This window comes from Parasphingorhabdus sp. (assembly GCF_059726685.1).
In genome coordinates this window covers 620835-1528472 of the sequence record NZ_AP041068.1, presented here as the reverse complement: position 1 = coordinate 1528472, position 907638 = coordinate 620835, and the positions used below count along the sequence as shown (strand labels likewise).

884 protein-coding genes, 9 tRNA genes, 6 pseudogenes and 2 riboswitches (2 of these 901 running past the window's edge) are annotated in these 907638 nt (G+C 54.2%); of the genes and pseudogenes, 412 read left to right on the top strand and 487 right to left on the bottom strand.

Annotated elements, in window-relative coordinates; all coding sequences use genetic code 11:
- The 6 genes from AC6I9Z_RS07595 to ahpC form a co-directional block, all read right to left on the bottom strand.
- On the bottom strand, positions 1–901 hold the 5' portion of the coding sequence (locus AC6I9Z_RS07595) for an ABC transporter permease (protein WP_461454878.1). The gene continues 581 nt to the left of window position 1, outside the view; only the first 901 of its 1482 coding nucleotides appear in the window; its start codon is at positions 899–901; its stop codon lies off the left edge, out of view.
- A 147-nt stretch (positions 902–1048) separates the two neighbouring features.
- On the bottom strand, positions 1049–2086 hold the full coding sequence (locus AC6I9Z_RS07590; RefSeq protein WP_461454876.1) for an extracellular solute-binding protein: 1038 nt from the start codon (positions 2084–2086) through the stop codon (positions 1049–1051).
- A 185-nt stretch (positions 2087–2271) separates the two neighbouring features.
- Positions 2272–3270: a DUF6607 family protein gene (locus AC6I9Z_RS07585; RefSeq protein WP_461454874.1), complete on the bottom strand. Its 999-nt coding sequence runs from the start codon at positions 3268–3270 to the stop codon at positions 2272–2274.
- A gap of 71 nt (positions 3271–3341) precedes the next feature.
- Positions 3342–5630, bottom strand: a complete 2289-nt coding sequence (locus tag AC6I9Z_RS07580; RefSeq protein ID WP_461454872.1) for a TonB-dependent hemoglobin/transferrin/lactoferrin family receptor — start codon at positions 5628–5630, stop codon at positions 3342–3344.
- A 377-nt stretch (positions 5631–6007) separates the two neighbouring features.
- Positions 6008–7570 (bottom strand): alkyl hydroperoxide reductase subunit F, encoded by a 1563-nt coding sequence (gene ahpF, locus AC6I9Z_RS07575; protein WP_461454870.1) that lies wholly within the window; start codon positions 7568–7570, stop codon positions 6008–6010.
- Positions 7571–7684: 114 nt separating this feature from the next.
- Positions 7685–8248: an alkyl hydroperoxide reductase subunit C gene (gene ahpC / locus AC6I9Z_RS07570; RefSeq protein WP_461454868.1), complete on the bottom strand. Its 564-nt coding sequence runs from the start codon at positions 8246–8248 to the stop codon at positions 7685–7687.
- A gap of 454 nt (positions 8249–8702) precedes the next feature.
- On the opposite strand from ahpC, the gene AC6I9Z_RS07565 reads away from it, so the two are divergent.
- The 3 genes from AC6I9Z_RS07565 to AC6I9Z_RS07555 are packed head-to-tail and all read left to right on the top strand — an operon-like array spanning position 8703 to position 14379.
- Positions 8703–11834 carry an efflux RND transporter permease subunit gene (locus tag AC6I9Z_RS07565; protein ID WP_461454866.1) on the top strand — a complete coding sequence of 1044 codons (3132 nt, stop codon included), beginning with the start codon at positions 8703–8705 and terminating at the stop codon, positions 11832–11834.
- Positions 11831–12985: an efflux RND transporter periplasmic adaptor subunit gene (locus AC6I9Z_RS07560; RefSeq protein ID WP_461454864.1), complete on the top strand. Its 1155-nt coding sequence runs from the start codon at positions 11831–11833 to the stop codon at positions 12983–12985. Before AC6I9Z_RS07565 ends, AC6I9Z_RS07560 begins: the two co-directional genes overlap by 4 nt.
- A 5-nt stretch (positions 12986–12990) precedes the next feature.
- A complete protein-coding gene (locus tag AC6I9Z_RS07555; RefSeq protein WP_461454863.1) occupies positions 12991–14379 on the top strand; it encodes an efflux transporter outer membrane subunit in 1389 nt (462 codons plus the stop codon).
- A gap of 89 nt (positions 14380–14468) precedes the next feature.
- Here AC6I9Z_RS07555 and cobU read toward each other — a convergent pair whose 3' ends face one another.
- Positions 14469–15017: a bifunctional adenosylcobinamide kinase/adenosylcobinamide-phosphate guanylyltransferase gene (gene cobU, locus AC6I9Z_RS07550; protein WP_461454861.1), complete on the bottom strand. Its 549-nt coding sequence runs from the start codon at positions 15015–15017 to the stop codon at positions 14469–14471.
- A gap of 29 nt (positions 15018–15046) precedes the next feature.
- Positions 15047–15243, top strand: a riboswitch (cobalamin riboswitch).
- Between the two features lie 134 nt (positions 15244–15377).
- Here cobU and AC6I9Z_RS07545 point away from each other — a divergent pair.
- From AC6I9Z_RS07545 to AC6I9Z_RS07475, 15 genes are all read left to right on the top strand, one after another.
- The gene (locus tag AC6I9Z_RS07545; protein WP_461454859.1) at positions 15378–17276 is read left to right on the top strand and encodes a TonB-dependent receptor plug domain-containing protein; all 1899 of its coding nucleotides are present in this window, start codon (positions 15378–15380) and stop codon (positions 17274–17276) included.
- A 1-nt stretch (position 17277) separates the two neighbouring features.
- Positions 17278–18258 carry an aminotransferase class I/II-fold pyridoxal phosphate-dependent enzyme gene (locus AC6I9Z_RS07540; protein ID WP_461454857.1) on the top strand — a complete coding sequence of 327 codons (981 nt, stop codon included), beginning with the start codon at positions 17278–17280 and terminating at the stop codon, positions 18256–18258.
- On the top strand, positions 18258–18869 hold the full coding sequence (gene cobO, locus AC6I9Z_RS07535) for a cob(I)yrinic acid a,c-diamide adenosyltransferase (RefSeq protein WP_461454856.1): 612 nt from the start codon (positions 18258–18260) through the stop codon (positions 18867–18869). Before AC6I9Z_RS07540 ends, cobO begins: the two co-directional genes overlap by 1 nt.
- Entirely contained in the window at positions 18866–19747 is an 882-nt protein-coding gene (locus AC6I9Z_RS07530) for an ABC transporter substrate-binding protein (protein ID WP_461454854.1), read from the top strand. Before cobO ends, AC6I9Z_RS07530 begins: the two co-directional genes overlap by 4 nt.
- Entirely contained in the window at positions 19744–20727 is a 984-nt protein-coding gene (locus tag AC6I9Z_RS07525; RefSeq protein WP_461454852.1) for a FecCD family ABC transporter permease, read from the top strand. The genes AC6I9Z_RS07530 and AC6I9Z_RS07525 overlap by 4 nt, the downstream gene beginning before the upstream one ends.
- Positions 20727–21500, top strand: coding sequence for an ABC transporter ATP-binding protein (locus tag AC6I9Z_RS07520; RefSeq protein ID WP_461454850.1), 774 nt, complete (start codon positions 20727–20729; stop codon positions 21498–21500). Before AC6I9Z_RS07525 ends, AC6I9Z_RS07520 begins: the two co-directional genes overlap by 1 nt.
- Positions 21497–22438 carry an adenosylcobinamide-phosphate synthase CbiB gene (gene cbiB / locus AC6I9Z_RS07515; RefSeq protein ID WP_461454848.1) on the top strand — a complete coding sequence of 314 codons (942 nt, stop codon included), beginning with the start codon at positions 21497–21499 and terminating at the stop codon, positions 22436–22438. The genes AC6I9Z_RS07520 and cbiB overlap by 4 nt, the downstream gene beginning before the upstream one ends.
- Positions 22426–23886: a cobyric acid synthase gene (locus tag AC6I9Z_RS07510; RefSeq protein ID WP_461454846.1), complete on the top strand. Its 1461-nt coding sequence runs from the start codon at positions 22426–22428 to the stop codon at positions 23884–23886. The genes cbiB and AC6I9Z_RS07510 overlap by 13 nt, the downstream gene beginning before the upstream one ends.
- Entirely contained in the window at positions 23883–24533 is a 651-nt protein-coding gene (bluB, locus tag AC6I9Z_RS07505) for a 5,6-dimethylbenzimidazole synthase (RefSeq protein ID WP_461454844.1), read from the top strand. The genes AC6I9Z_RS07510 and bluB overlap by 4 nt, the downstream gene beginning before the upstream one ends.
- Positions 24530–25543 carry a nicotinate-nucleotide--dimethylbenzimidazole phosphoribosyltransferase gene (gene cobT, locus AC6I9Z_RS07500; protein ID WP_461454842.1) on the top strand — a complete coding sequence of 338 codons (1014 nt, stop codon included), beginning with the start codon at positions 24530–24532 and terminating at the stop codon, positions 25541–25543. The genes bluB and cobT overlap by 4 nt, the downstream gene beginning before the upstream one ends.
- On the top strand, positions 25540–26337 hold the full coding sequence (locus tag AC6I9Z_RS07495; RefSeq protein WP_461454840.1) for an adenosylcobinamide-GDP ribazoletransferase: 798 nt from the start codon (positions 25540–25542) through the stop codon (positions 26335–26337). The genes cobT and AC6I9Z_RS07495 overlap by 4 nt, the downstream gene beginning before the upstream one ends.
- A complete protein-coding gene (locus AC6I9Z_RS07490; protein WP_461454838.1) occupies positions 26334–26867 on the top strand; it encodes a histidine phosphatase family protein in 534 nt (177 codons plus the stop codon). The genes AC6I9Z_RS07495 and AC6I9Z_RS07490 overlap by 4 nt, the downstream gene beginning before the upstream one ends.
- A 331-nt stretch (positions 26868–27198) precedes the next feature.
- Positions 27199–28263, top strand: coding sequence for an efflux RND transporter periplasmic adaptor subunit (locus AC6I9Z_RS07485; protein ID WP_461454836.1), 1065 nt, complete (start codon positions 27199–27201; stop codon positions 28261–28263).
- A gap of 11 nt (positions 28264–28274) precedes the next feature.
- Positions 28275–31379, top strand: a complete 3105-nt coding sequence (locus AC6I9Z_RS07480; RefSeq protein WP_461454834.1) for an efflux RND transporter permease subunit — start codon at positions 28275–28277, stop codon at positions 31377–31379.
- Positions 31376–32788 (top strand): efflux transporter outer membrane subunit, encoded by a 1413-nt coding sequence (locus AC6I9Z_RS07475; RefSeq protein ID WP_461454832.1) that lies wholly within the window; start codon positions 31376–31378, stop codon positions 32786–32788. Before AC6I9Z_RS07480 ends, AC6I9Z_RS07475 begins: the two co-directional genes overlap by 4 nt.
- A 493-nt stretch (positions 32789–33281) precedes the next feature.
- On the opposite strand, the gene AC6I9Z_RS07470 is transcribed toward AC6I9Z_RS07475, so the two are convergent.
- Positions 33282–33584, bottom strand: a complete 303-nt coding sequence (locus AC6I9Z_RS07470; protein ID WP_461454830.1) for an aldehyde dehydrogenase family protein — start codon at positions 33582–33584, stop codon at positions 33282–33284.
- A gap of 340 nt (positions 33585–33924) precedes the next feature.
- On the opposite strand from AC6I9Z_RS07470, the gene AC6I9Z_RS07465 reads away from it, so the two are divergent.
- A complete protein-coding gene (locus AC6I9Z_RS07465; RefSeq protein WP_461454828.1) occupies positions 33925–34518 on the top strand; it encodes a CC0125/CC1285 family lipoprotein in 594 nt (197 codons plus the stop codon).
- A gap of 109 nt (positions 34519–34627) precedes the next feature.
- Positions 34628–34990, top strand: coding sequence for an ElaB/YgaM/YqjD family protein (locus AC6I9Z_RS07460; RefSeq protein WP_461454826.1), 363 nt, complete (start codon positions 34628–34630; stop codon positions 34988–34990).
- A 46-nt stretch (positions 34991–35036) separates the two neighbouring features.
- Here the strand turns inward: AC6I9Z_RS07460 and AC6I9Z_RS07455 are convergent, their stop codons facing one another.
- Together AC6I9Z_RS07455 and AC6I9Z_RS07450 are read right to left on the bottom strand one after the other, a co-directional pair.
- The gene (locus AC6I9Z_RS07455) at positions 35037–35225 is read right to left on the bottom strand and encodes a hypothetical protein (protein ID WP_461454824.1); all 189 of its coding nucleotides are present in this window, start codon (positions 35223–35225) and stop codon (positions 35037–35039) included.
- Between the two features lie 66 nt (positions 35226–35291).
- Entirely contained in the window at positions 35292–35918 is a 627-nt protein-coding gene (locus AC6I9Z_RS07450; protein WP_461454822.1) for a murein L,D-transpeptidase catalytic domain family protein, read from the bottom strand.
- A 53-nt stretch (positions 35919–35971) separates the two neighbouring features.
- On the opposite strand from AC6I9Z_RS07450, the gene AC6I9Z_RS07445 reads away from it, so the two are divergent.
- Positions 35972–37096 carry a L,D-transpeptidase family protein gene (locus AC6I9Z_RS07445; protein WP_497811336.1) on the top strand — a complete coding sequence of 375 codons (1125 nt, stop codon included), beginning with the start codon at positions 35972–35974 and terminating at the stop codon, positions 37094–37096.
- Between the two features lie 43 nt (positions 37097–37139).
- Here AC6I9Z_RS07445 and AC6I9Z_RS07440 read toward each other — a convergent pair whose 3' ends face one another.
- From AC6I9Z_RS07440 to AC6I9Z_RS07430, 3 genes are read right to left on the bottom strand one after another with little or no spacing between them, the layout of a single operon-like run.
- A complete protein-coding gene (locus tag AC6I9Z_RS07440; protein WP_461454818.1) occupies positions 37140–38366 on the bottom strand; it encodes an efflux RND transporter periplasmic adaptor subunit in 1227 nt (408 codons plus the stop codon).
- A gap of 4 nt (positions 38367–38370) precedes the next feature.
- On the bottom strand, positions 38371–40755 hold the full coding sequence (locus tag AC6I9Z_RS07435; protein WP_461454816.1) for an ABC transporter permease: 2385 nt from the start codon (positions 40753–40755) through the stop codon (positions 38371–38373).
- Positions 40749–41486, bottom strand: coding sequence for an ABC transporter ATP-binding protein (locus tag AC6I9Z_RS07430; protein ID WP_461454814.1), 738 nt, complete (start codon positions 41484–41486; stop codon positions 40749–40751). The genes AC6I9Z_RS07435 and AC6I9Z_RS07430 overlap by 7 nt, the downstream gene beginning before the upstream one ends.
- A gap of 264 nt (positions 41487–41750) precedes the next feature.
- Here AC6I9Z_RS07430 and AC6I9Z_RS07425 point away from each other — a divergent pair, with 264 nt between their 5' ends.
- Both AC6I9Z_RS07425 and AC6I9Z_RS07420 read left to right on the top strand, forming a co-directional pair.
- The gene (locus tag AC6I9Z_RS07425; RefSeq protein ID WP_461454812.1) at positions 41751–42827 is read left to right on the top strand and encodes an NAD(P)-dependent alcohol dehydrogenase; all 1077 of its coding nucleotides are present in this window, start codon (positions 41751–41753) and stop codon (positions 42825–42827) included.
- Positions 42828–42837: 10 nt separating this feature from the next.
- The gene (locus tag AC6I9Z_RS07420; RefSeq protein ID WP_461454810.1) at positions 42838–44139 is read left to right on the top strand and encodes an acetyl-CoA hydrolase/transferase family protein; all 1302 of its coding nucleotides are present in this window, start codon (positions 42838–42840) and stop codon (positions 44137–44139) included.
- 280 nt (positions 44140–44419) lie between these two features.
- On the opposite strand, the gene AC6I9Z_RS07415 is transcribed toward AC6I9Z_RS07420, so the two are convergent.
- From AC6I9Z_RS07415 to AC6I9Z_RS07405, 3 genes are all read right to left on the bottom strand, one after another.
- Complete coding sequence (locus AC6I9Z_RS07415; RefSeq protein ID WP_461454808.1) at positions 44420–44680, bottom strand: cupin domain-containing protein; 261 nt, start codon at positions 44678–44680, stop codon at positions 44420–44422.
- Positions 44681–44985: 305 nt separating this feature from the next.
- Positions 44986–45882, bottom strand: a complete 897-nt coding sequence (locus AC6I9Z_RS07410; protein ID WP_461454806.1) for an SDR family oxidoreductase — start codon at positions 45880–45882, stop codon at positions 44986–44988.
- A 24-nt stretch (positions 45883–45906) separates the two neighbouring features.
- Positions 45907–46551 (bottom strand): DsbA family protein, encoded by a 645-nt coding sequence (locus tag AC6I9Z_RS07405; RefSeq protein ID WP_461454804.1) that lies wholly within the window; start codon positions 46549–46551, stop codon positions 45907–45909.
- A 128-nt stretch (positions 46552–46679) separates the two neighbouring features.
- Here AC6I9Z_RS07405 and AC6I9Z_RS07400 point away from each other — a divergent pair, with 128 nt between their 5' ends.
- Complete coding sequence (locus tag AC6I9Z_RS07400) at positions 46680–47570, top strand: LysR family transcriptional regulator (RefSeq protein WP_461454802.1); 891 nt, start codon at positions 46680–46682, stop codon at positions 47568–47570.
- A gap of 19 nt (positions 47571–47589) precedes the next feature.
- Here the strand turns inward: AC6I9Z_RS07400 and AC6I9Z_RS07395 are convergent, their stop codons facing one another.
- Genes AC6I9Z_RS07395 through AC6I9Z_RS07385 form a run of 3 tightly spaced genes read right to left on the bottom strand, consistent with a single transcriptional unit; the run spans position 47590 to position 49343 of the window.
- Positions 47590–48519, bottom strand: a complete 930-nt coding sequence (locus AC6I9Z_RS07395) for a pyridoxamine 5'-phosphate oxidase family protein (protein WP_461454800.1) — start codon at positions 48517–48519, stop codon at positions 47590–47592.
- Positions 48516–48923: a YybH family protein gene (locus AC6I9Z_RS07390; RefSeq protein WP_461454798.1), complete on the bottom strand. Its 408-nt coding sequence runs from the start codon at positions 48921–48923 to the stop codon at positions 48516–48518. Before AC6I9Z_RS07390 ends, AC6I9Z_RS07395 begins: the two co-directional genes overlap by 4 nt.
- A 30-nt stretch (positions 48924–48953) precedes the next feature.
- On the bottom strand, positions 48954–49343 hold the full coding sequence (locus tag AC6I9Z_RS07385) for a YybH family protein (RefSeq protein ID WP_461454796.1): 390 nt from the start codon (positions 49341–49343) through the stop codon (positions 48954–48956).
- A 105-nt stretch (positions 49344–49448) separates the two neighbouring features.
- On the opposite strand from AC6I9Z_RS07385, the gene AC6I9Z_RS07380 reads away from it, so the two are divergent.
- Positions 49449–50360, top strand: a complete 912-nt coding sequence (locus AC6I9Z_RS07380; protein ID WP_461454794.1) for a LysR family transcriptional regulator — start codon at positions 49449–49451, stop codon at positions 50358–50360.
- Between the two features lie 61 nt (positions 50361–50421).
- On the opposite strand, the gene AC6I9Z_RS07375 is transcribed toward AC6I9Z_RS07380, so the two are convergent.
- Positions 50422–51318, bottom strand: coding sequence for a LysR family transcriptional regulator (locus tag AC6I9Z_RS07375; protein WP_461454792.1), 897 nt, complete (start codon positions 51316–51318; stop codon positions 50422–50424).
- A 130-nt stretch (positions 51319–51448) separates the two neighbouring features.
- On the opposite strand from AC6I9Z_RS07375, the gene AC6I9Z_RS07370 reads away from it, so the two are divergent.
- From AC6I9Z_RS07370 to AC6I9Z_RS07355, 4 genes are all read left to right on the top strand, one after another.
- Complete coding sequence (locus tag AC6I9Z_RS07370; RefSeq protein WP_461454790.1) at positions 51449–52000, top strand: carboxymuconolactone decarboxylase family protein; 552 nt, start codon at positions 51449–51451, stop codon at positions 51998–52000.
- Positions 52001–52079: 79 nt separating this feature from the next.
- A complete protein-coding gene (locus AC6I9Z_RS07365; protein ID WP_461454788.1) occupies positions 52080–52559 on the top strand; it encodes a nuclear transport factor 2 family protein in 480 nt (159 codons plus the stop codon).
- Between the two features lie 44 nt (positions 52560–52603).
- Positions 52604–53251 carry a glutathione S-transferase family protein gene (locus tag AC6I9Z_RS07360; protein WP_461454786.1) on the top strand — a complete coding sequence of 216 codons (648 nt, stop codon included), beginning with the start codon at positions 52604–52606 and terminating at the stop codon, positions 53249–53251.
- A 22-nt stretch (positions 53252–53273) separates the two neighbouring features.
- Positions 53274–54908, top strand: a complete 1635-nt coding sequence (locus tag AC6I9Z_RS07355; RefSeq protein WP_461454784.1) for an FAD-binding oxidoreductase — start codon at positions 53274–53276, stop codon at positions 54906–54908.
- Between the two features lie 283 nt (positions 54909–55191).
- On the opposite strand, the gene AC6I9Z_RS07350 is transcribed toward AC6I9Z_RS07355, so the two are convergent.
- The 3 genes from AC6I9Z_RS07350 to AC6I9Z_RS07340 all read right to left on the bottom strand — a co-directional run bounded on the left by AC6I9Z_RS07350 (position 55192) and on the right by AC6I9Z_RS07340 (position 57246).
- Positions 55192–55647 (bottom strand): hypothetical protein, encoded by a 456-nt coding sequence (locus AC6I9Z_RS07350; RefSeq protein WP_461454782.1) that lies wholly within the window; start codon positions 55645–55647, stop codon positions 55192–55194.
- A gap of 218 nt (positions 55648–55865) precedes the next feature.
- Positions 55866–56438: a nuclear transport factor 2 family protein gene (locus tag AC6I9Z_RS07345; RefSeq protein ID WP_461454780.1), complete on the bottom strand. Its 573-nt coding sequence runs from the start codon at positions 56436–56438 to the stop codon at positions 55866–55868.
- Between the two features lie 28 nt (positions 56439–56466).
- Entirely contained in the window at positions 56467–57246 is a 780-nt protein-coding gene (locus AC6I9Z_RS07340; protein ID WP_461454778.1) for an SDR family oxidoreductase, read from the bottom strand.
- Between the two features lie 122 nt (positions 57247–57368).
- Here AC6I9Z_RS07340 and AC6I9Z_RS07335 point away from each other — a divergent pair, with 122 nt between their 5' ends.
- Positions 57369–58265 carry a LysR family transcriptional regulator gene (locus AC6I9Z_RS07335; protein WP_461454776.1) on the top strand — a complete coding sequence of 299 codons (897 nt, stop codon included), beginning with the start codon at positions 57369–57371 and terminating at the stop codon, positions 58263–58265.
- Between the two features lie 178 nt (positions 58266–58443).
- Here the strand turns inward: AC6I9Z_RS07335 and AC6I9Z_RS07330 are convergent, their stop codons facing one another.
- Complete coding sequence (locus tag AC6I9Z_RS07330) at positions 58444–59487, bottom strand: ester cyclase (protein ID WP_461454774.1); 1044 nt, start codon at positions 59485–59487, stop codon at positions 58444–58446.
- 182 nt (positions 59488–59669) lie between these two features.
- Here AC6I9Z_RS07330 and AC6I9Z_RS07325 point away from each other — a divergent pair, with 182 nt between their 5' ends.
- The 6 genes from AC6I9Z_RS07325 (at position 59670) to AC6I9Z_RS07300 (ending at position 66646) form a co-directional block, all read left to right on the top strand.
- Positions 59670–60089, top strand: coding sequence for a hypothetical protein (locus AC6I9Z_RS07325; protein ID WP_461454772.1), 420 nt, complete (start codon positions 59670–59672; stop codon positions 60087–60089).
- 28 nt (positions 60090–60117) lie between these two features.
- Positions 60118–61638 (top strand): acetaldehyde dehydrogenase ExaC, encoded by a 1521-nt coding sequence (gene exaC / locus AC6I9Z_RS07320; protein ID WP_461454770.1) that lies wholly within the window; start codon positions 60118–60120, stop codon positions 61636–61638.
- Between the two features lie 12 nt (positions 61639–61650).
- The gene (locus AC6I9Z_RS07315; RefSeq protein WP_461454768.1) at positions 61651–62406 is read left to right on the top strand and encodes an alpha/beta fold hydrolase; all 756 of its coding nucleotides are present in this window, start codon (positions 61651–61653) and stop codon (positions 62404–62406) included.
- Positions 62407–62419: 13 nt separating this feature from the next.
- Entirely contained in the window at positions 62420–64054 is a 1635-nt protein-coding gene (locus tag AC6I9Z_RS07310) for a sodium:solute symporter family transporter (protein WP_461454766.1), read from the top strand.
- 87 nt (positions 64055–64141) lie between these two features.
- Entirely contained in the window at positions 64142–65425 is a 1284-nt protein-coding gene (gene hisD / locus AC6I9Z_RS07305; RefSeq protein ID WP_461454764.1) for a histidinol dehydrogenase, read from the top strand.
- A 75-nt stretch (positions 65426–65500) separates the two neighbouring features.
- The gene (locus AC6I9Z_RS07300) at positions 65501–66646 is read left to right on the top strand and encodes a cobalamin-independent methionine synthase II family protein (protein ID WP_461454762.1); all 1146 of its coding nucleotides are present in this window, start codon (positions 65501–65503) and stop codon (positions 66644–66646) included.
- On the opposite strand, the gene AC6I9Z_RS07295 is transcribed toward AC6I9Z_RS07300, so the two are convergent.
- From AC6I9Z_RS07295 to AC6I9Z_RS07275, 5 genes are read right to left on the bottom strand one after another with little or no spacing between them, the layout of a single operon-like run.
- Entirely contained in the window at positions 66643–67344 is a 702-nt protein-coding gene (locus tag AC6I9Z_RS07295; RefSeq protein ID WP_461454760.1) for an RraA family protein, read from the bottom strand. The genes AC6I9Z_RS07300 and AC6I9Z_RS07295 overlap by 4 nt on opposite strands.
- Before the next feature lie 2 nt (positions 67345–67346).
- Positions 67347–68243, bottom strand: coding sequence for an amidohydrolase family protein (locus AC6I9Z_RS07290; RefSeq protein WP_461454758.1), 897 nt, complete (start codon positions 68241–68243; stop codon positions 67347–67349).
- Positions 68240–69316: an ester cyclase gene (locus AC6I9Z_RS07285; RefSeq protein WP_461454756.1), complete on the bottom strand. Its 1077-nt coding sequence runs from the start codon at positions 69314–69316 to the stop codon at positions 68240–68242. Before AC6I9Z_RS07285 ends, AC6I9Z_RS07290 begins: the two co-directional genes overlap by 4 nt.
- The gene (locus AC6I9Z_RS07280) at positions 69313–70035 is read right to left on the bottom strand and encodes an SDR family NAD(P)-dependent oxidoreductase (RefSeq protein WP_461454754.1); all 723 of its coding nucleotides are present in this window, start codon (positions 70033–70035) and stop codon (positions 69313–69315) included. Before AC6I9Z_RS07280 ends, AC6I9Z_RS07285 begins: the two co-directional genes overlap by 4 nt.
- Positions 70036–70049: 14 nt before the next feature.
- Entirely contained in the window at positions 70050–71000 is a 951-nt protein-coding gene (locus AC6I9Z_RS07275) for a cupin domain-containing protein (protein ID WP_461454752.1), read from the bottom strand.
- A gap of 200 nt (positions 71001–71200) precedes the next feature.
- On the opposite strand from AC6I9Z_RS07275, the gene AC6I9Z_RS07270 reads away from it, so the two are divergent.
- Positions 71201–72211, top strand: coding sequence for a hypothetical protein (locus tag AC6I9Z_RS07270; protein ID WP_461454750.1), 1011 nt, complete (start codon positions 71201–71203; stop codon positions 72209–72211).
- Positions 72212–72380: 169 nt separating this feature from the next.
- Here the strand turns inward: AC6I9Z_RS07270 and AC6I9Z_RS07265 are convergent, their stop codons facing one another.
- Complete coding sequence (locus tag AC6I9Z_RS07265) at positions 72381–74846, bottom strand: TonB-dependent receptor (RefSeq protein WP_461454748.1); 2466 nt, start codon at positions 74844–74846, stop codon at positions 72381–72383.
- Positions 74847–75205: 359 nt separating this feature from the next.
- On the opposite strand from AC6I9Z_RS07265, the gene AC6I9Z_RS07260 reads away from it, so the two are divergent.
- Positions 75206–76231, top strand: a complete 1026-nt coding sequence (locus AC6I9Z_RS07260) for a LacI family DNA-binding transcriptional regulator (RefSeq protein ID WP_461454746.1) — start codon at positions 75206–75208, stop codon at positions 76229–76231.
- A 206-nt stretch (positions 76232–76437) separates the two neighbouring features.
- Here the strand turns inward: AC6I9Z_RS07260 and AC6I9Z_RS07255 are convergent, their stop codons facing one another.
- Entirely contained in the window at positions 76438–78282 is a 1845-nt protein-coding gene (locus AC6I9Z_RS07255; RefSeq protein WP_461454744.1) for a winged helix-turn-helix domain-containing protein, read from the bottom strand.
- Between the two features lie 197 nt (positions 78283–78479).
- Between AC6I9Z_RS07255 and AC6I9Z_RS07250 the strand changes: the two genes are divergently transcribed.
- The 13 genes from AC6I9Z_RS07250 (at position 78480) to AC6I9Z_RS07190 (ending at position 91012) form a co-directional block, all read left to right on the top strand.
- Positions 78480–79607, top strand: a complete 1128-nt coding sequence (locus AC6I9Z_RS07250; protein ID WP_461454742.1) for an oxidoreductase family protein — start codon at positions 78480–78482, stop codon at positions 79605–79607.
- A gap of 91 nt (positions 79608–79698) precedes the next feature.
- A complete protein-coding gene (locus tag AC6I9Z_RS07245; RefSeq protein WP_461454740.1) occupies positions 79699–81261 on the top strand; it encodes a long-chain-fatty-acid--CoA ligase in 1563 nt (520 codons plus the stop codon).
- A gap of 7 nt (positions 81262–81268) precedes the next feature.
- Positions 81269–81805, top strand: coding sequence for a hypothetical protein (locus tag AC6I9Z_RS07240; RefSeq protein ID WP_461454738.1), 537 nt, complete (start codon positions 81269–81271; stop codon positions 81803–81805).
- On the top strand, positions 81802–82347 hold the full coding sequence (locus AC6I9Z_RS07235; RefSeq protein ID WP_461454736.1) for a hypothetical protein: 546 nt from the start codon (positions 81802–81804) through the stop codon (positions 82345–82347). Before AC6I9Z_RS07240 ends, AC6I9Z_RS07235 begins: the two co-directional genes overlap by 4 nt.
- The gene (locus tag AC6I9Z_RS07230; RefSeq protein ID WP_461454734.1) at positions 82344–82880 is read left to right on the top strand and encodes a hypothetical protein; all 537 of its coding nucleotides are present in this window, start codon (positions 82344–82346) and stop codon (positions 82878–82880) included. Before AC6I9Z_RS07235 ends, AC6I9Z_RS07230 begins: the two co-directional genes overlap by 4 nt.
- Entirely contained in the window at positions 82877–83437 is a 561-nt protein-coding gene (locus AC6I9Z_RS07225) for a hypothetical protein (RefSeq protein ID WP_461454732.1), read from the top strand. The genes AC6I9Z_RS07230 and AC6I9Z_RS07225 overlap by 4 nt, the downstream gene beginning before the upstream one ends.
- Positions 83434–84006: a hypothetical protein gene (locus AC6I9Z_RS07220; protein WP_461454730.1), complete on the top strand. Its 573-nt coding sequence runs from the start codon at positions 83434–83436 to the stop codon at positions 84004–84006. The genes AC6I9Z_RS07225 and AC6I9Z_RS07220 overlap by 4 nt, the downstream gene beginning before the upstream one ends.
- Positions 84007–84027: 21 nt before the next feature.
- Complete coding sequence (locus tag AC6I9Z_RS07215; RefSeq protein WP_461454728.1) at positions 84028–84582, top strand: hypothetical protein; 555 nt, start codon at positions 84028–84030, stop codon at positions 84580–84582.
- On the top strand, positions 84579–85688 hold the full coding sequence (locus tag AC6I9Z_RS07210) for an SMP-30/gluconolactonase/LRE family protein (RefSeq protein ID WP_461454726.1): 1110 nt from the start codon (positions 84579–84581) through the stop codon (positions 85686–85688). Before AC6I9Z_RS07215 ends, AC6I9Z_RS07210 begins: the two co-directional genes overlap by 4 nt.
- Positions 85689–85894: 206 nt before the next feature.
- Positions 85895–87046 (top strand): MFS transporter, encoded by a 1152-nt coding sequence (locus AC6I9Z_RS07205; RefSeq protein ID WP_461454724.1) that lies wholly within the window; start codon positions 85895–85897, stop codon positions 87044–87046.
- Between the two features lie 30 nt (positions 87047–87076).
- Positions 87077–88267, top strand: a complete 1191-nt coding sequence (locus AC6I9Z_RS07200) for a fumarylacetoacetate hydrolase family protein (RefSeq protein WP_461454722.1) — start codon at positions 87077–87079, stop codon at positions 88265–88267.
- 32 nt (positions 88268–88299) lie between these two features.
- Positions 88300–89547: an NRAMP family divalent metal transporter gene (locus AC6I9Z_RS07195; RefSeq protein ID WP_461454720.1), complete on the top strand. Its 1248-nt coding sequence runs from the start codon at positions 88300–88302 to the stop codon at positions 89545–89547.
- A 4-nt stretch (positions 89548–89551) separates the two neighbouring features.
- Positions 89552–91012: an MFS transporter gene (locus AC6I9Z_RS07190; protein WP_461454718.1), complete on the top strand. Its 1461-nt coding sequence runs from the start codon at positions 89552–89554 to the stop codon at positions 91010–91012.
- A 165-nt stretch (positions 91013–91177) separates the two neighbouring features.
- On the opposite strand, the gene AC6I9Z_RS07185 is transcribed toward AC6I9Z_RS07190, so the two are convergent.
- Together AC6I9Z_RS07185 and AC6I9Z_RS07180 are read right to left on the bottom strand one after the other, a co-directional pair.
- The gene (locus AC6I9Z_RS07185; RefSeq protein WP_461454716.1) at positions 91178–91480 is read right to left on the bottom strand and encodes a hypothetical protein; all 303 of its coding nucleotides are present in this window, start codon (positions 91478–91480) and stop codon (positions 91178–91180) included.
- Positions 91481–92012: 532 nt separating this feature from the next.
- The gene (locus AC6I9Z_RS07180; RefSeq protein WP_461454714.1) at positions 92013–93026 is read right to left on the bottom strand and encodes an AraC family transcriptional regulator; all 1014 of its coding nucleotides are present in this window, start codon (positions 93024–93026) and stop codon (positions 92013–92015) included.
- A 99-nt stretch (positions 93027–93125) separates the two neighbouring features.
- Between AC6I9Z_RS07180 and AC6I9Z_RS07175 the strand changes: the two genes are divergently transcribed.
- The 4 genes from AC6I9Z_RS07175 to AC6I9Z_RS07160 are packed head-to-tail and all read left to right on the top strand — an operon-like array spanning position 93126 to position 97333.
- Positions 93126–93635 carry a 2,4'-dihydroxyacetophenone dioxygenase family protein gene (locus AC6I9Z_RS07175; protein ID WP_461454712.1) on the top strand — a complete coding sequence of 170 codons (510 nt, stop codon included), beginning with the start codon at positions 93126–93128 and terminating at the stop codon, positions 93633–93635.
- A gap of 22 nt (positions 93636–93657) precedes the next feature.
- Entirely contained in the window at positions 93658–94986 is a 1329-nt protein-coding gene (locus AC6I9Z_RS07170; protein WP_461454710.1) for an FAD-dependent oxidoreductase, read from the top strand.
- 35 nt (positions 94987–95021) lie between these two features.
- Positions 95022–95759: a hypothetical protein gene (locus AC6I9Z_RS07165; RefSeq protein WP_461454708.1), complete on the top strand. Its 738-nt coding sequence runs from the start codon at positions 95022–95024 to the stop codon at positions 95757–95759.
- Positions 95756–97333: a N,N-dimethylformamidase beta subunit family domain-containing protein gene (locus AC6I9Z_RS07160; RefSeq protein ID WP_461454706.1), complete on the top strand. Its 1578-nt coding sequence runs from the start codon at positions 95756–95758 to the stop codon at positions 97331–97333. Before AC6I9Z_RS07165 ends, AC6I9Z_RS07160 begins: the two co-directional genes overlap by 4 nt.
- Before the next feature lie 296 nt (positions 97334–97629).
- Here the strand turns inward: AC6I9Z_RS07160 and AC6I9Z_RS07155 are convergent, their stop codons facing one another.
- Together AC6I9Z_RS07155 and AC6I9Z_RS07150 are read right to left on the bottom strand one after the other, a co-directional pair.
- Positions 97630–99177, bottom strand: a complete 1548-nt coding sequence (locus AC6I9Z_RS07155; RefSeq protein WP_461454704.1) for a PepSY-associated TM helix domain-containing protein — start codon at positions 99175–99177, stop codon at positions 97630–97632.
- Entirely contained in the window at positions 99174–99719 is a 546-nt protein-coding gene (locus tag AC6I9Z_RS07150) for a hypothetical protein (protein ID WP_461454702.1), read from the bottom strand. Before AC6I9Z_RS07150 ends, AC6I9Z_RS07155 begins: the two co-directional genes overlap by 4 nt.
- A 144-nt stretch (positions 99720–99863) precedes the next feature.
- Here AC6I9Z_RS07150 and AC6I9Z_RS07145 point away from each other — a divergent pair, with 144 nt between their 5' ends.
- Positions 99864–102131, top strand: a complete 2268-nt coding sequence (locus AC6I9Z_RS07145) for a TonB-dependent receptor (RefSeq protein WP_461454700.1) — start codon at positions 99864–99866, stop codon at positions 102129–102131.
- Between the two features lie 127 nt (positions 102132–102258).
- Here the strand turns inward: AC6I9Z_RS07145 and AC6I9Z_RS07140 are convergent, their stop codons facing one another.
- The gene (locus AC6I9Z_RS07140; protein ID WP_461454698.1) at positions 102259–102477 is read right to left on the bottom strand and encodes a hypothetical protein; all 219 of its coding nucleotides are present in this window, start codon (positions 102475–102477) and stop codon (positions 102259–102261) included.
- 203 nt (positions 102478–102680) lie between these two features.
- Between AC6I9Z_RS07140 and AC6I9Z_RS07135 the strand changes: the two genes are divergently transcribed.
- Positions 102681–102926: a DUF3489 domain-containing protein gene (locus AC6I9Z_RS07135; protein ID WP_461454696.1), complete on the top strand. Its 246-nt coding sequence runs from the start codon at positions 102681–102683 to the stop codon at positions 102924–102926.
- Between the two features lie 13 nt (positions 102927–102939).
- Here the strand turns inward: AC6I9Z_RS07135 and AC6I9Z_RS07130 are convergent, their stop codons facing one another.
- A complete protein-coding gene (locus AC6I9Z_RS07130; protein WP_461454694.1) occupies positions 102940–103281 on the bottom strand; it encodes a hypothetical protein in 342 nt (113 codons plus the stop codon).
- Between AC6I9Z_RS07130 and AC6I9Z_RS07125 the strand changes: the two are divergent.
- The 3 genes and pseudogenes from AC6I9Z_RS07125 to AC6I9Z_RS07115 form a co-directional block, all read left to right on the top strand.
- A pseudogene (locus AC6I9Z_RS07125) lies at positions 103261–103380 on the top strand (DUF2924 domain-containing protein); the annotation flags it as partial. The gene AC6I9Z_RS07130 and the pseudogene AC6I9Z_RS07125 overlap by 21 nt on opposite strands.
- Positions 103373–104083, top strand: coding sequence for a recombinase family protein (locus AC6I9Z_RS07120; RefSeq protein ID WP_461454692.1), 711 nt, complete (start codon positions 103373–103375; stop codon positions 104081–104083). The pseudogene AC6I9Z_RS07125 and the gene AC6I9Z_RS07120, both read left to right, overlap by 8 nt.
- Positions 104059–104961: a recombinase family protein gene (locus tag AC6I9Z_RS07115; RefSeq protein ID WP_461456873.1), complete on the top strand. Its 903-nt coding sequence runs from the start codon at positions 104059–104061 to the stop codon at positions 104959–104961. The genes AC6I9Z_RS07120 and AC6I9Z_RS07115 overlap by 25 nt, the downstream gene beginning before the upstream one ends.
- A 208-nt stretch (positions 104962–105169) precedes the next feature.
- Here the strand turns inward: AC6I9Z_RS07115 and AC6I9Z_RS07110 are convergent.
- From AC6I9Z_RS07110 to AC6I9Z_RS07090, 5 genes are all read right to left on the bottom strand, one after another.
- Positions 105170–105245 (bottom strand) — tRNA-Phe (locus AC6I9Z_RS07110).
- Positions 105246–105343: 98 nt separating this feature from the next.
- Entirely contained in the window at positions 105344–105547 is a 204-nt protein-coding gene (locus AC6I9Z_RS07105; protein ID WP_461454690.1) for a DNA gyrase inhibitor YacG, read from the bottom strand.
- Between the two features lie 3 nt (positions 105548–105550).
- On the bottom strand, positions 105551–106984 hold the full coding sequence (locus AC6I9Z_RS07100) for a sodium-dependent transporter (RefSeq protein WP_461454688.1): 1434 nt from the start codon (positions 106982–106984) through the stop codon (positions 105551–105553).
- Positions 106985–107042: 58 nt separating this feature from the next.
- Entirely contained in the window at positions 107043–107423 is a 381-nt protein-coding gene (locus AC6I9Z_RS07095) for a histidine triad nucleotide-binding protein (protein WP_461454686.1), read from the bottom strand.
- Between the two features lie 3 nt (positions 107424–107426).
- Complete coding sequence (locus tag AC6I9Z_RS07090; protein WP_461454684.1) at positions 107427–107744, bottom strand: phosphoribosyl-ATP diphosphatase; 318 nt, start codon at positions 107742–107744, stop codon at positions 107427–107429.
- A 94-nt stretch (positions 107745–107838) separates the two neighbouring features.
- On the opposite strand from AC6I9Z_RS07090, the gene AC6I9Z_RS07085 reads away from it, so the two are divergent.
- Together AC6I9Z_RS07085 and AC6I9Z_RS07080 are read left to right on the top strand one after the other, a co-directional pair.
- Positions 107839–108009, top strand: coding sequence for a hypothetical protein (locus AC6I9Z_RS07085; RefSeq protein WP_461454682.1), 171 nt, complete (start codon positions 107839–107841; stop codon positions 108007–108009).
- Positions 107999–108220 (top strand): hypothetical protein, encoded by a 222-nt coding sequence (locus tag AC6I9Z_RS07080; RefSeq protein ID WP_461454680.1) that lies wholly within the window; start codon positions 107999–108001, stop codon positions 108218–108220. Before AC6I9Z_RS07085 ends, AC6I9Z_RS07080 begins: the two co-directional genes overlap by 11 nt.
- Before the next feature lie 217 nt (positions 108221–108437).
- Here the strand turns inward: AC6I9Z_RS07080 and AC6I9Z_RS07075 are convergent, their stop codons facing one another.
- Positions 108438–108518, bottom strand: a complete 81-nt coding sequence (locus AC6I9Z_RS07075) for a hypothetical protein (RefSeq protein ID WP_254054273.1) — start codon at positions 108516–108518, stop codon at positions 108438–108440.
- On the opposite strand from AC6I9Z_RS07075, the gene AC6I9Z_RS07070 reads away from it, so the two are divergent.
- Positions 108517–109065, top strand: a complete 549-nt coding sequence (locus AC6I9Z_RS07070; RefSeq protein ID WP_461456958.1) for a hypothetical protein — start codon at positions 108517–108519, stop codon at positions 109063–109065. The two genes, AC6I9Z_RS07075 and AC6I9Z_RS07070, sit on opposite strands and share 2 nt — an antisense overlap.
- Positions 109066–109331: 266 nt before the next feature.
- Here AC6I9Z_RS07070 and hisF read toward each other — a convergent pair whose 3' ends face one another.
- The 4 genes from hisF to hisB are packed head-to-tail and all read right to left on the bottom strand — an operon-like array spanning position 109332 to position 112030.
- Positions 109332–110099, bottom strand: coding sequence for an imidazole glycerol phosphate synthase subunit HisF (gene hisF / locus AC6I9Z_RS07065; RefSeq protein WP_461454678.1), 768 nt, complete (start codon positions 110097–110099; stop codon positions 109332–109334).
- A gap of 2 nt (positions 110100–110101) precedes the next feature.
- Positions 110102–110827 carry a 1-(5-phosphoribosyl)-5-[(5-phosphoribosylamino)methylideneamino]imidazole-4-carboxamide isomerase gene (hisA, locus tag AC6I9Z_RS07060; protein ID WP_461454676.1) on the bottom strand — a complete coding sequence of 242 codons (726 nt, stop codon included), beginning with the start codon at positions 110825–110827 and terminating at the stop codon, positions 110102–110104.
- A complete protein-coding gene (gene hisH, locus AC6I9Z_RS07055; protein ID WP_461454674.1) occupies positions 110824–111444 on the bottom strand; it encodes an imidazole glycerol phosphate synthase subunit HisH in 621 nt (206 codons plus the stop codon). Before hisH ends, hisA begins: the two co-directional genes overlap by 4 nt.
- Entirely contained in the window at positions 111437–112030 is a 594-nt protein-coding gene (gene hisB, locus AC6I9Z_RS07050) for an imidazoleglycerol-phosphate dehydratase HisB (protein WP_461454672.1), read from the bottom strand. Before hisB ends, hisH begins: the two co-directional genes overlap by 8 nt.
- Before the next feature lie 126 nt (positions 112031–112156).
- Here hisB and AC6I9Z_RS07045 point away from each other — a divergent pair, with 126 nt between their 5' ends.
- From AC6I9Z_RS07045 to AC6I9Z_RS07035, 3 genes are read left to right on the top strand one after another with little or no spacing between them, the layout of a single operon-like run.
- Entirely contained in the window at positions 112157–112642 is a 486-nt protein-coding gene (locus AC6I9Z_RS07045; protein ID WP_461454670.1) for an SspB family protein, read from the top strand.
- 7 nt (positions 112643–112649) lie between these two features.
- Entirely contained in the window at positions 112650–114080 is a 1431-nt protein-coding gene (fumC, locus tag AC6I9Z_RS07040) for a class II fumarate hydratase (RefSeq protein WP_461454668.1), read from the top strand.
- The gene (locus tag AC6I9Z_RS07035; RefSeq protein WP_461454666.1) at positions 114067–114339 is read left to right on the top strand and encodes a hypothetical protein; all 273 of its coding nucleotides are present in this window, start codon (positions 114067–114069) and stop codon (positions 114337–114339) included. The genes fumC and AC6I9Z_RS07035 overlap by 14 nt, the downstream gene beginning before the upstream one ends.
- Here the strand turns inward: AC6I9Z_RS07035 and AC6I9Z_RS07030 are convergent.
- Positions 114336–114911, bottom strand: coding sequence for a DUF2585 domain-containing protein (locus AC6I9Z_RS07030; protein ID WP_461454664.1), 576 nt, complete (start codon positions 114909–114911; stop codon positions 114336–114338). The genes AC6I9Z_RS07035 and AC6I9Z_RS07030 overlap by 4 nt on opposite strands.
- Positions 114912–115111: 200 nt before the next feature.
- Positions 115112–116524 carry a DcaP family trimeric outer membrane transporter gene (locus AC6I9Z_RS07025; RefSeq protein WP_461454662.1) on the bottom strand — a complete coding sequence of 471 codons (1413 nt, stop codon included), beginning with the start codon at positions 116522–116524 and terminating at the stop codon, positions 115112–115114.
- Between the two features lie 150 nt (positions 116525–116674).
- Between AC6I9Z_RS07025 and acs the strand changes: the two genes are divergently transcribed.
- Together acs and AC6I9Z_RS07015 are read left to right on the top strand one after the other, a co-directional pair.
- A complete protein-coding gene (gene acs / locus AC6I9Z_RS07020; RefSeq protein WP_461456871.1) occupies positions 116675–118639 on the top strand; it encodes an acetate--CoA ligase in 1965 nt (654 codons plus the stop codon).
- A gap of 3 nt (positions 118640–118642) precedes the next feature.
- A complete protein-coding gene (locus AC6I9Z_RS07015; protein WP_461454660.1) occupies positions 118643–119281 on the top strand; it encodes a response regulator transcription factor in 639 nt (212 codons plus the stop codon).
- Position 119282: 1 nt separating this feature from the next.
- Here the strand turns inward: AC6I9Z_RS07015 and AC6I9Z_RS07010 are convergent, their stop codons facing one another.
- The 7 genes from AC6I9Z_RS07010 to AC6I9Z_RS06980 all read right to left on the bottom strand — a co-directional run bounded on the left by AC6I9Z_RS07010 (position 119283) and on the right by AC6I9Z_RS06980 (position 130064).
- Positions 119283–122639, bottom strand: coding sequence for a hybrid sensor histidine kinase/response regulator (locus AC6I9Z_RS07010; RefSeq protein WP_461454658.1), 3357 nt, complete (start codon positions 122637–122639; stop codon positions 119283–119285).
- Positions 122640–122731: 92 nt separating this feature from the next.
- Complete coding sequence (locus AC6I9Z_RS07005; protein ID WP_461454656.1) at positions 122732–124507, bottom strand: sodium:solute symporter family protein; 1776 nt, start codon at positions 124505–124507, stop codon at positions 122732–122734.
- 11 nt (positions 124508–124518) lie between these two features.
- Entirely contained in the window at positions 124519–124845 is a 327-nt protein-coding gene (locus tag AC6I9Z_RS07000; RefSeq protein WP_461454654.1) for a DUF4212 domain-containing protein, read from the bottom strand.
- 131 nt (positions 124846–124976) lie between these two features.
- Entirely contained in the window at positions 124977–125669 is a 693-nt protein-coding gene (locus AC6I9Z_RS06995; RefSeq protein WP_461454652.1) for an exonuclease domain-containing protein, read from the bottom strand.
- Complete coding sequence (locus AC6I9Z_RS06990; protein WP_461454650.1) at positions 125666–127537, bottom strand: DUF294 nucleotidyltransferase-like domain-containing protein; 1872 nt, start codon at positions 127535–127537, stop codon at positions 125666–125668. Before AC6I9Z_RS06990 ends, AC6I9Z_RS06995 begins: the two co-directional genes overlap by 4 nt.
- A 236-nt stretch (positions 127538–127773) precedes the next feature.
- The gene (locus tag AC6I9Z_RS06985) at positions 127774–128628 is read right to left on the bottom strand and encodes a hypothetical protein (protein ID WP_461454648.1); all 855 of its coding nucleotides are present in this window, start codon (positions 128626–128628) and stop codon (positions 127774–127776) included.
- Positions 128629–128867: 239 nt separating this feature from the next.
- The gene (locus AC6I9Z_RS06980; protein WP_461454646.1) at positions 128868–130064 is read right to left on the bottom strand and encodes a PQQ-dependent sugar dehydrogenase; all 1197 of its coding nucleotides are present in this window, start codon (positions 130062–130064) and stop codon (positions 128868–128870) included.
- A gap of 124 nt (positions 130065–130188) precedes the next feature.
- On the opposite strand from AC6I9Z_RS06980, the gene AC6I9Z_RS06975 reads away from it, so the two are divergent.
- The 6 genes from AC6I9Z_RS06975 to AC6I9Z_RS06950 all read left to right on the top strand — a co-directional run bounded on the left by AC6I9Z_RS06975 (position 130189) and on the right by AC6I9Z_RS06950 (position 136100).
- Entirely contained in the window at positions 130189–130635 is a 447-nt protein-coding gene (locus AC6I9Z_RS06975) for a hypothetical protein (protein ID WP_461454644.1), read from the top strand.
- 295 nt (positions 130636–130930) lie between these two features.
- Positions 130931–131332, top strand: a complete 402-nt coding sequence (locus AC6I9Z_RS06970; protein ID WP_461454642.1) for a GFA family protein — start codon at positions 130931–130933, stop codon at positions 131330–131332.
- 39 nt (positions 131333–131371) lie between these two features.
- Positions 131372–132190: a class I SAM-dependent methyltransferase gene (locus AC6I9Z_RS06965; protein ID WP_461454640.1), complete on the top strand. Its 819-nt coding sequence runs from the start codon at positions 131372–131374 to the stop codon at positions 132188–132190.
- Between the two features lie 219 nt (positions 132191–132409).
- On the top strand, positions 132410–133345 hold the full coding sequence (locus AC6I9Z_RS06960) for an alpha/beta hydrolase (RefSeq protein ID WP_461454638.1): 936 nt from the start codon (positions 132410–132412) through the stop codon (positions 133343–133345).
- Positions 133346–133484: 139 nt separating this feature from the next.
- The gene (locus tag AC6I9Z_RS06955; RefSeq protein ID WP_461454636.1) at positions 133485–134477 is read left to right on the top strand and encodes an AraC family transcriptional regulator; all 993 of its coding nucleotides are present in this window, start codon (positions 133485–133487) and stop codon (positions 134475–134477) included.
- Between the two features lie 285 nt (positions 134478–134762).
- A complete protein-coding gene (locus tag AC6I9Z_RS06950; RefSeq protein WP_461454634.1) occupies positions 134763–136100 on the top strand; it encodes an MFS transporter in 1338 nt (445 codons plus the stop codon).
- On the opposite strand, the gene AC6I9Z_RS06945 is transcribed toward AC6I9Z_RS06950, so the two are convergent.
- The gene (locus AC6I9Z_RS06945) at positions 136097–137215 is read right to left on the bottom strand and encodes an AI-2E family transporter (protein ID WP_461454632.1); all 1119 of its coding nucleotides are present in this window, start codon (positions 137213–137215) and stop codon (positions 136097–136099) included. The two genes, AC6I9Z_RS06950 and AC6I9Z_RS06945, sit on opposite strands and share 4 nt — an antisense overlap.
- A 166-nt stretch (positions 137216–137381) precedes the next feature.
- Between AC6I9Z_RS06945 and gmk the strand changes: the two genes are divergently transcribed.
- A complete protein-coding gene (gmk, locus tag AC6I9Z_RS06940; protein WP_109355408.1) occupies positions 137382–138047 on the top strand; it encodes a guanylate kinase in 666 nt (221 codons plus the stop codon).
- Between the two features lie 7 nt (positions 138048–138054).
- Here the strand turns inward: gmk and AC6I9Z_RS06935 are convergent, their stop codons facing one another.
- Positions 138055–138597: a hypothetical protein gene (locus tag AC6I9Z_RS06935; protein ID WP_461454629.1), complete on the bottom strand. Its 543-nt coding sequence runs from the start codon at positions 138595–138597 to the stop codon at positions 138055–138057.
- 404 nt (positions 138598–139001) lie between these two features.
- Between AC6I9Z_RS06935 and AC6I9Z_RS06930 the strand changes: the two genes are divergently transcribed.
- Positions 139002–140612 (top strand): sulfatase-like hydrolase/transferase, encoded by a 1611-nt coding sequence (locus tag AC6I9Z_RS06930; RefSeq protein WP_461454627.1) that lies wholly within the window; start codon positions 139002–139004, stop codon positions 140610–140612.
- Positions 140613–140686: 74 nt separating this feature from the next.
- Positions 140687–141064 carry a hypothetical protein gene (locus tag AC6I9Z_RS06925; protein ID WP_461454625.1) on the top strand — a complete coding sequence of 126 codons (378 nt, stop codon included), beginning with the start codon at positions 140687–140689 and terminating at the stop codon, positions 141062–141064.
- Between the two features lie 8 nt (positions 141065–141072).
- On the opposite strand, the gene AC6I9Z_RS06920 is transcribed toward AC6I9Z_RS06925, so the two are convergent.
- Positions 141073–142227 carry a serine hydrolase domain-containing protein gene (locus tag AC6I9Z_RS06920; RefSeq protein WP_461454623.1) on the bottom strand — a complete coding sequence of 385 codons (1155 nt, stop codon included), beginning with the start codon at positions 142225–142227 and terminating at the stop codon, positions 141073–141075.
- 99 nt (positions 142228–142326) lie between these two features.
- On the bottom strand, positions 142327–142719 hold the full coding sequence (locus tag AC6I9Z_RS06915; RefSeq protein ID WP_461454621.1) for a c-type cytochrome: 393 nt from the start codon (positions 142717–142719) through the stop codon (positions 142327–142329).
- Positions 142720–142970: 251 nt separating this feature from the next.
- On the opposite strand from AC6I9Z_RS06915, the gene uvrA reads away from it, so the two are divergent.
- Both uvrA and AC6I9Z_RS06905 read left to right on the top strand, forming a co-directional pair.
- The gene (uvrA, locus tag AC6I9Z_RS06910; protein WP_461454619.1) at positions 142971–145865 is read left to right on the top strand and encodes an excinuclease ABC subunit UvrA; all 2895 of its coding nucleotides are present in this window, start codon (positions 142971–142973) and stop codon (positions 145863–145865) included.
- A 104-nt stretch (positions 145866–145969) separates the two neighbouring features.
- A complete protein-coding gene (locus AC6I9Z_RS06905; protein WP_461454617.1) occupies positions 145970–146443 on the top strand; it encodes a D-Ala-D-Ala carboxypeptidase family metallohydrolase in 474 nt (157 codons plus the stop codon).
- Between the two features lie 22 nt (positions 146444–146465).
- On the opposite strand, the gene AC6I9Z_RS06900 is transcribed toward AC6I9Z_RS06905, so the two are convergent.
- Both AC6I9Z_RS06900 and AC6I9Z_RS06895 read right to left on the bottom strand, forming a co-directional pair.
- Positions 146466–146669, bottom strand: coding sequence for a dodecin family protein (locus AC6I9Z_RS06900; RefSeq protein WP_461454615.1), 204 nt, complete (start codon positions 146667–146669; stop codon positions 146466–146468).
- 176 nt (positions 146670–146845) lie between these two features.
- A complete protein-coding gene (locus tag AC6I9Z_RS06895; RefSeq protein WP_461454613.1) occupies positions 146846–147235 on the bottom strand; it encodes a DUF4345 domain-containing protein in 390 nt (129 codons plus the stop codon).
- Positions 147236–147390: 155 nt separating this feature from the next.
- On the opposite strand from AC6I9Z_RS06895, the gene AC6I9Z_RS06890 reads away from it, so the two are divergent.
- Positions 147391–147717, top strand: coding sequence for a DUF3592 domain-containing protein (locus tag AC6I9Z_RS06890; protein ID WP_461454611.1), 327 nt, complete (start codon positions 147391–147393; stop codon positions 147715–147717).
- A gap of 44 nt (positions 147718–147761) precedes the next feature.
- On the opposite strand, the gene AC6I9Z_RS06885 is transcribed toward AC6I9Z_RS06890, so the two are convergent.
- Positions 147762–148643, bottom strand: coding sequence for an alpha/beta fold hydrolase (locus tag AC6I9Z_RS06885; protein WP_461454609.1), 882 nt, complete (start codon positions 148641–148643; stop codon positions 147762–147764).
- A 189-nt stretch (positions 148644–148832) separates the two neighbouring features.
- Between AC6I9Z_RS06885 and AC6I9Z_RS06880 the strand changes: the two genes are divergently transcribed.
- A complete protein-coding gene (locus tag AC6I9Z_RS06880) occupies positions 148833–149270 on the top strand; it encodes a GFA family protein (protein ID WP_461454607.1) in 438 nt (145 codons plus the stop codon).
- Positions 149271–149359: 89 nt separating this feature from the next.
- On the opposite strand, the gene AC6I9Z_RS06875 is transcribed toward AC6I9Z_RS06880, so the two are convergent.
- The 4 genes from AC6I9Z_RS06875 to AC6I9Z_RS06860 form a co-directional block, all read right to left on the bottom strand.
- Positions 149360–149770, bottom strand: a complete 411-nt coding sequence (locus AC6I9Z_RS06875; protein ID WP_461454605.1) for an MAPEG family protein — start codon at positions 149768–149770, stop codon at positions 149360–149362.
- Between the two features lie 59 nt (positions 149771–149829).
- On the bottom strand, positions 149830–150309 hold the full coding sequence (locus tag AC6I9Z_RS06870) for a YHS domain-containing (seleno)protein (RefSeq protein ID WP_461454603.1): 480 nt from the start codon (positions 150307–150309) through the stop codon (positions 149830–149832).
- A 33-nt stretch (positions 150310–150342) separates the two neighbouring features.
- Entirely contained in the window at positions 150343–150894 is a 552-nt protein-coding gene (locus AC6I9Z_RS06865) for a carboxymuconolactone decarboxylase family protein (RefSeq protein WP_461454601.1), read from the bottom strand.
- A gap of 117 nt (positions 150895–151011) precedes the next feature.
- Positions 151012–151938 (bottom strand): AraC family transcriptional regulator, encoded by a 927-nt coding sequence (locus tag AC6I9Z_RS06860; RefSeq protein ID WP_461454599.1) that lies wholly within the window; start codon positions 151936–151938, stop codon positions 151012–151014.
- On the opposite strand from AC6I9Z_RS06860, the gene AC6I9Z_RS06855 reads away from it, so the two are divergent.
- A complete protein-coding gene (locus tag AC6I9Z_RS06855) occupies positions 151937–152128 on the top strand; it encodes a hypothetical protein (protein WP_461454597.1) in 192 nt (63 codons plus the stop codon). The genes AC6I9Z_RS06860 and AC6I9Z_RS06855 overlap by 2 nt on opposite strands.
- Before the next feature lie 63 nt (positions 152129–152191).
- Here AC6I9Z_RS06855 and AC6I9Z_RS06850 read toward each other — a convergent pair whose 3' ends face one another.
- Complete coding sequence (locus AC6I9Z_RS06850) at positions 152192–152752, bottom strand: fasciclin domain-containing protein (protein WP_461454595.1); 561 nt, start codon at positions 152750–152752, stop codon at positions 152192–152194.
- Between the two features lie 265 nt (positions 152753–153017).
- Between AC6I9Z_RS06850 and AC6I9Z_RS06845 the strand changes: the two genes are divergently transcribed.
- Together AC6I9Z_RS06845 and AC6I9Z_RS06840 are read left to right on the top strand one after the other, a co-directional pair.
- Entirely contained in the window at positions 153018–153740 is a 723-nt protein-coding gene (locus AC6I9Z_RS06845) for a response regulator transcription factor (protein WP_497811334.1), read from the top strand.
- Positions 153741–154339: 599 nt separating this feature from the next.
- Positions 154340–154987 carry a DUF1353 domain-containing protein gene (locus AC6I9Z_RS06840; RefSeq protein WP_461454592.1) on the top strand — a complete coding sequence of 216 codons (648 nt, stop codon included), beginning with the start codon at positions 154340–154342 and terminating at the stop codon, positions 154985–154987.
- Positions 154988–155178: 191 nt separating this feature from the next.
- On the opposite strand, the gene AC6I9Z_RS06835 is transcribed toward AC6I9Z_RS06840, so the two are convergent.
- From AC6I9Z_RS06835 to AC6I9Z_RS06810, 6 genes are all read right to left on the bottom strand, one after another.
- On the bottom strand, positions 155179–155370 hold the full coding sequence (locus tag AC6I9Z_RS06835; protein WP_461454590.1) for a hypothetical protein: 192 nt from the start codon (positions 155368–155370) through the stop codon (positions 155179–155181).
- A 572-nt stretch (positions 155371–155942) separates the two neighbouring features.
- A complete protein-coding gene (locus tag AC6I9Z_RS06830; RefSeq protein ID WP_461454588.1) occupies positions 155943–156629 on the bottom strand; it encodes a DUF4197 domain-containing protein in 687 nt (228 codons plus the stop codon).
- A 116-nt stretch (positions 156630–156745) separates the two neighbouring features.
- Positions 156746–157279 (bottom strand): hypothetical protein, encoded by a 534-nt coding sequence (locus tag AC6I9Z_RS06825; RefSeq protein WP_461454586.1) that lies wholly within the window; start codon positions 157277–157279, stop codon positions 156746–156748.
- Between the two features lie 64 nt (positions 157280–157343).
- The gene (locus tag AC6I9Z_RS06820) at positions 157344–158135 is read right to left on the bottom strand and encodes an SDR family oxidoreductase (RefSeq protein ID WP_461456869.1); all 792 of its coding nucleotides are present in this window, start codon (positions 158133–158135) and stop codon (positions 157344–157346) included.
- 12 nt (positions 158136–158147) lie between these two features.
- A complete protein-coding gene (locus tag AC6I9Z_RS06815) occupies positions 158148–159284 on the bottom strand; it encodes an acyl-CoA dehydrogenase family protein (RefSeq protein WP_461454584.1) in 1137 nt (378 codons plus the stop codon).
- A gap of 42 nt (positions 159285–159326) precedes the next feature.
- The gene (locus AC6I9Z_RS06810; protein WP_461454582.1) at positions 159327–160520 is read right to left on the bottom strand and encodes an acyl-CoA dehydrogenase family protein; all 1194 of its coding nucleotides are present in this window, start codon (positions 160518–160520) and stop codon (positions 159327–159329) included.
- A 298-nt stretch (positions 160521–160818) separates the two neighbouring features.
- Here AC6I9Z_RS06810 and AC6I9Z_RS06805 point away from each other — a divergent pair, with 298 nt between their 5' ends.
- The 5 genes from AC6I9Z_RS06805 to AC6I9Z_RS06785 all read left to right on the top strand — a co-directional run bounded on the left by AC6I9Z_RS06805 (position 160819) and on the right by AC6I9Z_RS06785 (position 166640).
- The gene (locus tag AC6I9Z_RS06805; RefSeq protein WP_461454580.1) at positions 160819–162234 is read left to right on the top strand and encodes an MFS transporter; all 1416 of its coding nucleotides are present in this window, start codon (positions 160819–160821) and stop codon (positions 162232–162234) included.
- 103 nt (positions 162235–162337) lie between these two features.
- Positions 162338–163639, top strand: coding sequence for an acyl-CoA dehydrogenase family protein (locus tag AC6I9Z_RS06800; RefSeq protein ID WP_461454578.1), 1302 nt, complete (start codon positions 162338–162340; stop codon positions 163637–163639).
- 15 nt (positions 163640–163654) lie between these two features.
- Entirely contained in the window at positions 163655–164740 is a 1086-nt protein-coding gene (locus tag AC6I9Z_RS06795) for a Zn-dependent alcohol dehydrogenase (protein ID WP_461454576.1), read from the top strand.
- Positions 164741–164759: 19 nt separating this feature from the next.
- On the top strand, positions 164760–165821 hold the full coding sequence (locus tag AC6I9Z_RS06790) for a phosphotransferase family protein (protein WP_461454574.1): 1062 nt from the start codon (positions 164760–164762) through the stop codon (positions 165819–165821).
- Positions 165822–165845: 24 nt separating this feature from the next.
- The gene (locus AC6I9Z_RS06785; protein WP_461454572.1) at positions 165846–166640 is read left to right on the top strand and encodes an SDR family NAD(P)-dependent oxidoreductase; all 795 of its coding nucleotides are present in this window, start codon (positions 165846–165848) and stop codon (positions 166638–166640) included.
- A gap of 3 nt (positions 166641–166643) precedes the next feature.
- Here the strand turns inward: AC6I9Z_RS06785 and AC6I9Z_RS06780 are convergent, their stop codons facing one another.
- From AC6I9Z_RS06780 to AC6I9Z_RS06715, 14 genes are all read right to left on the bottom strand, one after another.
- A complete protein-coding gene (locus AC6I9Z_RS06780) occupies positions 166644–167315 on the bottom strand; it encodes a hypothetical protein (protein ID WP_461454570.1) in 672 nt (223 codons plus the stop codon).
- A gap of 113 nt (positions 167316–167428) precedes the next feature.
- Positions 167429–167944: a hypothetical protein gene (locus tag AC6I9Z_RS06775; RefSeq protein WP_461454568.1), complete on the bottom strand. Its 516-nt coding sequence runs from the start codon at positions 167942–167944 to the stop codon at positions 167429–167431.
- A 405-nt stretch (positions 167945–168349) separates the two neighbouring features.
- Positions 168350–170728, bottom strand: coding sequence for a TonB-dependent receptor (locus AC6I9Z_RS06770; protein ID WP_461454566.1), 2379 nt, complete (start codon positions 170726–170728; stop codon positions 168350–168352).
- Positions 170729–171041: 313 nt separating this feature from the next.
- A complete protein-coding gene (locus tag AC6I9Z_RS06765) occupies positions 171042–172376 on the bottom strand; it encodes an ammonium transporter (RefSeq protein WP_461454564.1) in 1335 nt (444 codons plus the stop codon).
- 32 nt (positions 172377–172408) lie between these two features.
- Entirely contained in the window at positions 172409–172747 is a 339-nt protein-coding gene (locus AC6I9Z_RS06760) for a P-II family nitrogen regulator (RefSeq protein WP_109355376.1), read from the bottom strand.
- Between the two features lie 140 nt (positions 172748–172887).
- Positions 172888–173706 carry a patatin-like phospholipase family protein gene (locus AC6I9Z_RS06755; RefSeq protein ID WP_461454562.1) on the bottom strand — a complete coding sequence of 273 codons (819 nt, stop codon included), beginning with the start codon at positions 173704–173706 and terminating at the stop codon, positions 172888–172890.
- Entirely contained in the window at positions 173703–173915 is a 213-nt protein-coding gene (locus tag AC6I9Z_RS06750; protein ID WP_108810891.1) for a putative signal transducing protein, read from the bottom strand. The genes AC6I9Z_RS06755 and AC6I9Z_RS06750 overlap by 4 nt, the downstream gene beginning before the upstream one ends.
- A gap of 3 nt (positions 173916–173918) precedes the next feature.
- A complete protein-coding gene (locus AC6I9Z_RS06745) occupies positions 173919–174479 on the bottom strand; it encodes a pyridoxamine 5'-phosphate oxidase family protein (RefSeq protein ID WP_461454560.1) in 561 nt (186 codons plus the stop codon).
- A 13-nt stretch (positions 174480–174492) separates the two neighbouring features.
- The gene (locus AC6I9Z_RS06740) at positions 174493–174996 is read right to left on the bottom strand and encodes a CPBP family glutamic-type intramembrane protease (protein WP_461454558.1); all 504 of its coding nucleotides are present in this window, start codon (positions 174994–174996) and stop codon (positions 174493–174495) included.
- 10 nt (positions 174997–175006) lie between these two features.
- On the bottom strand, positions 175007–175552 hold the full coding sequence (locus AC6I9Z_RS06735; protein ID WP_461454556.1) for a DUF924 family protein: 546 nt from the start codon (positions 175550–175552) through the stop codon (positions 175007–175009).
- Positions 175552–176982 carry a metalloprotease TldD gene (tldD, locus tag AC6I9Z_RS06730; protein ID WP_461454554.1) on the bottom strand — a complete coding sequence of 477 codons (1431 nt, stop codon included), beginning with the start codon at positions 176980–176982 and terminating at the stop codon, positions 175552–175554. The genes AC6I9Z_RS06735 and tldD overlap by 1 nt, the downstream gene beginning before the upstream one ends.
- A 49-nt stretch (positions 176983–177031) precedes the next feature.
- A complete protein-coding gene (locus AC6I9Z_RS06725; protein WP_461454552.1) occupies positions 177032–177244 on the bottom strand; it encodes a zinc-finger domain-containing protein in 213 nt (70 codons plus the stop codon).
- Between the two features lie 65 nt (positions 177245–177309).
- Complete coding sequence (locus AC6I9Z_RS06720; RefSeq protein WP_461454550.1) at positions 177310–177852, bottom strand: DUF4402 domain-containing protein; 543 nt, start codon at positions 177850–177852, stop codon at positions 177310–177312.
- 83 nt (positions 177853–177935) lie between these two features.
- Entirely contained in the window at positions 177936–178472 is a 537-nt protein-coding gene (locus AC6I9Z_RS06715) for a DUF4402 domain-containing protein (RefSeq protein ID WP_461454548.1), read from the bottom strand.
- A 145-nt stretch (positions 178473–178617) separates the two neighbouring features.
- Here AC6I9Z_RS06715 and AC6I9Z_RS06710 point away from each other — a divergent pair, with 145 nt between their 5' ends.
- From AC6I9Z_RS06710 to AC6I9Z_RS06665, 10 genes are all read left to right on the top strand, one after another.
- Positions 178618–179553 (top strand): ABC transporter ATP-binding protein, encoded by a 936-nt coding sequence (locus AC6I9Z_RS06710; protein ID WP_461454546.1) that lies wholly within the window; start codon positions 178618–178620, stop codon positions 179551–179553.
- Complete coding sequence (gene nadB, locus AC6I9Z_RS06705) at positions 179550–181130, top strand: L-aspartate oxidase (RefSeq protein WP_461454544.1); 1581 nt, start codon at positions 179550–179552, stop codon at positions 181128–181130. The genes AC6I9Z_RS06710 and nadB overlap by 4 nt, the downstream gene beginning before the upstream one ends.
- An 82-nt stretch (positions 181131–181212) precedes the next feature.
- Positions 181213–181680: an ABA4-like family protein gene (locus tag AC6I9Z_RS06700; RefSeq protein WP_461454542.1), complete on the top strand. Its 468-nt coding sequence runs from the start codon at positions 181213–181215 to the stop codon at positions 181678–181680.
- A gap of 70 nt (positions 181681–181750) precedes the next feature.
- Positions 181751–182671 carry a DnaJ C-terminal domain-containing protein gene (locus tag AC6I9Z_RS06695; protein ID WP_461454540.1) on the top strand — a complete coding sequence of 307 codons (921 nt, stop codon included), beginning with the start codon at positions 181751–181753 and terminating at the stop codon, positions 182669–182671.
- Between the two features lie 18 nt (positions 182672–182689).
- Positions 182690–183634, top strand: a complete 945-nt coding sequence (locus AC6I9Z_RS06690) for a YihY/virulence factor BrkB family protein (RefSeq protein WP_461454538.1) — start codon at positions 182690–182692, stop codon at positions 183632–183634.
- Positions 183635–183714: 80 nt separating this feature from the next.
- Positions 183715–184518 carry an enoyl-ACP reductase FabI gene (fabI, locus tag AC6I9Z_RS06685; RefSeq protein ID WP_461454536.1) on the top strand — a complete coding sequence of 268 codons (804 nt, stop codon included), beginning with the start codon at positions 183715–183717 and terminating at the stop codon, positions 184516–184518.
- Positions 184518–185018 carry a GNAT family N-acetyltransferase gene (locus AC6I9Z_RS06680; RefSeq protein ID WP_461454534.1) on the top strand — a complete coding sequence of 167 codons (501 nt, stop codon included), beginning with the start codon at positions 184518–184520 and terminating at the stop codon, positions 185016–185018. Before fabI ends, AC6I9Z_RS06680 begins: the two co-directional genes overlap by 1 nt.
- A 32-nt stretch (positions 185019–185050) precedes the next feature.
- Positions 185051–186118 (top strand): chorismate synthase, encoded by a 1068-nt coding sequence (aroC, locus tag AC6I9Z_RS06675; RefSeq protein ID WP_461454532.1) that lies wholly within the window; start codon positions 185051–185053, stop codon positions 186116–186118.
- An 11-nt stretch (positions 186119–186129) separates the two neighbouring features.
- Complete coding sequence (locus tag AC6I9Z_RS06670; RefSeq protein ID WP_461454530.1) at positions 186130–187929, top strand: SLC13 family permease; 1800 nt, start codon at positions 186130–186132, stop codon at positions 187927–187929.
- Between the two features lie 75 nt (positions 187930–188004).
- Positions 188005–189243, top strand: coding sequence for a dicarboxylate/amino acid:cation symporter (locus tag AC6I9Z_RS06665; RefSeq protein ID WP_461456867.1), 1239 nt, complete (start codon positions 188005–188007; stop codon positions 189241–189243).
- A 44-nt stretch (positions 189244–189287) separates the two neighbouring features.
- Here AC6I9Z_RS06665 and AC6I9Z_RS06660 read toward each other — a convergent pair whose 3' ends face one another.
- Positions 189288–190472, bottom strand: a complete 1185-nt coding sequence (locus tag AC6I9Z_RS06660) for an acyl-CoA dehydrogenase family protein (RefSeq protein WP_461454528.1) — start codon at positions 190470–190472, stop codon at positions 189288–189290.
- Between the two features lie 150 nt (positions 190473–190622).
- Between AC6I9Z_RS06660 and AC6I9Z_RS06655 the strand changes: the two genes are divergently transcribed.
- Genes AC6I9Z_RS06655 through AC6I9Z_RS06645 form a run of 3 tightly spaced genes read left to right on the top strand, consistent with a single transcriptional unit; the run spans position 190623 to position 194064 of the window.
- A complete protein-coding gene (locus AC6I9Z_RS06655; protein ID WP_461454526.1) occupies positions 190623–192095 on the top strand; it encodes a peptide ABC transporter substrate-binding protein in 1473 nt (490 codons plus the stop codon).
- Entirely contained in the window at positions 192092–193609 is a 1518-nt protein-coding gene (locus tag AC6I9Z_RS06650) for an ABC transporter substrate-binding protein (protein WP_461454524.1), read from the top strand. The genes AC6I9Z_RS06655 and AC6I9Z_RS06650 overlap by 4 nt, the downstream gene beginning before the upstream one ends.
- A gap of 32 nt (positions 193610–193641) precedes the next feature.
- Positions 193642–194064, top strand: a complete 423-nt coding sequence (locus AC6I9Z_RS06645) for a DUF4112 domain-containing protein (protein ID WP_461454522.1) — start codon at positions 193642–193644, stop codon at positions 194062–194064.
- 207 nt (positions 194065–194271) lie between these two features.
- Here AC6I9Z_RS06645 and AC6I9Z_RS06640 read toward each other — a convergent pair whose 3' ends face one another.
- The 18 genes from AC6I9Z_RS06640 to leuC form a co-directional block, all read right to left on the bottom strand.
- On the bottom strand, positions 194272–194976 hold the full coding sequence (locus tag AC6I9Z_RS06640) for a ribonuclease T2 family protein (RefSeq protein WP_461454520.1): 705 nt from the start codon (positions 194974–194976) through the stop codon (positions 194272–194274).
- Positions 194973–195425 carry a hypothetical protein gene (locus tag AC6I9Z_RS06635; protein WP_461454518.1) on the bottom strand — a complete coding sequence of 151 codons (453 nt, stop codon included), beginning with the start codon at positions 195423–195425 and terminating at the stop codon, positions 194973–194975. The genes AC6I9Z_RS06640 and AC6I9Z_RS06635 overlap by 4 nt, the downstream gene beginning before the upstream one ends.
- Positions 195426–195460: 35 nt before the next feature.
- Positions 195461–195886, bottom strand: coding sequence for a hypothetical protein (locus AC6I9Z_RS06630; RefSeq protein ID WP_461454516.1), 426 nt, complete (start codon positions 195884–195886; stop codon positions 195461–195463).
- 36 nt (positions 195887–195922) lie between these two features.
- Positions 195923–196771: a carboxylating nicotinate-nucleotide diphosphorylase gene (gene nadC, locus AC6I9Z_RS06625; RefSeq protein ID WP_461454514.1), complete on the bottom strand. Its 849-nt coding sequence runs from the start codon at positions 196769–196771 to the stop codon at positions 195923–195925.
- A gap of 3 nt (positions 196772–196774) precedes the next feature.
- Entirely contained in the window at positions 196775–197509 is a 735-nt protein-coding gene (locus AC6I9Z_RS06620; RefSeq protein WP_461454512.1) for a hypothetical protein, read from the bottom strand.
- Between the two features lie 37 nt (positions 197510–197546).
- Entirely contained in the window at positions 197547–198560 is a 1014-nt protein-coding gene (gene nadA / locus AC6I9Z_RS06615; protein ID WP_109355345.1) for a quinolinate synthase NadA, read from the bottom strand.
- A gap of 54 nt (positions 198561–198614) precedes the next feature.
- Positions 198615–199703: a Kelch repeat-containing protein gene (locus AC6I9Z_RS06610; RefSeq protein ID WP_461454510.1), complete on the bottom strand. Its 1089-nt coding sequence runs from the start codon at positions 199701–199703 to the stop codon at positions 198615–198617.
- Positions 199703–200404, bottom strand: a complete 702-nt coding sequence (locus AC6I9Z_RS06605; protein ID WP_461454508.1) for a DUF4230 domain-containing protein — start codon at positions 200402–200404, stop codon at positions 199703–199705. Before AC6I9Z_RS06605 ends, AC6I9Z_RS06610 begins: the two co-directional genes overlap by 1 nt.
- Positions 200401–201279: an MBL fold metallo-hydrolase gene (locus AC6I9Z_RS06600; protein WP_461454506.1), complete on the bottom strand. Its 879-nt coding sequence runs from the start codon at positions 201277–201279 to the stop codon at positions 200401–200403. The genes AC6I9Z_RS06605 and AC6I9Z_RS06600 overlap by 4 nt, the downstream gene beginning before the upstream one ends.
- A 114-nt stretch (positions 201280–201393) precedes the next feature.
- Complete coding sequence (locus tag AC6I9Z_RS06595; RefSeq protein ID WP_461454504.1) at positions 201394–203520, bottom strand: M56 family metallopeptidase; 2127 nt, start codon at positions 203518–203520, stop codon at positions 201394–201396.
- Positions 203517–203885, bottom strand: a complete 369-nt coding sequence (locus AC6I9Z_RS06590; protein ID WP_109355340.1) for a BlaI/MecI/CopY family transcriptional regulator — start codon at positions 203883–203885, stop codon at positions 203517–203519. Before AC6I9Z_RS06590 ends, AC6I9Z_RS06595 begins: the two co-directional genes overlap by 4 nt.
- A gap of 459 nt (positions 203886–204344) precedes the next feature.
- Positions 204345–204680 carry a Grx4 family monothiol glutaredoxin gene (gene grxD / locus AC6I9Z_RS06585; RefSeq protein ID WP_461454502.1) on the bottom strand — a complete coding sequence of 112 codons (336 nt, stop codon included), beginning with the start codon at positions 204678–204680 and terminating at the stop codon, positions 204345–204347.
- 39 nt (positions 204681–204719) lie between these two features.
- Entirely contained in the window at positions 204720–204953 is a 234-nt protein-coding gene (locus tag AC6I9Z_RS06580) for a BolA/IbaG family iron-sulfur metabolism protein (RefSeq protein WP_109355338.1), read from the bottom strand.
- Between the two features lie 11 nt (positions 204954–204964).
- Positions 204965–205291 carry a DUF1476 domain-containing protein gene (locus AC6I9Z_RS06575; RefSeq protein WP_109355337.1) on the bottom strand — a complete coding sequence of 109 codons (327 nt, stop codon included), beginning with the start codon at positions 205289–205291 and terminating at the stop codon, positions 204965–204967.
- 87 nt (positions 205292–205378) lie between these two features.
- Positions 205379–206380, bottom strand: coding sequence for an NADPH:quinone oxidoreductase family protein (locus AC6I9Z_RS06570; protein ID WP_461454499.1), 1002 nt, complete (start codon positions 206378–206380; stop codon positions 205379–205381).
- A 36-nt stretch (positions 206381–206416) separates the two neighbouring features.
- The gene (gene leuD / locus AC6I9Z_RS06565) at positions 206417–207010 is read right to left on the bottom strand and encodes a 3-isopropylmalate dehydratase small subunit (protein ID WP_461454497.1); all 594 of its coding nucleotides are present in this window, start codon (positions 207008–207010) and stop codon (positions 206417–206419) included.
- A complete protein-coding gene (locus tag AC6I9Z_RS06560; RefSeq protein WP_461454495.1) occupies positions 207007–207243 on the bottom strand; it encodes a hypothetical protein in 237 nt (78 codons plus the stop codon). The genes leuD (AC6I9Z_RS06565) and AC6I9Z_RS06560 overlap by 4 nt, the downstream gene beginning before the upstream one ends.
- An 18-nt stretch (positions 207244–207261) precedes the next feature.
- Entirely contained in the window at positions 207262–208704 is a 1443-nt protein-coding gene (leuC, locus tag AC6I9Z_RS06555) for a 3-isopropylmalate dehydratase large subunit (RefSeq protein WP_461454493.1), read from the bottom strand.
- Positions 208705–208759: 55 nt separating this feature from the next.
- On the opposite strand from leuC, the gene AC6I9Z_RS06550 reads away from it, so the two are divergent.
- Both AC6I9Z_RS06550 and AC6I9Z_RS06545 read left to right on the top strand, forming a co-directional pair.
- On the top strand, positions 208760–209635 hold the full coding sequence (locus tag AC6I9Z_RS06550; protein ID WP_461454491.1) for a fatty acid desaturase: 876 nt from the start codon (positions 208760–208762) through the stop codon (positions 209633–209635).
- Complete coding sequence (locus tag AC6I9Z_RS06545) at positions 209632–210129, top strand: sterol desaturase family protein (protein ID WP_461454489.1); 498 nt, start codon at positions 209632–209634, stop codon at positions 210127–210129. The genes AC6I9Z_RS06550 and AC6I9Z_RS06545 overlap by 4 nt, the downstream gene beginning before the upstream one ends.
- Positions 210130–210491: 362 nt before the next feature.
- Here the strand turns inward: AC6I9Z_RS06545 and AC6I9Z_RS06540 are convergent, their stop codons facing one another.
- The 6 genes from AC6I9Z_RS06540 to AC6I9Z_RS06515 all read right to left on the bottom strand — a co-directional run bounded on the left by AC6I9Z_RS06540 (position 210492) and on the right by AC6I9Z_RS06515 (position 216558).
- Complete coding sequence (locus AC6I9Z_RS06540; protein ID WP_461454487.1) at positions 210492–211379, bottom strand: DMT family transporter; 888 nt, start codon at positions 211377–211379, stop codon at positions 210492–210494.
- Positions 211379–212011, bottom strand: a complete 633-nt coding sequence (locus AC6I9Z_RS06535; RefSeq protein ID WP_461454485.1) for a glutathione S-transferase family protein — start codon at positions 212009–212011, stop codon at positions 211379–211381. The genes AC6I9Z_RS06540 and AC6I9Z_RS06535 overlap by 1 nt, the downstream gene beginning before the upstream one ends.
- Positions 212012–212138: 127 nt before the next feature.
- Complete coding sequence (locus tag AC6I9Z_RS06530; RefSeq protein WP_461454483.1) at positions 212139–213626, bottom strand: SulP family inorganic anion transporter; 1488 nt, start codon at positions 213624–213626, stop codon at positions 212139–212141.
- A gap of 123 nt (positions 213627–213749) precedes the next feature.
- Entirely contained in the window at positions 213750–214436 is a 687-nt protein-coding gene (locus AC6I9Z_RS06525) for a glutathione S-transferase family protein (protein ID WP_461454481.1), read from the bottom strand.
- Entirely contained in the window at positions 214433–215395 is a 963-nt protein-coding gene (locus AC6I9Z_RS06520) for an NAD-dependent epimerase/dehydratase family protein (RefSeq protein WP_461454479.1), read from the bottom strand. Before AC6I9Z_RS06520 ends, AC6I9Z_RS06525 begins: the two co-directional genes overlap by 4 nt.
- Entirely contained in the window at positions 215395–216558 is a 1164-nt protein-coding gene (locus AC6I9Z_RS06515; protein ID WP_461454477.1) for an isovaleryl-CoA dehydrogenase, read from the bottom strand. Before AC6I9Z_RS06515 ends, AC6I9Z_RS06520 begins: the two co-directional genes overlap by 1 nt.
- Before the next feature lie 134 nt (positions 216559–216692).
- Here AC6I9Z_RS06515 and AC6I9Z_RS06510 point away from each other — a divergent pair, with 134 nt between their 5' ends.
- From AC6I9Z_RS06510 to AC6I9Z_RS06500, 3 genes are all read left to right on the top strand, one after another.
- Complete coding sequence (locus AC6I9Z_RS06510) at positions 216693–217736, top strand: quinone-dependent dihydroorotate dehydrogenase (protein WP_461456865.1); 1044 nt, start codon at positions 216693–216695, stop codon at positions 217734–217736.
- The gene (ggt, locus tag AC6I9Z_RS06505; RefSeq protein ID WP_461454475.1) at positions 217733–219481 is read left to right on the top strand and encodes a gamma-glutamyltransferase; all 1749 of its coding nucleotides are present in this window, start codon (positions 217733–217735) and stop codon (positions 219479–219481) included. Before AC6I9Z_RS06510 ends, ggt begins: the two co-directional genes overlap by 4 nt.
- A 183-nt stretch (positions 219482–219664) precedes the next feature.
- Entirely contained in the window at positions 219665–221422 is a 1758-nt protein-coding gene (locus tag AC6I9Z_RS06500) for an AMP-dependent synthetase/ligase (RefSeq protein WP_461456864.1), read from the top strand.
- Between the two features lie 22 nt (positions 221423–221444).
- Here AC6I9Z_RS06500 and AC6I9Z_RS06495 read toward each other — a convergent pair whose 3' ends face one another.
- Both AC6I9Z_RS06495 and gloB read right to left on the bottom strand, forming a co-directional pair.
- Positions 221445–221861, bottom strand: a complete 417-nt coding sequence (locus tag AC6I9Z_RS06495; protein WP_109355327.1) for a hypothetical protein — start codon at positions 221859–221861, stop codon at positions 221445–221447.
- A gap of 82 nt (positions 221862–221943) precedes the next feature.
- Positions 221944–222666 (bottom strand): hydroxyacylglutathione hydrolase, encoded by a 723-nt coding sequence (gloB, locus tag AC6I9Z_RS06490; protein WP_461454473.1) that lies wholly within the window; start codon positions 222664–222666, stop codon positions 221944–221946.
- 110 nt (positions 222667–222776) lie between these two features.
- Between gloB and AC6I9Z_RS06485 the strand changes: the two genes are divergently transcribed.
- Positions 222777–224501, top strand: a complete 1725-nt coding sequence (locus AC6I9Z_RS06485) for a sensor domain-containing diguanylate cyclase (protein ID WP_461454471.1) — start codon at positions 222777–222779, stop codon at positions 224499–224501.
- 14 nt (positions 224502–224515) lie between these two features.
- On the opposite strand, the gene AC6I9Z_RS06480 is transcribed toward AC6I9Z_RS06485, so the two are convergent.
- Positions 224516–224956, bottom strand: a complete 441-nt coding sequence (locus AC6I9Z_RS06480) for a VOC family protein (protein WP_461454469.1) — start codon at positions 224954–224956, stop codon at positions 224516–224518.
- A 112-nt stretch (positions 224957–225068) separates the two neighbouring features.
- On the opposite strand from AC6I9Z_RS06480, the gene AC6I9Z_RS06475 reads away from it, so the two are divergent.
- Complete coding sequence (locus AC6I9Z_RS06475) at positions 225069–225803, top strand: SIMPL domain-containing protein (RefSeq protein ID WP_461454467.1); 735 nt, start codon at positions 225069–225071, stop codon at positions 225801–225803.
- 24 nt (positions 225804–225827) lie between these two features.
- Here the strand turns inward: AC6I9Z_RS06475 and AC6I9Z_RS06470 are convergent, their stop codons facing one another.
- Entirely contained in the window at positions 225828–226745 is a 918-nt protein-coding gene (locus tag AC6I9Z_RS06470) for a LysR family transcriptional regulator (RefSeq protein ID WP_497811308.1), read from the bottom strand.
- Between the two features lie 93 nt (positions 226746–226838).
- On the opposite strand from AC6I9Z_RS06470, the gene AC6I9Z_RS06465 reads away from it, so the two are divergent.
- The 3 genes from AC6I9Z_RS06465 to AC6I9Z_RS06455 are packed head-to-tail and all read left to right on the top strand — an operon-like array spanning position 226839 to position 229716.
- A complete protein-coding gene (locus AC6I9Z_RS06465; RefSeq protein WP_461454463.1) occupies positions 226839–227612 on the top strand; it encodes a hypothetical protein in 774 nt (257 codons plus the stop codon).
- Positions 227613–227659: 47 nt separating this feature from the next.
- Complete coding sequence (locus AC6I9Z_RS06460) at positions 227660–228085, top strand: thiol-disulfide oxidoreductase DCC family protein (RefSeq protein WP_461454461.1); 426 nt, start codon at positions 227660–227662, stop codon at positions 228083–228085.
- Positions 228043–229716, top strand: coding sequence for a saccharopine dehydrogenase family protein (locus tag AC6I9Z_RS06455; RefSeq protein ID WP_461454459.1), 1674 nt, complete (start codon positions 228043–228045; stop codon positions 229714–229716). The genes AC6I9Z_RS06460 and AC6I9Z_RS06455 overlap by 43 nt, the downstream gene beginning before the upstream one ends.
- 4 nt (positions 229717–229720) lie before the next feature.
- Here the strand turns inward: AC6I9Z_RS06455 and AC6I9Z_RS06450 are convergent, their stop codons facing one another.
- The 5 genes from AC6I9Z_RS06450 to AC6I9Z_RS06430 form a co-directional block, all read right to left on the bottom strand.
- Positions 229721–230227, bottom strand: a complete 507-nt coding sequence (locus AC6I9Z_RS06450; protein WP_461454457.1) for a DUF3617 domain-containing protein — start codon at positions 230225–230227, stop codon at positions 229721–229723.
- A 79-nt stretch (positions 230228–230306) separates the two neighbouring features.
- Positions 230307–231095, bottom strand: a complete 789-nt coding sequence (locus AC6I9Z_RS06445; RefSeq protein ID WP_461454455.1) for a tetratricopeptide repeat protein — start codon at positions 231093–231095, stop codon at positions 230307–230309.
- Positions 231096–231197: 102 nt separating this feature from the next.
- Positions 231198–231944: an alpha/beta hydrolase gene (locus AC6I9Z_RS06440; protein WP_461454453.1), complete on the bottom strand. Its 747-nt coding sequence runs from the start codon at positions 231942–231944 to the stop codon at positions 231198–231200.
- Positions 231945–232002: 58 nt separating this feature from the next.
- Positions 232003–232356, bottom strand: coding sequence for a hypothetical protein (locus AC6I9Z_RS06435; protein WP_109355316.1), 354 nt, complete (start codon positions 232354–232356; stop codon positions 232003–232005).
- Positions 232357–232384: 28 nt separating this feature from the next.
- A complete protein-coding gene (locus AC6I9Z_RS06430; RefSeq protein ID WP_461454451.1) occupies positions 232385–233344 on the bottom strand; it encodes an alpha/beta fold hydrolase in 960 nt (319 codons plus the stop codon).
- Positions 233345–233546: 202 nt separating this feature from the next.
- On the opposite strand from AC6I9Z_RS06430, the gene thrS reads away from it, so the two are divergent.
- The 3 genes from thrS (at position 233547) to infC (ending at position 236608) form a co-directional block, all read left to right on the top strand.
- Positions 233547–235547 (top strand): threonine--tRNA ligase, encoded by a 2001-nt coding sequence (gene thrS, locus AC6I9Z_RS06425; RefSeq protein ID WP_461454449.1) that lies wholly within the window; start codon positions 233547–233549, stop codon positions 235545–235547.
- Between the two features lies 1 nt (position 235548).
- Positions 235549–235971, top strand: coding sequence for a CopM family metallochaperone (copM, locus tag AC6I9Z_RS06420; RefSeq protein WP_461454447.1), 423 nt, complete (start codon positions 235549–235551; stop codon positions 235969–235971).
- 97 nt (positions 235972–236068) lie between these two features.
- The gene (gene infC / locus AC6I9Z_RS06415; RefSeq protein ID WP_109355313.1) at positions 236069–236608 is read left to right on the top strand and encodes a translation initiation factor IF-3; all 540 of its coding nucleotides are present in this window, start codon (positions 236069–236071) and stop codon (positions 236606–236608) included.
- Between the two features lie 210 nt (positions 236609–236818).
- Here infC and msrA read toward each other — a convergent pair whose 3' ends face one another.
- The 6 genes from msrA to pabB form a co-directional block, all read right to left on the bottom strand.
- The gene (gene msrA, locus AC6I9Z_RS06410; protein ID WP_461454445.1) at positions 236819–237556 is read right to left on the bottom strand and encodes a peptide-methionine (S)-S-oxide reductase MsrA; all 738 of its coding nucleotides are present in this window, start codon (positions 237554–237556) and stop codon (positions 236819–236821) included.
- Between the two features lie 27 nt (positions 237557–237583).
- Positions 237584–237742 (bottom strand): GAF domain-containing protein, encoded by a 159-nt coding sequence (locus tag AC6I9Z_RS06405; RefSeq protein WP_461454443.1) that lies wholly within the window; start codon positions 237740–237742, stop codon positions 237584–237586.
- A 347-nt stretch (positions 237743–238089) separates the two neighbouring features.
- A complete protein-coding gene (locus tag AC6I9Z_RS06400) occupies positions 238090–239304 on the bottom strand; it encodes a pyridoxal phosphate-dependent aminotransferase (protein ID WP_461454441.1) in 1215 nt (404 codons plus the stop codon).
- Positions 239305–239503: 199 nt separating this feature from the next.
- Complete coding sequence (locus tag AC6I9Z_RS06395) at positions 239504–239806, bottom strand: alkylphosphonate utilization protein (RefSeq protein ID WP_461454439.1); 303 nt, start codon at positions 239804–239806, stop codon at positions 239504–239506.
- The gene (locus AC6I9Z_RS06390; RefSeq protein ID WP_461454437.1) at positions 239806–241080 is read right to left on the bottom strand and encodes an O-acetylhomoserine aminocarboxypropyltransferase; all 1275 of its coding nucleotides are present in this window, start codon (positions 241078–241080) and stop codon (positions 239806–239808) included. Before AC6I9Z_RS06390 ends, AC6I9Z_RS06395 begins: the two co-directional genes overlap by 1 nt.
- A 31-nt stretch (positions 241081–241111) precedes the next feature.
- Complete coding sequence (gene pabB / locus AC6I9Z_RS06385; RefSeq protein WP_461454435.1) at positions 241112–242902, bottom strand: aminodeoxychorismate synthase component I; 1791 nt, start codon at positions 242900–242902, stop codon at positions 241112–241114.
- 72 nt (positions 242903–242974) lie between these two features.
- On the opposite strand from pabB, the gene AC6I9Z_RS06380 reads away from it, so the two are divergent.
- Together AC6I9Z_RS06380 and AC6I9Z_RS06375 are read left to right on the top strand one after the other, a co-directional pair.
- On the top strand, positions 242975–244930 hold the full coding sequence (locus AC6I9Z_RS06380) for a S9 family peptidase (RefSeq protein WP_461454433.1): 1956 nt from the start codon (positions 242975–242977) through the stop codon (positions 244928–244930).
- Positions 244931–247585 carry a DUF2339 domain-containing protein gene (locus tag AC6I9Z_RS06375; RefSeq protein ID WP_461454431.1) on the top strand — a complete coding sequence of 885 codons (2655 nt, stop codon included), beginning with the start codon at positions 244931–244933 and terminating at the stop codon, positions 247583–247585.
- A gap of 26 nt (positions 247586–247611) precedes the next feature.
- Here AC6I9Z_RS06375 and AC6I9Z_RS06370 read toward each other — a convergent pair whose 3' ends face one another.
- Positions 247612–249636 carry an oxidoreductase gene (locus AC6I9Z_RS06370; protein ID WP_461454429.1) on the bottom strand — a complete coding sequence of 675 codons (2025 nt, stop codon included), beginning with the start codon at positions 249634–249636 and terminating at the stop codon, positions 247612–247614.
- Between the two features lie 197 nt (positions 249637–249833).
- Between AC6I9Z_RS06370 and AC6I9Z_RS06365 the strand changes: the two genes are divergently transcribed.
- Complete coding sequence (locus AC6I9Z_RS06365) at positions 249834–250595, top strand: NRDE family protein (protein WP_461454427.1); 762 nt, start codon at positions 249834–249836, stop codon at positions 250593–250595.
- Here AC6I9Z_RS06365 and AC6I9Z_RS06360 read toward each other — a convergent pair.
- On the bottom strand, positions 250592–251761 hold the full coding sequence (locus AC6I9Z_RS06360) for a PrnB family protein (protein ID WP_461454425.1): 1170 nt from the start codon (positions 251759–251761) through the stop codon (positions 250592–250594). The genes AC6I9Z_RS06365 and AC6I9Z_RS06360 overlap by 4 nt on opposite strands.
- A 99-nt stretch (positions 251762–251860) precedes the next feature.
- Here AC6I9Z_RS06360 and AC6I9Z_RS06355 point away from each other — a divergent pair, with 99 nt between their 5' ends.
- Positions 251861–252313: an Lrp/AsnC family transcriptional regulator gene (locus AC6I9Z_RS06355; RefSeq protein ID WP_461454423.1), complete on the top strand. Its 453-nt coding sequence runs from the start codon at positions 251861–251863 to the stop codon at positions 252311–252313.
- A 2-nt stretch (positions 252314–252315) separates the two neighbouring features.
- Here the strand turns inward: AC6I9Z_RS06355 and AC6I9Z_RS06350 are convergent, their stop codons facing one another.
- From AC6I9Z_RS06350 to AC6I9Z_RS06340, 3 genes are all read right to left on the bottom strand, one after another.
- The gene (locus tag AC6I9Z_RS06350) at positions 252316–253500 is read right to left on the bottom strand and encodes a serine hydrolase domain-containing protein (RefSeq protein WP_461454421.1); all 1185 of its coding nucleotides are present in this window, start codon (positions 253498–253500) and stop codon (positions 252316–252318) included.
- 30 nt (positions 253501–253530) lie between these two features.
- Complete coding sequence (locus tag AC6I9Z_RS06345; RefSeq protein ID WP_461454419.1) at positions 253531–256659, bottom strand: glycoside hydrolase family 2 TIM barrel-domain containing protein; 3129 nt, start codon at positions 256657–256659, stop codon at positions 253531–253533.
- A 101-nt stretch (positions 256660–256760) separates the two neighbouring features.
- The gene (locus AC6I9Z_RS06340) at positions 256761–257036 is read right to left on the bottom strand and encodes a LuxR C-terminal-related transcriptional regulator (RefSeq protein ID WP_461454417.1); all 276 of its coding nucleotides are present in this window, start codon (positions 257034–257036) and stop codon (positions 256761–256763) included.
- A 555-nt stretch (positions 257037–257591) separates the two neighbouring features.
- On the opposite strand from AC6I9Z_RS06340, the gene AC6I9Z_RS06335 reads away from it, so the two are divergent.
- Positions 257592–258308 (top strand): helix-turn-helix domain-containing protein, encoded by a 717-nt coding sequence (locus AC6I9Z_RS06335; RefSeq protein ID WP_461454415.1) that lies wholly within the window; start codon positions 257592–257594, stop codon positions 258306–258308.
- Positions 258309–258343: 35 nt separating this feature from the next.
- Positions 258344–259906, top strand: coding sequence for a transporter (locus AC6I9Z_RS06330; protein ID WP_461454413.1), 1563 nt, complete (start codon positions 258344–258346; stop codon positions 259904–259906).
- 397 nt (positions 259907–260303) lie between these two features.
- Here AC6I9Z_RS06330 and AC6I9Z_RS06325 read toward each other — a convergent pair whose 3' ends face one another.
- The 4 genes from AC6I9Z_RS06325 to AC6I9Z_RS06310 form a co-directional block, all read right to left on the bottom strand.
- A complete protein-coding gene (locus AC6I9Z_RS06325; RefSeq protein WP_461454411.1) occupies positions 260304–260897 on the bottom strand; it encodes a hypothetical protein in 594 nt (197 codons plus the stop codon).
- A 10-nt stretch (positions 260898–260907) separates the two neighbouring features.
- Positions 260908–261714: a C39 family peptidase gene (locus tag AC6I9Z_RS06320; RefSeq protein ID WP_461454409.1), complete on the bottom strand. Its 807-nt coding sequence runs from the start codon at positions 261712–261714 to the stop codon at positions 260908–260910.
- Between the two features lie 14 nt (positions 261715–261728).
- Positions 261729–262100: a hypothetical protein gene (locus AC6I9Z_RS06315; protein ID WP_109355295.1), complete on the bottom strand. Its 372-nt coding sequence runs from the start codon at positions 262098–262100 to the stop codon at positions 261729–261731.
- Positions 262101–262190: 90 nt separating this feature from the next.
- Positions 262191–262697: a hypothetical protein gene (locus tag AC6I9Z_RS06310; RefSeq protein WP_461454406.1), complete on the bottom strand. Its 507-nt coding sequence runs from the start codon at positions 262695–262697 to the stop codon at positions 262191–262193.
- 291 nt (positions 262698–262988) lie between these two features.
- On the opposite strand from AC6I9Z_RS06310, the gene AC6I9Z_RS06305 reads away from it, so the two are divergent.
- A complete protein-coding gene (locus AC6I9Z_RS06305) occupies positions 262989–265142 on the top strand; it encodes a dihydrolipoyl dehydrogenase family protein (RefSeq protein ID WP_461454404.1) in 2154 nt (717 codons plus the stop codon).
- 2 nt (positions 265143–265144) lie between these two features.
- Here the strand turns inward: AC6I9Z_RS06305 and AC6I9Z_RS06300 are convergent, their stop codons facing one another.
- The 4 genes from AC6I9Z_RS06300 to AC6I9Z_RS06285 form a co-directional block, all read right to left on the bottom strand.
- Positions 265145–265750 carry a CDP-alcohol phosphatidyltransferase family protein gene (locus AC6I9Z_RS06300; RefSeq protein WP_461454402.1) on the bottom strand — a complete coding sequence of 202 codons (606 nt, stop codon included), beginning with the start codon at positions 265748–265750 and terminating at the stop codon, positions 265145–265147.
- Positions 265751–265762: 12 nt separating this feature from the next.
- Entirely contained in the window at positions 265763–267031 is a 1269-nt protein-coding gene (locus AC6I9Z_RS06295; protein WP_461454400.1) for a NupC/NupG family nucleoside CNT transporter, read from the bottom strand.
- 79 nt (positions 267032–267110) lie between these two features.
- On the bottom strand, positions 267111–267905 hold the full coding sequence (locus tag AC6I9Z_RS06290; protein ID WP_461454398.1) for an SDR family oxidoreductase: 795 nt from the start codon (positions 267903–267905) through the stop codon (positions 267111–267113).
- Between the two features lie 158 nt (positions 267906–268063).
- The gene (locus AC6I9Z_RS06285; protein ID WP_461454396.1) at positions 268064–270598 is read right to left on the bottom strand and encodes a TonB-dependent receptor; all 2535 of its coding nucleotides are present in this window, start codon (positions 270596–270598) and stop codon (positions 268064–268066) included.
- Positions 270599–270801: 203 nt separating this feature from the next.
- Here AC6I9Z_RS06285 and AC6I9Z_RS06280 point away from each other — a divergent pair, with 203 nt between their 5' ends.
- Entirely contained in the window at positions 270802–271632 is an 831-nt protein-coding gene (locus tag AC6I9Z_RS06280) for an SDR family oxidoreductase (RefSeq protein ID WP_461454394.1), read from the top strand.
- Between the two features lie 4 nt (positions 271633–271636).
- Here the strand turns inward: AC6I9Z_RS06280 and AC6I9Z_RS06275 are convergent, their stop codons facing one another.
- From AC6I9Z_RS06275 to AC6I9Z_RS06250, 6 genes are all read right to left on the bottom strand, one after another.
- Positions 271637–272032 carry a limonene-1,2-epoxide hydrolase family protein gene (locus AC6I9Z_RS06275; RefSeq protein WP_461454392.1) on the bottom strand — a complete coding sequence of 132 codons (396 nt, stop codon included), beginning with the start codon at positions 272030–272032 and terminating at the stop codon, positions 271637–271639.
- A gap of 11 nt (positions 272033–272043) precedes the next feature.
- Positions 272044–273066, bottom strand: a complete 1023-nt coding sequence (locus AC6I9Z_RS06270; RefSeq protein WP_461454390.1) for an NADP-dependent oxidoreductase — start codon at positions 273064–273066, stop codon at positions 272044–272046.
- 14 nt (positions 273067–273080) lie between these two features.
- Complete coding sequence (locus tag AC6I9Z_RS06265) at positions 273081–274244, bottom strand: acyl-CoA dehydrogenase family protein (RefSeq protein WP_461454388.1); 1164 nt, start codon at positions 274242–274244, stop codon at positions 273081–273083.
- A 130-nt stretch (positions 274245–274374) separates the two neighbouring features.
- A complete protein-coding gene (locus tag AC6I9Z_RS06260) occupies positions 274375–275520 on the bottom strand; it encodes a thiolase family protein (RefSeq protein WP_109355286.1) in 1146 nt (381 codons plus the stop codon).
- A 12-nt stretch (positions 275521–275532) separates the two neighbouring features.
- Positions 275533–275940, bottom strand: a complete 408-nt coding sequence (locus tag AC6I9Z_RS06255; RefSeq protein WP_461454386.1) for a Zn-ribbon domain-containing OB-fold protein — start codon at positions 275938–275940, stop codon at positions 275533–275535.
- 78 nt (positions 275941–276018) lie between these two features.
- On the bottom strand, positions 276019–276789 hold the full coding sequence (locus AC6I9Z_RS06250; RefSeq protein WP_461454384.1) for an SDR family NAD(P)-dependent oxidoreductase: 771 nt from the start codon (positions 276787–276789) through the stop codon (positions 276019–276021).
- A 93-nt stretch (positions 276790–276882) separates the two neighbouring features.
- Between AC6I9Z_RS06250 and AC6I9Z_RS06245 the strand changes: the two genes are divergently transcribed.
- Positions 276883–277263 carry a nuclear transport factor 2 family protein gene (locus AC6I9Z_RS06245; protein WP_461454382.1) on the top strand — a complete coding sequence of 127 codons (381 nt, stop codon included), beginning with the start codon at positions 276883–276885 and terminating at the stop codon, positions 277261–277263.
- Positions 277264–277279: 16 nt separating this feature from the next.
- Here AC6I9Z_RS06245 and AC6I9Z_RS06240 read toward each other — a convergent pair whose 3' ends face one another.
- From AC6I9Z_RS06240 to AC6I9Z_RS06230, 3 genes are all read right to left on the bottom strand, one after another.
- Entirely contained in the window at positions 277280–278419 is a 1140-nt protein-coding gene (locus AC6I9Z_RS06240; protein WP_461454380.1) for an acyl-CoA dehydrogenase family protein, read from the bottom strand.
- A gap of 15 nt (positions 278420–278434) precedes the next feature.
- On the bottom strand, positions 278435–279646 hold the full coding sequence (locus AC6I9Z_RS06235; RefSeq protein ID WP_461454378.1) for an acyl-CoA dehydrogenase family protein: 1212 nt from the start codon (positions 279644–279646) through the stop codon (positions 278435–278437).
- A gap of 97 nt (positions 279647–279743) precedes the next feature.
- Complete coding sequence (locus AC6I9Z_RS06230) at positions 279744–280745, bottom strand: NADP-dependent oxidoreductase (RefSeq protein ID WP_461454376.1); 1002 nt, start codon at positions 280743–280745, stop codon at positions 279744–279746.
- Positions 280746–280789: 44 nt separating this feature from the next.
- Between AC6I9Z_RS06230 and AC6I9Z_RS06225 the strand changes: the two genes are divergently transcribed.
- The 6 genes from AC6I9Z_RS06225 (at position 280790) to AC6I9Z_RS06200 (ending at position 285907) form a co-directional block, all read left to right on the top strand.
- Positions 280790–281839 carry a Kelch repeat-containing protein gene (locus AC6I9Z_RS06225; RefSeq protein ID WP_497811295.1) on the top strand — a complete coding sequence of 350 codons (1050 nt, stop codon included), beginning with the start codon at positions 280790–280792 and terminating at the stop codon, positions 281837–281839.
- Between the two features lie 35 nt (positions 281840–281874).
- On the top strand, positions 281875–282645 hold the full coding sequence (locus AC6I9Z_RS06220) for an N-acyl homoserine lactonase family protein (protein ID WP_461454372.1): 771 nt from the start codon (positions 281875–281877) through the stop codon (positions 282643–282645).
- Between the two features lie 106 nt (positions 282646–282751).
- Positions 282752–283735, top strand: coding sequence for a thiamine pyrophosphate-dependent dehydrogenase E1 component subunit alpha (locus AC6I9Z_RS06215; RefSeq protein ID WP_461454370.1), 984 nt, complete (start codon positions 282752–282754; stop codon positions 283733–283735).
- Positions 283732–284724 (top strand): alpha-ketoacid dehydrogenase subunit beta, encoded by a 993-nt coding sequence (locus AC6I9Z_RS06210; RefSeq protein WP_461454368.1) that lies wholly within the window; start codon positions 283732–283734, stop codon positions 284722–284724. Before AC6I9Z_RS06215 ends, AC6I9Z_RS06210 begins: the two co-directional genes overlap by 4 nt.
- Before the next feature lie 2 nt (positions 284725–284726).
- A complete protein-coding gene (locus AC6I9Z_RS06205) occupies positions 284727–284960 on the top strand; it encodes a biotin/lipoyl-containing protein (protein ID WP_109355276.1) in 234 nt (77 codons plus the stop codon).
- A 134-nt stretch (positions 284961–285094) separates the two neighbouring features.
- Complete coding sequence (locus AC6I9Z_RS06200; RefSeq protein ID WP_109355275.1) at positions 285095–285907, top strand: helix-turn-helix domain-containing protein; 813 nt, start codon at positions 285095–285097, stop codon at positions 285905–285907.
- A 4-nt stretch (positions 285908–285911) separates the two neighbouring features.
- Here AC6I9Z_RS06200 and AC6I9Z_RS06195 read toward each other — a convergent pair whose 3' ends face one another.
- On the bottom strand, positions 285912–286319 hold the full coding sequence (locus AC6I9Z_RS06195; protein ID WP_461454365.1) for a PaaI family thioesterase: 408 nt from the start codon (positions 286317–286319) through the stop codon (positions 285912–285914).
- Between the two features lie 4 nt (positions 286320–286323).
- Positions 286324–287904, bottom strand: coding sequence for an aromatic ring-hydroxylating oxygenase subunit alpha (locus AC6I9Z_RS06190; RefSeq protein ID WP_461454363.1), 1581 nt, complete (start codon positions 287902–287904; stop codon positions 286324–286326).
- Between the two features lie 226 nt (positions 287905–288130).
- On the opposite strand from AC6I9Z_RS06190, the gene AC6I9Z_RS06185 reads away from it, so the two are divergent.
- The 4 genes from AC6I9Z_RS06185 to AC6I9Z_RS06170 are packed head-to-tail and all read left to right on the top strand — an operon-like array spanning position 288131 to position 290918.
- Complete coding sequence (locus AC6I9Z_RS06185) at positions 288131–288760, top strand: glutathione S-transferase family protein (protein ID WP_461454361.1); 630 nt, start codon at positions 288131–288133, stop codon at positions 288758–288760.
- Positions 288757–289317, top strand: a complete 561-nt coding sequence (locus AC6I9Z_RS06180; RefSeq protein WP_461454359.1) for a VOC family protein — start codon at positions 288757–288759, stop codon at positions 289315–289317. The genes AC6I9Z_RS06185 and AC6I9Z_RS06180 overlap by 4 nt, the downstream gene beginning before the upstream one ends.
- A gap of 3 nt (positions 289318–289320) precedes the next feature.
- On the top strand, positions 289321–290109 hold the full coding sequence (locus AC6I9Z_RS06175; RefSeq protein WP_461454357.1) for a ThuA domain-containing protein: 789 nt from the start codon (positions 289321–289323) through the stop codon (positions 290107–290109).
- Positions 290110–290159: 50 nt separating this feature from the next.
- Positions 290160–290918 (top strand): SDR family NAD(P)-dependent oxidoreductase, encoded by a 759-nt coding sequence (locus tag AC6I9Z_RS06170; RefSeq protein WP_461454355.1) that lies wholly within the window; start codon positions 290160–290162, stop codon positions 290916–290918.
- Positions 290919–291031: 113 nt separating this feature from the next.
- Here the strand turns inward: AC6I9Z_RS06170 and AC6I9Z_RS06165 are convergent, their stop codons facing one another.
- The gene (locus AC6I9Z_RS06165; RefSeq protein ID WP_461454353.1) at positions 291032–291769 is read right to left on the bottom strand and encodes an enoyl-CoA hydratase/isomerase family protein; all 738 of its coding nucleotides are present in this window, start codon (positions 291767–291769) and stop codon (positions 291032–291034) included.
- Positions 291770–291795: 26 nt separating this feature from the next.
- Positions 291796–293376 (bottom strand): fatty acid--CoA ligase, encoded by a 1581-nt coding sequence (locus tag AC6I9Z_RS06160; protein ID WP_461454351.1) that lies wholly within the window; start codon positions 293374–293376, stop codon positions 291796–291798.
- A 189-nt stretch (positions 293377–293565) separates the two neighbouring features.
- Between AC6I9Z_RS06160 and AC6I9Z_RS06155 the strand changes: the two genes are divergently transcribed.
- The 3 genes from AC6I9Z_RS06155 to AC6I9Z_RS06145 all read left to right on the top strand — a co-directional run bounded on the left by AC6I9Z_RS06155 (position 293566) and on the right by AC6I9Z_RS06145 (position 295693).
- Positions 293566–294333, top strand: a complete 768-nt coding sequence (locus tag AC6I9Z_RS06155; RefSeq protein ID WP_461454349.1) for a sugar phosphate isomerase/epimerase family protein — start codon at positions 293566–293568, stop codon at positions 294331–294333.
- Positions 294334–294345: 12 nt separating this feature from the next.
- On the top strand, positions 294346–294822 hold the full coding sequence (locus tag AC6I9Z_RS06150) for a nuclear transport factor 2 family protein (protein WP_461454347.1): 477 nt from the start codon (positions 294346–294348) through the stop codon (positions 294820–294822).
- 64 nt (positions 294823–294886) lie between these two features.
- A complete protein-coding gene (locus AC6I9Z_RS06145) occupies positions 294887–295693 on the top strand; it encodes a hypothetical protein (protein WP_461454345.1) in 807 nt (268 codons plus the stop codon).
- On the opposite strand, the gene AC6I9Z_RS06140 is transcribed toward AC6I9Z_RS06145, so the two are convergent.
- Positions 295694–296410, bottom strand: coding sequence for a LolA-like protein (locus tag AC6I9Z_RS06140; protein WP_461454343.1), 717 nt, complete (start codon positions 296408–296410; stop codon positions 295694–295696).
- A 118-nt stretch (positions 296411–296528) separates the two neighbouring features.
- Between AC6I9Z_RS06140 and AC6I9Z_RS06135 the strand changes: the two genes are divergently transcribed.
- Both AC6I9Z_RS06135 and AC6I9Z_RS06130 read left to right on the top strand, forming a co-directional pair.
- Positions 296529–297968: a flavin monoamine oxidase family protein gene (locus AC6I9Z_RS06135; protein WP_461454341.1), complete on the top strand. Its 1440-nt coding sequence runs from the start codon at positions 296529–296531 to the stop codon at positions 297966–297968.
- A gap of 17 nt (positions 297969–297985) precedes the next feature.
- Positions 297986–298846: an alpha/beta hydrolase gene (locus AC6I9Z_RS06130; RefSeq protein ID WP_461454339.1), complete on the top strand. Its 861-nt coding sequence runs from the start codon at positions 297986–297988 to the stop codon at positions 298844–298846.
- Between the two features lie 88 nt (positions 298847–298934).
- Here AC6I9Z_RS06130 and AC6I9Z_RS06125 read toward each other — a convergent pair whose 3' ends face one another.
- Positions 298935–301424: a TonB-dependent receptor gene (locus AC6I9Z_RS06125; RefSeq protein WP_461454337.1), complete on the bottom strand. Its 2490-nt coding sequence runs from the start codon at positions 301422–301424 to the stop codon at positions 298935–298937.
- Positions 301425–301626: 202 nt separating this feature from the next.
- Positions 301627–304128, bottom strand: a complete 2502-nt coding sequence (locus AC6I9Z_RS06120) for a TonB-dependent receptor (protein ID WP_461454335.1) — start codon at positions 304126–304128, stop codon at positions 301627–301629.
- A gap of 252 nt (positions 304129–304380) precedes the next feature.
- Here AC6I9Z_RS06120 and AC6I9Z_RS06115 point away from each other — a divergent pair, with 252 nt between their 5' ends.
- The 10 genes from AC6I9Z_RS06115 (at position 304381) to AC6I9Z_RS06070 (ending at position 311971) form a co-directional block, all read left to right on the top strand.
- Positions 304381–305334 (top strand): alpha/beta fold hydrolase, encoded by a 954-nt coding sequence (locus tag AC6I9Z_RS06115; RefSeq protein WP_461454333.1) that lies wholly within the window; start codon positions 304381–304383, stop codon positions 305332–305334.
- Between the two features lie 13 nt (positions 305335–305347).
- Positions 305348–306499, top strand: coding sequence for a nitrilase-related carbon-nitrogen hydrolase (locus AC6I9Z_RS06110; RefSeq protein ID WP_461454331.1), 1152 nt, complete (start codon positions 305348–305350; stop codon positions 306497–306499).
- Between the two features lie 71 nt (positions 306500–306570).
- Positions 306571–306873 (top strand): DUF1330 domain-containing protein, encoded by a 303-nt coding sequence (locus AC6I9Z_RS06105; protein WP_461454329.1) that lies wholly within the window; start codon positions 306571–306573, stop codon positions 306871–306873.
- Positions 306870–307343 (top strand): VOC family protein, encoded by a 474-nt coding sequence (locus tag AC6I9Z_RS06100; protein ID WP_461454327.1) that lies wholly within the window; start codon positions 306870–306872, stop codon positions 307341–307343. The genes AC6I9Z_RS06105 and AC6I9Z_RS06100 overlap by 4 nt, the downstream gene beginning before the upstream one ends.
- Positions 307344–308438: an NADP-dependent oxidoreductase gene (locus AC6I9Z_RS06095; protein WP_461454325.1), complete on the top strand. Its 1095-nt coding sequence runs from the start codon at positions 307344–307346 to the stop codon at positions 308436–308438.
- Between the two features lie 12 nt (positions 308439–308450).
- The gene (locus tag AC6I9Z_RS06090) at positions 308451–308903 is read left to right on the top strand and encodes a VOC family protein (protein ID WP_162558899.1); all 453 of its coding nucleotides are present in this window, start codon (positions 308451–308453) and stop codon (positions 308901–308903) included.
- Complete coding sequence (locus AC6I9Z_RS06085) at positions 308903–310246, top strand: MFS transporter (RefSeq protein WP_461454323.1); 1344 nt, start codon at positions 308903–308905, stop codon at positions 310244–310246. Before AC6I9Z_RS06090 ends, AC6I9Z_RS06085 begins: the two co-directional genes overlap by 1 nt.
- On the top strand, positions 310243–311049 hold the full coding sequence (locus AC6I9Z_RS06080) for an alpha/beta fold hydrolase (RefSeq protein WP_461454321.1): 807 nt from the start codon (positions 310243–310245) through the stop codon (positions 311047–311049). The genes AC6I9Z_RS06085 and AC6I9Z_RS06080 overlap by 4 nt, the downstream gene beginning before the upstream one ends.
- Positions 311046–311348, top strand: coding sequence for a YciI family protein (locus tag AC6I9Z_RS06075; protein WP_461454319.1), 303 nt, complete (start codon positions 311046–311048; stop codon positions 311346–311348). The genes AC6I9Z_RS06080 and AC6I9Z_RS06075 overlap by 4 nt, the downstream gene beginning before the upstream one ends.
- Positions 311349–311377: 29 nt before the next feature.
- A complete protein-coding gene (locus tag AC6I9Z_RS06070) occupies positions 311378–311971 on the top strand; it encodes a carboxymuconolactone decarboxylase family protein (RefSeq protein WP_461454317.1) in 594 nt (197 codons plus the stop codon).
- Between the two features lie 15 nt (positions 311972–311986).
- Here AC6I9Z_RS06070 and AC6I9Z_RS06065 read toward each other — a convergent pair whose 3' ends face one another.
- Genes AC6I9Z_RS06065 through AC6I9Z_RS06020 form a run of 10 tightly spaced genes read right to left on the bottom strand, consistent with a single transcriptional unit; the run spans position 311987 to position 321154 of the window.
- The gene (locus AC6I9Z_RS06065; RefSeq protein ID WP_461454315.1) at positions 311987–312889 is read right to left on the bottom strand and encodes a VOC family protein; all 903 of its coding nucleotides are present in this window, start codon (positions 312887–312889) and stop codon (positions 311987–311989) included.
- Between the two features lies 1 nt (position 312890).
- Positions 312891–313655 carry an enoyl-CoA hydratase/isomerase family protein gene (locus tag AC6I9Z_RS06060; RefSeq protein WP_461454313.1) on the bottom strand — a complete coding sequence of 255 codons (765 nt, stop codon included), beginning with the start codon at positions 313653–313655 and terminating at the stop codon, positions 312891–312893.
- Complete coding sequence (locus tag AC6I9Z_RS06055) at positions 313652–314503, bottom strand: polysaccharide deacetylase family protein (RefSeq protein WP_461454311.1); 852 nt, start codon at positions 314501–314503, stop codon at positions 313652–313654. Before AC6I9Z_RS06055 ends, AC6I9Z_RS06060 begins: the two co-directional genes overlap by 4 nt.
- A gap of 16 nt (positions 314504–314519) precedes the next feature.
- Positions 314520–314939 (bottom strand): GFA family protein, encoded by a 420-nt coding sequence (locus AC6I9Z_RS06050; RefSeq protein WP_461454309.1) that lies wholly within the window; start codon positions 314937–314939, stop codon positions 314520–314522.
- On the bottom strand, positions 314939–315742 hold the full coding sequence (locus AC6I9Z_RS06045; protein WP_461454307.1) for an SDR family NAD(P)-dependent oxidoreductase: 804 nt from the start codon (positions 315740–315742) through the stop codon (positions 314939–314941). Before AC6I9Z_RS06045 ends, AC6I9Z_RS06050 begins: the two co-directional genes overlap by 1 nt.
- Complete coding sequence (locus AC6I9Z_RS06040; RefSeq protein WP_229955636.1) at positions 315742–316047, bottom strand: RedY/HapK family protein; 306 nt, start codon at positions 316045–316047, stop codon at positions 315742–315744. Before AC6I9Z_RS06040 ends, AC6I9Z_RS06045 begins: the two co-directional genes overlap by 1 nt.
- Positions 316048–316060: 13 nt before the next feature.
- The gene (locus AC6I9Z_RS06035; protein WP_461454305.1) at positions 316061–317254 is read right to left on the bottom strand and encodes an amidase; all 1194 of its coding nucleotides are present in this window, start codon (positions 317252–317254) and stop codon (positions 316061–316063) included.
- Entirely contained in the window at positions 317251–318612 is a 1362-nt protein-coding gene (locus AC6I9Z_RS06030; protein ID WP_461454303.1) for a phenylacetate--CoA ligase family protein, read from the bottom strand. Before AC6I9Z_RS06030 ends, AC6I9Z_RS06035 begins: the two co-directional genes overlap by 4 nt.
- Positions 318609–319916, bottom strand: a complete 1308-nt coding sequence (locus AC6I9Z_RS06025) for an MmgE/PrpD family protein (RefSeq protein ID WP_461454301.1) — start codon at positions 319914–319916, stop codon at positions 318609–318611. Before AC6I9Z_RS06025 ends, AC6I9Z_RS06030 begins: the two co-directional genes overlap by 4 nt.
- Positions 319913–321154 carry an MmgE/PrpD family protein gene (locus AC6I9Z_RS06020; RefSeq protein ID WP_461454299.1) on the bottom strand — a complete coding sequence of 414 codons (1242 nt, stop codon included), beginning with the start codon at positions 321152–321154 and terminating at the stop codon, positions 319913–319915. Before AC6I9Z_RS06020 ends, AC6I9Z_RS06025 begins: the two co-directional genes overlap by 4 nt.
- A gap of 44 nt (positions 321155–321198) precedes the next feature.
- Here AC6I9Z_RS06020 and AC6I9Z_RS06015 point away from each other — a divergent pair, with 44 nt between their 5' ends.
- Complete coding sequence (locus tag AC6I9Z_RS06015) at positions 321199–321960, top strand: GntR family transcriptional regulator (RefSeq protein WP_461454297.1); 762 nt, start codon at positions 321199–321201, stop codon at positions 321958–321960.
- Positions 321961–321968: 8 nt separating this feature from the next.
- On the opposite strand, the gene AC6I9Z_RS06010 is transcribed toward AC6I9Z_RS06015, so the two are convergent.
- The 5 genes from AC6I9Z_RS06010 to AC6I9Z_RS05990 are packed head-to-tail and all read right to left on the bottom strand — an operon-like array spanning position 321969 to position 326844.
- Entirely contained in the window at positions 321969–323057 is a 1089-nt protein-coding gene (locus AC6I9Z_RS06010; RefSeq protein WP_461454295.1) for a CaiB/BaiF CoA transferase family protein, read from the bottom strand.
- Between the two features lie 7 nt (positions 323058–323064).
- On the bottom strand, positions 323065–324258 hold the full coding sequence (locus AC6I9Z_RS06005; protein ID WP_461454293.1) for a CaiB/BaiF CoA transferase family protein: 1194 nt from the start codon (positions 324256–324258) through the stop codon (positions 323065–323067).
- On the bottom strand, positions 324255–325433 hold the full coding sequence (locus AC6I9Z_RS06000; RefSeq protein WP_461454291.1) for an acyl-CoA dehydrogenase family protein: 1179 nt from the start codon (positions 325431–325433) through the stop codon (positions 324255–324257). Before AC6I9Z_RS06000 ends, AC6I9Z_RS06005 begins: the two co-directional genes overlap by 4 nt.
- Positions 325434–325482: 49 nt before the next feature.
- Entirely contained in the window at positions 325483–325992 is a 510-nt protein-coding gene (locus AC6I9Z_RS05995; protein WP_109355237.1) for a MaoC family dehydratase, read from the bottom strand.
- A gap of 39 nt (positions 325993–326031) precedes the next feature.
- Entirely contained in the window at positions 326032–326844 is an 813-nt protein-coding gene (locus AC6I9Z_RS05990) for an HpcH/HpaI aldolase/citrate lyase family protein (RefSeq protein WP_461454289.1), read from the bottom strand.
- Positions 326845–326968: 124 nt separating this feature from the next.
- Between AC6I9Z_RS05990 and AC6I9Z_RS05985 the strand changes: the two genes are divergently transcribed.
- Positions 326969–327877: a DUF1838 family protein gene (locus AC6I9Z_RS05985; RefSeq protein ID WP_461454287.1), complete on the top strand. Its 909-nt coding sequence runs from the start codon at positions 326969–326971 to the stop codon at positions 327875–327877.
- 60 nt (positions 327878–327937) lie between these two features.
- Here AC6I9Z_RS05985 and AC6I9Z_RS05980 read toward each other — a convergent pair whose 3' ends face one another.
- Together AC6I9Z_RS05980 and AC6I9Z_RS05975 are read right to left on the bottom strand one after the other, a co-directional pair.
- Complete coding sequence (locus AC6I9Z_RS05980; protein ID WP_109355235.1) at positions 327938–328624, bottom strand: hypothetical protein; 687 nt, start codon at positions 328622–328624, stop codon at positions 327938–327940.
- A gap of 90 nt (positions 328625–328714) precedes the next feature.
- On the bottom strand, positions 328715–329185 hold the full coding sequence (locus tag AC6I9Z_RS05975; RefSeq protein ID WP_461454285.1) for a hypothetical protein: 471 nt from the start codon (positions 329183–329185) through the stop codon (positions 328715–328717).
- Between the two features lie 115 nt (positions 329186–329300).
- Here AC6I9Z_RS05975 and AC6I9Z_RS05970 point away from each other — a divergent pair, with 115 nt between their 5' ends.
- The 7 genes from AC6I9Z_RS05970 to AC6I9Z_RS05940 all read left to right on the top strand — a co-directional run bounded on the left by AC6I9Z_RS05970 (position 329301) and on the right by AC6I9Z_RS05940 (position 338489).
- Positions 329301–330290 carry a LysR family transcriptional regulator gene (locus AC6I9Z_RS05970; RefSeq protein ID WP_461454283.1) on the top strand — a complete coding sequence of 330 codons (990 nt, stop codon included), beginning with the start codon at positions 329301–329303 and terminating at the stop codon, positions 330288–330290.
- 151 nt (positions 330291–330441) lie between these two features.
- Positions 330442–332742, top strand: coding sequence for a TonB-dependent receptor (locus tag AC6I9Z_RS05965; protein WP_461454281.1), 2301 nt, complete (start codon positions 330442–330444; stop codon positions 332740–332742).
- Between the two features lie 130 nt (positions 332743–332872).
- A complete protein-coding gene (locus AC6I9Z_RS05960) occupies positions 332873–334165 on the top strand; it encodes an MFS transporter (RefSeq protein WP_461454279.1) in 1293 nt (430 codons plus the stop codon).
- The gene (locus AC6I9Z_RS05955; protein ID WP_497811275.1) at positions 334165–335676 is read left to right on the top strand and encodes an FAD-binding oxidoreductase; all 1512 of its coding nucleotides are present in this window, start codon (positions 334165–334167) and stop codon (positions 335674–335676) included. Before AC6I9Z_RS05960 ends, AC6I9Z_RS05955 begins: the two co-directional genes overlap by 1 nt.
- Positions 335677–335821: 145 nt before the next feature.
- Entirely contained in the window at positions 335822–336877 is a 1056-nt protein-coding gene (locus AC6I9Z_RS05950; protein WP_461454275.1) for a nitrilase-related carbon-nitrogen hydrolase, read from the top strand.
- Positions 336874–338130, top strand: coding sequence for a class I SAM-dependent methyltransferase (locus AC6I9Z_RS05945; RefSeq protein WP_461454273.1), 1257 nt, complete (start codon positions 336874–336876; stop codon positions 338128–338130). Before AC6I9Z_RS05950 ends, AC6I9Z_RS05945 begins: the two co-directional genes overlap by 4 nt.
- Positions 338127–338489, top strand: coding sequence for a hypothetical protein (locus AC6I9Z_RS05940; protein ID WP_461454271.1), 363 nt, complete (start codon positions 338127–338129; stop codon positions 338487–338489). Before AC6I9Z_RS05945 ends, AC6I9Z_RS05940 begins: the two co-directional genes overlap by 4 nt.
- 78 nt (positions 338490–338567) lie before the next feature.
- On the opposite strand, the gene AC6I9Z_RS05935 is transcribed toward AC6I9Z_RS05940, so the two are convergent.
- Positions 338568–339260, bottom strand: coding sequence for a hypothetical protein (locus AC6I9Z_RS05935; protein WP_461454269.1), 693 nt, complete (start codon positions 339258–339260; stop codon positions 338568–338570).
- Positions 339261–339368: 108 nt separating this feature from the next.
- Here AC6I9Z_RS05935 and AC6I9Z_RS05930 point away from each other — a divergent pair, with 108 nt between their 5' ends.
- Positions 339369–340097 carry a hypothetical protein gene (locus AC6I9Z_RS05930; protein ID WP_461454267.1) on the top strand — a complete coding sequence of 243 codons (729 nt, stop codon included), beginning with the start codon at positions 339369–339371 and terminating at the stop codon, positions 340095–340097.
- Here the strand turns inward: AC6I9Z_RS05930 and AC6I9Z_RS05925 are convergent.
- Genes AC6I9Z_RS05925 through AC6I9Z_RS05895 form a run of 7 tightly spaced genes read right to left on the bottom strand, consistent with a single transcriptional unit; the run spans position 340087 to position 346494 of the window.
- Positions 340087–341106 carry a zinc-dependent alcohol dehydrogenase family protein gene (locus AC6I9Z_RS05925; RefSeq protein ID WP_461454265.1) on the bottom strand — a complete coding sequence of 340 codons (1020 nt, stop codon included), beginning with the start codon at positions 341104–341106 and terminating at the stop codon, positions 340087–340089. The genes AC6I9Z_RS05930 and AC6I9Z_RS05925 overlap by 11 nt on opposite strands.
- A complete protein-coding gene (locus AC6I9Z_RS05920; RefSeq protein ID WP_461454263.1) occupies positions 341103–341408 on the bottom strand; it encodes a hypothetical protein in 306 nt (101 codons plus the stop codon). The genes AC6I9Z_RS05925 and AC6I9Z_RS05920 overlap by 4 nt, the downstream gene beginning before the upstream one ends.
- The gene (locus tag AC6I9Z_RS05915; RefSeq protein WP_461454261.1) at positions 341396–342583 is read right to left on the bottom strand and encodes a class I SAM-dependent methyltransferase; all 1188 of its coding nucleotides are present in this window, start codon (positions 342581–342583) and stop codon (positions 341396–341398) included. The genes AC6I9Z_RS05920 and AC6I9Z_RS05915 overlap by 13 nt, the downstream gene beginning before the upstream one ends.
- Entirely contained in the window at positions 342583–344004 is a 1422-nt protein-coding gene (locus tag AC6I9Z_RS05910) for an aldehyde dehydrogenase family protein (protein WP_461454259.1), read from the bottom strand. Before AC6I9Z_RS05910 ends, AC6I9Z_RS05915 begins: the two co-directional genes overlap by 1 nt.
- Positions 344001–344924 (bottom strand): polysaccharide deacetylase family protein, encoded by a 924-nt coding sequence (locus tag AC6I9Z_RS05905; protein WP_461454257.1) that lies wholly within the window; start codon positions 344922–344924, stop codon positions 344001–344003. Before AC6I9Z_RS05905 ends, AC6I9Z_RS05910 begins: the two co-directional genes overlap by 4 nt.
- Positions 344921–345814 (bottom strand): polysaccharide deacetylase family protein, encoded by an 894-nt coding sequence (locus AC6I9Z_RS05900; protein WP_461454255.1) that lies wholly within the window; start codon positions 345812–345814, stop codon positions 344921–344923. Before AC6I9Z_RS05900 ends, AC6I9Z_RS05905 begins: the two co-directional genes overlap by 4 nt.
- On the bottom strand, positions 345814–346494 hold the full coding sequence (locus AC6I9Z_RS05895; RefSeq protein ID WP_461454253.1) for an isochorismatase family protein: 681 nt from the start codon (positions 346492–346494) through the stop codon (positions 345814–345816). Before AC6I9Z_RS05895 ends, AC6I9Z_RS05900 begins: the two co-directional genes overlap by 1 nt.
- An 89-nt stretch (positions 346495–346583) precedes the next feature.
- Between AC6I9Z_RS05895 and AC6I9Z_RS05890 the strand changes: the two genes are divergently transcribed.
- From AC6I9Z_RS05890 to AC6I9Z_RS05855, 8 genes are all read left to right on the top strand, one after another.
- Entirely contained in the window at positions 346584–347963 is a 1380-nt protein-coding gene (locus AC6I9Z_RS05890) for an alpha/beta hydrolase (protein ID WP_461454251.1), read from the top strand.
- The gene (locus AC6I9Z_RS05885) at positions 347963–348463 is read left to right on the top strand and encodes a DUF3598 domain-containing protein (RefSeq protein ID WP_461454249.1); all 501 of its coding nucleotides are present in this window, start codon (positions 347963–347965) and stop codon (positions 348461–348463) included. The genes AC6I9Z_RS05890 and AC6I9Z_RS05885 overlap by 1 nt, the downstream gene beginning before the upstream one ends.
- The gene (locus tag AC6I9Z_RS05880; protein ID WP_461456862.1) at positions 348456–349835 is read left to right on the top strand and encodes a 3-isopropylmalate dehydratase large subunit; all 1380 of its coding nucleotides are present in this window, start codon (positions 348456–348458) and stop codon (positions 349833–349835) included. Before AC6I9Z_RS05885 ends, AC6I9Z_RS05880 begins: the two co-directional genes overlap by 8 nt.
- Complete coding sequence (leuD, locus tag AC6I9Z_RS05875; RefSeq protein ID WP_461454247.1) at positions 349835–350452, top strand: 3-isopropylmalate dehydratase small subunit; 618 nt, start codon at positions 349835–349837, stop codon at positions 350450–350452. The genes AC6I9Z_RS05880 and leuD (AC6I9Z_RS05875) overlap by 1 nt, the downstream gene beginning before the upstream one ends.
- On the top strand, positions 350449–351381 hold the full coding sequence (locus AC6I9Z_RS05870) for a hydroxymethylglutaryl-CoA lyase (RefSeq protein WP_461454245.1): 933 nt from the start codon (positions 350449–350451) through the stop codon (positions 351379–351381). The genes leuD (AC6I9Z_RS05875) and AC6I9Z_RS05870 overlap by 4 nt, the downstream gene beginning before the upstream one ends.
- Positions 351378–352553, top strand: a complete 1176-nt coding sequence (locus AC6I9Z_RS05865; RefSeq protein WP_461454243.1) for a CaiB/BaiF CoA transferase family protein — start codon at positions 351378–351380, stop codon at positions 352551–352553. Before AC6I9Z_RS05870 ends, AC6I9Z_RS05865 begins: the two co-directional genes overlap by 4 nt.
- A gap of 97 nt (positions 352554–352650) precedes the next feature.
- On the top strand, positions 352651–354270 hold the full coding sequence (locus tag AC6I9Z_RS05860; protein ID WP_461454241.1) for an FAD-dependent oxidoreductase: 1620 nt from the start codon (positions 352651–352653) through the stop codon (positions 354268–354270).
- Between the two features lie 44 nt (positions 354271–354314).
- Positions 354315–355250 carry an SDR family oxidoreductase gene (locus AC6I9Z_RS05855; RefSeq protein WP_461454239.1) on the top strand — a complete coding sequence of 312 codons (936 nt, stop codon included), beginning with the start codon at positions 354315–354317 and terminating at the stop codon, positions 355248–355250.
- 17 nt (positions 355251–355267) lie between these two features.
- Here AC6I9Z_RS05855 and AC6I9Z_RS05850 read toward each other — a convergent pair whose 3' ends face one another.
- The 4 genes from AC6I9Z_RS05850 to AC6I9Z_RS05835 are packed head-to-tail and all read right to left on the bottom strand — an operon-like array spanning position 355268 to position 359454.
- The gene (locus AC6I9Z_RS05850; RefSeq protein WP_461454237.1) at positions 355268–357814 is read right to left on the bottom strand and encodes a TonB-dependent receptor; all 2547 of its coding nucleotides are present in this window, start codon (positions 357812–357814) and stop codon (positions 355268–355270) included.
- Positions 357815–357872: 58 nt separating this feature from the next.
- A complete protein-coding gene (locus tag AC6I9Z_RS05845) occupies positions 357873–358271 on the bottom strand; it encodes a nuclear transport factor 2 family protein (protein WP_109355209.1) in 399 nt (132 codons plus the stop codon).
- Positions 358271–358702: a nuclear transport factor 2 family protein gene (locus AC6I9Z_RS05840; RefSeq protein WP_461454234.1), complete on the bottom strand. Its 432-nt coding sequence runs from the start codon at positions 358700–358702 to the stop codon at positions 358271–358273. The genes AC6I9Z_RS05845 and AC6I9Z_RS05840 overlap by 1 nt, the downstream gene beginning before the upstream one ends.
- Positions 358702–359454, bottom strand: a complete 753-nt coding sequence (locus tag AC6I9Z_RS05835) for an aspartate/glutamate racemase family protein (RefSeq protein WP_461454232.1) — start codon at positions 359452–359454, stop codon at positions 358702–358704. Before AC6I9Z_RS05835 ends, AC6I9Z_RS05840 begins: the two co-directional genes overlap by 1 nt.
- A gap of 130 nt (positions 359455–359584) precedes the next feature.
- Here AC6I9Z_RS05835 and AC6I9Z_RS05830 point away from each other — a divergent pair, with 130 nt between their 5' ends.
- Entirely contained in the window at positions 359585–360232 is a 648-nt protein-coding gene (locus tag AC6I9Z_RS05830; RefSeq protein WP_461454230.1) for a GntR family transcriptional regulator, read from the top strand.
- A gap of 4 nt (positions 360233–360236) precedes the next feature.
- On the opposite strand, the gene AC6I9Z_RS05825 is transcribed toward AC6I9Z_RS05830, so the two are convergent.
- Positions 360237–361418, bottom strand: coding sequence for a CaiB/BaiF CoA transferase family protein (locus tag AC6I9Z_RS05825; protein WP_461454228.1), 1182 nt, complete (start codon positions 361416–361418; stop codon positions 360237–360239).
- Positions 361419–361481: 63 nt separating this feature from the next.
- Between AC6I9Z_RS05825 and AC6I9Z_RS05820 the strand changes: the two genes are divergently transcribed.
- The 5 genes from AC6I9Z_RS05820 (at position 361482) to AC6I9Z_RS05800 (ending at position 368232) form a co-directional block, all read left to right on the top strand.
- Positions 361482–362402 carry a hydroxymethylglutaryl-CoA lyase gene (locus AC6I9Z_RS05820; protein WP_461454226.1) on the top strand — a complete coding sequence of 307 codons (921 nt, stop codon included), beginning with the start codon at positions 361482–361484 and terminating at the stop codon, positions 362400–362402.
- Positions 362403–362432: 30 nt separating this feature from the next.
- Positions 362433–364490 carry a hydantoinase/oxoprolinase family protein gene (locus tag AC6I9Z_RS05815; RefSeq protein WP_461454224.1) on the top strand — a complete coding sequence of 686 codons (2058 nt, stop codon included), beginning with the start codon at positions 362433–362435 and terminating at the stop codon, positions 364488–364490.
- Position 364491: 1 nt separating this feature from the next.
- Positions 364492–366357 (top strand): hydantoinase B/oxoprolinase family protein, encoded by a 1866-nt coding sequence (locus tag AC6I9Z_RS05810; RefSeq protein WP_461454222.1) that lies wholly within the window; start codon positions 364492–364494, stop codon positions 366355–366357.
- Positions 366358–366428: 71 nt separating this feature from the next.
- On the top strand, positions 366429–367202 hold the full coding sequence (locus AC6I9Z_RS05805; RefSeq protein ID WP_461454220.1) for an SDR family NAD(P)-dependent oxidoreductase: 774 nt from the start codon (positions 366429–366431) through the stop codon (positions 367200–367202).
- Between the two features lie 67 nt (positions 367203–367269).
- Entirely contained in the window at positions 367270–368232 is a 963-nt protein-coding gene (locus tag AC6I9Z_RS05800) for an XdhC family protein (RefSeq protein WP_461454218.1), read from the top strand.
- A gap of 8 nt (positions 368233–368240) precedes the next feature.
- Here AC6I9Z_RS05800 and AC6I9Z_RS05795 read toward each other — a convergent pair whose 3' ends face one another.
- The gene (locus tag AC6I9Z_RS05795; protein ID WP_461454216.1) at positions 368241–369011 is read right to left on the bottom strand and encodes an SDR family NAD(P)-dependent oxidoreductase; all 771 of its coding nucleotides are present in this window, start codon (positions 369009–369011) and stop codon (positions 368241–368243) included.
- Positions 369012–369111: 100 nt separating this feature from the next.
- On the opposite strand from AC6I9Z_RS05795, the gene AC6I9Z_RS05790 reads away from it, so the two are divergent.
- Entirely contained in the window at positions 369112–369852 is a 741-nt protein-coding gene (locus AC6I9Z_RS05790; protein WP_461454214.1) for an SDR family NAD(P)-dependent oxidoreductase, read from the top strand.
- Complete coding sequence (locus AC6I9Z_RS05785) at positions 369852–370400, top strand: hypothetical protein (protein ID WP_461454212.1); 549 nt, start codon at positions 369852–369854, stop codon at positions 370398–370400. Before AC6I9Z_RS05790 ends, AC6I9Z_RS05785 begins: the two co-directional genes overlap by 1 nt.
- Here the strand turns inward: AC6I9Z_RS05785 and AC6I9Z_RS05780 are convergent, their stop codons facing one another.
- The 9 genes from AC6I9Z_RS05780 to AC6I9Z_RS05740 form a co-directional block, all read right to left on the bottom strand.
- A complete protein-coding gene (locus AC6I9Z_RS05780) occupies positions 370401–371705 on the bottom strand; it encodes a spinster family MFS transporter (RefSeq protein ID WP_461454210.1) in 1305 nt (434 codons plus the stop codon).
- A 98-nt stretch (positions 371706–371803) separates the two neighbouring features.
- Entirely contained in the window at positions 371804–372943 is a 1140-nt protein-coding gene (locus tag AC6I9Z_RS05775) for an acyl-CoA dehydrogenase family protein (RefSeq protein WP_461454208.1), read from the bottom strand.
- Positions 372944–372977: 34 nt separating this feature from the next.
- Positions 372978–374174, bottom strand: coding sequence for an acyl-CoA dehydrogenase family protein (locus AC6I9Z_RS05770; protein ID WP_461454206.1), 1197 nt, complete (start codon positions 374172–374174; stop codon positions 372978–372980).
- A 152-nt stretch (positions 374175–374326) separates the two neighbouring features.
- Positions 374327–375274, bottom strand: coding sequence for an RDD family protein (locus AC6I9Z_RS05765; RefSeq protein WP_461454204.1), 948 nt, complete (start codon positions 375272–375274; stop codon positions 374327–374329).
- Positions 375271–376314 carry a stage II sporulation protein M gene (locus tag AC6I9Z_RS05760; RefSeq protein ID WP_461454202.1) on the bottom strand — a complete coding sequence of 348 codons (1044 nt, stop codon included), beginning with the start codon at positions 376312–376314 and terminating at the stop codon, positions 375271–375273. The genes AC6I9Z_RS05765 and AC6I9Z_RS05760 overlap by 4 nt, the downstream gene beginning before the upstream one ends.
- Positions 376314–377633 carry a DUF58 domain-containing protein gene (locus AC6I9Z_RS05755; protein ID WP_461454200.1) on the bottom strand — a complete coding sequence of 440 codons (1320 nt, stop codon included), beginning with the start codon at positions 377631–377633 and terminating at the stop codon, positions 376314–376316. The genes AC6I9Z_RS05760 and AC6I9Z_RS05755 overlap by 1 nt, the downstream gene beginning before the upstream one ends.
- A complete protein-coding gene (locus tag AC6I9Z_RS05750; protein ID WP_461454198.1) occupies positions 377630–378586 on the bottom strand; it encodes an AAA family ATPase in 957 nt (318 codons plus the stop codon). The genes AC6I9Z_RS05755 and AC6I9Z_RS05750 overlap by 4 nt, the downstream gene beginning before the upstream one ends.
- Complete coding sequence (locus tag AC6I9Z_RS05745; RefSeq protein WP_461454196.1) at positions 378583–379950, bottom strand: hypothetical protein; 1368 nt, start codon at positions 379948–379950, stop codon at positions 378583–378585. Before AC6I9Z_RS05745 ends, AC6I9Z_RS05750 begins: the two co-directional genes overlap by 4 nt.
- A 24-nt stretch (positions 379951–379974) precedes the next feature.
- Complete coding sequence (locus AC6I9Z_RS05740; RefSeq protein ID WP_461454194.1) at positions 379975–380649, bottom strand: hypothetical protein; 675 nt, start codon at positions 380647–380649, stop codon at positions 379975–379977.
- Between the two features lie 136 nt (positions 380650–380785).
- On the opposite strand from AC6I9Z_RS05740, the gene AC6I9Z_RS05735 reads away from it, so the two are divergent.
- From AC6I9Z_RS05735 to AC6I9Z_RS05715, 5 genes are all read left to right on the top strand, one after another.
- Positions 380786–381544 carry a hypothetical protein gene (locus AC6I9Z_RS05735; protein ID WP_461454192.1) on the top strand — a complete coding sequence of 253 codons (759 nt, stop codon included), beginning with the start codon at positions 380786–380788 and terminating at the stop codon, positions 381542–381544.
- 86 nt (positions 381545–381630) lie between these two features.
- Positions 381631–382110 carry a (2Fe-2S)-binding protein gene (locus tag AC6I9Z_RS05730; RefSeq protein ID WP_301950663.1) on the top strand — a complete coding sequence of 160 codons (480 nt, stop codon included), beginning with the start codon at positions 381631–381633 and terminating at the stop codon, positions 382108–382110.
- Positions 382111–382112: 2 nt separating this feature from the next.
- On the top strand, positions 382113–384356 hold the full coding sequence (locus AC6I9Z_RS05725) for a xanthine dehydrogenase family protein molybdopterin-binding subunit (protein WP_461454189.1): 2244 nt from the start codon (positions 382113–382115) through the stop codon (positions 384354–384356).
- A 33-nt stretch (positions 384357–384389) separates the two neighbouring features.
- The gene (locus AC6I9Z_RS05720; protein ID WP_461454187.1) at positions 384390–384863 is read left to right on the top strand and encodes a c-type cytochrome; all 474 of its coding nucleotides are present in this window, start codon (positions 384390–384392) and stop codon (positions 384861–384863) included.
- Positions 384860–385468: a nucleotidyltransferase family protein gene (locus AC6I9Z_RS05715; protein ID WP_461454185.1), complete on the top strand. Its 609-nt coding sequence runs from the start codon at positions 384860–384862 to the stop codon at positions 385466–385468. Before AC6I9Z_RS05720 ends, AC6I9Z_RS05715 begins: the two co-directional genes overlap by 4 nt.
- Here AC6I9Z_RS05715 and AC6I9Z_RS05710 read toward each other — a convergent pair.
- Both AC6I9Z_RS05710 and AC6I9Z_RS05705 read right to left on the bottom strand, forming a co-directional pair.
- A complete protein-coding gene (locus AC6I9Z_RS05710; RefSeq protein WP_461454184.1) occupies positions 385465–386205 on the bottom strand; it encodes a hypothetical protein in 741 nt (246 codons plus the stop codon). The genes AC6I9Z_RS05715 and AC6I9Z_RS05710 overlap by 4 nt on opposite strands.
- A 44-nt stretch (positions 386206–386249) precedes the next feature.
- The gene (locus tag AC6I9Z_RS05705; RefSeq protein ID WP_461454182.1) at positions 386250–386891 is read right to left on the bottom strand and encodes a queuosine precursor transporter; all 642 of its coding nucleotides are present in this window, start codon (positions 386889–386891) and stop codon (positions 386250–386252) included.
- Positions 386892–387058: 167 nt separating this feature from the next.
- Between AC6I9Z_RS05705 and AC6I9Z_RS05700 the strand changes: the two genes are divergently transcribed.
- From AC6I9Z_RS05700 to AC6I9Z_RS05680, 5 genes are all read left to right on the top strand, one after another.
- Positions 387059–387628 carry an LOG family protein gene (locus tag AC6I9Z_RS05700; RefSeq protein ID WP_109355525.1) on the top strand — a complete coding sequence of 190 codons (570 nt, stop codon included), beginning with the start codon at positions 387059–387061 and terminating at the stop codon, positions 387626–387628.
- 23 nt (positions 387629–387651) lie between these two features.
- Positions 387652–388887, top strand: a complete 1236-nt coding sequence (locus AC6I9Z_RS05695) for a NupC/NupG family nucleoside CNT transporter (protein ID WP_109355160.1) — start codon at positions 387652–387654, stop codon at positions 388885–388887.
- Positions 388888–388930: 43 nt separating this feature from the next.
- Complete coding sequence (locus AC6I9Z_RS05690; RefSeq protein ID WP_461454179.1) at positions 388931–389875, top strand: isopenicillin N synthase family dioxygenase; 945 nt, start codon at positions 388931–388933, stop codon at positions 389873–389875.
- Positions 389872–390492 carry a uridine kinase gene (gene udk, locus AC6I9Z_RS05685; RefSeq protein ID WP_461454177.1) on the top strand — a complete coding sequence of 207 codons (621 nt, stop codon included), beginning with the start codon at positions 389872–389874 and terminating at the stop codon, positions 390490–390492. The genes AC6I9Z_RS05690 and udk overlap by 4 nt, the downstream gene beginning before the upstream one ends.
- 228 nt (positions 390493–390720) lie before the next feature.
- Complete coding sequence (locus tag AC6I9Z_RS05680) at positions 390721–394179, top strand: TonB-dependent receptor (protein WP_461454175.1); 3459 nt, start codon at positions 390721–390723, stop codon at positions 394177–394179.
- A 93-nt stretch (positions 394180–394272) separates the two neighbouring features.
- Here AC6I9Z_RS05680 and AC6I9Z_RS05675 read toward each other — a convergent pair whose 3' ends face one another.
- Entirely contained in the window at positions 394273–395265 is a 993-nt protein-coding gene (locus AC6I9Z_RS05675; RefSeq protein ID WP_461454173.1) for a polysaccharide deacetylase family protein, read from the bottom strand.
- Between the two features lie 333 nt (positions 395266–395598).
- Positions 395599–395673 (bottom strand) — tRNA-Gly (locus AC6I9Z_RS05670).
- A gap of 278 nt (positions 395674–395951) precedes the next feature.
- On the opposite strand from AC6I9Z_RS05670, the gene AC6I9Z_RS05665 reads away from it, so the two are divergent.
- The 3 genes from AC6I9Z_RS05665 to AC6I9Z_RS05655 are packed head-to-tail and all read left to right on the top strand — an operon-like array spanning position 395952 to position 397653.
- Entirely contained in the window at positions 395952–396845 is an 894-nt protein-coding gene (locus AC6I9Z_RS05665) for a tetratricopeptide repeat protein (protein WP_461454171.1), read from the top strand.
- A 2-nt stretch (positions 396846–396847) separates the two neighbouring features.
- Entirely contained in the window at positions 396848–397468 is a 621-nt protein-coding gene (locus AC6I9Z_RS05660) for an LON peptidase substrate-binding domain-containing protein (protein ID WP_109355151.1), read from the top strand.
- On the top strand, positions 397468–397653 hold the full coding sequence (locus AC6I9Z_RS05655; RefSeq protein WP_461454169.1) for a Trm112 family protein: 186 nt from the start codon (positions 397468–397470) through the stop codon (positions 397651–397653). Before AC6I9Z_RS05660 ends, AC6I9Z_RS05655 begins: the two co-directional genes overlap by 1 nt.
- On the opposite strand, the gene AC6I9Z_RS05650 is transcribed toward AC6I9Z_RS05655, so the two are convergent.
- The 7 genes from AC6I9Z_RS05650 to mutS all read right to left on the bottom strand — a co-directional run bounded on the left by AC6I9Z_RS05650 (position 397648) and on the right by mutS (position 404496).
- Positions 397648–398268, bottom strand: a complete 621-nt coding sequence (locus AC6I9Z_RS05650) for a MarC family protein (RefSeq protein WP_461454167.1) — start codon at positions 398266–398268, stop codon at positions 397648–397650. The two genes, AC6I9Z_RS05655 and AC6I9Z_RS05650, sit on opposite strands and share 6 nt — an antisense overlap.
- The gene (locus AC6I9Z_RS05645; protein ID WP_461454165.1) at positions 398265–398984 is read right to left on the bottom strand and encodes a hypothetical protein; all 720 of its coding nucleotides are present in this window, start codon (positions 398982–398984) and stop codon (positions 398265–398267) included. The genes AC6I9Z_RS05650 and AC6I9Z_RS05645 overlap by 4 nt, the downstream gene beginning before the upstream one ends.
- A gap of 3 nt (positions 398985–398987) precedes the next feature.
- Positions 398988–399890 (bottom strand): bifunctional methylenetetrahydrofolate dehydrogenase/methenyltetrahydrofolate cyclohydrolase FolD, encoded by a 903-nt coding sequence (folD, locus tag AC6I9Z_RS05640; RefSeq protein ID WP_461454163.1) that lies wholly within the window; start codon positions 399888–399890, stop codon positions 398988–398990.
- The gene (locus AC6I9Z_RS05635) at positions 399887–400189 is read right to left on the bottom strand and encodes a YggT family protein (RefSeq protein WP_461454161.1); all 303 of its coding nucleotides are present in this window, start codon (positions 400187–400189) and stop codon (positions 399887–399889) included. Before AC6I9Z_RS05635 ends, folD begins: the two co-directional genes overlap by 4 nt.
- A 108-nt stretch (positions 400190–400297) precedes the next feature.
- A complete protein-coding gene (gene argB, locus AC6I9Z_RS05630) occupies positions 400298–401227 on the bottom strand; it encodes an acetylglutamate kinase (protein ID WP_461454159.1) in 930 nt (309 codons plus the stop codon).
- 42 nt (positions 401228–401269) lie between these two features.
- A complete protein-coding gene (locus AC6I9Z_RS05625) occupies positions 401270–401848 on the bottom strand; it encodes a peroxiredoxin (RefSeq protein WP_461454157.1) in 579 nt (192 codons plus the stop codon).
- On the bottom strand, positions 401848–404496 hold the full coding sequence (mutS, locus tag AC6I9Z_RS05620) for a DNA mismatch repair protein MutS (protein WP_461454155.1): 2649 nt from the start codon (positions 404494–404496) through the stop codon (positions 401848–401850). The genes AC6I9Z_RS05625 and mutS overlap by 1 nt, the downstream gene beginning before the upstream one ends.
- Before the next feature lie 182 nt (positions 404497–404678).
- Between mutS and AC6I9Z_RS05615 the strand changes: the two genes are divergently transcribed.
- Positions 404679–406949 (top strand): NADP-dependent malic enzyme, encoded by a 2271-nt coding sequence (locus AC6I9Z_RS05615; protein ID WP_461454153.1) that lies wholly within the window; start codon positions 404679–404681, stop codon positions 406947–406949.
- Positions 406950–406984: 35 nt separating this feature from the next.
- Here the strand turns inward: AC6I9Z_RS05615 and AC6I9Z_RS05610 are convergent, their stop codons facing one another.
- Positions 406985–407467, bottom strand: a complete 483-nt coding sequence (locus AC6I9Z_RS05610; protein ID WP_461454151.1) for an outer membrane protein assembly factor BamE — start codon at positions 407465–407467, stop codon at positions 406985–406987.
- Between the two features lie 199 nt (positions 407468–407666).
- Here AC6I9Z_RS05610 and AC6I9Z_RS05605 point away from each other — a divergent pair, with 199 nt between their 5' ends.
- Both AC6I9Z_RS05605 and AC6I9Z_RS05600 read left to right on the top strand, forming a co-directional pair.
- Entirely contained in the window at positions 407667–408194 is a 528-nt protein-coding gene (locus tag AC6I9Z_RS05605; RefSeq protein WP_461454149.1) for a ubiquinol-cytochrome C chaperone family protein, read from the top strand.
- Positions 408191–408748: a YceD family protein gene (locus AC6I9Z_RS05600; RefSeq protein WP_461454147.1), complete on the top strand. Its 558-nt coding sequence runs from the start codon at positions 408191–408193 to the stop codon at positions 408746–408748. Before AC6I9Z_RS05605 ends, AC6I9Z_RS05600 begins: the two co-directional genes overlap by 4 nt.
- Here the strand turns inward: AC6I9Z_RS05600 and AC6I9Z_RS05595 are convergent.
- Both AC6I9Z_RS05595 and AC6I9Z_RS05590 read right to left on the bottom strand, forming a co-directional pair.
- The gene (locus AC6I9Z_RS05595; RefSeq protein WP_461454145.1) at positions 408745–411528 is read right to left on the bottom strand and encodes a [protein-PII] uridylyltransferase; all 2784 of its coding nucleotides are present in this window, start codon (positions 411526–411528) and stop codon (positions 408745–408747) included. The two genes, AC6I9Z_RS05600 and AC6I9Z_RS05595, sit on opposite strands and share 4 nt — an antisense overlap.
- Complete coding sequence (locus tag AC6I9Z_RS05590) at positions 411525–413231, bottom strand: class I adenylate-forming enzyme family protein (RefSeq protein ID WP_461454143.1); 1707 nt, start codon at positions 413229–413231, stop codon at positions 411525–411527. Before AC6I9Z_RS05590 ends, AC6I9Z_RS05595 begins: the two co-directional genes overlap by 4 nt.
- Before the next feature lie 105 nt (positions 413232–413336).
- On the opposite strand from AC6I9Z_RS05590, the gene lgt reads away from it, so the two are divergent.
- Both lgt and AC6I9Z_RS05580 read left to right on the top strand, forming a co-directional pair.
- Complete coding sequence (gene lgt / locus AC6I9Z_RS05585) at positions 413337–414197, top strand: prolipoprotein diacylglyceryl transferase (protein ID WP_461456860.1); 861 nt, start codon at positions 413337–413339, stop codon at positions 414195–414197.
- The gene (locus tag AC6I9Z_RS05580; RefSeq protein WP_461454141.1) at positions 414190–415254 is read left to right on the top strand and encodes a class I SAM-dependent methyltransferase; all 1065 of its coding nucleotides are present in this window, start codon (positions 414190–414192) and stop codon (positions 415252–415254) included. The genes lgt and AC6I9Z_RS05580 overlap by 8 nt, the downstream gene beginning before the upstream one ends.
- 22 nt (positions 415255–415276) lie before the next feature.
- On the opposite strand, the gene AC6I9Z_RS05575 is transcribed toward AC6I9Z_RS05580, so the two are convergent.
- The 4 genes from AC6I9Z_RS05575 to AC6I9Z_RS05560 form a co-directional block, all read right to left on the bottom strand.
- The gene (locus tag AC6I9Z_RS05575) at positions 415277–415873 is read right to left on the bottom strand and encodes an ABC-type transport auxiliary lipoprotein family protein (RefSeq protein ID WP_461454139.1); all 597 of its coding nucleotides are present in this window, start codon (positions 415871–415873) and stop codon (positions 415277–415279) included.
- Positions 415874–415901: 28 nt separating this feature from the next.
- Complete coding sequence (locus AC6I9Z_RS05570; RefSeq protein WP_461454137.1) at positions 415902–416849, bottom strand: MlaD family protein; 948 nt, start codon at positions 416847–416849, stop codon at positions 415902–415904.
- A 64-nt stretch (positions 416850–416913) separates the two neighbouring features.
- Positions 416914–417729 (bottom strand): ABC transporter ATP-binding protein, encoded by an 816-nt coding sequence (locus AC6I9Z_RS05565; protein WP_109355127.1) that lies wholly within the window; start codon positions 417727–417729, stop codon positions 416914–416916.
- The gene (locus tag AC6I9Z_RS05560; protein ID WP_461454134.1) at positions 417729–418841 is read right to left on the bottom strand and encodes an MlaE family ABC transporter permease; all 1113 of its coding nucleotides are present in this window, start codon (positions 418839–418841) and stop codon (positions 417729–417731) included. The genes AC6I9Z_RS05565 and AC6I9Z_RS05560 overlap by 1 nt, the downstream gene beginning before the upstream one ends.
- A gap of 115 nt (positions 418842–418956) precedes the next feature.
- Here AC6I9Z_RS05560 and AC6I9Z_RS05555 point away from each other — a divergent pair, with 115 nt between their 5' ends.
- A complete protein-coding gene (locus AC6I9Z_RS05555) occupies positions 418957–419628 on the top strand; it encodes an HAD family hydrolase (RefSeq protein WP_461454132.1) in 672 nt (223 codons plus the stop codon).
- Here AC6I9Z_RS05555 and AC6I9Z_RS05550 read toward each other — a convergent pair.
- The 4 genes from AC6I9Z_RS05550 to pepN are packed head-to-tail and all read right to left on the bottom strand — an operon-like array spanning position 419625 to position 425831.
- A complete protein-coding gene (locus AC6I9Z_RS05550) occupies positions 419625–420947 on the bottom strand; it encodes a cystathionine gamma-synthase family protein (RefSeq protein ID WP_461454131.1) in 1323 nt (440 codons plus the stop codon). The genes AC6I9Z_RS05555 and AC6I9Z_RS05550 overlap by 4 nt on opposite strands.
- 49 nt (positions 420948–420996) lie before the next feature.
- On the bottom strand, positions 420997–422403 hold the full coding sequence (locus AC6I9Z_RS05545; protein WP_461454129.1) for an SLC13 family permease: 1407 nt from the start codon (positions 422401–422403) through the stop codon (positions 420997–420999).
- A gap of 40 nt (positions 422404–422443) precedes the next feature.
- A complete protein-coding gene (pgeF, locus tag AC6I9Z_RS05540; protein WP_461454127.1) occupies positions 422444–423190 on the bottom strand; it encodes a peptidoglycan editing factor PgeF in 747 nt (248 codons plus the stop codon).
- A 28-nt stretch (positions 423191–423218) separates the two neighbouring features.
- Positions 423219–425831 carry an aminopeptidase N gene (pepN, locus tag AC6I9Z_RS05535; RefSeq protein ID WP_461454125.1) on the bottom strand — a complete coding sequence of 871 codons (2613 nt, stop codon included), beginning with the start codon at positions 425829–425831 and terminating at the stop codon, positions 423219–423221.
- Positions 425832–425926: 95 nt separating this feature from the next.
- Between pepN and AC6I9Z_RS05530 the strand changes: the two genes are divergently transcribed.
- Positions 425927–426724, top strand: coding sequence for an SDR family oxidoreductase (locus AC6I9Z_RS05530; RefSeq protein ID WP_461454123.1), 798 nt, complete (start codon positions 425927–425929; stop codon positions 426722–426724).
- Between the two features lie 6 nt (positions 426725–426730).
- On the opposite strand, the gene AC6I9Z_RS05525 is transcribed toward AC6I9Z_RS05530, so the two are convergent.
- Positions 426731–428134 carry a bifunctional AfsR/SARP family transcriptional regulator/alpha/beta hydrolase gene (locus tag AC6I9Z_RS05525; protein WP_461454121.1) on the bottom strand — a complete coding sequence of 468 codons (1404 nt, stop codon included), beginning with the start codon at positions 428132–428134 and terminating at the stop codon, positions 426731–426733.
- Between the two features lie 520 nt (positions 428135–428654).
- Between AC6I9Z_RS05525 and AC6I9Z_RS05520 the strand changes: the two genes are divergently transcribed.
- A complete protein-coding gene (locus AC6I9Z_RS05520) occupies positions 428655–428945 on the top strand; it encodes a response regulator transcription factor (protein ID WP_109355115.1) in 291 nt (96 codons plus the stop codon).
- A gap of 56 nt (positions 428946–429001) precedes the next feature.
- Here the strand turns inward: AC6I9Z_RS05520 and AC6I9Z_RS05515 are convergent, their stop codons facing one another.
- Positions 429002–429688, bottom strand: coding sequence for a Crp/Fnr family transcriptional regulator (locus AC6I9Z_RS05515; protein WP_461454118.1), 687 nt, complete (start codon positions 429686–429688; stop codon positions 429002–429004).
- Between the two features lie 201 nt (positions 429689–429889).
- Here AC6I9Z_RS05515 and AC6I9Z_RS05510 point away from each other — a divergent pair, with 201 nt between their 5' ends.
- Together AC6I9Z_RS05510 and betA are read left to right on the top strand one after the other, a co-directional pair.
- Complete coding sequence (locus tag AC6I9Z_RS05510; protein ID WP_461454116.1) at positions 429890–431056, top strand: hypothetical protein; 1167 nt, start codon at positions 429890–429892, stop codon at positions 431054–431056.
- Entirely contained in the window at positions 431043–432740 is a 1698-nt protein-coding gene (gene betA / locus AC6I9Z_RS05505; RefSeq protein WP_461454114.1) for a choline dehydrogenase, read from the top strand. Before AC6I9Z_RS05510 ends, betA begins: the two co-directional genes overlap by 14 nt.
- Before the next feature lie 155 nt (positions 432741–432895).
- Here the strand turns inward: betA and AC6I9Z_RS05500 are convergent, their stop codons facing one another.
- From AC6I9Z_RS05500 to AC6I9Z_RS05475, 6 genes are all read right to left on the bottom strand, one after another.
- Positions 432896–433321 carry a nuclear transport factor 2 family protein gene (locus tag AC6I9Z_RS05500; protein ID WP_109355111.1) on the bottom strand — a complete coding sequence of 142 codons (426 nt, stop codon included), beginning with the start codon at positions 433319–433321 and terminating at the stop codon, positions 432896–432898.
- A gap of 41 nt (positions 433322–433362) precedes the next feature.
- Positions 433363–434196: an SDR family NAD(P)-dependent oxidoreductase gene (locus AC6I9Z_RS05495; RefSeq protein WP_461454112.1), complete on the bottom strand. Its 834-nt coding sequence runs from the start codon at positions 434194–434196 to the stop codon at positions 433363–433365.
- Between the two features lie 30 nt (positions 434197–434226).
- On the bottom strand, positions 434227–435426 hold the full coding sequence (locus tag AC6I9Z_RS05490) for a CCA tRNA nucleotidyltransferase (RefSeq protein ID WP_461454110.1): 1200 nt from the start codon (positions 435424–435426) through the stop codon (positions 434227–434229).
- Complete coding sequence (locus tag AC6I9Z_RS05485) at positions 435423–436034, bottom strand: CoA pyrophosphatase (RefSeq protein ID WP_461454108.1); 612 nt, start codon at positions 436032–436034, stop codon at positions 435423–435425. Before AC6I9Z_RS05485 ends, AC6I9Z_RS05490 begins: the two co-directional genes overlap by 4 nt.
- Complete coding sequence (locus AC6I9Z_RS05480; protein WP_461454106.1) at positions 436031–436624, bottom strand: DUF1285 domain-containing protein; 594 nt, start codon at positions 436622–436624, stop codon at positions 436031–436033. The genes AC6I9Z_RS05485 and AC6I9Z_RS05480 overlap by 4 nt, the downstream gene beginning before the upstream one ends.
- An 83-nt stretch (positions 436625–436707) precedes the next feature.
- A complete protein-coding gene (locus AC6I9Z_RS05475; RefSeq protein ID WP_461454104.1) occupies positions 436708–437220 on the bottom strand; it encodes a GNAT family N-acetyltransferase in 513 nt (170 codons plus the stop codon).
- Between the two features lie 163 nt (positions 437221–437383).
- Here AC6I9Z_RS05475 and AC6I9Z_RS05470 point away from each other — a divergent pair, with 163 nt between their 5' ends.
- Positions 437384–438244 (top strand): DUF1499 domain-containing protein, encoded by an 861-nt coding sequence (locus AC6I9Z_RS05470; protein ID WP_461454102.1) that lies wholly within the window; start codon positions 437384–437386, stop codon positions 438242–438244.
- 7 nt (positions 438245–438251) lie between these two features.
- Here AC6I9Z_RS05470 and AC6I9Z_RS05465 read toward each other — a convergent pair whose 3' ends face one another.
- Entirely contained in the window at positions 438252–439418 is a 1167-nt protein-coding gene (locus tag AC6I9Z_RS05465) for a PQQ-dependent sugar dehydrogenase (protein WP_461454100.1), read from the bottom strand.
- A gap of 157 nt (positions 439419–439575) precedes the next feature.
- Here AC6I9Z_RS05465 and AC6I9Z_RS05460 point away from each other — a divergent pair, with 157 nt between their 5' ends.
- From AC6I9Z_RS05460 to AC6I9Z_RS05440, 5 genes are all read left to right on the top strand, one after another.
- Positions 439576–440895 (top strand): methyltransferase family protein, encoded by a 1320-nt coding sequence (locus tag AC6I9Z_RS05460; RefSeq protein WP_461454098.1) that lies wholly within the window; start codon positions 439576–439578, stop codon positions 440893–440895.
- Positions 440896–440945: 50 nt separating this feature from the next.
- The gene (locus tag AC6I9Z_RS05455; RefSeq protein ID WP_461454096.1) at positions 440946–441521 is read left to right on the top strand and encodes a DNA-3-methyladenine glycosylase I; all 576 of its coding nucleotides are present in this window, start codon (positions 440946–440948) and stop codon (positions 441519–441521) included.
- An 89-nt stretch (positions 441522–441610) separates the two neighbouring features.
- Positions 441611–442825, top strand: a complete 1215-nt coding sequence (locus tag AC6I9Z_RS05450; RefSeq protein WP_461454094.1) for an FAD-binding domain-containing protein — start codon at positions 441611–441613, stop codon at positions 442823–442825.
- A complete protein-coding gene (locus AC6I9Z_RS05445) occupies positions 442822–443004 on the top strand; it encodes a hypothetical protein (protein WP_461454092.1) in 183 nt (60 codons plus the stop codon). The genes AC6I9Z_RS05450 and AC6I9Z_RS05445 overlap by 4 nt, the downstream gene beginning before the upstream one ends.
- Positions 443005–443096: 92 nt before the next feature.
- Positions 443097–445448: a putative bifunctional diguanylate cyclase/phosphodiesterase gene (locus AC6I9Z_RS05440; protein ID WP_461454090.1), complete on the top strand. Its 2352-nt coding sequence runs from the start codon at positions 443097–443099 to the stop codon at positions 445446–445448.
- 11 nt (positions 445449–445459) lie between these two features.
- Here the strand turns inward: AC6I9Z_RS05440 and AC6I9Z_RS05435 are convergent, their stop codons facing one another.
- Entirely contained in the window at positions 445460–446200 is a 741-nt protein-coding gene (locus AC6I9Z_RS05435; RefSeq protein ID WP_461454088.1) for a helix-turn-helix transcriptional regulator, read from the bottom strand.
- Between the two features lie 174 nt (positions 446201–446374).
- Here AC6I9Z_RS05435 and AC6I9Z_RS05430 point away from each other — a divergent pair, with 174 nt between their 5' ends.
- The 7 genes from AC6I9Z_RS05430 (at position 446375) to eda (ending at position 452543) form a co-directional block, all read left to right on the top strand.
- Positions 446375–446866 (top strand): hypothetical protein, encoded by a 492-nt coding sequence (locus AC6I9Z_RS05430; RefSeq protein ID WP_461454086.1) that lies wholly within the window; start codon positions 446375–446377, stop codon positions 446864–446866.
- A gap of 100 nt (positions 446867–446966) precedes the next feature.
- The gene (locus tag AC6I9Z_RS05425; protein ID WP_461454084.1) at positions 446967–447968 is read left to right on the top strand and encodes a threonine aldolase family protein; all 1002 of its coding nucleotides are present in this window, start codon (positions 446967–446969) and stop codon (positions 447966–447968) included.
- A complete protein-coding gene (locus AC6I9Z_RS05420) occupies positions 447965–448891 on the top strand; it encodes a DMT family transporter (RefSeq protein WP_461454082.1) in 927 nt (308 codons plus the stop codon). The genes AC6I9Z_RS05425 and AC6I9Z_RS05420 overlap by 4 nt, the downstream gene beginning before the upstream one ends.
- A gap of 355 nt (positions 448892–449246) precedes the next feature.
- On the top strand, positions 449247–450443 hold the full coding sequence (locus tag AC6I9Z_RS05415) for a hypothetical protein (protein WP_461454080.1): 1197 nt from the start codon (positions 449247–449249) through the stop codon (positions 450441–450443).
- A 24-nt stretch (positions 450444–450467) separates the two neighbouring features.
- Entirely contained in the window at positions 450468–451217 is a 750-nt protein-coding gene (locus AC6I9Z_RS05410) for a cytidylyltransferase domain-containing protein (protein WP_461454078.1), read from the top strand.
- Positions 451189–451887, top strand: a complete 699-nt coding sequence (locus tag AC6I9Z_RS05405; RefSeq protein WP_461454076.1) for an HAD family hydrolase — start codon at positions 451189–451191, stop codon at positions 451885–451887. Before AC6I9Z_RS05410 ends, AC6I9Z_RS05405 begins: the two co-directional genes overlap by 29 nt.
- Before the next feature lie 32 nt (positions 451888–451919).
- On the top strand, positions 451920–452543 hold the full coding sequence (gene eda / locus AC6I9Z_RS05400; RefSeq protein ID WP_461456858.1) for a bifunctional 4-hydroxy-2-oxoglutarate aldolase/2-dehydro-3-deoxy-phosphogluconate aldolase: 624 nt from the start codon (positions 451920–451922) through the stop codon (positions 452541–452543).
- Positions 452544–452622: 79 nt separating this feature from the next.
- Here eda and parC read toward each other — a convergent pair whose 3' ends face one another.
- Complete coding sequence (gene parC, locus AC6I9Z_RS05395) at positions 452623–454896, bottom strand: DNA topoisomerase IV subunit A (protein ID WP_461454074.1); 2274 nt, start codon at positions 454894–454896, stop codon at positions 452623–452625.
- A 42-nt stretch (positions 454897–454938) separates the two neighbouring features.
- The gene (locus tag AC6I9Z_RS05390; RefSeq protein ID WP_109355079.1) at positions 454939–455379 is read right to left on the bottom strand and encodes a hypothetical protein; all 441 of its coding nucleotides are present in this window, start codon (positions 455377–455379) and stop codon (positions 454939–454941) included.
- Positions 455380–455482: 103 nt separating this feature from the next.
- On the opposite strand from AC6I9Z_RS05390, the gene AC6I9Z_RS05385 reads away from it, so the two are divergent.
- The 6 genes from AC6I9Z_RS05385 to purQ all read left to right on the top strand — a co-directional run bounded on the left by AC6I9Z_RS05385 (position 455483) and on the right by purQ (position 461187).
- Positions 455483–456409, top strand: a complete 927-nt coding sequence (locus AC6I9Z_RS05385) for a DUF4349 domain-containing protein (protein WP_461454071.1) — start codon at positions 455483–455485, stop codon at positions 456407–456409.
- 121 nt (positions 456410–456530) lie between these two features.
- Positions 456531–457310 (top strand): phosphoribosylaminoimidazolesuccinocarboxamide synthase, encoded by a 780-nt coding sequence (gene purC / locus AC6I9Z_RS05380; protein ID WP_109355076.1) that lies wholly within the window; start codon positions 456531–456533, stop codon positions 457308–457310.
- A gap of 155 nt (positions 457311–457465) precedes the next feature.
- On the top strand, positions 457466–458707 hold the full coding sequence (locus AC6I9Z_RS05375; protein WP_109355075.1) for a transferrin-binding protein-like solute binding protein: 1242 nt from the start codon (positions 457466–457468) through the stop codon (positions 458705–458707).
- A gap of 9 nt (positions 458708–458716) precedes the next feature.
- Positions 458717–460156 carry a surface lipoprotein assembly modifier gene (locus tag AC6I9Z_RS05370; RefSeq protein WP_461454068.1) on the top strand — a complete coding sequence of 480 codons (1440 nt, stop codon included), beginning with the start codon at positions 458717–458719 and terminating at the stop codon, positions 460154–460156.
- Between the two features lie 117 nt (positions 460157–460273).
- Positions 460274–460528 carry a phosphoribosylformylglycinamidine synthase subunit PurS gene (gene purS, locus AC6I9Z_RS05365; protein WP_109355514.1) on the top strand — a complete coding sequence of 85 codons (255 nt, stop codon included), beginning with the start codon at positions 460274–460276 and terminating at the stop codon, positions 460526–460528.
- Between the two features lie 2 nt (positions 460529–460530).
- On the top strand, positions 460531–461187 hold the full coding sequence (gene purQ, locus AC6I9Z_RS05360; protein ID WP_461454066.1) for a phosphoribosylformylglycinamidine synthase subunit PurQ: 657 nt from the start codon (positions 460531–460533) through the stop codon (positions 461185–461187).
- A gap of 18 nt (positions 461188–461205) precedes the next feature.
- Here the strand turns inward: purQ and AC6I9Z_RS05355 are convergent, their stop codons facing one another.
- The 16 genes from AC6I9Z_RS05355 to AC6I9Z_RS05280 all read right to left on the bottom strand — a co-directional run bounded on the left by AC6I9Z_RS05355 (position 461206) and on the right by AC6I9Z_RS05280 (position 474087).
- Positions 461206–461709 carry an AHH domain-containing protein gene (locus AC6I9Z_RS05355; protein WP_461454064.1) on the bottom strand — a complete coding sequence of 168 codons (504 nt, stop codon included), beginning with the start codon at positions 461707–461709 and terminating at the stop codon, positions 461206–461208.
- A gap of 175 nt (positions 461710–461884) precedes the next feature.
- Positions 461885–462994: an OmpA family protein gene (locus AC6I9Z_RS05350; protein WP_461454062.1), complete on the bottom strand. Its 1110-nt coding sequence runs from the start codon at positions 462992–462994 to the stop codon at positions 461885–461887.
- Between the two features lie 182 nt (positions 462995–463176).
- A complete protein-coding gene (locus AC6I9Z_RS05345; protein WP_461454060.1) occupies positions 463177–463629 on the bottom strand; it encodes a DUF2793 domain-containing protein in 453 nt (150 codons plus the stop codon).
- Positions 463630–463674: 45 nt separating this feature from the next.
- Complete coding sequence (locus AC6I9Z_RS05340) at positions 463675–465873, bottom strand: phage tail protein (protein ID WP_461454058.1); 2199 nt, start codon at positions 465871–465873, stop codon at positions 463675–463677.
- Positions 465874–466305, bottom strand: coding sequence for a peptidoglycan endopeptidase (locus AC6I9Z_RS05335; RefSeq protein ID WP_461454056.1), 432 nt, complete (start codon positions 466303–466305; stop codon positions 465874–465876). It abuts the gene before it with no gap.
- A 2-nt stretch (positions 466306–466307) separates the two neighbouring features.
- A complete protein-coding gene (locus AC6I9Z_RS05330; protein WP_461454055.1) occupies positions 466308–467126 on the bottom strand; it encodes a phage/gene transfer agent baseplate hub protein in 819 nt (272 codons plus the stop codon).
- A complete protein-coding gene (locus tag AC6I9Z_RS05325; RefSeq protein WP_461454053.1) occupies positions 467123–469474 on the bottom strand; it encodes a DUF2460 domain-containing protein in 2352 nt (783 codons plus the stop codon). Before AC6I9Z_RS05325 ends, AC6I9Z_RS05330 begins: the two co-directional genes overlap by 4 nt.
- Before the next feature lie 3 nt (positions 469475–469477).
- The gene (locus tag AC6I9Z_RS05320) at positions 469478–470068 is read right to left on the bottom strand and encodes a tail tape measure protein (protein ID WP_461454051.1); all 591 of its coding nucleotides are present in this window, start codon (positions 470066–470068) and stop codon (positions 469478–469480) included.
- Positions 470061–470273 (bottom strand): phage tail assembly chaperone, encoded by a 213-nt coding sequence (locus AC6I9Z_RS05315; RefSeq protein ID WP_461454049.1) that lies wholly within the window; start codon positions 470271–470273, stop codon positions 470061–470063. The genes AC6I9Z_RS05320 and AC6I9Z_RS05315 overlap by 8 nt, the downstream gene beginning before the upstream one ends.
- 7 nt (positions 470274–470280) lie before the next feature.
- A complete protein-coding gene (locus AC6I9Z_RS05310) occupies positions 470281–470595 on the bottom strand; it encodes a gene transfer agent family protein (protein ID WP_461454047.1) in 315 nt (104 codons plus the stop codon).
- Complete coding sequence (locus AC6I9Z_RS05305) at positions 470588–470995, bottom strand: phage tail tube protein (protein WP_461454045.1); 408 nt, start codon at positions 470993–470995, stop codon at positions 470588–470590. Before AC6I9Z_RS05305 ends, AC6I9Z_RS05310 begins: the two co-directional genes overlap by 8 nt.
- Before the next feature lie 298 nt (positions 470996–471293).
- Positions 471294–471692, bottom strand: a complete 399-nt coding sequence (locus AC6I9Z_RS05300) for a DUF3168 domain-containing protein (protein WP_461458249.1) — start codon at positions 471690–471692, stop codon at positions 471294–471296.
- A complete protein-coding gene (locus AC6I9Z_RS05295) occupies positions 471689–471907 on the bottom strand; it encodes a hypothetical protein (RefSeq protein ID WP_461458251.1) in 219 nt (72 codons plus the stop codon). The genes AC6I9Z_RS05300 and AC6I9Z_RS05295 overlap by 4 nt, the downstream gene beginning before the upstream one ends.
- Positions 471904–472251, bottom strand: coding sequence for a phage head completion protein (locus AC6I9Z_RS05290; protein WP_461458253.1), 348 nt, complete (start codon positions 472249–472251; stop codon positions 471904–471906). The genes AC6I9Z_RS05295 and AC6I9Z_RS05290 overlap by 4 nt, the downstream gene beginning before the upstream one ends.
- Positions 472248–472793: a head-tail connector protein gene (locus tag AC6I9Z_RS05285; RefSeq protein ID WP_461458255.1), complete on the bottom strand. Its 546-nt coding sequence runs from the start codon at positions 472791–472793 to the stop codon at positions 472248–472250. The genes AC6I9Z_RS05290 and AC6I9Z_RS05285 overlap by 4 nt, the downstream gene beginning before the upstream one ends.
- 103 nt (positions 472794–472896) lie before the next feature.
- Entirely contained in the window at positions 472897–474087 is a 1191-nt protein-coding gene (locus tag AC6I9Z_RS05280; protein WP_461458256.1) for a phage major capsid protein, read from the bottom strand.
- Positions 474088–474202: 115 nt separating this feature from the next.
- Here AC6I9Z_RS05280 and AC6I9Z_RS05275 point away from each other — a divergent pair, with 115 nt between their 5' ends.
- Positions 474203–475300, top strand: a complete 1098-nt coding sequence (locus tag AC6I9Z_RS05275) for a hypothetical protein (protein ID WP_461458258.1) — start codon at positions 474203–474205, stop codon at positions 475298–475300.
- On the opposite strand, the gene AC6I9Z_RS05270 is transcribed toward AC6I9Z_RS05275, so the two are convergent.
- From AC6I9Z_RS05270 to AC6I9Z_RS05230, 9 genes are all read right to left on the bottom strand, one after another.
- On the bottom strand, positions 475278–475703 hold the full coding sequence (locus AC6I9Z_RS05270; RefSeq protein ID WP_461458259.1) for an HK97 family phage prohead protease: 426 nt from the start codon (positions 475701–475703) through the stop codon (positions 475278–475280). The genes AC6I9Z_RS05275 and AC6I9Z_RS05270 overlap by 23 nt on opposite strands.
- Positions 475700–476008 carry a DUF6127 family protein gene (locus AC6I9Z_RS05265; protein WP_461458261.1) on the bottom strand — a complete coding sequence of 103 codons (309 nt, stop codon included), beginning with the start codon at positions 476006–476008 and terminating at the stop codon, positions 475700–475702. Before AC6I9Z_RS05265 ends, AC6I9Z_RS05270 begins: the two co-directional genes overlap by 4 nt.
- A gap of 273 nt (positions 476009–476281) precedes the next feature.
- Positions 476282–477433 carry a phage portal protein gene (locus AC6I9Z_RS05260; protein ID WP_461458263.1) on the bottom strand — a complete coding sequence of 384 codons (1152 nt, stop codon included), beginning with the start codon at positions 477431–477433 and terminating at the stop codon, positions 476282–476284.
- A 284-nt stretch (positions 477434–477717) separates the two neighbouring features.
- The gene (locus tag AC6I9Z_RS05255; RefSeq protein ID WP_461458265.1) at positions 477718–479058 is read right to left on the bottom strand and encodes a DNA-packaging protein; all 1341 of its coding nucleotides are present in this window, start codon (positions 479056–479058) and stop codon (positions 477718–477720) included.
- On the bottom strand, positions 479048–479611 hold the full coding sequence (locus AC6I9Z_RS05250; RefSeq protein WP_461458267.1) for a hypothetical protein: 564 nt from the start codon (positions 479609–479611) through the stop codon (positions 479048–479050). The genes AC6I9Z_RS05255 and AC6I9Z_RS05250 overlap by 11 nt, the downstream gene beginning before the upstream one ends.
- A 267-nt stretch (positions 479612–479878) precedes the next feature.
- On the bottom strand, positions 479879–480379 hold the full coding sequence (locus AC6I9Z_RS05245) for a hypothetical protein (RefSeq protein ID WP_461458269.1): 501 nt from the start codon (positions 480377–480379) through the stop codon (positions 479879–479881).
- Between the two features lie 171 nt (positions 480380–480550).
- A complete protein-coding gene (locus AC6I9Z_RS05240; protein ID WP_461458271.1) occupies positions 480551–481207 on the bottom strand; it encodes a DUF6151 family protein in 657 nt (218 codons plus the stop codon).
- A 126-nt stretch (positions 481208–481333) separates the two neighbouring features.
- The gene (locus tag AC6I9Z_RS05235) at positions 481334–483121 is read right to left on the bottom strand and encodes a patatin-like phospholipase family protein (protein WP_461458273.1); all 1788 of its coding nucleotides are present in this window, start codon (positions 483119–483121) and stop codon (positions 481334–481336) included.
- A gap of 73 nt (positions 483122–483194) precedes the next feature.
- On the bottom strand, positions 483195–484274 hold the full coding sequence (locus AC6I9Z_RS05230; protein WP_461458274.1) for a DUF2855 family protein: 1080 nt from the start codon (positions 484272–484274) through the stop codon (positions 483195–483197).
- 195 nt (positions 484275–484469) lie between these two features.
- Between AC6I9Z_RS05230 and AC6I9Z_RS05225 the strand changes: the two genes are divergently transcribed.
- The 4 genes from AC6I9Z_RS05225 to AC6I9Z_RS05210 all read left to right on the top strand — a co-directional run bounded on the left by AC6I9Z_RS05225 (position 484470) and on the right by AC6I9Z_RS05210 (position 490984).
- A complete protein-coding gene (locus tag AC6I9Z_RS05225; protein WP_461458276.1) occupies positions 484470–486041 on the top strand; it encodes an alanine/glycine:cation symporter family protein in 1572 nt (523 codons plus the stop codon).
- 261 nt (positions 486042–486302) lie between these two features.
- Complete coding sequence (locus AC6I9Z_RS05220; protein ID WP_461458278.1) at positions 486303–486884, top strand: YqaA family protein; 582 nt, start codon at positions 486303–486305, stop codon at positions 486882–486884.
- Between the two features lie 185 nt (positions 486885–487069).
- Positions 487070–488443, top strand: coding sequence for a glutamate--cysteine ligase (locus tag AC6I9Z_RS05215; RefSeq protein WP_461458280.1), 1374 nt, complete (start codon positions 487070–487072; stop codon positions 488441–488443).
- Between the two features lie 192 nt (positions 488444–488635).
- A complete protein-coding gene (locus AC6I9Z_RS05210; protein WP_461458282.1) occupies positions 488636–490984 on the top strand; it encodes a TonB-dependent receptor in 2349 nt (782 codons plus the stop codon).
- On the opposite strand, the gene dinB is transcribed toward AC6I9Z_RS05210, so the two are convergent.
- Both dinB and AC6I9Z_RS05200 read right to left on the bottom strand, forming a co-directional pair.
- Positions 490985–492094, bottom strand: a complete 1110-nt coding sequence (gene dinB, locus AC6I9Z_RS05205) for a DNA polymerase IV (RefSeq protein WP_461458284.1) — start codon at positions 492092–492094, stop codon at positions 490985–490987. It abuts the gene before it with no gap.
- Entirely contained in the window at positions 492091–493665 is a 1575-nt protein-coding gene (locus AC6I9Z_RS05200; RefSeq protein WP_461458286.1) for a hypothetical protein, read from the bottom strand. Before AC6I9Z_RS05200 ends, dinB begins: the two co-directional genes overlap by 4 nt.
- A gap of 100 nt (positions 493666–493765) precedes the next feature.
- Between AC6I9Z_RS05200 and AC6I9Z_RS05195 the strand changes: the two genes are divergently transcribed.
- Both AC6I9Z_RS05195 and AC6I9Z_RS05190 read left to right on the top strand, forming a co-directional pair.
- The gene (locus AC6I9Z_RS05195) at positions 493766–495019 is read left to right on the top strand and encodes a multidrug effflux MFS transporter (RefSeq protein WP_461458287.1); all 1254 of its coding nucleotides are present in this window, start codon (positions 493766–493768) and stop codon (positions 495017–495019) included.
- 30 nt (positions 495020–495049) lie between these two features.
- Positions 495050–495478, top strand: coding sequence for a DUF2147 domain-containing protein (locus AC6I9Z_RS05190; RefSeq protein ID WP_461458289.1), 429 nt, complete (start codon positions 495050–495052; stop codon positions 495476–495478).
- Between the two features lie 237 nt (positions 495479–495715).
- Here AC6I9Z_RS05190 and AC6I9Z_RS05185 read toward each other — a convergent pair whose 3' ends face one another.
- The 9 genes from AC6I9Z_RS05185 to AC6I9Z_RS05145 all read right to left on the bottom strand — a co-directional run bounded on the left by AC6I9Z_RS05185 (position 495716) and on the right by AC6I9Z_RS05145 (position 502888).
- Positions 495716–496735 carry an SO2930 family diheme c-type cytochrome gene (locus AC6I9Z_RS05185; protein WP_461458290.1) on the bottom strand — a complete coding sequence of 340 codons (1020 nt, stop codon included), beginning with the start codon at positions 496733–496735 and terminating at the stop codon, positions 495716–495718.
- Positions 496735–497928, bottom strand: coding sequence for a parallel beta-helix domain-containing protein (locus AC6I9Z_RS05180; protein WP_461458292.1), 1194 nt, complete (start codon positions 497926–497928; stop codon positions 496735–496737). The genes AC6I9Z_RS05185 and AC6I9Z_RS05180 overlap by 1 nt, the downstream gene beginning before the upstream one ends.
- Positions 497929–498051: 123 nt before the next feature.
- A complete protein-coding gene (locus AC6I9Z_RS05175) occupies positions 498052–498618 on the bottom strand; it encodes a DUF1993 domain-containing protein (protein WP_461458294.1) in 567 nt (188 codons plus the stop codon).
- Between the two features lie 25 nt (positions 498619–498643).
- Positions 498644–499339, bottom strand: coding sequence for an aspartate/glutamate racemase family protein (locus AC6I9Z_RS05170; protein ID WP_109355041.1), 696 nt, complete (start codon positions 499337–499339; stop codon positions 498644–498646).
- A gap of 48 nt (positions 499340–499387) precedes the next feature.
- On the bottom strand, positions 499388–500845 hold the full coding sequence (locus AC6I9Z_RS05165) for an NAD(P)(+) transhydrogenase (Re/Si-specific) subunit beta (protein ID WP_461458296.1): 1458 nt from the start codon (positions 500843–500845) through the stop codon (positions 499388–499390).
- 110 nt (positions 500846–500955) lie between these two features.
- Entirely contained in the window at positions 500956–501252 is a 297-nt protein-coding gene (locus AC6I9Z_RS05160; RefSeq protein ID WP_109355040.1) for an NAD(P) transhydrogenase subunit alpha part 2, read from the bottom strand.
- Positions 501252–501626 carry a hypothetical protein gene (locus AC6I9Z_RS05155; RefSeq protein ID WP_461458298.1) on the bottom strand — a complete coding sequence of 125 codons (375 nt, stop codon included), beginning with the start codon at positions 501624–501626 and terminating at the stop codon, positions 501252–501254. Before AC6I9Z_RS05155 ends, AC6I9Z_RS05160 begins: the two co-directional genes overlap by 1 nt.
- Positions 501623–502750, bottom strand: a complete 1128-nt coding sequence (locus AC6I9Z_RS05150) for a Re/Si-specific NAD(P)(+) transhydrogenase subunit alpha (RefSeq protein WP_461458299.1) — start codon at positions 502748–502750, stop codon at positions 501623–501625. The genes AC6I9Z_RS05155 and AC6I9Z_RS05150 overlap by 4 nt, the downstream gene beginning before the upstream one ends.
- Positions 502751–502762: 12 nt before the next feature.
- Positions 502763–502888 carry an aa3-type cytochrome c oxidase subunit IV gene (locus AC6I9Z_RS05145; protein WP_461458301.1) on the bottom strand — a complete coding sequence of 42 codons (126 nt, stop codon included), beginning with the start codon at positions 502886–502888 and terminating at the stop codon, positions 502763–502765.
- Positions 502889–503067: 179 nt separating this feature from the next.
- Between AC6I9Z_RS05145 and AC6I9Z_RS05140 the strand changes: the two genes are divergently transcribed.
- Positions 503068–504495 (top strand): sigma-54-dependent transcriptional regulator, encoded by a 1428-nt coding sequence (locus AC6I9Z_RS05140; protein ID WP_461458303.1) that lies wholly within the window; start codon positions 503068–503070, stop codon positions 504493–504495.
- Positions 504496–504567: 72 nt separating this feature from the next.
- Positions 504568–505173, top strand: coding sequence for a hypothetical protein (locus AC6I9Z_RS05135; RefSeq protein ID WP_109355036.1), 606 nt, complete (start codon positions 504568–504570; stop codon positions 505171–505173).
- A 45-nt stretch (positions 505174–505218) separates the two neighbouring features.
- On the opposite strand, the gene AC6I9Z_RS05130 is transcribed toward AC6I9Z_RS05135, so the two are convergent.
- Complete coding sequence (locus AC6I9Z_RS05130) at positions 505219–506574, bottom strand: DEAD/DEAH box helicase (RefSeq protein ID WP_461458306.1); 1356 nt, start codon at positions 506572–506574, stop codon at positions 505219–505221.
- Between the two features lie 138 nt (positions 506575–506712).
- A complete protein-coding gene (locus AC6I9Z_RS05125) occupies positions 506713–507207 on the bottom strand; it encodes a hypothetical protein (protein ID WP_109355034.1) in 495 nt (164 codons plus the stop codon).
- Positions 507208–507349: 142 nt separating this feature from the next.
- On the opposite strand from AC6I9Z_RS05125, the gene AC6I9Z_RS05120 reads away from it, so the two are divergent.
- A complete protein-coding gene (locus AC6I9Z_RS05120; RefSeq protein ID WP_461458308.1) occupies positions 507350–508810 on the top strand; it encodes an FAD-binding oxidoreductase in 1461 nt (486 codons plus the stop codon).
- A gap of 50 nt (positions 508811–508860) precedes the next feature.
- Entirely contained in the window at positions 508861–509640 is a 780-nt protein-coding gene (locus AC6I9Z_RS05115; RefSeq protein WP_461458310.1) for a SapC family protein, read from the top strand.
- Between the two features lie 412 nt (positions 509641–510052).
- Here the strand turns inward: AC6I9Z_RS05115 and AC6I9Z_RS05110 are convergent, their stop codons facing one another.
- A complete protein-coding gene (locus AC6I9Z_RS05110; protein ID WP_461458312.1) occupies positions 510053–510952 on the bottom strand; it encodes an N-formylglutamate amidohydrolase in 900 nt (299 codons plus the stop codon).
- A gap of 141 nt (positions 510953–511093) precedes the next feature.
- Between AC6I9Z_RS05110 and AC6I9Z_RS05105 the strand changes: the two genes are divergently transcribed.
- Both AC6I9Z_RS05105 and AC6I9Z_RS05100 read left to right on the top strand, forming a co-directional pair.
- Complete coding sequence (locus tag AC6I9Z_RS05105) at positions 511094–511471, top strand: response regulator (protein ID WP_109355029.1); 378 nt, start codon at positions 511094–511096, stop codon at positions 511469–511471.
- Positions 511472–511514: 43 nt separating this feature from the next.
- Positions 511515–511589: transfer RNA gene (locus AC6I9Z_RS05100), tRNA-Val, on the top strand.
- 70 nt (positions 511590–511659) lie between these two features.
- On the opposite strand, the pseudogene AC6I9Z_RS05095 reads toward AC6I9Z_RS05100, so the two are convergent.
- The 4 genes and pseudogenes from AC6I9Z_RS05095 to rpmF form a co-directional block, all read right to left on the bottom strand.
- Positions 511660–512658 (bottom strand): annotated as a pseudogene (locus tag AC6I9Z_RS05095) (AraC family transcriptional regulator ligand-binding domain-containing protein); the annotation flags it as partial.
- A gap of 148 nt (positions 512659–512806) precedes the next feature.
- Entirely contained in the window at positions 512807–513778 is a 972-nt protein-coding gene (locus AC6I9Z_RS05090; protein ID WP_461458314.1) for a beta-ketoacyl-ACP synthase III, read from the bottom strand.
- Entirely contained in the window at positions 513775–514818 is a 1044-nt protein-coding gene (gene plsX, locus AC6I9Z_RS05085; RefSeq protein WP_109355026.1) for a phosphate acyltransferase PlsX, read from the bottom strand. The genes AC6I9Z_RS05090 and plsX overlap by 4 nt, the downstream gene beginning before the upstream one ends.
- A 67-nt stretch (positions 514819–514885) precedes the next feature.
- Positions 514886–515065 (bottom strand): 50S ribosomal protein L32, encoded by a 180-nt coding sequence (gene rpmF, locus AC6I9Z_RS05080; protein WP_109355024.1) that lies wholly within the window; start codon positions 515063–515065, stop codon positions 514886–514888.
- A 217-nt stretch (positions 515066–515282) separates the two neighbouring features.
- Between rpmF and AC6I9Z_RS05075 the strand changes: the two genes are divergently transcribed.
- Positions 515283–515714: an MAPEG family protein gene (locus tag AC6I9Z_RS05075; RefSeq protein WP_461458317.1), complete on the top strand. Its 432-nt coding sequence runs from the start codon at positions 515283–515285 to the stop codon at positions 515712–515714.
- Positions 515715–515748: 34 nt separating this feature from the next.
- Here the strand turns inward: AC6I9Z_RS05075 and AC6I9Z_RS05070 are convergent, their stop codons facing one another.
- Complete coding sequence (locus AC6I9Z_RS05070) at positions 515749–517323, bottom strand: DUF389 domain-containing protein (protein WP_461458318.1); 1575 nt, start codon at positions 517321–517323, stop codon at positions 515749–515751.
- Positions 517324–517479: 156 nt separating this feature from the next.
- Here AC6I9Z_RS05070 and AC6I9Z_RS05065 point away from each other — a divergent pair, with 156 nt between their 5' ends.
- Positions 517480–518118 (top strand): TetR family transcriptional regulator, encoded by a 639-nt coding sequence (locus AC6I9Z_RS05065; protein ID WP_461458320.1) that lies wholly within the window; start codon positions 517480–517482, stop codon positions 518116–518118.
- 70 nt (positions 518119–518188) lie between these two features.
- Positions 518189–518971, top strand: coding sequence for a sulfite exporter TauE/SafE family protein (locus AC6I9Z_RS05060; RefSeq protein WP_461458322.1), 783 nt, complete (start codon positions 518189–518191; stop codon positions 518969–518971).
- Positions 518972–518979: 8 nt separating this feature from the next.
- Here AC6I9Z_RS05060 and AC6I9Z_RS05055 read toward each other — a convergent pair whose 3' ends face one another.
- From AC6I9Z_RS05055 to AC6I9Z_RS05030, 6 genes are all read right to left on the bottom strand, one after another.
- Complete coding sequence (locus tag AC6I9Z_RS05055; RefSeq protein WP_461458324.1) at positions 518980–519510, bottom strand: VOC family protein; 531 nt, start codon at positions 519508–519510, stop codon at positions 518980–518982.
- The gene (locus AC6I9Z_RS05050; protein ID WP_461458326.1) at positions 519507–520160 is read right to left on the bottom strand and encodes a carboxymuconolactone decarboxylase family protein; all 654 of its coding nucleotides are present in this window, start codon (positions 520158–520160) and stop codon (positions 519507–519509) included. The genes AC6I9Z_RS05055 and AC6I9Z_RS05050 overlap by 4 nt, the downstream gene beginning before the upstream one ends.
- Positions 520161–520228: 68 nt before the next feature.
- Positions 520229–521071, bottom strand: coding sequence for a hypothetical protein (locus tag AC6I9Z_RS05045; protein ID WP_461458327.1), 843 nt, complete (start codon positions 521069–521071; stop codon positions 520229–520231).
- 4 nt (positions 521072–521075) lie between these two features.
- Positions 521076–523754: an aconitate hydratase AcnA gene (gene acnA / locus AC6I9Z_RS05040; RefSeq protein ID WP_461458329.1), complete on the bottom strand. Its 2679-nt coding sequence runs from the start codon at positions 523752–523754 to the stop codon at positions 521076–521078.
- 487 nt (positions 523755–524241) lie between these two features.
- A complete protein-coding gene (locus AC6I9Z_RS05035) occupies positions 524242–526644 on the bottom strand; it encodes a hypothetical protein (RefSeq protein ID WP_461458330.1) in 2403 nt (800 codons plus the stop codon).
- Complete coding sequence (locus AC6I9Z_RS05030; protein ID WP_461458332.1) at positions 526641–526901, bottom strand: hypothetical protein; 261 nt, start codon at positions 526899–526901, stop codon at positions 526641–526643. The genes AC6I9Z_RS05035 and AC6I9Z_RS05030 overlap by 4 nt, the downstream gene beginning before the upstream one ends.
- Before the next feature lie 148 nt (positions 526902–527049).
- On the opposite strand from AC6I9Z_RS05030, the gene AC6I9Z_RS05025 reads away from it, so the two are divergent.
- Complete coding sequence (locus AC6I9Z_RS05025) at positions 527050–527715, top strand: SOS response-associated peptidase (protein ID WP_461458334.1); 666 nt, start codon at positions 527050–527052, stop codon at positions 527713–527715.
- A gap of 46 nt (positions 527716–527761) precedes the next feature.
- Here the strand turns inward: AC6I9Z_RS05025 and AC6I9Z_RS05020 are convergent, their stop codons facing one another.
- Positions 527762–527932 (bottom strand): hypothetical protein, encoded by a 171-nt coding sequence (locus AC6I9Z_RS05020; protein ID WP_461458336.1) that lies wholly within the window; start codon positions 527930–527932, stop codon positions 527762–527764.
- Positions 527933–528296: 364 nt separating this feature from the next.
- On the opposite strand from AC6I9Z_RS05020, the gene AC6I9Z_RS05015 reads away from it, so the two are divergent.
- Positions 528297–529169 (top strand): hypothetical protein, encoded by an 873-nt coding sequence (locus tag AC6I9Z_RS05015; RefSeq protein ID WP_461458338.1) that lies wholly within the window; start codon positions 528297–528299, stop codon positions 529167–529169.
- 19 nt (positions 529170–529188) lie between these two features.
- Here AC6I9Z_RS05015 and AC6I9Z_RS05010 read toward each other — a convergent pair whose 3' ends face one another.
- The 7 genes from AC6I9Z_RS05010 to AC6I9Z_RS04980 all read right to left on the bottom strand — a co-directional run bounded on the left by AC6I9Z_RS05010 (position 529189) and on the right by AC6I9Z_RS04980 (position 534579).
- A complete protein-coding gene (locus AC6I9Z_RS05010; protein WP_461458340.1) occupies positions 529189–529929 on the bottom strand; it encodes a sigma-70 family RNA polymerase sigma factor in 741 nt (246 codons plus the stop codon).
- Positions 529926–532073, bottom strand: coding sequence for a flagellar biosynthesis protein FlhA (gene flhA, locus AC6I9Z_RS05005; RefSeq protein ID WP_461458342.1), 2148 nt, complete (start codon positions 532071–532073; stop codon positions 529926–529928). Before flhA ends, AC6I9Z_RS05010 begins: the two co-directional genes overlap by 4 nt.
- 143 nt (positions 532074–532216) lie before the next feature.
- Complete coding sequence (locus AC6I9Z_RS05000) at positions 532217–532525, bottom strand: hypothetical protein (protein WP_461458344.1); 309 nt, start codon at positions 532523–532525, stop codon at positions 532217–532219.
- Entirely contained in the window at positions 532522–532824 is a 303-nt protein-coding gene (gene flgM / locus AC6I9Z_RS04995) for a flagellar biosynthesis anti-sigma factor FlgM (protein ID WP_461458346.1), read from the bottom strand. The genes AC6I9Z_RS05000 and flgM overlap by 4 nt, the downstream gene beginning before the upstream one ends.
- A gap of 62 nt (positions 532825–532886) precedes the next feature.
- Positions 532887–533396, bottom strand: a complete 510-nt coding sequence (locus AC6I9Z_RS04990) for a flagella basal body P-ring formation protein FlgA (RefSeq protein ID WP_461458348.1) — start codon at positions 533394–533396, stop codon at positions 532887–532889.
- A 2-nt stretch (positions 533397–533398) separates the two neighbouring features.
- Complete coding sequence (locus AC6I9Z_RS04985) at positions 533399–533917, bottom strand: hypothetical protein (RefSeq protein ID WP_461458349.1); 519 nt, start codon at positions 533915–533917, stop codon at positions 533399–533401.
- A complete protein-coding gene (locus AC6I9Z_RS04980; protein WP_461458350.1) occupies positions 533908–534579 on the bottom strand; it encodes a MotA/TolQ/ExbB proton channel family protein in 672 nt (223 codons plus the stop codon). The genes AC6I9Z_RS04985 and AC6I9Z_RS04980 overlap by 10 nt, the downstream gene beginning before the upstream one ends.
- Positions 534580–534826: 247 nt before the next feature.
- Between AC6I9Z_RS04980 and flgB the strand changes: the two genes are divergently transcribed.
- The 13 genes from flgB (at position 534827) to AC6I9Z_RS04915 (ending at position 544701) form a co-directional block, all read left to right on the top strand.
- Positions 534827–535171 carry a flagellar basal body rod protein FlgB gene (gene flgB, locus AC6I9Z_RS04975; protein ID WP_461458351.1) on the top strand — a complete coding sequence of 115 codons (345 nt, stop codon included), beginning with the start codon at positions 534827–534829 and terminating at the stop codon, positions 535169–535171.
- Between the two features lie 11 nt (positions 535172–535182).
- Positions 535183–535575 (top strand): flagellar basal body rod protein FlgC, encoded by a 393-nt coding sequence (gene flgC / locus AC6I9Z_RS04970; RefSeq protein WP_461458562.1) that lies wholly within the window; start codon positions 535183–535185, stop codon positions 535573–535575.
- On the top strand, positions 535575–536210 hold the full coding sequence (locus tag AC6I9Z_RS04965) for a flagellar hook assembly protein FlgD (RefSeq protein ID WP_461458353.1): 636 nt from the start codon (positions 535575–535577) through the stop codon (positions 536208–536210). Before flgC ends, AC6I9Z_RS04965 begins: the two co-directional genes overlap by 1 nt.
- Before the next feature lie 29 nt (positions 536211–536239).
- Complete coding sequence (locus AC6I9Z_RS04960) at positions 536240–537070, top strand: flagellar hook-basal body complex protein (protein WP_461458355.1); 831 nt, start codon at positions 536240–536242, stop codon at positions 537068–537070.
- A 24-nt stretch (positions 537071–537094) separates the two neighbouring features.
- Positions 537095–537841 carry a flagellar basal body rod protein FlgF gene (locus AC6I9Z_RS04955; RefSeq protein ID WP_461458357.1) on the top strand — a complete coding sequence of 249 codons (747 nt, stop codon included), beginning with the start codon at positions 537095–537097 and terminating at the stop codon, positions 537839–537841.
- Positions 537842–537854: 13 nt separating this feature from the next.
- A complete protein-coding gene (gene flgG, locus AC6I9Z_RS04950) occupies positions 537855–538643 on the top strand; it encodes a flagellar basal-body rod protein FlgG (protein WP_461458359.1) in 789 nt (262 codons plus the stop codon).
- A gap of 11 nt (positions 538644–538654) precedes the next feature.
- The gene (locus tag AC6I9Z_RS04945; RefSeq protein WP_461458564.1) at positions 538655–539314 is read left to right on the top strand and encodes a flagellar basal body L-ring protein FlgH; all 660 of its coding nucleotides are present in this window, start codon (positions 538655–538657) and stop codon (positions 539312–539314) included.
- Positions 539315–539321: 7 nt separating this feature from the next.
- Positions 539322–540452, top strand: a complete 1131-nt coding sequence (locus AC6I9Z_RS04940) for a flagellar basal body P-ring protein FlgI (RefSeq protein WP_461458361.1) — start codon at positions 539322–539324, stop codon at positions 540450–540452.
- The gene (locus AC6I9Z_RS04935; RefSeq protein ID WP_461458363.1) at positions 540449–540724 is read left to right on the top strand and encodes a rod-binding protein; all 276 of its coding nucleotides are present in this window, start codon (positions 540449–540451) and stop codon (positions 540722–540724) included. Before AC6I9Z_RS04940 ends, AC6I9Z_RS04935 begins: the two co-directional genes overlap by 4 nt.
- Positions 540721–542052: a flagellar hook-associated protein FlgK gene (flgK, locus tag AC6I9Z_RS04930; RefSeq protein ID WP_461458365.1), complete on the top strand. Its 1332-nt coding sequence runs from the start codon at positions 540721–540723 to the stop codon at positions 542050–542052. Before AC6I9Z_RS04935 ends, flgK begins: the two co-directional genes overlap by 4 nt.
- A gap of 19 nt (positions 542053–542071) precedes the next feature.
- Positions 542072–542887: a flagellin gene (locus AC6I9Z_RS04925; RefSeq protein WP_461458367.1), complete on the top strand. Its 816-nt coding sequence runs from the start codon at positions 542072–542074 to the stop codon at positions 542885–542887.
- Positions 542888–542976: 89 nt separating this feature from the next.
- On the top strand, positions 542977–543840 hold the full coding sequence (gene motA, locus AC6I9Z_RS04920) for a flagellar motor stator protein MotA (protein WP_461458368.1): 864 nt from the start codon (positions 542977–542979) through the stop codon (positions 543838–543840).
- 3 nt (positions 543841–543843) lie between these two features.
- Complete coding sequence (locus AC6I9Z_RS04915) at positions 543844–544701, top strand: flagellar motor protein MotB (RefSeq protein ID WP_461458370.1); 858 nt, start codon at positions 543844–543846, stop codon at positions 544699–544701.
- On the opposite strand, the gene AC6I9Z_RS04910 is transcribed toward AC6I9Z_RS04915, so the two are convergent.
- The 3 genes from AC6I9Z_RS04910 to AC6I9Z_RS04900 form a co-directional block, all read right to left on the bottom strand.
- Positions 544688–546088: an ATP-binding protein gene (locus tag AC6I9Z_RS04910; protein ID WP_461458372.1), complete on the bottom strand. Its 1401-nt coding sequence runs from the start codon at positions 546086–546088 to the stop codon at positions 544688–544690. The two genes, AC6I9Z_RS04915 and AC6I9Z_RS04910, sit on opposite strands and share 14 nt — an antisense overlap.
- Positions 546085–546801 (bottom strand): response regulator, encoded by a 717-nt coding sequence (locus AC6I9Z_RS04905; RefSeq protein WP_461458374.1) that lies wholly within the window; start codon positions 546799–546801, stop codon positions 546085–546087. Before AC6I9Z_RS04905 ends, AC6I9Z_RS04910 begins: the two co-directional genes overlap by 4 nt.
- Positions 546802–546902: 101 nt before the next feature.
- On the bottom strand, positions 546903–547520 hold the full coding sequence (locus tag AC6I9Z_RS04900; protein ID WP_461458376.1) for an EF-hand domain-containing protein: 618 nt from the start codon (positions 547518–547520) through the stop codon (positions 546903–546905).
- Between the two features lie 284 nt (positions 547521–547804).
- Between AC6I9Z_RS04900 and AC6I9Z_RS04895 the strand changes: the two genes are divergently transcribed.
- The gene (locus tag AC6I9Z_RS04895) at positions 547805–549052 is read left to right on the top strand and encodes an alpha/beta fold hydrolase (RefSeq protein ID WP_461458378.1); all 1248 of its coding nucleotides are present in this window, start codon (positions 547805–547807) and stop codon (positions 549050–549052) included.
- Between the two features lie 234 nt (positions 549053–549286).
- The gene (locus tag AC6I9Z_RS04890) at positions 549287–549892 is read left to right on the top strand and encodes a hypothetical protein (RefSeq protein ID WP_461458380.1); all 606 of its coding nucleotides are present in this window, start codon (positions 549287–549289) and stop codon (positions 549890–549892) included.
- A gap of 41 nt (positions 549893–549933) precedes the next feature.
- On the opposite strand, the gene AC6I9Z_RS04885 is transcribed toward AC6I9Z_RS04890, so the two are convergent.
- The 3 genes from AC6I9Z_RS04885 to AC6I9Z_RS04875 form a co-directional block, all read right to left on the bottom strand.
- Positions 549934–550359, bottom strand: a complete 426-nt coding sequence (locus AC6I9Z_RS04885; protein WP_461458382.1) for an organic hydroperoxide resistance protein — start codon at positions 550357–550359, stop codon at positions 549934–549936.
- A 124-nt stretch (positions 550360–550483) separates the two neighbouring features.
- A complete protein-coding gene (locus AC6I9Z_RS04880; RefSeq protein WP_461458383.1) occupies positions 550484–552097 on the bottom strand; it encodes a class I adenylate-forming enzyme family protein in 1614 nt (537 codons plus the stop codon).
- A gap of 393 nt (positions 552098–552490) precedes the next feature.
- Entirely contained in the window at positions 552491–553381 is an 891-nt protein-coding gene (locus AC6I9Z_RS04875; RefSeq protein WP_461458385.1) for a LysR family transcriptional regulator, read from the bottom strand.
- Positions 553382–553577: 196 nt separating this feature from the next.
- Here AC6I9Z_RS04875 and AC6I9Z_RS04870 point away from each other — a divergent pair, with 196 nt between their 5' ends.
- The 3 genes from AC6I9Z_RS04870 (at position 553578) to AC6I9Z_RS04860 (ending at position 555686) form a co-directional block, all read left to right on the top strand.
- Positions 553578–554384, top strand: a complete 807-nt coding sequence (locus tag AC6I9Z_RS04870; protein ID WP_461458387.1) for an isochorismatase family protein — start codon at positions 553578–553580, stop codon at positions 554382–554384.
- Between the two features lie 224 nt (positions 554385–554608).
- Entirely contained in the window at positions 554609–555076 is a 468-nt protein-coding gene (locus AC6I9Z_RS04865; RefSeq protein WP_461458389.1) for a Dps family protein, read from the top strand.
- Between the two features lie 181 nt (positions 555077–555257).
- On the top strand, positions 555258–555686 hold the full coding sequence (locus AC6I9Z_RS04860; RefSeq protein ID WP_461458391.1) for a hypothetical protein: 429 nt from the start codon (positions 555258–555260) through the stop codon (positions 555684–555686).
- Between the two features lie 238 nt (positions 555687–555924).
- Here the strand turns inward: AC6I9Z_RS04860 and AC6I9Z_RS04855 are convergent.
- From AC6I9Z_RS04855 to AC6I9Z_RS04845, 3 genes are all read right to left on the bottom strand, one after another.
- Positions 555925–555998: transfer RNA gene (locus tag AC6I9Z_RS04855), tRNA-Gly, on the bottom strand.
- Between the two features lie 45 nt (positions 555999–556043).
- On the bottom strand, positions 556044–557564 hold the full coding sequence (gene glpD / locus AC6I9Z_RS04850; RefSeq protein WP_461458393.1) for a glycerol-3-phosphate dehydrogenase: 1521 nt from the start codon (positions 557562–557564) through the stop codon (positions 556044–556046).
- 95 nt (positions 557565–557659) lie between these two features.
- On the bottom strand, positions 557660–558052 hold the full coding sequence (locus AC6I9Z_RS04845; RefSeq protein ID WP_461458395.1) for a GFA family protein: 393 nt from the start codon (positions 558050–558052) through the stop codon (positions 557660–557662).
- Positions 558053–558164: 112 nt separating this feature from the next.
- Here AC6I9Z_RS04845 and AC6I9Z_RS04840 point away from each other — a divergent pair, with 112 nt between their 5' ends.
- On the top strand, positions 558165–558938 hold the full coding sequence (locus AC6I9Z_RS04840) for a hypothetical protein (protein ID WP_461458397.1): 774 nt from the start codon (positions 558165–558167) through the stop codon (positions 558936–558938).
- Between the two features lie 86 nt (positions 558939–559024).
- Here the strand turns inward: AC6I9Z_RS04840 and rplA are convergent, their stop codons facing one another.
- The 8 genes from rplA to AC6I9Z_RS04800 form a co-directional block, all read right to left on the bottom strand.
- Entirely contained in the window at positions 559025–559726 is a 702-nt protein-coding gene (rplA, locus tag AC6I9Z_RS04835; RefSeq protein WP_109354998.1) for a 50S ribosomal protein L1, read from the bottom strand.
- A 3-nt stretch (positions 559727–559729) separates the two neighbouring features.
- Positions 559730–560161 (bottom strand): 50S ribosomal protein L11, encoded by a 432-nt coding sequence (rplK, locus tag AC6I9Z_RS04830; RefSeq protein ID WP_108811608.1) that lies wholly within the window; start codon positions 560159–560161, stop codon positions 559730–559732.
- Positions 560162–560322: 161 nt separating this feature from the next.
- Complete coding sequence (gene nusG, locus AC6I9Z_RS04825) at positions 560323–560856, bottom strand: transcription termination/antitermination protein NusG (protein ID WP_109354997.1); 534 nt, start codon at positions 560854–560856, stop codon at positions 560323–560325.
- A 37-nt stretch (positions 560857–560893) separates the two neighbouring features.
- Positions 560894–561097, bottom strand: coding sequence for a preprotein translocase subunit SecE (gene secE, locus AC6I9Z_RS04820; RefSeq protein ID WP_109354996.1), 204 nt, complete (start codon positions 561095–561097; stop codon positions 560894–560896).
- Positions 561098–561243: 146 nt separating this feature from the next.
- Positions 561244–561819 (bottom strand): DsbA family protein, encoded by a 576-nt coding sequence (locus AC6I9Z_RS04815; RefSeq protein ID WP_461458400.1) that lies wholly within the window; start codon positions 561817–561819, stop codon positions 561244–561246.
- Positions 561813–562505 carry a DsbA family protein gene (locus AC6I9Z_RS04810; RefSeq protein WP_461458402.1) on the bottom strand — a complete coding sequence of 231 codons (693 nt, stop codon included), beginning with the start codon at positions 562503–562505 and terminating at the stop codon, positions 561813–561815. The genes AC6I9Z_RS04815 and AC6I9Z_RS04810 overlap by 7 nt, the downstream gene beginning before the upstream one ends.
- Positions 562502–562957, bottom strand: a complete 456-nt coding sequence (locus tag AC6I9Z_RS04805; protein WP_461458403.1) for a nuclear transport factor 2 family protein — start codon at positions 562955–562957, stop codon at positions 562502–562504. The genes AC6I9Z_RS04810 and AC6I9Z_RS04805 overlap by 4 nt, the downstream gene beginning before the upstream one ends.
- A complete protein-coding gene (locus tag AC6I9Z_RS04800) occupies positions 562947–563843 on the bottom strand; it encodes a phytanoyl-CoA dioxygenase family protein (RefSeq protein WP_497811239.1) in 897 nt (298 codons plus the stop codon). The genes AC6I9Z_RS04805 and AC6I9Z_RS04800 overlap by 11 nt, the downstream gene beginning before the upstream one ends.
- A gap of 145 nt (positions 563844–563988) precedes the next feature.
- On the opposite strand from AC6I9Z_RS04800, the gene AC6I9Z_RS04795 reads away from it, so the two are divergent.
- A complete protein-coding gene (locus AC6I9Z_RS04795; RefSeq protein ID WP_461458407.1) occupies positions 563989–564576 on the top strand; it encodes a TetR/AcrR family transcriptional regulator in 588 nt (195 codons plus the stop codon).
- 3 nt (positions 564577–564579) lie between these two features.
- Here AC6I9Z_RS04795 and AC6I9Z_RS04790 read toward each other — a convergent pair whose 3' ends face one another.
- On the bottom strand, positions 564580–564969 hold the full coding sequence (locus AC6I9Z_RS04790; RefSeq protein ID WP_461458409.1) for a VOC family protein: 390 nt from the start codon (positions 564967–564969) through the stop codon (positions 564580–564582).
- 30 nt (positions 564970–564999) lie between these two features.
- Positions 565000–565075: transfer RNA gene (locus tag AC6I9Z_RS04785), tRNA-Trp, on the bottom strand.
- A gap of 254 nt (positions 565076–565329) precedes the next feature.
- Between AC6I9Z_RS04785 and AC6I9Z_RS04780 the strand changes: the two genes are divergently transcribed.
- Both AC6I9Z_RS04780 and AC6I9Z_RS04775 read left to right on the top strand, forming a co-directional pair.
- Positions 565330–565701 carry a PilZ domain-containing protein gene (locus AC6I9Z_RS04780; protein ID WP_254054251.1) on the top strand — a complete coding sequence of 124 codons (372 nt, stop codon included), beginning with the start codon at positions 565330–565332 and terminating at the stop codon, positions 565699–565701.
- A gap of 61 nt (positions 565702–565762) precedes the next feature.
- Positions 565763–566326 carry a cupin domain-containing protein gene (locus AC6I9Z_RS04775; RefSeq protein ID WP_461458411.1) on the top strand — a complete coding sequence of 188 codons (564 nt, stop codon included), beginning with the start codon at positions 565763–565765 and terminating at the stop codon, positions 566324–566326.
- Here AC6I9Z_RS04775 and AC6I9Z_RS04770 read toward each other — a convergent pair whose 3' ends face one another.
- The 3 genes and pseudogenes from AC6I9Z_RS04770 to nhaA all read right to left on the bottom strand — a co-directional run bounded on the left by AC6I9Z_RS04770 (position 566327) and on the right by nhaA (position 569284).
- Positions 566327–567547: an aromatic ring-hydroxylating oxygenase subunit alpha gene (locus AC6I9Z_RS04770; protein WP_461458413.1), complete on the bottom strand. Its 1221-nt coding sequence runs from the start codon at positions 567545–567547 to the stop codon at positions 566327–566329.
- A gap of 151 nt (positions 567548–567698) precedes the next feature.
- Positions 567699–568046, bottom strand: a pseudogene (locus AC6I9Z_RS04765) (YbaN family protein); the annotation flags it as partial.
- Between the two features lie 68 nt (positions 568047–568114).
- Positions 568115–569284 (bottom strand): Na+/H+ antiporter NhaA, encoded by a 1170-nt coding sequence (gene nhaA / locus AC6I9Z_RS04760; protein ID WP_461458415.1) that lies wholly within the window; start codon positions 569282–569284, stop codon positions 568115–568117.
- A 416-nt stretch (positions 569285–569700) separates the two neighbouring features.
- On the opposite strand from nhaA, the gene AC6I9Z_RS04755 reads away from it, so the two are divergent.
- A complete protein-coding gene (locus tag AC6I9Z_RS04755) occupies positions 569701–570624 on the top strand; it encodes a hydrogen peroxide-inducible genes activator (RefSeq protein WP_461458417.1) in 924 nt (307 codons plus the stop codon).
- Positions 570624–571505, top strand: coding sequence for a leucyl/phenylalanyl-tRNA--protein transferase (gene aat / locus AC6I9Z_RS04750; protein ID WP_461458419.1), 882 nt, complete (start codon positions 570624–570626; stop codon positions 571503–571505). Before AC6I9Z_RS04755 ends, aat begins: the two co-directional genes overlap by 1 nt.
- Before the next feature lie 35 nt (positions 571506–571540).
- On the opposite strand, the pseudogene AC6I9Z_RS04745 reads toward aat, so the two are convergent.
- From AC6I9Z_RS04745 to AC6I9Z_RS04725, 5 genes and pseudogenes are all read right to left on the bottom strand, one after another.
- A pseudogene (locus AC6I9Z_RS04745) lies at positions 571541–571792 on the bottom strand (DUF2155 domain-containing protein); the annotation flags it as partial.
- A gap of 200 nt (positions 571793–571992) precedes the next feature.
- Positions 571993–572394, bottom strand: coding sequence for an NADH:ubiquinone oxidoreductase subunit NDUFA12 (locus AC6I9Z_RS04740; RefSeq protein ID WP_109354978.1), 402 nt, complete (start codon positions 572392–572394; stop codon positions 571993–571995).
- An 81-nt stretch (positions 572395–572475) separates the two neighbouring features.
- On the bottom strand, positions 572476–572997 hold the full coding sequence (locus AC6I9Z_RS04735; RefSeq protein ID WP_461458422.1) for a DUF192 domain-containing protein: 522 nt from the start codon (positions 572995–572997) through the stop codon (positions 572476–572478).
- 13 nt (positions 572998–573010) lie between these two features.
- On the bottom strand, positions 573011–573691 hold the full coding sequence (locus AC6I9Z_RS04730) for a cold-shock protein (protein ID WP_461458424.1): 681 nt from the start codon (positions 573689–573691) through the stop codon (positions 573011–573013).
- 134 nt (positions 573692–573825) lie between these two features.
- Positions 573826–574371 carry a regulatory protein RecX gene (locus tag AC6I9Z_RS04725; protein WP_461458426.1) on the bottom strand — a complete coding sequence of 182 codons (546 nt, stop codon included), beginning with the start codon at positions 574369–574371 and terminating at the stop codon, positions 573826–573828.
- 172 nt (positions 574372–574543) lie between these two features.
- Here AC6I9Z_RS04725 and AC6I9Z_RS04720 point away from each other — a divergent pair, with 172 nt between their 5' ends.
- Positions 574544–576274 (top strand): fatty acyl-AMP ligase, encoded by a 1731-nt coding sequence (locus AC6I9Z_RS04720; protein WP_461458428.1) that lies wholly within the window; start codon positions 574544–574546, stop codon positions 576272–576274.
- Positions 576275–576370: 96 nt separating this feature from the next.
- Entirely contained in the window at positions 576371–578743 is a 2373-nt protein-coding gene (locus AC6I9Z_RS04715) for a putative bifunctional diguanylate cyclase/phosphodiesterase (RefSeq protein ID WP_461458430.1), read from the top strand.
- 27 nt (positions 578744–578770) lie between these two features.
- On the opposite strand, the gene AC6I9Z_RS04710 is transcribed toward AC6I9Z_RS04715, so the two are convergent.
- Positions 578771–579502 carry a ParA family protein gene (locus tag AC6I9Z_RS04710; protein ID WP_461458432.1) on the bottom strand — a complete coding sequence of 244 codons (732 nt, stop codon included), beginning with the start codon at positions 579500–579502 and terminating at the stop codon, positions 578771–578773.
- Between the two features lie 52 nt (positions 579503–579554).
- Positions 579555–579905: an arsenate reductase (glutaredoxin) gene (arsC, locus tag AC6I9Z_RS04705; protein ID WP_109354962.1), complete on the bottom strand. Its 351-nt coding sequence runs from the start codon at positions 579903–579905 to the stop codon at positions 579555–579557.
- A gap of 168 nt (positions 579906–580073) precedes the next feature.
- Between arsC and AC6I9Z_RS04700 the strand changes: the two genes are divergently transcribed.
- Positions 580074–582194 (top strand): TonB-dependent receptor, encoded by a 2121-nt coding sequence (locus AC6I9Z_RS04700; protein ID WP_461458434.1) that lies wholly within the window; start codon positions 580074–580076, stop codon positions 582192–582194.
- Between the two features lie 255 nt (positions 582195–582449).
- Here AC6I9Z_RS04700 and AC6I9Z_RS04695 read toward each other — a convergent pair whose 3' ends face one another.
- From AC6I9Z_RS04695 to AC6I9Z_RS04685, 3 genes are read right to left on the bottom strand one after another with little or no spacing between them, the layout of a single operon-like run.
- Complete coding sequence (locus tag AC6I9Z_RS04695) at positions 582450–582773, bottom strand: DMT family transporter (RefSeq protein ID WP_461458436.1); 324 nt, start codon at positions 582771–582773, stop codon at positions 582450–582452.
- Between the two features lie 11 nt (positions 582774–582784).
- Positions 582785–583324: a (2Fe-2S)-binding protein gene (locus AC6I9Z_RS04690; protein ID WP_109354958.1), complete on the bottom strand. Its 540-nt coding sequence runs from the start codon at positions 583322–583324 to the stop codon at positions 582785–582787.
- A gap of 56 nt (positions 583325–583380) precedes the next feature.
- Complete coding sequence (locus tag AC6I9Z_RS04685) at positions 583381–584145, bottom strand: class II aldolase/adducin family protein (RefSeq protein WP_461458437.1); 765 nt, start codon at positions 584143–584145, stop codon at positions 583381–583383.
- Positions 584146–584440: 295 nt separating this feature from the next.
- On the opposite strand from AC6I9Z_RS04685, the gene rpsU reads away from it, so the two are divergent.
- Positions 584441–584647: a 30S ribosomal protein S21 gene (gene rpsU, locus AC6I9Z_RS04680; protein WP_074204042.1), complete on the top strand. Its 207-nt coding sequence runs from the start codon at positions 584441–584443 to the stop codon at positions 584645–584647.
- A gap of 46 nt (positions 584648–584693) precedes the next feature.
- Positions 584694–585278 (top strand): FKBP-type peptidyl-prolyl cis-trans isomerase, encoded by a 585-nt coding sequence (locus AC6I9Z_RS04675; protein WP_461458439.1) that lies wholly within the window; start codon positions 584694–584696, stop codon positions 585276–585278.
- A gap of 7 nt (positions 585279–585285) precedes the next feature.
- Here AC6I9Z_RS04675 and AC6I9Z_RS04670 read toward each other — a convergent pair whose 3' ends face one another.
- The 3 genes from AC6I9Z_RS04670 to AC6I9Z_RS04660 form a co-directional block, all read right to left on the bottom strand.
- A complete protein-coding gene (locus AC6I9Z_RS04670) occupies positions 585286–585708 on the bottom strand; it encodes an SRPBCC family protein (RefSeq protein ID WP_461458441.1) in 423 nt (140 codons plus the stop codon).
- 47 nt (positions 585709–585755) lie between these two features.
- The gene (locus tag AC6I9Z_RS04665; protein ID WP_461458566.1) at positions 585756–587846 is read right to left on the bottom strand and encodes a RelA/SpoT family protein; all 2091 of its coding nucleotides are present in this window, start codon (positions 587844–587846) and stop codon (positions 585756–585758) included.
- A 170-nt stretch (positions 587847–588016) separates the two neighbouring features.
- Positions 588017–588385: a CC_3452 family protein gene (locus AC6I9Z_RS04660; protein WP_461458443.1), complete on the bottom strand. Its 369-nt coding sequence runs from the start codon at positions 588383–588385 to the stop codon at positions 588017–588019.
- A gap of 184 nt (positions 588386–588569) precedes the next feature.
- Here AC6I9Z_RS04660 and AC6I9Z_RS04655 point away from each other — a divergent pair, with 184 nt between their 5' ends.
- Positions 588570–589121: a winged helix-turn-helix transcriptional regulator gene (locus tag AC6I9Z_RS04655; RefSeq protein WP_461458445.1), complete on the top strand. Its 552-nt coding sequence runs from the start codon at positions 588570–588572 to the stop codon at positions 589119–589121.
- Between the two features lie 81 nt (positions 589122–589202).
- On the opposite strand, the gene AC6I9Z_RS04650 is transcribed toward AC6I9Z_RS04655, so the two are convergent.
- A complete protein-coding gene (locus AC6I9Z_RS04650) occupies positions 589203–589919 on the bottom strand; it encodes a GNAT family N-acetyltransferase (RefSeq protein WP_461458447.1) in 717 nt (238 codons plus the stop codon).
- An 8-nt stretch (positions 589920–589927) separates the two neighbouring features.
- A complete protein-coding gene (locus tag AC6I9Z_RS04645; RefSeq protein WP_461458449.1) occupies positions 589928–590287 on the bottom strand; it encodes a VOC family protein in 360 nt (119 codons plus the stop codon).
- Positions 590288–590425: 138 nt separating this feature from the next.
- Between AC6I9Z_RS04645 and AC6I9Z_RS04640 the strand changes: the two genes are divergently transcribed.
- Positions 590426–590890: an Lrp/AsnC family transcriptional regulator gene (locus AC6I9Z_RS04640; RefSeq protein ID WP_461458451.1), complete on the top strand. Its 465-nt coding sequence runs from the start codon at positions 590426–590428 to the stop codon at positions 590888–590890.
- Positions 590891–591051: 161 nt separating this feature from the next.
- Here AC6I9Z_RS04640 and AC6I9Z_RS04635 read toward each other — a convergent pair whose 3' ends face one another.
- Positions 591052–591633, bottom strand: coding sequence for an HD domain-containing protein (locus AC6I9Z_RS04635; RefSeq protein WP_461458453.1), 582 nt, complete (start codon positions 591631–591633; stop codon positions 591052–591054).
- A gap of 108 nt (positions 591634–591741) precedes the next feature.
- Here AC6I9Z_RS04635 and AC6I9Z_RS04630 point away from each other — a divergent pair, with 108 nt between their 5' ends.
- Together AC6I9Z_RS04630 and AC6I9Z_RS04625 are read left to right on the top strand one after the other, a co-directional pair.
- Positions 591742–592971, top strand: coding sequence for a sensor histidine kinase (locus AC6I9Z_RS04630; RefSeq protein ID WP_461458455.1), 1230 nt, complete (start codon positions 591742–591744; stop codon positions 592969–592971).
- Positions 592968–593768 (top strand): LytR/AlgR family response regulator transcription factor, encoded by an 801-nt coding sequence (locus AC6I9Z_RS04625; RefSeq protein ID WP_109354943.1) that lies wholly within the window; start codon positions 592968–592970, stop codon positions 593766–593768. The genes AC6I9Z_RS04630 and AC6I9Z_RS04625 overlap by 4 nt, the downstream gene beginning before the upstream one ends.
- 12 nt (positions 593769–593780) lie before the next feature.
- Here AC6I9Z_RS04625 and tadA read toward each other — a convergent pair whose 3' ends face one another.
- The gene (gene tadA, locus AC6I9Z_RS04620; RefSeq protein WP_461458457.1) at positions 593781–594239 is read right to left on the bottom strand and encodes a tRNA adenosine(34) deaminase TadA; all 459 of its coding nucleotides are present in this window, start codon (positions 594237–594239) and stop codon (positions 593781–593783) included.
- Between the two features lie 237 nt (positions 594240–594476).
- Between tadA and rpmB the strand changes: the two genes are divergently transcribed.
- Positions 594477–594764: a 50S ribosomal protein L28 gene (rpmB, locus tag AC6I9Z_RS04615; protein ID WP_109354941.1), complete on the top strand. Its 288-nt coding sequence runs from the start codon at positions 594477–594479 to the stop codon at positions 594762–594764.
- An 18-nt stretch (positions 594765–594782) separates the two neighbouring features.
- Here the strand turns inward: rpmB and AC6I9Z_RS04610 are convergent, their stop codons facing one another.
- Positions 594783–595895 carry an esterase-like activity of phytase family protein gene (locus AC6I9Z_RS04610; protein ID WP_461458459.1) on the bottom strand — a complete coding sequence of 371 codons (1113 nt, stop codon included), beginning with the start codon at positions 595893–595895 and terminating at the stop codon, positions 594783–594785.
- A 90-nt stretch (positions 595896–595985) separates the two neighbouring features.
- Between AC6I9Z_RS04610 and AC6I9Z_RS04605 the strand changes: the two genes are divergently transcribed.
- The 4 genes from AC6I9Z_RS04605 to AC6I9Z_RS04590 all read left to right on the top strand — a co-directional run bounded on the left by AC6I9Z_RS04605 (position 595986) and on the right by AC6I9Z_RS04590 (position 601544).
- The gene (locus AC6I9Z_RS04605) at positions 595986–596696 is read left to right on the top strand and encodes a CoA transferase subunit A (RefSeq protein WP_461458461.1); all 711 of its coding nucleotides are present in this window, start codon (positions 595986–595988) and stop codon (positions 596694–596696) included.
- Positions 596693–597328, top strand: a complete 636-nt coding sequence (locus tag AC6I9Z_RS04600; protein WP_461458463.1) for a CoA transferase subunit B — start codon at positions 596693–596695, stop codon at positions 597326–597328. The genes AC6I9Z_RS04605 and AC6I9Z_RS04600 overlap by 4 nt, the downstream gene beginning before the upstream one ends.
- Positions 597329–597516: 188 nt before the next feature.
- Positions 597517–597921, top strand: coding sequence for a Ros/MucR family transcriptional regulator (locus AC6I9Z_RS04595; RefSeq protein ID WP_461458465.1), 405 nt, complete (start codon positions 597517–597519; stop codon positions 597919–597921).
- A 485-nt stretch (positions 597922–598406) separates the two neighbouring features.
- Positions 598407–601544: a TonB-dependent receptor domain-containing protein gene (locus tag AC6I9Z_RS04590; RefSeq protein WP_461458467.1), complete on the top strand. Its 3138-nt coding sequence runs from the start codon at positions 598407–598409 to the stop codon at positions 601542–601544.
- Positions 601545–601623: 79 nt separating this feature from the next.
- Here AC6I9Z_RS04590 and AC6I9Z_RS04585 read toward each other — a convergent pair whose 3' ends face one another.
- Positions 601624–603774, bottom strand: coding sequence for an alpha-galactosidase (locus tag AC6I9Z_RS04585; protein ID WP_461458469.1), 2151 nt, complete (start codon positions 603772–603774; stop codon positions 601624–601626).
- A 114-nt stretch (positions 603775–603888) separates the two neighbouring features.
- Between AC6I9Z_RS04585 and AC6I9Z_RS04580 the strand changes: the two genes are divergently transcribed.
- The gene (locus tag AC6I9Z_RS04580) at positions 603889–605412 is read left to right on the top strand and encodes an SLC5 family protein (protein ID WP_461458473.1); all 1524 of its coding nucleotides are present in this window, start codon (positions 603889–603891) and stop codon (positions 605410–605412) included.
- 29 nt (positions 605413–605441) lie between these two features.
- Positions 605442–606071 carry a 2-dehydro-3-deoxy-6-phosphogalactonate aldolase gene (locus AC6I9Z_RS04575; protein WP_461458475.1) on the top strand — a complete coding sequence of 210 codons (630 nt, stop codon included), beginning with the start codon at positions 605442–605444 and terminating at the stop codon, positions 606069–606071.
- Here the strand turns inward: AC6I9Z_RS04575 and AC6I9Z_RS04570 are convergent, their stop codons facing one another.
- The 4 genes from AC6I9Z_RS04570 to AC6I9Z_RS04555 all read right to left on the bottom strand — a co-directional run bounded on the left by AC6I9Z_RS04570 (position 606072) and on the right by AC6I9Z_RS04555 (position 610399).
- On the bottom strand, positions 606072–606788 hold the full coding sequence (locus AC6I9Z_RS04570; protein ID WP_461458477.1) for a FadR/GntR family transcriptional regulator: 717 nt from the start codon (positions 606786–606788) through the stop codon (positions 606072–606074).
- Between the two features lie 92 nt (positions 606789–606880).
- Positions 606881–607768, bottom strand: a complete 888-nt coding sequence (locus tag AC6I9Z_RS04565) for an SMP-30/gluconolactonase/LRE family protein (RefSeq protein WP_461458479.1) — start codon at positions 607766–607768, stop codon at positions 606881–606883.
- The gene (locus AC6I9Z_RS04560) at positions 607765–608667 is read right to left on the bottom strand and encodes a 2-dehydro-3-deoxygalactonokinase (RefSeq protein WP_461458481.1); all 903 of its coding nucleotides are present in this window, start codon (positions 608665–608667) and stop codon (positions 607765–607767) included. Before AC6I9Z_RS04560 ends, AC6I9Z_RS04565 begins: the two co-directional genes overlap by 4 nt.
- A 4-nt stretch (positions 608668–608671) precedes the next feature.
- Positions 608672–610399 carry an IlvD/Edd family dehydratase gene (locus AC6I9Z_RS04555; protein ID WP_461458483.1) on the bottom strand — a complete coding sequence of 576 codons (1728 nt, stop codon included), beginning with the start codon at positions 610397–610399 and terminating at the stop codon, positions 608672–608674.
- A 133-nt stretch (positions 610400–610532) separates the two neighbouring features.
- Here AC6I9Z_RS04555 and AC6I9Z_RS04550 point away from each other — a divergent pair, with 133 nt between their 5' ends.
- The 5 genes from AC6I9Z_RS04550 to AC6I9Z_RS04530 all read left to right on the top strand — a co-directional run bounded on the left by AC6I9Z_RS04550 (position 610533) and on the right by AC6I9Z_RS04530 (position 615617).
- The gene (locus AC6I9Z_RS04550) at positions 610533–611465 is read left to right on the top strand and encodes a Gfo/Idh/MocA family protein (protein WP_461458485.1); all 933 of its coding nucleotides are present in this window, start codon (positions 610533–610535) and stop codon (positions 611463–611465) included.
- A 102-nt stretch (positions 611466–611567) separates the two neighbouring features.
- On the top strand, positions 611568–612821 hold the full coding sequence (locus AC6I9Z_RS04545; protein ID WP_461458487.1) for an efflux RND transporter periplasmic adaptor subunit: 1254 nt from the start codon (positions 611568–611570) through the stop codon (positions 612819–612821).
- Positions 612822–612824: 3 nt separating this feature from the next.
- Positions 612825–613529: an ABC transporter ATP-binding protein gene (locus tag AC6I9Z_RS04540; RefSeq protein WP_461458489.1), complete on the top strand. Its 705-nt coding sequence runs from the start codon at positions 612825–612827 to the stop codon at positions 613527–613529.
- Positions 613526–614779 (top strand): ABC transporter permease, encoded by a 1254-nt coding sequence (locus AC6I9Z_RS04535; protein ID WP_461458491.1) that lies wholly within the window; start codon positions 613526–613528, stop codon positions 614777–614779. Before AC6I9Z_RS04540 ends, AC6I9Z_RS04535 begins: the two co-directional genes overlap by 4 nt.
- A 37-nt stretch (positions 614780–614816) precedes the next feature.
- A riboswitch (ZMP/ZTP riboswitch) is annotated at positions 614817–614913 on the top strand.
- 20 nt (positions 614914–614933) lie between these two features.
- Positions 614934–615617, top strand: a complete 684-nt coding sequence (locus tag AC6I9Z_RS04530; protein WP_461458493.1) for a DJ-1/PfpI family protein — start codon at positions 614934–614936, stop codon at positions 615615–615617.
- On the opposite strand, the gene AC6I9Z_RS04525 is transcribed toward AC6I9Z_RS04530, so the two are convergent.
- Entirely contained in the window at positions 615614–615772 is a 159-nt protein-coding gene (locus AC6I9Z_RS04525; protein WP_461458495.1) for a hypothetical protein, read from the bottom strand. The two genes, AC6I9Z_RS04530 and AC6I9Z_RS04525, sit on opposite strands and share 4 nt — an antisense overlap.
- 10 nt (positions 615773–615782) lie before the next feature.
- On the opposite strand from AC6I9Z_RS04525, the gene AC6I9Z_RS04520 reads away from it, so the two are divergent.
- Positions 615783–616913, top strand: coding sequence for an MFS transporter (locus AC6I9Z_RS04520; protein WP_461458497.1), 1131 nt, complete (start codon positions 615783–615785; stop codon positions 616911–616913).
- 52 nt (positions 616914–616965) lie between these two features.
- Entirely contained in the window at positions 616966–617403 is a 438-nt protein-coding gene (locus tag AC6I9Z_RS04515) for a nuclear transport factor 2 family protein (protein ID WP_461458499.1), read from the top strand.
- Positions 617404–617406: 3 nt separating this feature from the next.
- On the opposite strand, the gene AC6I9Z_RS04510 is transcribed toward AC6I9Z_RS04515, so the two are convergent.
- The 6 genes from AC6I9Z_RS04510 to groES all read right to left on the bottom strand — a co-directional run bounded on the left by AC6I9Z_RS04510 (position 617407) and on the right by groES (position 625081).
- The gene (locus AC6I9Z_RS04510; protein WP_461458501.1) at positions 617407–618411 is read right to left on the bottom strand and encodes an NADP-dependent oxidoreductase; all 1005 of its coding nucleotides are present in this window, start codon (positions 618409–618411) and stop codon (positions 617407–617409) included.
- A 28-nt stretch (positions 618412–618439) separates the two neighbouring features.
- A complete protein-coding gene (locus AC6I9Z_RS04505) occupies positions 618440–619534 on the bottom strand; it encodes an MBL fold metallo-hydrolase (RefSeq protein ID WP_461458503.1) in 1095 nt (364 codons plus the stop codon).
- A gap of 26 nt (positions 619535–619560) precedes the next feature.
- Positions 619561–620937, bottom strand: a complete 1377-nt coding sequence (locus AC6I9Z_RS04500) for an L-serine ammonia-lyase (RefSeq protein ID WP_461458505.1) — start codon at positions 620935–620937, stop codon at positions 619561–619563.
- Positions 620938–621065: 128 nt separating this feature from the next.
- Positions 621066–622922: a DUF885 domain-containing protein gene (locus tag AC6I9Z_RS04495; RefSeq protein ID WP_461458507.1), complete on the bottom strand. Its 1857-nt coding sequence runs from the start codon at positions 622920–622922 to the stop codon at positions 621066–621068.
- 162 nt (positions 622923–623084) lie between these two features.
- On the bottom strand, positions 623085–624743 hold the full coding sequence (gene groL, locus AC6I9Z_RS04490) for a chaperonin GroEL (RefSeq protein ID WP_461458509.1): 1659 nt from the start codon (positions 624741–624743) through the stop codon (positions 623085–623087).
- 50 nt (positions 624744–624793) lie between these two features.
- Positions 624794–625081 (bottom strand): co-chaperone GroES, encoded by a 288-nt coding sequence (gene groES / locus AC6I9Z_RS04485; RefSeq protein WP_109355504.1) that lies wholly within the window; start codon positions 625079–625081, stop codon positions 624794–624796.
- A gap of 343 nt (positions 625082–625424) precedes the next feature.
- Between groES and AC6I9Z_RS04480 the strand changes: the two genes are divergently transcribed.
- The 7 genes from AC6I9Z_RS04480 (at position 625425) to sppA (ending at position 631034) form a co-directional block, all read left to right on the top strand.
- Positions 625425–625721, top strand: coding sequence for a BufA1 family periplasmic bufferin-type metallophore (locus AC6I9Z_RS04480; protein WP_109354906.1), 297 nt, complete (start codon positions 625425–625427; stop codon positions 625719–625721).
- Positions 625722–625871: 150 nt separating this feature from the next.
- On the top strand, positions 625872–626708 hold the full coding sequence (gene bufB, locus AC6I9Z_RS04475; protein WP_461458511.1) for an MNIO family bufferin maturase: 837 nt from the start codon (positions 625872–625874) through the stop codon (positions 626706–626708).
- The gene (locus tag AC6I9Z_RS04470; protein WP_461458513.1) at positions 626692–627414 is read left to right on the top strand and encodes an HvfC/BufC family peptide modification chaperone; all 723 of its coding nucleotides are present in this window, start codon (positions 626692–626694) and stop codon (positions 627412–627414) included. The genes bufB and AC6I9Z_RS04470 overlap by 17 nt, the downstream gene beginning before the upstream one ends.
- A gap of 25 nt (positions 627415–627439) precedes the next feature.
- Positions 627440–627880 (top strand): DoxX family protein, encoded by a 441-nt coding sequence (locus tag AC6I9Z_RS04465; protein WP_109354904.1) that lies wholly within the window; start codon positions 627440–627442, stop codon positions 627878–627880.
- Positions 627881–627904: 24 nt separating this feature from the next.
- Positions 627905–628429, top strand: coding sequence for a sigma-70 family RNA polymerase sigma factor (locus AC6I9Z_RS04460; protein WP_108811366.1), 525 nt, complete (start codon positions 627905–627907; stop codon positions 628427–628429).
- A 1-nt stretch (position 628430) separates the two neighbouring features.
- Complete coding sequence (locus AC6I9Z_RS04455) at positions 628431–629072, top strand: NrsF family protein (RefSeq protein WP_461458516.1); 642 nt, start codon at positions 628431–628433, stop codon at positions 629070–629072.
- 66 nt (positions 629073–629138) lie between these two features.
- On the top strand, positions 629139–631034 hold the full coding sequence (gene sppA / locus AC6I9Z_RS04450) for a signal peptide peptidase SppA (protein ID WP_461458518.1): 1896 nt from the start codon (positions 629139–629141) through the stop codon (positions 631032–631034).
- Here sppA and AC6I9Z_RS04445 read toward each other — a convergent pair.
- From AC6I9Z_RS04445 to AC6I9Z_RS04405, 9 genes are all read right to left on the bottom strand, one after another.
- On the bottom strand, positions 631007–631639 hold the full coding sequence (locus tag AC6I9Z_RS04445) for a trimeric intracellular cation channel family protein (RefSeq protein WP_461458520.1): 633 nt from the start codon (positions 631637–631639) through the stop codon (positions 631007–631009). The genes sppA and AC6I9Z_RS04445 overlap by 28 nt on opposite strands.
- Positions 631636–632313 (bottom strand): PepSY domain-containing protein, encoded by a 678-nt coding sequence (locus AC6I9Z_RS04440; RefSeq protein ID WP_461458522.1) that lies wholly within the window; start codon positions 632311–632313, stop codon positions 631636–631638. The genes AC6I9Z_RS04445 and AC6I9Z_RS04440 overlap by 4 nt, the downstream gene beginning before the upstream one ends.
- Positions 632314–632316: 3 nt before the next feature.
- Positions 632317–633651: an amidase family protein gene (locus AC6I9Z_RS04435; protein ID WP_461458524.1), complete on the bottom strand. Its 1335-nt coding sequence runs from the start codon at positions 633649–633651 to the stop codon at positions 632317–632319.
- A gap of 52 nt (positions 633652–633703) precedes the next feature.
- Positions 633704–635113 carry a dihydrolipoyl dehydrogenase gene (gene lpdA / locus AC6I9Z_RS04430; protein ID WP_461458526.1) on the bottom strand — a complete coding sequence of 470 codons (1410 nt, stop codon included), beginning with the start codon at positions 635111–635113 and terminating at the stop codon, positions 633704–633706.
- Positions 635114–635207: 94 nt separating this feature from the next.
- Positions 635208–636431, bottom strand: coding sequence for a 2-oxoglutarate dehydrogenase complex dihydrolipoyllysine-residue succinyltransferase (odhB, locus tag AC6I9Z_RS04425; RefSeq protein ID WP_461458528.1), 1224 nt, complete (start codon positions 636429–636431; stop codon positions 635208–635210).
- A gap of 42 nt (positions 636432–636473) precedes the next feature.
- On the bottom strand, positions 636474–639263 hold the full coding sequence (locus tag AC6I9Z_RS04420) for a 2-oxoglutarate dehydrogenase E1 component (RefSeq protein WP_461458530.1): 2790 nt from the start codon (positions 639261–639263) through the stop codon (positions 636474–636476).
- Between the two features lie 54 nt (positions 639264–639317).
- Positions 639318–640208 (bottom strand): succinate--CoA ligase subunit alpha, encoded by an 891-nt coding sequence (gene sucD / locus AC6I9Z_RS04415; RefSeq protein WP_207986729.1) that lies wholly within the window; start codon positions 640206–640208, stop codon positions 639318–639320.
- Positions 640209–640563: 355 nt separating this feature from the next.
- Positions 640564–641526 carry a malate dehydrogenase gene (gene mdh, locus AC6I9Z_RS04410; RefSeq protein ID WP_461458535.1) on the bottom strand — a complete coding sequence of 321 codons (963 nt, stop codon included), beginning with the start codon at positions 641524–641526 and terminating at the stop codon, positions 640564–640566.
- Between the two features lie 176 nt (positions 641527–641702).
- Entirely contained in the window at positions 641703–641885 is a 183-nt protein-coding gene (locus tag AC6I9Z_RS04405; RefSeq protein WP_461458537.1) for a hypothetical protein, read from the bottom strand.
- A 163-nt stretch (positions 641886–642048) separates the two neighbouring features.
- On the opposite strand from AC6I9Z_RS04405, the gene AC6I9Z_RS04400 reads away from it, so the two are divergent.
- Together AC6I9Z_RS04400 and AC6I9Z_RS04395 are read left to right on the top strand one after the other, a co-directional pair.
- Positions 642049–643149, top strand: a complete 1101-nt coding sequence (locus AC6I9Z_RS04400) for an Rv3169 family protein (RefSeq protein WP_461458539.1) — start codon at positions 642049–642051, stop codon at positions 643147–643149.
- A complete protein-coding gene (locus AC6I9Z_RS04395; RefSeq protein WP_461458541.1) occupies positions 643146–644210 on the top strand; it encodes a phosphotransferase in 1065 nt (354 codons plus the stop codon). The genes AC6I9Z_RS04400 and AC6I9Z_RS04395 overlap by 4 nt, the downstream gene beginning before the upstream one ends.
- Before the next feature lies 1 nt (position 644211).
- Here AC6I9Z_RS04395 and zapE read toward each other — a convergent pair whose 3' ends face one another.
- The 4 genes from zapE to AC6I9Z_RS04375 form a co-directional block, all read right to left on the bottom strand.
- Positions 644212–645333: a cell division protein ZapE gene (gene zapE / locus AC6I9Z_RS04390; RefSeq protein ID WP_461458543.1), complete on the bottom strand. Its 1122-nt coding sequence runs from the start codon at positions 645331–645333 to the stop codon at positions 644212–644214.
- Positions 645330–645803, bottom strand: coding sequence for a PaaI family thioesterase (locus AC6I9Z_RS04385; protein WP_461458545.1), 474 nt, complete (start codon positions 645801–645803; stop codon positions 645330–645332). The genes zapE and AC6I9Z_RS04385 overlap by 4 nt, the downstream gene beginning before the upstream one ends.
- A 74-nt stretch (positions 645804–645877) precedes the next feature.
- The gene (locus AC6I9Z_RS04380) at positions 645878–646909 is read right to left on the bottom strand and encodes a phospholipase D-like domain-containing protein (RefSeq protein ID WP_461458547.1); all 1032 of its coding nucleotides are present in this window, start codon (positions 646907–646909) and stop codon (positions 645878–645880) included.
- An 81-nt stretch (positions 646910–646990) separates the two neighbouring features.
- Entirely contained in the window at positions 646991–647773 is a 783-nt protein-coding gene (locus AC6I9Z_RS04375) for a succinate dehydrogenase iron-sulfur subunit (protein WP_461458549.1), read from the bottom strand.
- A 305-nt stretch (positions 647774–648078) separates the two neighbouring features.
- Here AC6I9Z_RS04375 and AC6I9Z_RS04370 point away from each other — a divergent pair, with 305 nt between their 5' ends.
- Together AC6I9Z_RS04370 and AC6I9Z_RS04365 are read left to right on the top strand one after the other, a co-directional pair.
- On the top strand, positions 648079–649176 hold the full coding sequence (locus AC6I9Z_RS04370; protein WP_461458551.1) for a CDP-alcohol phosphatidyltransferase family protein: 1098 nt from the start codon (positions 648079–648081) through the stop codon (positions 649174–649176).
- A gap of 7 nt (positions 649177–649183) precedes the next feature.
- The gene (locus AC6I9Z_RS04365) at positions 649184–649615 is read left to right on the top strand and encodes an HIT family protein (RefSeq protein ID WP_461458568.1); all 432 of its coding nucleotides are present in this window, start codon (positions 649184–649186) and stop codon (positions 649613–649615) included.
- Here AC6I9Z_RS04365 and AC6I9Z_RS04360 read toward each other — a convergent pair.
- On the bottom strand, positions 649612–650358 hold the full coding sequence (locus AC6I9Z_RS04360) for a phosphocholine cytidylyltransferase family protein (protein ID WP_461458553.1): 747 nt from the start codon (positions 650356–650358) through the stop codon (positions 649612–649614). The two genes, AC6I9Z_RS04365 and AC6I9Z_RS04360, sit on opposite strands and share 4 nt — an antisense overlap.
- Positions 650359–650453: 95 nt before the next feature.
- On the opposite strand from AC6I9Z_RS04360, the gene AC6I9Z_RS04355 reads away from it, so the two are divergent.
- Positions 650454–651809, top strand: a complete 1356-nt coding sequence (locus AC6I9Z_RS04355; RefSeq protein WP_461458554.1) for a lipopolysaccharide biosynthesis protein — start codon at positions 650454–650456, stop codon at positions 651807–651809.
- Here AC6I9Z_RS04355 and AC6I9Z_RS04350 read toward each other — a convergent pair.
- The 3 genes from AC6I9Z_RS04350 to AC6I9Z_RS04340 form a co-directional block, all read right to left on the bottom strand.
- On the bottom strand, positions 651806–652648 hold the full coding sequence (locus AC6I9Z_RS04350; protein ID WP_461458556.1) for a nucleotidyltransferase family protein: 843 nt from the start codon (positions 652646–652648) through the stop codon (positions 651806–651808). The genes AC6I9Z_RS04355 and AC6I9Z_RS04350 overlap by 4 nt on opposite strands.
- Positions 652645–653529, bottom strand: coding sequence for an alpha/beta hydrolase (locus AC6I9Z_RS04345; RefSeq protein ID WP_461458558.1), 885 nt, complete (start codon positions 653527–653529; stop codon positions 652645–652647). The genes AC6I9Z_RS04350 and AC6I9Z_RS04345 overlap by 4 nt, the downstream gene beginning before the upstream one ends.
- Positions 653530–653870: 341 nt before the next feature.
- Entirely contained in the window at positions 653871–654659 is a 789-nt protein-coding gene (locus AC6I9Z_RS04340; protein ID WP_497811230.1) for a hypothetical protein, read from the bottom strand.
- 255 nt (positions 654660–654914) lie between these two features.
- Here AC6I9Z_RS04340 and AC6I9Z_RS04335 point away from each other — a divergent pair, with 255 nt between their 5' ends.
- Positions 654915–655334 (top strand): MAPEG family protein, encoded by a 420-nt coding sequence (locus AC6I9Z_RS04335; protein WP_461458571.1) that lies wholly within the window; start codon positions 654915–654917, stop codon positions 655332–655334.
- Between the two features lie 202 nt (positions 655335–655536).
- On the opposite strand, the gene nudC is transcribed toward AC6I9Z_RS04335, so the two are convergent.
- The 3 genes from nudC to AC6I9Z_RS04320 are packed head-to-tail and all read right to left on the bottom strand — an operon-like array spanning position 655537 to position 658957.
- Positions 655537–656445, bottom strand: a complete 909-nt coding sequence (nudC, locus tag AC6I9Z_RS04330; RefSeq protein WP_109356206.1) for an NAD(+) diphosphatase — start codon at positions 656443–656445, stop codon at positions 655537–655539.
- 20 nt (positions 656446–656465) lie between these two features.
- Entirely contained in the window at positions 656466–657818 is a 1353-nt protein-coding gene (locus AC6I9Z_RS04325) for a serine hydrolase domain-containing protein (protein WP_461458573.1), read from the bottom strand.
- A 2-nt stretch (positions 657819–657820) separates the two neighbouring features.
- A complete protein-coding gene (locus tag AC6I9Z_RS04320) occupies positions 657821–658957 on the bottom strand; it encodes an A/G-specific adenine glycosylase (RefSeq protein ID WP_461458575.1) in 1137 nt (378 codons plus the stop codon).
- Between the two features lie 27 nt (positions 658958–658984).
- Between AC6I9Z_RS04320 and AC6I9Z_RS04315 the strand changes: the two genes are divergently transcribed.
- From AC6I9Z_RS04315 to smc, 4 genes are all read left to right on the top strand, one after another.
- Entirely contained in the window at positions 658985–659683 is a 699-nt protein-coding gene (locus AC6I9Z_RS04315; protein ID WP_461458577.1) for a DUF721 domain-containing protein, read from the top strand.
- The gene (locus AC6I9Z_RS04310) at positions 659683–660390 is read left to right on the top strand and encodes a DsbA family protein (RefSeq protein ID WP_461458578.1); all 708 of its coding nucleotides are present in this window, start codon (positions 659683–659685) and stop codon (positions 660388–660390) included. Before AC6I9Z_RS04315 ends, AC6I9Z_RS04310 begins: the two co-directional genes overlap by 1 nt.
- A gap of 36 nt (positions 660391–660426) precedes the next feature.
- Complete coding sequence (locus AC6I9Z_RS04305; protein WP_461458580.1) at positions 660427–661173, top strand: thioredoxin domain-containing protein; 747 nt, start codon at positions 660427–660429, stop codon at positions 661171–661173.
- A 70-nt stretch (positions 661174–661243) separates the two neighbouring features.
- Positions 661244–664681 carry a chromosome segregation protein SMC gene (smc, locus tag AC6I9Z_RS04300; protein WP_461458581.1) on the top strand — a complete coding sequence of 1146 codons (3438 nt, stop codon included), beginning with the start codon at positions 661244–661246 and terminating at the stop codon, positions 664679–664681.
- A gap of 44 nt (positions 664682–664725) precedes the next feature.
- Here the strand turns inward: smc and AC6I9Z_RS04295 are convergent, their stop codons facing one another.
- The 5 genes and pseudogenes from AC6I9Z_RS04295 to AC6I9Z_RS04275 form a co-directional block, all read right to left on the bottom strand.
- On the bottom strand, positions 664726–666030 hold the full coding sequence (locus tag AC6I9Z_RS04295) for a serine hydrolase domain-containing protein (RefSeq protein WP_461458583.1): 1305 nt from the start codon (positions 666028–666030) through the stop codon (positions 664726–664728).
- Positions 666031–666074: 44 nt separating this feature from the next.
- Positions 666075–666578 (bottom strand): anthrone oxygenase family protein, encoded by a 504-nt coding sequence (locus AC6I9Z_RS04290; protein WP_461458585.1) that lies wholly within the window; start codon positions 666576–666578, stop codon positions 666075–666077.
- 91 nt (positions 666579–666669) lie between these two features.
- The gene (locus AC6I9Z_RS04285; protein WP_461458587.1) at positions 666670–667515 is read right to left on the bottom strand and encodes an NAD(P)H-binding protein; all 846 of its coding nucleotides are present in this window, start codon (positions 667513–667515) and stop codon (positions 666670–666672) included.
- Between the two features lie 102 nt (positions 667516–667617).
- Positions 667618–668625: an AraC family transcriptional regulator gene (locus AC6I9Z_RS04280; RefSeq protein ID WP_461458589.1), complete on the bottom strand. Its 1008-nt coding sequence runs from the start codon at positions 668623–668625 to the stop codon at positions 667618–667620.
- Positions 668626–668789: 164 nt separating this feature from the next.
- Positions 668790–668897: pseudogene (locus AC6I9Z_RS04275) on the bottom strand (redox-sensitive transcriptional activator SoxR); the annotation flags it as partial.
- 163 nt (positions 668898–669060) lie between these two features.
- Here AC6I9Z_RS04275 and AC6I9Z_RS04270 point away from each other — a divergent pair.
- Positions 669061–669795 (top strand): hypothetical protein, encoded by a 735-nt coding sequence (locus tag AC6I9Z_RS04270; protein WP_461458591.1) that lies wholly within the window; start codon positions 669061–669063, stop codon positions 669793–669795.
- A 136-nt stretch (positions 669796–669931) separates the two neighbouring features.
- Here the strand turns inward: AC6I9Z_RS04270 and soxR are convergent, their stop codons facing one another.
- Positions 669932–670375, bottom strand: a complete 444-nt coding sequence (gene soxR, locus AC6I9Z_RS04265; protein ID WP_461458833.1) for a redox-sensitive transcriptional activator SoxR — start codon at positions 670373–670375, stop codon at positions 669932–669934.
- 124 nt (positions 670376–670499) lie between these two features.
- Here soxR and AC6I9Z_RS04260 point away from each other — a divergent pair, with 124 nt between their 5' ends.
- The 3 genes from AC6I9Z_RS04260 (at position 670500) to AC6I9Z_RS04250 (ending at position 671975) form a co-directional block, all read left to right on the top strand.
- Positions 670500–670901: a VOC family protein gene (locus AC6I9Z_RS04260; RefSeq protein WP_461458592.1), complete on the top strand. Its 402-nt coding sequence runs from the start codon at positions 670500–670502 to the stop codon at positions 670899–670901.
- Complete coding sequence (locus tag AC6I9Z_RS04255; RefSeq protein WP_461458594.1) at positions 670898–671278, top strand: VOC family protein; 381 nt, start codon at positions 670898–670900, stop codon at positions 671276–671278. Before AC6I9Z_RS04260 ends, AC6I9Z_RS04255 begins: the two co-directional genes overlap by 4 nt.
- A 79-nt stretch (positions 671279–671357) precedes the next feature.
- The gene (locus AC6I9Z_RS04250; protein ID WP_461458596.1) at positions 671358–671975 is read left to right on the top strand and encodes a pyridoxamine 5'-phosphate oxidase family protein; all 618 of its coding nucleotides are present in this window, start codon (positions 671358–671360) and stop codon (positions 671973–671975) included.
- Between the two features lie 122 nt (positions 671976–672097).
- Here AC6I9Z_RS04250 and AC6I9Z_RS04245 read toward each other — a convergent pair whose 3' ends face one another.
- The 4 genes from AC6I9Z_RS04245 to ubiA all read right to left on the bottom strand — a co-directional run bounded on the left by AC6I9Z_RS04245 (position 672098) and on the right by ubiA (position 676272).
- Positions 672098–673234 (bottom strand): MDR/zinc-dependent alcohol dehydrogenase-like family protein, encoded by a 1137-nt coding sequence (locus tag AC6I9Z_RS04245; protein WP_461458598.1) that lies wholly within the window; start codon positions 673232–673234, stop codon positions 672098–672100.
- Positions 673235–673264: 30 nt separating this feature from the next.
- Entirely contained in the window at positions 673265–674200 is a 936-nt protein-coding gene (locus AC6I9Z_RS04240; protein WP_461458600.1) for an NAD(P)H-dependent flavin oxidoreductase, read from the bottom strand.
- A gap of 33 nt (positions 674201–674233) precedes the next feature.
- Positions 674234–675253: an aldo/keto reductase gene (locus AC6I9Z_RS04235; protein ID WP_461458601.1), complete on the bottom strand. Its 1020-nt coding sequence runs from the start codon at positions 675251–675253 to the stop codon at positions 674234–674236.
- Between the two features lie 104 nt (positions 675254–675357).
- Positions 675358–676272, bottom strand: coding sequence for a 4-hydroxybenzoate octaprenyltransferase (gene ubiA / locus AC6I9Z_RS04230; protein WP_461458603.1), 915 nt, complete (start codon positions 676270–676272; stop codon positions 675358–675360).
- A 135-nt stretch (positions 676273–676407) separates the two neighbouring features.
- Here ubiA and AC6I9Z_RS04225 point away from each other — a divergent pair, with 135 nt between their 5' ends.
- Together AC6I9Z_RS04225 and AC6I9Z_RS04220 are read left to right on the top strand one after the other, a co-directional pair.
- Positions 676408–677166, top strand: a complete 759-nt coding sequence (locus AC6I9Z_RS04225) for a 16S rRNA (uracil(1498)-N(3))-methyltransferase (RefSeq protein WP_461458605.1) — start codon at positions 676408–676410, stop codon at positions 677164–677166.
- Positions 677167–677297: 131 nt separating this feature from the next.
- Positions 677298–679295 carry a proprotein convertase P-domain-containing protein gene (locus AC6I9Z_RS04220; RefSeq protein ID WP_461458607.1) on the top strand — a complete coding sequence of 666 codons (1998 nt, stop codon included), beginning with the start codon at positions 677298–677300 and terminating at the stop codon, positions 679293–679295.
- A gap of 10 nt (positions 679296–679305) precedes the next feature.
- Here AC6I9Z_RS04220 and AC6I9Z_RS04215 read toward each other — a convergent pair whose 3' ends face one another.
- The 6 genes from AC6I9Z_RS04215 to AC6I9Z_RS04190 form a co-directional block, all read right to left on the bottom strand.
- Complete coding sequence (locus tag AC6I9Z_RS04215) at positions 679306–679773, bottom strand: YaiI/YqxD family protein (RefSeq protein WP_461458609.1); 468 nt, start codon at positions 679771–679773, stop codon at positions 679306–679308.
- Positions 679774–679781: 8 nt separating this feature from the next.
- Positions 679782–681785, bottom strand: a complete 2004-nt coding sequence (locus tag AC6I9Z_RS04210) for a DEAD/DEAH box helicase (RefSeq protein ID WP_461458611.1) — start codon at positions 681783–681785, stop codon at positions 679782–679784.
- Positions 681786–681885: 100 nt separating this feature from the next.
- On the bottom strand, positions 681886–683064 hold the full coding sequence (locus tag AC6I9Z_RS04205) for a BaiN/RdsA family NAD(P)/FAD-dependent oxidoreductase (RefSeq protein WP_461458835.1): 1179 nt from the start codon (positions 683062–683064) through the stop codon (positions 681886–681888).
- Positions 683061–683309 carry a GIY-YIG nuclease family protein gene (locus tag AC6I9Z_RS04200; RefSeq protein WP_461458613.1) on the bottom strand — a complete coding sequence of 83 codons (249 nt, stop codon included), beginning with the start codon at positions 683307–683309 and terminating at the stop codon, positions 683061–683063. Before AC6I9Z_RS04200 ends, AC6I9Z_RS04205 begins: the two co-directional genes overlap by 4 nt.
- A gap of 122 nt (positions 683310–683431) precedes the next feature.
- Positions 683432–683507 (bottom strand) — tRNA-Ala (locus AC6I9Z_RS04195).
- A gap of 82 nt (positions 683508–683589) precedes the next feature.
- On the bottom strand, positions 683590–683916 hold the full coding sequence (locus tag AC6I9Z_RS04190; RefSeq protein WP_109356210.1) for a TIGR02300 family protein: 327 nt from the start codon (positions 683914–683916) through the stop codon (positions 683590–683592).
- 180 nt (positions 683917–684096) lie between these two features.
- Here AC6I9Z_RS04190 and aroA point away from each other — a divergent pair, with 180 nt between their 5' ends.
- The 6 genes from aroA (at position 684097) to AC6I9Z_RS04160 (ending at position 689057) form a co-directional block, all read left to right on the top strand.
- Positions 684097–685464, top strand: a complete 1368-nt coding sequence (aroA, locus tag AC6I9Z_RS04185; protein ID WP_461458616.1) for a 3-phosphoshikimate 1-carboxyvinyltransferase — start codon at positions 684097–684099, stop codon at positions 685462–685464.
- Positions 685464–685724: a CBU_0592 family membrane protein gene (locus AC6I9Z_RS04180; protein WP_109355743.1), complete on the top strand. Its 261-nt coding sequence runs from the start codon at positions 685464–685466 to the stop codon at positions 685722–685724. Before aroA ends, AC6I9Z_RS04180 begins: the two co-directional genes overlap by 1 nt.
- On the top strand, positions 685721–686365 hold the full coding sequence (locus AC6I9Z_RS04175; RefSeq protein ID WP_109355744.1) for a (d)CMP kinase: 645 nt from the start codon (positions 685721–685723) through the stop codon (positions 686363–686365). Before AC6I9Z_RS04180 ends, AC6I9Z_RS04175 begins: the two co-directional genes overlap by 4 nt.
- 207 nt (positions 686366–686572) lie before the next feature.
- Positions 686573–688276, top strand: coding sequence for a 30S ribosomal protein S1 (rpsA, locus tag AC6I9Z_RS04170; protein ID WP_461458619.1), 1704 nt, complete (start codon positions 686573–686575; stop codon positions 688274–688276).
- Positions 688277–688549: 273 nt separating this feature from the next.
- Positions 688550–688831 carry an integration host factor subunit beta gene (locus tag AC6I9Z_RS04165; RefSeq protein WP_109356211.1) on the top strand — a complete coding sequence of 94 codons (282 nt, stop codon included), beginning with the start codon at positions 688550–688552 and terminating at the stop codon, positions 688829–688831.
- 139 nt (positions 688832–688970) lie between these two features.
- Positions 688971–689057: transfer RNA gene (locus tag AC6I9Z_RS04160), tRNA-Leu, on the top strand.
- A 44-nt stretch (positions 689058–689101) separates the two neighbouring features.
- Here AC6I9Z_RS04160 and AC6I9Z_RS04155 read toward each other — a convergent pair.
- Positions 689102–689515 (bottom strand): hypothetical protein, encoded by a 414-nt coding sequence (locus AC6I9Z_RS04155; RefSeq protein ID WP_461458621.1) that lies wholly within the window; start codon positions 689513–689515, stop codon positions 689102–689104.
- Between the two features lie 346 nt (positions 689516–689861).
- Between AC6I9Z_RS04155 and AC6I9Z_RS04150 the strand changes: the two genes are divergently transcribed.
- The 5 genes from AC6I9Z_RS04150 to AC6I9Z_RS04130 all read left to right on the top strand — a co-directional run bounded on the left by AC6I9Z_RS04150 (position 689862) and on the right by AC6I9Z_RS04130 (position 695931).
- Positions 689862–690374, top strand: a complete 513-nt coding sequence (locus AC6I9Z_RS04150; protein ID WP_497811227.1) for a hypothetical protein — start codon at positions 689862–689864, stop codon at positions 690372–690374.
- Between the two features lie 98 nt (positions 690375–690472).
- Entirely contained in the window at positions 690473–691171 is a 699-nt protein-coding gene (locus AC6I9Z_RS04145; RefSeq protein ID WP_461458625.1) for a hypothetical protein, read from the top strand.
- A gap of 158 nt (positions 691172–691329) precedes the next feature.
- Positions 691330–692076, top strand: coding sequence for a fimbrial biogenesis chaperone (locus AC6I9Z_RS04140; protein ID WP_497811226.1), 747 nt, complete (start codon positions 691330–691332; stop codon positions 692074–692076).
- Positions 692073–695027, top strand: coding sequence for a fimbria/pilus outer membrane usher protein (locus AC6I9Z_RS04135; RefSeq protein WP_497811225.1), 2955 nt, complete (start codon positions 692073–692075; stop codon positions 695025–695027). The genes AC6I9Z_RS04140 and AC6I9Z_RS04135 overlap by 4 nt, the downstream gene beginning before the upstream one ends.
- Positions 695017–695931 carry a Csu type fimbrial protein gene (locus AC6I9Z_RS04130; protein ID WP_461458631.1) on the top strand — a complete coding sequence of 305 codons (915 nt, stop codon included), beginning with the start codon at positions 695017–695019 and terminating at the stop codon, positions 695929–695931. The genes AC6I9Z_RS04135 and AC6I9Z_RS04130 overlap by 11 nt, the downstream gene beginning before the upstream one ends.
- Before the next feature lie 276 nt (positions 695932–696207).
- Here the strand turns inward: AC6I9Z_RS04130 and AC6I9Z_RS04125 are convergent, their stop codons facing one another.
- From AC6I9Z_RS04125 to AC6I9Z_RS04110, 4 genes are all read right to left on the bottom strand, one after another.
- Positions 696208–696738, bottom strand: coding sequence for a CarD family transcriptional regulator (locus tag AC6I9Z_RS04125; protein ID WP_109355750.1), 531 nt, complete (start codon positions 696736–696738; stop codon positions 696208–696210).
- A 470-nt stretch (positions 696739–697208) separates the two neighbouring features.
- Positions 697209–697547, bottom strand: coding sequence for a ferredoxin FdxA (fdxA, locus tag AC6I9Z_RS04120; RefSeq protein WP_109355751.1), 339 nt, complete (start codon positions 697545–697547; stop codon positions 697209–697211).
- A gap of 100 nt (positions 697548–697647) precedes the next feature.
- Positions 697648–697950 (bottom strand): RNA-binding S4 domain-containing protein, encoded by a 303-nt coding sequence (locus AC6I9Z_RS04115; RefSeq protein ID WP_461458633.1) that lies wholly within the window; start codon positions 697948–697950, stop codon positions 697648–697650.
- Between the two features lie 9 nt (positions 697951–697959).
- The gene (locus AC6I9Z_RS04110) at positions 697960–700707 is read right to left on the bottom strand and encodes a helicase-related protein (protein ID WP_461458635.1); all 2748 of its coding nucleotides are present in this window, start codon (positions 700705–700707) and stop codon (positions 697960–697962) included.
- A 229-nt stretch (positions 700708–700936) separates the two neighbouring features.
- Between AC6I9Z_RS04110 and AC6I9Z_RS04105 the strand changes: the two genes are divergently transcribed.
- Positions 700937–702523, top strand: a complete 1587-nt coding sequence (locus AC6I9Z_RS04105) for a peptidoglycan DD-metalloendopeptidase family protein (RefSeq protein ID WP_461458637.1) — start codon at positions 700937–700939, stop codon at positions 702521–702523.
- A gap of 4 nt (positions 702524–702527) precedes the next feature.
- Here AC6I9Z_RS04105 and AC6I9Z_RS04100 read toward each other — a convergent pair whose 3' ends face one another.
- Positions 702528–702845, bottom strand: coding sequence for a hypothetical protein (locus AC6I9Z_RS04100; RefSeq protein WP_162558955.1), 318 nt, complete (start codon positions 702843–702845; stop codon positions 702528–702530).
- 168 nt (positions 702846–703013) lie between these two features.
- Here AC6I9Z_RS04100 and hemB point away from each other — a divergent pair, with 168 nt between their 5' ends.
- The 3 genes from hemB to AC6I9Z_RS04085 are packed head-to-tail and all read left to right on the top strand — an operon-like array spanning position 703014 to position 705119.
- A complete protein-coding gene (gene hemB, locus AC6I9Z_RS04095) occupies positions 703014–704015 on the top strand; it encodes a porphobilinogen synthase (protein WP_461458640.1) in 1002 nt (333 codons plus the stop codon).
- Positions 704008–704565 (top strand): GNAT family N-acetyltransferase, encoded by a 558-nt coding sequence (locus AC6I9Z_RS04090; protein WP_461458642.1) that lies wholly within the window; start codon positions 704008–704010, stop codon positions 704563–704565. The genes hemB and AC6I9Z_RS04090 overlap by 8 nt, the downstream gene beginning before the upstream one ends.
- Complete coding sequence (locus AC6I9Z_RS04085; RefSeq protein ID WP_109355757.1) at positions 704562–705119, top strand: gamma carbonic anhydrase family protein; 558 nt, start codon at positions 704562–704564, stop codon at positions 705117–705119. Before AC6I9Z_RS04090 ends, AC6I9Z_RS04085 begins: the two co-directional genes overlap by 4 nt.
- A gap of 5 nt (positions 705120–705124) precedes the next feature.
- Here AC6I9Z_RS04085 and AC6I9Z_RS04080 read toward each other — a convergent pair whose 3' ends face one another.
- Complete coding sequence (locus tag AC6I9Z_RS04080; protein ID WP_461458645.1) at positions 705125–705643, bottom strand: hypothetical protein; 519 nt, start codon at positions 705641–705643, stop codon at positions 705125–705127.
- A gap of 242 nt (positions 705644–705885) precedes the next feature.
- Between AC6I9Z_RS04080 and rplU the strand changes: the two genes are divergently transcribed.
- From rplU to AC6I9Z_RS04065, 3 genes are all read left to right on the top strand, one after another.
- Positions 705886–706428 (top strand): 50S ribosomal protein L21, encoded by a 543-nt coding sequence (gene rplU / locus AC6I9Z_RS04075; RefSeq protein ID WP_109355759.1) that lies wholly within the window; start codon positions 705886–705888, stop codon positions 706426–706428.
- A gap of 3 nt (positions 706429–706431) precedes the next feature.
- Positions 706432–706701, top strand: a complete 270-nt coding sequence (gene rpmA / locus AC6I9Z_RS04070) for a 50S ribosomal protein L27 (protein ID WP_108811240.1) — start codon at positions 706432–706434, stop codon at positions 706699–706701.
- Between the two features lie 224 nt (positions 706702–706925).
- Positions 706926–707477: a GNAT family N-acetyltransferase gene (locus AC6I9Z_RS04065; RefSeq protein ID WP_461458648.1), complete on the top strand. Its 552-nt coding sequence runs from the start codon at positions 706926–706928 to the stop codon at positions 707475–707477.
- 5 nt (positions 707478–707482) lie between these two features.
- On the opposite strand, the gene AC6I9Z_RS04060 is transcribed toward AC6I9Z_RS04065, so the two are convergent.
- The 5 genes from AC6I9Z_RS04060 to lnt all read right to left on the bottom strand — a co-directional run bounded on the left by AC6I9Z_RS04060 (position 707483) and on the right by lnt (position 713530).
- Positions 707483–708445 carry a metal-dependent hydrolase gene (locus tag AC6I9Z_RS04060; protein WP_461458650.1) on the bottom strand — a complete coding sequence of 321 codons (963 nt, stop codon included), beginning with the start codon at positions 708443–708445 and terminating at the stop codon, positions 707483–707485.
- Between the two features lie 189 nt (positions 708446–708634).
- Positions 708635–709333, bottom strand: coding sequence for a tRNA (guanine(46)-N(7))-methyltransferase TrmB (trmB, locus tag AC6I9Z_RS04055; RefSeq protein ID WP_461458652.1), 699 nt, complete (start codon positions 709331–709333; stop codon positions 708635–708637).
- A 121-nt stretch (positions 709334–709454) separates the two neighbouring features.
- Positions 709455–710522 (bottom strand): hypothetical protein, encoded by a 1068-nt coding sequence (locus tag AC6I9Z_RS04050; RefSeq protein ID WP_461458654.1) that lies wholly within the window; start codon positions 710520–710522, stop codon positions 709455–709457.
- 76 nt (positions 710523–710598) lie between these two features.
- Positions 710599–711813, bottom strand: coding sequence for a methionine adenosyltransferase (gene metK, locus AC6I9Z_RS04045; protein ID WP_461458656.1), 1215 nt, complete (start codon positions 711811–711813; stop codon positions 710599–710601).
- A gap of 67 nt (positions 711814–711880) precedes the next feature.
- Complete coding sequence (gene lnt / locus AC6I9Z_RS04040) at positions 711881–713530, bottom strand: apolipoprotein N-acyltransferase (RefSeq protein WP_461458658.1); 1650 nt, start codon at positions 713528–713530, stop codon at positions 711881–711883.
- A 167-nt stretch (positions 713531–713697) separates the two neighbouring features.
- Here lnt and AC6I9Z_RS04035 point away from each other — a divergent pair, with 167 nt between their 5' ends.
- Both AC6I9Z_RS04035 and AC6I9Z_RS04030 read left to right on the top strand, forming a co-directional pair.
- Positions 713698–714381 (top strand): hypothetical protein, encoded by a 684-nt coding sequence (locus AC6I9Z_RS04035; RefSeq protein WP_461458660.1) that lies wholly within the window; start codon positions 713698–713700, stop codon positions 714379–714381.
- A complete protein-coding gene (locus tag AC6I9Z_RS04030; protein WP_109356215.1) occupies positions 714377–714799 on the top strand; it encodes a VOC family protein in 423 nt (140 codons plus the stop codon). Before AC6I9Z_RS04035 ends, AC6I9Z_RS04030 begins: the two co-directional genes overlap by 5 nt.
- Here AC6I9Z_RS04030 and AC6I9Z_RS04025 read toward each other — a convergent pair.
- Positions 714782–715909: a sigma-54 interaction domain-containing protein gene (locus AC6I9Z_RS04025; protein ID WP_461458662.1), complete on the bottom strand. Its 1128-nt coding sequence runs from the start codon at positions 715907–715909 to the stop codon at positions 714782–714784. The two genes, AC6I9Z_RS04030 and AC6I9Z_RS04025, sit on opposite strands and share 18 nt — an antisense overlap.
- Before the next feature lie 129 nt (positions 715910–716038).
- Positions 716039–716635, bottom strand: coding sequence for a TetR/AcrR family transcriptional regulator (locus AC6I9Z_RS04020; protein ID WP_109355767.1), 597 nt, complete (start codon positions 716633–716635; stop codon positions 716039–716041).
- 65 nt (positions 716636–716700) lie between these two features.
- On the opposite strand from AC6I9Z_RS04020, the gene AC6I9Z_RS04015 reads away from it, so the two are divergent.
- A complete protein-coding gene (locus tag AC6I9Z_RS04015) occupies positions 716701–717600 on the top strand; it encodes a metal-dependent hydrolase (RefSeq protein WP_461458665.1) in 900 nt (299 codons plus the stop codon).
- Positions 717601–717658: 58 nt separating this feature from the next.
- On the opposite strand, the gene AC6I9Z_RS04010 is transcribed toward AC6I9Z_RS04015, so the two are convergent.
- Together AC6I9Z_RS04010 and AC6I9Z_RS04005 are read right to left on the bottom strand one after the other, a co-directional pair.
- Positions 717659–718627 carry a hypothetical protein gene (locus AC6I9Z_RS04010; RefSeq protein ID WP_461458667.1) on the bottom strand — a complete coding sequence of 323 codons (969 nt, stop codon included), beginning with the start codon at positions 718625–718627 and terminating at the stop codon, positions 717659–717661.
- 166 nt (positions 718628–718793) lie between these two features.
- The gene (locus AC6I9Z_RS04005; protein ID WP_461458669.1) at positions 718794–719345 is read right to left on the bottom strand and encodes a hypothetical protein; all 552 of its coding nucleotides are present in this window, start codon (positions 719343–719345) and stop codon (positions 718794–718796) included.
- A 267-nt stretch (positions 719346–719612) separates the two neighbouring features.
- Between AC6I9Z_RS04005 and AC6I9Z_RS04000 the strand changes: the two genes are divergently transcribed.
- Positions 719613–720746, top strand: a complete 1134-nt coding sequence (locus tag AC6I9Z_RS04000; RefSeq protein ID WP_461458671.1) for a sensor histidine kinase — start codon at positions 719613–719615, stop codon at positions 720744–720746.
- Positions 720747–720748: 2 nt separating this feature from the next.
- Positions 720749–721540, top strand: coding sequence for a LytR/AlgR family response regulator transcription factor (locus AC6I9Z_RS03995; RefSeq protein ID WP_461458673.1), 792 nt, complete (start codon positions 720749–720751; stop codon positions 721538–721540).
- Positions 721541–721696: 156 nt separating this feature from the next.
- On the opposite strand, the gene AC6I9Z_RS03990 is transcribed toward AC6I9Z_RS03995, so the two are convergent.
- The 4 genes and pseudogenes from AC6I9Z_RS03990 to thiS form a co-directional block, all read right to left on the bottom strand.
- Positions 721697–722053 carry a UrcA family protein gene (locus AC6I9Z_RS03990; RefSeq protein ID WP_461458675.1) on the bottom strand — a complete coding sequence of 119 codons (357 nt, stop codon included), beginning with the start codon at positions 722051–722053 and terminating at the stop codon, positions 721697–721699.
- 361 nt (positions 722054–722414) lie between these two features.
- Positions 722415–723200, bottom strand: a complete 786-nt coding sequence (locus AC6I9Z_RS03985) for a thiazole synthase (protein WP_461458677.1) — start codon at positions 723198–723200, stop codon at positions 722415–722417.
- Positions 723184–723627, bottom strand: coding sequence for a hypothetical protein (locus AC6I9Z_RS03980; RefSeq protein WP_461458679.1), 444 nt, complete (start codon positions 723625–723627; stop codon positions 723184–723186). Before AC6I9Z_RS03980 ends, AC6I9Z_RS03985 begins: the two co-directional genes overlap by 17 nt.
- A gap of 12 nt (positions 723628–723639) precedes the next feature.
- Positions 723640–723846: pseudogene (gene thiS, locus AC6I9Z_RS03975) on the bottom strand (sulfur carrier protein ThiS); the annotation flags it as partial.
- Positions 723847–723958: 112 nt separating this feature from the next.
- Between thiS and aroQ the strand changes: the two are divergent.
- The 7 genes from aroQ to AC6I9Z_RS03940 all read left to right on the top strand — a co-directional run bounded on the left by aroQ (position 723959) and on the right by AC6I9Z_RS03940 (position 731817).
- The gene (gene aroQ, locus AC6I9Z_RS03970; RefSeq protein ID WP_461458681.1) at positions 723959–724411 is read left to right on the top strand and encodes a type II 3-dehydroquinate dehydratase; all 453 of its coding nucleotides are present in this window, start codon (positions 723959–723961) and stop codon (positions 724409–724411) included.
- A gap of 32 nt (positions 724412–724443) precedes the next feature.
- Entirely contained in the window at positions 724444–724932 is a 489-nt protein-coding gene (gene accB / locus AC6I9Z_RS03965) for an acetyl-CoA carboxylase biotin carboxyl carrier protein (protein WP_461458683.1), read from the top strand.
- 14 nt (positions 724933–724946) lie between these two features.
- Positions 724947–726299: an acetyl-CoA carboxylase biotin carboxylase subunit gene (gene accC, locus AC6I9Z_RS03960; RefSeq protein WP_461458685.1), complete on the top strand. Its 1353-nt coding sequence runs from the start codon at positions 724947–724949 to the stop codon at positions 726297–726299.
- Positions 726300–726446: 147 nt separating this feature from the next.
- Positions 726447–727664, top strand: coding sequence for an RcnB family protein (locus tag AC6I9Z_RS03955; RefSeq protein WP_461458687.1), 1218 nt, complete (start codon positions 726447–726449; stop codon positions 727662–727664).
- A 131-nt stretch (positions 727665–727795) separates the two neighbouring features.
- On the top strand, positions 727796–729109 hold the full coding sequence (locus tag AC6I9Z_RS03950; protein ID WP_461458689.1) for a metal-dependent hydrolase family protein: 1314 nt from the start codon (positions 727796–727798) through the stop codon (positions 729107–729109).
- 5 nt (positions 729110–729114) lie between these two features.
- The gene (locus AC6I9Z_RS03945) at positions 729115–729834 is read left to right on the top strand and encodes a prolyl hydroxylase family protein (protein ID WP_461458691.1); all 720 of its coding nucleotides are present in this window, start codon (positions 729115–729117) and stop codon (positions 729832–729834) included.
- 147 nt (positions 729835–729981) lie between these two features.
- On the top strand, positions 729982–731817 hold the full coding sequence (locus AC6I9Z_RS03940; protein WP_461458693.1) for a DUF885 domain-containing protein: 1836 nt from the start codon (positions 729982–729984) through the stop codon (positions 731815–731817).
- Between the two features lie 88 nt (positions 731818–731905).
- Here the strand turns inward: AC6I9Z_RS03940 and AC6I9Z_RS03935 are convergent, their stop codons facing one another.
- Positions 731906–732577: a hydrolase gene (locus AC6I9Z_RS03935; RefSeq protein WP_461458695.1), complete on the bottom strand. Its 672-nt coding sequence runs from the start codon at positions 732575–732577 to the stop codon at positions 731906–731908.
- Positions 732578–732713: 136 nt separating this feature from the next.
- Here AC6I9Z_RS03935 and AC6I9Z_RS03930 point away from each other — a divergent pair, with 136 nt between their 5' ends.
- Positions 732714–733619: a LysR family transcriptional regulator gene (locus tag AC6I9Z_RS03930; RefSeq protein ID WP_461458696.1), complete on the top strand. Its 906-nt coding sequence runs from the start codon at positions 732714–732716 to the stop codon at positions 733617–733619.
- Positions 733620–733662: 43 nt separating this feature from the next.
- On the opposite strand, the gene AC6I9Z_RS03925 is transcribed toward AC6I9Z_RS03930, so the two are convergent.
- Entirely contained in the window at positions 733663–734136 is a 474-nt protein-coding gene (locus tag AC6I9Z_RS03925; RefSeq protein ID WP_461458698.1) for a MarR family winged helix-turn-helix transcriptional regulator, read from the bottom strand.
- 8 nt (positions 734137–734144) lie between these two features.
- Entirely contained in the window at positions 734145–735308 is a 1164-nt protein-coding gene (locus tag AC6I9Z_RS03920) for an Acg family FMN-binding oxidoreductase (protein ID WP_461458700.1), read from the bottom strand.
- A 383-nt stretch (positions 735309–735691) separates the two neighbouring features.
- On the opposite strand from AC6I9Z_RS03920, the gene AC6I9Z_RS03915 reads away from it, so the two are divergent.
- A complete protein-coding gene (locus AC6I9Z_RS03915) occupies positions 735692–735985 on the top strand; it encodes a hypothetical protein (protein WP_109355783.1) in 294 nt (97 codons plus the stop codon).
- Positions 735986–736040: 55 nt separating this feature from the next.
- On the opposite strand, the gene AC6I9Z_RS03910 is transcribed toward AC6I9Z_RS03915, so the two are convergent.
- Positions 736041–736433, bottom strand: a complete 393-nt coding sequence (locus tag AC6I9Z_RS03910; protein ID WP_461458703.1) for a GAF domain-containing protein — start codon at positions 736431–736433, stop codon at positions 736041–736043.
- 196 nt (positions 736434–736629) lie between these two features.
- Here AC6I9Z_RS03910 and argE point away from each other — a divergent pair, with 196 nt between their 5' ends.
- From argE to AC6I9Z_RS03895, 3 genes are all read left to right on the top strand, one after another.
- Positions 736630–737793: an acetylornithine deacetylase gene (argE, locus tag AC6I9Z_RS03905; protein WP_461458705.1), complete on the top strand. Its 1164-nt coding sequence runs from the start codon at positions 736630–736632 to the stop codon at positions 737791–737793.
- A 4-nt stretch (positions 737794–737797) separates the two neighbouring features.
- Entirely contained in the window at positions 737798–738604 is an 807-nt protein-coding gene (locus tag AC6I9Z_RS03900; protein ID WP_461458707.1) for an SDR family oxidoreductase, read from the top strand.
- 93 nt (positions 738605–738697) lie between these two features.
- The gene (locus AC6I9Z_RS03895) at positions 738698–739759 is read left to right on the top strand and encodes a fatty acid desaturase family protein (RefSeq protein WP_461458709.1); all 1062 of its coding nucleotides are present in this window, start codon (positions 738698–738700) and stop codon (positions 739757–739759) included.
- Here the strand turns inward: AC6I9Z_RS03895 and AC6I9Z_RS03890 are convergent.
- On the bottom strand, positions 739756–740436 hold the full coding sequence (locus tag AC6I9Z_RS03890; RefSeq protein ID WP_461458711.1) for a cupin domain-containing protein: 681 nt from the start codon (positions 740434–740436) through the stop codon (positions 739756–739758). The genes AC6I9Z_RS03895 and AC6I9Z_RS03890 overlap by 4 nt on opposite strands.
- A gap of 14 nt (positions 740437–740450) precedes the next feature.
- Positions 740451–741071: a glutathione S-transferase family protein gene (locus AC6I9Z_RS03885; protein ID WP_461458713.1), complete on the bottom strand. Its 621-nt coding sequence runs from the start codon at positions 741069–741071 to the stop codon at positions 740451–740453.
- Between the two features lie 107 nt (positions 741072–741178).
- On the opposite strand from AC6I9Z_RS03885, the gene AC6I9Z_RS03880 reads away from it, so the two are divergent.
- The gene (locus tag AC6I9Z_RS03880) at positions 741179–741721 is read left to right on the top strand and encodes a TetR/AcrR family transcriptional regulator (RefSeq protein ID WP_461458715.1); all 543 of its coding nucleotides are present in this window, start codon (positions 741179–741181) and stop codon (positions 741719–741721) included.
- Positions 741722–742678, top strand: coding sequence for a YeeE/YedE thiosulfate transporter family protein (locus AC6I9Z_RS03875; protein ID WP_461458717.1), 957 nt, complete (start codon positions 741722–741724; stop codon positions 742676–742678). It abuts the gene before it with no gap.
- Here AC6I9Z_RS03875 and AC6I9Z_RS03870 read toward each other — a convergent pair.
- The 3 genes from AC6I9Z_RS03870 to AC6I9Z_RS03860 are packed head-to-tail and all read right to left on the bottom strand — an operon-like array spanning position 742665 to position 745251.
- Positions 742665–743144 (bottom strand): asparaginase domain-containing protein, encoded by a 480-nt coding sequence (locus AC6I9Z_RS03870; RefSeq protein WP_461458719.1) that lies wholly within the window; start codon positions 743142–743144, stop codon positions 742665–742667. The two genes, AC6I9Z_RS03875 and AC6I9Z_RS03870, sit on opposite strands and share 14 nt — an antisense overlap.
- Positions 743144–743659: a DUF3291 domain-containing protein gene (locus AC6I9Z_RS03865; RefSeq protein ID WP_461458721.1), complete on the bottom strand. Its 516-nt coding sequence runs from the start codon at positions 743657–743659 to the stop codon at positions 743144–743146. The genes AC6I9Z_RS03870 and AC6I9Z_RS03865 overlap by 1 nt, the downstream gene beginning before the upstream one ends.
- The gene (locus tag AC6I9Z_RS03860) at positions 743656–745251 is read right to left on the bottom strand and encodes a lysine--tRNA ligase (protein ID WP_461458723.1); all 1596 of its coding nucleotides are present in this window, start codon (positions 745249–745251) and stop codon (positions 743656–743658) included. Before AC6I9Z_RS03860 ends, AC6I9Z_RS03865 begins: the two co-directional genes overlap by 4 nt.
- Positions 745252–745363: 112 nt before the next feature.
- Here AC6I9Z_RS03860 and AC6I9Z_RS03855 point away from each other — a divergent pair, with 112 nt between their 5' ends.
- From AC6I9Z_RS03855 to AC6I9Z_RS03845, 3 genes are read left to right on the top strand one after another with little or no spacing between them, the layout of a single operon-like run.
- Complete coding sequence (locus tag AC6I9Z_RS03855) at positions 745364–745951, top strand: NnrU family protein (protein ID WP_461458725.1); 588 nt, start codon at positions 745364–745366, stop codon at positions 745949–745951.
- 2 nt (positions 745952–745953) lie between these two features.
- The gene (locus tag AC6I9Z_RS03850) at positions 745954–748740 is read left to right on the top strand and encodes an ATP-dependent DNA helicase (RefSeq protein WP_461458727.1); all 2787 of its coding nucleotides are present in this window, start codon (positions 745954–745956) and stop codon (positions 748738–748740) included.
- Positions 748737–749279: a SixA phosphatase family protein gene (locus AC6I9Z_RS03845; protein ID WP_461458729.1), complete on the top strand. Its 543-nt coding sequence runs from the start codon at positions 748737–748739 to the stop codon at positions 749277–749279. The genes AC6I9Z_RS03850 and AC6I9Z_RS03845 overlap by 4 nt, the downstream gene beginning before the upstream one ends.
- 17 nt (positions 749280–749296) lie before the next feature.
- Here AC6I9Z_RS03845 and AC6I9Z_RS03840 read toward each other — a convergent pair.
- Positions 749297–749385 (bottom strand) — tRNA-Leu (locus AC6I9Z_RS03840).
- Between the two features lie 275 nt (positions 749386–749660).
- Here AC6I9Z_RS03840 and AC6I9Z_RS03835 point away from each other — a divergent pair.
- Positions 749661–749906, top strand: coding sequence for a hypothetical protein (locus tag AC6I9Z_RS03835; protein WP_461458731.1), 246 nt, complete (start codon positions 749661–749663; stop codon positions 749904–749906).
- Between the two features lie 20 nt (positions 749907–749926).
- Here the strand turns inward: AC6I9Z_RS03835 and AC6I9Z_RS03830 are convergent, their stop codons facing one another.
- Positions 749927–750679, bottom strand: a complete 753-nt coding sequence (locus AC6I9Z_RS03830; protein WP_461458733.1) for a zinc-ribbon domain-containing protein — start codon at positions 750677–750679, stop codon at positions 749927–749929.
- A 200-nt stretch (positions 750680–750879) separates the two neighbouring features.
- Between AC6I9Z_RS03830 and ftsE the strand changes: the two genes are divergently transcribed.
- The 4 genes from ftsE to AC6I9Z_RS03810 are packed head-to-tail and all read left to right on the top strand — an operon-like array spanning position 750880 to position 753757.
- On the top strand, positions 750880–751590 hold the full coding sequence (gene ftsE, locus AC6I9Z_RS03825) for a cell division ATP-binding protein FtsE (protein WP_461458735.1): 711 nt from the start codon (positions 750880–750882) through the stop codon (positions 751588–751590).
- A gap of 11 nt (positions 751591–751601) precedes the next feature.
- Positions 751602–752522, top strand: a complete 921-nt coding sequence (locus tag AC6I9Z_RS03820; RefSeq protein WP_461458737.1) for a cell division protein FtsX — start codon at positions 751602–751604, stop codon at positions 752520–752522.
- 9 nt (positions 752523–752531) lie between these two features.
- Entirely contained in the window at positions 752532–753065 is a 534-nt protein-coding gene (locus AC6I9Z_RS03815) for a YdcF family protein (protein WP_461458739.1), read from the top strand.
- 2 nt (positions 753066–753067) lie between these two features.
- Complete coding sequence (locus tag AC6I9Z_RS03810; protein WP_461458741.1) at positions 753068–753757, top strand: lysophospholipid acyltransferase family protein; 690 nt, start codon at positions 753068–753070, stop codon at positions 753755–753757.
- A gap of 41 nt (positions 753758–753798) precedes the next feature.
- Here AC6I9Z_RS03810 and AC6I9Z_RS03805 read toward each other — a convergent pair whose 3' ends face one another.
- The 12 genes from AC6I9Z_RS03805 to AC6I9Z_RS03750 all read right to left on the bottom strand — a co-directional run bounded on the left by AC6I9Z_RS03805 (position 753799) and on the right by AC6I9Z_RS03750 (position 767003).
- The gene (locus tag AC6I9Z_RS03805; RefSeq protein ID WP_109355802.1) at positions 753799–754977 is read right to left on the bottom strand and encodes an LL-diaminopimelate aminotransferase; all 1179 of its coding nucleotides are present in this window, start codon (positions 754975–754977) and stop codon (positions 753799–753801) included.
- 100 nt (positions 754978–755077) lie between these two features.
- Positions 755078–756715 carry an alkaline phosphatase D family protein gene (locus AC6I9Z_RS03800; protein WP_461458743.1) on the bottom strand — a complete coding sequence of 546 codons (1638 nt, stop codon included), beginning with the start codon at positions 756713–756715 and terminating at the stop codon, positions 755078–755080.
- 3 nt (positions 756716–756718) lie between these two features.
- Positions 756719–757285: a hypothetical protein gene (locus AC6I9Z_RS03795; protein WP_497811217.1), complete on the bottom strand. Its 567-nt coding sequence runs from the start codon at positions 757283–757285 to the stop codon at positions 756719–756721.
- 7 nt (positions 757286–757292) lie between these two features.
- Positions 757293–757895 (bottom strand): DUF3667 domain-containing protein, encoded by a 603-nt coding sequence (locus AC6I9Z_RS03790; protein WP_497811216.1) that lies wholly within the window; start codon positions 757893–757895, stop codon positions 757293–757295.
- A 111-nt stretch (positions 757896–758006) separates the two neighbouring features.
- Positions 758007–758648 carry a TetR family transcriptional regulator gene (locus AC6I9Z_RS03785; RefSeq protein ID WP_461458747.1) on the bottom strand — a complete coding sequence of 214 codons (642 nt, stop codon included), beginning with the start codon at positions 758646–758648 and terminating at the stop codon, positions 758007–758009.
- A 52-nt stretch (positions 758649–758700) separates the two neighbouring features.
- Complete coding sequence (locus tag AC6I9Z_RS03780) at positions 758701–759570, bottom strand: crotonase/enoyl-CoA hydratase family protein (RefSeq protein ID WP_461458749.1); 870 nt, start codon at positions 759568–759570, stop codon at positions 758701–758703.
- A 55-nt stretch (positions 759571–759625) separates the two neighbouring features.
- A complete protein-coding gene (locus tag AC6I9Z_RS03775) occupies positions 759626–760411 on the bottom strand; it encodes an SDR family NAD(P)-dependent oxidoreductase (RefSeq protein WP_207986412.1) in 786 nt (261 codons plus the stop codon).
- A gap of 22 nt (positions 760412–760433) precedes the next feature.
- Entirely contained in the window at positions 760434–761606 is a 1173-nt protein-coding gene (locus AC6I9Z_RS03770) for an acetyl-CoA C-acetyltransferase (protein ID WP_461458751.1), read from the bottom strand.
- Between the two features lie 134 nt (positions 761607–761740).
- On the bottom strand, positions 761741–763168 hold the full coding sequence (locus AC6I9Z_RS03765) for an aldehyde dehydrogenase family protein (protein WP_109355809.1): 1428 nt from the start codon (positions 763166–763168) through the stop codon (positions 761741–761743).
- Positions 763169–763283: 115 nt separating this feature from the next.
- Positions 763284–764576 (bottom strand): cytochrome P450, encoded by a 1293-nt coding sequence (locus AC6I9Z_RS03760; protein ID WP_461458753.1) that lies wholly within the window; start codon positions 764574–764576, stop codon positions 763284–763286.
- A 12-nt stretch (positions 764577–764588) separates the two neighbouring features.
- Positions 764589–766124, bottom strand: a complete 1536-nt coding sequence (locus AC6I9Z_RS03755) for an acyl-CoA synthetase (protein ID WP_461458755.1) — start codon at positions 766122–766124, stop codon at positions 764589–764591.
- A 141-nt stretch (positions 766125–766265) separates the two neighbouring features.
- Entirely contained in the window at positions 766266–767003 is a 738-nt protein-coding gene (locus tag AC6I9Z_RS03750) for a 6-phosphogluconolactonase (RefSeq protein WP_254054298.1), read from the bottom strand.
- A gap of 120 nt (positions 767004–767123) precedes the next feature.
- Between AC6I9Z_RS03750 and purU the strand changes: the two genes are divergently transcribed.
- Positions 767124–767990: a formyltetrahydrofolate deformylase gene (purU, locus tag AC6I9Z_RS03745; protein WP_497811213.1), complete on the top strand. Its 867-nt coding sequence runs from the start codon at positions 767124–767126 to the stop codon at positions 767988–767990.
- A gap of 2 nt (positions 767991–767992) precedes the next feature.
- Here purU and gspI read toward each other — a convergent pair whose 3' ends face one another.
- Together gspI and gspH are read right to left on the bottom strand one after the other, a co-directional pair.
- Positions 767993–768412, bottom strand: a complete 420-nt coding sequence (gene gspI / locus AC6I9Z_RS03740; RefSeq protein ID WP_461458758.1) for a type II secretion system minor pseudopilin GspI — start codon at positions 768410–768412, stop codon at positions 767993–767995.
- Positions 768409–768897 carry a type II secretion system minor pseudopilin GspH gene (gene gspH / locus AC6I9Z_RS03735; protein ID WP_461458760.1) on the bottom strand — a complete coding sequence of 163 codons (489 nt, stop codon included), beginning with the start codon at positions 768895–768897 and terminating at the stop codon, positions 768409–768411. Before gspH ends, gspI begins: the two co-directional genes overlap by 4 nt.
- Positions 768898–769005: 108 nt before the next feature.
- On the opposite strand from gspH, the gene AC6I9Z_RS03730 reads away from it, so the two are divergent.
- The 7 genes from AC6I9Z_RS03730 (at position 769006) to AC6I9Z_RS03700 (ending at position 776092) form a co-directional block, all read left to right on the top strand.
- Positions 769006–769803: an enoyl-CoA hydratase-related protein gene (locus tag AC6I9Z_RS03730; RefSeq protein WP_461458762.1), complete on the top strand. Its 798-nt coding sequence runs from the start codon at positions 769006–769008 to the stop codon at positions 769801–769803.
- A 15-nt stretch (positions 769804–769818) separates the two neighbouring features.
- Positions 769819–771765 carry an alkyl/aryl-sulfatase gene (locus tag AC6I9Z_RS03725; RefSeq protein WP_461458764.1) on the top strand — a complete coding sequence of 649 codons (1947 nt, stop codon included), beginning with the start codon at positions 769819–769821 and terminating at the stop codon, positions 771763–771765.
- A 25-nt stretch (positions 771766–771790) separates the two neighbouring features.
- The gene (locus AC6I9Z_RS03720; protein WP_461458765.1) at positions 771791–772945 is read left to right on the top strand and encodes an acyl-CoA dehydrogenase family protein; all 1155 of its coding nucleotides are present in this window, start codon (positions 771791–771793) and stop codon (positions 772943–772945) included.
- Between the two features lie 11 nt (positions 772946–772956).
- Positions 772957–773982, top strand: a complete 1026-nt coding sequence (locus tag AC6I9Z_RS03715; RefSeq protein WP_461458767.1) for an acyl-CoA dehydrogenase family protein — start codon at positions 772957–772959, stop codon at positions 773980–773982.
- A gap of 73 nt (positions 773983–774055) precedes the next feature.
- Positions 774056–775033 (top strand): NAD(P)H-dependent flavin oxidoreductase, encoded by a 978-nt coding sequence (locus AC6I9Z_RS03710; RefSeq protein WP_461458769.1) that lies wholly within the window; start codon positions 774056–774058, stop codon positions 775031–775033.
- On the top strand, positions 774990–775292 hold the full coding sequence (locus AC6I9Z_RS03705) for a hypothetical protein (protein WP_497811343.1): 303 nt from the start codon (positions 774990–774992) through the stop codon (positions 775290–775292). The genes AC6I9Z_RS03710 and AC6I9Z_RS03705 overlap by 44 nt, the downstream gene beginning before the upstream one ends.
- A gap of 14 nt (positions 775293–775306) precedes the next feature.
- The gene (locus tag AC6I9Z_RS03700; RefSeq protein WP_461458771.1) at positions 775307–776092 is read left to right on the top strand and encodes an SDR family NAD(P)-dependent oxidoreductase; all 786 of its coding nucleotides are present in this window, start codon (positions 775307–775309) and stop codon (positions 776090–776092) included.
- Between the two features lie 53 nt (positions 776093–776145).
- Here AC6I9Z_RS03700 and AC6I9Z_RS03695 read toward each other — a convergent pair whose 3' ends face one another.
- The 8 genes from AC6I9Z_RS03695 to AC6I9Z_RS03660 form a co-directional block, all read right to left on the bottom strand.
- A complete protein-coding gene (locus tag AC6I9Z_RS03695) occupies positions 776146–776541 on the bottom strand; it encodes an RcnB family protein (RefSeq protein ID WP_461458773.1) in 396 nt (131 codons plus the stop codon).
- A 175-nt stretch (positions 776542–776716) separates the two neighbouring features.
- Complete coding sequence (locus AC6I9Z_RS03690; protein ID WP_461458774.1) at positions 776717–777391, bottom strand: DUF899 domain-containing protein; 675 nt, start codon at positions 777389–777391, stop codon at positions 776717–776719.
- Positions 777392–777468: 77 nt separating this feature from the next.
- On the bottom strand, positions 777469–778416 hold the full coding sequence (locus AC6I9Z_RS03685; RefSeq protein WP_461458776.1) for a carbon-nitrogen hydrolase family protein: 948 nt from the start codon (positions 778414–778416) through the stop codon (positions 777469–777471).
- 19 nt (positions 778417–778435) lie between these two features.
- A complete protein-coding gene (locus tag AC6I9Z_RS03680) occupies positions 778436–779404 on the bottom strand; it encodes an alpha/beta fold hydrolase (RefSeq protein ID WP_461458778.1) in 969 nt (322 codons plus the stop codon).
- A complete protein-coding gene (locus AC6I9Z_RS03675; protein ID WP_461458780.1) occupies positions 779397–779795 on the bottom strand; it encodes a RidA family protein in 399 nt (132 codons plus the stop codon). Before AC6I9Z_RS03675 ends, AC6I9Z_RS03680 begins: the two co-directional genes overlap by 8 nt.
- 2 nt (positions 779796–779797) lie before the next feature.
- Positions 779798–780556 carry a crotonase/enoyl-CoA hydratase family protein gene (locus tag AC6I9Z_RS03670; protein ID WP_109355825.1) on the bottom strand — a complete coding sequence of 253 codons (759 nt, stop codon included), beginning with the start codon at positions 780554–780556 and terminating at the stop codon, positions 779798–779800.
- Between the two features lie 20 nt (positions 780557–780576).
- On the bottom strand, positions 780577–781701 hold the full coding sequence (locus tag AC6I9Z_RS03665; protein WP_461458782.1) for an acyl-CoA dehydrogenase family protein: 1125 nt from the start codon (positions 781699–781701) through the stop codon (positions 780577–780579).
- A gap of 29 nt (positions 781702–781730) precedes the next feature.
- A complete protein-coding gene (locus AC6I9Z_RS03660; RefSeq protein ID WP_461458784.1) occupies positions 781731–782945 on the bottom strand; it encodes an acyl-CoA dehydrogenase family protein in 1215 nt (404 codons plus the stop codon).
- Between the two features lie 143 nt (positions 782946–783088).
- Here AC6I9Z_RS03660 and AC6I9Z_RS03655 point away from each other — a divergent pair, with 143 nt between their 5' ends.
- The gene (locus AC6I9Z_RS03655; RefSeq protein WP_461458786.1) at positions 783089–785305 is read left to right on the top strand and encodes a molybdopterin-containing oxidoreductase family protein; all 2217 of its coding nucleotides are present in this window, start codon (positions 783089–783091) and stop codon (positions 785303–785305) included.
- A gap of 18 nt (positions 785306–785323) precedes the next feature.
- Positions 785324–786088 (top strand): SDR family NAD(P)-dependent oxidoreductase, encoded by a 765-nt coding sequence (locus AC6I9Z_RS03650; RefSeq protein WP_461458788.1) that lies wholly within the window; start codon positions 785324–785326, stop codon positions 786086–786088.
- A gap of 286 nt (positions 786089–786374) precedes the next feature.
- On the opposite strand, the gene AC6I9Z_RS03645 is transcribed toward AC6I9Z_RS03650, so the two are convergent.
- The 16 genes from AC6I9Z_RS03645 to AC6I9Z_RS03570 all read right to left on the bottom strand — a co-directional run bounded on the left by AC6I9Z_RS03645 (position 786375) and on the right by AC6I9Z_RS03570 (position 818633).
- Entirely contained in the window at positions 786375–787742 is a 1368-nt protein-coding gene (locus AC6I9Z_RS03645) for an alkaline phosphatase PhoX (protein WP_461458790.1), read from the bottom strand.
- A 210-nt stretch (positions 787743–787952) separates the two neighbouring features.
- Positions 787953–788678, bottom strand: coding sequence for a hypothetical protein (locus AC6I9Z_RS03640; protein ID WP_461458792.1), 726 nt, complete (start codon positions 788676–788678; stop codon positions 787953–787955).
- A gap of 258 nt (positions 788679–788936) precedes the next feature.
- On the bottom strand, positions 788937–789395 hold the full coding sequence (locus AC6I9Z_RS03635) for a MaoC family dehydratase (protein ID WP_109355830.1): 459 nt from the start codon (positions 789393–789395) through the stop codon (positions 788937–788939).
- Between the two features lie 26 nt (positions 789396–789421).
- A complete protein-coding gene (locus AC6I9Z_RS03630) occupies positions 789422–790336 on the bottom strand; it encodes an SDR family NAD(P)-dependent oxidoreductase (RefSeq protein ID WP_461458794.1) in 915 nt (304 codons plus the stop codon).
- A gap of 114 nt (positions 790337–790450) precedes the next feature.
- Positions 790451–791986: a WS/DGAT/MGAT family O-acyltransferase gene (locus AC6I9Z_RS03625; RefSeq protein WP_461458796.1), complete on the bottom strand. Its 1536-nt coding sequence runs from the start codon at positions 791984–791986 to the stop codon at positions 790451–790453.
- Positions 791987–792083: 97 nt separating this feature from the next.
- Positions 792084–794234 carry a site-2 protease family protein gene (locus AC6I9Z_RS03620; RefSeq protein ID WP_461458798.1) on the bottom strand — a complete coding sequence of 717 codons (2151 nt, stop codon included), beginning with the start codon at positions 794232–794234 and terminating at the stop codon, positions 792084–792086.
- Positions 794231–795625: an efflux RND transporter periplasmic adaptor subunit gene (locus AC6I9Z_RS03615; protein WP_461458800.1), complete on the bottom strand. Its 1395-nt coding sequence runs from the start codon at positions 795623–795625 to the stop codon at positions 794231–794233. Before AC6I9Z_RS03615 ends, AC6I9Z_RS03620 begins: the two co-directional genes overlap by 4 nt.
- Entirely contained in the window at positions 795606–796580 is a 975-nt protein-coding gene (locus tag AC6I9Z_RS03610; RefSeq protein WP_461458802.1) for an efflux RND transporter periplasmic adaptor subunit, read from the bottom strand. The genes AC6I9Z_RS03615 and AC6I9Z_RS03610 overlap by 20 nt, the downstream gene beginning before the upstream one ends.
- Before the next feature lie 9 nt (positions 796581–796589).
- A complete protein-coding gene (locus AC6I9Z_RS03605) occupies positions 796590–798077 on the bottom strand; it encodes a TolC family protein (RefSeq protein ID WP_461458804.1) in 1488 nt (495 codons plus the stop codon).
- A 21-nt stretch (positions 798078–798098) separates the two neighbouring features.
- Positions 798099–812540, bottom strand: coding sequence for an Ig-like domain-containing protein (locus tag AC6I9Z_RS03600; RefSeq protein ID WP_461458806.1), 14442 nt, complete (start codon positions 812538–812540; stop codon positions 798099–798101).
- A gap of 848 nt (positions 812541–813388) precedes the next feature.
- A complete protein-coding gene (locus AC6I9Z_RS03595; protein ID WP_461458808.1) occupies positions 813389–814168 on the bottom strand; it encodes a class I SAM-dependent methyltransferase in 780 nt (259 codons plus the stop codon).
- Positions 814169–814265: 97 nt separating this feature from the next.
- A complete protein-coding gene (locus AC6I9Z_RS03590; protein WP_461458810.1) occupies positions 814266–815315 on the bottom strand; it encodes a haloalkane dehalogenase in 1050 nt (349 codons plus the stop codon).
- A 61-nt stretch (positions 815316–815376) separates the two neighbouring features.
- Positions 815377–816522, bottom strand: coding sequence for a zinc-binding dehydrogenase (locus AC6I9Z_RS03585; protein ID WP_461458812.1), 1146 nt, complete (start codon positions 816520–816522; stop codon positions 815377–815379).
- Between the two features lie 46 nt (positions 816523–816568).
- Positions 816569–817084, bottom strand: a complete 516-nt coding sequence (locus AC6I9Z_RS03580) for a DUF1330 domain-containing protein (protein ID WP_461458814.1) — start codon at positions 817082–817084, stop codon at positions 816569–816571.
- Between the two features lie 67 nt (positions 817085–817151).
- Positions 817152–817577, bottom strand: coding sequence for an MAPEG family protein (locus tag AC6I9Z_RS03575; RefSeq protein WP_461458816.1), 426 nt, complete (start codon positions 817575–817577; stop codon positions 817152–817154).
- 156 nt (positions 817578–817733) lie between these two features.
- On the bottom strand, positions 817734–818633 hold the full coding sequence (locus AC6I9Z_RS03570) for a LysR family transcriptional regulator (protein ID WP_461458818.1): 900 nt from the start codon (positions 818631–818633) through the stop codon (positions 817734–817736).
- A 130-nt stretch (positions 818634–818763) separates the two neighbouring features.
- On the opposite strand from AC6I9Z_RS03570, the gene AC6I9Z_RS03565 reads away from it, so the two are divergent.
- The 4 genes from AC6I9Z_RS03565 to AC6I9Z_RS03550 all read left to right on the top strand — a co-directional run bounded on the left by AC6I9Z_RS03565 (position 818764) and on the right by AC6I9Z_RS03550 (position 821796).
- Positions 818764–819450 carry a peroxiredoxin-like family protein gene (locus AC6I9Z_RS03565; protein WP_461458820.1) on the top strand — a complete coding sequence of 229 codons (687 nt, stop codon included), beginning with the start codon at positions 818764–818766 and terminating at the stop codon, positions 819448–819450.
- Positions 819451–819504: 54 nt separating this feature from the next.
- Positions 819505–820119, top strand: a complete 615-nt coding sequence (locus AC6I9Z_RS03560) for a glutathione S-transferase N-terminal domain-containing protein (protein WP_461458821.1) — start codon at positions 819505–819507, stop codon at positions 820117–820119.
- A 106-nt stretch (positions 820120–820225) separates the two neighbouring features.
- On the top strand, positions 820226–820825 hold the full coding sequence (locus AC6I9Z_RS03555) for a thiamine biosynthesis protein ThiC (protein WP_461458823.1): 600 nt from the start codon (positions 820226–820228) through the stop codon (positions 820823–820825).
- 203 nt (positions 820826–821028) lie between these two features.
- Positions 821029–821796 carry a glutathione S-transferase family protein gene (locus AC6I9Z_RS03550; protein ID WP_461458825.1) on the top strand — a complete coding sequence of 256 codons (768 nt, stop codon included), beginning with the start codon at positions 821029–821031 and terminating at the stop codon, positions 821794–821796.
- 199 nt (positions 821797–821995) lie between these two features.
- Here the strand turns inward: AC6I9Z_RS03550 and AC6I9Z_RS03545 are convergent, their stop codons facing one another.
- A complete protein-coding gene (locus AC6I9Z_RS03545; protein ID WP_461458827.1) occupies positions 821996–822604 on the bottom strand; it encodes a hypothetical protein in 609 nt (202 codons plus the stop codon).
- Between the two features lie 156 nt (positions 822605–822760).
- Between AC6I9Z_RS03545 and AC6I9Z_RS03540 the strand changes: the two genes are divergently transcribed.
- Complete coding sequence (locus tag AC6I9Z_RS03540; RefSeq protein ID WP_461458829.1) at positions 822761–823243, top strand: TetR/AcrR family transcriptional regulator; 483 nt, start codon at positions 822761–822763, stop codon at positions 823241–823243.
- Positions 823244–823354: 111 nt separating this feature from the next.
- Here AC6I9Z_RS03540 and AC6I9Z_RS03535 read toward each other — a convergent pair whose 3' ends face one another.
- Both AC6I9Z_RS03535 and AC6I9Z_RS03530 read right to left on the bottom strand, forming a co-directional pair.
- Positions 823355–823726 carry an integrase arm-type DNA-binding domain-containing protein gene (locus AC6I9Z_RS03535; protein ID WP_497811203.1) on the bottom strand — a complete coding sequence of 124 codons (372 nt, stop codon included), beginning with the start codon at positions 823724–823726 and terminating at the stop codon, positions 823355–823357.
- Positions 823727–823945: 219 nt separating this feature from the next.
- A tRNA-Leu gene (locus AC6I9Z_RS03530) sits at positions 823946–824032 on the bottom strand.
- A gap of 233 nt (positions 824033–824265) precedes the next feature.
- On the opposite strand from AC6I9Z_RS03530, the gene AC6I9Z_RS03525 reads away from it, so the two are divergent.
- A complete protein-coding gene (locus AC6I9Z_RS03525; protein WP_461456980.1) occupies positions 824266–825213 on the top strand; it encodes a complex I NDUFA9 subunit family protein in 948 nt (315 codons plus the stop codon).
- 11 nt (positions 825214–825224) lie between these two features.
- On the opposite strand, the gene AC6I9Z_RS03520 is transcribed toward AC6I9Z_RS03525, so the two are convergent.
- Complete coding sequence (locus AC6I9Z_RS03520) at positions 825225–826019, bottom strand: undecaprenyl-diphosphate phosphatase (protein WP_461456982.1); 795 nt, start codon at positions 826017–826019, stop codon at positions 825225–825227.
- 300 nt (positions 826020–826319) lie between these two features.
- Here AC6I9Z_RS03520 and AC6I9Z_RS03515 point away from each other — a divergent pair, with 300 nt between their 5' ends.
- The 6 genes from AC6I9Z_RS03515 (at position 826320) to AC6I9Z_RS03490 (ending at position 835461) form a co-directional block, all read left to right on the top strand.
- Positions 826320–827747, top strand: a complete 1428-nt coding sequence (locus AC6I9Z_RS03515) for an NAD(P)-dependent oxidoreductase (RefSeq protein WP_461456984.1) — start codon at positions 826320–826322, stop codon at positions 827745–827747.
- A gap of 35 nt (positions 827748–827782) precedes the next feature.
- Positions 827783–828667, top strand: coding sequence for a DUF2059 domain-containing protein (locus AC6I9Z_RS03510; protein WP_461456985.1), 885 nt, complete (start codon positions 827783–827785; stop codon positions 828665–828667).
- 48 nt (positions 828668–828715) lie between these two features.
- A complete protein-coding gene (gene gltB / locus AC6I9Z_RS03505) occupies positions 828716–833242 on the top strand; it encodes a glutamate synthase large subunit (RefSeq protein ID WP_461456987.1) in 4527 nt (1508 codons plus the stop codon).
- Positions 833243–833669: 427 nt separating this feature from the next.
- A complete protein-coding gene (locus AC6I9Z_RS03500; protein WP_461456989.1) occupies positions 833670–834110 on the top strand; it encodes a VOC family protein in 441 nt (146 codons plus the stop codon).
- Positions 834111–834251: 141 nt separating this feature from the next.
- Complete coding sequence (locus AC6I9Z_RS03495) at positions 834252–834689, top strand: hypothetical protein (protein WP_461456991.1); 438 nt, start codon at positions 834252–834254, stop codon at positions 834687–834689.
- A gap of 100 nt (positions 834690–834789) precedes the next feature.
- Complete coding sequence (locus tag AC6I9Z_RS03490) at positions 834790–835461, top strand: glutathione S-transferase family protein (protein WP_461456993.1); 672 nt, start codon at positions 834790–834792, stop codon at positions 835459–835461.
- Here AC6I9Z_RS03490 and AC6I9Z_RS03485 read toward each other — a convergent pair.
- A complete protein-coding gene (locus AC6I9Z_RS03485) occupies positions 835458–835925 on the bottom strand; it encodes a GNAT family N-acetyltransferase (RefSeq protein ID WP_461456995.1) in 468 nt (155 codons plus the stop codon). The two genes, AC6I9Z_RS03490 and AC6I9Z_RS03485, sit on opposite strands and share 4 nt — an antisense overlap.
- On the bottom strand, positions 835922–836683 hold the full coding sequence (gene ubiG / locus AC6I9Z_RS03480) for a bifunctional 2-polyprenyl-6-hydroxyphenol methylase/3-demethylubiquinol 3-O-methyltransferase UbiG (RefSeq protein WP_461456997.1): 762 nt from the start codon (positions 836681–836683) through the stop codon (positions 835922–835924). The genes AC6I9Z_RS03485 and ubiG overlap by 4 nt, the downstream gene beginning before the upstream one ends.
- A 72-nt stretch (positions 836684–836755) precedes the next feature.
- On the opposite strand from ubiG, the gene AC6I9Z_RS03475 reads away from it, so the two are divergent.
- From AC6I9Z_RS03475 to AC6I9Z_RS03450, 6 genes are all read left to right on the top strand, one after another.
- Positions 836756–838024, top strand: a complete 1269-nt coding sequence (locus AC6I9Z_RS03475) for an aspartate kinase (protein ID WP_461456999.1) — start codon at positions 836756–836758, stop codon at positions 838022–838024.
- A 3-nt stretch (positions 838025–838027) separates the two neighbouring features.
- Entirely contained in the window at positions 838028–839032 is a 1005-nt protein-coding gene (locus tag AC6I9Z_RS03470) for an NAD(P)H-dependent flavin oxidoreductase (protein ID WP_461457001.1), read from the top strand.
- Positions 839033–839085: 53 nt separating this feature from the next.
- Positions 839086–839622, top strand: coding sequence for a PH domain-containing protein (locus AC6I9Z_RS03465; protein ID WP_461457003.1), 537 nt, complete (start codon positions 839086–839088; stop codon positions 839620–839622).
- Complete coding sequence (locus tag AC6I9Z_RS03460) at positions 839619–841136, top strand: PH domain-containing protein (protein WP_461457005.1); 1518 nt, start codon at positions 839619–839621, stop codon at positions 841134–841136. The genes AC6I9Z_RS03465 and AC6I9Z_RS03460 overlap by 4 nt, the downstream gene beginning before the upstream one ends.
- Before the next feature lie 83 nt (positions 841137–841219).
- Positions 841220–842989 (top strand): DUF885 domain-containing protein, encoded by a 1770-nt coding sequence (locus tag AC6I9Z_RS03455; RefSeq protein ID WP_461457007.1) that lies wholly within the window; start codon positions 841220–841222, stop codon positions 842987–842989.
- A 1-nt stretch (position 842990) separates the two neighbouring features.
- Positions 842991–843458, top strand: a complete 468-nt coding sequence (locus AC6I9Z_RS03450; RefSeq protein ID WP_461457009.1) for a hypothetical protein — start codon at positions 842991–842993, stop codon at positions 843456–843458.
- 8 nt (positions 843459–843466) lie between these two features.
- Here the strand turns inward: AC6I9Z_RS03450 and AC6I9Z_RS03445 are convergent, their stop codons facing one another.
- The 9 genes from AC6I9Z_RS03445 to AC6I9Z_RS03405 form a co-directional block, all read right to left on the bottom strand.
- Positions 843467–844123 carry a hypothetical protein gene (locus AC6I9Z_RS03445; RefSeq protein ID WP_461457011.1) on the bottom strand — a complete coding sequence of 219 codons (657 nt, stop codon included), beginning with the start codon at positions 844121–844123 and terminating at the stop codon, positions 843467–843469.
- Between the two features lie 53 nt (positions 844124–844176).
- A complete protein-coding gene (locus AC6I9Z_RS03440) occupies positions 844177–844713 on the bottom strand; it encodes a demethoxyubiquinone hydroxylase family protein (RefSeq protein WP_254054304.1) in 537 nt (178 codons plus the stop codon).
- 11 nt (positions 844714–844724) lie between these two features.
- A complete protein-coding gene (locus AC6I9Z_RS03435) occupies positions 844725–845204 on the bottom strand; it encodes a disulfide bond formation protein B (protein WP_461457013.1) in 480 nt (159 codons plus the stop codon).
- 10 nt (positions 845205–845214) lie between these two features.
- Positions 845215–846579, bottom strand: coding sequence for a S41 family peptidase (locus AC6I9Z_RS03430; protein ID WP_109355869.1), 1365 nt, complete (start codon positions 846577–846579; stop codon positions 845215–845217).
- A 117-nt stretch (positions 846580–846696) separates the two neighbouring features.
- The gene (locus AC6I9Z_RS03425) at positions 846697–847893 is read right to left on the bottom strand and encodes a murein hydrolase activator EnvC family protein (RefSeq protein ID WP_461457016.1); all 1197 of its coding nucleotides are present in this window, start codon (positions 847891–847893) and stop codon (positions 846697–846699) included.
- Between the two features lie 3 nt (positions 847894–847896).
- A complete protein-coding gene (locus AC6I9Z_RS03420) occupies positions 847897–848319 on the bottom strand; it encodes a 23S rRNA (pseudouridine(1915)-N(3))-methyltransferase RlmH (protein WP_461457017.1) in 423 nt (140 codons plus the stop codon).
- Between the two features lie 18 nt (positions 848320–848337).
- Positions 848338–848724, bottom strand: a complete 387-nt coding sequence (rsfS, locus tag AC6I9Z_RS03415; protein WP_497811342.1) for a ribosome silencing factor — start codon at positions 848722–848724, stop codon at positions 848338–848340.
- 35 nt (positions 848725–848759) lie between these two features.
- A complete protein-coding gene (locus AC6I9Z_RS03410; protein ID WP_461457019.1) occupies positions 848760–849401 on the bottom strand; it encodes a nicotinate-nucleotide adenylyltransferase in 642 nt (213 codons plus the stop codon).
- Positions 849402–849411: 10 nt separating this feature from the next.
- On the bottom strand, positions 849412–850665 hold the full coding sequence (locus AC6I9Z_RS03405; protein ID WP_461457021.1) for a glutamate-5-semialdehyde dehydrogenase: 1254 nt from the start codon (positions 850663–850665) through the stop codon (positions 849412–849414).
- Between the two features lie 256 nt (positions 850666–850921).
- Here AC6I9Z_RS03405 and AC6I9Z_RS03400 point away from each other — a divergent pair, with 256 nt between their 5' ends.
- Both AC6I9Z_RS03400 and AC6I9Z_RS03395 read left to right on the top strand, forming a co-directional pair.
- Positions 850922–852118: a M23 family metallopeptidase gene (locus AC6I9Z_RS03400; protein WP_461457023.1), complete on the top strand. Its 1197-nt coding sequence runs from the start codon at positions 850922–850924 to the stop codon at positions 852116–852118.
- Positions 852111–852533, top strand: coding sequence for a bactofilin family protein (locus AC6I9Z_RS03395; protein WP_254054305.1), 423 nt, complete (start codon positions 852111–852113; stop codon positions 852531–852533). Before AC6I9Z_RS03400 ends, AC6I9Z_RS03395 begins: the two co-directional genes overlap by 8 nt.
- 130 nt (positions 852534–852663) lie before the next feature.
- Here AC6I9Z_RS03395 and AC6I9Z_RS03390 read toward each other — a convergent pair whose 3' ends face one another.
- Positions 852664–854172: a YifB family Mg chelatase-like AAA ATPase gene (locus AC6I9Z_RS03390; RefSeq protein WP_461457025.1), complete on the bottom strand. Its 1509-nt coding sequence runs from the start codon at positions 854170–854172 to the stop codon at positions 852664–852666.
- Between the two features lie 202 nt (positions 854173–854374).
- Here AC6I9Z_RS03390 and AC6I9Z_RS03385 point away from each other — a divergent pair, with 202 nt between their 5' ends.
- The 9 genes from AC6I9Z_RS03385 to dapE all read left to right on the top strand — a co-directional run bounded on the left by AC6I9Z_RS03385 (position 854375) and on the right by dapE (position 861019).
- Entirely contained in the window at positions 854375–855127 is a 753-nt protein-coding gene (locus AC6I9Z_RS03385) for an alpha/beta hydrolase (protein WP_461457027.1), read from the top strand.
- Between the two features lie 109 nt (positions 855128–855236).
- Complete coding sequence (locus tag AC6I9Z_RS03380) at positions 855237–855632, top strand: hypothetical protein (protein ID WP_461457029.1); 396 nt, start codon at positions 855237–855239, stop codon at positions 855630–855632.
- Between the two features lie 141 nt (positions 855633–855773).
- Positions 855774–855908, top strand: coding sequence for a 50S ribosomal protein L34 (gene rpmH / locus AC6I9Z_RS03375; protein WP_082788408.1), 135 nt, complete (start codon positions 855774–855776; stop codon positions 855906–855908).
- A gap of 33 nt (positions 855909–855941) precedes the next feature.
- Entirely contained in the window at positions 855942–856337 is a 396-nt protein-coding gene (rnpA, locus tag AC6I9Z_RS03370) for a ribonuclease P protein component (protein ID WP_461457032.1), read from the top strand.
- A 5-nt stretch (positions 856338–856342) separates the two neighbouring features.
- Positions 856343–856555 (top strand): membrane protein insertion efficiency factor YidD, encoded by a 213-nt coding sequence (gene yidD / locus AC6I9Z_RS03365; protein WP_109355927.1) that lies wholly within the window; start codon positions 856343–856345, stop codon positions 856553–856555.
- Between the two features lie 91 nt (positions 856556–856646).
- Positions 856647–858476 (top strand): membrane protein insertase YidC, encoded by a 1830-nt coding sequence (gene yidC, locus AC6I9Z_RS03360; RefSeq protein ID WP_461457033.1) that lies wholly within the window; start codon positions 856647–856649, stop codon positions 858474–858476.
- Positions 858473–859093 carry a ribosome biogenesis GTP-binding protein YihA/YsxC gene (gene yihA, locus AC6I9Z_RS03355; protein WP_461457035.1) on the top strand — a complete coding sequence of 207 codons (621 nt, stop codon included), beginning with the start codon at positions 858473–858475 and terminating at the stop codon, positions 859091–859093. Before yidC ends, yihA begins: the two co-directional genes overlap by 4 nt.
- Before the next feature lie 102 nt (positions 859094–859195).
- Complete coding sequence (locus tag AC6I9Z_RS03350) at positions 859196–859867, top strand: glutathione S-transferase family protein (RefSeq protein ID WP_109355930.1); 672 nt, start codon at positions 859196–859198, stop codon at positions 859865–859867.
- Positions 859868–859876: 9 nt separating this feature from the next.
- Positions 859877–861019, top strand: a complete 1143-nt coding sequence (gene dapE / locus AC6I9Z_RS03345; protein ID WP_461457037.1) for a succinyl-diaminopimelate desuccinylase — start codon at positions 859877–859879, stop codon at positions 861017–861019.
- A gap of 3 nt (positions 861020–861022) precedes the next feature.
- On the opposite strand, the gene AC6I9Z_RS03340 is transcribed toward dapE, so the two are convergent.
- From AC6I9Z_RS03340 to AC6I9Z_RS03330, 3 genes are read right to left on the bottom strand one after another with little or no spacing between them, the layout of a single operon-like run.
- Positions 861023–861583 (bottom strand): Smr/MutS family protein, encoded by a 561-nt coding sequence (locus AC6I9Z_RS03340; protein ID WP_461457040.1) that lies wholly within the window; start codon positions 861581–861583, stop codon positions 861023–861025.
- A 5-nt stretch (positions 861584–861588) separates the two neighbouring features.
- Positions 861589–862893, bottom strand: coding sequence for a murein transglycosylase A (mltA, locus tag AC6I9Z_RS03335; protein WP_461457042.1), 1305 nt, complete (start codon positions 862891–862893; stop codon positions 861589–861591).
- A gap of 28 nt (positions 862894–862921) precedes the next feature.
- A complete protein-coding gene (locus AC6I9Z_RS03330; protein WP_461458207.1) occupies positions 862922–863584 on the bottom strand; it encodes a Tim44/TimA family putative adaptor protein in 663 nt (220 codons plus the stop codon).
- Positions 863585–863918: 334 nt separating this feature from the next.
- On the opposite strand from AC6I9Z_RS03330, the gene secB reads away from it, so the two are divergent.
- The 3 genes from secB (at position 863919) to trpS (ending at position 867194) form a co-directional block, all read left to right on the top strand.
- Positions 863919–864431, top strand: a complete 513-nt coding sequence (gene secB, locus AC6I9Z_RS03325; protein WP_109355935.1) for a protein-export chaperone SecB — start codon at positions 863919–863921, stop codon at positions 864429–864431.
- A gap of 120 nt (positions 864432–864551) precedes the next feature.
- Positions 864552–866195, top strand: coding sequence for a murein biosynthesis integral membrane protein MurJ (murJ, locus tag AC6I9Z_RS03320; RefSeq protein ID WP_461457044.1), 1644 nt, complete (start codon positions 864552–864554; stop codon positions 866193–866195).
- A 3-nt stretch (positions 866196–866198) separates the two neighbouring features.
- Positions 866199–867194, top strand: a complete 996-nt coding sequence (gene trpS / locus AC6I9Z_RS03315) for a tryptophan--tRNA ligase (RefSeq protein ID WP_461457046.1) — start codon at positions 866199–866201, stop codon at positions 867192–867194.
- A gap of 35 nt (positions 867195–867229) precedes the next feature.
- Here the strand turns inward: trpS and AC6I9Z_RS03310 are convergent, their stop codons facing one another.
- Complete coding sequence (locus AC6I9Z_RS03310) at positions 867230–867709, bottom strand: Lrp/AsnC family transcriptional regulator (RefSeq protein ID WP_461457048.1); 480 nt, start codon at positions 867707–867709, stop codon at positions 867230–867232.
- Between the two features lie 148 nt (positions 867710–867857).
- On the opposite strand from AC6I9Z_RS03310, the gene AC6I9Z_RS03305 reads away from it, so the two are divergent.
- Complete coding sequence (locus tag AC6I9Z_RS03305) at positions 867858–869972, top strand: S9 family peptidase (protein WP_461457050.1); 2115 nt, start codon at positions 867858–867860, stop codon at positions 869970–869972.
- A 36-nt stretch (positions 869973–870008) separates the two neighbouring features.
- Here the strand turns inward: AC6I9Z_RS03305 and AC6I9Z_RS03300 are convergent, their stop codons facing one another.
- Positions 870009–870623: a GNAT family N-acetyltransferase gene (locus AC6I9Z_RS03300; RefSeq protein WP_461457052.1), complete on the bottom strand. Its 615-nt coding sequence runs from the start codon at positions 870621–870623 to the stop codon at positions 870009–870011.
- A gap of 199 nt (positions 870624–870822) precedes the next feature.
- Between AC6I9Z_RS03300 and AC6I9Z_RS03295 the strand changes: the two genes are divergently transcribed.
- The 6 genes from AC6I9Z_RS03295 to AC6I9Z_RS03270 all read left to right on the top strand — a co-directional run bounded on the left by AC6I9Z_RS03295 (position 870823) and on the right by AC6I9Z_RS03270 (position 875958).
- On the top strand, positions 870823–871680 hold the full coding sequence (locus AC6I9Z_RS03295; protein WP_461457054.1) for a class II aldolase/adducin family protein: 858 nt from the start codon (positions 870823–870825) through the stop codon (positions 871678–871680).
- An 80-nt stretch (positions 871681–871760) separates the two neighbouring features.
- Positions 871761–873044 carry a UDP-N-acetylglucosamine 1-carboxyvinyltransferase gene (murA, locus tag AC6I9Z_RS03290; protein WP_461457056.1) on the top strand — a complete coding sequence of 428 codons (1284 nt, stop codon included), beginning with the start codon at positions 871761–871763 and terminating at the stop codon, positions 873042–873044.
- 86 nt (positions 873045–873130) lie between these two features.
- Positions 873131–873541 (top strand): nuclear transport factor 2 family protein, encoded by a 411-nt coding sequence (locus AC6I9Z_RS03285; RefSeq protein ID WP_461457058.1) that lies wholly within the window; start codon positions 873131–873133, stop codon positions 873539–873541.
- Positions 873542–873555: 14 nt separating this feature from the next.
- Entirely contained in the window at positions 873556–873897 is a 342-nt protein-coding gene (locus tag AC6I9Z_RS03280) for a putative quinol monooxygenase (protein WP_461457060.1), read from the top strand.
- 20 nt (positions 873898–873917) lie between these two features.
- Positions 873918–875165: a cytochrome P450 gene (locus AC6I9Z_RS03275; RefSeq protein ID WP_461457062.1), complete on the top strand. Its 1248-nt coding sequence runs from the start codon at positions 873918–873920 to the stop codon at positions 875163–875165.
- Positions 875166–875193: 28 nt separating this feature from the next.
- On the top strand, positions 875194–875958 hold the full coding sequence (locus AC6I9Z_RS03270; protein ID WP_461457064.1) for an SDR family NAD(P)-dependent oxidoreductase: 765 nt from the start codon (positions 875194–875196) through the stop codon (positions 875956–875958).
- 95 nt (positions 875959–876053) lie between these two features.
- Here the strand turns inward: AC6I9Z_RS03270 and AC6I9Z_RS03265 are convergent, their stop codons facing one another.
- The 3 genes from AC6I9Z_RS03265 to AC6I9Z_RS03255 form a co-directional block, all read right to left on the bottom strand.
- Entirely contained in the window at positions 876054–876812 is a 759-nt protein-coding gene (locus tag AC6I9Z_RS03265; protein WP_461457066.1) for a hypothetical protein, read from the bottom strand.
- A 114-nt stretch (positions 876813–876926) separates the two neighbouring features.
- A complete protein-coding gene (locus tag AC6I9Z_RS03260; protein WP_461457068.1) occupies positions 876927–877364 on the bottom strand; it encodes a DUF1330 domain-containing protein in 438 nt (145 codons plus the stop codon).
- A 37-nt stretch (positions 877365–877401) separates the two neighbouring features.
- Positions 877402–877953, bottom strand: a complete 552-nt coding sequence (locus tag AC6I9Z_RS03255; protein WP_461457070.1) for a GNAT family N-acetyltransferase — start codon at positions 877951–877953, stop codon at positions 877402–877404.
- Between the two features lie 88 nt (positions 877954–878041).
- On the opposite strand from AC6I9Z_RS03255, the gene AC6I9Z_RS03250 reads away from it, so the two are divergent.
- Together AC6I9Z_RS03250 and rarD are read left to right on the top strand one after the other, a co-directional pair.
- Positions 878042–878263, top strand: a complete 222-nt coding sequence (locus AC6I9Z_RS03250) for a hypothetical protein (RefSeq protein WP_461457072.1) — start codon at positions 878042–878044, stop codon at positions 878261–878263.
- A 262-nt stretch (positions 878264–878525) separates the two neighbouring features.
- Entirely contained in the window at positions 878526–879443 is a 918-nt protein-coding gene (gene rarD, locus AC6I9Z_RS03245) for an EamA family transporter RarD (RefSeq protein ID WP_461457074.1), read from the top strand.
- 6 nt (positions 879444–879449) lie between these two features.
- Here rarD and pyrC read toward each other — a convergent pair whose 3' ends face one another.
- A complete protein-coding gene (gene pyrC / locus AC6I9Z_RS03240) occupies positions 879450–880496 on the bottom strand; it encodes a dihydroorotase (protein ID WP_461457075.1) in 1047 nt (348 codons plus the stop codon).
- 44 nt (positions 880497–880540) lie between these two features.
- On the opposite strand from pyrC, the gene ygfZ reads away from it, so the two are divergent.
- Positions 880541–881290 (top strand): CAF17-like 4Fe-4S cluster assembly/insertion protein YgfZ, encoded by a 750-nt coding sequence (gene ygfZ, locus AC6I9Z_RS03235; RefSeq protein WP_461457077.1) that lies wholly within the window; start codon positions 880541–880543, stop codon positions 881288–881290.
- 1 nt (position 881291) lies between these two features.
- Here ygfZ and AC6I9Z_RS03230 read toward each other — a convergent pair whose 3' ends face one another.
- The 4 genes from AC6I9Z_RS03230 to hisS all read right to left on the bottom strand — a co-directional run bounded on the left by AC6I9Z_RS03230 (position 881292) and on the right by hisS (position 885446).
- The gene (locus AC6I9Z_RS03230) at positions 881292–881960 is read right to left on the bottom strand and encodes a DUF4167 domain-containing protein (RefSeq protein WP_461457079.1); all 669 of its coding nucleotides are present in this window, start codon (positions 881958–881960) and stop codon (positions 881292–881294) included.
- A 243-nt stretch (positions 881961–882203) separates the two neighbouring features.
- A complete protein-coding gene (gene prmC / locus AC6I9Z_RS03225; protein WP_461457081.1) occupies positions 882204–883049 on the bottom strand; it encodes a peptide chain release factor N(5)-glutamine methyltransferase in 846 nt (281 codons plus the stop codon).
- On the bottom strand, positions 883042–884118 hold the full coding sequence (prfA, locus tag AC6I9Z_RS03220) for a peptide chain release factor 1 (RefSeq protein WP_461457083.1): 1077 nt from the start codon (positions 884116–884118) through the stop codon (positions 883042–883044). Before prfA ends, prmC begins: the two co-directional genes overlap by 8 nt.
- Entirely contained in the window at positions 884115–885446 is a 1332-nt protein-coding gene (gene hisS / locus AC6I9Z_RS03215) for a histidine--tRNA ligase (protein WP_461457085.1), read from the bottom strand. Before hisS ends, prfA begins: the two co-directional genes overlap by 4 nt.
- A 161-nt stretch (positions 885447–885607) precedes the next feature.
- On the opposite strand from hisS, the gene AC6I9Z_RS03210 reads away from it, so the two are divergent.
- The 8 genes from AC6I9Z_RS03210 (at position 885608) to AC6I9Z_RS03175 (ending at position 894690) form a co-directional block, all read left to right on the top strand.
- Complete coding sequence (locus AC6I9Z_RS03210; protein WP_461457087.1) at positions 885608–887578, top strand: M61 family metallopeptidase; 1971 nt, start codon at positions 885608–885610, stop codon at positions 887576–887578.
- 14 nt (positions 887579–887592) lie between these two features.
- Positions 887593–888126, top strand: a complete 534-nt coding sequence (gene ppa / locus AC6I9Z_RS03205; protein ID WP_109355959.1) for an inorganic diphosphatase — start codon at positions 887593–887595, stop codon at positions 888124–888126.
- The gene (locus AC6I9Z_RS03200; protein ID WP_461457090.1) at positions 888123–888437 is read left to right on the top strand and encodes a hypothetical protein; all 315 of its coding nucleotides are present in this window, start codon (positions 888123–888125) and stop codon (positions 888435–888437) included. The genes ppa and AC6I9Z_RS03200 overlap by 4 nt, the downstream gene beginning before the upstream one ends.
- Before the next feature lie 2 nt (positions 888438–888439).
- The gene (locus AC6I9Z_RS03195; protein WP_461457092.1) at positions 888440–888967 is read left to right on the top strand and encodes a GNAT family N-acetyltransferase; all 528 of its coding nucleotides are present in this window, start codon (positions 888440–888442) and stop codon (positions 888965–888967) included.
- A gap of 116 nt (positions 888968–889083) precedes the next feature.
- The gene (gene sucC / locus AC6I9Z_RS03190) at positions 889084–890283 is read left to right on the top strand and encodes an ADP-forming succinate--CoA ligase subunit beta (RefSeq protein WP_461457094.1); all 1200 of its coding nucleotides are present in this window, start codon (positions 889084–889086) and stop codon (positions 890281–890283) included.
- A 133-nt stretch (positions 890284–890416) separates the two neighbouring features.
- Positions 890417–891163 (top strand): electron transfer flavoprotein subunit beta/FixA family protein, encoded by a 747-nt coding sequence (locus tag AC6I9Z_RS03185; RefSeq protein ID WP_109355963.1) that lies wholly within the window; start codon positions 890417–890419, stop codon positions 891161–891163.
- Positions 891163–892092 (top strand): electron transfer flavoprotein subunit alpha/FixB family protein, encoded by a 930-nt coding sequence (locus AC6I9Z_RS03180; RefSeq protein WP_461457096.1) that lies wholly within the window; start codon positions 891163–891165, stop codon positions 892090–892092. Before AC6I9Z_RS03185 ends, AC6I9Z_RS03180 begins: the two co-directional genes overlap by 1 nt.
- 1443 nt (positions 892093–893535) lie before the next feature.
- Complete coding sequence (locus tag AC6I9Z_RS03175; protein WP_461458209.1) at positions 893536–894690, top strand: slipin family protein; 1155 nt, start codon at positions 893536–893538, stop codon at positions 894688–894690.
- 46 nt (positions 894691–894736) lie between these two features.
- Here the strand turns inward: AC6I9Z_RS03175 and AC6I9Z_RS03170 are convergent, their stop codons facing one another.
- The 12 genes from AC6I9Z_RS03170 to AC6I9Z_RS03115 all read right to left on the bottom strand — a co-directional run bounded on the left by AC6I9Z_RS03170 (position 894737) and on the right by AC6I9Z_RS03115 (position 904575).
- Entirely contained in the window at positions 894737–895099 is a 363-nt protein-coding gene (locus AC6I9Z_RS03170) for a HesB/IscA family protein (RefSeq protein ID WP_461457098.1), read from the bottom strand.
- Positions 895100–895101: 2 nt separating this feature from the next.
- On the bottom strand, positions 895102–895614 hold the full coding sequence (locus AC6I9Z_RS03165) for a GNAT family N-acetyltransferase (protein WP_461457100.1): 513 nt from the start codon (positions 895612–895614) through the stop codon (positions 895102–895104).
- Positions 895611–896132: an SUF system Fe-S cluster assembly protein gene (locus AC6I9Z_RS03160; protein WP_461457102.1), complete on the bottom strand. Its 522-nt coding sequence runs from the start codon at positions 896130–896132 to the stop codon at positions 895611–895613. The genes AC6I9Z_RS03165 and AC6I9Z_RS03160 overlap by 4 nt, the downstream gene beginning before the upstream one ends.
- A 9-nt stretch (positions 896133–896141) precedes the next feature.
- Positions 896142–897368: a SufS family cysteine desulfurase gene (locus AC6I9Z_RS03155; RefSeq protein ID WP_461458211.1), complete on the bottom strand. Its 1227-nt coding sequence runs from the start codon at positions 897366–897368 to the stop codon at positions 896142–896144.
- Positions 897369–897394: 26 nt separating this feature from the next.
- A complete protein-coding gene (locus AC6I9Z_RS03150) occupies positions 897395–898165 on the bottom strand; it encodes a SufD family Fe-S cluster assembly protein (RefSeq protein WP_461457104.1) in 771 nt (256 codons plus the stop codon).
- A complete protein-coding gene (locus tag AC6I9Z_RS03145; protein WP_461457106.1) occupies positions 898162–898488 on the bottom strand; it encodes a hypothetical protein in 327 nt (108 codons plus the stop codon). The genes AC6I9Z_RS03150 and AC6I9Z_RS03145 overlap by 4 nt, the downstream gene beginning before the upstream one ends.
- Complete coding sequence (sufC, locus tag AC6I9Z_RS03140) at positions 898485–899228, bottom strand: Fe-S cluster assembly ATPase SufC (RefSeq protein WP_461457108.1); 744 nt, start codon at positions 899226–899228, stop codon at positions 898485–898487. The genes AC6I9Z_RS03145 and sufC overlap by 4 nt, the downstream gene beginning before the upstream one ends.
- On the bottom strand, positions 899215–899580 hold the full coding sequence (locus AC6I9Z_RS03135) for a hypothetical protein (protein ID WP_461457109.1): 366 nt from the start codon (positions 899578–899580) through the stop codon (positions 899215–899217). The genes sufC and AC6I9Z_RS03135 overlap by 14 nt, the downstream gene beginning before the upstream one ends.
- Positions 899577–901037 (bottom strand): Fe-S cluster assembly protein SufB, encoded by a 1461-nt coding sequence (gene sufB / locus AC6I9Z_RS03130; RefSeq protein WP_461458213.1) that lies wholly within the window; start codon positions 901035–901037, stop codon positions 899577–899579. Before sufB ends, AC6I9Z_RS03135 begins: the two co-directional genes overlap by 4 nt.
- A gap of 50 nt (positions 901038–901087) precedes the next feature.
- Positions 901088–901543, bottom strand: a complete 456-nt coding sequence (locus tag AC6I9Z_RS03125) for an SUF system Fe-S cluster assembly regulator (protein WP_461457111.1) — start codon at positions 901541–901543, stop codon at positions 901088–901090.
- Between the two features lie 81 nt (positions 901544–901624).
- Complete coding sequence (locus tag AC6I9Z_RS03120) at positions 901625–902467, bottom strand: DUF6597 domain-containing transcriptional factor (protein WP_461457113.1); 843 nt, start codon at positions 902465–902467, stop codon at positions 901625–901627.
- A gap of 272 nt (positions 902468–902739) precedes the next feature.
- Positions 902740–904575, bottom strand: coding sequence for a DUF885 domain-containing protein (locus AC6I9Z_RS03115; protein ID WP_461457115.1), 1836 nt, complete (start codon positions 904573–904575; stop codon positions 902740–902742).
- Between the two features lie 209 nt (positions 904576–904784).
- Here AC6I9Z_RS03115 and AC6I9Z_RS03110 point away from each other — a divergent pair, with 209 nt between their 5' ends.
- Together AC6I9Z_RS03110 and AC6I9Z_RS03105 are read left to right on the top strand one after the other, a co-directional pair.
- Entirely contained in the window at positions 904785–905645 is an 861-nt protein-coding gene (locus tag AC6I9Z_RS03110; protein ID WP_461457117.1) for a TauD/TfdA dioxygenase family protein, read from the top strand.
- 131 nt (positions 905646–905776) lie between these two features.
- Positions 905777–907638, top strand: the 5' portion of a protein-coding gene (locus AC6I9Z_RS03105) for a DUF3604 domain-containing protein (RefSeq protein ID WP_461457119.1). Its footprint extends 40 nt past the window's final position; only the first 1862 of its 1902 coding nucleotides appear in the window; it begins with the start codon at positions 905777–905779; its stop codon lies beyond the right edge, outside the window.

Sequence of the window (907638 nt, the reverse complement as noted above, 5' to 3'; positions counted from 1 at the left end):
AGGCCGCTCCTAGACCAAGAATAGCAGCAATGCCTGCGGATAGAGACGCGACCATTATAGTGCCCCAAAAGGCATCAGCAGGAGAACGGACGGGTTGAGTCTCCAGCGCTAGCGACAAGAGATGCAGGCCGGGCGCTATCAGGCCGAAAAATACCGGCACTGTACAAAACAAGACTGCAATCACAGCAGCGCGTGGCGACAGTTGGACGCGGTGCTGAGGTTTGTTGCGGCCGCCAGCCTCCGCCACGCGGGTACCGCGCCGGGCCAATCTTTCACCGCCGAAAATCACTAGTGTCACCAGCAACAGGATCAGAGCCAGACGGGCCGCAGCCTGCGGATCGCCAAAAGAAATCCACGAGCGCAAAATACCGACGGTAAAGGTTGGAGTACCCAGGAAATCGACCGTGCCATAATCAGCAAGGGTTTCCATCGCGACCAATGCGGTTCCAGCCATGATCGCGGGGCGGGCGAGAGGCAGGGAGACCTTGAAAAAGGCTTTCAACGGGCTCGCCCCCAATGTCCGCGCAGCCTCAAAACTGTGGGTACCGCTATTCTCAAAAGCCTGCCGCGCGAGCAAATAAACATAGGGATAGAAAGATATTGAGAACACAAAACCGGCCCCGAAAAGCCCGCTGATAGTGGGTATAAAGCCACCCGTCACACCATGAACCGGCCCGCCAACAGCGGTCATCGACATCCAGGCATAGCCGGAAACATAACTTGGCATTGCCAATGAAAGGGGCAGCGCAACGACGAATAATCGCCTGCCCCGAAAACTGTACCGCGACGTGAGCCAGGCTGTCGGCACTCCCAACAGCAGGGTGCCTGAAACAGTAATGATGAGAAGAGCGGCCGAGTTGCGGATATATGTAGAAAGCTGTGTATCAAACAGATGTGCCATATGCGTGCCACCGCCAGACAATCCCAAAGGGATAAGGGCGATGACGGGAAGCGTACATATCAGGGCAGCGAATACCCCTATTGGCGTAGGACTGATCCCACGCCAAATTCTGTCTATATATTGCCCCATATCATCCGTGAGCTAAAATCAAGGCCAGCCAGCCCGATCGAAGAGCTTCTGAGCCTCGGCCTGATTTTCACCCAGTTTGGATAATGCTATCGGATCCTCTTTAAAGTCACCGAGCTTTTCCAGCGCAGCATTCTTATATTCAACAGATGGAACCACCGGATATTCGTTGGTCAATTCTGCGAAAAAACGTTGTGGCTGTTCGGTCATCGCAAATTCGATGAACTGACGGGCCAGCTCTGGATTGGGCGCATTTTTTGCAACACCAGCACCAGACAGGTTGACGTGCACGCCTGCGTCAGCATTCGGCCAGTAAACCGCCAAATCTTCAACAATATTCTTATCTTTTTCTTCGTTCATCAGCCGGGCAAAATAATAGTGATTGACCAATGCAATATCGCATTCGCCTGCCGCGACAGCCTTGATCTGATCGGTATCGCCGCCCAGAGGATCGCGCGCAAAGTTACCAGCCACGTTGCTCGCCCAATCCTGCGCTTTTTCTTCACCCCAGCGGTCAATTAGCGCTGCCAGCAGCGAGATATTGTAGATATTGCCCGACGAACGCGCACAAACTTTGCCTTTGAAAGCAGGGTCCGCGAGCGATTCATAACCGGTCAGTTTTGTTTCATCGACCCGGTCCGGAGCATAGACCAGAACGCGTGCGCGTTTTGCCAGACCATACCAAAGTCCATCAGGATGTCGCATCCCAGCTGGCACGGCAGCGTCCAGCTTTTCAGACGAAAGCGGAGCAAATAGCTGCTCCTGTTCCGCCCGCCAGAGCCTGCCCGCATCAACAGTTACAATGACATCGGCCGGGCTGCGCTCACCATCGGCTTTCAAGCGTTCCACGAGCAAGTCGCCATCCGCCTCAATCGTGCGCACTTCCACACCGGTTGCCTCTTCAAAGGCATCATACAACGCATAATCCGAATCATAATGGCGGGACGAAAAGACCACCAGCATCTTTCCGTCAGAAGCGCCAGCACCGCCGGGCGTGCCGTCGCTACATGCCGACAATCCCAGAATTGCTAAGACGAGACCGAAGATACCAAAACGCATGAGTTGTTCCTTGTAAGATAAGATTTGAAACCAAGTTTGGTCCAGTAGTGGACTAAGCTCAGTCGCCATCCGAGATGTCATTAACAGAGTATAAGCCAGTTACTACGCAAAAAAAATGTAAGACTGCATATTATTATCTTTCTCACCAAAGGTCGGCAGTTCCAACAATTGGTGATCGGATCCTTCTACTTCTGTGCAGTTTGGACGGCGCCCGGCTTTGTTGCATCGGCAATCAGAGTACGGGCTTTCAGAGTAGCCGCTTTCGCATCCATTTCGCCATCAGCGATTTTCGTTCCCATAGACAGCAATTCACCGCTGATCACTGTACCGGTCTGCGCTTCTTCTTCCACTGTTACACCACGATGAGAGGCAAAGGCCTTGTCCCATGAGGCACGAACCTCAGCCCAATAGTCCTTGGTCTTTGACCAATAGTCATCTGCTGCCTTGACATTATAGTCGTCAAACTTGGTGTACGTATTCAGTACATATTCCTGCACGATGGGCTCGAGTTTGCCTTCAACCATGCCCATTTTGGTATTGTCCTGAAAATGGATCCAGCCACCGGGCATCGGAGAATGTCGGTTGATGGCATAATAACGGTCGTAAACAGGGTCGCGGACCGCATCACGCCGCGCCAGCGGACGCCAGGTCCAGTTGGAACTCCAGCGCCGCACGCCTGCCTCGGTTTCCCACGTTCCGATCCCGGCATAGCGCGGACTATCATCAACCTGATAGACGGTTTGCGACCACTGTCCTTTTCGTTGCTCTGCCGGAACAGGCCGTAGTGCCCAGCTATGGCGATCAGAATATACAAGAATATCCTCTGGCTCATATTCCCAGTCCTGACGCCAATGCTTCACGATGAAATCCTTGCCATCACCCATATCGACGACCAGAAGATGCTGCAGAATGATTTTGGTACCGGTATCTTCTATCACCCGCACGACCTCATTGCCGCCGGAAATTTTGCGTTCCCGAGGTTCATAGTCCGCCCGCCAAGCAGTTGATTCCTGCATATCAAAACGCACTTTGTAGTTTCCGGCCATTGCAAGAATATCAGCCCGATCTTGCTCAAATGCTGCTTTCTGTGCGCTAGCGGCTTGATTAGTCTCTGGTGGGTTCGCCCATAACGGTGCCGGTGCGATAGCGAGGACAAGAATGCCTGCATAATATCTAAATTTCATGGTTGCTTCTCCTTTGCCCACGATATGTTCGGGCGTTCATCATAAGTAATCTGTGTTTGCGCCTGACCACCTTAAAAACTGGCGCTGATCGAGACGCTGACATTACGACCAGGCTGTGTAAAAGCATCGGCATTAGCCGGTGTCAGAGTAGGATTTCCAAGAGGATCGGTTACGAGCCCCAAACCTCGAACGTCACTCCAAAGCGAATATTTTTTATCCAACAGGTTGAATATACCAGCCCGAACCGTGAAGTTTTCGCTAATCCGGTAAAATGCCGTGGCATCGACAATCGCAGATTCGTCTGGACGAACACAGGCATTGTTACAGCCAGGAACCCCTATAGTTGCGTTAGCTTCCTTGCGCGCATTATATGATATGATCATTTCGCCGCCAAAACGATTTGCCGGATCGCGATATCCTACTCCGAGGATCGCATTGAGCGGATCAATGGTCGATAAAGACACATCGGTTGCGCCGGGCGCCTCCACAGTGCCATCTGCAAAAGCAATGGCAAATCGCGCACGAAAACCATTTTCGGCTTCATAAGAAGCGCGGGCCTCAATGCCATAAACATCCACGCTGTTCAGGTTGACGAACTGAAACACGGCCGGATCGCCTGGTCTAAATGATCCCGAAACTACTTCTTGGCTGATAAAATCATCATAGTTGGCAGAAAAGGCTGTCAGCCCGAGGTTAATGCCATCTGCATTGTAGCGCACCCCAGCTTCAAAACTCTCGCTCGTTTCTGGATCAAGGTCAGGATTGGGTAGCGATGTGTAACCAAAGGCCAGATTTTCAAAGAAATTATTGACCTGGCTGGGGGTGGGTGCACGAAAACCGCGGGCATAGTTGCCGAACAGACGTACGTCATTACCCAATTTCCAGACAGCGCCAATTTTCGGCGAAACTTTCGACCCGTCTTGTCCAGTCGGTACAAAGCCGGGCAATAGAGGGTCATCTTTGGGATCGAGGTCGTAGAAATCAAATCGCAGAGCGGGATAGAGCGTGAAAGCACCATCGCCAAATTCCATAGCGTTACCGAGGAAAAAACCGCCCAATGAAAAGTCAGTTACAGGAAATGCGCGTGATGGAAAAACTTCACCGAAAGGCGGAACAACGCCATCGCGCAAACCATCTTGACGGGTAATGCTGTAATCACCGCCGTAGGTAAGCGTGTGCTTTATGGGACCAGTCGTAAAGCTGGATCGGAAGTCTGCAGCAACCCCATAAACGCGATTGTTGAACGTATTCAATCGTTCCCGATCCGGGCGCGGCGTTGCTCCTGTCGCTGTCCGGTCTTCGTCGGCAAACTGCTCGTCCTCACCGTCCTGCCAATAAGCCGCAACATGGGCATAGTCGATAAATCCGGCACCTTCATCCTCGGCATTATAGGTCCAGTCGAGCGATGCACGCACTCGCTCAGTACTATCTTCAGCAGTCAGGCTATCCACAATCCAGCTCGGCGGTCCTGGAAACAGGAAAACTGGCCCCAAGCCGGAGAGGACATTGGATGAAATCTCCCGCTCCAGATACTCACCGGTCAATCGGAGACGGTGGTTGCCGTCATTCCATACAAGCTTGCCCAGAAACGCGTTGGATTCACCATCTTGTGGATTTGGCGTTGTCCTCGCAGAGCCCTCGACATCGTTCGTACCCTGATTATCAAGCTCCTTAAAGTCACGGCGCGAATAGGCCAGCATCGCAGAAAAATCTCCCATCTGTCCGGCAATAGCGACTGTTTCGGAAAACTCTTTGTCCACCGAACTATATTGCGCGCGTGCGAAGCCCCCGATGGCTTTGCCATCAGCAATAAAGTCAATCGGGTCAGATGTTGTGAAGCTCACAACACCGGACAATCCATCGCTGCCATAGAGCGCTGAGGCCGGACCGCGCAGGATTTCCACTGACTTGATAAGGCCAACATCCGTCGCATTGCCGCGACCGACGCTTTGTGCACCGAAGCTGAAACCCTGAGGCGAACGGATACCATCCACTTGAATGAGTACCCGGTTACCGCCAATGCCGCGAATATTGAAATCCTCATTCCCCGCTCGGCCGGTTGAACCCAGGGCCGCCCCAAAACGAGCAGGAGCACGGCGCACCGAAATGCCGGGCTCAAAACGGACGATATCGCGGACATCGTTTGCCAGTTCATCGGCGAGGCGCTCTGCATCAATAACCGTTACCGTGGCTGGTGCATCCACCACGGCAACAGGCGCACGGGTTGCTGTAACAGTGATACCCTTTTCATCATCGAACGCATCTCCGGCATCCTCTGCGGCGTGAGCAGCATGTGAAAAGCATAGCGCAAGCATGCTGCATGTCAGGCCTGGCCGATGCCAGTGCGAACGTATTCTCATAGAGAGCTCCCTCGACTCTTATTGCTAATGCAAATGATTCTCATTCGTGTTTAGGGCCGATCGTTGAAAACTGTCAAACTAAAAATGATGGAGATGTGGCGACGCCCGGAAATCATTCGTGCGATCCGAAAGCCGGGTAGCTATGCAGGCTTGGAATCCATTCATCCGTCAGCAGTAGAAGCCGATTCCAAAAGGGTGGTTACAAAAATTTGCGGAATTGCAAGCATTCAAGAGTAAGCGAAGCCGTCGCGGCATAATGGCATGATGACGGCCGGAGAGTTGAGATTGGCTCAGATATGAATCATAACCATCTCACCGTTTTATAGCCGGTGAACTGGAAAGATTTTTTTGGCCCCAGAGCCAAAACAATCGCGGTGTCAGTTATCTGATCGGATGAGATAATCGAACGCCGACAATCCTGCCTTGGACCCCTCACCCATCGCGATAACGATCTGCTTATAGGGCGCGATGGTTGCGTCACCCGCTGCAAAAACACCCGGTAGATTCGTCGCACCGTTTTCATTCACATCAATCTCGCCGTGCTGCGTTAGCGCAATCGTATCAGTCAGCCATTCACTATTGGGAACCAGTCCAATTTGCACGAAGATGCCATCCAGATTAATGTCATGGCTCTGTCCGGTGTCACGATCAGCATAACGCAGACCAGTTACTTTATCGCCATCGCCCAGAATCTCGGTCGTCTGGGTTGATCTCAAAACATCGACATTTGGCAGACTGACCAGCTTTGATTGCAGCACGGCGTCAGCACGCAGGTCACTATCAAACTCTATCAGAGTCACATGCTTTACAATTCCAGCCAGATCAATTGCCGCCTCGACACCGCTATTGCCGCCACCGATAACCGCGACGTCTTTGCCCTTGTACAACGGGCCGTCACAATGCGGGCAGTAGGCGACACCGCGATTGCGATATTCGTCTTCGCCAGGCACGCCAATCTGGCGCCAGCGCGCGCCGGTCGACAGGATGATGGTCTTTGCCTTGAGCTCAGCACCACTCTCCAGATGCAGTTTATGTAATCCGTCGCCATTCGGCGCCGCTAGCTTTACCGCCCTTTGGGTATCCATAATATCAACGTCATATTCCCGTACATGCTGTTCTAGTTCCGCTGCAAGTTTTGGACCTTCCGTACGTTGCACTGAAATGAAATTTTCAATGCCAAGCGTATCGAGAAGCTGGCCACCAAATCGCTCGGAAACGATGCCGGTGCGAATGCCCTTACGTGCGGTATAAATTGCCGCGGCAGAGCCAGCAGGACCGCCACCGATGACAAGAACATCAAACGGATCTTTGCTCGAGAGCTTTTCTGCGGCCTTGGCCGACACATCGCTGTCGAGCTTTGCGACGATTTGCGCAAGATCCATACGCCCAGCTCCAAATGGCTCTCCGTTCAACAAAGTCGTTGGAACTGCCATAACCTTACGTTTTTCGACTTCATCCTGAAAAAGCGCGCCGTCAATCGCAGTGTGGCTGATATTCGGGTTAAGCGCCGCCATGATGTTAAGCGCCTGAACCACATCGGGGCAATTCTGGCAGGATAGCGAGAAGAAAGTCTCGAAGTGGAAACTGCCCTCCAAATCACGGACGCTGTCCAACAGTTCCGCGTCTTGCTTTGGCGGGTGACCGCCAACATGTAACAACGCCAATATCAGTGAGGAAAATTCGTGACCAACTGGCAGTCCGGCAAACTCGACCTCTGATTTACCATCATCGGCAGTTATCATGAACGAAGGACACCTGCTGCTTGTACCATCAAATCCGGCTTCAACTTTGTCGGAGAGCGAAGCGATGGTTTCCAGCAATTCGCGCATTTCAGATGATTTGTCGCCGTCGTCCAGCGTTGCAACAAGGCTGATCGGGCGCCGCAAGTTCGTCAGATAGGATTTCAATTGCTCGGTGGTGGATTGATCAAGGACGGCCATGGTTACTCTTGTACTCGAGGGAATGGGCTTGCCGACGATCAACATAATCGCCGGATAATTGTGGCGGCCAGCATTCAGCAGGCCGCCACTCAATGGTCATGTTATCTAAGGTCTTTAGATTTTGCCGACCAGTTCGATAGAAGGCGCGAGAGTATTTTCGCCTTCTTCCCACTTGGCTGGGCATACCTCACCGGGATTGGCACGAACATATTGTGCAGCTTTGATCTTGCGTACCAGTTCTGCGGCGTTGCGTCCGACACCTTCGCAAGTGATTTCCATTACCTGGACGATGCCATCAGGGTCGACAACAAAAGTCGCACGATCGGAAAGCCCCTGACCTTCACGAAGGACACCGAAATTGTTGCTGATCTCGTGGTTCTGATCACCGAGCATATAGAAATTGATCTTGCCAATAGCATCGGAACTGGCATGCCATGCCTTGTGGCTGAAATGAGTATCGGTTGAAACCGCATAGACTTCTACACCCATGCGCTGCAGCTCTTCATATTGGTCTGCAAGGTCTTCAAGCTCGGTCGGGCACACGAACGTGAAGTCGGCAGGGTAAAAGAAAAATACGGCCCATTTCCCTTGCGCATGTTCTTCCGTAACGTTGACGAATTCACCGCGGAAAAATGCTTCGGTGGAGAATGGCAGAATCTTCTTGTTGATAGTTGTCATTTATTTACCTTTTACGCTAAAAAACTGTCGATATTTCTTGCATTCCAGTCTCGGAATTCAATTGATTAAGTTATTTAATCGCAGGGCAGATATGTTGCTGGGCCAGATGTTTCAACAGCATAAATTGGTCAGTCCCGATGATTATGATGATCACTGTAATTGGAGCACTCGATTATTCTCATAATCGGCTACATACCAGCGATTTTGCTTGTTCCCAGCATCAAGGTCTACCGTAAGCAGACGGGCATTTTGGCTTTGGTTGGCCAAGCGATGATATCAATCAACAGCAATGCTGTTAATCGAAATCAAGATAATCTTCGTCGAAATTACCTGAGTAAGTTTCGTTTGTTACGATAATCCGTCTCTCCAAGTTATCTGAAGCCTATTGGAGACGGGAGGGAGTCTGCATGCGGAAGTCAAAAAGTGAATCAGGTGTTTCACGAGGTGGTCAGCAATGAGCCTCACCAACATCGCCCTGAGATATCCTGCAGCCATAGCTGCGGCATTGGCTTTGATAGCGTTGATCGGAATTGTATCGGCCTTCAGCACGCCGATACAGCTCTTCCCCAATATTGAACGCCCTACCCTGACCGTACAGGCAGGTTGGCGCGCGGCCAGCCCTAAGGAAATAGAGTCTGAAATCACCATTCCGATTGAGGATGAGCTGAGGGGCCTTCCTGGCCTGACCAGTGTGCAGTCCTGGTCTAACAATGGCAATGTCTGGCTCAATCTTGAATTTGCGCTCGGTACCAATATGGACAAGGCATTTGCCCAGGTTTCGAGCCGCGTCCAGCGGGTTCGTAACTGGCCACTCGATGCCGATCGCCCCTCGGTAGGCGGTGCTAATGGCGATCAGGGCGAGTCGCTCATATATCTGTTTCTTCAAGCGTTACCGGACAGCAATCTGGACTCCGAAGCGCTTGCGACATTTGCCCGCGATACGATCACCCCCGAACTTGAATCCGTTGAGGGGGTTCAAGGTGTCTCTGTGGAAGCGCCAACCGGTGAAAGGATATTGCGCATCCGCTTCGATCCATGGCGCCTTGCCCAGCTCAATCTCACCATAGAACAGCTTTCCAGCGCCGTTGGAAGGTTTCAGGATGTTGGCGGCGGCACTGTAGATGTTGGGCGCCGCGGCTATGCACTCCGCTTTGAAGGTAATTTCTCAGCAGAGCAGATTGGCGATCTGACCGTTGCGCAGCGCGGTTCGACCGTGATCCGCATGCGCGATGTCGCAGATATCAATGTCGGTCCTGACAAGGCTTTCGGCGTGACCTATCAAAATGGTAACCCGGCCATCGGGATGCGGGTCGTTCGGCAGCCCGGCAGCAATACGCTCGACGCCATCAATGGCGTTCTTTCCACGGTAGAAACTTTCAACGAAAATGAACTGGCCAGCATGGGTGCGAGGATCGAGAAAAGTTTTGATCCATCGGTCTTCATAAAACGGGCGCTGTCCTTTCTCAGTGGGAATTTGCTGCTTGGCACATTCCTCGCCATCGGGCTCCTCTGGCTCTTCGTTCGTCGCTGGCGCGCTACCCTTATCATCGCCGCAACTGTACCGGTCTGTCTCTTAGCAACGCTCGCCGTCATTGGAATGACTGGACGCACAATCAATGTGATCTCGCTCGCCGGCTTGGCTTTTGCAACCGGTATGGTGCTTGATGCCGCCATCGTCGTGATGGAAAATTTCGTCCGCTTGCGCAATCACGGTCGGTCTCCCGGGCAGGCAGCTTTGGAAGCGGTATCACAAGTCTGGCCGGCTCTATTTGCATCGACCGCAACCACTGTTGCAATCTTCATTCCGATTATGTTTATCGAAGATGTCGAAGGCCAGCTATTTGCAGACCTCGCGCTTACGATAGCCATTTCCGTTGTAGCCAGCTTGATCGTTGCTGTCACATTGTTACCTGCCGCCGCCCGCCATTACGGACAGGTCGATATGGAGGATAATGAACGCCGCTGGGACGGATATGCCGACCGGATATTTGCTTTGATCGACAGCAACAAGAAACGGAAAATTTGGATTCCTTCGCTGATTATTGCGCCATTGGTCATCTCTTATTTCCTATGGCCGCAGACGGACTACCTGCCCGACGTGAAACGTGACGCTGTCGATGCCTGGGTTGGTTTACCCTCGGGCGCTACACTCGAGTCAGCACGAACCGAAATTGCTGAAGAAGTTGTCGAGCGTCTTGATCCCTATTTGAAGGGCGAGAAGCAACCGGAACTGCTCAACTACTATCTTTTCGTCAATCCCTGGGGTCTCAATACAGGCATCCGGATTAAGGACCAATCCCGCATTGATGAAATGACCGGCATTGTAAACGGTGAGATATTGGCAGGCTTTCCGGACGTTCAGGCCTTTGCTCAGCAAGGAAGCTTGTTCGGCAATTTCGGCGGCAATGGCTCCATTGAGCTGTACCTTCAGTCCGAAAATGATGAAAATTTGCGTGAAGCTGCCTTGGTTGCAACAGATTCCATTCAGGCAGCCATGCCCGGCGGCATGGTCAGGCCTAATCCCGATCCAAATGTGGTTGTGCCGGAACTCCGCCTCACGCCCAATGACCGCCGCATTGCGGAACTCGGTATGACCCGTGATCAGGTCGGCCGCGCTGTCCGGGCTTTGGGTGATGGTCTTTACTTGGGCGAATATGTCTCAGATGGAGAACGGATGCGAGTAATCATGCGCGGTTCCGCAGCCTCCGACCCCGAGGCGATTGAAAGCGCCCCGTTGGTTACACCAAATGCCGGTACAGTGCCGATGGGCGAAGTGGCAACACTACTCCGCGGCGTTGGACCGACACAGATCAGTCATGTGGACGGACGCAAGACAATAACGCTCAACATCAGTCCACCCCCGGGTATGGCACTTGGCGAAGCTCTGGAAATCATTCAGAAAAATGCCGAGCCCGCCATCCGCGATGCGCTACAAAATGATGGTACATTGCGTTACGGCGGCGATGCCGATGCTCTGATTAAAGCGGTAAAATCACTCAGTACCAACTTCATTTTGGCTGCAGCGCTATTGTTTGTCATCATGGCTTCAGTATTCCGATCTGCGCGCGACGCGGCATTGGTTATTATCGCTTTACCCCTGGCTACGGTTGGCGGGGTGATCGCGATCCAGATACTCAATCTGTTCAAACCAACGCCGCTCGATCTTCTCGGTATGATCGGATTCGTAATATTGCTGGGTATCGTGGTGAACAACGCGATCCTGCTTATGGCACAAGCGCGCGAAAGCGAAGCCGAAGGTATGGATCGATCAGAAGCTGCCCGAGCAGCACTTCGCCTACGGCTAAGGCCAATCTTGATGACCACAGGCACGTCCGTCATGGGCATGCTGCCACTCGCCTTGGTACCCGGACCAGGCAGCGCGATTTATCGCGGCCTGGCGGTTATCATCGTCGGCGGCGTGCTGGTCTCAACCATATTTACGCTCGTGTTGCTTCCTGCGCTTATCCAGTTGGGATCGGCGAAGAAAGATACGCCAAGTAAACCGGATACCCCCAACAAACCCATAAAAACCACTGAGCCAAAGCCAGATTTCGGCGGTGGACTAATGCCGGAGCCTGCTGAATGAGTTTTGCATTACCTGATATGATCCGTGACAATCTTCGCTGGATATCGATTGGTGGTGCGTTGTTGCTGGCCACACTCATCTATTTCCTGTTTTTTGCGTCCAATGCCGCTGAAGGACAAGGTGGTCCCGGTCAAGGCGGGCCGCCGCCCGCTATTGTAACGCTCGCAAAAATCGAAAAACTGGCGCTTACTCCCAATTTTACGGCTCCCGGTGATATCGTTGCCAACCGCGATTCTGTTGTTGCTGCAGAAGTAGCCGGGCGCATACAGACCACACTTAACATCGGTGCGCGGGTCAGTCGCGGTACAGTAATTGCCGTGATTGATGACCGCTCGGCTCGACTAGCCAGAGATCAGGCTCGTGCAGAGGTTGCTCGTTTGCAATCGGACTTGACCTATCAAAACCGGTTAGTCGGAAGGTTGCAGCAACTGCTGAAAGAAGAAGCAGAATCGGAGGCATCTTTGGATGAAGCCATTTCTGCGCGCGATCAGACCCGCGCCAGTCTCGCTGCGGCAAAGGTTGCTTTGGAAACGGCGCAGCTCGACCTGGCCCGCACCCGTATCCGCGCGCCCTTTGCCGGTCAGATGGTGGAGCGCCGCATTGAGGTGGGGGAATATGCAACGCCTGGCCGGGAAATTGGTCGAATTGTTGGTAGGGAAGGCTCGGAAGCTCGCGTCCGCGTCCCAATTGCGGTCGCAGGATCGCTATCGCCCGGACAAGAGGTTACGATCCTTGCAGATGGTGAACAACGCGCCTCTCGCGTCCGGACCGTTATCGAGACGGGTGACGAAGTTAGTCGGACCCTCGAAGTCCGCGCGCCGATGGGAAACCACAATCTGAAAATGGGTAGTGCCATTTCGATCACCGTGCCAACTGGCGTTGAGCGCGATGTCTTGACTGCACCGCGTGACGCGCTGGTCCTGCGCGACAGTGGTATTTTCGTCTATGTGGTGAACCCCAAAGACAAAACCGCCAAGCGTGTCGACATTCAAGTAGGTGAACCAGCGGGTGACCGGGTCGCGATTTCAGGACAAATTACTGCCGGCGACATGATCGTGGTCCGCGGCGGAGAAAGGCTGCGCGATGGTCAGACCGTGACTTGGGATGATGGCAAGAAATCTGATGCCGAACCAAAGCAGTCCGCAGGATGACCAGCATGACCACGCGCCTATTGCCGATTGCTTTGCTGATAGCATTGTCAGCTTGCTCCATTCGCGGTGGACCAGCTCTTGACCTTGATGCTGTGCCGGCAGCGCCTGATGGTTGGGCGTCGCGCCCTGAACTGCCGCTGACGGATATCAATAACCCACAACCCACAGATTCAGGCAATGGATGGGTAAAACGATTTGGTGACGAGGGTCTGGAAAATGCCATCCAGGAGGCATTTGCCAATAACCGTAATTTGCAGTCGGTGTTGGCCCAACTTCGTGCTTCCCGAGCCGCCATGCGAGTGGCCCGTGCGGATCTTTTCCCGAGGATAGATTTATCAGGCACTGCTACTGATGCGGAAAATTCCGCCACTGTCTACGATGGTGCCTTAGAGGCAAGCTGGGAAGCCGATATCTGGGGCCGCAACCTGTCCCTCGCCCGCGCTGGTAATGCCGAAGCCAGAGCCGCTGAAGCCGATTTTGCTGCCGCCCGTCAGGCGCTCGCCGCCGCCGTTGCCCAAAGCTGGTATGATCGCAGCGCAGCCCGTATCTCTTTGGATCTCGCAACAAGCGATCTCGAACGCCGTAAGGACACATTGCGAATTACTGATGCCCGCTTTCGCGCCGGCCTTGCCTCGCGTCTTGATTTGCGATTGGCACAGGTCTCAGTTTCGAACAGTGAGGACCGTTTGGAAACCGCTTTGCGCACAGCCAGAAATGCGGCCCGTGCGCTGGAAGTATTGATTGGGCGCTATCCATCTGGTGATGCCACCGGCGCTGCCAGTCTCGTGATGCCTCAACCGCTACCAGATGTCACCGCACCAGTAGCGGTCCTGGCCGGCCGCCCAGATTTGATTGCTGCCGAAGCCCGGGTCGACGCAGCAGGCCTTCGCGCAACAGAAGCCAGACATGCGATGTTCCCGCAACTAACCCTTCGTTTTGATTCCACCACCCGCAGCGGCAATTTTGGCGACCTGTTTGATCCGGGCACCTATATTAACGCCATTTCTGCGGGCTTGTTGCAACCACTGTTCAGAGGCGGCGCTTTGCTGGCCGAGGCAGATCGGCAGGGCGAACTCGCAAAATCCGCATTATTCAACTATGCGCAATCAACCCTGACAGCCTTTCAGGAAGTGGAGGACCGGCTCGACGCAGAAGCAACGCTTGAGCGGCAAGTCGCCTCGACTGCCAAAGCGGCTGAGGAAGCTCGCGCTGCGGTCGGATTGACCCGCAGTCGCTATATTAATGGCCGGTCCACGATATTCGAACTGATCGATGCCCAGACAACTGCCATTGCATCAGAAACACGGGCAGTCGAAACACGCCGTGCTCAAATCGAAAACCGCATCAACCTGCACCTTGCGCTGGGAGACGAGCCGCTGCCGATCGGTAGTTGAATCTGACGCTATACTAGGTCCGACCTCATACTTGCCGGTGCCAGATTTTCGTTTCATGAAAGTCGTGGCATAGTCGGATTGCTAATCCATCAATCACGAAAGTCTTTGCCCTTTAGCCATATGGGTAGTCCAGCGGTGATCAATGCAACTTCTTCTACGTTTGCAGCGACGCGCTGATTCATCCAACCGGCCTCATCGCGAAATCGCCTTCCCAACGGGCTTTGGGGAACCACACCCGATCCAACTTCATTGGACACGAAAATGACCGGTCCTTGAACATCTTTCAATATGCCCATCAATTTATTCAATTCGCTCTCAATATCGACCTCGGCCAGCATCAGGTTACTTAGCCATATTGTCAGGCAATCGACCAAGATGGTTGTTCCCGGCGATGATTTTTCGAGGATGACATTGGTGATGTCGATATTTTCCTCAACCGTTTGCCAATTGGGGCCGCGATCCTCTCGATGACGGGTTATGCGATCTGTCATTTCAGCGTCAAACGCCTCTGCGGTCGCGAGATAGATCAGATCCCCCCCGTTTTCCTCCGCCAACCGCTGCGCAAAACTGCTTTTTCCAGAGCGAGTCCCACCCAATATCAGGGTGCTTCTGTGGCTCCCGTTGCTGTCAGAAGACATTTTTTCTTGCTCCGTAAATTGAGGATGACTAGAGCGTTCCTGCTACAGGTTCCCGGAGACGGGATCAAAAGGGAATTCGGAAAGGATAGATATCCCCATCCGAAGCTGCCCCCGCAACTGTGATTGGTGAGCGGGCCTGTCAAATCCCACTGGACTTTGTCTGGGAAGGGGACAGGCCAAGCAATGACCCGAGAGCCAGGAGACCTGCCCGTAGCTGTCGTTCTATCATGCGGACGGGGTGTGCCATATGATCGAGGATTTCCTCGCGTAGCGACGATTACCATCGGGCTGCGCATGTGGGAACTCCATAGGCGTAAAATATGCGTGGCCTTTTTGAATGATTGTCAAAAAGGAATATTCATGCGTTTTCATAGTTTTATGTTATCAACCACTGCATTGGCGGTGTCTTCGCCGGTACTCGCCGAGACGGCAGTAATTACCGAAGATGGTGAGGATATCATCGTCGTAACAGCCTCTCGGTCCGAGCAGCCTTTGTCCCAAACCGGCCAGTCCATCTCCGTGATTGACCAAGAGCAGATAGAACGGCTCCAAAGCGTGACGGTAGCAGATATTCTTCGCACTGTGCCGGGCGTTACTTTCAACCGCAATGGTGGCGTCGGTACATCGACGTCGGTCAATATTCGCGGCGCGGATTCCAGCCAGACGGTTGCCTTGATTGATGGGGTCAAACTGAACGATCCATCATCCCCGGGCAGCGGCTTTAATTTTGGCAATTTGCTAACTGGCAATATTGCCCGCATCGAAGTCCTGCGCGGATCACAATCAGTTATCTGGGGCAGTCAAGCAATTGGCGGGGTAATTAACACCATTACGCGCGCGCCGACCGATGACATTCGTATCAATGCTCGCGCAGAATATGGTTACCGCGATACCGGCCAGGCTGTGGGGAATATTTCCGGGCGCTTTGGTCCCGTGGCGGCGAGCATCGGTGCCGGCTATTTTCGAACCGATGGCTTTTCAACCTTTAACGAAGATCGCGGCGGGGTCGAGCGCGATGGCTATCGCAACTTCGGTGCAAATGGCAAATTTGAAATCACGCTAAGCGATACCATATCCATTGATCTGCGCGGCTATTATTCAGATGGCCGGACGGATATTGACGGCTTTGCACCGCCGACATTTACCTTTGGCGACACGCCGGAAACATCAGAAACCGAAGAATTTGTGGGCTACGCCGGGCTGAACGTTGCTTTGCTGGACGGCCGCTTTCGCAATCGTTTTGCTTTTGCCTATACCAACACAAAGCGCGACAATTTCAATCTCGCCGTCCAGACATTTGATGCACTGGGCCGGAATGAACGCTTTGAATATCAAGGCGTGCTTGACATATCCGACATGTTTCAAGCCACGATCGGAGCGGAAAGGGAAGACTCGCGCTTTCGCAGTTCCAGCTTTGGAGCCCCGTTCAGCCGCGCCAATGCAAGCATTGACAGTTTTTACGGACAGTTGCGGATAATGCCTCTGGACGGGCTAACTGCGACGGCGGGCGTTCGCCATGATGATCATAGCAGTTTTGGCGGTGAAACAACTTTTGCAGGAGATATTGTGTATAGCCCCAATGAAGGTTTGACGACTTTCAGAGCCAGCTATGGTGAGGGCTTCAAAGTGCCATCGCTGTTTCAGCTATTCAGTGATTTTGGTAATGACACGCTGCGTCCCGAACGAGCAGTAAGCTGGGATGCAGGCATCACGCAGCAGCTAATTGACAACAGGTTAGAGCTTTGGGCCACTTTGTTTCGGCGCAACAGCAAAGATCTGATCAATTTCATCGGCTGTCCCGTACAGACGGGTATTTGCACGAACCGGCCTTCTGGCACCTATGACAATGTAGGACGAGCCCGGGCACAAGGTGTTGAACTGGGTATTACCATGCGTCCGGCCGATAGTCTGACATTTGCCGCAAACTATACACTGGTCGATGCGAAAAACCGGGATAATGATCTGGTATTGGCGCGGCGCCCAAGAAATAGCGTCAACGCCTCAATCGACTATGACTGGGCTTTTGGCCTCAAAACCGGTGCGACGATCAGTCATGTCGGTGGAAGTTTTGATAACACATCCAATAGCCGGGAGTTAGCGGGCTATGTGCTTGTCGATCTGCGAGCCGCTATGCCGATAACCGACAATATCGAATTTTATGGCCGGATCGAAAATCTGTTTGATGAAGAATATGAAACGATTTTCCGGTTCGGCACACCGGGCCGGTCTGCCTTTGCCGGTGTCCGGTTGAGCTACTGATATGAATGCCCGGTCAACCGCCGATCCGTTCCGCTTTCATGGCGGACGGTTGGCGGCTGCGGCTGCGCATTTTGATCGCGCACGCCAGCCTTGGGTTGACTTGTCGACCGGGATTTGTCCGTGGGCATATCCGGTTCCTGATCATGATCCGGCAATCTGGCACCACCTGCCGGAACCGGAAGAACTGGAGCAACTGGAGGCAGCAGCGGCGGAGAGTTTCGGCGTGCCTGATCCGGATGAGGTTGTAGCGGTTCCAGGGAGTGATATCGCGATCCGGCTGCTGGGAACGATTTTTTCGGACCGAGCTGCAGCGATGCTAACTCCCATTTACTCAGGACACCGAGCCACGTGGCCGGATGCCGCGGAAATAACGATGGACGATGCAGCGCACCATGATTTACTTATTCTTGCCAATCCCAATAACCCCGATGGCCGGAAAATTGCACCGGAGCGGCTCAGGGAATTGCCGGGGCAGCTAATTGTTGATGAAGCCTTTGCCGATACCGATCCGGAGATCAGCCTTCTGCGTGACCGCGCTGGCGCTATTGTCTTGCGATCCTTCGGCAAGTTTTTTGGGCTACCGGGAATAAGGCTGGGCTTTGTCATTGCCGACCTGCCGGTGGCACATCAACTGAGGCAATTGCTTGGTGACTGGCCGGTTTCCAGTTCAGCGATTGCCATTGGCACTAGTGCTTACCGAGATCAGACATGGCAACATCATCACCGCCAACGAATAAGTTGTGCAGCCAATGCACTGGACCATCTGCTGGAGCAAGCGGGACTGGAGATCGTAGGAGGTGCGTCTTTGTTTCGGTTGGCAACACATAACCAAGCATCGGAAATATTTGAACATTTGGGACAGTCGGGCATATTGGTACGACCGTTCGCAACAGATGAGCGGCAATTGCGTTTTGGATTGCCCGCCAGTGACGCTGACCGGGACCGGCTGACAAAGGCCTTGCAGGATTGGAGGCAGAAATAATGACGGAATCAGAAGACAAGTTTGCGAAACATAACGCGCGGATGAAGCGGGTACAGGCGGCGCGTGAAAAAATGCAGGCCCGCCGGACGATCGAACGCGGTTTGTTGATCGTTCACACCGGCAACGGAAAGGGAAAGTCGTCTTCAGCTTTTGGAATGGCGATCCGCTCGCTCGGTTGGGGCATGAAGGTGGGGATTGTGCAATATGTGAAGGGAAGCTGGGAAACGGGGGAGAAAAACTTCTTTCAGGCCAATCCTGATCTGCTGACCTTTGAAGTCATGGGGGACGGTTTTACCTGGGACACGCAGGACCGGGAACAGGATATCGCCGCAGCCAAAGCAGCCTGGGAGCGGTCAAAGGAACTGATCATGGATCCTGAATATGATTTTATCATTCTCGACGAACTGAATATTGTGCTGCGTGATGACACGCTCGACATCAAGGAAATCACTGAATTTCTGAAGCAACGCCCGTTGGAGAAACATATTTGCATAACCGGCCGGAATGCGAAACCCGAGCTTGTCGAAATGGCGGATCTGGTCACCGAATTCGAAGAGGTGAAGCATCCTTTCAAAGCCGGCTTCAAAGCTCAAAAGGGCGTTGAATATTGAGATATGCAGCGGCATTGATCGCTGCGATTGCGGCTCTGCTTTGGCCGACAGCTCTGGTCGAAGCCGAAGTTGTCATGCGCAGGGCGAAAAACAAGATTCCTGCCCACCCGAAACGCATTGTGTCGATTAATCCCTGCGCTGATGCGCTATTGCTGCAGCTTGCCGACAAGGGGCAGATCGCCTCTGTCAGTCACTATTCGCATGACCCCCAGGCAACATCGGCGCCCTTGCGTCAGACCTTGCGATATCCTGCCACATCGGGAACGGCCGAAGAAATACTGGCTATGCGGCCAGATCTGGTTGTCGCCGGGTCTCATGTCGCCATCCCCACAGCTATGGCACTGGAACGGTTGAATATTCCCCTCGTCAAATTAGCAATCCCGCAGAGTGTCGCGGAAAGCCGACAGCAGATTTCCGAACTGTCTGAAATCGTAGGCGCACCGGACAGGGGCAGGCATTTGAACAAAGCCATCTCTGCCGCCTTTGCAAAGGCGAAACCCGCGGATGACAAACTGGTACCCGCATTAATCTGGCGCAGCGGCGGCCTCGTTCCAGGCGATGGCACGCTGCCGGACGAATTGCTGCGTCACACCGGATTTGAGAATGTCAGTAAGAGCTACGGATTGAAGCAATGGGACATTCTGCCACTGGAACATCTGGTGGCGCGTCCGCCGCAGCTGCTATTTTCCAATGGCGGACAGATGGAGAGCAGTGGGCACCGCGACCGCATGCTTTCCCATCCGGTTTTCAAACGTCTCTCCAACCGGATCACTATTGCGGATTATCCTGCCCGGTTGCTGCACTGCGCAGGCCCGACATTGATTGAAGCGGTGACGACGCTGTCCGAAGCGCGCCGGAAATTGAGGAAGCCTTCATGAGCTGGCTTGATCGCAAAACCTTGTGGCTCAACGGCCTGCTGCTGATAGCTTTGATCGTCACGATGCTGTTGTCGCTTGCCGTAGGCAAGGTCTGGGTCGCGCCATCGGCATGGTTGGGCGATGATCTCAGCGCGTTGATCATTATGGAATTGCGTGTGCCGCGGACAATATTGGGCGCAGCCATCGGCGCGGCACTGGGCATGGCAGGCGCCACGATGCAGGGCTATCTGCGCAATCCCTTGGCGGACCCGGGCGTTTTTGGCGTGTCCGCGAGTTCCGCCCTGGGCGCTGTGACCTCACTCTACTTTGGTTTTGCCCTGACGGCCTGGCTGCTTCCTGTTTTTGCCCTGATTGGCGCAGGCATCGGCATGGCTTTGCTGACCCTGCTTGCAGGAAGATCAGGCAGCTTGATCCTGTTCACGCTTGCTGGTGTTATTCTGTCCAGCCTCGCAGGCTCTTTGACCTCATTGATGATCAGCCTGGCACCCACACCCTTTGCAACGACGGAAATTGTCACCTGGCTCATGGGGGCGTTAACCGATCGCAGCTGGGATGATGTGAAACTCGCGGTTCCGATCATAGCAATCGGCATGCTGTTTCTGATCGCGACCGGTCGTTCACTGGACGCCCTCACTCTGGGCGAAGACGCCGCCCGATCAATGGGTGTCAACATATTGCATTTACAGTGGTTTGCCGTGATTGGCGTAGGCCTGACCGTCGGCGCATCCGTCGCCGCCGCCGGGATTATCGGGTTTGTCGGCCTCATTGTGCCGCATCTTGTAAGGCCTTTTGCCGGGCATCGGCCATCAGCCGTGTTGCTCCCCTCTGCCCTTGCCGGTGCACTTCTGCTCGTCGGTGCGGACAGTGCGGTCAGGATCCTGCCCAGCGTAAGCGAATTGCGCCTTGGCATCGCAATGTCTCTGCTCGGCGCACCGTTCTTCATGGCGTTGCTGTTCAAAATGCGCAGGGAACTGAACTGATGTCGCTGGCTTTCGAAAACATCTCTCTAACATTGCGTAATCGCAAGATACTGGATGACGTCAGTGGTCTGTTCAAGCGTGGACGCGTGACCGTCATACTGGGCGCCAATGGCGCTGGCAAAAGCAGCCTATTATCCTGTCTGGCAGGTCTCCGGCAACCGCAAACGGGCCGCATAACAGTGGATGATCGATCGATTCACGAGATGGAGGGTAAAGAGCGTGGGCGCTTGATCGGCCTTTTACCGCAGCGTCCCGATATCCACTGGAACATTGATGTCAAAACGGTTGTCGGGCTTGGTCGACTGCCACATTCCGGACGCTGGGGAATGAACGCGGCCGATCATGAGGCGGTCGCAAGGGCCATGGAGGCAACAGATTGTACCGGACTGGCAGAACGCAAGGTGCTGCGTCTGTCTGGCGGCGAGCTGGGCCGAGTGTTGTTGGGCCGGGTTCTCGCCGGGGAACCACAATGGTTGCTGGCCGACGAACCGCTGGCCAGCCTTGATCCCGCCCACCAGTTCGATATTCTGGATAAACTGAAAAATTATGCGGCAGCGGGAAATGGCGTCGTGATTGTTCTACACGACCTGACTCAGGCGGCCCGCTGTGCTGACGATATCATGATCATGAAAGACGGTGCAATATTGGCGGCAGGTTCCCGTGATGACGTGATTGTTCCTGATATCATGGCTCAGGCCTACGGTGTCGAAGTCCAGATCAGCACCAGCGACAACGGCGAGCCCCTAGTCGTTCCTGTACGGCGTTTGAGATGACGGTGGCGGGGATAGCGGATCGGCCGGAACTTTTACTCGTCGTCCTCGTGACGGAGGCTCTGCTCGGTTATCCGGATGCTCTCCACCGCCGCATCCCCCACCCGGTGACGTGGGCCGGAAGTTTGATCTCCCGTCTAGAGCATATATGGAACACAGGTAGCGTACCAAAAAGACGTCTGGCCGGAATCTGCACGTTGCTGGCCGTGACAGGGTCAGCCGCGGGGCTTGGGATCATGCTGGAAACGATACTGACCGGCTGGTTCGGATGGGCCCTGCTGGTACTTATTGCCACCACTGGTCTGGCGCAGCGCAGCCTTTATTTTCATGTAAGAAATGTTTTGATGCCACTCGAACAGGGCGAGATAGCGCCCGCGCGGCAAGCACTATCGATGATTGTCGGCCGCGACACCGAAAATCTGGACGAGCGTGCCATCGCTTCGGCGGCTACCGAAAGTCTGGCGGAAAGCTTTTGCGATGGCATTGTGGCCCCGGCATTCTGGTTTCTGGTCGCCGGTCTACCCGGCTTGTTCGTGTTTAAGACCGTAAGCACGGCGGACAGTCAAATTGGTCATCTGGACGAGCGTTATCGGTATTTTGGCTGGGCAGCGGCGCGCTGCGACGATGTAATGAATTTCGTTCCCGCGCGGATCGCGGGCCTGTTGATCTGTATCGCCGGAATGGGCGGATGGCGGATCATGGTTCGCGATGCGGCCAGGCACTTGTCTCCCAATGCGGGTTGGTCGGAGGCGGCAATGGCTGGCGCCCTAAACGTGCAAATGGGCGGCGGTGCTACCTATGATGGGGAATGGATAGCCAGAGAGACACTGGGTGATGGCGAGCGACCCGGGCCGGGTGATCTGAAGGCCGCTCTGGCCATCTATGTGCGTGCTTGTCTTGCTTTGTGGTTGCTCGTCGGGGGGCTCATATGGGCGCTGTAATGCTACAGGGAACCGGCAGTGACGTCGGCAAGTCAGTGCTAGTTGCCGGGCTTTGCCGCTTATTGACGAACAAAGGAATGACGGTCCGGCCGTTCAAACCGCAGAATATGTCGAACAATGCCGCCGTAACGCCCGAAGGCGGCGAAATCGGAAGGGCTCAGGCACTGCAGGCCATCGCCTGCCGGGTGTCATCGCATGTCGACATGAATCCGGTACTGCTCAAACCGCAATCCGATAAAACGGCGCAGGTGGTTGTCCATGGCAAGGTTCATGATACCGGGGATGCCGGTTATTTCCGGGATCAGAAACAGGAATTGCTGGATGCCGTTCTGGCCTCTTATCAGCGATTGTCATCAAAGGCCGATATCGTGCTGGTCGAAGGCGCAGGAAGCCCGGCAGAGATCAACCTGCGTCAGGGAGATATCGCCAATATGGGCTTCGCCCGGGCGGCGGGTGTTCCGGTCGTTCTGATCGGAGACATTGATCGCGGCGGCGTGATTGCTGCGTTGGTCGGTACTAAGGCCGTGATTGATCCCGCAGATGCCGACATGATCCACGGGTTTCTGATCAACAAGTTCCGCGGTGATGTAAAGCTGTTTGATGATGGCTATACGGCCATCACCGAGCGCACTGGCTGGACCGGGCTGGGCGTAATTCCGTGGCTGCCTATGATCCACAAACTGCCGGCGGAAGACGCCGTGGTGTTGCAGCAATCGAAACCCGTGGAAGATGGCATTGTCGAGATCGCGGTGCCGATGCTTTCGCGCATCGCCAATTTTGACGATTTCGACCCGCTGCGCCTCGAGCCGCAGGTTCGCCTGCGCATGATACCGCCCGGTGAACCGATCCCTGCCAGCGCATCGTTGATCATTATCCCAGGCACAAAGGCAACTATCGCTGATCTGAAATTTCTGCGTGCGCAAGGATGGGATATCGATATTGCTGCCCATGTTCGGCGCGGCGGCTCCGTACTGGGTATTTGCGGCGGATATCAAATCCTGGGTAAAAGCATTTCTGACCCGGAGGGAATTGAGGGGACGGCTGAAACCATTGCGGGCCTCGGATTACTTGCCGTTCAAACCACATTAACCGCTGCCAAAACGCTGGGTCGCGTTACCGGTAAGTCGCTCGCCGATGATCAGGATTTTACCGGCTATGAGATTCATGCGGGAGAAACCCGAACCGGCGGCATGGACCGGATGTTACGGTTGACTGACGGACGGCAGGACGGCGCGGTGAGCAAAGACGGTCGCATATCGGGCTGCTATGTCCATGGGCTGTTTGACACAGCGGCCCAGCGACAGGCATGGCTGGCCCGGCTGGGAGCCATTTCCAATGGTCTGGATCAGACAAATATTGTTGATCAGGCGCTGGATGAACTTTCAGAAGCCTTGGAAAAACATATCAACATTGACGAGTTGCTCGTCATTGCGGAACGTGCCGCATGACCAATTCCCAACATCCGGTGTTTGACAAACAGTTTCGTGCACAATTCGACAAGCTGCTGGCTTGGCGCCGCGACGTACGCCGGTTCGATGACCGCCCCATAGATGCGGGTATTGTGGACGACTTGCTGGATCGGGCCTGTCTTGCCCCTTCCGTCGGCAATGCTCAGCCCTGGCGGTTTGTATCTGTGCGGACAGCCGCCATTCGATCATCTGTTGCCGATCATGTTGATGTCGAGAACCGCAAAGCAAAGGATGGATATGACAACGATGAAACACAATCGGAATATCAAAGACTGAAGCTGCACGGATTGCGTGAAGCCCCTGTGCATCTCGCTGTCTTTTGCGACGAAGGGACAAAGGACGGCCGCGGTCTTGGGCGTCAGACCATGTCCGAAACTTTGACTTGGTCGGTTGTCATGGCAATCCATAATTTGTGGCTGTCTGCCCGCACGCAGAATATCGGACTGGGCTGGGTTTCGATTCTGCAACCCGAAGAAATCAACCGCATTCTTGATGTGCCGGATGATTGGCGGCTGATTGCCTATCTGTGTCTGGGCTATCCGCAGCAGGAGAGCGACGAGCCGGAGCTGTCTACACTGGGCTGGCAGGATAGAATTGATCGGTCGAAGACGAGATTTATGCGATGACTGTAACGGCAAAACAGGTGGCCGATCATCTTGATGCACTGGCCAAACCGCAAGGTAGTATGGGACGACTGGAGGAACTGGCAGTCGCGCTGGCGGTCGCGCAACAAAACCTCCGACCGCAAACCAAACCCCGTCGCCTCGTCCTGTTTGCCGGCGATCACGGAGTGGTCGAAAGCGGGGTATCAGCATGGCCTTCGGTGGTCACGACCGCGATGATTGAAACCATTCTGGCAAAAAAGGCAACCAGCAGTGCGCTGGCGACCACACAATCGGTGGACTTGCGACTGGTTGATACGGGCAGCATAAACCCAGCGACCAATGGCAAAGATTCACCAACGTTTAGCGATGCACGTATCGCTGCCGGAACAGCTGATCTGTCAAAGGGTCCGGCAATGACGAAAGATCAGTTTCACGCAGCCTGGGATATCGGAAAGGCAGAGGCGCGGCTTGCATTGGACGAAGGTTCTGTTCTGCTAATGGCTGGCGAGATGGGCATCGGAAACACGACGCCAGCGGCCTGCCTGACCATGTTGCTGGCGAGCGCTGATGCCGGTAACGCTGTGGGGCGCGGTGCCGGTGCAGGTGACGCAGTGTTGGTAAAAAAGCGGGATATTGTCGCGGGTGCCACGGAAAGATCGGTGGGGTTGCTGGCCGTTGATCCGGTAGCCGCGATAGCCGGTATTGCCGGCTTCGAGATAGCCGCAATCGCGGGATATTATGCACAAGCAGCCGATCAAGGTTCAACAATATTGCTCGACGGTTATGTCACTACTGCAGCGGCCCTCATCGCCGAACGTCTCCAACCGGGGACTTCCAGGCGTATGATCGCGGCGCATCTTTCAGCAGAACCGGGGCATAGAGTAGCTCTTGATCATCTTGATCTGCAGCCTTTGCTCGAATGGGATATGCGTCTTGGCGAAGGGACAGGGGCGCTGACTGCCCTGCCCTTGCTCGACAGTGCTGCGGCCTTGCTAAATGACGTCGCTAAGCTTTCGGATATCATGCCATGACTGACAAACCGTCCATCAGCTGGTGGATGCCGCCAATGCTGGCCGTGCAGTTTCTGACGCGGATTCCCGTACCGGGATTGAACCGGCTGACTGCGGAACAGGCACGATACGGCCTGACCCGGTCGGTGGTCTGGTTTCCACTGGTGGGCGCTCTGGTCGGTGCACTGACTGCCGCCGTGCTGGTGGGCACCGCTCATATCTGGCCGCGCGCGATTGCTGTGATCATCGCGCTGCTGTTTGAAGCACGCTTGACAGGTGCTTTTCACGAAGATGCCGTGGCGGATTTCTGCGACGCTTTCGGTGGCGGCCATGATCGGGAATCGACGCTGCGGATCATGAAAGACAGCCGCATTGGCAGCTATGGCGCTCTTGGGCTTCTGCTTACGGTTGGCCTACGTGCTGCGCTTTTGATTGCACTGCCGCAGAACATGGTCATTGTTGCACTCATAGCCTCCGCCTGCTTTGGCCGGTTGCTCGCGGTTATGGTCATGGCGCTTGTTGCTCCGGCTAATACCGCCAGCGAAGAAGGACTGGCCAAGGATGTCGGTGCACGCACCGGATTGCGCGACCTGTTTTTGGCTATGATCGTGGCATCACCTTTCATCGGTTTTTTTGCCTGGTTTCATGTTTTCGCGGCCATGCTGACCATATTGGGAGCAGCCCTGTTCCTGATTTGGTTTCGCTCTCTGTTACTGCGACGAATAGAGGGAACTACGGGAGACTGTCTTGGTTTTGCGGCCTATGCCGGACAATTGATCTTGCTACTCGCCGCACTGGGGTTTGCTGATCTGTGATCTGGCTGGTTCGGCATCCGCAGGTGGCCCTGCACTGGCAAAACCGTTGCTACGGCGTCAGCGACATGGGTTTGAGCCGCGAAGGCGCTCGCTTCGCCAAGCAGCTTGTTTCCGATCTGGTTGGATTGTCACCGGACGTTATCGTGCATTCCGACATGCGCCGAACCCGACATATTGCGGAACAAGTGGCGAGCAGCCTGTCGATCAAGGCGAGTGCCGACAGCCGTTGGCGGGAACGGGATTTTGGTAGCTGGGAAGGCCGCAGCTGGGATGCCATCTATCGCGAAACCGGCAATGCGATGGACGGGATGTTGGACAACCCGGACGGATTTCGACCAGGTGGTGGAGAAACGACGACGGAACTGGTGGCGCGGGTGCTCTCCGCATGGCGAGAATTGCCGACCGAAAAGACTGTCGCCGTTATCACTCATGGTGGCCCGATTGCAGCCATATTGGCAAACCAGAACAATGCCCCATTACGATCTTTGCCTGACTATATCCCTGCACTGAATTCAGTCAGCAGGCTTTAGGAACCGGGGACAGGTTGGCAATTTCGAGTATCTGTTTCGAGACCCGCTTCAGACACGTGCTGGGAAATCGGTACAAAATATCAGATTTCAAGAAACGCGGTAAACGTAATCCAATAGTTGTAACCATCGATGAACTGGCGATGGCACTGAAAGTTGGGCATTCAAAATTGATCTCACCCCGATTTGTGAGTGTCAGCTCCATCCCAAAAGCGGATAATTCAGTAAATCTAAACGTGGATAGAAGAAACCTGTTGTCGAGAGCTATCGCGCGCACTAGCATCTGCCTTCCCCGCCTCGGCTGCAACATCGAGATTTTGGAAGGAGTTCTCGTGTGAAACGATTCTCATGGCCCGCCGGGTTTGTTCTCGGCTTCACCTTTTTGCTGCAAGCTTGTGATGTACCGGCACAAACAGACACGGTTACTGAACCGCGCCCCGCCAAACTGCTGAAGTTGAATGAACAGGCAGAGCAGGCCAGCAACAGCTTCCCGGCGGTGATCCGGTCAGTAAGGTCCACAGATCTGGCGTTCCAGGTTGGGGGGCAGATCACCACCTGGAAGGCATTGGGAGGGGAATTCTATCGAAAAGGTTCCGTCATTGCCGGGCTTGACCCCCGCAGTTTTCGCAATGCCGTTACGCAGGCAGAAGCCCAGTACCGCAATGCAGACAGCGAATATCAGCGCGCGCTGCGGCTGATCAAGGAAGATGCCATATCGCGAAGTGTGGTCGAAAGCAGACTGGCGCAGCGACAGGTGGCACAGGCGACACTGGATGATGCCCGGAAAAGTCTGGCCGATACCGTCCTGCGGGCGCCATTTTCCGGGTTTATTGGCAGAACCTATGTTGAACAGTTCCAGAATGTGCAGCCACAAGCTCCGGTGGTAACGATGCAGAGCAGTGCGGTGGAGGCGATCGTGAATGTCCCCGGCAGTTTCGTGCTCAATTCCAACAGGATCAATTATTACAATACCTTCGTCGAGCTGGATGCCGCGCCGGGACGTCGTTTCCCGGCTGTTTTCAGGGAGGCGACCGGCCAAGCGGATCAATCCACACAAACTTTTGAAGGGCGCTTTACCTTTCAGCCGCCTGCGGATTTGGTGGTGCTGACCGGCATGACTGCAACATTGTCTTTCGATTATGATCTGGATGGACGCGGCGCCGATGGCATTGCCGGGATATCCATTCCGCTGGCGTCGGTTGTGACCGAAGGCGGAAAGAAATATGTCTGGGTGGTGAAACCGGTGGAGCGCACGGTCGCTCAGCGGGAAGTTCAACTTGCTGATCAGGTCGGGCAGAACGTCATTGCGACCAGGGGACTGAAGGTCGGGGAAACAATTGTCGCATCGGGCGGCGCTTATCTGCGAAAGGGTGATCGTGTTCGCCCCTGGAAGCGATAGGCCCGCGGGATATGCAGATCGCCGAATATAGCATCAAGAACCGGTTGATGATGGGAATTGTGATCCTGTTGTCATTATTTGCCGGATGGTACGCCTATCAGAACATGCCGCGCTTCGAAGACCCGGAGTTCACGATCCGCACAGCTCAGGTTTTGACACCTTATCCTGGCGGCAGTCCCGAGGAAGTGGCGAGAGAGGTAACCGCGCCGCTCGAAACAGCGCTGCAGGACATGGCGGAAGTCAAAGAGATTAACTCGGTGTCTTCGGACGGCTTTTCCGAAATCTCGGTCGAAATGAAATTCGAGGCTTCGCCCACAAAGGGTGATTTGCAGATCATCTGGACAAAGCTCCGTAACAAGGTCGCGGATGCGGCCGGTGATCTGCCGCCCGGCGCAGGACCATCAACCGTTTTCGATGAATTTGGCGATGTATTCGGGATCTATTATATTTTGACCGGTGACGGCTTCGAAATGGCCGAACTGCGCGAATATGCGAAAGTACTGCAACAGGACCTGCTTTCTGTAAAAGGTGTCGGCAAGGTCAATATAAGCGGGGAACAAGAGGAAGTTATCTATGTCGAGATAGCACGGCAAAATGCCGCGGCCCTGGGTGCCACGGTCAATACGATCTTTGATCAGCTCTCGACACAGAATGCCGTTGTTTCCGGTGGGTCGGTGAAAATAGATGACCAACGCCTGATCATAACGCCAACAGGTGATATTGACTCGGTGGATGCAATCAAGAACCTGCTGGTGTCGTCGTCAGAGGGCCGGATCACACAATTGGGAGATATTGCCCGGGTAACCCGCGGCTATAAGGATCCCGCATCGTTTCAGATGTATTATAATGGCAAGCCCGCACTCGCACTTGGCGTGGCAGCGGTGTCAGGTTCCAATGTGGTCGCTATTGGCGAAGATATATCGGCCAAATTGACAGAAGTAGAAGGCCAGCGTCCGCTAGGCATAGAACTGCACAAATTTTATCATCAGGGCGAAGTGGTCGAAAGATCGGTGGTAGACTTTGTGATCAATGTGATCATTGCCCTGGTGATCGTGATCGGTACCCTGTTCATCTTCATGGGGCCGCGTTCAGGTCTTGTCATTGGCTTGGGGCTTTTGCTCACCATCGCGGCGACGCTGGGTACCATGTACATGATCAACGTCCCCATGCACCGCATTTCCCTGGGCGCCCTGATCATTGCGCTGGGTATGCTGGTGGACAATGCCATTGTGGTTACTGACGGCATATTGGTTGGCACTCAGAAAGGCCGCAAGATTATTGAAATTGCGGGTGAGACGGTACGCAAGTCGATCTGGCCCTTATTAGGCGGAACCCTTGTCGGCATCCTTGCTTTTGCGCCAATTGGTCTGGCTCCCGGGGATACGGCCGAGTTCACCGGCGACTTGTTCTGGGTTATCCTGATATCCCTGCTCTACAGCTGGGTCTTTGCGATCACGCTGACGCCATTTTTCTGCAGCTTGCTGTTCACGGAAGCAGGGACTGCCGAAGACCCGCCCGAAGAGCAGACAGATAGCCGATACATGCAGATGTTCAAGGAACTGATCGCCCGACTGATCAGGTTCAGGGCACTAACAATCGCGGGAGCCGTGGGACTGTTTCTGATTTCCGTCATCGGGTTCAATTTTGTTACGCCCGGATTCTTTCCGGCATCGACCACACCCCAAATGGTTGTCGATTACTGGCTGCCGGAAGGCACTGATATATCAAAAACCGATGCTGACATGCGCGAGCTAGAGAAGTTTATCGCGAAGCAGGAAGGTGTCGAAGATGTACATACGCTGGTAGGGGGCGGAACGCTGCGATACATGTTGGTTTACCAGTTTGAATCGCAAAACAGCGCTTATGGCCAGATACTGGTGAAGCTGGACGACTATGAGCGGCTCGACCAACTGATCCCCGAAGTTCAGAACCATATCGATGCAAACTTCACGCAGGCGCAGGGCAAGGTATGGCGCTTTGTTCTTGGTCCCGGAGGTGGTTCAAAAATCGAGGCAACCTTCTCGGGTCCCGAACCCGAAAGGCTGCGGGAACTTGCCGAGGAAGCCAAAACGATTTTTGCGGAAGATGGCGGAGCCCTGTCGATCAAGGATAACTGGCGGCAACAGGTCCCGGCGGTGGATGCCGTCTACTCCGAAGTGAAGGGGCGCCGGGCCGGCGTCAGCAGGACCGATCTTGGCAATGCACTGGCCCGAAACTATTCCGGCCAACGGGTCGGCGTGTACCGGGAAAATGATGACCTGATTCCGATATTGTCGCGAGCCCCTGAAAACGAGCGGGCTGACGTTTCGGGTATCGGAGGGATTCAACTCGTAGGAGCGTCGGGTCGTTCCGTGCCTCTCGAACAGGTGACAGACGGGGTCCGCACCGTATGGCGGGATGGCCGCCTGCGCCGGACGGACAAGGTCTGGAGTATCAAGGCACAGGCCGACCCCGTCCCAGGACTTCTGGCCGGTGAACTCCAGGCACGCGTGCAACCGCAAGTGGAGGATATCGAATTGCCGCCCGGCTATACACTGAAATGGGATGGGGAATCGGGGAATAGCGCGGAAGCCAACAGTCAGTTGATGGGGGCCATACCGTTCGGCTTTGGCGCAATGATATTGGTCGTCATTATCCTGTTCAATGCTTTGCGTCAGCCGCTGGTGATATGGTCGGTGGTACCGCTGGCGCTCGTAGGAGTAGTATTCGGACTGATCGTCATGGGCGTTCCCTTTGAGTTTATGGCAATACTGGGCGTCCTTTCGCTCGCTGGTCTGCTCATCAAGAACGCAATCGTCCTTGTGGACCAGATCGATCTGGAGATAGCTGAAAACAAACCGCGCTTTGATGCGATTATCGACAGCGCGGCCAGCCGCGTCCGGCCAGTCCTCTTGGGATCGGGAACCACCGTGCTGGGCGTAATCCCGCTGTTTTTTGATGCGTTTTTCCAGTCGATGGCGGTGGTGCTTGTTTTCGGCCTGAGTTTTGCGACTGTGCTGACCCTGATCTTGGTACCCGTTATATATGCAACCTTGTTCAAGGTTACCGAGGATGAATCGGCTGGGTTCGTGAAGTCTGAAAATCCGGATCCCTCGTCAGAAGGAGTCACGGCATGAACTGGCATCTGGCCATTCCGCTATCGCTTGTTCCGTTGCTCACAGCCTGTGTGTCGCTGAGCACGGATACGGATGTGCGCCAAGCAACGGAGCAAAGCCTTCCCGAGCTTCCGGATCAGTGGCAGGTTGACGGCGCGGAACCCGGAGAGGTTCAGATCGGCTGGATTGACCGTATTGGTGATCCGGTGCTTTCCGATCTGGTTCGGGAGGCGCAACTCAACAACCGCAATATTCAGGCAGCGGCGGCCAGTGTTGAGTCGTCTTGGGCATTGGTTAGGCAGGCGCGCGCGGCTTTGTTTCCAGCCATAAATGGGAATTTCAACGCAACCCGGACCGGACGGTTTGAAGGCCCCATTCCCGATGTCAGCCAGTTTGATCTGAATGCACAGGCGCAATGGGAAGTTGATATCTGGGGGCGTGTAAGAGCGGGACGGAATGCGGCTTATGCGAGTGCGCAGGCCGTGGAAGCGGATTTTCGCTTCGCTCAATATTCCTTGGCCAGCGCAGTTGCCAGTGCCTATTTCACCGCCATTGAAGCACAATTGCAGATAGGTGTTGCAGAACGGACGGTAACCGCGCTGGCGGAAATAGATCGTATCGTTCAGGTCCGCTATCGCGAGGGGTTTGCGTCCGCACAGGACACGGCGATCACGGCATCGGATCTCGCGACCGCGATTGACAGTCTGGAAAATGCCCGCGGCGCGGCACGGAGTACCAATCGGGCGCTGGAACTGCTTCTGGGCCGCTATCCGGCGGATCAGCTCACACATGCCAACGACTTGCCAGTGACGCCTGCGAGCCCTCCGGCAGGAATTCCGTCCGGACTGCTTGAGCGCCGTCCGGATGTTGTCGCGGCGGAACGGCGGGTAGCAGCAGCTTTTGCAAATCTTGATCAGGCAAAGGCAGCGCGACTGCCGCTGGTTTCACTGACGGGCAGTATTGGCGGCTCTTCCTCTGACCTTGGAGATATTCTCGACGGCCCCAATCTCATCTGGTCGATCGTCGGAGGAGTCCTGCAACCCATTTTCGATGGCGGTTTGCGGGGAGCTCAGGTTGATCAGGCCGATGCGGATCAGCGCGCCGCTATAGCGGCCTATGCGGATACTGCGCTCAGCGCACTCAACGAAGCGGAAACGAATCTCGATCAGGCAATTGTTCTGAAAAGGCGCGAAAAAGCGCTGGACAATGCGGCCGGGGCCTCGGCACGAGCCTATCGGCTGTCTCAGTTGCAGTATAAGGAAGGCGAAACAGACCTGATCGATGTACTGAATATCCAGCAACGTCTGTTCAACGCCGAACGCGGCCTGGTCACCATCAGACGCGCGCGTGTTGAACAATGGGTCGCTCTCAACCTCGCCTTGGGCGGGGGCTGGAAAATCACGGATACTGACGTGCAGGAATCAGAATGAGAAGCGACCCAGCACGATCATGCAGCGCAAGACAGCGCGGCCCGTTCAATTTGTTGCATCGGCTGCACGTAGAAGCCTGTTCGCTTGATTGGAACGCGAAGGCAGGTCGTTAGAAGACTATGTTTTTCCAACCCGTGCCGATCACTCATGACATTTAAGCACACGCCAATATGCGAGGCTCGTTGATCAGTGGGTTGAGGAATACGGGGCGCATTGGCTTTGTCAGACGAAAGCCTTGATCATCTGCGAGGCTACGGGAAACCTTGGAGCGATTCGTGCCCTGCTTTGCCACTCCAAGCTAGAGAATGCTGTTCGCTACCTGGGCCTCGATATGGCGGACGCGCTTACCCTAGCTGAGAAGACCGAGATTTGACCGATGCTGGATGCCGGCCCGTTTTCGGCTGGTATCCGCTATTGGGATGGGAAACAGACCTCTTACCCAAGCTTAGAATTTTCGATCACAAACCGTCTCACATCCCGTTGAAAGCAATTTTTATGTTTGGGTGTATGCTGTTTTTACGGTCGTGTAGAGATCGCGTGCGTAACCACCTTGCTCGCGCGGCCCGAAGCTGGACCCTTTTGTTCCGCCGAACGGTACGTGGTAATCAACACCGGCCGTCGGCGCATTGACCATGACCATGCCCGCCTGGCTTTCTTGTTTGAAACGCACGGCCGAGCGCAATGACGATGTGCAAATGCCGGCCGACAGTCCGATCTGGGTATCATTAGCGTCATGCATCGCATCATCAAGGTCCGAGACCTTGATCACCGAGGCGACTGGCCCAAAACACCGCATACAAGAAACTTATCGAAGCGAGCAATCATCAGGACGCTGCTGATAATGGTGAAGACATATGGCGGGAAAGGGGGCTCATATAGTCGAAAAGGAATCTCATTCGATCCAGGTAAAATACCCCTGACTGCAAGGATAGATGTCCAACCAAGAAATCATGATCGCCGGAGCTGTGTTTTGATGGATGTTGTTATAGATTTGGTCCAGCAACCCGTTCCGAAATAAGGGCCTTATCCGCGAAAGCCACGGCTCCGAATAAGTACGTAAAGACAGGAATGACCTGCCGGTGGAAACTGTGGTGCTCTGGTTCCGACCAGAAGTGCAAACTTATGGGAGATTTGCCATGCCCTTACTCCGCTTCCTTGGCGCGCGCGCCTGGACGATCCTGACCGTGATGCTAACGCTAGTGCTGATCGCCTGCGCTAATGCAACGCCCTATCAGCCCAATCTCTTTGGCCAGAAAATTTCTGGCGGCTATTCAGACAAACGGTTGGCTGAAGACCGATATCGCGTCGGATTCGCTGGAAATATATTCACCTCGCGCGATCGCGTCGAGGGCTATCTGCTCTACCGTGCCGCAGAGATTACCGACCAAAATGGTTATGAATGGTTCATGCTGATCGACCATCGGACCGAGCGGGACCGGCGGACCTATGTTGATCGGTCGCCGCGCTATGACCCCTGGTATGGTTCGGGCTATCTCTATTGGCAGCCGCATTGGCGCTATTATCGCGGAGGAGGTTGGACCACCTGGCATCCTCATGTCGGAAGCCGGTTTTGGACCTATGATGTTGATGTCCGGACAGTCGAGAAATTCGAAGCGCATGCGGAGATAAAGATGGGTAAGGGGCCAATGCCGCAAGATGGGCCGAAGGTTTTCAATGCCCGGCAGGTCCTAGTCGATCTGGGGCCGACGATTGAATGGCCGAAACGCTGACAACCGGATCAGCCAACCTAGTGGCTATTACGTAATGACCAGGCCATCCCGGGGGCATAATTTGCACCGCAGGTGTTACAAATCAAACAAGCAAGAAGGAACGATAGCCATGAATGAAGAAGCAGTGGTAAGCCATCCCCGACATGATCACGACTATGGCAGTCAGATTGCTGTCATCCGCAGCGATCTGGAACGCCTGCAAGAAGATATTCGCGGTTTGAAGGACGATCTCGCCGACGATGCATCCGAACGAATGCAGCAATGGACCGAAAAGGCAGCAGAAACGCTCAAGGAAAAAGGCGAGTTGTTGCGGGAACGCAGTGAACAGCTCCGCGAAGCTGGAGAACAGAGAAAAGAAACAATTACCAGTGAAGTGCAGCAGCATCCCTTTGCCAGTATAGTGGCAGCAACGGGGGCAGGTCTCGCCATAGGTGCGTTGGCCATGTGGGCGCAAAATGGGGTCAAACCCTAGCCGATCGGTTAGGCTGATCGTTTCGTTCCCGTCATTGGGCATTAGATCAAAAGGACAGATCGTCCGGCACGGGATATTCCGGCGGCCGCTGGGGTGGTTGTTCGGGTTTGAGGGGCGGTGTTTCGGGTGATCCCGGATCGTCGATCCGGTCCGGTTCCAGTGGCGGGGTTTCGGATGGCGGCGAGGTCGGCAATTCGTTCGGGCGCCCCGGGTTTTGTTGCACTATTTGGGCCATGACAATTCCTTTGAGACTAAGACCAAATTCATCTGCCGTGCTCAAGGATGCTATCCGCAGATATACCTAAATCAGTGCAGTACCGATTTCGTTTGAGCCCTTGTCAGCGAAAAGCATTCGCCCGGTGCCAAGCCGCTGCAAAATATGGTCCAAATCGGTTTCTGAAAAAGCGAAACAACCTTGGCTGCGCCCTACTTTTCCGTATTGTTTCACCATCTTGCTATCGACATACCACGCGCCGTGGATCACGATGGCGCGCTGATAAGCCAAGTCATTGCTTGGGTCCAGTCCGGCCAAACGGCGGGACCGGCCGTGTTTGCCAATATAAGCCTGCCCGGTTACATAGCTCCCACCCGAAGAAGCCTCTGAACCAGGTATGTTGGAAAATCTTTGTAGCCAGCCAGTATGTCTTTTGTCCGATCCCCTACCATGCGCGACCAGAAATGATGTCGTACGACCGTTCATCAGGTCGACCAGATGAAAGCGGGGTTTGGCCGAATGCAATGCATAATCCGCAATCCCGATCACATCAGTGTGTTTGATCGGCAGATGATGTGTGTCCAGGGCCGCCTTGGCCTTTTTCAGCAAATTGGGATCAAGCAGTGATGGCGTTTTGGCGATAGCTGGCAGTGTAGGCGCTACCAAAGTACCAAATCCCAACAGGCCTGTTTTCAGTAATGTTCTGCGTTTCATCGTAAAATTCTAACAAAATCCGGTATGCTTGGGATTAGGTAGATATACTGATTGTGGGGAGGAAGCGCGCCCGAAACAAGGGGAGAATGAGAAAACTGCTTATTTTCATCGCTGTTCTATTCTCGGTTGAAACAGCTTCGGCTGAGCCACAAAATCGGATGCAATGGACTCCTGCTCAAGTCGTTCATTTGAAGGCGCTGATCAACGATATGCCGACGGAAGGCCTTGGCGATTGCCAGATATCAAGTAATTTTCCTCTTGAAGATGGAAGTGCCGCAACTGCTGCCGCCAAACAGCTCGCACGAACATATCTGGATGGATGCCTTAAGGACTTGAGCCGCGCACAGTGGCATATCAAAAGCCGCGACCATCTGATTGACAACGAGAAGTTGATAGCTCTGGCATTACGCAGGAACGAACTTGGGCCATTATACGATGCGTACAAACCGCAAAACCCGCATTATCAGGCGCTTAAAAAAGCATTGAGAACGGAAACCGATTCACAGAAGCATGCGCGAATAGCTCTGAATATGGAACGATGGCGCTGGATGCCGCACTATCTCGGTGAAACCTATCTGATCGTCAATGCCGCCAGCTTTGAAGTCACATTATGGGAAAATCATAGAAAAATACGCTCGTGGCCTGTTATTGTGGGCAAGACAAAGACACCGACACCGGTATTTGATGCCAGAGTCAGCGGTGTCATTTTCAATCCCTGGTGGGAAATCCCTTCTTCGATCGTGGCTGAGGGGATCGGCGCGATGGTGCGCAATAGTCCAGCAACTGCCCGCCGGAAGGGCTACGTCTTTCAAAATGGTCGGTACCGCCAGCGGCCGGGATCGGCAAATGCGCTAGGACTGATGAAACTGATCATGCCGAACGCTTATTCGGTCTATCTACACGACACACCAAACAAGATGCTATTCGCTAAGGAAGTCAGAACCTATAGTCACGGATGTGTCAGAGTGGGTAATGCTTTGGATTTTGCAAAATCACTTTTGGCAAATGATCATTCTAGCGAAGACATAGACGAAATACTGGAGGCAGGTCACACCGAAGCGCTTAACATGACTCAATCCATACCGATTTATATCGCTTATTTTACGGTGGAAGGGACCGACGATGCAGGTTTGATTTTTCACCCTGACATCTACCGCCGCGATACTTTTGTTTACTAAAAACGATGAATCCGTTGCTCCACTTGGAAAAGCCGTTCCTATTTTATCCGCCGTCAGCGCCCTTTCTCAGTCTGATCCTTGTTCCGTCGTCAATCTTTTCACTCGGATGCAGTAATACGGTTTCTCCTTCTTTCAAGCCTTCTGTGATCTGTGCGCGCTCATCATTCATTCGGCCAACCTTCACCCGAACCAGTCTTGCTTTGCCATTGTCCATGACAAAAGCAGACCAGTCTCCAGCATCACGAAACAATGCGCTAATCGGTACTTGAATGACATCATCTCCAGACCATTCGACCGCCCGGACAATCACCCGATAGCCATGGCCCAGGCGCTCCCTTGCTGTCTGAGGATCGACAAAGTCTATGATGACATTCACCCGCTGTTCCTCAACGCCGAGGGCCGAAATTTTGGTGAAGCCGAACGGTTCTATCCGCTGAACCTTGCCCCTTAGAGGACGCTCGCCACCCCAATTGTCGATCAGCACATCGTTACCCGGCTTAATTTTCACCGCATCGCTGGACAGAAGATCGGTGACAATCTCGATATCAGCTGGGTTACCCAGTTCCATGATCGTTGCCCCCGCTGTCAGCAGTGTTTCACTCTCCTGCGTTACCCGCAACACCGATCCGCTTTCGGGCGACGTAATGTTGAGTGCGTTGTCCCGGCCATTACCAAAGGATGGACCCATCAGACTGGCCTGAGCGGCTTTAAGCTCGAATTGGGCGGTTTCGTGGGCTTGCAGAATTTCTGTCACGTGCGCGACGCTGCTGTCGCGCGCTGCCTTGGCTACATCATGCTCCGTCTTCGTCGCAAAGCCGCGTTTGAATATGGCATCGGTGCGCTCAAAATTCGCGGCTGCCAATTCCCGATCTGCTTTCGCTTGGTTGATCCTGGCGGCTGTTGATCGCACAGTGGCCTGCAGCGCGCTTATCTGCGCTCGGATTTCAGCTTCGGTGCGCGGATTTTGAAAGTCGGGCTGCGCTGGGATCATGCGCGCAACCACGGTTTGGCTAGCGACCACCTTGTCCCCTCCCTCCAGCTCGACCCGCAGCAAGCGGCCGTTAATTGGTGCGGCAACGACAAACATGTCGCGGACTCGTGTTTCGCCTTCATCATCAATCGTCACCAGCAGTGGACCCTCAACCACCTCTGCAGTATCGACATCTATTGGCGGCGTGCGGACGGCAAAGAAAATCGCGACCAATGTCAGCAATATGATCGCTCCAATCAGGATTTTTGGCCCGGGACGGCTGAATTGTTTGCTAGCCATTATTTCATTCCCTCGTTTTCAATACGCTGACAAGATTAAGCCGGTCCAGCCGTCCCTTGACGAATATGGCTGATAATACGGCGGTTGCCAGGACAACCAATATGGCAAAAGCGACCGTGGCAGCCGAAAGGGCAAAGGGGATAATAAAGAGATCCCCACTGACAGCTTCGCTGATTTGCTTCGACAGATAATATCCGAACATCATGCCGAGTGGCAGTCCGGCCAATACGATGAGCGCTAGCTCGCCCAACAATATATAAGAAACTTCGGACCGACGATAGCCGAGCACGCGGAGCGAAACGAGATCACGGGCGCGCTCGGCGAGGCTGATCCGGGCGTTATTATAGACCACGCCAAAGACGATAAGGCCGGAGAAAGCGACGTTGAACAGTTGGACGATACCCCTAGTTTCGGCAATCGTTTCCTCACTACCGCGCAGAGCCGCGGCTCGCTGTGAGAAGCCGGCAATCATTGGCATGTCTTTCAGCCGCCGGTACAGCTTGTCGGTCTCGGTCGCGTCCACGCTCAGATAGGCGCCGGAAGACAATGCTCCTTCCCGCATGGTCGGGCCCAGATTCTTGAAATCGACATAGGCTGGACTGCTCACCGGACTGCTGAGTATACTGGTCACCGGCATGGTGACATAGGGTCGGCGTCCGTCAGTGATTTGTATATCCACCAGATCCCCTGGTCCGACATTTAGCTCGTTCGACAAACTATAGGATATCATCAGACCCTGCATCGGCGGTTCGACAACGCCATTGTCCAAATCGACCAAGCGGTTAAGATCGCTAGCCCGTTTCATCCCCGTGATCGTTTCGGATTTGGAACGATGACCTGCGCTCAGTTTGGCACCGACATAGCGCACCGGTTCGACCCGCATCACACCGGGCAATCGTGCAAGTTCAAACAGAGCGCGATCATCGCGATCTTCAGAAAAGACCACATTAACATCCGCTCGATTGGCCTGATTAAACATCAGGTCAAACATCATGCGGACATTGTCCGTAGATCCGGCAGACGTGATATACAGACCCAGCGCAGCCGCGATGCCGACCGATCCCAGCATTGATCGCAAGGGCCGGCGCGCCACCCCTCGCAGGATGATTCGCGTCGGTTCATCCAGCCCTTTAATCCGTCCAACCAATCGGGCAAACCCGCCGGAATAATTGGGCGGCACCGGCGGACGCATGGCCTCGGCAGCGGTCAGCTTGCCAATCCGTCGGACGGTTTGCGCAGCACCCAGCAACACAACGAAAATTGCAACCATGCAGGAGATGAAAAACACGTCAAAGCCCGCACGGTAGGTGAGGAACGGGAAGACGAAAAAATCCTGGTACAGGCCGGCCAGTCCCCGACCCATCCATGAACCTAACAAGAGGCCGAGCACAAGCCCGGGGAGAGACAGCACCAGCGCCAGTTTGGCATAGTGAAACATGATCGTCCGGCTGCGATAACCGAAGGCAGTCAGCAGGCCGATAATCTCCCGTTCGGATTCCACCAGTCGTGACAGGACCATATTTATCAGGAAGGCCGCGACGCCAAGAAATATCGGCGGAAGAATGGCGGTCATGCTGCTGAGCTGAGTCAGTTCATTCTCCAGAAAACGGTCAGAAAGCTGGTCTTTCCGCGGCGTGGCGCCGCGTCCGCCATAGCGTTCGAGGATGACGTCCACCCGGTCGATCACGTCCTGCACATTGCCGCCGCGTTCCAGCCGGATCAGGGCTTCATTGAAGCTGTTGGTCGAATCCAGCGCGGCGGAGAGATGCTCCTGTCCCATCCACAATATGCCAAAGCGGCGATTGTCCGGGAATATCTGGCCCGGGCCGATGGCATAGACATATTCGGGGGAGAGCACGGTGCCGACGATACGAAATTTTTGCCTGGTCCCGTAGAGCAGCCCGTCAATATCATCACCAATCCCTATGCGGGCGGCCTCGGCAAACTTTTCACTGGCAAGCACTTCGTCCGGGCGGTCAGGGTTCGGCAACCGGCCGCTACGCAGGACCAAGGCATTAACAGCCGGCATGCCGGACTCAGGCAAAGAATGTATGCGCGCGGTTATCGGTTCGGATATCCCCGGAATGTCAAGCGTTGCGCCGCTGGTCAGGCGGCCCTCGACGACGCTGACGCCATCAATCGCGCGAATGTCATCCAGCAGGCTATCGGGCACACGGACGGCAGATGCGAAAATGTCGGCGAAGCGGTAGCGGTCATAATAGGTATCGCGGCTGGCCTCGAGAGAACGGAGCATGCCGAACGACATCACCACCATTCCGATCCCGGCGGCAATGACCAGTGCGATGGCCAGTGCCTGCGATCGCAGGCGCCAAATATCGCGCAAGAGTTTCCGGTCCAGCGACCCCAGCCAGGCTGGCAGGCTTACCATTGCATCGCCGAAGGTGCGACGCGCTTTGGGTTGTCGCGATCTTCGACCAGCGCGCCGTCGGCAAAGCGCAGCAGCCTGTCGGCCATATCGGCAATGACGACATTATGGGTGATGAGCAGCGTCGTGGTGCCAAGCTCCCGGTTGACTTGATCCAGCGCCTCCAGAACCCTAACCCCGGTTTCGCTATCAAGCGCTCCTGTTGGTTCATCGCAGAGCATGACTTTGGGCCGCTTGGCAATGGCGCGGGCGATGGCAACGCGTTGCTGCTCACCACCGGAAAGCTGGGACGGAAAATGATCGATACGGCTTTCCAGCCCCACCATGGCCAGTGCTTCTTCTGGCCTCATCGGGTCTTCGGCAATCTCCGTGATCAGCGCAACATTCTCCCTCGCGGTCAGGGAAGCTACCAGATTGTAGAATTGAAACACGAAGCTGACCGAATTGCGCCGGTATTCGGTCAGTGCAGACGGGTCGAGCGCGGTGAGTTCCTCGCCCTCAAACATCACCGTTCCAGATGTTGCTTCGTCCAATCCGCCGATGATGTTGAGAAAAGTCGATTTTCCGGATCCACTTGCCCCAAGCAGTACGACCATGGCGGATTTGGGCAGGCCCAGATCAACCCCACGCAGGGCCGACACCGCTGTCGGTCCTGCGCCATAGATTTTTGTCAGGCTACGGATGGAATAAAGGCTGTCGCGCACGGCCGTCGCAGATTTCAAAGGCTGGGACATTAGGCGCAGAAACGGGTCAGCTTTTTTGTGCCGACACTGACAACCTTTAAATTGTCCTCATGTTTTAGCACGCCGATTTTCCCGTAATTGCCGACAATTGACTGTGAGAATAGGGAATTTAGGCCGCGGGTGCCGGGCGGGCGATAGGTATTGTTACGGAATGGCGGCGACTCTCAACACCAAAACTACGCGCAATTGCGTAGAGACGCTTTCAGTCATTTTCCTTAATTTTCGGCCTACATCTTACAGTGCTATGGAGCCCCCATGGAAAACCATATGAAAGCGGCGATTTTTATTGAGCCCGGCAGGATCATATTGGGTGAAAAGCCGATTCCCGACATTGGTCCACTTGACGCGTTGATCCGGATCACAACAACCACCATTTGCGGAACGGATATCCATATATTGAAGGGTGAATATCCAGTGGAAAGCGGCCTCACCATTGGCCACGAGCCGGTTGGAATCATTGAAAAACTGGGTTCAGCAGTTGAAGGATTTACCGAAGGTCAGCGGGTGATAGCCGGGGCTATAACGCCAACCGGAACTTCCTATGCCTCTATGTGCGGTTTTCATTCTCAATGCGGTGGTCAGGATCATCATGGCTGGAAAGCCATAGGTGGCTGGCGGTTTGGCAATACAATTGACGGCGCACAGGCCGAATATCTCAAAGTACCAGACGCGATGGCCAATCTTGCGCCAGTGCCGGATGGGTTGACTGACGAACAGGTGCTGATGTGTCCAGATATCCTGTCGACCGGGTTTAGCGGGGCGGAATCGGGCAAGATCCAGATTGGCGATACGGTTGCGGTGTTCGCGCAAGGCCCAATCGGCCTTTGTGCAACGGCTGGCGCAAAAATAATGGGCGCCACCACCATCATCGCGATCGAATCGATTCCCGAACGGATGGAAATGTCGCGCAGCATGGGTGCGGATCATGTTGTCGATTTCAGCAAGGTCGATCCGGTCGATGAAATCATGCGGATCACGGATGGGCGCGGGGTCGACGTGTCGATAGAGGCCTTGGGTAAGACACAGACATTTGAAGGAGCGCTCCGGGTATTGCGGCCGGGCGGAACACTGTCTTCGCTGGGCGTTTATTCCGAAGATCTGACGATACCGCTGGATGCCTTTTCGGCCGGTCTGGGAGACAACACCATTGTCAGTACGCTTTGCCCCGGCGGCAAGGAACGTATGCGCCGGTTGATGGATGTGATCGGGTCTGGTCGTGTCGATGCGAGCCCGCTGGTCACCCATCATTTTGCACTTGATGATATCGAAACAGCCTATGACCTGTTTGCCAATCAGCGCGACGGCGTGCTGAAAATTGCCGTGCAGCCGTGATCACCCGTCAATGACTTTCAAAGAGCAATATGCGGCCAAGCTGACTAGTGCCGCCAAGGCCGTATCCGATATTCCATCAGGGTCTCATATCGCCATGGGCATGGCGGTTGCCGAACCGCCTGCTTTGCTGTCCGCTTTGGCGGCACGCGCGGAGGCAGGCGATCTGAGCGATCTCAAACTGTGGTATTTTCACTCCATGGCCCATGCCGGAAAAACCGTGCTGCGGCCCGATCTAGTGGCCCATGTCCGCCCGCATTGCATGTTCCTCAGTTCCATAGAACGGGCGCTGCTTAAAGATGCTTCCGGCAAAGGCATCCCGCCGGATGAATTCGTCCCCGTCGCGTTCAGCGATTCACCGCAATTGCTGAGAGACAAAGTCCTGCTCGACAGTTTTATCACAACCGTATCACCCATGGACCGGCATGGCTGGTTCACCTTTGGTACCAGCAATGATTATTCGTCAACCGCGGCTCGCAGCGCGAAAAGCCTGATTGTTGAGGTCAATGAGAACATGCCCCGGGTTTTTGGAGAGTCACTGCTCCATATTTCCGAGGTTGATGCGATAGTAGAAAATAATGCCCCGCTCGCGGAGGAGACCTGTCCGCCGATCAGCGCCGAGGAACAAATGATCGCATCCATCATTGCGGACATGATTGACGACCGCGCCTGCCTGCAAATGGGGATCGGCACCTTGCCCAGTGCGGTTTGTGCCCTGCTGGAGGATCGCAAGGACCTTGGTATACATACCGAATTGATGACTCCGGCCCTGGCGCGTTTGGCAGAATGCGGAGCGGTAACCAATCAAGCAAAGACCACTTATCATGGCCGTAGTGTCTTTACCTTCGCGATGGGAGATCGCGCCTTTTATGATTTTCTGGACGATAATCCCGCCATGCACAGCGCGCCGGTCGATATTGTCAATGACCCGCGCCATATTTCCAAGAATGACAATGTCGTGTCGGTGAATGCGACGCTGCAAGTCAACCTTGGTGGTGCCTGCAATTCAGAACATCTTATGGGACGGCAATATAGCGGCGCGGGCGGGCAACTGGATTTCGTCCGCGGTGCCACGGCTTCCAAACGCGGAAAATCCATCATCGCCTGCCGATCCACGGCAAAGAACGGGACCGTATCGCGTATTGTGCCAACGCTGGATGGCCCGGTCACCACACCGCGCAACGACACGCATATTGTCGTCACCGAATTTGGCTTTGCCGATCTCAAAGGCAAATCATTGACCCAGCGAGCGGAGGCATTGATCGAATTGGCGCATCCGAAATTCCGCGCGCAATTGGCGGACACGATACGCTAATGACTAAAGTCGCGATATTCAGCACCAGTAACTTATTAACCGGAAAGCCGGTATCTGGATCAAGAATTGCACCCGGATTTAGTCGAATCAGAGCACAATGCTCTTGCTCAGAGCTGTGGAGAGGTAGTTGCCAAACCCCAGCTATTTCGGTTTCGCGGAATTCTGCTGTATTTGTGTCGATGGAAAACTGTCAGATGTCATTCTCACTGAACTGATGAAGTTTAACGAATATGATACAACTATTGTCACTGTGAGGTTTGTGATCTGTACCGATGAGATTTCAGACATATGTTCCGGCTGGATAGTCGCCATGCTCATCAGAAAATACGCTTTCAAGGACCAAAAACTCTTCACCGCCGCCGTGAGCATGTCTGGGGAAATGTGATCCTGGCTCATATTTTACGAGCGATGTTGCACGGGCAACCTCATCGCCAATGCGATCCAACTTTCTTCTCTGAACACCGGTCATGGGAGAGTCCTCCCAAGGCATCCGAGTTGTGTTGATAACAATATGTTCAGCAAAATTGTCGTTCAAACGCATGACTAAAATGCTCCTTTGTAATTTAGATCAAATTAGAAGACCGTCGATCTCTTTTGATAAGATGGAGGTGTGGCCTCAGTCTTGGTTGGAAACTGCCGTGCGCTTGCGGTTCCGCAAAGACTTGCCTGATTTTTTTCTCCAGTTCTCGAGGAACTTGGCGATCCATTTTTCCCCAGGGTTCCAGCAACTTATATTATTGTAGAACTGGTATTCGTCCATGAAATACATTGTCCCAGCCTTTCGTTTTGGATGTCTTGTTAATCAGGCCGCGCGGAACGAGTTTCCGCGCGGCCTTCACATTACGGTCAACCTTTTGGCCAAGCCTTGATATGGTCAGCAACCGAAGTCAGCTTCACGTTGAAGGTGGCTTCTAACTCATCGGTCTTGATGGCCATTGCATCACCGTTGAGTTTCGCGATGGAGCCATAAAGATCACCAAGGGCGAAAGCGGCTCCGGGGCTATTGAATGCATCGCCGATACGCTTGCCGAAATCCTCAGGGCTCATCGGATCGAATGTGACGTCCCGTTCGACCCAACCGCTCATCAGCTCGGCAAGTTCATCACCGGTCAGCGCATCGGGCGTGCCGATTTCAAAAGCTTGTCCAGCAAGATCGGGGCGTGAGAGCGCCGCGACTGCGAGTGTTGCCTGATCGATATGTGACGTCCACTGCACTTTCAAATCGCGCAGGGTCGGCGGATAATCTAGCCTGCCTTCAGAGCGGAGACCAGGCAGGAACAGTTCCGGTTGCAGGTTTTCCAAATATATTGCTGATTGCAGGACAATCGACCGAATACCTGAATTGAGCACGGCGTTCATGCCATGCGTTGTTGCATCGACGATTACCGATGAAGGGAATCGATCGCCAGAAGGTCCACCTGTCACGAAGACCAGCAGAGGCAATTGCGCCTTGTGTGCTGCGCCGAAGAAGGCCGCCGCCCAGTTTTGGCTATCGTCCGGGCCCTCGGGCCGGGGAAAATGCAAGAAGGCAGCGTCCGCGCCTTCGAGTGCAGCGGTAAGTGCGGCTTCATCCGACAGATCTGCGGCGATTGCTTCCGCTTCGGGGTGCAACGCGCGGATTTTCTGCGTGTCGCGGGCAACGGCGCGAACCTTGTAGCCTTGGGCGAGCGCTTCGCGGACAACGGGGGCACCCTGAGCGCCGGTTGCACCGAAGATGGTTACGGTTTTGGTATTGTTGTTCATGATATTCTCCTTTTTGATGTGAGTTTAGGCAGTGGTGGTAAGTTTGAAGATTTCTTCGATGGCTTCGGGGCGGCCGTAAAAGGCTTGATGGTCGAGCTGTATCTTCCTATCCCCATTGATCTTGAGGACGGTGGGAACACCTCTTGACTGGACTTCTTCCATCAGCGCCTTCGCCCGATCAGCAAGAGCGGCGGCCTTGGCTTCAAGTTCGGGTGTGCCGATGCGTTCGGCTTCCTCTGGTGCGACACCTTCGGCGATCAGGGCTTCGATGATGGCCTGGCGGTCAGTTGACGACACACCTTCACCGAAATGCAGTGTCTCCAGTCGGTGACGCAGGGCGAACTCCCTTTCGGGGCCCTGATCATGCACCAGCGCTGCCGCCTGGGCCGAAAGACCGGACTCGAGAATCTCGGTTTGCGAACGTGCAATTCTGGCCTTGAACGCTTCGGAAAAGGACTGACCGGTAAGAGCTTCGACCTGAGGAATGGTTCTCAGGATCTGGGCGCCCTTGCCTTCGTTCATGCGAGGGGCTGTAGCGCCTTCGAACAGGTGCCGATGGAGCACCTCTACATTTTCACCGGCATCCACGATCGCATCGAAAACGGGTGCGGCACCATAGCACCAGCCACAAAATGTATCGTAGACTATGACAGTTTTTTCGTCGGGCATTGCATTTCTCCTGCTGTGTTCGAAACCGAATTAGCCAATTGATTTCGTCAGCAAAAGATATATGATTATGATATACTGTCAGTTTAAAGCTAACAATAGTCACACTCATTCAGATGGAGGTGTTTGCCATGACCCGGCGCAATAACCTGAACAGGCTAGCTCACTTCGTTGCGACGGTTGATGCCGGGACGATTACAGGTGCCGCTGCGGCTCTTGGCATCAGTAAGGCTGTTGTAAGCAAGCAGTTGCAGTTGCTGGAAGCTGATATCGGGACGCCGCTCCTGCTGCGTAACACCCGGCATTTACAACCGACTGAAGCAGGTCGCGTTTTTTATGAGGATGCCAAATCAGCCCTGACTCAGGCGAACAACGCATATGAGCGTGTTCAAGAGCGCGACAGAAAACCGCGCGGCGTTCTACGAATCACGGCGCCGGTTGATTTTGGCGTTTCCTACGTCGCCCCTTTTGCGGCCCGGTTTCAAGAAGCCTATCCGGACGTGACCGTGAACATGCGCCTTGCCGATAGCCTGATCGATATCATTGAGGATCGATATGACCTGGCTTTCAGGATTGGCCAGCTTAGCGATTCCAGCAACCGGGCGCGCAAGCTTATGAGCTTCGAGGAAATTGCCGTTTGCTCGCCGACCAGCGCCGCCCGGTTCCAGTCTGAATGTCCGAGCAACTTGGATGGTGCCCCGTTCGTCCGCAGCCACGCATTTGCCAACAAAACCGAATGGATGTTCGAGAAGGGAAGCGATCAACGAGTGATAGCCCCGAAAATCGTGTCGGAGGCAAATATCACCCTCGCGATCCGCGCTTATGTGATGGCGGGCTTTTGCTTTACTGTTCTGCCAGATTTTCTGGTCAGGAATGAATTGAAGGATCGCAGCCTAGTCCAGCTTTTCCCCGACTGGTCGCTGCGTAGCGGCGGGATTTACGCGATGACGCCCCCAAACCGCGTTCGTTCCAACGCCTTGCAGCGATTTCTGGAAATGGCCGATCGGGAACTGCTGGTGTAAACTTTGGGGAGCTGTGACTCTACAATTCGGGATTGACTGGCGAGGGCTTGAGCAATTGCCATCTGAGGCCAATGCCGGCCTCGGTTCGGCGAACATGCAATACATTGAAGCTGATTAGGCGTTTTGCACCAGGATAAGCGGCAATCGCAACATCATCTTCGATGATTGCCGCGGCCGCATTGATGTGAAGCAGGTCGCCAGTTTCAAAATCGACAAAGAGTAAAGCAGCAGCCGAGTTTGAGACCAGATTGCCGATCGTGTTGAACAGGTTATTGCCCTTGTAATCAGGAACAATGAACCGGCCTGGTCCTTCAACATGAATGAAGCCGGGGTTGCCGCCACGATGTGAGATATCACTGCCCTCGTACGGCTGGCCGCTTCCATCAAGATGATGGCTGGCGATAAAGAACGTGTCGGATTTGGTGATCAGATCGATGTCCTCTGTGGATAGCTCGTCCCGTTCCGTAGCCTCAGCACCTTCTGGGCTTTGGATACGATCAGCAATCGCCCGCGTGCTGATATATTTGGGGCAATTGCCGTAGCTTTGGCTGACGGTGATATCAAAACCATCTTTGTCGATACGGCTGATTTTGCCATGCATTCTGTTGCGGCGGCGATTGCTGAGATCAATGCCCAACACGCTAACCGGCGAACCAACCGCCAATGACGCAAAGGCAGGATTTCGATCATCCGCCGGCTTGGTGATGGTTAGCGTTTTTGCATCAGCTGATGAGACAAATCCAGCCGATCCGGTCAGTACTGAGGCGTATGGCTTTTCGTCTTCGCCCACCGTGCCCAAAAATATATATTCAAGGCCGGCAAAGAAAGCGCGATGCTGATCGGGCATCTCATCATGCATCAATCTTTCCGTGAGTGTGTCGATTTGTTCTCTCATGCCCATTTTGTTCTGCAGGCTTAACTCATGTTCATGGAAATTTTGATCGGTCATGATGTCTCTCGCTCAAGATTCGGCGGACCATTGGGACAATCAATTAAATAGCCCCAGCCGCCATTGTCCAGCTTCTTAGCCACTTCAGTCGACTGGCCTTCCGCCATAACCGATCCGTCGGGCGCGATGACCCGCCAATTTGCGCGAAGCATGGCAATGTCGCCAGTGATGATTTCACTAAAAACGCTGCTCTCTATTTTCGGACGCACGTCTAGAAAGCCTTCAAAAGCTTTTCGCGCGCCTTCCAGGCCCTCGCTTGGAGGAGCATCGGGCGGGAAGAAGACCAGGCAATCGGGATGAAACATGGAGACAATTCCATCAAGGTTGCCTTCCTGAAGATAAGCGCTGACGCAGTCGGCAATCTCGCGTGGCTGGTTAGCTATGTGTTGCGTCTTGTTGCTCATTTGCAATCCCTCAGAATTCAACGAGCCGGTTTAGGCCGGACCGTTATTGTCGATGTCCAGGATCATCTTCCAGGCGCCTGTCTCATCGCGTTGGTAGACCAAAACCAAGCGACCTTCAGGGCTACGCGTCTCTCCGGTGTCGCGCATCTTCATTGTGCCGTAAAAACGACCCGATATGACGGCGACGTCGCCGAAAAATTGCAAGTGTTCGATATCATATCCCGATGTGATTTCGGCCGCCGCCGCGATACGGGGGTTATATTTATCGCGAATGCCCTGCGTCCCGATCGTTACGGGCTGGCGTTCGTTCACGGTCATGGTGTCAGGGTGGCAGGTTGCGACCATTGCTTCGATGTCGCCAGCATCCAGGCCATTGTTCCAGGCGTCGACGACGGCTTCGATTTCTTCACGTTCTGTCATGTTGCTTCTCCTTTATTGCAGTTTCAACTTGCAAAGACAGATAGGTTCCTTAGATTGATCCGATAATCCGCATTTTAATGAACACAGTGTAAGGTATATCGAACAATGGAGCGGCAGCAGTTAAGCGACCTGACAATCTTCGCCGAGGTCGCTCGTGCAAAGGGCTTTCGTGCCGCGGCCTCACGCCTGAATCTTCAGGCAGGCTCAATCAGTGAAGCCGTCCAGCGCTTCGAAGATCGGCTTGGCGTTCGGTTATTTGAACGATCGACACGATCGGTCGCACTCACGGCCGCGGGCGAAAGGCTCTATTCGCGAAGCCTACCGGCTTTGTCCGACCTCGAGGTCGCCATACAGGAACTGGATGAAGCCAAAGATGTAATTGCCGGTACTCTGAAATTGAGCGCGCCTTATAGCGCCGGACCTTTTTTTCTGGATCGACTTATTATGAAGTTTGCCGAAGTCCATCCCGACGTTCAGGTCGAGCTGATCTATGATGATGCGAAGGTTGATTTGGTGACGAGCGGTATCGATGCAGCAATCCGATCACATACGCTTCTTGAACAAGACACGCATGCCGTCCCCATCGGTCCTGACCTCAAAATGGCATTGGTAGCATCGCCCGATTATCTTTCGGAAAAGGGCATGCCCAAAAAGCCCGACGATCTTCTCGATCACGACGGAATATTCTTTGCATTCGGCAATTCAGGGAATGTCGCGCCCTGGACATTCCGCGACGAGGGTGGCCCGCGTGTGATCAATGCCAAGCAGCGAGTCATCATCAATAACCTCCGATCCATGGTCGCACTCGCCGCGAACGGTCTTGGGCTGGCCTATCTGTATGAAGCGGCTGCCAAGGAAGCGATCAAACAGGGAAAGTTGGTAAGCCTTTTTGAGGACGAAGTCCCTGAACTCCCTCGCTACTCGCTAAACTATCGAACGAAGCGCCACATGCCTCTCCGATTGCGGGCTTTCATTGATTTCGCCAAACAATTGTCTGCCGATCAAAAAGCCGATTAATCTGCGTGCTGCCTTAACCGGTCGGGCGTCTGCGAAGCTGACGTCGAATGCGGGAACTCGTTTAGTTCAAGACGGCAACATCGCGAAGCCGTTTAGATGCCAGATCGATGAACGCTCGCACCTTTGCTGCTGCTCGGCGCCCCTCGACATGCACCAGATGAATAGGCAGGGGTTCAGGCTCGAAATCCTCGAGAACGGTTTGCATAGTTCCACGTTCGAGATCAGGTCCGATCTGATAGGATAGGACGCGCGTGAGGCCCCAGCCCTTCCGCGCGACTTCGATGCCTGCTGCCACGCTGCTTACTGCGAGACGAGAATCGACTCGCACTACCTGATCCATAGCATAGCCAAACCTCCATTCCGGAGATGGGCTGACTGGACTGATGGCAACAGTTCTGTGCCTCTTAAGATCTTCCGGAGAAAGGGGCATTCCATTCCCGGCAAAGTAATCGGGTGAGCCGCACACTACGCGTCGCACGCGACCAACCTTCACTGCGGACAAGTCTGACGAGGGCAGGTGTCCGATCCGTACTGCGATATCGAACCCTTCTTCCACCAGATTAACAATGCGGTCTACCATAACCACATCGACAGAGACGTCGGGATAAAGATCGAGAAATTCTGTCAGAACAGGCATCACATAAATGCGACCGAATTCGTGGGAGCATGTTAGCCGCAGCTGACCGACCGGATTTGTCGCGGCGCCCGCAGCAGCATCGTTCGCAGCCTGCAACTGCTCCAGTATCTGCCGCGCATCTTCCAGATAGGCCTGCCCAACATCGGTTAACCGCACACGCCGCGTAGTGCGCGTGAACAGCCGCGCACCAAGCTGTCCTTCAAGCGAGTTTATTCCTCGCGTCACCGAGGGAGCACTGAGCCCTGTTTTGCGGGCACCGCCAGCAAAGCTCTGTGCTTCGGCCACAGCGACAAAAACTTCCAAGGCTTGAATTCGATCCATTGGTCAAACACCCTATTATCATCATTTTCCAAAATAATCTATTTCGAAATTAGAATATTCTTCTGAATTTCAGAATATCTTATCTCCCTTGTCATCAGCAGGTCATCTGCTCAATCAACTGGAGAAGACAATGTCCCGAATTCCTACCCCCGATACCATTGCTGGTACGCCACAGAGCGCTCATCCATTGCTCGAAGCCGTTGAAAAATCGCTTGGTTCTGTACCGAATCTTTTTCGTCTGGTTGCCAACAGTCCAGCCACACTGGAAGGCATGCTTAGCATGAACGGTGCGCTCTCCAAAGGTTCGCTCAACGCCGCGACCCGTGAACGTATCGCACTAGCCATCGCGAACTATAATGGCTGCAGCTATTGCAACAGCGCCCATACCTATCTTGCAAAAAATGTCGCCAAACTGGATGAGGCTGAGATTAAGGCCAATCGCAATGGTCGTTCCACCGATGCCAAGGCCGATGCAGCGGTGCAGTTTGCTCTGAAAATTGCCAAGGAACGTGGCCGGATCAACAATGGAGACCTGGCCGCAGTTAGGCTGGTTGGGTTCTCGGATGCCGAGCTGGTCGAGATTGTTGGCCATGTCGCTTACAATATCCTGACCAATTACCTCAACGAGGTATTTGAAACTCAGATTGATTTCCCCGTCGTCGAAGCGGCCCGCGCCGCCTAATCCCCCCTGGAGGTCTGCGGTTTCCCCCTCTCCCCTACCGCAGACCTCCCTCCCTTTCACCTGACGCAGGAGTTAAACCATGGAACAGAAAGAAGCCCCTCGCGCGCCGCTGCCGCCATTTAGTCGTGAAACTGCGATCGAAAAGATCCGGCTGGCAGAAGATGGCTGGAACTCACGCGATCCTGCCATAGTTGCACTCGCCTATACGCCCGACAGCAAATGGCGTAACCGCGCCGAATTTCCGCAGGGCCGTGCACAGATCGAAGAATTCCTGATCCGCAAATGGGCGAAAGAACTCGACTATCGCCTTATCAAGGAATTGTGGGCGTTCGACGGCAACCGTATCGCGGTTCGCTACGCCTATGAATATCACGACGACAGCGGCAATTGGTTCCGTGCCTATGGCAACGAGAACTGGGAGTTCGATGCCGATGGTTACATGGCCGCGCGCCACGCCAGCATCAACGAACACCCGATTGCCGAAGAAGATCGCAAGCTTCACTGGCCGCTTGGCCGACGCCCGGACGATCATCCGGGCTTGTCCGATCTCGGCCTTTGAATACCCCCCCCACTTAACCTCGAAAGCAAGCAAAGGAATTATTCATGAATACCAACTTCCCCACCAATGCAGAGCCTATCAAGCTCTTTCGCGTTGCCAAATCGGGCCACAGCCACCGAGCTGAACTGATGCTCGCGCTGCTGGATCTGCCTTATGAGACAGTCGAAGTCGACATGGCCAATGGCGCTCACAAGGCGCCCGATTATCTGAAGATCAGCCCTTTTGGACAGGTTCCGGCGATTGACGACAACGGTGTGACCCTGTCCGATTCCAATGGCATCATAGCTTATCTGGCTGACCGTTACGGCGACACCGCCGAGTGGGCAGGCCGCGATCCGGTCGAAAAGGCTCAGATTCAGCGCTGGCTTTCGGTCGCTGCAGGCGAAATCTTTGCGGGGCCATGTTCAGCCCGTCTCGTTACAGTTTTTGGCGCGCCCTTTGATCACGCCGCTTGCGTCGCAAAATCCCACGCTCTGTTTGAAGTCATGGAGAAGCATCTTGAAGGTAAGAACTTCCTCGTCGCCGAGCGGCTGACCTTGGCTGACGTGGCCGGATACAGCTATATTGCCCATGCTCCGGAAGGGGGCGTAAGTCTGGATGCATATCCCAATATCCGCGCCTGGCTTGGCAGGATCGAAGCCCAGGATCGCTTTGTCGGTATGGCAAAGTCGCCCATTCCAACCGCAGTCTAAATCATCCAAGAGGAGCCATATCATGATCAAACAGCAAGATATCTTTCATGCCGGAGAACTCGCCGCACAGAAACGTGCCGGTGCAGGTGATATGGCTTCCCTGGTGGCAGGTTTCATCCGCGACTATATGCCGCAGCAACACCGCGACTTTCATAGCTCGCTGCCGTTCCTGGTGATTTCGGCAGCGGATGAGGAAGGCCGCCCTTGGGTTACCTTTCTTGAAGGAGCCGAAGGCTTTGTTACCTCACCCGATGAACGCACGCTCGCTCTGGCTACCGAGATATCACCGGCAGATCCGCTGGCCTCGGCGATAAACGGGGGAACTGATATCGGCATGCTCGGGATTGAGCTGGCAACCCGGCGGCGTAACCGCCTGAGCGGGTTCATTCACCCCGATGGCAAGGGGCTGGCGATTGATATCCGCCAGACCTTTGGCAATTGCCCGCAATATATTCGAGAGCGTGAATGGCACCGGGTAACTGACAACACGCATGGTGATCCGATCATCGGTGATCGCCTCTCACAAGGCCAGATCGCTCAGATTCAATCGGCCGACACAATGTTCATTGGTACCGGGCAACAGGCCAATGCCGGCGAAGCGTCAAGCGGCTATGACGCTTCTCACCGCGGCGGTGAGCGTGGCTTTGTCCAGATCGTGGATGAGCTGCATTTGCGCATCCCCGATTATGCCGGAAACAATTTTTTTAACACGATCGGAAATCTGATTGAAAACCCGCGTCTCGGCTTATTGTTCATCGATTTCGAGTCTGGCAGCATGTTGCACATTACCGGCACAGCAGTGATTGACTGGGAACCTGAAAACGCGCTCGATCCAGCAGCCCGGCGGATGATCGATGTCACCATCGATGCAGTCGTCGAACGGCCCAGCGCGCTTGCACTGCGCTGGCAATCGCAGACCGTAGGGACGCGCTCGCTTGTCGTGGCTGAAAAGACCGTCGAATCCGCCGACATTACCTCCTTGCATCTCTATCCGGCAGATCGCCTGCCCAGAGACAATTTCGAGGCCGGGCAGCATCTGCCGGTCGAGATGAATATCCCTGGCACGCCTCACAGGGTAAGGCGCAGTTACTCGCTTTCGGGTTCTCCAACCGATGATTTTTACCGGCTCAGTATAAAACGGGAAAGCCACGGACTGGCCTCGCGTCATGTTCACGACACGCTCGAAGTGGGTGATATTGTCGAGGCAGGTCGCCCATCTGGGGATTTCGTCATACCATGCGCAGCCTGTCCCCTCGTCTTGATCAGTGCCGGAGTCGGTATAACGCCCATGCTCTCCATGTTGCATGCTGTTGCGGCGGACCAATCCGATCGGCCGGTCTGGTTCGTGCACGGCGCGCGCGATAGCGATCATCATGCGCTGCGCAACGAGGTGGATAAGCTTATCGATGCGCATCAGAATCTGCGAAAGGTGATCCACTACAGTCAGCCGTTGAAAAGCGACAACAAGGGTATCGATTTCGATCTTCCCGGACGGATCATGCCAGAAGGGTTGATTGGGTTAGGCGCAGGCCCCGACGCACACTACATGCTATGCGGCCCCGCGGCATTTCTCGCTAAGATTCAATCAGGGCTAGAAGAAGGCGGGGTACCTGGCGATCAAATCCATTTCGAGACCTTCGGGCCAAGCAGCCAGTGAATCCCCTTCAAACGGTTTTTTTGCGGGAGATGATGGTAGTACTCCAGAATTGTTTTTTGGGAACGGCTGCCATGCCTTGAGCTTCCGCTAGTTGCATATTTCTGACTGCCAAACTGGATAACAAAAATGTCCGCTTTCGGGATACAACGGAGTCAATCTTGACGTCCGAGATTGGGGTGCAAAGCGGACACTATGATTGCGGAAGTTGTTGGTCGGATTAGCGCCCCAATTTCGGACCTTCTGATGGTATCCGCTTTATCCCGAAAGCGGACACTAGAATAGCCTATTTGAATGTCAGCAACGTTCTGTTTGGATTTTTCGCGATTTTCTTTCGCGCACTTTCCCAAGCCATCAGCGCCTCGCCGTAAACCGCTTTACTTTGCTCCCAATCACACCCCGGCACAAAAGGCGAAAGGGCTCTACCCTTTGGGCTCCCGTGAAATGTATATTCAATGACGACTTCTAAATCCGGATTGAGCTTGGCTTCTTCATCTGTTGCTGCTCTGGTACTCCAAACTGCTGTTATAGAACTTAAAGCTATTTCAGGTTGATCGGGTATCTCGATAAGGCGCTTCTTATCATCACGTATTCCGATCCTGTCCAAGTCGTCAAGACTATAGAGAACGATGGGCATTCTAGCTTCTCGGTCTGGCAAGCCAATCATCACCGCCCAACCACGATCACGATCAACCACCGGTTCAAAGTTGCTTTTTGCAAAATTTTCAGCAGCAAATCCCACTATAACGCCCTGTTTTTATGTTTGCGTCAACTAAGTGCAAGCATGGAATATCAATGTCAATGTCGTCTATATCCCGAAAGCAGACGCTATCTTAGGTTGTTATTGAAGACAGCAATTGGGCCGACAGCGGACTGTCTGATTTTGACTGCTATTGGCGCAAAGCGAACATTGAAAATTTCGGCGACTAAGAGTTCAGTCGATGAATTATTTTCGTACCGTTATTTAGAAATTCCAGCAGCTCTTTCAAAAATATACCAATTGCCTTCGTTCCAACTGATAGTCTGGATCATTTTCTCAATTTTCCATCCGGTTTTGGTGCGAACTAACCAGTTGTCGTAATATCCGATCATGGTTTGAACCGCCGCGCCCTTATCGTTAGGCAAGTGATGCTGCGCGTGAAGCATGGAACGGACATAGGCCTTATCACCATCAACCTTTGTTACAAGCGGCATCGCGATGTGCTGTGTGCCATTGAGATTCGCAAAGAACGGCTTAACGCCCTCAACCCAATCATCTGCAGTCATCGTTTGCAGGCCGTCACCAATTGATGCCGAAAAATCCATCTGGATCTCATCTGTGAACACCGTGCGATGAAGAGCCCAGTCTTGCATATCAAAAGCAAGACCGTAATTGATAATGACCTGAGCAATCTCTTCGCGATCAAGCAATAGCTGCACTTTTTGCTCAATCGATTCATCTTGTGCAACCAGCGGAGTGCTCCGAGCATGCGCCACCCCAAAAAAAATTGGGGTGGCAGTAATAGCGATTAGAATGAGTTTAAATGGTGTCATGTCTTTTCTCCATCTGATATTTTGGTGATTAGCGCGCCAGAAATCCGCCGTTGATGAACAGAGTTTGAGCGGTGACCCAGCGGCTTTCTTCGGAAGCTAGAAAGTCAATCACGGGAACAATGTCATCAATCTGGCCCAAACGACCCTTTGGGCTCATATTGGACAGATACGCTGTCGATTGTTCATTTTCTTCACCATGGAAGAAAGGCGTATCAATCGGACCGGGCGCTACCGTATTGACAGTGATACCGCGTGCACCAATTTCTTTCGCCAGTGCCCGGGAAAAATCCTCTAGAGCAGCCTTTGATCCTGCATATAGGCCATACATACCAGTTGTAGCACCGAGCAGGGTCGTGCCCATATTGATGATCCGACCATCATCTTCGATTACCTTGGCGGCTTCCTGCATGACAAAGAATGCTGCCTTGGTATTTATACCAAAAGCGCGATCAAAATCATCTTCGGTAACGTCTGCAACAGGTTTCTTGATCACGACGCCGGCATTGTTGATCACAATGTCAATACGGCCGAACGCTTCTTTAGCGCTTGCGAACATCGCTTTGATGGACGCGGTGTTTGACAGATCACCCGATGTGATAAGAGCGCGGGCGCCATTCTCCTGAACAAGACGCGCTGTTTCATCGGCGTCGGTTGCGGAAGATTCGCCGTTATGGTGTACGACAATATCTGCCCCTCTAGCCGCCAAAGTAACGGCAAACGCGCGTCCCATATTACGGGCGGATCCTGTGATGAGGGCTACTTTACCAGCAAGATCACGGTTGTTTGCTTTTTGTGTTGAATTTTCCATCGTCTGTTTCCTTTTCTTTGAGTGGCTCGGAACCATTCCAGCCTTGAAAAGGGTTTTGACAGATGCATATCACAGCATGTAGATATAGTTTTTACATCATCTACATGCGATACTTGCAATTAATGACTGATACAAACGAACAACTCTTTCTTCGCGTAGTGGAAGCTGGCAGCTTGAAATCGGCCGCGGAGCAAATTGGTGCCGATCCGTCTGCAGTAAGCCGAAAGATCGCCGCGCTGGAAGGCAGGCTAGGTGTAAAATTACTGCAACGTTCGACAAAACGGTCGTCACCGACTGAAGCAGGGGAGCGATATTATCAAGGCATGCGTCGCTTGGTCGACGCACAAGCGGAGCTGGAAGCAGATGTTTCGGGTCTGGTTGACACGCCTTCCGGTTTGCTTCGTGTTGCTGCACCGGTTGACTTCGGGGCACGGTTTGTCGCTCCCGTACTTAGTGATCTGCAGGAAGAATATCCCAACCTTACCGTTGAACTACTGTTAGGGAGTACGTTCTCGGATCTGATCGAGCAGGGGATCGATGTCGCTATTCGCATTGGTAGACTGCCAGATTCAAGTTTGATCGCACGGCGTCTTGGATCCGTACCCCGTGTACTGGTTGCTTCGTGTGACCATCTACGCGAACACGGAGTGCCAAAGGAACCGCATGATCTATCTGCTCGTCCATTCATCTTTTATCGGCCCGGCCAAAGTGCAGAAACGATTGCGCTCTCAAAAGATGGCAAGACCATTTCTGTCAAAGTCAGCGGAAATATAACCGCCAACAGCGTCACTGCTATCAGAGAACTTGTCTGTTCGGGTCGAGGATTTCACCTTGGCCCGCGCTGGGCGTTTGAAGAGGAAATCGAAAACGGCAAGGTGGCGTCCGTTCTCGATGACTTTGAACTGCCAGCACATCCGCTCCATGCGCTCTATGTCGCAGGTGAATTTGTACCAGCAAAAGTCAGGGCCATTATCGAAAAGATGGCTGCTAGAGTAAGGGAAAGCCGGTCCCTAAGTTAAAACCAAAACGTCCGCTTTTGGGATATTGCGAAAGCCGCGAGATCGTCGGACGTTGGGGCGCTTGTCCGACCGTTGGCATTTGCATTTCTAATGCCCGCTTTTGCACCCAAAGCGGACTCTAAGGCTTATCCTGAAAGCGGACGTTGGTCTGATGGAACCTCCAGAAGCCAAATCACAGCTAGTTTTTCGAAAGGCCGTCTGGAAGGGTAATCGCACCCAAGTTCCTAGCCTTGTTAAATTCACCCATACGCGCCAGCACATCGATGCCAACCTGTGCATATAGATCGAGCAGGTCGACCAGCACCCAATTCTCGCGGATAAGGCCGTCTTCCATTCTCCAGAAATCGAGACTGCGTAGAAGAACCTCCTTACCAGCCGGAGCGATTCCCATCCAGCCGTCATTGGATAAAGTCAGGCGCATATTGGGCCATCCGGTCTCGCAGACATAATTCCCTTCGGCCACCCAGTGCGACAATAAATCACCCATGGCGTCGAGCTTTCGGTCAGGCATGGCGCGCAGAAAAGGTATCTGGTGCCAATTGCGAAATCCGGAAATGCCCCGCGCAGTCCCGATACCGGCGGGGCCATACCAATTAAATCGTGGATGCCAGTATTTTTCCAAGTTCATGACCTTGGGATCCGGATCTGCAGGATAGCGGCACAAATCCTCCAGCATCGCGATGACATGTTCCATCGTATCTTGCCCTTCGCCTGATTGATGAAGGCCATCTCCGCTCATTGGGGCGGGGGTGCACAAATAGGTACCAAGTTGCGGAGCCATTGGCCAGGCACCCGCATGCATCATCAATTCTGGGATATCCCAGATAGCCTGCATCTCCGTAACCTTGCCGTCTTCGATCCGGAAAAATTCATGATAGCGCATATGGGCAAGGCCGCCACTGGGCGGAATGTCGAGGAAGGGTGCTAGAAACGTCCCCATATATTGCCCCATGGCGCCTACCCACTTTTGTCCCTCCGGCGTTGTCCCTGCTAGCAGGATCATATCGCGTCGTTCTAGATCGGGCATCGCCTGATGTAGCGGAATCAGGCAGTCATCAAGCAACGCATCAGGTCCGCGAACTGTACCAAACGGATGACATAAATGTAGGGTCGCATCGTGCACAAACAGATCGTCCATGATCGGACGCATCACCGCAGGATCGAAATTTTCCGCGGCTTTGCGAAAACTTGCCAGAAACGATTTCAATTCTTTTGATGTCATAATGATAGATTTCCGATGATTTTGAATGCCGGCATGCCCTCAGGTCTAATTGCCATGAGACGTCGTTGTCCTGATATTCATTTGCCGTCATTCCTTGTTCAAAAAGCGCCACTAACTCAAATTGACTTCGAATGCAAAAATCTTCACAAGGGGAAAAGAAAAAGTAGTTTTGGGAGCATATCATGTCAAAAATGGGCATCGCCACTAATTTTTTCCATGCATGCGAAGGATTGGAAGGCCGATCCGGTTGTCAGCAATATGTTGCCGATGGAGCGCGTTTCGAAGCACAAAGCGAACCGATTGCTGATATAGTGACGGTGCTCGATTACTGCGACTGGATGCAGGGCCTCGGTCAAGGTCCGCTAAAAGGATGCAATTATAGAATTGTAACGAGCAGTTTTGACGAGGACAGCAGCACAGCTCTGTTCTTCGGTACTTTTACCGGTAAACATATTGGAGAAGGTGGTCCAGTGGATGCCACGGGCAAAGAGACATCATCTCACTATGTCTATGCGATCACCATCAATGATGAAAACAAGGTCAGCGGCATGATAAAAATCTGGAATGCACCTTGGGCACTCACGGAACTGGGCTGGATGTAGACCAAAACCGGCTGGAGAGGATGAGGATATGATTTACGCGAAACCCGGAAGTGAAAACGCGATTTTCACATTCAAGAAACGGTATGAGAATTTCATTGGTGGGGATTGGGTCGCACCTGCCAATGGAAGCTATTTTGAAAATAAATCACCGGTGGACGGCAATGTCTATTGCGAAGTGGCTCGATCTTCCGAAGCCGATCTTACAAAGGCACTTGATGTAGCGCATGCAGCAGCGCCAGGATGGGGCAAGACCTCGGTTGCAGAGCGCTCCAATATGCTGCTCAGGATCGCGCAAAGGATGGAAGATAATCTAGAGCAGCTCGCCTACGTCGACAGTTGGGACAATGGCAAAGCCATCCGCGAAACGCTGAATGCAGATATACCTTTGGCGATTGATCATTTTCGGTATTTCGCCGGTTGCATTCGTGCACAGGAAGGTTCGGCTGCCGATATTGATGCTGATACCGTTGCCTATCATTATCACGAACCGCTTGGTGTCGTGGGTCAGATTATTCCCTGGAATTTCCCGCTGCTGATGGCCGCTTGGAAATTGGGACCGGCCCTAGCTGCCGGCAATTGTGTCATCCTAAAACCCGCCGAGCAAACACCGATTTCCATCCTTGTTCTGATGGAGATGATTTCGGATATCCTGCCTTCCGGTGTGGTGAACATATTAAACGGCTTCGGCTCCGAGATCGGCGCGGCACTGGCTTCGAGTGACCGGATTGCAAAAATTGCCTTCACCGGGTCAACCGCCGTCGGTCACAAGATTCTGGAAAATGCGGCAAAATCGTTGATTCCTTCGACCGTTGAACTCGGTGGCAAATCCCCCAATGTCTATTTCGAAGACATTATGGATCACGAGGCCGACTATATCGATAAATGCGCTGAAGGTTTGTTGCTGGGCTTCTTCAATCAGGGCGAGGTATGCACCTGCCCCTCCCGCGCACTCGTGCAGGAAAGCATCTACGAGCCTTTCATGGAAAAGGTGATGGAGCGTGCCAAGGGCATCAAGCAAGGAAATCCGCTCGATACTGATACGATGGTGGGCGCGCAGGCATCTCAGGAACAATATGACAAAATCATGAGTTACATGACTATTGCTGCTCGGGATGGCGCGGAGATACTGATGGGCGGTGAACAAGCCGATGTCGGCGGCGATCTGGCGGGCGGCTATTATGTTCAGCCGACGCTTCTGAAAGGGCGCAATGACATGCGTGTTTTTCAGGAAGAAATTTTCGGACCAACACTGGCAATCACGACCTTCAAGGACGAAGAGGAAGCTATTGGTATCGCCAATCATACAATCTACGGACTGGGTGCCGGCGTCTGGACGCGAGACAGCAACCGTGCTTTTCGGATGTCGCGTGCCATTCAGGCCGGGCGCGTCTGGATCAATTGTTATCACGCCTATCCAGCTCATGCAGCCTTTGGCGGATACAAGAAATCAGGCATCGGCCGCGAAACCCATAAAATGGCACTGAACCACTATCAGCAGACCAAAAATGTGCTGGTGAGCCACGGCATCGATCCGCTCGGCTTCTTTTAGGTGCCAGCCAGCGTGCCGCAACATCCGATAGTCTTTCTGCCAGGTTTCATGTGCGATGGGCGCCTGTTTCAGGCACAAAAAGCAAGCTTATTCCGAAACGGCTATCTTTGCCTTGATGGCGATATCACTCGCTCGGCGAGTATTGAGAGCATTGCCCAAGATGTACTGATGGATGCACCAGAAAAATTTGCATTGGCGGGACTCTCAATGGGCGGGATTGTTGCATTGGAGATTGTTAGACAGGCTCCAGATCGCGTCACGCACCTTGCCCTGCTCAACACCACCGCCCATGCAGATAAGGTTCAGGAGCAACGGAAATCACAGATATGTAAGGTCGCAGAAGGCAAGCTTAGCCTAGTCATGCAAGAAGAGCTCAAGCCAAATTATTTGGCGAAATGCAACCGGACGTCAGAACGGCTGAATCTATTGGCAGACATGGGCTTGAAGCTTGGCGATAAAGTTTTCGCACAGCAGTCCATCGCGCTCATGAACCGTTGCTCGGCACATGGCACATTGCCTAACATTTCTTGTCCGACGATAGTTATGACCGGGCGCGATGATATAGTCTGCACTCCGAAGATTCACGTCGAGCTCGCGAATGCCATTCCTGATGCGGCCCTGTCGATCATTGCAAATTGCGGCCATCTTTCGACGATGGAGCAGCCACAAATCGTAACAAATGCTCTGTTAGATCTGTTGAAACAGACAGCTCCAACGGCGCAATCGACAAGCACTGGACCGGCCAGATTGCGCTTGGTTAAAGGCTAATAGAGGGGGCATTATGCAGGGATTTGGATTGCTGAACTGGGTCATAGTAGGGGTTTATCTGATCGCTAACCTGTTACTCGGCTGGTATATGAGCCGGAGGGTAAAGACCGCACAGGACTATAATTTTGGCGACCGCTCTGCGCCATGGTGGGCCATCGGTATCTCGGTCATCGCGACTTATGTCAGCGCGCTCTCTTTCCTTGGCGGTCCGGCATGGGCTTATGGCGATGGCATGGCTGCGCTTGCAATCCATGTGAATTATCCGCTGGTCATCTTTGCCGTAATCGTCCTGTTCTTGCCCTTTTTCTTCAACAGCGGCGTCACTTCAATCTATGAATATCTTGAGAAGCGGTTTGGGCCGACCTCTCGTACGGTTATGAGCATCATCTTCCTGATGACCCAGAGCATCACCACGGCTTCGATACTAACCGCAACCGCGGTTGTGGTCACTTTCATCACCGGCATTGATCCCAAAATATCGATCATCATCATGACGGCGATTGTACTGGTTTATACATTGCTTGGCGGCATGAATGCGGTGATCTGGACCGATGTGCTGCAAGGCGCCATCCTATTTCTCGGTGCCGGTATTATCCTCTATTGTCTCCTCGGTGCAGTTTCTCCCCTATCCGATGCGACAACATTTCTGGCGGCGAATGGAAAACTGGATCCCCTCAATACCGATCTTGATTTCACCGTCGCGCCCACTGTCTGGGCAGGTGTGTTTGCGATGACGCTTTTCCATATCACCGTCTATGGAGCGAACCAGATGATGGTGCAGAGGGCACTAGCAGCGAAGAATATTGGGGACGCGAAAAAATCCTATCTGTTGATGGGCTATGTTGCCTTCATTCTCTACTTCGTCTTTTTCTTCGTCGGCGCGTTGCTCTTCGTACATTTCAAGGGAGAGCCATTTGAGCAACCCAATGAGATCATCCTCACCTTCGCCAATACCCTGGCCATTCCCGGCCTAATGGGAATATTGGCAGCGGCTATCCTGTCTGCTTCCATGTCCAGCCTATCCTCGGCTTTCAATTCACTTTCCACGGTGAGCGTTGCTGATATCTACAAGCCGTTTATCAAAGCGGATGGCAGTGAGGTTCATTATCTTCTCATGTCTCGGATATTTACATTGATCTGGGCGCTGCTAGTCATCCCGATGGCTTATGCTTTCATCTCCAGCGGCGGGTCGATTCTGGAAACATTGTCGAAAGTCGGTTCTTATTTTGTCGGCGCCAAGCTCGCCATGTTCGGCATGGGGTTCTTCTCCAAACATACGACCGAACGCGGTTTGCTGGTTGGCGTTGCTGCAGGGGCCATCGGGCTGATCGTAATTGTCGGTCTGGGCGGATTGATGGGTATCAACGGCCTATATCCCGAGATCGCCTGGCCGTGGTATGTCGTGATCGGCGGAGGAATCAATATCATTATATCGTGGATCGCGAGTGTGGTTCTCGACGGTTTTCAGAAAGACTGGCATGAACAAACAGTGCCAGGACAGATCCGCCATTTCCGGGAAAGTGGCAAAGCCGAAAAGCAGGATGGATGGTATCTTGTGCCGGGACGAATTGACCGTCCGTTATGGGGACTTCTTGTCGTTTTTATCGCGATCATGCTGTTCCTCTACCTATTCGGAAAGTTCGCTTAAGACATAAATTAGCACCTGTTCGGCGGCAATTATTGCATTCGAATGCAAAACCGATTATGTGCGCTCAAAATCGACAAGGAGAATGTTATGCCCCGCTGGCTCAAAGAAGGCATTGATGCCGATACCAAGATGCAAACCGATGCCAAGGTTCGTGAAATTGTCGAAGGCATTATTGCAGACATCGAAGAACGCGGCGATGCTGCGGTTCGCGAATATTCGGAAAAGTTCGACGGCTGGACGCCCGATTCCTATCGGCTGAGCCGGGAGGAAATTGACGCCTGCTATGAACAGGTACCGCAATCAGCACAGGATGACATCCGCTTTGCGCAGGAACAGGTCCGCAATTTCGCGCAGATCCAACGGGACTCAATGAAAGATGTTGAGGTCGAGACGCTTCCAGGTGTGACTTTGGGGCACAAACATATCCCGGTAAATGCAGTGGGCTGCTATGTCCCGGGCGGGAAATATCCTTTAATTGCATCTGCGCATATGAGCGTGGTGACTGCAAAAGTAGCTGGTGTTCCCCGCGTTATCGCCACGGCGCCACCGTTTGAAGGCAAGCCGCATCCATCAATTGTTGTTGCAATGGATATGGGCGGTGCCGATGAAATCTATACTGTTGGCGGTGTTCAGGCCGTGGCCATGATGGCCGTAGGAACGGAAACTGTTGATCCGGTCGACATACTTGTCGGCCCCGGAAATGCGTTTGTAGCGGAGGCCAAGCGCCAGCTTTTCGGACGCGTCGGCATTGACCTGTTCGCTGGTCCAACCGAGACACTGGTCATCGCCGATGACAGTGTAGATGGTGAGCTCTGTGCAGCCGACTTGCTAGGTCAAGCGGAACACGGTCCGAATAGTCCGGCGGTATTGCTGACCAATTCCGAGCAACTTGCCAAAGACACAATGGCGGAAGTGAAGAGGCAGCTTACGATATTGCCAACGGCTGAAATAGCAGGGAAAGCATGGGAAGAATATGGGCAGGTAATTGTCTGTGACAGCTATGATGAAATGGTTGCCGTTGCCGATGATATCGCTTCGGAGCATGTGCAAGTGATGACCAGAGATCCAGATTATTTCCTCAACAATATGACCAATTACGGTGCATTATTCCTCGGCAAGGAAACGAATGTTTCCTATGGCGACAAGGTGATCGGGACCAATCACACGCTGCCGACCAACAAGGCGGCGCGCTACACAGGCGGGCTATGGGTCGGTAAATATCTCAAGACTTGTACGTTCCAGCGGGTCACCGAAGAGGCCTCGGTTGTGGTTGGAGAATATTGTTCGCGGCTCTGTGCGCTGGAAGGATTTGCAGGCCACAAGGAGCAAGCTGATATCCGGCTGCGCCGCTATGGTGGGACACCGGGATAGCAGTTTTTTACGCAATTATTTGCATTCGCAGTCATTGCACTTTAGGCCGTTCCCGAAAGCCAACGAGGAGCAGGCATGAAAACCAGTACCGATCGCATTTTGACAACCCATGTCGGCAGCTTGCCACGCTCCAAACCGGTGACCGATTGTGTCTTCGCCCACGAACATGGCGAAGAACAGGATCAGGCAGTTTTTGCCAAAACGATCCGTAATGCCGTCGCTGATGTTGTGAAGAAACAGGACCAAGCTAGGGTCGATATCGTCAGCGATGGCGAGATGAGCAAAATCTCCTATGCGACCTACATAAAGGACCGAATTACCGGTTTTGAAGGCGACAGCCCGCGTACCCCGCCTTCAGACCTGGAAGAATTTCCCGGATTTCTGGAGCGACAGGCATCAAGCGGTGGCACACCAACCTATACCCGCCCATGTTGTGTCGGACCTGTGGCAGTCAAATCCATGCAACCGCTGCAGGATGACCTTGATAATTTCACCGCCGCTCTGGAGAATGCAGATGTGGCTGAGGGTTTTATGAACGCGGCATCACCGGGCGTGATCGCTCTGTTCCAGCCCAACAGCCACTATGCCACGCAGGAGGAGTATCTTGAGGCTCTCGCCGAAGCTATGCGGCCAGAATATGAGGCCATCGTGGAAGCCGGATATATCCTGCAACTCGACACGCCCGATCTCGGTCTCGGCAAGCATATGATGTTCAAGGATCAGCCAGAAGAAGACTATGAACGCCTCGCCATGCGCCATGTCGAGGCACTAAACCATGCGTTGCGCAACGTCCCTGCCGACCGGGTGCGGATGCATATCTGTTGGGGTAATTATGAAGGGCCGCATCATCACGATGCGCCGATGAGCATGGTCATGCCGGTTGCGCTGAAGGCCAAACCGCAAGGGCTGTTGTTTGAAAATTCCAATCCGCGTCACGGGCATGAATGGGCCGAGATTGCCGAAATGGATATCCCGGATGACAAGATCCTGATCCCCGGCGTGATCGATAGCACCACCAACTTTATCGAGCATCCCGAATTGGTTGCGCAAAGGATTGAACGGTTCGCCAATATCGTGGGCCGGGAACGTGTAATCGCTGGCACCGACTGTGGTTTTTCAACCTTCGCCGGATTTGGTGCGGTGGATGAGGATATAGTTTATGCGAAGCTAGCAAGCATGGCGGATGGCGCGGAGATCGCTACCGGGCGGCTTTGGAACTAGGTTCGGGATTGCTCAAATTCGTGCCAGGCCGTTTCCAGCGTTTCGATATCAAACCCGTCCTGTTTTGCCGGCGCAATGATGATCTGTTCCGTCGCTAGCAGCTTGTCGATGGCGGCCTGCAATTCCGGCATAATTTCTGGCGGGATGACAAGCGCGCCATGCTGATCGGCATGAACCAAGTCGCCCGGCCTAACTTTCATTCCGAAAATCTCCACAGGACATTCCAATTCCTCAACGCGGACAAAGGCATGACTGGGGCCGACAGAACCAGCGATAACAGGAAAACCCTCCTGATGATCGTCGAGATCACGCATCACACCGTTAGTAACGGCACCCGACAATTTGAGACCCTTGTGCACGACCGTATGAACCTCTCCCCACCAGGCTGACACGCAATTGGGGCCATCAACATCTTCTATAATGCAGAGAGCGGGCCTGGGACCGTCCGCCATGTATCGGAAATAATCCAGTCGGCGTGCCTTGATAATTTCCGGCGATTCTGTCGATGGATTTTTCCCGGCAATCTTGGCCGTTCTCGCATAGCCAACCATCGCTTTCGCACCGTTCATCGCTGTCTGAAAAGTTCCCCGCGTATAGTCGTCAAAACCGCGTTTGCCCTGCGCTACCTCAATCGCATTGCATATCGTTGGCGTGTCATAGCGAGTGAGTGATTGGATGAAATTTTCGTCTGGCGTCATCATCATATCCTATAAAAATGTGCGGCGTTGTCGTGGAACATGGACTGACGTTCGCTATCTGAAAAGTCTTCGGTAACTTTCAAGTATGCCCCCATAACGTCGCTGTAGCTCGCATATAATTTATCAACCGGAAAATTGCTGCCAAAGGCTATACGATTTGGCCCGAAAACATCTATAACGCGCAGCACATGACCCCGGATCGTGTCGACAGTCCAATCATGGTCGAACATGCCAAATCCCGATATTTTGCATATCATATTCTCGTGATTGGCAAAGGCTTCAAGACCGTTTTGCCATTGCTCGATACCTTCCACCGAAAAATCACTTGGGCTGCCGCAGTGACAAAGAGCCAGCGGTGTTTCGGGGATCGAACAAAATAGCTTGGCGGCCACATTCATGAGCGGCGGAGTAAGCTGTAGGTCAAACGATAATTTGCGTTTGGCCAGCAGCCTTAAGCCAGTGGCAAAGGCCCGATCCGATAGCAAAGCCGAAGTGCCGGTCTTTGCGTCTTCTTCAGCGCTGCGCCCGACAATCTGGCGAACCCCGCGCAGACTTGCGGCTCTGCCATGCGCATCCAGTTGTGCATCGAGATCAGGGTGAGTCAAATCGACAAATGCGACAATTGCGTGCGGAAAGCCTCGCTTATCTGCGACGCTTTGTAGCCAGAGCGTTTCCTTGATCGCGTCTTTTTCTTGCACACCAACCTGGATGTGTACCGATTTAACTATGGGTAGATCGCCGTGATCAGCGGTAAAATCAGAGGTCAGATAATTTTTCTGAATTGGTTCGGGATCACCGAAAAAGCGTTTCACGCCGCGTTCCATCAACCAGGGATAGTGGCAATGGGAAAGGTCCCAGAGGTGGTGGTGCGCATCAATGATCCGCGCCGGTGCCGTCATGTGGATAGCCGGACGGTCTCGATTTGCCGATGGACCGCAACGTCATCCCAGATGGTAGTTTCTTCTCGGACACGCCCATTTATCACGCGAAAATGACTGACTGCCAAGATCAGGACGGGGGCATTTGTCGGCGCTCCATAAATCCCGTCGCCACTATGCGTTCCGGCCAATGTCCAGCGTACTGCTATATCACGCGCCTCTTCCAGATAGGGAATGTCTGCAATATGGTCGACGCGGATTTTGGCATCAGGAAAGGCATTCAGAATTTTCTGATGATAGAGCGACACTTCGTTCGGGCCATAAAAGTCCCTTAGTCCCGGATATCGGGCACCAACGCGATAATCATACAGCTCCGGATAGGCTTGTTGATTGCGACTATTCCAAATATCTCTGAAGTATCGCGCTACGAAATCTTGCGCTTCCTGCGAAGCTGAATTATCCGGCAATTGATCGGTATCGGCGCGCTGAATAGCTTCATGCTCTGCTTTGTGAAAGTCGATCAGCGAATTGTTGGCGGCGATGTCTTGCTGCGCCAATTTACGTGCAGTCTCACCAACATCAAACCCCAGTTGCATGACCGCTGCTGAATAATCGCGCACCAGCCATTCTTCATAAATCTGATTGTCGCGGCAAGCGCAGTCGGCAATGGTCATCACACGGACCTTTTTACCAGTCGCGGGACCAAATTCAGAAGGCCCCAAGTTAGTCATCTTGCTGGTAATGAGATGCGAGGAATAAAGCCCTGCTTCTCCGTCTTCCGACCAGATCACATTGTCTGCATCCAGCCTCCGGTCCGGAAATGCCTCCAGTGTTGCATGGGTATTATCGACCACAGTTTGTGCGCCCACAATATCCCCCGACAATGTATGGATCAGACAGTTTTCAGTATAATATTTCAGGCACAAATCAACCTTGCGTTCATGCCATATCCGTTCGGTTATGCGGATAATATAATCGGGAAAGTCGACAAATTCGTCGTCAAAACCGGGAAGATCCATCCGCCGCCCGGGAACGGGGTCAAGCATCTCGGAAATGTCCGTAGTGGCGACATGGGTGATTGGAAATTTGCTCATTGTGCGGTCCATCCTCCGTCGACGAGCAAGCTATGCCCGGTCACCATCGAAGCACCATCGCTGCAAAGATAAAGCACGGCTGCAGCAACATCTTCCGGTTGACCAATTTTCCCAAGCGGGATCATGCTTTTAACGAAATCTGCAAATTTTGGATCATCGAGCATTGGCTTAGTCATTGGCGTTTCGATGAATGTTGGTGCAACGGAATTCACGCGAATACCCTTTGGTGCCAGTTCGACCGCCATTGCCTTGGTTAACCCCTCTATCGCATGTTTGGTCATGCAATAGACTGTCCGGCCCGGTGATCCGACATGCCCCATTTGCGATGTCATATTTACGATAGAGCCACCCTGCCCCATTTTCTTTGCCGCCTCCCTTGCAATCCGGAAGGTTGCGCGGACATTCATATCAAGCATTACATCCAGATTTTCATCGCTTACCTCAACAAAAGGCTGCGGCCGGTTGGTGCCAATGTTATTGATCAGGATATCAAGCGATTTCAGCGTAGCAATTTTTTCAAGAAATACATCGCTGGTTGCATCTCCCGCCCAAATTGCCCCTCGCTCTCCTAGTCGTACGCCAAGACTGTTCAGATCTTCTGACGAACGAGCCACCGCAATCACATGGGCTCCGGCCTGACAAAGTGCCAGTGCAATAGCCCGGCCGATTCCTTTGCTCGCGCCGGTGACGAGTGCGGTTTTCCCTTCCAGAGCAGTCATAGCCTTCTTTCAGCTTATAGTTTGCCGCGAACAATCAAAAAAACGACGTCGGATGATGATTTGTTGTTAAAAGACCGTATCGATCCTGGTGCGATTGTAGCAGTGTCCCCTGCCCGAACAATTATCTCGTCACCAGCCGTTTCTATCGTCAGTTCACCGTCATGAACAAACAAAACCTCGGAACCCGCAAACTCATAGCGATCAACCGATTCTTGTCCACCAAGGCGGGTTTGAGTGACCTCAAAACCATGTGGCCAATCCAATTCACCGTCTTCGGCGATCAACTTGCGATTTCGGCTGGCTGATTGTTTTGAGAATGTACAACAGGCCCGCAATTGCGCTTTGTCGAATGTTTTCAGCTCAGCAACTTGCTCACCAGTGGTAACCGGCATCGGCTTCTTGTCGGCGGGAACGACATCACCTTCATTGGTATCAATCAGACTGCCATCTTCGAGAAGAACAAGCCCATATTTTTCGGCCATCTTGAACACTTCTGGAGCCCAGAGCACATGACCGGGATCATCTCTGCCAAGCACGGCCCACAGAAACCCCATGTCATCGCCGATATTTTCAAAGCCGCGAAAGACATGGGTCGGAATGGATATCAAATCACCGGGCTTCAGAGTGATCCGGGCATCGTCACCATGCTCGCCAAGGTCGAAGGACCAGGTCCCTTTGTGCACGAAAAACACTTCTTCGGTTTCATGGCTGTGCTGTGAGTTGACGCAGCCAGGCGGTTGGCGCGCTGCGCCGATGTTAAAGCCATGTGGTTCGGCGATATGGACATGCTGGTCAGGGTTCTCCGAGACGCCAGGGCCAATTATGGTGAAATTCTCTTTCTGATCCGATCCAGGTGTGCGGGTGTCAATGAAAGCATTGTAGCATGGAATCAGCTCATCATATCGAACCAGCTGAACCGGTGAGCGCTTCTCTGAGCCTGATTCATTTTGAGAACGGATTGTCATGCTTTACCCTTATTGAGACTAGGATTTATTGGCTTTTTTGCATCCGAAGTCAATTTAAATTGAAAAGATTTTTGCAAAGAAATAGGTTGTTTGTGATAGTCGGAGATTGGCCTTAGGTTAAAAGTTGAAAAATGATTGCATTCGAAGTCATTTTTCAATGAGATAAGCTATATCGTTGCTAATGGGAGAGTGCGTTGAGCATGAAATTACAAAAGGCAAAACAGATTGTAAGAGAATATCAGGACGCATTTGACCGGGCAGGATCGGCTGGCCTCCACGATGTTTTGTCTGACCATATCGTGCCAGAATATCAGTGGCGCGGAATGCATCCGTTTTCCGACAAAGATGATGCAAAACATGCGGTAGATGCGTTCTGGACCCCGCTGCACAGCGCTTTTCATTCCTTGCAACGCCGGGAGACTATATTTTTTGCCGGACAGAATGACGTTGACGACGGAAGCTCCACCTGGGTCTGTAGCAGCGGACATTTTATGGGATTGTTTGATGAACCATGGCTAGGCATTCGGCCGAAACACAAACTGACCATGCTGCCATATGCCGAATTTCACTGCGTAGTGGATGGCAAGATCAAAGAGACAGCATTTTTCTGCGATATATTGAGCGTTATGCAGCAGGCGGATCAGTATCCGCTGCCGCCGCAAATGGGTTCAGACATTATCAAGCCTGGTCCAAAAACAAATGATGGCATCCAGAATGAACCGGTGGTCCCTGCAGAGGCCAGTCGCACCATGCAGATACTCAACCAGATGATTGAGGACCTTGATCAGCTCAACAAGTCAGGTGATGATAGATGTCCGCCGGAATATCTTGCCCAAAGCTGGCATGAAGATATGGCGTGGTATGGGCCAACCGGTATTGGCTCAACCTACACGATTGAGCGATATCAGCAGCAGCATCAATATCCTTTTCGGGAAGGCCTGACTGACAAGGTCTATAACGGCCATGTGGCAAGATTTGCCGAAGGGAATTATGCTGGATTCTTCGGCTGGCCCAATCTGAACAACCGCCTGTCAGGCGGCTTTCTCGGCATGCCGGCCGGTCTTGGCGGAAGCGAAATGCGCGTCGTTGATATCTATCGCCGCGACGGCGACAGACTCTCCGAGAACTGGGTATATATTGATCTATTACACTATTTCTTCGTGCAAGGTCTCGACCTGTTGGAGCGCAATCGCCTGATGCAGGGACTATAAATCCGATAGTTGGTGCACGGAGTTATACCGGGCCAAACCCCAGAATGTGTTCAATTGGCAAAAAAAGGGAGAGGTGAACCACCTCTCCCAAATTGGAAGGATCGCTTGCCTTTGATCCTTCCACCCCCTGTTTAACTGAGTCCCCCGGTCGAGAACCGGGGTGCGATTATCAGAACCGCGCCTTCAGACGCAGTCCATAATTTTGCGGATAGAGGTAGGAAGACTGTAGCAAGTCGTCCCCGCCATTATTGTTACTCCGCGACAGAACTGCTTCATCTTCAATATTCTCGATAAAGGCTTCGATAGAATAGTTCCGATCAGGCGAGTCCCAAACCAAACGTATGTCGGTTTTGGTATAACTGCTCTGGAACGCGGCTGGATCAATGGCGAACAAATTCGATGTTCCAAATCCGTCACTATAATAGAACTGGACATATGGTGTAAGGAAACCAAAATCTTCGCCCAGATCAAATTCATAAGAGCCGGTTAGGGACACTGTCAGATCGGGTGAGAATGTTGGTGTTTCTCCTGACAGATCCACAAAGGTAGTCGTGGTGCCATTGTTCAATTGATAAGGACTTGTTTGACCAAATGTTCCAAACTGCACATCCTGCCAAGCGGCATTCATCGCCAGGGTCAACTCTTGCGTTGGTCGATAAACCGCTTCCAATTCCACACCATAGGCTTCGATCGAACCGCCGTTTTCACTAAATGTAACACCGATTCCGGTATTGGGATCAATGACCTGGAACTGCGACAGAAGATTGGAATATTCGGTATAATGTCCTGCGAGGTTGAACGTCAGATCGCCGTCAAACAAAATGCTCTTCAGGCCGATTTCATATACTTGCGAATCTTGCTGATCAGTCGTTGAACCATTGTTGTTTACAACACCAGACAGAAAACCTGTTGCCGTGTTGGCATAAAGCAGAACGTCATCAGCTACATCAAATTCAATGCCGACTTTATAATCGACATTGTTGAAGGTCCGGCTGGCCGTATTGGCACCAGCGGCGTTTTCGTTGATGAGAAATACATCGCGGCTATCAGGAATGATGACGGGAGACGAACCAGCAGCTCCTGGAACGACGGTTACAGGGCCGTTAGCGGTAAAATTACTACCGCCGCCGGTCAGTTCTTTCTTCTCTGAACTGTACCGAATACCACCGATGATACGCAATTGATCGGTGAGTTCAAACTCTGCTTGTCCATAGATACCGAATGTTTCGATATCCAAAAAAGCACTGTCTGCAAAAAATCCATTGAGGCTGCGGTCTAAGCCAACAGTTGGCGTTGCCGCCAAAACAGGCAGTGACAACGGATTGCCCATTCCGTCCAGAACCGGATTGCCCGCATTATCCAAAACAGGAGCCACTACGCGCGGGAAAGCGGGATCGCGAACCGTCTGGTTGTAGATCGAGAAGCTATAAAAAGTGTCCTCTTTGGAATAATAAGCGCCTGCCGTCAGGTTAAACGGCCCATCGAAATTGGTGTTGAACTGGAATTCTTGGCTATAGGATTCCAGTGTTTCATCAAAGCCGCCAATGGCATGTGGGTTTGGCCCGAAATCAAAATCAAACCCAAACAGGTTCTGGAAATCCGTGTAGGAGCTGATCGACTTGATCGAGACAGCACCGAGGTCAAGATTGGCCTCTAGCGACACAACCGTTTCTTCCAAATTCACATCAGGCACATAGTCTTGCGCGATGGTATGAGGGCCAGAACCAGGAGCACCACTATTTGCTGCTGGCCCCAAGCCTGCAGAACCGCGGTTGGGATTGATACAATCGCGCTCTGATCCAAAGGCATCAGTATGGCCTGATGGAGTCACATTCCGGCACAGGAAGGTATAGCCAAAAAGGCCAGCTTCGCGCCCATCTTCAGCCGTATGTTGCAGCCTAGCGATCAGATTGAAATTGTCGGTGGGCTCCCAAAGCGCGCTGATCCGGAAACCTTTATCATCCTGTTGACCAATATCTGGACCGGCAAGATTGTTAATGAAGCCATCGCTTTTCTGGATATAACCGGCATAACGAACAGCAAATGTATCGCCGAGCGGAACATTGATAAATCCTTCGGCTTTGACGCTATCGAACCGCTCATAGCCGACCTCTATCCCTGCTGAGAAGTCTGTGAGGTCCGGCTTTGTGGTGTGAAGGTTTAGCGCACCGGCAAATGTATTACGGCCATATAAAGTTCCTTGCGGACCTTTCAGGAACTCAACCCGCTCTACGTCAAAAAATGCCCGTGTTTGCTGCGACGCCCGTGCTTTGTAAACGCCGTCCACATAAGCGCCGACGATTGAGCCGTTGTCTGCAAAAGTATTGTTCGAGTTCGCGCCACGAACATTGAATTTCGCGTCATTGCCCGAAAACGCGTAGTTAACGCCTGATACCAAAAGTTCCAACCGAGACGCATCGGTAATACCTGCTTTGTCGAGCGCTGCGGCATCAAAAGCCTGAATAGAAAGGCTGACATCCTGGATGCTCTCTTCTTTCTTGTTCGCTGTAACAATGATTACATTGCTATCTTCGGCACCCGCCTCGTCTTGTGCATATGCCGGAGCAAAGCCTCCGATAGCCAACGCACTTCCTGACGCACCGAGCATTAATTTCTTTGTAATTGATATAGCCATACGACTCCCTCCCTAAATTTATGCAAACGCTGTTTGAAATTTTGATATCCACAACCGTGCAATATGGCAATAAAATAATGACTTCGAATGCAAAATGCTGAGATACTGTTGCTGATTTGCCAGATTTGAAATATTATTGTTTATTATCAATAACATATATTAGGCATAAATTTCTGCCTATCTGATACACTGGAGACGTTCCGGTTGAATATCGAATGTACTGGTGCATGCGCATGCATTTTTTTTGGAACCACTTAATCGGTATATCACTGGTGCCTTGCAATCGGCAGTAGCTTTGTTGATAGAAAGGCTGTCACAGCTACGATGTGCCGGTACAGCGGCGAGGGGTAACCAAAGACATGGCAGATATTGAGAAACGTAGAGGTAAGCCCGTCACATCCTATGATGTTGCAAAGAAGGCTGGAGTGTCTCAATCTGCTGTCTCTCGTTGCTACAAGCCTGGAGCGTCAGTTTCTGCAAAAACGAGAGAAAAGGTCAGGATAGCCGCAGAGGAGTTGGGATACGAACCCAACGCGATTGCAAGAAGTCTGATCACCAAACGTTCAAATTCTGTCGCCGTGATTATTCCCAATCTGACCAATCTATATTATCCTGAAGTCCTTGCCCAACTTGGTCAGCGGTTTTCAAAACGCGGTATTCGCGTATTGTTGTTCGCGCTGGAAACAGAGAGCGATGCAGAAGATGCGCTGCAACAGATCTGGCAATATCAAGTCGACGGGGTGATAGCCGCCGCCAAACTTTCCGAAAAGCAAATCGCCGAATTTTCACGTCGGAAAAAGCCTCTGGTTTTCTACAACCGGCATTCCAACGATCACAGCGCAAGCGCGGTATGCTGCGATCAAGCAGAGGGTGCCGAAACGCTTGCAACTGGTCTGGTTGAATCCGGGCATAACAGCGCAGCTATTATTTGCGGTCCGCCAGATTCTGTCGTCGGACAAGAGCGAGAGCAAGCAAGTGAAGCGCGTCTTAGAGAGCTGGGAATGACCGATATCGTCAAAATCGATGGCGATTTTTCTTATGAATGCGGGGCTGCCGCAATTGACAAAATACTCGATAAACATGGAAATATTCCCGATGCCATCATGTGCGTGAATGATATGAGTGCGATCGGCGTGATTGATTCCCTGCGTTTCGAGCATGACCTGAAAGTGCCGGATGATGTTTCTGTCGTTGGATTTGACGGTGTTGGCCCTGCAAATTGGCTAAGTTTTGACCTCAGCACTGTGCGCCAACCAGTTGGGCGCATGACTGAAGCCGCTGTCAACATGCTGATAGAACGTATTGAAAACCCGGAAATCGCAAATGAGAAAAGAGTGTTTTCCGGTATTTTGATGGAAGGGACTTCAGCTCGGCTTTCGGGGTAAAGCGGACTTCAACGCACTGCCCTTCAACATAAGAGTAATTATCAACCACCTCCAATGACCGCTTTGCGCCCCAATCTCAGTCATTCGAGTTAGCTGAAACAGTGTCCGAAAGCAGACGTCGGTTTTTCGGAGCCTAACGTCTGAAATTGGAGATGGAAGCGGACGTCCTTAATTGTTCGTTCCCCAGCAGCACGCTGTGGTCGCAATCAACCGATCACACGGAACTGCAAGTTTGACCCATCTGTTCCCGGATTTGGTTGTACCAGTGGAGGCCAGCCGTACGTTTGCCAGGCTTTCACCAACCCGATCTGCGCCGCGAATTCTGGGAAGTCTTGATGCTGCCGGACATTGGCACATTCTTCTATAGGATCCCAAATTCGCGACAATGTGTAGGCAACGTAGGGGTTGGGTTTCTCGAGGACATTTTTCATCCAAAGCTTTGGATCATCGACAAGCAGAAAACCTGCAACAGAAGTTGCGGTCGCCTGCCGTACGGGATCTTTCAATCTGCTCTCCAGCATTTTTTTCACGATCCAACGATATCCGCGCTTCTTCCTAAAATAGGCGCCAAACACAAGATGGCGGGTGATCGGTGAGGCAAAGGTAGCCTGATCCATAGCATCAAGCCCGCCAAAATACTTCTTTATGAAATCTACGCTCTGCTCGGACTTGTCTGTCTGCATCTTCAATGTGGCCACGGCTATTCCGGACGCACCGTGGCCAAGGTTGAACGCTTTCTGGTAGTAGCCAATTGCCCTTTCAATGTCGCCCAGGGCACGCATAATTCCACCCAGCAGTACGGGGTAAATCGGTGAAAGTGGGTTTTGAGGCATCGTGTTGCGAATGAGTTTCTCGGCCTGCTTATGAAGTCCGATCGCCATTAGAGTGAAAGCAAAGTGCACTTCGGTTTCGGAATCACCAGGATGCTCTTCAAGCGCTTGCTCACTTATCATCGCAGCTTCATCAAACCGCAGATCGTGCTCAAAGATATAGGCTTTTGTTAGCTTCGCTAGAGAGTTCGAACTGTCCAGTTGCTCGACCTTATCAAGCGCCCTCCGGCTGGCAGCCATGTGCTGCTCCCATTGTGATGTCTTTGAGTATTCGGGAAGAACAAAATGCGCCATGGCCAACGCGGCCCAAGCATCGGCAAATTCTGGATCAAGCTCGACCGCGTTCTCAAGATGGCTGATCGCCGTCGGCAAGGTTTGTTGACCATTGCGCTTGTGATACAATTCGCGCCCTTGGACAAAGGCTGCATAGGCTTTGGGATTGTGCGTCAAATTCTGGACAACCGATGATGGAACATCGATCTCAATAAAGCGCGATAACTCGGTCAGGATGGAATGCGCAATACGTTCCTGTAGATCAAAAATATCTTCCAAATTTTCGTCATATGACTCCGACCAAAGCTGGAACCCGTCTTCCGCCTTTACCAGTTGAGCGGTGATTCGAAGTTTGTCTTGGTCACAGCGCAATGATCCTTCTATGACGTGCGCCACGTTGAGCGCCTTGGCGACCTCGCGGATATCTCTGTTCTCACCTTTGAAAGCAAACGAGGATGTTCTCCCGGTGACTTGCAATCCGGGCAATTTTGCAAGCGCGTTCAAAAGCTCTTCGGTCATTCCATCTGCGAGATGCTCTTGGTCAGGGTCAGCGTTCAAATTGACGAAAGGCAATACCGCAATTGAGAGCGGGGGCGCCTCATGTGTAGGCAGATGGCCAGGACCAAGGTTATTATTTACGTCATCAATTGACGCAATCAGGCGATAACCACGCTTGGATATCGTTTCGATATGCCGATGGTCGCCGCGCCGGTCACCCAGCGCCTTGCGCAAAAGTGAGATTGCGCGCGACAATCGCTCATCGCCGCCAAAACCTATACCCCAGACATTGTCGATCAAGTGCTCGCGGGAAACAACTTCTCCCTGATTGTTGATAAGAGCTTCGAGCACTTCGAGGACTTTGGGCTCAACCGAATAGCGGCCGGCGTCGCCTTCGATAACGAGGCTGTCAAAATTGACCTGTGCATTACCAATACGGACCTGTTTCATAAGCCCCAATCTAAAGAGTGAACTGAAAGGATCCGAACCGCCCCATTTATATCTCTATACACTTATTTCCCTAGCGCAAAACAGCCCTAAGAAAAACCTAAGAAGTTCCCCAGAATTGCCACAGGACTTTGAAACCCGGCTCGGTCCAAAAGCTTTGCCATTGATATGCAATCAGCTTTTTCTGGAGGTGGAGATTCATGCAGATCAACCGCACAGCAAGTTATCAAGAAGTAACAATTCCGGCATGCGCGCAAGACGTCACGGCACAATGGCTCAATCAGGTGCTCGCACCGCATCTCGCCGGACATCAGATTCTTGGAGCCCAAACAAAGCCGTTCGCTGAGCCGGGACAGACGGCTGATGTGGTGGAAATCTGGCTCGATTATGACAGCTCTCACTGCACCTTGCCGGATCGCATGATTGCAAAACTTGCAGCCAGAGATGAGACGACCCGGGAAATGTGTCAGACCTTCGCGCTCTATGAGAAAGAGGTGAGCTTTTATCAGAGATTTGCCGACGGTGCTCTGCCTATGCCGCGCTGCTTCCATGCCCAGTTCGATCCAGATGCGCAGGAGATGATCATTCTCCTGGAACACCTCTCTCCGTCTTACTCTCCAGCCTATGGCATTTCAGTTGAGCAAGTGAGCATGGCACTGCGGGAAGTCACGAAGATCCATGCACGTTGGTGGAACGATGAAGTGGTGAAGCAAGAAACTGCCATTGTGCAGCTTGATGATATGGAACGCTGGCAAAATTTAGCCGCATCTGGTGTTGCCGCCATTGAGGCGGTTCAGGGATGTGTCGGCTCTCAATGCGAAATCAGTATCGAAGTTGCACAACTCTATCAGGACCGGCTAGAAGAGATTGTCCGCTTTTGGCAAACGCGCCCCTTCACGCTCGCCCATTCAGACTTTCATGGGAAACAGATGTTCTTTCCCAATGATCAGGGAGAAGGAAAATTTGCGCTGATTGATTTCCAGTATCCCATAGCCGGTCCCGGAACTTTTGACGTCTCGCGGCTCTTGAACCTTGGGCTCGCTACGGATGAACGCCATGCCTCGCAAGAACAGCTGATCGAGGGCTATCTTTCCGCTTTGGCCGCCAATGGCGTTGAAAATTACAGCCATGATGATTTTCTTATCGATCACAGGCTCGGCACCATGTTCTCACAGCTCATCAACTTGGCTGCGCTGTTTCAAACCGATTATGAGCTGTTAGAAGAAGAATGTGCGCAGTTCGGCCTTGATTGGAAAGAGGTCTGGCTGCTTCGTGGAGAAGCGATGCTGCGCGAGCTTCAAGTGGCAGACTTCTTGCGTGCAATTTGAACGATCAACGAGTTACCAGAATTTGCAACTATGCCCCCCTGCTCGACGGACCACCTGGAACCAAACCACCAACGGTTAAGGAGATCACAAAATGTATGGCCTGACTGAATTTCTGAAATCCAATGCGCGGTCCATCCCCAAAGCCTTCGCTACAAAGACCGCAAGCGGGACCACAAGCTGGTCGGACTTTGAAGATCGCGTTGCGCGATTGGCCTCGGGCCTGCGCGATATGGGTATCACAGATGGTGAACGAGTGGCCATTCTCGCGCTCAATTCGCATCGTTACCTTGAATATTATTATGCAGTCTGGTGGGCCGGCGGCGCGGTCGTTCCCTTGAATGTCCGCTGGTCGATTGCAGAAAACGCCTATTCGCTTAGCGACTCGGGCTCAAAAATTCTATTTATCGACAAAACCTTTATGCCAATGATCGACGGCTTGAAGAGCGAAGTCGAGAGCCTTGAGACGATCATCTATCTCGATGATGATGGCGCGCCAGAAGGGACGATTGTCTATGAAGATCTGATTGCGGCGAACACGCCCGGTGCTGATGCGCAGCGGTCGAACAAAGACCTCGCCGGGCTGTTTTACACCGGAGGTACGACCGGCTTTCCCAAAGGAGTGATGCTCTCGCACGAGGCGCTGTGGTTCAACAATGTAACGTGCGGGATGCATTTCCACTATCGACCCGGTGACGTGCTGTTGCACGCGGCCCCAATGTTTCACTTGGCCGATGGTTCGATGTTAGGGGGTGCGACAGCAGCTGGAGCAGCCCATGTCTTTGTCCCCGCGTTTGAACCGCTGGCAGTGATGAAAGCTCTGGCCGAGGATCAGGTCACGCACGCCGTTCTGGTCCCGACCATGTGGGACATGATCCTCAATCATCCCGAATTCGATCCCGGCTGCTTTAAAACGGTTCGGGCCGCTCTTTATGGTGCATCGCCCATGCCCGAAGGGCTCTTGCGGCAGATCATTGAGAAACTGCCTCATGTGTCGTTGACGCAAGGTTATGGCCAAACCGAAATGGGGCCCGCTATCACCCTGCTGCTGCCCGATCACCATAGCGAAGAAGGCGCAGCAGCAGGCCTGTTATCATCAGCGGGCAAAGCGTTCGCCGGATTGGAAGTCCGCATTTGTGATGAAGACGGGAACGATGTGCCAAATGGTGAGGTCGGAGAAATTGTTGCACGATCGCCGGGTTCGATGACTGGCTATTGGGGTATGCCCGAGGCGACTGATGCCACCTTGAGTGATGGCTGGGTCAAGACTGGCGACGGCGCTCATCGCAATGATGAGGGCTTCATCTTCATTGTGGACCGAATCAAGGACATGATTGTGTCGGGCGGGGAAAATGTATTCTCTGCCGAAGTGGAAAGCTGCATCTCCACACATCCCGATGTGGCAGGGGTCGCGGTAATCGGCATCCCATCGGAAAAATGGGGAGAGGAAGTCCATGCGATCATTATCCCGGCCGAAGGCAAAGAGCCGACATTGGCGGATATTCTAATCCATCTCGACGGGAGTATCGCCAACTACAAACGACCGCGCAGCATGACGCTGCGCGATGATCCATTCCCGCTTTCGGGAGCAGGAAAAGTCCTGAAACGCGAATTGAGAGCACCCTTCTGGGAAGGCCAAGATCGGCAAGTGAGCTAGGCTTGGGATGGCTCAGACCATGATCCTCGAAGACTTCTACTTCATCAGCCAGATTGTTGCCGCTGTGGGCATTATGGCCTCTCTTGTTTTCGTCGGCCTGCAAATGCGCGCGCAGAACCGGGAAACGCGTCTCGCCAGTATGTCCGAAGTCATGGCCGAATACCGCCAGAGCATGGCAAATTTGGCGAGCGACCGCGAGCTGGTTGAAACCCTCATGAAATGCGACGAGGTAGGCCTCACACGGCTTAATCAGGTCGACTTTCTCCGCCTCGCCTTGGTCTGCATATCCTTCCTGCGCGTGTTCGAGCAGGCTTACATCTACCGATATGAAGGCAGGATCGATGACCGGACATGGGCCTCCATGAATGGAATGATGTCGACAACATTTCACTATCGCGGGTGCTTGGACTACTTCGAGTTGCGAAAGAGCACTTTCACGCAGGTCTTCGTAGAATACGTCGAGCTTGAATTTGCTGACCTTTTAGAAGAACGGCGTGCCAGCGGTGTTTTGCTGGCTTCGGCTTCGGTGGAAGGCGCGGCATGACCCTCGAGGAAATCTATTACATTGGTCAAACCGTCGCAGTGATTGCGATCCTTGGGTCTCTGGGTGCGATATGGGTGCAACTGCGCAAGGACCATAGGCTTGCCAAGGCCAGCTCGCAAAAGGAGCTACTGCTCTATAACGCGGACAAATTTAGCGTGTTGGTCGATAACCCCAGCGCGCTGGAAAGCCTACAAACCTGTCTTTTGGATTACAATAACGCGTCGTCTCGTCAAAAGACCGAGTTTCTCCGATATCTGCACAAGAACATCATGATCGCAGAAACAGCTGTGTATCTTGCGCAGGATAAATTGGTCGCTTCGGTCTCGCACCAGAAATTTCTCGCTTGGCCCGCAGTGTTGTTGAGCACGGTGGGTGGACGGCAATTCTGGGAGCAAGAGGGCCAGATCATCTATGGCCAGGATGTGGTCACGGCGCTCGACACTTACATGCGCGAGCAGTCCAGCGATTTGAAGGCCTTGTACTCGGCGATTGCGTTCCTGAAGCCGGATGAAGCTAGCGCTGTCGAGGAGGCAAGCGCATGACCCTCGAAGACTTTTACTTCATCAGCCAAATCGCGGCGGCCGTTGGCATTATGGCTTCGCTCATATTTGTTGGCCTGCAGGTTCGCCAGAGCACTCGGCAAGCCAAAGCCGACGCGGTTCAGGCTGTGCATGACAATCTTTCGGCGTGGTATATGTCCGCAGCCGATACGCCGTTCAAGGCGGAGGCGGGTTTTAAGGGACTTCATGGACTCGGCGATCTGTCAGGCCCTCAATCCATTCATGTCGTGACGGATCTGATGGCGCTGACGTCATATCTGCAGAGCGCATTTTTCAAATGGCGCGACGGCGATCTGCCCGATGATTTATGGCATGGCTGGGAAAAGTCCCTGTTGTCTTACCTTGATTCAAAGGGCGGCAAGGAGTTCTGGGAGCTCAGAAAATACAATTTCACCCCTGACTTCACCCAATATGTTGAAGACCATTTGCTGAATCGGAAATTGCCCGAAGATTCGCGCTATTGGGATCGCGATGTCAGGGATGCGAACAAGGAAAATCCGGAGAGTACAGCATGAGCCTCGAAGATTTCTATTTTGCCAGCCAGATCGCGGCGGCGCTTGGCATCATGCTTTCACTGATCTTCGTCGGAATACAGGTTCGGCAAAGCAACGGGCAGGCGCGCCAACATGAAGCGGCCCGGCGCGCGGATGCGACGCAGGCGGTGCATGATAACTTTGCCAATATGTATCTGACTTTCGGTTCCAATCTGGAAGTAGCCGAGGTCGCGACGAAAGGCTTGAAAGACCCAAACTCGCTTTCCGATGGCGAGAATATGGTGCTCCTTTCAGGATTGATGGCGGGCATGTCCTATATGCAAAGCGCCTATTTCAAATGGCGACAGGGCGATTTGTCGGACGACCTTTGGCGCGCATGGCAAAACTCAAACGTTTCCTACTTCGCATCTCCGGGTGGCAAGCGGTTCTGGGAGGGGCGCAAGAGCAACTTCGCTCCCGAATTTGTGGCCTATGTGGAAGAGCATTTGCTCGAACAAACCTTGCCGGAAAACTTTGCGCCATGGCTGGAAAACGCGCCGCCTCATGAAGCCGGCGCTGACAAGGACGCCCGCGCATGAATGATATCGAATTCATGATGAGCTTCGTTGCCGTTCTATACGGCCTCGCCCTGGCCAATGTTGCAAACAACATGGCCGATGCGGTGCGGGCGCGGCATGATCTGCCCATCGGGTTTATTCCTTGGGCGATCAGCTTCTATATCGCATCATCGGCCATTGTTTCTTATGGGCTTTTTTATCTCGGACGCCAAGAAAACCAATTTGATATCGCATCTATTTCAGCGCTGCTGGCTGCGATATTACCTTATATCTTTGTGAGCCGCCTGCTCTATCCCGAACATAAGGATCGGTGGAACTCGGTCGAAGACTATTACCTAGCCAACCAAAAATTGATCCTTGGCGTTATGGCCATCGCGCCCTTTGTCAGCATATTCAATCTCCTTTATACCATCGACGACGCCCACATCCTGGAACTCACGATCAACGTGTTCATTTTTGCAGGCATGCCGCTTTTGGTGATGCTCGCGCTTACGCAGACCGACAAGCTGCGCTGGCATCAAGCCGGCTTCGGGTTTCTGATCCTCCATCGCATCGCCATGTTGATCTGGCTTTCCATAGAAATTGGATAAAGGGAGCTAAGGGAAACAAGAATGACCCTTGAAGCGATTTACTTCATCGGGCAGACCGTGGCTGCTTTTGCCATTGTCGGTTCGCTCATATTCGTAGGTATCCAATCGCGGCAAGCCAGCAAAGCAAGCGAGCTGGCAACTCTGCAAATGATGCAGGAGCGGTTTGACGGAGTTCGCCGATTGGTTGTGGCCGATAAGGAACTGGTTGATCTCTATGATCGCGGCCTTCGTGATCCTGTACAATTGACCGAAACCGAATTGGTGCGTTTCCGCCTCCTGCTTTTCATCGCCGTTGAGGGTGCGCAGGCGAGCTTTCTGATCAAAGACAACTTCGATGCAGCACGCGCCCAATTTGAGGCTCTCGACCCATTGTTTTTACGAACCGTAGGAACACCGGGTGGCCGGGCTTGGTGGAGCATGTTTGGCAGCGTAACGCATCCAAAATTTGCAGCCCACATGGACGACATGCTCACCAAAGCACCAATCAGCCGCAGTGTTACCAAAGAGCATTGGATCGAAGCGCTTAACGCACTCGCATCAGACAATGCAAAAGACAGTACAGGGGCGACGCCATGAAGAACGCAATCAAGGCTGTGTTGGTATTCAGTGGCATTCTTATTGCCTATGCCCTGCTTTGGCCGACGCCAATTGATCCGGTAGCGTGGAAAGCGCCGACTGACGCTGGATACATCGGCGATTTTGCGCCGAACACTCGTTTGGCTGATCTTGAGCGAATCTCGCTTGATGGGGCTATCGGGCCAGAGGACATCATTGCGCGCGAAGAGGATGGAGAGCTGGCGCTCTACGCATCCTCTCAGCAGGGCACGATCTGGCGGATTGATCCCAAGACCAAGCAAGCCAGCGCATTTGCAGAAACCGTTGGGTTCCCACTTGGTCTTGCATTCAGCGCGGACGGCGCGTTGCTCGTCGCCGACGCCCATCGCGGATTGCTGGCGGTGTCGCGCCAAGGGCAGGTCCGCCTACTCACGGACAGCGTGGATGGCGAACCAATATTGTTTGCTGATGATGTGATCGAGGCTTCGGGCGGAATGATTTACTTCACCGATGCGTCCACACGTTGGGGCGCTGAGGCAGTTGGTTCGCCCTTAACTGCGAGCGAAGTTGACATTTTTGAGCAGAGCCGGACAGGACGAGTGCTGAGCTTTGATCCAACCACAAAACAGACCGCCGTTCTTGCGAAGGGGCTGAGCTTTGCCAATGGCATTGCAATGACGAGCGATGGACAGGCTCTTTTGGTGGCCGAGACAGGTACATACAGTGTCCATCGGATAGCTTTGTCGGGCAAGGACAAGGGTAGGCTTGTGCCCGTGTTGACCAACCTGCCCGGTTTCCCGGACAATATCAGAAAAGGGCCCGTCGAGGCCGATGGCACGCAGACCTATTTCCTTGGGCTCGCTGGACCACGTGTATCGATTTTGGATGATCTGTCGGGCAGCCCCATGCTCCGTAAGGTGGTGTCCCGCATACCTGAATGGGCAAGGCCAGAAGCAGCATCGTATAGCCTGGTCCTGCAATTCACGGAAGACGGGAATGTCACCCGCACGTGGCAGGACGCCAAGGGCAGCTATCCCGCCACCACCGGCGCCATCGCGCCGGGTGATGGGTTTCTCTACATTTCGAGCGTCAATGCACCGGGTATCGGGCGCGTTCCGTTTCAATGATGTAGCGACAGGGGAAAATTGGAGATGAAGATGCGAGTTGCGAAATATGGGTTGGGCGTTCTTAGTGCTGCTAAAGCTCGTACTAACCGACAACCACCAATGGCATTGGGCTGGTTTCACAGTTCTCATCGCCCATCGCATCATCATGAAGACATGGTTGGGTGCAACCATTGAATAGCGCTATACACCAGAATCACCCAGCCTTGATGAACAGAACGCTTGGGGCTTGCGTAGGTCTTGGTTCCATTGGTCTGTTAATTCTTGGCGTTCAGCCACTCCTTTACAGCATCTATGTACGCAACGGCTTGATATCGGAAGAGCAATTGGGGTTGTTGGCAGCATTTGAAATCGCCGCCATTGCCTTGGGTAGCGCAGCTGGTGTCAGGATCGCCTCAGCGCTTTCGGTCAAATGGGTTGGTGTTATCGGACTCGTAATTTTCGCGATCGGCAACCTCCTGCCCGAAACAATTCCGATCATGATGGCCCGGCCTTTGGCCGGACTGGGTGGTGGGCTACTCGCCAGCCTGGCTGCTTTGGCAGTTGCCGCGGCAGTCAACGTCAACCGGTTCACCGCGATTTACCTGTTTGTCCAGGCGGCTAGCCAATATGCAGTCTTGCAATGGTTTTCTGGCGTCGGAGCCTATGAGAGCGCGTTCGACATCCAAGTCGTGTTCGTCATCGTGGCATTGGTCGCGGTCTCAATTCTTCTGCCTTTTGTTTCAAACACGTTGGGACAGACGTATAGCTCTGACGGAACAGCAACACAGGCTGTTGCGCCAAGCCGAACGGGCTATCTCGCGCTGGTTGCCGCCGGGCTTTTTCTGGGAGGGTCAATATGCATCTGGGCCTATCTCGGAGTATGGCTCGAGTTCAGCGGCATTGCACCCGGCAAGGCCGCCCAAATGCTGGCAGTTTGTTTGGCGGGACAGATGGTTGGAACCGTGCTGGCTGGCGTTTTCAGCAAGAGTTCAAAATTTGGATCACGCATCATCCTATCCTCTTTGGTCCTGATCTTCGCGGTCTCCGGTATGTTGTGGATCGGTGTTGAAGATTTGTCTGGCTGGCTGCTGGTGATCCTGTTTGGATTAAGCTGGCAATTTATCGTACCGGCAACGACGGCGTTCATAGAAGAAGCCGATCCCGCTCGGGGCGCCTTGCCATATTCGACGGCTGCCAATTTAACCGGCGCTGCGATTTTCCCGGCCGTTCTCGGTTACTCATTTGCGGCTCAGAATATGGACCATGTTTTAGTCGCTGGAATGGTGGTGGTCTTTGCAAGCCTTGTCGTAATAATTGCGATCATGGTGATCAGGGGACGAGAAGGAGATCAAGCTATCGAGCGCGTTCGGTTTCAATAACGTGACGATAGTGGGAAGTAGGAGATGAAGATGCGAGTTGCGAAATATGGGTGGGTTGTTCTTGGTCTTGCTATGGTCATTTTGGCGATCGCGTGGGCGACATCCCCTGATCCGAAATTCAACCCGGCGAGCTTTGAGGATGAGCCACTTGTCGAGGGCTTAGCCCCGCTTGAAGAGGCGAAAACACTCGCGCAGTTTGTGGACGAAGATGGTGCAGTGCGCACGCTTTTGGTTACCGGTTTTCAAGGTGACGCTGTAACAGGCGTCGATCTGACGGAGTTTGGCGGCGATGGAGGGGCCAACCCCTTTGCAGCCTTGGCATCCGTGAGCGACCTCCCCTCAACCCTTGAAGAAGTGGCGGAGTTTCCTTCAAGCAAAGTCACGTTCGATCGTCTTCTTCCATCGGGCAGCTCTGGAAACCGTCACATTGGCAGCGGAACGAACTTTCCCGAACATGCAGAAGAATCCAACAGTGAATCGGTTTTTGGCTTTCCAAAGTTCGGTTTGGCGACACCTGCGCGAACCACAGTCCGGCGGCCTGAAGGAATCCTGCTCGATTATGAAGTTGAATTGTGCGTGCGGTTTGACCGTGACATCGCTTCGCTTGAGGATTTCGACGCAGCAGGCAAAGGCGTGTTCCTTTGCGGAGACTTCACCAATCGCAATGCTATTGTCGAGTTGGCCGATCCAGATAATCTGGATTCAGGCTCAGGATTTAGCGATGCCAAAAGTGGTCCAGGCTTCTTCCCCACTGGTCCATTTCTGGTGATCCCCAACAACTTGAATGCATTTGTCTCAGACCTGCGGATGACGACCACTCTAAACGGCGAACCACGACAGGATGCGCGCGGAGGCGAGATGACGCTCAATTTTCGGCAACTGGTCGAGAAGTCGTTGAACGACATGAGCGAACGGCGGTTTGTGTACCGTGATGGCAGAGAGTTTCTCGCGGAAGGCAAAACGATCAGTGCCGATATGTCGCTGATGTCAGGGACGGCTGAAGGGGTTATTTTCACTGGCCCAACACGCGCCGACTACATCGAAATGATCGTCACTTACCTTGCGGCAGGTGGGCCCCTTTCCGGTTCCAGCGTCGATGATATTGGCAAAGCGACATTTATCCAAAACGAACTGGCATCAGGCCATTTCCTGCAGCCGGATGACCGAGTGCGCCATGGCTCCTCTTATCTAGGCAATATCGAAGTGCTGGTAACAAAATAACATTCTGATTTAACAAACAAACTGGGGGCAAAATGGATATTCGGGAATTACAACGGGCGGCGGGGCCGGGACTCATCTTTGCAGGCTCTGCAATTGGCGTCTCTCACCTCGTGCAATCCACTCGCGCCGGCGCAATGTACGGACTAGCGCTTGTGGGTGTGATCATCCTGATCAATTTGCTTAAATATCCTGCGTTCCGATTTGGAGTGGACTACGCCCACTCAACAGGAAAGACTTTGATCGGGGGATATCGCGAACTCGCGCCTTGGCTACTCATAGTATATGCTGCGGTCGCCCTGCTGATCGCACCGATTGGTGGGGCTGCTGTCAGCGCGACAACCGCGGCAATCCTTGGAGCGATCACAGGCACAGACATATCGCTCGTTGCACTCGTGGTTGGAGTTTTGGCGGGAACCATCGTGCTCTTGCTGGTCGGCGGGTACCGCTGGCTCGAACGGCTGAGCACGCTTTTAGTTGCATTCCTCACTCTGGCGACCTTATCCGCTGCTGCCATTGCGCTTCCACAGGTGGATTGGAGGAGTGCCGTAAATGTCGAATGGTCATTCGACATAACCGCCTTGCTGTTCGTTATTGCCTTGGCAGGCTTTATGCCAACCGCGATAGGTCAATCGGTGGATATCTCTTTGTGGACGCTTAAGTCACAGGAAGATGCCGCGCCGGGTGAGCGACTCTCGATTGGAGCGACACGAGGGGGCTTCCTCGCTGCTTATGGGCTAACCAGCCTGTTGGCTGTCTGCTTCTGCATCATGGGCGCGGGCGTCATGCACTCGGCTCAGATCACGCCGGAGAGCGGCGCGGCCGAACTTGCTTCGCAGATTGTCGGTCTTTACTCAGAAACTTTAGGTCCGGTGCCTGCATTCTTTGCTGGGATCGCGGCATTCCTCGTTATGGCAACGACGATGGCCGGAGCATTTGACGGGATAGCGCGCGGGTACGGAGCCCTTTACCAAGAGTATCGTGGCAATGTCGGCGGTACGCCAAGCCGCGCCAGCTATGCCTTCTTTCTGATCATGACAGCGATCATGAGCTTTGCGGTTCTCGCTTTCCTGTTGGAGAGCTTTACCACTTTTATCGACCTCGTCACGTCCATCTACTTCCTTTTGACGCCGACGACCGCCTTGCTCAACCATCTCGTGGTGACGCGCTGCGAGATGGATGATGAACATCGCCCTTCGGCAAGGGTGAGACTACTCAGTCTATGTGGGATCGTTGTAATGACGGCGATGTCAGTGATGTTCTTCGCCCTGAAAGCGGCGTAATTTCATGGCATTTGCAAACCCAAAGAATGACGGCAGCGGCGCCCTTGGTCGCACTGGTTTTGCTTGGGCCGTTTTTGAGTGGGCCCGCAATCCCTACTATCTGATGGTCGTCATTTATATCTTTGCGCCATATTTCGCGCGCCATGTTATCGGTGCTGACTTGATTGCGAGCGGTGATCTCGATCATCTTGATGCGGACACAGCCCAATCCACCGCCAATGCTCAAGGCCAGGCAAGCATTGCTGCCGTCATCAAGTGGGCGGGCATCATCGCTGCGCTAACCGCGCCGATACTTGGAGCGGCACTTGATCGCGGTGGGCGATTGAAGCCTCTTCTTGGCGTCTTTTTCGCGCTGATTGCAACTTGCTCAGCACTTTTGTGGTTTGCATTGCCGGGTGGAGGGGGACTGCCGGCCTGGGTGATAATGACCCTGCTGGTTATCGCCTATGTCAGCTACACTTATTCGGAAGTCACGCATAATGCGATGCTTCCCTCTGCCGGTCCGCCCGAGAGCCTCTCCTCAATATCAGGTCTTGGTCTTGGGCTTGGCAATCTCGCCGGAGCGATCATCTTCGGTTTCATTACAATGCTCTTTATCTTGCCTGCAATGATCGGCTGGCCGTTTGCCGAACCGCAGTTTGGGTTGAATATGGATCGGTACGAGCATGCGCGCCTTGTCGGACCCTTATGCGCGGCTTGGATAACATTGTTCTCAGCGTACTTTTTCTGGAATGCTCGAGATCCCGGCACACCCGGCGCGAGCTGGATTGCCGCGATGCGTGAAGGAACAGGCGGGCTGATCCAAACTTTCAAGGAGGCCAAGCGTTACCGGGAGTTACTGAAATTTCTGATTGCGCACATGCTCTATGCTGATGGCATGGCCGCGCTGCTTGCGTTGATCGCAGTCTATTATTCCCTGTTTCTCGGTTGGGACGTTTTGGAACTTATCATCTACGCGATTTACGCCAGCATCTTCGCATTCGCTGGCGGGCTGATCGGGGGATGGCTCGACAATACATTCGGCGTGAAACGCGCATTGTTGATGGAGATATTCCTGATGGTTCTGACCTTCGGGATTCAGCTCTCGATCACTCAGGAAAGTCTGCTTTTTGGGGCAATAGAGAACTCCAAAGTTTGGGACAGTATTGTCTTTGAAACCCTTTCGGACCTTATAATGCTCGCACTGGTCAGCCTGGTCGCAATATCTGTGACCGCGAGCATTTCCTCAAGCCGCACGATGCTCGTCACTCTCGCACCGCCCGGTCGAAGCGGTGAATTCTTTGGCCTGTATGCGATCGCCGGAACCATCACCGTGTGGATGGGACCTCTGCTGGTCGAGACCTTCACCCTTTGGTTTAACGATCAGCGCGCAGGCATAGCATCGATCAACTTGCTTTTCGCAGTCGGTGTCGCAGTGCTGCTCGGCGTCAAGGTCGACGGCAAAGCCAAAGCCTCGCATCAGTAGCTATGGGACATTGAGTTCCAATGAGCCCGTCAGTGCAACGCGTAGGGTTTAAAATTATATTCGCCCGCGCCCTCTTAACCAGGCAGGAAATCGCTAAAAAATCCTCCAGCCTACCTGTATGAATTTCCCTTGGAATGGTGTCGAGGCCTTGAATCACGCCCATGGTCAGACCTCTTTCATGCGGTAAAATTTCTTCGGCATCCTTAGGCCTGCTTCAGCGATTGCAGCCTGAAGCTCGTCCGAAAAACAAGTTAATAGGCTGGTAAAGCGCCGTTCGCGCCACAGATGCGCCGTTCCAAAAACGGTTTTCCGAAAAGCAAGTTCGGAAATTCCTGCCTTGTTATCTTCGTAACGAATATACCCTAATTCTGAACGCTCCCAAGACTTCTCGTGACCATCCCCGGAAAAAAAGCTGTCAAAATACTCCCAAAATCCACAAGTGCATCTGGACTCCAGTATTTGGGCCATCGAGACACTTGGCCAATTTGCCCTCGTACCTGAGACGCCAAAGGGTCTCTGGAGACAGTATCTGTGATCCACTACCGGCTAACCAACCGGAAAATAGGGATAAAACCGGCATACCGTTCGCCGAGTGCGAGACTTTGAAAGCTTAGGAAAAAAGTGGTGCGCGAAGCAGTCTATCGAGAACGGGTCTCGATCGAAATTGCGTATCATGAACTGTCAATAACGGGGAATTTCGAAATTTTTTAAGCATAACCGCACAAGGTTTTCGGTGAAGCTCGCTGACTATGAGGCTTTCCGGTCAATTCTTCTGATTGATATCAGGGAATTGTGTATACTGTATCTGGGAAATTTGTGGGCTCAATCAGGGTAATTATCGACTCGAACAGGGAAAATTGTTTCCCTGTTCGAGGAACCTCTCCTTCACAGTCTGCTTTGGCCGCAAAAGCGGACATTAGGAAAGCAAAAGTTGTTGGTCGGATAAGCGCCCCAATCCAAGACGTAGGTATACAAATTCTTAGTCCCGGAAAGCGGACATTCAGACGCGGAACAAACTCGGTGCTTTTCCGGTCCATTGCTTGAATGCGCGGCGGAAGTTTGTCGTTTCGCTATATCCCAGCCGAACGGCAATCTGGTCGATATTCATACCTGTGTTTTGTAGATAATCGAGAGCCAGGTTTTGCCTCACGTCATCCTGAACACGCCTGAACGATGTACCCAGCTCGTCAAGCTTGCGGCGGAGGGTTCTGGAACTCATCGCGAGCATAGATGCAATTTCTTCCATGTCCGGCATCTCGCCGGGATTGCGCAGCAACTCTCTTCTGATCATCAGGATGAAATCATCTTCGCCACGATACCTCTGGACCATTTGTTCGGCTAGCTGGAGGCAGATTTTGGCGCTGGCAGGATCAGACGTGCGGAGCGGTTGGTCGGTTGGCGCTCTGGTCCAAAGAATGTTGCTTGGTTGTTCATAGTGAACAGGGCAATCGAAATATTCGTCATATTTACGCGCATAAACCGGCTTGGGATAGGAAAGATGAATTTCCAGAGGGCGCAGAGGTTCAGACAGATATTCGGAAGACACCCTCCAGATACCGACAATATTCTCCTCGACACAAAAAGGTATCAGTCGATCAGCCGGGTAGATGGGGTCCATCTGAATTCTCTGCCTGCCGTCTTCAATTCTGGATTCGGAATGCATCAGGCTAGGTGCAGCCTGATAATATTTTGGGCCTATTTGGGCCGCCTCTTTTTCCGTCGCGCTGCTCATAATCGCATAGCCTAGCGCACCCCATGTGCCGACAGTTTCCGCATCCCCTACCTTTAAACCTAGCCACGGTGTTGGCGACAATCGCAGTGCGACATCGATCAGGGCGAACATTTCATGAAAGGCTAGCAGTGCTTCGCCATCGGTAACTTTTTCATCACCGAAATCGAGATGTTCAAAAACATCAGACTTTTCGACTCCCTGACCCTGAAGAATATCGAGTATCAGTTTGGCAATCTGATTGGACAGGACCGGTCGATCAAAAATGTCTGGCCGATTGTCCAATGCGCCTGTCCGAAAATGATCTCTAATTGTCCCCTGCTAACCTGTGACCTTCAAAAAGGCCAGCGTAAATAAGCTTCAGACCAATCACAGGAGTACGAAATGGCTATACCCGAGACCATCAATCACCAGGACAGATTACTCTCCGTCAACATCAATCAGCAGGATCCTGTCCAGCACCCCACCGACGGCTATTTCATCCAGCCGCTGTTTCTCGACCCGGAAAACGGCACCTGGGTGCTCTATGCAAAATTTCCACCCGGTACGCTGCTGCCGCGTCATTTCCACACCGGCACCGTCCATTTCTTCACTACAAAGGGAACGTGGAACTATGTCGAATATCCGGACGATAAGCAAGTTGCGGGCAGCTATCTCTATGAACCGGGCGGATCAATCCACCAGTTTTCCGTGCCGGAAGATGCCGAGGAAGATGCCGAAGGCTTCATGGTGGTTACTGGTGCCAATGTGAATTTTGATGATGATGACAATCTGATCGACATCACAGACGCCGGAGCCATCGAGCAAGCCATCATGGGTGTCTGCCAGATGATGCAGCGCGATGCGCCGCGCTACATCAAACCGGGAGCCTCAGCAGGCTTTTCTTTCGGATAAATCTTAAATCGGAGTGGAAACCATGAAAATTGCTATCATTGGTGCTGGCATAGCCGGTCTTGCCGCAGGACATGAATTCACCAAACGTGGCCATGATGTCGAGATCTACGAGGCATCTGACAAGGCTGGTGGCCGAGGGCAATTGCTCAATCGTCCCGGAACGGATGACTGGGCCGATGTGGGGTCGCAATATTTCCACTCCAACTACAGCAACGCGCTCAGGATCGTTGATGAAGTAGGTCTGACGCCTAAGCTTAAGAAAATCAAAGGCGCCAGCCGCATGTTCACGGGCGATGGGCCGGAGCAATCCTATCTGCTCAGCCCGCGCCTACCGTGGATGAGCCCGGGCGGAATTTCGGGCAACTTAAAAGTGGCGCTTTACCTCGCAAAGCTGCTTTTGAAAAATCGGTCGCACACCTTTGCTGCCGAAGCCGAACAAGCACCCTATGACAATGAACTGGCGATCGATTCGGCCTCAGCGACATTTGTTCAAGATCATATTGTCCGTATGTTGACGCTCATTGGTGGCCTCAGTGAACCAGCCGATCATGATGTGAATTTGCTGCAAATCTACCGGCTGGTGAAAATTATCCTGCTCACGGATTATGTTTCGTTGGAAGGAGGCACCGCTACGCTCCATGCGGAATTGGCGAAGCGAGCAAACATTCACTATAACAGCCCGGCCAAGACACTAGTTACTGACAATGGCCAGGTGACCGGTTTTGAACTCGAAACCGGTGAGATCGTTGCAGCCGATCATGTCGTTGTGGCCGCTCATGCTCCCCGAGCCGCTGCGCTGGTTCCTCCCGAATGGGAACAGGAAAAGGATTATCTGTCCAGCATTGAAATGCCCCCCGCCATTCTTGTTTCGCTGTTTCTCGACTGTGAACTGGAAAAGGACGTCTGGACTTATTTCCTGCCATTTGAAGACCGGGACAGTCGCAACAATGTGGCCTTCTGCGTCGATACGCACCAGAAAAGTCCAGGCAACACACCGTCGGGAAAGGCAACCCTGCAGGCCTGGATCATCAGTCCGCAATCGCAGCCGCTGATGGACAAAAGCGACGATGAGCTGGCACAGATTGCGCGCCGCGATGTCGCCAAATATCTACCGCACGTCGATAATCATATCGAAGGATATGCCGTGACGCGTCATCAGAATGCTATCCCGCAATCATCGACAGGACATAACCAACGAACTCTCGCTTTCCTCGATTCCGTTGATCAGAGGCCGTGCGTGTCCTTCTGCGGCGACTATATGTCCGGCGGCTATATGGAAAGTGCGCTCTGGAGCGTCGAGCGTGCCGTCAAGAAATTTACGGATCGGCGAAGCCTGAAACTGGCCGCCTGAAATATCAAATCAATCAAACCAATGGATGATCGACAATGGCCTACCTAAATCCATCAATTTCCGGACGAAAACTCGCTGCAGTTTCGGCAATCATTTCGCTTCCTTTTGCCTATTTGACGCAGGCGCTGTTCATGATGGCTTCCGATGGTGATGTTGCAATGTTTCATGACGGACAGCAGATGCTTAACCTGGCACAAGACAAAGCCAGCATGTTCTATGCCGCCATGTGGACGGATATATTGGGTTACTATCTGATTTTCTTGCCGGTCATAATTTACGCATGGAAGATATTACGCGAGATTAATGAAAGCTTGACTGACATCAGTTTCTTCTGTGGGCTGATCTACTGTTTGCTCGGTTCATTTGGCGCGGTAAATATGGCCGGAGCATTTGATGGGCTTTACGCGAGTTACGCAGCTTCGCCGATATCAGAACAAGCGCAGGCGATCGCCGCATGGGAAGCCATCATAGGGGGCAATTGGCGCGGTTACTGGCTACTGGAAGCGGTGCTGGCCGCAATCTGGCTTGGTGGACTGGGACGTTTGCTGATCATTGCAGGACTCAAAGGCCTGGGTATTGGCGCCATATCTCTTGCCATTACTTGGGTGGCGCAATTCAGTCTGTGGCAGGTTGGGGCAGTCGACGCATCTGATGCAGCCCTTGCGCTGGTTGTCATCCTGTCACCGCTCTGGGCGGTTTGGCTGGGGCTGACATTGCTGCGTCTCCAACCGAACACGATAATCACATCCCCGAACCAGGAGAAAATGGCATGACTGACAATCCCTGGTTCTATCCGGACAAGGTCAGCGCTGGTGCGGGAGACACCGTGACTTTGTTCGCGAGCGCACCTGCTTCACCCTGCACGTTAACCGTAAGCCGGATCGGCGCCGTGGTGGAGCAGGTCGCCAAATTCGAAAATATCGAAATAGAGCTTCATGAAACGCCGGACGATGCAGACACCAACGGCTGCGGGTGGCCTGCTGCCTTTTCCTTTGAAGTCGAATCCGACTGGCGGACCGGATATTATGACCTCACCCTAACTGGACCAGATGGTGCCAAAAGCCAACATTTCATCTGTATCCGCAACGATGATGTAGACACCAAGTCAAAAGCCGTTCTGATCCTCTCAACCAACACCTATGCTGCCTATAATTATTGGGGCGGGCGGAATTCCTATGCCGATGTTGCAGGGCTGATGGCGGGGAAGGTGACGCCAGATGAGTCGCGTGCCGGAGCAATTGGACGGCTTTCCCGCATGCGCCCCTATCCGCAGACCATGTTGGCACCTCCAGGCGATCCGCCGCGACTGATCAACTATGAACCGCGCGATGTCGGACAGATGCCAATTCCGGGCAGCTTGGATTGGATGGAAGAACATCAGCCGACACCCTATGACGGCTCCGCCTGTTTCCTGAAAAAATGGGAGCATGTCTTCACGCGTTGGGCGGAAGAGCAGGGTTATGAAATCGACTTTCTGAGTGATCATGATTTTGAAGACCATCCAGACACGCTCGACGGTTATGAAACCGCAATGGTGGTCGGTCACAGCGAATATTGGTCGGTGAACCAGCGCTTTGCCGTTGAGCATTTCATTCAGCAAGGTGGCAACTTCATCAGCTTTTCCGGCAACACTTGTTACTGGAAAGTCCGCTGGGAAGATGATGGCCAGACGATGATCGCTCATAAATCGGCGGGCGAAGACAATGATCCGCTCTGGGCCAACCCAGCCACGCGCAAGGATGCCACGCATCTCTGGTCGCATCCAGAATTCGACGCACCGGAAGCACGATTTCTTGGCTTGTCCTTTCTCTATGGTGGCTATCATCGTATTGCCATGTGTGCTGCTCGCGGTAGTGCGGCCTACACCATATACAATGACGAACACTGGGCGCTTGCAGATACCGATCTCTACTATGGCGATTGTATCGGCGGGGATGTGCCTTTGATCGGTTATGAAAATGACGGCTGCCCGATCCAGTTTGGCGAAGATGGCCTGCCCAAACCGAGTGGCGGTTTAGGCGTACCCGAAAATCTGGAAATCATTGCGATGACCCCGGCTACGCTGGCAGAATCGGATCGCAGCCCTTTCCCCAAGGTTATTCCACTCGAAGACCGGGAAATCCTGACCCGCGTTACTTTCGGCGAGGACACACCGGATAATCGTGGCAAACTGATGCGCGGCCACGCCGTTATGGCGAGTTTCAAATGCGGAAAAGGCGAGGTGTTCAATGCTGGCACCACCGAATGGGTGCACGGGCTTGCCGCTAGTAATCCCTTCATCGAGAAAATCTCACACAATGTTCTGAACCGCTTTGGTGTAACACTGGCCAATGACGGAGACGATTAAATGGCCAACGCAAAATCCGATGCATATTGAACGCCGCTTCCAGTAAATTTTTTGCAAACGGTTTTCCCGCTCCACAATCGCTAGATTGTTATTTGAGTTAGATTAGCTATCTGATGTCCGCTGACGGGATGAATCAGAAGTAACCAGACCATCCGCTTTCAGGATATTACGGACACTAGCCCCTGCCCCCTCAACATAAGACAAATTATCAATCGTTCTCTAGCGTCCGCTTAGCGCTCCAAATTCAGACGTTTGGATGGATTCCGCTAAATCCCGAAAGCGGACATTAGCAGATGCTATTCTGCCGGGACTACTTCCATGGTTTGATCGACTTCCTTTTTGCTTCCCCGCAGAGCGGCAAATGCAAAGGCAAGCGCGCCCAGCAGCAGGGACACATCTATCGCTATCAGAATGCCTTGAGCAGCTGCCTCAGAAGCCAGTGCTGCGGGAAAATGGAATAGCGCGGTCAGGCCCAGCAGCGACGCGATGAGCAGATACTGATTGCGCATCATTTTTAGCGGCTGCTTCGCAAGATAGATCGCCGCCAGTGCCGCCGCCCATATCGTGAAGAAGGCAAGCTCCAACGGGACCGCGATATTGGCTGCTACCAACAATGCAGTACCTGCCAAGCCCAGCGACAATCCAGTCGTCATACCGCGCCAGGCCGCCTCATGTTTGGGTTTTGCTTGGCCCTGCTGCATCTTGCGCTTGAACCAGATCATCATGCCGGTACTGGTGATATAGGTCAGTGCCAGCGACAGCATGAAATAGAAAATCTTGATCGGATATCCGCCAAAGGTTCCATAATGAAGCGGTTGCACCATGCCGAAGGCCCGCGCACCAGCGGAGCTTCCGCTGCCGCCCAGCTTTTCAAGAAACGCGCCATCATTGCGATATATTTCAGACGTTCGTGCGGACAATATTCCGTCCTCGTAAAAGGCTATTGTTGTCGTTTCGCCGCTACTTTTAGGATTACCGGCCACCAGAAGCGAAAATGTTCGCCCTTCACCTTCAGAGTTGGCTAGCATTTTTTCATAGTCGGGAGAGGCGGCCATAGGTGGTGCATCTTGTATCGCCTGCGGACCTTGAATGACCTGAATGGCCGCTTCCTGATCGCCTTCAAATGCCACCATGGCCAATGCCGCAATGGTGATGCCCGCGACGCCCAGAAACGCGCCAGTGAAGGTGATGATCAGATGGAATGGCAATCCCCATACGCTCAGGCGGTTATGGACGTCGGTCCATGCAATTCTCGCATTACGTTTCAAGCGCATTTTAAATGCATCCTTGAAGATTGTGGGATGAGCGAAAATTCCGGAAAGGATTAGCGTAAACATAACGACACCCAACAAGCCAACCAGATAGCGGCCCCATGGTCGCGGCAGATGCAGCATGGTATGTAGGTCTTCAATGACATGGGCAAAGGGCGCTTCTACCTCACTCTTCAGTTCACCGGATTCAGGGTTGGCGACCCAGTCCGTGCTGATCAGATCAGACTTTTGGTCTTGGCGTTCGTTCAAGCGCACCGTGAGATACGGCTTAAACTCGTTGGGCGCATAGGCGATTATGTTCAGAATTTCGTTGCCAGGCTTTAGTTGTGCTTCGGCATTCTTCACCGCGGTCGATACGGCAACAGGGGTTGTTTGAAAGGAAGCGGGAACATCGGGCGATTCCCAAAGTGAAATCTCATCGACAAATAATGTTAGCGCACCAGACAGGCTCACTATGTAAATCAATGCGGCAAAGGCCAATCCCAGAACCGAATGGGAATCAATCATCCGGCGAACAAAAGGGCTGTTGCTGCCTTCTGTTTCATCTGGTGCGGAGTTTGTAGCATCGGTCATAGTAGAAAATATCCAAGAGCAGAAACAGCGGTTATCAGCACAGGCATATAGGCAACCCGCCACAAGTTAGGATCGACGGTCGCATGAAGCGCGCCAACGGACCAGAATAGTGGGGTAAGCAGGCCACCGGTGAACAAGCGCGTAATTTCAATAGCCCAAGGCTTTGTCGCGATGATCAGGCTCACGGCCAGCGCGGTGATAAGATAAAGCGGTCCTGCCGAAAAGAGCCGCAGGGCCAACCGCGCTTTTGACCCAGACGGTGGTTTGGGCATTTTCTTGAGGCGCGATGGTATCCGCTCATGCCCCACCTGCTGTGTGATGAGAAACGGATAAAGGATTAAGGCATAGGCCGCGACCGAAATTGTGGTGAGCGCCCAGGTCAGGCCCAGTTCAAAACCCAGGCCATTTGAAATCAACCAGATTGAAATCGCGAACAGCACCAGCCCAGTGACCAGCCAAATTAACTGACCGCTCGCTCCATTGGCCTGCCTCAAACTCAATATGCTGAGTGACTGCACGGCAATGCCGCCGACTATCCACACGACTCGTCCCCTTCGTTTGATGGTCACCCGAATAACATTCAAATTCAAACTTGTAAATGAGAATCATTATTATTAGAGCCTCTCTCTTATAATTAATATTGCGAGTCATTCGCATCAATAAATATTGAAATTGAGGGAATTTCTGTGAAAAAATCTACTGTCCGTCAAACTTCTTTGATCACTCTGGCTTTTGCGATGAGCTTGCCCTCTGTTGCTCACGCTGCGGAAAATTCGGTTGAAACGGCTGATGCTGCTCAATCTGAAATAGCCGACGAGCGGGATGACAATATCATTATCGTTACCGGTGAAAAATTTGGGCGGACGCTGCTCGAAACCAATACCAGCGTGGAAGTTTTGACCGGAGAAGAACTTGAAGACCGGAGTATTGATGATCTTTACGATGCGGTACTGCGGACGCCCAATGTCACACAGAGCTTCGGCGACAAAGGGTTTACCATTCGCGGTATTGATCAACGGCTTGGTGCGGGCGGCGGCTTGCTTGTGAACACCATTGTCGATGGCGCATCATTGCCGAATAACCAATCGACTTTCTTTGGCCCCTATTCTGCATGGGATATTGGCCAGATTGAAATATTACGCGGACCGCAAGGCACGACGCAGGGACGAAATGCTATTGGTGGTGCTATCATAATCAACTCCGCTGATCCCGTATTGGGCGAATTTGGCGCAAAAGCACGCGGTCAATATGGGGAGTTAAACAGCTACCAATTAGCGGGAGCTGTCAATATTCCGCTTGGCGATAGTTTTGCTATCCGGTTGTCCGCCGATCAACGGGAAAGCGATGGATGGGTTTTCAACCCCACGCGCAACGAAGATTATGATGCTCGCAAGGCATTTACCGGTCGCGCCAAGTTGTTGTTCCAACCATCTGACTCTTTCTCGGCAAAATATACGCTCAGCTATACCGACAGCAAAGGCGGTGAAGACCTTGTCGATCTGGCGACCTTTCCCGATCAACGCATCAACAATTCCAATTTGGCAGCGGAAGAGGGATCGGAACATCTGATCAATACATTGCAACTGGATTGGTCTCCGTCAGATGCTGTCACGATCACTTCCATCAGCACTTATTATGATCATGACTATGTGAGAATAGAGGATCTCGACAATTCTCCGCTGGACGCTGGCAACTTGAATCGTATCCAGAATGATGACAGCTTTGTTCAGGAAGTGCGGGTAAGCTATGATAACGGCGGCTCGTTCCGCGGCTTGATTGGCGGATATTATGGTACATTTGATAACACCAGTAGTGATAGTTTTGTTGTACCGACGTCGTTTGTCAGCCCATTTCTTCCGGCGGGCCTCATTTCACAGGACCGGGTATTTTCTACTGGCGAAGAAAATATAGCCGTGTTCGGGGAGATAGAATTTGATCTTTCCGAAAAATTGACGGTAATCGGCGGTGCGCGTTATGACGATGAATCGCGCGATTTCTCTGCTCTTAGCTCGACCACCGCCAATATAGCTTTGCCACCTGGCCTTCTGCCAGTCGATGAACTGATTGAGAGCAATACGAACTTTAGCGCCTTTCTACCAAAATTTGGCTTGCGATATGACTTGAGTGATAACGTCATTCTGGGCGCGACCGTCACACGCGCTTATCGGGCCGGTGGAACCAGTGTCTCAACTGTCAGTGGGCAAATTACTGAATTTGATCCGGAATTCACCTGGAATTACGCACTAAGCTTAAGGGCACAAACGCCAGATCGTATGTTCAGTATCGAGGCCAATGCCTTCTATACTGACTGGAAAGACCAGATCGTCACACAGATCACAGCCTTTGGTCGCGCCAACGGCATTTCGCTGGACACAGAATCTGTCAACGCCGGTCAATCAGAAGTATATGGTGCTGAGCTATCAATTGAAGCACGGCCGGATGATCGCCTCACTGCCTTTGCTGCATTGGGCTTTGTTGAAACAAAGTTTAAAGATTTTGTGACGGCCACCGAGGATTTGAGCGGCAACCGGTTCAACAATGCCAGTCCGGTGACAGCCAGCGCAGGTTTCAGTTGGAAGCATCCAACAGGCTTTAGTGTATCTGGTGACATAAATTTGCGCAGTGAATTCTACTCCGTCAGCACAAACGATCCTTTACTGTCTACGTTGGAACCCGTTCTTGACGATATGGGAGCAGTCATTGGTCAGCGTGATGTGTGTACAGCAGATCCCTGTAACGACCGTGCCACAGAGGTAAAAGCGTCAACAGTCGTCAATATGAAAGCCGGATATGAAGCGGAAAACTGGTCGATTTTTGCCTTTGCCCGCAATCTGCTGAATGAAGACTATCTCACCCAACGCAATGCACCGGAAAACAGTGGCCGTAGATTAGGTCGCACAGGTGAACCGCGTGTTGTAGGGGTGGAATTGAACCTGAAATTCGGCGGGATTTGATTTTTTATCTAACGTCCGCTTTTGCGCCCATAGCAGTCGGAACCCGACTGTTACCTTCCGGCCCAATTCCAGACCTGAGGCAAAGTGGCTGCAACTGTGTGGAAAGCCGAAGGTCGGCAAACTGCCGTTAGGGATCACGCAACAAATCGATCGCATCAATGTGAACAATAATTTCATCGAGCATCGAACGCAGATCAACGATCAAAGTGCCAATTCCTTGATTACTGATTTTGGTGGCCTGGCCTTTTACGGCGATTTCATGGGCATCTTTTAACCGTGCAGTGATCAGCGCAAACAATGCAGTTCGCACCTTGATCGGATCAATTTCATCGTCTGTATCTGCCATGTCCCAACCCATGCTCGACTTGGCATGGAAGTCCATATGCAGCTTTTGCAAATATGAAGATAAACGACTGGACTTCAGCGCTGTTTCGAGCATTGCTGATTGTGTCGCGGGAACAACCGCAAACGCCGCCCGCTCCAACAAGCGATCCGCGGTTCAGGTCAGTGGAAGCGCTGGATAGTCCAGCGTCAAGCTGGAGACAAAACATGTCCACCGAATCAAAGCCTCAAACCAAGTCAGCAAAAGTCATCACGCTGCTATCGCGAGCGAAAGGTGCAACCATTGCGGAGATATGTAAGGCAACAAATTGGCAGCAACATAGTGTTCGCGCATTTCTAACCAGCCTGCGCAAGAAAGACTTTGTGCTCGCACGTGAACAGCGGGGTGATGACGCCACCGCCTATCGCATCACACAAAACCCGAGCAATCTAGACGCCAAAGGCGCGGTATGACCGTGCTAGAGGATCAATTGGCTGAACTCATGGCCATGCCCCCTGCCCAGCTGCGGTCGGCCTGCGCGATATGTTCAGAACGCCTGCACCTGATATCGGACCGGACCTGCTCCGACGAGGGATCGCTAACCGCTTGCAGGAACGTGTACATGGTAGCCTGACTGGTGCTACCAAACGTGAGATCGAGCACCTCCGCAAGCGCGTCGAGCGAACCGGCAAGGCCGGGCACATGCATGCGATATCGCTCAAGACCGGAACAAGACTGGTCAGATAATGGAACGGTAAAAGCTATCATGTACTCGTTTGCGATGATGGCTTTGAGTTTGAGGGACGCCTCTACGCCAGCCTTAGCCATATCGCCCGGGAGATAACCGGAGCCCATTGGTCGGGACCCCGCTTCTTTGGCTTGAAAAAGCGCAGCGAATACAAACCACGGGTGCCGATCAATGGCTAAGACCAAATCCAAAAAGCGCTGTGCTATCTACACTCGAAAATCAACCGAGGACGGTCTGGAGCAGGATTTTAACAGTCTGGATGCTCAGCGAGAGGCATGTGCAGCCTATATCTTGAGTCAGGCCAGTGAAGGTTGGGAAGCTGTTCCTGAATTCTATGACGATGGCGGATGGTCGGGCGGCAATATGGAACGCCCTGCCCTCAAGCAACTTCTGGATGATGTAACGGCAGGCAAAGTAGACATCATTGTTGTTTACAAGGTTGATCGTTTGACCAGAAGCCTCGCTGATTTTGCCAAGATCGTTGAGATTTTGGATGAGAATGAAGCCAGCTTTGTGAGCGTCACCCAGTCATTCAATACAACGACCAGCATGGGACGACTGACTCTCAATGTGCTTCTGTCCTTTGCCCAGTTCGAACGTGAAGTAACTGGAGAGCGGATCAGGGACAAAGTTGCTGCCTCTAAGAAAAAGGGTCTGTGGATGGGAGGCGGCGTGCCGTTTGGATATAATGTTGTGGATCGCCAGCTGGTGATCAACAAATCCGAGGCCGATACGGTACGTCATATGTTTGAGCGATATGCTCAGATCAAGTCCGTGCCCCAGCTGGTCGATGAACTGGCCGCTCAAGGTATCAAGACCAGAAAACGAAATGGAAAACCGGAAAAACAGTCGGTGGCATATTCTTCAAGACGGGTACGCTGACACATCTCCTTCAGAATCCTGTCTACGTTGGCAAGATGAGACACAAAGAAGAAATCTATGAGGGAGTCCACCAGTCCATAATCACGCAAGAGCTGTTTGATCAGGTCCAATCGATCTTTCGCGCTAACCGCAAAGATCATGCACTGGGCAAGAAAAGCCGCAATCCCAGTTTGTTGACCGGTATGATTATTGATCCTGATGGAAAGCCGATGACACCAGCCCATGCCACCAAAGGATCAAAACGGTACCGTTACTATGTCACTCGATCCTCGCCGGGAGACCGATCAACCAAATGGCGGATGCCAGCAGGAGAGATTGAGCGGCTGGTTGTTGATGCGGTCGCCCAGAACTTGGAATGCGCAGGCGCAATAGGAAATGAAACTGCCCAAAAGCTGTCCGACCATCTTGATAACCGACGTGAAATCGTGAGTGCCCTGCCCAATCTATCAATCAAAAAACAGCGTGAAATACTGATGGAGCTACAAGCCCGGGTGCAAATAAAAGCCGAAACAGTAGAGTTGGTCTTTTTGCCAGCAGATCAGGATAATCCAACATCGATATCCATCGATGCAAAGCTGGTGTCCAAGGGATCCGATTTGAAACTGGCGATCCCACCAGGCATCGGTAAATCAAAACGGGAACCCGATCCGGTTCTGCTGCGCTTGGTTGCGCATGCATTCGCAGCTCAAGATCTTCTGGTTCGTGAAGAACCATCCGCCATGATTTCGAAATACAGCCAAAGACACATTCAACAGCTAGCTCGCATAAGCTATCTGGCACCCGATATTGTCTCGGCAATAGTCAATGGCACTCAGCCCGTCGATTTGACAGGTCGCAAGATCTTGCGCATTGGCAATGTTCCGCTGGGCTTCAACTAGGGCCCAAATCTACCTAAATCCAAAAGTGCATCTGGTGCCAGCGTTTTGGCCCATCGAGATAAATGGGTATTTGCGGTGGTGTTCGGTGCTGACAAATGGTCTCTCGCCGACGGTATAAAGCGGAGCCTATCGCTAACCTGCGGAAATATCGGCACTATTTATGCGCACAAACGCAAAATCCGGAGATACTGAAAACTTAGGAAAAAAGTGGTGCCCGAAGGCGGATTCGAACCACCGACACAGCGATTTTCAGTCGCTTGCTCTACCAACTGAGCTATTCGGGCAACGGGCGGGATGTTGTTCCCGCCGAATTGGAAGCGTCGCTATAGTCGGGGCTTGCATGGCTTGTCCACCCCAAAAATGGCGGTTTTAGTGCACCGGTTCAGGACTCCCCGTCACGGCCTGATTCTCCCGCAAAAGGATCGGCCAGTTGATCGGGTGAAACCGGCGGTCCGGGGACTTTATACCCCTCGCCCAGCCATTGGAGCAAATCGCGATCTTTGCAGCCTGCACTGCAGAACGGCGCGAAATCCGCCGACTTCGGCTTGCGGCATACCGGGCATTTTGATTGTTTTACTCCAGCCACTGCCTATCCTTGACCGACTAGGTTCGGAAACACCGCGAAGACAAAAATCAGCAGCACGCCGATCGGAGCCAACCACGCCACCAGGAAACGATAGATTCCGAACAGGGAACCTTCCAGTCCTGTTTCCGCCTCAACCAGCTTCTTGTCCGCACGCCAGCCGATGAATACGGCCGTCAGAAAGGCCGTCGTCGGCAGCAGTATTTTGGAAACAAAGTCGTCAATCGTGTCGAAAATATTCTTCTCTTCGAACATCGGCCAGAAACCAAGCAACCGGACATCGCTCCAGACATTGAGAGACAGTGCGCAGGCCACACCGATAAGGAATACAAATCCGCCAAATAGCCAAGCTGTGGTGGCGCGGCTCCACTCAAATCTGCGCATCGCCCAGGCGACCACGCCCTCCAGCAGGGAAATCGAGCTGGTCAGGGCAGCAAAAAAGATCAGGACAAAGAATAACAACCCGACCAAAGAACCGGCTGGCATAGTGTGGAAAGCAATTGGTAGTGATTGGAAAACCAGCGTCGGCCCAGCGGCAGCATCCAAGCCCACTGCAAAGACAATCGGGAAGATCATCAAACCCGCGAGCAGGGCAACGCCGGTATCTGCAAAGGCAATCATACCAGCGGTGGGGGCCAGCCTGGTTTCCTTGGATACATAGCCGCCATAAGTAATCAGCGCAGCAGACGCGACACTCATCGAGAACAGGGCTTGTCCGAGCGCATCGTTAATAACGGAGGGTGTCAGTTTGCTGAAATCCGGAGTGAACAGAAAGGCCAAGGCTTTGGCAAATTCACCGGTAAAGGCACCATAAAGCGTAATCAGCACCAACAGAATGAAAAATGTCGGCATCAGATAAGTCGCCGCTTTTTCAATTCCATCCGTGACGCCGCGTGCAACGATCCAGATCGTCAATATCATGAACAGAGTGTGCATACCCAGCAGCAGCGGGATATTGCCGAAAAGGTCGGTCATTCTGCCCGGTATGGACTCCGGATTTTCAGATGCGAGCGCGCCGGCAAACGGGTCGCCGGAAAAGAGCGCGCCGAGAAAATCGCCGCCCATCACCCCGACATAGTAGAGCACCCAGCCCGCTACGACGCTGTAAAAAGTCAGGATTAGAAAAGCGCTGAGTATTCCAATACCACCGAACACGCCCCAGTTTTTGCTGACATTCGAATCTTCCGCGACTTTGACCACACTATGAAATGCATCGCTACGGCCATGGCGACCGATTAATATCTCGGAGAGCACCATCGGCAGGCCGATCAAAACAATGCATCCGATGTAGACGAGCACAAAGGCACCGCCGCCATTTTCCCCCGCAAGCGTAGGAAACCGCCAGATGTTGCCGAGGCCGACTGCTGCACCGACCGCCGCGAGCACAAAGGCCCATCTCGACGACCAGCCTTCTCCACCCGGTGCTGCTGATCCTGCCATATCCGAAACTCCCCTAAATACTCTGTGCGCTGTTCAAGCGGCTTGGTTTCTCTTGTGTCTAGCGTCTCATCAACATCGGGCCAAGTGGTTTTCCGGCGAATATATGCACATGGAGATGTGGCACTTCCTGATGCCCGTCATGTCCAATATTGGCGAGCAACCGATAGCCTGGCTCGACCATCCCGGCTTCCCGGGCGACATGACCGACGCCGCGGACAAAGCCTGCGATTTCCGCCTCACTGGCCTTTGCTGAAAAATCATCCCAACTGACATATTTGCCCTTTGGAATTACCAAAATGTGATGCGGCGCCTGTGGATTGATATCGTGAAAGGCGAGAACATGGTCATCCTCGTAAACCGTCTTGTTGGGTATCTCCCCGCGCAGGATTTTGGCGAAAATATTGTCATCATCATAAGGCTCGGTTGCATCAATCGCCATGGATCAATCCTTTCTTGAGGCTTTTTCAGCTATGCCAGACAGACCTTCGCGGCGCGCCAGTTCGGCCAGCACATCATCAATGGACAAGTCCATATCGGCGAGCAACACCATCAGATGAAACAGCACATCCGCCGCTTCTCCTGTCATCTCCGCCTTGTCGTCCTGCACCGCGGCGATAACCGCTTCGACCGCTTCCTCGCCCAGCTTTTCAGCCATTTTGGCACGGCCTTTTGCGTGCAGGCTGGCAACATAGCTACTTGCCGGATCAGCATCGCGGCGCTGGCGAATGGTGGTTTCCAGCTTTTGCAAAATATCAGTCATGAGCGCTCGTTTGCGCGAGCAAGGGGACAGGCGTCAAGCCTTTGCAGCATGCCGACGCCGATTATCCAAAAGGAAAGGGCCGTCTAATCCCCCGATGACGGCCCTTTCATGGCGCAGCGAGATCCAGGATCTGCGCGCCAATGGTGACGAACTGTTAAAACCTGTCGCGCCTTTTCCGCGCCGCGTAACGCCCCGCAACAAGACCCGCAATGCCCAATGCCAGCATGAGTATATTGGATGGTTCCGGAATCTTTATGCCAGCTGATGAAGAACCGTTGGAAGAAGAACTGGTTGATAAAGTATCAGCAGAGCTGGTCAAACTCGTCGATGCCCCATGCTCGCCTTCGCCATCGATATACCCTAACGCTGCAGCGGGGCTGGCGGCCAAGATCATTGCCGCCGCGCCAGCCGATATGGTTAGTTTCATCAATTTCATACTTGCCCCCGGGGTATGGCGGAAAATCAAAAACAGTTGATAGACAAGTTAAGCAAATCTCCTGCCAAAAGCCCGGGATCTGCGGTAGCCAACTGTCTTAGTGGTTAACAGATTTTCGCCTATGCCAAAATTGTAAGTTAAACCGACATTAACCATCGCCACAATTGTCTCATAATGGGACATATGCTGGCGCTACATCAGAATCAAAAAGGAGGCCGCACGGCCTCCTTCCTGAAAGTCTATAGAGCTCGAAACGGTCAGTCCGGTTGCTTGTTCTTGCGCCGCCGCATCAAACGCCCGGCAGCGAGACCGCCCGCACCCAGCCCGAAAAGGATCATGACGCCCGGTTCCGGAACAGGTGTTCCACCGGTTGAACCGCCAGGATGCCCGCCCGTTGATCCGCCAAAGCTCGAAGAACTGCTGCTGGACGAGCTGCTGGACGAAGAACTGCTGGAACTTGAAGAACTGCTCGATCCGCCAAAGCTGGATGAGCCACCGGTTGAAGTAGACACGCCGCCGGTGGAGGTTGAAACACCACCGGTTGAAGTTGATACTCCCCCCGTAGATGTCGAAACGCCGCCTGACGAAGTCGATATCGCACCCGAAGAGGTGGAGGTCGATCCGCCTGTCGATGTGCTGGAGAAATTGCCGCTCGAAGTCGATGTCGAACCTCCGGTCGAACCAGAAGTGGTTCCGCCGGTTGAGGTCGACGTTGAACCGCCGCTGGTTGAAGAACCACCAGACGATGTCGAAGTCGATCCGCCCGTGCTGGTCGAGCTGAAACTGCCAGAGCTGCCACCAAAACCTGATGATCCGCCTTTGCCTCCGCTAGAGCCACCGCGTTTTCCACCCTGCGATTGCGCGTCGCCAGACTGGATCGGATAAATGGCGTGCGCCGGAACGGCTGTTATAGCCAACGCTGATATTGTGCCAATCAATGCTGTACGAATAATTGTCATCTCATCCCTCACCTGCCCAATCCTCGTTATCCGAGCGGGCTTCTCCGTTTCAAACAGACCATCGACCGCGATCAGCAGGCAAATGGTTTAAAAACCGTTAATGCGAAAACGAGATTAATATTTTGTAAAAATAGATGGTTAACAAAGCCTTTTTTTAGATTGTCTCAGTTTGAACCAACTTCAGACTATCTCTTAACTATTATAGCGAGCCGACAGCCCTGCAGCACGCAGCGCATCATGCGCTTCGGATATACTGTGCTGTCCAAAATGGAAAATCGAGGCAGCGAGCACTGCATTGGCCCCGCCCTTGATCACGCCTTCGACCATATGATCCAGATTTCCGACCCCGCCGCTAGCCACCACCGGAATCGACACGGCATCGGCAATGGCCCTGGTTAGAGACAGATCATAGCCATCACGTGTACCATCACGATCCATGGAGGTGACGAGCAACTCCCCTGCCCCCAGCTCCGCCATGCGCACGGCGTGTTCCAGGGCGTCTATGCCGGTCGGCGTGCGTCCGCCATGGGTGAAGATTTCCCAGCGTCCTTCGTCAACCTGCCGGGCGTCTATTGAGGCCACCATGCACTGGCTTCCGAAACGGCCCGCGATGTCACTGACCACTTCGGGCCGCGAAACGGCCGCGCTGTTTACCGCAACCTTGTCGGCCCCGGCCATGAGCAACGCCCGGGCATCATCCGCCGTTCTTACACCGCCCCCCACTGTGACAGGCATGAAACAGACTTCGGCGGTCCGCCGCACCACATCGATAATTGTATCGCGCTTTTCATGGCTTGCGCCGATATCAAGAAAGCAAAGCTCATCCGCACCCGCGGCGTCATAGGCCCGCGCCTGCTCCACCGGATCGCCAGCGTCTTTGAGGTCAACGAAATTGACGCCTTTGACCACGCGGCCATCGGCTACATCGAGGCAAGGTATGACGCGGATACGGACGGTCATGTTTATCGGTTCGCCATAGCAATGGCCGTCGCAAGATCCAGCCGCCCGTCGTAGAGCGCCCGGCCGGTAATCACGCCCTCAATGCCATCCTGTGTAAACTGGCTGAGCATGTGAACATCATCGAGACCCTTTACCCCGCCACTTGCGATCACGGGAATATCGACTGAGCGAGCCAAATCGACAGTCGCTTCGATATTACATCCGGTCAGCATACCATCGCGGCCCACATCCGTGAACAAAAGAGACGCGACACCGGCGTCTTCAAAGCGCCGCGCCATATCTCTTACGCTGACTTCCGATACATCGGCCCAGCCTTCCGTGGCCACCATGCCGTCCCGTGCATCCACAGCAACCACGATGCCGCCTTCATATTCCTTCGCCATATCACGCACAAATTCCGGGTCTTTCAGCGCCGCCGTGCCAATGACCAACCGCGCCACACCCAGTTCGAACCAACGCTCAACGGTTTCTCTGTTCCTGATCCCACCGCCCAGTTGTACATAGCCGGGGAAGCTGCCGACAATCGCTTCAACCGCTTCTGCATTGCGTGGGGATCCGGCAAAGGCCCCGTCGAGGTCGACAACATGAATATGCTCGGCGCCTGCCTCCGCGAACAGACCGGCTTGTTCTGCAGGATTGTCACCATAGACGGTAGCGCGATCCATATCGCCTTCGGCCAGGCGCACAACTTCGCCGGATTTCAAATCAATGGCAGGAAAAACAATCATGGTTTCCACTCCAAAAAGCGTTTCAGGAAGGCCAGCCCATAGGCCTGGCTTTTCTCCGGATGAAATTGCACGCCGACAATATTGTCGCGGCCTATGGCTGAAACCAGCGTTCTGCCATGAAACGTCGTTGCGAAAATGTCGGCCGCGTCGGCCGCGTCAAAATGGTAGCCGTGAAGATAGTAAGCCTCTCCGGCTTCCAATAAATCATGACCCGCTGTCGGGGTCACATCATTCCAGCCCATATGCGGAATTTTGATGTCCGCAGAAGGCGCTTCAATCGCGTGCACAGTACCGCCGATCCAGCCGAGCCCCTGATGTTCGCCAAATTCTATACCCTTGTCGGCGAGCAATTGCATGCCGACACAGATACCGAGAAATGGCGCGCCCTCTTGCCGGACCTGCTGCTCCATCGCCGCAATCATACCGTCAATACTTGCCAAGGCGTCGCGGCAAGCGCCAAACGCGCCCACTCCGGGTAGGACAATGCGATCCGCCGCAGCGACAACATCCGGATCAGCGGTCACGACAACTCCGGACGCGCCGGTCGCCATCAACGCGTTGTGCACACTGTGTAAGTTACCGGCGCCGAAATCGATAAGCGCTATGGTTTCAGCCACCAAGCTGGCCTTTTGTCGAAGGAATAGCGTCCCCTTTGCGCGGGTCGCGCTCAACCGCCTGGCGCATCGCGCGGGCAAAGCCCTTGAAAATACTCTCGGCAATATGATGATTATTCTCACCGTAAAGCAGCTCGATATGGAGTGTTATGCCGGCAGCATCGGCCACGCTGTGGAACCAGTGCTTGAACAGCTCCGTATCCATTTCGCCCAGCCGCTCCTGCGTAAATCTGGCTTTCCAGACCAGCCATGGACGACCGGAAATATCCAGTGCGACACGGCTCAACGTCTCGTCCATCGGAGAATAGGTGCTGCCGTAGCGCACGATTCCGGCCTTGTCGCCCAGCGCCTGACCAATGGCTTGTCCCACCGCAATGGCACTGTCTTCGGTCGTGTGGTGCTGATCGACATGCAGATCACCTTTGACCCTCAGCGTCAGATCGATCAGCGAATGACGCGAAAATTGCTCGATCATATGGTCGAGAAAACCGATGCCGGTCGACACGTCATATTCCCCGGTTCCATCCAGATTCAACTCGACGAAAATCTCGGTTTCCTTGGTGTTTCGCTCTATAGTCGCTGTTCTCATGGTTGATGCCTATAAAGGCTGGATTTGATCAGGCAAGAATTTCGCTGCAAAATCAGAAATATCACAGTTGATGAAAATTGTGCAAATCCCCTTGACCCTGCCCCGTGTTCGCGCCACCAAGTAGCTATGAACGACAGCGCCCCCGATAGTCTGATTCCATATGACGAAATTGTGCAGGAAGCCCTGCGGGCTGTGGTTGGCCGGGTGCTCGGTGAAGTAGAGACCAATGGCCTCCCCGGAGAACATCATTTTTACATCACGTTCAAGACCCGCGCACCAGGCGTTGATATCCCTGATCATCTGATCGCAAAATTCCCGGATGAAATGACCATAGTGCTGCAAAATCGCTATTGGGACCTGTCAGTCAGCGAAGACCGGTTCGAGGTGGGACTGAGCTTTAACCAGATTAGCTCCATGCTGCATATACCGTTCGCCGCGATTACCTCCTTTGTTGATCCAGCTGTAGATTTTGCCCTGCAATTTCAGGTAGATGAGGTCGAAGGTGATCTCGACAGCCATGAACCGGCACAAAATGACGGGGATCAGGAAACGGTCGAGACAGTCGAAGATGGTTCCAACGTTGTAACGGTGGATTTCGGCAAAAAGAAGTGATCGCCTGATGTCAGGTGCCCCTTCGAAAGCCACACGCACAGAAACCGATAGCATTGGCCCGATAGAAGTCCCTGAGGACGCCTATTGGGGCGCGCAGACGCAGCGCAGTATCGAGAATTTCCCATTCCCTCGCCATGAGCGTATGCCAATCCGCCTGATTCATGCTTTGGCAACCGTCAAAGAGGCCGCAGCGCGGGTAAATGGCATTCACGGACTCGACCCGGAAATTGCCGGTGCCATTGCAAAAGCCGCCGAAGAAGTGCGTTCCGGCGCTTTTGATACGCAATTTCCGCTCACCATCTGGCAAACCGGATCGGGTACCCAGACGAATATGAACGTCAACGAGGTCATCGCGGGCATCGCCAACGAAAGCCTGACCGGCACCCGCGGCGGTAAGGACCCTGTCCATCCCAACGACCATGTAAATCGCGGCCAGTCGTCGAACGACAGCTTCCCGACCGCCATGCATGTCGCGGCGGCGCGCGCACTGGAGGTCGAACTGTTTCCGGCGCTGGAACAATTGCATGACGCGCTAGCCCAAAAAGCGCAGGATTGGAAAACCATTGTCAAAATCGGGCGGACCCATTTGCAGGACGCGACACCGCTGACGCTGGGGCAGGAATTTTCCGGCTATGCCGCGCAGTTACTGGCTGCCCGCGACCGAATAGAAGCGGTCCTGCCGCGCCTCTATCAACTCGCACAGGGCGGTACCGCGGTAGGTACTGGTCTGAATGCACCAGAAAATTTTGGCGACCATATGGCGCGAGAAATTGCCAAGATTACCGGCCTGAAATTCACCTCAGCTCATAACAAATTTGCCGAACTGGCAGCGCATGATACGATGGTCGAGTTATCGGGTGCGCTGAATGTTCTCGCCGTTTCACTCACCAAAATCGCCAATGATATTCGCCTGCTCGGTTCCGGCCCGCGGTCCGGCCTTGGCGAACTCAGTCTGCCCGCCAATGAACCGGGCAGCTCCATCATGCCCGGCAAAGTCAATCCGACACAGTGCGAAATGCTGACCATGGTGGCCGCGCAGATTATCGGTAATCATCAGGCAGTGACGGTCGGCGCTATGCAGGGACATCTGGAACTAAACGTTTTCAAACCTATGATAGGCGCAAACGTCCTGCGATCGATTGAAATCGTATCCATCGGCATGTCGAGCTTTGCCACACGCTGCGTCGATGGACTGGACGCCAATGAGAAACGCATCGCCGAGCTTGTTGAAAACTCGCTGATGCTAGTCACAGCGCTGGCCCCGGTCATCGGCTATGACGACGCCTCCAAAATAGCGAAACATGCCCATGATACCGGAATGACCCTCCGCGCGGCGGCTCTGGACCTTGGGCTTGTTGACGGGAAAACCTATGATGCCCATGTTAAGGTTGAAAACATGATTGGTAACAGCTCAGGAGCATCCCATGGCGGTGCGTGAAATCGTCTCTGTTCTTATTGGCAATGAAGCTCGAAAGCGTGGCCAGGGGAGCGGCTTGCTCGGCTTTGGTGTAGGCGTACTGGCAGCGCGTATCGCGACCCGCTCCCTGCCCGGTGCGTTGCTCGTCGGCGGTGCTATGGTCGCCAAAGCGCTTTATGACCGGTCCAGGGAAACAGAAGAAGAGCTTCCGGCATCAGAACAGGTTATCGATATCGAAGGCACACCTGCTCCCACGGAGACTGCAAAACCAGAAGCCTAAGCCGCGCCCTGCCAGACCTTGATTGCTTCAACCGGAAAGGTCAGCATCAGCACGTTCAGTGTCAGATTGTCCCGAATCGCATAGAGCGCAAGCAGTTCAAAAATCACGGCGACGGTAACGGTGGCCACTACCGGCATCCGGCGGGCCGCGATGAAACCCAATGTCATCCAGCCGATATCCGCCATCGAGTTGACAATACTGTCTCCCGCATAGCCAAAAGCAAAAGTCGCCTCACGATAGCGATTGATGATAATCGGTGAGTTTTCAAGGATTTCCCAGAAACCTTCAATGAATATCGCGAGGCACAAGGCCAGACCGAGCCTTGCCGCCTCGGGTCGCTTGCGGAACAGCCAATAACCAAGACCATAGAACAGAAAACCATGAATGATATGGCTGAACGTGTACCAGTCCGAAAGATGTTGACTGTTTTCCGCCGACTGCACTGCCCCATGCCACAATTTCACATTGCCACACTCGCAAATCGGTGGGCGGTCCATAGCGAATAATATCACCAGAGTAAGAAGAACGAGGCCGCCAGCGGCCAACGCATGGTTGCGTGATATGATCGTCATATGCCCCCTCAAGCTTGCAAGCCTATGCAGCAGCATCGCCAGTAAAATGCAAGTCTGATTCAATCCATATTCGTGTAAACAGCTGGCCTCTTAGTTGAATTGCCTACTCTGCCGGTGCGACCTCAAAAGAGTCCACAGAAGCCATATGTGCATTTTTTGGCTGAGCCACGCTAACTTGATTTGTAGCGAAGCAGTAAATCTCAGAACTTGTATTTTGCCGACATCTGAACTTTCTGCAAATTGCCCGAAGCGCCATCTTCGATCCGCCGTTTGGCGTACATATATTCGATGCCGATATCGAGCGGTGCTACGGGAGAGTAGACCAGATTGCCAAAAACGTTCCAGCTTTCATCGGTGACAAGACCTGTCGTCAGCAAGACCGGGTTGTCTGCTTTGAAGTAGGAACCGGAGAGAGTGGAGCGCCACTTGTCGTTCCAGAAATGGCGATAGGCAGCAAAACCGGAATGGGTTGCGATAGGCGTTAGCGAACCGTCTGCGCGCACGGCCGCGTCATTGACTATGTTAAGCCCGATATAGCGGCCCAACCCCTCTCCGGCTGTTGCCATGAATTTGAAATCATCACGCTCGCCGACGTTTAACTTACCGGACAGGCTGATGCCATATCCAAAGCTGCTGTCATTGATCAGACCAAAATCATCCTCGTTAACACGCAGCACACGGCCGATCGCAGCAGCCGTCAGATGGCCAAACTCGCCTTTGTGATTATAGCGCACCACGATATCCGGCAGGCTGTCATCACCCGCGACAATCCGGGCGCCAGTCGGTGTTGTAATCGTGGTTTCGGGCTGTTCGAGAGCGATCTGGAGACCGCCATTTGTATAGCGTATCATAGGCTGCCGGTCGAAAACGGTGCCCGGCGTGGGGCCAATAAAGTCCATCGCTTCCGGCAAGGCGCTGACATCCTGAAAAGTCGACCAGGTTTGGCCGAAGAGCCAGTTATCAAAGGTTATATAGGCCTGTCGAACACGCGGAGCGAAGCTGTTGGATACGCGTTCGTTTCCGCCAGCCGTGACCATGAAATCCAGCTCGATATGGGAACCGATCTTGTGATCATCCCCGACGTCGGTCTCCGTTATCAGGAAAAAACGGGTCTGACGTGCGCTGAAATCGGTGTCAAAGCCAGAAGCTTCGCCGCCAACCGGGATTGCTCCGGGAATCAGAAAATCTCTTGCGATGCTGCCCGATGGCACTTGGCCGCCGCTGGTCCGCTCCGTAATCACATCCAGCTTCACATAGCCACCATAAGTTACCCTTGTTTTGCCAACGTTAAAGCCATTGGCATCGTCGGATTGCTCGGCGACTTTCTGCGTAACCGCGGCCTGCTCAGCAATCTTGCTTTCCACCGCCGTCGTCCGTTCGGCCAGCGCTCTCGTCTCGTCAATGGCTTGCCTTGCCTGCTCGGCCGCAGCGACATCGCTGGCAGAGCCGGCCTGTTCCTTTGCGTCCATTCGTTCAATCAGCCCCGTAACCAAAGCCTCCAGTCGGTCCAGCCTGGCATCCACATCGCTATTTTGCGCCCATGCAGGAGAAGCGCTCAATATCGTCGCAGATAATAACATCCCCCTGATGACATTCTTTCCAGCTTGCGCCATGATCCATCCTCTCTGTTATTTTGATTGAGGATGTCAGGCGATCAGGGAGAAGAAAATTAGCCAATGGTCTATACGACCAATGTCGCATTCAATACGGATAGCTATTTCGAATATAATCGCGTGGAAAACCATATAAGCGGGAGGACGATGATGTCAGACAGTTTGGAAGCAACAAAGGATGAGCCTGAAATCATTGCTTCTCCGCGGCAGGATGCCGAGACCCATTGTACAGCCGCAGAATATGATCACCTGTACGCCCAGAGTCTCTCTGATCCAGACACTTTTTGGTCCAAGCAGTCCGAACGTCTGGACTGGATGCAGTCCCCCGCGAAGATAGCAAACTGGTCTTATGATCCTGTCGATATCAAGTGGTTTGAAGACGGGGTTCTCAACATCTGCCACAATGCGGTGGACCGGCATGTAGCAGCCGGCCGGGGAGATGTAACAGCCTTGATCTTTGAACCGGATGATCCTGCCGGGGCTGGCCGGACGCTGAGCTATGCCGAACTGCTGGCTGAAGTCATTCGCATGGCAGGCGCGCTCAAAAAACTAGGCGTGAAAAAAGGCGACCGGGTAACCATCTACATGCCGATGATCGTCGAAGGCGCGGTAGCCATACTGGCCTGCGCGCGCATTGGTGCAATCCATTCGGTGGTATTTGGCGGCTTCTCTCCCGATGCGCTGGCCGGGCGAATTGAAGATTGTCAGAGCAAGTTTGTCGTTTGCGCTGATGCCGGGCTACGCGGCGGCAAGCCGGTGCCTCTGAAAAGCAATGTTGATGCTGCGCTGGAGAAGGACGGTGCGGATGTAGATGCGGTGCTGGTCATAAATCATACCGGCAGCGATATCGCGATGGCCGAGGGCCGCGACCACTGGTATCATGAATTGGTTGCTGATATACCATCAGACTGCCCGTGCGAACCGATGAATGCGGAAGATCCTCTGTTCATTCTTTATACGTCCGGCTCGACCGGAAAACCCAAAGGCGTGCTCCATACTACCGGCGGCTATGCCGTATGGGTGGCCACTACCTTCCACTATGTCTTTGACTATAAACCGGGCGAGGTCTTCTGGTGTTCTGCGGATATCGGCTGGGTCACGGGACATAGCTATATCGTTTACGGACCGCTGATCAATGGCGCGACCGAGGTCATGTTTGAAGGCGTGCCCAACTATCCCGACCACGGCCGTTTCTGGGAAGTGGTCGCCAAGCACAAGGTCAATATCTTCTACACCGCACCGACAGCCATCCGCGCGCTGATGCGCGAAGGCGATGGACCGGTTGAAGCCCATGACCGTTCTTCCATTCGCCTGCTGGGCACAGTTGGAGAGCCGATTAATCCGGAAGCGTGGCGCTGGTATTATGATGTGGTGGGTGAAGCCAAATCACCGATTATCGATACCTGGTGGCAAACCGAAACCGGCGGTGTGATGATCACCACCCTGCCCGGTGCCCATGGGATGAAGCCCGGTAGTGCCGGCAAGCCCTTCTTCGGCATCAAGCCACAGCTGGTCGACAATGAAGGCGCTGTACTGGATGGCGCCACAGATGGAAACTTGTGCATTACCGCCAGCTGGCCGGGTCAGGCGCGCAGCGTCTATGGTGATCACGAACGCTTCATTCAAACCTATTTCGCAACCTATAAGGGTAAATATTTCACAGGTGACGGCTGCCGCCGCGACGCAGACGAATATTACTGGATTACCGGCCGGGTCGATGATGTGATCAATGTCTCCGGCCACCGTATGGGCACAGCCGAAGTCGAAAGCGCGCTGGTTTCTCACCCCAAGGTCGCCGAGGCAGCCGTGGTCGGCTATCCCCACGATATCAAGGGTCAGGGCATTTACTGCTATGTTACGCTGAATGCCGGTGAGGAAGCGGATGATGCCTTCACCGCCGAACTCAGGAACCATGTGCGTACCGAGATCGGCCCCATTGCGACCCCCGATCATCTCCACTTCACTCCGGGTCTTCCCAAGACACGCTCTGGCAAAATCATGCGCCGCATCTTGCGCAAGATAGCAGAAAACGACTTCGGCACACTTGGCGACACCTCGACACTTGCCGATCCTTCGGTCGTCGACACACTTATCGAAGGCAGGATGAACAGATAGGCTATGGCCCGCATCATTATCGCTGATGATCACCCCCTCTTCAGGGGCGCGCTCTGTCAGGCGGTGCTGAAATTGTGGCCGCAAGCTGAACTGGTGGAAGCGGAAACCGTGGCCGCGGCCCGCGATGCGGTGAATGCAGAACCCGCCGACCTGCTTCTGCTCGATCTGCATATGGAAGATAGCGACGGACTGACCGCCCTGCTGGATTTCCGCCACGATTTTCCTGCGCTTCCTGTCGTCGTGGTGTCGGCCAGCGAAGAAAGCCGTGTTGTCCGTGCCTGCCAAAGCCTGGGGGCATCGGGTTTCATCCCCAAATCTGTTGATCTGGATGTCATGCGCGAAGCCCTCGCCCAAATCAGGGATGGCGATGTCTGGTTTGATGCGGACGTTATCGACAATGACGACGACGCCATATTGTTCGAGAAGTTGGCCAGCCTGACCCCGGCACAAAGGCGAATTTTGAATCTGGTCAGTGAAGGGATGCTGAACAAGCAAATTGCCTATCAGATGGACATTAGCGAGGCGACGGTGAAGGCCCATATCACGGCGATTTTCAGAAAGCTGGACGTGGTCAACCGGACACAGGCCGTGCTCGTCGCTAAACAGCTCGATGTGGAGCTGCCCGAAGTAAAATCGGTCTGACCTAGGCTTTTCTTAACAACTGGCTGACCAGCGCGCGGAGCGCCGCTGGCGGAGCGGGCTTGATCAGGCGTTCCACATTCAACGTGTCTGCTGCCTGACTGGTGCGATCAGTATCTTCCGCCGTTACCAAAATGCCCGGCGGACGCTGTTGCCATTTGTCGATCAGCTTTTCGAACAATCGGTCGCCGGTCCAGCCGCCATCCAGCTGATAGTCGAAAATCACCAAGTCAGGCGGCTGGTCGAAAGCCTGAAGGGCTTCGTCCGGTCCCAGAGCCGTTTTGATGTCACAACCCCAGCGCTCCAGTAATGCAGATAGCGCATCCAGCGCATCCTGATCATTATCGATATAGAGCACGGTCCTGCCAGCAAGTTCCGAAGTATTCGACTTTCCACTTTTAACCGGCTTGCTGACACCGGATTGCGGCTCAATCTGACGGACGCGCAGAGAAAATCTGCTGCCTTGGCCCGGTGTGGATTCAACCGCGATGGCGGTATCAAGCAAAACGGCAATACGTTGAGAGATGGACAGCCCCAGGCCCGCCCCTTCCCGCTTGATATGCGATCCTACTTGCTGAAACTCTTCGAAAATCTTTTCGTGCTGTGCTTCCTCGATCCCCACTCCCGTATCTGTCACACGAATACTGACAGCATCGGGCTCTGCTTTTGCCTCAAGGGATACAGAGCCATTTGCAGTATAGCGCACGGCGTTGGAGACAAGATTCTGGAGGATGCTGAGCAGTAGATTGCGATCCGTTTCAACCCAAAGATCGGTGTCATCCACATGCAGCGTCAGACCCTTTTCTTTTGCCGCACGGTTAAATTCCGAACGCAGGTCATCAAATAACGGGCCCAGAGAAAATCTGGATATTTTCGGTTGCAGGCCGCCACCATCCAGCCGGGAGATGTCGAGCAAAGCGCGAAGCAAACGGTCCGCCATCTCGATCGACCGATCAATATCATGCGCCAGTTTTTTGGCCCTGGGCTGCTGCGTGCCGATTTCCTCGTCGAGCGCGGAGGTAAACAGTCTGGCTGCGTTCAGCGGCTGCACAAGATCATGGCTGGCGGCTGCCAGAAAACGGGTTTTGGACCGGGTTGCCTTTTCCAGCGCGCTATTGGCATCGGTCAGCTGTTTGGTGCGTTCCTCAACCTTGGCCTCCAGCGCCTGTTCTGACCGTCTGTCGGCAGTGATATCGGTGTAGCTCGTGACATAGCCGCCGGTCGGTGTGGGATTGCCCGATATCCGCAATATCCGGCCATCCGCCTGCTCGCGCTCTTGGGCATGTTTTCGGCCTGCGCGCATATGGTCGAGCCTTTTGGCTACCGCCAGAGAAACCTGATCAGGCTCCACGCCATTGCGGCGTAAATTATACCCGATCAGGTCAGATATAGGCCGACCAATAGTAACCAGATCATTTGGCAGCGAAAACATGTCGACATAGCGGCTGTTCCAGGCAACCAGCTGCATGTCATTGTCCACGACTGCGACACCCTGATCAATATTCTCAATCGCTGTTTGTAGCAGTTCTCCGCTAAATTGCAGGCGCTGAGAGGTTTCGTCAAACATCGCCACCACCTGTTCCAGCGGTATCGGATCGCCCTCCATAGTCGAACCGATAATCGCCCGGGCCGACGAGGCACCGAGTACGCCGGAAAGCTGCCGCTCGACCATTTCAATCAGGCTGTTATCGGCTGGGTCCAAATCAGAGTAAGTCCGGTCCATCTGATGCCCCAGATGCTGCATGGCCGTACGGCTGCGCTCATCGCCGACAAACTGACGGAGTAGCAAGCGGTAATCCGCAACGCGCATTTTCTCCGGCGGTCGGCTGCCATCTGCGGACCGATATTCCATCGTTACGAAAGCGGCCGACTGCGCTTTGTCGATGATATTCGTCTGGCTGTTGAGCGAGAACAGGATGTAAGCGGCAATGTTGAGGGCCAGACTGATAATGACCGCCGACACCAGCCTGTCCTCGGCAATCTGAATGATTGGACTGGCATCCAGATAGGTCGGAACAATCAGCAAAGCCAGCCACGCGGCAAAACCCAGTATCAGCCCGGCTATCATCCCGGTCCGGTTACCCTGTTTCCAGAACAATCCGCCAATCAATCCGGGGGCAAATTGCGAAACCGCAGCAAAGGAAACAGTGCCCAGTCCGGCGAGAGTCGAGGCGCTGCTGATCGTGCGGTAATAGAGATAGGCAAAAAACAGCAGCCCGATGATGGTCAGCCGGCGGATCCACAATAATGACTGGCCAAGCGCCGCATGATTGGTCTTGCGGCGATAGAAAAGCGGGACAATCAGGTCATTGGTAATCATGCCTGATAGCGCGACAGTTGTCACAATCACCATGCCGGTCGCGGCCGAAAAACCACCGATAAACACAAATATGGCGAGCCAGTCAGCACCGGTGCTGAGCGGCAGCGCCAGCATCAGCATATCCGGGCTTGTCTGACCGCCGGACAGGAGCGATGTGCCGGCTACGGTGATCGGGAAAACCACCAGAGCGATCAGGACAAGATAGGCCGGAAATACGCAGCGCATCAAACGATCCGGCCTGTCCTTCTGTGCTTCGACAATGGTCATGTGAAACTGTCGCGGCAAGCACAGCGCAGCGCAGGCGGAGATCAGGGTCAGGACAACAAAACGGTTGTCGAATTGATCGGCGTGGAAAATCTGATTAAAACCGCTCGATGCGCCGGTTTGAACGGTATCTTTCCCGGCGAACAGAAACAATGCAAACAGCGCGACTGCTAACAGCGCCAGCATCTTCACGATCGCTTCGACAGCGATGGTCAAAACCATCCCGCGATTATGCTGCGTCAGATCAATCTGGCGCGCGCCGAATAATATGGAGAATAGCGCCATTATGGCTGCGACACCGAGCACAACATCGTCCGGATTTACCGCTGCGCCAATATCGGGTGACAACGCAAACAGGGTCTGGCCGACAGATTTCAGCTGCAACGCCACATAGGGCAAAAGACCCACGGTTGCGATGATCGTAACCAGCGCAGCCACGGCCCCGCTTTTCCCGTAACGCGTGGAGAGAAAGTCGGCGATCGATGTGCTGTGATGCGATTTGCCGAGCTGCAATGTCCGGGCGACAATGCCGTAGCCCAGCGTGAATAACAGTATCGGACCGAGATAGATGGGAAAAAAATGCCATCCACTGGACAAGGCCGTTCCGACCGCGCCGTAAAATGTCCAGCTGGTGCAATAGACCGCCAGCGACAATCCATAGATCCAGGATTTTGCGCGCGGCCCAAGAGAGAGACGTCCGCCATCGCCCTTTAACGCCAGCCAGAAAAGGCCGACGGAATAGAGCACCGAAACGGCCAGCGCGATCCACAAGATCATAATTCTCTCCTGCGCCGCTTAAAGCAAATAAAAAGGGCGACGCCAAGCGCCGCCCTTTTCCTCTCGGGAGGGGAGAATATCACCAGAGAGTATCAATGCGCTGCCGCATCTCCGGCTCCGCGCGGAACGCGGATCGAGTCGATCAGCTTGCGCACTTCAACAGGCGGTGAATCCGTCATTTTCGACACGGCTATCGCAATGATGAAGTTGAGGATCATCCCGACCACACCAATACCTTCCGGCGAGATGCCGAACAGCCAGTTGGCCGCGATATTGGCATCGGGCGCGACCAGCTTGAAGTAAGCGATGTAGCTGAAGGTGAACACCAGTCCCGTCACCATGCCGGCTATAGCCCCTTCCTTGTTCATCGACTTGGAGAAGATGCCCATGAAGATAGCAGGGAACAAGGACGCGGCTGCCAGACCGAAGGCAAAGGCAACCACCTGCGCCACCCATCCCGGAGGATAGATGCCGAGATAGCCCGCCACGACAATCGCCGCTGTCGCCGCTATCCTTGCTGCCAGTAACTCACCTTTTTCCGTGATTTGCGGACGGAAGGTACTCTTCAGCAAGTCATGGCTGATTGATGACGAGATCACCAGCAGCAGACCCGCCGCCGTGGACAGCGCAGCCGCCAGACCACCAGCCGCCACCAGAGCAATCACCCAGCCGGGCAGATTGGCAATTTCCGGATTGGCGAGCACCATGATGTCGCGATCAACATAGACTTCATTTTCGCTGTCTGGATTGATCGTATTGGCAATCAACCGCTCACCACTTGCACCGGTTTCACCGGTGAACTCGGGGCTTCCGGCAAAGGCATTGCCAGAGCGATATTCCATCTTGCCGTCGCTATTTTTATCGGTCCAGGCAATCAGGTCGTTGCTTTCCCAGTTTTTGAACCAGGCGGGCGCCTTGGCATATTCTGTCTGGTCAACCGTTTCGATAAAGTTGATCCGGGCAAAAGCGCCAACTGCAGGAGCCGTGGTGTAGAGCAAGGCGATGAAGATCAGCGCCCAGCCTGCCGACTTGCGGGCATCCGAAGCCTTGGGCACGGTGAAGAAGCGCACGATCACATGCGGTAATCCTGCCGTGCCGACCATCAGCGCCGCCGTAATACAGAACACGTCGATCATCGATTTCGACCCGTCCGTATAGGCGCCAAAGCCCATGTCCTGCAGCACCAGATCCAGTTTCTGCAAGACATATAAGCCCGACCCGTCATTGACGGTGGACCCCAGCCCCAGCTGCGGGATTGGATTGCCGGTAACCAGGAAGCTGATGAAGAAAGCTGGCACCATATAAGCGAAGATCAGCACGCAATATTGCGCGACCTGCGTATAGGTAATGCCCTTCATCCCGCCCAGCACGGCGTAGAAGAAAACAATTGCCATACCGATGATCACGCCCATGGTGATCGGCACATCAAGGAAGCGGGAAAAGACGATGCCGACCCCGCGCATCTGCCCGGCAATATAGGTGAAGCTGATGAAAATCAGACAGATCACCGCCACCACGCGTGCGGCTTTGGAATAGTAGCGCGTGCCGATAAAGTCCGGCACCGTAAACTGCCCAAATTTGCGCAAATAGGGTGCGAGCAGAAGCGCCAGCAACACATAGCCGCCGGTCCAGCCCATCAGATAGACCGAGCCGTCATAGCCGGAAAAGGCAATGATACCCGCCATCGAGATGAAACTTGCCGCCGACATCCAGTCGGCTGCGGTTGCCATGCCGTTGACGACCGGATTGACCCCGCCGCCAGCCACGTAAAATTCCTTCGTCGATCCGGCCCGCGACCATATCGCGATGCCGATATAGAGCGAGAAGGAAAGACCGACGAAAATATAGATGAGTGTTTGCGTATCCATGTCAGCCTCCCTCAGTCATCAAGATCATATTTGCGTTCGATCCTTTTCATCTTCCACGTGTAGTAGAAGATCAGCAGAACGAAGACGTAGATGGAGCCCTGTTGGGCAAACCAGAAACCGAGCGGATAACCGCCCAGCGAAAACTGATCGAGGAAATCACGGAACAGGATGCCCGCGCCAAAAGACACAACGAACCAGATCGCCATCAATGTCCAGAGCAGCCGGATATTTTCTGACCAATAGGCCTTTTCATTGGAGTTTGTTTCAGTCTCTGTTTCCGGCCCGCCGACATTAGTGCCGTCATTCGGTTCCAGGACCGATGGATCATTGTCAGTCATTATATCCTCCCCTTGCATATTTCATATCATGACCGGTTTCTGGCCATTATCAATAAGGCTAGAGGAGATGGAGAGTTTTGATAGAGAGACTTTGGTCTAATATGGGGGTCCAATAAACCCGGATATGCCTTTCAGCCGCGCATAAGTACATCTTCTAACAACAGATTTTCCGTCCGTCGCCGCGCGCACTGGGCCAGAAACAGCTCGGCGCAGGCCAACGCGTCTGTCAGGCCATCATGCGCCCGGTAATAAGGCAGGCCATATTGCGCTCGCAATTTACCCAATCTCAGGCCATCTGCCGTCCGTTCTCTCGGAAACCACCGCTCCTCCAGCTGCATGGTGCAGATGAAGCGACCGACAAAAGGCACGCCGAAACAGCGCAGGCAGGCGGCATTCAGAAAAGAATGCTCGATAAATGCCGCATGGGCAAGGATCGCTGCTCCTTTAAGATCAGCCAGCAGCGCCAGCAACACATCCTGCTCCGACTGCCCTTCGGCCGCTGCATCGTCCGTAATCCGATGAATGATCACGGCTGATCCCTGAAGCCTGCTTTCCGCACGGATACGCAGCCGCCGGGCACTGTTCAATTTCACAGCGCCGCCCTCAACGGCAACCCATCCCGCTTCGAGTAGCTGGGCATCTTCCTCCAGCCCGTCGCTTTCAAAATCGAGCGCGATCAACGGCGCGTCGTTCAGCAACTGATCGGCCTGTACAGGGGCGCTGTAATAGTCCGCCATCGGGGTCGACTGCGCCGCTTCCTTGGCGCGGTCCCAATGCGCCGCAAAGCGTTTCTCCTGAAACCAGTTTTGCCAGCCGAGTTTCACTGGATGTTGCCAGCATATTTGCGGCTGACAATATCCAAATGATCGCGGATCACGCGAAACGCGTCCTTGAGATGCTCTCGCTCAAATCGGGACAACAGTGCGGGAGAAAGATTGTTGGTGGGCGCCTCGCCCCGTTTTATCTGTCCGGACTGATGGCGAAACCGGACGCTGCGGATAAACTCGAAAGAGTCGACAATATCCGAAACCGCTTCGTCGCTGATTTCACCAAGCTCGGCTGTCTTCTTAAGGCGCTCTTCGCTATTCACTTCGCTCAATCCTAGTGCCAGCGCATAGACCCGGGCAATGTCAACCACCGGCGCAATCGCCTGATGCTTCAAATCCAGCACATCGCCCTCTTTTTCGTCATGCTGCAGCAGGAAATTGCGGAAAAAACCAAGTGGAACCTTGGTATGCGCTGCTGCCCTTGCAATGAACGACAGGAATATCCTGTTGGCGCTGCTCCACGCAAAAATGTGCTCGCGCAAGCTATCCACTAGTATTTCCTCACCCGCCACAGGTCGCATGTCGAAGAAGATGGTGGTGTTAAGCACATTTTCCGGATCAGGATTGTCAATCCAGCCACGGTAACGCTCTTTCCAGACCGCTAAGGGCTGTCTCCACTTGTCATTGGTCGCCATGATATCGCCGGGGCAATAGATATAGCCAGCACTGTTCAGACCATCACACAGGAAGGTCGCAAGCCTCTCAAAATAAGCGCCATGGGTCTGCGCATCATAACTGTCATCCAGGATAAATCCGTTATCCTGATCCGACCCGCCGGCCTGTTCCTGTCTCGCCAGCGAACCGAATACCACCAGCGCATAGGGAACCGGCGGTGGTCCTAACTGCTCCTCGCCCAGTTTCAGCAATTGGCGATGGGTTGCCTCACCGATATTGGAAACGAAACGCGCGACATGATCGGCATCGACGCCTGATTCAATCAGATGCGCCAATACCCCTTCCACACGCCGTGCCGCTCTCGCCACCGCCGCGGCATCACCGGCAGCCTTGATCTCAGCCACCACCTGCAGCGCGTTCATGCCGAACCGGTTGAGCAAATCGCTGGAGCTGACAACGCCGACAATCTCGTCGCTCTCGTTTACGATCGGAAGGTGATGGATGTTATGCTGTGACATGACCAGCATCGCGGACAACAAATCGTCATCAAGCGACATCGTGATCGGATCCGGCGTCATCACCCGAGACACAGGCTTGTCGAGCGGCACATCCTGTCCCAGCACCCGGCGGCGCAAATCCTTGTCGGTGATGATCCCCACCAACCTGCCCTTTTCGGTCAGCGGCAGGGTGGACACATCGGCGCGGGCCATCAGCTTCGCCGCATCGCTGATGCTATCGTCCGGACCAGCCGTAACCACCTCATTCCGGCGCATAAGGCTGCCCAGCTTGACGGCGATCATCGCGGCTTCGCCATGCCCTGTTTCAGATCGCCGCAAGCCTTCAACGGCCAGGCGCAAGCGTTCGGCCTCATCTTTGGCGAAAAAACCCCTCAGCGTTTCATGGCTATCAAGCAATGCCAGAAAATCCGGCTTGGGAAGCTGGTAGATCAGGCTGTCTTCATGCGCGATCACCTGATTGCGCGTGCGTTCGTGGTGGAGCAACGAGGGATAGCCGAAGACGCCGCCCTCCCCCAGCCGGTGGTTCAGCTCCGTGCCGCCCAACCGCAATTCCACTGCCCCTGACCGGACAATGCCGAGCGCGTGATTTTCCTTGCCCGCATCTATAATCATTGCCTCTCGCGGGAAATAGCGGACCTCGATCCTCCGCGCGAGTGCGCTGATTACATCTGCCGAAAGTGCATCAAACGGTGCATGCTGACCCAGAAATGCAATGACCTCGTCAATTTCCACGGAGACCTCCTCTCCTCATTTTGCACTACATCAGCGCAATAAGCCATTGGCCAAAGGTATGACGAGGATCGATAGTATAAAGAACTTCCGCTGACGCGCCTATTGTGGACATCGGCGTCATAACCGCAATGTCCCGAAGGCGGACATTAGCTTAAACCACATCGCAAGTCTGACATCAGGTAAATAGAGAATTCTGGGTTCCTGCTTCAGATTACCGGAAGGCGTATCTCTTGGGGCTAACGCTTAGCGCCGCATCCGGCCTGCGCAGCTCTGGCCTTGATTGATGCCATATTCTGGTCAGCCTCTCCAATTAATGCCTTAAGTGACGCTGCACCTGCTGCCTTGATTGAACCTCGATTTTTTGGTTCCTTGCTTTCCAGAGAGAGTATGCCGAGCCATGACTTGAGATATCCAACCTCCAACTCAAGTAGATCCATGCTACTGCAGAATAGCTTGCCTCTTCCAGTACGGCGATTTGCTTTTTCGATGCTGGTCCTAATGGATGGAAATTTCTTCACCACCTGTTGCTTCGTATCAGCGCAACAGCTGATTCCGCCAGCCATCCGGTTATAGGATGCTTCAAGTCGACCGATCTCCATTGCCAATCCATTGAACCAGCTGGAGAGGCCTGATCGCTGAGTAGCCGGGCGGCGCTGATTGGCCTGAGCGATCTGTTTGCGCCCTTCCGTCGGGAACAGCTTTGCTATGTATGTTCCCGCAATCTCGGAACCACCTCGTCGGGCAATTTTGAACATTTGGAGCGGTTGGCCTGTCAAATAAGGGTTGCGGGCATGATTTACCCTGCCGTTTTGGAAGGCCAAGCGTGGATTTTTCGGATTGAGCGCGAAGGCACGGCTACAATAAACATGGGCGGTATCATGGGCGACATCGGCATCCGAAGCGACACCCGGAACATTGTCTGGCTTCATGGGATCGGAAGGATGGGCCGCATATTTATCACAGCCAGCAATTGCTTCCTCTGACGTCAGCGATTGCCAGTCTGGCAGATCACGGCTTTGCGCCAATGCAGGGCCAGAAAGGCAATAGGCCATTGAAGCGGTGAATATGGCTCTTGATCGAAAATTTCGCATCCTTGTAACCTCGCTGCTTGTAATGTCCCAAGTATCTAAAATTACTCAAAAAAAAATCATAACTCAACCGCTCTCCTTGCCGCTCAGTGTATGATACGAAACTAAATCAAATATGACGGACTATTAAGGTTCTGATTCTCGGAGTCGCCATTCGGATCAGGTGTATGCCAGACTATACCGCTTACCATAGTCTGGCTCACCATTGTCTCCTCCTTGAGCGACCAGACAACAATGGTGATCTATTTCGGCACGACCCGCAAAATTTTGCTGTTGAGACCGCTTTGATCTTCGGTGAGCAAATAAAGATGACCGTCCGGCCCGGTGCGAACATCGCGGAAGCGTGCATTTAGCTCTCCGAACAGCTCCTGCTGCTTCCCGAGAGTTCCATCCGCATTCATCTCGACATGACGAACATGTTTGAGCGCCAATGCAGAGAGGAACAGGTCGCCCTGCCAATCGGGAAAAGCCTCGCCTGCATATTGCGCAAAACCGGAAGGCGCGATGGAGGGCGTGAAATGTACCAGCGGCTGCTCTGTCCCCTCCAGCGCTTCAAACGGCGATACCCGGCCGCCGGAATAGTCAAGCGCATAGGTGACCGTGGGCCAGCCGTAATTGGCGCCGCGTTTAATCTCGTTAATTTCATCACCGCCAGCCGGGCCATGCTCATTCTCAAGGACACGGCCATCGCTGCCGACAATAATGCCTTGCGGATTGCGGTGACCATAGGACCATATTTCGGCCCTTGCGCCCGGCTTGCCGACAAAGGGATTATCTTCCGGCACCGACCCATCGTCATTAAGGCGGACGATTTTGCCGAAATGATTATCCAGATTTTGCGCCTCTTCACGGAAATGAAAGGCGTCCCCGATCGGCATCAGCAGCGTGCCATCGGGTTGAAAAGCGATGCGAGCACCATAATGATTGCCCTGTATCCGGGCAGGCGCAGCGGCGAAAAGCTGTTTGCCATTGGCAAGCTTTGGCACAGCACCATCATCTGCAAGTTCAAACCGCATCAATAGCAAGGTGTTTTCATCATCACCCTGTTTTGCCGCGTAGGAAATATAGACAAACCGGTTGGTTTCAAATTGCGGATGCAAAACAACGTCAAACAGACCGGCCTGCATGCCATCGCCGAAATGGACCTTGGGGAATTTCTCACCAAGATTAAAGTCATAGGCTGTCTGCTTCTTTCCGTCTTTGCCAATGTGCAGGAGCTTTCCGGTCCGCTCGGTCACCAGCATGTCGCCGTCCGGCAGGAATGCCAGCGACCATGGATGATCCAGACCATCGGCAACGGTTTCGAACCGGTAATTGACCGGCGCGGCATCCACCCGCCCTGCAAGCTGGCTGGTTTTCTCACCCGATGTCGAAGCCCCCTGATTGGAACAGGATGCGACCACCAGACCCATGGCCAGAAGGTAAAGAGCATTGCGCATAGAAAAGTCCCCCAAGAGATATTCGCAATCTATCAAATATCATATCGCGTTTGTCCACTGTCTTCATTGGACTTGATCGGGTTACAAAAGCGGCTAGACTTTACCCGAAACAGGAGGACTGGAAATGGCGGCAACAATCAGGTTTTTGCTCGGACTGCTCGGCGGCGGCATCGCGGCCTATCTGCTGGCATCCATCCTGAACTCGCAGTTTGTCATGAATGCCCATGATGTCCCGATCAGCTTTGGTGACCGTTTCAACATGACGATGTTCGATATCTCGAACATGGGACTATATCTGGTGATCATTCTCGCTGCTTTTCTGATCGCGTTCCTGATCGCCGCGATTCTGAAACGCTTTTTGCCGAAACTGTCAAACATCGCCTATCCAATAGCCGGAGCCGCAGCGATAGGAACGGCGCTTGGACTCATGTATATCATGTTCCAGACTGTACCCATTAGCGGCGCCCGCTCCACGCTCGGCTTTATCTCGCAAGTTGTCGCCGGGGCATTTGGCGGCTGGGTTTTCGGAAAAATCATTTTGCGCGGCAAGGCAAAACGCTCTTACGGATGATGATTGCCATTGCCACAATGGCACCATAGCACACGTAAAAGAAAAGCCCCGCCGACTTGAGGAGCCGAGCGGGGCGTTGGAACAGTGGGTCGCATTTGCCGTTCCAAGCATGTCTTTAGCGCAACGCACATCATCTGCATTGTACGAAATAGACTCTTCGACCAGATTTGTTCAAAATCGCAGTTTGGAAACACTATCCGAAACATTGCCAAGGCGGGCTTTGAAAACATGATACCAATTGTGTAGGTCCGATTTGACCGACATATATCAGGTTCTTCAGAGGAGAATATCAGCCATGTTGAAAGGACATTGCAATTGCGGTGCGGTATCTTTTGAGATCGCTATAGACCTCAAAGACATTTATGTCTGCCACTGCTCAATTTGCCGCAGATGGTCGGGAAATAACGGCGTTGCGGTTTCCATTGTTCCGAAAGACCGGTTCAGATGGTCGTCCGGACAGGAAAAGGTCGCAAGCTGGAAAAAACCGGATGCCGACTGGGAAAGCTGGTTCTGCCGGAATTGCGGATCAGCATTGCCCGGAAGCAATGACGAAATGAATATGTTTGTTCCCGTGGGTTTGCTGTCGGAAGATGCAAAAAACCTGGAAGTTTCCCATCATATATGGGTGGACTCGAAAGCCGCTTGGGACACGATTTGCGACAATGGCAAACAACATAAAAGGGAATTTCAGGGCTAGCATGTTAACTTATATGAAATCCCTGCCTAAACTGCTCCAATGACAGCGCTCTATGATCAAATCGGCAAAGGCTATGCCCGGCGTCGTCAGCCGGACCCGCGGATTGCCAAGACCATCCATGATGCGTTGGGCAGTGCGCAATCGGTTTTGAATGTCGGAGCCGGAACCGGGTCCTATGAACCAACCGACAGGCAAATCACCGCGCTGGAGCCTTCCGCCGAAATGATCCGCCAACGCCCACCAGAGGCGGCAAAGGCGTATCAGGGCGTTGCTGAAAATCTCCCTTTTGCGGACCGACAGTTTGACGCAGCAATGGCTGTCCTGACCGTCCACCACTGGACGGATTTTGACGCCGGGTTGCGCGAGATGCGCCGCGTTGCCAAAGACCGGGTGGTGATACTGACCTTCGATCCAGAATCCGACTATTTCTGGCTAGCGGACTATATACCGGAGATCATTGCTCTCGATCAGCCGATCATGCCGAAGCTTGGCGCCTTTGAAAAGACTCTGGGCGAGACGAAGGTAGAGGCTGTCGCGATCCCCCACGACTGCACAGATGGTTTTCTGGGCGCCTATTGGCGGCGACCGCAAGCCTATCTCGATAAAGCTGTTCGGTCCGCCATATCGACCTTTGCGAAACTGGATGACGTGACGGAGCCCATGAAACGGCTGGAGGATGATCTGGCCTCCGGTGCCTGGGAAGCACAATATGGTCATTTGTTGCAGGAAGAGTATCTGGATATCGGATATCGCCTGGTTGTTGGGGATTGTACGAAACGAGCCAATCCTTGCCGCAATGACGACCTCAACTTCCGGCAACGGCTCTCATGTCTGCTTTATCCCGAAAGCGGACATTAGCTTTCATCCCGTCGAGTGTCCGACTTTGGGGGTGTAAGGAGACTGTCCGGTTTGTGCGCTCCGGTTCGAGAAGCTGATATTTGCTCGTACCTCGATTTGACCCAGCACAACTCCCCAATCCGATTGGCGTCTTTTGCGATCAATTTGGCGGGAACGGCAGAATTTGTGGTGCTACTTAACAATCCAACGAAGTTACAAAAATCAAATTGGAGAACAATTATGACGCTCACCTCTGGCAAAAACTCAGTTACCTTCAAATCCTTTGGCGTGAATTTGGCTGGCGATCTCTACCTTCCTGAAGGTTTCGATGAGAGCAAAAAATACAAAGCGATCGTAGGTGCGAGCCCTTTCCCCCAAGTCAAAGATCAAATTCCGGCAACCTACGGACCCGAAATGGCTGCGCGAGGATTCATATACCTAGGCTTTGATTACCTTGGCATGGGTGATTCACCAGCGCTGCCGGGCGAGTTCAAACAGTCTCGCTACATGTTCCGCTTAATCGAAAACACCTGGGATGCAGTTTCATACTTGGGCACGCTCCCGTTTGTAGATGAGATTTACGGTCTTGGCGTTTGCCAGGGTGGCTCAATCATAGCATCTGCATCAGTGACCGACCACAGGATCAAGAAAATTGCGATGGTGTCGGGCATGATGGCCGCAGATGATATGCAGTGGGCCGACCGTGATATGGCCAATCAGCAGATTGAGGCCTCGAATGCCTCAATGCAAAAGATGTATGAAACCGGCCAGCCAGACTATGTAGCACCCTTCCTTCTCAATGACGAAATGAGCCGGGACGAGTATATCGAGGTGGGTGGCAACCCAATGGTCGGAGAGTCCTATGACTATTACGGTCGCGATGGGGTGAAAGGACCAGTTGCGGTTCCGAATTATACTAACATGCACATTGGTGATCAGGGCATGCAGTCTTTGATTTCCATCGGGGAAGCCTATGCAGACAAGATCGTGCAACCGTCTTTGACCATTTATAGCAGTTCAGCCTTCACAGCTTCTTGCTCAACACACTTTGTCGAGAAGCTGACCAATGAGCATGAGGAGTTGGCATTTGACGAGTTCAGTCATGTCGATTTCTACTACAAACCCGAAGCCGTCAAAGCATCAACGGATGCGGTCGCAGAGTTTTTTAACCGATAAGCCGATTGGGTGGCGATCACGCAATGGCCGCTACTCGGCGTCGGTGCTCTTTGGCGGATTTCGCTATGCAATTGGCGTGATTTGTGGATATCTGTGCGTATAATGCGAAACGCGAAAACAAGAAATGTAGAGAAGTCCGATGATGCAAGATCGTGTGAAATGCGGAGGCGAGTTCTGGAATGCTGCCGAAGCAATAGGGTTGAAGCGCTCTGAAATTTTGCGTGAAGCTAAATTGCCATTTGGTATCGCTTCACATGATGCAACGATGACCACAGATCAGATGTTCGCCTTATGGCGGGCGGTTGAAACTCTTGGCGGACCCGACGCTGCCTTTGATTTGGGTTCAGCAATGGTCGCAGGAGCGCTTCCTCCTAACTTTGTAATGCTTTTTCATGCAAAAAACCTGGGCGATGCAATAAACAGAATGGCTCGGTATAAGGCGCTATCAGCACCAGAGGTGTTTGAACTCAACACGGGCATCAATGAGTTTTCTATTTCGATATCATTCCCCTGCGCCAAGACACCAATTCCCGATGGCGTAATAGATTCTTCGTTTTTGTTCTTCGTCAATACAGCGCGGACATGCACAGAGACGCATGTAACACCTAAGAGAATTGAGTTACCGCGCAAGCACAGTCAGAAAATTGAGAAATGGTTTGATTGTCCCATTCGCTGGAATGCTCAGAGCGGTCGCCTCGTTTTCTCGCTAAGTGATCTGGATTTGCCGTTCACGCAGTATAACCGTGAACTACTTGATATGCTTGACACCGTCCTTGACGGGCAGTTGTCGGAACAGTCGAAGACCAACGGTTCTTACACAGAGCAAGTGCGGTGGTATCTTCATCGCCGACTATCGAGCGGCAGACCTAATCTTGCGAGCATCGCAGAAGATATGGCCGTTAGCGAAAGGTCGTTGCAACGTCATCTTCGTCAAGAAGGTCATAGCTTTCAGACAATCCTTTCGGAAACCCGCCATCAAGTCGCAAAAGAGTATTTAGCCCAACCGTCTCTAGAATTATCCGAAATCGCCTATCTCCTAGGTTACGAAGACCAAGGATCGTTTTTCCGGGCATTCCAGAAATGGGAAGGTCAAACGCCCTCCGACTGGCGCGAAGCAAACCTGCAATCCTAGAAAAGCGCAGCAGCGACCAGCACCAAATTCCCCCCTCCAACATCAGGCCGTGTCATCTTGTCCGCAATTGGGTCGGTAGCTGACAGACTGATTTGATATTTTGAATGTCCGCTTTTGCGCCCATAGCGGACACTCAAGCCAAGGTAACCGCATTCGAAATTCGGCATCGGCCAATGCAGCCAGGCGCATCTAATATCTATTCTGGAACCGATCTATCGGCGCCCGCTGCACAAAGCTCTTTCCTATAAGCTGTCTGTCCTGCTAACATCCGTGTCAGGAGAAGAGATGGCGCAAGACAAGGCTTTGGCAGCGACACCAGCCAGCGAAACAGAGCGCGCGTCATCTGACGCAAAATCCGCTCGCAAATTTTATGGCTGGAACAATGCCGCGCTATTGTTTTTCATCCAGTTTGCCGCCTCCGGCTTTGTCTATTTTGCCTATGCCGCGATTTTCCCGGCGATGGTTGAGGATATGGACTGGAACCGCGGTGATGCCTCGATTGCCCATAGCCTCAGCTTTCTGGTCTTGGGACTCAGCTATCCGTTAACCGCCTGGATGATCGGGAAACGGGGTGTCCGGTTCACTTTGACAGTCGGTTTGATATTGATGCTCATCAGCCTTTTGATGACCGTCTTCTTCGTGACTGAAATCTGGCACTGGACCCTGATCTGGGGGTTCGTAATGGGCGCCGCGAATGCGCTGGCCGGCCCCTTGTGCGGACAGACCGTTGTCATCAACTGGTTCAACGCCAAACGCGCGACGGTTCTTGGCATCATCCTCACCGGCAATGCGCTGGGCGGCTTTTTTGCCCAGCCGATTCTCATTCGGGTCATGGAAACCTTCGGGACCTGGCAGTCCGGCTGGCTGGTGAGCGCGGCAGCTGTGGTCGGCGCGCTGCTGCTGACCCAGTTTATCGTCAACCGGCCCACAGATATTGGGCAGCATCCGGACAATTTTGATCCACTCGCGGCCCGTGCGGACACACAAAAGCCTGCGCCCGAACCGCGCACCTATCGCAGCGAGAAAAACTGGACTGTCAGAGAGGTTTTTCACACCCGTGCGGTATATTTCATCATGATCATCAACGTGACCTATCTGTCCATTGGCACGTTCCTGCTCACCCATGGTTCGCTATACCTGTCCGATATCGGTATCTCGAAAATCCAGACGGCTTCCATCGTCAGCATCTTCATCATCGGCAGCGGGCTCGGCCGAATGCCGGCGGGGTGGCTCGGCGACCGTTTCGAATTGCGCTGGTTGATGGCGGCCATGATGGCGGCCATGCTATTAGCCTTCATCATGCTTTGGGCCATGGCGAGCCTTATGGGTCTTGGCTTTGCAGCCTTCCTTCTGGGGCTATGCTATGGCGGGTTTTTTGCTCTGTCCCCTGCCCTCACCAGTAATTTTTTCGGTCAGGAGAGCTTTGCGAAAATCAACTCAGTATTTGCGCCGCTGCTGTTGCCGTTCGTGGCAACGGCACCGGCGGGCGCGGGTTACATTTTCGATATATATGGCAGCTATGATCTGGCATTCCTGATCGGTTCGATACTGCTGGGTCTGTCGCTTGTCTCAGCCATTTGTTTGACGCCGCCCAAGCATAAGGCAGCGACCCAAGCAGCCTAGACCTTACCGTCACTCGACAAAAGAGCAGCAATAGGTTTGGTGCCTTTGCGGCCAGCCAATATGATCATCAAAATAGTCGTGAAGGGCACCGCCAATATCGCGCCGGGAATGCCCCACAGGGTGCTCCAGACCGAAAGCGCTACGAGTACGACCATTGGGCTCAGATTGACCGATTTGCTGAGCATGCGCGGCTCCACCACATTGCCGATGATGACCTGTGCGGCCGTCATCAAGCCGGTAGCGACCAGAGGTATGGTCAGCGTACCGAACTGGGCAACCGCGAACAGCGCGGGAAAAGCGACGCCGACAATCGAGCCGATATAGGGGATATAGTTGAGCAAGCCGATAATGATCGCCCACAGTGCCGCATATTCGATACCAAGCGCCACCATGATGACCCAGCAAATCACGCCCAGCATGATGTTGATCAGCGTCTTGGTCGCAAGATAGCTGCCAATATCATGGTTGATCCGCGCAATCATGTTCATAGTGTCTTTTGAGTCACTTGCATTGCCAAAGGCGCGCTGCACTTTTGCCGGAAAGCCGGTAATTTCGCTGAGCATGAAAGAGGCATAGAGAATTGTAATAAAAACAAATCCGCCAAAACTGGTCAGCGAAGACAATACCGATTGCGCTATGGCCGCAATATCAACCTCAGTCAGCAACCTGGTGGCAAACTCGCTGACCGCTTTCACCACGGCTTCGCTGCCGCGATCAATCATCAGGCCAGGCGATGCCATCATCTCACCCATGTCGGTTTTGACCGCTGCGGTCTCTTGCGGCGCGGGGAACCAGGCCGCGAACAAGTTTTCCAGATTGCTCTGATAAGTCGGCAGTGATGGCACCAAAGTCTGCAGTGACGCCACCAACATCCGGGTCATCGCGAATAGAAGCAAGACGACCCCGAACAAAGCGAGCGTAGCTCGCAGCCACATGGGTGACCGGCCCAATCCGGGAATGCGGGCGACCGCTGCGCTGGCGGAATAGAGTATCTGAAGCAAGATGATCGCGGTCACGATCGGCAGGATGATATCCTTGCCGACATAGAACAGCCAGCCGATCATGATCGTTATGCCGACCGAGAAGAATATCGTGCTGACGCGGCCCTGAAACATAATTCTAGATCACCATTTTTTTAGCGGACGAAAGCTCTTGCAACCGCTTGATAAACATAAAATTCCGACCTGTCATCCGATCAGTGCGACAGCCAGTCCTGTAACATCCGCCAGCAATCGCGACTAGCATCTTGACGGCATGCCCCCTTCTCGGCCAATAGCCGCTATGGCCGACGATATTTCTTCCCTTCCGCATGACGAACTGAGCCGCCGCGGCCTTCTGTTTGTTCTCTCTTCGCCCTCTGGTGCTGGCAAATCGACACTCGCGCGCATGCTGCTCGAAGCAGATGACCAGATTGCCATGTCGGTGTCTGTCACCACCCGGCCGCAACGCCCCGGCGAAGAACATGGCAAGGACTATTATTTCGTCAGTGGTGACGAGTTTGAAGAAATGGTCGCCGATCATGCCTTCCTGGAATATGCCACCGTTTTTGGCAACCGCTATGCAACCCCTGCGGCTCCGGTTCAGAAAAATCTCGAAGACGGGCAAGATGTGCTGTTTGATATCGACTGGCAGGGTACACAGCAACTGTATCAACGCGGTGGAGAAGATGTCGTCCGTATATTCATCCTGCCTCCTTCACTCGCCGAATTGCGTGAGCGGTTGGAAGCCAGAGCCACCGACAGCAATGAAATTATCGACAGCCGAATGCAGCGTGCAGCCAGTGAGATCAGCCATTGGGACGGCTATGACTATGTCCTGATCAACGACGATCTCGACGCCTGTTTCGCAAAGGTCAAACAAATACTCGCCACGGAACGGATGCGACGATCGCGGCAAACGGGATTGATCGGCTTTGTCCGGGATCTGGTTGCGCAAGAGCGCGGTTAGTCTTTGGTCAGTTTTCGGTCCGCTTGACGTAAAGTCCGTCAAAAACCGTCGTCCAGCTCTGACCGCCATCGGCCGAACTTTGCCAATGCTGGCGCACGCTTTCGACAGTCCCGTCCTTGCGGTTCGGAGTCCAAGTGACCCGGTTGACCGGTGAGCCTTTGACATAACCCGGCCAGTTGGCGTTGCTGAGCACCATTTCGCCCTTGTCATTAAGACCGCCTGCGATGAACAGGGCCGTGCCGTCCGCCCCCATCCAAGTCTGGTGCCAGTTTTTGCGAGCCGCATCATAAAAGCTCATGCTCATTCCGGTGTAGCCGCCCTGTGTTTGATATTCTTCGCGAATGACACAACCGCCATGTTGGGCACTGATGCTGTTGATCGCAGTCGGTGCCTCCTTGCCGGCAGGCGTGACATCCCAGGTCCCGATCCAGAAATCGAAGGCGCGGTGATCGGCACTGGCACAGGGTGGCGGCGGTGCTTTAGCCGTCGGTGCTGCGGAAGGGGTGGATTGCGCAATAGCAAGCGATGGAAAAATAGGGGATGATGCCAATAAAGTCGCAAACAAAGCGCAGAATAGGGGTTGGGCGCTTCGGGTATCGGATCCGGGGATACCAGGACGGGAAAAGGAGCTTGCCCATGCGGAGGGCATAAATTCCCGAAATACCAAATTACGAACCACTTTTATCATGTGGCACCATCCCCCTGTGTTCAAGCCGTGGCGATCCCGATGCGTAACCAAACAGGATCACATTGTGGCTCTTGTCCGTAATATGTCAACGCAGTTCGACAGGGCAGCCGCTTTCGACGAAAAGAGAACAGGCTTCGACAACCGTTTGCCGGGCCCTGACAGAAACCGCCAAAATATCACAAAATGACTCAAGGTCACCTATTCTTAAGGGCTTTGCGCCATAGTAAATCTCCTGATTACCAGCTTTTTGATGTGAGAAGCAGCGCGTGAACAATGGCCTTTCCGATAGTCTTTCTGGCGTCGATTCCAGTGCCAAATGGCCTGTTGTCCGGATTCTGACCGGTTTTCTGCTATTCTGCGGAGCTTACGCGCTGATCAACCAGGTCTTGCTGACACATTCGGTCCTGTATCGGGCGGCGGCCTATGATTATGTCAATGCCAGCTGGGCATTGCTATCCTTCGCAGCGCAGGCCTTGCTGCTGTTCGCCGCCACCATCCTGTTGCCGCGCAAATGGTTTTTAGTCTGCATTACCTTTGTCGGCATATCCGCCGGTATCAATGGCATTTACAGCCAGATTGTCGGCGATACGCTTGATCTGCAAAAAAGCGGCTGGCTGCTGACAGAAGCGCGGCAGGCCGGCGCGGCGGCCGGTGAGTTTGCCGCTCCATTGGGACTGGCGCTGGGCAAATTGCTCATCTCCATCATCCTGATGATCGGTGCCAGAAGAGCGCTGCGCGATCCGGTGCGTCAGCTGACCGCGAACCAGTTTGCTGGAGGAAAAACTGCCCCAGCGTTGATCGCCCTGCTCATCGCTCCTTCGTTTTTATGGCCGCCGCTTGGCCTCTACCCGCTTGCCGCAGAGCGCAATATCTATAATTTTGCTGCAGCCATCGTCACCGCCGATCCGCCTCCGGCCCGCGCCGAAGTGTCGGCCATCCCCGGACAAGATACAGAGATTGACAAGATCATCTGGCTGATCGACGAGAGCGTTTCCCATGACGGTTTCAACCGGATTATCGCTCCGAAAATTACCGAGATCCGGCACATTGATTTTGGCGAAGCGGCATCCATGGGTCATTGCAGCACGCCTTCCAATGTCGCATTGCGCTCCGGTGTCAATGTCCGCCGTGTCAATACCACCACAGATCTGCGCCGCACAGCATCCATCTGGGCCTATGCTGCCAAAGCTGGCTATTTCACGACAATGATAGACGGGCAGGTCACCGGTCCACCGCAAAACCTGTTACTGGCACCGGAGCGGGCACTGATCGGCAGCTATCGCAATGTTGACAACGGTCAGAGAACCGATCTCGCCATCGCCCGCATGCTCAACGCCGATCTGAAAAGCGAGGGGAAACAATTCACCTATGCCCTGCTGCGCGGTGTGCATTTCCAATATCGCGACCATTATCCCAAAGGCGCCCTGCCCGATGGCAGCAGCACACAGGCGCAATATGACAAGGCGATATCCTATTCCAAAGCCGGGTTTTTCGACGCGCTGCTCGATGGCGTCGACCGATCGAGAGTCGCGATTTTTTATACATCCGATCATGGCCAGAATATCAGGGACGGCGTCACGCCCCATTGCAGCGGAGACCCGGTACAAGAGGAATTCTCTGTTCCGCTCATCGCCTTTCTGCCTGCCGGGATGCATGATGTTTATGGTGTTGCTGAACTCGGTGGCCGCAGTCTAAGCCAGCTATTCCCGACCAGCCTGGGCCTGATGGGCTATGAGGCAGCCTATGCGACCGAAAATTATGACAATGCCCTGACAGTGCCAACCGCCCGTTTTGTCTGGTTCGGCCGCGGTGTGGTGCCTGTCAAAGATGGCGGGACAATTGATGTGTGGAGCGGCGAACACTTCCCAGGCCGCTAAAAGCCGGTTAAATCATTGCAGCTCCAAAGAAACCGGGCATCAGCATTGATGCAAAAACTGACAGGAGAATAGACGTGACCAGCTATCTTTATGCTCTGGCAGCGATAATCTCTGCAATCTGGTTTGGCGTGCATTTATTTATGGGCGGACGCGAAATAGCGCGTCCGTTGCGGCAATCGGTTGAACTTGATCCGCTTGTACGCGATGTCCAATATCTCTGCTGGCATTTCACGACCGTTTCCATCGCCGCGATGTCGCTGTTCTTTTTCCTCGCCTATTTTTTGGGTCAGCAACCCTATGCCGTTGCTGGAACCATTTTGGCAGCAGGCTTCACACTCACAGGTATCGGCCTGGTTTCTGCTATCGGCCAGAGCCATCGCAAAGCGCCGCAAGGCTGGTTATTTGCGCCCATCACCCTGCTGGGTTTGTGGGGATTGCTGGCGAACGGATAAGCCTACGCCTATCGTCCCGCCTGCAATTCCATAAACGCCACAAAACTGGGGTCAGGATATAAAATTTTCACAGTGTCGCGGATGACTTTCTGACCCTTGGCTCCATTGGTGAAGATCACTGCACCGGTTTTATTCACCGGATCAAAAAAGCCCAAAGTCCTCTCGCCGACATCCCCGCCGCCATGCATGACGATCACATTATCCGCGGTATGATAAACGTTCCAGCCACCAACAAAGCCAAGGATTTTCGGACAAACCTCTGCCGCCAGCCGCCCCTTGCCGCAAATCTGTCCGCCGAGATTTTCCTCGGCGGTCCAATAGTTCTCTGCTGGCTTATCGCTCACCGGATTGGCCATCATCCAGGTCAGAAAACGCGCATAGTCGCCAATGGTGGACCAGACATCGTCCGCTGCATTCCAGTCCTTGCGCACCGTGGCATGAGCATGCTCACCCTTGCCATTGCGTGACATTGCGATCCGGCCGGCAAACCAGGGTTTTTCGGTAAAGCTGGTCCGGGTCATGCCCGCCGGTTCAAATATCTGTTGGGCCACCAAGTTTTCCAGAGCCATATTCATCTTCTTTTCGGCGAAGCGGGCCATATATTGAAAGCCTTCGCCCGAATATCCGAATTTGGTATCCGGATCATCTTTAAAGGTCAGAACATCCTTGGTCTGGTAACGCCAGTTGTGAAAGCCGGTGCGGTGAACCAGCGCCATGCGCGGCGTCAGAAGCTTGTGACGCGGGTCGGATTTGATATCCGGATCAACCCAGCTGCCGGCCATACTCCCATCCAGCGTAAAGGCCTTACCCTTCGCTAGTCGCACAACGGTTTCCGCCACCAAGGGCTTGGTCATGGAGGCGATATTGTAAAGCGTATCCGCCGTCGCGGCCTTGCCGGGTTCCGCCTCACCCGCGACATGGGTCCATGCCACTTGGCCATCGGAGATATAGGCAATGGCCGCGCTTGGAACGTCATATTCTGCGAGCCAGGTCGGGAGTTTGGCAATGATTTTGTTTTTTAGAACAGTTGCGCCGTCATCCTGTTTCGTAATTGCGGGCTGGGCTTGGGAAGCAGGGTCTTCCTGACCCGCTCCTGCTATCGCCGGCCCCGATATTACCGCCATTGCGCATAGTGCAGGACCAAATGATAGAATATGTTTCACGACCAACTCCCGATATTGTATTACCATATTAATACAGCAATACTGAAGAAGTGCAACGGTGATATCGCGCTGGCAAGACCGGTGACCAAAAATATCCGTTTATTGAATGGGCGGTTTATAGTCAGCGCTTTGCAGCGTCAGAATATAGGCGGCAAGATCGTCGATATCCGCGCTTGCAATCTCGAAATCCATCAACTCTGGATAATTATGGGAGTCGCTGAGCCAATTGGTCAGCGTTCCATCCGTCAGTCCGCGGGTGTTGGCTATTGCAATAAACGGCGGCGCTTGCGGATTTGAAGATGTCTGTCCATCCGCGACATTATGACAGGCGGCACAATGCGCCTCGGCAAATGCCAATCCCTGCCTCACCCTCCCATCTTCAGCTGCGACAATATTGCGGCTTTCATTGTCCGATGCAGTCTGCCCGGCGGGCATTGTCGTGCATCCGATTGTCACAAGCGAAAGAAAAATTCCCGGGGACAATTGACGCATGAATCAGATTCCTTTGAGTTAAACCATGGATCCCCACCCGCGTTGATCCACTTCATAGATTGCCTTCGCATCGGATAAAAGCTGGCAGTGCTCCATACAATTACGGTAAACTACGGTGATAGTGGGTTTTTCTCCCGTTCCTCTCTGATAAATGTACATCGAAAACCCACTTGCCAAAAGAACATATATAGAACATAGTACGGTCTTATGACCCGCTGGACTCTCTTCAACATCTTCGGCAAAGCACGCGCATGAGTCTTACCCACATTAAAGTCAAAGGCGCCCGGGAGCATAATCTCAAAGGCGTTGATATCGATCTTCCCCGCGACAAGCTGATCGTCATTACCGGTCTTTCCGGCAGTGGTAAGTCGAGCCTTGCGTTCGATACCATCTATGCCGAGGGGCAGCGGCGCTATGTCGAGTCCCTTTCCGCCTATGCGCGCCAGTTTCTGGAGATGATGCAAAAGCCGGATGTCGAGCATATCGAGGGCCTGTCGCCTGCCATCTCGATCGAGCAGAAGACAACCTCACGCAATCCGCGTTCGACCGTCGCGACGGTCACCGAGATTTACGACTATATGCGCCTGTTATGGGCCCGTGCCGGTGTGCCTTACTCGCCTGCGACGGGAGAGCCGATTACCGCGCAGACCGTCAGCCAGATGGTTGACCGGGTCATGGCGCTACCAGAGAAAACCCGTTTCTATCTGCTCGCGCCGGTTGTGCGTGGACGCAAGGGTGAGTATCGCAAGGAGCTTGCCGAATGGCAGAAAGCCGGCTTTACCCGGGTGCGGGTTGACGGCGAATTTTACGACATTGAAGAAACGCCAAAGCTCGACAAGAAGCTGAAACATGACATTGAAGTGGTCATCGACCGGCTGGTAGTTCGCGATGGTATGGAAACCCGGCTGGCGGACAGTTTCGAGACGGCGCTGAGGCTGGCCGACGGGCTGGCCTTTGTTGATCTGGCCGACGGCGTTGTCCCGGGCCGCGAGGAAGCGGAGACCGGAACCAAGATGAAGGGAACCGGCCTGCCCGATAACCGCATTGTCTTTTCCGAACGCTTTGCCTGTCCGGTGAGCGGCTTCACGATCGAGGAGATCGCGCCGCGGCTCTTTTCGTTCAACGCACCGCAAGGGGCCTGCCCCGCCTGTGACGGCTTGGGAGAGAAGCTGCATTTCGATACGCAATTGGTCGTACCCAATCCTGAGCTCTCGATCAAAAAAGGCGCGGTCGTGCCCTGGGCCAAGTCCAATCCGCCGAGCCCCTATTATATGCAGGTGCTGGGCAGTCTGGCGAAGCATTTTGAATTTTCGCTCGATACGCCGTGGCAGGATCTGTCCGAGCATCACCGCGATATCATCCTGAACGGTACGCAGGGCCTGCCGGTGACGCTGCGGTTTCAGGACGGGCGCAAGAGCTATGAGGTGAAGAAGCCGTTTGAAGGTGTGGTAGGCAATCTGACTCGCCGGATGCTGCAAACCGAAAGCAACTGGATGCGCGAGGAGCTCGCTAAGTTCCAGGCGGCGGCTCCTTGCGAAGTCTGTCACGGCGCGCGGCTGAAGCCAGAAGCGCTGGCCGTCAAGATTGCGGGCGAGGATATCAGCATCCCGACCCGCCGCAGCGTGGGCGACGCGCTGGACTTTTTCAACGGCCTCGCCGATCAGCTCGACAAGACCCAGCGGCAGATTGCCGAACCGATCCTGAAGGAAATTATCGAACGACTTGGTTTTTTGAACAATGTTGGACTCGATTATCTCAATCTCGACCGGACCAGCGGTACCTTGTCCGGCGGCGAGAGCCAGCGCATCCGTTTGGCGAGCCAAATAGGTTCAGGATTAAGCGGTGTTCTCTATGTCCTGGACGAACCGAGCATCGGCCTGCATCAGCGAGACAATGACCGTTTGCTGACCACGCTCAAACGGCTGCGTGATCTTGGCAATACCGTGATTGTCGTTGAACATGACGAAGATGCTATACGTACAGCGGACCATGTTGTCGACATGGGACCCGGCGCGGGCGTCCATGGCGGTGATGTCGTCGCCGCAGGTACGCTCAAGCAAATTCTGAAATCGAAGAAATCGCTGACTGCAGCGTACCTAAATGGTTCGCGGGAAATCGAGGTTGCTGCCAAGCGCCGCAAGGGTAATGGCAAGAAACTCACCGTCCATGGTGCGACGGCAAATAACCTGCAAAATGTCACCGCATCCATTCCGCTGGGCACATTTACCTGCATTACCGGTCTGTCGGGCTCCGGCAAATCATCGCTGACCATCGATACGCTTTATGCCTCGGCCGCCCGTACGCTTAACGGCGCGCGGGTGATTGCGGGCAAGCATGATAAAATTACCGGCCTGCAATATTGCGACAAGGTCATCGATATCGACCAGTCCCCCATTGGCCGGACACCGCGATCCAACCCGGCAACTTATACCGGCGCTTTCACCAACATCCGCGACTGGTTTGCCGGCCTGCCCGAGGCCGAGGCGCGCGGCTATAAACCGGGGCGCTTTAGCTTCAACGTCAAAGGCGGGCGCTGCGAAGTGTGTCGCGGTGACGGGCTGATCAAGATCGAGATGCACTTCCTGCCCGATGTCTATGTCACCTGCGAGGAATGCGGAGGCAAACGCTATAATCGCGAGACGCTGGAGGTGAAGTTCAAGGGCAAGTCCATTGCCGATATACTCGACATGACGGTCGAGGATGCGGTCAGCTTCTTCAAGGCCGTACCCCCAATCCGCGACAAGATGGCGATGCTTTACGAAGTCGGCCTCGGCTATATCAAGGTCGGCCAACAGGCGACGACACTGTCGGGCGGCGAGGCGCAACGCGTGAAACTCGCCAAGGAGCTGTCCAAACGCTCGACCGGACAAACGCTTTACATCTTGGACGAACCAACCACCGGCCTGCATTTCGAGGATGTCCGCAAATTGCTGCAAGTGCTCCACCAGCTGGTCGAGCAAGGCAATAGCGTCGTGGTGATCGAGCACAATCTCGACGTCATCAAGACCGCCGATCACATTCTCGACCTTGGCCCCGAAGGCGGTGTACGCGGCGGCAAGATTGTCGCCGAGGGCACACCGGAAGAAGTCGCGAAGGTCAAGGGCAGCTTCACCGGACAATATCTGAAGGACATGCTGGCGAAATAGATACGGAATCAAGACCCCGCATCGTCCTGAATGCCTTTCAGCATGGCGGGTCTTGGTAGCCGTCCTCTTGACACCGCCCTCACTCCGCTCGCAAACTCGCGGCCATGAAACTCAGCCCGAATTTCCATCTCAGCGAGTTTACGCAATCGCAGACGGCGACGCGACTAATGCTCGACAACACGCCCGGACCTTCGGAGATCGCGGCGCTGAAACTATTGTGTGAAAAAGTACTCGAGCCGGTGCGCGAAAACTACGGTCGCCCGGTGCTGATCTCCTCGGGTTATCGCTCGCCGGCCGTCAATCGTGCCATTCGCGGATCGCGCACGTCACAGCATGCCAAAGGCGAGGCGGCGGATTTCGAGATTGCCGGTATCGACAACCTGCGCATCTGCCAGTGGATGGAACGGCGGCTCAACTATGACCAGCTGATCCTGGAATTTTACGAGCGCGGCGTGCCGGCAAGCGGCTGGGTTCACGTGTCCTACCGCGAACCCTATCGCAATCAGGAACTGACCGCCAAGCGCGTCATCCGCAATGGCCGGCGCACGACCGTTTATCAGAACGGGATTGTCGGTTAGCGCCGTCCGCCGTCAGGTCCCGTTATTCTTCCAGCAGGAAAGTCACTGCCAGCGTCGTGCGCCATTCGGTCACCTTGCCATCAGTCACTACAGTCTTGATATCCTTGACCCAGGCGGACTGGACATTGGTCAGTGTCTGCGACGCGCGGGACACGCCTTCTTTCACCGCATCCTCAATTGAACTGGTTGATGCCGAAATAATTTCGGTCACTCTTGCTACAGCCATTACACTCTCCTTTGGGTTAGCCCCCTTGGAAAATGCCGCCCTGCTTCCATTCCCTGTTGCAGCGGCAGGTATGAGGATGCGCCTTTCGGCCGCCCCCGTCAAATCGGGCGTCAAATCGGGCGTCAAATCCCACCTTCAAACTAAAGCGTTTCCGTAAGGACGGAACAGCCGGGCACTCAAGCGCTCTTGATCACCTTGGCCTGCCACAGAATGAAAACCGGCGCGATCAGTTCCAGCGCCATGCCCCCCAGCTGCCAGATCGGAGGCTCGCCCACGCTGAGATAGGATACCACGCGCCCCAACCCGCCGATAAAAACGGCCAGCACCGCCATACGAAACACCAAGGCCCGTCCCGCGACATCACCAGCGGAGTAAAACAGCATCGCCGCAATGCCGATATAGACGCCGGAGAGATAGCGATATTGATTGTCGAGCGCAGTAATCTCGGGCAGCTCGTAAAGCTCCGGCTCCGGCACTGCCCCGGCCGCGCCGGCGAAAATGCCGACGACCCCGAAAAATAGCGGAATGAAGGCGAATAATATCGTCGCGATACGAAATGCGGTCATGTTGTTTTCCTCCTGTTGGCCCCTTCTCCCGAACCGGCGGAGGCCTTGATGATGATCACCTTAACAAGCCCGAAAAACAATGCTAGCCCCGCGCGATCGAAACCTTCATTCTCTCGATTTGCCTGACCCTGGCGGCAACAGGACTGGCGCTCACGTTGCGCAGCGATCTGCCGTTTCTGCGCAACCCCGTCCGCCGCACATCGGCCAAGATTGTCCGCCACGACCGCCGCTATGAAGACGGCGCACCTGTCTATCAGCCGGTCTTTCGTTTCGCCGACGAGCGCGGCACATTTGTCGAAGTGCGCGACTCTGTTTACTTGCCCTTTCCCAAGCCGGTCATTGGCGAAATGATCGAAATTATCTACCCCGAAGGTCATCCCGAAAAGGCGCGCATCCCCTATCCGGTGTTCCGCGCACTGATATACGGGGCGCTGGGCTATGCCTTTGTGGTGCTGGGGATGGAGCTTACCGGGTGGTGGTAACTGCACGGATCGCTGCGGGCGCGAGCCGTGGTTCAGCCCTGTTCTCACTCATCCAGCTCTTTCCAGAACCTTCGCAATTCATGGGTCAGACGGATCGGGTTATCCTCCTGCACCGAATGTCCAGCGCGTTCGATTGTAACCACTGATGCCCTTGTACATAGATCCGCAAATTCGGTTGCGGCCTTATCGCTGAGAATCCGGCTGCGACCGCCGCGCGCAATCAGACATGGGCAATCGAAACTTGATGCCTTCTCGCGCAGCAGCTCAATATGATTGAGGATATGGGCGTAGTCGACGGGCTTCCGCTCGTCCCTTTTCCAGCGCCACGCTCCACTTTTGGTCCTAAGCGTCAGCGACGCATAGCGATAATGCAGCTCTGCATCAGACTGATGGGCGCCAAGCCGCCGTGCCTCGGCTACCAGCGCATCCACACCTTGGGTCACCGTATCCGCGCCCATAAATTCGCGCAGCTTGCTAATGTCCGAGAAGGACACGCCAGGTGCAACATCAACCAGCGCAAGAGACCTGGTTGCCGGTTTTCCATTTGACAGAGCGTAATGCGCCGCGACCACACCGCCAAGCGACATGCCCACCAGATGCGCCCCCGACCAACCGAGCTGCGTCATGGCGCGACCAATATCCTCGACATGAGCCTGAATGGAATAATCATCCGCCCAGTCGCTGTCGCCATGTCCGCGCAAATCAAGGGCCACGCATTGATAATCGTCTTTCAGAAGCATGGCGCAAAGCGTCCAGGTCTGACTCGATTGTCCGCCACCATGCAAAAGGAGTACCGGTGGCCCGGCCTTGCTCCATCGCTGCGCATGGAGATGACCACCATCTGCTCTTTTGAGCGAAAGACTTTCCGGTGGCGAAACAGGCTCTGACAATCCGACAAGCGAGCCCAGTTCGCTGAGACTATTCATCGCTTGATATACCCGAAATCATGGCTGATATTAGACACTTGCAACTCCCCTATTGCTCCGGTGATGCCAGACCGGATAAGCTCAGGGTGCAACGCGTAACACAGGCTAGTTCTCTGCAACAATTGCAGACATGATATAGGGATATGCAAAAATCTGGGCACAACGGGTTTCAGCAAATCGGGAGATGACATGAGCCAACCACATCACGGCGGATACCAATGCGGAGATGTCCGATATGTTATAACCGGCGAACCGATTGTAACATTTGCCTGCCATTGCACCATCTGCCAGTCACAATCGGGAAGCGCTTTTGGTCTGGCCATGCGCTTCCATGCCAGGGACTTTCAGATATCGTCGGGTGAATTGCATAGCTTTACCAGACAGGCGGAGAGCGGGCAGGTTTTCACCAATTCATTCTGTGCGAATTGCGGGACGCGCATTCATCACCATGCCAGCGCCAATCCCGATCATCTTAGCCTTAAACCGGGCACGCTGGATGACACCAGCTGGCTGAAACCGACCCATCACATCTTTGCCCGCAGCGCTCAGAAATGGTTTGTATTTCCCAAAGATGCAAAGGTGTTCGACACCGCTCCGCCGGATAACAATTGGCTTAACGGCGAGTGAAAATACCGAAAGAGGTTCGCAAGGCTGATCCCAATGAAGGCTTTCGGGCAGCTTTACGAACCTCAACTGGTGGTTTCACATACGGATTGTTACAAGACGACTTGCGCGCCGATAACGAGTATTGCTGCCCATGAAACAAGATATACCGGTGTCCGCGAAGCCGGGATGGCGAGGATGTAGACAATGGCGTGCACGATCCGGGCAAAGAAGAATATCTGAGCCCATTGCGCGACGGTAGCCGCATTGCTGCCATCACCCAGCAGGCCAGCGGCAACGACCACTGCGACAAAAGCCGGCATGGTTTCTACCATGTTGAGATGCGCGCGTTTTGCGCGATCCATCCAAAGCGGGGTTTCCGGTTCCTGCTTGGGAAAGCCTTCCGGATAGTTGGTCAGAAATGTCGGTAGACCCCAGACAAATAACCGCCCAACAATATAGGGTGTCCACAACAGGACGGTGAGAATGCCGCTCAGGGCAAGATAATAATATGCGGTTTCCATGATTTCCTCTTTTTGTCAGGATAATGGGGAACGGAGCGCAAACTCCGCTCCCGCAAGTATTAAAGTTCCGTCGCAGCGGTGTGCCGGATGCTCTTCCACTGGGCATCGGCTTTCGCGATCGCGCCTTCAGGGTCTTTCTGATAGGCATTGAAAATAGCCTCACTCAGGAAGACATAGAGCTTGCCATTGCGAACATCAGCCCAGCGTGGGTCGCCATCAAATTTTTTGCCAACCGAAACACCAAAGGTACAAAAGCCACCATTTTGAGGCATGTACCGCGCAGGAGCGGCCTTGAAAGCATCCAGATTCTCCTGGGTAGAGAAATAATAAGCAACGCCGTCGTGGACCGCCGTGAATTTTGCAGTGCCCTGGATACGGTTGCCGGTATTGATGAAGGCAACAGTGTCAACGCCATGCAAAGCAAGCGGAGCGCTGGCTGCGGTCAGGCCCGATGAGACGTTATATTCATCGGCAGCCATTGCAGGAGTGGCCAGAGCAGCCAGAGCAACAGCAGATACAAGAGTGATTTGTTTAAACATAAATATTTCCTTTGAGTTTAGTATTTTAGGGAATCAGGCCGCCAAAGCGTCCCGGGAATTCACGACTGGGAAGTCGATTTCTGTTCCAACCAGATGGTTGAAATAGTTGGTGAAGATATTCAGCATCACATGACCGAATATCTCGAGTATCTCCTCGTCGGAGAATCCGTTACTGTGCATGAGCACCAGGCTGGTATCGCTGACCCGGCCTTTGGTGCGCACCACTTCATTGGCGAAATCCAGAACCAGTTTAGTTTTGGGATCGCTGGAGCCACCACGAAGATTGTCAGCCAGTTCTTCTGCATCGATACCGGCCATTGAACCCAGCGCTGTATGCGCCGAGGCGCAATAGTCACATTGATTTGCACCCGCGACAGCAAGTGCAATTTGTTCCGTCAGGCCATTGGATAATGTTCCGCCGGCCAGTGTGCCGGAGAGATCAAGATAGCCTTTCAGCAAAGTCTTTGAATTGGCCATCGTCGCGATGATGTTGGGGATCATCCCCATGCCGGATTTTACGCCCGCCAATACCTCTGCTGTTTCAGCAGAAGTGGCGGAAGGGTCGATGATATTGATACGTTGCATGTTTGCTCCTTTGACAAATTTACCGTGGGAGCAATGAATATGCGTTTCGGATGATATAGCAATATAACTAGGTTATATAGCGACTTTCTGCAAAGCTGTCTGGACGATATGCAATATTTATATCAATTCCTGTCGATATTTCGTGGGCGCAACACCGAATTTTCCAGCAAAGGCGCGTGTGAAGGCCGCGGGAGATTGATATCCGGTTTGAGCGGCAACCTGTTGGACGGTGATATTGCTTTCATCCAGCAGGGAGAGCGCTTTCTGGAGCCTCCAGTCGGAGAGATAGGACATAGGCCCCTGCCCAATAAGCTCGCCAAAGCGGTCGGCAAAACTGCTCCGCGACATTCCCACTTCACGGGCCAGGCTCTGGACCGTCCAGGGGGACGAAGGCTGCTTGTGCAAAAGCTCCAGCGCCTGACCGACATGAGGATCCTGAAAACCCAGGAGCAAAGGTTCCATCTGTTCTTGTTCCTCGATGCCCATCCTTAGCAATTCGATAAACATGACCTCGGACAGCCGCCGCACTGAAGCATCCGAGCCGACATGTTCGGAAAACATCTGCCGCGATATCAGACGCAAAATTTCATCAAGCCAAGGGTTTTGCGCCCGCATGGAAGAGGTCGTCAGCAGATAGTCTGGCAATGCCCGAAGCATTGGATGGTCGGCATTCTTGCGAAATGTGAAATGGCCACAGATTAACTGGGTATTGGCAACCTGATCACCATCGCCGACAACAAGTACGCCTTCGCCATCATATTCGACCTGCTCAAGCACCGTTTCGAGCGGAGGCGCGTTTTCTACCGGTCCGTCCGACAACATATGTGTCTGTCCGCGCGGGATCAGGATCAAGTCACCAGGATTAAGTGTCATCACCCGATTACCGGGTAAAGTGACCGTGCACTGCCCCTGAACAACAAGGTGAAAACGAGCTGCACCCTCAAGCACCGGCACCGTTACCGACCAGGGCCCGGAAAAATCAGTACGGAAATACAGGGCGCCGTTCAGATCGAGCGTATCGAGAATGTCGTTGAGGATATCCATGAAGAAAGCCTACAGTTTTGCAATCCCGCCATCAATTCCCAAAGACTGCGCAAGCTATCCGGAATATGATGCAGATCGTCCAGCTATCTATGGTGGAGAACTGGTTGGCAAGCCCCGCTTCCGACAAATTGCCTATGGCACGCAGCAGCGTAGCTGTTCAGCTTTGGCTGGCCGACAAGCGTTTCTTTGAACGGGCGTCCGGAAAAGGGGCGCCCGTTCAAAAAGTGCGAATTTCAAATCTGGTGAATATCGACTATTTTGGTCTCAACACAGTATCGATGATGTGAACGGTGCCGTTGCTTGAATCAATATCAGCTTCAACCACATTGACCTTGTTGCCGGCGCCATCTTCGAGAACTAGTTTTTCACCATCCAGGCTCGCCTTGATGGCTCCACCTTGCAAAGTGGTCAGGCTGGCTGTCCCGCCGCCATCGGCGATCGCCTTCGCAATATCGGCACTCTTCATATCGCCTTCGACCAGACCAAATCGTGCCATGCTGGCGAGTTCGGTCTTGTCTTCGGCCGTCATCAGACCGTTAAGTTCATCCGGATCCATCTTGTTGAACGCGTCATTATTGGCGATAAATACCGTGAATGGCCCGTCATCTTTAAGATCGACGGCAATGCCCGATATTGCGACCATGGTGCTGGCCGTGGAAAGGTCGGGATTGCCCTGAACAATAGCAGTAAGGTTGGTGGGTTTTTTGGCTTCTTCTTCCAACCGTGCATCATAAATGGCTTGTTCGTCTTCACTCATTTCAGAGGAACAGGCAGTGACAGTAGCCAATGCAGCGGTGGCTAGAAGCAATTTCATGGGGGTATTCATAACTTACCTTTCGTTGGGATTCTCTTCTTTGTATCACCAATGATTGGACTATGGCAAAGGGTTCGTGGAACGGAGCCGTAACAATATCGTTTCTGTTAGGGGCAACGATGATCCAAAAGCGAATTTTACGCCGGTTGGACATATATACCTTTGTAAAAATTAACCCTGTCGCGCATTCGCGTGACAGCGGCAAAAATCATAATCAGTATATTGAATGTGCAATGTTGAACAATTACAGAGGGCGGGGCCCGCGATGAAATTCGAACCCAAAATCGCGACGACAAAATCTGCCCGTTCTCCATTCAGTATGGTAAAACGCATCCTGAGAGTTTCGCAATCCCTGGGATCTGTGTCCTTTACCTATCATATTGCACCGTCCGTGCACTCACCGACAACCAAAATACCACGGCTGTTATTCAGCAATGCCTGGCCCAATAAAACCGCTTCGCAAAATATAGGGCTACAAAAGCAGATCGAGAATATCCACGATCTGATAATATCACTAGGGACGCCCTCCAACTATCTTTCGCTCATGGCGGGAGAAAGCATCATAAACAAAAAATTCGCAGAAAAAATTCAGACGAGGGTGGCAAGCAACGGGATTGTCGATGAATATATCATCCCGGTTTATGGACCGTATAAAATCGAAGGTTGCATGTGTTTCGGGTTTGAACAGGACGTTCATTCCCTAGAACCGGGCATTACTTGCCAGCTGGAGGCTCTCGCCAGCGTCTCGCACATCAAAATTGTGGCTTGCTTTGCGGACAAGATGGAAAGAATTGAACTTTCAAAACGGGAAACAGAGGTACTGCAATGGCTTGCCTTCGGCAAAAGCATCACCGATATTTCGACCATATTGGGCGTTCAGCCCACGACCATCGACAGCTATACGCGGCGTATCTACGCGAAATTTGGCGTCCATAACAAGATCGGGGCAGTGTTGGCCGGCGTATCGACCGGTAAGGTCAGCCTGTAGAGCGGGCACTGCTCGAAAATTCCACCATTCTCTACCCGATGAAGAGCGCCATAAGGCGCGGCGGACGCCATTTGATTTTAGCGCCCTTGCCTCGCTACGCTCGGACAATGCTCTCGGGCGTTGCGCAGAAGGTCACGCCGATCCGACGCATTGCGTCGGCAAGCGCGACCGCGTGCCCGAGCTTATGCGAGGAAAGCCAAGCGGGTGGATGCCCGCGCCCGGCGCTTGAGGGAAATAGAAAGAAGCCCGGCGGCCGGGTCGCCAACCACCGGACTTCCATTAAATCTACGGCATTATGGCTCAAAGCTTAAGGTGCCGAGTATCATAATAAAAAAAAATTTCAGGATGTTACGGCACTTCCCCTAGGAAGCCCGATGGCCGGGTCGCAATACCATCGGACTTCCAGAGGAATGCCCATTTACTGGGGCGCTCCCAAGAGGGAAGAACCACCACGAGGCCGAAGCTCCCGTGGAGGTGCGACACCGCCGCCCCCCACAATTTTCTGTGAATTAGCGGCATCGCTTCATTGTAGTAGCGGCTGATTCCATGCCCCTTTGTGACGACGGTCACTGGTCGGCAAAGAAAAGGACAAATATGTTATGATAGACCCCGATACAGGCCGCGAGGGCATTGAAAACGCGGCGGAAAGGACAATCATGGCGCATTATACCGGACGACCGCGGTTTGAATGGGATGAGGATGGCCGGATCATGACCCTGCTCAACCGGTTCGCCTTTGTCGATGATGCACAGCTGGTATGGAGCGTACCGGCAATGGTGCGGGTGGACGGCGCGTCGATCCCGAAATTTGCCTGGTCGATCCTCGGCAGTCCCTTTGTCGGTCGGTATCGCAAGGCATCGGTCGTGCATGATTGGTATTGCGACATAAGGACCCGCGAATGGAAAGCCACGCACCGGATGTTTTACGAAGCCATGCGCGCATCAAAAGTCAGCGGCGCAAAGGCACGGATCATGTACGCAGCGGTCTATTATGCCGGCCCGCGCTGGGACGTTGCCGCGGATTATGATGCTGAGCTGGCAGAAATAGTGCCAGCCGAAATCTATAGTCTGGATCAAAGTGCGATGGCAGTCGGCGAGCAGATCGAGCGACCAGAAGTTGCCATCTGGCAGCGGCGACAGATTGATGAAGATGCGTTTGTCGCCATGTGTGACGATTTCGCCAAACGCTGCACCTCGGTTGAGGATGTTGAGACGATGATTGAAGATCATATGGGGGCGACGGAATGATCCGCCTCACCGCACCATGATAACAGGCAAAAAAATGGGAGTCGATCTCCGAACAAGTTCGGATTTCGGCTCCCACTGCGCCTGATCTGGGCCATTGTCTTCTTGCGATTTCAATGTCCGCTTTTCCGGCGTCCGGTTTCCGGGCCAATATCGTTAACGGTTATCGGTTTTCCGCATTTCCGCTTGCGCGATCATGCTTCGGTTTCAAACCCGATATTGGTCCAGTCACCCGATGATTGTTGTCCATCTGCTCCGCTTTGGCTTGCGCCTCCGCTTCGCGGGTTTTTTCCAATCATCAATCGAAAGATCATTTTATCTTTCTTGCGAAAAACAACATGCTCGTTTCGACTATCTTCAGGCTTTAGATCGTTCCAGCGGGTCATTGCTGACTGGTCGCCGGTTCCATTCAAACTCCGTCCGATAAGTTTTATATGACACGGGTTTGCGAGTCGCTCCAAACGGATCCGGTCCAGTTATCCACAGATGTCGATCTTTCTTGTGGAAAAACAGTTGCCGGATTGTGGACAAGGGAAGAAAGAAGCCGCTTTCCTACAAAGGGCGCGCTGTGATATTTCTGTACTGGCTATTTCTCTGTTTTGAATAACGATCCAGAAGCAAAAAATCCGTTGGTCCGGCCTTTCGGGAGGGGGATATTCTGAAAGGGCCGGACCGTCGGTACAATCCCGGTGCCTATCGGGAGGAGAGGCGGCAACCGGGACTGAAAAAACTGTAGCGATTAAACCTGAACGGTAGTCATCATTATGATGCTGCTAACGGTCAGGGCGGCTACTATATTGAAAAGCGTTTTCATGGGACAAACTCCTGTTTTGTTAAAAACGCCGATCAAACATCACTTTTCCTGTCTAACTGATAGTCAGGAAATGGTCGTCTAACCGTTAAGTTTCAATTGAAAACGGAGATTGATTAGTTGCACATTTTGCAACTGAGAGAGGTATTAGAGAATCCCCTCAAGCAACTTTTTCCCCTTCTTCAAGGGGTTTTTGCGGAATTTGGTTTCCTCTGCCCCGATATAGGAGAAGATACCATCCATCGCCTGTTCGGTTACACTATCGGTCAAACCGTCACGCGACAGATCCATGCCGCCAATAGATGATAGCGCCGAAAGTGAGCCCAGGCTTTCGACCTGCTTGTAGGCACCAACCTCACCCAGGGCCTTTTCCACCAGCGGGCGGATTTTCACGGCCAGTTCTTCGCCCGAAGTCTTGCGCAAATAATCGGTTCCCCCGGTCCCGCCGCCGGTGACAATGCCCACACCATCGGTCAATGTCAGATTATCGATGGCAGAGCGGAATATCGGCTTGGCTTCGAGTGCCGCCTTGCCTGCCGCATCATTGAGGTTTTTGGTAATATCCTTGGTCAGGCCTGCCTTGCTGGTGAAGCGCAATATCTTGGTCGCGTTTTTCAACGGACCAGGCAATAATACACGCACTGCTTTGTCGGCATAAAAGGCGCCGGGCTGAGACAATTTATCAAGCGCCCCATCCGAAGCATCGCCGAGCAGGCTTTTGACGCCGGTCGATTGTGCATGAGCCGGGGCCGAAAATAGCGGGGTGATGGATAGTGGGGCCGCCAGCATGGCTGCTGCTGCCGTCAGTTTCAATTTCTTGGCTGTGTTTCGCATTATCCCGCTCCTGCTATGTTATGTGCGATGACGATAGCATAGCATTTTGGCGGGAAGCTGAACAGGTTCACCAAATTGTGTAAATAATTGTACCGCGATGAACCAGCAGCTGCGAGCTATTTATTTTCAGAGAATTCAAGTTTGCCACTGGTTTCCTCTGTACCCTTCTCGGTCAGTTCGAGCAGAAACGGATCGCCTTCATCGGTTTGACCAGAAAGCTTGTTGCCATCCTTTTGCACAACGAAATTCTCGTCTGTCATTTTTTGTTCGAACCAGGATACCAGATCATCGGTATTGGTCGGCGCATCGAAACTCAAAGTGACTTTGCCGCCCTGCCCGTCCTTGTCTTCGACATTCAGGCCGGTCACTTTCGAACCCGGATAAAGCGCAACATTGTTCAGATCGAAATCATCGCTGTCGAGAGATATCTGGGGCAAGTCGACATCCATGGAAAAACCGTCGGTCTTGATCGAGAATTTGCTGTCGCCGTCCTTGCCACCGATTGTCACTTTGTCCGAACCACCGGTTCCCTCACCATCGGCTTCGATCGACATTTCAAAGCCGTCGCCCTGCTCGCTCTCGCTGCCGCCAGAACAGGCAGTCAAGATCAACGGAGCGGCTGCAAGCGCGACAAGATATCTGTTGGTCATCAGGATTCTCCATACTGTATTGTCCTAATAATACAGTATGGAGCCATCAGGTCAAGGCAGAGGTTTAAGGCTCTATGGTTGCGCCGGGATTGGCCGCATTAACAACGCCCCCGTCAACGATGAGGGTTGTACCCACGACATAGTCGCCTGCACTGCTCGACAGATATATCGCCGCAGCAGCCATATCCTCAGGCCGGCCGATGCGTTTCGCCGGAATACCTTTTTCGACCGCATCTTCATGATCACGCGCTGCCTTGTTCATGTTGGATGCAAAAGCGCCGGGCGCGATGCCGGACATGATGATGTCGTCGGAAACCAGTTTGGATGCCATCTTGCGGGTCAAATGAACCACGGCCGCTTTCGATGCCTGATAGCTGTAGGTTTCCCATGGATTGACCTTGAAGCCGTCGATCGAAGCGATATTCACGACCTTGGCCGGGCGATCAAAACTGGCTGCCGCCTTCAATTGTGGATGCAGCGCCTGGGTAAGAAAGAACAGTCCTTTGACATTGGTATCCATGACCTTATCCCAGCCTGCTTCAGGAAAGCTGAGATATTCCTCACCCCAGGCCACACCGGCATTGTTGATGAGAATGTCGAGCTTCTCTTCGTGCTTTGCAAGCTCTGCAGCAAGGGCCTTACAACCCTCGACGGTGCTGACATCACCGGGCACGGAGATGCATTGATCTCCCATCTCAGCCGCAGCCGCATCACAGGCATCAGCCTTGCGACCGGAGATGTAAACCTTGGCACCCTGCGCCAGAAATCCTTCCGAGATCATCCGGCCAATGCCCCGATGTCCGCCCGTTACCAGTGCAACCCGACCCTCAAGCGAGAATAGCTTGTTAAAATCCATCATGAAGTCCTTTTAGTAACCGTGCATTTCCGCAACGAGATTGGTGTGATAATTGGCGTCGCCCATAAATTCCGCCAGCGCGCGATCACGCTTCATGTAGAGACCGATATCATATTCATCGGTCATCCCGACACCACCGTGCATTTGCACGCCTTCTTTGACCGACAGCGATGTCGCCTTGCTGGCCTTGGCCTTGGCGACAGAAACCATCATCTCGGCTTTCGATGAATCTTCATCGAGCATTTGCTGGGCTTTCAGCACGGTGGCGCGGGCAATTTCCATCTCGCTATATAAATGCGCTGCGCGGTGCTGTAGCGCCTGAAATGAACCGATAATCGTGTCGAACTGCTTGCGGCCTTTGATATATTCAACGGTGATATCCATCGCGCCAGCACCAACACCAAGTGTCTCTGCCGCCGAGCCAGCCCGACCGGCATTGAGCATCCGTTGAAGCACTGCGCCGCCTTCATCAACTTCGCCGATAACGGCATCGGCATCGACGACCACGCCGTCAAATTCGACATGCGCTGCCACTGCGCTGTCCACCAGTCGAACGCTGTCTCTCGACAAACCGCTAGCATTGGTATCGACGGCGAACAGGGTCAGGCCTTTATCTTCCCCGGCACTGCCGCTAGTCCGCGCGACCACGACAAGCGTATCGGCCGAGCCACCCTGGACAACAAATTGCTTCTTGCCATCAAGCTTGAAGCCATTGCCTTCCCGGGTTGCGGCCATGGCTATCTGATCCGGTCGGTGTTTCGGGCCTTCATCGATTGCCAGCGCCAGCACGCTGTCACCCGACAATATACCGGGGAAATATTTGTCGCGCAGTGCCTTACCGCCTGCATTCAGCGCCTCAACACCAGCGACCGCAGTCGTGAGAAAAGGCGACGGCGTAAGATTGCGGCCGATCTCTTCGAGAACAACACCGGCTTCAGTGTGACCAAGGCCCAATCCGCCTTCGTCTTCAGAAACCAGGATACCCGTAAAGCCCATTTCAGCGAACTGTTTCCACAAAGCATGGGAGAAACCATCCTTGCAGTTTTTATCACGAAATTCCCGGAAATGAGCGACATTGCCTTCGCCCTTCATAAAATCGGCTGCGCTGTCCTGCAGCATTTTCTGGTCGTCATTCAAGTAAAGCGGCATCGCTTTTATCCTTCTAATATAGTTGTTTAACTGCCGACGCGGTTAAGCGTTGGGCAATTGCAATATCTGTTTAGAAACGACGTTCAGCATGACTTCGCTGGTTCCGCCCTCAATGCTGTTGGCTTTGGTCCTGAGCCAGCCACGCGCGGTGAGCCCACCATTGGAGGCATCACTTTCCCATTCCAGCACTTCACTGCCGCCAGCAGACATAATCAATTCGTGGCGGCGTTTGTTAATCTCCGTACCGGCATATTTCATCATATTCGGCTGCGCTGGGTGGCAAAGATTGGCTTTGAACGTATCTCCAAAACGTTCTGCCATCGCTCGGAAGGCAAGCACATCAATGTCCATCTCCGCCATCTGCGCGCGAAGAATGGGATCATCCAGTCGGCCCATTTCGTCGCGACCATATTGATCGGCAAATTTTGAACCCAGCGACGTCGCTCCCGATGAGCCGTCACCGGAAATCATGCTGCGCTCATGACCCAAAAGATATTTGGCAACATCCCAGCCGCGGTTTACTTCGCCGACGACTGAAGAAACGCCATCACCGTATGTTTTCGGCACTTCTACATCGGTGAAAAATGTCTCGCAAAATGCGGATTGTCCGGAAATCAGGACGATAGGCTTCGTCTCTACGCCCTTGCTGGTCATGTCGAACAGCATGAAGCTGATGCCCTTGTGCTTGGTCGATTTGTCAGTCCGGGTCAGACAGAAAATCCAGTCGGCTTTGTCAGCGTAACTGGTCCAGATCTTCTGCCCGTTGATAAGATAGTGATCGCCTTTGTCTTCGGCAGAAGTTTGCAGCGAAGCAAGGTCCGAACCAGACCCGGGCTCCGAATACCCCTGGCACCAGCGTACTTCACCACGCGCAATCGGTGGTAGGAAATGCAGTTTCTGTTCTTCGGTTCCAAAGTGCAGCAGAGCGGGGCCAAGCATCCAGATACCAAAGCTCGACAAAGGCGAGCGAATTTTCAGTCGCCCCATTTCCTGAAGCAAGATTTTGGTCTCGGCACGGGACAGCGCCCCGCCGCCATATTCTTTCGGCCAATCAGGAACGGTCCAACCTTTGGCCGCCATTTTGTCCATCCATTCCTTCTGACCGGGTTTGAAGGTCGGATTTTTCCCACCCCAGCAAATGTCGCTTTCATCGACAACGGGCTGGCGCATTTCTGGCGGACAATTGGCTTCGAGCCAAGCAGCTGTCTCTACGCGGAAGCTTTCAAGATCGGACATGATTGTGTTCCTTTAATTGATTGATTAAGAGCAAACTAACATAGGACAGCCCCAAGGTTCAACGATCGCCTCGCATTTCCCGACAGAAATTTTTCTAGCCAAACCCGCCATCGGATTCCGTAACGTAAACAAGACGACGCCACGGAATCGATTGACGAACTTTTCGTGCGCAGCCTATGCAAGAGACAAAATGGGAGCAGGACTGGATGTGTGAAAATGACCGGAATTGGGAGGCGAAACCCGAATCAGTTTTCCCGCTGATACAGCGTATAGCCCACCATCTTAAGGGGAAACGTCCATGAACGCCGCTTCGGAAACATTGCCATTGAAATCGAAACTGGCCTACGGATTCGGATCCGTTGCCTATGGCATCAAGGATAATGGCTTCGCTACCTTCCTGCTGTTCTACTATAATCAGGTTGTCGGACTGCGCGCCGATCTCGTCAGCCTGGCCATCGCGCTCGCTCTTATTGCCGACGCCTTTATCGATCCGGCGGTTGGACAGATGAGTGATCGCACCCGGACCAAGATTGGCCGGCGCCACCCGTGGCTATACGGCGCGGTCATTCCCATTGCCCTCATCTGGATCGCCCTCTGGCACCCCCCGGAACTCAGTGAATGGGGCACATTTGCCTATCTGTTTTTCATCGCCATGGCCGTCCGCATGGCGTTTTCGGCCTATGAGGTGCCGGCGCTGGCCCTGCTACCCGAACTGAGCCGAGATTATCATGACCGGACGGCCATCATGCGATACCGATTTCTTTTTGGCTGGGGCGGCGGCATTTTTGTGATGTTCCTGGCTTATGCCTTTTTCCTCACTCCCACCGCGGCATATGCAGATGGACAACTCAATCCGGAAGGATACAGCATTTATGCGCTTTTCGGGGCGTGCATCATGATCATTGCCGCACTGTCATCTGCCATTGGCACCCACAAGAGGATTGTCGGCCAGTATCGGGCAGCCACCGAATATCCACAATCCGCCGAGAGCTTCGGAGAGATCCTGCAGGCTTTCCGCTACCGACCTTTTCTACTCTTGATGTTCGCAGGCGTTTTTGCCTTTACCAACCAGTGGCTGATTTTCGCGCTCTCTATCTATCTGTTCACCCATGTTTGGGAGTTTAACCAGGCCAATTTCACCGCCTATTCGGTCTTGCTGCTTGTCGCTGCTATCGTGGCCTTCATCATGGTCACCCCGATTTCGAAAAAGCTCGGTAAGGCACATGCCGCCTCCTGGCTCGCCCTCGTAACTCTCCTTCTCGGTACGCTCCCCTATTGGTTGCGTTTTGTCGACCTGTTTCCTGCACCCGGGGATCCCGTGATGGTGCCTGTGCTCTTCGCTTTCCTCATCAGTTCGACTGCTGCCGGAATCTCGGCGATGATTTTGACCATGTCGATGATCGCCGATGTGTCGGACCAATATGAGCATGACACCGGAAAACGGACCGAGGGACTGTTCTCTTCCGGCATGTTTTTCATGCAAAAAGTCGTCAATGGACTAGGCATTCTGCTATCTGGATTGATCATCGCTCTGGTCGGCCTGCCACAGGGTGCCGCGAGTGGCACGGTCGATCCAGAAATAGTCGACAATCTGGCACTTTTCTATGTGGTTCTTGCCACAGTGATCGCGTTGATCGGGGCTTGGGCCTACACATTGTTTCCGCTGGGCGAAAAGGATCATGAAGAACGGATGTCTGCCCGCGCGGCGGAGTAGAATTTTTCCGAATTCGGACACGTTTCCCTGTGGCAAAGCCGTCACGGCTCTGATAAGTTAATTGCATAGTTAAATCGAAAATCTTTCAAAAAAGGACATGAGCATGGATTTTGATCTCACGGAGAAACAGGAATATTGGCGCAATCAGGTGCGTGAGCATATCGAGAATCATGTGCGCCCCCGCGTTGCTGATTATCAGGCTGAAGACGAATCCGGAGATCGCTGGAAAGTCCTTCAAGTCGTGGAAGAAGAAAAAGCCAAAGCGAAAGAAAAGGGCATCTGGAATCTTTTCATGCCGCCCTCCAATCCGAACCTTCCTCATATTGATGATAGTTTTGAATTCGAAGGCCCCGGCCTGACGAACCTCGAATATGCTCTTTGCGCTGAAGAAATGGGCCGCGTCGGTTTTTCGTCTGAAGTTTTCAACTGCTCCGCACCGGATACCGGCAATATGGAAGTCTTCCATCGCTATGGCACGCTGGAACAGAAAGAGCAGTATCTTCGTCCGTTGATGAATGGTGAGATTCGTTCAGCCTTTTTGATGACAGAACCGGCTGTGGCTTCATCCGATGCAACCAACATCGAAACCGCTATCGTTCGCGATGGCGATGAATATGTAATAAATGGCCGCAAATGGTGGTCTTCCGGCCTCGGCGATCCGCGCTGCAAAATAGCGATCGTAATGGGTAAAACCTCCTTCGAGGGCAGTCGTTACACTCAGCAATCCCAGATTCTGATGCCCACAGACGCGCCCGGCGTGAACGTCATCCGTCATCTGCCTGTCTTTGGTTATGACGATGCCCCGCATGGGCATATGGAAGTCGAGATGAAAGATGTGCGTGTTCCTGCGTCCAATATCATCTTGGGTGAAGGACGTGGTTTTGAGATCGCTCAGGGCCGCCTTGGACCTGGCCGTATTCATCACTGCATGCGTACCATCGGTGTTGCGGAAGAAGCGCTTGAGAAAATGGTTAAGCGTCTGCAATCGCGTATCGCCTTCGGCAAACGTATTTCCGAGCACAGCGTTTGGGATGAACGCGTTGCTCGGGCACGTATCGATATTGATATGAGCCGTCTTCTTTGCCTGAAAGCTGCAGATATGATGGACAAGGTCGGTAACAAATACGCAAAAGCGGAGATCGCAATGATCAAGGTTCAAGCCCCAACGATGGCGTTGAAAATCATTGATGATGCCATTCAGGCGCATGGCGGAGGCGGTGTCAGCAATGACTTCGGATTGGCCAGTGCTTATGCGCATCAACGCACCCTGCGTCTTGCGGACGGCCCTGATGAGGTTCACAACCGAACGATCGCGAAAATGGAATATGGCAAATATGCCGAAACCGCTGATGGCAGCAAAATGAAGGAAGAAATATCATCCGGCGACCTTGCCGTCACGCGATAAGAGAGGACCAATTAGATGAAAGCAGCAGTCCTGGTTGAAGCGGGAAAACCGCTCGAAATCGAAGATGTAACCATCTCCAAGCCGGGACCGCACGAAGTGCTGATCCGAACGGCCGCCTGCGGGTTGTGCCATTCGGATCTTCATTTCATTGATGGCAGCTACCCGCATCCTCTGCCCGCCATACCGGGTCATGAAGCGGCTGGTATTGTCGAAGCAATTGGCAGTGAAGTGAGAACCGTCGCGGTCGGCGATGCCGTGGTTTCCTGCTTGTCTGCTTTTTGCGGCCATTGCGAATTCTGTGTTTCTGGCCGCATGTCACTCTGCCTTGGGGCCGATACACGGCGAGCGGAAGGCGAAGCGCCGCGTATTACACGCCCTGATGGTTCAACAGTTGCACAAATGCTCAATCTATCAGCTTTTGCCGAGCAGATGCTGATACATGAGCATGCCTGTACGCGGATTGATCCCGACATGCCGCTTGATCGTGCCGCAGTTATTGGTTGCGCGGTTACGACCGGAGCAGGAACCATATTTAATGCTTGCGCTGTCACACCCGGAGAAACTGTTGCAGTAGTCGGCTGCGGTGGTGTCGGATTGGCAACAATTAATGCGGCCAAAATTGCCGGTGCAGGGCGTATCATTGCTGCCGACCCTGTTCCGGAAAAACGGGACCTCGCAATGAAGCTCGGAGCGACTGATACTGTCGACGCCATGGCTGATGACGCTGCAGAACAAATTTTGGACCTTACCAAGGGAGGCGTCGATCATGCAATCGAGGCAGTCGGGCGTCCGGCATCCGGCGAACTCGCAGTTGGCTCGCTAAAACGAGGCGGCACCGCAACAATCCTCGGCATGATGCCCCTGGATCATCAAGTAGGCCTCAGCGCCATGGACTTGCTATCTGGCAAGAAATTGCAGGGCGTGCTCATGGGCGAAAACCGGTTTCCGGTCGATATTCCGCGCTTGGTCGATTTCTACCTGCGCGGCTTGCTGGATTTGGATAGTATTGTTGCTGAGACGATTCCACTTGAGCAGATTAATGACGGCTTTGAAAAAATGAAAAAGGGTGATGCGGCACGTTCCGTTATCACATTCAACTGAATAGGAAGAAGGAACTTCCATGAATCCACAAGAAGACATGACTGGTACGATGGCTGTGCCAGAGAAAGACAAGCTGGACGAGGCAAGCCTCACCAAATGGATGGAGGCTAATGTTGAAGCCTTTGCTGGCCCCATGACGATTACCAAGTTCAAGGGCGGCCAGTCAAATCCAACCTACAAAATTGAAACTCCCGGCACCGACTATGTCTTGCGCAAGAAGCCATTTGGCAAGTTATTGCCATCGGCTCACGCCGTCGACCGCGAGTTCAGAGTTATTGCCGGACTTCACCCGGCAGGCTTTCCCGTCGCAAAACCCTATGGCCTTTGCGAAGATGACGATGTCATTGGCACGATGTTCTATATCATGGGCATGGCTGACGGCCGGACGCTTTGGGATGGCACACTGCCAGGCATGGAGCCAGATGAACGACGGGCGATTTATCATGAGATGATCGATACGCTCGCCTTACTCCACAGCTATGATCCTGCCAATCTGGGCTTGGAAAAACATGGCAAGCCCGGAAATTACTGTGAACGTCAGATTTCACGCTGGACGCAGCAGTATAGATTGTCCGAACTCGAAACCATTCCGGAGATGGATCAGCTTATCGAATGGCTGACAAAGACGATACCGGAGCAAAAGAGCTTTGGCATTGTCCATGGCGATTACCGTCTCGACAATATGATCTTTGCTCATGACGAACCGAAAGTTATAGCTGTGCTTGACTGGGAGTTATCCACGCTAGGCGATCCGATTGCCGATTTTGCTTACTGGCTGATGGCCTATGAGATGGAGCCTGAGGGTCGCAGCGGTTTGAAGGGCGTTGATCTGGAAGCCCTTGGTATCCCGTCGCGGGAAGAAGCCATCGCCCGTTACTGTGAAAAATCGGGTATCGAGGATCTGCCGCCAATGGATTGGTATCTCGCTTATAACCTGTTCCGGATTGCTGCAATTTTGCAAGGCATCCAGAAGCGTGTAGTAGATGGTACGGCGAACAGCGCTGCCGCGGCCGAGATGTCTGACCGCGTAACACCCCTGGCCCAAGCCGGATGGGAAGCGGCAAAGCGCGCTGGCGCCTGAAAACAAGCTAACAGGAGCACGAACATGGCGGATCTCCAGGATAAAGTAGCCATCGTAACCGGCGCAGGCAGCGGTATTGGCAGGGCCTCGGCGCTGTTATTTGCCGAGCATGGCGCAAAAGTGATTGCCAGCGATGTGACAGATGCGGTGGAAGAAACCGCCAAGGGCTCGAATGGCGATATCATCGCGATCAAGGCCGACGCTGGATCGGAAGGCGATATTGAAATGCTCGTCGATGCGGCCGAGCAGAAATTTGGCGACCTGCACGTTTTTTTCGCCAATGCTGGCATAGGCGGCGGTTTTGAAGGCATTTTCGACAGCAGTGTCGCCGAATGGCAAGAGGTGCTGCGCGTCAATCTGATTGGACCGTTTCTGGCGGCGAAATATGCCGGCAAGGTCATTGCCGACAGTGGGCATGGCGGTTCGATCATCTGTACCGCCAGTGTGGCCGGTATCCGGTCTGGTGCAGGCGGCCCGGCTTATTCGGCGTCCAAGGCGGGCGTTATCAATCTGGTCAAAGTTGCCGCGCAACAATTTGCTACAGCCAATGTCCGCTGTAACGCCATTTGCCCCGGTATCACGGAAACCGGTATGACCCAGTTCATCTATGACAAAGCGCGGGAAAAAGGCAAAGAGGACCGACTTGGTTACCTCAATCCCTTGCGCCGCGGGGCCAATCCGATCGAGATGGCGGAAGTTGCCTTATTTTTGGCATCCGACAGGTCATCCTATGTCAATGGCCAGGCGATTGCCGTAGACGGAGGGCTAAGTGCTTCGCATCCTGTTACCCGTCAGGAATTTGGCCGTACTGCCGTTTAGCGACTAGTTCGCGAAAGCGAGCTCACCGTCACCAAGTTGCACAAAATCAACCCGGCCATTTGTTGTCCCACACAAGAAACTTGTTTGCGCTTTGCCGGACAGATTGCCTTCAACGCGCCAGCCTTCCCCATCACGGGCAACTGATTGAATTTGAGAAACACGGGCGTCGTCTCCCGCCTGACGCTCGGTAGCGTTGGAGCAGACGTTGATGGCCGTATCCATCGAACTTGTAACACGATCCCTGCTACCATCTCTGCGACTGTCTGAGCGACGATCATCCCGACGATCATCATAGCGCCGGTCGTCATTGCGGCGATCATAGCGATAATCGCGATCCTCATAACGGCGATCCCGCTTGTTTTTTGAGGCTGCACTGGCAATTGCCGCAATACCACCGATGATCAAAACACCAGCCAATACATCGCCAGCATCCACCCGGTTCCGATGCCGCCGATAACCACGGCCATAGCCATAGCCGCGATACCCACGGTAACCGCGATATCCGCGCCAGCCTTCAGCCTTGTCGCTATCAGCTGTCCACCCAAGGCTATCCAGATCCAGAACATTTACCGGTGCCGGTGCAGGATTGACCGGTGCTGCCATCGCAGGCGCAAATCCGGTGAAGACCAAGGCCGTCGATGCGACGGCGGCGGAAACTTTCTTATGAAAACGCATAACTCATACCCCCAAAGATTTACCAGATTCTGTGCCCCAGACTCCAGTCATATACCATAAATAGTTGGTCCAGCCTGTCGCCAGGCTGAACCATATTCTTATATCCTGTGACCTTAGTAACGATGTCTAAGGTCTTTCAGGCGCACTCCGGACACCCGGCGACCTTCAACATAGCAGGTAAACTTGCCGCGATCGTAGCTGCGGCGATAGCCGCGATAACCGTCTTTCACCACGAGCCGGCCCTTGATTTTATAGCCGTAGCGGGTCCGCTTCACATCACGAATTTGGGTCACATCAGCCCGGCCGTAATAGCTCGCCTTACGCTCAGCAGCTCGGACACATTTGTTCACGGCCCGGCGTGGACGAATACGCTTGCGATCGCCATAGCCATAGCGCTTGTCACGATAGCGCCGATCCCGATAGTCATCGTCATAATAGCTGTTGCTATACTTATCCTTCTTTCCCGAAGACAATATCGCGGCCAGTCCGCCCAGCACGACCGCTCCGGCTATCACTTCGCCGGCGCTGATACCGCCCCGGTCATAATCTTTCGCCATCGCAGGCGTTGCAGAAACGGCCATCGCAGTTGCGGCAGCGGTTCCGACCAATGCTGTTTTAAGACTGTTCATCTCCACGTTCCTTTTACTCCCACTCGAGAACTATTTTCGAGCTTGCGAAACCTTTTTAGGGGATCGCTGTTGAGTGGAGACTGAACCCTCTTGTCAGCAGTCGTTCAGGTTAGTATCGACTTTTATGAACACAATAATTACTAGTTTTCCAACAAATAGATGCGAAGTTTACAAAGTGAACACCCTCCTTATGGGCATTCATGACAAACCGGAATCAGGTGAAATTGCAAAATCTCTTTTGGAGATTCATCAATCGCGCAGAATCGTATCACGATCCAAAAACCGCTTCACACAATATCACAAACCGAAACATGTAGGACAGCCGTCAATGGACATGACTATCATGGAATCAAAAAAGGCCGAAGGTGCTTCCACCCCCGGCCTTTTCGTTCAGTATATGGAGGTTCAGAAGCCCTTGCGAACGGTCAAACCAAATGTTCTGGGCTGACCAACCCGAAATGCTGTTCGGGCACGCCCGCCACGTTCCCGGTCAAAGGACAACAGCGCGTTTTCATCAAAGACATTCTTCACATAGATTGTAACGTCCAGCTGATTGTCGAGCTTGACCCCGGCGCTGAGATTGACCAGTTCATAGGCTGGCAATTTCAGATCGATGACCGTTGCTTCATTACCGGTGGCGCCGCCAAAAGGCAGTCCGGAGACAAAGGAGCGCGGATTATCAACCTGGTCACTGGGCTGTGTAAACCGGCTACCGACATGCTGGGCTGACGCGCTGATAAAGGCTTCACCTGCACCAATGGGCCAGCTGTAAGTTGCATCACCGGATATCTGGAATTTCGGCACCGATGGCAGACGGTTTCCGTCTTCCACACCGCCCAACACGTTACCCGCACCATCGACGACGGTAGAATCAAACTCGGCTTCCAGTATCGAACCGGACAATCCGATATCGAGACCGGTCAGCACTTCTGCTGACAGCTCCCATTCCAGACCCAGAGTATGGGCTTCCGGTACGTTGAAGGTGATCCGCGACGAACAGGAACCCGCATCCAGTGTAACCTGCAGATCACTAATGTCGGTATAGAAGGCCGCAGCGTTGAAGGTGATACCGCCGCTTTGCGCTTTCACGCCGAGCTCATAGTTCCAGAGCGATTCATCATCATAATCCTGGAACGAACCAAAAATGGCCGCATCTTGTGGTGAACATAGCGGAATATTCAGTGGATCATTCACCCCGCCCAATCGAAAACCCTGAGACGCCTGAGCATTGACCGAAATATCATCGGTAATGTCATAGTTGACCAGCAAACGCGGCGTGAAACCGTTGGATGATGTCACATCAACCACTCCGCTATCGCCATTTGCGAACAGACCGCCGGTGCTGATCATCCGCGTTTCTTCAAAATCATAATAGCGACCGCCAGCCGTGATCGTCAGACTGTCAGTGAGATCGAAACTGGCTTCCGCAAAGGCGGCAAATTGCTCGATATCATAGTCCAGATCGGAGTTGAACGGCGAGTCAGTGCCGAATCCATTGGCGGCACCCGCAGCCGTTCCTGCGCCCAATGCGGCATCAGTTGCGGCATCATAACCAGGCGTTGGAAGGCGCTGGCGATATTCACGCGTAACCGAAGAATAGAAACCGCCGACGACCCACTGGAACCGGCTTTCATTGTCGGACGCAAACCGGACTTCCTGAGAATATTGTGACAGGTTAGTCGTATCCCGCAGATTGGAGGGCAGCAATGCATCAGCCTCAAGAAAACCAAGATCGATAGACACCGATCCGGTCAAAGCACTTGCGTCGCGACTAACCAGAATTTCCCGATCCGTGTAGCTGGTGACCGCAGTAAAGTTTACAGTGCCAAGATCAGCATTAAACGTCAGGTCCGCGATCAACGTCTGGTCTTCAAAAGCCTCATCCAGCAGCAAATATTGCTGGCGCTCACCGAGCTCAATCGCGGGGCGGGTCGTTGTGAACGGATTGGCGAACACGTTGAAGACTTCCTGGCGGTTAAAGCCATCGGATTTGATTTCCTGATAGACAACGCGCGGCGTTATGGTCAGCCCTTCGACAGGTTGCAGCGTTAGCGCGAGACGGCCGCCATAGCGTTCACCGCTATTGACGTCTTCCTCCGACGCACCGCCCTCACCCAAAGCCTCAATGAAGCCGCCAAATTGGGTGTAGTAGCCGACCGCGCGAAGGGCCAGTTTATCCTCGATCAGCGGGACGTTGACCGCCCCTTTCAAACTGTAACCCAGATCATCACCATCGACGAGATTGACATCGCCCTCGGCAACACCTTCCAACTCATTCAGATTGGGCTGGTTGGTGATGTACCGGATGGTACCGCCAATTGAGCCAGAACCGAACAGTGTACCCTGGGGACCGCGCAAGGTCTCCACACGGTTTAAGTCGAACAGATCGAGGTCCGGCGTAAACAGGGACAGTGAGATGACCGATTCATCCAGATATACACCGACCTGCTCTTTCACGCCGGGCTGGTCACGGACAATCTGCCCCGCCGATACACCGCGAATGGCGACCTGGCTCTGGCCGGGGCCAAGATTTTGGATAGAAAGCCCCGCAACGTTACGAGAAATATCTTCCAGCGTGGTAGCCCCGCTCTTTTGAATATCCGCCGCTGTCTGTGCGTTTATGGAAAATGGAATATCTTGAAGATTGGCGTCGCGTTTTGTCGCCGTGACAATGATAATATTGTCATCCGCCTCTGCCGCTTCCTCAGCATCTTGAGCCAATGCAGGCTGTGATGCCATGGCAAAAGCCAACGCGGACAGACTTGCAAATTTTACTGATTTCATAGCTAAACCCTCTCAATATGTTCTGCTGCGATGACCATTATGGTCAAATTCACAACCGAGGCTCTGTGGCCTACAACCGCTTTAAAATGCGATTTTACATTAAGTGAAGGCCAAACTCGCGTTTTCACTAGTATTTTTGACAGGGGGTGTTTTTCTGTGTCGAATAGGTCACATATCGGACCTATTCATCCGATCTGGACAAAAAAAGGGCCGGGATGTTTTCACATCACCGGCCATAAAGTTGTTGTTCTCAGGAGGAACAAGTGGAGGTGCCGACCTCAGTTTTGGGAGGAGATGGTCGGCACCAAACTTTTTAACCTTTGGCGAATTCCGGGTAAGCTTCGACACCGACTTCTGCGATATCCATACCCAGTCGCTCGTCTTCTTCTGAAGGACGAACACCAATGGTGAATTTCAAAATAGTCCAGACGATGGCGCTAAGCACGAAGGTGAAGGCACCGATCGACACCACGCCCAGAGCCTGTACGCCCAGTTGCTCGCCTACGCTCAGCGTAACACCGTCAACTTCTGACTGGGTGTTCCAGGCAACGATCAACGTGCCCCAGATACCGGCCAGGAGGTGGACAGGAATAGCGCCCACGACATCGTCAATTTTCAGCTTGTCGAGCAGTGGCACTGCGAACACTACAATCAGGCCGCCAACACTACCGATAAGGATCGAAGCCGGAACGGACGGCGTAAGTGGCTCCGCCGTGATCGACACCAGGCCAGCCAGCGCGCCGTTCAGCGCCATGGTGACATCAATCTTCTTATAGAGGATCTGCGTCAGGATAATCGCGGTCACCACGCCGCCAGCAGCAGCCATGTTGGTGTTCACGAAAATCTTGGACACATCGCTGACATCACCAATAGTGCCCATGGCAAGCTGTGACGCACCGTTGAAACCAAACCAGCCGAGCCACAGGATGAAAGTACCCAGTGTAGCAAGCGGAATATTGGAACCCGGCATCACCGTGAGCTTACCATTCACATAGCGTCCGAGACGGGGACCGATGATAAGCGCACCAGCCAATGCCGCCCAGCCGCCGACAGAGTGGACCAGCGTAGATCCGGCAAAGTCACTGAAGCCGCGCTGATCAAGCCAGCCTGTACCCCATTCCCAGCTACCGGTAATCGGATAGATAAAGCCGGTAAGTATCAGGACAAAGATCATGAAGGGCCAGAATTTTACGCGTTCTGCAATGGTGCCCGAAACGATCGAGGCTGTTGTCGCGCAGAATACCATCTGGAAGAACCAGTCCGATGCGACGGAGTAACCCGTTTCGACATCCGCTTCACCCACGGCCTGCATCCCATAGGGGCCGAAAGTTCCGATCCAGCTCGTCACATCCGTGTACATCAGGTTATAACCTGTGACCCAGAACATGATCCCGGCAAGCGAATACAAACTGATATTTTTCAAGCACTGCATGGAGACATTTTTCGAGCGTACCAGCCCGGCCTCAAGCATCGCAAAGCCTGCGGCCATCCACATGACCAGAAAACCGCCGATCAAAAAGAGCAGCGTGTTGAAAATATAGGCGACATTGGCGCTCGGATCAGCCACTTCGGCTGCTTCCTGTGCCAACGCGGGCGATGCCATCCCCATGGCTACCAATCCCGCAGATAGTGTTAGAATTTTTCTCATTATATACGCTTCCCTGTCTAAATCTGGCCTGTTTAAATCGCAGTATCGCCGGTTTCGCCGGTGCGAATACGAACGGCATTTTCCAGCCCCATGACGAATATCTTTCCATCACCGATGGATTCAGTGCCCGCTGCGCTCTGGATGGCTTCGATCGCCTGCGCGGCTACGTCGCTGCCGCAAGCAATTTCCAGCTTCACTTTCGGAACCATATTGGTGGTATATTCAGCCCCGCGATAAACCTCGGTCTGTCCTTTTTGACGGCCAAAGCCCTTTACTTCAGACACAGTCATGCCCGCGACGCCGACTTCCGTCAGCGCATCCCGCACATCATCGAGTTTGAATGGCTTTATTATGGCAACGATAAATTTCATTATGCCCCCTTTTTTGTTACGGAAGTCATAATCGCAAAGCGCGTGCCAGAATCACAAACCACTGGATTCAAACAAAAAACTGATTCTCGAACTCTGAAGAAAGTGTAAATATTGTGCAGCGCAGCAGTGCTGCCTAAATTTTAGGCAGCACCTTTTTCTGTTCTCGCCAATATGTCGGGAATGATCGCTGCGGTCTCCCGGTGGCCGATTTCGATCAACTCTTCAGCCTTGGTGAAATTCTGCATGTCGATATGGCCGACAGGCGGGGATAGTGAAAAATCCGGCGGGTCGAGCGCCAGCGAATAGCGCCCCAGATTGCGCAGAGACAGACCGATAGAGGCCTTCACAATCGCAATGCTATTGGGATATTTGCCATCATCCCGGCTGATCCCCGCCATTTCCGCGCGGTTGATAAAGTCATCCTGCAGGTTGACGGACAGGCACAGGGCATCAGGCGCCATATCGCGCGCTGGAGACACGGGCACGGGCAGCGCCGCACCGCCATCGACAAGCAGACGGCCGTCATATTCCACCGGCTTGAAAATTCCCGGCAAAGACATGGAGGCACGGATGGCCGGGACCAGCTTACCGCTGTTCATGATGATGGTATCGCCAGTTCTAAGGTCCGCCGCGACGGCAGCCACGGGAATAGACAAGTCGGAAAAAGTAAGGCTGCCAAGCTGTTCTTCCAGCTCTTTCTCGATCATCCGCGCGCCCATGACCGCGCCGCGTTTGAAATGCGGGTCCATGAAACGGATCAATGTTCGCAAATTGGCCGTGCGCGCGGTCTCTTCGAGATAATCCAGTTTTCCGGCCGCAAAGCTGGCACCAGTGATCGCACCGATGGACGTGCCGGATATGGCCGCTATCTCCAAAGGTGAATCCTCAATCGCGCGCAGCACACCGATATGGGTCCAGCCCAAACCTGCGCCGCCGCCCAAGGCAAGGGACAGCTTCACAGCGAAACATCCTCTGCCAGCACCGCCTTGGCTTCATCCAGATCCTCTTTCAGCACCATCACGCGTGCAGGCAGTGCAATCCCCGCGCCTTCGACAATATTTACGCCGCTGTCAAAACAGACCGCCCCAATACCGGCCGCTTCCAACCGGCCGCGAATGATCTCCGCTTCGTAGCCATGCATATGGCGGGACAGTTCAACCAGGCTCATGAGCTAGCCATTCCCGCTCAGATAGCGGTCGGTCGCACGGGTTGGCAGGCCGTCAATGCTCTGCACGCGCCCTGCTGTCTTCTCCATCCATTTTTCCGGATCAGACTGGCGATGATATTTGACCAGAGTTTCACGCTCCGCCTTCAATTCCATCTGCGGCACGCCCCAGCCGCAGCTGGTTTGCACATTGTCCACGGTGATATCGAATATCTGCCGCGTCCCTGGCAATATCTCGAAATGAGCAGCAAGCTCTTCCCAACCATCATCCTGTGGCAGCACGGGTTTACCGGTGCCATAAAGCCGCATGATCAGCGCAGGATTGGCAAAATTGTTGAACATGATGGTAACCCGGCCATCAGCAATCAGATGCGCATGGGTTTCATTGCCGGATCCGGCAAGGTCGAGATAAGCAACGCGCTTTGGTCTGAGAACACGAAAGGCATCATAACCTTTGGGCGAGAGGTTGATCCGCGCATCAGGCGCTGCCGTAGCTACAAAGAATACCGGCTGCTTCGCGATAAAAGCGGTGTGATCATCATTCAGTGCATCAAAAAATTCAGCCATAATCTCTTCCTGTTCAGTTGAACTGTCGTCCTAGCGCCAACATCCATACCAAAGCTGCGACGCCGTGTATCACTATCACTGGCCATAACGACCGCGAAACAATGCGGATGTGAGACAGGGTAATACCAAAAATCACCATGGCAAAGCAAAACGAAGGCATCGCGAGCATATCATTCCATTTGGTCTGGTTGATTGTCGCGTAAACCGGGTAGAAGAAAGCAAACATCAAAGTGGACAGCCAAGCCCCCCAGCGCGGACTGAATTTTGCAAGTGCCGACAACAGAACTCCGCGGAACACCAATTCGGTGGGAATGGCGGAAATCAAAAACGCAATAAATACGGCACTGACAGCCTCTTGCCAGCGATCTACCGGATACCAATAGGCCCAACCGCCCAAAAATCCGATGAAGGCAATAATCGCCAGCGTGGGAACCGCCAGGCGCAGAGCGACCATCCACTGTTTCGCCTCAGGCCAGGTCTTGAGTGCGGTCCATGTTTCTTGAAATATTATCCGCACAAAGCCTGTCCTACCAACTGGAACCTTCATCAATCGCGACCTGTTCATCGGGACGCGTTTCCCGGCCCAGCACTTTGTTACGATGGGGGAAGCGACCAAATTTGACGATTACATCACGATGCGCTTTCGCAAATTTGATATTATTCTCAATCCCCAAAGCCGTAAACAGGCCCAGTGAGCGGGTCTGATCCTCAAGCTCCTCACTATGCATGAAAGGCATGTAGACAAACATCCTTTGGTCTTCGGTCAACTGATGATCCAATTCCCCATCAGCCGCCTTTTTGGCGATTTGCAGCGCCAGATGATCGGTAGCAAAGGCCTCTGCACTGTCCCGAAACATGTTTCGCGGAAACTGGTCGAACAATATTATCGCAGCAAGGGCTGCTTCTGGGGTTGCCAGAAAATCTGCCGCAACCCTGGTCTTTTGCTCTTCCCACAGCTCCGCAAAGCGTTCGGTTATTTGCTCATCAACCTGAGCGCCGGAGCCGAACCAGTCATCGGGGCCAAGCTCTTCAAACCAGAAATGAAGGATTTCTGATGACCAACTATTGGCCATCAGGCCGCCGTTCCCCCAACCGTCAAGCCATCAACCAGCAACGTTGGCTGTCCAACGCCAGCAGGCACAGATTGCCCCCCCTTGCCGCACACGCCGATGCCTTCGTCCAGCGCCATATCATTGCCGATACCGGTCACCTTGGTCAGCGCAGTCGGACCATCACCGATCAGCGTCGCCCCTTTTATCGGCGCGCCCAGTTTGCCATTTTCGATCTTGTAGGCTTCGGTGCAGGAGAAGACGAATTTGCCGGAGACGATATCCACCTGCCCGCCGCCGAAGCTCTTGGCGTAGATGCCGTTTTTCACGCGGCCCATAAGCTCGTCGGGATCATCCTTGCCGCCCCGCATAAACGTGTTGGTCATCCGCGGCATCGGCGCATGGGCATAGCTTTCACGGCGACCATTGCCGGTTGCGGGAACGCCCATGAGGCGCGCGTTTAGCCGGTCCTGCATGTAACATTTCAATATGCCATCCTCGATCAGGACATTTTCCTGCGTTGGCGTGCCTTCGTCATCAATGCTCAGCGATCCGCGCCGCTCATTGATCGAGCCATCGTCCACAACAGTGACGCCCGGTGCAGCCACCCGCTCACCGATCCGACCGGAAAAGGCGCTCGTACCCTTGCGGTTGAAATCGCCTTCCAGGCCATGCCCAATAGCTTCATGCAAGATGATGCCGGGCCAGCCCGGGCCAAGCAGAACCGTCTGTTCACCTGCAGGAGCATCAACGCTTTCAAGATTGATCAGCGCTTGGTTCAATGCCTCATCAACGGCGCGGTTCCAGCGCGCTTCCTCAAACAGCTGGTCATAGAGATAACGCCCACCCATGCCAAAGCTGCCGGTTTCGCGGCGGCCATTTTGTTCGGCGACAATAGAGACATTTAGCCGCACCAGCGGCCGCACATCGGTTGCCACAAAGCCATCGGGACGAACAATTTCGACCACGCTCCAGCTGCCGGACAGACCAACAGATACCTGCGCAACGCGCGGATCACGGGCGCGCGCCGCAGCGTCAATTTCTTGACACAAGGCTACTTTCTTCGCGAACGGAATGGCTTCCAGCGGATTCGCTTCGCCATAAAGATGCTGGTTGGAACCACGCGGCGGCGGGGCCGGAGCACCCTTGGCCGGGTCCAGCAATTGCAGGGTTTGAGCTGCGCGCTTGATCGCCGCTTCGCTAATCTCGTTACTATGGGAGAACCCGGTCATTTCGCCAGATACACCGCGCAGGCCAAAGCCGCTGTCGGTGCTATAGTCAGCGGTCTTCAGGCGGCCATCGTCAAAACCGAAACTCTCCACCGCGCTATATTGCAGGTAAAGTTCTCCGTCATCGCAGGCGGAAAGGCTGCCCGCGACAAGGGCCTTGGCCCTTTCAGGGTCCAATCCGTCCGGGCGATAGAGAAACGAGCGAGGGTCCAAATTTTTCATCATTTCCACTATATAGAAACGAAATCGGAGCTGCGCACCCCCTTAGGTCAGATTATTCGCCTGAAGCCGCTTCTGCAGAAACATCGGCCGGTCCGCCGATCAAGATGAACCGCCGATCGCAATAGCCGCAATCGACATAGCCTTTTTCATCTATTTCCAGCCAGACGCGGGGATGGCCCAGCGCCGCGCCACCGGGGATATCCGATGCGCCGTCACAGGCATTGCGTTTTTTGGACGTGCGGACAATTTCAGGTGCGTCGTTCATGTCGCGCGATTAGCAACAGTCACTCGCTGGCGCAATATATTACCGCAGTCTTTCGACCCGACTGTCTAGAGATAATCGACCGTCATCGTGAATGTACCGGTGTAGACGCCCGCTTCCTGATCAGCATCGACATTGAGACGCCCGCCAACAGTCAGCTGATATATACCAAGCGTACCTAAAAAACCGCGGACAAAGGTACCGAAATTCCGGTTTCCATTGCCAATTGCCATCTGGTCAATGTTCATATTGTCAGAGCCGTTGGTATGCGTCACCGTCATGGTGCCGGGAATGGACACCTCAACGATCTGGTTCGGCCCGCCATAAATAATGAAATTACCGCGTCCCGAAGGGCCTCCGGCAAGTGTAACACCGCCGTTGCTTGTGCGGTTGCCATTGCGCGTATCCATAAACACGGTACCGGCGGCAGGTGATGGAATGATCCTGCCAAATTCCAGGTCGGCAATATTGACAACGGAAAGCGGGCCAATTGTTACCGCTCTGGCATCGGCGTCAGCCGTTTGTGCAAGAGCCGCAGGCGCCATTGTTATCCCTGCAAGCAGGGTCAACATGCAGCCAATCAGCCGCGAAATAATCTGGTCTCTGGTCATCTTTTTACTCACTACCCACAAATTCTAAATATTTTCTATGCATCCCGACTGATCCCCATCAATCCGGCTGCCAACTGCTTCAATTACTGATAATCCACCGTCACGTTAAACGTCCCGCGATAGGTTCCCGCGACCTGATTGGGTCCCACCCTGATCTGGCCGCCGACAAGATAAGTCGCTTCTCCGCTCGCATCCAGAAACCGCCGCCGTCCATTGAACCGGAACCGGTTGATCCGCATGGTTTCCGTCCCGCCATCACGCACCAGAAAAATTCGATTCTGGCCGCGGGTAATACGAACCCGCAGCGATGGCGTGCCGGTTACAGTGAACGATGCGGCCTGATGTCCTCCACCAATAGCGATTGCATCACCGCTTCGTTGATTGAGATTGCCGTTTCTTGGATTAAGCCGGAAAAGACTATTACTTGTGCCCGGAATAAAATCACCAAAATCGAGGTCCGCGTTTTTGGTGATCGTTATCGCTGTATTGAGGGTGGCCATGGCTTCACCGCTGGCCGATTGCGCCTGCACGGGTCCAGCCAGCCCAATAAAAGGCAGGACGCACAGCATGATTGCCGCACGCGCAAGTCCGGACTTAAACGTCCGTTTCTGGTCCCTCATTTGTTCCACATTGCCCCAACTAGCGGCAACAGCACAAAAATCTGTTTAATATCATGCCTAATTTTTCGTTAAACGCTGTCACATTCTGTATCCTGTTTGATGCAAAGCCTTTGATTGTGGGGGGCAAGATGGTTATGCGGTTGCCATGACCGAAGCTGCTATATCCATCCAACATCTCTCCAAAACCTATGCTGGCGGTAAAAAAGCGCTGGATGACGTCACTTTTGACGTGAAACGGGGAGAAATTTTCGGGCTTTTGGGCCCGAACGGCGCGGGAAAATCCACGCTAATCAACATCTTGTCCGGTATGGTCAGCAAAAGCGGGGGCACCGCCAATATCTGGGGCTTTGATATTGATGCAGACCATCGCAATGCCAAGGCATCCATAGGTATTGTGCCTCAGGAGATCATGTTTGATCCCTTTTTCACACCGGCGGAATCGCTGGAGGTTGTAGCGGGGCTTTACGGAATCAAGAAATCCGAACGCCGAACGATGGAATTGCTGCGCGCCGTTCATCTGGAAGACAAGGCCAATGCCTATTCGCGCACATTATCCGGCGGCATGAAGCGCCGCCTGCTGGTGGCCAAGGCAATGGTCCATTCTCCGCCGATACTGGTTCTGGACGAGCCCACGGCCGGCGTGGATATCGAATTGCGTCAGCAGCTTTGGGAATATGTCGAGCAGCTCAATGCATCCGGCGTGACCATCGTTCTGACCACGCATTATCTGGAAGAGGCGGAAAATCTCTGTGACCGGATTGCGATTATCAATCATGGCAAGCTGATTGCGCTCAAGACAACTCCGGAGCTGGTAGACATGGCCCGGGAAAAGCTGGTTGAACTGACCCTGGACCGGGATATTTCCGAAGAATCCGATGCAGTTACCTTTGCCGATGATCAGTTTTTGAAAGCCGACATTATCGGTCCGCGCACGGTTGCCGTGACCTATAACAAGGACCGTACCAATGCCGGCGGCGTGATGCAGGCTGTGCAGAAACGTGGCTATCAGATCGTCGATGTCACGACGCGGGAAGCGGATCTGGAAGACGTGTTCCTGAACTTGACGCGCAAAGCCGCATGAGCAATTTTGATGTTATCATCGTCGGCTCTGGCGCGGCCGGACTGAGTGCTGCCATTACCCTGGCGCGGACGCACAAGGTTCTTGTGCTTGCCAAGGGCGATCTTGCAGGTGGCTCAACCGCCTGGGCACAGGGCGGCATTGCCGCTGTACTTGATGCCGGCGACACATTTGCAAATCATATCGATGACACGATGGTGGCAGGTGCCGGGCTGAACCGCCGCGAAACAGTTGAGTTTGTTGTTGAAAATGCCCCCGCCGCCATCGAACGGTTGGAAGAAATGGGGGTGCCGTTCAACAAGGAAGCGGAAGTTTTGCACCTCACCCGCGAAGGCGGCCATAGCCACCGCCGGATTGTCCATGTCGATGACGCTACCGGCTGGGCGGTGCAGGAAGCGCTACAGAAAACGGCCGCCGCCCATCCCAATATCACCATGCAGCCGCATATGGTGGCGATTGACCTGATTGCCGACCGGCATGCCGAGACATCGACCGGTGCGAAAAATGTCTGGGGCGTTTACGCGCTGAACAATGCAACCGGCCGCGTCGAAACGCTGACATCGCGTGCCACAATCATGGCGAGCGGCGGCGCTGGCCGAACTTATCTGTTCTCCACTGCTCCGCGCGGCGCAACCGGCGATGGTATTGCTATGGCCTGGCGCGCTGGTGCCCGGGTTTCCAATATGGAAATGATGCAATTCCACCCGACCTGCCTCTACAATCTCGAAGTCAAAAATTTCCTGATTACCGAGGCCGTGCGCGGCGAAGGCGGCCATTTGCTCAACCCGCGAACCGGCAAGCGTTTCATGGAGTTTTACGACAGCAAGCGAATGGAACTGGCACCCCGGGACATTGTTGCGCGCGCCAATGACGCGGAAATCAAGCAATTTGGCCTCGACTATGTCCATCTGGATATCAGCCACGAAACCCCGGAATTTGTGAAAGGCCATTTTCCGAACATCTATGATAAGCTGATCGGGTTAGGCATTGATATGACCACCGGACCGATCCCGGTCGTCCCTGCGCAGCACTATACCTGCGGCGGGATATTGATTGACCTCAACGGCCGCACTGATCTGCCCGGCCTTTATGCCGCCGGTGAAGCCAGTGAAAGCGGGCTCCATGGCGCCAATCGCCTCGCTTCCAACAGCTTGCTTGAATGTTTCGTCTTCGGCGACGCCGCCGCCCGCGATATCGCGGCGCATTGGAATGACATGCCCGAACCGCCAGCAATCCGTCCGTGGGATGAAAGCCGCGTTACGGACAGTGATGAAGAAGTTGTCATCAAGCAGACATGGACGGAAATCCGCCGCTTCATGTGGAATTATGTCGGCATCGTGCGCACCACCAAGCGTCTGGAGCGCGCCCAGCACCGCATCGACCTGCTGCGCGGCGAGGTTGAGGAATATTACGGCCATTTCCGGGTGACCCAGGATTTGATCGAGCTACGCAACCTGATTGAGGTGGCTGATCTGATCGTCAAATCGGCGCTCGCTCGCAAGGAAAGCCGAGGATTACATTATATTACCGACTATCCAGACCTGTTGCCAAAGGCTGAGGATACGGTTCTGGCTCCTTAAAACCCGCGACAGCACATGAAATAGCCCTGTGCTGTTTTTCATGCTAATCCCCTCCCCCATCGCACAAAGGGGGATGCATATCATGAACTGGGAACTAGTCTTTACCGTAAGCAATAATTGGGCCTTGCTCATGTGGCTGATCCTCGCCTTTGCGCCGCGTCAATATTTTGGCGGAGATATAGTGATGAAGGGCGTCTTCTATGGCGGGGTAAGCTTACTTGCACTGACTTACGCTCTTATCGTCATCCCGCTGATGACTGGCATGATAGAAGGTGGCAGCAGTGAAGGAAATTTCAGCAGTTTGGCCGGTGTGCAAGCCCTTTTGTCCAGTGATGGCGGCGCGACCATTGGCTGGATCCATTTTCTTGCTTTCGATCTGTTCGTCGGCACGTGGGTTGCCCGCAACGCGGATAAATACGGATTTGCCCGCTGGATTCAGGTTCCCATATTGTTTTTCGTATTGATGTTGGGGCCTTTGGGGCTAATCCTCTATCTTTTGCTGCGTTTCTCGCGTCATAATAGAGTTGCGGATGCCGTAGTACCTCAATAAGACACTGAAGTTGAAATAGCAGCATATGGTTCCAATCTTGATAGAGATAAGGAATTGAAAAGGGTAAGTAATGGCAGATCCGTATCAGGCATTGGGCGTGGCCAAGGGCGCAAGCGAGAAGGAGATTAAGAGCGCCTATCGCAAGCTTGCCAAAGAGCTGCATCCTGACCGCAACAAGGACAATCCCAAGGCAACGGAAAGGTTTTCCGACGTCACCAAGGCCTATGATCTGCTGCTGGACAAGGACAAGCGCGCGCAATTTGATCGCGGAGAGATTGATGCTGATGGCAATCCTGCGGGTTTTGGCTTCGGCGGCGGGCCCGGCGGCACCTATTCACGCGGCGCCGGGGGGCAGCAATTTGATTTCGGCAATGGCGGCGCGGATTTTGGTGACATATTTGAAGGGTTGTTTGGCGGCGGCGGACGCAGTTCCAGCCCGTTCGGCTCTCGCCAACGCAGTGCGCCACCACCCAAAGGGGCCAATGTTTCCTATCGATTGAAAGTCGAGTTCATTGCAGCCGCAACGCTTGAAAAACAGCGGATAACTCTGGAAGACGGCAAGACCATTGACCTCAGCCTGCCGAAAGGCGTTGAGGAAGGTACGCAAATGCGGCTTGGCGGCAAGGGGCGGCAAGGCCCCGGTGGCAATGGTGATGCCATTGTGACCATCCATATCAACAGCCACCCCTTTTACGAGCGTGATGGCGACAATGTGAAACTGGAGCTGCCGATCAGTCTGAAGGAAGCGGTTGAAGGGGCCAAAATCAAGGTGCCAACCGTAGATGGTCCGGTCATCCTTTCCATTCCCGCTGGCTCTGACTCTGGTAAGACGCTGCGTCTAAAGAATAAGGGCTTTCACAAGAAATCCGGTGGTCGCGGTGACCATCTGGTGACATTGATGATCACATTGCCGAAAGATGATTCAAAGCTGGCAGAGTTTGTGAAAGACTGGGAAAATGACGAAAACCCGCGCGCAGATATGGGTGTGTGATTTTGGCTGAACGGCGTCATGTCTGACCCTTCGCCTCTTTCCCCCGAAGCACGGCGAGAGGAGCCATCGCGGCCGGGGCGTAAAAGTGAGCGAGCGGCAAAAGCACTAGCAGAAGGCCATTTACTGCGCCGGGTTGTTTCCGTCATCGAGCGGACGGCGGTGGGGGTCTATACCGACGGCTTCACTTTCGCCGGGAATTTTGCCTATCTTGCGCTATTGGCCGTATTTTCCTTCTTCATCGTCGCAGCCGCCATTGCTGGCAGCATCGGCCAGACCGCCATCGGCATTGATTTTGTCGAAGCGTTTCTAAGGACCGTTCCGCCTTCGGTTGCCGACGCGTTGCACGATCCTATACAGGATGCGATGGGCGCGCGAACCGGGCCTTTATTGTGGTTCAGCGCCGCAGTTGGCCTGTGGACCACGGCAAGCCTGATCGAAACCATCCGCGAAATCCTGCACCGCGCTTATGGTGTAACGGCTCAGCGGGCTTTTTGGGAATATCGCTTGACTTCCATCGGTCTCATCATCCTGTCGGTGTTTTTCGCGATGCTTGCGCTCAGTGCGCAGTTTGTTGTGGCAGCGATCAGCGAGTTTCTTGGTGGATATTTCCCTGATCTCGCCGAAAGTACGACGTGGTTTTCGCTGTCCAGCGCCCTGCCCTTTTTGATCCTGTTTATCACGCTCTATCTGTTGTTCCGACTTCTCACGCCCCGCCAATATCGGCCGCGTGCCTATCCCAAATGGCCGGGCGCAGTGTTCATCAGCGGCTGGTGGCTGCTTATTACCGGCTTTTTGCCGCTCTTCCTGAAATATGCAGCCAACTACCAGCTCACCTATGGCAGCCTTGCCGGTGTTATGATCACGCTGATTTTCTTTTATCTCATTGGTCTGGGAATGGTGATCGGTTCCGAACTCAATGCCGCGCTGGCCGACCGACCGCAGCATGAAGAACCGGATTTATAATCGCCGGATGATGATTTTCTGGAATATCAGCGGCATGAGCGCTATTGAGAAGCAAATTTTACATTTGAAAAGGACTCGCAATGAATGAACTGATGAAGGGCAAACGCGGCCTGATCATGGGGCTGGCGAACAACAAGTCGCTGGCCTGGGGCATTGCAAAAAAGCTTTCTGAAGCAGGGGCCGAACTAGCGATAAGCTATCAGGGTGAAGTCATGGCCAAGCGTGTCAAACCGCTGGCCGAAGAACTGGGCTGCGATTTTCTGCTCGATTGCGATGTGTCGGATATGGACCAGCTCGACAAAACTTTCGCCGAACTGGCCGAAAAATGGCCTACGATTGACTTTGTGGTCCACGCTATCGGCTTCACCAATAAAGAAGCTCTGCGCGGCAAATATTTTGACGTGACCCTCGATGATTTTCTGATGACGATGAATATCAGCGTCTACAGCTTTACCGCCGTTGCCAAGCGTGCTGCCGCGATGATGAATCCCGGCGGCTCTATGCTCACATTATCCTACTACGGCGCGGAAAAGGTTATCCCGCACTATAACGTCATGGGCGTGGCCAAAGCGGCGCTGGAAACATCGGTGCAATATCTTGCCAATGATGTTGGCCCAGATGGTATCCGGGTGAATGCGATTTCTGCCGGACCGATCAAGACCCTTGCCGCATCCGGCATCGGGGATTTCCGTTATATCCTGAAATGGAATGAACTAAACTCCCCTATGCGCCGCAATGTGACGATTGATGATGTCGGATCTTCCGCGCTCTATTTCCTGTCCGATCTGTCCTCAGGAGTGACTGGCGAGACGCATCATGTCGATGCGGGCTATCACACCATCGGAATGAAACAGGAAGATGCGCCGGATATCGCGCTGGATTGATGCCTTTAAGAGCGGAGCAGCCTGGCGACGAGAAATCCATCTTTGCTGTAAACGCAGCCGCTTTTGCAACTGATGCTGAAGCACGGCTTGTCGAAATGCTGCGGGAAGATGGTGATCTATACTTCTCTCTGGTAGCCGAGGAGGATGGTGCGATAATCGGCCACATAGCCCTTAGTCCCATGGATACCGCAGCCGACGACCAGCCGATCAAGGCATTGGGCCTAGGGCCAGTTGCTGTCGCGCCCAATCGTCAGCATGAAGGTATAGGATCACAGCTTGTCCAAGCTGCCATCCGTTGGGCGCAATCGCAGGGCTGGCAGTTGATCATATTGCTTGGAAACCCCCGCTACTATTCACGCTTCGGCTTTTCTGTCGATGATGCAAAGCCATTTACCTCGCCTTTTGCCGGTCCGTATTTTCAAGCACTCTGGCTTGACGAGACGGCCCAAAAGCCGCAGTCAGGGCGAGCAGAATATGCGCCCGCCTTTGGTCGCCTGTAAAAACAAAAAAGTGGGCCAATAAATGAGGGTATATGAGTTTTAACAGTTTCGGCCGCGTATTTCGCTTTTCCACCTGGGGGGAAAGTCATGGGCCTGCGCTGGGCGCGGTCGTTGATGGCTGTCCTCCGGGACTGGAACTGAGCGAAGCGGACATCCAGCCGTTTCTGGATGCCCGGCGGCCCGGCCAATCCAAATATACCACGCAGCGGCAGGAACCCGATCAGGTGAGAATACTGTCCGGCGTATTCGAAGGCAAAACCACAGGCACGCCGATTTCGCTGATGATCGAGAATGTCGACCAGCGGTCCAAGGATTATAGCGAAGTCGCCAAAGCCTATCGCCCCGGCCATGCCGATTATGCATATGATGCCAAATATGGCTTTCGTGATTATCGCGGCGGAGGCCGGTCAAGCGCGCGCGAAACAGCGGCGCGTGTGGCCGCTGGCGCAGTCGCCCGTCTTGCCATTCCGGAAGTATCGGTTCGCGCATGGGTTGCCGAAATTGGCGGCGATGCAATTGATATGGCGAATTTTGACGCCAATGAAATTAGCAATAATCCGTTTTTCTGTCCCGATGCAAAGGCTGCCAAACGGTGGGAAGCCTTGGTCGATGGCGCACGCAAGGATGGCAGCAGCCTTGGCGCAATCATCGCTTGTGAGGCAACCGGCGTTCCTGCCGGATGGGGGGCACCGGTCTATGCAAAACTGGACAGCGAAATCGCCGCAGCGATGATGACCATAAACGCCACCAAAGGTGTGGAGATTGGCGACGGCTTTGCCGCTGCACGCCTACGCGGCGAAGATAATGCTGATGCGATGCGCCCTGGAAATAAAGGCCCACGGTTTGCATCCAACCATGCAGGCGGAACCGCTGGCGGGATCTCCACCGGACAGCCTGTTTTCTGTCGCGTCGCGTTCAAGCCAACCAGCTCTATCCTGACACCGGTCGAGACCATCACCCGCGATGGCGAAGCGACTGAAATCACAACAAAAGGCCGGCACGACCCCTGTGTCGGTATACGCGGCGTACCTGTTGTAGAAGCCATGATGGCCTTGGTGCTCGCAGATCAAAAAATGCTGCACAGAGCACAATGCGGATGAGCATAGAGTAGATGATCGACCTCGTCCTTCATGTCATAGATGACTATATTCAGGCGCATAAAGCGATAATCGGTCTTGTCATATTGGGGTTTCTGTTCGCCGGCTTTATCATGGAACGTTTTCCCGCGGCGGTGGTGGCCGTACTGGGAGCCTGCACCTTTCTCTTTCTGGGCATCATCGATTCAGACGGTCTATTCTCGGTCTTTTCGAACACCGCGCCGATCACTATTGCCGCCATGTTCATTCTCTCCGGCGCGCTGCTGAGAACGGGCACGATTGACGCGATCGCCGGTTTCATTATCGAACGCGCCAAAAAGCATCCCAAACTGGCGGTTGTCGAGATGTTCCTCGGTGCATTTGTCGCTTCTGCCTTCATGAATAATACGCCGGTTGTGCTGGTACTGATCCCCATTATCATTCGCCTGTCCCGCGCCACCGGCATATCCTCCAAAAAGCTGCTTATCCCTTTGAGCTTCATTTGCATATTGGGTGGCACCACTACTCTGATCGGCACATCTACCAATCTGATTGTTGATGCTGTTGCCCGTGACACCGGAATGGATGGCTTCGGCATTTTTGAAATTACGCCTTATGGCCTGGTTGCCGCCGTTGCCGGTACCATCATGATGGTTTTGTTCAGCAGCTGGCTGCTTCCAAAAGGTGAAGCAAGCGGGGAATTTTCGAGCAGCGATGAGAGTGATTTTCTCACCGAATTGACTGTCCGCAATCGATCAACAGCGATCGGCAAAATGCTCTCGGAAGTTCCGATTATTCGCCGGACCAGTGTGAATGTTTCCGCAGTGAAACGGCTAAGCAGCTATATCCGCCATGATCTCGACCATCATGAATTGCGCGCTGGTGATCGCATCGTCGTCCGGCTTGATCTCGCTGAACTGATATCGCTGCGATCCTCAGAAGACTTTAAAATCGGCATTGTACGGTCTGGCGATGTTGGGCCACTGGGTGAGGAACTGGTGGAAGCAACAGTTGCCCCAGGTCACCCCAGTATCGGCAACCGCCTGTTCGACATTCCGTTTCTTGGGCAGCTGAACGTCCGCATATTGGGCATGACCCGCTACCGTAATTTGCCGCGATCGGACCTTACCAATGCCCGCATCCATGCCGCTGATCGTTTGCTCGTCACCGGATCGAGCAAGGATATTCAACGGATGTATGAAAACCCCAACCTCTTTGGTGTGGGTCAGACCAAAATCCGTGCTTTTCGCCGGGATCGGGCTCCGATTGCGATTGGCGCTTTGGTCGCTGTGGTTGCCCTCGCCGCGCTTAACATCATTCCTCTCGCGGTAGCTGCCATATTGGCCGTGGGCGCGATCCTGCTGGCGCGCTGTATTGATGCAGAGGAAGCCTGGGGGTCGATTGATGGCAATGTCCTGGTACTGATTTTCGGGATGCTGGCGGTCGGCCTTGGCCTGCAACAGGCTGGCAGCGTCGATTTAATCGTCAATCAGCTTACGCCTTGGCTGCGCGATCTACCGCCATGGGCGTTGGTCTTTGCGATCTATGTATTGTCAGTATTCATGACAGAAATTGTCACGAACAATGCCGTTGCGATTATCATCACACCGATAGTGATAGCGCTCGGTCAGGATCTGGGCGTGGACCCAAGACCGCTGGTAATCGCAGTGATGTTCGCTGCCTCCGCCAGCTTCGCAACGCCAATTGGTTATCAAACCAACACTTTGGTCTATGCAGCAGGCAACTACCGGTTCACAGACTTCTTCAAGGCCGGCATCCCGCTCACCTTTGGGGTCGGGCTGGCCACTTGTCTGGCGATCAGTTTCACGATGTGACAACTTGCCGCTAATCGCTTGCCGTAGCCGGGTTGCGACGATAGGTTGATGCAAAATATCAATAGGGGTGGTGACATGCTGTCATTCTGGTTCAAAATACCGCTTTGGCAGCGGGTTATCGCAGCTCTGGTTCTTGGTGTTATCACCGGTTTGATCTGGGGGCCGGAATCAGAAACCATTAAATGGATCGGCGATTTTTTCATCAAGGCGATCAAGATGCTGGTCGTTCCCTTGATCTTCTTCTCGCTTGTTGCAGGTGTCGCCGCGCTTGGCGACCTCAGAAAACTGGGCAGTGTTGGCGGCCGCGCCATGTTATTATTCATCATAACCGGCCAGATTGCGGCATGGCTTGGTCTGGCATTGGGCACGTTTTTTGCGCCCGGCAAAGGTGTCGACACCACAGCCATCCAGAAAGGTGAAACGCCTGCTCCCAATGAAACCACCGCTGTTGATATGATCCTCTCGATCGTTCCCGACAGTCCAGTACAGGTCATGGCCGATGTGCGGGTTTTGCCGTTGATCGTATTCGCGCTGCTAATCGGTATCGGCATTTTAATGGCCAAGGAAGACGGGAAACCGCTTGCCAAGATTTTCGACAGTGGCGCCATCGTCATGCAAAAGGTCACAATGATCGTCATGGAACTGACGCCCTTTGGCGTCTTTGCCCTGATGGCATGGGTCGCCGGTACATTGGGTCCCGATGCTCTTATCTCGCTGGCGCAGCTTGTCGGCCTCAACTATCTCGGCTGCTTGCTGATCATTGGTGTCATGTATTCTGCAATGATCAAATTTGTTGCCAAGCTGCCGGTGATCGATTTCTTCCGCGGTATTATTGACGCAATTGCGGTCAGCTATTCGACGGCCTCGTCCAACGCGACCCTGCCGGTGACCTTGCGCTGCGTGGAACGCAATCTGGGTGTCAGCAACTCAGTGGCCAGTTTTGTCGTTTCGCTGGGCGCGACGATCAACATGAACGGCACCGCCATGTATCTGGGGTTGGCGACCTTGTTCGGCGCACAGATTTTCGGCGTGGACCTCAGCTTCGGCGACTATGTGCTCATCGCCATCACCTCTACACTCGGCGCAATCGGTGCAGCAGGCATTCCTGGTGCCGGCCTGATCATGATGGCGCTCGTGTTCGGTAGTGTCGGCGTTCCGCTTGAAACCATCGCTTTTGTTGCTGGTGTTGACCGGATCATGGACATGATGCGCACGACAACCAATGTATCAGGCGATGCAGCCATCGCGACAACGGTGGCCGTGATGACCGGCGAGATCGATGTCGAGGAAATGATTTCTGCGGACGATGTCTAAGGTCGCAAAGGCGATCCAAATGGAAAACTGATCTCAGACCGGCATCATAACATCGCCATATCAACAGGCTGATCCAGCAAAACACGCCCGGCGAGCTCGAACACGGCGGGCGCCGTGGCAATATGCTGGGTGGCCACATGAGCATCGCGGAAGCGGCGTTGAAGACTGCTAGTGGAATAGACTGCACCGCCGCCGCCCAATGTGTAGGCGACTTTGCAGACCTCGGCTGATGTCTCCGTCGCATGAGCACAGGCCAACCGCAAATTGGCCCGGGCTTCCGCCGAAATATCCCCATTTCCCTGCGCTTCTTTCCAGGATTTTCCGACGGCATCTTCCAGAAAACTGAACGCGCCGCCCAACTGTGCCGCAGCGCGGGCAATATCAGCCTGAACGGTAGCCCGCTGTGCCATGCTGCGACCACCGCCTGGTGTTTTCTTGTTAGTCGCCAGCAACCGTATTTCTTCCAACGCCGCCCGGGCATTGCCCAGAGCAACAGAGGAAACACCCAATGCCAATAAACCAAACAGGGGAAATTTGTAGAGTGCACCGCTATCGCGAGGACGATCCGCTATAAAGGACACGGAGCGGTCCTTTGGTACCTTGATATTCTCCACGCTGAAATCACCGGAGCCAGTCCCTTTCATGCCGGCGACATGCCAGCTGTCGATAAAGGTCACTTCGCTCACCGGAAAGAACAGCATGCGATGATAAGGCGCGCCATTATCGAATTTCTGCAGATCGCCATCTTTGGTGATCATTGCGCCGCCGCCAAGCCAGCTGCAATTGGCCGAACCCGATCCCCATTGCCACTGACCGGAAAGCAGATAATGATCACCCATATCTTCTGCTTTACCCATCGGAGCAAAAACACCGCCGGTAATCACATCATCCGGCCCAAAAATATCCCTGGCCGGTGTTTGGTCCAGATAAGCTGCGCCGAGAGTCGAGGTAACCGCAATCATCGCGCACCAGCCCGCGCTGGCGTCGGCTTCCGCAATCGTTTCGATCAACTGCATGAATTCCAGCGGCGGCAATTGCAATCCGCCCAGTGATGACGGCTTGGAGAGGTTAAACGCACCAGCAGCAGCCATTTTCTGTGCCAGATCAGCCGGAAGGCGGCGGGCTTCTTCGGTTTCCGCCGCCCGATCCGCGATTTCCGGCAGAAGCGATAACAATGCCGCGCCGGTGTCGCCGCCAATTCCGCTGATATCATATTGTAAACCGGCCATCTGAGAATCTCCAAAAAACTAGCGTGACCATAAGAGTTACTATTTGTCCATCCAGTAAAAACATTTACTGGTAGTGGAATGCGCTTACTCGCTTTTTTGGGGTTTATCCTTTTTCTGGCCGGATGCGGCAGCCGGGACAATGCGGATATCATGCCTGGACAAGATCAAATTGTCCGGTTGTCCGATTCAGAGATAAAAGGCCTCGATCCACAGAAAATCTCTGACCTGTCATCGCTGCGCGTAGCATCCGATCAGTTTGAAGGGCTGACACGGCTAAACGCCGCTGGTGATGCAGAACCGGGACTGGCGGAAAGCTGGACTGTTTCAGAGGACGGATTGCGGTGGAGCTTCCAGCTCCGCGGTGGCCTGCGATTTTCTGATGGCACTGTCTTTAATGCGGCCCTTTTCCCCCGGATATGGGGTCGCCTGCAGGCTTCCGAGACTGCCTCGCCCACGAAAGCCCTGTTTGAAAATATCACAGCCGTTGCAGCGGATGGCGATTCCACGGTTATAGTGACACTGCGCGCACCCGCCCCTTCTCTGCCGGTTCTGTTGGCTCATCCGGCGATAGCGGCCTTGCCACTGCACCTGGTCGAACAGAAAGGTGACAAGTGGACCAGCGAGCGCCCCATGGTCACCAGCGGTCCCTATCAACTCGCGACCTGGAAATTGAACGATCATGCGCGCATGATACGCAATCCTGAATGGCATGACGAGCCGGCACCCACGCCAAGCATCATATGGAAACCGATGGATGACAGCCTGTCCGCTATGCGGCTCATCCTGGCAGGCGGTGCCGATATCGCTGCCGATTATCCGGCGAGCCGACATCAATGGCTGAACGAAAACCATCCCGGTCTGGCGCGCAGCATACCCTATCTCGGCAACTACTATTTTGCATTTAACAACCGCAAGGCACCCTTTAATGACAGCCGTGTTCGAACTGCCCTGTCGATGGCAGTGGAAAGAGCATGGATCGCCGACAAAGTGATAGGCATTGGCAATGTACCGGCGTGGAATCTGTTGCCAGCTGATCTGACCGGAAGCGTCAGTGCAAAGCCCGTGTGGGCCGAGTGGCCTCGCGAAAGGCGCCTCGCCACTGCGCGAACACTACTAGAGGCAGCGGGTTACAATTCTACCAATCCGTTGAAATTTGAAGTCCGGTTCAACAGTTCCGCCGAACATCGCCGTGTATCCGTGGCGCTGGCCGCGATGTGGAAACCCCTGAATGTGCAAGCCAGCCTCTTCAACAGCGAAGCGGCACTTCATTTCGCTGCGCTCAGAAGCCACGATTTTACGCTGGCACGGTCTGGCTGGATTGCTGATTTGCCAATTGCCGAAAATTTCCTGACAGTACATCAAGCCGCCAACGGTTCCGGCAATTATTCGGGATATGATAACCCGGCTTATGATGCGATTGTAGCGCGCGCGATCAGAACGGCCAATCCGGACGAGAGAAATGCACTTATGCGCAGAGCGGACGAAATATTGATCAATGATATGCCGATATTACCGCTCTATTTTTACGTGACCCGCTCTCTTGTCAGCGAACGGATTGAGGGATGGCAGGATAACATTTCCAATGTGCATCCCAGCCGGACTCTGCGTATAAGAAAAAAATGAGTCATAATCGGTACTCTTGGTTCAAAGTCTTTGCCGCTCTCCTCGCGGGATCGCTCGCTCTTGCATCCTGCAGCGTCGCGGGAGATGAAGACCGCGCGCGGGTTACGGTTATCGAGGACGGTGAACCCGTCATCAAACCCGTCGGGATCAGACTGAATTATGCATCTGCAACCGCGCGTGCGGCTATCGCAAGAGGCTTGGTCACTTTTGATGAACAGGGCCGGGTTGTGCCGGCTCTCGCTGCCCGCTGGATAGTGACGGATGACGGCCTCAGTTACATTTTTCGCCTCAACGAAGCGAAATGGGATGATGGCCGTCAGGTTACCTCCGAACGGATAGCGACGCTGCTCCGCGAACGTGTCACCGAACTCCAGCCGAGTAGATTGGGCAAAGATCTCCAGGTCATAGACGAGATTATCTCTATGACCGGCCGCGTAATAGAGATTAGGCTCAACGCTCCCAGCCCGAACTTTCTTCAGCTTATGGCGCAACCGGAAATGGGTTTGTTTCGCTCGGGCCATGGCGCCGGGCCGATGAGTGAGCTGGACAGTAATCGTGCGTACACATTGGGGATATTCAACCAGGTCGCGTCAGATGAAAACGGGGAGGAAGGAAATGAGGAAACGCAGGAAAACGAGCCCTCTGACGACCCACGGCGAGTTACGCTGCGCAGCGAAAGTGCCGCAAAGGCCCTAGCCCGCTATACTGCAGGCTACACGGATCTGGTCCTGAACGGGCAATTTCATCATCTACCACTGGTGGATGAAGCAGGTGTCAGCAGCAATGACATGCGGCTTAATCCCGTTGCCGGCCTGTTCGGCCTCAAATTTCTGAGGATGAACGGATTTTGGTCGTTGCCCGACAACCGGGAAGTACTCTCCATGGCCATTGATCGCCCCGCTCTGTTGACATCTTTCCCTAAGGTGACCGCTTGGCAAAGCCGTCAAAAGATCATTCCGGATGCATTAAATGCCACCGGCATCAACGCACGGCCGGAATGGGCGGATATGTCCATGCAAGACCGACAGGCATTCGTGCGCGAGCATGTACGGCGATGGGAGGCGCTGGAAGGGCCTGTTCTTCCCTTGGCCATCGCCATCCCCGATGCTGCGGGCGCGGACATATTATTCCTGCGCATTCAGTCAGATTTGCGACGCGTCGGCCTAGATGCCCGCAAGGTTGCTCTGGGCGAAGATGCTGATGTCGGCTTGATCGATGAAATTGCTCCCTATGACAGTGCGCACTGGTTTCTATCCCGTCTGACATGTGCCGAAACGCCGGTTTGCTTGAACGACGCCGATGCAAAAATTGCCGAGGCCAATGCAGCGACTAATCTGGAGATCAAGGCCAGGCTCTACGCCGAAGCCGAAGTCCTTCTCGTCCAGCATTACAACTTCGTTCCTCTGGCCGTACCGGTTCGCTGGTCGATCAGTCGGCCCGGCCAGCGCGGCTTTGCGGTCAACCCCCGTGGCTGGCATCCATTGAATCCGCTGGTTGGTATTCCTATATCTTAAACATGAACACCAGTAAGATAGCGGGAGGGCGCATGGCGATTTCGGAAGAACAGTTGAAACGCTTGGCCGAACAATTGCCCGATGTCAGCCGTGATCCGCAGGCCGTTCGTAACCGCGTCGAAGCCATGGAAAAGGTGCTTGAAAGGGCTTTTATCGTTCCGGGCATAAATAAGCCTATCGGCCTTGATTCGCTCGTCGGTCTGATCCCGATAGTCGGCGATATCGTTACCGCCGTGATGGGCGCTTACATCGTCTGGGAAGCCCGTAATCTGGGCATGTCCAAATGGCAGTTGACGCGCATGGCGACCAATGTCGGGATAGATACTGCGCTGGGCGCTATTCCGTTAGCAGGTGACGTTTTCGACTTTCTCTGGCGCTCCAACACCCGAAATTTACGGATAGTGCGCAAACATCTCGACAAACATCATCCGGGCACGCGCACTCTGGAGGGTTAAACGCAAAATTTGCGCGGCGAAGTTTACAATGTGCACAATGTCCTTTGAGCTATTTTTGCGAGGCAATTTAACTGCAAAGTTCACATAATTCTCACGCCCCGTGCACGCGGAAAAGATCTGTCATTCCATATGCAATACTGAACAACAGCTTGTTATAGAGCTATCACAACGCGTGCTTTGTAGGAAAGCGGATATGCCCCCAACCTGCTAAGCGCCGCGCCATATCTTGACTGGCATGTCATCACCAACTGCGCTCATATTTCGTGGGCAGCGCCGGGGCCGAAAGCTTTTGCCCAGACATAATCGCACTTCTTCCAACCAGCCGCGCTGGTTGATCTTAAGCCGTATCATATCCGAACCCAGCCCATCGTTAGCGGCTGCAAAAGCATTGCGCAGCGCGCCCGCGGTCAGTGGTTTGCGCGACAGCCGGTCCATATTGGGAAACTCCACCGCGCCAAACATGATCCGCGAAATCCGGAAGTAAGTTTCCGGTCGCTGTGCCATGCAGCTACCATGTTTTGCCCATTGCCGTGCTGCCAGACGCGGCGCAGGTATCATGCAGAAATTGCGTTTCACAATTGCCGGCGGCAACGCCTTGGTCGCCCGGCACCATTGCGGATAACTAGCCCCCTGCGCATCTGGCCACAAGCCATGCAGGATGAAGCCGAAACTGCCGTCATCACCGCTGCATTGGGATTTGTGACGCCGATCATCCTTGCGCAGACGGCAAAATTCAGGTGACCAGCTCATCGCCAGCGTATAGCCGGATATCGGTGTAAGCCGCCGCGGTTCATCGGCTGGCTTGCGCGCTGGTGCCGCTGGATCAGTCAGCGACGGAGCGCGGCATTGGTAGGATTGGGCTTGGACCAAGGCCGGTGAAACAAGAAAAATCAGAGGGAAAAAGGCTTTCATTTGAACACGTCCGATAAATTTTCGGCCTGATTGCCAATAATCGCGCCTTTCGTGCGGAACCATTCCGGTGATCCGCCAATGAACATGCACAAAACAGCCAAAACAGCCAGGGACTGGGTCGCAACGACGAAAAACTTTTCCGTACTGGAATAACCTTCAAAATATATCGCGATTCCCAATAGCGACAGGACCGTTATCACCACCAGTATCCATCGCGCGATATTGCTCGCGCGATGGGCAACAAAGTACCACAAACTGATCTGGACAGCATAGCTCACAACTGTGCCCAGCATTATCACAACAACAACAATCAGCCGCGTTTCAGCATCAAACTCTGCGTCCAGTGCATAGTCATCCCAGTGTACATACAGATCAACTGTTGCGCTGAGAACTGATGCGAGAAACAGTCTCTCAAACCAGAGGATTGATTGTGGACGTAGCCTTTTCATCTCAACCAAAGGCCTGATCGCATCGGCACGCGGCCCTATTCAAAGGTCTTTTCCAGATCGACGGTCTTTTCCCCGGCGAACCATCTTTTTGAGTCCGGCCGGAACAGCATATAGACCGCTATCGCCTGCATGACCGTCAGAATCAGAGCGATGGCCAGATTAAGCGGCGGTAATATGGCGAAGGAGGAAGGCAATGCCAAAAGCCCGATAACTATCAGCACCAGCAATATCCATTTCACAAAACCAACGGCTTTCCGAGCCACCAGATACCAGAGCAATATGTTGATTCCGAAACCAAAAGCGGTTGTGATATAAGCAAAGTTAGGCCCCAAAGCGGCAGAATTCGGGTCCGCCTGAATAGTGGCCATTGTCGTGTCCCAGGTCAGAAAGACGTTAATCAGCCCGATCGCCAGAGATGTCAGGAACAGCTGTTCAAACCGAATGATCGATGTTGGTCGCATGATGGTCTCCCTTGCCAAAGAAGCCCCGAACCTAACTTACACTTGTGCAAAGTCCAGCCCGATATCCGCCGCCGGTGCCGATTGGGTCAAACGACCGACAGATATGAAGTTCACACCCGTGTCCGCCTTGTCGAAAATCGTCTCCAGCGTCACACCGCCCGATGCCTCGGTCACCACACGGCCACCGATCAGGGTCACCGCCCCGCGCAAGGTGGCCGGTTCCATATTATCCAATAAAAGATGCGTCGCGCCCGCCGCCAGCGCCGGTTCGATCTGATCGACCCGATCCACTTCGACAATGATCCGCTGGATCCCGGCATCAACGGCGCGTTTAACCGCCTCGCTGATATTGCCCGCAACCGCGACATGATTATCCTTGATCATCGCCGCGTCCCACAGGCCCATGCGGTGGTTTTCCGCCCCGCCCATACGAGTGGCATATTTTTCCAGCACCCGCAGGCCGGGAATGGTTTTGCGCGTATCAAGCAAGGTACAGCCGGTCCCGACAATCCGCCGAACATATTCATTGGTCATGGTCGCAATGCCAGTGAGATGCTGCACCGTATTGAGCGCACTGCGTTCAGCGGTCAGCATGGCGCGGCCCTTGCCCTTCAGCCGCATGATATCGGTGCCCGCTTCCACTGCCTGCCCTTCCGCCGCGAGGATTTCAATCTCGACATCGGGATCAAGCGATCGGAAAAACGCTTCGGCAATCGGTAGCCCTGCGATTACCGCCTCGTGGCGACTGTCCATCACGCCGGTGAAGATGGCATCTTCGGGGATAACCGCCTCGGATGTGACATCACGCCCAGTGGGGCCGAGGTCCTCAGCGAGTGTGGAATCGACGAAGGCGTCGAGGTCGAAACGATCCAGGGTGAAGGTCATAAACTATGGCTCATCAATATCTTCCAATTCCCAATCTGCTCCGCGTTTTATCAACCGATAGTCATAACGCTTGGATTGTGTCAGAATCTCTTCAAAAGAGTCTCCGTCTTCACCCAATGCGAACTCATGAACGGTCGATAGGCGCACCTCGTCATTCCCGATCCAGCCGTCCACCCGCCAATCCAGTCCGTCGAGCAATCCGTTGTTGAACTTATATACAGATTCCGTGCCATCTGGCCCTACGCGCCAAACGCCAAGCCCTTCCAGATTCCCCCAGCCAGCTCCGGTTCTCTGGGCGGCAGCGAACATTGTCGCGTCATCCGAGAATACCGGCCTGAGACCAGTTTCCAATATTATGTCTGACGCTATTCGATCGACTACATGGTGCCCGTCTGCCTCCAAACCAAATGTATGAAAGCCAAAGAAGCGTCCATCGCCGCTGATCCAAAACTGTTCGACAACACTCCAGTCCCTTACATCGAAGCAGGTAACGCCACCGCTTAACATCTTGATTCTCATCGCAGATTCAGTGGAACTGGCAATATCACGATATTCGCCCGGAATAATGACGGGCTCCTCCCGCAGAATTTCCGACTGATCGGGCGATTTTAAAACTTCCTCACAAGTCGCAGAGGACGAGAAATTTTTATCATCCATGGCAAGAGTAACAGAAGGCACGCAAAGACTGGCGACAACGAAGGACGCCAAAGTGACCTTGATTGGTTTTCGCACTACCATGCTGTCCCTCCCTGAACAGGCCATTGGCGGTTAACCGCTACCCTTCATGCGCGAGATCAGCCGGTCCCAAATCACCCTGCCCCACAGTCGCGCTCGCCATTTCCATCATCTTGTCGATTGATTTGCGGGCCTGCAGGCGCAGTTCTTCATCCATTTCGATGCGTGGCTCCAGATCGCGGAGGGCGACATAGAGTTTCTCCATCGTATTGAGCGCCATATAGGGGCAGATATTGCAGTTGCAGTTGCCGTCCGCACCTGGTGCGCCAATGAAATTCTTTTCCGGCACCGCTTTTTCCATCTGGTGAATGATATGCGGTTCGGTCGCGATGATGATTGTATCTCCTTCAAATTCCTTGGCATATTTCAGGATCGCGCTGGTCGAACCGACCATGTCGGCATGATCCAATATATAAGCCGGACATTCGGGATGGGCCGCCACCGGCGCATCGGGATGCTGGGTTTGCAACTTGAGAAGTTCTGTCTCGCTAAACGCCTCATGGACAATACAGACGCCGGGCCACAGCAGCATGTCGCGGCCCGTTTTCTTGGCAATATAGCCACCAAGATGCTTGTCCGGGCCAAAGATGATCTTCTGGTCCTTGGGAATTTGCGAAAGGATATGTTCGGCGGAAGAACTGGTCACGATAATGTCGCTGAGCGCCTTCACCTCGGCCGAGCAGTTAATATAGGTCAGCGCGATATGGTCGGGATGTTCATCGCGAAACGCCTTGAACTTATCTGGCGGACAGCTGTCTTCAAGGCTGCACCCGGCGTCCATGTCCGGCAACACGACAATCTTCTCTGGAGACAGGATTTTCGCCGTTTCCGCCATGAATTTCACCCCGCAAAAGGCGATGACATCGGCATCGGTTTCCGCAGCCTTGCGGGAAAGCTCCAGACTATCGCCGACAAAATCGGCAATATCCTGAATTTCCGGTTTCTGGTAATAATGGGCTAGGATGATCGCATTGCGCTCTTTGCGCAGACGATGAATCTCCTCGATCACATCCACTCCGGCCAAGCTGCCGCCAATTCCGCCACGTGCGTCCATTGTCTTTTCCTTTAAGTAGCTTACCGCTGCTATGCCACTATGCAGCGGCGAAGATCAATCATCGATGCGGAATTTCATGATCCGCGCTGTCACGGCCTGATCCGCATCCATTCCACCCATGATATAGTGATCATCTCCCGACTTTACGAGAGCGCGATGATCCATGCTGGGCGCGGCCAGCTGGCCCAACTCTGCCCACTCATCGGTATTTAGATCATAACCAAATATCCGGTCCGTTGGTTTCGCGGGCTCTCCATCATAGCCGATTCCGTCATAATTATACGGATTGTCGCCTCCGCCGGCAAAAAGGATCATGCCACGATCATTGTCGCCCATGGCTGCCATGCGATATTGCGGGCCGCCGGGATGGGCCTCAACCGCGCGCCACGTAATCTGCTCAGGATCAGCAGGATCAATATCACCGCGCCACGCAAACGGAGCCGCGGCAAATTTGCGTTTGCCATCGACCAGTCCAGCAACAGCCACGCCATCGGTGATAATCATGCTATCATTCGCCAGACCGCCCGCATGACCGAAAACCGGTTTACCAGGGAATTCCGTCGCCATGCTCCAGCTATCGGCCTGTGTGTCATAGAGCTGGACAAGGCTGACATTGCCCTCATCATGCCATCCGGACACCAGATAGATATAACGGTCGCGATAGGGCAAAGCGACCATGTCATCGACCGGCGTCGGCATATCGGCAAGGCGCTTGTAATCGCTGTTTTTGGGGTCAAAGGCGAAGACTTCCGGCGTCGATACTTCATCGCCATTTTCCGCAACGGTATAGCCGCCGAAAAGGTAGATTTTGCCCGCCACCGTGACCGCGGCGCTGGCCAGGCGTCCTTCATTCACCGGCACAGAGGCAATTTCCTCACAGTCTTTGATGCTGATGATACAGGCGAAAGCAGCATTGCTGGTATCCTTCCAGCTCTTGCCCGACTTCAGTCCGTTGAAGCTGTAGAGCGTTGGCCCGTCAGGCCCCTCGGCGAGCGCCACCGCATTGTTGGTCATCGGGATTGGCAGTTCAAACTCGGCAGTCGATGAAACCGGCTGTTCAGCCACCTTTCCTTCGGGTTCCTGCCCGCAGGCGCTTACGATCATGGCCATGCCTGCGATGGCGGCCTTGCTCCGGAATTTCATCACTCTGCTCCCTGCTTTTCCTTGTCGGCCAGCACATCCCTGATCGACCGGGACACATCCCAACGATCCCTATTAGCCGCGCCGCGCTCAAATGCAAAAAAAGCGTCCACTTTCGCGTCCAGTCCGGCAGCGCGCAGCGGCAGGACAAAACTGCTCTCCACCGCCCTCCTTGCGGCGTCCCGCGCCAATCGCATCTGCAACGGATTTTTGGCCTGTTTTGCCAGTTCTGCGATGCCTTTCTTCCGATTGGCGTCATCCAGCGTTTTTTCCGCATCGGTCAACGCCATCAATATGCCGCCATCGTCGTAGCTTTGGATACGGTCAATCCGCACCTCTGGCCGCGCAATCTCGATCGGCGGCATTTCCACCGACAGGGTTTTAGTCGTTTCATCCCAGCGGACATTTTCAGCATCCAGTTTGGCCAGATCAACCTCATAGCGCACCGATCCCGGCATGATCAGGGTCTTGCGGGCCGACAGACCGATGCGGCTCACTGTGGTTGTCACTGTCGCGTTATAGCTGGCCGAAAAAACCGTCAGGCGGTTCTGTTCGCGCAAACCGTCAAGGCTCGCGCTGGCAATCGACACCGGATCGGGCGCGAAGCTGCTTTCAAACCTGGACAACAACAACCAGGACAAGGCGCCGATGATCACCAATACACCAGCCATGATCGCCAAGGGAATGGCGTAGCGGCGCTTCACCGGGACATTTTCCAGATATCACCATCCACGGCCGCAATCTGTCGGTTCTGTAGGTCGATCAGATGCGCGCGTACCGATTGACCAGCCGCGCCCTTCAGGCGCGGATCAAGCCCTTTATACATTTGCGTCACCATATCAGGAATAGCCGATGGACCGTTTTCCAGTATCTTGAGAATCTGCCGTTCGCGCTGTTTCCGGTGCCCCATCATACCGCGGACGAGTTGCCGGGGTTTATCGACTTTTTTGCCGTGAGCCGGGTAGTAGACTTTGTCATCACGTTCATAGAGCTTTTGCAGGCTGGCCATATAATCCGCCATGTCGCCGTCGGGCGGTACAATGACGCTGGTCGACCAGGCCATGACATGATCGCCGGTGAACAATGCGCCGGATTCCTGTACCGCGAGACAAAGGTGATTGGATGTATGACCCGGTGTCGCCACCGCTTCGATGGTCCAGCCGTCACCGGATAGTGCTTCACCGTCCACCAGCACCCGGTCGGGATTGTAAGTCTTGTCAAAACTCTCGTCGGCCCGCGGGCCATCATCATCCAGAACCAGCGGTGCACAGCCTATGATCGGTGCACCGGTGCGCGCTGCGAGCGGTTTTGCCGCCGGACTATGGTCGCGGTGCGTATGCGTACACATGATCGCGCTGATCCGAGCATCGCCGACAGCTGCCATTATCGCGTCAATATGGTCGTCAATTGCAGGGCCGGGATCAATAACCGCTCGATCGCTTTTGTTGCCTACTACATAGGTCTGGGTGCCGGTATAAGTATACGGGCTGGGGTTACCCGCCAGCACGCGCACGACCAGCGGCTCCAGCTGCTCCGCAAGGCCGGTCGGAAATTTGCTCGGGTCAAAATCTGCATTCATGATCAAGATGTGGCATATTCAGGCCATAAAACAACCATGAATATCATCACAAAATCGGGAGCGAACCGCAAAAGGGTCCGCTCCCGATCTTGTGACGATGGGTTTTAAGGGGTTTCAGGTGATGGAAAGCTGAGCCTTCAGATCCTTGATGTCTCGATCAAACGCTTTCAGCTTTTGCCGGGAGTCCTTACTGCTGCACTCGGCTGCCTTGGCGCGCTTTTTCTCAAGCTTTTTCAATGCCACCTGCAATGTGATTTTCCGGCTCTTGTCGGAACAGCCAACAACACTGGCCCATGCCTGGTCATTCATGACGCCTTGTCCTGCAAAGGCGATCTTCTTATTCATGGCAGCGCAGTCCGCGTTCGAGCCACTGGCGCTATAAGAACTGTGTGACCGGTTTGAACTGCTTACAGCTGACCTGAAATTGGGTTTGAACGCTATCTGGGTAACATCCCAGATCCTTGTCGCCACGCTTTTTGCCTCGCGTGCCTCCTGCTCGGCTTCACGCTCTGCTTCACGGGCTTCTCTTTCCGCTTCCCGCAATTCTCTTGCTGCTTCGCGTTGCGCTTGGCGAACTTCCCTCTGTGCTTCCCGCAACGAACGCTCAACGTCCCGTTGGGCTTCGCGCTCCATCTGAGATGCCTCTTTGCGTTCCTGCTCCCACTCGCGTTTCCACTCCCGCTCCGCTTCCCTGAGTTCACGTGCAGCTTCGGCAAGTTCGCGTTGCATCTCTTCACGATCAATTCTCGCCTCACGCGCAGCTTCTTCTGCTTCACGGCGCGATTCCTCGGCTTCCCGGACCATTTCCTTGATCTCTTTCTTGCTCAGAGGCTTGTTGGTCCGAAGCACAACTGTGCGGCCATTATATTTGATCTTGTGGACATGTTCATTCCCGCTGGCGCGCACTTTGGCCCAATCCTTTTCACCATTGAGCATGGTAATATTGATCGTGCCATTGGCTTTGTCCCACGCCGTAAATTCCAAGTCCGCTGGTGCAACCGGCGGTACTGGTCGCACGGGTGGAATCGGAGCCTTGGGGACCCAGGACGTTTCTGTCTTTTTCTTCGAAGCGCTAATCTTCCGAAGCTTTTTGGCAATTTGCTTGTCCGTCAACTTGCGCTTTGACTGAAATTCGACCCTGCCCTCTTCGTTTTCCACGATATATTTATAGCCATCCGCAGTTTTTTCGGTGACCACAGCGCGATCGGAATTTGCATCAACGCCAATGGCGTTCGTACTGATCTTGATCCCCGTTCTCTTAGAGCCCTCATCGATGGCAAGTTTTTCGCTGTCGATAAGTTCGTCATGCGGACTTACCTCAGTTTCCACGGCATAGGTGACAGTGGCCGTGAGCGGCAGGGCAATCACCGTGCCTGCACCAACCAACAAGGCTCCTGCACGTTTACGAAACTTCGACTTTTCTTTCTGTCCCAGCATCTTCAGCCGGTCTTTGATCTTGTTCTTCTGGTTCAATGGACTGGCGAGGCCAAGCTTGTGTCCGGACACGGATTTGGCAATTGTCCGGCCATAGACGGCACGCAGATTACGGCCACCATTTTGCAAGATGCGCGCATCGCAGGCCGTTTCCTGGTCCTGCCGGAACGCAATCCACGCAAGCCAGGCCACCGGATTGAACCAGTGCAGCGACAAAATGACCAGGCCGATGAAATTGGCCGCCAGATCGCCTGATTCATGATGGGCGATTTCATGTTCCAGCGCCAGCTCACGTTCGCGCGGCGCATAGTCGCGGAAGAAATTGGTTGGAACGGCGATATATTTTTCAAACAATCCGAATGCCAGCGGACCGCCGACTGCAGCGGTTTCCAGAATTTTGATCCGTCCATGGCGTCCGACAAGCCGACCGTCCGAAACAATATCCTCACGAAACTGAAAATAGGCAGCCAGTTTGCTAATAAACAGCATGCCGGCCCCACCAAGCCAGACAACGAGGGCGATCATCATCCAATCGATGGAGGCCAGAGTGCCGACCGCTGCCGTTTCGGCGGGAGCAACCATTGCGATTTCCGAAAGCAACGGCCCAACGACCGCCGCTTCCCCCGTTTCAACCGGTGCTGGCGCTTTCAGGGTGAGAGTGGGCATGAATAGGCGCGCAAGTGGCAAGGCCCAAAGAAGATAAGCGATATGTGGTCCAAAAAATTGGCTCACCGGCTTACGGATTATAAGCACTAGCGCCATGAGCAATGTCATCGACACCATCGTGTCCATCATCCAGTTGGTCATCCCTTCAACTCCCTCAAAAGCTCTTCGATTTCCCTTATATCGTCATCGCTCAGCTCATCAGCCTCGGCCAAATGGGCAACCAACGGTGTGACTTTCCCTCCGAAAAGACGGTCAACAAATTTACGTGAAACACCAGCCAGATAAGTATCCCGCTCAACCAGTGGTGAATATTGGAACCTGCGGCCATCGCGCTCTGTACCGATAACGGCCTTGGCAGCAAGACGAGACAGCAGGGTTTTAACGGTTTGCAGCGACCAGCCTTTGGCATCGGCAACACGGTCAGCCACTTCAGTAGCGGTTAGCGGTGCCTTTTCCCAAAGCACCTCCATAATCTCATGTTCGGCATCACTGATACGTTCAACCATATCCAATTTCTCCCAAATGAAATTGCCAAATGTAGATAGACAAGATTCGCTACTGACTACATCTGTAGTTATTCCAACCACAGATGTAAATGTAAAATTTTACATTTGCGATGAATGGTTGGCGAACCCTGTTCTGATTGTAAGACTGAACCGATGCCTCATTTGTCGGGAAAATTTACAACAGCCAATAAGTTAAAGCGGCATTTACCATCTAAGTGCTTGCAAAGTAACATAGCGCTAAAACTGGCACGCCCGGTGCAAGGTTACGGGTGTTCCTATGTTTCACACCCATGAAACGCAAATGAGGGGGACAGCGTACTGGTCTCCGCCGTCCCCTCTCATTAAATTATTTAAACAACCCACTATACCCATATAGAAACGGCCCGGATCTCCTAATCCGGGCCGTTCTTGATTCCACGGATGAAAATCGCCTGTTGGCGATTGTCCATCAGATGACGACTAGCTGGCTGCAGGCGCGACCTTTTTCTCGGCCATCAACTCGCCCAGTTCGCCGGCTTCATACATTTCCATCATGATGTCGCTGCCGCCAATAAATTCGCCTTTGACATAAAGCTGCGGGATGGTTGGCCAGTCGGAAAATTCCTTGATGCCCTGGCGCACTTCCATGTCTTGAAGCACATCGACAGACTCAAAGCCGACACCAAGATGCTCAAGGATCGCAACCGCTTTGCTGGAAAATCCGCATTGCGGAAACAACGGTGTGCCTTTCATGAAAAGCACAACATCATTGGATGTGACCATCGTGTCGATTTTTGCATTTACTGCGTCGCTCATCTTCATTCTCCTTTGCGAGGTTCCGTTCGGGACCCGCGATTATTCTGGTACTCCGGTGGTCAGCTGTAGTGCGTGCAGCTCTCCGCCCATTTTACCTTTCAATGCCGCATAGACGGCCTGATGCTGTTTAACCCGGTTCATATCGGCAAATGCTGGCGCCAATACTTTGGCCGCATAATGGTCACCATCGCCGGCCAGATCCTGAATTTCGACAATCGCATCTGGAAAGGCTTCAAGGATCATTGCCTTAATATCGTCGCTCGCCATAGGCATTGCAGATCGTCCTACTCAGCTTCTTCAATAAACTGGCGGCGCGCTTCCACCATCTTGTCGGTCAGCACGGTGCGGATACCGGCATCGTCAATATCGACGCCTGCCGACGTCAGATCGCCCAGTAGTTTACGAATGACGTCTTCGTCACCCGCTTCTTCAAAATCGGCCTGAACGACTGCTTTGGCATAAGCGTCTGTTTCCTCTGCCGTCAGGTTCATTTTCTCCGCAGCCCATTCGCCAAGCAACCGGTTGCGCCGGGCTGTGATCTTGAATTGCATTTCCTCATCGCGCGCGAACTTTGTCTCAAATGCTTTTTCGCGATCTTCAAAACCGGTCATAATCTTCCCTTACTGGCATTATCCATCTCTGGATCATTCTAGATAAAATAGGCACTGGTCGCATCAGCGACAAGAGGCCCGGGTCGTTCAGTCTGAAACTTTCACAACCAGCTTACCAATCGCGCCGCGATCGGCCATTTTTTTGATCGCTTTTCCAGCATCGGCAAAGTCAAAGACTTCCGAAACACGCGGTTGAATCATCCCCTGTCCCCAAAGCTTGAACAGGCGATTGATATGAGACCGGTTACCGGCCGGATCACGCATCGCATAAGCGCCCCAGAACACACCGCAAACATCGCAGGATTTGAGCAAAGTCAGATTAAGCGGTAATTTGGCGATACCTGCAGGGAAGCCGACCACCAGGAACCGGCCTTCCCAGGCGATGGACCGAACCGCTGGCTCACTATAGTCACCGCCAACCGCATCGTAAACGACATCCGCGCCATTGGGGCCGACCGCTGCCTTGAACTGCGCTGCCACTGCTTTCGACTGGTCCTTGTCAAAAGGTGCCCGCTCGTAAATTACCGTTTCATCTGCGCCTGCCTCTTTGGCAAAGGCTGCCTTTTCTTCGGAAGACACGGCGGCAACCACACGCGCGCCGAAAGCTTTGCCCAGCTCAACAGCGGCAATGCCAACACCGCCGGAGGCACCCAATACCAAAAGCGTATCGCCTTCCTTGATGTGACCGCGATCGACAAGTGCATGAATAGATGTACCGTATGTAAGGATCAGCGCCGATGCATCTTCGAAGCTCACGGTATCCGGAATTTTGAACACGCTGTTATGATCGACAGCGACTTTCTCAACCAGGCCGCCATGACCGGTGGTTGACGCGACCCTGTCGCCCACTTTCAGACCAGTCACGCCCTCACCAACTTCGGAAATGACACCGGATACTTCTCCGCCCGGCGCGAAGGGGCGGGGTGGTTTAAACTGATACATATCCTGAATGATCAGAACGTCAGGATAATTGATCGAGCACGCTTTTACATCAATGACCACCTGACCCTTGCCGGCAACCGGATCATCAACATCCAACATTTCCAGGCTTTCCGGACCACCAACTTTTGTGGACATTAATGCTTTCATACTCTTTTCCTCTTTCCCAAATCTATTTTTGGCGCCCTATGCCATCACCGGCTTGTGCCAGGACTGCGCAGAATCGACACACGTTTCATGCGCTTCTATGGCATCGGATTTTGCCATTGTCAGGTCTATTTCATCAAGCCCATCCATCAGGCATTGCTGCCGGAAAGGATCCATCTCGAATGTGAAGCGATCCTGAAAGGGCGTGGTTACGCTCATGCTTTCCATGTCGACGGTAATGGGATCGGTTTTGGCCACCTCCATCAAACGATCAATTGCTTCCTGCGGCAAAGGGATTGCCAGCAGGCCGTTCTTGAACGCGTTACTGGAAAAAATATCAGAAAAACTCGGCGCGATAATTGCCTTCACGCCCATGTCGTCAAGTGCCCAAGCGGCATGTTCGCGGCTCGATCCGCAACCAAAATTATCGCCAGCAATTAGAATCGGCGCCCCGGCATATTCCGGATCGTCAAAAACATTCCCTTCTTGCGCGCGAACCGATTCAAACGCGCCTTCACCCAATCCGTCACGCGATATAGTTTTCAGCCATTTTGCGGAAATGATGACATCGGTGTCGACATTTTTCCGGCCAAAGGGAATGGCGCGACCTTCAACTTTGCGAACGGGCTTCATTCTTCACCCGTTTCATCGGTATCATCGACGGGTTCGTTCTCATAACGTGTGCCCGGTTTCGGTTTGCCGGCCTTAAACTCGTCCAATTTGCGCATCTTGTGCCGGCCCGCATATATCAGAGCTGCGGCGACCGCCGCCGAACCGACAGCGGCACCCACTTTGGCGCCGGTGGACCATTTGCCCTTCTTTTCGTCATTGCCGTCATCTTCAGGCTTTTTCTTGTCGTCTGCCATATATAAGACCTTATCCTATCAGTTCACGCCCATTAATTCACGGACATCAGTAAGTTTCCCGGTAACCGCTGCCGCAGCGGCCATCGCAGGGGACATGAGATGGGTTCTGGCACCCGGCCCCTGGCGCCCAACGAAATTGCGATTGGAGGTGGAGGCGCAGCGTTCACCAGGAGGCACTTTGTCAGGGTTCATGCCTAGACAGGCCGAGCAGCCCGGTTCGCGCCATTCAAAGCCAGAAGCCGTGAAAATCTTGTCCAGCCCTTCGGCCTCCGCCTGAGCTTTGACGAGACCCGATCCGGGAACAACAATAGCCCATTTCACGCCCTCGGCTTTCTTTCGCCCGTCCAGCACTTTGGCCGCGGCGCGCAAATCCTCTATCCGGCTGTTGGTGCAGCTGCCGATGAATATATTTTCAACCGCCACATCACTTAACGCCTGACCGGAAGCCAGCCCCATATAGTCCAGTGACTTGCGTGCTGCATCCTGCTTCGACGGATCGGCAAAGCTTTCAGGCGCGGGAACATGGCCGGTCACCGGAATCACATCTTCCGGACTGGTTCCCCAGGTCACTGTCGGAGCGACATCGGCCGCGTTGATGGTCACGCTTTTGTCGAACCGGGCGCCCTCGTCGGACCGCAGCGTTTTCCAATAAGCGACGGCGGTGTCCCAATCAGCACCTCTCGGGGCCATCGGACGGCCTTTCAAATAAGCAAAGGTTTTTTCATCCGGGGCGATCAGTCCGGCGCGTGCACCGGCTTCGATCGACATGTTCGACACGGTCAACCGGCCTTCGATCGACATTTGCTCGAAAACTTCGCCGCGATACTCGATGACGTGGCCTGTTCCACCGGCCGCGCCAATCACGCCAATGATATGCAGAATCAGGTCTTTCGGACTGATACCGGGGCCAAGCAACCCCTCGACCCGTATTTCCATCGATTTGGAGCGGGATAGCTGCAACGTCTGGGTGGCAAGAACATGCTCGACTTCGCTGGTTCCGATGCCAAATGCTAGCGCTCCAAGCGCGCCATGCGCCGCCGTATGGCTATCGCCGCAAACCAACGTCGTACCAGGCAGCGTAAAGCCCTGCTCCGGACCGATAACATGAACAATGCCCTGCTCCCTGTCGCTGGCGCCAATATATTTGATGCCAAAGGCCGGCGCATTGGCTTCCAGTGCTTCCAGCTGAGCGGCGCTTTGCGGGTCGGCAATGGGTATCTTGTTGCCATTCGCATCAACCCGCGCCGTGGTTGGCAGATTATGATCGGGAACAGCCAGCGTAAGGTCTGGCCGGCGGACCGTGCGTCCCGCCTTCCGCAACCCCTCAAAAGCCTGCGGGCTCGTCACTTCATGGACCAGATGGCGGTCGATATAAATGAGCGCTGTGCCGTCATCGCGTTGATCCACGACATGCGCATTCCAGATTTTTTCGTAAAGTGTTTGGGGTCTGTCTTGTTCCATAATGTCCGTCGTTAGCGAGTAATTTACACGGCGAAAAGCCATTATAGCAGATAGGATGTCAGATACGGCACGAAGTCCGTCTTTCTTTATCGCACTGCGGCTTTATCCAGATCACATGAAGAAAGACAAATCTCTGGCAAACAATGAAAAAATGTCGGCCGCCAGTCGGCATCAGGCAGTAATTGGCCTGTCCCTGATTGCAGCGATATTGGGAACTTGGCTGGCCGTTCACGTCTATGCGATGTTTTTCTATCGAATTGACCATAACAACTGGTTCCTGATTCCGCTTATTTTTGCAGTGCAATGCTGGCTCTCGGTCGGCATGTTCATAGCCGCGCATGACGGCATGCATGGATCATTAGCGCCGGGCAAAAAGAGACTGAACGAGGGGATTGGCGCTTTCCTGCTGGCCTTCTATGCCGGTTTCGGCTGGCGCAAAATGCGCGATGCCCACTGGGACCATCATAAATATTCGGGCACCGCAAAGGATCCTGACTTTGACGCTGATAGTCCGGATCATTTCGGCCGCTGGTACATGACCTTCCTGAAACGCTATTTCGGCCTGTCATCGGCGCTATATGTTTCCACCATCGTAACAATCTACTGGCTTGTCTTTGACATTCCGATCGCAAATATCGTTCTGCTCTATGGATTGCCTGCCATTACCTCTTCCTTCCAGCTATTCTATTTCGGCACCTATCGTCCGCACCACCATTTTAAAAAACCGGATGCAACCGTGTTTACTGACGAACATAATGCGCGCAGTAGTGAATTTGGACCATTGGCATCTTTGCTCTCCTGTTTCCATTTTGGCTATCATCACGAGCATCATCTTTCGCCGAAAACCCCGTGGTGGGCTTTGCCAAAGCTTCGTCGATCCGGTATAGTTGCGCTGCACAGACATATGTCATCAGAAAAGAATAGTTTATGAGCATTTGGGCGATCAGCCTTATCGTTATTAGCACGGTCATCGCGATGGAATTTGTCGCCTGGGCGGCGCATAAATATATCATGCATGGCTGGGGTTGGGGCTGGCATCGTGACCATCATGAACCGCATGACAATATGCTGGAGAAAAATGACTATTTTGGCTTGGTAGGCGCGGCCATCGCCATTTCGCTATTTGCTATCGGTGCGCTCTATTCGGATGTGCTGTGGTGGATGGGCATGGGTGTTACGGCCTATGGTGTCATCTACACCCTGATCCATGATGGCCTGGTCCATCAACGTTACTTTAAATATGTCCCGAAACGCGGCTATGCCAAGCGGCTCGTGCAAGCCCATAAGCTGCATCACGCAACCATTGGCAAGGAAGGCGGCGTGAGCTTTGGTTTTGTTTTCGCCCGCGATCCGGCCAAGCTGAAGGCCGAGCTGAAAGCACAACGCAAAGCTGGGACAGCGGTTGTGCGGGATGCTTTAAGCTAGGAATGCCCAACTATCGATGCTTTGTTCATGGGGAAAATTACCCCGGAGAGCTTTTTGATATGCATGGTTTGGTGCGATTTTATACCAACCTTTATGTCAGAGCTCTGAATGCTGAGAAAGCTGAATATCTTGCGATGGATTCATTGCGGAATTCAGAGTTTTTCGAAGACTTTCAGAAATATGATGGGGACATCCCCGCCGTAGTAACGTTCGAAGAAATTGTAAGGATAGAAATGATGCCAAGATTCCGAGATCGAACACTTCATTCCTGTCCAATGGACGAACCCAATACAGCTTTCGCGAGACTGCAAAATCGATCTTCCCAAATCGCACTATCGAATAAGTTTCGACAGAAAAGAAAACTATGACTTGAAGGCCCTGCACCTCAACATCGTCAAACCAATCCCGGCAAAGATCATCGCGCTGCCGATGAAAAACCGCGTGTTCAGCGTTTCACCCAGCAGCAACACTCCGCCCAGCGCAGCAATGGCCGGCACCGAAAGCTGAGAGGCGGCGGCTGTGCTGACGGACAATCTCGGCAGGACGGCATACCAGGTAATATAGCCCAGCCCCGATGTGATGGTGCCCGAGATTATCGCCAACAGGATGCCGGTTGGTTGAACCTGTTCACTGCTGCCGAGCAACGGAATCAGGAGCGAGCACAACAATGCCGCGCCGACAAAATTCCGCGCTGTCGCAAGAGCAGGCTGCGCCGCGCCCTTGCCGGCCCAGCTATAGAAACCCCAAGAAATTCCCGCGAGCGCCATGATCAATCCGCCAACCAGTGGTGGCGCAGTATCTCCTGGTGCCAGAAAGACAGCTAATCCGGCAATGGCCAGCAACAAGCCGGCCCATTGGATAGCCGTCGGAAAGATACCGCGAAATATGCCGATCATCTGCAGGCTCAATTGCCCGGCCGGAAACAGGATCAGGGCTCCGATGGCGGCATCCAGGGACACATAGGCAAAGGAGAAACTGACAGCATAGAGGAAGAGTGCAACCGCCGGAACAATCGTATCGCGCCGCGGCAGAACCGCGTGGCCATGACGGAAACCCAATAGCAGCGCCAACAATATGGCGCCAGATATCAAGCGGATCGTAGTGAAGCTCGCCCAATCAATGGTGTTTTCGGCAAGTGCCGCGCGATTCAGCAAACTGTTACCGGCAAAGGCACACAGCGTCAGAACCAGTAAAAGCGCGGTTAGCCATCGCCCGCCAATATGGTCCGACGACTGATCAGCAGCAGCCACTAACCGGCAAGCGTAGGTACAACCGGTCCGCCCAGTTCAATCGCCTTTTTATAGCCTGCCCGTGCCATCATCCGCTTGCCATAATCCATCGTTGCCGGGCGATTGGCGAGCATACCCGCCGCCATGGCCAGCTCAACAACATACATGATATTGATATCAGCACCGGTGAAGCCGTCGCCAACCAGGAATTCACGATTGTCGATATGGTGCTCAACATAGTCGAGCAGTTTGACCACCTCGCCCTCGACGAAGGGTGCATAGCCCTCGCCCAGTCCGCCGAAACGCGGTGCGAGCATTTGCACGATCACAGGGTTGGCTAATGTGCCCTCGGCGAAATGCAGCCATTCTAGATACTCGGCCCGGTCTTTGGAACCCGGTGCCGGAGCCAGATTGCCATCGCCATATTGCTCCAGAATATACTCAATCACCGCCCCCGATTCCATCATCAGATGACCATCGATAATCACCGTCGGTGCCTTGGCCAACGGATGGATAGCGGCCAGATCGGCTTGCGCACGCATGGTTTCGGGATGCCTCTGATGCCGCACCATTTCATATTCCAGCCCGAGCTCTTCCAGCAGCCAGATGATACGGGTTGAACGGCTATATTCCAGATGGTGCAATGTGATCATGGCTGAGGCTCCTGTGGGGTTTGAACAGTTTCGCTATGCCAAAGCCTAGGGGCTGTCAAAAGCACAAACAACAAAAACAATGTCTGAGCGCACTGTATCTGCGCGCAACGCTGTCTCAGCCAGGCATCTAGTGTCCCACCACACCCAGACTTTCAAAGGGCCTGTCATTGTCGCTATATTTCTCGACCAAGGTCGCACTGGCTTCATTCAGGCCGATGAGCTCAACCGTCTTGCCTTCGTTCTGCAGGCGCTCGACAATTTTGTCGAGCATCCCCGTGGCCGAGATGTCCCAGAAATGCGCATCATGAACATCGATAATCACCGTATCAATGCCTTCTTCGTTAAACTCCATCGCTTCATAAAGCATATCGACCGAGCCGAAGAATATCTGGCCGCCAAAGACATAGCGATGCGTCGTGACTTCGACAAAATCCTGAATGGTAACAAGCTGACGCACTTTCCAGGCGAAGAATATGCCGGAGAGCAAAACGCCGGTTAACACGCCAATGGACAGGTCATGGGTCGCAACAACCATCACGACGGTCGCAATCATAACAAAATTTGATGGCCAAGGATGATGAGTAATTTCGGTAAAGCTTTTCCAGCGGAAGGTACTGATGGATACGAAGATCATCACTGCCACCAGCGCTGGCATCGGGATTTGCGCGACCAGCGGGCCAAGACCCACGATGAGAACCAAAAGCATCACACCGGCAACAAAGGTCGAAAGCCGCCGCCGACCGCCAGATTTAATATTGATGACAGACTGACCAATCATAGCACAGCCGCCCATGCCGCCAATCCAGCCGGTCACGAAATTGGCAATACCCTGACCATAGGTTTCACGCTTTTTGTCGCTGCGTGTCTCGGTCATGTCATCGACAATTGATGCAGTGAGTAATGATTCCAGCAGGCCAACCGCTGCCATCGCCAACGAATAAGGCGCAATGATTTGCAGTGTTTCCCAGGTTATCGGGATCTGCGGAATATGGATCCACGGCAGGCTATCGGGCAACTCACCCATATCGCCTACGGTTGAGACATCCACCCGGAAATAGATGCTGACCGCTGCAAGAACGATGATGGCAGCCAAGGGTGACGGGACCCAACTGGTCAGTTTTGGCAAGCCATAAATGATGGCAAGACCTGCAGCGACCATCGCATAGGTTTGCCATGTAAACGCTTCTCCAGTCAGTTGCGGCAATTGCGCCATGAAGATCAGAATCGCCAGCGCGTTGACAAAGCCGGTAATCACCGACCGCGAGACAAAACGCATCAACAAGTCTAATCGCAGCAAAGCCGCTATAGCCTGGAAAATACCCATCAAGATGGTTGCAGCGAACAGATATTCGACCCCATGATCGCGCACCAACGGTACGACCAACACCGCCACTGCCGCTGTCGCAGCGCTAATCATCCCGGGCCGACCGCCGATCATTGAAATGATCACGGCGATCGAGAAACTGGCATAGAGTCCGACACGAGGATCAACACCCGCGATAATCGCAAAGCCAATGGCCTCCGGGATCAGGGCAAGTGCTACCACCAGACCGGCCAAAAACTCGGTTTTCGGATTGGATAGCCAGTCGCGCTTGAAATCGCTGTGTATTGCCATGATTCGGTCCCCACCGATTGAAATGTCAGATTAAAATGCTGCAACGCAACATCATCAGGCGCGGCCATGGCCTATTGGCCTGCCACCGTCAAGCGAAGCGCCACTCTTTGCATCCGTTTCAGATCAAACGGCTATGCGAAAGTCTTCCGTCACCGTGGCTACTGCCGCAATTTCCTCTTCATGCTGGATTTCGCGCTGCGTTTCAGCAAGAGCCTCGGTCTCCCAAGCCTCCATCGCAGGATGGGATATGATGTGATCCACCCATGCCCGGCCTTTTGCGCCGATATCAAGGTCATAAGTCCGCACACGATAGGCAACCGGCGCATAAAAAGCATCAACAGCAGAAAAACTGTCCCCGGCCAGCCACGGTCCGCCAAAGCTGCCCAGACCTTCGGCAAATAGCTCGCCAATCCGATCGACATTGCGCTGCAGCGGCGCATCGATTTCATGTAACCTGGCCCGTACACCGACATTCATCGGGCAAATATTACGCAGTGGTGCGAAACCGCCATGCATTTCGGCTGTCGCACAACGGGCCCAAGTTCGGGCTTTTTCGTCTCCCGGCCAGACATCCTCATGCCGTTCGGCAAGATATTCCATGATGGCGAGTGAATCCCAAATCGTGCGGTCACCATCCTTCAGACAGGGAACCTGCGCATTGGGAGCAAAGGTCCGAAAGCGCTCGTAATTGTCTTTTTCAAAATAGATAATGTCGTCTTTGAACGGGATATCAAGCGCCTTCATCAATATCCACGGGCGCAGAGACCAGCTCGAATAATTGCGGTTTGCGGTGATCAGCGTGTAACTCATAAAATTTCCTTCGGGCTGACATAGCCAGGGTCATGATGAAACGGCATCCCGCGGCCTTCTGCCAGAGCCCTCAATATGCTGGCGAAATCAGTCTTTCCTCTAAATCCAAGAAGCCGCTCTGCTTTACCCGGATCATAAATACGGTCAATATGGTCCGGTAACACCCAGCCGTTTTTCTTGTACAAGGCTTGGGCTTCGGGAAAATAGCGTGCGATAACGGACGGCGCATCTTCAATCAGTTGCTTGCAATCTTCACGGGCAAATGGCGTCGGCGCTGACAATATGAACGTCTCGAACCCCAGATCAGCAATGACATCCAATGCCGCTATATGCGCCTGAGCGGCATCCTCAACAGTCAATCGCCGATTTAAAAATTCATTGGCTTTCAGATTGGGGCCACTTGGCACTTCAAGCGTGTCATCGTCCTCCGGGAAAAATCGCCCGGTACGCAAGACCGCGACATTGATACCGTGCAGCTTGTGATAGAGGCGGCATAAATGCTCCGCCGATATTTTGGTCACGCCATAAATATTACGCGGTTTGAGCGGGCCGAATTCTTCGTCCAGCCAAAAGGCCTTTTCGGCCCCGCCCGCACGGCCAGCACGAACAGTCTCGGAAATCATCAGAGATGTCGTTGACGTAAAAATAAACCGATCATGACCAGCCTGCACCGCCGCTTCCAAGAGGTTCAGCGTTCCCGTCACATTGACATCAACAAAGGCGCTGTTCGGGTATCGGACAATATCAGGTTTATGCAGCGCACCCGCATGGATCACTGCCTCAATGCCATGATCGCTGAAAGTCTTGTCGATCAGAGATCGATCTGCCACCGAACCAACGACATCGGTGTGTTCTCCGGGCGCAACATCCAGGCCGACCACTGTGTGACCGATGGCTTCAAGCTTCGGTGTCAGAAACCTGCCCAACCAACCCGATGAGCCGGTCAGCAGCAGCCTCATCAGGCGCCTCCAATCAGTTCGCGCCCGATCAACATGCGGCGGATTTCATTGGTTCCTGCGCCGATGTCGAGCAATTTGGAATCGCGCCAGTAGCGTTCCACCGGCCAGTCGGTTGTGTAACCGGCTCCGCCAAGCGCCTGCACTGATTCCTCGGCCACCCGAACGCTGCTTTCTGATGCATACATGACAGCCCCCGCGGCATCGAAACGGGTTGTCTGATTTGCGTCACAGGCCTTATTCACGGCGTAGACATAGGACCGCGCACTGTTCAGCCGGACATACATGTCGGCAATCTTGCCCTGCATCAGCTGGAACGTGCCAATGGGTTTGCCAAATTGCTTGCGCTCGCGGACGTAGGGAATGACCGTATCGAGACAGGCTTGCATCAGACCCAATGGAATTGCAGCGAGCACCGCGCGCTCATAATCAAGGCCGGACATGAGTACGCCGACACCGCCGTTAATCGGCCCCATGACATTTTCTTCCGGCACTTCACAATCGTCAAACACCAGTTCAGCTGTCGGGCTACCCTTCATCCCGACTTTCTCGATTTTCTGGCCGATGGAAAAGCCCTTCATGCCCTTTTCGATCAGGAAAGCGGTAATACCACCAGACCCGGCATCAGGCCGTGTCTTGCCATAAACCACCAATGTATCCGCATCGGTTGAGTTTGTGATCCAGAACTTGGTGCCATTCAATATATAGCCGCCCTGCACCGCATCGGCCTTGAGTTTCATCGAAACCACATCCGATCCCGCACCGGCTTCCGACATGGCGAGTGATCCGACATGTTCTCCGGAAATCAGTTTTGGCAGATATTTCGCTTTCTGCTCTGGCGATGCCCACCGGCGGATCTGATTGACGCACAGATTGCTATGCGCACCATAGGATAGTCCGAGCGCGGCACTTCCGCGGCTTACTTCTTCAACCGCTATGGCGTGCTCCAGATATCCCAGACCCAACCCGCCATCTTCTTCCTCTACGGTTACACCATGCAGGCCAAGCTCTCCCATCTGTTCCCAAAGCTCGCGCGGGAACCAGTCGTCCCGGTCCATTTTCTGGGCCAGCGGGCTGATCTTCTCATCGGCAAAGCGCCGTGTCGTATCGCGAATTTGATCCGCCATTTCACCAAGCTGGAAATCAAAATCAGGGGTAGCAATCATATCGTCCTCAACTTTCTGGGACGCGCATATCATATTTGGTTGCTACTGCGACCAAAATTTGCAGCAAAATTTTACGGCGGAATCTGGTGCGCAGAGGATTGCCGTTCCTGTCCAGCAATGCCATAGCCGCGGCCATGCTCTATGATCTCGCCCGCCCATTTATTTTCGCTCTCGAAGCGGAGAAAGCCCACGGCCTCACCATTGCCGGGCTGAAAGCCCTGCCCTTGGGACCTGCGCCCAAATCCGACCGGGTTTTAGCCACAACCGTCGCGGGACTGGATTTTACCAATCCCATCGGCATGGCGCCCGGCTTTGACAAAAATGGCGAAGTGCCGGACACGCTGATCCGCATGGGCTTTGGCTATGCAGAGGTTGGCACGCTCACGCCCCGTGCGCAGCCGGGCAATCCCAAGCCGCGAATATTCCGATTGCCAGAGGATAAGGCGGTCATCAACCGGTTGGGATTTAACAATGAGGGTCAGGAAGAAGCCGCACCCCGTCTCAAGCGGATGCGTAATCGGATGGGCAAAGGCGTCCTCGGCATCAATATTGGCGCGAACAAGGACAGTGATGATCGTATTGCCGACTATGTCATCGGCGTTAAAAATTTGGCGCCACTGGCGGATTACCTGACCGTCAATATTTCCTCTCCCAATACGCCCGGCCTGCGCGCTTTGCAGGACAAGGGCGCACTGGAAGAATTACTGGCAGCGGTCATGCAAGCGCGTGGTGATCACAAAGTGCCGGTGTTCCTCAAAGTAGCTCCCGATCTGGAACCAGCCGATATCGATGACATTGTCGATGTCACCATGAAGCAGAAGATTGATGCGCTTATCGTTTCAAATACAACGATAACGCGACCCAGTCTGCAATCGGGCAATCAGGATGAAACCGGTGGTCTGTCTGGCGCGCCGCTAAAGGATCTTGCACTGCAACGCCTTAAGGATTTTCGCAAGGCGAGTGGCGGTGAGATTCCGCTCATCGGCGTAGGTGGCATCGCCAATGCAGAGGATGCTTATGAACGTATTCGTGCGGGCGCTTCGCTTATCCAGCTTTACACCGCGATGATATATGAGGGCCCAACCATGGCGCGCGCAATGAGCTGTGGACTGGCTAAACGGTTAAAGCGCGACGGATTTCTATCCGTTTCCGAGGCCGTAGGAGTTGACGACAAATGATTTGCCAAACGGACAAGCCATCCATAAAACTTGCCGCCATGAAAAAACTCCTGACTTTGCTCGCTTTTTTCCTGATCACTCCACTCGCTGTTCCAGCCAGTGCGCAAAATGCCGGCACCGCCGCATCAGCCCATCCGGAGGCCACCAAAGCCGGGTTTGAGATGCTGCAAGCAGGCGGCTCTGCAACCGATGCCGCCATGGCGATGATGCTGGCGCTCACTGTTGTCGAGCCGCAATCGAGCGGCATTGGCGGCGGTGGTTTTCTGCTTCACCACGACGGCAAAAGCGGTTGGATGGAAACAATTGATGGGCGCGAAATGGCTCCTGCCGCTGCTGCCTCGGATCGTTTTCTTGGCGAAGATGGCAAGCCGCTGGGATGGCGTGACGCAACGCCGGGCGGGAAATCCGTAGGCGTGCCCGGTAACATGCGGCTGATGGAAATGGCGCATAAGAAATGGGGCAAGCTGCCTTGGGGGAAACTGTTTGAGCCCGCAATCAGGCTTGCCGAAGAGGGCTATGCTGTAAGCGCACCGCAATATGACTGGATGAAGCGGCTCGAAAAACTCTGGGTGAAATTCCCCGACATGCAAAAGCTGTACTGGCGTGATGGTGCCCCTGCTCCGCGCGGGACGATCATTAAAAATCCTGAGCTCGGTCAATTGCTCCGCGAACTTCAGGCCGGCGGAGCCGAGGCTTTTTATTCAGGTGAGACGGTGGCCGCGATTTCGGCGGCAGTTGGCAATGCTCCGCAAAACTCGTCGGTGCTGACACAGCAGGATTTTGATAATTACAGCGCAATTTTAAGACAACCAGTCTGCTCCACCTATCGCGAATATCGGATTTGCGGCATGGGCCCGCCATCCTCGGGAGCGACAACAGTTCTTCAAATATTAGGCTCCATCGAGCGATTTGACATGGGTGCGCTCTATGAAAAAGAACCGGCGCGCGCATGGCATGTCATCGGCGAAGCGATGCGGCTCGCTTATGCGGATCGCGAAAAATATCTGGCGGATCAGGATTTTGTGTCGGTTCCGGTCGCTGGCCTGATTGACAAGAATTATTTGGCAAAACGTTCACAGATGATCGCATTGCAGCGTACGCGGCCCCAATTTCCGGGGATAGAAACCTATCCTGCAGGAAATCCACCTGGCGCTTCGCCTCGTACGGCCGCTATTTCATCGGAAGTTGCTGGAACAACCCATTTCACTGCCGTCGATGGTGAAGGCAATATTGCCAACATGACATCCACAGTCGAAGGGCCGTTTGGCAGCCAATTGCTGGCCCGCGGAATGGTGCTCAACAACGAACTCACGGACTTCACATTCGCACCGGAAAAAGATGGAGCACCTGTTGCAAACAGGGTGCAGGCAGGCAAACGCCCCCTTTCCTCCATGTCGCCGACAATTGTTTATGATGCCAAAGGACAACCTATTCTCGCCTTGGGTTCGGCGGGCGGCAAGCGCATCATCATGCATGTTACCAAAACCTTGATCGGCGTGTTGGATTACGGATTGCCGCTGAAAGATGCCATGGCGATGCCCAATATCTATTTCGGCGGCTCGGGACTGCTGATTGAAAATGACAGTGATCTGATTGCCTTGCGAAATGACTTGGCTCGCCTCGGTCACACGGTAGTCACCAACAACCTGCCTTCAAAGCTTGCTGGCGCGCAGAAAACCGACAAGGGCTGGGTCGGCGCAGTTGATCCGCGTAGCACCGGTGAAGCGGTTAGCGAGTTGCCTTGAGGGAGACAATTCCCGTCTCTATGTTGGAAACCATTGCCCGAAACTTTTATCCACGCTAGCCTACAGCCATGATTGGGGGCTGCCCGTTATTGGGATTGGCCGCGCGAGAGGGTGAATAGAGTGTCGGCAAAAAAAGCGAGCAACCGCTATCTTGAATTTGATGGTTTTTCCAACCTTGTTTCCATGTTTTTTCAACGCGCCAGCGAAGGCGGTGACAAGCCGTTCTTAAGCGCGAAAATAGATGGGGAATGGCGCGCAATCAGTTGGGCGGAAGCGGCGAGACAAGTGGCGGCACTGGCCAAATCATTCCAGAAACTCGGTTTAAAACCAGGCGACCGCATCATGCTGGTGGCCGATAATTGCCCGCAATGGTGCATTGCCGATCTGGCAATCATGGCGGCAAAATGTATTACCGTCCCGACCTACACGACCAACACGCCAAACGACCACCAGCATATATTGGACAATAGCGGTGCGAAAGCGGTGATTGTCTCCGATCAGAAACTGGCGCAAAACCTGATACCTCCCGTTATAAAATCTGCAGATGCCGATATTGTAATTGGCATGTCAGACCTGCGCATCGGCCAGTCGGGTGATTTTTCCATTCATCAGTGGAACAAGCTGATTGAAGGCACGGACGAGGATGTTGCTGAAATAAGCGCTGATGCCGCCGACATAAAACGGGATGATGTTGCCTGTATCATCTATACGAGCGGCACAGGCGGCAAGCCCCGCGGCGTGATGCAGCCGCACGGTGCAATCCTGCACAATGTCAAAGGGCCGGCAGAAGTCATCGAAAATGATTTTGGATGGGATGACGAGGTATTCCTGTCATTCCTTCCCCTAAGCCATGCCTATGAACACAGCGCCGGACAGTTTTTCCCAATCGGCCTGGGCGCGGAAATCTATTATTCCGAGGGGCTCGAAAAGCTTGCCTCCAACATTGAGGAAGTCCGGCCAACCATAATGGTCGTGGTTCCGCGCTTGTTCGAGGTGTTACGCCAACGACTGATAAAAACGGTCGAAAAACAGGGCAAGATGCCGAATTATCTGCTCGGCAAGGCATTGGCTATGGGCGAACGAGTGGCCAGCGGCAAAAAGCGCAAGCGTGACAAGCCGATGGATATTTTCCTGAACAAGACGCTCCGTCCAAAGGTCCAAAAACGCTTTGGCGGGCGGATCAAGGCGATGGTATCAGGCGGGGCGCCACTTAACCCAGATATCGGCGTGTTTTTCCAGTCATTGGGGCTGACCTTGTTGCAAGGCTATGGCCAGACCGAATCTGGCCCGATTATTTCCTGTAACCGGCCACGCACCGGCCTGAAAATGGATACGGTCGGCCCACCGATGATCGATACGGAAGTCAGGATTGCCGATGACGGCGAAATATTGGTTCGCGGCGAACTGGTCATGAAGGGCTATTGGCGCAATCAGGCAGAAACGGACCGCGTCATTATCGATGGATGGCTGCACACCGGCGACATTGGATTGATCGACGAAGCAGGGCGGGTTGCGATAACCGATCGCAAGAAGGACCTGATCGTCAATGACAAGGGTGAAAATGTCGCACCCCAGAAACTTGAAGGTATGCTGACCCTGCAACCGGAAATATTACAGGCGATGATCGTTGGTGACAAGCGCCCCTACATGGTCGGGCTCATTGTACCTGATCCGGAATGGGCACTGGAATGGTCCCGCAAGGAAGGCATGGCCTATGACTTCCTAAAACTGCAGGCCAATCCAGCCTTCAAATCTGCGGTGAGCAAAGCGGTTGACCGGGTGAACAAAAACCTGACGGTGACCGAAAAGGTCCGCCGTTTCGAGTTTGCCGATGAACCTTTTGCAATCGAAAACGAAGAACTGACGCCGAGTATGAAGATCCGGCGCCATATCATTCGCGAACGCTATCAAGAGCGATTAAACGCGCTTTACAAAAAATAAGTGCGTCAGTTGCTCTAAGAAATCAGCTTTCAGTCTTGGTATAAGGTACGAACGAACCGAAAGAACAGCTGTCCACAAATGTCCCGGTTACCAAATCTTTGACCTGAGCGATTTCACCGCGACATAAGTTGCTGGAAAACTTGCGTGTGACCAGCGTGTTGCGATCAACATCGCGGCATCCGCCATGAGGTTCGTTTACATACAAGGTCTTGGCGTTCCGCGACCGGCTGTAGACAAGATACTTATCACCGACGACCCGAAGATTATCCTGGTCGATCCGGCTAATACAGCTTACCGGCTTGCCGGCCGTTCTCCCGGCGACAATCTTGTCAAATTTGGTCTGATCTTTTTCGCTGAGCTTGATTTCAGAGGTACCACTATGTGCAGCCGGCGCCGCGAGCATTATCGCCAGAGGTAATGTGAAGATCATTTTACGCATAACTATTCTCCTTCGATGTCCCCCATCGATGAAATAGTGTATCATACATTGCCGGGATTCTGAAATCCGTAAAATTTCCTATTCAGAAATTATCCTTGGCGGTGCGCCGATCCGCCAATTGCTCCGCCGAAACCGCACGCATGAATGGATTGGTGGCCGCTTCCAATGCGATCGTCGTCGGGACAGTGGCTTCACCCTTTGCACGGGCAGCCAACACTGAATCCATACGCTCTTTAAGTGCCTGATTATCCGGTTCTGCCACCAGGGCATATTCACCATTGGCCTGCGTATATTCATGCGCACAATAGACCTGTGTATCACCCGGCAATTTCGACAGTCTCTGCATATTATCAAACATTTGCGCGGCCGTTCCTTCGAACAATCGTCCGCATCCCATCGCAAACAGCGTATCCCCGACAAAAACGACTTTCTCGTCGGCAGCATGAAAAGCTATATGGCCTGCCGTATGCGCCGGCACATCTATGACATCCGCCACGACACTGCCCAAACGAACCTGATCACCCTCTTTCACCAACCTATCCAGGGTTGGAATGCGGTCTTTTTCCGCTTGCGGACCGGTAATATGACAACCGGTGGCTTCCTTGATCTCGGCATTGCCGCCGGTATGATCCGGGTGCCAGTGGGTGTTCCATATCTGGGTGATTTTCCAGCCGCGCGCATCTGCTTCAGCAAGGACAGGCCCGGCGACCGCCGGGTCGACTACCATGGTTTCCTTGGACTGTGGTTCATGGACCAGCCAGACATAATTGTCGGACAAAACGGGAATACGGATGATTTCAAGCATAGGTAGCAAATTACCTTTTTTCCCCAATCTTGTCGATAGTTAACTGGCCGCTAACCCTTTTACACTAAGGCCCGTAACCTGATTACCGGTGTTTTCGGAGAGGAAGCCAGTTGCGCATTTGGGTTATATTTCTGGCATTTATAAGCCTGTGCGCTCCCGCGAGCGCAAATGTTTCCCTCGCCGATGAGCTGTGCACTTTCGGCACTGGCCTCGATGGCAAGATTTCCGAAGTTGTCGCAAAAAGCGACCAATTTGACTGCTCCGACAACAAATATGATTTCGCCGGGTCAAGGTTATGGGTCAAAGTCCCCTTCCAGGCAAATTCACTCCCTGCGGGCGCTGTCGAGGTGCAAGGTGACAATAACGGTCTAAGCGCCATGGCAGTGCATTCCGTTTTGACCGACGGCACGATCAAGTCCGCTTATTTCTCTGAACAGCAGGTGATCGATAGCTGGCGTCCGAAGGGCCATTATGGCCTGCCGATTCCGGGATCTGAGGATCCCGCAACGCGCAGCCAGATCGAAACGGTTTACCTTTCACTAGATAATCCGCGCGTGGCCAGTTCGATTACGTTGATGCAGTTGGCGTCGAAGAAAAGATGGGATGACCTCAAACTGCCGCTATCGGCCATGTTTGCTCTTCTGTGCGGCATGGCGATCATGCCTTTTTTCTACAATGTCTTTTTCTATGGTGCCCTGAGACATAGCTTCATGCTGTGGCACAGTGTCATGATACTGGGAACGGTGGTTTATACGTTCAGTTCTTCCGGTTTAATCTTCCTGGCTTTCCCCGAAACAAGCCTGACGATGAAGTTTCTGCTGAACTATTGGACCCTGGCAATTGCAATCGCCGCCAGCGGGTTTTTCCTTGATCGGTTTGTGGAACCCGGGAAAATTGCGGGATGGCTGCGTCCAATCCTTCTGTCGACGGCTGTTCTACCAGTTTTTGTGACCGCCTATATTTTCCAAACTACCGACGGATATGAAACCCAGACTCGCAATTTCTACCACGCCTCTTTCGTCCCTTATTTGCTCGTCGTCCTTTATACGATGGTTCATGCCCTGCGTCGCGGTAGCAAGGCTATCTGGTTTCAGATAGCGGCCTGGACACCGATTATCGGGTTCAGTTTCGACCGCATTGCCCGCGGTATGGACCTCTATATCGGGATCCACGAGCTTGATTATGGGCTCTATTTCGTCTTGGTATTGGAAACTATCATATTGGCTTTTGGTGTCGCCAACCGGATCATGAGACTGCGGCGCAGGCATGAGCATACGCTGAAGGAACAGGTTGAACTGACCCTGCTCGCCGATACAGACGGCCTGACAGCGATCAGCAACCGCCGCGCCCTGGAAAAAGCGTTCACGCGAAACATGGTCGATCGGAAATATAGCCATCTGGCGATTTTGGACATCGACTTTTTCAAGCAGGTCAACGATCAATATGGCCACGAGACCGGGGACGAAGTGCTCCGCGTAGTCGGCAGGGAACTCGGTCAAACGCGTCATTTCGCCGCGCGGATTGGCGGTGAGGAATTTGCCCTGCTGATGAAACCCGACGAGCGCGGCAGCCGCAAAAGTAATCCTGCCGCGGAAATGACCAGGATTTGCGAGGTGCTCATTCGAGCAGTCTATGAGAATGTTCGTGAAATCAAACAGCCCGTCACATTTTCCGTTGGCATAACCGCGATACCAAAACGAACGTCCTTGCGGGCGGTGATGTCAACCGCTGACAAACGCCTCTATGATGCCAAGAATAATGGCCGCAACCAGGTCGTCAGCTTTGACCTTTCCAACCTTGACCCAAGACCGGGATCAAGCGTGGTGGTTGGTTAGCGGGCAGAGAGGCCCTACCATTCGCCAATATTCTCCATGCTCGCCCATGGTTCCTGAACCGGAAGATTATCACCCGCTTGTAACAGCTCAACCGAAATATTGTCCGGCGTCCGAACAAAAGCCATGTGCCCGTCACGTGGTGGCCGATTGATCGTGACACCGGCATCCATCAATGTCTGGCAAAGCTCGTAGATATTATCGACACGGTAAGCGAGATGACCGAAATTGCGGCCGCCGTCATAATCTTCGCCGCTGCCATCTTCCGCTGGCCAGTTATAAGTCAGCTCAACCTCTGCGACGTCTTTTTGCCCCGGCGCGGCGAGGAAGATTAGCGAAAAACGGCCTTGCTCACTATCATAGCGGCGCACTTGTTCGAGCCCGAGGAGATTGAAAAACTTTACCGTCGCATCCGGGTCAGTAACCCGTAGCATCGTATGTAAATATTGAATCGGCATCGCCAGAAAACTCCATTCATCGCTGTTCAGAAACGGTTCATCGCAGCTACCGCAAAGCCGAACCGCGATCCTAGAAACAGTTTAAGACGCTTGGAACGAAAGGGAAAGAGCAATGACTGATAATGTTGAAGGCAACAAATTTCTGGATAAAAAGAACAATGTATTGCTGGTTAGTGCCGGATTACTTACCATCGGCCTGATCGCCGGAGGTTACTTACTTGGGGACGGGTTGCTTCGTTCAAAAATGGCGGACCGCAGCGTAACTGTGCGTGGACTTGCTGAACGCGAAGTTACGGCCGATCTCGCAACCTGGACGATCGCTTATAGCGCGCAAAGCACCAATCTGGCTGAGGCACAGGCCGATATGGATCGCGATACTGCGGCAATCGGCAAATTCTTCACTGAGCTGGGTTTTGAGGGAGACGCCTTGAAACCGACGGGTGCCAACGTGAACCAATATACCAGTAACGGCATCCCCCGATACACTATCCGTCAACGACTATCTCTACGCACCAATGATATCGAGAAAGCCCAGGCGGCCGTCGCACGGCAATTTGACCTGGTCCGCCGCGGTGTTGTCCTGGAGGACGGTTCGGGCATGAGCTATACGTTCACCAAGCTTGATGAAATCAAACCGGAAATGGTTGCCGAGGCGACAAAGGACGCCCGTAAATCAGCTGAGCAATTTGCCGAGGATAGCGGAACCGATGTCGGCGGGATCAAGTCCGCGACCCAGGGATATTTCTCGATCAACTCGCGGGACGGTGATAGCGGCGGCTATGGCGTGACAGACACACCATATAAGAAAGTGCGCGTTGTAACGACTGTTAACTTCTATCTCGATTAGAGCGAGACGACACGGTCCGGCTGTTCATGTTGTACCATGTCGCCCTTCAATCAAATCCTGATTCTCAAGAAGCGCCGCTGCTAGAAAGCGCATCAGCAACTTTATGCGCGGCGTATTCTTGAGATCGGGATGGGTGAGCACCCAGAAATCGGCTACTGGAAAGGGCGCAGGTGATTTCGGCAAGCGCATAAGATCAGGCTCTGGATCATTCATGTAACATGCTCCCCTCACCATCCCATGGCCGCTAAGAGCAGCCTTGTGACGCAAAGTGATGTCATCACTCATCATACTGACCGGCGCATCGGGAAACGGACTATCGGCAATCCAGCGCGGTATCCCCGATGTTGTCACGGCCGCAATCCACCGCCGATCCGCTGGCTCGGTTTTCTCAAGATAATCACGGCGACAATAATAGCTCAACGCGTAAGGAAACAGCCGACGGCCCACCAGATGATCGGGCGGTTTTGCGACGCCCCTGATCACGACATCTGCCTCTGACCGATCAAGGTCCGCAAAACTGTAGCTGCTGAGCAGTGACAATTTTATATCAGGATATTGCTGGCAAAAATCGGCGAGATAATCGAGCAGCAGATACTGTCCCAATACATCGGGGATGGACAAGGTAATCGGCCCGGATAGTTCTGTTTCGCTCGCCTTGCGCCGACGATCAGCGGAAAAGCTGATACCCTCCATCTGCTGCGCAGCCTCGACCAACTCTTCGCCCAGCTCGGTTTTCCGGTATCCACCAGCGCTGCGTTCAAAAACAGGCTTGCCATAACGCTCGTTAATCACCGCCAACCGCCGCGACACCGTGCTGTGCGTAACGCCTAACAGCAATGCTGCCGCCCGGATCGTGCCTGACCGATCAAGCGCAAGTATAAATCGATAATCATCCCAATTTTCCATCGGTGCATTATTGCACCACGAAGAAGGAAAATACATCCACTATTTCAACAAAAACGGCTCTAATAAGGTGCGATATCGCAACGCGAAATAGCTCAAAGGCATTTCAATCATCAAAAAAGGCTTCTACCCATGACGATCCACCGCACTGCCCTGAACCTGGCTTCAACCCTTGCCGTCACAATGGCTATGCCATCTTCCGCCCTTTTGGCGCAATCATCGTCTTCACCGGAATCTACGGCCGCAAACTCCCGATTAACCGTTGCTAAAGGCCAGTATCTCTCCATCATCATACCAGAAGCAAAGTCGGATTCTGATGCGGCCCGCCAATCCTATTATCGTCAGGCCCTGCCGCTGGGCCAGAAATTCGGCCTGAAACGAGAGGTTCAGCTGAAGATCGATAATCGAGTGATTAGTGACTACAAACCCACCGGGTTGATATTTTTCTCTTATCCCGATCAGGCCTCTGAAAAGCAGTTGGCGAGCCAGCCCCAATGGCCCGCGATCAAGGCGCTGCGGCCCGAGGCATGGAACGAGCTGAGGATCTACAGTGCTGCAGTTAAAAATGACCTTGATCTGACTTTTGATCCAGCCAAATATTACACACTGGTTGTTGCATGGACCAACCCGGACAAGCCTGACGACTATCAACGTTATCTGAAGGGCATTGAGAATGCAGTGAGCAGCGCAGGTGGGCGGTTCATCTACAAGATGAACAATCCCAATATGGAAGCCCATGCGACATCGTTGAAAGCACCCAATCAATTGACATTTGTAGAGTGGGATGCTCCCAACGGCTTCGCGAGAGTGCAACAGACCGAAGATTATAGAACCAGCGCGCCATATTTCCAATCTGGCGTAACGAACGTTGAATTTTATTATATGTCGGTTAACGGCAAATCATAACAACCGCCCGTTGATATCTTCCTGTGTTCCAGCGATATAAGGGGACGATGCAGGGTAATGTCGAACATCCGCAAACAGCCGGAAAAGCCATTGTGGCTTTTGATGCCGAGTGCATTTTGTGTTCAGCCAATGCGCAGTTCATATTGCGCCATGATCATAAGCGACATTTTATGCTAGCATCGATGCAGGGCGACTATGGCAGTGCGCTCTACAGGAAATATGACATTGATCCCGCCAATCCTGAAACCTTGATTGTTGTCCAAGATAACAGGCTGCTGCGCAACAGTGATGCAGTGTTGACGATTTATGCGGGACTTGGCTGGCCATGGAGAGCCGTTTCTGCGCTGAGGTTCCTGCCGAAATTTTTGCGTGACCCGGTCTATTTGCTTGTAGCGCGCAACCGGTATCACATATTCGGGAAACGCGACACATGCTGGCTTCCACAGCCGGAATTTCAAGACCGCATGCTGTGAAAACCATCCTGATCTTCGGAGGCTATGGCGGCTTTGGAGGGCGTTTGTCTCAGTTACTTGCGGCGCGTGGTCACCATGTTCTGGCGGCCGGACGCAATCTCGAAAAAGCCAGGCAATTCTGTCAGACAATTCAAAATGCCGAACCTGTGCAGGCAGACCGTAATGGAGATATTGCGACCATCCTTGCGCAGCACGAACCGGATATTGTCATCGACGCTGCGGGTCCGTTTCAAGGCAGCAGCTATCAGCTTGTAGAACAGTGCATTAAAGTCGCCGTCCCGTATCTCGATCTGGCCGATAGCCGGGATTTTGTGTGCGGCATAGACAGGCTGAACAATATCGCTACCAACGCCGGAGTTCCGGTCATTTCCGGCGCATCCAGTGTACCCGCCCTGTCGGGAGCAGTGATCCGCCATTTGGCATCAGAGCCCTTTCAAATCGAGGCAATCGAGATAGCGATCAGCGCGTCCAACAAGGCCGCCGCAGGACCATCTGTCAGCAAAGCCATTCTCAGCTATGTTGGAAAACCGATAAAGATACGGCGCGGAGGACAATGGCAAACCGGTTATGGTTGGCAAGACATGGGTCATGTCAGTTTTGCTCTGCATGGCTCAACGGTGATTGATAATCGCTTGGTCGGACTGGCCGACGTTCCCGACTTGGATATTGTGCCCCGACAGTTTGCCAACCAGCCTGCTGTTCATTTTCGTGCAGGTACAGAGCTGGGATTTCAGAACCGGGCATTATGGCTTGCAAGCTGGCCTGTGCGCCGGGGCTGGATAGAGTCGCTAAAACCAATGGCAAAGGCTCTGCTTGGATTGCAAAACATGACCCGTGCTATGGGTTCTGACATATCCGCAATGAAAGTAGACCTGTTCGGTCACAAGGATGATCAGCCCTACCAGAAAAGCTGGACCTTGATTGCTCGAGAAGGCGATGGTCCACAAATCCCGACCTTTGCCGCCGTGATCCTGACTGAAAAAATACTGCAGGGGGAGCTAAAATCCGGCGCATATGATGCCAGCAAACTTCTCACGGTGGCAGAATTTCAGCCGCTATTTGACGGCTATGCCATTTCTCATCAGACCCGGACCGTCGACCCGGGACCATCGCTTTACCAGCGGGTCATGGGCTCCGAATTCACGAAGCTACCGTCCAGCTTGCAAAAACTGCATAAAGTTGTTCGCGATGGCGGCTTTCATGGCAAAGCACAGGTTACGAATGGCACAAACCCCTTTGCCAAACTGGCTGCGAAAATTTTCGGATTTCCGTCAGCCGGCGTACATGATCTCAACGTTCACATTGCGGTTGATGAGACAGGTGAAACCTGGACACGCCGCTTTTCGGGGAATGCTTTTTCCAGTCGCCTGCAAAAAACCGGCGATCATCTAACCGAGCGCTTCGGGCCTTTTCAGTTTCTGTTTGCTTTGCCGACCACAGACAATGGCCTTCGGATGAAAATGGCTGGTTGGAAATTCTGGTTTGTTCCGCTGCCACTCTTCCTCGCGCCCCAATCACCGGCAAGCGAATGGGAAGACGATGGAAAGTTCCACTTCGATGTGCCGATTATTTTGCCGATCGTTGGACTGATGGTCCATTATCGTGGCTGGCTGGAGCCTACGGAAAGTTGATAGCTTAGCTTGGACAATCGCCCTGACGCTCTGCGCCGATATTCATGGCCAGTTTGGCAGTTTCGCCGCTGTCCGGATCTTTTATGTCGAATGACATAGTGCTGTCATAACCATCAGGATTAGCCTGTCCGGTCATGACAATATTGATATCACCTTTGGCTGTGCCTTTGCAGGACATTTCCAGATCAAGTGAAGTCGCCGACCCCTCGTCCTTGATGGTTTCGCATTGACCGCCCAACGCTCCGGACATTTGCTTGGCCGCCTCTTTCCATTGCTGACCATTGTCGCCGCCTTTCATACAAAAAAGACCACCAGTGCCGCCGCCAGCCGCCTGTTCCATTTGCGCGATAGTTCGCTCTTTAACGTCCTCCGATATGCCCGGAAAGTCCAGCTCGGTAATTTTGACCGTCTGTTTATACTCGCCTTCTGTTGGACTGCCATCTCCACCACTGCCACAAGCCGCCAGCATGAGAGGAGCCGACAAAAGTGGTAAAAGATATTTGTTGGTCATGGCAATGAGGCTTTCTTTTGTTGCTGTGCGAGGCTTGTATCGCCCGTCAAAAGGATTGAAAAGCCTGGCGATGTAAATCCTATTCGGCGACGGTTGCTACAAGCTGCGCCAGATATTTCTGCGCGGCTTTGGCAGAGCGGCTTTCGGCATCGATCTCAACCGCCTTTTCCCAGTTAATCTTGGCCTGTTCAGCATCGCCGCCGGCATAAGCAATATTACCCGCTTCCAGAGCAATAGCCGGGTCACGCTCCGCCAGTTTGGCAGCAACTGCGATATCGGCCTTGGCGATCACAAGATCTCCCATCCGTCTTGCCAATGTTGCAGATAGCAGCCAGCCAAGCGGGTCTTGCGGAGCCAGCTTGTGCACCATCACGAATTCTTTTTTGGCCGCCTCATAGTCATTCAAAGCCACATGCGCCCGGGCTCGATCGAGATGCACTTCGCCTTTCTCCAACCCGATCAAACTGCCCTGCACCAGCGCGGCGTTAAGATATTCCAGCGCCTTTTGCGCTTCGTTTCCGGCCAGCGCCGCGTTACCTGCCTGTGCCCAAAAATTGGCGACGCGGGGATATTTGGCAACCTCCGCCTCTCTGGCAGCTTCGGCAAAGGTTCTTGTCGCAGCTACCCAGTTAAACTGTTCCGCATAGGCAAAGCCCAGGCAGTGACGCGCCAGAAACCCTCCGCCTTCTATGCGCCACTTGTTGGCCTCCACAACGCCGCTTGCCGGATCGTCCACCGCCAGATCGACACATTCATTGAACCGGACTTCGGTCATCGTCATCGGCGCAGAGGGGTTGATTGTCTGCGGAACTGGTGATCCAAAAGGTGAAGTCGATTGGGTAAGAATAAGGAATGCGGAAACGAACATGAATAAAATTCCATCAGCCCCCAAGCCTGTCAAAGGGCGTTTTGCGATAGTCGATAAATGTGGTTCGACAAGCTCACCACTAACGGCTTTTTTCAGTTATATTCAATCCAGCCGCGAAACCACGTCAATCAAAAGCTCGATATCCTGATCGCGTGACAGGCGGTGATCACCGTCCTTTACCAGATGCATCTGCACGTCCGCTGAACGCATTTTCTTTGCGATCTCCAGAGTATAGACCCAGGGTACGTCGGCATCCTCCTGTCCGTGCAGCAACCGCACCGCTCCATCAAATGCGATTTCCTTGTGCAAAAGGCGATTAGCCTCGCCCGACTGCCAAAAGACATTGGTCGTGACATAGGGGTCTTCGCTATATTCGCTATGCTCTTCCAGCTTGCCTTCGCGCAGGATCGTCATTTTCTGTTCCTGCGTGAACCCCCAGTCGGTAAAATCAGGGGCCGCTGCGATACCGACCATCGCCTTCACCCGCATCGGTCTGGCCAACGCGACAAGCAACATCAACCAGCCGCCCATGGATGAACCCACCAAGGTGATGGAACCGGCTGTCACTTTTTCGATCAAAAACAGGACATCATCGCGCCAGTTGATCAGACTCTGGTCCTCAAACTCCCCGCCGCTGGCCCCGCATCCGGCATAGTCAAGGCGCAGCATGGCGCGCCCTTGATCCTTGGCCCATGCATCAAGCGCCAGAGCCTTGCCACCTTCCATATCCGACATATAGCCGGGCAGAAACACCAGGGTGCTGCCTTTGACACCCGGCTTGGCTGCGCGATAACAATAGGCGAGATTGGCACCGCCAGGGCGCTGCATGTAGAGGATATCTTCTTCCATTTAGTCTTCCGCTGATCGTTTGTGCTTGTGCCTACGCAGAGGTACGCGGCCAATCAACTTAAACGTGGGAAGAACCGAAATAAACAATTCCAAGACACAAAAATGCGATAATCAGCATGCCCACACCGCTTAGCATGGGCCGCTTATATTTGGGTAGCAATCCGGTCAGTTCGGCCGGCGGATCACCGGTAAAACCAAGCTGCCAATGCGGACGGGCTTTGATCCCGTCATCCAGTCCGAAAACATGCGAACCGCCCGTTAGACCGCGATAAACCAGATCGCCGAAATGATAGGCTTCACTGCGCCACTGGTTTTCGAAAAACAGGAACGTGTTTCCAATAGTCTCGATCCGGATCGATCGTTTGCGTGCACCTTTGCCGTCGCGGTGCCAGACGGAGTAATTGTTGCTCATAACGGATTAATCCATAAATTGTAGCAGCTTAGTCACTCATACCATCATTTCCTTGCAAAAACCTTTCCATCGCTGCGGTGAAGGCATCGGGATTATCCAGCATTATGAAATGGCGACTGTCATCGATTTTCTCGAATGTGACGGTGTTCGCCCCTGTAAAGGCTGCTTTATACATCTCGGTAATCCGTGGTTCGGCCATGATGCTGGCATCGACCGGATAGAGAATCGTGATCGGCATGGTAATCGCAGGCAACAAAGGCCGGACATCAGTCGTCATCAGGTCATAGGTCAACTGCGCCATTGTACCTGTGTCAGCAGTACGGGCCCAAGCAGCGACCTGATCCCGTCCCGCTGCTGTTCGTGACATGGTTTGCAAGGTCCGGTCATCCACTTCACTACTGTCTTTATTTGTCAGCGCATCCCGCATTGCGGCAGCCTGCGGCTGAAGCGTTTCAACCGTCGTATCCGGCCCAAACAGCAATCCGAAAAACGGCAAACTGTCGATAATCATCGCCTTTTCGACACCCTGAGGATAGCGTGCAGCCAAAGTCATTGTCGCCAGACCGCCCAGCGAATGACCAATGACAAATGCCTTTTGGCGATTATTGCGATCGACAATTTCATCGTCGATATAATCGGTCAGCTCACGGATAAAGGGCTCCAGCAATGGCCCGTCCCGATCAGACATTGGCTGATCGCCAAAACCCCGTATCTGGATGATGTGGAGACGATAACGGCCTTTGAGCTTCACACGTGTCGCGTTCCAGACAGTGCGCGGTGTCGAAAGGCCGGGAATCAGAACGACATCGCGGCCCTGTCCCTCAACCAGGACTGTGAAATGCCGACCGCCAAGCAACTGAGCTCCATCGGGCAAATCAATCCGTTCCCCCCGGGCGGCATTCAAAATCACGGGCTCGGCAGATTTTGTACTGGTGCAGGCCGACAGTAATAACGCCGTTGCAAGTCCCAGAAAAAACCAGTTCTTCATTTGCATTCCTATCTTCCTGCCCCGCCCCCTTGGGTTCTTCAACAAAACCTGTCCAATCACCATATCAAAAATGCCGACAGTCTGAAAGGCGGACGGCGGTTGACTTGGCCGGACCATGGACTAAGGCAATGAAAATCTATGGATCGCCGTTTTCTGGCGTTCTTAGGTGAGAACTGTGTGAACTTTAAAGATTGAAAACCCGATGACCAAGATGATCAAAATCACCCTTCCCGACGGCAGCGCGCGTGAAGTGGCATCGGGCACAACACCAGCGCAAATTGCGGCAGATATCGGCCCGGGCCTCGCCAAGGCGGCTTTGGCCGCGCGTATTGACGGCGAAGTTCGTGACATCATGCGGCCGCTGGAAGAGGATACCGAGCTTGCCCTGATCACTTCAAGGGATGAGGAAGACGCACTGGAACTGGCGCGCCACGACTTTGCACACGTGCTGGCAGAGGCGGTGCAGAAGCTTTATCCAGGTACGCAGATTACCTTTGGTCCATCGACGGATGATGGTTTTTACTACGACTTCGCGCCTGCGGGCGACCCGTTCACCGATGACGATCTCCCCAAGATTGAAGAAGAAATGCGGCGGATCATCAACGCAGACAAACCGCTGCGCCGCGAAGTGTGGGAGCGTAACGACCTGATCGCATTGTGGGAAAAAGACGGCGAAAAGTTCAAGGCCGAGTGGGCCGCCGAGCTACCCGAAGGTGATGAGATCAGTGTCTATTGGTCCGGTGATGACTGGATGGACATGTGCCGCGGTCCGCATCTGCCCTCCACCGGCAAGCTTGATCCCAAGGCGTTTAAACTGATGCGCGTTTCCGGTGCCTATTGGCGCGGCGACCAGCGTAATCCGCAATTATCGCGTATTTACGGCACCGGCTGGCTCAACAAGAAACAGCTTAATGCACATCTCGTACGGCTCGAAGAAGCCGCCAAGCGCGATCACCGCAAACTGGGCCAGGAAATGGACCTGTTCCATATTCAGGCCGAAGCCATGGGGAGCATATTCTGGCATCCGAAGGGCTTTGTCATGTGGCGCGAGCTGGAAGCCTATATGCGGCGTGCGATAGACGCGGCCGGCTACAAAGAAGTCAAAACCCCTCAAATCATGGACGCACGCCAGTGGGAGCAATCCGGTCACTGGGGCAAATATCGCGAGAATATGTTCGTGGTTCCTGACGAAATTCCAAGCGTGGATGATGATGCACCACTGGTGTCCTCTGATGCCGACATGATGGCAATCAAGCCAATGAACTGTCCCGCGCATGTTCTGATCTTCAAGCAGGGCATCAAAAGCTATCGTGACCTGCCGCTGCGAATTTACGAGAATGGCTGTTGCCACCGTAACGAACCGCATGGTGCGCTGCACGGCCTGATGCGTGTCCGGCAATTCACGCAGGATGATGCCCATATATTCTGCCGTGAAGATCAGATTGTCGATGAAGTCAAAAACTTCTGCGAGCTGGCCGACCGAATTTACAAAGAACTCGGTTTTGAAGGCTATTCGATCAAACTGGCTCTGCGCCCCGAACAGCGCTTCGGGTCTGATGAAGACTGGGACCAGGCCGAAGAAGAGCTACGTCAGGCCGTTATTGATGCCGGTATGGCAACAGAAGAATATGGCTGGGAAGAATTGCCGGGGGAAGGCGCCTTTTATGCGCCCAAGCTGGAATGGCACCTCACCGACGCAATTGGCCGCACGTGGCAGGTTGGCACGATCCAGTCTGATAGGGTGTTACCCGAACGTCTCGATGCAAGCTATATTGCCGAGGATGGTGCACGTCATCGCCCAATCATGCTTCACCGTGCGATCTTCGGTTCCTATGAGCGATTTATCGGCATATTGATTGAGCATTATTCCGGGAAAATGCCGCTATGGCTCGCGCCCACGCAAGCAGTCGTCGCGACAATTGTGACAGATGCCAATGACTATGCAGCGGAAGTGACCGATAAACTGAAAACTGCGGGCATCCGCGTGGAGGCAGACCTACGCAACGAGAAGATCAACTACAAGGTGCGCGAGCATTCACTGGCGAAAGTGCCAAATATCCTCGTCGTTGGCATGCGGGAAGCCGAAGAAGGCAAAGTGGCCCTGCGAAAACTGGGGCAAAAGGAACAAATGTTCCTGACGCTTGATGAGACCGTTGCAATGCTGAAGGACGAAGCGCTGGCACCGGATATTTTGGGAGATTGATATGAAAACTGGCGTAACTGCACTTGTGGCGTCTGGTCTGTTTCTGGCCAGCTGTAGCCCGGAAAACACTGCAAACGAGCCGGATATGGAAATTGTGCGCGGCGGTGCCACAGACAAAAGTGCAGCCGAAATAGCTTATGAACAAGCCAACGCAAGGATGCACGAGGGCATGGGCGTTATCGATCCGGATCCCGATATCGCCTTCATGCAGGGGATGATCCCGCACCATCAGGGTGCTGTGGATATGGCGGAAATCGTTTTGGAATATGGAAAAGACCCTGAAACCAGGGCGCTGGCCGAAACGATTATCGAAAGCCAGACCAAAGAAATCGCGCAGATGCGTGAATGGCTGGAAAAGCATGATGCCGTGCCAGTCAAAAAAATACCTGCGGGTTCAGATTCACAGGATCACACCAACCATTGATCCTGGGGTTCCCAGCCATTAAGTATATATACAATTTGCGACCCTAGCGATTTCCCGCTATTGGCCGCTTTCATTTGATTTTTTAGGAGTATTTAACATAGCTGCACCACCACGCCGTCCCACGCCGCCCGTAAAAGGCGGTCCACGTTTCAACAATCTGATCATTTCCGACACTGTGCGGGTCATCGACGACAGGGGCGAAAACCTCGGCGTCATGAACACTGGCGAAGCGATCGAGCGAGCCAAGGATGTTGGACTGGACCTCGTAGAGGTTTCGCCTAACGCGTCTCCGCCGGTCGCAAAATTTCTGGACGTTGGAAAATTCAAATATGAGGCCCAGAAAAAGGCCAATGCGGCGCGCAAAACCCAAAAGGTACAGGACGTCAAGGAAATCAAGATGCGTCCCAATATCGACGATCATGATTACCAGGTGAAGATGCGCAATGTTAACAAGTTCATCGACAACGGTGACAAGGTGAAAGTCACGCTGCGCTTTCGCGGTCGTGAAATGTCACATCAGCAACTTGGTATGCAATTATTGCAGCGAGTGCAGGAAGACATGAAAGAAACCGCCAAGGTTGAAGCCTATCCAAAGCTGGAAGGCCGTCAGATGCTGATGGTGCTCTGTCCCAAATGAGGCGGTAGTGGCCATTAATTGGGGTGTTTATGTGCAACCCAAATAAAAGCCATACCCACAACTATTGAAGTCAGCGCGATAGCAAATTCGAAATTTTGCGATACCATGGACTTGTCCGTTCTGTGATAGGATCCTGCCATGTATAATACGGCAAAACTAACACCCGGTTAAATGGGCGTAACTTTTTGCGCGACTTTTTGGAAACCGCGTCTAGGTTACGGGTTTTGCACGATATTGTTTGGGGAAATGACGCTTCAGATTGGCGACCTTCGGTTTGTCCCAGCGTACAATATAACCCTGACGCGGGTTTTTTTGCATGAAATCCTGATGATAGGTTTCCGCTGGATAGAACGCCTTATAGGCTTCAATCTTGGTCACGATGGGCCGTTTCCAATATTTGCCTTTGCTAAGCTGCGCCAGATAGGCACGGGCCGCCTTGGCCTGTGCATTGTTGGTTGGGATCAACGCGCTACGGTAATGTTTGCCGCGATCGGGGCCCTGCGCGTTCAAAGTTGTTGGATCGGCTACCACCGAAAAGAAAACCTGCATTAGCTGGCCATAGCTGACGACACTGGGATCATAGACCACGCGCACCGCTTCTGCATGATTGGTTAGTCCCGCACTCACCAGCTTGTAAGTAGCGCTGCGCTTGCTGCCTCCGTGGTAGCCAGATGCCGCGCTGATCACACCCTTGGTATGTTCAAACACGCCTTCAACGCCCCAGAAACAGCCGCCGGCAAATATCGCAACGGCGCGTTTGCCTTTTTCCGAGGCATTGATTCGAGGAGCAGGAATGATGGTGGCTTTTTCAGCTGCATGGGCTTCGCTGGTAAACAGGCTGGGAGCGTTCCGGCTACTTGAATCGGTTGTGCTGACCGTAGCCCACAGGCCGCCAAAGGCCGCCACACTGATACCGGCAATCGCAAGTTTTGGAAAAACTCTATTCATATCAGGCGCCCCGTATTCTTGTTGGATTTAGCTCATCACCTGGATGGCAACACTCATTGTTGAGGCGAGGCTCTCGCCAAATTCCTGCTGGTCCTCGCCGGGTTGCATGAAAAACAAAGCAAGCGCGCCCAACAGGAACCCGCCAGACAGGCTATAAGTTAAATCTGATTTCAAAAAACTCGGCATTTTATTTTCCTTGTGGTTACCCTCTGTTCGGAGCGACCCCTGAATTGGTTACACTGATAATATAGGATTGCTTGCCACGTTGTGAACGCCATCACAGGACGACATTCAGTTTCAGCGGGTGAAGGGAAACTTTATTGATTAACCTCAGGCGCCGGGCGGGCACATCCGTGCCCTTGGCTTTCCTCGCATAAGCTCGGGCGCGCAGTCGCGCTTGCCTCGCTGCGCTCGGACATAACCTCTGTAACTGGCACCGGACCGACGCGAAGCGGAGGCAAGGCCGACAGGCCGCCACGCCTTATGGCGTGATAGCCAAGCGGGCGGATGCCCGCGCCCGGCGCTTGAGGGAATTAAGTTAACGCCGCGCAGGCCCGCTGTATTCTGGTGCACGCTTCCCGCAATATGTCTTCCGACGTCGCATAGCTGATACGGAAAGCTGGCGAGAGACCAAAAGCGCCGCCATGGACTGCCGCCACTTGCGCCTCATCAAGAAAATAGCCGATCAAGTCCTGATCATTCTCGATTACTTTGCCTTTTGGTGTCGTCTTGCCCATCAATTCGCTTGCGTCGGGATAGACATAAAAAGCCCCTTCCGGCGTCGGACAATGGAGGCCCGGTGTATCATTCATCATCGATACGACCAGATCCCTGCGTTTCAGGAAAGCGGCGTTCCTGTCAGCCAAGAAATCCTGCGGACCATTAAGTGCCGCGACCGCCGCCGCCTGGGAAATGGAACTCGGGTTGGACGTGGACTGTGACTGCAGTTTGCGCATCGCACCGATCAGCCATTCCGGCCCGCCGGCAAAACCGATCCGCCAGCCTGTCATCGCATAGGCCTTGGAACAACCACTGACCGTCAGGGTACGATCATAAAGATCAGGGCAAACCTGAGCGATCGTGGTGAACGGAAAATCGGCATACCAGATATGTTCATACATATCGTCGGTCATCACCATCACCTGCTGGTGTGGCAGCAACGCCTCGCCGAGAGCTTTCAGTTCCTCACCGCTATAGGCGGCCCCGGTTGGGTTGGATGGCGAGTTGAGGATCAGCCATTTGGTTTTAGGCGTGATCGCGGCCGTCAACTGCTCCGGCGTAATCTTGTAATTCTGGTCCGCGCCCGCCTTGATGATCACCGGCGTACCGCCAGCAAAATTCACTATGTCGGGATAGCTTACCCAATAGGGCGCCGGAATAATAACCTCATCACCTGCGTCGAGTGTCGCCACCAAAGCATTGAACAACGTATGTTTGCCGCCATTATTCACCGAAATTTGGGACGGCGCATAGGTCAGGTCATTGTCGCGCAGGAATTTGGCGGCCACTGCCTCTTTCACCGCTATCGTACCATCAACTGTCGTATAGTTGGTGTCGCCATCCTGGATCGCCTTGATGGCCGCTTCCTTGACAAAATCCGGCGTATCGAAATCCGGTTCACCAGCAGAAAGGCCAATAATATCAATGCCCTGCGCTTTCAATTCGGTCACCCGGCCAGACATCGCCATGGTCGCGGAGGGTTGAATTCTGCCAAGGGCTTGGGAAAGTTTGGGTGGTGATTGAGTCATGGGGAGAGTCCTGTTTCAAGACGTTAAAAACAGCGCATAATCCTGTCTGTGCCATCGCGCAATAGGATCATGACAAAACAAGGAGGAATTTTGTAACAATCAGTTGTTCGAACGGGAATATCGCTGACCTAAAAGTGCAGGAGATCGCTGTCGACTGTTTTCATGGTCTTTTAACAGGCGCTTCATGATCGGTTAGGAATCAGCTGCGCTTTTTTACAAATTCAGCCCGCAGGACAAGGCCTTTTATCCCCTCATGCTTGCAATCAATTTCCTGCGCATCACCAGTCAGGCAAATGGATTTGATCAACGTGCCGCGCTTTAGCGTCTGCCCGGCCCCCTTGACCTTCAAATCTTTGATCAGCGTGACCGCATCACCATCAGCCAGAATATTACCGACGGCATCCAATACTTCCGGTCCCTTGGCCTTTTCTGCAACCTCATCCGGGCTGAGCCACTCGCCGCTCTCTTCGTCATAGACATAGTCACCGTCGCTTTCATCCATCACAAAGAATCAAGCGCCTGAGACATATCCGCGATGATATCGTCGATATGCTCAATCCCCACCGATACGCGAACGACATCCGGGCCGGCACCGGCAGCAACCAGCTCGTCACCCGATAACTGGCTGTGCGTGGTAGAAGCGGGATGGATAATCAGCGAGCGGGTATCGCCGATATTAGCGAGATGGCTGAACATCTTCACAGCAGAGACCAGCTTCGTGCCCGCATCATATCCGCCTTTCAAACCAAAGGTGAATACCGCGCCGCCTTTGCCATCAAGATATTTCCGAGCCAGCGCGTGATATTCGCTGTCAGGCAAACCAGCATAGGATACCCAGCTCACCTCGTCACGGCTCTGCAGCCATTTCGCGAGTGCCAACGCATTGTCGCAATGCCGCTCCATCCTCAGCGTCAATGTTTCCATACCAGTCAGGATGTTAAAAGCGTTCATCGGCGCCAGAGCAGGACCAAGGTCGCGCAACGAAAGCGCACGTGCAGCCAAAATGAAGGCAACCGGACCAAAGGCCTCGGTAAATATCTTCCCATGGTAGGACGGATTGGGCTGGTTCAAAAAGGCGAATTTCTCGCTTTTAGTCCAGTCAAACTTACCGCTGTCCACGATCAGGCCGGCAATGCTGTTGCCATGACCACCGAGAAATTTGGTGCCGCTTTCCACCACGATATCTGCGCCATGTTCGATAGGACGGCAAAGCGCTGGCGAAGCCATGGTGTTATCAACAATCAAGGGGATGCCTGCCGCATGAGCAATATCGGCAATGCCCGCAATATCCTGTACGACACCGCCCGGATTAGCGAGGCTTTCGATGAAGACACAGCGCGTATCATCGGTAATCGCGCCTTTAACTTCATCCAGGAGGTCAGCATCTACGAAAGTCACATTCCAGCCGAATTTCTTGACACTATGCCCAAGCTGGTTGAGCGAACCGCCGTAAAGCTTTTTCGCCGCAACAATATGTGCGCCGGGATCCATCAGCACATGGAAAATCAGCAATTGGGCCGCATGGCCAGAAGCTACTGCCAGCGCCGCCGCGCCGCCTTCCATCGCCGCAATCTTGCCCTCCAGCGCGCCGTTGGTCGGGTTCATGATGCGGGTATAAATATTGCCCACAGCGTCGAGATTGAACAGGTCCGCTGCATGATCGACATCATCGAACACATAAGAGGCGGTCTGATAGATCGGTGTGATCCGAGCGTTGGTCGCCGGGTCCGGTTCGGTTCCGGCATGCACGGCCATGGTTTCCAGATGATCAGTCATGAATATCTCCATCAAAAGCGAGTAGATTTATTTAAGCGAGTTCGGCCTTCACCAGACCTCGTAAACTATTTCCTACATAGAATCCGCTGTCTAAATCCCCAGCCTGCAAATCTGCCTCCATCGCCTCGCCGCTTTCCAGCAATTCTCGGCGCAATATTCCCGGCAACAGGCCTCGTGAAAGAGGCGGTGTCACCAGCTTGCCATCGCGCTCCACAAATATGTTCCAGATGGCACCTTCAGTGAGATAGCCGTCTGAATTGTAAAATATCGGATGCGCATCGCCTTTCACGTCCGGAGCATCATAAACACTGCGGTCACTGGTCTTGTGATGCAGGCGGTAATCTTGGGCATTTGCTTGCATGGGTGCGAGTTTGACTACCACCGGCTCATTAAGTGGTTCCGGCATCGGCCGCAGTTCTATTGCAATCGCTCCCGACCGAGACAGCATCAATCGCACCTTGGCCGGCTTGTCCTGATGAAAGGTGATGGCCTGTATCGTGTTGCGCGCGGCATGGCGGTCAAATTCAAATTCTAGCGCGGCGGCACTCGCCTTCATCCGTTCCAGATGTGCTTCGAGACGAAGGATGCCAAGTTCGGGATCAAACGCCATTGTCTCGATCAGGTCCACAGCAATCATGCTGTCCACGCCCTGATTCACGCCGTGACTCACTGTAGCAAATCTCCCTTTGGCAAGGCATTCCCGCCATTCGTCGCCCCCGACAGAGTCTGCCACTATGCCAGAGCCAAGCCCGATGGAAAGACTTTCTTGGCCCTCCGTCAGAAAGAATGTCCGGATGGCGACATTAAACGCTGCATCGCCGCGGGCATCAATCCGCCCGATGGAACCGCAATAAATGCCGCGCTGGTCCTTTTCCAGCTCATCGATAATCTCCATGGCCCTGATTTTGGGCGCGCCGGTAATCGAACCGCAGGGATATATTTGGCGCAACAGGTCAACGGCACCATAATTATCGGCCAGCTTGGCGGTTACGGTCGAGGTCATCTGATGGATCGTTGGATAGCTTTCCACATGGAAAAGCTCAGGCACCTCCACGCTGCCGGGTTCCGCGACCCGGGAAAGATCATTGCGCAACAGATCAACAATCATCAGATTTTCAGCGCGCTGTTTGGGATCGCTCTGTAGCTCCACCCGGACCTCTGCGTCGGCGGTGGTGTCAGACACGCGCGCCGCTGTTCCTTTCATTGGTTTTGCCGTAATCCGGCCGTCTTTCATCGCGAAAAACAGTTCCGGCGAAAAGGATAGCATCCAATTTTTACCATCAAATATGGCGCCGCCATAGCCTGCCTTCGCCCGGTCCCGAATCGCCGCATAAAGAGCGAGGGGGTGGCCAGCATAGGCTGCATAAGCCCGAAAAGTGAGATTGGCCTGATAGATGTCACCAGCGAGAATATAATCCTGCACCCTTTGGAAAGCGTGGTCATAGTCCTGCCTAGTAAGTCCGGGCTTCAGGCTGCCCAACCATGCGCCTTTCGCGTCGGGAAGCTGCCTCAATACAGAATCTGGCTCCAACAGGCTGTAATCCTTGAACAACCCAAACCATGCCAGCGGGCAAGCCCGCTCGTAGGGCAGATATTTAACCAACCGTCCTTCCATGGCGAGGCCTGCTTCATAGGACATGTAACCCGCTGCATGAAGCCCGCGTTTTTTCGCTTCTCCCAGTTGGTCCAGCACCGCGCTCAGCTCTGCCGGCGTGTGGGCCTGCAGTATCTCGAGCGGATCGCTGTACAGCCGGGCTGGCACAGCTTCACCGCCATCCCGCGCGTCATCGAGCAATATGAAAGGGCTGGTGTCGCAGATCATTCTCCTCCCCTAATTGCTTTTTATGCTGTTAGTCCATAAGCATAAACTAAACTCAGCAGGGAGAAGCGCTGAATGCGCATTATATCTATCGGCGCGCTGGTTGCTGTATCATTGCAAATTTTTGCCCCAGCCGCACTTGCAGCGGAAGAACCTGCAGATGCCATCGCCCCCAAACCGGCTGCACTCGTGGCCGACCAGGTACCTGACATTCCAATGTCCGTGGTGGAAAAAACCCGCCCCTACATGGAGTTCCGGACCGCGCGTTTTGTCGATTGGGATCCCGTGACCAGAGCGATGCTGGTGCGCACCCGTTTTGCCGATACCAGCCAGCTACACAAAATAGCCAGGCCGCTCAGCGCGCGTGAGCAACTGACCTTTGGCGACGAGCCTGCGCGTTCGGCCAGTTATGCGCCTGACGGCTCCGCCTTGTTGTTCCAAAAGGACATTGGCGGCAATGAAGTGAACCAGATTTTTGCACTGAAAGATGGCGTTCCGAAAATGCTGACCGACGGAAAAAGCCGCAACAGTCTTGGCCCCTGGTCCAGCAAAGGCAATTTGCTGGCATTCGGGTCCAACAAGCGCACCGGCCTGTATAACGACATCTACCTTATGAATCCAGCAAAACCCGATAGTGCCATCATGCTGGTCGCGTCTTCCGGTGGCGGCTGGTTTCCGATCGACTTTTCGCCCGATGACAAGCATCTGCTGGTCTTCAACTATGTATCGGTCACCGATAACCAGCTTCATCTTATCGATATCGCCAATGGCACATCGCGCAAGCTGACCAACAGCAGCAATCCGGTTGCCTATAACGGTCTGCAATTTGCGCCGGACGGTCGCCTTTGGGCGGCCTCGGATGATGGCAGCGATGTCCAGCGGCTCGGTACCGTCAATCTGGAAACAGCCATGTTTGAACCGGTTATTGACGAGAAAATCTGGGATATTTCCGACTTTGATATCAGCAAAGATGGCCGCTGGATTGCCTATGAAGTCAACCAGGCAGGCCGTTCCGTCCTGAAAATCTATGATACGCAAAGCGGTGCGGTTCGTACTGTAACCGATATACCTGCCGGCGTGATTGGCGGGATTAAATTCGCACCATGGGGAGAGCTTGGTTTCACGCTTAACGCCAACCAGGCCGGTAGTGACAGTTACAGCCTCAATCCCGAAACACTGGCCATCACACGCTGGACAAGAAGCGAAACCGGCGGACTGGATGCCGCCAATAACGTCGCGCCGGAACTGGTGGAAATTACCAGTTTCGATGGCGAGAAAATGTCCGGCTTTCTGTACAGGCCCGATCCCGAAAAGCATAAGGGCAGACGTCCGCTGATCATCAATATTCATGGCGGGCCGGAAGGACAGGCCACGCCGCGGTTTCTAGGCCGGAACAATTATCTGATCAACGAGCTGGGTATCGCAATCTTCTATCCCAATGTGCGCGGGTCCACCGGTTTCGGCAAACGGTTTGTCGCCCTCGACAACGGTCCGTTCCGGCGGGAAGACAGCGTGAAGGATATCGGTGCTTTCCTGTCCCATTTGCGAAAGGACAAGCGCATCAACAAGCGCCGCATCGCGGTCACCGGCGGCAGTTATGGCGGCTATATGACTCTGGCCTCCATGCTCCGCTATGGCGACAAGTTAAAGGCCGGACTGGAAATTGTCGGCATATCCAACTTCGTCACTTTCCTGGAAAATACACAGCCCTATCGCCGCGACCTGCGCCGGGTTGAATATGGCGACGAACGTATACCCGAACAGCGTGCCAAACTGGAAGAAATCAGTCCCCTGCGGCGCGCAAGTGAAATTGATATCCCGTTGATGGTGGTGACCGGCGCCAACGACCCGCGCGTGCCGGCCAGCGAAGCGGACCAGATTGTCGAGGCAGTTCGCGCCAATGGCCGACCCGCTTGGCATCTGCTTGCCAAAAACGAAGGTCATGGTTTTCGCAAGAAAGCCAATGCAGACTACCAGTTCTGGGCATCACTTCTATTCTGGCAAAAATATCTGCTGAACGGGGATAAGTGAATGGAATTCCTGGTCTTTGTCGGAATTATTATCCTCATGGTACTGGTATTCGATTCCCGCAGCACCATTGCCTCGCTGCGCAACCGGATAGCGATACTCGAAGACCGGGCGGATCAAACTGCGGTTGAAACTAGCCAAGCCGTTGCCACAGAACCCACCGCACCTGCCGAGCCGGAACCAAAACCAGAGCCAGTCGAGCCGGTGAAACGCGCAGCCAAGGAGGCAGTCAAGCCCGAGCGCGTCGCCACACCAGCGCCAGAACCGGTATCCCGGCGCGTTTATCAGCCAACTTCTCCTCCACCAACGCCAGCCAAAGGGGAACCGAAACAACTTCGACCCAGCGCAGCGAAGCGATTTGAGGATCTGATTGGCGGCAAGCTTCCCATCTGGATTGGCGGTATAGCGCTGATTTTCGCCGGTTTCTTCCTGGTCCGCTTTTCAATCGAGGCAGGGCTATTCGGACCAACAGCGCGCTGTATCACCGCCGCTTTGTTCGGATTACTGCTGATCGGTCTAAGCGAATTTGGCTACAAGATTCCCAAATTCGGCAAGATATTCACCGATGATGCGCGCATCGGGCACAGCATTGCAGGGGCGGGCATCGCTGTACTCTACGCGACGCTCTACATGGCCAGTGAACTATACCAGTTGCTGGGCCTTTATACTGCTCTCGGAGGCGTCGTAGCGGTCACCATATTAGCTTTCGTGCTGTCGCAGCGGCACGGCCCGCCAACGGCGATCATGGGTCTGCTGGGCGGCTTTGCCGCACCTTATGTTGCTGGCCTTGGTCCAGAATCAGTCGCGCCTTTGCTCATCTACCTCGGGGTATTCACCGCAGGCCTTTTCGGCCTCGCAATCCATCGCGGCTGGGCCTGGCTCGCGCTTCTGGCAACGGGCGGCAGTGTTATCTGGACAACCGCCTTGTTGTTCATGGACCTCAGCGGTGATGTGCCGTTTGTCGGCGCGTTTATTGTACTCCTCGCCATTGGCGGCGTACTTACCATCTCACGCACCGGAACAAGCTTTGGCATTCCCAAAGTTGTTATGCAGGCGATACCGCTCGGCGTCGGTCTGTTGCAGCTGATGCTGCTGGCACCGTTGATCGAATTTTCTCTGATGAGCTGGCTGTTCTTTGGCGTTCTGGCCATTTTTGCGATCGCTCTCGCCTGGCGTGATGAGGCGATGACGCCGGCTGTTGCCGGCGCGCTTGGCCTGTCTCTGGCCATGGTCGCAACCGCCTTTTACAATATATATGCAGATCAGATGACATTGTTCGCGGCGATAGGACTGACGGTTCTGTTCGGCGGCGCTGGCCATATTTTTGCCTTGCGCGAAAAAAGTGGCTGGATGTGGTCGCTCATCGGCCTCTCAGCGCCTACCGCAATGCTGTTAATCACTGCGGCGCTTGGTGATTTTGATTGGAGTGAAAATATCTGGGCCGGCATCTGTGTCGCTACGGCTCTTACCACCGGTCTCATGGCCTGGCGCATACGTGCTGCCAGCGAGCCGTTTGTGCAGCCGGCGGCCAGTGCTGTTTCCGCGATCCTGATCGCCATCGCCCTCTGGATATGGACGCCAGACAACCTCGCCGCTCTAGTCGCGATCGCGGTGGCCGGCGGTCTTGCTGCCTGGGCCGGATTTACTCAGCGCAAGTCAATTATCGTGCAATCGGCTCTGGCGATCGGCCTTGGTGGTTTCATCATGCTGTTCAATGCAGAGGGTTTGCTGGAGGCTCTGTTCGGATCACTCGTCGGCGAGACGGATCTCTATCGCTATCTGCCGGGCGTTGGTTCGACAGCCATCAAACTGCTGGTTCCGGCCATCGCAATTGTCGCGATCGCTTATGTCTTCCGCGACAATTTCGGCAAGGTGCTTTCTAAAATCATCGCCGGCATGGGCCTGATCGCCACCAGCGGCTTTATCTATTTGCTGCTGAAACAGCCGGTGGCCATCGGGCCGATTGAGGATTTCGTTGCCTATGGTTTTGCCGAGCGCGGGGTATTTACACATTTGCTGGCACTAGGCGGCTGGTTGTTGCTCAGGCGGGCATGGGGCGAGAAGCTTGCGACACCGCTCAAATCATTGGGCCTTGCTCTGGCTGGTCTGGCCCTCGCCCGCTTCGTCTATTTCGATATTTTGCTACTCAGCCCGACCAACGTCAAACAGGCCATGGGCCCGGCGCCGATAGCCAATCTGGGCACTCTGCACTTTGTCGCTATGACCTTATGGCTGTGGCTTTACGCGCGGACAGAAACAATCGCGGCTGCCTTGCCCCGGTTGGTCCGGCCTCTGGAAATTGCCAGCCTGCTGGCAGCCATTGCCGCAGTGATGGTCACCGTCCGCCAAGCCGTCCATGGTACAGATATCGCTACACCGCCCTTCACCTCAACTGAGACCTATCTCTATAGTGCCGGTCTGCTGGTGCTTGCGATTGCGTGGCTAGCGCGCGGTATCCAGACCACCAATGCCTTGCTGCGGATCGCGGGGCTTCTCTTACTGACTTTGGTGACGTTCAAGGTATTCCTGATCGACGCCGCTCAGCTTGAGGGTATTTTGCGTATCTTGTCTTTCCTCGGCCTCGGTATCGCCTTGATCGGTATCGGCTGGATTTATGGCAAGGTTATGCGTGCGGATACAGCAGAGGCAACCGATTAAACAGAGCTATAGAAAACGGGAACGCTTCAAACAGCTGCTGCCATATAGCTGGCCTGGTTGATCGCGGCCTTCGCATCCAGTTCCTTCGCCTCATAGGCACCGCCAATCAATTCAGCCCGCAGGCCTTGCGCCTCTAAATCATTGTAAAGATCACGCAAGGGGTCCTGCCCGGCGCAAATAATGATGGTGTCGGCCTCGATAATCTGCGGCTGGTCATTTTGCAGAATGTGCAAGCCATCATCATCAATCTTCACATATTCGACACCGTTCATCATGCCGACACCCCGGCGCGCAAGTGTAAGGCGGTGTGTCCAGCCGGTGGTTTTGCCCAGGCCTGCACCAACGCGGCTTTCTTTACGTTGCAGCAAGGTAATTTCGCGATCCGATTTTGCAACTTTCGGTTCAACACCGGTAACACCGCCGCGGGGATGGTTTTCAAAATCAACGCCCCATTCCGCTGCAAACACATCGCGGTCCACAGCTCCGGATGGTCCGGCATGGCTGATCAGCTCACAGACATCGAAACCAATCCCGCCAGCGCCGATAATTGCGACCTTCTGCCCAACCGGCTTCTTGCCGGTTATCACATCAATATAGCTGACAACCTTGGGATGATTAATACCCTCAATATCGGGGGTGCGCGGCTTGATACCGGTCGAGACAATGACCTGATCAAAGCCTTCTGACTTCAGCGTTTCTGCATCCGCTCTGGTATTTAGCCTGAGATCGATGTCATGGACCTCGATCATCCGGTTATAATAGCGCAGGGTTTCGTAGAATTCCTCTTTGCCGGGGATGGTTTTTGCCAGATTAAACTGGCCGCCAATTTCCGAAGACGCCTCGAACAATGAAACCTTGTGGCCGCGTTCCGCAGCGACAGTGGCATAAGCCAGGCCCGCAGGGCCAGCACCGACAACGGCGATGCGCTTTGCCTCCGTTGCAGGCTCATAGTTCAGGATTGTCTCATGACAGGCCCGTGGATTGACCAGGCAAGTGGTCAATTTACCGGAGAATGTATGGTCCAGACATGCCTGATTACAGGCGATGCAGGTGTTGATTTCATCCTCGCGCCCTTCAACCGCTTTGCGCATGAACGCGCTATCCGCCAAAAATGGCCGCGCCATAGACACCAGATCGGCATCGCCGCGGGCAAGCACTTCTTCGGCAACATCCGGCATGTTTATCCGGTTGGATGTAATGACCGGTACGTTGACCTCTTTGCGCAAACGGCCTGTGACCGATGTAAAGGCCGCACGTGGCACCATGGTTGCAATAGTAGGCACTGCACTTTCATGCCAGGTGAAGTGCGTTGAGATGATCGTCACGCCCGCTTTTTCAAGCGCTTTGCCGAGGGTAATAATCTCTTCCCAGCTCATTCCGCCTTCAAGCATATCCATGGCGGCGATACGGAAAATGAGGATGAAGTTTTCACCAACTGCGGCCCGAGTCTGCTCCACAATCTCCAAAGCGAAGCGCATCCTGTTCTCATAAGAACCGCCATATTCATCTTCACGCAAATTGGTTTTCTGCACCAGAAAGGTGGAAATCAGATAACCGGCAGACCCTATGATTTCGACCCCGTCATAGCCGGCCTTTTGGGCCATCACGGCACATTGCACGTGGTCATTAATTTGCTTCTGGATACCGGCCTTGTCGAGCTCGTTCGGAACAAAGGGAGCAATCCGCGATTTCACCGCTGATGGCGCTACCGCGTTCTTGCTATAAGCCAGCGGCCCGGGGTGAAGAATCTGCATGCAGATTTTCACATCTGGATCGGCCTGGTGAACCGCGTCCGTCACCAATCGGTGCTTTTCCGCTTCCTCGTCGCTGGACATCATTGCGCCGCCGCTGGATGATTCTTCGTTGGGAGCAATCCCGCCAGTAATGATCATGCCGATATTATTCGCCGCACGTTCAGCGAAATAGGCGGCCATGCGTTCAAAACCGCCATCCATTTCTTCAAGACCAGTGTGCATAGAGCCCATGATCGAGCGGTTTCTGATGGTGGTGAAGCCCAGATCGAGGGGCTCGAGCAGTCGAGGATATTTCATAATCACACCTTTTAACGCCAGTTCGCGATCACGCTATTATTCTATCTGTTAGCCTTTCAAACCCTGATGCCGATACCTCTTTTCAGCCGTATGCCCTTATGCTTGCCAGACATGGTGTTCAACTTGCCGATTTCTTCCGCCCTCCCGACAACCAGAATCTGATCGCCAAACCTGTTTCATTCGGCAATAGAGAATGAATGTGTATCGTCGCTTTTGCCTGGCAAGCCCATCCGCGCTGGAAACTCATCGCCATAGGCAACCGGGATGAAATGCATGCCCGGCCCGCGGAACCGCTGGCCCGGTGGGACGGCGCCCGTCATTTACTGGCTGGCCGGGACACAAAGGCCGGTGGCACCTGGCTTGGTGTGTCCGAGCAAGGCCGCTTCGCCGTCGTCACCAACCTTAGCGGACATGGAACACCGGATGCCGATCTGGCATCGCGCGGTGATCTTTTGAAGGACTATTTGTCTGGTGATGGCCTCTATTCAGACCTCTCCAGGACAGATTTTTCCGATTTTAATCCGTTCAATCTGATTACTGTTGATGGGGAAGAAGCGCTGGCACATTCCAACCGCCCGGGTTCTACAAGCGCGCTTCTCACACCGGGAATCCATGGATTGTCCAATGGTCCGCTGGACAGACCCTGGCCAAAGTCCGGGCACCTCAACCAGGTATTGGCAAACTGGATGGAAAAGGGATCCGATGATCCGGCAATATTGCTGAATGCGCTCACCGATCAGACGACCTTTCCTCCCGCAAGACCAGTGGATACTGTTGGTCAATCGGCACTGGAACCAGAATATTCCGGCGTTTTTATTTGCAATCCCGTCTATGGTACCCGTTGCAGCACCGTGATGGCCATTGATGATCAAGGCGCAGGAATAATTATCGAGCGACGTTATTCCCCTTCGGCTCAATCGACAGGTGAAACCAACCTTACCTTTTCCTGGCCCGTCTAAAGCATATGGGCAGATGCCTCATCCCGATGCTTTTTCAGATATTTCATGAAAGGCGTCCCGCCTGTTCCGACATCTGACGTATTGCCAGCGCCGCCTTTGGACTGTTTGTTGATATAGCTTGCCGCATATTCCAGATGCCGCGTCCGGAAACGGGTCAGATTTTGCACGCAATCGTTATAAAGTTGGTTCAATATCGGTGAACCGGCTGACTGGACGAAAGATCGCAGAACGCTGTTCGCGCGAATATCATCGATAAACTGGCGATGCTCGGGTGGCCGGTAAATATGAAGTTGATCAAGATATTCGCGCAACGGGTCACCCGCATGATCAATGCCTAGAAACGCATCCATGGACGGGACAATGGACGATTGCGATCCGGTTTGACCACGAAACACCTGCGGTTTGCCGCCTGTCTCCTCAACGCCTTCGTAAATCAATCCGCCTGCGAGAGCCGGATTATCCTTCCAGCCATGAATCCAAGGCCGCACGCGGTGGAAATAGACATAGGGGTCACAGCGTTCCGGCATACGGCCGAAAATGTCATTCATATCATCCCACACCGCGGACATCGCCGATAGTCCGTTCTCCAGCGCGTCGGTATCTCCACTCCGGCAAGCTTCGACAAGCGCAGGAATGGACGCCAGCATCTCCCCCGCCCTTGCTTCAATCGCAACATGGATCAGGACAAACCATGCTTCGTCCTGACCGCCCAGGAACGGCTGGATCATGTAGATGTTGGCCAAATCAATCGGGCCTGCCTCATCAATTAGGCCCCAATTGTCGAGCACATAGCTGGAATAGGTAAGCAGCGGTTGTTGCTCTATGGATGCACCCAATTGCCAGATCGGCAGAGCCAGGCATTGGGGAAGCTTTTTCGGTGCACCTGGTTCACCCCAGACATAGGCTTGCACCAAAAACGAATAATGGACCATCGCTACGCGCCGCTCGGCCAGGGTCGCGTTGGCACAAAAATCGGTCAGATCAAGGGAAGGCAGCGCTTCGATATGCCGGCGCGGCTCACCGGAAACAAGAGTGCGCGGCAAGCCCATGGCGGCATCCCGCACCGGGAGCAGTTCTGATGGCAGCGTGACCTTGTCCGGGTTGAACGAAGAGAGAAAACCGCGCTCTGCGGTCACATCATAATTGGCAAGATCGAAGGCGGCCATCCTGTACTCCGTGTAGAAAAATTAGAATGCACAATATTATCTTATTAAAGCCGCAATGTGCTTGCCTTATGACCACCAAAATTCCATCATATGCAACATATGACGGATTTGGATGCCATTAGTCGCAATATATTGCACCAGCTGGAGCGAGACGGACGAATCAGCAATACTGACCTGGCTCGAAAAGTGGGCCTATCCGCATCCGCCTGTTTGCGGCGGGTGCAGGAATTGGAACGCACCGGTCTGATCAAGGGCTATCGCGCGGTTATTGATCCTGTCGTTCGTGGTGCCGCCATAACGATTTTTGTGATGGTCGGGCTGTCCGAACATTTAAAGAAAGATGCGCAGGCTTTCGAGCGAGCGGTCGCCAAGGCTTCGGAGGTCCGAGAGTGCCACAATATTACCGGATCCGTTGAATATCTGTTGCGTGTCGAGGTGTCGGACCTGGCCGCTTACAAGGCCTTTCACGCCGACGTGCTGGGAACGCTGCCGCAGGTGAGCAGTATTACCTCGCATATCTGCCTGGGTTCCCCGACAGACAAACGTGCCTAGGCTTAAGTGCGCAAAAGCCTGTAGGTTTCATCAATCAAGCTTTGGCCCCGATCGTTGAGCAGCAAGCCCATGCCCATCTGGTTCATCGTATAGCTGAACGCCAGACCGTAGTCCGGGTCGGCAAAGCCGATCGAACCACCGGCACCAACATGGCCAAAGGCAGCATTGCCCAGGACAGCCGACATCTGATCACCGCCCGGATAGGCGCGGTTGTCCATCGACTTCATGAAACCCGACGCAAAGCGGGTCGGCGCAAGTAGGGTGGCATCGACCTGTGTTGCCGTGGAGACCTGCGCCATCGATGTTAGACGCTCCGGCGACACCAGCGTGACGCCCTTATGCGATCCGCCCAACGCTAATGGCTCATACATCGCCACCTGACCGCGCGCGTTGGCAAGGCCGCCGGCCCCACCAATTTCGGCCTTGTGCGCCACCGGGTCATTCTGGTTCCAACCGCCATTATTGAGAAATGACAGAGCCTGAATGGAATTGGGATCGGTCAGGAGCTTTTTCGTGAAAGGGCTAAGCTCAGCCTTCGGATCGGGCGTCGCCACAATGATCGGCGCAATCGGCCGGGACACATCTTCAGGCAATCCGATCCAGAAGTCTGCTCCAAGCGGTTCTGCAACTTCATCCTGAAAAAACTGGCCCAGAGACTTACCCGACACGCGGCGGACAAGCTCACCAACCGTCCAGCCGAAATTGACCATATGATAGCCGTTGCGGGTGCCAGGCTCCCAGAACGCCTCCTCATCTTCAAGGCGTTTGATCATATAGTCCCAGTCCAGAAAGCCGCCCGGCTTCACCGGGTCGCGAAAGGCCGGGACCGCGCTTTCGTGATTGAGCATCATCTGCACGGTTGTTGTCTCTTTACCGTTTTTGGCAAATTCCGGCCAATATTCCGATACCGGCGCGTGCAATTTCAGCAGACCGCGGTCCACCAGGATGTGCGCGCATAACGCTGTCGCAGCCTTGGTACAGGAAAAAACAATCGAAATCGTATCCCGTTCCCAGGGTGTATCGGTCGCCGGATCAGCAATGCCGCCCCAAAGGTCAACGACCGTTTCGCCGTTCACACTGATACAGACGGATGCACCAACCTCTCCGCGCTCAGCAAAATTACGGGCAAATTCATCTTTGATACTCGCGAATTTCGCTGAGGTCGTACCGTCAATATTTGCTGTCATGTGAAAAAGGCTCCTGAAATCGAAAAAATGTCAAAGCGGTCTGATAAACCAGTGAAAGATATATTTACCCGGGCCAACACGATAAGCTGGCAAGGCATCAGGCCCGCAGGCGCCTGTGCCAACCCCGCGCATGGCCGCACTGATATGCACTTCTACACTGTTTCGCCGGACCACATCGGCAATCGTCGTCGCCTTGCTGATATCCGCATCATGGTGGTGTCGGGCCGAAAAACTGAGATTAGGCAGCCCAATTTCAAAACCCTGTTCTGCTTGGTCTTTCAGGGTGAACGACCGGGTCTGTTCATGCGCGCCATGCTCCTGTGGCAGAACATAGGGATGATACTGATCTGTCACCGTTGAAGTCCAGAGACCAACGGTTTGGGCACCTATACGATCAGGATAGGACTCGTCCGGACCCAGACCGAGCCATGCCAGTTCGTCCAACCCCGCCGGAACCGTAAACCGGATGCCAACCCTGGGCAGATCAATCCACGCTTCCGGTACGATAATTTCTTCATCAACCCGTGCACCATTGGCGTCCAGTGTCCAGCGTGATCTGTGCGCCGCCTGCTCCCCGTTAGCGCCCATCAAAGATCGTTCGAAATCGAGCAACGCTCTTCCGTCCTGTTCGACAAATTGTGCCGGAGAAGCCTTGATCTTGAGCTTGTCCAGACCATGGTTCACCCATTCCATCCGTTTGCTGGGGCGTTCCTCACGCCAGCCGATCTTGCCGCCGTCATTGTCCATCGGTGCACGCCAGAGTGTGGCGGTGATATTGCCATCAACAATCCGCCGGCCATTCACATCCACCGATGCGATCTGACCTTCTTCATCAAAACCCAGCTTGACCGGCCCGACCGAAATATTGCCTGTCACCGGTTGTGATCCTGCCAAGCGAAAGTCCTGTTCCGCAGGTGCAGGCGAATGCTGTTTCGCGGTCAGGTCAAACTGGTCCCATCCGACCATATGACCTGCTTTCGCCCAGGGCGTCGCTCTTCGCAAAGCCCACTGTGTCAGCAAATGCCATTCAGCATCGTTGTCAGTTGGTGCACCGTGATCAATAGCCAACACCGCGCTTTGCCCCGCCGGAATATCGGGTCGAAGCGTGCCACTTTCCACTGCCACCCCGTTTTTCTGGAGTGTCCATGTCAATTCAAGGTCATCCGTTCCCGTAAAAGCCCGACGATTGGTGAAGCGCACCTCCCCCGGCCCGATCCATTCCCCGCAGACCGGTCGCGCAGCCCATTGATATTCGCGCAGTCCGGGATGCGGCGTCAAATCCGGGCCAACCAGACCGTCGCAACAGAAATTCACATCATTGGGGTCATCGCCAAAATGCCCACCATAGGCCCAGAAGAACCGGCCCTCATCATCGGCCATCGCAAACCCGTGATCCCGCCACTCCCATACAAAGCCGCCTCCGAGCGCTGGTTCGGCAAAAAAGGCATCGACATAATCCGCAATGGAACCGTTGGAGTTACCCATGGCATGAGAAAACTCGCACAGGATCATCGGCCGGTCATCTAGTTTGGTTTCCTCTGCCCAGCGTGCCCAACCAACAATGAAGTCGATGGAAGGATACATTGGGCAAATCAAATCGGTGGTCATCCGTTCGCGCATATCGGGCGCATTGCGAGAGCTTTCTGTTGGATCCCCCATAAGGGTCTGGAACCGATGGAATATCGCGCCTTCGTAGTGCAGAAAGCGCGTGTCATCGATCCGCCGGACCATGGCAGCGGCCGCATCATGTGCTGGACCAAGACCGGATTCATTGCCCAAAGACCAACCAATGACGCTTGCGTGGTTGCGGTCCCGGTAGACCATTCGCATCACTCGTTCGACAATCGTTTTTTGGTATCGCAGGTCGTTGGATACCCCCTGCCAGCGGGCGTGGCATTCCACGTTGGCTTCATCAATGACATAGAATCCCAGCTCATCGCACAGATCAAGCAAGCGGTGATCATTGGGATAATGAGCCGTGCGGATGGCATTGATGTTATGCCGACGCATCAACAGCAGTTCTTCCCGCATCTCCTCAACGGTCGATGTCTTACCTGTCTCAGGATGATGATCATGCCGGTTAACGCCAATGATGACTATCGGTTTGCCATTGATCAGGAGCTGGCGATCCCTGACCTCGATCCTGCGAAAGCCGACGGATGTAACGTTGGCTTCGGTTACATTGCCTTTATCATCGACCAGTTCGGTCACCAACTTGTACAGCACGGGCGTTTCCGATGACCAAGGCTGGACATCCTCTATTTCCGCGTTCAGTTCCCCCCGGTTATCAACAAAACTATAGGCGGCGGTATATTGCTCGAACACACTGCCATCGGGAAACTGGATCACCGGACTATCGTCTAGTTTGGCAATCAGATTGTCATCTGGCCCCAATAGCTGGCCGCGCACTTTCCATCCTGCGGACGCACCATCGATTTTGACTATATGGTGCAACTTGCCGGAGCCCGTTTCAGAATCAAAATCAGCGGTCACGCTCAGATCGGCAATATGGGTAGCGCCGCGCGATTCGAGATATACGGAGCGATGAAGCCCGCCATGATACCAATGGTCCTGATCTTCGATCCATGTAGCATCGGACCATTTGATCACCATGATCGCGACAAGATTGGCCCCTTCGACCAGATGAGGTGACAGATCAAACTCGCTCGGCAACCGGGAATCCTTACCCATTCCGACAAATTTACCATTGCACCAGAGCAAGGCGACACTTTCAAAACCCCCGACATGCAGGATTGTTTTCCGGTTTTTCCAATCAGCAGGCAAATCAAAGGACGTACGATAGAGGCCCGTCGGGTTCTCATCCGGTATTTCAGGTGCGGCTTTGCAGGAAAAAGGCATCTGTACATTGGTATATTGCGGCAGATCGCTGGTACCCTGGCACGTCCAGCTGCCCGGCACCACGATGGAGCGCCAGCCGCCGGTATCATGGGACGGACCTTCCCATCCTGCAGGCGCACCACCGGGCCGGTCAGCCAACAGGAATTCCCATTCTCCGTCCAGTGAACGGCATAAAGAAGACGGCGAATTCTGCTGAAGTGCCTCTTCACCGGTAGTGAAGGGCGTATAGGACGCCCGCGGCGGCAAACGGTTGATATCCGTCAGCTCGGGTTGCAATATATCTTTAATATCCAAACGCATGACACCTGCCTACAGTACGGCAGGGGGAAACAACAATTCTGAATTTGGGAAAAATTTGAAGAGCGTCATGCGATCAGACGATTATGTCTTTCAAAAAGACCTTAATCATGTTCTGGCATACCCATCTGCGGGAACGCGCTGGGAGAGGAATGCTCTTCCCTGTCCACCTTGACCTGCAAAAGACCTTCCATCACGGCACAAGCCACCATGTGCGTGCGGTTTTTTGCTCTCAACTTCAGCCGCACATTCTCCACATGTCGATCCACGGTACGCGGCGCAATATCGATATGTTGCGCCACTTCCTTGGTCGAAAGCCCCTGCGCAATAAACTCCAATATCTCATGCTCTCTCAGCGTGAGCACTGGACCGTTGGTCAAACTCTTTTGCTGTAACATCACGAGGAATACCTTCTATAATATCGAACAAGCTGTGAAGCTCGCCGACTAACAAATGCCCCCATTTGTCTCGGCCGCCATACCGCGAGCGATATCGGTCGCTGCAGCTGAGCGGTGCTCGCAACATAGTACGGTCTCAAAGGACCGACCAATTAGACTGTTGGTGGTTCCCTCCCCAACAAATCGTCGCAAATTTTGAATCGCTGGATCATTGCTGTCCTGCGATGGTTAATCTTTTACTCTCATACCATAGAATCGCGATAGGACAAAAACGTCCATGCCAACTCTTTGAATTTACAGTAATTTACATGTTATGGAAATTCCATAGGTAAAATTACCTAGTAAAAACCAGCACGCAGATTCGCTTGGGATTCAAAACACGCGAATCGCTGGATAGACCAATTCGGTGCTTTTGCCGTACATAATCGCCACAAAACAACAGAAGGTCGCATCTGAGGCCGTGCTCAATATTCTAAAGAATATGGGTGCGGAACAAACGAAAAGGGTCGTGCTGAGGGTCCAGAGGAGACAGCACGGATGCAATCGCTACTATCCGCCCCCGCGATGATGCAGGGGCTTCATTCAAACTTGCGCTCGACCACTTTACGGTTTCGTGCAGGGCAATTAATCTTTGACGAAGGACAGAAAGCTAGCCGCTGGTACGAGGTGGTGCAGGGCACCGTTCGCACATGCCGATTCCATATGGATGGCCACCGGCATCTCACCGGTTTTTTCTTTAGCGGTGACGTTTTCGGGGCCGATTACGGCACCTATGGAACGGCAGCCGAGGCAGTGACCGATGTTGTTGTGCGCTGTTACCGGGTCGGAGATATCACGCAGGATTCAACGCCAAAACCGCAACTGGACGAGGCTGTTTCGATATTGTTTCGCGCAATGTCGACCGCTCAGCGTTACCTGTTCATAATGGGTCACCGGACTGCAACCGAAAAGCTGGCGGCCTTCCTGCTGTGCCTGAAACAACAGGCCAACGATGATCCCAACATATTTGTTCCGATGTCGAGAAGCGACATAGCCGACTTTCTGGGCCTAACGGTTCATACGGTCAGTCGGACTTTTACCGACTTGGCGCGCCGCGGTCTGATCAGGATCAATGGCCGGGATTCTGTCATCATCACAGATAATGCGGGGCTGTGCCGCCTAGCCGGCGAGTATCAGGAAAGCCTGACCGCAGAACCGGCAGCCGATATCCATCCCGCAGCTGACCTTTGCCTCGGCGAGTTGTCCGCCGCTTAAAATTTGACGTGCGCAAGCATGTCCGGAGAAACATCATGACCAGCAATCGCTTCACCCCCTTTAAAGCTATTATCGCCTTTCCCGTTGCCACTTTTGCCGGAGGATCGGCAATGGCCGCGACCTCCGAGACCCCCGAGCCGAATCACATAAGCCAGGAGCCGAGACTGACCGCCGCCGAAGCGGAAGCGGAAACCGCCCGCATCATTGCGCGGCTACGGGAAGTTCAATCGCCCGCGGTTCAACAGGCCGCCGAGCCGGAGAAACCAACCGTCAAACTAGCGGTTGTCGAGGCAAAGCCCCAACCAGTTCCTCAAAAATCGCAGCCTGCTTCCCAGGAGTCGCGACCTGCCCCCAAGAAGGCACAAATGGCACAGGACACGACAAATATCACCGCTGCCTTGCAGGCCATCCAATCGGAGTTGGCGGAGCAGAAGCAATTGATCGCGAGCCAGAATGCACTCATCCAGTCACAAAATGACAAGATCAAGCAACTCGAGTTGCACAATCAGCTAGTACGTGCAGCAGCGCCGGTGGAAACGCCTTTTGCCCTGTCACAAATGCGCGGCGCTGGCATTCAGCGAAGCCAGGTAGAGACGGCTGCGGTACAGATCGGGACGACCCCGGATGACGAACTGACTATGCCGGAAGGCCCCGTTGGCGAAGCACCACCAGCCGCCAATAATATCGAGCAAAAAGTTGAGGCTGTGCCGGAAGGCCAAGGCGTGCTCACACCGCGCGGCCAATTCGTGCTAGATCCCTCAATCGAATATACACGCTCGTCAACCAATCGACTGGTTTTCCGCGGCATCGAACTTATTCCCGGCATCCAGATCGGGGCGATCGAAGCCAGCGACGCGGACCGCGATACGGTTATTGGAACCTTTGCCATGCGCTATGGCTTGACCAACCGGCTGGAAATTGAGGGCCGCGTCCCCCTGCTCTATCGCAAGGACAGAATTCAGGTCGTCCAGCAACGTGAAGAGCAGATTACACGGGAAGTCGGCCTGGAAGAAACTGGCATAGGCGATGCGGAAATTTCGCTGCGCTATCAACTCAACCGGCCCAAACCACAGAATCCGATCTGGGTCGCTGGCCTGCGTGTCAAAACCGATACAGGCACCAGTCCCTACGAGATTCCGTTTGACGAATTTGGCGTTGCAACAGGACTTGCCACCGGGTCGGGCTTTTGGGGCGTTCAGCCTAGTATCAGCTTCCTTCTGCCTTCTGATCCCGTCGTAATCTATGGGGGCACCGGTTATTTATGGAATATCGAACGCAATATCGACCGGGTCGTTGGCGATGTATTTGTCGGCAAGGTCGATCCCGGTGACGCGATTAACGCCAGCGTTGGCTTTGGTTTTGCGCTCAACCCGCGTTTTTCCTTTTCGCTAGGCTATCGCCACAACTATATTTTCTCTACCAAGAGCCAGCTCGGCGACACGCTGCAGGAGAGCAACGACATTCAGGTGGGGGCACTCAATTTTGGAATGTCCTATCGGCTTAGCCAAAAACAGTCGCTGAATCTGGGTTTCCAGTTCGGTGTGACTGAAGATGCTCCGGATGTCAGTATCGTCGCCCGGATACCCTTTCGCTTTTAGACCATCCAGGGTTTGAGGGTACCAGCGGAGCTGCCGGCGAAGTTTACAATGTTTGCAAGCTCCTTTGGCCTGTCTGACCGAGTGATCTGTGCCAAAGTTCACACAGATCACACACCCTTTTATAGGCCGCTTATATAAAGTTGAGAAAGAACCGAGTGGAAGTTACCCGGACTTGGCGATGTAGGAAAGTCTTGCTGGAACTCCACCCGGCTCCTTCGTTGGATAAACACGGTGGAGGGGCTTAGGATTGCGGCTGTCAATTTCGTGATGGCGGAAAATGTTGGTCGATCAAAAGGCTGGTTTTCAAAAAAAGCACCACAAACCCCCTCTATGGTTCATGGTGCTTTCAGTCTGGACCGGCTGGATTGGCAACCGGTCAATCCTCCTCGGTTTGGCCTTAGTTTCCAAGCGCCCCGATTCCGGCTTGCCCCACAACATCATTCAGTGCGTTGCCGATCCGATCCATCATAAGGTCGCTATTGAAGCTCTCATATCCGGATAGAGACAGGGTGGCGTCCACTTCCTGGACAGCTTCGAAGCCGCTGGCGGTATTGATCAGCATGTTCTGAACGCCATTGGCGGTCTCATGCGCAATCGCGGTCTGGCCGTTGTTGAGCAGATAGACGGGTGTGTTGCCGACTTTCATACGTATATTGCCATTTGACAATACGCCATTTTCCAGTGTCGAGACATCAACCGGGCTTAGCCCGGCCGCAGCTGTCTGGGAGGTGTGCGCACCATCGTCATTCATGGTCAGCACGGTTTGCAACAGCAACTCACCATTGACGTATGTGCGTATATCAGCTCCGAAATTGACGCCCAACCCGTTGACCACAAACCCGCCACGCAACTTGTCCAGATCTTCGTCAGGAACAAGTGCGGGCAGACCAACCGCCGCTGCGGGTTCAGCGTTGGCGGTTTGGGGCAATAGCATCGCGGTAGAAGACGCGATGCAGGCGACCGTGGCGAAAACTTTCTGTCTATAGGTCATGACTCGTCTCTCATCTGATCGTACCAACCCGCACATCGAGCAATAGCTCTGGCGATATCTGGTACAGGGGGGGAAGGTGGTTGGTTAGATTGCCGATCGTGGCTGTTGCCGAAACCTGGTCGGTTGGTGCAGTGGACCAGCGGTTCCAGTCACCGGCAAGATTATATTTGGGCAGGCTTTTTATCGGCCCGTCAACAATCGCCAGCGCGACGCCGTTCCAGTATTTGGTAAAATCCTCGGTCGAATATTTGCTGATACCCAGCACGGAATCACCGACCAGCACCTGGTCTTTTGTTTGCCCCTTGACCACAACGAAATGCTTGAAACCGTCAAGGTCGAGCAACACGATAACCGGTCGTTTTACCTGGCCTAGCTGATCCATTGTCAGCTTGAAGCCTTCGGCACGATAACCGATGGATTGCAGATACCGGCGCATGTCGAGCATCGAGAAACCGACCTCTTTAATCGCTTCCTTATCGCCTAGGTCCCACATTGCCTTAAACGGGGTGCGTTCACTGGTGGGGCGATCATAGTGATAGGTCAGCAACGTCGCGACCGCTGCGGAGCCGCAGCTGAAATCATATTTCTGGCGAATGACCGAACGGAACGGGATATCCCACCAGGTCATCACGCCGACATAATAGTCTCCGCCGATAGATTCCCGCCCCAAGCGGACTTCGGCCTGGGCTATGGAACTGCAAAACAGGGAGGTACCGGCAAGGGCCAGCAGTCCGCCCTTCAAGATGGCTTTCAAGCGGTTCTTAAAGGGCGGAGAGGCGTGGGATAGGCCATTTGGGATGGGGGAAGAGGGGGTCATGGCCTACACCTTACTCAATCGGTAATGTTGATCGTCACCGCCAGGCCTGCCTGGAGTGCCGACTGTGCGCCGGTGTTGATCACAATATTACCAAGACCGTTAAAGCTGGACAGTGAATTGTCCGACAGATTGACATCGCCGGCGGTAAAATCGCCATTGATCGTGTTGCCGGTATTGTCCGAGTTAAAGGTCTGTTCGTTAATCGCTATTTGTGTGCCGCCACGGAGCTCGTCGAGCTCTTCCAACGACATTAGCGGGGATGCAGATTGCTGCTCGGTAGTCGCGGGTGCCTGAGGCGCAGCATTCTGATCTGCTACCTGAGCGCTCGCGTGGGAGGCGGTCATGGCCAGAGGGGCTGTCATAAGAAGCCAAAAATGCTTTTTCATCGTCTTTACTCCCGATTGGGGATGCGGATGTGGAGGATGGAGGGGCCGGCTCCATCGGCTGAAACCGGCCCGTCCTTGTCGCTTGGGCGATTAATCGCCGCCGCCAGCACCGCCGCCAGCTGCTTCACCAGCGCCATCACCGAAGTTGATGGAGCCCTGTGCCGCGATGTTGGTTGCAGCCTGGTTGTTGTTGTTTACGCCGGTATTCCATGATTGGTTCAGGATACCTGCAAAAGCTGCGAAGGCACTGCCGCGAACATAGTTGTCGCCGCTGTTATAACCGACGGGAGCCGGTGTACCATCTTCACCATCAAGATCGATGAGTTCATCCATCTGAGAGTTGGTGTTGTATGCCGTCAGCGTTTGCGTAGCAATAACAAGGTCGTTGTTGTTGTTGTTATTGCTGTTGATGTCGTCCAGCGTATTTGTCGTGCTGGCATCTGCTGCCAGATATACATCAAGCAGATCGTTCACAACGACAGCACCATTGTCTGTGTCGGTGACATCGTTATTTTGATTAAGCTGAGCCATGGCAGGTCCGCCAACGGCCAAAGCAGCTGCTGCAGCGGATGCCGCCAATACTTTAGTCATTTTCATCGGTATTCTCCTTAGGGTCTAAGGCTTCTCATCTTTCCCTGAACGAACAAGGAAGGGGGTAAAGAGGCCCTGTTATATGCCGCTTCATGCGACATCCCCTTGTTAGGCCGATTCGCTTTTTCGCTTGTTGCGATTTGGCAATTGGTGGATAATTTTCTGTTTTTTGCTGAAATTCCAACGCTTTTATAGCAAAAAACGAGATCGACGACGTTCCTGTAACCCGTTAAGGCCTTGGAACGAACCAAGGGGAACTATGAAAAGCGTCCTGTTCAAAGGTTAGGGGAAAATCGCATGTGGAAGAAATTACTGGTCCTGGCCGTTATCGTCGCGGCGATTTTTGCATTTTTTCACTATGACCTCGGTTCGCAGCTCACGCTAGAAAACCTGAAGTCACAGCAAGACGCGATTGATGCGCAGTACAGAGCCAATCCGCTCATCATCATCGGCGTGTTTTTCCTGATCTATGTTGCCGTCACTGCCCTGTCGATTCCTGGTGCCGCGGTGATGACACTGGCCGCCGGTGCATTATTTGGCGTTGTCGTCGGTACTATCGTCGTGTCCTTTGCGTCTACCATCGGTGCGACCATTGCTTTCCTCACCTCACGCTACCTGCTCGGCGACTGGGTCGAGAATAAATTCGGCCAGCGACTCAAAAACATCAACGAAGGCATCAAGCGCGACGGCGTTTTCTACCTGATCTCGATCAGGCTGGTCCCGGCCTTTCCGTTTTTTGTCGTGAACCTGCTCATGGGTCTCACCAAAATGCGGGTGTGGAAATATTTTATCGCCAGCCAGATTGGCATGCTTGCTGGCACGATCGTCTATGTGAACGCGGGTACGCAGCTGTCGCAAGTCGACTCTGTTGGCGGGGTCTTCTCCCTCTCGGTCATCGGCTCCTTTGTCCTGCTGGCGATATTCCCCTGGATCGCCAAAGGCATTATCGGCTTTATCAACAACCGGAAAATCTACAAAGGCTGGAACAGGCCGAAGAAATTTGACCGTAACCTTATCGTCATTGGCGCGGGTTCCGGCGGGCTCGTATCCTCACTGATCGCTGCGACGATCAATGCCAAGGTCACACTCATCGAGTCCGGCAAAATGGGTGGTGACTGCCTGAACTATGGCTGTGTGCCTTCAAAAGCGCTCATCAAGAGTGCCAAAATTGCCGAGCAGATGCAGCATGCCGATCGCTATGGCCTGACCGCCACCAAGCCGACCATTAATTTCAAAAATGTGATTACCCGGGTCGAAGACATCATCAAGACCATTGAACCGCATGACAGCGTCGAACGGTTTGAAGGCCTTGGCGTGGATGTGGTGCAAGGCTATGCCAGGCTGACCGATCCCTGGACGGTCGAGATTGAACGCAATGACGGCGGCACCCAGACGCTGACCGGCAAGGCGATTGTGCTCGCCACTGGTGCACGACCGTTCGTTCCACCCCTGCCCGGCCTCGATGAGACCGGATATCTGACCAGCGATACGTTGTGGGAGGAAATGGCCAAACGCGATACTGTACCGCAAAAAATGGTGGTTCTGGGCGGCGGCCCGATTGGTTGTGAACTGTCGCAGTCCTTTGCGCGCCTCGGCAGCAATGTCACACTGATCGAAATGGCCGATCGGGTGATGGGTATCGAGGATGAGGATGTTTCCGAGATCGCAGCCAAGGCACTGAAAGACTCTGGTGTTACGTTGCTCTGCAATCACAAGGCTCTACGCACAGAGGTACAGAACGGTACCAAAATGATCATTGTCGAGAATGATAGCGGCGAACAGGCCCTGCCCTTTGACGACCTGCTCATCGCTGTTGGCCGCGCGGCGCGGCTTGAAGGATTCGGTCTTGAAGAGCTTGGCGTAGAAACCGACCGGACGCTGGTCACCAATGACCATCTTCAGGCGACTTTCCCGCATATTTACGCCGCGGGCGATGTTGCCGGTCCCTATCAACTGACCCATAATGCCTCTCATCAGGCATGGTTCGCCACGGTAAATGCGCTGTTCGGGCGGTATAAGAAGTTCAAGCCAAGTTATGAATTTCTTCCGTGGACGACGTTCCTCGATCCCGAAATCGCGCATGTTGGCCTCAATGAGCAAGAGGCTGAAAAAGAGGGCATCGAATATGAGGTCACCAAATATGGTCTTGATGATCTCGACCGCGCCATTGCCGAAAGCGCGACCGAAGGCTTTGTCAAAGTGCTGACACCGCCTGGTAAGGACAGGATTTTAGGTGTGACCATAGTGGGTCAGAATGCCGGTGAACTGCTCACCGAATATGTGCTGGCGATGAAACATGGCCTTGGCCTCGGTAAGATTCTCGGTACAATCCACACCTATCCCACCATGGCGGAGGCCAATAAATTTGCTGCGGGCGAATGGCGCAAGAAACACAAGCCGGAATGGGCACTAAAATGGCTGGAACGCTATTTCAACTGGGCGCGGAGCTAGGCTCAGCTGCGAAAGCTAAGCCATGCCAGCACCGTGCGCTGGAGCACCGTCACCACACACAATCCGGCAAAAACATAGGCCAGCGTGGAAAAATGCATCGGCAACAGACACATGATCAGGAAGAAGGCGATCGTCTCGCCGCCTTCCGCAATTCCGGTGCTGTAGAAAAAGCTCTTCTCACCATGGGCGCTGGTTTCGGCCCCCTGCTCAGCGGCGGTGACCGCAAAGGCTAGGAAACTGATCCCGGTAATTGTAAACGCGGCGACCAATGCCAATGCAGGTAGCAAATTGGCAGGATCTGCGATCCCGAACGCCAGCGGGATCGAAACATAAAAGATGAAATCGCAGACGATATCGAGATAGCCGCCAAAGGCTGTCTTCTCCGTTGCTCTTGCAACAGCGCCATCAAGACCGTCCAATATTCGGCTGACTACGACCAGCGCCAGCGCCCAGCCATAATGCTCCTGTGACACGGCATAGGCCCCGCCCAGACCGAAGCCGAGACCCAGCAATGTGATGCTGTTGGCGGTGAAGCCGATCCGCGCCAGGCCTCGACCAACCGCATTGAGCGGCGGATCGATCAGTGGCCGGATCTTTGCGTCAAACATTGCGAAAAGCCCTCAACTCCATGTGATAATTCCAATTACCGCGCCGGTCATCGCGGTCGCACAATTGCCGGCGAACCAGCTTTTCATACCCAGTCCCGCGACTTCGCCGCGGCGCTCCGGGCATAGCGTACCTATGGTCGAGATGATCAGGCCGACACTGGCGAGATTTGCCACACCGCATAGCGCATAGGTGACGATCAATTGCCCCTTCGCGCTAAATGTATCGATGGGCAGCGCCGCCAGCTCCAGATAGGCGACATATTCATTGAGTATCGCTTTGGTCCCCATCAACGATCCCGCCGCTGCGGCCTCCTCCCACGGCACCCCGATCATCCACATTAACGGCGCGAATATCCACCCGAATATGCGTTTGAGCGTCAACGCCTCGCCGCCAATCAAAGGCAGGACCGACAATATCTGGTCAATCAACGCAACAAAGGCGAAGATCACGATGATCACCGCAATCACGGCCAGGAACAGCTGCACGCCGTCCATCGTGCCCTTAATGATCGCGTCAAAGCTGCCCTCATATTTCAGGCCCGGTTCTTCGCGGTTTACCTTGGTATCCGACAGCCCCGGCACCATCAGCCTTGCGAGCAGAATGGCTGCTGGCAGAGATATTAGCGAAGCCGAGATCATATGCCCCACCGCATTCGGCACCGTCTTTTCCAGCGTGGTCGCATAGAGCACCAGTATCGCACCGGAAATGGTCGACATGGCCAGCACCATGATCGCGAACAACTCGGCCCGGCTCATCTTTTCAAAATAGGCGCGCACCACCAGCGGCGATTCCACGACGCCGAGGAAGATATTGGCGCCGCCGCTCAGACCGACAACACCGCTGACGCCCAGTGTTTTTTGCAAGGCCCAGGACAGACCTCTGACAATCATCTGCAAAACCCGCCAATGCCATAGCAAAGCCGCTAGCGCCGAGAAAACAATCACAAGCGGCAATATCTGAAAAGCAATGATCAAAGGCGGGGCCGCGCCTTCCTTGAGCACAAAAGGCAATTCCGCACCGCCAACATAGCCAAACATATAGCTGGAACCGGCCAGGGTCGCGTGTTCAATCGCCTGCACCCCTTGATTGGCAAGGCTTATAATATCCCAGATAAACGGGATACGGACAATTGAGACGGCAAGAATGAACTGAACCGCAATGGCTCCGGCAATCCAGCGCCAGCTTGGCCTGTCGTCACGATTCTCCGACAATGCCCAGGCAAGCGTCAGGATGAAGGCAATCCCGATCAAGCCCTGAAACTGGCTCACTATATCAAGCAATGACTAAATTTCCCGTGACGAAGCAATAGTGCGTCACCATGGCGGAAATTTATCACATCGCCAACAGGGATTTATGCCTTCAGTTGTTAGCCGCCGCGACAGCCCCCATCATCAGCTCCTGATCCTTGCGGGTCGGATTTCCGCGCAAGCATAGTCCGCCATTGACCTGCAGATTCTCGCCGGTCATGAAACATTCGTCACTGGCGAGGAAAACGGCGGCAGCGGCTATATCCTCACTAGTGCCAATACGGCCCAGTGGATAGCGCGCTTCGAACGATTCCACCAATCCCGGAACCTGATCGACGCCAGCCGTCATCGGTGTGCGGGTGAGCCCCGGCGAAATGCTGTTGGCTCTGATGCCGCGATCACCAAATTCATGTGCAATACAGCGGATGATGTGATCGGTCGCTGCCTTGGTACCCATATAGGCCGCATGGTCGTTGAGCATGATCGTTGCGGTCGCCGAGCTGATCTGGATAATCGAACCGCCATCTTTCATTGCCTTGATCATTGCCTGATAAAATTGAAATGGGCCGACCAGCTGTAGCGCCGACATCATCTCTAATTCTTCCTTGGTATTCTCCAGAAACGGTTTCAGAAAACCCAGACCAGTGGCGTTTACTGCAATATCCAAACCGCCCATTTTGCTGGTAGCCGTTTCCGCGAGGGCATTGATTTCAGCTTCGTTCGTCAGATCACATAGCGCATAATGGCCGCCCAATTCTTCGGCGAAACGTTTCAGCTCGTCTTCCTTGCGCCCGGCGACGAGAACATCCGCGCCCTCATCCCGCAAACGCTTGGCAATCACCTGCCCCATATTGCCCGGGCCAGCTGCACCCAGCACAACAGCCTTTTTACCTTCAAGACGTCCCATAATCTGCTCCTCAATTCCTGAATATGTCTTTCAAACTAGATGATCGCCCGCTGGAAACCACTCTCAATATGGCTATCGCCCAACCTTTGTGATGCACAAAAAAGGGCCGGGAACAGCCCCCCGCTGTCCCGGCCCGCTTTGATCAACGGGAGAGTTGATCAGAATTTGAAGCTGGCCTCCACAAAGACCTGACGGCCACGGTTTTGGGTGACGACCGAGTCATCGCCCACCGGAATGCCAAAATTATTGGCTGGTGCCAGGAATGGCCGGCCGCCACTGGTGTTGATCCAGATTTCATCGGTCAGGTTCACACCAACCAGCGACAATTTCCATTTGCCGTCCGGATCACCAACCGAGACTGATCCATCGAGCGTGACATAGCTGTCCTGTTTGATGTCATTGATGGAATCTTCATTGGTGAAATACGAACCGGTATATTGGGCGTTACCGCTCAATCCAAACTCCAGCGAATCGCTCATCGGAATTGTCCAGTCAAACGCAATATTTCCGGCAAATTCCGGTGCCCGTGCAGCTCGGCGACCATCCAGATCTTCACCAGATGTCGTAATGAAAGTATCGCTAAATTTGGCGTCTGTATAAGCGAGAGCACCCGAGAAATTCAGGCCATCAACCGGCGTCTGCCAGGCAAATTCGACATCAACACCCTTACTCGTCAACTGACTGGCGTTGAAAGTCTGGAACTGAATGATCGTCGCATCAAAGTTCTGAACCTGCAGGTCGTCGAACACATAGTAGAAGAGCGAGGTGTTCAATGTAACCGAACGATCAGCAAATTGTGCTTTGACACCGACTTCGCCACCAAGACCGGTCTCTGATTCAAAGATCAGGCTGCTAAAATCATTGGCTGCGGCCGCGAGACCCAAAGTGAAGGATGGCAGAGCGCTGTTATCGATACCCCCGGATTTGAAACCTGTCTTGAAGGCACCATAAATATTGATATCTGGCGTGGCCTGATACCGGATGGATACTTCTGGAGAGAAATTGTCATCATCAAAGGTGATCGGTCCGGAGAAGAAACCGCTAGGCAAGAAACCACCGCCGGCGGACAAAAGGGAATGCAAGTAAGGCAAGCTGATTCTGCTGGTCTTGCTTTCATCCGTCCATCGCAGGCCACCGGAAAGTTCCAATTGATCAGTCAGGTCAAGCGTCACGCTGCCAAAAAGAGACACAGCCTCAGTTTTCGTATTCTGCTGTTTAAACCAATCAAAGGTATTCCCTGTGACCGGGTCTGGAGAAAGTAGAGAGAGATTGACAGCCTGTTGCGAGGTATCAAAATCAATGTCTCGGCTTTCATAAAATGCGCCAACCATGAAGTTAAACATGCCATCGAAATCGCTCGCCAGCCGCAGTTCCTGAGTGAATTGCTCCGTCCGGTTACGCGGGTCACTGTTGCCAACGCCAAAAGGAATGCCGGCAGCATTAATTGCCGCAATATTGGCCGGTAACGTACCCGGGCCGAATACCGAAGATGCTGGTCCAATACCCACGTAGCTATAACTGTCAAAGTCAACTGCATCGAGGCTCAGATATCCGGAAACAGATGTCAGTGTAAGACTGTCCGAAACATCAAGGTCCCAGCGTAAACGGCCAAAAAAGATGTCCGTTTCACCAAATGGTGTTCCATCGAACCTGCCATTTGCTCCGCCACTGCCTTCAGGGAATCGACCGACGAGCAGAGGGGAGGGATCTGCCGTTGGATACAAGTTATCACCGATATTACAGTCTGCATTGCTGGGTACCACAACAGTGAAAGGTAAACCGTCAGGGAATGCAGGGCTTGGTGGAGCGCCCAACAATACTACCTCGTCCGCCCTGCCATTCGCACCGCAATCAATGTCGGAATGCGCGATCGCGCCGTCATTTTCATTACGGACATAGTTTAACTTCAAATTTGCGCTGAAATTATCGGCCGGATCCCATTGCAGAGTCATCCGTCCAACAAAATCCTTCAATCCGCGACTGCGGTTTGCCGCAGGGGTTTGTGGTGTCAGTTCAACATAATCTTCAACATTGGTATATTGTGCGGCAAGGCGGACCCCCAATGTGTCGCTAACCGGGCCTGAGATATAGCCACCTATAGTCGTACCATTTTCCTCGAATTCCTGAGAGACCTTTACACCCATTTCCCAATCAGGTGTCGGATTGGCGGAACGGATAGCGAATACGCCGGCTGATGCACTTTTACCAAAGAACAGCGATTGCGGACCCTTCAGAACATCAATTTGTTCGACATCAAAGAAACCGGCCTGAACAATCCGCATGGTGCTAACCTGAACACCATCAAAATCGAACGCGACGGCAGAGTCAAAAGATGCCGAAATGTTGGACGAACCCACACCGCGCAATGAAATCTGACCACCCGAACCAGATCCGCCTACTTGTACGTTCAGCGCCGGAACGCGGCTAACCACGTCGGCAATCTGGTCGACCTGGAATTTCTCCAGCGTATCACCGCCAATGGCTGTTACCGTTACCGGCACTTCCTGCAATGTCTCCGTTTGCTTTCGGGCGATGACCGTGATGACGTTGCTGTCATCTTCTGCAACTTCATCCTGCGCATAAGCCGGTGCAACAACGCCGGCGAAAGCCAGACTTGCTGCAGAGCCCATCAGCAGTCCCCGCACTGATTTGCCTGAAAAGATAGTTTTGTGATGTTGTGATTGTTTAGTCATCGCTCTCTCCCAAATTCCCCGGTCGCGGACCAGAGTCTCATCCAAAATAACTGGCGGTTTTTCCGCGCTAATTATGGGATCATCTTAAGCAGGAGTTTGCAGACGCTCTGCTAGCCAATTTGATAGCAAATATGCCAAACTGTGATATTCGCGCAACATTATGAGCAATGCCCATCCGGAATCCGTTACGGATACTAGCGATAATGGGTATTGCCACGATTGGGATCATCACCGCCTATACTATCCAAAATACAGGTTTGGGAGAGATTAATATGGGTCGTTTGGAAGGTAAAATCGCGATTGTCACAGGTGCCGGTTCTGGGCTTGGCAAAGCTATCAGCGAAACGTTTGCTCATGAAGGCGCCAAGGTTGTGGTGACTGATATCAATATGGAAAATGTGGAGGCAGTCGCTGAAGGTATTGGCCCAGATGCGCTTGCCTTGCATCAAGATGTTGTGGATCAAGCGCGTTGGGCGGAGATATTTGACGAGACCGGCAAAGCCTTCGGAACGCCCCATATATTGGTCAACAATGCCGGTCTGGTGATCCCTGCCACTATTGAAGACTGCACTCTGGAGCAGTTTCGCCTCACCAATTCGGTCATGCTGGAAGGTGTGTTCCTAGGCTGTCAGACGGCTGTTCGGGCGATGAAAGGCAATGATCAACCAAGCTCAATCATCAACCTGAGTTCCATGGCAGCACTGCAGGGCTACTCCCCGTTTCTGGCCTATGCAGCAGCCAAAGGCGGTGTGCGCTCGCTGACCAAATCAGTAGCGCTACATTGCAAGGAGCAGAACTACCCCATCCGCTGCAACAGCCTGCACCCTGCTGGCATTGACACCCCAATGGTCCGGCAGGCCGCTGTCGGCGCGGAAGGGGATCCGACACCGGAAACCGGGATGATCCCGCTCGGCGGACTGGGCCATCCCAATGATGTGGCGGAGCTATGTGTCTATCTCGCTAGTGACGCTTCGCGATTTATGACTGCGGGTGAATATCCGGTAGACAACGGGACGCTTTATCAGCCGAGCTAAGCGGTCAGGCGGTGCGCCCGCCCATGACGCGCGCCATCTCGCCCTGAAACTGGCCGAGATCGAAATAGTCACGCCATTTGGCGATCTTGCCATCTGTAATCTCAAACGTGCCCATCACGCGGATGGCGATCCATTCGCCATTGATCCGGAACTTGTCGGTCCGCTCCGTCAGCACCACATTCCCGTTGGTTGCGATATGGTGGGTTATCCATTCCGCGCCGTCGGACCCCATGCCGGAGCCTTCAAAAAAAGCGCGCACGGCGTCAATCCCGTCGCAGGGTTCCATCGGGATATTGTGGTAGAAAATATCATCCGCCATTGCCGCGTAGATGGAGTCATAGTCCATCCGGTTCCAGCTTTCGATAAAGTCGATCACGATCTGTTCAGCAGCATTTGACACAATGAAACTCCTTATCCCTCAGGCGAAACATCCAGGATCAGCTTGCCCTGATTACCGCCGGAGAACAGCTTCATGAAGGCATCATAGCTGTTCTCGATACCTTTTTCGATATCCTCGTCATGCTTGATTTTGCCCTCGGCCAGCCATTGCCCCATTTGCGCAATGCCCTCAGGAAAGCGCGGCGGATAATCGCGGACGAGAAAACCCTTGATCGTCGCCTGACGCGAGATCAGATACCACAGGTTGCGCGTGCCCACGGGCTCGGGGCTGTTATATTCGCTGATCAGACCGCACAGCACCATCCGGCCATATTCGTTGATCGACGCAATACCGGCATCCATGATGATGCCGCCAACGTTTTCCCAGATAATATCGACCCCATCCGGCGCAGCAGCTGCGATTTCAGCTTCCAGCTCCGTCTGGCTCTTGCCGCGATAATCAATTGCCGCGTCAAAGCCATAGTCATCGACCAGTTTTGCACATTTGGCGGCACCGCCAGCGATCCCGACGACCCGGCAACCCTTGATCTTGCCGATCTGCCCGACCAGCGATCCGACTGCGCCCGCTGCACCCGTGACCAGCAAGGTATCGCCATCTTTGGGCTTACCGTCGTCGATCATCCCGAAATAGGCCGTCATGCCGACAGCGCCGAGCACCGAAAGGAAGTTGGTTGGCGATGGCACCAATGAGGCATCGACCGGAGCGGTAAAACCACCCGCCTCAACCACCGAATATTCTTCCATCGCAGCCAATCCGACAACCCATTGTCCAACCGGAAAGTCCGGATTTTTGGAGGCATGGACGCGGCCCACGGCGCTGGCGCGCACGGCATCGCCCAAGGGGATGGGCGGCATGTAGCTTTCGGCGTCACTCATCCACCCTCGCTGCGCAGGATCGAGCGAGATGTATTGATTACGGACCAGAAAAGAACCATCCTCCAGTTCGGGCAGTTCTTCTTCCACCAGTGCGAAATCGCTCGGCTTGGGTTCGCCATCGGGACGACTGACGAGCGTGAATTTGCGGTTCTTGGTCATGGAATTTCCTCTGCTCAAATCTTTTGGGATTTCTTGATTTTCTTGGCGAGCGACCATTTGTGGACTTCGGTCGGGCCATCATAAACACGGAACGCACGCACTTCGCGGAAGACCTGTTCGACAACCGTATCCTGGCTGAGGCCCGTACCGCCCATGACCTGCACGCATTTGTCGGCAATGCGGAACAAGGCTTCGGAGACGGCGACTTTGGCCATCGAGCTTTCGGTCGTGCCGATATCGCCGGTGTCGAGCACCCGCGCGCACCAATCGATCATTAATTCCGCCTGCTTCAGGTCAATCTGGTTTTCAGCCAGCATGAAACCGACGCCTTCATGATCGACGAGCGGTTTGCCAAAAGCCATCCGCTTGCAGGCATAGTCCGTGGCAATTTCCTGCGCCCGATCACAGCAGCCAAGCCAGCGCATGCAATGGGTGAGCCGCGCCGGTGCCAGCCGGACCTGCGCATATTTGAAGCCCTCTCCGCTTTCGCCGAGCATCTGGTCCGCAGGCACGCGCAAATTGTCGATATTCACCACCGAATGGCTGCCAGGCATGGAACTGTCGATCGTATCGAGAACCCGCTCAATGGTAATTGCCGGATCGGGCAGATCGACAAGGAACATGCAGGCACCATCATCGGATTTCGCCATCACAATCCCGACCGTCGCGCCTTTGGCGCCAGTAATGAAGGTCTTGCGCCCGTTAATGACCCAGTGATTACCGTCGGGCTTGGCAGTGGTCTGCATCATCATAGGATCAGAGCCTGCACCATTTTCACTGGCCGGTTCTGTCATGAAAAAGGCGGAGCGCGTAGTGCCTTCAACCAATGGTTTGAGGAAATGCTCTTTCTGCTCCGGCGATGCGCATTTGCCGAGCAGGTACATATTGCCTTCATCCGGCGCGAAAGTGTTGACCGCCAGCGGGCCGAGTGGAGAGAGGCCGGATTTGCGCAATACCAGAGCTGTTTCGAGATGCGTCAAATGGCTGCCATCTTCGCGAATATGCGGCGTCAGGACACCGGCCTCTTTAGCCAAGGCCCGCATTTCCTGAACCAGTTCATCGGTCGGTCCGTGATCCTCGCAGCGCGGGTCTTTTTCATAGGTGAAAATTTTATCGCGGACGAAAGTTTCGACCTTGTCGGCAATGGCCCGGGCTTCGGCGCTGATTTCGTGGTTCAATTATTGTTCCTTAAATATTCTAGCAACGTGCTCCGCACTTGATGCGGAGCCTAGGATGGCTGTCACGCCCGTCTAACCTGGGCTCCGCATCAAGTGCGGAGCACAAGCTCTTCAGGAATACAGCAAAACCTCAACGCTGCAATATCGTCACGGCGGACACACCCGGCGCGCCATAGACCTGTGTATAGGCGGTCTTCGGATCGCCCGGCACCTGCCGTTCCCCGGCAGTCCCGCGCAGCTGCACGACATTCTCGTAAACTTGTCGGAGGCCAGACGCACCAATTGGCTCACCGCAGGCCAGGCAGCCGCCATCGGTGTTCACAGGCAAGGCCCCGTTTATCTCGGTCCGCCCCTCGATCAGCCATTTTTCCTGATCGCCATGGGGACAGAACCCATTTTCCGCCATGTGCATGATTTCGGCGCCGGATTCGGTATCCTGAAGCTGCGCGACATCAATATCTTCCGGTCCCATGCCCGCCTGCTCAAAGGCCGCCTTGGCTGCGATCTCGGTCGCAGTCCCACCGCGCTCATTATCGATGGAAGCGGCGAAAACCTCAAACGATCCCGGCGGCCGTGTGCGCATTACCGAGGTTTTCAGACGGATCATCGGTCCGCCCAGTTCCTTCGCCTTTTTCTCGCTCGCAAGGATAAGGGCCACCGCCCCTTCCGCTGGTGAACAGAACATATATTTGTTGAGCGGATCACTGATCATCGGCGCATTCATGATGGTTTCGAGATCCACCTCGCTACGCCGCCACGCATGGTCCGTCTTCGCGCCATTGCGAAAGGCTTTTTCCGAAACCCGTCCCAATGCTTCCCGGCTCAAACCATTCTCATGCAGATAACGCATGATCTTCGCGCCGAAAAACTGTGTGGTCAGCATATAGCCCGCTTCACCGTACCAATTAGGCAGGCCGTAAGCACCCGGGTCCGCGTTAAACGCGCCTCGGGGGTGCTTGTCGAAACCGACGGCCATACCGATCTCATATTCACCCGATTTGATCGCACTCGCCGCCGCATTCAGTGCCGAGCCGCCGGTGGCGCAACCGTTGGAAACATTGATAAACTGAATGCCGGTCAGCCCCAGTTTCGACACCATCGTATCAGCCGCGCCAGAGGCAGCCGAACCGCCAAATGCAAATTCAACATCTTCCCAGGCGATGCCAGTATCAGCCAGCGCCTGTCTAACGGCATAAACGCCCTGATCCATGCCATCACGGCCTTCGGTCCGGCCAAAGGGATGGATACCCGCGCCTACTATGCATACGTCGCTCATTGCAATTTCTCCTCAAACAGGCTGGAAAGCGTGGATCATCTTTTGCTCGCTGGCCGGAGCATCCGGATCCAGCGGGATTGCGGTCAGTTCCACTTCCATTCCGATTTCAACATCTTCAGGCTCTATTCCCGTCAGCCGCGATTCCACCATCGTCTGACCCGGCAGCGAAACATAGGCGACGACATAAGGTTTGAAATTTTCAGGATCAGCCGGGCCGGCATAAGGCGTTTTGGGCGGAAAGCGCTGCACCGTATAAGTCCACACGGTACCCCGCGAAGCCAGAGCTATCGGCTCGATATTGTCATTCGGCGTCAGTGGCAGCGGGAACGATATGTGGCCCGTCTGCTTGTTTCGCGCGCCGACCAGAGCGGTCATATTGTCGTCGGTGAACAGATTATCTGCAATTGGCTGCGCGTTCATTCGCCCTCTCCTTTATTGCTGACGACATTAGGGCAAAGCATGATGCCCAATAACTGCCAAAACGGCTAGGTTATGTCTTCAGTAACCGGGATGGACGGCGAGCATCCCGCCGTCGACCAACAGGTCGCTGCCGGTCACGAAAGCCGCATCCTCACTCGCCAAATAGACTGCCGCACCAGCCATATCCGCGCCCTCGCCCATGCGGTTCATCGGCGACATGGCGGCAACCCGATCATAGATGTCCGGCACAACCTCTTTGGCGGCATCGATAATCCCGGTATGCGTGCCGCCCGGCACGATATTGTTGCACCGGATGTTCAGGCCTGCCCGCGCGCAATGCACGGCTACCGATCGCGTCAACATACGCACCGCGCTTTTGGAGGCGGTATAGGTCACGTCTCCGGGGAGCGCCGCGAATGCCGAAGTTGAAGAGATATTGATAATCGAACCGGTTGGCCCGCCGGGATTCTGCTTCATCGCCTTAATCGCGTTCTGACAACCCAGCATCACGCCGGTCAGATTGATGCCGAGCAAATGGTGCCAGCTTTCCAGATCAATTTCTTCAATCGATTTGGCTGCCACGATCCCGGCATTGTTAACGAGAACATCTAGGCGGCCAAATTCCGATTGCGTCTTGGCCACCACCGCCTGCCAACCCGCTTCGCCCGAAACATCCTGTTCCATGAAAAGCGCACCGGCTTCATCGGCGACCTTTTTACCAAGCTCCACCTGAACATCGGTGGAAAGCACTTGCGCGCCCTCTTCTGCAAAGCGCTTCACCATCGCGGCGCCAATGCCAGATGCACCGCCAGTAATAATCGCCGCTTTTCCTTGCAAACGCCCTGTCATACCATTTCTCCTCAAATCCCTATCAAATTAGGGAGACGCCGGTTTGTCCCGTGCGCCTCTATTATTCATGTCATTCTTCAGAAAGGAAGCCCCATGCCTACACCCGAACATATGACTGATATCGTCAACCGCTATCTGGCGGCGATTAATGCCGGGGACATGCATGCGGTGATGGAAATTTATGCGGACAATGCCGCTGTCGAAGATCCTGCCGGAACAGAACCGAAAACTGGCTCCGAGATTCTGACATTTTATCAAAATGCCTTTTCCGGCGGCGCGAAAGTCGAACTGACGGACAGCATCAGGATAAGCACGAAGGCCGCAGCCTTCCCGTTTCGTGCGGAGATTGGTCAAGGAGACGGCAAGGTCTTGATCGTGGAAGTGATCGATGTTTTCGAATTTGACGAGGCGGGTAAGGTTGAAAAGATGACGGCACATTTCGGTCCCGCCAATATCACAATGAGCGAAGGTTAAGCCGTCTTTCAAAGGATCAATAGCCGGAGCGCTTCGCCAGCCGATCTGCATGGAAACCGGCATCGCCAAACATCTGCTGGGCGACATGGACGCGTTTGAAATAAAGGCCAACATCATATTCGTCGGTCACGCCAATGCCGCCATGCATCTGGATTGCTTCCTGGGTGGATAACTGGGCCGTCATGCCCGATTTGGCTTTCGCCATGGAACAGGTGGCCGATGCGCTTTCAAAATCATCGTCAAGCAATTGCAGGGATTTGAGTACCGCTGATTTGGTCATCTCTATCTCGGTCGCGAGATGCGCGGCGCGGTGCTGCAACCCCTGGAACGAACCGATTTTCTGACCAAATTGCTCACGCTCTTTCAGATAATCAGTGGTAATCGCAAAGGCCTGTTGCGACGATCCCGACATTTCCGCGCCCAATACCGCGCGGCCGGCGGACAGAATACCTTCCAGGACTTCATAACCCTTGTCGACTTCACCCAATATATCATCGCCGGTAACCTCCAGGCCATCGACCTTGATATTCGCTGCATTGCGACTGTCGATCATCGGCGTGTGTGTGCGATCAATCTCCCCTGCATCTGCATCAACCAGAAATAATGTGATGCCCGATGGATCATTGGCTTCACCCGAAGTGCGGGCCGCGATAATCAGTTTGTCGGCGACATGGCCGTCCGCGACGAAAGTCTTCGCGCCAGATAGTTTATAACCGTTGCCATGCGGCGTAGCGGCAAATTCGACATGCTCCGGGCGGTGCCGCGGCCCTTCATCAACGGCCAGTGCGAACAGGGTCGAGCCATCACAAATCGAGCCCAAATGCTGTTCTTTCTGCTTGGCCGTGCCGTAACGCTGCACCGCGGTTGCGCCCAAGACAGAAGTGGAAAAAAACGGCGAAGCGGTGAGGTTCCGGCCCATTTGTTCAGCCAGAACACCGGCGCCAACATAGCCAAATTCGCTGCCGCCAAATTCCTCGTCCACGATGATTCCGGCCCAACCCATGTCGGCCATTTCTTTCCACAAGTCCCGGCAAAAACCGTCCGGATTCTTGCTATCCCTAACCTCACGAAACGCAGCAACAGGCGCATTTTCGCTCAAAAAACCATTCGCTGCATCTTGCAGCATTTCCTGTTCTTCGGTGAGAATTAGGGACATAGCTATCTCGCCTTCTTACGCGCTGGGCAATTCCAAGACCCGCTTGGAAATGATGTTGAGTTGAACCTCGGTCGTGCCGCCAAGGATGGAATAAGCGCGATTGTAGAGCCACGTGTTGGCCAGGCTGCCATATTCAATGCCGTCAGGGCCAATGGTCGCAGCATCGGTTCCGCCAATGTCCATACGCAGCTGGCTGCCTTTCTTGGTCAGTTCGGATGCTGCATATTTCAGCATGGACGATTTTGCGCCCAGCCCGTTTCCGGCATTGGCCTCGTCATTCAGCCGCTCAACCGTCAGATTATAGGCCCAGTCATCAATTTCGGCCTGGGCAATTTTTTGCCGCAGAGATGGATCATCCAGCCGCCCGGTTGCATCCACGCCAATTTCCCCTGCGGCATAGCCACCAAGATTTTCAGGCCCGGTAGCCCCGCGTAGCGGCGACATTGTACCCAGCATGCCGCGTTCGTGCACCAGCAGGTTTTTCGCGACATCCCAGCCGCGATTAACCTCGCCAACGACCGACAGGTTATCGTCACCATAGGCTTTCGGAACTTTCACATCATCAAAGAAAGTCTCGCAAAAGGGCGAATGACCAGAGATCAGGATGATCGGCTTCACGCTAATCCCCTCACTGGCCATATCGATCAGGATGAAAGTAATGCCCTTATGTTTCGGCGCGTCAAAATCGGTACGGACCAGACAGAATATCCAGTCGGAGATATCGGCATTGGAGGTCCAGATTTTCTGGCCATTGATCAGCCAGTGATCGCCCTTGTCCTCACATTTGGTTTTGAGCGAAGCGAGATCAGAACCTGCACCCGGCTCCGAATAGCCCTGACACCAGCGGATTTCACCGCGTGCGATTGCCCCCAAGTGCATCAGTTTCTGTTCGTGTGTACCAAAGGCCAGCAAAGCGGGGCCGAGCATGGATATGCCAAAGTTGCTGAGTGGTTTGCGCGCGTTGATCCGGTCGCGCTCTTCGGTAAGAATCTTTGCTTCGTCCGCTGACAATCCGGCGCCGCCATATTCCTCGGGCCAGGTCGGAACTGTATAACCTTTGGCCAAAGCGGCTTCGAACCAGCGTTTTTGGGCATCGGACTGGAACTCCCATTGGCGGCCACCCCAGCATTGATTCTCTGCTGTAATGTCACCATCGCGCATTTCTTCCGGGCAGTTTTCTGCCAGCCAAGCCCGTGTTTCCGCGCGGAACTGTTCCAAATCGCTCATAATTTCCCTCTCGTAATCAAACCGTCATATTGCAGACTGCGAAAGGCTGGCACTGCGCAAATAGTTAGCCCGAAGGAAGAACCAGCCCAGTAGCGCGTTAGTCGAGCCGCAACATTTGCTTACCGAAATTCTGGCCCGCAAACAGCCGCTTCAGCGTATTGGGAATATTGTCGAAACCTTCCTGAATGTCTTCTTTGAAGGTGATTTTTCCTTCCTTGATCCACTGACGCATCCGTTTTTGCGCTTCGGGATATTCGCTCATATAATCGAGCACGATAAAGCCGGACATCGTCCCGCGCTTGAAGATCAGGTTGAAATAATTTTCCGGACCGGCCGGCATATCGCCTTTTTCATAGCGGGAAATACCACCGCAAATCACAACCCGGGCGTGCATGGCAATGTGGGATAACGCGTCGTTCAATATGCTGCCTCCGACATTGTCATAAAAGACATTGATCGACTGGTTGCACAGCTCTTTCAACTTCGCGCGAACATCGTCATTTTTATAATCAATCGCATGATCATAGCCAACATCCTCGGTCAGCCAGTCACATTTTTCCTTGCCGCCCGCGATACCGATAGTCCGGCATCCGGCAATCTTGCCAATCTGTCCAACCATCGATCCGGTTGCACCCGCCGCACCTGAGACCACCAACGTGTCGCCCGGTTGTGGACGGCCGTGTTTGAGCAGGCCGAAATAGGCAGTCATACCGGTTGTTCCCAACGCGCCGAGATTCGCGCCCAGCAATTCATCATCAGGAACCTTGTTCAATTCGCTGCCGGGAACCATGGCATAATCCTGCCAGCGCAGCATGCCCATGACCTTGTCACCAGCCGCAAATTTCGGATCGCGTGATTCGACCACGGTACCAACGCCGCTTCCGCGCATGACCTCGCCAATTTCGGTCGGTGCGACATAGCCACCGATATTTTCCATCCAGCCTTTTTGGGCGGGGTCGAAGCCAAGAATCTCATTCTTGACCAGCACATGACCTTCGGCAACTTCCGGAACAGGTGTCACGACTTTCTTGAAATCATCGTCCACCAGCCCGCGGCCTTTGGGACGTCCGTTGATCAGCCACTGTCTGTTGTCGGTCATTATCTTCTCCCGTTACGCGATATTTGCAGCCTGATAGATCACCTATGGTCCATGATATAACTGGCAGCTTTGATAGCAGCCGAGGGGGTGTCGATTTCCCGATACTATGGCATATCGCTTCCATGAAGAAATTTCTCGTCTCCACGATCTTGCTGATCCTTCTGGTCATCGGCGCCGGTTTTCTGGCTCGAACCTCTCTCGGCTGGAACGACGGAATGAACGAAGCGCGTTCCGAAATTCACGCAACAACGCTCGGCGGTCAACTCTATGTCGCTGGCGGTATCGGACTGTTCCGGGTACTCGACAGTTGCGAAAAGCTAGACTTGAATTCGGGCGGCTGGTCGTCCTGCGGCAAACTGCCGCGGGCGCTGCACCATGTGGCGATGGCTGCCGATGACCAGCATATTTATGCCTCGGGGGGATATGTCGCTTTGCCGTTTGAGGCCGATCAGGAGGCCGGTCTTTTTCGCCATGATCCTGCGACTGGCACCTGGACCGAAATCAGCAAGCTGCCGCATCCAATCGGCCAACATGCAATGACCCACTTTGACGGTGCGCTCTATCTCGTTGGCGGGCAGGATGACGGAAAAGATCTCGACACAATGTGGCGCTATGATATCGCGGCCGACACATGGTCAGTCATGCAGCCGATGCCGATGGCGCGCCATTCCCATGCCATCGCCCGTTCCGGGCCGCTGCTGTATATCACCGGCGGACGCAGCGCCGAATTTGGCACCGAGATGACGCAGGTAGACGTCTATCATTTAACCGAAGACCGTTGGGAGAGTTTGCCAGGCATGCCCATCGGGCGCGGCGGCCATGGCGCCTTTGTCGATGGCAACGGACTTCATATATTTGGCGGCGAGTCGCTAAGCGCCGGAAAGGTTCTTGCCGATCATCACATATTGAATCTTGAAACCAGGCAATGGTCTTCTGGGGAACCTCTCGATCAGCCGCGTCATGGTTTCGCGGTCAGCGACATGGGAATGCCGAACGGCATTACAGTTGTTGGCGGCGGTGCGCGACCGGGCATGGAAACCATCTATTCCGTAACCGGCACGGCTCAGACAGTGGCGATAAAACCAGAAGCATAAGAATCTGATATTATTCAGCGGAGAGGAGAACGAACATGAGGACCAGCAATGATGAAGGCGTCCTGCTCTACGCCTTTACCTGCGGCTATATCACCCTGCCGATGAGTTTCTTTTTGGATGGCGAACCGGGCAAGGCCAAAGTCCCGGCCTGCGTCTTCCTGATCGATCATCCCGGCGGTCTGGTGCTCTTCGATACCGGCTTCAGCGACCGGTTCGTCGGGATGGAAAAAGGACTCGGCAAGATTGTTGATATGCCGCGGGGAGAAAGCGTTGCCGATCGATTGCGCGCGCTGGACATTGATCCGGCACAGATCGACTATGTCATCAATTCGCATCTCCATATCGATCACGCCGGCGGCAACGCGCTGATTCCCGACGCCACCATCATCGTACAGGGTCCGGAATGGGATTTTGGCATGACCGGTGAAGACACTGCTTATGACCTGCAGGACTTTGACACCGGCCAACCGGTCAAACGCATTGCCGGTGAACATGACCTGTTTAGTGACGGCACTGTCGTTATTTTCCCAACGGCAGGCCACACACCCGGCCATCAATCGGTTCGGGTGAAGACGGCGACCGGCGAAGCCGTGCTTGCTGCCGATTGCTGCAACATGCGGCGATCCCTCGATGAGATGCACCTGCCCGATCATTGCTATAATGTGGATCAGTATCGCGGGTCACTGGAAAAACTATCGCAGTTACGAAGAGGCGGGGCGCGAATTTTCTATGGGCATGACCCGGATTTCTGGGCCACTATTCCACAGGCGCAAGCTCTCGATCTGGGCGGCCCTGAAGCAATCTGAAAAAGGCCCTACTCCCTATAACAATAGTGGCGAGCGCCCCTGCCTGCGCTATGAAGAATTGAGAGCAAATTCCCCGGCAGAGGGTAATCATTAAAGGAGCGAAGCCTTGAGCGATACACAGATGGCAGACAAAGATGTACTGATTGACATCTTTACCCGAGCCGACCTGATCATGCAGTCGGATATCAAATTCCGCAAAATGATCGGCGCCGGACAATTGCAGATCGTCTATTATCCTGTCCGCGGACAGGAAGTGGTCTCTGCCGCAATGATGGCGGCGGTCAATCAGGAAGATTATCTGGTTACCATCTATCGCGGTCTGCACGACCAGCTCGCCAAGGGCATTCCTTCGAAAGACCTCTGGGCCGAATTTGCTGGCAAGATGGCAGGAACCTGCAAGGGCAAGGGCGGCCCAATGCATATTACTCATCCCGAAACCGGAGTGATGGTGACGACCGGCATTGTCGGATCGGGCATTCCAATTGCCAATGGTCTGGGTCTGGCCAGCCAGCTGGAAAAAGATGGCAAGGTGACGGTCTGCTGCTTTGGTGATGGCGCCTCCAATATCGGTGCATTCCACGAAGGCCTGAACATGGCGCAAGTCTGGAAATTGCCAGTGATTTTCCTCTGCCAGAACAACCTTTATTCCGAACATACCCCGATGGCCTTTGCCACCAGTTCCGAAACGATCAAGCAACGCGGCGATGGGCTGGGCATGCGGTCGGTACGGGTCAACGGCAATGATGCCAGCGAAATGTATGCCGCAGCAAAAGAGGCTGTCGAATATGCACGCGCCGGAAACGGACCGACATTGATCGAGGCAATGACATTCCGTTTTCACGGCCACCTGCTGGGCGATACCAGCCACTATATCCCCGAAGAAGAAATGGAGCAGGCGCTAAAAGACGATCCGATGCCGATCTTGCGCCAGCAACTGCTCGATATGCAGATTAGTGAGACAGACATCGCAGCTATTGAAGCGAAAAATGCGGCAACGATTGAAGAAGCTGCCCAATTTGCGCTCGACGCGCCATATCCTCCAGGCGATGAATATCGCATCGATGTTCTGGATGTGGAGATTGCAGCATGAGTGAGAAACCAGCAGAAATCATGTTCGCCCAGGCCTGTAACATGGCGATGGCTAAGGCGATGGCGGATGACCCGAAAGTCATCCTGATGGGCGAAGATATTGCCGACGAACAGGGCGGCGGCGTGTTCAAGGTGACCGCAGGGCTTTCGGCCCAATTCGGTACTGACCGTGTTCGCTCAACACCTATTTCCGAACAGGCTATTGTCGGTGCGGCCGTTGGTTCGGCATTGGTAGGTTACAAACCGGTCGCGGAAATCATGCTGATGAACTTCATCACTGTGGCGATGGATCAGATTGTCAATCACGCCGCAAAATTGCGCTTCATGTCCGGCGGCCAGACCAGCGTGCCGCTAACCATTCGGACCACGACCGGCGCAGGTACAGGCCTGGGCGGCCAGCATAGCGATATGCTCGAAGCCTGGTTAGCTCACGTACCGGGCCTGAAGGTGGTTGCGGCCTCCAATCCGGCAGATGCCTATGGTTTGCTCTATTCGTCGATCATGGACCCCAATCCGGTAATCTTTATCGAGAATACACCGACATATTTCACCAAGGGGCCCGCTCCTGCACCCGACCATGTTGTCCCATTGGGCAAAGCGTCTGTTCCGCGCGAAGGAACCGACATCAGCCTGATCACCTATGGCCGCGGTGTCGGCGCATCTCACGCGGCGGCCGAAAAGCTCGCAGGCGAAGGAATTTCCTGTGAAATCGTCGACTTACGCACTATCGCACCATTTGACGAAGAAACGGTGCTGAAAAGTGTCGCCAAGACCAAGGCTGCCGTGGTCGTCCATGAAGCCGTGAAGAATTTCGGCACCGGCGCGGAAATCTCTTCACGCATTCACGAAGAATTATTCTCTGAACTCAAAGCGCCTGTCGGCCGGGTCGGATCAGGCTATGCGCCAGTGCCTTTCTCTCCCGCCATCGAGAAAGCATGGATGTTCAGCGAAGATGATATCGAACGCGAAATTCGCAAAATATTGGGGTAAAAATGGCTACTGAAATACGCATACCAAAATTGGGATTCAGCATGGAAGTCGGGACGCTGGCAGAATGGCTTGTACCTGATGGTTCCGACGTGACCGAAGGGCAGGAAATCTATGCCCTGGAAAATGATAAATCGACGCAAGAAGTCGAATCTCCTGCCACCGGAAAACTCAAAATCCTGATCGATACGACGGGAGAAGAATATCCGGTTGGCGAGTTAATCGGTACGATTGAATAAGCATCCGCGAAGACGGCTGGCAAAAGCCCTATCAATATTAATAGTAATGTTTGGTTGACTGCAAAACCAAACAACGCGACAAGTGACGCAAATCGAGAGTCCAAATAAGGGCTCCTGGGAGGACGAGCGTTACTATGGCTGAGAATTTCGTCGCAGAAATACCTGATGTTTCAAAGGCTACATTTCGCCGGAATGTGGACAGTGTTACTATCACCAGCGCGGCAGAAATCCGGTCTGCTGCAGAAGCAATCCACAAAATTGCACAATCCTATGGCTTTCGCATTGCCGTGAGTGCGGACATCTCGTCAAAAGCCCATTTGGTCGATGCCGAAGGCGAACTTATCAACAAGGATATTTTTGGCTGGGTCGCCGAAGGCGAGCGCTGGTGGGAAGATACCAGGCTGGCACTCAGTTCACCCCTGCCCCGCGCCTGCCGTTATGAAAGCGAGCCAATCTGGTGCAATGCCGATGGCTTTCATGGCCATTGGCAAAACGAATATCTGGACGAGATTGATCTTAAGGATTTTTACGAAACCGGTGCGACTGCCAAATCCGCTATCCTGATTCCGGTTCACCTGCCATTCGGTCAGATCGCTGCGGTCAGCTTTACACCAATAGATTATAGCGTCACCGATCTGAGTGAGCCTTATCGCATTTACTCGGATTTTCTATCCATCGTCACCAGCCGCTTTGTCACCGGCTATGTGCTGGCGATGCGCAAGAAACACAGGATGCCAACCAATTGCATCCTGTCCAAACGCGAGGCGGAATGCCTGCATTGGGCCGCCATCGGCAAAACCGACAAAGAGATCAGCATGATCCTGTCGCTCAGCCATGCAACGATCCGCTATCACGTCAATCGTGCCGGGCAGAAATTGAACAGCGTCAATCGGGGCCAGACGATTTTCAAGGCTGGCCAGCTCGGCTATCTCGGGGCGACCGACTAGCCTGCTATTTTCGCAGCAGCGCGAAAACCCCGGTCATCGTCATTAACAATCGCTCACCGGCCACAATTTCGCCATGGCAATAGGCGGTCCGCTTGCCCTTACGGTCGATATGCGCATGGGCCACGACCCAATCGTCCAGCTTTGCGCCGCTCAGGAAATTTGTATTGAGGTTGATTGTGGCGATGGGCAGCCGCGGTTTTTCGCTAACGAATAATTGGTAGCTGAGAGCCACATCGGCCAAAGTTGTCAGGACACCGCCATGTGCAACCTGGATACCGTTCAAATGCCCTTCCGATATCCGGATACCAACGGCGATGTAATCTGCCTCTTTGCGGGTGAAATATGGACCGGCAACATCCAAAAAACCGCTGGAAAATGTCGCCGGTGCAAATCCTTTCGGTACAGACTCCAAGGTGCTATTCAGCCGCCTCGAGCTTGGGACTTTTTGGCGGTTCCTTGCTCGTCAGCCATTTTTCCAGTGTTTCATGGAAATGACGAATCTTGCTTTCCTGATATTGGGCAAAGATAGAAACGCCGTGCGGCTGATTTTTTACGCCCTTCTGCATGGCCTTGTGATTGATATAGTCCTGATTGAATACCTTGTTCAAATAGCTGCCAAACTCGGTCGCTTCCGTATAATCATCGTGCAAATCAAGGAACGTGCATTTTGCCGGCTCAGGACGCTCGGCGCCTTCGGGCAAGGCCACCATGAACATGACCTCATGCAATGATTGCTCAGGATTATCACCATCGGGGCGGAAGCGATAAAAGATCGGGTTGAAATCCGCCCAAGGGCTCATATTCGGAAACACACTGTAGAAAATGGCGTCTGTGAGATCGGCGTCACTGATCTTGTCGACGTCATCACCCCAGGTCGGACGCATTTCTTCGCGCCGAGCCTGCGCTGCCTCGTCCCGCATCATATGTGCAGAGACGTCAGTGAACACCATCGGCATATCTTCCTCTTCCGGTGCGATCTTTCCGCCAATCCAATTGCACATATGAGGATCAGCCGATTTCAAATCGCCTTCGATATAGTTGGCTTCCATGTCGAAAATACCGCTTTTGCCATTGGGCAAAGACACCTCGACACGGTTTTCTTCCAGCCGCTTGAATGTGTGCTTGCTGATCGGATGGATAAAGCTTTGAAAAGCTTTCTGATCGGGGAAAGCCGTCGGATCAGGGTTTTCAAGATCCGTATGCGGGCTTGGCGCACCGTGCGCGGACATTGCGCGCGACACATTATGCCAGACGTCATATTTGCTGTTTGCATCGGCAAAGGCCGGCATCAATTCGGGATGCGTACCGACCACATGATAGGATTCCATGAAAGCTTCCTGCGCAATTTTCCAGTTGCACGGAAGCCGCTTGATCATATGCGCCGCTTTATACCGACGCTCAAACGGGATCTGGAAATGCCGATCGAGATCGCCCAGAAAGTCCTCCAATGGCTCGCAATTGGGATCGGGATTGATAAAGACAAATCCTCCCCACTCACCAACGCGCACTTCTTTCAGACTGTGGGTTTCTTCGCTGACCGTCGGGAAATCCCATTGGCAGGGGACTTCTTTCAGCTTGCCATCCAATTCCCATGACCAGCCATGGAACGGACAACGCAAGGCCTTCTGGCCCTTTTTGTGATTGTCGCAAATCGCCCGGCCGCGATGCATGCAACTGTTGGGATAGGCTTTGATTTCGTCTTCAGACACACGCACGACGATGAACGACAGTCCTGCAATATCGTAGACATGGGTGTCACCGACATCCTTGATATCATCCTTGTGGCAAGCCATTTGCCAGACGCGTTTCCAGAGCATTTCCACCTCGCGGTCATGCTCTTCTTTCGTCCAGTACCGGCTGACCTCCACTTCTGTCAGGCCGGGCTCCATCGGAGATTCTTCAAAATATACTTCGGGAGCACGCACTTTGTCGCCTTCCAGCAACTCCGTGTAGGAAATACCGTTTGACCGATTGTGACCCGTTAACGTCTCGACCATTATCTTCTCCTGAAAACTAAACTTATTTGCGATCAGACTACCGCAAGAGCTGGCAAACTCCACTAGTGAATCTGGCAGCCTCATGCTTGTTCAGTTGAATTTTCTGCAAGGCGAAACCGACAATATAACCTAGTGCTTTTGAGAGGACCGTTCGGTCCTCTTACCTGTGTATCTTATTACACAAGAAGCAGGTTTTGAGTCTGCCGAAAAAAAGGAGAGCAAACCCGTGAAACTCTATTCCAGCCTTGGTCCCAATCCGCGGCTAGCCCGAATGTTCCTGGTGGAAAAGGACATTGAGGTGGAACGAATCCATCTCGACATCATCACCGGCGAAAACCGCAGCGAAGAATATGCGGCAAAGAATGTCATGCAGACCACGCCCACACTCGAACTGGATGACGGCACGCTGCTGACAGAATCAACGGTAATTTGCGAATATCTGGAAGAGATCAAACCGGATCCGGTGTTGATCGGATCCACCCCCGAAGAGCGCGCAGAAACCCGGCGCTGGGCACGGCGTATCGATCAGGAAATTGCGGTTCCGATGACACTAGGCTTTCGCGGTGGCGGCGGGCGCCCGATGTTCGAACCGCGGATGAACGTGGTCAGCACCGAAGCCGCAGCCGAATTGTCGGCCATGTCCGACAAACACTGGATCTGGCTGGATGGTCAATTGGGTGACAAAGATCATATCTGCCACGGCAAGCTGACACTGGCCGACCTTGTTGCATTCTGCTTCATCAAATTTGGCGGTACGGTGGGATGGACATTGCCGGAAGGCACCGACAATCTGGCACGTTTTGCGGCCAAGATGGAAGAACGGCCCTCAGCTGAGATCTGGCGCGGCGAAGAATGACCGAAAACGCCTCTTCTTCTCCGGCAACTCTCGCCAAGCTCGGCACGATCATGCAGATCAGCTATGTGCCGGATGATTATGACGCTGCGCTCGATTACTGGACCCAGAAAATGGGTGCGGGCCCCTTTTTCCATACCGAGGGCGTGCAGGTCGAGAATGTCAAATATCGCGGTGAGCCGTCAGACATTCAGTTTTCCATGGCCATTGGCTATTGGGGCGATGTGCAAGTTGAATTGATCCGGCCCGACAATGATGCGCCCTCGATGTTCAAGGACTGGCGCGCAAAGGGTCTGCAAGGGGTTCAGCATCTGTGTATCATCGTCGATGATCTGGCAGAGGCACGGCAGATAACCGAAAGCAAGGGCGGAGAGGTCATTCAGGAAGTCAGCCTGCCCGGCGGCGTGGGCGGTGCTTTCTATGCGGACTATGGCGGCGGCCCCGGCACGGTCATCGAATATTTGCAAATCCCGCAAGCGGGCCTCGACGGTTTTGCTGCCATGCGGCAAGCGCATCTCGATTGGGATGGCGCAACCAATCCGATAATAGGAAAAGAATAGAATATGAGTGAAACTCCACCCGAGCGCCGGCTCGACCAGAAACCGATCAAATGCGTATTGGTTGCCGCCGGCAAATATCATGATATCGATTTTGCCCGGCTCGAAATATTGAAGCTGCTCGCCGAGGATGACCGCATCCGTGTGAGGGTCTTTGAAGATTATGAAAGTATCGAGGCAATCAAAAATGCCGATATCCTGATCAGTTACACTTGCGATCTGCTCCCCAGCGAAGCGGCGCAGAAAAACATTCAGGATTTCGTGAATGGCGGCGGCCAGTATTTTGCGCTGCACGGAACCAACAGCGTGTTGAAGTTCCTGGAAGATGGCCGGGTCGATGCACCGGACGATATGCCGACATTTGTCGATACATTGGGCAGCCGGTTTCTATCGCATCCACCGATCATCCCGTTCACCGTCGACAACGCGCAACCGGACCATCCACTGGTCAAGGGCATTCCGAGTTTTGAGACCATTGACGAGCAGTATCTGGTTGAAACCCGCGCCGAGATCGACGTGTTGCTGGACACGGAATATAATGGCGAAGACGATATAAGCGGCTTTGTGCACAGCGACATCAAAAAGAGCCGCCACCCGGTCTTCTACATTCGCAAGATGGGTGAAGGCGCCGTGCTCTATCTGACCATGGGGCATTGCCGTGGTCATTATGACATGGATCCGGTCCTCGATTGGTGGCCCGAAGTGGACCGTTCCGGTTGGCAGCAACCGATTATCTATGATCTGCTACGCCGCGGCATCAAATGGTGTTGTCAGCCAGCAATAGCGAAATTCTAGACGCAAGACTTAGAAGCAAACCAAACCCCAATTTTTAAAAGGAGAGCAAAATGGATTTAGGACTGAAGGGCAAAAAAGTTATTCTCACCGGCGGTAGCCGCGGACTAGGTCGCGCAGCTTTGGAGCATTTCGCCAAAGAAGGCGCAGACGTGGCGTTTTTCTCTCGCAATGCCGAACAGGTGGCCGCAGCCAAGAGCGAGCTGGAAGTACATGGCGGCAAGGTTTTCGCCGAAGCTTTCGATATGACCGATGCCGAAGGTTATCCCAAATGGCTGGAAAAGGCGGCCGGAGAACTGGGTGGCTGCGATATCTTCATCCACAATGTGAGTTCTTCCGGTGCCGGCGCTACCGGCGATTGGGAAGTGACCTTCCAGACCGATATTATCGGCGCTGTAAAGGCTCTCGAAGTGCTGGAACCGCATCTTGAAAAATCGGATGATGGCTCGGTGATATTCATGTCATCAACCGCTGCGTTTGAAACATTCGTTGCGCCTCAGGCCTTTAACGCGATGAAAGCCGCGCTCATTACCTACGGCAGCCAGCTTAGCCAGGCGCTTGGTCCCAAAGGCATTCGCGTGAACATGGTGTCACCAGGCCCGATCAAATTCCCGGGCGGTAACTGGTCCCAGATCGAGGCAGGCATGCCGGAATTTTACGAGATGACCAAAGCAGGCTTTGCTCTTGGTGACTTTGGCGGTGCCGATGATGTCGCACGCAGCGTGGTATTCCTCGCGAGCCCGGCATCAAGCTACACCACCGGTGCGCATCTCGTTATCGATGGCGGCTTTACCAAGCGCGTTCAATTCTAAGCTACACTCCTCTCCCCTTGAGGGAGAGGAAACGGAGACTTGGCAGCTTGCTGCCCTAGTCGAGTTGGAGAGGGGTGGAGGTTTGTTAGGACCTCTCACCCCCTCCTCAACCACTATTTCTTTGTAAAAGCCGAAATCCGGTCATGCATATCGGGACCATGACCTTCCGATTCCATCACTTCCCATTGCAAGCCCGCATCGAGCGGATCGCCATCGGTTGCCTCTAAAAGCCGTTTGTTTGCGGCATGAGAGAAGCCGGAGTTAGAGACAATTTTCTCGGCCAGCTGCGCAATCTCGTCATCAAATTGCGCGATTGACACGGCATATTCCGCCAGACCGATCCGTACAGCCTCCTCAGCATCTATCATATCCGCCGTAAACATCAGGCGCTTGGCCGTTGCGATACCGACACGGCGCGGCAGGCGCTGGCTCATGCCCCAGACCGGAGTCAATGCCCATTTCGCATGGGTGTCGCCAAAGCGCGCGCTATCAGCGGCCAGAATGAAATCGGCCGCCAACGCCACTTCCAGTGCACCAGTATAGCAATGACCATGCACCGCCGCGATCACCGGTTTGGGAAGCTTTTCTAGCAAACGAAGGGTTTCGGAATGCCAGCCGCGCGAAGGCACTTCTTCACCCTCCGCGATATCGCTCAGATCATGTCCGGCGGAAAAACATTTGCCTGCTCCGCGAACGACAACACAGCCAATCGCATCGTCCTTGCGCAGGTCCGCAACGTGGCTTCGCAATTCGCGAAACATCTCTACAGTCAGCGCATTAAGCTTGTCAGGCCTGTTGAGCGTCAGCATCGACCATCCGTCATGGTCTTCCCGTAATACGCAATCCGTCAAAGCAAATCCTCCTCGGCCGTCAGTATCTAGTTAACCGCCCGGTCTTTGCCATCCCAATAGGGTGCGCGCAACTCACGGCGCAGGATCTTACCCGATGGGTTGCGAGGTAGCTCCGGGATGAAGTCCACGGACTTGGGGCATTTGAAACCGGCAATATTTGTGCGGGCATGTGCAATCAGATCTGCTTCATCCATTTCTGCACCGTCTTTCAATACGACACAGGCTTTCACAGCCTCGCCCCATTTTTCATCTGGCACGCCAATGACCGCTACGTCTGCAATGGCCGGATGACCATAGATCGCATTTTCAACCTCGGCTGGATAGATATTCTCCCCACCGGAGATGATCATGTCCTTCACCCGGTCGTGGATGTAGAGATAGCCGTCCTCGTCAAAATAGCCTGCATCACCGGTACGCAGCCAGCCGTCACTGTCGATAGTCGCTGCAGTCGCTTCGGCCATGTTCCAATAGCCTTTCATGTTGAACGAAGATCGTGTGGCAATCTCACCCACTTCGCGTGGCGCCACTATGTTGCCGTCATCATCGATGATCTTCACTTCTACGCCCTGAAGCGGCTTGCCGACCGAACGCATCTTGTCATTGCCATTCGGGTCATGATCCTCTGGCGGCAGAGCGACAATTGTTCCCGATGTCTCGGTCATCCCATACATTTGTACAAATTCGCAGCCGAACATATCAATACTCTGCTTCATCATTTCTAGCGGAATCGGCGAAGCGCCATAGGTAATATATTTGAGTTTTGAGAAATCAACTTCTCCCACGCGGGGATGATTGAGCAATATCTGGATGGCGGCTGGCACCATGAAGATCTTGCTGATCCCATATTGCTCAATGAAATCGAGCGCCTGCGCCGGATCATATTCCCGCACCACAATGGCATGGCCGCCACTATACATATTGCCGAGCCCGGACCCGGTGCCGCCGATGTGAAAACAAGGCATGGCAAGCAGCATGGTTTCACCCGGTTGCGATTTCTGCCAGTCAGCCAGATCATCGTCCGTCAGTTTGGAGCGCGCCCCGAAAATAGAATAGCCGGTCATGATCGCTCCCTTGGGGTGGCCGGTTGTTCCCGATGTATAAAGCTGCAGCGCATCGTCATCTGGCGCGCAAGGCACCATCGGGTCGACATCCGAAAACCCGTCACGCCATTCCGGATAGCCGGCAAATTCTTCAGTCGTCTCTTCAGAGCAGAAGATGGTCTCAACATATTCAAACTGCGGTCTGATCTGCTTCACAAGATCGACAAATTCCGGGCCAATGAACAAGATTTTGGCCTGACAATTGTTGACAATATAGGTGACTTCCGGGCCAGCCAGCCGCCAGTTGACCGGCGTCATCACCGCACCGATCTTGGCCGCACCCAGAAGAATCTCGAAATAGAGATGCGAGTTTTTGCCCATATAAGCGATCCGGTCGCCCTTCTTGACGCCCAGTGAAGCGAGCCCGTTGGCAGCCCGGCTGCTACCTACGTCCAGTTGGACATAGGTCATCTCGTCCCCTTCAAAGGTGAACACTAGCCCGTCGCCCTGATCCTTGGCCTGTTGCCGGATCACGTCCGCGATAGTGACAATATCTTCTTTCAGCATAGTCCTGTCCTGTCTCTAGCGACCTTCTTATGGTCGATTCTTCTCTCTCTATCTAATCGCGACGGCCGTGGAGACAGCCTAGCATATTGACTAGCCCGATGAGTGACCGTGCACCAAATTCATAGGTGCAATAATGATGGATTGGGCTAAATTTGAGCAATGCGCGACTTGGCTCTCCATCAAATTACAATGACACAAGGTGGCCCGGCGGGGCTTGTCCTGTTCGCGGCAAAAGCGGGTCTGAAGAAAATCTGTCTGTTTACCAGCTCTCCTAAAACAGAGGCCGGTGAGAATATGTTTCCGGTTGTGGCAGCCGGTGATCGAGAAGAATTTCAATCCCTGCTCACCGATCATGGTGTTTCTATCGTCAACGCCGAATATTTCCCGGTCATGCCAGAGATTGATGTCATCGAATATACCGGCGCGTTGGAGCTGGCTGCGGAATTGGGCGCCAAACGTGCCATCACACATATCCATGAAACAGATACCACCCGCATCGCTGATCAACTGGGCGCGCTTTGCGAAACGGTGCGCGGTTTGGGATTGGAAATTGGTCTGGAGTTTACCGGCTTTGCGAAAGGCTGCGACAGTCTTGAAAAAGCAGTAAAACTGCATGAGGCGATGAACCAAGCCAATCTGAGAATCGCCATCGACGCCCTTCATTTGTTCCGGACAGGTGGAACGTTGGAACAACTCAAGGCCGTTGATCCCCGGATCATCGGCTATGCCCAGATATGCGATGGTCCGCATTTTCGACAATCCGATGACTATGTTGAGGAAGCGATGAATCGGATGATTCCTGGTGAGGGTATGTTTCCGCTGCGCGGTCTGATTGATCTTCTGGGAGATCATGTCGATCTGGACATCGAGGTGCCACATTTTGCCCCTGGGCCGCATTTTGATACAGAAGGCTGGGCCCTTGAGGCAATAGCGGCAAGCAAAGAGTTACTGGAGTGATTGGAGACGATAATGACACATGATAAACTGATCGACCGGGCAACCATTACCGACCATGTGCTGAAATATGCCACCGGCATCGATCGACACCAATGGGATCTGTATCGTTCGATCTTCGCAGATGAAATCACTCTCGACTTTTCAAGCTGGTCCGGTGATCCAGCCAGCACGATGCCAGCTGATGACTGGGTCGCCGGTGTGCGGGCAACGCTGGAACCGTTTGACGCCACCCAGCATGTGCTGACAAATTTCGTCATCACTGTCGACGGCGATCGTGCCACATGCACTTGCTATATGGCAGCGCACCATCATCTCGTCATCGATGGCGATCGACAGATGCAATCCATCGGCGGTTATTATGTGCATGAACTGGAACGAGAGGATGACGGTTGGTTGATCCACAAAACCCAGCTCAACGTGACATGGGAAATGGGTGATCGCGTTCTGTTCGAACTGGCTGCCAAACGAGGGGCAGCTGCGATGGTCTAATGCGGTTGCGTCTTACGCATTTAATGCTAAGTTGTCCGGACAAATTATACAAAGGAATAACACCATGTTTTTCACCGGCCTCTCTGCCTTGACGCTCGCCGTCGGATCGCAACATGGCGCAATGCTGGATCAGCAATTGCTTGGTGTTTATACAAATGAAGAGCAAGCCTATTTTGAAAAGGATGCGGGCCGGACTCCACCACCGTGGATTTCGCTAAAAATCGAAAAGCAAGACGATGGACTGATCGTCACACGCACAGATGCATTCGGCAAAGCGGTTGCAACCCCGCTGAAAGGGCATGCTGCCGTAGGCGTGGAACGCGACAGCCTGACACTGGGTGGATGCACGCGCTATTTTGATCGCTCGGATACCGGCTGGACCTATAGCAAGCTGCAAAACAGGAAAGCCTGTCTGCAGGATTATCAAATCATTGGTGTAAACAAGGACGGATTGAAACTGCGTTTTGCCGATGGCACCGAAACCCAATTGAAACGCGCCCGCCCTGTCGAATGCTGGGCCGCCGCCAAGAAGATCGAACCCAAGGCAGATGGCAGCCCGGACTGGTTGTTCGTCCAAAAACTGAGCCTGCATGATCAAGGCGGACGGGTCATGATCGGAGGGGGAGAGAGCGGAGCGGAACCGTTAATCCTGCGCATGCGAGCGGTATATTGGCCGAAACCCAGCACAAACCGCCCGAGCATGGTTCTTTATGTCCACAAGCCCGAAAAGCCGGACAGCGCCGTCAGCTATAGCTGGGCCGATATCAATGCCAGTCGGGTTGGCCTCAACCTGCGTTGGATGCAGGCCAGTTGCACGATTAAAGGTGCCGAGAGAGCTTCGGATGTGACGAGCCAAAATTTCCGCGGCTGATCATTGGGACGGTGGTGCAAACAGCGCCGGATCAATTTCCGCATTCACCTTGGTCTCTGTCCAGAAGACCTCATTGGATTTGCGCCCATCATAATAGAGCGTGACATGACGCGCCTGTAGCCAACGCGGATCTTCGAGACGCACGAAATCATCATAAACCCGCAAATGCCAACCCCTTGGCGTGCGAAAGCCCATAGTGCGGATAGCATAGCTTTGCTGGTCAATGCCGAAAAGGGTTTTGCCGCCATTTGGATCGGTTAGCTCGACCATGTAGAGCGCATGGCCGCCGACGTCGTCATCTGGCAAGCGGGTGGCGACAAAGCCGGGCTTGTTAGCCTGACGGATAATCCCGAAACCAAAATTGCTCGCCCAGAACTTGTCCGCGTCTGCCTTGGGCGTGATCCCGCGTTCCGTCCAAGTGGTTTCTCCATCATAGCCCACTTCGAAGATCAGCTTGTCCGTATCTTTAGCGATGATACGGACCTTGCCATCCGCGCCATGGGCAACAGTACGATCGGGATCAAAGACGCGCCACATTCGGTAACTGCTGGCTCTGGTGCGCGGTTCGTGGCCTTTGGGTCCATAGAAAACGGCGTGACCGGACAAGGTCAAAGTCCGGGCATTGGCCCAATCATCACCACCCGCCGCTCCCCGGGCCATCGCCAATATCGCAGCACCCTCCAGCGGCTCATCCGCCGCTCCCACGGGAACCGCCATTATCGCTAAGACCGTCACTATCAAATAGTTTAGACATCTGTTCACCTGACCGCCTTTTCTTATTTGTCCGGACAAATTTACCTTGCCTTGTACCGGTGGTTTCTGTCAACATATGAACATGAAACAAGACGGTAGATATGCGATAAATGGGCGGGCAATCAGTAGGCGCGCTTTTATCGGTGGTGCCAGCGCGTCTCTTGTCGCCTGTGCCGCACCGCGCATGGCATGGGGCAAAACTACCGCAGATGTGATTGTGATCGGCGCCGGACTGGCGGGATTGCACGCAACCTGGCAGCTGGAACAGGCCGGATTGAAAGTCATGTTGCTGGAAGGCAATAATCGGACTGGCGGACGGCTATATACGCTGGACAACCTGCCCGGAACACCCGACGCCGGCGGTGTCCAAATTGGCGCCGCCTATAAGCGCTTCAACACCATTGCCGATCGATTGAGCATCGAGCGCTATCTGCCCGAAAGCGGTCAAGGCGGTTATCTTTATAATGTCCGGGGGCAGAATTTCCTAAAGGATCAGTGGCCGGACCTGCCGCAAAATATGCTGGCGGATGATGAGAAGGAGACGAGCCCGGATGCACTTTTTTTCTCCTATATGCGCAAACTGCCGGCGCTCGAAACGACCACCGACTGGATGTCTCCTACAATCACCGCGAAGGATATCTCCCTTGCCAGCTGGTTAAAGGCGCAAGGTGCATCAGGTGAAGCGATGCGCTTCATGAACGCCAATCTGAACGGTCGTACGCTAGAAGAAATGTCGATGCTCCACATGCAGCGGACGCTTTCCATGTTCAGCACTGCGCGCAAGGCAAATCCCGGACCGACCAAATTTATCCGCGGCGGGTCTCAGCGTATGACTGATGCCATGACCAATGCCGTAAATTCGGATATCATATTAAACGCCCCGGTGTCGGCAATCGAGGACAAGGGTGATGGCGTGGAAGTCAGCCTGACCGACGGACGCAAATATGGAGCGCGTCAGGTAATTTGCACAGCCCCTTTCAGCACCGTCAGAAATATGAAAATCGACGCCGCCCTATCGACAGACCTGCGCGATACCATCCAGCAACTGCCCTATACAAAGGCCAGTTTTGTTTTCCTGCGCGCGTCCAATGCCTTCTGGAAAGATGATGACCTACCGGAATATATCTGGAGTGATGACCCGCTAATCGGCCGGGTCTTTACGCTGAACAGCGACCCGCCATTGCTCAAGATATGGGTCAACGGCCCCGCTGCAGAAGCTCTCGACAAGATGGAACCGCAACAGGCTGCCGCCGAAATAATCACACGCATTGAGAAGATCAGGCCATCGGCAAAAGGGAAATTGTCCTATCTCGACATGTTCAGCTGGCAAAAGGAGCCTTTTGCACGCGGTATCTATCACCATATTGGAACGGGCCTCGGCGCCGCCCTTGCCAGCACCGTCCAGCATCAGGGCGAGCGGCTTCATTTTGCCGGCGAACATATGACACAAAACTGGCCCGGCATGGAAGGTGCGCTTGAAACCGCTGAAAGGGCCGCAAGCAGAGTGCTAGCCCTTGTTTAGCGGAGAAATAGGAAGCCATGAGTGACAGCTCCAAAATCCTGACCAGTCGCCGCGCATTTATTGGCGCGGTAACAGCAACAGGTCTTGCGACTTCGGTAGCAGGCAAGGCCAAATCGCGTGTCAGTCATCAAGATCGAAGGTCCACGAACACTGCTCAGACTTTCGTTCTGATCCATGGTGCCTGGCATGGCGGGTGGTGTTGGCGCGATGTCCGGTCGCAGTTGGAAGCGCTGGGGCACCGTGTGTTCACGCCTACGCTGACCGGCCTCGCGGAGCGTGCGCATCTGTTGTCAGCGGATATCGGGCTCGATACGCATATCACGGACATCACGTCGCTGATCGGCTATTATGATTTGAATGACATAGTGCTAGTCGGTCACAGCTATGGCGGGATGGTGATTACAGGTGTTGCTGACGCAATGAAGGATCGGATCAGCGAGATTATCTATCTCGATGCCGCCATGCCGAATGCTGGCGAAACAATGATCACGCAAGGACCAGAACGCAGCCCGGCAGTCGTCGAACAAACCCGCAAAACATTGGAAAGCTTGGCGCCCGACGGTATTGCCATGGCCGCCTTCCCGCCTGATATTCTCGGCATTCCGAAAGATCATCCCGGCTATGAATGGGTCGCACAGAAACTGACACCCCATCCGCTGAAAACATGGTTGGACCCGATCCAACTTGAAAATGGTGGATCGCTGGACTTGAAGCGCAGTTACATCCATTGCACCGCACCGGTCCTGCCCAATAGCAGCTTTCCCTATCATGCCGCGCAGGTCCAAACAGACCCAAGCTGGACCTATCATGCGCTGCCCACTGGCCATGACGCTATGATCACGGCACCCGGCGAACTCGTGGCAATTTTAACCGGGTAAGGGAAGCGCACTATATTCTATCCGCACCGCAAATATCAAAAAAAGGCGCCTCCTGAGAGACGCCTTTTTATCTATGGGCATTGCCAGTCTAGTTGAACGTATATTTCAACTTGATGCCAAATTGCCGCTTGTCACGCAGGCCAACACGGTCGCCTTCGCGGCCAAAGTTGAAGAACCCGCCGGGAAGTGCACGGGTACCAAAGCTTGTATCCGCAAAGTTGAAGGCCGTTGTCGGGGCGTCTTCGTTCAGAAGATTGGTGACGAAAAATTCGATACCCGCATTCTGGCCCGTCAGGCCCAGGCGAAGATTGACATCCGTTGCTTCCTCGACCTCGGCGACATTGGCATTGCTGTCAAAATAGTCGCCCGTAAAATAAAGGTCGCTGCGCAAATACCAGCTATCGAAAAAGCCGCCAAAACCATTGAAATCATCCTCATAGGTTGCGCCCAATGAGAGCGTCAAAGGTGGGAAGCGCGGTGCCCGTTGTCCGGAAATATCTGCATTGGGGCCAAAGATATCGCCAAAATCTCCGGTTCCACCATCGGCAGGAAAGGATGAAATCTTGGCATCAATATAGGCAAAAGAGCCCTGCATGGACAGGTTTTCACTGACGTTCACTGTCGCATCGAACTCGACACCGTAGATATTGGTACTCGCCCCGTTCGACGTGAAGTTGACCGTTCGAACCGGATTGGGCGCTCCTGGATCCGTGTCGGTTATCACCTCAATGGAGCTGAAAATTTCGTCGCTCCGTTTCATGTAAAAGGCGGCGAGGTTGAAAGCAAAGATACCGCTAGGATGTTGTTGCTTCCATCCGAATTCATAGTTGGTCAGCTGTTCTTCGCCAAAAAGCACTCTGGCATCGGGTGCCAAAGCGGCCAGTTCGGCCAGTTGCTGTGCATCCAGTCCAGCGATCTGTGGATTGAAGCCGCCTGGCAAGTTGCCTTCGCTGTAGGTTGCATAGAATGTCGTGTAATTTGACGGCTGATACCGCAACGTTCCGCGTGGCAGGAAGCTGTTAATTTCACCTGGCGAGATCGGCGTCGCTAGACCGTCATTTACCTCGGGATTGCTGAATTCGTCTTTCTGGAAACGGCCCTCGAGCGTGATCGATATCTGGTCCGTAATTTGGTAATCCAGCGAACCAAAAAAGCCCAGAGTTTCAGCACCCGACACAAAGGGATCAGACCGGAAAATGTCACCAAAGAATATCGGCGGACCAAAAAAACTCGCCGTTCCGCCCAGCTCATCAATATCGATTTTGACGTAGCTCGCTCCGGCAGAGAGATTCAAGCTGTCATCAAACAAAGACGCGGACAGGCGCCCTTCGACCGTCACATCTTCTGTTTCACGTGCGGTAAAGCTCGTGAAACTATTGTCGGGGGTGGAATCAAAATCTGTGTAAAATCCAAATCTTTCCTTGTTATATCCCGCCAGAAAACTGAACTCGATATTGTCAGTCAGGTCCGCAGATCCAACTGCGCTCAGACGCAATGAATCAAGGTTCAAACCGAAATCATCCACCGTCGTCGGATTATATTTGAAATCAAATATCGCGTCACTTGGATCGGAACGCCCATCATTCAAAAAGCCGAGAAATGCCTGAAGGTTTTCCGGAGCTGTGTTCAGCCCGATGCGATCGGCAGGAGGCTCCGTGATCCGTCCGCGGAAGACCGATTCGCCGCGACCACCGCCCGGTGAAGGCACCACCGAATCCGTTTGATCGGCAATTCCGTTTACGAACTGAAAGCCCCCGAAATTGTGCTGGCTGGTACCAAAGTACAAAACGGAAGCGGCCGGACCGTCATCAATTTCCTGATAAGACCCTCTCAATTTGAGGCGGATGCCGTCGCTTGGTTCGATCAGCAACGTGCCCGCGATCGACCATTGCGATTCATCGCCAAGCCGCTGCCCAGGGACAGCAACATTGTCAAAATGGCCGTCTTTCGTATCATAATTACCGCTCAAGCGAAAAGACAGACCGTCTGTAATCGGTCCTTCTACCCCTGCCGCGAAATTATATTCATCCCGGGTGGCCGCCGTGACGCTCAGATCAACCTGGAACTCGTCGCTGGGATCCTTGGTCACATAGTTGATCGCACCAGCAAAAGTGTTGCGGCCAAACAAAGCCGATTGCGGACCTTTGATAATTTCCACCCGTTGCAATTCATTAATACCAATGGTCTGCGCGCCGCCGCTGAGGAATACGCCATCCAGAAATACCGTTGCTGTCTGCTGCAAGCGGTTGCCGCTGATCAACGTAATGCCGCGAAACCGTGGCGTTGAGTTAATGCGCGCCGTGCCATTAGTATTATCGCCAAAGGGTTCAACAAAAGCACCCGGTGCCGCCTTGGTAACCTCTGTAATATCCTGGAAACCAGCGCCTTCAAGCTCCGTTTCGCCAATGACGGTAACCGCCAAAGGCGCGTCCAACAGTGTCTCTTCTTTCTTACGAGCGGTAACTATGATGACATCGGAATTGTCATCAACACCTTCTTCAGCCGCATCTTGTGCGTAAACGGGCGAACTGCTTAGAATCGTCGCCGATAACAGCGCAGCCTTCAATATTAATCGCATCCCCACATCTCCCCTTGATTTATTTGTCCGGACAATTTTGTTATAATCCAGATTCCACCGATCGACTAATTTGTCCAGACAAATTTTGAAAACCGCCAAAGTTTTCCGCTTTGGCGCGATATTTGTGCCTAGTTTGCATCGCAAATCAGAAAAAACCCGCCGCCAGAACATGGGCAGCGGGTTTTTAAGGGGAGAAAGCCGACTAGTATTTCGCCGAGAGGATTAGCCCGAAGCGACGACCAGGACGTAGGCCAGCGATGAAACTCCGCCGGAAATTGTCACTGGAATCCGCGTACCGGATAATTTGCGCCACAGCATCTTCATCCGTAAAGTTCTTCACATAGGCCTGGATTTTGAAATTATCATTCTCAAATCCCAATCGTGCATCGGCTACGGCGGAGCCGCCGGTTTTGGCTAGATTGTGGACTTGTGCAAAACTGCTGGAAACAACGGTTATATTAGCGCCCGCAAAAAATTCCCAATCGCCACTGCCAATCGGTGTGCGGTAATCGGCATCCACGAAAAACTGATGCACAGGTGCCCGCGGTATCCGCTTTCCGTCAATGGAACCGAACACCGCTTTGGCATCCGTACAACCACCAAGCTCGGGGAACTGAAAGCCGGTTGAGCAATTATTCAAACCGTCATCTGCCACGTCATTGAGGACGCCTTGGTTTTCGTCAAACCCGGAAGTAAATTTGCTGTCCGCCAGCGCATAGTTTGCGGTGAACGTCCAGTTTGGATTAGGCCGCGCGAGCAGCTCAACTTCCAGACCCAGTACCCGGGCATCACCAGCATTTACGATCGCGGAGACCGCATTGGCCGCCGACTGGACATTCTGGGTCAACTGGTAACCGGTTATGTCATTGTAAAAAGCCGCCGCGTTGAAGATAAGTTTTCCGTCGGCGAACGTATTTTTAGTACCGATTTCAAAAGCATCGACCTCTTCTTCCTCATAAGAAGGCACGCCTGCATTAATTGCGGTCACACCATTAAAGCCTCCGGGCTTTTGACCCTGTCCGAAATCTGCATAGATCAGATTGTCCGGGGTAATCTTATAGTCCAGCGTGATCCGTGGAGAAAATTTCTTGAAAGTCTCGCGAACCATAACGGGCGCCGGAAAGGGATCTCCTTCATCACGATCAATGGTCGACTGCCGCACGCGCTCTGACGCGTAACGGCCTTCAACACCCAAGGTCAGTCGATCCGTGATATCAAAACTGGCGGATCCGAAAATTGCCCAGTTGCGAATATTCTGGCTGTTGAGATCGCGGGAGTTAGGTGTGGATGGCCCGGGGAACAAAAGTTGATCCGCATCCACCAACGAATCGCAATTGGGATTGGCTACACAAATCGCCTGCTCATTCGCCAGAGCAGCGTTATAACTTGCAGCAGCAAGGGCTGCAGCATCTGCAGGCACTACCCGAATATCTTGGCTGTCACTATCCTGGTCGAAATAATAACCGCCAATCAGGAAATCAAAGCGATCGCCATCATAAGCCAGGCGCAATTCTTGCGACCAGTCTTCAGTTAGCGTGTTGTTAGAGAATGAAAAGTCAACCGACGAACCGACAAAATTAAATGGAAAAATCGGACCGGCCGGGCCGAAACCAATTGGAGCACCTCCTGGAAAACGCGCGAATATAGCGGTTTCGAAACTGGTCGGCGAATAGTCACCGTCGGTGTTCAAAATTTCCCGGCGATAATTATACCCGGTCAATGAGGTTAAAGTGACCTGATCGCTAAATTCATAATCCATGCGGAAGGCGGCGTTGAACGTCTTGGCTTCCAGTCCAACATCATCCGGGTCGGCAAATTGTCGTGTATAATCTGTGTTTATCGCTTGCGGTCTGATGGTGCCGCAGAAATAACGGCCACCACCGCCATATAGCGCACCATTGTCGGTGAAACAGTTATTGGCACTGGTATCCTGAGCGAAAATCGCAGGCTGACCGTCATCGGTGCGGTTGTAGTAAGTCCGAAGCGAAGCGGTAAAGGGCCCGTCATTGTCGAACTGGAATGCACCGGAGAAAGAGTAAGATGACTGATCGCCAACTTTCTCGCCATCAAACAAATTGGTAAACTCTCCGCCAAAATCATAAAAACGAGCGGACACTGCGGCGCTGATCGAGTCAGTTATTGGCCCTCTAATACCGCCGGTGATTTCGTACCGGTCATTCTCTGAAACATCGAGGGTGATATTACCTTCCAGCTGATCAGCTGGTCCCTTGGAGATGATATTTATCGCACCAGAATAGGTGTTACGACCATAGAGTGCGCTTTGCGGTCCTTTGACGACCTCTATCCGTTCAATATTGTCGACATTATAGTCACCAATCGAGCCGCTAAAATAGATACCGTCAATGAATACGGCGACACCGGAATCGCCCAGAATATTGGCCTGGCCGCGAATAACCGGCCGATTGGAGTCGCGTCCAAAGCTATCATCAAATGTCAGTCCCGCGGTCACACGGGAAATGTCGGCAACGCTGTCCAGCGCCAGATTATCAATGGAGTCAGACGTCACGACGGCGATGGTTGACGGTACTTCCTGTAAGTTTTCCGACACTTTTCGTGCCGTGACAATGATGACATTCGAATCATCCTCAACCGACACATCATCTGCGGGCAAATTTTGCGCATATGCCGAAACCGGAACAGCGGCAGTTGCTGCCAGAAGCGCAGCTTTAAAGATATTTTTCATTTTTCCTCCCTGATACCAGCGGTTGCCAGCTTACTCTCTTCCTCAGGATTAAACTTTCACTATCAAGATAATTTGTCCAGACAAATTATTGATCACTGCTATTTGAACGCAAAGACTGTCACAAAAATACAACGCTTACGTGCAACGCGGAAAGAAAGCATAGCAGATCAGATTAATCCTATCCGATAATTTGTCCGGACATTTCCTAAATATTCTGATACGCAATGCGAAATTGGGATCGAGGGACGTTGGATGCGGATTTATCGGAACTGTATTTTTTTGACCTATGTGTCGTTTATCGCGCTTTTCTCCGCCGCCAATGTAGATTCGGCAAAATCCGGCATATCCTTTCCGGTTGAAACGCCTGCCATCAGAATAGAACGCGACTTTATCGCTGGACCGTTGGGCCAGGTCCATGTGCGCATCGCACGCCCCGAGACAGAATCCCCAAAACCCCCGCTAGTACTATTCCACCCCACACCTTATTCCAGTGATTATTTCCTCAAGTTCATGCGGCGCATGGCAAGCGATCGGACAGTCATCGCCATTGATACACCCGGCTATGGCGATTCGGATCGGCCAAAGGAGTTGCAATCCATTAATGGCTATGCCGAATCTGCAGCGACCGTCCTCAAGGCGATGGGATATGGCGGCAAAAAGGGACAGCCGGTTGATCTACTCGGTTATCACACAGGCACCCTGATCGCGACAGAGCTTGCCATCCAGCATCCTGGCCTCGTCCGCAGGCTGGTCCTACCCGGCCTACCCTTCTTCACCGGCGCTGAGCGCAAAAAGGCCTATCAAGCCAACGCCAAGCCTGAACAAGTTGCGTCAGACGGCTCTCATCTCGCCAAAAAATGGGATTTTGCCAAAGCAGCGACCACAGCTGGTCTGTCCCTGGAGCGCGCGCAGGAGCATTTTGGTGACATGATGCAATGTTATCCGCATTGTTGGGAAGCCTATCACGGCGTCTTTACCTATCCTGCCGAAGAGCGTTTCCCGAACGTCGAGCAGCCTGTCCTGCTGATCACCAATGACGGTAGCCTCAAACAAGAGACAGAGGCAGCCTTGCCCTTGTTCCCGCAAGCCACGCTAATACATATCAATGGTATCACGCTGGGCGGCTTCGATCTCGCTCCGGAAAAATATGTCACGGTCATCCGTCCGTTCCTGGACAATGATCCCCCCAATATGAGCGAGAAATGAGAGGAATTTTATCATGGACCAAAAGGACGGTGTTTCACGGCGCAGCCTCTTTTCAGCGGGCGCGGGTCTGGCGGCTGGAGCTGCATTAAGCTGGACTGATTTCGCCCATGCCGCCAAGAAAGGCGGACCGGACAAGATCAGCATCACGCCAGATGGCCGTTATGAAACGGTGCCATTGGCCAGGGATATCATTTCGCTAGGTGTCGCCCAGGCGCGGGTCGTACCGGTCGAGCTCAGTAACCTGAAGCAGACCCGCCGCGCCAATGTGCAGCATATGATGGACCTGATCGACGCTGCAAATGGTTTTTCCGGTCCGAAAGATCTGATCTTCTTTCACGAATTTCCGATTACCGGCTATTATCATAAGTGGAATATCCAGGACGCGCGAAAGGCGGCCATCGAGATACCTGGTGAAGAGACGGAGATGCTCGCCAGCAAGGCCCGCGAATATGGTTGCTGGCTCGTTTTCGGCTCCTATGTGCGCGATCCGGACTGGCCGGAAAGCCTGCTGTCCATCACCACAATCATGAATGGCAAAGGTGAGATTGTCGACAAGCACTGGAAGGCCCGCAACATAAAGGGCTTTTTCGGGGGCGATTTCGAACTGTTTACCACCACCATTTATGATGTGCTGGACCGCTATGTCGAAATGTACGGAGCCGACGCGGTTCTCCCTGTCACACGTACGCCAATCGGTAATATTGCGACTAGCTCGGTACAGCGCGAACCGGAACTCTTCCGGGCCTTTGCGATGAAAGGCGCGGAGATTATCCTGCGCACCGCGACGGGCGGTTTTAACCCCATCGATATGCAGGCGACCAGCCTCTATAATGGCGTCTATACAGCGGTAGCGAACAATGCCGCATCGCCGGAAAACCCCTATTATTTTGCTGATGCTGGCGGTGGTGGGTCGGCCATTTACGCGCCCGATGGTGATGTCATGAATATCGCCGAGACCGCTTTTGAAACACTGGTTTCTGCGCGCATCCCGATCGCCAATTTCAGGGCGCGTAACCGCCAGCCGATTGTTCATAGCGAGCTGTTCCTGCCGGTGTTCGAGCAGTATCGATCCCGCTATGGTCCCAATCTTTTTGCCGAATATCAACCCAAGGACACACGGGATTCCGGGCGCTATTTGCGCGACAAGGCAAGGTGGCCGAAATAGTGTAAAATAGCGGTTGCAATCAGCTGTCTCTTGCGTAATTTGTCCGGACAACTTTTGAAGGGGACTCGCCCATGCCGGCCTATATGATCGTTACTGCGAAAATTTCAGATCGCGACAAATTCATCAAGGGCTATGGCGCTGCTGCCGGTGCTCTGGTTGAGAAGTTCGGCGGACGCTATATCTTGCGCGGCCCGGGAGCAGAGCTTCTGGAAGGCGATTTTGGCGACGGCGCGTCGATGGTGATTTCAGAATGGCCCGACAAAGCCGCCGTTCATAAATTCTGGAACAGTCCGGAATATCAGGAAGCCAAGAAGCTGCGCGCTGATATCGCCGATTGCCAGGTCCTCGTCATAGAAAGCCCGAAAATCGCATGACTGATATTATCAAACGCACGACGTTGATGGTTCGTGACGGGGATGCCGCGTCGAACTGGTATGAAACCGTCTTTGGCATGACCAAGTGGATGGACACGCCCTTCACCCTGTCCGGGACGCAGCTCGCCGCCGGTAAAAAGGGTGACAAAACCCGCCTGATCATCCTGAAATGCGAACATGACATGATCGGCATGATCGGCCTGCTCGAATGGCTCGATCCCAAGCAGGATGCACCGGAAGAGCTGCCCACCGAAATCCAGTTTGGCGCACCGGTTTTCGTCGTCGCATCGGAAGATGCAAAAGGCGCGGTAGAACGGGCCCGTTCGCTCGGTTCCACCATCCATAGCGAACCACGCGAATGGAGCGTGACCGGTGCTGATGGCAAGCAAAAGGATATGATCGGCTGCTCCTTCTGGGATCTGGATGGCTATTTCTTTGAAGTGAACCAGGTCGTGAAGGTTCATGACTGAGTGACCGGCGCCGGTTCCTCTCTTTCCGACTTTGATGGCCTGTCTGCGGGCAAGCAGATTGACGACGACGCCAATTATCAATGGCGCGTTGCGGCTCGGCCCGTTGGTAATGTTGTCCCGTCAGATTTTGAATGGGCGGTCACGGACATACCGGAACCCGGCGAAGGCGAAGTACTGCTCAAGACCCACTATCTCGGCCTCGCTCCTGTCATGCGCTTCTATATGCAAGGCACGGGCGCTGCCGGCGAGCGGGTGCTGGAGCCCGGTGATGTCATCCATGGCCGCGGCGTCGCGCAAGTCGTCAAGTCCCGCCACCCCGACTGGCGTGAGGGCGAAATGGTACAGGGCCAGATGGGCTGGCAGACTTACAAGGTCTCCAAAATGACGCCGCAGGAAAAATTCTTCCGGATGCCGGTCAACGGCTTGCCCGCGGCTCTCGGTTCCGGCGTATTGGGTATGACGGGCCTCTCGGCTCATGCCGGGCTCTTTGCCTGCGGCGATCCCAGAGAAGGTGACCGCATGGTGTTATCCGGAGCCGCTGGCGGTGTTGGATCGATGGTCAGTCAAATGGCCGCAAATGTAGTTGGCTGTGATGTTATCGGTATGGCGGGTGGCCCCGAAAAATGCGCCTTCATTCTCGAACATGGCTGCTCCCACGCGATTGACTATAAATCCGAGAATATCGAAGCGAGACTGGACGAGCTGCGGCCTGATGGCATCGACCTGTATTTTGACAATGTCGGCGGCGAAACACTGGAGGCATGTCTCGAACGCTTGAGGCTTCACAGCCGGGTCGTGCTGTGCGGATCGATAAGTGAATATACGCGAAACGAGCCGTTCAAGCTGTCCAACTATACCCGACTGCGCGCCACCGAAACGCGAATGCAGGGCTTTTTTGTCTATAATCATCTGGACCGCTGGGATGCGGTGATGGATGATCTGGCGGGATGGATTCATGACGGCAAGCTGAAGCCCGTGCAGGATGTCGAACAGGGTTTTCAACATATGCCCCGGGCGCTGGCAAACCTCTATTATGGCCAGAATGTCGGGGTGCAATGCTGCTCGGTTCGCGGTGAGCCAGAGACGTGGAATTGAGGGAGAATATTAGTGGGTGAGAAACAACAGACGCGATTTCAGCGCGGCAATTTTGTCGTGGCCGATATCGACCGGGCGCTGACTTTTTACCGCGATGTGCTGGGGTTCGAAGAGACCTTTCGCAAAGGCCATAATCCCGACAGCTATTCCTTTCCGGTATTTGAAATACCAAAGGAAGCAGAAATCGGCTTTTCGATCCTGTCGCTGCCCGGCCAGCCGCGGGTCATGGCTCTGTCCGAGGTCAAGAACGTTCCTCTGGAACCTGTCCCCCATCCTCGGCGCGGAGCCATCGTTCTGGATGTCGCCGATCCCGACGCGGTGATGGAAGGCGCGCGAAAACTGGGCCTGCAGGTCTATGAAGAAGGACGGCTTGAAACCCATGACGGACGGATCGGGCGCGAAATCGGCATTGTCGATTTTGATGATAATCTGGTGGTCATCTATCTCATCCCGGACGCGCAATAATGGCCAGTCAAACCGAAGCGGTCGCTGCTCCATCCAAACCCTATCCCAGCGCCGCAGCAGGCTGGTTTCTGGTTGTCATGTTAACCATCGCGTATATTTTCAGCTTTGTGGATCGCTACATCCTCGGTCTGTTGATCGAACCGATCAAGGCGGAGTTCGATCTGTCCGACCGCCAGATCGGTTGGCTGCTCAGCGCCTTCACTCTCGTCTATGGCTTTGTCGGCATCTTCATGGGCTGGCTGATTGATCGCGGCAAGCGCATCTGGATTGTGTCGGTGGGGGTTGCTTTATGGTCTGCAGCGACCGTTGCCACCGGCATGGCCAAAAACTTCTTCCAACTGTTCGCCGCACGCATGGGCGTCGGCGTTGGTGAGGCAACGCTAAGCCCCGCGACATTTTCAATGATTGGCGACAGTTTCCCGACCGAGAAACGGGGCAAACCTATCGCCTTTTATTCCTCGGCTCTTCCCATTGGTGCAGGCCTGGCTTCCCTGCTGAGCGGTGCGATCATCGCCTGGACCGCGGCGAGCGGCAGCCAGTCTCTACCCTTTTTTGGTGAGCTGTCACCATGGCGTTTCACGCTGATTATTGTGGGCCTTCCCGGCATGATCTTTGCGCTCTTCTTCCTGTTCATGAAAGAACCGGCACGGCGTCCAGTAGCGGCATCGGAAGAGGTGATCAGCGGCAGCGGCTTTTTCGATGCACTCAAATATATCTGGCGCAACAAGACGCTCTATATCGGCTTCGTGCTGATCATCTGCACCATGACGACCATCGCCTATAGTCAGGGCTTTCTCGCACCGACTTTTGAACGGACCTGGGGATGGTCGGCGCAGAAATATGCGTTTGTCAACGGCGTCGCACTCTTGATCATCGGCCCGGCCAACATGATGATCATGGGCACGATTTCCGACTGGTGGACAAAGAAGGGAGTGCAGGATGCCTCCTTGCGTATCCTTTATATCGGGTTTTTCATCATGGTGCCGACCGCCGCCATTCCTTTGTTCATGCCCAGCGCAGAACTGGCCTTTGCGATATTGTGCATCAATACGGTCGGTATTGGGATTGTGTCTGCCATCGGCGTGACCTCCTTGCTCGTCATCACGCCTGCGCAAATCCGGGGACAGGTAGTCGCGCTCTATTATCTGGCGATCAGCTGGTTCGGTTCGCTGGGCCCGATTGCGGTTGGCGAACTGTCGAGCAGCGTGTTTGGTGAAGACAATCTGCGCTATGCAGTGGCTACTGTTCCCCTGATCTTCGGTCTCGTGCCGTTTTTGATGATGCCACTGACGCGGCGGCTATACCGTGAGCAGATGGTCCGTCTGGGCGCTGCCAGCGAATGATCCGCAAGGGCTACAGTGACGGCCCCTTCGGTCAGGTGCACTGGCGGTTGCTGGCGCCGGAAGGGCCGGCGTCAAAACCCGACCTCTATTGCCTGCATCCCGCTCCATTCAGCGGGCTCGCCTTTACTACGATCATGCCGCATCTGGCCCAAGGTCGCCGTGTGTTCGCGCCGGATTATCCCGGCCATGGTGGCTCTGATACTTTCAAGGAAGAACCGGCCATAGAGGAATATGCTGCAGCGATGATGGCAGTGGTCGATGAACAATCAAGCGGTGGCGCGGTTGATCTGATAGGCTTTCACACCGGGAATCTTGTAGCAGCCGAGATGGCCTTGACCGCACCGGAGAAAATAGGGCGCCTAGCGCTGATCGACGTGCCCGCTTTTGATGCCGAAACGAGTACCAAATTCAGAGCCGCGAGCGCCAAAACTTTTGAAATCACCCCCGATCTCTCTTGCCTTGAAGAACCGTGGGAACGCGGGATCACCAAACGCATTGAAAGCCAGTCGCTGGAGCGCAGCTTTGAAATCTTTACCGAGCAATTGCGCCCGGGGCGGTTGATGAACAAGGCTTTCCATGCCGCATTCAGCTATGATGTCGATGCAAGACTGCCGGCGGTCACGCACCAGACGTTGATAATGGCCACACAGTCAGGCTTGCTGGACGCGACCCGTCGTGCGGCTGATATCATGCCCAGCGCCACTTTGGTTGAACGGCTGGATATCAAGCGCGCTGTCCTTGACGAGGCCGCGGAAAAAACGGCAACGGAAATATTGAAATTTCTGGACAGGACGAGACCATGAAGGCCTTTGCCATCTATTGCACCGACAAACCAGGCACCGAACAAAAGCGCCTCGACACACGCGGCGCGCATTTTGCCCATATCGAAAAGACCATTGATAATCTGTTTGTCGCAGGACCTCTTAAAAACGCGCAGGGCGATACCGTAGGATCGTTGTTGATCGTCAAGGCCGAGACAGCAGAAGATGCCCGTGCGCAGCTGGAAGCCGATCCTTATTTTCACGCAGATATCTGGGCCGATATCCGGATAACGGAATTTACTGCCGCCGCCGGCGACTGGATCGGCGGCAAGATATGGTAGGCCTTCATAATCCCTGAGGAGATCCGAAAATGACCCGCATCACGCCGCTAACCATGGATGAATTGCCTGATGAGACGCAGGCCGCTCTCAAATATTCTGAAAACCTGATGGGCTATGTTCCCAATTCGGTGATGACGATGGCGCATTGGCCGGAACTGCTAGGCGCATTTCGCGGACTGGTAAGCGTGATCTATGGCGACAGCGCCATAGACAACGGCCTGAAGCGCCTGATCGGAGCAGTCGTCAGCGCGGCGGCCGGATGCCAATATTGCAAGGCGCACACGACATTGGGCGCCCGGGATGTCGGCGTGGATGAGGAGAAGGTAAAAGCGGTCTGGGACTATCAATCCAGTGACCTGTTCAGCGCAGCCGAACGGGCGGCGCTGGACCTAGCCTTTGCCGCCGGACAGGTGCCCAATGCGGCAACCGACGCGCATTTCGCCGCGCTTGACACCTATTATGACGAACGCCAGAAAACCGAGATTATGGCCGTGATTAGCATGTTCGGCTTTCTCAACCGGTGGAATGACAGCCTTGCAACGGAGCTTGAGGACAAGCCGTTTGATTCTGCGAGCACGCTCTATTCGCCTGATCAATGGCAGGCGGGACAGCATCGCCGCTAAACCATCGGTCAGCAATTAACCGATCTCGATCAATTCCAGCAATTCCCCAGCCGGACCAAGTGCCGTCGCGGTCCGGCGTTCCCGATATAGCGGCCCTGCCCGCACCTGTGGCTGTGCGATCCAGTCAATTGTGATCTTATCCAGATTGTCGACAGCCAGTGTCACCAGCGCATTGCCCGGCGGCAACATGCCGCCGTGTCTCGGCCGCGACGTCGCCTCTTCCGGATAATCATCCACCTCGACAATCGGCAATCGGTCATTCTGGACCATGGTGAGATCAGATACCGTGCCCGCAGGCTTCCCGAACGCGTCGTTGATCATACTATATTCCAGCGTATAGGTATCGCCCACCGTCAAATGCAGCTGGTCGCGATACCAATCCACGGTTCCCGAACGATCCGGCGTCGCCAATATCACTATGAAAATATGGTCGGTCAGCGACCGGGCCTTGGGCAAATCGGTCGAAGGCGTATCTTCGCGCACTTCGTTGAGATAGACCATTTCGCGGCCGGTTCCGAGAACTTGCATCGGCACGAAAAAGGGTAACCCCTCCAGCTCTTTCGGCGGCCCGATAATATCAAAGCCGCTGCCTTTCAGTCGGTCAGGCCAGCCAAATACATCCTCGACTGTCAGTTCATAAGCTGCCCATCCATAAGTGGTGGTCGGCTTGAAATCCGGATGATCGGGCTGTTCAACCAAACGAATGAAACAATCGGCTCCGCTGGTCGGTTGCAGCACCGCCATCGGAGCCCCAGCGCTGCCTGGACAATTCCACCCCTGCGCCAGATCATCGCTCAGCGGCCCTGTTTCAACAACCTCCATGCCCAATACATCACGATAGTCTTTCAGCGCCGCTTCCAGATCAGGAACCGTCGCGACACCGCCCAATATCGAACCATGTTGCAAGGCATGTGTCATATCAAAATTCCGGCTTTCTCTTTTCCATGAACGCACTGACACCTTCCTTGAAATCATCGCTTTCAAAGGCAGCGTCGAACAAAGCAGATGTCTCCGCATCATCATCGGCTTGCCCGTCCAATATGCGCTTTATGATCGACTTGCTCATCTTCTGGCTGTGCAAAGAGACCGATGCCATCGTGGCCGCCAGCGCGTCCGCCTCGGCATAGGGATCATCAGCCAACAGGGTGATCAAACCGATATCCAGCGCTTGCTGCGCCGACAGCAATTGGCCGGTAAACAATATCCGCTTGGCTTGCGAAGGCCCAACTAGGTCAACCAGCAATTTGGTGTCGTGCAGCGGATATACCAGCCCCAGTTTCGAAGGCGTAATCCCGAAACGGGCTTTCGGTCCGGCCACCCGCATGTCACAGGCCAGCGCGATACCGCAGCCGCCACCCACGCAATCGCCATCAACAATCGCAATGGTTGGCTTTGGTGCCTGCGCCAGCTCATGCTGGACCCGGCCTATCGCTGCCTGATTGCGTGCGCGCCATTCCGGATCAGTGGAACCGGTCGCAAATTCGCCAATATCTGCGCCTGCACAAAAGGCGCTGTCCTTGCTGCTGGCATGCAGCATTAAAACACGGATCGCATCATCCGCCATAGCGTCAGCCAGCAATTCGGGGAGTAGCTCCCACATGGCCTGATTGAAAGCATTGCGCTTGTCCGGCCGGTCAATGAGCAGGTGCGCGAGCTTGCTCTCTTTCTCGAGCCGCAGGGTCATAGAGGATCAACTTTCGCCAGATGCTGGGCAATCTGATGGCGGGTGGTTACCCAGACATCTTTCTTCGACCGCACATGTTTCAGAAATTCCTCAAATGCCCAGATGCGCCCGGGACGGCCGATAATCCGCAGATGAAGGCCAAGTGACATCATTTTGGGGTTCCCTTCTTCACCTTCACGGTAAATCTGGTCAAAATTACGCTTGGCATATTCCAGCCATTGCTGTGGCGTCATCGCCGGGTCGGTCCACATTTTCATATCATTGCTATCAAGCTGATAGGGTACAATCGCAATCGGTTTTTCCGGCACGGTTTCCTTGTCCCAGAACGGAATGTCACCGGAATAGTCGTCCATATGATAGGCAAAGCCCTCCTCGATCAGCAGACGCCGGGTATTATCGGTATGGAAATAGCGCGACAGCCAGCCATAGGGGCGCGTACCGGTGGTCTTTTCAATCGACGTGACAGCCTTGCGAATAAACTCGCGCTCTTTTTCCTCGTCCATCTTGAACTGATGCACCCAGCGATAGCCATGGCTCACCGGCTCATGACCCATGTCCGCTATCGCCGCGCCGATTTCGGGATGGTTTTCAAGGCTCATGGCAGCCACGGTCCAACTCGCCATGATCTCATATTCCTTGAGCAGCTTCACGATACGCGGCGCGCCTGCCTTGATGCCGTAAAGATAATTGCTTTCATTGCCATAATTGCGGATTGGCGATTTTATATGGATGCCGAGTTCGTCTACCGGCTCCATCCCGCGGTCGCCGCGGGCAACGGTCATCTCGCTGCCTTCCTCGACATTGACGACAATGCTCAGCGCCATCTTCGCGCCGTCTGGCCAATCCATTCGTTCTTCCTGCATATCAGTTTTTGTCCTTGATCGTGGCCGGTGTCCAGCCCTTCGCCCGTCGGTCCAGGCGTGAATCCAATATTTCTCCATCGAGGTCCATCGGGGCAGCCTGCGCAAGGAAGATCGCGCTTTCTTCTAGGCAGTTGACCCGGATCACGCCGCGCAACTGTCCTTCAATTTCACTGACGACTACCGGGACAACACCACAGTTGGCGCAGACCAGAAAGTCAGCGGTTTTCGTTCCGAAGCGGTATCGGGAAACCGGGCCGTCCAATGTGATATCGACATTGCCTTCAGGATCGGATGTCCATGAAGCACCATGCGCTTGGCAAAACGAACATTGGCAAGTTCTTGCGCCAAGTTCCGCCGGCGATTTTTCGCTGCGAAAATCCAGCGTGAGTGCACCGCAATGACAGGCCCCGGCATAGTGCATCAGTGCATTTCCTCTCCGCCAGAGACGTTGAGCGCCTCTCCCGTCACATAAAAGGCATCCTCACTCGCCAGCCACGCACAGGCAGCGGCCGTGTCTGATGGCAGGCCGGGCCGCCCCATCGGGTTGCTCTTGCTCATATTGGCGAGATAGGCCTCTACGCTGTCAAAGCCGAGTAGTTTCGAAAAATATTCATTCTGTTGGGCACCCAGACCGGTCGTTACATGATTGGGGCAAACTGCGTTCACCGTTATGCCATGTGCGCCGAGTTCAACAGCGCTCGCTCGAGTAAGGCCTACCATGCCATGTTTGGAGCTGACATAGGCGGGTAAATGCGGGAAACCGGTTTTTGCGGCCTGCGAAGCGATATTGATAATCCGTCCGCCATTACCAGCGGCCACCATCGCTTTGGCAGCAGCCTGCGTGCAGTAAAAGGCACCTGACAGATTGACCGCAAGCACTTGATTCCATTCCTTCGCTGTATCGACTTCCAGAAGTGGTTTCATCATAAACCCGATACCGGCATTGTTGACGAAAATATCGACTGCACCAAAGGCTTCCACGCTTTGATTGACCAGAGCCTGGCATTGCGCCGCGTCACTGACATCACAGGCGATGGTCGCCACTTTGGCACCACGCCCGCGCAACTCTTCGGCCACGCCTTCTTCCTGATCACCGATTGTGAGGTCCGAAACCACACAATTGGCGCCTTCATCGGCGAAGCGCTGCAATATGCCCTGCCCCAGCCCTTTTTCCTTGCCGGAACCGGTGACGACAATGGTTTTTCCTGCAAACCGGCCAGACATCAGAGGTCTTCTGTCAGTATGAATTGTGGACCATCGGCATAATCCTGAAACGGTGCGGCCATGGCCTGAAATTCGGGATCAGACACATCGGCGACAAATTCATCCATGCCGGTAATGTCGATAATCTCGAAATATTCGTAAGGCGACGGATCATCCGAACCGAACAGGCCGGTGGCCTTGTGGACGGTGAAGGAAGTGACTGAACTCAGCGCGCTGGCGGTCGGAATGTCACGCGTCTTCGCCCATTCTTCATATTCAGCAATATCAACGCCTTCTTTCAGATTGAACAATACAATGATGCGCATGGCTTCTCTCCTCTTATGTGATTTCCAAATAGGTTTCGGGGCGACGGTAACCGCGTAACTTCTCGTCCAGCTTTCGCGCCAGAGCAAATAGATCCGCCTCGCATCCTTTTGGCGCTAAAATCTGGAGCCCCAAAGGCATGCCATTGTCGTTAGAACCGGACGGAATGGTAATCGCGGGAAGGTCTGCAATATTGGCAAGACAGGTATAATCAGCCTGATTGGCCGGTGCATCTTCGCTATGCGGAAAGGCACCTTGCGGGGCGGTCGGCAAGATGCAAAAATCGTGTTTTGAAACCAGAATCTGCATCGTTTCAGAGGTCTGTTCGAGAATTGCCTGATCCTCATCCCAATCGGCGGCGCTGCGTTTTGGCCCATAGGCGAGCAGTTTTTTCAAACCATCAGAAAGCTTGCTTTGATCTTCGTCGGCAAAATGCGTGGCCATGGCTTTCGTTGTTTTGATAAACCCGGCAAACCGAATGCGCGACAAAGGATGTTTCAGCTGAGCCACAGCAATGGTTTCCCCTGCCCAGCGCATGATATCTCTGAAATTTTCGATAACCTCAAGTTCGCAATCAACACCCGTTTCAACCAATGTCGCCAGCGATCCGGTCGTGGCCTGGTCCTCACCGAAATCGCTAATGACCCGTGCGGCCTTTTCGAGCAGGTCTAAATTTCGCGCCAGCGGTCCGATGCAGTCCAGCGATTGTTCCGCCAGCTCCATACCATCCTGACTAATCGCCGATTGTGCGGGTTTAAATCCGTACACCCCGCAATAAGCAGCCGGTATCCGCACGGACCCCATTGTGTCCGTGCCCAAAGCGACATCGCATAGACCAGCCGCAACCGCGGCTCCGCTGCCGCCAGATGAACCGCCGGGCGTATAACCGTCCTTGTGCGGATTATATGTCTTGCCGAACCATGGATTGTCGGTCTTCGCGCCCAGCGCGGCCTCCTCCATGTTCAGCATTCCTATCATGGTCCCGCCAGCTGCCCGAAGCGCTGCAACCACCGCAGCATCTTCGCTGGCAACGCGATCACGATAGAGTTCGCAGCCGGCGGTCCAGGGCATGCCTCTAACCGCGATATTGCCCTTCACACCGATGGTGACCCCGGCCAGAGGTCCGGCACTACCCGTCGCGTTCCGATCAAGATCGGTAAAGGCGTTTAGCGGCCTGTTGGCCGTTTCCAAGGCATCCCAGTCGATCACAAAGCTCGCTCATCAATCAGGCGAATAGGCTTCTGGCGCGTATCAATTTGCGTATCCTTTGCAGTCCCTCCGGCATCAACCAATGCCACACCGACTTCAATACCAATGCCCTTGCGCAACAGTTCCGCAAGTTCCGTTTGGCTGCTACTGCCTTTGCTTTCCAGCGTGACATGCATCTCGTCTCGCCCTGTATCATCGCGCGTGACGCGGCAGACATATTCACCGGTCAGGTCATTGCGTCCTTCGATGATGGCACCAATGGCATGCGGGAATATGTTGATACCGCGCAGTTTGACCATATTGTCGCTGCGCCCCTTGAAACCGGTAATCCGCTTGAACACCATACCGGTGGCGTTGCTGTCGGTGCGTTCCTCGGTAATATCATGGGTGTTGAACCGGATACAGGGCGCGATATCGTCCTTGAACAGGCAGGTCACGACCATGTCTCCAGTCTCACCAGCCGCCACGGGCGCACCGCTATCGACATCAAGCAATTCCAGATATTGTGCATCTTCCCATACATACATGCCGTCACGTTCGGGGCCTTCGCCCGCAATGCTGCCGGTATCGCCGACACCATACCAGTCATAGGCCTTGGCCCCCTGCCAGGCCGCTTCGGTCGAGGCGCGATCTTCGGTCCCCAGATGACCGATAATCATATTCAGATTGATCCGGTCAAACAGTTCCTCTGCGGCAGCGACATCAGCTAGCTTGCGGATATAATCGACAAAGCCGACCATGCAGCTGACATTGAAATCCGCCATCAGATTGACCTGATTGATCGACCGGGTTTCAATGCCAGTCCCGGCGCTAAGGAACAGGGCGTTGGTAAAATGCGTCACCGCCTCGCGAATATAATGCCCGCCATTGATCATGCCGTGCCCATAGACGGACTGCACCACATCATCGCGCCCCAGACCCATCCAACGATACATCCGGCCGACCAGCAAATTAGTGATCTCCCGCCCCTTTGGCCCAAACATCAGCGGTTGCGGACGGCCGGTTGTTCCCGATGTCGTGTGGAACACCACTGGCGTGTCTCCGCGCCCGTCAAAATCCCCGTAAGGCGGATAGTCGTTGACCGAGGCCATCAGATCGCTCTTGTCATAAACCGGCAGCTTGGTGATATCTTCCAGGCCCTTTATGTCGCCGGCTTCTATACCCTTATTGCCCCACAGGCGCTGATAAAAGGGAATCTCCCACCCGCGTTGCATCAGCTTCAAAAACTGTTTGTTTTGAATCGCAAAAAGCTCGTCACGAGACATGCCAGTATAGCGCGCAGTGAAAGCATCACCGACGGGATAGTCGGCGAGCATCTGTTTGGCATCAAAGGCTTCGAAATAGGTCGGAAAAGTCATCGGGGCTCCGTGGCATAAGCTAGAGGGTCATCAAATATTCTGGGGTCGCAATTTTTACTCGCGAGCGAATGGGCGAGATCGCGTTTGGATTGTGTTTGAGCTGCCGACATAGGCGCCGTCGGGCTGCCGAGATTATCTGTGATCGTGCGTTCGATGGTGCTGCCATCTGAGAGCACAATGCTGAGCTTTTGCGGTGCCAGGGCATTATGATCAGGGTTATCGTCGATACGCACGGTCACTTGCTTGCCAAGCTTAACAAGATCGGGATTGGCAAATTCCTGCTCATGGAAACAACCCGGATCGATGATCTGGTCACGCAGCATGAGCGGCACCAGAAACGGCAGGCAAAGCCGCGCATAGCTGGGCGTAATGTCAGATTTGTAAGCACGCCCGACCAATCGGTGGATCAATGGCGGTGCAGCCACATCAACCGACTCTACCATCGTCGGATCGAGCGATCCGTCACGGATCATATCATCAATAGCGCCCAGTATCCCATGACTGGCCCGACCGGATGGAAAGGGTTTTATGCTGACTTCCTCAATCAGCCAGCCGCTACCAATGCTATCGGTATAGCGCGTCAGATCACCCGGTTCGAAAAGCTTGAAATAGCCAAATGGTCCCTCAAGCGGATCATGCGGACCATCCATACCGGCCATCGCCAGATCAACCGCGGTGACTGCCGCGCGGGAAGCGTTGGCGATCTGTAAGGGCAGTGCAATAGACGCCTCGACATGGGCCTGCATGGTGCCTGCGGCTTGGGAGTAGGCCAACCCCATGACATCGGCAAATTTGTCGGCTGGCACGCCCTGCAGTCGTGCCACGGCCAGGGCCGCACCGATAATGCCAGCGGTCGCCGGACGGAAAAACTGCATGGCGCCAGTCGCCGCCACACCGATACCGCTGGCGATATCCACACCGACTGCCAAAGCGGTTAAAAAATGCTCAGCTTCGCATCCACCGACCCGATCCGCGCTAGCGAGCAAGGCCGCCGTCACGACCGACATGGCATGCACAACCGCGGGTTCATGCACGGCGTCCCATTCCAGACAGTGGATCGCAAAGCCGTTAAACCACGCGGCCGATGGGGCCGGCAGTCGATCTGTGAGTCCAAGCAACCGCGCTTCATCCCCGGCGCCCCAAGCGCGGACAGCGGCCAGCAGGACTTGCGCTTCCCCTGACGATGCGCCAGCTGCGCCGCCAGCCAGTGTGTCGCCCAGCAACCGGAGTGCAGCCGCTCTCGGTCTTTCAGGCAGGGTGTGTTCGGCAGTAGCGAAATCAAGAATTTGCTGGGTCGCGCTCATGACAGCCACTCTGATAGCATCTCATGGATCGCGGTTGGATCATCGCCGTTTAGCGCCAGATCAATCGCCCGATCCGCCTCTTTCTCGTCTAGCCCGCCCCAGGCAATGAGCGCCCGCGCTTTGTCGATAATGCCCTCTTTCGGCAATGGTCGTTCGGGGTCACCTAGCGTGTCGGTCAGCTCCACACTTTCTCCGCCACATGTAACCCGTGCACCATAATGTTCGGGATAGCGGGCGGTTATATCGCTGGCTTCCGAAACCGTGACACGGGACCGAGCATCGGTCAGAGCTGCGATGGCATCGGGTTCAAAATCCACCAGTTGCGGCACACCGCGTTCGGCTACCACAGCCACAGCATGCTGAAGCGAAAATTTCGCATCGATGACGCTTTGCGGATCGGGGCGGTCACAAAAGCTGATAGCATCGGCATAGGTTTCGACATGGATATCTCCGTCAAGCGACCCCTGCTTGGCCTTGAGTTCCAACGCTGCATCAATAGCCGGATGGGCATGACGGCAGGCACCCCATGGCTTGAAGCTGACTTCATGAATCCGCCATTGATCTGGGAAGGTCATCGGTTTGGGTTTTTTGCAGGTGGCGGCGTATAGGCCCTGTGGGCCTTCGAGGATGAAGCGAGGACCAGTTAAGCCATGGGCTGCATAAAAACCGGCACTGCCCCCCGCAGCCATAGATCGCTCAATATGCCATTGCTTCGTATCAGATGTTTCATTTCGCATCTGCCATAAGCCACCGGTCGTCGAACCAGCCAAGCCCATAGCAGAAACCAGAGTTTTTTTATCGCCACCATATAAATCAGCTACTGCCGCAGCAGCGCCAAACTGCCCTGCGGTCGATGTATTATGATAATAAGCATAGTGTTTATCATCAAAAGTTGCACCGACTGCAATCACCGCCTCGTAGCCCCGAACGGCGGCATTCAGCACTTCCTCCATTAGATAGTCTTGCCCTACCATCAAAGTAGACCAGATGACCGGGCCGGGATGTAGGATCGAAGAACGGTGAATATCGTCCATCTCCAGGACATTGCCGAGCATTGCCACAAAAGTTGACACTTCATCGTCGATATTCTGGTTCAGTTTCAGAATGTCACTCTGCCGCGCACCGGCCACACAGCCCAACCAGTCGAGCAAATGCAGCCGCGCCCGTTGCCGGGTCGCCTCATCAACAGGGCGCATCAAATGAGTCGCCAATTTCTCGGTCAGGCTCTCTTGCGTCATAGCGGCACCCGTCCTAAGACGACCCCATGTCCGGGAGAGAAAAATTGGCCGCGAAAGCACCCGCTAAATCCAAAAGCTCGTCCAAGAAAAAACCGCGCTATCTGGAACTGGCCGACGAATTGCGTGAAGCGGTATTGCGCGGTGACTATCCTGATCCCGGTGATTTTCCGACCGAATCTGTCCTGTGCAAAAAATATGATGTCAGCCGCTTTACGGTCCGAGAAGCTTTGCGGAAACTCACCGCCGAGGGCCTGATTACGCGCAAGCGGGGTTCCGGCACGGTTGTTCAACCGGCGACGGCCCGCGCCGGTGCGCTGCATCAGCCGCTCAGCAATGTTGGTGAGATTTTGCAATATGCGCGCGATACCACCATTGCTTTTGAAAAGAAAAAAGCGGGCGCCATTCCCAAAGATGTTGTCGAGCAAATTGGCGCTAAGGCCGAAGGCGACTGGTTTGCCTTTCGCGGCAAGCGGATGAAGCCGGGACGCAAGCGGCCGATTGCGGTGACAGAGGCCTGGGTTCACCCCGAGCTGGCCGATGCGGTAGCGCAAATTGACGTCAATGCTACCACCTTGTTTGGGCAGATTGAAACACTCGGCGAAGTCAGTGTCGCCCGTGTGACGCAGGATATTCAGGCTATCAAGGGCACCAAAGACATTCTCTCGGAGCTTGGCCTGGAAAAGGGTGATCCGGTGCTGCGCATCCTGCGCTGCTATTTTGATGAAAGCGACCGGATGTTCGAAATTTCGGCGAGCTATCATCCCGGCGAACGCTTTGCCTATTCGATGCATATCGAGGTGGACTAAAGCCCGCATCATTGCGGTTCATCCAGGGTCGGTGCATCTTTCGCCTGCCAATCAGTTTCCGATGCAAAGCGGAAAGACGGCCCCATTTGATGGCTGCCATGCGCCTCGATCAGCAGGCCGCGTTCGCGCAAAAAATCCTGATCCAGTGCTTCGCGGAAATCCAAAACAGGGGAGAATGCGACGTCCTTGTCAGCAAACCACTCAACCCACTGATCGCGCGTTTTGGTCGCGAAAGTTTCCCGCAAGAACGCAACCAGTGGCGCTTGCCCGTCACCCGGCTCCGCTTCGGCAAGTGGCAGCAGGTCCAGCCGGTCCAGCGCGGTCAAAAGATTGCGCGCAAATTTGACTTCACGCGCGCCCAAGACGACATGCCGCTCATCTGCGGTCTTATAGACATTGTAAAATGCCGCGCCGCCCAATGACCGTTGCGATTGGGATTTTGGCGACTCGCCGCCAGCAATGGCAGACCCCGCAATATGGGCGCTCCAGGGCAGCATCGAGTCAAACATCGCGATGTCGATATAGTCGCCCTCGCCTGAACTATCGCGCCCGATCAACGCCATCAATACCGCCGATAATCCGTTGAGGCCCGCGGCCATATCCGCCGACGGTACGCCGGGCACGACGGGTGTGCCATCAGCACCATCATTGACCGACAGAAACCCTGACAAGGCCTGCACGGCCAAATCATGCGCCGGATGATGCGCCATTTCACCTTCCTGTCCAAAGGCGGAGATCGAGCAATAGATGATGCGCGGGAAACGCTCTGACACAGTGTCATAGTCAAAACCCAGCCTTTTCATCACGCCGGGCCGAAAGCCTTCGATCATCACGTCGGCATCGGCCAGCAACTCCCAAAGCTGCGCCCGCCCTTTGTCGGATTTCAGATCAAGCGCCATCGCCTGCTTGCCGCGATTGAGATTGCGGAACCAGACCGACTGGCCCGCCTCCATCGGTTCCATTTCCCGTGCAGGATCACCGGTCGGGGGTTCGACCTTGATCACCTCTGCGCCATGGTCAGCCATCATCATACTGAGCATCGGGCCCGGCAGAAAAAGCGAGAGGTCAACGACCTTGATGCCGGTTAGTTTGGCCATAAGCGTATCAGACTATCCCCTTTGCGCGCAGATCAGCAATCGCATCAGCATCATAGCCCGCCTCGGCCAGCACGGCATCACTATCCGCCCCAAGCAGGGGCCCTGCCCGGTTTGGCAATCGCTCGCCATTCAGCTTGATCGGGCTGGACAAGACATTCATGTCCGCACGGTCGGGATGGCTGACTGTGTCCCGCATGCCAATGGTCTTGAGCCATGGGCTATCCAGTGCCTGATCGAGGTCATAGACCGGCGCAACCGGCATCAGACCCTGAAGCAGGTCGAGCCAGTACGCGACCGGTTGCGGCGCGAATATCTCGCTCAAAACGTCCGACAGGGCTTCCCGATTGGTCAGACGATTGGCCGGCGTATCAAAGCGCGGATCTGTAGTTAGTTCCTCGTGACCAATACGTTCGCATAATATGGCCCAAAATTTTGGCAGCTGCGCCATGACAAACATCCAGCCATCGGCGGCCTTGAACATCTGGCTCGGCGTCGCGGACGGGTGCGCGCCAAAAGGCGCACGTCCTGTGACATCATCTTCATTCATATACCAGAGCGCCGGATAGCTGGTCTGGTGAACAGCGGCGGACAAGAGGTCGACATCGACATCACAGCCTTCGCCGGAACGCTGCGCATCCAGCAAGGCCGCAAGCAAACCAACGGCTGCCATTGTGCCGGTCATGAAATCAACCATCGACAGGCCAAAGCGCACCGGCGGCCCGTCAGGATCACCGGTCAGCGCACAAAAACCGGCCTCGGCCTGCATCAGATAATCATAGCCTGGCCATTTCGACCGCTCATTACCTCGTCCATAAGCCGAGATATGAGCGCAAACGATCGCCGGATTGACCGCTTTCAACGCATCATAGTTGAGACCGACCTTGTCCGGTACATCTCCGCGCAGATTATTCGCCACGACATGCGCGTCTTTGGCGAGTGTATGAAGCACCTGCTGTCCTTCTTCGGTGCGCAGATCGAGGGTCAGCGAGCGCTTGTTCAGGTTGAAGCTCTGAAAATAGAGACTTTCCTGTTCGCGCAGCCAATGCGGCCCGACATGGCGCGCTGTGTCACCGCCTTTAGGCGGTTCGATTTTGATAACATCCGCACCCATCTGCGCGAGGAACATCGTGCCATATGGGCCCGCCCCATATTGCTCAGCGGACAGGACACGAAAGCCCTTTAGCGGCTGCTTAACGCTCACGCAGGGTTCCTCTTGACCCATTGTTTGGAAATAATCATCCGCTGCATCTCGTTAGTCCCCTCACCAATACACATAAGCAAAGAATCGCGATAATAGCGCTCAATTTCATATTCCTTGGAATAGGCATAGCCGCCATGGACGCGCATGGATTCTTCCGAATTACGCACCGCAGCTTCGGAGGCGAAATATTTCGCCATGCCCGCTTCAAGATCACAACGCTCCCCTCGGTCATAAGCTTCCGCCGCATCGAGGGTCAGCAGGCGTGCTGCTCTTGCACGGGTCACCATTTCACCCAGTTTCAACTGGATCGCCTGATGTTCAGATATTGGCTTGCCCATGGTTTCGCGCAGCTGCGCATATTCGGTCGCCAGCCGGAGCGAACCCTCAGCCAGGCCAACGCCCCGCGCCGCGACGTTGATGCGGCCCAGTTCCAGACCGCCGGTGGCCTGAAAAAATCCTTGCCCTTCAACACCGCCAATCAGATTTTCTGCCGGGATCCGATAATTATCAAATACCAGTTCCGCGCTATCGATGCTGTTATAACCCAGTTTTTTGAATTTCTTGCCAACCGTAAAGCCCTCACCCTTCGGTGCGATCATCAGGCTCATACCCTTATAACGCGGGTCAGCCTTGGGGTTGGTTTTAACGAGCAGCGCGAAGCAGCTTCCGTTAATCCCGTTGGATATCCAGGTCTTGGTCCCGTTGATGACATATTCATCGCCGTCGCGGATCGCCGTGGTGCGGATCGCCTGCAAGTCCGTGCCAGCATTGGGCTCGGTCAAGGCCAGCCCGCCGCGAATTTCGCCGCTCGCAAATTTGGGCAGCCATTTGGCTTTCTGCTCTGCCGTACCAAAACGCTCAACCGCACAGGCCATGATCAGGTGAGAATTGAAAATTCCGGTAATCGCCATCCAGTGCGAAGCGATTTCGGCAACGATCTTCGCATAGCTGGTTGCCGGGAGGCCGAGGCCGCCATATTCCTCGCCGATGGTTGCGCCGAACAGGCCCATATCGGCCATTTCGCCAACCAATTGCTCCGGCCATTTATCCTCATGGTCATGTTCCATGACCACGGGCTTTACAGACCGGTCGATCCATTTCTGGATTGCATCCATGAAAGCCTGTTCTTCTTCCGGATCAATCATATGCTGTGCATTATCAATTGCCGTTGCCATTATTGTCGCTCCTGAGTGTCTTAAAACTGGGGTCCCCTCCCCCTTTTTTCTAGTCGTCTGCGCCGCCAAAGCCGCGCTTCCAGATCAGCATGGTGCGTTCAAATGTGCACACGACTTTATCGTCTTGGTTTTTGCCAATCGTCTTGATCGTCACAATGCCCTGTTCAGGACGAGACGAAGATTCGCGCTTTTCCAGCACTTCGCTCTCTGCATAAAGTGTATCGCCAGGAAATAGCGGATGGGTCAGGCGGATCTTGTCCCAACCAAGATTGGCCACCGCTTTCTGGCTGGTATCCGAAACGCTCATCCCGACCATCAACGCAACGGTAAGCGGAGAGCAGACCAGCGGCTTTTCAAATTCCGTTTTCTTGGCAAATTCATAGTCGAAATGCGCAGGATGCGTGTTCATCGTCAGCAAGGTGAAGTGCACATTGTCGGTATCGGTGATTGTCCGGCCGGGACGATGCTCGTAAATATGACCGACTTCAAAATCTTCAAAATAGCGTCCGAATGTTTCGCGGAAACGGCCCGGGCTGACTTCTATAACTCCATCACGCATATATTTGTCCTTGTTGATTAAACATTCTGTTCTTCTGTTTTATCCGGCTGCTGCCGCGATATGCCTGTATCGTTGCATAACCGGAGCCTCCAGCATACGCCCATTATGGCTAATCGCTTTGCCGCCTGCTGCATCAAATGCATTTATTGCGTCTATCGCTTCGGCCACTTCAGCCTCCGTCGGTTTCATCGCCTTGGCAATGGCAGCAATCTGTTTTGGATGGATTGCAGCCTTTGCATGAAAGCCCATTGCTTTTGCCCTGGCGGATTCTTCTTCCAGCCCGGCCTCATTTCCCATATCGATATAGGGAACATCAATCGCGGCGATCGCCGCCGAAGCGCAGCAGAGGATAAACGCACCGCGTGCTGCCAGAAGCGGCTCCCATTCCAGTTTCGTTCCAAGCTCCGCAGAAAAATCTCCGCCACCAAACATCATGCCAGTAACGCCAGCGCTGGCGGCAATCTCGTCGCCAGCACGCAAGCCTTTGACCGTTTCGATCAGCGGCACCAGACCATCAACCCGGTCGCCCAAGATACAATGGGCAATTTCAACCTCGGCAGCACTTTCCACCATCGGCAGGAAAAGCAGGGAGGGAAGATGATCAGCGGCCGATAGCGCAAGCAGATCGGCCAGACCCGACGCAGTCTTTATACCATTGATTCGCACCGCGGTTTTTGACCGGTCGAGCGTTTTCAGGCCATCCAAGACAGATTCGCGGGCGCTGTCTTTTTGATCTGCAGGGACCGAATCCTCAAGGTCGATACAAATCAGATCTGCACCGCTATTCGCTGCTTTTTCAAAGCGTTCGGGTCGATTGGCAGGCACAAAAAGGAAGTTGGTAAAACCGGTCATAGGGTCCATTATCATGTTCGATCAATATTACCTCTTCACAATTTGTCCGGACAAATATAAAGTCAACCAGAAAGTGAAATTAATTGCATGATCACTCGACATGATTTTTAGGGAGAAGCGTGAAATGAATCGATTTTTTAGGCAAACAGCTCTGGCGACGATGATGGCATCTTTTGCTTTGGCCAGCCCTTCTGCAGCGCGGATGCTTGACCCGGAAAAACCGGAAGATGCCTTGGAGATCATGAAGCGAACACAATGCGGGACCGCTGATGGCGTACCGGCTGTTTATCACTGGTCGGGAAAAGTCTATTCCCGCGTACAGGGTGAACCTGATCGGCATCTTTATAATGGCGAAGGCATGAATATCCGGCAATGTGTGCGGATTGAAGACCCCAAACGTGGTGTCGGTTACCGGCAGGTCAGCCGCGAAGTCATGTTCTATCTTGATCCCAAGACCAACGAGGTACTGCGCACATGGGATAATCCCTGGACGGGAGAGACCGTCAAGGTCATGCAAATCGCCAATGATCCGGTTAACAGCCGTCCCAACTACCCATATCGCGCCGATGGCACGCCTTACACGCTTCCCAATATCCGGCAGCAGGGCAACTGGATGTTCATGCCGATCGAAGTACCGCTCTTCTACCACAATGTTTTGGCGGGCAATTATCAGGATTATGTTGGCAATAAATATCACGCAATGGAGATTTTCGACTTCACGATGCTCGCAGACGAAATTCTCGATACCAAAAACCCAACCGCCTATCCGTCGATCAGCTGGGTCCGGATTTCAGACTGGATGCCATGGATGAAAATGCGCGGACGGCAAGGACAGATGGTCTTTAACGCAATGGGCGCGAAGCTGAAAAGCTATGATGAACTGCCGGATGTGATCAAGGATGAGATTGCCCTTAACTATCCAGAATATACCGCACCGCCTCCTGGCGATGATCCGCGCAAGAATGAAACGACCTGGACCGTGTTCAAGAAAATGATTGATGCGGAGCGGGCAGCCGAAGCGGACAAGAAATAACGCTTCGCGTCAGAGTTTCTCCCTGGGGGTCGGCCAATATGGTCGGCCTCTTTTTTTGCCCTAAAATGGCTTGATATTGCCGAGAAACGCCGTGGCGAGCAGCAACAGATAGACGATCCAGACCCAGATGCGAGTGGTGTCCATTGTCTTACGCAACGGAATTTCGGTTTCATCCGATGATCCTTCCGCAATCAGTTTGCCAAGCTGTGGGCCAACTGGCTTGAATGCAACATCGATCATGATGGCTGCAGCGAAAATCAGGCCGAACATGAGCGCCTTGGTCGCGAGCCATACCGGCATAAGCGGCTCGCCTTGCACCAACGAAAGAGTGCCCAGGCCAAGGTAAAAAGCGGTTAGGCCGATTTTCAGTACAAACTCGATTTTCCGATCCCGTGCAGCGCGCTCGGTCTGGTCATGGATATGCGCATCCCAGACCAGCCACAGCCAGACAGCCCCGACGACCCAGGAGAGTGCCACACCCCAGACCGGCACGTCCCACCAGCCCCCGGCATCGACCATCGTTATCGTAAGTGGCACCATCAAGGCCCAGGCGGTGCGCGGCGTCATGTCAAGATTGACGAGCAGTTGCAGCAGAATCAAACGCTGCGGCAGATCATATTTCTCCCGCTTGCGAAAATGCTGGCCGAGCATGAAGACGCCGACATCAGCACCGAGCCACAGGACAAACAGCAGGATGTGGACAAAGACCAGCAGCTGATAAAAGGAAAAGTTGAAAAGTTCTATCATCGCACCGGCCCCTGTCTGTTACCTGATCATCTCATGATCATATATGTCCGGACAAATTGCAATGCCCATCCGGAAATCCCAACAGATTGGTTAGTCCATGACCCGGTGTTCGTCGCACAGGGTTCGCTTGAACAATTGTCCGTCCTTGAACCAGTGCCACGTCCGCGCCCGGTAGTTGCCATCGTCGCCGAGGCAGATAATCTCATAGAAATTCGCACCAGGATCATCCTTGCGGTTCAGGTTGAGCAGGACGAGTCCAAAGTCAGTTTCCCATCCGCAACCATCGAAACTATCATTGTCCCACCACAACTTGCCATCGCGCAACACACCGTTGAGGGTCGATCGATATTCGCGGCCATCATCCCACCGGAACAGGTTTTTCTGGATATAGGCGTAGGGGCCGTCATGCGGAAAAATGCATTCGACGCGCGCCTTGTGCCGATCGACCAGTTGATTTTCCGTGTCGACATGACGGTAAATACCTGTCCAAACGCCTTCATGCTTCATCATACCTGGCATGAGATCGGTCAGTATCGCCTTGGTCTGCGCTGTCACGGTCATCCGCCCCTGTTGCTTAAGATTTTGCATTCGTTAGGCGACGTGATACTCGCCTGCTAACAACCATCATTGGCTTTTGCACAGCCATTGATTGTATCATATCTGGAGAGGAATATTGATGACCGAACCCGACTTGCGCCAACGCTTCATCAAGCCATCGATGGATCCGCAGAAATTGCAGCATTTTCTGTCCGTCTATGACACAGGCAGTTTTTCCCGCGCCGCCAGCAATAATGATGTCAGCCAGCAGGCCGTTTCCAAAAGCGTAGCGAAGCTGGAAGAGACACTCAGTGTGCGGCTGTTCGAACGGGGCGCGTTTGGCGCTGAACCCACACAGTTCGGCCATGCGCTGGCCCGCCGCGCCAAAGTCATTACCGCCGAAAGCCGGCTCGCAGCTGCAGAAATCAGTGCCATGCGCGGTGCGGATCGTGGCTATGTACGCATCGGCCTCGGCTGGTCATTCCTCACCCGCATTGCCCCGATGGTGATCAATCGTTTCAGTGAGAAACAGCCAGGCGTGACGCTGAGCATCACCTCAGGCGACACCAAAACGCTCTACGAGAAGCTGCTGCGCGGGGAGGTTGAATTTGTCGCCAGCGCCCCGCCCTCCGATCTCGAAATCGACAACGCCATCGACACGACGGAGATGTTTGAGGATCGAGATGTCATCATGATGCGGCGCGATCATCCGCTCGCATCAAAAACCGACATTACGCTGGAGGATCTGTCTTCACAGACATGGCTGGTATCCATGCAGCTCCAGATGCAATGGCAGCGTATCTGCAACGTGTTTCTTGCTGCCAGCCTATCCCCACCAGCCAAATATGTCGATATGGATTCGGTCATCCTCGCCAAATCAACCCTGTTGCAAAGCGACGCGGTCATGCTGCTCGCCAAGGAATTGTTCGCAACGGAAGAGGAACGCGCCCAATATCATATCATTGAGGGGACAGAGTTTCCGGTCGCCCGTACCGCCTATTTTGCGATTCGCCGTAATTCCTTGCTGCAGCCGGCAGCCCAGAGCCTGAAAAACGAACTGGTCGCCGCCTGCCGATCTATTGTCGGCATCAATCAGTTGCGCGGGATGACTGTGGCGGAAAAGCCATAGACCTCCGATAGTTCATTTGGTTGTAGATAACGCACTATTGGTTGTTAGCGCTAACCCTATCAAGAAGACTAGCCAAGACTCCTAAAATTTGTCTGGACAACTTGAATGCACATCAAGCATTCTGTTCATGTCCGGAACCAGGGAGACGAAAATGACAACGCGCAAAGCAATCTATCGAAATACTGCCATTTTTGGATTGACGCTAACAGCTTTGGCCGGCGCGCCCGCCCATGCAAATGACGGCGATCAATCAGATGCAGCTGAAACCAGCGATAACGTCATCATCGTGACCGCCCAGCGTCGTGAGCAAAGCATCCAGGATGTTCCGATCGCGATTTCCGCTTTTACCCCAAAGCAGCTCGATACTTTGGCGGTGAAGAAAACCATCGATCTCGTCGATACCCTTCCCAACCTTGTCGGCAGCAACAACACTTCGCTGGGAAGTGCCAATGTCTACTTCCTGCGCGGACAAGGTCAGGATGAATCCTTCCCGACGTTCGACCCCGCCGTAGGCACCTATGTCGACGAGATTTTCTATGCGCGCCAGAACGGCAATAATATCGCCCTGTTCGATATTGAGCGAACAGAAGTTCTTCGTGGCCCTCAGGGAACCCTGTTTGGCAAGAACACCACCGGCGGCGCTATCAATGTTGTGCTGCGCAAGCCCGGTGAAGAATTTGGCGGCTTTGCCGAGGCCAGCTATGGCCGGTTCGATGAAGTGACGTTGCGCGGTTCTGTTGATTTACCGCTATCAGAACGTGTCCGGTTTCTTGTCAGCGGATTCTATGTTGATGATAATGGCTGGCTGGAAAACACGGCCCTCGACCGCAATATCAATGACCGCAACGCTTATGGCGGCCGCATCGCCATTGACATCGACCTGACGGACGATCTCAACTGGTATGTCGTTGGCGACTATATTCGCGATAGCGGAACGAACATTACCGGCCGGGATGTCAATCTGGATACCGACGCTGCCACCGGGCCAATCAGAACATCTGGCAACTATGGTGATGTTGATCTGGTATCAACCTCCATCCTCCCCCTGGGGCTGGATGCCGTTTTCCCGGGCGCCGTGTCCAAGGCGGATTATGGCAGCCTGACCAAATCCTATAACACGTCATCCAATCTTACATATCAAATGGACAATGGATCCATTTCGTTGATCATGGGCTATCGCAAGGTTGAAAATGACTTTCTGGTAAATTTCCCATTACCGCAATTTGATGCGTTCATGCAGTTTCCATCACCTGCCAATCCGGCGCTGGACGATATTTTCATCATCGACAATATTGGCGATTTCAAACAATATTCGGCTGAACTCAAATATAACGGTTCGCTGTTTGACGATTTCCTCAACCTGACAGCTGGCTTGTTCTATTTGAAAGAAGAGAACCGCAGTGACTTTGCCGCCTATTTTGCCGGGCCGACACCATCACGCGATCGGATAATCAGCAATGATACGGAAAATATCGCTGGCTATATCCAAGGCGATTTCGCGCTCTCCGACCAGATTACCGCCACAGCCGGTGTGCGTTACACGGATGAGAAAAAGGACTTTCGCATTTCGGATAATCGCCCGATCGGTGATATTACAGACCTGACTACGGCAAACATGATTGCGCTCGGCATTCCCATCGACCAGCGCGAGAAAGTTTGGACACCGCGCTTTGCTCTGCAGTTTGAGCCCGATGATGATTTGATGTTCTACGCTTCTGCCACCCGTGGTTTCCGCTCCGGCGGCTGGAACGCTCGTGTCAATACGGCGTCCGGACTGCAACCCTTTGGATCGGAGAAAGTCTGGTCTTATGAAGCTGGCACAAGGCTGAATTTCGGTCGTGACTTCTCCATAGCTGCGACCGCCTTCTATCTCGAGGCCAAAGACCTGCAGGTCAACACGGCCATTGCCCAAGGCGTATTTGCCATCGGTAACGCGGGTAAGTTGCTCAATACCGGCCTTGAGGTGGAAGCGTTTATTAGTCCGGTTCGGAATCTGAATCTCTACGCGGCGCTGGGTATCATGGATGCCCGATATGAAGCCAGTGAGGCCGATATAGCCGCTTGTGTTCCGCCGAATGGAACCGTGTCGGTTTTTGATGTGAATTGCGAACTGATCGAACCTAAACGCAGTCCGGATGCTCAAGTAACGCTGGGCGGATCCTATGATATCGAAATCGGTGATGCGATGATCAGCCCGCGCGGCAGCATTCGTATGGTATCGGATCAGGAAGTATCAACCCGCGGCGTTGGCCCGGCAGATGGCTATGTTCTCGTAAACGCTGGCATCGACTTCAAGCCCTTTGGAGATCAGCTGAACCTCGCTGTCGAATGTTCCAACTGCTTCAACAACCGGTATCTGGTGGCCTCTTTCGGCAACCAGGACACCTATTTCAACCAGCCAGGACGTTGGACGATAAGAGCCACCTATAAATTTGGTGGCCGTGTCAACTAGGACGATCAAGACACAAGGAAGGAGGCGGGTCAGCAATGGCCCGCTTTCTTTTTGCGGCTTTTTCTGGCGTAAAGGACAAATCACGCTATACAAAATATGTCCGGACAAATTTTAGAATCGCCGAGGGTGCATGACTGACAACGAAACAAGCAGTAGCGAATTTGCCATGGGCTGGAAGGTCTTGCTTGCCGGCGTCCTCGGTGTCGCCTGTGGGGCATCGCCAATACCCTTCAACGTCATCGGCTTCACGGTCGAACCGCTAATTGAAGAATTTGGCTGGACCAGGACCCAGATACTCTTTCCGATAACGATTTTCGGCATTATCGCGTCTTTACTTGCGCCGTTTTTCGGATCGCTAGCGGATAAATATGGCGTTCGCAAAGTTGCTCTTTACTCGCTGCTAGCCTTTGGCCTGTCTTTCGCAGCTATTTCATTGACCCCGACGGCACAGGTCACATCGACCCTCTATATCTATTATGCCTTGTGGGTACTTGTCGGCTTGATCGGCATTGGTTCGACGCCGGTCAGCTGGAGCCGCGCAATCAATCTGTGGTTCTACAAAAATCGTGGACTTGCGCTGGGTATATTGCTGCTGGGCACCAGTCTTGCCGCTATCACCGTTCCCAAGCTCGCGGTTTGGGGCATCGAAAACTATGGCTGGCGGGCGATGTTTGCCATTGTCGCGGCCCTGCCCCTGTTTGTCGCTTTACCGCTCGGCTATTTCCTGTTCCGCGAACCGCGACCGGAAGAACGACCCAAGGCAATTTTGAGCGATAGTGGCAACCTGACCGGCGTCACATTGCGTGTAGCATTGAAAGACTATCGTTTCTGGCTGATCTGGTTGTCTATTGCGGTGATAGCCACGGCCTTTGGCGGCGCGTTCATCAATCTGCCGACAATGCTTGGTGACCGCGGTCTGGACGCCCAAACGGCAGCATCCGTGATGGGGGTTTTGGGCATCGGCATATTGTCGGGCCGGATCATTACCGGCGCCCTGCTCGATCGGTTCTGGCAGGGCTTTGTTGCCTTTCCGTTGCTCTGCTTGCCAGCCATCTCCTGCTACGTCCTGCTCGGCGACAGCATTACCTTTACGATGGCCGCTATTGCCGGCTTCCTCCTGGGCTTCGCGGCAGGCGCAGAAAGCGATCTGATCGCCTATCTCACCGGGCGCTATTTCGGCATGGCCAATTATGGTAAAATCTATGGCATGCTTTATATGCCCTTCGGTTTTTTCTCGGCCCTGTCACCGATCATCTACGCCAGCGTACGCGACAATATGGGTAGCTATGATCCGATCTTGAGCGTTGCGATTTTTGCCTTCGTAATTGGCGGCGGCCTACTGCTGTTCCTCGGCCGCTATCCGGAGAACTTCCCTGAAACTGATCCTTCCCCCACAGAAAAACTAGCCACGGAGCCAAGCTGATGGCCACGAAAGCCAATCCCACAGCCATAGAATTTATTGCCGATACAGGCGCCGAAGTCCTGACCGATTCAGAAACGCTCAACTTCTATGCCCATGATGTCTATCAACGCGGTGCGGATCTGCTGGCGGTGGTCCGGCCCAAAGACAAGAATGAACTGTCGGCAGCAATTGCTGCCACCACGGCTCAGAATATCCCGGTCGTCCCACGCGGCGGCGGGATGAGCTATACCGGCGGTTATACAACACAGAAGGCTGGCGCTGTATTATTCGACCTCGCTGCGATGGACCGGATACTGGAGATTAACGAGACCGATATGACGGTCACGGTCGAGGCGGGCTGCACCTGGGCGAAATTATATGAAACGCTTGCACCGAAAGGTTTACGCACGCCGTTCTGGGGAACCCTTTCCGGGCTGAAGGCATCGATTGGTGGCGGGATGAGCCAGAACTGCCTGTTCTGGGGTTCCGGTCGCTATGGCACCGCGGCACAAAGCTGTATCGCCATGGAAGTTGTGCTCGCGGATGGCACGATCCTGAAAACCGGTGCGGATTTCACTCGGCCTTATGGTCCCGACCTGACCGGGCTTTTCCTGGCCGACACCGGCGCACTTGGTATGAAAGCAACGATTACGCTGCGCTTGATCCCTGAAGCTGAGGCTCATGGCTATGCCAGCTTCACCTTCGAAAAGCACGAGGACATTCTCTCGGCGATGGGCGCCATCGAACGTTCCGGTGTTTCGACCGAATGTTTCGGCTTTGACCCCAGTCTGAACGCCATTCGCATGCAACGCGACAGCCTTGGCAGCGACGCCAAGGCATTAGGTCAGATGATGAAGAAACAGGGCAGTGTCTGGGGCGCGATCAAAGAAGGGGCAAAGGTTGTTGCCGCGGGCCGCGACTTTATGGACGAGGCGAAATTCTCGCTCCATGTACTGACCGAGGCGCGTATTCAGGCGGCGGCGGATGATGACCTGGAACGGGCACGAAAAATGGCTTTGGATAATGGTGCGACCGAGACCGAGAACACCATTCCCAAGATCATTCGCGCCAATCCGTTCGGGCCGCTCAACAGCATGCTCGGCCCGCAAGGCGAACGCTGGGCACCGGTTCACGGTTTGCTGCCGCATAGCCGGGCGGTTGCCTGTTACGATGCGATCCTGAGGTTGTTCGAAGATCATAGCGAAGAGATGGACCGGCACGGCATCTTCACCGGCATTCTGGTATCAGCAGTGAGCGGTTCCGGCGCGATTATCGAGCCTTGCCTCTACTGGCCGGATGCGTCGAACCCGGTCCATCAGGCAACTATAGAATCTTCACATTTCGCAAAGCTGCCGACATTGGAAAGCAACAGCGAAGCGTGGGAGCTGACCCAGAAACTGAAACAGGCGCTTGTCGACCTGTTCCATGATCAGGGCGCGGCGCATTTGCAGATCGGGAGAACCTATCGCTACCGCGACAGCCTTGACCCGGCCGCCGATGGCGTGCTGCAAGATTTGAAAAAAAACCGTTGATCCAAAGGGGCTTATGAATCCGGGTTCGCTCGGCCTATAGAACGAGATGGACTTTGACCGCAGACAGATGATGGCCGCGGCACTTTGCGCCACCGTCACAACACCTGTTTTAGCCTCGACCGGAAAATATGATAAAGATAGCATTATGACCGAAACGAAAAATTACGCCGCCGTCGCGATGCAACTGGCTGCCCGTTCGATTGAAAGGACGCCGGACAAGGCGTCTGCTCGCGCGCAAATGCTGGCGATGATCGGCGAGATAGAGACCAAGATTCGCTCGGCGACGATTTTCATTCAGCAATATGGCGGCAGTCCGGTCAAGCTGGCGGTGCTGCCCGAATATCTGCTGACCAGCTATCCGGGGCGCATTTCCATCCCCGATTTTGCCGACAAAGCTGCGCTGGAAGTGGATGGCCCGGAATATGAGGCGCTGGGTGCAATGGCGCAGCGTTTGAAAATGTTCATCGCCGGCAATGCCTATGAAGTGGATGCCAATTTTCCCGGCATCTATTTCCAGAGCAGTTTCGTCGTCGCACCGTCGGGAGACGTGGTGCTGCGTTATCGCAGACTCAATTCCATGTTCGCGCCGACGCCGCATGATGTCTGGACCAAATATCTTGATATCTATGGCCTCGATGGTGTGTTCCCGGTGGCGAGAACCGAGATCGGCAACCTCGCCGCAATCGCCTCGGAAGAGATACTCTATCCCGAAATAGCCCGCGCCCATGCGCTGCGTGGGGCGGAAGTTTTCGTACACAGTTCTTCGGAAATCGGCTCCCCGCTCGACACGCCCAAAGATATTGGCAAGCGGGCGCGGGCGCAGGAAAATATGGCCTATGTCGTCTCGGCCAATACGGCAGGCATAGAAAATACGACCCTGCCGCTGGCCTCCGCCGACGGCAACAGCATGGTGGTGGATTACAAGGGCCGGGTAATGGCCGAGTCGAACAGCGGTGAGACTTTCACTGCCTTTGCGGATATCGATTTGGGTGCACTAAGGGCCGCCCGCCGCAAGCCGGCAATGACAAATTTCCTGGCGCGCCAGCGCCTGGAGCTTTTTGCCGCCACTTATGGTAATTTGTCCGTACAAAAAGCCGATGGTTTGATCGAGGTCAATGAAGTGAAGACCCCGGACCGCGATTATTTCCTGCGCACTCAGGAAGAAACAATAGAGCGCATGATAAAGGAGGGCTTGATATGAGCAAAACAGTCCCGAACGACCAGAAACTGGACGTCGCACCACCCTATAACGCAGTGGCCCGGCATGGCGTATCTCCGCAGCCGTCCCACGACGAAATCGCGCGGTTTGATTTCCTCGCCAATTTCAACAAGTTCATGGCGAGCACGTTAAGCCCCGGCAACAAGCTGGCTTATGACAAGCGCGTCCTGCCGGCTTTTTTGAAAGAACATGGCCGGGAACCGCAGGATCGTTTCGAGATTCGCCATGCAATGAACAAGGACCCGTTCCACAAATTCTGGTCCGCGCTAAAACGCAACTCGATGGAGATGCGCCAGCAAAATGGTCGTGCCATTGTGCTACGCCAGATTGATGAGCTGAACGCCAAGGCCCGGCAATATAATGAGGGAGCCCAGGGTGTTAAAAGCACGCTGGAACTGAACCCGGAAATCGCAGTACCGCGCTATCAGTCGGCCGTGGACATTCATTGCATGCCGGGCAGCTATCATGGCGAAGAATTGCCCGGAGATGTATCGGCTGGAGCCAATTATGACTGCGGGATTTTTGCGACGACCGGGGGCGGTCTGGGCGCTCTGACCGACGGCGGTGGACAGGCGCTGGTCGATTGGATCAAGAAAGAGCGCCCTGGCTGGGAACCCCGCCGGGTGCTCGATATCGGCACCACCGTTGGCCACAATATCGTCCCGCTGGCGCTGGCTTTTCCAGATTGTGAATTTATCGCGATCGACACGGCGGCCCCAATTTTGCGCTATGCCCATGCCCGCGCGCAATCGCTCGGCGCGACCAATATCAAGTTTATTCAGGCCAATGCCGAAGATCTCTCCCGCTGGGATGACGGCATGTTTGACTGGGTCCAAACCACGATGTTCTTGCATGAAACCAGCGGCAAGGCTTTGCCCAAGATCATCGCCGAGGGCTACCGTGTCCTCGCCGACAATGGTTTGATGCTGCATCTCGAACAGCCAGAATATTCCGATGCCATGCCGTTGTTTGAGCAGTTTTTGCGCGACTGGGATGCGTTCAACAATAATGAACCTTTCTGGTCCTCCATGCATGCGCTGGATATGAAAGACGAAATGGTCAAAGCCGGCTTTGATCGCGATGAGCTGTTCGAAACCGGGGTCCGCGCCGTTGTTGATCGGGAGATTTTCCCCGAAGCACCAACTGGCGAGGACGAGGACCATGGCCGGGCCGCCTTCTGGCATGCTTATGGTGCCTGGAAAAATGCCGACCAGATGCAGGAGGCCGCAGAATGACCGAACAAGTTTTCGACTGGATGGCCGCGGCCAATAAAAAAGCCAAAGGCAAGCGCCCGGAATATTTTGACGATCCCGAGGACGAACGGATGCTGTCCATCCTGATGGCAGTTGTCGGCGAAGTGTCTGTACTGCGTGAACGTATGGATACGGTCGAACGCCTGCTCGACGCCAAGGGGACGATCAGCCGCGATGACATCGAAAGCTACACGCCCGACAAAGAGGCGGCCTATGAGCGCGGTGCGATGATCCGTGAATATATCTACCGGGTGATGCGCGGGCCGCATCAGATGGTCGAGGAATTGCAGCACGCCGAACCGCCTGTGGAAGAGGTCAGCAAGGAGCTGAAGGAAATCTAACAGCATCTCTTATCACGAGAATGAAAAAAGCCTGCCCAACAGCGATGTTGGACAGGCTTTTTCTGAGGAACTGGGTCGTCAGAACGGTTTGACCGCTCCCAGGAAACAGACGCCGGCAATTGTGATCCAATAGATATAAGCGGCAATTCTCGCTTGCCCGATTTCCCGTTCGAGCGCGGCCTCTTCCGCTGCATCGGGTCCTTCGGCGAGTTTGCGAAACCGCACCGTCCAGCGACGCATGACAACTCGCAGGAACAGGCCAATACATAGCGCAAAGGCATAAAGGCCGATTTTGGCCGGATACCAGTGATTGCCCTCACCCGAGATAACCGGGCCGGAGCCTTGAAAAGCCATGAAGGCGACAATGAACAAGACCGCGATAAGCGGATAGCGGAGCATCTCTTCAGTCTTGGTCACCTTGACACCGATATCGGTCTCGCGCTTGATGAAAGCAGTCCAGGTCATGGCCAGCCAGATCGCGAAAAATAGCCACATCCACCAGATGCCAGCGCCATCCAGAAAGGGCACAAAACCGTATAGCTTGCCCATATGCAGCCCTAGCGGAAGCAACAGGACAATGCCGGTGCGCGCCAATATGTCGATCCGATAGGCCGTTTCCATATGCCGCCGCCGCTCTTCCAGCGACAGGTTGCGGTTCGTAACATTATAGCTGGTCTGGAAAACACCCCATTCGCCGCCCAGCCAGTAAACCATCGCCAATATGTGAATCCAGCGCAATATGCTCAGTTCATTTGTTGTGAGAAATTCCATTACCAACGTTCTCCCAGACCGCGTAAATAGCTATCCGCAATTTGTCCGGACAAATTCCTCTTGGCAAGAGAAAAATGCACTGGCATGAAGAAAGACAAGGAGAATGGGATGAAACACCGCATTATCGAAGGCCGTCTGGAATATACGTCACGCAAACCGGAAATGGAGGGGCAAAACCGCGGGTTCGAAACCTTCATGTTTACCCATCATAGCGATGGCAAAGTGACCATGCGGGCGCATTGCGAAATTTACGAACCCGAACCCACGGTGATGCGCGATATCATCTACGCGATGGACGAGCATAAGCAACCGATGGACTGCCACGTCCGGCTGACGGTCGGTGATGAATTTATGGGTTCAGGCTGGATGCGGTTTGACGGCACCCATGTCGAAATGGAATCCTATGGCCCCTCGATCGGGCGGCTGTCGCAAAGGGTTGCTGCGGAATTGCCGCTCGACGGTTTCGGTACGCACCCCATTGTTTCCGACGGCTATATGCTGTCGACCAAGGACTGGGACAAGGAAACCAAGCGCCTGCTCAATTGCTATCTGCCCTCACCCGATCATCGCGGTGCAACGCCGCCGCAAATTGCACAGGTCAAGATCGGCGCTGTCTATATCGGTACAGAAGAAGTCACCGTGCCTGCCGGCACCTTCCAGTGCAAACATCTGCAATTTGTGGATGATGCCAGCATCGTGCCAGGTACCGGCGGCATGGCGGGCGAGCATCCCGCTTACGACGTGTGGATCACCGATGATGACGACGGCATTTTCGTGCAAGGCGGCGTTGGTGGCTATATGATGACCTGGTATGAGCTGGTGGAGCTCAAACGGTAATCATCACCTTGCCCATATGACTGCCGCTTTCAAGATGCGTGTAAGCCGCAGCTGCATCGTCAAAGTCGAAAACACTTTCGACCAACAGCTCGATCCCATTTTGCGCCACCACATCCAGCGCCCGTTGCAGCATCTCTCGATTGCCGGACGCGATGCCCTTGATTGCGATATTCTTGCCAATCAAAGCGCCCTGACTGGCGCTGGATTGATCTTGCGGTGTTCCGGAAAGCGCGCCTAGAGACCCGATGCGCGCATTGACGGCGCATGCCGCAACAGTCTCGCCCATTGCCGGGAAACCCAATGTATCAACAACCACATCGGCACCCCGGCCGCCTGTGGCTTCCAGCAAGGCAGCGCCCCAATCTGGCTGATCGCGATAGTTGATGCCGTAATCCGCGCCCATTTCCCTGGCGCGCGCAAGTTTTTCATCACTGGACGAGGTGATCGCGAAATCCATACCCATGGCCTTGGCCAGTTGTAGCGCGAATATGGACACACCCCCGGTTCCCTGAGCCAATACAAGATCGCCCGGTTTGGCCTCACCAAAAGCCATCATCGCGTGCCAGACCGTACTGCCAACAACCGAAAAAGTAGCAGCGCTATTGTCGCTCACATTTTCAGGCACGACGACGGCAGCATTGGCAGGAATTATGATTTTCTCGGCCAGCCAGCCATTGGCGGTAACACCAAGGTCTCTGGCAAAGACGGCAAAGCTATAGGCACCATCGAGCCAAGTGGCAAAATGCGGTGCCATCACGCGTGTACCCACGTCCAGTCCGGTGACATCAGCACCTACGGCTTCAATCACGCCAACGCCGTCAGACAGAGGCACGCGATCTTCGGGCAAATCCGTGCCATAGTCGCCGCGCAACACCATCAGATCGCGATAGTTGAGACCCGCCGCCGAAACCTTGACCACTATTTCATCAGGGCCTGGTTCCGGTTCGGGATGGTCAGTCAGCTGCAGTCCGCCAATGCCGATCCTGGATCCGATTTGCCATGCTTTCATATGTCGTCACTCCCTTGTTCGCGCAGCGGCGCAAAAATACGGTCGATAAATATTTTCAGCTTTGCTTCACGCTCCGCGTCAGAGGCTTGCAGGCCTTCGAGCGCCATCAGTCTTTCTTCCTGCACCCACATTTCCTGTGCCATATTCATCACGACAGCGACAAAGCGGTCCATGCCGGGATCATCGAAAAACTGTGGCTTGCCATCTGGCCCGTAAATATCTTTCGGCGTGTCATCCGGTTTGAAAACCGGACCGGGGCTATCGGTTTCAGAGCTCATCGCTTCGCCGCTCACCGTTTCCATGCTCCGAAACCGAACCACATGATGCCCTCGGCCAGTCGTCCGGTAGTTTCGCTGTCGACGGCATTGGCATTTTCGTCCGCAATTGCTTGCGCCACGGCTTCCTCGCCATAGATACCGATGCTGGGCACGACGAACTGGAAATAATCCTCTGTGCCAAAGCCCCCGGCCTTGCACAATTCCGGCGGGCTTTCGTCGCGATAGCCTTTGTAAAAGGGTTCGGAATTATACCAGCTGTCCCAGTCCAGATAAAAGCCGTCAAAGGCATTCATCTGGTCATTGGGCGGTAATTCCATATGGAGTAGCAAACCGCCGGGTTTCAGCACCCGATAGGCTTCTTTAAATGCCGCCGCGCGCGCTTTTTTTGACAGCTCATGCAGGAACATGGAGGAAAAGACGAGGTCGAAACTGGCGTCGGGATAGTCCAGCGCATCGGCGGACATTTGCGCGAAACTGACCTCCTGCCCCTGCATCTTAGCGCGCGCCGATGCATAGCGCAGGCCGCCAGCCGCCGCGTCAATCGCTTCTACCTTGGCTTCGGGATAAGTCTGTTTCCATGGCAGGGTATTGTGGCCGATGGTGCAGCCCGTATCGAGAATGCTCTGAGGCTGAAAGTCCGGGAACTTGCCTTTTACATAAGCGGCCATGGACAGGCCGATATCGTCGAGATTGGCCCCCATCAGCCCCATGGAAAATACCGCCAAGCCCTGATCATAGACCGCGCCGGCTTCGAGCGACTCTCCGCCGCGCGTATAGCTGCCGGGCATCAGGTGCACTTCAATCGCATCGACATTGCGCGGGATATCGAGATCGGGGTCGAGTTTTACAGAACCGGGCTGGTCCGCGACTTTGGCCGCTTCCGCTTCCATCCGCTCGAGATCACGCGCAACGACAGCGCCCGACGCCTGCCAGACCATTTTCTGCGCCTGCACCCGCATCGCCGAATAGATGTTGAAAGCCGGATCACCGCGCAGCGCCTGATGCGCTTCGTTGCTGGTTTCGGGAGCGCGGCCCGTCTCCCGGGCAAAGGCCGGAGCAGCACGCTTGTCATAGGCGGTGCGCATATCGCCGGCGAGATCATTGAGGATGAACGCCCGGATGCCCGATACAAAGCGTCCGCGCGCGGCCTCTCCCGCCGTCAGTTCCGGTTTCATTGGATGCTGCAATTCCACGCCCATCAGAAATTCTCCTCTGCAAAAGCCTCTATTCGCGCCGCGTCGCCCGATTGCCGGATCAGCACCTGCTTGCGGAAAAAGCGCATCAGTCCGCTGGCACCCATTCGCGATGCTCCGAGACCGGAATAGCCAAAGCTCGACTTTTCCGCTTCCCAGACCATCGATGTCAGCGAGCCGTCATTGATCGACACCGCTCCCGCCTCCAGACGGGTGGCAATCTGTTCCGCCTCTGTAACCGATCCGCCAACAACCGCAGCGGACAATCCGAAGATACTATCATTCGCCTGTGCAATCGCCTCTTCAATCTGATCATAGACCACGACCGGGATGACGGGTCCGAAATTTTCCTCGCGGATAATGTCTGAGTCTGGCGGGACATCGGTGAGTATCGTGGGCCTGAGATAGAGCCCGCCGCCGAGATTTTCGACTGTACCGCCAGTAAGCAGTTTCGCGCCCCTGCTGACCGCATCGTCAATCTGATTTTGGGCAGTTTCTGCTTGTTTTTCAAAGATAAACGGGCCGATATGGCCGTGGTTGATATCGGGATAGTTCAGCTCCACCGCCTCTGCCAGCGCCGTCAAACTGGCGAGGAACGGCTCGGCAATGTCCCGCGCCACATAGACCCGCTCGATCGACTGGCAGGCCTGCCCGGTATTGACGATACTGGCCCTCAGCGCCGTCGCCGCCGCGGTCTCCGGGTCTGCGCCCGCCAGCACGATCATCGGGTCCTTCCCGCCCAGTTCCAGACTAGCCGGAATAAAGGCTTTTGCTGCCGCTTCTCCGACCTTACGCCCGGTGGTAACCGATCCAGTGAAGCAAATATAATCCACGTGATCGACCATAGCTGAACCCGTCGCGCCATCACCTTCGACGATCGAAAGAATCGCTGCAAGTTCAGGGATTTCGCGTACTGTTTCCATCAAGGAATTGATGAATCGTGGCGTTACCTCCGACGGTTTTATCAGCACTGCTGATCCCGCCATCAGCGCCGGTATCGCGTCGATCAAAGCGAGTGTCATGGGGAAATTCCACGGGCTGATCACACCGACGAGTTGATAGGGAACCAAATGTGTCGAGGTAGTGATCGTCGGTACCGAAGTCGGCTGATCAGTCGATTGACCTTGGGAAATGAGCTGCGGCGCTATGGTCGCCCAGCGTCGTATTTGCCCCGGCACTCCTGCTGCCTCAATTTTTGAAATCCCGCCGCGTCCCGTATCGGCTGTAAGCGCCGGGATGATGGCACCGAGATCAGCTTCTATCGCATCGGCCCATTGTAGTAAGACTGCACCGCGCTCTTCCGGTGTTTTTGAGGCCCAGGCAACCTGAGCACTGCGCAGTCGCTTGGCTTCATCCACAACCGCGTTACGGCTTAAAGGAGCGATCTTGTAGTCCGCTTCGCCCGTGCGCGGATTGCGTATCTTCATTGCTGTGCCTTCCAGCTGTCGAGTATCACATCGCCTCTTGCAAACCTGACATCCTCGCGCTTGGCCAAATCCGCGATTAGCCCTTCAAAGCTGCCGATCCGATAGGGTAAACCCATGATATAGGGCGTCAAATGCATCGGGAGCATCCGACTGCCATGTTGGTCGGTTTCGGCCAGCAACCAGTCTGCAGCATCGCGCATCTGCTGAGCATAGCTGTCGACCGAGTGCTGCTGGACATTGATAATCTGGCGGTCCGAAAGTTCATGATTGAGCGGGATATTGGTAATCGGCCCTGCGTCTGTCTGAAACTTATAAGGCAATTCGTCATTGGCCCAGTCACACATATATTCAACGCCTGCTTCTACGAGGAGCTTTGCGGTATTGAAGCTCTGCGAACGCGCTATCGACAGCCATCCGCGCGGCCGCTTTCCGGTTGCTTTTTCCAGCGTTGACAGCGCCCCGTCGATCAGCGCTTTCTCATCCGCTTCATCCATACCGCTCGCAATTGTACCATTCATGTCCGTGCTATGCGCGATGATCTCATGACCTCCGGAGATGATATCCTCGATCAACTGCGGATAGCGTTCGGCTACTACGCCGTTAGTCGCTACTGAGACTTTTATTCCCACCTTTTCAAACGCGCCAAGCAACCGGTAAATCCCGATCCGGGTGCCATATTCACGCGCCGTGTAGTGGCGATAATCTGGGTAAGCGGTTTGCATATGGCCTGGCGCACGAAAAGGGTTATCCTTCGGCACCATCGGAAAATATTCGAGGCTGATTACCGGCCAGATAAGGAGTTTTTTGTCATCGGGCCATTGCACCGGTTTGCGATCAAACAAGCTGCCATAGGGATAATAGTCGTGGTCCATACCGCGACCACGCTTCGGATATTCGAGATAGCTTGGATCGAGGCTCATGATGCGCCTCCCATCTGTCTCCGGAAGACATCAACAATATCACCAGCCTTGGTAATCCATGCCCGGCCATCAGCGGCGATATGCTCGAGCACGGCCTCAAATGGTCCAATGCGGTGGGGTTGCCCAATCAGATAACTGTGCAACGGTATGCACATCACAGTTCCCGATTGCGCGCCTTCTTCCGCCAACCGGTCATATTGCCGGATCAGCGTATCGGCATATTCCCGCGGCGACATATTGTAGATGAAGAAGCCATAATGATCGTTGACCTCAAGGCTATAGGGAATTGCGGTCAACTGGCCGGACTTTACCTTCACATCCGTCGGCTGGTCATCATGATACAGGTCGCAGGTATAATCCATGCCATATTCCGCCAACAGATCGAGCGTGCGCGGCGTGTGGGTCAATGCCGGAGCCAGCCAGCCTCTGATCCTTTGGCCCGTCGCACGCTCCACAGTCGCGATCGAATCCTCGATAATCGCGCGTTCCTGCGCCTCGTCCATTCCATAGGAGTAGCGCGTGTTGTAAATCCCGTGGCTGAAAAACTCCCAGCCTCGCTGGCTGGCATCCTCCACCACTTCGGGAATATGGTCGCACAGCGCTACCGACAAGCTCACCGATCCCGGAAAGCCATGTTTCGTCATCATCTCCGCCATCCGCCAGTGCGACACTCGGTTTGCATGATCGCGATGGCTATAACCCACCACATCGGGATGCGGTTTTGCCCAGCTTTTACGATGAGGATTGACCGCCGGGTCCAGTTCATAAAATTCGAGATTGGGCGCGACCCAGACTGCGCAGGTTTTGTCCTCCGGCCATTCGATTTTCGAACGACCGCGATAGGGCAGATAGTCATATAATCCCGGATCGGGTTTTTGTACTTCAGACACTAGCGCGCCTCCAGCCAGTCAATCACGGCCTGTACCGGTTCGACATCTGCATATTTCAACTGCAAGTCAGTAAGGTTGGCAAAATGATAGCTTTCATGTTTATCGGCACAGGTTTCGATCGGCACGATTGTACGATATCCATGACTTAGGGCGTCTACCGCCGTGGCACGCACGCAACCGGATGTAGAGCCGCCGGTGACCACCACCGTATCGACTTTGTGCCATGTCAGATAGCTCGCCAGCGGCGTTTCGAAAAACGCGCTCGGCATACGTTTGGTATATTGCAGATCGTCGGCATTCACATCACAGAGCGGATCCAGCAAATGGCGCTCGCTGTCATATTTGATATTCTGCAGCGAATCTTCGGTATCTGTTCGTGTGCCCCAGACTCCGGCATCCCCGGCGTCACCCTTGTAAGCCACCCGGCTCCAGATGACCGGCATGTCTTTGGCCCGTGCGAGAGCCGAAATCTGATTAACATAGTCGATCTGCTTCGGATCAGTTTCGTAGGCAGTCTTGAACATGTCTGTTCGTGTATAGGCCTGCTGCACATCGACATTGACGATGGCAAGTTTTTCACCAAAGCCAAATTTCTTTCGAGCGGGATTGCCGATCACTTCTTCAAAAATCTCGCGCGCAGTACGGCCATCCTGGACCATTTTCGTGCCAATTAATGTCATTGGGTTTTTCTCTCCGGATTCGATAAAAAGACAATAATCTGCAAAAAAGACTTGTCGAGACAAATTTGTCCGGACAAATAAAGGTTCTTATGATCACACGACACTTTATCGATGTTTCAACCGGCAGCAACAGACGCCGCGTCCATTACCGCAAGGCGGGCAAAGGTCCGCCGTTGCTGATGGTGCATCAAAGCCCGCGCAGCTCCAAAGAATATGAAGCATTGATGGAAAAATGGTCAGAGCATTTCACGTGCATCGCGCCAGATACGCCGGGTTTTGGGCAGTCTGATCCACTGCCAGGCCATCCTGAAATCACCGAATATGCGGACGCGACTATCGAATTTCTTGATGCACTGGGTATCGAAAGATGCGCTGCCTATGGTTTTCATTCCGGCGGAATCATCTTGGTCACTGCGGTCAAACGCCATCCGACTCGAATCACCACATTGGCCGTTGGGGGCTATGCGATTTGGACGCCCGAAGAAATGGCGCTGTTCAGTGATCGCTATCTGCCTGAATTCCATCCATCCGATTATGGCGAACATCTAACATGGCTGTGGAGCCGTATCCTCGAACAAAGCTGGTTTTTCCCATGGTTTGCGACCGATGATACCCACCGACTTTCAGTTGCCAATGATGACCCGAAACGCGTTGATGCGATTGTTCGTGAGATGCTCGACGCCGGCAATGCCTATCAGGCGGGCTATGGCGCGGTGCTGCGCGCGCCTCGTGATATTCCAGCCATTGACGCAGACGTCCCACCCTGCCTGATCAGCGCTTATGATGGCGATCCGCTGCAAGAGCATATCGACCGGTTGGGTGATATGCCCGCCAGTTGGGCAGCACAAAAAGTGACGACGCCAGAGGAACATCAGGCGGTCAGCCTGTCCCATTTGCTGGCTACAGATACGGTGACAATCGACAACTTCCCTGATGCCGGTGATGAAGGTTTTGTGGAAATTCGAATAGATGATTTTCACGGCCTAATCCACTGGCGAGGCGATCGGGGCGCGGACAGACTTGCTCTTCATGCCCCCTCCTATGCCGCGACCGGCAATCAACCCGCGGGTCAGATCGCCATTGATCTACCAGGCCATGGCCTATCGGACAATTGGGCTGCCGCAGTCCCTGTCAGCTGGGCTGCGTGGCAGGGCGTTATAAATGCGATTGCTGATGCGCTCGACACTAAAACAATCCTATATCCTTCCCTGCCCAATGGTGAACCGGATCGACTCTATCCGGATTTGTCGCCCGACCGTTTTGGTAATTATCTCAATATGGCTTGGCAGATTGTTCGCGCCCGTCATATGTTTGCGCCTTGGTACATGGTCGATGCAGATCACGCCCTTGCTTTCGACGAAAAGCATCTCGAGCCAGAGAATCTGGCCACCGATCATCTCGCGCTGATGAACGGACATAGCGCTAGGCAATATCATATCGCTCTCCAATCAAGACAAAAGGAAGATTAATGGGAATCAGAGAAGACATGCCGCTTTTGGCCCGCCATGAAGGCGTTTGGGACGGCACCTACACCTATTTCAACGCGCAGAATGAGAAAATTGATGAGCATGCATCCCGCCTGCTGTGCCGATTCCCGGACCAAGGCGATGTGCCTTATCATCAGACCAACCACTATACATGGGCTGATGGGAAGACCGAGATACGCGAGTTTCCGGCCGAATATCGCGACAAACGCGTCTGGTGGGACAATGAGCTGATCAAGGGTTGGGCCGCCGAAGTACCGCTGGACGAATATAACCGCACCGTGATGTTATATTGGCAGCGGCAAGGTGATCCATCACTTTATCTTTATGAACAGATCCAGATTTCCGACGATGGCCAAAATCGTTGCCGGACGTGGCATTGGATTCGCAACGGTCTGTTGGAAACGCGGACGGCAATACAGGAGACTTTCGTGACAAAGGACTGGCGTTCTATTGATGTAGAAATGGGGGCCGTTTCTGCCTGAACCATCGACGCTCTTTGACAAGTTGTGGGATAGCCATGTGGTCGCCGCCTTGCCCGGCAATGCCGCACTTGTGGCGATCGACCGTGTCTTTCTGCACGAGCGCACCGGTGCGTCAGCGCTCAATTCATTGGCTGAGGCCGGACGCACCGTGGTCGATCCGGCACGCGTCTTTGCCGTCACAGACCATATTGTGGACACCCGGCGGGGCCGGACAGACCAAACCCTTATGCCTGGCGGGCAGGCTTTCATCACCGAAACTAGAGCTGCTGCCAAAGCCGCTGGCATAACCCTGTTTGATGTCAACGATCCCGATCAGGGGATTGTCCATGTGATATCGCCGGAACTGGGTATCGTGCTACCGGGATGTACCTTGGTGGCACCCGACAGTCATACCTGCACACAGGGCGCATTTGGCGCGTTAGCCTGGGGTATCGGATCGTCGGAAGCGGAACATGCGATGGCGACGGGAACATTGCGGTTGAACAAGCCAAAATCCATGCGGGTCTGTTTTTCCGGGTCGTTATCAAAAAGCGTCACGCCCAAGGACATGATCATGACATTGATCGCTAGCCATGGCGCGGCCGGTGGCAAAGGACACGCAGTGGAGTTTGCCGGAGACGCGGTTCGCGCGCTCGACATGGAAGGGCGGATGACCCTCTGCAACATGGCGACGGAATTTTCCGCCATGTCTGGGTTCATCGCTCCTGATCGGAAGACTTTCAAATATCTGACGGGTCGTCGCTATGTGCCAAAAGGAGCTGAATGGGACCAAGCCGTTGAAAGCTGGAAAAAGCTGATCAGCGATGTGGACGCTACTTTTGATGCAGAAATTAAAATAGATGCCAGCGCGATTACACCAACGGTCAGTTGGGGTACCAGTCCGGAACATAGTGTTGGTATTGGCGGTACCGTACCCGAAAATGCGGACGAGCGCCCGCTCGAATATATGGCGTTACAAAAAGGACAGAGCCTTAAAGGCACGCCAATAGATGCCGCTTTCATCGGCAGCTGTACTAATAGCCGTTTGTCCGACCTGCGCCGAGCCAGCGCCCTACTGAAGGGCAAGAGAATTGCTGACCATGTCCAAGCCATTTGTGTCCCCGGCTCCTCCCGCGTCAAACGCGAAGCTGAATCAGAAGGGATTGATGCAATTTTTCGCGAAGCCGGGTTTGAATGGCGGGAAAGTGGCTGTTCGATGTGCTTCTATGCAGGAGGTGAGAGTTTTCGATCAGGTGCACGGGTTATCTCTACCACCAACCGTAATTTTGAAAGCCGTCAGGGACCTGGCGTCAAAACCCATATTGCCAGTCCCGAAACGGTTGTCGCCAGTGCGCTGGCAGGTGCCATTGCTGATGTCCGGGAGCTGCTGTGATGGCTGAACCATTTTCCATCCTAACCTCCCGGCCCATGCCGTTGATCCGCGATAATGTCGACACCGACCAGATCATCCCCTCACGCGAGATGAAAAGCACCGGCAAGACCGGACTTGCTGACGGGCTATTCGCCGGATGGCGCTATACCGCGATCGGTGGCCGCGATCCTGATCCAAGTTTTGTACTCAATGATCCTGATTATGCCGATAGCCAGATCATCCTGGGCGGCGCGAATTTCGGTTGCGGGTCAAGCCGCGAGCATGCTGTTTGGGCATTGGCCGAATATGGTTTCCGGGCCGTAATTGCCCCGAGCTTCGCACCGATTTTTGCCGGTAACTGCGTTCGTAACGGTATCTTGCCAGCCGTTTTGGATGCTGATGCGATAGCCATCATCGAAGAAGCGAACTGTCCTGTTACCATCAACTTGGCCACACAGAAAATCACCATTGGCGAAGACCAGAACTGGTCTTTCCCGATTGATCAGGAAGCCAAAGCGATGTTGCTGGAGGGATTGGATGCTATCGACCTCAGTTTGAAAATGGCCGAAGACATTGCCGCATGGCAAACGGCCGACCGCGCAACGCGACCATGGATTTACCTAGGAGCCAAACAATGACAAAGTCTGTAACCATCAGCGAAGTGGGACCACGCGATGGCCTGCAAAGCATTGATGCCGTGATGCCGACCGAAGCCAAAAAGGCCTGGATCAAAGCGGAGGCCGAGGCGGGTGTCAGTGAGATTGAAGTAGGAAGCTTCGTACCACCATCCCTTCTACCGCAAATGGCGGATACCGCAGAAATTGTGACCTATGCGAAGACCCTGCCCAATCTGGATGTTGTCACGCTCATACCCAATCTGAAAGGCGCGGAGAGAGCCATAGCAGCAGGCGTCGACAAAATGTCGATCCCCTTTTCCATGTCCGAAACCCATAGCATCAAGAACGTGCGCAAAGATCATCCAGCAATGCTCGCCGAAATCAAAGCGATTGCCGATCTGGTCGCTGCGCAGCCCGAAGGACAGCGTCCCCATTTTGAAGTAGGTCTCTCTACTGCCTTTGGTTGCACCATCGAGGGGCCAGTCAGCGAAGACAAGGTAGCGCGCCTCGCAGAAGCCGCGATGGAGGCGGGCGTGGCCGAGGTCGGCCTGTCGGACACAACCGGCTATGCCAATCCGGCGCAGGTCACACGGATGGTACGCCAGATCAAGGGTGTGATTGGCAGCGACAAGCTCAATACGCTGCATCTCCACAATACTCGCGGACTTGGCTTGGCGAATGTCATGGCAGGATTAGAGGAAGGTATTACCACCTTTGATGCTTCGCTAGGAGGCTTGGGCGGCTGCCCCTTCGCACCGGGCGCCTCGGGCAACATCGTTACGGAAGACCTGGTTTTCATGCTGGAGGCCATGGGTATTGATACCGGCATTAATCTGGATAAGCTGCTGAAAGTAAGAGAAATTATTGCAGCGTCCCTGCCCGAAGAGCCACTTTATGGCTTTACTCCGGATGCGGGCCTTCCTCTGGGATTTGAAAGGGCTGCAGCATGAGCGCGCCAACACCTCTAGCGGGCCTGAAAGTTATCGAGTTCACCCATATGGTCATGGGACCTGCAGTGGGCGCCATTCTGGCCTCGTTGGGCGCGGAAGTGATCCGCGTCGAGCCGATTGGCGGCGATAGAACTCGCAATCTGGTAGGCTCCGGTTCTGGCTACTTCCCTATGTATAACCGCCATAAACAGAGTATCTCACTTAACCTGAAAGATCGTGAAGGGCTTGGTATAGCGCGCCAGCTTGTTGAAGGCGCAGATATATTGGTTGAAAACTACCGTCCCGGTGCAATGGATCGTTTGGGACTTGGCTATGAAGAGCTCGCCCAGTCCAACAAACGGTTGATCTACGCCTCGGAAAAAGGATTCCTTCCCGGACCCTATGAAAACCGAACGGCCCTCGATGAAGTGGCCCAGATGATGGGGGGACTTGCCTATATGACTGGTCCGCCCGGACAGCCATTGCGTGCTGGTTCCAGCGTGATCGATGTTACAGGCGGCATGTTCGGCGTGATTGCAATATTGGCAGCGGTTGAGGAAAGGCACCGCACCGGCAAAGGGCAAAAGGTCCAAAGCTCGCTCTTTGAAACCACCATATATCTGATCGGCCAGCATATGGCGCAAATGGCCGTGACCGGTAAAGCCGCCGACCCCATGCCTGCTCGCATCTCCGCCTGGGCTATTTATGATGTTTTCCAGACCAAGGACGAACCGATTTTCATTGGTGTGGTCACCGATGCCCTATGGGAGAAATTCTGCAAGCTGTTTGCGCTTGACGATCTGTGGGCAGATGAAAGCATCCGTGAGAATAACAACCGGGTTGCCGCACGCGACCGGATCATGCCGCAAATTCGGGAATTGATCGCTGGCTTTGGCCGAGATGAGTTGATCGCGAAGCTTGAAGGCACCGGCTTGCCCTTCGCCCCAATCGCACGCCCTGAGGACATGTTCGACGATCCGCATCTCAATACCAGTGGTGGTCTCGAACCCGTCACACTAGCCAATGGCCAGCAAACCAAGCTGCCATCGCTGCCGATTGAAATGGACGGGGCGCGGCCATCTGCATCCGCCAATCTTTCGACCATCGGTCAGCATAGCGATGCGATTCTGGAGGAACTCGGCTTGAGTCCGGAACAAATAAAAACTCTGCGGGAAGTCGGTGCCGTGGACTAGCGTAATCTCAGGCCAGTATTTGCCGGCCCAAAAGTAACAGTGGTCCCGCCCGAACAATCTCCCTTATCCTGTTCATCAACAAGGGAGAGTTATCGCCATGAACACAGATGTCCTGATCATCGGAGCCGGTGCAGCTGGACTGAGCGCTGCTCTGGCAGCGCATGAGGCCGGTTCAAGCGTCACAGTCATCGAAAAGCAGCCGAAACTGGGCGGCACCGCTGCAATATCGGGTGGCATTGTCTGGATACCGGGTAACCGGCAAATGCAGGTGCATGGTATCGAAGATAGCCGCGAAGACGCCCTCGCCTATTTCCGCTCTCTCGATCAGGGCGATATCGATGACACTGTATTGTCCGCCTTTGTCGAGGAAGGTCCACAAGCATTAGGCTTTCTCGAAAATCTGGATGCGGCGAGACTCAGCCTGCTGGAAGGCTATCCTGATTATTATCTCGACCGGCCAGGGGCCAAACCGGATGGCGGCCGCGCGCTCGATAATGATCTGTTCGACTTCTCCGCACTCGGCGATTGGGCCGACAAGGTCTTTGAACATGGTCCCGCTCCGCGCATGATGCTGCGGGAAACGCCTTTGGGTGGCGGTACCGGACAAGTTGATCCAGCCGAAATGGCCCGGCGCGAAAGCGAAGATCTACGCGGCTGGGGACAGGCTTTGATCGGGCGTCTGTTAAAGGCCTGCCTTGATCGCGGGATTGAACCCTTGCTGGATGTTGATGGCCACCGCTTGATTGTCGAAAATGGCCGCGTAGCCGGGGCCAAGGTCCGCCGCGACGACGCCGATTTGACCATCAACGCATCACAAGGTGTAATACTGGCAACCGGCGGTTTTGAATGGAATGAAGAGCTGAAACAGGCCTTTTTGCGCGGCCCGCTGGATGCACCCGCCTCGCCGCCGGGCAACCAGGGCGATGGTCTGAAAATGGCCATGGCCGCCGGGGCAAGCCTTGGCAATATGACCAGTGCCTGGTGGGTACCGACCCTTTCAATCCCCGAAGTAAAATGGGAGGGCGGCGAGCAGCGCTCCATGCCGGTACTGATCGAAAGAACGCTTCCGCACACTATATTGGTCAACAGTGCCGGGAAGCGCTTTTGCAACGAAGCCAATAATTATTCTGCACTGGCTGGGGCTTTTCACCAATTTGATCCGGCGACCTATTCATATCCAAATTTGCCCGCTTATCTGATTTTCGATTCGCAATATATGTCCCGCTACCCGCTGGCTTCGGTCATGCCTGGGGATGCAGTGCCAGACTGGATAACCAGTGCAGATGATCTGGGAAGTCTTGGCGATGCAATAGATATTGATGGCGAGCGGCTGGAAGAAACGGTCGCCCATTTCAACGCTTATGCAATCAAGGGGCATGATCCAGATTTCGGCCGCGGCGAGAGCGCATATGACCGCTTCTACGGTGACCGTTCACGAGAAGGCGCATCGGCGACATTAGGACCAATCACCAATGGCCCATTTTATGCGGTGGAAATCCACATGGGAACACTCGGCACCAATGGCGGCGCGAAAACCGATGGTTCAGCGCAGGTGCTTGACCATCAAGGAGAGCCGATTCCAGGCCTGTTCGCGGCAGGCAATGTTATCAGCTGTCCAACCGGCGGGGTCTATGCGGGTGCAGGCGGAACACTCGGCCCTGCCTTGACCTTCGGATATATCGCTGGCCGGTCTGCCGCGCGGCGCATCAATAGCTAAAGAAAATCAACGAAATTTGAGAAGAGGATAGAACCATCAGAATATTGACCATCGGCGCAACCGGCGACCAAGGCCATCCTTTGCTAGAACGTTTGCTTGCGGCAGGCCTGCATCCGGTGGCAGCGCTGCGCAATACAGCTGCACTGGCCAATACGCCCTTTGCCAATGTCGAGACCGTAGAAGCCGATCTATATGACGAGCAATCCATGGTCGCGGCGGCGCAGGGCATGGATGCCATTGCCATGCACCTGCCCTTTGTATTTGATCTTGAAAAGGCAACCGAGCTCGGTCGTAATATTGCAGCCGCAGCCAAAGCCAGCAGCGTCCGGAAAATCGTGTTCAACACCAGCTGTTATGTGGCCGATGAAGATAACGGCAACCCTGCGCATGACGGTCGCCGGGCCATTGAAAAGGCAATTATCGATAGCGGTGTCAGCTATGCCATTTTCGAAACCAAGGTCTTCATGGACAATATGATCCGCAGCTGGAACAAACCCTCCATCGTCAACAGTTCGATATTTGCCTATCCTGCCAAACCGGATCTGAAAATATCATGGATCTGCCTTGATGATGTCGCTGCCTTCATGGTCGAGGCACTACAAAATGATGATATGCCGAGTGGACGTTATGCTGTTGGCGGACCGCAAGCTCTGGTTGGGGATGAGGTTGCTTCGATCCTCAGCGAGGCTGCCGGGAAACCCATCACATTCAAAAGCATGACACCAGATGAGTTCGCATCCGCGATGAGTTTGTTGGTCACCGGATCGGCGACTGTCGAACCCCAATCGATCTATAGCGGTATGGCAAGCTTCTACAGCTTCTATAATGAACAGCCGATATCACCGCTCATCGCAGATACAGCGGAAATGGCCAAATATTTTAAAACTCGGCCGACGCCACTTGCCGAATGGGCGGCGCGACAGGACTGGAGCGATCCAACCGATCCGGCTCTTGCGATCCGAATGGCGGGTGCCCGATAATCAGTAATTGCCAGAGATTAGAACTTATACCCGACCTCGACACCAAAGCGCCGGAGCTGACCCGGTGAGATAAATGATCCGCCAAATTCAATCGCCGGAATAACCTCGTTGAGATATTTGCGGTTAAGCAGATTGTCAGCAAAAGCGGTGACATTCCAGTTATCCCCTTCCAGACCAAAGCGCAGGTCGAGTACACCAAAGGCTTCCCGCTCGGTAATCGAATAGTCCGCATCACCAACAAAGGCTGGTAAAACCAGTTTGTTTGGCGAATTTGCATCTGCCGGTAACGGCAGCAAACCGCTGAACAAGGTCGGACTGGTATCATCCTGAACAGAGTGGAACCAGGTGGGTCCGGTAATCCGATAGTCTGCCCGCATCACCAGATCAAAATCATTGGCAATTGGCGCAACAACCTGCGTACCGATATTGATCGTGTAATCAGCCGTGTAAGGTGATTTATTCCCGACCGTGTTGGGCCGCGAAGCATTGGCCTTGATTTCGCTCTCGGTCACGTTGACCGCGCCAAAAATGTCCCAGCCTTCCACGATTTCGGCATTTGCGTTGAATTCCAAACCGTAAAGTTCAACTTCATCGATATTGGAAACCACCCGCAAAAGACCGAAACCGCCGACGAAAAACTCGAAAAACTGCATGTCATCGACATCAGTATAATAGCCGGCGAGATCGAAGGTGATCCGACCATTGGCAAGAGAACCTTTGAAACCAGCCTCGAAAGCACTGGATTTTTCCTTGCGGAAAATGTCGTTGATCAAGACATTGGTGCCAATAAACTGGTTGAAATTCTGATCCACAATCGCGGCAGAGCCTTGATTGTTGAAACCACCGGATTTGAAACCGATGCCCCAGTTGGCATAAAAATTAATGTCATCCGACAGACCATAGCGCAGCGACAATTTGGGCTGCAGTTGCTTGAAGGTCTCTGACTGATCGGGAATGGGGCCAAAGGCCTGACCAGGATTGATCGGCGTTCCGGTAATTGGATCCGTTGCCAACGGCACCTGACTTGATACCTCGCGGTCTTCGATGTCATAGCGCAGCGCCAGCCCGACATCGAAATTATCCGATACTTCATAGTCCAGCGAACCGAAGACCGCATAAACATTGGTATTGAAGTTATCGGCAAATAGTTGAGACGTCGGATTGCTACTGTCCGGTCCATTGAACAGTTCGCGGATTACGCCCTGACCCAGATCGGCACCGAGGCTAACCCCAACATCACGATCAATATTCAAAAAATAGCCACCAATCTGCCAGCCGAGCGGGCCATCATCATTGGACGCCAACCGAACTTCTGCACTGATATCGGTTTGTTCACGAATCTGGAACTGCGTGCCATCACAAGTCGTTGGGCTATAGGGGCCGAAGGTCGATCCATTGACCGGGTCAAAGATAAACGGCACCGGAACATTACCAACGAAACCCGGCTGGTTGACAGGAAAACCGGTCAATGCCGCTGTAGAACTGAAACAGTTATTAGAGGCATCCACCGAAGCTTGCGTGGCTCCCGGGAAAGTATAACGCGCAAAATCAGCAGACGTACCATCGGCCGTCAGAGCCTGATCGACATCGGCATAAAGCGCCCATGCGGTCAATGTCGCAAAGTCAAATTCATGGGTCAGCTTAACCGATGCTTCAAATGTTTGCTGTTCATTGGTTGGACGAATGTTCGAATAATAGTTAAACGGGTGATCGTTCACATCTTCAAAAAACGCCGGATTGGTCGCTGCGAAATTCGGCAAATGGAAGGCCGCGTTAAAGTTAATGGACGCGCCGGACAGATCCGCATAGCGAGCCTTTACGTCAACTTCGGTGTCGGGGCCCAGCTCAGCCACAAACCGTCCATCAATCGACCATGTCTCCTGGTCATCAACCACCTTTCGATTGTTCAAAAAGCTGTTTCTGTAGAAGCCATCTGTCGTGTTGTATGAACCCGATAAAACAAAACCGGCGGTATCGCCTACAGGAGCAGATATATAAGCTGATGCCTTGTATGTATTATCTTCGGCTGCACTTAACCTTACGCCGCCTTCCAGTTCATCGCCTGGTTTCAGTGTTTGAATAACAATTGCGCCAGCCGCAGCATTCCGGCCATAAAGCGCGCCTTGCGGGCCCTTCAAAATTTCAATCTGGCGTAATGTACCCTGATCCTGATTCAATTGGGCGGTGTTGGTTTTAAGGATGCCATCCACCACCAAAGCAACAGAGCTTTCCGCATCCCGCGCGCCGTTTATGCCGCGAATGTTGATCTGTGTATCGCCGGCTTCGGCCGTACCGCTAACGATAGTGACACCGGCGGTCAGCTGCACAAACTCGTCCGCCTGTTCTATACCAGTGCGTTCAAGCGTTTCGGCCGTAAAAACGGTAATCGATGCGGGTACTTCGGCAAGCAATTCGTCCTGTCGCCGCGCAGTGACGATAATAACATTGCCGCTATCTGCTTCACCAGCTTCCTGATCGCCGGTCGATTGAGCAATGGCCGGATTGAAACTTACGAGAGCAGCGACACCCGCCGATAGTGAAAGAGCTGTTTTGAAGCGACGCATTTTACTTTCCTTCCCTGAATGGAATGAGATGCAGGCCTTTTGGCCCGTCATTTTGACGTTAAACGAGGACATTCTCCCCGCTCATATAGACATAGACTTCCTGAAATTTTCCGTCGCGCATGCGCCAGAAATTTGTGTTGTTTAACAACGTGACATTACCGTCCGCGTCCGTCAGCTCGGCCACAAAACTGGCGGCGATCCGGCCATTGGCTTCGTCAACAGTGCAGGTAAAATCACGGTGAATAATGGTTTCATAGGCACCAAAAAAATCCTCAAACATACGTTTGATTTCCGCCTTGCCTGCATGACGCGTAAAGCTGGTCTGGACGCAGAATAGAGCCTCATCGTGGAAGCACGCCAGCGTAGCATCCATATCTTTCGCATCGACATTGCCAAAATAGGTTTTCGTCGCAAATTCGATTAGTTCTGCACGAGAAGGGCCAGGTTCATACTGCATCAGGCGTCTCCCTCTTTGAGCAGATTGTCGCCGCTCATATAAACGAAAACATGCTGGAACAGCCGGTCCTTGCAATAGAAGCGGTTGCAGTTCTCATAACGCAATTGTTCACCACCATTGGGCGTGATCAATACCGTGAATTGCGAACAGATCGTATTGGTATCGGGGTCAGCGGTATGAACAAAGTTGCCATGCCAAATGGACTCAAAATCCGTGAACAGCTTTTCAAACATAGCTCTAATGGCATCGCGACCTTCATGAATCGTATTGGATGTCGCTTCATGCAAAATCGCGTCTGGTGCAAAACAGCTAAGTACCTGTGTCATATTCTTGTTATCGACACCGTCAAAATAGCGCTTGGTCACGATATCGACGTAAAAGGGATAGGGCAGCGGCACTTGTCCTGCCATGCCGGGGGTCCAGTCAGCCATTAATACCATCCTTTTCTGATATCATCGTCTTTGGGCACTTCGGGCGCAGGAAACGCTTTTTTGCTGTGGGTGAGCCCAAGTTCGATCAACGTTTCCAAAAACTTGTAGGCGACCTGTCCGGGGTTCAGCACCGGGATCGGCATGTTGTCATCAAGATATTTTGCCGACTGGTGCATGGTTGTTGAACCGAGTACGATCACATCCGCACCATCCTCTTCCATTGCTGCCGTCGCTTCGGCCTTCAGTTTGTCGAAGATCACCTCTTCTTTGCCAGCAAGCAATTCGGTCACGTCGGGCCGCGTATCTATGGATCGCAGTGAAGCCACACGATCCCACCAGCCATATTCGTTCAACGTCTTCTCGTAGAGCGGGAACCACTCCGGCCACATAGTCAGCACGGTAAATTTCTTGCCCAACATCATTGCAGCCGCAAAAGCCGCCTCCCCGGGACCGACGACGGGTATGGAAAGACGAGATCGCAAGGCTCTCATGCCACTATCACTAACGGTATCAATCAGGACACCGGCATAACCTTCTTCTTCGGCTTTGATGCCAGCCTGAAACACAGTCCAGTCCATCAACATGGTATCATGATAGCTGTCACCCAAAGCTGCACCCCAAGGTACCGCCACAAATTCAGGTACAAATCCGTCGCGAACGAAATCAGCAGGCAATTGTTCCGCGCGGGCAGCAACACCGGCTTCATCCATTGGGATCGGAACGATGACTTTTATACGATATGTTTCAGGCATAGCGATTGACAATTCCCTCCCAGCAACCTCTATTGTATACAATTCATACCCGTCAAGGAGAAATTGGTTTCCACTATCAATCTTGTTTGGCCATCTTGTCCGCAAACAAATTTGAGGTAATGTGTTAGATATGAGCCGCGCATCTGAAACTGCTTATCAAAAAATACGCTCCTTCATCCTGCAGGGAGAGGCAGTGCCTGGTATGCAATTGACGGAGGAAAAGCTGTCTGAAATCTCGGGCGTCTCGCGAACGCCAGTAAGAGATGCCGTCCGCAGGCTAGAAAACGAGATGCTGGTTATCCGCAGCGCATCCAAACGCCTTTCGGTAGCGGATTGGTCCGAAGGCGAGGTCGACGAGATGTTCACCCTTCGGGCAATGCTGGAGGCGCATGCAGCAGCTCGTGCGGCACGGCGGATTGACGGCGATGCATTAAACGCGTTGCGCGGCATCAACGATGAACTCAAACGGGCAATTAAAAAGTCACCACCTGACGTAACGGCCTTTCTTGAAGCGAATCGGCGCTTTCATGATCTGATATTGGAATGCGCGCAATCACCGCGCCTGAGCAAGCTGATGCCGGCGTTGGTCGAACAGCCGGTGGTTCGGCGGACCGCCCAACAATATTCAAAAACACAGCTTCATCAGTCAGCTGTTGATCATGACGAGCTTATCGCTGCTTTTGCCGCCAAGGATGCAGACTGGGCAAAATCGGTTATGACGAGTCACATTCGCAGAGCGTTTCATTCATTTAGTGTTACCGCAACACCGAAATCTTGATGCTTCAAATGATACCACGTTCCCGAAGGTCGCTGATCTTGGCGCTGTCCATACCCAGCAATTCTCCATAAATCGCTTCGTTATGGGCCCCCAGATCAGGGCCGATCGTTTCGACGCCGCCAGGGGTATCGGACAATTTCGGCGCGACATTCTGCATAACGAAATTTTCATGCTGGGGATGATCCATTTTTACCAATGCATCCCGCGCTTTAAAATGCGGGTCCGCCAGCATTTCCGGCGCACGGAAGATATTACCCGCCGGAACGCCATTGACTTCGCACAGGTCCAACACTTCCTGACTGGTCAAAGTCCGTGTCCAGACGTTGATCAGGTCGTCCAGTTCAGTCTGGTTTTCACCTCTCGCAACATGGGTGGCATAACGAGGGTCATCGCCCAGTTCCGGTTGCTCCATCATCGCCGACATGCGTTTCCAGACGCTATCCTGATTGCCGCCGATCAGGACGCTTCCGTCTTTGGTCTCATACACGTTGGATGGCGCTATTTTCGGCAGAATAGAACCGGTTCTTTCACGAATATGACCCGCAACTGTATATTCCGCGACGGTCGATTCCATATTGGCCAAAACTGCTTCGTAAATTGCCGAATCAACGACTTGGCCTTTGCCAGTCACATGCCGATGGTGCAGCGCCATCATTGCGCCAAGACAGGCATAGGTTGCCGCCAGAGAATCACCGATCGACAAACCGGCGCGACTTGGCGGACGGTCGGGTTCGCCGGCAATATAGCGCATACCACCCATTGCCTCTCCGATAGAACCATAGCCTGCGCGCGAGGCATAAGGACCTGTCTGCCCATAGCCGGAGACGCGGATCATGATCAGCGTTTCGTTGATCGCGCTTAACTGATCATAGCCCAGGCCCCATTTTTCCATCGTGCCTGGGCGGAAATTTTCCAGCAGAAAGTCACTTTTCCCGACCAGTTTTTTTACAATCTCCTGACCTTCTTTTTCGCGCAGGTTAAGCGTGATCGACTTTTTATTTCGCCCGACAACCGAGAACCAAAGCGGTATCCCCTGCCCCCAGCTGCGCATTGCATCACCGACCTTTGGGGGTTCGATCTTGATTACTTCCGCGCCATGATCACCCATTAGCTGACCGCAAAATGGTCCAGCAATAAGCTGCCCCATTTCAATCAATCGTAGCCCGGCCAGTGCCCCTTGCGCCATTAAAAAACCTCCTGCATGATGCTTTTGCTATACAAAGCACAATATGGATTGTATACAATTTCTATGGCTCATGAAAACCCCATATCTGTCGATATCGTCGAAGTCGGTCCGCGTGACGGACTGCAGAACGAGCCGGATATCATATCGACCGCGGACAAGCTGGGGCTGATCAATCACATGATCGACGCCGGTATCCGCCGGATGGAGGTCGCGAGCTTCGTCCATCCCAAGCGTGTCCCGCAAATGGCAGACGCCGAGACCGTTATCGCTGGCCTTCCTGATCGTGACGACATGTCCTATATCGGCCTGTGCCTCAACAAGCGCGGCGTCTTGCGCGGACTTGCGACGAAAGAAGGCGGTAAGCGCGGAATTGATGAAGCCGGCTGTGTGATCGTCGCAAGCGATACTTTCGGTGAGAAGAACCAGGGCCAGACCATTGAACAGGGCATAAGGGAGAATCGCGAGATGATCCGCTTTGCCAAGGGGGAAGGCTTAAAGGCGCAGGTTACGATCTCGGCCGCCTTTGGTTGCCCCTTTGAAGGCCATGTCCCGCCTGAGACCGTGCTGAATATCGCAAGTGAAATGGCCGAGGAAGAACCGCTCGAAATTGCGCTAGCCGACACAATCGGGGTCGGTGTGCCCGGACAGGTCGAGGATTTGTTCGGGCGTCTCAGCGAAATTTTATCCGACCATATCACGATGCGCGCGCACTTTCATGACACGCGCAATACTGGAATCGCAAATGCCTGGGCAGCGGTCCGGTCGGGTGTTTCTACGCTCGATGCCAGTCTTGGCGGTCTCGGTGGCTGCCCGTTCGCTCCTAACGCCACCGGCAACATAGCGACCGAGGACTTGATCAACCTGCTCGACCGTTCCGCGATCGGGCATGGCGTCGATTTAACGAAAGCCATCGCCACCAACCAGTGGTTTGAAACAATAATGAAACGGCCGTTGCCATCGCTTGTCGCAAGAGCCGAAGCCTGAATGCATAAATTACAAGAGAGAGAATGATATATGGGGTATCGACTAGGCGTTGATGTCGGGGGAACCTTTACCGATCTATTGCTGTTCAATGATGAAACCGGACAATTCTGGCGCACCAAAACACCGTCCACTCCCCACGATAGCTCCGAAGGTATCTTGAACGGCGTGAACGCCATTTGTACCGATGCCGACGTGCAAGCCAGCGAGATCGAATATTTTCTCCACGGGACAACTGTCGCCACCAATGCCGTTCTGGAAGGGAAAGGCGCAAAAGTCGGCCTTATAACCACCGAGGGCTATCGCGATATCATGCAGATTGCGCGGAGCTTTGTGCCCGGTGGTCTTGCTGCCTGGATTATCTGGCCAAAGCCGCAGCCGCTAGCGGCGCTGGAAGACACTGTGACCGTGAAAGAGCGCATGGATGCCGATGGTAACGAAGTCCGCCGGCTGGATGAAAGCAGCGTTTCCGAAGCCATCACACATCTGAAAAATCAGGGTGTGGAAGCCGTCACGGTGTCGCTAATGAACGCCTATACCAATGGCGCGCACGAAAGCCGGATTGGCGAGATGGTCGCGGCTGAAATGCCGGATGTCCCCTATTCGCTAAGCCATGAGGTGCTTCCTGAGATGCAGGAATATGAGCGGACCTTGACCACGGTTGCCAATGCAGCGGTGCGGCCCGTCGTGGGCCACTATGTCTCAAATCTGCGATCCAAGCTCGCTGACGCCGGAATGGCAGGACGCTTCTCGCTGTTACGCTCGGACGGCGGCCTAATGTCTTCACAGAAGGCGGAAGAGCATCCGGTCAACATTCTGATGTCCGGTCCCGCTGGCGGCGTTACTGGTGCTGTCTGGGTGGCAAAAAATGCAGGTCTGAAAAATATCCTGACGCTCGACGTTGGCGGCACCTCCACCGATGTGGCGCTCATCGAAAATCTGGAACCGAGGCGGGTGCGAACGACTGAAGTCGGCCATTTGTCGGTACGCGCTTCTTCGCTGGACGTGAAAACAGTCGGCGCTGGCGGCGGTTCGATTGCCTATGTGCCGGAACTAACCGGAGCTTTGCGCGTCGGTCCGCAATCGGCAGGTGCGGTGCCGGGGCCGGTCGCCTATGGCAAAGGCGGCGAAGAACCGACGGTTACAGACGCCAATGTTGTTCTTGGGTATTTGCCGGAAAACTTGCTCGGCGGCTCTTTCCAACTCGACCGCGAAGGTGCCAAGAAATCGGTTCAAAAAATCGCCGATGCACTGGGCATTGACCTAATGTCAGCTGCGCGCGGCATAATCGATATTGTAAACGAAAATATGTTCGGCGCACTTCGAATGATCTCGGTCCAACAAGGCTATGATCCTCGCCACTTCGCCCTCATGGGTTTCGGCGGAGCAGGACCACTGCACGTTAACGCGGTTGCCAAGCTGATGGGCAGCTGGCCAGCGGTATCGCCGGTATCTCCCGGTGTACTCTGTGCGCTCGGCGACGCAACCACGCGGATGCGTACAGAAACGGCGCGCTCTTTCTCTCGCCTTGCAACCACGACGAAAGCATCCGAGCTGATCGCGATCCTGAAGGAAATGGCCGATCAAACCCGCGCGGAATTACTATCTGATGGCGTTGCGGAGGCAGACATTACCAGCGAGTTTGAAGTTGATGTGCGCTATGCCGGACAGGCTTTTGAGGTGCCATTGACTATCACACCGGAAGTGCTGGATCACGATGGGATTAACGGCATTTTGGCCCGCTTTGACGAAGAGCATCACCGCCTCTTCACCTTTAACATGGATACACCGCATGAGATTGTGAACCTGCGCGCCGTGGCTCTGGGGCAATCACTCAATTTACCAGCCGCCGAGTTACCAAAGGGTAATGGCGACCCATCGGATGCCAAAATCCGCGATCATAAATTGTGGATGGATGGCGCAGAACAGGACGGGGCGATTTACGATCGTGCCAAACTCAAACAGGGTGATGTCATAACTGGGCCGGCGATCGTTGTGGAGATGGACTCGACGACTCTCATCGAAACAGGCTGTGTCGGTGAAGTGGATGCAGTCGGCAATATCCTTATCAATCTGGCGGAGGGACAATAAAATGCCTGCAACAATCATTGAAACCAATGACACGCCGTTTGAGAAAATCGACATAGATCCGGTTACACTCGACATTATCGAAAACGCCCTGCGTAATGCGCGCATTGAAATGGACGCGACACTGGTTCGCACGGCCATGTCTCCCGGCATCAGGGAACAGGGCGATGCTTTCCCGCTGATCGCAGACCACACCGGCAAGATGATCGTTGGCCAGTTCGGCAGCTTTATCGATGGCTTCCTGCGGCAATTTGACGGCACGCTGGAAGACGGTGACATGATATTCCTGTCCGATCCCTATAGCTGCGAGGGTGCGGTTAGCCACAATAACGACTGGCTGATTTTGCTGCCGATATTCAAGGATGGTCGGTTGATTGCCTATACCGCAATGTTTGGACACCAATCTGACATTGGCGGCAAGGTTGTCGGCTCCATGCCGATTGACGCCAAGTCCATCTTTGAAGAAGGCGTGCGTATTCCGCCGGTGAAAATCTGGAAAAAGGGCGAGTATAACGAGGATCTGATGAAGCTTGTCATGCACCAGACGCGCAAGCCGGATTGGTGTCAGGCGGATCTCAACGCGATTATCGCATCCTGCCGCGTAGCCGCCCGGCGCGTCATCGAAATGGCAGAACGATTTGGTGACGATGTCTACGTTTCTGCAACGCAAGAGTTGCTGGCGCGCAATCACAGGGCGATGAAAACCCTTATTGGCCAGGCAATTGGTGAAGAGCCGGTCAGTTTTGAAGACTATATTTGTGACGATGGCATTGGTGCCGGTCCTTACAAGATCAAATGCACGATGCGGCGGGAAGGCGACAAGGTCATCCTGGATTTTGAAGGGACAGACCCGCAAAGCGGGGCTTCGATCAACTTTTTCCTTAACGAAAATATGTTCAAGATGTTCTTCGGCATCTACATGATCATGGTTTTCGACCCGCAAATCCTGTTCAATGACGGTTTCTATGATCTGATTGATGTACGGATTCCTGAGGGGTCACTCCTTAAGCCGAAATTCCCCGCTGCATTATCGGGTCGCACCCATGCGCTTGGCCGGATTTTTGACATATTGGGCGGTTTATTGGGGCAGAAGACGCCGGAATTCCTCAATGCCGCTGGCTTCTCGTCTTCACCGCATCTATTCTATTCCGGCAATGACAAGAAAGGTGACTGGTTTCAGCTCTTTCAGATTGGTTTTGGCGGCATTCCGGGACGGCCGCTGGGTGATGGACCGGATGGGCATTCGCTATGGCCCGGCTTTACCAATGTGCCGAACGAGTTTCTGGAGCGCTATTTCCCGCTGCGGATTGAGCGCTACGAGACAGCACCGGATAGCGGCGGAGCGGGGCTGCATCGTGGCGGTAACGGTATCTACCTCACCTATCGCTTCCTCGCATCCGGCACGATCTCTATCCATGATGACCGCTGGTTCGTTCCGCCATGGGGCGTGAATGGCGGTGAGCCGGGCAAGCGTGCGCGGAAAATTCTGGAGAAAGAGGATGGCAGCAGCACCATCATCGGGAACAAAGTTGAGGAAGTCACCGTGGAAGAGGGTGATCAGTTGCACTTCATCACCTGGGGCGGCGGCGGATGGGGGAGCCCGCTGGAGCGCGATCCCGAGCTGGTAGCCCTGGAAATCCGCCAAGGACTGGTCACGGTTGATGGCGCGCGCGAATATGGCGTGGTCGTCGCGGATGACGGAAAAGTTGACACAGGCGCTACGGAAAGGTTGCGTGCCGATATGGCAAACCGGATCATCGAAACCGACAGCCCGTTTAACTTCGGACCGGATATCGAAACGCTGCGCACCAACTGTCTGGAGGAAACCGGCCTACCCGCGCCCGTGCAACCGGGACATGCCGCCGCATAGCCACCCATCCTTCTGCTAGTGGACTTCCCCCTTGCCGCCGATCATCACGGCGGCAAGGGAGAGCTTTGCACATGAGCATTTTGGACAATTTCAAACTGGAAGGTGACGTTGCGGTTGTCACCGGCGCTGGCAAGGGTATTGGCCGCGCCATCGCGCTGGGTCTGGCGGAAGCCGGCGCGGATGTGGCGCTGGCCGCCCGAACGGCAGGCGATCTGGAAGCCGTGGCGGAAGAGATCCGCGCGCTGGGTCGCAGGGCGATAACCGTCGCCACCGATGTCACCGACATGGCGGCGCTCGAACATCTGGCCGAACGGACCGTCGAAGAGCTGGGCAAACTGACAATCTGGGTCAGCAATGCCGGCGGATTGCCCGATGGTACGCCCCGCTATCTCACCAAAACACCAGAAGCCAACTGGGATGCACAGATTGACCTCAACCTCAAAAGCGTCTGGATGGGTGCTGTCGTCGCCGCCAAACATATGCAGGATGACGGCGGCGTGATCATCAATACCTCGTCCCGCGCGTCCTTTGGCGGACAGATTAAGAACGGACCTTATGGCGCATCCAAGGCGGCGGTGAACAGCCTGACCAGCACCCTGTCGCTCGAACTCGCCCCGAAAATCCGCGTCAATGCGGTAGCGCCCGGCCCGATCCCAACCGAGAATTTTGACGAATCCATGGGGGTAAAATCCGAAGAGGACCGCGAGAAATTGCTCAAGCATATTGGCATCCCGTTGCAGCGCTATGGCACCGAAGATGATATTGCCGCCGCCGTCATCTATATGGCCTCGCCTGCCGCCAGCTGGGTCACCGGCCAATGCCTGTTCGTGACCGGAGGTCGGTAGCAAAGGAAAGATTGCAGGGATCCGCCAAACTGGGCTAGCATCTATAAAACAATAGATTGCAGCGCGCTTGAACAATATATTTCCGATATTCCAGTTTCTGAAAGACAAGACCGAGACCGGTCTGGACTGCACCCTTGTGACGCTGACGGCGGTCACAGGCGCCTCCACCCGCAATCCCGGCGCGCATATGGCAGTCGCAGCGGATGGAAGTGCCGCGGGGTCCTTTTCCGGCGGTTGCATCGAAACGGCGGTGATCGCGGAAGCCATCGATTGCATCAGCGCAGGTGCACCACGCGAGGTCCGCTTTGGCGCGGGTTCGCCCTATCTCGACATTCGCCTTCCCTGTGGTGGCGGTATCGATTTGCTTTTTACGCCCTTGCCAGATGCGCAGGCCGCAACAGAACTACATAATGCAGTCGAGGAACGACAGCCCTTCACCATCAGCATGGACCGCGAAACAGGGGCGCTAAGCTGTACGCCAGCCGAACAGGGTCAAGCCGTTATCAGCGCAGGATCATGGGTCCATGTCAATCATGTCCCTCCCGCGAAAATCGTGATCCTCGGCCATGGCGCAGTGGTGGAGAATCTCGCCAGTCTCACGGCATCCTATGGACTCGACTGCGAAATATTGTCGCCTGATACCGACATAGTGGCACGTGTTACCGAACAGGGCGGTACCGTCAGTCTGCTAAAAACCCCGGCGGCGACTGACCATTATCAGGCCGACCCATGGACCGCCTGTGTCTTCTATTTTCACGACCATGACTGGGAAGCGGAGCTGATGAAACAGGCGCTGGAATCACCAGCCTTCTACATCGGCGCGATGGGCAGTTTCAAAACCCACGATACGCGCAAGGCATTGCTGAGCGACATCGGCGTCGGCGACGAGGACATCAAACGCATGAAAGCGCCCATTGGTATCATCCCGTCCACGCGTGATCCGGCAACGCTGGCGTTATCCACGCTGACGGAGATAATCGAAACCTATCACAGCAAGTTCAGCCGGACGCATGGGCATATAGCACTATAGCGACTGCCTCAAAGAGATTGGCCGTCATCCACGACCATATCCGAGCCCGTCACCGATCTCGACGCGTCTGATGAAAAATAGAGCATCATCGCATCAAGCGACGCCATGTCCTGCAAACGGCGGCGGTGGAAACCCGCGATCTGCGCCTTGCCTCCGTCAGTCTGATACCAATCGCCTTGTATTTCGGTGGCGATATAGCCGGGATGGATGGTGTTCACATTGACCCCCTGCCGCACCCATTCGCGCGCCATATTTCGCCCCAAATGGGTTACGCCGGCTTTTGTCGCGGCATAGGCGCTGTCGCCATTGGCGGTCAGTCGGGAGGTTATCGAACCGACAATGGTGACACGTCCGTTTTCCTTCTCACGGCTGCCGTTGGCGATCAGACGTTTGGCCCCTTCCCGGGCGGCCGCATAAACACCCATGAAATTTGTGTTCACCAGCCGCTGCACGTCAGCCAGCGGCAGTTCGGTGGTTCGTCCCGGTTCACTGAACCCGGCATTGGCGACAATCGAATCCACCGTGCCATATTCTGCTTCTGCTGCATCATAGGCGGCGATGACGGATGTCTCATCCGTGACATCGAGAGGCACCGCCAATGCATTGCCGCCGGCTGCCACAATTTTCTCTGCTACTTCGGCCGTGCGATCCGTACGGCGCGCGCCCAGCACAACATTGGCACCTGCCGCACCAAATAATTCTGCGAAATGGGCGCCCAGTCCGGATGATGCCCCGGCGATCAGCGCGGTCCGACCTGCGAGTGAGAAGGGAATGTCCATAATTATCCTCTGGATGATGCGTTATCACAATAGGCTCTAGACCATCGCCATTGGCTCGGCCAATATCGCTTTGCATAGGGGCAAAAGGAAGAGGATAGACATGATCAATGCATCTCTGGATTATAAAGATAAAATAGTGTCCGTCATTGGCGGCTCCAGCGGAATCGGCAATGCCACGGCACAGGCTTTCCGGGAATGCGGTGCGGAGGTTCATGTCACCGGCACCCGTGCCGGGACCGATGACTATTCCAAGGACGAAGGCTCTGATCTGGAAGGCCTGCATTATGCGCAGGTCGATGCGGCCGACGACGTCGCCATTGCCGCCTATCGGCAGACTTTCGATCGTCTGGATGTGCTCATCTGTTCGCAAGGCATGGTACTTTACAAGAGGCAGGAATTTGAACCGGACAATTTTGCCAAGGTGATCCAGGTCAATCTCAACAGCCTGATGACCTTTGCCGGACAATTTCATGACCTGCTCAAAAAGGCACAGGGATCGCTGATCATCATCAGCTCGACCGCCGCCTTTCACGCGACCGTTGGCAATCCTGCCTATAATGCCTCGAAAACCGGGGCGATGGGATTGACCCGGACACTGGGCAAGGCATGGGCCCCTGATGGCATTCGGGTAAACGGCATTGCACCAGGCCTGATCGCCACCAAGATGACGGCGGTGACAACGGAAAATCCCAAACGCCGGGAGGCAACAATCCGGAATATTCCCGTTGGCCGTATTGGTGATCCTGAGGATATGGCAGGACTATCATTGTTTCTGGCCTCTCCACTCGCCAGCTATGTTGTCGGACAAACGCTGATCGCAGACGGCGGACTGTTGTTATAATGGTTCGCGGCAAGACCATGATCGCTGGATCGATCCTTTTGGGGCTAGCCATCGCGGGACCGGCGCAAGCAGAGGAGCGTGAAGGCTATCGCTATGATCAATATAGCGCCTCAACCGATTGCGGGGATCGCAAACCGCTTACGGAAAAAGAGCAGATGGGTTTGTCGCGATCTGGCGATATATTCCGCATCCTGACGATGACCGGAACCCAAGCGGAGAAAAACGAAACAGCTCATTGGATGGTCTTGGTTGTCGATGATACACCGCTAAACAAGGCAATGGATTTCCCGCCGGAGCGTTGCGCCAGCGCTGCCGTGATCCAAATGTCTGATGGCAGGGAGTATCGCGGTCTGCTGGAGTTTAAAGACACATCAGGCGAGACGGAACATCGCAGCCGTGCCTACCGCGTGTTATTTGAGCCGGACAGCCCCATCCCCGAATTGCGCTATGATTATGGCGGCTATCGCATCGACGGACATCTCAGCTATCCGGAACATGGCGACAAGCCTCGCCCGTTCGCCGGATGGTGGATCATAGTAGAAAGGTGATCAAGCGGGTTTGGGCGGCGTATCTGGAACGGCTCTGGCGGCATAGAGATAAGCCAGTATCGCCAGGGTCAGGCTCAATATCGTAATCCCGATAACCGCATAGTTCAGCGAAAGCGTGCCATGGTCCGGTGCCAAATTGTCGCTGATCGCTCCGGCCACGGCGGGGCCGATGAAATAGCCGAGAAAAGTCGCGGACAGACTGGCTATCGAGGAGGCTGTACCCCGCTCGGTCGGTGATACGGATGACTGCATCATCGCTATAGCCGGTCCTTGCGTGGATGAATGTACGCCATAGCCAACGGCATAGAGGATGAGTGCCAGGATCAAGTTATCGGTCAGCAGGCAAAGGCACAGCAGTGGCAGCGCGACCAGCACGACAATAGCACAATACCACGCCCGCCATTTCGGATTTCTGAGGGCCAGCTTGTCCGTCACATAGCCGCCTATGATCATCCCGGGAACGCCGCCCGCAATCCAGACAATACCCAGATAGATACCCACCTGCGACACCGGAATCTCGAAATTGCGGATCAGGATGGGTGCCAGCCAGATGGCAAAAGCATAAGAAGCCGTGACCGCCAGGGCGTTAGCCAGAGCCACGCGCATGAAGATCCGGTTGCGCCAGAGTGAAGCCATGGTTGTGGCGAAGGGTTCCTGCGTCGTCGCTTTGGTCGTTTCCTCGCCGGCTTCGGAGAACTGGCTGCGGTCCGGCTCTCTGACCGTCAGATAGATCAGCACACCGAGCAGGACGCCCGGCAATCCGAGAATGATGAACGTCCAGCGCCAGCCATAGGCCTCTGCGAGCAGCCCGCCTGCGACAAAACCAACCACGGGACCGAGCACGGCACCGACCGAGAACACGCCCATTGCGCGTGACAATTCATGCGATTGGAAATAATTGGTCAGAATGGAAATGGCTGGGGGATTGCCACCGGCCTCTCCGACACCAACGCCCAGGCGGGCCAGGAACAGGGTCCAGAAACCCGTCGCAACACCGCATAGCGCAGTCATCAGGCTCCACAGACTTACCGCAACCGAGATCATTTTTTTGCGATTGGTCCGGTCCGCCAGACGGCCAGCCGGTATCCCCAATAATACATAGAAAAGAGTAAAGGCCGTTCCGGCCAGAAGACCGATTTGTGTGTCGGTCAGGACAAAGTCCGCTTTGATATCCTCGATCAGGATCGACATGACCATGCGATCGGTGATGTTGAACATATAGGTCAGCATCATCACAAACAGGATATAGTAGCGGTATATATTGCCCGTTGTTTTGCCCGGCATCGCGGCAGATTGCTGAACCATCCTTATCCCCTCCCTAGGGAAGAAGAGGGATAACGCGAAAAAGGGGGCGCAGCCAGAGCGGCAGCACCCCCTTTTGTGATAGGGTTATGGCGTTTGCCTTACTGTGCAGCGGTCAGTTTGACGTGCCGGCGCATGTGATGATCGACGCTGCCAAATTCGCTTTCGATGATCGACAACCGCTTGAAATAGCTGCCGACAGCCGTTTCATCGGTCACGCCCATACCGCCATGGGTCTGCACGGCCGACTGGCCGACAAAGCGGGCGGATTGCCCGATACGGACCTTGGCTGACGAGACCGCATGCTTGCGTGCCGCTTCGTCTTCATCCAGCTTGATTGTTGCCAGATAGGACATGGAAATCGACTGCTCATATTCCATGAACATATCGACCATGCGGTGCTGAAGCACCTGAAAGCTGCTGATCGGCACGCCGAACTGCTTGCGCTGTTTCGCATATTCCAGCGTCATCGCATGGGTTACCTGCATCGCACCGGTGGCTTCGGCGCAAACCGCCGCTGTCGCTTCATCGACAACCGTTTCAATCAGAGGCAGGCCATTGTCGAGCTCCCCGATCAGGGCATCACCCGGAACCGAAACATTCTCAAAATAGACTTCCGAAGCGCGGCGACCGTCAACGGTTGCATAATCGCGCAGACTGACGCCGTCAGCGTCCTTGGCAACGATGAATACCGACACACCACCTGCATCCGTCTGTCCGCCGGAGGTGCGCGCAGTAACCACCAAATGGCTCGCCCAAGGCGCGCCGATCACGACCGCTTTGTGGCCGTTGAGCGAGTAACCGTCGCCATCTTTCTTGGCTGTGGTCGTCAGGTTGGCCAGATCATAGCGGCCCTGCGGCTCGGCATAGGCAAAGGCGAAGACCTTTTCGCCGCCAATGATCGCGCTGAGATATTCTTCTTTCTGTGCCGCGGTTCCGGCATGTTTCAGGAAGCCGCCGGCACAGACCACGCTGGGAATGAATGGCTCGACCACCAGGCCTTTGCCAAATTCTTCCATGATCAGCATGGTTTCGACCGCACCGCCGCCAAAGCCGCCATCTTCTTCAGAGAAGGGCGCTGCCAGCATGCCCAGTTCGGCAAGCTGTGCCCAGAATTCCGGCCGCCAGCCAGATTCACTGGCGATCACGGCGCGGCGTGTATCCCAGTCATATTGTTCCCGAACCAGTCGTGAAATACCGTCACGAACCATATTCTGTTCGTCAGAAAAATTGAAATCCATAGTTTCGCTTTCTTATTATATTTGCGGGTTGGATCTAAAGTCCGAGGACCATTTTGGTGATGATGTTACGCTGAATCTCGTTCGACCCCCCGTAGATCGATGTCTTGCGCATGTTGAAATAGGTCGGTGCGGCGCTGTGCGCATAGTCCGGACCGATCGGGAAGTCGTTGGACCCATCCGCAGGGAAGCTACGGAAATCAGGCGTGCCATAATGGCCAACCGCTTCCAGCGTCAGTTCGGTCAGGCGCTGCTGAATTTCCGTACCCTTCACTTTCAACAAGGAACTTTCCGGGCCGGGACCTTTACCCGCCTGTTCACCGGCCAGCGTCCGTAGCTCGGTAATTTCCAAAGCTGCGAGATCAATTTCCAGCTGGCTGATCTTGGTGGCGAAACCCATGTCCTGAAGCAGTGGCTCACCATCAAGCATCTCATGCTGAGCAATTTCTTTCAGCTGCTCGACACCGCGCTTGGAACGGGCCACACCGGCAATACCAGAACGCTCATGCGCCAGCAGGAATTTCGCGTAGGTCCAGCCTTTATTCTCTTCGCCAATCAGGTTTTCCGCTGGCACGCGCACGTCGGTAAGCCACACTTCGTTGACCTCATAACCGCCATCGATCAGCTTGATCGGGCGGACTTCGATACCGGGCGTTTTCATGTCCACCAGAATGAAGCTGATACCTTGTTGCGGCTTGGGCGCATCGGGATCGGTGCGGCACAGGAAGAAACCCCAATCGGCATGCTGCGCCAATGTTGTCCATGTCTTCTGACCATTGATGATGTAATCATCGCCATCGCGCACCGCGGTTGTTTTCAGTGACGCAAGGTCTGAACCGGCGCCGGGCTCGGAATAGCCCTGACACCACCAGGTATTGCCGCTTTTAATGCCCGGCAGATGCTTGGCTTTCTGTTCTTCATTGCCAAATGTGTAGATAACCGGGCCAACCATGGCGACGCCGAAGGGCAGCGGCATAACCGCATTCACACGTGCATTTTCCTCTGACCAGATATAGCGCTGTGTCGGGGTCCAGCCGGTACCACCATATTGCTCAGGCCAAGCCGGAACGGACCAACCTTTTTCGCCGAGAATTTTGTGCCATGCGGTCATATCTTCAGGGCTCATATCGTCCTGAACCGCCGCACGTTCGATATTCTGAGGGTAATTATTCTCGATAAAGCTGCGCACTTCGTCGCGAAAAGCTTTTTCTTCTGCAGTGAACTCCAGGTTCATGACCGACTCTCCAATGATGAATTTGGCCGCAACATACGCCAAAAACCGCAGAAAACAAGCTGATCTAAAGACCGTAGCAGGTGACGCTACGGCAAGCGCGACTCTCATGGACATTCACTTTCAAGAATCGCCGAACCGGCTTAATCGACTCATTAAATATCAGCGGAATATTTATCCTTCCGGCGTTTTCCGAAACGCATCCCGCTTTCCAGTTTTGCTCTCAGCGCTGTGTAATATGCCTCCAGAAATATGCGTTCATCACCGGTGCCAGGCTCCCAACCAATTTTGGCGCAGATTGATTTCGTCACTGTTTCCAGTGCTTCGTCGGTTCCGGTTCTGAGTACACTTTCCAGCGTCTGCAGCTCGAACTCTCCATAGACAGACAGATCAGCGTCCGAAAATTCGTAACGTGCCGCCGCCTGCCCGGCGGCCGCGCCATTCGCATCGGCCGAAGGCGCCACAACGCCGCCCAGATTCCGCTTCACATTCTGGATTACCCAGGTTCCCGCAATCAGATCACCACAGCGCAGACGATCCTTGTTGAACAAGGGAAAGAGCAGAAACATCAAAACCCAGAGAAAGCCCGCCCACGCCGTAAAGTCACTCATCGTGCCCTCGGCCTCGCCAGATGTTATAAACACAAGCGGCAGAAACAGTTCGATATCCCGGATGATGTTACGCGCAATCACCGCCTCTGCGGTCAATCGCCCACCATCGCGCGCTGCAACCCGAATGCCGACGGCGCGCTTACCCCATGTAGCCGCACGTTCACCCAATTCGAAATAGAGGAAATAGGCGTTACGGAACAGAAACACGGCGATGATCCAAAGGACAAAGACCACGTTTAACGGGCCGCTTGTTTCCAGACTTACACCTGCACCAAAAGCTGCCTCGAAGCCCCACAAAACAAGCAATCCCAGCAGTGTCACACCGAGGATAAGGCCTAAGATGATAAGGATATCGAGCGTCAATGCGCCGGCGCGTGCACCGGCAGTGGCAACGGTTACATTAAGTGGAACGCCCTCCGGAGAAACCATCACCCGGTCCAGCTTGGGATTGGTTGATCGCCTGATCCAGGGATCGGTTGTTGTCGTGTTCATAGCCTGCTCTCCGTCCGGTTACGACCAAAGACAAAGAAATAGACCAGCCAGAATGTCAGCATTGCGCCGCCAACCGCATAACGCAGGGCGGTACTGTTGATCAGCTGACGCGCGAAACCTTCCAGCAAACCTGCGCAAATCAACATGATCACCACACCGGCCATTACCAGAGCTGCCCGCTTGCCCGCATCGCTCGCAGCCGTCAGATGGGATTTTGCACCGGGAAAAGCAATCGAGCGCCCGACATGAATACCGGCCGCTCCGGCCAGCAGGATCGCGAACAATTCGGTCGTGCCATGAATGGATAGCCAACCGACAAATTCCAGCGTCAAACCCCGCTGGGCGAACACCCACAACATCGCGCCCAAAAGGGCCATATTGTGAATCAGCAGCAAGATGCTCGGTATTCCAAAAGCAAAACCCAGCGCGAACGCGAGGATAGCGACCTGCGCGTTGTTACTGAACAAATAGGCCGCGAAAACGCCCAGGCCATCCTGTTTCTCGGCACCGAATAGCGTTCCGCGTAAAGCTTCTTCACTGGCACCCGGCACCCGGACTTCAGCAAAGTTCCCGGGGACGAGAGCATAATACCAGTCGCTATCGCCGGCGACGAGTGCATAGCCGATCAGGGTCCCGGCGATCATCACGAATAACGCGATCCAGATGTCCAGCTTGATCTCCCGGATAGCCTGGCTCCAACCGCCGCCGAAAAAGCCCTTTAGCCAGCGGCCGAAACTGGTCTGGGTGCCATAGACCATGAAATAGGACCGCAGCGCGAGGCCTTCGAGATAGTCGATCAGTCCGGCATCAAGAGAGCTTTCGCGAGCGATAGAAAGGCTCGACAACAATGTCCGGTAAAGCGTCGGGAGCGCAAGCACATCCTCATCACTCAACCGCCGGGTCTTGCCCTTTTCCATCTTGGTGACAATTTCTTCCAGCCGTATCCAGTCGGCTTCCCGTTCAAGACGAAAGCGGTCGCTTTTGAGGGCAGCGGATTCTATCGCCTGCTGTACGTCGGGATCGGTCGCCACGCTTGCCATCAAATCGCACCCCGCCGCTTGATTTTCAGGTAGCTGTTAATCAGGCGCGTTCCGATATTATCATGCGCACCTTCTACCACATCAATACCCATATGCTGAAGCCGGGTCACAACCAGCTTTTTCTGGTCGAGCAGACTCTGGGCGGTCACGCTGCGCGCTACATCCTCGGCATTTTCCGGTTTCTTCTCAATTAATTCCAACAATTCCTTGTCTTCCAGCACCACGAACAGCACCAGATGTTTGTCAATCAACCGTCCTGCAGCCTCCAGCATCAAATCCGCGCTGGTCGGGTCGGTAAAATCTGTAAAAATTATAATCAGCGAGCGCCGCTGCAAACGGCTGGAAAGTGCTGACAAGGCCAAGGTGTAATTGCTTTCCTGATGCCGGTAGTCAATCGTCGCGGCATCCTGCTGCATCCGGTAAAAATTACGGCTGCCAGACAGAAAAGGCGTCGACAATTCCGGCTTTGCTGCAAAGCTGAACAGGCTTGTTTTATCACCGGATTTCAAGGTGATATATGCTGTCAGCAAAGCCGCCGACACCGCGCGGTCGATACGCGGCAGGCCGTCAATCGGTTCACACATGGCCGATCCGCAATCCAGCGCAAAGACAATCTGGTTGTTGCGCTCCGTATCATATTCCTTGGCCAGCAATTTACTGTGCCGCGCCGATCCCTTCCAGTCGATACTCCGCCGATCCATACCCGGCTGATATTCGGTCAGGGCCTCAAACTCGCTACCCTCGCCGCGAAATTTGCGGGCCAACAGACCAAAAACGGAATCCCGCAGGAACATCTGTACGGTTGGACTGCGTACGGCTGAAATATTAGGCATGACCGCGATGGACTGATCACTTTGCTTGGAGGTCTGACGCCATGCCAGACCCAGAGGACCTTTCCAGCGCAACCAGAGCTTTCCGATATCCCCTGTTCCTCTGCGGTTCGGTATGGTCGTTGTCGCGCCGCGATAGGTCAACTCGCCCGGTTCAGAACGATCAAGCGTAAATTCCATACGGCCGGTATCAGAAAGCCGGTCATCCACACCCAGATTGCCACTCACTTGCCGAGGGGTCATCAAACCGGCAAACTCAGCTTGCAGATCGAGCTCCAGCGGTGCGCCTATTTCGGTGCTATTGGGAACGGCAAGCCGGACATTGCCAGCCTTTGCAGCCATCAGGCCATCGACGACAAGCAGCAAGACCAACATAGCCGCCCAAGCTATGCCAATCGCCCAGAGGTTCGGCATCAGCGCAGCAAGCAACGCCGCAACCGGCGCGCCAATAGCGATCAGGAAAACAGCCCGGGCGGTGGGGTAGATCAACGCGGCGCTTCCGTGCGTTCTACCAAGGCTTCGATAATTGTGTCGACAAGGCGGCCTTCAATTTCCGCAGCGGGAGACAACAGAGTGCGATGCCGCAAGACAGATGGAGCAAGCGCTTTCACATCATCCGGCACGACATAGTCGCGGCCCGAAATCGCCGCCCTTGCTCGCGCCGCGGTCGCAAGCATAATCGCAGCCCTTGGACTGGCGCCGTTTTCCAGATCAGCGGTTTCACGGGTCGCACGAACCAGCCGGACGATATAGTCGGTGACGTCTTCAACCAGTTTGACCGATTTCACGACTTCTGCAGCCGCGATCAGGGTTTTCTCATCCACCTGGGCGCTGATCCCAAAATCCTTGGGCCCCGGTGCGCCAATACGCTCGCCATATTGGGAGACGATTTTCTTTTCCTCTTCGGCATCGGGATATTCGATCAGCAGCTTAAACAGAAACCGGTCGAGCTGTGCTTCAGGCAGCGGATAGACGCCTTGCTGCTCAATCGGATTTTGTGTGGCTACCACCATGAATTGCGAGGACAGATCATGGGTCTCTCCGTCAATTGTAACGGCACGCTCCTGCATTGCCTCCAGCATCGCCGCCTGGGTTTTTGGCGGTGTCCGGTTGATTTCATCGGCCAGCAGCAAGTCACAGAAAATCGGTCCACGCGTGAGGGTGAATGTGCTCGTCTGGAAATTGAACAGGTTGGAGCCGACAATGTCGCCGGGCATCAGGTCGGGGGTAAACTGGATACGGCCGAAATCCAGACTGAGAGTCGCTGAAAAACATTGTGCAAGGAACGTTTTGGCTGTTCCTGGAGGTCCTTCAAGGAGAACGTGGCCGGAGGAGAAAAGCGCGATCAACAGATGATCGACAATCTCTTCCTGACCGATAATCGCCTTGGCCACTTCCGCGCGGATATTGTCCGCCAGCGTCTTCAATTCCCCGATGTTCATCCGATGAGTTCCTTTTTCCAATTATAGAGCGCCGCAGCGTGATCGGCGGTTTCGCGAGAGTTTTGAGATTGATTGAGATTGTTCAGCAAGGCCGTGAACCTGTAGCCATCAACTTCGCCCAGCATGTCGAGTTTACGATTCTGTTCCTCGCGATCTGCGCTTGAAGACAGACCCAAGGCGCGAATGGCCTCGTCACGGATCATTTCTCCATAAGGGTCGGCAACCATATGCTCGCGGCGCATCCGGTGAATGAAGCCAGCACTGTTATTGACCAGTGCGGTCTTGCCAAAATCGATACTGCGACGCTCCCGCACCGGTGGGCCAAAGCGGTTGAACGCCATCCAGGCAGCGGCCAGGGCTGCGATGATCAGACAGATTGTCGCTGACAAAAACGGTGGCTTGAACGCCAGCGTCAACAGATTGTCGGATGACCCAAGGCCGTTGAGGGTCAGGTCAAATATGATCGGGCCATCTGTCTGCGCTTGAAGCGCGGTGACAAGATCATAGGCATGACGCGCAATCTTTTCATTACCCATGCCGGTGTTGTTCATCAAATCCGCATCCGCCACTATGACGACCGGATAATAGGCTGAATCTATCTCGTCGTCCGCGGTCAAGACTGAAGGATCAAGACCTTCCAGATTGTCATAAATGCCGCCATCATCGACATAGCCGATCAAAGACTCGCCATTTTCCGGATCTTCGACAATGTTTCTGAGATAGTCGCCGATCATGGTGTTATGAATTTCAGGCAAAGGAATTGGGTCGCCAACAGCACTATTGGCGATTTCGGACGGGTTGAAATCGGATTGCGTCGATTGCCGTTCGCTCGCAATCACGGCTTTGCTTTTGCCCTTATTGGCTTTTTGATCTTCTTCGGGGCGAATTGTCTGAAGCTCGACATCAACAATGTCGCTTAGCATGCGAACGCCGGATTCACCGGGCACCGTACCCAAACGCGTAGCCCAGCCTTTTTTTGACTCCATGCCGACCAGATTTGTCGTTGCCACTTGCCATTTGGGAAGAATGATCATTGTCGGCCCGGCATAAGCGCGCTCTTGGACGATTTCGGCGATCTTTTCCGCCTCGGCATAGGCATTGGGCGTCAATATGAGCAGCCCGGGTTCGTCAATGGCGGCAGCAGAACGGGACAGCTTTACCTCGCGGCCGGTCTTTTCCAGTAGGTTCGCCAGAGCCTTGTAGCCAACCAGACTATTTGATGCGCCATGCGCCTGACCGTTTCTGCCCGAAGACAGGTTGTCGCCCGCACCCAGGCCATAAAGCAGCGCAACAAAAGCAGCGAAGCCGATAGCGAACATGATCATGATGGTCGTGCGCTTGAACGGATTGGCCTGAACACTCATAATGACACACTCATGAGGGCTCGCTCATTTCACAACCGCTTTCGTTTTGCGCCAGCTGTCAGCTAGCGCAAATTCGCCATAGGCATTGCGAGAAGCAGTCCAGCCTTCTTCTCCAATCGGGGTCGCGGCAAAAATCCCGCGCTCAACATGGCCTGCAATAATCGAGAACATCGCCCGCGCCGTTTCTGGCAGGCTGTCAAATCGCTCAATCTCGCGGGATGTGTTGGACGGTCGAAGCAGATCGGGACGACGCTTCTCAATGTCCTCAATGCTGCGAAACAGCAGCAGATGGGCCGCCTCGTCAAATTGCCCCTTGTCTGCCAGGACATCCGCTTCTTCGAGCAAACGCCTCGCCTCTGTTTGATCCGGCCTCCATTCTTCTTCCGCTTTGGGCTTGCGGTTACGCCAGTCCTGCCAATAAGGCGACAATATTACCCAGAGTAAAGTCAGGACACCGGCCGCGAGCAGCACGATTAATATGATCCGCAAGGTTGGCCATGCCGCCACCAGACCCTCTGCAGCCGGGGCCAGAGCATCGCTCAACCATTCCAGAAAATCGGTCCACCATTCGGGAGGCGGCTCCGGTGGTTCAGGCGTGATATTGTTAAATTGAATCTCTTCATCACCGCGCACGTCTTTCCACGCGGCATCGAAAGAAGCGTTCTCGTTATCACCCTGTACTACTGCGTTTCGTGCCACTTTCCCGATGTTGCAGAATCTGACAGCAGGAGCAAGGGCGAAGATGATCCACGGCGACGCATTTCATCTGGTACTGGGCAATTGACAGCTCCGGTCGGAGCAGGAATAAACCGACGCATATTATCGGGGCTATTACATGAAAAGTTTTGACATCGGCCGCGTCATGAGCGCCACCTTCGCGGTCATCGCACGGCATCCCGCTGTGTTTCTAGGCCTGTCATTGATCGTTGCAGGACTGCCTTATGGATTGATGCAGTTTCTGGCTTTGAATCCGGATCAACTGGCCGGCCCGATTGTCGATGCGTTTTTTGCCGACGTGGAGGATTACTGGCTGGCACTCATGGTGTCTGGCATCAGTGTTTTCATCACCTATTTCATTCTGGCAGTATTGCTTCAGGCCATGCTGATTGTTGCAACCATCCGCGATATGCGAGGGCAGGATGTTGATATCGGTCTGTGTTTTGCAGAAGCGATGAAAAGATTTTTGTCGCTTATCGGACTGGCGATTTTGTCGCTGCTGGGAATAATATTGGGGCTGGTTTTGTTCATTGTGCCCGGCGTGATTTTGATGTTGATGTGGATGGTGGCTGTGCCGGCAATGGTCGTTGAAAATCTCAGTATAACGGAATCTCTAAAACGTAGCGCGGAGCTCGCTTCGGGATCAAAAGGCATGATGTTCTTGCTCGCCATAATTTTCATGATAGCCTCAGGAACCTTGTCCGGCATGTCCGAGGGGATCGGCTTTTTTAACTCTACCGCATCGGTTATTCTGACCATGGTTGCAGAAACCGCAGTCGCAGCGGTTCAAGCCGCCGGCGTCGCGGCCGTCTATGTTGAACTTCGTACGGTTAAAGAAGGGCCGTTGACCGACTCGCTGACAGATATATTTGCGTAAACGGACCCTGTCCTATTGTACCTCTTTGCCAAACACGAAGCTGTGCGGTATAGGTTGCATAATGATATTTATTTTGGGACGAGGCTTTGATGATTACACTGAATGTTAACGGCGAAGCAAAGGATGTCGATGTCGATCCGGCAACACCTATCCTTTGGGTAGTACGCGAAAATCTGAAAATGACCGGAACCAAATTTGGCTGCGGCGTTGCGCTTTGCGGAGCCTGCACCGTCCACCTGGATGGCAAGCCTGTCCGTTCTTGCTCAACCCCCGTTTCAGAGGCTGATGGCAAAGCAATCACCACCATCGAAGGTCTGGCCGAAGAAGACGGAACATTCAGCAAGGTTCAGCAGGCATGGGTCGATCAACAGGTGGCCCAGTGCGGCTATTGCCAGTCGGGTCAGATCATGTCGGCCACTGCCTTGCTCAAAAACAACCCTAATCCCACCGACGAACAAATTGATGCCGCGATGGCAGGTAATATCTGTCGATGCGGAACCTATGTCCGGATACGCAAAGCAATCAAGACTGCTGCTGGCACGTCCTCAGAAACGCAGGAGGCTTGATTATGGCGGATACAAAAACTTCTGAAACAGCCCCCAAAAAAGGCAAATGGACCCGCCGCGCCTTCATTGGTGCCGGTGTGGTTGCTGGCGGTGCGCTAGTCATCGGCGTCGCGGTTCGCCCGGACAACCCCGTTGAGCGGCTAAGCCCAATGGTTGCCAAGGGCAAAGGCGAGCAATTGATCAATGCCTGGGTGAAGGTTGATGCCGACAATATTGTCACGGCCATCATTCCCCATGTCGAAATGGGTCAGGGTGTTTTCACCTCGCTGGCGCAAATGCTTGCCGACGAACTGGATGCGGACTGGAGCAAAGTGCGGATCCTGGAAGCGCCGGCAGACGCAAAATATGTTTCGCATGATATTGGCCGTGAGTTCCTTGCCCCCAATCTGGAAGTGCCGGCCATATTGGAACCGACGGTTGGTGGAACCTTCTTGCAACTGGCCACGGCCATGAACTTGCAGATTACCGGTGGCAGTTTCTCGGTTCGCGGAACCGGACAGCGCGCCATGCGGGTGGCCGGAGCGGCTGCGAAAGAAATGCTGATCGCCGCTGCGGCAGAAGAATGGAATGTTCCTGCCAGTGAATTGCGCGCAGAAAACAGTATGATCCTGCACGACAAGAGCAGTAAATCAGCTCCGTTTGCAGACTTTGCCGCCGCCGCTGCGGACCAAGGTCTTCCAAACAAACCTAAGCTGAAGTCGCCCAAAGACTATAAGCTGATGGGCAAGGCCATGGCCCGCCATGATATTCCCGAAAAATCCAATGGCACGGCGCTATTTGGCATTGATGCGGACCTGCCCGGCATGAAATATGCCGCGGTGAAAGCCGCGCCCGTGGTTGGTGCGACCATCGAATCCATGAATGTCGATACCGCCAAATCCATGCCCGGTGTCCTGCAAATCCTGAACATGGGTGATTTTGTCGCTGTGGTTGCCGATGGATATTGGCAAGCGCAGCAAGCGCTTGGCACGATCGACGCCAAATATTCCAAGACTGAAGGCGACACGCTCAATCAGGATGCCCTGTTTGCGCGCTACGCAACGGTGCTGGACGAAGCCGGCGACGACGGCGGCGATGTCGAGACCGAGCAAGGCGACGTCACGGAGGCTTTTGCGGGGGCAGCCACCAAGGTTGAAGCCGAGTATAAGGTCCCCTTCCTCGCCCATGCCACGATGGAACCAATGAACTGCACCGCCTGGGTGCGGGACGGGAAATGTGATGTCTGGTCTGGCCACCAGGCCCCGCTCATGGCCCGCAAGGCGGCAGCCGATACACTGGGCATTGATACAGATGCCGTGACCTACCACAATGCCTATCTTGGCGGCGGGTTCGGACGGCGGTCGGAAAATGATGCGATTATCATGGCAACCCGCATCGCCAAGGCAGTTCCCTATCCGGTAAAAATGATCTGGTCGCGTGAAGAAGACACGATGCACGATCATTATCGACCGTCGGCCACCAGCCGGTTCCAGGCCGGTCTGGACAAGGACGGCAAGGCGGTCAGTTGGAGCAATATCCATACGCACCTGTTCGACCCGCAAGAAGCACCCACCGTACCTTATTATAATATTGCCAATCACAAGATCCGCAAAATCGATGTTCCGACCCATTTGCGTTTCGGTCCTTGGCGGTCTGTGGATCATAGCCAGCATGGCTATTTCATCGAAAGCTTCGTTGACGAACTGGCCCATGCGGCAGGCAAGGATGGCTATGCATATCGCCGCGAATTACTTGCGGGATCGAAGCGTCATCTGGCGGTTCTGGACAAGGCCGCTGAAATGGCTGGTTGGGGCAAACCACTGCCCGAAGGCCATGGCCGGGGCATTGCTTTCGTGCCATCATTCGGCACCATTGTCGCGGAAGTGGCAGAAGTTGACATGACCGGCGCGAAACCGAAGGTGAAGAAAATCTACGTCGCGGCAGACCCTGGCTTTGCGGTCAATCCTGATGGCTTTGCGGCACAGATGGAAAGCAGTATTGCTTACGGCCTCACCGCCACGCTCTACGGCGAAATCTCGGTCAAGGATGGCGCTGTTCAACAGAGCAATTTCCATGACTATCCGATCCTGCGCATCAACGAGATGCCGGAAGTGGAAGTTGGGATCATCAATGGTGATCACAAACGCTTGGGCGGAGCAGGTGAACCGGGATTACCGCCACTGGCACCCGCCGTTACCAACGCAATCTTCGCTGCCACAGGTAAACGCGTGCGTGAACTGCCGCTTAGCAAAGTGGATTTCGCCTAAGGCCATTCGCGCTGACCCTTAAAGGATAAATTGATGACAGTATTGTTCCGCGCAGCTGCGCCCATATTGGTAGTTACACTGGCCGCCTGCGGTTCGGACCCTGCGCCCGGACCGACAGAGCAGATTGTCGTTCGTGAGCCAGGTGCTGAAGCTCCAGATAGCGATACAACCCCACCTGCAGCAGAAGCAAATGATAGCTTGATCGCAGCCGGCAAGGCAGCATTCAACACATGCATCGCCTGTCATGTCGTCGAAAAAGACGGTGCCAATCGGGTTGGCCCCAATCTTTATGGCATTGTCGGCCAGGCGGCGGCCAGCGTTGAAGGCTTCAATTATTCTGACGCCTTGGCCTCTTCAGGGATCACCTGGACCGAAGAGGAACTGGATGCCTATATCGCCAATCCGGCCGCCAAGGTTCCGGGGACCACGATGATGGCCGGTGCAATTACCGACGCTGGAAGGCGTGAGGCCATTATTGCTTATATCGAAAATGTGTCTGCCAATTGAACGAAACAGCTAGTGACGGAATTATGCTCGCCCTGCTTGCGGCAGGGCAGTCCCGCCGGTTTGGTGATGAAGACAAGCTGACTGCGCTCCTGCATGACAGGATGCTAGGCTTTCATGCGGCTGACACCCTTACCCGTTTGGCGTTTGATCACCGCATTATCATCACATCTGATCTGGATCATCCCTGCGCGACCGGGTGGCGCCAAATGGGCTATGAAATAATCGTCAATGATCAAGCCGCCGAGGGCCAAGCCACGTCAGTTCGATGCGCAGCACAGCTTGCGGCGGAGCGCCGTGTCGGAGCCCTGTATATCTGCCTGGCCGACATGCCTTATATCAAACGTCAGCATATCCGGAATCTGTCTCAGGCCTTTGAGAATCGTGACCGCAAGGCAATCGTTGGATCGGGCGACGATGACAAGATCATGCCTCCTGCAATCTTCCCGTCCAGCCAGTTTTCGGCACTTCAGAACCTTGGGGGAGATCAAGGTGCCAGAAAACTGTTGCAGACAGCCCATCTTGTATCCGCTCCGGAAGGCAGCTTGCTCGATATTGATACACCCGAGATACTGGCGATAGAAAACCGTGAAGAGATTCGCCGCTAGTCTTTAAACAGGTTCGCCGCATCCACTAACCGGATATCGTTGCGTGTCTCCAGTTGCTCCAGAAACCAATATTTGTGCCAGGCACCGTAGAGTATCAATATCCGTTTGCCCTGCCCCTTGATCTGATCCAGCGCAGCAGAGACTGTCTGATAATGGGCCGCGTTGATATCCTGCCAACCGCCTGGCCCAAGATCCTTACCGAACAGCTTCTCATAGACCTGCTGCCGCTCTTTTACGGCGCTATCATAGGCCTCGCTGTGAATGAAAAGAGGATCATCGGAACGCCCTCTGACCGCCTGACCATAAGATGCGATAGCGGCTTGATATGCTGCCCACTCTTGCGCTCGGGCCGGATCCTTTTCCAGCAGCGCCAACGCGGCACGCCGGTCATCGGCAATTTCCTGCGTCCAAGCCGCAACCGGGACCATTTCAAAACCGAGCTCTTGCCGCAGCGGAAAAACAACATCGGTCAGTTCGGGGAAGTCGTCCGCCCGGCTCTCGCGGACTTCGCCAAATTTTTCGTAATTTGCAGATGCCTTGGCAAAGCGCTCGAACGGCAATTCAACCATGATGACATCGGGCTCAAATTTGACAATCGCTGCCCGCAAGACCGCCAGTGAATAATCTTCGCTGCGGCGGTGCTGACCATGAATCGCTCCGACTATGGTGACAATATTAGTGTCAGGGGATGGAGCGGGTTGTTCGGCCGGTGCTGAGCAAGCGGCAATGAAGGCCATGCAGCCGAATGCTAGCCATTTGAATAAGGAGAGCGGAAAAACCTTCACTCCGCGTCAAGTCGCCTGGCCATCCGCACGATACCATAGACCAGCGGCGGCACGAAGACGGCGGATAATATGACTTTTGCCAACAGCTGACCCGGCATGATTTTCATCAATGGCGCAACGCCGTAAAAGGCGACCGAGATGAAAATCACCGTATCAACGGCCTGACTCACCACTCCTGCAATCATGCTGCGGAGCCATAACAGCTTCCCGCTTTCCCCTCTCAGCCTTGTGATAATGAAAACATTGAGCAGCTGGGATGTCCCATAGGCAATGATCCCCGCGAACATCAGCCTGGTCGACTGGTTGAGTATAATGTCAAAGGCAACGCGCTTTTCTTCTTCCCAGAATGATGCGGGGGGCAAGGCCAAAACCAGCTGGATCAATATCATCGACACGATGATGGGCACGAATCCGAAAACCACTATTCGATTGCCCGTGGCCCGGCCGTAAACCTCGGCTACTGCTCCAGCCAACACAACCAGCAGAATAAAAGCGAATATACCGGCTTCCACCGCCAATGGTCCAAGCGCCACCAGCTTGTTACCCAAAATCCCCGCCAAACTCGCCATGCCGCCGTATAAAACGCAAATGACGAAAAGACCCCGAGGGATGTGCTTTGTTTCTGAAATCGCTGTCATCTTTATTGCCTAGCGCGGTCCGGATCGAAAAAAAAGCACCAAAAGTCGACCAGAAAAAGGAATCGTGACTCTCGGCCAATTTCCTCTAGGGAGGAATCGGAAGTGCTTGTGTGATGGTATAGTCAGAAGCATTTGCGGGGATATTGGTCGATCCAAAAGGGGAATTTGTGCAAAGATTGGCGGTTTATTGCGGTGCAAGTGCCGGGGGTGACCCTGCTTTCGCCCAGACAGCAAAAAAATTGGGTCAAGTGATGGCCGAGCGTGGAATCGACCTGGTCTTTGGCGGCGGACGCCTGGGCCTGATGGGGATTATCGCCGATTCTGTCCTGGCGGGCGGGGGCAAGGTCTATGGTGTCATACCCGAAATGCTGAAAGACCATGAGGTTGCACATACCGGCCTTACCGAGCTTCATGTCGTTACATCCATGCATGAACGCAAAGCGAAAATGACTGAACTCACCGATGGATTTGTGGCGATACCGGGCGGCATCGGCACACTGGACGAGCTATTTGAAGCATGGACGTGGAAAGCACTTGGCTATCACGGCAAACCCATTGGGCTATTGAACGTCAACGGCTATTGGGATTCGCTCACTGCATTTCTGGATAATGTCGCAGGGCATGGCTTCATGTCATCCGCTCGCCGCGAGCAGCTTATCTTGAGTGACGATATTGGTGACATATTGGATCAATTGACATCGGCGTACACCGGGTCGCAGGGGGAAGTAACGTGGTAAGACTGATGGGAATGGATCGCTAAATGACCGCTATTTTGACAAGCATGGCTGGCATGGCTGTGATCATCTCGCTCGCCGTCGCTCTTTCAACCGGACGGCGCAATATCCGCCTTCGTGTTGTCGCCGCGGCATTCGCATTGCAGGCCGGCATCGCTGTCCTCGTGCTTTATGTACCTGCCGGTAAAAACGTTATCGAGGCGATGTCTACGGGTGTATCCAACCTGCTCAGCTATGCAGCGGATGGCACAAATTTCATATTTGGCCCGCTCGCGACACCAGAAATGGGCGGCAACAGCTTTGCCATAGCCGCGCTGCCGGTGATCATCTTCTTCTCTGCATTGATATCCATTCTCTATTATCTTGGCGTGATGCAGTTTATCATCAAATGGGTCGGCGGCGGGATCCAGAAAGTTACCGGCATATCGAAAGTCGAATCTCTCTGCGCCGCAGCGAATATCTTCGTTGGCCAGTCCGAATCCCCGCTTGTTATCAGGCCGTATCTGGCGAAGCTCACGGAATCTCAGCTTTTTACCGTCATGAGCGTCGGGATGGCCGGTGTGGCGGGAACGATATTGGCTGCCTATGCGTCCATGGGCATCCGCATTGACTATCTGCTCGCCGCCGCTTTCATGTCAGCACCAGGCGGTATTATGATGGCGAAAATCATCATGCCGGATAATCCCGATGCCGAAGCACCAGAAGAACTGGTCGTCGCCGTTGACTATGAAGAAGAAAAACCCGCGAATATTATCATGGCCGCGTCCATGGGTGCACAAACCGGTGTAAAAATTGCCGTTGCAGTGGGTGCCATGGTTTTGGCTTTTGTCGCTCTGGTCGCTTTGGCCAATGGCATATTGGGGGGCATTGGCGGCTGGTTTGGCCAGCCGGGACTGAGCTTCCAGCAAATCATTGGCTACGTATTCGGTCCAATCATGTTTCTACTCGGCGTGCCATGGGAAGAGGCTTTTGCAGCCGGCGGACTTTTCGGGACCAAGGTTGTCCTGAACGAGTTTGTTGCATTCAGCGATCTCGGCGGCATGGCTGATACCCTATCCCCGACGACAGTAGCAATCGTGACATTCGCCCTATGCGGCTTTGCCAACTTCCTGTCGATCGCCATCCAGCTGGCGGTCACTGGTGGATTGGCCCCCAATCAACGCCCTGTAATCGCACGCCTTGGCCTGAGAGCACTGGCGGCCGGGTCGCTGGCCAACCTGATGAGCGCGGCTTTGGCCGGTCTGTTGTTAAGCCTCGGCTGACCCGATAGATTGACAAACCCGATTAGCAGAGCATCATAGAGCCATGTCCGAAACCCACGACACTTTATCATCTATTTCACTAACCTTGGCTGATCAGGACAAGGATGCCTTTGCCGCGCGCATCGGCAGTTCCTTTTCCGATTGGGGTTTTGCAGTTATTGCTGATCACGGCATCCCGGATGACTTGATTGCAAAGGCCGAACAAATGTCCCGCGCTTTTTTTGCGCAACCAGATGATGTGAAGCGGAAATATTATGTAGAAGGCGGTGGTGGCGCACGCGGCTACACACCTTTCGGAACCGAGGCCGCAAAGGATTCGGACATCCATGATCTTAAGGAGTTCTGGCATATTGGCCGGCAACTGCCGGAAGGTCACGAATTTGAACCGTTCATGAGTGCAAATATCTGGCCTGACGAAGTGGATGGCTTTCGCGATTGCTATCTGGATCTCTTCGCCGCCTTTGACCGGGCAGGGCAACGGATATTGGAGGGGATTGCGCGCTTTCTCAATTTGGATCCTGATTTTTTCGACGACACCGTGCGCGACGGTAACAGTATCTTGCGTCTGATTCATTATCCGCCTGTACCAGCAGACTCCCCGGCGGTACGGGCCGCTGCGCATGAGGATATCAATACAATTACCTTGCTCATCGGTGCAGAGGAAGCAGGGCTTGAGCTACTCGACAAACAAGGCAACTGGCGTCCGGTAACCCCAAAGCCGGGCGAGCTTGCGGTTAATATTGGTGATATGCTGCAAAGGCTTACTAACAACCGGTTGCCCTCGACGACGCACCGGGTCGTCAATCCTGCACCGGAAAGGCGTGGGCATTCACGCTATTCCATGCCCTTCTTCCTGCATTTCCGACCGGACTATCTGATAGAAACCTTGCCGCAATGCGTGGATGATGAGCACTCTGATCTCTATCCGGAGCCAATTACGGCGCATGACTATCTGATGGAACGCCTGCGCGAAATTGGATTGGCATGACCCCGAAGGTTGTCGGGATTAGCGGGGGCAGTTGTTCGGGCAAATCAACTCTCGCCGCACATATCTATGAAGCATTGGGACCAGAGCAATGTGTGATCCTGCCGCAAGACGACTATTTCTTCGGTTATGGCGATGCACCGGAAGGGAAAGGCGGTCCGAATTTCGATCATCCCGATGCCGTGGATTTTGACAAGATGTGCGCGCAATTGAGCCTGCTCAAACAGGGAGCATCTATCCAACGCCCGCTTTACGATTTTCCAACCCACATGCCTAAATTGGAAACACAGCTGACCGAACCGCGCCCGATCATATTGGTCGACGGCATATTGATATTGCACCACGCACCTTTGCGGGAAATATTCGATCTGTCGGTATTCGTGCGCTGCGACAGCGCCGTTCGATTTAAACGGCGGCTTGAGCGGGATGTCCGGGAACGTGGCCGAACCGCCGACTCGGTGCGCGAGGCATTCGCCAACCAAGTCGATCCGATGCATGATAAATTTGTCGAACCTTCACAGACCCATGCAGACATCGTGATAAATTCGCAACAGTCGAAAACGGCTGTTACCAGTGATTTTTCGGCAATTGTAAAATCAATAACTGATATAATTCAATAAGATAAATCAAAGCGCAGCTAATCCTGCCTGCTCTGCGCGGCAAGATTCCAACCCCTTGATAAATTGTGGATAAAAATAAATTGCTGCAATGCAAAATTTATTGGTTGCGGTTGTGACAAAACTGTCATTTTAGGCCTCTAGGGAGCTTCCAGCGACATCCGAGAAGATTGCCTTCGGCGTCTTCGACAGATGTTTATCACTGTGAAGACCAGTACGGGGAAATCGAACATGAAAATGAAATATCTTTTGGCAGCCAGCGTTGTCAGCCTTTCCACAGCAGGCCTGCTAGCCACACCAGCCGCCGCGCAGCAAACAACATCCGGCTTTGATGGAACGGTTCTTGATGAAACCGGGTCCCCGATAAGCGGTGCGACGGTTGTTATTACCGACACCCGCACAGGCGCGAAACGGACATTAACAACCAGCTCAGACGGCTCTTTCGGTGCCAGCAGCCTGCAAACGGGTGGTCCCTACTCTGTAACTACTACAGCTGCGGGCTTTGAAGGTCAGACCGTAGAAAACGCATTTATCAATTTGTCGGGTGAAACTTCACTGACCTTCACTTTGACCAGCAGCGCGGATGAAAACATCATTATTGTATCCGCACAACGCGCCAACGTTACACAACTCGCGATCGGCCCAAGCCAAGCGTTCAACCAGGACGTATTGGAAAGCGTCCCAACAATTAACCGCGATATTCGTGACGTAATCCGAATTGATCCGCGCGTCAGTTTGAGCCGCGAACAAGGCGGCACAGTGGACCGCGTTACCTGCTTGGGCGCAAATGACCGCGCAAATACGTTTACAGTCGATGGGGTGGTGCAGGCCGACACGTTCGGCTTGAATGGTACGCCCTTCGCGTCACGCAACTCGCTTCCCTTACCTTTCGATTCCATCAAAGAAACATCTGTGGAGCTTGCTCCATTTGATGTGGAATATGGCCAGTTTACCGGTTGTGCCATCAACGTTGTAACCAAATCAGGCTCTAATGATTTTCATGGCACGGCGTTTTTTGAATATCAGGACGACGGACTGACCGGCGATACTGCTGGCGGTATCTCCGCCCCGCCATCTCCTTTTAACAACAAGCGTTGGGGTGCCACACTATCCGGTCCAATTATCGAAGACACTTTGTTCTTCCATGCCGGATATGAGCAAGCCGAATTCTCGGGCGTTCCGGTCACAGATGGTCCGATTGGTGCAGGCTATCCCAATGTCCAAGACTTTATTGACCTTGCAACATTCAATGAAATCGCCGGCATTATCGAAAACACTTATGGCATCGAAGTAGGCCCGCTGGTCCGCACAAATCCTGAGCGCAACGAGCGCTATTTTGGCCGCATTGACTGGTTTATCAACGACGACCACCGGCTCGAACTGTCTTATCAGCATCTCAACGAAGCCAAACAGTTTGAAGATTCATTGGGAAGCACAGTTGCAACTGGTTTGCAGAGCTTCCGCGTAGAAGGCACCAAGTCAGACTATTTCTCTGGCCGTCTCTTCTCGCAATGGACGGATAATTTTTCCACCGAAATCCGTCTATCGCGCTCCGAGATTACTGATATCCAGGATCCCATTAACGGTGGCGAAGCACAAAATGGCAACCCGATTCCAATTATCCGCGTTGGCGTCACCAATCCGACCGGATGTGTTCCCGATACTGACGGATGTGAAATAGGTTTCTTTGAAGCTGGCCCCGGCCAGTTTCGTTCAGCAAATGACCTGCAACAAACGATTGATCAGTTTAAGGTAAAAGGTCAGTTGGAAACTGGAGATCATACGTTTACGTTGGGCATTGAAGGCAATCGCGCAGATGTTTTCAACCTGTTTGCAATCAATGCTACTGGGATGTTCAACTTCGCCAATGTAGATGCCTTGCGCGAAGGCCTCCTCAATACCGGATCTTCGTTCAACACCTTCTTTGGTACGGATGATCTGATTAACGGTGCTACAGACGGTTTTCTTATTTCATCATCTACCACCGGTGACATCAACGATGCATCAGCATCATTTGAACGCACAATTTTTTCAATCTATGCACAGGATGAGTGGCAGGCAACAGATCAGCTGAATTTGCTGGGTGGTATCCGTGTGGATTGGTATAGCGGAGATGCTCCGAGAGCAAATCCACTGTTCCAGCAGCGTTATGGATTTACCAATGCAGTATCATTCGGAAACCTGGACCCCGTGATTTTGCCGCGACTGGGCTTTACTTATAATATGTTCAATGACGGTTTTTTCAGCAATACCCAGATTAAAGGCGGCGTTGGCGTCTTTTCTGGTGGTGATCCAACTGTTTGGTTCTCAAATGCCTTCTCAAACGATGGATTTGCTTCTGCAATCGGTCGACTGTCAGACGCGGAATGTGCTGCTCTGACAGCCGGTGGACAGGTCGACGTCACACCGGGTGGCGGAAACTTTACTGGTATACCACAGTGTGCGGTTGATGCGGCTGTAAACTCTGCCCAAGCAGGCGCTGCAGCTGTTCAATCCACAGATCCGAATCTGAAAATCCCGACTGTATTGCGGGCCAATCTGGGCGTAGCGACGCGCTTCGGCACCAATGATGGAGGCTTCTTCAGCAACTGGGGACTGAACGTCGACTATATCTTCAGCCGCAACCGCAATCCCTTCAACTTTGTAGACCTGACCTACGCGATAGACCCAAACAAGGGATTGAACGGCTTCACGATCGACGGACGCCCACTTTACTCGTCCATTGATCCACTGAATGCGGGTTGTGATGCAGTCTTTCAGGGTACCGGAACGAACGGTGGTTTTACCAACGTAAGTGACGCCTGCTTCAATACCCGCCGCGAAGACGAAATTCAGCTGACCAATGCAGATGCATTTAACAGCCATACCGTCTCAGCAATTTTGTCGAAGAACTTCGACCGAGGAATTTTCACAGACGGCGGTAACGTATTTGTATCACTGGGCTATGCTTGGACAGACTCAAATAACCGTCGCGATACTTCCAGTTCAACGGCGACTTCAAATTTCACGCGAACGGCTGCATTTGATCGTCAGAATCCTGCTGTATCGACTTCAAATTTCGAAGTACGGCACAACATTACCTTCGCGGCGAACTTTGAAGAAACGTTCTTTGGCGACAATGCAACGACCTTCGGATTTTTCTTTTCTGCTCAATCCGGGTTACCCTACAGCGTAACGTTTGATGGCAACCCTGGCTTCGATGAAATTTCATCAAGCCGTGATGCTGGATTGCTTTACATTCCAACCGGGCTGGATGATCCAAACCTCTCACCGGCTTCCGACTTGAGTGCAGGTGGAGCAGTGCAGCAATTGCTGGACTTTGCTGCGGGTGAAAGCTGTATTCGGGGATTTGCGGGCCGAACAATCTCGCGCAATACCTGCAACAACGATTGGTATTACGATCTGGATCTTCGCCTGTCTCAGGAAATTCCGGGCCCGGGTTCCTTGTTCGGCATTGAAGACAAGATTGAGGTCTTTGGGGTGTTTGATAACTTCCTGAACTTCTTGGACTCTAACGGAAATGCCCGTCGTAATCGAACTTCAGATGGTCGTCTTGACTTGGTTGATGGCGATATTGATGACACCACCGGACAATATATCATCACCGGGTTTAGAGAAGGCAGCGACAACGAAGTAGATGTTCTGCCATCACGCTGGGCTATCAAAGTCGGCGTTCGCTACGAATTCTAATCTCTGACTTCAATAGTCGGACCTAGTGAATCCAAATGACGGCGGCGCTGCAAAGCGTCGCCGTTTTTTATTTGCGTGCGACTACCACCTCCATCAAACCGGCATCACGCTGCGCTCATATCGCCAGGTTGCCCATAGCTGCTCTGCCATTCGCATCGCGGCACGCAATCGCTTTGGGCCAAGCCGGGTAAAACTTTGCTCATGGTCAAGCAGCCTGCTGGCCGACAACTGGTTGAAACCGGATGTTTGCAAACCGTTATGTGCGGCGATAAAGGCGGCGATTTGATCGAACCTCTTCGCCACTGAACCGTTGGGGCGTGACCGGTCGCGGGACAGCAATTCAAAACTATGCGTTACAGTCACAAAAACGGGATGATGTTCCATGTAGGCATGAACCATCGCCGCCTTCATTTCCGCCGTCGAGAGAGCGCAGATCTGCGCCGGCCTGATCGCATTTGGCCCGTCCCATATTCCGGCCACCGGCAATTCCACCACGCCGCTTTTCAAAACAGGTGCAATCTGGTTTTTCGGCACGTTGATCTTGCAATGCCGTAGGGAGGAGCAAGGCGTAAAACTTGAATCCCAGATCAGTCCGGCTGTACGCAAAGCTCGCAGACTGTCGTCATTTGCCCCGAAATTTCCGGCCCGAAAAGCAGTGGGCGTCGGCGCGCCAGCTTTTGTTAGAACACCCGTTGCAAATTTCAATAATCGTACCTGATCCTCAAAGTCGAAATCCGCTAGGTTACGTCCCCAGCGATCTTCCACCGGCGAATCCTTTGCCCATTCCAGCCATTCCGTGTGCATATGCAGCTGCACTTCATGCCCATGCTCGACAACCGGGCCAACCATATCCGCGACGATCTGTTCTCCGTAAACCAGCGCAGGCATGGGGTCGATGAAGAACACAGCTTTATGGCCATAATCATCCAGTCGGTTCATTTGATGGACAATCCCGAAATCGCCCGCATTACAGCGCCCAAGTATCGAGCTGTCAAAATTGGCGGCAGCGCTCAATCCTTGCTGGTGCAGGGCAGCAGAAAGCTCCGTGTCAACGGTCAGCATAATATTTGATACATTATGGCCCATCACCAACAGATGCCCTCGTCTTTCAACCTGTTCTGGTTTTGAAAAATCAATCGGCCGCTGCCCGGCCCATCATATAAATTCCCCCGAGTGGAATATAGACTGCAATCCGTTAGGAACCCGTTAAGCCAAGGAAGATGCCGGTGCCGTAGAGGAGAATTCTCGGCGCTGAACAGCCTCTCCAGGGCGTTCCTGCCTAAAATTCCAAAGATGCTATGATGACAAGCGTGAGGCCTTGATCGGTATCCCGGTTCCAGTCGAAAAACATGTGCCGGCATGAGCAAACCCACCTTAAACAGCAACAGATCAACGTCATCGACAATATTTGGCTAAAAATGGAGCGGGCGAAGAGATTCGAACTCTCGACCCCAACCTTGGCAAGGTTGTGCTCTACCCCTGAGCTACGCCCGCTCGGCGCTGCTGTGACATTGGGTGATATGCTATCGTCATCAGCAGTTGAGGCGCGCGGTTAGCATGGGTTATACAGCCCGGCAAGCCCCATTTTGCAATCCATGGCTATGAAAAGTAAAAATATGCTTGGCTTTGGTGGGTTCGACCCCACATAAGTTGCGATTATATTAGAAATCACTACGCGATTCCCTTGAAAAATGGTCCTAAAGCAGCGGATCTGAAACGGGGAACCGGCCAAAATTATAAGGGAACGAAAATTGGCGACAGCAGGATTAACAGTGGACGAACAGAAGGCGGTTGAAGAATTTCAACAGGCCGTAGTCGCGCCCAGCATGAATAAGCTGGTGATTCTTGATTTCTGGGCCGAATGGTGCGGGCCGTGCAAAGCCTTGACGCCGGTGCTTGAGAAAGTCGCGGCCAGTTATGCCGACAAAGGTGTCATGCTCGCCAAAGTGAATGTTGATGAGAACAAGTTCATCGCATCGCAATTTCAGGTCCAGTCGATTCCCACCGTCTATGCGATATTTCAGGGGAAACCGGTCGCTGATCTGACTTCAGCGCGCACCGAAAGCCAATTAGGGCAGATTCTCGACCAGTTGCTGGAACAGCTCCCCGTCGGCGCGGGCAACGGTGAAGAGCCGAAACAAGATATTGTTCCGCTACTTGCTATGGGAGAAGAAGTACTCGGGCAGGGTGATGGTGAGCGAGCTGCGGGAATATTTGCACAGATCGCGGATATGGCCCCCGACAACGCAGAGGCCGTTGGTGGATTGATTCGAGCCTTGGTTCTTGCCGACCACTTGCCCGAAGCAGAAGCCGCCTTGGCAGGTATTCCGGATGCCATGACCAGCGATCCGGCTATTGAGCGGGCCAGCTCTGCTCTGGCGCTGGCGAAAGACAAGCCGGATGATGGTGAAGCAGATGCCCTGCAAGCTGCTGTTGCTGCAAATCCAAAGGATCATCAGGCCCGCTTTGATCTGGCCAGCGCCATGATTGCTTCGGGTGATCATGATGGCGCGGCGGATCATCTGCTTTCAATTATCGAGGCTGACAAGGACTGGAATGATGGTGCCGCACGGGCAAAACTGCTGTCATTGTTTGAAGTGGTCGGTCTGGAAGACGAATGGGTATCAGCCACCCGTCGCAAGCTGTCTGCGATATTGTTCGGGTAGATATGACCGAAACCAAACGCATCTCGATCTTTCCTTTGGCTGGCGCGCTGCTGTTCCCTGGCATGCACTTGCCGCTGCATATTTTTGAGGAACGTTACCGCGCCCTGATCAACGATGCGATGGCGCGTGATCGGCAAATCGGGATGATCCAGCCAAAGACAGATGGCGATGTACCGCAGCTGTTCGATGTTGGCTGTGTTGGTAAGATTATCGACATTGAAGCGATGGATGACGGACGGTTCAATATTGTACTGGAAGGCGTTTCCCGGTTTCGGGTTATAGAAGAGCTGGACGCATCCACGGCTTTTCGTCAGGTGCGAGCTGAGATTGAAGAAAATGCGGAGCAGGATGAGGTGCTGGCCAGCGCTGAACGGGCTGCGCTCGAAATAGAATCGCGCAAATTTGCCGAACTGCAGGGATATCAGGTGGATTGGGACAGTATCGGACGGCTCGATGACACCGCGTTCGTCAACGGTATCGCCCAGATTGCCCCGTTCGATGCGGCATCCAAACAGGCTTTACTGGAAATTGATGGTCTTTCGAATCGCGCAGAACTCATCATCCAGTTGCTCGAGTTCTTCGGACGGCAAGATGGTGACGAAGGCCGTGTGACGCTTCAATAATGTCTAATGTCCCGGCCGAGATATTTGACACCAAACTGCTGGAAATATTGGTTTGTCCGATGACGCGGACACCGCTGGTCTATGATGAAGCGGCACAGGAATTGATCAGCGAAGCTGCAGGCGTAGCTTACGCGATCAAACAAGGCGTACCCGTCATGCTGATAGAGGAAGCGCGAAAATTATAGAAAGCTGGCCTTTATGCCATCAACCACAAATTGAATCGCCAGCGCCGCCAAGATCACACCGAGCACGCGAGTAATAACGGTTTCGACTTTCTGACCCAATATTTTCATCAACGGGCCGGCTGCCAGCATTGATACCAGCATGACCAACAGGATGGCACCCATGGCCGCAAGCACAATCAGCTGCTCGTTCCAACCATCGCTGCGGCCAATGAACAGCATCAGCGCCGCGATCGAGCCCGGGCCAGCGATCATCGGCATAGCCATCGGAAAAATCGACACATCCTCAATCTCTGGCGTATCGATAATTTCCTGCGCCCGGCCTTCACGGCGTTCCGTGCGTTTTTCAAACACCATTTCAATCGCAATAATGAACAGCATGATCCCGCCGGCTATCCGGAAACTGTCAAGGCTGACACCCATCGCATGAAGCAGGGCCTCGCCAAAAAAGCCAAAGATCAGCAATATTATCGTCGCAACAAATATCGCGCGAAATGCCATTGCACGTCGCTGGCGAGGACTCGCGTCGGTTGTCATGCTGGCATAAATTGCGGCACAGCCTGGCGGATCAATCGCCACGAAAAATGTGATCAGGGCAGAAACAAATAGCTCGGTCATTTGATCGGCGCCGCCACATCGTCAAAAATAACATCTTCCCATGCGCTACCATCCCACACACGCACCAATATAGACCGCGATTTGTCGGCTGAGCTTTCAGCGCTCCAGAACATGGTACGGTCCGCAGAAAATCCGCTTTTTATTTTCTCACCGCTAGGTGCAGCGGCAGAGGCAGTGGGCATGCCTTTGGCGCAGCTGGCCACTCTGGTCGTCACGAAATCCGGTTCGGCCAAAGGCGTATCCAACGGGACGCCGTGGTCGAAAATCCATTTCCATTCCACGTCCTTGCCGCGCTGACGCCGGCTTTCGGCATCCTGTTTTTGCCAGATAGTCGTAAAATAGCCAGTGCCACCGCTTGCGCCCTGCCAAGCACCGGTTGCTACACCCATGCTGCCGTCACAGGACATGAATATTTTATGCGCCTGCCATTCTGTTGCCTGCGACGGATCCGCCTTGCCCTTTAGCCAGACTTGCGCGTTCACAAGCTCCGGCGTGAACATGATTGCATCAGCGGCTGCGGTTTCGCGAAAGGCTGTCCATTGTCCCTCTTCCCGGGCCAGCCGGGCAAAGGCCAATTCGGCTTTCACAATATCGCTGGGATTAGCGACCGGTTTGCCTGCGGCCCGCAAAAACCGCTCACGATCATTGGGTCGACCATTACTGGCACAGCTCGCCAACAACAATGCCATTCCGAACGCTGCCAACAATCGCTTCATAAACTAAAATCCTTCAGGCTTAACCAGGCCCGCACGCATTGATGCAGCGACCAATGTATTGCGCAATAGCACAGCAATGGTCATCGGGCCTACCCCGCCCGGAACCGGCGTAATTGCACGGACATGATCCATCGCTTCTGCTGTGGCAACATCACCTACCAGACGGCCTTTTTCCTTGCCGGCCTCGGGTGCAAGCCGGTTAATGCCGACATCAATCACCACTGCGCCATCTTTGAGCCAATCGCCCTTTACCATCTCCGCGCGGCCAACCGCGGCCACGACAATATCGGCGCGGCGCACCACGTCCGGCAAATCGCGCGTCCGGCTATGCGCCATGGTGACGGTGCAGTTTTCGCGAAGTAACAGCTGCGCCATCGGCTTGCCGACCAATATCGACCGGCCAACAACCACTGCATTCAGACCCGACAAATCGCCGAGCTGATCTTTGAGCAGCATCAGACTGCCGAGCGGGGTACAGGGCGTCAACGCCTCTTCTCCATTAGCCAGCCTGCCGGCATTGATAACATGCAGGCCATCAACGTCCTTGTCAGGGTCAATCGCCATGACGACTGCTTTTTCATCCAGGTGATCCGGCAGGGGCAATTGGACTAATATCCCGTCCACAGCCTGATCTGCGTTCAGTTTTTCAACCAGAGCGATCAGGTCTTCCTGTTTTGTGTCCGCTAAAAGGCGGTGTTCGAAGCTTTCCATGCCAGCGGCGATGGTCGCTTTGTGCTTGGAAGCGACATAGACTTGACTCGCGGCGTCGTCGCCGACCAGCACCACAGCAAGCCCGGGCGCCCGCCCTGTCTGTTCCTGAAATTTCGGGACTTCGGCCTTGATACGTTCGCGAAGACTTGCGGCATAGGCTTTGCCGTTGATTATCGCCGCCCCGTTCTTGGTCATAAAACGGGTATGAGTGCCGCGCGGAGCGGAGGTAGAATAGCATCCTGCAGAATTATGATACCGATAATCACCACCATAGGAGTCAAATCAATCGATCCGAAATCCGGCATGATCCGCCGGATAGGCCGGTAAATCGGTGCGGTTAGCGCGTCCAACGTGGTCCAGAGCGCCCGAGCGATGTCATTTTGCAAATTGATCACGTTAAACGCAAGCAACCAACTCATAATCGCTTGCACTATGATGACAGTAATCGCGACGGTCAGCAAAATGCTGATAATCTGAAATAGGGCGTAAAACATGACCGAAACCTTTTTATCTTGTGATGGCCATTAAACGATTGTGATGGCTAATGCCAAGCAATCTATGCCAACAAATTAGTGTATCAATAATATAATACAGTTCGGAAATTAATCAACCGCTTCAAAATCATCCCGGATTAATGTGCCAGCCCCCTGACTGGTAAAGATTTCAAGCAACATCGCGTGGGGCACGCGGCCATTCAGCACCACCGCTGCATCCACTCCCCTCATCACCGCATTGACGCAAGTTTCCAGCTTGGGAATCATCCCTCCCGATATCGTGCCATCGCTCTGCAGACGCTTGATGTCGGTAGGGTTTAGATCAGTTAGCAATTCGCCTTTCTTGTCCAGCACGCCTGCCACATCGGTCAGCAAAAACAATCGAGAGGCCCTAAGTGCAGCCGCGACGGCACCTGCCATTGTATCGGCATTGATATTATAGGTATGACCATCTTCTCCCACGCCTATTGGAGCGATGACCGGGATCATGCCAGCGGTCGAGATAGTGTCAACCACGCTGCGATCCACTCGCTTCGGTTCACCAACAAAACCGAGATCAATGATCCGTTCAATATTGCTGTCCGGATCGCGGGCGGTGCGGCGCAGCTTGGCGGCTTTGACAAAGCCGCCGTCTTTGCCAGATATACCAATGGCACTGCCGCCCGCCTTTTCTATCCAGCTCACCAGCTCCTTGTTGATCGCACCAGACAGGACCATCTCCGCAATCTCGGCGGTTTCCTTGGTCGTCACCCGCAGTCCATCAACAAATTCGCTTTCAACCCCAACCCGCTCCAGCATTGCGCCAATTTGCGGGCCGCCTCCGTGGACAACGACAGGATTTATGCCGACGGCTTTCAGCAACACGACATCCTCTGCAAAATTGCGCGCCAATGCAGGATCACCCATCGCATGGCCGCCATATTTGACGACGAAAGTCTTTCCCGCGTAGCGCTGCAAATAAGGCAGAGCTTCGGTGAGTGTCTCGGCCTTTGCCAGCATGGCAGGATCCGGTGCGTGATTGGTTTGGTGGTCGGTCATGCGGTCTTTCAATCCAGCTTCACGGCAAATGCAACATGTTTATCAAGTTTCAGGCGGCGCAGCGACTTTTGCGCGCGCGAGTTGTTTCACTTTAGCTAGCGTCATTTTCACGTGCCCTTTTGGATCCTGCGCACTATGAACCAACGCAATTTTGCTATCTTGGTCAATAACATAGCTCGTCCGGTTGGTGAGCGCCAATGTAGGTTCCATGCGGACTTGATAGCCATCCATCACGGCTTCATCAGCCCTCGCTACGGCAAATTTATCGCGGCATTCCTCAACCGAGAATTTTGTCAACGTGTCAATGTCATCGCCGGACATACCGATGACTGTGGCACCCGCTGCCTCAAAATCGGCGGTCGCTTCTGCAAACATATTGGCCTCAATCGTGCAGCCCTCAGTAAAAGCTTTGGGGAAAAAATAGAGTACAACTGGTCCATTTTCCAATTTTTCCGACAAGCTGATTTCGAATGGTTTGCCTGCCAGTGCGCCAGTGGTTTCAAAATCAGGAGCGGCGGCTCCCACTTCTAGTGGTTCTGCGTTGGCACTGCGGGAGCTATAGACATAGGCAGCCCCGCCCAACAGCAGCACAGACATGACGATGATGATCCAACGGTTCATTATTCTTCCTGTTCCAGTACGGATTTGAGAGCATAAAGCTGATCGAGCGCGTCACGCGGGCTCAACGCATCAATATCCAAATCCTTCAATGCTTCTCTCAACATATCGGTTTGCTCCTCCTCTTCGGCAAGGCTTGCAGCAAATAATGGCAAATCGCCCAACCCAGCGGCAAGACCACCTGTTTCGGCCTTGCCAGCTTCGAGTTTATCCAGAACCGACTTGGCCCGTTTCAGAACGGGTTTGGGAATACCCGCCAGCTTAGCGACGGCCAGACCATAGCTACGATCCGCCGGGCCTTTAGCGAGCTCATGGAGCAATACGAGATCCCCCTTCCACTCGCGTGCACGGACATGATGCAAAGACATGGCATCAAGCCGATCGGCGAGCCTTGTGAGTTCGTGATAATGGGTTGCGAACAGACAGCGGCATTGATTGGTTTCATGCACGGCTTCGACCACAGCCCATGCCAGCGCTAGGCCGTCATAGGTTGACGTGCCCCGTCCCACCTCATCAAGAATGACAAAGCTCTTTTCCGTCGCCTGACTAAGAATCGTCGCGGTTTCGACCATTTCCACCATGAAGGTCGAGCGCCCCTGCGCCAGATTATCGGACGCTCCAACCCGGCTGAACAGACGGTCCACCAGACTGAGCCGAGCTGAGACAGCCGGCACGAAACCGCCCGCCTGCGCCAGGATAACGATCAGTGCATTCTGGCGCAGAAAGGTCGATTTACCGCCCATATTAGGGCCGGAGACCAGCCAAAGCCGTTCATCATTGGATAAAGCACAGTCATTCGCGACAAACGGATCACCAGAGGCACTGAGCGCCGCCTCGACCACCGGATGGCGTCCGGCTTTGATATTGAGCACATTGCCATCTGCAAATTCAGGACGGCACCACTGCCCTTCAACCGCGCGCTCGGCGAGAGCGGATGCGACATCAATCCGCGCTAGAGCATCGGCGCTGATCGCGATGGCATCCTTGCGCTGCAAAACCCTGTCGACCAGTTCCTCAAAATGTGCGGCTTCAGCGGCCAGTGCATGGGCTCCCGCCTGTGTTACCCGCACGGCTTCCTCGTGAAGTTCCGTCGAATTGAACCGCACCACACCCGCAAGTGTCTGGCGATGCGCAAAGCCGGAATCTTCGGCCATCAAACTGTCGCCATGGCGCGCTGGCACTTCTACAAAATAGCCCAGAACCGCATTATGCTTGATCTTCAGCGTGTTTATCCCGGTCGCTTCGCGGTAGCGCCCTTCAAGGGTCGCAATTGCCTTGCGCCCATCAGACCCGGCGCTGCGCAATTCGTCGAGCGCAGGGTCATAGCCAGTGGCAATATAGCCGCCATTGGTCATATCCGTCGGCGGCGTTTCAACCAAAGCTCGTTCCAGCAAATCGACCATTGCTCCATGGCCATCGAGTGCGGGCAGCAGAGCGTTCATCAAGTCCGGCAGCGCCATATCCAGTGCCAGCTGTTCGCGTAAAAGCCGCCCGCCGCTGAGGCCATCGCGAATCTGTCCAAGGTCGCGCGGGCTGCCGCGTCCCGCCGATATCCGGCCAAGCGCACGGCTGATATCCGGCATCGCTTTCAGCGCATCGCGCACAGCATCCCTGATGGCGGGCGCATCGTGAAACCATTGTACCACGCCGAGCCGCAGGTTGATCTTCGCTTCTTCAAAAAGGGGCGCAGCAAGATCGCGGCCAAGCAGGCGCGCGCCGCCCGGCGTCACCGTACGGTCGATATTGTCGAGCAAGCTGCCTTTCCGCTCGCCCGCCATCGTTCTTTCGATTTCAAGACTCGCCCGCGTGGCCCCATCGATCAGTAGATATTCGCCCGCATGGCGCTGCACCGGGGGTTTCAAAAACGGCGTATCCCCTTGAGTCGCATGTTCGATATAAGCGATCAACCCACCAGCCGCGGCCAGTTCGCTCCGCGCAAAATCGCCGAAGCCATCCAGTGTTGAAACCCCGAAAAGCGCCTTGAGCTTACGCCCTGCCTTCTGGCTGTCGAAATCCTCTTTGGGCCACTCGGTAGCCGCTTCCAGCCGCGCCGCCAACGAAGGGCTGCAAATAACCTCCGACGGCGCTATCCGTGACAGTTCGGCGGTCAGCTCATCACCGGAAATCTGCATCAGTTCGAAATCGCCGGTCGAAATATCGCTCGCGGCGATCCCAATTTGACCCTGCACTTCGGCAACGGCCACCAACATGTTATCCGATCGCGCATCAAGCAACGTATCTTCAGTCAACGTACCAGCCGTAACAAAGCGGATAATGTCACGCGCCACCAAAGCCTTATACCCGCCCCGTGCTTTTGCCTCCGCGGGGGTTTCAGTCTGCTCGGCAATCGCCACTTTGAAACCGGCACGGATCAGTTTCGCTAGGTAGCTTTCCGCCGCATGGACCGGTACACCGCACATCGGAATTTGCTCCCCAGCATTTTTCCCGCGCGAAGTCAGTGCAATATCCAATGCCGCTGAGGCCAGCTTGGCATCGTCAAAGAACAGTTCGAAAAAATCGCCCATCCGGTAGAACAGCAAACAATCCTGTGCCTTTTCTTTCAGCGCAAAATATTGCTCCATCATCGGCGTCAGCTTTGGCTGCGCATCAGCTTTCTTTTTCGCTTTTTTTTGCTGAACTTTCGTGGACATGACAGAAGCGATAGCGAACTATGGCGGGACATAAAAGAGGTCCAATTCCATAATTGGATTCTATTATTCCAAATCAGCATTGTAGCAGGCCTTGCCCAATGCCCATCATTCAGAGTAGGCACGTTTCGGGACGCGTAGCACGTTGGCAGGGGATGCCAAAATCTGAATCACGGAGAGATAATTTGGCCGATAAAAACGAGAGCAACGTAGAATTTTCTGAACGCGAAGCATTATTATTCCACTCTCACGGACGTCCCGGCAAAATCGAGATTGTGGCATCCAAACCAATGGCTACCCAGAGGGACTTGAGTCTCGCTTATTCGCCCGGTGTCGCAGTACCGGTCCGCGCTATCGCCGAAGATCCATCGACCGCTTATGACTACACCGCCAAAGGCAATTTGGTTGCAGTGATCTCAAACGGCACCGCCATTTTGGGCCTTGGCAATCTAGGCGCGCTGGCGTCCAAACCCGTAATGGAGGGCAAAGCAGTCTTGTTCAAACGCTTTGCCGATGTCGATTCCATCGATCTTGAGCTTGATACCGAAGATACCGAGGCCTTTATCAACGCAGTTGAGCTGATGGAGCCCAGCTTTGGTGGCATTAATCTGGAAGATATTGGCGCACCGGCCTGTTTCATTATCGAGCAAACCTTGCGCGACCGGATGAATATTCCGGTATTCCATGATGACCAGCACGGCACCGCGATTATTGCGGCAGCCGGGATCATCAATGCCTGCCTGCTGACTGATCGCAAGGTCGAGGACATCAAAGTCGTCGTCAATGGCGCTGGCGCCGCAGCCATTGCCTGCGCAGCGCTAATCAAGGCGATGGGCGTTCCACATGACAATCTCACCATGTGTGATCGCAGCGGTGTCATCTATCGGGGCCGCGACAATGTCGATCAATGGAAATCTGCCCATGCGATTGATACGGATGCCCGCGACCTGACCGAAGCGCTGAAGGGCGCAGATGTATTCCTTGGCCTCTCCGCTGCAGGCGCGTTGAAGCCCGAAATGGTCCAAGATATGGCCGACAAGCCGATTATCTTTGCGATGGCCAATCCTGATCCCGAAATCACCCCGCCCGATGCCAAGGCGGCCCGGCCCGACGCTATTGTCGCCACCGGACGGTCGGATTATCCCAACCAGGTCAACAACGTCCTCGGCTTTCCATTCATTTTCCGCGGCGCTCTTGATGTTCGCGCTACCCGGATCAACGACGAGATGAAGGTAGCAGCGGCTACGGCCATAGCCGAACTGGCACGCGAACAGGTTCCCGAAGAGGTGGCCGCAGCTTATGGCGGGCAAGCACCCACTTTCGGCGTAGATTATATCATCCCGGCGCCGTTTGATCCGCGCTTGATGGACGTGGTTTCCGCTGCGGTTGCCAAGGCCGCAATGGACAGCGGTGTTGCGCAAAAACCTATCGACGATATGGACGCGTATCGTCAGAGCCTAAAAGCACGACTAAACCCAACCACGTCTGTGCTAACGCAAGCTTATGAAGCCTGCCGCATAGCCCCTAAACGGGTTATTTTTGCAGAAGCTGAAGAAGATGTTGTGTTGCGCGCAGCCATTCAGTTTCAAGATGGCGGCTATGGAACACCGGTACTGGTTGGCCGTGATGATCGCGTGCGCGAAAAGCTCAGTGAACTGGGCGTTAGTGATCCCGACCGGTTTGAAATTCACAACTCACGCAACAGCCCGCTAGTCCCGGACATGGTCAACATGCTCTATGAACGCCTGCACCGCAAAGGCCATATGGAACGTGATATTAAACGCATGGTCAACCAGGATCGCAATATTTTCGGCTCTGCGCTGCTTGCCATGGATCAGGGTGAAGCGATGATTACTGGCGTAACCCGACCTTATTCACAGACCTTCAAGGATATTGCCAAGGTCATCGATATTGAAAAAGACCGCACACCCCAGGGCATTCATGTGATGGTTGGACAAAGTCACACGGTTTTCATGGCCGACACCACGGTGAACGAGCGGCCTTCTGCTGTGGAACTGGCCGATATTGCAGAACAAACCGCAGCGGTGGCCCGGAAAATGGGTCATGAACCACGTGTTGCTTTCCTGAGTTATTCGACTTTCGGCAATCCGGCCGGTCGCTGGCTGGAGAATATCCGGGAGGCGGTTGCTGAATTGGACAGCCGCCGGGTCAGTTTCGAATATGAGGGAGAGATGGCTCCCGATGTCGCACTGAACCCCAAATTGATGGCGAACTATCCGTTTAACCGTCTATCCGGTCCTGCCAATGTGCTGGTCATGCCTGGATTGCAGTCGGCCAATCTGTCGGCCAAATTGCTGCGCGAACTGGGCGGGGATGCTGTGATCGGACCAATGCTGGTAGGCCTTGATAAACCGGTTCAGATTGCCACCATGGCATCGACGGCATCGGAACTGGTGACGCTGGCAGTACTGGCTGCAAGTGGAATCGCTAAATAGCGACACCACTGCTGGCATGTCAGCTGGGATAATCTTTAAGGTCGGGTCGGGTCGTTACTACGGCCTTGCGCACCCGGTGCGCCAACTGCTCCTATATTGCCAAACAGCTCTTGGAAGAAAGAGCGTTCGCGGCCCAGAGTGGGCGTCGTGTCGCCGTCCGGACTGATACTCGCCACCAGCTCCAGACCTGTGCGATCCACTGCAGTCACGTTCCCAGCTTGGTCAAAAGTTACGCGCATAACCATCTGGTCCCGAGGCGTCGGCGAGTTAAAGGCGAGTTGTTTGGTTTCACGGGAGACATAATACCAGGTATTTTCATCAAATTGTCCGGTAAAAGTCGGACGTCCCAGTGATGCCTCAACAGACTGCCGGTTGTCTATCCCAGGCTGAATTGCATCTGTAATAACCCGATCAACAATATAACCCTGATGACCGCGGACCTGTGAACAGCCGGAAAGCAACAACCCGCCTGCAACCAGACCGGTCATTACAGCGTGTATTTTCAATTGGCTACGCATCAACTCGATTCTCCAAAACGTCCGCCCCAAAGATTACTAGGCCATTTGGGTTGGCTTTGATGATTATAACAGTTTATTTCCTGCTAATCATAAGGCCCATTGCATCTCGCCGTACAAATATCAATATCCCCTGTATGTAGTCTTAACATAAGCGGTCACCAGCCGGGTATATCTTAAACGAAATTCGGGGTTTAAAATCATGTCATTCTTGAACGCATTACTCGGGCGAAAAAACGCCAACAGGGTCATGCAGCCACTATATGGTAGCATTATTGCCGAGGGCCGGCGTATTGACTGGTATGAAAAAGGCGGCGTTCCTGACACGCTCGACGGCCGCTTTGATATGATTGCTGCGATTTTGTGCGCCGTGTTGATCCGCCTGGACCAAACCGAAGAAGCCAAGCAGGAAATAGCCTGGCTTACGGAATTATTTGTTACGGATATGGAAGGTCAGTTGCGACAGATCGGCATTGGCGACTTAATAGTCGGCAAACGGGTGGGTGAGATGGTGGGCGCGCTAGGCGGGCGTTTAGGGGCTTATAGGGATGCTCTGACGGAAAATGCCAGCCTCGACGAAGCGTTGACACGCAACCTATATCGCGGCGAAATACCGGATCGGGCAGCACTGCAATTCACCACCAAGAATTTCGCGCATTTTTATAACCGGCTTTCCGCCGCTACGATCAGCCAAGTAATTGCCGGAGATATCGCAGAGGCCAGACCATGACTAGATCACAGCCGCTGCCTCCCCCCGAACTGTCCGATATCATAAAGCTGTCGGACATCGGGGACATGGCAATAAAAGGGCAAATTGTCGCCGACGAAAATCAGCGTCGAGCACTAGCCAAACGCTTTGACTTGCCTTCCATAGAAGCAATCACAGCGGACTATCGTCTGGAGGCGAATGAAGAGGAAATCACTTTTGCCGGTACAATCCATTCCGATCTGCATCAATCGTGCGCGATCAGCGGTCAGCCATTTCCTGTCCGCGTTGACGAGCCGTTTAACATAATCTTCGTAGAAAAAACCGACACACCGCCCGGCGAAAAGGAAATCGAACTGGAGTCCGAAGACTGCGACACAATAGAATATGAGGCTGCTCAAATCGACCTTGGAGAGGCCGTTGCGCAAACGCTTTATCTAGCGCTTGACCCATATCCACGAGGGCCGGATGCGGATAGCATAGCAGAGAAGAAGGGCCTCAAAAGCGAAGAGGAGGCCGGTCCTTTTGGCGCGCTAGCAGCGCTCAAAGCGGGCCTTGGGGAAAATAAACCCAGCTAGGCAGCCGATTTCTCTGCTTCTTTCTGCTCTGCCGCCTTAACCAGTCTCTTTTTCAGATTGTTCAACCGAGTTTTGGCTTCAATTTTTCCGCCGAGCAAATCAGTAATATAAAAAGTATCAACTGCGCGCTCGCCATAGGTGGCGATATGGGCGCTGTGCACCGTGACTTTGGATTCGAAGAGGACATAAGCGAGTTCGTTCAGCAAAGCAGGCCGGTCCTGTGCCGTTACTTCCACTACCGTAAAGCGATTGGATGCATCGTTGTCGACAGTCGCATTGGGAACGATATTAAACGCCCCGGCACGGCTATGAGCCAGCGGTCTGGCCTCCAGTTTTGTGGTCAGTTTCGACCGGTTGGCCAATGCGTCCTCAACCGCCCGTTTCAAGCGCGTAAGCTGCGTGTCTTCTGCAAACGGCTGACTGTGCTGGTCCTGTACCAGAAAATTGTCCAGCGCCATTCCATCCCGCGTGGTGTGAATCCGCGCATCGATAATGTTACCGCCAGCAACATGAATGCCGCCCGCAATGCGATAGAACAGGCCGGGATGATCGGCTGCATAAATCGTCACCAGTGTAGCACCCCGCTCTGGATAAGCATCTGCGGAAATTGCCAGACTATCATCACCCGCACGCAGCATCAGCCGGGCATTATGTGCGATGATATCATCCGGCTCGGCGATCCAATAAGGATCGGTCAGGCGTCTTGCCAGTTTGGAAAACTGTGTTTTGGGAATGTCCAGCGCCTCGGACAAGACCGCCTTTTTCTCTGCGATCCGTTCTTTTCGGCCACGCTGCTTGTGACCGAGAAGCAACATTTCCTCGGCCGCCTGAAAAAGATCCGTTAGGAGCTGCCTTTTCCAACTGTTCCAAACGCCCGGTCCCACGGCGCGAATATCAACAACCGTCAAGACCGTTAGCAGACGAAGTCGCTCAATGCTTTTTACCTGACTGACAAAATCCTGAATGGTTTTAAAATCAGACAGGTCGCGTTTGAACGCCATGGCTGACATCAGCAAATGATGCCGCACCAACCATGCCACCAGTTCGGTTTCATAGGGTTCCAGTCCCAGCCGCGGACATAGCTTCATCGCGACTTCAGCGCCCAATATGCTGTGATCGCCGCCTCGGCCTTTTGCAATATCATGCAACAGGGTCGCGACGAACAGCACCCTCCGATTTTTGAGCTTCCTGATTGTCTCGGTAGAGTTAGGGTGGTCTTCAACCAGATCACCGCTGGCAATCCTGGAGAGCAGCCCGATAGCGCGAATGCTATGTTCATCGACCGTATAGTGATGATACATGTCAAATTGCATCTGTGCGACAACCCTGCCGAAATCGGGAATGAAGCGCCCGAAAATCGAGGCTTCATTCATCCAGCGCAGAACCAGTTCGGGATCGCGTGGCGAACAAAGCACGTCAAGGAACAGCTTATTTGCCCGACGGTCCTTTCGGATCTTGTTGGTGATCAGCTTTGCGTCTCGCCGCGCAGCGCGCATCGCCAGCGGATGGATTTCCAGTTCATGCTTATCCGCGAGGTGGAAAATTTCGATCAACCGGACCGGGTCTTCTTCAAAGAAATTTTCCTCTGGCAAAGCCAGTCGGCCACGATCCAGTGTAAAGCCCTTCAGCTTTTTTGGCCTCCGAGTAATATTAGGGATGAAGCGCCTTACCCCGGCATTATGGGTCTCATCGAGATGAGCGAGAAAGACGCCAGTAAGGTTACCAACGACTTTTGCGTTCAGGAAATAATATTGCATGAAACGTTCTACGGCCGACTTGCCCGGCCGGTCAGCAAAACGCATCCGCTCAGCAATACCGGGCTGTAGGTCGAAAGTTAAACGATCCTCTGCACGCCCCGTCATATCATGCATGTGACAACGTACTGCCCAGAGGAAATTGGCAGCCTTGCGAAAACGCCTGAACTCATCTGCTGTCAGCAGACCAACATCGACCAGCTCTTCCGCAGAGGTAACTCTGTGGATATATTTACCTATCCAATAAAGCGTCTGCAGATCGCGCATCCCCCCTTTGCCTTCCTTGACATTGGGTTCGACGACATACCTGCTATCACCCATGCGGACATGCCGGGCGTCGCGTTCTGCCAATTTCTCAGAGACGAAAGTACGATCCGTGCCAGAGACCACATCGGCGTAAAAGCGAGCCTTGGCTTCCTCATAGACGTCGGTATCACCCCAGATATAGCGGCCTTCCAGCAATGCGGTACGAATGCTGAGATCTTCATTCGCCATCCGCACCATTTCGTCGATCGAACGGCTGCTCTGACCGACTTTAAGGCCCAAGTCCCAAAGCCAGTAAAGCATTGCTTCCACCGCTTGCTCGGTCCAGCTGGTCTGCTTAAACGGGGTTAAAAAGGCGATATCGACATCACTATGCGGGGCCATCTCTCCGCGTCCGTAACCGCCGACCGCCATCACTGCGATGCGTTCGCCCGATGAAGGATTATTTACGGGATATTGATGGCCAACGGCTATATCGTGGATAATCCGTACCAGCTGGTCGATCAGAAAAGATTGCGCAGCTGCCGCTTCATGTCCTGCAGAAGGTTTCTCCATTAGTCGCCGGCTGATCTCTGCCCGGCCATTTGCCAACGCCTCTTGCAACATGGGCAATATTTGTGGACGTGCTTTGGCTATACCATGTTCAGCGATAAGTGCTTCTATCGCCTCAGCCAACTTACGACGGTCGACAATATCCCGCTGCCGGACAATCCGTTTCCCCGGATCACTTGCCGGCCTGGGTATATTGGCGCGCGCGTTCATCCCGTAGCAGCCAGCATTTCCCGATGCTTCTTGGCCAGCACGATTTTTGCGATTTTCGCTGTACCCAGTTTCGGCAGCGGTTCTTCATATTGCCAGATATGCACCGGCATCTTGAACGGCGCGAGCTTGTCTTTCAGGAATTCCAGAAGCTCGTCTTGCGACAATGACTCACCATCTTTGACGTGATAAACCAATCCCGGAACTTCTCCGAACCGTTCATCTTCAACGCCAAATATGCAGGCTTCCGCCACGGACGTGTGGCTGTAAATCGCCGCTTCGACTTCCTGACAGCTGATATTCTCGCCGCCGCGAATGATAATTTCTTTCTTGCGGTCGACAATGAATAGATAGCCGTCTTCGTCGAGATAGCCGATATCGCCGGTGCGGAAATAACCATCATCGGTAAAAGCGTCTTTGGTCGCTTGTTCGTTGTTCCAATAGCCGGTGAAATTGGCTGACGAGCGGATGCACACTTCACCGCGCTCGCCTTGCGCTACCTTGTTGCCATCATCATCCAATATCCCGACATCAACAATCGGCGGCGTGGCGCGACCGGTGCTGTCTGGCTTGGCGAGATAATTTTCATTCTGGTTGGAACAGCCGACACCATTGGTTTCGGTGAGACCGTAGCCAATCAGTGGAAAGCCCTTGCCCATGCCTTCCTTGATCCGTTTGACATGCTCGACCGGGCGCGGCGCGCCGCCAGCAGCCATGGAAACACAGGTGCTGAGATCATAATCATTGACCTTGGGATGCGCGTAAATCTCCATGCTCATCAGCGGAACGCCAACAAAATAGGTCACTTTTTCCTTTTCGATCAAGCGCATTGCCTCTTCGGCGTCCCATTTTTTCTGCATCACTAGCTTGCGGCCAATCGCGTAGCTCACCAGAACCAGTGGTACCGACGCGGTAACGTGAAACAGCGGTACAGCCACCAAAGCGGTCGGCTGGATATCCGGCAATGTGCCGGCTTTTTCCATCAAATGCGCCATCACGGCAAAGGCGCCAACAAAACTCATCGCCCCCTGCACCACCGAGCGGTGTTCGGCATAGGCGCCTTTCGAGCGTCCGGTCGAACCGGAGGTGAATAATATCGTCGCATTATCCTCTGGTCCCATTTGCGGCAACGGGGTTTCCGCATCGCCGCCCTTTGCCAGACAGGCCTTTAATCCTTCGAGCGGCGGAAGATCATGTTCGAACAAAACCACCTCTGCGCCATGGTCGCGTCCCGATTCGCTCAGGCGCGCTGCACGTTGGGCATCGGCAAAAACAATTGAACAGCTGACATCTTCGATACCATCAGCCAGCTCATCGCCTTGCCACCAACCGTTCAATTTGGTCGAGACACCGCCCGCCATGGTGATCGCCATATCAAGGATGATCCAGTTGGCGGAGTTGCGCGCGGCAATACCGATCCGGTCGCCTTTCTTGACCCCATGTCCGGCGACCAATCCGCCAGCCAACACGCGTGCCGCGGCATAAGTTTCCTTAAAAGTCAGCCGGATATCACCATCGACGAGGAATTCCTTGTCTGCATTCTGCATGCAGAAAAAGGCAAAAAAGTCCGAAACATTGCTCGGTGCATTTTTGAACACCGGCATATCGACGCCGTATTTATTGACCGAGGAAAGCTCCAAAAGCTGTCCCGGCTGTGTCATGACGCCCAGGGTTTCGTCGATCATAGCGTCTAATGGCGATGGCATTTCAATTTTCTCCCGCAAAGTCAGTTTGGGTTTCTCTCTTGGTATCGGAGAATTTCCCGTTATATGCCCTTGCTATATGACGATGAAACCGGACGGGGAAAAGAGTTGATTGATATTATTCTTGCAAGTGCAGCGCAATTTACGCGATTTGAAGAATTGGGACTGTCTCCCAACGCGCTTGACCTCGGTTTTTTCCAATTGAAATGGTATTCGCTGGCTTATCTCGCCGGTATATTGATCGGTTATTGGTATCTTACGAAACTAATCAAAGAACCGGGCGCTCCACTGGCGCGCCGTCACGCCGATGACATGATCTTTTATGCGACGCTGGGAATCATTCTCGGCGGACGACTTGGTTATGTGTTTTTCTATAAACCCGAAATCCTACAAAACCCGATCGAGATCTTGCAGGTTTGGAACGGCGGCATGTCGCTGCATGGCGGTGTCTTGGGCGTTGTTCTCGCAATCTGGTACATATCCCGGAAGGAAAAACTCAGTTTCCTGCGCATCTGCGACTATATCGCCTGTGTCATTCCGTTCGGATTACTCTTTGGCCGCCTCGCCAATTTCGTCAACGGCGAACTTTGGGGCCGCGCCACCGACGTGCCCTGGGCAATCATCTTCCCGATGGGCGGTGAAGTCGCGCGCCATCCCAGCCAGCTTTATGAAGCCGGTCTAGAAGGGATACTCTATTTCATCATAACATCTTTGCTCTTCTGGAAAACAGATGCGCGCTATCATCCGGGCAAGCTAGTCGGCACCGGCCTTTTAGTTTACGGTCTCAGCCGATTCACCGTAGAGTTCTTCCGTCAGCCAGATAAAGGCCTCGAGAATTTAAGCTGGGGCCTGACCATGGGGCAAACGCTCACCGTGCCCATGCTGTTGCTCGGCATCTATCTGGTATTTACCTCCAAAGGTCGCCGCGTCCGCGTAGAACCGACGACCGGAGATAAGAGCATTGCCTGACAGTCCGTCGGCCGCGCATATTCTCGCTGAAAAAATCGACCGCGACGGACCGATCAGCCTTAGCGAATATATGGGCATCGCCAATGCGGCTTACTATGCAGCAAAAGACCCGATTGGCGAGGACGGCGATTTTGTTACCGCCCCGGAAATCAGCCAGATGTTCGGTGAGCTTATCGGAATATGGTTGTCGGATTTGTGGATGCGCAAGGGCCGTCCAGGTCATATTCACTACGTCGAACTGGGTCCAGGCAGAGGCACATTAGCCGCCGATGCGCTGCGCACGATGTTGAAATTTGAGTGCAAACCGCAGATTCACTTTGTCGAAACCAGTCCGGTGCTGAAGGAAAAACAGGCTGCGCTTCATAGCGGTGCCGCATGGCACAAAAGCATCGACAGTCTGCCAGACGACGGTCCATTAATCATTGTTGCCAATGAATTTTTCGACGCTCTGCCAGTGGAGCAATTTGTATCGACCGCCGACGGATGGCTCCGTCAAATGGTCGACCGGGAGCGCAATAAGTTCATAGCTGTCCCCGGCACTCAAGTCATTGAGAAGCAGATGTCGAGATCCTCCGCTGGCCTGCCGACTGGAACTATATTGGAGAGCTCCCCTGCCAGCGTGCAGATTTTAGGTGAGCTTTCGCATCGCATTGCTCAGCAGGGCGGCGCTATATTAATCATCGACTATGGCTATGATCAACCGGGTACTGGCAGCACTCTGCAAGCGGTAAAAAATCACCTCCCCATCAGCCCGTTTGACAGCCCGGGAACCTCAGACCTCACAGCGCATGTCGATTTTCACAACCTAGCCAATATAGCGAAAACGCGTCTTTTGTCGGTTCATGGACCAGTGGAACAAGGTCAATGGCTCAAGGCACTTGGCATTGATCAACGGGCGGGAAAACTGGCTGAGAACAGTCCGGGCAAAGCGGAAGATATACGCGCCGCGCATCGCAGACTAACTCATGTTGATGAAATGGGCCGGTTGTTTCGGGTGATGGCTGCAACATCGATGGACTGGCCCGAACCAGAAGGCTTTGTTTACGGCGAAAGTTGAGTACTGCTCATCGATCTTGTGATCAACCGACCCAGTCGGCGACTTCCAATACCACTTTGTTCGCAGCGCTGTTCAAGGCCTCACCCACCGGACCGGCCTCTGCGGCAAATACGGTCTCACTGGCCTCGAAGCGCCGCTTCTCAACCGGTTCGCCTTCACGCATTTTTACTGCATCATACGTCACCATGACGGTCAGGCTGGGACCGTCCAGCCCGAAATTCACCAGCTCACCGGACAGATATGTGTCTGCTTTGCCCTGCGCCTGAACCGCTGTCAGCACCAGCCGATTATTTTTCGCTGCAATGGTTTCTGTAAGTAGCCCCTGAAAAAGCCGCGCGGGCTTATCAATCCACGTGGCTTCTTTTAGATATGCGATACCCGTCGCGCTGGTTTGGACTGGCACACGCACGTTATTAAGTTTTTGCGGCGTAGATGGCAACTGAACCACTAAAGCACCGGCTTGTGGCCCAGCGCGAACCGCTCCGGGATCCACTTGCATATCCGATGTCAGAGACAAGAGAAATGGTGGCGGTTCGGCACCACCAAAACTGACACAAGCGCTCAAAACACCGAGACCTGCCAACAAGCCCAAGGATTTTGTCTTTTGCAATATGGTCATAGATCCCTGCTTTCCCATTGGCGTTCTTTTATTTACCTGGTTCATAGTCTGGCAGCGTTGGCGCGGACAGCAACGATCCCGCTCCGCCCTGATCCAACCGTTCAGTCACAGAAGTGAGAGATTTGGTCAGCGCCTGCATGTCCTTAACCAGTTGATCGACTTCCGGTATTGTTTTGGTTCCCAGCTGCCGAACACCGGGGCGCGCATCTTCAAGCACCTCACCCAACGCTGCCATGCTCTTTTCTGCTGCGGCCAGTGTTTTGGTGAGGTTTTTCGCCAGTGGTTCACCATTGTTAGTCAACAATTGGTTCGTATTGTCCGCAACCGCAGAGAGTTTTTCCGCAGTTTCCCCGGCATTGCGGATCGCGATGGCCGATTCTGCCATCAATGCTTCAAGATTAGGTGCTTGCTTCGCCAGACTGCCGGTCAGCTGCTCGGTATTGTTCAAAATGCCTTCGATCGATTCCTGGTTCTTGTCCGATAACAGCAATGTCAGCCGATCGGTAAGCGTTGCCAGTCGTTCGACGACTAGCGGGGCGCTGTTGAGCAATTCGCCCAAAGCACCGGGTTTGGTAGGAATAACAGGTACGCCTTCCGGACCCAATTCTTTAATCGGCGGCGCATCCTTTACCGCGCCATCCAGTTGAATATTCGGCGGAGCGGTAAAGCTGATACTCTGGATAGTCGCAGTTGTTCCCTGCAAAATCGGAGTTTCTTCGCTCACTGCAATGCGAACGCGTACAAAATCGGGATCCTTTTCCCAAAGCTCCACGTCGAGCACCTGTCCAGAAGGAACACCCGCAAAAGTCACGCCGGTTCCCTTTGCCAAACCACCCACGGATTGGGCGAAAAATATATCATATTCCTTCGTCGCACCGTCACCAAAGCGGACAATCCAGACCAGAAAGGCAGCCACTAAAGCGAGCAAGGTCAGGGTGATAACACCCACAAGAATATGATTGGACCGTGTCTCCATTATTTCACCTTTATGGCCAGCCGTTTCGGCACCTGCAACAAATCTCTGTAATTAGACCGCATTTTCAACTTCCAGCCGCATTCTGTGTTGATGCCATCCGCCCGCGTGGACCGTTGAAATATTCCTGTATCCAAGGGTGGTCCATCGCAAGCAGTTCCGGTATCGTGCCCACGGCGATCACCCGTTGATCAGCCAGCACGGCCACCCGATCACAAATCGCATGAAGCGTATCGAGATCATGGGTGATCAGGAACACGGTAAGCCCCAAAGTCTGCTGCAATTCGCGCGTCAAATTGTCAAAAGCGGCAGCCCCGATCGGATCAAGCCCCGCCGTCGGTTCATCGAGAAACAACAGTTCCGGGTCGAGCGCGAGCGCTCTTGCAATGCCAGCCCGCTTTTTCATACCGCCAGACAGCTCGGCGGGATATTTGGGTGCGGCTTCCGGCGGTAGTCCTGACAGGCACACCTTATATTTCGCAACCTCGCGGCGGAAATCGCGGTCCATCTCGGGAAAGAACTCGCGGATCGGAACCATTACATTTTCTGCCACCGTCAGCGTGGAAAAAAGCGCACCGCCCTGAAACAACACGCCCCAGCGTTTGCGAACGTCAATGGTTTCCGCGTCCGATCGACCCAAAAGCGACTCACCGAAAACTTCGATCGAGCCCTCATCGGGTTGCTGCAGGCCGATGATCGAACGCATCAGTACGGATTTTCCGGTACCGGAACCGCCGACCACGCCGATAATTTCGCCCTTGTGGACATCCAGATCGAGGCCTTCGTGAACTACTTGTTCCCCGAAGCTGTTGCGCAGCCCCTTGACGCAGATTATCGGGCCGGAAAAGTCGCGATCGACAACGATAGGATCTTCGTCAACCATCAGTCCCACCCGATCCAGGTAAAGAATACCGCAAAAAAAGCATCCAGCACGATCACCAGGAATATCGCTTGCACCACAGCGGCTGTTGTCCGTTTGCCGACTTCTTCGGCATTCCCTTTAACCTGCATGCCTTGATAGCATCCACAAATCGCAATGATCGCGCCAAATACCGGTGCCTTGACGAGACCGACATAGACGTCCGTCAGCGGCACCACTTCTCTGATTCTCGCAAAAAACGTGGCGGGAGGAATATCCAGCTCTACCCAGCTCAGCAACCCGCCGCCGATAATCGCAACAATCGACGCGTAGAATCCCAGCAGCGGTAACATGAAGACAGCGGCGAGAAAACGCGGCAAGACCAAGGCTTCTACAGGCGACACGCCAATCGTACGCATCGCGTCAATTTCCTCGGTCAGCTTCATGGTCCCAATTTGTGCGGCAAAGGCCGAACCAGAACGACCAGCAACCATGATTGCCGTCATCAAGACGCCCAATTCCCGCAAAGTCAGCCTTCCGACCAGATTGACCGTGAACACCTCTGCACCAAATTGCCGAAGCTGCACCGCGCCTTGCTGCGCGATCACCAAACCGATGAGAAAGCTCATAAGTCCAATAATACCAAGAGCCCGCACGCCCACTACGTCGAAGCGCTGGATCACCGCATTCCATCTTATCCGGCCGGGATGTCGCATCAACGAAGCAGCTGAGACCATCACCGAACCAAAAAAGCCGATCAAACCCGCCAAGGTCGTCAAAGCGATCATTGTTGCTTCACCCACTTCATCCAGCACGCGAATGATTGGGTTGGGTGGATCAGGACGCACTTCAGCAGGCTCAGCTACTCCGCCTATGGCAGCGATAAGCCGCTCCGCTTCATTGTCCATACCAACAATTTCCGCTTCGATATCGCGAGCTGTGCGATGGATGAGCCAAGCACCAACGGTATCAAAATAGCCAATGTCGGAAAGGTTCAGTTGTTTTGCCTCTCCTTCATATTCTCGCAATCGTTCGGGCAAGTCTCCGATAGCGGCGATCGACAAATCACCGGAAAAACGAAGTACAGTTACTCCGTCCTCGGTAATTTCTTCGACAAAATCGCCAGGCACTGTCATCGCCGCTATTGGTGACCGAAAATCATTGAAACCTCAAGCCATTATAACAAGTCATTTAATGGGTGCATTTTTTCGGCGCTGCTAATATGGCGTCGCTATTGGGAAAAGAGGCGTGATGACCAAGCTGTCTATTTACGATATGGATCGGACGATTACGGTGCGAGGCACCTATACCCCGTTCCTGTTTCACATGGTTTTTGCGCGCGCACCTTGGCGGCTGGTCTTTCTGCCACTACTGCCCTTTGGATTTATTGGTTATGGCTTAAAACTGGTCAGTCGCAAGGGGCTGAAAACCTATAATCAGCGCCTGTTATTAGGCGGTAAACCGAATATAGCGAAGCTGGAACCGCATATTGAGCGCTATGCTGATAAAGTGATGCAGGTGAATAGCTATTCCAAGGCTATTGCCCAAGTTGAAGCTGATCGGGCGGAAGGCAGAAAGCTGGTGCTCGCCACGGCTTCTTATGAGCTTTACGTCAATGCCATCGCCAAACGACTGGGCTTTGACGAAGTAATAGCAACCCGGCTGAAGATCAATGAACAGGGCCAGGTATTGCCTGAAATTATCGGAGAAAATTGCTATGACGTCGCGAAGCTTGACCGGATCAAGACCTTTCTCGACAAGCAAGGACTTGAACGCGAAAGCATCCACATCAGGGCCTATTCCGATCATGTAAGCGATGCACCGATGCTCGACTTTGCTGATGAAGCGATTGCGACGACACCGAGTGCACCATTACGCCATCTTGCTAAGAAACGCGGTTGGACAATCCTGGATTGGGCCTAAACCACACCCAACGCTTGCTCAAAGTCGGCGATCAGGTCATCAGGGTCTTCTACACCAATTGAAATTCGAACCAGATTGTCTGTTATGCCAAGCGCGGCCCGGCGATCATCCGGCACCGACAAATGAGTCATTGCCGCTGGCAAGCTTGCCAATGTCTCGGTTCCGCCAAGACTCACGGCCAATTTCGCAATCTTGAGGGCATCTAGAAACGCAAAAGCTTCGGCTTCGCCGCCCTTGATGAACACCGAGAAGGTGGACCCCGCACCACTGCAATGGCGATCATAAATATCCTGCTGCGAGGCATCGGAAATAAACCGGAGATAGCCAAGCCCGTCCACTTTGGGATGGTCCCGAAGAAAAGCGCAAACTTTCTCGGCATTTTCGCCAGCACGAGTCATACGCAATTCCAATGTTTCAAGGCTGCGCATCAGCATCCACGCCGTATTGGGATCGCATATTGTCCCAATAGTATTCCGGATCGCGCGGATCGGGTCCATATGGCCTTTCGAGCCAAGAACGCCTCCGGCAACCAGATCACTATGTCCACCGACATATTTGGTCAGGCTGTATATCACGATATCCGCACCATGTTTCAGCGGCTGCTGCCACAAGGGGCCAAGGAAAGTATTGTCAATGGCAATGGGCGGTGCGCCCTCATCACCAAAAACCTGTTTGCGGGCGTTGGCCACACCCTCAATATCCACCAACGCATTGGTGGGATTGGCCGGACTTTCGAGATAGACAATCGCTACTTTACCGCCATTCTGTGCTGCTTGCGCCTTGGCCTGCTCTAGTAGAGCTGCGACCTCGGAAGGACTCGCACCGGCCGGGAAATCAAGGAAAGTTACGCCAAAACGGCCCAGTATCTTGTTAATCAGCGTCTCGGTGGCCGCATAAAGCGGTCCACTATGCACCACCACATCACCCTGATTGACATTGGCAAGAAGCACCGTCGCGATAGCCGACATGCCACTGGAAAAGACCAGCGCATCTTCAGCTTCGTCCCAAATGCTAAGCCGGTCTTCAAGAATTTCCTGGTTTGGACCGTTGAAGCGCGAATAAACGAGACCATCCGCGCCGCCAGGGCGCTTCCCGGTAATACCTTCGAAATGACGCTTGCCCGCGGCAGCATCTTCAAAAGCAAAGGTAGAGGTCAGGAAAATAGGTGGCTTGAGCGAACCTTCTGAGAGGACCGGATCATAGCCATGGCCCATCATAAGCGTCGACGGCTTGAGCTTGCGTCCGCCAATTTTCTCTATCGGCGCTTTGGGCATACGGCGCGGTGTTACCGGAACAGCATCATCGTTTTGATCGGACATTTTCTCTCTCTCCAGCGGAAATCATCTGGAAAGGCCCATGCCGCAAAACTCAACTGATTACAAATGAAACCATCCAAATGCACCCGATGATTATCGGTATCCCGGCTATGTCCAGCATCAGTCCTGACTTCAGCATTTTTGGCAATTCAATATGATTGGTTGACCATGCAATCGCGTTCGGCCCCGTACCGGAAGGCAGCATGAAGCCCCAGCTGGCCGCCATCGCCGCAGGCATGGCAAGCAAGACCGGGTCGACACCGGTGGCGAGGATCAGGCTGGCCACCACCGGCATGATCCCACTGGCCGTGGCGACGTTGGATGCAAATTCGGTGACCAGAATGACCAGAGCAACAAGTGCTATGGCAATGATAATGACCGGGACGTTTTTAAGCGGCTCCAGCGCCAGCCCTAGCCAGTCTGCCAATCCGGATTCAATGATTCCAGCGGCCAGCGCAAGGCCGCCGCCAAACATCATAATCACCCCCCATGGCGCACGATCTGCTTCGTCCCAGTTAAGTAATTTCCGCCCGGTACCATCGGGCAGAATGAACAACAGCAGACCGCCCAATATCGCGATGCTGCCATCATGCACGGCGCCAGCCGGAAGCACCGCCTTGATCTGGGGCAGGAACAACCACCCCAGCACGACGAGGGCAACCACCGGCACGACCCGTTTTTCCGGAAGGCTCCAAGGGCCGGCCGATCCGATCGCGGCCCGTGCACCGGCGCCATCAAAGCTGTCTTTGCCCACTTTCTGGACCGTAATCAGGATGGCTGCACAGACTGGCAGGCCAAGGATCACGATAGGCAGACCAAAGAACAGCCAGCTCAAAAAATCAATGTCCATGCCCAATGTCTTGTTAATCAGACCAGCAGCAATCGCATTGGTTGGGCTGCCCACCAATGTGCCAAGGCCTCCGATTGAAGCCGCAAAAGCTACCCCCATGATCAAGGCACCGGCAAATCCCTCTGTCTCGCCATCCTTCACCCCGCCAGCAACGAGGACGGCAACGGCAATGGGTATCATGATCAGGGTGGATGAGGTGTTGGAAATGAGCATACTGAGCAGCGCTGTGGCGAGCATGAAAGCGATTAATATGCCCCAAGCACTCTTTCCCGACAGGCTGACAATTGCCAGCGCGAGACGCCGGTGCAGACCGACCCGCTCAATCGCCAGTGCAAGAAAAGCACCGCCGAGGATAAGGAATAATATCGGTGAATAATATTGACTGGCGGTTTCCCGCACATCCATAACGTCCATCACCGGCAGGGTAAGAAAGGGCAGCAAGGCGGTTGCGGTAAGAGGTACCGCTTGGGTCATCCACCAGGTCGCCATAAGAATTGTGAGAGCAGCGACATGCCAGGCCGCCGGGCTCATTGCCGCTGGCGCTGGAGATAGGAGCATCACGACGAATACCGTCAAGCCAGCAAACAATCCAACGCGCTGGGCATTCATTTCCTCTTCCCCTCGTGCCCCTGTCTGCACAAGGGTAAAACTAGGCCTTCAAGCCGATCAACGATATCTGCCGACCATAGCCAGCTTCGCCGCGATGGCAACTGCGCCGATAACTGAAGTAACGATCCTCATGGGCATAGGTGTCCAGACCGAGTTTATCGATTTTAACAATTCCGGCCTTGGTCAGGCGATCCGCCACATAGGATTCAATATCGAACTGGAAGTGACCGGGCTGACCGGCGCTGAAATATTGAGAATTTTCAGAATCATCCTCGACGAAGCGTTTTTGAAAACCCGCATCGACTTCATAGCTATGCTGGGCAATACAAGGTCCGATAGCGCATGCAATATTGTCTCGCGAGGCTCCGAGCTTTTCCATCGCCGTGATGGTATTGTCCGTGACGCCGCCTATGGCGCCTTTCCATCCCGCATGCGCCGCACCTACGACCTGCGCCGCCGGATCATGAAACAGCACGGGCACACAATCTGCGGTCAATATACCGAGGAGCAAACCAGGGCTGCCTGTTACCATCGCATCAGCATGCGGGCGCGCATCAAGGGCGAAAGGCTCGGTGACTGTGACCACGTCGGCGCTATGGACCTGATGCAACGTCACCAGCCGACTGTCTAACAGCACAGCTGCCTTGGCCCGCTGGCGATTTTCGAGAATAGCCTCCCGGTCATCATCGCTGCCTAATCCGACATTCAACCCCGCGTAGATACCCTTAGACAAACCACCCGCACGACCAAGAAAACCGTGAGCTGCGTCCTTCAAAAGCGGTGACATCGTAACATCCACTGCCGATGAACCTTGCTTAGGCAAGGCTCTTGCTCACTTGCTCCGACACATCTTTTGAAAGGTCGGGTGTCGCCGCGATTTTTTCCAGCGCTTGCCGCATCAGGTCGGATCGACCGCGCTCGAAACGACGCCAACGACCCAGCGGCGGAATGAAGCGTGCGGCTGTTTGCGGATTTTGCCCGTCCAGCGCGATCACCATGTCGGCAAGCATCTGATAGCCCTTACCGGACGGATCATGAAACCGCACCGCATTACTGGTAAATCCGGCATAAAGTGCCCGTACCCGATTGGGATTGGACAGGGTAAATTCGGGATGCTTGGCAAGGCGCTCGACCCGCTTCACTGTATCGCTGCGCTGTGACAGCGCCTGCATGGTGAACCATTTGTCGAGCACCAGCGCATTGTCCTTGAACCGCTTGAAGAAATCCTCAAACACCCAGGTCCGTTCATCTGCATCCATATGCGACAGGACACCAACCGCGCCCTGCATTGCCGTCATGTTATTGGCATCCCGATATTGGTCGAATGCCAGTTCCGCTGCATCCTCAACCTGCGATGCTGCGATGTAATCAAGGGTGACGTTGCGCAGTTTCCGGTCTGCCCGGGCTTCTGCCTCCAGCGAAAACTCGCCCGGCACGCATTGATTGTAGAGACGGCGGAACTTGCGTTCAAATTGTACGCCGATTTTGCCGCGCAACTTTTCGCGCGCATCATGAATAGCCTGCGGATCGACTTGAACCATCTGATCCCCGAGAAACGCTTCGCTTGGCAGCTGAATCAATTCCGCCAAAAATGCCTTGTCAATATTCTCATCCGCCAGCACCGCGCCTACGGCCTGCAGAATGATATCGCGATCCGCCGGCGTCCCGGTTACCCGGGCAACCAGATAGCTGGTCATAAGCTGTTGCATCGCCTCAAACCGGGCAAACGGATCGTCATCATGTGAGGATAGAAAGGCCAGTTCTTCTGCCGTACGGCTACTTTCCAAAATGATCGGCGCGGAGAAGCTGCGGTTGATCGAAAGGATCGGATGCTCTTTTTGCCCTTCGAAAATGAAGCTCTGCTCCGCCTGATCAAGCGTGATAAGCTGTTCGCCGTCATGCTTGCCGGTTTCAGGATCAAGCAACGCGATTTTGAGCGGGATGACCATTTCCGATGGCTGCGGAGCAGCGCCGCTCGCGCCCAAAATCTGTTGCAGGTCCAGTGTCGCAGTGCCTGTTTGCGGATCATGGCTTAGCCTCGCTGACACGCAGGGCGTTCCGGGCGTCCGGTACCAGCCGCGGAATTGGGTAAGGTCGATATCGCCGCCCTCTTCCATCGCCACAACAAAATCCTCACATGTCGCGGCTTCACCATCATGACGATCAAAATACAAGTCCGTGCCTTTGCGAAAGCGCTCTCCGCCCAGCAAGGTCGCCATCATCCTGATAACTTCTGCACCCTTGTTATAGACAGTCGCCGTATAGAAGTTGGAAATCTCCTGATAGCTTTCCGGGCGGATCGGATGCGCCAGCGGTCCGGCGTCTTCGGGGAACTGAGCCGCACGCAAAATCCGCACATCTTCGATCCGCTTAAGCGCGGTCGACCCCATATCCGCCGAAAAACTCTGGTCCCGATAGACCGTGAAACCCTCTTTCAAACTGAGCTGAAACCAGTCACGGCAGGTGACCCGGTTACCCGACCAGTTGTGGAAATATTCATGGGCCACCACACCCTCAATTCCATCATAATCACCGTCGGTGGCGACTTCCGGGTCCGCTAATATATAGCGCGAATTGAAGATATTAAGCCCCTTATTCTCCATCGCACCCATGTTGAAATCACTCACCGCAACGATGTTGAACAGCCCCAAATCATATTCGCGCCCGTACACGTCCTCGTCCCAACGCATCGAGTCTTTGAGCGCCTGCATGGCATGGCCGGTGCGCGGCAAATCGCCATCACGGACCCAGATGTTCAGCTCGACCGGTTTGCCCGACCGCGTGGTAAAGCTATCACTGTTTGCAACCAGATCGCCCGCGACCAGCGCGAAGAGATAGCTCGGCTTGGGCCAGGGATCATTCCACTGCGCCCAATGACGACCATTATCGCCATCGCCTTCCCCAACCTTGTCACCATTGCAAAGCAAGATCGGGAAAGTATTTTTATCACCCTCCATCCGTACCGAATAACGGCTCAATATATCGGGCCTGTCGGGGAAGAATGTGATCCGGCGAAAACCTTCGGCCTCACATTGGGTGCAGAGCATCCCTTGAGAAGCATAAAGCCCCATCAACTGCGTGTTGGTAGAGGGATCAATTTCAACGGTAATTTCTACTTCATGTGCCGTGCCGGTGAGCGGCAGTTGCAAATTGCCGTCAATCAACTGCCAATCCGTCCACGTAGCGCCGTCCACCTTGACCGACGTCGGAATGAGACCATCGCCATCCAAGATCAAAGCTTCCTGATATTTAGCCGATTTGGAGCGCCGTACATCCAGTGTCGATCGGACAACCGTGTGATCCAGGCCCAGCTGAAAATCGAGCGCAATGGCCGGGACGAACCACGCCGGCGGACGATAATCTTCGCGGCGAATAATGGCAGGCTCGGTCGCAGGCATCGCTGCATCGGTCTTTTGGATATCTAGCATGACTCCCGCCATAAGAGCCATTTGCACGTCGTGCAATTGCGTTTATGCTTCTATCATCGGGCCCATCCGATCTATTCTATAGGGAAACTCAAGCCATGCCTCATATGCTCATCTTTGGACTGGGTTACACGGCAAAGCGGCTCACCGAACGATTGCGCGGCGAGGGATGGCAAGTAACCGGCACCCGGCGAGAGGCATCGGATGAAGCAATGGCGTTTGGTGACGAAACATCAGTCTTGGCGGCAATTGAAACCGCAACCCACATAATCTCTTCTGTTCCGCCTACCCGCGACGGCATTGAACCGGTGCTGGATGGTTACGGAGAAGCGATAAAAGCCGCATCGCTGGAATGGACAGGCTACCTCTCGTCTACCGGAGTCTACGGCGATGCGGAAGGCGCCTGGGTCGATGAAAGCGCGCCGATTGGCTCTGGACGGCGCAAGTCCCGCAGCGGCGCTGACCAGCGCTGGCAGGGCATGCGCGACGATGTCCGCGTACTGCGCCTGCCTGGCATATACGGGCCGGGCCGCAATCCGATCACCAGGGTCGAGCAAGGTAAAGCAAAAAGGGTCGATGTTCCCGGACAGGTGTTCAGCCGTATCCATGTCGATGATATCGTGGCCGCTGTGGTTGCATCTTTTGATGGCCCTGCCGGGGTTTACAATATTGCCGACGACCTGCCCGCACCGCAGCATGAGGTTATCGCCCATGCCGCAAGGCTCATTGGTATGGAGCCGCCGCCTTTGCTCTCTCTGGAAGATGCCGGTCTTTCGAAATCAGCTTTGGGTTTCTATGAAGAAAACCGCCGGGTCGCCAATGGTAAGGCGAAGCGGCTGTTGGATTGGCAGCCGCAATATCCTGACTACAAGGCAGGCATGGCCGGTTTCGTATAACCGGCCCTATCGGACAGTTTTGAACCTGTCGTCTACCTTGTCTGACAAAAACTGTCGCACATGGGCAACAAAAAGCTCAGAACTATGCTCGCGGCCGAGCAAGAGATGGTTGTCGGTCGGCAGTGTAACGAACTCCGCCCCGCTGATCCCACTGGCAAGCTCCGCGCCCTTGGCGACCGGAACGCGCTGATCACCGCGCGCATGCATGACCAGTGTGGGGCACTGTATTGCCTCCAGTCGGTGCCGCACGTCGATATCCGCAAAGGTTTCCAGAAAACGGGCGGCATTGGCAGCCGAAACGGTTTTCCTCTGGAATTCGTCAAACGCCGCCCTTTCGGAGTCCGTAGCACCGGGAATCAGCGCCCGGGAAAACAGATTGCGATAGCTGGAATCGTCACGGCTCCAACCCTTGGCAACCAGGGTGATCAAAGCTTCTCTCTCGGCAACCGATTCGGTGTCGCCATCGGCGCGCCAGCCCGCCGCATAACCGCCCCAAAGGATCAGATGACTGACCCGATCGGGGTTTTTTGCAGCATATTCAATAGCGACGGCCGCGCCCTGCGATATGCCGAGTAAAGGAAAACGCTCCACACCGCTTTGGGCAACCACTGTTTCCAGATCTGTAACAAAGGCGTCAAACCCAAGATCTGCTGCATCCCAATCGGACATGCCATTGCCTCGTTCGTCATAGCGGACCAGACTGTAGTCACGCGCCAGCTCCTGAAATAATGGTGACCAGACCTCGCTGTCCCAGTCCAGTTCAAGATGATTGAGCCAGTTGGCCGCTTTCAGCAGTGGCGGCCCTGATCCGATCCGGGCCCATGCAATACGGGTACCGTCTTTGGCGCCCGCAAAGCCGATTTTTTGCCGTGCGAGATGCAACTGGCTCGGCCTGTCGAGCGGCGTTCCAGCTCTTGCACCAAGATCGGGCAGTAACCGTGTACGCAATGCTTCCGCCTCTTCCCGCATCGCAGTCAACCACGCTTGATAGTGGGAGTGGTCCGGCAGATCGAGACCAGCAAGCAGGGGTTGGTCTAGCGCTGCACGCACATCCGCAAAATCCTGCCCGGCCAGCTCCTCATCGCGCTGCGCGCGTTCAATCAAATTCTTATAGTCGATTGTCGCTGCCACCGGTTCAAAATGAACCTTTTCCCGGTCGGCTACAATCCGTTCTGCTTCGGGTTCATTCAGCAATCGGCGCAGTTTCCAGATGGCGGATCTGAGAGCACCTCTCGGATCATCCGGCCCCTCCCAGAACAGATCGCACAGCCTTTCGCGATGCTGCGGCTTTCCGGTAAGCAAAAGAAACGCTAGCATTGCGCGGGCCTTGCGCGATGCTGGTAATTTTACCGGCTGACCTCCGCGGCGCACGGACAAGCCGCCAAGCACTTCGATTTCCAGATTTGGCATGGCTACTCCGATTACTCGCCCCCGAGTTGGAATTCGTCATTCTAGCGGCAAGCTCATGGCCAGTGGTGATCATCGACACATCGGGCGAATGCTAGAAAACCTAGGACCAATAAGATCAACGCCGCAATTTAAGGCCGCCGCAACAAAAAACAACGGAAATGACATGCTTATGAACATGCTGCCTAACACGCAAAGGTAACATTGGAGGCACGCTTGTTGAATGAATATTCAACTCACAAACAGATAGAAGGAATTAATAATGTTCTCCCAGCGATATCTATTCGAGCGACGACCAAGACAGAAACATTGCGCGATCTTGAGAAAAGAACTGCGATATTGACCGCGGCCATACAGCCGCAAAATTGAATTTGATTTTGCACGACCCTGACGACCTCAATGCAGGAACAAATGGCCTGGCTGTTTTCTCCTGCCACCTGGGGCTGCGCATAAGTGCAGCCCCCATTTTATCCCCAACCAGCCGCGTACAAATGCGCGAGCTTGTTGAACAAGGTAGTTTATAATGCTGGAACCACTCGCATTGATCAATGACCCGGTACTTACTCGCCGGGAAACGGAAATACTGGAATATATCACGCTGGGGCTGTCCGCCAAGGAAGTCGCACTGGAAATCAACATATCACCCCGGACAGTTGAACGACATGTGGAAAATGTCAGGCTGAAACTGCGCGCAAGAAACCGGACCCATATGGTCGCATGTGCTGTCAAGGCAGGGCTATTGAGGGTCAACGAAGCCGGAGTCCGGGGAATTTACAGACTGGCCTCCCGCAATGGGCCGCTGGAACAGATGTAAGATAGCGGCGGCTGTTGCGCTGATTTTTTTGAGACGATGCTCCAACATGTACTTTGTTAAATTGTGGGTATGTCGTCCATCTGACCTTCCACTTTAACACTCTTGGCGAGTTTTTCAGCCAAATCACGGCTGAGTAGCGCCATGATAGCGTTTTGAAAAGCGGGTGATTTTTCCATCAAACGCATGATTTGAGATGCATCCCATTTTATCAGACGTGCCCCCGGTTCTGCAGTAACGTCAGCCGTTGGTAGACGGCCTAGCACAAAGGCTATTTCTCCGATAAAATTACCCGGGGCGAGTTGAAATTCATTGTCACCCTTTTTGATCACCACGGTCCCGTCAAATATAAAATATAGCTCCGACAAGGGCTCGTTTGCAGCGGCCAGTATGGCAGGTGTCCCAGCTGTCTCCCAATGCGCGATTTTGAGCAACTGACGAAATTGGCCGGGGCTGAATCCGTCAAAGGCCTCGAACAACTCTTTCTCTTCCGATTTAAGCGCAAAAACGGTGCGTTCCATCAATATGCGAAAAAGAATGATCAAATTTGCGGCAACCAATATGCAAGTTGTGACGATGGCATCCCACAACGGAATTTCCGGGAATAAATAATAATAGAGCAGATAAAATGCCGAGCCCGCTAGCACCATAAGACGAAGCTTCAGTTCGTCCCGGATGAGAAAAGCAATGATGTAAAAAAGCGCGCCAAAGTGAATTAGCAGCGCTGTGTTAAAGTCAAAATCCATAGATCATTCGTCACCCAACTGACCCCATCTGAAAATAACGATGCGCTACAATGGTTTGGCGGGCAAGTTGCAAAAAAGCTAGTGATGGCTTGCGGCAGTTTTTCTGATCCTGCAAAAAGACCGCCAATATATATTCTATGTTCGACTTTGTGGGAATCGCGCTTTAAGCCTTCGGGCTTACGCCCTTGTCAGGAAGCATTGTTGCCCATCGCCCATATCATCTTGACCACTGCTATCCTGATTACGCTTGCAACATCGGTTTTTCTGGCGCTGCGTTACCGGAATATCAAACTTTACGGCACGGAACCGAGCAATCTGCTGGCCTTTACCGCGATCCTGTTCACGTCAGGTTTGGACGTCGGATTGATCATGTTTCCGCTTACCGAGTTTCCAGTTTATGCAACCGAAACACCCTACGGTTTTACCAATCCGCTGGCGATCGAGTTTGGATTCTGGGCGTTTCTGGTCTGGGGATTTTACTTTCTCACAACCTTCTATTTCTGCGTAATCGAGCCACGTCTCAAACTGTTCGAGCTATGGTGGGTGGCGCTGGCCAACAATATTGTCATCGTCGCAACCTGCGCCTTTACGGGGTTTCTTTTCCTGAGTTACCTGCCTGATTATATCGCTGATATTTCGCCGGTTGCGCGCTACTCTTTGGTTGCGGCAGTGGTGCTCGGCGCAGTATTGTCCAGCACCGATATCCGCTATGTCAAATGGCTGAGCTATGGGTCTTTCGCGCTATTCGCGCTGTTGATCCTCGGCCTCATGGTGGCGAATGGAATGGGCGCTGGCGATCTTCTTGCGAGCGGCCAAAATCTTGGTGGCTATTTCAGCAATATCGACAAATTTTTAAGTCCGGTCACCGACTATCATGCGTTCTATCTTTTCTGGTGGTTTGCCTGGAGTATCATGATTGGGCAATTTGTTGCGCGGTTCCTCGGTGGAATCAGGCCACTGCAGCTATTATTGGCACTTTTGATCTTGCCGTCCATTCCCATTGCCATCTGGTTTTCGGTCCTGTTTCACTATCATACCGAAGAGATTGTCCTGGCAGAATATCTTCAAGTTGCGATGGTCGTTGTCGGTATTATCTTCGTACTGAATTCGCTGGATTCCCTGACCCGGCTTTATTCGGAAAACCTCAACCTGACCGTTAAACGACTGGGCATGCCGCTCTATATTGCGGGTCATTGGGGGCTGCTTTTCGGGCTGATCATGCTCTACCAGTTTACGCCGCTGAAAATCGAATGGATCGGCATGGTGGTGATTGCCCTTTACGGCTGTATCTACTTTCTGATCTACCGGCGCAGAGAAGCGCTGCAAAAATTATCGCAAACGGGGCAACCGATTCATGTCCAACAATGAACAAGCTGACTGGGACTATATCATCATCGGCGCCGGTTCGGCAGGATGCGTTCTGGCTAACCGTTTGACCGCCGACGGCAGAAACAGGGTGCTGCTGCTAGAGGCTGGCGGAAGCGACAAGAATATCCTGGTCCAGATGCCAACCGCCCTGTCCTATCCTATGGCATCCCAAACCTATAACTGGGGCTATCATAGCGACCCGGAACCGGCACTGGATGGCCGGCAGATAAGCTGTCCGCGCGGCAAGGGGTTGGGCGGGACATCGTCTATCAACGGCATGGTATATGTCCGTGGACACAGCTGCGATTTTGACGAATGGGAACAATCGGGTGCCAGGGGGTGGAGCTATACCGATTGCCTGCCCTATTTCCAGCGTTCGGAAACCTGGCAAGGCGGCGCTGACGATTATCGCGGCGGCAGTGGACCACTTGGCGTTGGCGGCGGCAACAACATGTCCGGCAATCCGCTATATCAGACTTTTATCGATGCCGGTGTCCAAGCCGGATACCCGAAGACCGAAGACTATAATGGCTATCGGCAAGAGGGTTTTGGCGCGATGCATATGACGGTACGGGGCGGTATCCGCGAATCTACCGCGCGCGCTTATCTGGACCCAGTGAAAAAACGCACCAATCTGACGGTCTGGACAGGCGCGCTCGTCGATCGCCTGATCATGGAAGGCAAGCGCGCCGCCGGTGTGGCGCTGGAACGCAGCGGCGTCGCAACGACCGTCTTTGCCGCGAAAGAGGTCATACTCGCCGCAGGCTCTATCGCTTCACCAGCATTGCTCCAGCGTTCTGGTATCGGCGCCAAATCGGTGCTTCAAGATGCCGGAGTGAAGCAGGTGCACGACCTGCCCGGCGTAGGCGAAAATCTGCAGGACCATTTGGAGGTCTATTTCCAGTTTCATTGCAAAGAGCCGGTCAGCCTCAACAATAAGCTGGGTTGGTTCAGCAAGTTGATGATCGGCATCCAGTGGGTTCTGTTCAAATCCGGTCTCGGCGCAACCAATCATTTTGAATCCTGTGCGTTCATCCGATCCTACGCCGGGCGAAAATCACCGGACATCCAATATCATTTCCTGCCAGCCGCCATGCGATATGATGGCACGCCGTCCTTGAAAGGACATGGATTCCAGGTTCATGTCGGCCCCAACAAGCCGAAGAGCAGAGGCCGCGTGCGGATAAAGTCCGCTGACCCATCAGAAGCGCCGAGCATCCTCTATAATTATATGCAGCATCCCGATGACGTGTCGGTCTGGCGCCAGTGCATCCGCCTCACCCGAGAAATCATCTCGCAACCGGCCATGGATGCCTATCGCGGAGATGAGCTACAGCCCGGCACAGACATAGATACGGACGAGCAAATAGATGCATGGGTGAAAGACAATGTGGAGAGTGCTTATCACCCGTGCGGAACCTGCAAAATGGGATCGCCGGATGATCCCTTGGCAGTTGTAGATACCGAATGCAGGGTGATAGGCTTGGACAGCCTGCGCGTTGTTGATGCATCCGTTTTCCCGACCGTCACCAACGGAAATATCAATGCCCCGACCATCATGGTGGCCGAAAGGGCTTCAGATATCATCCTCAGACAGCCGCTGCTCCCACCATCGTCGGCGCCGAGCTGGATCGACGAAAACTGGCAGACCAGACAACGGCAGAACCCACCTGGTAACACTTAGTATCGACGCTCACGCTTGGAATTCGGACCGAGCTACCAACCAGAACCCCGTCTTTCCCGCATTTGCCGGCATTTAGAAGATGGGGTTCAACTGCTGTTTGGATCTACGGCCTTCATGGTCCGCGATCAAACGACTACAAGACTGTGCCACTTCAGCTATTTTTTCATATACCACAAAGCATTCACTATCAGCCATTTCCCATCGAAATTACCCATATGAAAATAGTCCACAAACCAAGGTGTTTCGAGACGAACCGAAGCGGCATTGCCCGTCACATCGAGAATTTTGCAGGTGCGGTTCCATTTTTCGATGGGTGTTTTAAGCGCGCCGCGCTTGGTCAGAGAAACCAGTTCCTCTTTGGTCATCCGCCTCAACCCAAAACTTTCATAGGGCTGCTTCCCAATCACAGCGCGCTTGGCGAGATCGGGGTGCAGTGAGCGTGCCACGCGCTCGGGATCTCCTTGTAGTTGGCCGTCAACATAGTCGTGACAGGTCGCCTCGATAGCAGCGAGCGTTGCCACATCGGCCACGTTCGGCTGACTTGCAGCTGTAGCTGCGGCGATAATCGGGATAACGTCCATGATCTGACCTTCCTTCTGAAACCGCGTTCACGGTCTCATATCTACGCTTTCTTTTGAAACGCCGGAAATTCTGAGCAAGCGTCATAGTCGGCCTTGACCATGGCATAACGCTGGTCAATCGCTCCAGCAAATTCAGGGTGTGTGAATATATACAGGCGATCAGCTTCGACACATTGCGCGGTCCATTCCGCGACATCGGCGGGATTCAGCCCGCCATCAATCACTGCGGCCATGGCCTGGAATTGCGGATCACTCTCGTCACCTCCACCAGTGGGCTTGTCAAAGGCGCTGCGGTGGATATTGGTTTTTACCCAAGCCGGACACAGGATACTGACGCCGATATTGCTTGGGGCCAGTTCCTGCTTCAATGCTTCCGAATAGCCGACAACGGCAAATTTGGTGGCGTTATAGGGTGCCATTCCGGGGGCCGCGCCATGACCCGCCATGGATGCCGTGTTGATGAAATAACCGCCCTCGCCATGACTTTGGATCAGTGGTGTGAAAATTTCCACACCATGCGCAACACCGATCAGGTTGATGTCCACAATCCAGCGCCAGTCTTTCATATCGATTTCGCCGGGAGCACCACCCAAGGCAACGCCGGCGTTGTTGACCACGATATGGACTTTGCCAAACCGATCAACTGTCGCCTGAGCAGCGGCACGAACCTGCGCCTCATCCGCGACATCGCACAGGACCGTATCAACATCAGCGCCGTTCGCGCTGAGCTCAGCAGCCGCCTGGTTGAGCTTCTCCTCATCAATATCCGCTAACATGATCTTGACGCCCCGGGCAGCAAACGCATGCGCAATGGCAAGGCCAATGCCGGCCGCTCCACCCGTGATAAAACTAACCATGTCTTTGTTGATTTTCATATTTCTATCCTTTTGCAATCGGCGTTGGGGCTAGCGGCCTTTGACAATATCTCTGGCAAGTGTGCGCACCCGGTTTTCATCGGGAAATTGTTCTTCAATCCATGCGGCCTCAACGGCCTTCAGGCTCTCGGTCACAATCGGCCCGGGTTTGAGACCCATAGCGATCAAATCACCACCGGTAATCGGGAAGACCGGTTTTGACCATTTTTTAAGCTTCGCGAGGCTGGTATCGAGATCATCATCTGCCGCGAATAAAAGCGCTATGTCTCGCGCCGCATCCGCACCATGATGATAAGCGATAGCCGGGATATTTGAAACTGCCGGTTTCAAGGTTCTCAACCGATCGGCCACAGCGCGGCGCAATTTCTTTGAAAATCGAAGGCTGGTGACAATTTCCGCTGTCTTGTCGGCATCTTTGGGAAGCAAGGCGACTAAACGCCGCACTGGGTCCGGCGGGATATCATAAGCTTCCTCGCGCAGAATGAGTACGGCCAGCAAGGGCCCTGCTCCGGGATCGATTTCGTCAACAATATTGGCAAAAACATCCGCCTCGATCATTTCCTGTACAGCATAGACGGGGTCGACCGCACTGAGCAATTTCATCAACTCGTCTGCAACGCGCTCGCGCGATAGTTTCGACAATTCCCGCGCGGCTGCACGGCACGCGTCAAACGTCTCCTTGTCGACATCATGCTGGCCGAACCGTGCCAGAAAGCGGAAATAACGCATGATACGAAGATGGTCTTCAGCGATCCTTTGCTCAGCCGAGCCGATGAAGCGGATATGGCGCTTTTCGAGATCGACGAGCCCGCCGAAATAGTCATAAACTTCCAGTGTTTCCGGATCCGCAAACAAGGCATTTATAGTAAAATCCCGGCGCGCGGCGTCCTCTTTCCAGTCATCACTAAACGCCACTGTCGCTCTACGTCCGTCGGTCGATACGTCGCGGCGCAAAGTGGTGATTTCAACCGGGCCGTCTTCGGTGACAGCGGTGACGGTACCATGTTCGATACCTGTAGGAACAACGGTGATGTCCGCGTCTTTCAGCCGGGCGGTTACAACATCGGGTTTTAACGTCGTTGCAAGATCAATGTCCTTTGCCGGGATCGACAGCAACGTGTCCCGCACCGCACCGCCAACATAGCGCGTGGCACCTCGATGACCATCCAACACCGCAATCAGGTCTTTGAGCGACTGACGTTGATGCCAAGAGGCTTCCGGTAACTTCATGACAGCCAATCCAACCGCTTTGACAAGTTGACCAATATTCCAGCGGTAATTCCCCATATGCGACGGTTTCGCCAGTTAATTTGGTAATATTGGCGGCGGTCCCCGCGCCATTCTCCGACATGGGTATCCTGGTTTCGCGGATCGAGTACAAAGTCGAGCGGCGCCTCAAACCAATCGTCCACTTCTTCCGGACAGGGAACGAGCGGCAGATCCGGTGGGATCAACCCGATAATGGGTTGGATATTATAACCGCTGCCCGAATGATAGCGGTCGGTCGGCCCGATAATATCAACCTTGGCGGGATCAAGCTGTACTTCCTCTTCTGCTTCCCGAAGGGCTGCGTGGACTGCATCTTTGTCCTCTGGATCAATCTTACCACCTGGGAAGGCGACCTGCCCAGGATGGTTGCGCATATGATCAGGACGCTGAACCAATATGACGCCCGGATCGGGGCGATCGGTAATCGCAATCAGCACAGCAGCGCTTCGCAGGCTATTCAAGTCTTTTATAAAATCGCGTTCATCGGACAATGCATGATCTAGATCATTGGCATGACCACTGCGCAAGGCCTGCGAAAGCTTTGTTCTGAGGTCACTGATGCCGGTCATTCTGGTTTATCGATCGGAAAAAAGGTGCCATTGCTCCACAGGCCGAAAGGGTCGAGATCGTCGGCTAGCGCACATTCAGCCAGCTCGTAGTAAACCGGCCGTGCCAATACGGCCTCGAGCCCGCCGCGGACATGCAAATAGGGTCTCGCCTGCTCGTCTGCAGCCGCACCATTATCTGCTGCTGCAATTTTCGGAAAGCTGAGCTTGTGCAAGTCATCAGCCATTACCAGATGATCGGTATTCAAACGGAACGCGAGTTTGCGGTCGACGCCTTCCCCTTCACTTTCGACTTCTACTGCAACGAACGGCGCGTCATCTATTTGAATATGGAGTTTCTGGTAGGGTGTGACCAAAGCGTAGCTGTTATCTTTTTCCTGTCGCAAGAGGGTGGAAAAGGCGCGGACCATGGCCGGGCGATTAATCGGTGACCCTTGATGAAACCAGGTGCCATCCATTGCAATACGCATTTCGCTGTCGCCGGTTTCCTTCGGCTCCCATTGGTCGACCGGCGGCAATTTCTGAGCTTCGACCATCTCTGCAATGTCACTAAGCGATAGAGATGCGAGTTCGGGCGGCGGTGTATAGGGCATGCGCCGTGCCTATTGGGAATAAGCGGACGTGTAAAGTATCGCTAATAATCAAAGGCGTTTAGAAACGTTACGCCTATGAATTTTCAGCTTGTCCAGGGACCTAGCTTGCCCTTCTCGGGCAAAACGGCATCTTTGGGCGCACGCACCAGCAAGCGTTCCGGCTCCCATGGACCAGGTAATGTCCAGCCGCCGGTCCGCTCTGGCGAGAAACCGAAGAAGCGGTCATAATAGGCGGGGTCACCGATCATCACGAGCGGCAGGCTCTCATTGTCCTGCAATTCTTTCAGCATGCCTTTCATCAAAGCCTGCCCCACGCCCTGTTGCTGGCAATCAGGATAAACCGCTACTGGCCCGACCATAATCATCGGATGCTTTTTACCTTGCGGGTCGGTTAGTCCAACAGGCCAGCATTGCAGCGAGCCGAGCAGTTCGTTCTCCGCCATATCAACCGCAGCGACGCTAAGCCCATCGAGCATGTCCATGCCTTCCCGAACTTTATAGGCCGTTCGCTGCGTGCGTTTTTGGCCGAAAGCGGCATCGAGCAGATCCTCAACCAGCGCGGGATCAATTTCAGCGAGAGGCATTATAGTCGTCAAATCACCGGTCCAATTTTCGGAAGAAACGTAGAGAAATGCGCCTCTAACGCTATTGAACACCGCTGTCGAGCAAGAGATTGGTCTAAACCAAACTGGTTGTGCAGTGTTGATTGCACTATCGCTTTACCGCGTCTAAAAGACCGTAATCAAAGGAGTTATGCCCGTGAATAGTCAACAGGATCAGCAACCACAGACCGATCAACCGGCCGTCGATACCAGTGGAGCCGCGACCGGGAAGCTGGCAAAATTGCGTAGCGATCCGAAAGGCTGGATTGTGTTCATATTGGCGGTAGCTGCCGTAATCATGTTTTTTGGTTCGGCGTTCGGATCGGGCATTGGACTATGGGGTTGGCAAGCCGGGCTGGGAATTTTGCCATGGACCGGTCTGTTGGCTTTGATTGCTCTGCTTGTTGCCATCGTCGGGATTATTCTTGATCGCCGGAAAGATCGTAAGACGCGCTGGCCTTTGCTCGGCATTGGAACTTTGGTTTCACTGGGGTTTATCGGCTATTTGGCCAGCTATGCGATGACATTGGCGTCTCTTCCGGCGATCCATGACATCACCACCGATCTGGCGGACCCGCCACAATTCTCCGCCTTAACCCTACGCGCCGACAATTGGGACAATATCCCCGGTGCCGATGACAGTGCAATGCGCGGGATGAACCCACGGCAACGCTGGGCGACCCTGCATCAGGGTGCTTATCCGGATATTCGCTCTGTTCGCATCGACCAACCAGTCGCTGAAGTTATTGAAAAAGCTAAGCGTTTGGCGGAAGATCGTGGATGGGATGTCGCCAATGTCGACCCTGCATCCGGTCATTTGGAAGCGACAGCCACGATTTCCCTGTTCCGTTTCAAAGATGACGTGGTCATCCGCGCTCGCGCAGCAGAAAACGGCCAAGCCAGCATTATCGACATGCGTTCGGTATCACGGGTTGGCATTCATGACCTTGGCGCCAATGCCAAACGGGTGCGTCAGTTCCTGAGCGATTTGTCGGGTACAACGACCACTGCTTCTTGAAACGATGCTATTGGGGCGGCGTGAGCTTTAACAACCGTCCGTCTTCGCCATCTTCCAGTACCCATAGAGCGCCTTCTGGCCCTTGTTCAACTTCACGGATACGTGTGTCCATGGCATAGCGTTCCGCTTCCTGCGCCGTTTCGCCATCAAAGGATACGCGAATAATCGCTTCGCTTGCCAGACCGCCGATAAACGCACTGCCTTTCCATGCAGGGAAAAGGTCATCTGAATAGAATATCATTCCAGATGGCGCGATGGTCGGGACCCAGGCCACTTTTGGTGCAGCGAATTCGGGACGCGTATCATGGTTTGGGATTTTCTTGCCATCATAATGATCGCCCTCCGAAACAATCGGATAACCATAATTGGCTTTTGGCTGGACCAGATTCAGCTCATCACCATCTTTCGGCCCCATTTCCTGGTTCCACAGCCTGCCCTCACTATCAAAAGCCATGCCGAGAATGTTGCGGTGACCCAGGGACCAGATTTCGGGCAGCACATCTTCTTGACCAACAAATGGATTGTCCTCTGGCACGCTGCCATCAGGATAAAGCCGGATGATCTTGCCCAGATTGCCGGTCATATCCTGCGACGGATCAAATTTCTGCCGCTCACCGGACCCGATGAACAGATATTTACGATCGGGCGAAAACACCATGCGGTGAGAATAATGGCCTCGCCCCGTGGTTTTCGGGTTTTGGGTCCAGATTGTTTTCAATTCTTTCAAATCCGGTTGAGTGCCCTGAAGATCAAGTTGGGCGTGCGCGATAACCGCGCCGCGCGTGTCATCGTCCCCGGCTTCAACCCAGCTGAGATAAACCCGTCCGCTGGTTTCAAAATCAGGTGCGAGAATGACATCCCCAAAACCGCCCTGACCGCCATAATCAACCTCGGGTACGTTGGCGATTTCGGTTTTTGTGCCTTTCTGGTCTACGAGCAACAGCTTGCCCTTCTTCTCCGTGATCAGCATCCGGCCATCGGGCAGGAAGGTCATTGCCCAAGGCTCGTCAAAACTGGCGATCTCGGTTTTTTCAAAAGGCTTGCGGTCCACCGGAGAGATGTCAGTTGAAGCTTGAGCCTCTTCTGAACCACCTTGATTAGCCTTTGCATCATCGCCGTTGCTGCAGGCGATAAGAACGATAGATAATCCGGTTGCAAGTGTAAGATTTCTCATTTTTGTTCCCATGATCATTTTCTATGTGGATCCAGTAAGTTGCCTATGGCTGATTTTGTGAAAATATAGCGGATTACAATAGCAATTCCTAGAATAATCGGGCGTCAAAAGCCGACGTTCACTCGTTACTTACCATTTCCGGTTAAAGCACTGAGCCATGTTCGCTCGAAAATCAGATAGGCCTGATCCGCGCCCGCCATCTGCGGTATCCAGCGGTGTGGGCGTGGCCGGACTGATCGGATTATTCTCGTGGATTATGATAGCGCGACAATATGGCATGGATGGCCCATATTCCGCGCTTGTTGCCTGCCTCGCCTGTGCCGTGCCCATGGTAATCTGGTCGTTGCTCTACGACAAAGTACATCTGCGCGCGTCAACCGGCATTGATTGGAAAAACCCAAAACCGCTCAAACAGACATTTGATATTAGCGTCGCCAAGCTGGCCGGTCTGTGGGCGACATGGGCCATTATAGCTTTTATCTATTGCGTGGGACGCTGGTATTGGACTGGGCAGTATCAGTTTTCGATGGAAATGATGGAGACGGCAGCTCCCTTTTTACTCGGCCTGTCCATTCCTTATGTCATGTGGATGGACCGCAGGTTTATCGAGCCGCGTGATGGTGCCTGGCATTTCGGGCAGTTCCTTATGGGAGCACGGGGAGAATATGACCGTGAGCAGATATATCATCATCTACGGGCGTGGGCGGTCAAAGGCTTCTTCCTGGCCTTTATGATCTCCATCGTGCCGGGCGGTTTTGGCGATATTGTTCGCCTCGACATATCGCAGGTTATCCATGACCCTGTCGCTATCGCTCACTGGCTCATCATCGCGATGTTTGTCGTCGATGTGCAGTTTGCGACCGTCGGCTATTTGCTGACCATGAAGCCGCTGGATGCTCATATCCGGACGGCCAACCCCTATCTTGCCGGTTGGGTGGCAGCGTTGATTTGCTATCCGCCGTTCATATTGATGGATGGCCCGCTAAACTATCATGTGAACACGGCGGATTGGGCTTACTGGCTGCAAGGACATCAAGTCGTTTTGGCAATCTGGGGAGCGGTTCTGGTCATATTGACTGCAATCTATGCCTGGGCGACTGTTGCCTTTGGTCTGCGCTTTTCGAACCTTACGCATCGGGGCATATTGACCCATGGCCCTTATCGATTCACGAAACATCCCGCCTATGTGGCAAAAAACCTGTACTGGTGGCTGGCGACCATGCCGTTTCTGGTGACGTCGGGCAGCTTCACCGATATGGTGCGCAACACCGCCATCATCGCCGCGGTTAGCGGCGTATATTACTGGCGGGCGAAGACAGAAGAAAAACACCTGCTCGGCGATCCGGCCTATAAGGAATATGCCGAATGGATGGACCGCAACGCCCCGATCCCGCGCGCCATAAACTGGGCCAAGGTGAAAGTCGGCTGGTGGCCGTCGGCGGACAAACCGGAACCGGAAATTCAACCTGCTGAATAGAAATGCCATTGGGGCTTTCAAAAGCCCGAATACGGTCATAAGCTGGCCTGATGACAGTGATGGGTACGGATGGAAAGCGCCGCTGTTTTGGCGGACAGGCAGGCAAAGAATTTTACGGCATTTATCATGACGAGGAATGGGGCGTTCCAGAGCATGATGACCAAAAACTGTTCGAGAACCTGATTCTGGAGGGCGCACAAGCGGGGCTAAGCTGGGAAACGGTGCTCCGGAAACGGGAAGGTTATCGCCGCGCCTTTCACGGCTTTGATATCGCCCGTGTGGCGACCATGACGGACGACGAACTGGAGGCTTTGCGAGAGGATGAAGGGATCATCCGTAACAAGCTGAAAATATTCTCCACCCGCAAAAATGCTTTGGTCTTTCTGGATATGCAAAAGGAATTTGGCAGCTTTGACAATTGGCTTTGGGCTCATGTGGGTAGCACCCCCATCGTCAACCGGCCCAAGGATATGTCAGAAATGCTCGCGACGTCCCCGATTAGCGATGCCATCTCCAAAGACCTTAAAAAGCGTGGAATGAGTTTCGTCGGCAGCACAATCATTTACGCCTATATGCAGGCAATCGGGATGGTTGATGATCATATGGCGGATTGCTGGCAGGCCTGACCATCTTTTGGCTATGACCAGCCTTGGCATGGTCCACCTGTCCCAACTGCGTAGTTGGCAATCCTCTTCGTTGCTGCGATAGGGCCGCCATGACACATCCCCAACCCACCAGAGCCGCCGCACTGTCACGGCTAACCGACTTTGCCGCCAACATGGGCCATAATTACGCACACAAGCGCAATTTTGATTATGGTCCGGATGCAGATACCGAACAGGATGGATGGCGCGATAATGTTTCCAGGCTGTCACCCTATGTCCGGCACAAGCTGTTTACCGAACAGGAATTGATTGCAGCTGCAATCGAGGCTCATGGTGCCCGAGATGCGGATAAATTTATCGCCGAGGTGCTGTGGCGCGGATATTTCAAGGGGTGGCTCGAACAGAGGTCTGAAGTCTGGACTGACTATGTGACGAACAGGGACGCCCAATTCAAGCAGCTGAAGGCGCTGGGCGGTCTGCGCAAAACGTACGAACAGGCGATCGAGGGGCGGACCGGTATTGATGCGTTCGATCATTGGGCCAAGGAACTGGTCGAAACCGGTTATCTGCACAACCATGCCCGAATGTGGTTTGCCAGCATCTGGATTTTCACAATGAAACTGCCTTGGGAACTGGGCGCAGATTTCTTCCTGCAGCATCTGCTGGACGGCGATGCCGCATCCAATACACTATCATGGCGCTGGGTTGGCGGATTGCATACCAAAGGCAAGACATATCTCGCGACCAAGGATAATATTGCGCAGTTCACTGATGGTCGCTTCACACCCATAGGTCTTGCGGCAGAAGCGGTCCCGCTTGAGGAAGACAAGAGTTATAAGTTACGGCCGCTTAAAATACCGCCCGTGCCCCCAGCTGCCGCCGCCTTTGCGCTATTGGTCCATGAAGAGGATTGTCACCCCGAGAGCCTTGTACTGCCTCAGAAGCCGGCCCTGATAATTGGTGTGAGCGGCCCGGATGGAAAGAGCCCGAAAGGGGTTTCGGACAAGGTACGCGCCTTTTCAAACGGTGCCGTTGCCGATGCATTGGCTCGCGCTGCGGATCATTTTGGCTGTGATACAGTATTTTGGAACCAGGGCGAAAAACTGCGTGACATTTTGGCAGAAGCAAAGCTGGAGCGCCTCCTGGCGCCATGGTTGCCGGTCGGTGCCCTCAAAGATGCGATCGGTAAGGAAGTCAATGGTAATAATGTCCGGTGGATAATGCGCGAATATGATGCCGGGATATGGCCGCTCGCTACAAGAGGATTTTTCCCAGTCAAGAAAAAGGCACCCGATGTGCTGCGAGCCATGGGGATGGAGCTATGATGAAAGAGCGTTTTGAACGTCACAAGCAACCGTGGACCAGCGAAGAAATTCAAAAGCTCCATGCTTTTGCCAAAAAGGGGATGACCCTGAAAGCAATCTCGAAGGCACTCACCCGCAGTGAAGAATCAATCAAAAAACGCGCAAAAGCCGATAAACTCAAGATAGCGAAGAAGCGTTAGTCGCTCAGCTGAAAATCTGTAAATCTATGTAAAATAGGGAAAATAGTAAAATATTTACGATTTTCCGCTACCCCGCGTGACGTGGGGATTTAATGACGACGAAAAACAAGACGGGCGACCTGGGGCATTCCGGTCAGGATTTGATATTGCGCGAGCAGCTTGCCGAACATGGCAAGTCCATTCGCGTGACAGTGTTTGCCAATGTCGTCAACGCTGCGATTTTGTCGTTCCTGTTCTTTGATCAGGCACCCATGGCCATGCATCTTCTTTGGTATGGTATGTTTGCCTATCTTTCTGTCAGACGTCTGCAACTGGCTGAGCGAGCCAAAGTCCAGGATTTGTCTCGCGGTGAAATGCTGAAACTGAAGAAGCACATCATATTTAACGCGGCTGGCTATGCCCATATGTGGGGAGCAGGTGTTGCCTGCCTTTTACCTGTGGCAACACCTGCGCAACTGATGCTTCTGGCAATTATCGGCGCTGGCAAAATGAGCACTGCGGTTGTGTCATATCGACATATTCCGGAAGCCTCACGTGCATGGACTCTGATCATCTATGTTGGACTGACGGCAGGACTGCTTTATCTCGGTGGGATAGAGAGTTATCTTGCCATCGCTTTGCTGACCATGTTTGCAGCGGTATTATATGTGAATTGCGGCAATATATTCGATAATTTTGCCAAACAGCTTTTGGCCGGTCAGGAAATCCGGCAGTCGGCTGAAACAGTAAAGTTGCTGCTAAACGACTTTGAAGAGCAGGCTTCCAACTGGTTATTCTCTCTGGATGAAGAGGGTCAGCTTGTTGACGTCTGCGACCGCTTCGCTGAGGCCTTTCATCGGCCCAAACAGGTAATGAACGGGATGAAGCTTGTTTCCCTGCTGGACGATGAAGAACATCGCGAGCTGCTTGCTGATCATATCGCCAATGGTAGGTCCTTCCGGGACTTGACCGTCCCGGTTGAAGTGGAAGGTGAACTGCAATGGTGGACCGTCAGTGCACGGGCTAACGAAGGCGGTCCTGATTCTGAAAACATCGCGATGAGAGGTGTTATTGAAGACATTACAGCCCAAAAAAATGCAGAAGCCAAAGTCAGTTACATGGCGCATTTCGACGGCCTGACCGATTTACCCAACCGGCGTTTGTTTACCGAAACGCTCAATCGCACGATCCATCGAGCCAAGTCTGGCGATGACGTGGCTTTGATCTTCTTTGATTTGGACCATTTCAAAACGATCAATGATACCTTGGGGCATCCGATTGGCGACAGGTTGCTGCAAATGATTTCACGGCGGCTCGAAAAACTGTCGAGACCAGGAGATCTGCTTGCCCGAATTGGCGGCGACGAGTTTGCTCTTCTGTTGACAGGTGAAAGAGCCAAGGATGCACGGGGTGTCGCGGATCAGATTGTCGAGCAAATTGGGTGCCCGTTCATGGTTGATGACCATAATGTAATATCGGGAGTCAGCGTCGGCGTGGCCGAATGGCATTCTGATATGGACGATGCAAACCAGCTTTTGAAATATGCCGATCTTGCACTTTACTCGGCAAAAGGGGCCGGCAGAAACCGGGTTGCTTGTTTTGAAGAGGGTATGGATGTTGCCGCTCAGGCACGACGTAGGCTGGAGCTCGATTTGCGGGCATCACTGGGCCGAGATGAAATGCGCTTGCACTACCAGCCGCTGGTGGAGTTAAAGACGCAAAAGAGGACCGGCTATGAAGCGCTGCTGCGATGGGAACATCCGGAGCGCGGCGTTGTCATGCCGGATGAATTCATCACCGTGGCCGAAGAAACCGGCATGATCGTGCAGTTGGGAGAATGGGTCATTCGCAAAGCGCTAGATGATGCTGCGGCCTGGGATGACCACCTGACGATCGCAATAAACCTCTCTCCCACCCAAATGCGCAGCGCCAACCTGGTATCAACGATTGTCAATGCCCTCGCGCATTCCGGAGTCGACCCCCGTCGGCTGGAACTGGAGATAACCGAGAGCATATTGATGCAAGATAGCGATGCCAATATCCGTACCTTGCATACGCTTCGTGATCTTGGCATCCGGATATCATTGGATGATTTCGGGACGGGATATAGCTCGCTGAATTATCTGCGCAGTTTCCCGTTCGACAAGATCAAGATTGATCGCTGTTTTGTCAGTGAAATCGATACGCGCGAAGATTGCAGGGCAATTATCCGGTCCGTTATCAACCTTGCGCAGAATCTCGGCATGACAACCACGGCCGAAGGTGTGGAGCGCGAAGATCAGGTCGAGGAATTGCGACTGGAAGGCTGTGATCAGGTGCAGGGCTTTTTATACGGAAAAGCCGAAGCCTTGGAAGAATGCACCGATCTGCGTCTTACCGATCAGTTTGTTCCCAATGTGGAAACAATCTATTTGCCAGCAACTGATGCGCCGATACCAGCGGACCAAAAGCGAAAAAAAGCCTGATATCCTTGCTGCTACAACCGCAATATACCAAGTTCCAGAGCGCGGATAGAAGCACTGATTCTGTCGCTGGCATCCAGTTTTGCAAATACTCGGCGGACATATGTATCAGCGGTCGATCCTCCGATATCCAGGTCCGCTGCTATCGCTTTGTTCGAATGACCATGCGCGATCAGCCGGATGACTTGCGTTTCTCTTTGTGACAGGTGCACCTGAGGTTCATATTGTTTGTCCAGAATATTGCATATTCTGACATGCGCAGCGCTGGCGATCGCAGCTACCGTGGCTATAGTACCTTCATCATACGTAAGTTGAACGGGATCAAATGTGAACGCCGAATAAGCATGACGCCCTTTTGGGCCATATAAGGGAATACCTATCCCCTGATCCAGATCATGTGCCTTCAGTAGACGGGCGAACCTTTCCTCATTTTCATTCAATCGCCGCAAGGCGAGGGCATCGTGCCACAACATCGGCCCGCCATGCTGCATAACTATGTCCGGAATCGGGTCATGTTTTCGAAAACCTGGTTCTTCATATAGCCCAAGCCATTCTCTCGAAAAGCCATAGGTTGCCAATTGGACCATATGATCTGTTTGCGATTTTAATTTTGGGGTAAAATGGTAGCTGGTCCGGTTGGCACCAAGATTTACAACGGCTATTCGAACAAGCTCCAGTATATCTGCGAGAGAGGATAGCGAAGCGATCCTCTGAAAAAGTTCACCGATATGTAAGTTATGGTTCTCCGTAGCCATGGCCCCTGCTACTTGCGTTGTGGCTTTTCGGCATCAAGCCTAGGCCAATTTACAAAATTTTTCAACTTGTCCCCTGTTTGCGTGACAGCATCACTTGGCCTTGTCTCTATTTGGCCTTTCGCTGACGTGACTTGGTAAAAGTTAAAGTCCCCCCTGCATCATCGGAGATACGTGATGGATCAAACGCGCGATCAAATCTTGTTACTGGAAGACATCCGGCAAAGACTGGAGCGGCTGGAAAACCAGCAATGGGAGCAGGCGATCGGAAAGATTGATCTTGGCCAGTTTGCTATCGACCTCAGAAGAGCCAGGATAGGCGTTTTTCCTGATGAATATTGTACAGGCAACATCTGGGATGTTTTGCTTGAGCTCTACGAAGCCAAGCGATCTGGAGCGAAGTTGCGACTATCCGAAATTTCGGAAAAGGCAAAAATATCGGAAAAACTGGTGCTTCGTTACATCGATCTTCTGTCCGCGGATGGGTTTTTATATCACGAACAGCATATAGGTGATGAGCCGTACATATTGCTGACCGACAAAGCCATGACAAAGATCGCTCAACTGTTTGAACATATTCGGGTAGGAATTGATAAACCAGCGGATTTGAGGGGCGTCGCGGACAATGACATGACGGCACCAATCGACGCATCTGCCAAACTTGGTTGACCTGCTTTTGAAGTAGGCGGGCCTATGTCAATGACAGTACCTGCAATATTGTAGCAATCGCAATCTTGACGCGGAAGCCGGTTGGCAGCATGGCCGTCACATGCGATTTTTCTCCGATAATGCTGCTTCCGTTCACCCCAAGGTGATGGAAGCTTTGGCGAAAGCCAACCATCAGGATACCGCCTATGATGGCGATGCTTTGAGCGCGCAGTTGAACGGCGCCTTTTCCAACTTGTTTGAAACCAACGTCGAGATTTTGTGGGTGGCAACAGGAACAGCCGCCAACTCGCTGGCTTTGGCGGCGCTATGCCAACCGCATCAGGGAGTGATCTGCCACCGCGAAGCGCATATCGAACAGGATGAAGCGGGGGCGCCCGGTTTCTATACTGGCGGGGCGAAACTGATGTTGGTGGATGGCGAAGGTGCCAAAGTTGCCGCGCAAACCATAGATCAGCACTGCACCGCAATCCGGGACGATGTGCACCAGGTGCAGCCCGCCGCGGTATCGCTGACCAATGCCTCGGAATATGGTCTGGTTTACAGGCCGGACGAAGTTTCAGCTGTTGCGGAAGTTTGCAAACAGCGGAAACTTGGTTTGCATATGGATGGCGCGCGCTTTGCCAATGCGATTGCAACCCTTGGCTGTCACCCGGCCGATATAACATGGAAAGCCGGTGTTGATGCGCTTAGCTTCGGCTTTGTCAAAAATGGCGGCATGGGCGCAGAGGCGCTCGTCTTTTTCGACACGGAACTGGCCCGCGAAACCCATTACCGCCGCAAGCGTGGTGGGCATCTACAGTCCAAGGGACGGTATCTCGCCGCCCAGATACTGGCGATGCTGAATGATGACCTGTGGCTGGACAATGCGCGCGCAGCCAATACCGGGGCGCAGATTATTGCCAACGCGGCCAGAGACCGGTTAATTCATCCCGTCGAAGCAAATGAGATATTCATCAGATTATCCGCCAGCGAAGCGGAAAGCCTGCGCGCCGCCGGATTTGACTTCTATGACTGGGGCGAAGGGCAGGCCCGGCTAGTCACCAGCTGGAACCAGAGCGCGGATGACATCCGCCCGTTGGCCGATGCGATCCGGGCCTTATGACACCGCCGGACAGCGGCGAAACCAGTTTACTCACGCCGCGCATATTGCTCCCGTTTCTGCTGGTTTCCCTGATCTGGGGTTCGACCTGGCTGGTGATCAAGGACCAGATTTCGGACGTCCCGCCAAGCTGGTCGGTCAGCTACCGGTTCATGATCGCGGCCGCAGCAATGTTCGTGTTGGTTGGCTTCAAACGCCTGCCATTCCGTTTGGGTATGAAGGGGCAGTTCTGGGCTATCTTGATCGGCATTGCCCAATTCTCGTTCAACTTCAACTTCGTCTATAATGCCGAGCTTTACATTACCTCCGGCCTGGTTGCGGTCCTGTTCGCTCTGTTGATGGTACCCAATGCGATATTGGGCCGGATCTTTCTGGGCCAGCGGATAAACGTTGCTTTTCTGGCCGGATCCGCCATCGCAGCGGTCGGCATCGCGCTACTTTTCTGGCACGAATATAAAAGCTCGCCGGCGACGCTGGCCGACGTGATATTAGGTGTGGCGTTGACTGTCGGGGGTATTTTATCTGCGTCGGTCGCCAACGTGATGCAGGCGTTACCGCGGCTGAAAAGCTATCCGATCCTGACGCTTTTGGCATGGGCGATGTTCTGGGGCGCGGCGATCAATATATTGCTGTCATGGATCACTGTCGGCCCGCCCGTGATCGAAATGCGCGCCGCCTATCTCGGCGGTATCGTCTATCTCGCCATTGTCGGTTCGGTGATAACCTTTCCGCTCTATTTTGCACTGCTGCGCGAAATAGGAGCCGGAAAAGCTGCCTATTCCAGCGTGCTGGTACCGGTCGTCGCGATGATCCTGTCAACGCTGTTCGAAGGTTATGTCTGGACCGTTCTACCAGCCGCCGGCGCCCTGCTTGCCATGGCCGGACTGCTGGTCGCATTGCGAGCGCGCAAGCCGAAGGTGGATTGACGCTCGATTGGGCGGGCTCGGTTGTAATGCGGTTCCACCGAACGACGCAATGTGTGATTATGGTAAGCGCTTTATCCCGAAAGCGGCGTCAGTTGTCTGGCAATCCTCTGGAATAATCTGGGTCCGGCAAAATCTTGCCGGGTTGCACCAATTTTTGCCGCTTTCGGAAGTTTGCACAAAACCAGCGGACATTCGAATATCTCGATATCCTGAAAATACAGTCACTTAAGCAGGATTGCGAAGCGGTTGGCATATAGTTTGCTGTGCTTTTGCAAGCGATGTGCGTGCCTTCTGAACAAAAAGGCGGATCATTGGGGCTGATTGCTTCGGCAGAAGCTTAAGAGAAGGGAAAGCGATGTTGGAACATGTGGTGACGCAAGACAGGAAAGTCATATTATTTTACCTGCCCGTCGTAACTCCATGGTGGTTCGAAAATATTGTTGTCCACTTGATCAGAGCCATTGCCAGGGATCATGAGGTTCATGTGCTGGTGTCACCGCTATGGCAGAATACCGGCATCGGTGAAGAACAAATCAATTTGATTGGGGATCTAGATCATGTCCGCTGGTATGTTCTGGATGGCCCGGACCATCCCCTGTTACGCACCGACGCCAGTGGAGAAGATGATCTTTTTGCGTTGGTTGATGGCATTAATCCAGATCTTGTTTTGTGTCGCAGCGCCGATATTGCCACGCCCAAGCGATTTCCAGGCATTGTGCGCTATATTATGGAAGGCGCTGCACCGCCTTTCCGGACGGGAAGCAACTGGATATCCTTGTCCCCATCGCTGTTCGATCATGGCCTGATGCCCTCTTTTTCATCTGAACAGGCCGACGAGCTTGACCGGCTGGCTGAACCTTTGTGGGGACAAATGCTTGCAGATATGGCGCTTTCGACCCGTGCAGAGTTTCTGACAAAAACGGGTTTGCCAAACGACAAAATCATTATCGGCTTGCCACTGGAATATGAGCACGAAGAGAATTTCTTCGGGCAACACCATCACTATTCAAACAATGCTGAGATGATCTTGGAACTCGCATCGGCATTGGGCGATGATGCTATCCTCGCCGTAACCAACCATCCTTTAAATGAACTATATGGCGACAACCGTGCGGTTGATGCTGCCATATCGGCCAGACATGGTCAGGTCGTAATGCTCGGCAGCAACGAGGAGGCCGGTCATACCACATTGGCTTTGAGCCAATATTGTGACGGTATGATTGTTGGTAATTCCAAAAGCTGGTCTGCATGCGCAGCACTTGGAACACCCATTTTGCGACTGTCCGATTTTGCGACGGGCGACTGGCTTCATGCCTACAGAGATTTGCCCACATTTCTTGCCGATATCGCTGGCGGTACGGCTAGGCGGGCAGACCCTGCTTTGGCACGCCGCTGGTTTGCCTTCCATCTTGCCAATAGCGTGTTTGACCCCACCGATCCTACCCTTGATGCCGATGAAATTGTTTCTCGCATGATCCAGCCGGTTGATCCAGATCGCTGGAGCCATGCCATAACCCGCTATCTCGACCAGCCATTGGAGAAAGCTGCATGAGAGCAATCAAAAAGGACACCGCTCATGTATGATCTGGGAGTAATCGTACCGGTTCGACGTGGAAGTTCACGCATTGCGGAGAAATGCTTGCTTCCCTTTGGAGATCAGGAAACGCTGATCGAATGGAAGTTGGCGCAACTGACCAAAATAATCGACCCACGGCGGATTTATCTATCGAGCGAAGACGAAGCGTTTTTGGAATTGGGCGACCGTTTCGGCGTCTCTCGCCATCACCGTGCGCGCCATTTGGCAGTTGACCATATTGCGCCATTTCGCGACGTCATAACCGGAATCGTGCGGGATATACCCCACACCCATATCGCTTGGTCCACCGTGGTTTGTCCGTTAATGGCACCGCAGGAATATTCGGATGCTTTTTGCGCCTATCTTGATCAGGTCATCCAAGGTGAGAATGACTCCTTGCTCGGCGTTAATTTGATGAAGGAATATTTCTGGTCGCGCGAAGGCGCGCTCAATTATGAAGCCAGTCGCAATCATACAATTTCACAGGAATTGCCCGATTGGTTCAAAGTGACCAACAGCATCTACATGGCACCGCGCCAGCAAATATTGGCGCGCGAATATTTCGTTGGCGATAATCCGGTACTTCAGCCGCTGTCCAAGCTGGCTGGCGTCGATATCGACTATATCGAGGATTATCGCATCGCCCAGGCCCTCTACGCGGTCTATGCTGAAGACGGGCTGGACGCCGTCAATCCCTCAACAATAGTGAACTGGAGTGCCCATGACCCCGACTTCCCTGTCGCAATATGACTGTATCCTCTTTGATTTTGACGGAGTGATCGCCGATTCCGTTGATGCCAAAATAACCGCATTCGGAGCGCTATATGATGAGTTCGGACCAGATGTCCGACAGGCGGTGGAGGATTATCAACGCGCCGTTCCCGGCGAAACCCGATATGACAAAATTCCGCGCTTTCATCGCGATTTGCTCGGCATAACATTGTCAGAAGATGAGGTTCTGCAATGGTGCGACAAATTGTCTTCGATTGTGCTGGATGAGGTAGTAGCGAGTGCCTTGCTGCCTGACGTCGCCGATATTCTTGCGATGTTGGTACGGCGCAATATTCAGGCCCATATTGTTTCAGGAACACCGCATGATGAGTTGCAGATCATTATAGAGCGCAAAGGCCTGAGTCCATTTTTCAAAACCACCCGAGGCTCACCGGAAAAAAAGGACGTGATTGCGCGCGATATTATGCGCGCGAACGGATTGACTGTCGATCAATGCCTTTTTGTAGGTGACGCAATGACGGATTATAACTGCGCCTTGGCTTGCGATATGGACTTCTTGGGCCGTGCCGAAAAAGCAACGAACCCCTTTCCCGAGGGGACAACTGTGGTCGACCGATTGGGCAAGTTCTTCATCGCGGACGATGGGAAGCCTGCCACATCGGCTTCCGCAAGCAGGAAAGCCGCTTAAATGATCATATGGGGCCAGAGATGAGTGGTGATATGCAGCCGATTGAGAAGCTTATGCGGACCGCACCGGTCATTCCGGTGTTGGCCATTGATGATATCGCGGACGCGCGACCCATAGCACAAACGCTCGTGGCCAATGGATTGAGAGTTCTTGAAGTGGTTTTGAGAACCGAAGCCGCGCTCGACGTTGTTCGAGAAATGCGAAAGGTAGATGGTGCAATCGTGGGGGCTGGTACGATCACCAATCCCGACAATCTCGATGCAGCACTTTTGGCCGGCGCGGAATTTATTGTATCCCCGGGATTAACCGAAGATTTGGGCAAAGCGGTCCTCTCAGCAAAAATTCCATTTCTTCCCGGAATAGCGAGCGCTAGTGACATCATGCGCGGTATGGACATGGGCTTCCGTCATTTCAAATTCTTTCCGGCAGAAGCATCCGGCGGGATTCCATCATTAAAAGCGCTAAGCGGACCGTTTGGCCAGTGCCTGTTTTGTCCCACTGGTGGGATTAACGCAAAGAATGCGGTGGATTGGCTGGCCTTGAAAAACGTGCTTTGCGTTGGAGGTAGTTGGCTCGTCCCCAAGGGATCACCTGATCTTGATTTGATTGGAAATACGGCCCGAACGGCTAGCGCAATGAAAGGTCACGCTGAATAAATCAGATCTGCTGCAAGCCAATCCAGAAGCAGTTTTATGTCCGCTCTTTCGCCCAAAGCGGGTTCTTCAGGCTTCGGACTCAATCAAATTTCCCGCTCTTGGGGAAACCTGTCGGAGGCAGTCTTCCCGCCGCCCCGCGGGCAACCCGCCACATGGTCAGATCATGCTCGGTCCGCGTGCGCCCGGAGTCACCGCCCATGGCCCAGCTCAGGCCTTCTTCCAGTTTGAACACCGTCGCGTCTGACAAACCGCCATCTTTATAGCGTTGCAACATGACGCCCTGCCCCTTCGCCATTTCCGGCATTTCGGACAGTGCGAAGACCACCAGTTTGCGGTTTTCACCAATGGCCGCAACATGGTCCGCATCCGCGGTAACCGGCCGCACAACCAGTAATTTTGCATCGCCTTTCAGGTTGACGACCTGACGGCCCTTTTTGGTCTCGGCAACCACATCAGAGATGTTGGTGACAAAGCCGCGTCCCCATGTCGACGCGATCAGAAGCTTGCTCTTGGGATCAGCCACCATCATGGCAATTGGCTCGGTTCCGGGCTCCATGTCGACCATCGACGCCACTGGTTCACCAAAACCCCGCGCGCCGGGCAGCTTGTCCGCACCTATTGTGTAGAATCGTCCGTTATCGCAGCACATCAACAGCTTGTCCGTCGTTTGTGCATGAAAGGCGTATCTCGGACCATCACCTTCCTTGAACTTGAAGGACTCTGGCTTGGACAGATCGGCATGACCCTTCATCGCCTTGATCCAGCCGCGCTTGGACATGATCACAGTAACCGGTTCTTTCTCGATAAAAGCTTCGAGCGAAATTTCACGCGCGGGCGCCGCTTCTTCCAGCATCGTTCGGCGTGCGCCCAGCTCGGTATCCTCTGCATAGAGTTTGCGCATGGCAGCCAGATCTTTTTTGAGACGTGTCTTCTGCCGTGCCGGACTTTCGATCAACTTTGCCAGCCCCTCGCGTTCTTCGAGCAGCTTGTCCCGCTCGGTCCGCAGCTCCATTTCCTCCAGCTTGCGCAAAGACCGCAACCGCATGTTGAGGATCGCCTCCGCCTGTCGGTCGTTCAGCTTGAACTCTTCCATCAGAAGTGGTTTCGGCTCATCATTATTACGGATAATCTCAATCACGCGATCGAGATTGAGATAGGCGATAATATAGCCTTCGAGCAGCTCCAGCCGGGAATCGATTTTGTCTATGCGATGCTGCGAACGGCGCACCAGCACCTCGATCTGATGGACAATCCAATGTTGCAGGACTTCAGTGATACCCATGACCTTCGGGGTGCGGTCCTTGTCGAGCACATTCATGTTGAGCGAAAAGCGGTTCTCCAGATCGCTCATCCGGAACAAGGCATTCATCAGATCATCAGGATCGACGGCGCGACTTTTCGGCTCCAGCACGATGCGGACGTCTTCGTCTGACTCGTCGCGAATGTCGGCGAGAATAGGAAGCTTCTTGTCGGCAATAATCTGGGCGATCTGTTCGATCAGCTTACCCTTTTGCACCTGATAGGGAATTTCGGTGACGACTATCTGCCAGGCACCCCGACCTTCTGCGTCTTCCTTCTCCCACTTCGCCCGCACACGCATCGCGCCGCGGCCGCTTTCATAAGCAGCATCAATAACCGACTTCGGATCGACCAGCGTGCCGCCAGTGGGAAGATCAGGCCCTTTGATGATTTCCATAATCTCGGCATGCTCGGACTTGGGTTTTTCGATTAGCAAGGTCGCCGCATCGATAATCTCCGCCACATTGTGCGAAGGAATGCTAGTCGCCATGCCGACCGCAATGCCGCTCGCGCCATTGGCGAGCAGATTGGGAAACAGACCAGGCATGATCTCAGGCTCTTCATCTTCGCCATTATAGGTTGGCTTAAAATCAACGGTACCTTCGTCAAGACCATGCATCAGTTCAATCGCCGTGCGGGTCAGACGCGCTTCGGTATATCGATAGGCAGCCGCATTATCTCCGTCGATATTGCCGAAATTTCCCTGCCCGTCGACGAGCGGATAGCGCATCGCAAAACTCTGCGCGAGACGGACCATCGCGTCATAGACAGACTGATCGCCATGAGGGTGATATTTACCGATCACATCGCCGACGACGCGAGCGCATTTTTTGTAGCCTTGTGCCGGGTCCAGTTTGAGCAACCGCATCGCCCACAGAAGCCGCCGGTGCACAGGTTTCAGGCCGTCACGCAGATCGGGCAGCGACCGCGCGGTGATTGTCGACATGGCGTAAATCAGATAACGCTCGGACAGCGCCGCATCAAACGGTGCGTCCACTATGGCATCAAATTCATCTTCGGGCTCAGCGCCAGGCGCATCGGTTACATCACTCATGCTGGATGCGATAGCAGGGTCGATTCCGCTTGTGGAGAGGGATTATTTGACGAGCCATTCTTTCGGCAAGTTTACCCCTTCCCGTTCATTGTCCCAGATCATCGCCATGATCCACCAGCGGGCTCCATCATTCCATAAATGTACCATATTCACGCCGCGAAACTGGATTTCAGGATGGTCAGGGGTCTCCCGGGCTTCATAGGTCGAATAGACATGAGCAATCTGGCCAAACAGATCCGTCTTGCGGCCAATTTCAATCTCGTAAAAAGACCGTCCTTCCAGCAGCGGAATGGTGGCCTCGACAAACTCATCATAGGAAAAGGAAAAAATAACCGGCTTGCCATCAACAATACGTGTACGATTGATCAGCGCTTTGGGATGATAGATTTCTCGATCGCGCTCCCAATCTTGCCCACCCGGCGGTCCGGATATGCAATCATAAAGCGTTTCCATCACTTCATCTATGGTAGCATATTTGGTCACAACCCGCTCCTTCCAGAGTTTCAGCGTTAAAAATAAGTACTTTTCCCTTGATTATGTTCATTGTATCAAATGAAGCCTGCGCCCCTCACATTGGAGAAGATACATGCGAATGCGCAATACTTTAATCGCCACCATCACGATTTTCAGCCTTGCCGCCTGCGCCGAGGGGCCTGAAAACATGACATCTTTTGACATGGCAGAAGCGGATGTCGCAGAGGCTGAAGCGGAACCGTCTGCTTTGGCGTCACCGTCAAATCGCGTGGCAGAGGGCGAAACCAACACTACAGAAATCCCGGTAAGCCAACCCCAAATTGCCTATAGCTATGACTACGGCTTTCGCTTGCCTTCATCCGAAATTCCCAAAGCGCAACAAGCGCATATCGCCTTGTGCAACGAGATGCCCGACAACGGCTGCCGTGTACTCAATATGTCCAACAGCGGCGGCGAAGGTGACTATGCGACGGGCCGCCTGCATCTCGAAGTGGCCGCACCCAAAGCCCGCACCTTTGGTGAACAGCTGGCCGAGGCGGTTGACGAAAGCGGCGGCAGCCAGGTCGCAGCCTCGATCACAGGCGAAGACCTTTCCAAGAAAATTGTGGATACCGAAGCGCGTTTACGCAGCCGGGTTTTGCTGGCTGAGCGCCTGACAGAGTTACTGCGGTCCCGCAAGGGCACGGTGGCCGAACTTGTGGAAGCAGAACGCGCCGTAACCGAGGTTAATGAAGAAATCGATCAGGCACGCAGCTGGCTGAAAGAAATGCGGGGGCGGGTGTCTTACAGCACCGTGCTGGTAAACTATCGGTCCGGCGCTCCGGGTTCCGGAGGTTTCACCCGGCCAATCCGCGAAGCTTTTGGCGATATCGCCTCAACCCTGGGATATTCGGTGGGCGCAGTAATCTCTTTTGTTGCCATCCTGCTGCCGTGGATATTGCTCTTGGCTCTGGCAATATATTTGCGGCGGCGCTTTAAAGGCGCGGACCGTACATTTTGGGGCCGGAAAATCGAGTCAACTGTGCCGGCAGAGGATTGATTGCACCGCCATAGCCTTTGGCTTATAGAAAGAAATCAACGCCCCGATTGCTTCGAGTCTCATTGATTCGCACAATCGGGGCTTGGTTTTTGATACTTCTTCCTGTGAGTAGGAACCCGATATGTCCCGTCGTCGCCAAATATATGAAGGCAAGGCCAAAATCCTTTATGAAGGACCGGAACCTGGCACGATCATTCAATATTTCAAGGATGATGCGACTGCCTTTAACGCCGAAAAGAAGGGTACAATCAACGGCAAGGGGGTGATCAATAATCGGGTCAGCGAGCATATTTTTACGCTGCTCAGCCATATCGGAATTCCAAGTCATTTCATCCGCCGCCTGAATATGCGAGAGCAGTTGGTGAAACAGGTCGAAATCGTGCCCATCGAGGTTATCGTGCGCAATGTAGCCGCCGGTTCCTTGAGCAAGCGTCTGGGCATCGAGGAAGGCACACCATTGCCGCACACGTTGCTGGAATATTGTTATAAGGATGATGCTTTGGGAGATCCGCTAGTTGCCGAAGAGCATATTGCCTGTTTTGGCTGGGCAACGCAGGAGGAAATGCAGGACATTTCTGCAATGGCGATCCGGATTAACGATTTCATGGCAGGGATGTTTGCCGGAATCGGAATAAAATTGGTCGATTTCAAACTCGAGTTTGGTCGACTTTTTGATGGTGATTTTTCCCGGATCATCCTGGCTGACGAAATCAGTCCCGATGGCTGTCGTCTGTGGGACATAGAGACGAATGAAAAGCTCGACAAGGATCGTTTTCGCCGTGATTTAGGAGGAGAAGCCGAGGCATATCAGGAAGTTGCCCGGCGCATGGGATTGTTCCCAGAAGGCGGCCTAAGTGAAGTACTCGACCTGGATAGTGAACGGAAAAAGCGCGGAAAGTAACCATAGTCTTTCGGCTTGTTTTTAGGTGATTCAATGCATTTGAGCCCTTAGGGGGCGGGCAAATCACCCACAAATAGCCATGATGGTTTACGCGAATTTAACCATTGGACTGATAGCACCGCCCTCATGTGGAACTCATGTGAGGAATTTTTCCGATGCGCCTTTTGATCTTGTTAGCCAGTACAACAATGCTTGCCGCATGTGGCGGAGCCGGCCCCCAGTCTGCGGGCAGTGCCGCACCAGGAGGAGGCACAGGTACCGGTGGAACCAACGGCAGCGGAGAAACCCATACATTTGTCAATCCGACAGAGCCAAAATCCTACACTGCTGTAGGCAGCACACACAGCTATCAATATTCCGTACAAGACGCCGGTACGCCCGGTGCCGGTCAGAGTGCCCAGCTTTACCAAGGTGACGCCAAAACCGTCAGAAATTCAAACCTGACCATTGATTATAGTCCACGCGATGCAATTTTTAACGTAAGCTTTTCCAATGGTCTGGCTGGTACAAGTGCTACAAGCCGTTTTCAGGATCCACTTCACCGCACCGACTTCGGCGGAGCGCTTGAACCCCAATTTGGTACACCCGATCTTGAGTCGACTGCTTTTGGACTGCAGGGAATTAACTATCTCGAGTCAGGATCTGCCAGCAACGTCTCTCGCAGACCTGGTGGCGAGTTTATTTTTGACCTCATAAACACAGCAGAAGCCGGTAGTTATGATGTAACGACCTTTTTCTATCAGACCCCCGGCACAGAAACACAATATGTTACCTTTGCTGGTTACCTGCGCAACACCGCCGGTGTCGTGCAGTCGGATATTGACAATCCCGATGGCAGCACCAGCACGATCTTGACCCAGACAAACACCTTCGAACGGGGCGCGCTGGCCTATGGCGAGCTTAGCGCAAACAATCAGGTCCCAACGAGCGGTTCGGGTTCTTTCGAAGGTACAATGTTGGCCTCGATGGTCTTCAATGACCAGCCCGATACATTGGGTAACACCGACACTTATTTTCAATGGATCGCCGGCCGTGCAAACACGACCGTTGATTTCAGCGCAAATACCTTTGCCCTCTCCTTGGACGGCACCGTCAGCGCGCCACTGTTTGACGGCACCAGCGGGAGCTTTAGCGTACAAGAAAACGCACAATTCCGCGCCAATGCTGCGGGTCAGATCGATCTGGTTGCGGCGGGCGGCTTCCTCGGTCAGTTCAACGAAGCCTGGTTCGTCAATCCCGGCGGCGCCCGCTTGGACGTGAACATTGCCGGCTCCAGCGTTGATGGAGCTTTCTACGGCCCGAATGGCGAAGAAGTTGGCGGCGGTTATCGTATCGTTGGCGGCACGCCGGATGAACGGATTGACATATTGGGGACCTTTGTCGGCAGAGGAAACTAGGGGCCAGTCATGAAAATGCCGGTCACTGCCAAAACAGCCCTCCTGATTACAGGAGGGCTTGCAGCATCCTTGCATATCACTCCTGCAGCAGCAGAAATCGCAGCAGATGAAGCAGCGGCAGAAACCGCGATTACAGCGGCGACGCCGAAATGCGACGAGGCTGGCATCTGCCGCTTTCAAGTTACACCAGCGCAATTGCTTGCCAAAGCCGAAGCCTTCATTCAGGCTAAACAATATGATCGGGCACTGCCACTTGTCGAGGTTCTCGGACAGGTTCCTGACCTTCGGATACAGCAGCAATTTTTGGCAGGCTACATCGCTGTCGAAACAGGTGATCTAAAAAAGGCTATCAAAACCTTTCGCTCGATCCTTGATGAGGATCCAGGTCAAACGCGCGTGCGGCTGGAACTGGCGCGCACCTATTTGATGAGCGGCAAAGAAGCCAGCGCCGACTATCATTTTCGTCTCGCGCAAAATGACGAGAACCTACCGGATGAGATCGCCCGGACGATTCGCAATACGCGCAGTATTTTAAGGGATCAGCGGGTTTGGCGTTTCAGCTTTGATTTCGGCTTCGCGCCCGACACCAACATCAATGGTGCGACAAACGCGGAAACGATTGATGTCAATTTTGGTGCCATTTTCCCTGTACTGGGTGATGCCCAAGGCGAGTTGCAGCTTGATGAAAATGCCAGACAACGATCAGGCGTTGGTCAGATTGCGGGATTTTCCGGCGGTATTCGTTTAAAAGCCAGTGACAAGCTCGCGTTCCTGTTCGACGCTGATAGCAAAATCATTAACTATAAGGGTAAAGCGGCGGACGACATTGTCGGGCAGATTGCAGCTGGTCCGGAATTCCGGATTGCGCGCTATGCGAGTGTTTCCGTGCAGGCTGTGGGTCAACAACGCTGGTTCGGTGGCCGTCTGGCAACCCGTGAGTATGGAGCACGATTGGGCTTTCAAACAGCGCTCAGCCGAGGGCAAAGAGCCGGTATCGAGCTGGACGGCCGGCGGGTTGATTCGAAACTGAGTGACAGTTTTAGTGGTTGGCAACTGGGCGCCAATGCAACTTACGAACACTTGATCGGTAAGTCATTAATCGCATCAGCCAGCATATTTGCACGGCGCGATCTACTCGATTCCGATCAGTTTTCTAGTCTCAATTACGGAATGAATCTGGGTGTTGGTGGCGAAATGCCATTCGGCCTGAACGCAGGCATTTCGGCCAGCATCAGCCGTTCGACCTTTGACGAAGCCAACACTTTTTACTCAACCGAAAAACGTCGGGACTGGCGAACTTTTGCCCGAGCCTATGTCGGTAGTCGGCAGATCAAGGTACTCGGCTTCTCACCCTCGATCGACTATAATTATTCCCGCGTCGACAGCAATTATGACCTGTACCAGATGAACCGCCACCGGGTGAATTTCAAATTTGCGAAGTTTTTCTGATTTCAATCAATCTACTGCCATGATCCGACATATGGGATGACAACCATCTCTTGCTCCTTTTGACGACAGCGCTATAGGAAATAGCGCAGCATGTCGGCCAACCAAGAAGCGAGATTCATGAAGATAAGAATTTTTGTGACACTGAAAAACGGTGTCCTCGACCCCCAGGGGAAAGCCATACATCACGCCCTGGAAAATCTGGACTTCAAGGGTGTAAATGACGTGCGCGCTGGCAAGCTCATCGAACTTGATGTTGATGACCGCATGACAGACAGCGACCTTGAAAAAATGTGCGAAAAACTGCTCGCCAATACAGTGATCGAGAATTTTGAAATTCAGAAACTGTCCGGCCAAACAGCAGAAGAAGTCTGAACATGAACTCTGCCGTCCTCGTCTTCCCCGGTTCCAATTGTGATCGCGACATGGCCGTCGCGCTGGAAACGGTGACCGGTACAAAGCCGCATATGGTTTGGCACGGTGACAACAGTTTGCCAAACAATCTGGATGTAATCGCGATACCAGGTGGTTTTTCTTACGGCGATTACCTGCGTTCAGGAGCGATGGCGGCGCGGTCCCATATTATCGACTCCGTGATCGACGCCGCGGATAAGGGCATCAAAATTCTGGGCGTATGCAATGGCTTTCAAATATTAACCGAAATCGGCTTGTTGCCGGGCGTTTTGATGCGCAACCAGAATATCGAGTTTATTTGCAAGGATGTGCCATTAACCGTGGGACAGTCTCGCTCGGCATTCACATCTGCATATATAGACAGCGAATCCATCACTATTCCGGTCGCCCATCATGACGGCAACTATTTTGCGGATGATGAGACTTTGGACCGATTGGAAGATGATGACCGGGTAGCCTTTCGCTATGCCACCAATGTAAACGGATCGGCGCGAAATATTGCGGGTGTTCTAAATGACAAAGGTAACGTGCTCGGCATGATGCCGCATCCCGAGCGCGCCATTGATACTAGGCACGGTGGGTCGGACGGACTTAAACTTTTCGAAAGCCTGATGGCTTAACCGCAGTTGCTGACAGAGCTATTTCTGCCGAGGTGGCCATTGGGTCGCGACGAAGAGAAGATCAACACAGCTATCCAAATCCGCAAATGCAGCAGAAGATAGGCCTGGATCTTTTTTATTAAGACGAAGTACAGGCAGTGCGGAACCCACCAGCGCCCTTCGCAATGCCGCCTGCAAAAGGCTCATTCTAAGATGGAAGAAAACCCTGCGCTTGCTGGTGTTTTCAATGCGGTTGCCAAGCTGTTTTATGAGAAATAGCCGCTCAATAACAAGTTCGTTGTAATGCGGATGAGGGCCTCTGTGTAAGGGACGTCCCGTTTGAAGCGCTAGTTTTTCATCAGCGGGTAACAAAACCCCATTTCTCTCGAAATCATCAAAATCAAAACCGCCACTGGCCATCTCGTTCAGCGGACCACGAAGATCGGATATGGTGGCAGCTTGCAGGGGTATCAGGTGATGGCGTTGATAATGGGGATTGTGATCACTTCCGCCTTTCCGGTTTACCATCGAAAAACGCGTCATTACCTCCTCCAGTCGGCTGCATCTTGGACGCACCGTCGTCGGAAAGGAACATGCTATTTTGATGCGTAAGCTTAAACAATGGTTTCAATCAGTTTACCTCTGTTCAGGCCGCTGCCCAACAAAAAAGGGCCGGTCCGAAGACCAGCCCTTTTCGCTAAATCAAGATTAGATGCTCTTAGTTACCTGAACCAGGACCATATTGAATGGTCACGTTCCGGTTCTGTGGCTCACGAACGCCGTCTGCGGTTTCGACGCGAGGACGCGTTTCACCGAAGGCTTCGCTGGAGATCACGCCGCCGCTAATGCCACGTGATTCCAGATAAGCCCGAACAGAGTCGTTACGACGCTGGGACAAACCAACATTGTAGCTCGCGGAACCAGATTTATCGGCGTTACCGGCCAACATAACCTGAGCATTTCCACAATCACCATATGCCGTAACCGCATTGTCCAGAACTGTAGCAGCTTCCGGTGTAATGTCTGACTGATCCCAGTCAAAGAATACAATGTAAGGTCCAGGTGCACACACAGCAGCCGGTGGAGGCGGCGGTGGTGGTGGTGGAGGTGGAGGTGGTGGTGGTGGTGGTGGTGGAGGTGGTGCCTCTGGTTCTCCGCCAAAGTTGTAGATCAAGCTACCCAGCACGGAGTGTGTCCGCAAACGGGTGCTTACATCGTTACCAACCTGGTCAACAAGATCGATCTTGTCAGCGTTGAAGAAACGATATTTCAGACCAACGTCCCAGCTATCGCTCAGCGGTGCACGGATACCCGCAATCGCCTGCCAAGCAAAACCAGTGTCCGAATCATCAAGATAAGGACCAGCAAAAACATTGGTAATCTCGGTACGAGCTACACCAACACCGCCGCCGACAAAGCCTTGAATGCCGTCATCATCGCCAAAGTCAAGCAGGCCGTTCAGCATGAAGCTTAGGGCATTAACTTCACCGTTGATGTCAGTTGTACCGGAAAATGGCAGGCCAGCACCGCTGGCGGTCTGTGGAATACCTGGCGCACCAATTTGCAGCCGGTCAGCCGATGCAGATTTATAGGCTACTTCTGATTCCAAACGAAATCCGCCAAAATCATAACCGACGATACCATCGAAATCATAGCCGGTGTCGTGGTCGACTTCTGACGTATTGCTAACACCGCCGACATCCGATGTGATGTCTTCGACTAGCATTGCGCCGCCTTCTACGCCCACATACCATTGGCCATCACGGGCCAGGGCAGGTGAAGCGAGCGCCGTGGAGGCAAGCGCCAATCCTATGGCAAGCTTCCGCATTTATATTCCCCTTCTCATTTAGGTTCTGAATTCACGGCGCTTTGTAACCTCTCACCAGAAACAGTGCAAGCGGACAAATAGTAGAACTGTTGCGAAAATGTCGCCATTTTCGTGATTTAGCTTAAAAAATCACCTCTAAGGTGCTGCAATCAAGCCGAATTGCTACCCAAATCATAATCAAACTAGTTGATTTGAGGTAAAATTTGCGCAGTTCTTAGCAAGGCAAGAATCGAATCAATCGCTGTCCGCGCCTCCAAATCAATATTGGCTCCACCAATCGGTGCATTGATGTGTTGCAGAAATTGCCACACTCCATCAACATAAACAGCCGAACTATGATCGCTTTCTACAATAATTTTCATAGATTCCTGCGGTTTAACGAAGCGCCATCCGCCGGCGGACCAACCGGCAATATGGTCTTCCCTTCCACTCCACTCAGCGAGCGCAGCAGAGCCGACAAGCCAGCAGTCACCTTCTACGGGCGACAGAGGCGTTGGATCATCAACTACCGCCTGCACAACCGGGTGAGCCAGAAAATCAAGTAATAGCAGCGCATCATTATGAAATAGCTCTTTATGTGCTTGACCGACGGCCAATAAAGGCAATGCGAACCTCGGTGTTTCCAATATTGTCATTCTCTTTCCTTTGAGTGTGTACCCACAGATACTGATTGATCACCCTTATATTTCGACCGTGAAAAGCAGGGGATCCGAAATATTATGCTGGCCGATCTGCCGGACAGCGATTGACAGACTTGAAGCTCCTGCATCCCGATAGTCTTGCACGTTGGGTGCAGGGAGCATCAAGAAAGGCATCATTGGTTCAGCGATGCTTACGCTCGCTATCGACACACGATATCTTTCCGTTTCTTCGGCCAGCGGAATTTCGACATGATCAGGCCATATTGGTCCAGCGCGAGAACGGCGCGTCCAGGCGAGCTCAAGGTCGCCATTTTCTTTAAAAACAAAGCGCGGATGAACCGGCGACCAAGGTTTCAGCGCACGGCCCACTTCATCCAAGGAACGGGACACCGGCAGATCATCTCCCCTGCCCAAGGCCGATATGGTGACAGGTTGAAATGGCGCGTAATTGTGCGCATCAATTTCCGTAAGATCGATGCCATCCAGCAGAACAAAATCTTCATCCGCCAAATGCTTGTCCATTTCCAGTTCGGTCCCGCCCAAACCTCTCAGCAGATAGGATAATATATACCGGTCATTCCCGATCGGTGCGGCGGAACCAAATTGCACTATTTCATTGCCGATGGCAGCGATGTTTTTGCCAGCCAGCAGCTGCGCATGGTCAGCATCGTTCAGATGCATATTGCTGTTGTGCATCTGAACCTGCAGGCTATTTTTTCTGTCAACTATGTGTGGGCCACTGGCTCCCAGCGGTTCCAGTGCGGTGCCGATCCTCGCGGGAGCCGATATCTGATCGATAAATTCATTGGAGACGCCATCGGCACCAAGCGCAAACAGCTCTGCATTGCGCCAGCCCAGATCACCAGCAGCTGCGGCATATAATCTGGAAACGTCAGAAACCTGCATTGGTGCATCAATAGCAAATGGCAGATCAACCAGGGCCAATCTCGTCGCCCCCGCCAATGCGTCCAATTCCCTCACCGGGCGGCCACTATCAGTTGTTCCTTCGGCATCTGGCAATGCATCACCGGCTTTTGACAGCACAAGGCCAATACTGCCTCTGTTCAACTCCCAATTCCGCACCAGCCAGATATCACCGCTATCATCCCAACTCACAAGCGTACCGGGTTTCAGGGAAAGCGCAGTGCGCAAAACTTGCAACTGCGCGCTGCTCCGCTCCTGATAGAGCGACCATAATTTTGCCCGGGCGATATTTTTAGCTTGCGACGATCCCATAGCTGCAGGAAAATCCTGATCGCGGATCACCCGGCTGTTCCCTGGTCGAAACGCATTTTGCATGCCGGATTGATAGTCCCGCTCGGGTTCGTAATAACGCAGGGCATGCTGGCGAGCTATCTTCGTTTCGGCCAGTGTCTGTAGTTCAGGCCGCGCAATCGGCTCTTTATTGTGGGTTGATACAATCTGGTCGCGCATCGACAATATCTCTGCGCCCGGTTCATACTGTCGTCTCTTTGCAGACAAAGTGTCTGAAACAGCTGGAAATGATAGCGAAAAACTCTCGCTGATCGCTGCCAGTACCTCTCGGCGATCCTGACCGGCGGCTGCGAAACCATGAAGGCTTTCATCTATAGACGCATCAACTCTGTCACCCGAAACATCATTGATAATGGTACCAAGACTGACGGTCCCATCATCCGCGATGACCTCAAAGGTCAGAGAGGGAATGCGGTTGCCATATTCCGTGAGATCCATATCTTCAAAAACCGCCAGCGCCATGCCGCGATAGGCTGGCGTTCCGCCAGCAGCTTCAGCGCTGGCAATCAAACCATCAACAACTTGATCTTCACGACCCTGGACAAAACGGAATCCGGTTTCGGTTTTAAAATCACCCGCACTGCCGCGGAAAATTTTACCATCCGCCCAGATACGGCCAATATCCTTGATTTCTCGGCTGGACAGCGCCACAGCCAAGCAAGCCGAATAACTGTAAGTGGTGCTGCTAGGGCGCCCCTTGCCGCCGCCATTTGATTCGCTTGCTTCCTTCAGATCAGTGGCCCAGATCACCGTCCCGGCCACCCGCATCTTGCCGTATATACGCGGGATCTGCGTGCCATAGCTGGAGGTTTGCACGGCCAGTTCCTGCAACCGGGGACCTTCCCGTCCCTTGGGTTTGAACAGGATAATCTGATCAACTTGCTGGCCCAGAAACGCACCAAGAGCTCCCCCTACCGGACCGCCGACAGCAGTACCGACGGCTGTCAAAACCAAGGTTGCCATTCAATCCTCCAAAATTCTAAAAACTGTTTTGATCGGCCATGGGGCTTCGCCCGGTGTGAAAACCACCTGACCGATACCGGCATGCGCGTGGACGAAACCGCCGCCGGTTCTCACCATCAGATGCCATTGCACCGGACTGGGCCGGGCCAGCGCGATATCCCCCTCCCTCAGCGGCTCGCGTGGCTGCATGGCTGTAAATCCCGCGCGCGTCATCACCTCCGAAATTTGCTCGGCAGACCCGCTCCGGATGGAATAGCCGGTGGGAACATCACAATCCATATCCGCAGCACTGAGACACTGCGCAGCCATCCCGATACAATCAAGACCGTGTTCAGCACTCCGGCCATGAAGTCTGAAGTTTGTGCCGCATAGCGCCAACGCCATCTCGGCAATCATCGCCGGACGATCTGTTCCCGATTTATCTGATGTCATGATCATGCTCCGGGGTAGCGGGTAAGCAGGTCATTGCCGGGCAAATAAGGCTCTCCGCGAAAATTGATGCTGTTTTGAAAGCGGTCCCGGCAGGTGGCAAAATTCTTGTCGCAGCCGGCCGTAAACAGCGCTCTATCGCCGACGGCCATAGGCCGAATTGGTTGATCGGCCAGCCGGATCGCGTTGCCCTCTCCGCTGACAATTGCGAACCGCAGCCCGCAATTTTCACCGCTCAGCCAGCGCAATTCGCCATGGATATAGTCCGCCGCCTGCCCTTGCAGGTCAGAGAATTCGAGCTGCGGCTCCAATAGTTGCGTGAGCGTCATTTCGGCCTGATGCACAGCGAGGCTGACCTTGCAGGCACGGTCACCCAACCGGGCGCGGCAGGTCGGTGATGTCAGCGGCGCGATTGATTCATCGAGAAAAGAAGTGCCGCCAAGCATCTCTACCCTAAATTTATCACCGGATCGTGTAATTTCGCCGAATTCACCGCTAATAAGATGGAGCGGTTCGTCTTCCGGACTTTCCCAGTTGACCAGATATATATGCAGCTGCGCGCCGTCCCAGCGCCCCGCGATCAGGTCCGCTTCGGCAATCGCGGTGCTGGTCATCGCGCCTTCGATATCAACGCTGTCCATCTCAAGACTGTCGGACAGCGCGATAGTCGAAGGCACCATTCCAGGAGCAGCACGGTATCGCAAATTGTCGATCACCAGATCACGGTCATGCGACACAAATCCGATCGTGACGCCATCTGCCCGCTCCAGCCGCCACGCATAGCAGCTGGTTGTCAGCGGCAGGTCCAGCCATGTCAAACTCATGATCCTTCCCGCACTTCGATAAGGCGAATTTCCGGTATCTCGCCGGCCTGAAATGTGCCGGCGCTGACGTCCAGCCTGTCCTCGGCAAAACGAACCGGTACGTCGAACAAAAAACCCGCAGTGACCTCGCTCGCTATCGCCGGCGGGTCATCGAAAATTATTTCGCCTAGCGTCCCGAGCGACCAGTTACTGGCAAGCATGCCATCAACAGCGACGAGCAAAGATGACGGCTGCGGTCGGGTAATCAAGCGTTGCTGCGCCTCGCTGCCATCCATTCCATAGCTTTTGATCAGATGAAAACGCGTCTGTTCGCCATCACCAATACCAATAACCTGATCCAGAATCGTCGGCGGATCAATCATGGCGTTGCTGCTATGATCATAGGGATCGGTAAAACGAAACGCTTTCGCCGCACCGCGACGTGCACGGAAAAAGGCGATCAAGTCGCGTAATTCCTCTTCGGAGCGCACACCCGGCCCGACATCAAATTCCAACCGCGCGTCGGCCCAGTCGCTATTGCGCTTTTCGTGGCCGGAGAGGGTGGTCACAACATCGGTTGAAAAGCGTGGTGAAACCGTTGCACCGCGTCCGATCGAAAACGGAAACTGAACATCATCAAAGGCGTTCACGTCATCCTCCTGTTCATGAAAATAGGTAAAACCGTCGCGCGCCACCTGTGGCAGTGCCCAGATGAAAATCTCTGGCGTGCCGCGTGTCCGGGCTGCCTCGACCGCGCGGGTAATGTTGGCCCAGATGAAACTTTTCTCAGCAGTCAGCACAAAGCCAGAGAAATAATGCTGTTGCTCCATCGGATAGCCGAGCCGATCTGTCGCCAAATCAATACCGCTCCGCGTCGCGGACTGGTCGCCCGCGATCACCCAGTCATAATCTTCCAACTGCAATATATCGAAAGCAGGACTGGCCCAGCCAACAGGCAGGTTGGCACGCTTTGCCTCGGGTGCATCCTCATCCAATATTGTCGGCAGATAGGCGAGCAAGAGCGTCTCTACCGGTGAGCCCAAAGCCTCATCCTTGACTGCGGCGATCAGGTCCGCCGTAGACTGCGCCAGGATCGACCCGGCCTCGTCCAGCATCGCGGTTTGTGACGGTGTTTTGGGACCCCGAATATCCGGGATGCTGACCAGCGTATCGCCAAATGCCGCTTGCGCCGCTGCATCATAAAGGCATATCCGACCGTCATCCGGCATCACCCACCACCATGGCTCGCCGACCTGAAACTTTATTGCCGCCCCCGCGTCCCGTGCGATCGCGGTGAACGCCCTAGCGACCGCTTGCAGATACCCCATGGCCGCTGGCTCAGCGGGCGATAACAAAGTGGAAGGCGGCACCCAGCCGGTCAGCGCCGGATCACCATTTTCGGCGCGCTGTTTCCAATTGTTCCAGCAATGGGCGTCGAACAGTTCGTAAGACAGCGAAAATATGACGGTGAAATCCATTGCCTCTGCGCGCGTCACAAAATCACGATGCCAGACTGCACAGGGTTGATTGATCGCGGAAAATTCTTCCCCCGGTTGCGGCACAGACAGGCTGACATAAAGCCCCGGTCCATTGGCTTCGAGCCGGAAATAGTGACTCATCCCGACATAATGATTGATGGCTCCGCGATAACCGAGCGCGCGGATAGATCGCAGCAGGCGTTCGGGTGTCTGGTTGAAACTGTCATCATAGCCGGTCGCCATTGAAAGCCCGTTTTCCGGCACCATGACATCACCGATTTCGAGGACTGCGCCGCCGCCATCGGCCGTGATCGCACTCATCTCGACCCAACCAATTTGCGGTGTGGGATATAAGGTGCCCGTGCCATCATAGTCTGGCGGAATGATCGATATGAACAATCGATCAATATCCTTCGGATATACGGGATCCGCTTCCCCGGGCAGCAGAAATCCGCCATTAAGACTGGAAAATTCCAGACTGATATCGGCGTCAGTCGGCGTGCCGGTGGCATAGTTCCACAACCGCACGTACCAGGCCTTTGGATTGCCCAGCGCATCACGGCCCTCGATTGTCAGCGTCGGCCCATTGATCTGATCCAGCGGCATGATCCCGGACGAATGCCAATGAAAGCGCAGGCTGAGCCGCGCATAATCATGGCTTGTTTCATAAGCCAGCAACGGATGGTCGAGCGTGTCTTCGCTCTCCCAGATCAGTCCCGCGAGATCATCCGAATTATAGAAAACCGCATCGACCCGAAGTGCGTCCGGCGCGGTCGTCACGACCGATGCCATCATCGGGCGCGGAAAATTGACCGTCCAGAAGCGCGGATCAAAACGCTGGATGAAATTGGTCTGTTGCGCGGTGCGCTCTTTCGCTAGCCAAAATCCCATGGTTCATCCCTCCCGATAGGCCAATGCATTACGCACAGAGCGCGCGACCTGACGGCTGGAGCGGCGCATCTGGTCAGGCGCACTACCCTGCCCGTTGTCTGAAATATTGATGGTGAGCTGAACATTCGGCGTAGCAGCCAGCCCGCCACTTCGCTCTATCCGGCCAGCGGCGGTCGGCACAAAAAGCTCCGGACCCTGTTCCCCGACCACGTAAGCACGGCCGCCGGTCACGGGTCCACCGCTTGCCCTTCCCGGTGCACCAAGGGCAGCGCCGAGGATCGACGTCCCGATACCCAGCAAACCCCCGCCGGAACCCATACTGGAACCGCCACTGAGCAAGTTTCCAATGCCGCTATTCACGGCGGCATTGGCAATATCCGCCAAAACGGACAGCGCGACGCCTTTCAGGTCTTCAAAACCCAATGATCCGCTGCGGATCGCCCGGCTGAGGCTCGTTTCAAGGGCGGACCCGGCACGTTCCATGCCGCTGGCCAACGGACCGTCCAGCTGTGCCTTCATGTCGGTCACATCTTTAGCAAATCCGGCAGTGTCGGCGCGTACAGCTATGATCAGACGTTCGATTTCTTCATCCATGATCGAGAGTTTCTTTCAGTGTATCGAGTTGAGTTTTGGTGAGCGGTTCGGGGGACTGATTGTCGGCCGAAGCAGCGAAAGAGGCACTCAGGATCGCAGTCAATTCGGCCGGGGTTGCGTCCCAGAACTGATCCGGCGTCCAGCTGAACTTAGCGGGAATGATGCCGGCCAAGCGGGATGCCGAGGTGCGGAAATCATCCGTCATGCAACAATCATCGCCCCTGCAATATCTGTTTGAGCAATATCTTCAGTGGAGGCGTGACACCTGTCAGCCCCTTCGCCATCATCGCTTCACTGAAACGTTCACGGGTCAGATCTTTCGGTTGGTTCTTGATCACGTGCCAGAACAACCCGGCAATTTCCGACAGCATCAACCGTCCATTTGCAGCCCGTTCGACCAGATCAAAGAGCGAGCCGAGTTCCTCTTCCGCCGCAACGAGCGCGGTGAAGCTAGGACGCAGAACCAGCCGCTGGCCATCGACCATCAATTCCGCTTCGCCGCGCAGCGCGTTGGCGCGATCAGACATGAGTTACTTCGCCTGAGCTTTCCAAGCTCAGCGTGTAACTGCGCTCGCCATTATAATCGCCGCTATAGTCCAGCCGCGTGACGAGGAAGTTCCCGCGCATGCTGTCACCGCCTTCGAAGCTGAGTTCATAGGCGTCGATGACGCCCCCCAACGCATGATTTTTGATCCGCATTTCTGCATCCGAGCCAGTAAACACACCGGCGCCTGATACTGATACGGACCGCACACCTGCGCCGGATAAAAGCTCGCGCCAGCCGCCGCTATCCTTGCTGGTAATCGCCACCGGTTCACCATTGACTGACAATTGCGTTGTCCGCAGACCGGCGATGGTGGAATAGCCCACCGGGACTTCGCCATCGCCAATTCTCAGGAGGAAAGCGCTGCCTTTTTCTGCTGCCATGATTTGGTTCCTTTTCTGTTTGTTTGAAATTGTCTCGCGGGAGGAGAGTCTTTGTTGATTCCCTCACGCGCCGGGCGCGGGCATCCGCCCGCTTGGCTTTCCTCGCATAAGCTCGGGCGCGCGGTCGCGCTTGCCTCGCTGCGCTCGGACGATGCTCTCAAGATTGGCACCGGACCGACGCGAAGCGGAGGCAAGGGCGCCAAAATCAAATGGCGTCCGCCGCGCCTTATGGCGCGATAGCCAAGGGCACGGATGTGCCCGCTCGGCGCCTGAGGGAATCAACAAAGACTCCTCTCCCTCACGCTCTCAAAACCCGTGCGCGATACTCGATCAGACCGCTCCACGGGCTTATCGCATTGCGAAGGATTCGCGTGCGGCGGAAATCGAAGGTCACAATCTGCCAGCCATCCGGATCTTCCAGACCCGCCTCCAGAGTCTCTTCTACCAGCGCCATTGTCCGGTGAAGCCGCGCCGCGCTTTGTCCATCATCATGAACGGTCAGCGCTAGGCTAAGCTCACGGCCCGCACCGCCTTTGAAGCTCCAGTCCAGCGAAGCGCCTGTTGTCAGCGCAACATAGGGGAAGCGCGCACGCGGCGGCGGGCCATCATAAACGCCCTCGATTTCGTCCATCAGGGGTTGATGCGCATTCAGCGCCGTGACCAGGCTGTGCTGCACGGCTTCGACAGCACCCGTCACCGGACACCGCGCATCAGAAAGGCGACATCGCGCAGACTGCTATTGCCCAAAATTTCCACACCCAGGTCGGGGCCGGAAATGGCGACACCATCACTCGTTTCTTCTATCGTCAAGTCGTCTGACAATTCTTCGGCAAGCGCTGTTCCGATATCTTCCCTCGCCTTTTGGATTGCCGCATCAGCCATATTCCCGGCCTTTTGTTTTAGCTTTTTCACACCCGTTTCTCCTCGGCTTGCAGGAAGGTTCTTGGAATGAACCGGTGATCGGAGGATACCGAGCGAACGACCATCTCACGGCCAGCCCAGATCAATATGTCACCGGGTCGAACGGCATTGGTCTGGCGCAAGATGAAGCGCCAGCGCGGCATGGCCGAACGGCTGCCCGCGTGCGCTTCGTCTCCTGTGCCCAGCGGTTCTGCCGCAGCGCGAAAAGCGCCAACGGGATCGTTTTGTTCGATCGCTGATCCGGCGCTGTCGCGCTCAGACGATTGACGTTCGATATGGATTTGCTCGCGCAGCAAGCCACTGAACTCCAACCAGCCGGTTTCAGGCCCGCTCATGCTACCCTCATCCGGCGATGGGGCTGCCAAAGAGCTGTCACCGCACTTGGCGGACCGCCGACGTCCACACCATCACGGTGTGAATAGAGGTGACCAGCAAGCCGCACGACGCCTTGCCGCAATGTTGTGGGCACACTCGTCCAGTCTGCCGCCAGACCTGCTTCATAGGTGACTGCAATGCGCGTAATGCTGGTAACCGGATGCAGTTTGATCCAACCGATACCGTCACTGTCAATATCAAGGGCATAGTTCATTGATGGCACAGACGTAAGCATGCCGTCAGGTGCGACAGCTTCGACCAGCGTGATCGCCTGCACAGGATGTTTTTTCAGTTTCTGCCATTCTGCACGCACCGGCATCCGGTCACGCACCGACCGTGCTATCAGCACCTGGCCGATGAAATTTTCACATAGGCGCGCGGCGCTGCGCAGCAGCTGGGCGATCGCCGCATCATCTTCGTCATGATTGAGGCGCAGAAAACCTTTGACCTCTTCGATTAATTCCATTGGCACAGGAGGCACGTCATCAGGAGGATAACTCACTTGGGTAGTGTCCTTTCTAACAGGATTAAGGGTGCGCCCGTGCAGGGAAGACTGATCGGCACGGGCGCGCGTCGTCGCGCGGAGGCACGACGATGGGAAGAAGCTAGCTCACGCTAAACTGCATCAACTTGATTGCTTCGCTGTTCATCACCTGCCCACCGACGCGTTTGGTAGCGTAAAAATGGACAAACGGCTTGTTGGTGAACGGATCACGCAGGATGCTGGTAGCGCTGCGCTCTGCAATCAGGTAACCTGCGCGGAAGTTGCCAAAGGCGATTGACAGGCTATCTGCCGTGACATCCGGCATGTCTTCTGCCTCCACCACCGGATAACCAAGAAGTGTGTCAGGCTGACCAGACGCCAGAGAGGCCTGCCACAGAAACGCGCCATCGGCGGTCTTGAACTTGCGGATTTGGGCCAGCGTCGCGCTGTTCATCACAAAGCTTGCGCCCTGCCGATAGGCGGGTTTCAGCGCATGAACCAGATCAACAAGCGCGTCCTCACCATTCGCAGCGGCAAAGTCGCCCGCCGCGCCGGAGGGAATATATTGCAGCGTTCCGAAAGCCCGCACATCATCCGGTTCATCCGTCACCGGATCATTCAAAAAACCGCGCGGTTGATTGACGCCAGAGCCGCCAACAAAAGCCGCACCTTCGGCCTGCGCAAATTCGCGGGCAATTTCATCCGCCAGCCAGGCCTCCACATCAAAAGCCGCGTCATCCAGCATCGCCTGGGACGCCGCGGGATTGGCATATAGCTCTCCAGTTGGCGGGGCGATCTCATTGAAATTGGGCGTGTCGGTTTCCGGCCTTCCGGCTGTTTCGCTGACCCAGCCAGATGGCGTGCCACCGTCAGTGACGAGCTTGCGATACCCCGCGCTGCCGGTTTGAACGACGGTCGCAATCGAACGGATCGGGGAGATGTCCTTGAGCGTCCGTCCGATCAAGGCATCGATTTCCTGCGGCACCGCAAAGCCGCCTTCGGGACCGGATGCGCCGGAAAAGCTTTTAAGCTCAACCCCCGCATGGTCGCCGCGGCGAAGATATTTTGCCGTAAAATCGCGTGCGGCGATAGAAAACATCATACCTTTCGTGCCTTGCTCATTCCCGGCCAAAACAGGTCGCGCAGAGGCTTTCGAGATATCGGTCATCTGGCTTTGCAAGCTATCAACGTCAGTACGCAGATCGGCAATCGCCTGACCGTGTCGTTCGGTTTCTTCTGCCTGCAGGACCACGTCAAACGACTCTTCTAACGGGTCAGCTTTCGTTTCGAGAGGGGTATTGGAAATTTCCATGATGTTCCTTTCTTTTGGGTAATGAGAAATCGCCCGATGTCGGACGGCGTAAATCGTTGGAGTAATTCTTTGATCGACAAGCAGCAGGGGACCTATTATCCCGCTGTACATGCATATGATTTCTGGCTTGGGCGCTTTGGCCGCCCTGTTCATGGCCTTCCCGCTCGCGGCACAATCTTCAACTTCTGCCCCTGGGACCGCTACGCCGGTCGCCGCAGAGAAAAAACCGATCCCGATTGTTTCACCGCCGCGACCGGCTAACCCGATCCTCAAAATGACCATAGCGCCAGAGAAACGCGGCGACCTGTCAACCTGCGGTGACAGGGATAAGCCGTCTCTCCAGTTTGTCGCAAAAACCTGTTGGCCCGTCCTGCAAGCCTATCAGGATCTGATCCGTTTGCAGCAAGCCAGCAAGGCGGCAATTTCCGCGCAAAAGAGGAACGCCCCCGATGCAGAAACTTTAAAAAACCGCGCGCTGACGCTGGCGATAAAGTCAGCAAAGCAACATGGCGGGGGCCGCTGGCCAATGCAGGACGAGATCGCGCAAGGCTCCTATCGCTCGCTCATTGCGCTGCTCAAACAATTTGGCGATCATGATGCTGCCCTGACCGCATATGACGGCCTGATTGCGGTTGAGGCGCGCAGTCTAATGCGCGGTGGTGCCGCGCGCCGGGGTTATCTCTACACAAACAAAAGCGAATATCTCCTCGAACTGGACCGCCGCGATGACGCGCTGGCCAATTTTAAGGCGGCGGTCGCGTTGGCGGACAGTCAGCCGATCGACCTGATATCCAATGTCGAGCATGCCGAACTGATTGCCTATGACGCGATCATCGCGAAGGACGAAGACCGAGCGCTGGATGCGATCAACCTGTTCCTGAAAAAGACCGAGCGCCATAGCCGTCACCAGGATCTCGTCTATTATCCGGTCCGCATCCTGAAAATCTATATCCTCGCCGGGCGCGAGGATCATGATGGCGTGCTGGCCGAATTGAAAACGTTCAACAGCCTGGCGCGGCGCAATATGTGCCAGCAGGAAAAACCGGTTGAATTTTATTTCCCGCAGGTCGTTTCACCGACCCAGAGCGATCCGCGTATTGCCGCCGAGTTGAAGACATTCGGATGCAGCGATGCGGTAATCGCCGCGATGGACGCCAATATGGCCAATGGCGTGCCTGCTTCCGACGGAGTCAAACCGCTACCGGCCCGCTAGCTTTGCTCTCCCATGAATGGACCTGTGCCAGCGGCTGCATCGGGGCGGTGACCAGCGATATTTCCGCGACATCAAGATCACCGATGATGCGCGGCCCATGGCCAGTCGCCTGCTTGACACGATAGCCAAAACTCAAGCCCTTTACGGTATTTCCCGCCAGCAGCATCGCCGCTTCCCGCCCGGCGCGACTGGCGGTGGACAGGGTGCCTATGACCCGCAGTCCGCGTTGGTCTTCACGGGCGTAACTTATACTACCGATGCGGTTTTCCGGCCGGTGCTGCCAAAGCAGGGGCAGCGACAGCCCCTCGGCGAGCGTGCCAAAAGCACCCGGCCGAATGATATCGCCGCCTCGGTCGATACGATTGAAGATGGCGGCGTAACCAGCAAAGCGGATGGCGCTCACGTGACAAGATTCCCGAACCCGAAGCGCATGGCAATCCCGATCAGAAGCAGCGCCAGCGCACCCCGGATAACCCAGGTTATCGCCGCTTTCCATGCACTCGCCTTGGCATCGCGCCAAGCACGGAGCAGTTCGCGCAGCTCGTCAAGATCGTCAGGCGCCTTGTGATCGGCGAGACCCAACCGGTCGAGCACGCGCTCGGCACCGCTATCGGTCGCTTCCTCCACGATCGCGCGGAGCGTCACAAGGTCAGCGCCATCGCCTTCTGCCTGCGCCACCAGGCGAGCGAGCATTTCTTCGTTTTGCATTTTTTGATGACTCCTTTTTTGATTCCTCAAGCGCCGGGCGCGGGCATCCGCCCGCTTGGCTTTCCTCGCATAAGCTCGGGCGCGCGGTCGCGCTTGCCGACGCGATGCGTCGGATCAGCGCGACTTTCTATGCAACGTTCAAGAGCATCATCCGAGCGTAGCGAGGCAAGGGCGCCAAAAATGGATGGCGTCCGCCGCGCCTTATGGCGCGATAGCCAAGCGGGCGGATGTGCCCGCCCGGCGCCTGAGGTTAAATAAATAAACTTCCTGCCTCTAATCTATTCCAAGACGGCTGCGTTTCTCCTCGGGCGATAGAAAATCTGCCTCGCTTACCTGTTGCCACAGTCGTTCTCGATCCTCCGACAGCGCGGGTATCTGATCACGGTCGATCGCCAGCTTCGCCTCCGGCCACCATGCTTCCAGACCCCCTGCCAGCCCGTCCAAGATCTTCCCGGCCAGCGGCAGGATTGTCAGTCGCCACAATGCCCGATTGGCTTCGCGGTAGTTGGCGTAGCTATTGTCTCCGGGCAGCCCCAGGAGCATCGGCGGCACTCCGAACGCCAGTGCAATTTCTCTCGCCGCGGCTGCTTTCAAAGCCACAAAATCCATGTCGGCCGGGGTCATGCTCATGCTCTGCCATTTCAGGCCGCCTTCGAGCAGCATCGGTCGGCCAGCATTACCGGCCCCGGCAAAGCTCGCCTCCACCTCGGCCTTGAGCCTGTCAAACTGGTCCGGCGACAGGGCCGATCCATCCGGTCCGGGATCAAAGACCAGCGCGCCTGATGGCCTCGCCGCATTATCGAGCAAAGCTCTGTTCCACTCAGCCGCCGCATTATGTACCGCCACCGCTTTCGCCGCAGCGCCAAGGCAGCCCAGACCATAATGGTCATCGGTCGGGTGAAAAGCCTTGATGTGAATGATCGCAGGCCGTCCCATTTCATCTTGCGCGGCAAAGCGGGTCTGATGCTCGCCTGCACGATAGACATAGGCGACTGGCCAGCCCTTTTCATCCGGTTCAATCGTGATCCGGTCGGGCCGCAGGGCAAACAATTCAGCCGGGCGCTCAACACCTTTGGCATCAGGCGCGCACATCACCTGCACATAAGCATTGCCATGCAGTAAAAGATGGGCAGCGATGGTTTCAAGGAGCGATTGCCCCGCACTACTTGCGTTTATGAGCTTTGCAATCTCATCCTCCATCGGTGCAAGCGGCGCATCACCGACGCCTTCAGCAACAATCCGCACCGCGCGTTGCGCGATGGCATTGTCGATATAGGCTTCGCGCACACGACCCTCATAAGAAAAGGGCGCTTCTCCGGAAAAAGCGGCTCCTCCATAGGTGCCGATATAGCTACGCCCCAAAGGTGGTTTTGTTTGCTGCCCATGTCCCTTGAAGGTGAGCGACAGATTTTCCCAAAATTTCATGTTTTGTGGTTCCTTTTTTATATTCCCTCAAGCGCCGGGCGGCGACATCCGTCGCCTTGGCTATCGCGCCATAAGGCGCGGCGGCCGGTCGGCCTTGCCTCGCTGCGCTCGGACGATGTTCTCTAGGTTGTTCTCTAGGTTGTTCTCTAGAACCATACCGTCGAGGTCGCGCTGATCCGACGCATCGCGTTGGCAAGCGCGACCGCTCGCCCGAGCTTATGCGAGGAAAGCCAAGCGGGCGGATGCCCGCGCCCGGCGCTTGAGGGAATCAAAAAAACTCCCTCCTAAACCCGCACCCTTGGCTCTCGCTTCCGTCCCAACATCAATTCCGTCAGCGCATAGACGAGCGCATCCGCCCGATCCGGTGATCGCCCCGGCCCTTCGTAACCGCCACCGATCAGCAGCCCGCACAGCTCATCCTCCAGACGCGGGAACGTGCCCGCATGGAGCACCCGCCCTGCTTCATAAAGCGCCGCCACCGGCTCGGCTCGGGCTACCTTGCCGCGGGAGGCATGTACCAACCGGACCGGCAGCGAAATATCTGCCGCCTGCAGCACCGACTTCACCATCGCACCACCCTGATTGGCCTCCGCAATCACACGGTCGGCACCCCAGATCCGGGCCGCATCCGCAACCGCTCTTGCCCATGTTTCGGGGCTGGACTTCTCGACGCTGTTGTCCGCGAAAACCACGGCTTTATTGTCCGCACACAAAGCAGTCACAATGATCCCGCAGGCATCTCCGGTTTGTGAGGCGGGCGGGTCAACACCGACGACTACGCGAACCGCTTGGCTGGCTTCGTCGCAGACAACCCGGCACTCCTCCAGCATCGCCCGTGTCCACAATGCACCTTCCAGCTCCTCGATCAGCTCGCCGTTCAGTTCCTGCCGCCCCAACCGCGTTCCGTCATAGTCGGCCTTCATCACCTCTATGAAAGCCGCAGGCAGGTTTGCAACATTGTCTTCGGTACCGCCCCGCGTGATCACAGTGCCGCTATCTTTGACCCCACTATCCTTGACCAGCGCCCGTACCAGCGGTACCGGCCTTGGCGTTGTCGTCGCCGCGATTTTGGGCGCGCGGCCCAGCCGCAAACCCATTTTCAGATTGTCCCAGGTCGCCAGCGCCTGTCCGGAATTGTTGGTCCACTTGGCAATCTCGTCGCACCATGAATGGCTATGCTGGGGGCCGCGCAAACCTTCCGGTTCCGCTGCCGAGTAGAGATAAGCCTCGGCGCCATTCGGCCAGCGCAGACGCTTTAACGACGGCTCCCACAGCGGGCGGTTCTTTGTCGGAGCAATCGACAAGAGCCCGCTTTCACCCTCCACCATTACCATCCGCGTCTCGGCAAAATTCGCGCCAACCAGCGCAAAGCGCGCGCTGCTATCGGCCTGGGCAATTTCGCGGACCCATTCCGCCCCGGCGCGGGTCTTGCCAAAGCCGCGACCGGCCATGATCAGCCATGTGGTCCAGTTACCGGCGGGTGCCAATTGTTCGTCCCGCGCCCAGTGATGCCAGCTGGCTTCAAATTGCAAACGGGTTTTGCGATCCATCTCGCCCAGAACAAACGCACGCTCAGTGTCTTTCAGCGCGCCAATCTCAGCCGCCGTTCTTACGTCACCTTCCATGCACTGCACCGTTCCTTTCGCGGTGATCAGGATCTTGTTCCACTGCCTTTCTTCGTCGCTGCTCTGCCCGAAAGGCGCGCAAACGCACGTTGATCTTTTTCAGCTTGTCCTCCAGCCTATCTTCCGGCTCCTCCTCCACCGCCTGCTCGGCCTGCGCCGCGCGCACCAGAGCCACGGTTTCCTTGTGCAGGCGCAGCAGTTGCAAGGCGGTTTTGTGATCATAGTCGCGCACCGTGCCGACATGCTTGCCATGATAGTAAATCTTGCGCTCCACCCCTTTGCGAGCGCGTTCCAGCATTTCCATTTCGAGCAACGCATAACCCTCTGCCAGCGCCTTTAGCCAGGCGGCGGCGAAATCGGGATCGCGCTCTCGCCAGAAATATAATGTGCCATTGGCGATACCTGCAACCGCGGCCGATTTCTTGATGCTGGACGTGATCGCCAGATGTTCCAGAAAGGCGCGTTGCTTGGCCGCTTTGTGGTCGGCGCGCGGGTCAGTACCGGACTCCGGAGCGATGGCGCCGGGCCGGGGGTCTTCATGTGTTTCAGCCATATCTATCCTCACGCCCGGATCGCGTGGGACCGCGGGCATCAAAAAGGGCCGGCACGCTGAAAACCCCCGGGCCAGCCCTGTGGTGGGGCCAAACCGGTGGTTCAGAGCCGCTCGGCCCGAATCACAATTTCTCGATGTTCCTGATATGTACCAAAACAGCGTGACGATGTCAAGTATTTTGTACCTATTTGGTTGCAAAAGGAATTTGGAAGTTAGGGGAGCGGCGGCTGCTTTATCCCGAAAGCGGACGTTAGAAGTAGACTTGGGTTATGGCTTTTTAGTTCTTCTCATGTGCGGGAGACTGTTAATGACAAATGTCGAAGCGCATCTCGCAGTCGGATTCTCCAGTGCAAAAGATAGATGACCCCAGTCTTTTTGAATTGTTAGGTACCAGCACGGTCCATGAGAGCAGGAATCTCCCACTTGCCCGAGACCAAATTGTTTTTGAATTTGAGCTGTTCTTACGCATTGAGGGCCTAAGCCCTCAAGTTCGAACACCAGCCCTTTTGGTGTCGGGTGTAATTTTCCGCCAGAATTGCTCAAGTTGTTGACTTGCACTTCGTCGAAAAAACATCCTTCTTTCCCACATTTTTCGGGCAATGAAAATGACGGTGCAATTTCGGAAGCCTGCGGTTCCTGATCTATTACCTCATCGATCCGATCAAACAGTGCTTTTTCGGTTGAATTTAAGGTTGAACGATTTGCCCAAAAGAAAATACCTAGCACCACGGTAGTCACGATTATTGTTGCCAGACCAACTTTATTCATCGTCGAATCGTAGCTGGAAAATCAAAAAGATCAAATCGCAGATTTCTTGTTACGAATGTCCGCTTTTGCGCCCCTAGCGGACACGAAAGCTGGGTTAGATCAATCTGAACGGATGAGAGTACTGCAAACGGTTTGCTCCTGTCCTTAGGCTCTGTGAACCGGCATGATCGCCTACTGCGCCTCCGCCAATACCTCGCGGTAAATATCGGCCTTTTCATCAATCGCCAGCCGTTCTGAGCGCTCCAGCTTGATCGGCTCAGCCAAGGGTTTACCGGTGGCATCATCAAATAGCGGTGATTTCTTGAGCTCCGAGTTGAACCGCGCCTTGAGGACCCGGACCAGCAGCTGCCACAACATACTGGGCATGCTGGCGGTCTTGACCTTGCCGGGATCGCCTGCGCCGGATGGTATCGAGACATGCTCGACAGCCGATCCCACCACTGCATCGGTTTTTCCTTGGTCAAAGGCCGACAGGATCAACGAGAGAAACGGAAAGCGCGTGGAGCTGAGCGTATTGGCAATCGGTGTTTTACAGCTCGCGCAATACCAGCGCAGCAGCGGCCCGCCGGTAACGGTCACACAGGCAAGCTTGTCCTGTCCTTTGCTGATGGTGAATTTCGATGAGTCCATCTGATAGACATGCGTCCCGGCATGGTCGTCCAATATCTGTTTTTCCCTGCCCAGATAATGGGCAAAGGCCTGACAATCATTGCAATGGCAAACCAGACGGCGACCGTTTGGCGGAAAGGATTCGCGCACAACACCTTGAATGGCACCGCATTCACATTGAAATTCAAGAGTTTGTGGGGGACTGGTGGTGGGAGTCATAAGTCATCCTGATATCGGGGGAATCGCTGTTTAATATAGACGCCGCCCAAAATCCTCCCCCTTTTTTGCAGGTACGTGATGCGTCTATTCGACCGCCCGCCGAAGCGCGCTGCACGTGACAAGGAATTATAAAGCCTTCAACCCGGCACTCTCGATGACCTGAGTGCTAATATATTCCTCCGCCATTTCGGCGAGCTCGCGCCCCAGATGCCAGTCAAGAATTTGCATGTCGGGAATGATCGGCGGATTCACCAGCAGGTCCTGATCGCCGAGCATTTCTTTCGATGCCATCCGGCTTGCCACCACCATCGACCGGGACATGATCTCGACTATCGACGGGAACTCCGCCTCCCGCTTTTTGCGTAGCAGCACGTCCTTCATCAATGTCCAGCGCCCGCGGATATCTTCATATTCTACATCGGTGCGCCAGATCTCGTCAGGATCGCCCAGCGACACCACGATATTGGGACCGGTTTTCAGGCCATGCATGACCTTGACCGGCACATTGTCGAGCACCCCGCCGTCGACAAGAATATTGCCATCGCTATCGATAAAGGGCGGCAATATGGTCGGCAACGATCCCGAAGCACGGACACATTCCCACAGCGGCCCGCGCCGATGGACGTGCAGGCCATTGGTCGACAGGTTGGTAGAAACGCCAAAGAAATTTATCGGTTGATCCGCAATATCCTTGGTCCCGTATCGTTGACGCAGCTCGGCATCGAACACGGTTGGGTCGAGCAGCGAATAGAGCGGCAGCGTCAGCCGCCGCATCGCCTTGGCCTTGATGAACATCGCTTCCATCTGGTCGAGAGTCTCTTCGACCGTCATCCCGCGGGCAATAGCACCGCCCATCGCCGCGCCAGCACTGGCTCCGCCGATAAAGTCGATCGGAATATCGGCCTGTCTCAGCGCCTGCACGACACCCAGATGCGCGCAGCCCAGCGCCCCACCGCCGGCAAGGACAAGGCCGACCGCACGGCCCGTCAAGAAGCGGGCAATCTTGGCGAAATCGGCATCGCTATCAAGAGCGACATGATGATGCAGTTTCGGTTCGCGCGGATCGATCCAGGCCGCGCTTTTGGTGATCGTTTTGTCGGCCTTCTCCCGCACCAGCAACAGGGACCGCTGCGGCGGAGCAATCCAGCGCATTGCCGTCTGTTCCATAGCATTGGGCTCGGGTTCGGCCCGCCCCGGACAGCCGACCATGACCAGAGCATCGGCATTGCGGCAGACCTGACCGCCCCATTCCTCCGACCCGCTACCGTCAATCAGAACATATGCACCCTTGGCTTCCTGCTCCGCCAGCCAAGCCTGATAGGCCGCACCGTCGGAGGCTTCATTTGTCCCCTGATCCACTGCGATTATTGGGGTATCGTCTTTCAACACCGCTTCAAAGGCGGCCGCTAACCGCGATAGTAAGCCGTCGGGCAATTGGCTGGTTCCGGCAGGTAGCAAGGCAATTACACGCGGCGTTCCGGTTGATACCGATGCCGTGCGCGCCGTGGCGACGGCAAGGCGCTCCGATACCAGTTTCAGCATCGCCTGGGTCAGTTCCGGATGATCAAGGGCGATATTGTCAAACGCTTGGCGGGACACTTCCAGCACAACTGAATCGCGCATCGCAATCACATCGGCGGTGCGCTTGCCGCCCGCGAAAAAGGCCAGTTCGCCGACCGCTTCTCCGGCTTCGATATGTGCGACAATATGGACCTTGTTGACCACCACGCGGAACCGGCCGGATTCGACAAAATAGAGCGCGTCGGCGTCATCGCCCTGCACGACGAGATTTTCGCCACCTGATACGGGCTTCAGCGTGGACACCGATTCCAGTGCATCGAGCGCCGCCTCCGACACGCCGTCAAATAGCGCGTGGCGGGCCAGATTTGGTCCGGAAACCGGTGTTTCAGTCATGTCGTCCCCTAGGCGCGACCCCGTTCAGGCTGTTATCTGCCCTTCTGTGTTGATAATCAACGCTTATTCATTCTCAACCCAGCGCGCAGATCAAACCGCGACTGGGCGCAACCTTGTTGGCCAGCATTTCGAGATAGGCGCTTTGCAAGGCATCCTGCCCCGAGAGATGTTCAACCGAGAGATGGTTCGCCACACTCGAAACAAAAGCGGCAAATTGTTCATCCACCATCGCGCGAAACGTTGCAGGGCCAACTTCTTTCATCAGCGTTTCAGCCACTGTTGGCGCGAAAAACAGCACCGGCGCAGGGCCCTTCAGATCACCTGTACCTTTGCGTTCCTCAAAATGAGTGGCCCCCACCATGGAGCTGAACTTCAGATTGGCATCCCAATGCGCGTGGATCGCGGTAAGCAACGCGCTGTTGCCGGCAAAGTCAACCGATACGATATTCTGCGATGCATCGGTGCTGGACAGATCATCATAGGTCAGCACCTCATCATAAAGCCCGGTTCCTTCAACAAACGCCTTGTTGCCGGCCGAAGTCAGACCGATGCGCTTGATATCGGGGCTGAGATTCTTGGCAACCACCGCCAGACCCAGCGCCGTTTTGGAAGATGCACTGGTGAGCAGCACCGCATCCGCGCCATGCCAGTCGGCTTTGCGCATCATGTCCTCGATCAGGAAGCTGGTCGTGAACAAAGGTTGATAGAGGGCGCGTTCTTCTTCCATCTGCCCTACATCCATGCCGAGACGGTGATATTGATTGTAGATGATCGCCAGCCCTTGACGATGTTCGGCATGATCAACAAATCCTGCCTCGGTAACATTGTCCGGGGATACAACCAAGTGGCTGGCCATTGGCAGATAGCCGTAAACCCGCTCGCCAATCGCAATATCGGCATTTTGTGAAGCCACCACCTTGGCAAAGCCCCAGACCGGTACAATGCCCCAGTCTGCATCACCTGTCGGGAAGAAATTCCAATAGCCAAAGCCGTCACCGACCGCAGCATAGGTAATGTTATTGGCCGTCAGCGCATATTTCTCGATCTCCAGCAAAACCTGACCTTCGCCAAGCTCCGGCGAAAGTCCGGCGTGCCACTCACTTTGCGGAAGATCCGCCTTTTTCACCCATAGGCTGCTTGTCTGGTCACTCATTTGGCTGCTCCATCTGTCAAAGAATCATCATATTGGTTTTGATTTTCTAACTTTATCATAGGCTTTCACGCGCGATTGGCAAAAGCATTTGCCAAAAACGGCGGGACTGCTAATCCTGTTGCGATTGTAATTAAATTACAGCCCGAACAGGGTGGAGTTTTCAGCGCCAAAATGCGCGATACGGGGAGAATTTGAGTGAGTACAGCGCCAGTTTCGGGGTTTGAAGCGGCTATTCAGCCGGTCACCAATGTATCGGACTTTATCTGGGGCGGGACCTGGAATGGCGAAGCGGTTATAGCAATTGCTGGTCAGCCAATTCCGCCGATGGTAATCATCCTGCTGGGCGCCGGTATCTATTTCATGATCGGTCTGCGCGGCTATCCGCTGCGCCGCTTGTTCCCGGCCCTCGCTGGCCTTTTCAAGAAATCCGACAGTAAAGGCGCGGGTGAGATTTCTCCCTTCGCAGCCTTGTCGACGGCCCTTTCCGGGCAAGTGGGTACCGGCAATCTCGCAGGCGTTGCGACGGCCATTACACTCGGCGGGCCGGGTGCGATTTTCTGGATGTGGATCACTGCTCTGTTCGGCATGGCGCTCGCCTTTGCCGAAGGGTCGTTGGCCATCCGCTTCCGCGAACAAGCCGAAGATGGCACTTATCGCGGCGGACCCATGACCTATATTACCCTTGGTCTTGGCCCGAAATGGACCTGGCTGGCAGTGCTTTTTTGTATCGGCGCCCTGTTTTCAGCGCTGGTTACCGGCAATGGTATTCAGGCCAACAGTTTGGGCGACAGCGCCAACGAGCTGTTCGGGGTCGAAGAATGGATTGGCGGTGCGGTTGCTGCCATCGCGGTGTTTGCAGTCATTATCGGCGGCATCAAATCCATCGGTAAAGTCGCTGAAACAATCGTTCCATGGATGGCTGCGGCTTATCTTGTGATGGCTTTTATCGCCCTGATGATCAACCTGCCTTATCTGCCGGAAACCTTCTCCCGCATCTTTGCAGGCGCATTTGGCTATGACGCCGCGGCCGGTGGTTTCCTTGGCGCGATGATCATGATTGCCATTCGCGCCGGTGTTGCGCGCGGGCTGTTCTCCAACGAGGCGGGTCAGGGTTCCACACCGATTGCCCATGCTGTTGCACAGACCAATGATCCAGCGGCACAGGGCCGTTTTGCGATGATGGGCACGTTTATCGACACCATCGTGATTTGCACCATGACCGCACTGGTCATGCTGACGGTCGCTGGCGACTTTACCGTGACCGATGCCAATGGCGTCAAAACGGCGGTGGAACATGCCTGGCAATCCGACCTCAATGGCTTTGCCATGACATCGGGGGCTTATGGTGCAGCCTTCCCGTTTGAAGTGTTCAGCATTCCGATTGGCACGTTGATTGTCTCGGTCGCGCTGATCCTGTTCGTGTTCACCACCCTGCTCACCTGGAGCTATTATGGCGAGCGCGCGATCACCTATCTTTACGACCTGCTGCCCGGTGCGAGCCTCAGCGGCGAGAAAAAACTGCACTTTATCTGGCGCGTCTTGTGGTGCGTGGTGATCTTCTTCGGTTCCTTCGCACCCCTGCAACTGGTCTGGCGCTTGGGCGATATTTCGAACGCCGTTATGACGCTGCCGAATATTGTAGCTCTGCTTGCCTTGTCCGGCGTGGTCTTTGCCCTCGCCAAGGGCAACCGCACGGCTGGCACCGACCACGGCCGGGAAACGCCGAAAGAACTGCAAGAGGAAGTGTCGGGGGCAGCGGGGCATTAGGTTTTTGATTCCATCAAGCGCCGGGTGCGGGCATCCGCCCGCTTGGCTTTCCTCGCATAAGCTCGGGCGCGCAGTCGCGCTTGCCTCCGCTTCGTGTCGGATTGGTGGCAACCCAGAGGTTATATGTCTGGCGCGAACCTTGAGAGCATCGTCCGAGCGCAGCGAGGCAAGGGCGCCAAAATCAAATAGCGTCCGCCGCGCCTTATGGCGCGTAGCCAAGGGCACGGATGTGCCCGCCCGGCGCCTGAGGGTCAATAAATAATGCTCAAACGCCTTTACGAATGGATGCTCGACAAGGCCGGTCATCCACAAGCGACCAAGTGGCTTGCGGGGATCAGCTTTGCGGAGTCGAGCTTCTTCCCCATTCCGCCCGATGTCATGCTTGCGCCGATGTGTTTGGCCAAGCCGAAACGCGCCTATTGGTATGCTTTCATCTGTACCGTTTCGTCGGTGTTGGGCGCTTTGCTTGGCTATGCGATCGGCTTTTTCCTGTTCGAAACTGTCGGTATCGCAATCCTTGAATTTTACGGCGTGACCGACAAGTTCGACGTGTTTGCGCAGAATTTCAATGAACAGGGCTGGATTGTCGTCCTGCTCGCCGGGTTTACGCCATTACCGTTCAAGGTGATCACCATTGCGGCGGGCAGCACTGCCATGCCGCTCTATATCCTTATCTTCGCAGCCATTATTGCGCGATCCGCTCGCTTCTTCCTTGTTGCTGTTCTGCTTGCCCAGTTTGGCGCACCGATGAAAGAATGGATCGACAAGAATTTTGCGCTGGCGACAACGCTCGGCGGAATACTCTTTGTTGGCGGCTTTGCCGCGGTGAAGTGGTTGGTTTAGACGGCTGAAATTCGAAGTTTGTGCTCCGCACTTGATGCGGAGCCTAGGATGGATGTCCTTACGACCTACTCTAAGCTCCGCATCAAGTGCGGAGCACATCCCTTTTAACCCCACCACGCAATTTCTTCTTCAGCCCGAACAAAATATTTCTAGCGATATTTCGGACACTTGCTTAAACGCAAATGATGAGCACGAGACAAGTTTCAAATAGCAACGATCCTGTGATCGAGAATGTCAGCCAGCTTATCGAACCGATGCAAGGTGGGGAGAAGCCGAAAGACCAATGGCGCATTGGCACTGAGCATGAGAAATTTGTCTATTGTACCACCGATCATCACGCCCCCAGCTATGACGAGCCTGGCGGGATCAAGGACCTGCTGCTCGCGCTGCAGGAATTTGGCTGGAAGCCGGTGGAAGAAAACGGCAAAGTCATCGCCATGGCCGGAGACGACGGCACGGTCAGCCTGGAGCCAGCCGGACAGTTAGAGCTATCCGGTGCGCCGCTCGAGAATCTGCACGAGACCTGCAACGAAACCGGGCGCCATTTGCAGCAAGTCAAAGCCATTGGCGAAAAAACCGGCAAGGGTTTCCTTGGCATGGGCATGTGGCCGGACAAGACCCGCGCCGAGCTGCCGATCATGCCCAAGGGGCGTTACGGCATCATGCTGAACCACATGCCGACCGTCGGCAATCTCGGCCTCGACATGATGCTGCGCACCTGCACGATCCAGGTTAATCTCGATTATTCCAGCGAAGCCGACATGGCGCAGAAATTCCGTGTCGGTCTGGCCCTGCAACCCCTCGCCACCGCGCTGTTCGCCAATTCGCCGTTCACCGAAAACAAGCCCAATGGTTTTGAAAGCTTCCGCAGCCATATCTGGTCGGACACCGATCCGCACCGCACCGGCATGCTGCCCTTCGTATTTGAAGAGGGCTTTGGCTATGAACGTTATGCGGAATATATGCTCGACGTGCCGATGTATTTCGTCTTTCGCGACGGCAGATATATCAATGCGGCGGGTCTCAGTTTCCGCGATTTCCTGAAGGGCGAATTGTCCGTCCTGCCCGGTGAGAAACCGACCATGGCTGATTGGAATGACCATCTGTCCACGGCCTTCCCCGAAGTGCGCCTGAAAAGCTTCCTCGAAATGCGCGGCGCCGATGGCGGACCATGGAACCGTATCTGTGCCCTGCCCGCTTTCTGGGTCGGTCTGCTCTATGATCAGACTGCGCTTGATGCGGCCTGGGACCGGGTCAAGGGCTGGAGCATGGAAGAACGTGAAGCCTTGCGCAACGCGGTTCCAAAACAGGGATTGAGCGCGCCGCTGCCGGGTGGCGGCAAGCTGCTCGATCTGGCCGGGGAAATTCTCGATATTGCTTCCGCCGGCCTTACCGCACGGGGCCGCCTGAATACCAGCGGTGACAATGAAAGCGGTTTCCTCGACCCGCTGCGGGATGTAGTCGCCAAGGGCAAATCACCGGCTGCTCAGCTGCTCGATCGCTATCATGGCGAGTGGAATGGCGATTTGTCGCATATCTATGACGAGATGAGTTTCTAAAATCACCCAAAGACCTGCTTTAGGCATGGTTTTGTAACGCAATTGCAACAGTTGCGCCGGATTCCGCACAATCGCGGCCCTTAACATCCCGGCAAACTTGACCATAGCGGCCTTGATGGTCAGGGGTTGCGGCGCGGGGAACAGGGAAGCTCTCCGAGTCCATTACCAACGCCATTGCCGGAGATAATCGTCATGCGCCGCATATCCGTATCTGCCATTTCACGTTTCGCCCTTGCTGGAGCTCTGCTCGCAGGCGGTCTATCACAACCCGTTCTTGCTCAGGATGAAGCCGGTGCTGCTGATGATGATCAGCTCGGCACCATCGTCGTGACCGCACAGCGGCGCGAAGAAAACCTGCAGGATGTGCCACTATCCATCTCTACGCTGAGCGATGAACGGTTGGCGGCAATTGGTTCCGGCGGTCAGGACGTCCGCGCCCTTTCGGCTCGCGTGCCCAGCTTGGTGGTTGAGTCCTCCTTCGGCCGGACATTCCCACGCTTCTATATTCGCGGCCTTGGCAATACCGACTTTGACTTCAACGCTTCGCAGCCGGTCAGTGTCGTCTATGATGATGTCGTCCTTGAAAATCCAATCCTCAAGGGCTTTCCTGTCTTTGACCTCGACCGCGTGGAAGTTTTACGCGGCCCACAGGGTACGCTGTTCGGCCGCAATACGCCCGCTGGCATCGTTAAGTTCGATTCCGTCAAGCCGGGCAATGAGGTTACCGGCCATGCACGCCTCAGCTATGGCCGCTTTAACGCGCTGACCGCTGAAGGTGCGGTCACCCTGCCGATCGTCGATGACACGCTGTCGGCCCGCCTCTCGGTTCTCTACCAGCGTCAGGACGACTGGATCGACAATGACAATCCTTCGGCGCCCGAAGAAGATGCACTCGAGGGCTACGAGGAGATTGCCCTGCGCGGCCAGCTGAAATTTACGCCGACTGATGAACAGGAGCTTCTCATCACCGGTCAGTATCGTGATCTCGAAGGAACTGCTCGGGTCTTCCGCGCCAATATTTTCACGCGCGGGCAGTCCGGCCTCAATGCAAATTTCGATCGCGATTCCGTCTCGGTCGACGGCCAGAATGACCAGCAGATCGAAACCTATAACATCGCCGCGCGCTATACCCACGATCTTGGCCCGGTATCGTTAATCTCGGTAACCAGTCTGTGGGGCGGTGATGCGACGTCGGTCGGTGACGTGGACGGCGGCTTCGGTGCCAACTTCCTGCCGCCCAACCTGTTCGGTCCTGGCGACATCCCATTCACGGCTGAAACCCGGGATGCAGTGCCTTTCCTCACACAATTCACGCAGGAAGTGCGCCTCGAAAGCAATGGCGATGGCCCGTTCGACTATCAGGTCGGCTTCTTCTATTTTGACGAGGACCTGCGCATCGACAGCACCAATTTCTCGACCCTGGGCGATCCGTTCAACCCGGTTGGCGGCCCGAATATCTTCGTGCGCCAGCGTCAGTCGAGCGAAGCCTTCGGTATCTTCGGTGCCGTTACCGTCGAGCTCACCGACCAGCTCAGCATCTCCGGCGGCCTGCGCTACAATGATGACGAGCGCGACTATAGCGTGGTTCGTTCGCTTGATAGCCAATTCCCTGCCTTCCTGCAGAACCCGCTGGGCACCGTCACCCGTTCGGTCAGCGATGACAATGTCACCTGGGACATCAGCGCCACCTATGCCGCCACGGATGATATCAACCTGTACGCCCGCATTGCCCGCGGCTATCGCGCGCCAAGCATTCAGGGCCGCATCCTCTTCCCGCCGGCCACCGCAACACCGCTGGAAGACGGCGTGACGATCGGCGATTCCGAAACCATCCAGTCCTATGAAGCCGGAATCAAGGCCACCGTCTTTGACGGTCGCGGCCGGATCAACCTCAACGGTTTCTACTATGACCTCAATGATGCCCAGCTGACCGCTGTTGGCGGGGGCGTCAATGCCAACCGGCTGATCAACGCGGACAATGTCCGCGGTTACGGCTTTGAACTCGACACCGAATTCAAACCCATACCGGAGCTGCTGCTCACCGCCAGTCTCAGCTACAACAATACCGAGATCCAGGATGACGGCCTGACCACCGCCGCTTGCGGAGCGACGCGGGTGGACACGTTCCCGGACGTCTCGCTTTGTACCTTGCTCGATCCCATCGTGACGCCGGCCGCTCCATTCTCTGCGGCTATTGTCAGTATCGATGGCAATAGCCTGCCACAGGCACCCCGCTGGATCGCCAACTGGACTGCAGCCTACAGCATCCCGGTCGGCGCTGGTGAAGTCTATGCCTTTACCGATTGGTCCTACCGTTCGAAAATCAACTTCTTCCTCTATGAATCTGTTGAGTTCCAGGATGGTGGCCAGCTCGAAGGCGGCCTGCGTCTCGGTTACAAAACCGACAGCTTTGACGTCGCCGGCTTTGTCCGCAACATTACCAATGATGAGTCTGCAGTCGGCGGTATCGACTTCAACAACCTGACCGGTTTCGTCAACGAACCGCGTATCTGGGGCATTGAAGCCGGGTTCAAATTCTGATCAGAAATTAAACGCTGATTGCTCTGAATCCTCGTTGAGAGAGGCGGATATCTTGTCCGCCTCTTCGACCCCTTCCAGATTCGCGAGCGTTAGGCCCAATAGCCGCACGCCATTTTCCACCGGCATGATGCTGGCCAGCAATTCGCGGCCAATATCGGCAAACTCGGCTTTGCCTTCGACATTGCGTTCGAGAGACTTGGACCGGGTGATCTGCCTGAAATCGGCATATTTGGCTTTCAGCGTCACCGTCCGGCCGCGCGATCCGGATTTTTCGATGCTGTTCCAGACAATGTCGATAATCTTCTCCATCGCTTCTTCCAGATCCGTGTCGCTGACCAGATCGCTGCCATAGGTGCGTTCGCCGCCAACCGATTTACGGATGCGGTTGGGTTTAACCTCGCGGTGGTCTACGCCGCGAGACGCGCGGAACAGATAGCCGGCCGATTTCCCGAAATGCTGGCGCAAAAAGTCCTCCGACTGGGCGCGCAAATCAGCGCCCGTATGGATATCGAGCTTGGCCATACGTTCGGCGGTTTTGGGGCCCACTCCAAAAAATCGCCGCACCGGCAATTGCGCAACAAAATCCGCGCCCTGATGCGGCTTGATGACACAAATCCCGTTGGGCTTATTCTGGTCGGATGCGATTTTGGCGATGAACTTGTTATAGCTCACTCCAGCGCTGGCCGTCAGCTGTGTCTGCTTCTTGATCTCCGCGCGGATCATCTCGGCTATACGAGTGGCATTGCCGATGCCCATCTTGTCTTGTGTCACGTCGATATAGGCCTCATCGAGCGACAGCGGCTCAACCAGATCGCTATGGCTGCGGAAGATCGCGCGGATCTGCTGCGACACTTCGCGGTAGACATCAAAACGATGCTTGACGAAAATCAGGTCCGGGCAGCGCCGTTTCGCGGTCACCGAAGGCATGGCCGAGCGCACACCAAATTGCCGCGCTTCATAGCTTGCCGCCGCAACTACGCCGCGTGCTGCCGATCCGCCAACCGCAACCGGCTTGCCGCGCAATTCGGGATGATCGCGCTGTTCAACGCTCGCAAAAAACGCATCCATATCGATATGGATGATTTTGCGAATGCCGAGCTGTTCCGTCATCTTTCGGTTCCAGCAGCCTCGCGGTATCGCTCCATCAGCGCCGCGGGCACTGCCATACGCATCATGGGCGGGAAACTCGCCCGCGCGCCACAGCTGACATAGTTCATTATTAGGCTATCCTCATCACCGCGCAGCTGTCCGTTTTTGTAGATTTCTATGCGCCCGTCATGATAGCGCATTACCGGAAAATTACGGGTCACCCCGTCTTTTTCCTGCGCGATGCTGTACCAGCCCGTCGCCCCGTCAAAGCGCAAACCCTTTACCCTGAGCCCGCAAATATGAGCATTGGCACCAATGGCATCACCATAGGCTTCCAGACTACCATCCATGCTGCGTTTAACCAACAGGCTCGCACGTGCCTCGCCGGCCAATATGGGAGTCAGTTGCCCATAGCTTGGCGACTGCTTGATGTCGTCAGTGAGCGGAAGAACATCTTCCAGAAACAAGGCTTCTTCATCGGGCTTAAGCCAATCCGGTTCTCCCAGAAGCCCGATCAGATGACCGACACGCTGATCATAAGAGCGGCGCAGACAATCGGTTGGATATTGCTCTAGTCCGCAAGCATCCCGTTGTTTCAACCACGCTTTCTGACTGGCCTTCACGCTGCGATCCCGTTTGAGCACCTCTTTGTAAAGCGCCGCGACTTGCCGGTCATAGAAGCGCATCGTGCTGTTATATTCACCGCAAATCTCTTTCTCGACATCAGTCTTCGATCTGCCGCAATCGAACGATGGCGCATCATTTTCCTGTGCTGTCAGCGCTGATGCCATCAGCACCGCCCAGGTTTCGGGCAGCACCATGACTTTCTCATCACCGCCGGATATAAAAACCGGCCCCATGAGACGGGCATCCTCAAATTGGGTCAATTGACGGGGACTGATGATTGTCTGGTTCAACACCACGCCAGTCAGATTGGCATCGTAGAAACCAAAGCTGCTCCAATCGGAAAAGGCGAGATTTGTGACCTGCGCACTAATGCCGTTGCGCCCTATCGGGCAACCATCGATGACTGTAATCCCGCAATCAAATTTGAACCCGGTCAGGTTGGCACCGTCCAGGTTGAGTCCCTCGACATCCCCGTCCCAGCTGCCGTCCAATTTGCCGCTGCTCCAATCAACTGCCTTGGCATCGACCCGGGAAAAAATGCTGCTGCGGATCAGGATATCCTGCATATTTGCGCCGACCATTCCGGCGGCGTCCAAATTTGACTTGATGAAACCGACCCCGGGTGCCTTCACCCCGGTCCAGTCCGTGCGGCTGAGGTCACTTTCCACAAAACAGATATTGGACAATTCAACGGCGGTGAAATCCCAACCCGAAAAGTTGCCGCCTTGAATCAGGATGGTGTCCTCGCCTGCCGCTTTGGAATAGGCCGCGAGCTGCTCTGGTGACGTTATTTGCTTGCCGTCATAGCTTTTCATCGCTTTGCGTGTGTCCCTGCCCTCGACGCTGCCATAGATATCGCCATAGGCATATTGGCACCCGGGAATCGGCGGTGTTGGCAATTGCGCAAAGGCGGAGTTGATCATGAAAGGCAGCGCCATCATAATGCCGCAAAGCCAAATCTTCATGTATTTCACGATCCTCAAAAACTCCCTGTTCGTATTCCGGCCAATCTCTATAGCATTTTCACCTATAGCCACGATGAATATTAGTTGCCATAGGCCGCCAGTGAATAAGAAAGCGCTTCCTTTTCCTATAGGCCGTATTGAGCTGATCATCATGATGGCTAGCCTGATGTCGCTCAATGCGTTGGCGATTGACATCATGTTGCCAGCACTGGGTCTGATATCCGATGATTTTGGCCTGGCAGGCGAAAATGACCGGCAATGGATCGTCACATCCTATATTTACGGCATGGCGATCGGCTCGATCCTCTATGGCTCGCTTGCTGATCGATATGGCCGCAAACCGATCGTACTGGTGACCACCGGCGTGTACATCCTGTTTGGACTACTCTGCGCTGTTAGTGATAATTACGATCTGATGCTGCTCGCGCGATTCATTCAGGGTCTTGCCGCATCGGCCATGGGTGTCCTCGCCAACAGCATCATCCGCGACCGTTACGAGGGCGATGCAATGGCCCGAACCATGTCGACAATCATGATGGTTTTCATGGCGGTTCCGGTGATGGCGCCAATGCTCGGTCAGCTCGTACTGGTATTTGCACCATGGCAGGTGATTTTTATCGTCTTGTCCGCCTTTGGCGCATTGGCGCTGATATGGGTGCTGATCCGCTTGCCCGAAACGCTCAAGCCGGAGGACAAAACGCTGATCAACATGGCGTCGGTCACCAGCGCCTGGAAGAGCGTTATCCTACACCGGAACGCTGTAGGTCATGTTCTGGCCAGCGGCCTTATGATGGCCCCGCTTTTTGCCTTTATCGCATCGGCACAGCAGATATTTTCCGATACATTTGATGCCGCCGACATTTTCGTTTTCATCTTTGCGGTCAACGCCATTGCCATGGCTTTCGGTAATTTTATCAATAGCCGGATCGTGATGCGATTTGGAGCGCGCCGTGTTTCGCAATCGGCGCTTCTATTCTTCATCTTCGTGGCGATCATCCATTTGGCTGTCACGCTGTCGGGATGGCTCAACCTGCCGCTGTTCGTTGTCCTGCTGGCTGCATCCATGGGGATGGTGGGCTTTACCGGCGCGAACTTCAGTTCCATCGCGATGCAGCCTTTCGGCAAAAGCGCGGGTGTTGCCTCCTCATTCCAAAACTTCACCCGAACGTTGATATCCGCAGCGATTGGCGGAATCATCGGTCTGCAATTTGACGGTTCTACCCTGCCATTGGTGATCGGATTTTTCTTTTGCGGCTGCGCTTCGTTTCTGTTTGTTTTATGGGCAGAAAAAGGGCAGTTATTCCGGCGTGTTCAGGCAGTTGTAACCAAAGAGCCACTATCGCCGAAAGAATAGATATCTTAGAAATATATAGGGCAGGACCACATGAAACAGTCTCAGATTGCAAAGGCCGCTATGTTGATTGGTGGACTGTTGATGACATCACCAGCACTGGCCTCTGGCTCGATAAATGGCAATTGGGTAACGCAAGACGGCGATGCAATCGTCAAAATCGGTAAATGCGGTAACACAGTCTGTGGACGGTTACACAAATATCTCGTCACACCACCCAATGGCGTGGACCAGAAAGATATCAACAATCCGAATAAGAAACTACGGAGCCGCAAATTGCTGGGTATAGCGGTGCTATCTGGTTTCAAACTGGACGGCAAAGTCTGGCGTGGGCGGATTTATGATCCCAAAACCGGGAAAAGCTATCGCTCCGAAGTGAGCCTGCGGTCCCCGTCAAAGCTGAAAGTGAAGGGCTGTATTGCCTTTTTCTGCCAGGGACAGAACTGGACCCGGGAGAAATAGGGATTCTTTTTTGACCTCAGGCGCCGGGCGGGCACATCCGTGCCCTTGGCTTTCCTCGCATAAGCTCGGGCGCGCGGTTGCGCTTGCTGACGCTATGCGTTGGGCTGGTGCCACTTTCAGAGCATCGTCCGAGCGCAGCGAGGCAAGGCCGACTGGCCGCCGCGCCTTGTGGCGCGTAGCCAAGCGGGCGGATGCCCGCGCCCGGCGCTTGAGGTTATTAAAGAACCAAACCGAACGTCATTCTTCCATCGCCGCGATCCACTCGCCAAGCAAGGCCGCGCCTTCATCGTGAACCAATGACCGTCCCACTTCCGGCATAGCAACGCCAGGCTCCAGGCTTTTCAGCCGGTGCATCAATATGCTCTGGTCAGGCTGCCCTGGGGCGATTGCAAATTCAAATCCACCGCTACCACGCCCGGCCGCGACCGGGCGTTTTCCGACACCGATATGAACCAGTGCTTCCTCTTCATAGGTCAGGAACAAGCCCGAATTGCTCGCCGATCCCTCGCGGTTGTGGCAATGCGCACAGTTAATATCGAGATAGGCCCGCGCCCGACTTTCCAATGGCATGCCGTCATCGGCATAATCCGGTACGGGCGGATGATCACCAGCGGTTTTTTCGAGCATCGCATTACTGAGCAACATGTCCAACGTATCATGCGGCAGGTTGCGCATTTTCGGCCCGATCGGAACGACCGCTCCTGACAGGGAATGGCATTCCTTGCACTGGTTCTTGTTGGGCACGGCATAGCTGATGTCGCGCTTATTCCCGGAAGGGTCCGTGAAGCTTACCGGTATCCGTTTGCCCGCGACTTTCAGCGTAGCCTCAGTCTGCTCTGCATTCCAGACATAGGGCAAAGCAATCCAGCCATCAGCACGGTGCAAGAGCAAGCGGGTTTCGAGCAACCGGTCTTTCCCGTCTATTTCATAGCCAAAGCTTTTGATCAGCGCGGAGCCAACCGGAAATTGGACTACACCATCACCGCCAGCCACCGCCTTTTTCCCGGCAGGGATATAGATATAGCGGTATTTCTCGGCATAGTCGGTGAATAGGGGGCTGTTGAGCTGATAAAGCTCAACGCCCTTGTTCGGCTGCCATCCCGCCTGGTCCTTGAAAAAGCCAAAATCCGACAGCTTTTTTGGCATACCGTTTGCTGTGATCACAGCATCGTCAACCAGCGCGACAGGTGCAGTCGGCGCGGCGCTGACCGCGAAACCGGCAACACAAAGAGCAGTGGCGGCGAGAAAAGTGCGCATTATTTGAGTGCGGCCTCCATCGAAGCTGGCAATATAATAGGCGACAGTGCCGCGGCTTCGCCCGGACCTTTTTGCTTATGAAGCGATGGCTTGGCTTCCATGGGCGATTGCCCTACCTCAGTCAGGCCAAGATTGAGCACCGGCACCGCATCATTGACAATTAGCCCCTTCCCGAGCCCATCATAAAAAACCGCTGGCAATGCACCGCCAAATGCCGCCGCCAGTTGTTGACCACCTTCAAAATCAGGCGCAAATCCCGCCCGGCCGTAGACATTGTCCGCGATATAGACGTCTCGCGGGGTTGGATCATAATTGGGATCATTGAATTTCTGCGTATAGGCCACCACCATCACGTTGCTGGTGCCATTGTTAATCATGGCATTTTCAACAACTTGCACATTTCGATTGGCCATTACCATCACGCCGGTACCGGCCGGAACACTGGCAACGATATTACCTTCGGGTGCGAAATTGTCGGTGTTGTTATTGATGATTGCATTGCGCGCGACCAGCACATTGTGCCCGCCCATTTGAGGTAAATTCGGCAAGTCAAACACCAATATACCGCCGGTATTTTCGGTCACCAGATTTTCGGTGACTTCGGCATCAAAGCTATTCTCAATCTCAATCCCCGCGACATTTTCAATAGCGGTGTTGCGACGAACAATGATATTTTTCGACTGGCCGACATAGATGCCGGCATCAGAAGCACCCCGCACGACACTGTCCTGCACAAGGATATCGCTCGCCTCCACCGGATAGATTCCATAAGCACCGTTGCTGGCTTTCGGACCGCCGGTCCATTCCACGCGAACCGCGTGATAGACGATCCGGTCCGCCCCTTTGGATTTGATGCCATCACCCTTGCTGTCCTCAACCGCGAAATCGCGCAAAACGACATCATCGGAAGTGACCAGCAGGCCCTCGCCCGCTCCAAGCTGCCCCGCGAAATTGAGAATGCTCTTGTTCATTCCGGCACCGCGAACGGTGACTTTGTCGACATCGAGCGATAGACCATCGGTCAGTTCAAACGTCCCCGCGCCCAGCTCAACTACATCGCCTGGCTCTGCGAGAATAAGCGCTTCCTGAAGCCGTTCCTGCGCATCGGCGCCCGCCTCAACTGTAATGGTTTTGGCCAGCGCTGGCATAGTGCAGCACAAAGCTGTGGCGGCTAGTAACGTCCGGATCATCATTTTCTCTCCCATTTAAGGGGGATAATGACGCAATTTTGTTCCCTTGCCAATAGCATTGACAAGACTGTTAGTAATAGAGCTCGTCCGTTCTAAGCTGTTTTCTTTTCTCGAGCTGCCGAACGATCAACCTTCAGGCATCGTCCCGGGACGCAGATAAGCAAACATATGCGGTATGTAGTCCGCCTTGCCGAGTTCAACTTTCTCGCTGCGCAATATGGCATATGCGGTCATCAGGTGGAAATAAAACTGAACCAGCGCCCAGTCGCGAGCATATTGCTCTGCAGTCAAGTCGAAGATCATGCCGTTGGGCAATTCATGAGCGATGGGTCTGCCGGGGTCTCCATCCAGCGCGTCAGAAGGGAGGCCGTCCAGCAAGGCAAGCGTTTCATCAATCCGGGCCAGCGCATCCGAAAGTGAGCCGGGCTGTTCTCCGCCATTCCGGCCCTCATTGACAAGGTCATCGAGAGAGTCCGGAAAGGCCTTGCCCTGAAGCCGGTATATTCCTTCCAGCGCCTGCACGCAGACAAAGCGAACCTGAGTCGAAAGCGGAAACATGTCAGGTGCCAGACGCGCGGACAGCAAAGCCTCCGCATCAGCCTCCGGCATTTGTGCCTGCGCTTTCGTCAACCAGCCCGAGAGCGATTTTAGCAATTGCATATAAGTCGGGACGAGGAGCTTCGTTAATGACATGAGTGTTTCTTTCAATCTCGGACCGCTATTGCTCCGCTAAAATCCAGTCGACTGCGGCATCCGCATGGATTTCGGTGCTGTCATATATCGGCAGGATATTCGCCTTGGTATCGATGATCAGGTCCAGTTCAGTACAGCCGATCACAATCGCTTCTACTTCCTGTTTGGCGATATTGGTGATGAAGGTTTTCAATGTCCGCTCGGAATCGCGCTTCACCTTGCTGAACATCAGCTCCTCGTAAATGATCCGCTCAATCTCCTCGACCCGGTCCTCGTCTGGCGGGGTCAGGGTAATACCCTTTCCGACCAATCGTTTGCGGTAGAAACCTTCGGTCATCACGTTGCGGGTGCCGAGCAGAGTGGCCGTCTTCACCCCATCTGCAACCATCTGGTCACCGACGCAATCGGCGATATGCAGGATCGGCACGCCCACTTCTGGCGCAACCTGTTCGTATATCTTGTGCATGGCGTTGGAACAGATCAAGATGGCTGTCGCACCGGATTGCTCAAGCCGTTTGGCAGAACGAGTCATCAAACCGGCGGCCGCATCCCAGTCATCATCCGACTGAAGGCGCGCATAGTCATTAAAATTCACGCTCTCAATCAATAGGTGCGCACTGGCAAAGCCGCCCAGCTTGCGCTGCACTTCGCTGTTGATTCGGCGATAATAGCTCTCGGTCGAAACCCAGGACATACCGCCAATCAGACCAATTTTACGCATCAATATCGTCCCTGACAAAGTTGTCCGCTTTGCCGGAATCATATCCTGCTAAAGCGATTTGACGATATCTTCGCACATTTTCTTGGCATCGGACAACAGCATCATGGTCTGATCCATGTAAAATACCTCATTGTCCACGCCAGCATAGCCGACACCGCCCATGGAGCGCTTGATGAAGAAGATCGTCTTGGCCTTATCAACATCGAAAACCGGCATGCCGTAAATGGGCGAGCCCTTGTCGGTCTTGGCCGCCGGGTTCACCACATCATTGGCACCGATGACAAAGGCGACATCGGCCTGCGCAAATTCGCTGTTAATATCTTCCAGCTCAAACACTTCGTCATAAGGCACATTGGCTTCGGCAAGCAGCACGTTCATATGCCCGGGCATCCGGCCTGCGACCGGGTGAATGGCATATTTGACGCTGACGCCCTCTTCCTTGAGCATATCGCCCATTTCACGCAAAGCATGCTGCGCCTGCGCCACCGCCATGCCGTAACCGGGCACGATGATGACATTTTCCGCCTGCTTCATCATGTAAGCCGCGTCTTCGGCGCTGCCGCGTTTCCACGGACGGTCGATCTTCTCGGCCCCTTCTGATGGTCCACTGTCGGCACCAAAGCCGCCAGCGATCACGCTGATGAAGCTGCGATTCATGGCCTTGCACATGATGTAGGACAGGATCGCACCGGACGAGCCGACCAGCGCGCCGGTAATGATCATCGCGGTGTTGCCGAGCGTGAAGCCCATCGCAGCGGCTGCCCAACCGGAATAGCTGTTAAGCATCGACACGACGACCGGCATGTCCGCGCCGCCAATCGGAATGATCAGCAGGAAGCCGATCACAAAGGCAAGCGCGACAATGATCCAGAAGACCATCGCTGTTTCGGCAGTAGGCAGGATCGCGAAATAGGCGGTCAGGCCAATGATACCCGCTAGCACACCGAGATTGATTACATGGCGCCCCGGCAGCATGATCGGTGCACCGGACATATTACCATTCAATTTCAGGAATGCGATGACCGAGCCGGAGAAGGTAATCGCACCAATAGCCACACCCAGACCGAGTTCGACCCGGCTGACGACCAGTATCTCACCGGCCGCGTCCAATATGTCAAAGGCGCCCGGGTTGAGATAAGCGGCAATACCGACCAGCACCGCCGCCATACCGACAAGGCTGTGAAAAGCTGCAACCAGCTGCGGCATATCGGTCATCGGGATGCGCCGGGCGATCACGAAACCGATCGCGCCACCAATGGCAATGGCAACGCCGATTTCCGGCAAGCTGGCTATATCATGCGTGACCAAAGTCGTGACCACAGCGATCAGCATACCAATCATGCCGAAACGATTGCCGCGCCGACTGGATTCGGGCGATGAGAGCCCGCGCAGAGCCAGAATGAACAAAACGCCGGAGATAAGGTAGGCCACTGCAACCCATGGATTAACCGCTTCGCCGGATGCCGCCATTGCTGGCGTGGCAAAACAAAACATAAGCGCGGCCATCAAGACTTTCGTCATCCCAGCGAAAGCTGGGATCTGCCTGATGCTTGGCGCTATATTTGAGGAGATCCCAGCTTTAGCTGGGATGACGGCAGCAGATTGATCAAGGCGCATTATTTGCGCTCCTTTTTCTTGTACATTGCGAGCATCCGCTCGGTCACGGCAAAGCCGCCAAATATGTTCACGCTGGCCAGAACAACGCCGACAAGGCCAAGCCATTTCGCTGTCTGACCGCCATCAGCCTGCGAGCCCGCAGCGGCCGCAATAAGGGCGCCGACAATGATCACCGAGCTAATCGCATTGGTCACCGCCATCAGCGGCGTATGCAGCGCCGGCGTCACCGACCAGACGACATAATAGCCAACGAAACAGGCCAATACGAAGATTGAGAGAATTGATATAAAGTCCATTATCTGTTCACTTTCAGTCGTTTTTCCAACGAGGTAAGAATTCCATCTACCTTAGTTGCTGTAGCCGATGGTTTCTGGCATTCCTTTACCCTCGCCAGGCCAGCTATCGAATGATTTAATACTTCGTCCTCGCCATATCTATTTGCCAATTCGTCCGAAATTCGTTCGATTCTTGATTCATATTTTTCATAGGTTTTACGATTAGCCAGTTCAAACGACGTTCCTTCACATTCGATCGAATAAACTTCGTCCTCAATTGCAAAAAAAACAGAGTTATACTGACTCAGATCACTTTGACTGGCTGCATTTGAAGCAATATCCTGCTCCACAACACATCCGGACAACAATATTGCTGATAGCACCAAAGACTTCACCCCAGTAACCGCTCGTTCACAACTTTTCCGTCTTTGGTCAGTCGGATGCCCACCGTCACTTCATCATCATCGGGCAGCACAGGCCGTTTGGCCTCTTCATCCCAATAGGCACTGAGGAAATTATAGAGGTTACGGGCAAATAATGCGGAGCTATCCGCCGCCATAGTCGATGGCATGTTGTTCGCGCCGTAAATCTTGACGCCATGCTTCTCTACAACTTTGCCCGCAACAGCGCCTTCGACATTGCCGCCTTGCTCGGCGGCCAGATCGACGATCACGCTGCCTGTACGCATCGTCGCGATCTGGGCATCACTTATTAGCCGCGGGGCCGGACGTCCGGGGATAAGCGCGGTAGTAATCACGATATCCTGCTTGGCAATATGCTTGGATACCAGTTCCGCTTGCGCTTTCTGATATTCCTCGCTCATTTCGGTCGCGTAACCGCCAGTGCCCTCGCCTTCGATGCCTGCAACATCTTCGACGAAGATTGGCTTTGCGCCGAGTGACTGGATCTGTTCCTTGGTCGCGGCCCGCACATCGGTTGCCGATACCTGTGCGCCGAGACGCCGTGCTGTCGCAATCGCTTGCAAGCCGGCAACGCCGACGCCCATAACAAAACATTTTGCAGCAGAAACCGTACCCGCAGCAGTCATCATCATCGGAAAGGCGCGGCCATAGTGGGACGCCGCTTCGATCACCGCCTTGTAGCCAGACAGGTTTGATTGCGAGGACAGGATATCCATCGATTGCGCGCGGGTAATCCGCGGCATGAATTCCATCGCGAGTGCATCAATGCCAAGCCCCGCATATTCATCAACCCGCGCCCGCTCTCCAAAGGGATTTAGGCTGGCAACCAGCCATGCGCCCTTTTTCATTCCTTTAAGCGATTTGGGCTCCGGCCCCTGCACACCCAGAACAATGTCGGCATCTTTCAGCACTGCCGCGCGCGTACCGATACTGGCACCGGCGGTTTCATAGTCCGCATCTGCAATAGATGCAGACAGACCAGCTCCTTTTTCCACCGCCATGGTGGCGCCCAGTCCCGTAAACTTCTTTACCGTTTCCGGGGAAGCACTAACCCGCTGCTCACCGTCGGCGAGTTCTTTTAATACCGCAATTTTCAAGGATTATTCCAATCAGCTGACAATGAGGATGATGACCAATATCGTCACCAGGGCCGTGATGATCGATCCGATCTTCAGCCATGACAGAAAGCGGCCATATGTCTCTTCTGCCGATTTCATATTGTTATCAGAAGCCATGATTCCTCCAAATATTCGAATAAAGATTGTCGCTGCTCTAACCATATATATCGCATGGCTCAAGGCCCCGTAAGCCGATTTACCCTAATAAGAGTGATAGAAAATATCAGCAGGTCTTAATCCGGTCTTTACCCCTCGTTGCTACAGAAGTGATCCATTCTGGCACATATAGGGTAAAAATGGCTCAAAACGGCACGAAATTGCTGATGCTAATTGATGATGAACCGGCGCAATGCCGGCTAATTTCGGCTCTTGCATCGCGCGCGGGTTATCGCACGATCTTTGCGCGCGACGCCGAAACCGCAATTGCTACACTGGGAACACAAGATGGCATGATGCTGGACGCCATTATCCTGGACCATTGGGCACCGGGATCAGAGGCTACCGAGCTGATTACCGAACTGAAATCGCGCCGCCCTGCACTACCTATACTGATGCTGACCGCCGTTGGCTCGGTGACAGAAGCCGTTGATGCCGTTCGAGCCGGCGCGACCGACTATCTGATCAAGCCGGTTGCTCCGGAACAGATGTTGCAGGCTTTGACCACCGCTGTGGAAACCTCAAAGGAAGCCGGTGAGTTGCAACCGCTTAGTGAAAAAATCACGGCGCCGCTGGAATTTGAAGAAATTGTCGGAGCGGCACCGGCCTTCCGCGCGGCCCTTGCGATAGCGGCAAAAGCGGCCCGTGCCCGGGTACCTGTGCTGATCGAAGGCGAAGGCGGCGTAGGCAAGGAAGTCATTGCCGACGCCATTCACGCCGCAAGCCCGCGCTCCAAGCAGCCATTTTTGAAAGTCAATTGCGGTGCAATCATCGGCAATCTGCTCGATTCGATTCTCTTCGGTCATGAAAAAGGCGCCTTTACCGGGGCCTTTGACCGCAAAATCGGCCTTCTACAACAGGCAGAAGGCGGCACGATTTTCCTTGATGAGGTTGATCGGCTGCCTCCGGAAACGCAGGTTCGCCTTCTACGCTTTCTCAAATCTTCCGAGATTCAGCCCTTGGGTAGCCCGAACAGTTTCCAGATTGATGTTCGCGTCATCGCCGCCACCAATCGTTCACTGGACCAGGAAGTTAAGAAAGAGCGCTTCCGCGAGGACCTCTATTACCGACTGAATGTGGTACAGCTTACCATCCCGCCTTTGCGGGACCGGACCGGGGATATCCCGGCTCTTGCACGGCATTTCCTGACTCGGCTGGCGCTGCAGCCCGGGCTTCGCAGCCTCGGCATTACCGATGAAGCATTGAATTTGCTGCGCAGCTATCAATGGCCGGGTAATGTTCGCCAATTGCAAAGTGTTTTGTTTCGGGCCGCCGTAATGTGCGATCGTGATGCGCTCACCTGCGACGAGTTTCCGCAGATTGCATCTTTTGTTGCCGATTCCGGTGATACACATCCGCCGATGCCGAGCAGCCCGGAAGGCATTGGGGTTACATTATATTCTGAAGACGGCAATTTACGCCCGCTGGAAGAAATCGAAGCCGATGTCATTCGTCTGGCTATCGGTCACTATCGTGGACGCATGACCGAGGTCGCGCGCCGTCTCGGCATTGGCCGCTCTACTCTCTACCGCAAACTGGCGGATCTGGGAATCGACAACGCGGCCTGATCTGACTGTTTGATCCAACCACTTGATCTTCCCAGTTGATGTTTAACGCTGCACTCCCTAAGTCTAGCGAACATGACAAACGACCGAATCTTAGCTCCGATCAGTGCGGCCATATCAGCGGCCTTGCTTCTGTCCTCTTGCGGAAAACAGGAGGCCGTCGGTGACGTGCCATCCAGTGAGGAACTGGCGCAGCAGGCTGATGCGGCTAGCAAAGCCATTCGCGATGAAGAGGCCGCTGCCAACGCAGATGGCGCCGCTCCTGTTGTAGATAGTGCTGAAATGACAAGCTATTCCAATGCGCTGCGCGGTTTTTCCATCATGGTTCCGAAAAACTGGACCGTTGATGAAGAAGCCAGTGACGACAATGGGCAAGTGTTTGTGGACAGCGCATCCAATGCGACGGTGACCGCCGGCTGGATAGAAAATCGCGAAGATGCCGATTTGGCCGCCGCCGTTAAGGTGCTGGAAGACGCCGGTGAAAGCGTGACCGGTGACTATGTCAATGAAAATGAATATCGCGCATCCGGCATTATCGAGGAAGGCAGCAAAACGGCTCAGCGTATCCTGCGCAAACCTGATGGTACCATGATCCAAGCTGCCGTCAGCTATCCGGTTGATAGTGCCGAAACTCTTGATCCACTTGCCACACAAATATTGGACAGCCTGGCGCTGCAATAGCGGATATATAACCAGCCGAATTTTTCAAAAGCCGGTTAGGCTGGTTTAACGATTCAGCTTAGCGTCCAGAAACCCTGGAACCGGTCCGTTCCAGCCATCTTCTTCCTCATCGATCGCCTCAGGCTTTGGCTGCTCTTTTGACGGTTTCGCTGACTTTTCGGAAGATTTGGACGGACGCTTTTTGGCTTCTCCGGCCTTATCATCCGCATGCTGTTTTTTGGGCTTGTCGCCTTTTGGTTTATCCGGCGATGATGTCTTGCTGCTCTGCCTTTTTTCCGGCTTGACCGACTTACTGTCTCGCACGGGTATTTTAATACCAGTCAACTTCTCTATGCTATCGACATGCTCATCGTCGCGCTTGGTAACAAATGTGATTGCGATGCCAGTGGCTCCAGCTCGTCCAGTTCGGCCGATCCGATGAACATAATCATCAGGATGCCAAGGGATGTCGTAGTTCACTACATGGCTGACACCCTTTATATCCAAGCCGCGCGCGGCAACATCGGATGCACATAATATGTTGATTTCGCCGGACTTGAAGCGTTCCAGTTCGGCAAGGCGTGAACTTTGATCCATGTCGCCGTGTATCTGACCGGCATCAAATCCATCTTTGCGCATCTGCTGACAAAGATCGCGAACTTCGGTTTTGCGATTACAAAAGATTATCGCAGTATCGACACCTTCATTGTCCAATATACCATAGAGCAGCTTGCGCTTTGCCTTTGGCGCGACGTTGATAATCGATTGATCAATCGACGTGTTGGCTGTTGCAGGCCGTGACACTTCAACAGACTTGGGATTATTGAGAAACTGATCGGACAATTTCTTGATCGGTGGCGGCATCGTGGCAGAAAAGAGCATTGTCTGCCGCGTGGATGGCAATTTCGAACAAATTTGTTCGATATCCGGAATGAAACCCATGTCGAGCATGCGGTCCGCTTCATCAATAACCAGCAATTCACAACCGGACATCAAAATCCGTCCGCGTTCAAACAAATCCATCAATCGACCAGGAGTGGCGATCAGGACGTCGACACCTTTTTCCAAAGCCTTGACCTGATCGCCCATCGAGACTCCGCCGATGAGCAGCGCCATGCTGAGATTGTGGTTCTTGCCATATTTCTCAAAATTCTCTGCAACCTGCGCCGCCAATTCTCGGGTTGGCTCGAGGATCAGCGACCTCGGCATTCGCGCCCGGGAACGACCATGGGCCAAGATATCGATCATCGGAAGCACGAAACTTGCTGTTTTACCGGTACCGGTCTGTGCAATCCCGATAATGTCCTTCATCATCAGGACGGGTGGAATGGCTTGTGCCTGAATGGGCGTCGGCTCATCATAGCCTGCATCAGCTACAGCTTTTAACAATTCATCAGAGAGGCCGAGGTCGGCAAATTTCATAGTGTTTCCGGAAAATTACAGTGCATAGACGCACGATCAACAAGCCTGTCAAAGCTGTTCGGGGGGATGGTGCGAAACGCTGCTTTTGTCAAGCTGTCTAGCGTTTTCAATTGGTCAGACGATGCTCAGCAATGGCGATCATTCGCGTACTAGCAATCGAAACTTATCAATCTCGCATTTCGTGCCGGTTCGCGAATGCAAAATGTCACGGTCAACACAGATTTTCCCGTCACCGGATTTTTCCATGTAGAAACCCGAGTAAAAACTGCGTGCCTGGCATTTTTTCTTTAGCCGGGCCCGTATCTGCTGACGGTCCTTTGTAACTAGATCCAGATAACGCTCACCAAACCGCTGAACTCCAAGAATATTGTCCATCGGCAGACATTTCCCGATTTTCTGCTCCTTATAGGTCACGGGGGCAGATCTTCGCGAAAAATCTGCCACTGGGTTAGACCTACGTGCACGTCGTCGCGGTACCCGGATGATCACCCGCTTTTCGATACGGACCTGCGCCAGTTTGTATTCAGCTGGGCCAATAAAAACGCCCTCGGCTGTCCCCGGAGTATCGGTAATCGGCAGCTCTGAAGCGGTCGGCGTCGCCAGCAGCAGTGATGCAAAAAGTGAAAGACTCACCCGAAACCCCTAGTTATCATCACCATGGCTATAACAACGGCGATTGAACAATTGATGAACTGTCTTTTCTACTGCCATATTGGTGTTTGAGTGCAAAGCATCTATAGCCGAAAAATCCCTTCTCATCATGTTGGAGCGCATCATGTCGGAAATACCCGATTGGTTAAATAGTATGGCCGAAATTGTCGGGTCGAAGGGTTTTACGAGCGCTTCCGATGATATGGAGCCTTGGCTAACCGATTGGCGAGGACGCTATACCGGCAAGGCGTTGGCATTGATCTCCCCGGCCTCAACCGAAGAAGTTTCCGCAATTGCCAAAATCGCCAATGCTCACGCGATTGCCCTTGTTCCGCAGGGGGGCAATAGTGGAATGGTTGGCGGTGCAACCCCGGATAAGACAGGACAGTCCATATTGCTTTCACTGCGCCGGATGAACAAGATCCGTGATATTGATGCTGGTGGTCAACTGACAGTCTGTGACGCCGGTGTGATACTGGAAAATTTACACGAAGCCTTGAACGATCATGGTCAACGCTTCCCGTTGACACTCGGTGGCAAAGGGTCGGCGACCATCGGTGGCCTGGTTTCAACCAATGCCGGGGGTACTCAGGTTTTGCGTCATGGCGCGATGCGTTCGCTAGTGGCTGGTTTGGAAGCGGTGCTCCCCGATGGCAGTATTTATGACGGCTTGTCGCCCCTGAAAAAGGACAATCGTGGCTATGATCTGAAACAGCTCCTGATTGGCGGAGAAGGAACGCTTGGCATTGTAACAGCTGCAACCCTCAAGACCGTGCCAGCCCTGATCGATCGCTGTGTCGCATGGGCTGGTGTTGCCTCTCCCCAAGCCGCCTATGCATTGTTCAAATTTCTCAACGCTCGAGAAGGCCAGTCGCTGGAAGGATTTGAAATCGTCCCGAAAACCTGCCTGGACGCAGTCCTTGAACATATACCGGATACCCGCCCACCACTAAATGATAGTGCATCATGGAATGTGCTCATAGAATTTGTCCGCGATCAGAAACTGGCGGACGATCCGCGCGAACTGGTGGAGAAACTTCTGGCTGAAGCCTTGGAGCAAGGCCTGATCCAGGATGCAGCCATTGCCTCAAACGAAAGCCAAGCCGAGGCCTTTTGGAAGATTCGTGATTCGATTTCAGAAGCAGAACGCGCCAGCGGTCCGGCTTTACAACATGATATCAGCGTTCCCGTCGCGCGGATGGCGGACTTCATAACCACCGCGGGTACGCAGATTGAAGAAGCTTATACCGGTACAAAAGTGGCTGCCTTTGGCCATATGGGCGACGGTAACGTGCATTTTCATGTCAAAGCGCCAACCCAAATCAAAGCAGGGCAGGATGGGTCACAATGGATGGAACAGTCCTCTCAAACGATATCACGGATGGTACATGACCTTGTTGTGGCTGAGGGCGGTTCAATTTCTGCTGAGCATGGTATTGGCCAGACCAAACGCGATGAGCTTGAGCGATTGTCCAGCGATGCCCGTATATTGGTGCTGCGAGCGATCAAAAGCGCGATTGATCCCAAAAACATAATGAATCCGGGCAAGCTAGTTCCTCTTGCGTCCGGCACATCAGCCTCTTAAAGCCGACGCAGCAGATTATTATTGAAAATTTTTATTTCGGAGAATTCCCTATGGCCAGTGCGCCTCAAGCTCAAGCTCTTCCCATGTTTTACAAGGACCTTGTCCCGCTAAATTCCAAAGAACATGCCAACTGGAAAGTCAAAGGTCTGGACGATGCGTCATTCATGCAGGAACAGCATGCGATTCCCTTGACGGTTGATGAATTTACAAATGCTGCGCGCAACTATCCGATTGTTTTTTCGGTTGGCGAGAACAGCGTTCCACTAATTCTTATGGGTCTCAACGAAGGTGTGAACACCTTCATGGGCGAAGACGGCAGGTTTAATCAGCCGGCTTATGTCCCCGCTTATGTAAGACGCTACCCATTCATGCTTGCAAAACTGCAACCAGATGCTGATGAACTCTCGCTCTGTTTCGATCCTACAACTGGCGCGATCGGTGATTATAAAGAGGGCGACCCACTATTTGAGAAAGACCAGCCGACCGAAAAAACCAAGAATATTTTGCAATTTTGCGAGCAGTTTGAACAGGCCGGTCAACGCACGGGTCAGTTTGTAGACGAACTCAAAAAAATGGACTTGCTGATGGACGGCGAAGTTTCGATTCAACAAACAGGCGTGGAAAAACCTTTTGTTTATCGTGGTTTCCAGATGGTGAACGAAGAAAAATTGCGCGAATTGCGCGGCGATGAGTTAAGAAAAATCAACCAAAATGGTATGCTACCTCTGATATATGCACATCTATTTTCGTTGCAAATCATGCGGGAAGTATTCGCAAAACAAGTAGAAGCGGGCAAAGTACCTCAGGTGACAGAGGCTCCCACTGTATAAATTATCAATCAAATAACATCAGACATCATGGCCCAGTGAAGCATATATCAACGCAGAAATATTGCTTCACTGGGCCACCGAGACCTAATCATTGCGGATATCGGTCCGGCCGCTTTTCACTTGAACTCCCTTCCAACGCATGATTTTTGGACCAATTTGGTTTTTCTGCCGGATGCTGCCTGGCGGGGTACCAACAGGCATTTTTGATAACCCTGTCTGTCAATAGATCAGAATCGGATCAATAATTTCGCGATTGGGTCTTGCAACTCGTTACACAAGAGACCACATTAACAGTAGTGCAGATCCACATCCCCCGATTGGATCAGCACAGGCATTCTTTGAATGCCACCTCCCTGAACCTTGGCCACCTCGCCATAACGGCGAGGTGGTTTTTTTTCGAAAAACCTACCACCTACTCAGCAGCGAGCAAAAACTGGCTCCCTATCTGGTCAGCCAGCTTTGCAGCCAGATTCGCAACATGTTCGCTCAGCATCGGCAATTGTGAACCGGGTTCCCGCAGAGCTTCATCCAGGTAACATTGACGATCAACTTCCAGTTGAAGAGCATGCACATCCCTTTCGACCTCACTGTGTCGATCCAGGATATATCCGCCTGAATATGGGTGGTTAAGCCGAGCGTTAATACCAGATTGTTGCAAGAAAGACATGGACAGCTCTGAGTAGCGAGAGCCCGCACTGCGACCGAAAAGGTCGCCAATGACCACATCAACACGGCCCTGTTCTTCATCTAACGGCGGCATACTGTGTAAATCCAGCAAGATGGCTCCACCAAATTTTAAACGCATACGGTCCAATATCTCGGTAATGCTGCGATGATACGGCTCGTGGTAGCTGTCCATCCGGCCATTAATGTCATCCCACTGCCATTTTCGCCGCCACAAGTGACCAATCCCATGCAAGCGACTCGGGACGACGCCTAGTCCGCCGCGCACCTTTCGACTCGGCATAGGCAATTGAGAGCGTGATAGGCCGTCGACAATATCCGCATCAATTTCCAACCGTCCTCGGTTCAAATCGACCCATGCTCGTGGTTTGTGAGCGATAATGGCTGCAAATCCCCGAGTTATCGCCGCGCTGGCAAGGCGATCCGCGTAGCGGTCTTCCAGACGCAGCAAATGGGAGGCGGGAACCGCCAGGTTATCCAATATTTCCTTTGGGTAGACACGTCCGGCATGTGGAACGCTGATCAGCAGCGGAAATTGTATATCATCAACATTATATGATGAAAAAGGCTCTTCATGGAACTCATGGAGGCGCGGGTCTGTCAAACTTTCAGTGATGCCATCTGTCATAGGATTCCATTCGTTCCATATCGAATATCCCAAAAATAGGGTCAACAGAACCAAAATGTTAAGGGATTTGCGCCTATAATCGAATCCCGGCATATAAGCCGCCTTATATTTGGACGATATACACAAGGAATAGCCCGGCACATGATTAAAATTCTCCTTGCGGAAGATGAACAGGCAATGCGTGATCACCTTACGCGTGCGCTGCAGAAATCAAACTACGAGGTAGTTGCAGTGGACCGCGGGACCGCGGCACTTCCCCATCTTGAATCGGAAAAATTTGATCTTCTGTTGACCGATATCGTTATGCCGGAAATGGACGGGATCGAGCTTGCTCAACACTGCGCCAAGGTATCGCCTGACACGCAGGTGATGTTTATTACCGGTTTTTCCGGCGTTACCCTGCGTGCGGGGGAGTCCGTTCCAAAGGCCAAGATTCTGTCTAAGCCTTTCCACCTGAAGGATCTCGTTCTGGAAGTGCAACGGCTATTTGAACCCGATAGTATCGGCGAACTCAATTAAGTCTTGCACCCCGCCAAGTGGCTGGCTAGACGGCCTGCAGCGTGGGCGTATAGCTCAGTGGTAGAGCACTTCGTTGACATCGAAGGGGTCGGGAGTTCAACTCTCTCTACGCCCACCATTTTTCTAGCATACTTTGTTTTTTGTGAAGAATTGACCGCGATTTGAGCGGCCATATCACGGCTCGGCGAGCGGCCATGCCAAGCCGTGTATGCACGGGTAAAGGCACTCAATTCACTATAACCCAATTTTGTAGCAATGTCTGACAGGGACCGCGTGCCCTCCAGAAAATATAGCTGGCAGGTGTCTCGACGAACCTGCTCCAATATCTGGCGAAAAGATGCTCCCTCCGCCACCAGTTTCCGCCGCAGGGTCCGTTCTGCTATACCAAAAGTTTCGGCAGCAGCATCAAGGCTTAGCCCTGATTTATCAAGCAGATAAAACAGGTAATTATAGCTAAGGCTGGCCAAAGTGACGGATTTCGCTCCGTTGATCTGAAACCGGTTCAACTGCTGTTGGCCCATATTCACCAGACTGCGATTCGCAAACGGATTGGGAAGGTCGAGAACTTGCTTATGGAGTTCCAGATATGTGTCCGGCTGATTAAAGAGACACGGAACCGGGGGGCCATCTTCCTTCACCAGTGTCATTGAAGCGCTACGGTCAAAGGATGTTCTATACGTGAAACTGGCTGATTTGACCGGTTGAACATCGTCATCGGTCACGATTTGACCGATGTACGAAAGGGTCGAAAAAATAATGAAAATCAATTCATTGGTCACACAGGAATTCGAATCGGCTACCAACCGGCAAACCGAATTCGATTGCTCCCATCTCAGAAGCGGCTTGTCGGTGCCGGCTAACATCGCTGTCGCAGCAGCTTGCAATACATCCCCTACGGTTTCTTCAAACAGGGCTGTGTAGCAAACATCCGAAAAACCGGTAGGCGTCATGGCTCCACCAATATCCGCGAATATATCATCCCGCCCAAGCTCCCGCGCGGCTGCCTCAGAAAGGGTCGTAATTGCCCGCGCAGAAAATCTCGCCCGCGGATCGCGTAACTGAGCATCAGTCAAATCAAGAGCGGACAGAAGCACCGGCTTTCTAGCGCCCAGCTCCTGGCAGCCACGAAAGACCTGAAACAGCAGTTGTGACGAAACACTGGTATTATCTATATTCAAGCGCCCCATCGAGTTAGCTAGAACTACAGTATTCGGAAGCTCAACGCACTTTCGACGAAGAAGTAAAATTGGCGACGAACATGTCAGTGATGTTCAGTATCGCCTATGCGGTTATGCAGCAAAGCAGGTGCCCTCAGATAGATCCAATTGGACGGCTTCAAAAGCGGATGACGCTTGCCCCCCAGGTAAAACCGCCGCCCATTGCTTCGAGGACCAACAGGTCACCGATTTTAATCCGGCCATCCCGAACCGCCTTGTCAAGCGCCAGAGGCACAGAGGCCGCCGATGTATTGGCATGCTGGTCAACGGTCTTGATCACTTTTTCAGGAGCCAGACTCAGCTTCTTCGCTGTTGCGTCCAATATCCGGGCATTGGCCTGATGCGGTACAACCCAATCGATATTCTCAATTTTTTCACCCGCTTCATCCAAGGCTTCATTCAAGACGGATGACAGGTTGACGACCGCGTGGCGGAAGACTTCACGCCCTTTCATCCGCAGTTTGCCAACCGTGCCCGTCGTACCGGCGCCACCATCAACATAAAGCAGCTGGTTATGTTCGCCATCCGCATGCAACCGAGTGGCCAGAACACCTTTTTCGGTTTCTTCGCCAGACAAGATAATCGCCCCGGCGCCATCACCGAAAAGCACACATGTTGCCCGGTCTTCCCAATCCAGAATGCGGCTGAACGTCTCTGCGCCGATTACGATAGCATTTTGCGCACTGCCGGCACGAATCATGCTTTCCGCTACTGACAGGGCATATAGAAAGCCGGAACAGACCGCCGCGACATCAAAAGCGACGCATCCGTTGCACCCCAGTTCATGCTGCACAATAGTAGCCGTTGCAGGAAAGGTTTGATCCGGCGTCGCTGTTGCCAATACGATAAGATCAATATCCTGTGCCGATAGTCCGGACGCGTCGAGGGCATTTTTTGCAGCTTCCGTCGCCAGACTGGATGTCGTTTCATCATCCTCTGCAATATGGCGAAATTTTATACCTGTCCGCTCAACGATCCATTCGTCGGTCGTATCCACTTTCTTTGCAAGCTCAGCGTTCGACACTCTGGTCCGCGGCAAGGCGGAACCGGTCCCTTTGATGACCGCGCGGCGGGCGGTCGCAACACTCATTTCGCTGTTGCCTCCAACGGGGCTGATGTGCTGATTTTTTCCAAGTCTTCGCTTATGCGTTCCAAGATACTATCCTCTACGAGCCGGGCAGCGACTTCCACAGCATTGGCTACGCCTTTTTCATCGGCACTGCCATGGCTTTTTACGACCACACCGTTCAGACCCAGAAAAACCGCACCGTTGTGATTATTGGGGTCGAGATGCTCTCTCAGCAATTCTGTCGCTGGTCGGGAGATCAGAAATCCGATTTTGGATCGTAGGGAACTTAAAAAGCTGCGCTTTAAAAGATCCGTCACAAAACGTGCAGTCCCTTCCAGAGCCTTCAGGGCGATATTGCCAGAGAATCCGTCCGTAACAATCACATCGACATCGCCGGTCGATATCTTGTCGGCTTCCGTAAAGCCTTGAAAATTCATGGCCAGGCCATCAGCATTCTTCAGTGCATCTGCAGCATTTTGCAAGGTTCCGGTACCCTTGCCATCTTCGGTACCGATATTGAGTAGCTTCACAGTAGGTTTTTCAAAACCGTGCATGATCCGGCTATAGGCGGCGCCCATTACGGAGAATTGCACCAGATTGCGGCTATCGCATTCGGCATTGGCGCCGAGATCCAGCATCACAACATCGCTGTCCTTCATAGTCGGCAGCAAAGCCGCTAAAGCGGGTCGATCAATGCCGGACATAGTTCGCAGCGCCAGTTTCGAGATCGCCATTAGCGCGCCAGTATTGCCGGCGCTGACCGCCGCACTTACTTCACCAGACTTCACGGCACCAACGGCCATGCCCATTGATGTTTTCTTGGAGCCGCGCAACGCCTGGCTGGGTTTTGCATCACCGGAAACAATATCTTCGGCGTGCAATATTTCGGAAGCGGCACTAAGATTGGGGTGGCTTTTCAGCGCTTCTTTGATTTGTGCTTCATCACCGACAAACAGGAATTGAAAACCTTCATGCCGATGCCGGGCCAGAGCGGCGCCGGCGACCATAACACGCGCGCCGATATCGCCGCCCATCGCGTCAATTGCGATTCGCGGCCTCATCCCCACCGGTTATTCCCCTTGATTAGCTGTGTGATGGCGTGACGTTAGTCGACTACAGTTCAAAAGACTATAGATCGACAGCCATTACTTCACGGCCATTATAATGACCGCAAGCCCCACACATATGGTGAGGGCGCTTCAATTCGCCGCAATTGGAACATTCCTGATAGGCTTCGACCTTCAAAGCATCATGGGAACGGCGCATTCCGCGCTTGGACGGCGTAGTTTTTCGTTTAGGGACAGCCATTGCTAAGCCTGTTCGTTAAATTTCAAATTTCTTATATGTGTACAATAAGCCAAATGCCCGTTTTGAGCAAGCGAACCTCTGCAAAACAAAGAGAATCACCCGACTCATGCGATAGCCAATTGCACGCGAAGGGGCGGCTATAACGATTTTCCTGTGCGTTGCAAGCATTGTGCTTCTATAGGCAGCGGATAAATTCACAAAGCTCTTGGGGGAAACCATGATTTTGCCAATAACTCTCACGATTGCCGGCGCGGCCGCGCTGGTCAACATCTGGTTGATGATTCGGGTCGGACAGGTCCGTACGTCAGAAAAAGTCAGCGTTGGTGACGGCGGCAATGAAAAGGTCATCCGCCGCATGCGTGCGCACGCCAACTATGGTGAAAGCCTGCCCATTGTATTGATCCTGATCGCTATCATAGAGCTGGCTAGCGGTTCTCCTACCTGGCTCTGGATTGTCGGCGGATTATATATGCTTGGGCGCGTTGCTCACGGCCTTGGTATGGATGGCGGCAAGCTAGGCAAAGGCCGGACGGTCGGTACAATCCTGACTTTGCTTGTCATGCTGGGGCTCGGTGGTTACGCAATTGCAATCCCTTATTTCAGCGTCACCGACGCCAGCACATCTCCAGCCATTGTACAGCCAGGATAGTCACGCACCGCACCGTCACACAGCAGGCTAAAAGTTACTCTGAGGCTTGTGCCGTCTCTTGAGGCGACAACCAGCGAAGACGCACGGTTCCAGCCCCATCGCCTGGTCCGGCGGCACTGATGGTCGTTGCATGGGCATCAAAGAGTGTTTTTCGCGCAACCTCGATATCATTGGATGATCCATAGGCCCCCATTGGCAACTGGACACGCGCAGCGGCCCAACCAATCAAGGGAAGCTGCGCAGTTGATTTTTCGGTAATTGCGCCGTCTGTCACCTGCAGAGATGGTAGCGTCACCGCCGGAGGCTTGATCTCGATTGCCCAGTCCTTGGCCTGATCTGCGATCCGCTTTTCCAATGCGTAATAAGTATCAAGTGTGGCCCCTTGCAGCGGTTTCGCTGATACGATGGCGCGGCGCTTTGTCGTGTCAATTGTCACGTCATCGACCGATACTCCAGCGACCAACGCCAGATTTTCACGCAATTTGACGACCCGGATTTCGGCCTCCTGTGCCTGTTGTTGGGCACGTGCGGCGGTGAGTTCGGCCGTCATGGCATCGCTTCCGGTTTCCACCCGATATTGCTCGATCGCTACATCAATCGGACGATTGAAGGTGCGGCTTAACACACGGGCGCTTTGCTGCTCCGCATCACCGACAATTTTTGGCGTAAAAACAGATGCACTCACCAGAATCGGCTCGGCATCCCAGTCAATGTCAATCTGTGAAACCCTTGCACGACTGCCAAACTGATCCTTGATATAGCCATTGGCCTGACGCGAAACATTCGCTTCCCATGCAATCTGCTGCAGCGAATAGCCAAGCGGGATAGCCAGTCCCACAAATATGATCACCATAGCACCGATCTGAAACTGCGACTGCCGCTCAGACAAGCTGGAGCGAAAACCATAGAGCCGCGCCATACCGGCAGCGGTAAGGGCTATCGTCATCAAGTTGGTGAAAAACAGCAATAGCGAACCACCGAATACCGACATGTTGAGCGTCGCCAGGCCAAAACCCACCACGGCCAAAGGCGGCATTAATGCAGTTGCGATCGCCACACCCACAATCGTGCCCATGCGCCCACGAATCATCGCATAGGCGCCAGCCAGTGCAGAAAATAGCGCGACCGCAAGGTCAAACAAATTAGGCCGCGTGCGAGACGCGATTTCGGTAGTCACCGTCTGCAACGGCGACAGCGCGACCACCAGGGCAGCAAACAGGACCGCCACCAAAGTCCCAAGAATCAGTGCCTTTGCGCTTCCCTTCAGCCAGGCATAGTCGCCAATGGCAAGCGCGAACCCCGCGCCCATAATCGGTCCCATAAGCGGGGACAGCAGCATGGCTCCAATAACAACCGCTGGAGATGACAGCAGCAAGCCCAATATCGCGATACCGGCCGACATACAGGTCATAAATGCGTAGCGCGGGTTGAAATAGCTATCTTCTTTGACCTTGGCGATAACGGCCGGCTGATCCACGCCGGAACATACGACAACTTTCCACCAGCGACGGAACAGCAGGATGCTTCCGGTTACCGGTTGAAAAGGGCCGGGCTCTTTTTCCGGTTCAGATGCGGGCGAGTTTGCCTCCGCTTGCGAATTTTCAGTCATGGTTTTCTATAGTCCGTCGGCAGCAGCGACGACAATATAGAAACGACATCAGGCCATTACGTCGCGGGTAATTGAAAAATAAAAAAAAATATCTTTTATCATAAAACCGTCTCATCTATATACTACAGATACGTGGAGCCAAGCAGGAGATTTCCGATGCCCCGTCCCGAAACCGATATTGAAGCCGGCCGAGAAAAATTGATCCAAACAGCGGAAGTGATTATCCGCGAACGCGGCGCGATCAACTTCACTATCACAGATCTGGCTGCTGAAGCCGGAATGTCCCAGTCCAACGTCTATCGTTTCTTTGAAAACAAAGACGAACTGGCCGAGGCCATGGCAGGTCGCTGGTTTGCAGAACTGATTACGATTATAGAAGATCTGATCGAGGCTGACATGCCTGCAAAGCAAAAACTTTACGAGTTTTTTGCACGACGTCTGACCATCAAGCGAACCCGTTTTGAGGAAGACCCCGATCTGTTCCGGTCCTATATGGAACTGGGCGACCAGCATTTTGAAGTGATCCGGGGCTATGTCGATCTGACAGACCACTATATGGCAATCATTCTCGCTGAAGCGATGGAAGAAGGCTATTTTGAGGGCCTTGAACTCGACAAGATTGTTTCGCTCGTCAACACGATGGTGCAGCCTTTCTGCAATCCCAACTTGATGATGAACATGATGCACCTTGCCGATGAAGACCGTCTGCGCCAGGTCATAGACACGATCCTGACGGGCCTGAAAGCGCATAATGAAGAGGCACCGAAAAAGACGAAACTCCATATCGCCGGCTGAAGTGCCTGCCACTGCCATAGCTATGGGAATGACCTATTGCTCTATCCCGTGAAATCGGCAAAGAGCCTGCATGATCAACGCTGCCAATGATTGGGCCAATATCTGGCTGAACGCCCATATCGGCCTATCCCTTTTGTCCTTTTCAATAGTCTGCTTCATCGTCTTTGGAGCGGCCTTTTTCCGCGGTTTGACTGGCTTCGGTTATGCGATACTCGCTGTGCCCTTGGTCAGTCTGGTCGCACCGCCTGTTACCGCGGTGGTCATGGCGATATTGATGCAATTGGTTATCGGACCTTTCGGCATCCGGCCGGCCGTAAAAGTCATCAATATTCCGATGGTGGCAAAAATCGCAGCCCTGTCCTGTCTGTTCACCCCCGCCGGCCTTTGGATGCTCGATATTGTCAGTACAGATATCGCCAGGCTGGTTATCACAACCATTGCGATTGGCAGTTTCCTTGCATTCATGATGAAACGTCCGCCACAGCTCAACGAAGCACCGCTGCATATTCTGTTGGTCGGTAGCATGTCGGGCTTGCTCAATGGCTTTGCCGCGATGCCGGGGCCTCCCGTCATTCTCCATTTCGTTCGAAAAGGGGTGCCTCCCATTGTCGCAAGGGGATCAATGATCACAATATTCTTTGCTGCTGCCACCATGGCAACTGTGATCGCGTTCTGGCGCGGAATGATCGATGGAGAGGTTCTGATACTCAGCGCGCTGGCCTGTCCGTTGATGATCGGCGGCAATCATTTGGGTGCGAAATTTTTCGGCAGTGTATCGGAACCGATATGGCGTGGTTTTGTGATCCTGCTACTCGGTGTCGCGGCGGGCTTTGCTTTGTTCAAGCTGTTCTAAGGCGGCCGTCAGGCATCTTTCGCCAGCCATTGTTGCATTTTGGCCGGTGGTGGAGATGCCTTCATTTCCCGCTCGTCCAGCGCAGCCAGAGCCCGTTCGCGATCCGCTTCTGTAAAGCTTCCTGTTGTCAGGCAGAATTCAACCATATTGCCATTGGGGTCGCGGGTATAAACGGAATGACACCAATTATGGTCAATCTCCAGCACGTCGAGGCCAGCTGCATTCCATTTCTTGCGCCAACTCTCCAGCTCTTCAGGTGTGTCTACCGAAAAGCTGTAGTGATTGGTACCTTGCGGCGTTTTTGCCGCTTCGTTGAGATCGTAAGCGTAGTCATCCTGACCCGGTGTATCGTTCAGTTCCCAGAAAGCGATAAACCTGCTGTCATTGCCGTCCATACGGTAGAAAAAATGCTTGCCCCAACCGCCACCCATGACGGGTGCGACCTCGACCTTCACCAGTTCAAAGCCCATAATCCCTTCATAAAATTCATGAATGGCGGCCATGTCTTTCGCCGCTAAAGCAAGATGGTGATAGCTCATTTGCTCGTACCCTTCCGTTTGTCGACCATGCCCATGACATCTGCCGTAGCGCCTTCCGGTGCGGGTACTTCGACAACTCGCTCATCGACATCATCAAATTCAAGCCGCAGCGCCCGACTCATCACCGCGTGCATCATGTAGGTGCAGGTGATGTAGGTCAGCTCTATGATTTCGACTTCACCGAGATGTTTTTTCAGCGCGTCAAAAACACCGTCTGGCACACGGCCTCGCTCCAACACCAGGCAATCTGTATAAGCCAGTACAGCGCGTTCGACTTCATTGAAACAATCTGCCGTGGACCAGTTGGGAATGGCTTTAACCTGTTCTTCGGAAAAGCCTTCAAAGCGCATGGCCTTGCTGTGCTGCGAATAGACAAATTGCGACCCCACAGCATAGCCCGCACGGATCTGGCCAAGTTCTCGGAGCTTGGGGTCCAGCTTGCGATTAGGTGACCGATAAAATCCAAAGCCCTCGGTCGTGTGTTTGAAAGCGTCGGGAACTTGCGCAAAAACAGTCCACCAATTGCCGGGCGTGCCCGTGGCCGTGCCTGGCTCTGCAACCGGATCGCGATCCCCGAACAGGGCCTGATAAAGTTTCAGAACATAATCATCCGTCACTTCAGACCGAGATATTTCGCGCAGTCGGGGCATGGGTTTCTCCTATGCACGGAAGCTAACACCATCGTCATTCCAGCGAAAGCAGGAACTACAACGCCCGGTCAGGTTGTTTTATATAGATACCACCCATCACCCAACGGTTCGATCCAAATATAGTGGAACGTGGAGATTTCCGGAACGTGTTCAGGCGCAGCGTGCAAAAAGCCAACGCTATTATCCAATATGCCGCCGATACTAACCACAAACATATCGTCTTTTTGTTCCGCGTAGTTGAGATGTAGCTTTTCAACCAGTTCATTTACGCGCGGCTGATCTGACTTGAAAACAGCATTCACGTCCAATTCTTTCATAGAGCGATCATATACCGGTTTCAGCAGACGCATTTCCTCAAGCTCTGCTTTGTGATCGTAAAACCAAGATCGCAATTCGGAATCGGAAAGAGTTGTAAGTAAAATATTCTGATAGGTTGCTTCCAAATCGGGTGTAAGATCAGACCGCCCCGCCATCTCACGTTTCATTTCCCAAATGAAGCCAGGAAGCGCCAAAGATCGGATTGCATATACTTGCCATTGATCCTTTGGTTTCTGCAGATAGAAATAGTCATTGGAAACGCCAGAAGGCACCGTCCGCCTGGCAACAGCCTTTGAGGTAGAGATCATGATAATCTTGTCGATTTCCGAGCGCAGCTCTCGCGCCTGAAACGCTGGTTCTGCAAGCTCTCCCGATACAAGGCCTTCATCTGCAAGGGATTCATTGTCGCCGCTTATCACCAGAGACAGGAAACGTTCCGCTCGGTCGATTACAATCTGCCTCTCAGTGTTAACGTCGGAATGTGCATGGACATTGGCTTGTCCGTTCACCGAATTCGTCGAAATGCCGATGAATGCAAGCAGCAGTATGACCGCAACAATGGTTTTCAAACCATTGTTGCGCTCATCTACCATATTTCTAGCCTGCCAGATTGCGCAGCACGTAATGCAGGATGCCGCCGTTGAGGAAATATTCCATCTCGTTGGCGGTATCGATCCGACAGAGCGTTTCGAATGTTTCCGTCGAGCCATCAGCGCGGGTCATTTCAACCTCAACCGTCTGGCGCGGATCCAGCGTCGCGACACCCTTGATGGTGAAGCTCTCACTGCCATCAAGGTTCAGGCTGTTGCGATCAACACCTTCCTCAAATTGCAGCGGCAATACGCCCATTCCTACCAGGTTGCTGCGGTGAATACGCTCATAGCTTTCCACGATCACAGCGCGCACGCCCAGCAGGTTCGTGCCTTTCGCGGCCCAGTCGCGCGACGAGCCGGTACCATATTGTTCCCCGCCAATAACCACCAGATCATTGCCGTCCGCTTTGTGGCGCATGGCGGCGTCGTAGATGGGCATGATCTCACCATTATATTTGGTGTAGCCACCTTCCTTGCCGTCGGCCATTTCGTTCTTGATGCGGATGTTGGCGAAGGTTCCGCGCATCATAACATCGTGATTTCCGCGGCGGGAGCCGTAGCTGTTGAAGTCCTGCTTCGCCACCTGATGGTCGCGCAGATACTCACCGGCTGGCGAGTCTTCCTTGATCGCACCGGCCGGAGAAATATGGTCGGTCGTGATCGAATCGCCCAATAATGCCAGTGTCTTGGCGTCGATAATGTCGCCAACAGGCTCCGGCGTCATGGTCATGCCATCAAAGTAGGGCGGATTGGCCACATAGGTAGACCCCGCACGCCACTGATAGGTGTCGCCGCCAGTCACATCGATATCCTGCCACGCCGCGTCACCTTTATAGACATCGGCATAGCGGCTCTCGAACATCTCGCGCGACACGGCCCCGCCCATCGCGGCGTTAACCTCGTCATTGGTCGGCCAGATATCGCGCAGATACACATCCGCACCATCGCTGCCCTGCCCGATCGGCGTCTCGTACATATCCTCACGCACCGTGCCTTTCAGCGCATAAGCCACAACCAGCGGCGGCGACGCGAGATAGTTGGCCCGCACGTCCTGAGACACACGGCCTTCAAAGTTCCGGTTGCCCGAAAGCACCGAAGCCGCGACCAGATCATTGTCATTAATCGCCTTGGAAATCGGCGCCGGCAAAGGCCCGCTATTCCCGATACAGGTCGTGCAGCCATAGCCGACCAGATTAAAGCCAAGATAGTTGAGATCCTCGGAAAGCCCCGCCTTGTCGAGATAATCCGTCACCACCTGTGACCCGGGCGCCAGCGAACTCTTCACCCATGGTTTGCGCTGCAAGCCCCGCTCCCGCGCCTTGCGCGCGACCAGACCGGCGGCAATCAGCACGCTGGGGTTGGACGTGTTGGTGCAGGACGTAATCGCCGCAATGGTGACATCACCATGGCCCAGATCATGATCCGCGCCATCCACCGCGACCCGCTTGTCAGGATCGGATGAATTGAAAACGTCGACAATATCCTTGTTAAAGCCCTCGTCGAGATCGGCCATGGACACACGCTGTTGCGGCAATTTCGGACCGGACAGCGATGGCACCACGCTGGTCATGTCGAGCTCCAGCGTCTTGGTATAGATCGCCTCCACCTCGTCATCATGGCGCCAGAAACCCTGCTCCTTGGCATAGGCTTCGGTCAGCGCAATATCCGCTTCGCTGCGACCGGTCAGGCGCAGATAATCCAGCGTCTTGTCATCAATCGGGAAGTAACCGCAGGTCGCGCCATATTCCGGCGCCATATTGGCAATGGTCGCACGATCCGCGAGCGACAGCGCCGCCACACCCGGCCCATAAAATTCAACAAAGCGCCCGACCACGCCCACTTCGCGCAGCATCTGCACACAGGTCAGCACCAGATCGGTCGCGGTAATGCCCTCGGCCAACTCGCCGGTCAGCTTGAACCCGACCACTTCGGGGATCAGCATCGATACCGGCTGGCCAAGCATCGCGGCCTCCGCCTCAATCCCGCCCACGCCCCAGCCGAGCACGCCCAGACCGTTGATCATCGTCGTATGGCTGTCCGTGCCGACACAGGTATCGGGATAGGCGACCATATCGCCATTCTGATCCTGGGACGACCACACGGCCTTCGCAATATTTTCCAGATTCACCTGATGGCAAATACCGGTTCCGGGAGGCACAACGGAGAAATTATCGAACGCCTTCGATCCCCATTTCAGAAATTCATAGCGCTCCATATTGCGCTGATATTCCAGCGCCACGTTATTCTCAAACGCTTGCGGCGTGCCAAATTCGTCGACCATGACCGAGTGGTCAATCACCAGATGCACCGGCACCTGCGGGTTGATCTTCTGCGCATCGCCGCCCAGCGACTTAATCCCGTCGCGCATCGCCGCGAGGTCAACAACCGCCGGAACGCCGGTAAAATCCTGCATCAAAACGCGGGCCGGGCGGTACTGGATCTCAGCCGTAGACTTGGCCTCTTTCTGCCAGTCAACCACCGCCTGCGCATCGCCAGCCGCCACCGTGTGGCCGCCATCTTCAAAGCGCAGCATATTTTCAAGCAAGACTTTCAGCGTATAGGGCAGCCGTTCGATATCCCCGAGCTTCGCCGCCGCCTTCGCGAGCGAATAATAGGCATAGCTGGTGCCATTAACATTAAGCGTCGCGCGCGTGCCGAGTGAGTCTTGTCCGGTGGTCGTCATAATTCGTCCCTTATTTTAATTTTTTGCCGGTTTGGCCTGTCCGCCGAACCCTGAAATTTATTCAGGGGAAGGCGGAGGGGAGCAGGCATTCCGGCGAATGAATCGATGTTCGAGAGCGCTTTAGCGCAGGGGGTGCCGGGGTGCAATGGTGAGGGCGATGAGATATCGAGCGACAGCACAATCTCTTTCATGACCCGGTCTTTCTCACACAGGATTTTTATGATCCGCTGATAGTGTCCAATTTGGTCATATCTCAATGCCAGTCCTTTACGATCTTTCTGCCATTTCTGCCCCGGCAGCGGCTGGGGAGTCGGTAAGCCCCCCTTAAAGGAAGGGAAGAACTAAACCCGCCGCTCCACAAATCGCGGTATAGATTTTGGGTTCATAATTGACCGTTCGGCCTATCGGCACAAAGACAACGCCCAGCTGGGCCTCTTCGTCAAGTTAGAGGGTACAACTACATAAAGAATAGGCTACAATCCAAAATTTAGATCGGTAGAAAGCCCAATTCAAATATTTTCGGGCGAAGCTTATCGCCAAGAGCTTTGTATGAGGCTTTGAACGCATCGAAATCGGTCAGTTCGATATCACCATATTGCTCCAGCGCCTTGCGGATTTGATACCAGCCCGCATCGGCGCGGTTGAGTTTAAGCTCGTCCCTGATTTTGCGCGGGAAGCTGATGGAGTGGAAGCGCCTCCATAATTTACGCCCTTCATCAAGCACAGCCTGCGCTTCGGGCGAGAAACTCATGTCCGCCATGTAGCGCACCATGAAATCGCTCTCGAAACGCGCGTTGGCCCCGATTTCCGTCTCGGTGAAGGGGATGAAATGATTGATCAAAGACCATTCGCGGTCACTCCATTCCAAACCGTCTGCTCCGGCGGTAAGGTTGCTGCCATGAAATAGCATCCAGATTAGGCAATCGGATTTGAACTCTTCGGTCAATTCCTCTGAGGGTTGCAGGAATTGGTCACGGTCGTTGAGCCATGTCGGCTTGATGAGGCGGCGGACGGAAAAGACTATGGCGGCTTGCCAGAGATTGCCTGAGTTCACGAAAAAGCCGCGCCCACTTCCGTACCCAGATGAAAAAAGCATTGTTTTCGCGGTTGCATTTTGCAGATCATTTCCGGCACAGTTCAACCATGCAATTGCATCGTCTGACCAACGATCGCCCCGCAAATCTTTGGTCGCTGTCGCAGGAACCAGCGCGCTTTTCAGTGGGATGGTAGGTTCCGAATTGGAAGGTGGTCTCGGCACCCATTCTGTGAGCAGCGGTAGGCAATCATAATTGAGGAAAGTTTTCTCGCCAATGAGGTTGCCTGCTTTGTCGAGCATGTTTGAAGTGACATTCTCAATCGGTACATCCTTTGCAGTGTCCCAAATAAAGAAGCTTATTGGAAAGTCCCCTTTAAGGCCCTCAAATGACTTACTGTGGACTGCAAAGCCGCCCAAATATTCAGCTCTCCATACTTGCCGAAAATCGCTTAGGGTGGGAGTGCAAATGTATTTAACCTTGCTGAAAATAGCCAGCTTTGCACGCGGCAATTCCTGATCAACGCGCGCAATGAATTGCATGAATAGTTCGTTGGTTGCTTTCCCGTAGCCAGCCATTCCAGTCTGAGCATACAGGGTATTTGCTACGCCAAGTTTGTTTTGGCTGACCGCCATCGGCACGGCCATACCACCTCCAGTCGCCTCCGCATAAGGCGGGTTAATCAGCACCAATATCGGCTTTGCACCCTTTTTGCCTTCCTTCGCGTCTTCAATTGCCTGCCGCAAACCGTCGGGCAGCTTGTTTGACAGGCTGTAATCAATCTCGCCAAAATCGGTCACATCATCGTTGAGATAATCATATTGAAAAATCTCGGCCCCGGCGAAGGCGGGGTTGGAGCGCATGATGGTAACATCTTCGAAATCGAGCGTACTCATATAGACATTGCGCAGATTGCTATGCTTCGCCTCCAGATTGCCGACGCCCGCGCACATATCCCACACGATATATTTCTTCTGCCAGTTCTCCCCCAGCGTGGCGGTGAGCTGATCATACGCTTTGTCGACGATATGCAGCGGTGTGTAATATGCCCCCTTGAACTTTTGATCATCAATCGGCAGCAGGCTGTCGCGCCGTTCAAGCAGATAGTGTCGGTGCTTTTGTTCGGGCGGACGATGGTAGATTTTCCAAAAATTATAATAGCCGCGGTCACTGGCGGGCTCATAGGTCTCACCATGCAGCAGGAAGGTTGGCCCTTCTGCGGTCATTAGCAATCGCGCGGGCAGATTGGCCATCGCGGCTTCCTTGCCATTGTGCATGATGTCGGCAAAGAACAACACGGCGAAATCGCCTTCGTTAGTCACCCCCAGTTCCACGCCAACCATAGCGACCCATTTGTCGAACACCTGCCGCAAATTATCGGGCGTGATCGGAGTGCGGATGATACGCCCTTCGGCAATAGCGGATGTGACGGCGTCGATGAATTCGTGTTCGTGGCTGTCGATCTCGTAAACTACATAATGCGTTTCAATAGCCGGGGCGATCTTCGTGGCCAGCGCCATGTCGGCCTTTGAGCCCGATTTGGGCCACTCAATACTCTTGTCTTCAAGAATCGGCAGGGCATGTTCGGTCGGGATCAGCGCCGCCTTTTCTCTATCAATCACGCACAGAAAACCGGGAATTGGCTCTCCGCGCTTTTTTGCGGCACGAACATATACAAGCAACTGCGCGAACATGAGAAGCGGAGGAGTGGACGCCTCCTTGGCCTCGAACCAAATTTCTTCTGTTTGGATGTCGACCAAACCCTTGAAATAGGATTTCAGGCCGAGCGCCTCTATGTAGGCGTCTTTTACATCTTCCTCGGTTTTAGCTCGCGCTAGGGCTTCCAAAAGGTTCATACGCGACCTCCGTCACTTCTGAACGGAAAATCCACGCTATTGGTGTAGATCAGATCGGAAAAGACCTTTTCATGGCGTTTGCGCTTTTCAATAGAATAGTTCGTGAGCACGCCGCCGTAGCTATATTCGGTAGCCTGTCCGTTGTCATACTTTACACAGACTTGATCCAGATAGTCGCTGACGGTCAATGGCTTTCTCCCCTTGCTGATCTGTTTGCCCTGCCCGCCTTGGCGACGCAATCGCTTTTGTTTGGCCATGACCGAAAAAGGTAATCCAACCCCCTTTCCTACAACCCCCAGTCTTTGATACACCGGCCTGAATCCCCACCACCCCATAAAAACTAACAGGTGCACAGCACTGTAAAGATTGCCATAACCGTCCCTCACGTTGGGGAACGGGGGCAATATGTGTGGGCGCAAATATGCGAGTGAGGAACTCACTTGGGCGGAATATCGCGAAATACTGAATATCATTCCGGACCAGCCGTCCAACCTTGCGCCCAATTATAATATCGCGCCAACCCATCAGGTGCTGGCCTTTCGCAAAAATGCAGAGGAAGTCAGATTGTCTCCGCTCCACTGGGGACTGGTGCCGCACTGGGCCAAGGATGCGAAAAAGGCGGGCAGCATGATCAACGCGCGATCCGAGACGCTGGAGGAAAAACCCAGCTTTCGACCGCTGCTAAAATCCCGCCGCTGTGCCGTTCTGGTTTCCGGCTTTTATGAGTGGCAGCGCGGGCTTGGTTCCACTGGCAAGGATAAACAGGCGCATAAGGTGGAACGGGGCGACGGGCGGCCCATGCTGCTTGCCGGGCTGTGGACGCGTAATGATGCGCTGAACCTCGAAAGCTATACAATTGTCACCACGGCGGCCACGCCCGATTTTGCCGCGCTGCATCACCGGCTGCCCGCAATATTGGAACCGGACCAGCTTGACCTGTGGCTGACCGGCGAATGGGATGCCGCGCGCGATCTGCTCACACCCTATGCTGGAGCGCTCAACACAGCGGCTATTTCCAATGCCGTGGGCAATGTCCGTAACAATGGACCGGAGTTGCTGAAACCGATTTGATGCGAGTGAGAAACTCATTTGGACATCATATCTGCCGGTCCAATAGTTAAGGCACTGGCAAGTCAATCGTCATTTCCATCGGCATCATCAGGATCAGCCCTGCGCAGGTTAGCCCAAAAACGGCCCAAGCATATTGCTTAGAGCGGATATCCAATATCGCCCGGGCTACACAATAGATGACAATTGCCAACGGCGCGATCAACCAGAAATAATACATAAGCTAGCTATCCGATCGTTTCTGTTTCGCTACTAAGTAAACAAACGAAACCGATCCCAGCACATTCAGCAGTGCCATCACTGTCTTGGCGGAAAGCCCAAACACGACAATGTCAAATATCAAAAAATTTGCAAGTCCGGCGGCTACGATAATTACGATAATGAAAGCAAATATTCTTTCATTTCTTGTGTTCATTTTGACGCCCTTATGATGCTGCGGAAGCAACCGTAAAGGATGGGTGGGCAAGATCAACTCTCGACCTGTTGACTAGGAATTCTCCTACAAGGCTTTCCTACAACCCCCAGCTTTTGATACACCGGCTCGAATCAAAAGAACAAATCAGGAACAAAAGGGCCGCTACCCCATGGCAAATAATCCGTCTTATGACACGCCTTCTCCCGCCAACCTGCCCGTCCCCAGCGAAGCGGCGGAGCCTCCGGAAACGCCGCGCGAAAAACCCTATCGCGTACGCCATGATGGCTGGACGGCGGAGCGGCAGAATATCTTTATTGAATCGCTGGCCAAGACGCGCTGCGTGCGGGACGCCAGCCGCATGGCGGGAATCAGCTGGAACAGCGCCTATCGCCATCGCAAGCGCAGCACGGCCTTTGCCGAACGCTGGGACCTCGCGCTGCGCCGGTCAGAGACGACCATAGGCGAGGTCACGTGGCAGCGCGCCGTGGAGGGCGTGGAGGAGGATGTCTGGTATCATGGCAAGGTCGTGGGTCAGCGGATCAAATATGCCAATGACCTGCTGCGCCTGCTCTATCAGCATGACACCAACGGCGCCGCCCGCGACGCGCAGGGCCGCTTTGCGCCTGCTGGTGCCGGAATCGATGATGGCGCCGGTGATGGGGTCGATAGGGAAGTTCATGATGGAGCGCATCCCGGGCCGCAATATCCGGACGTGGATGAACCCACGACGGTGGCGGGCCGGACAATCTATCCCAAATGGGTCAGCCTGCCCCCGCCGGACCCGACAGAGCCTGAGGACACTCTGGAGGAAAAGCTCAAGAAAATCGGCGACAATCTTAGACGGCTGGGCAGCCGCAACATCAACCTGCGCACGGGTCAGGGCATGACCGACGAAGTGGTCGAGGCGGTCCAGCGCTTTGTCGCCGGCGGCCGGGTGATGCTGCCCGACAGGTTCAAATGGTTGCCCCCGGAAAAGTTTGAACAGGCAAAGGCAGAGTTTCTTGCCCAATGTCCCGGGGGCGAAGGCCCGGAACGGGGATGACGGGACCCTAGGCGGGGCGCTAGTTGGGAGAAAGCATGTCGTGCAGCTTGGCAAGCGCCGCCTTCTTGATCTGGCACACGCGCGCCGCGCCGATGTCGAGCGTCTGGCCGATCTCCTCCAGGTTCATTTCCTCGATAAAATAAAGCTGCAATATCATCGCGTCGCGTTCCGGCAGGGTGTCAATCGCCGCGGCGAGCTGTGCCTTGCGCTGGTGCCGCTCCACCCGCGCATCGGCGGTTTCCTCCGTGTCGGCAAACCAGATATTCTGGTCGGAATAAACCTCGTCCATCGATTGCAGGTCGACCGACTCGGCATGGTCCATCGCAGCGCGAAAGCTGCCCGGCTCCATGCCCATCGCCTTTGCCAGCGCCGCTTCATTGGGCGCCATGCCCAGCTGCTGCGCCAGCTCCGCCTGCACAGTGCGCAGTTTCTTTTGAAACGCCATGGCGGAGCGGCTGACATGGCTGGCCTTGCGCAGCTGGTCAATCATCGCGCCGCGTACGCGCAGCTTGGCATAGTTGGTAAAGCCCAGCCCGCGATCCTCATAGCTCTGCGCCGCCTCGACCAGCGCGACCATGCCGATTTGCAGCAAATCCTCCACCTCGATCATCGTCGACATCCGGTCATGGACATGCCACGCCAGCTTGCGCACCAGCGGCAGATGGCTGGCGATCAGCTGTTCCTGATCGGTCGTCGCCGGACTGGCGCCATAAGTGAGTTTGGCGCTGAGCTCGGCCAGATCGGGGTCATGATAGGTCATGCGGGGTCCTTTGCTGTTTCGGTCGGTTCGCTATCCGGCAGCGTGGCCGGGCGCCCGCCGACAACCGCGACCACCTCGACCGCCTTGTCATCGGGCAGTTCCTCGAATGACAGCACCGGCGTTTCCGGCAGATGGGGCCGCAGCAGGCGAAGCAATGTCCGCCGAGCCACAGGCGAGGTCACAATCGCAAAGCGCCGCGCCTCCGCCATGATCGGGCGGGCAGCTTCCTCGACCGCCGCGATGATTTTCTGCGCCAGTCCCGGCTCCACCGGATGGGAGGCACCAGCGCCTGCCTCAATCGCCTCGGCAAGCAATGTCTCCAGATCTCCGCCCAGCGTGATCACCGGCAGCGGCATGTTGACCGGCACCAGCGCCTGGATGATCAGCGGTCCGATCCGTCGCCGCACGCCATCGACAATAGCGTCAAGCGACGGCCTCTCGCGCTCCATATCATTGGCAGCATCATCCGCCGCAGCCTGCACCATTGCTTCTGCAAGCCGGCGAAAGTCCTTCAGCGGCACGCCCTCGCCGAGCAGTGCGCGGCAGATCGCGGTCACTTGGTAGAGGCTCAGCGGTTTCGGGGTCAGCCCCTCGACCAGCTGCGGCGCGCGTTCCTTGAGATTGTCGAGCAAGCCCTGCGCCTCATCCATGCCGAACAGTTCGGCAGCGCCCAGCCCGACAAGATGGTTGAAATGGGTCGCGATGACGGTGGACGCATCGACCACCGTATAGCCCGCCACGACCGCTTCACTGCGCTTGTCCGGTGAAATCCACAGCGCGTCGAGCCCGAAGGTCGGATCCTTGCACGCCTTGCCTTCTACCATGCCATCAATGTCGCCGCTGTCGAGCGCCAGCAGATCCTCTGGCCACGCCTCATCCTCGCCCAGCGTCACGCCGCTGATCTGAATACGATAGGCATTGGGGGCGAGCGCCATATTGTCCTTCACCCGGACCAGCGGCACCACGAAGCCCAGTTCGCGCGACAATTGCCGCCGGATGCCGGTCAGCCGCTGCATTAGCGGCGCGCCCTTGCGATCATCGACCAGTGGCACCAGCGCATAGCCGATTTCAATATTCAGTACCGCGCCATCAGTAACGTCGCTCCACGCAATATGGTTGGTCTGTTCCGGTGTCTGCACTGTTGGCGGAGCAGCTGCGGCCTGATCGCGTCGCAGCATCCGCCATGCAAGAAACCCGGCCATCGCGGCAATGGGCAGGATGATGAAATGCGGCATGCCCGGCAGCAGTCCGATAATGGCGAGGATCGCAGCGACCGGTATCCACGCCCTGGGGTTACCAAACTGGCTGCCAATCTGCCCCGACAGGTCCATCGGTGAGGCCACACGGGTCACGATCGCCGCCGCCGCAATGGACAATAGCAAAGCCGGTACCTGCGCGACCAAAGCATCACCAACAGCGAGCAAAACATAGGTTTGGGCTGCATCACCCACGGCCATATCGTGACTGACTATGCCCAGGATCATGCCGCCCAATATGTTGATGATCAGGATCAGTACGCCGGCAACAGCATCGCCCTTCACAAATTTGGACGCGCCGTCCATCGACCCGTAAAAGTCGGATTCCGTTGCCACTTCCTGACGCCGCTCCTTGGCTTCCTCGGGCGAGAGCAGGCCGGCATTGAGATCCGCGTCAATCGCCATCTGCTTGCCCGGCATTGCATCAAGCGTGAACCGCGCCGTGACCTCGGATACGCGCCCGGCACCCTTGGTAATCACCACCAGATTGATGATCATCAGGATCGCAAAGACAAATATCCCTACCACATAATCACCGCCGATCAGGAAGTTGCCGAACGCCTCGATCACCTGTCCCGCCGCATGCGGCCCGGCATGACCCTCGACCAGCACCACACGGGTAGACGCCACGTTAAGCGCCAACCGCAACAGGGTCGCAAACAGCAGCACGGTGGGAAAGCTGGAAAAGTCGAGAGGCTTGGCGGCGTTCAGCGCGACCATAAGAACCGCCAACGCAATCGTGATATTCGCAATGAAGCCGATGTCCAGCACCGTCACCGGAACCGGAAGCACCATGAAGATGACCAGCAAAAGGGTCGCGATGGGCAATATGCCTGCCCGCGCTGTATCACCCAGACGCGCCTGATGAGACGAGAGAAAGGCTAGCATTCGGGCCGTGCACCAAGATGTCGGAAAATGTGGCTTTGCGTCATGACAGGTCCCAAAATTATTTGGGATCAGATGAGCAAAGCCCGTGCCAGTCGTTCAAAGTAGTTTGGAATTTCCTATAATTTTACATTATATTCAACAGCTTATAGAGGTCTGTCGTAGGTGGGTGCGATACCCGCACCCAATGCATGTGACAAATTAATGGCGCGCTGCTGGTTCAAATTCGTCAATTTATTGACTCGGAACCGGGCCGCCTCGATCAGTTTGGACAGGGACAGCACACGGTTTTTGAGGGCGTCGCTCTGACGCCAGGCACCGGTTTGATCGACCGCCGCCACCAAAGGCCTTATGGCTGCTGCCGCCGCGATAATCTGGTCCGGGTCCTGTCCATCGAGTGCTTCCACCAATGCTTCAAAGCCTTGCTCAAGATTGCTCAGCAAGTCCCCCGTCATGAAAAGTCGCCGCCGGATCGGTCGAAGTCGATCATATTTTCCGCGATTTTCATCGGATCAACCGGGTATTGACCATCGGCTATGGCCTGACGAATGACCTGAATGCGCGCACTGTCAACGGGCATGCCCTGCTGTACCATATGATCTATGGCGCTGGCCAAGCCGCCGCTCTCTGTAGAGCTTCTAACCTTGTCGGTGCCGGCGCTTTGCATGGCGCCCGACCTGTCCGCTGGCCGGACCGGATCGCTTTGTCCCGGACCGATTGCTCGGCCGTAAAACGCACTCATCTTGTCTATCATGACGTCTCCTTAAGCATGCCCGCCTGTTAAAACGGGTTCCCGGACAGCGGGTTTAGGAAAAATCAGAAAACCGGCAGGGCAACGCGCCCCTGACCGACTATCTCGGCCAGTATCGGGCGGGATTTTCGGGTCGCACGAACCGGAATGATCTCGCCAAGACGGCCGCCACGATCCGCCTGCATCTGCCGAGAGACCAGAAAGCCGCTTTTTCGCGCGACCAGCAAAACGGGTTGACCGCGCTTGACCATCATCTGTGATTGGCGCACGCGATGACCACCATGACTTTGCTGGATCAGTGGCACAGAAATACGCCAGTTCAGCGATGTGCATTTTATGATTGCGAGGCCTTCGCTCCGTTTTTCCATCTGCAATGCTTCGGGGCATTTCCTCATTTTCAACCGCCGATCAATCACGCCGCGCGCGCCGCCCACTGCACCTTGCTCATTGCCTAGGAACACCGCCAGTTGCTTGTCCAGTCCGGGAAGGCTTTCGTGGGTTTGCGCCTGTGCCGGAGAACTAAGCAACCAGCATGATACCGCCACAACTCCACCTATCTTAAACAATATCTGCATATTCACTCCTCCAAACCATTCGTAATTTGAGAAGCAAGGGCCGTGCCATTGGCCGGAGCAATAACGGAGGATGATGTCCTGATCGTAGCTATTAGATGCTGTGGCTCATCATCTATCACTTGGCTTTGCCCACCGATCACTATGGCTGATTCATCGACGCCCGATGCCTTTAACCCGCGTGCGAAAGCTGCCATCCGCGCGGCCGATAATTCCCATTGATCGAGCCGGGCAGAAGCGTCGGAACGTCCCGTCATCGATACGTTGATTTGGCGTGCGCCGGTACCTGCTGCCCCCGCAACCTCGCTGGCTTTTTCCCTGCCGATGCTAGTAAGCATGGCCTCGCGGGGTTCAAAGAGCACAGAAGCCGGCCACGCAAACTCTATCGCTGGCAAAATCACGTCAGCATCCACCCGATCCGCCGGCGGCGCTGGCCGAACAAAAGACAGGACCACAAACCCCAGCATCAACAAGGTAAGATCAGCAAAGGCCAGCGACCAGCGATTGGCCGGTATCAGGCGCATATCGGCCTCTGACCAAGCGCATGGCGACCACGGGTCTGGCTTTTTTGGACCAGAGCAATCAGCCTGTCCGTCAATATCCTCTGCCACTTCAGCTCTTCCGTGGACAGGCGCAGGAAACGTTGCGCTATCGGTGCTGCAATCAGGTTGGACAAGACGAGACCATAGAAAGTGGTGAGCAGCGCCAGCGCCATGGCCGATCCCAGATTGGCCGGATCGTTCAAATCCTGAAACATCCGCACCAGCCCGATGATCGTCCCGACCATCCCGATGGCCGGAGCGACATCGGCCACTGCCATCCAGAAACGGATCACGCTGTTATGCCGTGCCTCCCGGTCATTCAGGTCGGCTCCTGCCCACCGGGAGAATTCGCGTACATCCTCATGTCTGGCAAGACAAGCCGCGGCGCGTGCAACGAAAGCGCTTTTGGCATCGACCTGGTCAACACATTGCAAGCCCTTGCCATCCATCACCGCCTCGACCTGATGCAGGGATTGGCGCGCCATTTGGGCATCGCGAACCGGGTCGGCGCGCAGCAGGACATGCCATGCGGTAAAACTGCGGATCAAACCGCCGCTGCCCTCCTGAAGGCCAACAACGGCAATCGCGCCCAGCCAGACGATCGCGAGCACCAACGGATCGCACAGTTCAACTATTGCTTGCAACTAGGCCTCCCATCACTGGCGAGCCAGTTGTGACAAATAATTGTCGCGCAACGCCAAAAAATTGGCGCAGTTTTTTGACGCTTTGCTGTGTTCGTTTCAGGAAAATGTCGGAATTGCGGGACATTTGGACTTTGGCACACCCTTTGCGGAGTAGAGGGAGAAGAAAAGGAAATTGGCTCTCTGCCCATCAAAACGGATGACGCGGAGGCATGTTTACCCTTGCGAGAAAGGAGCATTGGTTCCGGCTATGGACAGGATTTTCGGTATCTATGGAGATGCATTGACCCTGCGTGCGCAGCGGCTGAACATGCTGGCTTCGAATATCGCCAACGCCGCCACGCCCAACTACAAGGCGCGCGATCTCGACTTCGGCAAAGCCATGGCTTCCATTATCGACGGCGAGACGTGGAGCGACAGCGCGGATCAGCATATCGGCTATCGCATCCCGCTCCAGCCTTCCATGGATGGCAACACTGTGGAGCTTTCTACCGAACAGACGCTCTTCGCCGAAAATGCGGTCCAGTATCGCACGACATTGTCTTTTCTTGACGGACGCATCGGCACCTTGCGCCGTGCGATGAAGGGGGAGTGATGGCAGAAGCGATGAACATATTTGACGTTGCCGGGCGCGCCATGGCGGCGCAGCTCACGCGGCTGAACACCACCGCCTCGAACATGGCCAATGCCCGGTCGGTGGCAAGCAGCGAAGCGGAGGCATTTCGTGCTCTCAAGCCCGTCTTTCGTACCCATGTGGATAGCCCGGACATGGCCACGGTCGATGTCGAGCGCATCGTGCAATCCGATACCCAGCCAAAAAAGCGTCATGATCCCGCCCATCCGATGGCCGATGCCGATGGCTATGTCTGGGAAGCGGGCGTCGATGAAGCAACCGAGATGGTCGAGATGATCGAAACCGCCCGGCAGTATCAAAATAACGTGCAGGTCCTTCAGACCGCCAAATCACTCATATTGGAAACCGTAAGGATGGGGAAATAATGACTATTATCAACAGTCTATCACCGGCTACCGCCGGCACCACCGCAGCCGGCCTGTCCGGCGACAATCTCGATCAGGCCGCGTTTCTGCGCCTGATGACAGCGCAGCTCAAAATGCAGGACCCGTTCGAACCGCTGGATAGCAACGCAATGGTGGGCCAGATGGCGCAATTTTCAACCGTTGCGGGAATTGAGGAAATGAACGCATCGCTGCGGCAGCTCAATGATGCGAACCGGATCGGCGATGCATCAAGCTGGCTCGGGCGCAATGTCCTGCTGCCCGGCAACATGGCGGTGCCGAATGAGACCGGTCAATATGCCGGGGAGTTCATGCTCAACGCGCCTGCATCTGATCTGTCGATCGATTTTCTCAACAATAGCGGCCAGATTGTCCAGGCGATCGAGCTGGGCGAACAGGAGGCCGGAACAATCGCCTTTGAATGGGACGCGCTGGACGGCGATGGCCATCCGCTTGATCTCGGCGCGCTCAAGATACGGGTCAATGGCGGTGCGATATCCGGACTGTCATCCTGGACCACCGTCGATGCGGTGCAGTCGCCAACCGATGGCGGCAATGCCCGTCTTGTAACCCCGCGTGGAGACTTTTGGCTCTCCGACGCTGTCCGTCTCAGCTAAAATATCATTCCTTTCTACGGAGAAATTTCATGTCTTTCTACACTTCCCTGTCGGGCCTAAAAGGTGCGCAAACCGACCTTTCGACCATCTCGAACAATGTCGCCAATGCCGGCTCCGTTGGCTTCAAACGCAGCCGCGCGATATTTGGCGACCTGTTCGCCGCTGCACCGACCCAGTCGACCAAGACTGTCGCTGGCCAGGGCGTCCGGCTGAACGGTATCACCCAGCAATTTGCGCAAGGCACGCTGGAATCCACCGGCAAGACACTTGATCTTGCGATTGCGGGCGAAGGCTTTTTCGCAGTGCGCGGACAGCCTCCGGCGGAGGAACTCAGCTTTACCCGTAACGGCGCGTTCGGCATTAATTCCGACCGCGAAGTCGTCGATACGCTAGGCAGTATTGTGCAGCTGCTGCCGGTGGATGTGAACGGTGTGGTGACCTCGACAGCGATTGGCGACATGACAGGCTTTGTCCTGCCCGAATTTGATCCAGCGGATCCCGCGGCCGTACTCGCCAATATTTCCATCGACACGGCCGGACTGGTCACCGCGACCTATGCCAATGGCAATACCGAAAATCTGGGGTCAATCGCCATGTCCTCCTTCACCAATGTCGAAGGACTGCGCCCGATTGGCGATGCGCACTGGCAGGCGACAGGAGAGAGCGGTGATCCGCAAATCAATGCCGCTGGAGCTGGCCCGATGGGTGAGTTGCGGTCCGGTATGCTGGAGCGCGCCAATGTTGATCTGACCGAAGAGCTGGTCTCCCTGATCGGTGCCCAGCGGAATTTTCAGGCCAATGCCCAGGCAATCGAAACCGCCAATACGCTGACCCAGACGATCATCAACCTGCAGGTCTGACAAAGCCCGAAGGAGGCCTGAAAAATGGATAAGATGATCCATAGCAGCCTGTCCGCGATGCAGGGTATAATGGCCCGGCAGACGGCGATTGCGAACAACATGGCCAATGCCAGCACAACCGGTTTTCGTGCCGAGATTGTGAGCGCCAAGGCAAAGCACCTCAGCAGCGCCGAGCTGGACAGCCGGGCCATGGCCCATGAACGCGTGCTGGCCGCTGACATGACCTCCGGATCAGTAACGGTAACTGGCCGCGCCTTGGATATTGCGCTGGACGGCGACGCCATGCTGTCGGTTCAGGGGCCTGATGGCGAATCTGCCTATACACGGCGCGGTGATCTGCAACTGAGTGAAACTGGCCTGGTCACAACCGGCGCTGGTGATCCCGTATTGGGTGAAGGCGGTCCGCTGATCATCCCACCCGCCGACCGGATCAACATTGCCAAAGACGGTGGTGTCTGGATCCGGCCACAAGGCGATGTCGATGGCGAGATGCAGCAGATTGACCGGCTGGCGTTGGTGTCCTTCACCGGCAGCGATATTGTCAAAGGCCAGGATAATCTGTTCCGCGTCCGGGATGGCGGCGCTTTGCCGGCCGATGCCGACGCGAGGTTGACCTCCGGATCGCTCGAAGGATCGAACGTCAACATGACGGCCGCGCTTGTCGACATGATCGAAGCCAGCCGCGCCTGGGAAACTCAGGTCAAATTGCTGTCCACCGCCAAGGATATCGACAGCAGCGGCGCCAGCCTGATGCAATTGCCGAACAATTAGAAAGGAATAGCCCATGAGTAACGGAGCCCTGCAAGTCGCCCGTACCGGACTGGATGCGCAAAACACCAAGATGCGCGTGATCGCGAACAACCTTGCCAATGTGAACACCAATGGCTTCAAGCGGCAGCGTGCCAGTTTTGAAACGCTGGCCTATCAGCACAACATCACCCCAGGGGCACCAGCAGATGCGCAGAACCAATATGCTGTCGGATTATCCCTGGGCACCGGCGTCGCGCTGCAAGGGACGGCACGCATTGAAACTCAGGGCGCATTGCAAACAACCGGCAACGCGCTGGATATCGCCATTGAAGGTCCCGGTTATTTTCAGGTAGAAATGCCCGATGGACAGATTGGCTATACCAGAGCCGGCAATTTCAGCCGCACCTCGGAAGGCGCGATTGTAACCGCAGGCGGCCTGCCGCTCATCCCCGAAATCCAGATTCCCGAAGGTACAACCGGCATCACGGTTGGCAGTGACGGCACCATTTCCGCAGCCTTGGCGGGCGAGACAGAAATCACGATATTGGGACAGATAGAAACCGCATCTTTCGTCAACCCGGCTGGCCTCACACCGCTGGGTGACAATCTGCTCATCGAAAGCGAAGCCAGCGGTGATCCCCAAGTTGGCGGGGCTGGCGAGGAAGGGCGCGGCACCTTGCGAGCCGGTGCGCTGGAACAGTCCAATGTCAATATTGTCGAGGAACTGGTCGACATGATCGAGACTCAGCGCGCTTATGAGGTCAATAGCAAGATGATCTCTGCCACCGACGAAATGCTGCAATTTGTGAACCAGCAGCTGTGACCGGTTCCGCGATGAGAACCGTTTCCATCATTCTGGCGACCTGCGCCTTGTCGGCCTGTTTTGGCGGCATCAACGGCGGCCCGCAGTCTGGATTTGAACCGACCATGCCGCCGATCAACATGGCAAAGACACAAAGCAATGGCGCGATATTTCAGGCCGCCAATGGCTATGCTGCCCTGACCAGCGGGACACGCGCGGCAATGGTTGGTGATGTCCTGACGATAGAGCTGGTCGAGCGGACCATTGCGCGCAAGACCAACAGCGCGTCCACCAGCAAGAGTAGCGATTTCGGCCTGACACCGCCGGCCACCGGGCCACTAGCCCTTTTTGACCCCAGCGACATAAATATTGGCGGCGATCAGTCGTTCTCTGGTTCAGGACGGGCAGCGCAGACCAACAGCCTGCTCGGTGAAATCAGTGTCACGATTGCGCAGGTCTATCCCAATGGCACGATGAGAGTGAAGGGCGAAAAAGTGATCAACCTGAACCGCGGTGAGGAATATATCCAGATGACCGGCATCGTGCGTACAGCCGATATCAGCACGGATAACCGGGTGCTGTCATCACGGGTGGCGGATGCGCAGATCAGCTATGCCGGATCAGGGGAAATTGCCCGCGCCAGCAAGCAGGGATGGTTGCAGAAATTCTTCTCGACCATATCACCTTTCTGACTGGATGATGGCGATGAAACTCACCCTGTTTTCCTATTTCTCCAAACTGCTCACCGGCATCGCTTTGGGTGCTGCCCTGCTGTGGACGGCTCCGGCCAGCGCCACACGGATCAAGGATATTGGCAGCTTTCAGGGCCTGCGCACCAACCAGCTGACTGGCTATGGCCTGGTGGTTGGTTTGGCAGGAACGGGCGATGATAATCTGGAATATGCCACGCAGGGGGTGAAAGGCACGGTTTCCCGTTTTGGCCTGACACTGCCGCCGGGCGTCAATCCGTCGCTCAAAAACGCCGCCGCCGTGATCGTTACTGCAGAGCTGCCGCCCTTTGCCAAACCGGGCCAGAGACTGGACATCACCGTGTCCGCGCTGGGCAAGGCCAAATCCTTGCGCGGCGGAACATTGGTGATGATGCCCCTGCGCGGAGCCGATGGTCAGATTTACGCGATGGCACAGGGCAATCTGGCGGTTGGCGGTCTGGGCATCGAGGCCGCCGATGGCTCACGCACGCTGGTCAATATTCCCAGCGCTGGCCGCATACCCGGCGGCGCAACCGTAGAGCGCAGCGTCGGAACCGGCTTTGCCGACACACCGTATCTGACGTTCAATCTGGCAGAGCCGGATCTGACCACCGCCCTGCGCGTGGCCGATGCCATTAACGGCAAAGTGGGATCCGGAATGGCCGAGGCGATTGATGCCGTCTCCATCCAGATTCGCACCGATCGAGGCGCTGCCAGCCGTATCGTGCAAATGGGCCTGATCGAAAATATCGCGGTCACGCCCGCCAAGGCCGCAGCCCGGGTCATCGTCAACGCGCGCACCGGTACGGTGGTGATTAACGACATGGTCCGCATCACACCAGCAGCGGTCAGCCACGGCAAGCTCACCGTGAAAATTCAGGAAGACCCGCTGGTCGTGCAGCCGGCCCCGTTTAGCCGCGGCGAGACCGCAGTAGAACCCAGTAGCGCAATCAGCGTGGAAGAAAAAGATGCGCCGATGTTCGCCTTTGATCGCGGCGCATCGCTGGCCGAGATTGTCGAAACAATCAACGCGGTCGGTGCCACCCCGGGCGATCTCGTCGCGATATTGGAGGCACTGAAACAGGCCGGGGCGATGAAAGCGGAGTTATTGATTCAATGATACCGGCCCTTTCCCTCTCGCAAAATAGCGAGCCGCCCGCTGCGGCCGATAGCCAACAGCTTCAACAGGCCGCACAGGCTTTCGAGGCGATCTTCCTGCGCGACATGATCGGAGCAATGCGAAAGTCCAGTCCGGGTGACGACGTCATGGGCAATGGCGGCAGCACAGAATTTCGCGACATGATGGATGACCGTCTCGCCGACGAGATGGTTCAAAACAACGGCTTGGGCATCGCCGATCTTTTGGTTGCGCAATGGAAAGGCAAATTATGACGGATATTTTCTCCATCGGCCTGTCGGGCATAAGGGCCTACCAGCAAGCCCTGTCGACCGTTTCATCGAACATAGGTAATGCTGAAAACCCCAATTATGTGCGCCGGGACCTGCGGCTCAGCGAGCTCAGCACGACCAGCGCGATCAACCCCTATTTCATCCACCAGATCAATTTTGCCGGGGTGGATATTGACGGCGTGGCGCGGTCATCAGACCCGTTTCTGGAAGCCAATGTCCGGTTGACCGGCGCATCCCTCTATGGCGCAGAAACACGGGCGCGCTGGATGGAAAATACCGAAACCGCGCTGGCCGATACCGAACATGGCGTTGGCGCCAGATTGGCCAAACTGTTTGCCATGGGTGAGGAGCTGGCCGGCTCCCCGTTCAGCAACATCCTGCGCAACCAGTTTATCAACGACATCGATGCCGCCGTCTCGGCCATCAACCGCACCGCCAATGATCTCGCCAATGTTTCCGATCAATTGATCAGTTCGGCCGAACAGGAGGTCGCCGCCTTTAACGCCGCTCTGGACAATCTGGCGACAACCAATCTCGCCCTGCGTGTCGCCGCTGATGGCACCCCTAAACAGGCCGCACTCCTCGACCAGCGGGACACGGCGCTGGCGGTGTTAAGCGAGCGGATGGATGTGACGACCAGCTTTGGGGACAAGGGTATCGCCAATATTACTTATGACGGCCAGTCGCTGGTCGACATCGGTGAGGTCAACTCTCTTTCAGTCCTGGCCGGGGCGGATGACAGTATCGGGCTTGTCGCCAATGCTGTGAACCTGACCGCTCCGTCGCGCGGGTCGCTGGCCGCAATGATATCCAGCGCCGCGACGACCATAGAAAGGCGCACCGAACTCGATGACCTCGCCGTGCAGTTTGCTGCCGACCTGAATGGCTGGCAGGCAGCAGGTGAAACCGATGGCGGCGGGGCTGGGCCGCCGTTTCTTAGCGCAGCTGGTGGTGCCGCTGCGCTCACTATGTTGACCCAGGATCCGTCCGATCTCGCCCTTGCCGCACCGGGTGGCCCGGCCAATGGCAATATCGCGAATTTACCGACCCTTAGAGGTCCCGCCGGGGTTGAGCAGGTCTGGACCAATATCATCGGCGCACAGGCGATAACCACGGCCGCTGCACAAAGCGAAAATGCGGCGGCAGCGACACAGCATCAGGCCGCCCGCGACGCGCGCGACCGCCTCTCCTCGGTTGATCTCGACCGAGAAGCGGCCGACCTGCTGCGCTTTCAGGAAGCCTATAACGCGTCTGCCCGTGTCATTCAGGTTGCCCGCGAAACCATGCAGAGCATCCTCGCGATATTCTGAAAATCTGGAGCTATTTCCCATGCAATCCGTCAACCGCACCCGCCCATCCAGTGATATAGTCCTGCAGCAAGAGCTGGCGCAGAATATCGCGGAGCGCCAGCAGCAAATTGCGACGACGCGCCGCATCGACAGGGCATCGGATGACCCTGCATCCTGGTCGGAAATCTCCAGCATCGCCAAGGTGCAGGCCAATATGGATGCGTGGCTGCGCAATATTGATCGCGGCCTGTCCATCGCGGCACAGGCCGACGGCGCGATGAGTGAGATTAACAGCCAACTGGCCAGGGCCACCGAACTGCTGGTGCAGGCAAGTAACGAGACGATTTCGCCAGTGGACCGGGAAACCATTGCGGAAGAAGTCGAAGGCATTGGCCGGACAATTGCGGACATGCTGGATCAGGAGGATGGATTCGGACGGCCGTTATTTGTTGTTGGCCCGCCGCTGGAGATCCCGATTGACGACGACATGGTTGCGATTGCCGCACCGTCACGGGACGGCTTCAATGCGCTCGATCCGCTGATCGCCAATATCGCAAATACCATCCGTATCGGTAATGCCGATCAACGCAGCGCCCTGCTCGATCCCCTGCGCCTGCAAAGCGATATTGCGGCGAACATCCTGGGTAACCACGGCATAGAAAATGACCGACTGTTGCAGGGCGCAGCGCGGCTGGAAGATCGCAGGATTGATGTCAGCGAATATCGCGCGTCTCTGGAGGAAACCGACATCACACTGGCTATCTCCGAGGTCCAGAAACTGCTGATCAGCCTGGAGGCAGCACAGGCGGCCTATGCGCGGATCGAGCAATCGTCGCTATTTGACCAAATCCGCTAAAAATCGATTTTCTCCATCCGTTTTACGAACAGAAGCGGGCGGCTGCAAGGGCGCAGAATTCCGGCCATAATCTATGACAGGAAGCATTTATGTTCGCAGCCATCGGTATCGTCATTCTCATGGTCATGGTGTTTGGCGTTTTCACTCTTTCGGGCGGTGACATGGGCGCGGTTCTGCGCGCGCTGCCGATTGAAATGGGCATTATCGGCGGGGCGGCCATTGGCGGGCTGGTCATCGGCCATAATATCGCGGGTCTGAAAGCCCTGGCTGGTGGCGTGGCAAAAGTCTTTAAAGGCCCGCGCTATGGCAAGGCAGATTTCCTCGACTGCATCTTTCTGGTTTCCAAATTGATGAAGATAATGCGGGCCGACGGGCCGCTGGCACTGGAGCCGCATATCGAGGATCCGCATGCATCGCTGATCTTCGCCGAATATCCCAATCTGCTGCCCGACGATAAGCTGATGGCGCTGATCTGTGATACGCTGCGGCTGGTGGTGGTTTCGTCGGGCACGCTTGATCCCTATGCGGTCGAGGAAGTCATGGATAACAGCTTGAAGACGCGTCATGACGAGGCGATTGCCCCCGCCAATGATCTGCAGAATCTGGCTGACGCTCTGCCCGCACTTGGCATCGTCGCGGCGGTCCTCGGTGTTGTCAAAACCATGGGCGCCATCGACCAACCGCCAGAGATACTGGGCGCGATGATCGGCTCTGCGCTGGTCGGCACCTTTTTAGGCGTGCTGCTCGCATACGGTCTTGTCGGCCCCATGGCCACGCGCGCCCGGCAAGTCATCGAGGCGGATGGCGCGATCTATCATATCGTCAAACAGATTGTCGTTGCCTCGCTCTATGGCCACCCGCAGCCGCTGGTTATCGAAGCCGCGCGGTCCGGCCTGATACAGGTCAACCAGCCGGCCTTTGCCGATGTGTTTGATGGCATGCGCGGATCCTGAGATATGGCGCGCGGCAAAAATGAAACGGAACCAAGGTCGATAATCGTCAAAAAGATTGTCGCCGGCCCGGCCGCCCATCACGGCGGTGCCTGGAAAGTCGCCTATGCCGATTTTGTCACCGCGATGATGGCATTTTTCCTGTTGCTATGGCTGCTCAGTTCCACCGATGAACAGGAACGCAAGGCGCTGGCCGAATATTTCACGCCAACGCTGGTTGAAATGCGAGAGAATAATGCAGGGGCAGACAGCTTCTTCGGCGGCGATTCCATCCTTTCCGAGGACGACTACCGCAGCCGCGCCGCCCAGGTCGGGGAACGATCGCTCGCCATTCCGAAAGACAGCACCGCTGCCAACGCAGTGCACAACCAGAAAGACCGTGAGGAATTTGCCGCGGTCAGGCAGCGGATCACGGAGCGGCTTGAACGTAGCGAAGAGTTGAAAAGGTTCGACAACAACATTCGCTTTACCGAAACACGGGAAGGCCTGCGGATCGAGCTGATCGACGAGGCCGACTTTTCGATGTTTGCACTCGCCACCGACACACTGCGAGCGCCTGCGCGCAAATTGCTGGCCGAGGTCGCGGCCGCAATCAAACCGGCACCCAACCCGCTCATGGTGCGGGGGCATACCGATGCCCTGCCCTTTTCATCCGGGCGCACAATGAACAACTGGATGCTGTCCACCGCGCGGGCCGAGGCGACACGCCAAACCTTGCAACAAAATGGCATAGGCCCTGATGCGTTTTTCAAAATTGAGGGCGTCGCGGACCGCGAACCTTATACACCGCATGATATATATGATCCCCGCAACCGCAGGATATCGATCACCCTTGGGTGGCAGAAGGTCGCTAATCCAGACTGAGGATGAGTGATGCCCGAAGGCCGCCTTCGGCCCGGTTTTGCAAGAGTACATCACCGCCATGATCACGCATGATTGCGCGGGCGAGTGTCAGGCCAAGACCCGAACCGCCGGTCGCCCGGTTACGGGAAATCTCGGCACGGGCAAAGGGTTCGAACATGGCCTCAATCTGATCTTCCGCGATGCCCGGGCCATTATCATCCACATGAATCACCAGCCTGTCCCCGTCTTTGTCCACAGAGACGGCGGCTTCTTTGCCATATTTCACGGCATTGCTGATCAGGTTCCTTAGTGCCCGGCGGATCAGGGTCGCCCGGATATTGGCGATTGTCCGGCCACTGCGCGTGAAGGAAACCGCCGCGCCCATGTCGGTAAACTCATCCGCAACTGTCTCGATCAGCGCACTGATATCGGTTGGCTCTGCCGCTTCTTTTGACCGCCCGAGCCGTGCCAGTGACAATATGTCATCCAGCGTCCGGTCCATATCATCAATCCCGGCAATCATCCGGTCGCGTTCGTCTTCGTCCTCCACGCTTTCTACCCGTACGCGCAGCGCCGCCAGGGGGGTGCGCAAATCATGGCCGATCGCGCCCAGCATGACATTTTTCTCATTGAGCATCGCGCCGACACGGTCATTCATTCCATTAAACGCGGCGATAAGTTGCTTGGTATCGGGCGGTCCGCTTTCCGCTATCGGATCGCTTGCCCCCGGCCGGAAATTTTCCGCGCCTTTGGTCAGCGCTTTCAGCGGTCGTGATATATATCGTCCCAACCAGATCAGCGGGATCAGCAATATCAGATATATTACTGCGGTCTGAAAGATCAGTGTCCGGGCAAGGCGAGGGTTACGATCCCGAATAACAGCCGCAATATTGAGCCATCTTCCTTCGCCAATCTGTGCAGACATGATTATAAAACCATCAATCTTGTGGGGCATTTTGCGATAGGCGATCGCGCGCAATCTTTGACGTTCGCGGCCCAATCCGATCACGCTGTTTCTCATATTGGCAGGGAGTTTATCAACGCGCGCGGCCTGAACAGACAATGAAGTAATTCCCAGATTGTCGAACGCACGGGCGGCACGTTCTTCGACACTTGGCAATCGGGTTTGCCCGTCTTCAATCGCGCTTTGCGAGGTAGTGCTGGGACGGTTTCGCCGGATGCGCAGGCTGCCATCGCGGCGATATCGCCGCTCGCGAAAGCCGCGTTCATTAATTCTTTCCGCTTCCCAGGCGATCCGCGCCACGGCTGAAGCAGACGCCTCCACCATTTTCTGGTTTTGCGCACCCTGATATAATAAAGCGACGTTAATCCCCTGCGCGATCAGCAAGGTGAACGCCACAAGCGCCAAAAGCTGGCCGATCAAGCTGTTGGGCAGAAATCGCTTCATAATGTCCGAACGTCCCCGGCCAGAACATAGCCGCCGCCCCAGACGGTTTTGACAATTTCCGGGTTTTTAGGATCCGCCTCTATTTTGCGGCGCAATCGGCTTATCTGATTGTCAACGGCCCGGTCAAAAGCATGTGCTTCGCGGCCCTGCGTAATATCGAGCAGCTGATCACGGTTGAGCACTTGGCCTGCGCGCGAAAGCAAGGCGAGAAGCATCTGATATTCACCGCTGGACAGCGGCACCGCAACGCCTTCGCTGTCGACCAGGCTGCGCTGATCGGTTTTGAGCGTCCAACCGGAAAACTGGTAAATCGCCCCGCTGCCGGACTTCACCCCATTGCCCCCGTTGGTTCGCCGCAACACAACTTTGATCCGCGCTACCAACTCTCTCGGACTAAAGGGTTTCGTCACATAATCGTCGGCGCCGAGTTCCAGGCCGATAATCCGTTCCAGTTCTTCGCCTTTCGCACTAATGAAAATAACCGGTGTTCCCGTCGTTTCGCGAACATGGCGGCAGAAGCTGAGACCATCTTCTCCCGGCATCATGATATCAAGCAAGACAATGTCAAAGTTAAATGCGTTCATTACCGAACGCGCTTGACTGGCATCACCGGCCTGCTGAACACGAAAACCCTGTTTTACCAGATATTCGGCCAACGGTTCACGCAACGTGGCCTCATCATCGACCAATAGGATATGCGTTTGTCCCGACATCTGGCTCACCTAACACAGGTTTATAAAAAAGGAACGGATCACCGGCGCTGTTACGGGAGGGTATGCCGGTGACCCGTTCACATAAAAGAGTGGTTCAGGGATTAACCGCCTCTTTTATTCCTTGCGCCGCGGCGCGCTTCACTGGCCGCTTGCCGTTCTTCAGCGGTCACTATGCCGTCACCATTGGCATCTGCTTTGTCAAAGCGTGCCATCGCTGCTGCCTGAAACTCGGCTTTACTGATCATCTGATCGCCATTGGTGTCGGCGCGCTTCATCATGCCGCCGCGCTTGCCTTTGCCGCCACGTTTGCCCCAGCCTTTGCCGCCACGCTTGCCGCGCATATTCTGCATTTCTTCCTGGCTCAATTTACCGTCGCCATCTACATCGGCGCGGGCAAACCGTTCGGCCTTCCGGTTGGCGCGATGCGCTTCCATCTCTGCCTGGGAAACACCGCCGTCGCCATTTGTGTCCATTTCAGCAAAGCGCTGGGCCTTGCGAGCATCACGATCAGCCCGGGAAATCTGGCCGTCCTGATTGACGTCCATTTTTGTCCAGCGTTCTTCCAGAGAAGCCGTCATCTCCGCGCGGGTAATCTGGTTGTCATTATTGGCATCGGCCCGCATCATGCCTTTTCCGCCGCCGCCACCGGGAGCCGCAATGGCGACACCGCCCATGATCAAAAGGGCCGCCGCGCTCGAAATCAAAATTGTCTTTTTCATGTTATTCATCCTTATCTACTCATTCAGGGAGGCGGTCCTTGATGGTCGCCATGAACATGTTTCTAAGGGTGATATGTCCCGTAAATTTGTCAGAACAGGACAAAATTGTCGCAAATTGTATCAGGACAGGCAAACCGTTCATTTTGCTGAAAGTTTGCGGAAGAACCGGAATGGGGATTGGGGTGGTATCGCGGCATCCGCAATATCCCGAAAGCGGACATTAGCTTGCCCAAACTGGATTGGCTGACTAGCTTCCATTGTTTGGAATAAGGAAGCGCGACTATATGAAATCTTCGTCAATCAACATCGCCTTAGCTTCGGCCATTTTGCTTGGTGCATGTGCGTCAACTCCCGCTCCGAGTGATACTTCAAGCAAGCCGACATTCTCATCCCACATGACTTTGGGCGACAGCTTCTTATCAGATTTCTATGAATATGATCGTGAGCTAAAGACTCCAGGTGTTTTGATAAAAAAAGAACCACTAAATCAGAGCCAGTCTAACCCCGGAGCGGCAAAAAATGTCCGATTGCTCTATTCATCGACTGACGGATTGAATGGCAACCGCCTGCTACCGGTCTCCGGTGTATTGTTTTTGCCAGAGGGCACGGCACCGGCCAGTGGTTGGCCGCTTATGGCTTGGACTCACGGGACCGTTGGGATCGCAGATATTTGTGCGCCATCATGGAACGGACGTCAGGATCAAGACCGAACGCATCTCCAGTTCTGGCTTAAAAATGGATATGCAGTTGTTGCATCCGATTATCAGGGTTTAGGAACACCGGGAACGCATCCTTATCTCGCCACGCGTCCGGAAGCTTATAGCAATCTAGATATTATCAGGGCGGTACAATCAGGTGATTTTCCAGTATCAAAAAAGGTCGTGCTCTTTGGCCAATCGCAAGGCGCTGGCGCAGCTGTAGCTACAGCTGCCCATGCCTCTGAATATGCGCCGGATGTGAATATTGTGGGAGTCGTCGCAACAGGGGTGCCTTATTTCTCGCCCAAAGCTTTGGTTGCCCTTCAAGAGTCCCGTCCACCGGACAGGGTCGATCCGATGCTCGGATATAATATGCTCGCCCTTTCCTTGGTTCAGCGGATCAATCCGGAGTTCAAGCTGACTGACTATGTTTCAGAGGATGTCTTGCCGATTGCCAGGTCCGTGCAGAACACTTGCCACAAGGATGTCAAAGCACGCGTCATCGAAGAAAAGCTGACTTATAATCGGGTGTTCAAAAGGCCTCCGACCGAACCTCTGGTTGCCGCCTTTTCCAAGATGGGTTACCCAACCCTGAAACTGCCGGTTCCTACGTTTATAGGTACAGGCGGACAGGACAGGGATACCCCGCCACGGATGCAGGCCGCATTGGTCAAAGGGGCGTGCAAGGCAGGTTCTAACATCGTGTCGAAATTATATCCCGATCTGGATCATCGCGGTGTTGTTCCCGGATCAACCAATGACTCATTACCGTTTGTGCAATCGGTTTTTGCCGGAGAAGAACCCAAAAGCAATTGCGGCAACTTGCCGTTTTAGCTTGAACCGGATGAATCCTAATGTCCGCTTTTGCGCCCAAAGCGGACGTTCGTACAAAGCAAAAATTTCATTGCCTCCACGGGGCTTTGGATTGGCTTACTGATCTTATCCATGGCCAGAATCGTCATATTCGCATATTATTCTTCATAAGGTCGGCCCCATCTTTTTCTACTGTGTAACCAATTGACGGATTGGATCGAATACAGCTGATACTCGGGAGACCAAGGAGGAATCATGCCACAGACGATGCGTCCTATCGCAATATTTATATCAGCCCTGCTGATACTCACTGTTATTTCACAGCTGGTTTATACCGCGACCCTTAGCGGCGTGGGGATTGTCGAAGGCTGGCCGTTGCGATCGACGATCTGGACCGTCGAAATTCTGCTGTTTACCGCCATTGCGATTGCTTCTGTTGTCGGCCTGATCCGTTCCCCAAGCCTGCAGTTGGGCTGGTCGGCGCTGGTGGTTGCCGGATTAATGAACATGATCCAGTCGGGCATTGGGCTGTCCATGTTTTTGCCGGCAAGCCAGGCGGGGGAAGAATTTGCACCCCTCATGGGTACCGTCCTCGCGGGATCATTTCTGTTCTATTATCTGGCCAAGGTTGTTCTAGGACTGGCTGCGATATTTTTCGGTCTGGCGCTGTTTAGGGGAGTGGACACCATTGGCCGCGCGCTCGGTCTGGTCAGTTTGATTACCGGACTGGTCGCGATTGTGCTGAATATTGCTGCCGTGCGTATGGGACTGGGCGCCGTGCCACTGGCCGGAGCAAGCGGAGCCATTGCAACATTTTTTGCCGGCTGCGCAGTCTGGTATTCCGCTCGTCAGGCGGAATGATACACAGATCAGCTATACCCGGCGATTATCCGGGCACCGCGTCAAACGACAGTGAGACCGACATCGACATTGCCGCGCGTAGCGTTTGAGTAGGGGCAAACCTCATGCGCCGCGTGAACCAAACGTTCGGCATCGGCGTGATCCACACCCGGCAGTGCGATCTGCAGATCGGCTGTGATCCCGTAACCGCCTTCCTCACGCGGGCCAAAGCCGATTGTTGCTGTTACCGTGGCATCGTCCGGGACTTGAACAGATTCCTTTCCTGAGACGGCTTTCATTGCACCAAGAAAGCATGCCGAATAACCGGCGGCGAAAAGCTTTTCCGGATTCGCGCCAACACCGCCAGGTCCGCCCATTTCTTTCGGCACGACCAACTTCACATCGACGGACCCGTCATCAGACTTTGCCGATCCATCTCGTCCGCCAGTAGCCGTGGCGTTGGTTTTGTAGATTACATTAACAGCCATCTGAATTTCCTTTGAGGTTAGAATGAGGGCTGACATCTTAGTTAGCTCGCAATGCGAGTCCACCCGGGTGTCTTGCGTAGTTACGGCCAGCCGACCGTTTTGTCATCCGAAGCGAACGGCCACATTAGCTGAGCAGATCAAACTCTCCCGCCTCAAACGCCTCGGCCAGTTTGAATTTCTGAATCTTGCCCGAGCCGGTGAGCGGCCATTCCGATACACTGATCCAATAGGCTGGCGTCTTTTGGGGTGACAGGCGATCACGGATGAAGGCTTTCAGATCGTCCGCGTGCAATGTCTGGCCGGAACCGCTGCGGAAGAAACAGGCAACCTGTTCACCCCATTTGTCATCTGGAATGCCGACAACAGCGACTTCGTCAATCCCGTCATGCTCCAGCATCGCATTTTCAATTTCCGCCGGGAACAGATTCTCGCCGCCGCGAATGATCATCTCCTTCACCCGGCCGGTAATTCTGACATAGCCGCGCGCATCCATGCGCCCGAGATCGCCGGTATGCAGCCAGCCTTCGCTATCGATCGCAGCAGCCGTGGCCTCGGGATTGTCATTATAGCCCAGCATCACGCTATAGGCGCGCGCACAAATCTCGCCCTGCTCTCCGACCGGCAGGACAGTGTTGGTTTGTGGATCACGGATGGAAATTTCCGTATGCGCCGCAGGCTGGCCGATGGTCTGGGTCAGGTCCTCGTCCGAATCCTCATACCAGGCCTGCGTCAGCACGGGTGAGGTTTCCGTCTGGCCGTAGACAATCTGGATCGGCGCACCGAACACATCCTTGGCATCGCGGCACAGTTGCGGGGCGACCATCGCGCCGCCAGACATGATCCGCCGCGTCGAGGAAACATCCTGACCGGATCGGCGCACTTCATCGATCAGAGCGACCAGCATGGTTGGCACACCGAGAATGAACTTGGCGCGTTCGCTTTCGATAACATTCGCAATCATCACCGGGTCAAACATCGGGGCAAGCAACATAGTACCGCACCGGCCAAAGCCGCCCAGCACCAGTATAGCGCAGCCGGTTGTATGGAAAAGCGGCATGGTATGAATGAAGATATCGCCTTGTTCCATCCCGCCCCGGGCCATCGTATCAACCCCATTGCGGACGAGGCCGTTATGATGAAGCACTGCGCCTTTCGGGAAACCGGTCGTGCCGGATGTATATTGCAGCTGAACCGCATCCTGCGGTTTCGGATTACGCAGCGTGCCGCTATCTTCCCCCGCATAGAGAGCATCATGATCGGTCAGCAATATGCGGTGCTTGATCGCCGGAATTTCATCGCAGACCGCGTCGGCAATCTCCTGCATCGGGTTCCCGCGAAAGTCTGCGACATAGTAGATTGCCTCGGAACGCGACTGTTCGAGCACATATTTCAGCTCACGCTTCTGATAGGCCGGATTGACCGTCACCAGCGTCACGCCAGCGAGGCCGCAGGCCAGCTCCAGAAGCACCCATTCGGGCACATTATTGGCATAAACCGCGACCCTTGCACCCTCCGCATGGCGACTGGCAAGCGCCCGGCCCAATCGCTCCGCATCGCTCAAAAGTTCAGCATAGGTCCAGCAGCGGTCAATCGCGCCCTCATAAGTCAGCTCTTTCAGCGCCGGCTGATCGGGCGCCTGCGCCGCCGACTGGCGGAGCATATCGCCAACGGTCATCGGAGACGGCTCCGGCCCACCCTGCGCTGGAAAATAAGATTCGGTTAGCGCAACGTCATACATGGGGCAGCCTCCTATTTTTTGTTTCAGGCTAACTGCTGATGACAGGCATGTCTAGCGCAGGCAGACATGGGTACTTTTTGTTAGGTTTTGCGGATTTGTAAACTGGAGCGGATGAAAGGCATTGGTTATTATAGTCCTTTGGAGAAGACATTCGTTTAGTGAGATATCTGACATATCTGTTATACCCGCTATGGGCGCAAAAACGGACATCATGGATAGAGTAAATGACATGCGCTACCAGCACAATTCCAGACGTCCAATGGTCCACCAAATCTCATCCAGAGCGATGCCAACTTAAACCAACGAAGGCACATCTGCATGAATGAAGGCATATCGCCCGTGTCCAAAGAGATCCATGATGCCAATGCTATCGATAACGCAGATACGTCGTAGCTAATTATCAACCTTGATCATGGTTTTTAGCATATATTCCTGCAGACGGTCGAGAAAGACCCGAGACTTGGTAGGTAAGTATTCCCGATTTGGGTAGGCCGCGTAGATCGCACGGTCGCACTTCGGCCAGTATTGGCTGAGCAAAGGCACGAGCTTCCCATCCAGCACATCTTGGCACACCAAATAGTGAGCCAGCCGCGCCACGCCCAAACCCTCCAATGCAGCTTTGCGCATGGCAAGACCAATGCCGGAGTACACGCTTTCAACTCTTACGGTGATGGGCTTGCCACTCTCAATGAAGTCCCACTCATCATCGGTCTGGCGAGAGGCGTGAATGGTCAGGCACTTATGATCAGTCAAATCGTGCGGCACGGCCGGCATTCCATTGCGCTCTATATATTCCGGTGATGCGCAAACGATCCACGGGTCATCGAAAACCTTGCTGGAGATCACGGTCGTCTCGGTCGGCTGCTTGAACAATAGGGCAAGGTCCACACGCTCACCGATGATGTCGATCCCGCCATCGGCCTGCAGGAATGTTGCGGTAATTTCGTCGAATTCCTTGGCGAACGAACTCAAGAATGGAATAAGCACATTGGCCGTGAAAGTGGCGGAAGATGCAATGCGCATTTGGCCCCTTGGGCGTCCGCTGAGATCGCGAACGACATCTTCCGCGTCACGAAGCGATTCGATGATTTTCTCACCCCGTTCATAAAGCACTTCTCCGGCCTCGCTCAGCGAAACTGCCCGGGTTGTGCGGTGAAACAACCGCGCTCCAAGGCGATCTTCAAACCGGCCGATTTTTCTGCTTACTCCTGACGCAGTAAGTCCCGTCTTTTCAGCTGCCCCTTTGAAGCTGCCCGCCCGAGCCACTTCTACAAAAACGCTCATATCACTAAGAGTATCCACCCGGCCCCCAATCCATGACTAATGTCATTTCTGAAATGACAAATTCAACCTGTTAGCAGCGCAGCAAAAAACGTAGTTGCTGCACCGCAATCAACATACAAACGATTGCTCTAATCTTTGTCAACTTTATAATAAAAAACTAATTATTGGTGTAAATAAATAATATTTGGGAGTAAATATGAAAAAACTATCTAAATTCATGACAGTAAGCTTGCTAATGACTGGCTCTTTATTTGCACCTATTGGTGTAAATGCTGTCGCGCAGGAGGCCTCTTCAGCTGTTACTGCACATAAGGCGCCAGTCAATGACGGACTTCCATTGCCAGGGTTTGAAATTGAGCCAGGCAAGACCGCACTGGTCATCACCGATCCCCAGGTCGACTTTCTGTCCGAAGATGGCGTCACATGGGGTGTCGTTGGGAAAAACGTGACGGAAAACGGGGTCGTTGAAAATCTCGAAACGCTCATGAAAACGGCAAGCGACACTGGTATGCCGATGTTTATTTCTCCTCACTATTATTTTCCGCACGACCACAAATGGAAGCATGAAGGCGCACTTGAGGTGCTGATGCATTCTCTCGGGATGTTCGATCGCGCAGGGCAATTGGACCTGACAGGCTTCGATGGTTCAGGTTCTGACTGGTTGGAGCGCTACAAGCCTTACATCAACAACGGCAAGACTGTTGTCACCAGCCCGCACAAGATCTACGGCCCGGAAACCAACGATCTGGTTCTGCAGCTTCGTAAGGCCGGTATCTCCAAAATCGTGCTTGCTGGGATGTCAGCCAATCTGTGCACGGAATCGCACATGCGCGAGTTGGTTGAGCAGGGTTTTGAAGTCATGGTGGTCACAAATGCAACCGCCGGTGCGATAACACCGCATTATAACGGATATGAAGCTGCTCTTACGAATTTCCGGATGATAGCGAGCGACGTCAAGAACACCGAGGCCACTGTCGCAGCGATGCGGGCGGCCTACCCATAAGGATATCCCCGAATGGCCCCATTGGCGTTCGGGATTGATATCAATCGTTCCTGGTCCTGCTAATTCGGCTTTCAAGAATGAGAAAGCCGCCACAAAAAAGGCGGCTTTCTCTATCTCGCTATTATCAATTCTTCAGCCCAAATGATTTTTTGCCGTAATCCGTCGTTGCCACTCTGGTGCTTCCAACGACTTTCTTCACTCAAAACAGAGAATGAAATACTCAAATGGACATAGACATTGGAATTTCCACACGAGACCGCGCCCTTTCAGCAGATGCGCTCCAGAAGCTGCTCGCCGATACATATGCCCTGTACCTAAAGACACATGGTTATCATTGGAATGTTGAAGGGCCGCACTTTCAACAACTGCATGCCTTGTTCATGGAGCAATATGTCGAAATGTGGAATGCCGTCGATGAACTCGCTGAACGCATTCGGGCACTTGGTAAATATGCACCTTCATCTTATTCAGAAATGGCTCTGCTTTCTTCGGTCAAAGAGGAAGCAGGTCAACCAGATTGGCAAGCGATGGTGACCAATTTGGCTGAAGGACATCAGGAGGTAGCCAAATCTGCAAGGCAAGTGCTCCGCGTTGCAGAGGAAATCGGCGATGATGCGACAGCAGATGTCGTTACGCCAAGAATTACACTGCACGAAAAATCGGCATGGATGCTCCGCGCCACGACCAAGTAAGACTGGGCACAGCAAATACCTAGCTTGGATGGTGCGAGCGGAGACTGGAATTGCGCACGGATACCCGCTGGCCGAGGCTCTAGATCCCGCAACAAAAGACGGACCGACAAGAGACAAACGACGGTGTTTCGAACCCGATTGCATGTCACTTGCGCACACAAAAAATATTGGGAATGTAACGATGAACATTATGATGACAACTTCAACTGAGACGCTAACCCATTCATCTGAATTCATCCGCAAGCAGCGGGACCATCTGCAAAGAACCAAGCCGGCAAGGAAATGGTTCGCCGTCGAGTTTGTAAGCGGTTACAATCAGGCGTCAGTCGCGCATTATAGCCCGCCCAATTGGAACAGCCTGATGACCGAAGCACATGCCGGTAGCCAGTCGGCCTATCGGAGGTTGCTGGTCGAGTTCGAAATATGGCTTGACGGCTATCTCTCAGCAGAATCTTCCAATCAGATGCGCGCAGACCTTATCAGTGAAATTCTTTATACAGTTCACAAAAAAAGAAGCTCTTGCGACTCATCTCGTCCGGTCTTGCTTTGGCTGCTTGCGATCGCGGAACATCGCATCGAACGCCCAATATCTTCGCTTCGAACAAATTGACTTCCCCAGTTTGCACGCGGGAATGCGTCCCGGTTGCGTGCAAAGTCGCCCGATATAAACCCCTTGACCCTCCCTTATATCGGGCGGCATTTGCGCTCATCCAGTGTCCGCTTTCGGGATAAAGCGGATATCGGTGGACTGATTCACGGGGCTTTTTTGCGAGATTATAATGCACTTCTGTCATCTCGCTAACCTCAACAGCCACAAGATTAAATAAAATGATTTATTTTCAATAACTTGGAGCGGGTGAAGGGAATCGAACCCTCGTCGTAAGCTTGGAAGGCTTCTGCTCTACCATTGAGCTACACCCGCCTGTTTCCAAGCGCGCCTATTGCCATCGTGATGACGGCGCGTCAATCAGGAAACGGTGCTGGCCGTTTTTGTTTTCAAGGCCCGTGCGGCAAACCATTCGGTTACCGATACTTTCTCGGCTTCGTTCATATGCAAACCAAGTTTGGACCGGCGCCACAGCACGTCTTCAGCAGTAGTTGCAAATTCATGGGCCATCAGCCAGCGGAGCTCAATCTCATAGAGACCGGCGCCGAAATGGCGTCCGAGGGCAGCTTCATCTTCGGCATCGCCCAGCAGGATCGCGACATCGGTGCCATAAGCCCGCACCAGACGGACCATCACATCTTTGTCAAGAAACGCCCAGCGCTGACTAAATTCCGCGACCAAGGCGTCAAAACCATCTGCGGGAAAATCACCGCCCGGCAGCGGTGCGGTTTTGGTCCAGTCATCGGTTTCGACATGCAAGGCCGCCTTCAGCGTCTTCATCGCCTGCCGCGCAAGGACCCGATATGTCGTTATCTTGCCGCCAAAGACTGACAGCACAGGCGCGCCGCCGTCGTCATTATAGTCAAACACATAATCGCGGGTCACGGTCGAGGCGGACTGGCTGTGGTCATCAAACAACGGCCGCACCCCGGAATAAGTCCATTGTACATCGTCGCGGGTCACTGGTTCGGCAAAATATTCGCTTGCCGCAGAGCAGAGATAGTCGATTTCATTGTCGCTGATCTTCGCCGGACCTTCGTCATAGCTCCATGGCTGGTCGGTCGTCCCGATCAGGGTGTGGTCGCCTTCATAGGGAATGGCGAAGATGATCCGGCCATCCTTATTCTGGAAGATATAGCTGTGATCGCCTTCAAATTTGCGCGCAATGACGATGTGGCTGCCTTTGACGAGGCGCAGTTTTGCAGCGTTGCTGCTCTGGTCATAAAGCGCCGTTACCGGATCAACCCAGGGCCCGGCGGCATTGATCAACACTTTGGCCTGCTCTGTCGCTTCGCCATCTTGCCCGTTGAGCTGCAAGCTCCAATGATCCGCGCTGCGTTCTATTCCAACACATTCCGTCTGGATGCGGATATCAGCCCCGCGCTCCTTGGCATCGCGAGCCGTCAGCGAAACCAGCCTCGCATCTTCGACCCAGCAATCGGAATAGGCGAAACCTTTCTTCAAGCGTTTCTGCAGCGGTTTCCCGCGAAAATCCTTGAGCAAGTTAAGGCTCTTGGTTCCTGGCAATAGCGACCGGGTTCCGAGATGGTCATACAGAAAAAGGCCAAGGCGCAGGAACCACGCCGGGCGCATGCCTTCATCCACTGGCAAGACAAAACGCATGGGCCATATGATATGCGGCGCATTGCGCAGCAGCACTTCGCGCTCCTGCAACGCTTTGCGCACCAGGCTGAATTCATAATGTTCCAGATAGCGCAAGCCGCCATGGACCAGCTTGGTGCTCGTCGACGATGTGTGCGCCGCCAGATCGTCGCGCTCAACCAGCAGGACTTTCAATCCCCGGCCCACTGCATCGCGCGCAATGCCAACACCGTTTATGCCGCCACCAATTATCGCCAAATCATACATAGCCAGCCTCATAGAGCTTCTGGCCAGATGTTCAATGTTGCAGTGCAATATAATTCATTTGTTATGGTTAGTGCTGGAAGAATTTACAAACGCCCCGCTTTGTCGCCTCAATGATCTTCCTGCGGCAAACCGTCGGCAATGTCATAGTAATCGCCTTTGTCCGCTACAAAAATATGACCCGAAAGCTTCGTCTGTGTCGGTCCGTCAAACGTGCCCATAGAAACGGCGATTGTTTCACGCCCCACCGGGTCCCAGAAAAGGAAGGAACCACAGGTTTCACAGAAACCCCGCCGAACTTTTTCGGAAGATTGATACCAACGAAGATTCTCCTCGCCTTTGACAGTCAACCTGTCGCGCGGCACGTCAGTGGAGGCCCAATAGTGACCGGATTGCTTGCGGCATTGCGAGCAGTGACAAACGTTCGGTCCGGGCAGGTCTCCTTCGACGGCAATCGTTACAGCGCCGCATAGGCAGGAACCTCGATATATCGTGTCTTGCATGTTCACTCCATTAATTTTGACGCGTGTGTAACCGGACACCGGTTCGCCGCGAAAAGCTTCCTGTCCCCCAACTCTAATGGTGCGCGTGATTGCACCGAGAAAGATAGTTTACATGAATTATAACAAAAATCTTCGCCATTCTGTCGCTCTTGCCGGCTTGGCAAGCGGTCTGCTTTTTTCGGGGCAGGCCCTCGCCCAGTCTGAAGACGACAGAAAAGAAGGATTTTATCTGTCTGCATCCGCAGCCGCAGAATTTTTGAACGACAGTGACTTTGTCGGCACCCAAAACCCCGATGCCGGCGTTCCCGGAGTCGCGGGCGCACCCGCCAATGTGAATGTGGAATATGACACAGGCTTCGCCTTGAGAGGCGCGATCGGTTATCAGTTTAAAAACGGCCTGATCCCGTTTCTGAAACCCCGCGTCGAAGTGGAAGCGAGCTATGCAGAAGCCGATGTGGACGGCGGCGCGTTTAACGGCGGCAATCAGACATTTGGTGGCAGCATCAACCGTTTCACGGCAACGGCGGCGCTCTATAATGACATCGTCTGGTCGCCCAATCAGAAGGTCATTCCCTATTTCGGCAGCGGTATTGGCATCGGCGTGGTTGATGCGGACATTAACTATTTCCCCAACAATGGCGTCGCGACCGCGCCGACTTTTGAAGTGGACGGAAACCCGACTGGCCTGGTGACCTTCAGCGCCATTGGCGCAACCGTGAAAGCCAGCAAACGCTTCGATATCTTTGCGGAAGGCCGCTATACCAAAGTCTATCGCCGCGACTTTACGCGCAGCTTTGTGGCTGGCGGCGGTGAGGGCTTCAACGCCAATTTACGGGATGACACAGAATCTTTCGGTGTCGGTCTTGGTGTTCGCGCCAAATTCTAAAAATACTGCCTTCTAAATAGAGAGCAGAAATAAAAAGGGCCGGGAGCGATCCCGGCCTTTTTTTAATCATCAAGAGAAACGCTAAATTACGCGCCTTCAATCTCGCTGAGATCGATTTTCAGGCCGGGGCCCATGGTCGAGCTCAGACCGATTTTCTTGACATATTTGCCTTTCGCGCCGGTTGGCTTGGCTTTGACAACCGCATTCACCAGAGCATCGAAATTCTTACGCAGATCTGCTTCCTTGAAGCTCGTCTTACCGATGCCATTGTGGATGATACCCGCTTTTTCAACGCGATATTCAATCTGGCCGCCCTTGGCGTCCTTGACCGCTTGCGCGACATTCGGGGTCACAGTGCCAAGTTTCGGGTTCGGCATCAGGCCTTTAGGACCCAGAACCTTACCGAGACGGCCAACAACGCCCATCATGTCAGGGGTTGCAATGACACGGTCGAAGTTGAGATCGCCGCCCTGCATCGCTTCCATCAAGTCTTCTGCGCCGACAACATCTGCGCCTGCCTCTTTCGCTTCATCTGCTTTGGCGTCCTTGGCGAACACAGCAACCCGGCTGTCTTTACCGGTACCGGCAGGAAGAGAAATCACGCCGCGGACCATCTGGTCAGCATGACGCGGATCAACACCAAGGTTGATCGCAATGTCGAGCGTTTCGTCAAATTTTGATTTCGATGCCAAAGCCTTGATGGCCTTGATCGCTTCATCAATGCCATAGAGCTTTTCGCGATCAACAGCTTCGTTTGCAGCTTTTGCACGTTTGGTGAGTTTGGCCATATCTTATCCCTCCACCACTTCGATGCCCATCGAACGGGCGCTACCGGCAATGATCTTCATGGCTTGGTCAATGTCATTGGCATTGAGATCGGCCATTTTCGCTTCTGCAATTTCTTTCAGCTGCGACGTTTTGATCGTACCAGCCACTTCCTTGCCAGGCTCCTGAGAACCTTTTTTCAGCTTGGTCAATTTCTTGATCATGTAGCTGGCAGGTGGTGTCTTGGTTTCAAAGGTGAAGCTGCGATCCGCATAGACCGTAATCTTGGTCGGGATCGGAGCGCCTTTTTCCATCTTGTCCGTAGCCGCGTTAAACGCCTTACAGAATTCCATGATGTTAACGCCGCGCTGACCCAGTGCTGGGCCGATTGGCGGGGATGGATTTGCAATACCGGCAGGTACTTGCAAATTGATGTAGCCATCAATTTTTTTAGCCATTTGGCTGTCCTTTCATTCTATCTCCGCCGAAGCTCCGTCAGGAGCGAAGGAGGATCAAATTAAGCGGTCAAACAGCAGGTCCGAAGACCAGCCTCCCGCATTGGTGATCCAGTGGCTCAAAGCCGCTGGGGTTTATCCGGTGGCGCAAACCACCAAATCTCTTATTTCGCGACTTCTACCTGTTCAAAATCAAGTTCGACAGGGGTCGCGCGGCCAAAGATCGATACCGATACCTTGACGCGGTTTTTCTCGAAATCCAGTTCTTCGACAATACCGTTGAAGCTGGCGAAGGGACCGTCCAGAACTTTGATCTGGTCGCCAATTTCGTAGTTGACGGTGATCCGCTGTTTCGGCGCGTTGGCGGCTTCCTCTTTGGTGTTGAGGATGCGCGCGGCTTCCGCTTCGCTAATCGCCTGCGGCTTAGTCGTGCCCAGGAAGCCGGTGACTTTTGGCTGATCCTTGACCAGGTGATAAACATCATCGGTCATCTGTAATTTCGCGAGCACATAGCCGGGGAAGAATTTCCGCTCCGACTGGACTTTCTTGCCGCGGCGCACTTCGGTTACCGTTTCAGTCGGAACTTCGATTTCCTCAACCAGCTGGGTCAGACCCAAACGCTTGGCATCCGCCTCAATGGCTTCCTTGACCTTATGCTCAAAGCCCGAATAAGCGTGAATGATATACCAGCGTGCCATCTATAAATAACCTGTTCTAAATTGCGTTTCGGACCGCTTAGCCGCCCTTGGCGAGCCCAAGCAACCAGCCAACAACACCGTTAAAAACCGAATCAATGGCGAGGAAAAACAGCGCCAAAATCGTGGTCATGATCAACACCATGATCGCGGTGCGGACCGTGTCGGGCCATGTCGGCCAGACCACCTTGCTGTTTTCGGCGCGGACTTGCCGCATAAATTCGCCGGGATTGACTTTCGCCATGGTTCGATTCCTAAATTTCTATTTCCCCAAACCCGGCATAAACTCCGGGTGTCAGTCTATCGACTGGGTTCGGATATATGCATGATTTCGGAAAGCACCAGCCCTTTAGCTCGTGATTCCCGATTCCGCAAGGAAAGAGTGGGAAATTACACCCTCTGCCCGGCCGGGATAAGCGACCGTATCCAGGGCAGATGTTCACGGCCCAGAAAAAGCTGGTCGGCAATCAGATAGGAGGGCGCTTCAAAAATTCCTGATTCTTCCGCACTGGAACGAATGGAGTCCAGTTTCACGGACGCCAATTCCCAATCCGCATGGTCCATACCGACGGATTGCAGCAGCGTTTCAACCACTGTTTCATCAGCCAAATCCGCCTGCTCGGTCCAATAGGCTGCAAAGGCAGCACGAATGAAGGGCACCGGATCACCTTCCATAACCGCCAATGCCGCCAACGCAGCTTCAGAGCCGCTCGGCCTATCGGCAAAATGCATATCCCGCCCTTGCACCGCCGCATAGTGCACATGAACATCCCGCTGAGCCGCCGCGCGAACGCGCCGATGACGCTCACCGACCGTTTCCTCATCCTGCTCCGCCGGAACAACAAAAGGGCGCACCGAGAATGGGCGCCAATCAATGGTGATGCCGGTTTCGCGTGCCAGTTCCAATGTCGGCTCAAGCGCCAGATAGGATGCGGCCGATTTGAAATCGATATAGACCGTCAACATGGCTGCACCTCAAGGTCATCAATCTCATAGGCGATGTCGGGCGCAGGCCCTTCCCGTCCCTGCAAGTGCCAGCGTACATAAGGCAGGTGTTCACGGCCGAACAGGATGGTGCCGTCAATCACATAAGTCGGCACACCATAAATACCGCTGGGGTGTAGCTGTGGTTGAAGTTGGTCATGTTGAATGCGGCCTTTGCCTTTCGCAAATTCTGAGAATCCGGTGGAATCGATTCCAGCCTTTTCCAGACAAGCTTCGACCACCGCCATATCTTCAATATCCAGTTCTCGCCGCCAAAAGGGTGGATAGACGGCTTCGAAATAATCGCCGAGCCGATCCCGTGACGTCTGCATGACCCACAAAATCCCGATATTGGGAATGGATGAATCCCAGATCTTCTCGGTGCCCTTCAGCATAAATCCCTGCCGCTCGACATAGCGGCGTGCATCGCGATAGGCATATTTGACCCAGCTCCACTGGCTGGCGCTGCGTGTGCTTTTGATGACTTTGCCCTTTTTCTTGCGCGCGGAACCAAGATAGCTTGGAATATCGAGCGTCAACGGGCGCCAGTCGAAACGCATGCCCAGAGATTCTTCCAGCGCGAGAGTTGGCCGGATGGCAGCAAAGGCATAAGGGCTCTTGATGTCGACATAGACAATGAGCGGTGCGTCACTTTCGAGCGCGTTCAAACCTGCGCCTCCTGCTCGGCGGGTGCAGCATGGTCGCGGATGGAATTCCATATTTGCACTTCATGTTTCAGGAACCGCCATTCGGATTTGCCGCTGGTGCTCGCGCGCTTTTCCAGAGTGCTTCGATAAAGACCGCGCAACTGAATGGGCTTGCCTTTGCGGCCAGCATGGCCATCGGCATCATAATAAGCTTCCGCTTCGGCACGGTCGCCATTCACTTTGATGAGCGGTGTGTAGAGACAATGACGCAAACCCTCGACCGGCTCGCGCATCTTGGCGATCCATTTGGCAAATCCGATACGTGCTTCCTCCACCCCTTCATGGATATTTCCACCAAAATTGAGATAGCAATCATCCCAAAAATGAGCGGCTATATCTTCGGCTGATCCGCGATCAACGGCAAAGCAATAAGCGGCATAGAGATTCTGAATCAGTTCATGGTCACTTGGCATGTCGGCCGGACTGTAACAGCTTCGCCGGGTGCATGCCATCAACATAACCCATGAAGGGCAGATGGATATTATAGCCGAGCAGTTCCTGCACGCGCTTGGGCATTCTGGCCACTTTCTCGGGCGACACAGCCAGCGTCTGCTGTTCCAGCGGACGGCACCAGCCTTTGCAAAATTGCGGCGTGACGATCAGGCGGGGCGCATCCGAATCGTTGCCACCACCACGATGCCACAGCGTGCCCTTGGCAATCATCAACGACCCGGCCGGCATGATTGCTTTGATAGCTTGCCCATGATTGCCCGTGCTTTTGCCATCTTTATCAATTCGCCCGGTCACAAAATCATTGGCGCTGTTGGCGCCATCTGGTTGTTCCTCGCCCCATTTGTGGCTGCCCGGAATAATTTCGGTGGCGCCATTATCCTCAGTCGTGTCCGTGATCGACCAGAATGTCGACATGGATAAAGGTTCGCGCGGACGGGCCAAGCCGCAATGGCTGTCGTCGAAATGCCAGGGTTGCGGGGTTTCGCCCGGATGCAGATTGATCGCCAGGCTGGCATAGAGCAACACACTCGCCCCCAGTTCTCGTTCGGCAAAAGCCAGTTGCAAGGGATGGGAAATCAGGTCGGCAAAAACAAGGTCCTTGTCGAGCATCGCATAGATACGGTTGGATTGTGATCCTTCAAAATTATTACGGCCACGAATATCGGCGTCAATCCATGGTTTGAGCGCAAGGCGCTGTGTTTCCAGTTCTTCAGGCGTCAGCACGTTTTCAAAGATGACATAGCCTTCTTCCTGAAACTGTTCCCACGCGTCCTCGAAGTTGCGCCCATTCAGATAGGGTGTCAGGTCGGCATTGTTCGTTTCAATCGTGCTCGCGACATTCATCATGGCCTCCTCAGCGAATCAATTTCACTTTAGCAGATAATAAAATATTGAATTGAATTCAATTCAAATATGATTTAAGCCAAATGCTGTTGATTGAACAAGCAGGTCGATGAAGGATCGCGAGCAGATGTCAGAACAGGCAAGAGCAATGGAAAAACCTGATCGCAAGGTGATGCGCGCTGCAAAGATATTGGCGGCTGCCGAAACGATCTTGCGGGAAGGCGAAGGCGATCTGGAAATGAGTCAGGTGGCCGAGAAGGCCGGAGTCTCTGTAGGCCTTGCCTATCACTATTTCGGTTCAAAATCAGGCATGCTGGGAGCGATTATCGATGCTTTCTATGATCGCTATAATGCCGTCGTGAACCGGTATATCGATCCCGATATAAACTGGGGCGTGCGGGAAAAAGACCGGCTGATGGCGGCAGTAGAGTTTCTCTACAATGATCCGATGGCCCCGGTCATCCTTGGCAAAATGGCCCATACCAACCAGGTCGCAGCTGTCGAGACAGCGCGCCATGAAGAGATGATCGAAATGGCGACCCGGAACATCGGTTCCGGCATCAAGCGCGGGGATATCGGCCAGCATATCGATCCTGCTATCGCCGGGGCGGCTATCACCGGCGCCATGCGCAGCGGCATCATACATGCAATGGGAATGAAACCGCGGCCCGATCCAGCCATATTAACGCATCAGATTTGGGGCTTGATTGCGGGCGCTCTCGACATTGAGCGATAGCCTTTAGTGCCGCTCGATCAGGTCCCATTTGTTGCCAAACGGATCGCGAAAGACGACCACCTTGCCATAGCTTTCGACTCGCGGTTCCTCGATAATATCGACGCCGGCACGTTCCATCAGAGCGAAATCCGTGTCAAAATCATAGGTTTCCAAAAACAGGAATACCCGGTTGCCGGCTTGCTCGCCAATGACTTCTTCTTGCGCTTCATTGCTGGCTTTAGCCAATAATAGCCGCGTTTCCGTGCTACCCGGAGGCGCCACCAGAACCCAGCGCTTATCCTCGGACAGCTCAGTATCCTCAATCAGATCAAAGCCCAATAGGCCAACATAAAAGGCAATGGCTTGATCATAATCCGGTACAATCAATGAGATAGCGGAGATAAACTGCGTCATATTGCGGGACTGCCATAATTTGGAAAAAAGTGGCAGGGGCGCACGGGATCGAACCGTGGGCCTTCGGTTTTGGAGACCGACGCTCTACCATCTGAGCTACACCCCTACACAGGCCGGCCAATCCCAGTCTGAATCAACCAATGGCCGCGCATTAGCGATATGTGCCGCCAAGAGCAAGCGTCATTCTGCGGCCTTTGCAAACGGCAGCCCTGCAGCCTTCGGAATCGCAAACATAGTTAATTTTTTTCGAATCCTGTTTACCGAGCGAAAGAAGAGGTGGTTTACCCGGCCATGGGAAAAGCAATCTGTCGATTCACACCCAAGTATCGATACGCCATCGTAACTACGAAGGAGTTTCCTATGACTCATGTACAAACTCAAAATGTAAAAAATCAGCCCGCTATGACGCCCTATACATTCGCAGCGACGGAAGACCGTTGCGCGCCGCGTCACAAGGTCGCGATCCCTGCAAAAATGCGCTTTTCCGGTTCGAGCAGTTTTGACACGGAAGTCGCGAATATATCACTGGCCGGCTTTGCCTGCGATGCCTTGTTACAGGCACATCCTGGCACCAGATGCTGGTTGGCTTTGCCCGGCCTCGCTCCATTGGAAGCAGAAGTTATTCACCGTAGCAACCTCGGCCTCGGCTGTGCGTTTCGCGACATGCTGAACCCGGCTGTGCTTGACCGTTATATTTCCAGCTACCCGCCCCGCGCATCAATCCCGGTCTAACCCGTTCCCACGGCACGCCTGTGATGCTATATTCTGTCTCCAAACTGGTCCGGAGAATGATATGGCAGATGCCTCCCCCACGAAAACAGGCAACCAGGCAGGCGTAAAACCCGAGCCGCTAAAAGTCCTGCGTATCTTCCGAAAAGAAGATGCGCAGGACTTTGGCGATGCCGGGCACATGTCATATGTTGATGATGCGCCGGTCATCCTTGATGGACTGACCAAGATGGGCGAAGCCGGCGTCGCCGATGGCTATAAAGGCACCTGCCTGTTCAGCGGCTTTGGTTTCTCTCTCCATCATTTCTGGTTCAAGCCCGGCTATCCACTGCCGCTTCACAGCCATGACAGCGATTGCCTTTACTACATCATCGCTGGAGACATCCGGATGGGTACCGAAGAAATGGGCCCGGGCGATGGTTTCTTCCTGCCTGCGGAAACGCCTTACACCTACACAATTGGTGAAAAAGGCGTCGAAATACTCGAATTTCGTACAGCGGAGGATTTCAACATCCAGTTTAAGGGCCAAACCGAGGCTTATTGGGAAAAAATGCTCGAGAAGCTGCGCAACGAGCGTCCCAAGTGGGAAGAAGCCCTGCCGCCAAGCCGGGATTTCCGCAACGCTTAGCTATTCAGCAGCCTCCAGCTGCGGTACGAAAATGGTATCCAGCTCGCCATCGTCAGCCTTGATCAGTCTGTCCACCCATTGATGGAAAGCCTGTCCGCCGCCTTCATTGCGACCGAACCAGACCTTGTCGAGCATTCCGGATTGTAGCGATTCATGCTGCCTTTTGCCGGTCTTATAGTCTTCCTCAGCCACCACGGTTTCAAGAAAAGCAAATTGATCGTGCGCGCCCTGCCTGACTTCGTCATCCGTCGGTTCATGCTCCATCACATAAAACTGGGTCGTAAAGCTTTCGCCGACAGTTTTGCCTGGGAAGAGTTGCGATATCATAGCCCCGCGGCCGCCACCGCCATAAAAACTCGCAATCGAGATATGCGGGAAGATCGTCCATACACCCTGAAGCAAAGCATCGATCGGCCAGTCTTTTTCATCCATCTGGGTAAGGTCGAGCTGTTCATCACTGCCCGTCTTCTGGATGAATTTTGACGGCGAGGAGAGACGCTGGTGCGGACCCCAGGCGAAATAATTGGCCCGGTTGAAGAAATCAGCCCCGAATGTGTCCTTGTGGAGCACAGGCAGGTGATAGAAGTCGAGATAGCCATCATAGGCGGTTTTCCAGTTGGGGCCGGGGATCGTGCGCTGTTCAAACAGGTGCCAGGTCTTGAAACCGAAATGCTCCAGCAGCTCATCATAGCCGCATAGATAGGAGGCAATATCGAGAGTGCTTTCCAAATCGAGCGTCGCCCAGATCAGGCCAGCGCGCTCCAGTGTGGGGAATTTCTTCAAACAGAAAGCCGCTTTGTCGACAGTACCAAAGTCTTTGGGCGAGGCCACTGCCAGCAGGTCACCATTATTTTTGAACGTCCAGCCATGATAGCCGCAGGTAAAGCGCGATGCCTTGCCGCTGCCCTGTGCCACCGGATTGCCGCGATGGGTGCAGCTGTTGAGAAAGGCCTGGGCCGTGCCATCTTTCTGACGGGTGACGAGAACCGGTATGCCGGCAATTTCCATTGCCTTGTAGGAGCCCGGTTCCGGCAATTCGCAAGACGGCGCGACCATCAACGGCAGGCGTTTGAAAATACGTTCTTTTTCCTGCTCAAACCGATCTTCATCCGTGTAGTCGGAAGCGGGTACTGCAACCACATCATCGACCAGTTCCATGGTATCCGCTTCACCATGTTTCACCAGCGAACGGGTCATTTCGAGTAATTTTTGCCGTGACATAATGCTCTCCTCCGGGCGATCCACGTCGCGTGCGAGGACTGTCGCCTATTTGCCGGTCTTTTATCATCATCCGGCACAGGAAAAACTATTCTTTATGCTGAGACTCTTTTTCGGCCACCGGATCGGGGGCGATTTCCGGAGCAGCATCTGGCTCATTGCGCGTCCATATCCATGTACCGCATATCAGTGCGGCCGCGACGGGAATAAGATTCCAGGGCATTTTCAGGAATATAAGCGCAATCACGATGCTCACTGCAAACGCCACGATCGCAGCCCGCTTGCCGCGCTTGGTAATGGCCCGCCTGTCCCGCCAATTACGGATATGCGGGCCAAATACATGATGGTCGAGCAACCATGCTTCCAACCGCGGGCTGCTGCGCGCAAAACAAAAGGCAGCAAGAATAACGAAAGGCACTGTCGGCAAAAGCGGCAGTACGACTCCGATGCTGCCCAGTGCCAGTGCGGTAAAGCCGCCAGCCAAGTAGAGGTGCCGTGTCATAGCCTGCGGTATCGTATATCGCGGCTCGCTCGGCAATCTATTTCCCGCTGGAGATGAAATCCGGTGATTCATTGGCCCTCAGGTCCGGCGGGGCGGGCAAAGCGCAAGATCAAATATCCCAGAAGTCCGGACACCAGAGACCCGCTGATCACGCCAAGCTTAACCGTTTCAATCTGCGCCGGATCGACAAAGGCAAGATTGCCGATAAACAGGCTCATCGTGAACCCAATGCCGGTGAGGCAGGCGAGACCGTAGAGCTGCATCCACGAAACCCCCATCGGACGCCGGACGAGGCCGAGTTTGGTCGCAATGAACATGAAACCGAAAACACCAACCTGTTTGCCGATGACAAGACCGGCAGCAATGCCAAGTGCCAGAGGGGCAAAAAGATCACTGATTTGCAAGCCAGCAAGAGAAACTCCGGCATTGGCGAAAGCAAAAATCGGCAGCACCATGAACGCGGTCCAAGGGTGCAATATATGCTCCAGATGTTTCAGCGGTGACGTGCCGTCTTTGGCATTGAGCGGAATGGACAGCGCAGCGATAACGCCGGCCAGCGTCGCGTGGACACCTGATTTAAGCACGCATATCCAAAGGAATGTACCGACCAGAATATAGGGCGCAACGCGCACCACACCCAAACGGTTCATCAGGATCAGGACAGCAATTCCCACCGCAGACAGCATCAGCGAAAAGCTTGATACATCGGCGGTGTAAAATAGCGCGATGATGATGATCGCACCGATATCGTCGATAATCGCAACGGCGAGTAACAATATCTTGAGCGACAATGGCGCATGTTTGCCAAGCAGGGCCAGTACGCCCAGAGCAAATGCAATGTCCGTCGCTGCTGGAATCGCCCAACCGTTGATATTCTCCGGTACGCTCCAGTTAAAATAGAGAAATACCAATGCCGGGATTGCCATGCCGCCAACCGCAGCAATGGCCGGCAAAGCCGCCTTGTTGAAGCTGGACAGCTCTCCTTCGAGTATCTCACGCTTCACCTCTAAACCGACAAGGAAAAAGAATATCGCCATTAGCCCGTCGTTGATCCACAGAGATAGCGGCTTGGCTATTTCCAGCGCACCGAATTGCGCCACAACCGGAATATTGAGAAATGCCAGATAGTACGGATTAAGCGCACTATTCACGGCAATCATAGCCAGCAGAGCCGCGACAAACAGAACAATACCGGCACTGGTCTCGCGCGCGAGAAAATCCGCTAATGCCGTCCGCATTTTTCCAGTCATAAACATGCTTTCGTGAAATTATAGAAAAGCCCCAAAAAAATCGGGGCAGTAGCGGAAAGAGGGAAAGCTACTGCCCCAGGTCGGGGGGGGGGTAAATAGTTTAGCTGCCTAAGCAGAGGGGTGCATTACACCTTGTCGTAGTTGCGATATGCGATCCTTTAAGGACAGTCGCAGCTTTTTCATGGCCCGAAGTTGATTCCCATCCCACTTCGCTTTTGAAATCTGTTTATCGAGCTTGCGATGCTTTCGGATCAGACTGTTTAAATATTGTCTCATGTCTTCCCTTGTTTTTATCATCTTTGCTTCGGTTGACCTTGATATTGCAAAAGGTTGGTGATATTTCCAATCGAATGAAAATTGGATAATCAATAGATAACATCTATCATAGAAAAAGGTTCCCCCAAATGCCAACTTTACGCCAGTTCCAATATCTCGTTGCTGTCGCCGATCATCGACATTTCGGCCGCGCCGCACAAGCGGCTGGTGCTTCACAACCGACATTAAGCCATCAGTTGCGCGCTCTGGAATCACGCCTTGGTGTCACGCTGGTAGAACGCCGTACCCATGGCGCAGAGCTATCGCCGATTGGCCGTGAAATTGCCGAACGTGCCAGACGGGTACTTGTAGAGGTGAAGGATATTCGTGATTTGGCGGAGCGTGCGAGCGAGAGCCTGGCCGGAACGTTGCGGTTCGGCGTATCGCCTACTCTCGGCCCCTATTTAATGCCGCCCGTCATCGCTGCCCTACACCGCGCGCAGCCTGATCTGCGCTTTTACATGCGTGAGGGGATCCCAGACCTACAGGCAATGGAACTGGTCAAAGGTGCAATAGACATGTTGCTTGGCCCGTTACCAATTGAAGGCGAGAACCTGACCATCGAGCCGCTGTTTCGCGAGCCGCTGTTGCTGGTCGCGCCGCCGGATCATCCGCTCGCTGGACAGAAAAAAGTCGATAAAGCGGACCTATATAATGCGCCCGTGCTCAGCATCGATCGAAGACACCATATGCACCGCGACGTTACCGAACAATGCCATGCGCACGGCATGCATCTTTTGCAGGATTATGAAGGCACCAGCCTCGACAGTGTCCGCCAGATGGTTGCATCGGGCCTGGGCCTCGGCATATTGCCCGCACTCTATGTCCAGTCTGAAATCACACATGGAGATGATATAGCACTGCTTCAGGTCGACGGGTGGAAAGCATCACGCAGCATCGGTATTGCCTGGCGCAGCGGCGCCGGCTTTGCCGATGAATATCTATCAGTCGCGGGCCGTATTGCCGACGAAGCAAAAATCTTGCTGAACAAGATGACCCCTCAGGAGCATTAATGGCGATCGACATAGACTTGTTACTGAAGGCTTATGCGTCCGGCATTTTCCCGATGGCCGATGCACGCGATGATCCAGAGACATTTTGGGTAGAGCCAAAAACGCGTGCGGTTCTGCCGCTTGATGGTTTTCACATGTCGCGTTCGCTACGCAAAACGATCCGGTCTGACCGTTTTCAGATCACCAGTGACGAGGCATTTGCAGATGTGATTTCGATCTGTGCCGAGTCAGCAAATGACCGACTTGAAACATGGATAAACGCAGATATTGAAGAAGCCTTTTGCACGCTGCATCGACGCGGTCAGGCCCACAGCGTAGAATGCTGGCTGGTTGGTGAGAATGGTGATCGCTCGCTGGTCGGCGGCCTATATGGTTTGGTCATCGGCGGCGCTTTTTGCGGCGAGAGTATGTTCTCCCGCTCCCGCGATGCATCCAAAGTGGCTCTCGCCTGGCTGGTGGCACGGTTGATTGTCGGACGGTTCACACTGCTCGATTGCCAGTTCATGACCGATCATCTGGCCTCACTCGGCGCAATTGAGATTAGTCAGGCGGACTATCTTGAGCAGCTGCGCGCGGCGCAGGACTATTGCTCACCAGCATTTTCGGCAATTAAATCGCCAATGGGGTCAGCTGACTCGGGTACGGGCTGTGGCACACTCTCAGGAACAGGTTCCACTGGCTCAGGCACAGGCACTGACGGCGTTGTTGGCACGGGCGCGACAACATCGGCTTCGGTTTCGGCGCCGTCATTTGCGGCGCTCGATGAGCTGTTGGCAAGATTGGATGAGGATGACCGCGGCGCGGTCGGGTTCGCCGAATCCTCTGGCGGGTTTTCTTCGCCGGGAAAGTTCATCGCACAGCTTTTGACCCAGACATCGTAGATGGGATGCTCCACCACATTCAGTGACGGTGATTCGCGAAACAACCAACCGGAAAAAACCTTTTGCCACTGGTCATCGCCCTGACGCGTGGCCGGCCGGTCATTAACGAACAGCTGCACAAAAGCGCCCTGTTCCGGGGTCAATTCCCACGGCGCGGTGCGTTCGCAAGCACGTAGACGAACCATCGCGCGGCCAATACGAATCGACTGCCCTGGCTTCAGCTCCAAATCACGAGTTAAACCATTGCGTTTGTTCAGGAACCCCAGGGTTGCGACCCGCTCCGCCATCGGCGTGCCAATTTGCTCGCTAACAGGCTGGACCAACTCGTCATCATCGGTCGCTTCCAATTCCGCCTTTTCTGCAGGTTGACCCGTATTCTCATCGCCGATGTCATCACCGAACAGACCGCAGCCTGACAACAGCAATGCACCAGCAAATAGAGGTAACAGCCGATTTCTATTAGATGCAGAGATACCGCAGACAGAAATCATTCGGCTTCGGCCGGATTCCATGGTTCATAGTCCCCGGTGGCTGCGGCTCTCACGCCGCCGGATTCCAGTGCACCGGCCGGGCGATAGGCATTGGCTGTACCTGTCAGGTTACCGGTCGGCTCTTTTTCCCAGATACGCGGCTGCGGCAAATGGCTTTCAGGGACTTCATCATAACTTTTATGCAACCAGCCATGCCATTCCGGCGGTACCCGGCTAGCGTCATTGGCTCCGGAATAGATAACCCAGCGTTGATCGCCGTCTTTGGCGATATTCCTGGACTGATAATATTTGTTACCGAAAATATCCTCGCCAACGGCTTTGCCTTTGCGCGCGCTGAACAATGCAGTGCCAATGGTTGCACCGTCCCACCAGGTAAAGATTTTGCCTAATATTCCCATGCCCGTCCGCTTAGCGCCACGAGGTGGGGGTTCGCAATTAAAAAATGCGTGGAAAGCACAGCTTTCGGCCTGAACGTGCGTTTATTGCTGCCATTCTACCTTATCACCGGGACCGATTTTCAATTCCGCTGCCCGTCCGCCGGCCAATTCCAGCACGGCTGCAACCGGTTCACCAGATTCTACCGGATCAAGGGAATAGGGAATTGTGTTGGCGGCAATGGATTCGATCGTTCCATCACTGCGGACAAAAATAATGTCGAGGGGGATCACCGTGTTTTTCATCCAGAAACTGGCCATGCGCACCCGGTCGAAGGGGAAGAGCATCCCCTTGTCTGGCCCCAGTTCCGTGCGGAACATCAGACCGCGCGCCTGTTCCGCCGCGGTACCAGCAAGCTCGACCGTAAAATCATGGCGCTCGCCATCAGTCGAGATAGTCAGCGGGATCAAACGTAGGCCGGCTTCGGAAAGTTTATCATTTTGCTGTGGCTCTAGTTGCTTTTGCTTGCTCTCGGCTTGCCCCGCCTGAGCGGAACATCCTCCGACCATGCCAGTGCACGACAACAGCACGGCGGGCAGTATCGCCTGCCTGAAAAATCCGTTCATGTTAGAAAACCCGTTACTGGGAAACCGGCGAGACACTGACCTGTACCGCCATATATCCGCGATCACCGGTATCTATGCGTGCCAGAACATGCTGGCCCGGCATAATTTCACCGATGCCTGCATTGCGCAGCGTTTCCATGTGGATAAAAATGTCGCCTTCAAAGCCATTAACGATCAGAAAACCGTAGCCCTTGGCACGGTTGAACCATTTGACTTCCGCTTCGACAAAAGCCGATTCATCTTCCACGACATGGATGGCCTTGCGTTTTACTTCAGGGGTGGGCTGGTGAACCATCTGTTCACAATTGGACTCATCAATATCGAGAATTTTTGTCGCCTGCAAACCTTTGGCAGCGTCAACATATTCACATGTAACCAGCGCCATTTCGGGCAAATCCCTGCGGTTCAGCGGTTCCAATACTGTCCAGTGAACCAGAATGTCCTGACCACGCTCCAGCACATCATTGCCGTTTGCTTCCTTGTCAGGAATGATAAATCCGAAACCGCGATGAGAGTCGAACCATTTGACATAGCCCGTCGTTTTTAAAACCTTCGCGGACTGTTCGTCTTCTTTTCCCAATATCCCGTCATTTGCAGACCTATCGGTTCCTTGAGCATTTGGTCGGTCGCTGATCGAATGATCGCTAGCCGTACCCTCTTCGCTTCTCGCAGGTTCCGCATATAAACTTGCCACAACAAATCTCCGAACACATCATCCGAAATGGAGGTAATTTAACCAAAAGAATCGGATGCGAACAGCATAGCATATATATTGTAAACTGGCGATTCTTCTTGTCATAAGGTGTTTTAGAACAACAAAGAGTCCGTCTAAACCTCTGCGTCAATTTCTTCGCCAGGCTTCGCAAAGACAAACCGAGAGGCAATATCAAAACTATGACCGGCTCTTAAAAACGCCTGTAATTGTTTTCGGCATCTGTCTTGATCGGCCGGTTCTTGTGCAAAAGGACCAATGGACTTCTTGCGCGCATAAGTCCTGGCGGCGTCCCATTGCCTGGCATCGCTGAGATCAAGTGCCTGCCTGTCGTCTCCTTCTTCTATACCCGCCTGATAGAGGGCTTGCGTAACCCGTCTTTTCCCATAGCCCCTATTGGTCAACGCAGCCGCCCGGTTCTTCGCAAACAACGCGTCATCAATGTAACCAAGCTCTGAAAAGCGCTCGACCATTGTTTCGACCATTTCCTCAAGTGATCCTGACCGGTCACCGGACCAGTCCCGTTCGCGTAATTTACGGAAAAGATAGGATTTTAGCTTGTGGCGCGTGGTTGCGTATCGGCTGACATAGCGCAGGGCCAGCTCTTGCAAGCTATTTTCATCCAACGCTTTACCGCTATTTTTCAACGCTTCGTCTCTCATTCGGAACCACTGCCCTTTTTGTGCCACAGTAGAGCCGAAATTTAAACGCCAGTTGCAATCACTAAGGCTTGTTAAGGGTTCGAACAGCTGAATAATTTTCAAAATTTGGCTGAATACCCAAAGAAAATGACGATTTGTAAGAAGGCTGGACCTTCTGGAAAATGGATTTTGTATGACTGAGCTGACACCAACCCCAACCGCTGATGATCTTCCACGCCGTTTCGCCGATTTCGAAACGGTAGGCGAAGCGCTTGACTATGCAGCGCAGGGGCAAAGAGGTTTTAATTTTCACGATGCACGCGCTTCGCTGGTACGCGTCTATCCCTTCACGGAATTGCGGGATGACGCCATTGCCGCCGCGCGCCGCCTGATCGGATTTGGCGTAAAGCCTGGCGACCGGATCGCTCTCATCGCCGACACCGAACCGCAATTTTGTGCGTTATTCTTTGGTGCGATCTATGCTGGCGCCTGGCCTGTGCCGCTGCCGCTGCCGACCTCTTTTGGTGGCAAGGACAGTTATATTGATCAAATAGGTGTGCAGCTGGATAGCTGCGATCCGGCGATATTGCTTTATCCCGATGAAATTGAAGAACTGGCTGCTGCTGCTGGCCAATCTCGGGAAATCCCTGTCTTTGGCTGGGACAAGTTTGCCGAGAACAATGTACCGGACTGTGAACTGCCACAAGCCCAAAGTAGCGATATTGCCTATTTGCAATATTCGAGTGGATCGACCCGTTTCCCGCATGGCGTTGCCGTGTCACACAAAGCACTGCTCCACAATGTCGGATCCCATTCTTATGGCATGAACGTGGGCGAAGATGACCGCTGTGTATCCTGGCTACCTTTTTACCATGATATGGGTCTGGTTGGCTGTTTCATTTCGATGGTCTGCAATCAGGTATCCACCGATTATCTAAAAACATCGGATTTTGCGCGCAGGCCGCTGTCATGGCTGGACCTGATTTCCCGCAACAAAGGCACATCATGCAGTTTCTCCCCGACATTCGGATACGAAATCTGCGCGCGCCGTATCGGTAGCCAGTCAAACGTAGCCGAGCGATTTGACCTGTCGCGCTGGCGTTTGGCAGGCAATGGTGCCGATATGATCCGGCCCGATGTTATGCAACGCTTTACCGACGCCTTTGCACCGGCAAAATTTGATGCCAAGGCCTTTTTGCCAAGCTATGGTCTTGCCGAGGCAACTTTGGCTGTAACGATCATGCCGCCAGGCGAAGGCATGGAAGTAGAGTTGGTTGAAGAAACTGAATTGGCCGGCGAGAAACAGGCCGATGGCAGCCGCCCCAAACGCTATCGTGCGATCGTCAATTGCGGCAAACCGGTGCGCGATACACTTCTGCAAATCCGTGAGGAAGATGGCAGCCTGCTCCCGGAAAAGGCTGTCGGCAAGGTCTGGATGCAAAGCCCGTCAGTCATGGACTGCTATTATCGAGATCAGGAAGCGACCGATGCCTGTCTGGTAGATGGCTGGCTTGATACCGGCGATATGGGCTATTTGTCGGATGGCTATCTCTATATTGTTGGCCGTGCCAAGGACATGATCATCATCAATGGTAAGAACCACTGGCCGCAGGATATTGAATGGGCAGTAGAACAATTGCCCGGATTCAAGGCAGGCGACATTGCCGCCTTTGCGATCACGACGCCGGGCGGTGATGAAACGCCGGCAGTTCTCGTCCAGTGCAGAACGTCTGATGAGATCGAACGGCTGCGCCTGCGCGACGAAATACGTGAAAAGGTCCGTGCGATCACGGGTATGAACTGTGTTATCGAACTGGTTCCGCCGCGCACTTTGCCGCGCACCAGTTCTGGTAAACTCAGCCGGGCAAAGGCGCGCAACCTTTATCTCTCGGGTGATATTCAGCCTTATGACATCGCAGCCTGAAACCAACGGGTTAAAGCGTTAAAATCGGTTAACCATAAACCGAAAAAAAAGGCGGATGCTTACCATTCGATAAGGTTTTCCTCTTAAGGGGAAAGCGTGGAAAAGAAGCTAGCATCATCATCCGGCCTGCCGCAGGAAATCCCACTGAGCGTATTGCTAGGGATTGCTGACCCTGAAGGCATAGATTGGGGACGCATTCGCGTACTCCAGTATGAAGGCATGCATCAGAATGGTTTCCTGAAGATGATCGGGTCGATTACGTGCGGCATCTTGGCTGTTCAATTCAGTATCGGCCAGGTCAACGGATGGCTGTTGGGCGCATGGACCCTCGCCCTGTTCGGTTTGTACATTTACACCTACATAAAGGCGCGTAGGGATGCCGTCTGGGAACGCAAGAGCATTTCCCGGCGTGAAAACATGAACACGCTTTTGGTATCAGCAGCTGGCGGCCTGTTGTGGTCCACAGCCATGATCCTGTTTGGTCCCTCAAGCGACCTGAGCACTATGGTCGGGATATGGGCTCTTGTTCTATGTCTGATGGTCGGATCGGCCATGCTGATGTCCGCCGTTCCATTGGCCAGCATTGTCTTTATCGGGCTTTGCGGCCTGTCATCGGCTGTCGGCTGGTATTTGATAAACGGGTATCAAATGGCAACGGCATCGGCCGCTATTGCCATGCTTTTGATTGCGTCGTGCCTGATGAATGGAAGATCATTCATAAACCGGAAAATCGCCGAAGCGAATCTGAACGAGAAAAAGGAGGTGGTCAGCCTGCTTCTGCGCGAATTTGAAGATACCGGAGCCGACTGGCTATGGCAGACCGACACTTCGCGCCGCCTGACTCACGTATCTCCCCGCTTTGCCCATGCCGTGGGGCGAACGCCGGAAGATATTGAAGGGCGCCCTTTCCTGCAACTGGTTGCCGGCCAAGCCTGGGATTCAGGAAAATTTTCGCCCGCCCTGCACGAACTGGCCGAAAAGCTGAAACGCCGCGACAGTTTCAGCAATATGCTGGTTCCGGTGCTGATCAACGATGTGACCCGCTGGTGGGAAATCTCTGCCTCGCCTAAGCTCGATGAAAATGGGATTTTTCACGGCTTCCGCGGCGTTGGATCTGACGTAACGGAGCAACGCGAGTCCGCTGACAAAATATCTCACATGGCGCGCTTTGATACACTCACCGGCCTGCCCAACCGGTTGCAACTGACCGAAGCGCTTGGCAAGGCCCAACAGGATTCCGACAAGTGGAACGGCCGTTGCGGCTTCATGATGATCGATCTCGACCGGTTCAAGGCGGTCAACGATACATTGGGTCATCCGGTTGGTGACCGCTTGCTTGCCCGCGTGTCGGAGCGACTGCGCTCGATCATGACCGACAATGAGTTATGCGGACGCCTGGGTGGCGACGAATTCGCGATTGTTATCAAGGACGCCAGTGATTCCCAATATATGGATACGCTGGGCAAAAAGATCATTGATACATTGTCGCGCCCTTATGAAGTCGATCAACACACGCTCTATATTGGCGCCAGTGTCGGGACCGCGATAGGACCGCGCGATGGCCGTACTGTCGAAATGCTGATGCGCAGTGCCGACCTCGCACTCTATCGGTCCAAGGACCAGGGCGGCGGCGCACATAATCAATATGAGCCGAAACTGCACGTCCATGCCGAAGAACGCCGGGTGATGGAAATTGCCTTGCGCAAGGCGTTGGACAATAACGAATTCTCTCTCAACTATCAGCCGGTAGTGAGCGCAGATACCGGAGGCGTGCTCGGCTTTGAAGCATTGTTGCGCTGGACCAATCCGGAATTTGGCGTCGTGTCACCAGCCAAATTTGTTCCGTTGGCCGAAGATGCGCGGCTCATTGTGCCGATCGGCGAGTGGGTGATGCGCACTGCCTGTAAAGAAGCAATGAAATGGCCTGCCGCCGTCAAGGTGGCCGTGAACGTATCGGCTGATCAGCTGACGGATCCCAATTTCCTAGATATGGTGGTTTCGGCACTAAGTGACAGCGATCTGCCAGCCCAGAGGCTGGAAATAGAAGTCACCGAAAGCATCTTCATGCGCGAAGGCACCGGCGCTACACAAGTCCTCGACCAGATTATCGGTTTGGGTATCAATCTTTCGCTGGACGATTTTGGTACCGGCTATTCTTCGCTTGGTTATTTGCGCAAAACCCGTTTCTCAACCATCAAGGTTGATCGCAGTTTTGTTCAGGGGGCTGCGAAGAACGTACCTGAAAGCCTGGCAATTATCCGCGCGGTGGTGGCAATGGCTGACAGCCTTGGCATGGCGACGACAGCCGAAGGCGCGGAAACCGAAGAAGAGGTCAAGATGATCCAGAAGCTCGGTTGCAGTAAAATTCAGGGCTATTATTTCGGTCGGCCCATGGCGCCGCATGATGCGATGGATCTGTTCACTGACTTTAACGCGGACAGTGCGCATTTGGGCGGCCGCGCCGCCTAGTACAACGATGGACCTGATATCGGTCCGTCATAACTTGGTCAGCTTTTTTTCAATACCGCGCCAGATTTTGGCATAAGCCAGCGCAGCGGGACTGCGCGGAGCAAATTCTCCCAATGGCTTTTTCAGCCTTGTCATCCGTTCAACATTGCTGGACATCGGAATAACTGGCCATTTGGGCTTTTTGGCCAACGTTTCCTTGTGAATCGTTCGGCGCCGGTCAACCATGTTGAACACGGGCAGCAAGGGCGCATGTTTACGCCGCCGGGAATCAAGGAACGTCTGAACATCCTTCAGCGCGCGTTCCGACAAAGGTGACGGAATGACTGGCACGATTACCAAATCGGCGTTGCGCAATATCTGCTCGCTGGTTTCGGTGAGGCCCGGCGGGCAATCCAGGATGATCCGGTCATAGTCTTTCTTCAGCTCTCGCAAGATTTTGCCCATATACTTTTTCTTGTTCAAATCGAAAAAGAACCGGTCGAGACCGCGAAGCGACACATCCGCAGCCAGCAGGTCGATATTTTCTATCCTGGTCGGCTTGATTAGCTTGGATGGCTTGATATCTCCGGCGATCATCGCCTGTGCACGATCCTTTTTGTGCCGGTCCCCATTTAGAATGAACGAAGCCGCTGCTTGCGGATCAAGATCCCAGACCAGGGTCTTGCGGGACGAGTTCACGGCGCTGTTCCACGCAAGACTAACGGCAGCACAGCTTTTACCGACACCGCCTTTCATGCTGTAGATTGCGATAACGGCCATAAATGTGATCCGGATTTGATAACATGACAGTATCGCCGAACAGTCGAAGCCTTCAGATAATCTCCTGCACCCGTTCCTGCGGTCGGCACAGCCGGACACCCTTGTCGGTCTCTACCAGCGGTCGCTCGATAAGAATCGGCTCAGTCGCCATGGCATCCAGTATCTCGTCAGCCGTGGCCTTGTCATCTGTCAGCCCCATCTCTTCGGCGGGCGAACCCCGGGTCCTTAAGCCCTCTCGCGGCGTGATGCCAGCATCGCTGTAGAGCTGTTCCAGCTTGGCACGGCTTGGCGGGTTTTTCAGATATTCAACAACCGTAACGTCAACGCCCGGGGCCTCTTCCAACAGGGCAAGGGTTTTGCGGGACGTTCCGCATTTGGGGTTGTGCCAGATTGTCGCTTTCATTGCATTCTCCATAAATATCCATTGTTGCCAAAAAACATCATCATTTTCCATCTGCAAGAAAAATCTTCATTTTTCAGATTTTCCATTGCTTGTGATAATCATTATCACTACCACGCTCGACGATATTGAGAATGAGTCTCAAAACGTAATGATCCAGGAAAACTCAGAATGCTAAAGAACAAAACCGTATCCGTCTTTTTGGCCACAACCATGATGGTCCCTGCCGTTGCCCATGCCGCGGACGCGGAATCAGACAATGCCGGAGATGATATCGTAGTTGTCGGTGACGTGCTTTACTCAAACCAGATAAATGCGGTTAAGACACCGACACCGATCATTGACGTTCCGCAAAGCCTTTCTATTGTAACCGCTGACGAGATCAAACAGCGCGGCTTCACCAGCATTGGTCAGATAGTAGACTACACACCCGGTGTGAACAATACGCAGGGCGAAGGCCATCGTGACGCCGTTGTGTTCCGCGGGGTCCGCTCGACCGCAGATTTCTATATCGATGGCGTTCGCGATGATGTGCAATATTATCGCGGCCTGTACAATCTGGAGCAGGTGGAAATCCTGCGCGGCCCGAACGCGCTTCTCTTTGGTCGTGGCGGCACCGGTGGCATATTGAACCGTGTTACCAAGAAGGGCACGATCGGTGAAACCTTTGGCGGCGGTCAGATTGCTATCGACACTTTCGGCGAATTCAGCGTCCAGGGCGATATTAACATAGCAGCAGGTGAAAATATCGGCGTTCGCGTCAATGCGGCCTATGAGAGCCTGAACAATCATCGCGATTTTTACGATGGCGATCGCATTGGCTTCAATCCCACCGTGCGGTTCCAAGTCAGCCCGGACACGACACTTGATCTGTCCTATGAATATGCCGACCACGAACGCTTCATCGACCGCGGCATTCCAACTGGCACTGACGGCCGTCCCGTTTCTGCCCTCAGAAACGTTGTTTTCGGAGATCCCGAGCTTAACTTTACCGAATTGGAGGCACATCTGCTGCGTGCCAACTTGCAACATGCATTCTCCGACAATTTCAAAGCCAATGTCAGCGCATTTTATGGCGACTATGACAAAGTTTATTCAAACTTCTATGCCTCTGGCTATGATCAGGCAAACACGCCCAATGTCGTTACCCTCGATGGTTATATCGACACAACCGAGCGTCAGAATCTGATCCTGTCCGGTAATTTGGTCGGGGAGTTTGAAACCGGCAGCCTCAGTCATACACTGATCTTTGGCGGTGAATATATCAATACGTCATCCGATCAGAACCGCTTCAATGCGTTCTGGAACACAACAATGGACGACAACGAAGTCTTCGCGATCGAGCGCCCGCTGAACTTGCGTGGAGGCGTTGGCGTGAACGCTGCTGGTATCGCCACAACCAATGACTTCACTGCCGATCTCAACGATGACACACGCGTGGATATCGATGTTTTCTCGCTTTATATTCAGGACGAGATCAAGGTAACCGACTGGTTGAACGTTGTCCTTGGCGGCCGTTTTGACAGCTTCGACATCACCGTAAACAATGTTCCCAATGCCGATATCCGAACCCGCAAGGATGAGGAATTTTCACCGCGTGCCGGCCTGATCATCAAGCCTCGGGAAAATGTCTCTTTCTACGCCAGCTATAGCGAGAGTTTCCTGCCGCGCAGCGGAGAACAGTTTGCCAATATCAATGGCGACAACAATGCTCTTGATCCTAATACCTTCACCAATCTTGAAGCAGGGATCAAATGGGACTTCGAACAGGGCCTGAGCTTCACTGCTGCTGTTTTCGAGATTGAGCAAAGCTCTCCGCAGCCAAACGACAATGATCCATCGACACTGGATATTATCGACTCGAAAATTCGCGGCTTCGAACTGCAGCTTCGGGGTCAGGTAACCGATAATTGGTTTGTTTCGGCCGGCTATAGTTTTCTTGATGGTGAGCAAGTCGATGCTACCGGATCAACCACGGGCTTACGTCTACGTGAACTTCCCGAAAATATGTTCTCAATCTGGAACTCCATCCAGATATCGGATCGCATTGGCTTCGGACTTGGACTGACCCATCAGGACGAGAGCTTTATCAACAACGGCAATACTGCCGTTCTGCCGGCCTATACCCGCATTGATGCGGCGGCACATTTCGATGTCACCGACAATCTGCGGCTGCAGGTCAATATCGAGAATCTGACAGATACCGTCTATTTCCCGAGCTCACATAGCACGCATCAGGCGACCGTGGGCGCGCCTCTGAACGCGCGTTTCTCGATCACTGGTCGATTCTGATCTGGCGAACCTCCCGGACGGGAACCTGACTGGTGACTCAGGTTCCCGTTCAAGTACAGAAAATCTGTTTGACGAATCCTGTTTCCGGTCCGTACAGAATATCCATGTTATGATGATGGCTGCACCTATTTTAGCTGCCTAGTTACGATATTCAGTTTCCGAAAACGACGCAAAGACGATCATGTTGGGCCTGTCGAAACCCCCACCCCAACCCCTTCGATGGGCCCAGCATGAACCGTGATAACCAGGGCCTATTCAGGCCTGTGTTGTCAGCTGCAATCCGACTGCACCGATCAATATCATCGCAATGAAAAGAAATTGCAGAAAAGCAAGTCGCTCATCGAAGAAAAATACACCGATCAGAGTGATGGCGACAATGCCGGCACCCGACCATATCGCATAGACCACACCCACAGGCAGCGTCTTGAGCGCCGGGGCCAGTACCCAGAAACAGGCCGAATAAAGCAGGATCGACAGGATACCCCAATGCCATTTGGCAAAACCGTCTGAAAGCTTCAGAAATGTTGTCGCGAGTATTTCGAGAGCTATCGCCGCGATGAGATAGGCCCAGGCGCCCATGGCCAGCCTTCCTATTTCTTGGGGGTTAGTGCGGGAACAGCCTTTGCCGCATCCGACGGATCAATGCCGGGCGGCGGTGCAGCGCTTAGCACATCTTCCCCCCGTGCCACACGGGCGGCACGCTGGATCGCTTCGCGGATGCGCGGATAGGTCCCGCAGCGACAGATATTGGTAATAGCCTCGTCAATATCATCATTGGACGGGTTGTCGTTTTTCTTGAGCAAGACCGCCGCGGACATGATCATGCCGGACTGGCAAAACCCGCATTGGGGCACGTTTTCCGCAGCCCATGCCTGTTGCACCGGATGACTGCGGTCGCGCGACAATGCCTCGATGGTGGTGATGAACCGCCCTTCCAACTCGCCGATGGTGACAAGGCAGCTGCGAATGGCTTCCCCATCAATCTCCACCATGCACGCGCCACAATCGCCGGTGCCGCAACCATATTTGGTGCCGGTCAGGTTAGATGCATCGCGCAAAGCCCACAATAAGGGAGTTTGCTCGTCCATCCGATATTCGACGGGCCGGTTATTGACGGTAAATTTGGTCATTTGATATTAGCCATAGGGAAACCCGCTCTTACTAATTCCCGACTAACGGTCTTTTTCTATTCCCGCCAGCTTTTGTCTTCGCGGTCGATCAACCGCACCATCGCATCAAATTCGGGCACGCCCTGAATGGCGGGATCAATCGATGCCTGTGACAAATTGGCAAGATGCTTCTTGATCACCTCTTCACCGATCACCACCGGCTTGCCCATTGCCAGCGTTTGCATCTGAATCTCGCAGGCGCGCTGCAACACCCAGTGGTTGAGGAAGGCTTCTTCAAGCGTCTTGCCCATCACCACAGGGCCATGATTTTCCAGCAACATCATGCGCTTCTTGCCCAGGCTCGCCAGGAAACGCGGACCTTCCTCGGCATGCACAGTAACACCTTCAAACTTGTGGTAAGCCAGGCGTGGAACAATAGCCGCAGCATAAAAATTCAAAGGTTGCAATCCGCCCTCCAGCGACGCCACCGCCATCGTCGCGGTCGTGTGGGTATGGATAATCGCGTGAACATCCGGCAGCTCGCGGTGAAACAGGCTGTGCTGCGTGAAACCGGCTTTGTTGACCGGATAAGTCGATCCGTCCAGCGTATTGCCGTCAATATCGATCTTGACCAGCGTCGAGGCCGTCACCTCACTGAAATGCAGGCCGTAAGGATTGATCAAAAATGCATCATCTTCGCCCGGCACTTTCAGCGTGACATGGTTGAAAATCAGCTCATCCCAGCCGAGATGTGCAAATATCCGGTAACAGGCGGCCAGCCGCTGGCGTGCTTTCCATTCCTCTTCGCTGCAGCCTGACTGGACATTGATTGCGGTGGCCATTTTTCGTCTCCTGATTCGCTTAAATTGCGCTTTGAAACGGATATGACACAGGCCCAGTTGATAATCAAAAGGCTTTCAGGACCGAAATTCAGCGGATAATCAAGGGCTAACCGGGGCAAAAATGCCACAATATAAAGTCGGAAATGCTTGAAATCGGAGGATTAGCCTGTTAGGCGCGCTCCAACTGCAGCTGAACGAATCATCTGCAAACCCTTTTTTATGGCTTAAATAAATTTTCGGCCGGTTATGAATATACCCGGTCCAAAGACGATATTGAACGGAGTTACTCAGTCTTATGCAAATCATGGTTCGCGACAATAATGTTGATCAGGCCCTTCGGGCGCTCAAAAAGAAATTGCAGCGTGAGGGCGTCTATCGCGAAATGAAACTGCGCCGGCATTACGAGAAGCCTTCTGAAAAGCGTGCACGCGAAAAAGCAGCCGCTGTTCGACGCGCCCGCAAAATGGAGCGCAAGCGGATGGAACGTGACGGCACGATCTAAAGCCGTTTCCTTTCGATACAGACTTTCAAACAACAGGTAGTCAGATATGTCCGTAACCACTGTTCCCATCCGGCCGATCAAAAAAGGTTCGCTGACCAAATTGTGGATCGGACTGGCAGTGGTTCTGGTGGTGGCTGCGATACTGGCTTACGCCGGCACGCAAAATGCGGTGGAAACCGGCGCTACCAATGAACAGTTTCTCGCCAATAATGGTGAAGAGGACGGCGTTGTAACCACCGATACGGGCCTCCAGTATAAAGTGCTGAAGCCTGGTGAAGGTCCGTCACCAACCGCGACCGACACGGCGCTGGTCAAATATGAAGGCCGGCTGCGCGACGGCAGCGTCTTTGATGCCAATGAGCAAACTCCGATGCCCGTTGGCGGCGTGGTTCCCGGTTTCTCCGAAGCTCTTCAACTCATGCAAAAAGGCGGCGAGTACCGCATCTGGATCCCGTCAGAGCTCGGCTATGGTGAACAATCCCCCGGCCCTGAGCTTCCTGCCAACTCGGTCTTGATTTTCGATGTGTCCCTGCTCGACTTTATTTCGGCCGAACAGATGCAGGCACTGCAGCAACAAATGCAGCAACAAGGCATCCCCGGCGGCCCACCTCCCGGCATACCCGGCCAGTAAGCTGCCACTAGTTGGCTTTGACGCCACCGACGAGTGCTTCGTCCAATATTTTTAAGGCCAGAGGCCAGTTCTCCTGGTGCCCGGCAAGGGACTTTTCATTGACAAAACCGGAATGGGTCAAGCGGATTTTCGTGGCTGCTCTTTCGGGAACGAGTTCGATGCGAAGGATAGTCTCGGCTCCTTCTGTTCCCTCAGCTGTCCCGTTACCCGTCATCCATGTCATCTCGATAAGCTGGTTTTCTATCAGTTCAAGGAACCGGCCATAATGGGGATGCCTGCCCCATTCGTCTCGGTTGTAGAAGAAATAGGGTCGCCCTGGCTCCGGCACCAAAAACAGCGTGCCGGCCTGAGCAAACCAGGTGTCTAGCCCGACAGTCCAGGCAGCGTAAACCTCATCCGGCTTCGCGTTTAACGCATGCTCGCAAGTCATCTGCAATGGTCGCGCAGAAAAGTCAGGGCGGGGTAGCGCCGACTGCACTAGAGCCGTTCTGCCTGCGCCACTGCTTCCGAGGCCCTGAGAGCGGATAATATCCGCATCAGATGATGGACGTTGTGAACTTCCAGATCGACTTCGAACGTGTGAAACGGCGCGTCACGATTGGTCATTCTCAGTCTCAGGATATTGGCATTGTGGAAACCAAAAATGCCTGCCATCTCCGCCAAAGTACCTGGCTTGTTGTGTAGCACCACCATCAACCGCGCCGCCGCACCATCGGTTTCCATACCCCAGCTGAGATCCACCCAGTCCGCATCGACGCCATCCGCCAGCTTCAGGCAGTCAATCGTATGCACCTCCACATTGGCGCCGCTGCGGCGCAGGCCGACAATCCGGTCACCGGGGACAGGATGACAGCATTCGGCCAAATCAAAGGCAACACCGGGCGTAAGCCCTTTAATCGAGATCGCGCGGTCCTGCTCCGGCCATTCGCGATCATCGTCATTGTCATTGACACTGCCGGGCATCAACGCTTCCATGACTTCACGGTCGCTGAGTTCCCGTGTGCCAATCGCGATCATCAAGTCGTCATCGCTATCGAGATCAAGCCGCTTTAGCGCGGCTTTCATTGCTTTCTTGCCAATTTTCCCGGGCAGGCGCTGGACAATCTCGTCATAGAGTTTGGTCCCAATCTCGACAATCTCGTCTCGTTCCTTGTGGCGGACGAACCGGCGAATGGCGGCACGCGCCTTACCGGTAATGACAAAAGACAACCAGCCAGGTTGCGGTTCCTGACCATCCGATTTCAGGATTTCGACGACATCGCCGTTCGTCAACTGCGTCCGCAACGGAACGTGACGGCCATTGACCTTGGCGCCCACTGCCTGATTGCCTAAGTCGGTATGCACCGCATAAGCAAAATCAACGGTGGTTGATCCGCGCGGCATTTGCAGCAACGCGCCCTTGGGCGTGAAGGCAAATATCCGGTCCTGGTACATGGCGAGCTTGGTATTTTCGAGCAGCTCTTCGGCATCACCGGCATGGTCAAGAATTTCGATAAGATCACGAATCCAGCCCGCCTGGCCGTCCGGCCCATCACCCTGTTTATAGGCCCAGTGCGCCGCGAGCCCATATTCATTGTCGCGGTGCATCCGTTCCGAGCGGATCTGTATCTCCACGCGCATGTTGTTGCCGTGCATGATTGTGGTGTGCAGCGACTGGTAACCATTGCGCTTCGGTGTCGAGATATAATCCTTGAACCGCCCCGGAACCATTTTCCATTTCTGGTGCATGATACCCAACGCGCGATAACATTCCGCGCTATTGTCGGTAATCACGCGAAAGGCCATGATGTCGGTCAGCTGTTCAAAGCTGACATGGCGCTCCTGCATCTTGCGCCAGATGGAATAGGGGTGTTTCTCCCGGCCGCTAATCTCGGCTGCCAATCCGCCAGCTGCCAGCGTCTTTTCCAGCGATCTGGCAATTTTGTGGACCTGCCCCTCATCACCTTTCTTGATCGTATCGAGGCGCCCAGTGATCGTTTCATACGCTTCCGGCTCCAGATGACTGAAGGCAAGCAACTGCATTTCGCGCATATATTCGTACATGCCAATCCGCTCGGCCAGCGGCGCATAAATATCCATCGTTTCATGGGCAATGCGTCGGCGCTTTTCTTCACTTTTGATGAAATGCAGGGTGCGCATGTTGTGCAAGCGGTCGGCCAATTTGACCAGAAGCACCCGGATATCGTCGGACATCGCGAGCAGGAATTTACGCAGATTTTCAGCGGCGCGTTCATTGTCGGTTTGCGCTTCTATCTTGGAAAGTTTGGTTACGCCGTCCACCAAACGGGCAATATCGACCCCGAAAAGTTTTTGAATTTCTTCGGTCGTGGTTAGCGTGTCTTCAACCGTATCGTGCAGCAGAGCGGTAACAATGGTCTGCTGATCGAGCTTAAGGTCGGTCATCAGACCGGCCACCTCGATCGGATGACTGAAATACGGGTCGCCGCTTGCGCGTTTTTGGCTGCCATGCTTTTGCACGGAGAACACATAGGCGCGGTTGATCAGATCCTCATCCGCCTCCGGGTCATAGCTGCGCACCCGCTCTACAAGTTCATATTGCCTCAACACCATCGTAAACTGTCTGTCTTTGCGCGCAGGAGCAACAAAAAAATAGCGTTGAAGCAAAGCCTTCGAGGGTGAAAGGCATTCGCTTCAACGCTTTAGTTGGACCGGCCAGCCATTTGCATGGCCATAACGGGATTGAGTGACCGGTCGTGAAGACGTGATTACGTACTGTTTTACTTGCGGTTCGCGATCCGTTGCTTCGAACCTTTTTTGTCACCGTTGCACTGGGCCAGGGCTTCGGTATCAACAGCTTCCCCTTTATAGGTGAAAGAGGCCAAGGGGCCGACCTTGCGGGACAAGCGGGCACAGACAGTCTTTACTGATGATCCGCTTTTGGCTCCTTTGCATTCGGTGCCTGCACAGTGCATCACCGTACCTTTGATGATGTGGCGCGACGCCTCAACCGGCTGTTGCAGCTCTGCGGTATAGGCTACCGGCTTGCTGCGCGCATCTGCGGCGCTGGCGGTAAAGATCACTGTGGTCACGAGCATGGCGACGAACAGCATGAAAATGTTGCGCAATGGGCTTTGGGAGAGAAGCATTTTTATTTCCTTTCAAATCAATTCAACCCTTGATCTGCGCCGATACACCCGGGGAGAAAAAGTGAGGGAAAATCAGCTTGCAATTTAGGTTGCGAATCAGTACCTAGTTTATTAGGTTTTAAGTTGCAACTAAAAACTTATATTTTTTTTTTGGGATTATCAGAAACTGGTCTAGGGTTGGCTTATGGATAAATTGACGGAAAATCTCTCGGAACTCGGAACAGGCTGTTCGCTACCCATTTCTCTGGAGGTAATTGGCGAGCGTTGGTGCTTCATGATATTGCGCGCCTCATTTAACGGCGTGCGCCATTTTGAGGATTTTCTCAGCGAGATTGGTATTGCCCGGAATATATTGGCAAACCGTCTGACCCGGCTGGTTGATGCCGGCATCATGTCCCGGCGGCCCTGCGATCATGACAAGCGCAAGGTTGAATATCGGCTGACCGACAAAGGCACCGATCTATTGTCTGTCATTGTAGCGATTCGCCAATGGGGCGAAAAATGGGAAACTGGTGTGCGATCCAATCCGGTACTGGCCGACGCCAAAGACCGTCAGCCGATCAGCCAAATCACCATCCGCGCCCATGATGACCGGATTCTCAGTCTGGAAGATCTCTGCTGGATTGATGAAACAGAGTTACAGAACCACGCTAGCGACAATAGCAAAGGCGCATCAGATCGCGGCGATATGGTGGTGCGCCATCTCAAGGAAATAGGCGAGCCGTCTGCGGCCTGAACGCAGGGTTTCGGGTTTTCGGCGCAATGTCGTGTAGCCGTTCAGAAAATAGACAAACGACTCCAATTCGGTTCCCTTATCTTATCGCACCGCAGTTTTTATAAACTCTCCAAGAGATTTCTGTTGTTTGCCAGAAACCGGATCAAGATGATCTAGCCAACTTTCAAAAGCGATTTCCAAATCATCCCATTCACTATGGGTAATCGAGTACCAGGCAGTATCGCGGTTCCGCCCCTTGTAATTTGAGGCATTGCGAAAAACACCCTCATAGACAAAGCCAAGTCTCTTGGCAGCTTCGTGCGAAGCTGCATTCAAATTATCCAACCTCCATTCATATCGCCGATAGTGAAGGACCCGGAATGCATGACGCGCCATAAGATACATTGCTTCGGTTGCCATTGCCGTGCGCTGCATGGATGGCGCGAAGTTCACATGCCCAACCTCGATGGAACCATGTGACGGAGATATGCTGCAATATGTTGCCATGCCCAAAGCCCGCCCCGTGTTTTTTTCGACAAATGCATAGAAGAACGGGTCTGCCGAAAAGCAGTAATCTTCCATCCATTCTACAAACGCGCCAAGGCTGCTGAAGGGTCCATAGCGCATATATGTCCATGTCCGGCCACTTGTGTCTTCCGACAGCGCTGCAAAAAGGCTTTCGCTATGCGTATCGACGCAAAGCGGTTCAACACCACAAAATTTGCCCGTCAGACAGCGGCGAACCGGCAAGGCCGCCCCTTGCCAGCCGCCCAGACATTCCCCGACAGGTTGACCCAGATCATTAAGGAAGATTTTCATCACTGCTGCTATTCCTCACTGTGACTGACAAATTCTACCAGTCGGCCATCGGGATCTCTTAGATAAGCTGCATAGTAATTTGGGTGTATGTGAGGCGCCAAACTGGGTTCGCGGTCAAGAGTGAAACCTTTTTTGCCGGCCAGAGAATAGACCCGATCCACTGTTTTGCGATCACATGATTGAAACGCATAATGCACCTCGGAAGATGGCTCGCCTTGAACGATGAAAAAATCCATTCGCTCCTCGTTGCCAAAGCCCTTGGCTGCATCATCAATCTTCAATGCATAGCCGACAGGTTCCAATACCGTTTTGTAGAAGTCGCATAGCAAATCAACATCACGTGTTTGAACTTCCAGATGGTCTATCATTTTTAATCCTTTTTTCGCTCGAGCGCTTATCGGCCCGACGACAATTTCTAAAGATTTCAAATGATGCTGTAATCTCACTAATCGAATTATTTTAAATGATTTGATTCTATCTGAGAGAATATGCGATATAAATTGATCATGAAACAGAAAATAGACGAATCAGATCGCATCATCCTTGATCACTTACAGAATGATGCTGCCACATCAATCTACGCTCTTGTCGACAGCACCGGATTGTCTTCGGCATCCGTGCAAAGGCGCTTGAAGCGCCTAAGGTCGAACGGAACAATCGACAGAGAAGTCGCGATATTGGACCCGGAAGCCATGGGCCAGAAAATGACCTTCATAGTCATGGTCGAATTGGAGCGTGAAAGCCTGGATCAACTCGATGCGTTCCGGCGCAAGATCGAAAAAGAACCGCATGTTCAGCAATGCTATTATGTGACCGGCGATGCGGACTTCATTCTCATCTGCCTAGCGCCGGACATGAAGGCATTTGAAGAGCTCACACACCGGCTTTTTTTCAAGAACCAGAATGTGCGGCGCTTTCATACCAATGTTGTGATGAGCAAAACGAAAACCGGTCTTTCCGTTCCGATATAGCCAACGAGCTGACGGCTAGCCTAATGGAACAGGCCTGAATATCTCCGCTTTTGCGAAAAGGCCGCCATGTCAGGCCGAGCAGAAGAACCCATCAAACCTCAGATCGTCAGATCAACTGAAATGCAGAGGCACGAGCTTTCGCAAAGCAACGTATCTAATGCCTATTCGTTCACATAAATGCTGTTAATGGGCCGCGCCATAACGCGCTTCACAATCGGCTCGAAAAACTCCAGCGGCGCGCTTTCGTAATTGGCATCAAAAGCCGACTGATCATATTTTTCACAAAATTCAGCGCAATCTTCAAAATGCTCATGCCCGCGAAATGCCTCGCGCATGTCCCGGTCCTGGCCTAGATGGTGGAAAAAATAATAGCCCTGGAAAATCCCGTGTTTCTCAGTGATCCAGTGCAGTTTTTCGCTGACAAATGGTTTCAGGATCGCCGCTGCAACATCGGGGTGATTGAAAGTGCCGAGTGTATCCCCAATATCATGCAGCAATGCCATCACCACATAATCATCGGGCCGCCCATCGCGATGCGCACGGGTCGCCGTTTGCAGGCTGTGTTCCAGCCGATCAACAGGAAAACCACCATAATCGCCATCCAGCAGGCGCAAATGATCGAGCACCCGGTCCGCAACCTTGCTGGCAAAGGGCATGTAATGACCACCAATAATGTCCCAGTCTTCCTTGGTCCCCTCTTCCATCGAAGGGAATTTTGCTCTGACTTCATTGGGGCCGCCCATATCGCTCTCCTCTTGCGCCTGTTTTCTACCTATTTGGTCTGTGCGCTTAATGACCAGATGTTATGCGATTCTTTCCCAAACGGCAATGGCACGCTATAGATAGATAATATGGCCGTCATGGAAATCCGCCCCCAGCCCTTTTTTGGCAATAAAAACCGAGCGTTCTGGAACTTGCAATCCGCAGGATGGGCCGGTGCACTGGCGCTGCGCGGGATTTCCGGTATCGCGAATGGACAGCCGCTCAGCTTCTTGTTGCCGATCATCATTTCGACGATTACCGGCTATTCGATTTCACTGCTTCTGTCGGTCATCTACAAGAATCTGATTCACCAAAAGCCGATCATTACGTGGGTCACAACTATCATTGTCCTGTCGGTGGCGGCAGCTTTGTTCGCTTTTGTCGATGCTTGGGTGTTTCTTATCCAGAATCCAACGATCGAAAGTGGTTTTGCGAGCCTGTTTGTCGGCTATGTCTTTGTTGACTTTACCCTGCTCGGTGCATGGTCGGCGCTCTATTTTGCGATCAATTTCTTTTTGCGGGTCGAAGAGCAGAATGACCAGCTTTTGCGATTGGAAGCGCAGGCCACCCGCGCTCAACTGACAATGCTGCGATATCAGCTGAATCCCCATTTCCTGTTCAACACATTAAACAGTATCTCGACTTTGGTCCTGCTGAAGCAGACCGAGCCTGCCAATGCGATGCTGTCCCGTCTGTCGTCGTTCCTGCGCCATACTCTGGTGAATGAGGTCCATAGCCGCGTAACATTGGCACAAGAAGTCGAGACGCTGCATCTCTATCTCGATATTGAAAAGATGCGCTTTGAGGAACGATTGCGCCCCAACTTCGATATTGATCCGGCGGTTCGGGATGCCTTGCTGCCCTCCCTATTGCTACAACCATTGGTCGAAAATGCGATCAAATATGCTGTAACACCAATGGAAGAAGGCGCGGACATTGCTGTATCTGCCCGACTTGAGAATGACAAAGTGCGGATAATCGTGTCGGACACCGGACCAGGAAAAAATGGCCCGATCGATAAAAATACAGATTCCACCGGGGTGGGTTTAGGAAATATTCAGGAGCGATTAAACCAAGCTTATGGAGAAGCACACCAGTTCGAGATTAAATCTTCAGCAGGAGGCGGATTCTCTGTGATCATCACACTGCCATTTGAGACCAGGGAACAGATTGAAAAAGAGGCCGCACGGGATAACATAACGAGCGGTCAAATCAGGAACGAAGCCATATTTGGGGAGCATGCATCCGATACAAGCCATGGGGGTCTCGTCACCGCCCCCGCCGTGGCTTCATCGCACCAAAAGGATATAAACCCATGACGATAAAAACGATATTAGTCGATGACGAAAAACTGGCCATTCAGGGCCTTCAGATTCGTCTCGAAAAATTTGAAGATATCGAAATTATCGATACCTGCAGCAACGGACGCGAAGCTATTCGCAAGATCAAGACACTGAAGCCCGATCTGGTGTTTCTCGACATCCAGATGCCTGGTTTCGATGGCTTTTCGGTCGTTCAGGGTATCATGGAGATCGAACCACCTCTGTTCATTTTTGTAACCGCCTTTGCTGACCATGCGGTCCGTGCCTTTGAGGCGGAGGCTGTCGATTATCTGGTGAAGCCTGTAGAACCCGACAGGCTTGCCGATGCCCTGGAACGCGTTCGCAACCGCCTCACCGAGAAACGCGGTGCGGAAGAGATTGAGAAGCTCAAAAACGTGCTCAGCGAAGTCGCACCTAACGCTATGGCCGATCTGGAAAATGCCGAAGAACCAGCAGCCGCCAGTCGCTATGAAAAACTCATCAATGTGAAAGATCGTGGTCAGATTTTCCGGGTTGATGTCGATACAATTGAACGGATTGACGCTGCTGGCGACTATATGTGCATTTATACTGCGGACAATTCCCTGATCCTGCGCGAAACGATGAAAGATCTGGAAAAGCGTCTCGATCCGCGGAATTTTCAGCGGGTGCACCGGTCTACCATTGTCAATCTGGGCCAGGTTCGCGAGGTCAAACCGCACACCAACGGCGAATGCTTCCTGATCCTGGGATCAGGCGCTCAGGTCAAGGTGAGCCGCAGCTACCGCGATGTCGTAGCGCGGTTCGTGCATTAACCACATGGCCCATCAATAACGGCGGTTTTTGAAGAAATCCCTGAGCAAGTTGGCCGATTCGACCTCGTCGAAACCGGCATAGACTTCCGGAGCGTGATGACAGGTGGCAGCGGCGAAGAAATTCACGCCGCTGTCTACCGCTCCACCCTTTGGATCAGTGGCCCCGTAATAAAGCCGTTTGATCCGCGCGTGAGAAATGGCCCCCGCGCACATGGTGCACGGTTCCAGAGTCACCCAAAGGTCGCACTGCATCAACTTTTCTGTTCCCAGCTTCGCAGTGGCAGCACGTAAAGCGACTATTTCTGCATGGGCCGTAGGATCGCCGGTTGCACGTGGCTGATTATGCGCTTCGGCTATAATCTGGCCATTATGAACGACAACTGCGCCAACCGGGACCTCACCGGCCGCAGCGGCTTCGTGGGCCAGTGAGAGCGCTTGGCGCATATATGTACGGGCTTTATCTATCGCCATAGCGTAGGATGTTAGCGCGGTTCGCGACCCAAAGCCATATAATCCGGCGAAGCAAGCCTTCAGACAATCGCGCTGATCCCTAAAATACCGTTCTGTCTCTTCCGCAGGAACAGCTTGATTGGTTGTGATAAAGGTAAATAATCTAGTTGGCTGATGCTTGACGGACGGAGCTTTTGCGGTTAGGTGCGCTGTCTTTCCTACGGGAATCACTCATTAACAAGAAATTGGACAAGTAAGATGTCGCGGATTTGCGAACTGACAGGTAAGACTCGGCTGGTAGGCAATAACGTATCGCACGCCAAAAACCGTACCAAGAAAACCTTTTTGCCGAACCTGCAAAATGTGACCCTGTTGTCCGATGCGCTCGGCAAAGGCGTGAAACTGCGTGTATCAACGCACGGTCTCCGCTCGGTGGAACATGTTGGCGGTTTGGATAACTGGCTACTGAAAACATCCGACGATAAGTTGAGCCTGCGCGTACGCCGCCTCAAAAAAGAGATCGCCAAGAAGCAAGCTGCTGCTTAAAATACTGTTCTACCGTATTTAATTGGTAATTGATGAAAAGCCGGGGCTTGCCTCGGCTTTTTCGTTTTGAGCTCCGGATGCAGGCGTATTGGCCTTGCCCCTTGTCCTTTTGCGCTTACCCGGCAGCAACCGAAACTTCATCAACAGGGTTTCCTGAAAAGCATTGAAATTATCATCCGATGCGATCCATATAATTGTTTCATCATCTTCTACGGTGACCGCCAACGCCTCCATGTTGTCCACCTTCATTGGCGGTTTGAGCGATGCAATCCGCTGCGATGTCCACACTTCGCCAGCAGCGATCTCAGATAAATCGCCAATTGACAGAATCGCTGACACGCCCTCCAGTGGTGTGAAACGACGATGCAGCAATAGCGCGCGGCCATCAGGCAACAACGCCGCATCCGTAATCTCATATCCTCTTGGAGGCCGATATCCAAACAGCTTGGGTTTTAGATCCGCTTCAGCCGGGTCGCCGTCAAAAATCAGCGCCTGATAACCGCCTTTGCTATAATCGGCGGATTCCGAAAAAACCAGAAAGCGATCCGGATCGTCATCCTTACCCGGCAAGCGCAGCATAGCTTCTGCGCCTCCGTTCTTGGGCCATTTTTGCATCGCCTTGACCTGATGCTCCGCCTCTTTTCGCGCAAAGGACGGGCCATAGCGCCACACGCCATGATAGCGTTCATAGCCGACCCAATACTGACCCGTCTCCGGATCATAAACCAGTGACTCAGCGTCCCAATTTTTTTTGGCAAATTCATTTTCCGCGGGCGGCCCATCAGGCAGTGGCGCGATAAACGGCCGCTTGACCTGCCCCTTCTGCTCATCAAGCGTGAAGCCGATCAGGATTCCCGCGTCACTCAACATGAAAAAGCGATTGTCAGCTAGTGCCAGCATTGATGAGACACCGCCGAAATCTGCATTGTCACTCGATAGCTTCCAACCACGCAAAAACTCAAGTCTGCCCGACTTGGTTCGCGTCGCGTCTTCCGAGTCAAAGCTGATTGGCTCCAACTCAATGAATTGACTGTCATTCTTGTCCGGCACCGGCCCGTGAACATAGGTCACTGGGACAAGGAAAAAGAGCAACGAGATACAGGCGACTATTCGGATCACAATCGCGCCCATAACCGATCTGCGAACGCAAATATATTCTAATCTGGACGATAGATCGAAACTTGGGCTACTAGGCCGAAAGAACAGGACAAAGGCGCTTCTATGAAGAAAATCTATTCCGATGCAGCCGCAGCACTCGACGGGTTGTTGTTTGATGGCATGCACTTGTGCGTTGGCGGGTTTGGGCTATGTGGAATTCCCGAGCGCCTGATTGATGCGCTTCAAGAAGACGGGGTGAAGAATCTCACCATTGCATCGAATAATGCCGGGATTGACAATGAAGGCCTCGGCAAGCTTCTGCGCTCCAAACAGGTAAAAAAAATGATCTCTTCCTATGTCGGGGAGAATAAGGAATTTGAGCGGCAATTTCTATCAGGCGAGTTGGAGGTGGAATTCTGCCCGCAAGGAACCTTGGCCGAACGTTGCCGCGCTGGCGGGGCGGGAATACCGGGATTCTATACGAAAACCGGCGTCGGCACGCAGGTCGCTGAGGGCAAGGAAGTGAAAAGCTTCGATGGCGAAGACTATATCCTCGAGCGCGGCATTTACGCCGACTTGTGCCTGATAAAGGGGTGGAAAGCGGACAAGGCAGGCAATCTGATCTTTCGCAAAACCGCCCGCAATTTCAACGCGCCAATGGCGACTGCCGGAAAGATTTGCGTCGCAGAGGTCGAGGAAATTGTCGAGGTTGGTGAGCTCGATCCTGATGCTATCCATTTGCCGAGCATCTATGTCAAACGCTTGATAGACGGCTCGCCATATGACAAGAAAATCGAGTTTCGCATGATCCGCGAACGGGAGACAGCATCATGAGCTGGGACCGCAATCAAATGGCCGCGCGAGCGGCGCAAGAGCTGCAAGACGGCTATTATGTCAATTTGGGTATCGGCATCCCCACGCTGGTAGCCAATCATATTCCTGATGATGTCGAGGTCACACTGCAATCCGAGAACGGGATGCTTGGTATTGGTCCGTTTCCTTATGAGGATGAAGTTGATGCCGACTTGATCAACGCTGGCAAACAGACCATTAGCGAGCTTCCCTCCTCCAGCTATTTCGGAAGCGCCGACAGCTTTGCGATGATCCGTGGAGGGCATATTGACCTGACCGTATTGGGTGCCATGGAAGTTGCCCAAAATGGCGATATCGCCAACTGGATGATCCCGGGAAAAATGATCAAGGGCATGGGCGGTGCGATGGATCTTGTCGCAGGTGTGAAGAAAATCATCGTGGTAATGGATCATTGCGCCAAGGATGGCAGTCCCAAGTTCATCCCGGAATGCACACTGCCGTTAACCGGCGCCAATGTTGTTGATATGATCATTACCGATCTTGCCGTGTTCCACCGCGCTGATCATGACAGCTCTTTCAAGCTCATCGAACTGGCTCCAGGTGTCTCCGCAGAAGATGTCGCCGGGAAAACAACAGCAGACTATATTACATAAGAATTTAGCGCATACTATTCTGCAATAGGGTCAAGAAATATTGTCCTGAAAACGGACAATAACCCATTGCCCGTTCCTTACCCAATTCAATAGTGAATAAGCACTTGATTTATGCTGCTGTAAAGGACATCAGATTTTTATATCCGAAATGGATATAAATTATAAAAATGGGGGAAAGTGGGGCGGAAATGACAGAAACTAACAGTAGGATGGACGAAACACTCATCGCTTTAACGTCACAAATTGTCGTGGCGCATGTTAATAACAACAGCGTTGCGGTCTCTGACCTACCATTGCTGATCAATAGTGTGCATGGGGCAATGTCAGAGCTTGCTGGCAAATCAGCGCCAACCAAGACGAAACAAGAGCCGGCCGTGCCAATTGAGGATTCCATCCAGCCGGATCATATTATTTGTTTGGAAGATGGCAAAAAATTCAAAATGCTCAAACGGCACCTGATGACCAGCTATAATATGACACCTGAAGAATATCGGGCCAAGTGGGGACTTCCGCCGGACTATCCGATGGTATCTTCCAACTATTCAAAAGTTCGCAGTGGTTTGGCTACAAAAATAGGCTTGGGCCGAAAATAGAGCACTACCCTCGCCCACTCTTCGAAGTGTGGTGATGTCAGTCCGAACCAATAATACTGTAATCTTTCGGCATTTTCTGACCATTTACTCCTGCCTCACGACCTGCATTAACGGCTTGTAATTTGACGCCGTATGCCCGGCTCGATGGCTGTCATTATTTTACGGATTGCAAACATCCGCAATGGCTCCTGCGTCAATATGCACCAGAAAAGACCGGCTTTCCGCTAACGGACGGAGTCTGTGGTTCTCGACTGGAAATGTAAAAATATTCGACCACAAAATTCCCGAAAATGGAGGATATTTCTCTTTTTACCCAGATATATAACAGAATTATCATATTACGCATTATAATTTACATTAATGTAAATGAATGATGAGATTATACAATACTGTAAACTTGTATATTTGTAATATTTTTTATTTTATTGATGGAAATCGCCTAATATTATATAGTTACCCTTGCAACTAAGCAGGGAGCCCCCAACATGCAATCCAATTATAAAATGAAAACCGTGCGTCATTTTTTTGCTTCAGCAGCGATTATGGCGATGGCAATTTCGGCAACGACTGCTGAAGCTCAAAGTGCAAATGACGACGAAGCCCAGGCCGAACAAAGTGAATCGGATGCCAATGACTCCGTAATTGTGGTGACTGGCACCCGGATTCAGAACCCGAACGTTTCTTCTCCGGTACCGATCACCAGCGTCGAAATTGAAGATTTGGTGGCTACTGGCAATGTCTCTCTGGGCGATGCCCTCAATGAACTGCCAGCACTGCGTTCAACATTCAGCCAAGGCAATTCCACACGATTCATTGGTACAGCCGGGCTCAACTTGCTCGACCTTCGCGGCCTTGGAACACTCAGAACTCTGGTACTGGTCAACGGGCGCCGTCATGTCACTGCGTCGCCTGGCGATTTTAGGGTCGACGTAAATACGATCCCAACGGATCTGGTGGAGCGCGTGGACATTGTGACTGGCGGCAATTCGGCCATTTATGGTGCTGATGCTGTTGCTGGTGTCGTCAACTTTGTTTTGAAACGTGACTTTGAAGGCATCCGTTTTCGTGGACAGTCCGGCATTTCCAGCGAGGGAGACCGAGCATCACAATTTGCGAGTCTGACAATTGGTGAGAATTTCGGAGATGATCGCGGCAATGTTGCCATAGCACTGGAATATGCCAATTCAGACCCGCTCTTCAACCGACAACGAGACAATTTAACCGGGGCGTTTTCTGGTCGTAATCAATTCCAGATTGTCGAAGATCGAATTGGCGAGCCGAGCACCGGCAACGGCGTTCCAGACCGTGCCTTCATCCGGGGTATCCGCAATAACAATATCTCGGATGGCGGACTTTACACATCCAGTTGCCCAGAAGCGGTCGACCCTACGGCTCCCAATTTTGCTGAAATAGACAGGCGCAGGACAGTCAACTGTACTGGCCTGTTCGCCGCCGGAGGCGGAAATAACGAACTGGGCAGAACTTTTGTATTTAATGAAAATGGCCGCCTTATTGCCAACCCACTTGTTCAGGACCTGCGACCAGTTGGTTCGAACAATGCCGTCGGTGGTCTCGGCTCTACCTTGAACAACACAGGATTATTGCAGGCCGGCCTGGAGCGCTATGCGGTCAATTTCCTGGGAAGTTACGAAATATCGGAAGCATTTCGTCCCTTTATCGAAGCAAAATATGTCCGCATTGACGCTGTTCAGGAGGGGCAAGCAACCTTTTTCAACAATCCGTTCAGCATCGACAACCCTTTCCTTGACACTGAAAGCCGTGATCTTCTGGTATCCAGTTTACCCGATGGAGTAACGAGCTTTAACGCTTTTCGATTCGATACTGATTTCGGCGGACGCGGAGAGGACCACAGACGCGAAACCTATCGCATCGTCGTTGGTGTCGATGGCACTTTTAACGATGACTGGAAGTATGAGGTCGCGTTTAACTATGGGCGCCTGGACACCTTCTATGAAACCAGAGGCAATATTCTCATAAACGAATTTTTCAATGCGAGAGATGCAGTGCGCAATGCAAGTGGCGATATTGTCTGTGCCATCAATGCCGATGCTGACCCCACTAATGACGATCCGGCCTGTGCACCAGCCAATCTGTTCGGCGTGGGTAATGTTTCGCAGGCATCGAAAGATTATTTTCTGTTTACGTCTTCACGCGATGAAAAGGCTGAACAATATAGCGCAACAGCCTTTGTAGCAGGCGACACGTCCGATTTGTTTGAGCTGCCCGGCGGACCGGTCAGTTTTGTCATTGGCGGCGAATATCGCCGTGATACGGCATTTTCAAAATTTGATGATGTAACAGAAAGCGGAGCGACCTTCCTGAACGCCATCGCAGAGTTCGATCCGCCAGCCGCAGAGGTCTGGGAAGCCTATGGCGAGATAAACTTTCCTATTCTTGCCGATGTGCCATTCGCCGAAGAACTCACGCTCCAGGCCGCTGGCCGGGTTTCCGACTATAAAGGAGCGGTCGGTACAGTATTTGCCTACAACCTCTCCGGTACCTATGCGCCGATTAGTGATCTTCGGCTGCGGGTCGGTTATGCCGAGTCTGTTCGTGCGCCAACCCTGTCAGATCAGTTTGATGCAGGGTCACAAACTTTTGCCAACAATTTTCAGGACCCGTGCAGCGCACAGAATATTGAAAACAACCCCAATCGTAGAGCCAATTGCCTGGCGGATCCGAATGTGCCCGCATTTAACCCCGACGGCGTCACGCCATTTACAAACATACCTAATTCCGGGGTTCGGGGCCTGAATGCCGGCAACCCCAATGTGACAGAAGAGCGCGGGGAAAGCCTCACCATCGGAGCCGTCTATCAACCGAGCTTTGCGCCAGGCCTGACCGTTGCTGTCGACTATTATGACATCACCGTGAAAGATGTGATTTTTACGTTGCTCGGGCAGACAATTGTCAATCAATGCTATGATAATCCAGGCGGTATCGACAATCCGTTCTGTGATGCGATTTCACGGCGGCCCGATGGTACATTTACCGGACAATCGGATCGCAGGATCGGTGCCGATGTCATCAGTCTACCTGTTATAGGGGATTCCTTCCGCGCCGGGCCATTTAACTTCGCCAGACTCGAAACGTCGGGTATCGATTTTGACATTTCTTACACTGGAGAGATATTTGACGGCGTGCAGCTCAGCACGCGGTGGTTGACAAGCTATCTCATTGACCGGACCCAGTTCACCGACATCACCCAGCCAGATTTTGCTGATCGGTTAAAGAGCGAACTGGGCGATCCGGAATGGACAAGCACATTCCGCGTCGCGCTTGATTTCGGTGATTTCGATGTCTCGTATGATTTGCGCTATATTGGCAAACAGACCATCGCTACCGAATATGAGACCCAAAATTCCTTCAATGGAGAACCGCCACGGGATCCGGACGCTTTTCCGCAAGTATTCTATCCGGACGTGTTCTATCACGATATCCGATTGGGCATGGACGTGGATGAGCGCTTCCGTTTTTACGCCGGCATCGACAATGTCTTTGACCGTCTCCCGCCGCTGGATCTGGACGGCACCAGCCAAGGTGGTGGTATTTTCACCAATACCGGGCGTTTCTTCTATGCCGGTATCGAAGTGGACTTATAGTCGACAGCAATCATATTTGAACGACAAAGGCCGCTATCTGGCGGCCTTTGTTGCTGCGGCGACAAGCTAACCCGCAGACTTAATCGGTGCACAGGTAAAACAGCAGCGTCGTCTCTGGCGGTGCAACCGGAAGCTGCATTCCTGCTTTCATCAAAGCCTCTCCCGAAACCACCGTTCCTTCGCCTGCCAAATCCATGGCCTCAACAATGGACGGCGATTTTTCGCTGACCCAGTTTTGGGGCCAAACCTGGCGCATCCGATAAGAGGCTTTCAGATCAAGTCCGACCAGATGCAACCGGCTAGGCAATGCAGGGGCATGTCCTGTCAGATAGGTGACAGAATAAAGCGCCTCGGACTTGTCCTGTGCAACCACACCGATGATGTTAAGATATTCCGCGCTGTCGATCCTGTAAAAATCACCGGCGTGCAACAGCGCGCGGTGGGTTTTGTAAAGGGCAATAGCGGTTTTGAGCTCATCCAACTCGTCGGCTGATTCTTCCAGCAAATTCAGCTCCAGCCCCATATGTCCCATTAATGCAGTGCCCGCACGCATCGCCATCGACAAGGTCCGCCCCGTAATATGGCAGTGGCGGGGGCCAACATGGGCACCCATTACGCTGAGCGGCAAAAAATGGGACGCGCCGCGCTGGATGATCTGGCGATCAAGCGCATCATTACTGTCAGACGTCCAGATGCGATCGGTACGGGCCAACATCCCGAAATCCGCCCGTGCACCGCCAGAGGAACAGCTTTCAAACTCAACGTCCGGATGAGCATCACGCAGGCGATCAATCAGGGCCCAAAGTGCCAGCACATGCGTATGCGCTCTGGCAAAACCCTGGTCATTACCCGGATGGTTCAGATCGCGGTTCATATCCCACTTCACATAACCGATGTCATGATCGGACAATATCGCGCTGACCCGTTCGAACAGATGATCAGATACTTCCGGCCGCGATATATCCAGCACATATTGATTGCGAAACGACACCTGATCGACACCATCGAGCGTCAGTATCCAGTCAGGGTGAGCGCGAAACAGATCGCTGTCGGGATTGACCATTTCCGGTTCGAACCAGATGCCCATTTCCATGCCAAGATCTGTGACATGGTCAATCAGCGGTTTCAGTCCATCGGGGTAGACTGCATCGGAAACATACCAGTCACCCAGTCCGGCCCGATCATTGCGCCGAGCGCCAAACCAGCCGTCATCGAGGACAAAACGCTCGACACCAATATCGGCAGCGCGCGATGCCAAAGCCTTTAGCCGCTCCAGATCATGATCGAAATAGACCGCTTCCCAACTGTTATAATGGACCGGCCGCGCGCGTGACCGCGTCGAGGGGCGCAGCAGGGTATGGCGCACATGATCATGAAACTGGCGACTTAATGCGGAGAGGCCGGAAGATGAAAAGGCGCCGATCACGTCCGGACTTTTGAAACTTCTACCCGGTTCCAGAACGATTTCTCCCGGGAACAACAATGCGCCCATGGAGGCAAAAACACGCCCGTCACCATTGCTGTCAACGCGCATCCGGCTATTGCCGCTCCAAGCCAGATGCAAACCATAGGCTTCACCGGCTTGTTCGCTTGTCTTATCGTCGCACAGGATAAGTGCAGGAAAACAGTCATGAGAAGTTCTGCCCCGACGGTTCTCTCGCACATAAGAACCGGCAAAACGGTTGATCCGCTCCATCTGAAATTCGCGAGCCCAGCGACCGGTAAAGCCGATTATATCCGTCATATGCTGAGGTATCGGCAAACAGATGGTTGCCATGTCTATCAGGTTGAGCGACTGATCTCCGCGATTGGTGATCACCGACGAAAAGGTTAGCAGTCCGGTGTCGCTGCTAAAGGCGATATCATAGTCCAGTGTGATAGCAGTCCGCTCGTCCAAGCAACCCACCCGGCAGCCGGTCGATGTCTGGTCGACTTGCGAAACGACAAACCGGCTACCCCAATCACTACCCTCGCGATGGGCGGAAAAACCGCTTGACCCGGTATATCCGATACCAGGTTCCATCGCCAAAGAGGGCTGTAAAATACTATCTTCTATCCCGTGTGCGCTTTGCCGCATGTGCAGAAGAGCGACCTCCTTATCTGGCATGTCAGAGGCAAGCCGAGGTCCCCAATATATGACAAAAGGCGGTTCGCCCGTTGTACAGGAGAGAATGAAAGACATGTCGCCCGCGTCAAAACGGACCACGTCTTCGCGATTGTCGATTTGCATTTCTCCGGCCATGGTCTGTTCGTAATCGAATTTTCTTTTTTGCAAAAAGGAAAACCGTTCTGGCATGCGTCGCCAAAAAATACTATTAATAGTATGAACCGGGAGAGTTTGACGATGAATAGTGGGGGAGTGTCGGCAGTCCAGATCGGCGTATTTTTGGGAATCATGGTCTTGCTGGGCCTGTTCACCTATCTGAAAGTGCGCGGCAAGGGTGCCGGGCGGGACGGCTCCGCCAAGGATGTTTTTCTTGCCGGTGGCGGCCTGAGCTGGTTCTTCGTTGCTGGTGCGATCACATTGACAAACCTGTCAACCGACCAGCTTGTCGGAATGAATGGCAATCAAATGTTGCTGCTCGCATGGTGGGAGCTTTCCGCCATTGTCGGCTTGACGATTTTGGCCTTTGTCTTTGTCCCCATCTATTATCGCAATAACTGTACGACCGTTACCGAACTGCTCGAAAAGCGTTATAACAAGCGTAACATCCGCACGACAATTTCCGCATTGTTCCTGATCGGAAATGTCGTGATCTATCTGCCCGCAGTGATTTATAGCGGCGCATTATTCATGCAGTCGCTATTTGGCGTTAATATTCCTCTCACAGTGATCGCCGCCGTTTTCGCGGCTGTCGGGGCCGCTTATGCCATATTAGGCGGCCTGCGCGCCGTAGCGGTGCTCGACACCTATAGCGGCGTGGGTATTTTGGGGCTGGCGCTCGTCGTGGTCTTCCTCGCGCTTCAGGCCGTCAATTTCGACATTGTCACCGACGTGCCGCGAGAGCGAATTACGATGATCGGGTCGAATGACTCGCCCATTCCCTTTCATACGCTTTTCACCGGGATGATTTTCATCCAGATTTTCTATTGGAGCACCAATCAGAATATCACCCAAAAGGCATTAGCCGCGCCCACCGTCAAGGAGGCTCAAAAGGGCGTGATGGCAGCGGCCTTGATCCGCTTTCTAATCATACCCGCGATCGTCGTCGTGCCCGGTGTCGTCGCATTCAAACTGTTCGGAGATGTCGGCGACCGCGCTTATGGCATGCTGGTAGCTCAGGTACTGCCCAGCTGGACCAGCGGACTATTCGCGGCGATGATCGCGGCGGCTGTGCTAACGACCTTTTCCGCCGTGCTCAACGCCACTACCACGTTGTACACAATTGATTTTCACCGTCAGTTTATCAATCCGAAAGCCAATGCCGGACGGATCAACCAGATCGTCGGCATTGGTGCATCACTGGTTGCCATTGCGCTGGTGCCGCTATTTGCCAGTGCCGAAAGCATCATCAATTTGCTGCAAGAGCTGAACGGCCTGCTTTCCATGCCAATCCTTTCGACCTTCATTGTTGGCCTGCTGTTCCGGCATGTCGATGCGCGTGCAGCTATCGCGGGACTCTTGTGGGGCTTCGCGCTATACGCCTTCCATAATTTTGTCCTGTACAAACCCGGTCTGATTTATGAAGGCGAGACAGTTTACCAGTATATCGGTATTCCATGGCTGCATTATATTGATGTCATGGTCGTGGTGCTGGTGACATCAGTGATATTTGCTTTGGCAGTAAACCGGTTGCTTTTCGGTAACCGCGCGGTCTTTATCTTCAGCAGCGAGGGCAAAGCGCAGCGCGCGGCTGAGGCAGCCTAAATTATCCATTTGCTCTGCGAGGCAGCGAGATGACAGATTTAACCGACGTCTTTGAAAGCAGGCTTTCCGCCATGCCGGTGGTCGCTATCCTGCGCGGTGTCCGACCGGACGAGATTGAAGCCATCGGCGAGGCTATTGTCGCTGCGGGCATCACGATATTGGAAGTACCGCTCAATTCGCCTGACCCGTTTGCATCAATTGAGACAATGGCGCGTTGTTTTGCCAATCGTGCCATAGTCGGCGCCGGCACCGTTCTCAACACCGTGGATGTTCAGCGCTGCAAAGATGCTGGGAGTCAGTTGATCGTCTCACCCAATATGAGGCCAGATGTTATCGAGGCGACCGTCGCTGGTGGCATGATTTCCACGCCGGGCTGCCTGACACCCAGCGAGGCCTTTGATGCACTGGATGCCGGGGCTCATGCGGTGAAATTGTTCCCCGGAGAACTTGTACCTCCTGCCGGGGTCAAAGCGATGCGGGCCGTGCTTCCGTCCAAGGCCAAAATGCTTGTCGTTGGCGGTGTCACCACTGACAACTTGCAAGCCTATCGAGATGCGGGCGCAACAGGATTTGGCATTGGCGGATCGATATACCGCGCTGGGGATAGCGCTGGCAAAGTCGGAGCCAGCGCAAAAGCTTTTGCTGATATGCTGCGCTGACTAAATGCTTTCCAAGGCGGGAACCTTGCCCTGCAATAGCTGCTGCGCCTCCATGATGAGATTTTGCATTGCAAGTTTCGCGGTCTCGCCATCACCGGCCTGAATTGCATCTGCTATTTTGGCATGATCCGACACGCTGGCCCGGGGCACGCCTTTTGAACGGTTGGTAACGCGGATCGAGATGTTCAGGGCCACATCAACGGTGTGCCTCATGTTGATATAAAAGCGATTACCGCTCGCATGCAAAATGGCAACGTGAAATTCTATATCCGCAGCAAGCGCATCATCTTCGCCGTTTTTGGCGGCTTTCATGCGGTCGAGCGCTGTATATATTTTATCGATAGCGACCTTGTCACCACGTTCCGCCGCCAGCATGGCCGCCATGGGCTCAATCGCTAGGCGAAATTCCATAAACTCCCGAATCAGCGGTACGGTATTGCCCTTTACGTGCAGAAACCAGTCCAGCACATCCGGATCAGACAGGTTCCAGCTCTCTTCTTTCTGGACAATGCTGCCGACACTGGCGCGGGAGGTTACCAGACCTTTGGCAGTCAGCGCCTTTACCGCTTCCCGCATGACCGTGCGGCTGGCGTCAAAAGTTTCGCACAGGTCATTGATCTGGAAAACCGAACCTGGGACATATTCGCCGGACACGATAGACTGGCCCAGCGATGTCGCCACATGATCGGTCAGATTCCCTTTTGGCGTTCGGGCCACAGTTCTGGTTCCTTCCTCCTAAGACGCTATCTTTGCGGGTCCTGGCTATCCGTTGCAAGTGTCATCTACACCTTTGACGATAGCAGGAATTTTCAAACGGATTGGCAAATCATCTCCGGAAGGCCTTTTATGTCAGTCTCATAGGCGAATAACGAACCAGCAAGCGGTTGATCCGCAAGCTGTTCTTCGCTGAGATCAACACGCGCTGTTGTGATGAATAATATATCGAGATCCGGACCGCCAAAGGCCACACAACTGGGCTGACTGACTGGCAGTTCTATTCGCCGCTCGATGCTTCCATCAGGCCGGTATCTGACCACTTCACCTGCGCCCCATTGCGCATTCCACAAATGGTCTTCGCTGTCGATCAGGCTGCCATCAGGATGAACGCCTTTCTCGGTCTTTGCAAATATCTCGGGATCGCCAATCGGTCCCTTCTCCTGATTGAAGGCATAGCGCCAAATGGTGTTTTGCGGGGAATCGGCGAGGTACATGACCTGGCCATTCTGGCTCCAGCACAGGCTGTTCGGTATTTTGAAACCCGACAGACTTGGCGTCGTCTCACCATCATCATAGCACCACAGGGTCCCCCAGGGTTCATCGCCGACCGGGTCCCGCTCTGCCATGGTCGCAGCCCAGAAGCGGCCGTGACGATCCACGCGCCCGTCATTCATTCGCAAGTGCTTTTGGCCGGCCGACACGGCAGCGGTCAGCCGAAACTTTCCTTCGGATGGCGTGAACATCGCAAACCCGCTTTCAAACGCACCCAAATAAGTCCCCATTGTGTCCGTGAGGGCAAAACTGCCTAGTCTCTCAGGCAAGGAGAAGCTTTGCGGTTCAGCATCCGGGGAACGCCATTTCCAGAACAAGGATGATTCAATATCGGTCCATAGCACCGCATTTTCGCGAGCATCCCATATCACACATTCCCCAAGCCGGTTTTTGATATCTAGCGCTTTCATTGGATCATTGATGGTCATCCAAATATATCCTGATAAGCTCTGGCTAGGCCAGCAAGGCTGGCGGTTTGTCCGTCCACCTGCGTTGATCGTTTTCCCGCAACATCAAATGCTGCAGCGTAAAGCGCCGTCAAGCCGGGTGATCCGATAAGCTGCACTGTTTCACTACCATCATGCGAGATTAGAGCAGAACGAATTTCGCTCCCTATAACCAACCCGGTCAGATAGGAGTCGGCGTCTTCCGCCGGCAGGTCGCCTGTCACTTGCCGGCTACGTACGGTGAAGAGCAAAGATTCCAGTCCCAGCGTGTTTCTGCATGCGGTTTCCACGCCGTCCTTGAATGACGGCCCAATCTGCGCCGTGGGCGCTCGACGTGGATTCAGTAAAATACTGTGTTTGCCGAGCAATTCCAGCAGCTCACCGGTTTGCGCAGTATGAAAAGCCGCAATCTCTCCGTCCGTCAGGCGCACCCATTTCGAATGGGTGCCCGGCAAGCATATCAGGCCATCTTTTGCGGTGCCTATTATTTGCGTTTCTTCGCCGCGCATCAGATCTGGCAGGCCATCGGCTTGCCGCTCTGTCTTCACACCTGGAAGGATTGCACATCTTGTGCCTCGTGCTTCGAACAGGTTAGCGGCCGATATGATTTTCCGGGTCGAAGTGGGCGTCTCAACATAAGCGGCTTCACGCCAGCCAATATTCGACCCGACCATTCCAGCCATCAAAACCGGCAGCGCCGGATGCAATGTGATCCAATCGGCAATCGCTTCAAAACATGTAAACTCAATGGCAGCCGCGCCATCAATCTTTGCTATGCCCTGTCCCTGTTTCTCTTCCAGCATCGCGCCGTTTTCATCAACAAGCGCGAACCGTGCGTTGCTGGTACCCCAGTCAATTGCGATAAAGGTCGGTTTCGTCATGGCCTTAGTGAGATTCGCGGGTAACCGTCGAACCGCTCTTGCCTACCAGGAAATCGAGATCGCAGCCTTTGTCCGCTTGCTCGACATGGCTCACGTGCAAGTGGACATAGCCCCGTTCACTATTGGGCGGCGTCGGCGGTGCTGGCAGATCCGCTTGACGCCTTTCCAGTTCGGCATCGTCCACCAAAAGAGACAGGGACCGCGCCGGCCCGTCGAGTTTGATCCGGTCACCATTTTGCACCAGGGCCAATGGGCCGCCGAGATGGGATTCGGGTGATATATGGAGGACAACCGTACCATAAGCGGTTCCGCTCATCCGGGCATCCGACAACCGTACCATGTCACGCACCCCGGCTTGGAGCAGCTTTTTGGGCAGCGGCATGTTTCCGACTTCCGGCATCCCGGGATAACCTTTTGGACCACATTGCTTCAGCACCATCACTGAGTCTTCTGTGATTTCCAGATCGGGATCATCCACCCGTGCCTTAAAATCCTCAATCGATTCAAAAACTACGGCCGGCCCCTCATGCGTCAGCAATTCGGGCGTAGCGGCATTCGGTTTGATGATCGCTCCCCCGGGACACAAGTTGCCCCGCAATACCCATGTGCCGGATGAGCTTTGCACCGGATTGTCCAGCGGGCGAATAACTTCATCGTTAAAACATTCGCCCGAAGCCGCAATTTCTCCAATGCTGGTACCGCCGACCGTTGGCGCATGACTGCGCAAATGACCTTCAATGCGGTTCATGATCGCTGGCATCCCGCCAGCATAATCGAAATCTTCCATTAGATATTGACCGGACGGCAATAGATTGGCGAGCAGCGGGATATCCCGAGACAACTCGTCAAAATCCTCCAGCTGCAAATCAATACCGCAGCGACCGGCCAACGCGAGCAGGTGGACGACCGCGTTGGTCGAGCCACCAACGGCGGCATGGACCAATATCGCATTTTCAAAAGCCGCTCGGCTTAAAAAAGTGGATAGCGGCTTATCTTCCTCGACCAGTGCGATAATTCGCCGTCCAGCTTCGTGTGCCATCGTCCGGCGACGCGCATCGACGGCGGGAATGGAGGCATTGCCAGGCAGCGCCACACCCAGAGCCTCGCTTAGGCTGCCAATGGTCGATGCCGTCCCCATCGTGTTGCAGACACCGGCGCTGCGCGACATGGCGGCTTCCGCACTGAAGAATGTTTCTTCGCTAATCTCGCCGGCGCGTGCCGCTTCGCTAAGGCGCCAGACGTCTGTACCGGAGCCAATGGTTTCACCCCGAAACTTGCCGCTCAGCATCGGACCGGAAGACACGACAATAGCAGGCAAATCCACCGACGCTGCGCCCATGAGCTGACCGGGCGTTGTCTTGTCACATCCGCCCAGAAGAACCACGCCGTCCATCGCATAACCGCGCAGTGCTTCCTCAACATCCATGGCCAGCAAGTTGCGGAACAGCATGGCGGTTGGCCGCATCTGGGTCTCGCCCAAAGAGGAAACCGGAAACTCCACCGGAACCCCGCCAGCCTGCCAGACGCCGCGTTTCACATGTTCTGCCAAGATACGCAGATGGGCATTACAAGGTGTCAGTTCTGACCAGGTGTTGCACAGGCCAATGATCGGACGGCCATCAAAACTGTCATCGGGAAGCCCCTGGCTTTTCATCCAGCTGCGATGGATGAAGCCATCTCTATCACGCTTGCCATAAACAGCGGTGCTTCTGCGGGCCTTTTTATCGGTCACCTATTTTCCCATCACAGTTGCTATGCCGCCTGCAAAGCTTGACAAAAGCTGTTTCAGACGGTCATTCACATGATCATATTGATATGATTTATGCAAGCCGAATGTCCGGTAGAGGCGCAGGGTGAATGACATTATGAGCAAGATGCGCATCGCAATCATGGGCTATGGCAAAATCGCAAAAGACCAGCATATCCCAGCGATTGCCAAGAGGGAAGGCGTCGAACTGGTCGCGGTTGTAAGCAGTCGCACAGATGCTCCCGATGGCATCCCGGTCTTTGGCTCCCTGAACGAGTTGGCCGAAAGTGATATTAAGGTAAATGCTATTGCGCTGTGCACGCCGCCCAAGGGCAGGGCAAAGATTGCTCGCGAGGCACTAAGCAAAGGCTGGCATGTTCTTCTCGAAAAGCCGCCTGGCGCAACGCTAAGGGAAGTGGAAACTCTCTGCGATCATGCCGCTTCAACAGGCCTGACACTGTTTGCGACATGGCATGCGCAATATAATGCGGCAGTCGACAAAGCAGCAGCTTTTTTGGCCGACCAGGAGATATTGTCTTTTGCGATAAACTGGCGGGAAAATGTCCGAAAATGGCATCCCGGGCAGACATGGTTGTGGCAAGCAGGCGGCTTTGGTGTTTTTGATCCAGGCATCAATGCCCTGTCCATCGCCACCAAAATTATCCCGGTGGACTTTCATGTCGATCAGGCCAGCCTTTTTGTCGCAGAGAATCATCAAGCCCCTATCGCCGCGAATGTCAGTTTCTCAGGCGCCTTTGCCAAAAATGCCAGCGCCGAATTCGACTTTCGGACAACCGGTGATGAAATCTGGACGATCAAAGTCAAAACCAAGACCCATTTGCTCTGCCTGGAGCAGGGTGGCAGCTTGTTGAAAATTGATGGTGAAACCGTGCTGGAACAGCATGCCGATGAGGAATATTCGGCGATCTACGCAAGGTTTGTAGAATTGATGCAAAATGGTCAGTCCGACGTTGATCTGGCGCCGTTAAAACTGACCGCAGATGCCTTCATGATCGGTGAGCGCCATAATGTTGCACCATTTGCTGGCTAATCTTTGATTGAGCGGCATATTGCCTACCCAAATACAACCTGCCATAGTGACTTAGTTATCTAATACAGAGGTGAAGCGATTATCAAACAAGCAATTGCATGGATGCGTCTCCATCCTTACGCCTCAGGCCTTATCGCTATTGTCGTCCTGGCAATCCTGTACAAGATCATTGTCCCTTCCGCGCAGACATATGAGTATGTCACCGAACCGGTATCCCGGGGTGATGTTGCGCGCATCGTATCTGCCAGCGGGAAGTTGCGGGCACTCAACACCATCAATGTAGGATCGGAAATTTCAGGGCAAGTCACCGACGTCTATGTTGATTTCAACTCACCAGTCACAGCGGGTCAGGTGCTCGCCAGAATTGACCCTACCCGCATTGAAGCGCGCGTTACCCAGGCACGGGCACAGGTGGCCTCGGCTCGTGCGACGCTGGCACAGGCCGAAGCCTCGATTATTCGAGCGCAAACCGACTATGAAGTACAAAGCCGCGAATTTGAACGACAGCAGCAATTGGCCGATAAAGGCTTTGTCTCCAAAGCGGGTATTGATCAGGCTCGCAATGCGCTGGCCAACGCCCGGGCGTCACTGAGTACGGCAAAGGCACAAGCGCAAAGCGGGCGCGCACAAATTGCGCAAAGCGAGGCTGAACTATCCTCCGCCCAGCTCGATCTGAACCGCACACGGATCCTTGCGCCAACCAGCGGCGTGGTGATCAACAAGCTGGTCGAGCCCGGCACTACGGTGGCTGCCAGTTTCCAGACTCCCAATCTGTTTGAAATCGCCGCCGACACCAGCCGTATGCAGGTCGAAGCCTCAGTCGACGAAGCGGATATCGGGCAGGTTCGGGTGGACCAGCTCGTGCGCTTTACCGTGGACAGCTATCCCGACGACACATTTGTCGCCAAAGTGGGGCAGATCCGCAAATCCGCGACCGAAGAGCAGAATGTGGTTAGCTATCTCGTCATCCTTGATGTCGATAATAAGGAGGGGAAGTTGCTGACCGGGATGACCGCCAATGTCGAAATTGTAACCGGCACCAAGACCAATGTGCTACGTGTTCCAGCACCCGCTATCCGCTTTCGCCCACGCAAAGATGACCGGCCCGATGAAGACAAAAAAGATCAGAACCCGGCTTCCAAAGATAAGGCCAAGAACCGTACCGCCAATATTTGGGTGGCCAGCGATGACCCTTACAAGCCGGTCCCGCGCACCGTAACCATTGGCCTTGCCGGAGAAGATTTTGTTGAGATCATCAAAGGGGTGACGGAAGAAGAGAAAGTCCTTGTCCGCTCCAAGAATCTCGAAAATGAAGAGGACGAGGAAGAGGACGAATTTGCGCGCGGGAACACTTAGATAATGGCCCTTGTTGAAACCCAGGATCTGGTCAAAAAATATGAGCTCGGCGGCGAAACGGTGCGGGCAGTTGACGGGGTTTCTCTCTCCATCGAACGAGGTGAATATGTTGCCATTATGGGGGCAAGTGGCTCCGGCAAATCAACCTTCATGAACATGATCGGTTGTCTGGATATCCCAACATCAGGTATTGTCCGCATTGATGGCATTGCGACGAGTGATCGCGACAGTGATGCACTGGCCGAATTGCGCAACCAGAAAATTGGCTTTGTATTTCAACAGTTTAATCTGCTTGCACGCACAACCGCGCTCGACAATGTGGCAGTACCGCTCATCTATGCCGGTCTTGGTACGGAGGCGCGGCGAGACAAAGCGAAGGCGAAACTGGAAGAAATGGGACTTGGCGACAGGCTGGATCACAGTCCGGCCAAATTATCAGGTGGTCAGCAACAGCGTGTAGCGATTGCCCGTGCACTGGTCACCGATCCAGTGATTCTGCTGGCCGACGAACCAACAGGCGCACTCGATAGCAAGACGTCCGAAGACATCATGCAGATTTTTGAAAGCCTGAACGAACAGGGCATCACCATCATCGTCGTTACCCATGAAGCGGAAATTGCCGATCATGCCAAACGCCGGATCGAATTTCGTGACGGCAAGGTTATCGAGGATGTCGCAGTGAACAATCGCCAGAAGGTCAGTTCATGATCGGCAATTTCAGACAACAGGCATCCGGATGGCTGGTCAATGTCGCCATAGCGATGACGGCGCTGCGCACCAATTTGATGCGCTCGATACTTACGACCCTGGGCGTCATGATTGGCGTGTTCGCTGTAACATTGGCGGTGGCGGTTGGTTCCGGCGCGCAGGTGTCGGTGATGCAATCAATCAACGCGCTGGGCTCCAACATGGCGCTGATATTTCCGCAGCCAGATACAGGTGAAGGCGGACGGCGCTCCTTTGATCGCGGACGGCTGACGATGCGTGACGCGCGCGCGATCCAAAAGCAGATTAGCGGAATTGATGACATCGCCCCACAACTGCGCTCAAACATTCAACTCATTGTCGCCGGACGCAATGCTTCAACCAATGCGGTTGGCACGACCCCGGGCTATGGTAAAGTCTCCAATCTTGTCGCCGAAAACGGCCGCTTTATCAGCGAAGCCGATGTCCGTTCCGCCGCGCGCGTCGTAGTGCTCGGCCCCACGGTCGCGAGAAAATTATTCGGCGATTTTGATCCGGTTGGCGAGACTATTCGCATCAACCGCGCGCCGTTTACTGTCATTGGCATTACCGAATCCAAAGGATCGAGCTTTGGCAATGATAATGATGATATCGCGCTAATGCCGATCAGTACAATGCGCCAACGATTTTCCGGGGACTCCCCCGCGGGACCCGATGACTTGCAGCTGCTGTTTGTCGGTTTTCAGGATGGAATATCGCTGCCGGATGCGAAGCGCGAGATGACAAAATTGCTGCGCGAACGCTATCGGGTGAGGGGCAAGGATATCAACCCGTTCACCATTCGCACGACCGAAGAGTTTATGAAAGAATCCGCACAAGTGACCGGAATTTTCCAGATCGTGCTCGTCGCCATTGCGTCTATCTCACTGCTGGTCGGGGGGATTGGTATCATGAATATCATGTTGGTCAGCGTCACCGAACGGACTCGTGAGATTGGGTTGCGCATGGCTCTGGGCGCCAAACGCAGCGATATCCGCAACCAGTTTCTGGTCGAGGCGGCGGTGCTTTGCGTGATTGGCGGCGCGATGGGGCTGATACTCGCTATAGCAGGCGGCACGGCGCTGACTGTCTATGCCGATTTCCCGGTACCTATCGGTGTTGGCGTCGGCGTTGGAGCGATCATATTCTCTGCGTTTATCGGTTTGCTATTCGGCGGTTACCCGGCCGTGCGCGCATCGCGTCTATCGCCGATCGAGGCATTGCGCACCGAATAATTCTGGATTGCCTTTAGTGGTACAGCGATGATATCAAGGAGCAACTCGCAACTGGCGCGATAGGGTGGTTCACCACCGGGGAGCGGGTGCATTGTCAAAGATGCAATTTTCAGTCGGGCGCCTGGGCATTTCTTGAAACGAAGGAGACATGCTCATGACCGACACGCAAAAACCTTTCCACATCGTCTTTCTGTTGTTCGACGGTATAACCCAGCTTGATTTTACTGGACCTGCCCAGTTTCTGGCGCGCATGCCAGGAGCCATTGTCCATACGGCGGCCAAGGCCGTGCAGCCTATCCAAACCGACAGCGGCTTTGCGATGTTGCCCAGCACGAACCTGACCGATTGCCCGCAGGCCGACCTGCTCTGCGTCCCGGGCGGCTTTGGCACGCGCGATGTGATACAGGATAAAGAGACACTTCAATTTCTGCGCGATCAGGCAGCAGAGGCGCAATATGTCACCTCGGTTTGCACCGGTTCGCTGGCACTGGGTGCGGCAGGGTTGCTTCAAGGCAAGCGTGCGACAAGCCATTGGGCCTATACGTCCTTGCTCGAAAAATTCGGCGCAACCTATGACGCCGCTCGCGTCGTCAAAGATGGCAATGTCATTACCGCCGGTGGAGTCACCTCGGGTATCGACTTTGCCCTGACCGTGATCGCCGAAATTGCCGGACAGCAATTTGCAGAGGCTGTGCAGCTGGGGCTGGAATATGATCCCCATCCGCCATTCGACAGCGGCAATCCCAGCGTCGCCGATCCCAAGCTCGTGCAGTTGCTCAACGATCGGAACTACGGCGATGTGCTGAAAGAGTTGCAAAAGGTGATCGACGCTAGCTAAACAAATAGAGGACTTGGGGCTCCGCTTTCGTCATGGGCATCGCAAGCTCTTAGTGGCCCATGATAGAAAGCCGATAAACTGACCGACGCCGCGCCAATCTCCAGCAAAACCGCACCGCGCAGGATTAGTGAAACGAAATTGTTTCTCTTTTCCATGGCTTGTGCCGTGGCGGTCGCAAACGGTTATTATATCCATCCGCTCATCGCCCCAGTCGGCGACGATTTTGGCGTCAGTGGGCCCATTCTCGGGCTAGTGCCCGCTTTTAATCAGATCGCACTGGCGCTCGGGATACTGCTGCTCTTGCCGCTCGGCGACCGGATCAATAATCGCAAGCTGGTCACCACGTTTGTTGCGGGCCAGTTTCTGGCGCTGCTCGCCATGGCCACAGCACAGGATTTTCGCCTCTTCGTCGCCGCGTCTTCGCTGCTCGGTTTTGCGACCATCACGCCCTATTTGCTGCCCGCCTATGTCACGAAGCGGGTGCGGCCGGATCGTATCGGGCATGTTACCGGCATCTTGACGGCAGGCATAACGGTTGGCCTGCTCGGCAGCCGCGCCGGTGCGGGTGTGCTGGGGCATTATTTCGGCTGGCGATCGGCCTATTGGGTGGGCACTGCGCTGACTTTGGCGCTGCTCATCATCTTGCCTATGATCATGGAAAAAGATGAAAAGCTGCGCGATGATAACGAGCCTCAGGAAAGCTATGGCGCGCTGATCGCTTCGCTCTGGCCGATTGTCAAAACCATGCCGGATGTGCTGCTTGCGGGATTGCTTCAGGCCTTGTCGTTCGGGTTTTTTCTGGCCTTATGGCTGGGCATTGGATTGCATATCACCAGCCCGCAAATGGGTTATGGGGTCGATGTTGTGGGCTATCTCGCGCTACTGGCCGGGATGAATGTCTTTATCGCCCCCTGGTCCGGCCGACTGGCAGACCGGATCGGTGCCGAAAAGGCCCGCATGCTATTTGCCATCGCCCAGTTGATCGGCGCGATTTTGCTTATATTTGCAGGTAATAGCCTATGGATATTGATCCTGCCGATCCTGTTCAGCAACTTTGGCGGGGCATCGATGGATGTTGCCAACCGCACGATCCTGTTCAACCGCAATCCGGAAATCCGCACGCGGCTGATGACCATCTATATCGTCATCATGTTCACCGGCGGCGGTCTGTCTAGCTGGCTCGGCACGGCTGCCTACGCGTGGGGCGGCTGGAATGCGATTGTCACCATATCTTTGGTCTTCGCCAGCCTGATCATGGTACTCGCACTGTGGGGACAGCGGCTGCACAAAACTTGACAGAACTGCCGGCTGCGCGGAGTATCAAGCTACCGTTTTGAGGGAGAATGGGATGCCAAAGCTGTTGATGATGATGCTCCTGCTGCTGCCGGTTTCGATCGCGGCTGAGAAACCTGCTGAGCCATCCGACCATCAGCAGCTGGTCGAAAAATATACAGCTGCCTTCAATGCCAGAGACGCAAACGCCATGGCTGCACTGATGCATCCCGGCATTCAATGGATCACGATCAGCGGGGACCAGTCCAAAGTCACGACCGATGGAAAGGATCTGATGGTCAGCGAGATGGAATCCTATTTCAAAAGCCCGACCCGCATTAGCAGCAGCCTCGGCGGCTGGTCGGTGAACGGAGATTATGTCAGCGTGATCGAAACGGCATCTTGGATGAACAGCGAGGGGAAGCGTCAGGCACAAAGCGCCACCGCGGTCTACCAAATTGCAGATCAGCTGATCCGCCGGGTATGGTATTTTCCGGAACAGAAAACAGAGTAAAGCTCAAATACGAACGAGCACCTTACCGATATTGCCGCCAGTGAAAAGCTTGTCATAGGCGGTCAGGACATTCTCTATTCCGTCTGTCACATCAAATGGCGTGTCAATTAATCCCTGTTCCAGCCAGTACTTGAGCTGCGCCGTCAGTCGCTCTCCTTGATCCATGAAATCGGGCGAGAAAAAGCCCTCGACGCGCAGCCGCTTCATCAGGATCTGGTCGAAATGCTCCGGCCCCTGCCCGCGTCCGTCCCCTTTATACTGGGCCAGCAAGCCACATAGTGCGACGCGGCCGTAAAGTGCCATATTGGGCAGCACCTCGTCCAATATCGGCCCGCCAACATTGTCGAAATAGGCATTGATCCCGCCCTCGACTTTCGCCAGCTCTACCGCGATGTCATCCTTCTTGTAATCGATCGCCTTAGTGATCCCGAGTTCTTCCTCCAGCCAGCGACATTTGTCCGGTCCGCCAGCCAGGCCATAGACATTGGCACCCATTATTTTCGCAATCTGACAAGCCAGCACACCGGTCGCCCCTGCAGCAGCCGAGACCAGAACATTATGCCCGGCCTGCACCCCGGCGGTTTCCTGCAACCCCCAAAGGGCCGTCCAGCCATTGAACCCGAGCACACCAAAATGCTGTTTGATATCGGCAATATTGGCATCGACCTTCACCAGCCCGGCAAGCTCCGGCTCGACCACAGCATGTTCGGCCCATTGTCCAAAACCGCGCACGAGATCACCTTCAGAAAATCCATCATGGCGCGATGCAGCAACATGGCCCAGCACCAGACCGACCATCTTCGTTCCGAGCTCAAGCGGCGGCTGATAGCTGTCCTCCCGCTCCGTCATCCACATGCGGGTGCCAGCATCCATGGAAAGATAGGCAGCTTTAACCAGCACTTGCCCCTCGGCCAGTTCCGGCATCACCTCGCTCTCCAACGACAGCGCGCTGGCGACATCGTCACCCTCAGGGCGCTTGTTCAATTGCCAGAAACGGTTTGTCGTCATTGCCTGCCTCCCCTTTTCAGGGTGCAGTTTAGAGCAAATCCCGCCGCTCGATATTATCCTTATTGGCAGGGAGAATGAACAGCATACCATCCTTGCCCATGACTATTTTCCCGCGAAAGTCTGCAGTCACGTCTTTCAGAAAATAGGGTTCCAAAAGGCTGATCGGCACCGCCGGAACGATGTGGGAGAAGACCAGCATTTTCGCATTGGCAGCCTTGGCCGATTCCGCCACCTCGGCGGGTGTGGCGTGATAGTCGGGAATATCCGTCATGATCTTCTCAAGCCGTGGTCTTTTCGCTTTTTTCATTGCCGCTTCGGTAATCGCAACCATCTCGGCGTTCAGCACTTCATGCACCAATATGTCGCAACCGTTGCAGGCCTTTTCGACCGCGGCGCTTCGCGTGGTGTCACCGCTAAACACGATAGACCGGCCTTTATAGTCGAACCGATAGCCGACCGCTGGCACAACCGGTTCGTGATTGACCGCAAAGGCCGTGATTTTCAGGCCGTCCTGATCATAGACAATCTGCTCGTCATCGTCCGCGGGCAAGGCGAAGGGCCGCGCAATCCCACCGATACCCGATGGCGGCATGATATCTTCGCCATGATGCGCCACGCGGTAGCCGGCGTCGGCAGCATAGGCGGCATTTATCCCGTCAACAATCGCGGCCACACCCTCGGGCGCAATGACCGGCAATGGCGCGTCATGGCCGCCGCCAGCCCAGCGCTGCAACAACAGCTCACCCATGCCGTCAATATGGTCGCTGTGAAAATGGGTAAGCAGCAACGCTTCGACCCGGCCCGGGCTCAGTCCCATTTCACCCAGTCGGCGCACCGCTCCGCCGCCTATGTCGACAATGAACATCTTGCCGTCGATCATCACCGCTGAACAGGGTCCAGCGCGACTGGGGTCCGGCAAGGGCGAGCCGGTTCCGCAGAGGGCCAGATGCATGCCTTGGGGCAAATCACCTATAACGTCTTGGCTAACGGCGCTTTCCACGGCATTGGCAAAAAGCCGGGAGCCTATTTCAGCGCGAAGAAGCCATAGGGCGCTGGCAAGAACACCGATTCCGACGGCCAAGCCCCATAGCCAACGCTTGCTGAAAATCTTCGATCTGTCCATGCAATCCTCCGGCCGTTATTATAGCCCTAGCATTCGACCAGATTGACCGCTAGGCCGCCTTGCGATGTTTCCTTGTACCGTTCGCTCATGTCCAGACCGGTTTTGCGCATGGTTTCAATGACTTCATCCAGGCTGACGCGATGGGTGCCATCGCCCATGATTGCCAGCCGCGCGGCTTCGATCGCTTTGACCGAACCCACCGCGTTGCGTTCGATACACGGCACCTGCACCAGTCCGGCCACTGGATCACAAGTCAGGCCGAGATTATGTTCCATGCCAATCTCTGCAGCATTTTCGACTTGCAGCGGCGTGCCACCCCAGGCCGCGGTCAAACCCGCCGCCGCCATGGAACAGGCGACACCAACTTCGCCCTGACAGCCGACTTCGGCGCCAGAGATGGAGGCGTTTTCCTTGAACAATGATCCGATGGCCGCAGCAGTCAGGATGAATTTTTCAACGCCCTCGACATCGGCCTGGGGCGAAAAGCGTTCGTAAAACCGCAAAACCGAGGGCACAATTCCCGCTGCACCATTGGTCGGGGCGGTCACGACTTTGCCGCCCGCTGCATTTTCCTCATTCACGGCCAGCGCCCACAGGTTTACCCAATCGAGCACCGTCAGCGGATCGGATAGCGCACGCTCCTGCCGCTCCATCAAGCGCGCATGGATCAGGGGCGCCCGTCGTTTCACGTTCAGTCCGCCCGGCAAGATTCCCTCTGACTTTATACCTCTATCAATGCAAGCCGACATCGCATCGGCAATCTGGCGGATGCCTACGCCGATTTCTTCATCGGTTTTGGCGGCACGTTCATTGTTGCGCATGATATCGGCGATGCACAGGCCTTTTTCCTCGGCAATTTTCAGCAGATCAGCACCGGAGCAAAAGGGGTGCGGCACGTCCCATAGTCCGCTTTCCGGATCATTGGCACTGATCTGATCCTCATCCAGAATCGCGCCGCCGCCAACGGAATAATAGACGCGGCTGGCGAGCTCTTCCTCGCCTTTGAAGGCCGTGAACCGCATGGCGTTGGAGTGGAAGTCCAGCCGCTTGCGTTGATCAAATATAACGTCCGCATCTTCGTCAAAGCCGATAGCCTGCGTGCCCTTCAGCTGGATCCGTTTCTCGCTCCTGATCTGTGCAACCAGAGCATCGGCGGCATCTGGTTGTATGTTTTCCGGGACCTGGCCCGATAAGCCCAGCAGAATGGCACGATCAGTCGCGTGCCCCTTGCCAGTAAGCGCAAGCGAGCCAAAAAGCTTGGTCTCTGTCCGTGTGACCTGACCCAGAATCCCCTGATCCGCAATCCGCGCAACAAAGGTAGCTGCCGCAAGCATCGGCCCCATGGTATGGGAACTCGAAGGTCCGACACCGATTTTGAACAGCTCAAATGTGCTGCACACCATTGTCTGTTCTTCCTCCTTACATCCGGGATAGCTTTACCGCACGATCGTAAGTTGCGGCTAATGAAAAAATCGCAACGGGCTATCCCGCAATTGTGAAGCGGCCCAGCGCTTTCCCTAGGGTGCTTTCCCTAGGACGCTTTTTCCTTCGCGATCCATTGATTGACCTGCTTTTCCAATATGTTTAGCGGCACCGAACCGCCGCCCAATACAGTGTCATGAAAACCCCTTATATCGAAGTCATCACCCAGCTCTTTTTCCGCCTTGGCGCGCAGTTCCTGGATTTTTAGCATGCCGATTTTATAGCTGGTCGCCTGTCCCGGCATGACCAGATAGCGCCGTACTTCGCTGCGCACCGCTGTCTCTGGAATAGGCGAGTTGGCGAGGAAATACGCCACAGCCTTCTCTTCGCTCCAGCCTTTTGTGTGTAGTCCGGTATCCACAACGAGCCGGATCGCGCGCCATATTTCTGTCGTTAGCCGGCCAAAGTCGGAATAGGGATTTTCATAGGCCCCCATTTCTTTGGACAACAGCTCGGAATAGAGCGCCCATCCTTCGCCAAAGGCCGGGATATAACCGCCCTGTGCGCGGAATTTCGGAATGCCTGTCAGCTCCTGCGCAATCGAGCTTTGCATATGATGGCCCGGGTTGCCTTCATGATAGGCAATCACTTCCAGACTGTGGATCGGCATGGCGCGCATGTCAGACAAATGCGCATAATAGGTGCCGGGGCGGGTACCGTCCGGTGTCCCCGGTCGGTAATGCTGGGCCGCACCATCCTGCTCCCGAAAGGGCTCGACCCGTTTCACCACCAGATCGGCCTTTGGCAGGGTACCGAAAAAATCCGGCAAGCGGGTTTTGATAAATGCCAGATGCTTTTCGGCGGTATCGATATAGTCCTGTGCGCCCTTGTCATCTTCAGAGAAATAGAACTGATCATCTTCACGCAGGAAGGTGAAGAAGGCTTGCAGGTCGCCTTTAAATTCCACCTTGTCCTTGATCGCTTCCATCTCGCTGCGGATGCGCGCGACTTCGGATAGGCCGATGGTGTGAATTTCCTCCGCAGTCAGGCTGGTCGTCGTCTGATTGGCTAGGCGGTAATTATAAAAGGCTTCACCATTGGGAAGATCGGACACACCAAAGGGTTCTGCCTTCGTATTGGGCAAATCCTGCTTGAACCAGGTGATGATCCGCTCATAGGCTGGCTTCAGCGAATCGGTGAGCGCTGTCCGTGCTTGCTCTTTCAATTCGTTCGAGCGGCCTTGCGTAATCGTGCCAGCTTCCACAAGCGAGGCCAATTTACCCTCGGTCGCCTCCCAAAGGGCCGACGCTTCGCCATCATCAAAAGGCGCGCCAGTGGTGATTTTCTCGGACTGCTCGATCACCCCTTCATAGGCGAAGCGTGGCGGCCGCGTTCCGGATTCCGCATTGGCCTGCGCGCGCGTAAGCAGCTGATCCAGCGCCCGCGCACTACCTTTGAGCCGTTCGATAAAGGCGACCATATCAGTCTCGCTTGCCACGCGGTGCTGATTGATCAGAAAGGTCGGGAAGAATGATTGCTGACCGTTAAACTGATGGAGGACATAGCCATTTTGACGAAACGCCACACCGGCTTCCGCCTGATCCAGTCGGAACAACCACATGTCCCAGGATATCTGTGCATCCGGCGTTAACTTCTCATAGTCAAAGTCACGCTTCAGCTCGGCCGTCGCCTCTCGCATCCATGCAAGTTGGCGGTCCGCGGCTGCAATCGAATAATCATCAATCTGGTCGTAAGCAGTCCTGCGGCCCAACAGAGTCTGGCGGATCGGACTGAAGGCCAACTGCTCTTCAAATTTTTTGTCGAACCAGATGTTGAGACGATCCGTCTCTGTCTCCATCGCATCAGCAACTGCCGGTGCAGCATTTTGAGCATGAACCGCGGGAACCGCTACGGCGATCCCTGCCATTGTGGTGGAAGCCAATATTAACTTTAGAAACTTGGTCATGCCGCTTAATCCCCGTGCAAGAAGTTACGTTGGAAACGACATGGCACAGTCTAGCGATTTTGCAAACATCGCGAATGGGTTGATAGAATCCATAAATAAAAAAGGGGCCGGAAGTTTCCTTCCAGCCCCTAATGTTTTTCAGCGTTAGCCGGGTGGTTGGGTTTAGAAGCCCATGCCGCCCATGCCGCCGCCCATGCCGCCCATGTCAGGCATTGCAGGAGCGCCGCCGCCAGCATTGTCGTCCGGTGCGTCGGAAACAGCTGCTTCGGTGGTGATCAAGAGACCGGCAACCGAGCTAGCGTCCTGCAGCGCAGCGCGCACAACTTTGGTTGGGTCGATCACACCGGATTTGACGAGATCTTCGTACTTGTCGCTAAACGCGTTGAAGCCGAAGTTCTTGTCTTTCTGGTCGAGCAATTTGCCAGCGACAACCGCGCCGTCAAAACCAGCATTTTCAGCGATCTGACGAACCGGAGCCTGCAGCGATTTACGAACAATGTCGATGCCGCGGGTCTGGTCGTCATTATGGCCTTCGAGACCTTTGAGAGCAGAGGTTGCATAAAGAAGTGCGGTTCCGCCGCCAGGGACGATTCCTTCTTCAACCGCAGCGCGGGTTGCATGCAATGCATCGTCAACACGGTCTTTCTTCTCTTTCACTTCGACTTCGGTTGCACCGCCGACTTTGATCACGGCAACACCGCCAGCGAGTTTCGCCAGACGCTCTTGCAGTTTTTCTTTGTCATAGTCGGATGTAGTGTTTTCGATCTGCGCACGGATCGCTTCAACACGGGCCTTGATGTCTTTCGACTTGCCGGAACCATCAACAATGGTCGTGTTGTCTTTGTCGATCGTGACGTTTTTCGCCTGACCGAGCATGTTCAGCGTAACGCTTTCCAGCTTGATGCCGAGATCTTCGGAGATCATCTCACCTTTGGTGAGGATCGCGATATCTTCTAGCATCGCTTTACGGCGATCACCGAAGCCAGGAGCTTTCACTGCTGCGATTTTCAGACCGCCGCGCAGTTTGTTGACCACGAGAGTAGCCAGCGCTTCGCCTTCAATATCTTCGGCAATGATCAAAAGCGGACGTCCGGCTTGTACAACAGCTTCCAGGATCGGGAGCATAGGCTGCAGGTTGGTCAGCTTTTTCTCGTGGATCAGGATGTAGGGATTTTCGAGGTCCGCAATCATCTTGTCCGGGTTGGTGATAAAGTAAGGAGACAGGTAACCGCGGTCAAACTGCATGCCTTCCACAACGTCGAGTTCAAAGTCGAGGCCCTTGGCTTCTTCAACCGTGATAACGCCTTCTTTGCCGACTTTTTCCATCGCTTCTGCGATTTTCTGGCCAACTTCTTCGTCACCATTGGCAGAGATAACGCCAACCTGGGAGATTTCCGAGCTGCCTTTGACATTCTTGGAACGCTTTTGCAGATCAGCCACAACCTTATCAACAGCCTGGTCGATGCCGCGCTTCAGATCCATAGGGTTCATGCCAGCAGAAACGGACTTCATGCCTTCCTTGACAATCGCCTGCGCCAAAACGGTCGCGGTGGTGGTGCCGTCGCCAGCAACATCGTTGGTTTTCGATGCAACTTCACGAAGCATCTGGGCGCCCATATTTTCGAACTTGTCTTTCAGTTCGATTTCCTTGGCAACCGATACACCATCTTTGGTGATGCGCGGTGCGCCGAAGCTTTTGTCGAGAACGACGTTGCGGCCTTTAGGACCGAGGGTTACTTTTACAGCATCAGCCAGCGTGTTGACACCGGTCAGAATGCGTTCGCGTGCGTCGCGACCAAATTTTACGTCTTTAGCAGCCATGTTATTTTCCTCTGCTTATGAGAATGAATGTTTAGTGAAATGGAATGCGACTACTCGATGATACCGAGAATATCGCTTTCTTTCATGATGATCAGGTCTTTGCCTTCAACGGTGACTTCCGTGCCGGACCATTTGCCGAACAGGATCTTGTCGCCTTTTTTGACGTCGAGCGGTGTTGACTTGCCATTGTCGTCTTTCAAACCATTGCCAACAGCAACAACTTTACCTTCGGATGGTTTTTCCTGAGCGCTGTCAGGAATGATGATGCCGCCAGCGGTTTTCGTGTCCGCGTCTACGCGGCTAACCAGCACACGATCATGTAGTGGACGAAATTTCATAAGTTTGCCTTTCTTGTCCAAATTTACTTTCCTGCGGCCCCGCTCCTTTAGCCCGGGCCATCAAGATATATTCAAATGGAGGATTAGCACTCCCTTGAGTCGAGTGCTAACGACGCCCATATGGGCTATTCTGAGCGATCGTCAAGGCTTTCCCGCAAAAAAATTCGGAATCTTTTTGCAAGCTGTATCCTTTAGAAAAAAGCCATTTTCGGAAAATCCCGCACCAGTTTTTCCGGGCTTTGGAAAAAGAGATGTAACCAGCCGGGTCCTTCCACCGAAACACATGATGAGCCTGCACGACAGGTTCGCCCCTATTACCCAATCTCCAAGAGAGGAAAACCAAATGTCCAACTCCATGATCAAAGCCACTGCCGCTGCTGCTGCCCTCGCTGCTGCTGCGACTATTGCTATTTCGCCAACCACTGCCGTTGCGGCTGGTGCCAAAGAGAAATGTTTCGGCATCGCGCTGAAGGGCAAGAATGATTGTGCCGCAGGACCAGGCACAAGCTGTGCCGGTACTTCAACCGCCGACTATCAGGGCAATGCCTGGAAATACACCGCCAAGGGCGCTTGTGTTAAAGCCGGTGGTTCGCTGACCGCGAAAAAAGGCAACAAGAAGCCAGTACCGCAGAGAGGTTAAACCACCTTCAATCACGTTCAAGCCTCTGGCGCAAAACGTGATTCTACGCTAAGTTTTGTGGATGCTACCTTTACTCAAACCTCAAATTTTGGTCTGTCCGTTATGAAGACGCCTGTGCCTCACTCCCTCCCTCCATCAGGTGGCATAGGTTTGAAGTCAGTACATTATAATGATGTATTGTCCGAAGAAGTCGGATCAAAAAAACCCGGATGGGTCGAGGTACATCCGCAGAATTACTTCGGTGATGGCGGCCCGCTACACCGTTGGCTGACCGCCATCGCCGAAGACTATCCTTTGAGCTTTCACAGTGTCGGACTTTCGCTTGGCTCAGCTGATGGTCTGAACCAATATGATCTCGATAAAATTGCCGATCTTTGTAATCGCTACCAACCAGCCATGGTTTCCGATCATCTGAGCTGGAGCGGTAACGCCCATGATCGCTATCCCGATCTGCTCCCCATTCCCTATACAGAAGAAGCACTCAATCATTTCGCCGCAGAGATTAGCAAGGTGCAGGACCGGCTAAAACGGCCCATATTGGTCGAAAACCCGTCGCGCTATCTCAGCTACCGTGATGACGCGATGAGCGAGACTGACTTCATCTCGGCCCTTTGCAAAAAGTCTGGCTGCGGCCTGCTATTTGATGTCAATAATGTCGAAGTCACCGCTACTAATGTCGGGCTGGATATGGAGGCCTATATAGATGCCATTGATCCGGATATTGTCGGGGAAATGCATCTTGCTGGCCATGCACGCGAAGAGCATGACGATGGTCCATTGCTGATCGACGATCATGGCTCGATTGTGAGCGATATCACCTGGCGGCTGTATGAACGCTTCATCAAACGCGCTGGCCCCAAACCCACATTGATTGAATGGGACACGGATATTCCCGAATATAGCGTGTTAATGGCAGAAGTTTCAAAAGTTGAAACGGTGCTGAACAGCCATGTTTTGCAAGATGAACAGCATGCCCTCGCTAGCTGACGGCCAGTCTCGCTTCATCGCTTGCCTGCAAAAAGGCCCGGCCCATTTTCCAGATGACCTGTTCAGCGAGAGTGCAGATCGAGCGCTTCTGGGCCTGAAGGCTCATGCCAATACTGTTTCCCATGCACGGCTCGTCGCGCTTGAAAACGCCTATCCCAAATTGCACGAACATATGGGACATGAGCCTTTTCACGCCATTTCTCGAGACTATATCGAGCAGGACCACATCCTGACCTGTGACATGAACAGTATCGCCGCAGATTTTGGGGATTTTCTCGCAAAACAGGGGTTCAGCGAAACCGAAGTGGATCTGGCCCGGATAGAATGGGCGTGGATCAAAAGCTACCATAGCGCCGAGGCTGCGCCGCTTGCGCTTAATGACATTGCGACACTGGATGAAGAAAGCCTTCTCGGCCTTGAGATCGGCGCGCATCCCGCAATGCGGTTGGTCAACCTGACCGGAGCACTTTCGCCGGAGCTGGCAGAATTAGGAGATGGCACGCCTGATGCACTGATGGTCGCGCGCCCAGAAGCTGAAGTCCTATTTCACCCGCTCACCCAGTTAGAACACGATATTGCGGAAAAAATTGCAAATATTTCAACAATGGGTAACCTTTTGGCAGCAGCCATCGAACTGGATGGTGAAGACACTGCAATGGAGAGGATCATAAAGCTGATCCAAAGCGGCGTGATAATAAGAATATAATGAATGATTTAACGGGGTAACCGAAATGATGAACCTGATTAAAAAAGCAATTGGTCTAGTAAGCGGCGCTTTTCCAGAAGCGATCGCGCTCCTCTTTGCCCGCGTGGCACTGGCTGGCATATTCTGGCGCTCTGCCCGCACAAAGGTCGAAGATGGCAGCTTTCTGACGATGAAAGAACTCACCGTCGATCTGTTCCGTGATGAATATGGCATGCCTTTTCCCGAGATCACCGGTTTGATCGCTACCTATGCCGAGCATTTCTTCCCGATTCTACTCGTATTGGGCCTTGCAACCCGCTTTGGCGCGGCCGGGCTGCTAGTCATGACCTTGGTCATCCAGTTTTTCGTCTATCCTGAAGCCTGGTGGTCCGTGCATATTATCTGGGTAGCCTTGGCGCTGGTCCTGATTACGCGTGGCGGCGGCCTATTCTCCCTCGACAAGCTGGTCGGCGGGAAACTGGGCTAAGCTGGGAAGCCGGGGAGAGTAGCCGTGATCGCCAATGAAGAAACATTGCGCCATTTAATGGTCAAGGCGCAGGGCGGCGACAAGCAATGCTATGCCAGTCTGCTGACCGAGTGCGAAAAATGGCTACGGCGCTATTATGCGCGCAAGATCAATCCGGCGGAAGTCGATGATCTGGTGCAGGAAACGCTAATCTCGCTGCACAAAAAGCGGGCCAGCTATGATCCTACCAAAGCGTTCTTGCCTTGGCTCGCCGCCATCGGACGTTATCGCTGGATTGACGGCCTGCGCAAAATCTATCGCCACGAGCATGGCGAACTGAATGAAGAACTGGTTGCCGATCCACAGGATGAGGACGTAACCGCCAAGGTGAGCTTGGAACGTTTATTGGGAATGATCCCTGATAAACAGGCCGATGTTATCGCCATGGTAAAAATTGAGGGACTAAGCATTGCCGAAGCCGCGGCAAAAACCGGCCAGTCGGAATCACTGGTGAAAGTAAACATCCATCGGGGGCTCAAGAAAATGAGCGCCCTTATCGAGAGTGAATGAAATGAGTGAAGTAGCAAATAGCCTGATCGATGACCTGGTCGATGATCTTGCACCGGTCCGTACCCTGAAACCCTCAGGCGGTATGGCAGTGACAGCGATCCTGATGTTGGCCGTCTCTTCCAGTGTCGCCTTCTTTTTAGGCGTACGCGGTGATCTGGCGATGGGCATGGCTCATCAGATGTTCTTCCTGCGCAGCGGCGTGCTCTTGATGCTTGGTATTGCAACGGCTTTTGCAGCGGCCAATATGGCTCGACCCGGTGTTGGCAATCTCAATCGCGGTTGGATTTGGGCGCTGGTTACGGCAGCTCTATTCCCGCTGACAGCGGCTATCATGAGCGCGATCAACATGCCGCCAGTAGAAGCTTTGCGACCCACTGAAGGTCTGCGCTGCCTGACAGTCAGCATGATGTCAGCATTGGTCATTGGCGGCGGTCTGACCACCTGGTTACGCCAAGGCGCGCCGACCTCTCCGGAACGCGCTGGCTGGCTGGTCGGCATCGCATCCGGCGCTCTGGGAGCGGCTGCTTATAATATTTTCTGCCCGTTTAACGACATTTACTATATCGGATTATGGTTCACCCTGCCGGTACTGGTCAGTGCTCTGATCGGAAGATTTATCGTACCGCATCTTATCCGCTGGTAATTTCCGGCAGGCATAACCATATAAAAGGCGGCGGTCAGCGATGATCAGCCGCCTTTCTTGTGGAGAATGACGACAATGCAGTTTGCCCGTGCAGCTTGGAAATTTCTGGTAGCGATCAAAGACGCTTTGGTCCTGATCGCAATGTTGCTGTTCTTCGCTGCCCTTTATGCGGCTCTTTCGGTCCGGCCCAATGTGGCAGCAATTAATGACGGCGCACTACTCCTCGATTTCAATGGCGTCATTGTCGAACAACCTGCACAGCAGGATTTTACAGCCATGTTCACGAATAATGAGAATACCGTGCGCGAATATCGGTTGCGGGATGTGGTTCGCGCGATTGATGCCGCGGCCGAAGATGACCGGGTGAAAGCCGTGGTTCTTGACCTCAGCACTTTCATGGGCGCCGGACAAACCAGCCTCAACGCCGTAAGCGAGGCACTTGAGCAGGTCAAATTGGCCGAAAAACCAATTTATGCCTACGCCAATTTCTACAGCGATGACAGTTATCAACTGGCGGCCCATGCTGATGAAATCTGGATGGACCCGATGGGCGGTATTGTCTTTGCCGGCCCCGGTGGTAACAGGCTTTACTACAAAAATCTGATCGATCAGCTGGGCATCACCGCCAATATCTACCGTGTCGGCACCTATAAGAGCGCGGTCGAACCCTATATGCGCGACAATCAGTCCCCTGAAGCGAAAGAGGCATCCGCAGCGCTTTATTCCGTCCTGTGGGACAGTTGGTTGGCGGAAGTAAAAAAGGCGCGCCCACAAGCCGTGATTGAGCCCTATGCCAATGATCCGGCAACGCTTATCAAGACCGCCGGAGGCGACTATACAAAGATCGCAGTCGAGCAAAAGCTGGTCGACAAAATCGGCGACCGGGTTGCCTTTGGCCGCTACGTTGCTGAAAAAGTTGGGGAAGACACAAAGCCGTCTCCGGACAGTTTCAAAAGCATTGACTATGACGATTTCGTCGCCGCCAATCCGGAAGGCAGCAGCGGTGACGCAATTGGCGTCATCACCGTTGCCGGAGAAATTATCAGCGGCAACGCTGGCCCCGGCATTGCCGCCAGCGGGCGGATTGCCGAACAGATTTACAAGGCACTCGAAGAGAAACAGATAAAGGCATTGGTGGTGCGGGTAAACTCGCCTGGAGGATCCGCCTTTGCCAGCGAAGAAATCCGGTTAGCACTTGACGACATTAAGAAAGCCGAGATTCCCATTGTTATCTCCATGGGCGATGTCGCGGCCAGCGGTGGCTATTGGATTGCCGCGGCAGGCGATCATATCATGGCCGAACCGGACACGATCACCGGGTCCATTGGTGTCTTTGCCGTCTTGCCCAGTTTTGAAAAAGCCTTGGGCAAATGGGGCGTGACCGCCGATGGCGTGCAGACAACTCCTCTGTCCGGTGAACCGGATTTTGTCGGCGGTTTCAGCGAAGATCTCAACACGGTCCTGCAATCGGGAGTTGAGCATAGCTATGAGGATTTCCTCAGCCTCGTCGGAAAGGCGCGCGGCAAGACCAACGCAGAAGTTGATACTATTGGTCAGGGCCGCGTCTGGGACGGCGGCACCGCCCGGCAACTGGGGCTGGTCGACAGTTTTGGCGGCATGAAAGAAGCACTGGCCGAAGCAGCGAAACGCGCTGGGCTTGAAGAAGGCGACTATCATGCGAAATATCTTGAGGAGACACCAGCGTTCAAATGGCTGCCGCTTGGCGGAACGCCTTTTGGGGAGGCCAAAGCCACGCCGGTAACCGGTATGGTCGGTTGGGTCGCGCGGCGGCAAAAGGCAAGTTTTGCCCAAGCATTACAGACCGCTCGCGGTTTGATGGCGCGCGAAGACGTACAGGCACTATGCCTGGAATGCGGCGGAACCAGCCCGAGGCTGCATAGCAGCACACCTTCCCTTTTCGATCTGCTTAGAAGCTACTCGCTGTCCTCGGCACCGCGATAAGTCGGCAAAGACAGCCCTTTAACAATCGCTAACGCCCGCAAGGCGAAGCCGGCGACAAAGGCGATGAGGGCGGCGGCAATTCCGGGCATCCCGGTCTGCGCCAGCCCGACGAACGCAAAGGCCGATAGAGCGCCGGCGGTGACATAAAGCTCTGGCCGGATGATGATCGACGGTTCGCCGGCAATCAGATCGCGAATGACGCCGCCCACGCTTGCGGTGATAATCCCCATGATGGCTGCAGGCACCGGGTCAATGCCAAGTTGTAGCGCCTTGGCTGCACCGAAGACGGAATAGGCTGCGAGGCCAATCGCATCAAACCAGTCTACCGCTGCCGGACGCCAAATCCGCACCGGTGTTATCCAGACGACCAGCGCGATTGCCAAACACAGGATCGGCACCCGGCTGTCCTGGACCCAGAAAACCGGGGCCCCGATAAGAAGGTCACGCACGGTACCACCGCCGACCCCGGTAACCAGTGCAAAAAACGCAAAGGTGATCAAGGTCTGTCCGTTGCGCGCGGCAACCAGAGCGCCCGATATCGCGAAGACCGCAATGCCGAACAGGTCAAGCCAGCCCAGCGCGTTATAAAGGACCGCGCTGTTCAAGCGTCGTTCCGTTTTCCGCGCGACGTTCGGGTGAACAGCATGATAAAACCCAAGATTGAGCCGAAAAGGGCGATGATTGCCGACCCAATCAGGATCGGATGACTGGTATCCTCACGGGTTTGCAAATCCATGATATGCAGGCCCCACATGAAATCGAACACGCGCCAGAATTTGGTACGGACAGCGAGCAGTTCGCCGGTATCGGCATCGATATAGAAACGGGCATCGTCCTCGAAAACAACCTGCCACGATGGGCGATTCCGGCGCAAATCGGAAGGCGACTCATCCGCCGAGAAGCGCTGAACCGACGTGATCGCATTGTCATCCGAACGCGCCGCTATCGCCAATGTGCTAGCGTCGGCAGCAGCAATCGGTGGCAGCAATTTTCCGGTCACGGCATCGGCCCGCCTTTTACCGCCATCGGCATAGCTTATGACCCAAAACGGGCCCTGCACATTTTGCTGCAGGGTCAGGTCCTTGGCCTTTCGGCCTTCCAAAACGGGTGCCACCGGTATGATCGGATCAAGCGCAGGCTGCTCGCTGCGCAAATGATTGCCGCGCACGGTTTCAATCGGCTGCGACACCATCAACAGGCCAGAAGCAGTCCACAATATGATCGGTACACCGATCAACCAGCCAAGCCAGACATGCCAGTGATAAAATCTTCCGTGCATCAGCTATTCGCTGGCCAGCAGCGCGCCGATCTCACGCGCGCCGGCTATGGCTTTATGATCCTGATAGCGATCAGCAATGACCTGCATCCCGACCGGCAGCCCATCAACTTGCCCGATCGGCAGGACTGTCGCTGGCAGACCCGGAAATGTTACCAGGCCGGACCAGGCCAGCTGTTCGGCAGCGGGATGATCTACACCGTCAATCGACAGCGTCCGATCTTTCATCGGCCGGGTGTCGTGCGGAAATGCCGGCATGCTGGATGGCGGAGCGATCACGAGGTCATATTCTTCAAACAAGTCGCGCCAACTCCGCTGGTTGCGAGCCTGCGCATCCAGCAAAGCAAACCAATCGGCCGCCGTCACCACTGTGCCGTCAGGTCGCGGCGCTCCCGCCATCATGATGATGTTGAGCATATGCAGATAATCGCGATGCTGCTGTTCCAGATCTGGTAACAATGTCGTGGAACGCGCTACCTCTGCTCCGCTATCCTCCAACCGGTCAACCACAGCTTCCATGCACTGTCGCATGCCTTCTCCCATGGTTACACAAGGATGGTCCGTCAGCAGCAATGTGCGCATATTGCCTAAGGATTTTGACTGTTTGGGCAGAGGTCGATCCAAGGTCAAATCGAACAGCAACTCCAGGTCGTCGGCGTTGCGGGCTAACGGTCCGACGACCGAAAGCGGCCGGAAGGCGCCCTCTTCGAAACCGGGCATGAAATGGCCGTCACCACTCACCACACCATAGGTTGGCTTGTGCCCCCAGATGCCGCAATAATGGGCCGGGACGCGGATCGAACCGCCAATGTCCGAACCATATTCCAGTGCCACCATCCCGCTGGCCACAGCAGCGGCACCGCCTCCGGATGACCCGCCGGGCGATCGTCCCAAATCGTGAGGGTTGCTGGTCCGTCCATAGATCGCATTTTCGGAAAACATGTCGGCCAGCATGGGTGGTACGTTGGTTTTCCCCAGGATGACCGCGCCTGCGGCTTTGAGGCGCTGGACCACCATGGCATCTGTGTCGGTAATATTATCGGCAGCCGCCTCAATGCCCCAGCTGGTCGGCAGTCCGGCAATGTTAAAGCTTTCCTTCACCGTCATCGGCACGCCCAGCAAGGGGCTTTCGTCGCCTTTTGCAAGCCGCGTATCGGCATCGCGTGCGGCTTGTCGGGCGCGCTTAAAATCGCGCACGACAACTGCGTTTATTGGGCCGTCCAGCTTTTCAATACGCTTGATCGCAGCCTCTACCGCTTCGACTGCCGTTAATTTTCCTGCCGCGATATCGGCTGCCACAGCTATGGCGCCGGGCTGATCTGTAAGGGAAGGGATCGTCATATTTTTCTCTCTCCGCTACAGATTATGCGCCGATAATAATGGTACCGTCAAATCACATGTGGATGGGTTTGCCCTGTACCGCCATCGCTGCTTCCTTGACCGCTTCGCTGTGCGTCGGATGGGCATGACAGGTGTAGGCAATATCTTCACTAGTTGTACCAAATTCCATCGCCTGCGTGACTTGTGCGACAAGAGTTCCCGCGAGCGAAGAGATGATATGCGCACCCAGCACACGATCCGTTTCCGCGTCGGCAATCACTTTTACATAGCCGTCAGTATCGCGATTGGTCTTCGCGCGGCTGTTGCCTGCAAAGGGGAATTTGCCGACCTTGTAGGCGACACCGCTTTCCTTGACCTCTTCTTCAGTCTTACCGATGCTGGCAATTTCCGGATAGGTGTAGACCACGCCGGGAATCAGGTCGTGATTCACGATACCCTGCTGACCCGCTATGAATTCAGCGGCAGCGATGCCTTCATCTTCGGCTTTGTGGGCAAGCATAGGGCCGGGGGTGACATCGCCAATGGCGTATACGCCTTTAACCGCAGTCTGGAAATCATGGCCGACTTCAATCTGACCATGTTTGTTGGTTTCCAGCCCTGCCTTATCGAGCGCGAGGCCATCGGTATTGGGCCGACGACCAATCGCCACCAGTACCGCATCCGCTTCGATGGTTTCTGCATCGCCACCCTTCGCTGGTTCCACTGTCAGAGTCGCTTTTTTGCCTTTAACGGTGCACCCGGTCACTTTGGTTCCGGTCTTGATGTCAAAGCCCTGTTTCTTGAAGATGCGGGCGGCATCTTTGCGAATATCGCCATCCATGCCGGGCAGGATCTTGTCGAGATATTCCACGACGGTCACTTTCGCACCCAGACGCAGCCAAACGCTACCCAGTTCCAGACCAATTACGCCGCCGCCAATGACGACCATATGTTTGGGCACTTTCGGCAGTTCGAGCGCACCAGTGCTGTCGACGACAATATGTTTGCTATTGTCAATGTCCACACCGGGTAGCGGGGTAACCGAAGAGCCCGTCGCGATGATGACATTTTTCGCGGTGACCGTCTTGTTACCGACCTTTACGCTGTTTGCGCTTTCAAACGCGCCGCGACCTTTCAGCCATTCGACCTTGTTCTTCTTGAACAGAAACTCGATGCCACCAGTAAGTTCGTCGACCGCCTTGGATTTCTCCGCATGCATCTGCTTGAGGTCAAGCTTCGCACCGGTCAGCTTGATGCCGAATTTCTCAAGGGCACCGCTATGGGCTTCATGATAAAGCTCCGACGCGTGCAGCATCGCCTTGGACGGGATGCAGCCAACATTGAGGCAGGTGCCGCCCAGTGTCTCCCGGCTCTCCACACAAGCGGTTTTCAGGCCGAGCTGCGCGGCGCGAATAGCCGCGACATAACCGCCGGGGCCAGAGCCGATTACCAGAACGTCATAGTCATATTCACTGTTAGCCATATTCTGCCTCTTGGTTCGTCGTCCCGAACTTGTTTCGGGACCTTAGTAGATGCTGAAACAAGTTCAGCATGACGAGTTAGGGTTGTTACCTAGATTACAAATCAATCAAAAGCCGGGTCGGATCTTCAATCGCTTCCTTGATCCGCACCAGGAATGTCACCGCTTCACGGCCATCGATCAGACGATGATCATAGCTCAGCGCCAGATACATCATCGGACGCGCTTCAATGGATCCGTCTGGCATCACCACCGGACGCTGTTCGATCCGGTGCAAACCAAGCACAGCCGATTGCGGTGGGTTGATAATCGGGGTCGACATCAGCGAGCCGAATACACCGCCATTAGAAATCGTAAACGTGCCGCCTTTCATATCTGCCATGGTCAGCGTGCCATCCTTGGCGCGCTTGCCGAAATCGCCAATGGTATTCTCGACATCAGCAAAGCTCATCGCTTCGGCATTGCGGATCACAGGCACTACCAGACCATTGGGCGCGCTCACCGCGACCGAGATATCGACATAATCGTGATAGACAATTTCATCGCCATCAATCTGCGCATTCACCGACGGCACGTCTTTCAATGCGAGACAGGCGGCCTTGGCAAAGAAACCCATGAAGCCCAGCTTTACGCCATGTTTCTTGGCAAACAGCTCTTTATATTTGCTGCGCGTTTCCATCACGGCGGTCATGTCGACGTCGTTAAATGTTGTCAGTAGCGCCGCGGTATCCTGCGCTTCCTTCAGGCGCTTGGCGACAGTCTGGCGCAGGCGGGTCATTCGCACGCGCTCTTCATTACGGGTGCCGCCAGCTGCTGGCGCGGTGGTCGGAACCTCGGCACCTTTTGCCGTACCCTTCTCAACCAACGGCGCCTCGGCACCGGTCTTCACATATTGCTCGACATCATCTTTGGTCAAGCGGCCATCTTTGCCGGTGCCTTTGATCTTGCTGGGGTCTACTCCATACTCAAGCACTAGGCGGCGGACTGCCGGGGACAGGGTAATAGAGGATGCATCCGCTGCTGGTTCTGCCTTGGCTGCCGCCGGCGCCGGAGCAGCTTTGGCCGAGGATGCTGCGGCTCCGCTGCCTGCTTCAATCTTCGCGATAATCGCGCCCACCTCGACAGTATCGCCGACGGCAACGAGATGTTCACTCAAGGTACCCGCTTCGGGAGCTGGCACTTCCAGCGCAACCTTGTCGGTTTCCAGACTGGCAATGGGCTCGTCTGCATCGACCGCATCACCCGGCTGTTTCAGCCATTCGCCCACAGTCGCCTCGGTAATCGATTCGCCCAATACGGGGACTTTTACATCTGTTGCCATAGTCTTATGCTCACTTTCATCGGCGGAATTTTCCGCTCATCATCACTTTTTTACCGGATGGCCCAAGGCTTCGGCAACCAGCTTTTCCTGCTGCTCTTTATGCCGAGAGGCCAGCCCCGTTGCTGGCGAAGCACATGCCACGCGCCCGACATAGACGGGGTCAGTCGGCCCGACTTTCGCCTGTTCCAGACAATCCTCCAGATAGGGCCGGACAAAGTCCCAGCTGCCGTTATTTTTCGGCTCTTCCTGTGCCCAGACCAGAGTCTCGAGATTTTTCATCCGCTTCAGACGTACGACCAGTGGTTCGGCCGGGAAGGGATAAAGCTGCTCGATCCGGACAATCGAGGTATTCTTGTCTTTGGCTGCATCGCGTGCTTCGATCAGGTCATAAGCGACCTTGCCGGAACACAGCACCAACCGCTTGATATCCTTGTCCGCTGGCGGATTGGTGTCCGACTTGATCCGCATGAAATGATGATCGCCCTGAAACTCCTCGGCGCTCGACACTGCCATCTTGTGGCGCAGCAGCGACTTGGGCGTCATGATGACAAGTGGTTTGCGGAAACTACGAAGCATCTGGCGGCGCAATACGTGGAAATAATTGGCTGGTGTGGTGATATTCGCAACCTGGATATTGTCCTGTGCACATAGTTGCAGGAAGCGTTCCAGCCGCGCGCTGCTATGCTCTGGCCCCTGCCCTTCATAGCCATGTGGCAAGAGCATCACGAGACCATTGGCGCGCAGCCATTTGGCTTCACCGGAAGCGATGAACTGATCGATCATGATCTGTGCGCCATTGGCAAAATCACCAAATTGCGCTTCCCAGAGTACCAGTGTTTTCGGATCAGCCCCGGCATAGCCATATTCAAAGCCCAGCACGCCATATTCCGAAAGCGGGCTGTCGAGCACTTCAAACCGGCCATGCGGCACGGTGCTCAATGGCACATATTTTTCTTCATTGTCCTGATCCACCCAGACCGCATGGCGCTGAGAGAAGGTACCGCGCCCGCTATCCTGACCGGACAGGCGGACGTTATAACCTTCGGCAACCAGCGATCCGTACGCCAGCGCTTCACCGGTCGCCCAATCGAAATTCTCGCCGGACTTGAACATCTTCGCCTTGGCGTCGAGAACACGGCCGAGCGTTTTGTGGATATTGTGCCCTTCGGGAACGGCGGTCAGCGTCCGTCCCAGGCTCTCGAACAATTTGGCATCAATGGCTGTTTCAACATTGCGCCTTGCCGTTTCCGGATCCGCGGGAACATGCAGGCCCTGCCAGCGGCCTCCAAACCAGTCGGCCTTGTCTGGCTCATAATCATCTGCCGCCTTGAATTCGCCTTCGAGATGGTCAGCAAAAGCTTTGCGGGTATTGGTTCCCCAATCCGCGTCAATGACACCTTCCTCGATCAACCGCTGCTCATAAAGCTTGCTGACCTTGGGATGCTTTTTGATCGCTGCATACATTATCGGCTGGGTGAAGCTTGGCTCATCACCTTCATTATGACCAAAGCGGCGATAGCACCACATGTCGATGACAATGTCGCGGCCAAAGCGCTGGCGGAACTCAATCGCGATCTTGCAGGCAAAGGTCACCGCTTCAGGATCATCGCCGTTCACATGGAAAATCGGTGCCTGCACGCCTTTCGCTACGTCCGAGGGATAAGGCGAGCTGCGCGCAAATTGCGGGCTGGTGGTGAAACCAATCTGGTTGTTGATCACGAAATGGATGCAGCCGCCGGTATTATAGCCGCGAATGCCGGAGAAGCCGAGACATTCCCAGACAATCCCCTGCCCCGCAAAGGCCGCATCGCCGTGGATCAATACAGGCAGCACCTGCTCATGCTTGGTGAGGTCATCGCGCGCCACTTGCTGCGCCCGGACTTTGCCCAGTACCACCGGGTCCACCGCTTCGAGATGCGAGGGATTGGGGACCAGCGACATGTGCACATTAATGCCGTCAAATTCGCGGTCGGTGGAGGTGCCGAGATGATATTTCACATCGCCAGAGCCGCCCACTTCATCCGGGTTGGCCGAGCCGCCGTGGAATTCGTGAAAGATGACCTTGTAAGGTTTGGCCATCACATTGGCCAAGATGTTCAGACGCCCGCGATGGGCCATACCATAGACAATATCGCGCACGCCCGATTGGCCGCCATATTTGATGACATTTTCCAGCGCCGGCAGCATCGCTTCGCCGCCATCAAGGCCGAAACGCTTGGTCCCGACATATTTTTTGCCGAGGAAATTTTCATATTCTTCGCCCTCGATCACTTTGTTGAGGATCGCTTTCTTGCCTTCCGGAGTAAACTGGATTGCGGCGTCCTTGCCCTCCATCCGGTCCTGCAGGAAGCGCCGCTCCACCGTGTCGGCAATATGCATATATTCGAGGCCAACCGAGCCGCAATAATTGGCGCGGAGCACGGCTTCGATTTCCTTGATCGACGCGGTTTCAAAACCCAATACGCCGCCGAGATAGACGGGCTTGTCCAGCTCATCCGCCTTAAAGCCATGAAATTCAGGGGTCAGGTCAGCGGGTTCCTCCAGCTTGGACAGGCCAAGCGGATCCAGATTGGCGCCGAGATGCCCACGCACGCGATAGGTGCGGATCAGCATCATCGCGCGGATCGATTTCTCCGCCGCCAGCGCCACTTCGGCATCGGACATCGACTTGCCGGATTTCGCAGCAGCCGCCTTGATCTCGATCCCCATTTGCGTGGGATCGAGCGCGCTGTTCAGCTCATCAGCGTCATCAATCGGCCAATGTTTCTTTTGCCAGCTCGGGCCTTCTTCCGTTTCCGGTGAACCGTTAAATTCCTGACCTTCTAATCCCATGATAAGTTCCTTGGGGAGGGCGGCCCCTGCCTGCGCAGGGGCACTAGACTATCTTCAGACCGTTTCTTTCAGCATCGCATCCAATGTCGTGCCAAGCTCTGACGGGCTTGGTGACACGCGAATGCCAGCCGCTTCCATCGCCGCGATCTTGTCTTCCGCGCCGCCCTGGCCGCCGGAGACAATCGCGCCGGCATGCCCCATGCGGCGGCCCGGAGGCGCCGTGAGACCTGCGATAAAGCCGACCATCGGTTTGCTGCGGCCCTTCTTGGCTTCGTCCGCGATAAATTGCGCTGCCTCTTCTTCCGCGCTGCCGCCAATTTCACCGATCATGATGATCGACTTGGTGTCATCATCGGCAAGGAACAGCTCAAGCACGTCGATAAAGTTAGTGCCGTTGACCGGGTCACCGCCAATACCTACCGCTGTGGTCTGGCCGAGGCCAACCGCAGTCGTCTGATGCACCGCTTCATAGGTCAGCGTACCGGAACGAGAGACAACGCCGACGGAGCCTTTCTTGAAGATGCTGCCGGGCATGATGCCGATCTTGCATTCGTCGGGTGTCAGAACACCGGGGCAGTTGGGACCGATCAGACGCGACTTGGAGCCCTGCAGCGCCCGCTTCACCCGCACCATGTCGAGCACCGGAACACCTTCGGTAATCGCAACGATCAATTCAATCTCGGCATCAATCGCTTCGAGGATCGAGTCCGCGGCAAATGGCGGCGGCACATAAACCACGGAGGCAGTCGCGCCGGTTGCGTCCTTGGCTTCGGCCACCGTGTCATAGTTGGGCAGGCCGATATGGGTTGTCCCGCCCTTGCCGGGTGTAACACCCGCCACCATTTGCGTGCCATAAGCCAGCGCCTGTTCGGTGTGGAATGTTCCGGTATTTCCGGTCATGCCCTGGGTAATAACTTTGGTGTTTTTGTCGATTAAAATGCTCATTCTATTTCCTCAATCTAGGATATGCTACCTGGTAAACCTTTAAGTCCATTTCGAAAAATACCCGCGCTTATGACCGCTAATGGTGCCCACAATATAGCGGCTGGAACCAACCCCAATATTGCCGGACCAGGGCCGCCTTTAACGATTTCCAGAGACAGGAAAAAGACAACAAAAGTAAGCGGTGGAATGACAAAAACCATGATCACCGCCGCCGCCCCAGCCTTTGGTATTTCATTTCCCGAAAACTGATGGGCAAGACGGGTGATAACGTACATTATCCACAACATCATCACTATCCCGCAGCCTGCGAGCATAAGTCCGGATAGTCCGATAAGTAAAAAGTCCAAATTCACCGTTATGCCAGCGAGCTATCCAGCCCCTTACAAGCTTCCAGCAATTCCTTCACCGCATCGACCGACACATTGAAATTGCCCTGCGCTTCATCGCTCAGTTCAATCTCGATGACTTTCTCGACACCGTCTTTGCCAATGATGACCGGCACGCCGACATAAAGATCATCGACGCCATATTGGCCGGTGAGATGCGCAGCGGCAGGGAGCACGCGGCGTTTATCCTTGAGATAGCTTTCCGCCATCATGATCGCGCTGGTTGCTGGCGCATAATAAGCCGAGCCATTGCCGAGCAGGCCGACAATCTCACCGCCACCGCCGCGGGTCCGCTTGACGATCGCATCAATATTGTCCTGTGTGGTCCAGCCCATTTTGATGAGATCAGGGATCGGGATACCGGCAACCGTGGAATATGCGGGTACCGGAACCATCGTATCGCCATGACCGCCCAGAACAAAGGCGGTGACGTCTTCGACCGATACTTCAAATTCCTCAGCGAGGAAGTGACGGAAGCGCGCGCTGTCGAGAACGCCTGCCATGCCGACAACCTTGTTATGTGGCAGTCCGGAAAATTCACGCAATGCCCAGACCATCGCGTCGAGCGGGTTGGTGATGCAGATGACAAAAGCATCCGGCGCATGGGCCTTGATGCCGTCGCCGACAGCTTTCATGACTTTCAGGTTGATGCCGAGCAGGTCATCGCGGCTCATGCCGGGCTTGCGCGGTACGCCAGCGGTCACGATGATAACATCGGCGCCCGCAATATCGGCATAATCGTTGGTGCCTTTCAGGTTGGAATCGAACCCGTCAACCGGTCCGGCCTGGCTGAGGTCGAGCGCCTTACCGGCGGGCATGCCCTCGGCAATATCAAACAGGACGACATCGCCCATTTCCTTGGAAGCAGCGAGATGGGCAAGCGTGCCACCAATCATGCCAGCGCCGATCAGCGCGATTTTGTTACGGGCCATGGGAAAAATTCTCCTGAAATCAGAGTCGTAAAAAGGATATGGAGTCGGATTAGGCTTATCCACAGGCAATTTCAACCGCAGAAAGCACCAATATGCGGGCTTTCTTTGCAATTGGTTCGCAGTAGCAATACAGCGCGCTATATTGCGTTAACCGTGCAGGTATTTCTGAACAAAATTCAGTGCAATCGCCTTGCAATCAGCCAACTTACAGGCCCGGCCACCGCAAATGCCGTCAAGGCAGCCACCAAAATACTCATCTTGCTTGCATGATCCATGACAAGCAGTGCCGTTACAGCAGTACCCATTAAAGTCGAGCCGATAAAAATGTGGAATATCATGGTTTTTAAAAACATGGACATGGACTTTTCCTCTTGCGCGATACGGCCCTGTTAATTCTGGCCAGCTTTGCTGTTTCACCATCTGGCAAACGGCGCCTTGATCTCTGTCAATTTGGTGCGCATTGTGGCAGCAATCAAAAATTGGCGGTGGGGCCAAACCAACCGACTGCGAGGGAGAGAGAGCATGCTCAGCAAAGGTGACGACTATCCGCTGCACCAGACGCCGGAGCCAATAGCGGTATCCGGGGATAACCGGAATTTCTACGACCGCTATTTCTTTAATGGCTATAGCGCTGATGGCAGCATCTTCTTCGCCGCTGCCCTGGGCGTCTATCCGCAGCTCGATATCATGGATGCGGCCTTCTGCGTGTCGATAGACGGCCAGCAGCATAATCTGCGCGCCTCGAAACGCATGGGCAGCGAGCGGCTGGATTTGAGCGTTGGACCTTTTACGATAGAGATAGTCGAGCCGCTGCAAGAATTGCGTCTGATCGTTACTGACAATGACAGCCCGATCACCGCCGATATCCGCTTCACCGCGCGCCACATGCCAATTGAGGAGCCGCGCTTCATCCGCCGCGAAGGGCCCCGCATGGTCATGGACTATACCCGCCTGACCCAGAATGGCGGCTGGTCCGGGACATTGCAGATCGGCGACGAAAAGATCGCGCTCTCACCCCAAACCCATCGCGGCACGCGGGATCGCAGCTGGGGTATCCGGCCCGTCGGTTCACCGGAATCGCAGCCGCCACCAGCCGGTGCCCTGCCGCAATTCTGGTGGCTCTGGACACCGCTCAATTTCGACGATCATGCCTGTTTCTTTCACAGCAATGATGATGGCGAAGGCTTGCCGTGGAACCGCCGCGGTGTGGTGGATGCCATAGAAGGTGCGCGACAGGAATTTGAGCCGGCCAGCCTTGATCTCAGCTATCATAGCGGCACCCGGCGGGTGAAACAGCTCGACCTGGAAACTGCGGACGGCACGCTGACCATCACCCCGCGCACCGGAGACGCGACGAGGACCTTCTATATGTCCGGCCTCGGCTATATGCACCCCGAATGGGGACACGGCATGGACCATGGCCCGCTGGAAACCGCCTATGATGTGATCGATCTGGCCAATGTGCCGGATCATGACATGCTCTATATCCATATCCAGGCGCTCAGTGATACGGTGCTGACCAGCGGCGGTAACAGCCATGACGGAATCGGCATTGTCGAACAGCTTTTTGTTGGGCCCCACAAGACGAGCGGATTAACCGATCTGCTGCACCCCGCACCATGAGCGCGGAATTCCCGCTCCGTCCGGAAGAATTTGAAAAAGCCTTTGTCGAGAAGGTTTTTGGGGCGCCATCGGGCGCTCTGACATCTCTTACCCATAAACCGGTTGGGACTGGGCAAGTGTGTGACAGCTTCCGCTTTCGTTGCGAGTGGACAGAAGGCTATGATGAGTTAACGCGGCCGTCTACGTTCATCGCCAAATGTCCAAGCGCCGACGAGATCAGTCGCAGTGCGGCAGCCATTTTTCACCTCTATGATATGGAAGTCGGATGGTACCGCGATGTTGCTGGCGGCTCTGGTGTCAAATGTCCGAAATGCTACCACGCTGCCATTGCCGACAATGAACAGGAATTTGTCCTGATGCTGGAAGACATGGCCCCGGCAGAGCAAGGCGATCAATTGGCAGGAGCAACACTTGTTCAGGTTGAAACGACTCTGGAAGAAGCTGCTGGCCTCCACAGTTTCAAGCCAGATGGTGGTTTTGAGACATTTGCATGGCTGCATCATGCCGCAAAGAATGTGGCGTTTACCGAGCAGACCCTGACCAATGGCTATCCCGTTTTCAAAGAGCGATTCGCCGATCTGCTCTCGCCTGAGATACTTGATATTGGCCAACAACTGGTGGATCGGATCGGGTCCTATGTCGGACACGAACCTCTCGAACAGACCATTACGCACGGCGATATGCGGCTGGATAATATTCTCTTTTATGAAGATGGACAATTGGCTGCCTTGGTGGACTGGCAGACTTGCACATTCGGTAACCCTGCCAATGATGTTGCCTATATGATCGGGACCAGCTTTGCGGATCCAGCGATGCGTCGCCAGCATGAGGAAAAATTGGTCAAAGACTATCTCTATCGGCGTGAAGAGAAACGGAGATTGCCCTTTGGTTTTGATCAGTTTTGGCAGGAATATCGCCGTCATGCCTTTGCCGGCTTCATCATGGCCATCAATGCGTCGCTGCATGTTGAGCAAACGGATCGGGGCGACCGAATGTTCGCGGCAATGGCCGAACGCCCAGCACAAATGGCGCTCGATCTCGACAGTTTGAGTCTGCTTTAGATCAGAGTGCCTCGCCGGTGCCATGGCCGAGAGCGAGATAATCATCCGACTGCATCTCGACCAACCGCGAGGCGGTGCGCACAAATTCGAATGACCCGTCGCCTTCGGGATAGAGCGCATCTGGCTTGGCATCTGCGCTGGCCAGCAGCTTGACCCGATATTCGTAGAGCGCATCGATCAGGGTCACAAAGCGCGCCGCTTCGTTGCGGTTCTCTTTGGACAGCACGGGAATGCCGACGATGATGACACTGTGAAAATGTCGCGCAATGGCAAGATAATCCGGCGCTCCCCGTGCCTCTGAGCAAAGCCGTTTGAACGAGAAAACACCGACGCCTTTCAATGCTTTGGGCACATGCATCGACCGGCCGCCCTGCACCGGCAGTTCCTCGGAAGGGACATGGGCGCGGTCTTCCGGTGGATAGTCCGTCAGCCGGAAAAAAGCCTCGCTCAGCGCCTTGGTCGCCGCATCGCCATTGGGCACATGCCACAGGTCGACACCGCCCAACCGCTCGCGGCGATAGTCGGTCGGCCCGTTGAGCGAGATGACATCAAGCCGGTTCTCGAGCAGATCAATGAACGGCAAGAAGTGTTCACGGTTCAGGCCATCTTTGTAAAGATCCACCGGTGGTCGATTGGAGGTCGCGATCAGGGTCACGCCCGCTTCGACCAGACCGGTAAACAGCCGGGACATGATCATTGCATCGGCGCTGTTGTTCACCACCATTTCATCAAAGGCAAGGAAGCGGGCATCCTGTGCCAGATCGCGCACCACATTGGGGATCGGATCACCGGGATCGGCTTCCCGCCATGCCCGCATCATATCGTGCACGAGAAGCATGAACTCATGAAAATGCGCGCGTTTCTTGCGATTAATTTGCAGGCTATCGTAAAACAGGTCCATCAGCATCGATTTACCGCGCCCGACACCGCCCCACATATAGATGCCTCGCGGCGCGTTCGGCTTTTTCGAGAACATCCGCCACAGCACGCTGCCACGTGGCGGAACTGCCTCAAGCTCTTCCTGCAATTGGGACAGGCGCTGTGCGCAGGCGTCCTGATCCGCGTCGGGTCTCAACTCTCCATTTGCGATCAACGCCTGATAACGCGCGTAAAAGCCTGTCATTGCGGTGCTTTTTTTACGATAGCCGTATAGGAGGCCATATTCTCACTGCCGTCGCCCTGCACCACCAGCCCGCGCAGAAACAGGAAACGGCCAGTTTCCCGTGCCACCTCAACCTGCGCCTCCAGCGGCTCGCCGATCCGCGCTGCGCCGATAAAATGGGTTTGCAGTTCCAGCGTCACCGCAAATCCCGAGGGTCCGATTTCCAGCACCCGCATCGCGGCGAACAGGGCGCAGTCGATAAAACCCATCATGGTACCACCATGCACGGCATCACCCAGATTGCGGTGCTGTCGTTCCGGGAACATGCGGACCCGCGCAATATTGTCTGCGATACCATCGCCACCACGGCGAACAATCATGGGACCCAGAAAGCTGTTATAACATTCCGGGTCTTTCAATTTCCATTGATACCAACCGGGATGATCCGGAACGGGATCACTCGTGAAAAAATTCCTGTCTGCTTCGGTCATATCCCGCCACTGTAATCTGGCCGCTCTGGAATATCGACCTTTAATATCTTGTGCTTAACGTCTGTCACCATGCCCTATTCCGGATTAGTGCATTCACTAAAGATAGTGTCGAAATTACGGGCTAGCGCGTCCTGAATATCCGGCTCTGTCGATCGGAGCAAAATCTCGTGGTTGATATAGCGAGAGCGCCAGTTGTAGTTCAAACTCCCCAGCCAGCTTTCCTTCCTGTTGGCGGTTTCTATCAGCAGATATTTGCTATGCATCGGGAGCGCGTCCTTGTGGCGGTAGCGGCGGATGTTGATCCCCGCCTTACGTGCCTGTGCGACAATAGCTTCTGGCACCCGTCGCTCGGTATGATGCACGATCATCCGCACTTCACCGCCCCGGCGCACTACATCTTCCAGTCGGCGGAGGATTTCCACGTCTTTGAAATGGGACATGGCCAGCGAAATCCATGCGTTTGAGCCCACCTGTTTCAGACGATTATGCACGATCCGGCTATTGATACGCGGAAAGAACCAGAGCGACAGCGCATCACCATGAATGGCCTTATTCTGCATGCTATGAAAACGCTGCAGCGGAGAAAACCCGTCGAGCGAATAAGCTTTCAGTCCTGCGCAAATCGCATCATCCTGGGTCTCGAACAAAAGATTATAGCCCCGGTCCTGATCACCAATGGCTGCGACAATCGCTTCATCCTCCGGTATATCGGTTGACGGGTTGAAAGAGCCGACAAATGCCGTTGGTACAGGGTGGGAGAACCAGTAAATCTTGCTGTGCAGATGCGCCGCCAGCTTTTTCGGCACGGCCGAGTCCCAGAGGTTCAATGTCAAACCTGGCAAATGCATATTGCTTTTCAGAATGGCAATAACATCGTCATTCGCGCCAGCATATCGCGGCTGGGCTTCCATAAAGATGTGGACCTGCACACCACGCTCTGCAGCCTTTACAAGAGCCTTTGCCAGTTCCCGATCACGGAAGTAATAGGTGGTCCAGACCATCTCTCCGCCCGGCGGAACCGCATGGACGCGCGCTTCCAATATATCGCGCAAATGGCGTTCGGGAAAACCGCTCCCGCCAAAATGTAAGGATGGAGTATCTGCCACTCCTCATGCCCACCATATTCATGTTCTGCAGACTGTTCAGAGCCGCGGTGATGATTGCAATACGGCCTGTAAGAATGCTTCTTAAACTTCGCGCGCGGCCGTCATCTTCTTGATCTCGGCAATGGCCTTTGCGGGGGAGAGACCTTTGGGGCAGGCATTGGCACAGTTCATGATCGTGTGGCAGCGATAGAGACGGAAGGGATCTTCCAGCTCGTCAAGCCGCTCACCGGTCATTTCATCCCGGCTATCGGCAAGCCAGCGATAGGCCTGCAACAAAATGGCAGGGCCAAGGAACTTGTCGCTATTCCACCAATAGCTTGGGCAGCTGGTCTGGCAGCAAGCGCACAGGATGCACTCATAAAGGCCGTCGAGTTTCGCACGATCTTCGGGCGACTGCAGCCGTTCTTTGCCGGAAGGCGTCGGCGTTACCGTTTTCAGCCACGGCTGGATGGATGCATATTGCGCATAGAAATGGGTAAAATCAGGGACCAGATCCTTGATCACTTCCATATGTGGCAGCGGTGTTATTTTGACTTCCTTGCCGCAATCCTCAATCGCGGTGGTGCAGGCAAGGCCGTTTTTACCATCGATATTCATTGCACAGGACCCGCAAATGCCTTCGCGGCATGACCGGCGGAAGGTCAGGGTAGAATCCTGTTCGCTTTTCATCTTGATCAGCGCATCGAGAACCATTGGCCCGCAGTCATCCGTATCGATCTTGAACGTGTCATAGCGCGGGTTTTCGCCGCTATCCGGATCATAGCGATAGACTTTGAACGCGCGCGCCTTTCCGCCACTCAGCGCCTCATGCACTTCGCCGGTCTTACGGATTTTACTGTTTTTCGGAAGCGTAAAGGTTGCCATCAATATTCTCTTGTGTTGGCGAAATAATAGATGTCGCGTTGGTAGTCGGTTATGCTCCGCCTTTCATAGCCAGTTTCTCGGCAAACTCAATGCCTGAAATATGCCGCTAAATCACCCCTAGGCCGTGCAAAACCAACAAAACATATGATGCTGGTAATTTTGATAAACGCTCGCACTCTTGCGATTTGCACGATTTGCCTCTTTTTCGATTCTAAAATGCCCCATTTTTCTGCTAACGCATACAAATCACTGGTATTTACGAAGATAACGCCCAAATCACCCAAATTACGACAGGAACAAATCATATGCAGACCAAAAACGGTGTGACTCTTTTGCTGCATGGCGAAAATGACACGCTGATATGGGGAATGACCAACGCGGAACGGGGACGCCGCCTGGTCGAAAAATTGCAGGGTAATATCAGCGGTAGTCTATGGATAAACATGACATTTGCTTTTGATCCACAGTGGATTCAGCACGTTCATGACAATCCGGGAACCATAGTTACTTTTGACGGCATTCCGGTGCTCGCGCATCTCACCAGCGAGGAAGATGCACAAGCCCTTGCGGCTTTGACAGTGCCAGCCGGAATGACAGTCATGGAATATCGTGACAAACCGCAAATTCACAATGCCTCGCTACGCAAACTGGAAACACCGTTTGTCCGGGAACTTAATGCAGAAACGGTGAAGGATATCGAGCGGCAAAGCTATTTCGGTGCGTATAAAGGCGTTACCGACATTCTCACCAAATATCTCTGGCCGGAACTGGCATTGGTTCTCACGCGTCTGGCGGCCCGGCTTGGAATGACCCCCAATATGGTCACGGGCATTGGGGCGATAGGCTGTGTCGCTGCGACGTTCCTGTTCTATTACGGCCATTTCTGGTCCGGCATGGCCGCGGGTTTTGTTTTCATGGTGCTCGACACAGTGGATGGCAAGCTGGCGCGTTGCACCATCACATCCTCTTTTTGGGGGAATATTTTTGATCACGGGCTTGATCTGGTTCACCCACCCTTCTGGTGGGTCGCATGGGCATTTGGTCTTGGTGCGGTGGGGCTTGCTTTGCCCGAAGATCAACTCCGCCTCGCGTTGATCGTCATTCTGGGCGGCTATGTCCTGCAGCGGGTTATTGAAGGCATTTTCATCCGCGCTTTCGGCCAGCATATCCACGTCTGGCGCCCGATGGATTCATGGTTCCGCCTGATCACCGCCAGACGCAATCCCAATATGGTGTTACTATTTGTTTCCTTGATTTTTGGCCGTCCCGACATCGGCCTCATCGCCGTTGCCTGGTGGACATTAATCTCCCTCGCGGTGCATATGGTTCAGATAATGCAGGCCTGGCTCGTAAAAATACGTGGCGGACAGATTGTTTCATGGCTGGAGCAAGAGCAAGGATAGACGGATGATCAACGATACCATCGAAAAATTCGGATATCCCGCGACGCTGGTAAAGGACTATGATCACTGGGTCGTTTTGCTCCGCCCGGCGCAGGTAACTTTAGGCTCACTGGTTGTCGCAGCCAAATCGGACGCAACGGATTTTGGCGATCTGTCGGACGATCATTTCGCCGAACTGAAAACAGTAACCGCTGATGTGTCGTCGGCTTTGAAAGAGCTTATATCGCATCAGAAACTCAACTGGCTGATGCTGATGATGGTTGATCCACATGTCCATTTCCACCTGATTCCCCGCTATGAGGGAGAACGCGAGTGGATGGGTCAGGATTTCGAAGACAAGTCATGGCCCGGCCCGCCAGCCCTTGGTGATGCCGTCAAACTGTCGGATGACCAAATCTCGGCCATGGCGACCTGGATCAGATCAGGCTTTCCCGACTAGCCGAATTTGGCCAGCCATTGATCAGTGAGAGCGGTTGCCGTTTCCACGTCATTCAGAAAATCGACCTCCGCCCAGTCATGGCCCTGGATAGACACAGTGCCGACTTTCTCGGTGGGTGCCAGCGTATCGATGATCTTGAGGTACCAGTTTTCCACGCCCGCCGGTGTGCGCATGACGTCGCGTACCTTTTCCCGGAACATCGCTCCGCCTTCTCCGCGAAAAGCCAGAAAGCCGATGGACTCCGCATCGCTTTGTTCAGCCGTCAACGTCTTGCCTATCGCTGTCAGCCGATCGCCGCTCAGAGATACTTTCATATCATCGCTGTCATAATGATCTTTGATATCAACCGTCACCGTAATCGGCCAATTCTCGGTTTGCTGAGCGGTCTCGATAATCTCCGGCGAGATCAGTGTATCTCCGTTCAGGATCATGAAATCCCCATCCATCACATCGCGCACAATCCAGCAGCTGCCGAGATTGTCGGCGACCTTGAAAAACGGATTGAAGTGGATCGTGATGTCCCTGCCCGCCTGCTTCAGCGCCTCAAGTTCCGCCTCGACCATGTCGGTCATGAAGCCAGTCACGACATGAAATTCTTTCACCCCGCCGGCCGCCAGCATTTCGATCTGCCATGCGATCAGGCTCTTGCCCGAAAAGTCGATCAGGCATTTGGGGCGCTCAGCGGTCAGCGGCAACAGCCGCGAGCCTTGACCTGCGCTCAGGATTATTACTTTGTCGATCATGTTGGCAATTGGCCTTTATCGGGATAGGGATGGTGTGGGGAGACACTTAGAACGATGGCCATCAAAGCTCAATCCTGTAACAGCCGGTTGCAGATATGCGTTCGGATGCCTGTCTGACCATGGCTGAGGAAGCGGTGATCGAACCTGCACAGCCCAATGGTGAGAAAACCGGTATCCGCCGGATCATCAAGAATACCGGCTGGCTGCTTGGCGGCAAAGGCTTTGGCGGCATCCTGAGCCTGTTCTACCTCGCGATATTGACCCGCACGTTGGGCGTCGCGGGCTTTGGCCAGTTTGCGCTGATCACCGGAACTGCGCAGGCCATCGCCCTGATCGTCACTTTTCAGACCTGGCAAGTCGTCATCCGCTTTGGTGCACGCAACATCAAGGGTGCGGAAAACCGGCAGCAATTCGGGCGACTGGTCGGGCTGTGCACATTGCTCGACATTGCCGGAGCAGTGGCCGGGTGCATCCTGGCCTATTTTGCGGTGGGCTGGCTGGCACCCTTTTTTGGTTGGGATCAGGAACTGGCACAAAATGCTTTGATCTTTGCCCTGGTCATGCTGCTCTCCATCAAATCAACCCCGACGGGCATATTGCGGGTGGAAAACCGCTTTGATCTCGCCGCTTATGCCGAAGCAATCATTCCGACGGTCCGCCTGATCGGCACTTTGATTGTCTGGTTCACCGACCCCAGGCTGGTCAACTTTCTTGCCGTCTGGGCCTTGTCGGAAGTCATCCATGCCATTGGCTACTGGCTGTTCGCTGCATGGAACAGCCGCGACATCATGTCCCCTCGCAATCTGTTTCGCGTAAAGCGGGCGGCGCGGGAGAATAGAGGCATTGGCGAGTTTCTGCTGATATCCAATCTCGGTTCGACCCTGGCCGGACTATCCCAGAATATATCGCTGCTGATCGTCGGCTATTTTGTCGGGCCGACGGCTGCGGGCCTGTACCGGCTCGCCAGCCAGCTGAGCGTCGCGATGACCAAGATATCGGTGCTGCTGTCCCGTGCAATATTTGCCGAGGTCAACCTGATGCGCGCGCAGCAGGGCGCAGAGGCCATGAAGGTCCTGTTCCGCAAGGCCAGCCGGATGCTGTTCATGACCGGCGGAACCGTCATCCTGATCGTCGTGGTCATCGGCCAACCCGCCCTGTTTTACATGTCCGGGCCGGAGTTTTTACCGGCCTATCCCTTGTTGATCCTCCTCGCCGCTGCGGCGTCTGTCGATCTGGCTGGCGCCATTTATGAACCGACATTATTGTCCGGCAGCGGCGCGCGCACGGCCCTGATATTACAAGCAACCATTGCTGTCTTGTTCATCACCATGCTGCTCGTAGGTCTGCATTTTTTCGGCGCAACAGGCGCTGCCGGTGCGATGCTGGTCGCCGCGGTTATCCGGCTCGTTCTTTTTGGCGTCGCCGCCCGGCGCAATCTGGCCAAAGGTTAAGCGCTGGCAGCCTCATTCCGCGCAGCAATTATCTGCTCGACCATTTCAAGGTCACTGTCCTTGTCAACGTCAATGCAGGCCTCTGCCTGCGCCATCGGCACGATTCTAATGGCCAATCCCAGCTTCTTGCCGACCCGCGCCGCCAGCTGATCAACAGTCAGCAGCCGGGTCACCGCCAGAAACAAAAGCCAAGGCCCGAATATCGTCAAAATCTTCCATCCCTTTTTGCGGTCCTGTTCGACCTCGGCCCAATAGCGCAATATCTGCCGCGCTTTCGGGGAACCGAAATAGAAAAGATTCGCCCCGCTATAATGACCACCTCGCAATTTTAGCCAGGTCCGCCGGGATGCCGGGTAGCGGTGCAGCAACACCTGCTTTTCGACAACCGCAATCGCAATATCCGTATCTTCCGCTGCACTCAAAAAATCGTCAATCATCGGCACGCTCAGCAGCACATTGTCAGCCGTGGTAATCAGCACCGGAAAGCGCGTATCCTCTTCGTCCAGAACCTTATCCAGTGATGTCGCAATGGTCGCGCTACTGGTCTGCGCCAGCACGCGCGGGTTGCTTTCCAGTCCGCTGGTGTCGGCATCGGCCCGGAAAGGCGCAAAATCCTGCGCCAGCATATGCACATTGCCAATCGCCTTGTGGCCCAACAGAGTTTCCGTGACATGGGCCAGCATCGCCTTGCCCGCGACAGGGATCAGCGCTTTTACCGATATTCCCCGGCTGTCCGCCATCGGATCGCCGCCCGGACGGCTCCCGGCCAGAACGAGAGCATCGGCAGACGAAGGCGTCCCGGCATCACTGATGCCATCACTTATATTTTCGGTCGTCATCGACGGCTTTCGAAAAAGGCAATCATGTCCTCAAGCACTGGGCCTTTGTTGCGAAAAGGCTTGGAGATCGCCATCATGATTTCCAGATGATCCATATCGGGATATTCAACATATTCCGCATCGCCCCCCGCCTCGAGAATTTTATCCCGCAGGGTTTGGCTGTTCCGCGGCTTGACCTGGGTATCATCCACGCCAGTCGACAGCCAAAGCGGCGGGGCATCAGCTCGAACGAAATTTACCGGCTGCGTCATTTCCGGGACATGGTAAGAACCAAAGCTGTTCTTGGTCGTCTCGGTCTTGAAAGGATAAAAATCATAAGGCCCGGCCAGCGCCGCAACCCCCCTGATCAGGTCCGGCGTCTTGCCGAGCCGGCCCAGCCATTGCCGGTCAAGTGCCAGCATCGCGACATTATACGCGCCCGCCGACTGACCCGACAGAAATATCCGTTCCGGATCGCCGCCATGCTCGGCAATATTGTCATGTACCCATGCGACCGCTTTGGCACTATCCTCCAGAAATCCGGGGAACTTGGTGTCAGGATAGAGCCGGTAGTCCGCCAGCACTGTCATATAGCCGCGATGGGCCAATGCACGTCCGGCAAAGGCATATTCATCCTTCGATCCGGCACGCCAGCCACCGCCATAGATAAACACAACAACCGGCAAGGGCTTGTCGGACGCCTTGGTCGGTGCCCAGATATTGAGGCCAAGGCCCAGCTCTTCATCATAGATCTGACCACGCACCAACAGCTTCGCATCCTTGTCACCGGGAATGATATTGTTGACCATATCCAGCTGACGCGGGCCGGGCTGCGAGAAAAACCAGTAGGCGAAACCAGCGATAGCAACCGCCACAACCCCGAAAGTGATAAGCCATTTCATTATATTGGGACCTTATTATTATTCTCAGCGCTTTAGCCAGCCGAGGAGGTGCTGGCAATGTTGCAGGGATTTGCCTGGCGGAGGTGGGAGTCTTTATTTAACCTCAAACGCCGGGCGCGGGCATCCGCCCGCTTGGCTTTCCTCGCATAAGCTCGGGCGCGCAGTCGCGCTTGCCGACGCAATGCGTCGGATCAGCGCGACCTTCTCCGCAACGCTTAAGATCATCGTCCGAGCGCAGCGAGGCAAGGCCGACTGGCCGCCGCGCCTTATTGGCGCGATAGCCAAGGGCACGGATGTGCCCGTCCGACGCTTGAGGTCCAAAAAAGAATCCTCTCCAAAGTTCACACAATTCTCACAGCCTCTTCCTCCCCGGCACCTTCTGCTTCGCTCTCCTCCTCATCATAAAAACCGCTACGCTCCAGAAACCCGCTGCGATCCGCCCGCTCCCAGTCGAGATCATCCCACTCCTCACAATCTGCAATATCCAGGTCGGACACATCAATATCCTCCGGCGCCATTGCCATGATCCGCTCGCGCCCCTGCTGCAGGCGCAGAGCGTTCATGATCTGCGCGTTGGAAAGGGAGGATTGCGGCGGCTCTGCCGTCCGGCCAGTCCCGTCAATCTCGTCCACCAGTTCTGCACAATCATCGCCTTTGCCGATGCCCTCTAACAAATCATCAAACCTCTCGGCAGCCACCCGCGCCGGCTTGCCGGCCAGATCAATCCCGTCCGCCATCCTGTCGAGCCGGGATAATGCCGCCAGAAACAAGGGCGCGCTCCAGCGTTCGCGTGTTCCTACTTCCTCACCCTGATGCCACACCGCCTCGCGCCAGCCATTGAGCCCCTTGTCCATCAGCTCATCCTGAAAGATATCGCGCGCATGGATGATCGCGGCATCCCACGCCCGGGCAAAGGCCCGTGCATCAGGCCGCCGCCTGAGCTTGTAAGCGCTTTCCCGAGACAGTCCCGCATAGCGCGCTGCTGCCCGGACATTACCGGTCCGCGCCAGCGCCTCGAGAAACACCACCTGCCGCTCCGGCGACCAGCCATCATGGCGCGCCCGGGGCTGCGCCAGATCATCGGTGGCAGGGATATCGGTGAAGTCATCGCGAGAAGGTTGCTCGGTCATAATCATGTTCCTTTGCGTTAGAGAAACAGACAAGATAACCTATTTGGTTAGATGTAGGAAAGGGGGGCGACAGGACGTGGCCGAAAATGTCTGCTTTGTCCTGTAAGCAAACATTAGAGTTTTTGTAGCCATGCTGGTAATGAATTTTCATGACCTTTCGACATTAGGATTCCGAAAAACGCTGGACTGATCGAGTGACAGTTGCTCAGAATAGTCTTCAAGAAACGATAATTCATCCAAGAAAGCGCACCAACTATGACAGACGCACAAATCATATATCCCATGTTTGCCATGTTTCTGCTGACAGGACTGGTTTTTATCTCCTTATTCCGGGCGCGCTCAAGCGCGGTTGCCAGAGGTGACATCAAACCATCACATTTTCTCACATATTCAGACTACCAAAAGGAAGCACCACGAACACTCACCCTGTCGCGTCATTTTTCAAATATGTTTGAAACGCCAGTTCTTTTCTACACTGTGTGCCTTGCGATTATAGTCAGCGATGCGATCCATCCTGTGCTGGTCGGCCTCGCATGGACCTATGTTGCCATGCGTGTTCTACACGCCCTGATCCACACCGGTTCTAACAATTTACGCTGGCGCATATTCGCTTATTTTGGAAGTTGGATAGTTCTTTTTGCTCTCTGGGTTGGTTTGATCATAAACGTCTCGTAGTTCCAAAATTTCTTACAGGCCAACCGATTTTGAACAACACTCATTGATGGTGCGTTCAGGATGGTTCAATATGATTTCTCTCAATTTTCGCGTTTTGCACCCATAGTGACTCTCCTTGCTGCCCAATGCGGGAATGATCAATATGTCCCGTGTTGCCTCAAAGTGTATCCCAATGCGGATGTCGGCCTTTGCGTCGAAGCCCTCACCGTTCCTGTTCATCCACCCAGTTTTTAAGTAGATTATAGGCTATCGCAAACGGTGGCGGCGCAATAAACGGAGCATCGGGATCACCGTTCATCGCGGCTTTCACTTCATCGAGCGAGAACCATGCGGCTTCCTCAATTTCTTCCTCGTCCAGTGTCAATGTCGGATCGTCAGTCACACTGGTACAGGCCATCATCAGTGATGACGGAAAGGGCCAGGGCTGGCTGGCTATGTAGCGGACATTGCGGACCTTGATGCCCGCTTCTTCCCATAATTCCCGAGCGACGCCGCCTTCGATACTCTCGCCCGGTTCGATAAAGCCGGCCAGCGCGGAAAAACGCTTGGGCGGAAAGCGGGGCTGCCGGCCGAGCAGGATTTTGCCTTCACATTCCGCCAGCATGATCGCCACAGGATCGGTGCGCGGAAAATGTTCGGCGCCGCAGCCGTCCTTTTCCTTGTCGCATTGGCGGGCCCAGCCGCCTTTGCGGGATTCCGTCGGCCGTCCGCAATTGGCGCAAAACCGGTGACGGGCGTGCCAGTCCACCAGGCTGCGCGCCGTTGCATAAATGGCCGCCTGCTCCGGCGGCAGGACGCCCAGTGACTGCCACAATCGCGGGTCAGCGGTGGGCATGGCGCTCCCGGCGCCATTAAGCTCCGCAAAACAGGGTGTGTCTCCGTCCATGCCAAGGAGCAGCAGGTCATTGTCCGGCGAGGCTTCGTAAAGCGGTCCCCAGGCGAGATCGCCCATGGCGTCAAAAACGGGGCTCAAACCGTCGAGCTTCAGCAAGCGCGCATTGGGGCGCATCATGGCTTCTTTCAGCCGTTCAGGATTCACCCGGACCTGATCCGCACGGTCCATGGTTCCGCCAGCAAAGGTCGGGATGATGGCGCTTAGGTCGGTCGTCATGATCGGACTGACGCTATTGCTCACGGGCTGGTTTTTCCTGCGCCTGCGGACATCTGCTGCATCAGGTCGGCATAGACATATTTCGGAAATTCCGACTGGAACGGATAGGTGTTGGAAGGCATGTACTGCGTATACCCGCCTGCACGGAACCCATTACCGGTATCGACAAAGGCCGATGTGCCGGCAGCGCCGCCCCAGCCAAATGTTCCTGCCGGACTTGCCGTCGTCCCCAGACCAGCGCGCCCGCCTGCGCCAAAGCCATGATTGGCAACCCATGTGCCTTTCATGTCGGCGCCTTCCGGCAGCAGGTTGGACATGCCAAGCTTGGCCGTCTCGGGCTGCATGATTGCGGTGCCTTTGTACGTGCCGAAGCCGAGCAGCATGGCGAGAAACTTGTCATAATCCGCCGCTGATCCGACCAGTCCGGCGCCGCCAAAGGCAAAAGCCGGCTTGTCGAGATAAATGCTGTTTGCGGCCGGATCGATCGGGATCAGGGTGCCGCCAAGGGGCGCATAATTGTCGGTAAAGTCAGCCACCCGGTCAGCGGGAAGCTGAAAGAACGTATCCTTCATGCCCAGTGGATCGAACATGCGTTTCTGCAAAAATTTTTCCAGTGGCATGCCCGAAGCCACCTGAACGACATAGCCAAGCAGGTCGATACTAACCGAATAGCTCCATTTTGTGCCGGGCTCATAGACCAGCGGCAAGGAAGCGAGATTTTTCGAAAAGGTCGCGATATCCGGCGTTGGTGGTCCGGGCTCCGTTCCGGGAAGCGGCATCCGGCTGACCACACCGGGCGTTATGCCCTCGGCGAAATAGGCTTTCCGGATTGGACCTTTGCTGATGATGTTATACCCCAGACCAGCAGTATGGGTCAGCAAATGGCGAATGGTGATCTGCGTTCGCGCCGGGACGGTCTCGTCAAGCGATCCCTCGGGATTCTGCAGAACCCGCATATCTGCAAATTCCGGCAGAATATCGGCGACCGGCTGGTCAAGTTTGAGCTGACCATCCTCGATAAGCATCATGATCGCCATGCCGGTTACGGGCTTGGTCTGCGAATAGAGCCGCCACAAGGTGTTCATATCAACCGGCTTTTCACCGCCCAATTTGTGGGTCCCGGCGGAAATCATCATCGGGTCAGACTGACCCATGCCGATGGCGGCAAGCATCCCGGCCACTTTCTTTTCCGCGACATAGTCGTTGATAATCTTGGTCAGGCCGGGGAAAGGCGCGGCGGGCCGGGCCAGCGAACGTGCAATAGCTGCACCAGGTGTACCAGCCAGAAAGGCACCGGCGCCAATGGCCCCCAGAACTGATCGGCGGTTAAAGGCTGCAACTATGGTTTTGTCGGCCGTCTTGTTGATCGTCATATTCATTCCTTCAGTTTCCGTTTCACAGCCCAGTCCACCGCTTTGGCAAATAAGGTTGGCAGGCCTGCATCCTCTATCTCATGTACCGGCCACCAGATCGCATCATCGAGTTGGGGGCCAAGTTCGGCTTTTCTATTATCACCCTTGTTAATAACGATTTTCTCGGTTTGATAAACCGCCAAATCAACCTCAAGCGAAAAATGGGTGAAGCTGTGCTGAACAACATTCTCGTGAAGCTGCCAATTGCCGTCCAATGGCGGCTGGCCATGGCCGTCTTTTCCCGCCGCCCAGTCATCATCGGGTAGAGCGCGCATGGAACCCAGCATTCCCTTCGCCGGGCGGGTGACGAGCAACAGTTTATCATCCTGTTCAATCCAGAAAAATCGTCCTCTACGTGTAGGTTTGGCCTTTTTGGGTGGCTTGACGGGATAACGTTCCTGATCACCCTTCGCATAGGCTGCGCAATCAGCCTGCACCGGACAGGTTTCGCATTTTGGCGCCTTGGCCGAGCAGATGCTCGCGCCGATATCCATACAGGCTTGTGCAAAATCTCCGGCGCTATCACGTGGTGTCCGGGCATCCGGCGTCAGGGCATCCATGGCGATTCTAATATCCGCCTTGCCCTTTGGCAGCGGCGTGTCGATTGCAAAAAGCCGTGCGACGAGTCGTTCGATATTGGCATCGACAACCACTGCCCGCTGACCAAAGGCAATCGCGGCGATCGCCGCCGCTGTATAGGCACCGATTCCGGGTAGCTTGAGCAATTCCTTTTCCTCAGAAGGAAATATGCCGCTCAAATTATCACACACATAGCAGGCACATTTGTGCAGGTTCCGCGCCCGCGCATAATAGCCAAGCCCGGCCCATGCGGCGAGCACGTCTGCCTCGTCCGCCTTCGCCAAATCTGCGACCGTCGGCCAGCGCTTGGTAAACTTCTGAAAATAGGCGATAACGGCTGCGACGGTGGTCTGCTGCAACATCACTTCAGACAACCAGACATGATAAGGATCCGGCAAGCGACCCGCCGCCGACAGCTCAGGCGGCACCCGCCAGGGCAGATTGCGGGCGTTATCCACATAATGTGCACTGATTTTGGCGGTGATATTCTGCGCTTTACCGGTTATTTTGTCGACGCCCATAGGGTGCCTATGCCATGATGGCTTGTGATGGCGAAGGAAAATAATCCGAACAGCGAGAAGCCGAAGCGCAAGGGCGCCAAGCGCACGGCCGGCGCTAGGAAATTCAGCAAGTATCAGCGCCCGCGCGGCGGTGAAGCGCGCAGCATTTCTGATCTGATGCCGGAAATCGGCCGCGCTGCCTTTCGCCGCTATGGTTTCATCCAAAGTTCAGTCGTGAGCCGCTGGCCGGAGATAGTCGGAGAGCGTTATGCGGACGTCTCCCTGCCCGAATCAATCCGCTTTCCCCGCGGTGAAAAAGAAAGCGGCACGCTTCATTTGCTGGTTTCCGGTGCCCATTCGACCTTGATGCAACATATTACACCCGAGATTATCGAGCGGGTGAACCGCTTTTTCGGCTATGGCGCGATTAGTCAGGTGCGATTCAGGCAGGGACCGGTAAATCCACCTAAAGATATTGAAAAACAAAGAGAAAGGCGTGTGGCACCCCCGCCATCACTAAAGCCCGCACCGATAGAATTGGGCGACAGCCTGCGCGATATTGGTGACCCGGAATTGAACAGGGTGCTGGAATCATTGGCCACAGCTATTGCCAAGTCGGAAGGCGCTCCGCAAATAGAGGAACCACAGCCTATTGCCATCGTGGGAAAAATCGGCGGCGGCGTGAAGCGCCAACCGAATGAAGACGGGCCGGCAGAGAAAAGGCCAGAAGGAAAAAAGGACGAGTAATGAAATTCGCAAGCGCGTATCTTGCTTTGGCAACCCTCGGAACAGCGGTTCTGGCCTCGGCGCCCGTAGCCGCCCAGTCACAGACAACACAGACGGATTGGACCCAGCGGGTCACGATGTCCGAAAAAGGCGGGCATGTAATGGGCAATCCCCTCGCTTTGCATCAACTGGCCGAATATATGAGCTATACCTGCAACCACTGTGCGAATTTCGAAGCGCAGTCTCATGATCCGCTAAAATCAGGTTTCATCCGGAAAGGCCATATCAGCTTTGAAGTCCGCAATCTGGTTCTCAACCCGATTGATCTGACAGCGGCGATGCTTGCGCGCTGCGGAGGGCGTACGAAATTTTTTGGCAATCACCGGGCGATACTGACGTCTCAGGCAAGCTGGATGCAGACCTTTCAATCTTCCTCGCCCGCTGTGATGAAATCATTGAACGAAGGCACTGTTCCCGAACGGCTCAAGAAAATTGCCAAAGCAGCCGACTTTTACGGCCTGATGCAGAAACGCGGTTATTCAAAGGATCAGGTCAATAGCTGCCTTGCCGACAAACAGGCACAGGATAAAATTTTGGGCATGACCAAATATGCCACTGGAACATTGAAGCTGACCGGAACGCCCAGCTTTACGTTGAACGATCAACCTATCGACAAGGTTCACAGTTGGGCACGCTTGCGGCCTGCCCTGCTCGCCCTCCCTGAATGAATGAAACATCTTATAGAAATAACAGGAATATCTAACATGTCTAAATCACTCTATCTGGCTCCTATTGCTCTCGCACTTGCGCTTACCGGATGCGGCGGCGCTGCGGAAACCGCCGAGGGCGGAGCAACATCTGGCGAAGCCATTGCGGCCGTCGCTGCACCGGATGGCCAAAAATGGTCGGAAACCGTCGCACAGACTGAAGCTGGCGGTTATGTGATGGGCAATCCTGATGCGCCCATTAAACTGGTCGAATATATGTCGATCACCTGTTCGCATTGCGCCACTTTTGGCGAAGAAGCCTTTAATACGATCCGCGATGAATATGTTGAATCAGGACGGGTAAGCTTCGAAATCCGCAATTTCGTTCGCGATCCGCTGGATCTGACCGCCGCGATCCTGTCCCGTTGCGGCGGTGAAGGTCCGTTTTTCGCATTGACCAAACAGGCGCTAAGCAACCAGGGTCCAATGTTTGAAAAGGCTCAGGCCATGGGTGACGCGACGTATCAAAGTGTATTGTCTCAGGAACCGAATGTGCGTTTTGTCAGCTTGGCCGAACAGCTCGATCTGATCAGCTATTTCCAACAGCGCGGGGTTTCTGCGGATCAGGCCAAAGCCTGCCTCAGCGAAACGGCGACCGCTGAAAAACTTATGGCGGACACACAGACAGCGGTACAGGATTTTGACATCCAGGGTACACCGACCTTCCTGATCAACGGTCAGAAGATCGATGGCACGAGCTGGAATATGGTGGAAACAAGATTGAAAGAAGCAGGCGCCCGGTAAGCGCCTGTTATCGCTTGGGGGAAGCGAGTTTAATGCGAGTGAATGATAACAGTCAGACAGGGCAACCTGCGTGCAAATAAAGAAGCTCAAACTTTCGGGCTTTAAAAGCTTTGTCGATCCCACCGAGCTGCGCGTTGAAAAAGGGCTGACCGGTGTGGTCGGCCCCAACGGCTGTGGTAAATCAAACCTTCTGGAAGCGATCCGCTGGGTCATGGGCGAAAACTCGCCCAAGTCGATGCGCGGCGGCGGCATGGAAGATGTTATCTTTGCCGGTACGGATCAGCGGCCACAGCGCCAATTTGCCGAAGTTGCTTTGCATGCCGAACGTGAAACGAATGACGTGTCATCGCTCCATGTCGGCGACAATGATAGCGAGCTGGAAATTGTCCGCCGTATTGAACGCGGTGCCGGCTCTGCCTATCGGGCGAACGGCGTTGACGTCCGGGCCAAGGATGTCGCGCTGATTTTTGCAGATGCCGCAACCGGCGCGCATAGTCCTGCCCTGGTCAGTCAGGGCAAGATCAGCAATGTGATCTCCTCAAAACCCACCGACCGGCGCGAAATGCTGGAAGAGGCGGCCGGCATTTCCGGGCTGCATGTCCGGCGTAAGGATGCCGAGCAGAAATTGCGGGCCGCCGAAAAAAATCTGGGGCGCCTCGATGACATATTGGGCGATATGGAACAACGGGCATCCGCCCTGCGCCGACAGGCCAAACAGGCAGAGCGCTACAAGAAACTGAGCGGTCAGATTACCACTGTGGAAGCGCGTCTGATTTTCGCGCGCTGGAAAGAAGCAGCAGCAGCAGCCGATGCCGCCAAAGCAGAAGCGGAAGCGGCGGAAGCCAAGGTCAATACGGCGCAGAACGCACAGCAATCGGCGGTACAGGCGCAAAATGAAAGCGCCAGGACACTGGGTTTGCTGCGCGCCGATCTTACCAAGGCGCGCGAGGAAGCCAGTGAATCCAGCCACCGCCTGCTCTCGCTGACCAACGAGCGGGACAATCTGAAATCACGGCTGCTCGACCTGCAGGCACAGGCTCAGCGGATCAAGGATGACAACGCGCGCGAGGATCAATTGACCCGCGATGCGATGGAGGCCTTGTCGCGGCTCGAGCAAGACGAAAAACAGCTGTCCGCCGAACTCGTCACATTGGAGGCAGAACGCCCCGAGCTTGAAAAACAGGCCGAAAGAGCCGAGCGTGCTGCAAGTGACAGCGAAGTTGAACTCGCCAAGGCAGTGGCCGAGGAAGCCCGGATACAGGCCGAGATCAAGGTTGCCAATGCCGCCCTGGAAGCCGCTGAGACCCGTCATAACCGGTTGGCCGTGGAGCTCGACCGGCTGGCGGAAGAGCGTGCCGAAATGGGGGACGAGGCCGAACTGGAAAAGGCTTTTGCCGACGCTGTGGCGGCGCGAGAAGCGGCCCAGAAAAAAGCGGACGGCAGCGGGTCGCAAATTGCACAGCACGAGGCCCAGCGGCTGACCGCCAGTGAGGCGCGCGATGAGGCGGAATCGGCGCTTGCAACGATGAAAGCCGAACTGGCCGGCCTCTCATCCGAACATAGTGCTTTGGAACGGGAACTGTCCAAGGGCGAGAGCGACCACAAGGCCATTGATCAGGTGAAGGCAGCGCCGGGCTATGAGCGCGCATTGGCCGCGGCTCTGGGAGACGATCTGCTGGCTTCCATAGGTGAAGACGGCGACCGGTTCTGGGGTGGCGGAAATGCTTCTGCACCGGCAAAAGCCCCCGGCGGAACCGAGACATTGCTTGATCACGTCCAAGCTCCCAAAGAACTGCACAGCCGCCTTTCACAAATTTTCGTTGCCGACAGCGACGCCAACCAGTCGCTCGCCGTCGGTCAGAGACTGGTTACCAGATCGGGAGCCTTGCGACGCTGGGACGGTTTTGTCGCCCGTGATGATGGCAATGCCAGCGCCGAACGGCTGGTGCGCGCCAATCGCCTGGCCGAACTGGCAGGCTTGCTCGAACCGGCCGAAGCGAAAGTCGCAGCAGGCGAAACGGCATTGCACAGCAGGCAGGCGGCCATTGCCACCGCCGAAGAGCAGCTTGCCGAAGCGCGGGTCGCCCGGCGCGAGGCAGAGGATTTGCTGCGCCAGGCGCTGCGCGAAGCCGATCAGGCGGAAGAAGCGCTCGGTTGGCTGCAAAAGCGCACGGCCAGTCTTTCGGAGCGGGAAGCGGCCCTGAAAGAAGAGGCGGCGACCGCGAAGACGGAGCTGGAAACAGCCCGGCAGGAACGCACCAGTCAGCCGGATGGTGCCGCACAGGAAAGAGCCCGAGCGGCCCTTCAGGATCAGCGCGATGCGGCGCGGCAGCAGGTCATGTCTTCGCAGGCCGCCTTGTCCGGACTGGATCAAAAGCTCGCGCAGGTGAAGGAACAAAAGGCCGTCGCCGCTGCTCAGATCAAATCCTGGCAGGATCGCTCCAGCGAGGCCGCCACCCGGATGGCCGAAATGGCCAAACGCGCGCATGCAATTGAGGCGGAAGTCGAAAAGCTGGCAGACCGCCCGCGCGTTATCGAAGTCGAGGTGACCAAGCTGCAGGAACAGCAGGATGCCCTGAACGCCGTCGTCGCTGAAAAAGACGCAGCGCAGCAAACGGCTGAACTGGCGCAGCGCGATCATGAAGACCGGTTAAACGCCACCAGCGAGGCGCTCAGCCAGGCGCGCGAGGAACGCGCAGGAGCGAAGGCACGGGCCGAAAATCAGGACCTCCGCCGCGTGGAAATGGGCCGGATTTCCGGAGAGAAATTTGAATGTCCGCCGCAGATGCTATCCGAAAAATGCGAATTTGATGAAGCGACGGTCGGCGGTGCTGAACTGGAATCGGCAGAACTGGAAAGACTGACGCTCAGCCGGGAGCGGATCGGCCCGGTCAATCTGGTCGCCGCCGATGAGCTGGAAGAGCTGGAAACCGAATGGGAAAAATCGACCAAGGAAAGCGAAGAGCTGAACGAGGCGATTAACCAGCTGCGCGGCTCCATCGGCAGCCTCAATCGCGAAGGGCGGCAACGGCTGCTCGCAGCATTTGAAGAAGTGGACCAGCATTTCCAGCGGCTGTTCACGACCCTGTTTGACGGCGGCAAGGCGCATCTGGAACTGGTGGATAGTGATGATCCGCTCGAAGCCGGTCTGGAAATCATGGCACAGCCACCGGGCAAGAAGCTGACATCGCTGACACTGCTATCAGGCGGCGAGCAGGCACTGACCGCTGTGGCCCTGATCTTTGGCCTGTTCCTGACAAACCCCGCGCCCATCTGCGTGCTCGACGAGGTCGACGCGCCGCTGGATGATGCGAATATCGAACGCTTTTGCGACCTGCTCGACAAGATGGTCGCGGAAACCAACACGCGTTATCTGATCGTGACCCATAATGCGGTGACAATGAGCCGCATGCACCGGCTGTTCGGTGTCACGATGATTGAACGCGGAATATCGCAGCTGGTATCGGTGGATCTCGATGCGGCGGAAGAGTTACTGGCGGCGGAGTGAGGGTGGCGCGGCGTCCGCCTTGGGCACAAAAGCGGACGTTAGCTCTAAAAGGATGATTCTCCACTGGCTTTGTTCGACAATCCGGTTCGGATACGACTGCTTCGCCACTGCCGCCAACCGATGACCAGTCCGACAAGAAAAATGATCGCGCAACCGACCAGAATCCAAAGGAACATGCTTTCCAGCACCATCGCAAATGCAAGGTTATCAACGTTGCCCGTCTTCCAAAACACCCATTCACTGGCAATTTCGGTTGCAAGCAGTGAACTGCCCGTCTCCAGCACCACAATGCCATCGCCAGTAGCCGGATCAAAACGAACAGCCGTATTGATCGCCGGTTCATTATTTCCGTCATGACCGACGATGAAACCGTCCTGATTGTTAGGCGCGTATAGCATCACACCCAATCCCCAGACATCAGCTCCCATCGATGTGGCGTGAGATGATGCCATTGCGGTCAGCGTTTCTTGAGACAACACCGATTGGGAACCGCTGGGTGATTGAATTGCCACAAATCTTGCCATGTCGGCCGGGGATGTGAACAGCGAAGTCGCGCCTAGGGCGGTATACCAACGAAATGGCTCGGTCTTGCCGGTCGTGGTGAAATTTTCCGCGAGTCCCCATGCGATCGCCTCGTCATGGTCGAATGTTGTTCGCGCCATGCTCAGCGGTTCGAATATGCGCTGTTTCATATGATCTGCGAATGACAGGCCTGAGACTTCCTCGATGACGAGTTGCAGCATAGTGTAACCGCCGCCGGAATATTTCCACTCCGCCCCCGGTTCACCACCGACTTTGACGATGCCGCTCTTGCCTGGTGAGGCGTCTTCGGCACGGGTGAGAGATTCCTCAAGCGTCTGCACATCCTTAGGCGTATCGAACCCGTCATAGCCGAGCCTGTCACCAAGACCCCCGGTATGACTTAGTAATCGGCCAATCGTGACACCCGAATGATCAAAATCGCTGTCGGGCAATTTCCAGCGTGTCAGATATTTCGAAACAGGTGCATTGAGCTCAACCAGACCATCCTCCACCAGCACCATCACGCCCCAGGCGGTGAGCCACTTGCCCAGCGAAGCGACCTGGTAAATCGAATTTTCATCGACTGGTTCGCCAGATGAGACGGAAAAATGGTCGGCCACCTTTCCTTTTTCGATCAAAGCGAACCCGAGATTGCCGTGATGTTCGGCAGCGACTTTATCGCGAACGGGTCCAACAAAATCTTCGGAGGCGGCTGAATCCGTAATCGGTGTCTTCCACCATCCTTCGCTGGTGCCGATAAAGACAGTTCCTGTCCACAAGGCCATGGTCAGGACTGTCGCCAAAATGGTCATCAGAATTCTCGTCATTGGCGTTGTTCCTTTCATTTTCATATATATTTTGGAATGCGTTTTCAGACTTGGTCACTAGCGATCAGGGTTACCGCTGCAATGATGTAGAGACCGGCAGTCAATATGCTGCCGAGCGAGCGCAAATGATTGAGTCTGGTCCAAACCCGACCATATTCTTGCCAATAGGCAAGCGAGTCAGCTGTCTTGTAATCCAAGCTGTCGAGTTTGTTGTTCATCGGCACATTACCAAACATCGTCATCAACAAGACCGAAGGGACAAATACCGTCGGTGCCAAAATCATCACCACCAAGGCGGGGCCCGAAAACACGAATATTGAATAGACACCGAAAGCGATTGAAAAGACCGGAATGGTCATTATCCCGGCAACAAACTGGGTTTTGATGACGGTGCGATTGATCTGCTGCATCGCTTCCATTCCGCCAGCCGGCTCCGTGCGAAGCAGCCCCGACATGATGAATTCCGAAAAGGCAGAAAATACACCGCCGACCACTGCACTCCAAAGAGCCAGGAAAAGACAGAAATATAGGGGCCATTCGTAGGTCATGGAATTGATACCTTCGGGTTGAGTTATCAGGATTACTTGCTTGAGAAATTTCGCGGTCCGTCAGAGAAAGATTGGGCAGAATTCAATCTGCTCAAGCCGCAGTTTTCCAGGTTCCGGATGCGGCAATCTCGCGTGCATAATCGGCGAAATCCTTGGGCGTCCGGCCAAGCGCACGTTCCACTCCGTTGGTCAGATGCGCATTTCGCCCGTCGAGGATTGTCGAGAAGAGATAATCCAGTATCCAGACCACATCTTTCGGTGCGCCGGAATTGGTGATCTCTGCGATAAAAGCTTCATGCGGAATATCGATATAGTCGATCTGGCGTCCCGTCGCCCGGGACAGATCAGTAGCCACATCCGCCATGGTCATCAGCCTTGGTCCGGTGACCTCATAGATTTGCCCGCCATGACCCGCTTCAGTCAGCGCCGCAACGGCGACATCGGCGATATCATCAGCGTCGATATAGGGTTCAGGCGTGTCGCGTCCAGGCAAGGTGATCCTACCGTCCAGCACCATGTCAATAAAGGCGCCTTCGGAGAAGTTCTGATTAAACCATGCTGCCCTGATAACCGTCCACTCAAGACCTGATTCCTCGACTATGTGCTCACAGGCTTGGGCTTCCGGTTCCCCGCGACCCGACAAGAGCACAAGCCGCTTGATGCCCGCCTGTTTGGCCTGGCTGACGAAAGCCTCTATTGCATCGGTCGCACCGGGCATGGCCAAATCCGGCACATAGGTAATATAGGCGGCGGTCACATCTTTGAGGCAAGCCTCCCAGCTCGTTTCATTGTCCCAATCGAACGGTGGACGGGCTGAACGGGATCCGATCCGGACAGCATGACCTTTCTGTTGCAAGCGTTCAGCCACGCGTCGACCTGTTTTTCCCGTACCGCCCAAAACAAGGGTGATGTTTTTCTTTTGGCGTTGGACGTGCATGGACTTGCTCCTTGTTTGATTTTTGCAAGTCGATGAATAAGGGGGGAGCGATTTTGACTCTTGCCCAATGATGCCAGTCTTTTGACAGTTCGCGCCAAAATGTCAGTTGGCAGCCACTCTTAAACGATATGAGCGCGGCGTTTGCCCGGCCCACCGCTTGAAGGCCCGCGTGAATCCGCTTTGCTCGGAGAAGCCGGTCAAAAATGCAATCTCAGCAAGGCTGTACTCCGTATCGCGAAGCAGCTGCTGGGCGAGTTCCTGCCTGGCCAGATCGACGAGCTTCTGAAAGGACTGCCCTCGATCTGAAAGCCGTCTCTGCAGCGTTCGAGCGCTCATACCCAGCTTTGACGCTATGAGTGAAAGCGTCGGCACGCCTTCACTGAGCAACTGTGCCACGGCGAGCCGAACGCGTTTCTCCAAGCTGTTCACATCTCCGAGCCTTGCTAGTTCTTGCTCCAGATGGTGGTCAAAAAACTTCGCGATGGTCTCGTCACCCAGTTTGTTGGGAGCGCCCAGACTCTCTTCGCTAACCAGCAGAGCGTCGCGACCCGATTCAAAATGGACCGGACATCCAAAATGGGCGTCATAGACCGAAGGATCACCTCTTGGGCTGTGTTTAAAGAAAACCGTTTGCGGGATGAAGGGGGCTGTGCTGACTTCCTGGCTGATGGCTACAACCGCTGAAAGACTCGCCTCATTAGAGAGCAGCATACCAAGACTCCCGTCGCCAGCTTTCTCAAGATTGTAAAACACTCCTTCTGCGCTCTGTTCAAGCGAGTAGGACTCAGCGTTGCCCAATACACGGCCATAGCGCTCTGATCTAAGGTATGAACCATGAAGGTTCGGCGCTGATTTCCATGCCAATCCGAACGCCCCGAACTCGTCACTACGCATGGCGGCGCCAATCCGCAGGGGCAATCGAAGACCGCCCGGATCCCGTTCAGCCAATGCGGCGAAGAATTCATAATAGTCCGTGGAAGACACCATCTGAGCGGGATCGATCGGACCATCGGCCGCCAGCCCCAATCCTTCAACCAAGTCCCGCGTCACGACTCCGTCGCTTGCCTGCCCGACGACCTTGTACACATATAGCGACGTAATCTGGCTCATAGTGCCGACTATATAATATCTTTCCAGTTCGCGGGAAGGGCAATCTCCAACAGAAAAGGTCAATCAATGCGATCAACTAATGCCCGCTGTCGGGATGAAGCGGGCACTAGAAAGACCACGAACATCCTCTAATCCTCCAAAACCAACCGCGGCCCCGGCCCTTTTTACCCCACCCGATCTTCCGGATTATAGAGCTGGCATTTCTTCAGGCTTAGGCAACCGCAACCAATGCACCCGTCGAGCCGGTCCCGCGTCCGCTCCAGCTCCGCAACTAAAGGCATTAGCCCCACCTTCAATCCTGTACCAAGCCCTCAAACAGTTTCGTGACGACTGCCGCGCAAGCACCGTATTGGACAATGCATCGTGCAAGATGATAAGTTGGTGTCGACTGTGGATAATGCCATCAGCGCATCGGTTAATGGGAGGGGTAATTCATTGCGTTCAAGACGGTCCTACCTGTTCTTCGCAATCATGGGCCTGTTGTTTCTGGCAATAGCGGTGGCGGGATTCGGTCCATCTTTTCTCTTTCCGCTTTTGGGTGGAAATTTTGATTTCCCTCCCGCTATTTTCGTTCATGCTGTCATTATGTTTGGCTGGCTTGGGCTGTTTATAACGCAGGCCATGCTTGCCAGGGGTGGGCCGAGCCGGTGGCACAAATATCTCGGGACAGCATCTCTCATATTGTTCCTGTTGATAATGGCTTCCGGCGTTACGCTTTCTATTGCCAACTTTCTGGAAGACTTGCCACAGCCGGTTGAGGCACGCCTGGACAGCATCTTTTTCCTGCAGTTGTGGACGTTCGTTTTAATACCATTATTTTATTGGCTTGGTTACCGGGAACGGAGGCGCTCTCCAGAGAAGCATATGCGCTATATGCTGCTGCTTACGTTTTTCCTTATCGAAGCAGCGGCCAGCCGGATAACCTTCCTGCCGGGATTGGCGGACGATGCGACCTTTATCTATGCGCAATATCTATATCTTGATGCGATGTTGATCCCGCTTTTCATCTATGACTGGAAGCAATTGGGGAGAATATCTCCAGCCACCTTCATCGGGTGCGGTATTTTATTCTTCTATCAATTCACTGCCATGGTTATGTGGGACAATGAGCAATGGCTCAAACTAGCCGATGCTCTAGACAACTGGCTTAGCGCTTACTGGCCGATATAGCGCCATCGGCAGGTGTTAGGTCGTCTCTCCGAATTCGCGCGTCTGGAGACCTTGCAAAAAACCATCGCCACAAGAATCGGCAGCCGCTAATGTCCGTTTTCGGGGTAGAGCGGACACGAGAAACCAATATCATCCACTAATCCTCCAAAACCAACCGCGGCCCCGGCCCTTTCAACCCCACCCGATCTTCGGGGTTATAGAGCTGGCATTTCTTCAGACTTAGGCAACCGCAACCAATGCACCCGTCGAGCCGGTCCCGCGTCCGCTCCAGCTCCGCAATCCGCGCATTGATTACCTTGCGCATCGCTTTGCTGATCCGGGTCCAGTCGGCTTGGGTTGGTGTGCGGCCATGCGGGAGGCTGGCCAGCTGGCGTTCAATCTCTCCGATACTCAGTCCCAGTTGCTGCGCGATCAGGACGAAGGACAGGCGCCTTATGTCCGAGCGTAGAAACCGCCGCTGACCGCCGCCGGAGCGGAAGGGTTCGACCAGCCCCTTTTCCTCGTAGAAACGGATGGCCGAGACCGACAGACCGGTTCGCGCGGCGAGGGCACCGATGGTCAGGGCTTTTGTTTCCGGCATGAATTTCTCTTTCAAAACAGTCGTCAAAATAATCTCTTGACCTCAACTTAACTTGAGGTTGTACGAATCGCAAGTGAGGATGAAAAGTCCTGAAAAAATGCTGTTTTCAAGGAAGCACGGAAATATGAAACTGAACCAGATAACCGTCGGATGTCTCGATTACGATGCGTCCGTCCAATTTTATCAGACGCTGGGCCTTGTCCAGATTGTCGATGCCCCGCCCCACTATGCGCGCTTTGAAACGGATAGCGGAGAGACTTTCTCCATCCACAAGGTGGATCAGGTCCACGAGCCCAGCGGGATGGTCTATTTCGAGACCGACAGTCTCGATACCGATGTGGCGGCTCTGGAGGCCAGGGGAATCGCCTTTGATACACAGCCTACAGATCAAAGCTGGGGCTGGCGCGAGGCGCGTCTGCGCGATCCCGCAGGCAACGCACTGTGCCTCTATTTTGGCGGCGACAATCGTCGCTTCCCGCCATGGCGAATTTCAAACAGCAACCAAGGAAAAGGATATGAAAAATGACAAAAGCAATATTGGAACATGTGAACCTGACCGTGAGCGACCCGCAGCGGTCCGCCGACCTGATGCGCGACCTTTTTGGGTGGCATATCCGGTGGGAGGGGCCATCAATGTCGGGTGGCCACACGATCCACGTGGGGACTGATGATCAATATCTCGCGCTCTACACGAATGAGAATGTGAAGGCCGCCAATCCCCAGTTCCGCAAGGGCGAACCGATGAACCATGTCGCGATGACCGTTGATGATCTGGATGCAGTCGAGGAAAAGGTGAAGGCTGCTGGACTCGAGCCATTTGGCCATGACGACTATGACCCGGGCCGGCGGTTCTATTTCTTCGACTGGAACGGGATCGAATATGAGATTGTCAATTATGGCTGACGCATAGACCATGTCCGCCGCCCGCCTTTTGCTGTAACCTGTGACGGCAAGAGCCCGAACCGGGCGGCGGAGACTGAACATGAGCTATAAATTTCTCGACATGCTGACAACTGACAGCGTCCGTGCTGCCCAGACGGAAAATGGTGCCCGTGAACAATGGGAGGATTTTTCCGGTGACCGCCGCTTTGATCATTTCGACGAGCGCGCCGCGGCCTTCATTGCCGCGCGCGACAGTTTCTATATGGCGAGCGTTTCGGAAAATGGCTGGCCCTATGTCCAGCATCGCGGCGGACCACCCGGGTTCCTGAAAGTGCTGGACGACAAGACGCTGGGCTTTGCCGACTATCGCGGCAACCGGCAATATATCAGCCTCGGCAATGTCCGCGCCGATGATCGCGTTGCCTTGTTCATGGTCGACTATCCCCGGCGCAAACGGTTGAAGTTGCTCGCCCGGATGACCGTGCATGGCGTGGAGGATAATCCTGAACTGGCGGCACGGATCATCAATGCCGACTATCCCGGTCAGGTTGAGCGACTGATGACTCTGACACTGGAATCCTACGACTGGAACTGCCCGCAGCATATCATCCCGCGTTTCACCAAGGATATGGTCGACCTCGCCGCCAAGCCTTTGCAGGACGAAATCGCCCGGCTGACATCAGAGAACGAAGAACTGCGGGCGCGTTTGGAAGGCTAAACGGCTAACATCACCGTCATCCCGGACTTGATCCGGGATCTCCCACGACAAGGCGCTTGATAAAGGAGATCCTGAAACAAGTTCAGGATGACGAATTACAGATCAGAAACGATTGACCGCTATCAAAGCGATGGGTTCACCAGAACCTTCTCACCGGTAGCTTTCTTCTCATACGCTTTGGCAATATCCGGATCGATCATGTCCATCAGGCTGATCTCGCTCGAATAGTCGCTGTGGAAAATGCCATTGCGCTCGGCGACGGTGAACATCCGCATTTCCATCATGCGCTCCATGCCAACTTCTTCGAGATGCGGAGTGAGCAGCCAGCCGCCGACGCCCCAATAGAGGCCATAGCCCGCGCCCAGGATCGTGTCGCCCGTGTCGAGACGGCCATAGATATAAACCTGTTTGTTGACGGTTGAACCATAGACGCTGAACTCTGCGCCGCGTTTGGCCGCAGCCTGTTCCATCGCGGTCAGGATGTAATTGGCCATCTTGCCGCCGCCAATGGCATCAAAGCCAAGGGTTGCACCGGTTTCGGCAAGCGCATCAACCAGCTTCGGCATGAAATCATCCTTGCTGCTGTCGAGCACATGACCCTCTGGCAGGCCAATATCGGTAAGGATCTTCTTCTGCGCATCCGAACGGACGATCGCGACCAACGGGATATTTTCCTTCAGGCAGAGTTTCGCAAGCATCTGGCCGAGATTGGAAGCGGCGGCGGTATGAACCAGCGCCTCATGGCCTTCCGCGCGCATGGTGTTGACGAAACCCTGCGCCGTCATCGGATTGACGAACAGGCTGGCGCCTTCTTTTGCGGGTGCACCTTCTGGAAGCGGCACACACATCATCGCTGGCATCACGCGGTGGGTGCGGTACATTTCGCCGCCGACAATCGTGACGGTCTTGCCGAGCAGTGCCTGCGCGGCATCCGATGCACCGGCCGCGACCACTTTGCCAGCCCCTTCATTGCCCGCCGCAAGCTTCTTGCCTTTACGGCCAGCAAAAATGCGCATCATGGAAGGATCGATATCGGCAACCAGTGCCGGATGACCGTCTACTTCTTCGCTGCGTACTGTGTTCATGTCCGCAGGAGCGGTCAGCAATCCCAGATCGGATGGGTTGATCGGCACGGCTTCCATTTGCACAAGCACTTCATGGTCTGCCGGCTCCGGCACATCATAGGGCTCTACGGACAGCACCAGCTTGCCATCATCGGTTACCGTGGTGAAGAGTTGCTTTGCGTTGTCGATGCTCATTGGGAAATTCCTTGTTTATTTAGGGTTGGGTTAAAAACTTTTGGATGCGTTCAGGGCGCTCATGCGCTCGGTAATAGTGAAAAACTCTTCCACGGTTTCGTCGATAATCTGTTTGGCAGTTTTTACTTCGTCAATCAAACCGGATGATTGTCCGGCCAGGCCAACAGCGGCCTCCATATCGCCGCCAAAATAGACGTCCAATATGCCCTTGAACGTATCGGGCGGCATCAGGCCATCTTCGTAGATTTTTGCGGTGCGCTCTGTCTTCAAAGCGCGGATGCAGGGTGTGGCTTTCTTGTTCAGCACATAAGTGCCGGTTTCCTTGGCATCCAGTATCGCCTGTTTATAATTGTGATGTACCGGGCTTTCGGCACTGGATACAAAACGTGTACCCATCTGAATGGCTTCCGCGCCCAGAGCAAAGGCCGCCGCCATGCCCTTGCCATCGGCAATACCGCCCGCGGCGATCATCGGTATGTCAGATTGTCGGCGTATAGCCTGAAGCAAGACCAGAGTGGACACCTCTTCGGGATTCTTGAAACCGCCGCCTTCCGCGCCTTCCACCACCAGGCCATCAATACCGGCCTCGACGCATTTCATCGCGGCATCGACGGTCGGTACAGCATGATAAACCGTAATCCCGGCTTCTTTGAGCGGACCGATAAATTTCGCCGGACTGCCCGCAGACGTCGTCACAAATTTCACGCCCGAACCGCAAATATGATCGAGGATGGCCGGATCTTTGAGAAACATGATCGGCAGGTTCACACCAAAGGGCGCATCGGTCAGGTCGCTCATCTTGGCGATTTCCGCCATGCAGTTTTCGGTCTCACCCGATGAGGTTTCGATAATACCAAGGCCGCCAGCATTACAGACAGCAGAGGCTAGCTGTGACCGCGCGATCCAGCCCATGGGCGCCTGCACAATCGGGTATTTCGCACCGGTATGTTCAAGAAAACGGTTCATATAATGATCTTTCATTTCGTGGATTTTGGCCGATCAGCCCATCGGATAGAGAATATCTTTCGTCACCTTGTCGACCGCCTTCATGACATCGTCGCTGAGCACCAGTTCGCTGGCGGCAAATATATCGGGCAGCTGGTCTGTATGTGTAGCGCCGACGATCGTGGATGCGACAAAATCATGCTGCTTGGACCAGGCGGTGGCGAGCGTGACGGGCGCAATGCCGGCTTCCTCGGCTATCGCCATAAACCGCTTGGTCGACTCGATGCTTTTCTCGTTCACGAAACGCTGCGCCATTTTAAACTGGCGCTTGCCTTCCATTGCGAGATAGGCGGAAAAACGAGCACCTTCCGGTTTCGCGCCATCATTATATTTGCCGGACAGCACCCCGCCGGCAAGCGGTGAATAAGGGATCAGGCTCACGCCCTCTTTCTTGCACACCTGCGCCAGTTCATCTTCGAACCGGCGGTTGTTCATGCTGAAATTATTCTGGATCGTGCAATATCGCGTAACGCCGAGGCGTTCGGAAGCCTCCAGCGATTTCATCAAGCCCCAGCTGGTTTCATTCGAACAGCCAATAGCGCGGATTTTGCCCGCGCGGATTTGATCATCGAGCACTTCCATCGTCTCGTCATAGGCTGTGCCATGATCAGGCCAGTGGGTCTGGTACAGATCGATATAATCAGTGCCGAGGCGTTTCAGGCTGTCATCCAGCGCCTTGACGATATTGTGGCGATCGAGCGCGGTATTGCCCTGACGCACCGCAGCCTGGAACCAGCCGCCGCTGGGCCCCGCCACCTTGGTCGCCAATATAATCGAATCGCGGTCTTTATCTTTCAGCCAGCGGCCGACAATATCTTCGGTGCGGCCAGAATATTCAAGCTTGGGCGGCACCGGATAGATTTCAGCCGTGTCGAAAAAATTGATCCCGGCATCCAGCGACTGGTCCATGATCTTGTGCGACATGGCTTCATCGGCGCCCGTGCCAAAAGTCATCGTGCCCATGCATATATCGGAAACATGCAGGGCACTCTTGCCAAGACGGCGTCGTTTCATTCAGGCTCTCCGGGATGATTTGTGGTTTTAACTATACGGTTAAAGATGCCAGAATCTACATAGGTTGCAAGAGGCAATGTAACCAAACCGGAAAGAGAAAGACTCTATCCGGCCTGCCCGAGTACCAGACAGGCGAGAAACATCAGGAAACCGGCAAAGCGATTGGACCGGAACTTGGCGAGCGCATCGTCGCCATCACTGCTGTTCAGCGTGCCGATCTGCCACAATAGATGCAGCGCCAGCGGAATCAGGGCGACCAGACCCAGAACCTGTGGCCGTATGATCCAGAATGCACCCACCCAACTGGCCAGTGCCAGGCAATAGAAAACCAGCACCCCAAAACGCACATTGTCACCCAGACGCAGCGCGCTGGAGCGGATACCGACCAGCGCATCATCCTCCCGGTCTTGCAGGGCATAGACGGTATCAAAACCGATCACCCAGAATATCGATCCGGCATAGAGCAAAAGCATCGCCCATGAAAAACCGGGCTCTATCGCCAACCAGCCAACCAGCGCCCCCCATGAGAAAACCATGCCGAGCCAGGCCTGTGGCCACCACGTAATCCGCTTCATAAAGGGATAGCCTGCCACCAGGGCGAGGCTTCCCAGCGCCACAAGCTTGGCCGTCACGTTCAACTGAAGCCAGGTTGCCAATCCGATCAGGCACAAAATCCCCAGCCATATCCACGCCGCTTTCAACGATACCGCGCCGCTCGCCAATGGTCGTGAGCGGGTACGTTCCACCTGCTTGTCGAGGTCACGGTCGACAATATCGTTATAGACACAGCCTGCGCCGCGCATCGCAATAGAGCCCAAGAGCAACCAGAGCAGCAAGTCCCAACGCTGCACCGCACCACCTGCCAGGGCCACGCCCCAGGCGCAGGGCCAAAAGAGCAGCCACCAGCCAATCGGGCGGTCGAGGCGGGCCAGCAACGCAAAGGGGCGTGCGGCAGCAGGCAGCAAGCCCATAAAGCCACGATATTCTGTATCGGGAACGGTTTCCGGTTGGGTTGACATATCTCGGCCTTAGAACATCGGTTGAAACTCGTCATCCTGAACTTGATTCAGGATCTCGCTTAAAACCCAAGTGATATCCAGATGCTGAAATAAATTCAGCATGACGAAGCTCTTGTTATATGTATAGAAAACGATATGCCCGCCACACCCGCCTATCCACCGCGCAGCGCGCCGCGCCTCTACGTTGATACGGAGCTCAGCGAGGGCGCGGAAATCAGACTCGACGGCGGCCACGCGCATTATCTGCTGAAAGTCATGCGCATAAAAGAAGGTCAGCCCGTAGAGCTTTTCGACAATCGCACCGGTGAATATCTGGCGCATGTCACCATGCTCGGCAAACGTGATCTAATATTGCTGATCGATGGCAAAACAAGAGAACGGGAAAATGTGCCGGATCTCTGGTTGCTGGCCGCCCCGATCAAAAAGGACCGCTATAACTGGATTGCCGAAAAGGCCACGGAATTGGGCGTCGCCAAAATGATCCCCGTGCAGACCGAGCGAACGCAGAATGTGCAGATTAAGCCGGATAAGATAAAAGCGCACATGGTCGAAGCTGCCGAACAATGCGAACGCACTGCACTGCCGGTGCTGGACGGATTGATCAAACTGGATGCGTTGCTTCAGGATTGGCCGGCAGACCGGCATCTGTTTTTCGCCGACGAACGCATATATGAAAGCGGAGAAGGCAGCTTCCGCAAGGCACTTGTCGCGCATGACGGCCCCGCTGCCATCCTGATCGGCCCGGAAGGCGGATTTTCCGATGCCGAGAATGAGTTTATCCGCGCCCTGCCCCAATCCGTCCCCGTATCCCTTGGCCCTCGCATATTACGAGCCGATACCGCGGCCGTTGCTGCCATCAGCCTGTGGATGGCGGGACGTGGTGACTGGAATTGAAGTCAAAATATTGAATATGCTTTCTATTCAGTGGCTTAAGACTTATTTGACCAAATGTAAAATCTCGTTAGCAGGGCTTAACCGCGGGATATTTTTACCAAATATTCAGCATGTTCGCATAGACCCACACTATGTATCTGGGAACAGACCTTGGGCCAGAAAGGTTGGACCGCAGCGCATGGGCAATAAATCTATTGCGCCTGTTGCTTTGCCTTGCCGTGTTCATGCTCCTTGCCGGAGCCGCCCGGGCCCAGACGGTCAACACTTTCGTAAACCCGACTAACGGCACGATTAACGGCACAACCACCTGCGCAGCACCGCTGGTCAGAAATTTCTCCGTAGGCACGAGCTTTACCGTTTCGGATGTAGATATCGGCGTTTTTGCGACCCATACGTGGCGCGGTGATATCCGCCTCACCCTCCAATCGCCAGCGGGTACGCGCGTGCAGCTTGTCAACGGCGATACCAACAATATCAACGGTAATAATTTCAACGTTCTGCTGAACGACAGCGGCACCCAAACCGTCAATACAGATGGCAATACGATTGCCCATTCCACCACCGCGCCGCCGCCTTTTGACAATGATTTCATTCCCAATAATCTGCTGTCTGCGTTTAACGGGGAAAATAGCCTTGGTACCTGGCGACTGGAAATTTGTGATCTTTTCCCGGCGCAGGACGACGGCACGTTCCAGCATGCCGAGCTCTATCTGACCGAGCAACCGGCCAGTTTTGCAGACTTGTCGGTGAACAAGACGGTGAGCAACGCGACGCCCGCCAATGCGACCAACATCACCTATACTGTCTCCGTCACCAATGCCGCAGGGTCGACCGACAATGCGACCGGGGTCGTCGTGCAGGATACATTGCCGCTTGGTGTCACTTTTGTGAGCGCATCAGGATTTGGCAGCTATGATAGTGGCACGGGCATTTGGTCGGTTGGCTCTGTTCCAATTGGCCAAACCCGCACGTTGAACATCGTGGCGAACGTCACGGCAACATCGGGAGCCAGCGTAATCAACGCGGCCGAGGTGACCGCATCATCCATCCTGGATTCGGATTCCACTCCCAATAACGGCAGCACCGGGGAAGATGACTATGATGAAGCCACTATCACGGTTTCGGGTACCAGAACTGCAGGTACGCCGCCCAATCTAGCCAGCATATGTCCGATTGCAAACCAGATAGTTTTTGACTGGGACAGCAATGCCTGGGCAGCAGGTTCATTGAACAACAGTTACAGCCTGACAGGAATCGGAACGATCAACTGGGCAGTCAGCTCACCCGGCGTTTTTGTGAATGATGCCGGTTTCGGGGGACAAAGCCCCAGCCTGGCCAATGCCAATAATGGCGGCTTTGCTGGAACGCAGCTTTCGCTGCACCAGTTTCTGGATTTCGCCAACCAGTCGCAGACGGCAACGACAGTCCTGACTCTGCCCACCGCGGTTCCGGGGTTGCAATTCACCGTGTTCGATATCGATTTTGCCGCCAATGACTTTGCCGATAAACTGACGGTCGTCGGCAGCCTGAATGGAACCACCGTCTTGCCGACGCTCACCAACGGAGTCGCCAACTATGTTGTTGGCAATGTCGCGATCGGCGATGCCGGCTCTGGCGGCACGTCGGGAGACGGCAATGTTGTTGTTACCTTCCTTGCTCCGGTAGATACAATCACGATCATCTATGGCAATCATACCACGGCACCAGCCGTTCCCGATGGTCAGGCGATCGCCATTCATGATATTAATTTTTGTGCGCCGCAAACGACACTAAGCGTCACCAAGATCAGCAGCGTTATCAGCGATCCCGTCAACGGTACCACCGACCCGAAGTCCATTCCCGGTGCAACCATCCAATATTGCATATTGATTTCCAACGCCGGCAGCGCCACCGCCACGTCGATCAGCGCCACCGATACCATCCCGGCAAATCTCACCTATACCGCGGCGTCCATGCAAAGCGGGGCCAATTGTGGCTCGGCTTCAACCGCAGAAGATGATGACAATACGGGCGCAGACGAGAATGATCCCTTTGGCGCATCGATCAGCGGATCGGTCCTTACTGCGACAGCCGCAAGCCTGGGACCGGCAGAAGGCTACGCTCTGACTTTTCAGGTCACCGTAGACTGATCACGGCAGATTAGGCAGGACGTTTCAAACGGACCAATATCTGATCCAGAGATGACAAAAATTTCGACCGGTCAGCTTTCGTGAAAGGTGGCGGACCGCCAATATTCTCTGTCCCCATACCGGAACGAAGGTCGGCCATGATCGCCCGCGTCGCAACCGCCGCACCGATGGAGTCTGCGGTAAATGGCTTGCCATTGGGCGCAAGTACTTCCGATCCTGCCTTGATACAGCGATCAGCCAGCAAGATATCAGCGGTGATGACGACCGTCCCCTCAGATGCCCGCTCGGCAATATAATCATCAGCCGCATCAAAAGCATCGCTCACCACCACGCGGCTGACCAGCGGATGCTGCGGTACGCGGAAATGGCTGTTGCTGACAACGATCACCGGTACCTCATGGCGATAAGCGACCTTGTATATCTCGTCCTTTACCGGACAGGCATCTGCATCAACATATATTGGGATTGCGTTGGCCATAAGACGGTTTAGCCGTTTCTGGCCCCACCATCTTTTTTGCCTTCAAAAGGCCGCTTACCGCGATGAGGTTTTTTCTTCTTGCCGCCAAAATCCCCTTTGGGCCCGGATTTGCGGTCGCCTTTGAAATCGGACTTTTTCTTAAAGCCATCACCTTCACCCTTGGCATCGCGGCTGTCCGAAGATTTACGCTTCACATAGGGTTTGCCGCCGTCATCAGATTTGCCGCCATATTTCTTTTTGCCACCAAAATCGCGGCTTTCTGATTTCCCGCCACCTGATTTACGATCACCGAATTTCTTCGCACCGAATTTCTTACCACCGAACTTTTTCTTGGCGTTGCTGTAGTCGCGGCCGCCACCGGCATTGTCACGGCGCCCGCCCTTGCGATTGCGCTTGGCCGCTTCGCGCGGGGTCCCTTCAAATTGCGTGATCGTGATATCATCCGTGTCATCACCGTTGGAGCGTTTCTCTGCAATCGCCTTGGTAAACTTGTCCACGACGCGGCGCGGTATCTCGAAAAGCGTATCATCACCATTGATCCGGATCGCGCCGATTTCGTTCTTGGTAATGTGGCCACGACGGCACAATACCGGCAATATCCAGCGGGCATCGGCACGTTGATTGTGACCGACATCCATCTTGAACCAGACCGTATCCTCAAATCCGGGACGCGGACCACCGGGCGCGGGCTTGGACTGCGCACCACGGTCGAGCATCTGTTCTGGCGCCGGCATTTTTGCACGATGGGACTGGACCAGCATGGCCGCGATTTCTTCAGGCGTTTTTTCTGCCATCAGGCGCTTCGCCAGTTCCTGATCATCCTCGTCCACTTCAACGGGCTGGAGCAGTTTCTCCATCAACCGTTCAGCATCATTCTTGCGAATTTCCGCGCGCGTCGGCGCGTCTTTCCATTCTGCATTGATCTTGGCACCGCGCAGCATCGATTCAATCCGCTTGCGCCGCTGATAGGGCACCACCAATACCGCTGTTCCCTTCTTGCCTGCCCGGCCCGTCCGTCCGGAGCGGTGCTGCAACGTCTCTGCGTCACGGGGAATCTCCACATGGATCACCAGGCTAAGCGTCGGCAAGTCAAGGCCGCGTGCAGCAACATCGGTTGCCACACATACCCGCGCACGTTTGTCCCGCAGGGCTTGCATCGCCTGATTGCGCTCGCTTTGTGTATGCTCGCCGGAAAGCGCCACGGCGCTAAATCCGCGATCTACCAGGCTGGCGTGCAGGCGGCGGACACTTTCCCGGGTGGCGCAAAACAGCATGGCTGATTCCGCCTCGTAAAAACGCAGCAGGTTCACCACCGCATTTTCGGTATCGGCCGGCGCAACGGTAATCGCCTGATAGGCAATATCACCATGGCCGCGATCTTCGCCGACTGTAGAGATGCGCAGCGCATCCTGTTGGTACCTTTTTGCCAGCGCGACAATCGGTTTCGGCATGGTTGCAGAAAATAGCAAAGTCCGGCGGTCTTCGCTGGTCGCGTCGAGAATTTCTTCCAGATCTTCGCGAAAGCCCATGTCGAGCATTTCATCCGCCTCGTCGAGCACAGCCGCGCGCAACTTGCTGAGGTCAAGCGCACCGCGTTCGAGATGGTCGCGCAGACGGCCTGGCGTTCCGACAATCACGTGGGCACCGCGGCGCAATGTCCGTCGTTCCTTGGAAGCATCCATCCCGCCAACACAGGTCGCAATCTGCACACCGGCTGGCTCATAGAGCCATTTGAGTTCCCGGCTGACCTGCAAGGCCAGCTCGCGCGTCGGTGCGATCACGAGAGCCAGCGGCTCCACCAGAAAGGGGAACCGGCCATTATCGTCCAGAAGCTGCGGTGCCATGGCCAGACCAAAGGCAACCGTTTTCCCCGAACCGGTCTGGGCAGACACAATAAGGTCGCGGCCTTCGGTTTCCGGTTCCAGCACAGCGGCCTGTACTGCTGTAGGTTTGGCATATTCGCGGTTTGCAAGCGCTTCAGCGAGAAGCGGAGATACTGAGGAAAAAGGCATGTTCAAATGTCCGTGGCAAAGATTGAAAGCCGCGCGGAAATGCCAATCGCCTGCGGTCGGTGATAATATATCGTTTGTTTAGAGGCTTTGTGCTGCAGGATCATATTGCCTCACCGGCAGCATGGCCACTGGCCCAAGCCCATTGAAAATTATAGCCACCAAGCCAGCCGGTGACATCTACGGCCTCGCCAATAGCATAGAGTCCCGGCATTTGCCTAGCTTCCATATTTTTCGAGGATAGATCTGCCGTGCTGATGCCCCCGGCGGTGACTTCCGCCTTGGCATAGCCCTCGGTGCCATTGGGCATGAAGCGCCAGTTCGACAATCGCCGAGACGCTTCTTCCAATTTGCGATCAGCAAGATTGCCCAGGTCGCCTGACAGTGCGATCCGCTCCAAAAGGGTTTCGGAGAGGCGGGCCGGCAAATGTGCGTTTACGGCTCTGCTTAGAGCAAGACGGGGCGCTTCCCGCTTCAATTTCGTCAACCAGTCAGGCTTTAGGTCAGGCAGAAAGTCAACGCCAACCGGATCGCCGTGCCGCCAATAGGATGAAATTTGCAATATCGCTGGACCGGATAGTCCTTTGTGCGTGAACAACGCGGCTTCGCGAAAAGCGGTTTTGCCGCAACTTGCAACAATGGGCGCCGAGACACCGGATAGCGAACGGAACAGGGTTTCTTCGCCGCCAAGGGTGAGCGGAACGAGCGCGGGGCGGGGTTCAACGACTTTCAGGCCGAACTGTCGCGCAATGTCATAAGCGAAGCTGGTCGCCCCCATTTTCGGGATCGAAGGCCCGCCGGTTGCAATGACCAGCGCAGGCGCGGTCGCCGCTTCACTGCCATAGTCGACCTGATAGGTGCCATCGCTGTGGCGGATGTCCGATACTGATTGTCCCAGTGACAAAGTCACCCTGTCATCAGGACATTCGTCCATCAGCATCGCTACGATCTGCTTTGCTGAACCGTCACAAAATAATTGTCCCAGAGTTTTCTCATGCCACGCGATGTTATAGCCGTTTACCAAGGCGATGAAATCTTGCGCAGTATAACGGCTAAGGGCCGACTTGGCGAAATGCCTGTTGGTCGAAAGATAACGGTCAGGTGCGGTATGAATATTGGTAAAATTGCAACGCCCACCGCCGGAAATCAGGATCTTCTTACCCGGCTGATCTGCATGATCAATCAGCAGCACCTTGCGACCCCGTTGGCCAGCAACAGCCGCGCACATCAATCCAGCGCCGCCGGCACCAAGGATGATCGCGTCATAGGGGGTTGGGGTCAGGATTTCAAAAACCTCTTCTTTGCAAATGCCCGGCCGGAACCTGATTTCAGATATTTTTCAAAAGCCAGTGCAGTGTCGGCGTCATGGAAATAGTGGTACGAGATAATCCGCCAAGGCCGATATTTCGCGGTATGCTTCGATTTACCAGCATTATGTTCAGCAAGGCGCGCCTCAACATCCTTGGTCAAGCCGGTATAAAACTGGTCAGGAAAACGATTGCTTTGAAGGAAATAGACATAGTGCACAGGTAAAAGCCCTCCTTCGCCAAGGCTACGGCGGGCAACCTTCGGTGACCAGCGGCAATATATAACATAGAGATGTTGTAAAGGTTGGCCTGCCAACCGAAGCTCGCGCAGCGAGCGAAGGTTGGTGGAGCCTAGCGGGATCGAACCGCTGACCTCTTCGCTGCCAGCGAAGCGCTCTCCCAGCTGAGCTAAGGCCCCTTATGCGGCGCGTTTAATCCAAGCGCGCCGCTTATTGCAAGCCCCAAATGGTGCCTGCACGCATCAAAATCAATTTTCCCGATCAGGTTTCAGCGTTGTCGTCGTCGTCACCCTTGCCTTTGGTGACACCCAGGTCATCATCGCCGCCCAAATCGACTTCATTATCCGGTGAAGGCTCATCATCGTCGATGTTGATGTCCAGATCATCATCGGCCACTTCGTCTTCTTTTTTGGCGTCTTTCTTCGGCGCTTCTTCAAACGGCATGGGCTGTTTGGATTTCAGGCCGGGTTCCGGCGTCCACGTTTCACCACATTCGATGCAATTGACCGGGTCTTCTTTACCCAAATCGTAAAAACGTGTTCCGCATTTCGGGCAAGTTCTCTTCGTGCCCCATTCTGGCTTCACCATGGCTGGTTCCAAATCCTTATTTGTCAGTAATATATTATGACCGCTCGCAAGAATTACGGAATCGATCAATCAATTTGGCCGCGCCTTGCCATAGCTGAGCCGCGCTGTCAAAAGCCGTTTCACATCCTGAAACGAATCATGTGCAGTTCAACCGCATATGACCGCATAAAAAGCCCGTAAATGACCAGCAAACCGACAAATCAGACCATAGTGGAAGCCAAGCCTGCTTCATTCGCTCCCGGTGGCGCTTTGACGGGCCGCACAACGGTGCCTGGCGATAAATCCATTTCCCACCGCTCGCTGATTCTCTCCGCCCTTGCGGTCGGCAAGAGCCAGATTACCGGTCTGCTGGAGGGGGAAGATGTTCTGGCGACCGCCGCCGCATTGCGGGCCATGGGCGCCACCATCGAGAAAAAGGGCGACATCTGGACAGTGCACGGTGTCGGTGTTGGTGGTCTGATGCAGCCAGATACCGCCATCGACCTCGGCAATAGCGGAACCTCCGTGCGCCTGCTGATGGGTCTGGTTGCCTCTCATGATATCAGCGTGACCTTCACCGGTGATGCCAGCCTTTCCAGGCGGCCAATGGGCCGGGTGATTGAGCCGCTGTCCGACATGGGCGCAGAATTTACCGCGCGGATGTCATCTGACGGCAAAGCGTGTCTGCCGCTTGCCGTAAGGGGGCTGTGCCCGGCGGTGCCGATCGAATACCGCCTGCCGGTGGCGTCAGCACAGGTCAAATCGGCGATCCTGCTCGCCGGATTAAATATGCCGGGTGTTACGCGCGTAATCGAACCGGTCCCCACCCGTGATCATAGCGAGACCATGCTGAAAGGATTTGGCGCCGATCTGACGGTAGAAACAGACAAGGAGGGCAGCCGGATCATCTCGTTGACCGGTGAAGCCGAATTGTCACCGCAAAAGATCAAAGTGCCCGGAGATCCATCCTCTGCCGCTTTTCCGGTCGTGGCCGCTTTGCTGGTTCCCGGATCAGATATTGTGGTCGAAAATGTCGGCATCAACCCAACCCGTGCTGGCCTGTTCACCATATTGCAGCAGATGGGCGGCGATATCAGCTTCAAGAAAAAACGTACCGTTGGCGGCGAGCCGGTTGCGGATATTCATGTGAAACACAGCAAGCTGACCGGCATTGACGTGCCGGCAGAGGTCGCGCCCAGCATGATTGATGAATTTCCGGTCCTGTTTATCGCCGCTGCGCTGGCCGAAGGAACAACGACGACCAGCGGCCTGCATGAACTGCGCATCAAGGAATCCGATCGCCTCAGCCAGATGGCAGAAGGCCTGCGCGTCATTGGTGTCGAACCAACGGAAAAAGAAGATGGCCTGACCATTACCGGAAGCGGCGGTGAACCATTGCCTGGCGGCACCAACAAGTCTGCAATCGAGACAGCTCTTGACCACCGGATCGCGATGAGTTTCGCAGTGGCCGGTCTGGTCACCGATGCGGGTCTGACAATAGATGATATCACACCGGCCGAAACGAGCTTTCCCGGCTTTGCCGATCTCATGGAGGCATTGGCATCCTGATGCTCGGTGATTTTTCCGCCAACGTGATCGGTATATTGGGCAGCATATTGATTGTCTCGGCTTATGCTTACAACGTCTATGCCCGCAACGTGAACGCATTCATCTATAACGGCACCAACCTGATCGGCGCGCTTCTGCTCACCCTGTCACTGATGGTGCATTTCAATCTCGCATCCTTACTGCTCGAAATTGTCTGGATCGGTATTGCCTTGGGCGGCCTGTGGAAAGCCTATCAAGGGCGAACGGAGCAGCGGCCATGATCATCGCGGTCGATGGCCCTACGGCCTCAGGAAAAGGCACGATCTCCAAAGAGCTGGCGAAGCATTTTGCCCTGCCCTTTCTCGACACCGGCCTGCTCTATCGCGCGGTCGGTTGGACCCTGCGGGAACAGCGCGGAAATGCCGATAATCCGGATCATGCGCTTAAGGCCTGCATGTTTGATGGCGCATTGCTCAATGAACCGGGCCTGCGCAGCGAAGCCGTCGGTGGTCTCGCCAGCCGTGTCTCGGTCCACCCCGAGGTCCGCCGTGCGCTGGACAAGCGGCAGAAAGATTTTGCCTATCAACCGGCGGGCGCCGTTCTGGATGGCCGCGATATCGGTACCGTGATCGCGCCGGATGCCGATGTGAAGCTGTTCGTCACGGCTTCATCGGAAGCTCGGGCCGTCCGCCGTTTCGAAGAAATGAAGCGCCGCGGCGAGAAGGTGAACTTTGATGATATCCTCGCCGATATCTTGAAACGCGACGAACGGGACCGCAGCCGTGTCACCGCGCCGCTCAAGCCCGCGGAAGATGCGGACTTGCTTGATACGACCGATTTGACTATAGGCGACGCCGTTCAACAGGCAATTGCCTTGGTGGACGCGAAGATAAGCCGCCGGCGCGACAAAGATCCGGCATAGCAAAAAGATAATGTGTCAGACGGAACGGTAAAGCACCGCTCCGGCTATGGCGCAGCTTTTGCTATTTGCGCCTCACTCTTCGTGTTGCCAGTTTATGGCCGTTTTCTGAGGGATATGGCTGTCACATGCGGTGCCAGTCATGTTTTGGTCCAAGACCAGCGGAACCAACCGCTTGGCCCGAAAAAATATCTGTTAAGGAACTCTTATATGGCCTCTACGGCATTTCCCAGTCGCGACGATTTCGCGGCACTTTTAAACGAATCAATTGGCGGTGAAGATCAAGGCTTTGAAGGCCGCGTGGTCAAAGGCACCGTTGTCGGCATCGAAAATGACATGGCTGTCATCGATGTGGGCTTGAAATCAGAAGGCCGTGTGGCGCTGCGCGAATTCGCCGCTCCCGGTCAAAAAGCTGACCTGAATGTTGGCGATGAAGTCGAAGTATATGTCGATCGCATCGAAAATGTGAACGGTGAAGCCATGCTGTCCCGCGATCGCGCACGCCGCGAAGCCAGCTGGGACAAGCTTGAAAAAGAATATGACGAAGGCAACCGCGTTGACGGTATTATCTTCGGACGCGTCAAAGGCGGCTTCACGGTTGATCTTGACGGCGCCGTAGCCTTCCTGCCCGGCAGTCAGGTTGATGTCCGCCCCGTGCGCGACGTAACGCCGCTGATGGACATTTCACAGCCTTTCCAGATCCTGAAGATGGACCGCAAGCGTGGCAACATCGTTGTATCACGCCGCGCGATCCTCGAAGAGACGCGCGCAGAACAGCGCAGCGGACTTATTGAGTCTCTGGCTGAAGGTCAGGTTACCGAAGGCGTTGTGAAAAACATCACCGATTATGGTGCCTTTGTTGACCTGGGCGGCATTGACGGCCTGCTCCACGTCACCGATCTCAGCTACAAGCGGGTCAATCACCCGAACGAGATGATCAACATCGGCGATACGCTGAAAGTCCAGATCATCAAGATCAACAAAGACACGCAGCGTATCTCGCTCGGCATGAAACAGCTTGAAAGCGATCCTTGGGATGCTGCTTCCGAGAAATATGCCGTTGGCACGAAACTGACCGGTTCGGTTACCAACATCACCGAATATGGCGCCTTTGTTGAGCTGGAAGCCGGCATTGAAGGTCTTGTCCACGTTTCCGAAATGAGCTGGACCAAGAAAAACGTACATCCTGGCAAAATCGTCTCCACCTCTCAGGAAGTGGATGTGATCGTTCTGGAAGTCGATACAGAGAAACGCCGCATTTCGCTGGGTCTGAAACAGGCTCAATCCAACCCGTGGACCGACTTTGCCGATACACATCCCGTTGGCAGCACGGTTCAAGGCGAAGTCAAGAACGCCACCGAATTCGGTCTGTTCATTGGCCTTGAAGGCGACGTTGACGGCATGGTTCACATGTCAGACATCGCATGGGGCATTTCCGGCGAAGACGCTTTGAACCTGCATCATAAAGGTGAAGAAGTGAAAGCCATCGTTCTCGACATTGATGTTGAGAAAGAACGTATTTCACTCGGCATGAAGCAGCTTGAAAAAGGTGCACCTGCGGTTGGCGGAACCGACACGGGCGGTCTCAAGAAAGGTTCGGTCACCACCGTTACCGTGCTTGAAGTTCGCGATGGTGGTCTTGAAGTACAGGTTGGCGACGATGGCGTCACCGGCTTCATCAAACGGACCGACCTTGGTCGTGACCGTGATGAGCAGCGTCCTGACCGTTTCCAGGTTGGCCAGAAGGTCGACGCGATGGTTACCGGTTTCGATCGTTCCAAGAAGCCGAATTTCTCAATCAAAGCCCATCAGCTGGCCGAAGAGAAACAGGCAGTCGAACAGTTTGGTTCTACCGACTCCGGTGCCAGCCTTGGCGACATTCTTGGCGAAGCGCTCAAGAAAAAGGACGACTAAGCCAGTCGGGCATTGCCCGAAAGCTATTTGGAAAAAGCCCGTTCTCCGAAAGGAGGCGGGCTTTTTTGTCGGCAGATCCAATTTCCATGCCAAAAAGCAATGCGGCCAACCCGTCCCAGTTCAAGACGTATTACAATGTAAAATCCAAAGCCCATTGAAAACATGTAAATTTTCTGTCAGTATCATCCCATAATCGCGATGCAGAGCAAATGCAGATGCATGACGCGAATAGCTCAAATTCCGTGGTTGCCCCACAAGCGGAAAGGCATGCGCATGATACGTTCTGAATTGCTTGAAAAACTGGCCGAAGAAAATCCCGAGCTGAAACCGGACGAGATTGAGAAGATTGTTGACTTGTTTTTCAATCAGATAAGTCAAAAGCTAGCCGAAGGCGGCCGTGTTGAATTACGAGGCTTTGGTGCCTTCTCAACCCGCCAGCGCAAACCACGCATCGGGCGCAATCCCCGTACTGGCGAATCAGTACAGGTCCCGGCCAAGCGCGTGCCCTATTTTAAACCTGGCAAAGAAATTCGCGAGCGTCTCAATAAGGGATGATCGGAAGGCCGCGCATCGGCCGAAACTGTCAAATATCTGCCAACCAATCGAAAAACTTGAAATTAGCCCATCTCAGGGCTTGACCTGCTGCGCGCAATGATGCTTGTCGCATGCTCCAATCAAAGTTGGAGCTACCGGTGCGGACGTGGCGAAATGGTAGACGCAGCAGACTTAAAATCTGCTATCCGAAATGGGTGTGCGGGTTCGAGTCCCGCCGTCCGCACCAGCTAAATGGCATTATATAATGCCTGATCATCGTATAATCGAAGATCAATTCGCTATCGCAGCTACCTGAAACTCGCGCGCGTCAAAGCCGTTTTCGCCAATTTGCGCTGACAGGGCCCGGGTCTGGATCTTGGGACCCATGGCTCCCGGAATGGTTGCGAAACCGGATCCATCCAGTGTGACGCTTTCGTTACCGAAATTCAGTCTCACGCCGCGCAAACTGTTCGGGCTGTAGCTCACCTGCAGATTATATCCGCCAGGAGCATTACAATATTCGCGGAGTTCACCCAAACGAACCACATTCTCGGCAAAAGCTGCACCAGCTGAACTATACTGAACGCCGCAAGTCACCGGAACAACTGCTTTCAAATGGAAACTCATAGAGTCGGTTGCAATAGCACTGGTTGCTGTCGTGGCCGTAATCACCGCCGCCAAAGTACTTACTAATTTCTTCGCCATGTCTCTGCCTTCAATTCATTTCTGATGGCAGCAATTTGGCAGAAGGCATTGAAAGTATCGTCAACGGCGAAGGTTAATGCACCGTTTACTAATAGAAAGCCGTCATTCGAGGATCGATTCGGCCACCGAGCTCAAAGAAAAACCGAGACATCAAACCAAAAATTCGAATATATCTCTTTATAAACCAGTGACTTATTCAACTTTGGTTAATTTTTCGTTCATTTCTAGACTTCCGTTACAACCGAAGTTATAAAAAATTCGTAAACACGGGTCGCGTCGTGTTACACTTTTGGGGGCAATCGTGTTGAAAAGATACTTTGGAACGCCACAATGTGGCGCGCTTTTGATGGCGGTGTCAGCAATGGGGCTTGGCACGACCGCTGCTTCAGCCGAAACAATAGAAGATGTTGAAGAGCTTGCAATCAATGTGAGCGGCAGGATCATCGAGCATTGCGCTATCGGTGAAATCCGCGACATGGATTTCGGCGATATTACGCGGAAAAATCTGCGTGCCAAAACGCGGGCCCATCTCAGCTGCAATTTACCCTTTGAAATGACGATACGGTCAGCAAATGGCGGCTTGGCCCATGAATCAATGCCAAAGGGCCAGGGCCCATATGCCGGCACCCTTTCTTACACACTTGGTGTCGACATGGCGGTCCGCAGACCGCAACGGGGGCTAGTCTCCCGCAGATTTCAAAGCGCCCAGCTTATGGGCGGTCAAAGTTTTACCAGCGAAGGTGGCATTGCCACTGACGGCATGGCGGTCAGCGTCTCACTGAACCCGCCATCTGCTGACGCTGGCCTTCTTGCCGGAAAATATGGCGAGACAATCGAGATTTCCATTGCTCCAATATAAGGGGCAACGGATCAACAGGCGTGGGTCGTAAATACGCAAAACCGCCGTGGAAGCTTGCTCGGGGAATGAGAGGGCAGCGGCAAAACTAGGAGTTTGTTATGAATAAAGTAAAATTGACCGGACTGATGGCAGCAGCAGCAATGGTTGCTGTGCCTGGCGTTGCTTCTGCTGACGTGATCAACATTAGCCAAGAAGCTGGAGGCGGCTTTTTCCGCGCACCAGCAACCTATGATGTACTTGGCATTTCGCTTGGTGATGAAGAAGACGCAACACCAACAGTTGCTACAGAGTTTACTCTGTCTGGCACGGTGAATCAGGATTGCTCCTTCTATGCAGGCAATGACGACGCCGCGCGGGATATCGACTTTGGCACAATCGGCGTTCGTACAGCGGATGAGAATAACGTCGGCCGTGCATTTGATATGCGCGCTCCAGCGACCGTTTTCATCAACACCAGCACCGCTGGCTGCAATACGGCCAACACGGTGACCATCACGAAGGAAAATGGTCTTGATGGACTCCGCAATGACAATCCAGGCGGTTATGATTCTAACGAATTTACAGCCAATTTGCCATATTTCGTTGCGGCGACATATCGTGGTTCCAACACCACCACAGCTGCGCCAGGCTTCCAACGCGCTTTGATCGTTGGAACGAATGAAGCAGAAGATGATCAAACCAATGGCGCCTGGCGTTCAGCATTCACTATGAATGTTACGATTCCGCGGCCTCAAAGAGCACTTGTTGCTGGTGATTACAGCGATAAGCTGACTGTCACATTGGCTGCAGGTCTCTAAACACTGCAAAAAACAAGGGGGGGAAGGTTTTGCCTTCCTCCCAAATTTTTAAGATTTTGATTTATATATAAGTACACAACCAATTGATCAGGGGTTTTCATATGTTGCGTAAGAAGCCTGCTTTTTTTCTATCGTGCTTGATTTTGATGGCGGCGCTCATGGTGATTCCTGCCAATATCGCTCAAGCGATGCGCGTATCGCCCATGGTTGTAGAAATGAAAAATAGCGGCTCAGGTGCCGTAGCCCGTATTGAGGTGCAAAACCTGAATTCAGCTGACCTGCCGTTTGAAACCTTGATCACAAGAATAGATTTTGATGACGAAGGCAATGTCGTCGAAACGCCCGCGGATCCTAAAGACTTTCTTGTTTTTCCAGGGCAGGGGATTTTGGGAGCGGACAAGCGACAAGTTGTGCGTGTTCAATGGGTTGGACCGCCGATTGAAACATCCCGAGGATATTACCTGTCGGTCAATCAGATACCTGTGGAATTGGGCCCGAGAGAATCCAGTGCGACTGGTGCACAAGTGCAAGTCGTCTATCATATGAAAGTTTTGATAACTGTTGCTCCACCCAAGGCGGCGCCAGAAGTTTCCGTTGTTTCTGCCATTCCGACAATGGTGGAATTGCCTAAAGCGGAAGACGGGACCGAACAGGCCAGCGTTCCGGGTGTTGAAGTACGGGTCAAAAATACCGGTAATCGCCACGCAATGATGGCGGGAGTCGTTTGGACTATAGAAGGTAAAGACTTGCAAGGAGAGCGGCTTGTCGTGCAGCTCAGTCTGGAAGATCTCAACCGGTATGTCGGTGTCGGGTATTTGGCTGCTCTGAATGGAGATCGCTCGTTCAAGCTGCCGACCGGCAAAGCCTTTGGGTCGGGCCCCATAAAAGTCAAATTTTCACAGTGACCCGGAAAAAAATTCTAATTCTATTGTCTGCGTCGACCATCTTCGGCGGACAACAGGCACTTGCCCATGCATCACTTCCAATTATGGGACGAATGATCTCCGCCTACCCGGATCATGAGCGGGCAGTAAGTGTAGTTCAAAAGGAAGCTGAATACTTCACTACAGAAGTAGAAACTGATCATGAGTCAGCAGGCATTGCACATAGTCTTCCAAACAATTTTTGGACGGGTTTCTACCTTCCTTCCACTATAGAAGCGGTTTCTCCAATATCCGGGCCATCCAGCTACGATCAGCCTTTGCATTTTCGACGTTGGGAAGAAGGACGTCACGATTCAACTTTTGTCGGTAGCCAAGATTTTCTGCAAATGACCGCGCTTGCCGCCGACCAAATAACAATTCCGTTGCCACAAGAAGAGGGACAACCGGCCCCGGATCCCGCGCCGAAGCCGGGGGATGCTGATGCTCAACCGACACCCCAGCAAGGCATTGAGGATGTAACGGCAAATGCCGACACAAGTGGTCCTCCTGTTGATATCAATCCGTTTGACCGAGATATCGAGCTTACGGTCCCGTTGACGTTCCGAGACAAACCGCTCGGAGAAGTCCCTATTGTTCTCACAAAAGATGATACTTTCAGGGTTGAAACGGCCGGTTTTTTGAAATTGGTGAATCCTCTACTCAGTGAAGAGGCCCGTCAAGTGATTGGAGATCAGCTGGCTGGCAAATTGGATTTTACGCCGGAAGATTTGGGCGATATCGGCATAACACTCGAGTACGATCCTTCGTCTCTTTCCGTCGTTGTTCTGAAAATCGACCCCAACAATCGGGCGATCGAATCCCTCTTTGCACCGCCTACCAATGACGATGAAACTGTGGATGTAGAACCTGCGAAATTTTCTGCGTTTCTCAATATAAATGTCGCGCAAACTCATGTCTGGGGACAAGATGTGCGACGTCCCTCCCTGTTTCTCAATGGCGTGACCAGATTTGGCAACATTGTTGCCGAAACAGAACTGGAATTTGTGGACGAACAGGGATTTGGTGATACGGACGATACCGGTGGATATAATTTTCAGCGCAATTTTGCCCGGCTGGTTTACGATCAACCGGAGCAATTCCGCCGCTGGGAATTGGGTGACTTAAGCCCCGAAGTTCGGGGCCAACAGGGCTTTGTACAATTGGGCGGTATCGGCGTCACGCGTCAGCGCCGCCGGTTTAACGAATTTCGTTCGTCAGTTCTGCAGGGGAATAGACGGATTGTTATCCAACGTGACTCGACCGTTACTATTTTACGCAATGGTTCAGCTTTCAGGGAATTGCGCCTCGAGGCAGGCTCTTATGACTTAAGTTCATTGCCGCTGTTATCTGGCAGTAATGATGTACAAATTGAGATACGGGACGATGCTGGACGCACTGAAAGCGTAAACTATCAAGCCTATCTGGATCCGATTGATCTGGATCCGGGAGATTATGAATATGCGGCTTACATCGGCGCGCTTAGCAACCAGTTTGGTGGTACCCCTAACTATAGCGATGAAGTCGCGTTCACAGGATTCTTTCGAAAGGCTTTTCTGAATCGCCCCTCTATTGGGTTGGGCGTCCAAGCCAGCAAACGGACACAGTTGCTCACCGGCCAGACCCAATTCGTGTTGGGAAATGGCGGTCAGTTACAACTGGATGGTGGCGTCAGTCGAGAGAGAGATGCCGGCGCTGGATTTATTGCTGGTGCTACATATCAACAGTCTATCGACCGGTCTGGATTGGTCGACTCTTTTACTATACGTGCAGACTACACCTCTCGTAGATTTTCTGTTTTAGGCCAGCGTGATCCTGATAACGTCAACTCATTCAATTTAGGCGCATCATATGCCCGCGCGTTTAGCCAGAAACTGACTTTGCTCGTCAATGCCAATTACCTGAAAGCGCGGGGGAATGCTTCCGATCGCTATCGGCTAGGCGCTTCTGCTTCATATAGGCTATCCCGGAAATGGAGCATTCGGGGCGGTTTGGACTATTCGAGATTCGGCAATTCATTTGGGAATGTTTCTCGTCGCAGCAGCGAGTTTGGATTCAATATCTCGCTGGTTTTCCAACCCAACTATCGAACCCGAGCAGAAGCCCGCCACGATAGTACCACCAATTCTTCAACATTGTCGTATACTCGGTCAGGAAGCAATCGACTAGGCAGTGTCGGCTATGGTGGCATTATCAATCGTCAATCAGGCAGTATGAATGCGCAAGGCTTTGCTAGTTATTCTGCCAACAGATTTGATGCGGGAATCAGCCACACTTCTTTCGGTGAAGGCTTCAATTCGATAACCGATGAACAGGCAACTACGGTTCGCATTGGAACGTCGTTAGCATTCGCAGATGGCGCGTTTGGCATCGGGCGGCGAATTAATGACAGCTTTGCCGTACTATACCCCCACAAGAATCTGGGCAAACGCGATGTTGTTGCCGGGCAGTCAATTGCTGAGAACAGGTATTTGGCAAAAAGTGGCCCTCTGGGAGGGGCAGTTAACAGCTTCCTGACATCCTACGTCAATCAAACGGTTCAATATGATATTGAGGATCCGCCAATTGGATATGATGTCGGGCCCGGCACGGTGCGTATCAGGCCGCCTTACAAAAGCGGTTACAAGATCAGAGTGGGAATGGATGCCTTTGCAAGCGCAAGGGGCACGCTAATTGGGCTTGATGGGAAAGCTGCTTCCTACACTTCCGGTAAGGTAGAGGCTCTTGACGGTAAGGATGAAGAGCCAATAGACTTCTTTACGAACTCGGTTGGACGCTTCTCGATGATGAACTTGAGACCCGGCGTGCGATATCGGGTCACTTTACGAAACATACCGCGAGGCTTTGAGTTTGTCGTACCGTCGGATACAACAGGCTTGACGAACTTAGGCGTGATTTCACTCTTACCCAACGAACAGGTGCAAAATGAAGACTAGATCACTACTACTTGCCGCCAGTATGGTAATGGCTTGCTTCAGCGGTATCGCACGGGCGCAAAGTCCCACCGCAATGGGCTGTGTTCTTAGCGTTGATACCGCAAGTTCCAGCCCGGAATGGATTATTCGTGGTCATGATCCATTTAGTAGTAACGAGCCTGTTGCCAGATTTGAGGTCATCTTCCGCAATGAAGGGACGCAAGATTGTAGCTTTCGTCCTCAATTCGTTCTCGATGGTGAAACATTCGGCCTGAGCAATGGAAATGCAAGAACGCTTGCATACTCACTGACTGAGACATCCACCAATGTAAATTTGACACCAATTTCCGGCCGCTCTGTAAGGCGTGTCCAAAGAAGACCGATCATTGTTGAGCCCAGGGGACAAAAACTAGTCAGCTTCTTGTTAACTGTCCCCGATCCAAGAATATCAGGAGATGGTCTTTACTTCCAGAATGTCAATCTAGAAGCAGAAGGGTCTGATGGTACGCTTTTGGGAGGGCAGCGATTGGTTCTTGGATTGGACGTTTTACCATCGGCACTCATGTCCCTTTCAGGCGCGTTCAGACGCAATGATGGTCAAGCAAACATAGACCTCGGCCCCCTTAAAGATGGGCGCGTTGCAATACCTTTAAACCTGCATGTCAGGAGTACTAGAGGGTATCAGGTTACCTTTGACTCAAAAAATCAAGGTCGCCTGAGACTGGGTTCAACGGAGTGGACTGTGAACTACGATCTTTTGGTGGGTGGGAAAATACTGCAGTTATCATCTGCTCAAACTTATTCTGCAGCACGACCCAAAAGTGCCTTTGACAGTCTACCTATGGAGTTTCAGATCAGTGGGGCTTCAAACAAGCGTGCTGGCGTGTACTCAGATACGTTGACCATTGCAGTCGCAGCCTACTAGTCTGGCGTACTGACGTACCCGTGTACACGGCCTTTCAAGAGGCCATTCGGACATAATCATCTGCCGGAAGAACAGGGGAATAGCTACATCTGCGGATGCTCTCATGAGCACAGATCCCTCAGGCACGAATGTCAATGATCTCTCAGGTGCTGTTGATAGAGCCATAAACTCTAGTGGATGCCGCAGAGAACGCGCCATTTACAAGCCCACGAAAAAGGCCGCCCCATTTCTGAGACGGCCCTTTGGTGATTGGTTTCAAAACCTGCTCTTTTGAGATCAGTCTTCCTTGACCTCATAATATTGCGGTGCTGCAATATTCAGGATTTCCAGAATTTTCGTGAGCGCCGTTGGCTCATCGGTTTCTTCCATCGCAGCCAGTTCGCGGGCCAGACGGCTGGACGCCGCTTCAAAAATCTGGCGTTCGGAATAGCTTTGCTCTGGCTGATCGTCAGCGCGGAAGAGATCGCGGGTCACTTCGGCAATAGAGACAAGATCACCGGAATTGATTTTCGCTTCATATTCCTGGGCGCGGCGCGACCACATGGAGCGTTTAACCTTCGGCTTGTCTTTCAGGGTCTCAAGCGCCTCTTTCAGCGTCTTGTCAGAGGACAGTTTGCGCATGCCAACGCCTTCTGCCTTGTTCATTGGTACACGCAATGTCATGCGTTCTTTTTCAAAGCGAAGAACGTATAGTTCCAGTTGCATGCCTGCAATTTCTTCATTTTGCAGTTCAATTACACGCCCAACACCGTGTTTTGGATAAACAACATAATCGCCCACATCAAAGGACAGCGTATTCGCAGCCATAAAAAGCCTTTCTTTCTCTATGGAAAAGAAGGATGATTCCGGTCAAATTTCTCAAAAACCCCGACGAAAAAACCCTTTTGTTCATATATATAACGACCAAACACCCCCCGTGCCCAGCCGCTAACCGACACTAGTGTTAACAGATTCGTCACAAAAAAGCAATTTCTCGTTGCAACGCACAACTTTTATTTGACCTCAGGCGCCGGGCGTGGGCATCCGCCCGCTTGGCTATCGCGCCATAAGGCGCGGCGGACGCCATTTGATCTTGGCGCCCTTGCCTCGCTACGCTCGGACGATGCTCTTTAGGTTTAACCAGTTAAATCTGTCACCAGACCGACGCGAAGCGTCGGCAAGCGCGACCGCGCGCCCGAGCTTATGCGAGGAAAGCCAAGCGGGTGGATGCCCGCGCCCGGCGCTTGAGGGAATCAAAAAAGACTCCGCCCGGCGCCTGAGGTTAGTTAAAAACTCTCTTAATCGCCTTCGCCAGGCTTTTCTGAGAAATGGGCCTCAAACTTGCCTTCAACGCCTTTAAAATCGTCTGCATCAGCCGGCGCGTCCCGGGCGACTGTGATGTTGGGCCAGCTTTCCGAATATTTTGTGTTCACTTCCAGCCATTTTTCCAGGCCATCCTCTGTATCAGGCAAAATAGCCTCGGCAGGACATTCTGGTTCACAAACGCCGCAGTCAATACATTCGCTAGGGTTGATGACGAGCATATTCTCGCCCTCATAGAAACAATCCACAGGGCAGACTTCAACGCAGTCCATATACTTGCATTTGATACATGCGTCGGTAACAACATAAGTCATCGGGTCGTCTACTCCATCATACAGACCGGGATTTTTCGGCCATCAAGTCTCTGCTATTGCGCAAATTTAGGAACGTCAACAGTTGGTTTTCGGTCCTAATTCATTCGCCAGTGCGCAATCTTTCAAAACAGCTTTGCGCATCGGGAGCGCTGCCTCGCCGCAGGGGAAGCGCGGATATACGGATCACATGCACCTCGCGCCCTTGCGGAATCGTTAAAATATCTCCCTGCCGGACCATCATATGTGCCCTATCCACCCGGCGCCCGTTGAGGCGGACATGGCCCTTGTTGGCCAGTTTTTTAGCCATCGTGCGGTTGCGTGCAAAACGAAGAAACCAGAGCAGCTTATCGATCCTGAGGGCCGATGGATCATGGCCCGGTTCACGAATTTTTTTACCGCTCAAATCTGCATCCTATTTTTTCATCGCTTCCTTAAGAGCAGCCAGTTCGGCAAAGGCACCGCCGGCAGAAGCCAATACCGGCTCCGCCTTCCGGGACTGGGAACCCGATTTGCCTGATTTCTTGCGATGTGCGGTTTTCTTTCCTTGATGCTTGCGGTGATTATTTGGTCGGGCTTTGCCCATGCCTTTCCAGCACCAATATATCTTCGGTGTCTCGGGTTGAGATATCTCATCGGCCGATTCAACTTCGGCAGATTCTGCCGTTTCACTTGGGGCGATCGCTTCAGGTTTCTCCGCCTCTTTTGCATCAGGTTCAGCCGCTTCAGCTTTGTCTGGTTCGGCGGCTGGCGGATGGTCATCCGTTTTTGCAAAACCGGCCATTTCAAGCAGCGCTTCATGCACTTCGCTCGATAGTCCCAGAGACGTCGCCAGTGCAGGGTCCACCGCAAAAATAGGCCCCTGCTGCCGCGCCTCATGCGCCTGTTTGACCAGGCGTTCCGCCATATCGACCCGGACATATTCGTTGCCAATCTTGCGAAAGCCCAATCGGCTGGCATGATCAGGAGCAGCAAATTTCCAGTCCTTCAGGTGGACCGCATTGTCGCCGGGAAGCGCAATCATCGGTTGCTCGTCCAGCGCCGCGAAAAGCGCGTTGCGCCAGAGCACGGCACCAGGCTTCATCAGCGCGTGGTGAAAAATATCCAGTGCACCGAAAACCAGCCCGCCGCGCCGGGCGACCCCGCGCATATCGTTATCTAGCGCTCGAACTGCCTGATCAATCTGTCGGCGCATGATAATGCCGCCCGCTTCGACGATCTGGGCAAACAGCGCACGAACCGAAGCCGGTGTGGTCGCATCATTGGCCAGCCCATCAATTTTGACGAGCCCTTCCAGGTGCTTCGCCTTCATCGTTTCGACCCATTGCTTGATCCGTTCTTCCGCCTTTTTGCTGTTTTCGGGTGAAATGTCTTTCAGCGCGCGATCAAATTTGATTTCGGGATGCAGCAAGTCTTTTCCCTTGGCGAGCACCGCCAGCTTCGCCTCTTGCCAATAGACCACCGGCTGACCGGCTTCATCCGCAGCCAGAGCCAGTTCGCTATCAGGTGCTTTTGCCAGCGCGTCAGCTTTATCGGTCATAATCGGTCCCAAATATCTTTCCGCTGCGGCAAGCAGCATCTTGCGGTCTTCCCTCCGGCTATCCGAAGGCACGATAAATTGAAAGCCTTTCAGCGTTCCAATTTCAAGTCCGTCCACCAATACAGCACCGTCTGTTTCCAATGCAACGTCTTGCGGCAAGGCGCCTTTCAAAAGGCCGCGCATAAGAACACGCGTGCGTTTGTCGACAAATCTCTGGGTCAACTGACTATGCATGGCATCGCTGAGCCGCCGTTCCAGCAAGCGGGTGCGCTCCACCATCACTTCTGCCTGCTCCACCCAACGCGATTTTTGCGCAATATAGCTCCAGCTGCGGGCGGCAGATATGCGCGCGGCAAGAGTCGAAATATCGCCCTGAACATTTTCCAGCCGGGCAATTTCCTGTGCCATCCGCGCATGGGGGATGCGGCCATTGCCCTGCACAAGATAGGGCCAGAGCGAAGCGACAAATCGCGCCTGATGATCCGCACCGACTTTGCGGAAATCGGGAATGCAGGCAGCTTCCCAGAGCAGGCGCACTTCGGCGCGGCCTGTCGCCAGGCGGCTAACGGCGGGATCTTTTACAAGCCGTTTCAGCACCGCCAAATCGATCGCTTCCGGTGCGGCTTGCAACAACCGATCCTTTGGCTTGTCTTCCAGAGATTGAATGAGACTGGTGACGCTGGTTACATCTGGATCAGCATTGCGCCAATACAGCCATTCCAATCGCGGAAAATCATGATCCTCCAGCCGCTGGATTTCCTCAGGCTCCAGCTCATCGGAAGAGGCCAGTCCTGAAAGCACGCCAAAACTTCCGTCTTTTTGGTGACGGCCGGCGCGGCCCGCAATCTGTCCGATTTCCGCGAGCGTCAGGCGGCGACGTCGGCGACCATCAAATTTCTTGAGAGCCGCAAAAGCCACGTGAGAAACATCCAGGTTTAAACCCATTCCAATGGCATCGGTGGCGACCAGATAATCGACTTCGCCATCCTGATACATTTTAACCTGCGCATTGCGGGTTTGCGGCGACAGTGATCCCATCACTATGGCAGCGCCACCATGTTGTCGGCGCAGCATTTCTGCAATCGCATAAACATCCTCGACGGAAAACGCGACAATCGCCGAACGCCGCGGTAATCGCGACAGTTTTCTTGGCCCGGCATAGCTTAGTGTGGAAAAGCGCGGACGGGAGATAATCTCAACATCCGGTATCAACTTTTCCACTAGGGGACGAAGGCTGTCAGATCCCAGGATCATCGTTTCATCCCGGCCGCGTATGTTCAGCATCCGGTCGGTGAAAATATGCCCCCGTTCCGGGTTTATGCCAAGCTGCGCCTCATCTATGGCGACAAAGCTGAAATCCCGATCAATCGGCATTGCTTCCGCGGTACATAGGAACCAGCGCGCATCCGGCGGAACAATTTTCTCTTCCCCGGTCACTAAAGCAACCCGATTGGCCCCTTTCAGCGCCACCACCCGGTCATAGACTTCGCGCGCGAGCAATCGCAGCGGAAATCCGATCATACCGCTGGAATGCGCGCACATCCGCTCGACCGCCAAATGGGTTTTACCGGTATTGGTGGGGCCGAGAACGGCAATAACAGGAGACTGGGAGAAGTCGGACATTTGCCTTACCTCACCGCATCTGCATCAAACTGGCAAGCAGAATCCTTGTAAAATCGGCAAGATTCTTGGCATTTCGACCGGATACCCGCGAATTTACACGTTTTACCGCATAGCATGTCATGGAAGCCCGATCTTAATTTGACATTAACTCTATTCCTTCACAGAGACAGAAATATCATTGCGATGCATATCTGTTTTTTGGGTTTAAAAAAAACAGCATCGCCAAGGGGTGCATTTGTTCAAGAGTATCGACATGCTTGCCGATCAAGGAAATGGGGCTGCGGCTATCGCAGCAGAGCCCGCTGCGCCTTCCTTTACCTTGCCCTTTGCCCTGCCGGAAAATTTCAACGATGTTCTGGACCGGTGGCAAGACCGATTTGCCCAGACCGATTGGGTGCCGGACCTTGGCAGAGATATTGGCAGCCTCACGTGGCTTCGCGGTCTGGCAACTTTGGTATTGCTCTGCGGCATCGCGATTTCCTGTCTGCCCGATTTTGGGCCGATCAAGGGCCATCAAAATGCTGCTCTGACCGGTTTTAGAGCCGATCAAGCCCGCTCGCAAACCATCGCTCCGCTGGCTTACGGATCAGATACCGGCATCCGTATGGCCGCCACCGATGCGGTTCGGCCGCTCGCACAAAGCCCCGAGCGCCCCTCCATTGAACTGGTCGCAACTTTGGGCCGCGGTGACAGCCTCCGCCGCGTTTTACAGCGCGCCGGTGTGGCCAATGCCGAAGCTGGCGAAGTCAATGAGCTGGTTGCTGGTGCAGTGAGTCTCGATGAGATCAAGCCCGGCACGAAAATCGATGTAGTACTCGGCCGCCGTCCAGCAAAGAACCAACCGCGTCCGCTGGACCAGTTGGCTTTCCGGGCGCGCTTCGATCTCAATCTGGAAGTCTTGCGCAATGGCGATCAACTGGAACTCAATCGCAAGCCGATCATGGTCGATGACACTCCGCTCAGGATCAAGGGAACCGTAGGGTCCAGCCTTTATCGCTCGGCAAGAGCGGCTGGCGCACCGGCTGATGCGGTGCAAAAATATCTTCAGGTAATCGGCAAGAAAATGTCGGTATCGCGGGACATACGTTCAACCGATGAATTTGACATCATCCTCGGATATCGCCGTGCGGAAACGGGAGAGATAGAGGTTGGTGATTTGCTTTATGCAGGCATAGAACGCGACGGCAAGGCCAAGGCACAGATGCTGAAATGGACCAGCGGCGGACGCTCCAACTGGTTTGAAGCATCCGGCGTCGGACAATCCAGTGGCCAGCTGGTTCGCCCAACAAACGGCCGAAGAACTTCTGGTTATGGCATGCGCCGACATCCGATCCTGCGTTATAAACGTATGCATAGCGGCATTGATTTTGGCGGAGGCTATGGTGCTCCGATTTATGCCGTAACCGATGGCAGAGTGACTTTTGCTGGCCGGAAAGGTGGCTACGGCAAGTTTGTCAAAATCAAACATAGCGGCGGTCTTGCTTCCGGCTATGCCCATATGAGCCGGATCGCCGTTAGCAATGGTCGCAAAGTCCGAAAGGGCCAGATTATCGGCTATATCGGTTCCACCGGTCTGTCGACTGGCCCCCATCTGCACTATGAGCTCTATCGTAATGGCAGGACGATCAACCCCAATTCGGTTAAATTCGTCCAGCGCGCCGAACTGGGCGGCAAGGAACTCAGGAAGTTCAAGAGCGAGCTGAAGCGTTTGCAACAAGTCGAGCCAGGTGCCGCTCTTGGCACGTTGAAAAGCGCATCAACCGGCCCGAAAAAACAGCGGGAAATCAGTCGGCTGAGCAAAGCATCGATCAGCTAAAGCTTCAGAAATTACCAAGGCAAATATCGGTTGCCGCTTCCAGCTTTGCCTCGGGCGGATTCATTTTTTCGCTGATCCCGTCAAGGGTCTTGCCCAGTTCTTCCGCCAGACAATTACATATAGGTGTTGCCTGAGATTCCGGTGCACCAGCCTTTTTGGATTCTGTCACGCATCCAGCGACAAATTCTGTATTCCAGCTTTCATCAAAGCTTTTGTTGAAAGCACCAGCAAGGCTATTTTCATCATCCGCACTGCCACAGGCTGACAAAGCGAAAGTGGCAGCCAATAATAGTGGAACAACCAAACGGGATCTCACAGGCATAAAATCTTCCTTCTTGAATGGAGACTGGATGAATAGTGGAAATGATGTTTTGACAGGCTGCATCCCGCAAATCTTCGCAACAGCGTAAAAGATGGGGGCGGTGTCTGCAAGCTGTACACAATGCTATTTCAATTGCCCTACGGAGCCGCCTCTCTATATTAGATCAACATGAGCCAAAATCCTTCCTTCCCCCGAACCCGTCTGCGCCGCACCCGCGCTTCTGCATGGAGCCGCGCAATGGTTCGCGAAAACCATCTGACCCCGGCTGATCTGATCTGGCCGCTCTTCATTTCGGATGGGGAAAATATCGAAGAACCGATTACCTCGCTCCCCGGCGTGTCGCGCTGGTCTGTGGACTTGATTGTGGAGCGCGCCAAAGAGGCCCGCGATCTTGGAATAGCTTGTGTTGCTCTATTCCCGAATACGCCGGCAGACAAACGGAGTGACGACGGCACGGAGGCGCTCAACATCGATAATCTCATGTGCCGCGCCACCAAAGCCATCAAAGATGCTCTGGGGGATGATATCGGCGTACTTACAGATGTCGCGCTCGACCCCTATACTACCCACGGGCAGGATGGGCTGATTGACTCCAATGGCTATGTTGAGAATGACCGCACACTCGACATGCTGACCAAGCAGGCACTGAACCAGGCCAATGCCGGTGCGGATATTATCGCACCGTCCGATATGATGGACGGCAGGGTTGGTGCCATTCGCGATACGCTGGAACTGGCGCACTATCACAATGTACAGATCATGGCTTATGCCGCCAAATATGCCAGTGCCTTTTACGGACCGTTCCGGGATGCTGTGGGCTCGAGCGGCACTCTGAAAGGCGACAAGAAAAGCTATCAGATGGATCCCGCCAATAGTGATGAGGCGATGCGTGAAATCGCTCTCGACATTGCCGAAGGCGCGGACAGTGTGATGGTCAAACCCGGTCTCGCCTATCTCGACATCATCTATCGCGCCAAAAGCGAATTTAACGTACCGGTCTTCGCCTATCAGGTATCCGGTGAATATGCACTGGTCGCCGCTGGGGCCGCCGCCGGCATTGGCGATCGCGATGCCTTGATGATGGAAAAGCTGATCGCGTTCAAACGCGCCGGCTGTTCTGGTATCCTCACCTATTTCGCTGCCGATGCAGCCCGGCTGCTCCATGAGTGACGTTATATTGGAAACCGAACGGCTGCGCCTGCGTGGTTGGCGCGATGAAGATATTGATCCTTTCATGACCTATCTCAACACGCCCAAAGTCACGCGCTGGCTCGGTGGCGTCCAGACCCGTGAAAAATTCTTGGAAGCAGTTGAAAGGATCAGGGGCTACGACCGCGATTTCGGACACACATTCTGGATTGTAGAACGAAAATCAGACAATGCTTTGCTTGGATTTTGTGGGTTGAAACGCGTAAATGCCCCGCAACCCAAGCTTACCGGCGCCTTCGAAATCGGTTGGCGTCTGCGGGAAGATGTCTGGGGTCAAGGCTATGCGAAAGAGGCCGCATCCGCGACGATGGATGCGGCGTTTACCAGACATAAAGCTCCCTTTGTAGTGGCCCTTACCGTCCCGGGAAACGAACCATCCTGGGGTCTGATGAAACGTCTCGGCATGACCCATCGACCGGATTTGGATTTTCATGACCCCAATTATGGTGAAGACCTGAATCCGACCATTGTTTATCGTATCGAAGCCAAAGACTGGAAACCAGACGCATGACCGATCCACTCATCCTGCCCTTCAATGGCAAAACGCCGAAAATTCATGAAACGGCATTTATTGCGCCAGGCTGCAAAATCATTGGCGATGTGGAAATCGGCCCGGAATCGAGCATCTGGTATAATTGTGTGATCCGCGCGGACGTCAATTACATTAAAATCGGCGCGCGCAGCAATATTCAGGATGGCACTACCATCCACTGCGACAGTGCCACACCGGCCACACCGAATGGCCATCCGACAATTATCGGGGATGACGTGCTGGTCGGTCATATGGTCATGCTCCACGGAGCGACGCTGGAAGATCGAGCTTTTGTAGGCCTCAGCACGACGGTAATGGATGGCTGCGTGATTGAAGGCGACGGGATGCTTGCCGCAGGCGCTACACTGACGCCCAATAAACGAATTCCGACGGGCCAGCTGTGGGCCGGGTCACCGGCCAAATATATGCGCGATCTGCCCGAACCGGCCATTGCAGGCATGCGTATGGGTGTGGCGCATTATGTCGAAAATGCAAAAGCCCATAAAGCGGCAGTGGAAGCCGCTCAAAAATAAGCCCTTTAACGCATGCTCGATTTCAGCTCTTCGATTTCCTGTTGCTGGGAGGAAACCTGCGCCTCAATTTTTTCGCGAAACTGCCCGATGATGGCAGCAGCCCCTTTTTCTTCACCGGAAAATTCCTGATCAAGTCGCTCCATATAAAGTGCATCAATATCCGCCAGCGCAGATACCGAAGGACTGCGATCCATTTCCAATGAGGAAAGCTGCACCTGCGCTACCACCCATGATTCGCTGGATGGTGCAGCCCCGCGCGCTGCCGATACGCTTTGCTTCACTTTCGGCAGATCAGCCAGAAAAGCCTGATGGGCGGTGTTGCTCTGACGAACCGCCGCATCGACAGCATTTCCAAGCGCCGTAGGCAATGTAGCCATCACCTCTGGTGTTGGTGCCGCTGTATCCGTTATTGCCGGGCCATCCTCATAGGGTCGCTTCGCAAGGGAAGGAAAATCACTTCCTTGCATAGCACAGGCGGACAAAGACAGGCCAAGGGCCGGAACCAAAAACACCGATAATTTCATAGAGGCACCTTTAGGCTGCGGTGATTGCTGCTGCAATGGCCTTTGCACGGGGATGAAAGGGTGCGGTTGCTCCGCCGTGAAGGCCAGACCAGTTGAAAGCAGAAACTTGCCTAAAAATCGGCCAATACTGGTTGACACAGCCATGCCCATCTAGTAGCTGCGCACTCTTTCCAGCGTGAGCCGAGAGACTCGCGTCTCCTTGCCCATGCGCTGGAACCACAAGATTGAAACGGAAAAATGCCATGTTCGCTATAGTGCGCACCGGCGGTAAACAATATCGTGTTGCCGCAGGAGATATAATCGCAGTCGAAAAACTTGCTGGTGAAGCAGGTGATTCGGTAACCCTTGATGACGTTTTGCTGGCCGGTGACGGCGGTGAAATGAAAGACGTCAAAGGCCTGACCGTGGCTGCTGAAATTGTTGCGCAGGAAAAAGGCGAGAAGGTCATTATCTTCAAGAAACGCCGCCGGCATAACTATCGCCGTAAAAACGGCCATCGTCAGCAGCATACCGTGCTGAAGATCAGTGCTATCGGTTCTGCCAAGAAAGCGGCTCCTAAAAAAGCAGCGGCAAAACCGGCGGAAGACAAACCCGCTGCTGAGAAGAAAGCGGCACCCGCTAAAAAAGCAGCACCGGCCAAGAAGGCTGCACCTGCAAAGAAAGCTGCTGCTAAGCCAGCGCCGAAAAAGGCCGCTGCTAAAACAGAAGCAAAACCGGCTGCAGCCAAAAAAGCTCCAGCGAAAAAGCCAGCTGCCAAAAAACCGGCTGCGAAGAAGAAGGACTAAACCATGGCACATAAGAAAGCAGGCGGTTCGTCGCGTAACGGCCGTGATTCAGAAGGCCGCCGTTTAGGCGTCAAAAAATATGGCAGCGAAGCTGTTGTAGCTGGCAATATTATTATCCGCCAACGCGGAACCAAGACCCATCCGGGTCGCAATGTCGGTATGGGCAAAGACCACACCCTATTTGCGCTCATTGATGGCAAAGTGGAATTCCACAAGGGCAAACTCGGCCGCAAATATGTGTCAGTCGATGCCATGGCGGAAGCCGCCGAATAACCGGACAATCGATAACGGGTTGTCCTTTGAGGGATGACCCGGATGGTTCAAAAAGAACCACCAGATTTCAGGGAGAGGGTCACCCCCTCTCCCTTTTTTTGTCTCTCCCTGTCGAAAATGTCACTGCGTTGTCATCGCTCCATTGTAGGAGGCGGTCAAACCAACACAGGGGCGGTTAAATTTTTTGACTTTGGCCAAGGTTAGCCAAAAAACGGAGAGTCCCGATGTTTGCTAGAACGCCAAGATTATTGTTAAGACCGGGTTGGCCCGAAGACGCGGATGCGCTGTATCAAGCGATTAATGACGAAGCAATTGTCCGTAATCTGGCCAGTGCACCATGGCCCTATAGCCGCGATGATGCAGATCATTTTCTGTCGCTGCCACAAAACCCCAAAAGCCCGCGCTGGCTGATCTATCGGCGGACGGCGGGTTCACCCTGCCTGGTCGGCACTTGCGGTATCGACCTTATGGCCGATGGTAGCGTTGAGCTCGGCTACTGGATTGGCCGCGACCATTGGGGTCTGGGTTATGCCACAGAAGCCGGACGCGCTGCACTCAGCACGGCGAAGGCTCTTGGCCATCGCGAAATTGTGGCAAGCCACTTCGTCGATAATCCGGCGTCAGGAAATGTCCTCACGAAGCTGGGCTTTCGCCGCACAGGCCGGACGGCACCCCGGTTTAGCAAGGGGCGTAACAGTTCCGTTACAGCCGTTGAATTTCAGTTGTCCCTGGAAGGCGACATGGAAAGCGATGTCGTGCGACCGCTCGCCGCGTAAGGCTGTTATGCAACCCTGTTTAGACGCTTCTCGGCCTTACGCTTGCCCAAGGTGGCAATAGTATCGTCCTGGTCCGGTTGGTCCATGATTGCGGCTTCATATTCGCTTTCGGCCAGCTGGATCAGGTCGCGGTCATCCTTGTTCCAAGGGTGGAAGCCGGGAAGGAAAAACTGGAACCATGGCAGCAGGGTCCGGCGGAACGGAGCGGGACTGACCAGCGCATAGCGCAAGAAGCCAAACCACGCGCGCGGACCGGAAATACCGTCCTGCCGCAGGAGGTCCATGACACCTTTGGTGCGGTTTTTGGCGAAGCCCATGGAAATGCGAACCATGAATAGCGACTTGGTTGCCCAACGCCGTGCCCGGCTCCAGTCTCTCGTCGCATACAGCCAGGTGTCGTAAGCCACACCCTTATGCTCAACCTCTTCAGAAGCATGCCAAAGCCACATTTTGCGTTGCTCTTCGTCGGCATCCTGAAAATGCTTTGGATTGGCAATAAATTCGGCAGCCATGATTGCAGTCAGATGTTCGAGGCAAGTTGTGGCGACCAGTTGCATGATAAGCGACTTGCTCGCGATATTGTCGATGACATCGGTAAGCGTCTGCTCCAACCGCGAGATGTCAAAATCTGATTCTTCGATATGCTTGTTAAAAAACAGATGCTCGCGGCTGTGGACTGCCTCTTGCTGGACGAAACCACGAATTTCCCGGGCGAGTTTTTCCGGTACTTCGTCCCGATATTGCTTGAGAACCTTCATGAAGAAGGTCTCGCCTTTTGGAAAAGTGATCGACAAGGCGTTAAAAAATGCTGTCGCATAGGGGTCGCCGCCAACCCAGTGCCGACGCTCCATCGCCGCATTGGCAAAGTGCCGGTTGCGGGACTGGATATTCAGGTCAGCCGGGGTGGCGCTACCCGCGATTGCGGGTGCGGCATCTGCCACGTCAGTATTTGATGAAATGCCGCCCATTTCTATGTGTGGCCTCCTACAAAATCCAATAGCTGTGCGACCAGTCTTTTTGGTTAAGCAATTTATAGATTGGGAGGGTTAACAAAATACCTACAGCGACCAACAAAATCGCGGTTAACTCGCTGTTTACAAGGTGATTCAAATATAGATTGCAGTAAAACGCTGTTAACGTGAAACTGCTCTACAATCTCATTTCCGTTGATAGCGGAAATACCAGACCTCATGCCCTTGCCGCCGCGCCTTGGCCTCATAACGCGTTTCGGGCCATCCACCCGGACGGATCAGCCAGCTTTTGGGCCCTTCGCTAAGCCAGTTAAACTCGCTGCGCTGGTTCATGATCATCATCGCCCATTCGAGATAGACCGGATGATCGGTGCCGAAACGAAACTCTCCGCCGGGCTTCAGCTTGGCCGCAATCATGTCGACCGGGCCGTGGTTCATAAACCGCCGCTTGGCGTGACGCGCCTTGGGCCATGGGTCGGGGTGCAATAAATAGACAAAGCTCAATGCACCGTCCGGTATACGTTCCAGAACGTCGAGCGCATTGCCCATATGCAGCCGAATATTGGGTAATATTCCTTCACGAACATGCTGTAATGCGCCAACCACTCCGTTCAGATAAGGTTCGCAGCCGATGAAGCCGTGATCCGGCAGCATGTCCGCGCGCGCGGCCATATGCTCACCCGCACCAAAACCAATCTCAAAGTGCAGCGGCCGGTCATCGCCAAATAGTGTCGCAGAGGACACCGGGCCCTCTGTCGGCACACTTATTTGCGGTAGCAGCTTTTCGACGAGTTCCACCTGACCCTCGCGCAGAGCATGGCCCTGCCTGCGGCCATAAAGCTGGCGGATAGTGGTGGGGTCGCTACGTCCTTGCTTGTCGATCATTCTTTTTTTCCGCGATCTGATTGCGCGCCGTCCATCCTGACCGGACTCCATATCCATCTCAGCGCCATGCTAAAGTCGGCGCATATCAGCAGCAGTTAAACGGGACAACATTCGAATTTTTCTATTCGTCGGTTGCCAATCCGCTATCAATCGTAATGGTCGAACCCTCGTCCGGCCAGGTCGTAGAACTGGATATTATGGCTCCTTGATTGATCACTGCCACTAGGGTTTCGGGAACCGGAAGAACGTTGATATCAGTAAATATGTCTTGCTGCCCCAATTTCATGTGAACGGGCGTGTAGCGTCTTCGATTGTCGCCAGATATCGCCCCCGACAAGGTGTTCCGGTAAACGGACAAGGCTCTACCTGAATCTCCCAGTGGCAAGATATAGCTGTTTTTGCTCTCATTGGCGCGAAAGACCGTCCACCGCCCGTACTCGCCGGGATCGCGGCAGTAGGTTACAGTTTCGGCGGGCTTATCTGGGTCGCTCTTTTCTTCTTCAGCCGTGCTTGTGATCGCACCTCCAATTAAGGCGTCAACCAGACTCGGGCGAAAACGCTTTACCTTTGACTTCAGCTTCAATTTTTTGGCGCAGGGTTTAACAGCCAAAGCTTCCGGCGCCTGTTCAATAATGTCACCGGTTTCGACCGCTGATACAATCTTCGGGATCTCATCTGCCAATGATTGGGCATCATATTTGGCCGACGTGTAACGAACCTTGAGGAGCCAACGATTTAGAGGTGCCATGGCAATCGCGGTGCTCTTAGACTCCGAACCCGTCAGGCTATAGGAAACAACCATACCCGCCGTCGACAACTGTCCGGGTGGAGTGAAGACAGTTTCGGTCACCAATTCTGGAGCGAATTGGGCAAATCCACCGACCATCAGACTTTGTCTTGCGGTTTCAAACCACAATGGAACATCGTTGATCGCGGGACGATATAGATAGAGTGTCAAAACGTCCTTCTGATCGGCATCCTTGTAAGAAACAACAATGTCCAGCTGGTCCTCTGTCAGGTCTCGAATTCTGGAGCGATCAAATCCGCCCAGTCTGGCCGGAAAACCAGTTCCGGTATGCTGATGAACCCAGGTTTGGTCTGGTTCTGACGAAATATCTGTCGGCTGCGCAGAAGCTTCCGCATACCCTAGAATAAGGAAAAAGCTCGGCAGAAACAATATTTTGCGCATTTGGTAGGCCTCCCGTTCCGATCCTTCAGAGCATAAGAATATCACTACCCATTGGCAATGAACGCTTGCTCAAAAATCAGCTGGTTGCCGCTTTCAGCGCATCCACCAGATCGGTCTTTTCCCATGTGAAAAGATCACCATCAGCCTTGCGTCCAAAATGCCCGTAAGCAGCGGTCGGGCTGTATATCGGCTTGTTGAGGCCGAGATGGGTGCGAATGCCTTTTGGTGTTAGGCGCACCAGCTTCGGCAGGATTTCTTCCAGCTTCTCTTCGCTGACCGTGCCGGTGCCATGCAGGTCTACGTTAATAGACAATGGTTCCGCCACGCCAATGGCGTAGGAAAGCTGGATCGCGCAGCGCTTGGCCAGGCCGGCGGCGACAATATTCTTCGCCAGGTAACGGGTGATATAGGCGGCCGAGCGGTCCACTTTCGTGGGATCCTTGCCCGAGAAAGCGCCGCCGCCATGGGGGCTTGCACCGCCATAAGTGTCGACAATGATCTTGCGCCCTGTCAGGCCTGCGTCACCATCCGGGCCGCCAATTTCAAAACGCCCCGTCGGGTTCACGTGAATGACCGTATTGTCGGTGATAAAGCCGTCCGGCAGCACCGAATGGAACACACCCATGACATATTCGCGCAGTTCTTCGTAAAGCGCCGGATTGTCGCTATCCTTGTAATAGCCGGGCGCATGCTGCGTCGAGACAACCAGGGCGGTCGCTTCAACCGGCACTTCATTGACATAGCGCAGGGTCACCTGGCTCTTACTGTCCGGCTCGAGAAAAGGCGCTTTGCCGCTATGGCGATCCTCCGCCATCTGTTTCAGTATCTGATGCGAATATTGCAGGGTTGCCGGCATCAGGTCAGGCGTTTCATCGCTGGCATAGCCAAACATGATGCCTTGGTCGCCCGCGCCTTCATCCTTGTTGCCGCTCTCATCCACACCTTGTGCGATATGGGCGGACTGCGGGTGAAGATGGTTTTCAAAGGTCAAGTTCTGCCAGTGAAAGCCTTCTTGTTCATAGCCAATTTTCTTGACCGTCTCGCGAACAACCGTCTGGATTTCTTCCTGTGCACCGGGTGCCCAATTGCCATCGGTATCGATCATCCCATTACCGCGCACTTCACCGGCCAGAATGACCCGGTCGGTCGTCGTCAGGGTTTCACAAGCGACCCGCGCTTCCGGATCCTTGGACAGAAAAAGATCGACGATCGCATCGGAAATCTGGTCCGACACCTTGTCGGGATGGCCTTCGGATACAGATTCGGAGGTGAAGATAAATTCAGAACGCATGATTTTTCCTAGCATTTGCCGCCTGGGGGCGCGGGTTCGGATATAAAGAAAGGTTTATATGCGTTCCTTAGCGCGCACGAAGCCGTATGGCAATGGCGCAGATGAGTAAAATCAGCGCGAAACCCAGCGACAGAATATTGCCATATTGCGCGAAAACTGTGGGGCTTTCCGGCCGGGGTAATTTGGTATCAATCCGGCCAGCCTGTCCCATGGGAATGCTCTCAACAACTTTGCCCTTGCTTGTAATAACCGCCGATATACCGGTCGGCGTAGAGCGGATGACCGGAAGCCCCTCTTCGATCGCACGCAGCCGTGCCTGGGCGAGATGTTGCGGTGGCCCCCACGCGCCGAACCAGGCGTCGTTGGAGGGGTTGAAGATGAAGTCAGGGCGATCCTCCCGATGCACGACTTGACCGGAAAAGATGATCTCGTAGCAGACCTGAAGGCCGGCTTTGCCGAATGCCCCCAGGTCAAGCGAGCGTGGCCCCGGACCCGGCCAGAAATCAAAATCTCCAGGCGCCAGACGCGACAATCCAATAGCCGAAAGAAGCGGCCGCATCGGGAGATATTCGCCATAGGGCACAAGATGGCTCTTGTCATAGCGGCCCAGCAACTCGCGGTCCGCATCCATGGCAAATACGCTATTGCGCGCACCAATGGCCCGCCTTTCATCCGGCGCGCCAGCATCATCAAATTCCAGTTTCAGCGCGCCGAGCACCAATACGTCGCCCGGTTTCATCAGACTGGCGAGTTGCGCCCGAACGATCTCCGGTGAACGGCCATAATAGTAACGCTGCGGATAACCGGTTTCGAGATAATCGGGGATCGCTGCTTCCGGCCAGAACAATATGCGTGGCTCGTCATCTTTGCGTCTAGTCAACCCGGCCAGTTTGGCGAGGTTTTGCTCTTCATATCCGGCCTGCCATTTGTCCTGCTGTCCGATATTGGGCTGGACGACGGTAATATTGGGCTGGTTGCCGGATACAGATTGGTCGTTGTCAGCGGCGATAATATCATTGGCGCTGCCGATTATACCGAGCAAAACTATCGCAATGGCAAGGATGATAAGATCAAATGCCCTGCGCATGGCGATGCGCGCTTGCAGGGTGAGTAAACCGCTAACGAAGGGACCAACAAGCCCAGCAAGGCAAATAACGATACCGGACAATCCGTAGGTGCCAATAGATCGGGCGCTAGCTGCATAGGGTAGTTCGACGACAATAACGCCCAGAGGATTCCAGATAAAGCCGCTGAAAACCCAGCTGCGAAGCCATTCGGTTATGATCCACAAGCCAGCGAGGGCGAGAACAAAAACGACCGGTCGTCCCCTGCCCAACCACCATGCGCCGAGCGCCGTCAGTGCGGGGTAGACGGCCAGATAGAGCGAGAGCAAAACCACCGCAATATAGCCCAGCCATTCGGGCATCGCCGCCTGAAAGGTGAAGGCTTTGGCGATCCAGTTCAGTCCGACAACAAAATGTCCCAGGCCGAATAGCCAGCCGGCCCAGAACGCGGCTTTTCGGCTTTCTGCTCGATCAATAATCGCGATCCAGAGGGCCAGCGCAAGCAGGCTGACCGGCCAGAAACCCAGCGGCGCAAATCCGGTTGCCGATAGAGCGCCTGCGATCAGTGACAGCCAGAACGGATATTTGCGGAGGAGATCGACGACAATATGCACCGGCGGCTTGTGCCGTTTTAGACGGTCAGGTTCAAACATTAATTGCTGATCTGGCCATACGTTCATTTTGAAAGGAATTTATATGAACGGGGCTATGCACTTCTATACAGAATCGCTTGTGAAAATCGTTTCGGCAAAGCTGCAGGAAAAGATTATCCCGCAATTGCCGTTTGCTGCAAATGCGCAAGCACCGCTATAGGAGCGTCATGGAAAAAATAATGCTGATATTACTGGCGCTGGCCCAGCCCGTGCCTGCCGATAAAGGGGCCAAAGCTACTGCGCTGGCCGAGATCCACAAGCGTGATTTGTCTTGCGTTGCCGCCTTTGCCATTGTCGCATCGGAACAGGAACGCGGAATTGAAAGCGCGCTTTCCTATCCTCTGCTCACCGAACGGGGCCGGGTCTATGCCGGGCAGGTCGGTGAAAGAGTCATGGTCGAAACCGGTCAATCCCGGGAGCAGGTGCGCGACGCCATTTTGGCGGCGGTTGCCGATCAGCAGGCGAAGGTCAAAAATGTCGGCGAGCCGCAGGAAGTGGTTGCCGAAGAAATGGGAAAATGTCTGCCGCTGCTCGATACAGAGATTCCCGCCAAACCCAAGCCAACCCTGAATCAATGCGCAGCGATCATGCAGCTTGCCTATGAAGAGGTCTATCGGCGGGAAAAACTGTCCAAAATGGCGCAAGATTTGAAGACTTTGGCTTTTGTTCTCGACAACCGGGCGCGTGAAACGATGCGGGGGGAGGGCAAAAGTGGTAATGAGAGCGATGTGATTCTCACACAGACTCGCGAGGAAATGAGCGTTCGGCAGAAAAACCAGACCGAGCTGGATATTGATCATTGCTTCGCGCTCGCCGCGCCCAAGAAAAAGGAGCAGAATTTTGAACATTGAACACCGCCCCTTTCACCTCGCCTTCCCAGTCAATGATCTGGCAGCCGCCCGTCATTTCTATGGCGATTTGCTGAGCTGCGAAGAAGGTAGAAGCAACGATCACTGGATTGATTTCAACCTCTACGGTCATCAGATAGTCACCCATCTTGATACCGACGCCAAGCCAAGTGCAGTTACCAAGCCAGTAGACCGCGAAAATGTACCTGTGCCTCATTTTGGTGTGGTTCTGACGATGCCCCAATGGGAAGCACTGGCAGAGCGATTGAAACAGCACGAAACAGAATTCGTGATCCCACCGACCGTCCGCTTCCGTGGTGAGACCGGGGAACAGGCAACGATGTTTTTCCGCGACCCCAGCGGCAATGCCCTTGAATTCAAGGCCTTTGCCGATGATGATCAGCTATTCGCCACGGATTGATCCAGCGACAAGTCCCGAACGCGGGTCGCCCAGCGCCATCCTGCGTTCAATTTTGTGGCGCCGCATTTTCTCGACAAAGGTTGTTCGGCGTAGACTGACCAGATGCGCCGCTTCCGCGACCACGCCCTCCGCCATTCTCAGCGCGGAAAGCAGATATTTGCGCTCCTCCTGCATGAGATGTTTTTTAAGATCAAAGCCGCCGCCCAGCGTCCCGCGGCCATTCGACTCATCCATGAATGGACGCGCTTCCGGCACACCGGGAAAACGGGATGGCAGGGAATCTGCCTGATAGGTGGGCGCATTGGACGCCCGGCGGCGAAACAGTGTGGATACCTGGCTTGCCGATATCATCATGCCAGGAAATAAAAGGACCGCCCGTTCGATAATATTGCGCAGTTCACGGGCATTGCCGGGCCAGGCATAATTTTCCAGTATGTCCATCGCTTCGGCGGTAAAATATATGTCTTCGCCGCCAATCTGGTGAATGAAGTGGTGGATCAGCGGCGCAATATCATCCCGGCGTTCCTTTAGCGCGGGGATGTCGATGGGAAAGACCGAAAGCCGGTAGAAAAGATCCTCGCGGAAGCGCTTTTCGGTAATGGCTTGATCCAGATTCTGGTGGGTGGCCGAAATGATCCGCGTATCAATCGGGATGGCCCCTGTGCTGCCGACCCGCTCGATCTGTTTTTCTTCCAGCACGCGAAGCAATTTGACCTGCATATCAAAAGGCATATCGCCTATTTCATCGAGAAATAACGTCCCCTTGCTGGCATCTTCAAACTGTCCGATGCGCTGCGCTATAGCGCCGGTAAAACTGCCTTTCTCATGCCCGAACAGTTCAGATTCAAGCAAATCCCTGGGTATTGCCCCACAATTCACCCCGACAAATTTCTCGCCTGCCCGCTCGGAGCAGCGATGCAATGATTTTGCCACCACTTCCTTACCGCAACCAGAAGGCCCGGTTATCATCACAGGTATTGTGGTCGCCGCCGCATAGCGGATCAGGCTGCGCACCTCTTCAATCGCTGCGCTGTCCCCCACAAGATGCACGGCCGGATCATCAGGGTGCAATGTCCGCTGTGATCCCGAGATTTCGGGACGATATTCCATAGCATTTCCCCCGCTGTTACAAACTGGGCGTCTTCGATGAGCGCTGTGGAAATATTATATGTAAAGCTGCGTAAAATAGTCGGTAATTTGGTCCATTTCAGAGGAAATGGCCGTCAAAATATTGGCGGCCTAATTCTCATGCTCGCATTTCCAGCGGTCCAGCGCGCTTTCCAGATGCCGTTCCGCCAGATCACGCGCGCTATGGCGTGTCAGGCCAAGCGAGTCTGCCAGCCGCTCCCCGATCAGAGCGTCACCCAGAGCCATCAGCACCAGCGTTAGCGTATCCTCATGCATCTCGCGATCTTCATGACCGCCTTCACCAACTTCGTCGACCAGCGCATGAATCGCATCGACAATCGGGTCGAGTGCATCTTCATTGCCGGTCAGCAACATCCATGAAGACAAGGCGCCGGCCCCCTGCTTGTCAAAAGCATCAAAGGTCAGATCTACAATATCGCGTACCGAACCCTCCCCGGTACGCGATTTCAGCACCGCCTCGGCAATAGAACCGCAAACCTGGTCGGTGAGATATTGCGCGAGCGATTTTTGCAGCCCCGATGCAGACCCGAAATGGTGCAGCAGATTGGCATGTGTCCGCCCGATCCGTGAAGCGACGGCTTTGAGCGTGACCGCTTGCGGCCCTGCTTCGATTAACAAATCGCGGGCAGCCGCCAGCGCCATGCTGCGGCTTTCTTCCGGCGAGAGGCGTCGTTTAGCTATTGACATCTATGTAAGTAACCCTAATATCCAAAATACAGACTAGCGTCATTTTGTGAAAAAGCGAACCCCTTATGAATATGCATAGCAACTTGCAAGCCGGGCCGGAAACGATTGATACGCCTACGCCGAAAGATCATCAGATCACGCCGCGCGATCGCCGCTTTGGCCGCGATGCCGCGCATCAACCGGGTCGCTGGTGGCTGAATGACGATCCCGTTGCGACGGCTTTTTATAACGCGCTTTCCCTTACTTTTCCACGTGGTGAGGCGTTTTTTATTGAAAGCGTGAAGGCGTTTCGCGATGTCACCCCGGAAAAACTGCAAAAAGAAATTCGCGCCTTCGTCAAACAGGAAATCATCCATACCCGTGAGCATGTAGCGCTTAACCGCCGCGTGGAAGAAGCCGGTTATGATACCAGCAAAATCGAAAAACGCGTCATCGAGTCGCTCGAAATGGCCAAAGACCGTCCTGCCATTGCCAATCTTGGCGCGACGATGATCCTCGAACATTTTACCGCGATCATGGCGCAGCAATTTATCGCCAATCCGCAGCATTTCGCCAATGCCGACAAGGAAACGGCTGATCTGTGGCGCTGGCATGCACTCGAAGAGATTGAGCATAAGGGCGTTGCCTATGATACCTGGCTCTATGCGACCCGTGACTGGTCCCGCTGGCAGCGGTGGAAAGTCAAATCGCTGCTGATGCTCGTCATCACCCGAAATTTCTGGACCAACCGCTATACCGACACGCTCGACCTGCTGGCACAAGACGGATTTACAGGCTTTCGCACCAAGATGAAGCTTTTCGGCTTTTTGCTCGCAAAACCCGGCGTGGCGCGAAAGATCATCGTGCCTTGGATCAAATTTTTCCTGCCCGGCTTTCATCCATGGAACGAGGATGACCGGCATCTGATCGATCTTGCGGAAAGCGAGTTCGAGGCGGCACTACCCGACAGCATCCAGGCCGCCTGACGCCCTGCTCACCGGCCTTAAAATTGTTATCAGCCTGGCTGCGTCAGCGACGCTGCCGCTATTCTTCCGGCGCTGCGCTTTCGCTATCACCCTTTAAGACTACCGCCTGCCCGACCTCGTCACAGCGTCCCGACACATCTTGCTCAGCCGTAAAAATGCAAACTGTGCGGACATGGCCGCTGTTTGCGAAACGCATGATCTGGCGGAGCATCATTTTCTGGCCGTCCGGGTTCGTACCGGTTCCCGTGATAACCACATCGCCATCCTCTTCAATATCAGTGGCGTCGGCTTGGAAATCCTTGAAATTCAGGCCTTGCATGGCGTTAAGGGCCAATTGCATGCGCTGATCCTCGTCCAGCGTGCCAATCACCGGATTGGAGCCCAGACTGGAGGCAACGATCACCAGCGGTTGAGATGCGTCGGCCACCACGTCTTTGGGACCATCGGTCATAATCAAACCGCTGCCGGCCAAAGTGCGTATGGCCCGGAAATCAGCCCGCTCCACCAGCGTGAATGGCAATCCTGCTATTTCGTCTTCCAGCGACCCGCGCGGCTGGAAACTTAAGGATTGCAGAGCCTCCAAGACTTGCGCGTCAGGATAAGCCTTGCTGGTCGATGGTATCTGCACGGTCACCATGGCCGTGGTTTCAGCACCACCTGCAATCATCACCCATTTACGATATTCAATGCCCTGCTGTGTCTGCGAACCTGCTGCCAGCAACGCATCAATGTCACCCGCAAGTTTCAACGATTCTACAGGTGCGTCGATCGTCACCACCGCAGCGAGTTTCTCGGAACCGAACATAGATGCCAGTTCAGCATAGGCTTCCGCTGGAAATTCTACGATCAGTATCGATGCACTTTCTGCGCTATCCTGAAAACCGGCAAAGCTATCTGCTCTTGTCATGGCGCCCGGTGGTGCAAGGCCTACGGTGCCACCTGCGGGAAAAATCGCATCACTGGCCAATGCCGGTCCGGGCAAGCCCAAAAACAGGCAAGCCGCCATGAATGTCAAAAAACGATGCATATCCTTTTGCTCTCCTCAGCGAGGTTTGTGACGGGCCGCTGTGCCACTGTTATGGAGTAGCCCAACCAGAGCAAGGGTTATTTGGCGCGAGGATCATGTGATCAGATGACCTGCGTCACTGATTCTCAATTGATATCGCGCCCAAGGAGGGGAGGATGGAAACCGCTTAGTGCGCCGCCTTGTTGATATCCACTTTCTCGACCCATTCGGGGAAAAAGCTAGGCTCGCGAGTTGACCAGCCGGGGGCAGTCGCCGCCGCTTCGCTAATCGACTGCAGCAAGCCCTTTCGTGTCTTCGGGTGCAAATGCGGGAGGGACGCCGCGGCACAAAAGCTGCCGGGGAGCCAAGGCCGCGCATCGGGGCCAAGCAGGCGTTCATAAAGAAAACGGTAAGCGGGAAAGCTGTTTATCCGTCCTTGCCCCAGATCATAGGCGGAAAGCGCGATCAGCGCAGGCATGAATTTTTCAATGCCGTCAATCGCACAATCCTGCGGAATGGCTTTGCGGATATCGGCAAGCCGCTGGTAGAGTTTCATCTGTACTTTGATACCGGCTTCCTCAACCGCGTCACGAGACCAGGTCTGCACGGCGTCCGCACGATCGAGGCCAATATCAAGAGAGCGCCGGATATAACGCTGGGTGGCCGAACCAAAGCCCGCAAATTCTTTCATTTCCGCTAGCGTCATCGCGCCGGGTATCACTTGCATATCTTTGGCCATGGTAACTCCTACTGTGCAACACGCGGTCCTTCATCCACGAGAGCCATTGGACCAAAACATGGTTAGTATTTGGTTAAACGCAGTCAGATTCATTCAAAGATCATGATGCAAAGCCGCTTATGATGTTAAAATATCGGCGTAATTTGGCGGGTCACGAACAAAGGTTTCGACCAACCGCAACTATGTTTCGACCGGGTACAATTGCGATAGAGACAATTGATACCATTTCGTCCTAAGCTGTATGGCAATAAGAAAAATGGGCGCTCAATGAGAAAATTCGACATCGGACATCACAAAACATCGGTCGGGCAACAGGTCGCCATCCTGTCGATCCTCGGCTTTTGGCTATTTTACGTGATTATTATTACCATTCGAGCTGCGGTGAGCGACTGGCCGGCGCAGGACGAACTGGCGCTGCGCCGCGTGGTTGTGACAGTGTTGGGGATCGCCATCACCTATCTGCTATACCGGCTGCTGCTGCTATTTGAAGACAAGGCCCTGTCTACCCGGATTATTACCGCTTTTGCAGGTGCGATTCCCTGCGCCATCGCGATTGGCGCCTTCAACTATTACATGTTTAACGTTTACGATCCCCAAAGCCTGTTTGACGAAGCGCATTTGGAAAAGATGCGCGAATATATGGAGAAAGAAAACTATGCCCTGCAGGCCATAGTCGAAGACAGTGTTTCGCGGTTTTTCTTCATCATCAGCTGGGCCTCGCTATACCTGACACTCAGCTATGCGAGCGCAGTACGCACCGTCGAACGCAAGGCCGCACGCTTCGCCCAGGCGGCGCAGGATGCGGAGCTACGCAGTTTGCGCTATCAGGTGAACCCGCATTTCCTTTTCAATACACTCAACAGTCTGAGCACTCTGGTCATGCGCAGCCAGCCTGAGGAAGCGGAAAAGATGATCCTCAACCTGTCGAAATTCTATCGCACCAGCCTGTCTGGAGATCCGCTGGAAGATGTCGCGCTGTCCGAAGAAGTGCATCTGCAAAATCTTTACCTTGATATTGAGGCAGTGCGTTTTCCCAAACGGCTGAAAACAGAAACTCACATTCCCGATGCGCTGATGGATGTGCTGGTGCCGGGGTTGATCCTGCAACCGCTTGTCGAAAACGCGATCAAACACGGGGTCGCGCATTCCAAGCGCCCGGTGACAATCACTATCAGCGCGGTGGAGGAAGGTGATTTCCTGAAACTCACTGTAGCTGATGATGGCGAAGCACGGCCAGGCGCACAAGCCAGATCCAGTGATCAGAATAGCGGCATCGGGCTTGCCAATGTTCGTGACCGGCTGGAGACCAGATTTGGTTCTCAAGCCAAGTTGAAAACCCGTTCTCCTGAAACCGGCGGCTTTGTTGCAGAACTAACCATGCCTCTCTTAGCGGATATCTGATTATGGCAGACGATGACACTCTGGCACCATCACAGCTTAATACACTGATCGTCGATGACGAACCGCTAGCGATTGAACGTTTGCAACTCTTGTGCGCGCGGCAAGAGCATATCAACTTGGTCGGTACCGCCAGTGATGGCGAAGCTGCAATCCGGTTGACCGAACAGCTGGAACCGGACCTGTTGCTGCTTGACATCGCGATGCCTGGCATGACCGGGCTGGAGGTTGCGCAGAACCTGTCCGGCCTTCAAAAAAAGCCGGCAATTATTTTTGTGACCGCCTTTGATAAATTTGCAGTGGAAGCCTTTGGCGTGGCGGCGATCGATTATGTGCTCAAACCCGTTGAAACCGAACGGCTGTCAATTGCCATAGCCCGGGTGCTAGAGCGAAAGATTGAGCAAACATCAATGACGACCGAGGATTCTCCCTGGGCGGAAGAGTTCTGGGTACCCTATAAATCAGAGCTGCGCCGTATCACAGCCTCGGAAATCAACCGGATAGAGGCAGAGCGTGACTATATGCGGCTGCATGTTTCCAGAGAAACAGCGGGTGAAAAAGGAAACGAGCAAGGCGGGACCAGCTATTTGCTCCATCAAACAATCACCGGGCTAGAGGAGCGGCTCAATCCTGAACATTTCATTCGCCTACATCGATCCCATCTGGTCCGCCGGGACTGGATTGCCGGCCTGCGCCACGATGGCGGCGGCATCTGGATCGCATGCCTGAAATGCGGGACCGAAATCCGCATAGGTCGCACCCATTTGGCAGAAGCTAAGAAGCTGGCAGGACGATAAGCTAGTTTCTGATGCGCAATCGCCATATTGACTGGCATCGCCCTCACAATGTGCAGAACCCAAAAATAAACCCCGGTGTAAGGGCACCGGGGTCCATAGTTGGTTTGGCCAAAATTGGGGCCGCTTAATTGGGATTCGCGGCTCTTGGAGTGTTTTTTAGTTACCGCCGATAACCACGGTACTGGTGCCAAGTGTTCCTGCTTCAGCCCTGGCGATCAGAGATACCTTGGCGCGCTTGGCGGACAGATTTGCTTCTTCAATGCAGTCACCATGGTCTGCCATTTCGCTTAGGCTTTTGCGATCATAGCTACCGCAAACCTGGCGCACGGCACCTTTGATCCGGCCATCCAAAGTTGACTGACCTTCTGCGCTGGTGAGATCCAGATCGGCATAGCTGACTTCAACAGACTTTGTGATGCGACCCTGGGCACTTGCACTGGCGGAAAAACCCGTGGCGGTTACCGCAATCGCGGCGGCGGCAAAAAGGCTTTTGCTCAAGATGGAATTTTTCATGTGTTTACTCCTCAAAAAAATTAGCTGGCAAACCGGAAAAAGGGGACCGGCCTGCTCCTGTTATCCCTGCCCGACACAGGGTGGGGGTTGATGAGGCGAAAGCGGGTTGTTTCGACGAGCTCGGGGAAGAGCTTTGACTTATGCTTTGCTCCCGCCTCGTATTCTTAGATACGGGAAGCGGTACCGACGAGCATCCGATGTTCGATAAACCACCATTTTGATCGGTGAACGGCAAAAGGCTTCGACCAACGACATCGGAACGTCGATCAAAGTAAAGCTATGTAACTTTTGTTACTATTCAATTAGTTACAGATTACACCGAATCATGCTGTATTATGAGGCTAAATCAGCTCCGATTCGACTAGATCAACCCGGAAAGCGGACTCGAAGGGTCAGCGTACATCCGCCGCCCCATCCGACCAGACAGATAAGCTTCCCGCCCTGCTTCGACGGCAAGCTTCATCGCGCGGGCCATCCGCACAGGTTCCTTCGCCTCCGCGATGGCTGTATTCATCAGCACGCCGTCACAGCCCAGTTCCATTGCGACTGCTGCATCGCTAGCGGTACCGACGCCGGCATCAACCAGAACGGGAACGCTGGCGCCCTCAACAATCAAACGGATGGTGACGCGGTTCTGGATGCCCAGGCCGGAGCCGATCGGCGCGCCCAGCGGCATGATCGCAACCGCGCCCGCATCTTCCAGCTGTTTCGCGGCAATCGGATCATCGACACAATAGACCATCGGCTTGAAGCCTTCCTTGGCGAGCACTTCGGTCGCTTCCAGCGTCTCGCGCATATTGGGGTATAGCGTCTTCGCTTCGCCTAACACTTCCAGCTTCACCAGATCCCAGCCGCCTGCCTCACGCGCCAGCCGTAAAGTGCGGATCGCGTCATCGGCATTAAAGCAGCCAGCGGTGTTGGGCAGATAGGTGGTTTTCTTGGGATCGATAAAATCGGTCAGCATCGGCTGATTGCGATCCATTACATTCACGCGCCGCACGGCCACGGTAACAATCTCTGCGCCAGCCGCCTCTACCGCCGCGGCATTTTCTTCAAAATCCTTATATTTGCCGGTTCCGACAATCAGGCGCGATTTGAAATTTTGACCTGCTACGCTCCAGCCGTCTCGATTACTTTCTTTGCTCATAAACTCTCAATTTTCTCTCTTTGCCGTATAGAATTATGACGCTGGTCAAGAATAGTAAGTTGATAAGTAGGCTGCTGACTATCAAAACTGTACCGTTCGCAACATAGCCTGAATCCTGACCTATAATAGTGTCGCATATTGACTGATTGCGAATAAGGAGATTGGCTCCAAACTCGCCGACAATAATAATATTGACAAAAGCCAACAAACTAGGGGGAACAAGATAAAAAAATACGAGCTTTTTCGGCTCCGATAAAAATAGTAGGTACATGCCCAAGAAACAAGAAATTCCATTCGCAAAAATACCGAACGAGATCTTGTCGGTGCTTCCCATTGTGCAATTTTCGAAAGTCCACCCAACCAGGCCCAAGATGGTGCCGATGTAGATGAAAAATATCGCCAAAAGATTCTCTACGATCTTTTCCACCGGAAGCTCTTAACCGCCACCAACAAAATGGACAATCTCAAGCTGATCGCCGTCTTCAACCGTAACATCGCCCAAAGTCGAACGTGTCACGATTTGGCGGTTGCGCTCCACTGCCACTTTCTCTGGCTCCAGATCCAGCGACCGCACCAAATCGGCAACAGACATGCCGCCTTCTATGCGCCTGCTATCGCCATTCAGCTGAATTGAAATTTCCGACATTACTAATGTTTCCATTTGTTTGATCTCGCTTTTCGGAATCGAGCCCTATAAAGAGGCCATATAAACAGCTAAGCAGTGCCGCAACCAAAAGCGCCATATGGGGGACATTATATTGTCAGAGGGAAAAAGCACCAAAAAGACCGTCTTTGTGCTGAACGGCCCCAACCTTAATCTGCTGGGCATGCGGGAGCCGGAAATTTATGGTTCCGATACGCTGGATGATATTGCCGGGCGGCTGGAGGATCAGGCGCACGAGCTAAGCCTTGAAGTTGATATCCGTCAGAGCAATCATGAAGGCCATCTGGTCGACTGGCTGCACGAGGCCGCTGCTGATGAGGCACAGGCCGTAATCTTGAACGCTGGCGCGTTGACCCATACATCCATCGCTCTGCATGACGCGGTGAAGGCGATAGACGTGCCGGTGATAGAGGTGCATCTGTCCAATCCCGCCGCACGCGAAGAATTTCGACATAAGAGTTTGATTGCACCGGTTGCAAAAGGAACTATTTGCGGCTTTGGTGCTTTGGGTTATCAGTTGGCGCTCGACGCCGCGCAAAAATTCTAGAACTAGTTTTAACTTCAAAATGGGAACCAGAAATGGCCGCAAAAAAAGACAGTGATGGCAGCATGAATGTGGACCTCGAAGTGGTCCGGGAGCTTGCCGGGATATTGGATGGCGCTGGCCTCAGCGAGATTGAAGTCGAAGATGGCGACCGGAAGATCCGTGTTTCTCGTGGTGGTGGCGGAGCGTCCGCCCCTGTCCATGCGGCAGCTGCACCGGCTCCCATGCCAGCCCCTGCCGCAGCTCCCACAATCGAAGTGGCGACAGCGTCAGCTCCGGCAGACGATCATGCTGGTGCACAGAAGTCACCAATGGTCGGCACCGCCTATCTGGCACCCGACCCGGACGCCGCGAATTTTGTCAGCGTCGGCGACAAAGTCGCCGAGGGTGACACTTTGCTGATCGTGGAAGCGATGAAAGTGATGAACCCGATTGCTGCGGAAAGCGCAGGCACAGTTAAAGCGATACTGGTTGAAAACGGCCAGCCGGTCGAATTTGACCAGCCGCTCGTTGTGATTGCTTAGATGAGAAGCGGCGCATGACCATCAACAAAATCCTGATCGCCAATCGCGGCGAAATCGCGCTCCGCATCTTGCGCGCTGCCAGAGAACTGGGCATCGACACCGTCGCAGTGCACAGCACCGCCGATGAAGATGCGATGCACGTGCGGCTGGCACATGAAGCCATTTGCATTGGACCGCCTTCGGCAACCGACAGCTATCTGAGCATTCCCGCGATTATCTCCGCAGCCGAAATCAGCGGCGCAGATGCGATTCACCCAGGCTATGGCTTTCTGTCGGAAAACGCGCATTTCGCCGAAGTAGTCGAAGCGCATGACATTAAATGGATCGGCCCCAAGCCGGAACATATCAAGGTCATGGGCGACAAGGTCGCTGCCAAGAAGACCGCTGGCGATCTCGGCATTCCACTGGTTCCGGGTTCCGATGGCGCAGTTAGCGACATTGAGGTAGCCAAAGAGGTGGCGGCTGAGGTCGGTTATCCGGTTATCATCAAGGCAGCCTCTGGCGGCGGCGGACGCGGCATGAAAGTTGTGAACGACGAGACCGAGCTGGAAACCCAGATGCAGCAAGCCGGCACCGAAGCCAAAGCGGCCTTTGGTGACGCGACGGTCTATATTGAAAAATATCTCGGCGATCCGCGACATATTGAATTTCAGGTCTTTGGCGACGGCCGCGGCAACGCCATTCATCTGGGTGAGCGCGATTGTTCCCTGCAGCGTCGTCACCAGAAAGTGCTCGAGGAGGCTCCTTCACCAGTAATCAGTGAAGAGCAGCGCGAAGAAATGGGCAAGGTCTGCGTAGATGCCATGAAGGGCATGGGCTATCGCGGCGCGGGCACAATCGAGTTTCTGTACGAGAATGGTGAGTTCTACTTTATCGAGATGAACACGCGTTTGCAGGTTGAGCATCCTGTCACCGAAATGATTACCGGCTTTGATCTGGTCCGCGAACAGATCCGCATTGCCGATGGCCGTGATCTTTCGGTCAAACAGGAAGAACTGGAATTTACCGGTCATGCGATTGAATGCCGGATCAATGCCGAAAATCCGAAAACTTTTGCACCTTCTCCCGGCAAGGTGACCAGCTATCATGCCCCCGGCGGCATGCATGTCCGCGTCGATAGTGGACTTTACGCCGGATATTCGATCCCGCCTTATTATGACAGCATGATCGCGAAGCTGATTGTTTATGGCCGGACCCGGGACGGCTGCATGATGCGACTCGCCCGCGCACTGGACGAATTTGTTGTCGAAGGCGTCGAAACCACCATCCCGCTGCATCAAAAGCTGGTTTATGATGAAGGTTTTCAATCCGGCGAATATACCATTAAATGGCTCGAAGAGTGGCTTGATAAGGATGAAAACGCCTAGTTTACCGTCACAACTGGGTAATTTTTGTTCATATAAGTCGATTCTTTCCTGAATATTACAGCAAAGTTCAGCTATCTGACAGGGTTAACAAGCTATGACTTGTTCCACAGATGCGGCAAACGGAGTCGCGTAGTGAGGAGTAAGCCTATGCGACTATTTTTTATAACCGGCCTGATGGCAGCCACCATGTTGACGCCTGCAACGGCCTCTGCCGCCGATCTCGCCACTAATTTGAATCAGAACACGCGCAGCGTTGCTCCGATCGTCTTTGACAATAATCTCACAGGTAGTACCGCCTTTCAGCGCGATGGGCGCGGAGAACGCCGCGCCAATCGCGGGGAACGGCGCGGTAATCGCGAGGCCAGAAGGGCCAATCGCGGCAATCGTGAAGCGCGCAGAGCCAATCGCGGTAATCGCGATGCCCGACGGGCTGCGCGCGCCGAAAACCGCAACAATCGTGGACGCGCCAATGTACTGACCGAAGGTGATCGCGCCGAGATGCGGCAACAGCGCAGAGCGACACGCCAACAAAATCGCAACGTTAACCGCAATGTTTCTCGCAGCCGCGCGGATGTCGGCCGCGCGAACCGACAAGCCCGCCGGGATGTTGCGCAGCGTGATCGTAGCCGTGCGGATCGGCGCGCTATCAGACGTGGTGATCGCAATAGAGACGGCCGGGTAGACCGCCGCTTTGACCGGAACCGGGACGGACGCATTGATCGCCGGTTCGACCGCAATAATAATGGCCGCGTCGATCGGCGGGTTGATCGCAACCGCGATGGCCGGATCGACCGACGTTATCGGGAGAATCGCCGGGCCGCTGCCCGGGGTGATCGTAATCGGGACGGCCGGGTGGACCGCCGCTGGGATCGTAACCGCGACGGACGCATAGATCGCCGCTTCGACCGCAACAATAATGGCCGCGTCGATCGGCGCTGGGATCGCAACCGCGATGGCCGTGTTGACCGCCGCTATCGGGATAACCGTCGCTATGGCTACCGCGACAACCGTCGGGGTTATCGCAAAGGCTATCGCGATGCGCGGCGGGACTATCGCAAATGGAATCGCGGCTGGCGCAATGACCGCCGTTATAACTGGCGGAACTACCGCAAATATAACCGCAACTATTATCGCGTAGGCCGTTATTATGCACCCTATCGCGGGCATAGCTACCGCCGCTGGAACATCGGCATCTATCTGGGCTCATCCTTCTTCGGATCGCGCTACTGGATAAACGACCCGTGGCGTTACCGTTTGCCACCGGCATATGGTGGCTATCGCTGGATCCGTTATTATGACGACGTCCTCTTGGTCGATACCTATGATGGCCGTGTCGTCGATGTAATTTACGACTTCTTCTACTAAGTCATAAAAATCATATTCCTTAGGCGAGGCCCGTGATCAGCAATGATTGCGGGCCTTGTTCCATTTTCCCTCTTGAAACAGTCTGCTGTCCGGCGCACACAAGCGAAAAGATAGTTGAGGAAAATTGAGATATGATCCGGTACCTGCTTGCAATGCTGGCATTGGGCCTCGCAGCCCCCGCTTTTGCCGTTAATGCGCCTGCTGATGAAAACGTGCCGACAGAGGATCATGTCACGTTCATCCAGGTCGGCAACCTTATCGCTGATCCGGCAAAAGGCGCAACCGGTCCGGCCATCATCACCGTGCGCGAAGGCAAAATTACCAAAGTCGACGCAGGATCCACCATACCTTATGCAGCGACGGATATTGTCACGATCATCGATATGTCGGACAAGACCGTCATGCCGGGCCTGATTGACCTGCATGTCCATCTTACCGGTGATCCCGGCGGCGATTTTTGGAAACAGGCCACTGAACCTACTGAATGGGGCGTCGTTGTTGGTGCCAAAAATGCCCTTTTGACTGCCAAGGCCGGCTTCACAACCGTTCGCGAGGCAGGCTCATCGCAATATTCCGCTTTCTCCCTGCGCAAGGGGACAGCCGAGGGTGTAATACCGGGGCCACGCATCATTGCCGCAGGACCGGCACTGGCCATTGTCGGCGGCCATGGCGACACCACGGGCTTCAAGGAAGATATTAACGATGCCCTGGCCAGCGGCTATAGCTGCACGGGACCGGTGGAGTGCGCGGAGAAAGTCCGCAAGGCCTCCCGCGCCGGTTCCGATATTATCAAGATTACGGCCACCGGAGGTGTGCTGTCTCAGCAGGGCCGCGGCCTGGAAGCGCATTTTACCGATGCGGAGATGATTTCCATTGCCGATACCGCCCATTCACTTGGACTGAAAGTTATGGCCCATGCGCACGGAGCGCGCGGTATTGAGGCCGCGGCCCGTGCCGGTATTGATACGATCGACCATGGCACTTTTGCAGACGAGGCTGCGCTCAAGGCCATGAAAGCCAGCGGTTCCGCGCTGGTCCCGACCCTGATGGCCTTTCAGGGAGTGAGCGAAGGGCTTGGCAAAGGAATTTATACGCCGGTTGTCGAGAACAAGATTCGCGAAACTTTGGGCAGCGTCGGCAAAGCCGTGACTATGGCGAAAGACATGGGCGTGCCTGTGGCCTTTGGCACGGATGCCGGAGTCTTTGATCATGGCCGCAATGCTGAGGAATTTGCCTTGATGGTTCGCCACGGCCTCACACCGCGCGAGGCCGTCATAAGCGCGACCACGTTGGCTGCCGAAGTACTGGGTATGGAGGAACAAATTGGTCGGATCGCACCGGGATATTCCGCTGACCTGATCGCCTTTGACGGCAACCCACTTGAGGAAGTTACGGTGCTGGAAAAGATTGACTGGGTGATGGTTCGCGGCAGAGTGATTGACTGAGACACATGAACGCGTCCGTCTCCAAAGTTTCCGCTACCAGGACCAAAGCAAACCGGAACAACAGTCCCAAGCGCCTCGCTGAAATTACGCGTTCGGTAACAGACCGGTTGAACGCCCATCCGCATGTACAGTGGTTGGAAAGTCCCCACGCGCAACTATTTGTATGTCAGAATTTTCTCACCGACAAGGATTGTGATCTGCTGATCAAAATGATCGATGCCCAGGCCGTTCCCTCCAGCCTCTATACCGGCACCGAGCGCGATGGATACCGGACCAGCTACAGCTGCAATGTCAGCGCCCATGACGAGGATATTCAGCGCATTGAGCAATCCATCTGCGACCTGATGGGCTTGGAGAATTCGCATAGCGAAATCTTGCAGGGACAGCGTTACGAGGTTGGTCAGGAATTCAAGGATCATCACGACTTCTTCCATGAGACCGAGGATTACTGGACCAAGGTGGAGGCAAATAACGGGGGTCAGCGCAGCTGGACCGCCATGGCCTATCTGAATGAGCCCGAAGAAGGCGGCGCGACCGCTTTTCCCCAGCTCGAATATCAGGTCGAGCCGCGTAAGGGGATGCTGCTTGTCTGGAACAATATGGGACTGGATGGCAGGCCCAATCTCAACACGCTGCATGCCGGCGCGCCCGTGATCAAGGGCACCAAATATATCATCACCAAATGGTTTCGTCTCAATCGGTGGAAGGGTCGCTGGAAACACTAAACGGATATATCACCAAATATCACGGCGATAGCGAGCCGATTTTCGCTGACCAACGACCGACTCCCTTCGACGAACGACATCAGCAATCGTTGCAGGTGAAACCAAGCTGTGTTAGCCGTGCACAACAGCACAAACTAGGGAAATATCATGATCCATAAAACTCTCGCGCTGCTGGCCAGTGCCAGCCTGATCGCCGCCGCTTCGGCAGCCCATGCAAACAGCCTGTCCGCAACCAGCGCCGCCGCGGTCCAAGAGGAAGCCGCCAAACCGGCGATGAGCGAGAGCGAAACGCTAAAGGCCCTGTTCGCCAAGAGTGATGAAGACAGTTTGCGGCGCAATCCGATCGGTGCCCTATTCCGCGGCGATGAACGCTATGCCGACCGCCTCGGCGACTATATCAGTGACGAATATTTTGCTGCCGAACTGGCAGCTGAAGAAAGCGAACTGGCAGCACTCATGGCCATTGACCGCAGCAAGCTGAGTGTCACCGACAAGATTGCCTATGACGTGTTCATGCGGGACAAGAAACAGGCTATTAAAGGCATGTCGAAGGAAATTATGGACTTGACCGTCGTCCGTCCGCTTAATCATTTTAGCGGCTTTCACACCTTCTACCCGACCTTCGCATCCGGCAAGGGCGCGGCGCCATTCAAGACTGTCAAAAACTACGAAGACAACCTGAAGCGCCATGCAGAGTTTATTACGCTCATTGACCGTTCGGTTGGCCGGTTCCGTCAGGGTATGGACAGCGGGGTGGTTGAAACCAAGCTGACCGTGGGCAATGTAGTCGAGCAGCTCGCAACCCAAATCGGGCTGGGCCTCGATGGTAGCCCATTCATGGCGCCGACCAAGGCCTTTCCCGAAGATTTCAGCGATGCCGACAAAACCCGCCTAACCGCAGAATATGAAGCGATGACAAAAAAAATCTTCGCATCTTATCAGACTCTGCATGATTTCCTGAAAAACGAATATCTGCCGGTCGCCCGCGAAGGTGTCGGCCTGTCCTACATGAAGGGCGGCGATGTGATGTACAAGCATCTGATCGAGGGCACGACCACCCTGCCTCTTGAGGCCGATTATATCCATAATCTCGGCGTCAGCGAAGTCGCCCGGATCAAGACGGAGATGGAAGCGATCAAGGACGAAGTGGGCTTTGAGGGCACATTGTCAGAGTTCTTCACCCATCTGCGCACCGATCCCAAATTCCATCCGGAATCCCGCGAAGCGCTGACACAGGGATATTATGACCTTGGCAAGGAAGTCGACAAGGTTATCTCGACCCAGTTCAAGGTACTGCCAAAATCACCACTGGAAATTCGTCCCTATGACGAGTCGATTGAAAAATTCCAGGCCGGCGGTTCCTATCAGAGCGGTACTCCCGACGGTTCACGTCCCGGCGTATTCTATTTCAACGCCTATGACCTGCCATCACGCAACACATCCGGCATGACGACCCTGTACCTGCATGAAGGCGCACCCGGTCACCATTTCCAGATTTCACTGGCGCAGGAAAATGAAGACCTGCCCAATTTCATGCGCTTTGGCGGCAACACTGCCTTCGTCGAAGGTTGGGCACTTTATTCCGAAAAACTCGGCTTCCCGATGGGCATGTTCGATGATCCCTATCAGCGTTTCGGTCATCTGGACGACGAGATGCTCCGCGCCATGCGGCTGGTCGTTGATACTGGTCTGCACAGCAAGAAATGGACCCGCGAACAGGCTATCCAATATATGCTAGACAATAGCAGCATGGGTGAAACCGATGCCACCGCCGAAGTGGAACGCTATATCGCAATCCCGTCACAGGCTTTGGCTTACAAGATCGGTGCGCTGACCATCCAGCGGCTGAAGAAAAAGGCCGAGGACAGTCTCGGCGAGAAATTCGACCCGCGCGAATTTCATGATCAGGTGCTGAATACTGGCTCATTGCCGATGACAGTGCTCGAGAAGAAAATCGACGACTGGATTGCGACGCAGAGCTAAGGTCTCGCTCCACTCCGAGGCTCAACCAAATTTGGCCGTTCGGCAGCATCGCAATGGCTGCCGAACGGCTTTTAGTATCTAGCGGTCACTATTGTATCGGAGGAATGCCGGTCAATCCAACCACTTTGGCAACTTCATCGGCATGCTCTGCTGTCGCGAGGAAATTGTTCATAGCGGCATAATATTGCGGCATATGATGGGCGAGCAACGTACCAATATGGGCACCATTGACTTGTGTATTGGCGCATAGTTCAGCCAGTACCGCCACCCAGGTTGTCACTATAGCCCCGGCCGCAGCAAGGCGCTGCGTCGTGATCTCGGTAATCTCTTTGTTGAAATCGGCGCAGGCATCAATGACAACATAAACTTCATAGCCTTCACGGAGCGCCGAGATCGCGGGGAAAGCCGCGCAGACTTCAGTGGCAAGACCGGAAATAACGAGTTTCTTGCGCCCGGTTGCCTCAACCGCTTTCCGAGAGGTTTCGTCGCTCCAGAAATTTACAAAGGGTCGATCAATGATTTCAACATCTGGAAATATTTCGACCAGTTCGGGCATCGTCGGGCCATTGGGTCCAAGCGGCCAGCTTGTCCCCATAATGACCGGGATATCAAATGCCTTTGCCGTCTTCGCATGGCCAAGAATGTTATTCTTCAGACGTAGCGGCTCGATCGAGGTTAAGAACTGGAATAGCCCGACTTGATGGTCAATCATGAGAAAGGCACAATTGTCAGGTGTGAGTTCGGAAGTTGGAAGGGTCATTATGAATATTCTCCATTTCATGATTTCATCGGCATTGGTTATTGGGCGCCAAGGCCCTATATCCACATGAAATATTGACCCTCAGACAGCGGAAAATCCATGAACAGATTTAGATCGCAGCATTGTTGAAACCGGTATGATTATTTCAGAAATCATTGATGCCCAAGTGCTGATCGCGCTTGAGCGGCATCTTAACTTCAGAGCGGCGGCCGCATCATTGCATATGCCGGCTGCGTCCTTCAGTCGGCGCTTGCAGAAGATGGAGGAGCGGGCTGGTGTCAAACTGTTCACGCGAAGCAGCAGGGCCGTGAATACAACCGAGGCTGTTCTTGCGATTCTGGACCATGCCCGGCGGATGGTTGAGGAAGCAGAGAGCGTGGAAACGATATTGGCGCGCAGTTCCCAACGCATAGCCGGAGATCTGAAGGTCACTGCCCCAACAATTCTGGGCCAGGCTTTGCTGGCACCGGCCATCGGATCGTTCCTCAAAGCCTATCCGGAGGTTAATCTCAGCATAGATCTTTCGGACAGAGCGGTCGACTTCATTACCGAAGGTTTTGATGTCGGCCTGCGTGTGGGCCCGTCGCAGGACGAAAGCCTGATTTCAAAGAATATCGGCTTGGTGACGGCGAGCCTCTATGCTTCAGAAAGCACGCTTCGCATTCTCGGACCGATTGAGGACATCGAGACCCTTGCCGACAAACCGCTAGCGCTTCTCCATCACGGCATGCGTAGCGCGCCATCGCTGATCCTTACTGACAAGACCGGCGAAAATCATACGATCGATCTACAACCGAGATTGATCGCCATGAACCCTTGGCTGCTGATGGCACTGGCAAGGTCGGACGAGATGATCGCTGTTCTACCCGATATATTGCTTGACCGATCGACCGAACCGTTATCTCTCAAACGGATCCTGCCGTCCTACTATGCGCGGTCCGTCCCTGTTTCTATTACTTTCCCCTCCCGTAAGCTAATCGCCCCCCATGTTCGCGCGTTTATTGATTTTATGGTGAAAGAGCTTTCCAAACTGAATGTCTAAGAAACTGCTCCAATCATTTTGCATTTGGTTGGGAAGATAAAGATCAATTTCGCAACTGATCCAGAAACACTCTGATACGATGCAGATGCGGCAATAGCGCCTCCCAATCCGTTTCCGGAATATTCGCCCGCAAAATCTCCGCCATGGGTGCGAGAGCCGCAACCGCGTCATTTCTGAGCTGCGCGCCAGTGGCTGTTACAGCCACCCGCCTGATCCGGCGGTCATTGGGTTCATGGATGAGTTCTACCAACCCCTTGTCCTCAAGCTTACGGACAGTTGATGACATGGTTGGCTGGGCTACCTGCATCGCGCTGGCGAGCTCGCTGATGGTTTGCTGCACATCAAGACGAAGCAGGTGATTGAGCACCGAAAATTGCGCCACAGTTATGCCTTTGGGCAAATGCGCCTGAAACAGATTATCGGCGAGCTGATTGATGATGCCGATCTCGGTCATCACCGCAAATTCAATCGGGTCGCCTTTCAATCCCGCTGGCTTGGTTTGTACATCTTCGGTCATAATTCCCTTTAGACGTTCAGGATGAACGATTCCACCGGCCATCTGGGTGACGGTTCAGGCGAAGCGGCATAGCCGAAGCGGAAAAAGCCCTGAACTCTGGCTGGCAGGGTCACCCCAAGATAGTCGTGATATCGACCATACAGATCAGCCATTTCCGGAAATTCCTGTAATATCTGGCTGACCGGATGCATCGCCAGACCCAGAGCAGTCGCGGCCTGATTGATCCGCACCCAGGCTGCACCGGACTGCAATTGTGCCCTCCGGCTGTTGTCCGGCGAGATCAACCAGCCGAAGCTGCTCGTATTGTCCAGTATCTCCTTGTACATGGAAATTCCGGATTCATAAGCGGTCGACCCTTTTGTCGCGAGCTCTTCACGTGAGACAACGCCGCCCAGCCGCAACGCCTCCATCATCGGTCCACTCATATCGATTCCGTCCGGGTTGGCATTTACTTCGGCCGCGCCAATCCGCATCAGATCAACGCTCTCTTTTTGGGTACGTGCCACATCATATTCCACCGACCAGGCCTGCCAGTTAAGCTCCCGCAATCTGGCGACCCGCTCCGCATCGCTGGTCGCTTCGAGGGATATCAGCGGTTCCGATTGCCCCGCAAAGGCCATATCCTGCAACTTGGCGAATGTCGCGTCGTCAACACTGCGCGGCGAAAAGGCTTCCTTGGTACTACGGCGGTTCAGTATTGTGCCGAATAGCGGATCGCGCGGAACCGATGGATCCTTGATCATTTTTACCGATGCTATGGGACGGCCGTCGAGAACCGGCTCAGGTTCGCCTTCAGGGAAAGACATGATTTCTGCTCGATAGCCTTTTTCGGTCGCCGCCTGCCGAAACAATTCCAGAAATGTACCGAAGCCGATGGTGATCTGACGATTGGGTGGGTCGGTATGGGGCAGACGTTTGTCGAGATCGCAGTAGAGCGTGAAACTGTCATCGCCCACCAGCCTTACCTGCCAGGGCTGACGATTGTGGGGATTGGGTGCCAGAATAGCATAAGCCAGTGCATCAAGCCGCGGATCTCCAAAACCCGTTGTTGCCTGTGTCCAGGGCTCCTGCGCCTTGGCAATTGAGCGTGTGCCGACATAAGCACCAAAACCACCACCGAGCAGCACAAGCGATGCACCACCGGTTACCAGAACCTGTCTGCGCGAAACCATATCCGAATCTCCATATTCATCTAATATATAGATATCTATGTTTATACAGTGTAAATGTCAACGCCAACGCAACGGAAAACCATGGTTATATTTCTCTGGGCAAATTACCCATAGGGCAGATCGCGTGATTCAACTCGTCTGGTGTTAAGGGCAGAACAACTGTCTTTGCTATCATCGGGGCACCGGAAATCTTTAAGGCATAAGCACCCCTCAAGGCCAGCTTCAACCTGGCTTTAGGCTATATTCAAATGGCCTGAAAAGGGTCGAAAAGTGGAACGAGTGGTGACCGGCTGTTAACACTTTTTTAACTTTTTAGTTTAATAAAGGTTAACGCAATCAAAGCGAGTGGGGCATACTTAATTTGATCTGGTCTGCGATAGAAAATGACACCTGCTTACTCCCCCGAAGCACATTTGTCCGAGACGGAACGCTATGTTCTTGGATCGCTCAATCAAGCTTGGCCATCGGCTGCTACCATGACTCCGGATGTGATTGAGTCACAGGAAGCTAGCAGCAATCCTGCGATGTTCGTCGATGCGGTTCAAACATTAAGCGACAATGGTATGATTTTATATGAGGCATTTCTGACGGGCCATGCTTCCGGGCCGCGCTTTCTAGATACAATGATCACGGCACGCGGCAAGGCCGCCCTGCAATCCACCGATATCGACGCGTGAGGCCACTGAACCGTTAATTTGGCGGCGTGCAAAATTAAACAAAAAAGTTAACAAATCAGGCGTGGATGACCGCAGAGGCTATGGCTGTAATATTTTTCAGCACGTCCAGTTCCTGGTCGCTTAACTCTCTGGCTTCATCACCGGCGCAGGCGACCATACCAATGGTTGAACCATCACCGTTACGCATCGGCACAGACGCATAAAGTCCAAGATGCTGGGTCATCGCGCTGCGGGGACTGCCCAGTTGCTTTACATCGACGGCAGGATTGCTGGCTGCCCAGCTTTCATCACAGGAAATAGCAGCATGGGCGACGGACTGTACCGCACACCCTCCTTCGTCATGATCAGCTTCGTATAAAGTGATAGAGGCAACGGGTGTACCAAGCAGTCTTGCTGTCAGATTGGCAAGCAGGTCCAGATCCTGTTCAACTGAATTATTCATACTCATATTCGATTTGGAGCCCCCGATCTCAGATCGATTTACGGTAAAAACTTAAAAACTTTATTAACCATAGATGAACACGCCCTAACGGGAATCTCCTCAGCCTCCAAATGTCTATTTGTAACATACCGTAAAGCAATTGAATAATAAAGACTTTTTTAAACTGATTCCTTTTTGTTAATGCTACGTTTATGTTGACTTCATGACAAATCTGTTAATTAAACCGGCATTATCTATCCTCGATTCGCTGATTTCTTTCGATACGACGTCGCGAAATAGCAACCTGCAACTGATCAGCTGGGTTGAGGAATATCTCGCGCAATATGACATCGGCACCACGCGGGTGATTAATGCTGATGGGTCCAAGGCCAATCTCTATGCCACCGTTGGTCCGGATGTCGCAGGCGGGGTCATCCTGTCAGGCCACAGCGATGTCGTACCGGTAGATGGACAAGACTGGTCGAGCGATCCGTTTGTGGTGACAGAGCGTGATGGCCTGCTGCATGGACGCGGAACCTGCGACATGAAAGGCTTCATCGCGTTGGCCTTGGCCGCCGCCCCGATGCTGAAAGACGGCAAGCGTCCGGTCCATCTCGCGATCAGCTATGATGAGGAGGTTGGCTGTCTTGGCGCGCCGGCCATGATTGAGGAGATGGCCGCAACCCTTCCCGCCCCAGCCCTGGCGATCATCGGCGAACCGACAATGATGAAGACGATCACCGGGCATAAAGGCATTTGTGTCCATGAAGTCGAGATACTTGGCCATGAGGCTCATAGCAGCCTCACTCATCTTGGAATCTCCGCCAATATGGTGGCTATCGAGCTAATGCATGACCTGGCCGAACTGGCACGAGGGCTTTGGGAGACGGCCGACCCGAATTCGCCGTTCACGCCGCCGCACGCAACGCTTACCATTGGCAAGATGGATGGAGGCACTGCGGCCAACATATTGGCCCGGCGGGCGCATTTCATATTTGATCTGCGATGCCCGCCTTCCGTCGACCCCGAAGCAGTTCTGGCACCGTTCAAGGAAAAAGCCGCCGCTCTCGACACACAATTGAAAGAAGCCTTCCCTGAAACAGGGGTACGCGTTGAACAGCTGTCCAATGCACCACCGCTTGGGCAATCCGGTTCAGAGAAAGCGGAAGCCTTTGTGCGAAAATTGACCGGGGATAATACACCGGCTGGTGTTGTCTCTTATGCCGCGGAGGCCGGGCAGTTCCAGCAGGCCGGTTTTCCCACCGTGGTTTGCGGGCCGGGGTCGATTGAGCAGGCCCATCAACCCAATGAATATATCAGCCTCGATCAGTTCAGTCGCGGCGCAGATTTTATGCTAAGACTGTCGGAAGAATTGCGGCAGGAGTAAACGCATGACAAAACTCGGCAGCTACGCTGGACGCACCGCCATGGTGACCGGCGCGGGCGATGGCATTGGCAAGATGCTGGCCGTCAAACTCGCAGAAGCCGGGATGACTGTCTGCGTTCAAGATATCCGCGAAGAAGCGGCCGCAACAGTGGCCCTGGAAATCGGCAGTGGTGCGTTTTCTATGGCTTTCGATATTAGCGACCGCAATGCTGTTGCTTTGGCGGCCGAGCGTTTTGCCGCCGATCATGGCGATCTCGCCATGCTATGGATCAACGCTGGCGTGGGCGTCGGCGCGACCTTGCTGGAGGGCAAGCCAGATCAGGTGCGCTGGGCCTATGATGTAAATGTGCTGGGCGCTATCTGGACGGCGCAATGCTTTGCCCCCCTGCTCAAAGGCGACCCCCGTCACGTCGGAATTACCGCCTCGACCGCTGCGCTGCGCGCGCCTGAAGGCGACTTTCCGCTCTATGCCGCAACAAAGCATGGTACGATGGCGGTTGCCGAGGCGCTACGGGGCGAGCTGGCGGTTAAGAATATTGAGACCACCATATTGTGCCCCGGCCTGCTCAATACCGAAATCTGGGATGGCGCCAAAGCCCGCCCCGAACGCTTCGGCGGTGAACGTCATATGGATCCCAAAATTGCCGGCATGTGGCGAGAGGCCAAAACCCCTGACGCGATGTGGCCGGACATAGAACGCGTTATGGCAGCAGGCGGCGGCACATTAGTCTGTGCAACAGATGCTGGCGAAACCCGCGTTGCGATGCGGCAGCGTATAGACGCTATCGAGAACGGACTGATCGAAATTTAGCGGGCGGGCTTATTTTCCGTTACGGAATGCAAGGCTTGTCGCCTCTCCCAGAAAAACTGGATTTTTGGCAGAAATTAGCCTATTATAGCGGTCATGCCAGCTGTTAAAGCCGCCCGACCTACAGATGTTTTTACCCGCGATGATTGGGCACGTTTGACACGCATATCACCGTCCCGGGGCCTTTGGTTGATCCTGCATGGCTGGTTAACAACGGCGGCAGTTTTGGCGGGTACTGCATTGTTGTGGGATTGGCACTGGCTAGCGGGCCTCATCGCCTTTCCCTTTGCTATCGCCATCGTCGGCGGGCGGCAATTGGGCCTTTCCATTTTGATGCACGAAGGCGCGCATGGCCTGCTTCATCCCAATCGCAAGATCAATAATTTCGCCGGTCAATGGCTAACCGGTGCGGCGACAGGAAGCGATCTGCACAGTTACAGAGCCTATCACCTGACCCATCACAAATACACACAGCAGCCGGAAGACCCCGATCTTGCTCTGTCAAAACCGTTTCCGACAACGCCCGCGAGCATGAGGCGTAAAGCCTTCCGCGATTTGACCGGGCAAACTTTCTTGAAACAGCGCAGCGGTCAGATGGTCGCGGCATGGTTGGGCTTGAAGGCAATGCTGCAAGGCTCGCCTTTAACCGACGGTAATGGCAAGCGAGACACATCAGCAGGCACGGCGTTCAATCGCGGTGGTGCCGCCGGTGTCTCGGCCCCGGTAACAAATTTGGACGGAGCAGTGCGTACCACAAAGACGGTCGGGCGCTTTCTGCTGATCCAGCTTATTGTGCTGGCCGCCAGCCTGCTCACATTGGGCATCATTCCATTTCTGATCTGGATCATCGCGCTTGCCACAACCTTCCAGCTAGTCCTGCGCATCCGCAATATTGCCGAACATGCCTGTACCACCACGGGTAGCGGAGATCCTTTCACCCATGCCCGCACGACTTATGCGAACCTGTTGGAACGTACAACGGTTGCGCCTTACTGGGTGAACTATCATAGCGAGCATCACCTTTTCATGGGCGTACCATGCTATAATCTGCCAAAGGCGCACGCATTGCTATTGTCGGAAGGCATGGACAAACGGATGACCATTGCGGACAGTTACCTGGACGTATTGAAGCAGGTCACCCGGCCCGCCGCAGCCTAAGCGGCAAATTTCCCTAGCTTTCCCGGTGTCAGATGGCCGGTCTTTGTCCAGGCTAAGCATCCTTCTTTGCTATAGGGTGTGTGCATCCAGCCCGGCGGCGTGCGGTCCCAAGTGCCGGTGGGATAGTCGCCATGTTCGTCGGACAGACTGCCTTCGAGTATAAAAGTTTCACTCCCGCCTTCATGGACATGCTCTGGATAGCTGCTACCTGGCGCCCATCTTACAATCTTTACATCCTCGCCTTCAAAGTGATGCAGCCATGCGAATTCCACGCCAGGCGCACCACCATCTTCAAATTCCAGAGCGTTGATGTCGAGTGAGAATTGCCTGGTATCGGCCGCATCAAACTGGTGGAGCTTCACCAATATGATACAGCCATCCTGACTATGCGGTTTGTGGCTGGTCCCGATGGGATTACGCACATAGGTGCCAGCCGGAAAATCACCATGCTCGTCAGAGAACACGCCTTCGACAACCAGAAATTCTTCACCTCCGCTATGAACATGCGGATCGAAATAGCTGCCAGGGGCATAGCGCACCAGAGATGTTGCACGCGCAACCTCTCCGCCCACCCGGTCGAGCATCTTGCGCTCGACACCGGGTAGCGGAGAAGGAACCCATTTCATATCCTCCGGGCGAAGAACCACGGGCTTATCAAAATCGGCATTGATCCTCATTTGCGAGTCTCCATTCAACCTGCGATGCTCGGGCGAGCTTCCACCTTTGCGCGCCACTGCGCAAGATTTTTACAATCTGCAGGAGTTTCAACGCCCGCGAAATCAGCAAAGCCAAGTCCGGCAAAGGCTGTAATATCGGCGACAGAGAATCCGTCTCCCGCCAGATAGGGTTGTTGCGCCAAAACAGTATCAAGATAACGCATAGTAGACACGGCCCGTTCCTTTTGATGATTGCCCCATTCTGCACATTGATAGGTTTCTATCGCTTTACCCAATCCCGGCGTGGCATGGTGAAAATAAGTCCCGACCGCATCAAGCAGCCCCGCTTCTGCGCGGCGCTGCATCATCGCGATCACACCGCGCTCCTTCGGCGATTTGCCTGTCAATTCCTGCTCACCCGTCAAATTATCAATATATTCCGTGATCGCGCTACATTCAGAAATGGTGGTTCCGTCATCCAGTTCCAGCACCGGTACGGCCGCTGATGGATTCTTTTCAACAAATTCAGGTTTCCGATGCTCGCCTTCGGGCACGTTGATGGAAATAAACTCGACCTGATCAAACAGACCTTTTTCTTTCAGCGCAATACGAACACGCGCCGGATTGGGAAAACCTTCAAAATCATAAATTTTCATAGTCAGGGTCCTTCTTGTTAATTACCTATCGATAGGTAGGTATCACTGGAATCTCACTTGATCAACCCCTATCTTGTGATAGGTAAGTAAATTCAGTTGGAGCAAACATGATCAGCAAGCGCGATCAGATATTGGATATTGCCGAACGCGGCTATCGACAGGGCGGTTTTGCGGGACTTAGCTTTCGCGACATTGCCGCTGCGCTGGATATGAAAAGCGCATCCGTGCACTATCATTTCCCGCACAAGGAGGACCTCGGCAAGGCGGTGGTCGAGCGATATACGGACAATCTGCTGGATAGTCTGGGCGCGCCAGATGCGGCAGATGATTCGGCAAAGATTCGTCTCGCCCGGCTGGTGGAGGCTTATCGTGCGGCCTATGCTGAAGGAGAAAGCAGCTGCCTGTGCGCAGTCCTGGGGTCGGTTAGTCCGCAACTACCTCCCGCTGTGCAAGAGGCGGTGAACAGCTATTTCACGCGGCTGATGACATGGACAGAAACAGCTTTGGCGGAAGCCGGACCGTCCGCCAATCTCAACGCCTCTCACATCATTTCCGCGTTGCAAGGCGCGATGATCCTTTCTGTCGCCATGGGAGATGCGCGCTATCTCGATCAGGTTGCAGAGGATCTCGCCGAAAAGAGTGGCATTTAAATGACGTCCTTCCTGATCATTCCGCTTGCCTTCATTCTGGGCTTTGCTCTCGTTCGCGTCGCTACATGTACAGTTGCCGCCACGATGCGCTGGGTGAATCAGGGTAAAATGGACTGGTTATTCGGCTTGCTTATAGTTGCTTCTTGGGCCGGACTGGTGCTGTTCTTGCTGCTGCAATATTCCGGACGGGCCCATATTCCGGTCGATATCGAAATCGGTTGGCAGCTGTTTTTCGGGGCGGCGATCATGGGGGTTGGCGCGCTCATCAATCGCGGCTGTTTTGTTGGCACAGTTGGTTATATTGGGGCAGGAAAGTTCAGCTATCTGCTGACCTTTGTCGGCTTGGCCCTCGCGATGCTGCTGCTGCGCGTCGACGCGCTCAACCCCTTTGGTCCAGTGGTGGTGACCGGGCGAACCGCGATCGAAGATGATATCATTAAACAGGGCGTGCTACTCGGCTTTGCGGGCCTGTCTCTGCTCAGTCTCTGGCTGATCATCGTTAAGCGTAACATGGCGATGCTGGCCTTGCTCACCATCGGGATCACCGCGGCTCTGATCTATGGCACACGTCCGGAATGGTCCTATGCTGCAGTACTCAACAGTTTGCTGGCTGGACAAGGCCTTTCCGTTGGGATGACCGTGGAGATAGCCGTCATCGCTTTATTCGCCGGTGCGGTTTTCAGCAGCTGGCTCAAAAACAAATTTCATCCTCAATTCGGTACGTGGAAGCTGGCCGTCGCCAATCTGTCCGGGGGGTTCCTAATGGGTATTGGCGCTGCGACCGTGCCGGGCGGCAATGATGTCTTGCTGATGTGGACCGCACCGGGATTAACGCTTTATGGCGCCGTGGCTTATCTGGTGATGATCGCAACCATTGCGGTCATGCTGGTAGCTATGCCCTATGCCACAAAAGCTGTTACTCAGAGTCAGTGGTTCAAAAAACCTACGCACGAATGAAGCGGTGCGCATCGCGATCCTTCCTGGCAGTCGCCGGATCGAACACTTCACCGTTCATCGCGATATACACCCCGTGCGGCAATGTCTGAGTCGCGGCTAGAGCAAAGCCGACATTAAATTCGGCATCGCTATTGCGCAAAGTTGCCGGCTGCATTGCACCGGTTAGTACAATGGTTTTGTCCGTTATGTCCGCCAGAACCTTGCCGGTTTGCACCATCGTATCGGTGCCATGGGTCACGAGTATCTTGTCGGCATCGCTAACCGCGACAGCATCATGGATCGCCTGCCGATCATCGTCAGTCAGTTCGAGGCTGTCCTTGCGCATCAACTGTGTCACGCGGTGCGGAACATAGACATTATTTTCCGCCAATATATCGGGCAAAGGGGTCGGGCCGATATGATATTCCGACAGGGCATCAAAATAGATCTTGTCGATCGTCCCGCCGGTCGTGAAAATATCGATCATCAGGCGCATTCATCCAGTACGGGTATGGCAGGCGTCCCATCAGGCGCATCAAATGGCTGACGGAAAGTGAAGACGTCAGCCGAAACACCTTGTTGTTCAAGCATGTCAATTTTCCCCAAACCTTCTTCCACCGAAGGAATATGGCCAATCGGAATCCACCATAATGCTTGATAGACTTCCATGTGCTCTGCCCATTCCTTGCGGCGGCGCATGATCGCCAGATGCTCGGGGTTTTTGTAAACAAAGTCTCCCAGTGATTGGACATCTTCCCAAACCGACATGTTCACGGCCAGCCGCGGGTCATCCGGAACCGGGTCAATATCGACAGCGTCGTTGCCCTCGCCTACTAACCGCCAGACAAATCCCGGCGCCTTGTCGGCCAGTGCATTTACCGGGTCGAGAGCATCCATAAAGTCACCATTGGCGGGATCATCTTTCGGCCTGTTAAAGCGCAGTATATTAATCTGCGCGAGATGGTAACCACTCACACCGCTATTCATGACACCGCTATTCATGACAGGGCCTCCACGATCAGTTTGCGCGTGTTGTCGATACCATAGAGCGCGATGAAGCTACCCATGCGCGGTCCTTGCGAGCTGCCCAGCAAGGTCTCGTAAAGAGCCTTGAACCAGTCGCGCAGATTATCGAAACCGCCTTCTTTACCGATGGTATAAACAATCGTCTGGATATCTTCGGCGGCCGCATCATTGGGTAAAGCACTCAGCTCGCTGTCCAGTCGTTCCAGCGCGGCCACTTCCACGCCTTCCGGTTTACGACGGTATAATGTCGGTGCGATAAAATCCTTGTGATAAGCCATCGCATTGCCGATCAGCTCATCCAGATCAGGATATTTCTCCGGCGTTGCATCCGGTGCATATTGGCGCAAATAGCCCCAGATTTGTTCGCGGTCCGCATCGCCCATCACGCCAACCAGATTAAGCAGCAATCCAAAGGTCACCGGAATCGTATCGGATGGGACGTCACCGCCATGAACATGATGCACAGCGTTGCCCAGCTGCTTGTCAGGAGTCTGCTCATGCCAATTGGCGCGGAACTGAAAATATTCGTCCACGGCTTTGGGGATCACGCCCATGTGCAGCTGCTTGGCTGATTTGGGTTCGCGGTAGATGTAGAAAGCGAGACTGTTTTCCGAGCCATAGCGTAACCACTCGTCGAGGCTCAGACCATTGCCTTTGGACTTTGAAATCTTCTCGCCTTTTTCATCGAGGAACATTTCATAGATCAGGCCATCCGGCTTGCGTGCACCCAGCACCTTGGCAATCTTGCCGGACTGCACACCGCTGTCCGTCAGATCCTTACCATACATTTCATAGTCAACGCCCAGAGCGACCCAGCGCATCGCCCAATCGACTTTCCACTGCAGCTTGGCACCGCCGGTGAGCGCATTATGTTCAATCAATTCCCCATCATCTTCAAAGCGAACAATACCGGCTTCCGCGTCAACAATCTCGACCGGGACCTGCAGGACATGACCTGTTTTCGGGCTGATCGGCAATATCGGCGAATAAGTCGCCTGACGCTCCTTGCCAAGCGTGGGCAGCATGATATCCAATATCTGCTGATTACGTGCCAACACCAGTTTCAGCGTTTCGTCAAAAGCACCGGACGTATATTGCTCGGTGGACGACATGAACTCGTAATCAAAGCCAAAACGGTCGAGAAACTCGCGCAACATCGCGTTATTGTGGGCGGCGAAGCTGTCATAGTCTGTGTCGAACGGATTGGGCACCTGCGTCAATGGCTTGTGCAGATGCTCGGCCAGCATATCCTGATTAGGCACATTGGTTGGCACTTTGCGAAAGCCGTCCATATCGTCGGAAAAAGCAATCAGCCGCGTCGGGTTGCCGGTCAGCGTCTCATAAGCGCGCCGTACCATGGTCGTGCGCAGCACTTCGTTAAACGTGCCAATATGCGGCAGGCCGGATGGACCATAGCCGGTTTCGAACAACATCGGCTCTATCTCACCATCTGGGCCGGTTTTCGGCGCAGGCGCGCCGCGCTCGCCGCGATAGCGTTTGAGCAATTTGCGGGCCTCTTCAAAAGGCCATGCTTTGGATTGCTGTGCGGCTTCACGATTATCGGTCACGATGAGATAGTCCTGTTCAATCAATTAGGTCGTTTATTTTTCTTGGTTCTGCGCCAATAGTGGCATTACCGTCTATAGCAAGTTAGAACAGCACAAAAGCAGGAGATTTCAAATGGGTGCATTGATCGCGGGCGTGTTGCTCTGGAGCATCGTTCATCTCGTCAAATCGGTGGCTCCGGGTCTTAGAACCAACATAAGAGCGAAGATCGGCGAAGGGCCGCATCAGGGGTTAGTGGCCTTGCTAATCATCGCGGCCATAGCGTTGATGGTTTATGGCTGGCGAACCGCCCAATATGAATTCGTCTATGATCCCCCGACATGGGGCCGGCATCTGAACATGTTACTGATGGTCTTTGCAATTTTCCTGTTCGGGGCCGCGCAAGGCAAGTCGCAGATCAAACAGTTTATCCGCCATCCGATGCTGACCGGCATGCTCCTCTGGGCCGCCGGGCATTTGCTCGCCAATGGTGACAGTCGGTCCGTCGTATTGTTCGGCGGGCTGGGGCTATGGGCCTTGATTTCAATCTTTACTGTTTCCCGCAATGAAGGTGCCTGGGAGAAGCCGACCGAAACAGCCACGGTCCGCCGTGAGATGTTGGGCTTTGTCATCGCGCTGGTGCTTTATGCGATCCTGTTCGGAATGCATCGCTTCTATGCAGGTGTCGCCCTGGCCGGTCCAAACGCGCCCGGATTTTCTTAAATTTGACTGACGGCACATCCCCCTATCCTCCGCTGGCCTATCCCGCGCTCCATGCCAGTCATAGCGGCATCTGGATTTGCGGCAGCGATGGTGTCTCCCGCGCAATTGGCAAGGGTGAGGCGATTGGCTGTGTTGCGGAAACCCCGCATATCCTGCTCAACGCGCCGCTTATGGGTCAGCGATTGGGCTATCCCGATCTGTCGGGTCTCGATTTGCTGGAACTGTTCGCCTTCATCCACCCGGCGCAATTTGTCGTTCCCACGCCAGCCGGTTTGGCCAAGACCCTTGGTCTGGAACCGCCCGCTCAGGAAGCCGATATCGCGTCCCTATACCGGGAGGCCGCCAGCCACTTATTGGCGGGACTGGAAGCGCCCCATTGGGGGGAACGCGAAGGCGCATGGAGCAGCGCGCAGGCTCTCTATCGACTGCGCTGGCCTTGGGCAGGAGAAGTGTCCAAACGTCTGACCAAGCCCGCCGACGGAGAGCGCTGGCTTTTTTCGAAACTCGAAGAATGGGAAGAAGAGACACCGCGCCCGGCCCCACGTGCAGTAACGATGGACGAAGATGCTACGTTGACTCAACTCGGCACCTTGACCGGCAAGGGATCAGAGGAACGCGAAGGTCAGAAAAGCTATGCTGCCGCTGTTGCAAAAATTTTCAATCCCCGCCGCGTCAAAGGAGCGCCCAACATGCTGCTCGCCGAGGCAGGCACCGGCATCGGCAAAACCCTCGGCTATCTGGCACCGGCATCTTTGTGGTCAGCAGAGGCGGGCGGCGCGGTCTGGATTTCGACCTTTACCAAGGCTCTGCAACGCCAACTCGACCGTGAAACCCGGCGCATCTATCCGGATGAAGAGGTTTTTCGCAAAAAAGTCGTCGTCCGCAAAGGCCGCGAAAATTATCTCTGCCTGCTCAATCTGGAAGATGCTCTGCAAGGCGGTTTTGCTGGTCGGGCCGCCATCCTCGCCCATCTCGTCGCGCGCTGGGCCGCCTATAGCAAGGACGGCGATATGGTCGGCGGTGACTTGCCGGGCTGGCTGACAACATTGTTCCGGCGCAACGGTTCCACGGCATTGACCGACCGGCGCGGAGAATGCGTTTATGCCGGTTGCCCCCACTACCGCAAATGCTTCATCGAGAAAGCCGCGCGCGCCAGCCAGCAGGCCGATATCGTTATCGCCAATCACGCGCTGGTCATGGTCAACGCGGCGCGTGGGCGGGAACAGCAAAATGCGCCGACGCGGCTGATTTTCGACGAGGGCCATCATCTGTTTGACGCGGCTGATTCGATGTTTGCGGCACGTCTCTCGGGGCAGGAAGCGATCGAGATACGCCGCTGGGTCATCGGTCCGGAAAGCAAGAACCGCGGACGCCGCCGGGGCCTTGCAGCGCGGCTTGCTGACCTTGCTTCCTATGACGACGAGGGCGGACGCGCGATTGAAAGCGCCCGCCATGCCGGCGAAGCCTTGCCAAGCGACGGCTGGCTGCAACGCTTGTCGGAAAGCGAACCGTTCGGGCCGGTCGAAGCGCTGCTCGGCGAAGTCCGTCACATGGTCTTTGCCCGCGATGAAAGCCAGAGTGCGGATGCCGGCTACGGTCTGGAAACCGAGCTTACCGATGTCGAAGGCCCAATGATCGATGCGGTCGCCAATGCTGCCGAAGCGATTGATGCTTTGCTCAAACCTCTGGTCCGGCTTGGTCAGAGGATCGAACATCTGATCGAGGAAGGCCCGGACTGGATGGATGCCCCGGCAAGGGCCCGGATGGAAGGGGCGCTATCAAGCCTTGGCTGGCGCTGTGACACCCTGTCTGGATGGCTCGCCTTATTGTCGCGCATTGGCGGTCCGGCCGATCCCGAATTTGTCGACTGGTTAATGATCGACCGGTTTGAAGGCCGCGAATATGATATTGGCATCTGTCGCCACTGGCTGGATCCGACCATCCCGGTGACTGAGGTGGTTACAAAGCCCGCTCATGGCCTGATGATCACATCGGCAACGCTGAAAGGCGGCGGCGACTGGGAGACCGCACGGGCACGCAGCGGCGCGATACATCTGGATCAGGCCGTCCAGGAATTTGAGGTGCCGAGCCCGTTCAACTACGCCGAACAGGCCAAGGTCATCATCGTTACCGATGTGAAGCGCGGTGACATGGCAGGACTAGCCGGTGCTTACGCGCAGCTGATCGAGGCGTCCGGGGGCGGCACATTGGGCCTGTTCACGGCCATCCGGCGGCTGCGCACCGTTTACGCACGCATTGCCGACCGCATGGCGCAAAGCGGATTGCCGATCTACGCGCAACATGTTGATCCCATCGATACCGGTACGTTGGTGGACATTTTCCGCGACGATCCCAAAGCCAGCCTGCTTGGTACCGATGCCTTGCGTGACGGCGTGGACGTACCCGGTCGCAGCCTGCGCCTTGTCGTCATGGAATCCGTGCCATGGCCGCGCCCGGACATATTACACAAAGCCCGGCGTCTGGCGGGCGGCGGCAGCGCCTATGATGACCGGATCATCCGCGCGCGTTTGGCACAAGCATTTGGCCGGATCATCCGCCGCGCCGATGATCATGGACATTTTGTAATCCTGTCATCCGCTTTCCCGTCCCGTCTGCTGACCACTTTTCCAGAAGGAACACCCATTGAACGCATGCCGCTCACACAGGCATTGACGGAAATAAAAGCGGCTAAATCCAAAACTGTGCAATCCAGTCTTTCCCCTGACATATCTTTCGGGCATGACGCTGGGCAAACGGATATTCCGGGGAATAAATCGGGCGGTATATGAAAAGACTGACACTTTTGCGGCACGCCAAATCCAGCTGGGATGACCCCGTAGCCAGAGATTTCGACCGACCGCTAAATGACAAGGGCAAACGCGCCGCTGCGATCATGGGCAAGTTTATCAAGCGGAATAATCTCGTCTTCGATCAAATCCTCGCCTCTCCTGCAGTGCGGGTCATCGAAACACTTGAACATGTCGAACCCGCCAGCGGCTTGTCTTTTGAGCCGAAATGGGACCGCAAAATCTATCTGGCATCCTCGGTCACATTGATGGACGTTTTGCGCGGTGCCAATGCGGATGCCGATCATGTGCTGATGGTCGGGCATAATCCTGGCCTGGAAGACCTGATTTTTGATCTGGTTCCTGACGATGGTTCATCCGAAGCTCGCGGCGCAGTGGAAATAAAATATCCAACAGCAGCATTGGCCGAGCTCAGCCTGAACATAAAAAGCTGGGCCGATATCGAAGATAATTGCGCAACTCTGGATCGCTTCACGCGTCCACGCGATCTCGATCCGGAACTGGGTCCTGACTATAACTAACTGCTTTATAAAGAAACTGGTGCGGTCGAGAAGACTCGAACTTCCACGGGAGATTAATCCCACAGCGACCTCAACGCTGCGCGTCTACCAATTCCGCCACGACCGCACTGTCATCCGAACCAGGCCATAAGCCCTTGGTAGGCGCGTGCCCTTAGCAAAGGGTGGATAGGCTCGCAACAGATATTGTGATTTGCCTGGACCTTACCCAGCCCGCTGTTAACGCGACCGCGAAACATGTCCCCATCTCACACAGTTTGGCTCGCTTCGTCCGTTTTATAGGTGAAGAGACCGGATAATCTGTCCGTTAACCTTTTATTTACCTTGTCAGCTACCGGTTTAGTGGGCTTTTCTGTATTTATGCGCATTATTCGGTGCCTCTTAATGATGATCCTGACCGGGACGGCAAGCACGCCCGTCATGGCTGAGCAGGCCGCACAATCAGGTGCGCGGGTACAGGTTCGTGTTTCTGCGCATATTGTTAGCGGGGAAACCGTCCGTCTTGATTCGGGAATCACATCATACGGCTCGTCACCGCGCTTCAATAAGACACAAGCACCTCTGGTTCGAACACGCGGAATGATCATGCGGGATGGTCGCCAAAATGTGCGGCTCACCGAATTCCACTAATGGCAGGATAGAAATAGCAGCTATTGGCGTGTTATATCAGCCCAACCGACCTCTAACTGACTTGCAGCACGGGGTACGTCGAGCTTGGCTTCATTGAAGTTGACTCGCGCGCCGGGGGCCAGCTCTTTTGTGGGTGCCTTCATCTTCCAGCTATAGACAATCCTGCCGCTGGCATCCCTCAGGATCACCAGCATTGGCGGCACGGATTGCTCGCTATCGGTCGGGTTGATTATGGTCCCGCTCGCCGCAAAATATTCAGTGCCATCCGGCAAGGTCCGGCGATCCTGTTTCTGGCTGAGTTCAATCAGCAACGGCGTGTCATCAACCGATGCCATCTGATAGCTCTGTAACCAGTTTGGCGTACCGAACGCATAGAGCGCACCGCCAATCAAGATGATCAGGCTGGCAAAAGCAATCGCGGCAATGGTCCATAGCTTCGCAGGATTCCGGCGCGGCTTAAATGGCGGCTCGTGGGCAAAGCTGCTGGTTTCGGATACAAAAGGCGGCGTAACCGCTGATGCGGATGCTGCTGGTGGCGCTGCCGCCATTGCCGCACCATCCGGTTCCGGATCCGGCCGATTTGTTGGCGGCGGGGACGGTGTGCCCGAGGTCGGTTGCCCTGCTTGTTCCACCGTTTTGGCAGGTTCTGGCGGAGCTGGCTCCTGAAACCAGTTATGGCGGCATGATGCACAGCGCACGGACCGGCCGGTAGGGCCGATTGCACTGTCGGGGACGAGATAACGTGTCTTGCAGGCCGGGCAATTCAATATCATGACATTCTTCTAAACACGCCATTCCATGAAACTGCAAGTCTGCGGTTCATGCTTTTGAGACAAGTGCCTTTTTTTCAACGTTTTCACGTCCATCCCGCGAGCGGACGGGCACGCAGCAGTTGATTTCAGAGGACGTAACGTCCTATTGATGCGGTCAGTTGTATAGCGTCCCAACCTGATCAAGCGATTTGAAAATCCAGATGAATGAAATTGTTCAATTTGAAAATGTTGGCCTGCGCTATGGTGCTGGCATTGAAACGCTATCTGACCTTACATTTACGCTGTATCCCGGCAGTTTTTATTTCCTGACGGGCGCATCAGGCGCGGGCAAGACCTCGCTTCTGAAACTACTCTATCTGGCTCAGCGGCCCAGTCGCGGTCTGATCCGGCTGTTCGGCGAAGATGCCGTTACCATGCCGAGAGAACGCTTGCCTGGTTTCAGAAGGCGCATTGGCGTGGTGTTTCAGGATTTCAGGTTGGTGCCGCATCTCTCGGCTTTTGACAATATCGCGCTGCCGCTGCGCGTCGCGGGCGTGAAAGAAAAAGATTTGACAACACCGGTGGCCGAGATGCTCGACTGGGTTGGTCTTGGCGACCGCGCCGAGGCCAGACCGGCGACCTTATCGGGCGGAGAGCAACAACGCGTTGCCATTGCCCGTGCTGTGATTGGTCGTCCGGAAATATTGGTGGCGGATGAACCGACCGGAAATGTCGACCCGGAAATGGCGATACGTTTGCTGCAGCTGTTCGAGGCGCTTAATACCCTGGGCACTACAATCGTCGTCGCCACCCATGACATTCATTTGCTCAGCAAAGTGCCCGGTGCGCAAATGATGAAGCTCGAAAAGGGTGGACTATCTGATCCAACCGGTTCTTTGCGCAATCCCCCCTTGCCGCGTGACAGAGCATAGGTAGCGGTCTGATGCTCAGTCTGTTTGTCATTCCCGGCCATGACCGCCGACTGATACCCGAAGGGCGCCTGTCAGGGCCGATGCCCTGGGTCATTGCTATCATGATTTTTTTAATGGTGCTGGCGACCGCCATAGGTCTTGCCTTTACCGAAGCCGGACAAAATGTGTCGGATCAACTCTCCAGTCGCGCCACGGTTCAAATTATCGAAGCCAATCCCGATCTAAAAGCCCAACAGACCAGTGACGCGGCGGCCCGCTTGCGCGGCATGGAACTGGTAGAAGAGGTACGAGTCCTGCCCGCCCAGGAAATTGAAGACCTGATCGCGCCATGGCTGGGTCAGTCCGCAGACGGAGGACAGGACACCGGTGGCCTGCTGGAAGATATTCCTCTGCCGGCTCTTATCGACTTGAAATTGGCGCAGCCCATTGGTGAGAAAGAGCTTGAAGCTCTGCGCACCGGTATCAGACCATTAGCCGCCAGTGCCCGCATTGAACCCAGCAGCGCCCTGATAGCGCCAGTGATCGCCTTGGTCCGGTCGCTGCAATGGATTGCTTTTGGTCTGGTGATATTGCTTGCAATCGCGACTGCTGCAGCAGTGATCATCTCCGCCCGGGCCGCGCTCAATACACATAAGGAAACGATCGGCGTCATTCATCTGCTCGGCGGGACCGATCGGCAGATCAGCCGCCTGTTTCAAAGGCGGATCGCGCTCGATGCGTTGTTGGGAGGGGTACTGGGCTTGATCTGCGGCGCCGCAATCATCCTCCTGCTGGGCATGCAGCTTTCCGCTCTTGGTTCGGGATTGGTGCAATCGCTAGACCTCTCCTGGTATAGCTGGTTGATTATCGGGGCCATTCCGATATTGGGAATGATCCTTGCGATGGTGACTGCGCGAATGACGGTCATGGGCGCGCTCAAGAAAATATTGTAGTCACCTTTCATGATCTTACGTTTCTTCTGTTTTCTGCTGCTTTTCTGGATGATCGGGTTCGCCTGGTTTGCAATAGATTTGCCACGTACTGCGGCGGATGATGTGCAGACGGATTCCATTGTGGTCCTGACAGGCGGCCCGCAGCGTATTGAGCATGCTTTGCAACTGCTAGAGGCAAATAAAGCGAAAAATCTGTTGATATCCGGTGTGGACCGGGATGTGAAACCGGGGGAACTGGCGGCGGCTTATAATCGTGACGAGACACTGTTTAACTGTTGTATTGATTTGGGTTTTCAAGCGGTGGACACGCGTTCAAATGCTTTGGAAACTGCACGCTGGGCCGCAGGACGGAAAGACACATCGATCCGGCTGGTGACGTCTGACTGGCATATGCGGCGGGCACGGCTGGAACTGGAACGCGCCGTACCATCGGATATTGCAATCATATCCGATGCAGTTGCGACCGCACCGTCCCTGGGCACTTTATTCAAAGAGTATAATAAATTCCTGATGCGCCGCACGGCGGCCTTGGCAGGTATCTAGATATGTTGGCAAAAGTCCGATCACTCCTGTTCATCCCGTTATTCTATGGCGGATCAACACCGATCATCATTTTATCGTTTATCGTTGCGCTGTTCTCGGTGCCCGGCACACATTATATGGCTCAGCTATGGAGCCGTTATCATTATCTATGCGCCCGGATCATTCTCGGTATCCGGGTCGAGATAAAGGGCGAAATTCGCAACGAACCCCTGCTTTACGTTTTTAAACATGAAAGCATGTTTGAAACGATTGATCTGCTACGTATTTTTGACAAGCCGGTGGTGATCGCCAAAAAGGAACTGCTCGTCATCCCGCTCTGGGGCTGGATCGCCAAAAAACACGGACTGTTGGGCATAGATCGGAACGGCGGAGGCGCGGCGATGCGCCAGATTATCAAGCAAGCCAAAAAAGCGGTTGCCGAAGGTCGCCCGATTGTCATTTTTGCAGAAGGAAGCCGTGCTCACCACGGTGAGCGACCGGAATTGCAAACGGGCTTTGCCGGTATCTACAAACTGATGGGACTGCCTTTGGTACCGGTAGCGCTCGACAGCGGCATCATTTCACCGCGCGATACATTCGTGCAAAAAAGCGGCGTGATAACTTATGCTGTGCAGGACGAGATTGAGCCAGGGCTCGATCGCGATGATATTCGTGACCGGGTCCATGCCGCAATTAACGTGCTGAACGATTGACTGTCATATCGTGAGCGCGCCCGCTTCTAACCTGAAGCAAATCACCCCTGGCTGAGAAACTTCTTCATATTCCGCGCCGCTTGCCGGATGCGCTGTTCGTTTTCGACTAGCGCCAGACGAACATAGCCCTCACCTTCGTCGCCAAAGCCGGTACCAGGTGCCACGGCAACACCCGCTTCGGCGAGCAGCCGTTTGGCAAATTCCATCGAGCCGAGTTCGCGAAACTGCTCCGGGACCGGCGCCCAGGCGAACATGCTGGCTTCTGGTGGCGGAATGTCCCAGCCGGCGCGGCCAAAGCTTTCGACCATCACGTCGCGGCGCTTTTTATATAACGCACGGTTTTCATCAATAATGTCTTGCGGGCCGTTGAGCGCTGCGGTGGCCGCAACCTGTATCGGTGTAAAGGCACCATAGTCGAGATAGGATTTGACCCTTGTCAGCGCACCGATCAGCTTTTGATTGCCAACCGCAAAACCCATGCGCCAACCAGGCATCGAATAGGTTTTGGACATGCTGGTAAATTCAACCACACAATCCTTCGCGCCATCAATCTGCAACATGGATGGTGTTGGCACATCGCCATAGTAGATTTCAGCATAGGCAAGATCACTGATCACCCACAGCTTATGCTCACGCGCAAAATCGACAACCTTCTGATAGAAGTCGAGATCGGCGACATAGGCGGTCGGGTTGGACGGATAGCCCATCACCAGCACTGATGGTTTCGGCACGCTGTAGCTCATCGCATATTCGAGCCGGGTGAAGAAATCCGGACCGGGTGCTGCCGGAATAGAACGAATCGCTGCCCCAGCAATGATGAAACCGAAAGTGTGAATCGGATAAGAGGGGTTGGGCGCGAGCACCACATCACCAGGAGCCGTGATCGCCTGCGCCAGATTGGCAAGGCCCTCCTTGGAACCCAGAGTCACGATCACTTCGCTCTCCGGATCCAGGTCCACATCAAAGCGGCGCTTGTAATAGTTGGACTGCGCCAGGCGCAGACCCTTGATGCCTTTCGATGCGCTATAGCGGTGCGCGGTCGGATCGTTGGCCGTATCGCACAGCTTGTCGATTACATGTTGCGCTGGCGCACCATCAGGATTGCCCATGCCGAGGTCGATAATATCCTCACCGCGGGCGCGCGCTTCCGCCTTCATCGCGTTCACTTCAGCGAACACATAAGGCGGCAGACGTTTGATGCGGTAGAATTCTTCAGACATGGTTTCTCTAATTCCGGTGTTTCATTTTACGCAGCCGCTGCTTTGCGCAACTTTGATAGGAATGTCGAGGGGGTCAGGACAAATTGTTGTTCAGCCGCACCTAGACCGCCAAACTCCGCTGCCCCCGCATAACGGAGCGGCTTTCGCTGCCCTTCATCGTGGTAGATTTGGCCCGGATGGTATCAAGGAAATGCCAGGTAGAAGTCGCTTTTTCCGACGTCAGCGAAACGGTCATATATCCGCGATTGGATGTGTCACACCATTGCAGTTGATCATTAGTTTCGCGAACCGCACGTGCTGCTGTCACCGGGTCAGCCCCGGAAAGATAGGATTCAAGTCCGGGTGAGGTCACGCTATGGCCGCCAAATTCAACACCGGCAGCACCGCCGCTGGTTTCCAGATTAAACGCCCAGCCATTGTGACTGTCACCCGACAATACGATCAGATCAGCATCAGCCTCCTGCGCACCCATCAACGCGCGTTCCCGCGCTTTGGGATAACCATCCCAACTGTCGAGATTAATCGGCAGGCCAACTTTGGATGCAAGTGCGCCAACCGCCACCCGTGCTTTCGCGAAAGCCGGCGCATCATCAGCAAGCCAGTTCACCGCCTCCTGCGGCAGGCGCAATTCGCCCATCACGCATTGTTGACCCCAAACCTGCCACTTGGTGCCGGATGCCCGCGATTTGCGCATTGCTTCGGCGAGCCACGCCTCTTGCACGGCGCCCAGCATCTGCCGTTCGGAATCTTGCCAGGTGGTGTCGCGAAATGTCTCGAGAGCCGTCTGGATATTCTCCTGCCCCTGCAAAGCAGCTGCCAAATCTGCCGGTTCACTACGCCCGCCAATCCGGCTTTCTGTCATGAACAAGGTCGCAAGATCGCCAATCTGGTACTCGCTCCAGAGAGGTCCGCCCTCATCACGGTCACGCACCGGCATCCATTCTCGATAAACCTGTTCAGCGATACGCTTGCGCACTTCCCAGTCGCCTTCCGTCTTGGGCTGGTGGTTTTGCGCGCCGCTCATATGGGCATCATTGGTGAATTCATGATCGTCCCACATGGCGACCATCGGATAAAGCTGATGGATACGCTGCAAATCGGGGTCGCTGCGATAGGCGGCGTAGCGCAGGCGGTAATCCGCCAACTGAACAATCTCATGCCCCGGATCAATCACTCGACCTTCGAGCATTTGCTTTTCGGAGGGATAAGTGCCGACCGGATACTCATAAAGATAATCACCGCTATGCATCACCATATCGAGATCGCTGCGCTGAGCGGCATGGGCATAAGCGTTGAAATAGCCGAATGGCAGATTGGAGCAGCCAAATACGCCTAGGTTGAATTTCTGGGTCGGTCCCTGTGGCAACGTCCGGGTGCGACCGGCCATCGATTTAGACCCATCAGGCGCAACAAAGCGATAGAAATACCATTGACCCGGCACCAGATCCGAAACGACATATTTTGCAATATGATCCCGGCTCGCAGACGCCGTCACTTCGCCAACCATTTTCGCACCAGAGAAATCAACGTTTTGCGCCATTTCAACGGTCAGCTTGCTGTCGCCTCCGCCAACAAAACGGGTCCACAGCAATACCGAGTTTTGCGACGGCTCGCCACTTGCCACACCATGAGTAAATCCACGCGCCTTGGCCATAGCAGCATATGCAGGTGCAGACATTGCACCGAGGCCAAATGTGCCCAGAGCCATTAACTGGCGACGATCAATTTTTATTGTCATAATTTATCCCAGAATCCCAACTGCAAACAGAATGGCGAAAAACAATGTCATGCTGATGACAGTGAAGACAAGCAAGGCAGAAAGTCTAAGCAGCGCTTCGATCCTGGAGAGCTTATAGGCATGCCGCAACTGTCGGTACATGTGAAATGGCGGATAGAACATAAGCAAAATAACCCATATTTCTTGCGACACACCGAGTGCCGCCAGCGCTGCACAAGTTATAAACAGCAACGACATGAAGCTGATCGAATAGGTCGTAAAAACGGCGTGATCATAAAAATGATAACCACGACGACCGATGAGAGTCAGCCAAACGAATGGCAGCGAGATCGGGATCAACAACCATGCAAATTTATAGCCATTGGCCTTAAGTTTGTAGAGTAACAGGTCCGGATTTTCGTTCACTTTCCTGAACCCGTCCATGATCGTCTTGTCGAGTTCCTTTGATCCCGTGGTCACGCTGCTATCGTCGTTCAGCACGTTACCCTCTTGAATATCTTCCAGCCCGGTTTGCAATTGGTCGAGATCTTCCTCAGTGAAATTGCCCAGCTTAACATCACCGTCGCCCAACTTGACCTCAGGATAGGGCGTTTTTTTCGCCGGTCATCGTCGCCAAGAGATTTCGGCCTTTCTTCAGATCTAGGATTTCCTGACGCAATTTCGTCTGATCTACGGTGTCGCCCGCCTCCAGCTGGGTCTCCTTCTCTGCAATCTGTCTTTCGATATCGGCAGTTTGCATCACAACGCCCATGTTGACGTCTTCGTCGGTCTCGACCGCACTACCTCCCGAAAAAGGACCGCCAAGGAAGGAAAAGACCGCGAACATCATGAACACGGAAAACAAAAACAACGCCATGGGAGAGATAAACCGAGCACGCTGACCGTGAATATAACGCCGAGTCAAGTCTCCCGGTTTCCAGACCAAGAGCGGCAGGGTTCGCCAGAATTTCCCTTCGAAATGTAGGACCCCATGCAAGATATCATGCCAAAACGCACCGATCGAACGGTGAATATGCAGCGGCTGTCCGCAATTGTTGCAATAATTGCCAGTAACCGGCGCTTCGCAATTCAGGCACTTGCCGGAATTACCTCCAGTCGCATCGCCACTCTCGCTCTCAACCGCTTTCGCAATCAAGGCACCTTCAATAGCTGTTCCTGCTGCTTCAAATTCCCCTGACATCCACTGAGTTTTCGCCAATTTGATCAATAAGGCAAGCAGCTTTTCAGCAACAGCCGATTGACCAAATCACTTTCCAGCAATGCCGCGACCATTAAACCGAGGCCATAGCTCCTATCGCGCCAAAATCCCGGCCATGATCAGGTCGACTGTCTGCTCGCGATAGGCATCGCGCATCTTCTCATGGAAATCATCGCGGCCATAGCAATATTTCCACACCAGTTTGCCGGTGAAAAACCGGTCTGCTGCGCCCGTCACCGCGGAATAAAACAGCTGCGGGTCCAGATCGCGGAAAACGCCGGTCTTGATGCCGTCACCGACGAAAATGCTATAGGCCTCGGACAGGGGCTTGAGATATTTCTCGGCAATATCACGCGCGCCCTCTGGCGGCAGATCGCGGATCAGGCGCATGGTCAGGCGGTGGATATAGGGATATTGGTAGTAGGTATCGATCACCGCGCCAATATGGTGGCGCAGCTTGTCCTCCGGCGGCATATCTTTCGCGATCAAAAGCCCGACATCCTCGACAATCTTGGTCATGTCACGTTCGAGAATCGCTTCGAGCAAGCCATCCTTGTTGCCGAAATAATATTTGACCAGCGCGCTGTTCAGACCGGAACGCACGGAAAGTTCGCTAAAGGAAATATCGATGGTATCGCCTTCGCGCATGATCTGGCTGGCTGTTTCGATCAGCTTGCCGCGCGCACTGGCGCCGTCGATTTCCCCGTTTTTGTCGGCCTGTTTGTCGCCGCTCATCTTCATTCCCCTCACTCGGCAGGCCCTTACTCACAGGCCGTTACTTAAGTGACTACTTATAAACAGGTTCTTCCCACCAAGGGAAGGTGTCTGGCATATCTGTCGACACTTTGTCCGGATAGACCGGATCGCGCTTTTCAAGGAAACTGGTAATGCCTTCTGCCGCGTCACCGGATTTTGCGCGATTATAGATGATCCGGCTGTCAATCTTGTGCGCTTCCATCGGATGATCCGCGCAAGGTATTTGCCACAGCATCTGCCGGGTGAGGGCAATCGAAACCGGCGCGGTATTGTCGATAATTTCCCGTGCCAAGGCATAGGCTGCCGGTAGCAATTCATGGGGCTTGTGGATCGAGCGGATCAGTCCGCCGTCGAGCGCTTCCTGCGCATTGAATACGCGCCCGGTCATGCACCATTCGATCGCTTGCGGCCGTCCGACAATATGGGGCAGGAACCAGCTCGCCGCACCATCGGGCGCAATCCCGCGCCGGGCAAAGACAAATCCAAAGCGAGCCGTCTCGCTGGCCAGGCGAAAATCCATCGGCAATTGTAAGGTAGCGCCAACCCCGACCGCTGCGCCATTGACCGCAGCAATCACTGGTTTCAAACATTGATAGATACGCAAGGTCAGCTTGCCGCCGCCATCGCGGACCCGCGGATCGGAATAATCCTCCACCGGATCACTGCTGGCAAATGGCTTGCCGCCGCCTTCCGGTGTCAGGTCAGCACCTGCGCAAAAGGCGCGATCACCCGATCCCGTAACAACCACCGCCCGCACATCATCATCGACATCAATCTGATCAAACGCGTCGCACATTTCCTTCAACATCGTATTGGTGAAGGCGTTCATTTTTTCCGGACGGTTGATCGTGATCGTCGCGATATTATCGGCGACATCATATTTGATCTGGGTGTAGGTCATGGGGAGGATCCTGCTTTATCAAACCCCTCCCACCAGAGCGGGAGGGGCTTTGAGATTACCGTGGTGCCATACGGATCGCGCCATCAAGCCGCACGTCTTCACCGTTGAAATAACCGGTTTCGATCATGCACATGGCGAGCTTTGCATATTCGTCCGGCTGACCCAGGCGTTTCGGGAAAGGTACGGATGCAGACAATGCATCGCGCACCTTATCCGGTGCGCCAGCGAGCAGCGGCGTGTCAAAAATACCCGGCAGGATCGTGTTCACACGAATGCCTTCGGCCATCAGATCCCGCGCGATCGGCAAGGTCATACCAACCACACCGCCTTTGGAAGCGGAATAGGCGGCCTGGCCCATTTGGCCATCTTCGGCGGCCACAGAAGCGGTGTTGACCATCGCGCCGCGTTCACCATTGTCGTCAAGCGGGTCAAGCGTCAGCATGCCAGCCGCCGATTTGGCGATGCAGCGGAATGTGCCGACCAGATTGACCTGAATGACAAAGTTAAACGCATCCAGCGGGAAATGGCTGATCGAGCCATCTTCACGGCTGCGTTTCGCGGTCTTGATCGCGTTGCCGATACCGGCGCAATTGACCAAGATGCGCTCCTGACCAATGGCCGCGCGCGCCTTTTCAAAGCCGGCGTCAACGCTGTCGTCCTCGGTCACATTGACCTTGCAAAAAACACCGCCCAGTTCAGCAGCCAGCGCCTCGCCCTTTTCTTCGTTCAGGTCGAACAAGGCGACTTTCACGCCTTTTTCCGCCAAGCGCCGCGCTGTCGCTGCGCCGAGACCAGAGGCACCGCCCGTAACGACGGCCGACATTGTGTTGTTGAGTTCCATGAGTTTTCTTTCTGTTCTAAACTTAATTCAAACGTTCGATAATCGTGACATTGGCCTGACCGCCGCCTTCGCACATCGTCTGCAGACCATATTTGGAACCGCGATTTTCCATTGCGTTGAGCAAGGTCGCCATGAGCTTCGTGCCAGATGCGCCAAGCGGGTGGCCCAGAGCGATCGCACCGCCATGGACGTTGATCTTGCTGCGGTCTGCACCGGTATGCTTCAGCCATGCGAGCGGCACGGGCGCGAATGCTTCGTTGACCTCATAAAGATCAATATCGCCAATATTCATCCCAGCTCGCTGCAAGGCGCGGTCGGTCGCGAACAGCGGCTCCTCGAGCATGATGACCGGATCACCGGCGGTCACAGTCAGGTTGACGATCTTTGCACGCGGCGTCAGGCCATGGTCTTTCAAGGCCTGCTCGGAACAGACCAGAACGGCACTGGAACCGTCACAAATCTGACTGGCATTGGCCGCGGTAATCGCGCCGCCTTCTTGCAAGACCTTTACGCCGCCGATGCTTTCCATGCTGGCGTCGAAGCGAATGCCTTCGTCGACCTTGTGCATTTCTTCGCCTTCGGATGTTTCCACTTTCACGGCGACGATTTCATTTTCAAACGCACCGGATTCCGTCGCAGCAATCGCCTTCTGATGGCTCTCCAACGCAAAGGCGTCGAGATCATCTCGGTTAAAGCCATGTTTTTTCACCAGCATTTCCGCACCCATGAACTGGCTGAACTGAACGCCGGGATAGGCTTCTTCAAGCCGTTCACTCTTGTTGGTGCCCAGGCCTGCGTCCTTGAACAGCTTAAAGGTCGAACCCATTGGCACGCGCGTCATGCTTTCAATACCATGCGCCAGCACCATGTCCTGCGTTCCGGACATGATACCCTGTGCAGCGAACTGGATCGACTGCTGCGATGACCCGCACTGACGGTCAATCGAAACGGAAGGAATACTGTCAGGCAGCTTCGATGCCAAGACGCTGTTGCGGCCAACATCGCCAGATTGCTCGCCGCCCTGCATCACGCAGCCGGTGATCACGTCCTCGATAGCCGCTGCATCAAAATCATTGCGGTCGGCGATTGCGTCGAGTGTTGCCGCGCCGAGATCAACCGGGTGTACACCCGCCAACCGGCCGCCACGGCGACCACCTGCGGTCCGTACTGCATCTACAATATAGGCTTCTGCCATCTTCCTGCTCCTTAAAACTGTTCGAGAATCCAAAATTTAACTGAACGATTAAACCTGCGTCGCCCTAGCGTCAAATGAAAAAGCCGATCATCACAATAGTGATAACCGGCCTCTTTCAATCGCAACCTGTGTTTTTAAGCAGGTACGTTATCTTTCTTGACCGTGATCACCTGTGGATAGGTGAATTCCAGAAGGCCTTCCTTGCCATATTCCGCACCAAAGCCGGATTGCTTGTGCCCGCCAAAGGGAGCGAAGGGCGAAAGGTGCAGGAATTCGTTGACCCAAACAGTGCCGGTTTCCAGCTGCTCGGCCACTTCGACACCCTTGTCAGGGTCAGCGGTCCAGACCGCGCCAGCCAAGCCATATTCGCTATCATTCGCACGTTGGATGGCTTCTTCCTCTGTGCTGAATTTCATCAGTGGCATGACCGGACCAAATTGTTCTTCGGCCACGATCCTCGCATCTTCCGGCGGATTGTCGAGGATCGTAATTGGCATATAATAGCCCGGCACATCGGGATCATGGTCCCCGCCGACGAGGAATTTATAGCCATTATCCTTGGCATCCTGCACCAGCTCCAGAACCCGATCATATTGCTTCTTGTTCTGAATTGGTCCGACCGCTGTACCCTGCTGCGCGCCGTCACCAACTTTCACATGTTTGGCATATTCAGCAATTGCCGCGCTTAGCTCGTCATAAATATCTTCGTGGATATAGATGCGCTTCGCCGCGACACAGATTTGGCCGGCATTGGTGAAGCTTGACCAGAATAGCTGCTCTGCGACTTTCTCGACATTGGCATCAGGCAGAACGATGGACGCATCATTGCCGCCCAGCTCCAAAGTGATCCGCTTGAGATCCTTGGAAGCGCCTTCCATGATCTTCTTGCCGGTCGCGGTGGAGCCAGTGAAGGTGATCTTGTCGATATCGGGATGGCCGGTAATGAGCGGACCAAGGCTATCTTCGCCGGTCAGAATGTTGACCACGCCAGCCGGCGCAACGTCCTTAATCAATTCCGCCAGCCGCAATGTGGTGAGCGGTGTGAATGGCGATGGTTTCAGGACGATGGTGCAACCCGACAAAAGCGCAGGCGCGATCTTCTGTACCGCCATCATGACCGGGAAATTCCACGGCACGATGCCGCCAACCACACCAACCGGAACCCGCCGGGTGCGACTGAGGCGTTCTTCGCTATCTTCGTTGATTTCGTCATCGAGGTCGAGTGTGGACTGCGCGCCGGCCATCATTGACGCGCCGATAATTTCGCCCTGTGCCTGCGCATGCGGCTTGCCCTGCTCTGCGGTCAGCAGGCGGAACAGCTCGTCACTATTTTCCTTGATGGTGGCGGAAATCGCCTGCACCACAGCGCGGCGTTCATCGATCGATTTCTTGCTCCACGCTGGGAAAGCGGCGCGCGCTGCGGCGACCGCCTCGTTCAGCTCTGCCTCGCCGCATGACGGCACCTGACCAATCACTTCTTCATTGGCGGGATTGACCACATCCAGCATCGTGTCCGTGCTGATCATCTGGCCATTGATAAGGTTCTTATACTGGGTAATCATGTCGCTCTCCTTTTGGAATTTCTGCCCGTTCGTTTCTATTTTGGTTTCTTCTAAACTATTACAAGACTAACTGCGCCTGTCATTTTGCCCATATCCATCATTTCGCCCATATCCTTCATTCCGAAAGCGTGTATCTAAGTGGTAACGTTTTCAGTCCACCGACAAAACTCGATTTTGCCCGCTTGGGTTCTCCAGCCAGTTCGACCGTTTCGATTCGGTCGAGCAATTCGTTGAACAATATCTTCATTTCCATCCGCGCCATATGCAGGCCGAGACATTGATGCGCGCCAGCACCGAATGCCAAATGGCGATTGGGCGAGCGGGCAGCATTAAATTTGCGGGGATTTTCAAAGACCCGGTCATCATGGTTGGCCGCGACATAGTTGATCATCAGCCAGTCGCCTTTTTTGACCGACACCCCGCCAACCTCAACGTCTTCGGCCGCCGTACGCATGAAATGCTGCACCGGTGAAGTCCAGCGGATGGCTTCTTCGACAATGCCCGGCAGCAACTCACGATCAGCTTTCAGCCGCGCAAACTGCTCGGGATCCTGGGCCAGTGCCATCATCGCACCCGATGTTGAAGCCGATGTGGTATCATGCCCTGCCGATGCGACGATGATATAATAGCCCGCCATATCGCGGTCGCTAAGATATTCGCCATCAACCTTGGCATTGGCAATAACGCTGGCGACATCGTCGGTGGGATTGGCCCGTTTTTCTTGGGTTATTTTGGCAAAATAGGTTTCGAAATCGGCGACCGCTCCAATAACCAATTGGGTGATCTGTTCCGCCGTCATATTCGCCATGCCGGTCTTGTTCAGATCCTCGTCCTGCCCGCCGAACATTTGCTGGGTCAGGAACAGCATGCGCTGTTCATCCGCCTCCGGCACGCCCAATATCTGCATGATCACGTGGAGCGGGTAAGGCGACGCGACCAGCGGGACAAAATCCGCTTCCGGTCCGGCCTCCACCAACCGATCAACGGTGGTCTTGGCCAGCGCGCCAATCTCCCCTTCGAGCTGCTTAAGATTTTTCGGCATGAACCATTCCTGGGTCAGACGGCGATATTTGGGATGAATCGGAGCATCCAGCGCGACCAGCGAATTGACCAGATGCGGACTGCCGCCGGTCACGGCCTTCACTATTTCTTCGCCTTCTCGAAATCCGAATACCACGCCGCGCGGACTGTTAAGGAACGTCTTGTTATCCTTGCTGATCCGCATGACATCATCATAGCCGGTGACCAGCCAGAATGGATCATGCAGATCGCCATTCTCCACCCGCGTAACCGGCATATTTTCACGCAGCCAGTCAAATGTATCGAGCAGACCGTCCCATTCCGCATAGGCGACAGGGTCGATCACCGTTGATGCCACAGGGGCCGGTGCTTGTGGTGCTACGCTCATATCATCCTCCGCTTAAACAATCCGGCTGCCGGTCTTGCCCCAATATTCGTCGCGAAGCAGGCGCTTGTAGAGTTTGCCGGTCGGCACTCGTGGCAATTCGGCACGAAAATCTATCTGGCGCGGGACTTTGACGCCCGACAGTGACTGCCGCAAATAGACTTCCAGCTCTTGTGCAAAATCATCATTGGCGTCAGCCATATCCATCGGCTGAACCACGGCGACCACCTTCTCCCCCATATCCTCGTCGGGCGCGCCGATCACGGCGGCATCGATTACTTTCGGGTGGGTGACGAGCAGGTTTTCAATCTCCTGCGGATAGATGTTCACACCGCCGGAAATGATCATGAAGCTTTTGCGATCAGTGAGATACAGAAAACCATCCTCATCGACTTTCCCAACATCTCCCAGCGAGGTCCAACCATGTTTGTTATGTGCGGCCTTGGTTTTCTCAGGGTCATTATGATATTTTACCGGGGCACCACCTTCGAAATAAATCTGCCCTTCTTCACCGACGGGAACTTCGTCATCATTCTCATCGCAAATATGCACAATGCCCAGAAGCGCTTTGCCTACCGAGCCTTTATGCTCCAACCAATCTTCCGAGTTGATGAAGGTAAATCCATTGCCTTCTGAGCCCGCATAATATTCGCGAATTATGGGCCCCCACCATTCGATCATCTTCTCCTTCACCGGAATAGGGCAAGGCGCAGCTGCATGAACGGCACATGTCAGGCTGGATACATCATATTTCGCCCTTGTTTCATCCGGAAGCTTGAGCATCCGGCTGAAATGTGTCGGCACCCATTGACTGGCATCGACCTTGTGTTTTTCAATCAGCGCCAACGCCTGTTCGGGATCGAATTTTTCCATCACGATCACTGTGCCACCCATCTTGTGGACGGCCATGCACCATCGTAGTGGGGCGGCGTGGTAAAGCGGTGCCGGCGATAGATAGGTGCAGCCGGGTTGAATCCCGAAAGCGCCTTGCGCCATCATCACCAGCGCATTGGGTGCGGCGATATTTTCATCCTCAGGAAACGGGATCCGCACACCCTTGGGCCGACCCGTTGTGCCTGAACTGTAAAGCATGTCTGTGCCATGGCGCTCATCATCAATCGGCCCTTCCGGCAATGCGGCCAGTACTGGTTCGATCGCGCGGCTATCCTCAACACCATAAAGAAATTGTTTCACATCGGGGTTGAGCTTGTGAAGTTCGTCAACAACACCTTGCTTAGTATCGGAGCTGATCAACAGCGACGCACCACTATCACCCAAAATATAAGATACTTCGGCGGCGGTCAGGCGGCTTGGAATAGCCACATAATAAAGGCCTGCGCGCTGTGCGGCCCAGGCAAAGTCAAAGAATTTGGGATGGTTGTCGAGCAGTACCGCCACCGTATCGCCGATTTGCAGACCCTCTTTACGGAAGAGATGCGCCAGGCGGTTCGATGCCTTGTCAAGCTCAGCATATGTTTCAACGGCTCCGGTGCTGGCCATGATGACCGCTGGCTTATCGGGATTTTCCTGAGCATGCAGATAAGGGTGCATTGGTGGCTTCTCTCCATTTGGGGGCGACCGCCTTTGCCCTGTTCGAGCTTCGCGATTCGCGTTTTCCCCATCATGGTTTAAGCGCGCAGTTAAATCAATGGATTGTCTCAGCCACGAGTCATAGACAAAGACAATAACTCACTAATTCTCCACATATATATCCACAGGCACCGTGAGATCCGCAAACACACGGCCAATGGAAGCCATGCTGCCAGCGCCTTCGCCAATGGCCTGTTCCAGAAACATTTGTGATCCCGCACCGTTCAGCAGCACCAGAACCGTCCGCGCTTCACAAATGGCGGCCTTGGTAATGGTCACCAGCGGTGTGTCGCCATTGTCGGGCATGATCCCGGCGGCCCGTTTTTCCTTGGGACCGTCCAGCGCCTCTTCGAGGTCGGCGCTTTCGACCAGACCAGCGGTGCTACCATCTTCGCCCATGCCGAGCCAGATCAAATCCGGTGGCCATTTGGTATCCTGCAACCGCGCATCGGCGGCACCGCCCGCGAGATGATAGTCCTCATTCTCTGTAGCGATCGGCAGGACCCGGGCGCCGCGCGTCATAAACAGCTGCGCCAGTGCTTTCACATGGCTGCGCGGATCATCGACCGGGACCAGATAATCATCGGTCGGAATGATTGTGACATATTTCCATTTAATCTGTTTTTCGGCGAGCGCCTCAAGCACCGGCATGGCTTCTTCGCTGACCGGAAGCGCCAGCAAAGCTTCACCGCGGGCGTCGAGCGCGCTTTCGATGATGAATTTGATATCACCAACAACCGCGTCGATCATTTCCGCGCGGTCATCAAAATCCCACCATTCGAGCTGTGAATCCTCGCCTTCCGGCAAATCATCCATATCCCAAGATTCGTCTTCACTCATATTGCGTCCTGTCCTTCGGATGTCTTTTGGAGGCTTCTAATCCCTGCAGAAATCAGCACAAGGGTAAATCCCGCTTTTCAAAATGCCAAGTTTCGGCCAATTGGAAGCCGAAGAGGCGATATGCGTATGACGGAAAACTATATTCTCACCCTGACAGCGGAAGACCGGGTTGGTCTGGTGGCAGCCGTGACCGGCTTTCTCGCAGAGCATGACGGCTTCATTCTCGACAGCCAGCAATATGCCGATCTGGAGCTGGAACGTTTTTTCATGCGTGTCGAGTTCAAGGGCGCAGGCGACAAGTTTCCGGTCAGCCTCGATACTCTCACCGAGAAATTTTCAGCGGTCGGCACACGCTATGCGCTGGATTGGACGCTCGTCAGCGGCATCGAAAAACCCAATATCGTCATCGCTGTCTCAAAAGGCAGCCATTGCCTCAATGACCTGCTGCACCGCTGGAAAACCGGCGGACTGCCGGTCAATATTGCGGGCGTGGTCAGCAATCATGACAGCTTGCGGGATCTAACCGAATGGCATGATGTCGCCTTCCACCATCTCCCCGTAACCAATCACAATCGGGCGGAGCAGGAACAGGCGATATTGGATATCATGAGCAAGCAGCAGGCGGACTATCTTATTCTTGCGCGGTACATGCAGATATTGTCCGACGATCTTAGCACCAAATTGGCCGGTCGCTGCATCAACATCCATCACAGCTTTTTGCCCGGTTTCAAAGGCGCTAGACCCTATCACCGCGCGCATGAGCGCGGGGTCAAGCTTATCGGCGCCACCGCGCATTTTGTGAGCGCCGATCTTGATGAAGGGCCGATTATCGAACAAGCGGTGGAACGTGTTGACCACCGGGCGAGCGTCGAAGAGATGATCCGCATTGGCCGTGATATTGAGGCACAGGTTCTGGCCAAAGCCGTAAAATGGGCTGGTGAACACCGGATATTACTAAACGGTAATCGTACGGTTGTGTTCCGGTAAGTTTAGTTTTCGGCAGGTGATACCGGCTCAGGTGCATCGAGCACAATATTCGCCGGCCGCAATATTGTCAGAGTGGCTGGTGCGCCGCTGATCTTTTCCTGTGCGGTAATATCAACCTGGATGAAATTACCCTCTTCGGTGAGGCGGGCGCTTTGCGTCCATGTCCAGCCGAGCCCGCCATTTTTTTCCTCGCCGCTACTTTCGCCAAGGCTTGGCGGACGCGGATCAGTCAATATTTCCACCGCTCGGTTGCGGACAACAGATTGGGCCACGACCCGCAATTCCAGTTCGGCTGTATTGCGCGTCGTATAACCCTGCAGTCTGACCAACGCGAGCGCCGCCAGGCTGAAGACCGACAGCGCAACCAGCATTTCAATCAGCGTGAAGCCGCGTTCGCCAGTGGTGTTGCTGAAGACCGTCATGGCGCTTCCTCACCGCCGGCCAGTTGGACATCTCCCATCGGTGCAATGATGATATTGCGCGCAAAATCCTCATAGTTGAGCCGCACCTCAGCGCGATCACTGGGTAATCCCGTGCTTTCAAAGCTGATCAGCAACGGTCCCGTTTCACTCACATAGGCGGTCACCCCGCTCGACCAGTCGGTGGACCGAAAGGGTTTGTCCTCCATCACCGACCAAGCACCTTTGCGCCGTTCGAGAAAGCTGTAGCCGGAAGGCGTGACCTGCACCGCCATCGGGCGGGATTGCAAGATCGCATTGTCGCGCAGCGCGGCCGTTCGGGCTGCAAATATTTGCGCATCCTGTTCCAGATCGTTGCTACTGTCAGGAAAAGACAAAACCACAATCGATGCCATCAAGCCCAAAATCACTAGTACAATCATGAGTTCCACCAGCGTGAAGCCGGTTTCATGAGCATTGCGCAAAGTGTTTTGGCGAGGTGTCATCATGGCTGCTTATCGGTTCGGTCCGATCCCTCTCTTGCAGAAGCCGGGCGGGCCTGCAATGGATAGAGGCCACAATGAAGTGATTCAAACCAATATGCAGGTGGGGAAATTATGAGCGACGTCGTTCTTTATGACAAACAGGATCGCGTGGTCACCATCACGCTGAACAAGCCGGAGACACGCAATGCGCTGTCGACCGACCTTTGTGAAGCGCTGGTCAATGCGGTTAAGAAAGCCGATGCCGACGCGAGTGTCAGCTGCGTTGTTCTGGCCGCCAATGGCAAAAGCTTCTCCTCCGGCGGCAATCTGCATGAAATCAAGGCGATGACCAAGGAGCAGAATATGTCTCCGCTGGAAATCGAAAATTGGTACAAGACTGGCATTCAACAAATCCCGCTAGCGATGGCCGAGATTTCGGTTCCGGTCATTGCGGCCGTCAATGGCCACGCAATCGGCGCTGGCAATGATCTAACCACCATGTGCGATATTCGCATTGCGGGCGAAGACGCGATTTTTGCCGAAAGCTTCCTGCGCGTCGGGATCATTCCCGGCGATGGCGGCGCATGGTTGTTGCCACGCATCATCGGGCAGGCCCGCGCTAATCAGATGCTGTTCACCGGTGAGTTTATTGATGCGCACAAGGCGCTTGATTACGGTCTGGTGTCCGAAGTTGTGGCCAATGACGAGTTGCTCAAACGCGCTTACGAACTGGCCGAGCAAGTGGTTGCCCTGCCCCCGCTGGCGATCCGAAAAACCAAGGAACTGGTCCGCACCGCCCAAAATGTGACGCTAAAAGAAAATCTCGATCAGGCGGCGTTGTTCCAGGGGGTCCTGCAACAGCTGGACGATCATCAGGAAGCGATTGATGCAATCCTGGAGAAGCGCAAGCCGGTATTCAAGGGCCAATAAGAGAGGGCAGTGATCATGAGAAAATTTGTTGTTCCGCTTTTAACATTGGCCATCGCAACGACCGCCTATGCCGCGCCGCCTGAGGGTGTCGCAACTGAGGCCACCAAAAAAGCCAATGCGGACTTTGGTGCCCGCCTTCCCATTGCAGACCAAAATGATTTCGAAAATGCCAATCGAGGTTTCCTTGCCAAAATCGAAAAACCGATTCTCAATGAAGATGGATCGGTTGCGTGGGACCCGAGCCAGTTTGATTTTGTAAAAGGTGATGCGCCGGACACGGTAAATCCTTCGCTTTGGCGACAAGGAAAGCTCAACAGCATCCACGGCCTGTTTGAAGTTGTTCCCGGCATATATCAAATTCGCGGCTATGATTTGGCGCAGATGACGTTGATCGCAGGTGAAAAAGGCTGGATCATAGTAGACCCGCTGACCACACCCGCACCGGCCAAGGCTGGCTTGGCTCTGGCCAATAAAACGCTCGGCAAACGACCCGTCAGTGCAGTCTTGTTTACCCATAGTCACGGTGATCACTATGGCGGTGTCAATGGTGTCATAGGCAAGCTTGATCTTGCCTATGACGATGTTCAGATCATCGCGCCGCACGGATTTGTAAGAGAATCTATCGGCGAAGCGGTTATCGCCGGCACAGCGATGAGCAGGCGGGTGCAGTTTCAATTTGGTACCGCTTTACCGGCAGGGAAAACAGGTCATGTCGGCGGTGGTCTGGGACAAGCGCTGTCGCGCGGCGATGTGGCGCTGGTGCCGCCAACGAAGACTATTGGCGAAGATGGTGAAAAGCTGGTCATTGATGGCATTACATTCGAGTTTATGGATGCCAGTGAAACCGAAGCGCCGGCCGAGTTTGTTTTCTACCTGCCACAATTTAAGGCTTTGCATAGCGCCGAAGTGGCGACGCGAACCTTCCATAATGTGCTGACACCGCGCGGAGCATTGGTGCGTGATACGCTAAAGTGGAGCAAGGTTATCGATGCCATGTATGAAAAATATGGCGCGAAGGCGGAAATATTATTGGCCTCCCATCACTGGCCAACCTGGGGCAGTGAAAATGTGCAAACAGCCCTGAGAAACCAGCGGGGCCTGTACCGCTATGTCCATGACCAGACGATACGTCAGGCCAATCAGGGCGCAACCATGCATGAACTGGCAGAAAATATTGGCGAGCCTGATTTTGCCAAAAGCGATTTTGGCGTGCGCGATTATTATGGCACGCTTAATCACAATAGTAAGGCCGTCTATCAACGCTATTTCGGCTGGTGGGATGCGGTTCCTGCAACCTATCATCAACTGCCGCCAGCGGAGGCTTCCAAGAAATATGTCGCTGCCATGGGCGGCACGGAAAAAGCGCTTGCCGTAGGTGAAAAAGCATTTGATGCCGGTGAATATCGATGGGCCGCGACTGTTTTCAATCATATTGTCTTTGCTGATCCCGCCAATGAAACCGCTAAAAAGTGGCTAGCCTCCAGCTATGAGCAACTCGGCTTTCAGGCGGAGGCAGGCACGTGGCGCAATATCTATCTTGTCGGCGCCAAGGAATTGCGGGAGGGTAACAAGGGCTCTGGTACCGTCACCAGTTCCAATGCCAAAGTGCTGAACAGCATAGCGGCTATCGACCTGTTCGACGCCATTGCCACCCGTTTCAATCCGGCAAAAATGCAAGGGGACGGCGGTATAATCCAGTTTACTTTTGCGGATCGCAAGGAAGCCATTAATGTTGATTTCGGCAAAAGCGTTATGTTCCCGCGTGCCGGCAAGGCTGAGGCGGCTACTGCCCAGATCGGGATCAACCGGACCGACTTCACACGGCTGTTGCTGCGGCAGGCCAATCCGTTGGAACTAATCCAATCCGGCGCGATGACGGTCAGCGGGGATACCGCCCTTATGGCAGCTATGTTTGGCGCACTCGACCCGGTAGACCCGCAATTTAACATTGTGACACCTTGATCCCAATCAACTCAAAGGCATTTTAATGCAGCGTTTCAATTTTCCTGTGGTCCAGCCAGATCCGGCCCTCGAAGACCTTCGCGCCGAGCTGCAAGCGTTCCTGAAAGAAGAACGCGAGGCCGGCAACTTCCGCCCCGAACCGGAATGCTGGATGGCGTCTTCCGACGCCGAATTTTCCAAAAAAATGGGCAAGCGCGGTTGGATTGGCTTGACTTGGTCCAGTAAATATGGCGGCCACGATAAGACCGCATTGGAGCGCTATATCGTGACCGAGGAAACCTTGCGCGCGGGCGCTCCAGTGGGCGCGCATTGGATTGCCGATCGGCAACATGCGCCGATGCTGCTGGAACATGGTACCGAAGAACAGAAACTCGATATCCTTCCTCGAATTGCTGCAGGGGAATGTTATTTCGCCATCGGTCTTTCCGAGCCCGGCGCTGGTTCCGACCTCGCCAATGTCAAAACCAAGGCGGAAAAAGTCGACGGCGGCTGGAAAATCAATGGCCAGAAAATCTGGTCATCGGGCGCGCATATCTCACATTACATGGTTGCCATCTTGCGCACCTCACCAGCCGATGGCCGCAACCGGCATGTTGGTCTTTCGCAGATCATGATTGATCTCAGTCTGCCCGGCGTGACGATCAAACCAATTACCGACTTGTCGGGCGACGCACATTTTAACGAAGTCTATTTTGAAGACGTGATCGTTCCGGACGATTGCCTGCTCGGTGAAGAAGGCGGCGGCTGGAAACAGGTGACCGGCGAACTGGCCATGGAACGCTCTGGGCCGGAACGGTTTTTGTCGAGCTATATCACCCTGGAAAAAGCCCTGCATCAATTACGGGGCAAGCTGGGATCGGATTCTCAGGCGCGTCTCGGCAAGCTGATTGCCAATTTGCGCACCTTGCGCGGCATGTCTTGGGGCATCGCCAATCTGCTCCATCAGGGCGTATCACCGGAAACCGAGGCCGCCCTGGTCAAGGATCTCGGCAACCGGTTGGAAAATGACCTGACCCTGCAAGTGCGGGCGTTGATGAATGATCTGCCGGAAGAAGAGTGGAGCGATGAAATGCGGCGTATCTTGAACATCGGCATCCTGCGCTCGCCGCCCAATACGCTGCGCGGCGGTACAACGGAAGTGATGCGCGGGATAACCGCACGACAACTCGGTCTGAGATAAGGGGAGCGGCAATGATAAATACAGAAGGCATGGTCGCTGAAACCACAGCGAAGATTTACGCCGATCTGTGCGGGCGCGAAGTGCCGCATGAAGCCGAAGCTGGCCAATATCCGCAAGCCCTTTGGGACGCACTTGCCGAAAACGGGTTGCCGCTGGCTTGGGTGAGCGAAGATAATGGTGGCTTTGGTGCCGATTATGATGAAGTCTTCGGAGCCATTTGGGTGTCGGCAGAAGCGGCCTCGCCAGTGCCCTTTGCAGAGACATTGATCGCCAACTGGTTGCTCGACCGGGCTGGCGTCGCCATTCCCGACGGCGCTGCCACTTTTGCGCTTGTGGAAGGTAATGCCGCCAGCGTCCCGTTCGCCGGCACAGCCGATCATGTGGCCGTCTATGATGCCAGCGAGAACGAAATTGCTCTCTACAAAACCGCCGACGCATCGGCGGTTGATGGGCAAGCCTTGTCACCCGACAGCGATACGCGTCTGGACTTCTCCACCGCGACGCCCGTTGCGAGCGCCGCGACCAACCTGTCGCGCCGCGCGGTCGAGGCTTTGATCCTAACCGTCCGTGCGGTGCAAATGGCGTCGGCCATCGAAGCCGCGCTCAACCTCTCCATCGCCTATGTATCGGACCGCGAACAATTTGGCCGACCATTGTCGAAATTTCAGGCGATCCAGCATCAGCTTGCTGTTGCCGCATCGGAAAGCGCCGCCGCGACCATGGCCGCGACACAGGCGGCCAGTGCACTCGCCCGCAGCGCCGATGATCCGGAAAAGGCATGGCATGAAGCGGTCGTTGCCAAGGTTCAGATCGGCCACAGCGTCGAAGCGGTCACCGTACCGTTCCATCAGGTACACGGCGCGATGGGCTATACGCAGGAATATGACCTCCACCATTATACCCGCCGCCTATGGGCCTGGCGCGATGCCTTGGGGAATGAGCACCACTGGTCCAAATTGCTGGGCGCAGAGCTTGCCGTAACGTCACCGGACCAGATTTGGAAAGGCGTGACAACTGGCGCCTGGATTGCTAGTTAACTGCCCAATTAAACCGATTCTCGAGATGGCCCGTACCGTCTCCAACTACTCCAACGCAAGAGGACCAAATCCCATGAAAACACGCATCACAGAGCTTTTCGGCATCGAACATCCGATCATTCAGGGCGGGATGCACTATGTGGGATTTGCCGAACTGGCAGCAGCGGTTTCCGAAGCGGGCGGTCTGGGCATCATTACCGGATTGACCCAGAAAACACCCGAAGATCTCGACAAGGAAATCAAGAAAGCCAAAGCGCTGACCGACAGGCCTATTGGCGTCAACTTGACCTTCCTGCCAATCGTCAACACGCCTGACTATCCTGGCTATATCAAGGCGATTATCGACAATGACATCAAGGCAGTGGAAACTGCAGGCAACAATCCGGCACAATATCTCCCGGCCCTGAAAGAAGCTGGCGTTAAAGTCATTCACAAATGCACCGCGGTGCGTCACGCCTTGAAAGCGCAGAGCATTGGCTGTGATGCCGTATCGGTCGATGGCTTTGAATGTGGCGGCCATCCCGGTGAGGACGATATCCCCAACATGATCCTGCTGCCACGCGCAGCAGATGAACTCGACATTCCATTCGTCAGCTCCGGCGGACAGGCCGATGCGCGGTCATTGGTTGCATCGCTCGCCATGGGTGCGGAAGGCATGAACATGGGCACACGCTTCATCGCGACAAAAGAGGCGCCGGTGCATCAGAACGTGAAAGACGCGATTGTCGCCGCGAGCGAGCTCGACACCCGTCTCGTCATGCGACCGCTGCGCAATACCGAGCGTGTGCTGAACAACGCGGCGGTTGAGCGGCTGCTCGAGATCGAAAAGGAAAAAGGCAGCGACCTGCAGTTTACCGACATTATCGAGCAGGTTGCTGGCGTCTATCCGCAGATCATGATGGAAGGCACCATGGACGCCGGCGCCTGGAGCTGCGGCATGGTCGCCGGCCTGATCAATGACATTCCAACCTGTAAGGAATTGATCGACGGCATCATGAGTGAAGCGGATGAAATTATTCGCGGACGGCTGGAAGGCTTTCTGGCCGCCTGACGTGATCAAGCTCAAAGAACGATGGAATGGCAACCAAGATCCAACTTGGGATTTGTGGCCACTGCATGAGCAAAATGCTTATTGTCGAATGATGCGCTATCTGCATGGTGGCGCATCGTTTCAATTTGTTACTAAGTACATCAGTAAGCAAAGAAGCACTTTTCGTTCCTACCGTCACTTGAGTATAAAAGCTCCCCCTGTAAAATATTCGGAACGCCGAATTGGTAGAACATTTTTGAGAAAAGATATCGCGCAATAACAATGGATGGAAGCATGCCTCCTTACCAGCCGCTCAGCCGCTCCATCGCAGGCAAGAAAGCGATCATTACCGGCGCCGCGAGCGGCATGGGCCGTGCCACAGCCCATCTGTTTGCTTCGGAAGGAGCGCAGGTTGCGGTGACGGATCTTGATCAGAGTGCATGCGATGCTGTTGTTCAGGAAATTGCAGCACCCGGATATGAAGGCTCGGCCGACGCCTGGTCCCTAGATGTCAGCAATCCTGACATTATCAAGGCTGTGGTCGCCGATATTGCCCAAGCATTTGGCGGTATCGACATTCTCGTCAACAATGCTGGCTTCGCAATTCCTGCGGATGTTGCCGAGGAAAGTTATGAAGACAGTTGGGAGCCGACTCTTGCGGTGATGCTGGCGGCCCACCAGCGGATGATCCGCGCCGCCTTGCCCCATTTGAGAGAGGCCGAACATCCCCGGATAGTCAATATCGCATCAACGGAGGGCTTGGGCGCATCGCCGGGCAACAGCCCCTATGTTGCAGCCAAACATGGTGTGATCGGTCTGACGAAAGGCTTGGCCGTTGATCTCGGCCGCGAAGGCATCACCGTCAATTGCATCTGCCCCGGACCGATCCGTACGGGCATTACCGATGCAATTTCGGAGGAGCATAAAACCATCTACGCCAAACGGCGCGTAGCGCTGCGCCGCTATGCCATTCCTGAAGAGGTGGCGCATATGACCTTGTCCTGCGTTCTGCCCTCCGCGAGTTTCCTGACCGGCGCAATCATTCCCGTTGACGGCGGCCTTACCATCAAAAACGCGTAAAGCCCCCGGGGCATCGCACCAAGGGCTTCCGCTTGACTCTATTTGATCTGCGTTCAACGCAATATTGCATTGCCGATCACGGCTCCCACAATTCCGCTGGTGATACCTACAAGAACGGCATCATTGCCAGACCGGACCCAGCGATAACCGCGCGGCGCATTTGCCAAATGATAGGCGCGGGGATTGCCGATCACGCGGTAATTTACCGCATGGCGGTGGTCAAAGCGCTGACCCTTGATCCAGCGATGCTTGACTGGCGCATAGCTGGTGCGCACAACCTTTTTGGCGCCATTGCCTCTGGTCGTCGTCTTCTTGGTAACGACTCGCTTTCCTTCTTTAACCGTCACTGTTTTCTTGATCGTCTTATGGGTCGCGGCCTCGGCCTGTGCCGTCACCAGGGGCGATATGACCATCGTTGATGCAGCCAATATCATCAGAATCTTTCTCATCTCAAACTCCTCTTTTACGCGGCGCCAACTGCGGCATCAGAAACAGTTATGATGAAAGGTTGTCGCAGAGATTTGTCGGATTCCGGGTTTATTGTATCAATATGTCGCGGGGCGGGCCGATTGTTAATCTGACAATCAGCTTCAGAATCGCTTGTACGGTGAAACAGCGCAGGTATCAGTCCCGATATTCGTCATGCCGCCTGTCCCAGTACATCTCCCCCTTGGGCCAGCCTTTGGGTGCATCTTCCCACGGCTCCTGGCGGCCATAAGGCGTCAAATCGAGCCAGGTCCAGTGGCTACCTAAAAGCTCGACACCCCGCTGGTCGGTATAATAGGTGCGGTAAATCTGATCACCATCGCGCAAGAAAACACTGGCGACATGATTTTCACCATCATTATTGGTCGCATTGAAATCATAATTAAAGTCGCTGCCAAAGGATGAAACCCACGGCAGACCCCAACCCATGCGCTTCTTATAGGCGAGCAGCTTTTCCAAAGGCGCGCGCGATATGAGCACAATGGATGTGTCCCGGGCATGCAAATGGGCAGGATGAGACATGGCGTCCGTCACCCATGAACAGCCTGGACAACCAGCATCTGCATCCGGGGCGAACATGAAATGATAGACGATAAGCTGTTTTCGGTCTTCAAACAGGTCCAACAGGCTGACATTGCCATCTTCGCCGTGGAATTCGTAGCTTTTTTCTATCTTCACCATCGGCAACCGGCGGCGCATGGCATTTAGAGCATCATGCGCCCGGGTTAGTTCTTTTTCTTTCTCGCGTAGCTTTTCGATTGCTGACTGCCATTCTTCATGGCTGACAATTTTCGGTTGCGCTTCCTCTCTCACCAATTCCTCCCAATGAATCGATCAATTAAGGTGCCAATAATAGCACGTTTGGAGGATCCAGACGATTCCGGGTCGTTTTAGTCCTCGCGGACATTCTTCTGCGGTGCCATATGTGCCCGCAATTCAAAAATATCAGGTCGCGCATAGTGGCCGGCGACATCCATATCGAACTTGCCACGCGTCCGGTCATCGAGATCAATTTCCGCGGTCAGGATTGTTTCTTGACCGAATATTGGTCCTGCGATCACTTCTCCCGATGGGGTAATGATGCAGCTGCCACCATTGATCAGGACAGTGTCAGGACCATTGCCTTGAACCGCATCAAATTGATCGCTGTTCAATCCGATCATCCCACGCTCGAGATATTGGCAGGCCGACAATACAAAGGCACGGCTTTCCAGCGCAATGGTCTGCATCGTTGGTACCCATACCGGCCGGTCATCGACGGTCGATACGCAATAAAAATCGGGCTGTGCATCGTAATAATAGCTTCGCAGGAGCGGCATGTAATTTTCCCAGCAGATCGCGCTGACCAGTCGCCCGACGCTGCTGTCCATCACCGGTAAGTCGCTGCCGTCGCCTTGTCCCCAGATCAGCCGCTCCATCGCGGTGGGAACCAGTTTACGATGTACGCCGAGCAGCGATCCGTCTCGTTCAAAACTGAGGGTCGAGCAATAGAGCGTAGCGCCCTTGCGCTCGATGGCCCCGACGACCACCGCCAGGTCGTTAGCGGCAACGGCTTCGCGCATTTCTTCAAATTCAGGTGAACCCAATTGCACGGCATTATCTGAATAGAGGCGGAACAGCTCCCGCCCAGCATCGTCACGCGACCCCACGCGCACACCAAAATCAACACCTTTGGGATAGCCGCCAATAAAGGCCTCCGGGAACACAGCCAGATCACTGTTCGCAGTTTTGGCCTCCGACAAAAGATGTGCAAATTTGCGCAGCGTCGTCGGTGTATCAAAGGGATCGGATCCGGCTTGAACCACCGAAACGATACGAGCCTTGGAATTGCTGCTCACCACTGGACCTCTTTCTGGTTTATGGAAAATCCCACAAAGCCAGAACAGAGCGCAGCGCAGCCACAAATGCAAGAGGCTGATCGAGCATCAAGTGATGTTCCGCCTTGGGCACCGCGATCATCGGAATATGGACACCTCCCAACTCACGCAAATAGGCCGCGCTGTCGGCATCGAACAATCTGCTATTCTCGCCATAGATAATCGCCAGCCGGTGCGACAGATCGACTATCCGTTGCGGAGCCTGCCGCCACTTTTCTTGATCATTCTCGCTACGATGGAATACTTTTGGATTGAATTTCCAGGTCCAACCGCCTTCAACCCGGCGCATGCTGTGATAAGCCATATATTCCAGCAGAAACGGTGTCTGCACATCCTGCGGTGGGGCCAACACAAAACGTCCGCGCGCCGTTTCATAGTCGGGATAGACATTAGTTGGCCGATCCGACTTGCCGGAACCCGGAGGCCCTCCTCCGCCCTTGAAATGGGCAGCGAGTTTTTCAGGCCGCATGATCATCAGGTCGCAGATGATCAGACCGCCAAACCGCTCTCCGGCCAACTCCATCGCCGTGAGCGCGACGCCTGATCCAAAGCTGTGCGCAATGATCTTAGGTTTCACCGGACCGGAAAAAAGATCGAGCGCATCTGCAAGTGCGACCATGTCTTCGGCGCGCTGTGTCCCTTCAAACACGGCTCCAATTTCGCTTTCCCCCATGCCGGCAAGATCATAGGCGATAATGTCATAATCCTCCGCCAGAAAGGGCGCGATAAACGCAAAGCAGCGGGCATGGGCAAGAAATCCGTGTGTCAGTAGCAGCGGCGGATTGCCACGTTTGCCCCAGCGGAAATAGTGGACCTTTTGTCCGCCCACTTCGATAAAGGCTTCCTCACGCGGAACGTCCAAGGCTTCGGTAAACCAGGATGGCAGATCTTGGTCAGCAGACCAGAGATCAACAATATCTCCGCTGCCCGTCTCTATAGGGTCAGACAACCGCGATCGCCTCAATCTCTATCATCAGATCAGGCGACGCCAGCGCCGCGCAGCCGATCAAAGTGAAAGCGACCTGATTTCCGCCAAGGAACGCCATTATCTCGGGAAAGGCTTCCGCACCCTTTTCTTCGGTATAGTCAACGATGAAGGCGCGAGCAGATACGATATTCTCTGGCCCGGCTCCAGCCGAAGCCAGCGCCTTACCGAGATTGCTACTCGCCATCTTCGCCTGTTCGGCCAGATTATCGGGGGCCGGATCGCCACCCGGGGTCCAGGCCACCTGGCCAGAGATAAAAATCATCTTCCCCGGCTTACACGTCGTGACCTGCGAATAGCCCATCGAACCGGCATCCGGCAACGTATCGGGGTTGATCCGCTCGATATCAGACATGATTATTCACCTTTCCAATCGGGTTTGCGTTTCTCGGCAAAGGCACGTGAGCCTTCCTGTGCGTCTTTGGACATGAATACCGGGCCGGTAATTTCCGCTTGCTTTTTCCAGGCTTCTTCGCTGGTCCAGTCATAGCTTTCGTTGATGATTTTCTTGGTCGCTTTCAATGCCAGCGGGCCATTGGCTGCAACGGTCGCCGCCAATTCAATCGCTGCATCCAGAGCAGGACCATCGGTCAGACGATTTACAAAACCGACATCATAGGCTCGCTGGGCAGAGAAGAAATCACCGGTCAATGCCATTTCCATCGCAATGCGCTTGCCAACCAATTGCTGGAGCTTGATCACGCCACCCGCTGCTGCGACGAGCGAGCGCTTGACCTCTGGAATACCAAATTTCGCATTGCTGTTAGCGACGCAAAGATCACAGGCAAGAGCCAGTTCCAGACCACCTGCCAGCGCATAGCCTTCGACCGCCGCAATGATCGGTTTTTCCGGACCCTTTTCAGTGATGCCACCGAAACCATAGCCTTTCACCGCTGGCGTTTCGCCGCGAAGGAAGCCTTTCAGATCCATGCCAGAACAGAATGTGCCGCCTGCGCCGGTAATGATCCCGGCGTTGAGGCTGTTGTCATTGTCAAGCTGCTCCATCGCAGCACGGATGCCTTCCGCCGCTGCCTTGGTCATGGCGTTCTTCGCATCGGGCCGGTTGATGGTGACGATGATAAAACCGTCCTGAATATCTGTGAGCACTTCTGACATGTTGATCTCTCCTTTAAATCCTAATCAAATAGCAAGCCGGCCAGTTTCGACCGTTGGTAAGCAGCGTCGCCAATCAGCGCGCCGTCAAAAATCGCTTTGCGGCGATGCAGTTGTGCATCGCAATCATGGGTAAAACCAAAACCGCCATGAAACTGGATGGAGCGGTCGGCTGCTCGGCTATAGCTCGAATGCGCCTGAGCAGCTGCCATGCGAACCGCCACTTCGCCACGCCCCTGTTCGCCCCAACTATGGGCAGCGCTGTAGAGATGCGTGCGCGCCTTTTCATATTCGACATAATTGTCGACCGTCGGATGTTTCAATGCCTGATAGCTACCGATAATCTTGTCAAACTGCTTGCGCGTCTTGAGATATTCGAGCGTGTAGTCGATCACCGCTTGCGATCCGCCTGTCATCTCGGCCGCATGAATCAAGCCTGCGGCAAGTTCAATCTTTTCAATCGTTTCACGTGTCCGGTTGCCATCAAACAAGGCATCAGCCGATATCGTTATGCCATCGAGGGTGAGTTCAAAACTGCGTGCGGTTTCGTCGATTATGGCCTCGCGCCGCAATGCGCCGTCCGGCAATGCGCTGCGTTCGATCATGGCAAAACGGACATTCCCGTCCACCTCGACCGAAGTGATGATAAGCTCTGCACTATCGGCCCAGCGCACCAATTGCTTCTTGCCAGACAAGGCAATGCCGTCTGCAGTCTCTTTACCGATACTGGCAACATTGCCGAGATTCCAGTCACCATGATCTTCCCGAAGGGCCAGCGTTGCCGCCGTGCCCGCCGCAATTTTGGGCAGCCAGGCGGCTTGTTGCGCTTCGCTCCCGCCCGCCAGCAGAGCCTGGGCGGCTATGGTCGTTGAACCAAAAGGCGTGCTCAGAAGATTGCGCCCCATTTGCTCGGCAATGGGAACCACTTCCGCCATGGAAAGGCCAACACCATCATGTGCTTCGGGTATGGCTATGGCCAGCCAACCTAGTTCGCCAATTTCTCTCCAGACGTCCGGATCATAGCCGAGATCATCCTCCATCAAGGAGCGAACCTTATCTATAGGAGATTTGTCGCGGCAGAAGTTGGTTGCCACATCCATCAATTCAATTTGCTCTTCGGTCGTGCCGATATCGCCTAGGTTATTCATTTATCCGTCCTGATTTGTCTTGTTTAGGCTTAGCGTGTCTTTGGCAAACCAAGGGCATGCTCGGCGACAATATTGCGCTGAATTTCGGAAGTTCCACCACCAATTGTTGCGGAGAAGCTGTTGAGATAGCTGCGGTGCCAATAGCCATTATCCACCGCATTTTCGTCGCCGACATAATAGCCCGCCTTGGTCCCCTGAAAGCCCAGCGAGAACTCGGTCAGCTCGCGAATTAACTCAGTGCGCGCCAGCTTGTTCATCAGCGGCAGTCCCATGGGCTTGTCCTGCATGAGCTGTGGCATCCGGCGGCGGGTATTGTTGAGATTGAGCGCCTGGATATCGATCATATATTGCGTCATCTTGTCGCGCATCACCGGATCGTCGAGCAAGGGCTTGCCGTTGCGCATGGAGTTTTTCGCCAGTTCGACAATCTGCATGACATCCAGTTCCTTGACGAAATATCCGCCCACCGGTTTCACCTTGGCACCGCGTTCATATTCCAGCGTCTTCATCGCCATCGACCAGCCATTGCCCTCCCCGCCAAACAGACAGTCGGCAGAGATGCGCGCGTCGGTAAAGAAGGTCTGCACAAAACCATATTCCCCGGTCAGTTTCTTGATCCGGCTGGTGCTGATCCCTTCAATCTTCATCGGATTAAGGAAGAAGCTGAGCCCCTTATATTTATTCTCTGCTTCAAAATCGGTGCGCGCGAGCAGGATCATATATTTCGCCCGGTCGCCTAGGGAGGTCCAGATTTTCGATCCGTTGAGGACATATTCATCGCCGTCTTTGACCGCTTTCAACTGCGCATTGCCAAGGTCACTGCCATGTTCCGGCTCCGAAAATCCCTGGCACCAGATATCCTCGGCATTGAGCATACCTTTGATATATTTTTGCTTCTGTTCCTCCGATCCCAGATCGAGGATCAGCGGTCCGGCCCAGCCATTGCCAATCGCATTGAGCATGATTGGAGCGTCATATTTTTTCATCGCCCGGGTCGCCGCGCGTTGGAAATCGGTGTGCAGGCCGCCACCGCCATATTCTTTTGGCCAAGCCGCGCCGAGATAGCCTGCTTCATAGACCTTGCGCTGCCAATCGCGCAGGAAATCAAACTGCTGATCCGTTGACACCTCCATGAAGGTGAGCGGCAACATGAAGCCGGGATCACGAACGGTGTTCTCCTTGAACCACGCATCGGCGGCTTCGGTATATTCCTTTAGTTCGGCTGCATCGGGCTTGTCGGCCATGGCGCTTTGCTCCTGAGATTATCTTATCAATACGGTCAGTGGCAGCAAGGACCGCCATGCCCTATTTTTGGAATCGTTGCTGATTAATTGAACGATTAAATTTAAAAAAGCAATGGTCTGAAATATCAGTCAGGAGAGCGACAATGGCAATTGAACAGAAACATGTGATGTGTCGGGCCTGTCATGCCCATTGCGGCCTGATTGTCGATTTTGAAGACGGTGTCCCAATCAAGACCCATGGCGACAAGGATAATCCCGAGTTTGAAGGCTACAGCTGTATCAAGGGGCGTCAGCTTGCCAATTATCACAATTTCGATACGCGTTTGCTGACCAGCTATAAGGGCATGAAACACGGCCAGAAAGAAGCGATAAGCTGGCGCGCCGCTGCGAAAGAGATTGCGGAAAGAATTGAAGCCATTGTCGCCGAACATGGTCCGGACAGCGTTGCGTCTTATGTCGGCACCTTTGGCTATAACAATCTCAACGGTCATGCTTTCATATTGGCGCTGATGGATGCCATTGGTTCGACGTCGGTTTACGATAGCGTTACGATTGACCAGCCGGGTAAAGGCATTGCCCGCGCACTGGTCGGTCCATGGCTGGCCGGTGCGCCGCGTGTCGGTGACTGGGACGGGCTGATGTTGGTCGGCACCAATCCGATTGTATCGATGAACGGCGGTCTCGGTATGAATCCCGCCAAGAAACTGCATGATGCCAAGAAGCGCGGGATGCAGCTGATCGTCATCGATCCGCGCAAGACCGACAGCGCGCGCCAAGCCGACCTCCATTTACAATGCCGCCCCGGCGAAGATCCGATCATCCTCGGCGCAATTGCCAAGGTGGTGATCGAGGAAGGGCTCTACGACAAAGATTTCGTTGCCAATGATGTTGATGGTTTCGAAGCCCTCAAAAAAGCCACCGCACCTTTCGACCCGGCTTTGGCCGCTCAGCGTGCCGATGTGACGGCAGACGAGATCGTCCAGGCTGCGCGCATGTATGGCAGCTGGAATAAGGGCAGCATCAGCGTCGGCACCGGACCCAATATGGCGGGCGGCGGCAATATCACCGAATATCTCAACCTGTCGCTGACCTCGATCATGGGCCACTGGCTGCGCGAAGGCGATATTAACCGGCGCAGCGGGGTCTTTATGAAACCCGCCCCGCCCGTTGCTGCCTCGCCTGGACCGATGGACGCTTGGGGCTTTGGCCGCAAGCTGCATAGCCGCGATCTCGAGCAAAGTATTTCCGGTATGCCAACCGCGGCGCTGCCCGATGAAATCCTGACGCCCGGTGACAAGCAGGTCAAAGCGCTGATCTGTCTGGGCGGTAATCCAATGCTCGCTTGGCCGGATCAGCTCAAGACATTTGAGGCGATGAAAGCGCTCGACCTGCTCGTCTGCCTGGACCCGCGCATGTCGAAGACGGCAGAGCTGGCGGACTATGTGATTGCGCCCAAACTCCATTATGAAGTGCACGGCAATACCGCTGCACCGGAGCTGTATGGAGGCTTTGGCGCAGGCTGGGGTTTTGAGAATAATTATGCGCAGGCGAGCCCGCCGATCATGGAATCTCCGGAAGGGTCCGACCTGTGTGAGGAATATGAATTTCTCCACACGCTTGCCAGTGAAATGGACAAGCCGCTGACAATCAAGTCCTGGGCGCTGGTTTCCCATCCCCATGAGCGGGAGGAAAAAGCCACGACCTTTGAACCGGGTGAAACGCCCGATCCGATTACCGCGTGGAGTGCCGCACTCAATGGATCGCCGGTGCCGGTCGCCGATGTCTATTCCGACCCGGATGCGCACAAGGGCAAAATCATGGACGCGCAGGCGCTGATGGTGCAGCCCAAGCCTGCCGATTGGGAGGGAAAACTGTCAGTCGGCAATGCGGCGATGATGGAAGAACTGGCGGGTTATGCGCGGCGTCTCGGCCAGCCAGTGGAAGAAACTGCCTTCCCGATGCGAATGATTGGTCGGCGGATGACCGAAATTCACAACAGCAACTGGCATGAAGACCCGGTGCAACGCAAACGCGTGCCGCATCATCCAGCTTTTATGAATCCGGAAGACATGGACGCACTGGGCCTAAGCGAAAATCAACCGGTAGAAGTGGAATCCGCACGGGCCTTTATCAGCTGCGTGGCCAAGGCGGACAAGACGGTCAAACCGGGCTGTGTGTCGCTCCCCCATAGCTGGGGCACCAATCCGGATGAGAAAGAAGACCCCTTGGGCGAAGGCGGAAATACCGGACGCCTGTCTTTCAACGACCGCGATTATGACAAGCGCACAGGCATTCCGCTGATGAGCAGCATTCCGATCCGCGTGCGGGCGAAGCAGGAAGCACTAGAAGCCGCCGAATAATCCCATAAAGGAACCTTCATGACCAATCCCCTATTCGATCTCACCGGCGAAGTCGCCGTCATCACTGGCGCCGGTCGCGGCATTGGCGAAGGCATGGCAAAGACACTCGCTGACGCCGGTTGCAACGTGGTTTGCGCCTCACGCAGCATGGACGAAATCCAGTCCGTCGCTGACGAGATCAACGCCAGCAATACGGGCGGGCGCGCCATTGCGCAGGTCACCGATGTCACCAGCCGCGAAGATATGGAGGCGCTTGCGCAGCGTGCGGTCGATGAATTTGGCAGGCTCGACATCTGGGTCAATAATGCGGGCGGTTCGCTGGTTTCCGCGCCGTTGACCGAGCTTGATGAAGCCGAATGGGACAAGACCATGGCGGTCAACCTGACCTCGGTCTTTCACGGCGTGCGCGCCGCGTGCAAGCATTTTGGCGAAGGCAGCCGGATCGTCAACACCAGCTCGATGGCCGGCCAGGACCCCTTTCCCGGAAGTGGTCATTATAGCGCGGCCAAGGCAGGCGTGCTGATGCTGACAAAAACGCTCGCCCACGAACTTGGTCCCAAAACACGGGTGAACGCGATCCTGCCCGGCTTTGTCCCCACCGAGACGGTCAAAAAAGCGCTCAGCATGAAGGACGAGGATTTTATCGGCTTCGAAGACACGCTCGGCCTGCCCGCCGGACGTTTGGGCACACCGCAGGATATCGGTGCGCTAACGCTTTACCTGTGCGCACCCGCATCGGAATGGGTAACCGGGCAGTGTATCCGGATTGCCGGGACGCCTTGAGTCATCACTGACCTCTGAAAGCGGTGTTACTCCTGCGCCAAGTGTTTACACTCAAGGCTGATTTTTGTTCATCATGCCGATCATCAAAAACCACATAAAATCAAAATTTTAACTACAAATCTAACTCCAGCGAGTGTGACCTTTCAAAATCGCGCCCTCCAAACCGCAAAGCGATGTAAGCTTCCCAGTGTCAAAGAACCAGCTTGAACATAGCCCATGAGAGGGCCTGTAGGAAAGCGTTCGTTCCACCAGAATCACCCGATGATTTCCTACAGGATCGCTCTTATCAGGTGCTGATCACTTGATCCCATGGGCCGGTGATGGCGAATGTTGTGGATGGCGAATAGAGATTCACAAACATTGTCGATCCATCGGGAGAGAAGCACGCACCTGCAAATTCAGTTTGGATACGGGTTCTGCCAAACATGTAGGTTTTGCCATCCGGTGTGACCCCGCGCAGGTGATTATTGGTGATATCGGTATATTGATCTTCCGACACCATCAAATGACCCGACGGCATGACGCAAATATTGTCGCCCAAATTATAGATTGCGGGATCTTCGCTTTCCAGAAAAAGAGAAAGCTTGCCCTGTTTGCCTTTACGCCCTTCCGCCCTGCTCGGTTTGTAACGGAAAATTTGACCAAATTTCTTTGCGCCACCGCTGGTCGAAGTGAAGAAAAGTTGTTCTTCTTTTTCGTCCCAGAAAATCCCTTCTCCCCGCGCAAACAGGGTCGCGCCCAGTTTTGCTCCACGCTCACGCAACTCTCCGGCGCTTCTCTCAGGATTGTCCAGCGTGATCCAGCTTGCACGGTGACTATCCCCTAGATCAATCTGCTTGCCGTCCCAGTTACGCGTGTCTGAAATGCCTTTGAGTGCGAGCGCCTGAAGAATGCCGCCTTCGGCCAGCTTGCCTTTTACATGGGGTATGAAACGATAGAAGAGGCTGTCACCGCGATCTTCGGTCATATAGGCAATGCCCGTACGCGGATCGATACAGACGGCTTCATGGACGAAGCAGCCCATGGCTTTCAGCGGCACGGGGTCGACAAGACCTTTATGATCGGCCGGCACTTCAAAAATATAACCGTGATTCTTGTTTACACCTTCACCCTCTTCCAGAGCGCTTTCTTCACAAGTAAGCCAGCTACCCCAAGGGGTTATCCCGCCCGAACAGTTACGAACCGTACCCGCCAGGCTAAGATATTCATCAACAACCACACCCTTTTTCATATCATAGATCAGCGTGGTCGTACCGCCAGGAATGGGCATTTTTGATTCGTTGCTCAACCGGTCATAGGCTTTGAAATCCTCACCGACCTTGCTGCGAAAAGGGCCTTCACGCAATTGCCGGTGGTCCAATTCGTGATTGCGGATCAGGGCAACCTTGCCATCCCCCATGTCGATGCAACCCATTCCATCTGCGGCATTTGGCACAACCATTCCATCACTCATCAGATTGCCCAGCCGGGAAATCACTTTGTAAGAAAAGCCTTCCGGAAGATCGAGCAGACGGCCCGGATCAGGAAGCAACTCACCATATCCAGCAACTTCATTCTTTCCTGTGAAAGGCAGGTTCGCATAGGCACGCGTTGCAAGGCCAACGAAGGCCGCTCCGAGCATGGTTGCTCCAAACTGACGACGGGTAAAAATCATATCGGTACTACTCCTTCAAAGAATGCCCGGTCTGTCCAAATATCTGGGTGACAGATAGAATGTGAGACGCCAGCTTGCAAATAATGTATTCGCTAAGGTCTCCGGAACAGACACAGCTATCAGAAAAAGGGTCCCGGAAATAAACCCGGAACCCTTCATAAGATCGACAGTATTTGCTTTCAGGCAACCAATATCATCGCCACCCGCAATCTATTCCATGCGTTTTTTATAGCATTTCTTGAGCGCTTTTTCTCGCTTCTTCGGTTTGGTCAATGTCTCGGCTTCCGCTTTACATATTCCAAGTGGTGTATTTGCGAAGGCAGCCGCCATCGCAGCTTTTGAATCATATGCCTCTGACAAGCGGCCATCTGGAGTAAACTCCAAGGGCTGGGCAACCTGAGACATGAGTTCCCGGCCAACAGGCAGTCTTGCGCGTTTACCCGTAATGAAACCGGCAAAAACACCTATTGCAAGAACACCAACACCGGTTGCGACAGTATTCCCTTCACCTTCCTGCCGGAAACTCCCCGTAACAGGTATGCTCTGGCCGTCCAGTTCGACCGAGCGCATTGCAAATTCCAACTTACCGGATTTTCCAAAGGCACCTTTGCCGGTTCGCCAGGTTATTTCTGCTGTTGCGGGTGTGCCGCTAGGTATGACGACTGTGTCACCGACCCGGACATCCTCCAATACGGTCAGCCCAAAAGTATCGCCTGCGTCATGTGTGCTGCTGTTCACTTCTTTGGCCACAGCCAACTTCACAGGCGTCCCGTCTTTCAATGTCAACGGCTCCAGTTTCACGGGAAGAGCGATAGTTTCCTCAGGATAAATCGCGACCGGAGGTGCCGAATCAATTGCTTGCGGCTCTTCGACCTGTGCGTATGCAGGCGCGATGGTAGATGCGGCAATGGCCGCACTTGCGATAAGTGTTTTCATATTGTCCCCCTAATAGCATCTACGAACACTGATGCTGTCAAAGGAGAGCTAACTACCTTTACAGATATGTGCAACTTGTAAGAATATCCATTTTGGAGGTAAGGTTATTTTACCTGGTTTGAGCCAGATTCCCACATTACAGACAGCAAGTCGGCGGGCTGACAAAAACCTCGCAATATTGGCTTTTTCCAAGTTACAAAACAGAAAAGGGCCCCGGAAACCAATCCAGAGCCCTTCGCAAATTCGCTATGGTTGAGCTTATCCCACCACAATCATCGCCAACGAACGGGCGATCAAGGCTGGGGTTTCGATGCCGTCAATTTCCACCGTGACATCATAGGTCATCAACCAGCGGCCCGGCTGTTTTTCCACTGCATCAACAAGCACGTGGCGCGCGCGGACTTTTGATCCGGCGCGGACGGGGTTGAGGAAGCGGACTTTGTCATAGCCATAGTTGATGCCCATGACCGTGCCTTCGAGGCCCAAGGTGCAGCCATAGGACATGGCTGGCAACAGCGAGAGCGTCAGCAAGCCGTGAGCGATGGTACCGCCAAAAGGCGTGGCCTTTGCTTTTTCCTCGTCAATATGGATGAACTGGTGATCTTCGGTGCAATCGGCAAATTTGTTGATCCGGTCCTGACTGGCTTCAAACCATTCGGACACGCCGACTTCCTTGCCTTTCCAGTCGTCGAGTTCACTTGCATTAATTACTGGCATATTCTTTCTCCTGATTGGGGGGTCTTTTAACCCTTCATGACTTCCTGCATCCGGCGGAAGAATTTACCGCCCTGGCCGCCGCCATTGGCATATTCCTGCATCCCGGTTTCATCGAGAATCTTGTCGATATTTGCGGCAATGGCCTCGGCATTACGATCAGCTTCGGGAAGCCAGATACCCTCGGTTTCGAGGATTTTTGCGGCTGCGAAACCGCCGGCACCGGCCGTCAATATCGTCTTGGATGGCGCGCCATCGCTGCACAGATAGACCACCGCCGGCGTCACCGCTTCGGGAACCAGCAATTTCAAGGCTTCTTCCGGCATGATGTCTTCGGTCATGCGAGTCGCGGCGACCGGAGAGATGCAGTTGGTGTGAATGCCCTTGCCTGCGCCTTCCTGATGCAGGCTGTTCATCATGCCGACCAAAGCGAGTTTCGCGGCACCATAGTTGACCTGACCGAAATTGCCGTAAAGACCCGTGGAAGACGTGGTCATCACGATGCGGCCATATTGACGCTCGCGCATATGGTCCCACACCGCCTTGGTGCAATTGGCGCTTCCGGTGAGATGGACATCCATCACAAACTGGAAATCATCCATGCCCATTTTGTGAAAGCTCTTGTCGCGCAGCACACCGGCATTGTTGACGAGAATGTCGACATGGCCCCATTTGGCGATCGCATCGGCAACCATTTTCTCGACCGCTGGCATATCGGTGACGCTGCAACCAGCCGCCATCGCTTCACCGCCCTCGGCTTCGATCTCTGCAACCACCTGCTCCGCCACGGTTGCAGAACCGCCAGTGCCATCACGCGCGCCGCCAAAATCATTGACGACAACCTTCACACCGCGCCGCGCCAATTCCATGGCATGCTGCTTGCCAAGCCCGGCACCGGCGCCGGTGACAATGGCTACGCGGTCATTAAATTCTACTGTGCTCATGGGATTTTCGCCTCTTGCTGTCCATTGGGATGAATTAATCGCGCCGATGGATGCGCAATCCCATCCGGTGAGTCAAGCAAAGGCGTGCAGATTCACGCCCCAGATATCGAGCGATTATTTGGCGGTTTTCCTGCGACCCTTGCCTGCCGTAGCGGCACGCGAAGTCAGACGCTTTTTGGGTTTTTTTGCTGCAGCCTTTTTCGCTTTAGGTTTTTTGGGTGCAGCCGCACTCGCTTTCTTCGCCGCCGCCAACAAAGCCTTGAAGCTCTTATCAGCGAAATCAACATAGGCTGCAGGGTCCGGCAGCATCTCACGGTCCGCTGTAATCGTCAGCATGACCTCTCCATGATAGCTGGTGACAATATGGAAAACCCCCATACCGTCCGTCGGCAATCCCATGCCAAAGCTGCGTTTCAGCTCGGCCCCGGCAAAATACATTGAAACCGGCGGTCCCGGTACATTGGTAACAACCGTATTCATCTGAGGCGCAACGGTCTGCCCTAGCCCCATGCGCGCGGCGAGCTTGGTAGCCGCGGCCGTTAGGCCCGCCGGCATTGCGCCGCTCAATTCCATCAAGGTCCGCGCACCGACGGCTTCGACCATATGCTTGGAACGGTTTGTTTCCTTCGCCACGAATTCCAACCGTTTTGCAGCGTCGGCAATATGGGTACCGAGACCGACTGTCATCATCGACACCTGGTTCCCGCCAGCCGCTTCACCGTTGTCATCGCGCACCGAAATTGGCGCACCCGCTTTTAATGTATTATCCGGCAGCTCGCCCTTGCTTTCGAGATAGGCGCGCATGGTTCCACCAACCACGGTCAGCATCACGTCATTCACTGTCACGCCGGGAAAGGCGGTACGAATGGCCTTGATATCACTGAGCGGGAATATCTTGCCATCAAACACCCGGTGCGGGGTCAGCCGTTCACCAAAGCGGGTCTTGGGAATGCCGGTTGCGGCATCCTTTTGCTGTTTATTCTCTCTCGCGAAATCAAACATCCGTTTGGGAACTGGCAGCAGCTTGCCTAGCGTTTGCAGACCGCGCACCGGGTTGGCGATATTGTTCACCTGTGCCCGCATCAGCAGGCCGAGATCATTTGGCTTTGCTTCTGGCCGCCATTTTTTGTCCCATTTGCGCGGCTTCATTTTGGCATCAAGGTCATGCAACGCCAAAGTCATTTGCAGCCCGGATTGCCCGTCCACCGCCGCATGGTGAAATTTGTGCACCAGGGCGAAGCTGCCTTTGGGAATGCCCTCAACATTGTCGAGACCTTCGATGACGGTGAATTCCCAAAGCGGGCGATCCATGTCCAGAGGCCGCGCATAAATCCGTGCTGCCTGAATACAAAGCTGCCGCCAGTCGCCCGGCTGCGGCAAGGCAATGTGACGGACATGATATTCCAGATCGAAATTGTCATCCTCAATCCAGTAAGGATGGTCCAGATCGAGCGGTACTCGTACCAGTTTCTGACGGAATATCCGCGCGCCATCCAGCCGGCCTTCAATATAGCGCAATATGTCCTTGAACCCGACCTTTCCGCCGGGAGCGGTGGAGGGATCATAGATAAGCAGCTGGCCGATATGCATCGGCGTATTGCGTGTCTCCGTATAGGCAAACATCGCATCAAGCGCGCCTAATTGTTCCATGGACTTCCCCCTCGTGATTCTTGTTGAGACAAGCATAAATCAGATTGGTTAAAGAAGCGAATCGGTTAAGCAATGGGAAGCGCCGTGCGTTATCCGGTCAGTTGGTCAGGGAGGCCTCGCTTCGGAACAGCCGTGTCAATTTATCGAGCAAGCCACCCGCGACCGATCGACCGGTCGCAGCAATTTCAACGCTGCCCGGGGTTAGCTGCAAAGCCTCACCATCTTTATACGCCTTTTTCGAGGCAATCAGGCGCACGCGGTAAAGCGCCGTGCGCGGCCGCAAGATATTCTCGTCCTTGTCCGAAGCGATAGGACCGCCATTGACGGAGGCCAATATCGGTTGATCGATCCTTTCAACCGCGTTTGTTGATTTTTCGACCAGCTTGGCCGCCCGGGATGCTTGCACCGGATCATCCGGAACAAAGCGGCCACGCGCGTCTTTGGAAATGCGCCAGATATCGTCTTCGCTAACATAGGCCTGAATATCATAATCATCGGATGTGACGACATAGGCAATGGCTTCCGCCCCGCCGAGCCAGCGCCCGCTGTGAATATCCGGCGACAGGTCGGTCACAATCCCGGCAATCGGCGCGCGCAAGATGAGACGCTCACTGCGCAGTTCAAGACCGCTGAGCTGATCCTGTTCCTGCTTGAGTTCGCGTTCCAGCACCATGCGGTTAGACAGATCAATCTCGTCGGCTGCTCCACGACCAAATTGCAGCTGCAGATTGGCGATTCTGACCTTCGTGGCGGCAATCGACTGCTCCAGCTCCGGCGCGGACAGTTGAATCAGCGGATCGCCTGCGGCAACCCTGTTGCCATTTTCGACAAACAGCTTTTCGACCCTACCCGGATCACCCGCGACAATCGGAGAAGCCCCTATCGGAGTCAACACGGCTGGCGCGCTAATATGGCGGTCAAGTGGTAACAGGCAGAGCAACAGCACGATGCCGCTTCCAATCAGCAACAATCGCGTTCGCGATGTCGCCAATATCCGGTCTTTCATGCCGGCCCAGACCTTGAATTCAGCCATCACAGGACGGGCAATGAAGACGGCAATTTCAACAACGAACAGGATCACCCCGAGCAATTTGAAAAACAGCGTGTAGACCAGCAGCGCGATGCCGATAAAAAGAAACAGGCGGTAGATCCACGTCATCCACGCATAGACAATCATCCCGCGGCGCAATCGGTCCGGCACCTGTTCGGGTGCTTCATCACCGAGCGCGAACAGCATCTCGCGCAGCCGCCAGCGTCCGAGGGCAAAAGCGCGCGGTTGCAGATTGGGTACGCCGAGCCAGTCGGACAGCACATAATAGCCATCAAAGCGCATGAACGGATTGAGGTTGATCGCAAGGCTCATCACCCAGCTGGTCGTGGCGAGAATGAAGGCAACGCTGCGCAGCATGCCGTCGGGCAACAACACCCAGGCCATGGTTGCAAGACCCGCAATCATCAACTCGACCGTGACGCCGGCACAATCGATCATCAACCGCTGCTTGCGCGAGGTCAGCCGCCACGCGCCGGATGTATCGGTATAAAGGACAGGCATCATCACTAGAAAGCTGACACCCATGCTCGGCACACGGCAGCCAAAGCGCGTGGCCGTATAGGCGTGGCCCAGCTCATGGAGGATCTTGATGACAAACAGGCCGAGACCATATGCGATCAGGCCTTGCCAGCTGAAGAAATAGAGGAAGGATGCGAGGAAGCTGTCCCATTGCCGCGAAACCAGAAACAGACCGGTCAGCGCCAGCAAAGCAAAGAAGGTCAAGACCGGATAGGACCACAGCGGCGCGACCTTGTCGATTGTCCGTTCCAGAAAAGCCGCCGGCTTGACGATCGGGATGCGGATGAAGAGATAATTGTCCAGCGTCCATTTCCACCACGCCTTTTTGGCCGTTTCCCGCTGTTCCGTGAAGCTGGCAACGGTGTCGCCCATTGGCGTTACGGTGAGGCTGTTCGACAGGGAAAAGTCGACCACTTGGCCAAAGGCGGTGTTGATTTCATTCTCGTCCAGTCCTTCTGCGACAAGATCATCATTGACCTTCGCCAGATCCCCGGATGCCCAACGGGAGAGGATGCGATACTCAATCCGGCCCAGTTGGAAGAACAGATGCCGCACCGGGTCAAACAGGGTCCAGCTGGGCGCACCGGTAACCAGGGCTGCGCCAGGCTCAATCCGGAGCTCCTGCCGCAGTGGCGGCAATAAGGGCCGTTCCGGTTCGACAGGCGCAGCAGCAGTCATAGGCCGATAGTTTGTCTAAAGCTCGCAATCGGTCGCCTGAGCAGCGAATAGATGAGCGGCACCCACTCGCCATAAAGCTTGGCTGTCCCGCGCGAGCCGATGCGCGGATTGCCCGACGTCGGCTTGGCGGTCACGGCGAAAGCCAAAATGCCTTCTGCTGTCTGCCGCGCCTGATAGCTGGCATGTTCGACCTTGCCTTCAATCGCCCAGAGCGGCTGTGCATCAAGCCAGACTTTCACGCGCGATCCGCGTTCGAGCGCCATCTGTTCGGCGGCGGGCAAATCGATGCGCAGCGCGATCTGACCCGGATCGGCCACTTGCAAGATCGGATCGCCGACATTGACCGCGCGTCCTTCCCAGTCGCGGCGGTCGCTGTAAATCGCCATGCCGCCACGCGGGGCCTTTATCTGCGAAAGGCCCATGACATCATTGGCGAAATTATAGTCGGCCTGGGCCAGTTCATATTCCGCACGCAGGGTAGCGATCTCGCGGGTTTCGTCATCCTCGCCAAAGGCGGTGCTGGTCGACCGGTCTACCCGCGCCTTGGCCACGGCCAGTTTTTCCTGTGCGAGTTTCAGTTCGTTGGACAGCTTCACATCATCAAAGGACACGAGCAGCGCGCCTTCCTCAACGGCAGCATTGGGGGCCACATGGATGCGGGAAATGACACCGGAAAACGGGGCCGCAACCATGAACGGACGCGCGGCAACAACTTCGACAGGGGCCAATGCGGTCATGCGAACCGGGAAGAGCGCGATCACCAACAGCGCGACCAATATGCCGATTTTCTCCTTGCGGCCAAAACGGCCGATGCGTTTGACCGGCTTGTCTCCGGTCAGCGCCCGCCAGCTATGCGAAACGGTTTCCGACAGCCGTGTCAGCCGATAGCCTTCGCCTTCGCGAAATGGCGCCTCCCGCATGACCAACAGTGCGCCAAAGACCTTTTCCTCGCCGTCGAGCAAAGGTTGCCAACGGCATTCCCCATAGGGATATTCGACCAGCGCCGGATCATCGCTCATCGCGCCGACGGTGAAATCATGCGGCCGGTCCAGACCATTATCTTTGGCCAGTTTCGCGATCAGCTTTTCCATCGCCTGAATCAGCGGCGCATTGCGATCGACCGATGATATACTGGATGCACAGACGATATGAAAATCATCACCGATGCGCGGCTGGCGCGCGATGAACATCTGCTCATAAGGCAGGATACGGCGCATTTCATTGGCGACATGATAATGCAGTTCCGCCACGCCCGGCTGGCGGCGTATCTCGGCCTCAAATTGCAACAGGCTGGCGAGCATATTGGCATCGCCCGACAAGGGTGCTCCCCCAGAGGCTACCGGCAATATCGCAATCGGTGCAGGATCGGAATCAGGAGGGCTGGCGGCCATCGGCTTTTGCTGCTTCTGATTGGGTAGAGGCATTGGACGATGCTTTTTCCGCCGCGCTCTGTGCTGGTTTGTCCGACGGCTTCACAAACACGCCCGTGCCGCTCATCCCCGGCAAGACAAGGCTTTCGGTTTTGTCGACATTGCCGGTAACGCGGATGGTCTTGCTCACCGGATCGACCGAAGCGCCCAGCCGGGTAATCTGACCCGTCACATCCGCACCGGTTTCGTCGATTTTGAAAGTGAAGTCCGCGCCGGGACGCAGCCAGGTCAGCCAGTTGCTCGGAACGATCAGCTCGACCTCAAGATCGCCGCCGCTCTGGATCGTCAGCAATGGCTGGCCGCTCGCCGCTATCTCTCCGCGGCCTGCAATTTCTTCAACAACCGTTCCGGAAAAAGGAGCGTAGACCGCACAGTCTGTCAGGTTGGCCTTGATCGCATTGGCCTCCGCATTGGCCTTGCCGAGATTGGCCTTGGCCACGGCGACTTCATTCTTGCCAATCGCTTCATACTGGTCGAGCTCCACGTTCGTTTTGTACGTCACATTATAGGCATTGGCCGCCGCCTGTGCGGCTTTCAGCTCTGCCCGGATCGCCGAACAGTCAAATTGTGCGAGCAAAGCACCTTTGCGGAAACTTTGTCCCTTGCCAAAGGGCATGGACGTAATCCGCGCGGTCATTCGCGATGCAACGGTTGACTCCTGCTTCGGCTTGATGACACCGCGAACATCCGGATCAGACTTGGGTTCCGGCTTTTGCGCCTGTGCCTCTGTCGTTTCGGTTGGCTGTTCTTCCGTGGCGCTCATTGCCGCTTCATTGCTTGACCAATTGGGGCCATCACCGCTGCTGGCAATGCCCACACCTATGATTGCGGCCAGCGCAATGCCGCCACCCCATAGCCATGGAGCCTTTGATTTTTCCTCTATGTCCGGAGTCCCGTCTCCGGTTTCTTCGCTCATCAGAACTTCCTATTGATCCAGTGTCATCGCCGCTTCGCGTTCCTGCCACAGGTTGGTCAGGGATGCGGTCAATGTGCTGACATCCTCGCGGCCTGTCAGATCCGGCGCGAAATCATCTATGCCCATGGATGCAAAGAGATTGGCATAGGCATTTTGCGCTTCGGCATAAGCTATATCATATTTCACCTCTGCTACGAGAGTGTTCATTTCCTCGCGCAGGAGGGTCTGCTGGCTCATCGCACCGGCTTTGTGGCCCGCACGGATCTGGTAGAGGATCTTGTCCTGCACCCGGTGCTGATGTTCGGCGGTCTGCAATTCTTCCTGCAAATGGCCAAAGCGCGCCCGCGATACGTGGACCTGTGTCATCACCGCCATGGTCAGCGCTAGCTCGCGTTGCCGCAAAAGATCGTCCTGCGCCCGAACCGCCTTTTTCTTGGGGCCGAGCTTGAACAGGTTAAGCACGTTCCAGCTCGCCTGCGCGCCATATTGGAACCAGTTATTGTTGAAGAGGAAGTCGTTGGAATCGACATTCACGCCCAATATGCCGCGGAAACTGGGGAGAGCCGATAAGAGTGTCGCGTCCAGCTCCTTGGCATTGATCCGTTGACGATAGCTGACCTCACGCAGCTCAGCGCGGTTTTTCAGCGCGGTCATCATCATATCCTCGCCCGTATATTGGACGGCGGGCAAAGTCTCTGTCCGGTCCGGCAGGACCAGCGAGAAATCGGTGCCTGGGCGCAGGTTCATCAGCGCAGCAAGCTGTGCTTTCGCAACCACCAGTTCGCGCTGCAGTTTTCGGATTTCCGCCTGAATCTGGACCAGTTCCCGCTGGTAGGTCAGCGCGGTGAGCGGCGCCGACAGGCGGCGTTCGGCCAGTCTTTCACTATTGTCGAGCGTGGTGCTGACATTGCCTTCCAGCTCTTTCAGCTTGGTCAGCAGCCGTTCGGCGCTGACCGCGCGCCAATAGGAGGTGCGGACATCTTCAATGATCCGGTTGGCCACCTTGCGCCGGCGTTCCTGGGAAATCAGAAATTCGTCTGCTTTCTGTTGAGCGCGGACATAGGACAGACCAAAATCAAGCACATCCCAGCTGAGCGACAGGTCAGCGGTGAATATATCCCTCTCGGCCGAAGTAGACGGCTCCAGAGACTGCCGCCGGGTAATCAGCGAGAGCGAACTGGCCCCCGAAAAATTATTCCTTCCGGCATAGCCCGCATTGGCAACCAGTTGCGGCAACATGTCATAGCGTGACACATTCAGCTCCCGCATCTTGAGCGCCTCTTCCATCAGCTCGACCTTGTAGTCGAGATTATATTTGAGCGCCCGGGCCATCGCCTCATAAAGGTTGATCGGTGCGGTCACCGGTTCCTGTTCGGCATCCACCGCAACGATATTTTCCCGCGCCGTAGTATCAATTTGTGATGGTGTGAGCGGTTTGGGATTCACCGCGCAACCAGCCAGCAAGGCCAGTGCCGAAATACTCAGAGTGTGTTTCATATGCATGATCTGCTTCCCTATCTAGGCCTTGAACGCAGCCAGAAGCTGCGCTGTTTCATCTGCGACACTGGCGTCTGCCATTGCCATGGCACTGCCCAGGGGAGCAGCACCGTTCATGTTCCGAGAAAGCGTAAGCTCCTCATCAATCTGGATTTCACCGGTCGCCCCTTGAACGATAACCGGAATTTCGATGACCTGACCATCTGCGCGGATTGCCCGTACGATCAGACGAACGGTTTCTGCGTCCACTGGCCGTTCGATAATCGCGAGGCCGCGGGCATCCATGCGTATCCAGCCGGGCAGCGGACTACCGTCGCGGGTGCGTAGCTGATATTCGACGATACGCGGATCGCTCTCGGCCCCGATATCGCGGACTTCCATGTAGATGACCCGGTCACGAACAACCGATTCAATCATCACCTGGTCGCTGCCGGTCGATAGCTGGCGCACCGAGAAGCCGGTCAGGCCTTCGACAAGGAAATCGCCAAAGCGCGGATCGAACAGGCGGTCAGCACCAAAGCGCAGGTCGCGGATTTTATCGAGCTGATTGACAACATCATCGATCGGGTTGCCATCGACATCCAGCTCACCCATTCCATTCAGCGCACGCAATCCGTTCACCGCAGTGAGGAGCGGCCGGTTCCCACCCAGATCAGGCGTGTTGTTCAGCGACCGGAAACTGTTCACCGTGTCATCGATAATCAGCGGCGCCGTGATAAATTCGGTGATCGGATCCAGAGTTGTATTCAGCCGCTCGCTATCGGGATAACCGATGCCGGGATTGCCGAGCAATTCATTCACATTGGCATTGGCCTGCGTGACGATAACGGTCGCAGTGGATTCCACAAAGCCGCCCTGACCATCGCTGACAATATAGGTGATCGTCGCGACGCCCTGAAATTCAGCCGGCGCGAAATGGGAAATTGTTCCGTCCGGATTGATCACCACCGTGCCCACATCAACCTTGGCGGTGAACACGCTCAACGGGTCTCCATCCGGATCGCTGCCATTGGCGAGGACGTCGATAATCGTTTCCGCACCGCCAATGCCGAAGACTTCTTCATCGCCATCGACCGGCACTTCATTGACGTTGCGGACGGTGACCGCGACGGTTGCCGTGGACGTGCCGCCATTGCCATCACTGATCGTGTAAGTAATTGTGTCCGTACCAAAAAAGTCGAGATTTGGTGTATAAGTGATCGTACCATCCGGGTTGATCACTACGGTACCGTTGGCGGCACTGACATTGGTTATTGTCAGCGGATCGCCGTCCAGATCAACATCATTGGCCAGCACCGGAATGACGACGGGCCGCTCTTCATCGGTATCGGCAATGTCATTGGCCGCAACCGGCGGATCGTTGACCGGGCTGACCGTGACGGTAATTGTCGCGGTGGTAAAGCCGCCATTGCCGTCACTGACCTGATAGGTGATCACATCCGTGCCGTTGAAATTCGGATCGGGCGTATAAGTGATCGTGCCTTCGGGATTGATCGTCACCGTGCCATTGGGCGAGGTTGCGCTGGAGATAACTAGCGGATCGCCATCAACATCCGTCGCATTATCGAGCGGCGACAGGGTGACCGGCGTGTCTTCTGGCGTAGCCGCAATATCGGGTGTCACCACAGGCGGGTCGTTGACCGGCGTGACATCAACGGTAACGGTTGCAGTCGCGGTACCTCCATTGCCGTCGCTGACTGTATAGGTGATCGTCGTCGGACCATTGAAATCAGGATCAGGCGTGAAGGTGATCGTTCCATCCGGATTGATTGTCACCGTGCCATTGGGCGAGGTCGCATCAGTCACTGTCAATGGATCGCCATCGGCATCCGTATCATTGCCCAGCACCGGTATCGTGACAGGCGCATCTTCCGGTGTCGAAACTATGTCATCAACAGCAACCGGAACATCATTAACCGGATTGACGGTGACTGTTGCGGTTGTTGTTGCAAAACCACCATTTCCGTCAGAAACGGTGTAGGTGATCGTATCGGTGCCGTTGAAGTTCGGGTCAGGTGTATAGGTCACCGTGCCATCGGCATTAATCACCACTGTGCCGTTCGGCGCGCTCGCCGCTGTGACAGTCAAGGGATCGCCATCAGCATCACTGTCATTGTCCAGGACAGAGACAGTCACTGGCGTGTCTTCATCGGTCTGGGCAACATCCGGCGTTGCAACCGGCGCATCGTTTACCGGACCTACCGTCAGTGTCACCGTGGCTGTCGCGGTGCCGCCATTGCCGTCACTGATCGTATAGGTCACCGTCGTGGTACCGTTGAAATCCGGATCCGGCGTGAAGGTCACCGTGCCATCGGGATTGATCGTCACCTGACCATCAGGCGAGGTCGCACCCGTCACAATCAGTGGATCGCCATCGACGTCGCTATCATTGCTGAGCACGTTGAGCGTGATTGGCGTGTCTTCCGGCGTCGTCGCCACATCATCGACAGCGACCGGCGCGTCATTGACCGGATTGACGGTCACGTTGACAATTGCTGTGTCCGTGCCGCCCTGACCATCGCTGATCACATAAGTGATTGTGTCGTTGCCGTTAAAGTCCGGATCCGGCGTATAGGTTACCGTACCATCGGCGTTGATCACGACAGTACCGTTGGGCGCGCTTGCGCTGGCAACGATCAACGGATCGCCGTCCACATCGCTGTCATTGGCGAGCACCGGAATCGTAACCGGCACCTCTTCATCGGTCACTGTTGCATCATCAACCGCAACCGGTGGATCATTGACCGCGCTCACGGTGACAGTCACCGTCGCGGTCGAGGTGCCGCCATTGCCGTCACTGATTGTGTAAGTGATTGTATCGGTGCCGTTGAAATCCTGATCAGGCGTATAGTCGATCGTACCATCAGGCAGTATGACCACGGTGCCATTGGCCGCGCTCGCCGTGGTGACGGTCAGCATATCGCCATCGGGATCATTGTCATTGGCAAGAACCGGAATGTTCACCGGCAAGTCTTCAGACGTTGATGCACTGTCATTCACAGCCACGGGCGGCGGGTTGGTGATCGTCCAGGTGAAGTCCTGATCGACCGTACCGCCATTGCCATCATCGGCGGTAATCGTGACGGTATAGACACCGCCATTTACCTGGCTCGCGCTGCTATCGATTGTGCCGGTGATCAGGCCATTGGCGTCAATCGACAAACCGGCAGGTAGACCGCTGGCGGTAAAGGTCAGACCATCACCGTCAACATCAGTGAAGTTGGCTGCCACCGATGTGGATATTATTGCACTATCGACATCGTTCCGGGGTGCAATCGGGCTTGCGACCGGGTCGTCATTGACCGCACCAACATTGATTTCGACCGTCGCCGTGGATGTTCCGCCATTGCCGTCGCTGATCGTATAGGTGATCGTATCAGGGCCGTTATAATCCGCATCGGGCGCATAGTTCAGTGTGCCATCGGGATTGATGGTCACTGTTCCATTGCCGGCCGTGGCCAGAGTCACGGTCAGCGTATCGCCATCGGGATCATTATCATTGGAGAGTACGTCAATATCCAGCGGCGTGTCTTCGGTCACCGCGATCGGACCATCATCACTGGCCACTGGCGGTGGATTGGTGACCGTCCAGCTGAAGGTGCTGGAGACTGTGCCGCCATTGCTGTCATCGGCCGTGATGGTGACGCTATAAATACCGTCGCCATTAGGGCCACCCTGCGAAGCCGAGGGATCAATCGTACCGGTTATGTTGCCCGCGGCGTCAATGGACAGACCGGGCGGCAGGCCGGTCTCGGTAAAGGTGAGCATATCGCCGTCGAGATCATCAAAGCTGCCACTGACATCAATCGCGATTACATCTGCATCGGCATTGCCCAGCGCCGGCAGCGGCGTCACCGTCGGATCGTCATTTTCGGCACCCACCGTCACCGTCACGGTGGAAGTGGAGCTTCCACCCTGACCATCACTGATCACATAGGTGATAGTATCGGTGCCATTGAAATTAGCGTCCGGCGTGTAAGTCAAAGTACCGTCTGCATTGATAACCACTGCGCCATTGTCCGCGCTGGCCGCCGTCACAGTCAGCGTGTCGCCATCCGGATCATTGTCATTGGCCAGAACATCAATCGGCGCGGTCGGCGTGTCTTCGGTCGTTGAAGCCGTGTCGGTATTGGCCGTTGGTCCGGGGTTGGTTATCGTCCAGATAAAGCTTTGTGTCGTTTCGAGATCGCCGTCGGAGGCGGTCACTTCCACCTGATAGACACCGCCATTCACCTGACTGGCGTCCGGATCGATGTTGCCTGTAATCTCCCCTGTCATCATGTCGATGGAAAGGCCAGCAGGCAGATTGGCCGCGCTGAAGGTCAGCGTGTCACCTTCAGGGTCACTGAACAGCGCCCCGAAATCGACACTCACCGCATCACCATCTTCGCTATCGCGATTGGGCAGGATCGTACCATCCGGTGCATCATTGACCGGGTCAATGACGATGGTTGCAACGGCTGTTGCAAATTCGCCATTTGCATCCTCAATCGTATAGGTGACCGTGGCCGTACCGTTAAAATCCGGATCAGGCGTAAAGTCGATCGTTCCGTCGGCCAATATGACGGCAGTACCGTTAGTTGCATCGGCTGAAACAATCACAATCGGTGTGCCGGGGTCACCATCGGGATCGATATCATTGGCCAGCACATCGAGATTGATCAGCGTGTCTTCCGTGCCGACAAAATTGTCGTTCACCGCCCGGGGTGGTTCATTGGTAATCGTCCAGGTAAAGGTCGTGCTGACATTCAGTCCGGCTGCATCAGTTGCGGTCACCGTCACAGTATATTCACCGTCAGGCACATCGGAGGAAGCTGTTGCACCGGTAGTGCCGGTTACCTGACCGGTAGCCGGATCAAATGTCAGGCCGGTTGGCAAGCCGGTGATGTTATAGGTCAGCGTCGCGTCATCAGCATCGCTGAAGGCCGATCCCAGAGGCACTGAGATGACCTCGTTATTCGAGTCAAACAGGTCGGGCAGCCCGACCGTTTCCGGCGCATCATTCACCGCCGTAACCGTAACTTCCACCGAAGCTGTTGCGGTACCACCATTGCCGTCACTGATCGTGTAGACAATCGTGTCCGTACCGTTGAAATTGGGATCGGGTTGATAGGTCAATGTACCGTCAGCCTCGATCACAATCGTGCCGTTATCGCTATTCGCTGAGATAACGGTCAACGTGTCCCCATCGGGGTCACTGTCATTCGTCAGCACCGCTATGTTCACCGATGTGTCTTCGGTGGTGCTTGCCGTGTCATCAACCGCAACAGGCGGCGGGTTGTTTACGGTCCAGATAAAGGTCGAATCTACCGTGCCGCCATTGCCATCATCCGCAGTGACAGTCACTGTATAAACACCGCCATTCAGCTGGCTGGCACCCGCATCTATCGTGCCCGTGATCAGACCGTTGGCGTCAATCGACAGGCCTGCGGGCAAGCCGGTCGCAGTGAAGGTTAGTGTATCACCGTCAAGATCTTCAAAGCTACCGCTGACATCAACCGACACCATATCGGCATCGTCATTAGTCTGGTTGTTGAGCGGCGGGTCCGCTGTCGGTGCGTCATTCACTGGCGTTACCGTTACTTCGACCGTTGCGGTGGAGGTGCCGCCATTGCCGTCGCTAATCTGATAGGTGATGATATCCGTGCCGTTGAAATTGGTCGCCGGCGTATAAATCAATGTGCCATCCGGATTGATCACGACCGTGCCATTGGGCGCGGTCGCGCTGACGACAGTCAGGCTATCGCCATCGGGATCATTGTCATTGGCCAGCACCGCAATCGGCGCGCTCGGCGTATCTTCATCGGTGGTGGCTGTGTCGTTCACAGCTGTCGGAGCCGGGTTGGTGATCGTCCAGGTGAAACTGCCTTCGACAGTGCCGCCATTGCCGTCATCGGCCGTGATCGTGACGGTGTACACGCCGCCATTTACCTGGCTAGCGTCCGGATCAATTGTTCCTGTTATCAACCCATTGGCATCAATCGACAGGCCAGCTGGCAGGCCGGTGGCCGTGAAGGTCAGCGTATCGCCATCCAGATCGCTAAACTTGTCGCTAATATCAACCGAGATGACATCGGCATCTTCGTTGTTGAGATCCGCAATCGGAATATCAACTTCGGGCGCATCATTGACGGGAGCAACCGTCACTTCAACCGTCGCGGTGGAGGTTCCACCATTGCCGTCGCTGATCGTGTAAGTAATTGTGTCGGTGCCGTTGAAATCCTGATTGGGTGTGTAGGTGATCGTGCCATCGGCATTGATAACAACCGTGCCATTGGGTGCGGTCGCCACGGTGACCGTAAGATCATCACCATCAGGATCATTGTCATTAGCCAGTACATCGATAGTCACTGGCGTATCTTCGTCGGTGGCTGCCGTGTCATTGGTCGCGGTCGGACCCGGGTTGGTCACGGTGTAAGTGAAGCTCGTCGACACCATGCCGCCATTGCCGTCGTCGGCCGTGACGGTGACCGTATAAACACCACCATTCAGCTGGCTGGCCTGATTATCAATCGTGCCGGTGATCAGGCCGGTATCGGGATCAATGCTTAGGCCTGCTGGCAGGCCAGCAGCGCTAAAGGTCAGCGTATCGCCGTCGACATCACTGAAATTGCCGGCGGTGGGAATAGAGACCGTTTCGTCATCAACGCCCGTCACATTGGGCAGCGGGCTAGCGACTACTGGCGCATCGTTAACAGCGGCCACGGTGACTTCGACTGTTGCGGTCGAGGTGCCGCCATTGCCGTCGCTGATCGTGTAAGTGATCGTGTCGGTACCGTTGAAATCAGGATTGGGCGCATAGGTTATCGTGCCGTCCGGATTAATCGTCACAAGACCATTGGATGCGGTCGCCGATGTCACGCTAAGCGTATCACCATCGGGGTCAGTGTCATTTGCGAGAACCGGAATGGTTACCGGTGTATCTTCATCGGTGGTTGCCACATCATTTACGGCTGTTGGCGCCGGGTTATTCACTTCCCAGACAAAGATCTGATCCACGGTGCCGCCATTGCCGTCATCTGCGGTGACTGTCACACTGTAAATGCCGTCGGAGCCCGGACCACCCTGGGACGCGTCCGGATCAATCGTGCCGGTAATATTACCATCGGCATCAATCGACAGGCCGAGTGGCAAGCCGGTGGCGGTGAAGGTCAGGTTATCACCATCAACATCAGAGAAATTGCCGCTGACATCAACAGCGATAATATCGGCATCATTGTCATTTTGTGGCGCAATCGGTGTGGCGACCGGTGCGTCGTTTACCGCATTAACCGTAACTTCAACCGTGGAGGTGGAGAAGCCGCCCTGACCGTCGCTGATTGTATAGGTGATCGTATCCGTGCCATTGAAATCAGGATCGGGAACATAGGTCACCGTCCCGTCTGGATTGATCGTCACGGTCCCATTAGGCGCATCGGCTGCCGTCACGTTCAGTGGATCGCCATCGACATCCGTATCATTGGCCAGCACCGCGATATCCACCGGCGTGTCTTCATCGGTTGTCGCGTTGTCCATATTGGCAACCGGCGGATCATTGACCGCATCAACCGTGACAGTAACCGTCGCTGTAGAGGTGCCGCCATTGCCGTCGCTGATTGTATAAGTGATTGTCGTCGGACCATTGAAGTCCGGATTGGGCGTGAAAGTGATCGTACCGTCCGGATTAATCACCACCGTACCATCCGGTGATGTCGCATCGGTAACCGTCAGCGGATCGCCATCAATATCTGTATCATTGCCGAGCACACCGATGGTGACAGGTGTGTCTTCATTGGTGGTCGCGACGTCATCGACAGCCACTGGCGGATCATTGACCGCATTGACGGTCACCGCAACTGCAGCCGTGGACGTGCCGCCATTACCGTCGCTGATCACATAGGTGATCGTATCGGTTCCGTTAAAGTTAGCATCCGGTTCATAGGTCAGCGTACCGTCAGGGTTGATCGTCACCGTGCCATTCAGTGCAGTGGCCGTGGTCACCGTCAGCGGATCACCATCCGGATCCGTGTCATTGGTCAGTACCGTAATATCAACCGGCGTGTCTTCGTCGGTGGTAGCGCTGTCATTGACTGCGGTCGGTGCCGGGTTGGTCACCGTCCAGGTAAAGGTCTGGCTGGTGGTCAGGCCATCGGGGTCGGTGCCAGTCACGGTCACTGAGTAAATACCGCCATTTGGCTGGCTGGCATCACGATCAATCGTGCCGCTAATAATACCGGTCGCCGTATCAATGCTGAGGCCAGCTGGCAGGCCTGTAACATCGAAAGTCAATGTGTCACCATCCAGATCGCTGAAGAAGCTGCTGGTATCGACCGAGACCGACTGGTTGTCTTCATTTGTGACGTCTGGAATGGCCAAAGACTCCGGCGCATCATTCACAGCCACCACATCGACGGTCAGTGTCGCCGTTGCTACTCCGCCCTGGCCATCGGATACCGTGTAAGTGACCAGCGCTTCGCCATTGAAATTTTCTGCCGGAGTAAAGGTCAGCGTGCCATCGGCATTGACCACGACCGTGCCATCCTGACTGCTGGCCGAGGTGATCGTAAGCGGATCACCATCGGGATCGCTGTCATTGGCCAGAACTGCAACCGTGACCGGCGTATCTTCAGGTGTGGTCGCTGTATCATCGACCGCTATTGGCGGGATATTCTGGATCGAATAGACAAAGGTTGTCGAGACGGATTCACCCGACGGATCGGTCGCGGTGACCGTTACAACAAATGGACCGTTGACCGAACTGTCGGAAGCGAGCGTACCCGTAATCAACCCGGTATCCGGATCGATTGAAAGCGCGGGCGGCAAGCCGGAGGCGGTGAAGGTCAGGTCATCACCGTCAATATCATCAAAGCCCTGCGCCGTAGGAATGGAAACAGATGCGCCATCTTCGCCATTTTGATTGGCCAGACCCACTGTGGTCGGACCATCATTGACCGGCGTGACTGTGACAGTAACGGTCGCGGTAGAGAATCCACCCTCACCATCGCTGATCGTGTAGATGATCGTGTCTTCACCATTGAAATTGGCGTTGGGCGAATAGGCCAATGTGCCATCCGGATTTATCGTCACCGTCCCGTTGCCAGCCTCAGCCTCGGTAATCGTCAACGGGTCACCATCATCATCAACATCATTGGCCAGAACGGCAATATTGACGTCTGTATCCTCATCCGTCGTTACGCTGTCATTGCTCGCCACGGGTGCCGGGTTGGTAACGGTCCATTCAAATGTGGTCGACACAGTCCCGCCGCGACCATCATCCGCGGTTACGGTGATGGAATAGACACCGCCGTTCACCTGGCTGGCGCTGCGATCAATGGTGCCGGAAATGACCCCTGTAGCAGGATCAATAGTTAGTCCGGCTGGCAGACCGGTTGCGGTATAAGATAATGTATCGCCATCGGGATCACTAAAGGCCCCCGCGACCGGCAAGCTGATCACCTGACTATCGAGATTAGTCTGATCACCAATGCTACCACTTGTAACCGGTGTATCGTTGACATCTGCGACCGCAACCGTGATCTCGGCCGTCGAGGTTCCACCCTCACCATCCGAAATCTCGTAAGTGATTGTATCCGTACCATTAAAGCCCGGGTTAGGCGTGTAGGTGACGGTGCCGTCGGCATTGACCACCACGCTGCCATTCAGGGCGCTGGCAGCGGTGATCGTGAGGTCATCTCCATCAGGGTCGCTGTCATTGGCCAGAGGCGAAATCACGACCGGCACATCTTCGTCGGTCGATGCGCTATCATCGACCGCGATTGGTCCGGGATTGCTGACATTGAAGGTGATCATCTGCGATGTGGTACCACCATTGCCGTCAGACACTGTGATGGTTGCCGTATAGACGCCGCTATTGGTCTGGCTAGCGCTGTTATCGATCGTTCCCGAAATCAATCCGCTATCCGGATCAATCGACAGACCGGGCGGCAGATCCGCCGCCGAGAAGGTCAGCATATCGCCATCCACATCAGAGAAATTCCCGGCGACAGGAACCGAAATGACAGCCCCGTCTTCGGTATCCTGCGGCGGCAGCGCCGTACCAACTGGAGCGTCGTTGACGGGCGTGACCATAACTTCGATCGTTGCCGTTGCCGTGCCACCTTCGCCGTCGCTGATCGTGTAAGTGATGGTCGCCGTACCATTGAAATTGGCGGGCGGAACATAGTTGACCTGATTGCCAACGACGGTCGCTTGTCCGACGGAGGCCGCGGCCGCGATCAAGGTAATCGGATCGCCATCCGGATCGCTGTCATTGGGCAGCACGTCAATGAGGACCGGCGTGTCTTCATCAGTGGTGGCAGTGTCATCGACCGCAACCGGTGCGGGGTTGGTAACGGTCCAGCTGAACTCCTGTGTAGCGCTCAGGCCGCCGGCATCCGTCGCAGTCACGGTCACCATATACACACCATTGGAGCCGCCCTGACTGGCCGAACGGTCGATGGTTCCGGTAATCTCTCCAGTGGCAGAATCAATACTCAGCCCTGCCGGAAGACCGGACACACTATAGGTCAGGCTGGCATCATCGCCATCGGTAAAACCAGCTGCGGTTTCCACGCTGATCCCGCTATCGGTATCTACATTGACCTGTGGCGGTAAGGCGCCCACCGGTTCTGGGGCATCATTGACTGGTGCAACCGTAACTTCAACGGTCGCCGTGGACGTGCCGCCCTCGCCGTCGCTAATTGTATAGGTGATAGTATCGGTGCCGTTAAAGCCTGCATTGGGCGTATAGGTGATGGTGCCATTCGGATTGACCACCACCGTTCCACTAGCCGCACTTGCTGCCGTAACGCTCAGATCGTCTCCATCGGGATCATTGTCATTGGCAAGCACATTGACGGTAACCGCCGTATCCTCATCGGTAGACGCCGTGTCATCTACCGCTGTCGGCCCTGGATTAGTTACAGTCCATGCAAATGTCTGGGTTGCGGGCGTGCCTTGAAAATCGGTCGCTGTGATCGTGACCATATAGACGCCATTGGTGCCGCCCTGGCTGGCGCTATTGTCAATCGTGCCGGTAATCTCTCCGGTATTGGAATTGATCGACAGGCCCGGCGGCAATCCGGTGGCACTGTAGCTGATGGTCGGACCATCAATATCGGTAAATCCGCTGGCCGTCGCAACGCTCACACCCGCATCGGCATCCACATTGGTCTGTGGTGGCAAGGTGCCAACCGCGATCGGCCCGTCATTCACCGCGACCACGGTCATGTTGAAGATCGCGCTATCCGTGCCGCCTTCACCATCGCTGATCGTATAGGTGATCACATCATTGCCATTAAAATCGGCATTGGGCGTGTAGGTCAGCGTGCCATCAGCATTGATGACCACCGTGCCATTGGGCGCGCTCGCTGCAATGACCGTGAGCGGCGCATCGCCATCGGGATCTTGATCATTGGCCAACACATCGATGGTAATCGGCGTATCTTCATTGGTCGCGCCGCCATCATTATTGGCCTGAGGCGGCGGATTGGTAATCGTCCAGGCAAAGCTTTGCGTCGCTGACTCACCATCGGGATCGGTGGCCGTTACCTCGATATTATAGACACCACCGGAACCGCCCTGGCTGGCGCTATTGTCTATTGTACCGGTAATCGCTCCGGTGTTTTCGTTGATCGATAGGCCGGGCGGCAGACCGGTAGCGGTGTAAGTCAGTTCGCCAAAGCCATTGTCCGGATCGCTAAACCCTTGCGAGGTGCTCACAAAAATACCCTGGGCCGCATCGACATTGGATTGCGGAGGCAGGCTGCCCACCGGCACCGGTGGATCATTCACCGCTGCTACTGTCACATCAAACGTCGCGGTCGAAGTGCCGCCACGTCCATCGCTGATCGTGTAAGTGACCGTATCGGTGCCAGAAAATCCGTTATTCGGCGTGTAGTTTAATGTGCCGTCACCATTGATCGTCAACGTGCCATTGGGCGCATTTGCAGAAACAACGGACAGCGTATCCCCATCGCCATCAAAATCGTTCGCGAGCACATCGATATTGTTAATCGCCGTGCTCTCATCGGTCGTCTGAGTGGCATCATCGACTGCCGTTGGTGGGTCATTAATCTCCACGACACTGATGGTCGATGTCGCAACATTGGAACTCAGCGCCGCATTGGTGAAGCTGATGTTGATGTTCCGATCCACCTCAGATGGCCGCTCCGTCGAGTTTTCAAATGTTATCGTGCGCAGTGCAAGGCGATAATCCCTCGCACTGTCTGCCCCCGTCAACTCCACACCGGTATCGGTGCGTGTGTAGCTGATGCCCCTCACCGTGCCTGATGCTGCATCGGAGCCATTGACCAACAACCGGTCGCCCGCCTGCGCATTGGTCAGCGTAATGCTGGCGCTTTGAACCTGACCATCAGGATTGGTAATCCGAACATCGCGATCAACAATTCCGACGCTATTGCCGTTTTCAACATAGGTTCCGGCATATGCCGATCCACTCGCCGTGCTGTCATTGCGGTCCAGATCCAGCCTTGGAATTGATACTGTCGTTCCGCCCGATCCAAGGTTGAAATCCAGATCGCCGTCATGATCGAAACCGGCTTGCCCAACACCTGATGCGGGGTCAATATTATAGGTGATCGTGAAGTTACTGGTATCGAGCCAGTTAAACCGCGCCGCTGAAGGAGTCTGACCAGACTCGTTCTGGGTTCCAGACGCCGTGACTTCCCCCGGAACCGACGTATCAAAATTGATATTGGAGGTGCCGGCATTCTGGAACGAAGACAACGTGTCTGTGCTGACCGTTACAAATTCCCGGGTACGCGGCAAACCGCCAGCTCCGTCAATATCGGCGACCGTGTAGGAGATATCAATGTCAACCGGTGCACCGCTGGCGGTAAAGAAAATGTCCCAGCGGACTTCGGCCGTGGCAAGCGACCCGCCGTCGCTGCGCAGTAGAAAAGCGGGATCGTCATTGCCGATTGGTCGGTCAAATCTTATGGTGTCACCAGCGGTAATGGAAACAATCGTGGCACGAATGGAAATCGACTGACCACCGACGGTTCCGACATTCTCCCAGGTCCCGGTCGCACCCACGGTCTGCCCAGGGGAACGGCTGCCAGGTTCAGTAAAGCCGACGCTACCGGAAGCCACGATATTGCCGTTTGCATCGCGAACGGTAAGCGAGTCATTTGGCGCTGAAATCGACGTTGGCGCAAGCAACCCATCCCAATCGCGCGCCACCAATGAAGCCGCCTCGACACTGCCCAACCGGTTTTCCAGCGTCCAGTCACCGCCGCGCAATATGCTGCCGGTATCGTCGATGGAAGCTGCGATATCGGCACCGGTTGCGGCCGCCAATGCATTCATAAGCTGTTGTCCCGCAGCATCACCGCCGACCTCACAGCCGTAGATCAGGATGTCGCCATCAGCTGATAGCTTTGCCCCTATGGACGCCAAGGATGAAGCCAGTGCGCCAGATACCGACGCGCTATCAATCCGCGTCGTGCCGAGCCAGAATACACCTTCATCACCATGGCTTACCAGATGGATCGCGCCAATATTATCAGCACCCGCGAGCGCGGTCATGATCTGGTCGACCCCGTCACTATTACCGTCAATGAAAACAATGATACCTTTACCCGCCCAGGTCTCGGCCAGTTCCTGGTAGTTTTCGACATTGGTATCGATGAAGATATAGTCCTGCCCAGTGGTCGCCGCGCCCGGTTCAACCGGATCATTCTCCGCCACGAAGGACTCAAAGCCAAAGAACATAGGACGCACGGCTGATCTGGAATCATTGTCGTCTATGATAAAATAGTCCCGGAAATCGGCAGGCCTAACTCCGGATTCCCGGATGTCATAGGCTACCCGCTCTGGCTGCAGTGCGTCGGGATACAGACCGCCGCCCGCGCCTGTTTCGGCTACAGAGTTCGAAATCTCCGCATTCTTGAAAGGAGCAGCGCCCAGAGCTTCCTGCACAACAATCGCTTCCTTGGCGACGACAGTGCTGGAAACATCAACAGCCGGATGAACCGGGTAGATCGGCACGGCTGCAGGATCATCATGTACAGGAGCCATGAGCGAGGCTTGCGCTACCGGCAGATCCGCGCTGCGATCAGCTTCAGCAAAAGATATGGCCTCTAATTGGACTGGTGTTTCGCCGTCAAGCATCACCACGGTTCTGTTGTCGCTATCATCAGGAGCAGAGACGAAACCTGCAGAAAAGGCCCCTGGATCATCCGCCAGAGAAACATTTACAGTGGCTAAATCGGCTCGCCCTGCATCGGGGGTCCCGAAGTCCCGAACAGCAACCACCAACGGAGCCAAGCCGATATTTGGCACCGCCGCATCAGAAAGGTTATTATTGTCATTAAAAGTAATACCAGGAGCAAGTGGAGTGCTTTCCAGCACATCGACGGTCGATACAGTTGTGGCCGCCGTTACCACCGCAGCCCCGTCAAACATCATGCGCGGCTCTAAAGCGATCAGATGAGCTTGCGGAATCCTGGTTTGCTTGGTCATCTAGATCTCCCGGACAGGCACGATTGAAATTCTATTGTAAATGCGCCGAAACAACGTGGCGCAACACAAATATCCAATGCCCCAGGATCATCTGCTGTTTTTGAGAAGTAACAGAAAAACGCAAGAGGTCGCAACCCCAAAAGTCTTTGTTTTTCATACACTAGCCAGAATTTACAACCTGTCGTGCATTGTAAACGGCTCATTGCAAACAAGATGAAATTCGATTTTTTTACTTTATCGTTAAGCCTATAAGGGCTTATTTTACTTATACATATTTTGACATAATCGGCCATTCTATTCACGGCGATTCATTATATTCCAATCGCACAAATTAACCGCGCGCCTCAACATACGCTTCAAGCCGCTCACTGAAGTTTGCTTATTGGAAGAACTGTCTCTTCCTCTTGTAAGCCTCAAACAAAGTGAAAAGATTGGCAATTGCACGAATCATCGTACCCAAATGCCGAAATGAGCTATTGATAGAACTGGCGCACCCGAAATTTCGAGCACAACTGACAGATATGATCGCCTGCTGGTGCCAGAAGAGGACTAGAAGGAAAGAAATAAGGTACTAGTATAAAAGGAAATATCGGATCCTTCTTTCAAATTTGCCCCCTTTTTAAAACGAGTAATCGGAGAACAGTTGATCGAAGCGGGTCCTTGTTAGAATTTCAGATGAATATTGCGATGTGGATACCCTAAAACTGAGAGACTTCGACAGTACCAAACTTACCGAAACGGATATGTAACGCTTAGGCGAACAATTCCATGATCGGCTTTATCCCGAAAGCGGACGTTCTGTTAATCTTGGCTCGAAAGATCGTTCAAATATTTGGCGACCGTGAACATTAACTTAAATCGGAATTGGATGTTGATTCAGCAATAGACTTGCGCCCAACATAGGCCAAACTCAATTTTCGCATCATCGATTGTTTGTCGAATGGAATCGAACGAACAGATCGCAATCCAGTCTCTCGCATCCATTGCAGCGCCTGTCTTCTCGCAACTCGATGTGAACGCCACACAAATTGAACAAGCGCACCGGCAGTCGAACGTCGTGTGATACAGGTGATCAACAGACCACCAGGCTTGAGAACGCGATATAGCTCTAACAATGCGGTACGGGGGCACTCCAAATGCTCTATCACATGGGCAGCCAGCACAATGTCAAAAGCAGCGTCCGCATATGGCAGTTCCTTGATGTCCGCTTGCTTCAAAGATAAATCGACATTCCGATCCCGGATGTTTTGTTCTGCCTGACAGAGCATCTGCTCTGACAAATCAACCCCATCGAGAACACAGCGGCTGGGCTCGAGGTCAAGAAGAGCTGACGAGAACGCTCCGGTACCGATACCGGCATCAAGAATACGCAATCCGTCCAAAGGGATTGCATAGCGTTCTTGTCGAAGCACTTTGCGCAGCATTGCCGTATAGGCTGTATCAAAACCAAGCCTGCCAAGCCTAGCATTCCAAGCACCCGCGGCTTTGTCATAGTGACCAACAAGCTCTTTCTTTGAATAGGCTCGTCTTCCAATCGAAATTCGCCAACTTCCAATCCATGTCGAGAAGATTGGAATCTCGAAATCCGATAAGCACTGTGGAGATTGAGGACTTGGCTCAAACGGCATGACTTATTTTAAATGCTGGTAAGTCATCGAATATGGCAGGCAATCGATCATATCCCGTCGCACGATCGAGGTTGACCTCGCCGGACCTTATCGCAAGCTAGTTCCTCTTTATGAACTGATCCAAGAGCTCGACGAGCTTTTTCGGTTTGTCTTCTTGGATGAAATGGGCCCCGCCTTCCACCAGGGTGTGAGTCTGTTCCTTGGCGCCGGGCACACGCTCTTGCCAGTCCTTGTCCAGACCTGCCATCAGACCGTCATCCGTGCCAAAGGCAGTCATGAGAGGTTTGTCCCAATTGGCGTAAAATTCATCGAGAATTACCTGATTTTGACGAAGCTGGCTTGCCACCAGCGTTGGAAACATCCTCACACCAGCCATGGTCTCTTCAGTTGGAAATGGCGCGGCATAGCCAGCCAGTTCAGCATCTGACAATTGGCGAGTGGTTCCATTTTGAAAAAGGACTGAGAAGTCAAATTCATTGCTCGTTCTCGCGTAAGCAACCCATGTTGTGAATGAAAATTCCTCTCCGTCAAAGTCCAGTTGCTGAACGTCTCCCTCGTTCCACACCCCCATGCGAAACAAGGGATAGCCGAGCCAGCCCTGAATACCGCCGGCGGCAGGTAAGGTCGTGTTGGATAACATGATCCGGGAAAAGCGATCAGGTCGTTGTTCAACAACCCGAAGTCCAATTAGGCCGCCCCAATCCTGTGCAAAAAGAGTAGCCCCTTCAATCTCTATCGCGTCCACGAAACTGGTCATGACATCGACATGCATCTGGTAGCTATGATCAGACCAATTGACTGGCTTGTCAGACTTGCCAAAACCTACATTGTCCGGGGCGATAACGCGGTAACCCGCTTCACTAAGCAGCGGGATCATATGGCGATAGAGATAGCTCCACGATGGCTGGCCATGCATAAGCAGCACGACTTCGCCATCCCGCGGCCCTTCATCGACATAGTGGATTCTGTATCCTGAAACGTCGACATAGTTTGGCTGAAAATCATAGTCGGGCAGATTTTCAAACTGGCTATCCGGGGTTCGGACTACCTCTCCTACGCTCCACTCTTCAGAAGATTGCATAGAGACAACCGTCACCACCACGGCGGTGGCCAAGACGCCCAAACCAATAAGTATTTTTTTGAGCATTTGGCTCACTCCTCTTTATGTTTGTTTGGTCGGCCTAACCCCCGCGCAGATCAGTTTGTGGTCACATTTCCAATTGCGGGCAAATTAGGAATTTCGATCCGGTGGTTTTTGCGTTGTAGCGTTCTACAATCTGGCTGTCTAAGGCATCTGATAGCGATATCTCATGCGTATAGTGACTCGCAAAAGTGGTTTTGAGCTCTTCGGTAACTCGCATTCTCAACCGCTCTCCGACGTCCAAGTCAGCTTTTGCAAGGAAGTTCGGAAGCAACCATGCCCCCATAGACCAGGCCATGCCATAGCTTCGCGGTGTAAATTCGGTTGGTGAAGTATCGAGGCCTCCATAAAGATAGACCTGTTTGTGCTTGGTTGAACCGTAGATACTGAAGGCAGCGGGCGTACGAGCTGCAGCAGCTTCCATAGCAATCAATATATTGGATGCCAGCGAACCGCCTCCGGTCGCATCAAAGGCGATTGTTGCTCCAGTTTCATCAATTGCGTCGATCAATTCTTCATTGAACGTATCACTGCTGGTGTTGAGGACATATCTGGCACCAAGATCCTTCAAAATATTCACCTGCTCCTGACGGCGAACGATGTTGACGATATCAATACCGTCAGCCTGACAGATCTTGTTGAGCATCTGTCCCAGATTGGAAGCGGCCGCAGTATGTACGATCGCGCGGTGCCCTTCCAATCGCATGGTCTCGACAAAGCTCAATGCAGTTAGCGGATTGACGAAACTGGAAGCGCCGTCTTTCGCGGTGCAGTCAGGCAATAGTGGCATCGCCTGAGTTGCCGGAACACAGCGATATTCTGCATACATGCTGGCGCCACCCATAACGGCAACAGTTTTTCCGATCAGGCTTTGTGCATATTCACTTTCACCCGCGGACACCACGGTACCGGCTCCTTCATTGCCAACGGGAAGATCCTGTCCAACCCGGCCTTTCATGGCGGCCATCGCCAGCGACGAAACCGGAGCGGTCAGAACCTTGTTCACACCTTCGCCACTGGAACTGGCATCAGCCATCGTCGCGCCACCAAACATGACAGCATGATCGGATGGATTAATTGGTGTGGCTTCGATCCGCACAATAATCTCGTCTGCTCCCGGGGTCGGCATTGATTTCTCGTGCAAAGCCAATGTCAGTTTTCCATCCTCTGAAACGGTCGAGAACATCTGTTTGTAGGATTCAGGCAGGGTCATTGGATATCTCCGGTTGATACTGTTGTTGGCTGTATTGCTGAGAGGGTTATTTTGGTGCCGGAGCGGGCGCCATTCTTACGAGCCGTGAATCCGCTACCGCGGCACTTCGGTGGAAAGCGTGTTTTTTATATTCCGGGTCACCAACAAGCGCCAAAAAGGAAGCGAGGTTGGGATATGACACAATGAAGATTGCATCCCATTTTTCATGTTCGGGTCCGATCAGGGTAAGTTGTGGCATACCAAAATATACAACCTTGCCGCCTGTTCGCGTGGCAATGGGACCGGAATGGCGGCTATATTCGGTATAAGCCTGCTCGCCGGTCCAGCCCTTGGCGGCGAATTCGCTGCCTTTTTCATAACTCGCCTTGTCTTTGAACCGGATCATATTGAGCATATGCAGAGGCTGATCTGCGGGAAGCTTCTGCATGGCGGCATAAGCTTTTGCGTCGGAGTTGACGTAAGTTGAAGGCATCGTCTGATGATCCTCGGCGGCCGATACTGCCGCAGAAAAAGCAAAAGCAACAGCTACAAACGGAACGGCAAACTTGGTTGTGAGTTTCATAATGTGAGTACCTTTCAGGAAGTGAAACGGGTGTCTTGGCGATTGTGATTATCGATCATCATAATGATCAGAGCGTCGCAAGCAGGTAGGCAAGATACAGGCCCAGGGCGATCCCGGTTAATCCCGTACCCATTGCGCCCACCATTCGGAAGAAAACAAATGGCGTAAACTCACTGCCATCGGCATGAGAACCGGAAAGCGACATGAAACCCACTGCGTGAGATATGCGCGCCAGAACGAAAATGGTTGCGAAGCTTGTCACAGCAATACCGCCACCGGTAAATCCTTCGACCAGGGCCAGAATGACCAGAAACAGCGCCGCGTTTTCCGCCAGATTACCGTGACGCCGGACTTTCCGTTCAAGCTCCCGGTCGTCATTCAACCCGACGCCGATTTTTGCTTTCGCCCGGTGTGTTCCGGTGTTCATCATTAGCAGCTGCTGCAGGATGATCAGGAAAGCTCCAGCTATCGCAGTGGTAAAAGGGTAGACCATTTTAATCTCCGCCATTTGTGGTTCGAACCGTGTAAGCACTTGGATCGTTCAGTTGGTAATGGCGGCGCTTATTTGCGTTGTCATTTGGTAGTTGTGCAACTTGGTGGCTTATCAGTGCACCATAAAGCAGTTTCTCATCTGTTGAATACCGATAATCTATATAGTGCCTAGAAACTCATGTCTGGCATCACGGAGTACCATTTCGGCAAATGTCATAAATGCCTTGATTCGTGCAGTTCGCCGTAGATCGCTGTGGGTCAGGAGCCAGATATCGCGTGCCTTGATGGGCTTCCTTTTTGTAGCCCGGACCAATTGCGGTTCTCGGTCTCCGATAAAACAGGGGATCATGGCCAGACCCAAACTGCCCTTCGCTGCCGACAACTGCATTGCTGCGCCGGGAAAGCATCCCCACATTGGCACTTTGCTAAACTCCGTTTCCTTGGTCCATTCCGGAAATTTGTCATCATCGGAATCCCAGGCAACCCACCTTGCAGATTCTGGATCATTTTCGAAATCCTGGGAATCCAGATATTCCTGAGTTGCATACACAGTTTGATTATAAGTGATAATGCGTTTCCCCACGAGTGATTGGGGCGGATTATTGTCGATGCGGATCGCAATATCGGCCTCGCGCCTCGACACATCCAATATGTTGGTCGTCGCAATCATGTGGACTTCGATGTCGGGATGCTTGTCCGTAAATTCTGACAATCTGGGGCCAAATGTATGAACCGCAATGGGTTCCGCCATTGTGACCGTTACAACGCCGCTCATATCGCCATCCTGCCCTGATATGGATCGTTCAGCTCTGTTCAATCGAATTCCGCAATCGCGGACGGCGGTGACAAATTCCTCGCCAGCAGCGTTCAAAACAAAACCCTCAGGTTGCCGATCAAAGAGCTTTGTACCCAGCGCATATTCCAGACTGTCTATCCGGCGACTCACCGTCGAATGATGAACGCCCAGCGCCCGTGCAGCCCGCCGAACAGAACCGACATCAGCGACCACTGCGAAACTCTTCACCTCTTCCCAATCCAGATGTTGTGCGCCCAGCATATCGTGTCTCCTTCGGCAAAGCGTAGTGGCTAAACTGTGCAACGGCAAGTTGCGACATGAACTCCTGACGGCTCACTGGTGAAACGCTACCCCAAGATTTCCGATTCATCTCCTTTTGAGGAATTTCAGTATGTCTCTTCAATCTACTCTCCTGGAAGGTACACTGGCAAAGCGTCTGCAAGAAACGCTGACAAATTCCATCGCCCAGTTTCCGCCTGAAGCCTTGGAGGTCATTCAAGCGGCGAATGAGGAAGTCAATCAACGCAAGGTTGGCAAGAATGCCCTTAAAGTTGGAGATTCTCTGCCCGATGCCATACTCAGCGACGCGAGCGGAAAATCCGTTTCACTTTCTGGCCTGAACAAACAAGGCCCCCTCGTTATCACTTTCTATCGCGGCGGATGGTGCCCTTACTGCAATCTGGAACTCAAGGCCTATCAGGATATTCTTGGTGAGATAACCGAACGTGGTGGCCAACTGGTCGCGATCTCTCCAGAGAAGCCCGACAACTCGCTTTCGACCACCGAGAAAAACGCGCTGACTTTTCCAGTGTTGACCGACACTGGCAATCGGTTTGCCAAGGCGATGGGCGTAGCGTTTGAACTGCCAATCGGTCTTCAGAATCTATTTTCTGGTTCTGGTTTAAATCTGCAAGAAATGAACGCTGACACAGGATGGACTCTGCCTGTCCCGGCGACATTTGTGGTAGACGGGAGCAGTGATATTATATTGGCTGATGTCGACCCGGATTATACCCGTCGGCTTGAACCATCAGAGGTCCTCGCTGCGCTGAATTCTTGCGCCGTCCACTCCGTTTAGGCTGGGAAGGAGAATGCCAATTTTTCGCGCGACTTTTGTCCAGGGCCACTCGAGATGATTGATCTTTATACCTGGGCAACGCCGAACGGCAGAAAGATATCCATCGCGCTGGAAGAGATGCAGCTGCCATACACAGTCTACCCTGTGGATTTGCAACAGGCGGAACAGTTTGAATCTGAATTTCTGGAGTTGAGTCCAAACAACAAAATCCCGGCGATAGTTGATCGTAACAATGACGCGCGCGTTTTTGAATCGGGTGCCATTCTCACATATCTGGCCGAAAAGTCCGGACGCTTTCTGCCAACCATCCAACCCAATCGGGCAAAAATACTGGCGTGGCTGAATTGGCAGGTCGCCGGATTTGGTCCGATGCTGGGGCAATTCAATCACTTCCTCAATGTGGCGGACGAGAAACTGCCATATGCCATTGGTCGGTTCTCCGAAGAAGCATTGAGGTTGTTCGCTATCCTCGATCGGCAACTGGAAAGCCACGAATATGTTGCTGGCGAATATTCGATTGCTGACATGGCGATCTACCCTTGGTCGCTGCCGGCGTTTGCCCAGATCAGTGAACAGGCTGAACGGACATTCCACAACGTTGAACGATGGCATGGGGCCATGGCTGAACGCCCAGCGGTGCAGGCGGGAATGGAGGTCCCCCAAGCCTAGCAGCACTGCTCACAGCAGTTTTGATTCAGAGGCACAACTGTTCTGCTGGCATTAGATTTTCCACCAGCGATACGCTTGGAAGCGTCACCTTAGGAAGGAAGTAACGATGGAACTCACACAAAGCCGAACCGTAAAAATTATTGCAGCGCTACTGCTGCTGCTGGCCATCACGCAACCGATCTATACAGCCCTATTTATTGGCGCTCCCGAATTTGACCGTCAATTTATGTGGAGGATAGAAGGTGTCATATTTGTTTTACTAGCGGCTTTCTCCACCTCCGCTTTGGTCATGGCAAGAGATCACGCCTTGGGCTTTTCCGCAATTGCGTTCAGCGCCATACTCAAATTGTTGGCAGTGGGTATGGGGTTAACGCAATTCGGTCCTTTTACCCGAGCTGCGGAATTGAACACTGACCTGGGCGATGTTGCCACCTCAATCCTTGCATTTTCGTTCTTCTGCTACAATTCCGCGAATATCCTGCTGGGCCTGGCAGCTGTGGTGTTCGGCATGTCTAAGATTCGCGGGGGCGGCCGCGCCGTTGGCGGCGCGACATTGTTGGTTGGCGCGGTAGCATTCGTCACCAACAGCTTGGTGATGATGTTCGGCTTTCAGGGCTTTTTCCCTTCACCAGTTGCTGGAGGATTTGGTGTTTTAGCCACCCTGCTCTTGGCCATTTGCCTGTTCCAGGCCAACAGTGGAGATTAAGTGTATCACCCAGTCAGCTGACAATCCGGTTGCTCGCGATGGCCTACACCATCAAGGCTGCCCACCGGTTGATCTAGAGTTCCGGCGGCGATGGTTGCATTGATGTGCAATCCGCAGCATAGCGCGAGGCATTCCGGCAGCTATGCGAATGACATTTGACGACCAAAATGAACCCCCTTTTGAGTTCGAGAAGGAGACTGCAAATGACCGAGATTAAACTCTATGGCTATGCGACCAGTCCGTTTGTGCGGAAGACCGGTTGCTTTCTCTACTACAAGAATATTGAGTTCACACACATCCCGGTCGATCCAACCAACCCTGAGGGGACAATCGGCTTTACCGGCCAAACGCAGGTTCCTGTCCTGGAGATCGATGGAGATTGGCGGTTGGAGTCCTCCGCGCACGCGCATTGGCTCGACGAGCTATTTCCCGAAAAACCTCTATGTCCGGCCGAACATCGTGCAAATATTGAAGAGATTGACCGATGGATCAGCGACAGCTTCTTGCTGAGCATTTTTCGATATCCGATCGACGGCGAAGACAACCTTCAGTTCAAGCACAGCGGGTGGCGATTGGCAGCACTTCTGAGTGCTCATACACCGCTTTCAGAAACGGTCCGGCACCATTGGCCCGATGCTCTGCGTCAAGCTCCGTTCATCCAGGCAATGGCCAAACATATGGATCTCACCGAGAGCATCCCTGACATGCAAATGCGGCTGGCAGGGGAGCTGGCAGCGCATCTCGGAGATGGCCCGTTTCTCGGCGGTCTTGAAGAACCGACAATGCTTGATCTGGCCGTGTTCCCGCAATTGGTCTGGGGCTATATGTTTGGCTTGGCAGAAACATTGAGCGCTGCAGCGCATCCAGCAATCAAAACATGGCTACAACATGTTGTAGAACATTTGCCGGACAACCCCACACTGGTCGCAGACGAAATGATGGTGAACTCATTGCAAAGCGGGCTTCAGTAAACTCAAATCATAACGCATCAGAGATGATTGTTTCTGGGTCGACAACCAACCAGCCGCTTTGCTTTTCATCACGTCCGCTTTTGCGTCCAATGCCGACAGAATCGGACATTCCGCATACAGCCCAATATGGGCCAGTTCATCACAAAGCGGATACCAAGCTCAATTCCACATAAGCCGTCAAATCCTAGTTCTGCGATTTTCAGTTTACAGCTATTTGTTCGTTCTCCGGACGATATGGCTCTTCTTGGACCACATGGCTGATGAGCAGTTTGAAAAAGAAGAGAGGTAGAAACCAATCTAGATGCTCCGGCGATTTGAACACATATAAAGAAAGCACCAAAGCCAAGGCAAAAACCATTCCGGATACGGGGCGCTGCAGGTAAAGCGGGAACATCAGAATGAACGCACAAGATAGCATCAAAAATCCGTAAATGATCGCAATCCACAAAATGTCGAAATTCAGAAAGAAATAGCTCGCCAGGGTCAATTGGACGATATGAAGTCCAACAAAAGTCATATGCTGCCTAAATCCGTTTCCTTGTCTAAAATTCCAGCGCTTTGCCGCGGAAGTCAGGTTGGTGGCAATCCCGCCGACCAGGTCTAGCGCAAAGAAGGCCGCAACCGCATATTGCGCCCAGGTCCAACTGTAATTTTCTTGCAAGCCAATGATGACAACCAGCGCAACTGCTACGAGTGGGACGTAAAGCTGGAGGTTTTTCTCAGCTGTGGTTGCGCCGGGCCCAATTACTTTATCGATCTGTCCCCGCCAGCCATTGCGCAACTCCGGGATGTTCCAATCAATGTTCATGCTGCTTTCCTGCGTTGATGATGGGTTGACTATCAGATGAAAATCAAAGCGTTCATTTTATCGACCAAATGGACTATAAAAACCCCTAGACCATGATTAAAAATCATGTCAATCATTTTCGACCGTTTGGACTAATAAAATCGGATGGGGTAATGAATGCCAAAAATCGTTGATCACGACGCATATAGAGAAGACTTGGCAAACCGGGCGGCGGCATATTTTGCGGAATATAGCTATACCGGTGCAAGCTTACGCAAAATTACCGAGTATCTCGGAATTTCCAAAAGCGCGTTCTATCACTATTTTCCTAACAAACAGGCGCTGTTTCTTGCCAGCACGAAGCAAGTGATGAGGAAAACTCAAGTCGATTTTACGACAACCGGAAAAGGATCGGAGAAAGCTAAAATCCAACAGCTAACTGATGCGATGCGCAGTGAGTTTGGCAGCGAGATGAGCATTGTTTTTGACTATCTACGCGACAAGACAAAGGAAGAAGTAGCAGAAGATGAAGCTATGCAAATAGCGCTCGACACATATCGAGCCAGCGCCGAGGCTATAGTCGGTGCGGACAGAGCCAACGAAACGCTGGCCAAGATCATGGGGACGTTACTGCTTGAATATATGTCGGGAACGATTTGAACATATGCCCAATTTAGCGAATGTCCGCTTTCGCGACCAATTAAGTTGGAACCGGACGGTCCGTTTTCGGCCTAAATTTGGTCGAAAATCTATAGCCTACTGAAGCCTAAACTACTTGCGTTCAAGGCACTTGATCCGCTCAATATATAGAAGATCGAACCCAGCCCGCATTCCTTCAAGCGAAACACGCTGGCCAATCAGCTTCCGCGCCTTCAAAAGGGGAAGCAGCCAGCGTGTCTTCTTTATCGTGACAGCCGCTCGGCCTTCTTTCTCGATCTTGGTGATGTAGTCTTTAGCAATCGATGAAAATGTTTTCGCAGCCGCTTCACGCCTTTCGCGGGCTACCTTGAGCGAAACATCAGGATAACGGCCAAGCGATAGCTTCTTCTCTTTTCCGAGATAGGGATATTTCAAACGCCACAACTTCCCCCCCCCCCCCCCCCCCCCCCGATGGCTGGACCAGAAGGAACAGACCGCGTTCATCAAACATCTTCTTCGGCTTCTCACCGGGCCTTGCATTCCGGATCGCTGTATCGGTCAACGCCATAATGGGGGGCCACTTTCATCTACTGTTGTAATGTGGCCCTTACTATGCTGCGAGTGCAGACGAGCATGGGCGAACAGCGGCGGCCATAAACTGCCGCTTATTGGCAATTTTTCAGGCGTTTTGCAACCACCTGCATACATCGATGAATGAGTAAATGGTGCCCAGAAGAGGACTCGAACCTCCACATCCTTGCGAATACTAGCACCTGAAGCTAGCGCGTCTACCAATTCCGCCATCTGGGCCAACCGACATGTTGTCGGTGTAGGAGCGGGCGATTAGCGTCACGAGGGCGATATTGTCAATGATTCATCTGCCGATAATGGATATCTTATGTCTGACGGGGCGCGGGCTTGGGAAATATGCTATGTTACTAACGGCATTAAAGTAGATTCGTATATTGCGCACGCGCGCCCGTCATGCAAAAGCGCGCGGGAAGACAATGAGATCATTGCGTGAAAGAAATGGATATTAGACTATGACGCTTGACGGACAATTGGTTTGCATTTTTGGCGGTGGCGGGTTTTTGGGTCGCTATATATCGCAGCAGCTTTTGTCGCGCGGTGCTCGGGTGCGAGTGGCCGAACGCAATGTTAAGAATGCCATGCATATCAAACCGCTTGGAAATTTGGGCCAGACCCAGTTTGCCAGCGCTGATGTTACCAAAAAAGACAGCGTAGCGCGGGCGGTCCATGGCTGCGATGCTGTCATTAATCTGGTTGGCATTTTAGACGGAGACTTTGAGGCAGTGCACGTTAACGGCGCGCGCAACGTGGCCGAGGCAGCGGCCGAAGCGGGATGCACCGCGCTCGTCCAGATGTCGGCGATTGGCGCTGATAGAGAGTCGCCATCGCGTTATGGAAAGAGCAAAGGCGATGGCGAAGCAGCGGTGCTAGACGCGTTTCCGAGCGCCATCATCCTGCGGCCGTCTATTGTATATGGACGCGAAGATCAGTTTATCAATCGCTTTGCTGCTATGATCCAGATGATGCCTATCGTGCCGATAATTGGCGGTGGCACCAAGTTCCAACCAGTTTTTGTCGGCGACGTCGCGCAGGCCGTGGCTGCGGCACTGGAAAAACCAGCGCGCTATGCAGCACGGACTTTTGAACTGGGAGGGCCTGAAATTATCTCAATGGGAGACCTCAATCGGCGGATCGCCAGCATGACCAAGAGGGATCGCGGCTTTTTTGAGATTCCGGATTTTGCGGCGAAACTGATGGCGACTTGCACCGGCTTTCTTCCCGGCGCACCAATTACGTCCGATCAGTATAAGATGCTGCAGAGGGACAATGTTGTTGCTGATGGGCAGGCTGGACTGGAAGCCTTTGACGTAACCCCTACACCGCTTGCCACCGTTGCCCGGGGGTGGATGGACAAATATACGACTTATGGCCGCTTTGGAGCGCGCGCTAAGGCCAGTTAGGCTTATCCGCGCTAAAACCAGATCAGCAACGCTGCGCCCATGGCTACGCGGTAGATCACAAAGACCATCATCGACGCCTTGCGTAGGAACTGCATCAGGAATGTCATCGTGGCAAACGCGGCCACGAAGGTCAGTGCTCCGGTGATCAATGCCTCTTTGAGCAGATCGCTACTGGCATCCATGAGATCAGGCACGATCAAAATCCCTGCGCCAGCAACGGCCGGAATAGACAACAGGAAAGAAAAACGGGCTGACTCCACACGACTATAGCCCAGAAAACGTGCAGCGGTCATCGTGACACCCGACCGGCTTGTGCCGGGAATTAGCGCCAGAGCCTGAGCCAAGCCGACAATCAATCCGTCTTTCAGGGTCATGTCCTCGAACGACTTGACTTGCCGCCCAACACGGTCGGCCACGCCAAGAAGGACGCCATAGACAATCAAGTTAATGCCCACCAATGTCGTGCTGCGGAACCCCTCCAGATAGCCGCCGGTTTTCAGGAACAAACCCACTATGACAGCAGGTATAGTGCCGAATATAATCCACCACAGCAGCCGGCGCTCGGCATCTGCCTTGCCAATACCAATGGTTGCCAAGCCGCCCTTGCCGAGAGAAAGCACGTCTTTGAAAAAATAAGTGATGATCGCAAGCAAAGACCCAACATGTACAGCAATGTCTATCATCGGCCCCTGATCGGCATAGCCGGTGAAAACCGGAAGCAATATAAGGTGACCGGATGAGGAAATTGGCAAAAATTCGGTTACGCCTTGCACAACGGCGAGGAGCAGCATTTGAATAAATGTCATGATGGGACCCGGGACAAGTGAAGGAAATCAACATATAGAAGCGACATTCGATTTTGTCGTCGATGAATTTAGGTCCGTTTCGATACTTTTATTGCGCGGATAGCTGTGGCCTAAGCCAGAAAATCGCTGAAATGCGTTATATAGGTTAGTATAACTGTCCTATTTTGTTGTTTTTGCGTGACTCTGCCTATGGTTTCGCCTATCGCGAGCCCAACGCCCGCTCAGGAGGGCAGGGTCACCCTAATCGAAAAATACAAGAAACGAGCGATCTGCATGCCAAAAGGCACGAAAAAATTAGACATGTTGAAATTTGTCAACACTGGGCAAAACTATCCGGAAAAGCGCGAACCAACGCTGCGCGCCGAGGATTTTCATGAAATTGCCGACCGTTATGCCCCCGAAAAAGCGGCGGAACAGGCAGCGCGCTGCTCGCAATGCGGCGTGCCTTATTGCTCGACCCATTGCCCGTTGCATAACCATATCCCGGACTGGCTGCGTCTGACCGCCGAGGGCCGGGTCCGTGAAGCCTATGAAATGTCGAATCTGACTTCGACCATGCCGGAGATTTGCGGGCGCATCTGTCCGCAGGACCGTCTGTGTGAAGGCAATTGCGTCATTGAATTTTCCGGTCATGGCGCAGTGACCATCGGCGCGGTAGAAAAATATATCACTGATACCGCCTGGGAAGAAGGCTGGGTTGAACCGCTGGTTGCGGGTAAATCGCGCGGCCAGTCCGTCGGCATTATCGGCGCCGGTCCCGCTGGCCTGACCGCCGGGGAATATCTGCGCGTCGCTGGCTATGACGTTCACATCTATGATCGCCATGATCGCGCCGGTGGTTTGCTGACTTACGGCATTCCTGGCTTCAAGCTTGAGAAAGACGTCATCATGCGGCGCATTCAGCGTCTTAAAGATGGCGGCATCAACTTTCATGAGAATTTTGAAGTTGGCAAAGATGCAACATTGGATGAGCTGCGCACTAAACATGATGCGATCTTGATCGCGACGGGCGTCTACAAGGCACGCGAAATCAAAATGCCCGGCGTGGGCGCACCTGGTGTCGAAGAGGCATTGGATTTTCTGACCGCCTCAAACCGCAAAAGCTTTGGCGATGATGTACCCGATTTCGACAATGGCCGTTTCAATGCCGAAGGCAAGAATGTGGTCGTCATCGGTGGCGGCGATACCGCGATGGATTGCGTGCGGACCTCGGTACGTCAGGGGGCGAAATCAGTAAAATGCCTCTATCGCCGTGATCGTGCCAATATGCCAGGGTCGCAGAATGAAGTGAAAAATGCCGAGGAAGAGGGCGTGGATTTTGTTTGGCTCTCTGCCCCCAAAGCGGTCGAGGGCACGGATCACGTCACGGCGGTCAAAGCAACGAAGATGCGTCTCGGCGCCCCTGATGCCAGTGGCCGGCGCGCGCCAGAGGTGCAGCCCGATAGCGAGTTTAAGTTGGAGGCGGATCTGGTCATCAAGGCTTTGGGTTTTGATGCCGAAGAGCTGCCCAGCCTGTTCGACTGCCCCGACCTCAGCGTTACCCGCTGGGGCACGTTGCGGGTCGATCACAAGAGCATGATGACCAATCTCGATGGTGTTTTCGCCGCTGGTGATATTGTTCGCGGAGCCAGCCTTGTGGTATGGGGCATCCGTGACGGTCGCGATGTGACCGAGCATATGCACAAATTCTTGCGCGAAAAAGCAAAGGCGGAAAAACAGGCCGCCTGAAGCGCCCCTTTCGCCCATCCAATTCGGAGTAAAAAATGAAAAAAATCTTTGCGCTTACCGTAAGTTCATTGGCTTTGGCATTCAGCACCCCCGCCACGGCACAAGATGCGGATGCAACAGCAACAACCGAAAGCGAAGCTGGGTCCATTGATCCGGCGCGTCTCTCTGCCGCCAAAAGCACGGTCGATTATCTGTTCCCGCTCGGTACCTACGAGCGGATGATGAAGGGCACGATGGACCAGATGATGGACCAGATGATGATGAGCATGGGCAACATGCGCATGGGTGACCTGGCTGGTGCAGGCGGCGTGGCCAGGGGCGACATGCCTGAAGGTATGGGCGAAAAGACACTGGCCGAAATGGCGACCGAAATGGACCCGCATTACGCAGAGCGGACCAAAATTTCGACCAAGGTAATTATGGACGAGATGGTCAACCTGATGATCGGGATGGAACCAGCCGTTCGCGAAGCACTGACCAATATTTATGCGCGCAAATTCACGGTCGGCCAGCTGAACGAGATGAACAGCTTTTTCGCGACCGATACCGGCAGTGCCTTCGCACGCGACTATATGATGGTCTTTGTCGATCCGGAAATGATGCAATCGATGATGAACATGGTCCCGGAAATGATGCAGGCCATGCCAGAGATAATGAAAAAGGTCGAAGAGGCTACTGCCCATCTACCGCCCGTTAAAATACCTGGCAATGATCCCTTTGCATCGGTTGAGGAAGTCATGGACGAGGTTGAAAATTCAGATGATGCGACAGATTGGGAAGACCCCGACAACTGGTCAGCGGAAGACCGGGAGCTCGTCAACAAACTGAGCGTCGATTCCGACACCGCGTTTGAGAAATATTATGAAGCGCTCGAAAAAGCGCAGAAGAACGCCAAAGCAAAAATGGCGAACGGCAAATAGACAGCAGCACGCAAAATCGATGCTCTTACCCACTGAAATGAAATTGATATGACACACCACTATCCAACGCCCGAACATAAGCGCCTTGCCGAAACCGGCATGTACCGACCTGAATTTGAATCCGATGCATGTGGTGTCGGTCTGGTTGCCGCCACCGATGGCAAGGCTTCGCGGCGGGTGGTGTCGTCGGCTATTGATGCGCTGAAAGCCGTGTGGCATCGCGGCGCGGTTGATGCAGATGGCATGACGGGTGATGGAGCCGGGTTGCATGTCGATTTACCCGCACGTTTCTTCGACGATGCGATTGCCGATAGCGGTCATAAGGTCATGCCTAACCGGCTAGCTGTCGGTATGATATTTTTGCCGCGCACGGATCTCAGCGCGCAAGAAACCTGCCGGACGATTGTGGAAGCGGAAATCATCGAAGCGGGGTATAAAATTTACGGCTGGCGACAGGTGCCAGTAGATGTGTCAGTCATTGGCGTGAAGGCGCAAAATACCCGGCCTGAAATTGAGCAAATCATGATTGCCGGGCCGCTGCCCGACCGGCAAAGCGCAGCAGAATTTGAGAAAAATCTCTACCTCATCCGTCGCCGGATCGAGAAAAAAGTTGTCGCGGCACAGATTCATGACTTCTATATCTGCAGCCTGTCCTGCCGCTCGATCATCTATAAGGGCCTGTTCCTCGCGGAATCTCTTTCGGTATTTTATCCCGACCTGACAGACGAACGGTTTGAAAGCCGTGTCGCGATTTTCCATCAACGCTATTCGACCAACACTTTCCCGCAATGGTGGCTGGCTCAGCCGTTTCGGACGCTGGCCCATAATGGCGAGGTCAATACGATCCGCGGCAACAAGAACTGGATGAAAAGCCACGAGATCAAAATGGCGAGTCTCGCCTTTGGTGATCACTCGGAAGATATCAAACCGGTTATCCCGGCGGGTGCATCCGATACCGCTGCCCTCGACGCGGTGTTTGAAACCATCTGTCGCTCTGGCCGCGATGCGCCGACGGCCAAGCTGATGCTGGTCCCGGAAGCCTGGCAGAATGAAGCCGATATCGATCCGGCACACAAGGCCATGTATGAATATATGGCGAGTGTCATGGAACCATGGGATGGTCCTGCCGCGCTGGCGATGACCGATGGCCGCTGGGCTGTGGCCGGCGTGGACCGCAATGCACTGCGGCCACTGCGGTACAGCAAGACTTCTGACAATTTGCTGATCATCGGATCGGAAACCGGCATGGTTGTCGTTCCCGAAAGCCAGATTGTGGACAAAGGCCGCCTTGGCCCCGGTCAAATGATCGCGGTCGATCTGGATGAAGGCGTTGTCTTCACTGACAAGGAGATCAAGGACCAGATTGCATCCGAAGAGCCTTATGCCGAAAGGGTAAAAGGGTTTCGCACAATGGACGATCTGCCGCCTGCGCCAGCTGATGCGGGTATGAACTTTTCCAAGGAAGAGCTGATCCGCCGCCAGACCGCAGCCGGTCATACGCTGGAAGATATGGAAGTAATCCTTGCGCCAATGGTTGAGGATGCCAAGGAAGCTATCGGCTCCATGGGCGACGACACACCGCTTGCGGTTATCAGCCTGAAGCCGCGTCAGGTCAGCCATTTTTTCCGCCAGAATTTTTCGCAGGTCACCAACCCGCCGATTGACAGCCTGCGCGAACGGCATGTGATGAGCCTGCGCACGCGTTTCTCGAACCTCGCCAACATATTGGAGAAGGACAGCCAGAATGAAAATGTGCTGGTGCTTGACAGTCCGGTCCTCAGCTGCGCCGCCTGGGAGCGACTGAAGGGCAGCTTCGGCGATGCTGTCGCCGTTATAGACTGCACCATGTCGACCAGAGGCGGCGCGATCACCATGCGTGACGCGCTGGCCCGGATCCGCGATGAGGCCGAGCAAGCCGTGCGTCAGGGTAAGACCGAGATTTTCCTGACAGATGAAAATATTGATGAAGATAATATGGCCATTTCCATGGTCATCGCGACTGCGGCGGTCCACACGCATCTGGTGCGCAAAGGACTGCGCGCCTATGCCTCGGTCAACGTAAGGGCTGCCGAATGTCTCGACACCCATTGTTATGCGGTGCTAATCGGCGTCGGCGCAACGACGGTTAATGCCTATCTGTCGGAAGCGGCCATTTCCGATCGCCATGCGCGCGGCCTGTTTGACGGGCTGACTTTTGACGAGTGCATCGCCCGCCACAAAAAGGCCGTCGATGAAGGCCTGCTGAAGATCATGTCCAAAATGGGCATTGCGGTGATCTCCAGCTATCGCGGCGGCTATAATTTTGAAGCCGTTGGCCTGTCGCGCGCTTTGTGTAACGACCTGTTCCCCGGCATGCCGACCAAGATATCCGGCGAGGGCTATGCATCGCTCTTCATCAATGCGCAGGAAAAACATGAAGCCGCGTTTGAAGCGGCGGTCGTGCGCTTGCCCGTGGGCGGATTCTACAAACAGCGCGATGGCGGTGAGCCGCATGCCTATGGCGCGCATCTGATGCACTTGCTGCAAAGCGCCGTCGCCCATGACAGCTACTCCTCTTACCTGCAGTTTTCGCAGGGCGTGAAAGAACTGGAACCCATTTATCTGCGCGACCTGATGGAATTTAACTATGCGCCTGAGCCCATTCCGATCGATGAGGTTGAGGCGATTACCGAAATTCGCAAACGCTTCAACACGCCCGGTATGTCTCTCGGCGCGCTGAGCCCCGAAGCGCATGAAACGCTCGCGATTGCAATGAACCGCATTGGCGCGAAATCGGTTTCCGGTGAGGGCGGGGAAGAGAAACGCCGTTACACACCGTTTGAAAATGGCGACAATGCATCGAGTCCGATCAAGCAGGTTGCCTCCGGCCGTTTTGGCGTAACAGCAGAATATCTCGGTGCCTGTGAAGAGGTCGAGATCAAGGTCGCCCAAGGCGCCAAGCCTGGTGAAGGCGGCCAGTTGCCCGGCTTTAAGGTCACCGAATTTATCGCCAAGCTGCGCCATTCGACGCCGGGTGTCACGCTGATCAGCCCGCCACCGCATCATGATATCTATTCAATCGAGGATCTCGCGCAGCTGATTTATGATCTCAAGCAGATCAACCCGAAAGCCCGCGTTTGCGTGAAGCTCGTCTCCGCAGCCGGTATCGGCACGATCGCGGCAGGCGTTGCCAAAGCGCATGCCGATGTGATCCTGATTTCGGGCAATACTGGCGGAACGGGTGCATCGCCGCAAACGTCGATCAAATTTGCTGGAACGCCCTGGGAAATGGGCCTCACCGAAGCCAATCAGGTGCTTACACTTAACGGTCTGCGGCACCGCGTGAAATTGCGCACCGATGGCGGTCTGAAAACCGGACGCGATATTGTCATTGCCGCGATTCTGGGCGCGGAGGAATTTGGCCTCGGCACGCTGAGCCTGGTCGCCATGGGCTGTATCATGGTGCGGCAATGCCACAGCAACACCTGTCCCGTCGGAGTCTGTGTGCAGGATGAAAAGCTGCGCGAGAAATTTACGGGCACACCAGAAAAAGTCATCAACCTGATGACCTATATGGCCGAAGAAGTGCGCGAGATTTTGGCACGGCTGGGCTTCCGGTCGCTGGATGAAATTATCGGTCGCACGGAATTGCTGCGGCAAGTTAGCCGCGGGGCCGAGCATCTTGATGATCTCGACCTGAACCCCATCCTCGCCAAGGTGGACGCTCCGGATACCGAGCGTACGTTCAACCTGCCCACTCATCGCAACGAAGTGCCCGACAGTCTCGATGCGCAGATGATTGCCGATGCGCAGCCGGTCTTTGAACGCCGCGAGAAAATGCAGCTAACCTACACGGTGCGCAATACCCACCGCGCAGTCGGTACGCGTTTCTCAGCAGAGGTGACTGCCAAATATGGCATGACTGCGCTGAACGAGGACCATGTCCATGTACGCCTACGTGGCAGTGCCGGACAATCACTGGGTGCGTTCCTGTGTCAGGGTATCACGCTGGAAGTCTTTGGTGATGCCAATGACTATGTCGGCAAGGGTCTGTCCGGCGGCAAGATTGTCGTTCGCCCGATGGTCAGCTCGCCCCTGGATTCAAAGGACAATACGATTATCGGCAACACCGTGCTGTACGGTGCAACATCCGGTCAGCTTTTTGCCGCCGGGCAGGCTGGCGAACGCTTCGCTGTGCGCAATAGTGGGGCTGATGTCGTCGTCGAAGGCTGCGGGGCCAATGGCTGCGAATATATGACTGGCGGCAATGCGGTAATCCTCGGCGCAGTCGGCAATAATTTCGGCGCTGGCATGACCGGCGGGATGGCTTTCATCCTCGACCTCGACCGTGATTTTGAAAAGCATGCCAATCCCGAAAGCATCATCTGGCAACGGCTGGACAGCGACTATTGGGAAGAGCATCTCAAATCCCTGATCGAAGCGCATCACCGGACCACAGACAGCAATTGGTCGGAGACCATCTTGCGCGACTGGGACCGCTGGCGGGAACGCTTCTGGCAGGTTTGTCCTAAAGAAATGGTCGAGCGGATCGAACATCCACTGTCGGATGGCGAAGCGATTGAGGCGGCGGAGTAGCATTTCTCTGATAAAGCGAAGGAGGCGCAAGGCGCTAAAACTCGCAGCAGGCATTGGCTTGCTTGGTGGACTGTTTTACGCCTTTAATCCGCTCACGTTCTTTGCTGATCCGGATCAAAAGGTCACAGCGACTATATTATCCATCGATAGCGTTCACAGAGTGGATAGATATAGCCGCGTGGCAAAGCTTTCGGTCACTTTGTCAGATGGCGAAGCCGTGACAGCCTTCGGTCTGACAAAACACCTATCATATTGTTCAACGGGCGATCGGGTTTCTGTCCGGATGATTCAGTTCGAAAAAGAAGCCAACAACTTTTACCGTCTCGTTTCAGATTCGTGCACAAAACCTGATATTGGCCCTCATTGGTAAGCCTATAGCAGTTGACTTTGTTCTTGTTTTGATCTCACCTTCTGTTATGCTTGATAGATGACAGATCGGCGTGATGTGGCGGCGGGGATAGGCCTGCTTGGGCTAACCGGCCTTGCATCCTGTGCGCCCAAATCTGCCTCCCGATTAACAGGAACCAACACTATGCCCAAAATCACGCCCAATTACATGGAAATGAAAGCGACTGACCTCGGTGCCAGTAAGGCCTTTTATGAAAAAGCCTTTGACTTTGCCTTTACCGACTACGGCCCGGAATATGCCGCTGTCGAAGGCGGGCCAGTACAGATTGGGCTCGCGACGGGAGAAGAACCGCCCGCACCCATGCCGACCTTTGAAAGTGATGATCTGGAAGCCGCGCTAGCGAAGGTGAAAGCGGCCGATGGCGAGATCGTCAAAGAGATTTTCGCCTATCCCGGCGGTCGGCGATTTGAATGCCTTGACCCTTCGGGCAATCGCCTGGCCATTTATCAGGTCGCCTGATTTCGGTTTTCCGTGCCTGTTTTACGGCAATTTACGATCCTTGCTGGATGACTCTGCGCAGGTTCAGCTTTGACTCAGATGTAGGCTGGTAGACGCCAAGTGTCGTTGGCGAACAACGATGACTGTTTAGGAGGCTCAGCTATGCGATCACTTTTCTCTCTCCCTTTATTGGCCGTGTCGCTGAGCCTTTCTGTTCCGGCTGCGGCGCAGGATGAAGGCGCTGAATCCGAATTGATCGAAAAACTCAACGATCCGGAATTTCAGGATGGCATGGTGTCGATGATGTCCGGCTTTATGGCGGCAATGATGGACTTGCCCATTGGTCAATTCGCGGCCGCGATGGAAAAAGCTGTCCCCGAAGACTTGGATGGTGGCGAGACATTTTCCGATATTGATCCCGATGCCACATTGGGCGAGCTGGCCGCGCGCGACAATCCTGATTTCAACGCCGATATGGAAGACACAATGCGCAAAGGCACCGCTATGATGGGCATTATGGCAACCGAATTTGGAGCTTTGCTTCCGCAACTCAAAGCCATGAGTGAGAAGATGAAAAAGCGTATGGATGCACTGGAATAGGCTTGTCTTGCAGGTCGTTTTGTAACGCCTGACCCTCTATTCGCAGTTTCGCGCATCAAGCCCCTTCCCCCGCAGCACAAACCCGATTAACAGCAATGTTATGTGGCAGTTATTCCAGTTTCCTTTATGTCCGTTTTCGCGCAAAGTCCGCCTGCTTTTGGGCGAAAAATCTGTCGGCTATGAACTGGTGCGCGAATCACCCTGGGAGCAGCGGGATCAGTTTCTGGATATGAACCCGGCGGGCCGTACGCCGGTTATGCGCCATGATCAGCGGGATATCATCCTCATCGATAGCGTAGCGATCTGCGAATATATTGAAGAAACGGTCGAAAAGACTCCCATGATCAACGGCACGGCGACCAATCGTGCCGAAATTCGCCGACTGGTCGCCTGGTTTGACGAGCAATTTTACGGCGATGTCACCGCGCCGTTGCTCTATGAGCGCATGCACAAGCGCATCGTTCACCGCCAACCGCCAGACGCAAAGCTGCTGCGCGAAGCCATGCGGCGTGCCAATGTCCATCTCGACTATATTGACTATCTGATTGATCATCGCAGCTGGCTGGCCGGAGCGACTATGAGCTTGGCTGACCTGACAGCGGCGGCGCAAATATCGGTCGCGGATTATCTCGGCGGCATTGACTGGACCGGACATGATCAAACAAAAGCCTGGTATGCGATGTTCAAATCGCGTCCGTCTTTCCGTCCTCTATTGTCCGAACGCATGGAAGTGATTGCACCACCGGCACATTACGAGAAAGTGGATTTTTAAGACGCTTTGGAATCATCGCTGGCGAAGCGAAGAATCATCTGCACCTTGTCCATATCAGGTGCAAAACCATCTTTCTCAATATCCACTATATCGAAACCGAATTTTGCGAAAAACGGTGCAATCTTAGGGGTTGTGAACAGCTCCACCTCTTGAAAGCGGCCTGACGCTTTGATCGCTCGCAAGCGATATTCGGCCAGCAATCGGCCCAAACCTGACCCTTGACGGGCATTGTCGATCATACCCCAGGTAAATCGTGCCTGTCCGCGATCTTCTTTCACAAAGCCGCCGCAGCCGCATATTTCAGTAGCCTGCTCAACGACGAAATAGTCGCCGTCCGGCCGATCCAGAAATTTGGAAAAATCACCCCGCTCGCTTGCATCGAAATAGCGCGGCACATTGCTATCAAACAACGCCAAGCAGGCGTCTTTATCGGTCGCGACAAACGGCCGGATGGTGGCATTCATCCACGCACCACGGTCATCAGGTAATTGAGTGCCAGATTGTCGGAAAGTGAAAAACCATGTGATGGGCTATAGGACAGGCCAGTCGTATCCATCACTTTCAAACCTGCCGAATCAAGCAGTTTTTCTAACTCTTCGGGCGTAAAAAACTGGTCATGATGATGTGTCCCCTTGGGAATACGCCCAGTCATTTCGGCGAGATCGACCAACATCAGCTTCGACATGGCTGTGCGGTTGGGGGTTGAGAGGATCATCAAGCCATCATCGGCCAGCGCGTTGGCCAATCCGGCCACGAAACTATCGGTATCATCAACATGCTCGATGACTTCAAGCGAAGTTACCAGATCGAAACCACTTTCTCCGAACTTTTCTATCCCGACATTGCGATAATCGATGTTCAGTCGCTGGGGTTCAGCATGCGCCTTTGCCGCCGCGATATTTTCCGGCGCAGCATCGAGCCCAGTCACATCCGCGCCCATGCGCGCCAAAGGTTCGCAAACCAGTCCGGCACCGCAACCGACATCCAGCGCGCGCTTGCCTGCCAACGGTCTCAAATCGTCAGCTTTGATACCAAAATGCAAGTTGACTGCATCCCGGATGTAGCCCAGCCGCACCGGATTGAGCCGGTGGAGCATGGCCGATGACCCGTTCGGATCCCACCAGTCGGCCGCCAAGGCGCCAAAATGGGCCGCTTCTTGCGCGTTTATCGTGCTTTTCGTTGCGCCTGAAACCGGGCTGTTGCTGATGCTTGCGTTTGTCATAACGTCTCTTTATCACAGCCCGCGCGTCTCGTTCAGACCCTTTTTTCAATAGAAAGACAGATAACAGGCATCATGGCACGCATAGTGATGAAATTTGGTGGCACGTCTATGGCGGGGATCGAACGTATCCGCCGGGTCGCGCAGATTGTGAAACAACAATCCGACGCCGGGCATGCAGTCGCGGTAGTCGTCTCGGCTATGGCCGGCGACACCGACAGACTGGTTAATTTCTGCCGCGAAGCCAGTTCGTTATATGATGCTGCAGAATATGATGTGGTGGTCGCAAGCGGCGAGCAAGTCACATCCGGCCTGCTCGCCATCGCTTTGCAATCTCTGGGCGCGAAAGCGCGCAGTTGGCTGGGTTGGCAAATGCCGATCCGTACCATCGAGTCGCATAGCAAGGCCCGGATCGAAACCATTGATGCTGATGACCTGACCGCCTCCATGAAAAGTGGGGAAATAGCTATCATCCCCGGCTTTCAGGGTATTAGCAAAGATGGCCGGATCACTACATTGGGCCGCGGCGGATCTGACACCAGTGCCGTGGCCATTGCCGCAGCTGTCAAAGCGGATCGCTGCGATATCTATACAGATGTCGACGGCGTTTACACGACCGACCCGCGCATTGTGACCCGGGCACGCAAGTTGAAAACAGTGACTTTTGAGGAAATGCTGGAATTAGCCAGTGTCGGCGCAAAAGTATTGCAGACGCGATCAGTGGGTCTTGCAATGAAAGAAAATGTCAAAATTCAGGTGCTTTCCTCATTTACCGAGGAAGGCGTCAATTACACTGCCGATGACCTGCCCGGGACAATGATCGTCAGCGAAAGCGAAATGGAGAAACAGGATATGGAGCGCCAACTGATAACGGGCATCGCCCATGACAAGAATGAATCCAAAATCACGCTGACCCGCGTGCCGGACAAGCCGGGTGCTGTGGCGAATATATTTGAGCCGCTTGCCGAGGCTGCGATCAACGTCGATATGATCATTCAGAACGTCGGCCGCGAAAAAGGCGAAACCGACGTGACCTTCACCGCGCCTACGAGCGATCTCGACCGGACGATGCAGGTGCTGGAGCAAGCCAAGGAAGGTATCGGCTATAACCGGTTAATTTCCGACACGAACGTAGCGAAAATATCGGTTGTCGGCGTTGGTATGAAAAGCCATGCCGGTGTCGCTTCGACGATGTTCAAGTCACTCGCAGACCGCGGTGTAAACATCCAGGCGATTACAACGTCGGAAATCAAGGTCAGCGTGCTGATAGAAGAAGACTATACCGAACTGGCACTCAGGGTGCTTCACACCGCCTATGGCCTGGATGCAGAGGATGCAGCTTAACCTATGACTCAATCCAAACTCTCCGCGTTAATGCAGCGCGGCACCGACTTGCTTGGCAGCGAGACCGCAATCATGTGCGGCGCGATGAGCTGGGTGTCCGAGCGCAATCTTGTAAGCGCCATTTCCAATGCTGGCGGCTTTGGCGTCATTGCTTGCGGCGCGATGACCCCGGAATTGCTCGATACCGAGATTGCAGAAACAAAAAAGCTGACCAGCAAGCCCTTTGGCGTCAACCTCATCACCATGCATCCGGATTTGATGAAGCTAATAGAGATATGCGGCAATCATGACGTCAGCCATGTCGTGCTGGCCGGAGGTCTTCCGCCCAAAGGCAGTCTGGAGGCGATCAAGGAAATCGGTGCAAAAGTCATTTGTTTCGCCCCGGCAATGGCGCTCGCAAAGAAGTTCATCCGCTCCGGCGTCGATGCTATTGTGATTGAGGGCATGGAAGCGGGCGGCCATATTGGACCGGTTGCAACTTCGGTTCTGGCACAGGAAATCCTACCCCAAATTGCTGATCAGGTCCCTGTTTTTGTGGCTGGCGGCATCGGCACAGGCGACATGATTGGTGCCTATCTTGAAATGGGCGCTAGCGGTGTTCAGCTGGGTACCCGTTTCGTCTGTGCACATGAATCCATCGCCCATCCCGATTTCAAAAAAGCCTTCATGCGCGGCAATGCCCGCGATGCTGTGACCAGCGTTCAGGTCGACCCGCGCCTGCCGGTCATTCCTGTACGCGCTCTCAAAAACAAAGGCACCGAAGAATTCACCCGTAAACAGATTGAAGTCGCCAAGTTGCTCGATGCTGGCGAAATAGAAATGGGCGAAGCACAATTGCAGATCGAACATTTCTGGGCCGGAGCGCTACGCAAAGCGGTGATCGACGGCGATGTCGAAAATGGCAGCGTCATGGCAGGGCAGTCGGTCGGCATGGTCAAGGCCGAGGAAAGTGTGGTGGATATAATAAAGACGCTGACGAAAGAAGCGGAGGCAGCGCTGGCGCGCTAGAGCACAAATCTATCCGTCTTGCCTAAATAACACAGCTCCGGCATAGTTGCCGAATGACCGAAGCTGTTACCTCCCCTGACCCGCTTGCAGAAATGGAGCAGGATAAGGCCCGCGCCTATAACCAGGGGCTGACACCGCTGCATCCACCTCAAAAGTCTCTGATCCGCCTGAATATTATTGTTCTTGCCGCCATATTGATTGTGGCCGCAATCGTCGTCGAATTTGCGATCCGCAACGAACTGCCAGGCATTGGCGGCATGATCATCGGACCGGTGACGGCCATCATGCTGTTTCTGATCATTCTGCTGCCCGGCCGCATCTATCGCCGCTGGGGCTATAACATGGGTGACGAACAGCTGCGGGTTTTGCGCGGCTTCATGTGGCGGACGGATACGATCGTACCGTTTAACCGCATCCAGCATATCGACGTGGCTCAAGGCCCTTTCCAGCGGGCATTTGGGCTGTCGGCCCTGATCGTGCACACGGCAGGCACGCATAACAGCATTGTTGCCTTGCCGGGCCTGAGCACACCTGATGCGGAGGTTATGCGCGACACGATAAAGGGCCATATTCGCCAAGACATGATATGAATGACACGCCCCTGACCACAGCAACCGAAGAGTCGGTTGCAAACGATAGCGCGTCCTTCCGCCGCCTGCACCCGCTCAGCATCATATTGAAATCCGTCGCTGCTATCGGGCAAAATCTGATCGCTATGGGTGTGCTCTATTTCAGCGTTTTTGATCAGAATATCGTCTATGCCGGTTTGGCGGCCCTAGCCCTATTGGCCTTTATAATCGGGATAAACGCGCTGATCTGGTCGCGCTTCACCTATCATGTCGGGCCCAAGGAAATCCGGATCAAAAGCGGCCTGCTCAGCCGCAATAATCGCTCCATTCCTTTTGACCGGATTCAGGATGTGAGTCTGGAGCAAAAGCTTGTCAGCCGGATATTGGGACTGGCAACGGTCAAGCTGGAGACAGGCGCCGGGGGTAGTGAGGATGGCAAACTCGATGCGCTGGCCCTGGCTGATGCCGAGGCGCTGCGAGATACGGTGCGGGACTATAAATCGGGCGTTGCAAAAAACACGGCAGAGCAAATCCAAGCTAACATCCCGGAAACGGCAGAGAGAGCGCCGGTATTTGCCATGGATAACCGGAGAATATTTATCGCCGGGCTTTTCAATTTTTCCTTTGTGCTGCTTGCGATTTTGGCGGCTATCGCCCAGAATCTTGATTTCCTTTTGCCAGATGAATTTTTCAATCCCAGATACTGGTTGGAACAATTATCTGAGCAGGATGTGGTCAATGGTCTCAGCTTTTCGGCACAGGTTGCAGGAGCCATTGGCGCGCTTGTTTCCCTGATCGCGGTTGGCTCGGGCAGCGGCATCATCCGTACGTTCATCCGTGAATATGGCTTCCGTCTGGATCGTGTGGATCGAGGTCAACCTGGTTTCCGGCGTCGGCGCGGCCTGTTCACACTTACTGACATGGTCATGCCGATCCACCGGGTGCAGGCGACCATTCTCAGAACCGGTCCGGTCCGTCAGCGTTTTGGCTGGTATCACCTGAAATTTCAATCGCTTGCAAGTGATGGAAGCGGCGAAAGCGACCATAGCGCTGCCCCCTGCGCGCAGATGGACGAAGTCGACGCGATATTGGCAGAAACCAAGATCGCCAATGTGTCGCCCGACCTTATTTTCCAACGTGTCGATCCGGCATTATGGTGGCGCGATGCACTTATTCTGGCAGTAATATTGGCGACCGTGAGCGTCGGCCTTGGTGTCATAATCCATCCCGGCTTTTATGCACTGATATTGTTGGCTATTCCGGTCATCGCTGTGATGTTTCTGAACTGGCGGCATCATCAATATGCCCTGACACCAGCCCAGCTGTTCGTCCGTGCCGGCTGGTGGCGGCGGAAATTGACGATAGTGCCCATCCGCAAGGTCCAGACAGTTGATATAAGCCAGTCTCCTCTGGATCATCCGCTTGACCTTGCCACCATTACGGTCGGGATTGCGGGCGGATCACCCATAGCGCCGCTCAGGATCAATGATATTCCCATCACATCAGCAATGGCGTTGCGCACAAAGCTGATTTGACGTGGATCTGAAATGATGGCGCTTGACAGGGGCTGCTGAATATCCTCGATAGTTGCAAGAGATATTTCTTGCAGGAGAACAGCATGCGCCGGGCACATTTCATCACATTGGTTTCTCTCACAGCGCTTGCGATCAGCGCGCCGGTTCGTGCCGAAGAGGACAGAGAAACCAAATCGTCCGAACTGCATCAGATTATCGACGATTACTGGACCTATAATCTTGGACAATATCCCGAATTTGCTTCCTCCCTGGGCGTTGCAGATTCCGATGGCCGGGTCACCGACCAAAGCCTGGAAGCTGAAGACAAGCGGGTTGAGAAAGCCAAAGCCTGGCTGGCGCAGCTCGAACAGATCGACCAGAACAGACTGTCCGAAGATGACAAAACCAACTTCGGTATCCTCAGGCGTAGCCTGGCCGAACAGGTTGAAGCGAGCACCTATGGCCAACGTACCATCAATTTCACCAATCGCAGCGGCTGGCATCAAAGCTTTGCCAGCATGCAGAACAACCTGCCATTTCGCACCGCGGCGGATTATCGAACTTATGTAAGCCGCCTGCAAAAATACGGGATTGTCCACAGGCAATCGATATCTGTTGCCAATCAGGCGCTCCAAGGCGGCTATGTCCAGCCATGTGTCTCGATGGTCGGCTATGAGACCAGCATTTCCGGGCTCATCAAGGAAGATCCCAAAGAATCACGCTTTTTTGAGCCGTTCAAGCGGACCAAACCCGATGGAATTGATCAAGCGACGTTCGACCAGATCGCAACTGATGCCTCGAACACAATTACCACCGTCATAAATCCTGCGCTGACCGAGCATTTGAACTGGTACAATAGCCAATATGCTCCCAATTGCGCGAAGGCGCCCGGCGTATCTGCCCAGCCTGGCGGAGACAAATATTATGATTTTCGCATTCGCCAGATGACGACCACGAACAAGTCGGCGGACGAGATTCACAATATCGGCCTGTCCGAAGTCGCCCGCATCCGGGCCGAAATGGTGGAAGTTGCCAAACAGGCCGGTTTTGAGACACGCGAAGCCTTTATTCAGGACCTGCGGACCAACCCCAAATATTATGCCAAGACGCCCGAAGAGCTGATGGAAAAAGTGGCGCGGGTGACGAAACTCATTGATGGCAAGATGCCGTCGATCATCGGCAAGCTGGCGCGTTTACCCTATGGAATCAAGGAGATACCGGCAGAAACGGCAGAAGGCACCACAACGGCTTACTATAATCCGGGATCGCCAGATGTCGGCATAGCGGGCTTTTATTATGTCAACACGTCCAAGCTGGATCAGCGGCCATTCTGGGAAATCCCTGCGCTCAGCGTTCATGAAGCGGTGCCTGGCCATCATATGCAGATTGCCTTGCAGCAGGAACTCGACATGCCCGATTTCCGCAAGCATGGCGCATTTTTCACTGCATTTGTTGAAGGCTGGGGCCTCTATTCCGAGCGCCTGGGTATAGAAATGGGCCTTTATGATACGCCAGCCAAAGATATGGGCCGGCTATCCTATGAAATGTGGCGCGCCACGCGGTTAGTGGTCGATACCGGTATACACTCAAAGGGTTGGAGCAAGCAGCGGGCGATTGATTTCATGACCGACAACACTGCGCTGAGCACCGCCAATATCGAGGCAGAAGTGAACCGCTATATCAGCTGGCCCGGACAGGCGCTGGCCTATAAAATGGGCGAACTCAAAATCCGTGAGCTGCGCGCCAAAGCGACTGAAACTTTAGGCGCGAAATTTGACCTGCGCGAATTTCATGATGTTGTCCTCGGTCAGGGCGCCGTCCCGCTCGATATGCTGGAGGCCCAGGTAAATCGCTGGATCGAAGAGAAGAAATAGAATGAGTATTTTTCACAAATCATTGGCGATCGCTAGCCTTGCAATCGCTACGCCTTCTCTTGCACAGACCACTCCTGAGACCATAGCCAATACTGTATTGGCAGACCTCAAGGCCGGTGATGCAACCAATGTCGTGGAAAACATTTTGGCAAAAGCGCCCTTGATATCAACGGGACCTGCCGAAAAGACCAATTTGATCAATACCCTCAACACGCTTTTCTCCAGCTATGGACGGGTCGAGGGGTGGGAGCTGGTCGGTTCGCGCCATGCTTCAAGCCGGTATGTCGAGCATAGCTATATCGTCTTTCAAGAAAAATACGCTATGTCCTTGGAACTTAAATTCTACCAAGGAAAAGAGGGCTGGAACCTGACCGCATTCAACTTTAACGACAAACTGGACAAACCAATTGAAGCTCAGTTTATGGAAGACTTGGAAAAGTCCCTAGAAAGCCTAGCCGATAAAAACTAACGGACAGCCTATTGGCCTTCGTCATCCACAGGAACAGGCGGCGGCGTTTCATCGGCACCGGGTGGTACAGCCAGATCGTTATCCGCTCGAGTACCGGCTTCCTGCTTTTCCAGAGCCGCGGCGTCCTGTGCTTCCAGCCGCGCGCGCGCTTCGGCGGCTCCGGCTTCACGTGCTTCACGTTGTGCTTCAATCTCGCGCAACCGCTCCTCGACCGCTTCGGCTTCGCTATCAATCCGGGCCAGCCGCTTCTGACGTTCCTCTTCGATCAACCGACCCCAATTGACGGTGTCATCCTGCCCTTTTTCGGCATAGGCCTGACGCAGCAACCGCTGCGTACAACCGGTGAAACCACCAGCTCCGGTAGGCGAACAGCTTTGCGTGCCGTCTTTGCCGACATATTCATAGGCCCGTACACGCTGTGACCAGGCTTCATTTTTGGCATCATTGGGATTGTCGCGAAGTGTTTCGGGAATCCGGTAACGTTCTGATTCATCCTTGCGAGCGCAAACAACTATTTCGCCGTCGGTGCTTTGCGGGCAAGGGTCATCACCATAGATGACCAGTTGATTGACCCGATCGCCGCCAGCATCCTGCGCCATGGCGGGTGGTGCCAACATCACACCTGCAAACAGCAGGGGTGCCGAAAATGAAGCTAATTTTATCATATTCATCCTTTGCCAGCGACTGAATGAACCCGTGCTGAAGGGCGATAATCCAGTCAGAACCGTTTTGAAAGCCCGATCGCGACCTTACACCCCAACCGAATGGCAGCGCTTAGTACGGGATAGCCAGGGGTATCTTCAGCGCCCGCCTCAATCGCTGTCTGCTTATGCTCCAGTTCCTCTTCCCGAAACTCCGCAATCTTACTGAGCAATTCCGGATCATTTTCCGATTCCAGCTGCTCCATCTGTTCCTGGTAATGCAGGTCAATTTCCGTCTCAACCGCGGCGGTACAAGCCATAGCGGCGCGCGGTCCCATGATCGCAGTACCTGCACCAAGCGCATAACCCGCCACTTTCCAGAAGGGTTGCAGCACGGTTGGCCGGACGTTGCGTTCAACAATCATTTGGTCAAATGCATCCAGATGCCGCTGTTCCTGCTCTGCCATATGGTGGATTGCACTGCTGTCCGGCGCGTCATCCCCCATCACAGCAAGCTGGCCCTTGTAAATCTGCGCCGCACCATATTCACCGGCCTGATTTACCCGGATCATCGAGGCGATATCCGGTTTTGCTTTTCCCAATGTCTCAGCCATTGCGTGTCCTTTCAGGCCCCGTCTTTCCGGCCCATTGCCATCAACACCAAGATGAGCATCGCGCCGCCAACAGACAAGAGGAAATTATATCCGGCCAGAGAAATTCCAAACAGGGACCATGGCGCAACATCACAGCGCACCAACGGCGCGTTCATGATCGAATCGAGCATATCACCGCCAGCTGGGACGTTGGTTGCGCAGGACGTGATCCCTTCCCACCAGCCATATTCAACTCCGGCGTGGAAACCACCAATCAAGCCGCTGGTCAAAATACCCACAGCGGCCAAAAGCAGGAGCAACAAGGAAGCCGTCTGCTTGCGCAAAAGCAGTGCACCCATTGCAAAAATTATCGCCGCGAGATGCGGCCAACGCTGCCACATGCACATTTCGCAAGGATAAAGGCCAAAGCCATATTCGCTGATCAAAGCCCCACCGAGCAAAGATGACGGGATGATCAAAGACAGCCATAAGGCTGCACGGGAAAGGGCCATATCTGGCTTCCTAGTTTTTAGCAGTTACCGGTTTCGCAGGCTTTTTTGCCGCAGCTTTGTTCATAGCTACTTTCAGACCTTCTGGCCCCAAACGACCAATGGTTTGCAAAGCATAATGCAGCTGAAAATCTTCGATGCCTTCTTTTTCCAGCTCTTCGGCCGTTTGCGTAAAACGCGGATCATCCTTGGCGTCTTCTTCCAACACGTCATCTTCCAGCTTCACTTCGTTGATAAGATGCCTGCGCAAATCGGATTCGCGGAAACGCGGACGGGTTTTGTAATCAGGATCCGATAATTGCGGAACCATGATATCCGGTTCAATGCCGCCTTCCTGCACCGATTTGCCAGACGGTGTGTAATAACGCGCCGTGGTCAGCCGCAGAGCAGAGGTATTGGAGAGCGGCAGCAATGTCTGCACCGATCCCTTACCAAAGCTGCGTTCACCCATGACCAGACCGCGATGATGGTCCTGCAAGGCGCCGGCAACAATCTCCGAAGCCGAGGCGGAACCCGCATCGATCAGCACGATAACCGGTAGGCCATTGGCCGCATCTCCGCTTTTCGCAAAATAGCGTTCAATGTCGGATTTGCCGCGACCGCGCTGCGACACAATTTCTCCGCGCGACAGGAACACGTCAGATACGTTGACTGCTTCATCAAGCAGGCCGCCGGGATTGGAGCGCATATCCAGAACATAGCCCAATGGTTTTTTTCCAAGCGCCTTGTCGATACCGACAATGGCCGCTTTCACGTCCGCACCGGTATCGTTTGAGAAGCTGTTAATGCTGATCACACCAACCTTGTCTTTCACTTCCCAAGTGACAGGTTTCAGGTCAATAACCGCACGGTTCATTGAAACGTCAAACGGTTTGTCCCGGCCGGGGCGTACAATTGTCAATTCGATAGGAGAACCCGGTTTACCGCGCATCTCCTCAACCGCTTCATCAAGCGATCCGCCGTAGATCAGCGCTCCGTTAATGTGGGTAATATAGTCGCCAGCCTTCACACCGGCTTTGTCCGCTGGTGTGTCCTTGAACGGTGCGATCACTTTGACAGCACCATCTTCCATCGTAACGGAAAGGCCTAGACCGCCATAATTACCGTCTGTCTGCGTCCGCAGGTTTTCAAAATCACGCGCATCCAAAAAACTGCTGTGCGGATCAAGGCTGCCGAGCATGCCGTTAATCGCGCCCTTGATCAGGTCCGCATCATCCACCTGATCGACATAATCCGTCCGAACCCGGTCAAACACGCTCATAAACTGTTCCATCTCGCGATAGGTATTCGCATCGACAGCAGAAATGGCAGACGTGGTTGCGGGCAACAGCGCGACGGTCAGAACCAGAGCGGTTGCTTGCAGAAAGGGCTTTTTCATAGTCAAAATCCTGTGAGTCTTGATATGCCTTAAATATAGGCCTGAAAATGCGGTAATGCCAAGGACCTTAACCAACTATGACGTTAATCATCGACGAACGTCATTTTACTGGCCATTTCATCCCACAAGAGCGGCAATATCGATCGGACGCCCATTGCGCCGCAGTTCCACGGTCACTTCGGGGTCATTTTGGCCTGATCGGCCAATTGGAGCTCCTTGAACCACTTCATCACCCACGGTTGCACTGGTCGTCGCCATATTGGTGATCAGGCTGGTCCATTTCTCGTCATGTTCGATGATAAGGATATTCCCGTAGTCGCGATAGCGCCCGGCAAAAGCGACCCGCCCCGCCGCGGGTGCGACGATCTGAGCCCCTGGATCTACCGCTATGGTCAGACCGCGGGAACGATAACCACTATCTGATATCTCACCCAAACCCGTCACGATATCGCCAACAACCGGCAACCGATAGGCGTTTGCAACGTCGGCCGGACGCGCTCGGTTGCAGGCAGGACCATCGCCATTCTGGTTGGGACGCAACAGCGGACCATCCAGCCGGGACAGCGATTCGCGAACAGCGCCGCTTTCGCGAATTTGATCCATCAGGTCGAGTATATCCCTTGCTTCTTCGCCCAAGGCCAGAGCGCGATCCTGTTCCAGACCGGCATCATCCGAAAATTGCCGGGCCTCAATCCGTTCATTGGCTTGCAAACCGGCCAGCTGTTTACGCCGCTGTGCCAGGCGTTGCTGGCTTTCATTCAGCGAAGCTATTGCCCGGGCAGACTGCGCTCGCAACTTTTCGCCCTGCTGCACTTCGCGGCGCAAATTGGCCGTACGCTGTTCGATCTCGGGAACCACTGTCGACATGATCGAGCGGATGTAGATGAGTTCATCGAGTGACCGCGGTTCGACCAAAGCCAGTGCGGTGGGTTTACGCGTCATCATCTGCAGTGCGGCGGTCAGTCGTACCACCGGCCCTTGTTTCTCCGCCAACCGGGCGCGCTGACGCTCCTGCAAGCGTTCAACAATCGCAATACGGGATCGTGCCGCACGGATATCGGCTTCTGCGGCCTGTATGCGCGCGGCGAGCGCGGCCGCTTCAATCCCGATCCGGTCTGCTTCATTGGTCGAAGCCTCCGCCTGACGGCGCAAAGCATCGCTGCGTTGGCGGGCCTTATCCGATTGTTCGCGAGCGGAAACCAGGGATCGCTGTTGTTCTTCCAGTGACGGTCCGGGGGTTTGAGCAGTCAGAGTTCCTGCAAAAAAAGCACCGATGGCGACCAGACCGAGCAGCAGAAAAAGCCAGCGCAGCACTCCTTAGCCCTCTCGATGATAAGGATGATTGGCGATGATTGCAGTCGCCCGAAACAGCTGCTCGGCCAGCATGGCTCTGGCCATCAGATGCGGCCAGGTCGCTTTGCCAAAGGAGAAGAAATGGTCGGCGCTGCTGCGCTCTTCTTCAGTCAAACCGTCCGCCGCTCCGATAAGGAAGCGCGCCTCGCGCACCCCATTGTCGCGCCAGCTATTCAGAACCTTTGCAAAGGCCTTGCTGGTCCAGTTCTCTCCGGTTTCATCAAGTGCGATGATTTTCGTCTGATCGCTCATTTTCGGAGTTTTCCCGCCCTGCTCAGGCAGCTCACTCAACTTCACATCCCAGCTGATCCGCTTGACATAACGCTCCACCAGCTCCTGTTCAGGGCTGCGGCCGATTTTTCCGCGAGCGACGATATGGAGCCTCATATTAGAAAACCGCCCTTTTTAGACTTCCGCGGCCTCAGCTTCTGGCGCATCTTCTTCACCCACTGCCCACATGCGCTCCAGATTATAGAAACTGCGCACTTCGGGACGGAAGAGGTGAACAATCACATCACCCGCATCAATCAACACCCAGTCGGCATTGGCGAGGCCCTCAATACGTGCCTCTCCGCCAGCTTGCTTGATGCGCTCCACCAGTTTTTGGGCCATTGATGCGACCTGCCGGGTCGAACGCCCTTCAGCGATCACCATATGATCGGCAATATTGCTTTTGCCTTCAAGTCCGATCGTCACAATATCCTGCGCCTGATCATCGTCGAGCGATTTCATCACGAGAGCATAAAGGGCATCTGATTCGGCTTTTCCTTCTTTGGAATCAGCGGATTTCAGTGCTTTGCTTTTCGATTTCGTCAATTCAAATCCTATCAATCTGTCTGGCAAATCAATTTACGCGTCACAGCGTCGCGAACGCAGTGATTTGCATATTGCCGGTGCCAATGGGGCCGGGCCATCCGGATCGCGGTGGCCGAGCGGGGGTCGGGACGATAGCGCAAAAATGTCAGCGCTGGCGTACTCCATTCAGTCCAGTTCATACGCTGGCTCGCGGGCCGGACGGAGCGCCGGAGCCATGCCATTGCGGGTGCCGCAAGAGCATCGTCATTATAGCCGGGCCGCGCAATAACTGCAATCGGCAATAAACGGGCTATTTTCCGCCAGTCTTTCCAGCGGTGAAATTGCGCCAGATTGTCGGCTCCCATGATCCAAACAAATTGCCGTTTCGGATAGCGGTGAACCAACGCACGAAGAGTATCATAAGTGTATCGGGTGCCAATCATCTGTTCGATAGCCGTTGGCTTAATGGCACTACGTCTCGCCATTTTTCGGGCCGATGCCAACCGCGCTCCAAGCGGTGCCATGTCTTTGGAACCTTCTTTCAGCGGATTACCGGGTGATACCAACCACCATAGTTCGTCGAGCGCCAGTTCCTCCATCGCGAACAGGCTAATTGACCGGTGTGCGCCATGGGCAGGGTTAAAGGAGCCGCCGAGAAGGCCGGTTGTTTTCACGGACTGGACCTCAAGGCCGGACCTGCCCGGTACCACGCACAACCCATTTATAGGTGGTCAATCCCTCCAGCGCGACAGGGCCGCGGGCGTGCAGGCGCCCAGTGGAAATGCCGATTTCCGCTCCAAGTCCGAATTCTCCGCCATCGGCAAATTGGCTCGAGGCATTCCACATCACAATTGCGCTATCTGCGCGCTGAATGAACTGATCGGCCAATGCCTCATCTTCCGTCACAACCACGTCGGTATGATGAGAGCCATGTTCTGCGATATGGGCCAGCGCTTCATCCAGTCCGCCGACCATCCGTACAGACACAATAGGTGCCAGATATTCCGTATCCCAGTCTTGGGCATCCGCAGATACAGTGCGCGGATCAAGTTCCATGATCGCATCGTCGCCGCGTATTTCGCATCCTTCGTCAAGCAGCGCTCTTAACAATGGTCCGGGAGCGGGATAGTCCTGATCGATCAGCAATGTTTCCATCGCTCCGCAAACCCCGGTGCGACGCATCTTGGCGTTGACCGCGATGGCAATCGCTTTGTCCTGGTCGGCCGCCTTGCCGATATAAGTGTGACAAATGCCATCGAGGTGCGCGAGGACTGGCACGCGAGCCTCTTCCTGCACTCGCGCCACGAGAGATTTGCCGCCGCGCGGAATGATGATGTCAATGAGGCCAGAGGCTTTCAGCATCGCCCCAACGGCTGCGCGGTCAGTCGTTTGGACCAGCTGGATGGCATCTTCTGGCAACCCTGCTTCCACCAAACCTGCAACCATTGCCTTGTGAATTGCCCGATTGCTTTCAATCGCCTCTGATCCGCCGCGCAGGATGACGGCATTGCCCGATCGCAGCCCCAAAGCCGCTGCGTCTGCCGTCACATTGGGGCGGCTTTCATAGATGATACCGATGACGCCAAGCGGTACCCGCACCCGCTCCATGATCAGGCCGTTGGGCCGCTCATTTCGGTCAATAACTGCTCCGACAGGATCGGGCAGTGCCGCGACCTCCTCCACTGCCGACGCAATGGCGTCAAGCCGCTCTTCATTGATCATAAGTCGATCGAGCATGGCGTCATTCAAACCGTTTGCGCGACCGTTATCCATATCCTGAATATTAGCGGCCAAAATCTCGGATTGATGGGCGTGTAATTGCGCTGCCGCCGCGGTTAAAGCCCGCGCCTTCTGCGCGCTTGCCACGCCGGACAGGACCGCAAAAGCGGCACGTGCGCGCTGACCCATATCGGTCATAAGTTGCTGATGGTCACTCATCCGCATCTGCTAGCATGGCTATTGCTTTCCGATAAGCAAAAATCAGAATCAATCTGACGTCAAAATAAGTCACCATGAAAGTGACAAATCGCACAAACGAATCGAAAAAATCCATTACTGTCGGTTAATTTTACATTAATTTCGCAGCTCACCGCATCCCTGTTTCGACTCGTCACGAGTCGTGTGAAGAGGATTCGCCCCGTTAACGACCCTCTGCTAACCGCTGATCGGGGATTAGTAAGAGTAATTTCGGGTCATGCAAAATCACAAAACCAAGGGAGGGCTTTTGGCCCGGCTGGATCATTTGTTTACCGATCGCGAGTTTTTCATGCGAGCGAACGGACAGGTCCGGTTCCTTACAATTTCAGGGACGCTCCAAAAACGTGTCGCTATAACCGCAACCTCAGTCATTGGCCTTTGGCTGTTGATCACTTTGGCGATGACGGTCAATCAACTGACCGTGACCAGCGAGCGGATGGCGCTGGCGGAAAAAGAAGCCGCCGTAAACAGCAGCGAAAATCGGGTTGCCGCATATAAGGAATCGATCGACGGCGTGGCCAAAGATCTGATCCAGCGGCAGGATGCGATGGAGCAGATAACCCAGCAATTTATTGGCGAAGAAACGGCTGCAGAAAGCCAAAGCCTGACCGAGACGGAAAAAGAACTCTCCGAAAATACCAAGAAAATCAGCGCCGCTTTTCCAGAAGCCGCTGAACTGGCCCGGCTTGAAGCCCGGCAAATTGCTTTTGCCCACAAACTAACGCGTGCCGCCATGAAGCGCACCGCGCGCGCCGAAGCAGCGATTCGCGAATTTGGGCTTAATCCTGCAACCCTCTCGGCCACATCCAATGAAGCAGTCGGTGGTCCGCTGATTCCGTTTTTTGCCGGTGGCGAAAAAGAACTGCATCCCACGCTGGAGCGGTTAAACAACGCCTTGCTGCGAATGGATCAGCTGGAACGGACATTGCTGACCATACCTTCGGCCATGCCAGCAGATATTACCATGATGTCCAGCAACTACGGTTATCGCCGCGATCCATTTACCGGTGGCGGCGCGATGCATAATGGCATTGATTTTAAGGGACCTTATGGCCAGCCGATATTATCTGCGGCACGAGGCACGGTTAGCTATGCCGGATGGAAATCCGGCTATGGCAAAACGGTGGAAATTACGCATGGCAACGGCCTGATGACGCGCTATGCACATCTTTCCAAAGTTCATGTGACCACTGGTCAAAAAGTGAAACAAGGATTACAAGTGGGGGCTATGGGAAGCACTGGGCGATCAACTGGTACACATCTTCATTTTGAAGTGCGGCTGAACGGCAAAGCGGTGAACCCCCGACCATTTCTGGAGGCGAATACAGATGTTCTCAAAATCCAAGCCGTCGCAAGACAGCGAACCAACGCACCAAAGAAGCGTGCCGAAAAGTCAGGCTCCAGCCGTGGCTAGAAGCAGTGCAAGCAACGGATCAAGCTTCTCCATCATCGGAGACGGCATTGTAATTACCGGCAATATTGAAGCCAAGGTCGATTTGCATATTGACGGCGAGGTGATTGGCGACATCAGATGCCTGTCTCTGGTCCAAGGCCCATCGAGCAAAATTCAAGGCGCAATTGTCGCGCAGAATGCCAGCCTGTCTGGTTCAGTCGAAGGCTCGATTGAAGCCGGCGATCTGGTAATCAGCTCCAGCGCTCGTATTGGCGGTGATGTGTCTTATGAAAATGTCACCATTGAACAAGGCGGACATGTCGACGGCAAATTCAAACATAAGAGCGCCAAATCGCCAAACCTTGCCAAGACAACCGTGGACATGGCGAAAAAATCGCCACCATTAGAGCTGACTTCGGACGACAAGGCCGCTTAAGAAAACAGCTTCTCTTGTGAACTTTGCAAAGCGCATGATGTCCTTTCGGCCATTTTGCGCTTTTTGCATTTGATCAAATCTGGCGCGCAGCCTTTAGGAAAGCGGCGGGTCACACGCATGCCACCACTGTCTAGCCAACCGGTGCTTGCCGACGATAGCTGAGGGCTTCTGCAACATGGATCCGCTCGATCTGTTTGGCGTCCGCCAGATCAGCTATCGTTCTGGACACGCGAAGGACCCGGGTATAACTGCGGGCGGATAGCCGCATGACTTCTGCAGCCTGTGCCAGCAACTGCCGCCCTGCCTCATCCGGTGTCGCATGTTTTTCCAGCGCATCGCCGTCAATTTCAGCGTTGGTCCGGGCATCGAGAGCAGTATAGCGCTCACTCTGCACGCGCCGCGCCTTGGTCACTCTGGCCGCCACCGCAGCCGAGCCTTCGGCAGGGGCCGGCATCGTAAGGTCGGCCGCTGACAAGGCTTCCACCTCAATGTGCAAATCGATTCGGTCGAGCAGGGGTCCGGAAACTTTGGCCTGATAATCAGCTGCACATTTCGGTGCGCGTGAACAGGCAAGGCTCGCATCGCCAAGATGCCCGCAGCGGCACGGATTCATCGCCGCTACCATCTGCACACGTGCTGGAAAAGTAACATGGGCGTTCGCCCGCGCTACGCTCACCTCTCCGGTTTCCAGCGGTTGGCGCAGCGAATCCAGCACGGTGCGTTGGAATTCCGGCAGTTCATCAAGAAACAACACGCCTAAATGAGCGAGGCTGACCTCGCCGGGACGCACTTTCAGGCCGCCACCAACCAGAGCCGCCATGGAAGCAGAATGATGGGGATTTCGATAGGGTCGGGTCCGACTCATCTGGCCGCCCTCCAAAGTACCGGCCACACTGGCCACCATTGAAACTTCAAGGGCTTCGGCGGGTGACAAAGGTGGCAAGATACAAGGCAAGCAGGATGCAAGTAAGGATTTGCCCGAGCCTGGCGGACCGTTCATCAACAAATTATGTCCGCCCGCGGCCGCAATTTCTAGCGCGCGTTTGGCGGTTTCCTGACCCTTTACGTCTTTCAGATCCGGTCCTTGATCTGGCTCCGGTACGGTTCCAGCTTCGGGCGGTGTGAGCACCGACTGGCCTTTGAAATGATTGAGCAAAGCGAGCAGATCTTTCGGTGCCAATATTTCGACGTCGCCAGCCCAGGCCGCCTCCGCCCCCTGCAATGCGGTACATATCAGTCCCAAATTCTCGCTTGATGCATGTAAAGCTGCGAGCAGAACACCGGGCGTGGCTGCCAGCCGCCCGTCCAGAGACAATTCCCCCACCACCACATAACTGGCCAAAGTCTCCGCATCGATAATTCCCATCGCACCAAGCAAAGCCAGAGCAATGGGCAGATCATAATGCGAACCCTCCTTGGGCAAATCCGCAGGTGACAGATTAATCGTGATCCGTTTAGGCGGCAGTGACAAACCCAGAGCCGCTATCGCTGCCCGCACCCGCTCCCGGCTTTCGGCCACGGCTTTGTCAGGCAGTCCAACGATATTGAAAGCCGGCACGCCCGGGGCAACCTGGCACTGGACCTCGACCCCGCGTGCTTCCAGGCCCAAATAGGCGACAGTGGAAACCAGTGCTACCATATAATGCCTTATTGCCCTGTTACTGGCGCAACTGTGGCAAGGCGTATCCAAAGAGTCGAGCAAGACCAGAGGCTTGGCCGGAACCGTCAACAATCCCGACCCACACCTATTTCTGCGTCAGCTGCTGGTTAATCATCCACAAACCAATCGCTTCCACCCTTTATCAAGCGCCTTTGGACAAAAGCGGCCAATGCAACGGGGAATGAACCAACCAGCCCGCGAAAATCTGGGCATGCCTGATCATGGCAACGATCATGGTTTGAACGGGAATTTCGGCCTCGGACTCTGGGTCACTCTATTTGCCTTTTTCGCGCTGTTTCTATTGCCGGCCGAACAGGCACGGGCGTCCGGCTCCAGCTATACGGTCACCGAGACCATTGAGACGTTCGAATATGATCTTGTCGAACCGGAACATCAGAGCGGCTGGTCCAGCGCTCTCGCGCAGGAAAGCTATGGGCCTTTTCGGATGATATCGGAAGATACGGCAGAAATGTCGGGCACCGTAGACAGCTATTCGCCGGCCCTGTTTCAGCAGATGCTCCAACAACATCCCGGTATCAAACATATCGTAATGATCGACTGTGACGGGTCCATTGATGAAGATGCCAATCTGAACCTCGCGCGGCAAATTCGCCATGCCGGGATCAGTACACATGTGCCTGCGCGTGGTTCCGTGCGCTCAGGTGCGGTTGAGCTGTTTCTCGCCGGTGTGCGGCACACTGCCGACAAGGGTGCTGAATTTATTGTCCATAGCTGGATTGATGAAGACGGGCGGGAAGCCAATGACTATCCACCCAATGATCCGGTACATGCCGAATATCTGCGCTACTATGCCGAAATGGGTATTCCCGCTGACAAGGCCCGTGCCTTTTATGCACTGACCAACAGCGTTCCTTTTGCCCAGCAGCTCAAACTGTCCCGCAACGACCTGGTCCGCTTCCAGCTGTTACACTGAGGGCGACACCCATATCTATATCGATAAGTGTAAGTTACGGGTTCGGGGATTCTGCTCCGTCTCTCATTCATGCTATATGCATAAAATAGAATGATAATCGACCAAGAGCGTGATTTCTTCGACAGTGCGGCTTGCGGGTCATACCGCGATGCATCACATAGAGCGCATGAAAGTGGATATGGACGAGAAACTGAGAAAAAAAAGGTGGAGATACACATCGGGATCGCGTTTTGCGCTGTCGATGCTCGGCTTTGCGCTAATGCTGTTGTCCCCTATCGTCGGCGCTATTCCCGGGCCCGGTTTCATTATCATGTTCCCGATCGGACTGGCTCTTGTGCTGCAAAATTCACGCTGGGCGAAGAAACGCTACGTCGATTTCAAGCAGCGTTTTCCGAAATATGGTCAATGGACCGACTGGGCCATGCGCCGCAAACGGCACAAGAAGCTGCCGGATGATTTTGAACTGCCGATATTTGGTAAGGTAAAAACCAAGTCAGAAAGCTGATCTTTTTGTGCCACTTTTTTTAAGCGAACCTCGGGCTGACGCTTGACTTTCTGCGGCTGCGCACTTATCCGCAGCGTCAACAAGGTGGCCGCAGCTTTTAGCGGCCTTTTTTATCGAAATTTTAGACGTAGGATAAACGCGATGAAGCGCACATTTCAACCGAGCCGCCTGGTCCGCAAACGGCGCCATGGTTTCCGTGCCCGCAAGGCAACTGTTGGAGGCCGCAAAGTGTTGGCTGCCCGCCGTTCGCGTGGCCGCAAGAAGCTCTCTGCCTAAGGCACCTGCTCCTGCAGATAATCGGGTGATGCGGTGACCGATCCGCAGCCTCAACTTACCGAGAAGAAAAGACCCGTTCGCGATATCCAGGTGATTCGCAAGCGCCCGGATTTTCTTGCGGCGAATCGCGGCAAGCGATTCGTGACGCCCAGTTTCGTGCTGCTGGCATATAAGCGCCCAGAAGATCATCCCGCCGTTTCAGAAACTATACGCTACGGCACCACTGTAACAAAAAAAATTGGCAACGCGGTGGCCCGCAACCGCATGAAGCGCCGATTTCGGGCGCTTTTGTCCGAAACACTCCCCCAATATGGTATAATCGGAGCGGATCATATCATGATTGGCCGTAAGGAAAATGAGGAACGAGATTTCATCGTGATGAAAGCAGACCTTGAAAAAGCCCTGAAACATCTCGCCAAAAAGCTCTGAAAGCCATGATAAAAGCCGTTTTCATCTTCTTTGTACGCTGCTGGCAATGGGGCCCGTCACGCATTTTGCCACCGACCTGCCGGTACAGTCCGACCTGTTCAGCCTATGCGATCGAGGCGATCGAAAAACACGGTGCATTTAAGGGTAGCTGGTTGGGCGCGAAACGGCTATTGCGCTGTCATCCGTGGGGGGGCTCTGGTTATGACCCGGTTCCCTGAACCCAATATTATATCAAGCTGATTGAATAGGACAGGCACCAGTCTTACTTGGTGTAAAACCGATCTTTAAGACCAGAGTTTAGGAAAAATAGTGGACGACAAGCGTAATATCATCATGGCGGTCTTGCTAACCGGCATCATTCTGTTTGGCTGGCCAGTCCTGATGGAAACATTTTTCCCGGACATGGTGAACAAAAATGAAGCGGTTGAGCAATCCGAACAGGCTACTGCCGATTCACAAGGAGCCACGCAGGCTGATGGGTCTGCTCCTGCTGTTTCGACTACACCCGGCTCCGCCACCATAGGCGCAGATGCCGCGGCGGGCACGATCCGCAAGCTGCCGGTTGTACTGGCAGAAAGTCCCCGCGTTGCAATTGAAACACCGCGCTTGAAGGGTTCGATCAACTTGCAGGGCGCACGGCTTGATGACCTGACGCTGACCGACCATACAACAGAGCTTGCCAAGGATAGTCCACCTGTGCGTCTATTCTCTCCATCCGGTACCAAGGACGCCTATTTCAGCCGTTTTGGCTGGGCTGGTGATGGCGTCACGCTGCCTAATGACAAAACGGTCTGGAACGCGGATCAGGACAAACTGACGCCCGACACACCTGTAACGCTGAGCTGGTCGAACGAAACCGGACAGACTTTTGCGATCACATTTTCAATTGATGAGAATTATCTGATCACAGCTGAGCAAAGCGCGACCAATCGCGGTGACAATGCAATCGCACTCAATCCTTTCGGTATACTCAGCCGAGTCCGCGACCTCGACAATGTGCCACCCGGAGAGGCCGATAGCTGGACCATCCACATAGGCCCAATGGGCGTGTTCGACGGAATCGCCAATTTCGATACCGATTATGATGATGTCGATGAAGCGGGCACCAATGGCATTGCGGCCGATGCTACCAAGGGTTGGGTCGGCTTCACCGACAAATATTGGCTCGGCGCGCTGATTCCTGTCAGCGATGCGAAAGTCGAAGCCAAGTTTCGCGCAGGAAGCGGCGACGTTTATCAAGCACAGATCGCCCGCGAAAATGCGCAAATCATTGCACCGGGCAAAGTACTGAAAACCACCACTCGCCTGTTCGCCGGTGCCAAGGAAACCGCCTTACTCGACACCTATAAAGAGCAATATAATATCACTTTGCTCGATCGTGCGGTTGATTGGGGTTGGTTCTACTGGTTTGAAAAACCGCTTTTCTATCTGCTTAACTGGTTGTTCAAGATGGTCGGCAATTTCGGGGTTGCGATCATCATTATGACTTTCATTGTACGGGGGCTCATGTTCCCGATCGCGCAGAAACAATTTGCTTCCATGGCACAGATGCGCGCCGTGCAGCCAAAGATGAAGAAAATTCAAGAAAAATATAAGGACGACAAGCAGAAGCAGCAGCAGGAAATCATGAAGCTGTACAAGGATGAAAAGGTCAATCCTTTGGCCGGTTGTCTGCCGATCTTCTTGCAGATTCCCATCTTCTTTGCACTGTATAAGGTGCTGATGCTTTCCATTGAAATGCGTCATGAGCCCTTTGCACTGTGGATCAAGGATTTGTCTGCGCCCGACCCGCTCACGCCGGTCAATCTGTTCGGCCTGATCCCGTTTGATCCACCAAGTTTCCTGGCTGTGGGGATATTGCCAATCCTGATGGGCATTACGATGCACTATCAATTCAAGCTGAACCCCCAGCAAATGGACCCGATGCAGCAACAGATTTTCGGCCTGATGCCGTGGATCCTTGTATTCATCATGGCACCCTTTGCCGCCGGCTTGCAGCTCTATTGGACAGTATCCAACGTCCTTACAATCGCGCAGCAGAAATGGCTCTATTCCCGCCATCCACAGCTGAAGGAGCAGATGGCCAAGGATGCTGAGGAAAAAGCGAAAAAGGCTGCGGAAGAAAAAGCGGGCGCATGACCCCGCTTCATCCGAAAATTTTTTCCGGGCCGATTTCTTTCCTGAAATCGGCACCGCAGCTGCAATTTTTGCCGGACCCGTCAGTACCGGAAATTGCCTTTGCGGGCCGGTCCAATGTCGGCAAGTCATCGCTGATCAACGCGCTGACCGGCCGCAACGGGCTTGCGCGGACATCCAATACGCCGGGCCGGACACAGGAATTGAACTTCTTCGATATCGGCGATCCGCTCATCTTCCGGATTTGCGATATGCCCGGCTATGGCTTTGCCAAGGCGCCGCCGAAAGTGGTTCAAAAATGGCGCTACCTGATCAACGATTATCTGCGCGGACGGCAAGTGCTCAAACGGACTTTTGTGCTGATCGACAGCCGTCACGGGATCAAGAATACTGATGAAGATGTGCTGGATATGCTCGACAAGGCAGCCGTCAGCTACCGGATCGTTATGACCAAGGCCGACAAGGTGAAAACAACCGCGCTGGAAGCGACCAAGGCAAAGGTCTTGGCAGAGGCGAAGAAGCATCCCGCAGCGCATCCAGATCTGATCATTACCTCTTCAGAGAAAAAGCAGGGCATTGACGAGCTGCGCATGGCCGTACTGGAAGCCGTTCAGATATAGGCTCAACTATCAGTTGGCGTAACTTTGCCCATCGCCATCGCGAACATCAGGATGTAAGATTCCCGCTTTCGCTTGCATGATGAGTGGGTTAGGTATGTGTCTATGAAACTGATAATCGGAAACAAAGCCTATTCCAGCTGGTCCATGCGCGGATGGCTCGCCTGCAAACAATCCGGCCTCTCTTTCGAAGAGCTCACCGTCCCGCTCTATGGAGAGGATTGGGATGATGTGCGGGAGACCGAGAATTTTGCTCCATCAGGCGGCAAAGTCCCGATCCTGTGGGATGGTGAAAGCGTGATCTGGGACAGTCTGGCGATTATCGACTGGCTCGCCGACAAGACCCATCGTGACCGTTTCTGGCCGAAGGACGAAACCGCCCGCGGCATGGCCCGGTCGATGGCCGCCGAGATGCACAGCGGCTTCATGGCCCTGCGCAAACAATGCCCGATGAACACACGCAAACGCTATGAAGGGCTTCAATTCACGCCAGAGGTCATTCAGGACGCCGCCCGTATCATGCAGCTTTGGGCACAGGCCCGGGCGCGCTTTGGTCGCGGCGGCCCGTTTCTGTTTGGCACTTTTGGCGCTGTCGATATCATGTACGCCCCGATCGTATCGCGTTTCCAAACCTACGGTGTTCAGGTTCCCGGCTTTGCCGCATCCTATATGGACACCATATTGGGCCATGACTGGATGATCGAATGGATGGAGGCTGCCGAGGAAGAACCCTGGGTGATTGAACATTTCGATACGCCAGAAGCTGCAAAAGGCTGAGCCAAAAGCATGAGCAACACGAGCGCCCTTGAACTGGCCAAACGGCTGATCGCATGCCCAAGCATCACACCGGCAACGGGACGGGTATTTGACGAAATGGAAGCGATGCTGGAGCCTCTGGGTTTTGAAGTGTCACGCTTTATTGCCGGCGACAGGCCAGAGGATGAAGGTCTGGGTGGAGCGGTCGAAAATCTCTTCGCGATCCGTAAGGGACCGGAAGGATCCCGCCATTTTGCTTTTGCCGGACATCTGGACGTAGTGCCTCCCGGTGAAGGCTGGGGCACCGATCCGTTTGTTCCCGAAGTCAAAGGCGATTTGCTTCACGGGCGCGGCGCGGTGGATATGAAGGGTAGCATCGCTTCCTTTGTGAGCGCGCTCCACAATTTGCCGAGCGACTTGGGTACGATCAGCCTGATCATCACCGGTGACGAAGAAGGACCAGCGCGTTTTGGTACAGTTGCCCTGATGGACCTGATGGCAGAGCGCGGCATTACGCCCGATCTTTGCCTTGTAGGTGAGCCGACATCGGTAAACCGGCTAGGTGACATGATGAAAATCGGTCGGCGCGGTTCGGTCAATATGTGGATTACTGTCAACGGCACACAGGGTCATGTTGCCTATCCCCATCTTGCTGACAATCCGATCACCAAGCTGGGCAAGATCCTGAGCGAAATAGATGCGGTCCAGCTGGATGAAGGTACCGACTGGTTTCAGCCCAGTAACATCGAATTTACCGATATCCATGTCGGTAATCCCGCACATAACGTGATCCCTGCCAAAGCCGAAGGGCGCTTGTCGATCCGATTCAATGATCAGCATAGCGGCGACAGCCTGAGTGTGTTGGTTCGTGAAATTGTCGAACGCCATGGTGGCGAGCTCAATCCGATTATTTCCGGGGAGCCGTTTCTGACACCACCCGGCGAATTATCAGGTCTGATTGCCGATGCGATTACGGAAGTGACCGGGGTCGAACCGGAACTCTCCACCACGGGTGGTACGTCTGATGCGCGGTTCCTGTCGAAAATTGTGCCGGTCGTGGAATTTGGCCTCTGCAACGCAACCATGCATAAGCTGGATGAAGCCGTAGCGGTGGAAGACCTGGAGCAATTGTCGAAAATTTACGCCCTGGTGGTTGAGCGGGCGCTTGGTTAGAAATTATCGCCTTCGCCGCAGAATAATATAGAGAGCACCGGCACCGCCATGACGCGGATGAGCGCGTCTGACGGCCGCTATATGCGAAGCATGACGAGAGGCCGCCAGCCAATCCGAGATTGCCGCCCGTATAGCACCGCGCCCACCTTCACGACGGCGCTGTTCTTCGCTTCGGGCCTTGCCGGTGATTAGCAGGATCGCACGATGACCTGCTGCAATGCTAAGTTCCAGAGCGCTATCCAGCCGTCCATGCGCTGATGACAGCGTGTAGCCGTGCAGGTCGATGGTGACGTCCGGTTGTACGACGCCCTTGTTCAACCGGCGGTCCCAATGACCGTCCAGCCCCGCTTTTTCCGGAATGGCAATCTGCTCTCTCAACGGGATCGCCTTGGTTGGTACACCGCCGAATGTTGACGCTGTAATGGGCCCGCGCACCTCAGGCAGCTTCTTCGCCACTGGCAGTGCTTTAACACGGCTGACGCGCGCTTGATCCAGCGGTTCCACCGTCTCGATGACCTTCTGCCACAACGCCTTTTCGCCGGCGGTAAGGGGCCGGTCGGACATCCGGCCTAATTGCCTTGCTGACTTTGGAGCAGCTTGGCCACACTGCCTTTGGGCAGGAAGATCAATGCTTGTCCACGCGACGACATACCGCCCGCAATTTGTGCCGCTTCCTCGCCTGCCCCCCAGAATGTATCAAAGCGGTTGGCGCCCTTGATCGCGCCGCCCGTATCCTGCGCAATCCAGATACCATCGGCGATATTATGTTCCATATCGAGGAATACTGGCGCGCCCAGAGGCACAAATTTCCGGTCGGCGGCGACCGAGGTGCGGCCGACAACCGGATGGCCCATCGCACCCAGAGGGCCAGGTCCGGTTAGCTCGCGAAAGAAAATGTAACTTTTATTTTCCCGCATGATCTTGCGGCCTTCTTCCGGATTGGCCCGCAACCATTCGATAATGCCTTGCATATTGGTCTTGCCATCAGCGAGTAACCCGCGTTCGCGCATCACACGGCCAATGCCAGTATAGTCACGGCCATTTTGCCCGTCATAACCAATCCGCATAACCGACCCATCAGGCATGGCGACGCGGCCGGAGCCTTGAATCTGCAGGAAGAAAAATTCGATATAGTCAGACGCCCAGGCCAGTTCGAGGCCCTTCCCCTGCAAAGCGCCATCGTCAATTTGCGCGCGCTCTTCAAACGGAACCAGCCTGGTGCCCTCCACCTTGCCTCGGATACGTTTGTCTTTCAGGTCATCTGAAAACTCGCCGAGATTGACATCGAGTAAATTGGACGGGCGCTTGTAAATCGGCACCTGACTGCCATTGGTGCGCACGCGCGATCCTTGAATCTGTGGTTCAAAATAACCGGTGGCAAAGGCCTTGCCATCACCAACCTGTACTGCTTCAAAATAGCTTTCAAAAAAGCTGCGTGCATCACCATCCGGCCAACCACTGGCGGCATCGCAGGATTGCCGCCATTCTTCGCCCTGGGTCAGGCCACTATTGTCGGTCCGCCGTACCAAGGACGAACAGCTGGTGCGAAAAGACTGCAGCGCCGCACGGGCTTTGCCCGATTGCAGATTAAGCGATGAAATATCAGGGCCCAGCGCAACGCCCACACCGGTCGCCCTGGTGTCATCGTCAGAAACAGGCGTGACCTGATCAGAAGTGACGACCTCGAAAGTTCCGGCCGTTTGACTGACTGGTGCTTGCCGGACGGGATTACGCGCTGGTTCGGGGCTAGACGGCGGACCTGCAGTCCATTGATCGTCTTCAGCAGGTGCGCCGCGGGCCGTACCTTCGGGAATAATCGATAGCGAACAGGCGCTGACAAGCGCCATTGCGCCGAATAATCCCCCGATTTTCATGATTATAGTGCTTCGTCCCACGCAGGACTTACGCTTCATCTGTCTCGTCGAGAATCCAGTTCGGATCGGCACTGGAAAGATCGCGCATGAAGGTCCAGACGTCATGCGTCTCGACAGCATCAGTAAGCGATCCGCCGATCAATTTACCGTCCTTGTCCTTAACAACAGCGGCGATATCGGCATCAAAGCGCACCGTGATCCGCGCCATCCGGCGATCATAGTCCGCATCGGCAATCCGTGCCTCTTCGATCCTTACCAGACGGTTTTCCAAGACCTCGCCATTGGCCTCACGGGCGTCAATGGCCTCGACAAAGCTCTCATAGACATCATCGTCGCACAATTCTTTCAACTGCTCACGATCGCCGGTCCAAAATGCTTCCAAAATCATGCCATAGGCAGCCTTGGCACCCTCGACAAAACGTCCGGCATCGAAATTGCGGTCCGCATTGATGATCGCACGCATGCCCGATTCGGCAGCGGCATCATAGATCATCGTTGGTTGTGGCGCCGGAGCAGGTGAAGCGGGGACGATATCTGGAATCGGACTATCCCGCTGATCATCGCGCACAGACCGGTCTTGAGCGCGCTTATCCAAGCCATTCTCTACGTTTCGGGGGGTATGCTCCTGCTCATGGCCGGTGCGTTTACCCAAAACGGAATAGAGGCGCAGGCCCAAAAAAGCAGCTACCATCGCTAAAAGAACAATCTCGATAGTCACGATATCTCCAATATCTCAGTTACCCCCTACATAGGCAGGAACTGCGCCAGTTTCAAATGGCTTTCGCGTCTTTTACACGCGGCTGCGCTTAATGTAGTCACAATCGGTTCATAACTTCTGACGGTTTATCCGTCTGATTGTGAATGGCCGCTGACGAAATTATGCCAATGTCGCTGCATTATAGACCGGACAGCCAGCACATTTCGGGCATTGCCCTGTCCCCCATCCCCTGCTAGGCGCGCTGCAAACGGGGCATGGCTATGCTCCAGATCTGAATATTGTGGAATATCCCGAAAGGACGAGCCAAATGGCTGAAGAAAATGGTAATGTTACAACCCCGGATCCGGCGGCCAATGGCGCGGACAACCAACCGCAAATTGGGGTGATCTCGCAATATATAAAAGATCTGTCGGTTGAAAACCCGAATGCGCCGGACGTCTATCAGTGGGAAACCCAACCGCAAATCGACGTGCAGTTTAACATCGGCTCAAAGCCAGTGGCGGACGAAGTCAATGAAGTAGAGCTGAAAATCGACGTTGTCGCCAAAGCCGATCAGGGCATCGCATTTCAGGTTGAATTATTATATTGCGGCCTTTTCGGGCTGCGTAATGTGCCAGATGAGCAAGCGCATCCGTTCCTGTTTGCCGAAGCACCGCGCCTGTTATTTCCGTTTGCCCGTGCGATTATTTCCGACGCCGTGCGCGATGCCGGATTTCAACCGCTGATGCTTGAGCCAATCGATTTCACTGCGCTTTACATGCAGCAGCGTGAGCAGCAGGCTGCGATGGAAACCGGAGAACAACCGGTTGGCAACGCCTGATCGATCTCCTTTTGCAAGCAAGCCATCAGGGCTGAGCTTGTCGAAGCCCGTTTATCGTCTTGAGACGTGTTTCGACAGGCTCAGGACCAACGCAAATGACTTAAGCCGGTTGCGGACTCGATGAACCTGCTCAAATCCACCGGAACCATTGCGGGACTGACCATGGTCAGCCGCATATTTGGTTTTGTGCGCGATATCATACTCGCGCGCGTACTGGGTGCCGGAGCGGCAGCGGATGCCTGGCAGCTGGCATTTCAACTGCCCAATATCTTTCGCCGGTTGTTCGCGGAGGGCGCTTTTTCGGCAGCCTTTGTACCGCTGTTCAATCGCAAGATGGAAGAAGATGAGCAACGCTCCGCCGCACAAAATTTTGCGATTGATGTGCTGTCGGTCTTTGTCCCGATCCTGCTGATCTTCTCAGCGATCATGATGCTCGCCATGCCGGCAATCATCTGGTTCATTGATGATTTTGGTGAAGGCGGCCGCACCACAGACTTTACGATAAGCCTGGCCCGGATCACCTTTCCCTATCTCGGCCTGATCAGTGTGACGACGCTGTTCGCGGCAATCCTGAATAGCGTGAGCCGTTTTGCTGCCGCCGCGGCCGCACCGATCATGCTCAATATTTGCATGATCAGCGCGCTGCTGACCGCCATGGCGATTACCAACGGCTCCGTCGCAACGGATTCAGAAAGCTACTGGATTTTTCTCGGTATGGAACTGGAAAGCTCGGCACATCTGGCTGCCTATCTGCTGGCATTCAGCGTCGCTTTTGCCGGTTTGCTGCAAATGCTGTGGCTCTTTTACTGGGCGCGTAAGGCAGGTTTTTCCTTTGCAATGAGAAAACCCAAATTCAACGCTGATGTGAAGGAGCTAGGCATCCTGATCTTGCCGGCGGTTTTCGGGGCCGGCATTTATCAGATCAGCCGGTTTATCGACCTGTTCTTCCTTGGCCGTCTGCCAGAGGGCAGTTTTGTCTATCTCGCGATGGCGGACCGCCTCAACCAGTTGCCGCTCGGGATTATCGGCATTGCCCTTGGCACGGCGATCCTGCCCGCGCTGTCCCGTTTCATTGCCAAGGATGATCAGGGCGGTGCACAGCGCCTGCAAAGCAATGCCATCGAGCTGGGCATGCTGCTGACTATCCCGGCAGCCATTGCCCTGTTCTTCGCCGCCGGGCCGCTCGTCACCTCCTTTTATGTTGGTGGCAATTTTGAAGCCAGCGATGGCACCACCACTGCCAACGTAGTTGCCGCCCTTGTCATCGGCCTGCCTGCTTATGTGCTTGTCAAAGTCCTGATTCCCGGATTTTTTGCCCGCAAGGATACGCGGACGCCGGTTTATACCGCAGGCATATCGCTGCTGATCAACATCACGCTCAATATCATCCTGATCCCGATTTACGGTATCTACGGACTGGCACTGGCGGGCGCTATTGCAGCTTGGTGCAATTGCGCCATGCTCTACACCATGCTGCACCGGCGCGGGCATTACCGGATCGAATTGTCGCTGTTGCTTCGTATCTTGCGGATCACTCTCTCGGCCCTAGGTATGGCGGTGGTGCTGATTTATACAGCGCCACTGGGCGAAGGACTTTATGATGGCAATATCTGGCAGCGGATTGGATCAATTACAGCGCTGGTCAGCGTGGGCGGTCTTGTCTATGCGGTGTTGGCATGGGTATCCGGCGCGGTCGACCGCGACAAGATCACCATGCTAACCAAAAAGAAAGCCGCCGAAGAGGCAGCACAAGAAGGACAATAGACCATGCGTACGGTTTCGGGCATTCAGCCCACAGGTAATCTCCATCTCGGCAATTATCTGGGCGCGATCAAAAACTGGGTGAAGCTGCAAGAAGAATCCGAATGCCTGTTTTTTCTGGCTGACCTGCATGCGATTACGGTCCCCAATGATCCGGCGGAACTGTCTGACAACTGCCGGAACATGGTGGCTGCCCTCGTCGCTGCGGGCGTCGATACCAAAAAGTCGATCCTGTTCAACCAGGCCCGGGTACCGCAGCATGCCGAGCTCGCCTGGATGCTGATCTGCAACACCCCAATGGGGTGGCTGGACCGGATGACGCAATTCAAGGAAAAATCGGGTAAGCATAAACAACGCAGCTCACTCGGGCTCTATGGCTATCCCGTGCTGCAGGCAGCCGATGTGCTCATCTATCAGGCCACTCATGTTCCTGTTGGCGAAGACCAGAAACAGCATCTCGAGCTGGCGCGCGATATTGCGGCCAAGTTTAACAATGATACCGGACAGGAGGTTTTCACTCTGCCCGAACCTTATATCGGTGCAACCGCAGCGCGGATCATGTCACTGCGCGATGGCGCAGCGAAAATGAGTAAATCTGATCCGTCGGATTTGAGCCGGATCAACATGACCGATGATGACGATACCATTGCCAAGAAGATCAAAAAAGCGCGCACCGACGCCGATCCATTACCCGGCAAGCTGGAAGACATGGAGGGACGCGCAGAGGCAATAAATCTGGTCGGCATCTATGCGGCATTGGAAGACAGCAGCCCACAGGCAGTGCTGGACCAACATGCCGGACAGGGCTTTGGCGCATTCAAACCGGCCTTGGCCGACCTCGCCGTGTCCAAACTCTCGCCGATCCGTGATCGATATGAAGAATTGCGCAAGGATAAAAGCACGATTGATGCGATCCTGCGTGATGGCGCGAAACGTGCGCAGGCTCTGGCACAACCGACGGTGGACAAGACCTATGCCGCCTTGGGATTGCTCAGGGACTAGTCACCACCCAGATAATTTCGATCAACTGCGACATCCTACAACGGTATCGCGGTCTCGAACTTTTTGCAGGACCAGACAACATGGCTGTCATAGCGCCTTATTGCGGGGTTGCTCATAAAGGCTTCTTTGCCCCAGTCCTCATACCATTCCGGACTGGGTCCCTGCACGATCAGGCAATAGTCGACCGGGCCTGAAATGTGATAGCCCTGCAGAATTTCCGGCGTCGAGCGGATCTGCTCATCAAAAGCATCAAAAGCCTCAATACTTTCGTTCTGGAAGGAAACGAGGACAACCAGACGAACGCCGATATCGCCAGTGCGTAGCACCGCCACGTCTTTTTCGATGAAACCACTGTCACGCAGCAGTTTCAGCCGCCGCCTCACCGCCGAGGCCGACAGCCCTACCGTTACTCCAATATCCGCATGGGTCCGCTGATTATCATGCTGGATGATTTCAAGAATCTGCCGATCAAAACCATCCAGGTCGGAGATTTTCGCTATTGCGTTTTTCGCCATAATTATTGTTCCTGGCACATATTTACGCCGAATCTATAACGATAAAAGGCGAGAAAAATCAGAAAATCGTTGCTAGATGACCTTCACTTCTTCTTCAACTCCCCCTTTTCTTTTTGGATATCCCCCCAACATTCAGAAGGTCCTCATAATGAAACGCTCCCTTTGCCTGTCCAGTGCCGCCGTCATACTGTCCAACACGGCCATGCCCGCTCATGCCGCCGACGCGGTCGTTTCGCCGTCCGTCACTGAGAATCGATGTAGCGACGGTGTGTTGGAATGCATGGCATCTATTGAAACGCCCGGTTCGCCCGCAATATCCCCGGACGGCAAAGCCGTCGCCTTCACCATCCGCACCGCAGATTGGGAGAAAAATCGCTATGATCGGGAAATTCATCTCATAGAAAACGGGAAATCGATTCAGCTGACCAACAATGTCGATGGATCGTCCGGCGACATTGCTTGGTCCCCCGATGGCCAGCAGATTTCCTACCAAGCCAACACCGATATCGGCACACAGATTTTCTTGATGAACCGGGACGGCAGCAACGTCCGGCAGATCACGGCTCTGCAGGGCGGAATCAATTCCTATATCTGGTCGCCCGATGGCCGCTACATGGCTTTGAAACTGAGCGAGCAACCGGCAAAATCCAAAGCGCAGGTCGAAAAAGCTTATGGTAATTTCGCATTTGCCGACGATTATTCTGGCCGCGATCATCTGTGGTTGCTCGACCTAAAAAAGGCCCGAAGTGCGAATGCACCAATTACCAAGCGCTCCGAACATACGGACACAGAGGCACCATTACGGCGGCTGACAGGAGGCACAGCCTTCACCATTGGCAGCTTCTTTGGTGGAAGCTTTACGTTCACGCCCGATAGCAAGGAAATCCTGTTCGATCATGCCAAAAGCGGATCGCCCTATGATCTGGGGACGCAGGATATTTCCGCGGTCAATATCGCGACCGCCGAGCAGCGCCCCGTTGTCCGCCGTCCTGGCATGGATCTCGACCCCAAAGTCTCCCCGGATGGAAAAACCGTGGCCTTTCACATGGGCGAGCCGCCTTATTACTATACCCGTCAATATTGGATGGGCCTGACGCCGATTGAAGGCGGAAAGATCGAACAGATCAGTGATACGACCGATAAATATAATGATGCCAATATTATTGGCTGGCAAGGTAACGCGATATTTTTCATGTCGCACTATCGGGTCGAAAGCAATCTGTACCGCATGGATCTGGATTCGCGGAACGTCACCAATTTGACCGCTGGTCGCGGCCGGGTAGAGGGATATTCCTTTACCGCTGACGGCAAAACTGTTGCCTTTGGCGCGGTGGATGGCGAGCGCGCGAAGGAGATTTACACACGTAAAGTGACGGCGACCGGATATGCTGATGAAAAGCGCCTCACGCAGTTCAGTCAAGCGATCGCCGACTGGCCGGATACCGAAGTGCGTCTAGTTCAATGGACCACGCCGGACGGGCTGGATTTGGAAGGGGTCCTGACCCTACCAGCTCCGGAAAACCGGCTGGATGGACGTATGCCCGTGCTGGTTATCGCTCATGGCGGTCCATCAACCACCTCGCGCCCACGGCGTGTGGCGGATGAAATTTACCCGACCGAATATTGGCTACGTAAAGGCGCTGCGATTTTTGAACCCAATTACCGGGGGTCCGGAAGCTATACCGACGAACTGATGGCAGCGAACGTCCGCTCCTTGGGCATCGGTTACACGGTAGATGTCGAATCCGGAATCGATCACCTCATAAAGATCGGCATAGCTGACCCCGAAAAGCTCGGCGCCATGGGCTGGAGTGCGGGCGGCACAGTAACCGCCGGTCTCGCCGTACGAACGACGCGCTACAAGGCGTTTTCTGTGGGAGCGGGAATCACCGACTATGGGACATATTATGCCCTAAGCGATCAACCCACCAGCCCGCTTGCTTATCTGGAAGCAACTCCATCGGATGATCCGGAAATTTATAAGGCAACCGGAGCCATGGGGTCGATCAAAAATGCGGTTACACCGACACTGATTCAACATGGCCGCAATGATAGCCGTGTGCCCTTCGCCAATGGCATGGAGTTTTTCCGCGGACTAAAGGATGTTGGCGTCGAAACCGAACTGGTTATCTATGAGGATACCGGTCATGTGATTTCCCGGCCTAAAGAGCGGATGGCCGCGATGGAACATAATGCCCGCTGGTTCGATGCTTATCTATTTGGTGACAGGGATGCGGCGAACTTGGATCTCAGCGCCCCCTGAAGCCGGTGGCGCAAAAATCGGCGTCAGCAACATCGCCTAACCGTCAAAAGCGACCCATATATTGCGTAAACCCTTTGGCTTTTCCATCGCCCGTAAAGCATCTAAAGCGCTCTGCAGATCAAGGCTGTAATAAGCAATTGCATCTTGGCTAATCGTCATCTCGGCGCCCATTGCAGCGATCAGGCCAGCGGCTTTTCTATTTTCGCGCAACACCGCAATATCCAGCTTGCTTAGCCCCTGTTCCAGGCAGTTGCTGAACAATGCGGCAATCAACACCCGTGATACACCCTTGCTTTGATATTCATCGAGCACCGCGATCGCGAACTCACCCCTTGCCGGGTCATCGGTACTTCGGATCGCATGGGCCGCCGCAATGGGCGGGTGATCATCCGCATCCAGATTGACCACGCCCCAGGCAATATGATTAATGCCATCTACGGCCGATAGCTTTTCGACCACGGACGCAGGGGCAATTTTAAAGCTGGAGAAGAAGCGCAGATAGCGCGAGCGATCAGATAATTCCATGATACCGCGCTCAATCTTACCTTGATCAGAAGGGTGAATCGGGCGCAAACAAACCTTCATGCCGGAACGCAGCTCTGTTACAATGGAACAGGGTAGTTCTGGTGCGTTTTCATGTTGCTCTGGCATAGGCTGCCTTTTTGCAGGGGGAAGAATATCATCACACTTATCAAATTTTCAGAGGCGTGGACAGGATTGCCGAATTGGGAACGCCCCTATTGAAATCAATGCCCAGACCGATTCGAGATAAAAAAAGCTGTCCTAGGCGGCCATGATTATGCCATTATCGGAGCAATAGGCGGAAACGATTCTACAAGGAGAGACAGTGATGGCCACCGCAGTAAAAGACGCTCCCGAAAAAAACGCAGGCAGCGCAATGCAGGTTGATGCCGGTTTCAACATTCCCGACCCAACGACCATTGACCGGCTGGAAGGGAAAGTCTCTGACGCTGAATGGAAATTACGCTGTGATCTCGCGGCAACCTATCGGCTTTGCGCGATGCATGCCTGGACCGATCTGGTCTTCACCCATATCTCCGCGCGCCTGCCTGACGAAGATGGCGAAGAACGCTTCCTCATCAATCCCTATGGCGTGATGTTTGACGAGATGACCGCAAGCTCGTTGGTCAAGATCGACCTCGAAGGCAATATCAAGCAGGACACGCCTTACTTCATCAATCCCGCCGGGTTCACCATTCACAGCGCGGTCCACAGCGCTCGTGAAGATGCGGGTTGTGTCATCCATGTCCATACACCGTACGGAATCGCAGTGTCGGTGCAAAAAGAGGGCCTGCGCCGCTACACGCAATTTTCCATGCAGGTGCATGAAGATCTCGCTTATCATGATTATGAAGGCATTGCGCTGGACCTGGACGAACGCGAGCGCCTGATTGCAGATGTGGGCGAGAAGAACCTGCTGATTCTGCGCAATCACGGTACTCTGACTGTTGGCAAAAATTGTGCATTGGCTTTCCTGCGCATGTATTTCCTTGAAAATGCCTGCAAGACGCAAATTCTGGCGCAAGCCGTTGGCGGTGCAGAGCATTTGCACGAGGAGCCGGAAGATATGGGTCAGCGTGTGCATCAGCAAACCGCGCCTGCCTTTATGCCCGGCCTAGGCGACAATCTGGTCTGGCCTGGCCTGATGCGCAAATTGAACCGGACCAATCCGGGCTTCGACCACTAGGCACAAAGCGCTTTTGTAACTTTACCGCGATGATGGTCGCTGTCCCTTGCACGGCAGCGCATTTTCGCTAAACCATCGCGATGGATATTATCTCAATACGCGGCGGCAAAAAGCTGTCTGGCATCATTCCGATTTCTGGCGCAAAGAACAGCGCTTTGACGCTGTTGCCCTGTGCGCTGCTCACAGACGAACCGGTCACTTTGCGCAATCTGCCACGGCTCGCTGACGTGGATAGTTTCGGGCACTTGCTGAACCAGCTTGGCGTATCCACCACCATTGAAGGTGCGCGCCCGGAAGATTTCGGCCGGGTAATGACGCTGAAAGCCGGCAAGATTACCTCAACCGAAGCGCCCTATGACATTGTGCGCAAGATGCGCGCCTCCATCCTGGTGCTCGGGCCTTTGCTGGCCCGTGCTGGCGAATGCCGGGTGTCGCTGCCCGGTGGCTGTGCGATTGGCAACCGGCCGATTGACCTACATCTTAAAGCAATTGAAGCGCTCGGTGCTGTGATCGAAACCACCAGCGGCTATGTTACCGCAAGGCAGCCGGATGGCGGCCTGCCGGGCGGTGAATTTACCTTCCCGGTCGTTTCGGTGGGGGCGACGGAAAATGCCCTGATGGCCGCGGTCCAGGCCAATGGCACCAGCCGCCTGAAAAACGCAGCGCGGGAACCGGAAATTGTCGACCTGTGCAATATGCTGGTTGCGATGGGCGCGGAAATTGACGGAATCGGATCGTCTGACCTCATCATCCATGGCGTGCCGCGCCTGCATGGCTGTACCTACCGCGTCATGGCGGATCGCATTGAAGCGGGCAGCTACGCCTGTGCGGTTGGCATTACCGGCGGAGAGGTGGATCTGGTTGGCGCCAAGGCGGATGAGATGGAAGCAACACTGGCCGCTTTGACTGAAGCTGGACTACATATCGAACCGTATAACAAGGGCATCAAGGTCGCGGCCAACGGCAAGCTCAAACCGCTCACCCTGGAAACCGCGCCTTATCCTGGCCTTGCCACCGATATGCAGGCGCAGTTGATGGCGATGCTCTGCATGGCCGATGGCGCCAGTGTGCTGACCGAGACCATTTTTGAAAACCGCTATATGCATGTGCCCGAACTTAACCGGATGGGTGCGGATATCGAGACCAAGGGCCGCACCGCCGTGGTTCGCGGCGTGACAAAAATGACGGGCGCACCGGTCATGGCCACCGACCTGCGAGCGTCGATGAGTCTGGTGATCGCAGCACTCGCAGCCGAAGGTGAAACGCAGTTACAGCGCATCTATCATCTTGATCGCGGTTATGAACGGCTGGAAGAAAAGCTGGCGGCCGTCGGCGCGGACATCGAACGCATCAGCGGCGACTAGCGGGTTATTACCTAGCACTTATGGCAGCTTGCATGTCTGGCGCTTTTACCGTGTAATCTCTCCCATAAAGAGGAGAGGATGAGTCCATGTTTTCAGGACCAATAGAAGACCGGCTGGCAATACGGGAATTACACGACGCCTATTGTGATGCAGTATTGCGCACCGACCCCGATGACTGGGGCGCGCTTTGGACGGAAGATGCCGTCTGGTCGCTAATGGGCACCGAAGTTGTCGGGCGCGAGAATATCGTCAATCTGTGGAATGGCGCAATGAGCCAGTTTGATGCCGTCAGCTTCCTGGGCATACCGGGCAGTCTTGAAATCACTGGTGATACCGCTACTGGCCGGTACCAGACCCATGAGATACTGGTTGAAAAGGGGGAACCGCGAATAGCGGGTGGCCGCTACGACGACGAGTTCGTCAAGATTGACGGCCAGTGGCTCTACAAGAAACGCATATTCAATGTCGTCGCTCAACTGGGCGGACAAAAGCTTTAGGGGGAATTGGGAAAATGGCTAAAATAGTAATCGCGGCGCATATTGATGTGGATCCGGCAACACGGGAAGAATGTTTGAAAACGGCGCAGCCTTATATTGACGGCGCGCTGAGTCAGGAAGGCTGCCTGTGCTATAGCTGGTGCGCAGACCTTAACAATCCATCGCGAATTGAAGTTTTTGAGGAATGGACCGACGAAGACGCTCTCGCGCAGCATTTCAAAGATGTCCATTATGCCAGCATGCTTGCTCATATCGGAAAATTTGGGCTGACCAATGCGGTCAGTGCAAAATATCGCGTGGACGCAGAAGGCCCGGTTTACAACGCAGAAGGCGTGCCGACACCCGCCTTTGACTGAACCCTAACAGGAACAAAGACATGAACGAAGCGGTTTCAAAATCTCTATTTCAGCCAGATATATTGGTTGATCCCTTTGACTTTTATGAAGAACAGCGCGCCAAAAGCCCTGTGTTCCTGGACGAAGCCAGCGGCGCTTATATTGTCCTCGACTATGATCTGATATCCGAAGCCGTGGGCCGGCTAGATGATTTTTCCAATAATTTTACAGCATTGCTCTCTGGAGGAAAATCCGACGAAGAGCTCGCCAATGATGAGGAAATTCAGGCCATTCAGGCAGATGGGTGGCCGCAGGTCAACACGCTGCTGACGGCCGATCAGCCCGTGCACACCCGCTTTCGCAAGCTCGTCAACCTGGCTTTCTCCATGCCCAAGGTGAACAAGCTGGAAGACAGCATCAGAGCCATGTCGAACGAGCTGATCGATAATTTTATCGACAAGGGCGAATGCGAATTCATGGAGGAATATGCGATCCCGATGCCGGTTCGGACCATTGCCGTGCAACTGGGCCTCGACGTCGCCGATGCGGATACGATCAAACGCTGGACCAATGCCTTTGTCGACAGGCTGTCCGGCATGATGACCCGGGAACGGCAATTGGAAACCGAGCGCGAAGTAGTCGAATATCAACATGCGCTCAAAGCTAATATGGATGCACGCCGGAAAGAGGCGAAGAACGATATCCTCTCCGATCTGGTCAATGCTCAGGTCGATGGCGAACGGCCGCTGGATGATGCGGAATCGCTTTCCATTGTCCAACAGCTTATGGTCGCAGGCAATGAGACCACAACGGCAGCGCTGGGTGAAGGGCTGCGTCTGTTTGCCACCAACCCCGATCAATATCAGAAGATCCAGGACGACCCCTCCCTCATACCCAATGCCGTCGAAGAGGTGCTGCGCATGTCCAGCGGATCATCAGGTATCTGGCGGGTCATGCACCGCGATGCGGAACTCGGCGGGGTCATGCTGCCCAAGGGCGCGATGGTGATGATGCGCTATCATGCCGCCAATCGCGATCCCAAGCAGTTTGAAAATCCCAATAAATTTGATGTCGAGCGTAAAAACGCACGCACCCATCTCGCCTTTGGCAAGGGCATTCACATGTGCGTCGGCAATATGCTGTCGCGCAAGGAGATGACAGTATCCTTCCAGCAATTTGCCAAGCGGATTGACAATATCCGGATTCAGGAAGGGGCGGAGCTGACCTATCCGCCCAATATGATGCTGCGCGGACTAACCAATCTTCCGCTCACTTTTGACAAACGCTGATAACAGATAAAGGGCAGAGACTATGGGGATGATGGACGGGAAAGTTGCGCTGATTTCCGGCGGCGCTGAAGGCATTGGCGGCACAGCGGCGCAGCGGTTTGTCGAAGAAGGCGGGTCTGTCATGCTTGGCGATATCCAGCTGGAGAAAGCGCAGGCACATGCCGCGGCTCTGGGCGACCGTGCAGCTGCAGTCGAACTGGATGTCCGCAATCTTGATCAATGGGAAGCAGCGGTTGCCGCGACCAAAGAGAAGTTCGGCAAGATCACGACCCTGTTCAATGTCGCGGGTATTTCCGAGCCCGGGTCAGTGGACGAAGTTGATCTCGACAGCTGGAACCGCACCATCGACATCAACCTGCACGGTACGTTCAATGGCTGCCGCGTAGGCTTGCCCGCCATAATTGAAAGCGGCGAAGACGGCACCATCGTCAATATCGGGTCGATGCTGGCCATGCGGCCGGGCGCGCAATTTGCCGCCTATTGCGCCAGCAAGGCCGCGGTTACCTCGCTCAGCAAATCCTTAGCATTGCATTGCGCCGCAGAGAAATATCCGGTGAGGGTCAACACTGTTCATCCTGGCGCGATTGATACACCGATGTATCAACGCTATCTCGCCGCCTATCCCGGACCGCATGATGAGGCGGTGGAAGTGTTTAACCGCAACCATCCCATAAACCGGGTCGGACTAGCCACGGAAGTCGCCGATGCTATGCTTTGGCTGGCCAGTGATGCGAGCAGCTTCACTACTGCAAATGACATTACCGTCGACGGCGGCGGCAGCTATCGCGAGTAAGCCTGCCCCATAGAAAAAGGGGCCGCCGAAGCTACCCCTTCCTTCTGCCGGATATGTGAAATGCGAAAATCCGGCCTCAATAATTTCAGTACAGACTAGCGCCCGTTATTGGCGACGATATCAACTACCGTTCCACCGCCGGACCGCTTGTTAAGCGTGATGACAAAAGCACCATCATCATTGCCGCGTGTTCCGCCCAGTACATGTTCGCTGCCGCGCAGCAGATATTCCGCGCTATAGCCGCCGCGCTTGGCCTGCGTGTAATAATAGTCGACGACATTTTTAATCGGACTGGCGGTAGAGAAGCTGACCACGCGAATATCGCATAGCCCGCCTTCAACGCCGGCTGCTTCCTTGACATTGGCTTTGGGATAAACCGGGAACTCCGGTGGCATCCGGTTGGCCCAGCCCATATCATAGCTCAATTTCTGGTCACATGTACCTTTGCCGCGCTGTGCGGCCTGCGCCTCGGCCTTCGCTCCCAGAGTTATGCCTTCTGAACCGGCACAGCTGGTGCATTCGTCGTCCGATGTCATGTTGCGCGGCTTGGGCGCGCTCAGCATCTTGCCTTCAAACTGGGCGGTAGCATAAGCCTTGCCGCCCGCTGGCGGGACCTTGCCATCAATCGCGCCATTGGCACCGCGGATCGCGTTGGTATTTGCCTGATCGGTAAGATCAGGATCAACCAAAATCTGGTCTTCCAGAGCATCGTTCATTGCAGGATCGGCCGTCAGATTGTCGTCCAGCTCTGCCAGTTCCGCTTCATTGCCTTCGTTGCTTCCGCAGGCAGCCAGGGTCAACGGCAAAGCAAATGCCGTGGCTGTCAGCAAGAGGGAACGGGATAGGTGTGTCATGCAATATGCTCCTGAATATGCCCGAACAATTGCACCAAAAAGCGTTAATTTTCTGTTAGGAAATATGGTTAAACCGCCAATCTTCCGTTAACCGCCTGTCCCAAATCGGGATTCTCAACCAAACCCGTCCGGCCCGTCAATTTCCCCGAATCGGATGAGCCTGGACGTCAGGACAGCAGCCTGCCGGTTGATAACCGCTTTTTGATATTCCGGATCCGTGACCATCTCCAGAAACGCGCCGCTATTCGGATAGCGGGCAATGAAAGAGCTATCCCACTGCTTGTCATCCGGGCCGATGACCATGGCTTCCATCTTGCCGCGCCAGATAATCGTCCCGCCAACCCGTTTGAAAATCGGCCCGCTCGTCTTGCCATATTCTTCATAGGCACGCGCACCGCTCCAGCCGTGCGCAGCATTGGGATGATCTTCAGGATACTGGGCATGCTCATGGAAACGCAGCAGGTTGAGCATGTTGATCGGCACATCGCGGGGCAGCGCCTTGAATGCATCAAAATGTTCCCGCGTCGGATCCAGATATCTGTCTTCAGCCATTTAAATGCTCTCCCTCATGCTCTTGTTCCTTCGCAGCTCATTGAAACTGCTTTCTGTTCTCCAGCCACTGTTCACGCGATTGCCCCCAGTCGTCAACCCGCGCATCCTGATAGGGAGCGGGCAGCTTTGTCGGACCGCGATTGGTTGAACCGACCCGTTCGGCCAATTTTATCGAAGCGAGGTTCTCAGGATCAATCGTATGACAGATATCGCTCCAGCCCAGCTCATCCACTGCATAGTTCATGCTCGCCACTGCCGCTTCAAGCGCATAGCCTTTGCCAGCATATTCCGGGGCCACGCCCCACCCCACTTCCGTGCCGGGCCAGCCATCGGGATACCAAGGACCGATTCGGCCGATCCATTGATTGCTGTCTTTCAGGATGAGCGAGAACATCGCATAGCCGCGCACATGCCAGGCACCAACCATGGCACACAGACCCCGCCAACTTTCCGCACGGCTTTGCACGCTGCCAAGATAGGTCATGGTCGCTTCATCTGCGTGAAACGCCGCCCATGCATCAAAATCATCGGCATTGGGTGGCCGCATTATCAGGCGTTCGGTTTCTATCCTGATTTCATTGATATCCATGGTCTTCCTCCCTTAAACGCCCTGTTATCCTAGGCTTATCTCCATAGAAACACTTGCAAAATCGGTGCACTATACCTATAATACAGTTATGGCTAATCTAATTTCTATACTCATCGGCGGCATCGCCCTCATATTGGCTTTTGTCGGACTGGTTCCCCTTCTCGGCTGGACCAACTGGCTAATCTTACCCATTGCAGGCGTCGGCGCTCTGTTCGGCCTGATTTCTTCACGCAGCAGCGGCATGTATTTCTGCCTGATCGTCATGTGCATTTGCGCATTTCGCCTGTGGGTAGGCGGCGGGATTATCTGACCCCCGTCTTTACGCAGCGTCCAATAAAGGCCCGCTGCTGTCTGCAGAAGTTGACAAATTATACGCAAAACAGGGTTGAAATTCTGCTGAACCGAGTGCTTTGCGCGACAAACTAAAGTCGGTCCGCAGCCATTCAACAAGGCGCCATCTTACGCATGGACCGAAACATACCCCAAGTGCATCCCTGTAGGACAGCATAATTATCAGCGGCCCAAACTAATTTATATTGCCACCCTATCGGTCGGGGCCTAGGCGCAATGCTATGACAGGCCAAGCATCCACTAGCCGACTGGGGCTTTTGCAAGCATTTCTTGCCTGCATCATCTGGGGTGTAATGCCGATATATTTCAAATTGTTGGAGAGCGTTGCCCCGCTCGAAGTCGTTGCCCACCGGATTGTTTGGTCGGTGCCGGTTCTTTTGATCATCCTTTATTTCCGTAAAAACCTATCCGGTCTACGCATCGCCTGGGCAGAGCCAAAAATCCGTGGGCCCTTGCTGGCGACAGCCCTGCTCATTACCGTTAACTGGCTCGTCTATGTCTGGGCCATTCAGGAAGACCACATTCTCGCAGCCAGCCTCGGCTATTTCATCAGCCCGTTGCTCAGCGTTTTTCTCGCTAACATCTTCCTCAAGGAAAAGCTGAGTCGTAACCAATGGATCGCCGTCGCCATAGCCGCCATTGGCGTTTCCATCCTCGCGATGGAGGCATGGCAAACCCTGTGGATCAGTCTCGCACTGGCGGGGTCATGGGGGTTATATGGCTTAGTCCGCAAAGTTACTGATGTCGGTCCAATCGTCGGGCTGACTGTCGAGACGAGCTATCTGCTTTTGCCGTTCCTGCTGTTCATCGGCTGGATCACTTTTGGTACCACAGCACCGACAACAACCACGCATCTTGGTGACAATCTGACCATTGATATGCTGCTGCTTGGCGGTGCGATAGTGACGGCCACGCCGCTTATGCTTTTTGCTGCGGCGGTCAAGAAAATGAAGCTCAGCACCATCGGATTGACACAGTATATTGCACCCACGCTGCAGTTTCTGATCGGTGTATTACTCTATCGCGAGCCGCTGACGACGTCACATGTCATCTGCTTCATTCTGATCTGGATCAGCCTTGCGATATTCTCCGCCGACGCGATTTTCGGCGGCGCCAGCAAGAAAACGGCTGTGACCTAGTTCCTCTTACCCGACAATCTGCCAACGCAGTTCTTGTCCGGCGTGAAAAGGTACGATTTTCGCCCCGCCCGCTTCGATATTGTCCGGCACTGTGACCGCGGATCGCTGTAAGGTGACCGTGCCTTCGTTGAGCGGGAGACCATAAAAATTAGGGCCATGTTCCGACGCAAAGCCCTCCAGTTTGTCGAGCGCGCCTTCTTCCTCGAACACCGTCGCATAGCTTTCCAATGCATAAGGCGCATTGAAGATACCGGCACAACCGCAGGCCGATTCCTTGGCGTCTATTTCATGCGGCGCACTGTCCGTGCCGAGGAAATATTTCGGCGATCCCGACGTCGCCGCTTTACGCAAAGCCAGTCGGTGCTGTTCGCGCTTGGCCACCGGCAGGCAATAGGCGTGCGGGCGAATCCCGCCCTGAAACATGGCATTGCGATTGATGTGAAGATGTTGCGGTGTGATCGTCGCGCCAACATTGGGACCCGCGGCGTTTACGAAATCCACCGCATCGGCGGTGGTGATATGCTCGAACACCACTTTCAGTTCGGGTAACTGCGAGACGATTTTCGACAGAGTGCGGTCGATAAACACTGCTTCGCGGTCAAAAACATCCACATCCGCATCGGTAACTTCACCGTGGATCAATAGCAGCATGCCGATATCCTGCATCCGCTCAAGCACCGGCATGATATTGGCAACATCAGTAACACCATGGGCGCTGTTGGTCGTCGCATTGGCGGGATAAAGCTTGGCGGCGGTGAAAATACCGTCTTCAAATCCCTGTGCCATATCATCGGCATCAGATGTATCCGTCAGGTAGCATGTCATCAGCGGCGTGAACGCCGGGTTATCCGGGACCGCAGCCAAAATCCGTTCCCGATACGCCGCCGCACTGGCGCTGTCCGTTACCGGCGGCGACAGGTTGGGCATGACAATGGCCCGGGCAAATTGCCGCGCCGTATAGCTGGCCACTGACCGCAGCATATCGCCATCACGCAGATGGACATGCCAGTCATCCGGCTGGCGGATGGTAATCTGGTCGGGCGATTGATTCATGGTTCGGGCTTTCTTTTAACGCTGAGCGTCCCTACCTAATCTGCATGACCGAAACCAGACTAAATGAACGCGCGGTAATCCGCATATCTGCTAGCCATGATAGCGAAGACTGCCGGGAATTCCTGCAGGGCCTTGTCACACAGGATATGCAGGCCGTTCAGCCGGACGCCCCGCAATGGGCGGCCTTGCTTACGGCCCAGGGCAAAACACTGTTCGACTTTTTCCTGTGGGCCGATGGTGATGACATCCTGATCGACTGTGAAAAGGAGCATGCCGAAGCGCTGGCGAAGCGCCTGAAACTCTATCGCCTGCGCCGGAAGATCGTGATCGAGATGGACGAAGCCATCACCGTACACTGGTCCCGTGATGCGGCCGGAAAGCCAACTGATCCGCGACTCACAACTCTTGGTCATCGCTGGCTGGACGACAGTCAGAAAGACGAAAGCGCCGATTCTGCTTATAAGGCGCATCGTCTTTCGCTCGGTGTGACCGAAGGCCAAGAAGAACTGGGTAGCGACAAAACCCTGTGGCTGGAATGCAATGCGACCGAACTGAACGGCGTCAGCTTTACCAAGGGCTGCTATGTTGGGCAGGAAAACACGGCGCGGATGAACTATCGTCAAAAGATAAACCGCCGTCTTGTCGTAGTGCCGCTGGATCAGGCAGCCGAAAAGCGTCAGCGCGTGGCCTATCCCGATCTTGGACTGTCCATCGAACATCGCCGCGTTGACGATCTTGACGGGCTGGATTTGCCGGGATGGTTCAATAGTGCCTTAAATGAAAAGTCAGAGTGACTTAGGCTGCGTCGCCTTCCGACGGTGCTTCGGCTTCCGCCGCCTTGGCTTTTACTGTCCGGCGCTTGCGAACCGGTTTTGCCTCAGCCTCACTATCAGAACCATCATCCGATTTGATCGAAATGGCGGGAGGCAAAGCGCTGGCATCCAAACCATTTGATTCACCATTGGCTTCTGCGGCTTCACCGGCCGGTTTACGCGGGCGGCGCGCACGGACAGGCTTTTTCTCAGCTGGCGCGTCCACATTATCCTGACCGTCTGAACCGGCTGCTTTTTCCGGTTGATCATCCGCTTTGGGCCGGCGTCCGCGCTGCGGACGTCCGCGAGCATCCTGATCGGCAGTGTCATCGGCATTGTCATTGCGATCATTATTCTGGTTTCGTTGTTCCTCGCGGGCCAATCGCTGCTCTTCGCGGCGCGCCTGGCTGTCTGCGTTCACCCGGAAATAATGGTCGGCAAATTGATGATAATATTCGGCATTGACGCGGTCGCCATTCACCTGGGCATCCTGCGCCATTTTCTTATATTTATCCAGCATCTGGGCTGCATTGCCACGCGCGCGGTTGTCGATCCGGTTTTCCCGGTCCATACCGCCGCCACCGCGGTTGCCCTGATTGCGATTATTGTTGTTCCGGCCACGGCGACGGCCGCCGGCCTGACGATTATTCATCAAATTCTGGGTGTCCTTATACCGTTAATAAACTCGGTCTTTCCTGTTATTTTACTGCCACAAAGGCAGTGCCCGTGCTGCTGATCACATGATCCGCAGCAACCCAAAAAAGATAAAAGATCGCCGGACATCAGCAATATTATCTATATGGGGGTAGGCCAGCGATTTTAGGGAAATTGCCAGAAATCATCCGGGCCTGAAACATCCTTAGCGCCTTCATAAGCCAAATCCAAGTGATTTTTATCAGCCAGTGCGCCGTCGCAGGACGAGAAGCCTGTCATTACCACCCAAATCCTGTTTGCATTCAACAATATAGCCGTTTTTTTCAGCCAGTTTTGCTACCGGCTCAGCCTGATCAAAACCTATTTCCAGAAGCGCGGTGCCGTTTTCGGACAATAGCTCCACCAACGCCGGAATGATGATTTCATAATCATCCATGCCTTGCGCGCCGGCAAATAACGCCTGATGGGGCTCAAAGTCAGCCACTTCGCGGGATAATTCGGCCTTGGTTGATACATAGGGCGGATTCGCAAGAATCAGATCAAACCGCCCGTTCAGGAACTGTGTCCAGCCCACTGCTGTCCAGTCCTGCAATATAAAATGCGCCCGATCGCTGAGTCGCAGGCGATCAGCATTGTTATGAGCGACCGCCAAAGCCGGAGCGCTGGCATCCATTCCCACGCCCTGCGCTTCTGGAAACTCGGACAATGCGGCAAGCAACAGCGCCCCGCTTCCTGTTCCGAGATCCAATATGTGTGCCGGTGGATGAATCTTGCCGATTTGCACAGCTGTTTCGATCAGAATTTCGCTATCGGGACGGGGAATCAGGACATCGGGACTGACATGAAACGGCAGGCTCCAGAACTCCCGCTCACCAATAATATGCGCGACGGGTTCGTGCGCTCTGCGGCGCTTCAGCAGCTCTGCAAAACCTTCCGGAACGGTCAGCTTTGGCAAATCCAGCAACAATTGCTCCCGATCGATCTCCAAAAGATGCGCCATCAGCAATTCTGCATCGAGACGCGGCGTATCGCTGACCGATCCCAGAGCCTGCGCCGCGTTTCGCAATACCGCAGCGATGTCAGCCATCCAGATTGGCGAGACGGCTGGCCTCATCTTCGGCGATCAGCGCATCGACCATCTCACCCAGTCCTCCACCTTCGACAATTTCGGGCAGCTTGTGCAGCGTCAGGTTGATCCGATGATCGGTCACCCGGCCTTGCGGATAATTATAGGTACGGATGCGTTCGGACCGGTCGCCGGAACCAACCATCGATTTGCGCACTTCCGCTTCCTCGCTCTGCACGGCATCGCGTTCCTGCTCATAGAGCCGCGCCGCCAGCACTTTCATCGCCTGCGCCTTGTTCTTATGCTGTGACTTGCCATCCTGACATTGTACCACCAATCCGGTGGGCAAATGGGTGATGCGAATCGCGCTGTCGGTCTTGTTGACATGCTGGCCGCCCGCGCCGCTCGCCCGGTAAGTATCGATGCGCAGGTCTTCAGTACGGATGTCGATATCGACTTCTTCTGGTTCCGGGAGAATCGCGACCGTTGCCGCCGAGGTATGAATCCGCCCGCCGCTTTCTGTTTCGGGTACACGTTGGACGCGGTGGACGCCGGATTCGAACTTCAGCTTTGCGAACACACCCTTGCCATTGATATTCGCCACCACTTCCTTGAACCCACCGACTTCGGACGCATTGGCCGAGATCAACTCGACCTTCCAGCCCTGCTCATCGGCAAATCGACTGTACATCCGATAGAGATCACCCGCAAAAAGCGCTGCTTCATCACCGCCGGTACCGGCGCGAATTTCAAGCATCGCGGGGCGATCATCGGCGCTGTCCCGCGGCAAGAGTTTTAGCGCCAGCGCATGTTCAGCTTTTTCCAACGCTTTCTTGACGTCATCGACTTCATCGGCGGCCATAGCCTTCATCTCGGCATCATCACCGGCGAGCATTTCTTCCAGCCCCGTCTGCTCGTCTCGCAGGCGCTGAACCTCGGCCGCAGCCTCGGCTACCGGTTCGATCTCGGCATATTCCTTGGAAACCTCGACAAACTTATCACCGTCGAGATTGCCAGACGCCATCATCGCCTGCAGCTCGGCAAAGCGCGCTTCGATCTGGGCGATGCGTTGGGGTGTAATGGTGGTCAATCACCCTCTCCCAATTGTGCAACTTCTTGTTCCAGATCATCCAGATGGGACTCAAAATTATCCAGATCCTCAGAGAATCTGAGGTCCCACATCTTTTCGGTAACATCCGCCAATTCGAGCTCGTTTTGCTCGCCAGTGGCAAGATTTTTAAACTGCACCTTGCCTGATGCCAATTCATCTTCGCCTATGATGATCGCAGCAAGCGCGCCAACTTGATTGGCACGCGCCATCCGTTTTTTGAATTTACCGCGGGCAAATATTTCAGCAGAAAATTGTGAGCTCCGCATTTCACTCGCAACCGACAAGGCCTTGGCTATCGCATCATCCCCCATGGGCAAGATGGCCAGTTCCACGGGAGCAGGTATGGCCTCATCCAGCAACATCCCGAGCCGCTCAATCCCCGCAGCCCAGCCAACAGCCGGTGTCGCGGGTCCGCCCAGCGATTCAATCAAACCGTCATAACGCCCACCGGCCAGCACTGTGCCCTGCGCGCCCAACCTGTCGGTCACAAACTCAAACGCGGTATGACGATAATAGTCGAGCCCGCGCACCAATCGGCTGTTGCGTTCCCATGCTACGCCGCAAGCATCGAGCCCCTCGGTCACCTGCCCGAAAAACTCCTTCGCCTCATCCGACAGATAGGCGTCAATCTCCGGCGCGCTGTCGGCAATCGGGCGGTCCTGGCGCTCTTTGCTGTCGAGGATGCGCAGCGGATTGCGTTCCAGCCGGTCCTGACTGTCCTGGGACAGATCGCCCTTGTGCGCCTGAAAATGCTCGACCAGCGCATCGCGCCATGCATCGCGACTTTCCGCGTCACCCAGGGTATTAAGCTGTAAGGTCACACCGTCCGAGATGCCCAGCTCTTTCAAAAGCTGATCCGCAAAACAGAGCAACTCGACATCCGCCGCCGCCTCACCGGCACCGATAATCTCGGCATCGAGCTGGTGAAACTGGCGATAGCGACCCTTTTGTGGACGCTCGTAGCGAAATAGCGGGCCGTGGGTGGACAATTTCATCGGAGCATGCTGCTGCCAGCCATTGGTCAGAAAGGCGCGTGAAATTCCGGCGGTAAATTCCGGACGCAGGGTCAGGCTGTCGCCGCCGCGATCCTCAAAGCTATACATTTCCTTTGACACAACATCGGTGGTTTCGCCCAGCGAACGGGCAAAAACCGCCGTTGGCTCAAACACCGGCATTTGCACGCCCTTGAACCCGTAAAGGCGTCGCACGCGTTCAAACGTCTCCACCACATGCTGGAAACGCTCCTGGTCTTCGCCAAATATATCCTGCGTACCGCGTACCGGTTGCGGTGTTTGTATCTTTGCCATATCTGCCCTTTGTCTTGAGCGCGCTTTAGCCGGTGCTGCGCAAAAGCGAAAGATGGCTTGTTTCTATTGTTTATATTGGTGCTTTTCTTGTCCACCCTCTGGACGAAGCCGCCAAAACCCGCCATTCAGACTTGGCGATAATCTACGGGGATAAAATTAGTATGCGTCTGGTTGCACTTTTGGGCCTGGTTTCGGCCCTTTCCGTTATTTCGCCCCTCAACACTGCCTCAGCCGCAATGCCGGACAATCTGAGCAAACCGGTTTATACCGCGCCGGAAGAAACAATCCCGAAAGCGCAGGATATCCCATTTCCTGGCACCATGCGCCTGATTGTCGATGCGCGCGATAACAAACAGGGTGTGTTCAAGGTCCAACAGTTTATTCCAGTCTCCGGACTAAAACGCCTAACGCTGCTTTACCCTGAATGGCTGCCCGGTAATCATGCGCCGCGGGGAGAGATTGAAAAGCTAGCCGGGCTGCGTATTTTAGCAGACAAAACAGATTTGGCCTGGGTACGCGATGATGTCGATGTCTATGCATTTCATATCGATATCCCGCCCGGGATAGAGGAAATTGAAGCGCGGTTCCAGTTCACCTCCGCCACGACAGCAAGTCAGGGCCGTGTCGTGATGGCGCCATCGATGCTGAACCTGCGCTGGCATCAGGTGTCGCTCTATCCCGCTGGCCATTATGTTCGCCAGATCCCGGTGGAAGCGACCGCCATCTATCCGGACGGCTGGCGCGCAGCGAGCGCCATGCGGCCAAAAACAAGGCAGGATAAATCAACCGGTACCAACCGTGTCGCCTATCAAAAGACGGATTATGACACCTTGGTCGACAGCCCTGTCTTTGCTGGTAAGCATTTTCAAACCTATCGTCTAAGCCGCCGTGCCCACCTGAATATTGTCGCCGATGACGGGAAATATCTCAGGCCCGCAAAGTCCCACATCGCCAAGCACAGCAAGCTGATGCGCGAAGCCGAAAGCCTGTTTGGTTCCCATCCCTATGACCGGTATGATTTCCTGCTCGCCCTGACCGAAGAAATGGGCGGTATCGGAATTGAACATCACCGGTCTTCCGAAAATGGTGTGAACCGGGAATATTTTACCGAATGGAAAAAAGGGCCGGGCCGCCGCAACCTGTTACCGCATGAGGTTGTTCACGCCTGGAACGGCAAGTATCGCCGTCCGGCGGGCATGTGGACGCCTGATTTTCGCGAACCGATGCGCGACAATCTGCTATGGGTCTATGAAGGGCAGACCCAGTTTTGGGGCTATGTGCTCGGCGCCCGATCTGGGCTCTATTCAAAACAGGACACGCTGGATGCCTTTGCGGCTATTGCAGCGGGCATGGACCGGCGTGTGGGTCGGCAATGGCGCCCGCTGATCGACACCACCCATGATCCGATAATCGCCGCGCGCAAACCAAAACCGTGGAGCAGCTGGCAGCGGCAGGAAGATTATTACAATGAAGGCCTGCTGATATGGCTGGAGGTTGATGGCATTATTCGCCGCGAATCAGGCGACAAGAAATCGCTCGAGAATTTCGCCCGCCGCTTCTTCAAGGGCAGAAACGGTGATTATGGCGTGGTCACTTATAAGCTGGACGATGTCATAGACACTCTGAATGCCATTCAACCCTATGACTGGGCAGAGTTTATCGAGCAGCGCGTCTATCAGCCGACAACAGAAGCACCCAAAAACGGTTTGACCCTTGGCGGGTATAAGCTGGTCTATGATGCCACGCGTAGCGACTATATCCAAGCCAATGACAAACGCCGAAAGCAAATTGATCTCAGCCACAGTATTGGCTTGGTGATGAGCGACAAGGGCGTGGTGAAGGCAGTCATGTGGGATGGTCCGGCATTTAAGGCTGGCTTGAAAACCGGTCTCACCATCACCGCAGTCAATGGCAAGGCCTATAGCGGTGAGATGCTAACCCAGGCGATTGAGGAAAATCGCGGGCAAATGAACAAAATCGAGATTTTTGCGAAGGATGACGATCAATATAGCAATTTTATGGTCGATTATTCCGGTGGGCTTCGCTATCCGCACCTGAAAAAAATAACCACGGAAGAGGGTGACGCAATTGAAGGGGGCATTGACCGGCTTTTGAAGCCAAAAACCAGATAGTAGGACCACAATCCATGGACATCACCCAGATTCCTATCGGCGATAACCCGCCGGAAAGCCTGAACGTCATCATCGAAGTCCCCGTTGGCGGTGAACCGGTTAAATATGAATTTGACAAAGCCTCCGGCGCGCTTTTCGTCGACCGCATCCTGCATACGCCGATGCGCTATCCCGCCAATTACGGTTTTATTCCGCATACCTTGTCCCCCGATGGCGATCCCCTGGACGCGCTGGTCGTCGCGCGCTCGCCTTTCATGCCGGGCTGTGTCGTGCGATGCCGCCCAATCGCCGTGCTCAACCTGGAAGACGAACATGGCGGTGATGAAAAGCTGCTTTGCGTTCCGATTGATGCGACTTTCCCCTATTATCGCGCGATCGGAGAGGGCGGCGACCTGCCCGAGATCGTCATGCAGCAAATCGAACATTTCTTTACCCATTACAAAGACCTGGAACCTGAAAAATGGGTCCGTGTTGGTAAATGGGGTGATGCCGAAGAGGCTCGCAAAGTCGTGCTGGACGCCATCGAACTGGCCAAAGAAAAGAAATGACCCGGACGCATCTCGTGGCCGGATTGGCGCTGATCGCCAGTCTGGCCGCGTGCACAACACCGGAAACCCGCGTCCGCAATGGCTTGATGAGCGCAGGCTTGTCCAAGCCGATTGCAAGCTGCATGGCAGACCGGATGGTGGATCGCCTGTCCTACGCACAAATCGACAAGCTCAACCGCCTCGACAAACTGCGCAAGCGCGATCCCGGCGATATCAGCGTCAATGAGTTTGTAAAGCGGACCAAAGCGCTGCAGGACCCTGAGATACTGGGTGTCGTGACCTCTTCGGGACTGGTTTGCGCGGTGAAATGACCATGAATATACAGCCAATCGGATGCCGAAAAGCTGTGGCCGAGGACGCGGACCATTTGCCTGCTATTGAAAGATCAGCAGGGTCAGCCTTTCTGCCTGTTCCCGGGCTTGAATGGATTGCCAACAGCGACGATGTCCTATCGGCAGAGGCGCAGCTTCAACGGATAAAGCAAGGGCTGGTCTGGGTTGCCGAAACGGCCGATCAAGAGCGGGTAGGGTTTCTGACCGCCGAACAATTTGATCAAGAATATCATATCTGGGAACTATCCGTACACCAGGAGCATCAAAAGCGCGGCATTGGCCGGGCCTTACTAGAAGCCCTGACGGATCAAGCGCGGCGCGAGAAAATCATGACGATTACGCTGACCACCTTTCGCAACCTGCCATTTAACGAGCAATTCTATCAGAATATGGGCTTCCAAACGCTGGAAGAAAGTCAGCAATCAGGGCGACTCCAATCCGTATTGGCGACTGAAAAAGCCAGCGGTCTGCCCATAGAGCGACGCTGCGCGATGCAATTGTCTTTGTGACAACCGGATTTCGCCGGATATTATCGTAAATCGGGGTGGAAATCCCTACCTGACTGTGCTTTAGCCCTCCGCAAGACTCGCTAACCAAAGATACAAGAAAGGCGCTGCATCGTCCCATGAACATCCATGAATATCAGGCCAAAGAACAACTCGCCAAATATGGCATCGGCATCCCTGCGGGCCACGCAGCCCTGACCGTTGACGAAGCTGTCGCGGCGGCCGAAAAACTGCCCGGACCGCTCTATGTGGTGAAGGCGCAAATTCATGCTGGTGGACGCGGCAAAGGTAAGTTCAAGGAATTGGGGCCAGATGCAAGCGGCGGCGTACGTTTGTCCAAATCGGTCGATGCCGTCCGCGACAATGCCACCGAAATGCTCGGCAACACGCTGGTTACCATCCAGACAGGCGAAGAAGGCAAGCAGGTTAACCGGCTCTATGTCACCGACGGGGTCGACATTGCCGAAGAATATTATCTTTCCATGCTGGTCGACCGGGCGACCGGCCGGATCGCGATGATCGTATCCACCGAAGGCGGCATGGATATTGAAGATGTGGCGCATAACACGCCCGAAAAAATCAAGACGATCACGATTGATCCTGCGCAAGGATTCATGCCGCATCACGGCCGGTCCATGGCTTTTGCTCTCGGCCTGTCTGGTGATCTCAACAAGCAGGCTCAGAAACTCGGTAAACAGCTTTATACCGCTTTCACTGACATGGACTGCGAGATGCTGGAAATTAACCCGCTCGTGGAAACCAAAGATGCGCAGCTGCTGGTGCTCGATACCAAGATGAGCTTTGACGGTAATGCTCTGATGCGTCACCCAAACCTGATGGAATTGCGCGATGTGACCGAGGAAGATCCGGCAGAAGTCGAAGCTTCCAAATATGACCTCGCGTACATTAAACTGGACGGCAATATCGGGTGCATGGTCAATGGCGCCGGCCTTGCCATGGCGACGATGGATATCATCAAGCTCAACGGCGCATTCCCGGCAAACTTCCTCGATGTGGGCGGCGGCGCAACCACCGAAAAAGTGACCGCAGCGTTCAAAATCATTCTGGCTGACCCCGCTGTAGAAGGCATTTTGGTCAATATTTTCGGTGGCATCATGAAATGCGACATCATCGCCGAAGGTATCGTCACTGCGGCCAAAGAAGTCGACCTCTCGGTTCCACTCGTAGTCCGGCTGGAAGGTACCAATGTTGCCAAGGGCAAGGAAATATTGGCGAATAGCGGTCTGCCGATCGTATCTGCCGATGATCTGGGCGATGCTGCGAAGAAAATTGTTGCGCAAGTGAAAGACGCTGCCTGAACACGGGCATAGGTCATAAAGTACAGCTAGGCATTATCCTCAAGAATGATGATGCTGCGCCGCAACATAGATATTTGACGTTTACGTGAACGTAAGCTAAAGCGTTCACAGAAATTGAAAGAAGGAAACAGCAATGAAAATCCTGGTGCCCGTCAAACGGGTGATTGACTATAATGTGAAACCGCGGGTGAAATCCGATGGCAGCGGCGTGGATCTCGCTAATGTCAAAATGTCGATGAACCCGTTTGACGAAATTTCTGTCGAAGAAGCGATTCGCCTGAAAGAAGCAGGCAAGGCAGAAGAAATCGTCGCGGTTTCGGTTGGCCCGCAAAAGGCACAGGAAACCCTGCGCACCGCTCTCGCCATGGGTGCAGACCGTGCGATCCTGGTGCAGACAGACGAAGAAGTCGAGCCACTGGGCGTTGCCAAAATTCTTGCGAAAATCGTTGAAGAAGAAGCGCCGAAACTGGTTATCACCGGCAAACAGGCGATTGATGATGATAGCAACCAGACCGGCCAGATGCTTGCTGCTCTGCTCGGTTGGGGCCAAGGTACGTTCGCCAACACGGTTTCTGTTGATGGCGACAGCGTTGAAGTGAAGCGTGAAATTGATGGCGGTTTGCAGACGGTTAAGCTCAGCTTGCCTGCCGTGGTCACCACCGACCTGCGCCTGAACGAACCGCGCTATGCGTCGCTGCCAAACATCATGAAGGCGAAGAAAAAGCCGCTCGATGAGAAAACGCCGGCCGATTACGGCGTCGATATCGCGCCGCGCCTCACCACCACCAATGTTTCCGAACCGCCTGTCCGTCAGGCTGGTGAAAAGGTCGAGGATGTGGATGCGCTGGTCGCCAAACTTAAAGCTGTAGGAGCCATCTGATGAAGACTCTTGTACTCGTAGAACATGACAACACCGAAATGAAAGATGCGACGCTGGCTGTTGTCACCGCCGCGTCGCAACTGGGCGAAGTCCACGCTCTGGTCGCCGGATCCGGCTGTGCCAGCGTTGGTGAGCAAGCCGCCAAGGTTGCCGGTGTCAGCACCGTCCATGTGGCCGATGATGCCGCGCTCGCCAATCAGCTCGCTGAAAATGTCGCGCCATTGGTCGCCAGTCTGATGGAAAGCCATGACGCTTTCCTTGCGCCTGCCACAACCACCGGCAAGAATATCGCACCGCGCGTCGCTGCTCTGCTCGACGTCATGCAGATTTCCGACATTCTTTCGGTCGAAAGCGAAGATACGTTCACGCGTCCGATCTATGCCGGTAACGCGATTGCCACCGTCAAATCGAGCGATGCCAAGAAAGTCATCACCGTACGCGGTACGGCTTTTGACAAGGCCGCAGCCGAAGGCGGTTCCGCATCCATCGAAGGCGTCACCGGCGCAGGCGAATCCGGGCTTTCATCATTTGTGAGCGAAGAAATCGCCAAGTCCGAACGTCCCGAGCTGACCAGCGCCAAAATCATCGTATCTGGCGGCCGTGCTTTGGGCTCTTCCGAAAAGTTCGAAGAAGTTATCACGCCTCTCGCCGACAAGCTCGGCGCCGGCATCGGTGCTTCCCGCGCTGCGGTCGATGCGGGCTATGTCCCCAACGATTATCAAGTCGGCCAGACCGGCAAAATCGTTGCACCGGAAGTCTATATCGCCATCGGCATTTCCGGCGCGATCCAGCATCTGGCAGGCATGAAAGATTCGAAAACAATCGTCGCGATCAACAAGGACGAAGACGCACCGATTTTCCAGATCGCCGATATCGGCCTGGTTGCGGACCTGTTTAACGCTGTTCCGGAATTGACTTCGAAAGTCTGACATCGACACAGCGCCTCCCTCACTCGTGATGCTGAACTTGTTTCAGCATCCATCGAACCGGAGGCGCGGATCAAAAAATAGACCCTGAACCAAGTTCAGGATGACGAAATAAAGAAACCCCGGCGTGAAAGCGCTGGGGTTTTTACTTCAAATTAACACCAGAATCGCTATTTCACATTTGTGGAGACTGCAAAAACACTTACGCGGTGGTTGAGCGGCGGCGTAGTAGCTCTTACTCTAACTATCGGCATTCCGGTCGCTTGGACCACACACTTTTTGTACACTTTCCCTTCATCCCATATTCCCGAACAGTTTGACATAGGTTTTTTCTATGAAGGTAATTCACATGATTCCTGTGGTATTGTTGCGCACAACATTGACGAAGCCACTGCCAAAGAAATAATCCGACAAGGATCGGCATACTTTGCCAAAGGTTTGTTATCAGAACGAAGACATTGGGAGAAGTGGAACAAAACGCCCGTAAAAATACGCCCATATTTGCATTCGGAGGGCACCCAATTTTGTGGTGACCCAGGATATCTAAAGGTCGAGTTGGATAACTACATGGCTACACCCGGTTCCTATTTTAGCTATTTTGATGAAGGTTTTTTATTGGTCCACCCTGAAAAGCAGAGAGTTATCTTAGCGCACTATTATCGGTAAATTTGCCTTCCAAAGAATATTCGACTCCGGTCGTATTTAGTATCATCCGTAACCACTGACCGCTCCCACACCCCGCCTCACCGCTAAAACCGCCCTCGCCGGTTGCGCGATTCAAAACCGCACCCTAACGGCCCGCCTCCCGATCAATGGATGGGGCGGACGTCAACGGTTGGGTTTCATATGGCCCGCCCGCATGCAGTATCCCTGATACCCGCATGTACGGATGCTGCTTTGTCTCGATTGGTTGCATGAGTAGCTCAATTGGATAGAGCACTGGCTTCAAACACCAGGTAAGCGAGTTCGATTCTCGTCTCAACGCACCACTGGATAGCTCAGATGGTTAGAGCACAAGACTACGAATCTTGATGTCGCAGGTTCGATTCCTGCTCCACTCTCGGTCTGTAAAAGGACCCCAGCACTCATAATGCTGTTTGAGAAATACCGGGTTCGGGGACCGGCATGTGAACGGCGCGGCGTCCGCGGCGGGCGGGAGTCTTCGGATTTCCAAACGCCAACGGCAAAGCGCCTGCCACCATGACAAGCGGTCCGGCTAAGGCGTGATGATGGCGCTGTGCCGGGGTCGATGAGCGATGTTTTCGAGCGCCTCTCTATCCGCCCCGCGCGCTGCAATATCCGCTCCACCTTGGCCCGCCGCGCGGCATGCCACCGGTCCCTGAATCTTATCCGGGACCTGTTTGATTGGGGAAACGCTTTGGGCCAATTCCGGCCCCGGGCAAATGTAAAAGGAGATTGGCGTGAGCTGATATTTGAGTGAGTATTATGTTGTATTTGATTGACAAGCTGATGGGCCGCACGCGGGTAACCATCAATGAAAACGAACGGGCGATCTGGCTTTATAAGGGCGAGGTCCGCGGACTATTGGGAGCAGGCGAGCATGTCCTGCCAAACCGGCGCAAGCAATTGCGGGTTGAACGCATGGCGCTCAACAGCGCGGCTTTTGTCTCGGTCTATGAAAAGGCGCTTTTTGAAAAAGCACCGGATCAGGCGGGCGCCCATCTGACCCAGTACCGGACCGGGACCAACGAGATTGCTGTCATAGAATGCGACGGACGGGTAAATTCCGTCCTCTCACCGGATAGCAAACTCACCGTCTGGACCGATGCCGGTCCTTGGAAGGCAGAGGTGATCGCGCTGGAGACCAATCCAGTGATCGCGCCGGTCTTGCTGCAGCGGCTGATAAAGGCCGGCGTGGCAAGCCTGCTCAATCAGGTCCGGATTGTCGAGGTGGACAAGGGTCAGATTGGCCTGCTCACCGTCGATGGTCAGATGGCCGGTGAATTGACCCCGGGTGTCACCGGCTACTGGATGGTTGGTCAGAAGGTCGCCGTAAAGATCGTTGATCTGACGCGGCAGCCGCTTGACGTAACCGGTCAGGAGCTATTGACCAAGGATCGCGTGACGTTGCGGATCAATATCTCGGCGCAATACCGGGTGGTTGATCCCGTCAAGGCCGTGACCGAGGTCAAAGACTTTGCCGATGCGCTGTACCGGGCGCTGCAATATGCGTTTCGGAAAACGCTGGGTGCGATGACGCTCGACCAGATCCTCGACAAGCAGGTCACGGTCGATGCTGAAGCGGCTCAGAAAGTCCGGAGCGATATGGCGGCCATTGGCCTGGAAGTGTCCGATATCATCCTGAAGGACGTGATCCTGCCGGGTGAAATGCGGGAGCTTTTGAACCAGGTGGTTTCTGCGCAGAAGTCGGCTGAGGCCAATGTCATCAAGCGTCGGGAAGAAACGAACGCAACGCGGTCACTTTTGAACACCGCAAAGGTGATGGCCGATAACCCGGTCATGCTGCGGCTGAAAGAGCTTGAGGCTCTGGAAAGCATTGCCGGTAAAGTGGACCGGTTGACGGTCAATAACGGTACCAGCGGTTTGATGAATGATATCGTCAAACTGACGGACAGCTAGTTGGCCAACAAGGAAGGGCGCGGCAGCAATATCGCGCCCTTTCATTTTATACGGTGAATGATTCCCCGCAGCCGCAATCGCCTTTGCTATTGGGATTGTTGAACACGAAACCGGCTGTAAAATCATCTTCCTGCCAGTCCATGGTTGAACCGATCAGATAAAGCACGCTTGGCCCATCCACGTAAAACACGCCGCCGGGGGTCACGATCTTCTCGTCAAACTTCACTTCCTCGGTGATATAATCGACCGAATAGGCGAGGCCGGAACAGCCTCTGCGCGGGGTGGATAGTTTTACACCGATCACATCCTCGGGTGCTTTGGCCATCAGGTCGGCGACGCGTTGCTCGGCCGCAGGCGTCAGGGTGATCGCCGCAGGAATTTCTCTGGTTTTGGTTTGTGTATCGGTCATAGCTAAAGCCTTTTCTGCCAAAACAATGCTCTGCCCATTTCGGGGTCGAGCACATAATCACCATAGCCCAGCGACGTATAAAGCGCTTTCGCCGGTGCGTTGCCTTCCAGCACTTCGAGCGTGACTTTGCACGCTCCTGCTTCCCGGGCAATGGTTTCAATTTCCGCGAACAGCGCCCGTCCGACGCCGGTGCCGCGATATTCTTTGGAAACCACGATGTCATGAATATTGATCAGCGGTTTCCCACCAAAGGACGAAAATGTCGTCATCAAATTGGCGAGACCCGCCACCTCATCGCCGACATAGGCCAGCAAGGAGGATGCTGCCGGTGTCGCTGCCAGTCCGGGCACCAGATTCGCCTGAACCTCCTCCGAGAGGTCTTCGCCTCCGCCCATCGGATCCATCGCATAGACGCGCAGCATGCCGACAATATCCGCCGCATGATCCGCATTGGCGTAATCCGCGCGAATGACGGTGGCGGCCGATGCCTTGGAAAGAGTCGCTGTCGCCGTCATAACATCCCCAGTTCGAGCTTCGCCTCATCGCTCATCTTCTGCGGGTCCCATGGCGGATCCCAGACGAGGTTCACTTCGCTATGGCCAACACCGGGCACGCTGCCGACCTGCATTTCAATTTCGCCAGGCATGGATTCTGCGACCGGGCAATGCGGCGTGGTCAAAGTCATGGTGACAATCGCGTGATTATCCGGCGTAATTTCCACACCGTATATCAAACCAAGATCATAGATATTCACCGGAATCTCAGGATCATAAATCGACTTCAGGGTATCGATGACGGCCTCATAGAGATCGCCGCCCGCCTCACCGGCCGGTGTTTCGGTCGGTTGCTGCGCCAGAAAACCTTCAAGATAGTCCCGCTTGCGGCTGAGCTTGCTGGCATCACTTTCCGCTTCGTAGGGAGACGGCGCAACGACGGGCGCAGGTTTTTCTTCAACCGCATCCTCGACCTTTGCCAAAGGGGGCTTTTCCACACTGTCGACTTCTTCGACCAATATCTTGCGTTCTTCGTTCATCTCTACTTCCTACCCGAAAATCTTTCTCACCCGTTCGATACCCTTGACCAGAGCCGCGACATCTTCTGCATCGCTGTAAATTCCAAAGCTCGCCCGTGCGGTAGCGGGCACGCCCATATAGTCCATCAGCGGCTGCGCACAATGATGACCGGCGCGGATCGCAACCCCGCCTTCATCCAATATAGTGGCGACATCGTGCGGATGCACGTCACCAACCGCAAAACTCAATATTCCCATGCTCTTATCCGGGCCAAATACCCGCACGCTGTTGATGCCGGACAATGCTTCACGCGCCATCGCCAGCGTTGCATTTTCATGGGCAGAAATGACATCCAGCCCAATGCCTTCAACATATTGGATCGCGGCATCCAAGCCCACGACCCCGGCAATATGAGGCGTGCCTGCCTCAAAGCGTCCCGGCGGCGGCGCATAGGTTGTGCCGTCAAAACTGACCCGATCAATCATCGACCCGCCACCCTTCCATGGGGGCATGGCGTCAAGAATCTCATAAGGCGCCCACAGTGCACCGATGCCTGTCGGACCGTAAATTTTGTGGCCGGAAAAGACATAGAAATCGCAGCCGATATCCAGCACATCGACGGGCACACGCGGTGCAGCCTGACAGCCATCAAGCAACAGTTTCGCACCAACTTTATGAGCGATGGCTGCTGCGCGCTTGGCATCCAGCAATGATCCCAGCACATTGGATACGTGCGCCAACGCCACCAGCTTATGCCGCTCAGTAAGATTGGCTTCAATCCAGTCGAGATCAATCTGGCCATCATCCGTCAGCGGCGCGACATCAATATGCGCACCCACCCGCTCGGCCAGCAATTGCCATGGCACGATATTGCTGTGATGCTCCAGCTGCGACAGCATGATCCGGTCGTCTTTGCCGACATTCGCGTTACCCCAACTTTCGGCGACCAGATTGATGCTGTCCGTCGCACCGCTGGTGAAGACAATTTCGCTTTCGCTGGCAGCATTGAGCAATCCAGCAACCCGTTTGCGGGCGGCTTCATATGCGAGCGTCATATTGGCCGATCGTTCGTACACACCGCGGTGAACGGTCGCGTAATCAGGGCCATAGGCGCGCGCTATGGCGTCAAGCACCGCTTCAGGCTTTTGCGAGGTCGCTGCTGTGTCGAGATAATGCCAGTCGGCCGCGATACCTGGAAAGTCGGCACGACGCGTACCCGAAGATACGGCTCCGCCCTCATTTTCCCAGCGTGCAATGGCGGGGATGATGGGTGAAGCTTCGTTCACGGCAAATTCTCCCCCAAAGATTCAAGCACCTCAAGCGCCTTACTCTCAATCGCTTCGCGCGCCGCGTCATCGTCCATGCTGACGAAAGCATCGGCGATAAACGCCTGCAGCATCAATTTCTGCGCCAGTTCCGGTGACAATCCGCGCGAGGCCATATAGAACAGCGCTTGCTTGTCGAGTTCGCCAACGGTTGCGCCATGGGCACATTTCACATCGTCAGCGAAAATTTCCAGCTCCGGCTTGGCATTGGCAGTTGCAGTGCGGTCGAGTAGCATGGCTTTGACCGATTGCGCGGCATCGGTTTTTTGCGCATCGCGTGCAACATTGATCTTGCCGAGGAAACTGCCGGTGGCTTTGCCTGACAGTACCGAGCGCACGACCTGATTAGACGTTGCATTCGGTTCAGCATGAATAGTCTCGGTCACAATTTCCAGAGTCTGTGTGCCGCTGCCCAATATCGCGCCGCCCAGTTCAAAATGCGCGCCTTTGCCGAGCGTCACTTTGACCTGAATGCGACCATAGTCGGCAGCACTTGCCAGCACATGCAAAGCGAAATTCGCGTTATCGCCAACGGTAATGTCCAGATCGACAATGCCGACGCCTTCCATCATCGGCAGCTCTGTGATCTGGCGTGAAGCGGTCTCACCGGCCGCAACGACCAGCCGCTCCGGACCATCCAGCTTGGGCCAGACCGGTTCAAGCGCTTTCAGGTCCGCATAACGCCACGCCTCATCGCGCTTGGTCGGGAGGGGAAGTGTTGCAGTCATGGCTGAGACCTTTGTAATTCGCGGCGTAATTTGGCCATCAATTTTGGCTTTTCCGCATCCACGCAGCTTTTAATGGCGCCGTCATCGGCGGCCCCGTCGCGGATACACCGCACAGTTGTTTTACACAGTCGCTTGTCCAAATTGATATTGCCGGAAGACTTGTCGAGCGAACAAGTGAAACGGCCTTTTTGGTCTTTGCCAACCATGGCTGATATGCTGTTCAATCGCCGTCCGATGACGACAATCTCATTCTCGACCACCTCATTCTCGACCGAAGGCGCAGCCGGTTGCACCGCTGCCAGCAAGAGGACAGTCAAAATCATGCGGCCACCGCCTCATAACCTTCTTCTTCGAGCTGTAGCGCCAGTTCAGGGCCACCCGTTTTGACAATCCGACCATCTGCCAGAACATGCACATAGTCCGGCTTCACTTCGTCGAGCAGACGTTGATAGTGGGTGATCAGCAGCACCGCCTTGTCCGGTTGGCGCATGATCGCATTGATACCCGATCCGACAACGCGCAGCGCATCAATGTCGAGACCGCTATCAGTTTCGTCGAGGATTGCCAGTTTGGGATCGATAATCCCCATTTGCACCATCTCGTTGCGCTTCTTTTCGCCGCCGGAGAAACCGACATTGACCGCGCGTTTGAGCATATCCATGTCCATTTTCAGCAGCGCTGACTTTTCCTTGGCCAACTTGATAAATTCGGCGCCCGATAAAGGCTCTTCCCCGCGCGACTTGCGCTGGCTGTTAAGACTTTCGCGCAGGAACTGCAGGTTGGATACACCGGGAATCTCAACCGGATATTGGAAGCCGAGGAAGATACCCGCGGCTGCCCGTTCATGCGGATCGAGGTCGAGCAAATCCTGTCCGTCAAAGTTCACACTTCCAGACGTGATTTCATAGCCGGGCCGTCCGCCGAGCGCGTAAGACAGCGTCGACTTACCCGCGCCGTTAGGTCCCATGATCGCATGGATTTCACCTGCGTTCAGTTCGAGCGAAAGCCCTTTGAGGATTTCTGTATCGCCGACTTGGGCGTGGAGGTTTTCAATTTTCAGCATTTATATTCTCTGGTACTTTCCAAGTAGCGGGAAGCGGTTCAAAACTTCCCAGAGGTTTCCAACTTCCATCAATTTTGGTTTGTGACACCAATCCCCATTCGGGCGGATCAGGAAATCCAAACCAATCACGATGAAACAAAAAGAGCTTTTCTGATTCTGTTTCAGCAACGTATCCTACACCAGCCTTTACCGCGAAGTCGGCATCATCAAACAGCTCACCTGCCGGCGGCCAATCATCCTTGGCCTTAGACCAATTTAGCGAGAGGTTTGCTCGCTCAAGAAAGGCCTTTTTGGCTCTTCGTGCCGAAAAAAAACCAAATGTCCACGGTATAGGCTCCCAAGTGAAACTCACCCGACACTTCCCTCAAGGGAGATCGCCAGCAACTTCTGCGCTTCCACGGCAAATTCCATCGGCAATTGCTTCAGCACATCCTTGGCAAAACCGTTGACAATCAGGGATACTGCTTCTTCCTCGTCCAGCCCGCGTTGCTGGGCGTAGAACATCTGGTCATCGGAAATTTTTGACGTCGTGGCTTCATGTTCGATCTGCGCGGTGGGGTTCTTCACCTCGATATAAGGCACGGTATGCGCGCCGCAGGTATCGCCGAGCAGCAGCGAGTCACATTGGGTGAAGTTGCGGACATTTTCCGCATTGGCGCCAACGCGGACCAGCCCGCGATAGGTGTTGTCGCTTTTACCGGCACTAATCCCTTTCGAGATGATCGTTGATCGGCTGTTCTTGCCGTTGTGAATCATCTTGGTGCCGGTATCGGCCTGCTGATAATTATTGGTCAGTGCAACCGAGTAAAATTCGCCCACGCTATTTTCGCCGTTGAGCACACAGCTTGGATATTTCCAGGTTACGGCGCTGCCGGTCTCCACCTGGGTCCAGCTGATTTTGCTGTTCTTGCCCTGACACAGGCCGCGTTTGGTCACGAAGTTATAGATTCCGCCCTTCCCGTCTTCGTCGCCGGGATACCAGTTTTGCACGGTGCTATATTTAATCTCCGCATCATCCATCGCGACCAGTTCGACCACCGCGGCATGCAGCTGATTCTCATCTCGCATCGGCGCGGTACAGCCTTCGAGATAGCTGACATAGCTGCCTTCATCCGCGACGATCAGTGTCCGCTCAAACTGACCGGTATTCTCGGCATTGATCCGGAAATAGGTGGAAAGCTCCATCGGGCATCGGACGCCTTTGGGAATATAAACAAATGTCCCGTCGCTAAACACGGCGCAATTGAGCGTCGCGAAATAATTATCCTTCATCGGCACGACCTTGCCGAGATATTTGCGAACGAGGTCGGGATATTCCTTGATCGCTTCGGAGATGGAACGGAAAATCACGCCCGCTTCTTCCAGTTCTTCGCGGAAGGTTGTGGCCACCGACACACTGTCAAACACCGCGTCCACGGCAACCTTGCGCGCGCCTTCGACGCCCGCGAGTACCTTTTGCTCTTCAATGGGAATGCCAAGTTTTTCATAAACCCGCAGGATTTCCGGATCGACCTCATCGAGGCTGTTCAGCTTTGGCTTCGCCTTGGGCTCGGCATAATAATAAGCGTCCTGATAGTCGATCATCGGGATGTCGAGCTTGGCCCAGTCCGGGCTTTCCATGGTTTCCCACATGCGAAAAGCCTTGAGGCGCCAGTCCAGCATCCACTGCGGCTCGCCTTTTTTGTCGGAGATAAAGCGCACCGTATCTTCGTTCAGACCCTTGGGCGCGAAATCCTGTTCGATGTCGGATGACCAGCCAAATTCATAGGCGCTGGCATTATCAACGGCCGCTTGCGCTTCGGCATTCATCGCCGCCCGCTCATCCTGTTCCTGAAGATCCGTTTTTACTTCTTCACTCATCACGCTTGTTCCATAGTTTTAATTATCTGCGCAGCCGGCTTCTCGGCCAGACTTGCAAGGCTAACGTCGTCCAATGCTTTCCGGATAGTCTGGTTGATCACACCCCAATGCGGCTTGACCGTACAGCTGTCTTCCAGTGCACAATCATGATTGCCTTCAATCGTGCAGCATGTAATCGCCAGCGGCCCTTCCACTGCCTCGACAATATCTGCGAGGCTGATGGACGCAGGCGGGCGCGCCAACCGTATTCCGCCACCAATACCGCGGGTTGATTCGATCAATCCTGCCGCAGACAAACGACTGACCAGCTTTTGCGTCGTCGGTAACGGCACGCCTGTTTCCTGGGACAATGTCGATGCGTTAAGCTTTCCTTCTGCCAGCAGCGCAGCACCGCAATGCCGCGAAGCAGCAGACATCAGGACAACAGCGTAGTCGGCAAGGCTGGAAAGCCGCATAAAATCCCTCGAAATTGGTGTGATTCTCTAAATAAGACTTATTTAGTCGTATTTAAGAAGGATTGCAACTCCCAGTGAGCGCTATGTATCGGAAGTGAGAGGAGGGATATGCCCTTTCAGAAGGCCGCGCTGGTCTATCAGCTTCGCGGTTTCCCCCTCGGCAACCCGCAATTTGGTCGGCGTCGTTCCAGCGAAAAACTTTATCTCACGTATCATGTGCGACTGGTCGTAAAAGGAGTCTTCCAGTGCAAGCAGCTCATCCTCATTCTGTTCCGCATAAGCCCGGGCCGCCCGCAAAGCGCGATATTTGCGTGCAAGATATTTGGGTGCCATGCCGTAAAGCTTGTTAACCGTGCGCAGCACCTGGCGAGAGCTTTGATCCGATCGCTCCATTAGCGCGCTTACTGGCGGCGATGGTTCGGACGACAGCCATTCGTCCACCATTTTTGTGAACTGCTGGACCTCGGGTTTCACGCGGTGCCGCAAATCCCGAAAAACCCGGTCGGCCCAAGTGGTCATGGCATCCACATCCTCGCAATTCCTGAGTAACTCAAGGCTTTTGTCGATCTCATCCGTAAATATCTTGCCGGCGGGCACAGCCTTGTCGGCAAAATCGGCGGCGGATTTTTTTGTCAGCGCAGCCCAGCCCGCGGGCAGCAAACCGACGCCAAACATGCGAAACGGGCCTTTGACATCAAAATGCATTGCGCCAGTTGATGGGCCAACCAGCATCGAATCTTTGGCAGAATAGGTTTTTCCATCCGCAAAACCGAGCTCGGCCGTGCCTTCCAGAAGAAAACGCAGCTGCGCAATGGCAGCACGCTCATTATCTGCAAATTTAGGGTGCTCGACCTCAAATAGATAATAGACCGAGACTAAGTCTCGAACATCTTGTGCAGGCGCGAAATATCTCAGACTTACCAAAACGAACCCCTTTTCCCGGTTCGGGGGCAAACCGGCATTCCATTGGTTGCACGTTTATAGCCAAAAAAAATAGGAAAAAAAACTGGCCTGGCCAATTAATTGGCCAGGCCAATAAGGAAAAGAAGTCCATTCCGCAAATTCGTTGCGGGTGGGGTTCTTTGGGTCGCATCCTGTAAATGCACCGAAATCGCGGCGCGGGGATTGGACAAAAAAGACAATATCCCGTTTTATTTGTTGACAATTACGGCCATGCATCGGCCGATTTGCCGCGCCTAACGTGTTTTGGCAATCCAGCTATCAACCCGTTCTTCCATGATATTCAAAGGCACGGGTCCGCTGCGCAAGATCACGTCATGGAAATCACCCATGGTAAACTTTTCACCTAGCTCTTTTTGTGCTCTTGCCCGCAATTCCATGATTTTAAGCTTGCCGATCATATAGGCGGTCGCTTGGCCGGGATAGACAATATAGCGCTCAATCGCCTTTCGAATATCGCTATCTGGATTGGGCGTATTGTCGGTCAGATATTTAATCGCTTTTTCGCGGCTCCAGCGCTTGTCATGAATGCCGGTGTCGACAACCAGGCGGCAGGCGCGCCAAAGCTCCATGCCGAGGCGACCGAAATCCGAATAGGGATCGGTATAAAAGCCCATATCCTTGCCCAGCTCCTCGGTGTAGAGGCCCCAACCTTCCGAATAAGCAGTGATTCCGCCAAATTTGCGGAATGCTGGTAAATCCCCAAGTTCCGTCTGAATCGCGAGCTGCAAATGGTGGCCCGGCAGCGCTTCGTGATAAGCCAATGCCTCCAGCTCGGTTTTCGACATGCCTTTCAGGTCATAGAGATTGACATAATAAGTGCCAGGCCGTGATCCATCTGGCGCGGGCCGTTGATAAAAAGCCTTACCGGCTGATTTTTCACGAAAAGCTTCCACTGGTTTTATGACAAATGGCGCTTTTGGCAATGTATTGAAAAACTTCGGCAGCTCTTTTTCCATTGCGTCCAGCTTCAGATTAGCCTCGGCAAGATAATCCTCCCGGCTGGTGTGGAAATATTGATCGCTTCTTCTGAGATGTTTGAAAAAGTCCTGCAAACTGCCTTCAAAACCGACCTTGGCCATGATTTTGCGCATTTCACCATGAATACGGGCGACATTATCCAGGCCAATCTGGTGAATCTGGTCAGCGGTCAGATCGGTGGTCGTATAGTTTTTCAGACGCTCCGCATAATAAGCTGCGCCATCCTTGAATCGCCACACACCATCGCCATCGACCGCCATTTTCTGCTGACGTTCCATTTCAGCAACCAGTTTTTCATAGGCTGGTGCCAGGCTGTTGGTCAAAGCGTTACGGCCCCGTGCGATCAAGTCGGCCTTTTCGTTGTCGGCAATGGACAACGCATTCACCTTCTTTTTCAAATCAGCGAATATCGGGGAGTCCACGCCTGTATCAAATGGCGCGCCACTGATGACATTTTTGGCATCGTTGATCACGTAAGGAAAAACCCAGTCCGGAACGATAATTCCATCGTTCGCGCGCTCCGCCGATTGCGCCACCAATGCTTCGATATAAGGCCCTGAATTGCTAAGCCGGCTTACATAAGCTTCGGCATCCGCCTTGTTGCTGACGCGGTGAATATTGATCATGAATGCTGGAATCTGGCTCTGCGCGCCATTCATCTGATCAAAAATATAAGCGTTCCGACGAAACGGAAAAGCGTCCTTAGATCGTTCGGCCCGTGCCTGAAATAGACGATAACTCAGTTGATTGGCTTCGTTCAATTGACTTGCGTCAAACTCCGCTTCCATCACCACCAAAGCCTCTTGACCACGCTCATATTGCTCAACCGCTGCAACATCGCTCGGATCATCAAGCTTCCCATAATCCGCATCCCGGATACCGCGAAAGGATTTTGCAATGGGCGAGTTTGCCAATTCTATCTGATCATAATCATCAAAAAAGGCAGTGAGGCGTGTGTTAATATCCTGAGTGACTTCGGCTGATTCCGCTGGCGCAGACGATGCATTCCCGCTGGCGCTAGCAACTTCTCCGTTTGAGGGTGAGCAAGCAGCAAGCAAGGCAGTGGTGGCGAGGAGGACATATTTTGTCATTGCGATTCCCTTTGTAACTACCCTGTTGGTATCAGCTCATTTTCCTGCCGTAAACAAGCCACGCAACTTTATTACAATTCCTCACAATCTATTCATCCATCCTGCCGGTAAAGTCATATTCGCCGATCTTATGGTAGCGGCCGTTCGACCAATCATGCTATCAAAGCCTAATAACAGTCCTGATAACAAACACAGTGGGAAGATTTAGCATGGCAAGTGCGGCACAGGCATCTGAGATAGAGAATGCTTTTGAGATTCATCCGCTGACCCCCGCTATCGGTGCCGAACTTTCGGGCATTAATCTGTCCGACCCGCAGCCGGACGAGACAATTGCGAATATCCGGCAAGCTCTGCTTGACCACAAGGTCATTTTCTTTCGCGATCAGAATCTCGAGCAAGAACAGCTGCTGCACTTTGCAAGGAGATTCGGGACTTTGGAAATCCATCCTGCCACACCAAAGGACCAACCCAACCCGGAGATATTGCGCATCGAACATGGTGCGAAAAGCAGGGGTCAGGAAAATATGTGGCACAGTGATGTTACCTGGCGCGCCGAACCATCGTTGGGATCGGTGCTGAGCGCTCTCGAAATTCCGCCGGTTGGTGGGGATACGCTATTTGCCAATATGAACCTTGCTTATGAAAAACTGCCACAAGAAACTCGGGAGAAGATTACTGGCCTGACAGCGGTCCATGATATCGCCAGAGTGTTCGCCAAACGCCTGAACAAAAAGCCGGAAGAACTGCATGATCAATATCCGCCGCAACAGCATCCGGTCGTACGGACGCATCCGGAGACCGGATTGCGCAGTCTTTACGTGAACAGTGCCTTCACCAGTCATATAGTGGGCATGGATACAGACGAGAGCCAGGAACTGCTTCGGAGACTCTATGCAACGGCTGCCAATCCGGAAATCCAATGCCGCTTCAAATGGACCAGGGGTGCTATCGCATTCTGGGATAACCGCGCGTCCCAGCATTTTGCTGCATCCGATTATTTCCCCGCGCGGCGCATCATGGAGCGCGCTACAATCGCTGGCGATCGGCCGTATTTTTCCGCTGACAGCTAAAGCCAACTGGCCAGCCTTCACATGTCATAGCGATGACGCTACGGAATCCGCCTGATAAAATGACTCGTCATGAAATCCTTGCGCGATGACCGGATGACCGATAGTTTTCTCTCCATAGGATGAGGGAAAATATGATGCGCAAAGCACTTTTACTCGCGGCCTGCTCGGCGGCACTGGCCATTTCAGGATGCAGCAAAGATGGCGGATCTGGTGGCTCGGGCGCCGAAGTCACCAACACCGAATATCCCGAACAGGTCTTCTGGGGCGATACCCATCTCCACACCGACAACAGCATTGATGCATTTGGTTTTGGCAACCGGCTCGACACAGAGGCAGCCTTGCGCTTTGCCAAAGGCGAGGAAGTGACAGCAACCAAGGGCGAAAAAGCCAAGCTTTCCCGCCCGCTCGACTTTCTGGTTATCGCGGACCATAGCGACGCGGTGGGCGCAACCAAGGCGCTTTATGAAGCCCCGCGTATTGCGCTTTTGGGCAATGATTTTTTGCTCCGCTGGTACGACATGATGCACGAAAGCGATGAAGGGTCACTGGCGGTCACAGCCGAACTGATCGATGGCGCTGCTGCGGGAACTTTACCCGAAGGTCTTTTCGATCCGGAAGAATCCGCAGACCGGATCAAATCGTTGTGGACCGAACATGGTGAGAAGCTCGACGAATATAATGAGCCCGGCAAGTTTACCGCCTTTCACGGGTTTGAATATACGCCGATGCCCGGCGGAGATAATCTGCACCGCGTGGTGATGTTCCGCGACGGCGGGGACAAGACCAGCACCATGCTCCCCTTTGCCAGCTTTGACGCTGGCGATCCGGAACAGCTTTGGGCCTATATGGCGGCCTATGAAAAAAGCACTGGCGGAAAAGTCCTTGCCATTCCGCACAACAGCAATGTGTCCAATGGCCGCATGTTTGCGATGAACAAGCTGGACGGCAGTCCCATTGACGAGGCGTATATAAAAACACGCGCGCTGCGCGAGCCAATTGTCGAGGTGACGCAGATTAAGGGCGACAGCGAAAGCCATCCGTTCCTTTCCCCCAATGATGAATTTGCCGATTTTGGTGATGCCGGTTGGGACAAATGCAACCTGAGCTGCGGCAAGAATATGCCACCGGAAAGCTACGGTGGCAGCTATGCCCGCGAGGCGTTGAAGCGCGGTCTGGAATTCACGCTGAAAATAGGAGCGAATCCTTTCAAATTCGGCATGATCGGTTCGACCGATAGCCACACTTCACTGGCGACCGCCGACGAGAATAATTTCTACGGCAAGCATAGCGGCAATGAAATCAACAATAAGGACCGGGCACTGGCGCCGCAAAATCTGGGCACACGCAGGGGCCGTTTCGGCTGGCACTATCTGTCGAGCGGATATGCCGCGGTCTGGGCAACCAGCAACACGCGTGAAGCCATTTTCGATGCAATGATGCGCCGTGAAGTCTATGCGACGACTGGCCCGCGCATGCAGGTACGTTTCTTTGGCGGATTTGATTTTACCGAAGACGATACGGCCGATCTCGTCAAAACTGGCTATGCGAAGGGCGTGCCAATGGGCGGCGATCTTTCTGGCGGAGATGGCAAGGCACCGACCTTCCTGATCTCTGCCTTGATGGACCCAGAAAGCGCAAATCTGGATCGCATTCAAGTCGTTAAAGGCTGGGTCGATTCCAGCGGGAAATCCTACGAGAAAATCTACAATATCAGCTGGAGCAGCCCGGATAGCCGTAAGGTCGGCGCTGACGGAAAACTTGATGCTGTCGGGAACACGGTTGATCTCACCAAGGGCACTTGGGAGAATAATATCGGTGCGCCGGAGCTCACCACATGGTGGCAAGATCCGGATTTCGACGTGGCGCAAAATGCGTTTTATTATGTCCGCGTGCTGGAAATTCCCACACCGACATGGCCGGTTTACGACGCGCTGAAATTCGGCCTGACACTGCCGGATGATGTGATTAAGATTCAGCAAGAACGGGCTTATTC

Excerpts from the sequence above, each read along its gene's own strand:
- AC6I9Z_RS05575 (WP_461454139.1), bottom strand. The coding sequence starts at position 415,873 with ATGACCATATTGCAAAAGACAAAATCCTTGGGCTTGTTGGCAGGTCTC.
- nadB (WP_461454544.1), top strand. The coding sequence starts at position 179,550 with ATGAGCAATTTTGATGTTATCATCGTCGGCTCTGGCGCGGCCGGACTG.
- AC6I9Z_RS06745 (WP_461454560.1), bottom strand. The coding sequence starts at position 174,479 with ATGGCTGAATTTTTTGATGCACTGAATGATGATCACACCGCTTTTATC.
- yihA (WP_461457035.1), top strand. The coding sequence starts at position 858,473 with ATGACCCCGCTTCATCCGAAAATTTTTTCCGGGCCGATTTCTTTCCTG.
- prmC (WP_461457081.1), bottom strand. The coding sequence starts at position 883,049 with ATGGCTGACATCGCTGCGGTATTGCGAAACGCGGCGCAGGCTCTGGGA.
- AC6I9Z_RS07555 (WP_461454863.1), top strand. The coding sequence starts at position 12,991 with ATGACCACGCGCCTATTGCCGATTGCTTTGCTGATAGCATTGTCAGCT.
- AC6I9Z_RS03305 (WP_461457050.1), top strand. The coding sequence starts at position 867,858 with ATGAAACGCTCCCTTTGCCTGTCCAGTGCCGCCGTCATACTGTCCAAC.
- trpS (WP_461457046.1), top strand. The coding sequence starts at position 866,199 with ATGCGTACGGTTTCGGGCATTCAGCCCACAGGTAATCTCCATCTCGGC.
- AC6I9Z_RS06810 (WP_461454582.1), bottom strand. The coding sequence starts at position 160,520 with ATGTCCGATCTTGAAAGCTTCCGCGTAGAGACAGCTGCTTGGCTCGAA.
- AC6I9Z_RS06735 (WP_461454556.1), bottom strand. The coding sequence starts at position 175,552 with ATGGCCAATAGTTGGTCATCAGAAATCCTTCATTTCTGGTTTGAAGAG.
- AC6I9Z_RS07250 (WP_461454742.1), top strand. The coding sequence starts at position 78,480 with ATGCAGATCAACCGCACAGCAAGTTATCAAGAAGTAACAATTCCGGCA.
- AC6I9Z_RS07390 (WP_461454798.1), bottom strand. The coding sequence starts at position 48,923 with ATGAGCAACAAGACGCAACACATAGCTAACCAGCCACGCGAGATTGCC.
- gloB (WP_461454473.1), bottom strand. The coding sequence starts at position 222,666 with ATGCTTGAAATCATCCGTATTCCCGTTTTGTCCGACAATTATGTCTGG.
- AC6I9Z_RS04290 (WP_461458585.1), bottom strand. The coding sequence starts at position 666,578 with ATGACCTACGAATGGCCCCTATATTTCTGTCTTTTCCTGGCTCTTTGG.
- AC6I9Z_RS05745 (WP_461454196.1), bottom strand. The coding sequence starts at position 379,950 with ATGAGTGTTCAGGCCAATCCGTTCAAGCGCACGACCATCATGATCATG.
- AC6I9Z_RS06770 (WP_461454566.1), bottom strand. The coding sequence starts at position 170,728 with ATGAAATCAGTAAAATTTGCAAGTCTGTCCGCGTTGGCTTTTGCCATG.
- AC6I9Z_RS06020 (WP_461454299.1), bottom strand. The coding sequence starts at position 321,154 with ATGACGCAAGAGAGCCTGACCGAGAAATTGGCGACTCATTTGATGCGC.
- AC6I9Z_RS05965 (WP_461454281.1), top strand. The coding sequence starts at position 330,442 with ATGACAACGCGCAAAGCAATCTATCGAAATACTGCCATTTTTGGATTG.
- AC6I9Z_RS04645 (WP_461458449.1), bottom strand. The coding sequence starts at position 590,287 with ATGATAGACCATCTGGAAGTTCAAACACGTGATGTTGATTTGCTATGC.
- AC6I9Z_RS07565 (WP_461454866.1), top strand. The coding sequence starts at position 8,703 with ATGAGCCTCACCAACATCGCCCTGAGATATCCTGCAGCCATAGCTGCG.
- AC6I9Z_RS05215 (WP_461458280.1), top strand. The coding sequence starts at position 487,070 with ATGAGCACGAGACAAGTTTCAAATAGCAACGATCCTGTGATCGAGAAT.
- AC6I9Z_RS05240 (WP_461458271.1), bottom strand. The coding sequence starts at position 481,207 with ATGACTCCCACCACCAGTCCCCCACAAACTCTTGAATTTCAATGTGAA.
- AC6I9Z_RS06010 (WP_461454295.1), bottom strand. The coding sequence starts at position 323,057 with ATGGCCAAACTAACCGGCATCAAGGTCGTTGACCTCTCGCTTTTTCTG.
- AC6I9Z_RS04360 (WP_461458553.1), bottom strand. The coding sequence starts at position 650,358 with ATGATCGACAAAGTAATAATCCTGAGCGCAGGTCAAGGCTCGCGGCTG.
- AC6I9Z_RS06950 (WP_461454634.1), top strand. The coding sequence starts at position 134,763 with ATGGCGCAAGACAAGGCTTTGGCAGCGACACCAGCCAGCGAAACAGAG.
- hemB (WP_461458640.1), top strand. The coding sequence starts at position 703,014 with ATGAGCCAAAATCCTTCCTTCCCCCGAACCCGTCTGCGCCGCACCCGC.
- AC6I9Z_RS05045 (WP_461458327.1), bottom strand. The coding sequence starts at position 521,071 with ATGGTAGATGAGCGCAACAATGGTTTGAAAACCATTGTTGCGGTCATA.
- AC6I9Z_RS06700 (WP_461454542.1), top strand. The coding sequence starts at position 181,213 with ATGAACTGGGAACTAGTCTTTACCGTAAGCAATAATTGGGCCTTGCTC.
- fabI (WP_461454536.1), top strand. The coding sequence starts at position 183,715 with ATGAATGAACTGATGAAGGGCAAACGCGGCCTGATCATGGGGCTGGCG.
- AC6I9Z_RS03750 (WP_254054298.1), bottom strand. The coding sequence starts at position 767,003 with ATGAGTGAAGACGAATCTTGGGATATGGATGATTTGCCGGAAGGCGAG.
- AC6I9Z_RS07455 (WP_461454824.1), bottom strand. The coding sequence starts at position 35,225 with ATGGCCCAAATAGTGCAACAAAACCCGGGGCGCCCGAACGAATTGCCG.
- AC6I9Z_RS03705 (WP_497811343.1), top strand. The coding sequence starts at position 774,990 with ATGAAATTATTCGCGGACGGCTGGAAGGCTTTCTGGCCGCCTGACGTG.
- AC6I9Z_RS07015 (WP_461454660.1), top strand. The coding sequence starts at position 118,643 with ATGGCCCGCATCATTATCGCTGATGATCACCCCCTCTTCAGGGGCGCG.
- AC6I9Z_RS05330 (WP_461454055.1), bottom strand. The coding sequence starts at position 467,126 with ATGAGTTTGACATGGCTGGACCTGCCGCTGACAACCAGCTGCTATGCG.
- AC6I9Z_RS04180 (WP_109355743.1), top strand. The coding sequence starts at position 685,464 with ATGCTCGGTGATTTTTCCGCCAACGTGATCGGTATATTGGGCAGCATA.
- AC6I9Z_RS06865 (WP_461454601.1), bottom strand. The coding sequence starts at position 150,894 with ATGCAACGTATCAATATCATCGACCCTTCCGCCACTTCTGCTGAAACA.
- AC6I9Z_RS05790 (WP_461454214.1), top strand. The coding sequence starts at position 369,112 with ATGATCAATGCATCTCTGGATTATAAAGATAAAATAGTGTCCGTCATT.
- AC6I9Z_RS05430 (WP_461454086.1), top strand. The coding sequence starts at position 446,375 with ATGGATCAAACGCGCGATCAAATCTTGTTACTGGAAGACATCCGGCAA.
- accC (WP_461458685.1), top strand. The coding sequence starts at position 724,947 with ATGACCATCAACAAAATCCTGATCGCCAATCGCGGCGAAATCGCGCTC.
- AC6I9Z_RS05105 (WP_109355029.1), top strand. The coding sequence starts at position 511,094 with ATGATTAAAATTCTCCTTGCGGAAGATGAACAGGCAATGCGTGATCAC.
- AC6I9Z_RS05765 (WP_461454204.1), bottom strand. The coding sequence starts at position 375,274 with ATGAACACGACAACAACCGATCCCTGGATCAGGCGATCAACCAATCCC.
- AC6I9Z_RS04060 (WP_461458650.1), bottom strand. The coding sequence starts at position 708,445 with ATGGGCGGCATTTCATCAAATACTGACGTGGCAGATGCCGCACCCGCA.
- argB (WP_461454159.1), bottom strand. The coding sequence starts at position 401,227 with ATGACCGACCACCAAACCAATCACGCACCGGATCCTGCCATGCTGGCA.
- pyrC (WP_461457075.1), bottom strand. The coding sequence starts at position 880,496 with ATGAATCAATCGCCCGACCAGATTACCATCCGCCAGCCGGATGACTGG.
- zapE (WP_461458543.1), bottom strand. The coding sequence starts at position 645,333 with ATGACAGGCTTTTACGCGCGTTATCAGGCGTTGATCGCAAATGGAGAG.
- AC6I9Z_RS04600 (WP_461458463.1), top strand. The coding sequence starts at position 596,693 with ATGAGCTGGGACCGCAATCAAATGGCCGCGCGAGCGGCGCAAGAGCTG.
- soxR (WP_461458833.1), bottom strand. The coding sequence starts at position 670,375 with ATGCCGGAAACAAAAGCCCTGACCATCGGTGCCCTCGCCGCGCGAACC.
- AC6I9Z_RS06085 (WP_461454323.1), top strand. The coding sequence starts at position 308,903 with ATGGCCAGTCAAACCGAAGCGGTCGCTGCTCCATCCAAACCCTATCCC.
- AC6I9Z_RS04695 (WP_461458436.1), bottom strand. The coding sequence starts at position 582,773 with ATGGGCGCCTGGGCCTATCTCATCGCGGCGATAGCTCTCGAAATACTC.
- AC6I9Z_RS03575 (WP_461458816.1), bottom strand. The coding sequence starts at position 817,577 with ATGGTCTACCCTTTTACCACTGCGATAGCTGGAGCTTTCCTGATCATC.
- AC6I9Z_RS06125 (WP_461454337.1), bottom strand. The coding sequence starts at position 301,424 with ATGCGATTAATATTGAAGGCTGCGCTGTTATCGGCGACGATTCTAAGC.
- AC6I9Z_RS07355 (WP_461454784.1), top strand. The coding sequence starts at position 53,274 with ATGATCAAACAGCAAGATATCTTTCATGCCGGAGAACTCGCCGCACAG.
- AC6I9Z_RS05890 (WP_461454251.1), top strand. The coding sequence starts at position 346,584 with ATGATCACACGACACTTTATCGATGTTTCAACCGGCAGCAACAGACGC.
- AC6I9Z_RS04655 (WP_461458445.1), top strand. The coding sequence starts at position 588,570 with ATGGATAAATTGACGGAAAATCTCTCGGAACTCGGAACAGGCTGTTCG.
- AC6I9Z_RS03670 (WP_109355825.1), bottom strand. The coding sequence starts at position 780,556 with ATGTCAGAAGTGCTCACAGATATTCAGGACGGTTTTATCATCGTCACC.
- AC6I9Z_RS05160 (WP_109355040.1), bottom strand. The coding sequence starts at position 501,252 with ATGGACTTTATATCAATTCTCTCAATCTTCGTATTGGCCTGTTTCGTT.
- AC6I9Z_RS06660 (WP_461454528.1), bottom strand. The coding sequence starts at position 190,472 with ATGGCCGGTTTACAATATGATATCAGCGGAATTGGCGGCGACACCGGC.
- AC6I9Z_RS04015 (WP_461458665.1), top strand. The coding sequence starts at position 716,701 with ATGAATATGCATAGCAACTTGCAAGCCGGGCCGGAAACGATTGATACG.
- aroC (WP_461454532.1), top strand. The coding sequence starts at position 185,051 with ATGAGTTTTAACAGTTTCGGCCGCGTATTTCGCTTTTCCACCTGGGGG.
- AC6I9Z_RS07255 (WP_461454744.1), bottom strand. The coding sequence starts at position 78,282 with ATGAAACAGGTCCGTATTGGTAATGCACAGGTCAATTTTGACAGCCTC.
- AC6I9Z_RS06080 (WP_461454321.1), top strand. The coding sequence starts at position 310,243 with ATGATCCGCAAGGGCTACAGTGACGGCCCCTTCGGTCAGGTGCACTGG.
- AC6I9Z_RS05785 (WP_461454212.1), top strand. The coding sequence starts at position 369,852 with ATGGTTCGCGGCAAGACCATGATCGCTGGATCGATCCTTTTGGGGCTA.
- AC6I9Z_RS07090 (WP_461454684.1), bottom strand. The coding sequence starts at position 107,744 with ATGACTGATATTTTGCAAAAGCTGGAAACCACCATTCGCCAGCGCCGC.
- AC6I9Z_RS05980 (WP_109355235.1), bottom strand. The coding sequence starts at position 328,624 with ATGATAGAACTTTTCAACTTTTCCTTTTATCAGCTGCTGGTCTTTGTC.
- rarD (WP_461457074.1), top strand. The coding sequence starts at position 878,526 with ATGACAGGCCAAGCATCCACTAGCCGACTGGGGCTTTTGCAAGCATTT.
- AC6I9Z_RS04880 (WP_461458383.1), bottom strand. The coding sequence starts at position 552,097 with ATGTATGACGTTGCGCTAACCGAATCTTATTTTCCAGCGCAGGGTGGG.
- AC6I9Z_RS07300 (WP_461454762.1), top strand. The coding sequence starts at position 65,501 with ATGAAAACCAGTACCGATCGCATTTTGACAACCCATGTCGGCAGCTTG.
- AC6I9Z_RS05375 (WP_109355075.1), top strand. The coding sequence starts at position 457,466 with ATGCGCCTTTTGATCTTGTTAGCCAGTACAACAATGCTTGCCGCATGT.
- AC6I9Z_RS05355 (WP_461454064.1), bottom strand. The coding sequence starts at position 461,709 with ATGACGCGTTTTTCGATGGTAAACCGGAAAGGCGGAAGTGATCACAAT.
- AC6I9Z_RS06360 (WP_461454425.1), bottom strand. The coding sequence starts at position 251,761 with ATGGCCGCCTTCGATCTTGCCAATTATGATGTGACCGCAGAGCGCGGT.
- tldD (WP_461454554.1), bottom strand. The coding sequence starts at position 176,982 with ATGATGAAAAATTTGGACCCTCGCTCGTTTCTCTATCGCCCGGACGGA.
- AC6I9Z_RS06230 (WP_461454376.1), bottom strand. The coding sequence starts at position 280,745 with ATGACCGACAACAGACAGTGGCTGATCAACGGACGTCCCAAAGGCCGC.
- AC6I9Z_RS03830 (WP_461458733.1), bottom strand. The coding sequence starts at position 750,679 with ATGATATTGAATTGCCCGGCCTGCAAGACACGTTATCTCGTCCCCGAC.
- AC6I9Z_RS03165 (WP_461457100.1), bottom strand. The coding sequence starts at position 895,614 with ATGACGGCGACAGCGACTCTTTCCAAGGCATCGGCCGCCACCGTCATT.
- hisB (WP_461454672.1), bottom strand. The coding sequence starts at position 112,030 with ATGAGAACAGCGACTATAGAGCGAAACACCAAGGAAACCGAGATTTTC.
- AC6I9Z_RS04500 (WP_461458505.1), bottom strand. The coding sequence starts at position 620,937 with ATGGTGTGCAGCACATTTGAGCTGTTCAAAATCGGTGTCGGACCTTCG.
- purQ (WP_461454066.1), top strand. The coding sequence starts at position 460,531 with ATGAACTCTGCCGTCCTCGTCTTCCCCGGTTCCAATTGTGATCGCGAC.
- AC6I9Z_RS06075 (WP_461454319.1), top strand. The coding sequence starts at position 311,046 with ATGAAGGCCTTTGCCATCTATTGCACCGACAAACCAGGCACCGAACAA.
- AC6I9Z_RS07235 (WP_461454736.1), top strand. The coding sequence starts at position 81,802 with ATGACCCTCGAGGAAATCTATTACATTGGTCAAACCGTCGCAGTGATT.
- AC6I9Z_RS05555 (WP_461454132.1), top strand. The coding sequence starts at position 418,957 with ATGACCAAGCTGTCTATTTACGATATGGATCGGACGATTACGGTGCGA.
- pabB (WP_461454435.1), bottom strand. The coding sequence starts at position 242,902 with ATGATCTGCGACACCAGCCCTTTCATATTGCTCGATGACGCGCGGGAT.
- AC6I9Z_RS05805 (WP_461454220.1), top strand. The coding sequence starts at position 366,429 with ATGAGCATTTTGGACAATTTCAAACTGGAAGGTGACGTTGCGGTTGTC.
- AC6I9Z_RS06175 (WP_461454357.1), top strand. The coding sequence starts at position 289,321 with ATGAGTGAAACTCCACCCGAGCGCCGGCTCGACCAGAAACCGATCAAA.
- AC6I9Z_RS07240 (WP_461454738.1), top strand. The coding sequence starts at position 81,269 with ATGGCTCAGACCATGATCCTCGAAGACTTCTACTTCATCAGCCAGATT.
- AC6I9Z_RS04345 (WP_461458558.1), bottom strand. The coding sequence starts at position 653,529 with ATGAAATGGCTTATCACTTTCGGGGTTGTGGCGGTTGCTATCGCTGGT.
- AC6I9Z_RS06395 (WP_461454439.1), bottom strand. The coding sequence starts at position 239,806 with ATGGATGAAAGCGACGGTGACTATGTCTATGACGAAGAGAGCGGCGAG.
- nhaA (WP_461458415.1), bottom strand. The coding sequence starts at position 569,284 with ATGCGGACGGCATTAGCGGATTTTCTCGCGCGCGAGACCAGTGCCGGT.
- AC6I9Z_RS05420 (WP_461454082.1), top strand. The coding sequence starts at position 447,965 with ATGACACCGCCGGACAGCGGCGAAACCAGTTTACTCACGCCGCGCATA.
- AC6I9Z_RS03400 (WP_461457023.1), top strand. The coding sequence starts at position 850,922 with ATGCAAAATCACAAAACCAAGGGAGGGCTTTTGGCCCGGCTGGATCAT.
- AC6I9Z_RS04515 (WP_461458499.1), top strand. The coding sequence starts at position 616,966 with ATGCCAAAGCTGTTGATGATGATGCTCCTGCTGCTGCCGGTTTCGATC.
- AC6I9Z_RS05720 (WP_461454187.1), top strand. The coding sequence starts at position 384,390 with ATGACAGTATTGTTCCGCGCAGCTGCGCCCATATTGGTAGTTACACTG.
- AC6I9Z_RS05770 (WP_461454206.1), bottom strand. The coding sequence starts at position 374,174 with ATGAACCTGGAGTTCACTGCAGAAGAAAAAGCTTTTCGCGACGAAGTG.
- AC6I9Z_RS05265 (WP_461458261.1), bottom strand. The coding sequence starts at position 476,008 with ATGCAAAACGAAGAAATGCTCGCTCGCCTGGTGGCGCAGGCAGAAGGC.
- gspI (WP_461458758.1), bottom strand. The coding sequence starts at position 768,412 with ATGACGGTCTTCAGCAACACCACTGGCGAACGCGGCTTCACGCTGATT.
- AC6I9Z_RS06895 (WP_461454613.1), bottom strand. The coding sequence starts at position 147,235 with ATGACCGCATTTCGTATCGCGACGATATTATTCGCCTTCATTCCGCTA.
- tadA (WP_461458457.1), bottom strand. The coding sequence starts at position 594,239 with ATGGCGATAGATAAAGCCCGTACATATATGCGCCAAGCGCTCTCACTG.
- acs (WP_461456871.1), top strand. The coding sequence starts at position 116,675 with ATGTCAGACAGTTTGGAAGCAACAAAGGATGAGCCTGAAATCATTGCT.
- AC6I9Z_RS06350 (WP_461454421.1), bottom strand. The coding sequence starts at position 253,500 with ATGACAGCAAATATTGACGGTACGACCTCAGCGAAATTCGCGAGTATC.
- AC6I9Z_RS04605 (WP_461458461.1), top strand. The coding sequence starts at position 595,986 with ATGAAGAAAATCTATTCCGATGCAGCCGCAGCACTCGACGGGTTGTTG.
- AC6I9Z_RS05850 (WP_461454237.1), bottom strand. The coding sequence starts at position 357,814 with ATGCGTCGCTTCAAAACAGCTCTTTCACTATCGGCGGGTGTCGCTGCT.
- AC6I9Z_RS04560 (WP_461458481.1), bottom strand. The coding sequence starts at position 608,667 with ATGACGAAACCGACCTTTATCGCAATTGACTGGGGTACCAGCAACGCA.
- AC6I9Z_RS05260 (WP_461458263.1), bottom strand. The coding sequence starts at position 477,433 with ATGAAATTTTGGGAAAATCTGTCGCTCACCTTCAAGGGACATGGGCAG.
- AC6I9Z_RS06315 (WP_109355295.1), bottom strand. The coding sequence starts at position 262,100 with ATGAAAAAGCATTTTTGGCTTCTTATGACAGCCCCTCTGGCCATGACC.
- AC6I9Z_RS03125 (WP_461457111.1), bottom strand. The coding sequence starts at position 901,543 with ATGCGGCTTTCCAGCCTTGCCGACTACGCTGTTGTCCTGATGTCTGCT.
- AC6I9Z_RS05485 (WP_461454108.1), bottom strand. The coding sequence starts at position 436,034 with ATGACCGGCATCAGTGACCTCAGAACAAAGCTTTCGCAGGCCTTGCGC.
- AC6I9Z_RS03485 (WP_461456995.1), bottom strand. The coding sequence starts at position 835,925 with ATGAATGCCACCATCCGGCCGTTTGTCGCGACCGATAAAGACGCCTGC.
- AC6I9Z_RS04845 (WP_461458395.1), bottom strand. The coding sequence starts at position 558,052 with ATGCAAGACACGATATATCGAGGTTCCTGCCTATGCGGCGCTGTAACG.
- AC6I9Z_RS06795 (WP_461454576.1), top strand. The coding sequence starts at position 163,655 with ATGAAAGCAGCAGTCCTGGTTGAAGCGGGAAAACCGCTCGAAATCGAA.
- AC6I9Z_RS06720 (WP_461454550.1), bottom strand. The coding sequence starts at position 177,852 with ATGACCAGAGACCAGATTATTTCGCGGCTGATTGGCTGCATGTTGACC.
- hisD (WP_461454764.1), top strand. The coding sequence starts at position 64,142 with ATGCCCCGCTGGCTCAAAGAAGGCATTGATGCCGATACCAAGATGCAA.
- AC6I9Z_RS05490 (WP_461454110.1), bottom strand. The coding sequence starts at position 435,426 with ATGAAGTTACCGGAAGCCTCTTGGCATCAACGTCAGTCGCTCAAAGAC.
- AC6I9Z_RS04280 (WP_461458589.1), bottom strand. The coding sequence starts at position 668,625 with ATGAGCCAGATTACGTCGCTATATGTGTACAAGGTCGTCGGGCAGGCA.
- groES (WP_109355504.1), bottom strand. The coding sequence starts at position 625,081 with ATGAAATTTCGTCCACTACATGATCGTGTGCTGGTTAGCCGCGTAGAC.
- AC6I9Z_RS03790 (WP_497811216.1), bottom strand. The coding sequence starts at position 757,895 with ATGTCAGGGGAATTTGAAGCAGCAGGAACAGCTATTGAAGGTGCCTTG.
- AC6I9Z_RS03985 (WP_461458677.1), bottom strand. The coding sequence starts at position 723,200 with ATGAGCAAAGAAAGTAATCGAGACGGCTGGAGCGTAGCAGGTCAAAAT.
- secB (WP_109355935.1), top strand. The coding sequence starts at position 863,919 with ATGGCTGAAGAAAATGGTAATGTTACAACCCCGGATCCGGCGGCCAAT.
- AC6I9Z_RS04285 (WP_461458587.1), bottom strand. The coding sequence starts at position 667,515 with ATGCACGTCCAACGCCAAAAGAAAAACATCACCCTTGTTTTGGGCGGT.
- arsC (WP_109354962.1), bottom strand. The coding sequence starts at position 579,905 with ATGAAAGCGACAATCTGGCACAACCCCAAATGCGGAACGTCCCGCAAA.
- AC6I9Z_RS05075 (WP_461458317.1), top strand. The coding sequence starts at position 515,283 with ATGATTTTGCCAATAACTCTCACGATTGCCGGCGCGGCCGCGCTGGTC.
- AC6I9Z_RS06630 (WP_461454516.1), bottom strand. The coding sequence starts at position 195,886 with ATGCGACCAACATCGATCATTCGGTTTGAACAGCTGTTCCTGACATCT.
- AC6I9Z_RS07045 (WP_461454670.1), top strand. The coding sequence starts at position 112,157 with ATGAACGACAGCGCCCCCGATAGTCTGATTCCATATGACGAAATTGTG.
- AC6I9Z_RS03540 (WP_461458829.1), top strand. The coding sequence starts at position 822,761 with ATGCCAAAAATCGTTGATCACGACGCATATAGAGAAGACTTGGCAAAC.
- AC6I9Z_RS06970 (WP_461454642.1), top strand. The coding sequence starts at position 130,931 with ATGTTGAAAGGACATTGCAATTGCGGTGCGGTATCTTTTGAGATCGCT.
- AC6I9Z_RS04915 (WP_461458370.1), top strand. The coding sequence starts at position 543,844 with ATGGCGCGCGGCAAAAATGAAACGGAACCAAGGTCGATAATCGTCAAA.
- AC6I9Z_RS05315 (WP_461454049.1), bottom strand. The coding sequence starts at position 470,273 with ATGACGGATGATTTCCGCACCTCGGCATCCCGCTTGGCCGGCATCATT.
- AC6I9Z_RS05140 (WP_461458303.1), top strand. The coding sequence starts at position 503,068 with ATGGCTCAAAACGGCACGAAATTGCTGATGCTAATTGATGATGAACCG.
- AC6I9Z_RS04905 (WP_461458374.1), bottom strand. The coding sequence starts at position 546,801 with ATGTCGGGACAAACGCATATCCTATTGGTCGATGATGAGGCCACGTTG.
- AC6I9Z_RS05055 (WP_461458324.1), bottom strand. The coding sequence starts at position 519,510 with ATGAGCTATCACCATCTTGCTTTAGCGGCGAAAGACATGGCCGCCATT.
- AC6I9Z_RS06365 (WP_461454427.1), top strand. The coding sequence starts at position 249,834 with ATGTGTATCGTCGCTTTTGCCTGGCAAGCCCATCCGCGCTGGAAACTC.
- AC6I9Z_RS04400 (WP_461458539.1), top strand. The coding sequence starts at position 642,049 with ATGCTCAGCAAAGGTGACGACTATCCGCTGCACCAGACGCCGGAGCCA.
- AC6I9Z_RS07510 (WP_461454846.1), top strand. The coding sequence starts at position 22,426 with ATGGGCGCTGTAATGCTACAGGGAACCGGCAGTGACGTCGGCAAGTCA.
- yidD (WP_109355927.1), top strand. The coding sequence starts at position 856,343 with ATGATAAAAGCCGTTTTCATCTTCTTTGTACGCTGCTGGCAATGGGGC.
- AC6I9Z_RS05830 (WP_461454230.1), top strand. The coding sequence starts at position 359,585 with ATGAGCCGCGCATCTGAAACTGCTTATCAAAAAATACGCTCCTTCATC.
- AC6I9Z_RS03435 (WP_461457013.1), bottom strand. The coding sequence starts at position 845,204 with ATGGCCCTTTCCCGTGCAGCCTTATGGCTGTCTTTGATCATCCCGTCA.
- AC6I9Z_RS03755 (WP_461458755.1), bottom strand. The coding sequence starts at position 766,124 with ATGCACCCTTATCTGCATGCTCAGGAAAATCCCGATAAGCCAGCGGTC.
- AC6I9Z_RS03780 (WP_461458749.1), bottom strand. The coding sequence starts at position 759,570 with ATGACCTACACCCAGATCAAATATGATGTCGCCGATAATATCGCGACG.
- AC6I9Z_RS03595 (WP_461458808.1), bottom strand. The coding sequence starts at position 814,168 with ATGCCGTTTGAGCCAAGTCCTCAATCTCCACAGTGCTTATCGGATTTC.
- AC6I9Z_RS03285 (WP_461457058.1), top strand. The coding sequence starts at position 873,131 with ATGTTTTCAGGACCAATAGAAGACCGGCTGGCAATACGGGAATTACAC.
- AC6I9Z_RS05915 (WP_461454261.1), bottom strand. The coding sequence starts at position 342,583 with ATGGGCGTGGAATTGCAGCATCCAATGAAACCGGAACTGACGGCGGGA.
- AC6I9Z_RS04440 (WP_461458522.1), bottom strand. The coding sequence starts at position 632,313 with ATGCACGGAAGATTTTATCACTGGCATGTCTGGCTTGGCTGGTTGATC.
- AC6I9Z_RS07365 (WP_461454788.1), top strand. The coding sequence starts at position 52,080 with ATGGAACAGAAAGAAGCCCCTCGCGCGCCGCTGCCGCCATTTAGTCGT.
- AC6I9Z_RS03525 (WP_461456980.1), top strand. The coding sequence starts at position 824,266 with ATGACGCTTGACGGACAATTGGTTTGCATTTTTGGCGGTGGCGGGTTT.
- AC6I9Z_RS04670 (WP_461458441.1), bottom strand. The coding sequence starts at position 585,708 with ATGACTTGCGAGCATGCGTTAAACGCGAAGCCGGATGAGGTTTACGCT.
- pepN (WP_461454125.1), bottom strand. The coding sequence starts at position 425,831 with ATGCTAGATATCCAAAAGACCGATGCAGCGATGCCTGCGACCGAGCCT.
- AC6I9Z_RS06525 (WP_461454481.1), bottom strand. The coding sequence starts at position 214,436 with ATGAGTTACACGCTGATCACCGCAAACCGCAATTATTCGAGCTGGTCT.
- AC6I9Z_RS06725 (WP_461454552.1), bottom strand. The coding sequence starts at position 177,244 with ATGAACGACGCACCTGAAATTGTCCGCACGTCCAAAAAACGCAATGCC.
- AC6I9Z_RS05340 (WP_461454058.1), bottom strand. The coding sequence starts at position 465,873 with ATGGCAACCTTGGTTTTGACAGCCGTCGGTACTGCTGTCGGCGGTCCG.
- AC6I9Z_RS06140 (WP_461454343.1), bottom strand. The coding sequence starts at position 296,410 with ATGGCGGTTCCCGTGGGAGCGGCGGATGAGCCGCTGGAGGGTGCTGCG.
- AC6I9Z_RS05120 (WP_461458308.1), top strand. The coding sequence starts at position 507,350 with ATGTCGGAAATACCCGATTGGTTAAATAGTATGGCCGAAATTGTCGGG.
- AC6I9Z_RS04350 (WP_461458556.1), bottom strand. The coding sequence starts at position 652,648 with ATGACGACCGAAAATATAAGTGATGGCATCAGTGATGCCGGGACGCCT.
- ppa (WP_109355959.1), top strand. The coding sequence starts at position 887,593 with ATGGACATCACCCAGATTCCTATCGGCGATAACCCGCCGGAAAGCCTG.
- nudC (WP_109356206.1), bottom strand. The coding sequence starts at position 656,445 with ATGACGACCGACCTAAGCGCCATCATCCCGACCTTTGCTGGCGGAACC.
- AC6I9Z_RS05220 (WP_461458278.1), top strand. The coding sequence starts at position 486,303 with ATGCTCAAACGCCTTTACGAATGGATGCTCGACAAGGCCGGTCATCCA.
- AC6I9Z_RS03655 (WP_461458786.1), top strand. The coding sequence starts at position 783,089 with ATGGCAATTGAACAGAAACATGTGATGTGTCGGGCCTGTCATGCCCAT.
- AC6I9Z_RS04505 (WP_461458503.1), bottom strand. The coding sequence starts at position 619,534 with ATGGACAGATCGAAGATTTTCAGCAAGCGTTGGCTATGGGGCTTGGCC.
- sufB (WP_461458213.1), bottom strand. The coding sequence starts at position 901,037 with ATGAATGCCGAAGCGCAAGCGGCCGTTGATAATGCCAGCGCCTATGAA.
- AC6I9Z_RS05885 (WP_461454249.1), top strand. The coding sequence starts at position 347,963 with ATGGGAATCAGAGAAGACATGCCGCTTTTGGCCCGCCATGAAGGCGTT.
- AC6I9Z_RS03730 (WP_461458762.1), top strand. The coding sequence starts at position 769,006 with ATGAGCGACGTCGTTCTTTATGACAAACAGGATCGCGTGGTCACCATC.
- AC6I9Z_RS04755 (WP_461458417.1), top strand. The coding sequence starts at position 569,701 with ATGCCAACTTTACGCCAGTTCCAATATCTCGTTGCTGTCGCCGATCAT.
- AC6I9Z_RS04050 (WP_461458654.1), bottom strand. The coding sequence starts at position 710,522 with ATGCGCAAAATATTGTTTCTGCCGAGCTTTTTCCTTATTCTAGGGTAT.
- AC6I9Z_RS04405 (WP_461458537.1), bottom strand. The coding sequence starts at position 641,885 with ATGTCCATGTTTTTAAAAACCATGATATTCCACATTTTTATCGGCTCG.
- AC6I9Z_RS03460 (WP_461457005.1), top strand. The coding sequence starts at position 839,619 with ATGAATGACACGCCCCTGACCACAGCAACCGAAGAGTCGGTTGCAAAC.
- AC6I9Z_RS05440 (WP_461454090.1), top strand. The coding sequence starts at position 443,097 with ATGACGACGAAAAACAAGACGGGCGACCTGGGGCATTCCGGTCAGGAT.
- AC6I9Z_RS04885 (WP_461458382.1), bottom strand. The coding sequence starts at position 550,359 with ATGGCTGTTAATGTAATCTACAAAACCAACGCCACGGCTACTGGCGGA.
- AC6I9Z_RS05015 (WP_461458338.1), top strand. The coding sequence starts at position 528,297 with ATGGCAAATAATCCGTCTTATGACACGCCTTCTCCCGCCAACCTGCCC.
- AC6I9Z_RS06780 (WP_461454570.1), bottom strand. The coding sequence starts at position 167,315 with ATGCGTTTTCATAAGAAAGTTTCCGCCGCCGTCGCATCGACGGCCTTG.
- AC6I9Z_RS04110 (WP_461458635.1), bottom strand. The coding sequence starts at position 700,707 with ATGTCCGACTTCTCCCAGTCTCCTGTTATTGCCGTTCTCGGCCCCACC.
- AC6I9Z_RS06375 (WP_461454431.1), top strand. The coding sequence starts at position 244,931 with ATGGAATTCCTGGTCTTTGTCGGAATTATTATCCTCATGGTACTGGTA.
- fdxA (WP_109355751.1), bottom strand. The coding sequence starts at position 697,547 with ATGACTTATGTTGTTACCGACGCATGTATCAAATGCAAGTATATGGAC.
- AC6I9Z_RS04890 (WP_461458380.1), top strand. The coding sequence starts at position 549,287 with ATGCCACAGACGATGCGTCCTATCGCAATATTTATATCAGCCCTGCTG.
- AC6I9Z_RS04910 (WP_461458372.1), bottom strand. The coding sequence starts at position 546,088 with ATGAAGCGATTTCTGCCCAACAGCTTGATCGGCCAGCTTTTGGCGCTT.
- AC6I9Z_RS05460 (WP_461454098.1), top strand. The coding sequence starts at position 439,576 with ATGTTCGCTCGAAAATCAGATAGGCCTGATCCGCGCCCGCCATCTGCG.
- AC6I9Z_RS06825 (WP_461454586.1), bottom strand. The coding sequence starts at position 157,279 with ATGACCAACAGATATCTTGTCGCGCTTGCAGCCGCTCCGTTGATCTTG.
- AC6I9Z_RS07335 (WP_461454776.1), top strand. The coding sequence starts at position 57,369 with ATGACTGATACAAACGAACAACTCTTTCTTCGCGTAGTGGAAGCTGGC.
- AC6I9Z_RS07410 (WP_461454806.1), bottom strand. The coding sequence starts at position 45,882 with ATGAACAACAATACCAAAACCGTAACCATCTTCGGTGCAACCGGCGCT.
- AC6I9Z_RS04220 (WP_461458607.1), top strand. The coding sequence starts at position 677,298 with ATGTATCTGGGAACAGACCTTGGGCCAGAAAGGTTGGACCGCAGCGCA.
- AC6I9Z_RS04610 (WP_461458459.1), bottom strand. The coding sequence starts at position 595,895 with ATGGGCGCGATTGTGATCCGAATAGTCGCCTGTATCTCGTTGCTCTTT.
- AC6I9Z_RS05825 (WP_461454228.1), bottom strand. The coding sequence starts at position 361,418 with ATGGCGCAAGGGGCACTGGCCGGGCTACGATTGATTGAAATGGGGCAG.
- AC6I9Z_RS05930 (WP_461454267.1), top strand. The coding sequence starts at position 339,369 with ATGAAACACCGCATTATCGAAGGCCGTCTGGAATATACGTCACGCAAA.
- AC6I9Z_RS05325 (WP_461454053.1), bottom strand. The coding sequence starts at position 469,474 with ATGGGATTTTGGCTAGCGAAAGAGCGCACCGCGCAACAGACCAATTTC.
- AC6I9Z_RS06450 (WP_461454457.1), bottom strand. The coding sequence starts at position 230,227 with ATGACCAACAAATATCTTTTACCACTTTTGTCGGCTCCTCTCATGCTG.
- AC6I9Z_RS04155 (WP_461458621.1), bottom strand. The coding sequence starts at position 689,515 with ATGGCGAAGAAATTAGTAAGTACTTTGGCGGCGGTGATTACGGCCACG.
- AC6I9Z_RS05110 (WP_461458312.1), bottom strand. The coding sequence starts at position 510,952 with ATGACAGATGGCATCACTGAAAGTTTGACAGACCCGCGCCTCCATGAG.
- gltB (WP_461456987.1), top strand. The coding sequence starts at position 828,716 with ATGACACACCACTATCCAACGCCCGAACATAAGCGCCTTGCCGAAACC.
- AC6I9Z_RS06300 (WP_461454402.1), bottom strand. The coding sequence starts at position 265,750 with ATGTTTGACGCAAAGATCCGGCCACTGATCGATCCGCCGCTCAATGCG.
- AC6I9Z_RS04875 (WP_461458385.1), bottom strand. The coding sequence starts at position 553,381 with ATGAGCGTTTTTGTAGAAGTGGCTCGGGCGGGCAGCTTCAAAGGGGCA.
- AC6I9Z_RS06620 (WP_461454512.1), bottom strand. The coding sequence starts at position 197,509 with ATGGTAGTGCGAAAACCAATCAAGGTCACTTTGGCGTCCTTCGTTGTC.
- AC6I9Z_RS06320 (WP_461454409.1), bottom strand. The coding sequence starts at position 261,714 with ATGACCCCCTCTTCCCCCATCCCAAATGGCCTATCCCACGCCTCTCCG.
- AC6I9Z_RS03835 (WP_461458731.1), top strand. The coding sequence starts at position 749,661 with ATGATGATCCTGACCGGGACGGCAAGCACGCCCGTCATGGCTGAGCAG.
- AC6I9Z_RS05995 (WP_109355237.1), bottom strand. The coding sequence starts at position 325,992 with ATGCGTGATGGAGTTATAGAAGTCAGCCCGGGCCGTTTCCGCGAAACA.
- AC6I9Z_RS07470 (WP_461454830.1), bottom strand. The coding sequence starts at position 33,584 with ATGCGGTGTTTTGGGCCAGTCGCCTCGGTGATCAAGGTCTCGGACCTT.
- AC6I9Z_RS05000 (WP_461458344.1), bottom strand. The coding sequence starts at position 532,525 with ATGACGGGGGACTTGCTGAGCAATCTTGAGCAAGGCTTTGAAGCATTG.
- AC6I9Z_RS04210 (WP_461458611.1), bottom strand. The coding sequence starts at position 681,785 with ATGCCTTTTTCCTCAGTATCTCCGCTTCTCGCTGAAGCGCTTGCAAAC.
- AC6I9Z_RS06110 (WP_461454331.1), top strand. The coding sequence starts at position 305,348 with ATGGACCAAAAGGACGGTGTTTCACGGCGCAGCCTCTTTTCAGCGGGC.
- AC6I9Z_RS06785 (WP_461454572.1), top strand. The coding sequence starts at position 165,846 with ATGGCGGATCTCCAGGATAAAGTAGCCATCGTAACCGGCGCAGGCAGC.
- rplU (WP_109355759.1), top strand. The coding sequence starts at position 705,886 with ATGTTCGCTATAGTGCGCACCGGCGGTAAACAATATCGTGTTGCCGCA.
- AC6I9Z_RS04175 (WP_109355744.1), top strand. The coding sequence starts at position 685,721 with ATGATCATCGCGGTCGATGGCCCTACGGCCTCAGGAAAAGGCACGATC.
- AC6I9Z_RS04815 (WP_461458400.1), bottom strand. The coding sequence starts at position 561,819 with ATGTTGACGGTCTATATCGATTTCAAATCGGCCGCATCCTATCTGGCG.
- AC6I9Z_RS03585 (WP_461458812.1), bottom strand. The coding sequence starts at position 816,522 with ATGACCCTGCCTGAATCCTACAAACAGATGTTCTCGACCGTTTCAGAG.
- AC6I9Z_RS05660 (WP_109355151.1), top strand. The coding sequence starts at position 396,848 with ATGACCGAAACCAAACGCATCTCGATCTTTCCTTTGGCTGGCGCGCTG.
- AC6I9Z_RS05025 (WP_461458334.1), top strand. The coding sequence starts at position 527,050 with ATGTGTGGGCGCAAATATGCGAGTGAGGAACTCACTTGGGCGGAATAT.
- AC6I9Z_RS07400 (WP_461454802.1), top strand. The coding sequence starts at position 46,680 with ATGACCCGGCGCAATAACCTGAACAGGCTAGCTCACTTCGTTGCGACG.
- AC6I9Z_RS07085 (WP_461454682.1), top strand. The coding sequence starts at position 107,839 with ATGACGGCCCTTTCATGGCGCAGCGAGATCCAGGATCTGCGCGCCAAT.
- ahpC (WP_461454868.1), bottom strand. The coding sequence starts at position 8,248 with ATGACAACTATCAACAAGAAGATTCTGCCATTCTCCACCGAAGCATTT.
- AC6I9Z_RS04065 (WP_461458648.1), top strand. The coding sequence starts at position 706,926 with ATGTTTGCTAGAACGCCAAGATTATTGTTAAGACCGGGTTGGCCCGAA.
- nadA (WP_109355345.1), bottom strand. The coding sequence starts at position 198,560 with ATGGACGCACGTGGCGGAATTGGCGGCAGCTTGGCCGGAGTGGATGTG.
- AC6I9Z_RS03940 (WP_461458693.1), top strand. The coding sequence starts at position 729,982 with ATGATCCATAAAACTCTCGCGCTGCTGGCCAGTGCCAGCCTGATCGCC.
- AC6I9Z_RS05725 (WP_461454189.1), top strand. The coding sequence starts at position 382,113 with ATGGCGGATACAAAAACTTCTGAAACAGCCCCCAAAAAAGGCAAATGG.
- AC6I9Z_RS04635 (WP_461458453.1), bottom strand. The coding sequence starts at position 591,633 with ATGGGCGGCCCCAATGAAGTCAGAGCAAAATTCCCTTCGATGGAAGAG.
- AC6I9Z_RS04870 (WP_461458387.1), top strand. The coding sequence starts at position 553,578 with ATGAAAAAACTATCTAAATTCATGACAGTAAGCTTGCTAATGACTGGC.
- AC6I9Z_RS03470 (WP_461457001.1), top strand. The coding sequence starts at position 838,028 with ATGACTCAATCCAAACTCTCCGCGTTAATGCAGCGCGGCACCGACTTG.
- AC6I9Z_RS04125 (WP_109355750.1), bottom strand. The coding sequence starts at position 696,738 with ATGGCTGCGAATACGCTGTCCTTTGATGTGGGCGATTATGTTGTTTAT.
- AC6I9Z_RS07215 (WP_461454728.1), top strand. The coding sequence starts at position 84,028 with ATGACCCTTGAAGCGATTTACTTCATCGGGCAGACCGTGGCTGCTTTT.
- AC6I9Z_RS03300 (WP_461457052.1), bottom strand. The coding sequence starts at position 870,623 with ATGCCAGAGCAACATGAAAACGCACCAGAACTACCCTGTTCCATTGTA.
- AC6I9Z_RS03175 (WP_461458209.1), top strand. The coding sequence starts at position 893,536 with ATGTTGTATTTGATTGACAAGCTGATGGGCCGCACGCGGGTAACCATC.
- AC6I9Z_RS03295 (WP_461457054.1), top strand. The coding sequence starts at position 870,823 with ATGGCCACCGCAGTAAAAGACGCTCCCGAAAAAAACGCAGGCAGCGCA.
- AC6I9Z_RS07460 (WP_461454826.1), top strand. The coding sequence starts at position 34,628 with ATGAATGAAGAAGCAGTGGTAAGCCATCCCCGACATGATCACGACTAT.
- AC6I9Z_RS05955 (WP_497811275.1), top strand. The coding sequence starts at position 334,165 with ATGGCCACGAAAGCCAATCCCACAGCCATAGAATTTATTGCCGATACA.
- AC6I9Z_RS05480 (WP_461454106.1), bottom strand. The coding sequence starts at position 436,624 with ATGCCCTATACACCGCCGCCCGAACTCGCATCTCTATCGCTTAGTGAC.
- AC6I9Z_RS04385 (WP_461458545.1), bottom strand. The coding sequence starts at position 645,803 with ATGACCGAAGCAGACAGGAATTTTTTCACGAGTGATCCCGTTCCGGAT.
- AC6I9Z_RS06155 (WP_461454349.1), top strand. The coding sequence starts at position 293,566 with ATGACACAAGGTGGCCCGGCGGGGCTTGTCCTGTTCGCGGCAAAAGCG.
- AC6I9Z_RS05070 (WP_461458318.1), bottom strand. The coding sequence starts at position 517,323 with ATGACTGAAAATTCGCAAGCGGAGGCAAACTCGCCCGCATCTGAACCG.
- AC6I9Z_RS06670 (WP_461454530.1), top strand. The coding sequence starts at position 186,130 with ATGATCGACCTCGTCCTTCATGTCATAGATGACTATATTCAGGCGCAT.
- AC6I9Z_RS07010 (WP_461454658.1), bottom strand. The coding sequence starts at position 122,639 with ATGATCTTGTGGATCGCGCTGGCCGTTTCGGTGCTCTATTCCGTCGGC.
- cobO (WP_461454856.1), top strand. The coding sequence starts at position 18,258 with ATGACGGAATCAGAAGACAAGTTTGCGAAACATAACGCGCGGATGAAG.
- AC6I9Z_RS06760 (WP_109355376.1), bottom strand. The coding sequence starts at position 172,747 with ATGAAATTTATCGTTGCCATAATAAAGCCATTCAAACTCGATGATGTG.
- AC6I9Z_RS07340 (WP_461454778.1), bottom strand. The coding sequence starts at position 57,246 with ATGGAAAATTCAACACAAAAAGCAAACAACCGTGATCTTGCTGGTAAA.
- AC6I9Z_RS06270 (WP_461454390.1), bottom strand. The coding sequence starts at position 273,066 with ATGACCAAGAACCGCAAATTCACGCTCGTCAGTCGTCCCGATGGCGAA.
- AC6I9Z_RS03115 (WP_461457115.1), bottom strand. The coding sequence starts at position 904,575 with ATGACAAAATATGTCCTCCTCGCCACCACTGCCTTGCTTGCTGCTTGC.
- AC6I9Z_RS06335 (WP_461454415.1), top strand. The coding sequence starts at position 257,592 with ATGCAATCGCTACTATCCGCCCCCGCGATGATGCAGGGGCTTCATTCA.
- AC6I9Z_RS05645 (WP_461454165.1), bottom strand. The coding sequence starts at position 398,984 with ATGAAGCGATTGTTGGCAGCGTTCGGAATGGCATTGTTGTTGGCGAGC.
- AC6I9Z_RS03875 (WP_461458717.1), top strand. The coding sequence starts at position 741,722 with ATGACGTCCTTCCTGATCATTCCGCTTGCCTTCATTCTGGGCTTTGCT.
- AC6I9Z_RS05010 (WP_461458340.1), bottom strand. The coding sequence starts at position 529,929 with ATGACCTATCATGACCCCGATCTGGCCGAGCTCAGCGCCAAACTCACT.
- rpmH (WP_082788408.1), top strand. The coding sequence starts at position 855,774 with ATGAAGCGCACATTTCAACCGAGCCGCCTGGTCCGCAAACGGCGCCAT.
- AC6I9Z_RS05870 (WP_461454245.1), top strand. The coding sequence starts at position 350,449 with ATGACAAAGTCTGTAACCATCAGCGAAGTGGGACCACGCGATGGCCTG.
- AC6I9Z_RS03465 (WP_461457003.1), top strand. The coding sequence starts at position 839,086 with ATGACCGAAGCTGTTACCTCCCCTGACCCGCTTGCAGAAATGGAGCAG.
- AC6I9Z_RS04795 (WP_461458407.1), top strand. The coding sequence starts at position 563,989 with ATGGAAAAACCTGATCGCAAGGTGATGCGCGCTGCAAAGATATTGGCG.
- AC6I9Z_RS07035 (WP_461454666.1), top strand. The coding sequence starts at position 114,067 with ATGGCGGTGCGTGAAATCGTCTCTGTTCTTATTGGCAATGAAGCTCGA.
- AC6I9Z_RS04245 (WP_461458598.1), bottom strand. The coding sequence starts at position 673,234 with ATGAGCATCGACAACGCAAAGCAACTCTTCACCACGGTAACCGATGAT.
- AC6I9Z_RS06160 (WP_461454351.1), bottom strand. The coding sequence starts at position 293,376 with ATGCTGAAAGAAGATATTGTCACTATCGCGGACGTGATCCGGCAACAG.
- AC6I9Z_RS03475 (WP_461456999.1), top strand. The coding sequence starts at position 836,756 with ATGGCACGCATAGTGATGAAATTTGGTGGCACGTCTATGGCGGGGATC.
- gmk (WP_109355408.1), top strand. The coding sequence starts at position 137,382 with ATGGCCGACGATATTTCTTCCCTTCCGCATGACGAACTGAGCCGCCGC.
- ubiA (WP_461458603.1), bottom strand. The coding sequence starts at position 676,272 with ATGTCAACCCAACCGGAAACCGTTCCCGATACAGAATATCGTGGCTTT.
- gspH (WP_461458760.1), bottom strand. The coding sequence starts at position 768,897 with ATGATGACACCTCGCCAAAACACTTTGCGCAATGCTCATGAAACCGGC.
- AC6I9Z_RS06065 (WP_461454315.1), bottom strand. The coding sequence starts at position 312,889 with ATGACACATGCCTTGCAACATGGTTCGATATTGGGCGGTGTCGCGACG.
- AC6I9Z_RS03900 (WP_461458707.1), top strand. The coding sequence starts at position 737,798 with ATGACAAAACTCGGCAGCTACGCTGGACGCACCGCCATGGTGACCGGC.
- AC6I9Z_RS03930 (WP_461458696.1), top strand. The coding sequence starts at position 732,714 with ATGATTATTTCAGAAATCATTGATGCCCAAGTGCTGATCGCGCTTGAG.
- AC6I9Z_RS04150 (WP_497811227.1), top strand. The coding sequence starts at position 689,862 with ATGGCGGTGTCAGCAATGGGGCTTGGCACGACCGCTGCTTCAGCCGAA.
- AC6I9Z_RS06845 (WP_497811334.1), top strand. The coding sequence starts at position 153,018 with ATGAAATTCGAACCCAAAATCGCGACGACAAAATCTGCCCGTTCTCCA.
- sucC (WP_461457094.1), top strand. The coding sequence starts at position 889,084 with ATGAACATCCATGAATATCAGGCCAAAGAACAACTCGCCAAATATGGC.
- AC6I9Z_RS06580 (WP_109355338.1), bottom strand. The coding sequence starts at position 204,953 with ATGCCTATGGCGAGCGACGATATTAAGGCAATGATCCTTGAAGCCTTT.
- AC6I9Z_RS06610 (WP_461454510.1), bottom strand. The coding sequence starts at position 199,703 with ATGAAATTCCGGAGCAAGGCCGCCATCGCAGGCATGGCCATGATCGTA.
- AC6I9Z_RS03340 (WP_461457040.1), bottom strand. The coding sequence starts at position 861,583 with ATGTCCGACCGGCCCCTTACCGCCGGCGAAAAGGCGTTGTGGCAGAAG.
- AC6I9Z_RS03995 (WP_461458673.1), top strand. The coding sequence starts at position 720,749 with ATGGCAGACGATGACACTCTGGCACCATCACAGCTTAATACACTGATC.
- AC6I9Z_RS03700 (WP_461458771.1), top strand. The coding sequence starts at position 775,307 with ATGCCTCCTTACCAGCCGCTCAGCCGCTCCATCGCAGGCAAGAAAGCG.
- AC6I9Z_RS06570 (WP_461454499.1), bottom strand. The coding sequence starts at position 206,380 with ATGAAAGCATTAATGTCCACAAAAGTTGGTGGTCCGGAAAGCCTGGAA.
- AC6I9Z_RS03615 (WP_461458800.1), bottom strand. The coding sequence starts at position 795,625 with ATGGCCGCCAGCCCTCCTGATTCCGATCCTGCACCGATTGCGATATTG.
- AC6I9Z_RS07540 (WP_461454857.1), top strand. The coding sequence starts at position 17,278 with ATGAATGCCCGGTCAACCGCCGATCCGTTCCGCTTTCATGGCGGACGG.
- AC6I9Z_RS05435 (WP_461454088.1), bottom strand. The coding sequence starts at position 446,200 with ATGGCTACGGAGAACCATAACTTACATATCGGTGAACTTTTTCAGAGG.
- AC6I9Z_RS04535 (WP_461458491.1), top strand. The coding sequence starts at position 613,526 with ATGATCGGCAATTTCAGACAACAGGCATCCGGATGGCTGGTCAATGTC.
- AC6I9Z_RS03635 (WP_109355830.1), bottom strand. The coding sequence starts at position 789,395 with ATGCCAGTAATTAATGCAAGTGAACTCGACGACTGGAAAGGCAAGGAA.
- AC6I9Z_RS06380 (WP_461454433.1), top strand. The coding sequence starts at position 242,975 with ATGCGCATTATATCTATCGGCGCGCTGGTTGCTGTATCATTGCAAATT.
- AC6I9Z_RS04685 (WP_461458437.1), bottom strand. The coding sequence starts at position 584,145 with ATGGCCACCGCAATCAATGTCCAGTCAGGCTGCAGCGAAGAGGAATGG.
- AC6I9Z_RS04335 (WP_461458571.1), top strand. The coding sequence starts at position 654,915 with ATGACAGACGCACAAATCATATATCCCATGTTTGCCATGTTTCTGCTG.
- AC6I9Z_RS06290 (WP_461454398.1), bottom strand. The coding sequence starts at position 267,905 with ATGGGACGTCTTGAAGGTAAAAAGGCTGTTGTGCTGGGTGCAGCTGGC.
- AC6I9Z_RS04305 (WP_461458580.1), top strand. The coding sequence starts at position 660,427 with ATGTCTAAATCACTCTATCTGGCTCCTATTGCTCTCGCACTTGCGCTT.
- AC6I9Z_RS07095 (WP_461454686.1), bottom strand. The coding sequence starts at position 107,423 with ATGGCGATTGATGCAACCGAGCCTTATGATGATGACAATATTTTCGCC.
- AC6I9Z_RS07385 (WP_461454796.1), bottom strand. The coding sequence starts at position 49,343 with ATGACAGAACGTGAAGAAATCGAAGCCGTCGTCGACGCCTGGAACAAT.
- ftsE (WP_461458735.1), top strand. The coding sequence starts at position 750,880 with ATGAATGAAATTGTTCAATTTGAAAATGTTGGCCTGCGCTATGGTGCT.
- AC6I9Z_RS06715 (WP_461454548.1), bottom strand. The coding sequence starts at position 178,472 with ATGAGGGACCAGAAACGGACGTTTAAGTCCGGACTTGCGCGTGCGGCA.
- AC6I9Z_RS07190 (WP_461454718.1), top strand. The coding sequence starts at position 89,552 with ATGGCATTTGCAAACCCAAAGAATGACGGCAGCGGCGCCCTTGGTCGC.
- ggt (WP_461454475.1), top strand. The coding sequence starts at position 217,733 with ATGATTTGCCAAACGGACAAGCCATCCATAAAACTTGCCGCCATGAAA.
- AC6I9Z_RS06650 (WP_461454524.1), top strand. The coding sequence starts at position 192,092 with ATGAGTCATAATCGGTACTCTTGGTTCAAAGTCTTTGCCGCTCTCCTC.
- AC6I9Z_RS05865 (WP_461454243.1), top strand. The coding sequence starts at position 351,378 with ATGAGCGCGCCAACACCTCTAGCGGGCCTGAAAGTTATCGAGTTCACC.
- AC6I9Z_RS03310 (WP_461457048.1), bottom strand. The coding sequence starts at position 867,709 with ATGGCGAAAAACGCAATAGCGAAAATCTCCGACCTGGATGGTTTTGAT.
- AC6I9Z_RS06190 (WP_461454363.1), bottom strand. The coding sequence starts at position 287,904 with ATGGTCGAGACGTTAACGGGTCACAATCGGTCAAACGGTATTTCCTAC.
- AC6I9Z_RS03710 (WP_461458769.1), top strand. The coding sequence starts at position 774,056 with ATGAAAACACGCATCACAGAGCTTTTCGGCATCGAACATCCGATCATT.
- AC6I9Z_RS07370 (WP_461454790.1), top strand. The coding sequence starts at position 51,449 with ATGTCCCGAATTCCTACCCCCGATACCATTGCTGGTACGCCACAGAGC.
- AC6I9Z_RS06575 (WP_109355337.1), bottom strand. The coding sequence starts at position 205,291 with ATGACCGGTTTTGAAGATCGCGAAAAAGCATTTGAGACAAAGTTCGCG.
- AC6I9Z_RS06980 (WP_461454646.1), bottom strand. The coding sequence starts at position 130,064 with ATGCGCAATGCTCTTTACCTTCTGGCCATGGGTCTGGTGGTCGCATCC.
- AC6I9Z_RS04080 (WP_461458645.1), bottom strand. The coding sequence starts at position 705,643 with ATGAAATTATCGGTGTTTTTGGTTCCGGCCCTTGGCCTGTCTTTGTCC.
- AC6I9Z_RS06500 (WP_461456864.1), top strand. The coding sequence starts at position 219,665 with ATGTTTTTTCAACGCGCCAGCGAAGGCGGTGACAAGCCGTTCTTAAGC.
- flgK (WP_461458365.1), top strand. The coding sequence starts at position 540,721 with ATGACGGATATTTTCTCCATCGGCCTGTCGGGCATAAGGGCCTACCAG.
- AC6I9Z_RS03880 (WP_461458715.1), top strand. The coding sequence starts at position 741,179 with ATGATCAGCAAGCGCGATCAGATATTGGATATTGCCGAACGCGGCTAT.
- AC6I9Z_RS07275 (WP_461454752.1), bottom strand. The coding sequence starts at position 71,000 with ATGACAATCCGTTCTCAAAATGAATCAGGCTCAGAGAAGCGCTCACCG.
- AC6I9Z_RS03200 (WP_461457090.1), top strand. The coding sequence starts at position 888,123 with ATGACCCGGACGCATCTCGTGGCCGGATTGGCGCTGATCGCCAGTCTG.
- AC6I9Z_RS04255 (WP_461458594.1), top strand. The coding sequence starts at position 670,898 with ATGACAAAAGCAATATTGGAACATGTGAACCTGACCGTGAGCGACCCG.
- AC6I9Z_RS06250 (WP_461454384.1), bottom strand. The coding sequence starts at position 276,789 with ATGACAGGGCGTTTGCAAGGAAAAGCGGCGATTATTACTGGCGGTGCA.
- AC6I9Z_RS05230 (WP_461458274.1), bottom strand. The coding sequence starts at position 484,274 with ATGAGTGACCAGACAAGCAGCCTATGGGTGAAAAAGGCGGATCTTCCG.
- AC6I9Z_RS05935 (WP_461454269.1), bottom strand. The coding sequence starts at position 339,260 with ATGGAATTTCTCACAACAAATGAACTGAGCATATTGCGCTGGATTCAC.
- AC6I9Z_RS03845 (WP_461458729.1), top strand. The coding sequence starts at position 748,737 with ATGAAAAGACTGACACTTTTGCGGCACGCCAAATCCAGCTGGGATGAC.
- AC6I9Z_RS04435 (WP_461458524.1), bottom strand. The coding sequence starts at position 633,651 with ATGACGATCCCTTCCCTTACAGATCAGCCCGGCGCCATAGCTGTGGCA.
- murJ (WP_461457044.1), top strand. The coding sequence starts at position 864,552 with ATGAACCTGCTCAAATCCACCGGAACCATTGCGGGACTGACCATGGTC.
- AC6I9Z_RS03590 (WP_461458810.1), bottom strand. The coding sequence starts at position 815,315 with ATGCTCAAAAAAATACTTATTGGTTTGGGCGTCTTGGCCACCGCCGTG.
- AC6I9Z_RS03455 (WP_461457007.1), top strand. The coding sequence starts at position 841,220 with ATGCGCCGGGCACATTTCATCACATTGGTTTCTCTCACAGCGCTTGCG.
- AC6I9Z_RS05245 (WP_461458269.1), bottom strand. The coding sequence starts at position 480,379 with ATGAATAAAGTTGGTCTGGCAACAATAATCGTGACTACCGTGGTGCTA.
- AC6I9Z_RS03180 (WP_461457096.1), top strand. The coding sequence starts at position 891,163 with ATGAAGACTCTTGTACTCGTAGAACATGACAACACCGAAATGAAAGAT.
- AC6I9Z_RS06815 (WP_461454584.1), bottom strand. The coding sequence starts at position 159,284 with ATGCCGCTTTACTTGAATGACGACCAGAAAATGCTGCAGGACAGCGCA.
- murA (WP_461457056.1), top strand. The coding sequence starts at position 871,761 with ATGGATATTATCTCAATACGCGGCGGCAAAAAGCTGTCTGGCATCATT.
- AC6I9Z_RS04935 (WP_461458363.1), top strand. The coding sequence starts at position 540,449 with ATGATACCGGCCCTTTCCCTCTCGCAAAATAGCGAGCCGCCCGCTGCG.
- AC6I9Z_RS07545 (WP_461454859.1), top strand. The coding sequence starts at position 15,378 with ATGCGTTTTCATAGTTTTATGTTATCAACCACTGCATTGGCGGTGTCT.
- leuD (WP_461454497.1), bottom strand. The coding sequence starts at position 207,010 with ATGAAGCCCGTTCGCAAAGTTGAAGGTCGCGCCATTCCCTTTGGCCGG.
- AC6I9Z_RS04595 (WP_461458465.1), top strand. The coding sequence starts at position 597,517 with ATGACAGAAACTAACAGTAGGATGGACGAAACACTCATCGCTTTAACG.
- AC6I9Z_RS06870 (WP_461454603.1), bottom strand. The coding sequence starts at position 150,309 with ATGTTTAAACAAATCACTCTTGTATCTGCTGTTGCTCTGGCTGCTCTG.
- AC6I9Z_RS06710 (WP_461454546.1), top strand. The coding sequence starts at position 178,618 with ATGACCGAAGCTGCTATATCCATCCAACATCTCTCCAAAACCTATGCT.
- AC6I9Z_RS06875 (WP_461454605.1), bottom strand. The coding sequence starts at position 149,770 with ATGGAAACCGCATATTATTATCTTGCCCTGAGCGGCATTCTCACCGTC.
- AC6I9Z_RS04145 (WP_461458625.1), top strand. The coding sequence starts at position 690,473 with ATGAATAAAGTAAAATTGACCGGACTGATGGCAGCAGCAGCAATGGTT.
- AC6I9Z_RS05695 (WP_109355160.1), top strand. The coding sequence starts at position 387,652 with ATGACCGCTATTTTGACAAGCATGGCTGGCATGGCTGTGATCATCTCG.
- AC6I9Z_RS05565 (WP_109355127.1), bottom strand. The coding sequence starts at position 417,729 with ATGGTTGACGAAGATCCTATCGTTGTCGATCGCGACTTTTCCGGCCCG.
- AC6I9Z_RS03275 (WP_461457062.1), top strand. The coding sequence starts at position 873,918 with ATGAACGAAGCGGTTTCAAAATCTCTATTTCAGCCAGATATATTGGTT.
- msrA (WP_461454445.1), bottom strand. The coding sequence starts at position 237,556 with ATGAATAGAGTTTTTCCAAAACTTGCGATTGCCGGTATCAGTGTGGCG.
- AC6I9Z_RS06510 (WP_461456865.1), top strand. The coding sequence starts at position 216,693 with ATGCTCTATGATCTCGCCCGCCCATTTATTTTCGCTCTCGAAGCGGAG.
- AC6I9Z_RS05320 (WP_461454051.1), bottom strand. The coding sequence starts at position 470,068 with ATGGATGAAGAAATCGAACGTCTGATCATAGCTGTACGCGCCGACACT.
- AC6I9Z_RS03620 (WP_461458798.1), bottom strand. The coding sequence starts at position 794,234 with ATGACTGCTGCTGCGCCTGTCGAACCGGAACGGCCCTTATTGCCGCCA.
- AC6I9Z_RS05605 (WP_461454149.1), top strand. The coding sequence starts at position 407,667 with ATGTCATTCTTGAACGCATTACTCGGGCGAAAAAACGCCAACAGGGTC.
- AC6I9Z_RS06560 (WP_461454495.1), bottom strand. The coding sequence starts at position 207,243 with ATGGCAGACGACAAGAAAAAGCCTGAAGATGACGGCAATGACGAAAAG.
- dapE (WP_461457037.1), top strand. The coding sequence starts at position 859,877 with ATGAGCAACACGAGCGCCCTTGAACTGGCCAAACGGCTGATCGCATGC.
- AC6I9Z_RS05255 (WP_461458265.1), bottom strand. The coding sequence starts at position 479,058 with ATGGAAGGTGACGTAAGAACGGCGGCTGAGATTGGCGCGCTGAAAGAC.
- sppA (WP_461458518.1), top strand. The coding sequence starts at position 629,139 with ATGACGACAATGCAGTTTGCCCGTGCAGCTTGGAAATTTCTGGTAGCG.
- AC6I9Z_RS05815 (WP_461454224.1), top strand. The coding sequence starts at position 362,433 with ATGGGGTATCGACTAGGCGTTGATGTCGGGGGAACCTTTACCGATCTA.
- AC6I9Z_RS05990 (WP_461454289.1), bottom strand. The coding sequence starts at position 326,844 with ATGACCGGTTTTACCAACTTCCTTTTTGTGCCTGCCAATCGACCCGAA.
- AC6I9Z_RS07495 (WP_461454840.1), top strand. The coding sequence starts at position 25,540 with ATGACTGACAAACCGTCCATCAGCTGGTGGATGCCGCCAATGCTGGCC.
- AC6I9Z_RS03430 (WP_109355869.1), bottom strand. The coding sequence starts at position 846,579 with ATGAAAAAGCCCTTTCTGCAAGCAACCGCTCTGGTTCTGACCGTCGCG.
- AC6I9Z_RS06600 (WP_461454506.1), bottom strand. The coding sequence starts at position 201,279 with ATGAATGCAGATTTTGACCCGAGCAAATTTCCGACCGGCCTTGCGGAG.
- AC6I9Z_RS05595 (WP_461454145.1), bottom strand. The coding sequence starts at position 411,528 with ATGAACGCGCGCGCCAATATACCCAGGCCGGCAAGTGATCCGGGGAAA.
- AC6I9Z_RS05030 (WP_461458332.1), bottom strand. The coding sequence starts at position 526,901 with ATGGCCAAACAAAAGCGATTGCGTCGCCAAGGCGGGCAGGGCAAACAG.
- AC6I9Z_RS07135 (WP_461454696.1), top strand. The coding sequence starts at position 102,681 with ATGTCCACCGAATCAAAGCCTCAAACCAAGTCAGCAAAAGTCATCACG.
- AC6I9Z_RS06955 (WP_461454636.1), top strand. The coding sequence starts at position 133,485 with ATGATGCAAGATCGTGTGAAATGCGGAGGCGAGTTCTGGAATGCTGCC.
- AC6I9Z_RS07560 (WP_461454864.1), top strand. The coding sequence starts at position 11,831 with ATGAGTTTTGCATTACCTGATATGATCCGTGACAATCTTCGCTGGATA.
- AC6I9Z_RS05450 (WP_461454094.1), top strand. The coding sequence starts at position 441,611 with ATGACACATCCCCAACCCACCAGAGCCGCCGCACTGTCACGGCTAACC.
- AC6I9Z_RS03520 (WP_461456982.1), bottom strand. The coding sequence starts at position 826,019 with ATGACATTTATTCAAATGCTGCTCCTCGCCGTTGTGCAAGGCGTAACC.
- AC6I9Z_RS05115 (WP_461458310.1), top strand. The coding sequence starts at position 508,861 with ATGGCCAGTGCGCCTCAAGCTCAAGCTCTTCCCATGTTTTACAAGGAC.
- purU (WP_497811213.1), top strand. The coding sequence starts at position 767,124 with ATGCGTATGACGGAAAACTATATTCTCACCCTGACAGCGGAAGACCGG.
- AC6I9Z_RS05570 (WP_461454137.1), bottom strand. The coding sequence starts at position 416,849 with ATGGAGACACGGTCCAATCATATTCTTGTGGGTGTTATCACCCTGACC.
- AC6I9Z_RS05275 (WP_461458258.1), top strand. The coding sequence starts at position 474,203 with ATGATTTCTGGCTTGGGCGCTTTGGCCGCCCTGTTCATGGCCTTCCCG.
- AC6I9Z_RS06115 (WP_461454333.1), top strand. The coding sequence starts at position 304,381 with ATGCGGATTTATCGGAACTGTATTTTTTTGACCTATGTGTCGTTTATC.
- nadC (WP_461454514.1), bottom strand. The coding sequence starts at position 196,771 with ATGACCTTCACCCTGGATCGTTTCGACCTCGACGCCTTCGTCGATTCC.
- AC6I9Z_RS03515 (WP_461456984.1), top strand. The coding sequence starts at position 826,320 with ATGTTGAAATTTGTCAACACTGGGCAAAACTATCCGGAAAAGCGCGAA.
- AC6I9Z_RS05520 (WP_109355115.1), top strand. The coding sequence starts at position 428,655 with ATGCTGGAACCACTCGCATTGATCAATGACCCGGTACTTACTCGCCGG.
- AC6I9Z_RS04465 (WP_109354904.1), top strand. The coding sequence starts at position 627,440 with ATGATGAACCTGATTAAAAAAGCAATTGGTCTAGTAAGCGGCGCTTTT.
- AC6I9Z_RS04770 (WP_461458413.1), bottom strand. The coding sequence starts at position 567,547 with ATGTCACGGCAAAAATTACTCGAAATGACCCGTTCGCTGGTGAAACAT.
- AC6I9Z_RS07155 (WP_461454704.1), bottom strand. The coding sequence starts at position 99,177 with ATGACCGATGCTACAAACTCCGCACCAGATGAAACAGAAGGCAGCAAC.
- AC6I9Z_RS05455 (WP_461454096.1), top strand. The coding sequence starts at position 440,946 with ATGACAGTGATGGGTACGGATGGAAAGCGCCGCTGTTTTGGCGGACAG.
- AC6I9Z_RS06475 (WP_461454467.1), top strand. The coding sequence starts at position 225,069 with ATGACTGATAATGTTGAAGGCAACAAATTTCTGGATAAAAAGAACAAT.
- AC6I9Z_RS03210 (WP_461457087.1), top strand. The coding sequence starts at position 885,608 with ATGCGTCTGGTTGCACTTTTGGGCCTGGTTTCGGCCCTTTCCGTTATT.
- AC6I9Z_RS03760 (WP_461458753.1), bottom strand. The coding sequence starts at position 764,576 with ATGAGCGTAGCACCACAAGCACCGGCCCCTGTGGCATCAACGGTGATC.
- AC6I9Z_RS05920 (WP_461454263.1), bottom strand. The coding sequence starts at position 341,408 with ATGGAAACGGTGAGCGGCGAAGCGATGAGCTCTGAAACCGATAGCCCC.
- AC6I9Z_RS04965 (WP_461458353.1), top strand. The coding sequence starts at position 535,575 with ATGACTATTATCAACAGTCTATCACCGGCTACCGCCGGCACCACCGCA.
- AC6I9Z_RS03260 (WP_461457068.1), bottom strand. The coding sequence starts at position 877,364 with ATGGCTGAAGACAGATATCTGGATCCGACGCGGGAACATTTTGATGCA.
- AC6I9Z_RS06850 (WP_461454595.1), bottom strand. The coding sequence starts at position 152,752 with ATGAAATTGCTTCTAGCCACCGCTGCATTGGCTACTGTCACTGCCTGT.
- AC6I9Z_RS07280 (WP_461454754.1), bottom strand. The coding sequence starts at position 70,035 with ATGACTGCTCTGGAAGGGAAAACCGCACTCGTCACCGGCGCGAGCAAA.
- AC6I9Z_RS07130 (WP_461454694.1), bottom strand. The coding sequence starts at position 103,281 with ATGGCTAAGGCTGGCGTAGAGGCGTCCCTCAAACTCAAAGCCATCATC.
- AC6I9Z_RS04470 (WP_461458513.1), top strand. The coding sequence starts at position 626,692 with ATGCCCTCGCTAGCTGACGGCCAGTCTCGCTTCATCGCTTGCCTGCAA.
- AC6I9Z_RS05775 (WP_461454208.1), bottom strand. The coding sequence starts at position 372,943 with ATGGATTTCAATTTTTCTGACGAACAGAATATGGTTCGTGACGGTATT.
- AC6I9Z_RS06515 (WP_461454477.1), bottom strand. The coding sequence starts at position 216,558 with ATGATTGCTACCCCTGATTTTGATTTCCAGCTTGGTGAAATGGCGGAT.
- AC6I9Z_RS03170 (WP_461457098.1), bottom strand. The coding sequence starts at position 895,099 with ATGACCGATACACAAACCAAAACCAGAGAAATTCCTGCGGCGATCACC.
- AC6I9Z_RS03420 (WP_461457017.1), bottom strand. The coding sequence starts at position 848,319 with ATGAGGCTCCATATCGTCGCTCGCGGAAAAATCGGCCGCAGCCCTGAA.
- AC6I9Z_RS07220 (WP_461454730.1), top strand. The coding sequence starts at position 83,434 with ATGAATGATATCGAATTCATGATGAGCTTCGTTGCCGTTCTATACGGC.
- AC6I9Z_RS06025 (WP_461454301.1), bottom strand. The coding sequence starts at position 319,916 with ATGAGCGCGACCCAGCAAATTCTTGATTTCGCTACTGCCGAACACACC.
- AC6I9Z_RS06130 (WP_461454339.1), top strand. The coding sequence starts at position 297,986 with ATGAGTGACAGCTCCAAAATCCTGACCAGTCGCCGCGCATTTATTGGC.
- AC6I9Z_RS05960 (WP_461454279.1), top strand. The coding sequence starts at position 332,873 with ATGACTGACAACGAAACAAGCAGTAGCGAATTTGCCATGGGCTGGAAG.
- cobU (WP_461454861.1), bottom strand. The coding sequence starts at position 15,017 with ATGTCTTCTGACAGCAACGGGAGCCACAGAAGCACCCTGATATTGGGT.
- AC6I9Z_RS07450 (WP_461454822.1), bottom strand. The coding sequence starts at position 35,918 with ATGAAACGCAGAACATTACTGAAAACAGGCCTGTTGGGATTTGGTACT.
- AC6I9Z_RS06440 (WP_461454453.1), bottom strand. The coding sequence starts at position 231,944 with ATGGAAGAAGATATCCTCTACATGCAGCGCCCTGGCGGTGCCAATCTC.
- metK (WP_461458656.1), bottom strand. The coding sequence starts at position 711,813 with ATGCGTTCTGAATTTATCTTCACCTCCGAATCTGTATCCGAAGGCCAT.
- AC6I9Z_RS04575 (WP_461458475.1), top strand. The coding sequence starts at position 605,442 with ATGACAGATTTAACCGACGTCTTTGAAAGCAGGCTTTCCGCCATGCCG.
- AC6I9Z_RS05165 (WP_461458296.1), bottom strand. The coding sequence starts at position 500,845 with ATGGCCGCGCTTATGTTTTGTTTTGCCACGCCAGCAATGGCGGCATCC.
- AC6I9Z_RS05590 (WP_461454143.1), bottom strand. The coding sequence starts at position 413,231 with ATGCCATCGCCATTAGACGCTATGATCGACGAAACCCTGGGCGTCATG.
- AC6I9Z_RS04580 (WP_461458473.1), top strand. The coding sequence starts at position 603,889 with ATGAATAGTGGGGGAGTGTCGGCAGTCCAGATCGGCGTATTTTTGGGA.
- AC6I9Z_RS05020 (WP_461458336.1), bottom strand. The coding sequence starts at position 527,932 with ATGTATTATTTCTGGTTGATCGCGCCGTTGGCAATTGTCATCTATTGT.
- AC6I9Z_RS07030 (WP_461454664.1), bottom strand. The coding sequence starts at position 114,911 with ATGACGATCATATCACGCAACCATGCGTTGGCCGCTGGCGGCCTCGTT.
- udk (WP_461454177.1), top strand. The coding sequence starts at position 389,872 with ATGACCCCGAAGGTTGTCGGGATTAGCGGGGGCAGTTGTTCGGGCAAA.
- AC6I9Z_RS06805 (WP_461454580.1), top strand. The coding sequence starts at position 160,819 with ATGAACGCCGCTTCGGAAACATTGCCATTGAAATCGAAACTGGCCTAC.
- mutS (WP_461454155.1), bottom strand. The coding sequence starts at position 404,496 with ATGTCCACGAAAGTTCAGCAAAAAAAAGCGAAAAAGAAAGCTGATGCG.
- argE (WP_461458705.1), top strand. The coding sequence starts at position 736,630 with ATGACAAATCTGTTAATTAAACCGGCATTATCTATCCTCGATTCGCTG.
- flhA (WP_461458342.1), bottom strand. The coding sequence starts at position 532,073 with ATGCTAGCCTTTCTCTCGTCTCATCAGGCGCGTCTGGGTGATACAGCG.
- AC6I9Z_RS04630 (WP_461458455.1), top strand. The coding sequence starts at position 591,742 with ATGGCCGTCATGGAAATCCGCCCCCAGCCCTTTTTTGGCAATAAAAAC.
- AC6I9Z_RS07290 (WP_461454758.1), bottom strand. The coding sequence starts at position 68,243 with ATGACGGCACCGGCGCGGATCATTGATGCGCACCACCACCTCTGGGAC.
- AC6I9Z_RS05950 (WP_461454275.1), top strand. The coding sequence starts at position 335,822 with ATGACCGAAACGAAAAATTACGCCGCCGTCGCGATGCAACTGGCTGCC.
- leuC (WP_461454493.1), bottom strand. The coding sequence starts at position 208,704 with ATGGAACAAGACAGACCCCAAACACTTTACGAAAAAATCTGGAATGCG.
- AC6I9Z_RS03695 (WP_461458773.1), bottom strand. The coding sequence starts at position 776,541 with ATGAGAAAGATTCTGATGATATTGGCTGCATCAACGATGGTCATATCG.
- AC6I9Z_RS07590 (WP_461454876.1), bottom strand. The coding sequence starts at position 2,086 with ATGCGTTTTGGTATCTTCGGTCTCGTCTTAGCAATTCTGGGATTGTCG.
- AC6I9Z_RS07330 (WP_461454774.1), bottom strand. The coding sequence starts at position 59,487 with ATGACATCAAAAGAATTGAAATCGTTTCTGGCAAGTTTTCGCAAAGCC.
- AC6I9Z_RS07210 (WP_461454726.1), top strand. The coding sequence starts at position 84,579 with ATGAAGAACGCAATCAAGGCTGTGTTGGTATTCAGTGGCATTCTTATT.
- AC6I9Z_RS04510 (WP_461458501.1), bottom strand. The coding sequence starts at position 618,411 with ATGACGACAAACCGTTTCTGGCAATTGAACAAGCGCCCTGAGGGTGAC.
- AC6I9Z_RS03640 (WP_461458792.1), bottom strand. The coding sequence starts at position 788,678 with ATGAAAACACTTATCGCAAGTGCGGCCATTGCCGCATCTACCATCGCG.
- AC6I9Z_RS03650 (WP_461458788.1), top strand. The coding sequence starts at position 785,324 with ATGACCAATCCCCTATTCGATCTCACCGGCGAAGTCGCCGTCATCACT.
- AC6I9Z_RS06105 (WP_461454329.1), top strand. The coding sequence starts at position 306,571 with ATGCCGGCCTATATGATCGTTACTGCGAAAATTTCAGATCGCGACAAA.
- AC6I9Z_RS07520 (WP_461454850.1), top strand. The coding sequence starts at position 20,727 with ATGTCGCTGGCTTTCGAAAACATCTCTCTAACATTGCGTAATCGCAAG.
- AC6I9Z_RS06975 (WP_461454644.1), top strand. The coding sequence starts at position 130,189 with ATGGCGGCAACAATCAGGTTTTTGCTCGGACTGCTCGGCGGCGGCATC.
- AC6I9Z_RS03255 (WP_461457070.1), bottom strand. The coding sequence starts at position 877,953 with ATGGATATCAATGAAATCAGGATAGAAACCGAACGCCTGATAATGCGG.
- AC6I9Z_RS05310 (WP_461454047.1), bottom strand. The coding sequence starts at position 470,595 with ATGTCTGATCGCGCCAACGCGCTGCGCGGCGAAGCGGAATTGATGGTC.
- AC6I9Z_RS06145 (WP_461454345.1), top strand. The coding sequence starts at position 294,887 with ATGTTTTTCACCGGCCTCTCTGCCTTGACGCTCGCCGTCGGATCGCAA.
- AC6I9Z_RS04250 (WP_461458596.1), top strand. The coding sequence starts at position 671,358 with ATGAGCTATAAATTTCTCGACATGCTGACAACTGACAGCGTCCGTGCT.
- rpmF (WP_109355024.1), bottom strand. The coding sequence starts at position 515,065 with ATGGCTGTCCCTAAACGAAAAACTACGCCGTCCAAGCGCGGAATGCGC.
- AC6I9Z_RS07325 (WP_461454772.1), top strand. The coding sequence starts at position 59,670 with ATGTCAAAAATGGGCATCGCCACTAATTTTTTCCATGCATGCGAAGGA.
- AC6I9Z_RS07415 (WP_461454808.1), bottom strand. The coding sequence starts at position 44,680 with ATGCGTTTGAACGACAATTTTGCTGAACATATTGTTATCAACACAACT.
- AC6I9Z_RS05050 (WP_461458326.1), bottom strand. The coding sequence starts at position 520,160 with ATGCCCCGACTGCGCGAAATATCTCGGTCTGAAGTGACGGATGATTAT.
- AC6I9Z_RS03665 (WP_461458782.1), bottom strand. The coding sequence starts at position 781,701 with ATGAATAACCTAGGCGATATCGGCACGACCGAAGAGCAAATTGAATTG.
- AC6I9Z_RS06370 (WP_461454429.1), bottom strand. The coding sequence starts at position 249,636 with ATGAAATATCCTCGACTGCTCGAGCCCCTCGATCTGGGCTTCACCACC.
- AC6I9Z_RS04260 (WP_461458592.1), top strand. The coding sequence starts at position 670,500 with ATGAAACTGAACCAGATAACCGTCGGATGTCTCGATTACGATGCGTCC.
- AC6I9Z_RS06470 (WP_497811308.1), bottom strand. The coding sequence starts at position 226,745 with ATGTATTTTCCTTCTTCGTGGTGCAATAATGCACCGATGGAAAATTGG.
- AC6I9Z_RS06150 (WP_461454347.1), top strand. The coding sequence starts at position 294,346 with ATGACACATGATAAACTGATCGACCGGGCAACCATTACCGACCATGTG.
- betA (WP_461454114.1), top strand. The coding sequence starts at position 431,043 with ATGTCCAACAATGAACAAGCTGACTGGGACTATATCATCATCGGCGCC.
- AC6I9Z_RS06255 (WP_461454386.1), bottom strand. The coding sequence starts at position 275,940 with ATGAACGCGCAGCCAATTGCAGATAATCTGTTCACCGACGACAATATG.
- AC6I9Z_RS03490 (WP_461456993.1), top strand. The coding sequence starts at position 834,790 with ATGTGGCAGTTATTCCAGTTTCCTTTATGTCCGTTTTCGCGCAAAGTC.
- lnt (WP_461458658.1), bottom strand. The coding sequence starts at position 713,530 with ATGTTTGAACCTGACCGTCTAAAACGGCACAAGCCGCCGGTGCATATT.
- AC6I9Z_RS03600 (WP_461458806.1), bottom strand. The coding sequence starts at position 812,540 with ATGACCAAGCAAACCAGGATTCCGCAAGCTCATCTGATCGCTTTAGAG.
- AC6I9Z_RS05060 (WP_461458322.1), top strand. The coding sequence starts at position 518,189 with ATGATCAACGCTGCCAATGATTGGGCCAATATCTGGCTGAACGCCCAT.
- AC6I9Z_RS07175 (WP_461454712.1), top strand. The coding sequence starts at position 93,126 with ATGGCTATACCCGAGACCATCAATCACCAGGACAGATTACTCTCCGTC.
- AC6I9Z_RS06835 (WP_461454590.1), bottom strand. The coding sequence starts at position 155,370 with ATGACCCGCTGGAACGATCTAAAGCCTGAAGATAGTCGAAACGAGCAT.
- AC6I9Z_RS03450 (WP_461457009.1), top strand. The coding sequence starts at position 842,991 with ATGAGTATTTTTCACAAATCATTGGCGATCGCTAGCCTTGCAATCGCT.
- AC6I9Z_RS05170 (WP_109355041.1), bottom strand. The coding sequence starts at position 499,339 with ATGCGTAAAATTGGTCTGATTGGCGGTATGTCCTGGGTTTCGACCGAG.
- mltA (WP_461457042.1), bottom strand. The coding sequence starts at position 862,893 with ATGAAAATCGGGGGATTATTCGGCGCAATGGCGCTTGTCAGCGCCTGT.
- AC6I9Z_RS03910 (WP_461458703.1), bottom strand. The coding sequence starts at position 736,433 with ATGAGTATGAATAATTCAGTTGAACAGGATCTGGACCTGCTTGCCAAT.
- AC6I9Z_RS04940 (WP_461458361.1), top strand. The coding sequence starts at position 539,322 with ATGGCGATGAAACTCACCCTGTTTTCCTATTTCTCCAAACTGCTCACC.
- AC6I9Z_RS07025 (WP_461454662.1), bottom strand. The coding sequence starts at position 116,524 with ATGGCGCAAGCTGGAAAGAATGTCATCAGGGGGATGTTATTATCTGCG.
- trmB (WP_461458652.1), bottom strand. The coding sequence starts at position 709,333 with ATGATCGACAAGCAAGGACGTAGCGACCCCACCACTATCCGCCAGCTT.
- AC6I9Z_RS03565 (WP_461458820.1), top strand. The coding sequence starts at position 818,764 with ATGTCTCTTCAATCTACTCTCCTGGAAGGTACACTGGCAAAGCGTCTG.
- AC6I9Z_RS03630 (WP_461458794.1), bottom strand. The coding sequence starts at position 790,336 with ATGAGCACAGTAGAATTTAATGACCGCGTAGCCATTGTCACCGGCGCC.
- uvrA (WP_461454619.1), top strand. The coding sequence starts at position 142,971 with ATGAGTCTTACCCACATTAAAGTCAAAGGCGCCCGGGAGCATAATCTC.
- AC6I9Z_RS03390 (WP_461457025.1), bottom strand. The coding sequence starts at position 854,172 with ATGGTAGCACTGGTTTCCACTGTCGCCTATTTGGGCCTGGAAGCACGC.
- AC6I9Z_RS05290 (WP_461458253.1), bottom strand. The coding sequence starts at position 472,251 with ATGAGCGGGCCTGAAACCGGCTGGTTGGAGTTCAGTGGCTTGCTGCGC.
- aat (WP_461458419.1), top strand. The coding sequence starts at position 570,624 with ATGGCGATCGACATAGACTTGTTACTGAAGGCTTATGCGTCCGGCATT.
- AC6I9Z_RS06645 (WP_461454522.1), top strand. The coding sequence starts at position 193,642 with ATGGCGATTTCGGAAGAACAGTTGAAACGCTTGGCCGAACAATTGCCC.
- AC6I9Z_RS05760 (WP_461454202.1), bottom strand. The coding sequence starts at position 376,314 with ATGGCAAGCGTGGCGACCGATCCCGACGTACAGCAGGCGATAGAATCC.
- AC6I9Z_RS04235 (WP_461458601.1), bottom strand. The coding sequence starts at position 675,253 with ATGAAACGACGCCGTCTTGGCAAGAGTGCCCTGCATGTTTCCGATATA.
- ygfZ (WP_461457077.1), top strand. The coding sequence starts at position 880,541 with ATGACCGAAACCAGACTAAATGAACGCGCGGTAATCCGCATATCTGCT.
- AC6I9Z_RS03720 (WP_461458765.1), top strand. The coding sequence starts at position 771,791 with ATGCAGCGTTTCAATTTTCCTGTGGTCCAGCCAGATCCGGCCCTCGAA.
- AC6I9Z_RS04585 (WP_461458469.1), bottom strand. The coding sequence starts at position 603,774 with ATGCAAATCGACAATCGCGAAGACGTGGTCCGTTTTGACGCGGGCGAC.
- AC6I9Z_RS04035 (WP_461458660.1), top strand. The coding sequence starts at position 713,698 with ATGGAAAAAATAATGCTGATATTACTGGCGCTGGCCCAGCCCGTGCCT.
- AC6I9Z_RS03675 (WP_461458780.1), bottom strand. The coding sequence starts at position 779,795 with ATGTCTGATATCGAGCGGATCAACCCCGATACGTTGCCGGATGCCGGT.
- AC6I9Z_RS06390 (WP_461454437.1), bottom strand. The coding sequence starts at position 241,080 with ATGACTGATCATCTGGAAACCATGGCCGTGCATGCCGGAACCGAACCG.
- AC6I9Z_RS03925 (WP_461458698.1), bottom strand. The coding sequence starts at position 734,136 with ATGACCGAAGATGTACAAACCAAGCCAGCGGGATTGAAAGGCGACCCG.
- AC6I9Z_RS04370 (WP_461458551.1), top strand. The coding sequence starts at position 648,079 with ATGCAGACCAAAAACGGTGTGACTCTTTTGCTGCATGGCGAAAATGAC.
- AC6I9Z_RS04565 (WP_461458479.1), bottom strand. The coding sequence starts at position 607,768 with ATGACCATCAATGATCCAATGAAAGCGCTAGATATCAAAAACCGGCTT.
- AC6I9Z_RS03150 (WP_461457104.1), bottom strand. The coding sequence starts at position 898,165 with ATGACTGCAACACTTCCCCTCCCGACCAAGCGCGATGAGGCGTGGCGT.
- AC6I9Z_RS05710 (WP_461454184.1), bottom strand. The coding sequence starts at position 386,205 with ATGGCCTTCATTGCCGCTTGCTCAGCACCGGCCGAACAACCCGCTCCA.
- AC6I9Z_RS06960 (WP_461454638.1), top strand. The coding sequence starts at position 132,410 with ATGACGCTCACCTCTGGCAAAAACTCAGTTACCTTCAAATCCTTTGGC.
- folD (WP_461454163.1), bottom strand. The coding sequence starts at position 399,890 with ATGACCAAGAACGGGGCGGCGATAATCAACGGCAAAGCCTATGCCGCA.
- AC6I9Z_RS07395 (WP_461454800.1), bottom strand. The coding sequence starts at position 48,519 with ATGACCGATCAAAATTTCCATGAACATGAGTTAAGCCTGCAGAACAAA.
- AC6I9Z_RS07360 (WP_461454786.1), top strand. The coding sequence starts at position 52,604 with ATGAATACCAACTTCCCCACCAATGCAGAGCCTATCAAGCTCTTTCGC.
- AC6I9Z_RS04010 (WP_461458667.1), bottom strand. The coding sequence starts at position 718,627 with ATGCATCGTTTTTTGACATTCATGGCGGCTTGCCTGTTTTTGGGCTTG.
- AC6I9Z_RS05515 (WP_461454118.1), bottom strand. The coding sequence starts at position 429,688 with ATGGATTTTGACTTTAACACAGCGCTGCTAATTCACTTTGGCGCGCTT.
- AC6I9Z_RS06070 (WP_461454317.1), top strand. The coding sequence starts at position 311,378 with ATGACCCGCATCACGCCGCTAACCATGGATGAATTGCCTGATGAGACG.
- AC6I9Z_RS07230 (WP_461454734.1), top strand. The coding sequence starts at position 82,344 with ATGACCCTCGAAGACTTTTACTTCATCAGCCAAATCGCGGCGGCCGTT.
- AC6I9Z_RS03385 (WP_461457027.1), top strand. The coding sequence starts at position 854,375 with ATGAACCAACCAGCCCGCGAAAATCTGGGCATGCCTGATCATGGCAAC.
- AC6I9Z_RS03895 (WP_461458709.1), top strand. The coding sequence starts at position 738,698 with ATGCCAGCTGTTAAAGCCGCCCGACCTACAGATGTTTTTACCCGCGAT.
- AC6I9Z_RS05860 (WP_461454241.1), top strand. The coding sequence starts at position 352,651 with ATGAACACAGATGTCCTGATCATCGGAGCCGGTGCAGCTGGACTGAGC.
- AC6I9Z_RS05130 (WP_461458306.1), bottom strand. The coding sequence starts at position 506,574 with ATGAAATTTGCCGACCTCGGCCTCTCTGATGAATTGTTAAAAGCTGTA.
- AC6I9Z_RS05810 (WP_461454222.1), top strand. The coding sequence starts at position 364,492 with ATGCCTGCAACAATCATTGAAACCAATGACACGCCGTTTGAGAAAATC.
- AC6I9Z_RS05280 (WP_461458256.1), bottom strand. The coding sequence starts at position 474,087 with ATGGAAATTTCCAATACCCCTCTCGAAACGAAAGCTGACCCGTTAGAA.
- AC6I9Z_RS03610 (WP_461458802.1), bottom strand. The coding sequence starts at position 796,580 with ATGAGCGAAGAAACCGGAGACGGGACTCCGGACATAGAGGAAAAATCA.
- AC6I9Z_RS04320 (WP_461458575.1), bottom strand. The coding sequence starts at position 658,957 with ATGGGCGTCGACAAAATAACCGGTAAAGCGCAGAATATCACCGCCAAA.
- AC6I9Z_RS05525 (WP_461454121.1), bottom strand. The coding sequence starts at position 428,134 with ATGCCAAATCTGGAAATCGAAGTGCTTGGCGGCTTGTCCGTGCGCCGC.
- AC6I9Z_RS06220 (WP_461454372.1), top strand. The coding sequence starts at position 281,875 with ATGAGGACCAGCAATGATGAAGGCGTCCTGCTCTACGCCTTTACCTGC.
- AC6I9Z_RS05940 (WP_461454271.1), top strand. The coding sequence starts at position 338,127 with ATGACCGAACAAGTTTTCGACTGGATGGCCGCGGCCAATAAAAAAGCC.
- AC6I9Z_RS05600 (WP_461454147.1), top strand. The coding sequence starts at position 408,191 with ATGACTAGATCACAGCCGCTGCCTCCCCCCGAACTGTCCGATATCATA.
- AC6I9Z_RS06655 (WP_461454526.1), top strand. The coding sequence starts at position 190,623 with ATGCCTGGACAAGATCAAATTGTCCGGTTGTCCGATTCAGAGATAAAA.
- AC6I9Z_RS05820 (WP_461454226.1), top strand. The coding sequence starts at position 361,482 with ATGGCTCATGAAAACCCCATATCTGTCGATATCGTCGAAGTCGGTCCG.
- AC6I9Z_RS07260 (WP_461454746.1), top strand. The coding sequence starts at position 75,206 with ATGGCAGATATTGAGAAACGTAGAGGTAAGCCCGTCACATCCTATGAT.
- AC6I9Z_RS04990 (WP_461458348.1), bottom strand. The coding sequence starts at position 533,396 with ATGCAGATATTGTTTAAGATAGGTGGAGTTGTGGCGGTATCATGCTGG.
- AC6I9Z_RS04215 (WP_461458609.1), bottom strand. The coding sequence starts at position 679,773 with ATGGCCAACGCAATCCCAATATATGTTGATGCAGATGCCTGTCCGGTA.
- AC6I9Z_RS06495 (WP_109355327.1), bottom strand. The coding sequence starts at position 221,861 with ATGCGTAAAATGATCTTCACATTACCTCTGGCGATAATGCTCGCGGCG.
- AC6I9Z_RS06860 (WP_461454599.1), bottom strand. The coding sequence starts at position 151,938 with ATGGATATCCTCAACGACATTCTCGATACGCTCGATCTGAACGGCGCC.
- purS (WP_109355514.1), top strand. The coding sequence starts at position 460,274 with ATGAAGATAAGAATTTTTGTGACACTGAAAAACGGTGTCCTCGACCCC.
- AC6I9Z_RS05610 (WP_461454151.1), bottom strand. The coding sequence starts at position 407,467 with ATGCGTAGCCAATTGAAAATACACGCTGTAATGACCGGTCTGGTTGCA.
- AC6I9Z_RS04945 (WP_461458564.1), top strand. The coding sequence starts at position 538,655 with ATGAGAACCGTTTCCATCATTCTGGCGACCTGCGCCTTGTCGGCCTGT.
- AC6I9Z_RS05690 (WP_461454179.1), top strand. The coding sequence starts at position 388,931 with ATGTCCGAAACCCACGACACTTTATCATCTATTTCACTAACCTTGGCT.
- rpsA (WP_461458619.1), top strand. The coding sequence starts at position 686,573 with ATGGCCTCTACGGCATTTCCCAGTCGCGACGATTTCGCGGCACTTTTA.
- AC6I9Z_RS03770 (WP_461458751.1), bottom strand. The coding sequence starts at position 761,606 with ATGGCAGAAGCCTATATTGTAGATGCAGTACGGACCGCAGGTGGTCGC.
- AC6I9Z_RS04955 (WP_461458357.1), top strand. The coding sequence starts at position 537,095 with ATGGATAAGATGATCCATAGCAGCCTGTCCGCGATGCAGGGTATAATG.
- AC6I9Z_RS03510 (WP_461456985.1), top strand. The coding sequence starts at position 827,783 with ATGAAAAAAATCTTTGCGCTTACCGTAAGTTCATTGGCTTTGGCATTC.
- AC6I9Z_RS06635 (WP_461454518.1), bottom strand. The coding sequence starts at position 195,425 with ATGAAAAGGCTACGTCCACAATCAATCCTCTGGTTTGAGAGACTGTTT.
- AC6I9Z_RS03715 (WP_461458767.1), top strand. The coding sequence starts at position 772,957 with ATGATAAATACAGAAGGCATGGTCGCTGAAACCACAGCGAAGATTTAC.
- AC6I9Z_RS05145 (WP_461458301.1), bottom strand. The coding sequence starts at position 502,888 with ATGGCTTCTGATAACAATATGAAATCGGCAGAAGAGACATATGGCCGC.
- AC6I9Z_RS03195 (WP_461457092.1), top strand. The coding sequence starts at position 888,440 with ATGAATATACAGCCAATCGGATGCCGAAAAGCTGTGGCCGAGGACGCG.
- AC6I9Z_RS05385 (WP_461454071.1), top strand. The coding sequence starts at position 455,483 with ATGCGAATGCGCAATACTTTAATCGCCACCATCACGATTTTCAGCCTT.
- AC6I9Z_RS07440 (WP_461454818.1), bottom strand. The coding sequence starts at position 38,366 with ATGGCTAGCAAACAATTCAGCCGTCCCGGGCCAAAAATCCTGATTGGA.
- AC6I9Z_RS05175 (WP_461458294.1), bottom strand. The coding sequence starts at position 498,618 with ATGTCATTAACGAAGCTCCTCGTCCCGACTTATATGCAATTGCTAAAA.
- AC6I9Z_RS05975 (WP_461454285.1), bottom strand. The coding sequence starts at position 329,185 with ATGACCGTGACAGCGCAGACCAAGGCGATACTGACCGATCTCATGCCA.
- AC6I9Z_RS06030 (WP_461454303.1), bottom strand. The coding sequence starts at position 318,612 with ATGACTTTTCCGACCTATTTCGAAGCCTTTGATGCCAAACAGATGCTC.
- AC6I9Z_RS07345 (WP_461454780.1), bottom strand. The coding sequence starts at position 56,438 with ATGACACCATTTAAACTCATTCTAATCGCTATTACTGCCACCCCAATT.
- AC6I9Z_RS05625 (WP_461454157.1), bottom strand. The coding sequence starts at position 401,848 with ATGAACCGTTGGATCATCATCGTCATGTCTGTGCTGCTGTTGGGCGGG.
- AC6I9Z_RS06520 (WP_461454479.1), bottom strand. The coding sequence starts at position 215,395 with ATGAGGCTGCTGCTGACCGGCTCATCGGGTTGGTTGGGCAGGTTTCTG.
- AC6I9Z_RS04545 (WP_461458487.1), top strand. The coding sequence starts at position 611,568 with ATGCGTCTCCATCCTTACGCCTCAGGCCTTATCGCTATTGTCGTCCTG.
- AC6I9Z_RS07165 (WP_461454708.1), top strand. The coding sequence starts at position 95,022 with ATGGCCTACCTAAATCCATCAATTTCCGGACGAAAACTCGCTGCAGTT.
- AC6I9Z_RS07100 (WP_461454688.1), bottom strand. The coding sequence starts at position 106,984 with ATGGCAGGATCAGCAGCACCGGGTGGAGAAGGCTGGTCGTCGAGATGG.
- AC6I9Z_RS06325 (WP_461454411.1), bottom strand. The coding sequence starts at position 260,897 with ATGACCTATAGACAGAAAGTTTTCGCCACGGTCGCCTGCATCGCGTCT.
- AC6I9Z_RS06830 (WP_461454588.1), bottom strand. The coding sequence starts at position 156,629 with ATGCGAAACACAGCCAAGAAATTGAAACTGACGGCAGCAGCAGCCATG.
- AC6I9Z_RS04735 (WP_461458422.1), bottom strand. The coding sequence starts at position 572,997 with ATGAACGGATTTTTCAGGCAGGCGATACTGCCCGCCGTGCTGTTGTCG.
- AC6I9Z_RS04025 (WP_461458662.1), bottom strand. The coding sequence starts at position 715,909 with ATGGAATATCGTCCCGAAATCTCGGGATCACAGCGGACATTGCACCCT.
- AC6I9Z_RS04355 (WP_461458554.1), top strand. The coding sequence starts at position 650,454 with ATGCGTTCGGATGCCTGTCTGACCATGGCTGAGGAAGCGGTGATCGAA.
- AC6I9Z_RS04895 (WP_461458378.1), top strand. The coding sequence starts at position 547,805 with ATGAAATCTTCGTCAATCAACATCGCCTTAGCTTCGGCCATTTTGCTT.
- AC6I9Z_RS05560 (WP_461454134.1), bottom strand. The coding sequence starts at position 418,841 with ATGACAGTGCCTGGCGATTTTGTCGAAGAAATTACCGAGGACGGAGTA.
- AC6I9Z_RS04375 (WP_461458549.1), bottom strand. The coding sequence starts at position 647,773 with ATGGCAACCTTTACGCTTCCGAAAAACAGTAAAATCCGTAAGACCGGC.
- AC6I9Z_RS04800 (WP_497811239.1), bottom strand. The coding sequence starts at position 563,843 with ATGATGAATGTCGCGAGCACGATTGAAACGAACAATGCCGACCTGACA.
- AC6I9Z_RS06435 (WP_109355316.1), bottom strand. The coding sequence starts at position 232,356 with ATGAGCAACAATTACTCCGTCTGGCACCGCGACGGCAAAGGTGCACGC.
- AC6I9Z_RS04660 (WP_461458443.1), bottom strand. The coding sequence starts at position 588,385 with ATGCTTCTCTCCCAAAGCCCATTGCGCAACATTTTCATGCTGTTCGTC.
- AC6I9Z_RS03920 (WP_461458700.1), bottom strand. The coding sequence starts at position 735,308 with ATGGTTTCGCGCAGACAGGTTCTGGTAACCGGTGGTGCATCGCTTGTG.
- AC6I9Z_RS03280 (WP_461457060.1), top strand. The coding sequence starts at position 873,556 with ATGGCTAAAATAGTAATCGCGGCGCATATTGATGTGGATCCGGCAACA.
- AC6I9Z_RS05090 (WP_461458314.1), bottom strand. The coding sequence starts at position 513,778 with ATGAGTGTTGCGACCGCCCGCCGCGCGGTCATCAAAGGGACCGGTTCC.
- AC6I9Z_RS03560 (WP_461458821.1), top strand. The coding sequence starts at position 819,505 with ATGATTGATCTTTATACCTGGGCAACGCCGAACGGCAGAAAGATATCC.
- AC6I9Z_RS05705 (WP_461454182.1), bottom strand. The coding sequence starts at position 386,891 with ATGACAGCGATTTCAGAAACAAAGCACATCCCTCGGGGTCTTTTCGTC.
- AC6I9Z_RS07480 (WP_461454834.1), top strand. The coding sequence starts at position 28,275 with ATGCAGATCGCCGAATATAGCATCAAGAACCGGTTGATGATGGGAATT.
- AC6I9Z_RS03645 (WP_461458790.1), bottom strand. The coding sequence starts at position 787,742 with ATGATTTTTACCCGTCGTCAGTTTGGAGCAACCATGCTCGGAGCGGCC.
- AC6I9Z_RS06225 (WP_497811295.1), top strand. The coding sequence starts at position 280,790 with ATGGTCCATGATATAACTGGCAGCTTTGATAGCAGCCGAGGGGGTGTC.
- hisS (WP_461457085.1), bottom strand. The coding sequence starts at position 885,446 with ATGGCAAAGATACAAACACCGCAACCGGTACGCGGTACGCAGGATATA.
- AC6I9Z_RS05305 (WP_461454045.1), bottom strand. The coding sequence starts at position 470,995 with ATGGCAGCAGAAAAAGGCAGCGCTTTCCTCCTGAGAATTGGCGATGGC.
- AC6I9Z_RS06305 (WP_461454404.1), top strand. The coding sequence starts at position 262,989 with ATGTGGAAGAAATTACTGGTCCTGGCCGTTATCGTCGCGGCGATTTTT.
- flgB (WP_461458351.1), top strand. The coding sequence starts at position 534,827 with ATGGACAGGATTTTCGGTATCTATGGAGATGCATTGACCCTGCGTGCG.
- AC6I9Z_RS06680 (WP_461454534.1), top strand. The coding sequence starts at position 184,518 with ATGCCTTTAAGAGCGGAGCAGCCTGGCGACGAGAAATCCATCTTTGCT.
- AC6I9Z_RS03950 (WP_461458689.1), top strand. The coding sequence starts at position 727,796 with ATGATCCGGTACCTGCTTGCAATGCTGGCATTGGGCCTCGCAGCCCCC.
- AC6I9Z_RS05190 (WP_461458289.1), top strand. The coding sequence starts at position 495,050 with ATGAAACAGTCTCAGATTGCAAAGGCCGCTATGTTGATTGGTGGACTG.
- AC6I9Z_RS06285 (WP_461454396.1), bottom strand. The coding sequence starts at position 270,598 with ATGACTAAACAATCACAACATCACAAAACTATCTTTTCAGGCAAATCA.
- AC6I9Z_RS03350 (WP_109355930.1), top strand. The coding sequence starts at position 859,196 with ATGAAACTGATAATCGGAAACAAAGCCTATTCCAGCTGGTCCATGCGC.
- AC6I9Z_RS06045 (WP_461454307.1), bottom strand. The coding sequence starts at position 315,742 with ATGTCTGGCCGGTTTGCAGGAAAAACCATTGTCGTCACCGGTTCCGGC.
- AC6I9Z_RS05925 (WP_461454265.1), bottom strand. The coding sequence starts at position 341,106 with ATGAAAGCATGGCAAATCGGATCCAGGATCGGCATTGGCGGACTGCAG.
- AC6I9Z_RS06900 (WP_461454615.1), bottom strand. The coding sequence starts at position 146,669 with ATGGCTGTAGCAAGAGTGACCGAAATTATTTCGGCATCAACCAGTTCA.
- purC (WP_109355076.1), top strand. The coding sequence starts at position 456,531 with ATGTCCCGTCGTCGCCAAATATATGAAGGCAAGGCCAAAATCCTTTAT.
- AC6I9Z_RS03550 (WP_461458825.1), top strand. The coding sequence starts at position 821,029 with ATGACCGAGATTAAACTCTATGGCTATGCGACCAGTCCGTTTGTGCGG.
- AC6I9Z_RS04900 (WP_461458376.1), bottom strand. The coding sequence starts at position 547,520 with ATGAAAAAGACAATTTTGATTTCGAGCGCGGCGGCCCTTTTGATCATG.
- AC6I9Z_RS04675 (WP_461458439.1), top strand. The coding sequence starts at position 584,694 with ATGTCCGTAACCACTGTTCCCATCCGGCCGATCAAAAAAGGTTCGCTG.
- AC6I9Z_RS03265 (WP_461457066.1), bottom strand. The coding sequence starts at position 876,812 with ATGACACACCTATCCCGTTCCCTCTTGCTGACAGCCACGGCATTTGCT.
- AC6I9Z_RS04640 (WP_461458451.1), top strand. The coding sequence starts at position 590,426 with ATGAAACAGAAAATAGACGAATCAGATCGCATCATCCTTGATCACTTA.
- AC6I9Z_RS04525 (WP_461458495.1), bottom strand. The coding sequence starts at position 615,772 with ATGGAAAAGAGAAACAATTTCGTTTCACTAATCCTGCGCGGTGCGGTT.
- AC6I9Z_RS06905 (WP_461454617.1), top strand. The coding sequence starts at position 145,970 with ATGAAACTCAGCCCGAATTTCCATCTCAGCGAGTTTACGCAATCGCAG.
- AC6I9Z_RS06545 (WP_461454489.1), top strand. The coding sequence starts at position 209,632 with ATGAGCATTTGGGCGATCAGCCTTATCGTTATTAGCACGGTCATCGCG.
- AC6I9Z_RS07265 (WP_461454748.1), bottom strand. The coding sequence starts at position 74,846 with ATGGCTATATCAATTACAAAGAAATTAATGCTCGGTGCGTCAGGAAGT.
- AC6I9Z_RS03935 (WP_461458695.1), bottom strand. The coding sequence starts at position 732,577 with ATGACCCTTCCAACTTCCGAACTCACACCTGACAATTGTGCCTTTCTC.
- AC6I9Z_RS03555 (WP_461458823.1), top strand. The coding sequence starts at position 820,226 with ATGGAACTCACACAAAGCCGAACCGTAAAAATTATTGCAGCGCTACTG.
- AC6I9Z_RS04100 (WP_162558955.1), bottom strand. The coding sequence starts at position 702,845 with ATGCCTGTGAGATCCCGTTTGGTTGTTCCACTATTATTGGCTGCCACT.
- cbiB (WP_461454848.1), top strand. The coding sequence starts at position 21,497 with ATGACGGTGGCGGGGATAGCGGATCGGCCGGAACTTTTACTCGTCGTC.
- AC6I9Z_RS06000 (WP_461454291.1), bottom strand. The coding sequence starts at position 325,433 with ATGGCAACGGCAATTGATAATGCACAGCATATGATTGATCCGGAAGAA.
- AC6I9Z_RS05530 (WP_461454123.1), top strand. The coding sequence starts at position 425,927 with ATGCCTCATATGCTCATCTTTGGACTGGGTTACACGGCAAAGCGGCTC.
- AC6I9Z_RS04085 (WP_109355757.1), top strand. The coding sequence starts at position 704,562 with ATGACCGATCCACTCATCCTGCCCTTCAATGGCAAAACGCCGAAAATT.
- AC6I9Z_RS06775 (WP_461454568.1), bottom strand. The coding sequence starts at position 167,944 with ATGAACAGTCTTAAAACAGCATTGGTCGGAACCGCTGCCGCAACTGCG.
- AC6I9Z_RS04790 (WP_461458409.1), bottom strand. The coding sequence starts at position 564,969 with ATGACGCAGTTTATCTCCGCTATCTCATTGATTGTACCGGATTATGAT.
- AC6I9Z_RS05035 (WP_461458330.1), bottom strand. The coding sequence starts at position 526,644 with ATGAACCTTTTGGAAGCCCTAGCGCGAGCTAAAACCGAGGAAGATGTA.
- AC6I9Z_RS05185 (WP_461458290.1), bottom strand. The coding sequence starts at position 496,735 with ATGCGCACTTTTCTCGCCGCCACTGCTCTTTGTGTTGCCGGTTTCGCG.
- AC6I9Z_RS03955 (WP_461458687.1), top strand. The coding sequence starts at position 726,447 with ATGCGACTATTTTTTATAACCGGCCTGATGGCAGCCACCATGTTGACG.
- AC6I9Z_RS06060 (WP_461454313.1), bottom strand. The coding sequence starts at position 313,655 with ATGACCCTGCGGCTCGAGAAAGAGAGCAAGCTCGCGCACCTGCTCATT.
- AC6I9Z_RS03890 (WP_461458711.1), bottom strand. The coding sequence starts at position 740,436 with ATGAGGATCAATGCCGATTTTGATAAGCCCGTGGTTCTTCGCCCGGAG.
- AC6I9Z_RS04090 (WP_461458642.1), top strand. The coding sequence starts at position 704,008 with ATGAGTGACGTTATATTGGAAACCGAACGGCTGCGCCTGCGTGGTTGG.
- AC6I9Z_RS05550 (WP_461454131.1), bottom strand. The coding sequence starts at position 420,947 with ATGTCCGATCAAAACGATGATGCTGTTCCGGTAACACCGCGCCGTATG.
- AC6I9Z_RS07375 (WP_461454792.1), bottom strand. The coding sequence starts at position 51,318 with ATGGATCGAATTCAAGCCTTGGAAGTTTTTGTCGCTGTGGCCGAAGCA.
- AC6I9Z_RS04690 (WP_109354958.1), bottom strand. The coding sequence starts at position 583,324 with ATGACCAAATTTACCGTCAATAACCGGCCCGTCGAATATCGGATGGAC.
- AC6I9Z_RS05405 (WP_461454076.1), top strand. The coding sequence starts at position 451,189 with ATGACCCCGACTTCCCTGTCGCAATATGACTGTATCCTCTTTGATTTT.
- AC6I9Z_RS07225 (WP_461454732.1), top strand. The coding sequence starts at position 82,877 with ATGAGCCTCGAAGATTTCTATTTTGCCAGCCAGATCGCGGCGGCGCTT.
- AC6I9Z_RS05210 (WP_461458282.1), top strand. The coding sequence starts at position 488,636 with ATGCGCCGCATATCCGTATCTGCCATTTCACGTTTCGCCCTTGCTGGA.
- AC6I9Z_RS04700 (WP_461458434.1), top strand. The coding sequence starts at position 580,074 with ATGCTAAAGAACAAAACCGTATCCGTCTTTTTGGCCACAACCATGATG.
- AC6I9Z_RS05415 (WP_461454080.1), top strand. The coding sequence starts at position 449,247 with ATGTTGGAACATGTGGTGACGCAAGACAGGAAAGTCATATTATTTTAC.
- AC6I9Z_RS03810 (WP_461458741.1), top strand. The coding sequence starts at position 753,068 with ATGTTGGCAAAAGTCCGATCACTCCTGTTCATCCCGTTATTCTATGGC.
- hisF (WP_461454678.1), bottom strand. The coding sequence starts at position 110,099 with ATGACCGTCCGTATCCGCGTCATACCTTGCCTCGATGTAGCCGATGGC.
- AC6I9Z_RS06170 (WP_461454355.1), top strand. The coding sequence starts at position 290,160 with ATGGATTTAGGACTGAAGGGCAAAAAAGTTATTCTCACCGGCGGTAGC.
- AC6I9Z_RS06460 (WP_461454461.1), top strand. The coding sequence starts at position 227,660 with ATGCAGGGTAATGTCGAACATCCGCAAACAGCCGGAAAAGCCATTGTG.
- AC6I9Z_RS05410 (WP_461454078.1), top strand. The coding sequence starts at position 450,468 with ATGTATGATCTGGGAGTAATCGTACCGGTTCGACGTGGAAGTTCACGC.
- AC6I9Z_RS03725 (WP_461458764.1), top strand. The coding sequence starts at position 769,819 with ATGAGAAAATTTGTTGTTCCGCTTTTAACATTGGCCATCGCAACGACC.
- AC6I9Z_RS05835 (WP_461454232.1), bottom strand. The coding sequence starts at position 359,454 with ATGCCTGAAACATATCGTATAAAAGTCATCGTTCCGATCCCAATGGAT.
- AC6I9Z_RS06695 (WP_461454540.1), top strand. The coding sequence starts at position 181,751 with ATGGCAGATCCGTATCAGGCATTGGGCGTGGCCAAGGGCGCAAGCGAG.
- AC6I9Z_RS05545 (WP_461454129.1), bottom strand. The coding sequence starts at position 422,403 with ATGAATGCCCAGCGCGTTGGATTGTTTGCTGGCTTGACGGTATTCGTC.
- AC6I9Z_RS05135 (WP_109355036.1), top strand. The coding sequence starts at position 504,568 with ATGACAAACGACCGAATCTTAGCTCCGATCAGTGCGGCCATATCAGCG.
- motA (WP_461458368.1), top strand. The coding sequence starts at position 542,977 with ATGTTCGCAGCCATCGGTATCGTCATTCTCATGGTCATGGTGTTTGGC.
- AC6I9Z_RS03535 (WP_497811203.1), bottom strand. The coding sequence starts at position 823,726 with ATGAACGCGGTCTGTTCCTTCTGGTCCAGCCATCGGGGGGGGGGGGGG.
- grxD (WP_461454502.1), bottom strand. The coding sequence starts at position 204,680 with ATGAGCGACGCAGTAAATGCAAAAATCGACACGATGGTCACATCCAAT.
- AC6I9Z_RS05065 (WP_461458320.1), top strand. The coding sequence starts at position 517,480 with ATGCCCCGTCCCGAAACCGATATTGAAGCCGGCCGAGAAAAATTGATC.
- AC6I9Z_RS07170 (WP_461454710.1), top strand. The coding sequence starts at position 93,658 with ATGAAAATTGCTATCATTGGTGCTGGCATAGCCGGTCTTGCCGCAGGA.
- AC6I9Z_RS05735 (WP_461454192.1), top strand. The coding sequence starts at position 380,786 with ATGAAAAGTTTTGACATCGGCCGCGTCATGAGCGCCACCTTCGCGGTC.
- AC6I9Z_RS07270 (WP_461454750.1), top strand. The coding sequence starts at position 71,201 with ATGAAATTACAAAAGGCAAAACAGATTGTAAGAGAATATCAGGACGCA.
- AC6I9Z_RS05895 (WP_461454253.1), bottom strand. The coding sequence starts at position 346,494 with ATGACATTAATTGGCACGAAAATGGTCCAGGATGGCCGTACTGCGCGC.
- AC6I9Z_RS06400 (WP_461454441.1), bottom strand. The coding sequence starts at position 239,304 with ATGACTCAATCACCACCCAAACTTTCCCAAGCCCTTGGCAGAATTCAA.
- exaC (WP_461454770.1), top strand. The coding sequence starts at position 60,118 with ATGATTTACGCGAAACCCGGAAGTGAAAACGCGATTTTCACATTCAAG.
- thrS (WP_461454449.1), top strand. The coding sequence starts at position 233,547 with ATGACCAAGATGATCAAAATCACCCTTCCCGACGGCAGCGCGCGTGAA.
- AC6I9Z_RS06535 (WP_461454485.1), bottom strand. The coding sequence starts at position 212,011 with ATGATCACATTGCACCATCTGGAATATAGCCGTTCAACCCGTATCATC.
- AC6I9Z_RS04740 (WP_109354978.1), bottom strand. The coding sequence starts at position 572,394 with ATGGGAATATTAGGCAAAATCTTTACCTGGTGGGACGGTGCAACCATT.
- AC6I9Z_RS05655 (WP_461454169.1), top strand. The coding sequence starts at position 397,468 with ATGTCTAATGTCCCGGCCGAGATATTTGACACCAAACTGCTGGAAATA.
- AC6I9Z_RS06120 (WP_461454335.1), bottom strand. The coding sequence starts at position 304,128 with ATGAAAAATATCTTTAAAGCTGCGCTTCTGGCAGCAACTGCCGCTGTT.
- AC6I9Z_RS04315 (WP_461458577.1), top strand. The coding sequence starts at position 658,985 with ATGGCGAAGGAAAATAATCCGAACAGCGAGAAGCCGAAGCGCAAGGGC.
- AC6I9Z_RS05500 (WP_109355111.1), bottom strand. The coding sequence starts at position 433,321 with ATGGACGTTATCCCGATTATCGCCGCAGCTACAGCTGCAAGTCAGCCG.
- AC6I9Z_RS07245 (WP_461454740.1), top strand. The coding sequence starts at position 79,699 with ATGTATGGCCTGACTGAATTTCTGAAATCCAATGCGCGGTCCATCCCC.
- AC6I9Z_RS06345 (WP_461454419.1), bottom strand. The coding sequence starts at position 256,659 with ATGCGTTTGGATATTAAAGATATATTGCAACCCGAGCTGACGGATATC.
- nusG (WP_109354997.1), bottom strand. The coding sequence starts at position 560,856 with ATGGCACGCTGGTATATCATTCACGCTTATTCGGGCTTTGAGCATAAG.
- AC6I9Z_RS04860 (WP_461458391.1), top strand. The coding sequence starts at position 555,258 with ATGAACATTATGATGACAACTTCAACTGAGACGCTAACCCATTCATCT.
- AC6I9Z_RS05780 (WP_461454210.1), bottom strand. The coding sequence starts at position 371,705 with ATGGTTCAGCAATCTGCCGCGATGCCGGGCAAAACAACGGGCAATATA.
- flgM (WP_461458346.1), bottom strand. The coding sequence starts at position 532,824 with ATGATAGACAAGATGAGTGCGTTTTACGGCCGAGCAATCGGTCCGGGA.
- mdh (WP_461458535.1), bottom strand. The coding sequence starts at position 641,526 with ATGGCCCGTAACAAAATCGCGCTGATCGGCGCTGGCATGATTGGTGGC.
- AC6I9Z_RS04240 (WP_461458600.1), bottom strand. The coding sequence starts at position 674,200 with ATGAACCGTTTTCTTGAACATACCGGTGCGAAATACCCGATTGTGCAG.
- pgeF (WP_461454127.1), bottom strand. The coding sequence starts at position 423,190 with ATGTCACCGCTTTTGAAGGACGCAGCTCACGGTTTTCTTGGTCGTGCG.
- AC6I9Z_RS04480 (WP_109354906.1), top strand. The coding sequence starts at position 625,425 with ATGTCCAACTCCATGATCAAAGCCACTGCCGCTGCTGCTGCCCTCGCT.
- AC6I9Z_RS04625 (WP_109354943.1), top strand. The coding sequence starts at position 592,968 with ATGACGATAAAAACGATATTAGTCGATGACGAAAAACTGGCCATTCAG.
- cobT (WP_461454842.1), top strand. The coding sequence starts at position 24,530 with ATGACTGTAACGGCAAAACAGGTGGCCGATCATCTTGATGCACTGGCC.
- AC6I9Z_RS07475 (WP_461454832.1), top strand. The coding sequence starts at position 31,376 with ATGAACTGGCATCTGGCCATTCCGCTATCGCTTGTTCCGTTGCTCACA.
- AC6I9Z_RS07285 (WP_461454756.1), bottom strand. The coding sequence starts at position 69,316 with ATGAGCAAATTTCCAATCACCCATGTCGCCACTACGGACATTTCCGAG.
- AC6I9Z_RS04840 (WP_461458397.1), top strand. The coding sequence starts at position 558,165 with ATGAATTATAACAAAAATCTTCGCCATTCTGTCGCTCTTGCCGGCTTG.
- AC6I9Z_RS06590 (WP_109355340.1), bottom strand. The coding sequence starts at position 203,885 with ATGGTTGAACGTATCAGTGATGCCGAACATGAGATTATGGAGGTGCTT.
- AC6I9Z_RS05985 (WP_461454287.1), top strand. The coding sequence starts at position 326,969 with ATGAATCGATTTTTTAGGCAAACAGCTCTGGCGACGATGATGGCATCT.
- AC6I9Z_RS07430 (WP_461454814.1), bottom strand. The coding sequence starts at position 41,486 with ATGTCCCAGCCTTTGAAATCTGCGACGGCCGTGCGCGACAGCCTTTAT.
- AC6I9Z_RS03160 (WP_461457102.1), bottom strand. The coding sequence starts at position 896,132 with ATGAACGAAGAACGCAAGATATTGGTCGAAGAAGTCGACAGTGTGGAA.
- AC6I9Z_RS04710 (WP_461458432.1), bottom strand. The coding sequence starts at position 579,502 with ATGGCCGTTATCGCAATCTACAGCATGAAAGGCGGTGTCGGTAAAAGC.
- AC6I9Z_RS04225 (WP_461458605.1), top strand. The coding sequence starts at position 676,408 with ATGCCCGCCACACCCGCCTATCCACCGCGCAGCGCGCCGCGCCTCTAC.
- AC6I9Z_RS07420 (WP_461454810.1), top strand. The coding sequence starts at position 42,838 with ATGACTTTCAAAGAGCAATATGCGGCCAAGCTGACTAGTGCCGCCAAG.
- rpmB (WP_109354941.1), top strand. The coding sequence starts at position 594,477 with ATGTCGCGGATTTGCGAACTGACAGGTAAGACTCGGCTGGTAGGCAAT.
- AC6I9Z_RS03990 (WP_461458675.1), bottom strand. The coding sequence starts at position 722,053 with ATGAAAAATTCCATCTTGAGCAAAAGCCTTTTTGCCGCCGCCGCGATT.
- AC6I9Z_RS05910 (WP_461454259.1), bottom strand. The coding sequence starts at position 344,004 with ATGAAGATACGCAATCCGCGCACGGGCGAAGCGGACTACAAGATCGCT.
- AC6I9Z_RS04925 (WP_461458367.1), top strand. The coding sequence starts at position 542,072 with ATGCAATCCGTCAACCGCACCCGCCCATCCAGTGATATAGTCCTGCAG.
- AC6I9Z_RS03785 (WP_461458747.1), bottom strand. The coding sequence starts at position 758,648 with ATGAGCGGCGACAAACAGGCCGACAAAAACGGGGAAATCGACGGCGCC.
- AC6I9Z_RS07295 (WP_461454760.1), bottom strand. The coding sequence starts at position 67,344 with ATGACGCCAGACGAAAATTTCATCCAATCACTCACTCGCTATGACACG.
- AC6I9Z_RS03775 (WP_207986412.1), bottom strand. The coding sequence starts at position 760,411 with ATGGAACTCAACAACACAATGTCGGCCGTCGTTACGGGCGGTGCCTCT.
- AC6I9Z_RS07205 (WP_461454724.1), top strand. The coding sequence starts at position 85,895 with ATGAACAGAACGCTTGGGGCTTGCGTAGGTCTTGGTTCCATTGGTCTG.
- AC6I9Z_RS05840 (WP_461454234.1), bottom strand. The coding sequence starts at position 358,702 with ATGGCTGACTGGACCCCCGGCATGGCAGGACAAGTGCCGCTGCCCTAT.
- AC6I9Z_RS07425 (WP_461454812.1), top strand. The coding sequence starts at position 41,751 with ATGGAAAACCATATGAAAGCGGCGATTTTTATTGAGCCCGGCAGGATC.
- AC6I9Z_RS03570 (WP_461458818.1), bottom strand. The coding sequence starts at position 818,633 with ATGCTGGGCGCACAACATCTGGATTGGGAAGAGGTGAAGAGTTTCGCA.
- AC6I9Z_RS07195 (WP_461454720.1), top strand. The coding sequence starts at position 88,300 with ATGGATATTCGGGAATTACAACGGGCGGCGGGGCCGGGACTCATCTTT.
- AC6I9Z_RS06855 (WP_461454597.1), top strand. The coding sequence starts at position 151,937 with ATGAAGAAAGCCTACAGTTTTGCAATCCCGCCATCAATTCCCAAAGAC.
- AC6I9Z_RS07580 (WP_461454872.1), bottom strand. The coding sequence starts at position 5,630 with ATGAGAATACGTTCGCACTGGCATCGGCCAGGCCTGACATGCAGCATG.
- AC6I9Z_RS06135 (WP_461454341.1), top strand. The coding sequence starts at position 296,529 with ATGAAACAAGACGGTAGATATGCGATAAATGGGCGGGCAATCAGTAGG.
- AC6I9Z_RS05200 (WP_461458286.1), bottom strand. The coding sequence starts at position 493,665 with ATGAAGATTTGGCTTTGCGGCATTATGATGGCGCTGCCTTTCATGATC.
- AC6I9Z_RS06330 (WP_461454413.1), top strand. The coding sequence starts at position 258,344 with ATGACCAGCAATCGCTTCACCCCCTTTAAAGCTATTATCGCCTTTCCC.
- AC6I9Z_RS03625 (WP_461458796.1), bottom strand. The coding sequence starts at position 791,986 with ATGGAACAATTAGGCGCGCTTGATGCGATGTTTGCCTATACGGAGACA.
- AC6I9Z_RS05445 (WP_461454092.1), top strand. The coding sequence starts at position 442,822 with ATGATGAAAGAGCGTTTTGAACGTCACAAGCAACCGTGGACCAGCGAA.
- AC6I9Z_RS06200 (WP_109355275.1), top strand. The coding sequence starts at position 285,095 with ATGGCTGAGAATTTCGTCGCAGAAATACCTGATGTTTCAAAGGCTACA.
- AC6I9Z_RS04420 (WP_461458530.1), bottom strand. The coding sequence starts at position 639,263 with ATGGGATTAGAAGGTCAGGAATTTAACGGTTCACCGGAAACGGAAGAA.
- ubiG (WP_461456997.1), bottom strand. The coding sequence starts at position 836,683 with ATGACAAACGCAAGCATCAGCAACAGCCCGGTTTCAGGCGCAACGAAA.
- AC6I9Z_RS06790 (WP_461454574.1), top strand. The coding sequence starts at position 164,760 with ATGAATCCACAAGAAGACATGACTGGTACGATGGCTGTGCCAGAGAAA.
- AC6I9Z_RS07310 (WP_461454766.1), top strand. The coding sequence starts at position 62,420 with ATGCAGGGATTTGGATTGCTGAACTGGGTCATAGTAGGGGTTTATCTG.
- AC6I9Z_RS04590 (WP_461458467.1), top strand. The coding sequence starts at position 598,407 with ATGCAATCCAATTATAAAATGAAAACCGTGCGTCATTTTTTTGCTTCA.
- AC6I9Z_RS06280 (WP_461454394.1), top strand. The coding sequence starts at position 270,802 with ATGGGTATTGCCACGATTGGGATCATCACCGCCTATACTATCCAAAAT.
- AC6I9Z_RS07200 (WP_461454722.1), top strand. The coding sequence starts at position 87,077 with ATGCGAGTTGCGAAATATGGGTGGGTTGTTCTTGGTCTTGCTATGGTC.
- lpdA (WP_461458526.1), bottom strand. The coding sequence starts at position 635,113 with ATGGCTAACAGTGAATATGACTATGACGTTCTGGTAATCGGCTCTGGC.
- eda (WP_461456858.1), top strand. The coding sequence starts at position 451,920 with ATGCAGCCGATTGAGAAGCTTATGCGGACCGCACCGGTCATTCCGGTG.
- acnA (WP_461458329.1), bottom strand. The coding sequence starts at position 523,754 with ATGACGACCACCGGACAAGACTCACTCGGCACGCGCGCGACGCTTAAT.
- AC6I9Z_RS03445 (WP_461457011.1), bottom strand. The coding sequence starts at position 844,123 with ATGATAAAATTAGCTTCATTTTCGGCACCCCTGCTGTTTGCAGGTGTG.
- AC6I9Z_RS06665 (WP_461456867.1), top strand. The coding sequence starts at position 188,005 with ATGCTGTCATTCTGGTTCAAAATACCGCTTTGGCAGCGGGTTATCGCA.
- AC6I9Z_RS07000 (WP_461454654.1), bottom strand. The coding sequence starts at position 124,845 with ATGACTGACAATGATCCATCGGTCCTGGAACCGAATGACGGCACTAAT.
- AC6I9Z_RS04540 (WP_461458489.1), top strand. The coding sequence starts at position 612,825 with ATGGCCCTTGTTGAAACCCAGGATCTGGTCAAAAAATATGAGCTCGGC.
- AC6I9Z_RS06820 (WP_461456869.1), bottom strand. The coding sequence starts at position 158,135 with ATGGATTTTAACAAGCTATTCTCGCTTGAGGGTCGGGTTGCACTGGTA.
- AC6I9Z_RS06180 (WP_461454359.1), top strand. The coding sequence starts at position 288,757 with ATGACCGAAAACGCCTCTTCTTCTCCGGCAACTCTCGCCAAGCTCGGC.
- AC6I9Z_RS03495 (WP_461456991.1), top strand. The coding sequence starts at position 834,252 with ATGCGATCACTTTTCTCTCTCCCTTTATTGGCCGTGTCGCTGAGCCTT.
- AC6I9Z_RS06800 (WP_461454578.1), top strand. The coding sequence starts at position 162,338 with ATGGATTTTGATCTCACGGAGAAACAGGAATATTGGCGCAATCAGGTG.
- AC6I9Z_RS03815 (WP_461458739.1), top strand. The coding sequence starts at position 752,532 with ATGATCTTACGTTTCTTCTGTTTTCTGCTGCTTTTCTGGATGATCGGG.
- AC6I9Z_RS07585 (WP_461454874.1), bottom strand. The coding sequence starts at position 3,270 with ATGAAATTTAGATATTATGCAGGCATTCTTGTCCTCGCTATCGCACCG.
- AC6I9Z_RS05970 (WP_461454283.1), top strand. The coding sequence starts at position 329,301 with ATGACCGAACCCGACTTGCGCCAACGCTTCATCAAGCCATCGATGGAT.
- AC6I9Z_RS05370 (WP_461454068.1), top strand. The coding sequence starts at position 458,717 with ATGAAAATGCCGGTCACTGCCAAAACAGCCCTCCTGATTACAGGAGGG.
- AC6I9Z_RS06550 (WP_461454491.1), top strand. The coding sequence starts at position 208,760 with ATGTCAGATACGGCACGAAGTCCGTCTTTCTTTATCGCACTGCGGCTT.
- AC6I9Z_RS03230 (WP_461457079.1), bottom strand. The coding sequence starts at position 881,960 with ATGAATAATCGTCAGGCCGGCGGCCGTCGCCGTGGCCGGAACAACAAT.
- AC6I9Z_RS06245 (WP_461454382.1), top strand. The coding sequence starts at position 276,883 with ATGCCTACACCCGAACATATGACTGATATCGTCAACCGCTATCTGGCG.
- AC6I9Z_RS06765 (WP_461454564.1), bottom strand. The coding sequence starts at position 172,376 with ATGAGAAAAATTCTAACACTATCTGCGGGATTGGTAGCCATGGGGATG.
- AC6I9Z_RS03330 (WP_461458207.1), bottom strand. The coding sequence starts at position 863,584 with ATGGTAGCTGCTTTTTTGGGCCTGCGCCTCTATTCCGTTTTGGGTAAA.
- AC6I9Z_RS04005 (WP_461458669.1), bottom strand. The coding sequence starts at position 719,345 with ATGGCCAAAGATATGCAAGTGATACCCGGCGCGATGACGCTAGCGGAA.
- AC6I9Z_RS04775 (WP_461458411.1), top strand. The coding sequence starts at position 565,763 with ATGGCAGATGCCTCCCCCACGAAAACAGGCAACCAGGCAGGCGTAAAA.
- AC6I9Z_RS04165 (WP_109356211.1), top strand. The coding sequence starts at position 688,550 with ATGATACGTTCTGAATTGCTTGAAAAACTGGCCGAAGAAAATCCCGAG.
- AC6I9Z_RS04190 (WP_109356210.1), bottom strand. The coding sequence starts at position 683,916 with ATGGTGAAGCCAGAATGGGGCACGAAGAGAACTTGCCCGAAATGCGGA.
- plsX (WP_109355026.1), bottom strand. The coding sequence starts at position 514,818 with ATGAGGCCGCGAATCGCAATTGACGCGATGGGCGGCGATATCGGCGCG.
- AC6I9Z_RS06945 (WP_461454632.1), bottom strand. The coding sequence starts at position 137,215 with ATGTTTCAGGGCCGCGTCAGCACGATATTCTTCTCGGTCGGCATAACG.
- AC6I9Z_RS03870 (WP_461458719.1), bottom strand. The coding sequence starts at position 743,144 with ATGATCGATATTTTCACGACCGGCGGGACGATCGACAAGATCTATTTT.
- AC6I9Z_RS05235 (WP_461458273.1), bottom strand. The coding sequence starts at position 483,121 with ATGACTGAAACACCGGTTTCCGGACCAAATCTGGCCCGCCACGCGCTA.
- copM (WP_461454447.1), top strand. The coding sequence starts at position 235,549 with ATGAAAACTGGCGTAACTGCACTTGTGGCGTCTGGTCTGTTTCTGGCC.
- AC6I9Z_RS04805 (WP_461458403.1), bottom strand. The coding sequence starts at position 562,957 with ATGCCAAGTGACCATGAACTGATTCAGAATCTCTATGCCGCTTATTGC.
- secE (WP_109354996.1), bottom strand. The coding sequence starts at position 561,097 with ATGGCGAAAGTCAATCCCGGCGAATTTATGCGGCAAGTCCGCGCCGAA.
- AC6I9Z_RS04550 (WP_461458485.1), top strand. The coding sequence starts at position 610,533 with ATGAGCAAGATGCGCATCGCAATCATGGGCTATGGCAAAATCGCAAAA.
- AC6I9Z_RS03405 (WP_461457021.1), bottom strand. The coding sequence starts at position 850,665 with ATGAGTGACCATCAGCAACTTATGACCGATATGGGTCAGCGCGCACGT.
- AC6I9Z_RS05795 (WP_461454216.1), bottom strand. The coding sequence starts at position 369,011 with ATGGACATTCCCTTCTCACTCGCAGGTCGGACCGCGCTGATCGCCGGG.
- accB (WP_461458683.1), top strand. The coding sequence starts at position 724,444 with ATGGCCGCAAAAAAAGACAGTGATGGCAGCATGAATGTGGACCTCGAA.
- glpD (WP_461458393.1), bottom strand. The coding sequence starts at position 557,564 with ATGAGGCTGGCTATGTATGATTTGGCGATAATTGGTGGCGGCATAAAC.
- AC6I9Z_RS03885 (WP_461458713.1), bottom strand. The coding sequence starts at position 741,071 with ATGAAAATTTATGATTTTGAAGGTTTTCCCAATCCGGCGCGTGTTCGT.
- AC6I9Z_RS07380 (WP_461454794.1), top strand. The coding sequence starts at position 49,449 with ATGGAGCGGCAGCAGTTAAGCGACCTGACAATCTTCGCCGAGGTCGCT.
- AC6I9Z_RS03865 (WP_461458721.1), bottom strand. The coding sequence starts at position 743,659 with ATGAATAGCGGTGTCATGAATAGCGGTGTGAGTGGTTACCATCTCGCG.
- AC6I9Z_RS03855 (WP_461458725.1), top strand. The coding sequence starts at position 745,364 with ATGGGTGCATTGATCGCGGGCGTGTTGCTCTGGAGCATCGTTCATCTC.
- AC6I9Z_RS06405 (WP_461454443.1), bottom strand. The coding sequence starts at position 237,742 with ATGCCGAGTTTTTTGAAATCAGATTTAACTTATAGCCTGTCTGGCGGG.
- rpmA (WP_108811240.1), top strand. The coding sequence starts at position 706,432 with ATGGCACATAAGAAAGCAGGCGGTTCGTCGCGTAACGGCCGTGATTCA.
- AC6I9Z_RS06880 (WP_461454607.1), top strand. The coding sequence starts at position 148,833 with ATGAGCCAACCACATCACGGCGGATACCAATGCGGAGATGTCCGATAT.
- AC6I9Z_RS04455 (WP_461458516.1), top strand. The coding sequence starts at position 628,431 with ATGAGTGAAGTAGCAAATAGCCTGATCGATGACCTGGTCGATGATCTT.
- groL (WP_461458509.1), bottom strand. The coding sequence starts at position 624,743 with ATGGCTGCTAAAGACGTAAAATTTGGTCGCGACGCACGCGAACGCATT.
- AC6I9Z_RS03660 (WP_461458784.1), bottom strand. The coding sequence starts at position 782,945 with ATGGCCGACAAGCCCGATGCAGCCGAACTAAAGGAATATACCGAAGCC.
- AC6I9Z_RS04865 (WP_461458389.1), top strand. The coding sequence starts at position 554,609 with ATGGACATAGACATTGGAATTTCCACACGAGACCGCGCCCTTTCAGCA.
- AC6I9Z_RS06985 (WP_461454648.1), bottom strand. The coding sequence starts at position 128,628 with ATGCGAAATTTTCGATCAAGAGCCATATTCACCGCTTCAATGGCCTAT.
- flgG (WP_461458359.1), top strand. The coding sequence starts at position 537,855 with ATGAGTAACGGAGCCCTGCAAGTCGCCCGTACCGGACTGGATGCGCAA.
- AC6I9Z_RS04295 (WP_461458583.1), bottom strand. The coding sequence starts at position 666,030 with ATGACGAGAATTCTGATGACCATTTTGGCGACAGTCCTGACCATGGCC.
- AC6I9Z_RS06260 (WP_109355286.1), bottom strand. The coding sequence starts at position 275,520 with ATGAGCGACGTATGCATAGTAGGCGCGGGTATCCATCCCTTTGGCCGG.
- AC6I9Z_RS06640 (WP_461454520.1), bottom strand. The coding sequence starts at position 194,976 with ATGAAAGCCTTTTTCCCTCTGATTTTTCTTGTTTCACCGGCCTTGGTC.
- AC6I9Z_RS05345 (WP_461454060.1), bottom strand. The coding sequence starts at position 463,629 with ATGACAATATTGGAAACACCGAGGTTCGCATTGCCTTTATTGGCCGTC.
- AC6I9Z_RS04310 (WP_461458578.1), top strand. The coding sequence starts at position 659,683 with ATGAAATTCGCAAGCGCGTATCTTGCTTTGGCAACCCTCGGAACAGCG.
- rplA (WP_109354998.1), bottom strand. The coding sequence starts at position 559,726 with ATGGCCAAACTCACCAAACGTGCAAAAGCTGCAAACGAAGCTGTTGAT.
- AC6I9Z_RS04725 (WP_461458426.1), bottom strand. The coding sequence starts at position 574,371 with ATGAGAGACGAAGCGTTGAAAAATAGCGGTAAAGCGTTGGATGAAAAT.
- AC6I9Z_RS04960 (WP_461458355.1), top strand. The coding sequence starts at position 536,240 with ATGTCTTTCTACACTTCCCTGTCGGGCCTAAAAGGTGCGCAAACCGAC.
- AC6I9Z_RS06885 (WP_461454609.1), bottom strand. The coding sequence starts at position 148,643 with ATGAATAGTCTCAGCGAACTGGGCTCGCTTGTCGGATTGTCAGAGCCT.
- AC6I9Z_RS03545 (WP_461458827.1), bottom strand. The coding sequence starts at position 822,604 with ATGAACATTGATTGGAACATCCCGGAGTTGCGCAATGGCTGGCGGGGA.
- AC6I9Z_RS07465 (WP_461454828.1), top strand. The coding sequence starts at position 33,925 with ATGCCCTTACTCCGCTTCCTTGGCGCGCGCGCCTGGACGATCCTGACC.
- AC6I9Z_RS04000 (WP_461458671.1), top strand. The coding sequence starts at position 719,613 with ATGAGAAAATTCGACATCGGACATCACAAAACATCGGTCGGGCAACAG.
- AC6I9Z_RS04130 (WP_461458631.1), top strand. The coding sequence starts at position 695,017 with ATGAAGACTAGATCACTACTACTTGCCGCCAGTATGGTAATGGCTTGC.
- AC6I9Z_RS05675 (WP_461454173.1), bottom strand. The coding sequence starts at position 395,265 with ATGGGCCATAATGTATCAAATATTATGCTGACCGTTGACACGGAGCTT.
- fumC (WP_461454668.1), top strand. The coding sequence starts at position 112,650 with ATGTCAGGTGCCCCTTCGAAAGCCACACGCACAGAAACCGATAGCATT.
- AC6I9Z_RS03500 (WP_461456989.1), top strand. The coding sequence starts at position 833,670 with ATGACAGATCGGCGTGATGTGGCGGCGGGGATAGGCCTGCTTGGGCTA.
- parC (WP_461454074.1), bottom strand. The coding sequence starts at position 454,896 with ATGAGTGATGTAACCGATGCGCCTGGCGCTGAGCCCGAAGATGAATTT.
- AC6I9Z_RS07405 (WP_461454804.1), bottom strand. The coding sequence starts at position 46,551 with ATGCCCGACGAAAAAACTGTCATAGTCTACGATACATTTTGTGGCTGG.
- AC6I9Z_RS05465 (WP_461454100.1), bottom strand. The coding sequence starts at position 439,418 with ATGAGAAATCTTACACTTGCAACCGGATTATCTATCGTTCTTATCGCC.
- AC6I9Z_RS05845 (WP_109355209.1), bottom strand. The coding sequence starts at position 358,271 with ATGCAGTATGAACCTGGCCCTTCTCGTGCAGAACTAATCGAATTTGCG.
- ahpF (WP_461454870.1), bottom strand. The coding sequence starts at position 7,570 with ATGGCCGTCCTTGATCAATCCACCACCGAGCAATTGAAATCCTATCTG.
- AC6I9Z_RS03185 (WP_109355963.1), top strand. The coding sequence starts at position 890,417 with ATGAAAATCCTGGTGCCCGTCAAACGGGTGATTGACTATAATGTGAAA.
- AC6I9Z_RS05495 (WP_461454112.1), bottom strand. The coding sequence starts at position 434,196 with ATGAAAATCAACAAAGACATGGTTAGTTTTATCACGGGTGGAGCGGCC.
- sucD (WP_207986729.1), bottom strand. The coding sequence starts at position 640,208 with ATGAGCATTTTAATCGACAAAAACACCAAAGTTATTACCCAGGGCATG.
- AC6I9Z_RS06530 (WP_461454483.1), bottom strand. The coding sequence starts at position 213,626 with ATGGCAATACACAGCGATTTCAAGCGCGACTGGCTATCCAATCCGAAA.
- AC6I9Z_RS03110 (WP_461457117.1), top strand. The coding sequence starts at position 904,785 with ATGGCAAGTGCGGCACAGGCATCTGAGATAGAGAATGCTTTTGAGATT.
- AC6I9Z_RS04780 (WP_254054251.1), top strand. The coding sequence starts at position 565,330 with ATGACTCATGTACAAACTCAAAATGTAAAAAATCAGCCCGCTATGACG.
- rpsU (WP_074204042.1), top strand. The coding sequence starts at position 584,441 with ATGCAAATCATGGTTCGCGACAATAATGTTGATCAGGCCCTTCGGGCG.
- AC6I9Z_RS03145 (WP_461457106.1), bottom strand. The coding sequence starts at position 898,488 with ATGATTTTGACTGTCCTCTTGCTGGCAGCGGTGCAACCGGCTGCGCCT.
- AC6I9Z_RS05350 (WP_461454062.1), bottom strand. The coding sequence starts at position 462,994 with ATGCGGAAGCTTGCCATAGGATTGGCGCTTGCCTCCACGGCGCTCGCT.
- AC6I9Z_RS04140 (WP_497811226.1), top strand. The coding sequence starts at position 691,330 with ATGGTGATTCCTGCCAATATCGCTCAAGCGATGCGCGTATCGCCCATG.
- AC6I9Z_RS03580 (WP_461458814.1), bottom strand. The coding sequence starts at position 817,084 with ATGAAACTCACAACCAAGTTTGCCGTTCCGTTTGTAGCTGTTGCTTTT.
- AC6I9Z_RS04495 (WP_461458507.1), bottom strand. The coding sequence starts at position 622,922 with ATGACCAAGTTTCTAAAGTTAATATTGGCTTCCACCACAATGGCAGGG.
- AC6I9Z_RS04720 (WP_461458428.1), top strand. The coding sequence starts at position 574,544 with ATGACTGAGCTGACACCAACCCCAACCGCTGATGATCTTCCACGCCGT.
- AC6I9Z_RS06430 (WP_461454451.1), bottom strand. The coding sequence starts at position 233,344 with ATGAAGAACTGGTTTTTTCTGGGACTTGCAACGGCGTTATTACTGTCG.
- AC6I9Z_RS05650 (WP_461454167.1), bottom strand. The coding sequence starts at position 398,268 with ATGACCGAGCTATTTGTTTCTGCCCTGATCACATTTTTCGTGGCGATT.
- AC6I9Z_RS03605 (WP_461458804.1), bottom strand. The coding sequence starts at position 798,077 with ATGAAACACACTCTGAGTATTTCGGCACTGGCCTTGCTGGCTGGTTGC.
- AC6I9Z_RS06055 (WP_461454311.1), bottom strand. The coding sequence starts at position 314,503 with ATGGATTGGCCAGACGGCGCGAAGATGGCGCTGAGCATTGTCGTCAAT.
- AC6I9Z_RS05750 (WP_461454198.1), bottom strand. The coding sequence starts at position 378,586 with ATGAACATCGGGGAATTGAAGACGCTGGCGGACAATATCCGCGCGGAA.
- AC6I9Z_RS06205 (WP_109355276.1), top strand. The coding sequence starts at position 284,727 with ATGGCTACTGAAATACGCATACCAAAATTGGGATTCAGCATGGAAGTC.
- flgC (WP_461458562.1), top strand. The coding sequence starts at position 535,183 with ATGAACATATTTGACGTTGCCGGGCGCGCCATGGCGGCGCAGCTCACG.
- hisA (WP_461454676.1), bottom strand. The coding sequence starts at position 110,827 with ATGATTGTTTTTCCTGCCATTGATTTGAAATCCGGCGAAGTTGTGCGC.
- AC6I9Z_RS04650 (WP_461458447.1), bottom strand. The coding sequence starts at position 589,919 with ATGAAAATCTTCCTTAATGATCTGGGTCAACCTGTCGGGGAATGTCTG.
- AC6I9Z_RS05250 (WP_461458267.1), bottom strand. The coding sequence starts at position 479,611 with ATGGCTGAAACACATGAAGACCCCCGGCCCGGCGCCATCGCTCCGGAG.
- AC6I9Z_RS06355 (WP_461454423.1), top strand. The coding sequence starts at position 251,861 with ATGACGGATTTGGATGCCATTAGTCGCAATATATTGCACCAGCTGGAG.
- AC6I9Z_RS06455 (WP_461454459.1), top strand. The coding sequence starts at position 228,043 with ATGCTGGCTTCCACAGCCGGAATTTCAAGACCGCATGCTGTGAAAACC.
- AC6I9Z_RS06595 (WP_461454504.1), bottom strand. The coding sequence starts at position 203,520 with ATGACCAACTGGATGATGGACACGATGGTGTCGATGACATTGCTCATG.
- AC6I9Z_RS06480 (WP_461454469.1), bottom strand. The coding sequence starts at position 224,956 with ATGCCGATTCAATATTTACATACGATGCTACGGGTTACTGACCCGGAT.
- sufC (WP_461457108.1), bottom strand. The coding sequence starts at position 899,228 with ATGCTGAAAATTGAAAACCTCCACGCCCAAGTCGGCGATACAGAAATC.
- AC6I9Z_RS04530 (WP_461458493.1), top strand. The coding sequence starts at position 614,934 with ATGACCGACACGCAAAAACCTTTCCACATCGTCTTTCTGTTGTTCGAC.
- AC6I9Z_RS04325 (WP_461458573.1), bottom strand. The coding sequence starts at position 657,818 with ATGACGATCAACAAGACGGCCGACAAAACCATAGTTGCAGCCTTTAAC.
- AC6I9Z_RS06235 (WP_461454378.1), bottom strand. The coding sequence starts at position 279,646 with ATGAGCGATTTGGAACAGTTCCGCGCGGAAACACGGGCTTGGCTGGCA.
- AC6I9Z_RS03440 (WP_254054304.1), bottom strand. The coding sequence starts at position 844,713 with ATGGCTGAGACATTGGGAAAAGCAAAACCGGATATCGCCTCGATGATC.
- AC6I9Z_RS03765 (WP_109355809.1), bottom strand. The coding sequence starts at position 763,168 with ATGATTACCCAGTATAAGAACCTTATCAATGGCCAGATGATCAGCACG.
- AC6I9Z_RS06840 (WP_461454592.1), top strand. The coding sequence starts at position 154,340 with ATGATAGACCCCGATACAGGCCGCGAGGGCATTGAAAACGCGGCGGAA.
- AC6I9Z_RS05180 (WP_461458292.1), bottom strand. The coding sequence starts at position 497,928 with ATGATGATCCGGACGTTACTAGCCGCCACAGCTTTGTGCTGCACTATG.
- AC6I9Z_RS06965 (WP_461454640.1), top strand. The coding sequence starts at position 131,372 with ATGACAGCGCTCTATGATCAAATCGGCAAAGGCTATGCCCGGCGTCGT.
- AC6I9Z_RS05905 (WP_461454257.1), bottom strand. The coding sequence starts at position 344,924 with ATGAGCCTCGATCCAAGCTATCTCGAATATCCGAAGCGTGGTCGCGGT.
- AC6I9Z_RS03800 (WP_461458743.1), bottom strand. The coding sequence starts at position 756,715 with ATGACAATAAAAATTGATCGTCGCCAGTTAATGGCTCTGGGCACATTT.
- leuD (WP_461454247.1), top strand. The coding sequence starts at position 349,835 with ATGGCTGAACCATTTTCCATCCTAACCTCCCGGCCCATGCCGTTGATC.
- AC6I9Z_RS07185 (WP_461454716.1), bottom strand. The coding sequence starts at position 91,480 with ATGGCCCAAATACTGGAGTCCAGATGCACTTGTGGATTTTGGGAGTAT.
- AC6I9Z_RS06100 (WP_461454327.1), top strand. The coding sequence starts at position 306,870 with ATGACTGATATTATCAAACGCACGACGTTGATGGTTCGTGACGGGGAT.
- AC6I9Z_RS03915 (WP_109355783.1), top strand. The coding sequence starts at position 735,692 with ATGACACCTGCTTACTCCCCCGAAGCACATTTGTCCGAGACGGAACGC.
- AC6I9Z_RS03805 (WP_109355802.1), bottom strand. The coding sequence starts at position 754,977 with ATGTCTGAAGAATTCTACCGCATCAAACGTCTGCCGCCTTATGTGTTC.
- rplK (WP_108811608.1), bottom strand. The coding sequence starts at position 560,161 with ATGGCTAAAAAAATTGATGGCTACATCAATTTGCAAGTACCTGCCGGT.
- AC6I9Z_RS05945 (WP_461454273.1), top strand. The coding sequence starts at position 336,874 with ATGAGCAAAACAGTCCCGAACGACCAGAAACTGGACGTCGCACCACCC.
- AC6I9Z_RS06750 (WP_108810891.1), bottom strand. The coding sequence starts at position 173,915 with ATGAGCCTGGTTGAACTGTCCCGCCATATGCATGGCTACGAAGCGGAG.
- AC6I9Z_RS03820 (WP_461458737.1), top strand. The coding sequence starts at position 751,602 with ATGCTCAGTCTGTTTGTCATTCCCGGCCATGACCGCCGACTGATACCC.
- AC6I9Z_RS07435 (WP_461454816.1), bottom strand. The coding sequence starts at position 40,755 with ATGGTAAGCCTGCCAGCCTGGCTGGGGTCGCTGGACCGGAAACTCTTG.
- AC6I9Z_RS06445 (WP_461454455.1), bottom strand. The coding sequence starts at position 231,095 with ATGTTCGTTTCCGCATTCCTTATTCTTACCCAATCGACTTCACCTTTT.
- AC6I9Z_RS05635 (WP_461454161.1), bottom strand. The coding sequence starts at position 400,189 with ATGTTTTACGCCCTATTTCAGATTATCAGCATTTTGCTGACCGTCGCG.
- AC6I9Z_RS05335 (WP_461454056.1), bottom strand. The coding sequence starts at position 466,305 with ATGACATCAGATAAATCGGGAACAGATCGTCCGGCGATGATTGCCGAG.
- AC6I9Z_RS07140 (WP_461454698.1), bottom strand. The coding sequence starts at position 102,477 with ATGGCAGATACAGACGATGAAATTGATCCGATCAAGGTGCGAACTGCA.
- AC6I9Z_RS03250 (WP_461457072.1), top strand. The coding sequence starts at position 878,042 with ATGGCTAATCTAATTTCTATACTCATCGGCGGCATCGCCCTCATATTG.
- AC6I9Z_RS07080 (WP_461454680.1), top strand. The coding sequence starts at position 107,999 with ATGCCAGCTGATGAAGAACCGTTGGAAGAAGAACTGGTTGATAAAGTA.
- AC6I9Z_RS05425 (WP_461454084.1), top strand. The coding sequence starts at position 446,967 with ATGCGATTTTTCTCCGATAATGCTGCTTCCGTTCACCCCAAGGTGATG.
- AC6I9Z_RS03945 (WP_461458691.1), top strand. The coding sequence starts at position 729,115 with ATGAACGCGTCCGTCTCCAAAGTTTCCGCTACCAGGACCAAAGCAAAC.
- AC6I9Z_RS03270 (WP_461457064.1), top strand. The coding sequence starts at position 875,194 with ATGATGGACGGGAAAGTTGCGCTGATTTCCGGCGGCGCTGAAGGCATT.
- AC6I9Z_RS04395 (WP_461458541.1), top strand. The coding sequence starts at position 643,146 with ATGAGCGCGGAATTCCCGCTCCGTCCGGAAGAATTTGAAAAAGCCTTT.
- AC6I9Z_RS06210 (WP_461454368.1), top strand. The coding sequence starts at position 283,732 with ATGAGTGAGAAACCAGCAGAAATCATGTTCGCCCAGGCCTGTAACATG.
- AC6I9Z_RS07525 (WP_461454852.1), top strand. The coding sequence starts at position 19,744 with ATGAGCTGGCTTGATCGCAAAACCTTGTGGCTCAACGGCCTGCTGCTG.
- AC6I9Z_RS04340 (WP_497811230.1), bottom strand. The coding sequence starts at position 654,659 with ATGACCGAGCAACCTTCTCGCGATGACTTCACCGATATCCCTGCCACC.
- aroA (WP_461458616.1), top strand. The coding sequence starts at position 684,097 with ATGACCAGCAAACCGACAAATCAGACCATAGTGGAAGCCAAGCCTGCT.
- AC6I9Z_RS06240 (WP_461454380.1), bottom strand. The coding sequence starts at position 278,419 with ATGTCCCTAATTCTCACCGAAGAACAGGAAATGCTGCAAGATGCAGCG.
- AC6I9Z_RS07005 (WP_461454656.1), bottom strand. The coding sequence starts at position 124,507 with ATGGATACGCAAACACTCATCTATATTTTCGTCGGTCTTTCCTTCTCG.
- AC6I9Z_RS06465 (WP_461454463.1), top strand. The coding sequence starts at position 226,839 with ATGACGATCCACCGCACTGCCCTGAACCTGGCTTCAACCCTTGCCGTC.
- AC6I9Z_RS06050 (WP_461454309.1), bottom strand. The coding sequence starts at position 314,939 with ATGCACTATGCCGGGGCCTGTCATTGCGGTGCACTCACGCTGGATTTT.
- AC6I9Z_RS04985 (WP_461458349.1), bottom strand. The coding sequence starts at position 533,917 with ATGCGCCTGATACCGGCCAATCGCTGGTCGCTGGCCTTTGCTGATCTT.
- AC6I9Z_RS07120 (WP_461454692.1), top strand. The coding sequence starts at position 103,373 with ATGGCTAAGACCAAATCCAAAAAGCGCTGTGCTATCTACACTCGAAAA.
- AC6I9Z_RS06690 (WP_461454538.1), top strand. The coding sequence starts at position 182,690 with ATGTCTGACCCTTCGCCTCTTTCCCCCGAAGCACGGCGAGAGGAGCCA.
- AC6I9Z_RS06915 (WP_461454621.1), bottom strand. The coding sequence starts at position 142,719 with ATGCGTCAATTGTCCCCGGGAATTTTTCTTTCGCTTGTGACAATCGGA.
- AC6I9Z_RS04020 (WP_109355767.1), bottom strand. The coding sequence starts at position 716,635 with ATGTCAATAGCTAAACGACGCCTCTCGCCGGAAGAAAGCCGCAGCATG.
- bluB (WP_461454844.1), top strand. The coding sequence starts at position 23,883 with ATGACCAATTCCCAACATCCGGTGTTTGACAAACAGTTTCGTGCACAA.
- AC6I9Z_RS06310 (WP_461454406.1), bottom strand. The coding sequence starts at position 262,697 with ATGAAAATGACTAAAGTATTGGCGGCATCCGCTGCAGCAGCTGCTTTG.
- AC6I9Z_RS07160 (WP_461454706.1), top strand. The coding sequence starts at position 95,756 with ATGACTGACAATCCCTGGTTCTATCCGGACAAGGTCAGCGCTGGTGCG.
- AC6I9Z_RS07075 (WP_254054273.1), bottom strand. The coding sequence starts at position 108,518 with ATGATCCTTTTCGGGCTGGGTGCGGGCGGTCTCGCTGCCGGGCGTTTG.
- odhB (WP_461458528.1), bottom strand. The coding sequence starts at position 636,431 with ATGGCAACAGATGTAAAAGTCCCCGTATTGGGCGAATCGATTACCGAG.
- AC6I9Z_RS06040 (WP_229955636.1), bottom strand. The coding sequence starts at position 316,047 with ATGCGCATCATTGTATTGTTCAATCTGAAAGAAGGCGTTGATATTGCT.
- AC6I9Z_RS07070 (WP_461456958.1), top strand. The coding sequence starts at position 108,517 with ATGACGCCCGGTTCCGGAACAGGTGTTCCACCGGTTGAACCGCCAGGA.
- AC6I9Z_RS05680 (WP_461454175.1), top strand. The coding sequence starts at position 390,721 with ATGAAAATGAAATATCTTTTGGCAGCCAGCGTTGTCAGCCTTTCCACA.
- dinB (WP_461458284.1), bottom strand. The coding sequence starts at position 492,094 with ATGACGGAACAGCTCGGCATTCGCAAAATCATCCATATCGATATGGAT.